At 47.3% G+C, this 716,182-nt stretch carries 634 protein-coding genes, 7 tRNA genes, 4 rRNA genes and 1 riboswitch (1 of these 646 cut by a window edge); of the genes, 269 read left to right on the top strand and 376 right to left on the bottom strand.

The genetic code is table 11. The features are described from left to right. Window positions 1-67: 67 nt before the first annotated feature. Entirely contained in the window at window positions 68-553 is a 486-nt protein-coding gene (locus ABD031_RS05185; protein WP_343849119.1) for a DUF1569 domain-containing protein, read from the top strand. A gap of 74 nt (window positions 554-627) precedes the next feature. On the opposite strand, the gene rrf (ABD031_RS05180) is transcribed toward ABD031_RS05185, so the two are convergent. From rrf (ABD031_RS05180) to ABD031_RS05100, 17 genes are all read right to left on the bottom strand, one after another. After that, a 5S ribosomal RNA gene (gene rrf / locus ABD031_RS05180) occupies window positions 628-739 on the bottom strand. Window positions 740-914: 175 nt separating this feature from the next. Next, window positions 915-1,026, bottom strand: a 5S ribosomal RNA gene (gene rrf, locus ABD031_RS05175). A 104-nt stretch (window positions 1,027-1,130) separates the two neighbouring features. After that, a 23S ribosomal RNA gene (locus ABD031_RS05170) occupies window positions 1,131-4,004 on the bottom strand. Between the two features lie 113 nt (window positions 4,005-4,117). Then, window positions 4,118-4,191: transfer RNA gene (locus ABD031_RS05165), tRNA-Ala, on the bottom strand. Between the two features lie 16 nt (window positions 4,192-4,207). Next, window positions 4,208-4,281, bottom strand: a tRNA-Ile gene (locus ABD031_RS05160). A 165-nt stretch (window positions 4,282-4,446) separates the two neighbouring features. Further along, window positions 4,447-5,970 (bottom strand): 16S ribosomal RNA (locus ABD031_RS05155). The 16S, 23S and 5S rRNA genes sit together here with 2 tRNA genes alongside, the layout of an rRNA operon. A 502-nt stretch (window positions 5,971-6,472) precedes the next feature. Then, the gene (locus tag ABD031_RS05150; protein WP_343849117.1) at window positions 6,473-7,069 is read right to left on the bottom strand and encodes a 3-keto-disaccharide hydrolase; all 597 of its coding nucleotides are present in this window, start codon (window positions 7,067-7,069) and stop codon (window positions 6,473-6,475) included. Between the two features lie 13 nt (window positions 7,070-7,082). Continuing rightward, on the bottom strand, window positions 7,083-7,844 hold the full coding sequence (locus tag ABD031_RS05145) for a 3-keto-disaccharide hydrolase (protein WP_343849116.1): 762 nt from the start codon (window positions 7,842-7,844) through the stop codon (window positions 7,083-7,085). A gap of 237 nt (window positions 7,845-8,081) precedes the next feature. Further along, entirely contained in the window at window positions 8,082-8,840 is a 759-nt protein-coding gene (locus tag ABD031_RS05140; protein WP_343849114.1) for an ABC transporter substrate-binding protein, read from the bottom strand. An 80-nt stretch (window positions 8,841-8,920) separates the two neighbouring features. Then, window positions 8,921-9,985, bottom strand: coding sequence for a M42 family metallopeptidase (locus ABD031_RS05135; protein ID WP_343849112.1), 1,065 nt, complete (start codon window positions 9,983-9,985; stop codon window positions 8,921-8,923). 37 nt (window positions 9,986-10,022) lie between these two features. Continuing rightward, window positions 10,023-11,603 (bottom strand): acyl-CoA carboxylase subunit beta, encoded by a 1,581-nt coding sequence (locus ABD031_RS05130; RefSeq protein ID WP_343849110.1) that lies wholly within the window; start codon window positions 11,601-11,603, stop codon window positions 10,023-10,025. 321 nt (window positions 11,604-11,924) lie between these two features. Next, window positions 11,925-12,944 carry a PorP/SprF family type IX secretion system membrane protein gene (locus ABD031_RS05125; protein ID WP_343849108.1) on the bottom strand — a complete coding sequence of 340 codons (1,020 nt, stop codon included), beginning with the start codon at window positions 12,942-12,944 and terminating at the stop codon, window positions 11,925-11,927. Beyond that, complete coding sequence (locus ABD031_RS05120) at window positions 12,941-15,286, bottom strand: PKD domain-containing protein (RefSeq protein WP_343849106.1); 2,346 nt, start codon at window positions 15,284-15,286, stop codon at window positions 12,941-12,943. Before ABD031_RS05120 ends, ABD031_RS05125 begins: the two co-directional genes overlap by 4 nt. 103 nt (window positions 15,287-15,389) lie before the next feature. Next, a complete protein-coding gene (locus ABD031_RS05115; RefSeq protein WP_343849104.1) occupies window positions 15,390-16,661 on the bottom strand; it encodes an adenylosuccinate synthase in 1,272 nt (423 codons plus the stop codon). 141 nt (window positions 16,662-16,802) lie between these two features. Then, window positions 16,803-17,144 carry an STAS domain-containing protein gene (locus ABD031_RS05110; protein WP_343849102.1) on the bottom strand — a complete coding sequence of 114 codons (342 nt, stop codon included), beginning with the start codon at window positions 17,142-17,144 and terminating at the stop codon, window positions 16,803-16,805. Then, window positions 17,128-17,616 carry a Fur family transcriptional regulator gene (locus tag ABD031_RS05105; RefSeq protein ID WP_343849100.1) on the bottom strand — a complete coding sequence of 163 codons (489 nt, stop codon included), beginning with the start codon at window positions 17,614-17,616 and terminating at the stop codon, window positions 17,128-17,130. The genes ABD031_RS05110 and ABD031_RS05105 overlap by 17 nt, the downstream gene beginning before the upstream one ends. A gap of 50 nt (window positions 17,617-17,666) precedes the next feature. After that, on the bottom strand, window positions 17,667-19,883 hold the full coding sequence (locus ABD031_RS05100; protein WP_343849098.1) for a RelA/SpoT family protein: 2,217 nt from the start codon (window positions 19,881-19,883) through the stop codon (window positions 17,667-17,669). Between the two features lie 167 nt (window positions 19,884-20,050). Between ABD031_RS05100 and ABD031_RS05095 the strand changes: the two genes are divergently transcribed. From ABD031_RS05095 to clpX, 4 genes are all read left to right on the top strand, one after another. Further along, window positions 20,051-20,132: transfer RNA gene (locus ABD031_RS05095), tRNA-Leu, on the top strand. An 84-nt stretch (window positions 20,133-20,216) separates the two neighbouring features. Further along, window positions 20,217-21,545: a trigger factor gene (gene tig / locus ABD031_RS05090; protein ID WP_343849096.1), complete on the top strand. Its 1,329-nt coding sequence runs from the start codon at window positions 20,217-20,219 to the stop codon at window positions 21,543-21,545. 76 nt (window positions 21,546-21,621) lie between these two features. Next, the gene (locus ABD031_RS05085) at window positions 21,622-22,293 is read left to right on the top strand and encodes a ClpP family protease (protein WP_343849094.1); all 672 of its coding nucleotides are present in this window, start codon (window positions 21,622-21,624) and stop codon (window positions 22,291-22,293) included. A 2-nt stretch (window positions 22,294-22,295) separates the two neighbouring features. Then, window positions 22,296-23,522 carry an ATP-dependent Clp protease ATP-binding subunit ClpX gene (gene clpX / locus ABD031_RS05080; protein WP_343849092.1) on the top strand — a complete coding sequence of 409 codons (1,227 nt, stop codon included), beginning with the start codon at window positions 22,296-22,298 and terminating at the stop codon, window positions 23,520-23,522. Between the two features lie 230 nt (window positions 23,523-23,752). On the opposite strand, the gene ABD031_RS05075 is transcribed toward clpX, so the two are convergent. The 7 genes from ABD031_RS05075 to rpmH form a co-directional block, all read right to left on the bottom strand. Next, entirely contained in the window at window positions 23,753-24,400 is a 648-nt protein-coding gene (locus ABD031_RS05075; RefSeq protein WP_343849090.1) for a DMP19 family protein, read from the bottom strand. A gap of 73 nt (window positions 24,401-24,473) precedes the next feature. Further along, a complete protein-coding gene (gene lpxB, locus ABD031_RS05070) occupies window positions 24,474-25,580 on the bottom strand; it encodes a lipid-A-disaccharide synthase (RefSeq protein ID WP_343849088.1) in 1,107 nt (368 codons plus the stop codon). A gap of 242 nt (window positions 25,581-25,822) precedes the next feature. After that, window positions 25,823-26,332 carry a DUF2480 family protein gene (locus tag ABD031_RS05065; protein ID WP_343849086.1) on the bottom strand — a complete coding sequence of 170 codons (510 nt, stop codon included), beginning with the start codon at window positions 26,330-26,332 and terminating at the stop codon, window positions 25,823-25,825. Further along, window positions 26,329-27,018 (bottom strand): tRNA (adenosine(37)-N6)-threonylcarbamoyltransferase complex dimerization subunit type 1 TsaB, encoded by a 690-nt coding sequence (gene tsaB, locus ABD031_RS05060; protein WP_343849084.1) that lies wholly within the window; start codon window positions 27,016-27,018, stop codon window positions 26,329-26,331. The genes ABD031_RS05065 and tsaB overlap by 4 nt, the downstream gene beginning before the upstream one ends. A gap of 1 nt (window position 27,019) precedes the next feature. Continuing rightward, the gene (locus ABD031_RS05055; protein WP_343849082.1) at window positions 27,020-28,681 is read right to left on the bottom strand and encodes a S41 family peptidase; all 1,662 of its coding nucleotides are present in this window, start codon (window positions 28,679-28,681) and stop codon (window positions 27,020-27,022) included. After that, window positions 28,678-29,058 carry a ribonuclease P protein component gene (rnpA, locus tag ABD031_RS05050; RefSeq protein WP_343849079.1) on the bottom strand — a complete coding sequence of 127 codons (381 nt, stop codon included), beginning with the start codon at window positions 29,056-29,058 and terminating at the stop codon, window positions 28,678-28,680. Before rnpA ends, ABD031_RS05055 begins: the two co-directional genes overlap by 4 nt. 48 nt (window positions 29,059-29,106) lie before the next feature. Further along, window positions 29,107-29,265, bottom strand: coding sequence for a 50S ribosomal protein L34 (gene rpmH, locus ABD031_RS05045; RefSeq protein ID WP_343849077.1), 159 nt, complete (start codon window positions 29,263-29,265; stop codon window positions 29,107-29,109). Between the two features lie 140 nt (window positions 29,266-29,405). On the opposite strand from rpmH, the gene ABD031_RS05040 reads away from it, so the two are divergent. Then, complete coding sequence (locus ABD031_RS05040; protein WP_343849075.1) at window positions 29,406-31,064, top strand: M61 family metallopeptidase; 1,659 nt, start codon at window positions 29,406-29,408, stop codon at window positions 31,062-31,064. Window positions 31,065-31,205: 141 nt separating this feature from the next. Here ABD031_RS05040 and ABD031_RS05035 read toward each other — a convergent pair whose 3' ends face one another. The 13 genes from ABD031_RS05035 to ABD031_RS04975 all read right to left on the bottom strand — a co-directional run bounded on the left by ABD031_RS05035 (window position 31,206) and on the right by ABD031_RS04975 (window position 44,336). Next, a complete protein-coding gene (locus ABD031_RS05035) occupies window positions 31,206-31,817 on the bottom strand; it encodes an alpha/beta hydrolase (RefSeq protein WP_343849073.1) in 612 nt (203 codons plus the stop codon). Continuing rightward, a complete protein-coding gene (locus tag ABD031_RS05030; protein ID WP_343849071.1) occupies window positions 31,810-32,760 on the bottom strand; it encodes a ring-cleaving dioxygenase in 951 nt (316 codons plus the stop codon). The genes ABD031_RS05035 and ABD031_RS05030 overlap by 8 nt, the downstream gene beginning before the upstream one ends. Window positions 32,761-32,816: 56 nt before the next feature. Continuing rightward, window positions 32,817-33,371: a YceI family protein gene (locus ABD031_RS05025; RefSeq protein ID WP_343849069.1), complete on the bottom strand. Its 555-nt coding sequence runs from the start codon at window positions 33,369-33,371 to the stop codon at window positions 32,817-32,819. 80 nt (window positions 33,372-33,451) lie between these two features. Beyond that, on the bottom strand, window positions 33,452-33,904 hold the full coding sequence (locus ABD031_RS05020) for a MarR family winged helix-turn-helix transcriptional regulator (protein ID WP_343849067.1): 453 nt from the start codon (window positions 33,902-33,904) through the stop codon (window positions 33,452-33,454). Window positions 33,905-34,074: 170 nt separating this feature from the next. Continuing rightward, the gene (locus ABD031_RS05015) at window positions 34,075-35,664 is read right to left on the bottom strand and encodes an amidohydrolase family protein (RefSeq protein WP_343849065.1); all 1,590 of its coding nucleotides are present in this window, start codon (window positions 35,662-35,664) and stop codon (window positions 34,075-34,077) included. A gap of 132 nt (window positions 35,665-35,796) precedes the next feature. Beyond that, the gene (locus ABD031_RS05010; RefSeq protein ID WP_343849063.1) at window positions 35,797-36,612 is read right to left on the bottom strand and encodes an enoyl-ACP reductase FabI; all 816 of its coding nucleotides are present in this window, start codon (window positions 36,610-36,612) and stop codon (window positions 35,797-35,799) included. A gap of 63 nt (window positions 36,613-36,675) precedes the next feature. After that, complete coding sequence (gene recN, locus ABD031_RS05005) at window positions 36,676-38,328, bottom strand: DNA repair protein RecN (protein WP_343849061.1); 1,653 nt, start codon at window positions 38,326-38,328, stop codon at window positions 36,676-36,678. A 39-nt stretch (window positions 38,329-38,367) separates the two neighbouring features. Further along, the gene (gene porD / locus ABD031_RS05000) at window positions 38,368-39,270 is read right to left on the bottom strand and encodes a type IX secretion system protein PorD (protein ID WP_343849139.1); all 903 of its coding nucleotides are present in this window, start codon (window positions 39,268-39,270) and stop codon (window positions 38,368-38,370) included. 28 nt (window positions 39,271-39,298) lie between these two features. Further along, window positions 39,299-40,507: a bifunctional phosphopantothenoylcysteine decarboxylase/phosphopantothenate--cysteine ligase CoaBC gene (gene coaBC / locus ABD031_RS04995; RefSeq protein WP_343849059.1), complete on the bottom strand. Its 1,209-nt coding sequence runs from the start codon at window positions 40,505-40,507 to the stop codon at window positions 39,299-39,301. 5 nt (window positions 40,508-40,512) lie between these two features. Further along, window positions 40,513-40,827: a DNA-directed RNA polymerase subunit omega gene (locus ABD031_RS04990; RefSeq protein WP_343849057.1), complete on the bottom strand. Its 315-nt coding sequence runs from the start codon at window positions 40,825-40,827 to the stop codon at window positions 40,513-40,515. 27 nt (window positions 40,828-40,854) lie between these two features. Next, the gene (locus ABD031_RS04985; protein WP_343849055.1) at window positions 40,855-41,760 is read right to left on the bottom strand and encodes an outer membrane protein assembly factor BamD; all 906 of its coding nucleotides are present in this window, start codon (window positions 41,758-41,760) and stop codon (window positions 40,855-40,857) included. 64 nt (window positions 41,761-41,824) lie between these two features. Next, complete coding sequence (locus ABD031_RS04980) at window positions 41,825-42,535, bottom strand: T9SS type A sorting domain-containing protein (RefSeq protein ID WP_343849053.1); 711 nt, start codon at window positions 42,533-42,535, stop codon at window positions 41,825-41,827. 133 nt (window positions 42,536-42,668) lie between these two features. Continuing rightward, window positions 42,669-44,336, bottom strand: coding sequence for an OstA-like protein (locus tag ABD031_RS04975; protein ID WP_343849051.1), 1,668 nt, complete (start codon window positions 44,334-44,336; stop codon window positions 42,669-42,671). Window positions 44,337-44,470: 134 nt separating this feature from the next. Between ABD031_RS04975 and tilS the strand changes: the two genes are divergently transcribed. The 5 genes from tilS to ABD031_RS04950 all read left to right on the top strand — a co-directional run bounded on the left by tilS (window position 44,471) and on the right by ABD031_RS04950 (window position 52,021). Next, window positions 44,471-45,784 (top strand): tRNA lysidine(34) synthetase TilS, encoded by a 1,314-nt coding sequence (tilS, locus tag ABD031_RS04970; protein WP_343849049.1) that lies wholly within the window; start codon window positions 44,471-44,473, stop codon window positions 45,782-45,784. Window positions 45,785-45,787: 3 nt separating this feature from the next. Next, window positions 45,788-46,303 (top strand): Crp/Fnr family transcriptional regulator, encoded by a 516-nt coding sequence (locus tag ABD031_RS04965; RefSeq protein ID WP_343849047.1) that lies wholly within the window; start codon window positions 45,788-45,790, stop codon window positions 46,301-46,303. A gap of 143 nt (window positions 46,304-46,446) precedes the next feature. Then, the gene (gene mdh, locus ABD031_RS04960) at window positions 46,447-47,382 is read left to right on the top strand and encodes a malate dehydrogenase (protein ID WP_343849045.1); all 936 of its coding nucleotides are present in this window, start codon (window positions 46,447-46,449) and stop codon (window positions 47,380-47,382) included. A gap of 102 nt (window positions 47,383-47,484) precedes the next feature. Continuing rightward, entirely contained in the window at window positions 47,485-50,190 is a 2,706-nt protein-coding gene (locus ABD031_RS04955; protein WP_343849043.1) for a hypothetical protein, read from the top strand. Window positions 50,191-50,365: 175 nt separating this feature from the next. Continuing rightward, window positions 50,366-52,021: a mechanosensitive ion channel family protein gene (locus ABD031_RS04950; RefSeq protein ID WP_343849041.1), complete on the top strand. Its 1,656-nt coding sequence runs from the start codon at window positions 50,366-50,368 to the stop codon at window positions 52,019-52,021. Here ABD031_RS04950 and ABD031_RS04945 read toward each other — a convergent pair. The 4 genes from ABD031_RS04945 to ABD031_RS04930 are packed head-to-tail and all read right to left on the bottom strand — an operon-like array spanning window position 52,018 to window position 58,245. Beyond that, window positions 52,018-53,649 carry a hypothetical protein gene (locus tag ABD031_RS04945; protein WP_343849039.1) on the bottom strand — a complete coding sequence of 544 codons (1,632 nt, stop codon included), beginning with the start codon at window positions 53,647-53,649 and terminating at the stop codon, window positions 52,018-52,020. The two genes, ABD031_RS04950 and ABD031_RS04945, sit on opposite strands and share 4 nt — an antisense overlap. Beyond that, window positions 53,642-54,796 carry a DUF4249 domain-containing protein gene (locus ABD031_RS04940; RefSeq protein WP_343849037.1) on the bottom strand — a complete coding sequence of 385 codons (1,155 nt, stop codon included), beginning with the start codon at window positions 54,794-54,796 and terminating at the stop codon, window positions 53,642-53,644. The genes ABD031_RS04945 and ABD031_RS04940 overlap by 8 nt, the downstream gene beginning before the upstream one ends. Beyond that, on the bottom strand, window positions 54,796-57,519 hold the full coding sequence (locus ABD031_RS04935) for a TonB-dependent receptor (RefSeq protein ID WP_343849035.1): 2,724 nt from the start codon (window positions 57,517-57,519) through the stop codon (window positions 54,796-54,798). The genes ABD031_RS04940 and ABD031_RS04935 overlap by 1 nt, the downstream gene beginning before the upstream one ends. 24 nt (window positions 57,520-57,543) lie before the next feature. Then, window positions 57,544-58,245, bottom strand: a complete 702-nt coding sequence (locus ABD031_RS04930; protein WP_343849033.1) for a hypothetical protein — start codon at window positions 58,243-58,245, stop codon at window positions 57,544-57,546. A 105-nt stretch (window positions 58,246-58,350) separates the two neighbouring features. Here ABD031_RS04930 and ABD031_RS04925 point away from each other — a divergent pair, with 105 nt between their 5' ends. The 8 genes from ABD031_RS04925 to ABD031_RS04890 all read left to right on the top strand — a co-directional run bounded on the left by ABD031_RS04925 (window position 58,351) and on the right by ABD031_RS04890 (window position 65,088). After that, window positions 58,351-59,262, top strand: coding sequence for a sugar phosphate isomerase/epimerase family protein (locus ABD031_RS04925; protein ID WP_343849031.1), 912 nt, complete (start codon window positions 58,351-58,353; stop codon window positions 59,260-59,262). A gap of 171 nt (window positions 59,263-59,433) precedes the next feature. Continuing rightward, window positions 59,434-60,105, top strand: a complete 672-nt coding sequence (locus ABD031_RS04920) for a hypothetical protein (RefSeq protein WP_343849029.1) — start codon at window positions 59,434-59,436, stop codon at window positions 60,103-60,105. 613 nt (window positions 60,106-60,718) lie between these two features. Then, entirely contained in the window at window positions 60,719-61,909 is a 1,191-nt protein-coding gene (locus ABD031_RS04915) for a hypothetical protein (RefSeq protein ID WP_343849027.1), read from the top strand. Window positions 61,910-62,153: 244 nt separating this feature from the next. Then, window positions 62,154-62,714, top strand: coding sequence for a helix-turn-helix domain-containing protein (locus ABD031_RS04910; RefSeq protein WP_343849025.1), 561 nt, complete (start codon window positions 62,154-62,156; stop codon window positions 62,712-62,714). A 292-nt stretch (window positions 62,715-63,006) separates the two neighbouring features. Next, a complete protein-coding gene (locus ABD031_RS04905; RefSeq protein WP_343849023.1) occupies window positions 63,007-63,357 on the top strand; it encodes a cupin domain-containing protein in 351 nt (116 codons plus the stop codon). A gap of 15 nt (window positions 63,358-63,372) precedes the next feature. After that, window positions 63,373-63,576 carry a hypothetical protein gene (locus ABD031_RS04900; RefSeq protein ID WP_343849021.1) on the top strand — a complete coding sequence of 68 codons (204 nt, stop codon included), beginning with the start codon at window positions 63,373-63,375 and terminating at the stop codon, window positions 63,574-63,576. A 189-nt stretch (window positions 63,577-63,765) separates the two neighbouring features. Further along, on the top strand, window positions 63,766-63,951 hold the full coding sequence (locus ABD031_RS04895) for a hypothetical protein (protein WP_343849019.1): 186 nt from the start codon (window positions 63,766-63,768) through the stop codon (window positions 63,949-63,951). Between the two features lie 57 nt (window positions 63,952-64,008). Beyond that, window positions 64,009-65,088: a fatty acid desaturase family protein gene (locus ABD031_RS04890; RefSeq protein WP_343849017.1), complete on the top strand. Its 1,080-nt coding sequence runs from the start codon at window positions 64,009-64,011 to the stop codon at window positions 65,086-65,088. 306 nt (window positions 65,089-65,394) lie between these two features. Here ABD031_RS04890 and cysM read toward each other — a convergent pair whose 3' ends face one another. The 54 genes from cysM to ABD031_RS04620 all read right to left on the bottom strand — a co-directional run bounded on the left by cysM (window position 65,395) and on the right by ABD031_RS04620 (window position 104,826). Continuing rightward, on the bottom strand, window positions 65,395-66,273 hold the full coding sequence (gene cysM / locus ABD031_RS04885; RefSeq protein ID WP_343849015.1) for a cysteine synthase CysM: 879 nt from the start codon (window positions 66,271-66,273) through the stop codon (window positions 65,395-65,397). 87 nt (window positions 66,274-66,360) lie between these two features. Further along, on the bottom strand, window positions 66,361-67,209 hold the full coding sequence (locus tag ABD031_RS04880) for a serine O-acetyltransferase (protein WP_343849013.1): 849 nt from the start codon (window positions 67,207-67,209) through the stop codon (window positions 66,361-66,363). 17 nt (window positions 67,210-67,226) lie between these two features. Next, window positions 67,227-67,775 carry a hypothetical protein gene (locus tag ABD031_RS04875; RefSeq protein ID WP_343849011.1) on the bottom strand — a complete coding sequence of 183 codons (549 nt, stop codon included), beginning with the start codon at window positions 67,773-67,775 and terminating at the stop codon, window positions 67,227-67,229. After that, complete coding sequence (locus ABD031_RS04870) at window positions 67,756-68,043, bottom strand: FtsB family cell division protein (RefSeq protein ID WP_343849009.1); 288 nt, start codon at window positions 68,041-68,043, stop codon at window positions 67,756-67,758. Before ABD031_RS04870 ends, ABD031_RS04875 begins: the two co-directional genes overlap by 20 nt. Window positions 68,044-68,137: 94 nt before the next feature. After that, window positions 68,138-69,421, bottom strand: a complete 1,284-nt coding sequence (gene eno, locus ABD031_RS04865) for a phosphopyruvate hydratase (RefSeq protein ID WP_343849007.1) — start codon at window positions 69,419-69,421, stop codon at window positions 68,138-68,140. 22 nt (window positions 69,422-69,443) lie between these two features. Continuing rightward, window positions 69,444-70,541: a glutamine-hydrolyzing carbamoyl-phosphate synthase small subunit gene (gene carA / locus ABD031_RS04860; RefSeq protein ID WP_343849005.1), complete on the bottom strand. Its 1,098-nt coding sequence runs from the start codon at window positions 70,539-70,541 to the stop codon at window positions 69,444-69,446. A gap of 116 nt (window positions 70,542-70,657) precedes the next feature. Further along, window positions 70,658-71,194 carry a 50S ribosomal protein L17 gene (gene rplQ / locus ABD031_RS04855; protein WP_343849003.1) on the bottom strand — a complete coding sequence of 179 codons (537 nt, stop codon included), beginning with the start codon at window positions 71,192-71,194 and terminating at the stop codon, window positions 70,658-70,660. Window positions 71,195-71,200: 6 nt separating this feature from the next. After that, window positions 71,201-72,190 carry a DNA-directed RNA polymerase subunit alpha gene (locus ABD031_RS04850; RefSeq protein ID WP_343849001.1) on the bottom strand — a complete coding sequence of 330 codons (990 nt, stop codon included), beginning with the start codon at window positions 72,188-72,190 and terminating at the stop codon, window positions 71,201-71,203. A gap of 35 nt (window positions 72,191-72,225) precedes the next feature. Then, entirely contained in the window at window positions 72,226-72,831 is a 606-nt protein-coding gene (gene rpsD / locus ABD031_RS04845) for a 30S ribosomal protein S4 (protein ID WP_343848999.1), read from the bottom strand. Between the two features lie 18 nt (window positions 72,832-72,849). Further along, window positions 72,850-73,248, bottom strand: a complete 399-nt coding sequence (gene rpsK / locus ABD031_RS04840) for a 30S ribosomal protein S11 (protein WP_026953287.1) — start codon at window positions 73,246-73,248, stop codon at window positions 72,850-72,852. A 15-nt stretch (window positions 73,249-73,263) separates the two neighbouring features. After that, a complete protein-coding gene (gene rpsM, locus ABD031_RS04835; RefSeq protein WP_343848996.1) occupies window positions 73,264-73,641 on the bottom strand; it encodes a 30S ribosomal protein S13 in 378 nt (125 codons plus the stop codon). 2 nt (window positions 73,642-73,643) lie between these two features. Then, window positions 73,644-73,760 carry a 50S ribosomal protein L36 gene (gene rpmJ, locus ABD031_RS04830; protein WP_343848994.1) on the bottom strand — a complete coding sequence of 39 codons (117 nt, stop codon included), beginning with the start codon at window positions 73,758-73,760 and terminating at the stop codon, window positions 73,644-73,646. A gap of 6 nt (window positions 73,761-73,766) precedes the next feature. Next, window positions 73,767-73,985 carry a translation initiation factor IF-1 gene (gene infA, locus ABD031_RS04825; protein ID WP_008202999.1) on the bottom strand — a complete coding sequence of 73 codons (219 nt, stop codon included), beginning with the start codon at window positions 73,983-73,985 and terminating at the stop codon, window positions 73,767-73,769. A gap of 1 nt (window position 73,986) precedes the next feature. Then, window positions 73,987-74,760 (bottom strand): type I methionyl aminopeptidase, encoded by a 774-nt coding sequence (gene map / locus ABD031_RS04820; protein WP_343848988.1) that lies wholly within the window; start codon window positions 74,758-74,760, stop codon window positions 73,987-73,989. 1 nt (window position 74,761) lies between these two features. Next, on the bottom strand, window positions 74,762-76,081 hold the full coding sequence (secY, locus tag ABD031_RS04815) for a preprotein translocase subunit SecY (protein WP_343848986.1): 1,320 nt from the start codon (window positions 76,079-76,081) through the stop codon (window positions 74,762-74,764). Between the two features lie 4 nt (window positions 76,082-76,085). Then, window positions 76,086-76,532, bottom strand: a complete 447-nt coding sequence (gene rplO, locus ABD031_RS04810; protein ID WP_343848984.1) for a 50S ribosomal protein L15 — start codon at window positions 76,530-76,532, stop codon at window positions 76,086-76,088. 2 nt (window positions 76,533-76,534) lie between these two features. Beyond that, on the bottom strand, window positions 76,535-76,714 hold the full coding sequence (rpmD, locus tag ABD031_RS04805; RefSeq protein ID WP_343848982.1) for a 50S ribosomal protein L30: 180 nt from the start codon (window positions 76,712-76,714) through the stop codon (window positions 76,535-76,537). A gap of 5 nt (window positions 76,715-76,719) precedes the next feature. Continuing rightward, on the bottom strand, window positions 76,720-77,238 hold the full coding sequence (rpsE, locus tag ABD031_RS04800; protein ID WP_206570971.1) for a 30S ribosomal protein S5: 519 nt from the start codon (window positions 77,236-77,238) through the stop codon (window positions 76,720-76,722). Between the two features lie 5 nt (window positions 77,239-77,243). After that, window positions 77,244-77,594 (bottom strand): 50S ribosomal protein L18, encoded by a 351-nt coding sequence (gene rplR, locus ABD031_RS04795; protein WP_343848976.1) that lies wholly within the window; start codon window positions 77,592-77,594, stop codon window positions 77,244-77,246. Between the two features lie 6 nt (window positions 77,595-77,600). Further along, the gene (gene rplF / locus ABD031_RS04790) at window positions 77,601-78,158 is read right to left on the bottom strand and encodes a 50S ribosomal protein L6 (RefSeq protein ID WP_343848974.1); all 558 of its coding nucleotides are present in this window, start codon (window positions 78,156-78,158) and stop codon (window positions 77,601-77,603) included. A 9-nt stretch (window positions 78,159-78,167) separates the two neighbouring features. Then, complete coding sequence (rpsH, locus tag ABD031_RS04785) at window positions 78,168-78,563, bottom strand: 30S ribosomal protein S8 (protein WP_343848972.1); 396 nt, start codon at window positions 78,561-78,563, stop codon at window positions 78,168-78,170. Window positions 78,564-78,645: 82 nt separating this feature from the next. Further along, entirely contained in the window at window positions 78,646-78,915 is a 270-nt protein-coding gene (rpsN, locus tag ABD031_RS04780; protein ID WP_077346320.1) for a 30S ribosomal protein S14, read from the bottom strand. Window positions 78,916-78,917: 2 nt separating this feature from the next. Next, a complete protein-coding gene (gene rplE / locus ABD031_RS04775; RefSeq protein WP_343848967.1) occupies window positions 78,918-79,478 on the bottom strand; it encodes a 50S ribosomal protein L5 in 561 nt (186 codons plus the stop codon). Beyond that, entirely contained in the window at window positions 79,471-79,815 is a 345-nt protein-coding gene (gene rplX / locus ABD031_RS04770) for a 50S ribosomal protein L24 (RefSeq protein ID WP_343848965.1), read from the bottom strand. Before rplX ends, rplE begins: the two co-directional genes overlap by 8 nt. Window positions 79,816-79,817: 2 nt before the next feature. After that, on the bottom strand, window positions 79,818-80,186 hold the full coding sequence (rplN, locus tag ABD031_RS04765) for a 50S ribosomal protein L14 (protein ID WP_343848963.1): 369 nt from the start codon (window positions 80,184-80,186) through the stop codon (window positions 79,818-79,820). A 2-nt stretch (window positions 80,187-80,188) separates the two neighbouring features. Continuing rightward, complete coding sequence (gene rpsQ / locus ABD031_RS04760) at window positions 80,189-80,452, bottom strand: 30S ribosomal protein S17 (protein ID WP_343848961.1); 264 nt, start codon at window positions 80,450-80,452, stop codon at window positions 80,189-80,191. 19 nt (window positions 80,453-80,471) lie between these two features. Next, window positions 80,472-80,654, bottom strand: a complete 183-nt coding sequence (gene rpmC, locus ABD031_RS04755) for a 50S ribosomal protein L29 (RefSeq protein ID WP_026966250.1) — start codon at window positions 80,652-80,654, stop codon at window positions 80,472-80,474. 8 nt (window positions 80,655-80,662) lie between these two features. Next, the gene (rplP, locus tag ABD031_RS04750; protein WP_026966251.1) at window positions 80,663-81,082 is read right to left on the bottom strand and encodes a 50S ribosomal protein L16; all 420 of its coding nucleotides are present in this window, start codon (window positions 81,080-81,082) and stop codon (window positions 80,663-80,665) included. 27 nt (window positions 81,083-81,109) lie between these two features. Beyond that, window positions 81,110-81,853 (bottom strand): 30S ribosomal protein S3, encoded by a 744-nt coding sequence (gene rpsC / locus ABD031_RS04745; RefSeq protein ID WP_343848957.1) that lies wholly within the window; start codon window positions 81,851-81,853, stop codon window positions 81,110-81,112. Between the two features lie 8 nt (window positions 81,854-81,861). Then, on the bottom strand, window positions 81,862-82,254 hold the full coding sequence (gene rplV, locus ABD031_RS04740; protein ID WP_343848955.1) for a 50S ribosomal protein L22: 393 nt from the start codon (window positions 82,252-82,254) through the stop codon (window positions 81,862-81,864). A 2-nt stretch (window positions 82,255-82,256) separates the two neighbouring features. After that, window positions 82,257-82,535: a 30S ribosomal protein S19 gene (gene rpsS, locus ABD031_RS04735; protein WP_026966254.1), complete on the bottom strand. Its 279-nt coding sequence runs from the start codon at window positions 82,533-82,535 to the stop codon at window positions 82,257-82,259. 2 nt (window positions 82,536-82,537) lie between these two features. Then, entirely contained in the window at window positions 82,538-83,362 is an 825-nt protein-coding gene (rplB, locus tag ABD031_RS04730) for a 50S ribosomal protein L2 (protein ID WP_343848952.1), read from the bottom strand. A 13-nt stretch (window positions 83,363-83,375) separates the two neighbouring features. Further along, window positions 83,376-83,663 (bottom strand): 50S ribosomal protein L23, encoded by a 288-nt coding sequence (gene rplW / locus ABD031_RS04725; RefSeq protein ID WP_026966256.1) that lies wholly within the window; start codon window positions 83,661-83,663, stop codon window positions 83,376-83,378. 4 nt (window positions 83,664-83,667) lie between these two features. Next, window positions 83,668-84,297, bottom strand: a complete 630-nt coding sequence (gene rplD / locus ABD031_RS04720; protein WP_343848950.1) for a 50S ribosomal protein L4 — start codon at window positions 84,295-84,297, stop codon at window positions 83,668-83,670. Window positions 84,298-84,300: 3 nt separating this feature from the next. After that, the gene (gene rplC, locus ABD031_RS04715; protein ID WP_343848947.1) at window positions 84,301-84,933 is read right to left on the bottom strand and encodes a 50S ribosomal protein L3; all 633 of its coding nucleotides are present in this window, start codon (window positions 84,931-84,933) and stop codon (window positions 84,301-84,303) included. A 246-nt stretch (window positions 84,934-85,179) separates the two neighbouring features. Further along, window positions 85,180-85,485: a 30S ribosomal protein S10 gene (gene rpsJ, locus ABD031_RS04710; protein WP_008203035.1), complete on the bottom strand. Its 306-nt coding sequence runs from the start codon at window positions 85,483-85,485 to the stop codon at window positions 85,180-85,182. Window positions 85,486-85,496: 11 nt separating this feature from the next. Further along, the gene (gene fusA, locus ABD031_RS04705; RefSeq protein WP_343848945.1) at window positions 85,497-87,614 is read right to left on the bottom strand and encodes an elongation factor G; all 2,118 of its coding nucleotides are present in this window, start codon (window positions 87,612-87,614) and stop codon (window positions 85,497-85,499) included. Window positions 87,615-87,619: 5 nt separating this feature from the next. Further along, window positions 87,620-88,087 (bottom strand): 30S ribosomal protein S7, encoded by a 468-nt coding sequence (gene rpsG / locus ABD031_RS04700; protein ID WP_343848943.1) that lies wholly within the window; start codon window positions 88,085-88,087, stop codon window positions 87,620-87,622. A gap of 18 nt (window positions 88,088-88,105) precedes the next feature. Continuing rightward, window positions 88,106-88,522, bottom strand: a complete 417-nt coding sequence (gene rpsL / locus ABD031_RS04695; protein WP_026966261.1) for a 30S ribosomal protein S12 — start codon at window positions 88,520-88,522, stop codon at window positions 88,106-88,108. A 98-nt stretch (window positions 88,523-88,620) separates the two neighbouring features. Then, window positions 88,621-88,935 (bottom strand): DUF3467 domain-containing protein, encoded by a 315-nt coding sequence (locus ABD031_RS04690; RefSeq protein WP_343848938.1) that lies wholly within the window; start codon window positions 88,933-88,935, stop codon window positions 88,621-88,623. Between the two features lie 65 nt (window positions 88,936-89,000). Beyond that, the gene (gene rpoC / locus ABD031_RS04685) at window positions 89,001-93,314 is read right to left on the bottom strand and encodes a DNA-directed RNA polymerase subunit beta' (RefSeq protein ID WP_343848936.1); all 4,314 of its coding nucleotides are present in this window, start codon (window positions 93,312-93,314) and stop codon (window positions 89,001-89,003) included. Between the two features lie 47 nt (window positions 93,315-93,361). After that, a complete protein-coding gene (gene rpoB, locus ABD031_RS04680; protein ID WP_343848934.1) occupies window positions 93,362-97,237 on the bottom strand; it encodes a DNA-directed RNA polymerase subunit beta in 3,876 nt (1,291 codons plus the stop codon). A 156-nt stretch (window positions 97,238-97,393) separates the two neighbouring features. Beyond that, a complete protein-coding gene (gene rplL, locus ABD031_RS04675) occupies window positions 97,394-97,774 on the bottom strand; it encodes a 50S ribosomal protein L7/L12 (protein WP_343848932.1) in 381 nt (126 codons plus the stop codon). A 41-nt stretch (window positions 97,775-97,815) separates the two neighbouring features. Beyond that, window positions 97,816-98,358: a 50S ribosomal protein L10 gene (gene rplJ, locus ABD031_RS04670; RefSeq protein ID WP_343848930.1), complete on the bottom strand. Its 543-nt coding sequence runs from the start codon at window positions 98,356-98,358 to the stop codon at window positions 97,816-97,818. Between the two features lie 2 nt (window positions 98,359-98,360). Further along, window positions 98,361-99,059 (bottom strand): 50S ribosomal protein L1, encoded by a 699-nt coding sequence (rplA, locus tag ABD031_RS04665; RefSeq protein WP_343848928.1) that lies wholly within the window; start codon window positions 99,057-99,059, stop codon window positions 98,361-98,363. Between the two features lie 10 nt (window positions 99,060-99,069). Then, on the bottom strand, window positions 99,070-99,513 hold the full coding sequence (rplK, locus tag ABD031_RS04660; RefSeq protein WP_343848926.1) for a 50S ribosomal protein L11: 444 nt from the start codon (window positions 99,511-99,513) through the stop codon (window positions 99,070-99,072). Window positions 99,514-99,516: 3 nt separating this feature from the next. Beyond that, window positions 99,517-100,074 carry a transcription termination/antitermination protein NusG gene (gene nusG / locus ABD031_RS04655; protein WP_343848924.1) on the bottom strand — a complete coding sequence of 186 codons (558 nt, stop codon included), beginning with the start codon at window positions 100,072-100,074 and terminating at the stop codon, window positions 99,517-99,519. A 13-nt stretch (window positions 100,075-100,087) separates the two neighbouring features. Beyond that, window positions 100,088-100,276 carry a preprotein translocase subunit SecE gene (gene secE, locus ABD031_RS04650; protein ID WP_206570947.1) on the bottom strand — a complete coding sequence of 63 codons (189 nt, stop codon included), beginning with the start codon at window positions 100,274-100,276 and terminating at the stop codon, window positions 100,088-100,090. Window positions 100,277-100,293: 17 nt separating this feature from the next. Then, window positions 100,294-100,364 (bottom strand) — tRNA-Trp (locus tag ABD031_RS04645). Between the two features lie 112 nt (window positions 100,365-100,476). Next, the gene (tuf, locus tag ABD031_RS04640) at window positions 100,477-101,664 is read right to left on the bottom strand and encodes an elongation factor Tu (RefSeq protein ID WP_343848904.1); all 1,188 of its coding nucleotides are present in this window, start codon (window positions 101,662-101,664) and stop codon (window positions 100,477-100,479) included. 58 nt (window positions 101,665-101,722) lie between these two features. After that, window positions 101,723-101,794 (bottom strand) — tRNA-Thr (locus ABD031_RS04635). 32 nt (window positions 101,795-101,826) lie between these two features. Beyond that, window positions 101,827-101,899: transfer RNA gene (locus ABD031_RS04630), tRNA-Gly, on the bottom strand. 70 nt (window positions 101,900-101,969) lie between these two features. Continuing rightward, window positions 101,970-102,055, bottom strand: a tRNA-Tyr gene (locus ABD031_RS04625). Window positions 102,056-102,201: 146 nt separating this feature from the next. Then, window positions 102,202-104,826 carry a M1 family metallopeptidase gene (locus ABD031_RS04620; protein WP_343848859.1) on the bottom strand — a complete coding sequence of 875 codons (2,625 nt, stop codon included), beginning with the start codon at window positions 104,824-104,826 and terminating at the stop codon, window positions 102,202-102,204. 74 nt (window positions 104,827-104,900) lie between these two features. Between ABD031_RS04620 and ABD031_RS04615 the strand changes: the two genes are divergently transcribed. Continuing rightward, the gene (locus tag ABD031_RS04615; protein WP_343848858.1) at window positions 104,901-105,395 is read left to right on the top strand and encodes an acyl-CoA carboxylase biotin carboxyl carrier protein subunit; all 495 of its coding nucleotides are present in this window, start codon (window positions 104,901-104,903) and stop codon (window positions 105,393-105,395) included. A gap of 23 nt (window positions 105,396-105,418) precedes the next feature. Here the strand turns inward: ABD031_RS04615 and ABD031_RS04610 are convergent, their stop codons facing one another. Then, a complete protein-coding gene (locus tag ABD031_RS04610; protein WP_343848857.1) occupies window positions 105,419-106,246 on the bottom strand; it encodes an SDR family NAD(P)-dependent oxidoreductase in 828 nt (275 codons plus the stop codon). A 200-nt stretch (window positions 106,247-106,446) separates the two neighbouring features. Here ABD031_RS04610 and pyrH point away from each other — a divergent pair, with 200 nt between their 5' ends. Both pyrH and frr read left to right on the top strand, forming a co-directional pair. Next, entirely contained in the window at window positions 106,447-107,154 is a 708-nt protein-coding gene (pyrH, locus tag ABD031_RS04605; protein WP_343848856.1) for a UMP kinase, read from the top strand. Window positions 107,155-107,168: 14 nt separating this feature from the next. Further along, complete coding sequence (gene frr / locus ABD031_RS04600) at window positions 107,169-107,729, top strand: ribosome recycling factor (RefSeq protein WP_343848855.1); 561 nt, start codon at window positions 107,169-107,171, stop codon at window positions 107,727-107,729. A 264-nt stretch (window positions 107,730-107,993) separates the two neighbouring features. Here frr and ABD031_RS04595 read toward each other — a convergent pair whose 3' ends face one another. Next, a complete protein-coding gene (locus ABD031_RS04595) occupies window positions 107,994-110,648 on the bottom strand; it encodes a DUF5686 and carboxypeptidase regulatory-like domain-containing protein (RefSeq protein ID WP_343848854.1) in 2,655 nt (884 codons plus the stop codon). Window positions 110,649-111,153: 505 nt separating this feature from the next. Here ABD031_RS04595 and ABD031_RS04590 point away from each other — a divergent pair. The 6 genes from ABD031_RS04590 (at window position 111,154) to ABD031_RS04565 (ending at window position 124,482) form a co-directional block, all read left to right on the top strand. Next, window positions 111,154-114,138 (top strand): SusC/RagA family TonB-linked outer membrane protein, encoded by a 2,985-nt coding sequence (locus ABD031_RS04590; protein WP_343848853.1) that lies wholly within the window; start codon window positions 111,154-111,156, stop codon window positions 114,136-114,138. Window positions 114,139-114,157: 19 nt separating this feature from the next. Continuing rightward, complete coding sequence (locus tag ABD031_RS04585) at window positions 114,158-115,645, top strand: RagB/SusD family nutrient uptake outer membrane protein (protein WP_343848852.1); 1,488 nt, start codon at window positions 114,158-114,160, stop codon at window positions 115,643-115,645. Window positions 115,646-115,830: 185 nt separating this feature from the next. Further along, entirely contained in the window at window positions 115,831-116,421 is a 591-nt protein-coding gene (locus ABD031_RS04580; RefSeq protein WP_343848851.1) for a hypothetical protein, read from the top strand. Further along, a complete protein-coding gene (locus ABD031_RS04575; protein WP_343848850.1) occupies window positions 116,418-119,717 on the top strand; it encodes a VCBS repeat-containing protein in 3,300 nt (1,099 codons plus the stop codon). Before ABD031_RS04580 ends, ABD031_RS04575 begins: the two co-directional genes overlap by 4 nt. Further along, a complete protein-coding gene (locus tag ABD031_RS04570) occupies window positions 119,717-123,004 on the top strand; it encodes a VCBS repeat-containing protein (protein WP_343848849.1) in 3,288 nt (1,095 codons plus the stop codon). Before ABD031_RS04575 ends, ABD031_RS04570 begins: the two co-directional genes overlap by 1 nt. A gap of 128 nt (window positions 123,005-123,132) precedes the next feature. Then, entirely contained in the window at window positions 123,133-124,482 is a 1,350-nt protein-coding gene (locus tag ABD031_RS04565) for a vanadium-dependent haloperoxidase (protein WP_343848848.1), read from the top strand. Window positions 124,483-124,519: 37 nt separating this feature from the next. On the opposite strand, the gene nadD is transcribed toward ABD031_RS04565, so the two are convergent. From nadD to ABD031_RS04545, 4 genes are read right to left on the bottom strand one after another with little or no spacing between them, the layout of a single operon-like run. After that, complete coding sequence (gene nadD, locus ABD031_RS04560) at window positions 124,520-125,086, bottom strand: nicotinate (nicotinamide) nucleotide adenylyltransferase (RefSeq protein WP_343848847.1); 567 nt, start codon at window positions 125,084-125,086, stop codon at window positions 124,520-124,522. Between the two features lie 2 nt (window positions 125,087-125,088). Beyond that, a complete protein-coding gene (gene gmk / locus ABD031_RS04555; protein WP_343848845.1) occupies window positions 125,089-125,667 on the bottom strand; it encodes a guanylate kinase in 579 nt (192 codons plus the stop codon). Further along, window positions 125,664-125,936, bottom strand: a complete 273-nt coding sequence (locus ABD031_RS04550; RefSeq protein WP_343848843.1) for an anti-sigma factor — start codon at window positions 125,934-125,936, stop codon at window positions 125,664-125,666. The genes gmk and ABD031_RS04550 overlap by 4 nt, the downstream gene beginning before the upstream one ends. Window positions 125,937-125,947: 11 nt before the next feature. After that, complete coding sequence (locus tag ABD031_RS04545; protein WP_343848841.1) at window positions 125,948-126,550, bottom strand: sigma-70 family RNA polymerase sigma factor; 603 nt, start codon at window positions 126,548-126,550, stop codon at window positions 125,948-125,950. 128 nt (window positions 126,551-126,678) lie between these two features. On the opposite strand from ABD031_RS04545, the gene ABD031_RS04540 reads away from it, so the two are divergent. From ABD031_RS04540 to ABD031_RS04495, 10 genes are all read left to right on the top strand, one after another. Beyond that, window positions 126,679-127,515, top strand: a complete 837-nt coding sequence (locus ABD031_RS04540) for a lysophospholipid acyltransferase family protein (RefSeq protein WP_343848839.1) — start codon at window positions 126,679-126,681, stop codon at window positions 127,513-127,515. Window positions 127,516-127,665: 150 nt separating this feature from the next. Next, on the top strand, window positions 127,666-129,924 hold the full coding sequence (locus tag ABD031_RS04535) for an ATP-dependent helicase (RefSeq protein WP_343848837.1): 2,259 nt from the start codon (window positions 127,666-127,668) through the stop codon (window positions 129,922-129,924). Window positions 129,925-129,990: 66 nt separating this feature from the next. Beyond that, the gene (locus ABD031_RS04530; protein ID WP_343848835.1) at window positions 129,991-130,659 is read left to right on the top strand and encodes a DUF4290 domain-containing protein; all 669 of its coding nucleotides are present in this window, start codon (window positions 129,991-129,993) and stop codon (window positions 130,657-130,659) included. Continuing rightward, window positions 130,659-131,966, top strand: a complete 1,308-nt coding sequence (gene murA / locus ABD031_RS04525) for a UDP-N-acetylglucosamine 1-carboxyvinyltransferase (protein WP_343848833.1) — start codon at window positions 130,659-130,661, stop codon at window positions 131,964-131,966. Before ABD031_RS04530 ends, murA begins: the two co-directional genes overlap by 1 nt. 143 nt (window positions 131,967-132,109) lie before the next feature. Further along, the gene (locus ABD031_RS04520; protein ID WP_343848831.1) at window positions 132,110-133,828 is read left to right on the top strand and encodes an IlvD/Edd family dehydratase; all 1,719 of its coding nucleotides are present in this window, start codon (window positions 132,110-132,112) and stop codon (window positions 133,826-133,828) included. Between the two features lie 70 nt (window positions 133,829-133,898). Further along, complete coding sequence (locus ABD031_RS04515) at window positions 133,899-134,660, top strand: SDR family NAD(P)-dependent oxidoreductase (RefSeq protein ID WP_343848829.1); 762 nt, start codon at window positions 133,899-133,901, stop codon at window positions 134,658-134,660. Window positions 134,661-134,676: 16 nt separating this feature from the next. Then, a complete protein-coding gene (locus ABD031_RS04510; RefSeq protein ID WP_343848827.1) occupies window positions 134,677-135,333 on the top strand; it encodes an acetoacetate decarboxylase family protein in 657 nt (218 codons plus the stop codon). 225 nt (window positions 135,334-135,558) lie between these two features. Then, window positions 135,559-136,218, top strand: a complete 660-nt coding sequence (locus ABD031_RS04505; RefSeq protein ID WP_343848825.1) for a hypothetical protein — start codon at window positions 135,559-135,561, stop codon at window positions 136,216-136,218. A 63-nt stretch (window positions 136,219-136,281) separates the two neighbouring features. Beyond that, window positions 136,282-136,884: a DUF998 domain-containing protein gene (locus ABD031_RS04500; protein WP_343848823.1), complete on the top strand. Its 603-nt coding sequence runs from the start codon at window positions 136,282-136,284 to the stop codon at window positions 136,882-136,884. Window positions 136,885-136,939: 55 nt separating this feature from the next. Then, window positions 136,940-137,833 carry a Nif3-like dinuclear metal center hexameric protein gene (locus tag ABD031_RS04495; protein ID WP_343848821.1) on the top strand — a complete coding sequence of 298 codons (894 nt, stop codon included), beginning with the start codon at window positions 136,940-136,942 and terminating at the stop codon, window positions 137,831-137,833. 55 nt (window positions 137,834-137,888) lie between these two features. Here the strand turns inward: ABD031_RS04495 and ABD031_RS04490 are convergent, their stop codons facing one another. The 4 genes from ABD031_RS04490 to rlmN all read right to left on the bottom strand — a co-directional run bounded on the left by ABD031_RS04490 (window position 137,889) and on the right by rlmN (window position 141,394). Continuing rightward, entirely contained in the window at window positions 137,889-138,386 is a 498-nt protein-coding gene (locus tag ABD031_RS04490; protein WP_343848819.1) for a Dps family protein, read from the bottom strand. A 227-nt stretch (window positions 138,387-138,613) separates the two neighbouring features. Beyond that, entirely contained in the window at window positions 138,614-139,513 is a 900-nt protein-coding gene (locus tag ABD031_RS04485; protein ID WP_343848817.1) for a YihY/virulence factor BrkB family protein, read from the bottom strand. A 183-nt stretch (window positions 139,514-139,696) separates the two neighbouring features. After that, a complete protein-coding gene (locus tag ABD031_RS04480) occupies window positions 139,697-140,305 on the bottom strand; it encodes an alpha-ketoglutarate-dependent dioxygenase AlkB family protein (RefSeq protein WP_343848815.1) in 609 nt (202 codons plus the stop codon). 24 nt (window positions 140,306-140,329) lie between these two features. Continuing rightward, complete coding sequence (gene rlmN / locus ABD031_RS04475; RefSeq protein WP_343848813.1) at window positions 140,330-141,394, bottom strand: dual-specificity RNA methyltransferase RlmN; 1,065 nt, start codon at window positions 141,392-141,394, stop codon at window positions 140,330-140,332. A 240-nt stretch (window positions 141,395-141,634) separates the two neighbouring features. Between rlmN and ccsA (ABD031_RS04470) the strand changes: the two genes are divergently transcribed. The 6 genes from ccsA (ABD031_RS04470) to rnhA all read left to right on the top strand — a co-directional run bounded on the left by ccsA (ABD031_RS04470) (window position 141,635) and on the right by rnhA (window position 146,937). Further along, window positions 141,635-142,309: a cytochrome c biogenesis protein CcsA gene (gene ccsA, locus ABD031_RS04470; RefSeq protein WP_343848811.1), complete on the top strand. Its 675-nt coding sequence runs from the start codon at window positions 141,635-141,637 to the stop codon at window positions 142,307-142,309. A 94-nt stretch (window positions 142,310-142,403) separates the two neighbouring features. Next, the gene (locus ABD031_RS04465) at window positions 142,404-142,646 is read left to right on the top strand and encodes a CcmD family protein (RefSeq protein ID WP_343848809.1); all 243 of its coding nucleotides are present in this window, start codon (window positions 142,404-142,406) and stop codon (window positions 142,644-142,646) included. 11 nt (window positions 142,647-142,657) lie between these two features. Further along, window positions 142,658-143,074: a cytochrome c maturation protein CcmE domain-containing protein gene (locus ABD031_RS04460; protein ID WP_343848807.1), complete on the top strand. Its 417-nt coding sequence runs from the start codon at window positions 142,658-142,660 to the stop codon at window positions 143,072-143,074. A 25-nt stretch (window positions 143,075-143,099) separates the two neighbouring features. Then, a complete protein-coding gene (ccsA, locus tag ABD031_RS04455; RefSeq protein ID WP_343848805.1) occupies window positions 143,100-145,619 on the top strand; it encodes a cytochrome c biogenesis protein CcsA in 2,520 nt (839 codons plus the stop codon). Between the two features lie 70 nt (window positions 145,620-145,689). Continuing rightward, window positions 145,690-146,271: a MarC family protein gene (locus ABD031_RS04450; RefSeq protein ID WP_343848803.1), complete on the top strand. Its 582-nt coding sequence runs from the start codon at window positions 145,690-145,692 to the stop codon at window positions 146,269-146,271. A 213-nt stretch (window positions 146,272-146,484) separates the two neighbouring features. Further along, window positions 146,485-146,937, top strand: coding sequence for a ribonuclease HI (rnhA, locus tag ABD031_RS04445; RefSeq protein WP_343848801.1), 453 nt, complete (start codon window positions 146,485-146,487; stop codon window positions 146,935-146,937). 27 nt (window positions 146,938-146,964) lie between these two features. Here rnhA and ABD031_RS04440 read toward each other — a convergent pair whose 3' ends face one another. From ABD031_RS04440 to yihA, 5 genes are all read right to left on the bottom strand, one after another. Continuing rightward, complete coding sequence (locus ABD031_RS04440) at window positions 146,965-148,188, bottom strand: ATP-binding protein (protein WP_343848799.1); 1,224 nt, start codon at window positions 148,186-148,188, stop codon at window positions 146,965-146,967. Window positions 148,189-148,310: 122 nt separating this feature from the next. Beyond that, the gene (locus ABD031_RS04435) at window positions 148,311-149,435 is read right to left on the bottom strand and encodes a sugar phosphate isomerase/epimerase family protein (RefSeq protein ID WP_343848797.1); all 1,125 of its coding nucleotides are present in this window, start codon (window positions 149,433-149,435) and stop codon (window positions 148,311-148,313) included. Between the two features lie 254 nt (window positions 149,436-149,689). Then, window positions 149,690-149,995, bottom strand: coding sequence for a hypothetical protein (locus ABD031_RS04430; protein ID WP_343848795.1), 306 nt, complete (start codon window positions 149,993-149,995; stop codon window positions 149,690-149,692). A 39-nt stretch (window positions 149,996-150,034) separates the two neighbouring features. Then, on the bottom strand, window positions 150,035-150,457 hold the full coding sequence (locus ABD031_RS04425) for a DUF5606 family protein (protein ID WP_343848793.1): 423 nt from the start codon (window positions 150,455-150,457) through the stop codon (window positions 150,035-150,037). Between the two features lie 40 nt (window positions 150,458-150,497). Beyond that, the gene (yihA, locus tag ABD031_RS04420; protein WP_343848791.1) at window positions 150,498-151,109 is read right to left on the bottom strand and encodes a ribosome biogenesis GTP-binding protein YihA/YsxC; all 612 of its coding nucleotides are present in this window, start codon (window positions 151,107-151,109) and stop codon (window positions 150,498-150,500) included. A 121-nt stretch (window positions 151,110-151,230) separates the two neighbouring features. Between yihA and ubiE the strand changes: the two genes are divergently transcribed. From ubiE to ABD031_RS04365, 11 genes are all read left to right on the top strand, one after another. Beyond that, window positions 151,231-151,953, top strand: a complete 723-nt coding sequence (gene ubiE / locus ABD031_RS04415; protein ID WP_343848789.1) for a bifunctional demethylmenaquinone methyltransferase/2-methoxy-6-polyprenyl-1,4-benzoquinol methylase UbiE — start codon at window positions 151,231-151,233, stop codon at window positions 151,951-151,953. Continuing rightward, window positions 151,902-152,690 carry a type IX secretion/gliding motility protein PorT/SprT gene (gene porT / locus ABD031_RS04410; protein WP_343848787.1) on the top strand — a complete coding sequence of 263 codons (789 nt, stop codon included), beginning with the start codon at window positions 151,902-151,904 and terminating at the stop codon, window positions 152,688-152,690. Before ubiE ends, porT begins: the two co-directional genes overlap by 52 nt. 165 nt (window positions 152,691-152,855) lie before the next feature. Then, window positions 152,856-153,068: a hypothetical protein gene (locus tag ABD031_RS04405; protein ID WP_343848785.1), complete on the top strand. Its 213-nt coding sequence runs from the start codon at window positions 152,856-152,858 to the stop codon at window positions 153,066-153,068. Further along, window positions 153,065-154,507, top strand: coding sequence for a sodium:solute symporter family protein (locus tag ABD031_RS04400; RefSeq protein ID WP_343848783.1), 1,443 nt, complete (start codon window positions 153,065-153,067; stop codon window positions 154,505-154,507). The genes ABD031_RS04405 and ABD031_RS04400 overlap by 4 nt, the downstream gene beginning before the upstream one ends. 53 nt (window positions 154,508-154,560) lie before the next feature. Next, window positions 154,561-155,940 carry a glycosyl hydrolase gene (locus tag ABD031_RS04395; RefSeq protein WP_343848781.1) on the top strand — a complete coding sequence of 460 codons (1,380 nt, stop codon included), beginning with the start codon at window positions 154,561-154,563 and terminating at the stop codon, window positions 155,938-155,940. Next, on the top strand, window positions 155,937-157,379 hold the full coding sequence (locus tag ABD031_RS04390) for an oxidoreductase (protein ID WP_343848779.1): 1,443 nt from the start codon (window positions 155,937-155,939) through the stop codon (window positions 157,377-157,379). Before ABD031_RS04395 ends, ABD031_RS04390 begins: the two co-directional genes overlap by 4 nt. Then, window positions 157,376-158,146, top strand: a complete 771-nt coding sequence (locus ABD031_RS04385) for a 3-ketoacyl-ACP reductase (RefSeq protein ID WP_343848777.1) — start codon at window positions 157,376-157,378, stop codon at window positions 158,144-158,146. Before ABD031_RS04390 ends, ABD031_RS04385 begins: the two co-directional genes overlap by 4 nt. A 60-nt stretch (window positions 158,147-158,206) precedes the next feature. Beyond that, the gene (locus ABD031_RS04380; protein ID WP_343848775.1) at window positions 158,207-158,440 is read left to right on the top strand and encodes a hypothetical protein; all 234 of its coding nucleotides are present in this window, start codon (window positions 158,207-158,209) and stop codon (window positions 158,438-158,440) included. Continuing rightward, window positions 158,437-158,832 (top strand): PIN domain-containing protein, encoded by a 396-nt coding sequence (locus tag ABD031_RS04375; protein WP_343848773.1) that lies wholly within the window; start codon window positions 158,437-158,439, stop codon window positions 158,830-158,832. Before ABD031_RS04380 ends, ABD031_RS04375 begins: the two co-directional genes overlap by 4 nt. Before the next feature lie 19 nt (window positions 158,833-158,851). Next, the gene (locus tag ABD031_RS04370; protein ID WP_343848771.1) at window positions 158,852-160,156 is read left to right on the top strand and encodes an NCS2 family permease; all 1,305 of its coding nucleotides are present in this window, start codon (window positions 158,852-158,854) and stop codon (window positions 160,154-160,156) included. After that, complete coding sequence (locus ABD031_RS04365; protein ID WP_343848769.1) at window positions 160,153-160,941, top strand: 5'-methylthioadenosine/adenosylhomocysteine nucleosidase; 789 nt, start codon at window positions 160,153-160,155, stop codon at window positions 160,939-160,941. The genes ABD031_RS04370 and ABD031_RS04365 overlap by 4 nt, the downstream gene beginning before the upstream one ends. A gap of 65 nt (window positions 160,942-161,006) precedes the next feature. On the opposite strand, the gene ABD031_RS04360 is transcribed toward ABD031_RS04365, so the two are convergent. From ABD031_RS04360 to ABD031_RS04340, 5 genes are all read right to left on the bottom strand, one after another. Then, complete coding sequence (locus tag ABD031_RS04360; RefSeq protein ID WP_343848767.1) at window positions 161,007-162,149, bottom strand: acyl-CoA dehydrogenase family protein; 1,143 nt, start codon at window positions 162,147-162,149, stop codon at window positions 161,007-161,009. A gap of 194 nt (window positions 162,150-162,343) precedes the next feature. Next, entirely contained in the window at window positions 162,344-163,903 is a 1,560-nt protein-coding gene (locus ABD031_RS04355; RefSeq protein ID WP_343848765.1) for an SDR family NAD(P)-dependent oxidoreductase, read from the bottom strand. A gap of 105 nt (window positions 163,904-164,008) precedes the next feature. Continuing rightward, complete coding sequence (locus tag ABD031_RS04350) at window positions 164,009-165,319, bottom strand: DEAD/DEAH box helicase (protein WP_343848763.1); 1,311 nt, start codon at window positions 165,317-165,319, stop codon at window positions 164,009-164,011. 199 nt (window positions 165,320-165,518) lie between these two features. Next, a complete protein-coding gene (locus ABD031_RS04345; protein WP_343848761.1) occupies window positions 165,519-166,391 on the bottom strand; it encodes a glycoside hydrolase family 16 protein in 873 nt (290 codons plus the stop codon). A gap of 33 nt (window positions 166,392-166,424) precedes the next feature. Beyond that, the gene (locus ABD031_RS04340) at window positions 166,425-168,539 is read right to left on the bottom strand and encodes an outer membrane protein assembly factor BamB family protein (protein WP_343848759.1); all 2,115 of its coding nucleotides are present in this window, start codon (window positions 168,537-168,539) and stop codon (window positions 166,425-166,427) included. A gap of 228 nt (window positions 168,540-168,767) precedes the next feature. Between ABD031_RS04340 and ABD031_RS04335 the strand changes: the two genes are divergently transcribed. The 6 genes from ABD031_RS04335 (at window position 168,768) to ABD031_RS04310 (ending at window position 176,354) form a co-directional block, all read left to right on the top strand. Beyond that, window positions 168,768-169,757: an alpha/beta fold hydrolase gene (locus ABD031_RS04335; protein ID WP_343848757.1), complete on the top strand. Its 990-nt coding sequence runs from the start codon at window positions 168,768-168,770 to the stop codon at window positions 169,755-169,757. A 6-nt stretch (window positions 169,758-169,763) separates the two neighbouring features. Beyond that, the gene (locus ABD031_RS04330; protein WP_343848755.1) at window positions 169,764-170,444 is read left to right on the top strand and encodes a hypothetical protein; all 681 of its coding nucleotides are present in this window, start codon (window positions 169,764-169,766) and stop codon (window positions 170,442-170,444) included. Window positions 170,445-170,521: 77 nt separating this feature from the next. Beyond that, window positions 170,522-171,811 carry a M20/M25/M40 family metallo-hydrolase gene (locus ABD031_RS04325; RefSeq protein ID WP_343848753.1) on the top strand — a complete coding sequence of 430 codons (1,290 nt, stop codon included), beginning with the start codon at window positions 170,522-170,524 and terminating at the stop codon, window positions 171,809-171,811. A gap of 64 nt (window positions 171,812-171,875) precedes the next feature. After that, window positions 171,876-173,651, top strand: coding sequence for an alpha-amylase family glycosyl hydrolase (locus tag ABD031_RS04320; RefSeq protein WP_343848751.1), 1,776 nt, complete (start codon window positions 171,876-171,878; stop codon window positions 173,649-173,651). 305 nt (window positions 173,652-173,956) lie between these two features. After that, window positions 173,957-174,760, top strand: coding sequence for a glycoside hydrolase family 25 protein (locus ABD031_RS04315; RefSeq protein WP_343848749.1), 804 nt, complete (start codon window positions 173,957-173,959; stop codon window positions 174,758-174,760). Between the two features lie 61 nt (window positions 174,761-174,821). After that, on the top strand, window positions 174,822-176,354 hold the full coding sequence (locus ABD031_RS04310; protein WP_343848747.1) for a sulfatase family protein: 1,533 nt from the start codon (window positions 174,822-174,824) through the stop codon (window positions 176,352-176,354). A 205-nt stretch (window positions 176,355-176,559) separates the two neighbouring features. On the opposite strand, the gene ABD031_RS04305 is transcribed toward ABD031_RS04310, so the two are convergent. The 6 genes from ABD031_RS04305 to ABD031_RS04280 all read right to left on the bottom strand — a co-directional run bounded on the left by ABD031_RS04305 (window position 176,560) and on the right by ABD031_RS04280 (window position 184,964). Continuing rightward, window positions 176,560-178,839 (bottom strand): ligand-binding sensor domain-containing protein, encoded by a 2,280-nt coding sequence (locus ABD031_RS04305; RefSeq protein ID WP_343848745.1) that lies wholly within the window; start codon window positions 178,837-178,839, stop codon window positions 176,560-176,562. 92 nt (window positions 178,840-178,931) lie between these two features. Next, window positions 178,932-179,942 carry a S41 family peptidase gene (locus tag ABD031_RS04300; protein WP_343848743.1) on the bottom strand — a complete coding sequence of 337 codons (1,011 nt, stop codon included), beginning with the start codon at window positions 179,940-179,942 and terminating at the stop codon, window positions 178,932-178,934. Beyond that, window positions 179,939-180,757, bottom strand: a complete 819-nt coding sequence (locus tag ABD031_RS04295) for a hypothetical protein (RefSeq protein ID WP_343848741.1) — start codon at window positions 180,755-180,757, stop codon at window positions 179,939-179,941. Before ABD031_RS04295 ends, ABD031_RS04300 begins: the two co-directional genes overlap by 4 nt. 91 nt (window positions 180,758-180,848) lie before the next feature. Next, window positions 180,849-181,811, bottom strand: a complete 963-nt coding sequence (locus ABD031_RS04290; protein WP_343848739.1) for a metallophosphoesterase family protein — start codon at window positions 181,809-181,811, stop codon at window positions 180,849-180,851. 21 nt (window positions 181,812-181,832) lie between these two features. Beyond that, the gene (locus ABD031_RS04285) at window positions 181,833-183,011 is read right to left on the bottom strand and encodes an alpha/beta hydrolase family protein (RefSeq protein ID WP_343848737.1); all 1,179 of its coding nucleotides are present in this window, start codon (window positions 183,009-183,011) and stop codon (window positions 181,833-181,835) included. 321 nt (window positions 183,012-183,332) lie between these two features. Beyond that, window positions 183,333-184,964 (bottom strand): sulfatase family protein, encoded by a 1,632-nt coding sequence (locus tag ABD031_RS04280; protein WP_343848735.1) that lies wholly within the window; start codon window positions 184,962-184,964, stop codon window positions 183,333-183,335. Window positions 184,965-185,072: 108 nt separating this feature from the next. Between ABD031_RS04280 and ABD031_RS04275 the strand changes: the two genes are divergently transcribed. The 3 genes from ABD031_RS04275 to ABD031_RS04265 all read left to right on the top strand — a co-directional run bounded on the left by ABD031_RS04275 (window position 185,073) and on the right by ABD031_RS04265 (window position 188,633). Continuing rightward, the gene (locus ABD031_RS04275) at window positions 185,073-186,041 is read left to right on the top strand and encodes a nucleoside hydrolase (protein WP_343848733.1); all 969 of its coding nucleotides are present in this window, start codon (window positions 185,073-185,075) and stop codon (window positions 186,039-186,041) included. Between the two features lie 27 nt (window positions 186,042-186,068). Further along, window positions 186,069-187,580: a Gfo/Idh/MocA family oxidoreductase gene (locus ABD031_RS04270; protein WP_343848731.1), complete on the top strand. Its 1,512-nt coding sequence runs from the start codon at window positions 186,069-186,071 to the stop codon at window positions 187,578-187,580. A gap of 111 nt (window positions 187,581-187,691) precedes the next feature. Further along, the gene (locus tag ABD031_RS04265) at window positions 187,692-188,633 is read left to right on the top strand and encodes a TIM barrel protein (protein WP_343848729.1); all 942 of its coding nucleotides are present in this window, start codon (window positions 187,692-187,694) and stop codon (window positions 188,631-188,633) included. Window positions 188,634-188,753: 120 nt separating this feature from the next. Here ABD031_RS04265 and ABD031_RS04260 read toward each other — a convergent pair whose 3' ends face one another. The 4 genes from ABD031_RS04260 to ABD031_RS04245 all read right to left on the bottom strand — a co-directional run bounded on the left by ABD031_RS04260 (window position 188,754) and on the right by ABD031_RS04245 (window position 194,532). Continuing rightward, window positions 188,754-190,463, bottom strand: coding sequence for a GMC family oxidoreductase (locus ABD031_RS04260; protein ID WP_343848728.1), 1,710 nt, complete (start codon window positions 190,461-190,463; stop codon window positions 188,754-188,756). Next, the gene (locus tag ABD031_RS04255; protein WP_343848726.1) at window positions 190,456-191,028 is read right to left on the bottom strand and encodes a gluconate 2-dehydrogenase subunit 3 family protein; all 573 of its coding nucleotides are present in this window, start codon (window positions 191,026-191,028) and stop codon (window positions 190,456-190,458) included. The genes ABD031_RS04260 and ABD031_RS04255 overlap by 8 nt, the downstream gene beginning before the upstream one ends. Window positions 191,029-191,107: 79 nt before the next feature. Further along, complete coding sequence (locus ABD031_RS04250) at window positions 191,108-193,159, bottom strand: alpha-L-fucosidase (protein WP_343848724.1); 2,052 nt, start codon at window positions 193,157-193,159, stop codon at window positions 191,108-191,110. A gap of 188 nt (window positions 193,160-193,347) precedes the next feature. Beyond that, window positions 193,348-194,532: an FG-GAP repeat domain-containing protein gene (locus ABD031_RS04245; RefSeq protein ID WP_343848721.1), complete on the bottom strand. Its 1,185-nt coding sequence runs from the start codon at window positions 194,530-194,532 to the stop codon at window positions 193,348-193,350. Window positions 194,533-194,760: 228 nt separating this feature from the next. Here ABD031_RS04245 and ABD031_RS04240 point away from each other — a divergent pair, with 228 nt between their 5' ends. From ABD031_RS04240 to ABD031_RS04225, 5 genes are all read left to right on the top strand, one after another. Further along, the gene (locus ABD031_RS04240; RefSeq protein ID WP_343848719.1) at window positions 194,761-196,995 is read left to right on the top strand and encodes a TonB-dependent receptor family protein; all 2,235 of its coding nucleotides are present in this window, start codon (window positions 194,761-194,763) and stop codon (window positions 196,993-196,995) included. Window positions 196,996-197,149: 154 nt separating this feature from the next. After that, window positions 197,150-197,368: a DUF433 domain-containing protein gene (locus ABD031_RS04235; RefSeq protein WP_343848717.1), complete on the top strand. Its 219-nt coding sequence runs from the start codon at window positions 197,150-197,152 to the stop codon at window positions 197,366-197,368. An 8-nt stretch (window positions 197,369-197,376) separates the two neighbouring features. After that, on the top strand, window positions 197,377-197,589 hold the full coding sequence (locus tag ABD031_RS22355; protein WP_425542703.1) for a DUF5615 family PIN-like protein: 213 nt from the start codon (window positions 197,377-197,379) through the stop codon (window positions 197,587-197,589). 179 nt (window positions 197,590-197,768) lie between these two features. After that, a complete protein-coding gene (locus ABD031_RS04230; protein ID WP_343848715.1) occupies window positions 197,769-197,933 on the top strand; it encodes a hypothetical protein in 165 nt (54 codons plus the stop codon). A 76-nt stretch (window positions 197,934-198,009) separates the two neighbouring features. Beyond that, on the top strand, window positions 198,010-198,618 hold the full coding sequence (locus tag ABD031_RS04225) for a nitroreductase family protein (protein ID WP_343848713.1): 609 nt from the start codon (window positions 198,010-198,012) through the stop codon (window positions 198,616-198,618). Window positions 198,619-198,842: 224 nt separating this feature from the next. Here the strand turns inward: ABD031_RS04225 and ABD031_RS04220 are convergent, their stop codons facing one another. Beyond that, entirely contained in the window at window positions 198,843-199,454 is a 612-nt protein-coding gene (locus ABD031_RS04220) for a thiamine pyrophosphokinase (RefSeq protein WP_343848711.1), read from the bottom strand. Further along, the gene (locus tag ABD031_RS04215; RefSeq protein WP_343848709.1) at window positions 199,454-200,440 is read right to left on the bottom strand and encodes a dipeptidase; all 987 of its coding nucleotides are present in this window, start codon (window positions 200,438-200,440) and stop codon (window positions 199,454-199,456) included. The genes ABD031_RS04220 and ABD031_RS04215 overlap by 1 nt, the downstream gene beginning before the upstream one ends. Before the next feature lie 238 nt (window positions 200,441-200,678). Between ABD031_RS04215 and ABD031_RS04210 the strand changes: the two genes are divergently transcribed. The 3 genes from ABD031_RS04210 (at window position 200,679) to ABD031_RS04200 (ending at window position 203,976) form a co-directional block, all read left to right on the top strand. Continuing rightward, window positions 200,679-201,191: a 3-hydroxyanthranilate 3,4-dioxygenase gene (locus ABD031_RS04210; protein ID WP_343848707.1), complete on the top strand. Its 513-nt coding sequence runs from the start codon at window positions 200,679-200,681 to the stop codon at window positions 201,189-201,191. A 130-nt stretch (window positions 201,192-201,321) separates the two neighbouring features. Next, window positions 201,322-202,599 carry a kynureninase gene (gene kynU, locus ABD031_RS04205; protein WP_343848705.1) on the top strand — a complete coding sequence of 426 codons (1,278 nt, stop codon included), beginning with the start codon at window positions 201,322-201,324 and terminating at the stop codon, window positions 202,597-202,599. Between the two features lie 24 nt (window positions 202,600-202,623). Next, the gene (locus tag ABD031_RS04200) at window positions 202,624-203,976 is read left to right on the top strand and encodes an FAD-dependent oxidoreductase (protein WP_343848703.1); all 1,353 of its coding nucleotides are present in this window, start codon (window positions 202,624-202,626) and stop codon (window positions 203,974-203,976) included. 229 nt (window positions 203,977-204,205) lie between these two features. On the opposite strand, the gene ABD031_RS04195 is transcribed toward ABD031_RS04200, so the two are convergent. The 4 genes from ABD031_RS04195 to ABD031_RS04180 all read right to left on the bottom strand — a co-directional run bounded on the left by ABD031_RS04195 (window position 204,206) and on the right by ABD031_RS04180 (window position 209,303). Beyond that, a complete protein-coding gene (locus ABD031_RS04195) occupies window positions 204,206-205,765 on the bottom strand; it encodes a hypothetical protein (RefSeq protein WP_343848701.1) in 1,560 nt (519 codons plus the stop codon). Window positions 205,766-205,820: 55 nt separating this feature from the next. Continuing rightward, the gene (locus ABD031_RS04190; protein ID WP_343848699.1) at window positions 205,821-206,996 is read right to left on the bottom strand and encodes an alginate lyase family protein; all 1,176 of its coding nucleotides are present in this window, start codon (window positions 206,994-206,996) and stop codon (window positions 205,821-205,823) included. A gap of 98 nt (window positions 206,997-207,094) precedes the next feature. Further along, window positions 207,095-208,852 (bottom strand): arylsulfatase, encoded by a 1,758-nt coding sequence (locus ABD031_RS04185; protein ID WP_343848697.1) that lies wholly within the window; start codon window positions 208,850-208,852, stop codon window positions 207,095-207,097. Window positions 208,853-209,072: 220 nt separating this feature from the next. Then, window positions 209,073-209,303: a hypothetical protein gene (locus ABD031_RS04180; RefSeq protein ID WP_343848695.1), complete on the bottom strand. Its 231-nt coding sequence runs from the start codon at window positions 209,301-209,303 to the stop codon at window positions 209,073-209,075. 524 nt (window positions 209,304-209,827) lie between these two features. On the opposite strand from ABD031_RS04180, the gene ABD031_RS04175 reads away from it, so the two are divergent. Next, window positions 209,828-210,388, top strand: coding sequence for a hypothetical protein (locus tag ABD031_RS04175; protein ID WP_343848693.1), 561 nt, complete (start codon window positions 209,828-209,830; stop codon window positions 210,386-210,388). A gap of 249 nt (window positions 210,389-210,637) precedes the next feature. On the opposite strand, the gene ABD031_RS04170 is transcribed toward ABD031_RS04175, so the two are convergent. Further along, entirely contained in the window at window positions 210,638-211,666 is a 1,029-nt protein-coding gene (locus ABD031_RS04170; RefSeq protein ID WP_343848691.1) for a phenylalanine--tRNA ligase subunit alpha, read from the bottom strand. Between the two features lie 183 nt (window positions 211,667-211,849). Between ABD031_RS04170 and ABD031_RS04165 the strand changes: the two genes are divergently transcribed. Continuing rightward, complete coding sequence (locus ABD031_RS04165) at window positions 211,850-212,410, top strand: fasciclin domain-containing protein (protein ID WP_343848689.1); 561 nt, start codon at window positions 211,850-211,852, stop codon at window positions 212,408-212,410. A gap of 116 nt (window positions 212,411-212,526) precedes the next feature. Here ABD031_RS04165 and ABD031_RS04160 read toward each other — a convergent pair whose 3' ends face one another. Together ABD031_RS04160 and ytxJ are read right to left on the bottom strand one after the other, a co-directional pair. Further along, window positions 212,527-215,400, bottom strand: coding sequence for an outer membrane beta-barrel protein (locus tag ABD031_RS04160; RefSeq protein ID WP_343848687.1), 2,874 nt, complete (start codon window positions 215,398-215,400; stop codon window positions 212,527-212,529). A 126-nt stretch (window positions 215,401-215,526) separates the two neighbouring features. Next, window positions 215,527-215,862, bottom strand: a complete 336-nt coding sequence (ytxJ, locus tag ABD031_RS04155; RefSeq protein WP_343848685.1) for a bacillithiol system redox-active protein YtxJ — start codon at window positions 215,860-215,862, stop codon at window positions 215,527-215,529. Window positions 215,863-215,934: 72 nt separating this feature from the next. Between ytxJ and ABD031_RS04150 the strand changes: the two genes are divergently transcribed. Beyond that, window positions 215,935-217,326 (top strand): DUF4403 family protein, encoded by a 1,392-nt coding sequence (locus tag ABD031_RS04150; protein ID WP_343848683.1) that lies wholly within the window; start codon window positions 215,935-215,937, stop codon window positions 217,324-217,326. A 24-nt stretch (window positions 217,327-217,350) separates the two neighbouring features. On the opposite strand, the gene ABD031_RS04145 is transcribed toward ABD031_RS04150, so the two are convergent. Together ABD031_RS04145 and ABD031_RS04140 are read right to left on the bottom strand one after the other, a co-directional pair. Next, the gene (locus ABD031_RS04145) at window positions 217,351-218,028 is read right to left on the bottom strand and encodes a 3'-5' exonuclease (protein WP_343848681.1); all 678 of its coding nucleotides are present in this window, start codon (window positions 218,026-218,028) and stop codon (window positions 217,351-217,353) included. Further along, window positions 218,025-219,971, bottom strand: coding sequence for a DUF294 nucleotidyltransferase-like domain-containing protein (locus ABD031_RS04140; RefSeq protein ID WP_343848679.1), 1,947 nt, complete (start codon window positions 219,969-219,971; stop codon window positions 218,025-218,027). Before ABD031_RS04140 ends, ABD031_RS04145 begins: the two co-directional genes overlap by 4 nt. A 100-nt stretch (window positions 219,972-220,071) precedes the next feature. Between ABD031_RS04140 and ABD031_RS04135 the strand changes: the two genes are divergently transcribed. After that, window positions 220,072-220,245, top strand: coding sequence for a hypothetical protein (locus tag ABD031_RS04135; protein WP_343848677.1), 174 nt, complete (start codon window positions 220,072-220,074; stop codon window positions 220,243-220,245). Window positions 220,246-220,350: 105 nt separating this feature from the next. Here ABD031_RS04135 and acs read toward each other — a convergent pair whose 3' ends face one another. The 5 genes from acs to ABD031_RS04110 form a co-directional block, all read right to left on the bottom strand. Beyond that, a complete protein-coding gene (acs, locus tag ABD031_RS04130) occupies window positions 220,351-222,243 on the bottom strand; it encodes an acetate--CoA ligase (RefSeq protein ID WP_343848675.1) in 1,893 nt (630 codons plus the stop codon). 33 nt (window positions 222,244-222,276) lie between these two features. Beyond that, on the bottom strand, window positions 222,277-223,962 hold the full coding sequence (locus ABD031_RS04125; RefSeq protein WP_343848673.1) for a sodium:solute symporter family protein: 1,686 nt from the start codon (window positions 223,960-223,962) through the stop codon (window positions 222,277-222,279). A gap of 7 nt (window positions 223,963-223,969) precedes the next feature. Then, a complete protein-coding gene (locus ABD031_RS04120) occupies window positions 223,970-224,233 on the bottom strand; it encodes a DUF4212 domain-containing protein (protein ID WP_343848670.1) in 264 nt (87 codons plus the stop codon). Window positions 224,234-224,471: 238 nt separating this feature from the next. Next, window positions 224,472-225,224: a ZIP family metal transporter gene (locus ABD031_RS04115; RefSeq protein WP_343848669.1), complete on the bottom strand. Its 753-nt coding sequence runs from the start codon at window positions 225,222-225,224 to the stop codon at window positions 224,472-224,474. A gap of 96 nt (window positions 225,225-225,320) precedes the next feature. Then, the gene (locus ABD031_RS04110) at window positions 225,321-226,382 is read right to left on the bottom strand and encodes an FAD:protein FMN transferase (RefSeq protein ID WP_343848667.1); all 1,062 of its coding nucleotides are present in this window, start codon (window positions 226,380-226,382) and stop codon (window positions 225,321-225,323) included. A 107-nt stretch (window positions 226,383-226,489) separates the two neighbouring features. Between ABD031_RS04110 and ruvB the strand changes: the two genes are divergently transcribed. Next, window positions 226,490-227,521, top strand: a complete 1,032-nt coding sequence (ruvB, locus tag ABD031_RS04105; RefSeq protein WP_343848665.1) for a Holliday junction branch migration DNA helicase RuvB — start codon at window positions 226,490-226,492, stop codon at window positions 227,519-227,521. A 109-nt stretch (window positions 227,522-227,630) separates the two neighbouring features. On the opposite strand, the gene ABD031_RS04100 is transcribed toward ruvB, so the two are convergent. The 7 genes from ABD031_RS04100 to ABD031_RS04070 form a co-directional block, all read right to left on the bottom strand. After that, window positions 227,631-228,524 (bottom strand): SMP-30/gluconolactonase/LRE family protein, encoded by an 894-nt coding sequence (locus ABD031_RS04100; protein WP_343848663.1) that lies wholly within the window; start codon window positions 228,522-228,524, stop codon window positions 227,631-227,633. Between the two features lie 220 nt (window positions 228,525-228,744). Next, window positions 228,745-229,632, bottom strand: a complete 888-nt coding sequence (locus tag ABD031_RS04095) for a sugar phosphate isomerase/epimerase family protein (protein WP_343848661.1) — start codon at window positions 229,630-229,632, stop codon at window positions 228,745-228,747. Between the two features lie 22 nt (window positions 229,633-229,654). Next, window positions 229,655-230,446, bottom strand: a complete 792-nt coding sequence (locus tag ABD031_RS04090) for an SDR family NAD(P)-dependent oxidoreductase (protein ID WP_343848659.1) — start codon at window positions 230,444-230,446, stop codon at window positions 229,655-229,657. A gap of 1 nt (window position 230,447) precedes the next feature. Next, window positions 230,448-231,491: a zinc-binding dehydrogenase gene (locus tag ABD031_RS04085; protein ID WP_343848656.1), complete on the bottom strand. Its 1,044-nt coding sequence runs from the start codon at window positions 231,489-231,491 to the stop codon at window positions 230,448-230,450. A 4-nt stretch (window positions 231,492-231,495) separates the two neighbouring features. Then, window positions 231,496-232,203, bottom strand: a complete 708-nt coding sequence (locus tag ABD031_RS04080) for an orotidine 5'-phosphate decarboxylase / HUMPS family protein (RefSeq protein WP_343848654.1) — start codon at window positions 232,201-232,203, stop codon at window positions 231,496-231,498. Between the two features lie 295 nt (window positions 232,204-232,498). Continuing rightward, window positions 232,499-233,569, bottom strand: a complete 1,071-nt coding sequence (locus ABD031_RS04075; RefSeq protein ID WP_343848652.1) for a dipeptidase — start codon at window positions 233,567-233,569, stop codon at window positions 232,499-232,501. A gap of 3 nt (window positions 233,570-233,572) precedes the next feature. Continuing rightward, window positions 233,573-234,283: an SAM-dependent methyltransferase gene (locus ABD031_RS04070; RefSeq protein WP_343848651.1), complete on the bottom strand. Its 711-nt coding sequence runs from the start codon at window positions 234,281-234,283 to the stop codon at window positions 233,573-233,575. A 92-nt stretch (window positions 234,284-234,375) separates the two neighbouring features. Here ABD031_RS04070 and ABD031_RS04065 point away from each other — a divergent pair, with 92 nt between their 5' ends. Beyond that, window positions 234,376-235,710, top strand: coding sequence for an amidohydrolase family protein (locus ABD031_RS04065; RefSeq protein ID WP_343848650.1), 1,335 nt, complete (start codon window positions 234,376-234,378; stop codon window positions 235,708-235,710). A 112-nt stretch (window positions 235,711-235,822) separates the two neighbouring features. Here ABD031_RS04065 and ABD031_RS04060 read toward each other — a convergent pair whose 3' ends face one another. The 4 genes from ABD031_RS04060 to ABD031_RS04045 all read right to left on the bottom strand — a co-directional run bounded on the left by ABD031_RS04060 (window position 235,823) and on the right by ABD031_RS04045 (window position 238,847). Continuing rightward, window positions 235,823-236,788 carry a virulence RhuM family protein/type II toxin-antitoxin system death-on-curing family toxin gene (locus ABD031_RS04060; RefSeq protein WP_343848648.1) on the bottom strand — a complete coding sequence of 322 codons (966 nt, stop codon included), beginning with the start codon at window positions 236,786-236,788 and terminating at the stop codon, window positions 235,823-235,825. Window positions 236,789-236,879: 91 nt separating this feature from the next. Further along, on the bottom strand, window positions 236,880-237,638 hold the full coding sequence (locus ABD031_RS04055) for an alpha/beta fold hydrolase (RefSeq protein WP_343848646.1): 759 nt from the start codon (window positions 237,636-237,638) through the stop codon (window positions 236,880-236,882). A gap of 71 nt (window positions 237,639-237,709) precedes the next feature. Beyond that, window positions 237,710-238,060, bottom strand: coding sequence for a four helix bundle protein (locus ABD031_RS04050; protein ID WP_343848644.1), 351 nt, complete (start codon window positions 238,058-238,060; stop codon window positions 237,710-237,712). A 55-nt stretch (window positions 238,061-238,115) separates the two neighbouring features. Continuing rightward, complete coding sequence (locus ABD031_RS04045; protein WP_343848642.1) at window positions 238,116-238,847, bottom strand: pyridoxine 5'-phosphate synthase; 732 nt, start codon at window positions 238,845-238,847, stop codon at window positions 238,116-238,118. Between the two features lie 80 nt (window positions 238,848-238,927). On the opposite strand from ABD031_RS04045, the gene ABD031_RS04040 reads away from it, so the two are divergent. From ABD031_RS04040 to ABD031_RS04030, 3 genes are read left to right on the top strand one after another with little or no spacing between them, the layout of a single operon-like run. Further along, window positions 238,928-239,377 (top strand): GatB/YqeY domain-containing protein, encoded by a 450-nt coding sequence (locus ABD031_RS04040; RefSeq protein WP_343848640.1) that lies wholly within the window; start codon window positions 238,928-238,930, stop codon window positions 239,375-239,377. A 1-nt stretch (window position 239,378) separates the two neighbouring features. Next, complete coding sequence (locus tag ABD031_RS04035) at window positions 239,379-239,924, top strand: CvpA family protein (protein WP_343848638.1); 546 nt, start codon at window positions 239,379-239,381, stop codon at window positions 239,922-239,924. Then, a complete protein-coding gene (locus tag ABD031_RS04030) occupies window positions 239,908-240,474 on the top strand; it encodes an anthranilate synthase component II (protein ID WP_343849137.1) in 567 nt (188 codons plus the stop codon). Before ABD031_RS04035 ends, ABD031_RS04030 begins: the two co-directional genes overlap by 17 nt. A 204-nt stretch (window positions 240,475-240,678) precedes the next feature. Here ABD031_RS04030 and lolA1 read toward each other — a convergent pair whose 3' ends face one another. From lolA1 to ABD031_RS04010, 4 genes are all read right to left on the bottom strand, one after another. Next, entirely contained in the window at window positions 240,679-241,332 is a 654-nt protein-coding gene (gene lolA1 / locus ABD031_RS04025) for an outer membrane lipoprotein periplasmic chaperone LolA1 (RefSeq protein WP_343848635.1), read from the bottom strand. A 31-nt stretch (window positions 241,333-241,363) separates the two neighbouring features. Next, window positions 241,364-243,877: an FtsK/SpoIIIE family DNA translocase gene (locus tag ABD031_RS04020; protein ID WP_343848632.1), complete on the bottom strand. Its 2,514-nt coding sequence runs from the start codon at window positions 243,875-243,877 to the stop codon at window positions 241,364-241,366. Between the two features lie 53 nt (window positions 243,878-243,930). Beyond that, a complete protein-coding gene (locus ABD031_RS04015) occupies window positions 243,931-244,971 on the bottom strand; it encodes a quinone-dependent dihydroorotate dehydrogenase (protein WP_343848629.1) in 1,041 nt (346 codons plus the stop codon). Window positions 244,972-245,050: 79 nt separating this feature from the next. Continuing rightward, window positions 245,051-245,824, bottom strand: coding sequence for a type III pantothenate kinase (locus ABD031_RS04010; RefSeq protein WP_343848627.1), 774 nt, complete (start codon window positions 245,822-245,824; stop codon window positions 245,051-245,053). Between the two features lie 70 nt (window positions 245,825-245,894). Here ABD031_RS04010 and ABD031_RS04005 point away from each other — a divergent pair, with 70 nt between their 5' ends. The 7 genes from ABD031_RS04005 (at window position 245,895) to ABD031_RS03975 (ending at window position 253,243) form a co-directional block, all read left to right on the top strand. Beyond that, complete coding sequence (locus ABD031_RS04005; RefSeq protein WP_343848625.1) at window positions 245,895-246,374, top strand: GNAT family N-acetyltransferase; 480 nt, start codon at window positions 245,895-245,897, stop codon at window positions 246,372-246,374. A 195-nt stretch (window positions 246,375-246,569) separates the two neighbouring features. After that, a complete protein-coding gene (locus ABD031_RS04000; RefSeq protein ID WP_343848624.1) occupies window positions 246,570-247,304 on the top strand; it encodes an RluA family pseudouridine synthase in 735 nt (244 codons plus the stop codon). 41 nt (window positions 247,305-247,345) lie between these two features. After that, window positions 247,346-247,843: a SixA phosphatase family protein gene (locus tag ABD031_RS03995; protein ID WP_343848622.1), complete on the top strand. Its 498-nt coding sequence runs from the start codon at window positions 247,346-247,348 to the stop codon at window positions 247,841-247,843. Between the two features lie 59 nt (window positions 247,844-247,902). Continuing rightward, entirely contained in the window at window positions 247,903-249,477 is a 1,575-nt protein-coding gene (locus ABD031_RS03990) for a glycerol-3-phosphate dehydrogenase/oxidase (RefSeq protein WP_343848620.1), read from the top strand. 78 nt (window positions 249,478-249,555) lie between these two features. Then, window positions 249,556-251,055, top strand: coding sequence for a glycerol kinase GlpK (glpK, locus tag ABD031_RS03985; RefSeq protein WP_343848618.1), 1,500 nt, complete (start codon window positions 249,556-249,558; stop codon window positions 251,053-251,055). Between the two features lie 55 nt (window positions 251,056-251,110). Then, window positions 251,111-251,845: an MIP/aquaporin family protein gene (locus tag ABD031_RS03980; protein ID WP_343848616.1), complete on the top strand. Its 735-nt coding sequence runs from the start codon at window positions 251,111-251,113 to the stop codon at window positions 251,843-251,845. A gap of 258 nt (window positions 251,846-252,103) precedes the next feature. Further along, window positions 252,104-253,243 carry an ATP-binding protein gene (locus ABD031_RS03975; RefSeq protein ID WP_343848614.1) on the top strand — a complete coding sequence of 380 codons (1,140 nt, stop codon included), beginning with the start codon at window positions 252,104-252,106 and terminating at the stop codon, window positions 253,241-253,243. Window positions 253,244-253,338: 95 nt separating this feature from the next. On the opposite strand, the gene ABD031_RS03970 is transcribed toward ABD031_RS03975, so the two are convergent. After that, complete coding sequence (locus ABD031_RS03970; protein WP_343848613.1) at window positions 253,339-254,325, bottom strand: D-alanine--D-alanine ligase; 987 nt, start codon at window positions 254,323-254,325, stop codon at window positions 253,339-253,341. Window positions 254,326-254,483: 158 nt separating this feature from the next. On the opposite strand from ABD031_RS03970, the gene ABD031_RS03965 reads away from it, so the two are divergent. Both ABD031_RS03965 and ABD031_RS03960 read left to right on the top strand, forming a co-directional pair. Continuing rightward, window positions 254,484-256,670, top strand: coding sequence for a S9 family peptidase (locus ABD031_RS03965; RefSeq protein ID WP_425542702.1), 2,187 nt, complete (start codon window positions 254,484-254,486; stop codon window positions 256,668-256,670). A 123-nt stretch (window positions 256,671-256,793) separates the two neighbouring features. Next, on the top strand, window positions 256,794-257,561 hold the full coding sequence (locus tag ABD031_RS03960; RefSeq protein ID WP_343848611.1) for a hypothetical protein: 768 nt from the start codon (window positions 256,794-256,796) through the stop codon (window positions 257,559-257,561). A gap of 3 nt (window positions 257,562-257,564) precedes the next feature. Here ABD031_RS03960 and ABD031_RS03955 read toward each other — a convergent pair whose 3' ends face one another. Continuing rightward, window positions 257,565-257,804 carry a hypothetical protein gene (locus ABD031_RS03955; protein ID WP_343848609.1) on the bottom strand — a complete coding sequence of 80 codons (240 nt, stop codon included), beginning with the start codon at window positions 257,802-257,804 and terminating at the stop codon, window positions 257,565-257,567. Between the two features lie 168 nt (window positions 257,805-257,972). Between ABD031_RS03955 and ABD031_RS03950 the strand changes: the two genes are divergently transcribed. After that, complete coding sequence (locus ABD031_RS03950) at window positions 257,973-258,461, top strand: C40 family peptidase (protein WP_343848607.1); 489 nt, start codon at window positions 257,973-257,975, stop codon at window positions 258,459-258,461. A 172-nt stretch (window positions 258,462-258,633) separates the two neighbouring features. Here ABD031_RS03950 and ABD031_RS03945 read toward each other — a convergent pair whose 3' ends face one another. The 6 genes from ABD031_RS03945 to ABD031_RS03920 all read right to left on the bottom strand — a co-directional run bounded on the left by ABD031_RS03945 (window position 258,634) and on the right by ABD031_RS03920 (window position 265,944). Beyond that, window positions 258,634-259,695, bottom strand: coding sequence for an HmuY family protein (locus ABD031_RS03945; protein ID WP_343848605.1), 1,062 nt, complete (start codon window positions 259,693-259,695; stop codon window positions 258,634-258,636). Window positions 259,696-259,719: 24 nt separating this feature from the next. Beyond that, a complete protein-coding gene (locus ABD031_RS03940) occupies window positions 259,720-261,987 on the bottom strand; it encodes a TonB-dependent receptor (protein WP_343848603.1) in 2,268 nt (755 codons plus the stop codon). A 185-nt stretch (window positions 261,988-262,172) separates the two neighbouring features. Beyond that, window positions 262,173-263,219, bottom strand: coding sequence for a hemin-degrading factor (locus ABD031_RS03935; RefSeq protein ID WP_343848601.1), 1,047 nt, complete (start codon window positions 263,217-263,219; stop codon window positions 262,173-262,175). Window positions 263,220-263,221: 2 nt separating this feature from the next. Continuing rightward, complete coding sequence (locus tag ABD031_RS03930) at window positions 263,222-264,025, bottom strand: heme ABC transporter ATP-binding protein (protein ID WP_343848599.1); 804 nt, start codon at window positions 264,023-264,025, stop codon at window positions 263,222-263,224. Continuing rightward, window positions 264,025-265,083 (bottom strand): FecCD family ABC transporter permease, encoded by a 1,059-nt coding sequence (locus tag ABD031_RS03925; protein WP_343848597.1) that lies wholly within the window; start codon window positions 265,081-265,083, stop codon window positions 264,025-264,027. The genes ABD031_RS03930 and ABD031_RS03925 overlap by 1 nt, the downstream gene beginning before the upstream one ends. A 3-nt stretch (window positions 265,084-265,086) precedes the next feature. After that, complete coding sequence (locus ABD031_RS03920; RefSeq protein WP_343848595.1) at window positions 265,087-265,944, bottom strand: heme/hemin ABC transporter substrate-binding protein; 858 nt, start codon at window positions 265,942-265,944, stop codon at window positions 265,087-265,089. Between the two features lie 291 nt (window positions 265,945-266,235). Between ABD031_RS03920 and atpD the strand changes: the two genes are divergently transcribed. Beyond that, a complete protein-coding gene (gene atpD, locus ABD031_RS03915; protein ID WP_343848593.1) occupies window positions 266,236-267,738 on the top strand; it encodes a F0F1 ATP synthase subunit beta in 1,503 nt (500 codons plus the stop codon). 81 nt (window positions 267,739-267,819) lie between these two features. Beyond that, entirely contained in the window at window positions 267,820-268,065 is a 246-nt protein-coding gene (gene atpC, locus ABD031_RS03910) for an ATP synthase F1 subunit epsilon (protein WP_343848591.1), read from the top strand. Between the two features lie 163 nt (window positions 268,066-268,228). On the opposite strand, the gene ABD031_RS03905 is transcribed toward atpC, so the two are convergent. After that, complete coding sequence (locus ABD031_RS03905; RefSeq protein ID WP_343848589.1) at window positions 268,229-269,695, bottom strand: glycine--tRNA ligase; 1,467 nt, start codon at window positions 269,693-269,695, stop codon at window positions 268,229-268,231. 208 nt (window positions 269,696-269,903) lie between these two features. On the opposite strand from ABD031_RS03905, the gene ABD031_RS03900 reads away from it, so the two are divergent. After that, window positions 269,904-270,578, top strand: a complete 675-nt coding sequence (locus ABD031_RS03900) for an outer membrane beta-barrel protein (protein ID WP_343848587.1) — start codon at window positions 269,904-269,906, stop codon at window positions 270,576-270,578. Then, complete coding sequence (locus ABD031_RS03895; RefSeq protein WP_343848585.1) at window positions 270,575-271,228, top strand: outer membrane beta-barrel protein; 654 nt, start codon at window positions 270,575-270,577, stop codon at window positions 271,226-271,228. Before ABD031_RS03900 ends, ABD031_RS03895 begins: the two co-directional genes overlap by 4 nt. Window positions 271,229-271,288: 60 nt before the next feature. Here ABD031_RS03895 and ABD031_RS03890 read toward each other — a convergent pair whose 3' ends face one another. The 12 genes from ABD031_RS03890 to ABD031_RS03835 all read right to left on the bottom strand — a co-directional run bounded on the left by ABD031_RS03890 (window position 271,289) and on the right by ABD031_RS03835 (window position 282,311). Next, window positions 271,289-272,047, bottom strand: a complete 759-nt coding sequence (locus tag ABD031_RS03890; protein ID WP_343848583.1) for a sensor histidine kinase — start codon at window positions 272,045-272,047, stop codon at window positions 271,289-271,291. Beyond that, the gene (locus ABD031_RS03885) at window positions 272,040-272,795 is read right to left on the bottom strand and encodes a hypothetical protein (protein WP_343848581.1); all 756 of its coding nucleotides are present in this window, start codon (window positions 272,793-272,795) and stop codon (window positions 272,040-272,042) included. The genes ABD031_RS03890 and ABD031_RS03885 overlap by 8 nt, the downstream gene beginning before the upstream one ends. 3 nt (window positions 272,796-272,798) lie before the next feature. After that, a complete protein-coding gene (locus ABD031_RS03880) occupies window positions 272,799-273,200 on the bottom strand; it encodes a molecular chaperone DnaK (protein ID WP_343848579.1) in 402 nt (133 codons plus the stop codon). Between the two features lie 167 nt (window positions 273,201-273,367). After that, window positions 273,368-273,811 carry an outer membrane insertion C- signal gene (locus ABD031_RS03875; protein WP_343848577.1) on the bottom strand — a complete coding sequence of 148 codons (444 nt, stop codon included), beginning with the start codon at window positions 273,809-273,811 and terminating at the stop codon, window positions 273,368-273,370. A 54-nt stretch (window positions 273,812-273,865) separates the two neighbouring features. Then, a complete protein-coding gene (locus ABD031_RS03870) occupies window positions 273,866-274,912 on the bottom strand; it encodes a Gfo/Idh/MocA family oxidoreductase (protein ID WP_343848575.1) in 1,047 nt (348 codons plus the stop codon). Between the two features lie 11 nt (window positions 274,913-274,923). After that, window positions 274,924-275,550 carry a response regulator gene (locus ABD031_RS03865; RefSeq protein ID WP_343848573.1) on the bottom strand — a complete coding sequence of 209 codons (627 nt, stop codon included), beginning with the start codon at window positions 275,548-275,550 and terminating at the stop codon, window positions 274,924-274,926. Between the two features lie 72 nt (window positions 275,551-275,622). Further along, the gene (locus tag ABD031_RS03860; protein WP_343848571.1) at window positions 275,623-276,378 is read right to left on the bottom strand and encodes a sensor histidine kinase; all 756 of its coding nucleotides are present in this window, start codon (window positions 276,376-276,378) and stop codon (window positions 275,623-275,625) included. Between the two features lie 718 nt (window positions 276,379-277,096). Beyond that, window positions 277,097-277,465 (bottom strand): molecular chaperone DnaK, encoded by a 369-nt coding sequence (locus tag ABD031_RS03855; protein ID WP_343848569.1) that lies wholly within the window; start codon window positions 277,463-277,465, stop codon window positions 277,097-277,099. Window positions 277,466-277,606: 141 nt separating this feature from the next. After that, on the bottom strand, window positions 277,607-280,579 hold the full coding sequence (gene secDF / locus ABD031_RS03850; protein ID WP_343848567.1) for a protein translocase subunit SecDF: 2,973 nt from the start codon (window positions 280,577-280,579) through the stop codon (window positions 277,607-277,609). A 94-nt stretch (window positions 280,580-280,673) separates the two neighbouring features. Then, window positions 280,674-281,018 carry a hypothetical protein gene (locus ABD031_RS03845; protein WP_343848565.1) on the bottom strand — a complete coding sequence of 115 codons (345 nt, stop codon included), beginning with the start codon at window positions 281,016-281,018 and terminating at the stop codon, window positions 280,674-280,676. A 60-nt stretch (window positions 281,019-281,078) separates the two neighbouring features. Continuing rightward, complete coding sequence (gene udk / locus ABD031_RS03840; protein WP_343848563.1) at window positions 281,079-281,696, bottom strand: uridine kinase; 618 nt, start codon at window positions 281,694-281,696, stop codon at window positions 281,079-281,081. 33 nt (window positions 281,697-281,729) lie between these two features. Then, window positions 281,730-282,311 carry a non-canonical purine NTP diphosphatase gene (locus tag ABD031_RS03835; protein ID WP_343848560.1) on the bottom strand — a complete coding sequence of 194 codons (582 nt, stop codon included), beginning with the start codon at window positions 282,309-282,311 and terminating at the stop codon, window positions 281,730-281,732. 90 nt (window positions 282,312-282,401) lie between these two features. Here ABD031_RS03835 and ABD031_RS03830 point away from each other — a divergent pair, with 90 nt between their 5' ends. After that, complete coding sequence (locus ABD031_RS03830; protein ID WP_343848558.1) at window positions 282,402-282,965, top strand: LOG family protein; 564 nt, start codon at window positions 282,402-282,404, stop codon at window positions 282,963-282,965. 129 nt (window positions 282,966-283,094) lie between these two features. Beyond that, window positions 283,095-283,598, top strand: a complete 504-nt coding sequence (locus ABD031_RS03825; RefSeq protein ID WP_343848556.1) for a hypothetical protein — start codon at window positions 283,095-283,097, stop codon at window positions 283,596-283,598. Between the two features lie 54 nt (window positions 283,599-283,652). Here the strand turns inward: ABD031_RS03825 and ABD031_RS03820 are convergent, their stop codons facing one another. Continuing rightward, window positions 283,653-284,378, bottom strand: coding sequence for an LOG family protein (locus ABD031_RS03820; protein WP_343848554.1), 726 nt, complete (start codon window positions 284,376-284,378; stop codon window positions 283,653-283,655). A gap of 162 nt (window positions 284,379-284,540) precedes the next feature. Here ABD031_RS03820 and ABD031_RS03815 point away from each other — a divergent pair, with 162 nt between their 5' ends. The 4 genes from ABD031_RS03815 to ABD031_RS03800 all read left to right on the top strand — a co-directional run bounded on the left by ABD031_RS03815 (window position 284,541) and on the right by ABD031_RS03800 (window position 286,704). Continuing rightward, window positions 284,541-285,125: a YkgJ family cysteine cluster protein gene (locus ABD031_RS03815; RefSeq protein WP_343848552.1), complete on the top strand. Its 585-nt coding sequence runs from the start codon at window positions 284,541-284,543 to the stop codon at window positions 285,123-285,125. A gap of 86 nt (window positions 285,126-285,211) precedes the next feature. Further along, on the top strand, window positions 285,212-285,586 hold the full coding sequence (locus tag ABD031_RS03810) for a phage holin family protein (RefSeq protein WP_343848550.1): 375 nt from the start codon (window positions 285,212-285,214) through the stop codon (window positions 285,584-285,586). Continuing rightward, entirely contained in the window at window positions 285,576-285,962 is a 387-nt protein-coding gene (locus tag ABD031_RS03805; protein WP_343848548.1) for a hypothetical protein, read from the top strand. Before ABD031_RS03810 ends, ABD031_RS03805 begins: the two co-directional genes overlap by 11 nt. Next, window positions 285,946-286,704 carry a phosphoglycerol geranylgeranyltransferase gene (locus ABD031_RS03800; RefSeq protein ID WP_343848546.1) on the top strand — a complete coding sequence of 253 codons (759 nt, stop codon included), beginning with the start codon at window positions 285,946-285,948 and terminating at the stop codon, window positions 286,702-286,704. Before ABD031_RS03805 ends, ABD031_RS03800 begins: the two co-directional genes overlap by 17 nt. On the opposite strand, the gene ABD031_RS03795 is transcribed toward ABD031_RS03800, so the two are convergent. The 6 genes from ABD031_RS03795 to panC form a co-directional block, all read right to left on the bottom strand. Continuing rightward, the gene (locus ABD031_RS03795; protein ID WP_343848544.1) at window positions 286,681-287,613 is read right to left on the bottom strand and encodes an AraC family transcriptional regulator; all 933 of its coding nucleotides are present in this window, start codon (window positions 287,611-287,613) and stop codon (window positions 286,681-286,683) included. The two genes, ABD031_RS03800 and ABD031_RS03795, sit on opposite strands and share 24 nt — an antisense overlap. A gap of 137 nt (window positions 287,614-287,750) precedes the next feature. Further along, on the bottom strand, window positions 287,751-288,890 hold the full coding sequence (locus ABD031_RS03790) for an acyl-CoA dehydrogenase (protein WP_343848542.1): 1,140 nt from the start codon (window positions 288,888-288,890) through the stop codon (window positions 287,751-287,753). Window positions 288,891-288,992: 102 nt separating this feature from the next. Then, complete coding sequence (locus ABD031_RS03785; protein WP_343848540.1) at window positions 288,993-289,679, bottom strand: zinc metallopeptidase; 687 nt, start codon at window positions 289,677-289,679, stop codon at window positions 288,993-288,995. A 34-nt stretch (window positions 289,680-289,713) separates the two neighbouring features. Further along, entirely contained in the window at window positions 289,714-290,715 is a 1,002-nt protein-coding gene (locus ABD031_RS03780) for a lysylphosphatidylglycerol synthase transmembrane domain-containing protein (protein ID WP_343848538.1), read from the bottom strand. Continuing rightward, entirely contained in the window at window positions 290,715-291,062 is a 348-nt protein-coding gene (gene panD, locus ABD031_RS03775; protein WP_343848536.1) for an aspartate 1-decarboxylase, read from the bottom strand. Before panD ends, ABD031_RS03780 begins: the two co-directional genes overlap by 1 nt. 24 nt (window positions 291,063-291,086) lie before the next feature. Further along, complete coding sequence (gene panC / locus ABD031_RS03770; RefSeq protein WP_343848534.1) at window positions 291,087-291,935, bottom strand: pantoate--beta-alanine ligase; 849 nt, start codon at window positions 291,933-291,935, stop codon at window positions 291,087-291,089. 126 nt (window positions 291,936-292,061) lie between these two features. Between panC and ABD031_RS03765 the strand changes: the two genes are divergently transcribed. The 3 genes from ABD031_RS03765 (at window position 292,062) to glmS (ending at window position 296,162) form a co-directional block, all read left to right on the top strand. After that, entirely contained in the window at window positions 292,062-292,874 is an 813-nt protein-coding gene (locus tag ABD031_RS03765; protein ID WP_343848531.1) for a glycogen/starch synthase, read from the top strand. Then, on the top strand, window positions 292,801-294,198 hold the full coding sequence (locus ABD031_RS03760) for a DUF4270 family protein (protein WP_343848529.1): 1,398 nt from the start codon (window positions 292,801-292,803) through the stop codon (window positions 294,196-294,198). Before ABD031_RS03765 ends, ABD031_RS03760 begins: the two co-directional genes overlap by 74 nt. Before the next feature lie 122 nt (window positions 294,199-294,320). Further along, window positions 294,321-296,162 carry a glutamine--fructose-6-phosphate transaminase (isomerizing) gene (gene glmS, locus ABD031_RS03755; protein WP_343848527.1) on the top strand — a complete coding sequence of 614 codons (1,842 nt, stop codon included), beginning with the start codon at window positions 294,321-294,323 and terminating at the stop codon, window positions 296,160-296,162. A gap of 51 nt (window positions 296,163-296,213) precedes the next feature. On the opposite strand, the gene ABD031_RS03750 is transcribed toward glmS, so the two are convergent. Continuing rightward, the gene (locus ABD031_RS03750; RefSeq protein WP_343849133.1) at window positions 296,214-296,405 is read right to left on the bottom strand and encodes a Kazal-type serine protease inhibitor domain-containing protein; all 192 of its coding nucleotides are present in this window, start codon (window positions 296,403-296,405) and stop codon (window positions 296,214-296,216) included. A 147-nt stretch (window positions 296,406-296,552) separates the two neighbouring features. Here ABD031_RS03750 and prfA point away from each other — a divergent pair, with 147 nt between their 5' ends. Together prfA and ABD031_RS03740 are read left to right on the top strand one after the other, a co-directional pair. Beyond that, window positions 296,553-297,626, top strand: coding sequence for a peptide chain release factor 1 (gene prfA / locus ABD031_RS03745; RefSeq protein ID WP_343848525.1), 1,074 nt, complete (start codon window positions 296,553-296,555; stop codon window positions 297,624-297,626). An 84-nt stretch (window positions 297,627-297,710) separates the two neighbouring features. Then, window positions 297,711-298,235 carry a GNAT family N-acetyltransferase gene (locus ABD031_RS03740; protein WP_343848523.1) on the top strand — a complete coding sequence of 175 codons (525 nt, stop codon included), beginning with the start codon at window positions 297,711-297,713 and terminating at the stop codon, window positions 298,233-298,235. 138 nt (window positions 298,236-298,373) lie between these two features. Here ABD031_RS03740 and ABD031_RS03735 read toward each other — a convergent pair whose 3' ends face one another. After that, complete coding sequence (locus tag ABD031_RS03735) at window positions 298,374-301,187, bottom strand: YCF48-related protein (protein ID WP_343848521.1); 2,814 nt, start codon at window positions 301,185-301,187, stop codon at window positions 298,374-298,376. 134 nt (window positions 301,188-301,321) lie between these two features. On the opposite strand from ABD031_RS03735, the gene ABD031_RS03730 reads away from it, so the two are divergent. The 9 genes from ABD031_RS03730 to ABD031_RS03690 all read left to right on the top strand — a co-directional run bounded on the left by ABD031_RS03730 (window position 301,322) and on the right by ABD031_RS03690 (window position 315,833). Beyond that, complete coding sequence (locus ABD031_RS03730) at window positions 301,322-301,975, top strand: Tll0287-like domain-containing protein (protein WP_343848519.1); 654 nt, start codon at window positions 301,322-301,324, stop codon at window positions 301,973-301,975. A gap of 265 nt (window positions 301,976-302,240) precedes the next feature. Further along, the gene (locus tag ABD031_RS03725) at window positions 302,241-305,411 is read left to right on the top strand and encodes a SusC/RagA family TonB-linked outer membrane protein (protein WP_343848517.1); all 3,171 of its coding nucleotides are present in this window, start codon (window positions 302,241-302,243) and stop codon (window positions 305,409-305,411) included. Between the two features lie 11 nt (window positions 305,412-305,422). Next, entirely contained in the window at window positions 305,423-307,276 is a 1,854-nt protein-coding gene (locus ABD031_RS03720; RefSeq protein WP_343848515.1) for a RagB/SusD family nutrient uptake outer membrane protein, read from the top strand. Between the two features lie 53 nt (window positions 307,277-307,329). Beyond that, window positions 307,330-310,674 carry a VCBS repeat-containing protein gene (locus ABD031_RS03715; RefSeq protein WP_343848513.1) on the top strand — a complete coding sequence of 1,115 codons (3,345 nt, stop codon included), beginning with the start codon at window positions 307,330-307,332 and terminating at the stop codon, window positions 310,672-310,674. Between the two features lie 55 nt (window positions 310,675-310,729). Then, a complete protein-coding gene (locus ABD031_RS03710; protein WP_343848511.1) occupies window positions 310,730-311,686 on the top strand; it encodes a formylglycine-generating enzyme family protein in 957 nt (318 codons plus the stop codon). A 19-nt stretch (window positions 311,687-311,705) separates the two neighbouring features. Beyond that, on the top strand, window positions 311,706-313,019 hold the full coding sequence (locus tag ABD031_RS03705) for a Gfo/Idh/MocA family protein (protein ID WP_343848509.1): 1,314 nt from the start codon (window positions 311,706-311,708) through the stop codon (window positions 313,017-313,019). Between the two features lie 2 nt (window positions 313,020-313,021). Further along, complete coding sequence (locus tag ABD031_RS03700) at window positions 313,022-313,936, top strand: hydroxypyruvate isomerase family protein (RefSeq protein ID WP_343848507.1); 915 nt, start codon at window positions 313,022-313,024, stop codon at window positions 313,934-313,936. Further along, on the top strand, window positions 313,933-314,937 hold the full coding sequence (locus ABD031_RS03695; protein WP_343848505.1) for a WD40/YVTN/BNR-like repeat-containing protein: 1,005 nt from the start codon (window positions 313,933-313,935) through the stop codon (window positions 314,935-314,937). Before ABD031_RS03700 ends, ABD031_RS03695 begins: the two co-directional genes overlap by 4 nt. 161 nt (window positions 314,938-315,098) lie before the next feature. Then, complete coding sequence (locus ABD031_RS03690) at window positions 315,099-315,833, top strand: 1-(5-phosphoribosyl)-5-[(5-phosphoribosylamino)methylideneamino]imidazole-4-carboxamide isomerase (protein ID WP_343848503.1); 735 nt, start codon at window positions 315,099-315,101, stop codon at window positions 315,831-315,833. A 39-nt stretch (window positions 315,834-315,872) separates the two neighbouring features. Here ABD031_RS03690 and ABD031_RS03685 read toward each other — a convergent pair whose 3' ends face one another. Further along, entirely contained in the window at window positions 315,873-316,166 is a 294-nt protein-coding gene (locus ABD031_RS03685; protein ID WP_343848501.1) for a hypothetical protein, read from the bottom strand. A gap of 143 nt (window positions 316,167-316,309) precedes the next feature. Here ABD031_RS03685 and ABD031_RS03680 point away from each other — a divergent pair, with 143 nt between their 5' ends. After that, the gene (locus ABD031_RS03680; protein ID WP_343848499.1) at window positions 316,310-316,648 is read left to right on the top strand and encodes a tRNA-binding protein; all 339 of its coding nucleotides are present in this window, start codon (window positions 316,310-316,312) and stop codon (window positions 316,646-316,648) included. On the opposite strand, the gene ABD031_RS03675 is transcribed toward ABD031_RS03680, so the two are convergent. Beyond that, window positions 316,645-316,968, bottom strand: a complete 324-nt coding sequence (locus ABD031_RS03675; RefSeq protein ID WP_343848497.1) for a Rieske (2Fe-2S) protein — start codon at window positions 316,966-316,968, stop codon at window positions 316,645-316,647. The genes ABD031_RS03680 and ABD031_RS03675 overlap by 4 nt on opposite strands. A 92-nt stretch (window positions 316,969-317,060) precedes the next feature. Between ABD031_RS03675 and ABD031_RS03670 the strand changes: the two genes are divergently transcribed. Further along, window positions 317,061-317,804 carry a lipocalin family protein gene (locus ABD031_RS03670; RefSeq protein ID WP_343848495.1) on the top strand — a complete coding sequence of 248 codons (744 nt, stop codon included), beginning with the start codon at window positions 317,061-317,063 and terminating at the stop codon, window positions 317,802-317,804. Window positions 317,805-317,856: 52 nt separating this feature from the next. On the opposite strand, the gene ABD031_RS03665 is transcribed toward ABD031_RS03670, so the two are convergent. The 3 genes from ABD031_RS03665 to ABD031_RS03655 are packed head-to-tail and all read right to left on the bottom strand — an operon-like array spanning window position 317,857 to window position 320,714. Further along, the gene (locus tag ABD031_RS03665) at window positions 317,857-318,999 is read right to left on the bottom strand and encodes a cysteine desulfurase family protein (protein WP_343848492.1); all 1,143 of its coding nucleotides are present in this window, start codon (window positions 318,997-318,999) and stop codon (window positions 317,857-317,859) included. Window positions 319,000-319,032: 33 nt separating this feature from the next. Next, window positions 319,033-320,427 carry a phosphoglucosamine mutase gene (gene glmM, locus ABD031_RS03660; RefSeq protein WP_343848490.1) on the bottom strand — a complete coding sequence of 465 codons (1,395 nt, stop codon included), beginning with the start codon at window positions 320,425-320,427 and terminating at the stop codon, window positions 319,033-319,035. Between the two features lie 56 nt (window positions 320,428-320,483). Beyond that, a complete protein-coding gene (locus tag ABD031_RS03655; RefSeq protein ID WP_343848488.1) occupies window positions 320,484-320,714 on the bottom strand; it encodes a hypothetical protein in 231 nt (76 codons plus the stop codon). Between the two features lie 72 nt (window positions 320,715-320,786). Between ABD031_RS03655 and mazG the strand changes: the two genes are divergently transcribed. The 4 genes from mazG (at window position 320,787) to fumC (ending at window position 324,502) form a co-directional block, all read left to right on the top strand. Next, window positions 320,787-321,587 (top strand): nucleoside triphosphate pyrophosphohydrolase, encoded by an 801-nt coding sequence (gene mazG / locus ABD031_RS03650; RefSeq protein ID WP_343848486.1) that lies wholly within the window; start codon window positions 320,787-320,789, stop codon window positions 321,585-321,587. A gap of 211 nt (window positions 321,588-321,798) precedes the next feature. Beyond that, window positions 321,799-322,179, top strand: coding sequence for a RidA family protein (locus ABD031_RS03645; protein WP_343848484.1), 381 nt, complete (start codon window positions 321,799-321,801; stop codon window positions 322,177-322,179). 95 nt (window positions 322,180-322,274) lie between these two features. Further along, window positions 322,275-322,766, top strand: coding sequence for a hypothetical protein (locus ABD031_RS03640; RefSeq protein ID WP_343848482.1), 492 nt, complete (start codon window positions 322,275-322,277; stop codon window positions 322,764-322,766). A gap of 335 nt (window positions 322,767-323,101) precedes the next feature. Continuing rightward, window positions 323,102-324,502, top strand: a complete 1,401-nt coding sequence (gene fumC, locus ABD031_RS03635) for a class II fumarate hydratase (RefSeq protein ID WP_343848480.1) — start codon at window positions 323,102-323,104, stop codon at window positions 324,500-324,502. Between the two features lie 127 nt (window positions 324,503-324,629). Here the strand turns inward: fumC and ABD031_RS03630 are convergent, their stop codons facing one another. Continuing rightward, window positions 324,630-325,121, bottom strand: a complete 492-nt coding sequence (locus ABD031_RS03630) for a DUF6702 family protein (protein ID WP_343848478.1) — start codon at window positions 325,119-325,121, stop codon at window positions 324,630-324,632. Window positions 325,122-325,203: 82 nt separating this feature from the next. Between ABD031_RS03630 and ABD031_RS03625 the strand changes: the two genes are divergently transcribed. Continuing rightward, on the top strand, window positions 325,204-325,782 hold the full coding sequence (locus ABD031_RS03625) for a HupE/UreJ family protein (RefSeq protein WP_343848476.1): 579 nt from the start codon (window positions 325,204-325,206) through the stop codon (window positions 325,780-325,782). A 116-nt stretch (window positions 325,783-325,898) separates the two neighbouring features. After that, on the top strand, window positions 325,899-326,684 hold the full coding sequence (locus tag ABD031_RS03620; protein WP_343848474.1) for an NIPSNAP family protein: 786 nt from the start codon (window positions 325,899-325,901) through the stop codon (window positions 326,682-326,684). 117 nt (window positions 326,685-326,801) lie between these two features. On the opposite strand, the gene ABD031_RS03615 is transcribed toward ABD031_RS03620, so the two are convergent. The 6 genes from ABD031_RS03615 to ABD031_RS03590 all read right to left on the bottom strand — a co-directional run bounded on the left by ABD031_RS03615 (window position 326,802) and on the right by ABD031_RS03590 (window position 331,872). Further along, window positions 326,802-327,914 (bottom strand): amidohydrolase, encoded by a 1,113-nt coding sequence (locus ABD031_RS03615; RefSeq protein WP_343848472.1) that lies wholly within the window; start codon window positions 327,912-327,914, stop codon window positions 326,802-326,804. A 101-nt stretch (window positions 327,915-328,015) separates the two neighbouring features. After that, complete coding sequence (locus tag ABD031_RS03610; RefSeq protein ID WP_343848470.1) at window positions 328,016-328,159, bottom strand: hypothetical protein; 144 nt, start codon at window positions 328,157-328,159, stop codon at window positions 328,016-328,018. Between the two features lie 76 nt (window positions 328,160-328,235). After that, a complete protein-coding gene (purE, locus tag ABD031_RS03605; protein ID WP_343848468.1) occupies window positions 328,236-328,751 on the bottom strand; it encodes a 5-(carboxyamino)imidazole ribonucleotide mutase in 516 nt (171 codons plus the stop codon). After that, window positions 328,748-329,893 (bottom strand): 5-(carboxyamino)imidazole ribonucleotide synthase, encoded by a 1,146-nt coding sequence (locus ABD031_RS03600; protein WP_343848466.1) that lies wholly within the window; start codon window positions 329,891-329,893, stop codon window positions 328,748-328,750. Before ABD031_RS03600 ends, purE begins: the two co-directional genes overlap by 4 nt. A 71-nt stretch (window positions 329,894-329,964) precedes the next feature. Further along, window positions 329,965-330,120 (bottom strand): lmo0937 family membrane protein, encoded by a 156-nt coding sequence (locus ABD031_RS03595; RefSeq protein WP_343848464.1) that lies wholly within the window; start codon window positions 330,118-330,120, stop codon window positions 329,965-329,967. A gap of 36 nt (window positions 330,121-330,156) precedes the next feature. Next, entirely contained in the window at window positions 330,157-331,872 is a 1,716-nt protein-coding gene (locus ABD031_RS03590) for a MutS-related protein (protein WP_343848462.1), read from the bottom strand. A 187-nt stretch (window positions 331,873-332,059) separates the two neighbouring features. On the opposite strand from ABD031_RS03590, the gene ABD031_RS03585 reads away from it, so the two are divergent. The 3 genes from ABD031_RS03585 to ABD031_RS03575 are packed head-to-tail and all read left to right on the top strand — an operon-like array spanning window position 332,060 to window position 333,804. Beyond that, window positions 332,060-332,218, top strand: coding sequence for a hypothetical protein (locus tag ABD031_RS03585; protein WP_343848460.1), 159 nt, complete (start codon window positions 332,060-332,062; stop codon window positions 332,216-332,218). A 26-nt stretch (window positions 332,219-332,244) separates the two neighbouring features. Further along, window positions 332,245-333,072, top strand: coding sequence for a hypothetical protein (locus ABD031_RS03580; RefSeq protein ID WP_343848459.1), 828 nt, complete (start codon window positions 332,245-332,247; stop codon window positions 333,070-333,072). Between the two features lie 54 nt (window positions 333,073-333,126). Beyond that, a complete protein-coding gene (locus ABD031_RS03575) occupies window positions 333,127-333,804 on the top strand; it encodes a nitroreductase family protein (RefSeq protein ID WP_343848457.1) in 678 nt (225 codons plus the stop codon). A gap of 61 nt (window positions 333,805-333,865) precedes the next feature. Here the strand turns inward: ABD031_RS03575 and ABD031_RS03570 are convergent, their stop codons facing one another. From ABD031_RS03570 to ABD031_RS03560, 3 genes are read right to left on the bottom strand one after another with little or no spacing between them, the layout of a single operon-like run. Beyond that, entirely contained in the window at window positions 333,866-334,693 is an 828-nt protein-coding gene (locus tag ABD031_RS03570) for a mechanosensitive ion channel family protein (RefSeq protein WP_343848455.1), read from the bottom strand. A gap of 24 nt (window positions 334,694-334,717) precedes the next feature. After that, on the bottom strand, window positions 334,718-335,422 hold the full coding sequence (locus ABD031_RS03565) for a methyltransferase domain-containing protein (RefSeq protein ID WP_343848453.1): 705 nt from the start codon (window positions 335,420-335,422) through the stop codon (window positions 334,718-334,720). Continuing rightward, entirely contained in the window at window positions 335,419-336,498 is a 1,080-nt protein-coding gene (locus ABD031_RS03560; RefSeq protein ID WP_343848451.1) for a type III polyketide synthase, read from the bottom strand. The genes ABD031_RS03565 and ABD031_RS03560 overlap by 4 nt, the downstream gene beginning before the upstream one ends. Before the next feature lie 90 nt (window positions 336,499-336,588). Here ABD031_RS03560 and ABD031_RS03555 point away from each other — a divergent pair, with 90 nt between their 5' ends. Then, window positions 336,589-337,485, top strand: a complete 897-nt coding sequence (locus ABD031_RS03555) for a UbiA family prenyltransferase (protein ID WP_343848449.1) — start codon at window positions 336,589-336,591, stop codon at window positions 337,483-337,485. On the opposite strand, the gene ABD031_RS03550 is transcribed toward ABD031_RS03555, so the two are convergent. Continuing rightward, window positions 337,486-338,604: an NAD(P)/FAD-dependent oxidoreductase gene (locus ABD031_RS03550; RefSeq protein ID WP_343848448.1), complete on the bottom strand. Its 1,119-nt coding sequence runs from the start codon at window positions 338,602-338,604 to the stop codon at window positions 337,486-337,488. Window positions 338,605-338,711: 107 nt separating this feature from the next. On the opposite strand from ABD031_RS03550, the gene ABD031_RS03545 reads away from it, so the two are divergent. Next, on the top strand, window positions 338,712-341,243 hold the full coding sequence (locus tag ABD031_RS03545) for a zinc-dependent metalloprotease (RefSeq protein ID WP_343848446.1): 2,532 nt from the start codon (window positions 338,712-338,714) through the stop codon (window positions 341,241-341,243). Window positions 341,244-341,320: 77 nt separating this feature from the next. Continuing rightward, window positions 341,321-341,734, top strand: coding sequence for a Fur family transcriptional regulator (locus ABD031_RS03540; RefSeq protein ID WP_343848444.1), 414 nt, complete (start codon window positions 341,321-341,323; stop codon window positions 341,732-341,734). 26 nt (window positions 341,735-341,760) lie between these two features. Here ABD031_RS03540 and ABD031_RS03535 read toward each other — a convergent pair whose 3' ends face one another. After that, window positions 341,761-341,991 (bottom strand): hypothetical protein, encoded by a 231-nt coding sequence (locus ABD031_RS03535; protein WP_343848443.1) that lies wholly within the window; start codon window positions 341,989-341,991, stop codon window positions 341,761-341,763. A 240-nt stretch (window positions 341,992-342,231) separates the two neighbouring features. On the opposite strand from ABD031_RS03535, the gene ABD031_RS03530 reads away from it, so the two are divergent. Continuing rightward, window positions 342,232-342,705: a YcxB family protein gene (locus ABD031_RS03530; protein WP_343848441.1), complete on the top strand. Its 474-nt coding sequence runs from the start codon at window positions 342,232-342,234 to the stop codon at window positions 342,703-342,705. Between the two features lie 168 nt (window positions 342,706-342,873). Here ABD031_RS03530 and ABD031_RS03525 read toward each other — a convergent pair whose 3' ends face one another. Then, on the bottom strand, window positions 342,874-345,798 hold the full coding sequence (locus ABD031_RS03525) for a S9 family peptidase (RefSeq protein WP_343848439.1): 2,925 nt from the start codon (window positions 345,796-345,798) through the stop codon (window positions 342,874-342,876). Window positions 345,799-346,027: 229 nt separating this feature from the next. On the opposite strand from ABD031_RS03525, the gene ABD031_RS03520 reads away from it, so the two are divergent. After that, the gene (locus tag ABD031_RS03520) at window positions 346,028-346,948 is read left to right on the top strand and encodes a TolB-like translocation protein (RefSeq protein WP_343848438.1); all 921 of its coding nucleotides are present in this window, start codon (window positions 346,028-346,030) and stop codon (window positions 346,946-346,948) included. Window positions 346,949-347,312: 364 nt separating this feature from the next. Here ABD031_RS03520 and ABD031_RS03515 read toward each other — a convergent pair whose 3' ends face one another. The 5 genes from ABD031_RS03515 to ABD031_RS03495 form a co-directional block, all read right to left on the bottom strand. Further along, a complete protein-coding gene (locus ABD031_RS03515; protein ID WP_343848436.1) occupies window positions 347,313-348,389 on the bottom strand; it encodes a toll/interleukin-1 receptor domain-containing protein in 1,077 nt (358 codons plus the stop codon). Window positions 348,390-348,851: 462 nt separating this feature from the next. Next, a complete protein-coding gene (locus ABD031_RS03510; RefSeq protein ID WP_343848434.1) occupies window positions 348,852-349,658 on the bottom strand; it encodes a hypothetical protein in 807 nt (268 codons plus the stop codon). A gap of 296 nt (window positions 349,659-349,954) precedes the next feature. Continuing rightward, the gene (locus ABD031_RS03505) at window positions 349,955-351,661 is read right to left on the bottom strand and encodes an amidohydrolase (RefSeq protein ID WP_343848432.1); all 1,707 of its coding nucleotides are present in this window, start codon (window positions 351,659-351,661) and stop codon (window positions 349,955-349,957) included. A 177-nt stretch (window positions 351,662-351,838) separates the two neighbouring features. Then, a complete protein-coding gene (locus ABD031_RS03500; RefSeq protein ID WP_343848431.1) occupies window positions 351,839-352,663 on the bottom strand; it encodes a glycerophosphodiester phosphodiesterase in 825 nt (274 codons plus the stop codon). A gap of 145 nt (window positions 352,664-352,808) precedes the next feature. Beyond that, window positions 352,809-354,890 (bottom strand): T9SS type A sorting domain-containing protein, encoded by a 2,082-nt coding sequence (locus ABD031_RS03495; protein WP_343848429.1) that lies wholly within the window; start codon window positions 354,888-354,890, stop codon window positions 352,809-352,811. A gap of 92 nt (window positions 354,891-354,982) precedes the next feature. On the opposite strand from ABD031_RS03495, the gene ABD031_RS03490 reads away from it, so the two are divergent. After that, entirely contained in the window at window positions 354,983-356,278 is a 1,296-nt protein-coding gene (locus ABD031_RS03490) for a UDP-N-acetylmuramoyl-tripeptide--D-alanyl-D-alanine ligase (RefSeq protein ID WP_343848427.1), read from the top strand. Here ABD031_RS03490 and ABD031_RS03485 read toward each other — a convergent pair. Beyond that, entirely contained in the window at window positions 356,271-356,690 is a 420-nt protein-coding gene (locus ABD031_RS03485) for a PIN domain-containing protein (RefSeq protein ID WP_343848425.1), read from the bottom strand. The genes ABD031_RS03490 and ABD031_RS03485 overlap by 8 nt on opposite strands. Further along, window positions 356,680-357,048, bottom strand: coding sequence for a DUF6364 family protein (locus tag ABD031_RS03480; protein ID WP_343848424.1), 369 nt, complete (start codon window positions 357,046-357,048; stop codon window positions 356,680-356,682). Before ABD031_RS03480 ends, ABD031_RS03485 begins: the two co-directional genes overlap by 11 nt. Window positions 357,049-357,107: 59 nt before the next feature. Here ABD031_RS03480 and ABD031_RS03475 point away from each other — a divergent pair, with 59 nt between their 5' ends. After that, window positions 357,108-357,785, top strand: a complete 678-nt coding sequence (locus tag ABD031_RS03475; protein WP_343848422.1) for a DUF2461 domain-containing protein — start codon at window positions 357,108-357,110, stop codon at window positions 357,783-357,785. 50 nt (window positions 357,786-357,835) lie between these two features. On the opposite strand, the gene ABD031_RS03470 is transcribed toward ABD031_RS03475, so the two are convergent. Continuing rightward, on the bottom strand, window positions 357,836-358,066 hold the full coding sequence (locus ABD031_RS03470) for an AtpZ/AtpI family protein (protein ID WP_343848420.1): 231 nt from the start codon (window positions 358,064-358,066) through the stop codon (window positions 357,836-357,838). Between the two features lie 133 nt (window positions 358,067-358,199). On the opposite strand from ABD031_RS03470, the gene porW reads away from it, so the two are divergent. From porW to uvrC, 3 genes are all read left to right on the top strand, one after another. Beyond that, on the top strand, window positions 358,200-360,821 hold the full coding sequence (porW, locus tag ABD031_RS03465; protein WP_343848418.1) for a type IX secretion system periplasmic lipoprotein PorW/SprE: 2,622 nt from the start codon (window positions 358,200-358,202) through the stop codon (window positions 360,819-360,821). A gap of 6 nt (window positions 360,822-360,827) precedes the next feature. Beyond that, a complete protein-coding gene (locus ABD031_RS03460; protein WP_343848416.1) occupies window positions 360,828-363,131 on the top strand; it encodes a penicillin-binding protein 1A in 2,304 nt (767 codons plus the stop codon). Window positions 363,132-363,200: 69 nt separating this feature from the next. Beyond that, on the top strand, window positions 363,201-365,006 hold the full coding sequence (gene uvrC, locus ABD031_RS03455) for an excinuclease ABC subunit UvrC (RefSeq protein WP_343848415.1): 1,806 nt from the start codon (window positions 363,201-363,203) through the stop codon (window positions 365,004-365,006). Window positions 365,007-365,030: 24 nt separating this feature from the next. Here uvrC and porN read toward each other — a convergent pair whose 3' ends face one another. From porN to ABD031_RS03415, 8 genes are all read right to left on the bottom strand, one after another. Beyond that, window positions 365,031-365,819: a type IX secretion system ring subunit PorN/GldN gene (gene porN, locus ABD031_RS03450; RefSeq protein ID WP_343849131.1), complete on the bottom strand. Its 789-nt coding sequence runs from the start codon at window positions 365,817-365,819 to the stop codon at window positions 365,031-365,033. A gap of 52 nt (window positions 365,820-365,871) precedes the next feature. Beyond that, window positions 365,872-367,470: a type IX secretion system motor protein PorM/GldM gene (porM, locus tag ABD031_RS03445; RefSeq protein WP_343848413.1), complete on the bottom strand. Its 1,599-nt coding sequence runs from the start codon at window positions 367,468-367,470 to the stop codon at window positions 365,872-365,874. Between the two features lie 38 nt (window positions 367,471-367,508). Then, entirely contained in the window at window positions 367,509-368,288 is a 780-nt protein-coding gene (gene porL, locus ABD031_RS03440) for a type IX secretion system motor protein PorL/GldL (RefSeq protein WP_343848411.1), read from the bottom strand. Window positions 368,289-368,328: 40 nt separating this feature from the next. Beyond that, window positions 368,329-369,423, bottom strand: a complete 1,095-nt coding sequence (gene porK, locus ABD031_RS03435; protein ID WP_343848409.1) for a T9SS ring complex lipoprotein PorK/GldK — start codon at window positions 369,421-369,423, stop codon at window positions 368,329-368,331. Window positions 369,424-369,590: 167 nt separating this feature from the next. Next, window positions 369,591-370,571 (bottom strand): PorP/SprF family type IX secretion system membrane protein, encoded by a 981-nt coding sequence (locus tag ABD031_RS03430; RefSeq protein ID WP_343848407.1) that lies wholly within the window; start codon window positions 370,569-370,571, stop codon window positions 369,591-369,593. 73 nt (window positions 370,572-370,644) lie between these two features. Beyond that, window positions 370,645-371,418 carry a uroporphyrinogen-III synthase gene (locus tag ABD031_RS03425; RefSeq protein WP_343848405.1) on the bottom strand — a complete coding sequence of 258 codons (774 nt, stop codon included), beginning with the start codon at window positions 371,416-371,418 and terminating at the stop codon, window positions 370,645-370,647. Between the two features lie 32 nt (window positions 371,419-371,450). Further along, entirely contained in the window at window positions 371,451-372,560 is a 1,110-nt protein-coding gene (locus ABD031_RS03420; protein ID WP_343848403.1) for a DUF4271 domain-containing protein, read from the bottom strand. A 15-nt stretch (window positions 372,561-372,575) separates the two neighbouring features. Further along, window positions 372,576-374,276 carry a BamA/TamA family outer membrane protein gene (locus tag ABD031_RS03415; RefSeq protein WP_343848402.1) on the bottom strand — a complete coding sequence of 567 codons (1,701 nt, stop codon included), beginning with the start codon at window positions 374,274-374,276 and terminating at the stop codon, window positions 372,576-372,578. A gap of 45 nt (window positions 374,277-374,321) precedes the next feature. Between ABD031_RS03415 and hemW the strand changes: the two genes are divergently transcribed. The 7 genes from hemW to ABD031_RS03380 all read left to right on the top strand — a co-directional run bounded on the left by hemW (window position 374,322) and on the right by ABD031_RS03380 (window position 382,193). Continuing rightward, entirely contained in the window at window positions 374,322-375,443 is a 1,122-nt protein-coding gene (gene hemW / locus ABD031_RS03410) for a radical SAM family heme chaperone HemW (protein ID WP_343848401.1), read from the top strand. 4 nt (window positions 375,444-375,447) lie between these two features. Continuing rightward, a complete protein-coding gene (locus ABD031_RS03405) occupies window positions 375,448-375,759 on the top strand; it encodes a DciA family protein (RefSeq protein WP_343848400.1) in 312 nt (103 codons plus the stop codon). Window positions 375,760-375,855: 96 nt separating this feature from the next. Further along, a complete protein-coding gene (locus tag ABD031_RS03400; protein ID WP_343848399.1) occupies window positions 375,856-377,937 on the top strand; it encodes a GAF domain-containing SpoIIE family protein phosphatase in 2,082 nt (693 codons plus the stop codon). Window positions 377,938-377,956: 19 nt separating this feature from the next. After that, window positions 377,957-378,289, top strand: a complete 333-nt coding sequence (locus ABD031_RS03395) for an STAS domain-containing protein (RefSeq protein WP_343848398.1) — start codon at window positions 377,957-377,959, stop codon at window positions 378,287-378,289. 3 nt (window positions 378,290-378,292) lie between these two features. Further along, on the top strand, window positions 378,293-378,706 hold the full coding sequence (locus ABD031_RS03390) for an ATP-binding protein (protein ID WP_343848397.1): 414 nt from the start codon (window positions 378,293-378,295) through the stop codon (window positions 378,704-378,706). Window positions 378,707-378,793: 87 nt separating this feature from the next. After that, window positions 378,794-380,788, top strand: coding sequence for a foldase protein PrsA (locus ABD031_RS03385; protein ID WP_343848396.1), 1,995 nt, complete (start codon window positions 378,794-378,796; stop codon window positions 380,786-380,788). A 40-nt stretch (window positions 380,789-380,828) separates the two neighbouring features. Further along, window positions 380,829-382,193, top strand: a complete 1,365-nt coding sequence (locus tag ABD031_RS03380) for a peptidylprolyl isomerase (protein WP_425542700.1) — start codon at window positions 380,829-380,831, stop codon at window positions 382,191-382,193. A 149-nt stretch (window positions 382,194-382,342) separates the two neighbouring features. Here ABD031_RS03380 and ABD031_RS03375 read toward each other — a convergent pair whose 3' ends face one another. After that, a complete protein-coding gene (locus ABD031_RS03375) occupies window positions 382,343-382,666 on the bottom strand; it encodes a hypothetical protein (protein ID WP_343848395.1) in 324 nt (107 codons plus the stop codon). A gap of 69 nt (window positions 382,667-382,735) precedes the next feature. Then, a complete protein-coding gene (locus tag ABD031_RS03370; protein ID WP_343848394.1) occupies window positions 382,736-384,526 on the bottom strand; it encodes an ABC transporter ATP-binding protein in 1,791 nt (596 codons plus the stop codon). A 145-nt stretch (window positions 384,527-384,671) separates the two neighbouring features. Here ABD031_RS03370 and ABD031_RS03365 point away from each other — a divergent pair, with 145 nt between their 5' ends. From ABD031_RS03365 to ABD031_RS03330, 8 genes are all read left to right on the top strand, one after another. Then, complete coding sequence (locus ABD031_RS03365; protein ID WP_343848393.1) at window positions 384,672-385,772, top strand: Glu/Leu/Phe/Val dehydrogenase dimerization domain-containing protein; 1,101 nt, start codon at window positions 384,672-384,674, stop codon at window positions 385,770-385,772. Between the two features lie 119 nt (window positions 385,773-385,891). Beyond that, window positions 385,892-387,076 (top strand): transcription antitermination factor NusB, encoded by a 1,185-nt coding sequence (gene nusB, locus ABD031_RS03360; protein WP_343848392.1) that lies wholly within the window; start codon window positions 385,892-385,894, stop codon window positions 387,074-387,076. Between the two features lie 7 nt (window positions 387,077-387,083). Next, window positions 387,084-387,386, top strand: coding sequence for a YtxH domain-containing protein (locus ABD031_RS03355; RefSeq protein ID WP_343848391.1), 303 nt, complete (start codon window positions 387,084-387,086; stop codon window positions 387,384-387,386). Window position 387,387: 1 nt separating this feature from the next. Continuing rightward, on the top strand, window positions 387,388-387,924 hold the full coding sequence (locus tag ABD031_RS03350) for a DUF1573 domain-containing protein (RefSeq protein ID WP_343848390.1): 537 nt from the start codon (window positions 387,388-387,390) through the stop codon (window positions 387,922-387,924). A gap of 2 nt (window positions 387,925-387,926) precedes the next feature. After that, window positions 387,927-388,244 carry a preprotein translocase subunit YajC gene (gene yajC, locus ABD031_RS03345; RefSeq protein WP_343848389.1) on the top strand — a complete coding sequence of 106 codons (318 nt, stop codon included), beginning with the start codon at window positions 387,927-387,929 and terminating at the stop codon, window positions 388,242-388,244. Window positions 388,245-388,252: 8 nt separating this feature from the next. Then, on the top strand, window positions 388,253-389,218 hold the full coding sequence (locus tag ABD031_RS03340) for a YbbR-like domain-containing protein (protein ID WP_343848388.1): 966 nt from the start codon (window positions 388,253-388,255) through the stop codon (window positions 389,216-389,218). Further along, window positions 389,211-389,819 (top strand): dephospho-CoA kinase, encoded by a 609-nt coding sequence (gene coaE / locus ABD031_RS03335; RefSeq protein ID WP_343848387.1) that lies wholly within the window; start codon window positions 389,211-389,213, stop codon window positions 389,817-389,819. Before ABD031_RS03340 ends, coaE begins: the two co-directional genes overlap by 8 nt. Before the next feature lie 77 nt (window positions 389,820-389,896). Continuing rightward, the gene (locus ABD031_RS03330) at window positions 389,897-390,781 is read left to right on the top strand and encodes a bestrophin family protein (RefSeq protein WP_343848386.1); all 885 of its coding nucleotides are present in this window, start codon (window positions 389,897-389,899) and stop codon (window positions 390,779-390,781) included. A 58-nt stretch (window positions 390,782-390,839) separates the two neighbouring features. Here ABD031_RS03330 and ABD031_RS03325 read toward each other — a convergent pair whose 3' ends face one another. The 5 genes from ABD031_RS03325 to ABD031_RS03305 all read right to left on the bottom strand — a co-directional run bounded on the left by ABD031_RS03325 (window position 390,840) and on the right by ABD031_RS03305 (window position 394,482). Further along, a complete protein-coding gene (locus ABD031_RS03325) occupies window positions 390,840-391,088 on the bottom strand; it encodes a DUF6952 family protein (protein ID WP_343848385.1) in 249 nt (82 codons plus the stop codon). Next, window positions 391,069-391,380 carry a thioredoxin family protein gene (locus tag ABD031_RS03320; protein WP_343848384.1) on the bottom strand — a complete coding sequence of 104 codons (312 nt, stop codon included), beginning with the start codon at window positions 391,378-391,380 and terminating at the stop codon, window positions 391,069-391,071. The genes ABD031_RS03325 and ABD031_RS03320 overlap by 20 nt, the downstream gene beginning before the upstream one ends. A 2-nt stretch (window positions 391,381-391,382) precedes the next feature. Next, on the bottom strand, window positions 391,383-392,015 hold the full coding sequence (locus tag ABD031_RS03315; RefSeq protein ID WP_343848383.1) for a peroxiredoxin: 633 nt from the start codon (window positions 392,013-392,015) through the stop codon (window positions 391,383-391,385). Between the two features lie 389 nt (window positions 392,016-392,404). Further along, window positions 392,405-393,676, bottom strand: a complete 1,272-nt coding sequence (gene serS, locus ABD031_RS03310; RefSeq protein ID WP_343848382.1) for a serine--tRNA ligase — start codon at window positions 393,674-393,676, stop codon at window positions 392,405-392,407. A 35-nt stretch (window positions 393,677-393,711) separates the two neighbouring features. Further along, on the bottom strand, window positions 393,712-394,482 hold the full coding sequence (locus ABD031_RS03305) for a hypothetical protein (protein WP_343848381.1): 771 nt from the start codon (window positions 394,480-394,482) through the stop codon (window positions 393,712-393,714). Between the two features lie 77 nt (window positions 394,483-394,559). On the opposite strand from ABD031_RS03305, the gene ABD031_RS03300 reads away from it, so the two are divergent. From ABD031_RS03300 to ABD031_RS03245, 12 genes are all read left to right on the top strand, one after another. After that, window positions 394,560-395,537, top strand: coding sequence for an isopenicillin N synthase family dioxygenase (locus tag ABD031_RS03300; protein WP_343848380.1), 978 nt, complete (start codon window positions 394,560-394,562; stop codon window positions 395,535-395,537). Window position 395,538: 1 nt separating this feature from the next. Next, window positions 395,539-396,738 (top strand): chromate efflux transporter, encoded by a 1,200-nt coding sequence (gene chrA, locus ABD031_RS03295; RefSeq protein ID WP_343848379.1) that lies wholly within the window; start codon window positions 395,539-395,541, stop codon window positions 396,736-396,738. Window positions 396,739-396,817: 79 nt separating this feature from the next. Beyond that, on the top strand, window positions 396,818-397,483 hold the full coding sequence (locus ABD031_RS03290) for a CBS domain-containing protein (protein WP_343848378.1): 666 nt from the start codon (window positions 396,818-396,820) through the stop codon (window positions 397,481-397,483). Window positions 397,484-397,486: 3 nt separating this feature from the next. Next, window positions 397,487-398,362, top strand: coding sequence for an NAD kinase (locus ABD031_RS03285; RefSeq protein ID WP_343848377.1), 876 nt, complete (start codon window positions 397,487-397,489; stop codon window positions 398,360-398,362). Window positions 398,363-398,453: 91 nt separating this feature from the next. Continuing rightward, on the top strand, window positions 398,454-399,215 hold the full coding sequence (gene porG, locus ABD031_RS03280) for a type IX secretion system protein PorG (protein ID WP_343848376.1): 762 nt from the start codon (window positions 398,454-398,456) through the stop codon (window positions 399,213-399,215). A gap of 81 nt (window positions 399,216-399,296) precedes the next feature. After that, a complete protein-coding gene (uppS, locus tag ABD031_RS03275; protein ID WP_343848375.1) occupies window positions 399,297-400,028 on the top strand; it encodes an undecaprenyl pyrophosphate synthase in 732 nt (243 codons plus the stop codon). 302 nt (window positions 400,029-400,330) lie between these two features. Continuing rightward, entirely contained in the window at window positions 400,331-403,024 is a 2,694-nt protein-coding gene (locus tag ABD031_RS03270) for a BamA/OMP85 family outer membrane protein (protein WP_343848374.1), read from the top strand. An 89-nt stretch (window positions 403,025-403,113) separates the two neighbouring features. After that, a complete protein-coding gene (locus tag ABD031_RS03265; RefSeq protein WP_343848373.1) occupies window positions 403,114-403,644 on the top strand; it encodes an OmpH/Skp family outer membrane protein in 531 nt (176 codons plus the stop codon). 13 nt (window positions 403,645-403,657) lie between these two features. Then, the gene (locus ABD031_RS03260; protein WP_343848372.1) at window positions 403,658-404,215 is read left to right on the top strand and encodes an OmpH/Skp family outer membrane protein; all 558 of its coding nucleotides are present in this window, start codon (window positions 403,658-403,660) and stop codon (window positions 404,213-404,215) included. A gap of 60 nt (window positions 404,216-404,275) precedes the next feature. After that, window positions 404,276-404,581: a thioredoxin gene (gene trxA / locus ABD031_RS03255; RefSeq protein ID WP_343848371.1), complete on the top strand. Its 306-nt coding sequence runs from the start codon at window positions 404,276-404,278 to the stop codon at window positions 404,579-404,581. 133 nt (window positions 404,582-404,714) lie between these two features. Then, window positions 404,715-405,872 (top strand): helix-turn-helix domain-containing protein, encoded by a 1,158-nt coding sequence (locus ABD031_RS03250; RefSeq protein WP_343848369.1) that lies wholly within the window; start codon window positions 404,715-404,717, stop codon window positions 405,870-405,872. A gap of 98 nt (window positions 405,873-405,970) precedes the next feature. Beyond that, window positions 405,971-408,862: a M1 family aminopeptidase gene (locus ABD031_RS03245; protein ID WP_343848368.1), complete on the top strand. Its 2,892-nt coding sequence runs from the start codon at window positions 405,971-405,973 to the stop codon at window positions 408,860-408,862. A 242-nt stretch (window positions 408,863-409,104) separates the two neighbouring features. On the opposite strand, the gene ABD031_RS03240 is transcribed toward ABD031_RS03245, so the two are convergent. The 7 genes from ABD031_RS03240 to accD all read right to left on the bottom strand — a co-directional run bounded on the left by ABD031_RS03240 (window position 409,105) and on the right by accD (window position 416,295). After that, on the bottom strand, window positions 409,105-410,772 hold the full coding sequence (locus ABD031_RS03240) for a pseudouridine synthase (RefSeq protein ID WP_343848367.1): 1,668 nt from the start codon (window positions 410,770-410,772) through the stop codon (window positions 409,105-409,107). A gap of 130 nt (window positions 410,773-410,902) precedes the next feature. Continuing rightward, the gene (murQ, locus tag ABD031_RS03235; RefSeq protein ID WP_343848366.1) at window positions 410,903-411,715 is read right to left on the bottom strand and encodes an N-acetylmuramic acid 6-phosphate etherase; all 813 of its coding nucleotides are present in this window, start codon (window positions 411,713-411,715) and stop codon (window positions 410,903-410,905) included. After that, window positions 411,712-412,554, bottom strand: a complete 843-nt coding sequence (locus ABD031_RS03230; protein WP_343848365.1) for an N-acetylglucosamine kinase — start codon at window positions 412,552-412,554, stop codon at window positions 411,712-411,714. The genes murQ and ABD031_RS03230 overlap by 4 nt, the downstream gene beginning before the upstream one ends. A 1-nt stretch (window position 412,555) precedes the next feature. Further along, the gene (locus ABD031_RS03225) at window positions 412,556-412,783 is read right to left on the bottom strand and encodes a cytochrome b5 domain-containing protein (protein ID WP_343848364.1); all 228 of its coding nucleotides are present in this window, start codon (window positions 412,781-412,783) and stop codon (window positions 412,556-412,558) included. Then, window positions 412,783-413,934, bottom strand: coding sequence for a formimidoylglutamase (locus tag ABD031_RS03220; RefSeq protein WP_343848363.1), 1,152 nt, complete (start codon window positions 413,932-413,934; stop codon window positions 412,783-412,785). Before ABD031_RS03220 ends, ABD031_RS03225 begins: the two co-directional genes overlap by 1 nt. 83 nt (window positions 413,935-414,017) lie before the next feature. Next, the gene (gene nqrF, locus ABD031_RS03215) at window positions 414,018-415,319 is read right to left on the bottom strand and encodes an NADH:ubiquinone reductase (Na(+)-transporting) subunit F (RefSeq protein WP_343848361.1); all 1,302 of its coding nucleotides are present in this window, start codon (window positions 415,317-415,319) and stop codon (window positions 414,018-414,020) included. A 133-nt stretch (window positions 415,320-415,452) separates the two neighbouring features. Beyond that, complete coding sequence (accD, locus tag ABD031_RS03210) at window positions 415,453-416,295, bottom strand: acetyl-CoA carboxylase, carboxyltransferase subunit beta (protein WP_343848360.1); 843 nt, start codon at window positions 416,293-416,295, stop codon at window positions 415,453-415,455. 214 nt (window positions 416,296-416,509) lie between these two features. Here accD and ABD031_RS03205 point away from each other — a divergent pair, with 214 nt between their 5' ends. Continuing rightward, window positions 416,510-418,141, top strand: coding sequence for a carbon starvation CstA family protein (locus ABD031_RS03205; protein ID WP_343848359.1), 1,632 nt, complete (start codon window positions 416,510-416,512; stop codon window positions 418,139-418,141). Window positions 418,142-418,242: 101 nt separating this feature from the next. Here the strand turns inward: ABD031_RS03205 and ABD031_RS03200 are convergent, their stop codons facing one another. The 7 genes from ABD031_RS03200 to ABD031_RS03170 form a co-directional block, all read right to left on the bottom strand. Then, the gene (locus ABD031_RS03200; RefSeq protein ID WP_343848358.1) at window positions 418,243-419,349 is read right to left on the bottom strand and encodes a transporter; all 1,107 of its coding nucleotides are present in this window, start codon (window positions 419,347-419,349) and stop codon (window positions 418,243-418,245) included. 29 nt (window positions 419,350-419,378) lie between these two features. Further along, window positions 419,379-420,914, bottom strand: a complete 1,536-nt coding sequence (locus ABD031_RS03195) for a vanadium-dependent haloperoxidase (protein ID WP_343848357.1) — start codon at window positions 420,912-420,914, stop codon at window positions 419,379-419,381. A 14-nt stretch (window positions 420,915-420,928) separates the two neighbouring features. Beyond that, window positions 420,929-421,864 carry a transporter gene (locus ABD031_RS03190; protein ID WP_343848356.1) on the bottom strand — a complete coding sequence of 312 codons (936 nt, stop codon included), beginning with the start codon at window positions 421,862-421,864 and terminating at the stop codon, window positions 420,929-420,931. Window positions 421,865-422,002: 138 nt separating this feature from the next. Further along, the gene (locus ABD031_RS03185) at window positions 422,003-422,548 is read right to left on the bottom strand and encodes a hypothetical protein (RefSeq protein ID WP_343848355.1); all 546 of its coding nucleotides are present in this window, start codon (window positions 422,546-422,548) and stop codon (window positions 422,003-422,005) included. Window positions 422,549-422,931: 383 nt separating this feature from the next. After that, window positions 422,932-425,844 (bottom strand): translation initiation factor IF-2, encoded by a 2,913-nt coding sequence (infB, locus tag ABD031_RS03180; protein WP_343848354.1) that lies wholly within the window; start codon window positions 425,842-425,844, stop codon window positions 422,932-422,934. Window positions 425,845-425,904: 60 nt separating this feature from the next. After that, entirely contained in the window at window positions 425,905-427,149 is a 1,245-nt protein-coding gene (gene nusA / locus ABD031_RS03175; protein WP_343848353.1) for a transcription termination factor NusA, read from the bottom strand. A gap of 5 nt (window positions 427,150-427,154) precedes the next feature. Beyond that, window positions 427,155-427,628, bottom strand: coding sequence for a ribosome maturation factor RimP (locus tag ABD031_RS03170; protein ID WP_343848352.1), 474 nt, complete (start codon window positions 427,626-427,628; stop codon window positions 427,155-427,157). 319 nt (window positions 427,629-427,947) lie between these two features. Between ABD031_RS03170 and ABD031_RS03165 the strand changes: the two genes are divergently transcribed. The 5 genes from ABD031_RS03165 (at window position 427,948) to rodA (ending at window position 433,632) form a co-directional block, all read left to right on the top strand. Continuing rightward, window positions 427,948-428,976, top strand: a complete 1,029-nt coding sequence (locus ABD031_RS03165) for a rod shape-determining protein (RefSeq protein ID WP_343848351.1) — start codon at window positions 427,948-427,950, stop codon at window positions 428,974-428,976. A gap of 7 nt (window positions 428,977-428,983) precedes the next feature. Next, window positions 428,984-429,823, top strand: coding sequence for a rod shape-determining protein MreC (gene mreC / locus ABD031_RS03160; protein ID WP_343848350.1), 840 nt, complete (start codon window positions 428,984-428,986; stop codon window positions 429,821-429,823). Further along, window positions 429,813-430,334: a rod shape-determining protein MreD gene (gene mreD, locus ABD031_RS03155; RefSeq protein WP_343848349.1), complete on the top strand. Its 522-nt coding sequence runs from the start codon at window positions 429,813-429,815 to the stop codon at window positions 430,332-430,334. Before mreC ends, mreD begins: the two co-directional genes overlap by 11 nt. Before the next feature lie 221 nt (window positions 430,335-430,555). Continuing rightward, window positions 430,556-432,358: a penicillin-binding protein 2 gene (gene mrdA / locus ABD031_RS03150; RefSeq protein WP_343848348.1), complete on the top strand. Its 1,803-nt coding sequence runs from the start codon at window positions 430,556-430,558 to the stop codon at window positions 432,356-432,358. After that, window positions 432,358-433,632 carry a rod shape-determining protein RodA gene (gene rodA, locus ABD031_RS03145; RefSeq protein ID WP_343848347.1) on the top strand — a complete coding sequence of 425 codons (1,275 nt, stop codon included), beginning with the start codon at window positions 432,358-432,360 and terminating at the stop codon, window positions 433,630-433,632. The genes mrdA and rodA overlap by 1 nt, the downstream gene beginning before the upstream one ends. Window positions 433,633-433,710: 78 nt before the next feature. Here rodA and ABD031_RS03140 read toward each other — a convergent pair whose 3' ends face one another. Continuing rightward, window positions 433,711-434,838, bottom strand: a complete 1,128-nt coding sequence (locus ABD031_RS03140; RefSeq protein WP_343848346.1) for a hypothetical protein — start codon at window positions 434,836-434,838, stop codon at window positions 433,711-433,713. Between the two features lie 33 nt (window positions 434,839-434,871). Here ABD031_RS03140 and ABD031_RS03135 point away from each other — a divergent pair, with 33 nt between their 5' ends. The 6 genes from ABD031_RS03135 (at window position 434,872) to ABD031_RS03110 (ending at window position 444,601) form a co-directional block, all read left to right on the top strand. Continuing rightward, window positions 434,872-435,198, top strand: coding sequence for a 2Fe-2S iron-sulfur cluster-binding protein (locus ABD031_RS03135; RefSeq protein ID WP_343848345.1), 327 nt, complete (start codon window positions 434,872-434,874; stop codon window positions 435,196-435,198). A 2-nt stretch (window positions 435,199-435,200) separates the two neighbouring features. After that, window positions 435,201-435,785, top strand: coding sequence for a thymidine kinase (locus tag ABD031_RS03130; RefSeq protein ID WP_343848344.1), 585 nt, complete (start codon window positions 435,201-435,203; stop codon window positions 435,783-435,785). A gap of 249 nt (window positions 435,786-436,034) precedes the next feature. Continuing rightward, the gene (gene recO, locus ABD031_RS03125) at window positions 436,035-436,724 is read left to right on the top strand and encodes a DNA repair protein RecO (protein ID WP_343848343.1); all 690 of its coding nucleotides are present in this window, start codon (window positions 436,035-436,037) and stop codon (window positions 436,722-436,724) included. 413 nt (window positions 436,725-437,137) lie between these two features. Then, the gene (rho, locus tag ABD031_RS03120; protein WP_343848342.1) at window positions 437,138-438,970 is read left to right on the top strand and encodes a transcription termination factor Rho; all 1,833 of its coding nucleotides are present in this window, start codon (window positions 437,138-437,140) and stop codon (window positions 438,968-438,970) included. 222 nt (window positions 438,971-439,192) lie between these two features. Continuing rightward, a complete protein-coding gene (locus ABD031_RS03115; protein WP_343848341.1) occupies window positions 439,193-442,603 on the top strand; it encodes a glycine-rich domain-containing protein in 3,411 nt (1,136 codons plus the stop codon). Window positions 442,604-442,999: 396 nt separating this feature from the next. Beyond that, the gene (locus ABD031_RS03110; protein WP_343848339.1) at window positions 443,000-444,601 is read left to right on the top strand and encodes a hypothetical protein; all 1,602 of its coding nucleotides are present in this window, start codon (window positions 443,000-443,002) and stop codon (window positions 444,599-444,601) included. Between the two features lie 93 nt (window positions 444,602-444,694). On the opposite strand, the gene ABD031_RS03105 is transcribed toward ABD031_RS03110, so the two are convergent. The 3 genes from ABD031_RS03105 to ABD031_RS03095 all read right to left on the bottom strand — a co-directional run bounded on the left by ABD031_RS03105 (window position 444,695) and on the right by ABD031_RS03095 (window position 452,335). After that, complete coding sequence (locus ABD031_RS03105; protein ID WP_343848338.1) at window positions 444,695-449,059, bottom strand: hypothetical protein; 4,365 nt, start codon at window positions 449,057-449,059, stop codon at window positions 444,695-444,697. Window positions 449,060-450,639: 1,580 nt separating this feature from the next. Continuing rightward, window positions 450,640-450,864: a hypothetical protein gene (locus ABD031_RS03100; protein WP_343848337.1), complete on the bottom strand. Its 225-nt coding sequence runs from the start codon at window positions 450,862-450,864 to the stop codon at window positions 450,640-450,642. A 436-nt stretch (window positions 450,865-451,300) separates the two neighbouring features. Beyond that, a complete protein-coding gene (locus ABD031_RS03095; protein WP_343848336.1) occupies window positions 451,301-452,335 on the bottom strand; it encodes an RluA family pseudouridine synthase in 1,035 nt (344 codons plus the stop codon). A 17-nt stretch (window positions 452,336-452,352) separates the two neighbouring features. On the opposite strand from ABD031_RS03095, the gene ABD031_RS03090 reads away from it, so the two are divergent. After that, entirely contained in the window at window positions 452,353-453,300 is a 948-nt protein-coding gene (locus tag ABD031_RS03090) for a 1-aminocyclopropane-1-carboxylate deaminase/D-cysteine desulfhydrase (protein ID WP_343848335.1), read from the top strand. On the opposite strand, the gene ABD031_RS03085 is transcribed toward ABD031_RS03090, so the two are convergent. Genes ABD031_RS03085 through ABD031_RS03075 form a run of 3 tightly spaced genes read right to left on the bottom strand, consistent with a single transcriptional unit; the run spans window position 453,246 to window position 457,273 of the window. Next, a complete protein-coding gene (locus tag ABD031_RS03085) occupies window positions 453,246-453,926 on the bottom strand; it encodes an AlbA family DNA-binding domain-containing protein (RefSeq protein WP_343848334.1) in 681 nt (226 codons plus the stop codon). The genes ABD031_RS03090 and ABD031_RS03085 overlap by 55 nt on opposite strands. Window positions 453,927-453,950: 24 nt before the next feature. Continuing rightward, window positions 453,951-455,993: an excinuclease ABC subunit UvrB gene (gene uvrB / locus ABD031_RS03080; protein ID WP_343848333.1), complete on the bottom strand. Its 2,043-nt coding sequence runs from the start codon at window positions 455,991-455,993 to the stop codon at window positions 453,951-453,953. A 59-nt stretch (window positions 455,994-456,052) separates the two neighbouring features. Beyond that, window positions 456,053-457,273 carry a lipoprotein N-acyltransferase Lnb domain-containing protein gene (locus ABD031_RS03075; protein ID WP_343848332.1) on the bottom strand — a complete coding sequence of 407 codons (1,221 nt, stop codon included), beginning with the start codon at window positions 457,271-457,273 and terminating at the stop codon, window positions 456,053-456,055. A gap of 10 nt (window positions 457,274-457,283) precedes the next feature. On the opposite strand from ABD031_RS03075, the gene ABD031_RS03070 reads away from it, so the two are divergent. The 3 genes from ABD031_RS03070 to ABD031_RS03060 all read left to right on the top strand — a co-directional run bounded on the left by ABD031_RS03070 (window position 457,284) and on the right by ABD031_RS03060 (window position 461,475). After that, the gene (locus tag ABD031_RS03070) at window positions 457,284-459,596 is read left to right on the top strand and encodes a T9SS type A sorting domain-containing protein (RefSeq protein WP_343848331.1); all 2,313 of its coding nucleotides are present in this window, start codon (window positions 457,284-457,286) and stop codon (window positions 459,594-459,596) included. 75 nt (window positions 459,597-459,671) lie between these two features. After that, complete coding sequence (locus ABD031_RS03065) at window positions 459,672-460,985, top strand: gluconate:H+ symporter (protein WP_343848330.1); 1,314 nt, start codon at window positions 459,672-459,674, stop codon at window positions 460,983-460,985. A gap of 22 nt (window positions 460,986-461,007) precedes the next feature. After that, the gene (locus tag ABD031_RS03060; protein WP_343848329.1) at window positions 461,008-461,475 is read left to right on the top strand and encodes a RidA family protein; all 468 of its coding nucleotides are present in this window, start codon (window positions 461,008-461,010) and stop codon (window positions 461,473-461,475) included. 1 nt (window position 461,476) lies between these two features. On the opposite strand, the gene ABD031_RS03055 is transcribed toward ABD031_RS03060, so the two are convergent. From ABD031_RS03055 to ABD031_RS03030, 6 genes are all read right to left on the bottom strand, one after another. Continuing rightward, window positions 461,477-462,868 (bottom strand): MltF family protein, encoded by a 1,392-nt coding sequence (locus ABD031_RS03055; RefSeq protein WP_343848328.1) that lies wholly within the window; start codon window positions 462,866-462,868, stop codon window positions 461,477-461,479. A gap of 124 nt (window positions 462,869-462,992) precedes the next feature. Continuing rightward, window positions 462,993-464,336 carry a TolC family protein gene (locus tag ABD031_RS03050; RefSeq protein ID WP_343848327.1) on the bottom strand — a complete coding sequence of 448 codons (1,344 nt, stop codon included), beginning with the start codon at window positions 464,334-464,336 and terminating at the stop codon, window positions 462,993-462,995. Beyond that, window positions 464,336-467,398, bottom strand: coding sequence for an efflux RND transporter permease subunit (locus ABD031_RS03045; protein WP_343848326.1), 3,063 nt, complete (start codon window positions 467,396-467,398; stop codon window positions 464,336-464,338). Before ABD031_RS03045 ends, ABD031_RS03050 begins: the two co-directional genes overlap by 1 nt. 2 nt (window positions 467,399-467,400) lie before the next feature. After that, window positions 467,401-468,480: an efflux RND transporter periplasmic adaptor subunit gene (locus ABD031_RS03040; protein ID WP_343848325.1), complete on the bottom strand. Its 1,080-nt coding sequence runs from the start codon at window positions 468,478-468,480 to the stop codon at window positions 467,401-467,403. A gap of 17 nt (window positions 468,481-468,497) precedes the next feature. Next, complete coding sequence (locus ABD031_RS03035) at window positions 468,498-469,280, bottom strand: alpha/beta fold hydrolase (protein ID WP_343848324.1); 783 nt, start codon at window positions 469,278-469,280, stop codon at window positions 468,498-468,500. A gap of 176 nt (window positions 469,281-469,456) precedes the next feature. Beyond that, a complete protein-coding gene (locus tag ABD031_RS03030) occupies window positions 469,457-470,521 on the bottom strand; it encodes a DUF481 domain-containing protein (RefSeq protein WP_343848323.1) in 1,065 nt (354 codons plus the stop codon). A gap of 950 nt (window positions 470,522-471,471) precedes the next feature. Between ABD031_RS03030 and ABD031_RS03025 the strand changes: the two genes are divergently transcribed. Continuing rightward, window positions 471,472-471,915, top strand: a complete 444-nt coding sequence (locus ABD031_RS03025; RefSeq protein ID WP_343848322.1) for an Hsp20/alpha crystallin family protein — start codon at window positions 471,472-471,474, stop codon at window positions 471,913-471,915. A 159-nt stretch (window positions 471,916-472,074) separates the two neighbouring features. Continuing rightward, window positions 472,075-472,317 carry a hypothetical protein gene (locus tag ABD031_RS03020; protein ID WP_343848321.1) on the top strand — a complete coding sequence of 81 codons (243 nt, stop codon included), beginning with the start codon at window positions 472,075-472,077 and terminating at the stop codon, window positions 472,315-472,317. A 171-nt stretch (window positions 472,318-472,488) separates the two neighbouring features. Here ABD031_RS03020 and ABD031_RS03015 read toward each other — a convergent pair whose 3' ends face one another. Then, on the bottom strand, window positions 472,489-475,767 hold the full coding sequence (locus ABD031_RS03015; RefSeq protein ID WP_343848320.1) for a TonB-dependent receptor: 3,279 nt from the start codon (window positions 475,765-475,767) through the stop codon (window positions 472,489-472,491). 347 nt (window positions 475,768-476,114) lie between these two features. Between ABD031_RS03015 and ABD031_RS03010 the strand changes: the two genes are divergently transcribed. Then, a complete protein-coding gene (locus ABD031_RS03010) occupies window positions 476,115-476,804 on the top strand; it encodes a lysoplasmalogenase (protein ID WP_343848319.1) in 690 nt (229 codons plus the stop codon). A 306-nt stretch (window positions 476,805-477,110) separates the two neighbouring features. Here ABD031_RS03010 and ABD031_RS03005 read toward each other — a convergent pair whose 3' ends face one another. From ABD031_RS03005 to aspS, 9 genes are all read right to left on the bottom strand, one after another. Then, window positions 477,111-478,421, bottom strand: coding sequence for a BatD family protein (locus tag ABD031_RS03005; RefSeq protein WP_343848318.1), 1,311 nt, complete (start codon window positions 478,419-478,421; stop codon window positions 477,111-477,113). Further along, entirely contained in the window at window positions 478,405-480,132 is a 1,728-nt protein-coding gene (locus ABD031_RS03000) for a VWA domain-containing protein (protein WP_343848317.1), read from the bottom strand. The genes ABD031_RS03005 and ABD031_RS03000 overlap by 17 nt, the downstream gene beginning before the upstream one ends. Further along, window positions 480,125-481,132, bottom strand: coding sequence for a VWA domain-containing protein (locus ABD031_RS02995; RefSeq protein ID WP_343848316.1), 1,008 nt, complete (start codon window positions 481,130-481,132; stop codon window positions 480,125-480,127). Before ABD031_RS02995 ends, ABD031_RS03000 begins: the two co-directional genes overlap by 8 nt. Next, entirely contained in the window at window positions 481,116-481,616 is a 501-nt protein-coding gene (locus tag ABD031_RS02990; RefSeq protein WP_343848315.1) for a DUF4381 domain-containing protein, read from the bottom strand. Before ABD031_RS02990 ends, ABD031_RS02995 begins: the two co-directional genes overlap by 17 nt. Further along, the gene (locus tag ABD031_RS02985; protein ID WP_343848314.1) at window positions 481,613-482,548 is read right to left on the bottom strand and encodes a DUF58 domain-containing protein; all 936 of its coding nucleotides are present in this window, start codon (window positions 482,546-482,548) and stop codon (window positions 481,613-481,615) included. Before ABD031_RS02985 ends, ABD031_RS02990 begins: the two co-directional genes overlap by 4 nt. Before the next feature lie 12 nt (window positions 482,549-482,560). Further along, the gene (locus ABD031_RS02980; RefSeq protein ID WP_343848313.1) at window positions 482,561-483,526 is read right to left on the bottom strand and encodes an AAA family ATPase; all 966 of its coding nucleotides are present in this window, start codon (window positions 483,524-483,526) and stop codon (window positions 482,561-482,563) included. Between the two features lie 88 nt (window positions 483,527-483,614). Beyond that, window positions 483,615-485,135, bottom strand: coding sequence for an arylsulfatase (locus tag ABD031_RS02975; protein ID WP_343848312.1), 1,521 nt, complete (start codon window positions 485,133-485,135; stop codon window positions 483,615-483,617). Between the two features lie 149 nt (window positions 485,136-485,284). Then, complete coding sequence (locus ABD031_RS02970; RefSeq protein ID WP_343848311.1) at window positions 485,285-486,853, bottom strand: arylsulfatase; 1,569 nt, start codon at window positions 486,851-486,853, stop codon at window positions 485,285-485,287. 419 nt (window positions 486,854-487,272) lie between these two features. Beyond that, window positions 487,273-489,030 (bottom strand): aspartate--tRNA ligase, encoded by a 1,758-nt coding sequence (aspS, locus tag ABD031_RS02965; protein ID WP_343848310.1) that lies wholly within the window; start codon window positions 489,028-489,030, stop codon window positions 487,273-487,275. Window positions 489,031-489,323: 293 nt separating this feature from the next. Between aspS and ABD031_RS02960 the strand changes: the two genes are divergently transcribed. Beyond that, the gene (locus ABD031_RS02960; protein WP_343848309.1) at window positions 489,324-490,628 is read left to right on the top strand and encodes a peptidoglycan DD-metalloendopeptidase family protein; all 1,305 of its coding nucleotides are present in this window, start codon (window positions 489,324-489,326) and stop codon (window positions 490,626-490,628) included. A 72-nt stretch (window positions 490,629-490,700) separates the two neighbouring features. Further along, window positions 490,701-491,432, top strand: coding sequence for a 23S rRNA pseudouridine(2604) synthase RluF (rluF, locus tag ABD031_RS02955; RefSeq protein ID WP_343848308.1), 732 nt, complete (start codon window positions 490,701-490,703; stop codon window positions 491,430-491,432). 51 nt (window positions 491,433-491,483) lie between these two features. Here rluF and ABD031_RS02950 read toward each other — a convergent pair whose 3' ends face one another. The 3 genes from ABD031_RS02950 to ABD031_RS22345 all read right to left on the bottom strand — a co-directional run bounded on the left by ABD031_RS02950 (window position 491,484) and on the right by ABD031_RS22345 (window position 493,231). Continuing rightward, window positions 491,484-492,416 (bottom strand): hypothetical protein, encoded by a 933-nt coding sequence (locus ABD031_RS02950; protein ID WP_343848307.1) that lies wholly within the window; start codon window positions 492,414-492,416, stop codon window positions 491,484-491,486. A gap of 188 nt (window positions 492,417-492,604) precedes the next feature. Further along, entirely contained in the window at window positions 492,605-492,826 is a 222-nt protein-coding gene (locus ABD031_RS22350; RefSeq protein WP_425542699.1) for a glycoside hydrolase family 16 protein, read from the bottom strand. Window positions 492,827-492,916: 90 nt separating this feature from the next. Then, complete coding sequence (locus ABD031_RS22345; protein WP_425542698.1) at window positions 492,917-493,231, bottom strand: glycoside hydrolase family 16 protein; 315 nt, start codon at window positions 493,229-493,231, stop codon at window positions 492,917-492,919. A 504-nt stretch (window positions 493,232-493,735) separates the two neighbouring features. Between ABD031_RS22345 and ABD031_RS02940 the strand changes: the two genes are divergently transcribed. Continuing rightward, a complete protein-coding gene (locus ABD031_RS02940; RefSeq protein WP_343848306.1) occupies window positions 493,736-495,160 on the top strand; it encodes an aldehyde dehydrogenase family protein in 1,425 nt (474 codons plus the stop codon). Window position 495,161: 1 nt separating this feature from the next. Next, window positions 495,162-496,007, top strand: coding sequence for a prolyl oligopeptidase family serine peptidase (locus ABD031_RS02935; RefSeq protein WP_343848305.1), 846 nt, complete (start codon window positions 495,162-495,164; stop codon window positions 496,005-496,007). A 36-nt stretch (window positions 496,008-496,043) separates the two neighbouring features. On the opposite strand, the gene ABD031_RS02930 is transcribed toward ABD031_RS02935, so the two are convergent. Both ABD031_RS02930 and ABD031_RS02925 read right to left on the bottom strand, forming a co-directional pair. Further along, window positions 496,044-496,277 carry a hypothetical protein gene (locus tag ABD031_RS02930; protein WP_343848304.1) on the bottom strand — a complete coding sequence of 78 codons (234 nt, stop codon included), beginning with the start codon at window positions 496,275-496,277 and terminating at the stop codon, window positions 496,044-496,046. Continuing rightward, window positions 496,252-496,854, bottom strand: coding sequence for an RNA polymerase sigma factor (locus tag ABD031_RS02925; RefSeq protein WP_343848303.1), 603 nt, complete (start codon window positions 496,852-496,854; stop codon window positions 496,252-496,254). The genes ABD031_RS02930 and ABD031_RS02925 overlap by 26 nt, the downstream gene beginning before the upstream one ends. A gap of 346 nt (window positions 496,855-497,200) precedes the next feature. Between ABD031_RS02925 and ABD031_RS02920 the strand changes: the two genes are divergently transcribed. Both ABD031_RS02920 and ABD031_RS02915 read left to right on the top strand, forming a co-directional pair. After that, complete coding sequence (locus ABD031_RS02920) at window positions 497,201-497,545, top strand: DUF3127 domain-containing protein (RefSeq protein ID WP_343848302.1); 345 nt, start codon at window positions 497,201-497,203, stop codon at window positions 497,543-497,545. A gap of 38 nt (window positions 497,546-497,583) precedes the next feature. Further along, a complete protein-coding gene (locus tag ABD031_RS02915) occupies window positions 497,584-498,039 on the top strand; it encodes a hypothetical protein (RefSeq protein WP_343848301.1) in 456 nt (151 codons plus the stop codon). A gap of 42 nt (window positions 498,040-498,081) precedes the next feature. On the opposite strand, the gene ABD031_RS02910 is transcribed toward ABD031_RS02915, so the two are convergent. The 3 genes from ABD031_RS02910 to ABD031_RS02900 all read right to left on the bottom strand — a co-directional run bounded on the left by ABD031_RS02910 (window position 498,082) and on the right by ABD031_RS02900 (window position 500,991). Then, entirely contained in the window at window positions 498,082-499,653 is a 1,572-nt protein-coding gene (locus ABD031_RS02910) for an Rne/Rng family ribonuclease (protein ID WP_343848300.1), read from the bottom strand. A 184-nt stretch (window positions 499,654-499,837) separates the two neighbouring features. Continuing rightward, entirely contained in the window at window positions 499,838-500,665 is an 828-nt protein-coding gene (locus tag ABD031_RS02905; RefSeq protein WP_343848299.1) for a tetratricopeptide repeat protein, read from the bottom strand. Between the two features lie 17 nt (window positions 500,666-500,682). Beyond that, complete coding sequence (locus tag ABD031_RS02900) at window positions 500,683-500,991, bottom strand: HU family DNA-binding protein (protein ID WP_091696410.1); 309 nt, start codon at window positions 500,989-500,991, stop codon at window positions 500,683-500,685. Between the two features lie 145 nt (window positions 500,992-501,136). Between ABD031_RS02900 and mutY the strand changes: the two genes are divergently transcribed. The 5 genes from mutY to ABD031_RS02875 all read left to right on the top strand — a co-directional run bounded on the left by mutY (window position 501,137) and on the right by ABD031_RS02875 (window position 510,484). Then, a complete protein-coding gene (gene mutY, locus ABD031_RS02895; protein ID WP_343848298.1) occupies window positions 501,137-502,192 on the top strand; it encodes an A/G-specific adenine glycosylase in 1,056 nt (351 codons plus the stop codon). A gap of 45 nt (window positions 502,193-502,237) precedes the next feature. Then, the gene (locus ABD031_RS02890) at window positions 502,238-502,702 is read left to right on the top strand and encodes a single-stranded DNA-binding protein (protein ID WP_343848297.1); all 465 of its coding nucleotides are present in this window, start codon (window positions 502,238-502,240) and stop codon (window positions 502,700-502,702) included. A 73-nt stretch (window positions 502,703-502,775) separates the two neighbouring features. Next, window positions 502,776-504,125, top strand: a complete 1,350-nt coding sequence (gldE, locus tag ABD031_RS02885; RefSeq protein ID WP_343848296.1) for a gliding motility-associated protein GldE — start codon at window positions 502,776-502,778, stop codon at window positions 504,123-504,125. Window positions 504,126-504,519: 394 nt separating this feature from the next. Further along, entirely contained in the window at window positions 504,520-509,010 is a 4,491-nt protein-coding gene (gltB, locus tag ABD031_RS02880; protein ID WP_343848295.1) for a glutamate synthase large subunit, read from the top strand. A 1-nt stretch (window position 509,011) separates the two neighbouring features. Beyond that, on the top strand, window positions 509,012-510,484 hold the full coding sequence (locus ABD031_RS02875; protein WP_343848294.1) for a glutamate synthase subunit beta: 1,473 nt from the start codon (window positions 509,012-509,014) through the stop codon (window positions 510,482-510,484). Between the two features lie 109 nt (window positions 510,485-510,593). Here ABD031_RS02875 and ABD031_RS02870 read toward each other — a convergent pair whose 3' ends face one another. Both ABD031_RS02870 and ABD031_RS02865 read right to left on the bottom strand, forming a co-directional pair. Beyond that, the gene (locus ABD031_RS02870) at window positions 510,594-510,998 is read right to left on the bottom strand and encodes a DUF4890 domain-containing protein (protein WP_343848293.1); all 405 of its coding nucleotides are present in this window, start codon (window positions 510,996-510,998) and stop codon (window positions 510,594-510,596) included. Window positions 510,999-511,083: 85 nt separating this feature from the next. After that, complete coding sequence (locus ABD031_RS02865) at window positions 511,084-512,427, bottom strand: NAD(P)/FAD-dependent oxidoreductase (RefSeq protein ID WP_343848292.1); 1,344 nt, start codon at window positions 512,425-512,427, stop codon at window positions 511,084-511,086. Window positions 512,428-512,573: 146 nt separating this feature from the next. On the opposite strand from ABD031_RS02865, the gene ABD031_RS02860 reads away from it, so the two are divergent. Together ABD031_RS02860 and yjjX are read left to right on the top strand one after the other, a co-directional pair. Next, window positions 512,574-513,281 (top strand): YebC/PmpR family DNA-binding transcriptional regulator, encoded by a 708-nt coding sequence (locus tag ABD031_RS02860; protein WP_343848291.1) that lies wholly within the window; start codon window positions 512,574-512,576, stop codon window positions 513,279-513,281. Window positions 513,282-513,299: 18 nt separating this feature from the next. After that, entirely contained in the window at window positions 513,300-513,866 is a 567-nt protein-coding gene (gene yjjX / locus ABD031_RS02855; protein WP_343848290.1) for an inosine/xanthosine triphosphatase, read from the top strand. A gap of 199 nt (window positions 513,867-514,065) precedes the next feature. On the opposite strand, the gene ABD031_RS02850 is transcribed toward yjjX, so the two are convergent. Beyond that, window positions 514,066-514,950, bottom strand: coding sequence for an NTPase (locus ABD031_RS02850; RefSeq protein ID WP_343848289.1), 885 nt, complete (start codon window positions 514,948-514,950; stop codon window positions 514,066-514,068). Between the two features lie 171 nt (window positions 514,951-515,121). Between ABD031_RS02850 and ABD031_RS02845 the strand changes: the two genes are divergently transcribed. After that, window positions 515,122-516,054, top strand: coding sequence for a M28 family peptidase (locus ABD031_RS02845; protein ID WP_343848288.1), 933 nt, complete (start codon window positions 515,122-515,124; stop codon window positions 516,052-516,054). A 50-nt stretch (window positions 516,055-516,104) separates the two neighbouring features. Continuing rightward, the gene (locus tag ABD031_RS02840) at window positions 516,105-517,883 is read left to right on the top strand and encodes a chloride channel protein (RefSeq protein WP_343848287.1); all 1,779 of its coding nucleotides are present in this window, start codon (window positions 516,105-516,107) and stop codon (window positions 517,881-517,883) included. A gap of 418 nt (window positions 517,884-518,301) precedes the next feature. On the opposite strand, the gene mtgA is transcribed toward ABD031_RS02840, so the two are convergent. The 4 genes from mtgA to ABD031_RS02820 form a co-directional block, all read right to left on the bottom strand. Further along, window positions 518,302-518,997, bottom strand: a complete 696-nt coding sequence (gene mtgA, locus ABD031_RS02835; protein ID WP_343848286.1) for a monofunctional biosynthetic peptidoglycan transglycosylase — start codon at window positions 518,995-518,997, stop codon at window positions 518,302-518,304. Window positions 518,998-519,003: 6 nt separating this feature from the next. Beyond that, entirely contained in the window at window positions 519,004-519,798 is a 795-nt protein-coding gene (locus ABD031_RS02830) for a class I SAM-dependent methyltransferase (protein ID WP_343848285.1), read from the bottom strand. A gap of 87 nt (window positions 519,799-519,885) precedes the next feature. Then, window positions 519,886-521,823, bottom strand: a complete 1,938-nt coding sequence (locus tag ABD031_RS02825; protein WP_343848284.1) for a DUF3857 domain-containing protein — start codon at window positions 521,821-521,823, stop codon at window positions 519,886-519,888. A 4-nt stretch (window positions 521,824-521,827) separates the two neighbouring features. Further along, window positions 521,828-523,684: a DUF3857 domain-containing protein gene (locus tag ABD031_RS02820; RefSeq protein WP_343848283.1), complete on the bottom strand. Its 1,857-nt coding sequence runs from the start codon at window positions 523,682-523,684 to the stop codon at window positions 521,828-521,830. Between the two features lie 198 nt (window positions 523,685-523,882). Here ABD031_RS02820 and ABD031_RS02815 point away from each other — a divergent pair, with 198 nt between their 5' ends. Continuing rightward, the gene (locus tag ABD031_RS02815; RefSeq protein ID WP_343848282.1) at window positions 523,883-524,347 is read left to right on the top strand and encodes a MaoC family dehydratase; all 465 of its coding nucleotides are present in this window, start codon (window positions 523,883-523,885) and stop codon (window positions 524,345-524,347) included. A gap of 138 nt (window positions 524,348-524,485) precedes the next feature. Here the strand turns inward: ABD031_RS02815 and ABD031_RS02810 are convergent, their stop codons facing one another. From ABD031_RS02810 to ABD031_RS02795, 4 genes are all read right to left on the bottom strand, one after another. After that, on the bottom strand, window positions 524,486-526,924 hold the full coding sequence (locus tag ABD031_RS02810) for an outer membrane beta-barrel protein (RefSeq protein ID WP_343848281.1): 2,439 nt from the start codon (window positions 526,922-526,924) through the stop codon (window positions 524,486-524,488). Between the two features lie 207 nt (window positions 526,925-527,131). Continuing rightward, window positions 527,132-527,737, bottom strand: a complete 606-nt coding sequence (locus ABD031_RS02805; protein ID WP_343848280.1) for a superoxide dismutase — start codon at window positions 527,735-527,737, stop codon at window positions 527,132-527,134. A gap of 103 nt (window positions 527,738-527,840) precedes the next feature. Beyond that, entirely contained in the window at window positions 527,841-528,284 is a 444-nt protein-coding gene (locus ABD031_RS02800) for a nucleoside deaminase (RefSeq protein WP_343848279.1), read from the bottom strand. Window positions 528,285-528,296: 12 nt separating this feature from the next. Continuing rightward, entirely contained in the window at window positions 528,297-529,433 is a 1,137-nt protein-coding gene (locus tag ABD031_RS02795; RefSeq protein ID WP_343848278.1) for a hypothetical protein, read from the bottom strand. Between the two features lie 247 nt (window positions 529,434-529,680). Between ABD031_RS02795 and ABD031_RS02790 the strand changes: the two genes are divergently transcribed. Next, entirely contained in the window at window positions 529,681-530,790 is a 1,110-nt protein-coding gene (locus ABD031_RS02790; RefSeq protein WP_343848277.1) for a Na/Pi symporter, read from the top strand. Here the strand turns inward: ABD031_RS02790 and deoC are convergent. The 6 genes from deoC to ABD031_RS02760 all read right to left on the bottom strand — a co-directional run bounded on the left by deoC (window position 530,787) and on the right by ABD031_RS02760 (window position 536,082). Further along, window positions 530,787-531,455, bottom strand: coding sequence for a deoxyribose-phosphate aldolase (gene deoC, locus ABD031_RS02785; RefSeq protein ID WP_343848276.1), 669 nt, complete (start codon window positions 531,453-531,455; stop codon window positions 530,787-530,789). The two genes, ABD031_RS02790 and deoC, sit on opposite strands and share 4 nt — an antisense overlap. Window positions 531,456-531,464: 9 nt before the next feature. Beyond that, the gene (locus ABD031_RS02780; protein ID WP_343848275.1) at window positions 531,465-532,673 is read right to left on the bottom strand and encodes an NAD(P)-dependent oxidoreductase; all 1,209 of its coding nucleotides are present in this window, start codon (window positions 532,671-532,673) and stop codon (window positions 531,465-531,467) included. Between the two features lie 254 nt (window positions 532,674-532,927). Next, window positions 532,928-533,482 (bottom strand): FKBP-type peptidyl-prolyl cis-trans isomerase, encoded by a 555-nt coding sequence (locus ABD031_RS02775; protein ID WP_343848274.1) that lies wholly within the window; start codon window positions 533,480-533,482, stop codon window positions 532,928-532,930. A gap of 2 nt (window positions 533,483-533,484) precedes the next feature. Further along, window positions 533,485-534,036, bottom strand: coding sequence for an FKBP-type peptidyl-prolyl cis-trans isomerase (locus ABD031_RS02770; RefSeq protein ID WP_343848273.1), 552 nt, complete (start codon window positions 534,034-534,036; stop codon window positions 533,485-533,487). A 36-nt stretch (window positions 534,037-534,072) separates the two neighbouring features. Beyond that, window positions 534,073-534,999: an FKBP-type peptidyl-prolyl cis-trans isomerase gene (locus ABD031_RS02765; protein ID WP_343848272.1), complete on the bottom strand. Its 927-nt coding sequence runs from the start codon at window positions 534,997-534,999 to the stop codon at window positions 534,073-534,075. Between the two features lie 45 nt (window positions 535,000-535,044). Further along, window positions 535,045-536,082, bottom strand: a complete 1,038-nt coding sequence (locus tag ABD031_RS02760) for a DHH family phosphoesterase (RefSeq protein WP_343848271.1) — start codon at window positions 536,080-536,082, stop codon at window positions 535,045-535,047. A gap of 186 nt (window positions 536,083-536,268) precedes the next feature. Here ABD031_RS02760 and ABD031_RS02755 point away from each other — a divergent pair, with 186 nt between their 5' ends. From ABD031_RS02755 to ABD031_RS02745, 3 genes are all read left to right on the top strand, one after another. Further along, complete coding sequence (locus tag ABD031_RS02755) at window positions 536,269-536,691, top strand: nucleoside-diphosphate kinase (RefSeq protein ID WP_343848270.1); 423 nt, start codon at window positions 536,269-536,271, stop codon at window positions 536,689-536,691. Between the two features lie 349 nt (window positions 536,692-537,040). Next, a complete protein-coding gene (locus ABD031_RS02750) occupies window positions 537,041-538,069 on the top strand; it encodes a helix-turn-helix domain-containing protein (protein ID WP_343848269.1) in 1,029 nt (342 codons plus the stop codon). 81 nt (window positions 538,070-538,150) lie between these two features. After that, window positions 538,151-539,248 carry a type 1 glutamine amidotransferase domain-containing protein gene (locus ABD031_RS02745; RefSeq protein WP_343848268.1) on the top strand — a complete coding sequence of 366 codons (1,098 nt, stop codon included), beginning with the start codon at window positions 538,151-538,153 and terminating at the stop codon, window positions 539,246-539,248. Window positions 539,249-539,381: 133 nt separating this feature from the next. On the opposite strand, the gene ABD031_RS02740 is transcribed toward ABD031_RS02745, so the two are convergent. From ABD031_RS02740 to ABD031_RS02725, 4 genes are all read right to left on the bottom strand, one after another. After that, window positions 539,382-540,200, bottom strand: a complete 819-nt coding sequence (locus ABD031_RS02740) for a TPM domain-containing protein (protein WP_343848267.1) — start codon at window positions 540,198-540,200, stop codon at window positions 539,382-539,384. Further along, a complete protein-coding gene (locus tag ABD031_RS02735; RefSeq protein WP_343848266.1) occupies window positions 540,181-540,615 on the bottom strand; it encodes a TPM domain-containing protein in 435 nt (144 codons plus the stop codon). The genes ABD031_RS02740 and ABD031_RS02735 overlap by 20 nt, the downstream gene beginning before the upstream one ends. Window positions 540,616-540,617: 2 nt before the next feature. Next, a complete protein-coding gene (locus tag ABD031_RS02730) occupies window positions 540,618-541,208 on the bottom strand; it encodes a LemA family protein (protein ID WP_343848265.1) in 591 nt (196 codons plus the stop codon). A 212-nt stretch (window positions 541,209-541,420) separates the two neighbouring features. Beyond that, entirely contained in the window at window positions 541,421-542,677 is a 1,257-nt protein-coding gene (locus ABD031_RS02725; protein WP_343848264.1) for a retroviral-like aspartic protease family protein, read from the bottom strand. A 208-nt stretch (window positions 542,678-542,885) separates the two neighbouring features. Between ABD031_RS02725 and ABD031_RS02720 the strand changes: the two genes are divergently transcribed. After that, window positions 542,886-543,365 (top strand): Fur family transcriptional regulator, encoded by a 480-nt coding sequence (locus ABD031_RS02720; RefSeq protein ID WP_343848263.1) that lies wholly within the window; start codon window positions 542,886-542,888, stop codon window positions 543,363-543,365. Here ABD031_RS02720 and ABD031_RS02715 read toward each other — a convergent pair. Then, a complete protein-coding gene (locus ABD031_RS02715; protein ID WP_343848262.1) occupies window positions 543,343-543,792 on the bottom strand; it encodes an SRPBCC family protein in 450 nt (149 codons plus the stop codon). The genes ABD031_RS02720 and ABD031_RS02715 overlap by 23 nt on opposite strands. Beyond that, window positions 543,792-544,406, bottom strand: a complete 615-nt coding sequence (locus ABD031_RS02710; RefSeq protein WP_343848261.1) for a cytochrome c oxidase subunit 3 — start codon at window positions 544,404-544,406, stop codon at window positions 543,792-543,794. Before ABD031_RS02710 ends, ABD031_RS02715 begins: the two co-directional genes overlap by 1 nt. Window positions 544,407-544,527: 121 nt before the next feature. On the opposite strand from ABD031_RS02710, the gene mfd reads away from it, so the two are divergent. The 3 genes from mfd (at window position 544,528) to ABD031_RS02695 (ending at window position 551,848) form a co-directional block, all read left to right on the top strand. Next, complete coding sequence (gene mfd / locus ABD031_RS02705) at window positions 544,528-547,878, top strand: transcription-repair coupling factor (RefSeq protein ID WP_343848260.1); 3,351 nt, start codon at window positions 544,528-544,530, stop codon at window positions 547,876-547,878. A 176-nt stretch (window positions 547,879-548,054) separates the two neighbouring features. After that, window positions 548,055-549,278 (top strand): gliding motility lipoprotein GldJ, encoded by a 1,224-nt coding sequence (gldJ, locus tag ABD031_RS02700; RefSeq protein WP_343848259.1) that lies wholly within the window; start codon window positions 548,055-548,057, stop codon window positions 549,276-549,278. A 152-nt stretch (window positions 549,279-549,430) separates the two neighbouring features. Beyond that, window positions 549,431-551,848: a S9 family peptidase gene (locus ABD031_RS02695; protein WP_343848258.1), complete on the top strand. Its 2,418-nt coding sequence runs from the start codon at window positions 549,431-549,433 to the stop codon at window positions 551,846-551,848. 80 nt (window positions 551,849-551,928) lie between these two features. Here the strand turns inward: ABD031_RS02695 and ABD031_RS02690 are convergent, their stop codons facing one another. Continuing rightward, window positions 551,929-552,714, bottom strand: a complete 786-nt coding sequence (locus ABD031_RS02690; protein WP_343848257.1) for an undecaprenyl-diphosphate phosphatase — start codon at window positions 552,712-552,714, stop codon at window positions 551,929-551,931. Between the two features lie 139 nt (window positions 552,715-552,853). Here ABD031_RS02690 and ABD031_RS02685 point away from each other — a divergent pair, with 139 nt between their 5' ends. Beyond that, on the top strand, window positions 552,854-554,743 hold the full coding sequence (locus ABD031_RS02685) for a mucoidy inhibitor MuiA family protein (protein WP_343848256.1): 1,890 nt from the start codon (window positions 552,854-552,856) through the stop codon (window positions 554,741-554,743). A gap of 100 nt (window positions 554,744-554,843) precedes the next feature. On the opposite strand, the gene ABD031_RS02680 is transcribed toward ABD031_RS02685, so the two are convergent. The 3 genes from ABD031_RS02680 to ABD031_RS02670 are packed head-to-tail and all read right to left on the bottom strand — an operon-like array spanning window position 554,844 to window position 556,262. Then, window positions 554,844-555,368, bottom strand: coding sequence for a hypothetical protein (locus ABD031_RS02680; protein WP_343848255.1), 525 nt, complete (start codon window positions 555,366-555,368; stop codon window positions 554,844-554,846). A gap of 44 nt (window positions 555,369-555,412) precedes the next feature. Then, window positions 555,413-555,700: a winged helix-turn-helix domain-containing protein gene (locus ABD031_RS02675; RefSeq protein WP_343848254.1), complete on the bottom strand. Its 288-nt coding sequence runs from the start codon at window positions 555,698-555,700 to the stop codon at window positions 555,413-555,415. Beyond that, window positions 555,687-556,262, bottom strand: coding sequence for a hypothetical protein (locus ABD031_RS02670; protein ID WP_343848253.1), 576 nt, complete (start codon window positions 556,260-556,262; stop codon window positions 555,687-555,689). The genes ABD031_RS02675 and ABD031_RS02670 overlap by 14 nt, the downstream gene beginning before the upstream one ends. A gap of 130 nt (window positions 556,263-556,392) precedes the next feature. Here ABD031_RS02670 and ABD031_RS02665 point away from each other — a divergent pair, with 130 nt between their 5' ends. Genes ABD031_RS02665 through ABD031_RS02655 form a run of 3 tightly spaced genes read left to right on the top strand, consistent with a single transcriptional unit; the run spans window position 556,393 to window position 557,760 of the window. Then, a complete protein-coding gene (locus ABD031_RS02665; RefSeq protein ID WP_343848252.1) occupies window positions 556,393-556,845 on the top strand; it encodes a hypothetical protein in 453 nt (150 codons plus the stop codon). Beyond that, entirely contained in the window at window positions 556,842-557,207 is a 366-nt protein-coding gene (locus ABD031_RS02660) for a VOC family protein (protein ID WP_343848251.1), read from the top strand. The genes ABD031_RS02665 and ABD031_RS02660 overlap by 4 nt, the downstream gene beginning before the upstream one ends. A 52-nt stretch (window positions 557,208-557,259) precedes the next feature. Continuing rightward, window positions 557,260-557,760, top strand: coding sequence for a copper resistance protein NlpE (locus tag ABD031_RS02655; RefSeq protein WP_343848250.1), 501 nt, complete (start codon window positions 557,260-557,262; stop codon window positions 557,758-557,760). 2 nt (window positions 557,761-557,762) lie between these two features. On the opposite strand, the gene ABD031_RS02650 is transcribed toward ABD031_RS02655, so the two are convergent. Continuing rightward, window positions 557,763-558,695: a hydrogen peroxide-inducible genes activator gene (locus ABD031_RS02650; protein WP_343848249.1), complete on the bottom strand. Its 933-nt coding sequence runs from the start codon at window positions 558,693-558,695 to the stop codon at window positions 557,763-557,765. A 265-nt stretch (window positions 558,696-558,960) separates the two neighbouring features. Between ABD031_RS02650 and ABD031_RS02645 the strand changes: the two genes are divergently transcribed. From ABD031_RS02645 to ABD031_RS02600, 10 genes are all read left to right on the top strand, one after another. After that, window positions 558,961-560,268 carry a Gfo/Idh/MocA family protein gene (locus ABD031_RS02645; protein WP_343848248.1) on the top strand — a complete coding sequence of 436 codons (1,308 nt, stop codon included), beginning with the start codon at window positions 558,961-558,963 and terminating at the stop codon, window positions 560,266-560,268. Window positions 560,269-560,524: 256 nt separating this feature from the next. Beyond that, window positions 560,525-560,959, top strand: coding sequence for a MarR family winged helix-turn-helix transcriptional regulator (locus tag ABD031_RS02640; RefSeq protein WP_343848247.1), 435 nt, complete (start codon window positions 560,525-560,527; stop codon window positions 560,957-560,959). 145 nt (window positions 560,960-561,104) lie between these two features. Beyond that, window positions 561,105-563,639: a M14 family metallopeptidase gene (locus tag ABD031_RS02635; protein ID WP_343848246.1), complete on the top strand. Its 2,535-nt coding sequence runs from the start codon at window positions 561,105-561,107 to the stop codon at window positions 563,637-563,639. 96 nt (window positions 563,640-563,735) lie between these two features. Next, entirely contained in the window at window positions 563,736-565,277 is a 1,542-nt protein-coding gene (locus ABD031_RS02630; RefSeq protein ID WP_343848245.1) for a rhomboid family intramembrane serine protease, read from the top strand. A 265-nt stretch (window positions 565,278-565,542) separates the two neighbouring features. Continuing rightward, window positions 565,543-569,700 (top strand): ATP-binding protein, encoded by a 4,158-nt coding sequence (locus ABD031_RS02625; RefSeq protein ID WP_343848244.1) that lies wholly within the window; start codon window positions 565,543-565,545, stop codon window positions 569,698-569,700. A gap of 530 nt (window positions 569,701-570,230) precedes the next feature. Continuing rightward, window positions 570,231-574,604 carry a sensor histidine kinase gene (locus ABD031_RS02620; protein ID WP_343848243.1) on the top strand — a complete coding sequence of 1,458 codons (4,374 nt, stop codon included), beginning with the start codon at window positions 570,231-570,233 and terminating at the stop codon, window positions 574,602-574,604. Between the two features lie 151 nt (window positions 574,605-574,755). Further along, window positions 574,756-580,680 carry a S8 family serine peptidase gene (locus ABD031_RS02615; RefSeq protein WP_343848242.1) on the top strand — a complete coding sequence of 1,975 codons (5,925 nt, stop codon included), beginning with the start codon at window positions 574,756-574,758 and terminating at the stop codon, window positions 580,678-580,680. 275 nt (window positions 580,681-580,955) lie between these two features. Next, entirely contained in the window at window positions 580,956-583,175 is a 2,220-nt protein-coding gene (locus tag ABD031_RS02610) for a tetratricopeptide repeat-containing sensor histidine kinase (RefSeq protein WP_425542707.1), read from the top strand. Between the two features lie 462 nt (window positions 583,176-583,637). Continuing rightward, window positions 583,638-585,272, top strand: coding sequence for a S8 family peptidase (locus ABD031_RS02605; protein WP_343848240.1), 1,635 nt, complete (start codon window positions 583,638-583,640; stop codon window positions 585,270-585,272). Between the two features lie 64 nt (window positions 585,273-585,336). Then, complete coding sequence (locus ABD031_RS02600) at window positions 585,337-585,669, top strand: hypothetical protein (RefSeq protein WP_343848239.1); 333 nt, start codon at window positions 585,337-585,339, stop codon at window positions 585,667-585,669. Between the two features lie 128 nt (window positions 585,670-585,797). Here the strand turns inward: ABD031_RS02600 and ABD031_RS02595 are convergent, their stop codons facing one another. The 6 genes from ABD031_RS02595 to glyA all read right to left on the bottom strand — a co-directional run bounded on the left by ABD031_RS02595 (window position 585,798) and on the right by glyA (window position 592,014). Next, window positions 585,798-586,874 carry an AI-2E family transporter gene (locus ABD031_RS02595; RefSeq protein WP_343848238.1) on the bottom strand — a complete coding sequence of 359 codons (1,077 nt, stop codon included), beginning with the start codon at window positions 586,872-586,874 and terminating at the stop codon, window positions 585,798-585,800. 128 nt (window positions 586,875-587,002) lie between these two features. After that, on the bottom strand, window positions 587,003-587,608 hold the full coding sequence (locus tag ABD031_RS02590; RefSeq protein ID WP_343848237.1) for a serine hydrolase domain-containing protein: 606 nt from the start codon (window positions 587,606-587,608) through the stop codon (window positions 587,003-587,005). A 141-nt stretch (window positions 587,609-587,749) separates the two neighbouring features. Beyond that, a complete protein-coding gene (locus tag ABD031_RS02585; protein ID WP_343848236.1) occupies window positions 587,750-589,045 on the bottom strand; it encodes an alkaline phosphatase PhoX in 1,296 nt (431 codons plus the stop codon). 371 nt (window positions 589,046-589,416) lie between these two features. Next, the gene (gene rpiB / locus ABD031_RS02580; protein ID WP_343848235.1) at window positions 589,417-589,854 is read right to left on the bottom strand and encodes a ribose 5-phosphate isomerase B; all 438 of its coding nucleotides are present in this window, start codon (window positions 589,852-589,854) and stop codon (window positions 589,417-589,419) included. Window positions 589,855-589,865: 11 nt separating this feature from the next. After that, a complete protein-coding gene (tatC, locus tag ABD031_RS02575; RefSeq protein WP_343848234.1) occupies window positions 589,866-590,729 on the bottom strand; it encodes a twin-arginine translocase subunit TatC in 864 nt (287 codons plus the stop codon). Between the two features lie 16 nt (window positions 590,730-590,745). Beyond that, window positions 590,746-592,014: a serine hydroxymethyltransferase gene (gene glyA, locus ABD031_RS02570; protein ID WP_343848233.1), complete on the bottom strand. Its 1,269-nt coding sequence runs from the start codon at window positions 592,012-592,014 to the stop codon at window positions 590,746-590,748. A 294-nt stretch (window positions 592,015-592,308) separates the two neighbouring features. Here glyA and ABD031_RS02565 point away from each other — a divergent pair, with 294 nt between their 5' ends. Further along, a complete protein-coding gene (locus tag ABD031_RS02565; protein WP_343848232.1) occupies window positions 592,309-592,683 on the top strand; it encodes a UDP-glucuronosyltransferase in 375 nt (124 codons plus the stop codon). Window positions 592,684-592,690: 7 nt separating this feature from the next. On the opposite strand, the gene ABD031_RS02560 is transcribed toward ABD031_RS02565, so the two are convergent. Further along, the gene (locus ABD031_RS02560; RefSeq protein WP_343848231.1) at window positions 592,691-592,918 is read right to left on the bottom strand and encodes a hypothetical protein; all 228 of its coding nucleotides are present in this window, start codon (window positions 592,916-592,918) and stop codon (window positions 592,691-592,693) included. A gap of 105 nt (window positions 592,919-593,023) precedes the next feature. Between ABD031_RS02560 and ABD031_RS02555 the strand changes: the two genes are divergently transcribed. Further along, window positions 593,024-593,932 (top strand): AEC family transporter, encoded by a 909-nt coding sequence (locus tag ABD031_RS02555; RefSeq protein WP_343848230.1) that lies wholly within the window; start codon window positions 593,024-593,026, stop codon window positions 593,930-593,932. Here ABD031_RS02555 and ABD031_RS02550 read toward each other — a convergent pair. From ABD031_RS02550 to ABD031_RS02500, 11 genes are all read right to left on the bottom strand, one after another. Beyond that, a complete protein-coding gene (locus ABD031_RS02550; RefSeq protein WP_343848229.1) occupies window positions 593,924-594,736 on the bottom strand; it encodes an inositol monophosphatase family protein in 813 nt (270 codons plus the stop codon). The two genes, ABD031_RS02555 and ABD031_RS02550, sit on opposite strands and share 9 nt — an antisense overlap. Window positions 594,737-594,831: 95 nt before the next feature. Then, window positions 594,832-595,578, bottom strand: coding sequence for a 16S rRNA (cytidine(1402)-2'-O)-methyltransferase (rsmI, locus tag ABD031_RS02545; protein WP_343848228.1), 747 nt, complete (start codon window positions 595,576-595,578; stop codon window positions 594,832-594,834). After that, window positions 595,575-595,808, bottom strand: coding sequence for a 4a-hydroxytetrahydrobiopterin dehydratase (locus ABD031_RS02540; RefSeq protein ID WP_343848227.1), 234 nt, complete (start codon window positions 595,806-595,808; stop codon window positions 595,575-595,577). Before ABD031_RS02540 ends, rsmI begins: the two co-directional genes overlap by 4 nt. A 12-nt stretch (window positions 595,809-595,820) precedes the next feature. Continuing rightward, window positions 595,821-596,087 (bottom strand): DUF493 family protein, encoded by a 267-nt coding sequence (locus ABD031_RS02535; protein WP_343848226.1) that lies wholly within the window; start codon window positions 596,085-596,087, stop codon window positions 595,821-595,823. 257 nt (window positions 596,088-596,344) lie between these two features. After that, window positions 596,345-598,453, bottom strand: coding sequence for a SurA N-terminal domain-containing protein (locus ABD031_RS02530; RefSeq protein WP_343848225.1), 2,109 nt, complete (start codon window positions 598,451-598,453; stop codon window positions 596,345-596,347). 84 nt (window positions 598,454-598,537) lie between these two features. Then, the gene (locus ABD031_RS02525) at window positions 598,538-599,821 is read right to left on the bottom strand and encodes a hemolysin family protein (protein WP_343848224.1); all 1,284 of its coding nucleotides are present in this window, start codon (window positions 599,819-599,821) and stop codon (window positions 598,538-598,540) included. 2 nt (window positions 599,822-599,823) lie between these two features. Next, on the bottom strand, window positions 599,824-600,018 hold the full coding sequence (locus ABD031_RS02520) for a hypothetical protein (protein ID WP_343848223.1): 195 nt from the start codon (window positions 600,016-600,018) through the stop codon (window positions 599,824-599,826). A gap of 14 nt (window positions 600,019-600,032) precedes the next feature. Next, window positions 600,033-600,572: an LPS export ABC transporter periplasmic protein LptC gene (gene lptC / locus ABD031_RS02515; protein ID WP_343848222.1), complete on the bottom strand. Its 540-nt coding sequence runs from the start codon at window positions 600,570-600,572 to the stop codon at window positions 600,033-600,035. A gap of 238 nt (window positions 600,573-600,810) precedes the next feature. Continuing rightward, window positions 600,811-602,112: a tetratricopeptide repeat protein gene (locus ABD031_RS02510; protein WP_343848221.1), complete on the bottom strand. Its 1,302-nt coding sequence runs from the start codon at window positions 602,110-602,112 to the stop codon at window positions 600,811-600,813. A gap of 93 nt (window positions 602,113-602,205) precedes the next feature. Continuing rightward, window positions 602,206-603,489 (bottom strand): BamG family beta-barrel-assembly machinery protein, encoded by a 1,284-nt coding sequence (gene bamG, locus ABD031_RS02505; RefSeq protein ID WP_343848220.1) that lies wholly within the window; start codon window positions 603,487-603,489, stop codon window positions 602,206-602,208. Beyond that, entirely contained in the window at window positions 603,479-604,195 is a 717-nt protein-coding gene (locus tag ABD031_RS02500) for a type III pantothenate kinase (RefSeq protein ID WP_343848219.1), read from the bottom strand. Before ABD031_RS02500 ends, bamG begins: the two co-directional genes overlap by 11 nt. Before the next feature lie 91 nt (window positions 604,196-604,286). On the opposite strand from ABD031_RS02500, the gene ABD031_RS02495 reads away from it, so the two are divergent. From ABD031_RS02495 to ABD031_RS02485, 3 genes are all read left to right on the top strand, one after another. Further along, the gene (locus tag ABD031_RS02495) at window positions 604,287-605,360 is read left to right on the top strand and encodes an anhydro-N-acetylmuramic acid kinase (RefSeq protein ID WP_343848218.1); all 1,074 of its coding nucleotides are present in this window, start codon (window positions 604,287-604,289) and stop codon (window positions 605,358-605,360) included. Between the two features lie 73 nt (window positions 605,361-605,433). Next, a complete protein-coding gene (locus tag ABD031_RS02490; RefSeq protein ID WP_343848217.1) occupies window positions 605,434-606,660 on the top strand; it encodes a Glu/Leu/Phe/Val dehydrogenase dimerization domain-containing protein in 1,227 nt (408 codons plus the stop codon). Window positions 606,661-606,840: 180 nt separating this feature from the next. After that, complete coding sequence (locus tag ABD031_RS02485) at window positions 606,841-608,355, top strand: sodium:proton antiporter (protein WP_343848216.1); 1,515 nt, start codon at window positions 606,841-606,843, stop codon at window positions 608,353-608,355. Between the two features lie 153 nt (window positions 608,356-608,508). Here the strand turns inward: ABD031_RS02485 and ABD031_RS02480 are convergent, their stop codons facing one another. The 5 genes from ABD031_RS02480 to ABD031_RS02460 all read right to left on the bottom strand — a co-directional run bounded on the left by ABD031_RS02480 (window position 608,509) and on the right by ABD031_RS02460 (window position 612,315). Further along, complete coding sequence (locus ABD031_RS02480; RefSeq protein ID WP_343848215.1) at window positions 608,509-609,090, bottom strand: HD domain-containing protein; 582 nt, start codon at window positions 609,088-609,090, stop codon at window positions 608,509-608,511. Further along, the gene (locus ABD031_RS02475) at window positions 609,090-609,995 is read right to left on the bottom strand and encodes a YitT family protein (RefSeq protein ID WP_343848214.1); all 906 of its coding nucleotides are present in this window, start codon (window positions 609,993-609,995) and stop codon (window positions 609,090-609,092) included. Before ABD031_RS02475 ends, ABD031_RS02480 begins: the two co-directional genes overlap by 1 nt. Window positions 609,996-610,141: 146 nt before the next feature. Beyond that, window positions 610,142-610,744 carry a trimeric intracellular cation channel family protein gene (locus ABD031_RS02470; RefSeq protein WP_343848213.1) on the bottom strand — a complete coding sequence of 201 codons (603 nt, stop codon included), beginning with the start codon at window positions 610,742-610,744 and terminating at the stop codon, window positions 610,142-610,144. A 67-nt stretch (window positions 610,745-610,811) separates the two neighbouring features. Then, complete coding sequence (locus tag ABD031_RS02465) at window positions 610,812-611,426, bottom strand: class I SAM-dependent methyltransferase (protein WP_343848212.1); 615 nt, start codon at window positions 611,424-611,426, stop codon at window positions 610,812-610,814. Then, window positions 611,413-612,315: a patatin-like phospholipase family protein gene (locus tag ABD031_RS02460; RefSeq protein WP_343848211.1), complete on the bottom strand. Its 903-nt coding sequence runs from the start codon at window positions 612,313-612,315 to the stop codon at window positions 611,413-611,415. Before ABD031_RS02460 ends, ABD031_RS02465 begins: the two co-directional genes overlap by 14 nt. A 60-nt stretch (window positions 612,316-612,375) precedes the next feature. Between ABD031_RS02460 and ABD031_RS02455 the strand changes: the two genes are divergently transcribed. The 4 genes from ABD031_RS02455 to ABD031_RS02440 are packed head-to-tail and all read left to right on the top strand — an operon-like array spanning window position 612,376 to window position 615,385. Next, window positions 612,376-612,798, top strand: coding sequence for a VOC family protein (locus ABD031_RS02455; RefSeq protein WP_343848210.1), 423 nt, complete (start codon window positions 612,376-612,378; stop codon window positions 612,796-612,798). 11 nt (window positions 612,799-612,809) lie between these two features. Continuing rightward, window positions 612,810-613,868 carry an aminotransferase class I/II-fold pyridoxal phosphate-dependent enzyme gene (locus ABD031_RS02450; RefSeq protein WP_343848209.1) on the top strand — a complete coding sequence of 353 codons (1,059 nt, stop codon included), beginning with the start codon at window positions 612,810-612,812 and terminating at the stop codon, window positions 613,866-613,868. Further along, on the top strand, window positions 613,865-615,103 hold the full coding sequence (locus ABD031_RS02445; RefSeq protein WP_343848208.1) for a serine hydrolase: 1,239 nt from the start codon (window positions 613,865-613,867) through the stop codon (window positions 615,101-615,103). Before ABD031_RS02450 ends, ABD031_RS02445 begins: the two co-directional genes overlap by 4 nt. Before the next feature lie 9 nt (window positions 615,104-615,112). Next, on the top strand, window positions 615,113-615,385 hold the full coding sequence (locus tag ABD031_RS02440; RefSeq protein ID WP_343848207.1) for a hypothetical protein: 273 nt from the start codon (window positions 615,113-615,115) through the stop codon (window positions 615,383-615,385). A 4-nt stretch (window positions 615,386-615,389) separates the two neighbouring features. Here ABD031_RS02440 and ABD031_RS02435 read toward each other — a convergent pair whose 3' ends face one another. From ABD031_RS02435 to ABD031_RS02420, 4 genes are all read right to left on the bottom strand, one after another. Further along, a complete protein-coding gene (locus ABD031_RS02435) occupies window positions 615,390-617,603 on the bottom strand; it encodes a DUF5916 domain-containing protein (RefSeq protein ID WP_343848206.1) in 2,214 nt (737 codons plus the stop codon). Between the two features lie 85 nt (window positions 617,604-617,688). Continuing rightward, the gene (locus ABD031_RS02430) at window positions 617,689-618,117 is read right to left on the bottom strand and encodes a secondary thiamine-phosphate synthase enzyme YjbQ (RefSeq protein ID WP_343848205.1); all 429 of its coding nucleotides are present in this window, start codon (window positions 618,115-618,117) and stop codon (window positions 617,689-617,691) included. Between the two features lie 36 nt (window positions 618,118-618,153). Continuing rightward, on the bottom strand, window positions 618,154-618,591 hold the full coding sequence (locus ABD031_RS02425; RefSeq protein WP_343848204.1) for a hypothetical protein: 438 nt from the start codon (window positions 618,589-618,591) through the stop codon (window positions 618,154-618,156). Window positions 618,592-618,648: 57 nt separating this feature from the next. Next, window positions 618,649-619,494, bottom strand: coding sequence for a fumarylacetoacetate hydrolase family protein (locus tag ABD031_RS02420; RefSeq protein WP_343848203.1), 846 nt, complete (start codon window positions 619,492-619,494; stop codon window positions 618,649-618,651). Window positions 619,495-619,717: 223 nt separating this feature from the next. Beyond that, window positions 619,718-619,814: riboswitch (TPP riboswitch) on the top strand. A 140-nt stretch (window positions 619,815-619,954) separates the two neighbouring features. Between ABD031_RS02420 and ABD031_RS02415 the strand changes: the two genes are divergently transcribed. After that, window positions 619,955-622,348: a TonB-dependent receptor gene (locus ABD031_RS02415; protein WP_343848202.1), complete on the top strand. Its 2,394-nt coding sequence runs from the start codon at window positions 619,955-619,957 to the stop codon at window positions 622,346-622,348. A gap of 142 nt (window positions 622,349-622,490) precedes the next feature. On the opposite strand, the gene ABD031_RS02410 is transcribed toward ABD031_RS02415, so the two are convergent. The 6 genes from ABD031_RS02410 to ABD031_RS02385 form a co-directional block, all read right to left on the bottom strand. Further along, window positions 622,491-623,015: a hypothetical protein gene (locus tag ABD031_RS02410; RefSeq protein WP_343848201.1), complete on the bottom strand. Its 525-nt coding sequence runs from the start codon at window positions 623,013-623,015 to the stop codon at window positions 622,491-622,493. 207 nt (window positions 623,016-623,222) lie between these two features. Beyond that, window positions 623,223-623,858, bottom strand: coding sequence for a YceI family protein (locus tag ABD031_RS02405; RefSeq protein WP_343848200.1), 636 nt, complete (start codon window positions 623,856-623,858; stop codon window positions 623,223-623,225). Next, the gene (locus tag ABD031_RS02400) at window positions 623,851-624,477 is read right to left on the bottom strand and encodes a peptidase associated/transthyretin-like domain-containing protein (protein WP_343848199.1); all 627 of its coding nucleotides are present in this window, start codon (window positions 624,475-624,477) and stop codon (window positions 623,851-623,853) included. Before ABD031_RS02400 ends, ABD031_RS02405 begins: the two co-directional genes overlap by 8 nt. Window positions 624,478-624,555: 78 nt before the next feature. Next, complete coding sequence (locus ABD031_RS02395; RefSeq protein ID WP_343848198.1) at window positions 624,556-625,383, bottom strand: LytR/AlgR family response regulator transcription factor; 828 nt, start codon at window positions 625,381-625,383, stop codon at window positions 624,556-624,558. A gap of 105 nt (window positions 625,384-625,488) precedes the next feature. Continuing rightward, complete coding sequence (locus ABD031_RS02390; protein ID WP_425542706.1) at window positions 625,489-626,535, bottom strand: amidohydrolase family protein; 1,047 nt, start codon at window positions 626,533-626,535, stop codon at window positions 625,489-625,491. Between the two features lie 171 nt (window positions 626,536-626,706). Then, entirely contained in the window at window positions 626,707-629,259 is a 2,553-nt protein-coding gene (locus ABD031_RS02385; RefSeq protein ID WP_343848196.1) for a M14 metallopeptidase family protein, read from the bottom strand. A gap of 196 nt (window positions 629,260-629,455) precedes the next feature. Between ABD031_RS02385 and ABD031_RS02380 the strand changes: the two genes are divergently transcribed. Further along, window positions 629,456-629,683 (top strand): PLDc N-terminal domain-containing protein, encoded by a 228-nt coding sequence (locus ABD031_RS02380; protein WP_343848195.1) that lies wholly within the window; start codon window positions 629,456-629,458, stop codon window positions 629,681-629,683. 3 nt (window positions 629,684-629,686) lie between these two features. Continuing rightward, window positions 629,687-629,854, top strand: a complete 168-nt coding sequence (locus ABD031_RS02375) for a PLDc N-terminal domain-containing protein (RefSeq protein ID WP_343848194.1) — start codon at window positions 629,687-629,689, stop codon at window positions 629,852-629,854. A gap of 4 nt (window positions 629,855-629,858) precedes the next feature. On the opposite strand, the gene ABD031_RS02370 is transcribed toward ABD031_RS02375, so the two are convergent. After that, window positions 629,859-630,752 carry a TIGR01777 family oxidoreductase gene (locus tag ABD031_RS02370; RefSeq protein ID WP_343848193.1) on the bottom strand — a complete coding sequence of 298 codons (894 nt, stop codon included), beginning with the start codon at window positions 630,750-630,752 and terminating at the stop codon, window positions 629,859-629,861. A gap of 150 nt (window positions 630,753-630,902) precedes the next feature. On the opposite strand from ABD031_RS02370, the gene ABD031_RS02365 reads away from it, so the two are divergent. The 3 genes from ABD031_RS02365 to ABD031_RS02355 all read left to right on the top strand — a co-directional run bounded on the left by ABD031_RS02365 (window position 630,903) and on the right by ABD031_RS02355 (window position 634,828). Next, window positions 630,903-632,120 carry a chloride channel protein gene (locus tag ABD031_RS02365; protein ID WP_343848192.1) on the top strand — a complete coding sequence of 406 codons (1,218 nt, stop codon included), beginning with the start codon at window positions 630,903-630,905 and terminating at the stop codon, window positions 632,118-632,120. A 66-nt stretch (window positions 632,121-632,186) separates the two neighbouring features. Further along, on the top strand, window positions 632,187-633,998 hold the full coding sequence (locus ABD031_RS02360; RefSeq protein WP_343848191.1) for a TrkH family potassium uptake protein: 1,812 nt from the start codon (window positions 632,187-632,189) through the stop codon (window positions 633,996-633,998). A 140-nt stretch (window positions 633,999-634,138) separates the two neighbouring features. Next, entirely contained in the window at window positions 634,139-634,828 is a 690-nt protein-coding gene (locus ABD031_RS02355; protein WP_343848190.1) for a potassium channel family protein, read from the top strand. Here ABD031_RS02355 and ABD031_RS02350 read toward each other — a convergent pair. The 4 genes from ABD031_RS02350 to ABD031_RS02335 are packed head-to-tail and all read right to left on the bottom strand — an operon-like array spanning window position 634,812 to window position 639,937. Beyond that, the gene (locus tag ABD031_RS02350; RefSeq protein ID WP_343848189.1) at window positions 634,812-635,633 is read right to left on the bottom strand and encodes an ion transporter; all 822 of its coding nucleotides are present in this window, start codon (window positions 635,631-635,633) and stop codon (window positions 634,812-634,814) included. The two genes, ABD031_RS02355 and ABD031_RS02350, sit on opposite strands and share 17 nt — an antisense overlap. Before the next feature lie 23 nt (window positions 635,634-635,656). Further along, a complete protein-coding gene (locus ABD031_RS02345) occupies window positions 635,657-638,119 on the bottom strand; it encodes a bifunctional UDP-N-acetylmuramoyl-tripeptide:D-alanyl-D-alanine ligase/alanine racemase (RefSeq protein WP_343848188.1) in 2,463 nt (820 codons plus the stop codon). Window position 638,120: 1 nt separating this feature from the next. Then, window positions 638,121-639,185, bottom strand: coding sequence for a lysylphosphatidylglycerol synthase transmembrane domain-containing protein (locus ABD031_RS02340; RefSeq protein ID WP_343848187.1), 1,065 nt, complete (start codon window positions 639,183-639,185; stop codon window positions 638,121-638,123). 2 nt (window positions 639,186-639,187) lie between these two features. Next, window positions 639,188-639,937: a segregation and condensation protein A gene (locus ABD031_RS02335; RefSeq protein ID WP_343848186.1), complete on the bottom strand. Its 750-nt coding sequence runs from the start codon at window positions 639,935-639,937 to the stop codon at window positions 639,188-639,190. Window positions 639,938-640,114: 177 nt separating this feature from the next. On the opposite strand from ABD031_RS02335, the gene dxs reads away from it, so the two are divergent. Further along, window positions 640,115-642,028 (top strand): 1-deoxy-D-xylulose-5-phosphate synthase, encoded by a 1,914-nt coding sequence (dxs, locus tag ABD031_RS02330; protein WP_343848185.1) that lies wholly within the window; start codon window positions 640,115-640,117, stop codon window positions 642,026-642,028. A gap of 12 nt (window positions 642,029-642,040) precedes the next feature. After that, the gene (locus tag ABD031_RS02325; RefSeq protein ID WP_343848184.1) at window positions 642,041-642,811 is read left to right on the top strand and encodes an alpha/beta fold hydrolase; all 771 of its coding nucleotides are present in this window, start codon (window positions 642,041-642,043) and stop codon (window positions 642,809-642,811) included. A gap of 1 nt (window position 642,812) precedes the next feature. Here ABD031_RS02325 and ABD031_RS02320 read toward each other — a convergent pair whose 3' ends face one another. From ABD031_RS02320 to ABD031_RS02305, 4 genes are all read right to left on the bottom strand, one after another. Next, window positions 642,813-643,295 (bottom strand): GAF domain-containing protein, encoded by a 483-nt coding sequence (locus ABD031_RS02320; protein ID WP_343848183.1) that lies wholly within the window; start codon window positions 643,293-643,295, stop codon window positions 642,813-642,815. After that, window positions 643,288-644,316, bottom strand: coding sequence for a bifunctional diaminohydroxyphosphoribosylaminopyrimidine deaminase/5-amino-6-(5-phosphoribosylamino)uracil reductase RibD (gene ribD, locus ABD031_RS02315; protein WP_343848182.1), 1,029 nt, complete (start codon window positions 644,314-644,316; stop codon window positions 643,288-643,290). Before ribD ends, ABD031_RS02320 begins: the two co-directional genes overlap by 8 nt. Further along, on the bottom strand, window positions 644,313-645,104 hold the full coding sequence (locus ABD031_RS02310) for a DUF4382 domain-containing protein (RefSeq protein WP_343848181.1): 792 nt from the start codon (window positions 645,102-645,104) through the stop codon (window positions 644,313-644,315). Before ABD031_RS02310 ends, ribD begins: the two co-directional genes overlap by 4 nt. A gap of 84 nt (window positions 645,105-645,188) precedes the next feature. After that, a complete protein-coding gene (locus ABD031_RS02305; RefSeq protein ID WP_343848180.1) occupies window positions 645,189-646,001 on the bottom strand; it encodes a DUF4382 domain-containing protein in 813 nt (270 codons plus the stop codon). 112 nt (window positions 646,002-646,113) lie between these two features. Here ABD031_RS02305 and dgt point away from each other — a divergent pair, with 112 nt between their 5' ends. Beyond that, window positions 646,114-647,457 (top strand): dGTP triphosphohydrolase, encoded by a 1,344-nt coding sequence (gene dgt, locus ABD031_RS02300; RefSeq protein WP_343848179.1) that lies wholly within the window; start codon window positions 646,114-646,116, stop codon window positions 647,455-647,457. A gap of 97 nt (window positions 647,458-647,554) precedes the next feature. On the opposite strand, the gene ABD031_RS02295 is transcribed toward dgt, so the two are convergent. Then, a complete protein-coding gene (locus ABD031_RS02295) occupies window positions 647,555-647,758 on the bottom strand; it encodes a hypothetical protein (protein ID WP_343848178.1) in 204 nt (67 codons plus the stop codon). Window positions 647,759-647,923: 165 nt separating this feature from the next. Continuing rightward, window positions 647,924-649,189 carry a GTPase HflX gene (gene hflX / locus ABD031_RS02290; RefSeq protein ID WP_343848177.1) on the bottom strand — a complete coding sequence of 422 codons (1,266 nt, stop codon included), beginning with the start codon at window positions 649,187-649,189 and terminating at the stop codon, window positions 647,924-647,926. Between the two features lie 205 nt (window positions 649,190-649,394). Between hflX and rfbC the strand changes: the two genes are divergently transcribed. The 8 genes from rfbC (at window position 649,395) to purU (ending at window position 656,735) form a co-directional block, all read left to right on the top strand. Beyond that, window positions 649,395-649,949, top strand: a complete 555-nt coding sequence (rfbC, locus tag ABD031_RS02285) for a dTDP-4-dehydrorhamnose 3,5-epimerase (protein WP_343848176.1) — start codon at window positions 649,395-649,397, stop codon at window positions 649,947-649,949. Beyond that, a complete protein-coding gene (locus ABD031_RS02280) occupies window positions 649,949-650,698 on the top strand; it encodes a tyrosine-protein phosphatase (RefSeq protein WP_343848175.1) in 750 nt (249 codons plus the stop codon). The genes rfbC and ABD031_RS02280 overlap by 1 nt, the downstream gene beginning before the upstream one ends. 9 nt (window positions 650,699-650,707) lie before the next feature. Beyond that, entirely contained in the window at window positions 650,708-651,667 is a 960-nt protein-coding gene (locus ABD031_RS02275) for an NAD-dependent epimerase/dehydratase family protein (protein ID WP_343848174.1), read from the top strand. A gap of 160 nt (window positions 651,668-651,827) precedes the next feature. Continuing rightward, window positions 651,828-653,243: a tetratricopeptide repeat protein gene (locus tag ABD031_RS02270; protein ID WP_343848173.1), complete on the top strand. Its 1,416-nt coding sequence runs from the start codon at window positions 651,828-651,830 to the stop codon at window positions 653,241-653,243. A 17-nt stretch (window positions 653,244-653,260) separates the two neighbouring features. Next, complete coding sequence (locus tag ABD031_RS02265) at window positions 653,261-654,031, top strand: phosphosulfolactate synthase (protein ID WP_343848172.1); 771 nt, start codon at window positions 653,261-653,263, stop codon at window positions 654,029-654,031. Between the two features lie 52 nt (window positions 654,032-654,083). Further along, on the top strand, window positions 654,084-655,016 hold the full coding sequence (locus tag ABD031_RS02260) for a polyprenyl-phosphate transporter (RefSeq protein WP_343848171.1): 933 nt from the start codon (window positions 654,084-654,086) through the stop codon (window positions 655,014-655,016). Further along, window positions 655,016-655,753, top strand: coding sequence for a shikimate dehydrogenase family protein (locus ABD031_RS02255; protein WP_343848170.1), 738 nt, complete (start codon window positions 655,016-655,018; stop codon window positions 655,751-655,753). Before ABD031_RS02260 ends, ABD031_RS02255 begins: the two co-directional genes overlap by 1 nt. Window positions 655,754-655,880: 127 nt before the next feature. After that, the gene (gene purU / locus ABD031_RS02250; protein ID WP_343848169.1) at window positions 655,881-656,735 is read left to right on the top strand and encodes a formyltetrahydrofolate deformylase; all 855 of its coding nucleotides are present in this window, start codon (window positions 655,881-655,883) and stop codon (window positions 656,733-656,735) included. Here the strand turns inward: purU and alr are convergent. Continuing rightward, window positions 656,732-657,886, bottom strand: a complete 1,155-nt coding sequence (gene alr, locus ABD031_RS02245; protein ID WP_343848168.1) for an alanine racemase — start codon at window positions 657,884-657,886, stop codon at window positions 656,732-656,734. The genes purU and alr overlap by 4 nt on opposite strands. 425 nt (window positions 657,887-658,311) lie before the next feature. Between alr and ABD031_RS02240 the strand changes: the two genes are divergently transcribed. The 12 genes from ABD031_RS02240 (at window position 658,312) to ABD031_RS02185 (ending at window position 667,994) form a co-directional block, all read left to right on the top strand. Continuing rightward, window positions 658,312-658,908, top strand: a complete 597-nt coding sequence (locus ABD031_RS02240; RefSeq protein WP_343848167.1) for a hypothetical protein — start codon at window positions 658,312-658,314, stop codon at window positions 658,906-658,908. Window positions 658,909-659,295: 387 nt separating this feature from the next. Further along, window positions 659,296-660,600: an APC family permease gene (locus ABD031_RS02235; protein WP_343848166.1), complete on the top strand. Its 1,305-nt coding sequence runs from the start codon at window positions 659,296-659,298 to the stop codon at window positions 660,598-660,600. Between the two features lie 283 nt (window positions 660,601-660,883). Further along, window positions 660,884-661,402: a nuclear transport factor 2 family protein gene (locus ABD031_RS02230; RefSeq protein WP_343848165.1), complete on the top strand. Its 519-nt coding sequence runs from the start codon at window positions 660,884-660,886 to the stop codon at window positions 661,400-661,402. A gap of 271 nt (window positions 661,403-661,673) precedes the next feature. Beyond that, window positions 661,674-662,990 (top strand): DUF418 domain-containing protein, encoded by a 1,317-nt coding sequence (locus tag ABD031_RS02225; RefSeq protein ID WP_343848164.1) that lies wholly within the window; start codon window positions 661,674-661,676, stop codon window positions 662,988-662,990. Between the two features lie 46 nt (window positions 662,991-663,036). Further along, window positions 663,037-663,894 (top strand): SDR family oxidoreductase, encoded by an 858-nt coding sequence (locus ABD031_RS02220; protein WP_343848163.1) that lies wholly within the window; start codon window positions 663,037-663,039, stop codon window positions 663,892-663,894. A gap of 106 nt (window positions 663,895-664,000) precedes the next feature. Further along, window positions 664,001-665,005: an NADPH-dependent aldehyde reductase Ahr gene (ahr, locus tag ABD031_RS02215; protein ID WP_343848162.1), complete on the top strand. Its 1,005-nt coding sequence runs from the start codon at window positions 664,001-664,003 to the stop codon at window positions 665,003-665,005. A gap of 90 nt (window positions 665,006-665,095) precedes the next feature. Then, window positions 665,096-665,362 carry a hypothetical protein gene (locus tag ABD031_RS02210; RefSeq protein WP_343848161.1) on the top strand — a complete coding sequence of 89 codons (267 nt, stop codon included), beginning with the start codon at window positions 665,096-665,098 and terminating at the stop codon, window positions 665,360-665,362. A gap of 94 nt (window positions 665,363-665,456) precedes the next feature. Further along, window positions 665,457-665,849 (top strand): RidA family protein, encoded by a 393-nt coding sequence (locus ABD031_RS02205; RefSeq protein ID WP_343848160.1) that lies wholly within the window; start codon window positions 665,457-665,459, stop codon window positions 665,847-665,849. Window positions 665,850-665,880: 31 nt separating this feature from the next. Beyond that, on the top strand, window positions 665,881-666,183 hold the full coding sequence (locus tag ABD031_RS02200; RefSeq protein WP_343848159.1) for an EthD family reductase: 303 nt from the start codon (window positions 665,881-665,883) through the stop codon (window positions 666,181-666,183). 35 nt (window positions 666,184-666,218) lie between these two features. Further along, a complete protein-coding gene (locus ABD031_RS02195) occupies window positions 666,219-666,854 on the top strand; it encodes a DUF2306 domain-containing protein (RefSeq protein ID WP_343848158.1) in 636 nt (211 codons plus the stop codon). Window positions 666,855-666,931: 77 nt separating this feature from the next. Beyond that, entirely contained in the window at window positions 666,932-667,480 is a 549-nt protein-coding gene (locus tag ABD031_RS02190; RefSeq protein WP_343848157.1) for a RidA family protein, read from the top strand. 10 nt (window positions 667,481-667,490) lie between these two features. Further along, window positions 667,491-667,994, top strand: coding sequence for a YybH family protein (locus ABD031_RS02185; protein WP_343848156.1), 504 nt, complete (start codon window positions 667,491-667,493; stop codon window positions 667,992-667,994). Here ABD031_RS02185 and ABD031_RS02180 read toward each other — a convergent pair. Beyond that, the gene (locus ABD031_RS02180; RefSeq protein ID WP_343848155.1) at window positions 667,991-668,722 is read right to left on the bottom strand and encodes a LytR/AlgR family response regulator transcription factor; all 732 of its coding nucleotides are present in this window, start codon (window positions 668,720-668,722) and stop codon (window positions 667,991-667,993) included. The two genes, ABD031_RS02185 and ABD031_RS02180, sit on opposite strands and share 4 nt — an antisense overlap. Continuing rightward, window positions 668,719-670,665 carry a tetratricopeptide repeat-containing sensor histidine kinase gene (locus tag ABD031_RS02175; RefSeq protein ID WP_343848154.1) on the bottom strand — a complete coding sequence of 649 codons (1,947 nt, stop codon included), beginning with the start codon at window positions 670,663-670,665 and terminating at the stop codon, window positions 668,719-668,721. The genes ABD031_RS02180 and ABD031_RS02175 overlap by 4 nt, the downstream gene beginning before the upstream one ends. Before the next feature lie 195 nt (window positions 670,666-670,860). Here ABD031_RS02175 and ABD031_RS02170 point away from each other — a divergent pair, with 195 nt between their 5' ends. The 3 genes from ABD031_RS02170 (at window position 670,861) to glgP (ending at window position 674,349) form a co-directional block, all read left to right on the top strand. Beyond that, window positions 670,861-671,379, top strand: coding sequence for a nuclear transport factor 2 family protein (locus ABD031_RS02170; RefSeq protein ID WP_343848153.1), 519 nt, complete (start codon window positions 670,861-670,863; stop codon window positions 671,377-671,379). A gap of 57 nt (window positions 671,380-671,436) precedes the next feature. Further along, window positions 671,437-672,444 (top strand): c-type cytochrome, encoded by a 1,008-nt coding sequence (locus ABD031_RS02165; RefSeq protein WP_343848152.1) that lies wholly within the window; start codon window positions 671,437-671,439, stop codon window positions 672,442-672,444. 249 nt (window positions 672,445-672,693) lie between these two features. Then, the gene (gene glgP, locus ABD031_RS02160; protein WP_343848151.1) at window positions 672,694-674,349 is read left to right on the top strand and encodes an alpha-glucan family phosphorylase; all 1,656 of its coding nucleotides are present in this window, start codon (window positions 672,694-672,696) and stop codon (window positions 674,347-674,349) included. Window positions 674,350-674,454: 105 nt separating this feature from the next. Here the strand turns inward: glgP and ABD031_RS02155 are convergent, their stop codons facing one another. The 13 genes from ABD031_RS02155 to ABD031_RS02095 form a co-directional block, all read right to left on the bottom strand. After that, complete coding sequence (locus tag ABD031_RS02155; protein ID WP_343848150.1) at window positions 674,455-675,528, bottom strand: sensor histidine kinase; 1,074 nt, start codon at window positions 675,526-675,528, stop codon at window positions 674,455-674,457. Between the two features lie 164 nt (window positions 675,529-675,692). Beyond that, window positions 675,693-677,357, bottom strand: coding sequence for a PQQ-dependent sugar dehydrogenase (locus tag ABD031_RS02150; protein WP_343848149.1), 1,665 nt, complete (start codon window positions 677,355-677,357; stop codon window positions 675,693-675,695). 580 nt (window positions 677,358-677,937) lie between these two features. Then, window positions 677,938-678,690, bottom strand: coding sequence for an SDR family NAD(P)-dependent oxidoreductase (locus ABD031_RS02145; protein WP_343848148.1), 753 nt, complete (start codon window positions 678,688-678,690; stop codon window positions 677,938-677,940). Window positions 678,691-678,708: 18 nt separating this feature from the next. After that, the gene (locus ABD031_RS02140) at window positions 678,709-679,995 is read right to left on the bottom strand and encodes an MFS transporter (protein ID WP_343848147.1); all 1,287 of its coding nucleotides are present in this window, start codon (window positions 679,993-679,995) and stop codon (window positions 678,709-678,711) included. 2 nt (window positions 679,996-679,997) lie between these two features. Beyond that, on the bottom strand, window positions 679,998-680,351 hold the full coding sequence (locus tag ABD031_RS02135; RefSeq protein ID WP_343848146.1) for a cupin domain-containing protein: 354 nt from the start codon (window positions 680,349-680,351) through the stop codon (window positions 679,998-680,000). 18 nt (window positions 680,352-680,369) lie between these two features. Further along, window positions 680,370-682,481 (bottom strand): alginate lyase family protein, encoded by a 2,112-nt coding sequence (locus ABD031_RS02130; protein ID WP_343848145.1) that lies wholly within the window; start codon window positions 682,479-682,481, stop codon window positions 680,370-680,372. Further along, window positions 682,478-684,694 carry a polysaccharide lyase 6 family protein gene (locus ABD031_RS02125; protein WP_343848144.1) on the bottom strand — a complete coding sequence of 739 codons (2,217 nt, stop codon included), beginning with the start codon at window positions 684,692-684,694 and terminating at the stop codon, window positions 682,478-682,480. Before ABD031_RS02125 ends, ABD031_RS02130 begins: the two co-directional genes overlap by 4 nt. Continuing rightward, window positions 684,684-686,954 (bottom strand): heparinase II/III family protein, encoded by a 2,271-nt coding sequence (locus tag ABD031_RS02120; protein ID WP_343848143.1) that lies wholly within the window; start codon window positions 686,952-686,954, stop codon window positions 684,684-684,686. Before ABD031_RS02120 ends, ABD031_RS02125 begins: the two co-directional genes overlap by 11 nt. 160 nt (window positions 686,955-687,114) lie before the next feature. Then, window positions 687,115-688,563 carry a RagB/SusD family nutrient uptake outer membrane protein gene (locus ABD031_RS02115; RefSeq protein ID WP_343848142.1) on the bottom strand — a complete coding sequence of 483 codons (1,449 nt, stop codon included), beginning with the start codon at window positions 688,561-688,563 and terminating at the stop codon, window positions 687,115-687,117. Between the two features lie 11 nt (window positions 688,564-688,574). Beyond that, window positions 688,575-691,727 carry a SusC/RagA family TonB-linked outer membrane protein gene (locus ABD031_RS02110; protein WP_343848141.1) on the bottom strand — a complete coding sequence of 1,051 codons (3,153 nt, stop codon included), beginning with the start codon at window positions 691,725-691,727 and terminating at the stop codon, window positions 688,575-688,577. A gap of 207 nt (window positions 691,728-691,934) precedes the next feature. Beyond that, window positions 691,935-692,630 carry a FadR/GntR family transcriptional regulator gene (locus ABD031_RS02105; RefSeq protein WP_343848140.1) on the bottom strand — a complete coding sequence of 232 codons (696 nt, stop codon included), beginning with the start codon at window positions 692,628-692,630 and terminating at the stop codon, window positions 691,935-691,937. A gap of 138 nt (window positions 692,631-692,768) precedes the next feature. Beyond that, window positions 692,769-693,431: a beta/alpha barrel domain-containing protein gene (locus ABD031_RS02100; RefSeq protein ID WP_343848139.1), complete on the bottom strand. Its 663-nt coding sequence runs from the start codon at window positions 693,429-693,431 to the stop codon at window positions 692,769-692,771. 3 nt (window positions 693,432-693,434) lie between these two features. Further along, complete coding sequence (locus tag ABD031_RS02095) at window positions 693,435-694,430, bottom strand: PfkB family carbohydrate kinase (protein WP_343848138.1); 996 nt, start codon at window positions 694,428-694,430, stop codon at window positions 693,435-693,437. A 272-nt stretch (window positions 694,431-694,702) separates the two neighbouring features. Between ABD031_RS02095 and ABD031_RS02090 the strand changes: the two genes are divergently transcribed. From ABD031_RS02090 to ABD031_RS02075, 4 genes are all read left to right on the top strand, one after another. Next, the gene (locus ABD031_RS02090; RefSeq protein WP_343848137.1) at window positions 694,703-694,903 is read left to right on the top strand and encodes a hypothetical protein; all 201 of its coding nucleotides are present in this window, start codon (window positions 694,703-694,705) and stop codon (window positions 694,901-694,903) included. Between the two features lie 96 nt (window positions 694,904-694,999). Next, window positions 695,000-695,272, top strand: coding sequence for a hypothetical protein (locus ABD031_RS02085; protein WP_343848136.1), 273 nt, complete (start codon window positions 695,000-695,002; stop codon window positions 695,270-695,272). 110 nt (window positions 695,273-695,382) lie between these two features. After that, window positions 695,383-695,940 (top strand): glycine zipper domain-containing protein, encoded by a 558-nt coding sequence (locus ABD031_RS02080; protein ID WP_343848135.1) that lies wholly within the window; start codon window positions 695,383-695,385, stop codon window positions 695,938-695,940. Window positions 695,941-695,959: 19 nt separating this feature from the next. Beyond that, window positions 695,960-696,460, top strand: a complete 501-nt coding sequence (locus ABD031_RS02075) for a nuclear transport factor 2 family protein (RefSeq protein WP_343848134.1) — start codon at window positions 695,960-695,962, stop codon at window positions 696,458-696,460. Between the two features lie 52 nt (window positions 696,461-696,512). On the opposite strand, the gene ABD031_RS02070 is transcribed toward ABD031_RS02075, so the two are convergent. The 16 genes from ABD031_RS02070 to ABD031_RS01995 all read right to left on the bottom strand — a co-directional run bounded on the left by ABD031_RS02070 (window position 696,513) and on the right by ABD031_RS01995 (window position 713,979). Continuing rightward, window positions 696,513-697,649: a BamA/TamA family outer membrane protein gene (locus ABD031_RS02070; RefSeq protein WP_343848133.1), complete on the bottom strand. Its 1,137-nt coding sequence runs from the start codon at window positions 697,647-697,649 to the stop codon at window positions 696,513-696,515. Between the two features lie 135 nt (window positions 697,650-697,784). Then, window positions 697,785-699,578: an acyl-CoA dehydrogenase family protein gene (locus ABD031_RS02065; RefSeq protein WP_343848132.1), complete on the bottom strand. Its 1,794-nt coding sequence runs from the start codon at window positions 699,576-699,578 to the stop codon at window positions 697,785-697,787. A gap of 41 nt (window positions 699,579-699,619) precedes the next feature. Beyond that, the gene (locus ABD031_RS02060; RefSeq protein WP_343848131.1) at window positions 699,620-699,979 is read right to left on the bottom strand and encodes a four helix bundle protein; all 360 of its coding nucleotides are present in this window, start codon (window positions 699,977-699,979) and stop codon (window positions 699,620-699,622) included. 49 nt (window positions 699,980-700,028) lie between these two features. Continuing rightward, on the bottom strand, window positions 700,029-701,204 hold the full coding sequence (locus ABD031_RS02055) for a thiolase family protein (RefSeq protein WP_343848130.1): 1,176 nt from the start codon (window positions 701,202-701,204) through the stop codon (window positions 700,029-700,031). A gap of 47 nt (window positions 701,205-701,251) precedes the next feature. Continuing rightward, entirely contained in the window at window positions 701,252-701,617 is a 366-nt protein-coding gene (locus ABD031_RS02050) for a four helix bundle protein (RefSeq protein WP_343848129.1), read from the bottom strand. Window positions 701,618-701,669: 52 nt separating this feature from the next. Then, window positions 701,670-704,075, bottom strand: coding sequence for a 3-hydroxyacyl-CoA dehydrogenase/enoyl-CoA hydratase family protein (locus tag ABD031_RS02045; RefSeq protein ID WP_343848128.1), 2,406 nt, complete (start codon window positions 704,073-704,075; stop codon window positions 701,670-701,672). A gap of 45 nt (window positions 704,076-704,120) precedes the next feature. After that, the gene (locus ABD031_RS02040; RefSeq protein ID WP_343848127.1) at window positions 704,121-704,582 is read right to left on the bottom strand and encodes a MarR family winged helix-turn-helix transcriptional regulator; all 462 of its coding nucleotides are present in this window, start codon (window positions 704,580-704,582) and stop codon (window positions 704,121-704,123) included. Window positions 704,583-704,925: 343 nt separating this feature from the next. Continuing rightward, a complete protein-coding gene (locus tag ABD031_RS02035) occupies window positions 704,926-706,674 on the bottom strand; it encodes an AMP-dependent synthetase/ligase (protein ID WP_343848126.1) in 1,749 nt (582 codons plus the stop codon). Between the two features lie 462 nt (window positions 706,675-707,136). Next, window positions 707,137-708,807, bottom strand: coding sequence for an Ig-like domain-containing domain (locus ABD031_RS02030; protein ID WP_343848125.1), 1,671 nt, complete (start codon window positions 708,805-708,807; stop codon window positions 707,137-707,139). Then, window positions 708,804-709,697 carry a class I SAM-dependent methyltransferase gene (locus tag ABD031_RS02025; protein WP_343848124.1) on the bottom strand — a complete coding sequence of 298 codons (894 nt, stop codon included), beginning with the start codon at window positions 709,695-709,697 and terminating at the stop codon, window positions 708,804-708,806. The genes ABD031_RS02030 and ABD031_RS02025 overlap by 4 nt, the downstream gene beginning before the upstream one ends. 1 nt (window position 709,698) lies before the next feature. Next, entirely contained in the window at window positions 709,699-711,564 is a 1,866-nt protein-coding gene (gene mnmG / locus ABD031_RS02020; RefSeq protein ID WP_343848123.1) for a tRNA uridine-5-carboxymethylaminomethyl(34) synthesis enzyme MnmG, read from the bottom strand. Window positions 711,565-711,640: 76 nt separating this feature from the next. Then, the gene (gene ybeY, locus ABD031_RS02015) at window positions 711,641-712,066 is read right to left on the bottom strand and encodes an rRNA maturation RNase YbeY (RefSeq protein WP_343848122.1); all 426 of its coding nucleotides are present in this window, start codon (window positions 712,064-712,066) and stop codon (window positions 711,641-711,643) included. A gap of 2 nt (window positions 712,067-712,068) precedes the next feature. Continuing rightward, a complete protein-coding gene (locus ABD031_RS02010) occupies window positions 712,069-712,470 on the bottom strand; it encodes an ATP-binding protein (RefSeq protein WP_343848121.1) in 402 nt (133 codons plus the stop codon). A 37-nt stretch (window positions 712,471-712,507) separates the two neighbouring features. Beyond that, window positions 712,508-713,269, bottom strand: a complete 762-nt coding sequence (locus tag ABD031_RS02005; RefSeq protein ID WP_343848120.1) for an exodeoxyribonuclease III — start codon at window positions 713,267-713,269, stop codon at window positions 712,508-712,510. Beyond that, window positions 713,270-713,629 (bottom strand): hypothetical protein, encoded by a 360-nt coding sequence (locus ABD031_RS02000; RefSeq protein WP_343848119.1) that lies wholly within the window; start codon window positions 713,627-713,629, stop codon window positions 713,270-713,272. 8 nt (window positions 713,630-713,637) lie between these two features. Next, complete coding sequence (locus ABD031_RS01995) at window positions 713,638-713,979, bottom strand: carboxymuconolactone decarboxylase family protein (RefSeq protein ID WP_343848118.1); 342 nt, start codon at window positions 713,977-713,979, stop codon at window positions 713,638-713,640. A 281-nt stretch (window positions 713,980-714,260) separates the two neighbouring features. Between ABD031_RS01995 and ABD031_RS01990 the strand changes: the two genes are divergently transcribed. The 4 genes in view from ABD031_RS01990 to ABD031_RS01975 are tightly spaced (at most 51 nt apart) and all read left to right on the top strand, a layout consistent with a single transcriptional unit that may run on beyond the window. Continuing rightward, on the top strand, window positions 714,261-714,755 hold the full coding sequence (locus ABD031_RS01990; RefSeq protein WP_343848117.1) for a ComF family protein: 495 nt from the start codon (window positions 714,261-714,263) through the stop codon (window positions 714,753-714,755). Between the two features lie 9 nt (window positions 714,756-714,764). After that, window positions 714,765-715,301 carry a YfiT family bacillithiol transferase gene (locus ABD031_RS01985; RefSeq protein ID WP_343848116.1) on the top strand — a complete coding sequence of 179 codons (537 nt, stop codon included), beginning with the start codon at window positions 714,765-714,767 and terminating at the stop codon, window positions 715,299-715,301. Window positions 715,302-715,320: 19 nt separating this feature from the next. Continuing rightward, a complete protein-coding gene (locus tag ABD031_RS01980) occupies window positions 715,321-716,079 on the top strand; it encodes an SDR family NAD(P)-dependent oxidoreductase (protein WP_343848115.1) in 759 nt (252 codons plus the stop codon). Between the two features lie 51 nt (window positions 716,080-716,130). Further along, window positions 716,131-716,182 carry the 5' portion of a hypothetical protein gene (locus ABD031_RS01975; RefSeq protein WP_343848114.1) on the top strand. The gene runs 533 nt beyond the window's last position, so the window shows 52 of its 585 coding nt (coding positions 1-52); its start codon is at window positions 716,131-716,133; its stop codon lies beyond the right edge, outside the window.

Genomic DNA, 716,182 nt, shown 5'->3' with positions numbered 1-716,182 from the left:
ATGTCGTAAATAAGTTGTGGTAACTCCTTTTACGACTTTCATGGCTGCGGGTGAATTTCCCCTATTCATGAATGTTTTATACCTTAAATCCAAAGACTCGTTTATGAACATCACGCAGATTGAAAAATGTCTGGAAAATCTGACGGTAGATACTCCGGCAAAGTTTGGGATAATGACCCCACACCACATGGTCGAGCATCTCACTATCACTGTCAAAATCTCCTACAACCGGATTAAAATCCCTGAATTTGAACTGAATGAAAAACAACACCTTCAAAAGAAAGCGCTCTTGGATACGCCTTTAGAGTTCCCAAAAGGAATACTCGCGCCAGGTATGAATGCGGGTGAACTGATGCCCTTGAGAAGTGCTGATCTAGCTGAAGCAAAAAAGCAGCTCATGGCCAGTGTTTTGGCTTATCATGAGTTCTTTGCTGCCGATCCCCACGCGAAGTCCGTCCATCCAAGGTTTGGAAAATTGACCTATGCCGAATGGGAAAGATTTCACCCTAAGCATTTCAAACATCATTTCGAACAGTTTAGGATCTGGCAATAACGCCAGCATCGTATACAAATAACAAAGATTCTGTAAACGCAAAAAAGCCAGCTGAAAAGAGCTGGCTTTGAATAATATGGCGGCGACCTACTCTCCCGGGTGTAACCCCAGTACCATCGGCGCTGCAGGGCTTAACTTCTCTGTTCGGGATGGGAAGAGGTGGGACCCCTGCGCTAGGCCGCCTAAATCTTGAAGATTTTCAGATCCAAAAGCTTAGAATCAAATGGAGAAGTATCCTTCTCTATTCTCGTCTCTTGTTTCTATCTTCTAATATATTATATCTCTCGTTTGGCTTTTCCAATCGATTGTAAGAGAATTTGTAGCAAAAAGCCCATTGGAGTGAACCAAAGGGCTTTGAATAATGTGGCGGCGACCTACTCTCCCGGGTGTAACCCCAGTACCATCGGCGCTGCAGGGCTTAACTTCTCTGTTCGGGATGGGAAGAGGTGGGACCCCTGCGCTAGGCCGCCTAAATCTTGATGTCTGTGACATCCTAATCTGGTAAGTTCTTCTTCTGTCTTCCGTCTCCGGTCTCCAGACTCTTTTTAACACATATCGGTAGAAATTGTAACTGAGGGTAGGTAAGTTTTTGGGCAATTAGTACTACTCGGCTATGACATTGCTGCCTTTACACCTATAGCCTATCAACGTCATCGTCTCTGACGGCCCTATATGGAAGTCTCATCTTGAGGGGAGTTTCGCACTTAGATGCTTTCAGCGCTTATCTCTTCCCGACGTAGCTACCCGGCAATGCAATTGGCATCACAACCGGTACACCAGCGGTCAGTCCAACCCGGTCCTCTCGTACTAAGGTCAGGTCCTCGCAAACTTCCCACGCCCGCAACAGATAGGGACCGAACTGTCTCACGACGTTCTGAACCCAGCTCGCGTGCCACTTTAATCGGCGAACAGCCGAACCCTTGGGACCTTCTCCAGCCCCAGGATGTGACGAGCCGACATCGAGGTGCCAAACCTCCCCGTCGATATGAGCTCTTGGGGGAGATCAGCCTGTTATCCCCAGCGTACCTTTTATCCTTTGAGCGACGGCTCTTCCATTCAAAACCGCCGGATCACTATACCCGTGTTTCCACCCTGCTCGGCTTGTCGGCCTTACAGTCAAGCTCCCTTATGCTATTGCACTCCTCGTACGGTTACCAAGCGTACTGAGGGAACCTTTGGAAGCCTCCGTTATCCTTTTGGAGGCGACCACCCCAGTCAAACTACCCACCAAGCAATGTCCCCCATACGGGGTTAGATACCAAACAAACAAAGGGTGGTATTTCAACAGTGACTCCACAGATCCTGGCGAACCCGCTTCACAGTCTCCCACCTATCCTACACATCATTTGTCCAGTACCAATACTAAGCTGCAGTAAAGGTGCATGGGGTCTTTCCGTCCCGTTGCGGGTACGCGGCATCTTCACCGCGACTACAATTTCACCGAGCTCATGGTTGAGACAGCGCCCAGATCGTTACACCATTCGTGCAGGTCGGAACTTACCCGACAAGGAATTTCGCTACCTTAGGACCGTTATAGTTACGGCCGCCGTTTACTGGGGCTTCGATTCAATGCGTCTCTTGCGATAACATCCCCTCTTAACCTTCCAGCACCGGGCAGGTGTCAGGCCTTATACTTAGTCTTGAAACTTTGCAAAGCCATGTGTTTTTGTTAAACAGTCGCCTGGGCCTCTTCACTGCGGCCCCCGTCACCGGGGGCGCCCCTTCTCCCGAAGTTACAGGGCCATTTTGCCGAGTTCCTTAACCATGATTCACTCGAGCACCTTAGGATTCTCTCCTCGACCACCTGTGTCGGTTTGCGGTACGGGTGACTATACGCTTAGCGCTAGAAGTTTTTCTTGGAAGCCCTTAGGATCACTATCTGATTGTCCGAAAACGCTCAGTACTATCAGCTTCGGCTAAACCCACGCATTTAACTATGGGTCCAATACCTACTGCCTTTAACCCGGTATTCCGTCACCGGGCGGATCTTTCATCACTCCGTCACTCCATTGCCTGTATAACCAGTATGGGAATATTAACCCATTGTCCATCCACTACCCCTCTCGGGTTCGCGTTAGGTCCCGACTAACCCTGATCCGATTAACGTTGATCAGGAAACCTGGGTCTTACGGTGGGCGGGTTTCTCGCCCGCCTTATCGTTACTTATGCCTACATTTGCTTTTCCAAAAACTCCAGCACCCCTTACAGGATACCTTCGCCGTCGTTGGAATGCTCCCCTACCACTCGTCCATTGCTGGATCGAATCCTTCGCTTCGGTACTAGATTTGATGCCCGATTATTATCGACGCCCTGTCGCTCGACCAGTGAGCTGTTACGCACTCTTTAAAGGAATAGCTGCTTCCAAGCTAACCTCCTGGCTGTCTCTGCAACTGGACCACCTTTGTTCAACTTAATCTAGATTTGGGGACCTTAGCGGAAGGTCTGGGTTCTTTCCCTCTCGGACTGGGACCTTAGCACCCCAGCCCTCACTGCCGGTTCTGTATGACGGCATTCGGAGTTCGTCAGGATTTGGTAGGATGTGACTCCCCCTAGTCCTATCGGTAGCTCTACCTCCGTCATACAATTCCCGACGCTGTTCCTAAAAACATTTCGGGGAGTACGAGCTATTTCTTAGTTTGATTAGCCTTTCACCCCTACCCACAGCTCATCCGGAAGCTTTTCAACGCTTATCGGTTCGGTCCTCCAGTTGGTTTTACCCAACCTTCAACCTGGCCATGGGTAGATCACTAAGTTTCGCGTCTACCCCCTCTGACTCAGACGCCCTTTCAGACTCGCTTTCGCTCCGGGTACGGCACTGAATGCCTTACCCTTGCCAGAGAGGAGTAACTCGTAGGCTCATTATGCAAAAGGCACGCCGTCACCAAATCACTTGGCTCCGACCGCTTGTAAGCGCACGGTTTCAGGTTCTATTTCACCCTCCTATTCGGAGTACTTTTCACCTTTCCCTCACGGTACTCGTTCACTATCGGTCTCTCAGGAGTATTTAGCCTTACCGGATGGTGCCGGCAGCTTCAATCGGGATTTCTCCGGTCCCGACCTACTCAGGATACCCGTCTCGACCACAATCCTTCCAATACGGGACTCTCACCCCCTTCGGTCTGCTTTCCCACGCAGTTCTCGTCGGATTGTGCTCGATTATACAGGTCCTACAACCCCGTACCTGCCGTAACAGGTACGGTTTGGGCTAATCCGCGTTCGCTCGCCACTACTTACGGAATCATTGTTATTTTCTCCTCCTATGGGTACTTAGATGTTTCAGTTCCCCACGTTCGCTTTCCTTGCGGAATAACCATTGCTGGCTGGGTTGCCCCATTCGGACATCCACGGATCAATTCGTATTGGCCGATCCCCGTGGCTTTTCGCAGCTTATCACGTCCTTCCTCGCCTCTGAGAGCCTAGGCATCCCCCGTGCGCCCTTAATCACTTACTTCTACTCTGTCTTGATCGCTCAAAACTTCTGTTACAATTTCTACTTCAATATGTCAATGAACTTAATTCTCCACTTATGGAGAAATGAAATGGTATAAGACCATTTTGGCAAAGTGGAGGATAACGGATTCGAACCGTTGACCCCCTGCGTGCAAGGCAGGTGCTCTAGCCAGCTGAGCTAATCCCCCGAAATAGTTGAAATTGTGGGCTTGCGTGGACTCGAACCACGGACCTCTACATTATCAGTGTAGCGCTCTAACCACCTGAGCTACAAGCCCGACTCAAAATATCTNTGCGCCCTTAATCACTTACTTCTACTCTGTCTTGATCGCTCAAAACTTCTGTTACAATTTCTACTTCAATATGTCAATGAACTTGTCCCCTCCTATCGAGGGAAGTGTGAAGTGTGTAAGTGAGAACCTGAGTGACAGGTTTCTTTCCAGAAAGGAGGTGTTCCAGCCGCACCTTCCGGTACGGCTACCTTGTTACGACTTAGCCCCAGTTACCGGTTCTACCCTAAACGGCTCCTCAACGGTTACCGCCTTCAGGTCTACCCGACTTCCATGGCTTGACGGGCGGTGTGTACAAGGTCCGGGAACGTATTCACCGCGCCATGGCTGATGCGCGATTACTAGCGATTCCAGCTTCATGGGGTCGAGTTGCAGACCCCAATCCGAACTGAGACGCACTTTTAGAGGTTGGCATCCTGTTGCCAGGTAGCTACCCGCTGTATGCGCCATTGTAGCACGTGTGTCGCCCTGGGCGTAAGGGCCATGATGACCTGACGTCGTCCCCTCCTTCCTCTCTGTTTGCACAGGCAGTCTGTCTAGAGTCCCCACCATTACGTGCTGGCAACTAAACATAGGGGTTGCGCTCGTTGCGGGACTTAACCCAACACCTCACGGCACGAGCTGACGACGGCCATGCAGCACCTTGTTTCGGGTCATTGCTGACTGTACTGTCTCCAATACATTCCCTCACATTCTAGCCCAGGTAAGGTTCCTCGCGTATCATCGAATTAAACCACATGCTCCACCGCTTGTGCGGACCCCCGTCAATTCCTTTGAGTTTCACCGTTGCCGGCGTACTCCCCAGGTGGATTACTTAACGCTTTCGCTTGGCCGCTACACCCTACGGCATAACAGCGAGTAATCATCGTTTACGGCATGGACTACCAGGGTATCTAATCCTGTTCGCTACCCATGCTTTCGTGCCTCAGCGTCAGTTGTTGGCCAGTACAATGCCTTCGCTATCGGTGTTCCTGATGGTATCTATGCATTTCACCGCTACACCATCAATTCCATGTACCCCTCCAACACTCAAGCTCCCCAGTATCAATGGCACTGCCCCGGTTGAGCCGGGGTCTTTCACCACTGACTTAAAGAGCCGCCTACGCACCCTTTAAACCCAATAAATCCGGACAACGCTTGCACCCTCCGTATTACCGCGGCTGCTGGCACGGAGTTAGCCGGTGCTTATTCATCTGGTACCGGCAATTTTCCACGCATGGACTTTTTCTTCCCAGATAAAAGCAGTTTACAACGCAGAACGCCGTCTTCCTGCACGCGGCATGGCTGGGTCAGACTCTCGTCCATTGCCCAATATTCCCTACTGCTGCCTCCCGTAGGAGTCTGGCCCGTATCTCAGTGCCAGTGTGGGGGACCTTCCTCTCAGAACCCCTACTGATCGTCGCCTTGGTGGTCCGTTACACCGCCAACTAGCTAATCAGACGCATGCCCATCTCATACCGATGAATCTTTAACAGCTCGCAGATGCCCTTGTGCTGTGCCATGGGGTATTAATCCAGATTTCTCCGGGCTATCCCCCTGTATGAGGTAGGTTGCATACGCGTTACGCACCCGTACGCCGCTCTAGGTCTCAGATTACTCCTCGACTTGCCGCTCGACTTGCATGTATTAGGCCTGCCGCTAGCGTTCATCCTGAGCCAGGATCAAACTCTCCATTGTAAATTATCATTCTTATCCGATGCCGGGCGCCTAAGCTTCCCAACATCGCCTGTCGTTTCCTCAGGCTATTCTCATCTTACAACACTTCAAAGAACTTGTCCGACCTCATTTGGCCGGTCTGTCAAAAACCAGGGCTCAATCCCCGCCTTTCGTCTGTTTTAATCTTTCTGCCTTCCGTTCCTTGCGAACCGGGATGCAAAGGTAAGTGAATCTTTTCCATTTACAACTCGGATTGAAAAATAATTTTAATTTTTTTCCGCCCCAGCTGCCTCGATTCGGCCTTTTTACAACCATCCCAACCCCCGATTCCAATATCCCTCTCAGCCGTTCGCCTCGATTGGGAGTGCAAATATCCCCCTTTTTTTCTCCCCAACAATACCCAACTCCAAAAATTATCACCCTTTTTCCTAACTCCCTGAAAATGATCAGGGAAATTTTAAATCAAATAAAAACGCCTTGGGAATTGAGTTCCCAAGGCGTTTTCTATCGAATGTTTTGGCAATTACAGTTCTTTCAGAACAATGTTTTTCCAGTAGACTTTAATCCCGCCGCCGTCATGGATCTGCAAACAAACGCCTCCTTTTCCTTCGGCTATTTTAGCATCGGTGAAGTTTACCATTTCTACTCCATTCAAGTAAGAAGTGACATTCCCTCCTTTGACCACAATCTTCATCTTGTTCCATTCGCCGAATTTCAAGGCTTTGTCCTTTTCTGGATCAGGCTTCACCAACCAGCCTCTTCCGTAAGACTCATAGATTCCACCAGTATCATGGCCAGGAGGAGCCACCTCTACTTGCCAACCCGAAACTTTGGTACCATCTACCGTAGATCGGATAAAAACGCCACTATTGCCATTCGCCTCTTGTTTGAACTCAAGGTTGATTTCGAAGTCTTCGAAATGCTCCTCGGTTCCCAGATATCCATAACCTTTGTCTGGGCCACTTTCAGAAATCAACAAGCCATCTTCCACGTACCATTTTTCGCTTCCATAGATCACCCAACCGGTGAGATCTTTTCCATTAAACAGCTTTTTCTTCTTTTGGGCAAAGGTTACCTGGGCTACCAAAAGCAAAAGCCCAACGATTACTAATTTTTTCATAAATAGGTTATTTTTAAAGAGGTCTAATTTTAATATTCTTGAACCAAGTCTCTGCGCCATGATCCTGAAGTGAAATCAAACCAGATTTTGAAATCGCATAATCAGGAAACTCGTTCCACTTACCAGAATTACGCGCAGTAACCCATGCTTCGGAGTATGGAATGAACTCAACCGTCTTCTTTCCATTCAAGTAATAGCTTGAGCCCTTCTCGGAAAAAATAATTTTGGACGTATTCCACTCGCCTGCCGGCTTCACCACTCCTTCGTAATCTGGTTCAGTCATCGCATAATCGGCGCCTATTGACTGCCATTTCTCCAACGGATCAGGGAAACCTAATTGATCGATCATCTGATATTCCGGCCCAGTCTCGTAGGGTGCTTTATACTTTGGACCCTCTACCACATGGTAGAGCACACCACTATTGCCGCCCGGAGCAATCTTCCAAGTCCACTCCATCTCGAACTGCTCAAATTCCATCGGAGCAAAAACGATGTCTCCTCCGATATCTCCGCCTTTACCCAATGCTTTCAAAGCGCCGTCCTCCACAGTCCAGCCGTCCGAAGGAAAACTATCTCCGTTGAAAGCTCTCCAACCATCCGTGTTTGTCCCATCGAACAGGAGCATCCAGCCGGAACCTTTTTCTTCTTCGGACAGCGAGTTGTCCGAAATGACTACCACATCCTCAGTGGCGTCGGCTGTTTCCTCGGTTGTTTTTGGGCTACATGCCCAGGCCAAAGCCAGCATAGCTGCTAAGGCGATCGAACTTTTCTTCATAGTGTTTAAGGTAGTTTCATGTTTAATGGGGGCTTATTATTTGTCGAAAAAATGCCCAGAATTCAAATTCACAATGCCACCTGTCTTAATTTGATACAAGAGCTTTCTGGTTTTACTTTCTTCGCAAAAAAAGGCCCACTAATTTTGAGCCTAAAAGTTAATTGAATTTTTTATAAAAGTACTCAATACAAAGTTTAATTTTTACAAGTGGAAAAGGAAATCATTCTCTGGCTTTCTTTATAATCTATTGAAATAGTCCATTGCATACAAAAGTCGACTCCCATACCAAGAGAACATCTCTCCATCGACCAAGAGAATCCTGGACTCTGGCAAAATCTTCTGGAAAGCCTTTCTATGTTTTTCCCTGAAAGGAAAGGGCTCTGAACTCAAAAGAACGAAGTTAGGAGAAAGCCGAATTAATTCCTCTTCGCCGATCTCGGGATAGCGCTCAGTTTGGATGAGGTTTTCGAAGCCTGCTAAAGCAAGCATCGAGTCGATAAAAGTGTTTTTCCCAACAGTCATTTTGGGATTGTCCCAAATCAAGTAAACACAAGTCCCTTTATATGGGGTTCCCTGTGCTAGGGAAGTTTCAATTTGAGCAACAATCTCTGACGCCTTAATTTCCGTTCCAGTGATTCTTCCAAAATCAGCAATCATCAGAAGGGAATCATTGAGATCAAAAATATCGCTCATCCAAACCGGGTAGATTTTAGCCAGTCTTTCAATCCCTTCTTGATCGTTCTCTTCCTTGTTTCCAATGATAAGATCGGGCTCTAAACCCTCGATTACATCAAATCGGTAATTCTTAGTTCCACCTACGATGGTTTTACTCTTCCGAAGCTGAGAAGGACGCACGCAAAACCTGGTCACTCCGACGATTTGCTCCTCCAAGCCCAAATCCACCAAGAGCTCTGTCTGCGACGGAACCAAAGAGATAATTCGCCGGGGTGGTTTTGGGAGAAAAACTGAACGGCAAAGATGGTCGGTAAAGAACATTTGGAGTATCGGTTTTTAGTTACCAGTTATCGGAAAGTGGTATTCCTCGCCCCCCCCAACAACTAGTAACCCAATTATCTTTAACTGATGTATCTGAAATCAAAACTTGGATCAAAATCCTTCAAAAACTCGAACATCAAGTTGATCACCTGTTCGATGTCATCCTTACTGGCGGTTTCGACCGTTGTATGCATGTATTTCAGTGGAAGTGAAATCAGTGCAGAAGGCACGCCTTCATTGGAATAGGCAAACGCATCCGTGTCGGTGCCAGTCACTCGTGAAGCAGCTGAGCGTTGGAAAGGGATTTCACTCTTTTGGGCCGTGGCAATGATCAACTCAAGCAACTTCTTATGTACCGACGCACCGTAGGTTAAGACTGGGCCTTTGCCGGCAGTCTGATCTCCACTCGTCACCTTATTATAGAGCGGCGCTGTGGTGTCGTGGCAGACGTCTGTGATGATCGCAACGTTCGGTTTGATTTTGGCAGCGATCATTTGCGCACCTCGAAGTCCGATTTCCTCTTGAACCGCATTTACTATATAGAGTCCAAAAGGAAACTGCGCTCCAGACTCTTTGATCTTGCGGGCAACCTCAGCAATCATGTAGCCGCCGATCCTATTGTCAAGGGCACGTCCTGAGTAGAATTTCCCATTCAGTTCCGTGAGTTCATCTTTGAAAGTAATCACACAGCCGACGTGAATCCCCATTTCCTCCACCTCTGCTTTTGAGCGAGCTCCCACGTCGATGAAGATATTGTCCAGTGTAGGCGCGTCTTCTTTTCCTTCTTTTCTCACATGGATCGCCGGCCAGCCGAAAACTCCTGGGACAATTCCACCATCAGTGTGGATATTCACCCGCATGGAAGGCGCGATCATGTGATCCGAGCCGCCATTTCGGCGCACATAGATGTACCCGTCGTCTTTGATGTAGTTGACAAACCAGCTGATCTCATCTGCATGTGCTTCGATGACTACTTTGTATTCCGCCTCCGGATTGATCACCCCGACGGCCGTCCCATAGTTGTCCGTGAAATAGCTGTCCACAAATGGACGGATATAATCGAGCCAAATCTGCTGGCCAGACGCTTCAAAGCCTGTGGGAGAAGCGTTGTTTAGATATTTATATAGAAAGGTGTTCGAAGCCATTTTCTTGATTTGAGAATTATGAATTTAAAATTTTGAGTTAAAGTGGAATGTTCCCATGCTTCTTCCTCGGCAATTTATCCACTTTATTTTCGAGCATTTTGAAGGCTTTGATGAGTTTGGTGCGGGTTTCGGAAGGATAAATCACCTCATCGATAAATCCCCGATGAGCAGCCCGATAAGGGTTAGCAAATTTGGCAGTGTATTCATCGACTTTTTCCCGAAGTTTTGCTTCGGGATCTGCAGCTTCAGCTATTTCCCTTTTGAAAATAATCTCCGCAGCACCTTTTGCTCCCATCACGGCAATCTCAGCCGTCGGCCAGGCATAGTTCAGATCTGCTCCGATATGCTTGGAGTTCATGACGTCATAAGCTCCGCCATACGCTTTTCTGGTGATCACGGTAATTCTCGGAACCGTCGCCTCCGAAAAAGCATACAACAGCTTTGCTCCGTTAGTAATGATCCCGTTCCATTCCTGATCTGTCCCAGGCAGGAACCCGGGCACATCGACCAACACCAACAGCGGTACATTGAAGCTGTCGCAAAATCTCACAAAGCGCGCGGCTTTGACCGAGGCATTGTTGTCCAACACGCCAGCCATCGACTGAGGTTGATTGCCCACAATTCCAATGCTTCGTCCGGCGATTCTCGCAAAACCAACCACGATATTGTCGGCATAATTTTCATGTACTTCCAAGAAAGATTCTTCATCCACAATCCCTCTCACCACATCGCGGATGTCGTAGGGATGATTGGGATTTTCCGGAATGATCGTATCGAGGATTTTTCTGGTTTCGTCTTTCTTCAATTCGTAAGCATACACCGGCGCCGTGTCTTCACAGTTTTGAGGAATGTAACTTAGTAATCGTTTGATGTGTTGGATCGCTTCGAGTTCGTTGGCGCAGGCAAAATGGGTCACTCCAGACTTGGTGCTGTGCGCCGATGCACCTCCCAACTCTTCGGCAGTGACTGATTCTTGAGTGACTGTCTTCACCACGTTTGGCCCCGTCACAAACATATAGGAGGTGTTTTCCACCATCAAAACAAAGTCAGTGATCGCCGGAGAATAAACCGCCCCGCCCGCACAAGGCCCCATGATAGCTGAAATCTGGGGGATCACGCCAGAAGCAAGAGTATTCCTGTAGAAAATATCGGCGTAGCCGCCGAGGGAATTCACCCCTTCTTGGATTCTTGCTCCACCGGAATCATTCAAGCCAATCACCGGCGCACCATTTTTCATGGCCATATCCATGATTTTGCAGATCTTCTCCGCGTGGGTTTCCGAAAGAGATCCTCCGAAAACCGTGAAATCCTGGGAGAAAACATAAACAAGTCTTCCGTTGATCTCGCCGTAGCCAGTGATGACTCCGTCTCCCAGATAGTGCTCTTTATCCAGACCAAAGTCCTTGGATCGATGCATTACAAAGCGGTCAATTTCCTCAAATGTCCCTTCATCCATCAGCAATTCTACCCGCTCCCGTGCCGAAAGCTTGCCTTTCTTATGCTGAGCTGCGATTCGGGCTTCCCCACCACCGAGTTGTGCTTCTGCATTTTTCTTTTTAAGCAGTGTGAATTTTTCCGCGCTGTCGGGCAAGGTCTCGGGTTTATACAGTTCAGACATTTTAGATTTTTTTATCCTGACCAAATATAGTCCGAACCGGGAATTGAAAACGTGAAAAACAGAAAAGTTATGGGAGCTCCTATTTTCGGATTTTCGCCCGTTAGCAATTTTCCAAATAAGAAAACAGAACTTTTCAGGCACGATATTCNTTTTTTCTCCCCAACAATACCCAACTCCAAAAATTATCACCCTTTTTCCTAACTCCCTGAAAATGATCAGGGAAATTTTAAATCTCTTTTCTCGAAAAATTAGATATTTAATTCCAACTACTCTATTAAAAACCCACGAAAACAAAATATAATTTCAATATTTACCAAAAACTCAATACTTAAAGAAGGCCGGATTGGAGTAGTAGCGCTGTTTTGCATGCTTGGAGAGAAAAACATACCTCACAGACATTTCATGAGCTCCCCCAGATGACCCCAATCCAAGTTTTGAAATAGGGTAATCAAAACTATATCCCAGATCAATGCCTGCTGACAGATTGATCCCCAACAAAAAAATCAAAGCTTCATTATTAGGCAGGGTATACTTGGTAGGCAGACCCCGATACCACATCCCCAACACCAGAGGTTCGAAGAAAAACTCTGCTCCAAGGTCTAGTTGAGAAAAACCCCCTTGCTTTTTGTAATTGAATCCCAAGGTCAATGTGCGCTCCTGATCTGTATTGTTAAAAAAATCATTGATATCTCCGGCAGCCAAGTTCAGCCTATAGCCCCCATGCAGGGAGTACTTCATCGGAAGCTGATTGGTATCGTCAGCCAAATAGCTGATCTCCGGCTCCAACAAATGGGAAACCGATACACCAAACCAAGCTTTCTCCCCATAGTATAAGAGTCCGGCGTGCGCATCGGCTGACCTGATCTGACTGTCGCCCTCAAAGGAATCTCCCGGCTCGCCCAGTATCTGACCAGTATCGATGTTCAACTGCGTCCCTAAAATCACCCGATCAAAGAGTGCGTCCCGGGCCACGAAGCTTCCCTGAACACCTGCCTGGACGTAATTTTTCTCGCTCAGCTTAAGTCGATACGAATACGTCAAGCCGATTTCATTTAGACTGGTCTGCGTAAAAGACTCTTGTGCGCCCTGTATTATAAGGCCAAAGCCAGAGTTAATCCGCTCATCGTAATGATCAAAATATGCGGTGTAGGCCACAAAACTCGCGTCCATCGCAGGCCATTGATTCCTGAAATTGACTCCAGCCCTGGTCAACCCGGTGCTCCCTGTAAAGGCAGGATTTAGATAAATCGGGTTTGCGTAGTATTGACTGTACTGGATATCCTGCGCAAAAAGCGCTGTATTCCCTATAAGAAAAAGCAGGAGCAGTCGGACCTTTCTCATCGGATCAGTCTGAATTTACCACTGTCCTTTACTTTTTCCCCGTCGGTAGCCAGCCCATTGACTCGATAGACATACACGCCGGCATCCTGCAGCTTTCCTTCCAGTGTTCCGTCCCAACCGATAGTTTGCAAATCCTCAGACCTGAATATCAATTCTCCCCACATATTAAAAATCAACAGCTCGAACTGAACCAATCCTTTGTGCTTGGGCAAAAAGGTAGCGTTTTGCTCCTTTCCCGGGGTGAATCCTGTTGGCACCATCAATCGGTAACTTCGGGTTACAGAGACCGATTTGACTAAACGCTCCTGACAACCGTATTGATCGGTGATGATAAGTTCCACTTCGAAATCGCCTTTTTTTCCAAAAACATGAGTCGGGTTCTTAGCCTGCGAAGTTCCGCCGCCTCCAAAATTCCATTCCCATTCTACTGCACTTTTGTCGGAAAGGTCCTTGAATTGAATCTCGTCATCTGGAAAAACTCCCCCACCTGTCTCATCTTTTACCCCAGAACCTTTGACTCCAAAGTCAAAATCTATCGTCAACTCTGCTTCTTGAACAAACACTTCTATTAACATTGCTTCGGAATAGCAATCCAAAGATTTCCGTTTGACCCGAAATTCATATTCTCCCGATTGCCCCACGGATTTCAATTCATCATTGGTAAACGTCCGTCCCATTCCCGTAAGCTGGTAATCATAGCGCGCGGTGTCGTATCCCGTGATTTCGGCAGTGATATCTAAGGTCTGGCCTGGTACGCAGCCTACGATGGGAGATTCGATCTCGATCTCAGGAAGATCTGGCAATTCAATTTTGACTTGGTTACTCGTCACAGGGCAGTTTTTTCTATTGTATCCTAGGATTTCATATACTCCCTCCTCACTCGCGGTATAGGTCGCCTCTACTGATCCTGCTAGCAGTTCCCCGTCTTTGTACCATTCATAGCGCTCATAGACCTCATTGCCAATCCCCTCTAAGTCCACCGACTCCCCTGCACAGATCTCCATTTTGTCCACAGGTTCACTTTGACCAGCGACCAAGAGGCGGATCGGCTCGGGGGACTCCTCGATCTTAATGGTAATCGAATTCCCACTGGAAGTCTTCCCATAGCTATCGGTGAGCGTATAGTAGATGGTCACTTCCTCACCGATATAGTCTTCGTTGGGAAAAAAGGCAAAATTATCCGGCTCGTCTCCCGCAGTGAAAGTCCCCTCTGGCAGCACCAGCACGCGGTTTTGCTCCAGACATCTAGCCTGCTGGCAGACATCCCCCTCCCCTGCTTCGATTTCCTCGGCCGAGGCATACAACTGCAGGCACCGCATCACACTATTTTCATTAGGAAGTAAAATACCTTCTTCTGGAATGTAGAATTGATTTTCCTGCCCCGCACAGGAGGTGAGATCACTGATATCGATTGATTCTGGAGTTTGAAGAGCCTCGTCGGCAGAGACCTGTACGATCAGATTTCGTATCTCATGAAAATTAGTCGATCCGCCAGTAGACGCCGCAAATCCGATCTTGAGATTTTGGGGAGCTGGATATGGAAAAGCATTTCCCGGGAAAATCGTGACCAGCCTCGGTTTTCCAGCCTCCGTCGTCACTTCCATCTCCAATTTCACCAGGTAACCGACGCCTGTTGGATGTGGCTCCAATTCGAGAAACACCTTGCGATAGCCCACCGCATTAGGATCGGTCACACGCTGTGTACCTGGCCCACCCGAACTTAGAGGGAAACGATATTGCACATCAAGAGCGAGATCCTCCGCTCCCGCTGGAGGATTTTGGGTCATTCTACCAATCACATAGTCATAGCCCGAGACCCCGCTTCCTCCTTTTCTTAGCGTAATACTATTTGGAAAAAGTGCCGATGAGCCTCCCAAAAAACCTCCAACCTTGCCCTCGGCCGTGTTGCTGAAATTGCCGAAGGCATCGAAACCCAAACCCAAATATGCACCCGTTAATCCAGGTTGTCCATTTCGCTGAGCGTAGCCCAATGAACCTCCAAATCCTCCAGGGGCAAAATTGCTCACATCCGCATCGAACAAAAAAACAGTAAGTCCGTCTCCCCCCGTCCCTCCGTACATCATGTATTCAAATTCCACTTTGATCCCATATAGAGAAGAAAACGGAAAATCAATGTAAATGTATCCTTTCAGGTCATTTTGGCTATGTGTCAGCTGAAGAGCCGCGCCCCTGACCAAGGATATGCCACCACCAGAAACAGTATTGGCCGTCGTATTGTCCGATTGAAAAGATTCACAATAGGGGAAGCCCACCTGACCTACAGATCGTGTAGTAAGCAGGGCAAAAAACAAAAGAAGTACTACGCAGTGAAATCGATTCAAGACAGGTTATTTGGTTTCTTAAATAAACTGACTAGAATCCTAAAAAACAAAAAGCTCCCGAAGCCTAACCTCGGGAGCTTCTCAAACAATCTACTCGAAAGTACTATCTCAATATGGTCTGAACTCGATCTGGCCCTACTGAAACGAGCTTGATCGGCACGTTCAACGCGGATTCCAAAAAGGCGACGTATTCTTTCAGTTCGACAGGAAATTCGTCGTATGACCGAACATCAGCCAAGGAGCAATGCCAGCCCTTCATCGTTTTATAAACAGGAGTTACCTCTGTGTCCGTGATCTCGAAGCTCAGTCGATCGATCTTCTCTCCATTTGGAAGTTGATAGTCCGTACAAACCTTGATTTCTTCAAAAATATTCAGCACGTCAGCCTTCATCATAAAGAGCTGCGTGACACCATTGATCATGATAGAATATTTCAAAGCCGGAAGATCCAACCAGCCACATCTGCGAGGACGTCCTGTGGTGCTTCCAAACTCATTGCCTTCTTTGCGCATCGCTTCACCTGTGGCATCGAAAAGCTCGGTTGGAAAAGGCCCACTACCCACTCGGGTGCAATAGGCTTTGAAAATCCCGAAGACCTCACCGATTTTGGAAGGAGAAACCCCCAAACCCGTACAAGCTCCCGCAGTCATGGTCGTGCTGCTGGTGACGAATGGATAACTTCCGAAATCCACATCTAGCAAGGATCCCTGCGCCCCTTCGGCCAGGATTCGCTTGTGGGCCTTCAAGGCGTCATTAACTACATATTCGCTGTCAATGAGATTGAGTGACTTGACAAATTCCACGGCCTCGAAGAACTGGCCTTCCATTTCTTCCAGTTTTTCAATTGGAAAGTTATAGAATGAAAGCGTGGTTTTATGCTTTTCTACCAACACCTGATATTTCTCCCGAAAGTCTGGGCTGAGGATGTCACCTACGCGAAGTGCCGAACGACCGATCTTGTCTTGGTAGGTTGGCCCGATACCTTTAAGCGTAGATCCGATTTTCTTGTCTCCCTTGGACTGCTCGTAGGCCGCGTCCAAAAGTTTATGCGTAGGAATGATGATGGTGGCCTTCTTGGAAACCACCATGTTTTTATGGTAATCGATCGAGAACTTGGCCAGCCCTTCGATCTCTTTCTTGAGAATGATTGGGTCAAGTACAACTCCGTTGCCAATAATATTAAGGATCTGAGGTCTGAAAATTCCAGAGGGAATCTGATGAAGGACGTGCTTAATCCCGTCAAATTCTAAGGTGTGACCTGCATTCGGACCTCCTTGAAATCTAGCAACAACCTCATATTGAGGGGCTAATACGTCAACAATCTTACCTTTTCCTTCATCTCCCCATTGGAGACCCAGCAATACATCCATCTTCATTTGAAGTGCAGTCTAAGCTAATTTTTGAGTTTTTAAATGGCGAAATTTGCGATAAGGGCATAGAAAACCAAGGGAAACAATCTATTTATTATCTCAGCACTTTTCCAAAAAAGCTAAAAAGTGTTTGCAGGAGCGCTGGCTTCAGTTCTTGGTTTTAAACTCTTCCACCGAATCATAGACCGTGAAAATATTGTTGAGTTTGGTGATGATGAGGAGTTTTTTGACATGCTCAGAGGGAGAGGTCAAATAAACCTCACCGCCGACATTCCGCATTTTGGTCAGCATAGTAATCAATAGTCCGATGCCGCTGGAACTAATGTATCGCACCTCACTCAGGTCAATGACAAAGGTTCGTCCTCCCTCTTGGATCGCGTCGGACACTACTTCGACCAATTTTGGACCGACTTCGTCTCCGATCAAATCACCCTCAATAGCCAAATAGTGGGCTTTGTCGTCCTTGCTCGTTTTATAATTTAATTTCATCCTGTACTTCTGTTTTCTGGGTTTTGCAGTCGCCGTTATTACACTGTCCATACAGCATGAGGGAATGATGCAGAACTTTAAAATTCAATATTTCCCCAACCGTATTTTGAATATTCTGGATGCGGGGATCACAGAACTCATACACTTTGCCACACTCCACGCAGATCATGTGGTCGTGTTGCTTGTAGCCGTAGGATTTCTCGAATTGGGCCAGGTTTTTACCAAATTGATGCTTGGTCACCAAATCACATTCCACGAGTAGGTCGAGGGTATTGTAAACAGTGGCGCGGCTGACCCGGTAATTTTTGTTTTTCATGCTGATATAGAGACCCTCTACATCAAAATGTCCGGACCGGCTATAGATTTCTTCCAAGATCGCATAGCGCTCTGGAGTTTTTCGGAGTTTTTGGTTTTCCAGATATGCGGTAAATATCTTTTTGACCTCTTCGAAATGTGCGGTATTCAAAGGCATTTTCTGCGTTTTTTTTCAAATATAACTTTTGTCCCCTATAAATGATTCCATCAATCGAAACGGGAGACCTTGATGATACCCTCCACTTGTAAGAGATTTTTGATCAAATGATCCAAATGCTCGGTGCTGTGCACATACAGTTTGATCGCTCCTTCAAATATCCCCGCGTCAGAATCCACGGTGATTGACCGCATATTCACTTTCAGTTCGTTGGAGATTACTTTGGTGACATCGTTGATCAAGCCCACTCGGTCGGTCCCGAGGATGTTGAGCCCTGCTAGGAATGCAATCTCCTTTTGGCTGGTCCATCGAGCTTTGATCACTCTATTTCCGTGATTAGACAACAATTCCAAGGCATTGGGACAGGAAGTCCGATGGATTTTGATTCCCTCATTGATTGTCACAAAGCCAAACACATCATCGCCCGGGATGGGATTGCAACACTTAGCCAAAATATAATCCACCACGTCCATGTCTTCCCCGATCAGCAGCTGATCGTGCTCAGAGCCTTTGATGTTCTTTATTTCTTTAGTAAAAGAAGACTCGTCTTTAACTTTCTCGCTGCCCTTACTTTTGGACTTCTGAATCTCCTTAAAGTCCTTGAATGCCTTAATCGAGGTCGGGTCGATGATCCCCTTCCCTACCCGATAGTAGAACTCATTGGCTGTCTTCAACTCAAAATAGGCCCGAAGTTGTTCGACTCTTTCGGAGGTAAAATCCATCTTCATCGCCTTGAGCTTGCGTTGGACAATCTCTCTTCCATCCACGATCGCCGATTTCTTTTCCTCGCGGAGCGCATCTTTGATCTTCGCTTTGGCCCTTGAGGTGACGACGTTGCTCAGCCAGTCTTCGGTAGGCTTTTGCTTGCCAGACGTCAGAATCTCGACTTGGTCCCCATTTTTCAGTTTATGGCTGATTGGTACCAATTTCTGGTTGACTTTGGCACCGATACATTTCGCGCCGATCTCGGTGTGGATTTCAAACGCAAAATCCAATGCCGTTGATCCCACTGGCAACACTTTCAGGTCTCCTTTGGGAGTAAAAACAAACACTTCGTCGTGAAACAGGTTTCCCCTGAAATCATCCATGAATTCGATGGCGTTCCCATCGTTGGACTCCAAGATTGCTCGCACCTGCCCGATCCAATCGTCCAATCCAGAGGGACCCTTGCCGGTGTAATCCCGATCTTTATACTTCCAGTGAGCGGCATAGCCCCGCTCGGCGATTTCGTCCATCCTGGCTGTCCGGATCTGTACTTCTACCCACTGGCCGGTGTTACTCATCACGGTGGTGTGAAGAGACTCGTAGCCGTTGGATCTGGGTGTGCTGATCCAGTCGCGGAGTCGGTCAGGATTGGGTCGATAGAAGTCTGTCACAATCGAATATACCTGCCAGCAATCAGCCTTCTCGTTTTCCAGCTTACTGTCCAGGATGATTCGAATTGCAAACAGATCATAGACCTCCTCAAAGGGGATGTTCTGTTTTTTCATCTTGTTGTAGATGGAAAAGACCGACTTCGGACGCCCCTTGACCGCAAACTTGAATCCTTGCTTGGCCAGCTCCTCCTCAATAGGCTGAACGAAAATCTTGATGAATTTATTCCGATAGCTTTTGGACTCGTTTATCTTCTGGACGATCTCCTTATACGTGTCCGTATCGGTAAACTTGAGGTGCAAGTCCTCCAATTCAGACTTGATAATATACAACCCGAGTCGATGCGCAAGCGGCGCATAAAGGTACATGGTTTCCGAGGCGATCTTCAGCTGCTTATGACGGGGCATACTCGACAGCGTCCGCATATTGTTCAGCCTATCAGCCAGCTTGATCAAGATCACCCGTACGTCATCCGAAAGTGTCAAAAGCATCTTTCGAAAGTTTTCGGCCTGCTGGGAGCTCCCATACTCAAAGACGCCAGAGATCTTGGTTAGCCCATCGATGATCGTCATGACCTTGTGGCCAAACTCTCGCTCGATATCTTCCAGCTCCAGATCGGTATCCTCTACCACGTCGTGCAGCAATGCAGCAATGATAGAGGTAGTACCGAGCCCTATCTCCTCCACGCAGATTAGCGCCACTTCTAGCGGATGGTAGATATAGGGTTCGCCAGACTTCCTGCGCATATCTTTGTGTGCCTCCAGCGAGATGTTGAAAGCCTTTTTGATCATCGCGGTATCACCCTGCTTCAAAATCGGCTTGGCCTGCTTGAGTAACTTTCGATATCTTTTTAGTATTTCCTTTCGCTCTTCTTCGATGTCCACAGGGATCATAAGGGTGGAATTTTATTCAAAATTGGGACAGGGATTAAATCATTCCACATTTTTTGGAAATATTTTTTCAGGGATTTGTTAAAAATTAAAATATGTATCTACCTTTGCATCCACAATCGGAAAACGAGATCATTTAATGAAATAATCTCGGTCTGGTTGGGTCCAATGCGGATGTGGCGAAATTGGTAGACGCACTAGACTTAGGATCTAGCGCCGCGAGGCATGGGGGTTCGAGTCCCTCTATCCGCACATTACAAGCCCTCAATCACTCCACTGTTTAGCAGGAAAGAGATTGGGGGTTTTTAGTTCATCATCGGTTTAATTTTATACACCTTGGAAATCACATTAGACAAGCATTCAGCAAATCAAGCTTCAATTAAAATTACGCTAAACGAAGCAGATTATCAACCAAAGGTTGATGCCAAACTCAAGGACTACGCCAAAAAAGCAGCCATCAAAGGGTTTCGACCGGGCAAAGCTCCGATCTCCATGGTGAAAGGCATGTATGGTGTTTCGATTTTGGTGGATGAAATCAATGCTATTCTAGGTGAATCACTGAACAGTTACCTAAAAGAGCAAACTTTTAGAATCCTAGGCGAACCCCTTCCTGTTGAAAAAGAAGACAATTCTATTGACTGGAAAACCCAAAAAACTTTTGACTTCGAATACAAAATCGGATTTGTCGACGGCGTATCTGTTGCATTGGACGACTCCACCAAAGCCATCAAGTATTCCATCGAAGTAGACGATAAGCTGATCAATGAGACCATTGACAACTTAAAATCACAATACGGCAACAGCACCAATCCAGAAGTAAGTGAAGCCAAAGATAGTGTCTATGGCGACTTGAAGGCGGCAGAAGGTGAATTCCAAAAGACACTTGCACTTCCACTCGAAGGCTTGAACAAGGAACTTGCTGCGAAATTCATTGGGCTAAGCAAAGAAGCGGTGGTAGAATTCCAAGCTGCTGAAGTGCAGAAAGAAGAGTGGTCTGAAGCATTCGGATTGACTGATGAAGAGATTTCCGAAGCTACCGGCACATTTACTTTCACTGTAAAAAATATCAACAGAACCGAAGACGCAGAGTTGAATCAAGAGTTTTTCGACAAGATCTTTGGTCCTGACAGCGTAAAATCTGAAGAAGAATTCATTGCCAAAGTGAAGGAAACCCTTCAGGAAAGCTACAACCGAGAATCTAAAGTTTTCACCGAAGAAGAACTGAAGAAAGTCTTGGTTGAGAATGCAAAACTTGACCTGCCTGACACTTTTCTAAAAGAGTGGTTGCTCAAAGCAAACGAAGGAAAAGTGACCGAGGCGGATGTCGAAAATGAGTACCCGATCTACGCGAAACAATTAACTTGGTCATTGATCTCTAACGAGATTGCCAAAGAACACAAAATCCAAGCTGAGCATGCTGATGTGATCGCAAAAACTCAAGAGATGGTTCGTGAGCAATTTGCGTCTTCAGGTCTGGGTTCTCAACTGGAAGCGAGCATGGATATGTTTGTAGACAACTACCTGAAAGGAAACGAGGGTCAGAACTACATGAACATGTTGACCTCGGTGCAGAATGAAAAAGTACTCGCATTCGCTCAGGAGAAAATAAGCCTTACAGAAAAGGCAATTTCCATAGACGAATTCAAGGAACTTTTAGAGAAGTAAATCGATTTAGAGAGTTATATTGAAAAGTCCTTTTTTAAAGGACTTTTTTATTTTTGTTACCACAACAAACTCAAAAATGATTAACAAAGAAGAATTCAGAAAATACGCCATTCACAATCAGGGCGTCAGCGGAACGGCTTTTGACCAATACACCCAGCATATCGAAAACATGACTCGCTCTGTGATTGAAGAAAGACCGCAAAACTTCCGCGAGATCGACGTATTTTCCCGATTGATCATGGACAGGATTATTTTCTTGGGTACAGGTATCGACGACCACATCGCCAATATCATCGTGGCGCAGTTGCTTTTCCTGGAATCTGTAGATGCCAAGAAAGACGTACTACTCTATGTCAACAGCCCGGGCGGATCAGTGACAGCAGGCCTGGGAATCTACGACACCATGCAGTACATCGGTCCAGATGTAGCCACAATCTGCACGGGAATCGCCGCATCTATGGGGGCCGTACTGTTGGCTGGTGGTGCCAAAAACAAACGATCTGCGCTTAAGCATTCCCGAGTGATGATTCACCAGCCTTCCGGCGGGATGCAGGGACAGTCCAGAGACATGGAAATTTCCCTAAAACTCATCCTGTCGATGAGAGAGGAATTGTATCAAATCCTTGCCAACCACACAGGCAAGACCTATGAAGAAATTGACCGAGACTCTGATCGCGACTACTGGTTAAAGGCTCAGGAGGCCAAAGAATACGGCCTCATCGACGAAGTATTAGTTAAAAAAGTATAAGCATGGCTCAAGTAACCTGCTCCTTCTGTGGCAGAAATAAGAAAGATGTAGATCTTATGGTATCGGGCATTTCCGCCCATATCTGCAACTTCTGCATCGACCAGGCGCATATGATTCTGGGTGAGGAAGAAAAAACCAAGAAACCAGGCTCCGCTAAACCAAAGTTCAAACTCAAGAAGCCGAAGGAGTTGACCTCCTATCTGGATCAATATGTGATTGGCCAGCAAGAAGCAAAGAAAGTGTTGACCGTGGCGGTGTACAACCATTACAAGCGTCTTCAACAGAAAGACGATCATGATGATATTAAAATTGAAAAGTCCAACATCATCATGGTGGGAGATACCGGTACCGGTAAAACCTACTTGGCGAAAACACTTGCAAAAATCCTCGAAGTTCCTTTCTGCATCGCTGATGCGACCGTGCTGACAGAGGCAGGCTATGTAGGTGAGGATGTCGAAAGCATCCTGACCCGACTGCTCCAGTCGGCGGATTACAATGTCGAAGCGGCGGAGCGAGGCATCGTATACATCGATGAACTCGACAAGATCGCCCGCAAATCCGACAACCCATCCATCACCCGTGACGTGAGTGGCGAAGGCGTACAGCAGGCGATGCTCAAGCTTCTCGAAGGAACTATGGTCAACGTCCCTCCGCAAGGTGGACGCAAGCATCCGGATCAAAAGATGATCACTGTCAACACAGAAAACATTCTCTTTATCTGTGGTGGAGCCTTTGACGGAATCGCCAGACATATTGGCAAGCGAATGAACACCCAGCCGATGGGGTTCAGCAAAACCAGCGATACCCCTGAGGCGGATCGTGAAAACCTGCTTCAGTACGTGACCGCTCCAGATTTGAAGGCTTTTGGGTTGATTCCAGAACTTATCGGACGACTGCCGGTTTTGACCTACTTGGATCCACTGCACAAGGATGCCTTGAAGCAGATCCTGACTGAACCCAAAAACGCTCTGGTAAAACAGTACACCAAGCTTTTGAATATGGAAGGAGTCTCGCTCAAGTTTGAAGACAGTGCCTTAGACTTTATCGTCGACAAAGCCGTCGAATACAAACTTGGCGCTCGTGGACTTCGGTCAATTTGCGAAGCGATCATCACAGATGCGATGTATGAGCTGCCATCCGATGACTCGATCAAAGAATTGATTATCGACGAAGAATATGCCAGATCCAAATTTGAAAAATCGAAATTCAAGCGACTTCAGGTCGCCTAAGATCAAAAACCCTGCTTCAAATCGAGGCAGGGTTTATTTTTTAGCCCGGTTTGACCAAGAAGATTAGAAGCGAAGTCAGCAAAAATATCAACGCTATTCGCTGTATGGCTTAGCCCTGTTTGGAAGGACTTTACCTTTCCACAGCGAGTAAGGTTGAAGACGAAGCTAAAATCTTTCGACAGCCGTTTGACCGTCTAACATATATGCTCTATCAGCAGTATTGGCGTCTTTTACGTGTTAGCAAAGTCACATTTATTTTTTCGAATGAAGTCTATTTGCAGTTGTTGCAAATTCTCCAATTGATAAAGCGCGTAGAATTCATCGTCCAAGTCATTTAATGGATTACCGTCATAGGATTTCATAAATCCTTCCATGGTTCCGTCTTGATGCTTTGTGATTTCTTGGTTGTCATCTTCAAAAATCATGTTCGCTCGTTCGGTCAGTTCGGCAAATTTGTTCGCCCCGACAAGTTTTAGCACATCAGGTACTTGCTTGTAAAACTGTCCACTTGAGTTGAAGTAGAATTGATTGTAGCCCCCGTTATTTACCTGTCCCTCCAACAGCCAAATCAAATAGATTGCTTGTCTCGATCTATTCCATGCCATTACGGTTTCATATTCTTTATCGTAACTGTCTGGCACTTTCGTGGAGAGATTATCAAAGATCACCTGCAATAATTCATTCTCAGGAGTAGACTCTATAATTTCCATGGTCAATTCCTTATGAATCGGTCTGTTTTTAAACGCTTCAAGAGACCTTGCAATCTGAATATCGATCTCAGTCGCTTGCTGGGCGTTTTCATGCTTGGGCCGTCCCGAGCAACCAAACAAGTTAAAAATTGTCGAAACTATCCCCATCGCTAATACTATTTTTGTCATTGGCATCTTCTTTTGCCTCGCCCCCAACTCAACAGCGGATCCGAATCAAAGGCAGGAAAGGCAAAAAGGAAAACTATCTCAAGGAATTCAGAATCAACGCAGCCGTCTTACCTGAGGCAGACTCCTCTCCGATTCTTTCCCTGACCAAGTCATAGCCTTGCAACATTTCCCCCTTATATACCACGTTTGAAAAAATCAGGTTGAGTTCGGTCCTAATCTTGTCCACCGAAAAGTCATCTTGAATCAGTTCCTTCACCACTTCCTTTTCCGCAATGAGATTCACCAAAGAGATGTATGGAACACGGATCAGATTTTTGGCGATCAGATATGAAATCGACGAAGTCCGATAAACTACGATTTGAGGAACTCTAAACAGCGCTGTCTCAAGCGTAGCCGTACCAGACGTCACAATCGCAGCCGTAGCGTGGCTAAGCAGGTCATAGGTCTGATTGAGCACCACCTTCAAACCAGCCTTTCGTGCAGGCGCATAGGTAGACTCTGGCAGACTATCTATTCCAGCAATGACGAATTGTGCGTTGGGAAACTCCTTGACTAGGGAAATCATCTTGTCCAGCATCGCGGCTAGTTCTTGCTTTCTGCTGCCAGGAAGCAAGGCAATGATCGGTTTATAACTCAGTTCGTTCTTTTGGAAGAAAAAATCATGTGGCTTAAACTTCCTAATCTCATCCAGAAGCGGATTCCCGACATAGTGGACTTTCAAGTCAAACTTTTGGAAAAAATGCGTCTCAAATGGAAGGATTGAATAGACCTGATCGCAAAAAGCCTTCAGCTTCAACGCCCGTTTTTGATTCCAAGCCCATACTTTTGGAGGAATATAATAGTGTACCGGTATTCCGTTTTCCTTGGCAAAAGCTCCGATCTTCATGTTAAATCCGCCGTAATCCACCAGAATCAGCGCATCAGGTCGAAAGACCAACAGGTCTTTCTTTACTAGGCTGAGGTATTTAATTACTTTGCGAAAGCCCAAAACCACTTCCAAAAAGCCCATCAGGGCAACATCTGAATAATCTACTGCCAGCTCAACTCCAGCCTCTTTGGAATAGCTCCCTCCCATACCCCGAAACTGAAGCGATGGATTTTGACCCTTCAATGCCAAAATCAGATTGGAGGCATGAAGATCTCCCGAGCGTTCACCAGAAATGATATAGATTTTTCTCAATTAAGTCCTTTGTTTTTTTCAAAAAAATAAAAGTAGGCTTTTCGACCTACTTTTCATTCTAAATTTTAAACNTATCCCCCTTTTTTTCTCCCCAACAATACCCAACTCCAAAAATTATCACCCTTTTTCCTAACTCCCTGAAAATGATCAGGGAAAAGTTTACAAATGAAAAAGGTCTCTGGAATTTCAATTTCCAGAGACCTTTGTATAGGCTTTTTCTGATTCTTAGCCTTCCTCCTGAATCATACTTTCGGTCTTTTATAAAGAGGAACCGTACTGCAAGGTTCTCCAAACATCAGACTCCTAGTCCTGCTTTGCAGCAAAGAGATCAACCGTCCATAGGCAAAAAGAGGTATCGGGAATTTAGAACATCCTTTGACTACCACCGGTCGATTCTCGAATTCAGTCAGGTCAATTTTAGCTAAAGTTGTCTCAGCAATGTGTTGCTCCAAGTTTTCAAGGCTACCTACTACATAGCCTAAACCTTTCCCCTCCAAGTAGGTGCATACCAACATAAAGGCCCAAGTCGGCACAATCGCATCAGCGGTACAGGTCACCGCTATCCACTTATCAGCATAGATTTCCCAATCCAACTCTTTTAAGGCTTGGCGGAATTCCTTTTCTCTTAAGATCAACTCCTGAAAAAGGAAAGGCTTTAAATCAAACAACACTCTTTCCTCCTGAGGATAAAACTCTTCCATGTTGATCGAAAGGATCGGACTTGCGGCAACTCGATTCACTAGCTCACTCATAAACTCAACAGCGGATTCTTTTTGGAATGCAAAGCTTTAAACTCCTTTAAGTAATTGGGAACGAAATAGGCCAAGTCTTCAAATCGACGTTTCTGATACTTTCCAAAGGCTATCTTTCCCATATATCGGGCGGAAAACGTCAACCCGTAAACAAACGTTGCGTTGGCATGTTTAACGACTGACTCGACTTTATCAACTGCGTCGCCCAAAAAGTAAACCCGATGATCTTTGAGAAAGTTCTCAAAAGAAATCTCTGCAAGTACCTCAGCATCAAGTTTGGCAACAGAGTTCAGCTGCCAGTCAAAAACCTCCCGGAACACTTCCATCCGTCGAGCATCCAAAACCGGAATAAGTAATTCTCCCTTTTTCAACTCAACGGCACTCGCCAGAGCCTGCAAGGTATTTACTCCGATCAATGGCTTATTCAGCCCAAACGCAAGGCCTTTTGCAGTCGAAACTCCAATCCGCAAGCCTGTATATGAACCAGGACCTTCGGAAACGGCAATAGCATCCAAGTCCCGGAACCCAACTTCTGCCTTCTCCACCACTTCTTCAACCAACAACATTAAGCGCTCGGCATGAGCGCCGCGCTCGGCGAGTTCGGAAAGAGCGACCAATTCCCCATCCAAATGAACAGCGACCGAGCAACTGGCAGTAGACGTCTCAATGGACAGGATACTCACCATCTCATTTTACTGTTGCGGTGAGGGTTTTACTAATCTTAGCAGGGTCGGACAGGTAGCTTTTCGCCAAATCGACCGCCGGATCCTCATCAAGTCCGGCCTCTATCATTCCTTCCTGGAAATAGTACCTTGACACGATCTCCTCACTCAGGATTTTTTTCACTTCGTCTTTGTGATTTTCAAGATCCTGCTCTTTACTATGATTCACTTTGGCTTTAATGGCATCCAGTTGGGCCTTTATTTCATCGAAGTAATCTTCCTTTTCAGCATATTTCTCCAAATCCTCCACCGACTTCTCTATATAAGTAGTGTAGTCGTATTCTTTTCCTTCAAGAAACTTCTTGAACTCTTCATAATCCTGATCAGTGACCGTAAAAGTCTTTGGGTTCGAGATCGACTTATGTTTATAGAAGTATCGCGTAGCAAAATCAAAGATGTGGTTCCCTGTTACCAGCGTGTAGGAAATCGGCGCATAAGAAACTTCTTCCACCAGATCATCGGGTTCGATTCCGGCACCATCCAAAACTCTTCGTCCGTTAGCCGTTTTAAATGCTTTTCTCAGCGAATCAGGAACAGAGGTAATTTCTCCATTTTCTCTCGTTTGCGCATAGTCGATCGCCTGAATGCAACGACCGCTAGGAATGTAGTATTTAGCTGTCGTGACCTTCACCTGCGCATTGTAGGTCAATGGAATGGTGGTTTGCACCAAGCCTTTTCCGAAGGATTTTCTCCCCAACAACACTGCCCGATCATAATCCTGCAAAGCACCAGCCACGATCTCCGCTGCTGAAGCGCTGCGCTCATTGATCAGTACGACCATCGGAATATCTTTGTCCACCGGCGTCTTGGTGGTCTTGTAGTTATAATTCACATTCTGCAGCTTACCGAGGGTCTTGACCACATCTTTCCCTTTGGGAATAAACAGGTTGACGATCTCCACCGCCTCGCTTACCAGCCCTCCCGGATTGTCTCTGAGATCCAAAATCAACCGTTCTGCTCCCTGAGACTTAAGACTCACCAAAGCGTTTCTGACTTCAGCCGATGCATTGGTTGTGAAATCTCCTAGCTTGATATAGCCCGTCTTTTCATCGAGCTTGCCATAGAAAGGCACATTCTTAAGCGAGATTTTTTTCCGTACCAAAGCAAAATCCAAGGTGTCCTTATCCCGGAGCACCCTCACTTTCAATGGCGTATTTGCTGGACCTTTCAATAGTTCAGAAACTTCTGAGGTCGACTTCCCAACGACATCCACTGAATCGATCTTGAGTAAGTAATCAGCAATCTTCAACCCAGCGGTCTGGGCAGGAAAACCTGTGTAGGGCATCAAGACCATGTTTCCTTCGCCCCGATTGCCAATCAATGCTCCGACGCCCGCATATTCTCCGGTGGTCAGCATCCGGAAGTCATCCGATTCCTCTTCAGGTATATACTCAGTATAGGGGTCCAATTCCTCCAGCATGGCATTGATCCCGATCGTCACCAGTTGATCCGGGTCGATCTCATCAACATAATAGGAGTCAAGCTCTCTGACCAGTGTAGCAAATATGTCAATGTTCTTAGCCAGGGCGAACAGTTTGTCGTTTTTCTGCTGAAAGGCAAAAACACCTGAAAAAAGCACCAGAATCAATGGGATGAAAACAACTGGTTTTTTCAATTTTTGGATCATGAGGAAATAGGATTTTGAAGTAATTCCTGGTTGAGCTTGCTTAGCGCCTGAATCACCTTGGGTTGGATCTCGGCAAAAGACATATCTGGCTTACCAACAAATATAACGCCGAGGATAATTCCATCGGGCGGCAATATATGTTTATTAAGGCGATACGCCTCTTTGAGTCTTCTCTTGATGAAGTTTCTACCGTTAGCCCTTCTGATTTTCTTTTTTGATACGGAAAAAAGCACCTGGTTAGCTTGGCCAGAAAGGTCAGTTTTTCTTAAAAAAATGACTTTGAAGGGGTACAAAAAAAAAGAGGAACCTTCGTTAAAAAGTTCCTTGATTACTTTTTCGGCATGTAGCCGCTCAGTTTTGGGAAGTCGATAATTCATCGCAGGGACTAAACTCGTATGTGAACATACGAAAAGCAGCGCAAAGAATTATTTCTTAACTGTCTTTTCAGAAGAAACAGTCAACTTGTGTCTTCCTTTGGCTCTTCTTGCTCTCAAGACTCTTCTTCCGTTCGCAGTGGACATTCTTTCTCTGAAGCCATGCTTGTTTTTTCTCTTTCTATTAGAAGGCTGGAATGTTCTTTTCATGATCGAATATCGTTATCTAATTATGCTCCTTTGACTTTTCTCTTTGGCATTGACCCCAAAAAGGATTGCAAAGATATGTACCATTTTTTTAAATACAAATCGGGCTTCTACATTTGTTTTGAAACTCAGTGAGAAAACCCATGATCTATTACCACTTTTCTTGTCAAAACCCAGCCTCCCAACTCATCCAAATCCGACTAAATCTCTTTAATTCGGGAGAAAAGCCAATTTCAATCCAGCTTCCCGCCTGGAGAGCAGGCCGTTATCAGCTGGCAAACTTCGCTCAAAATATTCGAGGATTTAGGGTTTTCGATGAGAAAAAAAGAGAAATCCCTTTTCAAAAGATGACAAAAGACCGCTGGAAGATCCTTTCCAACACGAGCCAAACAATTCAAATCGAGTATGAATATTGGGCAGGAAAGATGGATGCTGGTAGTGCTTGGGTAGACGACGAACAGGTCTATGTCAATTTGGTCAATTGCTGTTTTGAAGTCTTGGACCGGAGTGAGGAAGAGATTGAGGTGATGCTGGATCTGCCCAATTTCCCAGCACAAGTCAGCACACTGATTCCCGTTTCTTCTTCGATTTGGAAAGCCGAAAACTTCCAAACGCTGGCTGATTCGACGATTTTAGCAGCTAAAGATCTGATCCATTGGGAATATCGGGAAAATGAAACCGCCTTTCATATTTGGATTCACGGTGAAGTGTATTTTGACAAAGACCTGCTTTTGGATCGATTCAAAGGGTTTTCGAGGAAACTGATTCAGGACTTTGGGGAATTTCCTGAATCGGAATACCATTTCATTTTTCAACTCCTTCCCTACCCACATTATCATGGCGTGGAGCATCGACGAGGAACGGTCATTACTTTTGGCCCATCGGAGATGCTCCGAGAACCCGACCAAATAGAAGAGCTCCTTGGGGTGAGCTGTCACGAACTCTATCACACCTGGAATGTCTGTCGGATTCGCCCAAAGGAACTTTTGCCCTATAATTTTTCGAAGGAAACCTACACCGGATGCGGTCTGATCCTCGAAGGAGTCACTACGTACATGGGAGATTTGTATTTGTTGAAGTCTGGAGTCTATGATTTACCGACCTATCTGAGGCATTTAGAGAAAATTGTAAACCGAGAAGCGTCCAGCTTTGGCTGGAAAAATTACACGATTCAGGAGTCATCTTTTGATCTTTGGCTGGATGGCTACGTGCCAGGAATCCCCGACAGAAAAGTCAACATCTACTCGCGAGGCGCCTTACTTGCTCTTTCCATTGATGTTCTTCTGCTGAAAAATGGAAGCGCTCTGGCTCGGGTCATGCAGAAAATGTGGACGGATTTCGGAAAGCCTTTCAAGGGCTATGACCTCGAGGATTTCGAAAATGTAGTTTTTGAGCAGTTTTCCGATCAAACAGAAATTCGAGCATTCTTTGCCAATTTCGTCCACGGCTATCAGGATCTTTTTCCAAAACTCAAATCTTTGCTCGCAGAAATGGAAATCGCGCTAGAAACAACTTTTGGAGAAGACTGGCTTGTGCACCAACTTGGAATCCGAACCAACGCCGATGGACTGATCATGCAGCTTCATCCTGACTCCAAGGCATTTTCTACGCTGATGAAAAATGACCGGATTGTAGATTGGCCGGTGGAAAAAAGTGGCGTTTCCGAGTGTTTACCGCTTCACATCGAGCGAAACGGAAGAGTATTAGAGTTGACGCTCGATATAGAAAATAGCGACTTCTTCCCGAACTACCGGCTGGCTTCAAAGAACTCAAGTACACTTTTGGAAAAATGGAAAGGATAAAAAAATACCCCGACAACCTGCCGGGGATTTTTTAAACTAAATAGACCTTACAAGAAATCGCGCATGGCCCATTTGGCAACATAATGAGTTAAAATCCGATTCCGTCGAGATTCCATCTGGCCATTAAGAATCACATTATCATCAGATAAACATTCTATGGTTTATCCAGTCTATCTCGTCTGTCCGAATCGTGTGATCCGAATCTTCATATAATTTGACTGTGACCTCTGCTCCCATTTTGCGAAGCAGCTCAGCCGATTCATTTATTCTTTTAGCAGGGACGTGAAAATCACGCGAACTGCTACCGATGAAAATCGGTGTGCCGGAAAAATCTCCTGTATACTTTTCTGCATCGAGCTTTTCCCCAATCAATCCTCCGGTAAATGCTACCACTCCTCCAAACTTCCTGGCATTCTGCGCAGCAAACTCCAAGCTGAGACAGGCTCCCTGCGAAAATCCCAGCAGATATATCCGCTCATTTGGAATTCCGGCTTTCAGGATTTCTGACCGCGTCTCTTCGAGCATTTTCAGGGACTGCTCCAAGGAAACTTTATTCCCGTTATCCGAAGCCATAAAGCCAAACGGATACCAGGAATTTCCGTTCGCTTGGGGCGCCAAAATTGCATAGTCGGTCAAATTCAGGTGAGAACTAAGGGATAAAATACTATCAGCGGTAGCTCCACGACCATGAATCAGAACAATTGCTTTTTTTGCTTCAGTCAAGGGAAGCCCTTTTCTTTTGATCTCAGACATAGGATTCGAAATCAAGTTTTACTGGTGTGAGGCTTTTCTCAATTCTTTCCCGACTTGGCTCGGCCCATTCTGGCAGCTTGATCAGCTCACCCAAGTGCGCTTCATCCTCGTCTATTGCAAAACCGGGTCCATCGGTCGCTACTTCGAATAACACGCCTCCGGGTTCCCGAAAGTAAATGGAGGTAAAGTAGTTTCTATCTTTGACTTCGGTAACTCCATACCCGTTATCCATCAAGACTTTTTGTACGGCAAGCTGTGAGGCGGCATTTGCTGTGCGAAACGCAATGTGATGTACCGTTCCCGCACTCTGTGTGCCACGGCGCCCGTTTTGATTAACAACGATATCGACAATATCTCCCGGCTTCCCTTTGGTTCCATATCGAAATCTATCCCCTTCCTGACCGATTACTTTGTAGTCCATGTGCCGGGTTAACAGCTGCTCAGTCAATTCCTTCGACTGAAGGTTGAGAGTAGCGCCAAAGAAGCCCCTGATCGAATGCTCCGCTGGAATATGACCATAAGTCCAACCCGGCCGATCATCCGCGTCATTAGCCACCAGTTCGATGCCCATGCTGTCATGATCTTCAAATCGGATCAGCTGATCGCCAAATCTAGTCTGGACATCGGACACCGAAACTCCAAACTTTTTCAACCGCTCGATCCAATAATCCAACGAGTTTTGTCCGACTGAAAATGCCGTATAGGTCAGTTCTCCAGTTCCTTTGGCACCTTTCCTTGCACCTGTAAATGGAAATGTCGTAAAGACCGTACCGGGTCTGCCCAACTCATCACCGAAATAAAAGTGATAGACATCGGCAGCATCAAAGTTGATGGTCTTCTTCACCAACCTCAAACCGAGGATTCCAGTATAGAAATCAATGTTCTGTTGAGGATTTCCGGCTATCGCTGTGATGTGATGGATGCCGGTGATTAATGGTTTCATGGTTGTTCCTTTCTTTTTGGGGTTAAAAAAAGCTGCCCGAAGGCAGCTTTCATTTGTTAGGCTATAGCTTGTTCGGAAACTTCAACTTGCTGTTTGACCAGCTGCACACTTAAGTGAAGTCTCACCTGGTCACTGACCACCACACTTCCTGCTTCGGTCACTGCAGACCAAGTCAATCCAAACTCTTTTCGGGAAATCTTTCCTTCGATCTCAAATCCCGCTTTGGTCTGTCCCCAAGGATCTGCCACTACTCCGCCAAATTCCACATCAAGTTCAACCTCTTTTTTGTTTCCTCGGATTTCCAGTTCGCCGACAAGCTTGTGCTCGCCTCCTACTTTGGCAACCTTTCCAGAGAAAGACAATTTAGGATAATTCTCTGCGTCAAAGAAATCAGCTGATTTCAAGTGCGCATCGCGATCTTTCTGATTGGTATCGATGCTGTTCACATCCGCCGAAAAACTCACCGTTGCTCCTTCAAAATCTTCACGCTCAGACTCTGCAGCTCCTTCAAATTCCTTGAAAAAACCTGTTACAGTAGAAATCACCAGGTGCTTTACCTTGAAAGATACTTCTGAGTGAGTTGGGTCGATACTCCATTTGGTAGTGCTCATAATTGGTTTGATTTATTTGTTTGTTGAAAATTAATTTGTGTTAACATTATATGTATAAACATTTATTTGTCTAAATTTTTTTACCCTCTCAGCTTGTCCAACAAATCATTAAGCTGAATCGCCTCCTCATTCGTCAGATTGATATATTGCACGTTACTTTCCTCCACCTGCTTTTCTATCGTCTTCAGCAATTCAAGTCCTTTTTCTGTGATCAAGATATCCACCTGCCTCCGATCGGCCGGACATTCATTCCTTTCGACAAGCCCCTTCAACTTCAGTTTTTCTACGAGGCGCGAAGCATTTGACATTTTGTTGAGCATGCGATCCTGAATAGAGGAAACCGTCGTAGGTACGCCGTTTTGACCTCTCAATATTCTCAAGACATTGTATTGCTCAGGAGAAAGATCATGCGGCTTGAACAACGCACTCTGTGAAGTCACCAAATAGCTATGGGTGTAAATCAAATTCACGACTGCCTTGTTAAACTGATCCTTGAATTCCTTCTGCTGAATAGCGTCTTCGATCTTTCCCATTTTATCTGCAATTGAATTTAATGTATATACATACAAATGTAAGAAAAGGTTTCATTGCTCCCCGTAAAATCTCACTTATTTTTCAAAAACCTCGATTCTTTCGACTCTAAGCAAAAAAAGAGAACAAAGGACTCCCTTCATTCTCTTTGTAAGTATGCTCTTAGATGAGATTACCAATCCAAGCCGGGCTGCGTGACTTGATAGTCTTCCTTTGCTTTTTGTTCCTCGACCATCTTGCGGACGTCTTCCAGCAACTTTTTGGAATCATATACGATGCCGTCTTTCACGGTATATTTCACGCCGCCGACTCTCACTGGAGTATTGGTATCATCGATTCGGATTGAGCCGGTGGCATAGAGGACTTTAAGGTTCTGAAGTGGATTTTCTTCCACGATCACAAAATCAGCCAATTTCCCTACTTCCACGGTGCCTATTTCCTTTTCCATCCCCAAGGCCTCCGACGCATACATAGTTGCGGACCGGATAACCTCCAGTGGATGAAATCCTGCTTCACGCAGGAGTTCCAGTTCTCGGATATAGGCAAATCCATACAACTGATAGATAAAACCTGAATCAGATCCGGCGGTCACACGCCCTCCCCTATTTTTGTACTCATTCACAAAGGTCATCCAAAGCAAATAGTTTTCTTTCCATTGAACTTCTTCCTCAGTAGTCCAATCAAACCAATAGGAACCGTGGGATTGCCGGCTTGGAGCATAAAATCGCCAAAGCGAGGGCAGCGTATAAACGGCATGCCATTCCTGAGTTCTCGCTCGCATCAGATCGCGATTGGCTTCATAGATATTAAAGGTAGGATCAAGGGTAAAATCAAGGGCAATCAACTCATCCATCACCTTATTCCAATGATCCGAAAAAGGCGGTGCCGCTTGCTTCCATAGCTTTCCTGCTTCCCCAAAGCGATGTTGTTCGTTACTATAATTGTAATCCAATCTGAAATCCTGGATGGTGCGATTTTCAAAAAGTGCTTCAGGCAATCCGTACCAGTGCTCCATAGAGGTTAGACCTGCGCGAGCGGAGTTCAAGACATTCCAGCGCGCCACGTCCAATTGCTGATGGTGCATGGCTGAGCGAAGCCCAATTTTCTTGTTTTCTGAAATGGCCGCTTCCATCACTTCAGGATTGGCCCCAAAAAACTTGACCCCATCAGCACCCTTGGCGTTGTTTTCATTGACCCAAGCTTTTGCTTGCTCGGCGGTGGTTATTGGACTACCGCTTCTTTGACCGAAAGAGGTGTAGGCCAACAGTCGAGGCGCCGTGATTTCATTGGCCAAAGACTTTTTCTTCTGATCCAACACCCAATCCAGGCCATTGCCCGCTGAAGGGTCGCGAACTGTCGTAATCCCGTGCGCCATCCAAAGTTTAAACACATATTCCGCTGGCGTGCCCTGGCCGGATCCACCGATATGTCCATGCATATCTATAAACCCAGGAAGCAGGTAGTGCCCTTCCAAGTCCAATACTTCGGTATCCGCATCCGCTTTCGGACGTCGATTTTCATTGATCGGCAATCCGGGATACCCGACGTTCTGAATCTGAACAATCCGGTTTTTCTCCACCACGATATCTACAGGGCCAACAGGTGGCGCACCGGTTCCGTCGATGAGCGTGACACCTCTGATGATCAATTTGGTATAAGGGCCTTCGCCTTCTGTGCGTGCTGGTGCGGGTGTGATCTGAGAAACTGCCTGGACTGCCAAAGCAAATCCAGCTAAGGCTGTAAGTAAAACTTTTCTAAACATCGGATGGTGGCTTGGTTAGGTAAAAAGATAGAACAAAAAGGGGAAGTAAAAAATGGAAACCGGACAAACGGATGCATATTAAAAAAGCCCGACTGTTTCGAATCGGGCTTTCTGCACTAAGAACTAGCGATTTTATAAATCTTTAAACTTCTCCATGATCTCTTCTGATATCCCGGTGTAGGAGTAGCCTCCATCGTGGAAGAGGTTTTGCATGGTTACCATTCGAGTCAGGTCGGAGAACATCGTCACGATGTAATCGGCACATGCTTCGGCAGAGGCATTTCCAAGTGGGGAAAGTGCTTCCGCAAAGTTGTAGAACGAATCAAACCCACCGATTCCGGATCCCGCCGTGGTCTTGGTAGGTGACTGGGAGATCGTATTGACGCGGACTTTTTTGAGTTTCCCATAGCGATAGCCATATCCTCTGGCGATACTTTCCAGCAGAGCTTTGGCGTCAGCCATGTCTGTGTAGAATGGAAATACTCGTTGCGCTGCGATATAGGAAAGTCCGACGATAGATCCCCATTCGTTCATCGAGTCATTTTTCTCCGCCACCTGCATCATCTTGTGAAATGAAACCGCAGAGACGTCGTAGGATTTGCTCGCCCATTCGTAGTTCAAGTCACCGTAGGGTCTGCCCTTCCGAATATTTGGGGACATCCCGATGGAATGCAGGAGGAAGTCAAAATTTCCACCCAAAAACTCCTTGGCTTCCGCATATAGTTTTTCAATATCTTCTACCGAAGTGGCGTCGGCAGGCACCACGATCGTATTACATTCTTGCGCAAGCTCATTGATTGCGCCCATTCTCATGGCAATAGGGGCGTTGGTGAGTACGAATCGGCCACCCTGTTCTTTGACTTTCAGAGCAGTCTTCCAGGCAATTGAGTTTTCATCCAGTGCACCTGTGATGATTCCTACTTTTCCTTTGAGCAAATTTTCTGGCATATAGCTTTTGGATTGATTTCAAAAATTCTGGGTAAAAATAGGGAAAATTCGGCACTCCTTCTCTCAATTAAGCAGGAGCTCTTTCGCACTCTCTACTGCCGATGCAGATGGATTGGCTCCGGCGATCATCTTGGCCAACTCAGCCACACGTTCATCCGCCGCCAAAAGCTTGATTTTACTCACAGTCCTTTCTGAAGAATTGTCCTTGTACACAAAGTAGTGTTGCTCGCCTTTGGCCGCCACCTGAGGCAAGTGCGTAATGCAAATCACCTGATGCCGGGTGGCAATCTCCTTCATCATTCTCACCATCTGCAAAGCTACCTCACCCGAAATCCCCGTATCGATCTCGTCAAAAATCAAGGTCGGAAGCGCCATCTTATCCGCCATCAAATATTTGATTGCGAAAAGCAACCGGGAAAATTCACCGCCCGAAGCCACCTTTTTCAGCGCCTGTGGCGTACCGCCTTTGTTTGCGGAGAAAAGCAATTCTACTTCATCAAGACCAGAAGCCGCAGGTGAAATCACCTTGTGTTCGATCAAGATCTTGGCATTTTCCATGCCCAGGCCGCCGAGTAAACCCTGAAGTTCTCGCTCGAACGAACCAAAGCAAGACTTCCTTTTTGACGTCAATTTCTCTCCCGCTCGGCCCATTGTCTCCATTGTATCACTCAATGATTTCTCCGCCAGAACGAGACTTTCATCCAGATTTTGAAATTGGAAAACCTTATCTGCCAATTCACTTTCGATCCGCATCAATTCCTCCACAGAGTTCACTCCGTGCTTCTTCTGAAGTTGATAGATTTTGCTAAGTCTATCCCGGATCAGATCCAGCTTTTCGAAATCAATCTCGACTTTGGATTCTTCATTCGACAACGAGTCCACGAGGTCTTCGAGCTCTATGTGGACACTTTGAAATCGCTCCTTCAAGTCCGAAAACTTGTGCGCCAGCCGCTCCAAACCTTGCATCCCGTGAAGAATCTGCCCCATTCCCTGCGTCACTCCAAACTGCTCGTCCTGAAACAAAGCCAGCATCTCATTAATCTTGAGTTTGATTTCTTCGGCATTTTCAAGTACCTCCTGCGTTGACTCCAAGTCCGCCTGTTCGCTAGCGACTAACGTCAGCGCGCTCAACTCATCCAGTTGGAACTGATTGAAATCGGCCTCCTTTTGAAGTTCAAAAGCTTTGAGCTTAAGTTCCTCGTACTTGGTCTTTGCTTTTTTGAATGCCTTATAAGTGGCCCGATATTCCGACAGCTCGGCGTTAGTCTGCGCATAAGCGTCAACCAAGGCCAATTGGAAAGTCCCCTCACCCAGCAGAAGCGTATCATGCTGGGAATGGACGTCCATGAGTTTTGCGCCAAGCACTTTCAAAAAATCCAACAAGACAGGGGTGTCATTGACAAAGGACCGCGACTTTCCATTCGGACTAATTTCTCTCCTTATAATACAGGTCTCCTCGTAGTCGAGCTCTTCATTTTCAAAAAAACCACGGAGCCCGTATTCGCCAATTTCAAAAATCCCCTCAACGACGCATTTCTTATCGTCATGAAGCAAGGCCTTGGTATCCGATCTATTGCCGAGCAGAAGGCCGACCGCCCCCAACATGATCGACTTCCCCGCCCCTGTCTCACCTGTAATCATACTCAAGCCTTTGCTGGGTTGCATGTGTAGTTGATCAATCAGTGCGTAATTGGAGATGCTGAGGGATTTGAGCATAGAGTGGATAAGCTTTAGGCAAAGCTAAAAAAATCGGGCTTAGCTTCTCAGCAGCTCGTTGTACTTTCTGGCGTTATTTGGATCAACTTCCAGCAGCAACTTGACGGCAGCATCCCTGATTTCGAAGGGTGCACTCTTAAGAATCTCCGAGATCTCGTCGGACTTGGCATCTACAAAAGATATGGTGAATATGCCGTTCGGCTGCAATTTGTTGGCTTCAGCCACCAGGCGAATCGCGTCCAAAATATTTTGATAGGCCCTTTCAGGGTCGACCTGTACCAAATCCATTCCTTGTCTGTGATAAAGGTAGTAGGCATCTCTGATGGAGGAATAGATCGTAGAAACATAGATGTCATTGATCAGCCAATAGCGGCTTCTTCTATCTGACTGACTTTGAACCCAACCAGCTCGTCCGGATTGCTGGGCGTTGTTGACGATATCGTTCGCAACCGCAAAAAACTCATTGCCACCCCGACTGGCAAACGAATCGTAGTCGAGCCCTAAAGCGATATGGGCATAAAAGGCTAACAAAGAACTGATGTTATTTAAAAACGTAAAGCGGTTAAACTCCAGTGGCTGTGATTCGATGTATTCGAAAGTCCAGTTTCTGTCGGCATAGTTGAAAATCAGCGACTCATAATTGGTCCCATAGACGGGCCTCACCACCTGAATCTGCACGGTCGCGTTGTACACGCCGACTTGGGGCACCTCGTTGATCGTAACCAAGAGATTTCCCTTTATGCGTTCCTCGGGTCGAAATTCGTCATTTGTCCAAGACCGCCCATTGAGAAACTGCTCGAAGCTGGTCTTCATCTGGCCGAAAATGTCTGTATTCTGAATTCTGGACCGATCGCTATTGATAGTCACCGTGAAATTCAACTCCTGAGCTTGTACAGCCTGGGTAAAAATGAAGAGTATAACCAGTAGCCTGAATCCTGTCATAAGCCTAAAGTAGAGAAAATTCCAAAGCTCAGATCCAAACCGGAGCGTTTTTGATTTCATCCAAAATCAGCTCGGCAATGTCAGACTTGAGCGCAAGACCTGAATCGGTCATCCTGCCATCCCGATGAATTATTTTCACCCGATTGGTATCATGCTGAAAGCCCGCACCGGCTTCCTTTGCCGAATTCAAAACGATCAAATCGAAGTTTTTCTTGTCCAGTTTACCTTTTGCATAAAACTCTTCTTTCTCAGTTTCCAATGCAAAACCGACGTGTACTTGCCCTGGCCTTTTAGCTTTGCCCAGCTCTAGGGCAATGTCCACGTTTTTCTTCAACGCAATAGACATCTGAGAATCGTCCTTTTTAAGCTTCTCCGTCGCTACTTCGGCGGGTGCATAGTCGGCAACTGCCGCCGCAAAGACACAAAAATCCATCTGCGCGTGAAGTTTTTGAGCGGATTGGTACATCTCAGCTGCGGATTTCACTTTTTTTAAATGGAAATCTCCGGAATTGATCGGGAGTGTGACTGGTCCAGCAACTAAAAACACCTCCGCTCCCCTTGCTTTAAATGCATTAGCAATAGCGAGCCCCATCTTTCCACTCGACTGATTGCTGATATACCGCACTGGGTCAATTGCTTCTTGGGTAGGACCCAGCGTTATCATTATTTTTTTGTCTAAAAAGTCGTTGTTCTGAGTGAAAAAGTTTTCAACATGTGCTAAAATATGCTCCGGCTCCACCATTCGACCTTGCCCAGAAAGCCCACTGGCGAGCTCTCCGCTTTCAGCATCCAGGAGAATATTTCCAAAGGATTTGACTTTGTTGAGGTTTGCACGGACAGCGGAATGCTGATACATATCCAGATCCATGGCTGGCGCCAGCATCACGGGACAGCGCGCGGACAGATAGGTGGCAGAAAGGAGATTGTCACAGAGCCCGTTTGCAAATTTCGCCAAGGTATTGGCACTCAATGGGGCTACAATAAAAAGATCAGCCCAAATTCCCAGCTCCACGTGATTGTTCCACTCTCCCGTTTTCTTGTCGGAGAAATCGGAAAAAACAGGACGCTTGGAAAGCGTGGCTAAAGTCAAAGGGGTAATAAAATCAAGAGCTGAAGTGCTCATAATAATTTGCACTTCAGCTCCAGACTTAATGAGTAAGCGAGTCAACTGGGCAGACTTGTACGCAGCAATGCTGCCGGTCACTCCAAGTAGAATCCGTTTACCTTGAAGGTTCATCGAAATTATTCCGCTACCTCCTGCTCAGGGAATCTGAAATAAACTTTGTCTTCCATAAATTCCTCCATCGCCATAGTAGATGGCTTTGGCATGCGCTCGTAAAACTTGGAGATTTCGATCTGCTCCTTGTTTTCAAACACTTCTTCCAAATTGTCTACCGTAGAAGCAAACTCAGAAAGTTTGTTGTTCAATTCTTCCTTAAGATTGGTAGAGATCTGCTTTGCACGCTGTCCTACAATATGAAGGGATTCATAGATATTGCCGGTTTTGTCGGCAACTTTGTCGAGATCACGTGTAATGATGGATGGATTGATAGCCATTCTATATTTGGTTTTGAATTTTCTGATTTATTTATCCTCGTCGTTAGACTTTGCTTCTGCAGCTACTTTTGCTTCTGCAGCAGCCAATCTGTCGGCATTTTCTTTTTTGATTTTAAGGTGTGAATCCAACTCTTTTTTGGCATCAACCTCAAACTCTTTGACATCACCCGTATATTGACTGCTCGGGTACTTTCGATAGAACGTACTTGCAAATCCAATAGCTGAGTTCAGGCGCTCTTCTTTCTTGGCAAAAGTTGAGTTTTTAGCATACCCATAGCCAACCTCTACGAGCTTATAGGCCAGTTCTTCGTTATGGACGCTTTCCGGGTAGTCTTTCGCAAAATTCTGAAAATTGATAATACAAGCGCGATAGAAGTCACCAGGAAAAAGGCCGTCTTTCAACCTATAGTACATCTCTGCCTCGCTGAAGGCCTTTTGCTCAAATCTCTTTTCCAGATCTGTGAGCATTTCCATCGCCCGCTCATAGCTGGCGGAAGCTGGAAATCTAGTCACGAACTGCTGGATCGCAGCTACTGCTTCCCGGCTACTTTGCTGATCCAGATTGTAATCGGGCGCATCTAGGTAGAGCGAGTAAGCATTCATGAACAGCGCTTCCTCTGCCAACGGGCTCCTATTGTAAGTCCGATAGAAGGTACTGAAATACCCTGCAGACTCGATGTAGCGCTTGGTTTTGAAATGGCAGTTTGCATAGTTATACTCCGCAAGCTCCGCCTTTTCCGAACCCTTGATTACCGGAAGGACTTTTTCGTAAAGGATGATGGCCTTTCCATATTCTCCTTCCTGGTAATATTTGTTTGCTCCGTTGTACAGCTCCTCCCAGTTGGTGCTTTTTTCCAGTTTGGAAAACGGCCCGCAAGAGGCGATCAGAAATACTAGGAAAAGGAAAAGAAGGGATTTTAACTGCATACTCATTTTCAAGACCGCAAATATACGGGTAAATTGTTCGTATTCAAATGCCTGAATTCAACAGGGAAGTTTACTTCTTGACTTGTAGCTTCTTGGTCACTACGTTCTTATTGTCAATGAATAGGGTGTAGAAATAGACTCCTGGTTGGAAATCCGTCACGTTGATGACCAAGGAGTTTCGGGTTGGATCTAGTTCATATTCAGCGATCGGGTTACCTATAAAGCTGTTTATGGTGATTTTAGCTTTTGCCTTATCGTTGACCAACTCATAGTCCAATTGGGCTATCCTGTTGCTCGGATTGGGATAGATCTCGCTTAGGGTAATATCCTTGTGAAGAAAGTCCGTACTCGTACCAGAGGCAACTTCATACCGTGCTTCAACGACGAAAGTCTCCCGGATATTTTCTGCGTTCACAAAAAACAAGTCGAAACTCCCTCTCGTCTCAGCAATGCCCATATCAAACTCCAAATACAAATCAGTGAAAATCTCTCCAGGGGCGAGCTTCAATGCGATTTTCGCCAAATCCCTTTTGGAATCAAAACATTGATCGTTTAGACAAATCTTGACTTTTTGGGACGAACCGATGCTCCCTCTGATATTTTTCAGAAAATAGCTCTTGGTCTGATTGGACTCATTTTGGAGGATGACTGTCTTGCGTTGGGAAGAACCAATGTCTCCGGAAAACTCGACAGACTCACTCAGCACATGCACCTGCTGCGCACCAGCCAATATGGGCGCAAAAAGCAACAGCCATGTCAAAAATCTGAATAAGGACTTCATGTAAAATTTTAATCAATAGCCGTAATAAAGTGTTTCAAAGGAATATAATATACGGACAAAAATACTTTTTTGATTCCCGACACAATAAAAAAACGGGTTAATTGTTGTTAAGCTTCCGAAAAATCAAAACCTCTCAAAGTTCAAGCTTCGCTGATTTAAGGTCCGATGCCTTTTTTTCAGCGCCAGGTGCCGTTTTTCCAAGTTTTTCCTGGATTTGTTCCTCGGTCGGCATCTCCAATTTGACATCTGGATCGTTGAAAAGGTTAGTCGCATCCAGATCGATTTCCACCGGTTTTCTCCAAGAATCTATCACTGCGCGATCAGGTTTCTCATCGATCCTCCAGGCAAATCCCTCCAAACTGCCGGATTTTTCATCGATCATCTGCACCGGAATAAATCGCCCGTCCGGCCTGATTCCAAAGTTGGCTTTTTGAATCACTCCATCCTGAAATGTCAATTTAATATTTGCACTCAGGATTCGATTAACTCCCTGCTTGAGCGTATCAGCCTCGAGTGCATAGTAAAGAGATTCGCCGTTCCCATCTATGTCAAGCGTTTCGATTTGCCCTTCCTTGAAATAGGCCGTCATCGTGCGACCCTTCATCTGATTGAAATTAAGTAGCGTGTCAGACATGATTGCAAAGGCTTTGTCCTTCATAAAGACCCGATCCAATTGCTCATTGGCGATGAATATGACCATCGAGTCGGCAACTATCTGACTTTTTTGATCCCACATCACGGGATCTTGAAATAGGCGGATGGATGAATCAGAATAGTTGTAAACCAGCGAATCAGCAATCCCCGCAAGGGAGGTTTTGGTCAGTTTGATAGAACGGAAGGCAAGCAGATATTTGGCAGTGTCGGCTTCGCTGTCATGGGAAATCAGCGTGTCAGCGGCCATAAAAAGCGTATCTACTTCAAAATACTTCCGAACCAGGGCATTTCCATGTACCATGCTGTACTTGCGATCTTCCCAATACTTTCCATTGTCTCCGAAGATCTCTACCTGCCGCTCCTTGTTCAGCACCCGCACATCTTCTTTCCCTTCGTAAAAGGACTGGGCTTCGTCGTAGAAAAGTTCCTGAGCCTTGACCCTACTCTGATCGGTCTCCACTATCCCATCAAAAAAACGGAACTGCTTCTGTTGAGTATCATAAAAACTCCCCGTTTGAGCATCCAGCCTATACCCTTCCTTGGATACGATATTCGTCAGCCCCTTGGTCTCCGAAGTCTTGGGCACGGTGAGGTAGATCAGGTGATTGGTTTTCATTGTATAGTCCGGATTGACCAAGACAACGTCCTGACGAAAGGTAATTTTCTCCACGTTCACCTCGTAAATCCCCCGCTCGCTGCTAAGCACGTTCGTAGAGTCGACTACTTTCCCGTTGTTAAAATAGGTCGCAACGTTGGTCTCCCGGTTGTAATCGAGGTAGTCGGTGTGAAGCGTAGTTTCTTGATTGGTGAACACGACGTTCCTCCGCAGCTTGGCTACTTTGGTATTGCCATCGTACTCCGCATAGGAGCTTGTCGTAGTGATCGGATCCTCAGTATCCTGAATCCGGACATTGCCAAACAGCCTCGCACGGTTTTCCTCCCTGTAAAAATGTGCCGAATCGCAAAAAATCAGTGAAGTCTGATGCTTCATTTCCACATCCCCCAGAAAACGCTCAAATCCTTTGCCTCCCCGCAACAGACCGGCATTGTTGATCTCAAGCGTGGAGGATTGCTGCGCAAAGCTTTCTCCAAAAAATGAAATGAAAAGCAAAAAGAAAACTGACGTGTGGAAAAGACGGATGCTCATAATTACTTAGATGCGGGCAAAATTAGCAGAAAGCCGGCTAAAGCTAAATGTCGGAGGAGAATTACCTCAAATCGTATCGTTCCAAACAGCGTCATTCCTAAGACAATTCTCCTGGAAAAGTCTATTTTTGACCGATGCTTGACGCTTTTCAATTCCAATCCCAGACACTTTTCGATCCCAAATCGACCTATCTCCTGGCGTGTAGCGGCGGCATGGACAGTATGTGCCTAGCTACGCTCTTGATCAGATCTGGCATTTCTTTCGAAATCGCCCATGTCAATTTTCAACTCCGTGGAAAAGAAAGTGAAGGAGATCGTCAGTTTGTTCAGACTTGGTCCGAAAACCATGAAATCCCTTTTCATCTAGAACATGCCGACACCGAAGCTGTGGCAGAGGCGCAAGGCATCTCGATCCAAATGGCTGCCAGAGAAATTCGCTATCGCTTTTTTGAAAAGATCAGAGCCGATCGAAAACTCAACGGCATCATCCTGGCTCACCATCAGGACGATCAGCTCGAAACGATCTTTCTCAACCTACTCCGTGGCACCGGGATCGAGGGTATTTACGGAATGGCGGAGCAAAAAGGTTGGCTAATCCGCCCGCTGCTTCCCTTCTCAAGAGCGGAGATTGAGGCCTTCATGGCAGCAAACCAGCTCACTTGGCGTGAAGACTGCTCCAATGTCAAGGATGAATACAAACGCAACAACCTCCGAATCAATGCCCTTCCTGCGATCCTTGGTTTGGAGGCCGACGCGAGAAAAAATCTTCTGACGAGCTTTAGCCGGTTAAAAGATACCGGAAGAGCATTTAGCGGACTCTTCGATTTATGGAAAAAAGAAAACGTCCGAGAAGATTCGACCTATCAAGTCCTTCCCTATTCTGCCGTTCAAAATCAACCTGGCGCCTCCACCTTACTTTACTTCTGGCTCCGACCTTTTGGCTTCAACTCGGATCAAGCACATTCCATCGCCCACGCCTTGGATCGTCCTAAGCCCGGCACAGTATTTAAAAGCACCGGATATTTGGTACACTTTGACCGAGAGGAATTGGTTCTCTCCCCGGAGCCGGAGATTTTCGAACCCCTTTATGTTGACGACAAGGCAATTGACATCCAACTTCCCGAGGGTGACTATCAGGTGATCCGCCAAGATTGGCCTGCACAACTGGACAGAAATCCGCTGCACGCGCAATTGGATGCATCGAGACTTGAATTCCCTCTGGAGATCAGATCCTGGAGAGAAGGCGACCGATTCGTGCCCCTAGGCATGAATGCCAAGAAAAAAATATCAGATTACCTGATCGATATTAAAATGCCGTTGGCTAAAAAAAAATCCGTAAAAGTCTTAGTTTCAGGGGAAGAAATCGCCTGGGTGCTCGGCCTTAGAATTGCCGACTGGGCCAAGTGTACGCCTGCAACCCAACGCATCCTTTATTTCAAAAAACGCTGATCCATGCAGAACCCATTTTCCAAAACCTACGACGAGGATCAACTCAGAATGTTTGATTTCATGCAGGGGATCAAGTTCTTTGAGCGCCTCCGTCAAAAGGAACTTGCCAGGTTTCTTCCTGCCATGCATCGCCGCAAATACATGCGCGACGAGGTAGTCTTCTTCAGCAAGGATCCGGCACAGGCTATCTATCTGATCAAAAGTGGAAAAGTCAACTTGACCATAGACGTCAAAGACACCTTTGAGACCATCATGGAAGTGAACCGAGGGGAGGCCTTTGGGGAAAACTCACTTCTCGAAAATGCAAAACGTACCTACACAGCGCTGATCGTGTCAGACGAAGCGGAGCTAATCGTAATCCCCCACTTTGCCATTCAGGAAATTTTTGAAAGCAATCCCAAGATCAAAGCCAAGATGATGACTTCATTGGCTGAATTTTTCAACGCCAACAATCAACGGCTTTTTCGCTCCTATCGGGAATCTTTTGGATTTTTCAGTCTCCGGCAAATGTTTGAATGAGCTGCGGTTCTACCGTTTATTCAGTTTTTAAAAATCCTCTTTTCCTGCCAAACTATTCTCCGGCGGGCTTCGAATCCTAGTTGTTGTTTAATATCTTAGCGCCGCTTTTTAACGAAGTAATTCAAATAAAAACAGATAAAATCATGAGCAAAGTAACCGTAGTCGGTGCAGGAAATGTAGGTGCTACCTGCGCCGATGTATTAGCATATCGCGAAATAGCCGAAGAGATCGTACTCATCGACATTAAAGAAGGCGTGGCCGAGGGCAAAGCCCTTGACATCTGGCAAAAAGCCCCAATCAACCAATACGACAGCCGCACGGTAGGCAGCACAAATGACTATAGCAAAACAGCGAATTCTGACGTAGTCGTGATCACCTCAGGCCTTCCGCGTAAGCCGGGTATGACGCGTGACGATCTGATCGTCACCAACGCCGGCATCGTGAAGTCGGTTACAGAAAACGTGGTGAAGCATTCTCCAAATGCCATCATCATTGTGGTATCCAATCCTTTGGACGTGATGACCTATCAAGCTCACCTGACGTCTGGATTGAACAGAAACAAAGTAATCGGTATGGCTGGCATTTTGGACACGGCTCGCTACAGAGCGTTCCTTGCCGAAGAACTGAACGTATCCGGCAAAGAAATCCAGGCAATTCTTATGGGTGGACATGGTGACACTATGGTGCCGCTTCCCCGCTATACGACCGTGGCTGGTATCCCGGTGACTGAGCTTATCGACAAAGACAAGCTGGACGCAATTATCGAGCGAACCAAGTTTGGTGGTGGTGAATTGGTAAAACTCATGGGCACTTCCGCATGGTATGCTCCGGGTTCTGCTGCTGCCCAGATGGTAGAAGCAATCCTGAAAAACCAAAGAAGAGTATTCCCTGTATGTATCAAACTAGAAGGTGAATACGGCATCGACGACTGCTACCTAGGCGTACCTGTAATCCTGGGCAAAAATGGTGTGGAAAAAGTAATCGAACTTGACCTGAACGCTGAAGAAAAAGCTTTGCTGGAAACTTCCCGCGGACACGTCAAAGAGGTCATGAACGTATTGGACAACTTGTCCAACTAATCCAACCTCAAACCCATAAAGACCTAAGATTCTCTGCCCAAAAACAGAGTTTCTTAGGTCTATTTTTTATATTAAGCCGTTCGAATCACCCCTCGCAGCGCTTTGAAAATCTGGAAAAGTCTTTTGGTTCTACTCATCACTATCTTGCTCGCTTGGGCAGGTTATTGGGTTTTTCAAAACTTTTTTTCTTCCAAAAACATCAACAGTCTAGAACTCATCCGCACCGATGCGGTCTTTGTCTTCGAAACCAATCAAGCCGACCAAACCTGGAACGAACTGGTGAATCAACCCGTTTGGAACATCCTTTCTGAGCTCCCCTCTTTCTCTAAAACGGCCGATCACCTTGGCAGCCTCGACAGTCTAAGCGGCGCCGATGGGGAAATCTCGCGCACCCTACGGGGAAAACAAGTAACCATCAGCTGCCACCCCACCGGTGCCGACAGCTTTGAACTGCTTTATACGGTCAATTTTGGAGGGAGTACGCCGGTAGATTTTTTGGAAAAAATAAAAAACCAGACTCCAAAGTCTGTCCGTGTACAGACCAGACAATACAGTGACCTGGAGATTCTGGAGTTTGTCGGCACTGAAAACTCCCGGAAATGGTCGGTGACAATCCTGGGCAACGCAGTCCTTGCTTCTTCCTCCTCATTTATCATCGAAGAGGCTATCCGACTCTTCCTCAGCGAAGATCCGATCTCAATGGCATCCAAGTTAAAAAACCAGCTGCATCTGAATTCCGGCCCCGGCAAATTGATCCTTTCTTCCCAAGGAATCTCAAGACTACTCGCAGGAATCAGCACCAGGCGAGAAAATCCCATGGCAAGCGAACTTGCGCTCAAAGACTCGTTTCTGGCGATGGATCTCACTTTTGAGGACGGCCAATTGCGTTTCCAAGGTCCCTTGGTCCAGCAGGAGGAAATCAACTTCACTCCGTCAGTCCGAGCAAACTTTCCCGAAATGCAAAAGTTGATTTCAAACAGAACCCAATCACTGGCGCAGATCAACCTAGATGGAATCTTTGAGACGCAGAAGATCTACAACAGGGCCTTCACACCCAAGTCAACGATCAGTGGCGAGATCCAAACCCGGCTGACTGATCGCGGTTTTCTCGACAACCTCTCCGGTGAGCTATATTACCTGGAATTGGAAAATCTGGGCAATCAAGCGCAAAATCAGGTTTTGCTGGTACGAACCTTGGCACCTGAACAGACCTTCGCTTTCTTGAAAGAGTTCAGAAGCGGCTCAGACTCAAATCAATCTGACTTCTATCGAGATTCTGAAATCCTCTTTTTCCCAGAGGAGGATTTACCCGCTCATCTTTTCAACGGCAAATTCCCGGGGTTTGCGCAGACCCACATCAGTCTTATGGGAGAAATTCTCATCATGGCAAATTCCGCCCAGGGCATGAAAATGATACTCGACGACCTTGCAATTGGGAATACCTGGGCCAAGGCATCAGAAAATGCCATCGAACCCAAATCCATCAATCCGGCGTCTGGATATTCCAAGAACTTCTTCCTTCGCAAAATCTGGGGAAAATGGGAAGAAAACAGCAATCCGTCTTGGAGTCCATTTTTGCAACGGTATCAGGCACTTTTCCAAGCATTCCCCTACCTCAGCCTAGACATCAATCAGATCGGAGGCAAGCCGATTGCCACGCTGACGATTCCCTATCAGACGAATGAAAAGCTGCTCGTGAAAAATCAACCTGGGATGAATCTAACTCCTTCTTCCACGATCTCACTTCCGGAAAAAATCAGCTATGGCCCTAAAAGCATCCGTAATTTCAATGACAACACAGAAGATCTGATCGTCCAGGACTCCGATAACAAGCTCTATCTGATCAACGCCGCAGGCGTGGTAGTGTACTCCCAGCAGCTTTCCGGGCCGATAGTCTCTGAAGCTTTTCAGATCGACTATCTGAAAAACGAAAAACTCCAACTACTGCTCGCAACGGAGCAAAAACTCTATGCAATCGACCGCCTGGGCAATCCACTGCCGGGCTTTCCTGTCGAGGTCAACAACGAGAAAATCACCCACCTGAGTTTGGCCGACTATGATAATACCCGAGACTACCGCTACTTTCTCGCCACCCAAACTGGCAATCTTTGGCTGCTGGATCGTGACGGAAAACAACTTGAGGGTTGGAATCCAATGAAACTGGGAGAAAAATCCCTAATCCCTCCAAGTCATATCCGAGTGCCAGGCCGGGGAGATTACATGGTGGCACAGTCCGACAAAGGAAAGATCTACCTCTTCACTCGCAGGGGAGAAAAGCAAACTGGCTCGCCAATTACCCTCGGCAAAGATTTTCTCACACCGATGATGATCACGCCGGGTACGGGGGGCAATTCCCTGAAGATGTCGGCGATCTCCGAGACGGGAGAATTGATTCAGGCGAATTTTGGTGGCGAAATCACTTACCGCAATCAACTGGTCAAAGTCGACCGCGAAAACAAATTTGAACTCCTGGCCGATCCGGCTGGCAATTCAGAACTTATCCTGTCGCGGCAATACTCCAAGACGGTGGTGTTGGATGGTCAGGAAAAGGAATTGTTCACGCTTCCTTTGGCAGGCAAAGACCTTTGGTTTGGATTTTTTGACTTCGGATCTAGCCGTCAGATCTTGGCGGTGTCGGATCCAGAGCAAGGCTTTGGCTACCTCTATGATCTCAAGGGAAACATGCTCACGACCACGCCGCTGGAAAGTGACGGACCGATTCAGATCAGCCATCAACCTACCAAGAATCAATACCTCATCCGAACCTCCACGGGCAAGCGGATATTGGAGTACAAAATGCCCGATTGAAGGTGGGTGCAGCCCCAATAAATCGCCTCTTGATTTTCGCGAAAAAAAGTTGAGCTCGCTACCTGTGTAAAAGGCAATATTTCCTTAATCTAGGATTCCGCGTGTCTTGGTGGGTAAACTTGGCTCGGCTTGGCAGATTGAGTAACTTGCGAGCCTGCAAACGACCGAATCTCCCATGCTTAAAAAGCTTGTTCTACTTGTTCTATCTTTTTTTATATTCATCTTTTACACTTACCCTCAGCTGATTTCTGACCAACACGAGCTCCCTGAGCTGGAAGAAGGAGTCAACCTAAGCACCCCTTACCATACCACACTTTCCTTTTTCTACAACCTTGACCGGGAGCATTACTATCCGGATCGTGCAGCCCGCACGCTCGACCTATCCGGTACAGCCAGTAACCCTGAGGAGCTTGCTGTCATGTTGCAACAGATTTTTGAAGGAAAAGGAATTATCATCCTCACAAGTTCGATCCCGAATGACCCTAACTACGTGGATTCCACTTCCACCTCAGCTGGAAAATTCTACTTCGACAGCAACAAACTGCCGGGAATTTTTCTGGAAAAAAGAGGAAAAAACTGGAAATTCTCCCCGTTTTCCGTCGCGCTGATCGAGGACATCCATGCCGAAACCTACCCTTATGGCACGGACAAGCTCCTGAACATTTTACCAAAAATCGGAAATACAGAATACCTGGGACTTCAGCTCTGGCAATTGGTCGGACTTGGGATTCTGGTTTTTTTGACTTTTCTCGCACATTTGGTCTTCACTTTCTCAGTAGATAGGGGTCTGATTTACCTGATGAAGCGAATGGGCTATGGGTACATCGGAGAAAACTACCTGATGCCCATCGCCAAGATCACCAGCTTTTACCTGATTGTCGTAGTGCTATCGCTCTTGATGAGAGTCCTGCAGCTGCCTGCCGAGATATGGTCATGGATCGTCATCATATTTAATACACTGAAGCCCTTCCTGATTACGGTCATCTTCTACCGAATAGTGGACATCATTGCAGCCTATTTTTCCCATCTGGCCACAAAAACTTCATCGACTCTGGACGACCAATTGGTGCCCTTGATCCGAAAAACCCTCAAGGCAATGGTGATCTTGGTCGGCACACTCTTCATTCTCCGGGATGGACTTAACTTTGACATCATCCCCTTCCTCACCGGGCTGTCCATCGGTGGGGTTGCCATCGCCTTGGCTGCTCAGGACACGATCAAAAACTTCTTTGGCTCGGTCATGATCTTCATCGACAAGCCATTTCAGGTCGGGGATTGGGTCACTTCGGGAGACATCGACGGCACGGTGGAGGAAGTCGGCTTTCGATCCACACGAATCCGGACTTTCCGCAATTCGGTCATGTACGTACCCAATGGAAAAATCGCCGATTCGGTCGTCGATAATCATGGACTGAGGCAATACAGAAGGTTTTTCACCACACTCACGATCACCTACGACACGCCGCCGGAGCTGATTGACCAGTTTGTGAAAGGGTTGCGAGAGATCGTACTGGCCCATCCAGACACCAGAAAAGACTATTTCAACATCTACTTCAATAGCCTCTCGTCCTTTAGCCAGGACATCATGTTTTATATTTTCTTTGAGGTGCCAGGCTGGCCACAGGAATTGAACGCCCGCCATGAGGTGCTGCTGCAGATCGTCAAACTTGCCAACGCCTTAGGCGTGCGCTTCGCATTTCCGACTCAGACACTGCACATGGAGTCTTTTCCGGAGAAAAAAGGACTCCTTCCAACCTATCCCGACCAGAGCACCTACGAGGAAAACCTCAATAAATTCCTGGCAACTGAGTTGAAGAAAAAACCGAACTAGCGGACAATGGAAAAAAAGTTTCTGCTCACCTGAGCTTTGCCGGAGGCATCGACAGTTCTGGTCCAGAAGATAAAGAGTCCGTCCAAATCCGGAGCTTGAACTGCGGATAGCCCTGCTGAATCATCCCCCCAATACAGCACTGTCCGCCAATCCGGATATCGTTGATTTTGATCGGGAGTGGAAAATTGGCTCAGATCCATTTCGATCTTTGGCTGCAAGCCATAGTAGTCGAAAAACCGAGCACTCGGTGCCAGTGGGAAAAGTCCGAAATTGTTTTCGTAGCTGCTCCAACTCAACACCCCGTGGTAGGTACGCTGATTGAGATAAAACTCACGATTGAGTACCTCCAGACGGGTCATAAACTTTGGGTTGAAAGAAGCCAGCAGATTTGAGTCAAACACCGGCATCGCGTCTACCAGGATGAGTGGATTGGTATCAAACATCCGCTTGACCGCCTCGTCTACGAGTCTGAATTCCTTCTTCTTGTCCCGAGTGCGAACCATCACGCTGGGGACATACTCCCGCAAAACCGTCTCCACGTCGTCAAAACGGGTATAGTCATCAAGATTGTAGCTATGATCCGCTACGAAGCCGACCACCACCTCCATGGAATCACGCAGGTATTCCTCGCTGTAGTAGGTTTCGACCCGTGAGGCTTTCAGCAGCTGCTCCAGCCGAGGCAGGTCACGTTCCTCCAAACTCAACTTCGGAAAATCAAACCCGGGCCTGAAGCTAGTCTCTATCAATGGCAATACGACTTCGATTCCCGGCATCTCCGCCCCATCTTCCAACTGGATGATCAAGCGATCCCAGTGCTTCAATCCTCCCACATCTACCAACACCCGTCCGTCAGCATTCGGGATATCCGTGAATAGCGCACTTTGAGTTCCATGTACGGAGATAAAATAAGTGGCATCCTGCATTGCGTTGGGGACATTCACCTCCACGATGTGACCGAATAGCTCAGGAACTAGGTCCTTTTTCCGAAGTGACTCGTAGGCTCTGGAGGAAGAAATCTGCTCCTGCTCGGAGGTCAAATAGGGATTGGCAAGAGATATTCCCATTTGAACTTTTGCCCCGGAATTATTCGAAGAGGGAACGGTGATCTTTTGGTTTTTAGAAAAACTCCCGGCGGCTCGTGGAGGCGTTGGCCGAATGTTGCTTTCGCCCACTCCCCCAGTCGGAGGACTAGACGGATTGATGACTGTGACAAACTGCTGCGCAATACCGAGCTCCTGATCGAGGTAGGGACTAATTCGGGTATAGACTCGAAGCAGGTAATGATCCGATGGCAGGTCGTTTTTCAACTGGAAATAGTTGAAGGACTTTCCGTCTATCAGCGGCATCTTGACATACCCCATCGACTTGGAGTCTCGATTGACGAGCTCCGCATATAGCACCTGAGAGGTCGTCGGATTTTCACCCAAAAGTACAGCGGCATCTATCCAGATTTTTTCTCCAGTAAAATAGAGGGTCTTTGGCGTAGAGAAGGAGACGGATTCATTTTCCATCCCAGTCTGCTTTGCAGCAGCCTGCTCCATCGACATAACTCCAATTAACAGCAACAAGAAAATCCAAACTTTGGTCATCATCATTACTTCTCTCATCAATCTAATTTTATTACTCATCTTCCCAAAAATCAGGTTTGATAGAAGATGCATACAGCGTACAATCTGCACACCGACGCGAAGCTGGAAAGTATCCGATTACCGTGGTACCCCCCTCGGGAATATAGGCCCGGGCGGGCAGCGTGCCTCCACTTCCAAATACCCCGGCATAAGCATTCGTCATTACTACCTCCTGCCCGATGACGCAGTCGTTAAACTCAGGATCAAGGTAATTCCATGGCGACACGTCCACCAGATTGATATAAAGTCGTGTTTGCCTCACCACGCCAATGCTGACCTGCCCGACCACTGGGGTATCTCCACCATCCATGCGCAGGATATTTCCCGTGATCAGGGAAGGTAGCGGACTAAAGATCGACCCGATGTCTTCGGTGTTTTTCTTTAGAATCTCCCAAAATCGGACTGCGTCTTCTTCGATCGCCTTTTGGGAAACCAAGATGCTGTAACGTTCCATGATCCGCTCGTCACCTTTTGGGATTTCGGTGATTGTCTGGCGAAATACAACCTGCTCTTCAAACCGTGAACTGGTCTCCAATAGGATATCAGGACTCGGTTCGGTTTTGAAACAAAGCTCAATCTGCTCAGCTTCAGTTCGATCTCTCACATTCTCGATGATTGGGTCGTAGATGTAGCCCAATCGGATTCTGGGCCGATAGATCCAAGTTTCTTCAAAAGTCCAGAGAAAGTCATCTGCAGTTTCATCGCCTTGGGTGGAGATATAGATCTCGACGCCCTCTTCATCCAGTTGATACCCTGCATCGATGATCTCCGGGGTCAGGATAGGCTTCATTGGAGTCGACTGGTAGCGTTGACCATTTTGCAGGACAATCTCCAGCGTATAGGTCTGATCCTCTGAAATATCCGATTCAAAGATGTAGGTACCGCTTTCCGACTCCGGAAGTCCAATCGTCTCGCCAGACGCCGACATCAGCGTAACCAAAGCGCCAGACTCAGGCTGGAAAGCAGACTCCGAATCCACAGCAGCAGACCTGCTCAGCTTAAGTTCGCTGCGGAGTCCCTCCGAATCCAAATATCCCTCTACGACCAGGAAGCTGGATTGACTGGTCGGTACCTCTGGATCATAGGGGGTGCGGCAGGCTTGAATGACTCCGATTAAAGCGATAAAACTCCAAAAAATCTTTTTCATCAAAATCTGAAATTATAGCTGATAAATGGAATCGGCTCGGCGAAAATGGCCAACTGATACCCTTTCAATTTCCCACCTTCAGGGATGTAATAGACCGAATAGGCGTTGTCTCTACCCAGAATATTGTACACACCAATAGACCACGAGCCGTGCGCGGCTTTATGCACCTTGTGGTTTCCCTCCAGATTCACCGACAGATCCAATCGGAAATAGTCTGGAATGCGGAAGGAATTTCGATCTGCAAAATAAACCCGCTCTGCACCGCCGTATTCAAACTTCGCCACGGGCAAAGTCACAGGCCGTCCGGTGCTGTATTTTCCTGCCAAGGTTGTATTTACCCGCCGGCTCAGCTCATAGTTGAGCACAAGATTGGCGGTATGCGGCTGATCAAAATTACTGGGATACCACTCAGACCCGTTGACCTGCTCTTTGCGCTCGGCAGGATCCGTGAGCATGAGCGAGCGGCTGTAGGTGTAGGCAATTGATCCGTTGAGTTTGCCGGTCACCTTTTTGAGATAGAGTTCCAAGCCATAGGCTTTGCCTTTGGTCAGGAGCACATCCTGCTCGATGCGGTCGTTGAGCACGAGGGTCGCGCCGGATCGATAGTCCAGCAGATTTTCCATCGTGCGGTAGTAGACCTCTGCCGAAAACTCAATCGCGTTATTGCTCATGTTGCGGAAGTAGCCCAATGCATATTGAATCCCGGTCTGAGGCTTGATGAAGGAGTCGCTGAGCTTCCAGGTGTCGGTTGGCGTGATGACCGAGGAGTTGCTCAGAAGGTGGATGCTTTGCCGCATGGTATTGACCCCGGCCTTGATCGATGACCAGTTGTTTAGCGCGTACCTGCCCGATAGTCGAAACTCTGGTCCGAGGTAGGACTTGATCAGTTCCCCGTCGCCATAGGTCGTTTCCCCGATGATATTTTCAGGAAGATAGGGTTCGCCCGGTGCATATTCGGGAAGCGTCTGAGGCCCAAAGTTCCCAAACCAATTCAGTCGAATTCCCCCGCTCAGCGTCAGTTGGTCGTTTACCTCAAATTCATCACCGAAAAAGAGGGAAGCCTCCAGTCCTTTTTCTCGCGGCACATCCTCCGGGATCACAATACTCTCTGCGCCCAAAGGATCAATCTTACCCGGATTCAGGTCATAGGCAATTCCATGAAAACCGTAAGTGAAGATATGGCGATCACCTTTCTCCTGACGAAACGAAGCCTTGAGGAAGGTCTGCGAAATGTCAAAACCGTACAGATAGGAGTTCAGTGGATTGTCCTCACCCTGCACCTGAAAGTCATATTTGTCCTGACCCACCGAAAAATCAGCCTCTACCCTGTCATTAAAATAATGCGTCCAAGTCAGCGCGTAGTTGAGGTTGGAATAGCTATACACCGTGTCGGGATCAAACTGAAACTTGTCTTTACTGTAATAACCCGAGGCACGGATTTTATCTTTTTCCCCGAAGGTGTGCTGGACATTCGCATTGAAGTCCCCGAATTGCGCCCGAGACGCTCCCAAGTCTGCCCTTTCTTCCAAGTAGTCCAAAAGCCAGTCTGAGTAGGTGAGTCGTGCGCCGACGAAAAAAGTAGTATTTTCCCCGATCGGCCCGTCCAGACTCAATCGGCTGGTCATAGGCCCAATGCCTCCGGAACCGCCGATCTTGTCCAGTCCGCCGGTTTTGGGTGTCACCTGAAGGACAGAGGAAAGGCGTCCTCCATAGCTGGCCGGGATGCCGGCCTTGTACAACTCCACGCCCTGCACCATGTCTGAATTCACGGCGGAGAAAAACCCAAAGAGGTGGGAGGGATTGTACAGCGTATTTTGATCCAGCAGGATCAGATTTTGATCAGCGGCCCCACCACGTACATTGAATCCGACGCTGGCTTCTCCGGCGGTATTGACACCGGGCATGGTCAGGATTCCGCGAATGATATCCACTTCACCCATCACCGCGGGCAGCTTTCTCATCTGCTGCACCGTCAGTGATTGTACACCCATCTCAGGTCTACTCACATTGGAAAGTGCACCTGAGCGCACCACGACTTCGCTCAGCGAAAACACACCCTCGCCAATCGTAATATCGAAATTTGCATCCCCCTGAATAGCCAAAAGCCGCTGCTCGGTATAGCCTCCTATATTTTGGATCAGTAGGGTTTGATTTCCCTTGGGAAGGGTGATTTCGTATTTCCCTTCTCGGTTGGTGATCGTCTGCCGTTGACTTTCCTTCTCGTAGACGATAGCCCCGTCTATGGGCTTTTGGCTTTCCAAACTCAACACAAAGCCCGAGATTTTGGCTTCGTTGCCGGGTCCCGGCACACCGACGGTGTAACGCCGATTGCGGACAAATTCATCCTGACGCGAAGATGTAGATCCGTTGGCGGTGTTTTGTAGAAAATAATCGGCAGGAAATCGGACGATTAACTTTTCACCCCGGTTCACGAAAACTTCCTTTTCGTTAGTGATGGAAAATTTAAGATCGGTCTTGTCGAAGATGACGGTCAGCACATCATCCAACTTGTCGTCCTTTGCCTGCAGATTCACCGTCAAATCTTTGACATCGGCTTCCTTAAGATAAAATCTATAGCTCGTCTCCTGCTCTACCAGCTCCACAAAGCGGATAAAACTGGTGCCGGGGAAGAACCCTGTGATCCGATCCGACTGCTGGGCGAAGGAGGTCTGGGAGAAAAGTGCAATTAGGAGAATCGAAAAAAGGAGTATTTTTTTCCTCATTCTGTATCGTGTTGACTATAAATACTAGTTTGGGTTGACCGTCACGATGTAGTGCAGGTAGGTTTCCGGGTTATTCTTAAAATTCAGATTCTTTGCTTTCAGCTCCTTTCTGACATTCTTTTTCTCAAGACCCAAGACTTTCAATACGGCGGATTCCTTACTTACCTGATAAAACTGTCCGTCTTTTCGAAGGAAATAATCCACTTTGTCCACGTATTCCTCGTCGTATTTGGACAGCTCACGCTTCGATTTGGTGGTTTTAAATTGCTTGGCAAGAGCCGTAAACTTTCCCTCCCCGAGAACCTCATAGATCCCGTTTCCGTTGCGCAGGTGACTTTCATTTCCGGAAAAGTATTTGAAGCGCGTGCCATTGGCGAGGTTAAAAGCGTCGATTTTCTCCGGCTTAATGAGGATCTTTTGCTTGAATACCGGGTGAAAGGTGACCACCTGATCCCGATAGACATCGTAGAGCAAAGGGACTTGAGGATAGGTGATGCCATTAATCGTGAGGCTGCCATTTTCAAATTGTCTGGAAAAATAATAGGGATCCCCTTCGATCAGACGCGAAGGTTCCTGATATTGTCCTCCCGTGATCAGCTCCTGAAAGTAGGGCAAGCGCTCCTGATATTCTGGCAAAAATGCCAGATTTTCCCCAACCACCTGAGCCATCAGGCCATTGCAAATAAAAAAGGGAAGCAGTGATAAGAAAAATATTATTTTTCGCATGGCTTAAATTACGATTGAAAAACCTAATGGATAGGTTTTACACAAAATATGTATAAATGGCAAAATTCCGATTTAGATGGAATCAGCCACAAACCTGAACAACCCATGACTACCCGCCGAAACCTCCTGAAATCCTTAGCTCTTAGCCCCTTTGCAATGGCCGCTGCCCCTGTTTTAGCTCAGCCAGCTCCGCAAAAAGAAGGCAGCTTCAAATTTTCTCTCAACACTAGTACGATTTGGGGCCAAAAACTCTCTTTGCCCCAAATCATCGAATTGGCTGCAAAGGCAGGATACGACGGTTTTGAGCCTTGGATGATGGAGATCCAGGCCTATGTCGAAAGTGGCAAGACGCTGGCTTCTCTTAAAAAACTTGCGGCTGACGCAGGTTTGGAGTTTTTTGACTGCATTGGATTCCCAACGTGGATGGCTCAGGACGAGACCAAAAGCAAGACAGGTTTTGCCCAGATGGAAAAAGAAATGGGCATCTTGGCTGAGTTGGGCTGTCCGAGAGTAGCCGCGCCAGCTATCGGCACCGAGGCACCACTGGATCTGCTGAAGACGGGAGAAAAGTACAAGCAACTCTTGGACTTGGGTCGAAAGACAGGAGTCATGCCGCAGTTGGAATTTTGGGGAGCTTACCCCTCTTTTCATCACCTGGGTCAAGCGATGGCGGTAGCAGCGGCAGCAGATGACAAGGACGCCAAGATCTTGGCAGACATCTATCACCTCTTCCGTGGCGGTTCGGGCTTTGAGGGCATGAAGATGCTCGACGGGCATGCGATCGATATCTTCCATATGAACGATTTCCCGTCAAGCATCCCCCGCACCGAGCAGCAGGACAAAGACCGCGTGATGCCCGGTGACGGTGCCGCGCCGATGCAGGAGATCGCCGACACCCTGAAGGCCAAAGGCGGACAGATTATCCTCTCCCTGGAATTGTTTAACCCGACCTACTATGCGATGGATGCGGAAGTGGTGGTAAAAGAGGGACTGGGGAAGATGAAGCGGTTTTTTTGAAGTAGAAATAGAAGCGGTAGTCAGCGAAATGACTACCGCTTCTATTCTATGAACTGAGAACACAGATTGCCCAAACAACCCGAATTTGAGTATTCGAGTGTACTATATCAGATCACTAAACGCCAAAATTAGGCTACTACAATAACTAGCAACAATTATCGACCACTCGATATGAAGGAAAAATTCATTCGATTTGGCATTTCTGACGGCCATGGAAGAAGAGCCGCAACTTGGAAGATATGGACACCGCGTTCTAAATCGGATATTTATCTTTCTTGTCGAGAACTAGGCATATTTAAAGTAAGTCTTCATCAGTCCGGAAGTTGGCATTTTGGCTTTATCAGTAATTCGCTAGACGAATATTTTGACGAAGAAGCGCCGTTTCTTAAAAGTAGACATATTAAAATCTGGCCTCGACCCAAGCCTTTTGCTGCTGGCACCACGTTAGCATTTCGAATAATTACACCTCACACTTCAGTGAAGACACTTATTGAACCAGGAACGAAAAATATAAAGTGGATTTCAAATTGTTCTCCGGCTCTTGCAACCGAAATCGATATCATTATTACATCCTATGAACTAGACGAGAACAGTTGGCCAGGAAAAACCCAAATGGGAACAAGACTTATCGGTTCTTATAAATTATCCAGCTCCGAATTTATTTGGGTCGTGAGTTGGGAAGTTCCGGTTCCTGATCTGTCATCGCTCAGTCGAGGTAAATCCACGCTATGTAAAGGTAAAAGTGTAGCCGACTTAAAATCGACGGATCTAAGAGCAATTGTATATGGAGACAGCGATGATGGATCAAAATTTTTTATTGATTGCACTGTTGAAGTCAATTAACTTCAGTTGAAGTCACATTTGTAATAGGCTGAGTGTCGTGCCCCCCACCTCGGCGAAGTCTATTTCTCACCTCGACGTAGTTTAGTGCCTTACAGCATGGAGGATCGATGGAAGCTGAGTGTTATCCCGACAGGCATACGGGGACAATTACACCCTTCCATTTTTCGGATCCCGTACAGGTGTCGGGATTAATTCCATTCCAATATATCGTCCATGCCTACGGCATTTTCCCAATCCTCTTCAATTCGCCAATCCAGCCATTGATGGTTCGACTCCGCTCACCAACCATGGCTGGCTAGATAGTCGGTCATGCCTACGGCATTCTTGTGTGGTTGATTTAGGACAAGGCATATTTAAAAGTCCCATCGGGACGCTTCATTTCTTTGCCAGTCGTTTTAACGGCTGGTAAAAAGTGTAACATCTGTTTCCAGAGTCCCATCGGGACGGATCATATTTTCCCTCCAGGGTGAAGTATTGACCTTGACTAGTTGAAAGGGTGATTTTCAAGGGTTCCTTCCTGACTATCGATTCAAAATAGTAACAATTCAGCAACCTAACTTTTCATCCAATCAGATCATTTAAAGGCTAATTTTACATTCAGTCTTTCCTACCTATGAGAAAAACCCATTTATTGATTCTATTCACACTTTTTAATCTATTGACTATTTCAGCTACCACATGGGCTCAGGAAGTTCCTACACCAGAGCTCTTCCTCACTCCTATCTTCCAAGTCAATTATGGAGATGCTACTGCCGACAAGCCCCAATCAAAATCCTGGACAATAAATCAAGAGCAATGGCTGATCGTTGCCGATGAAGACGGTCCCAAATTATGGAAAAAGGAAGGGCAAAGATGGACCAGCCAGAGGGAAGTGAATCGGGCCTGGGAAAATCTACCCAGCAAAGCAGACGTACTGAACAAAGGCGATGAAGTACACGTGGTGCTTGTTGAAGCGTGCGACCTGAACGTGGTGAAAATGGTATACTCCCCTGGCACCAAACAATACAAACATCAATGGAACGCCATTCTTCCTGTTCCTGCAGAATGCCACTCTATTGAAACAGCCACTTTAACCCAAGATTCAAACAACTCCTATTGGGTTGCGGCTGATATGAATGAGAAAATAATGGTTTGGTACTCGGCCGATGGAGAGGATTGGTCGGAGCCATTTCCACTCGCTGATGACATCAATCCGGATGACATCTCCCTTATAGTCTCCCTAGAAGACCAGATTTCAGTTATTTGGTCCAACCAAGACACGCAATCCATCAATGAGCGAATTCACTACGATGAAGACGCGCCCCAAGTCTGGTCAGAGCTCAGAGTAGTGCAGCAAGGCGATAGTAATGCAGACGACCACCTAAATGCAACAGTATTCGAAAATGGTGAGATGGTTCTGGTTACCAAAAACAGCGTTGATCAGATTGGTTCGCCGCAGTTTGTATTGAGAATCAGGGATAGGCTGGGTGAATGGACCAACATTCCGTTTGAAAATCTGACCGCGGAGCACAGTCCGAGTCGGCCAATAATCAATCATGTGGAATCTGGACAAATATTCGAAATCCATGCTGTAAAAAACCGCGTGACCAATCGATACCATATCTCGGTGAACGAAGTAAAAAAGAAGAACGGTGGCTGGGAGTTTAAAGAACTTGTCCAGCTGAAAACCGAAATAAACGGTAAAAACGGGGATGCGACCTCAAGCAAAGCCAGTTTTAAACCGGAAGAAGCCAAACTTATATTTTTCTCAGATGAATTGGGAAATGTATATTCCTTTGATATCGATCATATTATAAAAAAGTAGGCTCAACCCGCTTGGAGGCCCGAGGTCGCTTCCACCAATTTATCCCCCGGCATGATGCTTCGCGATCCAGTGCCGAGCACATCATGTGGTAGGTCGCACGGTACGCTTATCGAAAAACACTTTTCAGACTTTTTAAACAGTAACTTGTGCCAGAAGAAATCGCTCTTTGATTATCACCTAAGCCTGGATTTTGACACCGTTTCTCGCTCCTCCCTTTACCAAGGGCTCATTCCTACCGTAATCCATGAAGCTCTATATCAAATATATGGTCAGTTTGCGCTGCAAAATGGTGGTCATGGAGGAGCTAAAAAAGCTGGGCCTTCACCAAGTATCAGTAGATTTGGGTGTAGTAGAAATCCTTGAAAATATCAGTCTGGAGCAGAGAAGCCAATTGAAGAGAAATCTCGCAAAATCGGGCTTGGAACTATTGGATGATAAGAGAAGTATCCTCATTGAAAGCATCAAAAATCTCATAATAGAAATGATTCACTATTCTGAGGACCTGCCGAAAGTGAATTATTCTGATTATATCAGTGAAAAATTAGGGTATGATTATACCTATCTGGCCAATATCTTCTCTGAAGTCAAAGGAATCACCCTACAGCAGTTTATCATTATTCATAAAATTGAGCGCGCAAAGGAACTTCTGATCTATGACGAATTGAATTTGACGGAGATATCCCAGAAGTTGCACTATAGCAGCGTTGCTCATTTGTCCAATCAATTCAAAAAAATCACCGGTCTAACGCCCACATTCTACAAGCAGTTGAAAAACAAGCGTAAGATGAATCTAGAAGACATTTAGGACTGGCAGGTTATAGCGTCTCTAGCACGCATGTCCCAAACTCTTAAGCCCCATTTTTTCGCTTTCTGACAAAGAAGCTTTTCTGCTTATTTGACGAGGCAGACCGTTTTTGAGATAGGATGTGGGATATATGTAAGCTTTATCCAGTGAAGTGTAACACATCCCATCTTGATTTAGTCGACTTTTGGTAAGATCGAGTAAGTGCCATTCCCTTTTCCAAAAAAGGATATTTGAGAAAAAGGACAACGGAACAATGAAGTCCTTAGCAATTGCACTCTTCTATAGATTTCCTATGACATACCCAGAGTTTGAAAAATCTATTGCTCATCGATTGGTCGATACGGTTGAATATGTACCAGGATCTGTTGTGATCAAATCCATTCTGACAAAGCAAACAGGGACGGTGACCATCTCGTCATTTGATACCGGTGAAGGGATGCTTACCAAATCGTCTCCATTTGACAACCTCATACAGGTATTGGATGGTGTTGCGGAGATTATTATCGATGAGAAATCCAATACGGTCGAGACGGGCCAGGTAATTATAATCCCTGCTCACGTAAAGAACAGGATAAAGGCAAATAGCAGGTTTAAAATGTTGTCCACCATAATCAAAAGTGGGTACGAGGATATTAGTCTTTGATAGACAATACATGAAATGAAGATCAATGATCAAGACAATAAATTCAATGTGGGCGACTTGGTATATACCAAGAAAAATCCTGATGTCCAGATGATTGTAAGGAAATACTATGCTAAAATCTATTACTGCAAGTTTGCTGACTTGCCTATGAAAACGGAATTGGCGCTTTTCGAAAGAGAATTAGTAACGGAGATACAGAATCAAAAAGAAGTAAACTGATTAGGCAATCAGCATATACCAATGGAATCACCCAATTTAAGGATTATCAAACCACAAGGTTCGAACCTTGAAACACCCCATCGAGGAGGCAAACGCTCTTACTCTGCTTATTTCATTCTTACGCTAAAAATCTATGCCTACCACACCTAATTTCAAAGAAGAAGATCCACTAGTCAAATGACATCTAAGATGAATATAACAAGGAGCTGGCGAGAACAAAAAGTAATGCTGAAACAGCGGTTTTCCGTTTTGAGTGACGCTGATTTCGAGTTTCAGGAAGGCCAAAGAGAAGGAATGCTCGAAAAGCTTTCGCAAAAACTAAAAAAGACCAGCGAGGAACTTCACTTGCTGTTTGCGGAATTGCAGACCTATTAGTCTAATGGCTTTTGCTAACGCGTAAGTAGTACAAGCCATCAAAAAATATAAGCATCCATGAAAAATCTCAAATTCGACAAGACTGGAAGTGCAGAATTCTCTAAGACGCTAAAGGCTAGAGTAAATGCACATTTCAAAAACACCAATACCAATATCTACGGAGATGGGCGTATGGTAGTCAAGACGATTATTATGCTTTCTGTATTCTTTATCCCGCTGATTACCATGAGCACAGGATTGATTTCCAGTCCAGCACTCATTTTTGCCTTGTACATCACGAGTGGATTCGGCATGGCAGGAGTTGGGATGGGGGTGATGCATGATGCCATTCACGGATCTTATTCTAAGCATAGGCTAGTGAACAAGTACTTGGGTTATTCAATGAATCTTATTGGTGCGAGCGCGAATGTATGGAGAGTGCAACACAATGTGCTTCATCACACCTACACCAATGTAGACGAAGGAGATGATGACATCAATGCGCCTTTTTTCCTACGCTTTACCCCAAATGCCAAGCGCTATTGGGTACATCGGTTTCAATACCTATACATCTGGTTTTTTTACGGGCTTTCTACGATATCATGGATTACCACGAAGGACTTCGTCAGATTAAAAAGGTATAGAGACATGGGGTTCTTTGGCAAAGAGGGAGAATACCGCAAGGAAGTAATGAAAATCGTCGGGTGGAAGCTTCTCTACTATTCTTATGCCCTGATTTTGCCCTTGATTATGATCCCGCTACCAGCTTGGATTATCGTACTGGCCTTTTTGAGTATGCATTTTGTCACGGGGATTTGTATTAGTCTTGTGTTTCAGACGGCACATATTGTACAGGATGCGGCTTTTCTGAACCCTGATCAAGAAGGGCTTATTTCCAATGAATGGACGGTACATCAACTGGCCACAACAAGTAATTACTCCCCTCGCAGTAAAGTTTTCTCGTGGTTGATAGGAGGATTAAACTTTCAGGTTGAGCATCATTTATTTCCCAATATCTGCCATATTCATTACCGTAAATTGTCTCAGATTGTGTCTGAAACAGCTAGGGAATTTAATGTCCCGTATCTAGTGAAGAAAACTTTTGTGGCTGCGCTTTGGGATCATATCAAGATGCTTCGACAGTTAGGGAAAGCTTAAATATTTAGAAAGTTGTTGGGCAGCGTCACTTTTTTTCCTGATGCAAAACCAGGGTTGATCTAGAGAAATCCAGTTTTATCGTTAATGCAACCTTGGCATAATTCGTTTCTCGAAGTCATATTAACGATTATATTTAATCGGCTAGCACTTAGCACCTTATCCAAAATCAATTTGCAGGATTAAGGCACAGTAGGCAGAATTGACGCAAGGAGCACCATTCACCTCAGCGGAAATCCAACTCTCCTGCGGGGCTAGGATGAGTTTGGCTAATTTTGCCGAAGCATCCGAATTCATCATCTGATCCTTTTACCCAAACAAATCAGAGCTCAGGTATCGGTCGCCCCGATCGCAAGTGATGCAGACGATCAGCCCCTCGGTGAGTTCTTTGGACAGCTCGATCGCTGCGTGCAAGGCGCCACCGCTGCTCATGCCTGCGAGGATTCCTTCTTCCTTGGCCATGCGCCGGGTCATCTCGGTGGCTTGATCCTGGCTGACGTCCATTACCCGATCCACACGGGAAGAGTCAAAGATCTCGGGTAAAAACTCCTTTGACCATCGGCGGATTCCCGGAATACTGGAGCCATCGGTCGGCTGGGCTCCCACGATCTGGATGTCCGGATTTACCTGCTTGAGGAATCTGGACACGCCCATGATCGTACCGGTAGTACCCATGGCAGATACAAAGTGCGTGACCTTGCCAGCAGTATCTCCCCAGATTTCCGGCCCGGTGGTGTAGTAGTGGGCGAGGTAGTTGTCCGGGTTTGCAAATTGGTTGAGCATATAGTAGCCCTCTTCATTGCGCATCTTCTCTGCCAAAGTCCGGGAGTATTCGATGGTTTGGGCTGCAGGAGTCAGGATTACCCTTGCGCCATAAGCTTCCATGGAGAGCACCCGCTCCTTGGTAGAGTTGTCCGGCATGACCAGCGTCATGTCCAATCCGAGAACTTTGGCGACCATGGCCAGCGCAATCCCGGTATTTCCAGAGGTCGCTTCCACCAATTTATCCCCCCGCTTGATGTCACCACGATCCAGCGCCGTGCGGATCATGTTATACGCCGCGCGGTCCTTGACGCTACCTCCGGGGTTTTGTCCCTCCATCTTGCAGAGGATTTTAACCTTGGGATTTTGGGGAATATGCTCAAGTTCGATCAATGGCGTATTGCCTATCAGTTCAAAGAGTTTCATGTAATAGTTGATTTAGTATCGAAAGCCTGCCGAAAGATCAGGAAGTGGCACTGGAATTTATCGACCGATTCAAGAGGTAAAAAAACGCTAGTGGCTCTTTTCTTCCAAATCGTTTTTGAAAACATAGAGATCTGTCACCTTTCCAGCCTCGTGATGCATTTGGGTTTGATAGTAAACTTTAGACCCGGGGAGTACTGACTTGGTCAGCCAGACATTTCCGCCGATCACACTGTTTTTGCCGATTATAGTTTTCCCTCCCAGGATCGTCGCTCCGGAATAGATGACCACGTGATCTTCAATAGTAGGATGACGCTTGACGTCCGCATCAGCTTTCTCTACACTGAGCGCCCCAAGGGTGACTCCTTGATAAACCTTCACATGGTTGCCGATGATGGTCGTCTCCCCGATCACAACCCCGGTACCGTGATCTATGCAGAAGTACTGGCCTATCCTTGCTCCTGGGTGAATATCGACACCGGTCTTACTGTGGGCATATTCCGTGATCATCCTCGGCACGAGGGTCACGCCCAACTTATGCAGATGATTAGCAATCCGATAGGCTGAAATCGCGTAAAAACCCGGATAGCTCCTGAGGATTTCAGATCGGGATTTGGCAGCAGGATCCCCTGCAAACATCGCGTCCACATCCTGATTGATCCAATCAAAGACTGTTTCTAAACCTTCAAAAAAACTTTGGGCGAGCTTTTCCCCATCCCCAGAATGCAGGTGTGCGTTTCGCGAGAGCATGACGGTCAATTGCGCCTGAAGGTTTTGAAGACTCGATCTTACATCGTCTTCCTCCCTGACATTGTGCGCGGAAAATTCTGGAAACAACAGCCCCAGCAAATCCTCAAAAAACTGATGGATGACCTTTGGGGAGGGAAAATCTACGGAATGCTGATGTGCGAGGTGTATTTTTTTGATCAAAGAATCCATGCGAATGGGTTTTGGGGTCACAAGACAAAACCAACCCGGATCACATAAGGTTCGGCATAGTAGGAAGTCTTATTGTCATGGAGGACATTGTAGAGAAAGGTGAAGTTGGCTCCTCCTCTATTGCCAAAGGGCGCGAAATAGCCACCACCCAAAAAGAATGCATCGGACCACACCCTGCGAAAGTCCTCGACAAAGTAATCGTAGGCCTCCCAATTGATAGACTCATATTCTGCATGCAAAAAGACGTTGGGCAGGACATTGAACCTACCAAAGACACGTCCCCCGTAGGAACTCCCCTCTGATCCGTAAAATCTACTGTCGTCGTAGTATTGAAAAGTGGCACCGACCCCGCCTGACAGACGCGGAGTGATCATCACCCCTACCAGCGGGGAGACATCCACCAAGGTTACCGTACCAAATTGCAGTCCGAGATTACCCCCAAAGTAAAGTCTATCCTTAAAAGGAATGGAGTCCGAATATATTTCGCGCTGGGCCGCCGCCTCACCTGAAACAAAAAGAAGCCCCAGGAGGACAAAAGCTACCAGACTATTTTTCAACAATGACATAGAGATCTTCAGTTGGCTTTTTCATTAGATACCGCTCACGTGCAAACTTCTCCAAGAGTTGGGGATTGCTCATCAATTCTTCGCGTTCGGCGTTAATTTTCTCTTTTTTCTCGAGGTAAAATCCCTTTTGATCCTCCAGCTGATTTAGCTTTTGGCTGAGGCGAAAATGATTGACCACGTTGTTGGAATCGATAAAAAGCATCCAGAACATAAAAAAGAGGATAGCCAACACGTAAAAATTACTACTGTACTTCAAAAGCTTCTTCATCTTAAATCGAATTGCGGGAATAAGGTACAAAAATGGTGCAAAAAAAAGACAGCCCACGAAGGCGGGCTGTCCATTTATACAATTCAATCGGATTTTACTTCAATCGGCCTTTGAATACAGCTGATTCACCCAATTGCTCTTCGATTCTAAGCAACTGATTGTACTTGGCCATACGGTCTGAACGGGAAGCAGAACCAGTCTTGATCTGTCCACAGTTTACCGCAACCGCGAGATCCGCGATGGTAGAGTCTTCTGTTTCACCGGAACGGTGAGACATCACTGCGGTAAAGCCAGCCTTGTGAGCCAAGCTGATCGCATTCAACGTCTCAGTCAGCGTACCGATTTGGTTTACTTTTACCAAGATCGAGTTGGCAGACTTCTCTTCGATGCCTCTCTGAAGAAACTTCACATTGGTCACGAAAAGATCATCTCCTACCAACTGTACTCTGTCACCGATCTTCGCGGTCAACATCGCCCAACCAGCCCAATCTTCCTCAGCACATCCGTCTTCGATGGAGTCGATAGGATATTTCTCGCTGAGTTCAGCCAAGTAAGCGACTTGCTCCTCACGGGTTCTGATTTTCCCGGTAGGACCTTCAAACTTGGAGTAGTCATATTTTCCGTCTTTGTAAAACTCAGAAGCTGCGCAATCCAAAGCGATGGTCACTTCTTCGCCAGCTTTGTAGCCTGCTTTTGCAATCGCATCCAAGATGCAAGCCAAAGCTTCTTCTGTTCCACCGGAGAAGTTAGGTGCGAATCCACCTTCGTCACCTACGGCGGTGCTCAAGTTTTTGTCATGAAGGATTTTCTTCAGGTTGTGGAAGATCTCAGCACCCATTCTGATTGCTTCAGAGAAGCTGGAAGCACCTACCGGACGAACCATAAATTCTTGGAAAGCAATCGGAGCATCAGAGTGGGAGCCGCCATTGATGATATTCAACATCGGAACAGGAAGGGTATTCGCATTGACACCGCCAATGTAGCGGTAAAGCGGCTGTCCGGCTTCCATTGCAGCTGCTTTGGCGACTGCCAAAGAAACACCAAGGATTGCATTTGCACCGAGTTTGCTTTTGGTGGATGTACCATCCAGGTCGATCATGATCTGGTCAATGGTGTTTTGTTCGAAAACATCCATACCCACCAATTCAGGCGCGATGATGTCATTCACATTGGAAACGGCTTTCAACACGCCCTTTCCCATATATTTGGATTTGTCTCCATCACGAAGCTCTACTGCCTCATTGACTCCGGTAGAAGCTCCACTTGGAACCGCCGCACGACCAAAGGCACCGTTGTCGGTGAACACATCTACTTCTACGGTTGGGTTTCCTCTAGAGTCTAGGATTTGTCTGGCATGAATTGATTGAATCAACGTCATAGTTTTAAAAGGTTTATGAATATTAGTTTTGGTTAATCAGTGCGATAAACTCGTCAAAAAGATAACGAGAATCATGTGGCCCAGGAGAAGACTCCGGGTGATATTGGACGGAAAAGGCCGGCTTGTTTTTCAATCGAATGCCCGCAACGGTGTTGTCATTGAGGTGAATGTGGGTGATTTCCACGTGAGAATTCTTCTCCGTGTCTTCGCGCACCACGTTAAATCCGTGATTTTGAGACGTGATTTCACTCCTTCCGGTCAGGAGGTTTTTGATCGGATGATTCAAGCCTCGATGACCGTGGTGCATCTTATAGGTCTTGATCCCCACCGCCTCTGCCAGGAGTTGGTGCCCCAAACAAATCCCAAACACCGGCTTTCCAGTTTCTAGGATTTCCTTCACTGTATCCACCGCATATTCCATGACCGCTGGATCGCCTGGCCCGTTGGAAAGAAAATAAGCATCGGGAGTCCAAGCTTCCATTTCCGCGAGCTTAGCTTTCGCAGGATATACTTTGCAATACACTCCTCTTGAGGCAAGGTTTCTCAGGATATTCTTCTTGATACCAAAGTCGACACAAGCTACTTTGATTGCTGCATTTTCGTCCCCAACGAAGTAGGGCTCTTGGGTACAAACGGTGGAAGACAGCTCTAGCCCGTTCATGTCAGGCACTTTGGCCAGTTCAGCTTTCAACCCTTCCAGGTCGTCCTCAAACTCTGAGCTGATGATTGCATTCATCGCTCCTTGAGACCTGAGGTGCCTTACCAGCTTTCGAGTATCGATGTCAGCAATACCGGTGATCCCATAATTTACGAGGTAATCTTGAAGGGTTCCTGAAGCGTCCATTCTAGAATGAACGTCTGAAAAACTATTCACCACGATACCGGCGACGCAAGGGTGGTCGGATTCGATTTCCTCGGCATGCACGCCGTAATTTCCGATGTGGGAGGTGGTGGTAACCACGATTTGGCCGGTGTAGGATGGATCTGTGTAGATCTCCTGATAACCGGTCATACCGGTATTAAAACAAATTTCACCGCCGTTAGTGCCGGGGTTGCCAATGAGTGAGCCGTGGAAGATCGTTCCATCAGCCAGAAGAAGTGTTGCTCTCTGTTTGATCATTTTCTTGAAAGTTGCGCAAAGTTAACCAATTCTTGGGAAGGAGGATAGGCGTTTTGGGTATAAAAAAAGGATTGAACGAGTGTCCAATCCTTTTGATGTTGAGAATATTTTTCAACTTACTTTTCTTCATTTTCGCTTTCAGCGGAAGCTTCAGGAGCTGCGGGCTCTTCTGTTTTAGCTTCAGCCTTAGGAGCAGAAGTTGCTTTAGCCGCAGGAGCCTCAACCGCCGCGCCAGCTGATCTACGGGATCTTCTGGTGGTTTTCTTGGCAGGCTGTGCATCTTTCAGCATCAGTTCATTGTAATCTACCAGCTCGATGATACACATCTCAGCGTTATCACCCAGACGGAAACCAGTCTTGATAATTCTGGTGTATCCTCCTGGACGAGTACCTACTTTTTCGATTACCTCACCGAAAAGTGCCTTGATGGCATCTTTGCTTTTCAGGTAGGAGAAAGCGATACGTCTGTTGTGTGTGGAATCTTCTTTAGCTCTGGTCACCAGAGGCTCAACAAACTTCTTTAATTCTTTAGCCTTGGCAAGCGTAGTTGAAATACGCTTGTGAAGAATCAGGGAAGTTGCCATGTTAGAAAGCATTGCCTTCCTGTGCGGGGCAGTTCTTCCTAGGTGGTTAAATTTCTTACCGTGTCTCATTGTATATTATTCTTCGTCAAGTTTGTACTTAGAAATGTCCATCCCAAAGGTCAGACTTTTCTCCTGGATCAGCTGCTCGAGTTCAGCAAGAGACTTCTTACCGAAGTTTCTGAATTTCATCATATCTGAAATCTCAAGTCTGGCTAGGTCGCCAAGAGTTCTCACATCTGCAGCTTTCAGACAGTTGAACGCACGAACCGACAGGTCGAGGTCGCTCAAAGAAGTCTTAAGAAGCTTTCGCATGTGAAGGAATTCCTCGTCGATAGGCTCTGGCTCGGCTACACCGGTAGAATCCAAGACCATGGTCTGGTCAGAGAATAGCATGAAGTGCTGAATCAAAATCTTGGCAGATTCCTGAAGTGCTTTCTCCGGATGGATAGAACCATCTGTAGAAACTTCAAGGATCAGTTTTTCGAAGTCAGTCTTCTGCTCTACTCGGGTGTTTTCCACGCTGTACTTCACATTTTTAATCGGTGTGAAGATGGCGTCGATCGCGATTTGTCCAAAGACCTGTTCTTTAGGTTTGGATTCTTCAGCTGGAAGGTACCCTCTTCCTTTTTCGATGGTGATCTCGATCTCGAAGTTTTTGGTCTCGTCAATGTGACAGATGACCAATTCAGGATTGAGGATCTCGAAGGAAGAAGTGAACTTAGCAATGTCCCCTGCGGTGAAAACAGACTGATTTTTGATTTCGACAGTGATTTTCCCGTCAAATGCTTCGTGCACTTTCTTGAATCTCACCTGCTTCAGGTTCAAAATGATATCAGTCACGTCTTCCACTACGCCTTCGATGGTTGAGAATTCGTGAACCACTCCGGGGATTTTGATCGAAGTGATGGCGTATCCTTCCAAGGAAGAAAGCAAGATTCTTCTCAGGGCATTACCGATGGTAACTCCATAGCCTTTTTCGAGTGGTTTGAAAGTGAACAAGCCATGAAAGTCATCGGCTTTTTCCATCACCACTTTCTCGGGCATTTGAAATGCTAGTATGGACATATATCTCGTTCTGTTTTTAGCTGAAAATAGTAAAATTACTTAGAGTAAAGTTCGACAATGAGCTGCTCCTTGATATTCTCTGGAATATCATCTCTACCTGGAACACTGACGAATTTGCCTGCCAAAGAAGCATTATCCCACTCTAACCAAGGATATCTGTTTGCTGCTTTACCCGCCAGGCTGCTGGTGATGGCTTCCAGAGATTTAGAACGCTCTCTTACGGAAACTACGTCACCCGGCTTCAAAGTATAAGAAGGAATGTTGACCACTTCTCCGTTGACCAAAACGTGCTTGTGAGATACAAGCTGTCTTGCGCCACGACGGGTAGGAGCGATTCCCAGTCTGTACACGGTGTTGTCCAGACGAGCTTCTAGAAGCTGAAGGAGGGTTTCACCGGTGATACCAGACTTTCTGGAAGCAATGTCAAACATCTTAGCAAATTGTCTTTCCAATACGCCGTAGATGTATTTTGCCTTTTGCTTTTCAGACAACTGAATTGCATATTCAGATTGCTTCTTTCTTCTTCCACGACCGTGCTGGCCTGGAGGATGGTTTTTCTTCTGAAGCGCCTTGCTATGCCCTTCGATTGCTTCTCCAAATCTTCTGGAGATTTTAGCTTTGGGACCTGTATATCTTGCCATTCTGTTAGCTTTTTAAAATTAAACTCTTCTACGCTTAGGAGGACGACAACCGTTGTGCGGCATTGGAGTCACGTCGATAATCGTGGTTACATCCAATCCTACGTTTTGCAATGTTCTGATCGCGGATTCACGACCAGCGCCTGGACCTTTTACGAATACTTCGATTTTTCTCAAACCTAAGTCGTAAGCTACCTGACCGCAGTTTTGAGCGGCCATCTGAGCAGCGTAAGGAGTATTTTTCTTAGAACCTCTGAAACCCATTTTACCGGCAGAAGCCCAAGAGATCACTTGACCTGCATTATTGGTAATGGAGATAATGATATTGTTGAAGGATGCTCTGATGTGAGCTTGTCCGACAGCTTCTACCTTTACTACTCTTTTTTTACCCTTTGCTTTATCGTTTCTTTTCTGAGCCATAATCTAAATCAGGTTTTATTTAGTTGCTTTCTTTTTGTTGGCAACTGTTTTACGCTTACCCTTCCTTGTTCTGGCGTTGTTTTTAGTACCTTGACCACGTACCGGAAGTCCTTTTCTGTGTCTCAAACCTCTGTAACATCCGATATCCATCAGACGCTTGATGTTCAACTGAATCTCCGATTTCAACACCCCTTCGGTTTTCATTTCCTCGGCGATGATGTTACGGATAGCGGTAGACTCTTCGTCGTTCCACTCACCTGCTTTTTTGTCTTCAGAGATACCGGCTTTGCCCAGGATCGCCTTGGCGGCACTTCTTCCTATTCCGAAGATATAGGTAAGTCCGATTACACCGCGCTTATTGTCTGGTATGTCTACACCTGCAATTCTAGCCATGATTAACCTTGTCTTTGTTTAAACTTGGGATTCTTCTTGTTGATGACGTACAGTACTCCTTTTCTTCGGATCAACTTACAGTCAGCACTTCTCTTTTTAACTGATGCTTTTACTTTCATGTCAGTCTATTTATAACGATATACTATTCTGCCTTTTGACAAATCATAGGGAGATAATTCCAACTTGACTCTATCTCCGGGCAAGATCTTGATGTAATTCATCCTCATCTTACCAGAAATATGAGCAATCAACTGATGTCCATTTTCCAGTTCCACTTTAAACATTGCATTTGACAATGCCTCTATGATGGTACCGTCTTGCTCGATTGATGTCTGTTTGGCCATATTAGAATTTAAAATTCTCTTCTATGTATTTGTGGGTCGTCATGACCTCTGTCTTATTTTCCAATATTGCAACCGTATGCTCGTAGTGAGCCGAAGGCTTCCGATCTGCAGTTCGGATAGTCCACCCATCTCGCTCCTGTACGATATTTCGCGTACCCAGATTGATCATCGGTTCGATTGCAATCACCATCCCTGCCTTGAGCAGGGGACCACTTCCTTTTTTGCCGTAGTTGGGAACTTCAGGTGCCTCGTGCAGCTTCCTACCCAAACCGTGTCCGACAAGCTCTCTGACTACGGTGTAGCCTTTTGCTTCGACAAATTTCTGGATAGAATGCCCGATATCACCGATCCGATTTCCAGCCACAGCTTGTTCGATTCCCAAATACAGAGAATCTCGAGTGGCTTTTAATAATGCAATAACAGAAGGGGAAACCTCACCGATAGGGTACGTATAAGCGGAATCGCTATGAAAACCTTGGTGAAAGACTCCACAATCTATCGAGATTATATCGCCATCTTTCAATTCATAATCGCTGGGAAATCCGTGAACAACGACTTCGTTCACAGAGATGCAAAGTGAAGAAGGGAAGCCATTGTATCCTTTAAATGAAGGTACTGCTTGATGATCCCTTATAAACTCTTCAGCAATCTTATCAAGAAAAGAGGTCTTTACCCCTTCTTTGACATACTTGGCTACTTCTCCATGAGCCCTGCCAAGTATATCAGCACTGTCTTTTATCAACTGAACTTCTTCCGAAGTCTTGTATTGAATCATATTAAGCTACTTGGTAATTAGAAGGATTGTTCTTCATATTACCGCTTTTCATCATTCCTTCGTAGTGTCTCATTAACAGGTAGCTCTCTATCTGTCTCAGCGTATCCATAATCACGCCTACCATAATCAACAGGGAAGTACCGCCATAGAACTGAGCGAACTCACCACCTACACCGGCGATGATTGCCAAGGCTGGAAGTATAGCCACCGCTGCGAGCAAGACAGATCCAGGAAGCGTGATCTTAGAGATGATACCGTCAATGAATTCTGAGGTAGGAGCTCCCGGCTTGATGCCTGGAACAAATCCACCGTTACGCTTCATGTCTTCTGCAATCTGCTCAGGATTAACAGTGATCGCAGTGTAGAAGAAGGTGAAGATAATGATCAAAGACGCGAACAACAGGTTATACTGCCAGGACGTGAAGTCACTGAACGTAGTCCCGATATAGTTGGCAATATCACTCTCTCCAGCCCAGATCTGTGCGATCAAAGCAGGAACGAACATCAATGATTGCGCAAAGATAATCGGCATAACACCTGAAGCATTCACCTTGATCGGAATGTACTGACGCTGCCCGCCATATACTTTCCCGCCTACTACTTGCTTAGCATACTGTACCGGGATTCTTCTGGTAGCTTCTGTCAGTGCGATCACACCCACGACTACGAAGAACAATACCACGGCTTCGATGATCAAAAGCAGCATACCCGAAGATCCTTTTTCGAGTCCTTCGGCGATCAACGCTCCAGGAAATCTGGAAATAATCCCAATCATGATCAACATGGAGATACCATTTCCGATCCCCTTCTCTGTAATCTTCTCTCCCAACCACATACAAAACATTGTACCAGCAGAGAGCAAAACCAGGGAGCTGAACATGAAAAGAGTGGTACTAACCATCACCGCACCAGTAGGCAATATCGTCGCACTAACGTAGCCGATACCTTGAGCCACAGTGATTGCGATAGTCAGCACACGAGTGATTTGGTTGATTCTTTTTCTTCCAGATTCACCCTCTTTCTGCATCTTTTGAAAATAGGGTACTCCGACAGTCAACAGCTGCAACACAATGGATGCAGAGATGTATGGCATAATCCCCAGTCCGAAGATGGAAGCATTGCTAAATGCACCTCCTAGGAAGGTATCAATCAATCCGAAGATTCCCTCGGGAGCACCACCGAGCTTGGACGGATCCACACCAGGAAGCACAATGAAAGAACCTAATCTGAAGATGATGAGAAATCCGATCGTGTTCAGGATTCTAACTCTCAAATCTTCGATTGAGAAGATATTCTTTACTGTCGAAATAAACTTTTTCATTTACTTAAATCTTGTTTACAGTACCGCCTTGTTTCTCGATAGCTTCAGTGGCTGAAGCCGAAAACTTATGGGCAGTCACGTCTAATTTGGCAGTCAATTCACCACCTCCGAGAACCTTGATCTTGTCATTCTTAGAAGCAATACCATGAGAAACCAAAGCGTCCATGTCAATTGCCGTAAGATTGTGTTGCTCGGAAAGGGCTTGCAATGTATCCAAATTTACCGGTTTGAACTCTACTCGGTTGATGGATTTAAAACCAAATTTAGGAACTCTTCTTTGAAGTGGCATTTGTCCACCTTCAAATCCGATTTTTCTCTTGTATCCAGAGCGAGACTTCGCTCCTTTGTGACCTCTCGTGGAAGTTCCACCTCTACCAGATCCAGTACCACGACCGATTCTTTTGCGGTCTTTGGTCGAACCTTCGTTCGGAGTTAATGTATATAGTTTCATAATTAAGCTTCCTCCACTTTTACAAGGTGATTCACTTTATTTACCATTCCTGCAATCTGAGGAGTTTTCTCAACTACTACAGACTTGCTGATACGACCCAGGCCTAAAGCAGTGATTGTTGCTTTCTGATCTTTCGGTCTGTCGATCGTACTTTTTACCTGTGTGATCTTGATCTTCGCCATGATAATTATCCGTTAAAGACTTTAGCCATTTTCACACCGCGTTGCTGAGAAACAGCGATCGCATCTCTAAGCTGAACCAGCGCATCGATGGTTGCTTTTACCACGTTGTGTGGATTAGATGATCCTTTGGATTTTGCCAAAACGTCAGTGACGCCGGCGCTTTCCAAAACTGCACGCATTGCACCACCGGCGATAACACCGGTACCTGCTGCTGCTGGCTTGATCAATACAAATCCACCACCGAATTTACCGATTTGCTCGTGAGGGATAGTGCCTTTCAAAACTGGTACTTTCACCAAGTTTTTCTTCGCATCTTCGATGCCTTTGGTGATTGCGTCTGTCACTTCATTGGCCTTACCCAATCCGTAACCTACTACACCTTGGCCATCGCCTACGACAACGATTGCTGAAAAAGAGAATCTTCTACCACCTTTTACCACTTTGGCTACTCGGTTGATAGCGACAACTTTCTCTTTCAATTCTGTATCTGTAGCCCTAATGGGCTTTCTTCTTACTTGAGACATAACGATTAGAATTTAAGGCCCCCTTCTCTGGCACCTTCAGCCAAAGCTTTTACATTACCATGATATAAGTAGCCGTTTCTATCAAAAACCACTACAGATACGCCATTTGCAACGGCTCTTTCGGCAAGTTTCTTACCTACTTCTTTGGACACTTCTATCTTAGTATTGGCTTTGGCGCCAAGTTCTTTGGAAGAAGCTTGTGCCAAGGTCTGACCTTTAAGGTCATCCACCAATTGCGCATAGATGCCGGTATTGCTTTTGAATACTGACAAACGAGGTCTGGAATCGGTACCGGAGATCTTTCTGCGGATACCCTGCTTGATTCTAAGTCTTCTGGAATTCTTATTAAATGCCATAACCTATTATTTTTTACCGGCAGTTTTACCAGCCTTACGTCTAACTTGCTCACCAACGAAGCGCACACCTTTTCCTTTGTAAGGTTCAACCTTACGTAGGGATTTGATTTTTGCAGCTACTTGACCGATCAACTCCTTGTCGATTCCTTCTAAAGTAATCAATGGGTTTTTACCTTTTGGAGTCTCTGTCTTAAGAGAGATTTCGCTAGGCAGCGCCATAAAAATACTGTGAGAATACCCTAAGCTAAGCTCAAGTACCTGGCCCTGATTTGAAGCCTTATAACCCACACCGACCAATTCCAAGTCTTTCTTGTATCCTTCAGAAACCCCGATCACCATATTGTTGATCAAGGCTCTGTACAGACCATGAAGAGATTTGTGTCTTTTGGATTCGGTAGGTCTGGTGACAACGATATCGCTGCCCTCCACTTTCACCTGAATATCAGGATTCACATCCTGAGTCAGTGTACCCTTTGGACCTTTAACAGTGACAACTCCATGAGCTGACACGTCTACAGTAACACCGCCGGGTAGATTTATTGGTTTTTTACCTATTCTAGACATGATAGTAAATTAATATACGTAGCAAAGTACTTCGCCACCGATACCTTCGGTACGGGCTTCTTTGTCAGTCATCACACCTTTGGAGGTGGATAAGATTGCAATACCCAGACCATTGATAACTCGCGGGAGCTCATCGTGCTTGGCATACTTTCTCAAACCTGGCGTACTAACTCGCTGTAAGCTTACAATTGCGTTCTGCTTAGTCGTAGGGTTAAACTTCAAAGCGATCTTGATAGTCCCTTGGGGACCATTTTGCTCAAACTTATAGTTTTGGATATACCCTTTGTCGTGCAATACTTTTGTAATCTCCTTTTTGATGTTAGAAGCAGGTATCTCAACGATTCGGTGAGACGCCTTGATGGCGTTTCTCAACCTAGTCAGATAATCAGCTATTGGATCAGTCATTGTATTTTATAGTCTAGCTCCACCCATTTTGGGCGTGCAAAGTTACGAATTGATTTTTAGAATAAAAACTACTGTCGTTTTTTTACCAGCTAGACTTTGTAACTCCAGGGATCTTGCCTGCTGAGGCCATTTCTCTGAACGTTACTCGGTTGATTCCAAACTTTCTCATGTAGCCTTTTGGTCTACCAGTCAGTTTGCATCGGTTGTGAAGTCTTACCGGAGAAGCATTTTTTGGCAATTTGTCAAGTGCTTCGTAATCGCCAGCTGCTTTCAGCTCAGCTCTTTTCTTAGCGTACTTGGCTACCAGATGCTCTCTTTTTCTCTCACGAGCTTTGATGGATTCTTTTGCCATGATTATTCTGCTTTATTTTGGTTAGCGAAAGGCATTCCGAAAGCTTTCAACAAAGTCAAGCTTTCTTCGTCTGTCTGTGCGGAAGTCACGAAAGTGATGTCCATTCCGGAGATTCTGTTCACCTTTTCGATAGAGATCTCAGGGAAAATAATCTGCTCTGTAACACCCAAGGTATAGTTGCCTCGTCCGTCAAATCCTTTGTCAGAGATTCCTTTGAAGTCACGAACACGTGGCAAAGCCACAGTCACCAGACGGTCAAGGAACTCATACATTTTCTGGCCGCGCAAAGTAACCTTAGCACCGATCGGCATGTTTTCTCTCAACTTAAAGTTGGAAACAGCGATTTTGGATTTGGTAGCTACTGCTCTTTGGCCAGTGATCAAAGAAAGCTCTTCCACACCCTGATCAACCAATTTCTTGTCAGCTACCGCCGCTCCAATCCCTTTGTTAAGGACGATCTTGGTCAGTGCTGGAACTTGCATTACAGAAGAGTATTGGAATTTCTCTTTCAAAGCCGGAACGATATCGTTCACGTACTTTTCTTTCAATCTTGGATTAGCCATTGATCACCTCCCCAGTTGTTTTAGAGTATCTTACTAGTTTACCATTTTCACCTGCTTTGCGACCTGTTCTGGTAGCTTCACCAGTTTTAGGATCGACCAGCATCAGGTTACTGATGTGCAGTGCAGCTTCTTTCTTTTCGATACCACCTTGAGGCTTAGCAGCAGTTGGCTTTACGTGTTTGGTGATCATGTTGATTCCCTCTACGTAAGCTCTGCTTTTCTCGGTATTGACAGAAAGTACCTTGCCTGTTTTTCCTTTGTCATCACCTGAGATCACCTTGACGGTATCTCCGGTTTTGATATGCAGCTTGTGCTGCTTTTTAGTCTTTCTTTCCATGATTAAAGTACTTCAGGGGCCAAGGAAACGATTTTCATGAACTGCTTTTCTCTGAGCTCTCTAGCCACAGGACCGAAGATACGAGTGCCTCTTGGCTCATCGTTGTTGTTCAACAACACGGCAGCATTGTCTTCAAATCGGATGTAAGATCCATCTTTACGACGAATTTCTTTTTTAGTCCGAACGATTACCGCTTTAGAAACGGTACCTTTTTTCATGTTGCTGGAAGATAGAGCTGACTTTACAGTCACGACTACTTTATCACCGATCGAAGCGTACCGCTTGCCAGTTCCTCCCAATACGCGGATAACGAGTACTTCCTTAGCACCTGAGTTATCTGCAACGCCTAGTCTGGATTCTTGCTGTATCATGATTACTTAGCCTTCTCAATAATTTCAACTAATCTCCAACGCTTGTTCTTGCTCAGCGGACGAGTTTCACTGATTTTCACCAGGTCACCTGGTTGACATTCATTGTTCTCGTCATGAACCATAAATTTGGTAGTTTTTGCAACAAACTTTCCGTAGATCGGGTGCTTCACTTTACGTTCGACAACCACAGTCACAGATTTATCCATCTTGTTGCTTACGACTTTACCAACTCTCTCTTTGCGAAGATTTCTCTCAATCGTAGCCATTTTTCTTTCTGTTAGCTAGTTATTTGGAAGCTAATGCAGTCTTCAATCTTGCGACCAGACGCTTGGCTTCTCTGATTCTGTTAGGATTCTCTATAGGAGATATCGAATGAGCAAATTTCAATTTGCTCAGATTCCCCTGCTCAGCGACAACTCGCTCTGCGATCTCACTTGCGGAAAGTGATCTGATTTCTGTATTTTTCATAGTTCTGACTATTCAGCGTAATCTCTACGAACAACAAATCGTGTACTTACGGGTAGCTTCTGCTGCGCAAGTCTCAACGCATCTTGAGCGATCTCCAGGCTCACGCCTGTAGCTTCGAAAAGGATCGTTCCTGGCTTGATGACGGCAACCCAATATTCAGGAGCACCTTTACCTTTACCCATACGAACCTCTGCGGGCTTTTTAGTGATCGGCTTGTCAGGGAAAATCCTGATCCAAACCTGACCTTCTCTCTTCATAGCTCTTGTCATGGCAATTCTAGCTGCCTCGATCTGGCGAGAAGTAATCCATCCTGGCTCAAGGGATTTGACGCCAAAGTTACCAAAAGAGAGCTCTGCGCCTCTAGTAGCAAGACCTTTGACACGGCCCTTGTGCATTTTCCTAAATTTCGTTCTTTTCGGCTGTAACATGATTTCTCACTTATTCGGTGAAAATAGTTATTTCTTATTTCTGCGTCTTGGACCGTTGTCTCTGTCACCTCGACCACCCTTAGGGTTAGGACCGCGCTGGCCTTTAGGCTCATTCGCTGCTCCTTGGTTTGGAGAAAGGTCTCTTTTTCCGTACACTTCACCTTTGAAAATCCAGACTTTGATCCCGATCAATCCGTACACGGTCAGTGCCTCAGAAAGTGCGTAATCGATGTCTGCTCTCAGGGTGTGAAGAGGGATTCTTCCCTCTTTGTACATTTCGGAGCGAGCCATTTCAGCTCCACCGAGACGACCAGAAAGTTTAACTTTGATTCCTTCCGCTCCCACTCTCATGGATGCCGCAATGGCTTGTTTCATTGCTCTTCTGAAGGAAATTCTAGCTTGAAGCTGCTGTGCGATAGACTCACCTACCAATTTCGCGTCCAGTTCGGGACGTTTAATTTCGAAGATATTGATTTGGATATCCTTGTTGGTGATCTTCTTAAGCTCTTCTTTCAGCTTGTCTACTTCGGCTCCGCCTTTACCAATTACTACACCCGGACGGGCGGTATGGATAGTCAAGGTGATTCTCTTAAGCGTACGCTCGATGATCACTTTGGCAATACCTCCTTTAGGGATTCTGGCAAGGACATATTTACGGATCTGCTGATCTTCGTATAGCTTCTCAGCAAAGTCTTTCCCACCATACCAGTTGGAATCCCAGCCTTTGACTACACCAAGTCTAAATCCTATTGGGTTGATTTTTTGTCCCATAGTCTCTTTTAATTTGCCTTTTCGTTAGTTTCTACTACATCAGCGGTAACGTCTCCAGCGATGAATGCATCAACTACGAGGGTTACATGATTGGATCTTTTGCGGATTCTATGACCACGTCCCTGAGGAGCTGGTCTGAGTCTCTTAAGGGATCTTCCTTCATCCACCATGACGGTTTTGATGTATAGATCTGCTTCCTCAAGTTTCGCGTCAGGATTTTTTGCCTGCCAGTTGGCTACAGCCGAGAGGAGAAGTTTCTCCAATCTGATCGCTCCATGGTTGGGAGTGAATTTCAGAATGCTAAGTGCCAATCCTACTCGCTTGCCTCTTACGAGGTCAGCCACAAGGCGCATTTTGCGCGGGGATGTAGGAACGTTGTTTAATCTTGCTACTGCTTCCATGATTATCTCTTTCCTTTATCTTTTTTAGCAATGTGGCCACGGAAGTTTCTCGTCGGAGCAAATTCACCGAGCTTGTGACCTACCATGTTGTCAGTGACAAACACCGGGATAAACTTGTTACCGTTATGCACTGCGAAGGTATGGCCTACGAAATCCGGGGAAATCATAGATTTTCTTGACCAAGTCTTGATGACAGATTTCTTGCCGGACTCGTTCATGACATCTACTTTCTTCACCAGATGATGCTCGATATAAGGACCTTTTTTTAATGAACGTGCCATAATTATTTAGATCTTTTGCTGATGATGAACTTGTTTGAATACTTCTTAGGTGATCTGGTTTTCTTTCCTTTAGAAAGAAGTCCTTTGCGGGATCTTGGATGTCCACCTGAAGAACGGCCTTCACCACCACCCATCGGGTGATCAACTGGGTTCATGGCCACACCTCTTGTACGAGGTCTCACTCCAAGCCATCTCTTACGACCAGCTTTACCTAGCACCACGTTCATGTGATCTCCGTTTGACACAGTACCTACTGTAGCCATACAGGTTCCTAAAACGAGTCTCATCTCACCAGAAGGCAGCTTCACGGTTACGTATCTCGGATCACGAGCTACGATCTGCGCATATCCACCAGCGCTTCTTGCCATGGCTCCACCTTTGCCTGGCTTCAACTCCACGTTGTGTACAATTGTACCCATCGGGATGTTTGCCATTGGCATGGCGTTGCCCACTTCTGGAGCAACTTGCTCACCGGAAATCACTGTCTGTCCTACTGACAAACCTTCCGGGGCGATAATATAGGCCTTTGCACCATCCGCGTAGTAAAGTAGGGCGAGACGTGCAGTTCGGTTTGGATCGTATTCAATTGACTTGACAGTCGCAGGTACGCCAAACTTATTTCTTTTGAAGTCTACAATTCTGAGTCTTCTCTTATGACCACCACCGATATAGCGAGCGGTCATCTTGCCTGTATTATTTCTTCCGCCTGACTTCTTGAGAGGAGCTAGGAGTGATTTTTCCGGCTTTGACGCGGTAATCTCGTCAAATGCTGGAGCCACTCTAAACCTCATCCCTGGAGTAACAGGCTTCATTTTTTTAACTGCCATGATATTGATTCAATTAAATTTCTCCGTAAAAATCAATTACCTCACCGTCGGCTACTTGCACGATTGCTTTCTTGAAAGCATTGGTGAAGCCTGATACGACTTTGTTTTTGGTGTAGCGAGTCTTATGCTTTGCAGCATAGCGAATCGTACGTACGGACACCACTTTTACACCGTAGGTTTTCTCTACAGCATTTCTGATCTGGTACTTGTCAGCGGTTTTCTCTACGATGAAACCGTAGACTCCTCTTTCGTTACCAGCAGAAATTTTTTCCGTAATCAAAGGCTGCTTTAGAATATCCATTGTCTTATTTCGATAAAATGGTTTCCAACTTACTTACAGATCCTTCGCACAGCACCAAATGGTCAGCATTGAGGAGTTGGTAAGTATTTACGTCATTTACAGTCACTACTTTCGCTTTTGGAAGGTTTCTGCTTGACAAGAATACGTTCTTGTTTTCTTCAGGAAGCACCAATAGGGTCTTCTTGTCAGAAAGAGAAAGTCCATTCAAGAATGCGATGTAGCTTTTGGTCTTTGGAGCGTCAAATGAAAGATCTTCCAATACAACCAGGCTGTTTTCTATCACTTTGTATGCAAGTGCAGACTTACGAGCCAACTGCTTTACTTTTTTATTGAGTTTGAAGGAGTAATCTCTTGGCCTAGGGCCGAATACTCTACCTCCTCCACGGAAGTTAGGAGCCTTCAAAGATCCAGCACGGGCACCACCGGTACCTTTTTGCTTTTTGATCTTCTTAGTAGATCCTGCTACTTCGTTTCTTTCTTTAGATTTGTGAGTGCCTTGTCTCTGGTTAGCCAGATACTGCTTCACGTCCAGGTAGATCGCGTTATCGTTAGGTTCGATTGCGAAGATTTCGTCAGAAAGAGTCACCTTTCTACCTGTATCTTTTCCTTGTTGATTGATTACTGCTAATTCCATGGCTTATTTCTCAAGAATTACGAAAGAGTTTTTTGGGCCAGGCACTGAACCAGATACCAATAGAAGGTTCTGCTCAGGATAGACTTTCAACACTCTCAGGTTGACAACTTTTACTCTGTCACCACCAGTTCTTCCGGCCATTCTCATGCCTTTGAATACTCTGGATGGCCAAGAACATGCACCGATGGAACCTGGGTGTCTGCCTCTGTTGTGCTGACCGTGAGTTTGTCCACCCACACCCGCAAAACCATGACGCTTTACAACACCTTGGAAACCTTTACCTTTTGAAGTACCGATTGCATCCACGAAGTCACCCTCGATGAACACTTCTCCTGCACTTACCGATTTTCCGAGATCAACTTGGCCTTCGAATTCGACCCTGAAGTCACGAAACTCAACAACTTTCTGCTTTGGCGTGGTGCCGGCCTTTTTAAAATGACCGATTAGTGGCTTAGGAGTGTTTTTCTCCTTGCGCTCACCGAATGCCAACTGCACTGCGTTGTACCCGTCTGTTTCAACGTTTTTTACTTGCGTCACTACGCAAGGACCAGCTTCGATTAGCGTGCATGCGACGTTACGTCCATCGGCACTGAAGATGCTAGTCATACCTACTTTTTTTCCTATAATACCAGACATCTTTGATAAGATAATTTGATAACTCTCAAGAGATTATGCGCTTGAGCCCTTTTTTAGGGACTGCAAAGTTACTGAAATAAAATTTGGCAACAAATCCCAACTCCAATATTTTCAAACAATTACAATAATAACCAGCCGACTACGAAACCAAATGGCTATTAAACGATCAAACTGATTTACAACCGGTTGAAAAAAACAAAAGACCTGCAGAAAATGCAGGCCTTTTGAAGTGGGATCTAGGTACTGTCAGACTTTGATTTCAACATCAACTCCGCTTGGAAGTTCGATTTTCATCAAGGCATCTACCGTCTTCGAAGAGTTAGAGTAGATGTCAACCAGTCTTTTGTAAGTACAAAGTTGATATTGATCTCTGGCTTTCTTACTTACGTGTGGGGACTTCAACACTGTGAATTTCTCCTTTTTCGTAGGCAATGGAATAGGTCCAACTACTACCGCGCCAGTGGCTTTGACAGCCTTCACGATCTTCTCTGATGACTTATCCACCAGGCTGTGATCGTATGATTTTAATTTTATTCTGATTTTCTGGTTCATTTTCTTGAAGATTAGGCTTTTTCACCTTTTACTTTAGCAATTACCGCTTCAGCTATGTTATTAGGAACTGGCTCGTAGTGAGAGAAGGTCAAAGACGCTGTCGCTCTTCCGGAAGTGATCGTTCTCAAGTCAGTTACATATCCAAACAACTCAGACAATGGAACATTCGCTTTGATTACGGTAGAAGTACCTTTGGTATCCATCCCTTTCATCAAACCTCTTCTTCTGTTCAAGTCACCTGTCACTGGTCCAGTGTATTCATCCGGGCCTACAACGTCAACCGCCATGATCGGCTCAAGCAACTGAGGCTTACATTTTCTAGCAGCTTCCTTGAAACCGATTCTTGCAGCCAATTCAAATGACAGTGCATCAGAATCGACATCGTGGAAAGAACCGTGGAACAATCTCACTTTCATCGCTTCGATGGGATATCCAGCCAAAGGTCCATTCTTCATCGCTTCGGTGAAGCCTTTCTGAACTGGCGCGATGAATTCTTTTGGAATTACACCACCTACGATACCGTTGACAAAGTCGAGGCCGTTTTTGATTTCGCCGGTTTCCGGATCTGGATCTTTTGGCCCCAATTCGAATACAATATCCGCGAATTTACCTTTACCACCTGTCTGCTTCTTGTAAACTTCCTTGTGCTCTACTGAGCCAAACAACGCTTCTTTGTAAGCCACCTGAGGAGCACCTTGATTGATCTCAACCTTGAATTCTCTTTTCAGACGATCAATGATGATCTCTAGGTGAAGTTCACCCATACCTCTGAGGATAGTCTGACCAGTCTCCTGATCCGTGTTTACCTGGAGGGTTGGATCTTCTTCGATCAATTTGGCGATAGCCATACCTAATTTATCAACGTCAGCTTGAGTCTTAGGCTCAATCGCATATCCGATAACCGGCTCAGGGAACACCATCGACTCGAGTACTACCTTGCGCTTTTCGTCGCAAAGAGTATCTCCGGTTTTGATGTCTTTGAAACCTACTACTGCTCCGATGTCGCCGGCTACCAATCGTTCGATTTGGTTTTGCTTGTTGGCGTGCATCTGAAACACGCGGGAGATACGCTCTTTATTTCCTGATCGGCTGTTGAATACATAAGAACCTGATTCAAGAACACCCGAATATGCTCTTACGAAACAAAGACGTCCTACGAAAGGGTCAGTTGCAATCTTAAATGCTAAGCCTGTGAACGGCTCTTTTTCGTCAGGATTGACAGCCACTTCTTCTTCGGTGTCCAAACTGGTAGCGAAGATCGCATCTTTGTCCAGAGGAGACGGAAGCAGTTCCATCACGAGATCCAGCATAGTCTGAACACCTTTGTTTTTGAAAGAAGAACCGCATACCATAGGGACAATTTTCATGTCAATGGTAGCTGCTCTCAATGCAGTCAAAATCTCAGTTTCAGTGATTGAATTTGGATCGTCGAAGAACTTCTCCATCAAGGACTCATCGTACTCTGCTACTGCTTCGAGCAAATGCTCTCTGTATTGCGCTACTTCCTCGACCATATCCTCAGGGATAGGAACGACTTGGTAAGTCATGCCTTTATCCTCTTCATTCCAAACCATTCCTCGGTTGTTGATCAAATCAACAACACCTTGGAATTTGTCTTCAGCACCGATCGGGAGCTGCAATGGAACCGCATAGGAGCCAAGCATTTCCTTCACTTGCTTACATACTTCTAAAAAGTTTGCACCGGAACGATCCATTTTGTTAACGAATCCAATTCGGGCTACCTTGTAATTATCGGCCAATCTCCAGTTGGTCTCAGACTGTGGCTCTACGCCGTCCACAGCGCTAAACAGGAAAACAAGACCATCTAGGATTCGAAGGGAACGGTTAACTTCAACAGTAAAGTCAACGTGGCCCGGGGTATCGATGATATTGACCTGATATTTGTTACTTCGGTAATCCCAAAATACGGTGGTGGCAGCGGAAGTAATTGTGATACCTCTCTCCTGCTCTTGTGCCATCCAGTCCATGGTCGCAGCACCATCGTGAACCTCACCGATCTTGTGACTTACGCCTGAGTAGTAAAGAATACGCTCAGTTGTAGTAGTCTTGCCTGCATCGATGTGGGCTGCGATACCTATGTTTCTGGTGAACTTTAAGTCTCTTGCCATCCTAATTAAAATCTAAAGTGTGAGAATGCTTTGTTGGCTTCGGCCATTCTGTGAGTATCATCTTTTTTCTTCACAGCGGCTCCTTCGCCTTTTGCTGCTGCGATGATCTCACCTGCCAACCGGTCCATCATGGTCTTCTCACCTCTTCTGCGAGCATAGTTAATCATCCACTTGATTCCAAGTGAAGTTTTTCTATCAGGTCTGACTTCCATAGGAACCTGGAATGTGGCACCACCAACTCTACGACTCTTCACCTCTACGGATGGGGTAATATTGGTTAGCGCTTTTTTCCAAACTTCAAGACCATTCTCGCCCACCTTAGATTCTACTTTAGCTACCGCATCGTAGAAAATGGCATAAGCAATACTCTTCTTCCCGTCGAACATTAGACAGTTTACAAACTTGGTGACCAAAGTATCATTGAACTTTGGGTCAGGAAGAATATATCTCTTCTTTGGTTTCGCTTTTCTCATTTCTTTTGAATGTTTTTATTACTTCTTTTTGCCCTTTACCGGGGCAGCTGGAGCACCTTTGCCAGCTTTAGGTCTTTTAGCACCGTACTTGGAGCGACCTTGCTTACGGTCTTTTACTCCGGCAGTATCCAATGCACCTCGGATGATGTGATATCTCACACCCGGAAGATCCTTTACACGACCACCTCTGATCAATACGATCGAGTGTTCTTGTAGATTGTGACCTTCACCTGGAATGTAAGCGTTCACTTCTTTTCCGTTCGTCAATCTCACCCTTGCCACCTTTCTCATCGCAGAGTTAGGCTTCTTAGGGGTCGTAGTATATACTCTGGTACAAACACCTCTACGCTGTGGACATGCATCCAGTGCTCGAGACTTCGATTTGATTTCCAGTGTAGTTCTACCTTTTCTTACTAGCTGTTGAATAGTAGGCATTAACTGATAAAATTTAGTTTTCCTGTAAACTGTTAAATTTTGGACTGCAAAGGTAAAGAAAGTAATAAGAGTAACAAAATTAAGCAGTTATATTTTTGTTACGCCTCGCCCGGAGTGCCAAAGGAAATCGGAAATGAAGGCGCGCCTCCTGCCTGCTGGATTTTACCAAACGCAGCCTCATACTTTTCGATGTTGTCCTTCAGAGCCGAGAGCAGTCTTTTGGCATGTTCCGGAGTCACAATGATCCTTGATTTCACTTTCGCTTTGGGCACACCCGGCATAAGCCGGATGAAGTCAATCACAAATTCCGAATTGGAATGCGCGATCATTGCCAGGTTTGAATAGATGCCCTCGGCGACTTCCTCGGAGAGCTCCACGTTGATCTGCTGATCTGGTCTTTTGTTGTCTTCCATTTTTTTTGGCTTAAAAAAAGGCCTGTACACGACATACAGGCCTTTTATGTTAAAATCAAATGCGATTATAGAATTGCTTCGCTGGATCTCTTGGAGGAGGTTTTCTCCATATTTTCTGAAAGCTTATCGTACTCTTCCTGAGAACCAATGATCAGATTTTGCAATCTTCTCTGACCAGTGCCCGCAGGGATCAAGTGACCCACGATTACGTTTTCTTTCAATCCCAAGAGCTCATCACGCTTACCTCTAATGGCAGCCTCAGAAAGCACCTTGGTCGTTTCCTGGAAGGAGGCAGCCGAGATAAAGCTTTCAGTACCCAAAGAAGCAGCCGTGATACCCTGCAAAGTAGGAGCAGAAACCGCAGTCTCGGCATCTCTTACTTGTACAAGTTTCAAATCCTTCCGCTTCAGGCTGGAGTTCTCATCTCTCAGTCGTCTCGCGGAGATGATCATACCGGCTTTCAAGGTAGAAGAGTCTCCTGGCTCCATTACTACTTTCTTGTCCAGAATGTTGTCATTTTCCTCACGGAAAGCCCACTTGTCCACGACTTGGTTTTGAAGGAATCCAGTATCACCAGCATCCAAGATGTCAACTTTCTGCATCATCTGAGATACAATCACCTCGATGTGCTTGTCGTTGATTTTCACACCCTGAAGTCTGTAAACTTCCTGGATCTCATTCACCAAATATTCCTGAACAGCTGTTGGTCCCTTGATAGAAAGGATATCGTTTGGAGTGATCGCCCCATCTGACAATGGCTCCCCTGCGCGGATGAAGTCATTCTCCTGAACCAAGATGTGCTTGGAAAGAGACACCATGTATTTCTTGATCACGCCATCTTTGGACTCGATGATGATCTCTCTGTTACCACGCTTGATACCTCCGTAAGTCACCACACCATCGATCTCAGATACCACAGCCGGATTGGATGGGTTGCGAGCCTCGAACAATTCAGTTACTCTTGGAAGACCACCGGTGATATCGCGAGTCTTACCTACAGATCTAGGGATTTTCACCAAGATCTGACCTGATCTTACTTTCTCACCGACTTCTACAGCAAGGTGAGCTCCAACCGGGATATTGTATCCTTTTGATTCATCGCCATAGTTGACAATGATCGCCGGGTTTTTTGTTCTGTCTTTGGTCTCGATGATTACTTTCTCACGGAAACCTGTCTGATCATCAGCTACTTCTTTATACGTGACACCCTCAACGACTGCTTCGAATTCGACAGATCCGTCAAATTCAGAAAGAATAACCGCATTGTATGGATCCCAAGTACAAAGTGACTGGCCTTTGGTGATCTTCTGACCGTCCTTCACGTTCAACAACGCGCCGTAAGGAACGTGGTTTGAAACCAAGGTTTTGCCAGTTTTCGCTTCGTTAATCTTGATTTCACCAGAACGGCCCATGACGATGGTGATAGCCTCACCGTCTTTATTGGTTGTTTCGATGAATCTCAATTCCTCTTCGAATTCGATCACCCCGTCAAACTTCGCTGGGATCATCGCCTCAACTGCCATGTTGGAAGCTGTACCACCCACGTGAAAGGTTCTCAAGGTAAGCTGAGTACCTGGCTCACCGATAGACTGTGCTGCAATGACGCCGACAGATTCACCCGCTTGTACCATTTTACCGGTCGCCAAGTTTCTTCCGTAGCATTTCGCACAGACACCTCTACGCGTTTCACAGGTCAATACAGATCTGATTTCAACCTCTTCAATGGCAGATTCGTCCACCAACTTCGCTACTTCGTCTCCGATTTCGACACCAGCAGGCACGATCAACTCGTCTGTCACTGGATCATATACATCGTGAACAGATACCCTGCCCAAGATTCTTTCAGAAAGTGGCTCGACGATTTCGTCGTTGTCTTTGAGCGGCTGTACTACCAGACCTCTCAATGTACCGCAATCTTCTTCTGTGATGATCATGTCTTGGGCAACATCTACCAGACGACGTGTCAAATAACCCGCATCGGCAGTTTTCAAGGCCGTATCGGCAAGTCCTTTACGGGCACCGTGCGTTGAGATGAAGTATTCCAATACATCCAGACCTTCTTTAAAGTTGGAAAGAATTGGGTTTTCGATGATCTCACCGACAGAACCCTGAAGGTTTTTCTGTGGCTTAGCCATCAAACCTCTCATGCCACCCAGCTGACGGATCTGCTCTCTGGAACCACGGGCTCCGGAGTGCATCATCATGTAGATGGCATTGAATCCTTGCTTATCCTCTTCCATCTTCTTCATCAGATTGTTAGTCAAATGAGAGTTGGTACGAGTCCAGATATCAATTACTTGGTTGTAACGTTCGTTGTCAGTGATCAGACCCATGTAGTAGTTATTCCACACTTGATCGACTTCTTCTTTCGCTTTGGCTACCATGGTTTCCTTTTCGGCAGGAATGATAACGTCATTTAAGCCCATGGAAAGTCCGCCTTGGTAAGCCATCTGGAAGCCAAGATGCTTGATGTCGTCCAAGAATTGTGCTGTGCGTGCAATACCGCACACTTTCACTACTTCAGCGATGATCTGCTGCAGTTTCTTCTTGGTTAACAGTTCGTTCACATATCCTACTTCCTCAGGAACAAACTGGTTGAAGATCAAACGACCTGCAACCGTTTCGACGATCTTGTCAGCGATTACCCCGTCAGCAGCTTTTAGCTTCACTTTACACTTGATATTGGCGTGCTTAGAGACTTTGCCTTCGTTCATCGCGATGATCACTTCTTCCTGGCTGTAGAAAGTCATGCCTTCACCGGCTACGATTTCTTCAGGAGTCGATTTCTTTCCTTTGGTCACATAGTATAGACCCAAAACCATGTCTTGGGAAGGTACTGTGATAGGTGCACCATTTGCAGGGTTCAGGATATTGTGTGCAGAAAGCATCAAAGTAGAAGCTTCCAAGATTGCCTCGTGTCCAAGTGGAACGTGAACCGCCATCTGGTCACCGTCAAAATCGGCGTTGAATGCAGTACATACCAATGGGTGAAGCTGGATTGCTTTTCCTTCGATCAGTTTTGGCTGGAAAGCCTGAATACCCAATCTGTGAAGCGTTGGAGCACGGTTGAGAAGGACAGGGTGTCCTTTCAATACGTTTTCCAAGATATCCCAAACCACCGGATCTTTTCGATCCACAATTTTCTTGGCAGACTTTACGGTCTTTACAATACCCCTCTCAATCAGCTTTCTTATGATGAATGGCTTGAAAAGCTCGGCTGCCATATTTTTAGGAAGACCACACTCGTGAAGTTTCAACTCCGGACCTACAACGATCACTGATCGACCGGAGTAATCCACACGCTTACCGAGCAAGTTTTGACGGAATCGGCCTTGCTTACCTTTCAACATATCAGAAAGGGACTTCAGGGCACGGTTTCCATCGGATCTTACCGCGTTTACTTTTCTGGAGTTATCGAACAAAGAATCGACAGCTTCTTGAAGCATTCTTTTTTCGTTTCTCAAGATTACCTCCGGAGCTTTGATATCGATCAAACGCTTCAGACGGTTGTTTCTGATGATTACTCTTCTGTAGAGGTCATTCAAATCGGAAGTCGCAAAACGACCCCCATCCAAAGGAACCAATGGACGCAATTCCGGTGGAATCACAGGAACCATGCGAACGACCATCCACTCCGGACGGTTTTCGATTCTCGTTCTCGCATCACGGAATGCTTCTACTACTTTCAGACGCTTCAACGCTTCTGCCTTTCTCTGCTGAGAAGTATCAGTAGCAGCTTGGTGACGAAGTGAGTAGGAAAGATCATCGAGATCCAATCTTGCCAACAACATCTCCAAGGCCTCAGCACCCATCTTGGCGATGAATTTGGTCGGATCAGCATCATCCAAGGAATGGTTTTCCTTTGGAAGCTTGTCCATGATATCCAAGTACTCGTCTTCAGTCAGGAAGTCGAGGTATTGAACACCTTCTTCAGCTTTGACGCCAGCCTGTACTACCGCATAGCGCTCGTAGTAGACAATCTGATCCAATTTCTTGGTGGGAAGACCCAGCAGGTAACCGATTTTGTTGGGAAGGGATTTGAAGTACCAGATGTGGGCAACAGGCACCACCAATTCGATGTGTCCCATTCGCTCACGACGTACCTTCTTTTCAGTCACTTCCACGCCGCAACGGTCGCAGATGATTCCTTTATATCTGATGCGCTTGTATTTACCACAATGACATTCCCAGTCCTTTACCGGACCAAAGATTCGCTCACAGAACAAGCCTCCCATTTCGGGCTTGTAGGTTCTGTAATTGATGGTCTCTGGCTGTGTAACCTCACCATTGGAGCTGTCCAGAATAGATTCTGGAGAGGCCAAGCTGATGGTAACTCGGGAGAAATCGTTGTTGAGTTTTTTATTTTTTCTAAACGACATAGTGTTTTGAGATATGTTCAGGGCGGTTGCCCGCCCTTTGAGCCAAATTAATCCAGGGTAATTTCAAGAGCCAAGCCTCTCAACTCGTGAACCAATACATTGAATGATTCAGGGATGTTTGGCTTAGGAAGGTTTTCACCCTTCACGATAGCTTCGTAAGCTTTCGCTCTACCGATTACGTCATCAGACTTGACAGTCAGGATCTCTTGGAGTACGTGAGACGCACCGAATGCTTCGAGTGCCCACACTTCCATTTCTCCAAAACGCTGTCCACCAAACTGCGCTTTACCACCCAACGGCTGCTGAGTAATGAGTGAGTATGGACCAATTGAACGTGCGTGCATCTTGTCATCCACCAAGTGACCCAGTTTCAGCATGTAGGCTACACCTACGGTTACTGGCTGGTCAAACTTGTTGCCTGAAAGCCCATCGTACAGATAGGTACGTCCATAAGCAGGTACTCCGGCGATTTCCAATTCGGCAGAAACCTCATCCAAAGTCGCTCCATCAAAGATTGGCGTGGCGAATTTTTTACCTGTTTTCTGTCCTGCCCAAGCCAATACAGTCTCAAAGATCTGCCCGATGTTCATCCGTGAAGGCACCCCAAGTGGGTTCAACACGATGTCCATGGGGGTTCCGTCTTCCAAGAATGGCATGTCCTCGTCTCTTACGATTCTGGCGACGATACCTTTGTTACCGTGACGACCTGCCATCTTATCACCCACCTTTAGCTTACGCTTCTTGGCGATGTAGACTTTAGCGAGCTTCACGATTCCAGCTGGCAATTCATCTCCTACTTCAAGCGTGAATCTGTCACGCTTAAACAGGCCTGAAACTTCGTTTCTGGAATTGGTATAGTTTTTCACCAGCTTCACGATCAGTGAATTGGTGTGAGCGTCGTCAGTCCAGTCATCTAAGATGATATCTGAAATCAAGTTTGCTTCCTCCGGCACATTGTAGTTGGACTCGTCTCTGTAAGGGTTCTTAGCAGGGAAAAGGTTATTGTCAATGTTTTTTGCATTGAATTTCACGCCTTTGCTGATGATCTCATCACCAAACTTGTGTCTTACACCTAGGGAAGTTTTTCCTTCAAGGATCGTCACCAACTTGTTGATCATCCTGGCTCTGATGGCAAGGAGATCTTTGGAGTATTTCGCTTTCAGTTTTTCAACCTCAGCTTTCGACTTTGCTCTATTGTCCTTGTCCTTCTTAGGTCTGGCGAAAAGCTTGGTCTCGATCACTACGCCATTCAAAGATGGAGAAGCTTTCAAGGAAGCATCTTTCACGTCACCGGCCTTATCACCAAAGATTGCTCTCAGGAGTTTCTCTTCCGGAGTCGGATCAGTTTCGCCTTTTGGCGTGATCTTACCGATGATAATATCGCCTTCTTTGACTTCAGCACCGATTCGGATCACTCCGTTTTCGTCCAAATGCTTCACAGCTTCTTCTGACACGTTCGGAATTTCAGAAGTCAATTCTTCCTCACCACGCTTGGTATCACGTACTTCCAACTGGAATTCTTCAACGTGAATCGAGGTAAAGATATCCTCACGAACTACGCGCTCAGAGATAACGATCGCATCTTCGAAGTTATACCCTTGCCAAGGCATGTAGGCTACTTTTAGGTTTTTACCCAAAGCAAGCTCGCCGTTATTGGTAGAGTAGCCTTCCACTAGCACTTGTCCTTTCAACACTTTCTGCCCCTTCAAAACCAATGGCGTAAGGTTGATCGTCGTATCCTGGTTCGTTCTTCTGAATTTAATCAGATCGTAGGACTTGTATTCATTGGTGAAATTCACCAACAACTCATCTGAAGTCAAATCGTACTTCACGGTAATCTGCTTCGCATCCACATATTCCACTACGCCGTTTGCCTCAGCAATTATCAGCGCTCTGGAGTCAATAGCCGCTTTCGCTTCCAATCCAGTTCCTACGATCGGAGCTTCTGCTTTCAACAACGGAACCGCCTGGCGCTGCATGTTGGATCCCATCAAAGCTCGGTTGGCGTCATCATGCTCCAAGAAGGGAATCAATGATGCCGCTACCGACACAATTTGGTTTGGTGCCACATCCATGTAGGAAATCTCACTTGGCTCCAACACAGGGAAGTCACCTTCAAATCGGGCTTTTACTTTCTCGTTGATAAAAGTTCCAGAGTCATCCAAAGGTGCATTCGCTTGCGCAATGTTGTGGTTGTCTTCCTCCTCAGCGGTGAGGAATACGATTTCCTCTGATTTCATTCCGGCTTTCCCATTCGCCACCTTTCTATAAGGAGTTTCCAGGAAACCCATGGAGTTCACTTTTGCGTGGACGCAAAGCGAGGAGATCAAACCGATGTTTGGACCTTCCGGAGTTTCGATGGTACACAGACGACCGTAGTGCGTATAGTGAACGTCACGAACCTCGAAACCTGCTCTTTCTCTAGAAAGACCTCCTGGACCCAATGCTGAAAGTCTCCTCTTGTGAGTCAACTCCGCTAGCGGGTTAGTCTGATCCATGAACTGAGAAAGCTGATTGGTTCCGAAGAAGGAGTTGATCACGGAAGAAAGTGTACGGGCGTTAATCAAATCGACTGGTTTGAAGTCTTCATTGTCACGCACGTTCATCCGCTCACGGATAGTTCTGGCCATTCTAGCCAAACCTACTCCGAACTGGCTGTACAACTGTTCGCCTACGGTACGTACACGTCTGTTGGACAAGTGGTCAATATCATCGACTACTGCCTTGGAGTTAATCAAGCCGATGAGGTATTTCACGATAGAAATAATGTCCTCTTTGGTCAATACAATTTTCTCGGCCTCGATGCTGAGGCCCAGTTTCTTGTTTATTCGGTATCGTCCTACCTCACCCAGATCATAACGCTTGTCTGAGAAGAACAAGCTCTGAATTACTTCACGAGCAGTCGCTTCATCAGGTGCTTCTGTATTTCTGAGTTGACGATAGATTACTTCAACTGCCTCTTTTTCGGAGTTGGAATTATCCTTTTGTAGTGTATTATAGATGATCGAGAAATCAGCCACGTTCACATCTTCTCTATGGAGAATGATGGACTTAGAGCCTGAATCCAGGATCATTTCGATGTCTTCTTCTGAAAGAACGCTGTCACGCTCTAGCAAAACTTCGTTTCTGTCTATGGAAACTACCTCACCGGTATCCTCATCAACGAAATCCTCTACCCAGGTTCTCAATACTCTTGCAGCCAGCTTGCGCCCGCCGGCTTTCTTCAAAGCAGCCTTGGTCGCAGCTACTTCTTCCGATAGGCCAAATAGATCAAGAATGTCCTTATCCGAACCAAACCCGATTGCTCTCAAAAGGGTAGTAACAGGGAATTTCTTCTTTCTGTCGATATAAGCATACATGACATTGTTGATGTCTGTCGCAAATTCGATCCAAGAACCTTTGAAAGGAATAATTCTGGCAGAGTAGAGTTTGGTACCATTGGTGTGCTTGCTCTGCGCAAAGAACACTCCTGGAGACCGGTGTAATTGTGACACAATCACACGCTCTGCACCATTGATCACAAAGGAACCTTTCTCGGTCATATATGGCAAATTGCCGAGAAATACCTCTTGTTCGATGGTTTCGAAATCCTCATTGTCCTCGTCGTGACAAAGCAATCTCAATTTTGCTTTCAACGGAACAGAATAAGTCAACCCTCTGTCAATGCATTCTTCCACGCTGTATTTAGGTGGGTCTACTGCATAGTCAATAAACTCCAGCGTGAAATTCTCTCTGGAATCACTGATCGGGAAGTTTTCAGCGAAAACTTTGAACAACCCATCTGCCCGGCGCTTCTCGGCAGGTGTATCCAGCTGGAAGAAGTCTTTAAAAGACTGCAGCTGAATATCGAGAAAATCGGGATAGTCTTTGACCACCTTAATGGAGGAGAAACTTTTCCTTTCGGTTTGATTCTTGATAGCCAAGGTAGTGTATAGTTTATAGTGAAATTTAATATCGGAAAGTGACAATTACCACTTGAAATAATGCAATTTTCTTTCTGCGCATAAACAGGAAAAGACCTGACTAGTTTAGTCAGGTCTTCGGGCCGATTCCGAACCTAGAGGATCGAAATCGCCAAATTATTTGATCTCTACTTCAGCACCAGCCTCTTCAAGAGACTTCTTCAAAGCTTCAGCTTCGTCCTTAGCAATTCCTTCTTTCAGGGCTTTAGGAGCGCCGTCAACAAGATCCTTTGCTTCTTTCAATCCAAGACCGGTCAATTCTTTAACCAGCTTTACTACTGCAAGCTTAGAAGCGCCCGCAGCTTTAAGGATTACGTCGAAAGCAGTTTTTTCCTCTTCAGCAGGAGCCTCAGCACCAGCACCGCCACCAGCTACCATTACAGCGCCAGCTGCAGCAGGTTCGATACCATACTGATCCTTAAGGATGTCTGTCAATTCTTTTACTTCTTTTACAGTCAAGTTCACCAACTGTTCTGCAAGTTGCGTAAGATCTGCCATTGTATTAATTATTTAATTTGTTTTTGAATGATTTGATAAAATTACTTTGCTTCTCGATCAGCAAGAGTCTTAAGAACACCAGTGATGTTGTTCTGTCCAGATTGCAATGCAGATACGAGATTTTTCGCAGGAGACTGAAGCAATCCAATCAGATCGCCCAGCAATTCTTGCTTAGACTTGAGGTTAGACAACAGCTCAAGGTTGTTTTCGCCCAGAAATACATCTGAATCGATCCCTGCCCCTTTGAATACCGGTCTAGTCTCTTTTTTACCTTGTTTCTTTCTGAAATCCAGCAATACTTTTGCTGGAAGGTTACTAGTCTCTTTAGAGAAAATAATTCCAGAGAACCCCTTCAATGCACCATTCGCCAATTGGGAATAGTCTGCATCCAGATTTTCAAGCGCTTTAGCGATCAAGGTGTTCTTGTACACTTTGTACTCTACACCTTTTTCGTAGCAAGTTCTTCTGAATGCATTCACTTGAGCTACAGAGAATCCGGAAGCGTCAGTGATGTAGAAGAAAGGGTTTTCCTTCAATTTCTCAGTCAGACTGTCGATTATAACTTTCTTTTCGTCTCTAGTCATGATTAAATACCTTGAATGCTACCCTTGTCTACAGCAATACCCGGAGACATAGTGCTCGACAAATGAATACTTTTGAAATATGTACCTTTAGATGAAGATGGCTTCAGCTTAGAGATAGTCATAATCAGTTCATTCACGTTTTCCTGAATTTGTTCAGGAGAGAAAGATACTTTTCCGACACCGGCATGGATAATTCCAAACTTGTCGACTTTGAAGTCGATCTTACCAGCTTTCACTTCTTTTACTGCTTTCGCCACATCTAGCGTAACGGTTCCTGATTTAGGATTTGGCATCAAGCCACGAGGGCCCAATACTCTACCTAACCTACCTACCTTTGCCATCACGTTAGGCATAGTGATGATGACGTCAACGTCAGTCCATCCGCCTTCGATCTTGGCAATGTAATCGTCCAAACCCACGTAATCTGCACCTGCTTCGGTAGCTTCTGCTGCTTTGTCAGGAGTACAAAGCACCAATACTTTGATGTCTTTGCCAGTACCATGAGGAAGTGCTACTACACCTCTTACCATTTGATCAGCTTTTCGAGGATCAACGCCCAAACGGACATCGACGTCTACAGAAGCGTCAAACTTAGTCATGGTAATATCCTTAACCAGTGAAGAAGCTGCCTCCAGGGAGTACATTTGGCTTGCGTCGTACTTAGAAAGAGCTTCTTTTTGCTTTTTTGTTAACTTAGCCATTGTTTTTTATTTATACTTCCCAAGGGGCTTTACCAGATACTGTGATACCCATGCTTCGTGCAGTACCAGCTACCATTTTCATGGCAGATTCTACTTTGAAAGCATTGAGGTCAGGCATTTTCGTCTCAGCGATCACTTTTACCTGATCCCAGGTAACAGATCCCACCTTTTTTCTGTTTGGTTCTGATGAACCGCCTTTTAGCTTCGCAGCTTCCAACAGCATATTTGCAGCTGGAGGAGTTTTTACTACGAATTCAAAAGACTTGTCAGAAAACACTGTAATCAGTACCGGTAGCACCGTGCCCATTTTGTCTTGGGTACGCGCGTTGAACTGCTTACAGAACTCCATGATGTTCAAACCCTTGGAACCAAGAGCTGGACCTACTGGAGGCGACGGGTTAGCCTGGCCACCTTTCACTTGTAGTTTTACATAACCAGTGATTTCCTTAGCCATTGCTTAGTCTTGTTTTTCTACTTGTATAAAGTTTAACTCTACAGGAGTATTGCGGCCGAAAATCTTAACCATAACATTAAGCTTTTTCTTTTCCTCAAATATCTCCTCAATTGTCCCGGTAAACCCACTGAATGGGCCGTCCATTACTTTGACGGCTTCTCCAACGATAAACGGCGTGTCCTGCTTCTCGGCAAACTCATCAATCTCCTCAACCTTACCTAAGATACGGTTGATTTCAGATTGCCTTAACGGCTCAGGGGTTTTGGAAGCTCCCCCCTGACTTGAACCTAGAAACCCGATAACACCCGGGATGCTCGTTATTACGTGATTGGCTTCCCCGTTGGAGAGATCCGCATTGACTAGTACGTAGCCTGGAAAGAAGTTTCTTTCTCTGACCCGCTTTTTACCGTTGCGCATCTCGTATACTTTCTCAGAAGGAATCAGCACTTCAGGAATGTATTCCCCAATGTTTTCTCTCTGGATTTCATTGTCCAGATATGCTTTGGTCTTTTTTTCCTGTCCCGCTACTACTCTGAGTACGTACCATTTATGTTCAGCCATTCTGTAATGTCAATTAGAATAAATCATAAAACCATGTCATGATGTTCTCAAATCCCAAATCCACTGCACCGATAAACAGCGCAAAGATGAGCGATGCAACCAACACCAATACGGCACTATTTTGGAGGAATGAAAACTTCGGCCAAGTGACCTTATTTTTCATCTCGTCGTAAGACTCCAGGACAAAGTTTTTAAGATTCATAGTCTACTTACTTACTGCACGGGCAGAGAGATTCGAACTCCCATCAACGGTTTTGGAGACCGCTATTCTACCATTGAACTATGCCCGTGTGATTGAGCGCCCTGCAAATGGGAACGCAAAATTAGGAATAATGTCTTTAGAAACAAATGCGATCCCAAAAAAATCTGGGATCGCATCGTTAATATTTACTTAGTATGTAATTAGTCTAAGATTTCGGTAACCTGACCGGCACCTACTGTACGACCACCTTCACGAATCGCAAATCTCAAACCCTTTTCCAAAGCTACTGCTGACAACAAAGTAACTTCGATAGTTACGTTGTCACCTGGCATTACCATTTCCACGTTCTCTGGAAGTTTGATTTCACCGGTCACGTCAGTAGTTCTAAGGTAGAACTGTGGTCTGTATTTGTTGAAGAATGGAGTGTGACGTCCACCTTCTTCTTTTGAAAGCACGTAAACTTCAGCTTTGAAGTGTGAGTGTGGCTTCACAGATCCTGGCTTACAGATAATCATACCACGCTTGATCTGTGATTTTTCAATACCTCTAAGCAATAGACCTACGTTATCACCAGCTTCACCACGATCAAGGATCTTACGGAACATCTCAACACCTGTTACGGTAGACTTAAGACCCTCAGCACCCATACCGATGATGTCCACACCTTCACCGGAGTTGATTACTCCTCTTTCGATTCGACCAGTAGCAACCGTACCACGACCTGTGATCGAGAATACGTCTTCAACTGGCATCAAAAATTCTTTGTCAACAGCACGTGGAGGAATTGGAATGAATGTATCTACTGCATTCATCAAATCCATGATTTTTTCAACCCACTTCTCCTCACCGTTCAATCCACCAAGTGCAGATCCTGCGATTACAGGGATGTTGTCACCGTCAAAATCATAGAAAGAAAGAAGCTCTCTGATTTCCATCTCCACAAGCTCAAGAAGCTCTGGATCGTCCACCATATCTACTTTATTCATGAATACTACAAGCTGAGGTACACCTACCTGACGCGCCAAAAGGATGTGCTCTCTGGTCTGTGGCATTGGTCCGTCAGTTGCAGCTACTACAAGGATAGCACCGTCCATCTGGGCAGCACCAGTAACCATGTTTTTAACGTAGTCAGCGTGACCTGGACAGTCTACGTGAGCGTAGTGTCTGTTTTCAGTTTGATATTCTACGTGGGAAGTATTGATAGTAATACCTCTTTCTTTCTCTTCAGGAGCGTTGTCAATTGAAGAGAAATCTCTCAATTCAGAAAGACCTTTTTTAGCCAATACGGTAGTGATGGCGGCAGTCAGGGTTGTTTTGCCATGGTCTACGTGTCCAATCGTACCGATGTTAACGTGCGGCTTGGAACGGTCGAAGGTTGCTTTTGCCATGCGTGAAAATCCTCAGTTTAAGTTTAAAGATATATTTAGATAATAGTTCTCTGTATTGAGCCAACGACGGGAATTGAACCCGTGACCCCTTCCTTACCAAGGAAGTACTCTACCCCTGAGCTACGTCGGCTTTTGCCCTTTTACTTCCCTGAGGAAATAAAGAGCGGGAGACGAGGCTCGAACCCGCGACCTGCAGCTTGGAAGGCTGCCGCTCTACCAACTGAGCTACTCCCGCTTGTAACCGGCGTACCGGATATTTTAAAGCCCTGCAAAACTAGAAAAAAAATTTTGCATTCAGGCAAACTTGGTGGGGGAAACAGGATTCGAACCTGTGAAGACATAAGTCAACGGATTTACAGTCCGTCCCAGTTGGCCGCTTTGGTATTCCCCCAACTGTGTTAAAATCTAAGCGTTTTTCAGCCCTTGTGACCTTAACGGATGGCAAAATTATAGCCTTTTATTAAAGTATCAAAGGATGCAACTCAAATTTGACAACTTTTTCAGGCGCAACAATTCAATGATTTAAAAATCAACCGATTAATTTTCTTTCTGCAGTGTATCCATGAAATATTCATAGTAGTTTTTGAGCTGAGGATCCTCCTCTTGGGCCGCGATTCGCTCGATTTCCCCTACCACCAGCTCGTCGTCGGCAAATCCCAACAGCGCTTGAAAGGCTCCAAGTCGCAAAAAGTTTTGAGATTCGTTTTTCATCAACTTCAAAAGTTCCCTCACGGCTTCATCTTTGCCCTCTTCAGGATTTCTTGCAAAATACTCACTGAAGTAGCCTAAGAAGTAGTAAAGTCCTTCTCCCGACAGCACGCTCAGTCGCTCCAGATACCAATTCCCTTTGCCCAGCACAGTCTGTTGAATGTAATACTCAGCCACGGGGATAGTCATCCTGAAATTTTCATCTCCCGAAAATCGTTCGATAAGCGCCAAATCCACGGGATTGTCTGTCGCACTGACCAAGCCCATCAGTGCAGATCCAGCCACCAAATACGACGGTTCGTTTGCCAATCGGAGAAAGGCCGCCTGATATTTATCCGGATCCCACGCTGCCAGCAAATCCAAAGCGGCTGCTTTCACCGAGTTTTTGGGGTCCTTTTCAGCAAGCTCATAGACCACATCCTCCAATCCGGGAATACGCATACGCCACTCCGGATCATTTTGCAAAAAGCCCAACGCATTCTCCCGAACGGACCAGAAACGATCAGCGACTGCCAGGGGCAACACCGTCACAAGCTGCGCCGTGGCCTCTCGCGCCACCAAACTATCTAAGGCCTCATACCTTGCCACTCCAAGTTCAGATTCGCTAAACTGCCACACGAATTGATCCGAACTGATCTCCTGTGACCTCCGCGCGAGAAGGTTTTTGCCCTCATCTATATACACCTGCGAAATGGCCAATTCATTTTCCAAAGCGAATTGCTGAAATGCCTGCGTCATCTGAAAAGTTTTGGATTTACGCTTTCCTCCTTCATACCAACTTACTTCCACCGGCAATTGAAACAGCGGGGCATTTTCTAAATCCTGGGTCTGGTAGGCTGAAACGAGTATATTTTCAGGCTGAGAATAGTCGACTTCAAAATAGAGCTCTGGGTGGCTTTTGTCCAGAAACCACTGGTTGAAAAACCAGTTCAAATCCTGCCCACTGACCTTCTCAAATGCTATCCTCAACTGATGTACTTCTACAGACTCGAAGGCATGCTCTTCCAAATAGTAGTTCAGAGCCGCGAAAAATGCTTCATCTCCCAAAAGCTGGCGCAGCATGTGCAGGACAACGCCTCCCTTGTTGTAGCTATGGGCATCAAACATATCTTCCGAATCTGCATAGTCAAAGCGAATCAGATCCTCCTGCTTGGATTCTGCTTCCGCAAAATAACCTTCCATTTCCGTGACCAATTTCAGTGCAGCTTCGTCCTTACCATATTTGTGTTCATTCCATAGGTATTCGCTGTAGTTGGCAAAGGCCTCATTCAGCGTAAGATTTGCCCAGGACTCAGTCGTGACCATGTCGCCGAACCACTGGTGAAACAACTCGTGTGCGATGATATAGTCCCACTCCGAATCTATCGCCTCACGCTCATTGAGTTGCAATTCCTCCATGAAAATAGATGCCGTCGTATTCTCCATTGCCCCTGATACAAAGTCCTTCACCACAATCTGATCGTACTTAGGCCAAGGATATTTCACTCCGAGCCGTTCTTCAAAAAAACCAAGCATCTCTGGCGTATTTTCAAACACCATAGCCGCCCCCTCTTCAAATCCCTTTTCCACAAAATACCCGAGTGGAATGTCTCCTGCTTTTGCTTCTACTTTTCCAAAGTTACCAACCGCAAATGCTGCCAAATACGGAGCATGGGGAAGTTTCATTTCCCAATGATCTTTCCTCATTCCCTCGCCAAGAGCTTCTTGCTTGATAAACTCTCCATTGCCGATGGTAATCATGGTATCCGGAACAGTGAGTTTAAAAAGCTGCGTCGCACGCTCATTGGGTTGATCAATCGTGGGAAACCACTTGCTGTTGTGCTCGGTCTCTCCCTGAGTCCAGATCATCGTCGGTTTGCCGGCAATAGTATCCATAGGGTCGATGAAATACAGCCCCTTGGTGTCTGTGATCGCTTTACTCCCGTTTCCGGCATTCCGATCGGGAAAAGCAGTGTAGTTGATTTCTACCTCAACCGTGTCTTTCGCCGTCAGCAGTGTGGGCAAGTAAATCTTCAATTGCTTCTCGTTATATCCGTAGGAAAGTTTTGACAATTTGTCTCCTTCCACGAGGTGAATCGCTCCCACTTCGTAGTCTTTAGCGTCTAGGATCAATTCTTTTTGCGAATAGAAAAACGGCTTCAAGATCAGTCGAGCTTTCCCCAAAACAGTCTGGCTTGCCCAATCAAACGACAAATCCAAGTCGGTATGGAGCAGATCAAAATCCCGCCTGGAACTCGGCTGATAGGCTTTTATTTCGCCTTCTTTCTCCAGCATCAGCTGCATGAGTGCAGCGCTGTCCGCCTCCGACTCGATTTCGGGATCTTCCGGGTAAAAAAGTTCCGTTTCCGAAGTTATGGCGGGCTTTTCTGACCGACACGAACCTGCGAAAAAAAGTGCCGCAGCTCCTCCCAAGGCGAGGAAGGTATTCGAAATTTTCTTTGGACTCGAATGCATTTGTTTGATATTTTGGAAAATCTAAACGAGGTGGATTCCTCGCTTCGTGTATATTCACACCCAAAATAGCAGGAATGTTTTCAGTTATCCTTCAAAACACCACCCATTCGGTCGAAAAAACCGAAGACTACTTCAAAGTCAATCAAACGCAAATCACCTGGGATTTGAAATGGATAGAAGACCGGAAAATCCATCTGATCCGGGGAAATGAGTCGATTGAGGCTGAATTGGTTTCGATCGATCGGCCAACGAAAACACTTCAAATCCGGATCGGCCATCAAACAGCTACCCTACAGCTCAAGGATCGGTTTGATCTTTTGCTGAAAAAATTGGGAATGAGTACGAATGGCAACGACAGGCTAAAAGACATCAAAGCTCCAATGCCCGGGCTGATTTTGGACCTGAAAGTAAAACAGGGCGATCAGGTAAAAAAGGGCGATGTCATTCTAATTCTGGAAGCCATGAAGATGGAAAACAGCATCAAATCTCCTGGCGACGGCATAGTCAAAGAGGTGAAAGTCTCGCTCAAGCAAAACGTGGAGAAAAACCAGGTGTTGATCCTGTTTTAATCAGTTACCAGGCATCGCTGTATTCACTTTCCCAACCAACTTCTCTGAAACTTTTTGATGTGCTGAAGGGGGTTGGAACGGATGATTTTTTTCATCAATCTGGGAAAAAGCCGATTGAGCAATACTGTAAATCGCTCAAATCCTCCGACTACAAATTCCTCCTTACCACGCTCCAGTCCGCTAAGAATACCTTTGGCACAATCCACCGGATCCATTCCTCCGGCCAATGCCTCTTGCATTCTTCCATTTGTACTACCATCTCCTCGCAGCCCGGCAACGGTGATGTCTGTGCGCACAAATCCCGGAATGACCAAGTGAATAAAAATCCCCGCCCCATGAGTTTCTGCCCGTAACGAATCAAAATACCCCTGCATTGCATGCTTGGATGCTGTGTAGGAGGCAAGCTTCGGCACACCATATTTCCCGCTAAGACTCGAAGTCAGTACCAGGTGAAGCTCGCTTTCTTGATTCCGTTTTCGCAAAAGTTCTCTTGTGATCGCTACCGGGCCCCAAAAATTAATGTCCATAATCTTTCGCTCTACCTCGATCTGAGTGTCCGACACCAAATCCCTGACAGACATACCCGCATTCAAAAACACATAGTCGAATCCGTCTAAGAATTTCCACGCTTCGTTTACGCGTATGGACAGGGTCATAAAGTCCTCAACATCAAGTGGCAGAACTTCGATCGAAACAGAACGAAATGTCAATTGCAATTCACGAAGCTTGTGTTCATTTCTAGCGGAAATAACCAGTTTGGCGCCAGTACCAGACAACATTTTCACCAAACCCGCCCCAATCCCAGTAGACGCGCCGACAATCCAAATCCTTTTTCCAACCCAAAAGCCCATAAAATCAATTGCTTAGCTCCCCTAAGTTAACTCTGTCCTGTCCATTTTTGGATTTTGGTTTAGCATTGTGAGTTGAAGAAATTATATTTGTCGGATTGTTTAGCCTTTCCCGGCCCCATTCGATCAGATTTTGTCCAGTAAATCCAGATATCAATCGGAGCTTTACCGATCACGAACTTAGAAATCAATAATTCCAATAGATGAAATACAACCGAATTCTGCTCAAACTCAGTGGTGAAGCCTTGATGGGCGAGAAAAACTACGGTATCGATCCTTCACGCCTTCAGCAGTACGCTGACGAGATCAAAAAAGTGAAAGACATGGGCGTGGAAATTGCCATCGTCATAGGAGGAGGGAATATTTTTCGGGGCGTGCAAGCAGAAAAATCCGGTATCGACCGCGTTCAGGGCGACTACATGGGCATGCTTGCAACTTTGATCAACGCCATGGCCTTGCAAAGTGCATTGGAGCAAAACAACATGTTTACCCGCCTCATGTCCGGCATCAAGATCGAAAGCGTCTGTGAGCCGTTCATTCGCAGAAGAGCCATCCGGCACCTGGAAAAGGGCAGAATCGTCATCTTCGGTGCAGGCATTGGCAATCCGTATTTCACAACCGACTCCACCGCCGCTCTGCGGGCAATCGAGATCGAAGCAGACGTGGTTCTCAAAGGAACCCGCGTAGACGGTGTGTATACTGCCGATCCCGAAAAAGATAAAACAGCCACCAAATACACCAATATTTCCTTCTCTGAGGTATATGAGAAAAATCTCAGCGTGATGGACATGACCGCCTTTACGCTTTGCCAGGAAAACAACCTGCCAATTATCGTTTTTGATATGAATAAGTCAGGCAACCTAAGCAAACTCGTACTTGGAGAAGAAATCGGAACATTGATCACTGCCTAACCTTGAATTAAATCATGGAAGAAATCGAGTTATTCTTAGACGAAGCAAAAGAGCTGATGCAAAAAGCGGTGGATCACACCGCCGCAGAATTGGTAAAAATCCGTGCAGGCAAAGCCATGCCCAACCTATTGGATGGCATCCTGGTACAATATTATGGATCGCCGACGCCTCTCCAGCAGGTAGCCTCCGTTAACACGCCGGACGCGAGAACGCTTGCCATCAAGCCATTCGAACGTAATCTGATCTCGGATATCGAGAAGGCAATCATCAATTCAGACCTCGGACTGGCTCCTCAAAACAACGGGGAGATCATCATGCTGACAATCCCCGCACTTACCGAAGAGCGTCGGATCAATCTGGTCAAGCAGGCCAAGCAGGAATGTGAATCTGGAAAAATCTCTCTTCGAAGCGTGCGCAAAGACACCAACGAATCGCTGCGAAAACTCCAGAAAGACGGAGCTCCAGAGGATGCGATCAAGCGCGCGGAAGATCAGGTTCAGAAACTCACCGATCAGTATTCTGGCAAGATCGATGAGCAACTAGCCAAAAAAGAAGCAGACATCATGAAAGTTTGATTGTCCAGATACTCTCAAAAAGCCCGGCAAAGTTTAGACTCTGCCGGGCTTTTTTTGTGGCCATCTACGCTCACCTCTTACTTTTTTACAAAAAGTTCAAGAGTTTATCGATTCATCACCACTCATACACTTTTCGTTACAAATCCCTACAGCTCCCTTTGTAATTGATCTCTATTCCATAATAGAATCTGAGAATAAAAGGGGGAGTTCGTTCAGCTCACCTCTGACGACATCGGGCATCCGACGCTCCACACTTGGCATTTGTCAATCCTCAAAATTCACATTGATAAACGTCGCAATTCCAAACAGCGGACCGCTTCTGAGGTATTTGCCATTTTCGAAAGCCACTCCCAGTTCGAGTCGGAAGATCCGAAACAAGTTGTCCAGAGAATAACCGACTTCGGTGTAGTGCGGAGAATTCTGGGTCTTCAAGTAGTTGACAAAGATATTTTCCCGCACGCCGGAATACCTCAGCATCGGCAATTGGGTAAGCAGGAATTTCCTGAATTGGTAATGTGCTATCCCTGAAACATAGCTAGAGCTCGTACTGTATTTATAATAGTCCATAAACCGGAAATTCGACGCCGGACCAAAGTTGGAGAAGATGGTTCTGTTACCGCCGAAATGCATATAATCCTGAAAATAGACCTGATCGCTGTTTAGGAACGTGCCGGCAGTGACGTTGAAATCGAGCTTGCCGCTCGCCCCAAAACTCACGTCGTGCTTCAGCCCCACTTCCAACTGATCAAAATCGGATGCATTGTCGGAAGTCGTCAATCCCGAAAAGGCTTTTTGGTAGGTGAACGTAATCAACGGTGACCGGGAATAGTTCGGGGTTTTCCTTCCGTTGCGGATGGAGTAAGTCAGACCAGGCCTCCATTCGACCGAAGCCCGAAGCTTCGCAGCTTGGTGATCCTGAAATGCGGCGTCACTGGCCTCCACATTTTCGGGCCTGTTGGGCGTGTATTCTCTCTCAGGCTTGTTGTAGAAGGAATAGTTCGAATTGTTGAATAACTCTCGTCTTTCAGCCCAAGTGAAATTTACCCGATAAGTCAAACCATAATTCACCCGATGCGACCAATAAGCCCGGGCAAAATCCTGCTCGTACAGCTTCATGTAGTTTCTGCGGACAAGCAAGGAATAGATCGCATTGACCTGCTCTTGAATCGGGTTTTCGGAGTTAAACTGATAAATGTATCGTCCTCCTTCGATGCCCCAAGTCTGTGCAGCCATCGGTTGGGTATGCGACCAGCGGAAGTCAACTTTCCCATAAAAACGGTCACTCGAGAATCCGTAGCGGATTTCAGGTTCGATGTTGAAGCTCTTGCGAACTTTATTGACACTGTCAGCGAGTTTGACTTCAGAATACTTTCGGTAGAAGAGTCCCATTCCGACTTTCCATCCTTCCACGGTATTGAAGGAAATTTTGGTCAGATTGGACTTAAATCCCATTGAAACTCCTTTCCCAAAGGAATAAGAACCTCCCGTCAACACTTCTAAAGGCTTGAATCCTTTCTTGGCTTTCTTGGCCACCGAATCCACTTCGCTCATCTTGGCAGTTTCGACCGTAGCCAAGCTGTCATCTCGCTTGTAGCCTTCGACCTCCTTCACGGTCAATGGCACAGGCCGAATACTGTCCCAATAGCTCTGATTCCGTTTTTTAGCCAAAGAATCCACACTGTAATACCGTTCTGAGACGACAGGCTCCTTGCTGTCCTCCTGACTTTCCTTCAATGACTCCTTCTCATATTCGTTCAGCAGTTTCCGATATTCTTTCCGGCTTTTCGGTTCCTCGCTTGCCAGCTGTTCCAGCGCCGAGACCGACTTGTCAAACTTTGCGACATCCTGCGGCACGTCCTGCACCTTTTCGTCGATAATCTCCGGCACGGCGATCAGATCAGGATTGAGCACCACTTCATATTCTCGGGTGGAAGCGAGGTATTTGAATTCCCCGGCAAAACCAAAAATCTTCCCTCCAAACGTATAGGTATGGGTGAGTGGCATCCAGACATTTTCGGCCACCGGCGCGTATTGTTGCTTGGCAGTGATCTGAAAGCCCAGCAGGGAGGTCTTTAGATCCAGGCTGTGAATCGCCCAGAGTCCCTCGATGATGTAGATATACCCCTCAAAAACCCGCTCGCCCCGGGCTCTCGGCGTCACTTTGATCTTGCTCACCATCACGTCTTGGTCAAAAAAGCTACCCTCGTACTTGAACTGGTAGTATTGAAATGCATATCGCGAAAGTGGAGAAACGATCTCGTTGATCTGATCTTGGTAAAACGACGTCTGCAAATAGGGTGCGGGGGAAGTGCCCTGATTGTCGCCGTTGGTGCGGATGGAGATCACCTTTTCATCGACCTTGTTGGGCAGGGTAAAGGTGATCCTCGACACCGACTCCGAGGTGTAGGCTTCGTTCAGCTTGAGTCCTTCTTCCTCCAGCGTTTTCTTCATAAAAAAGGGCGCATCAGTCAATTGCCCTGTTCCTTTCAGATAGACGGTTGTAGAATATTGCTGTAGCTGGAGCCGATGGTATTTGGCTTTGGAAATAGCCTTGCGCATAATGGTCAAGGCTGGATCTTCAGCTCCTGCCCGAACCTCTACTTCACTCAGATTGTAGATTTGTGGCTCCAACGTAAAATTCAGGTCTACCCAGCTGTCTTTGATTTCCACCGTTTCAAGCTGGGATTTGTAGCCCAGAAATTGAACAATCACATCGTAAAAACCTGGCTTTAGCCGAAACTCATACATGCCGTTTTCATTGGTAGGAACACCATCTTCCAGATTTCGGATATAGACTGAGGCGTAAGCCAGAGGCTCACCGTCTGTGTTGGCAATTTTTCCCCGAATTCCTTGGGCAAGAGAAACCGACTGTACGACAAAAAAAAGCGTGGTCAGGAAAAAGAACGGTTTTCTGATCATAGGATTTACAAAAGTTGGTATAGCTTCTAATAAATATAGAGATGCAAAAATTCAGCTAAAGGTTGCAAAGGTTGATTTAAGAGGATTTAAGAAAGCTCCGCGCCTTTGCTACATTATACATAACAGCACCAGATTTAGCCGGCAAATTTACTATTTAACAATCTCTAAATTTTCAATATAAGCTCTCGCTACTTTACTAATTTTTTTAGAGAATGGTTAAAAAACAAAACTGAAAATGTAGCCGGAGTTGGAGAATATTGACGGAGGTGAAAAATTGATTCTTTTACATTTTTTTTAAAAGAAATTGACCTAAATAGCACACAACGCAAGAAAATGCTCGATCCGTTGTACGATCAATAGCCATTTTGCGGTACTGTTAAATGCCATTTTTTTAAGGAGCTCAGCTCCCAATTGTTAAAAATTGCAAAATCGAATTTTAACAAGCAATTTGAGTCGAAAATTTTATGGCTCAGTCTATTTCAATTTTACATTAACAGAAAACCCTATGAGAAACTATTTACCCAAACTCAAGTCATTGATGCTTGTTTTTGCACTTACCCTTGGTGCAATAGTAGCTGTCAATGCCCAAAGCCGCTCCGTATCGGGCACGGTCCTAGACGCAAGTCTCGGCGACGCAGTACCAGGCGCTACGGTGATCGTCAAAGGTACCACCCGTGGAACCGCTACTGATCTTGACGGGAAGTTCACTCTTCCATTACAAGCAGGAGACGAAATTCTTGTGATATCCTTCGTCGGCTACCTCGCTCAGGAAGTCGAGATCGGAAATCAGACTAATATCACCGTCAATCTAGAAGAGGACATTCAAAGTTTGGAGGAGGCCGTTGTAATCGGCTACGGAACTCAAGACAAAAAAGAGATCACTTCCGCAGTGGTGGGCGTAAAGCCTGAGGATTTCAACAAAGGAAATGTCTCCAATCCCGCACAATTGCTACAAGGCAAAGTAGCTGGTCTCTCCATCACAAGAGCGGGCGGCAATCCAAACTCCGGATTCAACGTGAGATTGAGAGGACTTTCTACTTTCGGAGCCAACTCTTCACCCCTCATCGTATTGGACGGAGTGATCGGTGCTTCCTTGGATAACGTCGATCCCAATGATATTCAATCTATCGACGTTTTGAAAGATGGATCTGCAGCTGCAATCTACGGTGCTCGAGGCTCCTCAGGAGTAATCCTCATCACCACGACCAAGAAAAGCTCCAAGGACGGCATATCCAGTGTCTCAATCAATGCTTTCGGCACGATGGATCAAGCAACAAATCTGATTCCCGTACTTTCAGCGGATGAATTTGTGGCAAGAGGCGGAACCGATTTCGGGAGCGATACAGACTGGAGAGACGAATTGATTGACGATGCATTCTCCTATACCACAAATGCAAGTCTTTCGGGCGGATTCAACAACACCAATTACATGGCCGCCATAAACTACAGAAACAATCAAGGTATTGTGAACGGAGTCAGTAACAAAAGACTGAATACACGTCTGAACCTATCTCAGGCTGCTCTTGACAATAGATTGCGATTGTCTGCCAACCTGTCGTTTACCAACGTGGACAGTGAGTCTATCAACGATGCTGCGTTTCGTTATGCTACCCTCTACAATCCTACTGCGCCTATCTTCGAAGATACCGAGGACGCTGTCGAAAGATTCGGTGGCTATTTCCAGCGTGACCTATTTGACTTCTACAATCCCGTCGCTTTGGCCAATCAGCAAAAGTTTGTTGGTGAGACAAAATCTGCATTGGTTTCCTACCGTGCAGAATTCGACATCTTAAAAAACCTGACCGTATCTGCTCAATATTCTCAAGACAGAAGCAACACCCTTTCAGGAGACTTTTGGTCAAGACTAGACTACAATGTTGGATTAGGTACCGGCGGATCGGCACAACGTAGAACCAATGATAGGGTACAGAAGATATTTGAATCTACTCTGCGCTACGAAATAGACTTAAGTGACAACCTAAACATGACTTTGCTCGGTGGTGCAGCGACTCAAGGAACGAAAAATCAAGGTTTCAATGCCAGAGTGAAGCAATACCTGTTTGATTTGGGCTGGGACAATCTGGGAGCTGGATCGATTCGATTGGGTAACAGCACCGAAGTTGCATCGTATGCCAACGAAGATCGTCTGAACTCCCTTTTTGCTAGAGCAAATTTTAATCTAAGCAACAGATTCTTCCTCTCTGCCTCTGTGAGATCTGAAACCTATTCTGGCTTTGGAGCCAACAACCAAACCGGTGTTTTCCCGGCCGCTAGTATCGGAGCCGATTTCACCCAGATTTTTGACATGGGCCTTTTCAGCCAGTTTAAGCCAAGAGCCTCCTTCGGGGTTACTGGAAACCTGCCTCCCTCACCAACTTTGGCTCTGGGGGTTTATGGTAACGGTAATCGAGTGGATTTGGATGGTGACCCAAATACGCAAACTGATATCTATGTGGGGATCGTTCAAAATTCAAACCCTAACAAAGACCTGAAGTGGGAAACGAAACAAGAAATGAATTTTGGGGTAGACTTTGGCATGTGGAACAATAAATTGACGGGTAGCATGGACTATTACGTTAGGAACATCTCTGATCTATTGTTCAACGTTCCAGTGGCCACTGGTGCTCCAAACCCTTTCGATCCAGGGAGGTTTAATACGGCTTCTTCAACTTGGGTAAACCTTGCCGATCTAAGAGCTGCCGGATTTGAGTTTGCGATTAATGCGCATGATATCAACCTAGGTTCGATTAAATGGCACCCAAGCCTGAACTTCACAATTTACGACAAAACCATCATCGAAAGCTTATCTGCGGGTGATTTGGGATTTGACGAGTTGAGATTTGCTACTCCTGGATCTCCTGGTCAGAACAACAACCCGATCGTTTACAACCGAGTAGGTCAGACCTTGGGAGATTTTTACGGGCCGGTATTGCAAGGAATCACTGAAGATGGGCAATATATACTTTCTACTACCGATCCAGATGAGTTTGAAAAGCTTGGAAACGGCCTTCCAAAAGGAGAGTTTGGCTTGGCAAACAATTTGGTATGGGGTGGATGGAACTTTAGTTTCTTCTTCAGAGGAGCCTGGGGACATGATCTTTACAATTCCTATAGAGGCTTCTATGAAAACCAAGATGCATCTTCTAATACTTGGAACTCTGTGGTCACTGATAAGACCGAGTTTGTTACCTCCACACCTACATTCAACAGCTCCTACATCGAAAACGCATCGTTCATTCGATTGGATAACTTAGAGTTGGGCTACAACTTTAAGACGCCATCGCAAAACCTGAATTCCTTCAGAGTTTATTTTGCTGCGCAAAACCTTTTCACGATTACCAATTACACTGGAATTGACCCAGAAGTTAGGATAACCGACTCTGAGAACACAAATGGATTCACCTCCTCTTTGTCTCCAGGAATCGAGCGTAGAAACACCTACTTCCAAACGAGATCATTCACTTTGGGCCTATCTCTTAATTTCAAATAATTAATCTAAACACAGAGACATGTTAAAATATATAAGTAAAATCTGTCTGATGGTGCCAGCACTCTTGTTGCTGGGATCATGCTGGGAGCTTGACCAAGAAGTGCTGGATGGCGTGACTCCAGACGATGTCGCCAACAGCACCAACCCAAAATTGATAGAAGTTCTAAAGGCGTCTGCTTATTCCCGTATCGTAGGAAGCTGGGGTGGACACAATAGCATTTGGTCGATCAATGAGGTCGCATCTGATGAAATGGCAATTCCTCAGAAAGGTCCTGACTGGGAAGATGGTGGTATTTGGCTTAGAGTACACCGTCATACTTGGGGCACGTCCGAAGATGCCTTTAACAACTCATGGAACTACTGCTTCACTGCAATCGGAGAAATCAACAACCTCATCATTTCTTTTCCCGATGTAGAGTTGCTAGTCGCTGAGCTCAAAGTTTTACGGGCACTTCCTTACCTATGGCTGATCGACTCCTTCGGAAATGTTCCGATCATCACTGAAGCGTCCACTGGTGGCAACCCGACCAACAATTCAAGACAAGAGGTCTTTGATTTTATCGAAAAGTCAATCTTGGATAACATCGACATGCTTCCCAAAGCGGACACTAGAACTACCCTGAACTACTACTCAGCTCAGGCGATGCTGGCCAAACTCTACCTGAATGCAGAAGTCTATACCGGTACCCCTCGATGGGCAGATGCGGAAGCAGCAGCTAATCAAGTGATCTCAGGCCCCTATTCCTTGAGCACAAATTTCTTCGCAAACTTCGCGACAAGAAACAGCGGTTCAACCGAGAATATCCTGACGCTCCCTTACGATGAAAACAACGCCGCGGGATTTAACTTGGCGATGATGACTTTGCACTACCTAAATCAGAATACATTCGATCTGAGTGCTCAGCCATGGAACGGATACGCTTCCTTGGAAGAGTTCTACAATAGATTCGATGATGAAGACGTCCGAAAAGGGAGTTTCCTTGAAGGCCCTCAGTTTAGCTCAGACGGAACTCGACTGGAGGATTTATCATTTGAAGCTGGAGACCCTGATGGAGCGCCTTTGACCTTTACTCCTAAGATCAACATGCTTGCCCCAAATGCCTTCAGACAGGCTGGAGTAAGGGTTGGTAAATTCGAATTTGCTCCCGGTGCAGGTCAGGAATTGAGCAATGACTATCCGCTATTCAGATTGGCAGATATTATCTTGATCAAAGCTGAAGCGGCGTTCAGACAAGGAAAAACCGGCGAGGCGCTGGCTGCGGTCAATCAAATCCGAACTAGAGCCGGCGTGGAGCCATTGACTGCGATTACCGCCGATGCAATCTACGAAGAGCGCGGGTTTGAAATGTTTGCAGAGGCAAGCCGCCGAACTGACATGATTCGCTTTGATAAATTCCGACAGCCATGGTGGGAAAAAACAGCTTCTGAACCTTTCAGAAATCTATTCCCAATTCCGCTTCAGCAGATCAACGCAAATCCAAACCTGAACCAAAATCCGGGTTATTAATTAACACAAAACTGAAACTAAAGGAAGTGCATTCGCCTGCACTTCCTTTTTTTAATTCCTACACACCTAATCGGTCAGCGTATTGGCTGATGATTGATCCGAAAATTTCGAATTGACATAACACCAGCTATCTTGCCACTCCAGAAGATTGGTAAGTCTCTTATTTCTTGCATGTAAATCAAGTAATGAAATTTCTTACACCCCTTACTAGATTTCGCCTTATTATAATGGCGATTACCAGTTATACCATACTTTCCTGTCAGTCAGACTATCAAAAGATGGAAGCCAAGGAATTGGCGTCGGGAAACATCGAAAACGAGCTGTTTTTAGGCCTAGAATTAGGCATGTCCCAAAAAACATTTTATGAAAAATGCTGGAAGATGAATGGTGAAGGAATTTTAACCAACGGACCTACAGAACTGTCGGTAGAGTACCAAGTAGAAATGCCCTCTTCCTTGCCTACAAAAATGAGGTTCTATCCAAAATTTAAGGATGACAAAATCTATCAGATGCCGGTAGATTATACCTATGACGGCTGGGCTCCATACAATAAAGAACTGTCCGTCGAAAACCTCAGGAAAGATGTAGTGAATCTCTATGAAAGCTGGTACGGGCAGGGATTTATCGAAGTGAAAAGCGAAGACGGAAATCAAGTCGTTTTCGTAAAAGTTGACGGCAACCGCCGAACCAGAATATTTAAAAAAAACCTGTCAACGGTACGGGTAGAAATCTTGGATTTAAGAGTGCAGCGAGAGCTTGAAGAAAATACAGAATGAAGAATCGATTAATCGTATCCGCCATTTTCTCGTTGCTGGTAGCTTGCAAAGCTACTACGGAAACTCCTCCGACACTTTTTGAATCAATTCCGACATCACAATCCGGAATCGACTTCTCCAACAACCTGCCCTTTGACGAAGAATTCAACGTCTTCACCTATCGGAATTTTTACAACGGCGGTGGTGTGGCGATCGGTGATGTGAATAACGACGGCCTGGCAGATCTTTATTTTACAGCCAATCTCGGCCCAAACAAGCTGTATCTGAACCAGGGCGATTTCAGATTTGAAGACGTTTCCGAAAAAGCGGGAGTCATCGGTACCCGCGCCTGGAGTACCGGGGTAGCGATGGCTGACGTCAACGGAGACGGCTGGCTGGACATCTACGTATGCAACTCGGGAGATGTCGCAGGGGACAACAAACAAAACGAACTCTTCATCAACCAGCGAGACGGCACCTTCCAGGAGCAAGCGGAGGCTTATGGGCTGGCTGATCAGGGCTTCTCTACACATGCGGTTTTTTTCGACTATGACAAAGACGGAGATCTAGACGTCTACCTCCTAAACAATTCCTATCAGGCAATCGGCTCCTTCAACAAGATGCAGAATGAGCGGATCAAACGCGACGAAGTCGGCGGCGACAAGCTCTTCCGAAACGATGACGGCAAATTCATCGATGTCAGCAGGGAAGCAGGTATTTACGGTTCGGTGATCGGCTTTGGACTCGGCATCACCATCGGCGACGTCAATCAGGACACCTGGCCGGACATCTTCATCTCCAATGACTTTTTTGAAAAAGATTACCTCTATCTCAACAATCAGAACGGGACATTTACCGAATCGATGGAAAGCTCTATGCGTTCCATCAGCGCGGCGTCAATGGGTGCCGACATCGCCGACATCGACGGCGACGGACTCTTGGACATCTTCGTCACAGACATGCTTCCCGAGCCGCTTTCTCGGCTGAAGCAGGTGACGACTTTCGAAAACTGGGACAAATTTCAGTTTAACAAAACACACAGCTACCACTACCAATATTCCCGCAACATGCTCCACATCAACAACGGGGATGGGACATTTAGCGAGATGGGTAGACTGGCCAACATGGAAGCTACCGACTGGAGCTGGGGCGCACTGATCTTTGACATGGACAACGACGGCATGCGGGATCTCTTTGTCGCCAATGGCATCTATCAGGACATCACTGATCTGGACTACCTTAATTTCATTGACGACGACGAAACCAAGATCAAAATCATCTCGCAGGAAGGCGTAGACTACAAGGCGCTGATCGATCCGATTCCGATCAATCCGATTCCAAACTACGCCTACAGAAACCTGGGCGATTTGAAATTTGAAAACATGGCAGATGCCTGGGGGCTCGGCCAAGCGATCCATTCCAACGGCGCAGCTTACGGGGATTTAGACAACGACGGCACACTCGATCTGGTCGTCAGCAATGTGAATCAACCCGCCCAACTCTTCAAAAACCGAGGAAAGTCTCTGGATTCCACCCGGCATTCCATCCAATTGCAACTCATCGGGACTGGAAAAAACACCCAAGCCATCGGCGCTCAAATCCGGATAACCGCAGGCGGAAAAACTTTCTACACCGAGCAGATGCCCAATCGCGGCTTTCAATCATCGGTCGATCCCAAGATTACGATTGGACTGGGTGATATCGCTCGCGTAGAAAAAATCGAGGTGTTTTGGCCTGACGGCAAATACAGCATACTGAAAAACCAAGCCGCTGACCAACTGCTTCAGCTGAAACGGGAAGATGCGAGCGAAATTCCCGAGAACGTCTTATTTTTCCCTGATACCAAGATTCACCCATTCAGCAAAGTGGAAAGTCCCGGTTTGGAATTCACCCATGCTGAAAACGAGTTCGTGGACTTCGACCGAGATCGCCTGACCTATTTCATGTTTTCGACCGAAGGCCCTGCTTTCGCAAAAGCGGATGTGAATGGAGACGGTTTGGATGACTTCTTTTTTGGGGGAGCCAAAACTTTCGCAGGGAAACTCTATCTCGCAGATCGCTCCGGAAAACATCAGGAAAGGCCTCAGGCGGCTTTCGTCCAAGATGCACTATCTGAGGATACCGATGCACAGTTTTTCGATGCTGACGGAGACGGGGATTTGGATCTCTTCGTGACTTCGGGGGGAAATGAATCTGGCTTTGGATCTCCAGACCTAGCGGATCGATTGTACTTGAATGACGGGAAAGGCAACTTTTCCAAACATACAAGCGCAGGATTTTCGTCAGTCACCGGCAGTAGCAGTACCGCCAGAGTGATCGACATCAACGAGGACGGAGCATCCGATCTCTTTGTCGGAGGTCGACTGATTCCCTTCACCTATGGTGCACCGGCCAGCAGTCAGCTTTGGATCAATGACGGCACCGGCAACTTCACCGAGCAAAGTGCCTCCCTTGCACCTGCCTTGAAAGAGCTGGGAATGGTGACTGATGCACAGGTAGTCGATTGGGATAGTGACGGCAAAAGCGACCTGATCGTGGTCGGAGAGTGGATGGCGCCTACCTTTTTCAAAAACGTAGGCGGAAAGCTGGAAAAGTCAGAAATACCCAACCTCAGCAACCTGAAGGGATGGTATCGAACGATCGAAATCGGGGATTTTGACGGCAACGGACTACCGGATGTCGCGCTGGGAAATCACGGTCTCAACACGCGATTTAAAGTTTCCGCAGCCTCGCCGGTCAGCATATTCTTGAACGATTTTGATCAAAACGGATCGATAGAGCAGGTTTATACCCAGAAAGTCGGCGAAGTCCAAATACCCTACACTCTTAAACATGAGCTGGAACGGCAGGTGCCGGGGATCAAGAAAAAATACATCCGATATACGGACTATAACAACAAGTCACTGGAGGATATTTTCCCCAAAGAAGTCGTCGACAAATCCATCATCCAAGAAGTCAACAACCTGGAATCGGGGATTTTGCTGAACAAAGGAAGCGGCAATTTTGAGTGGACACCTTTCCCGAGAATGGCCCAACGTTCATGGGTTTTCGCGATTCAGGTGCTGGACATCAACGATGACGGCATACAGGATTTATTGCTCGGCGGCAATCTCGCTCAGATCAAACCTGAAGTCGGAAAGCTGGATGCGAGCTACGGGGAACTGCTGTATGGCAACGGGGACGGCACATTCACCTACAGCCCCAACCGTGAAAATGGCCTGAAGCTCGACGGGGATGTGAGAGCGTTTGCTCTTTTGGGGGATAAGAAGGTTTTGGTGGTGAAAAACAGCGCGGCCGCTGAGATTTGGAGGTACTGATGAACCGATCGCTGGCCAATTTCAAATGGATTTTCCTTGCCGGGCTCGCGCTTCTATCCTGTAAAAAGGAAGAAAAACATGAACCTGCGGATACGACGCTATTCACACTCCTACCTGCTGAGCACACCGGAATTGGTTTTCAAAACCAACTCACCTCCACTCCCGAACTCAACATTCTCGAATACCTGTACTACTACAACGGCGGCGGAGTCGCCGCCGGAGACGTCAATGGCGATGGTTTGGTCGATCTCTATTTCACCGGCAATCAGGTATCCAACAAACTCTATATCAACACGGGGGATTTTCAGTTTGAAGATGTCACCGAATCTGCAGGAGTCAGCGGTGACGGCGGCTGGTCTACCGGAGCGACTATGGCCGATATCAATGGGGACGGACTGCTCGATATCTATGTGGCCCAAGTCGGTGAACTGCCCGGGGTCAACGGGAAAAACAAACTCTACCTCAACCTCGGCAATGGCAAATTCCGCGAAGCTGCTGCCGAATTCGGGATCGACTTTAAAGGATATAGCACGCATTCGGTATTTTTTGACTACGACCGAGATGGAGATCTCGACCTGTACCTGCTCAACCACAACGTCAAGTCACCAGAGGTTTTCGCAAAAGCTGGCATGCGAACCAAGCCAAGCAACCTTGGAGACAAACTATATCAAAACCAAGGCTCGGAGGGCATTGACCGATTCGTCGATGTGACGGATGAAGCCGGAATCTACTCTAGCGTTCTGGGTTTTGGACTGGGCGTAACTGTCGATGATTTTGACGGAGACGGCTGGCTGGATCTGTATGTTTCCAACGATTTCACAGAAAACGACTACCTCTACCTCAATCGGCAGGATGGTACTTTTCGGGAAGCTTTGGCAGAATTGATTCCCTCGACGAGCCGATACAGTATGGGAAACGACGCCGCTGATCTCAACGGCGACGGATTGCCTGACATCTTCACCACGGACATGCTTCCCGAGAATCCCCAAATCTGGATGAAATCCGTCGGCGAAGACAAGGCTGAGGTATATCAGATCAAGGAGCAATTTGGCTATCAAGATCAGTACGTTCGGAATCACCTGCAATTGAATCAGGGCAAGAACGGTTTTGCGGAAATCGCTTTGTTCTCGGGAGTTTTTGCCTCGGATTGGAGTTGGTCTCCGCTGATCTTCGACATGGACAACGACGGCCTTGCCGACATCCATGTGACCAACGGGATCGTGAAGCGACCCAACGACCTGGACTTTATCCAATACAGTCAGGATGCGGATCGGAACCTTCCACTTGAAGAACTCCGGCAACAGCAAATTGACCTGCTACCGAGCATGAAGCTTCCCAATATTGCCTGGAAAAATCAGGGCAATCTACAATTCCAAAATGAAGCCGATTCTTTGGGTTTGGGACAGGAAAGCTACTCCAACGGCTCTGTCTACGCCGACTTGGATAACGACGGCGACCTGGATCTGATCGTCAACAATCTGAACCAAGTGGCCTTTGTCTATCAAAATCATGCGGACAAATCCGACAACCACTTCCTGAAAATTGACCTGAAAGCAAGTGGAAAAAACCCCTTCGGGATCGGTGCTCAGGTCGCTCTTTTCTCCGGAAAGGAAAATTTGACACAACGGCTAAGCACCAGCCGGGGGTTCCAATCCGGCCCATCCACGACCTTGGTCTTTGGCTTGGGAGAGATTGCTTCCCTTGACTCCATCCAGGTGACTTGGCCAGACGGTAAACGGGAAATTTTTGCCTCTGTGAAAGCTGACCAAAACGTCATCCTGGCGCAAGGCTCCGGTCGCATCGCCGCGCCAAAGTCCAGCTCCAATTTGACTTCAGAGGTATTCCCAATTGTGTCTTGGACACATCAGGAAAAGAATGTCTCCGATTTCATCAAGCGGGAATATTTGGCACCACGGACTTTCTCCAAGATGGGCCCAGCGCTGGCGGTGGCGGACATCAACGGCGACGGCTTGGATGACTTTTACGTGGGTGGGGCAATGGATCAGCCGGGTGCTTTTTTCATGCAAAAGCAAGATGGACGATTCGAAGAAATCCCCAACGAAATCTTCTATCAGCTGGCAAAAGCCGAAGATATCGTCGCTGAATTTGCAGATCTTAACGGGGACGGCATGCTGGATCTTTTTGTAGGCAGCGGAGGAAATGAATACCGAACTGGAGACCTATATAGTTTTGACCGTATCTTCTTTGGTGATGGATTTGGTCGGTTTCGATTTTCGATGAGATCTATTCCCCCGATCGGAGAAAACACGTCCTGCATCGCTATCCGCGATCTCGACAGCGATGGAGACTTGGATCTTTTTATTGGGAGTTCAGTCAAATCGGACGACTACGGTGCAAGTCCCAAAAGCAGCATCTTAATCAATCAGGGAAATGGCCAGTTTAAAGACGAAACACAACTTTGGCTGGCTGACGTGAATTTGGGCATGATCAACACAGCCAAATGGGCGGACTTGGATGGCGACGGAAATTCAGAATTAATCCTCAGCGGGGATTGGCAAAGCATCCGGATATTCAAACTTTCCTCGGAAAAAAAGCTGATCGAAATCCATCCAAGGGGACTTGAATTTTCCGCAGGATGGATCAACACCTTAGAAATCGCGGACCTCAACGGCGACGGAAAGTTGGACATCCTGACCGGGAACCTCGGATCGAACAGCAAGCTAAAGGCTTCGAAAGAAAAGCCGGCCTGGCTCTACCATCACGACTTCGACGGAAACGGGCAAGCAGATCCCTTGATGTTTCATTATTTGGGGGAAAGCTTGGTTCCCTTTGCGACCAGAGATGACCTGATCAGACAGATTCCGGGAATCAAACGAAAGCACAACTCCTACGCAGAATACGCCCAAATCAGCAAACCGGAGGATCTTTTCAGCCCAGAAGAAATTCAGAAAGCCCGCAAACTTCCTGCTTACGAGTTTCGATCCGGCGTGTACTTTCAACAGGAAGACGGCGGATTCGACTATGTTCCCTTCCCAGCCAAAGCCCAATGGAGCCCGATCTTTTCAATCGAAGTGGATGAAAATTCCGGCACAGTTTACCTTGGCGGCAACTCCTCAGACCTTAGAGTTGACTTGGGCAAATCACTCAACCTGGGAATTCTCGGCTTCAAATGGAGCGAAGGAGTATGGCAAACCACTGGGATCTTTTCCACATCAAGTCCGATCAGTATAGGAGCCGAAATCCGAAACCTCAAACATTTGCGGTCTGGCCCGAGATCCTTCCTTCTGGGAGCGCAAAACAACGGCCCGTTGATTTGGATCCAATAAAATTCTTCCCGATAATCATTTGAGTTTGACCCCTATCTAGTTAGCTTTGAGTCCTCATGTAAGTTGACCAAACCCAATCGACCCCGTCAGGGGAAATACATCGTCAACTTAAAATTGAAAAACCCACTATGAGTACGTTTCGAATAACTTCACTAGTCCTGGTTTTGATCAGTGCATTCACAGCATGTCAAAAACCGAAGGATTACTCCGAGGTCATCAGCGATGGATACTATTTCCATCGGGCCCAAACCCGGGTTACCGAAGTGATCATCCACGACATCTTCTCTCCGCCCGTGGCAGCCAGGATTTATTCCTATGCTTCACTAGCTGCTTACGAAGTGGCGGCAGCCAGCGATCCAGCCAATTACGCCCCCCTATTGGGTCAGCTCAACGGTTCAGAGCCGCTGAATCTAACCATTCCGAAAGACGTCTATCCTCCGCTTGCTGCTTTAGCCGCATATTATCACATGGGCACTGCCTTGATTTTCTCGGAGGAAATGATGAATACGCAGCGCGACAAGGTCTTTGCCGAGCTGATGGGAAAAGGAATTCCGGAGGAGGTATTTGAAGCCTCCGTCAAGTTTGGACAGGAAGTCGCCGAGAAGGTGAAAGATTACTCCAAAAAAGACAACTATCACCAAAGCCGTTCCTTTCCGAAATACACCGTGGTCAATGATCCCACCACTTGGCAACCCACCCCACCGGCGTACATGGAAGCCATTGAACCTCACTGGAACAAGATCCGTACGTTTGCACTGGACTCCGCTGCCCAATTCAAGGCCGGTGCACCGCCTGCATTCTCCGCTGAGCCTGGATCTGACTTTTACGACATGGCGATGGAAGTCTATAATGCCAAAGCGAACATGACGGATCCCCAAAAGGAAACTGCGCTTTTCTGGGACTGCAACCCCTACAAAATGAATGTCAAGGGTCACGTGATGTTTGCGGAAAAAAAGATCACTCCCGGCGGACACTGGATGAGCATCGCATCCATTGCGAGCAAAGCCGCCGAAGAAGACTGGAAAGGCACTGTCGAAGCCTACGCGCTGACGGCAGTTTCACTCAATGAAGCTTTCATCTCCTGCTGGGACGAAAAATACCGAAGCAAGCTGATCCGGCCAGAGACCTATATTAATCAATACATCGACGAGGAATGGGTTCCGCTTTTGCAAACCCCTCCATTTCCAGAGCATACCAGTGGACACAGCGTAGCCTCCACCGCGGCAGCCTATACGTTGACACAGCTTTTTGGAGACGAAATACACATTGTTGATAGCTCCGAAGTAGCGTATGGATTGCCGATACGGGAATATGACGGATTCACCCAGATGTATCAGGAGGCGGCGATGAGTCGGTTCTATGGCGGTATTCACTACATGCCAGCGATCACAGAAGGAATCGTCCAAGGCAGGCAAGTTGGAGAATTGGTCTGGCAAAAGATCTCGACCAAGCCGAAGCAAGTGGCGATGAGCCAGTGAAAAAAATCCCCGGAAACTCTACTTCTGGGGATTTTTTTTATTGGTACAGCTTCTTATCCAGAATATACTCCTCCACCGCATCCGTCAGCAGGTACTTCACCGAATGGCCATCCTGCATTGCCTTGCGGATAAAAGTCGCCGAGATATCGAGCAGCGGTGCATCGATGGTTTTGATCTTGGGATGCGCAATGGCTTTGGTTTCTCCCGGCCTGGGATAGACGAAAATCTCATAGTGGTCTAGGATCGCCTGATGGTTTTTCCATTTGTGGAAATGGGTCAGATTGTCCGAACCTAAAAAAAGACAAAATTGGTGCTTGGGATATCGCTCACTGAGGAGCGTGAGCGTGTCGATCGTGTAGCTTGGTTTCGGCATGCGAAACTCCACATCTGTCGCTCTGAAGTGATAATGATCCGCGATCGCGAGCTCCACCATCCTCAGGCGGTCAAACTCATGAATCAGCGATTGTTGTTTTTTGAAGGGGTTTTGGGGACTGACTACAAACCAAACCTCGTCGAGGTCCGTTCGATCGTAGAGCGTATTTGCGATGATCAGGTGACCGACGTGAATCGGATTGAAGCTGCCAAAATACAGTCCGATCTTCATTTTTACTTTGCCAAAAATCCCGACACCAACTCCACAGCTTCCGCCGATGCTCGATCAAAGTCATCATTGAAGATGCTCACATCAAACTGCGGCTCAAAAGTCATTTCAAACTTGGCTTTGTAAATTCTACGGGAAAGCGATTCTGGAGATTCAGTGCCCCGGTCGTTAAGTCGGGATTCGAGCACTTCCATGGAGGGTACTTTGACAAAGATCGCCAAGCCGTTTTCTCCAAAGTACTTTTTTAGTGCCAATCCACCTTTGACATCCACGTCAAAGATGACCGCCTTACCACTGTCCCAGATGCGTTGGACTTCTTCTTTGAGGGTGCCGTAGAAGTTTCCTTCGTAGACTTCCTCCCACTCAACGAAGGCATCTTTGTCAATATTGGTTTTGAATTCCTCGATGCTCAAAAAGTAGTAATCCCGTCCGTGTACTTCATGTCTTCCTCTTTTGTCCCGGGTGCAGGCCGAAATCGAAAATCCCAAGTTGGGAACATGGTGGATCAGGTGTTTGACCAGGGAAGTCTTCCCTGAGCCGGATGGTGCCGAAAAGATGATTGCTTTTCCCTGAATTTGGCTCATTTGCTTTCGTTTATCATTTGGCGGATCGAGTCGGCCAATTCAGTAGGTACAGCTTGCTTGGTGCATTTGGTTTTCAGCACCTCGCGAATGGCTTGCTCGAGATGAAAGTGCTCGAAGCAGGGCTGGCACTTCGCCAACTTTTCCTTCAATACTTCCTTGCCATTGTCGGCCAACTCTCCATCAAGGATGCTTTCAAGCAGCGCAAAGCACTTGCTCACATCATCGCACTGGAGCTTGCGCTCTCCGGATGCTTGATCGTTAATTTCCATGAGTAATTGTTTTAATCCTCCTCTTCTTCTTCGTCAGTATGGTAACCCATCGATTGGGCGTATCCTTTCAATTGATCTTTCAAAAGATTCCTGGCTCGATGCAGCCTGGACCTCACCGTCCCTATTGGGATATCAAGAATCTTTGCCATTTCCTCGTAAGTAAACCCCTCCAGATCAGCCAAAATGATCACCGTGCGGAAGTCCACAGCCAGCGAATTCAGCGCATTGGAGATTTCGTCGCCAAGCATATCCTTGACGGATTCGGCCCGGAGGTCGGAAGTACTTTGGTAGTCAACATCATCCGAGTTGTAGAAAGTTTCAACCTCTTGGTAATCTACCTTTGCAGGCTGCTTACTTTTCTTTCGGTATTCGTTGATAAAGCTGTTTTTAAGTATTCTAAACAGCCAAGCTTTTGCATTCGTGCCCTGCTCAAAAGAATTGATAAACCGAAAAGCCTTCATGTAGGTATCCTGCACGAGGTCTTTGGCATCGTCCTCGTCAAAAGTGAGCCGAAAAGCAAAATTGTACATGGAATCTATGTGCGGCATAAATTCCCCATCGAAGATGGCCGTTTTCTCTTCCTGAGAATATTTCCTGCGCTGTACTTCAGACATAAGCTTCAAAAGTAATCATTGCTCCAATTTATCCCTAAACTCTGAACTTAAACTCACTCGATTTCCTTTATTTTGTCATTCTGATCCTTGCATAAGCAGGGATTCATCCACAAAATTCCACAGGAGTCATGTTTTTTTTCAGGCTGTTGTCCAGGCTTCCGCTCTGGGTGTTGTACCTCTTTTCCGATTTTATCTACCTCATCGCTCGATATGTGATCAGCTATCGCAAAAAGGTCATTGACGAAAATCTGAAATATGCCTTTCCGGAAAAGACAGACGCAGAGCGAAAAACCCTCCGAAATCGCTTCTACCGAAATTTCACCGATGCTTTCTTTGCCGAGACGATCAAGATGCTAACCATTTCGGAAAAAGAGCTTCGCCGGCGATTTCATGTCGTCAATCAAGAAATAATCGACCAGGAAGTCCTCCAAGGCAAAACTGCGCTGATGATGGCGGGTCATATCTTCAACTGGGAAATGGCGATCCTCGGGGTCGCGCTTAACACGGAAGTAGAAGCCGAGACGGTCTATCTGAAGTTGAACAATCCTTTTTTCAACCAGCTCATGCTGGCTATTCGCACACATTTCGGAGGAATAATGACTGAAGTCAAGGAATTTCGAAAAAGTATGATCACCCTCCGCAGCCGTCCTAGGATCCTCCACTTGGCGGCAGACCAGCGGCCGACGGGCAAAGACAAATATCAACGTGAATTCCTCAACCGCCCGGCCAATTTCTACGAGGGTGGAGAGATGTTTGCCAAAAAGATGTCACTGCCAGTTTTCTTTGGCACGATCACGAAACAGAAACGCGGACACTACCGATTCGAATACGAGAAAATGGCCGAGCCTCCCTACGATGGTAGCGACCCACATAGTGTCACAGACGAATTTTGCAGAAGACTCGAAAAAAACATCCGCAACCAACCCGATTTGTATCTTTGGAGCCACAAGCGGTGGAAGATTTAAATTTCGAATTGGAAAATTACCAAGCCTAGCTTTCCCTTCTTGATTCTTGATACTTGCTACTCGACACTAATATCTTGACTCTAGTATCTTGATTCTTGGCTCTGGGTTCTAAAATCTTGATACTTGAGTCTTATTACTTGATACTAAAAAATGGATTACCTCAAGGAACTCAATACCCCACAACTACAAGCAGTACAACATACCGACGGCCCGGTGATGATCATCGCGGGTGCAGGTTCGGGCAAAACCCGTGTACTTACCTACCGGATTGCTCACCTGATTTATTCCAGGGGCATTGATCCTTTCAATATTCTCTCCCTGACCTTTACCAACAAGGCCGCTGCAGAGATGAAACACCGAATTGAAACACTCGTCGGACTCGAAGCGAGAAATACCTGGATGGGGACCTTTCACTCCATCTTCGCCAAAATCCTAAGGGTAGAGTCAGCGAAACTCGGCTACCCTTCCAACTTCACCATCTACGATACCGACGACTCCAAGTCCCTGATCCGCACGCTCGTCAAAGAGATGCGCCTAGATGACAAAGTGTACAAAGCCAATGTGGTGCTTTCCCGGATCTCAGGAGCAAAAAACCGACTGCTTGGTTGGAAGGCCTACCAAGATGATCCCTATGTGAAAGCCGACGACGAAGCGGCAATGAAACCCAGAATGGGAGAAATCTACCAACGCTATCAAGACCGACTCTTCAAAGCAGGAGCGATGGACTTTGACGACTTACTATTCAACACCAACGTGCTGTTTCGCGACCATCTCGATGTGCTTAACAAATACCAACAGCGCTTCAAATACGTCATGGTTGATGAGTTCCAGGACACCAATATTTCCCAATACCTCATCACCAAAAAGCTCGCCGCCGTTCACCAAAACATCTGCGTCGTCGGAGATGATGCCCAGAGTATCTACGCCTTTCGCGGAGCGGATATCCAGAATATCCTCAACTTCGAAAAGGACTACCCAGATCTCTTTGTGGTCAAACTAGAGCAAAATTACCGGTCCACCAAGACCATTGTAGAGGCTGCCAACTCCATCATCGACAAGAACAAAGCGCAGCTGAAAAAGGTCGTGTGGACTTCCAATCCCGATGGGGAACTGATCGAGTTGATCAAAGCCGCCTCCGACAACGAAGAAGGTCGGATCGTGGCCAACATCATCTTTGAGGAAAAAAACAACAAAAAGCTCAACAACAGCGACTTTGCTATCCTCTATCGAACCAACTCCCAGTCGCGATCGATGGAAGAGGCGCTCCGCAAGATGAACCTCAACTACAAGATCGTCGGCGGGCTTTCTTTCTACCAGCGGAAAGAAATCAAAGACCTCATGGCCTACATGCGCTTCACAGTCAATCCGGTGGATGAGGAGGCGTTCAAGCGGGTGATCAACTATCCCAAGCGTGGAATTGGCGACACCTCGGTGGACAAAATCCTAGTTGGAGCCTACGAGCACGACATGCCGCTTTGGGACGTGGTGCAGAATGCGCACAGCTTCTTGGGTGGAAAAGCCGGGAGTTCGGTTGACAATTTCTCGACGATGATTAAGGCATTCCAGATCGAAGTCGAGCGCAAAGATGCTTTCGAAGCGGCAAGCATCATCGCCAAGCAGAGCGGCTTGTTGCGCGAGCTTTACGAAGACAAAACCATCGAAGGACTCAACCGTTACGAAAACGTCCAAGAATTACTCAACGCCATCAAGGAATACGTGGACAATCCGGAGAATGAAGACAAAAGTCTGGGTTCTTTTCTCCAGGAAATCGCGCTCCTGACTGACAACGATCAGGACAAAGACAAGACCGACGCGATCACGCTGATGACTGTCCATGCTTCCAAAGGGTTGGAGTTTAAGCAGGTGTTTGTGGTTGGCATGGAGGAGGATTTGTTTCCTTCGCAGATGATGATGCAGAGTCGGGACGATTTGGAGGAAGAACGGAGACTTTTCTATGTGGCTTCGACTCGGGCGATGGAAAAATTATACTTGACTTATGCGTTGTCACGTTATCGGTTTGGTCGCTTGCTCAACTGTGAGCCGAGTCGATTCCTCGAAGAAGTGAACCCAAATATGATCAAAGTAAACAAGCGGGTGGCCTCCAAAGAGATGCCCGGGGCGCTGCGCAAAGAAGGCTTACCCGGTTCCTCGGGATTCATCGGCATCAAACGGCAGCCTGAATCCCGGCAGCCGATCCAGCTGAAAATCCACACACCTACTCCTGATTTCAAACCTAGCAACACCAACAATCTCAAAGCAGAGCAGCTGGTGGAGCATCCTAAATTTGGCTTTGGAAAAGTCCAAAAAATTGAAACAGAAGGCCTTAACAAAAAGGCCACGATCCAATTTGAGCATTTTGGCGAGAAAACATTATTGCTTAGCTTTGCCAAGCTCAGAATCATAGACTAGTCACCTGCTCCCCTGTCCTTTGGTGATTTTTTATTACCTTTTGCAAGGCTATAAACGGGAAGCAACATGGAGCACTCCGAACCTGAAAAACAACAACTTATTTTGAAAGAATACGGCAAAAACATTCAACGCCTGGTCGATCATGTCACCGGCATTGAAGACCGTGAAAAGCGCACGCAAAGTGCCTACACCGTCATTGAAATCATCAAACAGCTCAATCCATCCGTGAAGCAGGAGACAGATCAGAAGCTGTGGGACGACATCCACATCATGTCTGACTTCAAGTTGGACGTGGACGGCCCATTCCCTATGCCGGAGAAAGAGCTGCTGGGCAAAAAGCCCCAAGCGGTCGGCTACCCTAAAGGTGAAGTCAAATTCAAACACTATGGACGAAACATCGAAAAACTGATCGAGAAAGCCATCGAAATCGAAAATGACGAAGAGCAGGAAACCGCCATCATCTACATCGGCCAGCTGATGCGAAGCTTTCACTCCACTTGGAACAGAGACAATTTCGATGACCGCATCATCCTTGACGATATCAAGACTCTGTCCAAAGGCAAATTACACATCGACTTGGAGAAGGTGAGAGAAAACGCCCTTTTTGAATCGAATACCCGCCGGGATTTTAAGATCCCGCATGCAGAAGACGAGCATTCGAAAAACAAGCGACCCGCTCAACACAAGAAAAATCACCGCAACAACGGCCACAACAACAAAAAACGAAGAAATTAATGGCTTCTTTTCGCGTAACCGGGGGCACCCGATTAAAAGGTGAAATCATTCCCCAGGGAGCTAAGAACGAAGCATTACAGATCCTCTGTGCAGTACTGCTTACTCCCGAAAAAGTAACTGTCAATAAAATTCCAAATATCCGCGACGCGAACAAACTCATCGAGCTTTTGGCAGACATGGGGGTAAAAGTTCAGCAGCTTGGGCCTGAGTCTTATTCTTTTCAAGCGGATGCGGTCAACCTCGACTATTTAGAAACCGAAGATTTTCTTCAAAAAGCCTCAGCACTTCGGGGATCAGTAATGATTCTTGGGCCGCTCTTGGCCCGCTTTGGCAAAGGCAAGCTTTCCAAGCCGGGAGGAGACAAGATTGGCCGTCGCCGCATGGATACGCACTTTTTTGGCTTCCAAAAATTAGGGGCCGAATTCCACTACGACGCCAAAAACGAGATCTTCCATATTGACGGCAAAAACCTCAAAGGAACCTACATGCTCCTCGATGAAGCATCGGTGACTGGTACAGCCAACATCGTGATGGCCGCCGTGCTCGCAGAAGGCAAAACCACCATCTACAACGCAGCCTGCGAACCTTACCTGCAGCAGCTTTGCGACATGCTCAACCGCATGGGAGCACAGATCACAGGAGTCGGTTCCAACATGCTACATATCGACGGCGTTAAATCCCTGGGAGGAACAGACCACACGATGCTTCCTGACATGATCGAGATTGGTTCGTTCATTGGGATGGCCGCCATGACCGGTTCAGAGATCACGATCAAAGATTGCCAGATCCACAGACTCGGCATCATCCCGGAGACCTTTAGACGAATGGGGATAAAACTTGAGTTTCGCGGCGACGACATTTATATCCCAGCTCAGAAGCATTACGAAATCGAAACCTTCATTGACGGCTCGATCCTTACCGTAGCCGACCAAATTTGGCCCGGATTCACGCCAGATCTACTATCCATCATTCTGGTCACAGCCACACAAGCTAAAGGAACGGTGCTGGTCCATCAGAAGATGTTCGAGTCCCGGCTCTTCTTTGTGGACAAACTGATCGACATGGGGGCACAGATTATCCTCTGCGACCCACACCGCGCCACAGTAATTGGACTGGACAGAAAATACCCGCTTCGAGGTATTAAGATGACTTCGCCCGATATTCGCGCGGGAGTTGCACTACTGATCGCAGCCATGTCTGCCAACGGCACTTCGATCATCGACAACATCGAGCAGATCGATCGGGGATATCAAAATATTGACGAGCGACTCAATGCGCTCGGCGCAAAGATTGAACGTCTATCCTAAGCGAAAAGGGAGTCAATCGGCTCCCTTTTTTATTTTTTCAGTCCCTGCGACTCAAGTTCTTTTCCCAATAATCCATTCCCCTTAGTCCATTATTCCCAATTTTTGGTAACTTTTTGGTCAGTTAGCTCAACCCAACAACACCTATGACCAAGAAGAAACTCCGTAGCCAAGATTGGTACGGCCGTACCGGAAAAGACGGATTTATCTATAGATCCTGGATGAAAAACCAGGGATTACCCCACCACCTTTTTGAAGGTGAAAAACCCGTGATCGGGATTTGCAACACCTGGTCCGAACTCACTCCTTGCAACGCACACTTTAAGGAACTCGCCGAAAGCCTGAAAAAAGGCATCTGGGAAGCGGGTGGTTTTCCGCTCGAATTCCCCGTGATGTCGCTTGGCGAGTGCTCGATCAAACCAACAGCCATGCTCTTCCGCAACCTAATGTCTATGGATGTGGAGGAAAGTATCCGAGGCAATCCTCTGGACGGCGTCGTACTGATGTGCGGCTGTGATAAGACCACCCCGTCGCTTGTGATGGGTGCCGCCTCCGTGGACATCCCCTCTATCGTACTCTCCGGCGGACCGATGCTTGTGGGTAGATTCAAAGGAAAAAAAATAGGAACCTCCGACATTTGGAGATTTGCAGAGGATTTCAAGATGGGACGACTTTCCCAAGAAGAATTCATTGAAGCCGAAGCTGCCATGTCGCGCTCCGTGGGTCACTGTGCTCCGATGGGAACCGCCTCCACGATGGCTGCTATGGTAGAGTCACTAGGGCTTTCTCTGCCGGACAATGCCACGATCCCGGCAGCGGATTCCAGGCGTAAAGTACTCGCACATATGACCGGCATACGCATCGTCGAGATGGTCAAAGAAGACATCAAGATGAGCTCTATCCTGACCCGCAAGGCCTTCGAAAACTCCATCATGGTCAATGCCGCCGTCGGGGGATCCACCAACTTTATCCTTCACCTGACAGCGATTGCCAAGCGGATCGGCGTGGAGCTGGACCTGACTGATTTTGATTATTTCTCTTCGAAAATTCCCTTGATTGCCAACGTTCAGCCATCCGGAGAGCATTGGGTTGAGGATCTATTCTATGCGGGCGGCTTGCCTGCGGTAATGCGGGAAATCGAAAAACACCTGCACCGGGACGCGCTCACTGTCAATGGAAAAACGATCGGTGAAAATATCTCCAATGCGGAATGCTGGGATAGAAACCTGATCGGCACGCTTGAAAATCCGATCAAGCCTGATTCTGGAATTGCTGTGTTGAAAGGAAATCTATGTCCAAACGGTGCCGTGCTGAAGCCATCCGCGGCCACCCCTGAATTGCTCACGCACACAGGCAGAGCGGTGGTTTTTGAAAATATCGACGAGTATAAAGCCATGGTAGACGATCCGGATCTGGATATTGATGAGACCTGCATCATGGTGATGAAAAACGTCGGACCAAAAGGCTACCCAGGCATGCCTGAAGTTGGCAACATGGGTTTGCCCAAAAAAGTCTTGGAGAAGGGATTCAAAGACATGATCCGCATTTCCGACGGCCGCATGAGCGGAACGGGGTTTGGGACAGTCGTATTGCATGTCTCCCCGGAATCTGCCATAGGCGGCCCCTTAGCTTTCGTCCAAAATGGCGACATGATCGCCTTGGATGTCCCCAATCGAAGTTTGAATCTTTTGATCTCTGAGGAGGAATTTGCTAATCGACGCAAAGACTTCATCCCAACGAAATTACCCTATGAACGCGGGTATGTCAATCTTTTCCTCGACAAGGTAAACCAAGCCCACGAAGGCGTCGACTTCGACTTCCTGCAGGGAAGTTCGGGATCTGAGGTAAAGCGAGACTCGCATTAATTGAAAAGTTTCAGCCAAATTATAAACTCTCCAAGGGTTTCGAACCCTTGGAGAGTTACCATAGGAATCTATGAAAAACCAAAAAGTCGCCCTCGTCACTGGTGCGGGACAGGGAATCGGGCTTGAAATTGCCCGAAGATTACTTGAGACAGGCTCACATGTCATCCTCAACGACCTTCAGCAAAGCCTGACCGAAGAAGCCGTAGCTTCCTTGAGCCTTTTGGGAAAAGGCACAATCATTGGCTGCTCCGGTGACTCGGCCAGCGAAGAGGTCATTTCCGAGTTGATCGACTTGGCCATGCACCAATTCGGGCGCATCGACCAAGTGGTCGCCAACGCAGGCATTACGCTTTTTGGCAATTTCCTGGACTATTCACGCGAGGATTTTATGGAGGTCACACGAGTCAATCAAGCCGGAACATTCTTTCTCACTCAGGCGGCGGCAAGGATTATGACAAGCCAGCCAAACGGCGGATCGATCCTGCTCACTTCCTCCGTGACGGCTCATCAAAGCCATGAAAACCTCGCCGCCTATGCCATGAGCAAAGCTGCGATAGAGATGCTGGCCAAAAACTTGGTCATTGAACTTGCCCCTTTTGGTGTTCGAATCAACACCATTGCTCCCGGCGCCACGGTGACCGAACGGACTACAGCGGACCCCAACTATGTCAACACTTGGTCCAAACTAACTCCCTTGGGACATCCTGCCAACACAGTTGACATAGCGGAGGCAGCGTTGTTTTTGCTTTCGGATGCGGCTCGGCATATTACCGGTCAGACGTTGATCGTGGACGGGGGATGGACATCAATTAGCCCTTCTCCCTATGCCTGAAAACCACGCCTTACTTTTGAACAAGAAGTTCGTTCTGAAAAGCCCCGCACCATGGAAGGTGAAGGGCGAGGCGATATTCTTGATTTTTAAATTCAAAAAAACGTGGGTAGCAGAAAGTGGGCTCCTCCCAAAACATCTGAAAGGAAAATTTAAAGGAGGCTTGGGTTATGTTTTTCTTGGAAACTATACCGACACGCCAGTGGGAAAGTATCATGAGCTGCTTTTTGTCCCCGGAAAATTCAGAAAAACAAAAAGACAGGCGATAACCAAAAACTTTGTTGACTCCGAAGCCAGCACCCAAAACGGTCGGGAAAATTGGGGCTTCCCAAGAGAAACCCTACCTATGAAGTGGCTGACCAACAAAAACTTCGATAGTCTTTGCGTGGAAAAAAATGGCGCTCCGATTTTCTCGGCTGAGTTTGAATCCAAAGGATTTTCCTTCCCGATTTCCACTTCCTTTTTTTCGATCCGACTTTGCCAAACATGGAACAAATTCAAGTACTACACCCGACCCGCGGGATCTGGCTGGGGCAAATTTTTGAACATCAAGCGCTTGGATGTGAACCCGGATTTTTTCCCCGACATCCGCCACATCAAACCGATACTTGCGATCAAGGTCAGCCGCTTTCAGATGCGCTATCCTGAAGCCAAGTACCACGATGATTTTATCTAAGTGCGGCCAGCGGGACAGCATGGTTGGATTGCTACAGCACTTCCTGATTTTTTTAATATCTGCAGAAATACAATCACTTTACTCCGCCCGTCACTTCTAACCTGTAAACTATTTCCTATATTTAGCCGGGTCTCTTTTTCCCAAAACCCAGACCCAATGGCCTTGTGCTCCTCCTGCAAATGAGCCGAATCCCATTGAAATCAACCCTTGCAAACTCCAGCAAACATGAAAAATCTCCTTTTGCTTATCTCCCTTCTTGGAACGATGGCTGCTTGTGAACAAAAGGCGACGATGCCTGACACGCTTCCCTTTCAGGTCGCCAAAGCCTACGGCTTCGAAAATATCGACCAGGTCAAGTCCATCGCCTATACCTGGAATGTGCAGCGAGATTCAGTCAATGTACTTTCTAGAAATTGGAAATGGAATATCAAAGACAGCACGGTCTCCTACTCTGGCCCAGACACGACTTTCACCTACAGCCTCACAGCCGACTCCCTGCCCAAGCAGGATGGCGGCTTTATCAATGATAGGTATTGGGCAATGATGCCTTTTCAACTTGCTTGGGACAAAGGATACACCTTTGAGACCAGCGAAAACGCCACCTCTCCCATCAAGGGAATCCCTTCCACCAAACTCACCATCCTTTATAATTCTGGGGAGAAAGGCGCTCCCGGAATGGGTTACACGCCCGGCGATGCCTATGACTTGTATGTGGATGAAAACTTGATGATCGTCGAGTGGGTCTTTAGAAGAGGCAACAGCGCCGAGGGCCGACCCGTCACCTGGGAAACAGTCGAATCCCACGGCCCCCTGAAATTCTCCACGGAGCACTACAACGCAGAAGGAAAGCGTACGCTTTGGATCTCCGATATCAAGGTAGAATAGAAGCGCAAAGCAAGGCTCTGGCCCCGGTCAGAACCTCCCGCCGCTACTCATTGCCAGGTGAAAATGACAAGCATAAACTCGAAGAATACGGCCGGGATACTGGGCTTGCTCGCGGTTGCAATCTTTTTAGGTTCCTTGGTCTTTTTCGGCATTGCCAACCGGGAATTTAGTTTTTGGGATGACTTCATCAGCCGATTGGGAGCCAAAGGTGCGCCCAATGCTTTGGTTTGGAATCTAATCGGATTTGTCGTGGTGGGCATCTTGCTTTTTGGCTTTGGGCTGTGTTACGGTCTACTGCTGAGGGATCGCCTTTTGGCTGTGCTCCTGTCTTTTTTCGGTTTGGGCTTTGCTTTCATCGCCAGCCCAGTGGACTTTTCGGACTCAGAAGTCTCAAAAGTTCACGTATTGGCTGTTTGCCTTGGGCTCGCCTGCTGGCTATTGGGTCTGTCCCGAATGGGTTACAATCCCCAGCTTTCGCAAAAAATCAGAAACCGGGCAAATGTCACGGCAGTCTTGCTACTGGCAGCAATCACGGGTCATGTCCTGGGAGGATGGGCTATGCCGATGACCCATCGATTGGTCTTCGGAATCGTCTTCGGATGGACTGCGATCACCTCACTGGAATTGCTCCTTGTCAAAGAATCCTCTGACCAAAAAACCACTTAACCAGAGAATCTCTCGACGGAAACCACCATAAACCCAATCTAAACCTACATACCCTATGAAACAGCTCAATCCCCGCAGAGAATTTCTTCTTAAATCAGGCCTGCTCTTTGGTGCCGGCCTGATGGCAAATCCTTTTTCCAGCTTTGGCTACGAATTCAAAAAAACTTGGACGGTGGGCGAGATCATGGACGCTTTTATCGCCCAAGTTCCAAATGCACCTTTTGCCCAAACAGTCGACACCATCAAGGTCGGCTCGCGGGACACCGTTGTGACGGGAGTGGTCACGACCATGTTTACCACCATGGAGATCATTCACAAAGCCATCGAGCTCAAGGCCAATCTGATCATCCCCCACGAGCCGACCTTTTTCTCCGGACAGGATGAGATGGACTACCTGCAGGACGACCCTGTATTCCGAGCGAAGTACGATCTGATGGAGAAAAATGGGATCACGCTCTGGCGAAACCACGACTACGTCCACCGCATGCAGGATGACGGCGTGCGGATCGGCGTGGTGGAGGAGCTAGGTTGGGAAAAGTACTACACCCCGAAAAGTCCGATTCTCAACATTCCGAAGACCAGTCTCCGAAACTTGATCAATCACATCAAGTCTCAAATGAGTGTGCCTGCCATGCGCTATGTGGGTGATCTGGAGCAAACCTGCGCCAAAGTCCTCCTGCTTCCTGGAGCCGTCGGAGGCAGACGACAGATCGAATCTATCATGGAGCATCGCCCCGACGTCCTGGTCTGTGGCGAATCCAACGAATGGGAGACTCCCGAATACGTGCGCGCCGCCAACGAGATCGGGATGAAACTCTCGATGATCGAGATCGGCCACTCTGCCAGTGAGGAGGGCGGTTCGGAATTTGTCAAAAAATGGCTGAACGAGTATATGCCGGGTCTGCCGGTGCATCATATCTCTTCGGGAAACTCCCTCCAGATCTTCTAAAAATGCAAAAAGACTACCTCACACGCGAGGCAGTCTTTTTTATGAATCTCTCTGTTTACTTCTTGTACATCGTAAACATCCACATTCTTTTCTCCAGATCACCGACAAACTTGGTCAGCAAATCTGCAGTGGCGATATCACCTGCCTCATCCGCCTGCACTGCTGCTTTGCGATGCGACGAAATTAATACGCCAAGACCGTTGATCACATGGGTTACGCATTCTTCTCCGGAGAAAACGTCCGTGATTTCCTTGTGAATCGTGGTGTTCAAATACTCTGAATAGGCATGGGTCGGACGATATCCGATCATCAAAACCCTCTCTGCCAATTCGTCAATGGATTGGTAGACCTGAGAATACAACTCCTCAAACTTCACATGTAGGGTGAAAAAATCGTCACCTTTTACGTTCCAGTGAAATCCTCTGACATTTTGGTAAAAGACATGATAGTCCGCCAAGAGGTCATTGAGAAGTCCGCTCAATTTTTTCATTTGCTTTTCATCCAAATTCAAGTGATTGGAAAGCGTTGCTTTAGTATTGGTCGTGGTAGACATCGGTAATTTATTTTGGTTTCTCTTACTAATCCAAGATCAGCACCAATGCCTTGCGACAGCTGGAAATTCCTATCTTTCTTCTTTTATGAAATTTAATTTCCCATAACCAGATATCGCAATACTTTATTTCAAATTTTTTCTCTTCTAAAGGAAACTACCGGCCAAGCCCGTCCACAAAATGTGTAAAAAAATCCCTCGCTTCCCATTCCGGATCTCAAAAAAACGTTTTATGGCTTTTCAACTTTTACATGCTCCACCTCCACCGCTGTGTCAACGGGCATTATTTTTTCTCCAGTATGCTTGGTATAGACGTAGGTGATTTTGGCGCCAAAGAGAAAAATAAAAGCAGCGTAGTAAGTCCAAACTAAAAGCACGACTAAGGATCCACTGGCCCCGTAGAGATCTGTCAGTGAACTGGAACCCAAGTAGATCCCGATGAGTAGCTTCCCCGCTAAAAACAAAACAGCTGTCACCAGCCCACCTACCCAAACGTCTCGCCATTTCAACTTTGCGTCTGGCAAAATCTTATACATGAGTGAAAAAATCAACAATACGATACCAAAGGAAACCAGCTCAGAGCTTACTTTCATTACGATCTCTGAAAGCGTCTCTTGAAAACCCTGTATGAATTTCTTGAAAATTACAAGTAGGGCCTCCACGACAAGTGAGACCATCAGCACAAACCCGATTCCGATTACCATGGCCAATGACAGCAGGCGGTTAAGCAGGTATTTCACAAAGCCTTTTTCAGGTTTTGCCTCGATGTTCCAGATTTTGTTGATGGCCGACTGCAAGGCAAAAAAAACGGTAGTCGAACTGAATATCAGTGTTCCGATACCAACTATACGGGCAAAGAATGTATTATCCTCTTGGACCGAGGCTTCGGCGAGAATCTGCTCAATCTGCTCTGCAGTTGACGGACCGATCAGGCTCGAAATCTGCCCGATGAGTTCCTGCTGAATCCTGTTTTCCTCGTACAAAGTTGCTCCAATCGACACCACGATCAGCAGCACCGCTGGCAGCGAAAGCATGGTATAAAATGATATTGCCGCCGAATAGGTAAACGCATCTTCGTCCATGAAGGAGGTTACCGATTCCTTTAGAATTTGCCAGGCTTTTTTAAACATCTCGATTGAATTTATGGGTTTTGCCTCAAGTAGTTCTCAAGTTCTGTTCCATCCAGATTTTGGGGAAATCAACCGGGTGGTTTAGAAGTTGAAGTAAAAAAACTTCGGCTATTTCTTCCTCCTCTGAAAAATCTTGTCGGAACCTCCTAGATGCGCAATCCCGGCGCAAATCGCCTGCAAAAGTTATTCGACGATCGTCCTGAAAGTGAGGTTCACTCTGGGTTTCGTGACACGCTTGGTCGGCGGGAGCCTATGCAGCCAAAAGGTCTGCGTCGTACCCTTCATCACCAAAAGACTTCCATGCTCCAAAATCAACTCCACCTTTTCCTTCGCCTGTTTGTGCTTGAATGCGAATTTTCTTTCTGCCCCAAAACTCAGCGAACCGATGGCACCGTCCTTTTTCAAGTCAGTCTCTCCGTCGCTGTGCCATGCCATCCCCTCTTCTCCGCTGTGATACAGGTTGAGCAGACAGGAGTTGAAGGTCTCGCCGGTTTCGTATTCGACCAGCGATTTCAACCCCAAAAGCTCCGGAGTCCAAAGTAACGCCTGCTTGGTTGTGTTGGAATACGTGTATTCAAAAGGTTTATCTCCATACCAGGCTACTTTTCGTTTGGTTATGATCTTTTTGCCAAAGATTACTGCCTCATCATTTCGCCATTCGATGCTTTCCAACAAGCACTTCAGGTACCTATCCGCTCGCTCCAACGTCACCAGTTTCCCGTAATAATTTACCTCCCCGTCATAGGGAAGTAAGTTTCTCGTTCTATCTATCGACTGTTCAAATAAATCCATCATTTGTCGGCTGAAAATGCGGTCTTACTCGCTAACCAAAGTTGAGACCTCATTCTTGTTTGCCAACTGTCCACAGGCAGCATCGATATCCTGCCCGCGTGATTTTCTCACTTTGGCGATGATGCCCTGGCTTTCGAGAATGCGCACGTACATGTCCACCGCCTCTTGCTTAGCCTGGCGAAATTCCCCTTCGTCGATGGGGTTGTATTGGATGATATTGACTTTGGAAGGAATAATTTTACAGAATTTGGCCAAAGCTCGCGCATGGCGCTCGTCGTCGTTGATTCCGTCCCAGATCACGTATTCGTAGGTGACCTTTTTCTTGGTTTTTTGATACCAATACTTCAGCGACTCGCCGAGTTCCTCGACAGGATTGGAATCATTGATAGGCATCAGCCGTGATCTGGTCTCGTTGATGGCGGAGTGGAGGGAGACGGCCAAATTGAATTTGACTTCATCGTCGGCCATCTTGCGGATCATCTTGGTGACCCCCACAGTGGAGACGGTGATGCGGCGCGGAGCCATTCCCAGCCCCTCCGGAGAAGTAATCTTGTCGATCGCCTCGATCACATTGGCGTAGTTGAGCAGGGGCTCGCCCATTCCCATAAAGACGATATTGGTCAGCGGGCGCTGGAAATAGGTCTCAGCCTCGTCCTTGATCGCCACGACCTGATCGTAGATTTCGTCGGGATTGAGGTTTCTCATGCGCTTGAGTCGCGCTGTCGCGCAAAAGTTGCAATCCAAACTGCAGCCGACCTGGGAAGAAACACAAGCAGTGATTCGCTTGGTCGTGGGGATCAAGACGGACTCGACGATCTTGCTGTCAAAGAGTTTGACAGCATTTTTGATCGTGCCGTCGCTGCTGTGCTGCATCAGGTCCACGTGGATATGGTTGATGGCAAAATGGGTTTTGAGCATCTCACGGGTCGAAAGGGAGATGTTGCTCATGTCGTCGAAATTTTTCAGCGACTTGTTCCAAAGCCATTCATAGACCTGCTTGGCCCGAAATTTCTTTTCTCCCTGAGCTACAAAAAACTCTTCCAGCTCGACTAGACTAAGTTTTCGGATGTCTTTCTTTTGATTTTCCACGGGACAAAGTTACAGATTCAAAGATTGTAAAATTTGAAAAGTGAAAAATTGGAGAGACTGGCGCGAATGTAGTGACGTGGTAAGGTTGCAAAGTACTAAATGCCCGGTGATCGATGTCTGAATTCGGAAGCTCGTAAGTTGCACTTCGTAAATCGTAAATCCCCTCGCCTTTTATCATAAAAAGCAGGGGATTCAGGAGTTTATGCCTTACTTTTGCGGTTGAAAAACCCAAGTTCTCCTATGCGCCAAACCTGGTGGAAAATTCTGGCGATCGCCCTGTTGCTGTACACCCTTGTTGCCGGTTTGTTGATGGATGCTCCCCGGCTACCCATCCTGAACGAAACGATCCGTGCTCTGCACTTTCACGTGACGATGTGGTTTGGAATGATTCTCATGCTGGTTGCTTCGGTGTACTACAGCATCAAATTTCTCCATACCAATAAACTGGAGTATGATGACTTGGCGCTGGAATTAACCAATTCAGCCATTCTGTTTGGTGTGTTGGGAATCGTCACCGGGATGCTGTGGGCTAAGTTCACCTGGGGAGATTACTGGAGTGGTGATCCCAAGCAAAATGCCGCCGCAATCGGACTGTTGATGTATTTTGCCTATCTGATTCTTAGAGGTAGCCTGACGGATCCCCTGCAGCGAGGCCGCATCGGAGCGGTGTATAATATCTTCGCTTTCGCAGCTTTCATCCCCTTGATTTTCGTCCTTCCTCGTCTGACAGACAGCCTTCACCCGGGCAACGGTGGCAACCCCGGATTCAATGCGTATGACCTGGATTCCAAGCTGCGAATGGTGTTCTATCCAGCGATCATCGGATGGACACTTTTGGGCGGCTGGATCGCAACTGTACGGGTAAGAATCCGTAGGGTAGAGCGGGTTTTGGACGATAGACTTCTTAGCTCTTGATTCATGAAATCAAGCATGTTGCAAAAACCTATCACAGGAATGATTATAAACCATTCGAAATTCCATGTGGCAAAATAGATTCAATCAAACACACATGAAAAAATTACTGACAATAGTCCTGTTGCTTTTCTCTCTCAATATATTGGCTCAGGAAAAAATTGAGGTGACCGAAGCGGATTATTCGAACAACTCCGTGGAGATGGCTGATCAGATGCGTGCGGATGGCAAGATCTACGTTCTGGTTGGAATTATCGCGATCATTTTCGTGGGAATTATCGTCTATGTAGTGAATACAGATCGGAGGATTTCCAAGCTGGAAAAGAACCTTCCCTCCTAACTAATACTGAAATGAAAAAAGGACATATAATCGGACTGGGAATCATCGCAATCGCCATTGTGATCATCATGACTTCGATCGGAGACGCAAGCTCCTACGAAAGCTTTGACACCGCTTGGGAAATGAAGCAGGACGGAGATGACAAAGCCATCCACGTGGTGGGACAATTGAAAAAGGACCCCCTAGGCCAAGTGACTGGACTCGAAATCGGAGAAGACAAGACTTCCTTCACCTTTTTGCTTGTGGACAATGATGGAACCGAGCAAAAAGTGTTTTACAACGAACCCGTGCCCGCAGATTTCCAGCGCTCTGAATCCGTCGTGGTGATCGGTTCATACCGTGAAAAAGAAATCTTCGTAGCGGACAAAATCCTGATGAAATGCCCCTCCAAGTATCAGGAAACTGACGTACAGTCGGCAGGAATGTGATATTAAGTATCCTCAGTAAGAAATCATGATCAATACCTTTATGGGTAATCTGGGTCATCTGATGACCATCGTCGCCTTTGTAAGTGCCTTGGTGACGGCCTATTCCTACTACCAGTATTTTAAAGCAAGCGAGATCGAAAAGGCCAGCTGGAGAACCTTCAGCCGGATCAGTTTCTATATCCACGCGGTGTCGGTGGTGATGATTGCGTTCTCGTTATTTGAGATTATCTACAATCACCGCTACGAGTACTTTTACGCCTATTCACACAGTTCCAAAGCGCTTCCTGTTCACTATATGATCTCCAGTTTCTGGGAAGGTCAGGAAGGGGCTTTTATCCTGTGGTCCTTCTGGAATGTGGTTCTGGGCGTGATCCTGATCAACACCAACAAGTTTTGGGAAGGTCCGGTGATGCTCGTTTTTGCTTTGGTTCAGGCGTTCTTGGTTTCAATGATCATGGGCGTGGTGATTGGGGATCTGAAGATCGGGAGTTCGCCGTTTATGCTTTTACGGGACGCAACTCAGGCGCCGATATTCGAGCTCAATCCAAACTTTGTACCTGAGGATGGAACAGGACTCAATCCACTTTTGCAAAATATCTGGATGGTGATCCACCCTCCGACACTGTTCTTAGGCTATGCGTCTACCTTGGTGCCTTTCGCTTTCCTAATGGGAGGGTTGGTAACCAAAAAATATTCTGAATGGATCCGTCCGGCTTTGCCTTGGGCGATTTTCTCAGCGATGATCTTAGGTATGGGCATCATCATGGGCGCTTATTGGGCTTATGTGACGCTGAACTTTGGCGGCTATTGGAACTGGGATCCGGTGGAAAATGCCGTGTACGTCCCTTGGCTAATCTTGGTGGCGTCGATCCATACAATGATCACCTTTAAGAAAAGCGCGACAGCCCTCAAGACCTCCATCGTGCTCGTGATCTTGAGTTTTATCCTGGTTCTCTATGCCACTTTCTTGGTGAGGTCAGGCGTTTTGGGTGATGCTTCTGTTCACTCTTTTACTGACTTGGGACTTTCCGGACAGCTCCTGATTTACATGCTGTTTTTTCTGGCGATTGCAGTTTTCCTTGCGGCAAGAGCTTGGAAGCACATTCCCACTTCGGAAAAGGAAGCCGATGTTTATTCCCGCGAATTCTGGATTTTCCTGGGTGCGGTGACTCTTGGCTTGATGTCTTTTCAGGTCATTTTACCAACTTCTATTCCGGCATGGAATGCACTCGTTGAGAGCTTCGGAGGCATTTCAAACATGGCCCCACCGGCAGACCAAATCGAGTTCTATACCAAATTCCAACTGTGGTTTGCTGTCGTCATTGCGCTGCTCACTGCGGTGGGGCAGTATTTCTGGTGGCAAAAGATGGACAAAAAGGCGCTTAAAGACGCCTTGGTAACTCCTTACATTATTTCGGTTTTGGTTTCGGCAGCGATCATTGTTTTGGCCAAAGTCTATGACTGGAAATACATCATCATCGTTTTGGCAGGTACCTTCACGATCGTCGCCAATGCTACGATTTTGATCAACATACTCAAGAAATCAACTTTCAAACTAGCCGGCGGGTCTTTGGCACACATCGGGATGGGTATGATCCTGATCGGGATTATGTTCAGCTCAGGATATTCCGACGTCATTTCCATCAATATGTCTGGGCTCACCTATAGCAACAGCTGGGAAGATGAAATGAACAAGGAGCACGTCCTGCTTTGGATCAACAAGCCGACTCAGATGAAAGACTACACGGTAATCTACCGTGGCCGTCAGAAAAAGGTAGTGGGCGTTTCCGAGTATGTTCCTGCAAAGATTTTGGAGTCTACCGGCAATGTCAACGAAGCGATCGCTTTGGAAGACTATAAGGATTTTTTCAAAAAGGGCGATGTGGTCAATATTGTATTGGAAGAAAACGACTACTTCAAGATCGACTACCTCCAGAATGAGGCTTTGAAATTTTCCCTAAGTCCTATGTCTCAGTTCAACGAAGGCATGGGCGGGCTGATCTCCTCCCCTGACTCCAAGATTTACTTTGACAAGGATCTGTACACCTATGTGGCGGCGATGAATGACTCCGCCGATCCAGAGTGGAAGGAAGACGAAAACTACGAAGTATCCCCGGGAGAGCAGTTTCACATCGCTGACTTTGTGACCTATTTCGACGGGGCGGAAGTACTCAAAGAAATTGAAGGTTATGAGCTTCAGGAGGGTGATATTGCTGTGAAAGCCAAGCTTCGTGTGCTGGATTACGATGTAGAAAAGCAGCTTGAACCGACCTTCATTATTCGTAATAGTCAGGTCGGGAAAGTTGCCGTGATCGATGATGAGTTGGGACTGAAAGTGAGCTTGGAAAACATCCTGCCCGAGCAAAACAAGTTCGTGTTTAAGGTCAACCAATATCAGAAAGACTATGTCGTGATGAAGGCGATCGTGAAGCCGTATATCAATGTGCTTTGGGTTGGGACGATTATCATGCTGTTGGGATTCACAGTGGCGATCTATCGTCGTTTTGACGAGTTTGCCAAGATGCGCGACAAGGGGCTGGAATAAGTTAAAAATCCAGATTTGAGATTCGAAATTCGAATCCAATCTGAGAGATGAAATCCCTTACTTTTGCGGCATGCTCAATTTCAAAGAAATCCTCTCCGTTTCCCTGATTCTCTTTTCAGTGATCGATATACTCGGGTCGATTCCAATAGTGATCAACCTGCGGAAAAAAGTCGGCCACATCAAATCAGAGCGGGCAACTTTGGCAGCGGGACTGTTGATGCTTGCCTTCCTGCTGGTGGGCGAGAGTATATTGAGCCTTTTTGGGATTGGCGTAAGTGACTTTGCGATTGCGGGAGCGCTGATCATCTTTGCTTTAGGTGCCGAAATGATCCTGGGAATCGAACTTTTCAAGCCAGACCCTGAAGCCACATCCAGTGCATCGATCGTACCGATTGCTTTTCCCCTGATTGCCGGAGCGGGAACTTTGACCACGATCTTGACATTGAAGGCTGAGTTTCAGCAAGTCAACATTGCTGTGGGAATTTTGCTTAATCTGCTTTTTGTCTATGCGGTCTTGAAAAGTACCAGTTGGCTGGAAAGCAAACTCGGCAGGACTGGTTTGGATGTGCTAAGAAGGATTTTTGGGATCATCCTGCTTTCCATCGCTGTCAAGATTTTCAAGACAAATGCCTTTCCAATTGCCGTAGGATAATTGTTTTTAACCATTAAGATTCTTAAGGAAATTAAGGTGGGATTTTTCAGGTATTTGCAGGCCTTTCAAGCCACTGCCAACGAATCGAGAAGCTCTTCATGTCCTTAATTTTCTTCATGTTTCTAAACTTTTGGAAAGCTGGTTCATCCTTCTTTTGCCCCTCAAAAATGCTGGGAGGGTCAATGGTAACGCCCTTTTTCTTTTCTTTGTGACATGGTAATTATTTTCACCGATGGCGCTGCCAAAGGAAATCCCGGCCCGGGAGGATATGGGGCAGTGTTGAAATTTGGTCAGCACCGAAAGGAACTTTCAGAAGGCTTTCGTCTCACGACCAACAACCGCATGGAGCTCCTTGCGGTGATTCGAGCGCTTCAGGCACTCACTACCACGGAATATCCCGTTCAGATCTACTCTGACAGTAAATATGTGGTGGACGCAGTGGAAAAAGGCTGGATCTGGGGCTGGCAAAAGAAAGGCTTCAAGGACAAGAAGAATCCCGATCTCTGGCTGCGCTACATCCCGCTTCATCTGAAATACAAGCCAAAATTGATTTGGGTCAAAGGCCACGCTGGAAACGTGGAAAATGAGCGCTGCGATCAGCTTGCCGTCGCCGCGGCAGAGGGGTATAATCTACCTCCGGATACCGGGTATGAGGCGAGTTTGTAAAATGAGCCTGTCTATTCTCTGTTTATTCTAAGAAAGTGTTGCGAGCTGATTGGCCAAAAAGTCTTTAACAGGCACGATATGGATGGTTTTGCCTTCGCTCACCAGACTATCCCGCTGATCCAATGTCAGGATAAAGCCTTCCTCTTTTCCGAAAAAGTCCATCGCTTCCAGCAAACCGGCAACTTCCCGATGCTGATTGTCCGTGTGCACTTTTTCCGTGACCTGAAGGAGCCATTTGCACTGCTTGTTTTCAAAAACTACAAAGTCGCACTCTTTCCCTTCTTTGAAATAGTAGAGATCCAGCCTTGTCTTTCGCAGCAGGATATAGACTAAATTCTCCAAAAGCCTGCCCCGATCCTCGTTGAAGCTGAGTGAATTTGCTCTCGCAAAACCTGTATCTATGCAATAGACTTTTTTGGGATTTTTGGAGATGCTTTTGGCAGACCAGCTGAATCTGGGTAAAAAGAAAAGCAGGTAGGAATCCTCCAGCCAGGAAAGATAGTCCGACACGGTAGTGGGAGATCCCACCTCGAAGGTCTTTCTCAGGCTGTTGAAACTCGTTGTCTTCCCCACATTGGATATCAAAAAGAGCGTGATATCCATCAGGGTCTTGGTGTTCTTGATTCCGTAGCGTATCGCGATGTCGCGAAAGACGATGTCCTTGAGCAGATTTTGGAGGACTTCGGGATTCCTGTCCCGGAGATATTCGGGAAATCCGCCCGATTGCAGGTAGTCCGCAAAACTCTCCGAGCTCTCCTCCAGTTGGCAGTAGTCCAGAAACTCCGCGTAGGAAAACGGAAATATCTCATGTGCGAGATGTCTTCCGGTCAATCTGGTGCCGAGTTCGCTGCTGAGAAGGGAGGCGTTGGATCCTGTTACGTAGACCTTTTGTCCTCGATCATGGAGCTGTCGCACGTAGACCTCCCAGCCGGGGACATTTTGTATCTCGTCAAAGAAGTACGAGGGCGTTTCCTCTCCAAATACCTCATCCAGTTTAGGGAAATCGCTTATCTCAAAGCCAAATATCCTTGGATCCTCAAAATTGAGGTATCCAAAATCCGCTCCCGCATCTGCTATCAGTTGTCGCATCAGTGTGCTTTTTCCACATCTTCTGATGCCGGTGATCACTTCGATATGTGTACTGGAAAGCCTGAATCGTACAGATGCCTCTCTTCGGGTGAGGGAAAGAGGTTTTGTAACTGACTTTCGCTGTCCAGTCACTGCGGCGGCTATTTCTTCTCTAAGTATCATATTCTGAGTCTATCTTAAACAAAGATCGTGTTTACTTTGATAGAAGTCAAAAGTTTACATTAGTAAAATAAAATAATTTACTTTTTCAACGTAAACTAGTTCACGGAAAAGAATACGATAGTTCAAAGAAGAGAATTCATCGTCACCAGAGGTATGTCTTTGCGACCGAGATCCTGAAGTGGTTCATATTCAGATTGAGGATATTGCCAGCCCTCGGCTCCAAGTTCATAAAGGAGCGGAGCAAGATTCTGAACAGCAGCCTTACAGCCCTGGACGATAGCCCCGAGCTTGCCTGTTTGCTTGGACAGCACGGCTTCATTTTCGATCTCAAATGGTCCAGTGAAGCCTTTTTCCTTCAAAATATTCACAAAGGCCCGCCAGTCCATGGAGTCGCCGAGTCCAAATCCCGGAAGCGTGGCTTCGTAGTGATGGCGATCCCAAGGATTTCTGCTGAAGGGAATTCCGACCTTTTCGGCCCACTCCTCGCGAATCTCCTGCATGGGATACATATTTCCCCAGAAAGGATCGGGGTTGTTGCGGGTGGATTTGACGTGGATGCGCTTGAGGCGATTCATGTCCGTGTGGCGGATGACCTCCACAGGATCGGTATGCTGCCAGACGTCGTGAGAGGGATCGTAGATTTCCCCGTGGTTTTTCTCAGGCACGAGTTCGTACATGAGTTTGCGGGCAGCGAGGACTCCCGTCAGATTGTTGAAGGTGCCAAAGTGGCCCGAGCTTCTCCAGCCTTCCATGGGGCAGTTTTCGTAGAGGACGGTCACGCCAAGACTGTTGGCATAGCGGATGATGGGGCCAAAGATGCGCTGATATTCCAGCAGGTTTTTCTCGAAACCGCCTTCCTGATTGCCCAGCTCGTGGTTGTAACCGACGAAGGTGCCGACTTTCACATCGTTGTCGTCTCCGCCCAATAGATAGGCGATGCGAATCAGCCGAAGGAGATGGTTTTGGTTTTTGACACGATGAATGGGATCCCCGCCGATCAGATTTTCGAAAGCGCCGATGGAGAGCCGCAGCTTGGCGCCGTTGAATTGGGCGATGAGCTTTTTGGCTTCTTCAGGGCCGAAGTTTTCGTAGTCGAGATGGGTGGCCACAAAGTCGTCTCTGGTGCCGTCTTTTCTAAACACGCAGAGATCGAGACCTTGGACACCAATTTCGATTGCCTTTGCGACCGTCTGATCCAAGCTGAGCTGGTCAAAGGCCGAGGTCATGATCCAGATAGGATTTGCCATGGGAGATTTGAGTTTTTGGAAAGCGGAAAATAATGAAAAAATATTGGGCAGCGACTCCGCTCAACCTGACAACAAATCGGGTAGGCGTGATAGCGACTTCACCCAGCCTGACATGCAATTTGGGCTTGGGGTGTCAGTCCGAGCGGAGTCGAGGACTTTTTCCTGTAAATTGAATGACTTCCCCAGTCGATATGAAATCGTATGTTGTTTACCTATTATGGTGCTCAGGGCGACAATTACTCCGATCCGGCTCACTACCCCCCAGAATACCTCCTCCGGATCTCCACTTTTAGTTTTTGCCGCTCCCAGAGTGCTTTGGCCAAGTCAGTTGCGACCTGGTCGGGTTCGGACTCGTGAAGAATTTGTTTGAGCTTGTTTTCGGAAAGGTCGATCCGATAGCAGATCTGCAGCAGTCTTTCCAGATTTCGATCCATCAATTGGCCGATTGCTTTGGCCAATAATGCGATAGCTGTTTCCTCCGAAAAGCCTTCCACGTCCTCGGGCAGCAGAAAATCTTTGGTGACCAAGGAGTAGGTCTCAAGAGAGAGGGATAGATCCATGGGATTAAAAAAGCCCCGATGTGGCTCGGGGCGGGAAAATTAGGCTTCTTTTTGCTCCTCGGTGCTTTCTTGGAAGATGTCAGGAGAAGCTTTTCGGATGAGTTGATACCAGGCGTTGAGCTTTTTGATATCTGAGGTATAGACTCGCGCTTCGTCAAATTCCGGAAGGACAGACTTAAGGAAAGCTCTCAACTCGGCATCGGATGAACTCGGCTCGATACCGGTATCACCAGCATATTCGGCTTCGATCTTTTTCATGACTGACTCCAGAGGCTCAGCGCCTTCTTCTGTCAGGGTATAGATCGAAATGTCACTGAGGATGGATACTCGCATGGACATTCCGGCAACCAATCTGGATTTTTTCTCATCCAATGACTCCAAAATGACTCCTGAACGAGTTGGCTTGATTACAGTATACAGTCCCGGCTTACCGGCTACTGAGGCGATGTCTTTGAAATTCATGTCTAAATTGTTTTTCAGGCTGCAAATATAGAACTATCGATCAATTTGTCCGCTCTGCCTCGTACTCCGAGACGAGTTCGCTGATGAAGGAGAGTACTTGGTCTTTTCCAGCGTGCTTTTCGGCTGAGGTGACAAAATAGTCCGGAATATCTCCAAAGATGTCTTCCAGCTTGTTGAGGAAAGCTCGTACGTTTTTGTCCGTCTGAGACTTAGACTGCTTGTCTGCCTTGGTAAATGCAACCACAAAGGGCACATCTTCCTCTCCGCACCAGTTCAGAAATTCCAGATCAATCGTCTGTGGCTCGAGTCTACTGTCGATCAATACAAATACGCCGCAGAGATTCTCTCTCGAAGTCAGGTATTCGCTGATCATTTGTTCCCACTTTTCCTTACGATCCTTGCTGACTTTGGCAAATCCATAGCCTGGCAAATCGACCAGGTACCAGCGGTCGTCGATCATGAAGTGATTGACCAATTGGGTTTTACCGGGTTTTTGGGAGGTCTTTGCGAGTTCTTTGACACCAGTCAGCATGTTGATCAGGGAGCTTTTGCCCACGTTGGATCTACCGATGAAGGCGATCTCTGCCCGATCTGGTTTGGGGCATTTGGTAGGGTCGGTGTTGCTGACGACAAATTGTGCTTTTCGGATCATAACTTTTCGATTGGCTGCAAAAATACGCTTTTATTTTGGAAGCCCTCGGAAGCCTTAAACCGCAACAATTTTCGATTCCTCGGGTTTCTGTAGTAATATTGCGCACCAAAGAAGAACCGTGATGGCCGTAGTACCCTACAAAGACAAGAAAGACTCCAAAAAAGAACAAGTAGCCGAGATGTTTAACAACATCAGCGGCAAGTATGATTTGCTCAACCACGTGTTGAGCATGGGCATTGATATCATTTGGAGAAAGAATGCCATCAAGATGCTCCAAAAGGATCATCCAAAGCTGATTTTGGATATTGCCACCGGGACTGGAGACTTCGCCATCGAAGCTTTGGCACTCAATCCAGACAAAATCATCGGAGTGGATATTTCCGAGGGAATGCTCTCCGAAGGGAAGAAGAAGATGCTCAAGCGCGGTCTGCAGGACAAGATCGAAATGCAGCTGGGCGATTCCGAAGGATTGCTTTTTGAAGATAATAAATTCGATGCTGTGATCGTTTCCTTTGGAGTCAGAAACTATGAGAATCTGGAAAAAGGTCTCGCAGATATGTATCGCGTGCTGAAGCCGGGGGGAAAGACCGTTATCTTGGAATTCAGCAAGCCGAAAGGTTTCCCGATGAAGCAAGCTTACGGGTTCTATTCCAGCACCGTCTTGCCTCAAATCGGTAAAATTGTATCCAAAGACAATTCTGCTTATACTTATCTCCCCGAGTCAGTTCAGGCCTTTCCGGATGGAGAGGATTTTCTGGCAGTATTGAAAAAAGTCGGATTTCACAGCACTGTATGCAAACCACTCACATTCGGAATCAGCTCCATCTACGTCGGACAAAAGTAGGATTTCTATTCCTGGCGTTATTTGGAATTACTGTTTCCGGATTTTCTCAAGGCCTTTTTGGTCTGACGAGTACCTCAGGTTCCGACGATAAGACGATCTCTTATGGATTTTTCCTGGCGGGTCATACGGCTACCTATCAGATCAAATATTCCGAAGCATTGTTTGATCCGACTCATACGGCAAACAATCAGGTTTACTCAATTTATCCTAAATACACTCCTGGACTTTCTCTTGGCTTTACTGGGATTTTGAGACTTCACGATCAGGTTAACATCCTACTAACTCCCAAGATTGCTTTTTACGAATACCGCGTTGATGTCAACTACTATGACACTTATGACGTGGCCTTGCCCGATGGAACTCCATCCTTAGGCTATCGTACCGAGGAGCTGGTTAACGAAGCCACTATGGTCGAGATTCCGCTCCTTTTCAAGTACAGGTCACAACGCTTCAACAACACAAGAATGTACTTTATCGGCGGAGGCAGCTATCAATTTCGCACCAAAAGCCAGGATGAAGCTAACCTCGACCCTATCGTCACCAAAGGCCAAGACTTTAGCATTGAAGCGGGAATGGGATTTGAGATTTACTTCAAGTATTTCAAGTTTGCACCCGAAATCAGGTTCTCCCACGGCCTGAATAATATTTACTATGCCGAGAAGACACCGGCAGAAATTCGCGACGTCATCTCGTCTGTCAAGCGCAAAGGAATCACCATTTATCTGAATTTTCAATAATTCACCAATCCTCGTTCCGAAATTGTTTGCGTAAATACCATCCCGATTCTGGATTTTCAGGATTTGACGGGTTAGCAAAGCAGAAGTTTATTGCTATTTTAAGCCGGTCTATAAGAGATTCTTCGAGACTACTTACTTCAGCCCATCTAACCACACGCTTTTCTCATGAAATCCAAAATCTGGAAAATTATTGTTTTAGCCGTCTTGATTACTTCAATCGGCTCTTTTCTCTTTCTCTTTAAAGAAAATAAAGTCGACCCTAGGCTTGGAGGTATCCCTTTTATCTTTTGGACCGGATTTGCGCTCGCTGCACTGTTGGTTGCAATGACCTATTTGGGGGCTCAATTTTTTCCTCATGAAGAAAATAAGAAAGCATGACGGGCTGGCTGATATTCTTTTTTACGCTGTTTCTAGCCTCTTTAGGCTTCGCCTCTTACAAGTCATATAGCAAAAACCGAAGCTCGGATGACTTCATGCTTGGTGGATCAAACATTGGTTCGATCCTTGGATTTCTGACTTTTTCCGCAGCCTTGTTTAGCGCCTTTACCTTCATGGGCATGCCGGACTTCTTTCGGACTCACGGGGTAGGAGCTTGGTTGTTCTTGGCTGTTTCCGATGCTTTGATGGTCTTTATGCTGATTTGGTTTGGCTATGCGCTGCGCAAAAAGGCTTCGCAAGTCGGCTACAAAGGAGTTGCGGGTTTTGTGCAAAGCTGCTTTCAGAATAAGTGGGCCGGATACCTGGTTTTTATCAGTTCCTTCCTCTTCTTGATTCCTTACGTGGCAATACAGATTAGGGGCATTTCCATCTTTCTCAATGCGGCATTTCCTGACCTGATCCCGGATTGGGGTTGGTCGGCAGTGTTGGTCGTGTTGATGCTTGTGTACTCTGAAATCGGGGGACTCAAGGCCATCATGTATAGTGACGCCATTCAGGGCGTGATCATGTTGGCAGTGATCTGGATCATAGGTCTGACCTGTCTGAGTATGGCTGGAGGTTTGGAAGCAGGCTTGGCAAAAGTCGAGGAAAGCAACGCAGCTTTGCTTTCGCTACCGGGTCCGAAAGGACTCTTTTCCAGTCCTTTTCTCATTGCGTCCGCCATTGCCATTGTCCTGATTCCTGTCTCTCAGCCTCAGTTTACCACCAGACTTGTGGTCTTGAAAAGTCTCAAGTCTGTTCACAAAATGGCGTATGCAGTTGGAATTTTTGCGATTTTGGTGATCCTTCCAACCGCTTTTATTGGCTTGTATGGCGCAGTAAAATATCCTGATGTCAGCACCGCTGAGTTTCTATCAGCTGCATTGCTATTCGACCAAGCAAGTCCGGTCGCCGCGTTGGCGGTTGTAGGTTTGTTTGCAGCCTGTCTTTCCACGACCAACGCACAGATCTTTGCCTTAGGCACCGAGTTGAGATCCCTCTTGTCGGGTCCTGACAAAAGGAATATGCGGATCACCCAACTAGCGATTCTGGTATTTTCGGTCGTGGTGTTGGTGTTTTCGACCTACATGAGCGACGAGCTGGTCTTGTTAGCACGCGTGAGTTTTGCCGGTACCTCCATGATTGCACCAGTGGTGATGGGAGCGGTTGTTTTCAGAAATCCTCCCAAGTCTTTGCTGATCCTTTCTGGATTTTGCCTCACATATTTTGTGTTATCGCTGCTCGAAGTGGTTCCGGCTGGTTTTGCCGGATTGCCGACCGATGCGGCTATGTATTGCATTTTGATTCCGGTGTCTGCCATCATTATGATCGTTCACCATTTTACCCAAAAAAATACCCATGAAATCAAGCATGACCCCAAGGGTCAAAAGGAGGGATGAATATAATCCATGCGAAGATTCCATGTGGCCTTTAAAAATCAAATTATAAACACATGAAACTTAATCCTAACTATTGGATTTCTGATTTAAAATCTCCCCTTGAGCGATTTTGGGAGCTTTCCGGCCAAAAAATCAGGCTGATCGAAGACTCTTTTGACACCAAAAACGGCGCTCCGGTTTTCACCGAAAAAGGAAAATACGTCACCCGTGGCTGGACAGAATGGACGCAAGGCTTCCAATTTGGGTCGGCGCTGCTTCAATTTGATGCGACCGGCGAAACCGAGTTTCTTGAAATTGGCCGCAAAAATACCGTTGACAAAATGGCTCCGCACCTGACTCATATCGGCGTGCATGACCATGGATTCAACAACGTCAGCACCTATGGCAATCTGCTTCGCCTCAGCAATGAGGGAAAGACCGACGCTTCTGAATGGGAAAGAGAGTTTTATAAGCTTGCGTTGAAAGTCACCGGTGCGGTGCAGGCGACCCGCTGGACGAACATTCCATCGGGAGGATACATTTATTCCTTCAATGGGCCTCATTCCCTCTTCGTCGATACGATTCGAAGCTGTCGAGCTTTAGTCGTTTCCCACCAGCTAGGTCACTTGCTGCAAGCCGAAAATGACAAGCGAATTTCCCTGATTCAGCGGGCGATTCAGCATATCTTAAGTACTGTTCGATTTTCGATTTTCTACGGAAAAGGCCGTGACCGATACGACATTTCCGGGCGAACTGCCCATGAGATTATCTTCAATACGGTCGATGGCAACTATCGCTGCCCAAATTCCCAGCAGGGTTATACTGGCTTCAGCACCTGGACTAGAGGACTGGCTTGGGCGATTTGCGGAATCGGTGAGACACTGGAGATTTTAGACCAAATCTCCGAGTCGGACTATTCTGAAGTTATCTCCAAGGCAGAGCTGATGAAGGAACTTTCAGAGGCAGCGATCGCCACATCCGAGTTCTATCTGGCCAACACACCGACGGACGGTATTCCATATTGGGATACAGGAGCGCCTACGCTTCACCAGATGGGCGACTACCTCAATCGTCCTTCTGACCCCTTCAATGCTTTCGAGCCCATCGACAGTTCGGCGGCCTGCATCACCGCGCAGGGGCTGATTCGTATCGCCAACTGGCTAAAAAGCTCCGACCCTGACCGAGCGGAGAAGTATCAAAAAGCAGCTTTTCAGATTTCAGGCGCGCTCTTCTCAGAACCTTACCTCTCAACTGAGGCAAATCATCAGGGCTTGATCCTGCACTCGATCTACCACGAACCCAATGCCTGGGATTATGCTCCAGAACCGGGAAAAGTCGCCCACGGCGAGTCCAGCATGTGGGGTGACTATCACGCGCGTGAACTGGCACTTTTGCTGCAGCGGATGCTGAAAGGCGAGGCGTATTATTCGTATCTAAACTGTGTCCCGAAATGAGCGGAAAATACAAGCCCCCGTTTCCGCGCATCGCGCAGCTAAAGACTGCGGAGCTTTTTGCGCAGCATCTGGAAAAAGAAAAAATTGAAATGGGCTTCGATGCGGAATTGATTTCCGGCGGCGAATCTCCTTTTGCGAAAGCACATACACTCAGATCCGGACAGAAAATCGGTAATGCGATGTGCATCCTGCCGATGGAAGGCTGGGACGGGACAGAAGATGGAAGGCCATCCGATCTAACCAAAAGGCGCTGGAAGAACTTCGCACTCAGCGGGGCAAAGCTCCTATGGGGTTGCGAGGCGGTGGCTGTCAGACCTGAAGGTCGCGCCAATCCCAATCAGCTGATGCTGAACGAGCAGACCTTTCAGGATTTTGTCGAGCTTTTCCAGCTTTTGCAAAACACCCACGAGGAACAGTTTGGAGATACCAGCGACTTGTTGATTGGCTTACAGCTCACGCATTCGGGACGTTTTTGCAAGCCGAACGACAAAAAGAAGATGGAGCCGAAGATTCTTTATCCACACCCGGTTTTGAACAAGAAATTTGGCTTGGCCGATGATTATCCGCTGATGTCCGACGAGGAGATCGATGGGATCATCGCTGACTATGTGAAAGCAGCTGTGCTCGCGCAAAAAGCAGGCTATCACTTTGTCGATATCAAGCATTGTCACGGTTATCTCGGGCATGAATTTCTTAGTGCATACGATCGAGAAGGGAAATATGGAGGAAGTTTCGAGAATCGAACCCGATTCCTGAGAGACATCGTGACGGGCATTCGTGCGGCAGCTCCAGGGCTCGAGGTCGGCGTCAGGATGAGTATCTTCGATTGGGTTCCATTCCAGAAAGGTCCGGAAGAAACAGGGATTGCAGCTCAGGAAGCGCCTTATCGCTATGCTTTTGGTGGGGATGAAAATGGTATAAAAGCCAATATGCAGGAGTCCTTCCTGTTCCTTCAGGAGCTGGAAAAGCTTGAAATCGAGCTTTTCTGTACCACTGCTGGCAGTCCCTATTATAATCCACATATTCAGCGGCCAGCGCTTTTTCCGCCTTCGGATGGGTACCGTCCGCCAGAGGATCCGCTGCACGGAGTCGCCCGGCAGATCCAGGCGACGGCTGAGATCAAAGCCGCTTTTCCCAACTTATACGTGATCGGATCCGCCTATTCCTACCTTCAAGAGTGGCTGCCAAATGTCGGACAACACGTGCTGAACGCCGGAAAAGCCGATTCGATTGGATTTGGGCGCATGGTGCTCAGCTACCCGGATATGCCGGCGGATATTGTGTCCGGGAATGGATTGAAGCGGGCTAAGATCTGCCGAACCTTCTCCGACTGCACCACCGCCCCGAGAAACGGCATGATCTCGGGCTGTTATCCCTTGGATCCGCTGTACAAAGCCATGCCGGAATATGAGCAGTTGAAAGCTATCAAAGGAGAATGAAAAGAGTAGCACTGATCACCGGAGGCACGAGAGGAATCGGGCTCGGCATCGCCAAAAAGCTGGCAGAGGAAGGGATTGACTTGGCTTTGAACGGCATGAGACAGGAGTCCGATGTCCTAGGAGTTTTGGATGAGCTTCGCCAAAGCGGGGTTCGCGTGGAATATTTTCCCGGAAATATTGCGGAGAAGGCAGACAGGGAATCCATCGTGTCAGGAGTCCGGGAGAAATTTGGAACGCTAAATTTTCTGGTCAACAACGCGGGCGTTGCGCCACGCGTCAGGGCCGATGCACTGGAAGTGGCCGAGGAGGATTTTGACCACTTGATGGACATCAACCTGCGGGGGACTTTTTTTCTGACCCAGGCAGTCGCCCAATGGATGACGGAGATTCGGCAATCGGATCCCGATACGCCGCTCACCCTCGTCAGCATCACCTCAATATCGGCAGTCATGGCTTCGACCAATCGGATAGCCTATTGCATGGCCAAGGCGGGGCTTTCGATGATGTCCAAAGTCTTGGCTGTTCGCCTGGCCGAGTTTGGTATTCCCGTGTATGAGATTCAGCCGGGAATCATCGAGACAGACATGACCGAAAAGGTCAAAGAAATCTATGAGGAACGGATAAAAAAGGGACTAACCCTGGAGCCGAGGCTGGGCAAGCCTGCAGATGTTGGGAAGCTCGTCGCCGCCATACTTCGAGGGGACTTGCCCTACGCTACCGGGCAGGTGATCACCGTCGATGGGGGATTGTCGGTGGGGAGGTTTTGAGGAACTAAAAATCAACGGCTTGCATTACTGGGCTATTGGTCAAAAACCTTATCTTGGAATATGCGAATCGAACGAACTGACACCGAAATCATTATCAGAATCCCCGCCGACGTGGATATCGCGGAGCTGGATAGGATTTTGGATAGGCTCTCTGCAATTGAAAAACCTGCCCTGGCAGAAGAATCTGACAATTTGAGTGCTTTTGGAGCTTGGAAGGGCGAGGAAACCGCGGAGGAGTTGATCAAATCCATCCGACAAGCTAGAACTGTCAACAGGGAAATAGAAGAGCTTTGAGCTATCTGCTGGATACCAATATTTGTATCTATTACATGAAGGGAAAATTCTCCCTTATCGAGCGGTTTGATCAAATAAGGTTGGAAGACCGCTTTATTTCTGAGATCTCTTTAGCGGAATTGAAATTTGGTGTCCAAAACAGCCAGTATCCTGAAAAGAACCAAGCAGCTCTTCTTAAATTTCTGGAATGTGTTCAGGTCCTTGCTATTTCCTCAGCTATTGACTTTTACTCGTTTGAGAAAGCCAGACTCAGAAAAACAGGATTTGCTGTAGATGATTTTGATTTACTTATCGGATCAACAGCGGTTGTGAATGGCCTAACTTTAGTCACAAACAATGAGAGGCATTTTTTCAGAATAAAGGGGATCCAAATTGTAAATTGGATCAACTAGATTGAGATTTTAGCTGCACATGACCCCCACCCCCTCCTCCTTCAAAACCGAAATCCTTGCAGGCATCAGTACCTTTCTCGCCTGCTTCTACATCATCATCGTCAATCCAGCCATCCTCTCACAGGCAGGCATGCCCTTTTCGGCAGTCCTCACGGCTACGGTTTTGGTGTCGGCTTTTGGCAGTTTGATGATGGGGCTTTATGCCAAAAACCCCATCGTCGTCGCTCCAGGCATGGGGATCAACGCCTTTTTCACCTACACCGCCGTGATGGGTTTTGGTTTGAGCTTCGAAGAAGCGCTGGGAGCCGTGTTCTGGTCAGGCGTGATCTTTCTGCTGTTGTCGGTATTTCAGACTCGGGAAAAGATCATCCGCGCCATTCCGCCTGCCATCCGACACGCTGTTTCGGCGGGGATCGGCCTGTTCATCTGCTTTATCGGCTTCCAAAATGCCCATTTCATCGTGGAAAACCCGGCCACATTGGTCGGCATGTTTTCCTTCAAAGACCCGGTGACGCTCACGTTTTTGGCAGGTTTGCTCTTCACGGGGGGACTATTGATCCGCAAGGTTCCCGGCGCGATCATCTTCGGCATCTTGTTTACGACAGCTTTGGCTTGGCCGATCGGACGTTTTTGGGGCGATGCGTCCGCTTTCAATGCCGGGGTCCCCACCTTGGTGAATTACACCGGATTCTTTGCCTGGCCTGACTTCAGCTTGGTGGGAAAGGCCGATATCCTGGGTTCTCTGCGCCTGATCCATATTCCGGTGATCTTCGTTTTTACCTTCACGATCCTGTTTGATGGGATTTCCACTTTTGTGGGCTTGGCCGAGGCCTCGGGCCTGAAAGATCCAGATGGATCCCCGCAAAATATGCGCAAGTCTCTCCTGACCGATTCCTTGGCAACACTCTTTACAGGCTTGGTGGGGAGCAGTTCGGGCACCGCATACATCGAGTCCGCCGTTGGGATCGAGGAAGGGGGAAGGACGGGACTCACGGCCGTCACGGCAGGCCTGCTGTTTTTGCCATTTATGTTTTTCTCGCCATTGCTGTCGGTCATTCCTTCCGTAGCGAGCTCGATTGCCTTGGTGCTAGTCGGTTCGTTTATGGTCGTGCCCCTGACCAAGATCAACTGGCATGATCCCTCGGAGGCCTTGCCTTCCTTTCTCACCATTGTCCTGATTCCCTTCACCTATAGCCTCTCGGTAGGGATTTCCTTCGGCTTTATCAGCTGGACGATCTTGAAACTGATCACAGGTAAAAAATCCGAACTCAACCCCATTTTAGCCATCATCAGCGTACTTTCGCTTTTCTTTTTGTGGATATGAAAAAAACTCTTTTACTCCTTTTTCTCTCTTTTCTTTTCTTCGAAAGCCATTCCCAGCGCATCGCCATCATGGGAGCGATGGATCAGGAAATCGCCATCTTGATCGATTCCATGAAGTCGGTCAAGAAGGTAGAAAAAGGCGGCATCACTTTTTACAAGGGAAAACTCAAAGGCCAAAAGGTTGTCCTACTCAAAGCCGGAGTTGGCAAAGTGAATGCTGCCTATAGCACCGCGATCTTGGCCGAGAACTTTGAGCCAGAAATGTTGATTTTTACTGGCGTTGCGGGAGGCTTGCATCCGGAAGCCATGCCGGGAGATATTGTGATCGGTGAGAAATTGGTGCAGTTTGACTTCGGACAGGTGGATTCCACGGGATTCACGGTTTGGCCTTTTCGCAAGATCGGGGGAGGTCCACATGAAGATCTCTTCGTGGAAGCTGATGCAGAGTTGATCGCCAAAAGTACTGCCGCTGCCAACCTTGCCGAATTGGAACCTATCTCCGGAAGGCAGCCCAGGATATTTTCGGGAGTGATCAGCACGGGTGACGTCTTCGTCAGCAGCAATGAAAAGGCAGCTTTTCTCTACGAGGAATTTGACGCGCTGGCCACTGAGATGGAGGGTGCGGCTATTGCCCACATCTGTCGAACGCTGGGGATTCCATTTGTCATCATCCGATCTTGCAGCGACAACGCCAACAACCACGCCCGGGTTAATTTCAACCAGTTTGTCGGCCCCGCCTCTGCCAACTCCGCAAGGATTGTATTGGCTATCTTGGGAGAAATGTGATTCAGTGATCAGTCCCAGTTTTCAACTACTGAAAACTGATCACTGCGACTGCACACTGAATACATCTACTTCAAAACCTCTCGGGCGATGACGATCTTCTGAATCTCCGAGGTGCCCTCACCGATCGTGCAGAGCTTGGCGTCACGGTAGTATTTTTCCACCGGATAGTCCTTGGTGAAGCCATAGCCTCCAAAGATCTGTACCGCTTCATTTGCTGCCCAGACAGCGACTTCCGACGCGTAGTATTTAGCCTGTGCTCCCTCCAGAGTCACGCTTTTACCGCTGTTTTTGAGAGCTGATGCTTTGGAGATCAAGAGGCGGGAGGCTTCGATCCTGGTAGCCATGTCGGCAAGTTTGAAGGAAATACCCTGAAAGCTCGAGATAGGCTTGCCAAACTGCTGGCGCTCCTTCGCATAGCTGACAGATGCCTCAAAGGCCCCTTCGGCGATGCCGAGTGACAATGCCGCAATGGAAATTCGTCCACCGTCCAAGACCTTCATCGCCTGGATAAACCCTTCACCGACCTTACCCAAAACTTGACTTTCATGTACCCTGCAGTCCTCAAAGATCATCTCTGCAGTCTCGGAAGCCCGCATCCCGAGCTTGTCTTCTTTTCTGCCTCCCTTGAATCCGGGCGTGCCTTTTTCCAAGATAAAAGCCGTCATCCCATGACTGTCCCCAACCTCGCCCGTTCTGGCAATCACGACGGCGACATCTCCTGAGACTCCGTGTGTGATGAAATTTTTGGCACCGTTGATCACGTAGTAGTCCCCGTCTTTGGTGGCTACCGTCCGCATGTTTCCGGCATCCGAACCGGTATTGGGCTCAGTCAGTCCCCATGCGCCCAGCCACTCGCAGGTAGCGAGTTTGGGGAGGTACTTTTGCTTTTGTTCGTTATTGCCAAAAAGCAGGATATGTCCTGAGCAAAGGGAATTGTGGGCTGCCATGGATAGGCCTACGGATGGATCCAGCTTCGAAAGCTCCACTATCGCAGTGACATATTCCTCGTATCCAAAGCCTGAACCTCCATATTCGGTCGGGATGAGAACGCCCATGAGTCCCAGTTCGCCAAGTTTCTTGAATACGGGAAGGGGAAAATAATTTTTATCATCCCATTCCTTGCGGAACGGTGTAATCTCTTTGGCTCCAAAATCGCGGATCATCTCAGCGATCATCCGCTGATTTTCATTTGTACTAAAATCAATCATAAAACTATTTGGGTTTATACCTATACTAACCCCAAGATTTAAAATAGGTTCTGTATCTCCTAGCGGCAAAGTGTCAAAAGGCACGCGGAAATCTAAGTAGAACCTACGCCAAGTGTTGCAGACATGATTTATGGGTCTGTTTAAATGATTAAAATCCGGACAACAAACGCTAAATGAATGCTTTTGCCTGTCTCTTACCAGCTCGTAGGTCTATAATCCTTCAGAAACTTCCCGTTCCAGTGTTTTCCGGTATTGATGCCGTCAAACAAAGGATCCATCACCCGGGCAGCGCCATCCACGATATCCAAAGGAGGTTGGAAGTCATGCAGTTCCTGCTTGATTTTGGCGAGGTCTGCAGGGTCTTCGTCTGTCACCCAGCCCGTGTCTACAGCATTGGTATAGATTCCGAAATTCACCAAATCCGCAGCCGAAGTTAGCGTCATCATGTTCAGTGCCGCCTTGGCCATGTTGGTGTGCGGGTGTCTGGATTCCTTGTGAAACTGGTGAAATTTCCCCTCCATCGCCGACACATTGATGATGTGCTTACGACCGGTATTGTCTTTTTTCATCAGATTCACCAACCGGTTGCAGAGGACAAAAGGGGCGACGGAGTTCACCAGCTGCACTTCCAGCATCTCGTTGGTGTGGATTTCTCCGAGCTTCAAGCGCCAGCTGTTGGTCTTGCGCAGGTCCACTTGCTGCAAGTCGGCATCCAGCTTTCCGACAGGAAAAATTTCCTCCGAGCTGATCGTATCGTCCATGCTGTATGGGATTTGAGTGAGTTGAGCAGAGGAACTCAAGCCGATTCCCAGTTGCTTGCCATGCCAGGAGACTGGCAGGTTTTTATATTCTCCTTCGGAAAAACCTTGGCTTAGCGTCCGTAATTCTTGTAGGCAAGCATGATGATCTGACAGGAGTTGTTGAGAATCGGGTGAAAGATCTTTCAGCTCCAGAATCTCATTTGCCATCAAATGTTGGTAAAAACCCGAAGGTCTTCGCACAGTTTGCGCGGCATTGTTGATCAGAATATCCAATCGATCGTATTGCTGCTCTATGAAATTGCAAAAAATCTCCACGCTGGGAATGTGTCTGAGATCCAGTCCGTGGATTTTCAGGCGATCTGCCCAGTCTTTGAAGTCAGGCTCTTTTGCGAAGCGCAATGCCGAATCTACTGGGAATCGGGTGGTCGCTATCACCGTCGCGCCCGCCCTCAGCATCATCAGCGTGATGTGGTAGCCAATCTTCAATCGCGATCCAGTCACCAAGGCAACTTGCCCGGTGAGGTCGGCGGTTTGAAAGCGCTTGGCATAGTTGAAGTCCCCACAGTCAGGACACATCGTGTCGTAGAAATGGTGGAGTCGGTCAAAGGAATTCTTGCAGACGTAGCACTCCCGAGGAGTATCCAGAAGGATGGCGGTTTCGGCCTCGTCGCCCGTTAATTGCAGCATGGCCGGCGCAATAAAGATGGAAGCCTCGCGGGCACTTCGGATTCCAGTTGTCTTGCGGGCTTGGATATCTTTGGCAGCGATCTTTTTTCGATGAATCTTTTTTGCGCCCTTTTTTCGCTGCGCAAGCTCTTCTTTTCCGGGATGGGAAAACTGCCCCGCAGCTTTTATTAATGAGATTCGTTGTTCCTTCGGGATGTCGAAAATCTGGTTGGTGTCTGAGTTGAGTTTTTCCAAGATGGAAATACATAACTCAATTTCTTTTGGGGTGATCTTCACTGATTCCCCTGATTCTATTTCCATCTTCATCCTCTGTGACTTACGAGGGTGCAAAAGTAGAGATTTTAAAGATAGAATTTGTATCAGTCCAAGCGGAGTCGAGGACCCTTTGACTCCGCCCAGCTGATCCACTTATCAAATCACCGTCACTCGGACTTTCTTCTCCTTCAGCTTCATGTTGTTGACCTTGGAAAGCAACTTTTCCAAAGTCGCAGTTTTCACCCCCACAAATGCGCAATCCGTCTTCAGCTCAATCACGCCTAAGTCGTCCTTGCCGAGATTGCCTTGCTTAAAGAAAAGTCCCGCCACGTCACCTTTCGAGATTTTGTCTTTTCGCCCGCCGGACACAAACAGGGTGCTCCATTCTGAAGGAGCCGGAAGCGGGGACTTGCTCAGTTTTTCGATGGCTGGATTTCCGATAAAGTCCGGCAAAGGATCCTTTTCGTAGTGCAACACATAGGCTGTGCCTGCGCTGTTCATCCTAGCTGTTCGGCCATTGCGATGCGTGAATTCCTCGCTGCGGAGCGGCAGATGATAGTGGATGATAAACTTGATCTCAGGCACATCGATCCCTCTGGCAGCAAGATCCGTCGCCAGGAGGAGTTGATGGGTGCCGTTTCGGAACTTGATCAAAGCGCGTTCGCGATCCGTCTGCTCCATTCCACCGGAAAAGATGCCGTGCGAAATCTCGTGATTTGTCAGATAATTACTCACCCGCTGAATCGAGTCTTTGAAATTGCAGAAAATGATGCCGTTTTCTCCGCCGAGGTGTGCGATCAGCGCGAGGAGTGTTTCGAGTTTGTCTTTGGTGGGCGAAAGGACTTTTTTGATTGTCAGTTTGGCGATTTTGTCTCCCAAAAAATCCACGGTGACCGGAGCTTGCAGCCCAACGAATCGGGGGATTTCTACGCCTTGAGTCGCTGAGGTCAACAGCATCTTTTTCACTTTGGGGAGAAAGTACAAGATGTCCTTCATCTCGCTTTCAAAGCCGATTTCCAGAGACTTGTCAAACTCATCCAACACCAATGTTCGGATGAACTCCGTGTCAAAAGCATTCCTTCGCAGGTGATCGGCAACTCTGCCCGGAGTCCCCACCAATACCGCCGGGCGATGCTTTATCTCTATCCGATCTTTCGAGCCCGCCCGCCCGCCATAGACGGTATTGACCTTGAAACCGGTGCCCATCTCCCGCATCACCTGCTCGATCTGGATCGCCAGTTCCCGCGAAGGAACGATGATCACCAGCTGAATTTCCTCACAGACTGGGTCGAGTTCTTGAATCAAAGGCAGGAGGAACGCCAGGGTTTTGCCCGTACCGGTTGGCGAAAGTAGGATAATCTCGTTGGAGGATGTGATCGCCTGCAGTGCAGCCAGCTGCATGGAGTTCAATTGTACAATTCCTAGCTTGGCGAGGATCTCTGACTGACTTTTTTGTGGAGTGGACATGGGGCAAAGGTAGGGTTTTCGTCGGTCGGACGAGCGATGGGATTTTAGTGATGGATTTACTGGCTTGAAGTTGTCTTTGTCCCGCCCATTTCAAAAAATCGGAGATCGTATCACTATCGTCTCCAATCGAATCATATACTCTATTATCATACTCGTATCAGCCTAAAATAATAAACACCGAATTTTGAATATCGATGATTTAAAACGGCCGATACTCCATCCAGTCCACCTCCAACTCGAAGCGCTTTTTGGGCTTTTCCAGAGAAAGAGGATTGGTCTCGACCGACCAATTGTCGGTGTGCCAGAAGTTGATCCGGTACTTGGAGGGATGCTGCGGGATTCCTCTTTCCCCCTGATAATCCCACAGAACGACCGTATCGGCCGTGGTCGGGTGAAGCATCCACCAGCGGATACGATCCGAATGCCAATCAAAACCATAGGTGTGAAACTGAGCTGAAGCGTCAAAACCTTCGATTGCTTCGATCTTCTCGGGAAGGTTTTGCAGGCCTGTAAGGTCCTCCCTTTGCATGAAGTGGTCATCGCGAAATTCAGTCGAGTACACGATCCCTTTGGCGAGGTTGATCGTCCGGCCGATTCGTTTCAGCTTTCCGGATTCACCTGTCCAGGTGCCGACATAGATGACTTCCGGATCGGCCAGCAGCCATTCAAAATCTACCTCGCTCAAGCCTTTTTCCTCATCGTTGTGATAGGTGAAGTAGCCGACCACTGCGCCTACATTAGGCTGGATTGCACGCGGATCGGGCACTTTGAGGCGGGTGGAATAGGTGCCGAAATGGGTGAATTTTTTGGAGATAAATTCTGGGCCTTTGCCGGGGCCAGCCTCATCTTTGGGATTGATCTTCAAGGAAAGAACCTTCGATTCGGGCTCTGTTTGGGCAGGTTGGCCGGATTTCCATTTGAAACCCACCTTTCTTCCCGTCGAACCATAATGAAAAAAAGTGGGCTTTTTGTCAGAAAACTCCTCCCGGAAAGCTTCATGTAACGCTAGCTCTTGCGAATCGGAATGGAGCATGGAAGTGAACAGAATCAGGATAGAAACAAAAAACCTCATGACCCGAAAGCTAAGAAAAAGCAGCTCGGAAAATCAATCCGGCAAGGCAAAAGCCACATAAGTATCCCCGCTTTTTGTCCCCTTGCCGCCTCCGCAAGCGATGACTAAGAATTGCTTTCCGTCTTTCTCAAACACTGCCGGAGTTGCGTGGCCAGCTGCGGGGAGTTTCGCTTCCCAGAGGATCTTGCCCGTTTCCTTATCAAATGCGCGGATTTTTTCGTCTTTGGTGGCTGCGATGAACAGCACTCCTCCGGCCGTAGCGACCGGCCCGCCATAATTTTCAATGCCCGTCGGGGCAAAACCCTGTGCACTCAGGGAGTCAATCTCTCCCAAAGTCACCTGCCATTTTTTCTTGCCGGTATTCATATCGATTGCAGTCAGCAGACCCCAAGGCGGGTTTGAGCCATAAATCCCTTCCTTGGTGGTGAGCCTTTTGTAACCCTTCATGTAGTACTGCGGATAGAGTTTTGCGTTTTCGGCTCCCAGTTCCTGTTTGTCTCCAGTATCTGCTTTTCCCAGCAAATAGTCGATCAAAATCCTGCGCTCCTCCTTCGATATATGTCCAAAGGTTGGCATCGCTCCCCTTCCTTTTTGCAAAAGTAGATTCAGAGAATCGGGGGTGTATTTGTCCTTTAGCGCAAGCAAACTGGGAATGGACGGCGGGTTTCCTTTTCGCTCCAGCCCATGGCAATTCCCGCAAAAGTTTGTGTACACCGACTGGCCGACATTGCCGAAACTCGCATTCGGAGTCATCTCGATCAGCCAAGGGATTTGGTTGGCATTGACGTACAGGGTTTGGGTCTCTGGATCAAAGGACGCTCCGCCCCACTCGCCGCCACCATCCATCCCGGGGAAAAGCACCAGGGGTTTTTCAGGGTGGGGAGGTGCCCAAGCATCGCCTAGGATGGCATTTGAAAGCTGACTTCGAATATCCGCCTCCCATTCCGGCTTGAGATTTAAGATGTCTTTTTCTTCGAAAAGCATGTTCATAAATGGCTCCGGCAAAGTAGGAATGGGCTGGGTCGCGGATGTTTTTTCTCCCGGCAAGATGGATTGGGTGACTGCCGTTTCCACGATGGGCCAGACCGGCTCGCCCGTCACCCGGTCAAAAACATAGGTCATGCCCTGCTTGGAAATCTGGGCGACGGCATCGATCCATTGGCCATCCTTTTGGATACGGATCAAATTTGGGTTTGCAGGAAAATCCCTGTCCCAGACGTCGTGATGGACCGCCTGAAAGTGCCAGATTCGCTCCCCCGTCTTGGCGTCCAGCGCCAGAAGGGAATTGGCATATAGGTTATCGCCATGTCGATATCCACCCCAAAAATCATAGGTAGCAGAACCCGTCGGCACGTAGACAATCCCTCGGCTTTTGTCCAAGGTCATCCCCGCCCAATTGTTTGCGCCACCCATCTGCCGGATATGCTCTGGATCCCAGGTTTCGAACCCGGCTTCGCCCTCCTGCGGGATGGTGTGGAAGATCCATTCTCGCTTTCCGGTGATGACATTATAGGCTCTGACATGGCCTGGAGCGGCATCAAGTCCTTCAGAAAGTCGCATTCCCATGATGATCATATCTTCAAAAACTACTCCAGGAGAATTGGACACAATCATAAAATCGGCCAAATCGGTGTCCAGATCTTTGCGCAGGTCGACTTTTCCTCTTTCTCCAAAACCCAAGATCGGCTCCCCCGTCTTCGCATCGAGCGCCATCAACCAATTGCCGGCGGTGAAGAGGATTCGCTTGTCTTCGCCGCTTTCCCAGAAGCTTACTCCACGGTTGGTGCCGGCCCAGAAATTTTCCCCTCCCAAAACCTGAAAGGGGTCAAACCTCCATACCTCGGCTCCTGTGGCTGCCTCCAGTGCAAAGACATTCAGCGTGGGTGTGGTAGCGTAGAGCAGGCCGTCAACCACAATGGGCTGGCACTGGATCTGGCTCCGCTCGGTGGCGTCACCAGTGCTGTAGGTCCAGGCAACTTCCAGCTGGGCGACATTTTCCAAGTTGATCTGATCCAAAGCCGAATAGCGGGAGCCATCCTCGGGGCCACCATAGTGAGACCAGTCGGTGTAGTCGATTTCGGCAGCTTTCTCGGCACAGGAGTAAAAGAGGAGGGTGAGCGCAAAAACCAGCGGGATCTTGAAAGTCATCTTGGGTGTTTTTTTTGTCTTCAGAAGGTCGGGAAAAGAAATCTATCCACAAAGCAAAAGTAGCGCAACACGCCGCTTTTGGCTTCTTTGAAAGTCTGGTCACTGATCATGGATAATCAGTATCTGTTTTTGGCGAATTTCGTGGGGATCTTCGTTTCACCTTTCATTCTGGGGCGATCTGGGTTTTCAAACGGTTCACTTTTACGGAAAACTAACCCAGCACAAGCAATGAAAAACTATGCCCTCTTGTTGGGTCTCGCAGTCTGCCACATATTTCTGACAGCCTGCGAAGACCCGATGGACCTCTCTACTCCCGGCAATCTGGTGCCAAAGACCGTCGACCTCGACCCCAGTCTTCCACAGATCAGCGTCAACGGCACCCAACTTCACGCTGAGGCTTTCGGAAATCCCTCTGACCCCATGCTGATATTTCTGCACGGTGGACCAGGAGGCGACTACCGAAATGGGATGAAGGTCCGAGCCTTGGCTGAGGATGGTTATTTCGTGATCTTCTACGATCAGCGGGGATCCGGGCTATCACAGCGACATCCCAAAAACAGCTATTCCATCCAACTGGTATTGGACGATCTGACAGCGGTGATCGCGCACTATCGCAGTTCGGACTCCCAAAAGGTCTTCCTCTTCGGGCATTCTTGGGGTGCCATGCTCGCCGCTGCCTACATCAACGCCCATCCCGAGCGCATCGACGGGGCGATCTTTGCCGAAGCAGGGGGATTCAACAAGCAGCTGCTGGACGAATACGGTGCCGCCAGCCGCAAGCTCAATCCCTTCTCCGAGTCAACCAATGATGTCTTGTACTACGAACAGTTTCTCACCGGAAAGGAAAACGAACACGAGATCCTCGACTACAAGTCTGCCCTCCAGACGCCCTATTCCTACGCCTCGGGCAACAGTGAAGGCATCGAACGTCCATCTCCTTTTTGGAGAAACGGAGCGGTCGTCCTCAGCGCTTTTGTCGATATCTCCGAAAAGGAGGGCTTTGACTTCACGACAAATCTCGAGCACTATTCCAAGCTGACGCTGTTTCTCTACGGGGAAAACAACCAGTCCTACGGGAGGACTTTCGCAGAAAAAGAAGCCGCTTTTTTCCCAAAATCCTCCATCGCCCAAATCGACAACACGGGCCATGAGATGATCTATTTCCGCTGGGATCTGGTCTATCCTGTCGTCTTGGACTACCTGAATTCACTGAATTAAGCATCGATGAAAGCACTACTTATTTTCCTCGGGACATTTCTACTTTCCCTTTCCTCAGTCCAATCCCAGGACTTCAACTGGGCTAACATCAGGACGGAAGACAAGCATATCCTTTCCGCAGAGGCGGCTTGGGATTACGCCTTAGGATTTGGCCTCGGATACGCGTATCGGCCATCTACTCAAGCGCCGCTTTGGCTCACTGCCGGGTTTTCTTTCCCCTCAGGAGAAAAGCTTTTGGATGACTTCAAGACCAAAGTCGGTGGACAGATCCGAGTAGCACAGGCAGGAAATTTTCAGGTTATCGCTTCGGTCCAAGGCATCTACCGACGCTACGAGAGCCAACTCGTCCGCCTCCAGAATCTGGGCCTTGAGTCTAGGGTGATGGTGGGCTACTATCATCCCAAGTGGTTTGTAGGCGGGGAGCTCGGCTTCGATTGGGCGATTGCGACGCAGTTTCGGCACTCGGAGGAATTCCGTCAAAACACCTACGCTAAGCTTCAGGACGGATGGGCAGCCTCTCCCACGGGCGGCAACTTCGCCTATGGGCTTCAAGGCGGCTATTCTTTTGGAAGAAATGATCTGGTGCTCAAGATCGGCGGTTTGGCTTCGCAGGGCTTGGAGACGGCACCGATGATTCCCCTTTACGCTCAGTTTAGCTTCAATTTCGAAGTAGGCAAAGCAAAGTGATGAACTTCCTGTCCGGGAAGGACTGAGCCAAGGGATCAAGACTTGTCAGCGCCGGCTTTTTGGGCTATTTTCCTCGCATGAAAAAGACCTTGCAAATCCTGGCCTTGTGCCTGGCGCCTACCTTGCTTTTTGCGCAGCAGAAACTATCCAAAGAAGAGCGGCAACTCAGTGAACTGATCGACAAAAACTACCAAGAAACTCTGGCTTTGCTCGAGGAGGTCATCAATATCAACTCCGGCTCGCTCAATAAAGAAGGCGTGCGGGAAGTCGGAAAAGTCTTTGAGCGGGAGTTTGAAAAGATAGGCTTCGAGACGGAATGGCTGGAGCTGCCAGCTGAAGTCAACCGAGCGGGACATTTTATTGCCACGCGCAAAGGAAGCAAGGGCAAGAAGCTATTTCTGATCGGACACCTGGATACGGTTTTCGAGAAGGACATGCCTTTTACCCCCTTCACTTATCTCAACGACAGCACGGCCACCGGCCAAGGCGCTAATGACATGAAAGGAGGCGATGTCCTCATCCTGGCGAGTCTGAAAGCCATGGAAGAATTGGGATTGCTGAAGGACAGAACCATCACCGTGTATTTCCCGGGCGATGAAGAAAGTTCGGGGAATGTGACTATCTCCAGACGGGATTTTATCGAGCGCGCCAAGCAACATGACATCGCGCTGGCGTATGAAACCGCCCAGGGCTTTGGCACCGTGACGGTGGCGAGAAGGGGAGCCAGCGGCTGGACCTTGAAAACTTCGGGAAACCAAAGCCACTCCAGCGGGGTCTTTCGGGAGTCGGTGGGCTATGGAGCGATCTACGAGGCAGCGCGGATACTCACCGAGTTTCAGGAAACCTTGGCTGGGGAGCAATACTTGACCTTCAATCCCGGCCAATTCATCGGCGGCTCAGATGTGAGCTTGGACGAAATCTCAGGTACCGGCACAGCCCTTGGCAAGACCAATATTGTAGCCAGAGAAGCTATTGTCACGGGGGATTTGAGATTTTTGGGCGAAGCCCAAAAAGAAGCAGCCCGTGTCAAGATGCGGGAGATAGTCGGTAAGCACCTGAATCAGACCAATGCGGAGATCACTTTCAGAGATGGGCTACCGTCGATGGAGCCTAGCGAGGGGAATTATGCTTTGGCAAAAATCCTCAACCAAGTCAGTCTCGACATGGGACTGGGTGAGGTCAAGCCAGGCGATCCCGGCAGTAGAGGCGCTGGAGACATCTCCTTCGTGGCGGAATTCATGGATTGCCTGGACGGATTGGGCGCGTCTGGAAGCGGTGCTCATGCTCCCGGGGAAACGATTAACATGAAGCAATACCCAGATTTGATCAAAAGAAATACTATTTTGCTGTACCGATTGACCCGATAACCTGATGAATTAGTGTTTGGCCGTATCCCTGAGCGAAGCGGCAGCTTTTCCAAAACCATCAGCAATGAAGCCCCAGAAGATTGTCATCTACCACGTTTTTACCCGACTTTTTGGCAACAAAAACACCAACAACAAACCTTGGGGAAGCAAGGAAGAAAACGGTGTCGGTAAGTTCAACGATTTTACGGATCTGGCACTGAGGGAAATCCGAAAGCTGGGCATCACCCACATCTGGTATACTGGCGTGCCACACCATGGCGTGATTGGGGATTTTCCGGAGATCGGCCTGACTTCAGACCATCCCGACGTGATCAAAGGACGCGCTGGCTCACCCTATGCCGTGCGGGACTACTATCAAGTCAATCCGGATCTGGCGCTCGATGTGACCAAACGCTTGGAAGAATTTGAGGCACTGATCCACCGGACGCATCGACTCGGGATGAAGGTCATCATCGACATCGTGCCCAACCACGTCTCCCGCTACTACGAGGGTCGAAATAACCCCCCCGGCGTGCGGGACTTCGGTGCGGACGATGACATTTCTGTCGAGTACAAAAAGGACAACAACTTCTACTACATCATAGATGAGGCGTTCTGTCTACCGGACCCAAAAAACGGATACTGTGCGCTGGGTGGGGAGCCCCACCCCTTTACTGGTATAAATTTCGAAGAATCTCCTGCCAAATGGACTGGAAACGGTTCACGCTTGGCGAAGCCGGACTTCGACGATTGGTACGAGACGGTGAAGATCAACTATGGTATCAGCCCGGAGGGGAAAAAGGATTTTGACGAATTGCCTTCCGGGGCAGACTTCTTGGATTGTCAATCACATTTTAAATTTTGGCAGGGAAAAGACGTCCCCGATTCCTGGAGAAAATTCAAGGACATCACTCAGTTTTGGTTAGGGAAAGGCGTGGATGGTTTCCGCTATGACATGGCCGAGATGGTCCCTGTAGAGTTTTGGTCCTATCTGAATTCCCACGTTAAGACGATCAAGCCAGATGCTTTTCTGCTGGCCGAAGTTTACAATCCCAGTCTCTACAAAGATTACATCCAAAAAGGCAAGATGGATTACCTATATGACAAAGTTGGGTTATACGACACACTGAAGCAGATCATTCAGGGTCACGGATCCACCGATCAGTTGCTTCTGGTGTTAGAGTTTTCAAAAGACATCGAGCATCACATGCTGCATTTCCTGGAAAATCATGATGAAGTCCGGATCGCCAGTCCAGAATTTGCGATCAACCCTTGGAAGGCCATGCCGGCGATGGTGCTTTCGGCGACAGTTTCGACCTCCCCGACGATGATCTATTTCGGTCAGGAAGTCGGCGAGCCCGCCGCTGAAATGGCGGGATTTGCGCAACCCAACCGCACTTCAATCTTCGATTATATTGGCGTGCCTCAGCATCAGAAGTGGATGAATGGAGGGAAATTCGACGGAGGGCTACTCTCTGCGAATGAAAAAGCCTTGAGAAACTACTATTCCGAAGTCCTGAATTTCACCCTGAAAAGCCCCGCTTTAACGGGCAACTACCTGGAACTTCACAATATCAACCGTATTCAAAATCCCGCGTATGGAGACAAGGTTTTTGCCTTTGCCCGCTGGGATGAAAATCAAAAGCTAATCGTTATTTGCAACTTTTCAGAGTATCATGGACTCAACACGGTGCTAAAACTTTCACCGGAACTTCTAGAAAAATGGGAACTTCCGATCGGCGATCGGGAGATCAAGGAAGTGATGTTTGGAAAAAAGAGGACAATGCTTCGGGTGACGGAAGCGGGTGCCGAAATTGACTTGGACTTTGGTCCTTTGGAGTCTGCGGTCTTTGAGATATAAAGCTTTCAATCAATCCCTACTTTTCAACAGGGCTTCAACTGCTGACATTAAAATCAAGGCCAAAACCAATGACTGACATTAATTTTTTGAGATTTTAATGTCGGTTCCAAAATCTGACCTCAACGCTGAGGTCACAAAGCACCACTGACCTCAAAATATTCAAATTTTGAGGTGAGCTAAAAAACTGACCTTAGAACGAAGGTATTGCTTCCCTATCCACCTCAAAAACCTTTCATTTTAAGGCTGAGGCAGGCTTTCAAGTTCTCCTATCTTTCCCGAATTTGCGGCTGGAATTGACTCCAGCTATGCCCCGAAAAAACTCCTCTTCTCCCTGGATCGGTATTGTCCTTTTGCTTTTTTTGGTGATGCTGGGAACTGTGGTTTTGGTATACAGATTCAGGAATCAACTCGAGCGACAGCTGGGTGATTTTACCCGACCCATGCCCCCAATGACCGAGCAGCTCAAGCTGGAGCACGTCTTTCGAAATTTTCCCGAGGGCAGTCTGGGGCTTGACGTGTCGGAATATCAAGGCAAGATCAATTTCGCGGGACTTCAACTCCAGCTAGATAACCGTCGGATGGAGTTTGTCTTCATCCGCGCGACAATGGGCGACGATGGCGTGGACAGGCGCTACCTCCAAAACTGGGACGGTTTTGGCAATATGCCTGTCAAACGCGGAGCCTACCACTACTACCGCCCGAACGAAAACAGCAGCAAGCAGGCCCAAAACTTCATCAAAACTGCCAAACTGAAACATGGCGACCTGATCCCGGTCTTGGATATAGAAAAGCACAGCACCATTCAGCCTCGGGAAAAGCTGAGAGAAGGACTGAAAAACTGGCTGCGCATTGTGGAGGAACACTATGGCGTGAAGCCCATGATTTACACGGGCGACCGTTTTTTCTGGGACGTACTTCACGGGCATGGCTTTGACCAATATCCGATCTGGGTCGCCAACTACAACCCGATCATGGAACCGGAGACTCAGGACTGGGAGATCTGGCAGTTTTCCGAAAAGGGGAGCTTGCCGGGCATCGGCGAACGGATAGATCTGAACATCTTCCGAAACGGAAGCGAGTACCTGCAGTCACTGGTCATACCGGGATAAGGACATTCTTGCACAAGAGACCGATTCCACTTATTTTGAGCAACATAGACCAAAACCCACTATGATCCTCGCCCCCTTCCTGCTTCTTCTTCTTAGCCTTTTTTCCAGCAACTCTTCCGAAACTCCCCAAGAAACACCGCCAAACATCCTCTTCCTGATCGCTGATGACTGGTCTTATCCGCATGCCGGAGTCTATGGAGATCCGGTGGTGCGAACGCCGACATTTGACCGGCTGGCGCGGGAGGGCGCAGTTTTCCACAATGCCTTTACCTCCTCACCCTCCTGTTCGCCTTCACGCGCATCGATTCTGATTGGCCGCTATCCACATGAGATCGAGAGCGGCGGCAACCTCTGGCCCGAATGGCCTGCGCAATACCCAACCTATGTCAACGTGCTGAGCGAAGCCGGCTATTTCTCCGGTTCCATCCGCAAAGGCTGGGGCCCGGGAGACTTCAAAGTCTCTGGCTTGGAGCATAACCCTGCAGGAAAAACCTATTCCGATTTCAAGGCGTTTTTGGCAGAAAGACCCAAGGGAAAGCCCTTTGTCTTTTGGTTTGGCAGTACAGATCCACACCGGGAATATGTTCCCAACACCGGCATCCAAACCGGAATGAAGCTGGAAGACGTGCCGGTACCGGGCTTTTTCCCAGACAATGACTGCGTGAGAAATGACATCCTCGACTACTATTTTGAAGTGGAGCGCTTTGACCGGGAAAGCGGGCAATTGATCCGCATGCTGGAGGAAATGGGCGAACTGGACAACACGATCATCGTCATGACGAGTGACAACGGGATGCCTTTTCCCCGGGCAAAGGCCACCTTATACGACTATGGCGCAAGGTTGCCGCTGGCGATTCGCTGGCCGGAGAAAGTAAATCCCGGAAGTGTCGTGCAGGACTTTGTGAATTTTGTGGACTTTGCACCAAGCTTTTTAGAAGCTGCAAACTTGACTCCAGAGGCCATGAGTGGGCAGTCGCTTTGGAACCTTTTGGCGGGAGAAAAACAGGATCGGGCCCAGGTCTTTCTGGAGCGCGAGCGACACGCCAACGTACGAAAAGGCGATCTAAGCTATCCGATGCGGGCAGTCAGAAATGATCGCTTTCTCTATATCTGGAACACAATGCCGGAGCGAAATCCAGCCGGCGATCCCTCGGTACATCAGTCTGTCGGGCAATATGGCGACGTGGATCACTCGATCACCAAGTTTCTGATCATGGAGATGGAGGGGAAAGCCCAAACGGGAAGCCCAGATTACTTTTCCCTGGCTTTCGGTCCTCGACCGGAGGAGGAGCTCTACGACGTAGTGGCCGATCCCTATCAGCTGAACAATTTAGCCGCACAACCAAACTTTGCAGAAACCAAGAAAGCTTTACGGCAAGAGCTTTTGGACTGGATGAAGGCAACCGGCGATCGGCGGTTCGAGAATCCCCGCTCCACCTATTGGGATGAATTGCGGTACACTCCGACTTACCAGATGATGGACACCGATGTACCCAAGCAGATCCAAGACTATCGAATAAAGCCACCTTTCGGGCCGGATATGAAGGATGGAATCCCTTGCTTGCCGACCCAAGGATCTGCAAAAAATCAATAAACAGAAAGATTGACAACTGATTCTCAACAAAACAAAAAGTCCAAATCCACAATAGTGGCAACTTTTATGGATTACGATCCACAATAGTCGCGACTTTTATGGAATACGATCCACAAAGGTTGGAGTTTATGACGCTGATTAGCAAGCTTCTCAGATTTTCAAAGAGGAATTGTAGCATGCTTATTCTACCCTTTTCTCCAAAATCCTACTCCGCAACTAGCTCCAGATACCTCGCCATCCAGTACGGCCAAAGCCAGAAGACCGGCTCTCGAACCTGTGTCGGATCGCCTTGGATTGCCGCCCAAGGGTTTTTATCCCAGCGCACGGTAGCGCGAATAGCCGGAGGTGGCAACTGGGAAATTTGAATTTCTTCCAAGATCGGTGCATGCACGATTTGGACGTCTTCTCGTTTGATATGGTTGATCGGCCAATCCACCAGATCCAAGGGCGTTTCACGCAAAAAGGAAAGGGTTTGGGACACATTGACTTTTTTGCCCGTGGCAAGCGAATAACTCAGACTGTTGATCAGGTTTTCCCCATCGGTTTGGGCGCCAATCCATTCATCGGCGAGCTCCTGATAGACTTTTCTCGTTTCTGGATCCTTTTCGTATTTCAACAGGATCGGAAAAAGATACCCCTCCATCGTCAGGTCAAAGTAAATCTTCCAAGCTGGATTCTTGTGGTTGAGCTGAGCCGCATTTTCCAAATAACCTTCTTCCTCAATCAATCTTCGGTATTCCGACTCGTACTTTTCGTCGCCTGTTGCCGCCGCGGCAAACTTCAGAAAAGCGAGCATCTCAAAAGAATTGATTGCTTTCTCGGAAGCCCAGTCCGGATCACGGTTGATCTTGTCCGGTGACCAAACGCCCCATCGGGTATGCTTGCCATCGACATCGACCAGGTTGTAGTTGTTGCGGATCAGCGCATCCATGAGCTTTGAGACGTGGGCGCGGATTTCATCTTTGTCGGCTTCCGTGGCTGCAAACTCATAGAAATAAAAGTAGGCCATGAAATGTCCCGTCATCTCATCGCTGCTCGTGTCGCCTTTCCAAAGCCATTTTTTATCGGCAGACAGTCTCCACCGCTGCTCAACAGGCTTGTAGCGCGGATCATTGACCAAAGCCTCCGCCAACTCCCGGTCGGCATAGATTCGATTGGGATCGTGGACTTGAGTCCAGTCGGTCGGCACAATCGTTCTCGCAAAAAGTCCATCCGTCCCCGTGACCTCATAGAGTAGCTTCAAAAACCCAAAGGCTTTTCGGGCTTTGTCCAAGGCATCGGGATCTTTGGTGACCGCATAGCGGAAACTTTCCATCGCCAGATAGCCACCGGTATATTCTCCGTCGTTGTCGTCGTCGGAATTTACCCAAGTCGAAGTATCACCTGGCACCTCCAAACGCAGCATCCCACAGATCCAAGGATCCCGCATGTGTTTGGCCATAAGTTCTGAGTAAAAATGCTTCTGTTTTTCAGCCAAACTAATGGAGAATTTTCGGATGTGGCTTACTCCGTTTTGGGTTGCGATCCAAGCATTTCCTTCTTTGTCAAAAGCCACTTGGTTGACGTGATCATCGGTAAGCCAGCGCCTGCTAAAAAGCAAGGAGTGGCTGCCGTCGGGAAAATACCGCACTACGCCGACTTCCGTGCCTACCCACATCACTCCCTCGGGAGATTGGGAAACAGAGCGAACATGGATTGAGGGAACACCCTCTTTTGCGGTCAGGTTGTATCCCAATTTTTGTCCATCTCGCACCGAAACTCCGCCCATCACGCCCACCCAAAGCTTTTCGCCCGGCCCGAAGGAGACGGCTCTGGCATAGCAGCTGATCAGCTCATCGATACTTTGGTAGAGTGTTGCAGAATTCTCGCTGCAATGGTAAAGCCCAGCATCGGTCGCCACCCAAAGATTGCCTTCGCCATCCGTGACCGCATCCCGAACCGATTTTGCGATCGGATAGGACTGCTTCACCCATTCCGAATCTTGTTTTCTCCAAATTCCAAAAGGGCCCAAAGCGTACACCTCGGAACCCGCGGAGGTGATCTCAGAGATTGGTCCTTCGATTCCGCTCACTGGAGTGGCCTGATTGGCTTTGACTTGATAAAGCCCGTCCCAAGTGCCCAGCCAAATCGTCCCCGCATTGTCTTGCCCCACGGCAAAGGAAGGCCCTCTTTCAGTTCCAGCGATCACCGGAATCCAGGCTTTGTCAGATTCTGGCTTTCGAAATATCCCGCCAGCCGTCGCAATCCAAACCTGGTTCTCCTGCTCGACCAGGATATCCCTTACCTCATTTTCCTCCGGAAGATCACTTACGAAAAAGGCCTCGTGGACTTCCTGATTGAAGTTTTCGTCTGGAAAAGGAGTTTCAATGGCCGCATTTTTCTTCTCGGGTAATTCTCCTTTGCAGGAAAGGATAAGCAAAAGTGCTATCGTAAGAGAAAATCCAGGAAGCCCAAGGCGGGAAGTGGAAGGGAGCCGAAAGTTCATTTTGACGGGTTTAGGTAGAAGCAGAAATACCAACTGAAAAACCCAAAAATCAGCCTATTGGACTATTCGCCTAACGAAAAACAAATTTTGCCTTAAATCCCCGTCTTGATATACTGAATCGCCCTCTCCAAGATCGGATCCCGGCCTGCAGCAATGTCTGCGTCCGTGGTTTCTACCCGGATGTCCACCGGTACACCACCTTCGAAGTTCAGGCCATCAACCGTGTAGCCGATCGTCGAGCTGTAATTGAAATACCAGCCGTTGGGAAGGTCATAGCCAGCGGGGACGCCGCAGCCTCCACCTGTGTCGTCACCCATCAGGATCGCGCCGGGGATGCCCTTGATGTAGGCGGAAAAATAGCTGCCCGCGCTATAGACCTTGCGATTGGTCAGGACGACTATTCGTCCCTCAAAGTGGGGATTTTGCTGATTGGGGTCTAGGAAGATGTCTTTTTCTTCGGAAAAGTCATTCGGTCCGGGGCCGTTTTTGGTCTTAAACGAATAGATCTTGGTGCGCTCCTTGATCAGTCGGGCTGCAATCTTCAATCCGTTTTCCGGATTGCCTCCTTCGTTGTTTCGGATATCTATGATGACCCCGGGCAATCCCTTGAATCGCTCTACCACAAAGTCCAGTTCGTCCTCCAGGATCGGCGTGGCAAAACTTCGGTAGTGAAGATAGCCCACGCCATCAATCTCCTGATTGAGCAGGTATCCGGTGATGCGATAGTCGCCTAAGTAGTTTCGCTCCAGCACGTCGAAATTGTAATTGGCAGGCGCCTCGAGATACGGCAGGTAGCGACTGATGTCAAAAGGAGTCCGGAGATTGGTGTGGCCATCCTTGAGCGTATTGAGCATATCAGCCATCACATCATATAGCTCCTGATCGCTTTGTGCCTGAAGAGCCAAGGGGCGATAGACCGTCTGAACGCTGTCCCAGTTGATCTTCTTGTACTCAAAAAGCGCATAGCGATCCTTCATCGCCTGCCAAAGGACATCGAAATTGTCGGCGTTGTTGTTTTCTTTTTCTGAGCTGTAAAAGAGATTTTCGCAGGCAGTGAAGCCCAGCCCAATCACCAACAGAAGTATGGTTCCGAACTTTCTCATTTGGTTTTCATCAGGAAGTTGACACCAATGGTATGCGCGGCGGCGTGCACCGGCACGGGGTTTTGATAGGAATAGTATTCCCAGTTGTAGACCACCTGCATCTTGTTGCCGCTGGCGATGGGGAATTCGACGTAGTTGTCAAACTGGATTCGGGGGAAATTGCCTAGCCAGCTCACTGACGTATTGTCAAAGAGAGAGGATACGAAGTTCTTTTCGTGATCCAGAAACTCCGGCACCGCCGAATATCCTGGTCGTGAAATATAACCGATCAAGGGGAGTTTGAGGGTAAAGCTCGCCTTCATCGCTTTTCCCCAAAGATCAAAGTTCCGCAGATAGCGCCCCTCAGCCTGGAGGTTTCCGGTAAATTCGTAATTGATCTGGCTGTTGTCCCAGCGGGGGGAATAGCGGACGGAAATCACGTTGGAGAGGCCAGGGCCAACATAGATCGCGCTTCTATCATCGCTCTTAAGCTGAAAAAGATAGCTGTAGCTGAGCTCGTTCCAATAGGAGCTAATACTCGGCTGAAGGTAACGCGAAGGCACCTGCCCGATCTCAAAGGCTTTACTCTTCATGCTGCCAACGGCTGCTTCAAAGTTGAATTTCCGCCAAGTGTTGGCTTTGTTCTTTTCCATGTTGATCATGAAATAAAGCAGGCCTCCGCTGTACTTGGTTTGGGTGACGAGTTCGTCCTGGAAATTTTGGGAGCGAATACCCACTGCCATCCCCCAAAAAGTCTCCTTTTGAGAGTCCTGTGCCTGCGCAAGGTCAATGGAAAAGAGAAAGCAAAGCAGGATGAGAGGCAAGTATTTTTTCACCGGCTGTCTGTTTATTCTCTACAAAAGTATTTCAATAAAAACAGATCCCTAAGAATGTGCTCGGAAACCTCGACCAAAACCTATCCGATCGCTAAAACCTCAGCTTTTTCTTGCTGATCTCGGGATGGACGTAGGGCTTCAGATTTTCGGGAAAGCCCAGTTCAAAAGGCGATGGCCCTACCCATTCGGTCTTCTTGCCGGCAATCTTGATCGTGCCTTTGGACGAGATGGTGACGGTCGTAAAGAGGGGTTCTTTGAAGGGTGCCGTAAACTTGATCCAGCGGTAGTTTTTGTCCACTTCGGCACTGTAGCGGATATGCTCATAGTCTTCCCCCAACCAATGGTATGCCATCGAAGTCGTGGAGATGTACCAGATACCGCCGATGTTTTCGGCATAGTCCGTATGGGTGTGACCGTTGAAGGACGCGATGACTTTACGGTCTGGATGAAGGCTGTTATGAGCTTGGAGCAAAGCCTGAACTTCCTCGAAGTTTTCTACGCCGTAGGTTTCCTGATGGGTTTTATAAATAGAAAGTCCTTGATGGGAAAAGAGGATGGTCGGAAACTGAGACTTTTCCAGATCTTGCCTTAGCCAAGCAAGTTGCTCCGAACCGATCAGTTGTTGATAGCCCTTTTTGCTTGGATCCACTTTGTCATTGCCATCGAGCACGACAAAGTGAAACCCATTTTTGTCAAAAGAATAATAGCTCGACTCCATCTCTCGATAGGCCAAGGCCTTTTCCAGAGTCGTTCCCCCATCCATCTCGTGATTGCCGATCACGTGGTGTTTTTCTCCGGGAAAAGAATTCCAGATATCATAGGCCTTTTGATACTCGGGTTTGGGAATGCTAAAATCCCCCAGCTCGATGATGAAGTCAGGTTTTTCCTTCTTCATCGCATCGATAAAAGTCGTCATGCGGTACTCCGAATCGTGCATGGTCGGAATGTGGACATCGGTACACAGGCCAAAAGTGACCACATTCGCTTTTTGGGCAAAGCCAGAAGTGCCTATCCCCAATCCGGTGAATAGCAGCAGGATGGAAAGGAATTTCATAGAGGAGTATCGGACTGGGATTTAGGGTTTGAACTGGAGAAAATCCATCACGGCTTTTTCACTTTGGAGGGCATTTGCCGGAATCGGATGCTGTTCGTTAAAAACCATCAGTTCCTCTCTGGGCAAAAGCGTGACAAAACCTTCGTCAAACTGATTTTTGACCAGGATCTTCCCCGCATTCAAGCCCAGGTACTGCGCCAGAAAATTATAAACCACGGCCCGCTTGCTGGGGCCATAGTCATGGCGCTCAGCCGGAAGGTGGACATTATCTACCTTGCTTTCGGCATCGTACTGGGCATAGACTTTCTGGATGTAGGGCATCTCGATTCTCGGAGTATTTTTCGTCCAGTCACCACCGTCTGAAACCAGCAGCATTGGTCTTGGCACCGCCAAGGCAGCGATCTCTACATTGTTGGTCTGGTGATGGGCGCTCTTGTGCACCGGCATTCCGCTTTCGCAGACACAGCCCCCAAAGAAATAGGCGGACACCATCACGACTGGCACTGAAACCTTGATCCGGGGATCCAAAGCGGTGATCATGATCGACTGAGTTCCTCCACCGGATTCGCCGGTCACCGCTATGCGCTCGGGATCCACGTCAGGTCGGGATTGCAGGTAGTCGATCACGCGCTGGGAATTGTAGGTTTGGATCGAAAGTGCCGCAGGGATCTTGTGTTCCACCTGCTTGGAATCCCCATAGCCGATCATGTCGTAAGCGAAGACCACCGCTCCCATCCGTGCAAAAGCAGCACTGCGAGTTTGGACGCTTTCGCCAAAGCGGGGATCGGTCCCATGTCCGTGAACGCTGAGGATGCCGGGACTTTTGGCAAAAGGTTCTTTGCTGATCGGGCGATAGAGATTGCCGGTGATGTAGAATCCTGGAAAGCTCTCGATGGCGATGTTTTCGACAATGTAGCCGTCCATCTCTCGGGTGCTGTGGATGATGGTATTGAAGGGAGTGTCCCGCTTCGGCATCTGGTCCAGCTTCATGCCTTTGATGAGTCCCTCGCGGATCACCTCGGCACGCTTTTCCCAATCGGCCTTCGTCGTCCAGTCCTTAGCCCATTGCTTCATGTGGATATTGGCTTCGTCCTCTGTCCAGTAAGCACCCTGACAAAGCATGTTGTCCTGAGCTTGGACGGTAGGTGTATGGAAGATGGCGGCTATCGCAAAGGCAAGGATTCCGATTCGCTTTTTCATGGTTAGAGGGTGTGAGTTAAAGACTTCAAGATGGGGTAAATGGACTAGTGTCTATTTGGTCAACAGCGGACGGATCATGCTAGGAGCGACCGCTCCTGCTTTCTCCTAATGACCGATTTTCTTATTTAGGAAATCTTGGAAAATCGGCCATGCCTACGGCATTTTTCAAAACCTGTCATCTTTGAATTCCAGCCATTAAAATGGTTGGCTAGCAAATGATTCATGCCTACGGCATTTTCTACCCAAGTTCACGTCATTCCTCTGTTGTACATCTGGGACTATTAAAAGTCACTAAGCACACATTTTCTCTCTGTGGTTGGTTTATTTAACCACCGTTGCGATTTCGCTTGGCTCAAAGCCAATCCGATGCGCATTCACATAGAGCGAATCGCCAAGTGCTGCTTCGAAAGGCTTGGAATAGATATTCCATCCGGCCGATTTGGACTTTCGATAGGAAATAATCGACGAGGAAGTCGCCGAACTCAAACTTACCTTTCCACCCTGAAAATCGACTTCCGGCACCTGAGTCACAGGCGCTGAGTCCTGCCCTCCCCACCAATTTCTCACCATTTCCAGCTCATTCAGGGCTGCCATATCTCCGTACTTCAGCATCCATTCTTCATGAACGATGCGCATCTCGGCCAGCTGCTCAGCATAATCCGGGTCTTCGGCCAGATTTTTAAATTCCCAGGGATCAGTTTGCGTATCGTAGAGTTCTTCCAAGGGCTTGGATGTAGCAAACCAGCGATCTTGATTTTGATCCAAAAGGCCCTTATCATGCAAATCCAACAGGTGAAGCATCAAAGGATTCGAAAGGCGAAAGCGGATGTTTTGATAGTTCGGCTTCTCGGGCATATAGTTTCGGAGGTATTTATAGCGTCCATCGGAGACCGCCCGGACGCGGTCGTATTCCGAATCCATGCGATCACGCGCTGCATAGATGTATTTTCGAGGTTCGGCTTTTTGCTTTCCAAGAAAAGCCTGTCCCTGCATCGTCTCGGGAACTGGCACTCCCGCCAGCGAGAGTAAAGTCGGCGCAAAATCCACGAAGCTCACCAGTTCCTCTGTCTCGGTTCCCGCATCCAAGAACGGTGCCTTGACCATCAGCGGCACTCTCAGGCCTCGGTCATAGAGTTCTCTTTTGAAATAAGGCATCCCGTCCCCATGGTCCGAATAGAAGAAGATGATTGTGTTGTCATACAGCCCGTCGGCTTTGAGCTGGGCGATCACCTCTCCCACCTGCTTGTCCATCCGCATCACATTGGTGATAAATCGCGCCAAAGTCCGCCGGGTGATCGAATCATCCGGATAGACAGGTGGCACGGTCACTGAATCTGGATCTACCAGCAAACTGTCTTTTCCCTCCCGCGCCCACACTTGGGACTCATGCGTCGTAGTAAAGTTGAAGATCGAGAAAAAGGGCTGCTTGGGATCCGGTCGGTTTCTCCAATGGGCACTGTTGCTGCTGTCGTCCCACATCCCCACAGGACTTCTGAATTGGTAATCCTCCTTCACGTTGTTGGTCACATAGTATCCCGCCTTGCGCAGGTAGATAGGATAGGGCAGCATCCCCTCAGGCAATACGGTAGAGTAACCCTTGAAACCCGGTGGATAGGCATCACTAGCCGCAGCGGATGGTGCCAAAGTGCGCATGTGCATCCCGCCGATGGAAGTCTGATAGGCCCCGGTGATCAAAGCCGAGCGGCTTGGCGCACAGACCCCGGCGGTCGAAAAGGCATTGTTATACTGGAGTGACTCCTTTGCCAAGGCGTTGAGATTCGGCGTTTTTCCCCCGGTGTCCCCGTAGCTTTCCAGATGCTCGGGCGACATGTCTTCGCAGACGATCCAGACGATATTGGGGCGCTCGGGGTAGATGACCCTGTCGGAAAGCTTCTCTTTTCTTTGGCAGGAAAAAAGGGTAACCAATAGCATTAGTAAAAAAACCGGTCTCATGTCTTCGTTTTAAGTGGAAATTAAAAGATACGCTTTTTGAAAAAAAAACCTACCCTGTCCATAGTCGGGCAGAAAATCTTTATTTTAACAATTCAAAATTTTTACAAAATGAAAAAAACCAAGCTTATCCTTCTGCTATTTTTATTTTCTCAAACTATTATTGCGCAACAGCGAGTTTGGCTCGATGCGGACACAGGCAACGAAATGGACGACCTCTACGCCATCGCACACCTCGTCAAATCCGACAAAGTCAAACTCATTGGCCTCAGCTCCGCCCACTTCAACAACGCTGACCTCAATACTTTCGAAAAGTGGAATGCCTACCAAACGGAGACCTTAAAGCCCGTAGAAGAAAGCCAGCGGCTCAATGAAGAAATTCTGAACGCTCTAAACCGGGTAGATATACCCCATCCACTGGGTGCTGACCGGCAGATCGGACGTGCCTGGGGACAACAGGAACCCCGCGATTCTCCCGCTGCCCAGGCGATAATCGCAGCCGCCCGGTCGACTGCCGAAGGAGAAAAACTCGACATCATCACGCTGGGTGCGATGTCAAACATCGCCACCGCACTGCTTCTTGCTCCGGACATCCTTCCGAAGATCCGGCTATTTTCCCTGGGAGCATGGTATGATCCAGCCACCGGAGCCTGGAACAAAAACGAATTCAATATCCGCTGTGATCTCAATTCCTTCGATTATCTGCTCAATCTGGAGGGCTTGGACTTCACCCTCATGACCACGACTACTGCTTTTGCACTCAAGTTTGACCGGGAGGAGACCTACGCTGCACTGGATGAGTCTGTCGAGATCGAAAAAATCCTGGCCGATCGCTGGCGGACCCAAAATCCACAGGACGAGATTCGGGTAATGTGGGACTTGGCTTTGATAGAAGCCTATCTCTACCCTGAATGGTCTACCCAAGCCACGGTGCAAACTCCTCCTGAAAACACTCCACGGAAAATCAAAATCTATGCATCGATCGATGCCGAGGCGATGAAAGAGGAGTTTTGGAGACAACTGAAAGAAAACCAATCCCACGTCAGCAATCCTCAACAAAAACATCTTTCAAAACTTTAAGTAAAAGAACTTCACCCTATCACCCACATGCCTGTGCCTTATCTCAACCGAAGAGAGTTTTTAAGTTCCGCAGCCACCATCGCCGCATCCATCTCCATTGTCCCCTCGCATGTCATTGCCGGGACGGGACACATCCCGCCCTCCGACCAATTGACCGTCGCCAACATCGGCTGCGGCACGCAGGGCCTCCGAGAGATGGGAGAGATGCTGAAAAACCCCAAGGTCCGGGTGGTTGCCGTCTGCGATGTAAACAAGAGCTCCTCGGACTACATCGACTGGTCGGCCAATGGCATCCGTGACAACGTCCGGGAAGTGTTGGGCGATCCGACCTGGTGGGAAGGCAAACAGGGGATCCCCGGCGGCAGGGACATAGGACAGGAGTACGTCGAAAAGTACTACGCCAGAAATAAGCCCTCAGGCAAATACAAAGGCTGCGCGAGCTACGAGGATTTCCGCGAACTGTTGACAAAAGAAAAAGGAATCGATGCGGTCAAGATCATGACTCCCGACCACACCCATGCATCCATTGCACTCGCTGCCATGGACAAAAAGATGCATGTCGTGACCCACAAGCCTATCTCGAATCGGCTTCTGGAAGGAAGAAAGGTCATCGAGAAAGCCAAGTCCAGCGGAACGATCACCCATCTCTTGGCCTGGTCGGATCGTCCTGAATATCGGCAGATCAAGGCTTGGATGGACGAAGGCCTAATCGGCGAGCTGAAGGAAATCCACAACTGGTCCTACCGCCCCGTCTGGCAACAATGGACCAAACGACCGGAACCAGCTATGCCCGTCCCCATTGGCTTCAACTGGAAACTATGGCTCGGCCCTGTACCGGACATGCCCTATCACAAGAACTACACACACAACGTCTTCCGGGGCTGGTATGAGTTTGGCGGCGGTTCCGTCGCTGACATGGGACATTACAGCCTGTTTCCGTTGTTTGAGACGCTCGGGATCACCAAAAGTCCAACTTCTGCCAAGGCCTTTGGCACCACTACCCGAGAAGAAGTCAACCAAGTCTATCAATGGGTGAAAAACGACGTGGCTTTTCCCGCAAGCTGTATGATCAAGTGGAAGTTTCCCGAGCAGGAGAAGCTGCCTGCATTTGACCTGTTTTGGTACGACGGAGGCATGAAGCCTTTTGCGCCAGAGGAGCTCGAAATGGACGGAAAAGACACGCCGGAGGAAGGTCTGATACTCGTGGGCACCAAAGGAAAAATCCTGGGCGGATTCCGGGGAGAAAATCCGGTCTTGCTGCCTGAGAGCAAACTGATGGCTGGCCGCGATGCCGAGCGAATCAACTCACGGGAAGTCGAGCGCATGACCGACTCCTGGGTGGACTACATGCTGGAAGGCAAGCAGACTCCCGGCAGCTTTATCCGTGCCCAGTGCATCACCGACACGATCAATCTGGGAGCTGTGGCCTTGCGGGCTAATAAAATGGTGGAATTTGACGCAAATCTGCTTACCATTACTAATGACGCCGCCGCAAATAAATTCCTCACAAGAGACTACAGACTTGGTTGGGAGATATAAAACAGCAGCGGTGGGCAGAGATCGAACTGACAACGAAAAAATATGCAAGTTGAAAAATCCACCTAGGCAACCTTTCTAAAATAACTTTTAACCCTTAACCTTTTCTTACCCATGACAAACAGACGAAATTTTATCAAAACGGCAGGCTTGGCTTCAGCTGCACTTGGTCTTGGCATTCCAAATATTTCATTTGCCTCCGGCAAAAAGGAAACTTTCAAAATCTCATTGGCTGAATGGTCGCTTCAGCGCCCGCTCTTCGCCAAAACGATGGATCATTTGGACTTTGCTTTGGTAGCCAAAAAACATGAGATTGACGCAGTAGAGTATGTCAACCAGTTCTTTATGGACAAGGCCAAAGACATGGTTTATCTCAAGGAGATGAAAACCCGTGCGGATGGCGAAGGCGTGACCTCGGTATTGATCATGTGTGATTCGGAAGGAATGCTCGGCGCAGCTACCTCCGAGGGTCGAAAACAAACGGTGGAAAATCACAAAAAGTGGGTCGAAGCAGCGAAATTCCTAGGCTGTCACGCCATCCGGGTCAACGCATACACAGCGGTACCTTATAGCACCGATGCAGTAAAGGAGCAGGAAGCGATCAACGTATGCAGTTCCGGACTGCGTCAATTGTGTGAGTTTGCGGATGATTTTGATATCGATGTGATCATCGAGAATCATGGCGGCTATTCTTCCAACGGAAAATGGCTGGCTAAGATGATCAAGGAAACTGCTCACAAACGAGCCGGTACTTTGCCGGATTTCGGCAACTTCCGGATGCATGCTGAAGGTGATAAAATATCCAGCTACGACTCTTATCGAGGTGTGGATGAACTGATGCCGTATGCCAAAGGGGTGAGTTTAAAAACCATGGTCTGGGATGACCATGGCAAAGAACATCCGTTGGACTATGAGCGGATGATGAAGATCGTAATGGCTCACGGTTTCCATGGCTATGTGGGGATAGAACACGGAGAGCCCGGCAAAGAATGGGACGGGATCGTGGATATCCGATCCAATCTGGAGATGATCCGCAAGACCATGGAAAATGCGTGAATGAAGAAAGGCTAGTCCAAATTTGGCCTAGCCTTTCTGCTTTTTTGTCACCTTCCTTTCCTTCAATCTAAAGATTGCGTCTTGCCGCGCGATGGTCAATCATCGAGAATCCAACACCTCTTATTTTTTACTCTCCGCCACTGCATGATGTGCTGCTCTGGCCGCGAATGCCATGTAAGTCAAAGATGGGTTTTGCGTGGAAGTAGAAGTCATCGAAGCTCCGTCTGTGACGTAGACATTCGGTACCGCGTGAAGCTGGTGATTGGCGTTGAGCATGGACGTTTTAGGGTCTTTGCCCATGCGAGCGCCGCCCATCTCGTGGATATCGAGTCCCGGAGCACGATGATCGTCACGTGTTTGGATATTGATAAAGCCCGCCTTGGTGAACATCTCCGACATCTGCTCGATGTAGTCCTTGACCATCTTCTCGTCGTTGTCGTCATAGTCCACGCTGATCTTGAGCTGGGGAATTCCCCACTCATCTTTCAGGCTGGAATCGAGACTCACGGTACTTTCCTCCTTGGGAATCGTCTCGCCCATCATGTGCGAACCAACACTCCATAGACCATATTGATCAGGATTAAGCAAGTTGTTTTTCAATTCCATTCCGATACCATCCGAGTTGGTTCTTACGCCTCGATTGGCAGAGAAGCCTGCGGCATATCCTCGAAGGAAGTCTGTTTCTTGCTTATAAACATTTCTGAATCTTGGAAAATAGCCGCTGGTTGGTCTTCCGCCGGAAGTGGTGTATTCTGAAGCTCCTTCGTATTGTGCAGAGACTCCCGCGCGGTAGTTGTGAAAAGCTACGTATTTACCCAACGTTCCGCTGTCATTGCCGAGTCCGGTTGGGAAGCGGCTGGAAGTAGAATTCAAAAGAACCAAATTGGTGTTGATCGCCGCCGCATTGAGGAAGATCACATCCGCATAAAACTCCTCCGTCTCTTTGGTCAGGCGATCCACGATGCGAACTCCGGTAGCCTTCCCTTTTTCCTCGTCATAAATAATGGAATGCACCACCGCATCTGGTCTCAGGGTGAGATTCCCGGTTTTCAAAGCCCAAGGAATCGTCGAGGAATTGGAGCTGAAATATCCCCCGAAAGGACATCCACGTTGGCAAAGCTGACGGTTTTGGCACAATGTCCGCCCTTGCGCAGCATAGTATTCAGCATTGCCGTGAATGTGCGCGCACCGCGCGGAGATCATGTGTCGGTCGCCGCCATAGTTTTTCTTCAGTTGCTCCGCAAAGTATTTTTCAACGACATTCAACTCATAGCCCGGAAGGAATTCTCCGTCTGGAAGCGTGTCGATACCATCTCTGAAACCTGAAACTCCGGCAAATTTCTCGACATGGCTGTACCACTTTTCGATGTCTTTGTATCGGATCGGCCAATCGACCGCAAAGCCGTCTCTCGCGGGGCCTTCGAAGTCAAAATCTGACCAACGCTGTACCTGTCTCGCCCAAAGCAGGGATTTTCCTCCAACTTGATAGCCACGAATCCAGTCAAATGGCTTCTCCTGCACGTAAGGATGCTCGGTGTCTTTGACAAAAAAGTGCATCGCATCCTCTCGGAAGGCATAGCAGCGGCTGATCACCGGATTTTCCTTTTGAATCTCCTGCGGGACCTGACCCCGATGCTCAAACTCATAGGGAAGCATATTGGTGGTTGGGTAGTCCTTACCGTGCTCGACTTTGCGGCCACGCTCCAGCATGAGGGTTTTTACACCCAAATCACACAGTTCCTTCGCTGCCCAGCTCCCGCTGATTCCGGAACCGATTACTATAGCCTGATAAGTTCGTTCTTGCTTACTCTTAAGGTTCAGATTAGCCATTGATCCGTGGTTTTTGAAGATCCGTGATCAAGACGGCGCCGTTGTATTCGCCAGGAATCAGGGAATAGGGAATCACCTCAGTTTGGATGTATTCCGAAGCCATGTAGCCTTGGATGGTGAATCGCTTGGTAGAGTTGAGGAAGTAGGCAATTGACGTGTTCTTATTTCCTTCCTCGGTATCATCACCCTCGAGCTTGGTGCCTGTCAGGATGACTTGTTCTTTTTCCTTGGTGGTCAAGTCCTCAAATTTCTTTCCGGCAGATTTCTTTACATAATCCTGAAAAGCTCCGAGACCGACGGTAAATTTCTCCTGGTTTTCCTCGGTAAAACAATCGTTGACCATGACCAAGATAAAGTCGGGCACCTCAAGATCCAAGGCGCCTTTGATTTCCCCAGCGGGAATGATCGTATCCGAAATTGAGCCCAAAAGCGCCTTTTGGGATGCGGAGACCTTCAGTTTGTCGTAAGCGGCGAGGATGTCCTCTTTGCTGAAATCACAGGAAGGAATCAAAACAAGTCCTCCCGAAATCAAAGCTAAATGCCGCAGGGCGATGCGTCTATTCATAGGTTGGTTGTTTGGGTTATAAGCAAATCGAGCTGAGAAAGTAGCCAATTTGCCTAGAATCCGCAAAATGTTTTCTGTATTAGCGGGTAATCACGCCAAATTCCCCAACCGTAGCCTTGTTGCCGTCGGTGGTTTTCAGGGACTTCAGGCGCAGGTAGCGAGCCTGCACTTTGTCAAAACGGACAAACTGCTCGATTGGACTCGCCGCGATGTTGGAAAATTCCCCTCGTGCGACTTCTTTCCAGGAGCTGCCATTTTCGCTCACCTCCACGGTATAGTCGGAGATAAAGCCACTCGGGTAGCGCGCCTGCATCGGGAAGTAGGTGATCCCGCTGAGCTCAGCGGTCTGACCCAAGTCCATTTGGAACACATTATTTTCGGTGGTGAAATAGGAATGGATATTTTCATCTATCGCACGTCCCGCTCGTTCATCTGAGCTGGCTACTTTCCAATTCGCCTTTGGCAAGTCGTAGTCCACCCGGGCAATCTCGGAGACATTTCCGGTGGCTGGGTCCACGGCAATAGCTTGGACAGTTTGGGCCGAAAGCACACCAAAGTCCCCAGCATAAGCGTTTTTCCCTTTTTCCGGCGTAGAGCCGTCCGTCGTGTAGTAGATCTCCAAATCCGACTCGGCCGCGGCGATGCTGACCTTCCCCTCAGCCGTTCGAGTTACCCGCGGCGGAAAAAGCAAAGCCGGAGCCGAGTATACGCCAATCTCTGAGATCACAGGGATATCCTTGGAATCAAGAAAGTTTACCCGGATTTTCTGTGCTTGGGTGTCATCAAACCTCAGGACTCGCTTGTAGCCGATGGTGGTGCCTTCGGCGACTTTTTCCCAGCTTCCATTCACTTCTTTTTCCAGAGAAAAAGACTTGACGCGCTGGCCCAAGTTGACGAATTCTTGGACCAGGAGACGGTTGAAAGATACTTCTTTCCCAAAGTCAATCTCCACTGAGGCCTGAATCTCGCCGTCAGGAGTCGTCCAATAGGTATTGAAATCTCCGTCGCTAAGATTGGTGGCTTCGTAGCCGCTTCCGCGATCCACGCTCGCTCCAAACCTTCCTTCTTTTGCCAGATTGACTGCGAAATCTTCCTTCACCTTGGCAGCCATCTTCAGGATCGCTGCCTCGTCATTTTCATGGATGAGACCGCGCGTATCTACCGGGAAGTTGATCAGCAAGGAGCTGTTTTGTCCGATGCTTTTGTAGTAGATCTCCATCAGTTCCGGCAAAGTCCGGACTTTGTGATCCTCGTATTTGTGGTAGTACCAACCTGGGCGGATACTCACGTCCGACTCTGCAGGTATCCAGTGGGTGCCGTTTTCCTGGCCTGGAGCCCATTTTTCAAATCCAGGCATCCCTGCGTAAACCGAGTCTCGCATCAGATTGGACCAGGTGGTCTCATAGGCGAAGCCGTGCTCGTTGCCGACCCAGCGTACATCCGGGCCCGCATCGCTGAACATCATCGCGTTGGGCTGGAGCTCCCGCACCAAGGCGTGCATCGTCGGCCAGTCGTAGTAAGTTCGCTTCTCCACCTTTCGCTCCTCATTGGCGCCACCATACCAGCCGTCGCCGCCATTGGCTCCGTCAAACCACACTTCGTATATCTCACCGTAGTTGGTCAGCAACTCAGTGAGCTGGTTTTTCATGTAGGTGACATATTCGGGTTTGCCATAGTCAGCATGATTACGATCCCAAGGGGAATAATAAATACCGACTTTTAGTCCCTCTGCCCGGCAGGCATCGACAAATTCGCGGATCAGATCTCCTTTTCCATCGCGCCAAGGGCTGTTTTTGACCGAATGCTCCGTGTAGGCCGATGGCCAAAGTACGAAGCCGTCGTGGTGCTTGGCAGTGATGATCAGTCCTTTCATGCCAGCTTCCTTCGCTACCCGAGCCCATTGCTTGGCATCCAGTTCTGTCGGATTAAACTGCTCCGGTTTCTCGTCTCCAAATCCCCACTCCCGGTCGGAAAAGGTATTCATGTTGAAGTGGACAAAACCGTAGAACTGCATCTCCTGCCAAGCGATTTGGCGCTCATGTGGCACCGGCAAAACCGGGGATGGAGGAGCGGCTTTTTCCTGACAGTAGGATAATCCTAGGGCTAAAAATGGCCAGACGTATTTTTTCATGGGTAGGTATTTGGGCGAAAACCTACCGAATTTAGACGGGATTTTAAAGAAAAAATTACAAGAAGTAGCCGGTGGTTATTAAAAATAATTAGAAAAAGGATGGGGATGTTGGTCTATGGGGTTGCTAGTCCACAGGCATTCGCGGGCAGAATCGGTCGACTGTTGACCGTGGGCTGTTGATGGATTTTTCAATCTTCCTGCTCAAACACAAAAATCCCTTTCTTATTCCCAATCACCACATCCAAAAGGCCGTCGCCATTGATGTCCTCGGCGACGATGTTGAGGCCAACTCCGGAGGCATCATCGATCTGATGTGCCAGCCATTGAGGTTCTTTTCCGGGCACGAATTCAAACCAGTAGAGATAGGCAGGTTCCAAAGCACCCGTTCCCTCGCGCATGTGGGCGTAGTAGCGCTTGCCGGTGACGAAGTCCTTTTTCCCATCTCCGTTCACATCGACAAAAGCCACCGCATGCGTCTCTGACATCTCTTCCGTCAGGATATGTTTGGTGAAATTCTGGTCGCTGCCATCCGCCTGATTTTCGTAGTACCAAATCCCCCGCTCATGCGCCGATGCAGCAAAGACATCGAACTCTCCGTCTTGGTTGAAGTCGAAAGAGTACATGTGAGAGGCTGGTTCTCCGAGATTGGCGGGGTGCCAGCTCCAGTCGGACTTGGTCACGTCGCCCGGATTTTCCCACCAACCTTCCCGGATGATGACATCAGATTTGTCGTCTCCATTCATATCCGAAAAGCCCAAACCATGGGAGAAATTCTCCGAACCGGGAGTTCCGGTTTGGCTGATCGTGTATTTCGTCCAGGTCAAATCATCCTTCGAACTCGGAGATTTGAGCCAGATCATCTGCTTATTGGCCACATCTCCGCAGAGAATGTCTTTCCGCCCATCGCCATCCACATCGTAGAAGCCCGGCGACTCATTCCCGACGGTTTCATGGATCAGGTGCACTTTCCAGTGTTCGTCTTTGCCCTGAGGATTCTCATGCCAATAGACTCCTTTTCCCGGAAAGTCAAAACGAATAAAGTCTACAAAGCCATCCTGATTGACATCCAGCGCAAAATTCAGCATCGAATTGCTCCACTCCTTTTCCGCCACGTAAAGTTTGGGTTCGTATATCTCGTGCCGTTTCCAATCAGGAGCTTCAAACCAAAACGGTCCTGCCATCACATCGATCTTCCCATCATTGTTCACGTCTCCGACCGCGACTCCTTCTGTCACAAATTCAGAAAACAAGACTGTCTTTTTAAAGGGAATGTCACCGCTTTTGTCGCGATTAGCCATTATCTGGCCATCACAGGAAAGATGAAAAACGGCCATTAAAGGCAGAACAAGAAGGAGCTGTACTGGTTTTTTCATGGGTTTTTGAATCGCAGGGTTCGGGGTCAAAGGGACCGAAGTAGTAATGCTAGAAGCTATTTTCTCTGCTAAAACTTCCTAGAAATTATCCCATTAAAAGCTCAAATCCAAAGACTTCTCGATCCTGGGTTTAATTTTATGAGCCGTAGTTTCTAAATCTAGAGGTCAATAGTAACCATTGAAAAAGATTTGAACGCTCGTCTGCACAAATCCGCTTAATTTTCAGGTATGAAAAACCTATTGCTCTTTTTGCTCTTTTTGACTAGCCTTAACATCCAGGCCCAGATCCAACTCAAAATAACCGACCAGATCACAGGGCTTCCCTTGGAGAACGTGCGCGCCAGATCGGAAAACCGTTCATTTCAAAAGACCAATGCCTCCGGGATTCTTGCTTTCCCCGGAGAAAACCTACGAATCTCATTTGCTCTGGAGGGCTACGAAACGCTGGAACGGTATTTTGAAGCGGGGGAGCATGAAGTACTGTTGATTCCCACTGTCATGAATCTCGGCTCGGTAACCGTAACTGCTTTTGACTCGGAGCGTCCCCTTTTGGAGCAATCCGCAGCCATCGTCCAAGTGACCGAACGGGATTTTAGCCGGTTCAATGAAATCTCACCAGTCAACGCTTTCAATCAGAAAGCTGGAGTGCGAATCGAGGAAAGAGCCCCCGCAAGTTACAGGGTCTCAATCCGGGGAAGCTCGCTGCGATCACCGTTTGGAGTACGGAATGTAAAAGTCTATTGGAATGAAGTACCCTTTACGGCGCCGGACGGCACGACCGCCTTAAATCTGCTCGACTTGGCCAATGTCCGCTCTTCGGAAGTAGTCAAAGGCCCATCGGGCAGTATCTATGGGGCGGGAAATGGGGGAGCGATTTCACTGTTCAGCCAACCAAGCCTCACCGGAAACCGCGTATCCGCAGACTTCTTGGCGGGAGATTTTGGCCTATCCAAGTATCGCCTGGGCATCTCCCAGCAGCTCGGCGAGGGCGGAATTGAGGCTTCTTTTGTCTCCCAAAAATCGGACGGCTACCGGGATCATTCGGCCGTTGATCGGCAGGTTTTTCAACTGGGCAGCTTTTTTCCTATTTCGGAAAAACAGGAAATCCGCACGCAATTCCTCGTGTCGGACCTCGACTATCAGATTCCCGGCGCGCTAAATGCTGACCAGCTTGCAGCCGACCCGACCCAGGCGAGACCGGGTTCTGCTGCGCAAAACAGCTCCATCTCCCAGCAGGCGGTCTTGCTTTCCTTGGGGCATTTGTACCGCTTTTCGGAAAAAACCAGCAACAACACGACGCTTTACCTGAACACGAACGATTTTGAAAATCCCTTTATCCTCGACTACAAGAAGGAGCTGGGATTTGGCTACGGCCTGAGAACCAAATTCGGCTACAATGGAAAGCTAGCCGGAAAATCCCTGCGCTTGGTTGCCGGAGGCGAGTATCAAAACAGCCTCACCGACGCGCAAAACTTTGGAAACCGCGCCGGAGTGGCGGACACCGTTCGCTTTGCAGACAAGCTGCGGGCCTATCAGGGCTTCCTCTTCCAACAGGCCGAGTGGAATCTCACTGAAGCGCTACTTTTCACATTGGGCTTGAGCGAAAACTTTTCCGGCTACGAGATCGACCGACAGATCGATGCCACGGGCGGGGCGACAGGGATCCAGAGTCGGGATTTTGACCCGGTGATTATCCCCAGAGCTGCGCTCAACTACCGACTGAACTCATTCAGTTCGGTCTATGGCTCAGTCAGCGGGGGCTTTTCCCCTCCTACCATCGACGAGATCCGGACTAACGAGGGCAGTGTCAATCTGGATTTGGAAGCGGAAAAAGGCACCAATTTCGAGTTGGGCTACCGGTTGGGCAGAGAGAAGCTCAACCTGGAACTCATCGCCTATTACCTGAAGCTCGACCAGACCATCACTACCTACACCAATGAAAATGGCGTGGTGCTCTTCCGAAACGCAGGCTCCACGGATCAAAAAGGGATCGAGGCTTCGCTGGATTATGCCTTGCTGAGAAACGCAGGGGGATTTTTCAAGGATGTGTTGATTGGAACGGCCTACACCGGACAGTTTTTCACTTTCAAAGATTACCAAAAGCAGGACAACGATTTCTCCGGAAATGACCTGACGGGAGTGCCACCAAACAATCTGGTGACGCGCCTCGACATCCGAACGCGCCCGGGCATCTACGCCAATTTGACCCATCAGTTTACCGACGAAATCCCGCTCAACGACGCCAACACGGTCTATCAGGATACCTATAATCTAGTCAACCTACGCTTGGGCTGGGTCAAAAACCTGGGACAATGGGATCTGGAGCTCTTCGCCGGCGTGGACAACCTGCTGGATGAAAGCTATTCCCTCGGCAATGACCTCAACGCCTTTGGAGGACGCTACTACCAGCCCGCGCCGACCCGCAACTGGTATGGAGGCGTGAAGCTGGGATGGAATTACTAGAAGGAGAGACTTTAGATGTAAGTATCAAGACGCTAGATTTAAGATTGTTAGTACTCCTCCTATAAAAGGAATAAAGAACGCTCGCTGCAAATTAAAAATTGGTTCCCTTTCGTTTTGAAGGAATCATTTCCATCAATAAACCGTAAATTCCTTCATGGACTATTCACAGTTTATCACTATCGATCCTGAAAATCGCTTTGGAAGACCTAGCATTAAAGGCACTCGGATAAATGTGGCCGATGTGCTGGGTTGGCTGGCGTCCGGAATGAGTATGGAAGAGATTTTAGAGGATTTCCCTGAACTTAGCCCAGACCAAATAAAGGCGTGTTTAGCCTTCGCCGCTGATCGAGAGCAAAAAGTAAAATATGCTTAATCTCTTAAATGAAACTGCTTTTGGATCGAAATATCTCCCGTAGAATCGTTAAGGAAAACAATACTTTCTTCCCTGATTCAAAGCAGGTAAGAGAGGTCGGACTTGAGGGATTCACTGACAGGGAATTTTGGACATTCGCCAATAAAAACAAATTCACTATCGCAACCTTTGACAGTGATTTTGTAGGCCTTTCGACACTTTTTCATTTTCTCCAAAGGTAGCTTGGCTGAAATTCGGAAACCCTCCACCAGGAAAATCGCCGCCGATTTAATTTCCAGAATCGAACAAATCCACGATTTTTTTGGAAAATGACTCTGAAGACATTTTAAAAATTGAAGCTGGGTTTCAACGATTCGACAACAGATCTGTGGGAGTTTTAAAGTTTAATTGGCCTGAAAAGATGAAAAAGAACAAGCAGAAGCCTCCCCGAAAGGGTTGGGCAAAATTGTTTAAAAAGATGCACCAGCAGGGGGACAACGAACTTTTGATTCCCGATTTGTATGAAGACGAGAAATTCCTGAATGATCCAAAAGAATGGGTTTGGCCAGTGGATTCTAAAAAATGAAGCTGGGTTTCCAAAAGTTTCCAGAACTTTACCCACAGAATTTTTGATTAACTACCTGAATTAATAAACGCCAAATATGCAAAGACCCGATTTCAGCATCGAAGAAGTAAACAAAATCATCCGCGGACGCCGCTCCCTTTTTGCCGCGCAGTTTAAGGAAAACGATTCCGTAGCCGACTCCATCATCGAGGAGATCCTCGAAAACGCCAACTGGGCGCCCACCCACAAGCTGACCCAACCTTGGAGATTCATCGTCTACACTGGAGAAGGAATTAAGAAACTCGCCGACTATCAGGCGGAACTGTACAAGCACAGAGCGGAGAAAAACGGCACCAACTTCATCGAAGCCACTTACCAGAAGTTTAAAGAAATGCCGCTGAAGTCCTCCCATATCATCGCTATCCTGATGAAGCGCACGGAAGGCTCGGGTATTCCGGTGATGGAAGAGATCGCTGCCACAGCCATGGCTGTCCAAAACATGTACCTGACAGCTTGCGCGCACGGACTGGCTTGCTACTGGGGCACCGGCGGTCCGACATTCTGGCCGGAAGCCAGAGAAGACTTCGGGCTGGAAGGAGAAGATATGCTGATGGGCTTTTTCTACGTAGCCAAGCCTGCATCTGACAACTGGCCGGAAGGAAAGCGAGATTCAGTAGCGGAAAAAGCAAGCTGGGTTAGGGAGTAACCGTCATCGCGAGGAACTGCCTGCCCCGATTCATTTCGGGGAAGCGATCTTAATGAATAAGCAGAAAAGGAAGGCGAGAGTCTTCCTTTTATTTTTGATTTGGGGTTTATGATTTACGAGAGCCAAAGAACACGAGGGCTTCGAATTCCTCCGTACCGGAAAGGCAGGCACTCAGCTTGACACCATTAACAGCGAATTTTTCAATTTTCAAATCAATTTTCCAATCACACTACCTCTTCCCCAATCCAAAAAATCCCCGCTCCCTTGATCTCCGTGATTCCCTCTGGCACTTCTAGTTGAGTGAGGTAAGTCAGAGGCAACAGGAGCTTTCCGTTGTCATTCGAGATTTCGACCGGCATGCCTTTCTTTCCCAAAATACGGATGGTTCGCTCGCCAAACCACTTTTTGAAATCCCCGCTTTTGACGGGATAATATTTCCAGCCACTATCCATGACTGTCAAGTCCAAGAGTTCGGCTTCGTTCGACAAGGCCTCCAGCTGGGAATGGTCAAAACCAACCAGATGCGATCCCTTGTGTTGGGAAGCCAGAAGGTATTGTAGGCCTTCGTGAAGGAAATTGTCTGCGTTAGCGGTCAGAAACCTCACCGGATATTGCTCTTCCAGCAGTTGCATATTCTCCTTTTGAAAGGCCTCCGTCGCCAAGATCACGTCGATCTTGATCCCCCAGCTCAGCACGGTGTCGAGGCATCCCTGCCAGACGAGCACCGTGGGCACCCACTCCAAAAGCGGTGAAACTGAATCAAAACTCAAGTCTGAAGTGTTCAAAATGAAAACCGCCGGTTCCTGTTGTTCTTTGACAAAATGATGGCTCGACATCAGCTCCAGAGTTTTTGGTAGAAGTTAAACACGTTTTCAAAGGCCATATTGCGAAGCTGGGCTTCAGAAAGACTGGCGTTCAAATGCCCCAGAATATCGGGGTATTTGCCGGAATTTTCCGCCAGGGGAAAGTAAAAAGGATGGCGGCTTTTGTCGGGGAAGTCCTTGGTATAAAAAAAATCGGCCCCGAAACAGATCGCATCTTCGCCGAGCGTTTGACCATAGCGCAAGTGCTCATAGAGTCGCTCGGGAACCTCCGGATCGAGGAAATTTCGAAGAAAATTCACGCCGATGATTCCGCCTCGGCGGACGATCTCCTGAGCAAATTCATCGCTAAGATTCCGCTTGTGATCCCAGATTGTGCGAAAATTGGAGTGGCTGGCAATCACGGGAATCTCCAGACGATTTTGGTCGATGTGGGTCAGGATTCCCTCGGCCAGCAAATCAGAAGTGTGGGAAAGATCAATGGGAATCCGCTTGCCTGCCATGTAGTCCAGAATTTTTTTGCCGTCATCTTTCAGCCCGATTCCTTCGGTGTAATTTCCTCCACCAAAACGGTTTTCGGTATGGTGCGTCAAGCTGATGTAGGCGAGTTGGCCGACCGTCTCGACTATGAAGTCAAACTGGGAATAGATCTCCTCCCATGAGGCATGTTCATGACCGAATCCGGCGGCATTTTCTACAGAGGAGATGACTCCAATGGCCTCTTCCGTACCGCGCTTTTCGATATACTCGGCATCAAAACCCGTGACAGTATCCTGCTCTTTGCGAAGCAAATCCGAGAAGATAAGCGCCTGTTTTCTAGCCATCTCCATGCTATCCTGCTTGACCTCCGTGTAGATCGCCAAGACCTGCATCTTGACATTTCCCGCCTTCATCAGTGGAAAGGCACAGGCAATCTGCGCTGGATCAAAAGGATCTGCACCGGGGATTTTTGCCATAAATGACATCAGGTCGCAGTGCATATCGGCTATCGGGTACTTCATGGAGGGGAGGGGTTTTCGGACAAATTAAGGCAAAATGAATTTACGAGCTACGATTTTTGATTTACGAACTTGTAGAGCTCCCCAAAGGATCCGAGGCAATTCAATCACTTCTCTGATCAAATCGACAAGCGTGAAAAGACTTCGATCGGCGAAACTCTAACTCTGGACCAGCTACTCCGAGTTTTTTCTTTGCAATTTCTATCTTTGGAGCAAATCCCTCACCAAACCTAAGTACGCCATGTCTGTAGCAAAGCCCTTCAATTTCAAAAAGTGGATCGATGAAAACCGCCACCTGCTCAAGCCTCCCGTTGGCAACCAACAAGTGTACAAAGGCAACGGCGACTTCATCATTATGGTCGTCGGCGGGCCGAATAGCCGCAAGGATTACCACTACGACGAGAGTGAGGAGTTTTTCTACCAGTTGGAAGGCGACATCGTCCTGAAGATCATCGAGGACGGAAAGCCCAAGGACATCGAGATCAAGGAGGGAGAAATCTTTCTTCTTCCTGCGAAAGTCCCCCACTCTCCACGCCGTCCTGCCAATACCGTTGGCTTGGTGATCGAGCGATACCGCCAAGCGGGAGAGCTGGACGGCTTCATCTGGCACTGCGAAAACTGCGGAGAAAAACTTCACGACGAATACGTGGAGCTGACCGACATCGTATCTCAGCTCCCTCCGATCATGGAGCGATTCTGGTCCAATGAGGAATTGAGAACCTGCAAATCCTGCGGGACTTACATGGAGAAATAGGGGCTAGTCAACAGTCCACGGACGACTGTCGACAGCCGGTTCTTTCAAGATTAGAGCTTGGAAATCAAGGCTAAAGTACTTTATGACGGGCGGTGGACTGTGGTCTGTCGACCGTTGACAAAATAAAAATATGAATTTCGAATTCTCCGAATCTTTCGCCCTCCAAATGGACGCCCAAGATCCCTTGGCATCCTTCAGATCCCGCTTCCATTTTCCCAAAGTAGATGGAAAAGAAGCCGTCTACTTCTGCGGCAATTCACTGGGTCTTCAGCCCAAATCGGTGAAAGACCATCTGGAAAAAGAGCTGAACAATTGGGCGGATCTGGCAGTGGACGGGCATTTTCACGGTGAAGATGCTTGGTATCACGTACGAAAGAAGTCTAAGCCAGCTTTGGCGGAGATCGTCGGCGCGCACGAGCACGAGGTCGTGGCCATGAATAACCTGTCGGTAAATTTACACTTGCTGATGGTTTCCTTTTATCGCCCAACCAAGGAGCGCTATAAGATCATCGTGGAGGCTGGCGCTTTCCCTTCGGATCAATACATGCTCGAAACCCAGATCAAGTTTCATGGCTTGGATCCCGCCGATACGCTGGTGGAGTTGGCTCCCCGAGCCGGTGAACACACGCTTCGAACGGAGGATATTTTGGCCGAAATCAGGAAGCAAGGAGACAAGCTGGCAATGGTCAACATGGCTGGGTTACAGTATTATTCCGGTCAGCTTTTTGACATAAAAGCCATCGCGGCAGCGGCTCATTCGGTCGGCGCTTTGGCGGGTTTTGATTTAGCACATGCCGCGGGAAATGCCCTCCTCAAGCTCCACGACTGGGATGTGGACTTTGCCACCTGGTGCAGCTACAAATACCTCAACTCCGGCCCGGGCAATATTTCGGGCATTTTCGTCCACGAGCGCTATGCCGAGCGGTCCGACCTGCCGCGCTTTGCGGGCTGGTGGGGACACGACGAGGGCGAGCGATTTCGGATGGAAAAAGGATTCGTGCCCATGTTTGGCGCAGACGGCTGGCAATTATCCAATACTGACGTCCTCGGCCTTGCGGCACATCAGGCTTCTCTCGATATTTTCCAAGAATCCGGAATCGAAAACCTCCGGGCAAAAAGCGAAAAACTAACCGCCTACCTCGAATTTATAATCCGTGAAATCAGCGGAGAATCAGGCGTTTTGGAAATTATTACCCCAAATAACCCGGCTGAAAGAGGTTGCCAGTTATCTTTGCTGATTCACCGAGGAGGCAAAAGTGTCTTCGATGAGTGGTATCATCAAGGTGTGGTAGGCGACTGGAGAAACCCGAACGTAATCCGACTGGCGCCTACTCCGCTGTACAACAGCTTCTTGGATGTGTTTCGATTTGCAAAGATTTTGGAACAATCCCTGAAGAAATTCGCTTAAAAGAAGCGTGGGTAAAACTATCCGATGAAAAAAAACGAAATCACCATCTTGGGTGCCGGCCTGATCGGCAGTCTGATGGCCATATACCTGAAGCGTCAAGGCTTGGAGGTGTCAGTGTACGACAAGCGCCCCGACCCACGCAAATCCCCCTATTCTGAAGCTGGCAGATCCATCAACATGGCCTTGAGTGATCGAGGCTGGAGAAGCTTGGAGCAAGTGGGTTTGAAAGAAAAAGTCCTGCCCCTGGCGATTCCCATGTATGGGAGGAGAATCCACGACGAGCATGGCAACACTACCCTCATCCCCTATGGCAAAGAAAATCAGGCGATTTACTCCATTTCCCGGGGGAAATTCAATCAACTACTTGTCGAGGAAGGCGAACGCTTGGGGGCAAAAGTCCACTTTGAGCACAAGTGCCTAGACGTCGATTTTACAAACAACGAGGTGACGTTTGAAACTCCTGAAGGAGAAAAACAATTCAACCCAAATGTCATCATCGGAGCTGATGGAGCCTATTCTGCCTTGAGAATGTCGATGCAAAAGCAGGTTCGGGTTAATTATAAGCAGGAGTTTATTCCCCACGGATACAAGGAACTGACTATCCCGGCAACTTCAGACGGCGAATTTGCCATGGATCCCAATGCGCTGCATATCTGGCCTCGCGGCAAGTTTATGCTGATTGCGCTGCCCAATCCAGACAAGTCATTCACCTGTACTTTGTTCCTTCCTTTTGCAGGGACGAAGGTGTGCTTTGAGAAAATCCTGGACGAGAAAGACCTGGAAACAGTCTTCCGATCCTATTTCGATGACGCTTATAAGCTGATGCCGGATTTGAAAACTGAGTTTTTCAAAAATCCGACTGCAGCACTGATCAATATCGAATGCTACCCTTGGGTGCAGGGGAATTCCCTGTTGCTAGGCGATGCGGCTCATGCCATGGTTCCGTTTTATGGGCAGGGTATGAATTGCGGATTTGAAGATTGCTACATTCTCAATGGTCTGATCGAAAAGCTCGGCACAAATGCCTGGGATTTGGTTTTCGAAAAATACCAGAAAAAACGCAAGCCAGACACCGACGCGATTTACCAGTTGGCGATGGAAAATTTCAAGGAGATGCGGGATTCTGTCGGAGATCCTAAGTTCATCCTGCGCAAGAAAATCGAAGCCAAACTTCACGCCCTCTATCCGAACGAGTGGATTCCACTTTACACGATGGTGACGTTCTCAGAGATGAAGTATGCCGAAGCTTATGCTCAAGGCAAGCTCCAGGAGGCAGTCATGGACAGGGTGATGGCTGATCCGTTGATCACCGAAAATTGGGATAAGCTCGATTACGAGGACATCATCACTCAATTGGAAACATCAAAAGCGGTCTAAGGATCGCTTTTTTTGTGCAGCCGTCACGTTACCCTGCTTTTTCAGATGCTGGAATCGGGTCGCACTATTCGTTCCGCTTTCTTTCGTGGGGTGGGTCCTCCCAGGCCATAATATTTCAGTCCCGAAAATTGCCGAAGGGTTTGAGAAAAAGTGCTTTCATAAGTTTGGGGTTTTGACTCATGCGCTTTTTCGGATATGGTTTGTGACAACACGGACCACATCCAACATTTTAAAACTTTTCAACCCTCACCTTTCTAAACATAAACTCATTGTCACTCATCCTCAATTCTTTCCCACTGGAAGTAGTCACATTCTTGAGGGTTACTTGTTTGGTCTTGAGATAGGGGAATTGCTCCTGATAGGAACCACTCAGATTTTCCGAATTGAAATTCCCAAAGATCGCTGGTCCTTGATAATCCGCTGGATGATTGGAGTCATCGATACGGAGGTTTTCGATCGTGATCTTTTCCGGCATGTAGCAGGCGTATCCGAAGTCATGCTGTCCAGAATTGTACCCATTGATCAGCGCCGCGCTCACAGGTTTGCCTCCCGAGGGCACGAACGTGCAATCACGAATGATCAGTTTCCCCTCCCAAGTGCTCCCGTAGTCGGAGCGAAGATTTACAATGCTCCTTCCTCTGATCTCAGAATTTTCCACCGTAAACGTCCCGCTTCCTATGGCATTGATTCCCATGTGTCCGAGGGTTGAATTGCGGATCGTGGCGTTGGCTACGCCCATGTGCGCATCAAATCGGGAAAAGGTGCAGCTATCGAAGAGCAAGTTTTTGCTATAGTTTGAGCCCATAATCCCCCAATAGGTAGGATCATCGATGTCGTTCGTTTGGCTGCAGTTGATAAAGGATACATTCAGCGCCCGATTCACTAACAAATCGTAAGTACCCATGGAGACTGGATCTCCGGCGCTGCCGATGGTTCGGTAGGTTTTGTGTCCGGTGAGAATCGTATTCTTCACCAATACATCGGTGCAATTGCTGATGTTGACAAATCCACTATAAGGTGCTCCATGATCTCCTTCGCCGGTGATGCGGTGCTCTAATCCGTCCAAGACAACATTCGAGCGCTGGATAGAAAGATTCCGTTGGTAATAGTTGTACTTCGAATCCTCCCGGTTGGCTATGGTAGTGAAAACTCCCCCTGTAATAGTCAGCGTCTTTTCGTCTATGGGGAGCGCCCGGGCATCTGTGATCTGGTCAAAATCCCAAATGATCGGCGCATTGGCATCCACATTCCCGTCTTTGTCCACAAGAAAAATATCCGTCTGAGCAGCTCCACTGTTTTGGTTTGGCCCAAAACGGATGTAATGTTTTACACTGGAATTGGTGACGGTGATCAGTGCAGGTTGGGGCAATTTGATGTCGACTTTCTTCTGATTCCTTTTGAGCGAGGTGATACCTTCCAGCTTGTGGGGCTCTTGATTCGATTTGACCAGGAAAACAGGAGCGTTGCGATTTTCCACGTCGGTGTCATCTATCGTGAAACAAGCCGTGCCAAAATCAGTGTCAGTTTGGATGATCGCCGTGCGCTCCTTTCCTCCAATGTAATAATTGCGAGCAGGGTCTGCTTTCACTTTCAATCCGTGTTCATTTGCGAAAGCATGAGCAGCAGTGATAGCCTCCATGTCATCTTTTTTTCCGTCGCCTTTGGCTCCAAAGTCGCTATAGCGGACGAGGCCGGAGGCTTTCATTTCCGCGGCATTTTCTGGAAAAGTCTGCGCTTGCGCCAGCACTGCACTAAAAGCCAGCAGAGGCAAAATGAACAGATATTTCATCAGGCGGTTGTTCTCAAAAGTCATGTAAAGCAATGTTGATTCTTGTTAATTGGTTTCATTCTTGTACGATCCAAAGCAGCGGAAATCTCACGGGCATATTACGGATGACTTCCGGCGTATCAAAGTTGGCTTCAAGCGTATTCCAAAGCTCCAAGTACTTTTCCCGCCCATAGGCCAAGCCTCCAAAAAGCAGGAAAGAATGCCTCACCGGCCATTTGTCCCAGTACATTACATCTTTTTGATAGGGCCAAGATTCCTTCTCGGCGACGAATGGGTAGAGAAAGGAAATACCCGATTTCAGTGATTTCCCATCAGGGGTTTCAAAGGCAAACAAACTCTCAGATTCCCCGGCGTAGACTTGGCAAAGCGTGGCCATGGCATCCAAGGTGAAGAGCGAATAACCATAAGGCTTGGTACGCTTGAGCTCTAGCGGAAAACTTCCGTCCGTTGCCATTTGATCGGGTAGAAGCACGGTTTTATACATTTCCCTGCAGTAGTCCAGCACCTCCTGGTTTCTGACAAGCTGCGCAAAAACTGCCGCCTGCATCGCCCAACATACGCTGTGATTGTTGCCGTGATCCCGCTCAGCGATTCCGTACGGATGCGTCGTCATCCAAGTCAGATACTCCGCAAACCAGTCTTTCATCTGCTTGATTTCAGAAGCGGGAATGACACCCGAGCCTTCCACCGCTTCAATCGCCTTGGCCACTTCCATGAGTTGGATCGTGTCGATGATGCCAATGCCGCGCCCGGTCACTCTGCCTTTGATGGCTTGGCCATAGAGTAGGTTCGGGTTCATCTTGGTATCCGCGTCGATAAACCAGGCTCGAAGATGGGGTGACAAAGATTTGACATAGTCGTCTTCTTTGGTCACCAAATACGCCGAAGCCAAAGCACCGGAAATCTGGCTAAACCGAATCATCGCCTCACGATGGGCAGTGAAATTATCAGGATTGGTCAGGCCATCTCGCTGGATATAGGGACCTTCCGGATTCCCCGGATCTGGCCACCAGTAATCTCCTTCGGAATAAAAGTAGTGAACGCCACCAGCACTCCGGGGGCTGGATTCTGCCGTAACGGTGATCGGCTTCAAAGCTTTGTATTCGTCCGCCAGCCTCACCACTCTGGCTTTTTCTTTTGCAAAATAGTCTGGAGCAAGACTCAAGGATTTCTCCTGAATAGAAAGAGTTAAGCTAAAAATGAAGAAGATGATAAATAAGCTTTTTGTCATTTTCGAAAGAACTTTAAACTAAAAGAATGCTGCTAAAGCGCAAATGTATTGCCGTCGAGAGCGGATTTTTCTAAGTAGACTCAGCTGTTTGAGGTAACTTACTTTTTCTCCATCCGTACCCAAAAAGGAAAATATCGCTTGCCTTCCACTATGTAAAAAGGGATTAAATCGCCCTTGCTTTGCTTTAGCGTCACCTCTTTCATCTCTAAGATATCGAACGGACTTGTAGCCTGATCCTGAACTACAAAAACCTGATTCCCCATTTCCATCGTCATTTTTCCATTTGGAGCCACAGGTTTGACAAACTTGAACTGGATGTCATAAACGCCGGGCTCGACGGCTACTCTCCAATAGCCATACACATCCTCTTGATTCCAAATCCCCCGCTCACCCGAGGCGTCGTTGCGGTTAAGGAAAACTGGATTTTCGGCGGCATTACCGATTTGGATCAGTGGGGGATGCACCAGATTTTCCTCTTGGATCAACTCTGAATAGACCGCGTCCAGCTCAGTTTTCAATTCGCGCGCTTTGGCGGTCTGAGCGTTGGCCAAGTTGTGCTGCTCATAAGGATCGTTACTCAGGTCGTAAAGCTCGAAACTATCCACACCTGAATTATAGTTGGTATTTCCCACAAGTTTCCAGCCGCCTCTTTGGATCGAAATGTTCTCATAAAGCTCTGGGTATTTCCTCGTCCAATAGGAAAAATAGCTTCGATCCGCCGATTTCGCATCCAGTTTTTTTATCGCGGGTAGCATGCTATGGCCGTCTATTTTTCTGTCACTGGGCAATGCAAATCCACATAATTCTGCCAATGTTGGCAGAACATCCATATGAGCAGCCAGGCCAGCGACGTCTCGATTTCCCTCAAAACCATCTGGATAGCGAATGAAAAATGGTGCGCGCACGCCTCCCTGCCACACGTTGCCCTTTAGGCCTTTCAGCCCCATCACATACCGCTGCTGCTGCGGGCCATTGTCGGTCATGAAGATCACGATGGTATTGTCTTTGATTCCGAGTTCGGCGAGTTTGGAGAAAAGCTTTTCTAAGTTGTCATCGATATTCTCCATCATCGCATAGACTTTTCGGGCGTCTTCTTTATCCTTTTCCGACATGGGATAAAACGGTTTTTCGTCCATCCCAAAGCCGGCTGAAGGGTCGATGTCCTTGTATTTTTGATAGTATTCCTCAGGCACCTGCAAGGGCGTATGAGGAGCATTGAAAGCGAGATAGGTGAAAAACGGCCTGTCTTTGTTTTTTTCAATGAATCGAATCGCCTCGCTGGCGAATATATCCGAACAATATCCCTGGTAGCTCTCTTGCTCATTATTGTGCCACAGCACGGGATCAAAATAGCTCCGATCTCCCTGATAATAGGTCGTGAAATCGCCCACCTGTCCCATACCCCCCGATAGATGAATCAGCGACTCATCAAATCCCTGGTCGCTCGGCCTCATGGGATAGTTATCTCCCAAATGCCATTTCCCAAAGATCCCGGTCACATAGTTATGAGCTTTCAAAAGCTCAGCGATAGTAAGTTCGCTACCCGCCATCATCGCACCTCCGTTGTATGTGTCGCGGACACCCGTGCGCAAGGCGTAGCGGCCGGTCATCAAACTCGCCCGTGTCGGCGCACAAACTGGCGACACATAAAAGTCCGTGAGTCGCACACTTTCTGCCGCAAAAGCATCAATCGCCGGAGTTTGGACATGAGGATTGCCATGCACACCTAGGTCTCCATACCCTTGATCGTCGGTGATAATCAGGATCACATTGGGAGCTTTGGGCCTTTGCTGTGCAAAAGAGAAAGTGCAGGGAGCGTAGAAAAAGATGAGAAAGGTGAAAAGTCTGGATTTCATCATTGGAAGCTTGGGGGATGTGATTATCCTAAAAATAAACTTTAAAGCTAAAACTGTTGTCCTGCGGTTCAAAGTACACCAGCAAATCTTCACTTTTTCAATAGGGTAGAAATCCACGACTCATGCAACAAGGAATCGCCCCCCGTAAGAAATGAAATTCTTATAATTAGACGTTGAGATTTGCAATGTAGTAGTTTTCTACCTATATTGGAATGTTAGTTCAATTTCTTTTTAGTTGATCCAACTGTACATCTTGCCGATGGAAATCAAAGATCTTTTGGTTGTAAAATCGACTTGCATAATCGAGATCATATTTTCCCGGGCAGTTTCTTCTCAATGGACCGGTAGATGGATTTCTCCAGCATAGGACTCGCCAACTCAAATGGTAGGCCATGGAGCTGAGGCTCGTATTGGTCGCAAGCCGCTCTACGTATAGGTAAAAGTGCTGCATATAGCAAAAAGGTTAAAATCCTAAACATCTTTCTAAAGACTGTTTTTTCAAGCAAACCTCTGGCAGCTTTAGAAAAGCTTTAAGTCTTTACCGGTATGCAACTTTTCAAGATTTATTCCCGTTTCTACTTTCGTTTGATCGAAATGACGCCCATTAAAAGCCAAAACGATTGAGCAACTCAAATCCGTTCAGGTTCTGTTAACGGGCAATTGTAGCGCGGCATTCTATTTGCGTGTTCAAAAAGCTAAAAACATTCGTTGATAATTAAGGATTTATAGTTATAGAGCTTTCCATATGGAAATTTAGATTTATGTCGCTACTTTCGCCCAAATTCAAGAATTACTAGGATTTTAATTCCGTTGCAACTACCACATAATATGATTAGGAGTTTTATCGTTGTTGTTTTTACCCTTTGTCTCTGCCAAACGCTGTGGGCTCAGGGGAATCATCTGACTTTTGGTATTGGCCCTTCCATGATTTACGGAGACAATTCCGGAGAATACCGAGATTTCAAGTTTAAGGTTTTGCCCGCAATCAGCTTCTCAATCAACAAACAAATAAATGAAAATATCGCCTTAAGAGGTTCTCTCGGAGCTCAGATGATTGATAGCGGGGATTATGATCTTTCCTATCAAAAAAAGCTTATCAAATGGGGAGACCAGGATCAGGCATTCAAATATAAAGGAACGAGTTATTTCGCTGATGCGATGCCAATATTCATGACCAATCCAAATGAAATGGGAATGCTGATGTCAACATTTCAATTCTATGCAGGCTTGGGATTAGGGATTATGTTTGTCGATAGGGAGCAGGATGTTCTAAAAAACGGCATTCTGGAAGATGGAGTATTGATCGAAGGTGATATTGTCACATCCAAAGAAACGAACCTTCTTCCCTATATCCCTACAAGAATCGGTCTAAGCACGAATTCAGGAGGCGATTGGGATCTTGGGCTGGAATTTGTTTTAATCACCACCTTGAATTCAAAAATGGATGGAAACACCATCAAAGACAAAACATTATCTCCTGATATGGCTGGACAAATTCTATTCACTGTTAAGCGCTATTTTGGTAAGGCCTGGTAACTCGGTTATTTCGCTCATATGCTCCAATAGTTTCACATAATATGTTGTAAAACTAGGATGCCTTTTTCGAAAGCTTATAGAAACTTCTCTTCGTTTTAGCCAACAGATGCGTTATTAATTCAAGGTTATAAGCTTGTACATTACTTTCATAAGGTCTAAGACTTCAGTTAAATAGTTCCAAGCTTTAATGAAGCCCTAAATTAGCTTATTCCCTTATAGAAAAGGCTGACCCTAAAGCCAGCCCCAGTGCTATAACATCGGCCTAAACTGCCTCAAAAACCTCACGTCATTTTCCGTAAACAAACGCAGGTCCTTAATCTGATATTTCAGCATCGCAATGCGCTCGATGCCCATTCCGAAGGCGAAGCCGGTATATTTTTTGGAGTCGATGCCACAGTTTTCCAAGACGTTTGGATCGACCATCCCCGAACCACCGATCTCTACCCAGCCGCTGCCTTTGCAGACGTTACAACCTTTACCACCGCAAATCAAGCAGGAGATGTCTATTTCCGCACTTGGCTCGGTGAATGGGAAATAGGAAGGACGAAAACGCACTTTGGTCACTTTGCCAAACATCTCCTTGGCGAAGTGGTAAAGTGTATTTTTCAAGTCCGCGAAACCCACGTTCTCATCTACATATAAGCCCTCTACCTGATGAAAGATACAGTGCGCACGAGCTGAAATCGCTTCGTTTCTGTAAACCCTTCCCGGTGAAAGTGTGCGAATCGGCGGTTTTTGATTTTCCATCACTCGCACCTGCACCGATGAAGTGTGGGTTCTCAGCGCTATGTCGGGATTTTTTTCAATAAAGAAAGTATCCTGCATCTCCCGTGCCGGATGGTTTTCCGGAAAGTTCAGCGCAGTGAAGTTATGCCAGTCGTCTTCGATCTCTGGTCCTTCGGATAGGTTGAAGCCGATCCGCTCAAATATCTCAATGATGCGCTGGCGGGTGGCGGTCAGCGGATGAATCCCTCCCAAAGGGTAGTTAGAAGGGGGCAAAGTCAGGTCGATGTCAGCTGATTTGGACTTCTTGTTAGCCAAGTTGACCTTCTCAATCAGCTCCTGAAACTTCCCTTCCGCCAATTGCTTGACACCGTTGATGACTTGACCGTATGCTTTTTTCTCCTCGTTCGGGATCCTCCCCATCTCTGCGAACAGCTCGCCGACCACGCTCTTTTTGGAGATATACTCCATACGGTAAGCTTCCAGTTCATCTGGAGTATTTGCATCGGCAGCAGCAATGGCGGTTTTGATCGCCTCGATTCTTTCCTGACTCATGACTTGATTTTGATCAAGCTGCAAAGCTAAGGATTTTGGGCTTTTTTGGGCAAAGTCGTCAGCGAAGTCATCCGCTCAATTTTAAAACGCTCAAACTTTTTTTCAAGCTCACTCAATCCAATACAAAATATCTCCTCGTAAGTGCAGTCATATCAAAATCGAATTTTCTAAACAACCAAAACCATGAACAATCTATTAAAAGCGGCTTTCGCAGCCTTCGTATTTCTCTCAGCTAATCTTGCCTACGGGCAAATGGAAAAAACCGTCGAAGTGGGCGGTGCTCCCATGTATCCTTCTAAAAACATCGTGGAAAATGCGGTCAACTCCTCTGATCACACTACGCTTGTCGCCGCGGTGAAAGCCGCTGGTTTGGTCGAAACTTTACAGGGGAAAGGTCCGTTCACGGTCTTCGCTCCCGACAATGCCGCTTTTACTAAACTTCCAGCCGGAACGGTTGAGACACTTTTGAAGCCCGAAAACAAAGGCCAGTTGACCTCTGTTTTGACCTATCATGTGGTGTCGGGCAAGATGGGCTCCAAAGAAATCGCCGCTGCGATCAAGAAAGGTGACGGCAAGGCAACTCTCACCACGGTGCAGGGAGGAACTCTGACTGCCTGGATGAAAGGAAAAGACCTCTACCTCACGGACGAAAACGGAGGCCAATCCAAAGTGACCATCGCAGATGTATGGCAGTCCAACGGCGTAATTCACTCTGTGGATACCGTGGTGCTCCCTAAGATGTAATTTGGAACAGCACCTATAAAAAAAAACCGACTGGATGATTTCAGTCGGTTTTCTGCTTTTACAAGCCACTCAAATCTTACACCGATAACCATCGGGAAAAATTCTTAAACTGGATTTTACCAGGTTCTTCCGCCTCCTGGTCTGCCTTGCCAGGGGCGATCCGGCTGTGCCTCTGGTTGCTTGAAGTTGCCTAGGATATAGGTAAAGGTGAGCATGCCATACCGGGTCAAGACATTGGTGAAAACATCGGTCACTGATACGTCGGAGACAGTGCGGCTGATGCTGTTGTTCTGATTGAGTAGGTCAAAAATGACCATTTTCAGTTCTGCCTTGTTGTTTTTCGCGAAGCGATAGCCGCCTTCGATATTCCATAGCCAGAAGTTTTGGTCAAAGCCCTCAGAAAGTCCACTATATAGCGTATGTGCAAGGTTGTTTCCTACAAATACTTTCCCGTTTTGTGAAGAGAGGTAGAGTCTGATGTTCGATTCCTGCTGGTAATAGTTGTTGTCCAAGTCCTCCTGTAAACTGGAATTGACAATATTGTATGTGCCTGTAGTCTGGATCGAGAAGTCTACATTCTTGCTGATGTTGGAGCTTAACGTCAGGCCTTGACCAAGCGCAAGGTTGTCGTTGATGTTATTGTCTCCATTGATTATTCCTGGGGTACGATTGTAGCTGATCCGGGTGTTGGTATTGAATTGGGTCTTGATTTTCTTGATCGGTGCGCCATAGGATAGGAAAAAGCTTGATCTCCAGTTACCATCCAAGTTGATCGGCTGGGAGATTTGACCTCCTGAACGCAGCAGAATTTCATCGTTGATCAACGTGTCTTTGGCGGTGATAAAGGTGTTGTTCCCAATGTAATTGTTGGTCGCTGAATAGTTCAAAAACATGAACAGCGTCCGTGATTTCTCCATGTTCACTTTGCTGATATTCGCAAAGATGTTATGATTGAAGCTCTGAGCAAGGTTGGGGTTACCCACACTCATGTTCAGTGGGTTTTGATTGTTTACCACATTCTGGAGCTCGGTCACGCTTGGCTCATCCGTGTCGGTACGGTATCTGAATCTCCAACTGAAGCCGGTTTCACGGTTTCGAAAATTCAAGCTGGCACTTGGGAGAACATTGTTGAAGGTTTTCTTAAAAACTCCCTCTGTGGGAAAGAATGCCTCATTGTCCAGAGTCGCGTATTGATAATCCAGGTTCAGGTTGGCGCTAAAGCCGCCAGAGTTGTATGCATATCCGGTGCGCAGTCTTTGGGTGATGAATTTGTTGTCAAACTCATTGGAAAGTGCGGTGTCCAAAACCGGTCTTCGCTCAGCATCCAAGATGTAGGTTTTTTGGTCAGCGATGGTTTTATTGTTGCTGATCTGGTAGCCCACGGTACCAATCGATTTTTCTCCCAAAGGCTCAGTCAAGGTAGCATTGATACGATAGTTCAAACCGTCATTCAAAGCATCTGTCTCCTGCAGCGTGGTATCTATCAGGTTCCGATTGAAATCACGACTCGCGGCAAGCAGGTCAGAGTTTTGATCGCGATTGCTCCATACGGTATAAATATCCGTGGAGAAGGTTCTCCCTCTTTTATCAAACTTATAGCGATAGGTCAGGTTATTTGCGATGTTGTAGGCCTTTGTTTCCGCATTGGTGATGGATCTCAGAGCGGACAGCGAATCTCCCGTACTTGCCGAAGTCAAGGCATCTCGGTCGCTAAAAGTCTCATTGGTCTGAAAGGACAGGTTTGGGGTCAGAATGATGGAATTTTTCTCATTCAGATCCGCTTCAATTCTCGCATTCGCCCGGTGGTTGTAATTATCCACGGTGTTGATCAGACTTTCTTGATAGTATTGTCTCAGGTCTTCGTTGACGACTGTCTCTCGGTTGGTTGTTTGCTGTAATGTACTAGTCGAATTGTTGAAAAAATAGCTGCCGGAGAAGTTGACTTTCTTTCCCCACTTGTCGGAATAGTTCAATCCCAGCGCGTTGGTGGTCACAATTCCCCCTGAGTTGCCGACGTAGAAATCGTTGTTGCCACCGCCCCATTGGCCACCCCCGCCACCGCTGCGTCCCCCGCCCCGTTGGCCTCCGCCGGAGGAGTTAGCCGTTACACCGGCGAGGTCTTGGCTCGAAAAGTTTTGCTGGTTAATGTTATTGAAAAGACCAAGCACAGAAATTCGCTGATCCTCTTTGAACATGTTGACGCTACCCCCTGCGGAATACCGATCGTCCGTTCCGTAGCCGCCATAGGCTCTGCCAAACGACCCATTTTTGCGGTCCTCCCGCAGGATGATATTGATCGTTTTGGTATAGTTGCCGTCATCAAAACCCGTCAACCGGCTTTGATCTGAGCGCTGATCCAATACTTCAACCCGGTCGATAGCGTCTGCCGGCAGATTTCTCAGCGCAATATTGGGGTCACTTCCAAAAAACTCCCGGCCATCCACCAGAATTTTCTGAACGTTTTCGCCTTGCGCCTGGAGCTGCCCGCCTTGCATGGTTATCCCCGGCATCTTTCTGATGAGATCCTCTGCTTGAGCATTGGTTTGAGTCTTGAAGGCACTTGCATTGTAGGAAGTCGTGTCACCTCTTTGCTCGCCCACCGGGATCTGCCCTTCGATGACCACCTCACCCAGAACTTTGGCATCTTCCAGCAATAAGAGCTCCCCCAGCTCCACAGGATCTCTGAAGCTATGAATCTTTGTGATGGTCTTATAGCCCAAGAATGAAATCTCCAGCTTCACCTGCGGAATAGCAGGTCGGACAATTTCAAATTCTCCATTTGGGCCGGTCACGGTGCCCCGGAGTAGGGAATCATTCACTGTTTTGATCAGGATATTGGCACCGATCATTGGCAATTTAGACACCCCGTCTGTGACTGTCCCGGTGAATTTTCGTTCGGGACGGTCACCGTTTCCAGGACGTTGCCCAAAGGCAGAACCTCCCAAAAGGAGGCCGCAAATCAGGACGACAAAAAGGTAGATTTTTTTCATAGCGATGCAAAGTTCGAACCTTTGATCGATAGAAAACGCCTTTGGTTTAATCCCTAATCCCTATAAAATTAGAATGGAAATTAACAGGGATAAATGGTCTAAAAATCTTTTAGAAACCAAACTGCTCTAAACCTGTCCCATAATCTCCGGATAAGAGATCCCAAAGTGACTGTTATCATATACCGCCTTACCATTTCGAAGGATTATTACTTGAGGCGATTCGTGTGCAACACCAAATTCGATTTCGACCTGCTCCGATAAACTTCTGTAGGCAATCAAATCTAAAAAAAACGGCACAAGCTTCTCTCCATCTTCGGTTTTCCAATTGCGCAGCAGCCTGTCCAGCGTCATGCTACTGACCGAGCAACGGGTACTGTGCTTGAAGATGAGTACAGGCTTGCTATTACTCAATTCCTTAATTTCTTTGATTTGGACCGATTCGGTCAGTTTTTTCCAGTTCATAGTAGTGAATGCTTACTTTTGGGGCAATTGTTGCAAGATAAAATTGGTTCCGTTCCACCCCCAATTTCCGCTATGAAAATACCCAACTACCGCCAATTTGTTTTCTTGAGTTTTCTTATTATTTGTGGTACCAGTGCCTGCAAAAGCTTGAACCCTACCGCAAGTTTGCCACTACCTCAGATTCCAGTTGCCTATTCGACTGTTAATGTACCGGTCGAAATTCCGATTCAGACTTTAGAAAACATGGTCAACCAACGCGTACCACCCACCTTGTTTTCAGAAAAGGGACTGGAGATGGGAAATGGCATTATCGGCGACCTCGATTTTACCAGAAATGGAATGATCCAAGTCGAAGCGCTCGACGAGGATCGCATGCAACTCACCATTCCTATCCAAGTCAAAGGAGAAGTTGGCCTCAAGCCGGGTGGACTCCGAAATCTTTTTCAATCCAAGATTCCGATCAACCAAGCTTTTGAACCGGTTGTGATACTCAATCCCGGGATTAATTCCAATTGGGCCTTGGGAATTTCGGAATTTGAAGTGATGGATTTGGGAGGAAAAATGAACCTGAATGTCCTTGGTATGGAGCTCGACCTGAGCGAGATGATCCGCAATGAAATCCAGAAATTCGCAACAAAAAACCTGACGTCAACCACCGATTTGGTCAGACTTAAACCAGTCGTGGATCAGGCTTGGAACCAAGTCGGGCAGCCCGTATATGTGGAATTTGAGGGAAAAAAGATGGCCTTTTCGATCCAGCCAGATTCCGTTAAGCTTTCAGAAAACCTCACACCCGGCGAAAGCTACAATCTCAATCTGGGCCTGGCAGGAAAGGTCAATACCCACCCGGTGGATGCGGCTCCCAGCCGAGCTTTCCCCCTCCCTAAACTGACTGAAAACCACAGCCCACACAACCTCCTTGAAATCCTAATCCCCCTCCGGCTGAGCTACCAAGAGATTGATCAGCTACTGACGGAAAACTTTGGTGGACAAACCGTCCGAGTCAATAAGACCACTTTTTTCCGGCCGGGAAACTTCAAATCCCAAGCCTACGGTGAAAAGTTGGGAATATGGATGGATTTCCATGCGGAGCAAAGCGGAGGAAATGTGATCGACGGCAGACTGTTTTTGGTCGGGTTACCTGTATTCGATCCTGAAGAAAAGCTACTGATATTCGACCAGGTGAACTTTGATCTGAAAAGCGACAGCAACAAAGCAAAAATGGCTGCCTCTCTCAAAAAGGGAAAGATCATCCGCCAACTCAACCAAAAACTGCGGTTCCCCATGGGGGAAGTAATGGAGGAGAGCCTAGGCGGAATCCGTGAGCGATTGGCGCTGCAGACACCCTATGCAGACCTTCACGTCGTTGACTTGGAAATTTTCCCCGATGGCTTTTATCCGGCAGCCTCAGGATTGGAAATTCAGTTGAAGGCCACGGGTAAAGTCGAGATCGATTGGAAGTAGCGTTTCTTCCAGTACAGAGGACCGCTAATAATTCCTTGTCAAATCCTTAAAGTTACGAATGCCCTTTAGGTCACATTTTTTCAGCAACTTCAAAAACAGCTGAGCAGTCAAAAAAGCGTCGCCAGCGGCGGTATGTCGGTCGTCTGTTTTTATTCCATAGCGAGAGCAAAGGGCATCCAAGCTGTAAGATTCTGTATTAATCCCGTTACGATCCGCCTGCGGGCCGAGCTCTAAGCGGATCGCCAGATTGAACGTGTCCAAGACTGGGTTTGGAAGTCGATCAATGCCAAAGGGTTTGAGATGTTTTTCCAAAAGTGCAAGATCAAAGCCCAAATGATGTCCCACTAAGATGGAATTACCTAGAAACGGGAGAAGTTTTTTCAGAAATTCCTCCATGGAAATCTCGTCGGGAATCCCTACCAACCCATGAATAGGAGCTGTCTTCCCTCCGGAATTCTTCGACTGCGGATACCATTCCACGGAAGTGTGAACTTGAATCTTCGCCTCGGAGACTTTCACTCCACCAAAAGACAAGATCGAATCACTACCGGGATTCAGACCGGTTGTCTCGGTGTCAATGATGGTGAAATTGAGCTGATCGACGGCTCGGATGCCAGGAATCGACTCATTGTTGATCTCCAAAAACTCCCGGACGAAATCCGCCTGCTCGATCTTTGGCTTCCAAATCTTCCACCAACTCATCGTCTGAAGTAATCTAGCTGAAATCGGATATTGACGATTTCCTGAAGTTCAGAGATGGGAGAAAAGGCATTTTTCAGGAGTTGGCGCTGGATTTTTCCCAGAGACTTAGGCTGGATAAATCGTCCGTTGTTCCGGTTTTGCAGGCCCTCCAACGCACGCATCCGCATCAGTATTTCGTAGGCTTTTCCGGCTTGGGAGAAAAGCTCCGCATTGCCCGGCTCCAGCTCAGAAAGCTTTTCAAACCGCTTGAACGTATTGTTGATCCCTACGATCCGGTGACTTAAGACCAGCAGTCGGGCCAAGTCCGTCAGTGGAAGCATCGCTCTGGATTTTATGTCAAACTGATCGCGATTCTCTCCAGATTTTTCCACCACAAAGTCTTTGAAAAAGCCGAGCGGAGGCGGATTTTTCAAAGCATTTTGAGCCAGGAAATTCAAAAAAATCTGTTTTTCAGCAATGGCCTGATAGATATGCTCAGTTAGCTCTTCCGATAGCTTTTTGTTTCCGGCCACGGCGCGAAAGTCAAAAAAGATCGACACCTTCAAAAGTGCTTCAGGACTGGGGTGAAGAATCCACTCGGAAAAGTAGTTTTTCCAAACGCTCAGCGGCTGAACCCATTCGGGATTGCTGGCCATGATCTTACCAGGGCATGCGTCGAACCCACATGCCAAAAGCACTTCCACGATCCCCTCTCCTAGTTTTTGAAAGTATTCAGCCGCTTTTGCCTGAAGTTTTTCGGGCACATCCTGATAAAGGATAGCATTATCCAGATCCGTTCGGAGCAGTTGCTCCTCTCGTCCTTCACTTCCCATGGAAAGGAAGCAAAACCGGACTTTCTCCATCTCCGGATAATCGGGATTGAGGTGTTTTTTTGAAATCTCCAAGGCTTGGCTGATGATGACATCATTGATCTCAGTCATCACTGAGGCGACAAAATCCATCGAGATCTCATTGTCGAGGTAATAGCGAAGCATCTGCTCCGCCCGATCCCGGATGACCCGCATATCTGCCAGCTCCAGGGAATTCATCAATCCATGGATCAAGACCGCGGGACTGTTGCCCATGGACAGGAAAACGTCATGATCGGAGATAATCCCCGCCACCGGGCTTTGCGCGCTTCCGTCTAGCGTCAGCACCAGATGGTGAAGTCTATGCCGGATCATGGTCAGGTAGATGTGAGAGAACCCATCTTGTTTTTTGCGGGTAATTACCGGACTGGTCATGACGGCCCAGACGGGATTTTTTGTGGATATTCCGGGAGCCAAGACCCGACTGCGCAGGTCCTTGTCTGTCAGAATCCCTTGCGGAAAATCATTTTGGTCACAGACGACAATACTGCTCACCTGTGTGTCCGCCATCAGTTTGGCCGCGTGCTGGATCGTGGTATCCGGGCTGCATTTCAGGACTTTTTCTGAGAAATTAACTTCGGACTGATCCGAAAAAATCAAGAGTGAATGATCACCAGAGGCGTTTTTGAATTCGCCCCTTGCTTTTTGACTCTGGGAAAGGTCTTGCCGGACGACAACCTGCCCCGCGGCAAATCCTGCAGCAAAAAAGAGTGCCACGCGGCTGTTCTCTTCAAGGACTTTTTCGAAAAACGAAACCGGTATAGCATAAATCAGGCAGTTTTCGACTATCCTCGAAGTCAGGACGTAGGGTCTTTTGCCAAGCAAAGCCAAGACGCCGAAGACATCGCCTTCGTCGCAAACCTCGCGGATTTCCTCCCCGTATTGCGTGTCCTCCAACAGATTGATCGTTCCTTCTTTCAGGATAAAAAAGTGAGGCCTCGCAGGCTCTCCTTTCCGAAAAAGCGTCTCACCCTTTTCCAGATACTGAATCTCCACCGCTGTAGCCACCAGCTCAAGGTCTCTTTTCTCCAAAAAAGAAAATGGAGGAAACCTCTTCAAAAATTCAGCGACCCGGTTAACGATTACATTGCTCATAGTCAGCTAGTCGACACTAGGCTAAGATGGAAAACATGCCAAATTGGCCTGTTTTAAAACGGTGTATTATTTGCACCGTTTACTACTCAAGGTATTGCAAATGAAAAGACAATTCAAACTGCTAAGACCCCTTCGCCGTCTACTTTGGGCATTGATCGTAGCCTTTATGGTAGGGGTTCATAATTTTTACAAACAGGAAATGGACTCGCCGGACTCCATCGTCAACTCAATCGAGATCGACGATCAGGACGAAGATTCCGCACCTAAATACTAATTAAAGCGCCAAGAGCCAGACTTAACTGGCTCTTATTTCTATACAAGAATGTCACGCTAGAAAACATCGATCAACTCGGAATTTCTTTAGTCTATCCTTCGAGTTTTATTTTCTCCCAGCAATAATCTTCTCCACCACTTCCGGATCCAGCAGCGTGCTGGTGTCACCCATTCCGTCGAGATTTCCTTCGGCTACTTTTCTTAAAATACGACGCATGATCTTGCCTGAGCGGGTTTTTGGCAAGCCCGGTACGATCTGAATTTTATCCGGCTTCGCAATCGGGCCTATGATCTTGGAGACGGTATCCTTAATCTCGGTGATCAGGTTGTCCTCGGTTCTGTTGGTCAGGTCGCAGATCACATAGGCGTAGATGCCCTGACCTTTCACCTCGTGTGGATAGCCGACGACTGCGGATTCGATGACTTTTGGATGCTCATTGATGGCATTTTCCACTTCGGCGGTGCCCATTCTGTGTCCGGAGACATTAATGACGTCATCCACTCGGCCTAGGATTCTGTAGTAGCCGTCATGGTCACGCTTCACGCCATCTCCGGTGAAGTACATGTTTTTGTAGGTGGAAAAGTAAGTCTGTTGGCATCGCTCGTGATCTCCGTAGGTCGTCCGTATCATGGACGGCCATGGGAATTTGATGCAGAGGTTGCCTTCGACGGAATTGCCGGTGAGCTCGTTGCCTTCTGAGTCGACGATGCAAAGCTGGATTCCCGGTAGTGGCAGGGTAGCATAGGCTGGCTTGGTCGGCGTGATTCCTGCAAGTGGCGAAATCATGATTCCGCCGGTCTCAGTCTGCCACCAAGTGTCGACGATAGGACAGCGCCCCTGGCCTATGTGGGTGTGGTACCAGTGCCAGGCTTCCTCGTTGATCGGTTCGCCAACAGAGCCAAGTACCTTCAGTGAGCTCAGGTCTTTTCCCTGAATCGGGTCGGTGCCGTAAGCCTGCAGTGCGCGAATTGCCGTTGGTGCGGTGTAGAATACGTTGACTTTGTGCTTTTCGACCACCTCCCAAAACCGGCCTGGATCCGGATAGGTCGGTACTCCTTCAAACATCAGTGTAGTCGCCCCGGCCAAAAGCGGCCCGTACACGATATAGGAGTGTCCGGTAATCCATCCCACGTCGGCGGTACACCAGTATACATCGCCAGGTGAATATTGGAACACATTATCGAAGGAATATTTGGTATAGACCATATAGCCGCCAGTCGTGTGTACTACTCCTTTTGGCTTGCCAGTGGAGCCGGAAGTATAGAGGATAAACAGCATGTCTTCGCTGTCCATCTCCTCAGCCTGATTGACCTCAGACTCGCCTTCGATGACATCATGCCACCAAAAGTCCCTTCCTTCGACCATTTTGGTTTCCTGGCCGGTTCTGCGATAGACGATCACTGTTTCAACAGAAGATTTTTCCAAAGCCTCATCAACCACAGATTTGACCCCGATCTTTTTGCTTCCACGATAGTTGCCGTCGGAAGTCAGAATGGCTTTTGCTCCGCAGTCGACCACTCGATCTGCAAGCGAAGAGCTAGAGAATCCGGCAAAAACGACGGAATGAATTGCTCCAATTCTTGCACAGGCCAGCATTGCGATCGCCGCTTCAGGCACCATGGGCATGTAAATAATGACTCGGTCGCCTTTTCCGATTCCTTTGCTTTTCAGCGCATTTGCAAATCGACAAACTTCAACAAAAAGCTCGCGGTAGGTCAGTGTACGAGCGGATTCTCCCGGCTCATTGGGTTCCCAGACGATTGCAGGACGGTCGCCTATGGTATAGAGATGTCTTTCAAAAATATTCTCGGTGATATTGAGTTTTGCGTTGACAAACCATTTTACGTCTGGCTTTTCGAAATTCCATTTCAGGACACTCGACCAGCGCTTTCTCCAGTGAAAAGAATCCGCAATTCTCGCCCAAAACTCTTCAGGCTGGGCGACACTTTTCTGGTATTCGTAAAGGTACCCGCTGAGGGTATGTAATCGATCACTCATTGTACTAGTGGTTATAATGGGGTAATGATAATTTCAATGATCCTGGGCTGCTCCGGCTCCTTTTGGGATTCGGATATTCTGGATCAGATCCTGCACGTCTTGCGGCGGGGCAGGAGTAAATTTAGAAACGACAAAGCAGACTACGAAATTGAGAGCCATTCCCACCGATCCGATTCCTTCCGGCGACACCCCAAACCACCAATGGTCAGGCGTATTGATCACTGGATTGACAAACTTGAAATAAACGATGTAGCCGATCGTAAAGACCAGACCCGTGACCATCCCGGCGATGGCCCCTTCTTTGTTGATCCGGGTGGAGAAAATCCCTAGGATAATCACTGGAAAGAAGGACGCGGCGGCCAATCCAAAGGCAAAGGCGACGACTTCGGCCACAAATCCGGGAGGATTTACTCCAAAATATCCAGCGAATATCACTGCGCCCGCTGCGGCAAAACGTGCTATTCGGAGTTCTGTTTTCTCAGAAATCTCTGGATTGAAAGTCTTGACCAAATCTCTTGAAACTGACGTGGAGATCACTAAAAGTAAGCCGGCAGCGGTAGAAAGCGCCGCCGCCATGGCTCCGGCAGCAATAAGGCCGACCACCCAATTGGGCAGATTGGCGATCTCTGGACCGGCCAAAACCATGATGTCTTTGTCGATAGTAAGCTCGTTCCTCGCTGGATCGGCTACATATTGAATCTTGCCATCGCCGTTTTTGTCATCGACGGCGATGAGGTTTGTTTTTTGCCAGTTTTGCACCCAGTTGGGCAACTCGGAGATGTTCTTTTCCGAAGTGGAATTGATTGCATTGTAAATCCCAAAAGCAGCCACTGCCGGAGCTGTGGTATACAGGATAGCGATGAAGAACAAGGCATAGCCTGCAGAAAGACGGGCGTCTTTCACTCTAGGCACCGTGAAAAATCGAACGATCACGTGAGGTAATCCAGCCGTCCCGACCATCAGCGCCAGCGTGATCGCGAGCATGTCTCCCATGCCTTTTCTCCCCGAGGTATATTCTGCAAAACCTAGATCAGCGAGCACTCCATCCAACTTTGCAAGAAGCGGTGTACCATCGGCTACCTCTCCTCCAAGGCCAAGCTGAGGCACAGGATTCCCTGTCAACTGCATGGAAATGAAGATGGCGGGAACCATATAGGCGAAGATTAGTACGCAAAACTGCGCGACTTGCGTGTAAGTGATGCCTTTCATCCCACCCAAAACAGCGTAGAAAAAGACGATGCACATCCCGATGACAACGCCCCATTCGATGGGAATCTCCAAGTAGCGGGAGAAAACGATCCCTACGCCCCGCATCTGTCCCGCTACATAGGTGAAGGAGATAAAAAGCGCACAAATCACGGCAACGACTCGGGCTTTGTTGGAGTAATACCTGTCGCCAACAAAATCAGGCACCGTGAATTTTCCAAACTTTCTGAGGTAAGGTGCCAGTAACAGCGCCAACAAAACATATCCTCCTGTCCAGCCCATCAAATAAACGGAGCCGTCGTAACCGGAAAAAGAAATCAAACCCGCCATGGAGATGAACGATGCCGCCGACATCCAGTCCGCTGCAGTTGCCATGCCATTTGCCAAGGGGGAAACTCCACCGCCGGCCACATAGAATTCTTGGGTCGATCCGGCACGTGTCCAGATGGCGATCCCAATGTACAGGATGAAGGAAAGTCCAACAAGTAAATAAGTCCAAGTAAGTATATCCATCGTCGGCCTAGTCCTCGTTTACGTCAAATTCGCGATCCAAAAAGTTCATTCGGATCACATAGATGAAGATCAGAAGGACGAAAGAATAAATCGAGCCTTGCTGCGCAAACCAAAAACCAAGCGGATATCCGCCGAAATGAAACTGGTTAAGCGGCTCGACCAAGATGATCCCAAATCCAAAGGAGACGATGAACCAAACAAAAAGCAAAATCAGGAGCGTGCGTAAATTCTTCTTCCAGTAGGCAGACATTTTGTTTGGTTTTTCTGACATACATTCTTAGGGTTGAGCGGTATAAAAACAAATGGAATGACGGTAATAATGCCAGTTTTAGCATATAAATTTCCGCTATTCAAATCAAAAATGAAATACTTGATTCTGGAAACAGAATCCAAGTCCTTTCCCAAGAAAAGCCAATTATTTTATAAACTTCCTGATGTTTCGTGAAAAAAACCAGACTCAATTGTGGATTACCGGGAAGAATCTCTCAGGCTTTGAAAGCGGAAGTGATCTAGACAAAATATTCCGAAGCCATTGCGAGTGCGGCAGCGAGGAAGGTGACGATGAGCTTGTTCAGCTGAAACTTGTGATGAGGACTGCTTTCGAAAAAGATCGTCGTAGAAATGTGCAAAAAGCCACCCGTCACCAGGCCATAGAGTAGCCCGATTCCTTCATTCGAAAGCATTCCTTGATTGATCAAAAATGCACTTGAAAACATGCCTAAGGGTGATGCTAAAGCGAAAATGGTTAATAAAATGATCGTCCATTTTTTGCTCAGAGCGGAAGATAGTACTGCCGCAAGTGCAAAGGCTGCAGGACCTTTGTGCATGATAATCCCAAGCAGGACGGAGTTGTCGCTGTGAGTGTGTCCAGACAGGAGCGACTCCTTAGGCATTGCGGTCCCGTGAGACAACAAGGTCCCTTCTAAAAATGCGTGGATAAACAGTCCCAGCATAAGCGTAATCACCCCTTTGGGGGTCTCCGAATGATGCTTGTGAATGTGTCCGTGCTCGATCCCCGACGACCAAAATTCCAGCAACTGCTGCAAAAGAAATCCGATCAGGATATAAAGACCCATTCGGGAATTGCTGTAGCCGGAATTGAACAGCTCCGGGATGATGTGCAAAATGGTGATGGAGAAAAGGTAGGAACCGGCAAAAACCAAGGCCAGCTTAAAAAATCGATCCTTGAACGCTGGAGCAAAAAACACCAGTGAGCCCGAAATCATCGCAGTAAGAAAAAGAAACAGAAAATTTATACCCATGGCTAGAGGTTGGCTTTTGTCAATAGATCGACAATGCAGTTCAGGTGACAACCGCTGCAAAGGTAAGAAAATTCAATAATGTTGCATTTAGCTAGATTATTTCATTGGAAAAGATAACACGGAGCTCAACTCAGGGCTAATATATTGAGTCAGTTTCCCGCCTTTTTCGTTGTAAATCAGCAGCATTCCAAGATCGGTACGAGCGGAGTCAATGCGGAGCGCCTCTTGCCAACCCATGACCATCAACGCATCTGAAAGCGCGTCGGTCGTCTTGGCATCGGGACCGATGACCGTGACTCCGAGCAGTCCGTGACTGACGGGAAAGCCGGATCTTGGATCGAGAGTGTAAGAGAGCTTGAGCGAATCTTTGGTGTAGAATTGCTCGAAATTTCCGGCGGTGGACACGGCCTTGTCCTGGAGCGCGATCACGCCCTCAGCCTTTGCTCCCATGCTGTCTGCAAGGTAGTACACACCGATCTTCCACAGCTCATCCCGCTCATTTGTTCCTTTCGCCAGGTTTTCTCCTCCGATCTGCACGAGATAATTTTTAATCCCCTTTCCTTCGAGAAATGCTCCGATTAAGTCTATCGCGTACCCTTTTGTAGATTTCGTAAAATCCAGGACGATGCCACTGGTCATCTTTCGGATAAGGGTATCTGTCAGGTTTATTTTTTTCAATCCCACATACGAAAGAATCGAGCGGATATCGGTGCTGTCGAGCAACCGAGCACCGGAAGGAGAAAAAGTCCAGACATTTTCAAGTGGTTTTTGAGTTGGATCTAACGCGCCGTTGCTGAGGTCATACATGCGATTGGCTTCGGTGAGGACGCTGCGCAAAGTAGCTGACGGGGAAACCAGCGTATCTCGGAGATTCAACCGATTGATTTCGGAGGTCGGCTCTGAGGTAGAAATGCTCAGGTTAAAAGCAGTGAGCAGCGAATCAATCGAGGGTTTAAAAATACGGTTGTCTTGATCCAAATAGGTAATTCGATACTCCGTACCGAGGGTATTGCCGAAAAAGGAAACTTTCCCGGGTTGGGAAATTTCCTGTTGCATTACGCCCGAACTCCCCTCACGTGTACGCCAGGCATACACGAGCAAAACCAAGGCAAAAAGTACGAGCGAATAAATGATGTTTTTCCGGGCGTTGGGATTCATGGAGTGCGAAATTTGAGGCGAATTTAGGCCATTTTTTGTCAGGGAGGACAAAATGAGCAAGTTCTCCGCAACGTGTTTTGTTTATATTTGCGCGTACCCCAAGCACCATGAGAGAAGATTACCTGAGCGGAGACGAAGAGCAGTTGAGTCCAAAAGACAAGGAATTTGAGCGGGCTTTGCGGCCGCTGAGTTTCGAGGACTTTACAGGACAAGCTAAGATTATCGAAAACCTCCGGGTCTTTGTCCATGCGGCCAAAAAGCGAAATGAGCCGCTCGATCATGTGCTGCTGCATGGTCCTCCCGGTTTGGGAAAAACTACCCTCAGCAATATCATTGCCAATGAACTTCGCACCGGGATCAAGATTACCTCAGGTCCCGTTCTCGACAAACCCTCCGATCTAGCAGGTTTACTCACTAATCTGGACGAAGGGGATGTACTTTTTATCGATGAGATCCACCGCCTGAATCCCATCGTGGAGGAATATCTCTATTCGGCGATGGAGGACTTTCGCATCGACATCATGCTGGACTCCGGGCCAAACGCCCGAACGGTCCAGATTTCGCTCAGCCCATTTACACTGATCGGCGCGACGACGAGGTCAGGCTTATTAACCTCACCGCTTCGAGCACGGTTTGGGATCAATTCCCGACTGGAATACTACGATGCGAAACTCTTGACCGACATTGTAATCCGTTCGGCGGGGATTTTGCAAACGCCGATCGATGAGATTGCAGCCTACGAAATCGCCCGAAGAAGCCGCGGCACGCCGCGGATCTCCAACATGCTGCTACGCCGCACCCGGGATTTTGCTGAGGTAAAAGGCAACGGCACCATCACCTTGGAGATCGCCAAGATTGCGCTGAATGCACTGGATGTGGATGAAAATGGTCTGGACGAGATGGACAACCGCATCCTGCTGACCATTATCGAAAAGTTCAAAGGCGGCCCCGTCGGACTCAGTACCATTGCTACCGCCTGCAGTGAGGAGTCGGAGACGATCGAGGAAGTTTATGAGCCTTTCCTGATTCAGGAAGGCTACCTGAAGCGAACCTCGCGAGGACGTGTTGCTACGGAGCTGGCCTATGAGCACCTCCGCATCAAGCCTACCGGAGCGAGCGGAACCTTGTTTGACCTGTAGCCGAGCGCAGGGTCAGATCATGGTGGGATTTCCCCAGGACAAAGTCTCCTTTTCCGAGAATTTGGTTCCTCGTAGCTAGGCCGCAAATAATTGCCAAACACCCCTGCTCCTAGTCGGCCAAATTACTCCGATACCCAGGGACGCTTACCTTTGCCAAGAAGACATCCCCGCTTTGCGGATATTTTTCCAGCTGTTCGCGAGAAAGATTTTCTTGGGCCGTGGTGATCAACAGCGTATCCAAGTTTTCCCCTCCAAAACAGCAAGAGGTGACATGCGGCACCGGGAGGTCAATCTGATCGAGGAGTTCCCCGGTTTTTGGGTTCCAGCGATAGACCCCAGACCCACCGTAATGCGATACCCAAAGCATTCCTTCCTGATCGATGCACATCCCATCTGGGAATCCCAATTCGGAAGGCACCTCCACAGCAACTTTGCGAAGATGAATCCCCCCCGATTCCGACTCAAAAGCGAATTCCCTTACCTGACGAGTCGGCGTGTCGATAAAGTAAAAGGTCTTGAGGTCTTCTGTCCAGGCCATTCCGTTGGAGATAGTTAGGTCAGAAAGCTGCACTTCCGGCTTCAGATCTTTTCCAATCCGGTAAAGCGAACCAGCACCATCGGTAAACTTGGTGCTTAATGTTCCGATCCAGATCCTCCCTTTCGCGTCTACTTTGCCATCATTGAAGCGATGCAAATCCAATGCTTCCTCCACCCCGCAAAGCCATTCGAGCTCCTCGGTCTCCAGATCAAACCGGGCTAATTTCCGGTCCAGTCCGAGAATCAACTTCCCTTCTTGGCCTTCCAAGACAACTGCCAATCGATGTGGAAAATGCCGGGTTCTGGTCACTTCCGTGGCTAGATGATGTTCAAAAAGATTTCCCTTTTCTATATCCACCCAGAAAAAACTCTTTCGTCCGGCATGCCACAAAGGGCCCTCGCCGAGGAAACACTGGGAGGGGACGGAGGTGATGACTTGAAGTTCTGATCCTTCGTTATTCGACATTTTTTGAATTGGAAAATTGAAATATTAGAAGATTGAAAAACTGGCTTCGCGACGTGGCTCGATATCGAACTGACAGGTATTCCGAAGCGACAGAAATCCCGTCATTGGCAGCGAGTCGGAGTCTTTGAAATCCTGTCCCGATATTTTTGAAACATCAATTTCGATCCAAAAAACCCAATTCTACTCACCCCCTCGCAAATCCAATATCACAAATTCCAAATTAATTCTGCCAATACTGCGCGACCTTCTTCTTCAAAAACGCCACGCTTCTTGCCAGTTGATCCATTCCGTCCACGCCATCTTCAATGCTGATCCAGCTATCGAAACCTACTCTTTTCAGCTCGGTGAAGATCGCGTCGTAATCATTCATTCCCTTGCCTACTTCCCCGTGACTCAAACGCGCTGCATAGCCTACGGCTCCGCCTTCTTCGTTTCTCAAATCCTCGATCGTGCCGTACTTCAGGAATCGGTCGCTGGCATGCATGGTCACCACCCGCTCGGAAACGTCATACAGCAAATCCAAGGGGTCTTCGCCTGCCAAGAAGGTATTGCTCGGATCATAGTTCACACCAAAGTTGGGATGGTGAATGCTGCCGACCAACTTGGTGAAAATGGCTCGCTTCTGGGCAAACTCCGGATATTCCCAAAAGTCGTCCTTGTAGTGATTTTCAATGATGAGGGTGATTCCCAAAGACTGGGCATATGGCAGGCATTCCTCAATGCAATCCTTGGCTAAGTTGATCCCTTCGTCGATGGAAAGCTCGGGGCGGTACTGTCCGGAAAGGACGCGGCAGTATTTACCACCCAGCACATCGGTCATCTCGATCCAGCGCTTTTGCTTTTCGATTTCCTTTTGACGAAAGGCTTTGTCCCGATGGGTGAAGTCCGGGGAGCAACACATCATTGGAATGACCATGCCGGCATCCTCGACCATCCGGCGGAAACCTGGCCATTTTTTTTCATTTTCCATCTCCAAAAAACCGGCGTACCATTCCAGTCCGTCAATTTCTAAAGGGGTTGCCAATTTCACCCATTCGGCGATTTTCATGCTTCCATCCTTGCAAAGTGCCTGCATAAAGGCTTTGGGAAATGCTGCTATTTTGGGCATCGTATGTTTCTGAATTTTGTGGTTACTTGATTGTACTGCTGTCTTTTGGAAGATTTCTCCCGATCATCGGGTGCTGTTCCAGGGTGACGACTTGTCCGGAGACTGGGCCGCATTCGTCCGAAAGCCAATAAATCGCGGCGGCGGCAATTTCTTCCGGTTTTAAGATCCTTCCCGAAGGCGCGAAAATCGCCGGCAATCCTTCATACCAGGTTTCGGAAAGTCCGTGCAGTTTTTTGCGCTCCGTCTCCCGCTCGGTCAGCACCCAACCCGGGTTGATCTGATTGACACGCACGCCATATTCCCGCATCAGCGAATCACCGAGATTGCCGGTCAGTGTCATGATGGCACCCTTGGAAACGGAATAGGCAAGCAGATTGGGCTCTCCGCTCCAGGCATTGACCGAACCGATATTGAGGACATTCCCCCGGTTTTTGGTCAATTCCGGGAGTGCTTCTTGAATCAGGAGAAAAGGAGAAACGGCATTGATGTCCAGGACTTTTTGGAAAAACGCCCGATCGGTATTGTGGATGTCGGAAGCGATGACCAAAGCCGCATTGTTCACGACTGCGTCCAATTTACCAAAGGCACTAATAGCGAGGTTTACCAGATTTTCAGGGCACGTTTCCGAAGTAATGTCTTCGCAGTGGAATACCGCATTTTCTTTTCCGATTTCTTCCAAAACTTCTTGACCAAGATCCGCCTCTAAGCCGTGGAGAACTACTTTGGCTCCCTCTTCCACGCATCGCTTGGCGATGGCTTTGCCGATACCCGTGGTGCTGCCTGTGACGATGATTACTTTGTCTAGGAGGCGCATATCAGATGGGTTTTAGGACGGATTTGACCACCTGGCCGGAGTGCATTTTCTCAAAAGCCTCTTTCCATTCAGTGATCGGCCAAACACCACCGATGATCGGCTTTACATTCAGCGCACCACTTGCCAAAAGAGCAATCACTCGCTCCCAGATCGGCCAGTTGTGGCTGAAGCTGCCTTGAAGACGGATATTTTTCTGTACAATCGGGTCTATGGAAAAGTTGAGCGGCTGAGGTCCCCAACCCACTTTGGTGATCTGCCCGTTTGGACGGACGATCTTCATGGCGATCTTCAGGGTGATGCTGTGGCCAGCGGCATCGATGATGAGGTCCGCGCCCAGTCCATCCCGCTTTCTTGCCCAAGCTTCTGCTGCATCTTCCCCGATCAGGGGCTCACATCCGTAAGCCTGTCGGGCGATTTCGAGTCTGCCCCGATCAGCTTCCAAGCCAAGAATCCCAACTTCTGCTCCACAAAGTCTTGCCATAGCCGCGCAAAGAATCCCGATTGTACCTGGACCAATTACAATTACTCGGTCTCCCGGTTTGATACTGGAGTTACCGACCACGGAGTTGTAGGCTACGCAGCAAGGTTCGGTAAGGCAGGCCTCTTCGAAGGAAAGGTTTGCGGGTACATTGTGCAGACAGCGGGCAGGCACACGGACAAATCGGGTCATGGCTCCATTTACGCCATAGCCAAAACCTTTGCGGGTGGGGTCGAGGTTATACAGCCCCACTTTGCTCATGGGATTTTGTGTGCTGATCACAGCGGCAGTCTCAGAGACTACGCGGTCGCCTACGTTCCAACCCGAAACTCTTGATCCGAGGGCAGCTATCTTGCCGCCAAACTCGTGCCCCAGCACGACCGGATAGTTTACCGGCCAACTGTGGTCAGAAGTCCACTGGTGAAGATCGCTTCCGCAGACCCCCACGTTTTCTACTTCGAGAAGGATGTCTTCGTCGCCAATTTCAGGCACTGGAATCTCCCGAATTTCGACAGAGTATTTTTCTTCGGCGTAGTTGACTACTGCCGCATTTTTGGTGCTTGACATAGGGTTAGGCTTTTTGGGGAAAAACAGTTTGTTGAGCGTGTATTGCTTGGCAGATCATGCGTAGAGAATCTTCCAGGTTTCCATCGGCAGTCTTGAAAGAATCCGCGTCGATGGTCAGAGGGGCTCCGAGTACGACAAGAGGAGCGCCATATTGTGGGCATTTGATCGCCTGCTCCAGGGAAAGACCTCCCACGGCCTGCACCGGAATGTTGACGGCGGCGACTACTTCGCGCAGCTGATCCAAAGGACTCGGCATGCGATTGCCAGAGGCCGCTATCCCTCTCCGCTCATCGTATCCGATGTGGTGGATGACATAGTCGCATCCGAGGTCTTCCAAAAATTTAGCTCCGTCGATCATATTTGGGCAGATCATGTTGTCTCCCATCACCTGAACACCGAAGTCTTTACCAGCTTTTACCACACACTTAATCGTCTCGGCATGTGCACGGGCCATGACTACGACATGGGTGGCACCGGCTTTGGCCATCATTTCGGCTTCGAGATAGCCGCCGTCCATGGTTTTGAGATCGGCTACGATAGGCACTCCGGGGAAAGCCTCTCTGAGCTTTCTCACCCCGTGCAGCCCCTCGGCCAAGATCAGTGGAGTGCCAGCTTCTAGCCAGTCAACACCGGCTCGCATAGCCAAAGCAGCTGTCTCCAGTGCTTCATCGATATTCGTCAGATCCAGGGAAATCTGTACAATAGGTTTCATATAATTTCGGGTTTTGGATTTGGACAGGAAAAAGTCAATTTATACAATATTCCTTCAGTAAATACCCCGAAACGGACTTAAAGGACTATTCCAGCGAGGGACTTCCTCCTAATTTTCACCCAAAACAATCCCGAATCCTCAATGCAAATTTCCTTTGTCAATCCAATTGTCTGCAGGATTGCGATTCCTTGGAAATGACCAAATCCTTTTTTCCACAGGGATAAAAAAAGTCTTCCGTGTTTAAAACCTGAAAAATCGAAGAAGCAAGTTAGGCAAGTCGCTAATCAAGAAAAGATTAAGACCAAGCTCTCTTCAAAAAATTCAACCAATTGCCATGCATAACTTTTTCCACATCAGCTTCTGAATATCCTCTTGAGCGAAGCAGATCAGGAATTTTCTGTAAGTCTGCGATCGTCTCCAGATCATGGGGGCTTTGCTCGGTGCCAAAAGCGCCGTCCAAGTCCGAGCCGATGCCAATATGGTTGGCGTTGCCGGCTACTTGACAGATATGGTCCATGTGGTCAATTACCGTAGCGATCGTCACGTTTCTTTCCTTCGGTGTGGACTTTCCCCGTTCCCATCCCGGACTGAGCATCCAGGCATCAAATGCACCACCGATCACCGCGCCTCTATCTACCAGCGCTTTGATCATCTCGTCGGAGAATTGGCGATTGTGGTCCACCAAAGCCCTCACATTGTTGTGGCTGGCCCAGACAGGGCCTTGGTAGATTTCCAAGGCATCCCAAAAGGCCAAATCGCAAAGATGCGTTGCGTCGAGAATGATCCCCAATTCGTCCATTTTTTTGACCAGTTCCTTTCCTTGAGAGTTAAGCGGGGCTGAAGCGTCAGTGCCATGGGCATAGCGGCCCGGCCCATAGTGTGCCGGCCCCATAGCTCGTAGGCCACTTTCGTAGGCTTTTTCCAAATAATCCAGGTTGACAATCGAGTCGGCGCCTTCCAGCGAAAGGATAAAGCCGACCGGTTTTTCGTCAGTTTTTTCACCGTCCTTCCAGAGCGCCACATGGCTCTCCAACCCACTGAGGTTACGGATCTGCGCCATTTCACCTTTTTCAACCATCGCTTGGTACCAAGCCAGTTGACCTTGAGTTTGGGCCCAAGCCTGCTCGGGAGAATGCCAGCCGGGCAGCGGATTGTCGGGAGCAACATAGCGCCCGATCTGGGTGGCAACGACGAGTCCGGCATTTCCTTTGCGGAGATCCGGAAGGGAAACGGTCGCATTGCAACGGTCGGGCTTATCATTCATTCCCTTTTCCCGAGCGTTGATTTCGGCCGCAGGCCGCATGAGATCCCGGTTCCACTCCAGGGCATTCATACTCAGGTCAAGATGGGCATCGATGGTAAACATGGCTTAGAAGCTTTGGAGGACAAAAACGGTGGGGATTTTATGCAGGTCGATCGGGAAATTCTTCCAATCTGCGACGGTTTTGGTTTGGATAAATTCGTCCTGTGCGGTCAGGTTCTTTGCAATGCAGAGCTTCGTTTGGGGAGAAAGTGAAGCCAGTGCATCCTCCAGCATTTGATTGTTTCGGAAAGGGGTTTCCATGAAAATCTGGCTTCGCCTTTCTTTCAGCGATTCGGCTTCGAGCCTTCTCAATGCCGCTGCGCGCTCCTTTTTGTCAATCGGGAGATAGCCATGGAAGGCGAAAGACTGGCCGGAGAATCCGGAACCCATCAGCGCCAAAAACATCGAACTGGGACCAGAGATGGGCACGACTTGGATTCCTTTTTGGTGGGCGTAGGCAACTGCCAAGGCTCCCGGGTCGGCAATGCCGGGGCATCCAGCCTCCGAGATTACGCCCACGTCAGCCCCATTCATCAGGGGCTGCATGAGCCGGTTGATAAACTCAGGCGGTGTTCCTTTGTCCAGGATTTCCATGTGCACTTCCTCCAGATTTACCCCCAACTTGAGGCTTGAGATATATCGGCGCGCGGAGCGGGGATTTTCGACCAAGAAGATCTTGGTATGTGCGATGACTTCCTGTACTTGTGGTGAAATCACCCAATGGGCCGTGTTGTCGGCTAATACATTGGGGATTAAAAAGAGCTTTCCTTTGGGCATTTAAGCAATCGTGAATTGGGGGTCGAAAGTTAAGTTTTAAAGCCCAAATTCATTATCTTTTTTACGCAAATCACCTTCCTAAAATTTTAACCATGAGACATTCGCTTTCACTTTTCGTGCTTTTGTTTTTCCTTTTTACCCAGGCTTTTTCCCAACAAACAAAGGCCCTGGTAGGCGGCACCTTGATCGACGGCTTCGGAGGCGTCCCCATTCGGAACTCAATCATCCTTATCGAGGGCGAGCGCATCAAAGCTGTTGGCCAAGTCGGAAGTCTGGAGATCCCAGCTGAAGCTGAGATCATCTCCACCGAGGGTATGAGCGTGCTGCCCGGCTTGTGGGACATGCATGTCCACCTCATGCTCAACGGCCACAGCGACTATACCCATTGGGATAGCACTTATATCGACGTGTTTGAATCGGTGATTATGCCTTCTTCGGCGCATCAGCTGCTGATGGCAGGGGTCACGAGTGCTAGGGACTTGGGTGCGCCGCTAGAAGCCAGTATCATTGTGCGCGATCGGATCAACAAGGGCGAAATCCCCGGTCCTACGATATATGTCTCGGGGCCCTTTATCCAAAAAGCTCCCTATCCCAATACCGAAGCCTTCCGATGGGGTGTAAACGGCGCGGCTGATGCACGTGCGAAAGTAAAAAAACTCATTGATGCGGGAGTAGATGTGATCAAGCTGATCGATCAGGATCAAATGACTTTGGAGGAAGCGCAGGCGGTAGTGGACGAGGCGCACAAGTATGGAAAGATGGTGGTCGGTCACTCCCACCGTCCAGAGGAGATCCGAATTGGGCTAAAGATCGGCGTGGACAATTTCGAACACACTGGCTTAAGCACTGCTCCTGAGTACCCAGAGGACATCATGCTGCTAATCAAAGAACGCGCTGCAAAGATGAACCTAGGCCCGCTGTTTTGGACACCGACCGTGGAGGGCTTGTTCAATTACGAAGCCGTCCGAGACAATCCTGAAAAGCTAGACGATCCCTCTTGGCACTTGGGCTTGCCGGATTCTATTATTCGCGATATCCGGGCCTCGCTTCGCTATCCGGGACGGATGTCCTATTTCCAGTTGACTCCTGTGAGAAAGCCGACGCTGTCACGGAAGTTTGCCCAACTCAAGGAAAGCGGGGTGGTAATGCTGGTCGGCACCGACAGCGGGATTCCGATGAAATTCCACAGCCAAAGCACTTGGAACGAACTCGACGTATGGGTGAATCAATTCGGCATGGATCCGCTGCTGACCATCAAATCGGCTACCTATTGGCCGGCGGTAGCCATGAAAGTAGACAAGGACTACGGGACGATCTCCGAGGGAAAATACGCCGATATCATTGCCGTGAGAGGTGACGTGCTACGCTACATCAACCTACTCCAGGACGTAGACATGGTCGTGAAACATGGCAAGAGAGTGAAGTAGGCAGGGATATTTCAAATACTAAAAAGGCTTGAAGTCTCAGTCGATTTCAAGCCTTTTTAGATTACAACTTCTTATCCCAAAAACTTCCGCATCTCCTCCACCACGGCAAGACTCAGTTAGCTTTATTGATGGAGTTGATGATTACCAGGATCATCAACTCTTTTTCTTCCGGCTTGCTCAATGCAATCATAAGGGTAATCGCCGCCAAGGCATTGTTTGCGATTTTTGAAATGCCCTTGTCATTTAAGAGGTAGTCATTTTTTGCTAGATACCACACAAACAGCCAAGCGGCAATTCGCTTATTGCCGTCGGTAAAAGAATGGTTTTTGACTACAAAGTAGAGTAAGTGAGCAGCCTTTTCTTCGATGCTTGGATAGAGGTCTTTGCCTTCAAAAGTCTGTTTGATCGCAGAGATGGAACCCCTGAAGGTGTCGTCTTTTTCATTTCCGAATAAAGGCGAGCCGCCATATTTCTCCCGAAGTTCAGCGATCGCTTGTTTCGCTTCCGGATATTCTATCTGGAAAGTTGGGTTCTCTTCTACGTTTTCGATTTGTAGATTTTGCTTGTCATATCCATCCAAGATATCCAAGCCAAGAGCATACCCTGATAGCACGTCGATGATTTCCTTGACCTGGGACTTGGAAAAATCCTCCGAAAGTGCTGCCTCTCGGATCAGTTTGAATGATTGCTGAAGTTGTGCTAGCCTTTTGTGGTTTACAGAATAGCCTTTGATGAGATGGTCTTTGAGTCGTTGGGTAGCCCATTGCCGAAACTGCGTTCCTCTTTGAGACTTTACCCTATAGCCAACCGATATAATAACATCAAGATTGTAGTAATCTAGTTTTCTTTGTACTTCCCTATCTCCTTCCATTTGAACTGTCGCAATTTTTGCGACAGTTGCGATTTTATCTAATTCACCATCGGCAAAAACATTATTTAAATGCTTTCCGATAGTCTTAATATCTCGACCAAACAAAAATGCAAGTTGGGAACGATTGAGCCAAACAGTCTCATCCTCAAATCTTACCTCAATCTGGGTTTCTCCATTGGCTTGATAGATTTCTAAGGAGCTTGGCATCGTTTAAAAAAACAGGTTAGAAGAAATTTTGAATTTAGGGAAAGGCAATTCAAAAAAGTTTAAAAAATTGGGGAGGGTAGTATTGGAAAAGCTACCCCAAAAACTTCCGCATCTCCTCCACCACTGCATGCGGCTGCTCGGCATGGAGCCAGTGGCCTGCATTGGCAATGAATTCCAATTGGTAATTTGGGAAGTGGGCTTCTAAGTCGGGCAGGTCTTTTTGCTGGACATAGTTGGAATTGGCACCCGCGAGAAAGAGCGTCGGTCCATCGAAATGACTTCCTTCGGAAAGGGCCTCGCCTACGTTTTCAATGTTTTTGGTGATCACGGGCAGGTTGATCTTCCAAACGAATCCCTCCGAATCCCGGCTCAGACTTTTGAGCAAAAACTGACGGACTCCGAGTTCGGGAATGTATTTCGCCAATTGCTCGTCGGCGTCTTTTCGGGACTGGATAGACTTGAGTTCGAGGGAATTCAAGCCCTCCAAGATCGATTCGTGATGCACCGGATAGTATCTCGGTGCGATGTCCGCCACGATCAGCTTTTCGACCCGTTCGGGGTATTTTACGGCAAAGTTCATCGCCGTCTTCCCTCCCATAGAGTGTCCCATGAGGTAGATTTTCTCCAAGCCGTCGGCATCCAAAAGTTCCTTTAAATCTTCTACCATCGCTGCATAATCCCACTCATCGGAATGCGGGGAGTCGCCGTGATTTCGCTGGTCGATAAGGTAAAGCGTATAATGCTCTACCAGTTCTTTTGCAATGGAAAACCAATTGTCCAACGAACCAAACAGGCCGTGGAGAATGACAAGTGGAGGGCCGGAGCCGGATTTTTTAAAGTTGAGTGTCATTATTTCTTGTCAACGGTCGACTGTCCACGGACGACAGCCGATGGGTGGTAAAATTAAGATTCATCGCTGATTTAAAATGAGTTCTTCAGCGCTTGGATTTTTATAATCATTCCTTCATAAGCGGTATACATCCTTGAGAAATCATCCTCAGTGATGATGTGTCGTTTTCTTCCCAAATGCAAACAATTGACCACTTCTATTGCTGAGCGATTGGCATATCCTAGGAACTTCTTAAACTCAGCATCCGACTGGCCTGTGGAGCCCTCGGCAATGTTCAAAGCAACAGAATCCGCGGCGCGCTGCATTTGCGCACTCAACACAAATCGCTCCTCCGTGGGGAAAGTCTTGACCAATTTGCTTACTTCGGCCGACAGTTCAATCCCCTGTTCCCAGACTCTTAAGTTCTCAAATTTGAACGCCATATGTTTGAGCTTCTATTAAGGCATGAAGTACTTCGAAACAGGCAGTCGACCGTCGTCAGTTGACTGTTGACTCGATTTCTAGCTGCCTCCTATACATCTGAATCGTGTTTTCCAAGCCATAATAGAGCGCGTCGCAAACCAAAGCGTGGCCGATAGAGACCTCCTCTAGCTGTGGGATACTTTGGCACAGAAAAGCTAGATTATGAAGATCCAGATCATGGCCCGCGTTCAGGCCAAGTCCCAGTTCTTTTGCGATCAGTGCTACTTCGACATACGGCCTGACAGCTTTCTCTTTATCCTTTGGAAAAAGCGATGCATAAGGTTCGGTGTACAATTCCACCCGATCCGTGCCGATCAGCTTGGCCGGCTCGAAGTATTTCGCCTCGGGGTTGATGAAGATAGACACGCGGCAGCCGTAAGATTGGAGCTCCGCGACGATGTCTTTCAACTGGATCTGATGGGTGATCGTATCCCAGCCGGTGTTGGAAGTGATGGCATCCGGCGGATCAGGAACCAGGGTTGCTTGGGCTGGCTTCACGTCTTTGCATAGCTGCATGTAGCGCTGATCCGGATATCCCTCGATGTTGAACTCGGTGGTCACCACTTTCGCCAAGTCGAGCACATCTTGGTAGCGGATATGTCGCTCATCTGGACGGGGATGAACGGTAATTCCTTGAGAACCGAAACGCTCACAGTCGAGCGCCACCTTGACCACATCGGGATTGTTGGCTCCCCGGGCATTCCTCAGGGTGGCGATCTTGTTGATATTTACGCTTAGTTTAGTCATATCAGCTGGGAAAAATGGGTATTTTTACCCGAAATTATTTGTCCGCCTTGGCGGATTGAAGAAACACAAACTTAGGACTAATGGCTTTAAAGCAGAAAGTAGATGGAGAAATAAAATCCGCAATGATTGCGAAAGACAAGGTGCGACTCACGGCCCTTCGCGCGATCAAATCCATGATTCTATTGGAAGAAACCAAGGAAGGATTCAATGGTGTGCTCTCCGAAGACCAGGAAATGACCTTGCTGACCAAAGCGGCCAAGCAGCGCAAAGACTCTGCAGACATCTATCAGCAGCAAAACAGAGCTGACTTGCTGGAAGTGGAAATGGCGGAATTGGCCGTGATCCAGGAATTTCTTCCCGCAGCCATGACGGAGGAAGAACTCACCGCAGCGATTCAAGAAATCATCACTCAAGTCGGTGCAACCAGCCCAAAAGATATGGGCAAGGTGATGGGTGCAACCAAGGCCTTGGCTGGAAAGGCTGACGGTAAAGCAATAGCGGATAAAGTCAAAGCTCTTTTGAACAACTGATTTGGCAACGGTTGATATTGTCCTTTTAATTTTACTTTCATTTGGAGCCTATGAGGGCTACAAGAAGGGCTTATTGCTCAGCATTGTAGGCCTCATAGGCTTTGTTTTGGCGATCATCCTCGGGGTCTATTTCATGGATCCGGTGAGTAAATACCTCGCCAATCACCTTGATTCTCTCAGCTTTGCCTTTCCGGTTATCGCTTTTTTGATCGTATTCGGCATCACCATGGCTCTTGTGGGCATCGCGGGTTGGGTGTTGAAAAAGATGATGAACATGATCCTGCTTGGAGGATTGGACAGTATAGGTGGGGCGATTTTGGGTATCGTGAAAACTGCCTTTTTCATTAGTTTCTTTCTCTGGCTGGCCAATCTTTACGATCTGAAAATGGCCAAAGATTGGAGTGCCAAAAGCGAGTACCTTCAATACATCGACCCGTTGGCACCTGCCGTGATTTGGATGCTTGAGCCGATTGTACCCAAGGTCAGCGAGCTTCAAAAGACTATCATAGAGATCGTGGATGGATTCAGGGATGCTGCTGCTGATTGACAATTTTGATTCCTTCAGCCATATTCTCGCCGACCTGATCCGGCAAACGGGAGAGGAACTAATCATCCTGAGAAATGATATACCTCTGACAGACCTTGAGCACATTGACTTTCAAGGTCTGATTCTTTCTCCGGGCCCAGGAGTTCCGTCTAGCTCAGGCAATCTGAATGCTATTTTTGAAAAGTATCATGATCAAGTTCCGGTGTTGGGAGTCTGTCTCGGGCATCAAGCAATCGGGGAGTTTTTCGGAGCTAAGCTGGTAAAAAATCAAGTTCCAACGCACGGGAAAGTCCACACCGTCAGAAAAACCAAACCTCATTTTTTCACCCAAAATCTTCCCAACCAATTCCAAGTCACCCGCTATCATTCCCTTCAGCTGCAAAATCTACCCGACTGCCTGGAATCAATTTTGGAAATCGAGTCCGGAGAAATCATGGGAATGGCACACCGCACCTTACCAATTTTGGGTATCCAATACCATCCAGAGGCGTTTTTGACAGAATATGGGTTGGAGTTGGTTCGCGCTTGGTTGGAGGGAAACAAATTTTAGAGTGAACTCATCTTACCATCGATGTTCGACATCTACCTTTCGGTGGACGGGTTCGGATTTAAGCGTTCGGTATTTTTTAATTTAAAAATTTGCAAAGGTGTTTCAGAGTGTGCGCCAGATCTAAATCAAAAAACTAAAATCAGCCCAATTCCTTCGATACCTCCGAGATCTCGCAAATCAAAACATCGCAGGTCATAAATCCGCTTATCTCAAATCGATCACTTCAATTCCCGGATATTTTTTGGGATCAAAAACAAAGTGCTCAGTAGGAAGACTTGGCGCGGCTTTGAGATCTTTGAAGGAATAGGAAAACATCCCGCCTTGACCGTCAAACATCTCCCAACCCAGCAGATCCTTGGTCGCTTTGTCCACCATCAGTTTAACTTGCTTGAAAGGCGCATTGGCCTTCAGCGCAGTCAGTTCCACGACGTTTACGGCTTTTCCCTGATAGGTCTTATCCGCTAAAAGCTTGTAGTTGAATCCGTTTTGATACATCCTATAAACGTTAGACGGAGTCAATTCGCCTTCCATCTGACCTGCGTCGTTGATGGTTACCTCCTTGTAAGAGGCCGTCTGGATAAAAGTCCAAACGGTTTTGCCGTCGTTATAAATCTCCTGATCGGGAAGTTTCAGCCGGTATTTTTCCCCGCTGACGGCGATTTCGCCCGATTGGCGATCACCCGTACCACCGCCATCTTGGTAGGTGTAGTCAAAGCCAGCCGTGAAGCCTTTCATGCTTTGGTACTTCTGGCTCATGCCATCAAGAACGGCTTTGGCTTTACTGTCCTTTTGAGCAAAAGCTTGAAACGAAGCAAAAACGAGTGAAAAAAGAATCAGAACTAGGGAGTGAGATTTCATGAATAGGGCTGATGAAACGGTGAAACAGCTTTTACAAGCTATTCAATAACCGTTCCAAACTAGCTTCATCTTGGATTAGCACTTCGCGGGCTTTGGAGCCTTCAAAAGGCCCCACGATCCCAGCCGCTTCCAACTGATCCACGATTCTGCCTGCACGGTTATAGCCGAGTTTTAGCTTTCTCTGGATCAACGATGTACTGCCCTGCTGGTGCAAAACGATCATCTTCGCAGCTTCATCAAAAAGAGGATCTCTGTCGGAAAGATCAACACTGGAGAGCGATCCGTCTCCGTCTTCGCCCACAAACTCAGGCAAGAGGTAGGCGTCGGAATAGCCTTTTTGCTCGCCGATCCAGTCGCAGATTGCTTCCACCTCCGGCGTATCGAGGAAGGCGCACTGAATTCGCGTCATTTCAGATCCGTGGGAAAGCAGCATGTCTCCCATGCCAATCAACTGGTCTGCTCCACCTGCATCGAGGATGGTTCTGGAGTCGATTTTGGATGTCACGCGAAAGGAAAGCCGTGCCGGAAAGTTCGCTTTGATAATACCCGTGATGACATTGACCGAAGGTCTTTGCGTAGCGACGACCAAGTGAATCCCGATCGCCCGGGCAAGCTGAGCCAATCGCGCAATCGGCGCTTCAATCTCCTTGCCGGCCGTCATCATCAAGTCCGCCAATTCGTCAATCACCAAGACGATGTACGGCATGAAATAATGACCTTTCTCCGGATTGAGTTTCCGCGCAATAAACTTCGCATTGTATTCTTTGAGGTTGCGGCAACCGGCATCTTTGAGCAGATTGTATCGGTTGTCCATCTCGATACAGAGCGAGTTGAGTGTATAGATTACCTTTTTGGTATCGGTGATGATGGCTTCTTCGGCGCCGGGGAGCTTGGCGAGGAAGTGCCGCTCGATCTTGTTAAACAGCGTCAATTCCACTTTTTTGGGATCGACCAATACAAACTTCAGCTGCGAAGGATGCTTCTTGTAGATCAAGGACGCCAAGATCATGTTCAAACCGACAGACTTACCCTGACCTGTCGCACCCGCCATCAGGAGGTGAGGCATCTTGGCAAGATCAGCCACAAAGACCTCATTGGATATGGTTTTGCCCAAAGCGATCGGCAGATCCTTGTCGGATTTCAGGAATTTTTCCGTTCCCAAAACAGCTCTCGCAGGCACCAATTCCCGGTTTTTGTTCGGTACTTCGATACCGATCGTCCCCTTACCGGGAATCGGCGCAATGATACGAATCCCCAAAGCCGCCAAGCTCAAGGCAATGTCGTCTTCCAGATTTTTGATCTTTGATATTTTCACCCCGGGATTGGGAACGATCTCATACAAGGTCACAGTCGGCCCGATCGTCGCCTGAATTCCTTGGATTCCGATCTGGAAATTTTCCAAAGTCGTAACAATCTTGTCCTTGTTTTCCTGCAATTCCTGCATCGACACCGTCACCTTTTTGATGTCGTAGTCGTTCATCAAATCCAACGTAGGGTATTTGTATCGCGGCAGGTCAAGCGTCGGATCGTATGGATCCAGATTTTCGACCTCCTCCGCAGTTTTCTCTACTTCAGCTTTCTTGACAGAAAAATTCCCCTCTTTCACCGAGCTGCCTTTTTCCAATCCCTCATCCAAAAGATTAACCTGAGGAACATTAAAAACATCCTCTTCCTCCTCCGATTCCTCCACTTCCAAGCCGGGCACCGTGAACGGAATCTCCGGGGCAGATACGGATACGGGGTTTGTTTTCACCTCCCAAGAGCTCCCATCATCTGCAACGTCTTCTTCGAGTTCTTCAAAATCCCCCTCAGAATCCCCTTCGCCCGGGACGGAATTCGCTTTAGTGCGTTTGGTTTGCGCAACAGTTGATTCCTCCAAGTCGGGATCTGCCGCAGCTTTCGGAGAAAACCAATGCAACTGCTCCAATCCGAAGAATAGCACTACAAAAATCAGGAAAGCTCCAACAACCAAGATGAACGTGCCCATCCCCAAAAAGTCGCTGGAAAGCTTGGCCAGTTCATAGCCAAAACCTCCCGAAAGGAAACTCCAGTAGGAATATCCCTCCACCAAGATCACGATATACCCCATCAACAGTCCTAGCCAAGCGGTAAAAAACAGCGCAAAAACAGCGTAGCGAGTTAAGGGTATCAGGGAGAATTTGAACGTCCAACGAAATCCGATCAAAAACAGAAACGGTGGAATCAGAAAGGCCGCGATCCCAAACCAGCGGTAGATCAGCCAATGAGACGCCTGGGCACCCAAGTAGCCAACCCAATTTTGGGACTCGCGGGCCGTGTCGCGAATCGCCTGATCCGGATTGTTCATGACCAAACTCTGATCCGCAGGCCCGTTGATCAAATAGCTGACGAAGGCGATGAACAGAAAGATGGAGGCAGAAATAAGAATAATCCCCAGCGTCAGCGGAAGCTGCTTAAACTGCACCTTGGGAAGCGAGAAACTAGGCCCACTCGGCTTCTGAGGGGTCTTTTTGGTATTTTCTGATTTCTTTCGAAAGGTATTTTTGCCGGGAGATTCTAATGCCATCTAAGCTTGAAAGTACAATTTTAATTTTAGCCAAAAGGCTACTGAAAGACAACTTACCGGGAAAAATATGCCAGAAGTCCTTTTTTGATTTTTTTGATCAGGCTCGGTCCCTCATAAATCATGCCCGAGTACACCTGCACCAAGCTCGCGCCGGCCTCCAGCTTGGCGATAGCGTCTTCTGCCGAAAAAATTCCCCCCACGCCGATGATCGGAAATGCACCCTTGGATTTCTGATGCAGGTATCGGATGACTTCAGTGCTCCTTTTTGCCAACACTCGGCCACTGACCCCTCCGGCTCCGATGGCCTCAACTTCACTTTTCGCTGTGGTCAATTGTGAACGATCGATGGTCGTATTGGTCGCGATCACTCCGGCAATTCCGGTCACCTGCACGATCTCGACGATGTCGTCCAGCTGTCCATTGGTGAGATCTGGGGCAATTTTCAGAAGAATCGGTTTCGGATTTGGCTTCAGGTCGTTGGCTGATTTTACTGCCTTCAGCAATTTAGTAAGCGGCTCTTTCTCCTGTAAATCCCGAAGATTGGGCGTGTTTGGCGAACTGACGTTGACGACGAAATAATCCACATAATCGTGCAAAGCATCCAGGCAAAACAGGTAATCGTCCACCGCATTTTCGTTGGGCGTGACTTTGTTTTTGCCGATGTTGCCACCGACCAATACGCTGGATTTTCGTTTTTTCAAGCGCTCGACCGCTTCCAACACACCGCCGTTGTTGAAGCCCATACGGTTGATCAGCGATTCGTCCTGAGGTAGGCGAAACAGGCGAGGCAAGGGATTTCCTTCCTGTGGTTTCGGAGTCAATGTACCTATCTCGATAAAGCCAAAACCTAGCATCGCCAGCTCGTCAATGAGCTTGGCATCCTTGTCAAGTCCTGCGGCCAAACCCACGGGATTTTTGAATTTCAAACCAAAAACCTCCCGCTCCAACTTCGGATCGTCGAGTTCGAAGGTGGACTTAACGATAGCTTTTACCACGGGCAGGTTGAAACTCAGGTTGATCAGACTGAACGTAGTGTGATGCGCATCCTCTGGGTTTTTGAGGAAAAGCAAGGGCTTGAGCAGGGATTTGTACACGGTTGGTCGGCTTGAATTTGGTTGCCAAAGTTAGGAATTGCCCGGAGAAAAACGGGGCGAAATCCCTTAGGTTTTCGGCTTAATCGACGTTCGCCTCGGTGATCAGCCTCAAGCCTTCTAAAGTCAGATTTCTATCGACTACGTCAAAGGTTTTCTCCAAAGTCGTGAGAATCGCCGCCAATCCACCGGTCGCGACGATGGTAAATTTCAGCTTTGCCTCCTCCTCCATCGCCCCGATCATTCCCTTCACCAAACCCGTGTAGCCGTACAAAACTCCAGCTTGGATGGCATGAATCGTGTTTTGACCCAAGGCTGATTTTGGAAGCTTAAGCTCGACTTCCGGGAGTTTGGAAGTATTGGCAAAAAGCGAAGTAATGGCGGTTTTGAGACCAGGAACGATGTTTACGCCTAATATTTTCCCCTCAGAATCCACCGCCGTGAAGGTCAGCGCCGTGCCAAAATCCACCACGATCACCGGCGTGGAAAACTTGGAAAATGCCGCCATCACGTTGCACATCAAGTCCGAACCAATCTCATTAGGGCGAAGTGACTTGACAGGAAGCTTGGTATAGCTTTTTGCAGAAATCAGGTAGGGCGAAAGTCTGAAATAGTTTTCACAAAACTGGTCAATGATGGAGTTGATCTCCGGGACGACGGAGCTAAAGCCAATTTTTACAATCTGGGAAGGCAAGATGCCATGCTCCAGAAAGTATAGCGGAACTTTTTTGGTTAGCTGAGAAATCAGACGGGGAGTATGGGTTTCCAGTCGAAATTGGTTCGTCCATTTCCCGGCTTTTTCATCATAAAGCGCAAAAACTACATTGGAATTGCCGGCATCGATGGCTAAAAACATTCTTTCTCAGGTTTTGACTAATTTAGGCCTTCGCAAAAGTAATAACCAAATCTCTATCCCATTTCTGCTTATGTATTCTCTCCGCGAAGGTAAAATCGACGACCTCCCCCGAGCCCTCGAACTGATCAAAGAACTGGCGCTATACGAAAAAGCTCCAGAGCAAGTTACCAACACCCTTGAAATGATGGAGGCAGACGGCTTCGGCGCAAATCCAGTTTATGGGCTTTTTGTCTGCGAAAAAGAAAGTACGGAAGAGATCATCGGAATCGCCATCTACTACTATCGCTACAGCACTTGGAAGGGGAAAAGACTTTACCTCGAAGACATCGTGGTGACGGAATCCGAGCGCGGAAATGGAGCTGGAAAACTACTTTTTGACCGCGTGATGGCCAAGTCCCTCAAAGCCAACTGCACCGGCATGATGTGGCAGGTCTTGGACTGGAACGAGCCCGCAATCAATTTTTACAAAAAATACGGCGCCGCACTCGAAGCCGGCTGGCTCAACGCGCATTTGCAGGATTACGAAATAAAGGAGTTGTTGAAAAGCTAAAACCCCTTGGGCTGGAAGACCGAAGGCCGAAGACGGAAGCACTTCGGTCTTCGGTCTCCTGTCTTCCGTCCAATATTTAAACCTACCTTTGTGATTCATTATGAAATCGAGCATGTCCGCTGCATTGAATCTTTGAGAAATGATTTTTTGCCATGCGAGATTCCATCTGACCTACAAAAATCAAATTATAAACAGGTGAGAAAGAAGCCATTTACCGTTGTCTATGAAGACAACCACCTCCTGATCGTCAACAAGGCGGCTGGCATCCTAGTGCAGGGTGACAAAACCGGCGACAAGACCTTGATTGACTATTGCAAAGACTACATCGCAGAAAAATACAACAAGCCCGGAGACGTATTTCTCCACCCAATACACCGTCTGGATCGTCCAGTCAGCGGATTGGTTGCTTTTGCCCGCACTTCCAAAGGACTGGAGCGGATGATGGAGCTATTCCGCAAGCGTGACATTCACAAAGTTTATTGGGCACTGGTAAAAAGAAGACCTCGTGAAGAATCGGGGAAGCTCACCCATTACCTGACCAAAGACGAATTCAAAAATGTGGTTACCGCGCACGATAAGGAAGTTCCTGGATCACAAAAGGCCGAGCTGAATTACAAGACGTTGGGCTACATGAATGACCACTGGCTGCTGGAAGTTCGTCCGATATCCGGTCGTCCGCACCAGATCCGGGTGCAACTGGCCTCCATGGGCTGTCCGATTCGAGGCGATTTGAAGTATGGTTTTGCAAAAGCCAACCCGGACGCGAGCATCAACCTGCATGCGTTCCAACTCATCTTTGTCCACCCTACCCGCAAGGAAAAACTCTACATGCGAGCTGCCCTTCCTGAGACAGAGTTTTGGGAGCAGTTTCTGGAATTTGAAGAAATCAAAGCGAAAGACCAGCACTTGGACAATACCTATTCGGGGTAAAAACAGTTTCGAAATCGGAAGGTCGGCTATAAATTTACGTTATGAGAAATTTACTTCTTCTTTTCGTCCTTGCGGTCATTTTTGGCAGCTGCACCTCCCAAAACCAGCCCAAGACCATCTACATCGTCCGGCATGCAGAGAAGCAACTAGAGGGTAGTGATCCGGAGCTGCTTTACGTCGGTGGAGTGCGCGCCAAAAAGCTCTCCCAAATCCTGGAGAACCAAGGGATCGAGCATGTTTTCTCGACCGACTACAAGCGCACCCGGTTGACCGTGGAGCCTACCGCCACTGCTGCCGGAGTCGAAATCCAATCCTACGACCCCCGAAACCATGACCCATTGGTGGAACAACTCAGAAGTCTTGAGGGCAATATTCTCGTAGTTGGTCACAGCAACACCGTCAGCCAATTGGCAAACTATTTTGTAGGCGAGGGTGAAAAATTTGCCGACCTGACCGATCTCGAATACGACTACATCTATATCGTCACCCTCGCACCCAACTCCTCTTCCGTGATCCGCAAAGTTTACAAGGATTTTTAAGGCGATTTTTTATTTGGTGGTTCAATTCCTCTATCTTGAAAAGATAAGACGAGGAACCCATGGACCGGAAAGAAAATCTAACACAACTCCAAAATTCTGATAAAATCTGGGACATTGCTGTGATCGGTGGTGGTGCATCCGGGCTTGGTGTTGCATTGGATGCAGTGTCCAGAGGCCTTTCGGTTGCACTTTTTGAGAAAGCCGATTTTGCCAAAGGAACTTCCAGCCGCAGCACCAAGCTCCTTCATGGTGGCGTACGATACTTGGCTCAGGGGGATGTTTTTTTGGTTCTGGAAGCACTTCGAGAACGAGGCCGACTCCTTAAGAATGCCCCCCATCTTACCAGAAACCAAGCTTTCATCATCCCAGTTTACACGCTTTGGGATCGGATTCAATTCAGCGCCGGACTCAAGATGTACGACTACATGGCGGCCAATTTGAGTTTGGGTTCTTCACGATACATCTCTAAAGAAGAAACGCTGAAACGCATGCCGGGTATCACTCCAAAAGGTCTTTACGGTGGCATAGTCTATCACGACGGTCAGTTTGACGATGCTAGGCTGGCACTTGCGATTGCCCAAACTGCCGACCACGCCGGAGCCTGTATCTTGAATTACACCAAGGTTTCCGCGCTCAAGAAAAATGAGGCTGGCAAACTTTCCGGCCTGGAAGTCCAGGATATCTTGACCAAAAGGAAATATGGGATCAACGCCCGCATGGTGGTCAATGCCACGGGAGTGTTCGCAGACAAAATCCTGCAGATGGACAATCCTGAAGCTCCCAAAACCATACAGCCCAGTCAGGGAATTCACCTGGTTTTGGAGCGGGATTTTTTGGGTGGGGACGATGCCCTCATGATCCCCAAAACCCGGGACGGCCGCGTACTTTTCGCAGTGCCTTGGCATGGAAAACTTGTCGTTGGAACTACGGATACCCTTCGGGAAAAGGCCAAGCTCGAGCCGGAAGCTTTGCAAAAAGAAATCGACTTCGTACTGGAAACAGCGGCTGGATATCTGACCCGAAAGCCGACGAGAGCTGATGTCAAGGCTGTTTTCGCAGGCCTGAGACCACTGGCCAGGCCCAAGGAAGGCAGCACCAAGACCAAAGAAATCTCCCGCTCCCACAAGGTCATCGTCTCTGAAAGTGGTCTCGTCTCGCTCACCGGCGGCAAGTGGACAACCTTCCGAAAGATGGGCGAAGACACGCTCGAATATTATCCGAAAGTCACCGGATTGACCATAGCAGACTCTACCTCCAAAGACATCTTGCTTCACGGGTTCACTAAATCTATCCCCGATGGACACTGGGCGGTGTATGGTTCCAATGCCAAATTGATCCAGGACTTGGCAAAAGCTGATACAAGCTTGGCCGAAAAGATCCATCCTGACTTCCCAAATATCATGGCCGAGGTGGTCTGGGCAATCCGACACGAGATGGCAATCAAGGTCGAAGACGTACTTTCCCGAAGGGTTCGAATGCTGATGCTGGATGCGCAGGCAGCGCTGGATTCAGCCAAAAAAGTGGCTGACTTGATGGCAGTCGAACTCAAAAAGACTCCTGCATGGATTGAAAAAGAGCTGGCAGACTTTCAGCAAGTCGGAGAAAAATACCTGATCGCGCCGAAGAGAACTTGATTTTCCCGTCGAAAAAGCTCCCCCAAACTACCCAGCGATAACCTGAGTCAAAAATAGAACTCAATAAACCCAAGAAAAATGACCCAAAACAAACCTTATCTGATGGCGCTTGACCAAGGGACGACCAGTTCGAGAGCCATTATTTTTGACAAACAGGGCCAGATCGTCTCTGTCGCCCAGAAGGAATTCAAGCAATTTTTTCCCAAGCAAGGTTGGGTCGAGCACGATGCCAATGAGATCTGGACAAGCCAATCCTCGGTGATGATTGAAGCCCTGGTAGACAAAGACATCCGGGCCGACCAGATCGCCGCCATCGGCATCACCAATCAGCGCGAAACCACCATTGTCTGGAACAGGAAGACCGGCAAGCCCATCCACAAGGCAATCGTCTGGCAGGATCGACGGACTGCCGCCTTTTGCAATGAGCTAAAAGAAAAAGGCTTGGCAGAAAAAGTCGCCGCCAAAACCGGCCTGATCATCGACGCCTACTTCTCCGCCACCAAGATCCGCTGGATACTCGAAAATGTAAAGGATGCCCGTGCCCAGGCTGAGGCGGGGGAACTGGCCTTTGGCACCGTAGACTCCTGGCTTATGTGGAAGCTCAGCTCCGGTCGAGCACACTTGACCGACATAACCAATGCCAGCCGCACGATGCTCTTCAACATCCACACCCAGGAATGGGATCCAGAATTGATGGAGCTCTTTGAAATCCCAGCATCCATGCTCCCCGAAGTCAGGTCATGCAGCGAACTCTTTTGCGAGACGACCGGAGACATATTAAGTACCAAAATCCCGGTGACCGGTGTGGCTGGAGATCAGCAAGCGGCACTCTTTGGCCAGCTCTGCACGGAGCCCGGCATGGCCAAGACAACTTACGGAACCGGCTGTTTTCTCGTCATGAATACCGGCAAGAAGGCTGTCAAATCCAAAAACCAACTCCTGACCACCGTCGCCTGGAAGATCGGAGACGAAATCAACTATGCGCTCGAAGGGTCCGTGTTTATTGGCGGAGCAGCGGTACAATGGCTTCGCGACGGTCTCGAACTCTTCAAGAAAGCTTCAGAGACAGAGAAGCTCGCCACCAGTCTGGAGGACAACGACCGGGTGTACTTTGTGCCGGCCCTCTCCGGACTGGGAGCGCCGCATTGGGATCAGGATGCGAGGGGAGCCTTTTTTGGAATCACCCGAGGAACCACCATTGCGCACATGACCCGGGCGGCATTGGAGGCCATCGCCTATCAGGTGTACGATGTACTCAAGGCTATGGAAAAAGACGCCGGCAAACCCACCCAAGAACTTCGCGTGGATGGAGGTGCCACAGCCAACAATTTCCTGATGCAGTTTCAGGCCGATTTGCTCGGTTGCGAAATCAAACGGCCGCAGATCATCGAAACCACGGCTATCGGTGCGGCATTTTTGGCGGGCTTGGCAGTAGGTTTCTGGGAAAGCCGAGAGGAGCTGCAGGCCCTTTGGGCGGCAGACCGAAGCTTCGAACCAGACATGTCCGAGGAAAAACGGAAGACCCTGATCCACTTTTGGCACAAAGCGGTGGAGCGCTCCAAAAACTGGGTAGAATGACACCCATAATCACCGACAATAAATCCCCCAACAAACCCAACATCGAACTAGTAGCATGAACCCCTATATCGCAGAATTCATCGGGACTGGAATCCTCATTCTTTTAGGCTCGGGCGTAGTCGCCAACGTAATCCTACCACAAACCAAAGGAAATGGCGGCGGACTGATCGCCATCACTACGGCTTGGGCCTTGGCGGTATTTTGCGGCGTAGTCGTCGCAGGCCCATACAGCGGTGCCCATCTCAATCCAGCGGTGACCGTCGGACTCGGGATCGCCGGCAAATTCGACTGGGGCTTGGCTCCCGGATACATTATCGCGCAGATCAGCGGCGCAATGATGGGATCATTTTTGGCCTGGCTGATGTACAGAGATCATTTTGACCTGGCGGAAAATCCCGGCTTGAAGCGTGCTCCATTTTGTACGGACCCAGCGATCCGGAATTTCACCACTAGCGTGATGTCCGAGGTGCTCGGCACCTTTATCTTGATCTTCGTGATACTCTATATCGCTGGTGCAAGATTGGAAGACGCTACTGGAACGCCAGTCGGCTTGGGCTCCGTTGGAGCGTTGCCTGTGGCGTTCTTGGTATGGGTAATCGGCCTGTCTCTTGGAGGAACTACTGGCTATGCGATCAATCCTGCCCGTGATCTGGGACCAAGGATCATGCATCAGATCCTACCGATCAAGGGCAAAGGAAGTTCCGATTGGGGCTATGCTTGGGTTCCGATCGTCGGCCCGCTCGTCGGCTGTGCTTTGGCGGCCGGACTGTATTTGGTAGTTGGGAGTTGATAATCGAAACAAAGTTGGGTGACCGATGTCCGATGTGGATTTCGTAAGGTCGATAAGTAAGAATAAAACCTTCCAATAGAGAAGAGAGAGAAATTGGATAGCGGGTACATACATGAAATTCGATGTCAGACTGAGCGGAGTCGAAGTCGATTTTGGCTTAACCTGAAAGAGTCAAGCCGCCATAAAAATCAGATCTAGTAATATTCGGCGATCGTAATCCCCAAATATACGTATATTTGAGGATTACGATCGCCAGATATGCATATTGACCGAAGCTTATTTGATATCCTTTTCCAGAAAGCTGACTATAAGAAAGTTATTCTGCTACTAGGCCCCAGACAAGTTGGAAAAACAACTTTGGTGAAAAGGTTGGCCACACAACTACATTCAAACTTTCTCTATCTGAATGGTGATGAGCTCACCGTTCAAAATGCACTTCAGGATGCAAGCCTGTCTTTCTTGCGAGCATATTTGGGCGAAAGCAAAGTCGTGGTGATTGACGAAGCCCAACGAATTCAAAACGTAGGCCTTACTCTAAAATTGATTGTTGACAATTTCCAGGGTGTTCAGCTTTTGGTAACAGGTTCTTCTGCTTTGGAATTGGCCAGTTCTATCAATGAGCCTTTGACAGGAAGAAAATGGGAATACAGACTTTACCCTCTTTCCTGGAGTGAATTGATTGGTACTTTGGGATTTCCAAAGTGCCTGAATTCCCTGGAAAACTACCTGATTTTCGGAACCTATCCGGAAGTAATCGCGTCGGAGGGTCAAGAAATTCCAGTACTGACTAACCTTGCGAGCAGTTACCTGTACAAGGACCTACTCAATTTCCAGGGGATTCGAAAACCCGAACTATTGAATAAGATCCTTCAGGCATTGGCCTGGCAAGTAGGATCAGAAGTCAGTTTCAACGAACTGAGCCAGACGGTACAGGCAGACAAACAAACTGTACAGAATTATGTCGATTTGTTGGAAAAAGCCTTTATCGTCAAGAAACTGGCTCCTTTTTCCAGAAACCTCCGAGGCGAAATAAGCACCAGCAGGAAAATCTACTTTGTTGATAATGGAATCCGAAACAGCATCATCGGGAATTATGCCTCACTTTCAGGAAGAAGTGATGTGGGAGAACTTTGGGAGAATTATCTCATTGCGGAACGCCAAAAGCTGCTGAGCTACCATGGTTTTTATGGTCGGGTATATTTTTGGAGAAATGTGCGGGGCCAGGAAATCGACTATCTGGAAGAAATCGACGGGAAAATTCATCCATTTGAATTCAAGTGGAACCCAAAAGCAAAAGTGAAATTCCCAACCACATTTTTGGAAACCTATACGCCCGCAGCTCCTCAAGTAATCCACAGAGAAAACTTCTGGGAATGGCTCCAGACTTATCCCTACTAAAGCTAAAAGTCCCAAATCACTCGGGACCTTCGTTGGCTCTCGCTTCTTGGCTCTTGGCTCTAAATTCTTGGCTCTTGGTTCTAAAATCCAATCGCTCACCCCAGCATCTCCTCTATCAGTTGGGTGTAAAACTCCTTCACTTCCATCCCAATCGCCCGCACCTGCTGGGAAATTAAGCTGGTTTCTGTCTGTCCGGGGACGGTATTTATCTCGATGAAATAGAACTTGCCGGTTTCGTGCTGAAGGAAATAATCCACGCGAACTGCTCCTTTGCAGTTGAGCTTTCCATAGACCTTGGTTACGATACCATCCACACGGGCGACTTCTTCCTCGTTCATCCTGCCGGGGGTGATCTCCTCGGTCACGCCGGGCACATACTTGGCTTCGTAGTCAAAAAACTCCTTGCTACTCACGATCTCTGTCGCAGGCAAGACGGTGATTTTCCCCTTTCCCTTAAACACCCCAATCGAGAACTCCCTTCCGGAGACAAACTCCTCCACGAGCACTTGCTTGTCCTCTGCGAAAGCTTTCTCCAAAGCATCCTGAAGTTCCTCCCATGTTTTCACCTTGCTCATGCCAATGGAGCTTCCTCCATTGTTGGGCTTGATGAAAAGCGGCAAAGCCAGCTCTTCTTGGATTCTTCCGGCATTTTCTGGGCTGTTTTCAAAAAGCTGGATTGACTTGGCGACGTTCAACTCAGGGATGTCCTGCACGATGGCCTTGGTATAGCCCTTGTTCATCGTGATGGCCGAAGTCAGCTGATCGCAGGTCGTATAGGGAATCCCAAGCATGTCAAAATACCCCGCCAGCTTGCCATCCTCACCCGGAGATCCATGGAGGATATTGAACACCCCGTCAAAGGTGATCTTTTCATCGCCCAGATTGATGCTGAAATCGTTCAGGTTTACCGGAATTTTTTCTCCTCCGGAATTCAGAAAATGCCAGTCTCCGGGATAGATAAAGATTTTATACACCTCATATTTTTCGCGGTCGATGGTCTTTTCGACCACGGCGGCACTTTTGAGCGAGATGACGGACTCCCCGGTAAAACCGCCGGTGACAAGGGCAATTGTTTTCTTCATGGCAGGAAAAATTTCTACTGCGAAATAGGCTATTTTCCCCCAACCCTCCAAGGCTTTTCCACGCAAGCCCCAAAGGGCTTCAAACCCTTGGGGGCTTAACACGAGCCTGCTTATATTCGCCTCCTGAAATTCTTTGTTTTACCCAAATAAACAACAGCATGATTAAAAGTTGGAGAGCCATCGGACTTGGGCTGATCTGCATGATGAGCATATCACTCTTCTCTCAGGCACAAAATCTTAAAAAGGTAAGGCCCGAGGATGTGTTCAAACTCGGCACCTTCTCCCAAGAGACTATCTCCGGGATCAATTGGATGAAAGACGGGCAGTTTTACAGCTCTCAAATACTGCGAAACGGTGCGCCGGCTGTCGTGAAAATAAACTTGGAAACAGGCCAGGAAGCGGGAGTATTGTTGGACGGACGTACGCTGGGTGTGGACTTTTCCTCCTACTCCTTCAATGCCGAGGAGTCCAAGGCCCTGATTGCCTCTGATGTGGAATCCATCTACCGAAGATCCTCCAAGGGCGTTTTCTATGTCGTGGACCTAGCTTCGGGCCGAAAGCAGCAGCTGATGAACGGTGAGAAAATCTCCTACGCTACCCTCTCTCCCGACAACGACAAGGTGGCTTTTGTCCAAAACAACAACCTGTACCTAGTCGAGCTGGCAAGCGGCAAGCAAACCCAAATCACCTCTGATGGAGAGTGGAACAAGGTCATCAACGGCTCCGCGGACTGGGTGTACGAGGAGGAATTTGCCATGGCGCAAGCCTTTCAATGGTCACCTGACGCAAAGAAAATAGCTTTTATCCGATTTGACGAAAGCCAGGTTCCGGAGTTCAATATGCAACTGTGGGGTTCGCTCTATCCAAAAGACTACAAGTTTAAATACCCGAAAGCTGGGCAGAAAAATTCCATCGCGAGCATCCATGTCTATGACTTGGCCTCCGGCAAAACCCAACAAATGGACGCCGGAACCGAAACTGATATCTACCTGCCCCGGATCTATTGGACGAAAGATGCCAACACCTTGGCCTTTATCCGTCTCAACCGCCTGCAAAATCAACTCGACCTGCTCCACGCCGACGCGAGCACAGGAGCCAGCAAGCTGATCCTCACAGAGACCTCCCAAACCTACGTGGATCTCAATTACAACGACGACCTGCAATACCTCAGCGACGGCAAGACCTTCATCCGTACCTCGGAGCAGGACGGCTTCAAGCACATCTACCATCACAACCTGGACGGTAGCCTGATTCGCCAGATTACCTCGGGAAATTGGGAGGTGACGGCCATGGTTGGCTTGGATGAAAAGGCGAAGAAACTGTATTACATCTCTACCGAGGCATCTCCGCTGGAGCGTAATTTCTACGTGATCAATCTCAATGGAAAAGGAAAAAAAGTCCTGACCCCTGCCAAAGGCACACATACGATCAACATGAGTTCGGATCGCAAATTCTACATCGACTATCACTCCACTGCCGACGTCCCTTTGAAGGTGACCCTAAACGAAGCCTCCGGCAAGGAACTCAAGGTCTTGGAAGACAATCAAGCCTTGAAGGACAAGCTGACGGGCTATGCTTTGGCTAAAAAGGAGTTTTTCACCTTCCCAACGGTAGATGGCACCCTACTAAACGCCTACCTGATCAAGCCTGCCGACTTTGATCCCAGCAAAAAATACCCGGTCTTGATGTATGTCTATGGTGGCCCGGGCTCCCAAAACGTGCTCAACGCCTGGGGTAGCCTCCGCGACTTTTGGCACCAGCAGCTCGCTGCCGAAGGATTCATCGTGGCCTGCGTGGACAACCGCGGGACAGGTGCGAGAGGTCGTGACTTCAAGCATTCTACCTACGCCAACCTCGGCAAGCTCGAGGTGATCGATCAGATCGAAGGAGCCAAGCACTTTGCCGAGATGCCTTTTGTAGATCCAAGCCGCATCGGGATCTGGGGCTGGTCCTATGGCGGATACATGTCTTCCCTTTCGCTGATGATCGGTAATGACGTCTTCAAAACCGCCATTGCCGTTGCTCCCGTGACCACCTGGAGGTACTACGACACGATCTATACCGAGCGCTACCTGCAGACTCCGCAGCTCAACGCTACCGGATACGACGATAACAGTCCTATCATGCATGTGAACAAATTGAAAGGCAATTTCCTACTGATCCATGGCACAGGCGATGACAACGTCCACTTTCAAAATTCTGTCGATCTGGTCAATGCGCTGATTAATGCAGACAAGCAGTTTGACTCCTTTTATTACCCCAACAAAGCCCACAGCATCTCCGGCGGAAATGCGACCTGGCATATATATACTCAAATGACCAATTTTTTAAAGGAGAAGCTTTAAAAAATTTATATTGGATAGATTTTAAAACCGCAGGATAAAAATTCTGCGGTTTTTTTGTTGTAGCATATTTTGTCCCGGTCACGTCTGGTGTTCAAATGATCTACCCACCTAAACTAACCTAGCATGAAAAATTTGCAGAAAGCATTCGGAGTGCTGTTTTTGGCCTTAACTTTTTTCGCCTGCGACGGTGGAGAAGATATGAATCCCGACGACCTATTGGACCAAGTCGGATTTGAGGGCAGACTGCCTGATGGCAGATCGGTGACCTTTCCATCCTCCTATCAGCCAGGTAGCGAGCCCATTGCATTCAGCTTCAAAACGGATCAAGGTGGAGCAGGGAAGACCTACCAGGGAAATGTGATCACGCATACCTTGGGCCTCAAAGATCTGGACCGGGGATATAGCCTCTTTATCAGACTTCCTGAGCTCAAATGGTCCCAAGAGGCTACTTCGGCCTTTAATTCCAAGGCAGTATTCGAGGAAATTTACTCGTATGACAAGGTAAAAGAACTGCTTGCCGTAGGCGAGAAAAAAATCAATGTGGTGGATTTTGATTACGATCGAGCTGACTTTGGTGCTGTGCCTGATTTCTTTCAAATCCAATATGTCCCCGAGGGAAACCAAAACACCATCATGTCTGGACTTTACAATCCGTTTTTTCATGAGGGGAAATTCGTGGCCCCGACCGACAATTTTCTCCGGGTAGTCAGTCAGCGGGAAGGGAGCTATGTCAACGAAAAAGGGGAGAGCAAGCGCCTTCTACTGGTCGAGTTTGAACTGAAACTGCAGATGTACGAGGTGAAGAGCGCCGAGGGCTATGTCCCGCTTCAGCCTCTGGCCGGACGCTTGGTAGTTGCATTCAAAGAATTTGTACCTGAGTGGGCGAAATGATCCTCAGGCCAACTTGATCTGATCCAGGTAAAACTTCATGCGACTATGGTCGCGGGGCAAAAAGTCAATCTTGTCAATGCGATCCTCTTTGTGGTTGTAAAAAACCTCCACGTAGTCATTTTCCAGCAAATACAGATTGATCTTATGCCGGTAGTAGCGGATAGCCACCACAAAAGTCCCCTCGATGTAGAGAGTCTTGATCTTTTGGTGAAGCGGTAAACTGTGAAAATCCTCCCTACTCATTGGCTAATCCTTTCTCAGAAAACGTGAATTTAAGAAAATGGTCTGGAAACAGGCGTCGGTCGTAAAGAAAGCTTCCGCAGGAAGAAATCTACCCGGCAAAAAATCAGGAGCAAAAGGATAGGTTTACTGAACTAGGACACGTAAAATTGGAAAAACAAAGCAAAAGCCTTGCGCCAACGATCCCAACTCCCAGTACTCCTTATCCTAATTGCCGTCGCCGGATTGATGCTCGCCACCGGCTGCAAGTCCAAAAAGAAACTTCCCAAGGAATCCCCGGCATTTACCGTGATCGAGACGGCAAGAACTTACCGCGGCACGCCCTACAAATATGGGGGAACCACCCGCTCCGGAATGGACTGCTCCGCCCTGGTCTTCCATTCCTACTATGCCGTCGGCATCAACTTGCCCCGCGTGTCCGCTGACCAAAGCAAGGTGGGACAAAAAGTCAACATCAACCAAGTGAAGCCCGGGGATCTGCTGTTTTTTGCCACCGGAAGAAGAAAGAATCAAGTGACCCACTCCGGCATCGTCACCGAAGTGGAGCGAGACGACGTCCGCTTTATCCACGCTTCCTCATCCCTCGGCGTGACCGAGGATTTCTTGAGCAATTCGTATTGGAAAAAGGCCTTTCTCTTTGCCTCACGGCTGTTGGAGTAAGTCGATGTTATCCTGCTTCTCCAGAAGCTGGATCTGAAAAAAGCATCAACAACTAGCCATAACACACTCTGCGACCTCTGCGAAACCCTCCCTGCTTTTGGCGGTTAAAAATTTTTTTCAAAAAAAAGAGCGCCGAAGCGCTCCCTTTAACCCAGTCAAAAAATATCCAAAATTATTTTCCGGCATCTACCAGCTCATATTCGAAGCTTGGCTTGCCTCTCTCTCCATCCTTGGTCAGGGACAGGAAGCGTACTTTGTAGACATTCGCATCAGAGTCTTTCACAATGTAGTAGCGATCCTCTTTTACCGCTGGCTGGGAAGTCGGACCACCGCCTAGTCTCCAGCTGGAGCCAATAGCTAATCTATTGCTCGAATCAAAAGTCAAGCCTGCCGCGTCCTCTGCCATAAAATCCTCATAGGCAATATCCGCTTCCATTACCTGAACAGTCGACACTCCTCCATAGATGTTATGGTACACCAGGTCTTGGTAGAAATATGCCAGAGTTCCATTGACCGCGTCTGGATACGGAGTGGAGGCAGTTCCAGCAGTCCATTGGATATCCCATTCTGTCTTGGCAGGCTCTACATCCACAATACCCGACTCAAAGCTTACATAGACAAAACTATCGTCTTTGTCTTTGGTGATATCCAAAGAGCTGAAGGTCGTAGCATCGGCGTTGGCATGCTGCAGGGTATAGCCCTCGCCTTTTCTGATTACTCTGATCTTTTTCCAAGGCTTTGCTTCTACGCCGCTGGCTCCGCGAGAAAGCAAATACACGACATTGGTGGCATCGGTAGCACTCACCGCAGCGACCACTGGCTTGGATAGCGGATTGGCCGCATCGTCGACATGCAAGATGCCCTGTAGGTTGGTGAAGCTCATGATAAGCTCCCCGCTAGCCTCAGCGGCAGCAATCTCCGCCGCACCGACCGCATTGATATCGGTCTTGGAAGTGGCAGAAGCCATGGCTCCGGTGGTTCCGTTGATCAGGACTTTGAAGTCAGAACCTGTACTGAATGCCAAGTCCCAATTTCCTCTGGCTACTGCGGTTTGCTTTCCGGAACGAAGGGAAACAAATACAGAGTTGGGATAGGTAGCTCCGCCTCCATCCACTTCGACAAACCCCGACTCATTGGGTGGAACAACTACTGGATCCGGATCATCGGAGCAGGAAGCCAAAAGGCCAAAACCGACTGCACAGGCAGCCATGGAAAGAATTCTTAATTGCTTCATTGGTATACTATTTTGAAAATTTAGTTATTGGTTGAATTGATATTGGATTCCGAGGAAATAGGATCGTCCATAGCCCACTGGGCGACTACTGCCTCCACCGTGTGTTTCTCCGCCTGCAGTACTGCTAACTTGTTTGACATCAAAGAGATTTCGGACTCCGGCATTGACCGAGATGCCGTGCTTAAATTCTTTTCTCAGACTCAGATCCATCCATTGATAGCCGTCGATCTGAACTTCCTGAGCACTGGGATTGCCTTCTGAGTCCGTGATCGTCTGGTACCCAGGCAAAGAACCTGTCAACTTGTAATAGAGGACAAAAGTGGTCTTCCAAGGCTGTACCAGATAGGTCAGGTTGGCATTGAGCTCCGGTGTCCAGCTCATCTCCTCCACTTCCTGAGCTTCTTCGGACAATTGGTTGTATCGGCCGATGTAGGAGACGCCAAGGTTTCCATTCCAGTTTTTGTAAGACTGGGTATGGTTTAGGGTAAATCCGGCAGTCTTATAGTTTTCGATGTTGAATAGGGTCGTGACCTGGATATCATCCGGATCTTGGCCATAGGCGATCTTGTTGTCCACGTCGTTGTAAAAAGCCCCCAAGACGGCCCCCACCTTCCAACCGGAACGGATTTCAGACTTCCAGTCTAGGGAGCCATTGACGCTGTGCGAGGTCTCTGCCTTCAGGTCGGGATTACCGGTGATACTATGGCTCGCGTCAAAGAAATTGAAATATAGCTCGCGGATCGACGGAGCACGAAAGCCCTGTGCATAGGCAAGTCTCAGATCCAGCTTTTCACCCAAACCGAATTTGGTGTTGAGCGAGGGAAGCAGGTCTGGCGCTTCGTAGGCGGAGTTGTAGGCTTTTCTCAATCCCGGCTTGATCTGGATGGACTCTATCGGCCTCCACTCAGCAGACACAAATGCCGCATAGTCTTGGATGCCTTCGTTTTCGGTGATTCTTTCGCCGGAGCCTTCCTCCAAGTTGATGTCAAGGCCTGGCTGGAGGTTGAGCTTGGGAGAGATTTTCCACATACCCATCATTCTCCAACTGAAGCCGGTGTACTCGATGCGGGACTGTGCACCGGGAGCTTGGGAAGGATAGCGCTCGCCAGTCCGGACGTTGATCACCCAGGTTTCGGTGTCTCGTTTGTAGTCGGTAAAAGCTCCCTGCCCGTTGAGGGAAAACTTGCTGCTAAGGTCCCACTGCCCGTTGAGGCGATGCATCCATCGGTTGGTGATAAAGTTGTGGTCGATCATCTCCAGACGAGTCTCGGGGCCAGCGGTGTAGATGTCCTCGTTCAGGTAGTCTGTTTGGTAGATCAGGGAAAAGTCCTGTCCGGTGTAGCCTGCCTTTAGGTTAAAGAAATTCTGATCTTTGGGCAGCCATTCTTTTTCGCGGCCAGTTTCCTCGCCCTGCCATCCCCCAAAATTGTTTTGGGAAAAGCCGGCACCGAAATTCCATTTCCCCAATCCATAGGTCCCCGATACCGTCCGCATGTGCGTGCCTTCTCCGGAAAAGGGGCTGTACTCGGAGCCCACAGTCTCCTCTTGGATCTTTGCCTGGAGGGAAAGCTTCTCCCAGGAACCGGTCTTGGTGATGATGTTGATCACGCCCGCCAGTGCGTCCGCGCCGTATACTACCGACATCGGGCCTTCAACGATCTCGATTCTTTCGATCTGATTGATGTCGATTTGGTTGACGTTGATCTCGTTGGAAGTACCCTGACGTCCCACCATGGGCACTCCATCGATGAGGATCTTGATGTTTTGTCCGGACATGCCGAGGAGTTCCATGTTGCTGCCTCCGGTGGCATTGTCCTGATTGAAGCGTATGCCCAGTTCGGTGTTGAGTACCTGCTGGATGTTTTGTGGAGCCCTGTTGAGGATGACGGTCTGGTCTATGCTCCGAACTTGGTACACGGAGTTTTTGGCGGATTCCGGCTGGAAATTCCCGGTGACAACCACCGTTTCCAGATCGGCTGTGGACTGGGGTAGAACAAAGGTCTCCTCGATCTTTCCCGCTGGCCAGTCAGCCAAGAGCGTCTCAAAGCCCACCGCTGAAATCTTCAGCTTGCTGCCATTGGGATGTTCGCTCAGCTCAAATCTCCCCTGCTCGTCCGCTACTTTTCCCTTGGCATCAGCCAGCCAAACCGTGGCATGTGGGATAGCTTCTCCTTTGTCGCTCACGACCTTGCCTTTGAAGACGGTCTGGGCAAAGCTTCCCAGGGATGTTCCAAGGCCGATCAGGGCCAACACCAACAAGCACTTATTAAGACTAAATCTACGCTTATGCATAAAATTTTTTGAAATGGAGGCCGTCTCGAATTCATTCGTCGTTGCGAGCGGTAATTGCGATAAACAGACCCTCAGCAGGTCAAATACCCCGAAGCAATCTTACCATAGTATTTACTCCGGAAAAGATTGCTTCCTCGTGCCTCGTCGCAATGACGCGTTCCCCGAGACGGCCTCCAGTAGATACTTTAGAGGCTATCCACCAATGTTTTCCATTCTGCTTTTTGCGGAAGCCCGGGCTTTCTCAAACCAAAGAATTGAGCGACCATCTCGCCTTCTTTGTCGAAAAGCTCGACTGCCGATACCAATCCGTCTTCCGTGTTTTTGTGCACCGCATAGGCTTTGTCCACGACGTTTTCATTCAGGTGCATGTTGAAGTCCGGATCGAGTACGTTGAGCCAATCGCCCATCTGACGAACCGTCTGGATCTTGCCTTGGTGGATCTGGATGTTTCCTTTGTTTCCTGCGAAAATCATGATCGGAAGCTTGGTCTCAGCGGCAGTCTCCACGATTTTTCTTGCAGAAAGTCTGTCCACTTCATACGCCCACTTGTCATCAATCCACTTCACAGCATCGAGTCTGTTGAGTTTGTATTTGCGCAGCATCCCAAAGAAATCATGGGTATCTTTCATGTTTTCCCAATCCTGGGTGAAAGCCGCGAGGTCCAACTCTTCTTTGGAGATGTACTCTGGTGTTGGGAAAGCTTCCAATTCCAATTGTCCACTTTGTACTTCTGCGGTGTTCTTCTGCACCAGTTCCTCGTAGACCTCTGGGTTTGACTTTTCCTGAAGGTAGACTTTCATGACTGCCTCACCGGCTTTGTCGAAGTACTGCAGGCTCTTCATCGTGCCTCTTGGTGTCTCGGTGGTCACTGCAAAGCCAAATTTCCAACCTGCGAAAAATACTCTTTGCTCGATCGGCCCGATTACCGTGGCGATCTTATGAGGTCCAGCCTGCATCATCTCGATTTTCTGGAATGGACCTTTGTGCTCCAATACGCAGCCCTCACTTCGGGTCAAAGACATCACCCGACCCAGCTTAGGAAATTCTTCCAGTTGATCGGTAAAATTGTCCGTCAGACGAATCACGTTTGCACCGATGCCAGTAGCTAAAAGTTGCGCTTCAGTCACGCCAAGTTTGGCAGCAGCATCGCGGATTCTGAGTTGTGGCTCAGATTCTTTGAGATTCTCCCAAGCTTGCTTCAGGGATTGTGCGGATTCTTGAATAGTTTCCATTGTTATGCTCGTTTAAATGTGGGTATGGAGTTGAGTTTTTGGGCAGCTGCTGCGATCAGCATGCAGCCTGTGACAGGATTTTGGATGAGTTGGATGGGATGGTCAAAGACGTACTCCAGAATTCCTTCCTCCAGGACTTCTTCCACCGTGCCGACTTTGGCGATGCTGCCGTTTTTCAGCAAAGCGATCTTGTCTGCGTACTGAGCCGCAAGGTTCAGCTCATGGAGAATCACCAGGATACCGATATTCCGGGATTTCAGGGTTTGGAGGATCTTCAATACGGCATGTTGCTGGGCAATGTCCAAGCTGGATGTGGGTTCGTCCAGCAGCAAATATCTTGGAAATGGCTTTGCTTCCCAGATTTGTACGAGCACTCTTGCCAGTTGCACGCGTTGTTTTTCTCCGCCAGAGAGATGATTGAAAACCTGATCCTTGAGATGAGATGTATTCGTGGCCTCCATTACTTCCTCAATGAGTTTGGAGGGCTGTCTGACTTTGGTGCTGATCAGGCCAAGTTCAATCAACTCCTGCACGGTGAAAGGAAAGTTGACCTGCGTGTGTTGGGGCATGACAGCTCTCACCGCCGCGAGGTCCTTTGCTTTCAGCTTGGAGATATTGTGGCCATTGTAGCCTACAGACCCATGCTTGCATTGGATTTCACCAGAGAGGATTTTGAAAAAAGTGGATTTTCCGGCGCCATTGGGACCCAGTACAGCCAGGATTTCTCCGGGATTCAACTCCAGACTAACCTCATCTACGATGGGTCTTTGGCGAATGCAAAAATGTACTTGAGAAGCTTGCAGCATCAGTTTCGGGATTTATTCAGATTGAAGATAAGCCAGATGAAAAAGGGTGCGCCAAGCAGCGCGGTAATGACACCGATGGGCATTTCGGCAGGAATGACGATCACTCTGGCCAGGAGATCTGCGAAGTTTAACAGAATCGCTCCGAGCAGAAATGATCCCGGAAGGACCAAGCGATGATCTGCGCCAAACAGGATGCGGATCAGGTGGGGAACCACCAAGCCTACAAAGCCGATCATGCCGACCATCGATACGCCCGCTCCCACGATCAGCGCGCTGCATACGAGCAATTTCAACTTGACCTGCTGCACATTTACACCCATATGAAAGGCCTCTTGCTCTCCAAGGGCGAGGGCATTCAGTTGCTTTGAATTGAAAAGTAATAAGAGAGAAGGCACAGCCACCAGGATCAGCGTCACGGGGATTTTGGCCCATGTGGAACCTCCCAGGTCCCCCAGACTCCAGAATGTGAAGCTGCGCAAAGCTGAATCATCTGCGAAAAACAAGACCAAGCCAATCAAGGCTCCGGCCAAGGCATTGACGGCGACACCTGCAAGGATGAGCGTGGCAGCGTCTGTCTTTCCCTGAGATTTGGAAAGTTTATAGACAGCAAGGACATTGACCAATCCGCCGAAAAAGGCAAAGATCGGAAGGCCGATGGATTTGATCCAGGCGAGGGAAGTAGCTACTGGTACCAGCACCATGAAGATCACTGCAAAAAGCGCTGCGCCGCTACTTACTCCGATCAGCCCCGGCTCGACGAGGGGATTTCTGAACATCCCTTGAAGGGCTGCGCCGGAGATGCCCAGACCTCCCCCAACCATCATGGCCATAAGGACCCGTGGCAGACGAATCTGTAAAAGAACGTTTTCTTGTTGGACTGCGAAAGAGCCCACTTGGAGTCCCAGTTGGTCAAGCAGAATCGCCAAAGTCTGTGGAAATGGAATGCTGAAGGCCCCCATCGAAAGAGAAGCCAGTGCAACCAATGCCAGCACCAAACCAAACCCGATCAGGGTGAGGTTTTGACTTTGGGATTTGGATTGACTCAAGGCAGTATACATGGCTTATTGACGGACAGCTTTTGCCAGATCGAGGGCAGCTTTGCCCACTCTCGGCCCGAATCCCGATAGGTAATGACCGTCTAAGGCTACGATTTGATTTTCTGTGAAAGCGGTGGTTTGCTCGATTCCCTGGATTTTCACCAGACCTTCTTTGCCACCAACACTTTGGATTCCTGAGTCAAAAAACACGAGGTAGTCTGGATTCATACTCACTAATGACTCTGGAGTCAGCGGTGCAAATTCATCGAAACCTGTAGCCGGGCAATCGATCTTTGCCAGATTAAACATCTCCTTGGCAAAGGTTTTGTCTCCGGCGATAAACACCGTTTCCGGGCCCCGCGCCATGATAAAGATCGCCTTTGGAGTTTGCTCCTGGCTTCTCAAATAGCTGTCAAGCTCTGCCAAATCAGCATCAATGGCTGCGTTGATTTCTTCTCCTTTTGCTTTGGCATCAAAAAAGAGCGCCATCTCGGAAACTAGTTTTTTGGTGCCTTCGACGGTCTGAGGCTTAGGAAACACCTGAACATTTACCTGTGCTGCCACGAGCTGATCGAGCACGTCAGGATTGAGGTATCCTTCCTCTATCAATACGAGGTCAGGTCCAAGTGCGAGGATGCCCTCGGCCTTGATCTGGTTTCTATAGCCGATCGATTGGAGGCTTTTCATCGATTCGGGATAGGTCGAGGTGATGTCTGTCGCGATGATCTGATCTCCAAATCCAAGCGTGTGGACTATTTCGGAGATGGTGCCACCTGCGGTGATTATTTTCTTTGCCTGATCATTGCTTTTGCTTTCTGTGGATTCCGGTGCTTTGCAGGCACTGGCGAGAAGCAAAATCCCAAAGAGTAGTTTCTTTATCATTATTTAGACTGAAAATAAATTAAGGCACAAAAATATATCTAATTAGATTCGATCCAAATAAAACGACAGGATTTTAGGAAGGTGTTGGCGGTAAATTTTATCCATTCGAAAATGTGGGAAAGACTACTATGGAGAAAAATAATCGCTGAATAGGCGACACGGAGGCGAGAGTATTGAAAAGTGGGAGCGGATTGGGATTAATTTTCCAAATATCCTTTGGGATTAGGCTTTAATCCTTAATTTTGCGCTCGAATTATAAAAGCGTAATCCTTTTTACATTTCATTCTACAAATGGCAAACATTGGAAAGATAACACAGGTAATCGGCCCCGTAGTGGACGTTTCCTTTGAAGGCGGTAAGCTGCCGAACATCCTTGACGCGTTGGAAGTGACCAAAGAAGATGGCCAAGTGGTCGTGATGGAGGTTCAGCAGCACCTAGGCGAAGATAGAGTACGGACTATTGCAATGGACGCTTCCGAAGGGATGGTTCGCGGAATGGAAGTTCGAGACTTAGGTCAACCTATTTCCGTCCCTACCGGTGAAGCGATCAAAGGTCGTCTTTTCAATGTAGTAGGTCAGGCAATTGACGGTCTTCCTCAGGTACCTGAAGGCAAAAGACTTCCAATCCACAGAGCTGCCCCTAAGTTTGAAGATCTTTCCACTGCTACCGAAGTTCTTTTCACAGGTATCAAAGTAATCGACTTGATCGAGCCTTATGCAAAAGGCGGTAAGATCGGACTTTTCGGTGGTGCCGGTGTAGGTAAAACCGTATTGATCCAAGAATTGATCAACAACATCGCCAAGGCGTATTCAGGTTTGTCGGTATTTGCCGGTGTAGGTGAGAGAACAAGAGAGGGAAATGACCTTTTGAGAGAAATGATCGAGTCAGGCATCGTAACTTACGGTGAAGACTTTATCCATAGCCTAGAAACTGAAGGCGGATGGGATCTATCTAAGGTAGATCTTAAGAAGCTCGAAGAGTCTAAGGCAACCTTCGTGTTTGGTCAGATGAACGAGCCTCCAGGGGCGCGTGCACGAGTGGCCTTGACAGGTTTGACTTTGGCTGAATATTATAGAGACGGTGACGGAACTGGTCAGGGAAAGGACATCCTTTTCTTTATCGACAACATCTTCCGATTCACTCAGGCAGGTTCTGAAGTGTCCGCACTTCTGGGACGTATGCCATCTGCGGTAGGTTATCAGCCTACTTTGGCTACCGAAATGGGTACCATGCAGGAACGTATCACCTCTACCAAAAACGGTTCGATCACTTCCGTACAGGCCGTTTACGTACCTGCGGATGATTTGACTGACCCGGCTCCGGCGACGACTTTCGCCCACTTGGATGCTACTACTGTACTTTCCCGTAAGATTGCCGAACTGGGTATCTACCCTGCGGTGGATCCTTTGGATTCTACATCCAGAATTCTTTCTCCAGATATCCTGGGCGAAGAGCACTATGGATGTGCACAGCGTGTGAAAGAGATCCTTCAGCGTTACAAAGAATTGCAGGATATCATTGCGATCTTGGGTATGGAAGAGCTTTCCGAAGAAGATAAGCAAGTCGTACACAGAGCAAGACGTGTGCAGCGTTTCCTTTCCCAACCTTTCCACGTAGCAGAGCAGTTTACCGGCTTGAAAGGTGTGTTGGTTGATATCAAAGACACCATCAAAGGCTTCAACATGATCATGGATGGCGAGTTGGATCACCTGCCTGAAGGAGCTTTCAACTTGGTAGGTAGCATCGAAGATGCGATCGCCAAGGGTGAGAAAATGCTTGCTGAAGTGAAGTGAGATAAATAGTTACTAGTTATTGGTATTCTCAAGTACTCCACCTACTAACTCAATAACTTTTCACTCAACAACTAGACAAACATGCATTTAGAAATCGTCACACCGGACAAAAAAATATTCGAAGGAGAAGTATCGGAAGCCAGTTTTCCTGGCGCGGACGGCTCTTTTCAAGTGCTGAATAATCACGCTCCGATCGTGTCGGCTTTGGCTAAGGGAGCAGTTTCCTTTACCACTGCGACAGGAAAGCAATCGATGATCGTCGATGGCGGAGTCGTGGAAGTGAAAGACAATGTGATTGTGGTCTTGGCTGAGAAAGTAGTAGCTTAAGAACCCCAATTCAATATACAAAAAAGGTCTCCTGTGCGAACGGGAGACCTTTTTTGGTTCTAGCCGAAATCCTGGCAATCGCTCAATAAAAAAGTCCAACCCTTTCGAGTTGGACTTTCTTGCTTTCCACTCCCCTAGTTCAGGAGACGAAATCTAGTATCAGTTAGAATTTCTCGAAAATCCTTCTGAAGCTTGTCGCTTCGGCGATCTTACCATGCAGCTCAGAGATGGCTACGCGCTCCTGCTCCGTGGTGTCGCGATGACGGATGGTCACCATGCCATCTTCCAAAGTCTGGTGATCGACCGCGATACAGAATGGCGTTCCGATCAGATCCTGACGGGTGTATCGTTTGCCGATAGATCCCGAATCTTCATAGATGATGTTGAAGTCGTACTTTAGCAAATCGACGATCTCCCGTGCCTTCTCCGGTAGTCCGTCCTTTTTCACAATCGGCAAAACCGCTGCCTTCACAGGAGCAATCGCCGGATGGAATTTCAGATAAGTTCTGCTCTTTTCCTCAGATTTCTCTTCGGTGAAAGCATTGCAGAGAGTCAACAGGAATAGGCGATCCGCCCCGATCGAAGTCTCGATTACATACGGGATGTAGTTTTGGTTGATCTCCGGATCGAAGTATTGCTGCTTTTTGCGGGAATATTCCTGGTGGGACTTGAGGTCAAAATCAGTTCTGGAATGGATTCCTTCGACTTCTTTGAAGCCAAACGGAAACTCAAACTCAATGTCCATCGCCGCATTGGCGTAGTGCGCGAGCTTTTCGTGGTCATGCTTTCTGAGTTTTGCCGCAGGCGTGCCCAAAGCCAAATGCCAGTTCATGCGGGTCTCAGCCCACTTCTGGTACCAATCCAGCTCAGTGCCGGGACGTACGAAAAACTGCATCTCCATCTGCTCAAACTCCCGCATACGGAAGATGAACTGACGAGCAACGATCTCGTTTCTGAAAGCCTTGCCGATCTGAGCGATCCCGAAAGGAACCTTCATGCGTGCGGTCTTTTGCACATTGAGGAAGTTGACAAAGATCCCCTGAGCCGTCTCTGGACGCAAGTAAATGGTGGAGGAATCTTCTGCCACCGAACCCACTTGCGTGGAAAACATCAGGTTGAACTGACGGACATCTGTCCAGTTGGAAGTGCCGCTGATCGGGCACTTGATGCCTTCGTTGGTGATCAGATCGCGTACTCCGTCGAGGTCTTCGGCTTCAAGCAATCTTGCCAAAGCTGCAGTGAGGGATTTGGCTTTCTCCAAATCTCCTGCACGCTCAAAAGTGGCTGCATGCTCTTCTACCAACACATCGGCACGGTAACGCTTCTTGGAGTCCTTGTTGTCGATCATGGGATCGTTGAAAGAATCCACGTGACCGGAAGCCTTCCAGGTGGTCGGATGCATGAAGATCGACGCATCGATGCCGACGATGTTATCCTGCACGCGAGTCATGGTTTCCCACCAGAGTCGCTTGAGGTTGTTTTTCAATTCCACCCCGTAGGCGCCATAGTCATATACTGCCTGCAGACCATCGTATATCTCAGAACTTGGGTACACAAAGCCATACTCTTTGGCATGGGAAATAATATCTTTCAATTGGGCGTTTTCGCCTGGAGTTTCAGTTTTTGCCATAGGGGGCAAAAATAAAGAAACAAATTGATTTAGGTTAGCCCTCTTTGAGGCTTGGTGGACGGAATTTTCACTTTTTCAGTCCTGATGAAAATCCTAAACCGCTCGAAACCAAATTTCTAAGAAAATCAGGGAGGTGTTTTTTTTTAAGAACAAAACTAATGTTAACTATTCACGTCCTTAGATTCATATTCATCTCAATCCAACCCGTATGAAAAAAATGTTATTGGCGGTTTTACCGCTTTTTATGCTTTCGCTGACGGCCTTTGCGCAGCTCGAAAAAGGAACTATCCTGCTCGGTGGAGGAGTGGGCTACAGCTCCTCGACCTCCAATTCGGAAAGTTCTAACGCGTACAATGAATATCAAAACACCAATTTCAGTTTTAGTCCTGACGCCGGGTATTTTTTCAAAGACACCTGGGTGCTGGGGATAAGCCTGCCCTTTTCCGGTCAAACTACTAAAGTGAATACAGATTACGCTTCGGGAGCTGAAGACACCAACTCCGAATCCAAAACTTCCTCCTATGGAGTTGCACCATTTGTCCGCAAATATTTCCCTTTTGGGGAGAAGATGGCTTTCTATGGACAAGTGAAGACTGGATATTTTCATCAAACGACCGAGAATATTCCCAATGTCAACGATGACAGTTCAAGCACTACGCGGGGATCGAATCAATTCAATGTCGTGACGACTGCGGGCCTATCCTACTTCCCTAAAACTTGGCTGGGTATCAACCTGTCCATTTCTCCTCTGAGTTTCTCCACTTCCTCCTCTGAAGAGGACCGCTACGGCGAAACTTTCGAAACCAAATCAGGCGGTTTGAACTTTGGTGTAGATTCCTCTGCGATTGGGTTGGGTGTCAACTTTTTCCTAGGTAAGAAATGAAAAGATCTCTACTAGCTTTTGTATTTCTCATGGGTCTATCATTGTCTACTCATGCACAGATGCAGAAAGGCTCCTGGATCGCGGATGGTCAGGTGGGTGGGTATGCTACCAATGAGAAGAGTGAGCACCAAGACCCATCCTGGGACGATTATAACCTCTCGAGCAAAGCGACAAGTTTTTACTTCGGGCCTGGAGTGGGTTATTTCATTCAAGACAATCTGGCGCTTGGGATCTCGGGGCGCTTTCAGGTGGTGACAGCAAGTGCGCAAAATGGAGAAAATGAAGCGCTCAGGGGCAACCAACTTACGTATGGTATGGGCTTGTTTTCCAGAAAGTATTTTCCCGCAGGGGAAAGGCTTTCCTTCTACGGAGAGCTGCACGCTAGCGGACTCTGGGGGACTTTTGGCAACATCGAAGAAGAATCCTCTGATCGGACAGTAAGCACTAAAATCCAAGGCTTCAAAGCAAGTGCAGGCCTCGGTGTACAGTATCTGGTGAAGGATTTTCTCGGCTTGCACTTGCAAACCACCTTGGTTGACTATGATAGGTTCAAGAATACCGGGGTTACCTATGATTATTCAGGTACCAGTTCCAACCTGAATGCCCGACTATTCTCCTCCTTTCAGATCGGTGCTTCATTCTTTTTCTAAAAGAACCCCAAACACCCCAGAGGCAGAAGTCTTGGGGTGTTTCGGTTCATCTCCTCGATTTTAAGCCGGAAAGTCCAAGGTGATTTTGGTCCCTTGGCCCGGATTGGAGCTCAGCGCAAAGGATCCACCTATGGTGTTCATGCGATTGGTAAGGTTGGTCATACCACTGCCCTGAGACGGAAGGGAGGGATCAAAGCCAAGCCCATCGTCTTCGATCATCAGCTGCGCCCTTCCCGGAGATGCGGAAGTAATCCTGATAACGATATGATCCGGACTCGCGTGTTTGATCGCGTTGTTGAGGCATTCCTGGATTACCCGGATCAGGACGATCTTTTTGTCTTTTTGAAGCTCGGGAAGGCTGTAGTCGCAGTGGAGTTCTGTCTGACAGTAGCCGGTGGCTTGGATTTTTCCCAATTGCTGGCCGATAAACTCGTCGATGCTGATGGATTCCACCCAGTCGAGATTGAGCGATTTGGAGAGCGCGCGAACCTCTTTGATGACTTCATTGACCATATTCCTGCCTTCGGCATGCTTTTCAATCTTGGAGGAGTTGAGATTGAGCTTGGCCAGCGAGAGGAGCTGACCGATGTTGTCGTGGAGCTCTCTGCCGACCTGGGCGAGTGTTTCCTGCTGGATCTCATTTTCGATATCTAGGAGGATTTTCTCATGCTCAGCCTGTACCTGATTGAGTTTTTGTCTGGCGAGATCCTGACGTTGACGGTGGAAAAACACCATGGCGACCACAAAGACCGACATAAGTCCCGCAAAGAAGATTCCCGAAAGGACGATGGCGATGACTTGGTGTTCTTCTTCAAGCATAGCTGGGTTGGGTTTCCACCTTTAACTTCATTAATGGAGCGGCAAGACAAGCGATATAGACCAAGGATTGAACCAGGCCGGTAAACCGATTCACTTTAAACATTGAAACAAGAAAAGCACTGTGATTTTCGGTAAGGTAACTTGCGGAAATATCAGTGAAATAGGTAAGTGAGGTAAAGAACATGATGAACGTAACCTGCCAAAAGGATGGTAATAGCAGGATATTCATGAATACATATTCCTCTCGGGTCATCAGGATATAGTAGTAGGTAAAGCAACCTAAAAGCATGCAGAGTGCCCCTACGGCAAACAAGATTCCCTGGTTAAGGTAAATAGGCTCGATCTGTATAGCTTGGTAGACGACAGCAATGGAAATGAATGTAAACAGAATCCATTTTACCCGAGTCTGTTGCTCTGCCGGCAGGTAGTTTTTGATCAGTAACAAGGCCACCACGGGCATTGCCATTTTTAGGACGATGTTATATAGCCACGCATTATAGAAGGGCTTTTCATGGTTTCCCAAAAACTCATTGATAGGGCCGTTGACATTCTGGAACAGACGAAATCCAAAGCCCAAAGGATCAATCACCACAAAAATAAAGGCATAGATAAAAGGCAAGAGATATTCGTTCCTTCTTCGCAAGGCGGAAGGCAATCGAAAAAAGACAATACAGAGCACTGCCAAGAAGACATAATTGGATACGGATACCCAGTCCCTGAACATAAAAGGAAGAAGCTCAGTACGCACGGCCTAGACGTCCGTGGGATCGGGCTGGCAGTGCGGAGGGCATATCTCCCCGTGGTTTTCGTAGGTAGTCCCTCCGTCTTCCAGTTCCACGCGGGTCAGCTTGCTCTCTTTGAGATTGGCAGGACAGAGCACCAGGGTCAGCGAGCCGACGACCAGCTCATAGGAATTGGGGTAGAGCTTCTTGGCAGTTTTTTCGTCGTACTCCGCCATAAAGATCTGGATGCCGCCTACTTTGGGGTCTTTGTCCACTTGGGCGAGTAGGCCCTCCAGCGTTTCACGGTTGAAAAAAAGCCAGCTGGTCTGGTTGGTGTTTTCACCGGTCAGTGTTTGGGCAGGCTTGCCCTGTCGGACTTCCGCGGTGTACTTGGCGCGCATTTCTTGGAAGTCTTCTTTTGAAATTTTCATAAAATGGGGAGTAGGATTAAAATATTCCCCAAAATAATCTGATTTTTTTGAAATATATAGAGTTGGAGAAGGCAGGAAAGGGAAAAAAGGCAACCGGTGTTGTCGCCCTTTCAAGGTGTGATTTTCTACAAAGCTATTAAGTCGCTGCCCGCTGTCAGCGCGCTCTCTTATTTAAACGTGTACTTGATCCCCACTCCTCCTCGGAAGTAGTTGTGGTCATGGCCAGAAAAAACCGGAGCAGCCTCGACTACAATGCCCAGATTTCTGGTACTGGAGAAAGGTTTAACAAGCACCCCAAATGGGATGGCAAAGTAAATGTCATCGTGGTCGTCATGGTGATGATTGTGATGATCGTCGCCAAAGAGGCCGAGTCCGGCGCCGACGTAGGCGTTTACCTCTGACTTTCGCACGAAATTATACGCGCCCATCAGTTCCAATCCGATCTCGTGATCTATCCCTAGGCGGGCTTCCCCAAAAAACTCTCGGTCGGGATCTGTGCCTACGGTCAAAAAGATATCAGAAGTTTGGAAGTTCATTCCAACGCTCACTTGGGCTTGGGCTATCGAAGTGTATCCCAAAAGGATCAAGGCAAGGAATAATAATTTTTTCATAGTAAAATTCAGGATGGTTGGACTTGCTTCCAGTCAAAGTCCAAGCCAATCCTGCTACCACTTGCCTTCCTCCTGCCAAACTCGTATTCCCAATGCTGCACTTTTGAATGCCGCCTCTATGATCTTCAAGACTGAAATGGCTTGAGCGAGGGTGACCTTCAGAGGGTGTTTTTGTGCGATTGCGTCGGCGACATTCTGGTAGTAAATGCGATAGTCGCCGCTGACCGTCTGCCGTTGGATGGTCTGTTCTTCCAGGTAAAGTGTGCCCCATCGCTCTGGGAAATCTACTCCCCAGTCCGGGCCTTCAGGTTTTAAGCCGTCTTTGAAGGCCTGCTCTTGGACATCCAAAAAGTACTTTTGAAAGGATCCCTTTTCCCCTAAAAGCAGAAACCTCGGCGTTGGCACATTGACTAAGACGCCAGCGGTGACCCGAGCTTTGAAGTCGTCATAATAGAGCGAGATATCGAAGTAATCATCTGCTATTGCGTGTTTTCGCTGTCTTTGAATGTCTGCACAGACAGCTTTAGGCTTGCCAAACAAGAGCACCACTTGGTCGATGAGATGGGATCCCAGGTCAAAGGTGATACCGTTGCCGGGAACTTCTTTCTCGCGCCAGTTTTCTGAAACTTCGGGCCGGAATCGGTCAAAATGCGATTCGAGATACACTAACCTTCCCAGCGTATCCTCAGCTACCAGTTGCTCTAACGTGCGAAAATCCCCGTCAAAACGACGATTGTGAAAGACGCTGCAAACGAGGCCTTTTTCATCTGCCAGCTTCGCCAGTTCCTCCGCCTCCCAGGAATGGATAGTCACCGGCTTGTCGACCACGACGTGCTTTCCTGCGAGAAGGCACTGTTTGGCCATGGGAAAGTGAAACTCATTGGGAGTGGTGATGCAGATCAGGTCGGCGGCATCTGCTAAAAGCAGGTCATCCAGGCTTCGGAAAGTCCTCACCTTGGGGAATTTTTTCTCGCATCTGCTGCCGTTTCGCTCCACCACGGCCACCAAGTCTAGATCCTGACAAATGTCGATAAGCGGCGCATGCATCTTTTCGGCTACGGAACCATAGCCTACCAATGCAGTTCGAAGGATTTGTCTCATTGGGATTGGGGTTAGAGTTGCATTTCGTTGACTTTGTTGATCAACTCGATGCGGGAGGAGACTTGCAGTTTTTGATGGATATGTTTTCGGTGAGTCTCTATGGTCTGCACACTCAGGCTCAGCTGCATGGCAATGTCCTTATTGAGAATGCCCTCGCTGATGAGCTTGAGAATTTGCGCCTCTCTTCTTGAGAGCCGGTATTTGTCTCTGAATGCATCAAAAAACGGGGCGACGTTGGCTTGCTGGGACACGCGATTAAAGTCCTTGATGTACCGCCCCTCATAGACTTCGACAATGGTAAAGAGCAGCTCATCGGGATCGGCATCTTTTAGCAGAAAGGCATCTGCGCCGAGATGCATACATTCTTTGAAGATTTTCTCTTCGTCGTACATTGACAGGACGATCACCTTCAGTTCGGGATGTCGAAGCTTGCTTTGTTTCAGGACTCCGAAGCCGTCGACGACCGGCATATTAAGGTCTGTGAGGACAAGATCCACCTCTTCGGTGTCCAGGAACTCCAGTAATTCTTTCCCATTGGGGAACAAGCCAACCACCAGCAAGTCCTCATGCTCCTCTATGAGTCCTTCCAATCCTTTTGCAAATAGTTTGTGGTCGTCAGCCAGAGCGATCCGGATCATTTTTTGAAACGTAGGTGTCGAATGAAAGCAGGGTGGGTCTTACTAAAGATTCCTGAAATTAGGACACTAATATCAAAAAGGCAACTCTAAACTGACAAGTGTACCTTTTCCGACAACAGATGTCAGCTTAAATTTGCCACCGATGGTTTTCATGCGATTGGCAAGATTGTGCATGCCACTTCCCGAGTATTTTTGAGTAGTGTCAAAACCTTTACCATCGTCCTTGATTTCGATAGTTCGGATCGAGCCATTATGTGCGATTCGGATCGTGATATGATCGGGCTGGGCATGCTTGAGGGCGTTACTGAGGCACTCTTGGATGACCCGGATTAACACGAACTTTTCTTCTTTTTTCAACTCCAAAAACGACTGGTCGGACTCCAATGAGGCTTGGCAAAAACCGGTGGCCTCGATTCTTTTCAGCTGCTCGCGGATAAAATCATCCAAGGAAAGCGATGCTACCCAGTCGAGATTCAGAGTTTTGGACAGCGCTCGGACTTCGGTGATGACTTGGCTGACGTACCCCTTGGCCTCCTGCTGTCGTTCAGGCTTGGCGGAGTTTAGACTAAGTTTTATCAGCGATAGGAGCTGTCCAATGTTGTCATGCAATTCTCGCCCGATCTGCGAAAGGGTTTCCTGCTGAATCTCATTCTCCACGTTGAGCAGGGTTTTCTCGTGTTCTGACTTAAGATGTTCGATTTTTTGTCGGTTTTGCATTTGCCGTTGCCGATGAAGCACCACCATCGCTACCACAAAAAGGGACATCAGGAAAGCAAAGAATATCCCTCCAAACAGGATCAACAGAAATTGACTCTCTTGCTCAGACATGGATGATTTCTATTTGGAATCTATCGCTAATCAATACGGAGTAAATGCCGAAGCAAAGCAGGAAATTGCTCAGTATACTCATATTACGCGGAATCTCTATGACCATGTTACAAATATCAAGATGATGGGTATAGAGATATTCGTATGATATATAGATCATGAACGACGAGGAAAAATAAAATAAGGTGGCCGTGGTGGCCCAAAAGCTGAATTCTTTTAAAGGATCAATTTCTAAGAATTCATCCAGCGTCATCAATTCAAAAAAGTACAGCCCACAGCAGCCTAGCATCAGAACCGAATTCAAAAATAAAATGTATTCACCGCTGTCATTGTAATGTACAAATCCGCTAGAATGTAAAATCAGAGAAATCAAAAGGAAAAACACAATCAGGAGGCTAACCCACTTTTTGTGATTTTTTCTCTTGAGAAAGCTTCTGAGCAAAAGAAAGAACAGGATCGCAGACACGTGAGAATTGAAAAGATTATAGACCCAGTTGTTTACAATCTTTTGAGAGGCCAGAAAGCCAGCAAAAAATTCATAAGAAGCAACCAGAACAACAATTCCAAGTGACAACCTTACAGCCTCATTTTTCCTTTGCGCTGCTGAAAGGAGGGAATATCCCAACAAGCCTATCAAGGCAATCCCAATTAATGACAATGGGTAGTAGTTGAGCCGTTCGTAAAACCGGTCCAGATTTATCTGATCCATCAGTTGTGTTTATTCGCAGTAGGGAGGGCACGTTTGACCCCTGTCATAATATTCCTCGCTTCCCTGAACGCGGCCAGATCGATCAATGCCGGAACTGGCATAGACGGGGGAATAGACCAGGTTGATTCTGCCTATGTATTGCTCAGCATCTGCGCCGTGAAATTCCTCGGCAACCTCTTTGGTATATTCTGTGAGATGAAATTTCAGACCGATCACCCCGTCTTGGTTGAGTACTTCCATTAGGTCTTCCTTGGAATAGGATTCCCAGTTGGTCTGGTTTTCGACGTCGCGTTTAGGGCCTTTCGCCGGTTTTCCTTTTTTGATTTCCTTATCATATTTGGCCTTCATTTCTTCGAACTGCTCTTTGGTGATTTTCATAAATTGGTATGGCTTGTTTTGTTGGAAGTGACCTTAAAAATATTATCTATTTTCAAAAGGTAGGGGATTTTGCCTTCACAAGGCAATAAAAAAAAGGAGCGGAATTGCTCCCGCTCCTTTTTTTATTTTGAAAATCACAGATTATGCTACTTTTTTTGTCTCCTTTGGAGCAGGACTACCTTCGTTTTCAATTTCCTTTTTCATCAAATCCACTACGATCGGTGTCGCAATGTAGATCGAAGAGTAAGTACCCACAAGAATACCGACGAACAGAGCGTAGGAGAATCCTCTCAAAACTTCACCGCCGAATACCAAAAGGATCAATACCACGATCAAGGTCGTAAATGAGGTAATCAAAGTACGTCCCAAGGTCTGGTTGATGGAATCGTTAAATACCTTCACCAGTTTGTTGGTGCCGCGACTGTCGATGTTTTCACGGATACGGTCAAAGATGATCACGGTATCGTTGATCGAGTAACCAATCACAGTCAATACCGCCGCGATAAATACCTGATCAATCTCGAACGTAGCTCCGAAAGCGCTGCCTATCGCAAAAGCTGCGATTACAAACAGGGTATCGTGTACCAAAGCAACGATGGATGCCAACGAGAACTGCCACTTGCGGAATCTCAAAAGGATGTAAAGGAAGATCGCAATCAGTGCAACAATCATTGCTTCGGCGGAAGACGCTTTGATGTCATCTGCCACAGTTGCTCCTACCTTAGAGGAACCAGTAATGGAAAACTGACCAGCAGAAATCTGCTCAGCATTGTCGATGTATGTAAATCCAGTCACTGTTGCGATTCCTTCTTTGACTTTGGCTTCCACTTCTTTGTTGGACGCATCATCATCTTCGTTGATCAGGTAGGAAGTAGTGACTTTAAGTGTGTTGTTAGACCCGTAAGTTTTCACCTCTACAGAACCGTCAAATTCCCCGTCCAGACCTACCTTCAGTTCCGATGGAACAACCGGCTCATCGAATGCTACGATATACGAACGGCCACCTGTGAAATCGACACCGAACTTCAGGCCATTGACTGCAGCAATCCCAAGTCCGATCACAATGATGGATGTAGAGATGAGGTAGGCAAATTTTCTTTTGCTCATGAAATCGATATTGAGACCAGAAAGCGCATTTTTTGCGAATGGAGCCGTAAAATTGATGTTGCTCTTATCACCTTTTCTGGTCATCCAAGACACAATCACTCGCGTAATGAATACCGATGAAAAGAAAGAACACGCTATACCGATCATCAAGACGATGGCGAAACCTTTTACCGGACCTTGACCCAACGCAAACAGGATTGCACCCGTCAAGAACGTAGTCACGTTACCGTCGAAGATTGCCGAGAATGCTTTGCTGTAACCTGCATTGATAGCGCTCATAAGGCCGACACCATTTCGGAGTTCTTCTTTGATTCGCTCAAAAATCAACACGTTGGCGTCAATCGACATACCGATCGTCAATACGATACCGGCGATACCTGGCAAGGTAAGCGCTGTACCCAATTGGGCCAAGATGCCGAGGATAAAGAAGATGTTGAATACCAGTGCAGCAATAGCTACCAAGCCGCCTTTGGTATAGTAGGCTACCATGAAAAGTACCACCAGCGATAGGCCTGCTACCATGGAGAACACGCCTTGACTTTGAGCTTCTTTACCAAGCGTTGGGCCGATGATGCTTTCCTCCACGATTTGAGTGGGAGCAGGCAGAGAACCTGACTTCAGGATGTTTGCCAAATCCTGAGCTTCTACTAGGGTAAAGTTACCTGCGATTTCAGATTGTCCACTAGGAATTTCTCCGTTTACAACCGGTGCGGTGTACACGTAGTCATCGAGAACGACGGCAATTCTGCGACCAATGTTTTCAGAGGTCAATGTTCTCCACTTACGGGCACCTTCTGCATTCATCTGCATAGAAACAGCCGGACGCGAAGTCTGATCCAAGGTCTGCCGGGCATCAGTAACTACGTCACCTTCGAGCGGCGCTTGGTCCGTTCCTCTCGTCGTCTTGATAGCGTAGAGCTCAAGCAGCTCGCTACCATCTTCAGCGACGGTTGGCTTTACACCCCAAAGCAACTTGAGATCTCTAGGAAGGAAAGACTTGTATCGCTCATTTTTGATGATTCTGTTGATGGCCACAGTATCTCTCACGTCGTACACCAGGCCGTAATTTGCTTTCAGGGAAGCAATCAGGGGAGACACGTCATTTGAGCTGCTCATCGGATCGAGCTGCTCCAGTTGTTTTTCCAACGCATTTTTCAAGGAATCTTCGGAGGAAACTTCGTCCAAGGAAGTCGTATCCACCGGCGTTGTAGTCGCTTTTTGATCAGCAACCCAAGTGGTATTGATAGTCTCGATAGCACCCCCGAATTCGTTCAGTTCCAACACTTCCCAGAATTGAAGCTTGGCTACCCCTTGAAGCATGTTTCTTACTCGCTCCTGATTGTCCACACCTGGAAGTTCGATCTGAATTCTTCCTGATCCGGCGATTCTTTGAATGTTTGGTTGGGAAGTTCCGAAGCGGTCGATTCGGGTCCTTAGGATGTTGAAGGAACGGTCGATGGCGTTTTCTACTTCCGTATTGATGAGTTCCAGGATATCGCTGTCGGAAGATTCCAGAGAAACTCTCCCTCTGTTAGCTGCTGTAGCGAAGATAGAACTCAAGCTTTTGCCGGGATTGTTTTGCTGCCAGTTGGCATAGAACAGATCAACGAACTTGGTATCCGACGTTTTAGCTTGCTCTCTGGCATCCTCGATAGACTTATTGAAGCCTTCATCGCTTGGGTTGCCAGCTAGCCCTTTTACTATTTCCACTGGAGAAACAGCCAAGGTAACGTGCATACCGCCTTGAAGATCAAGTCCGAGTCCAAGTTCCGTTTCCTTGATCTCCTGGTAGGTGAAATCTGCACCTAGGAAATTATAAACGGGCTCTCTCCAGATAGAATCCAGGTAAGCTCTTCTTTTGGCAAAGTCAATATTGCCGGACGGATCAGTCGCATAAGCATCTGCTTTCTGCTGGATCCCGCTGGAGACGAATGTGAATGACAGATAGTACAGGCAAAGCGCTGTAATGATGACTGTCAAAAACACAATGACACCTTTGTTTTGCATAAGGGGTTATTTATTTAATTGTTTGGGAAATACAGATTAGAAGCCGAAACCAGGGAGGCTCGGCAGATAATGATAAAGCGGGGGGAAGTGAAACTCAGGGACCCTGTGGGGAGATGATTCGCTCAAAAAGTATCTCTACGTGATCGTTGGGAGCAATAGCAGTAAGTACCTGAGTGGCTGGCACTTTGAATTCAAAACTGAAAACCTGATAGATCAGATAAAACACGGTATCTGCCACATGGAGCACAAAGGGCACGACAGCATCCACCGCTACGTTGAAAAACGTCTGATCAGGGTGCTCGGAGGCTTGGTCGATAGCCTCTGCACCTCCTTCTTGAGGCACGTATTCCACACTGGAAATAAACAGGCAAAACAACAAAGCCATCACCAGCGTAAAGCGCTGCTGGAAGAGATTGTTATGGAGTACCCGGTTTTTCATGCGCCGCAAATATAGGCATTATTTGAAAATCACGCTTTTTGATTCAACTTTTTTAAGACCCTAATGCGATCTGACTCTGAGAAACGTGCGGATAACCTCCAGAGCCATGTCAAAGCTGGAATTGTTTGGGATGATCAAATCTGCTTCGTTTTTGAAAGGTTTAATATATTTTTCATAGGTCGGCATCACGTGCATCTCATAGCGGTACAGTACATCGTCCAGGTCATAGCCCCGCTCGACCTTGTCGCGGATGATCCGCCGCTTGAGCTTGATATGATCTTTGGCATCGATAAAGATCTTCAAATCCAACAGGTCAGCCAACTCTGGATAGTAGAGCACAAAAATGCCCTCCACCACAACGACAGGAGCGGCAGAGAAGGTCAGCATTTTCGATTTCTTGGAAGCGTTATTGAAGGTGTATTCCTCCCGAAGAACCGTTTCACCATTTTGGATTTTACGGATATCAGCGGCGTATTGCTCGAAGTCAATGCTGTGCGGAGTATCAAAATTGTGGATCCCCTGCGCATCGATCGGCTGTTGATGCCGAGGCTTGTAGTAGTTGTCCTGAGAGATGAGGCAGACTTCTGCCGGCTCAAAACTACTCAGCAATCGCTCCAAAAATAAAGTTTTTCCCGAGGCGGAACCGCCCGTGATACCTACAATAAACGGCTTTTTCATGGGGGTCAAAGGTAAGGCATTTTAAGGGTCATCTCAGAATTTACGATGGTGAAGAAAGGCGATCAAGCTTCTGACCGCCTGACCGCGATGGCTGATCTCGTTTTTTTCCGCCAGGCTCAACTCTGCGAAAGTCCTGTCAAAACCTGCCGGAAGAAAAACCGGGTCATAGCCAAAGCCACCATCACCGACGGTTTCATCCAAAATCTCTCCTTGGGCGATTCCTTCGAAGGAAAATTCTTTTCCGTCAAGGATCAGCGCGATGACGGTTCGGAATCTGGCTGACCGGTCAGTTTTTCCATTCATTCTGGCTAAAAGCAAGGCGATGTTTCGTTCGTCGCTGCGTGGTTCACCCGCGAATCGACCTGAATACACGCCCGGTGCCCCGTCCAGAGCCGAGACTTCCAGCCCGGTGTCATCGGCAAAGCAATCGACTCCGTAGTGATCTTTGACAAACCTTGCCTTTTGGAAAGCATTGTGATCCAACGTGTCGCCCGTCTCAGGCAGCTCCTCCAAGCAACCGATTTGCTGGAGTGAAACGATCTCGAAGTCTGAACCCAATGCGGCTTTTACTTCTTCTATTTTCTTGGAATTGTTGGTAGCAAAGCAGATTTTCATGCCTTAAAAGTACACATCGATGGCAAAGAATTTAGGGTTTCTTGCCGAGATAGTAGCTTTTGCAAAAGACAGAATCCCTATTTTAATGGCATGAAGAAGATTACCGTATACTGCGGCTCCAAAAAAGGAAACAGCGGCATCTTTGAAGCCGGTGCCCGCTCTTTGGTTCGGGAGATGATCAAGCGGGACCATGCGTTGGTCTATGGCGCGGGGCGCGTGGGATTGATGGGAGTAATCGCAGATGAGATGCTGGCTGCGGGCAAGGAAGTTCTGGGCATCATCCCGCAAAAGCTGGTCGATCGCGAAGTCGCCCATCAGGGTTGCACTGAATTGATCATCGTGGAAACGATGCGTGACCGCAAATGGCTGATGGCTGAGCGTGGAGACGGGTTTATTGCCATGCCCGGTGGAATAGGAACGCTGGAGGAGCTTTTTGAAATCATGACCTTGAACCAACTTCATTATATCCAGAAGCCCTTGGGATTATTCAATGTCAATGGGTATTACGACAAGTTGATCGATTTTTTGAACCATGCGATGGAGTCCGGCTTCCTGTATCCGGAGCAGGAGGAGATGCTGATCATCTCGGATGACCCAGTGGATCTGTTGGATCAGATGTCTGCTTACCAAGCTAAACGTCCATCAGACTGGTAATGGCCTTAGCAGGATCCTGCAAAGCTCTGAGGGAATGGGCCTGCAATAGTTCAGCCCCGTGTTTTTCACGATCAGTTTTGTGTGATTTGGAAAGATAAATTGTACTTTTGCCGGAACCGTGATCGCTGCATGATAGACAAGCTTTTTCCGCTGGACAAAAATTACATCCTCAGACAGGCTCAGTTTGTATTGGAGGAGGAATTGATGGATCAGATGGTCGATGAATTGAAGAGATCTTACACCTACCTCTACAACCCGCTCCAACTAATGGATCAGACCTATGCCAAGATTTTGGATACGTTTGATTTTCCACGGGATCGGGTACAGCTGATCTATCGACAGCTTTGTGGGATCTACCGCTTCAAAAACAAGGACAATCAACTGGAGCTGTTATTTGATGGACGATCGCATTCTGACAAATTCACGGAAGAATGGCAGACGGCATTGATGAGTTGGCTGAGAGAACTCGGGCAGCATGAGCAGTACGTGAAAACCATGCTGCGGATGACCTTGCTGTATGATACCGAATCCCGTGCAGAGTGGGCCGAAAACCACTGCAAGGCTTTTATCAACCAGTACTTTGAGTTGAAAGTCGTCAAAAGACAAGGCGAGTTGAAATTAAAAATCGCCTAACGTACAACAACAAAAACGGCCAGCTTACAAGACTGGCCGTTTTTGTTGTTTGGATTAGAAGTTTGGGCTTAAGAGATATTTGCTGTAGAAGTCATCGATGACTTTAACCGCCTCAGTGGCATCTTCCACCACGGTGAAAAGCTCCAAATCATCCTCTCGGATGTAGTTGTGTTCAGTCAATAGCGTTTTTTTGATCCAATCCACCAAACCTTCCCAATAAGATTTTCCCACCAGGACGATGGGGAAGCGTCCAATCTTATTCGTCTGGATCAGCGTAAGCGCCTCAAAAAACTCGTCCATAGTACCGAAGCCTCCCGGCAAAACCACAAACCCCTGGGAATAGCGGATAAACATTACCTTACGCACGAAGAAGTAGTCAAAATTTATCAGCTTGTCCCGGTCGATGTAGATATTGTTAAACTGCTCAAAGGGCAACATGATATTTAAGCCGACGGACTTTCCGCCCTCGGAGTAGGCCCCCTTATTCCCCGCTTCCATGATGCCAGGGCCACCGCCTGTGATGACGCCATAGCCATGGCGGACGAGCTTGGCGGCGATATCCTCGGCCATTTTATAATATTCGTGATCGCGCGGGGTACGGGCTGACCCAAAGATTGAAACACACGGCCCGATCTTGGCGAGCTTTTCGTATCCCTCCACAAATTCAGACATCGTCTTAAAAATCGCCCAAGAATCCTCACTTCTGATCTCGCTCCAGTCCCGTTCCTTGAATGCCCGCTTGATGCGTTCTTCGGCTTCTTTGTCTTCCAGTTCACTCATATTCCTGCGTTTAGTATTTCAAAAAAACGATTCTCCACAGCATTCGGTGATGTTTGGCCCGTTTAAAAAAGTAAGACACTGATTATCAGAGATAAAAAAATGAATAAGGCAAAGCATTTTTTGGTCAATACTTATTCTACTTTTGCGTCCTTATTATCTGAGATGAATTTAATTGAAAAATCCGAGGCGGTGAAAGAGGTCTTTCAGGAACTTGAAAACGAGACCAAGCAATTTCACAAGGAAGCAGGAATGGGATGTCTATCCGGATGTGGATTTTGCTGCGCCAATCCTGACGTGCCTGCGACACCTTTGGAGTTTTTGCCTTTGGCGTTTGATCTATACTCAAAAGGCATTGCAGAGGAAATGGCCAACCAACTGACACTCCAAGATCAACCGGGAAATTGCATAGTCTACCGTTCGACTAAAATGGACGAAACCAAGGGTTTTTGTGGTGATTATTCCAGTAGAGGGCTGATTTGCAGACTTTTTGGGGCCTCGGCACGTAGAACCAAATATGGTAAAAAAGAGCTCATCACCTGTAAGATTTTGAAAGAACAGAAGGCTGAGGGATTTAATACAGCCACTGCTAGGATCAATTCAGATCTGGAGATCCCGATGGCCACAGCCTACTATACCCGACTCAAAGACGTCGATGAATCGCTGACCAATCAGTATCCTATCAATCAAGCGATATTAATGGCCTTGGAGTTGGTTTTAAGGTTCAAATTTTACGAAGAGACAGATTAAAGTCCCTCGATTCGATTTTTTTGCTCCTTAGTTTTCCAGTATATTCGGAACATGTTAGGGGAAAAAAGTGATAAATACCCGGAATTATGTTGAAAATAGGCGAAATCGTCCATACCGTAAAAGGGATCATCGAAGCCCGAATTGGAATATTTAAGCAGGATATCCAGGATGAGTTTGTCGTGATATTGTCCCGGCTAATTTTGTTGATTGTAATCGGCAGCATGTTGTTGTTTGCCTTTTTGTTTTTATCACTCTCCCTGGCCTTTTTTCTAAGTCAAGTGACCAAAAGCCCCTATTTGGGATTTTTGATCGTGGCCATGATCTATTTCCTGGTATTATTGGCGTTGATCTTAAGCAGGGACTCCTTGAGTATCCAAGAACGGGTGGAAAACTTACTCAAAAACTTTATTTTCAAAATAAGACTCAGCAAGCCAAAAGAGAAGCTAGAAGATGAAGAATAGACGGGACAATTCAACGGAAGAACTGGAGCAAACCCTTGCCAAACAGCTAGAAGTGTTCAAGAAAGAGTCTGAGGAATGGCTCAAAGTCGGTGCGGTGATCGCTGCAGGTGTATTGTTGACCTATGGCATTGTTAAGGTGGCCCGAAAAAAGAAAATGAAATCCACAGATAAGGCCCTGGAAGTGCTGGAAAAAGAAGGTTTGCTCAACGAGGACATCAAAACCCGGCTGACCAAAACCAAAGGATCGACATTCTGGCCTAGTTTTACGCAGCGGCTAGTTATCCTAGGCATTGCACTCGCTAAAGACAAACTTTTTCACGACATTTTTTCCTCCCCTGCAGAAGTAGAAGTTAAGGAAAGTGAAAAAGGTAAGTAGGCTTCTAAAAACCCTTTCAAAAAGCCGTCACAAAGGAGTCGCTTGGCTGGTTGACCCTGAAAAAGTAAATGACTTCGCCCGATTTACCTGGGTGAAAGAGTCTGGTTTAGACCTGATTCTTGTCGGAGGTAGTAGCGCCTCTTCACACAATTTTGAAACCACAATCCAAGCGCTAAGGGATATCGGGGGCTCTATTCCTGTCTGCATCTTTCCGGGCTCCTATCACCAGCTTTCTGACAAAGCCGATGCTATCCTGTTTATGAGCTTAATTTCAGGAAGAAATCCAGAATTTCTGATTTCTCATCAGGTATTGGCGGCTCCCAAAGTTGCAAAAATGGGCTTAGAGGTTTTGCCAACCGGGTATCTATTGGTCAATCAGGGAGAAGTACTCAGCGTTCATTCCGTAAGTCAGACTTCATCACTTTCCAATGACAATCCAGAATTGGTAGCTGCGACTGCGTTGGCGGGGAAATTTCTCGGCATGCGGTATTTCTATCTGGACGCGGGAAGCGGAGCAAGTACGCCCGTGAGCTCAGGTGTCATTGCCAAGGTGAAGAACGCAATCAAATTTCCCCTGATCGTAGGAGGAGGATTAACGTCCACCGAAAAGGTAACCGATGCCTTTGAAGCTGGAGCCGATCTTGTAGTATTGGGTAATTCAATCGAAAAAAATCCCGACTTTTTGGCGGAGATCCTTAGTATCAAAAATTGCTTTAACCTACCCTTGAATATTAATCAGTGATTCCCTACGCCTCATTTTACCTGCCGGCACTCCATACATCATCTTAAATCGTCGACAGAAGTATGCGGTGTCCTTATATCCGACCTCTTTTCCAATGTCCCGGATGGATTTTTTGGTCGTACGCAGTAGCTCAACCGCGGCTTCCATGCGCTGATATTCAATATAGTCCTGAGGATTGATACTGGTGAGCATTTTGAAATATTGCCCCACGTAGTCCTCCGAGACATTGGCTACTTTCGCAAGTACCTTATTGGAAAGGTCGCCGCCGATGTTGGCTTTGATAAAATTGAAAAGATCAATTAGGCGTGGATCTTTGAAATAAGTCGAATTGGTAGAGAGCTCCTCTGTGAAGAGCCTATTTTTCAAAATGTGACGCAGCAGCTCGATAACCAGGACTTCTGTTTGAGACTTGAGCACGCGCTCCTTGCCAACGTACGAAGCTTCCAACTCCTTGATGACATCCTCTACTAAAGTAGCAATGCGGTCATTGAACCGGATGATGAATGGAGGAATGTCGAGTGAATTGAAAAAATTGACCACATCAAAAACCTTTGATTCAAATTGTACTAAAGAGACACAATCTTCTTCTGATAGTTTGATGTCTTTAAAACTGATACTTTGGAGGTATTTCCGTCGGTTGTCGCCAAACTGCTCCATGTCCATTTCATTTCTTTTGGCACCTGTGCCAAAAGTGACTTGGATTTTTTGCCCTTTTGGCAAAAAGAGAACTTCGCCTTCGTTGACGAGTTCTTGATCATCCCCGAATTTCAGTGTGCCATGATGAAGCAGGATTAAGCTATTCTCGCTTTCTTCGTAATCCGATACGGTCACCGGTTTTTCAATTTTGAAATTATTGCCCTTCAAAAATCGTACGTGTACGGATTCGATGACTTTATTGTAATAATCCATGGATTCGGAATAAAAGTATATCAACAAAAATATAATTTATCCCAAATGAAAACAGGAATATTCTATAAAATGTTAGAATAAAATAAAAAAAGAAGATAATAATTGGAATTATACTCCTGAATTGGAATATGGCTAGACTACCTAAGAATTCCTCTGGCGATTACAATTCGCTGAATCTCGGACGTCCCCTCATAAATCTGGGTGATCTTTGCATCCCGCATCAATCGCTCGACATGGTATTCTTTCACATACCCATAACCTCCGTGTACTTGGATCGCTTCTATGGTGACGTTCATAGCCACTTCTGAAGCATAGACTTTTGCCATAGCTGCGGCTTGCGTATAGTCCTCGCCTTGGTCTTTGAGCCATGCAGCCTTGTAGACCAGTAGCCTTGCCGCTTCAATCTGGGTGGCCATATCAGCAAGTTTAAACTGGATGGCCTGATGTTGACTGATGGGCTTGCCGAATGTTTTTCGTTCTTTGGAATAGGCCAGTGCAAGTTCATAGGCACCTGCGGCAATCCCCAAGGCTTGAGAAGCTATTCCTATTCTTCCGCCGTTCAACGTCTCCATGGCAAAGGTAAAACCAAAGCCCTCGTCGCCAATTCGATTTTCGACAGGAACTTTTACATCATTAAATATCAGCGAATGGGTATCAGATCCACGAATTCCCAACTTGTCTTCTTTCCTGCCCACGACAAATCCCTCCGAGTCTTTTTCAACGATAAAAACCGAGATGCCTTTGTGTGCTTTTTGAGCATCTGTTTGAGCAAAAACCAAGTAGATGCTGGCGGATGAGCCATTGGTGATCCAATTTTTGACTCCGTTGATTAGGTAGTGACTTTCCTTCTTCTCGGCGATGGTCCTTTGAGAAGTCGCGTCTGATCCCGCTTCAGGTTCAGAAAGGCAGAACGCCCCCAAGACTTCCCCACCGGCAAGGCGAGTGAGGTATTTCTCCTTTTGGGCGTCCGTTCCGTATTTTTCCAGTCCCCAGCACACGAGCGAATTGTTGACGGACATCGCTACCGACGCGGATGCATCTATCTTGGACAATTCCTCCATCGCAATCACATAGGAGATAGCGTCCATTCCTCCTCCCTTATATTTGGGATCGACCATCATTCCCATGAATCCCAGCTCGCCCATTTTCTTGACTTGTTCCTTTGGAAATCTGGCTTCCGAATCACGTTCAATGACTCCGGGGAGCAGTTCGGTCTGAGCAAACTCTCTGGCAGCATCCCGTACGGCGAGCTGCTCTTCTGTTAGTTGAAAATTCATGGGTTTTTCGAAATCTTGGGTTTAACTTCTGATCGAGAATATAGGCCAAAAATGCAAAAGGGGCAAAAGCTTGCCCCTTTTGAAATTAAATTTTGATCTGGATCAATCGCGGTTGCCAAAGAAAACAAAGACGTAATAAGCCAATGTCGCCAGAGCCGCCAAAGCCGCTACCACGTAAGTCATTGCTGCCCAGTGCAAGGCGTCCTTTGCCATATCATATTCTGGCTTGGTGACGATATTTCTTTGTTGAACCCAAGCTAGTGCCCTGTTGGATGCGTCAAATTCCACCGGTAACGTGACCAACGTAAAAAGCGTCATCACTCCATAAGATCCAACCACAATGTAGCCAATCAACTCATAGGGCAGACCTAACAGGTATCCCCCAAAGAGAGAAGCGATCAATACGATATTCAGGATTTTCCCTGAGATGTTCTGCACAGGAACCATCGCCGATCTTAGATTTAGCCATGTATAGGAAGTTGCGTGCTGGACTGCGTGTCCACATTCGTGGGCTGCGACAGCGGTAGCTGCGGCATTTCGACCATAGTAGACATCCGGAGAGAGGTTCACCGTTTTGTTTGTGGGATTGTAGTGATCAGACAGCTGACCTTCTACCGAGAGAACCTGCACATCATGAATGTTATTATCCGCCAGCATAAGTTTGGCGATTTCGGCACCGGAAAGGTTCGCCTGAAGTGGCGTTTGAGAGTATTTTTTGAACTTGCTTTTCAGCTTGTTGCTGACCACAAATCCAAGGATTGCAAATACGATAACGATTAGAATAATCATTTTATAAGTTGTTTAACTGGGTGTGAATACGAAGTTAGCCCATGTCGGGTTTTTTCCAAGCGGGAATTCTCACCATCCAAACCCAGCTCACCAGCCCTACAAGCATGACGAGTATGACCTGGGTTCCGTGGATGATAGCCGCGAAGATTTTGCCGTCAGTCTCAGATATTCCCAATCGGATCAAAATGTAGGCCACTAACGCATGAAAGGTCCCTATCCCACCTTGGACGGGTGCCACCATGCCAATACTCCCCATTACCATGACCAATAGCACCTCGCCAGAAGTCAAATTGGCAGTACTTTGGATTCCAAGTGACACAGTGTACATCGTCAGAAAGTAAATCGCCCAGATCAAAACCGAACTCGCCCAGAAGCCGGCGGGATTGTCCAGAGTCCGGACTGAGCGAATCCCGGAAAGCATCTGTCGGAAAAAACCCTGCAGCTTATTCAAAAGTCCGTTATTCCGAAATTTTTTAAAAACAAAATATAACACAAGGACTAAGACTGCAACGGCACCGAGGAATAGCGGGAGGTTTTCAAGAATCTTCCGCCCGAGACTTCCAGCGTCGATCAACTCGTTGGTCAATGAGATAAATAGCTGGTTTTCAATCAAAAAAGCCAGAAAAATCGTCACAATAAGAAAGAGTAAATCGATACTCCTCTCTAGGAGTACCGTCCCGAGCAGATGGCCAAGAGAGATCCCGTTTGTTCTGCTCAGAACCCCACATCGGGCGACTTCTCCTGCTCGTGGTATGAGCATGTTGACGAGATATCCGACCATTGTTGCGTGATAGGCCCGATTGGGTGTGACTCGTTCACCCTCTTGCTGATTGATGAGTAAAGACCAGCGCCAACCTCTAACCCAATAACCTCCCCAGGCGATGGCCATAGAAAGTAAAATCCAAGACCAATTGCTGGAAAGAATCTGCGCTCTAAGGCTGTCAAATTCGATATTCCGGTATAAAAGCCAAAAAATCCAGGCGGCAATCCCCAAAGAGACCACTACCTGGATCGCTTGTTTGAGGGTTGGATTCATTAGACTAGCTTGTTTCTTTCGTCTGGAAAGATTAGGACAGGTTTATGCTTTTTCGCTTCTTCGAGTTCCATCCCTGCGTAGGAAATGATGATGACAATGTCGCCTACGGATGCTTTCCTGGCGGCCGGGCCATTCAGGCAGACCTGTCCACTTCCCCGCTCGCCAGTGATCACGTAAGTTTCGAGACGTTCGCCGTTGTTGACGTTGACGATTTGGACCTTTTCATTTTCGATGAGATTTGCAGCATCCATCAGATCCTCATCGATCGTGATCGAGCCGACGTAGTGGAGTTCAGCCTGCGTGATTTTTACGCGGTGGATTTTAGACTTTAGTACTTGAATATGCATTGGTTTAGAATTTCCGGCGCAAAATTAAGAAATTACAGGGAAGTTGTCGATCAGACGAACGTCATCTAGATAAGCAGCGACACAAATGGAAGATTTTTCCTCTAGGGAAAAATCTTCGTAGATAACGAAACTCTCCGGGTGGACTAATTCAAAATAATCCAACCTGACAGAACTAATCTGTCCAAAGTCCGCCTCTATTCCTTTTTGTACTTCCAACCACTTTCTACCGGAGAAAAGTTCAGCTTTTGCTTTTTCAAGACTGTTGAAAAGGATGAGCGCTTTGCCCCTGTCTTCTTGATTAAGTCGCACATTCCTGGAAGACATCGCCAAACCGTCGATTTCCCGTTTTGTGGGGACGATATCAAGCTTAAGCTTAAATGAAAGATCATTGACCAAACGTCGGATGATTGCAACCTGCTGCAGGTCTTTTTGTCCAAAAAAGGCAACATTGGGCCTGAGGATATGAAAGAGCTTGGAGACCACCACACCCACTCCGTTGAAATGCCCCGGACGGTATTTTCCTTCCAAAACATTCTCCAAATGACCAAAGTCGAACTTGAGGACGGTTGGGGTTGGATACATCTCCATCACATCAGGTAGGAAAACGTAGTCTACCCCTGCTTCGGCAAGTTTTTCCAGGTCAGCTTCCAAAGTGATTGGATACTTGGCAAAGTCGACGGGATTGTTGAATTGCGTCGGATTGACAAAGATGGAGACCAGGGTGAGATCTGTGGTTTGTTTAGACTTGCGGACCAGATCAAGGTGCCCCTCGTGCAGAGCGCCCATGGTAGGGACGAGCCCGATTTCCTGATTTTTCTGAAGATGCTTGAGCCAGAGTGGGTTCCATTCGGCTCCGGTACGGAATAGCTTCACGCCTAGATAGTATTTCGGCTAAATTGGGGCAAAAGTAGATTAATATCCAGAAATACAATGCTTTTTAGGCTTTTTTTATTTATCTTTGTGCCCGTTGTTTATCACGTTCATTAAAATCCCTTAAGCATGTCCAAACTACGTATCCTCTACGTTGCCAGTGAAATCAACCCTTTCTTACAAACTTCAGAAGTAGCCAATTTCTTACGATCCCTGCCCCAAGCTATGCAAGAGCGTGGTATGGAGATCCGTATTTTGGTACCAAGATTTGGGTTAATTAACGAACGGAAAAACCGCCTCCACGAGGTTGTTCGACTTTCCGGGATCAATATTGCGGTGGGAGATGAAGAGAAGCCCTTGATCATCAAGGTAGCATCTATCCCCAATGCCAAATTGCAAGTCTACTTCATTGACAACGAGGACTATTTTCAGCGAAAGCATGTATTCCACGACAAGCAACAGAAGTTTTACGAAGACAACGACGAGCGCGCCATTTTCTTTTGCAAGGGCGTAATCGAGACCGTCAAAAAATTGGGCTGGGCTCCGGATATCGTGCATTGCAACGACTGGATGACTTCACTTATTCCGATGTATCTCAAGACGACATACAAGAACGAGCCACTATTTAAAGACACGAAAACTGTATTTGCGATCTATAACAATGGATTTTCGCATACCTTTGGCGACGATTTGTTAAACAAGGTTAAGATGGTGGATATCGATGACACTATTTTAGCACCTTTGAAGACCAAAGACTTCACAGGCTTTATCAAGATGGGTATGGAATATGCCGACCTTGTAGTAAAAGGCGGTGCAGTCTCCCCCGAATTAAACCAACTCATCGAGGATTTCTCAAAAGACAAAAAGTTTGAAATCAGTATTCAAGAAGAACAGCAGGCTCACGACGAGCTTTTTGGAATATACAACAACCTTGCGGGCTAAATTAGCCGGTCTGGCCCTCCTAACAATCCTTTTTAACAGTTCGTGCAGTGATCCGGCAGCAGTCGGTCTCGAGTTAGCTCCCGGAAATAACCAAATTGGTGTATTTTACGAGGAGTTCATACTCGATGCTCAATTGGTTCTTTTGGATTCTTTCAATACAGTCAATTCTGGCATATTGGTCGTCGGAAACGAAACGGATGAGTATTTTGGAAAAACAGAAGCTACGGGCTATTCTAGACTGTATCTGAACGCAACACAAACTCGACCTGGCACTACTGCTATCTTGGATTCCATGTTTTTCAACATGGACATTGCGAGTGTCAACGGATCGAACTTGGACAATCCAAAAACCTATTCGGTACATAAACTGACCGAACCGATCCTCGATACACTTTACTACAATTTTGACGAGGTCGCCTACGCAGCGAATTCTTTTGCAGCTATTGATGTGACATTCGGAGAAATCAAGGATACTGTGTTGCAGCTTTCGGTAAACGAACAGTTCCAAAATGAGCTTTTTGGTAAAATGCAGACGGGTTCGGAATTCGCCAATCTGATCAATTTCCGAAATTACTTTCCAGGCATAGCTATCAAAGCGAAAGAAGGAGACAATGCTACCGTTGGAGTTGTATTAGGCGACAACACAGGAATCACCGCCTATTACCATAATGTAGGTGATACTGTCGCCTTTTCCTACAAGATAGTATCCTATCCCTCAAGAAGCTTTTCCGGTGTCAAATCTGATAGATCTGGCACTCCCACAGAAGTTGTCAAAGAATACGGGAAAGCGTATGAGGTTGACCCTATCGTAGGCATGAAATCGTCTTTGGCGATGGCGCTCAGGATAGACACTAGTCCCTTGGATGCATTTTTGGACACCCTTTCCGGCGTGACCTTCAACCAGGTCAACTTTACAATCGGTGAGCTGGAAAGTCAAAATGAGGATAATAATCCGATCACAGGCATGATCATGATCTTTGTAGATCAAGATAATGAACCGATCCGAAGTAGTATCAATAACGCTGCGTTGTATGTGCAGGAGGATGGTCAACCTCAGGTTGTTTTGGATGCAAACGGAGATGAAGTCCCTAATAACAACTTTCTAACTTCCGCAGTGCTGGAATATATTTCCGATGACAAAAGCTACTTGGCTGGAATAACTTCCCATATTAACGCCATCTACAGAGGAGACATTCTAAGACAGAACTGGTTGCTATATGCTTCAACTCCGGATACCGGGGATGACTTCAAGAGGTCTATGCGCCAGTTTAAGGTTAACAAAGACAAAGTCAAAATAAAAGTCATTTACTCGAAATCAAGATAGTTCAATCGATTTCGTTAAAGTTGAGATAATCCACTTTCCCAAAAACGGAAAGTGGATTATTTTTTTTGGCTCAAATGGTGTTTCTTTGCGGAAGTTTATACCAACTTTAATAATTTTTAATTATGTGTGGAATTGTCGCTTATGTGGGACAGCAAGAAGCTTTGCCCATAGTCCTCAAAGGGCTTCGAAGGCTGGAGTACCGTGGGTATGATTCAGCCGGGGTTGCTCTGTTGGATAGCAGAGGCTTAAGTATCTATAAGAAAAAAGGAAAGGTCTCCGAGCTCGAAAAGTATTTGGAGACTAATGGAAACCTGACGTCAAAGATCGGTATCGGTCACACTCGCTGGGCGACTCACGGGGAGCCCAATGATGTGAACGCCCACCCGCATTATTCCTCCTCGGAAAGGTTTGCTATGATCCATAACGGTATCATCGAAAACTATGAGGTGTTGAAAAAAGACTTACTTCAGAAAGGCTATACCTTTCAAAGCGAAACGGATACGGAGGTATTTGTGAAGTTTATTGAGGACATCTTTGTCAACAATCAATGCACACTTGAAGAAGCCCTCCGATTGGCTTTGCACAAAGTGGTCGGAGCCTACGCGATCGTCCTAATCAACAAGGAAGAACCGGACACTTTAATCGCAGCTAGAAAAGGCTCGCCGCTGGTCATCGGTGTAGGAGAAGACGAGTACTTCCTGGCATCTGATGCCACGCCTATCATCGAATACACTAAAAAGGTGGTATACCTCGATGATTATGAAATAGCAGTGATCAGAAACGGAAAGCTTCAAGTCAAAACGATAGAAAACGTAGAAACCCACCCCTACATCAATCAACTCGAAATGGAGTTGGAAGCGATTGAAAAGGGCGGATACGAGCACTTCATGCTCAAGGAAATCTACGAGCAACCGAAGTCTATCGCAGATTGTCTGAGAGGGAGATTGGATGCCAAATCAGGGCGATTGGTTCTGGGTGGTCTTCGAGATTACATGAATAAATTTCAAAATGCCGAGCGAATCATCATTACGGCTTGTGGGACATCTTGGCACGCTGGACTGGTAGCTGAGTATCTTTTCGAAGAGTTTGCGAGAGTTCCAGTGGAGGTCGAATATGCTTCTGAATTCCGCTACCGAAATCCTGTCATCAGCGAAAAGGACTTCGTCATCGCAATTTCCCAATCCGGCGAAACTGCCGATACTCTGGCAGCGATCGAACTTGCCAAGTCCAAAGGAGCGACCATTTTCGGAGTTTGTAATGTGGTCGGATCCTCGATTCCAAGAACCACACACGCTGGATCTTACACCCACGCAGGGCCGGAGATCGGTGTTGCATCGACCAAAGCCTTTACTGCTCAGATCTCGGTATTGGCAATGATGGCATTAAAGCTAGGCTATCAACGAGGAACCCTGCCGGAAAGCAGGTATGTACAGCTTCTGCATGAACTTGAAGCGATCCCTTCGAAAGTTGAAAAGGCACTTCAAACCAATGATCTGATCAAGTACATCGCTTCTGAATACAAGGACGTGCGAAATGCGCTCTATCTCGGCCGCGGTTATAACTTCCCTGTAGCACTAGAAGGAGCGTTGAAGCTAAAAGAAATCTCCTACATCCATGCCGAGGGATATCCAGCAGCTGAGATGAAACATGGACCAATTGCCTTGATCGACGAGGAGATGCCTGTATTCTTTATAGCGACTCAAGATAGCTCCTACGAAAAAGTGGTGAGCAACATTCAGGAAGTCAAAGCCAGAAAAGGAAAAGTAATCGCTGTGGTAACCGAGGGTGACACCCAGGTAAAAGCGATCGCAGATCACGTGATCGAAATCCCTGAAGTACATGAGGCTTTCGTTCCGTTAGTAGCGGTAGTGCCTTTGCAATTGCTCTCCTATCACATCGCTGTGATGAGAGGATGCAATGTGGATCAGCCACGAAATCTTGCGAAATCGGTAACGGTAGAATAATCAAAAGGCGCTAAATAAAAAGGAAAGGCTGGCAGAGATGTCAGCCTTTTTTTAATCGCACTCTCCCGAAGACCAAGATTTGAGGCCTGAGCGATCGGCAGTGCAGGAATTGGGATAGGTTTTGCCATCACACCCACATACAGGATTGTAATCAAAAGTGCAGGGGCCGGATATGACGCGATCGGGATCAATGCAGTCTGCGGATGGATTCTCTTTTTCGCACCCAAAGCCCGATAGAAGCATGAGGAAAACGATATAAAATAGGGACTTTCTCATACTGTCATTGACGTAGTTCTTTGAGAATTCGCTACTGCTCAAACTTTTTATCACCAGACAGACTACTTCGCCTCCCGATAAATTCCCTACTTTTGCGCACCGAAGAAAACACCCATGCTGGATAAATTACAGGCTCTCAAAGATCGATTCGAAGAAGTAGGTCAACTCATTATTTTACCGGACTCCATGTCCGACATGAGCAAATACACCAAACTCACTAAAGAGTACAAGGATCTCGAGAAGATTGTCGCGGCTTTTGACGAATACAAGTTGGTATTGCAAAATATCGACAGCTCAAAGGAAATCCTGGAGAAAGAGAAAGATCCGGAGTTTCGAGAAATGGCCAAGGCCGAACTTGACGAACTTCGAGATCGAAAAGAGGTTCTGGAGGAGAACCTGAAGCAGCTTTTGATTCCCAAAGATCCAAACGACTCCAAGGATTGTATCCTGGAAATCCGTGGTGGAGCCGGAGGGGATGAAGCAGCAATCTTCGGAGGTGACCTATTCCGAATGTATGAGCGGTTTTGCGAAATTCAAGGCTGGAAATTGACGGTTTTGGATTTGACTTTTGGCTCGGCAGGTGGATACAAGGAAATTATTGCCACCGTTTCTGGTGCGGATGTCTATGGTATGCTAAAGTACGAGTCAGGTGTACACCGGGTGCAGCGGGTTCCTGCAACCGAATCTCAGGGACGCGTGCATACCTCAGCTGCGTCTGTTGCAGTTTTACCCGAAATGGATGAAGTTGAGGTACATCTGGACATGAATGATATCCGAAAGGACACCTATTGCTCCTCGGGGCCGGGAGGTCAATCGGTTAACACGACTTATTCCGCCGTGCGGTTGACTCACAATCCCTCGGGCCTCATCGTGACCTGCCAGGACGAAAAATCCCAGATCAAGAACTTCGAAAAAGCCCTCAAAGTATTGAGATCCAGACTTTACGAAATCGAACTGGCCAAACATAACGACGCCGTGGGTGCCCAGCGTAGGTCGATGGTGGGCAGTGGAGATCGATCGGACAAAATCCGAACCTACAACTATCCACAATCCCGAGTAACCGACCACCGGATCAACAAAACAGTGTACAACCTGCCGGACGTGATGAACGGATCCATTGAGGAATTTATTTCTGCACTTCGACTCGCCGAAAACCTCGAAAAAATGCAGGCAGGGGGCATTGAGTAGTTGGAACAGGCTTTGCAAGATTGAATTAAGAAGTTATATTGAACAAACAAACTGCCCTAAAACAGAAATAACCTAAGCATTTTTATGATTATCGGAGGAGAAAGAGAAATTAACCTAGTCACTTGGAGCGAGTCCCATTTTCATCCACTCTATCCTCTTGCCAACAATCCCAAGATTGCGATGAATCTGAGGGACAGCTATCCTCAGCCCTATACGATTCATGACGCCAGGCACTGGATCGAGCACAATCAAAAATTCAATCCCCCCCAAAATTTTGCAATAGAATATCAGGGAAAACTTGCCGGTTCTATCGGCTCAGAGCGCGGAAAAGACGAGCTTCGCACGAATGTAGAATTGGGGTTTTGGGTTGGTGAACCTTTTTGGGGAAAAGGAATTGCCACCGAGGCGGTGAAACTCTATACCAAGTATGTTTTTGAAAAATTTGATATTCATCGAATCTTCTCGCAGGTGTATGACTTCAACGGCGAGTCGATGAATGTTTTGGAGAAAGCGGGCTTTATCCCCGAAGCTATCTTGAAAAAGGCCTACATCAAGCGTGGAATTGTAGGAGATGTGTTCCAATATGTCATGATCAGGGACGAAGAATAATCTTCACCTTATTTTGGCCTTTTTTTCAGTGGCTGATCAAGCTCTCGATTGTATTTGCTGACATTCGATTTAATGTTCATTTTTCTTTCCACCTGCAAAATCTTTCTCTGTCATTTCTCGGGAAAAAACGTCAGGCATTTAACGCACGAGAACTTTCTTTGACAAAGCTCCATTTTTCCCCTGAAAGTGGATCAGCAGTAGGCCTTTTGGCAATCCTTGGAGATGTACTTCCTCTTGGCCGGCAGAGACTGAACGTTCTTTCACTACCTGCCCCATTGCATTCAGCACCCAGATGCTCGACCAAGAATCCAACCCGCTTGAGGTGATCGTCAGCTCTCCCTGACTTGGATTGGGATAAATTTTCAAATCGCCTTCAAGAACGGGCTCAAGCGCCGTGATAATATTCACATTGACGGACAAGATCCGCTTAGAGCTAAAACCGCACTCGTTTTGAGCTTCCACAGCTATCTCATAATCACCTTCTTTTTCCCAAACCATTACTATCTTACCACTACCCTGACCACTGAGGATTTTACCTCCTGTGTTAGAAATACTCCAACGGTAGTTGAGACCGACGACCGTCTCAATTTCATATACCTGCTCTCCCAGTCCCACTCTAGCTTCGCCGGAAATCCCCAATGGTGACTCCGGAGCGGCATTGACTTCTACTGTTTTCTGTATAGGTTCGGAATTCCCACATGGGTTTCTAAGATTGACGGTAACTTGTTGGGGGCCATTTTGATTCCAACTGACGTTTACCACATTGGTACTTTGTCCTTGAGTGATCTCACCTCCTGTGACTACCCAAGTATAAGTGACTCCGACGGTAGCGGGAATAGAATAGCTGTAGGAAGTACCCGTACAGGTAGCGCCCTCTCCTTCGATGCGTAGATTGGTGGGCGGTGGCGCAGCGACATTGACTTCCATTGAGGAAGTTTCGCCTGTTCCGCAGAAGTTGGATCGACTGACTAAAACTGCGTTTCTACCTGGGCTTGTCCATTTGACCTCTATTTGGCTCGTGCCTTGCCCGGAAAGTATGTCTCCACCATCAACTCTCCACACGATGTTGGAACCGGCTTCGGGTAGTCCCTCGATGAAATAATTTACGGTCGTCTGGCAGGATTCTGACTCACCTGTAATCTTGCCCAAGCTTCCAACTGGGGCGACGCAGATGTAAGATAAAATACTGCCGTCATCACCAGCAAAATACACTTTCTGGTCAGTCCCAGCACTCACGGAACTCAGGTTTCGGGTCGTTCCGGAGGGTACGGAACCCCAAGTGATGCCTCCGTCTGAGGTGACCAGCACAAGCCCTTCTTCTCCAGCAATGAATCCATAATTTTCCCCAAAGAAATCTATGGAGTTTAGTTTTTTGGAAGTGCCGGATTCAACTTTTTTCCAGGTTTTGGCTTTGTCATTCGTTCTCAAGATCACCCCTCCATCTCCAACAACGAACGCTCTGGTTGTGTCTATTTTAGCCAATGCATTTAGGTTTTCCTCCGTTAGTTTTGGTTGCGTTTCCCAAACACCGCCCCCATCGCTCCAGCTGATCTGGCCATGTTTTCCGATAGCAAATCCAAATTGATAGTCAAAAAACATGAGATCTTTAAGGTCTTCTGTTGTATTCGTGATTGCGGACTGATCCCACACATCACCGGACTCAAACGACTTTGCGATGTATCCCTGGCTTCCTGCCAAATAAAGCACATTGGGAGCAAAAAGGTAAAAACCGGAAATAGTTCGATCCGAGGGTGTGAAAACCGGCACCCAGTTTCTTCCGGCGTTTGTGGTCCTGAAGATCTTTCCGTTTACTGATCCGGTGTATCCAAAAGATGTATTCCAAAAATCAACCGTTTCGATAAGAATCGAGTCTGGAATAGGCCGATGAGTCAAAGTCACCGCACCATTCGTGGTCACGAAAAGACTTCCGTCTTCTCCACCTATAAATCCTGAATTGATATTCTTGAAATCGACACTCGTAAAGTTGTTTCGTATCCCAGCCAATAGTTGTCCCCAACTTGTTCCACTATCGGTTGACCTGATGAGGTATCCAGTTTGGCCAACCACTGTCGCAAGATTGCTAGCTGGAACAAAGGTAATCCCCTTTAGACTGAGCTTGTTTGTGGCTCCGAGGCTAGGTTTAGTAAATGAGCTTCCCGAATTGGCCGTTCTTACAACAGTCGCCAAATCGCCCACCGCGGTTACGATCCTCACATCCACTGGGCTGATTGCAAGCTTCCTAAGCGTGTTGGTGGTGAGCGAATTCAAAATTGCCCAAGAAACTCCACCATCAGTTGTTTTTACAAACCTTCCATTTTCTCCAACGGCGTAGCCAATCATTTCACTTGAGAAAGCTATACCGTGCAGTGCATCGTTTTGTGTCAGATTTGAAAGTGTCCAGCTATCGCCACTGTCCAAGGACTTCAGAATCGCCCCTCCATCGGCAGCTATGAATACGGTGTTCGCAGTGGCATAGGTAATGTCATAAAGGTCAACCGAGGATCCACTCAATATTTTCGTCCAAGTCTCTCCGGTATCGCTGGATTTCAGAATTTCCCCGTTTTCGCCCACAGTGATAAGGTCGGACGGAGAGGATATCGCGATGCTCAGCAGGTCGTTTTGGCTTCCTGAATCCTTTTTTTCCCAACTCTTGCCTCCATCGAGTGTACGGTATATGGATCCTTTTTCCCCCACAGCCACCGCTTTCCCCCCCTCCAAATAGACCACGTCGTAGAACCTCAGGTCGAATTTTTGTAAAACCTCCTCCCAAGTAAGCCCGCCATTTCCTGTTCGAGCGATTAGATGTTCCCCGACCATGATTCCATCTTGATTGTCAGCCCATGCAATTGCCTCAAAGTCAAGCCCCCAGCTATGCATACGGGTCAGGGTCTGACCAAAGGTTTTTGATGAAACAAGCAAGAGGATAAAGGAAACAGACAAAAGTCTTTTCATGTACTTCAATGATTGAACCTACTTCGGTGTAACTTGTGATGGGTGATCATGAGCCGGTACGATCCAAGATAAATAATTGACTTTACCTGAATTCTTCAATAGCGTCATAAATTTATGGTTTAATTGACACTGCCATGAAAAAAATAATGCGTTATGTTTCTATACCATTTTTAATGTTAGCCTGTGGGCCTCAAGAGCGGATATCCAAAGACACTTTTGAGCAGGTGAATGAAGCGATGGATGTCAAACGCTTTACTGAGGCTGAGATCCTTGAAGAAGCGATGGCCTGGGGAGATTCGATCACCAACGAGGCTCAGGCTCAATTGATCTCAAACCTTCAGAAAGCCATTGCCGAAAATGGAACTACGGGAGCATTGGAGTTTTGCAATGTGCAGGCTTTGCCGATCCTAGAGAAAACTGCAAATCACTATCAGGTTGGTATCCGGAGGGTTTCAAACCGAAACAGGAATCCATCCAATCTACCTAACGAGGACGAATCCCCGATCTTGGATGCCTATGAATACACTGCTGAAAATAATGGCAAAAGTGATCCCAATATCCAGAAAATTGAAGAGGGGGCGGTTTTTCTATACACCAAACCGATCACTATTCCCGGTAAATTTTGCCTCAGCTGTCATGGTACACCGGGCCTAGACATTGATGCCCCGACCGCACAAAAGCTTGCTCAGCTATACCCCAATGATAAGGCAATTGACCACAAAGTCGGCGACCTAAGAGGGATGTGGTCTGTCAGGATTCCTAAGAAAGAGGTGGTGAAACGGCTTTGATCGAAGCCTTCAATTTTGGCTATCACAATTCTTATTTTTCCTGTTAAAATCCCAATAAAATGAGATGATAATTGGGGAGTGAATATTTTTCTCTTGACTCATCTAAGGCTACCTATCGTAAAACCTTCCTCAATTATTGAGTAATAATAGTTGGACCGTTTGTATATATGGCATAATACAGTCAGTTTTTGGCAACAAACAGGTACAGTTTTGGGCAGAAAATAGAGGACATTGTAGTTTAATTTTCATTAACCCAAAACTGCCTATGAAAATCTCTACTCATGTCAGGCTATTCTGCCTGTCATTCTTGACGTGCCTTCTCTTTTTGGGCACCGCACAGGCCCAGACCCGGGAGGTGTCTGGTGTTGTCATCTCCGGCGAGGATAATTTGCCACTTCCGGGAGTTTCCATTCTCCTTAAAGGTTCCACTTCAGGTACGGTTACCGATGTGGACGGTAAATTCAAGATCGCGGTTGATTCTGACCAGTCCGTACTGGTATTTTCCTTTATCGGCTTTACTACCCATGAGCTTGTAGTCGGTGCGCAGAGTGTATTTGATGTACGACTTGCACCTGATACTAAATCCCTAGAAGAAGTGATCGTGGTAGGATACGGTGAGCAGAAGAAGGAAACCATCACCGGTGCCGTAGCTACTGTTAAAGGTGGCGAACTGGCCAAGTCTCCTTCCGTCAACCTATCCAACTCCATTGCCGGTCGTATGCCGGGTGTAGTTGCGGTCAACAGAAGTGGCGAGCCAGGAGCCGATGGTTCCTCCATCCGAATCCGTGGATCCAATACCTTGGGTAACAACGATGCGTTGATTGTAATCGATGGAATTCCGGCTCGTTCGGGAGGTATTGACCGCTTGAATCCTAACGACATCGAAAGCATCTCCGTATTGAAGGATGCTTCAGCGGCGATCTACGGATCTCGGGCCGCCAACGGGGTAATTCTCGTGACTACCAAAAGGGGAAAAAGCGGTGTTCCGGAATTGACCTTCCAGGTCAATCAGGGCTGGGCTCAGCCTACGGTAATTCCAGAACTAGCCGATGCAGCTCAATATGCAGGCATGTTGAACGATTTGGACATCTATGCACTGCCTACCAGTGAGTGGGCAGCCGCCAACCAAGCCTATAAGCAAAACGGCGAGTATACCCGTCCAAATGGACAACTCAGAAGTGCTCCGTATAGCCCTGAAGAAATAGAGCTGTATAAAAATGGCTCTGATCCTTGGAATTACCCAAATACCGATTGGTACGACGCGACGTTGAAAAACTGGTCTCCTCAGACCCGAATCAATGCGCAGCTGGTAGGTGGTACTGACAATGTGAAGTACATGACGTCCATCGGTTATCAAGACCAAGATGCATACTATAATAATTCTGCGACTGGCTTCAAGCAATATGATATCCGATTGAACTTGGATGCTACCATCAACAAATACATCAAAGTCGGTGTCGGTATTCTGGGGCGAGAAGAACGCCGATACTACCCAACCCGTGCGGCAGGTGCGATCTTCCGAATGCAGATGAGAGGCAAGCCCAATCAGCCAGCCTACTGGCCAAACGGCCTTCCGGGACCGGATATCGAGAATGGTGAAAACCCGGTGGTCATCACCACTAATGCTACTGGATACGACCGTGATACCCGAGATTATTTCCAAACCAACGGTACCTTGGAGATCAAGATTCCCGGTGTGGAAGGTTTGAAGATCACCGGAACTGCGGCTGTGGATAAAACCATGCAGTTTAACAAGCGTTGGGAGACTCCATGGATCTTGTACCAGATGGGTACGGGGTTTGAGGACGATGGAGTGACACCGAAATTGGTGCCTTCCAAGCGTGGCCCAGCGGAACCAAGATTGACTCAGTCAAACGCAAATAAGCTAAATGTTCTACTGGGTACAGTTGCCTCCTATGATAAGGTAATCGCAGATAGCCATACGATCAACGTGTTGGCCGGTTTCAATAAGGAAACTGAACAAGGTGACAACTTCAACGCGTTTAGAAGATACTTCCTGTCCACTGCCATTGACCAGATGTTTGCCGGTGGTGACTTGGAGAAAAACAACGGAGGTGGAGCTTATGAGCGTGCTCGTCTGAACTACTTCGGACGGGTTTCCTACAACTACAAAGAGAAATATCTGGCGGAGTTTCTCTGGAGATATGATGGCTCTTACATCTTCCCTGAAAACACACGATACGGCTTCTTCCCTGGTATTATGTTGGGTTGGGTAGTTTCTGATGAAAGCTTCTGGCAAAACACGTTGGGCAAGACCTTTGATTTCTTCAAGGTCAGAGGATCTTGGGGACAACTTGGAAACGACCAGATTTATTTTGGTGGCGTACTTCAAGAGTATCAGTTCTTATCCACTTATGGCTTCAGTTCCTACATCGTAAACGGTCAGGAAGTGAAGACACTACTCGAGAACAGAGTGCCAAATGATCGGATCACCTGGGAAATTGCCAACAACTCCAACTTGGGTTTTGAAGGCCAATTCCTACAGGGCAAGATCTTCTTCGAATTTGACCTGTTCTATAATAAGCGGACCAATATTCTCTGGAGAAAAAATGCATCGGTTCCTCAAAGTACAGGTCTGATCTTACCCGCAGAAAACATCGGTGAAGTCGAAAACAAAGGATTTGATATCAATGTAGGCTACCGTGGCAATTTTGGGCCAGTGACCTTCTCTGCATCAGTGAACGGAGGCTATGCTAAAAACAACATTCTTTTCTGGGATGAAGCTCCTGGAGCTCCAGAATGGCAGATGTCAACCGGCAGACCAATGAATACCTTCTTGGTTTATCAATACGACGGGGTTTTTGCAACTCAAGAAGACATCGACTCGGAGCCATTGGATTACAGTGCAATTACCAACAACCTGCGGCCTGGCGATATGAAATACCAGGATTACAACGGAGACGGTAAGATCACAGATCAAGACCGAGTGAGAATGGATAACAATGACATTCCGACGTTCCAAGGAGGCATCAACCTGAATATGGCTTGGAAGAATTTTGACTTGGCTGTCTTGTTCCAAGGTGCAACCGGTGCACGTACCTATGTCAGTGCAGGTGAATCAGGAAACATCGGTAACTTCCTTTTAGATATCACTGAAAACAGATGGACCATCGACAATCCAAGTAGCGTCGATCCACGAATAGCCAACAGAAATGACCAATACTATTCTGGAGGCAACACGTACTGGTTTAGAAGCTCGGACTATATCCGTTTGAAAAACTTCGAGCTCGGCTATAATTTCCCGGCTCATATCACTGAAAAGGCCGGAGTGAGAAATCTGAGACTCTATTTCAATGGCATCAATTTGTTCACTTGGGACAAGTTGAAGGTGTACGATCCGGAATCTGCCAACGCAACCGGACAATACTATCCTCAAGCTAGAGTCATCAGCACAGGTCTTAACGTCACTTTCTAAAATTGTGAATCATGAAAAGAATCAATAATTATTTTGCAATTCTGCTCGCGACATGCTTCACGCTTACAGCATGTAACGACGACTTCCTTAATACCAAGCCACTAGGTGAAGTAGATGAGACTAGTGTATGGACAGATATCAATCTGGCGGAAGCTTTTGTCGTAGGTATCTATTCAGGATTGGGCAATGGAGGTTTTGACGAGCAGATGCTCGCATCTCTAACAGACGAATCGATGTTTACCCACCCGGGTAGAAACATCAACACGATCACCGAGTCGCGTTCCAATCCGGAGAATCCAGGTTGGATAAACGGAACACTCTCTTGGAACAACATGTACCTCCGAATCAGAGCGACGAACCTTGCCATCGAGAAAATGACGGACGCAAAATTCCCGCACACTGGAGCGAGTACGGATAGACTGATTGGCGAGGCAAAATTTATGAGAGCCTACTATTATCATCAGCTTCTCAGATATTTTGGAGGGTTCCCGATTGTTGATTTCGCCTACAAATTGGACGCTGAAACGTTCTTGGCTGCAAGGAATACCTTTGAGGAATGTGTCAACTTCATTATTAAGGATTTGGACGAGGCAGCTACCTTGCTCACCGGCCAATCTGCAATCCGAGGTCGTGCGACCAAGACTTCGGCTTTGGCATTGAAGTCCCGAGTATTACTCTATGCGGCAAGTGACCTGCATGACGGACCTACAGCCGCTGCCAAGTCTCCGGATTTGGCGGGTTATAGCAATCTGGCTTTGCTTGCTTACCCTTCTGGCAACAGAACGGAAAGATGGCAAAAAGCCCAAGCTGCCGCCAAGGCGGTACTTGATGCACACACAGGAAACCAAATGGGTCTCTCTGCGCCAGTCGATCATGCCACAGGTATCCAAAACTACATCAACAACTCCATGGCCAGAAACGGCGGGGAGGCGGAGATCCTTTTGGGTAGATACTTTATCAACCTGAAGCAGGAAAACGGCGGTCGTCAAGGACTTTTCAACGGGCCAAACGGATACAACAACTGGGCTGGAAATACCCCGGTTCAATTGTTGATTGACGACTACGAGATGATGGACGGAACCAAATTCTCATGGAGTAACCCGGCTCATGCAGCGGCACCTTATGAAAACAGAGATGCTAGATTCTATGCTTCTGTCATGTATGATGGATCACAATGGAAGCCAAGATCCTCGGCCAACCAATCTAGAGATCCATTGGGTCAGATTCAGACTGGTACATATGACATTACCGGAGGTACCGGTACCCACTTTGGTTTGGATACCCGTAACAGCCCGATTGAAGACTGGAATGGTTCCTATACCGGCTACTACTTCCGTAAGTTCATCGATGCGAACCCTGCGATTGTAGATCAAAATACTTGGCAGCAAGTCCCTTGGCCAGTACTGAGATATACCGAAGCAGTCTTAAACTATGTGGAAGCATCGATCGAATTAGGGCAGGAAGCGGAAGCAAAAGCTTGGCTCAACCAGATCAGATTCCGTGTAGGGCAGCCTGCTATTACTGAAACTGGAGACGCCTTGAGGCAGCGATATAGAATGGAACGTCGCATCGAGATGGCCTATGAAGAGCAGCGCTACCATGATACTCGACGCTGGATGATTGCAAACGAGACACTTGGGCGACAAGCTAATGGAATAAGCATTACCGGCACTTTCAAGCCTGGTAAAACGCTTAGTCTATATCGCTATGATCCGGAAATCTACAATTACGTCTATAAAGTAATCGATATGGATCCGGGTAAGGAAAACCGCGATTGGCTGGATAAGATGTATTATTTGCCAATTCATCGAGATGAGATGAACCGAAATACTGAACTGGTTCAAAATCCGGGATACAATAACTAATCCTGATTAACTTTCTGAGCTATCCCGTCTGGGGTAGCTCAGATTTTATTTCTATGAAACTATTTCGATTACCTTTTTGCCTGATTTGCTTTTCCTGGCTGATTTTCTCCTGCGAAAAAGATGAACAAGCGAATACACAAGAAGCCCTCCCTCCCTCCGATCCTATCTTTCGCTTGCTTTCGGCAGGTTCCAGCGGAGTTACTTTTTCCAATCCCATCGAAGAAGATCTCAATCTAAACGTACTCATGTATGAATACCTCTACAATGGTGGAGGCGTAGCTGTCGGTGACCTCAATCAGGACGGTCTCGATGATATCTACTTTTCGGCCAATGTGGGCCAAAACCAACTTTACCTCAACGAGGGAAACCTCAAGTTCAAAGACATTACCCAAGCCTCCGGTGCGACCGGCCGGCCTGGACCATGGAAGACTGGTGTCGTCTTAGTTGATATCAACGGCGACTCCAAACTTGACATTTATCTCTGCCACTCCGGTGCCTTGATGCCGGAGAAACGCAAAAATGAGCTTTTTGTAAATCAAGGAAACAACACCGAGGGAATCCCACAGTTTAGAGAAATGGCGGAGGAGTTTGGGATTGCCTCAGAATCGACCACCACCTCTGCGGCTTTTTTCGACTTTGACCTCGACGGGGACCTGGATCTCTTTCTCCTGAACCACAATACCAAATCCATCGAAAACCAGGATCCGGCTGTGACCCGGGCGCTCATGAAAGACAAGCATGAGGCGGGATCCCAGCTCTTCGAAAACCAAAGTGGCAAGTTTGTAGAAGTCACCGAAAAAGCCGGTATCTCCAGCTCTAGCCTTTCTTATGGCTTGGGTGTCTCAGTAGCAGATATCAACGCCGACGGCTGGCCGGATATCTACATCGGCAATGATTACTCCATGCCGGATTACCTCTACATCAACCAGAAAAACGGAAAGTTCAAGGACGAAATCCAGTCGATGCTGGATCATGTTTCCCACTTCTCCATGGGCAATGACATCGCCGACATCAACAATGACGGCCTGCTCGATATTCTGACGCTTGACATGCTTCCTGAGGACAATACCCGGCAGAAACTTCTCCTGTCTCCGGACAACTTCGAGCTGTTTCAGCTCAATCTAGACCGGGGATTCTACTACCAATACATGCGCAATATGCTCCATCTAAATGCCGGAGATGGAACATTCCAAGAAATCGGGCAGCTCTCCGGAATCTCGAATACAGACTGGAGCTGGTCAGCACTTTTCGCTGACTTGGATTTGGATGGCTGGAAAGATCTCTATGTGACCAATGGCTACCTGAGAGACTACAACAACCAGGACTTTTTGAAATACATGGACAATTTCGTGCGCACTTCCGGCGGGCAGCTGAAGCGTGAAGATTTGCTGACTTTGGTCAAGTCCATGAGTTCTTCCAATCTGAAGAATTACAGCTTTCGCAATCGAGGCGACCTGAATTTTGAAAATGTAGCGAACACCTGGGGATTGGCCGAAAACAGCAACAGCAGCGGTGCGGCCTACTCTGATCTGGACAATGACGGAGACTTGGATCTCGTTGTCAACAACATCAACGCTCCGGCTTTTATCTATGAAAATCTTGCGGTACAAAAAGCCAAGGGCAATTTCCTGAGAATCGAGCTCAAAGGTGAAGGGCAAAATACACTCGGTCAAGGCGCACTGATCAAAGTCTTTTCCGCAGGGAAAATCCAAGTGCAGGAGCAAAATCTCTACCGTGGATTCCAATCGTCTGTGTCTCCGACCTTGGTTTTCGGTTTGGGATCCAACTCAAAATCCGATTCAATCCTCGTCACTTGGCCGGGTGGAAAAGTTTCCAGATTGGTCGACTCACCGACAAACCAAACGCAGGTCATTTCGCAAGAAGAGGCTGGAAAAAGCCAGTCGTCGAAGCCTGAAATAATCAATGGATTATTAACCAGCGCGGGCAAAATATCCTTGCCCCAAGCCAATGCCGTGAATGACTTCAAGCGTCAGCCCCTCTTGAGTTTTGAGATTTCCGGAAACGGAAAAGCGATGGTTTTGGAAGACTTCAATGGCGACGGAATCGCTGACCTTTTCGTGGGTGGTGGAGCCGGGATCAGTGGACGGCTTCAGTTGGGACAAAAAGACGGGCAATTTGGACGACCGGATTCCCAACCTTTTCTGGCGGCAGCAACAAGCGAAGACACGGATGCGCTGAGTTTCGATGCCAACGGAGATGGATTTTCGGATCTTTTGGTTGCAAGTGGGGGAATGCATGATTTCAACATTGGCGACCCGACGCTGCTTGCTCGTCTATATTTGAATGACGGCAAAGGGACGTTTACTCTTTCTGCAAATGCAATACCTACAGAAGCTTTTCCGATCGGTTCCTTGATTGCCGCGGATTTTAGCGGGGACGGGATTGCGGACATTTTCGCCGGAGGCCGCATTGTTCCCGGCCAATATCCGACTTCTCCTGGTGCGAGAATTTGGGTCGGAGACGGTAAGGGGAACTTTACGGATCAAACCACTACTCTGGCACCAGATTTCAAAAGCCTGGGCATGGTCACAGATTCCGGTTTGGCGGATTTGAATGGGGATGGTCAAGAGGAATTGATCGTAGTCGGCGATGCAATGCCGATATCGATCTTCGCAAGATCTTCTGCTTCTTGGGAAAATGCAACCGCCGAATATTTCGAAAATCCACAGGTAGGATTCTGGTCTGACTTGCTGATTGCGGATTGGGATCAAGATGGAAAGCCGGAATTATTCATCGGAAATCACGGCCGAAACTCCCAGCTTTTCGCCAACGACACGCACCCTTTGGAGCTGCTTTTCAAAGATTTTGATGCGAATGGTTCCACCGATGCGATCTTGGGCTATTATATTCAGGGTGAAAAATATCCTTCGTCCAGCCGCGACGAGATCCTCGGTCAGGTGCTTTTCCTTAAGAAGAGATACCTGGACTTCAAGAGTTTTGCGGGAGTTAAGATGGAGGAGCTATTTACCGCCGAGGAACGAAAGGATTCTCGTTCGATCTTTGTCAATACGCTGGAGACGAGCTATTTTGTCTTGGCTCAAAGCGGTAAATTCCAATCTAAACCGCTTCCGATTCAGGCGCAGCTGGCTCCGGTTTTGGCCAGCGCTTCGGCGGATTTGAACGGAGATGGAAATCTTGATTTAGTTTTCGGAGGAAATCTCTTTGACACCAAGCTCAAGTTTGGACGCTACGATGCCAACCACAGCACTGTCTTCCTCGGAGATGGCAAAGGCGGATTCCAAAATCTTTCTGCACAGCAGTCTGGACTTTCGCTGAAAGGAGAGCTGCGAAAGATCGAAGTATTGGGAGGATATTTACTTTTTTACACCAAAGACAAAGGAATTGACCTTATGAAATACCATCTATCAAAAGAGTAAGCCCATTAGTATCAGAACCGTGTAAATTTAATTTTGTAATTGCCCCTACTAAACCATGAAAAAATACCTTGCAGCTTCCGGCTTGATTCTCATGAGCTTTCAGCTGAATAAAAGTGGAATCTTTGAAGCATATACCCAGAAAATTCCCGGCACTGAGGTGACCTTTGATCTCGCCCCGATTCCTGCCGGATCATTTCAGATGGGTTCAACAGACCCAAAATCTCCTGATCAAAGACCGATTCACGAAGTGACCCTCGATGCGTTTTGGATGGGGACTCATGAAGTGACTTGGGACGCGTTTGAGCTTTTTCTCGACAAGCATTACGAAGAATCCATGACTGAAGGTGGCGTGCCGGAGATCGTAGATGGCTTGACCCGACCCAGTTTGCCCTATTTGGACATGACGTTTGGGATGGGAAAAGAAGGCAAGCCCGCCGTTGGGATGACCCAATACGGTGCGCTTCAGTATTGTCGTTGGCTCTATCTGAAAACCGGGATTTTCTATCGCATCCCTACCGAAGCAGAATGGGAATATGCGGCCCGTGCGGGATCCAAGGATCGTTTTTTCTTTGGAACTGATCAAGAAAAACTAAGCGAGTATGCCTGGACTGCCACCAACAGCGAAGGTCAAACACAGCCTGTTGGCAAAAAGAAGCCGAACCCTTGGGGGCTGTTTGACATCTATGGCAACGTGCAGGAATGGACAATTGACTTGTACGAGCCGGATTTCTACAGTAGATCCGGCAAGGAGAATCCCGTTAATATTGCCGAAAAACTCTACCCGCACGTCGTGAGAGGGGGCAGTTTCAAAACTCCAGAAAGCGAAATCGGTTCGCCTGTGCGGGCTGTGTCTGATCCGTATTGGAAGCGTATCGATCCGCAGATCCCAAAGAGCCAATGGTGGTTTCCAGAGGCACCCTTTATCGGTCTGAGAATCGTGCGGCCGCTTAATCCCCCGTCTTCCGAACAAATCAAAGCCTACTACGAGCAAGCACCTATCGCTGATTATTGAACTTGAATTAACCATAACTATGAAAAACCTGAATTCGAGAAGAGACTTTCTCAAGACATCCGCCCTGGTGACAGGCGGCATGATGGCACCTTCATTTTTGGTGCCCGGAGCCTACGCTGCTCCCGCAAATGAACTGAAACTTGCCGTGATTGGCTGCGGCGGTCGGGGTACAGGAGCTGTTTTCCAAGCATTCAACACCGGTCATCCAATCAAATTGGTAGCGATGGCTGATGCATTCCAAGACCGCTTGGACAATAGCTACAAAGCGATTTTTGACAAGTATGGCAAAGACAAAGTGGACGTTCCTGAGGAAATGAAGTTTGTCGGTTTTGACGGATACAAGAAGGCAATGGCTGCCGCGGACGTCGTGATTTTGGCTGCACCTCCAGGCTTCCGTCCTTCTCACTTTGAAGAAGCTGTAAACCAGGGCAAGCAGATTTTTGCAGAAAAACCAATGGCAACGGATGCCGCTGGGATACGAAAAGTATTGGCCGCGGCTGAAGTGGCAAAAACCAAAAAACTAAACGTGGTCGTCGGCCTACAGAGACGCTATCAAAGCAATTACATCGAGGTAATGAAGCGAATCGAAGACGGGCAGCTGGGCGAAATCGTCGGCGGTCAGGTCTATTGGAATGACGGTGGCGTGTGGATCAGAGAGCGCAAGCCAGAGATGACTGAGATGGAGTACCAGATGAGAAACTGGTATTACTTCAACTGGCTTTGCGGAGATCACATCACCGAGCAACACGTACACAACATCGACGTCGCCAACTGGGCTAAGAATGGCTATCCGGTGAAAGCCGAAGGTACCGGTGGACGTCAAGTGCGAACCGGAAAGGATACCGGAGAGATCTTTGATCACCATATCCTGACCTATACTTATGCGGATGGATCGGTAATTCACTCCGAATGCCGCCACTTCCCAGGAGCCGCCAATCGTGTAGATGAGACATTCCAAGGAACAAAAGGCAAAGTCTATCTCAGCGCTGGCAATCATGGCAACATGACCGATTGGAAAGGCAACGCGCTCTACACTCACGACAGAGAAAATCAAGCCAACCCCTACCAAACTGAGCACGACGAGCTCTGGGGAGCAATAGTCAAAGGCGAATACAAATTTGCCGATGCGGAACGTGCCGCGAAGTCAACCATGACCGCAATCATGGGTCGCTATGCCACCTACTCTGGAAAAGTCCTGACTTGGGACGAGGCGTTGAGCGGAACGGTTGATCTGTTCCCTGATACCTTGGCTTGGGATGCCACGCCAAAGCTCGTACCAAATCCAGATGGCTACTATCCACATGCTGTTCCTGGCAAATCTAAAGTTATCTGATTATGGAAAGAAGGGGATTTATCAAGCGAATGGGCTTAGGCAGTGCTGTTTTGGGCGCAGCCGGAGCAATGAATTTTCCTGCCTTTGCCGGAGAAAATGCAGCAGCACCCACATTCAAGATGGACTTTGCACCGCATTTTGGGATGTTCAAAAACTCGGCTCCCGGTGGCATAGTCGATGAATTGAAGTTTATGGCGGATCAGGGTTTCAGATCTTTGGAAGACAATGGCATGCTGAAAAGATCCGTGGCTGATCAAGAGCTAATCGGCAAAACGCTGAATGATCTCGGAATGCGCATGGGCGTTTTTGTGATCGAAGGAGGAGACAATTGGAAAGTATCACTGACTACCGGCAAGCAGGAGTTTATGGATACATTTCTAAAAACCTGCAAGGAATCAGTCGAAGTTGCCAAGCGTGTGGGAGCCAAATGGGCGACCGTAGTACCAGGCTATTTCGACAGAACGCTTCCAATGGGTGTGCAGACTGGAAATGTCATCGAAGCCTTGAAGCGGGGGTCTGAGATCCTCGAACCAGCTGGCTTGACGATGGTTTTGGAGCCTTTGAGCGACAACCCGGACTTGTTCCTTCGCCACGCCGATCAAACTTACATGATCTGCAAAGCGGTCGGTAGTCCAAGCTGCAAGATCCTCTACGACATATACCACATGCAGCGAAACGAGGGTAACCTGATTGCGATGATGGAGAAGACTTGGAGCGAGATTGCCTATGTGCAGATCGGCGACAATCCGGGCCGAAAGGAGCCGGGAACCGGCGAGATCAATTATAAAAACGTCTTCAAATTCATCGACTCCAAAGGTTTCAAAGGAGTGATGGGAATGGAGCACGGCAATGCTTTGCCTGGAGTGGACGGCGAAAAAGCGCTGATCGAGGCTTACCGAAAAGTAGATCTTGGATGAAAGGAATGATGCTTGTGGCTTTTGGGATCATGTGGGCGTTTATCGCTCAAGCTCAAGGGCCCCAATGGAATGAGATTACAACACCAGTGAAAGCCTCCCTCAGGGGGCTTTCACCCGTTTCGGACAAAATCTGTTGGGCAAGTGGTAGTAATGGCACTTGGCTGAAGACCATGGATGGCGGACTGACCTGGGAGCATGGCGTGATCGCCGGATTGGACACGGTTGATTTCAGATCCATCCAGGCCTTTGATCAAAACACTGCGGTGGCAGCTTCCGCCGGTCAGCCGGCCGTGATCTACAGAACAGTGGATGGAGGGAGGTCTTGGAGCAAAGCCCATCAGGAAGAGGCCGAAGCAGCGTTCTTTGACGGGATCAGTTTTTCCAATAGAAAGAATGGTTACGTGATCGGTGATCCTGTTGAAGGAAAATGGATGATTTTGGAAACCGAAGATGGCGGAAAAACTTGGCAATCATTGACGAATTTGCCTGACGCGGAGATTGGCGAAGCTGCTTTTGCGGCAAGTGCGTCTTCGTTGATAGCTGACAAAACTGGATTGATTTTCGGTACGGGAGGGCCCGTTTCCAATCTCCATTTTTACAGGTTTAAAGATTGGACTTGGACTAAGGTAAAAACCCCGATCCTCCAAGGCGAACCTTCTCAGGGAATTTTTGCGATAGCATCGACTGAAGCCGGACTTGTTGCGGTTGGAGGAGACTATACCAAATTGGAAGACCGAGAAAAGCATGCATTTATTTACAATGACGGATCTTTTGAGTATCCAATTGCCATGCCCCTCGGATATCGCTCAGGACTGGCCTACTGGAAAAAGAAAAATCTGACCATCGCCGTAGGACCTTCTGGCTCGGATTTTTCCACAGATGGAGGAAAAAGCTGGAATGATTTTTCTCCCACAGGCTATCATGCAGTGAAGACTTCTCCGGATCAAAAGGCAATTTGGGCGAGTGGTAGCGGGGGAAGAATCGGTATTTTGATTCCCTGAAAAAGCAAGTGTTTTACTGCCTCAAGAGCAGAGAATTACGAAGTCGTTTTTCTGAAATAGGCAAGTTTTGGATCAACCGGACTTTTTATACAGCCCGTCAGTAGTATATTTAAGCAGGTAATTCCCGAAAATCCCATTTTAATCCTGACGAATTTAGACCCATGTTTGAAATTATTCCCTCCATTTGGATTATCGAAGGCAAGTGTGTCCGCCTCAAAAGAGGCGATTTTGCGACACAGGAAGTGATCTCAAACAATCCTCTCGAGATCGCTCAAGCTTTTGAAGGTATTGGTGTCAAGCGACTTCATTTGGTCGATCTTGATGGTGCGAGACGCGGGGAACCGAAGAACTACCACATATTAGAGGCAATCGCGGGATATACCGAGCTGAAGGTTGATTTTACGGGGGGCGTATCCACGGATGGAGATGTGATCAAATGCTTCGAATTTGGTGCCAAAACGGTTACCATTGCTTCAGCAGCAGTAAATTTTCCCGAGCGCTTTGCCCAATTTCTGCTTTCCTACGGAAGGGAAAAAATCAATCTTGCGGCAGACACCAATCCAGAAGACCATAAAATCAAGACTCGCGGGTGGCTGAAAAAGACCGAAATCGACCTGTTCGACCACATTGAGTTCTTTTACGAACGTGGGCTCAAATACCTGAAATGCTCCGACGTGACTCGCGATGGCGTGATGCAGGGACCGAATTTCGAGCTTTATTCGGATATTTTGGAAAAATTTCCATCGATCCACGTTGCAGCCTCCGGAGGAGTGAGAGGAGTCGATGATTTTAAACAGCTCAGAGACATGGGTCTCAAAGGAGCTGTATTCGGCCGGGCTTATTACGAAGGAAAAATCAGTCTGAGTGAGCTGGAAAAGTTTATTTCAGAGGAATAAAAAAAGAGGCTTTCGGCCTCTTTTTTATTCTGATTGGATTTAGTCCGCTTTGAATTTGTCGACAATGTACAGGAAGATGTTGAATGACAATGTGGAAGGTGATTCACTCTTTTTGACTTCCTTGTCTAACACCACCCCACCAGCTGGCAAATCTCTCTTTACTATTGCAGTGGGCTTAGCACTTGCTGCGCTTGGCTTCGCAGAGAACGCCGGGGTGATAGGATTGTCCTGAAGAAAACTATGATCTTCCAAAACCACCCGGTCATTGACTTTTGAATTGTTTTCCTCCCCTTTTTCAGCTTCTGACTGTGCAGAAGCATCTATCGCGATCATAGTCAATCCCAAAATTGCCGCGCTGAGCAAGAGAGTTTTTTTAAAATGAAATCCTGAGAATTTCAACATTGGTTAGATTAAAATAGTGAGTTCGTATTACAGGGCGCAAATAAATATTCTTAAAATTAAAAAAAAAAATCACTATGCAAGCGATTGACTTCGAAGATTTCACCAAAATAGACTTGAGGATAGGGACGATAATTCAAGCAGAAGTATTCGAGAAAGCCCATAATCCGGCATACAAAATTTGGATAGACCTTGGGTCAGATCTTGGTATCAAAAAATCATCGGCTCAGGTGACTCATTTTTACCAGCCAGAGGATTTGATAGGCTTGCAGGTGCTGTGCGTCTGCAATTTTAAGCCCCGTCAGATTGCTGATTTCATGTCTGAGGTGCTAGTTACCGGATTTACCGGCTTGGAGGGTGGGATCGTCCTAGCAACCGTAGAACGTCCTGTGCCCAATGGCCAAAAGCTCCTTTAGGGAATCGTGATTTTCAAACCGTCCGGATTTATTGCGGTTTTGTATACTTCCAAGTCGCCGCATGAGCCTGAGCGGATACTGCCGGTTGTCAAATCGAATCGATACTCGTGGAGCGGACAGATGATTTCGTTTAGTCCATTGATGTTGCCCTGCACTAGGGAGGCACCTCGGTGTGGGCAATGCGCCTGAAACACAAAAACCCTTTCGCCGATCCTTACAGCGGCCAGATGTTTTTCTCCCAACTGAAGCATTTTGATCCTTCTTTCGGGGAAAAGATCATAGACCTGTTCTCTGCTGTTTCCAAGGCTGTATTCTTTCATCTGGTGCCAATCGAAACGCAAAATAACCATCTAAGCTCGAGAACTTTGTTTTTTTGCCAATTACTGTTCAAATTCCGAAAACTGAAAAACACATGAAAAAATATTTGCTATTACCCCTTCTCCTTTTAGCCGGCTGGGCAAGTGGCCAAAGTCTAAACGGAGCTTGGAAGTTGGTGAGTCAAAACGGAAAGGCTGTGACGGCGCAGGAATACGTCAAAGTTTATCAGGATGATTACTTTGCTTTCGGAGCGAAAAATGTAGCTGACAACGCCTTCATTGGCGCAGGAGGCGGGCCATACAAGTATACAGATGGTAAATATTCTGAGACCTTGGATTTCTTCACTTTGAATCCCGCTCAGGTTGGGACGACCACTCCGTTCAAAATCGAATTGAACGGAAATAAGCTGACGCTAACAGCCAATACGAACGACGGAATGCTGGTTGAAATCTGGGAGAAAATCTCTGACACAAAAGACGACTTGACTGGGAACTGGGTAATCACAGGAAGGAAGCGGGATGGAGAGATCTCCAGATCGACCCCCGGAGCACGCCGTACGATCAAGATTTTAAGCGGTGGTCGATTCCAGTGGATTGCCTTTAACTCAGAGACGAAAGAATTCTCCGGAACGGGTGGCGGAACCTACACCGCTGTCAACGGAAAATATACCGAAAACATCACCTTTTTCTCTAGAGACAATAGCCGCGTGGGAGCCAGCCTTGGATTTGACTTTGAGGTCATCGACGGAGAGTGGCACCACAGCGGATTGAGCTCGACGGGTTCGCCCATCTATGAAATCTGGACTCCGTATGCGATTGGATATACCCCTTCAAATTGAAGCTAGCTAATTCCGGATACGAAAAAGGAGCCTTCTGAGCTCCTTTTTCGTTTTAAGCTTCTACTAGGTAGAGGTCTTTCAATTTTCCGACGGCATAGTCTACGTCTTCAAGTGTATTGAATCTGCTGAAGGAAAACCTCACCGAGTCTCGCTCAGGTTTATGATTCAGGGCTCGCAACACATGCGATCCGACCGTTGCTCCCGAACTGCAAGCCGAACCACCTGAAGCAGAGATACCCTCCAGATCCAAGTTGAAAAGTAGCATACCGCTGTTGGCAGCTGATGGCGGCAAGCTAACATTGAGCACGGTGTACAAGCTTCTATCGAAATCGGCGGAAAGACCGTTGAATTCTACCCCTGGGATTTCCTGAAGCAGCTTTTCGATAAAGTGCCTCTTGATCGCTTCGATCTTGGCTTGGTGTCCGGCCATGTCCTCGTAGGCAAGTTCGAGTGCTTTTGCGATGCCGATGATGCCAATGACGTTTTCGGTCCCACCGCGCATATTTCGCTCCTGTGCACCACCGTGGATGAAAGGATGGATTTTCTTGTCTTTTCTCACATAGAGAAAACCGGATCCCTTTGGCCCATGAAACTTGTGTCCTCCTGCGACTATTGAATCGACAGGCAAAGTCTTCATATCGTGGACGTAATGCCCCATGGTTTGCACCGTGTCTGAGTGGAAAAAGGCACCATGCGTTTTTGCCAATTCTCCGATTCGAGTCAAGTCATTGAGATTGCCTATTTCATTGTTGGCGTGCATCAGTGAAATCAGACTTTTGGGGTTGGCTTTGAGAAGCTCTTCCGCTTGGTTCAGGTCGATTTCGCCAGTCTCGTTGACATCGAGGATGCTGAGTGTGATCTTGCCTTTTTTCTCCAAAACCTCCAGTGTGTGAAGTACGGCATGATGCTCCAATGGGGAGGTGATCGCGTGGGTGATCCCGTGACTTTCGATCCCGCACACCAAAGCAGTGTTATCAGCTTCAGTCCCTCCTGAGGTGAAAAAGACCTCAGATGGGCTAGCATTGAGCAATTCCGCTACTTTCTTTCTCGATCTCTCAATGGCAGTGCGCACCTCTCTTCCGTGGCTGTGAACCGAAGATGGGTTGCCAAAGTGATTTTTCATAAAAGGCAGCATGGCTTCGATCACCCGATCGTCCATGGCTGTCGTGGCGGCATTGTCAAAATAAACGTTCATCATACTTGGGTTTGGGGACTCGGTATTCGGCAATTAGATCAGAGAAGCACTTACCACTTCCTTGATATCTTGGATGATTTTCTTGGCCAGATGCTCTGCGGTTGCTTCGGAATCTGACTCAGAGTAGATGCGGATGATAGGTTCTGTATTTGATTTTCTTAGGTGAACCCACTCTTTTTCAAACTCGATTTTTACACCGTCGATGTCGTTTATCGGATGCTTCCGGTATTTGGATTTGATCTCCAAAAGAATCTTGTCTACGTCAATCTGCGGAGTCAATTCGATCTTGTTTTTGGAAATATGATAGCTCGGATAAGTCGCACGCAACTTGGAGATGGACTTACCGAAATTTGCCAAGTGCGTCAAAAACAGGCCGATTCCCACCAATGCGTCACGGCCGTTGTGAGAAGCGGGATAGATGATGCCGCCGTTTCCTTCACCTCCGATGACGGCATTTACCGCCTTCATTTGAGTCACGACGTTAACTTCGCCCACTGCTGCAGCGGTGTATTGCCCGCCGCGTTTTTCGGTCACATCACGCAGGGCGCGCGTTGAAGAAAGGTTGGAAACGGTGTTTCCGGGAGTCTTGGAAAGCACATAATCAGCCACCGCAACCAAGGTGTATTCTTCTCCAAACATGGATCCGTCTTCGTTGACGAATGCCAGTCTGTCCACATCTGGATCGACAACAATGCCGAGATCAAAGCTTCCTTTTTCCAGCTTCTTCGAAATGTCACGGAGGTTTTCCGGAAGCGGTTCAGGATTGTGGGGAAAATGGCCATCAGGCGTGCAATACATCTCTTCAATCTCGGTCACACCCAGTGCTCGGAGCAATTTTGGAATGGCGATACCTCCAGTAGAGTTCACCGCATCGACCACGACTTTGAAGTTTCGGGCTTTGATCGCCTCGACGTCCACCAACTGCAGACTCAAGACATGTTGAATATGGCGCTCGATGTAGTCATCGATTTGGGTGTACTTGCCGAGCTTTTTTACTTCTGCAAAAGTGAAGGCTTCCTTTTCGGCTTTGTCCAAGATGGCTTTTCCTTCTTCGTCAGAAATGAACTCTCCTACCGAATTGAGAAGCTTGAGTGCGTTCCACTGGACAGGGTTATGGCTGGCGGTAAGAATGATACCACCACCGGCGTTTTCTAAGGGAACTGCCAACTCCACGGTTGGCGTAGTGCTCAGTCCAAGGTCAATGACGTGGATACCTAAACCCTGAAGGGTCGCTGAAACCAGTTTGGAGACCATCTCGCCGGAAAGGCGGGCGTCTCGACCGATGACCACTTTTGGATTGTTGGTTTTCTCTATAACCCAAGCCCCGTAGGCTGAGGCGAATTTTACGACATCGATAGGAGTTAGACCTTCACCGGCTTTGCCCCCGATGGTTCCTCTTATCCCGGAAATAGACTTAATAAGCGACACGAAATGATAGTTTAATGCGAATGTGATGTGAAAAATTGGCTAAAACAGGGAAGTAATTATTTGAATTTGGCCATGACTTTGTCAACCTCATTGTTTGGGTTGGCGCAGTCGGCAGAGGAATCCACTGTTTTGCCACATAGGCTGCAGGTGACTCCCTCCTGGTTGAGATAGGGACTTTGGGAGGCACAGGTGCCTTTGAATTCGCCGTTTTTGAGGAATAAGAGGCGTACGGACATTAAAACAAAGAATAATGCCACGAATCCTACGGTAATGAATACAGTTGTCATAACGGATAAATTTGCGCAAATTTAAAGCTTTACTTCGAAAACGTCCATACTTTCAGGTTAGTTTCCCCGCCCATGTCAAAATTGAGTACCCGGCCCGAACAACTCACTGCTTTTGATCGCTTATTGACGATCATGGATGAGCTGCGGGCTCAGTGTCCTTGGGACAAAAAACAGACTACAGAGAGCCTCAGGCACTTGACGATAGAAGAAACCTTCGAGCTATCCGACGCGATCTTGGAAGCAAACCCGGAAGAAATAAAAAAAGAACTCGGCGACCTCCTGCTTCACATCGTATTTTACGCCAAGATCGGATCAGAGGAAGGTAACTTCGACATGAAAACTTTGATCGATTCGCTTTGCGAAAAACTGATCCGGCGCCATCCCCACATCTACGGCGACATAGAGGCAAACGATGCGGAGACGGTCAGCCAAAATTGGGAAAAAATTAAACTGAAAGAAAAAGGCAATGTCTCCGTTTTAGGAGGAGTGCCGAAGTCCTTGCCGGCAGTGATCAAAGCCATGAGAATCCAGGAAAAAGCCCGCGGAGTCGGCTTTGACTGGGAGGAAAAAAGCCAGGTATGGGAGAAAGTAGAGGAGGAAATGCGGGAGTTCAAGGCTGAATTCAACGTAGCAGGCAACAAAGAGATCGATCAGGCGAAGGCCACCGGAGAATTTGGTGATCTGTTGTTTTCGCTGATCAACTACGCCCGATTCATCGACATTGATCCTGAAGAGGCACTGGAGCGTACCAATCTGAAATTCATCAAACGTTTTCAATACTTGGAAAATGCAGCTAAAAATTCCGGCAAAAACCTCAGCGAAATGACACTGGCAGAGATGGACGTCCACTGGAACGAGGCAAAGAAGCAGTAGTCAGTGCTTAGTTCATTTTGCCGCACTTTAACTTCCCATTCTTTGGGAGGGGAACGCGTAGGATCACAGGCGTGTCAGTCCGGATTTTCAATGGGGGAACGGAGTCGAAACCCTTTCGAACTACCGATATTAGCAGTATTTAACTCCAGCGTGTTGAACCTAACGTCTAGTGCCTTAATAGATAGCGAATAACCTTTAACCCTTACCCCCAATGCCGAACCAAATCATCTTCACTCCAGAAGCTCCCGCCCCGATCGGGCCTTATTCACAAGCTGTACTGGCGGGGAATACGCTTTACATATCGGGTCAGATCGCTCTGGATTCAGATACAGGTGAGCTGATCAACGAAAACATCACCGAAGAGACTCATGCTGTGATGAAGAACTTGGAAGCCGTCCTTCGCGCTGCGGATTTTGGCTTTTCCGACGTGGTGAAATGCAGCATTTTCATCAATGACATGGGTCAATTTGCGACTATCAACGAAGCCTACGGCCAATACTTCAAAACCAATCCTCCGGCGAGAGAAACCGTTGAAGTAAGCAAGCTTCCAAAGAATGTAAATGTGGAAATCTCCTGTATAGCTGTGAAATAACCTTGGAAAAAGCTTCTGACGCCGGGGAATGATTGCTCAGAGCATTGCATATCGCCAATAGAAATCACATTATAATCCTATGAAATAGTTAAACTGTGAACCTCCTGCCCATCCATAACGAAACCTTAGTCAGCGCACTTTCAAAAAAAGAGGTGTTGGGACAATTGTCGCGGGTGACTCGGGAGGTGAATTTTCTGGATGCAAGAACTCAGGGAGACCACAAAATCTATTTTAATGGGATGATCGGCCGTGAAGGATTCCATATTTCCCGGACGATCAAACGGGGTGATTCCTTTCTCCCGCTAATGACCGGAGAGATCGCATCCACTCCTCGCGGCAGCATAATTTTTGTCAAATACAGCCTTTTTCCAACCACCGTTTTTTTTCTGGCGTTTTGGAGCATGGTGTTGCTGGCATTTGCGGGTTACTATTTTTTTGCAAAGCAAAATTTAACCTACGGCAGCATCTGCCTCGGATTGGCAGTATTGAATTATTGCTTGGGAATCTTCTTTTTCCATCGGCAGGTAAAGGCTTCCAAGGAGGTGTTTCATGACCTGATCAATCTTGAGATGAAGGGGAAGGAATAGGCAGTTCGCAGTCGCTTGATCAGTAGGCGGCGTAAGAACCTTTCAGGTTTCTAAAACCTTGAAGGTTTGACAAAGTAGTCAACCGTCCAGGAACAGCGGTCGACAGCCGTTCAAAAGAGGATTTGAAGCTTCAATCCGAAAACATAGCTTGTCAACTAGGACGAAAGCCTGCAAATGCTGCACACAGTCACCAATCTAAGTTCTTGATGCTTTGCGGCGGACAGTCGACTGTCTACCGTTGACTCAAAGCATACAACTAACATCCTTCTTCCTAGGCTATAAGACGCTTAGGCCTTACATTTGGCGTCGAAATCAAAACCATTTAGCAATACACCATGTCAATCCGTATCGAAAAAGACACCATGGGGCCGGTGGAGGTTCCTGCTGACAAATACTGGGGCGCACAGACCCAACGCTCTATCAATAACTTTAAGATCGGCGGCGAGAAAAACCGCATGCCAATCGAGATCATTCGGGCTTTTGCCATCTTGAAAAAAGCTGCCGCCTTGACCAATGCCGAATTGGGAGTACTGGAGCAGGACAAAGCTGACATCATTGCCACAGTGTGCGACGAAATCCTGGCCGGAAAGCACGACGATCAATTCCCACTCGTGATCTGGCAAACCGGGTCAGGCACCCAGTCCAACATGAACTCCAACGAGGTAATCGCCTATCGCGCACACGTGATCTTGGGAGGATCTTTGGAAGATGCCAAGAAGAAAATCCATCCAAACGACGACGTCAACAAATCTCAATCTTCCAACGATACCTATCCGACCGCCATGCACGTGGCGGCTTATCAGATGGTGGTAGAAACGACCATTCCTGGTGTACAGAAGTTGAGAGATACGTTGGCTGCCAAAGCTGAAGCTTTCAAAAATGTGGTAAAAATTGGCCGCACACACTTCATGGATGCTACACCACTGACCTTGGGGCAAGAGTTCAGCGGCTATGTGGCGCAGCTCGATCATGGACTCAGGGCTGTGAAAAATACGCTTGCTCACTTGTCTGAACTGGCACTCGGCGGCACAGCCGTAGGAACCGGGCTGAACACCCCTCAGGGCTACTCGGAACTGGTTGCCAAGAAGATTGCCGAGCTGTCTGGACATCCGTTTGTTACGGCTCCGAACAAATTCGAGGCGCTTGCTGCGCACGACGGGATGGTTGAAACCCACGGAGCCTTAAAGCAGTTGGCAGTATCGCTTATGAAGATTGCAAATGACGTTCGAATGCTTTCCTCCGGCCCAAGATCCGGAATCGGCGAAATCCTGATCCCGGAAAATGAGCCAGGATCTTCCATCATGCCGGGCAAGGTAAACCCGACTCAAGTGGAAGCCATCACGATGGTCGCTGCGCAAGTCATGGGCAACGATGTCGCCATCTCCATCGGCGGCTCAAACGGGCACTTCGAGCTGAACGTGTTCAAACCCTTGATCGCGGCAAACTTCCTCCAATCTGCAAGATTGATAGGAGATGCCTGTGTGTCGTTCAATGACAACTGCGCCATCGGTATCGAGCCAAACACTTCGATGATCCAGCGACACCTCGAAAACTCCCTGATGCTGGTAACGGCTTTGAATCCTTACATTGGCTATGAAAATGCGGCAGCGATTGCCAAGAAAGCGCACAAAGAAGGCACTAGCCTGCGTGAAGCGGCGATTGCACTTGGACTGCTGACTTCCGAGCAGTTTGACGAATGGGTGAAGCCAGAAGATATGATCGGAAGCTTGAAGTAATTTCCAGAATGAAGAAAGGACTGAAGGAAAATTCCTCAGCTCTTTCTTCCTACTTTTTTCGAAAAGCCGTCAGCAAACGTTTCTGACGGCTTTTTCATGCGGGGTATTTAAGCAACAAGGCTTTTTCCTAGAACTCGATCGTCCCACTTTCTTCGCCTTTTCCCAAGAGCAGACTTCTCGGAGAATTAGTCTGGTTGTAGACATGGACGATATTCCGCTGCCCTTCAATATCCTTCAACAAAACGGTGTTTTTGACCTCCACAGATTTTGGAACTTCCGAACTCGAAGATTCCAGAAAAAACCATGCAGCATCGTCCTCGACTTCATATCCCAAAAGTCTTAAAGTCAGGTTTTTTCCATTTACAACTACCTGATTGTGCAATTGCAAATATTCCTGAAGTTGACTTTTGAGTTTTGCAGGATCTTTTGGATTGAGAAAATTGACGTTCTCCCCCGTGTAGTTGCCCATTCCGATCTCTAAATCATCCCAAAATATTTTCTGTGAGATCTCTAACTTTTGACTGTCTTTATTGTAGCGGATCTCAGTCAGACTGAGGAAAAAAGGATGAAAAATGGTCATCCAAACCGAAAGGATCGAAGGAAGCAATAGAGGTTGCATTTGTTGCGGGCACGATGTTGTTATAGGAATTAACCTGTATTTTCGCCGCAATCTAACCCTTTAGCAGCATCTATACCCCAATATGAATTCATTTGAATTATATTTCAAACTCGGGTTACAGCACATTCTGGACATCCGAGGTTTTGACCATATCCTATTTGTATTGGCGCTATGTGCCGTATATGTCGCCCGAGACTGGAGAAAAATCCTGATTCTGGTTACCGCCTTTACCATCGGTCACTCGCTTACGCTAGCGCTAGCCGTATTCAATGTAATTCAAATCCGCACGGATGTAGTCGAATTCTTGATTCCGGCGACTATCGCACTCACAGCTTTGGTTACGCTATTTAGACCAAAACCCAACAACGGCAAAGGCATCCAATTAAACTACCTACTTGCGGTATTCTTTGGATTGATCCACGGATTGGGATTTTCCAATTATCTGAAAGAACTGTTGGGAAAAGAGAATAGCATCTGGGAACCTCTTTTAGCTTTTAATTTAGGCTTGGAAGCCGGACAAATCATAATTGTCATTTCATTTCTGCTGTTGACTTCCCTGATGAGCATGGTGGGAGTGAATCGCAAAGAATGGACTCTGATCGTGTCGGCATTTGTCCTCGGTATAGCTTGCATGCTGATGTTGGAGACGAAATTCTGGTAAAAGTTACCGGAAACTATACCTTGAAAAACTAGCCAAAGGCAGAAAAGGGATGGCAAGCCGAATTATTTAATTTAATTTATCCCAATCAAATTAGCATCGACTCTAAAGCCAATTCCATGAACGCCAACATCCTAATCAGCACTTTTTTACTTGCTTTCTTCACCCTTGTCTCGACAGGTCTGTTCGCCCAAAAGGGCAAGCGCGACTTCTACGAACTGAGAATTTACAACATCGAAAATTCCGATCAGGAATCTCAGATGGACGCCTATCTTGAAAAAGCACTTTTGCCAGCGCTACATAGAAATGGCGTACCAAAAGTTGGGGTATTCAAGCCTATCGCTTCTCAACCTGACGCAGGCAAGCGAATCTATCTCTATATTCCGTTTTCCTCCATGGAAGAGTGGGCTAAAATGCCGGCCAAATTAGAAAAAGACCAGGCCTATCAAACTGCAGGAGTTGCTTACATCAATGCACCTTTCGACAAGCCTCCTTACCTCCGGATCGAAACCGTGCTCATGCGAGCATTTACCGAACGGCCTCATTTTGCAGAGTCAAAAGTCACTGGCCCCAAAAAAGACCGCGTTTATGAACTGAGAAGCTACGAAAGCCAAACTGAAAAACTTTACAAACAAAAAGTCAAGATGTTCAACTCAGGAGAAATGGACATCTTCGACAAACTGAAGTTCAATCCCGTATTTTATGGAGAAGTCATAGCAGGCTCGGCCATGCCTAATCTTATGTACATGACCACCTTTGAAAACATCGAATCCCGGGATACCAGTTGGAAAACCTTCGGTTCCGACCCGGATTGGAGCACTATGAAAGTGCTGCCCGAATACCAGAATATCATGAACAGAAACGACAGCAGACTACTTTATCCAACTGACTATTCTGATTTTTGAGTTTTCAAGAAAATCAGAAATGGTCCGCGCAAAACAGACGATTTAGAAAGCGGACCTAGTTCCCAGATCTGTCGGATTTTGATCCCCAACACTATCGGGACTGGAAGGTCTTTTTATTTAAATTCCAGATAGAATCTCCCAAAACATCTCAACCCCTGTTTCGATCAATTCATCCGGAAAGTCATAGGTTCCTTCATGCAGTTGGGGGCAATTTTCTCCCGCTCCCAAGCCAAATAAAAATGCCGGGCAGATCTGGGAAAACAGCCCAAAATCCTCGGACCAGCGGAAAGGTTCTGGTTTTTCAAGGATAGAAAGTCCGAGGTTTTCCGCTGCTTTTTCTACGATTGGATACAGTATAGGATCATTTTTGGCGACTGCAAAACTTTCGACAAACGTAAAGTTAACCCCTAATCCAGCCTGAGCTGCCTCGGACTTTGAAGCCTCTTTCACTAAGTCAATCAGCCGCTCCAAATCCTTCTGGTCATAGGCCCGGAGTGTCATACTCAAGCTCGCTTTTCCAGCACTCGTGCCGAAGGCCACGCTTCCCAATACCGCATGAATCAAAGTCAGGAGGCCAAAGCCTTCCAGTTTTTTGGGTAGCTGGGAAAGTTCTTGGATCAAAACTGCTAAGGTCTGCGCGGGGTTAATCCCAGCTTCAGGATGCGCGGAATGGGAAGTTTTTCCTTGGAGATCGAGGGTCATCCCCGTGCTTCCAGCGGCAAAAGTACCCTGTCGCATCACCACTTGATGGAGTGGATACCCCGGAAGATTGTGCAATGCAAAAGCCGCATCCGGACGAATCTCCTCGAACTTGGGATCTTCCAATATTGCCTTTGCCCCCTCGCCCGTTTCCTCAGCAGGTTGGAATAACAAAACCACTTCGCCAGAATCGAGTCGATTTTGTGCCAGCTTTTCTCCCAAACCACAGATTATCGTCATATGCCCATCGTGTCCACAGAGATGGCCTTTGCCTTTGATTTGGCTTTGGTGATCAGAGGATTTCAGATCTTCGATGGGAAGTGCATCCAATTCGCAACGGAAAAGCAATCGTTTCCCCGGCTTTTTCCCCTCAAACACAAAAGCCAATCCCGTTCCTCCGAGCTTTTCATAGCTACGATCCGGGTGGAGCGAAGCAAAAAATTCCAGAATCTGTTTAGCTGTTTCGGTTTCTTCCAGCGCTATTTCAGGGAACTGGTGGAGCGTGTGTCGGAGTTGGATGAGGCGGTTCATAGGATGAAGTTAAGCTTTTCCGAAGTGTGAAACTTTCGAACAGCCTGATCCAAACCTTGGGTAATCTCGGCGTTCAATATCCTTTTAGATATCTCTTAAAATCATCGAGTGCCAAACTGAAATCCCATCCAGAGTCCGACTCCCATCAAGCCTATCGTGATTGCTCCCAGCAGAAGCAATACATTGAGCGGCATCTCCCAGTCTTCCGAACCGATTTTAAATTTGATGGTTTTTTTCCAATCCATACGTGGACACTTGAGATTCAAAGTTTGAGTTTTGACAATGGATCAGCGATTCCAAATTTTGTTTTCAAACCTCAAATCATTTTTTAAGGGTTGCTTTCCAGCCTTTTTCTTCCAGCTGAGCGGCGGATTCCTCGACTTTCTCACGAAGTCCTGTCTTGAAAGCATCCATCTTCCTTCCCACTTCAACATCGTAGGCTCCTACGATAGAAGCAGCCAAAATTCCGGCATTTTTCCCACCATTCAGCGCAACGGTTGCCACGGGAATCCCACTTGGCATCTGCAAAATTGACAAAATACTGTCCCAGCCATCGATTGAGTTGGAGCTTTTCACCGGCACACCGATCACCGGCAGGCTAGTCAAGGAAGCGACCATTCCCGGCAAATGCGCCGCACCGCCAGCTCCGGCCACGATTACCTTGATCCCCCGCTCTCTAGCGGATCCGGCATAATCGATCATCCGCTGGGGTGTACGATGTGCAGACACTACTGTCAGCTCGTAAGCGATCCCGATTTCCTCTAAAAACTGAGCCGCTTCTGCCATAATTGGAAGGTCAGACTGACTTCCCATGATGATTCCTACCTGTGGGTTCATGGCGTAGATTTGATTTTGATAAGTTCTTTGATTCTGTTGGCTTTAGCCTTGAGACCTACGACATCGTCGTCCAAGATGGTCACATGGCCCATTTTTCGGAAGGGCTTCGTGAGCTTCTTGCCATAGAGGTGGATGTAGACGCCTTTCTCGACAAGGGCTTCTTCTTTGCCCTCCACCAAAACAGGCCCTGAAAACCCGTCTTCGCCCAGTAGGTTGATCATTGCAGCAGGGCATCTCAACTCGGGATTGCCGAGCGGCCAGTTCATGACTGACCTCAGATGCTGCTCAAATTGGGAGGTAAAATTGGCCTCAATGGTATGATGGCCGCTGTTGTGTGGACGCGGAGCGATTTCGTTTACGAGGACATCGCCGGACTTGGTAACAAAGAGTTCCACAGCGAGGATTCCGACCATGCCTAGTTTTAGTATGACTTCTTTAGCGATTTCTTGAGCTTTTTGCTCGACTTCGAGAGTGATTTGCGCTGGCGCAAAAAGAAACTCGACCAAATTCGCCGTCGGATGAAAGGCGCATTCCACCGCTGGATAGGCGATCAGATCTCCAGCCTCATTCCTGGCCACGGTTACGGCAATTTCCTTATCAAAGTCAATCAGCTTTTCCAAAAGGCCAGGCACATCGAAGGCTTTATCCAGATCATGTTCGGACCGCAGGATTTGTACTCCTCGCCCATCATAGCCTTCTTTTCCCAGCTTGTTGACTGCCGGAAGAAAGTCTTTCTTGGCAAGCACATCAGCTTTGTCTTCGGTCAGGATGAAATCTGCCGTAGGAATCCCATGCTGCCGGTAAAACTGCTTTTGCTCGCGTTTGTCCTGAATGAGTTTGAGAATATGCGGCTGAGGAAAGACCTTCCTGCCTTCCTCAGCCAGCTTTTGCAATGCCTCGGTATTCACCGCCTCGATCTCAACAGTGATTACGTCGCAGTTTTTGCCGAAGGCATAAACCGTGTCGAAATCCTTGAGCGAGCCTACCTGAAACTGCTGCGCGATGTCTTTGCAGGGCGCATTCGGATCGGGATCGAGTATGTGAATATCCTGGTTGTAATTGATGGCGGACTGGATCAGCATGCGGCCAAGCTGTCCGCCACCTAAAATTCCGAGAATCTGATTGTGTGCAGAGTGGGTCATAAACAGCCCAAAATTAATAGATTCTTACGGAACGAAGTACTATAAAAGTTCGGATCGACTCCTTTCTAGCGTCAGACTGCTCTCCCGCCGCCGATTAGACGAAGCAAAATTGCAACAACTGCTAAAACTAAAAGAATGTGGATCAAGCCCCCTACACTGTAAACGAATACACCCAACAACCACCCGATGATCAAAACTACTGCGATAATATACAATAAAGAGCTCATAACTATTTTGGTTTAAGTAAACAATAAATTTCCCAATCATCTACCCAATTTGGATGCCATATGCTCCGGGTTGCCAAAGCGGATACCCATCAATTCCATTAATTTATGTGCGTTGAAACTCGGGCAAGGGCCTTTTTTGATCTTATAGTCAAAGTCAATCGACCGGTCGTGGATCTCCGAATGAAATGAGAAATTGTGTAGATTTTCTACACTTTGCTCCAATACCGATAGCTCGATATCATGGGTACTCATGATTCCGAGACCCTTGGTTTTGAGAATTTGCAGTATCAATGCTTCCGAACCCGAAATCCTGTCCTGGGTGTTAGTCCCTTTGAGAATTTCATCGAGCAGGAAAAACAGGGTTTCACCGGATTCCAGTCGTTCGATCAGGGTATGAATCCGTTTGAGTTCGGCATAGAAGGAACTGACACTTTCCCCCAAATTATCCGAATTGCGCATGCTGGTGTACAACTGGATCTTCCCGATCCTCAAATTGCTGCCAAAAGGACTTAGGCCCAGATTGGCCAAGACACAGTTGATCCCAAGAGTTCGCATAAAGGTGGTCTTTCCGCTCATATTTGCACCAGTCAAAATAACTAGCCGGTGCCCGGCATCGAGCCCGATGGAATTGGGAATTGCTTTCTCCGGCAAGATCATCGGATGAGAAATATCGGTCGCGATCAGTTCAGCTTCCTCCGTCCACTCAAATTTTGCTGCTCCTTCCAACTCCACTTCAAACGCTCCCAAGGAAACAAAGACCTCCCACTTCTCCAGGTTTTCGGGTAGATGACTGAGGGATTGACCTACCCGATTTTTCCATGAAGCGAGCTGATTGAAAATCAAAAAATCCGTCCAGAACAATAAATTGAAGGGCAAGTAGAGCAGATTAAGCCGATTTTGAATCCAAAACCCAAGCGAGTCCAAATCCCCCAAAAGGGACGATGCCGGAGATTTCTCGTTGCTGAGCTCTGATTTGGCAATATTCAAGGTCTTGGAATAGAACGACTCCTGCTCGATAAGTTTGGTGCGGATCAGGTAGGACTTCAGCGTCGATGCGACTGGAATCGCATCCGCAGCCGCTTTTAGAGGCTTGAAAACAAGGCTCAAAAATCCAACACCAAGCAATACCCAAACACCCAGTATTGCTTCGGGTACGATGCCGAGATAAATCAAACTTAGCAGCGTCAACCCTCCAATCGGTCCGATGAAAGCCAGCATTTTCGGTAAGACGGATTGTTTTTCAGCGCTACCCAGCCAGTCAATCCACTTTCCGTTTTCAGCTTCATCCTTCTTCAGGGCCAATCCCGCAGCTTCCATAGCCTGAAGAAACAGGGCCTTATCTGCCAACTCAGTCACCGCCTGCGCTCTCCCTTCGGATTCTGCTTTGTCAAAGTTACTTTTCATCAAGGACGCCAGCCGCGCTTTGCCACCCTTTGACACAGTATGATTTAACAGCTGAAACAACGAATGCTCGCCAAATAAATCCAAGTCGTTGCAAAAAGGATGGTTTTTGTCGGAAAACTCAGCTCCCGAATCAAAGCCAGAAAGTGTACGACGCTGCCGATGACCCTTTCGTTCCTCCATCTTTCCCAGGGCAAGGTAAATCGCCTCCTGATCTTTTTGAAAATTGTAAAAGCTCACGAGCTTGATGAAAAAATAGGTAGCAATCCCAGCAGCTACCAGCCAAAGCGGGTGTTCGGCCAATCCCAAGATAAACAGCGCTCCTGTTCCGAAAAAAAATAGCAGGCGCAAAAACGAAAGATTGGCGGCCTTTCGGCGAACTAGGGCTAGTTTCGTTTCTAAATTGTCTTTTCGAAAATCAAATCCATTCATCTTCAAATATAGATATTGACGGGGTCGTTCATTATTTAAAATAAATTTTCCAAAAATCGCTACATTAAAACCTTTGTGATCAGCAACACTTAAAACAAATGCTCCTGTGAAAAAGAAGGAAATTAAGACGGAAGAAGTCGTGGCATGGGATCTCAGCCAAAAAATGGGAATAATACCAGACGATGTATCTTTGACTCAAAACATAGGGTGTGTGCGCGATAAACCCAGAAAAGCAGACAAGCCCAATCAAAAAAACAAATCTTAAATTTAGATTTTCGAACCTTTGCAAAAATGAAAAATCACCCGTTGAATTACTTAAAACCCCTACTCTTCACTATCCCTTTCCTGATATTTTCCTGCAGCGAAGATGAAGACCCTATTGATTCGGAGCCTAATCTGGGCGTAGTCGAGGAAGACTTTGAAGTCCGTGCTGCCTACGAAGACACTGAAATACTGACACTTGAAGTATTGCAAAGCAGCGGATTGGGATTTAGGACACAATCAGACGCAGATATCTGCACCAATACGGTCGTCACTCACGATGAGTCCACAAAAAAAATCACCATTGACTTCGGTACTGGCTGCACAAGTCCAAATGGTATCGTCCGAAAGGGCAAGATTCTTCTTTCCTACTCTGGTTCTAACTTTCTCCTACCCGGTACTACGATTGTCACAACCTTCGATGGCTATGAGACCAATGGACTGAAAATCGAAGGAAAACGAACCATAACCAATGCAGGTATAGATATATTTGCTAAAAAGGTCACCCTCAATGTGAAGGTTGAAAACGGTAAAGTTACCTGGCCAGACAATACTTCAGTTACGTGGGCAAGCACGCAAACTCGGGTTTTAACGCTGCTGGACGAACGATATGAAGCCTCTATTACCGGAGGCGCATCTGGAAATAGTCGGGAAGGAATTGACTATACGGTGTTGGTCACAGATGCATTGGTCGCAAAAGAAGACTGCCGAGCAACGGGCAATTTCGTTCCAAGCCAGGGGAAATTGGAATTCTCAATCCTAGGAAACACACTAACCGCAGATCTCGGTGAAGGAGCATGCGATAAAATCGTGATTGTAACCTATCCTGGCGGATCCAAAGAAATTACGATGGATTAAGCCAAGCCAAATCTTTTTCAAAAACGGTTAACTTTCGAGGTAACCGTTTTTTTTATGGAAAAAAAATTGATCAATGGCCATGAGCACGTGTCATATTCACGGCCAAATGTAAGCGCTGAACAGCTGAAGGAAAATGCGGTGAATTTCTACCAGGCCATGGATCAACGCCGAACTGTCCGGGAATTCGACACCAAACCCATCCCCATCGAGGTCATCGAAAACGTCATCCTTACCGCCGGCACCGCTCCCTCGGGAGCCCATAAGCAGCCTTGGACGTTTTGCGTGGTCGAAAACCCCGAAATCAAACGAAAGATCAGGGTGGCTGCCGAGGAGGAAGAAAAAATAAGCTATGCCAGCCGGATGCCGACAACTTGGAAGAAAGACCTGGAGCCGCTCGGGACGGACTGGGAAAAGCCATTTTTGGAAGATGCTCCCTATTTGATCGTCGTGTTCAAGCAGTCTTTTGGAGTCCAAGACGGGGAAAAAGTCCAGCACTACTACGTCTCAGAGTCTGTTGGTATTGCCTGCGGTTTTTTGATCGCGGCGATCCATCAAGCCGGCCTGGTGACAGTGACCCATACGCCGAGTCCGATGAATTTTCTAAGCGAAATCCTACAGCGTCCAGCACACGAAAAGCCTTTCTTGCTTTTGCCGGTAGGCTTTGCGAAAGCTGAAACGTATGTGCCTGCAATTGCAAGAAAGTCGATTGACGAGATTTTGGTCCGCTACTAGACAAAAAAAATCCCCAAATCGGCTAATCGCCAATCGGGGGATTTTTGTAGTCTTCAGGCAATCAATCCTTTTGGGAATAAACAACCCGCTGCGGGAATGGAATCTCTATCTCATTGGATTCAAAGGCAGCTTTGATTTTCTCCATCGAATCAAAGTAAACCGGCCAGAGGTTTTCTGTGTCCACCCAAGCTCTGACAGTCAGGTCGAGCGAACTGTCTCCGAAATTTTTTAGAAAAACCACCGGTTCGGGATCAGCATGTACGCGTTCGTCGTTTTTCAAAATCTCCAAAATCACCGCTCTTGATTTGTTGAGGTCCGTGCTGTAACCGACACCTACATTCAAATCCACTCTTCTAGTAGGCTGAGAGGTCATATTGACTACCTCAGAATTTGCCAGATTACCATTTGGAATCACGACTTCTTTATTGTCAAAAGTATGAAGATGGGTATACAAAATATCAATCTTAACCACCTTGCCGGCGTTGCCTTGGCCTTCGATGACGTCGCCAACTTTGAAAGGCTTGAAAAGTAGGATCAGCACCCCTCCCGCAAAATTGGAAAGTGACCCTTGCAGTGCCAAGCCAATCGCCAGACCTGCAGCACCTAATATCGCCAAGAAAGACGACATCGGCACTCCCAATATCGTCGCCATCCCGATGAACAAGGAAACGTAAAGGAGTGCTTTGACCAATCCGACCAAAAATGAGTTAAGGGAGGGATTGGCATCTCGGGCATCAAGAAGTCTACTAAACCCTTTTACCAGTTTGTTGACTACAAATCGACCAACAATGTAAAAGAGGGTCGCATATATCAGGGTCGGGATGATCAGGTAGGCGAGGACGATCGCTTGATCCAAGATTGATTTGAGGGTTTCCGGAGATAGTTCCATAAGCAAAATTTATTTGTTTCTAGTTTAAAATAAAATCAAAACTTGCCATCTAAACGCCCAAAACCAACGAATTTCGAAAGTTTCTACTCCAGCAGCTTTCAAAATTCTCTCCCAATCCGCTTTTCTAAAACTTCTTAAAACGGAAAGTGAGGCGTCATGCTGAACCATCGGCGATTTGCTAAAAATTCTGGTCAAAATTCGAATGCTGTGAAAAGCAAACCAGTGGCGATGAAGATCATTGATGACTATTCCCAAAGAAGCTTTGCTTCGGAAAGCTCGAATCAAGCTGATTAATTCTTGGTCGGTGAAATGGTGAGTAAAGAGCGTGCAAGTCACTATGTCCACTTTTTCTTTCGAAAATTCTGGATCAAATACATTTTGTACCTGCCAGCGGACATTGGTTACTTCCTGTAGCCTAACCTTCGCCAACTCGACAATGTTCCTGTTGGCATCAATTCCCACGAAATTCATGGTTAACCCTTGGGAGTTGGCCCATCGATTCATGATCCCGATCATATCTCCCCCGCCACATCCGATATCAGCAATCTGGTAAAAAGATTTTGGGTAGAGTTTCATGATTTTGGCCATTCCGTTGGTGGTCACATGATTCCCGCCCAGCCAGCGATTAATGGTTTTGAGCTCCCTCAGGGTCTGCTCCAGTTCTTCGCCTGAGCACTCGAGGTCGTCCATGAGCTCCTTTTCCTCACTTCGCTTTGCAAAGATGCTCATTGCTTTTCCAGGTGTAAGGTTTCCAAGGTCAGTCCCGGACCGAAACCCATCGCCAGGATTTCCCCCTGAACGTTTTGATCTTTCATCATCCGATCCAACACAAAAAGTATCGTTGCTGAGGACATGTTGCCAAATTGCCTGAGCACATTCAAGGCGTGAAAATTCACCGCCGGACAGAGCTCAAACGCTTCCTGTACTTTTTGCAGAATTTGTTTTCCTCCGGGATGGATCGCAAAATTCCGAATTCGGCTCAGTTTGAACTTTTGTTCAAAAACATCTGTAAACTGCCGAATTCCCTGATCCAAGAGGGCAGGTATGTATTTACTGAGCTTCATCTCGAAACCAAAATCTCCAATGCCCCAAGCCATATCTTGGACGCCATCTCGCAGCACTTGGCTGAGGTAAGAATTTATTTTTAAGCCTCTGCCTGAATTCATCACCAGTGCCGCAGCAGCTCCATCGCCAAAAAGGGAATTGGCCAATAGATTATCTTCGGAACATTCTTTCTGGAAATGAAGTGTACAAAGCTCCACCGAAACCAGCAAGACCCTGGCATCGGGTTCAGCCTTTAGGATCTTGTCTGCAAGTTTAAGTCCTGTAAAAGCCGCATAACAACCCATGAAATGCACACAATACCGCTCGACCGTATCTGCAAGTCCAAGCTTTTCCATGAGCTGAAGTTCTACGCCAGGAGCCACCATTCCGGTGCAGGACACGAGGATCAGGTGAGTCAATGATGCCATCTTTTCACCCGACTGATCCATGCAGGAAATCGCTGCATCTGCTGCCAAACCCGGTGCGGTTTTCTGGAAAACTTCCATCCGAGCTTTAGTACCGGGGAATGGGGAGAGTGATTCGTTTTTTGGAAAAAAAGTGAAATCGTCCACGCTCAATTTGTCAAAATCCTGAAGGACACTATGGCGACTTTCGATACCGGTCTTTCTGTAGAGAAACCCCAGCTTACGCCCCTCAGCGTCATCCAACTGATGAGCGAGCTGCATAAAGCGGGCAATTTCAGATTGGGAAATCGGTTTTCCCGGATTAGAAAGACCGATACTGACGATACTGGGATTCATTAGTTCAAGTTAAAGGATTATTTCTAAATTGGATGTCATGCTATGTAACCATTCGGATCCGATAAGGTTAATCGAACAACGAAATAAACCATGATCTCCCGATCCAGCCTCCGTCATCTCCGCATCCCGTTTTCATTATTGCTGATGCCGGTTTTTCTGTTTGCGCTTGGCCTGACTCCCAACCTGAACGGGGGGCGATTGCTTCTGGTCTTCCTTGCGCTCCACTTATTCCTGTACCCAAGCAGCAATGGGTACAACAGCTATTTTGACAAGGATGAAGAAAGTATAGGAGGACTGAAGCATCCTCCCAAAATCACCTCCGATTTATACTGGCTTTCCCACGGATTTCTGCTAGTCTCGTTGGTGTTGGGTATGATGATCAGTTGGACTTTTGCGAGCATGCTGCTGACCTATGCGCTGGTCAGTATGGCCTATTCTCACCCCGCCATCCGGATCAAAAAATACCCTTGGGCCAGTTGGTTTATTGCGGGATTCTTTCAGGGATATTTCACTTTTTCGATTGCTTATGCGGGATTGAGCGATCTGGGTTGGGATGTATTGATAAAACCTCACATCGCTATTCCCGGACTATTGACCAGTTTGATGCTGTGGGGAAACTATCCGCTTACACAGGTTTATCAGCACCGGGAAGACTCCAGGCGGGGTGATCACACACTAAGTATTCTCCTGGGAATTAAAGGAACATTTATGTTTTCCGCACTTCTGTTTGTTGTGACCGGAGCTGCTTTTGCCTGGTTTTTCCTAGATCGGAATCAGGAAAGCGTCTTATGGATTTATTTGGCAGCTATGGCTCCGATTGTGCTCTTTTTCCTAATATGGTTTCGATTTGTAATTTCCAATTCCGAAAAATATGCCTCCTATTCCTGGGCAATGGGTATGAACGGGATTTCTGCATTGGCTTTGAATGCGTTCTTTATCTACTATTTTTTGGAAAACACGCAGATCCTTCAAGTTTTTGAGTATTGATCAAAATGGTTTTCCATGCGTATTTCGGATGATTTGCTGCGCAAAAAAAGGAATGTGCTGGATAAGATTTCGCGCCAAAACAGAAACCCCCTTCGACCCAAAAAGCTGTTGAACTCGTCGGCCTACCCAGAGTCTCCGTCGAAATTCGGCGTTCCAATTTCTGGAATAAATTGACTCGACTTCGTCTCTGCTTCTTCCCAAGAGGATAGCTTCGGCGGCCATCTTTCCGGAATGGATGGCCATGGCCATGCCGTTGCCACAAAGCGGCGCTATCAGTCCCGCCGCATCTCCCGCCATTAGGATATGGTTTTCCACCGGCTTCTTCGGCTCAAAATTGATCTCATTGATGACCTCCGGCTTTTCAAACAAAAAATCACTTTCGGTGAAAATTCTTTTCAGGATCGGATTTTCCCACAAAACCACTCTCTCCATTTCCTCAATAGACCCGCAATGCCGCAGTTGATCCCGACGTCCTAAATAACAGAGATTGACCTTTTCATCCTCTATCGCATTGAGTCCACAATACCCGCCTTTGAAATTATAAAGTGCAACCCTATCTCTAGCAAAATCTGATTTGATATGGTATTTCACACCGATATACGGACTCCTTTTTTGGATGAATGGCCGCTCCAAAACCTTGTCCAATTTGCTGCGCTTACCGAAAGCTCCGATGACGAAATCCGCTTCAAGTGTAGTCTGATCGGCAAGCGTCAGCCTGTGTTTTTCTGCTTTCTGCACAAATTCAACATCAGAAACCTGAATACCCGCCATGACATTTACTCCGGCATCTTTTGCTTTTTGGAACAGCCAGGCATCTAACACATACCGGCTAATGCCAAACCCACCCAGCTCAAGCCCTATTCGGGCGGTTCTTCCCTTGGTGTCACTAAACTCAAAATTAGAAATCGAGGGTATCTCCAAAAAATCAGGATACAACTGCTCCCGTTTCAAAAAATCAAGCGCCTCATTGGAAATGTATTCACCGCAAACGCGATGAAAGGGATAGGACTTCTTTTCAATTAAGACCACCTCTTTTCCCCTTCTAGCCAAAAGGATGGATGAAATCAGCCCTGCCAACCCACCTCCGATCACGATAATCTTAATTTCTGTTTCCTTCAAGAGCCTTTGGTTTGATGATGGAACCGTCTATCAAAAAATAAGTTTGCTTGCGGCTTATCCCATAGTTTGGAAGTTACTTTATTTCCAGAATCGAACTTTACTGTAACATGAATAAAACCCTACCAAAATTTCTAAAGAGGTCACTCTTTGCTTTGGGTGTGATGGGGTCTTTGCTTTCGGCAGAGAACTCTTTTGCCCAAAAGAAAAAGAAAAAAGACAAAGATGCGCCTGCTCCAACGGCACCCGCGAAAGCATCCAATGGGCCAAGTACCGGTCCAAAGCCCTACAATGAGGTGATCACAGCAAAGGCCAAGACCAAAGATGGCCTTTTCAAAGTGCATCAGATCGACGAGAAATATTTCTACGAGATCCCCGATTCGCTCTTTGGCAGAGACATGCTGATGGTGGTGCGGATTGCCAAGACCGCAGACGGGATCGGCTATGGAGGAGAAAATACCAACAACCTGATGGTGCGTTGGGACAAAAATGGCGACGACATTTTGCTCAAAGTAGTTTCTGTTAACAACTATGCCGCAGATTCTCTCCCGATTTCTTTGGCCGTGAAAGCTTCCAATTTGGAGCCCATCTTGCAAAAATTCTCGATGAAGTCCCGTGCCACAGACTCCACCGGTGTGGTGATCGAAGCGACCGACTTGTTTAACAAAGACAACCAAGCGCTGGGATTACAACGTAACCGAAGAACCCAATACAAGGTCTCGCGCCTGGATACTGATCGATCATATATCGAGCACATCAACTCCTATCCGATCAATATCGAAGCACGCTACGTACTGACCTACGCCGCATCTGAACCGCCGTCAAACAGTGCAACGGGCTTGATTACGTTGGAATTGAATGCTTCGATGATCCTCCTTCCGAAGGTTCCGATGCAGCAGCGACTAGCCGACCGCAGAGTGGGCTGGTTTGCCAGATCCTATGTGGACTATGGATCAGACGCGCAAAAGGCATCCTCCCGCCGCTACCTGGATCGATGGAGACTGGAAGTGAAGCCGGAAGACATGGAGAAATTCAAGCGTGGAGAATTGGTCGAGCCGGTGAAACCGATCTTGTTCTATATCGATCCTGCTACTCCCAAGCAGTGGATCCCTTACCTGATCGCCGGCGTCGAAGATTGGCAGGCAGCATTTGAAGAAGCCGGCTTCAAAAATGCCATTCTAGCGAAGGAAGCCCCGACGGCTGAGGAAGATCCTACCTGGAGCGCTGAGGATGCCCGCTTTTCTGTCATTCGATATTTCGCCTCTGACATCCAAAATGCCTACGGCCCACATGTCTCCGATCCTAGATCCGGCGAGATACTGGAGTCCCATATCGGCTGGTACCACAACGTGATGAATTTGCTGAGAAACTGGTTCTTCATCCAGACTGCCGCCATCAATCCGGATGCCCGGGGAGTCAATTTCACTGACGAAACGATGGGCAGATTGATCCGCTTTGTGTCTTCGCACGAGGTCGGACATACCCTAGGCTTGCCTCACAACTTTGCCTCATCAGTGGCTTATCCTGTGGAAAAACTTCGTGACGCGGCCTTCACACAGGAATTTGGCACGGCCCCGTCGATCATGGATTATGCCCGATTCAACTACATTGCACAGCCTGGTGACGAGGGTGTCAGCCTAATGCCCAACGTGGGCCCGTATGATAAATATGCGGTAGCATGGGGATACCGACCTATCCCAGAGGCCAAGACTCCAGAGGCGGAGCAAGCCACGCTGAACCAGTGGATCTTGGACAAAAAGGGCGATCCAGTGTACCGATATGGCCGTCAGGGTAATAGCTACGATCCTACAGCACAGTCGGAAGACCTCGGTGATAATGCAGTGAAAGCCTCTGAATATGGAATCGCAAACCTAAAGCGCATCCTGCCGAATCTCAAGGAATGGACTGCTGAAGACACTAAGCCATTCAAGGATTATGCGGATCTGGAAGAGATGTATGGACAGGTGATCACGCAGTTTAACCGCTACATGGGTCACGTGAGAACCAACGTCGGAGGAGTCGAGGAAGTATACAAATCAAGCGGCGAAGACGCGGTGGTTTATACCCATACTTCCAAGGAGGTTCAAAAAACAGCCGTTGACTTCTTGAACAAACAACTATTTGCAACGCCGACCTGGATGATGGACGAAGATATCATCGCGAGAATCGGTGACTTTGGAGCTTTGGAAAGAATCCGCGCCATCCAAGTGACTTCGCTTAACGGGGTTCTAGACTGGGGAAGACTAGGTCGTGTGATCGAAAACGAAGCGCTGAACGGCAACGAAGCCTATAAAATGACCGAGCTTTTCGATGACTTGAGAAAAGGGATCTGGACAGAACTGGCTTCCGGCAAAACCATAGATGTACACCGCAGAGCCCTACAGCGTGCGCATATCGAGCGCCTTGAAACGCTCCTGACGGAAAGTCCCGCCCAAGTGCCATCACAATTCCGTCAGTTTGTGGGCCCTCAGATCAATGCATCCCAATCTGACATCAGGCCGATGGCTAGAGGGGAACTCAAAACTCTTCAAACCCAGATCAAAGCGGCAATCGGACGCAGCTCCGACCGAATGACCAAACTTCATCTTGAAGATGCTTTGGCGAGAGTCGATAAAATCCTCTCCGAAGAATCAGGAAAATAAGCTTAAATGGCGCCGGATTCGGCGCCATTTTTTTTCACTTCCCATTTTTGAGTTAATTTGACTGCCAAACAGCCGTCATGCCAAGCCCAACAGCCATACTAAAGTCACACAAGCTCAGAATTACAGATTGTCGCCAGGAGATCATTCAGGAGTTTTTGGACAAGAACATCGCCCTGTCACATTCCGATCTGGAAGATACGCTCAACCAGCAGTTTGACCGTGTGACGATCTATCGCACGTTGAAGACTTTTTTGGACAAAGACTTGATTCACAAAGTACTAGACGACAGCGGAGCGACGAAATACGCGCTTTGCTCACATGGCGAAACCGTACACAATCACAGTCACGAGCACGTTCATTTCAAATGTGAAATCTGTGGAGAAACCACTTGTCTGGAGGATATAATTTTACCCCATATCAAACTCCCGGCGGGATTTGAAAAAAAGGAAATGAGCTTGCTTGTACAGGGGATCTGCGAAAAGTGTCGATAACGCCGAATTACAGATTCTAATTCAGCTTAACAGTCTACCGGCTCAAGAGGCCTTGATTTTTTGGGGACATCAGAAGGCCAGATCACTCCCGGAGGCAAATCAATCTTTGGAGGCGTCATATTTTCAATTCCACCGTCTCCATCATCATTGTTGCTATTGCCTCTTCTGATGGCATTTTTAGTCATAGTGGCCACAAAGTAGATAAGGATGACATAGGCCACACCGCACATAAAGAGATCAATGACGAGACTGTTCATGGCTAAAAATTTTTTGAGATAAGATAATCGAATGGAGATTGTAAATCAATGGAATAAACCATTTGTTTTCATTTCCCCACAGAATTTATAATTGGTATATACGCTTCTTTGGCAGTGACAGCCAAAAACAACCTGAAGATTGCGCTTTTGCAGACTTCCATTGAAACAGAATTAATGATTTTTTTCGACTTGCTTAATCAATCGGATAGGTGGATATTTGCCCTCGCTAATTCCATACCGATGATTATTAAAACGAAAAAATACCAGCTTGAGACTGGAACTTACATAAAAATGGGGCTTAAATCCATCCTAAAAGAACAGTGGTGGGTGATTCTGATTGCGCTTGCAATCTGCTGCGGATACTTTTGGATCGCATCCATCTGGTGGATTATCGGTGCGGTGATCGCCTATGCGCTCTACGTACTTTTTTGGACTATCCAGTTTACAGGCGTGACTCAAATGGAGCAGAACAAAGCGATCTTCCAAAAGATGGCCTACGAGATCGACAGCCGACAGATCCTCATGAAGCTCAACGCCCGTGAAGGAATGCCGGTGCAGTGGAACATGATCAAAAAGGTAGAGCAGACCAAAGACGCTTTCGTCCTCTACATGTCTAAGGCACAGTTTATTCACTTGCCCTACCGCATCTTCAACACCGACAACGAGAAGCGGTTTTTTGAAACAATCCTAAAGCGCAAGGAGTTGATGAAGTAAATGTGATGCTGATGACTTCGTAGACTATACGAAGTCATTATTCAAAAATTGGCTTTTTTGCTCATAAAAATGCCCCCATAAAGTGACTGACTTTTTGGGGGCATATCTTTTTTCCGGTGGATTTCTTGTTACCTAAGGTATCTCACCTTTGCTACTTCATTTATCAACTCAGAAAGCCCTTTCCTCCAAATGCTCGCCTAGCTCTATCCTCGGCACACCCTTGGTCATCCAGTCGGGTGCGGCTTCACCTTTGAGATGGTGGTCAAAAAACTCCATCATGCGCACGGCATAGTCTTTTCGATTTTCGGTCTTGCCCAATCCGTGGTTTTCACCAAGATACTGCACCATGATCACCGGCTTTTTGAGGCGGCGAAGCGCATTGTAGTATTCCACGCCTTGGGTGAAGTCTACCGCGCCGTCTTTGTCATTGTGCAGCAGCAACAGCGGAGTCTTGACGTTTTTCACATGATAAATCGGGCTGTTCCGCTCATAGGCTTCCCAGTTTTCCCATGGCCCTCCACGGAATCTACCCTGAGAAGCCTCGAAGATGGACATGTTTCCACCTCCGGAGTTCCAATAGATCAGATCGTACATGGAGATCATGTTGGTGAGTGGTGCACCGGCAGCGGCGGCCTTGAAGCGGTCGGTCTGGGTGATCAGGAAGGAAGTCTGATAGCCACCCCAGCTGTGTCCGTGGATGCCCATATTCGCCTCGTCGATGACGCCGGTCTTGATGGCCGCATCCACTGCTGGAAGGACTGCCCAGACGGCAGACATACCGGGATCGTCCATCTTATAGACGATATCCGGGATCAGGACTGCGTAGCCATTGCTGGTGTAAAGGCTCGGGTTCCAGCCCGTGCCGCTGTAGCCCGGATTGCTAAAGTTATGCAGGGTCTGCGAAAGCTTTTCGTAGTAGTAGATGACCGTCGGGTACTTTTGTCCCTCCACATAGTTGGCTGGGAGGAAAAGTGCCGCCTGAAGCGAGTCGCCTTTGGCAGTTACATAGTCCACGAGCTGCACGCCGGATGACCAGGCAAACTTGCCCGCGTCAGGAGCATTTTCGGTAACCTTCTTTCCGTTGGCCAGTGTCGCATCGGTGAGATAGACTTGGGTTGGCTCGTTGAATTTCTCCTTGGTGTAGGTGAAAACTTCCGCTTTCTCCGCCTTACCGAGGCCAGAGATCATCGCATCTTCCCAAAGCAATGTTTTTGCCCCCGGAGTCAAGCCGCCTTTCTTGGCCGGCGCAAGAGTTGCGATCCCGCTTTTCTTGGTGTTTTCGCCATAGACGCGGATATAGTTCGTTTTGCTCAGGTCAATTCCTTTTTCTTCCCGATCAAGGATAAATCGGTACTGGTATCGAATCTTTTCGGCTCTCCCGTTTTGGGTCAGATTGACCGCGGTTTCTTTTCCACCCATGGGAATCTGCCAGATGTCCCAGTCATCGCGAAGGAGCACGTACTTGCTGTCGCTGCTCCAGCCGAGCGGGCTGACCAAGGGATCGGTGACGTTGTGGTCGTCTTCCACGTCAACGAAGGTCACCGGCAGGTTTTCCGTGATATTGCGGTGGGTCTTGGCTACGATATCGTAGATGTAAAAGTGGCCGTCCTTGCCATAGATAAGCTTCGTGCCATCTGTTGAAGGACGCGGGTAGGAGCCAAATGAAGGCTGATAGAAGTTCTCAAAAAGCTGAGTTTTGACTCCGCTCTTCAGATCGACGATATAAAGGTCACGGTAGGATTGTCCGTCCAGATTGCCTTGGAGTTCGTAGCTCTGATTGTCCGAACCCAGCGCATAGAGTTGCTTCGGAAGGATGCTGAGATCCTTCATGCTGCTGTCCTGGAGTGCGATGTGTTTCTTGGCCGCCACGTCGTACATCGCCCAAAAGCTGTAGTTTTTGTCCATGTTTTCCAGCACTTGCTGACGGGACTGAAGTCTGCTGTCGTTCCAGTGCCAGATCGTCATCTCCGGCTTCTTGGCGTCATTTTTCTTCGAATCAGCCTTCTTTGCGGTGTCGGCTTTCGCGATCGCCTTTTGCAGGTCGGAGATCGACTTGATCGTGGTGTCGGCTAGGATCAAGGAGAGTTTTTCTGAATCAGCCGCGGCCAGAGAGTCCTTGTTTACTTCCTTTTTCGGAGTTTCTTTTTCTGCCAAAACCAAGGGGTGGATGCCGTAGAAAAGTCTGGTCAAGTCCTCGCTCCATTCAGGCTTGCGGTTGGGGCTGATGGTGTACTTTTGATCAAAACCAGTCGAATCCTTAGCCGCTTCGTAGAGCGTCACCTGTGGACTGGAGAGGCTTTTCACCCCCAAAACTGAACCACGTTCCTGCTTGTACTTCTTGTCCTTTTTCATCTTGAGCGCGGCAAAGGCATCGCCCTTTTCCGTCCAGTTGATGCTCTGGTATCCGGCTTCGTCGGAGTCCAACACTTGCGTGGAGTTGTTGGCCAGGGTCAGGAGGTAAAGGCCATTGCCCTGTGAATTGGCGGCATCGACGGTGTAGGCGAGGTGGGTTCCGGCCTTGTTGACGGAGTGCTCGCGGACATTGCCAAGGTTTTGGGACTTGCCGGAAGTCAGGTGATGGATCAGCAGATCGGAGCCTTTGATGTCGGCATTGCCTTCCTTGGGCAGGTTGATGATCAGGTGGGTGGAAGCCTCGGCATTGAAGCTGAAGCCGCCCGCGTTTTCAAAGGTCTTTTTGTCGTCCGTTCCCAACTTGATCAGGTGGACTTTTTCCTTCAGTGGCTTGCCTTTAGCCTTTTCGTTGGCCTGCTTTTCGGAGAACTTTGGAGACTCCTTGAAGGCCAGCCATTGGCTGTTGTCGCTAAACTCAAAGTTGGGGAAGTTGGTATTGCCGATGGGGAAGGACTTTTTGCTGTCTGGATCGGCGACTTTCTGGAGGATGAGTTCGCCGTCCGCTTCCAGACCGATGATTCCGTAGGCGATCCATTGGCCATCGGGGGAAAGCTTAAAGGCACTTCCGGGCATGTATTTCCAGGCGGCGACGTCCTTCCAGGTCATGGGTTTGGTCTCCTGCGCTTGCGCAAAAGTGACAGTCAGGCAAATCAGCCAGACTAGAAGTACAAGTTTTTTCATGGGATAAAGTTTATTGGAAAAGGGAAATTAAAAGTTTTTTGGAGCAACACGTTGAAAAAGTACGTCATCGGTATTTTTTAAATGCAATCAAGTTGCTTTTAACGACGAATTTGCATTCATTGACTATGCTTTAAATAGAACCAAGATGGCAGCCAGCAAACCGTGTTTTTTTTGCCTTTTAGGATTGCTCCTTTTTTCCTGTCGGGAAAAATACCCCTTCCCCGTCGGGATGTTCCCCAATAACCAAGCGATCAACCTGGTTGAATTGAATTCGGAATTTGACGAGATGAATTCCGACTACAATCCCCCTTCCTTGACTTTGGATCTGAATTTTATCTTTTCGTCCAATGCTGAAAATATGGGGGCTGACTTTGATCTGGAACCAAGATCCTTGGTTTTCACGTGGGACAAAGAGCTCGGGAGGTTTTCCTATGCGGCTAGCAAAAACTACCCAGAATCGCAGGTGACGATCAATCGACTTTTGGAAGTCAATTCAGAATGCAATGAACGCGGGCCCTATTCCTTTGGAGGCCGCCTGTTCTTTTCCCAGGACTGTGCGGGAACCGCCCGTATTTTCGGAAGCAGCTTTAGAGATGGCGAATCGTTCAATGAAGTCGTAGCGGATATCACCCCTCTCCAGCTTTTTCGGGAAAATGTCAATGAAATGTATCCCAGTTTTTTTGGGCATAGCTATCGGGAAGTGGAAGGGATAGGTCGTCAAGTAACGGCCGAGAAATTTTTGTTTAGTGCTGACATAGACGGCCGCTTCGATATCTACGAGATCGCGCTTCGCTCTGATTTGGATCCGCTGGAATTCTTGACTAGTGGCATGACTAAATCCATCAATAAGCTAGCTATCAACACTCCTTCAAACGATCACATGCCTTTTGTCTACGGGGATTTGTTGGTTTTCTCCTCGGATCGGCCAGGAGGACTTGGGGGCTATGACCTATACTACTCCCTGAAGACCGCCGACGGATGGGACGAGCCGGTGAATTTCGGGCCTAAGATCAACTCGGAGTTTAACGAGTTTCGTCCTGTGGTTTCCGATGCGGTCGATTTCAGCAATCGCGTCATGATTTTTTCCTCCAACCGTCCCGGAGGCTTGGGAGGTTTTGATCTGTACTTTGTGGGGATTGAGAAGTTTTGAAGGAGTACGGAAAAAATAGGGTTGCCGATCTCGAAAAGTTGAAAACCAATTGCAAATTGGCAAGGATATTAGGGTGGAATTGCAAATTCCACCCAGCCACTAATTGGACTACAATGGGTCAGAGTAGAATCTACTCCTAGCGGGGGATTTTTCGAAGCGGGCGTTGAAAAAGTGTACCGTCGGTGATTTTGAGATGCAATGGCCTTTTTAGCCTTTACTTATACCTAAAAGATTTTTCATTTCACGCCTTAAAATTGACGCTAACATTCTGGCTAAACTGCGTTTCAATGCAGTTTAGGTTTTGATTATCGGTTGATTTTCATGTTTTACATTTTAGATTACTTCACTATTTACTTAAAGAATTTTATTCTTTGTATTTACTAACTAGAATAGACCAAAATGGATTCGTACGTTCAAGATATTCATGTTGTGTTTTTTTTGGGATCTCTTGACATCCGTTGGCTCGAAACTGCGAAGGTGGGTCTCCATCACCAGTACTTGAAAAATCTTTAACAATTTGGCCGCAACATGGGAATTTAAAAATCTCAGCATAACCTTCAATCGCACCTGTTGATTGAACATAAACGGCAGTGTCAGGATGCCAGCGATTCTCAAGATTTAAAAGTGATCTAATAATTTCAATTTCAGTCTGCATCTCGTTCGCCACACCTCTATGGTCAGAGAGTGGCTGAGATTCTCTAATGGAGAGTTCTTTCTTTAGGAATGGTTGCATTATCCTAATTAGTTCTAAATACCTAGCTTTCTCAACTGAACTTATAGAATTTCGCTCTACTTCTTTGTCTCGACTAGCTGAAAGAAAGTCTAAAATAACTGTTGAAATTTCGGGAACTGATCGAGGACGCGAAACTGCCCATGCTTCAGCTTGATACAGCTCTTCTCCCCTTAAAAGGAGATCGTTTGGATATTCTTGATCAAGCCAACGTTTAGCGATCGCTGTAATTCTAACTCCGGTTCGTAACCATTCAACATCTGTTTCAATTGCCCTGACCAACTCTATGACTGTTTCGTCAAAAGGATGATTATGTTCGTCAGAAAAATCTATTTTAATGTTATAAGCTGAAAGTCTAGGTGGTACTTTATTAAAGTCAATAGGTTTCAATAAGAGCGGGATAACTCGCTTGCCAAGCGTTTGTGCAAGAGCAATTTCTTCACCACAAACTTTTGAATATGCTGAATCAGGTGAAATTACAAATATGATTACAGCTGCTTCAGAAATCATTTCTTCTAGCCTTTTCCACCATTCATCTTCTGCTGAAATGCCAGTTGTTACGAAATCTGGATCTGAATCGGACTGATCAAAATCAGTAAGAATACCGAGTTCATTTAGTTGCTTAGCCAATAGCATAACAAAGCCGATATCTTTTCGAGAGTAAGATAGAAATACTCTAGTTTGAGGCACATCGTTTTGTAAAGTTGACATATTTTAACAGCTATAAATGATTAGGTGTGCAGATGAAATAACAATAATTGTTTCCTCTTCTAGGCGTAGTATTTTCTCAGTATCTACGAAGTGAAATTGGGTGCTGGGTGAAGTTTGCAACTTCAGCATCATATCCTTTCCAATTTTAAATTGGTCCCTTTTTATATTGCCTTGTATCATAAGCAAATTGCAAATTTGTATTTATAGATAGTACCTACACCTGGTCCAAATCAACTTTCATCTACACCCCGAGGGGCTTACGCATTTTAGTGTTTTCTGATCTTATGCTTAAAAACTTCTTTCATAGCGTAGTTTAAATTTGACGTTAACAGTTCGGGTATCAATGAAGGTCGGGGATTTATGTTCTTTAGTCAACCTATTTCGGAAAGTGAATTTATGAAGAAAGTTGAGTTTATATTCTTCAGTCTGCCTTTCACAAACATCTAATGTTAGCGTTCGGGCTTAACGTCTATAAAGTTTTTTTAATGATAAAATTTGTTCTTTAAATTCATTGATCAGTTTTTCGTTTTCTACCGATTTATGTTTGTCAATGAGGCCAACAATAGAATCAATTCTTTGATCCTGTTTTAAGTTTGATTGCTCTGTCTTTTTTTGAAAACCGCCCGCAACTTCCTGCGTGAAAACAAATAAGCTATTTAGGATATCAAGGAAAGGAATTAGTTTTTTAAAAGATTCTTCAATATCCAATTCCGTCATCATTTTATAGACCTTCATAGGTTCTTTGTCGTAATGCACAGACAAATTTCTTTGCATTTCTAAAAGTTCAAAATTTACACTCAAATAGTTATTGAATTTTTGTGTTAACGTTTTGTATTGCTGTCTATACTCGGGCAAATGTGTATTTATGATTTGTCCAACTTCCTTTACCCAAAAAGATTCATTTCTGTTTTTTAAATTCTTTTCTCCTTTTTTGTTTGTATCAAAATGGTATAATTTCTTATATCCTTCATTTATAACAACAATCATTTGACGAGAAGCATTTATTGCTTCGTATTGATATTTTCCACGCAGGTATGTTAATGTCGCTGCACACAAATCAAGGTATATAATTCCAACAATAATTCTAAAATTCAACAAGTTTTTTAGTCCTTCAAAAGGGCTTGAAATTTTTTGCTCGTTAAGAAATTTCTCAAAAGCCTCGAGTCTGCTGAATAGATTTACAAGATTATCTAGTTCTGAAGAACGTTCATTTAGCCTTGTTTCAACATTATTTAAAAGGTTGCTTTTTGTATCTGATGTTATTAACATTGTCAATATGGTTGGTTTTCTGGCCAGAAAACTAACAAGTTTATTCAATAAATTGCAGGTATTTTCCTGTCTAACTTGTCCAAAAAGCTGCGAATCTGGCTAAAGCCCTTGGTGGTGATATGTTTTTTTTCGATCGATCTCAGTCGGTTCCAGTACTAGTTTGAGTTTGGTCGAAGCACTCAACTTCACCGAATTGATTGCTTGACATCGAAAGGCCACGAATTATTTCCTCCTAAGAATATAAGTTTGGCGCGAGTTTTCAAAATTCCCACCCTTCTGTTTTTATCCCTCAGACTTTACGGCATGCGGTAAACAATCTTCCCTCCCATCACGGTCATCGCTACTTTTGCATTCAGGATATCTGCCTCTGGTACTTCCATGATGTTTTTGTCAAAGACGGTAAAGTCAGCAGCTTTCCCCACCTCGATGGAGCCTTTGAAATCTTCTTCGAATTCCGCAAAAGCACCATCCAAGGTGTAGGACTTTAGCGCCTGCTCGCGGGTCATCTTTTGGTCGCCCTCATAGCCGCCTTCAGGCAAGCCTTGCAGGGTTTTACGGGTGACGGAAGCGTAAAAAGAAGGGATAGGGTCGACAGGCTCCACTGGAGCATCGGTTCCGTTGGTCACAACCGCGCCAGATTGGATAAGCTTTTGCCAGACATAGGCCCCGTCTATGATTCGTTTTTCTCCCAGTCTGTCAATCGCCCAAGGACGATCCGAGCTCAGGTGAATCGCCTGCATGGCCGCGATCACGCCCAGTTGCCCAAATCTCGGAATGTCATCGGGATGGATGTGCTGGGCGTGCTCGATGCGAAATCGGAGATTTTTGGCATCCGGATTTTTGGCGAAAGCGGCTTCGTAGCGATCCAAGATCTCCTGATTGGCGCGGTCGCCGATGGCATGGGAGCAAACCTGAAAACCTGCGGGAATGGCCTTTTCGGAAACCTCGGTGACCACGGACATGGGAAGCGTCTCATGGCCGCGATGGCCGGGGCGGTCGGAGTAGTCGTCCAAAAGCCAGGCTCCCCGAGAACCCAAGGCCCCGTCACAGTTGAGTTTGATGGATCGGACGGTCAGCAGGTGATCTGCGGTGTCGATCATCGGGCCTTTTTTATACCAGGCCTCCAAAAGCTCCGGCTCCCTGCCGGTGAGCATCACGTATTGGCGGACGGTGAGCTTGCCTTCGTCTTTAAACTTCTGAATCAGGTCGATGGTGGCTTGATTGGCACCGGCATCATGGAAGCTGGTGATCCCCTTTTCGTTGAGCTCTTTCAGTGCCAAAGTGAGTGCTTCTGCAGCGCGCTCGGGCGTTTCTTCCGGAATCAATCTGGAAACCAAGCCCGAGGCTCTTTCGGCAAGGATGCCGGTTGGGTTGCCGAGTGGGTCAAGGATGATCTCGCCGCCTTCGACTTCCTTGGGTCGTTCGCCGGCGAGATTGCTGATACCGGCAAGCTCCAAGGCTTTTTCATTCACAAAAGAAGCATGACCGGAGGCGTGGGCTAGGTAGACGGGATTGTTCGGCGTGGCCGCACTCAGTGCCTCATGGGTAGGGAAGCCTTGGACGGTTTTCTCGGGCATCTCGATCCACTTGTCCTGATGCCAGCCGCGACCGGTGATCCAGTCGCCCGGTTTGGCTTTGGCAGCTGCATCGGCCACTTTCTCTACCAGCTCGTCATAGGTTTTGACATACATCAGGTCAATTTCCAGCTTGTTGTAGCCAATGCCCATGAGGTGGGCATGCGATTCGATCAGACCGGGCGTCATGGTCTTGCCTTGCAGGTCGATGACTTCAGTGGCTTTGCCGACGTAGTTTTGGATTTCTTCGGAGGTGCCCAGGGCCAGGATCATTCCGTCTTTGACGGCGACAGCCTGCACCTCGGGGTTTTGATCATCCACCGTGTAGATGATCCCATTGGTGAATACTTTGTCGGCGGGATTCTCTGGACCTGAGGAACAAGAAAAAAGGAACAATCCGAGGATTGAGAGTAAATAGAGATGCTTCATGGATTTATATTTCTAAAGCTAAACTAAAGGATTTGTGGCAGAGCGACAACACCGGCCCTGTAATCCGAGGAGGAGCGATTTTTGACCAAAACCTATCCTTTCACCTTGGCCACCCTTCGAAACAAAACTTAGATCCAGGAGAAGAACTCGACAGGCCCCTTCCAGTCAGTCGTAAATCTATTGGTGTTGGACGGGCTTCAATCCCAAAGCCTCCGCAGACTCCATGAATCCCACGATATCGTTGACTAGAGGGAAGTCTATTCCATCGTCGAGCATTTGCTGGATCTCAGCAAGGGAGTTGGCTTTGAAATAATTCGTCTTGACTCCTGCCTGTTTCAGGCTCTGGAGCTGTTCGCTCGTATAGCGATCCATGCCATCTCTCAATTGGATAAAATCGGTCTTGGCCCGCGCGGTCATCTCTACATATTCCGCGGTCGAGTCGCCACGATCCATGTTACAAACCAGAATTTCGGGCACCAATTTTTTGGCTTTTTCCGCGGAAGCTAGACTGCAAGCCAGAAAGGCCTGATGCACACGGTTTTGCTTTTTTACCAATTTGGCCACCATCGTGGAGAGCTCGCCTTCATCTTTTAGATGGATGTTTAGCCAGATGTTGTAGGGCATGATATCGAGTACCTCTTCCAAAGTAGGAACTTTTACCCCTTGAAACTCCGGCGACATCCAGCTTCCGGCATCCATTTTTCTGATGTCAGCAAACGCCATTTCGGCTATTTCCCCCGTTCCATCCGTAGTTCGGTCGACGGTTTGGTCATGCATGACCACCATCTGTTGATCTTTCGTCAGCCATACATCCAACTCGATCATGTGTGCGCCAGCCGAGATAGCAGCCTCAAAGGCAGGGATCGTATTTTCCGGGTGGGTGGCCATCGCCCCACGATGGGCGCAAAGCCCTCGAAGAGGAAGAGCTGGGGTAGTATTTTGTGAAAAAGCATCGCCTAAAGACGTCAAAAGGCAAAGCAGTAAAAAGGCATAAAACTTCATTCAGCAAAATTTAAACATTCAGAGCAGGAAACGACCCATGCCTCCGGGCTAAAGAAATAAAGCTTGACTTCCCGTCCAAAGGTGCTCGGGTTAATATTACGGTGTTTTTATGGCAAGTCAATCTTGGGAAAGCAATGGCTGAGACTCATTGGATGACAATCTTCTTGGTAGCGGTATGTCCCTTTTCGGACTCCAATTGAAGGATGTAAAGACCTGGATTGAGGACTTGCGACTGAATCTCCACGATCCGGTTAGCCGGGATTTCGAGATTCTGCAGGATGACTTGCCCCAATGCAGAGACGAGGCGACCGCGGGAGGCTTGGTTGGTGATGACCGAAAAAGGCCCTGAGCTGGGATTGGGATAAATCTTGATCTGGAATTCTGCATCATCAGTTTGCTCCGAGTCAGATTTGAGGTAATAGATCCCCCCTCCACGGCTTCCTAGGATCAGGTCATGCTCCGTGCCGATAGCTGCGGGAACGACGCTCATCCAAGTGTTTCGGCCTAAGCGGAAAGGGAGTTCTTGGCTGCCGATCTTGACCAATACTTCCTCCCGCGTGTCGGAGTTCATAAAGTCCCGAATGAGGAAAACCCTTCCGGTTTGATCCACCGAATATAGGTTGGGAGCATCCCCCGAAGTCGGGGCGATGGCCAGGTTTCGGTTGGCGGGATTGTCTTGGAAACCGAGGAAATTGGTTGCTTTTTGCGTCACAGCCAAAGTGCTGAAATCCACCTCGTACCAGGTCAAACTCCCATTTTGGGCAGCGACGAGGACTTGGTCTTTTCCCCCGTAGGAGAAAAAAGCCAACTGATCACCCACACGCAGGCTCAGCCCAGCAAGTGAAAATGCCTCAAAATTCGTCCCCTGAATTCGATAGATGACCTGGGCCGGAACTCCGTTGGTAGTTTGGACACCATTCGCCAACCTGAAATTCACCCCATTCCTACTTGTATAATCAATGAGTTGAATATCGAGGAGGTCTAGGGTCGAAAGCCCAAGAAAGTCCTCTTCCAAAACCTCAAAGCTGTCTCCCGAAAAGCCCAGTCGGCTGGCCTGACTGAGCACGTCGGAGCCGATTTTTCGGTTGGATGTAAGCCAAAGCTCCCCAGAAAGGGAATTGCCCATGAATGCGGGCCTTGTATTTTCCCCCAAGTCGAAGAGCTGATCTTGGAGAATCGGGCTTGATCCTCCCCCGTCCTCCGAGAGCCGGACGAGCGACTTTGCGAAGTCGATCCCAAAGTTTGAAGAGGCCTCATTTGTATTGAGACTGATCACCAACTCTCCGTCGAGGTATTGTCCGACATGGAAGCGTGGGAAATTGGGTAAAGCCCCGTACCCCGGCAATTGGGTCGAAAACTCGGTAAATAGCGGCTGATCGGAAGTGCCAATGTTAGGCAGGAAATAGAGCGTATTGCACTCGTCGCGTCCTAGCAGCAGGTCCGGGATCCCGTCATCGGAAAAGTCTCGATATAGGATGCTGTGCCCACCGGCGTGCAGGATTCGGTCGTTTTCGTCAGGAGTCAGTCTAAAGTCTATCGGCCGCCCATCACAGCGCTGGCCAAAAGCAACTGAGCCGCATCCGCAAAAGACAAAATCACCCCAAAAGTCTACCGGAAACGCAAATCCATCGATGTCGGGACTGCCTTTTCGCTCCATGGATGTATTGCGGAAAAACTCCAGAAAATCGCCCTGGGCAAAGTTGAACAGCACCAAGTCAAGATCTCCGTCACCATCCAAGTCCTGGATCAGCGGAGTGTCCAAGTTGTTTGCGGGGATGTTGTTTGCACCGTCGAGCTTGAGGAAACTTTGGGCGACAGACCAGGAGATTTGGCTGCCTTGGGAGGTATTCCGGTAGGCTTTGATGCCTAGCGGGGTTGAGGTAAAGAGGTCTTTTTTTCCATCCAAATCAAAATCTGCCAAGACCAAAAAGCCGCTGATGTCGGCCGGGAAATAATAGGCCAGTTCGGGCAGAAGGCTGAAGCTCTCGCCGTCTTTGGCAAAGACCTGCAGCTGCCCCGCGTTGATGTCCCAAGTCACCCATTCCTCCTTGCCATCTCCGATCAGGTCGATAGTCTGGATCTGCGTCGAGTTGATTCCTTGGGAAAAAGGAATGGGGACAGCAGTTCCGTCGACTTGGATCGATTTTCCCGGATTCAGCTCAAAAACCGTCTGGGAAAAGGCTTGGGAAAAGATCAGCAGAAAAATTAAGGTAAAGCTTTTTGACATGGGTGGGCGATAGCAAACACCAAAATAAAACGAAACAAGCGTCTCAAAGATGTAGATCATTGCTTTATTTTGGGTACAAATTTTCCCCGAAAATGAATTTGGATATCCTTTACCAACTCTTTCTCAAAAGCACCGGTGTAAGCACCGACACGCGCAAGATCCATCCCGGAAACTTATTTTTTGCACTGAAGGGGCCAAATTTCAATGCCAATGACTTTGCAGCCAAGGCCTTGGAGATGGGCGCTTCGGCAGTGGTGATCGATGAAGCGGCGTATTTTGTGGAGGACGATGAGCGCTATTTTATCTGCGAGGATGTGTTGACCACCTTGCAAAAGCTGGCCAACCACCATCGGCGCCAACTGGATATTCCCGTGATCGGACTTACCGGTTCCAATGGAAAGACGACCTCCAAGGAGCTGCTGAACGCGGTTTTGAAGCAAAAATTCAAGACCGTCGCGACAGTCGGAAATCTGAATAACCACATCGGCGTTCCGTTGACTTTGCTTTCGATAGGAAAAGATGCAGAGATGGCAATCGTCGAGATGGGCGCCAACAAGCCTGGAGACATCAAGGAGCTCTGCGACATCGCCGAGCCGACGCACGGATTCATCACCAATATTGGCCGAGCGCATCTGGAAGGAATGGGCGGTCCGGAGGGAGTCTTGCGGACCAAGACCGAATTGTTCCAATTCCTGCGCGAGACAGGCGGTACGGTCTTTATCAATTCCCAAGATCCGATTCTGTCCAATCTGGCGAAGCGCTTTGAGAAGCCGGTGCTATATCCAGCCAAAGGAGACTTTTGCGAGGTGGAATTTGTCGAAGCGAATCCATTTGTGAAATTCCGCGCTGAAGGCGTGGACGGGGAGCAGATGAGCTCGCTGATCGGTGCATATAATTTTGGAAACATCGCCAATGCCCTGACGATTGGGAAGTTTTTCGGAGTTCCAATGGAGAAAGCGGTCCATGCTATTGTCGACTACAAGCCAGCAAATATGCGTTCCCAGCTGGTGGAGAAGCGCAGTAACCTGATCATCCTCGACGCCTACAATGCCAACCCTTCCAGCATGGAGGTGGCAATCCGGACCTTTGGGCAGATGACGGGGAGAAAACACAAGATGGTTATCCTGGGCGATATGTTTGAGCTGGGAGATCATGCAGAGGCCGAGCATCGCAGGCTGGGCGAGATCGTCAGTGAATATCCGATAGACAAGGTTTGTTTTACGGGAAAGCTGATCGTGCCAGCACTGGAGAAAGCGCCGAAAGCCTTGTATTTCCCCGATCCATTTTCATTGAGAAATTGGCTGGAAGACAGCAAGCTCGAAGACTATCTGATCTTGGTAAAGGGCAGCCGTGGGATGAGGCTGGAAAATTTGGTAGATTTTATCTGAAAAGGGCCAAGAAGGATTCCGGAGTGTAAATTGCCAGCTGAGATTTGCGGTAATCGGCCGTGTTTCGGGTGATAATTCCTTCGATTTGCGGTTCCTGCAAGGCTGCGAAGTATTGGACGGCATCCTCGAAATCAGGAAAACCACTTTTCATTGCGGAAAAGATTTCTTTTTCGCTGACGGGAAGAATTTTAACAAGACCTGTCAACTCTTCCAACAGATGTAAGCTTTCTTCTTTGCCGACTGCCTTCGTACACATGTAGTGCACGTTGGCAATTGCCAAGGACGACACAAAAACTTTGACCCGCATGTTGAAGGACAGTTCGAAAATTTGTTTGGCACCATTATTAAATGGTACTCTTTTCAACAAAAAGTCTAAAATAATATCAGAGTCTAAAAAATAACTAGAAGCCATATTTTTCCATCAAGGCTTTAGTAAGTTCTTCTTTGTAATCAAAATCTTCGCCTTCCTTTTTCAATATCCCTTCAAAACGGAGGAAGCTTTCGGGAAGAGGTTTTAGATCCTTTTTTTGTAAAGGCTCCTGATCGATCATGGAAAGATGCTTAAAATAATTTTCCACCAAAGAGGAAAGGCTTTGGCCCTGCCTCGCAGCAAACTCTTTGGCCTTTTCTATCACATCTTTTTCGAGAGTAAGTGTTAATTTCGTGTTCATTGCACGTGTGGGTTTTTCATTTTCAACACGTGTAAAATAGAGAAAAAGTTCAACATGGCGATCAGTTTTGTCGCTGTTTGCAATAGGATCTAAACTCACGGCGATTTTATGGAGTTAGATAGATTCATTGATTTCCCATTCATAACTCTTAATTTTCTATGCGCCCCTACCTGTCTTTTTTAACCGCCCTCACCGAGAATAACTCCAAAGAATGGATGGATGCCAACAAGAAGTGGTATCTGGAAACCCGCGAGACACTACTAGAGGACGTGGGGCTGATGCTAAAGCAGATCACCGAACTGGAGCCGGAGCTTGCAGCCTTCAAGCCCAAGGATTGTGTCTTTCGACAAAACCGCGATATCCGCTTCTCGGCCAACAAAGACCCCTATAAGACTAATTTCGGAGTCTATTTTGCTCCGGGAGGGAAGAAATCACCCGGCCCCGGATACTATGTGCAGATCCAGCCGGGCAATTCATTCGTCGGGGGTGGTATCTGGATGCCGGATTCTGACACGCTGAAGAAAATCCGAAAAGAGATCGACTACAGCGGCGCGGAACTGGAAAGGATCGAAAACGACCCTGAGTTCAAGCAATTGTTTCCAAAGATTGAGGCTGAAAAGCTCAAGACCAGCCCGAGGGACTACGAGATCGATCACCCTTATATCGAATACCTCAAGCTCAAGAGCTTTACCGTATCCCACCCGATCTCCGACAAAGCGATTGATTCAGGTGTTTTTATCCAATTCGCCTTGGATGGTTTTAGACGAATGAAGCCCTTCAATGACTTTTTGAGCCGGGCCATCGAGGAGGTGGAGGATGGCTCAGGGATTTTGTAACAAAGTCAGATAGACGTGAAATCAAGAATGGACTACAAGTGCGCTTGACACTACCTGTCCCGCTTCATCGACAACCAGAGTTGATAGAATGCCACAAAGACCGAGAGGAAACAAAACAACAAAATCCAGAGCGGGAATTTCATATCGGACCGTTGCTGGAGCCAATAGCCCATATAGGTCCCCGCCCCGATGATCCCAAAGAGCTGAAACGAAAGTCCAATGTACTTGACATACACAGGAGGTCCGTCTCCCTCCTTCTTTTTATCTTTGCCGTCTTGCATAAAAGTGAATTTATCTAAAATACGTTGCAATCAGTATTCCAAAATCTGCGCCTATGAAAGGTTTGGGGATTTTTAGCGTTCAGTAAGTAAGGTAAAAAGCCTATTTTGGTACTGAAATTGGGTGCATTCTGATATGAGAAGATTTTCCGGTATGGCAGTGGTTGTGTTTATTTTTATGGGAGCATGCTCCTCTGAGCGCAATACGTTCACCAACAGGACTTTCCACAACATGACCGCTCATTTCAACGCCTACTACCTGGCAGATGTCAAGATTAAAGCGGTAGAAAATGAGGTTCGGGCAAATTACAAGGAGGATTTCACCCAGATTTTGCCGGTGTTTATTCCGATAGATTCTTTAACAATCGAGTCAAATAAAGCGACCCTGGATTCAGCCAGAGAGCTCTCATCAAAGGCAATCGACTGGCACCGGATCTCCAAGTGGGTAGATGATAGTTATTTCCTCCTTGGCAAGATCGACTATCTACAAGGCCAACAGGACGATGCCCTAAATGCCTTCAAGTACGTCAACAGTATGGGCAAGGACAAGGACTTGCGGCACCGAGCGCTGATCAGCCTGCTGCGATTGTATGTGGACAAGCGAGAGTACGAAAACGCCAACTTCACCATTGACTACCTTTCGAAGGAAACCGAAATAAACGATGAAAATCGATTTGCACTATTCAAAACACTGGCCTACTACTACGAAACAAGAGCTGATCAAAACGGAGTAATAGGAGCACTGGATCGCGCAGCGCCCTACGCTCCTGACAAAAAAGAAGAATCCCGGATTAATTTCATCTTGGCGCAAAACTACCAGCGTGCCGGATTGGATGCCATGGCTCATGACTTCTACAGAAGATCCCTGGATGGCAATCCTCCCTACGAACAGAGCTTTTTTGCCACACTTTATGCCCAGCAAGTCGCTGAGCTGAACGCGACCAAGGATCTCAAAAGAGTTCGAAACTACTACGATGACCTCTACAAGGATCCCAAAAACAAAGATCTCAAAGATGTGGTGGTATACGAAAAGGCGCTTTTTGAGCAAAAACAAGGAGATACGCCTCTCACCGTTGATTTACTCCATCAAGCTGCCAAAGAACCGGGAAGTAACCCTCGGCTGAAAGGCTATATTTACCAAAAGTTGGCACAGATCAATTTTGAAGAGTTCAAGGACTTTCGTGCTACCAAGTACTATCTGGACAGTGCGCTGACTTTCATCAAAGAGGAAGATCCAGTCGCAACCGAAATTCAAGAACAGAAAACAACACTTGATCAATACGTCTTCCACGTGGAGCGAATTCAGGCGAATGACAGCCTGGTGGTGATCGCCGCTCTGAGCCCAGAGGAACAGCTCGCCCTCGCCGAGGAGTTTATCGAGCGAGAAGCAGAGCGTCTCGTAGCTGAGGCCAGAGCAAAAGAGCAACCTAAAAATTCCAATATTTTCAACAATCTTTTGGCCTTCAGCGGCAAAGACCCCGGTGCCAGTTTCTACTTTGACAACGGAGTAGCGATGCAACAGGGAGCAATCGAATTTAACCGCGTATGGGGCAATAGACCACTACAGGACAATTGGCGCAGAAGGGCGGCCACTTTCCAGACGTCCACACAACAAGAACTCCCATCCACCTCGCCAGACTCGTTGTCCACAGCTGAAAACCCCATCCTCGCTGACCTCCCTACCCTGGAAAGTCTAGTGAGTAAAATCCCAAATACTCCCGGGCAAATCGCCCAGTTAAACGCGGAGTTGGAGGAGTCGTATTTCGAACTCGGAAAGCTGCTTTACTTTGACCTTGAGGAAATTGAACCGAGCATCGAAAACCTTGAAACCCTCATTCAAAAATACCCCAACACAATCCGAAAACCGGAAGCATACTATCTCTTATACCTGAGTCAAAAAGAATCCGGAGGAAATTACGAACAATATGTCGGCCGACTAAACCGGGAATTTCCTGATTCCCAGTACACTTATTCCGTTAATAACCCTGACGCGGCCTCAGGCAATCTTGCTGCTCTGGCCTCTTCGCGTGGATACGAGGAAGCCTACAAATCCTACTACGAAGGGGCCTATCCTCAAGCCCGTCAGATCGTAAAGTCGACTTTGGAAGCCTATCCCCTCACCAAAAATACTGAAAAACTGCTACTGCTCGACATTATGGTGACCGGCAAGCTCGAAAGTCGTTTTAGATTCAAGTCCCGACTGGAATCCTACATCGAGAATACGAAAGATCCTGAGCTGGTCAGTTTGGCAAGGAATATGCTCAGACCGATGCTGAGCAGCGAAGAGCTGGCCGCCTTAGCACCAAAAGACAGCGTCGCAGTGGACTCTACCCAGCTTCAGGCCAGTCCCGAAGTAGCAAATGAGGAGAAAGTAGTTCCAGCAGACTCGCCCTTTAAGTTGAACGAATCCCAAACCCATATCTTTGTGGTTGCGCTCAGCAGATCGGATGCGGACGCGGCCAAAAACCTACTCAGTGACCTCGAAAATTTCCATGCCGCCAACTATCCCAATGCTCGTCTTCGCACCGGCAACATGAATATGAACGCTGAAAACGCCATTTATATCATCAGTCCATTTGCCAACGCGGAAAAAGCAAAAGAATATTACCTGAAGTTTTCAGAAGAATTCGAATCTGAGGGAATGCCGGAGACCGCAAAGTCCGGAGCGTTCTTCATCTCTATTGAAAACTTTCAGACGCTAAACAAGTCCAAAAACCTGGAAGAATACCGAACCTTCTTCCGAACCATATATCAGTAACATCCTATGTCAAAACCTGACAAATCCACAGTTCCCAATTGGACTGGTAAAACAATAAAGTACCTCTGGATAGCATTCGTCGGAGGAGTGATCTTCTTCATTCTGTTTGTCTGGATGGTTAGTGCCAATTTTCTCGGGCTGTTTGGATCCCTTCCTGACTTCAAAGCTCTTGAAAATCCAGAGAGTGAATTGGCCTCAGAGCTCTATTCCGCGGATGGGTTTCTTTTGGGCACGTATGCCAGGGAAAACCGCAGTCCGGTTAATTACGAAGACCTTTCCCCCAACCTCGTGCAGGCCCTGATCGCAACAGAGGATGTTCGGTTTGAGGATCACTCCGGTATCGACATGACCGCGATGCTGCGCGTATTTGTCAAGTCAATCCTACTTGGACAAAGTGCCGGCGGGGGATCAACACTTAGCCAGCAGACAGCCAAAAACCTATTTAAAACCCGAACGGACGCATCTCAGGGAGTGCTCAGCTCCATCCCCGGGCTCCGGATGCTCATTATCAAAACCAAGGAATGGATCGTAGCCACGCAGTTGGAAAAGGCTTACACAAAAAATGAGATCCTGACTTTATACCTAAATACTTCTGAATTTGGCTCCAATGCCTACGGGATTAAGACTGCAGCGGGAACTTTTTTCAATAAACTCCCTTCCGAACTTGCGATACAGGAGGCCGCTGTTTTAGTCGGCCTTTTCAAAGCTCCAACCTACTACAGCCCGGTTTTCAATCCGGAAAACTCCCTGAGGCGACGAAATACCGTTCTGTCTCAAATGGAGAAAAACGGCATGTTGACGGAATCCGAATATGATTCGATATCCCAACTTCCGATCGAACTCGACTACCGCGTCAGAAATCAAAACCACGGATTGGCGACCTATTTCAGAGAAATCGTCAAAGCCGATCTGATCCGGTGGACCAAGGAAAATCTGAAGTCCGACGGCTCCGCCTATGATCTTTTCGGAGACGGATTGAAAATCTACGTCACCATCGACAGCCGGATGCAACGTTATGCCGAGGAAGCTGTCCATGAACACATGACTGATTTGCAAAAGTTGTTTTTCAAAGAAATGGGAGCCCGTGATCCTTGGATTGACGAAAGCATGAAGGTCATCCCGAACTTCATCGAAAATGCCGTGAAAAGAACCGAAGCCTACCGGCTTCTGAAAGTCCGCTATGGTGATGACACCGACTCCATCAACCTCAAGCTAAATGAAAAAAAGAAGATGCGAATCTTCTCTTGGCAGGGAGAAATCGATACGCTAATGAGTACGATGGATTCAATGAAGTATTATAAAAAATTCCTCCAGACTGGATTCATGAGCATGGATCCTCATACCGGACACATCAAAGCTTGGGTGGGAGGCATCGATCACAAATACTTCAAATTTGACCACGTGAAACAAGGTAAGCGCCAGCCGGGGTCTACCTTCAAGCCATTTGTCTATGCCGCCGCGATCGAAAACGGCTACAGTCCATGCTACTCTGTGGTTGATCAGCCAGTAGAAGTTTACATTCCTGGCCAACCCGCGTGGAGCCCTGCCAACGCAGACGGCAAATTTTCATATGAAAAAATGACGATCCGAAAAGCAATGGCCCAATCCGTCAACTCGGTCACAGCCTATATGATGAAAAAGCTCAGCCCAAAGATTGTCATCGAAACGGCGAGGAGGCTTGGAGTTACAAGCGACTTGGAAGAGGTTCCGTCCTTGGCTTTGGGAGTAAATGACGTTTCAGTCTTTGAGATGGCCGGGGCCTTTGGCACATTTGTAAACAAGGGAGAACACACGACACCCTACTATATCGACCGTATCGAGGACAAAAACGGGAACGTCATCCAGCAATTTACTCCTCGTAAAAAACCCGCGATGAGCGAAGAACACGCCTACCTCATGCTGTACATGCTTCGAGGTGGATTTGAGGAAGAAGATGGGACCAGCCAGGGTGTGCCGTGGACTCTCCGTGAAGGCAACGAACTAGGTGGCAAGACGGGCACTACCCAGAATGCATCTGACGGCTGGTACATGGGCCTAAGTAAGGATTTGGTTTCCGCTACTTGGGTGGGCGGTGACGACCGAGCTATTCACTTCAGAAGTTGGGTTCAAGGTCAGGGTGGACGAACCGCCCGGCCCATCTGGGTCAAATACATGTCCAAGGTCTATGCAGACAAGAGCCTAGGCTACACCAAAGGCCCATTCCCCAGGCCCGAGCGCCCGCTTAGTATTGAGATCGATTGCGACCTTTACGAACAGGACAGCCAGCGATTTGCGGATTTTGACTATGATGCCAAAAAGAACGATTTTTAAATTCACCATTTGATCCCCCTCCAAAGAAAACAGCCTGATACACGGGCTGTTTTTTTTTAATTTTAAGCCATGCAGTCCTCGTCTTTTTCCCCCGAAGATCACCTCCTCCTCCCCGACCATCCGGGAGTCTATAAATATTATAATGATGCGAATGAGCTGATCTATGTCGGCAAAGCCAAAAGCCTCAAAAAACGAGTCAGTAGCTACTTTAACAAGAACGCCGGGGTAAATCAAAAGACGCGTCGAATGGTGAAGGAAATTCAGCTCATCGAAATCACCCTGGTCAATAGTGAACTGGATGCGCTGCTCTTAGAAAACAACCTGATCAAAAAGGTCCAGCCCAAGTACAACATCCTATTGAGGGACGACAAGACCTATCCTTATCTTCTGATCACCAAAGAGCATTTCCCACGCATCTTCCAAACTCGGAAGATGATTCCCAAAAGAGGAACCTATTTCGGACCGTTTGCCAGCGTTAAGGCGATGAACAACGTACTCGACCTGATCCGAGAGCTGTTCACGATCCGTACCTGCAAGCTCGACTTGACACCCTACAAAGTCGACGAGGGCAAATACAAGGTATGCCTGGAATATCACATCGGCAATTGCCAAGGGCCATGCGTGGGACACCAGCGGGAGCATGCCTATCTCAAAGATCTGGAGCAGGCCAAGCATATTCTGAAAGGGAACCTTGGAATCGCCAAAACCTATTTCAAGCAGGAAATGCAGACTTTTGCTGAAAACCTGGAATTTGAGAAGGCACAAAAGATGAAGGAAAAGCTTGACCTCCTGGAGAAATACCAAGCGAAGTCCCTTATCACCAGCCCGAGCATACAAAACCTTGACGTCTGCACCTTGGTTTCGGACGAAAAATATGCCTATGTCAACTACATGCGTGTCAAAAACGGCGCGATGATAACTTCCAAAAACGTCGAGCTAAAAAAGCGTCTCGATGAAAGTGACGAAGACCTGTTGATCACGGCCCTGATACGTCTCCAAGATCAATTCCAATCCGATGCCGGGGAGGTTCTGATCAATATCGAACCGGAAAACCCCATCGAGGGACTTAATCTGATCGTGCCTAAGATTGGAGACAAAAAGAAGCTCATTGAACTTTCGCTCAAAAATGCCCTCTACTACAAAAAGGAAAAAGCACTCCTCCAAGGTCTCAATCAAGACAAAAAGGAACGTGTCATCCGTCAACTTCAACAGGATCTAAGCCTTCCGGATATTCCTGATCATATCGAATGCTTTGACAACTCAAACATTCAAGGGACTAGCCCGGTGGCGAGCATGGTGTGTTTTCTCGGTGGAAAACCTTCCGTGAAGGAATACCGACACTACCACATCAAAACTGTGGAGGGTCCGAATGATTTCGCAAGCATGAAGGAAATCGTCGCCCGACGATACAAGCGACTGTTGGAAGAAGGGAAGCCCTTTCCGAAGCTGGTAGTAATTGACGGTGGGAAGGGTCAGCTTTCTTCTGCCGTGGAAGCCCTGCAGGAAATAGGCGTATATGGCAAAATGCCAATCATAGGTATTGCTAAAAGACTGGAGGAAATCTACTTCCCCGGAGATTCCTATCCCATTCACATTGACAAAAAATCAGAAAGTCTCAAACTCCTCCAGCGAATCCGGGATGAGGCGCACCGGTTTGCCATCACCTTTCACCGGAAAGTCAGAAGTAAAAATGCTTTCGGAACGCAACTGACCGACATCCCTGGAATCGGAGCAAATACGGCCGACAAACTTCTGAAACATTTCAAGTCAGTCAAAAAAGTGAAACAAGCGACCGAGGCAGAACTAACTGAAGTAATCGGCAGCAGCAGAGCGAAGGCGCTCTTAGAATGGATTGAAAAAGAAAAAGGGGCCTGAGCCCCTTTTTTTAATAGGTGGTATTTACCACTCCCAAAGGAAGTTTTCAAATTCCAACAGTTTATATTCGAATTCGAGCGCATTGAGATAGGCTTGCATTTCAGGATTCGGGTGATCTGGGTGGACCAAATCTGCTATCAACGCATTATCCGGATTCGAATACCTTCTGACCACAGACCTAAATAACCTAGACTCGAATGCTTCATCATAGGTCAGGCTTTTTGAAATATTCTGGAAATTGATCCATCTCGCTGTAGGGTGGTTTTTGAAGTAATTCACAAAATCCTTGTAACGAATGAATGCAATTGACTTCTGACCGGCATTGGAGTTAGTCTGAGATGGCATCACCAATTCAATGTATTTGATGTCAAAGACCAAATCGGAGTGGTGTCTGTCAAAAACAAAATCTTCCTTGAAGTCCAGATAGTAGAGCTGCTTGGAAAAGATCGAATCTCCGTTAGCGGAAATCCAATAATTATCCTGAAACTCAGCGATCGAAAGCGGGCGGGTAAATTCATCATCAGCAAACACCTCCAGTGCATTTTCATCCACCACAGCCTTGTAAATTTGATTTACGATTCCGTTAGCCTTGTTGTCTCCTTGACCATAGAGCGAAAGGTTGTATTTTTCTCTCAGGTCAATTCTTCTCCAAACTGAGATTTGATACATCTTATCGTCATCTCTAATCCGTCTGGCAGAAAAGACCGTGTCCATGGAAAACTGACGATCACCAAAGCCGGAAGGGTTGACACTCGTGGCAACTTGAGCAGTAGAACTGAAGGGAATCAGCCCAAAAGCAAGCAAGAGCGCCATTAAGATATTTTGCACAAATCGTTTCATAACTATATCGTTTACTCAAAACCCCTTACTTAATCGGGATTCGGATGATTTCTCGTTGCTCTGTGTTGATTTTGTTCCCTCTAAAGTTTGTTCTTGTAACCTGAGTGACACGAACTACAATGTCATCACCTGGTCGGGCACTTTCCAATAATGAGCGCATGCTACCACCGATTGGAACCGTTTGGCGAGGGACTTCACTTCTCAATAGAATCAATTCACCTCCAGAAACCTCAAAGTTGGAATCTTTGGCCATCGTACGCGCAAAGGTTGGTTCCGGTACCGCAACAATTTTCAGACCATTCAGAGAGTTCAAAGCCTGAGCCTGGCTCAAATCCAATTGTTGGTTATTTCCTCCTAACGCTCTGATCGTCGGCGCAGGCACTGGTTTGATATCAAACGCCACGTCGCCGATTTTATTTCCTCCGCTGCTTACGCCGATGGTCACCTTACCGGATCCTCCCGGAATGATAGTGACCTGACCCGGCTTACTGCCTTTGATAGATTGGCCGTTGGCTATTGCAAACTCAGGAGAGTATGTATTTCCCAACGCTGGCACCTCGATCAACAGTTCATTTGCACAATCCGCATAGAGCTGCTGTACGACTTCTGAAGATACTTTGATCACCGGTCGAGCCACAAAGTATTCGTATTCTACAGGAATTACTTGGTCTTCGCCGCCTACGTTGGTCACGATCTCACCAGTGAGTAACTGCCGGGAAAGTCCCATGTCATCGTAGTTTGATGCTGGAGCGACGGTAAATTCAACCTTTCCAAATCCATTTTCCACGCGAACAGTCCGGCCACCCAGTGTCATCGTAGGAGCTGCAGAAGAAGAAGCAGAAGCAATAAACATATCACCCTGAAATTTTGTACCAGCTGCAACGATATTGGATACCGCGGCGATCTTACCTTCCAAGATGTCTGCCTTGAAATAGAAAGAGCCCAAAGTATTGGAAATTAGGGAAAGAGACTCACTCTCAATATTCAACACTTCATTTTGGAACTGAGACAGCAAAGCCATCACTGCTCCGACCGGCGACTTTACGAAGTTGAGGTTTACAAAGCTTTTGTTCCTTACTTCTCTGTCGTTGGCAAAAATCTCGATGTCTTTCGCGTCCAATGCAATTGGCTTAAACGTCGCACCGGTGATGCCAACTCCGCTGAGTATTTGAGATACTTGATTCGGATAGGCATTCAGTTTCGCTTGTAATTCCTCGCCCTTGCCCAAATTAGCAAACATATTACCGGTTACCTCCGTGTTTTTCAGTGCCGAGCTTACAAAGTTTCCTTCGTCATTCTTGGCATTCGACGTTGCGATCAGTTCCTGTTTCAGTTCTTCCAGGTAGGTATAGACCTCGGAAGTAGCCTCTCTAACCTGCTGAGATGCACCAACTTTCGGCACATCTCTCGGGTTATTTCCTTGCTCTTCTACCGTTGCTTTGATAGAGTTTACAGTAGATTGATTTTTTGAAATGAAATTTTTAGAAGTTCGTTCCATCCCATCGTTGATGAGGACGAACTTCTGAAGGATTTGGTTACTTACCTGGAGAGCCAATAAGGCTGTCAAAACCAGGTACATCATCCCAATCATCCGCTGTCTAGGTGTTTCTTTAGCTCCTGCCATCTTACTAGATTATATTATTTAGAAGTGTGTAGGACAAATCAACCTTTCATAGCGGATAGCATTCCACCATAGATCTTATTGAGAGAACTTACGTTTTGGTTCAGCTTGGACAGTTCATTTTTGAAAGCTTCAGTCTCTTTTCCAGCTTCTGACAGACCTTGCATTGCTACGGTCATATTGCTGTAGAATTTATTCAATGTCTTCACATGGCTGTTTGCATCTTGAAGCTCCATTTCATAGACTGAATTGAGTGCGCTTAGATTCTTAGTCACGTTAACCACTTGAGTGTGGTAGGCTTTCGCATCTTGAGAAGCAGCTGACATCTCAGTGAGTGCCGCAGCAGTTTTGCTATAGGAAACATTCATATCCACCAAAGTCTTGGCTGCAGACTTCACGTTGGTCGCATATTCACTGGTTGCAACGGCTGCATCTGAAAGGTTACCCATTTTCTGTGCAGAAGTCGCAAGATCTTGCATCCCTCTACCCAAGCTATCTATCAATTCAGGACCGATTTTCGCCTTGGTCAGCATGTCATCTAATTTCGCAGTAACCTCATCTCCTTTGGATTTTTTGCTTCCTTCTCCCAATTCTGGATAAATTTTACTCCAATCCATTTCCTCTTGCCTTGGTTCAAAGGAAGACAGGAAGAAAATTACAGCCTCAGTGGACAAACCAACCCCAATCATAATGTTGGCAAATTGCCAATCGAGGATCTTAAACATTGCACCGAGGATTACGACAGCAGCACCAATACCATAAATCTTTGGCATAATGTTGCTGTAAAACTGAGCTTTAAAGGAATTGCTGTTGCTAGCCATTTGAAAATGTAAATTTTAAGTTATTTCTAGTTTGGGGAAATTACCGTTTTGTTCTTCTGGATGATCTTACATCCATTGATCCTGACCTGCCCATGAAGGTCATTGCGGTACGGAAGCCAATGTGGGCTTGGGCGACATCTTGGTATTCGTAGGTTCTAGTCGATGTCTCTAAGTAGTGGGCGATATCTTTCCAGCTGCCCCCTCTGACGATCTTTCTTGGCTCGTTAGGATCGTCATATATGGGATCCAGATCCCAAGTATCAACTCTTGAAGTTGCTTTGTATGCATCCAGTACCCACTCTGCTACGTTCCCAGACATATTGTATAATCCAAAACCATTAGGAGCGAAAACGTCAACCGGAGCTGTGTAAGCAAACCCGTCGTCGATGTAGTTTCCACGTCCAGGCTTAAAGTTGGCCATCAGACAACCTCTTTTGTTTTTAAGATACGGCCCCCCCCAAGGATATTTGGCGACATCTTTCCCTCCTTTTGCGGCGTATTCCCACTCCGCTTCTGAAGCGAGGCGGAAATTTGGAGCATCGAACTCGAATTCGTCATTCGCCTGCAAGTGATAAGTTCTCCATTCACAGTACTTCTGAGCTTGATCCCAAGAAATACCCACAACAGGATAGTTGTCAAAAGCGGGATGGTCAAAATAGAATTCCATCAACGGATCTCCATAGTGGTAAGAAAAACTGGTAGACCACACCGTCGTGTCTGGTCTCAGTTCATCGTAGTTAAAAGTCGGAGGTGCCTTCAGTGTTGTTGGCGTACCAGTTGCAAGCTCACCGTTTTTCACAGCTTCCAAAAATTGTCTGTATTTGTTATTGGACACTTCATATTTGTCCATAAAAAACTCAGAAATCGTAATCTGTTTGTTCATCGCAGATTGTGTATATGCGATGTCCTCATCAGATTGTCCCATCCAAAACGTTCCGCCTTTTACCGGTACCATGTCAATCGGCAAGTTTTGCTGCCAGCTCGAACGTTTAGGAACTCCCGTCACTTCACCCCGTCTATTGGCCTTTTCACTTGATGTCCCCTTCTTGTTTAACAGCCCGCAACCCGGTAAGAGCGTTGCGACAGCCAAGCCCACAACCACAGGCATTAAGTGGAGTTTCATTTTTTTATACATAAATGACGTTTTTTAAACTCATCAATTTTTACTCGATTAAAAAATCGACATTTGATTGTCGAAATTTATATAAACCAGCCGCAATAATACAAATAACCTACCATTTTCACTCTATTTGTAAACGAACGACGGATATTCTATTTTGTTTTCGCTCAGATCAATGCAGCCTAAAATCGATATCGAGGTGTCCGCTGGATTACTCGCTCAATCACCCGGCTAGTGGAAGGAAGAACATATCGTAACATGAGTTCATGGCTTGTCGGTGATTTGGCATCTATTCCGCCGGTCACCAGATCAAAGGCATATCCCAATTTCAAAGAGTTGTCTCGTAACAAACTGTAGCCCAGTATAAACGAAACCGACTCCTCACCTCGATAGGCTATCCCTCCATTTATCTTATTCTGATGTGTTGCCATAACGCTCACGTCGTAAGAAAAATTATTGAAAGAGACCGTTTTTATCAAAAGGCTCGGCTCGATTCTTAACTGTCCGATTGGCCGGATTCGATAACCGAAAAGGAAGTAGGAATGATTTTTTAACTGGTTGGCGTAGGTCGCATCTCCGAAATCAAAAGTAGGTTGATTCAGATGCTTTAAACTAAGTCCCAAATAATAATTACCCCTATCATATAATAATCCAGCCCCAAAGTCCAGCGCAAGTTGACTTTCCTTGCCAGATTCCGGTAGGTTTGGCTCTGGATTGACCACGACTAACTCCCCATAGTCCAAGGAACTTGAAAACATGCCCACATATCCGCCGACGCTCAAGGTACCCCGTTTAATTTTTTTGTGGTAGCTGCCCTTCAGGTTGACCTCAAGATTGCTTGTAGCGCCGATTTGGTCGTTGACTATCGACAGACCGTATCCAAGATTTTTAGAGTCGAGCCTCCCTTCGGCAGTGATCAACTGGGTCGTCGGAGCCCCTCCCTGTCCAGAACTCGTCGAATACCCAGCCCATTGGGAACGATGTAAGGCAGAAAATCGATACCCACTCTCCTTGCCGGCAAAGGCAGGATTGTAAAACATACTATTATACATGTATTGGGTAAATTGTGCGTCTTGCTGGGCTTGGGCGTATCCTGCGCACACCAACAGAATCAATGAAAATCCAAGCTTTAAAAAGTTATCCAATCGGCTTTTGGTAGTCATTCGGCTGAAGCGTCTCAATTTTAAACTAGTGTAAGAATTTAAACTGAAAAACCACAGCAAATGATTCTAAGTTTTACAAATTATTGGCCTTTTTGATATAAAGTTCCAATGCACCAGTCATGCTAGGAGCATTTGGCATTGGTGCCTCGATATCCAAGATCAAGTCCAACTCCCTAACTTCCTGCGCGGTAGTCGGTCCAAATGCCGCGATTCTAGTATTTCCCTGCACAAAGTCCGGAAAATTGCTTTTCAACGACTTGATCCCAGATGGACTGAAGAAAGCAAGAATATCATATTTCACATCTGCCAAGTCAGAAAGATCTGCCGCTACGGTATGATAAATGATGGCTTCGGTAAATGCGATGCTATGCTTTTCCATATAGCTCGGAATTACGTCTTTGCGAATATCGGAGCAAGGAAAAAGGTACTTTTCATTCTTGTGCTTTTTGAAATAGTCAAAAAGATCCTCGGCAGTCTTCTGACCTACGAAAAGCTTACGCTTACGAATGACGATGTACTTCTGAAGGTAGTGCGCAGTCTGATCGGAAATACAGAAATATTTCATTTCAGCAGGCATCTCGATCTTGAACTCCTTGCAAATCGCGAAGAAATGGTCGATCGCGTTGCGGCTGGTAAAAATAACCGCCGTATGCTTTAGAATGTCAATCTTCTGCTTTCTGAATTCCTTGGGTGGAACCGGCTCGACTTTGATAAACTGTCTGAAATCAATCTTCAATTTATACTTCTCAGCCAACGACAGGTAGGGGGAATTAACATCAGTAGGCTTGGGCTGGGAAACTAGGATACTCTTTACTGGTTTAAAGCGATCTTTTGGAGCTGCACTCATGCTAATTTATTCCTTTATTATAGTTCAATTACTCACTGACCTAGAGCCATAATCCATTTTGCAAGGATTAGAAAAGGCACTAATTCTGCGATACAAAGGTAAGTAAATAAATGGTATTTCTTAAAACTCAACTTACTCATCATAATCAGAAACAACCCCAACACCCCTAAAATGTAAAACCAGAAAAAGCCCAAAAACAGGAGTGAAAGGGCTGATTCAAGGCCGGAAAAATTGTTTGAAACAAAGTAGGCTCCCACAATCAAGACCAAGGAACTGCCAAATACGATGAGTCGCAGCAGGTAAAAAAAATGGGAAAACTCTGCTTTGCCCAAGTCAAACAAATAAGAAATAAGCTTAATCCCGATAAATTTAATAATCGTGAAAGCCAAGATCAGAAATGCACCACCCAGCCACATCGCCAAAAGTGAAGAATAGTCCAGACCGATCCATGCCCCAAGCCAGTCTCTTCTAAAGACTACCAGCCCTGTGACCACGCCCTGCGAAATCATCATCGCCACGATCAGAAGGTAGAAGATGATATCGAATGAGAAAAACTTCTGCAGGTTGCCACTATCTGAAAAATCATCCGCACTGATGACTGAAAGCGGCTGAAGCATCACCGCAAGCAAGAAGGGATAGGCCAACTTGTACAAGGCCAAAAAGAACAGGATGATAAACAGAGCAGTGAAATAAAAGTCCTTCACCGGCTGCGGTACAAATCGCGCAAGTAGTGGATTGATGGCCGGGCTGACGACCGACTCGTCCAGATTCGCCCGTCCCAACACTTTCTTTATGCTCGTATTCCTTGCGGCCAAGTTGGGGCTTACAACGGTGAATAACACCGAATCTTTGCCAAATTCATTCTGAAAATCTTGGAGCGAACCGAAAAAAACGGTGTCTCCTACGGTCAAACTCCATAGTTTCCCATCTATAAAGACCGTAGTCTTCGAGGGTAGCTTGAAACGAAGCTCAGATTCGGGAAAACTCTTCAGATCCACGTTGAGATCCAGTCGATTGTTGCTTCCGAGCCACGACTCTTCGCGTGCTGACTTCCAAAGTCCATCGTAGTTCTCCAGTACCTGGGCATGTGCACCCAAGGAGAAGAAAACCAATAAACCGAAAAGTAATCGAACTTTACACATAAATCATGTCGCTCACTAAAACCTCGCCAGATATCCAAAATGGATTCTGGAGTAAGAAAAAGATATGGGCTGTGTAGTTGATTTTCCCAATGCGAATACAAAACTGAATAATCCTCCGTCAGTGTCCAAATTGATTCCCGTACCAAATGAAAAGGGACAGTCGATTTTTTGGCTTTCGTAAGGATTTTCAATTATTCCCAAGTCCGCAAACACCACTAAAAAAGAGTTTTGATCAAAAAACAGACGCTGTTCCATATTGACGTACCCAAAGCTCTTGGCATAAAAATTCTTCTCATTGAAGCCACGAATACTCTTCAGTCCCCCGACACGGAAAAACTCATTTAAAAACAGATTCTCATTTTCCAGAAGCCCCCCAACTCCGCGCACCCACATCCCCCAAGCGGGCTTGATATAAATGTGCTGCTCTCCGGAAAACCACCCCTGATATTGCGGTGACGATTCATCTAGGTTGGCATAGACTTCTTCTGGCAGGCCAGTATTTTCGATTATCTTTTTATTCCCAAGCGAAAATTGCCCCTGAATCCTTGCCCCTCGCCGCGTAGAAACCGGAGAATCCAGCCTATCCCAATCAATCCCTATTCCGTATTGATTCCATCGAAAGTCGATTGCTGCAGGCAAAGTCTGTGCATGATCAATATCCTCAGTGGAGATCAGATCTCCTGCCTGTCTCTTCGTGAAGAAATTCAGGTAGGCATCATCGGATACCTGATACCCAAAATCCAGCTCAAAAGTCCGGTTTACAAAAGTAGAATCCTGCTTGAGCAGCGAAAATCCTACCTCAAGATCCAGGGGCGATCGAAATACAAAGGCTTCTTTTGCGCTTATCTCCAGGGATTGGGACTGGACATTCAACCGCTGCCATTGCAGCGAAAAATCTCGGCCTTTTCCAGCTAAATGATATAATTGCAGGTCAACTTCACCGGTGATCAACACCTTCCCAGTCTCATTTTCATTGGGTAATATTCCAATCACGCCGTCAAAAACATTGACTCTTCGATCTTGGATCGTGAAGATCGGCCTTGCCTGTTGGGTTTGGAAAGCCAACTCCGGAGCGCCTACCACCATAAAGTACGGTGACTTTCGGAGCGTTTTCGTGGCCTTGGCCAAGTGCTGCTGGGAAAAGGGTTCGCCAGGACATAAACCAGATAGCTGCTGAAGGTAGCTCGCCTTGGATTTACTTTCTCCACTCACCTCCAGACTGTCCCAAGTGATGTATGGGCCGGAACTATAGACCATCCGCCCTGACAGCATATGATCACTGACTTCAAGGCTATCAAGCTTCATTTCTGCAAAGGGGTAGCCGGAATTTTCCGCAAGCTCCAGCACTTGCTCGATCCAGCGGTAAGGACCCGTATAACTTTTTTCGGGAGATCCGATTTGGTCCAGAATAGTCGCTGGCACGATGCCTGTATCGATTTTCTCCCAGTGAAAAAGCCTCCCGGCCTCCCAAGTGAAAGCCAGCGTGTCGTCGTTGATTTCCTCCCTAAAATACCCTTCCAAAAACCCCTGACTACGGAAATGGCGAGCTACGGAATCGCTCAAAAGTAACGCAGGCTGTCTTTCGGCAAAATCGCGGATTTCCTGCTTACTTACACCATCCGAAGCTTCCCATCCTACCCTAAAAACCTGCTGCCCCAGGCACACGGCCTGTCCAAAAAACAGAAAAAGGAAAACCGTCAACAACCGGGACTTCAAGACACAATTCGGGATTGATTATCTTCGCAAGATAATTGAATTCACTTGGCAGGTATCTACATCCACATTCCATTTTGCAGGCAGGCATGCCACTATTGCGACTTCCACTTTAGCACCAACCTAGGCCGCATCGATCAAATGGTTGCGACGATTGGAAGAGAAATCGAACTGCGAAAGAATTTCCTACAAAACCGTGCTGTAGAGACGGTCTATTTCGGAGGCGGTACCCCTTCACTTCTTTCGGAGAAGCATTTGGATTTTTTGTTCCAAAAGCTCCAGGAAAGCTTCACCTTGGCATTGTCTGAAGTCACTTTGGAAGCCAATCCTGATGATCTCTCGGAGGAAAATCTTAAGATTTGGAAATCTCTGGGTATAGATCGGTTGAGTCTGGGCATCCAAAGTTTTCAAGAGGAAGTGCTGCGGTTTTACAATCGCGCTCATTCGGCCAAAGAAGCCTTGAAAGCGATTTCTTTGGGTAGAAAAGCGGGCTTCGAAAAATTTTCCATCGACCTGATTTATGGCTTTCCTCATTCCGACCATTCGATATGGAAAAAAGACCTCGACGAGGCACTGCGCCAGGATCCTGGCCATATCTCTGCCTATTCGCTCACGGTCGAGCCAAATACCGCCTTGGGAAAATGGACTGAAAAAGGGAGATTCCAGCCTGCTGACGAGGATTTTGTCGCTGAACAGTTTGAATGGCTGCAGGAGCAATCTAACAAAGCAGGCTACGTCCAATACGAGATTTCCAATTTCGGAAAGCCCGGGCAATTTGCCCTTCACAACACCAGCTACTGGCGAGGGGTGCCGTACTTGGGTCTCGGTCCGAGCGCGCATTCCTTTGACGGCAAAGATCGCGGGGCCAATCCCTCCAGCAATTCCGGATACATCAACTCATTGGAACTTAACAAAGCTCCTTTTGTGACAGAAGTATTGACCTTAGATGACCAAGTCAACGATCGGATTTTGACCGGACTGCGGACAATCTGGGGGCTGTCGCCGGCCTCGCTTCAGGAGGATTTTGGGCTGGCGCTTCTGGATACCAAATCCGCCATCGTCCAAAAATTAGAAACTCAGGGTTGGCTGATCTGGGACGGTAAAACCCTATCTTTGACCAAAAGGGGCATGCTACTGGCAGACAGTATCGCAGCCGAATTGTTCATTTGAATCCATGAGTTACAACCCATATCCTGGTAGAAAAAAAGAAGCCACACCGCTTGAGGAGGCTTTCAACGAACTCCTAAAAGCCTACCGGCTAGAGGACAAGTTCAAAGAAAAGCAACTGATCGGCAGCTGGGGTGAAATCGTCGGCAGGACAATTTCCGATCGGACCTCTTCTGTTTTTATAAAGGATAAGAAGCTTTTTGTAAAACTCAGCTCCGGTCCGATCAAGAAAGAACTGATGCTCAACCGCTCCAAGGTTTTGCTGCTGATCGAGGAAAAAGTCGGCAAGGGTGTCGTGGAAGAACTGATCTGCCTTTGATCTTTACTTTATAATTTTTAACGAGCCGAAACTGACTGAACGTCCCGATTTTAACTAGGATTAGCTCAGTTTCAGTATTATTGCGAAATCGTTCGGATGATTAAGCTACCCTCCATTCATATCGGCAAGCTCAGTTTGCTCCTCGCCATTCTGGTGTGGCTGGCATTGCTGTTTGTGGATTTGGTCAGGTTATTTGGACTGATCAACGACATGAATTCCGGCATTTCAGACGAAATCACCTGGATTCTGGAGATTCTCTTTTTCTTCACTGTATATGGGTTTTACAATTATTCCGTTGGAAAAAACATACAGGGTGATTTCCTGAGCCTGCTTTGGAGAGCAGCGTCCACAGGAATTTTTGCCACAGGCATGACCCTGCTCACCGAGCTTTTTTATCTTTCACTGGGCGACAGTAAGCTTGCCACGGAGCCATTTCTCAGAAACTTTTTTTACCACGTCAACTTTGCTCTGACGTCGATCTTCTTGATTTCTTCTGCTCTGCTTTGGAAGCATCTTATCCTGTACCAGAAAAATAAGCAAGTCGTCAAACAATGGCAGACCTTCGAATTTGCCATGCTCCTTGCGATGTTTTTTGTTTTTTTCAACAAAAACAACCTCGACTATAGCTTCCTCTTTGCGATGGTTATCCTGTTTGTGATTACGATCGTCCTCTCCGGCAATCTAAAGTGGATACCGTATTTGACATTCAAGGAAAAATGGAAGTCCCTACTGTTTCTTTTCATTATCCTACTCTGCACCGGATACCTGTTTCGGCAGATGCTTGCCTACAGTGCCGCCGAGCCCTATCAGGTTAATCTGACAGACAATCTGTTTTTGATGGCCTTGTTTGCCTTCATCTTCACCTATGCGATTTTCAGCTTTTTGGTCACGCTATTTAACCTGCCGACATCGTCGGTTTTTGAGCAAAAGTTAACCGAAGCGATCAATTTCCAGCGGTTGAGCCAGTCTATTCAGCCGGAGGACAACGAAGAGCAGGTGCTCGACATTCTGCTGGATAGTTGCATGAGCGCATCCTATGCGGACGGGGCTTGGATAGAAATCAATGCAAACACAAAAAGTGAAGGAATCAATCAGCTGAGATTTTTGGACGAGTCCACCAAGTCGGATCTCTCAGAACTGATCAAAAACCAAAAGTCCGCAATCGACTGGGCCTCCACCGATCGGCCGGAAACCCTCCAACCTTTGCTAGTGCGACTCGATCATCCACAATATGAGTCCACATTGCTTATCCCCTTGGTGATCAATAAAGTAGCGATCGGGCGCATGGTACTCTGTAAGGAAGTGCGGGACGGATTCAACAAGGAGATGGTCAGCATCATCAGCACCTTTGCCCGTCAGGCGTGCATATCGGTAGAAAATCACCGACTGTTGAACCAAGCCATCCAAAACGAGCGTTACCAAGAAGAACTGAAAATCGCCCAGCGGGTACAAAAAGCCCTGCTCCCCTCAAAACTCGACCATCCCGATGCGTTCGACATTTGCGCCTTTTCCAATGCCGCCGATGAAGTCGGAGGAGACTATTACGACACCTATCAGCTCGACGAAAATCGCTTCGTGCTCATAATCGGGGACGTCTCCGGCAAGGGAACGTCCGCGGCCTTTCACATGGCGCAGATGAAAGGAGTCTTCCAAAGTTTGATTCAGCTCAACCTGAGTCCTTCGGAATTCATGATTCGGGCAAACTCGGCCCTGAGCAAATGCTTGGAACGGAACCATTTCATCACCGCGTCGATTTTCCTGATCAATACCTCCGAGCGGCAAATTTGTCATTCCCGAGCCGGCCATGTGCCCACCTTACGCTACAGGGCCCAAGAGGAAAAGTCTGAGTATTTGTTCTTCGACGGGTTGGGCCTGGGCATATTGAGAAACAAGCAGTATGAAAAACACGTTCGGGAAGATACATTTTCCTATGCCCCCGGAGACGTGCTGGTACTGATCACCGATGGAATCGTGGAAGCCAAAAACCCTCAGGATCAACAATTCGGCTTTGAGCGAATCCGAAGTTTGGTTGAAATTCACCATGACAAAAGCCCAAAAGAAATTCAAGACCAACTTATCGACTCCCTTCACGTCTTTGTAGGTGGTGACGGCATGATCGAAGACGACTACTCGATGATGGTCGTGAAGTTCCAAAATCCTGCAACTCAAAACATTTAGCAAAAAGAATCCGTAAGCCATGCTCCGCCTGGAAAAAACAAAAATCAACGCAACCGAAATCCTGAGTCTTTACGGAGAAGTGGACGCCAGCAACTCCGTCATCCTGGACGAAGCCATCCAGGAAATAATTGCAGCTGGCTGCAAATCCCTCCTGATCGACGGCAAAAATCTAGAGTACATCTCTTCGGCTGGATTGGGCGTATTCATGTCGTATCTGGAGGATTTTCAGGATCAGGGCATCAGCATGAAAATTTGCGAACTCGTGCCCCGAGTATTTGAAGTATTCCGGATTCTCGGACTGGATCAGTTAATTCCGATTTATCCTGACCGAGAAGCCGCATTCGCCGCATAATAAATGAAGTACAGACTAGACCTATCCTGCCAAACCTCGGCACTTTCGGAATTGAGAGCCTTCCTCCAGCATGCGCTGGGAGCAGCGACTCTGGACGAAATCGAAAAACACCAAGTGACCTTGGCCGTGGAAGAAGTCTGTGCAAACCTGATCATCCACTCCCATCGCTGCAATCCCATGGACATCATCCAGCTGGAGATCAGAGATTCCCATGAAAAGTTAATTTTTGAAATTTCTGACCAAGGCGAAGCGTTTAACATTCTCGATTACGAGGTGCCAGACCTGAAAAAGGTCATGTTGCAAAAGCGTAAGGGTGGCTTAGGCATCATTTTGGTTAAGAAGATTATGGACGAGATCGAATTTGAGTCAAAAGACGGTACCAACACCTGCCGCTTGATCAAATGGTTTCGATCCTAATTTTGGTTAAATGATGCTTACGAAAGGCATTCACCCCGAATTACTGATAAATTTGTAACATTGCATTTTAAATCGGCTATCCATTACATGAAGCACCGAACCGTTTCGGCATTTGTAATCACCCTTCAAGTTGCATACCTGCTAATTCTGCCCCTGACGGCCCTAGCACAGACCTCCACAGATGCCCTGCTGACCGTGGGAGGAACTCCTGTGGACAAGGATGAACTCATATATCTCATCTCTAAAGGAAAAGGTACAGATACTCAGACTCCAGGCGTCAGCCGGGAAGAATTTGAGGAAAACTTGGAATTGTTCATCAATTACAAGTTGAAGGTCAAAGAAGCCGAAGCAAGGGGCCTTGAGGACACTGATGAGTTTGCCAGAGAATTCGCTTCTTTCAAGGAATCGCTCATTTATCCCTACTTGATCAAAAACTCTTTGGAGGAAGGTGAGCTGAGAAAAGCGTATTCGAGAATGCAGGAAGTGGTGCGCGCGAGTCACATTCTTTTCCAGTTCCCCCCGAATGCCAGCACTGAAGACAGCCTGATCGTGCTGAAGATGGCTCTCAAGGTAAAAGGCGAAATCGAAAACGGCGGAGACATCAACGAGCTCGCTGTGCAGTATTCGGATGATCCATCTGCCAAGGTCAACAAAGGCGATTTGGGCTATTTCACTGGACTGCAGATGGTTCAACCCTTTGAGGACGCAGCATATACGCTTCAGGCTGGACAGGTTTCTGATCCGGTCCTAACCAATTTCGGATACCACATCATCAAAGTGCAAGACCGCCAGCCAAACCCAGGTCAGGTGAGGGTGTCCCATATTTTGGTACGTTTTGACGCTAATAATCCCACGCAGGAAGAAAATGCGCGAAGAAAAATCGCTGATATCTATACTGAAATTCAAAAAGAAAATACGGTCTGGGAAGACATCGTAAAAACATATTCCGAAGATCCTGCCACTAGTCAACGCGGCGGCCTCCTTCCTTGGTTTGGGGTCGGCAGCATGATTCCCGAATTCGAGATGGGCGCATTCTCGCTATCTGAGTTTGGTGAAATTTCTCCTCCACTCAAGACGCAGTATGGATATCACATCCTGCGACTAGAGGAGAAAAAACCCATTGCTTCCTTCGAAGAAATGGAAGAGTCCATTCGATCCAAGATTCTGAGGGACTCCCGCTCGGGAATGATTAACTCACAGGTCGTAGCTATCCAGAAAGCCCGCTATGGGTATTCAGAAAATGAAGCCTCCGTCAATTCTCTGGCCGAAACACTCAACCCCATCGCAAAACCGGAATTCACGACGACGGTACGTAGCCAATCGCTAGACAAATCACCTCTATTTAATATTCAAGGTAAGACCTACCTCATGTCAGATCTGACCGCATACATGGACGGTGAGGAGATCAGTCCTAAATTAAAAGGCGGTACGTTTGACATTTGGTTTGATCGCTTCGTATCTAAAACTCTCAGCACCACCGAGGAAAAGGACATCGAATCCAACAACAAAGAATACCAAATGCTGCTTAAGGAATACCGGGACGGAATTCTACTGTTTTCTTTGATGAATCAGGAGGTTTGGGAGAAGGGCATTTCAGATTCCCTTGGCCAAGCCGAATTTTACCGAAAAAATATAGATCGCTACCAGTGGAGTAACCGTATCGAAGCGTTCATCGTCAAAGTGCTCGATCCAGCGCAGGCTGAGAATGCGCGAAAAGCGCTTCAAGGAAATGGCTACAATCAAGCTTTGATCCAAGAATTTGAATCCGACTACAAGGCCAATGCAACGCTAGCATACCATACCGAATCAGGAACTTACGAATACGAAGAGCATCCTGTCCTGTCAAAAATCGATACGCAGAAGTCCTATCAGGAAATCGAGGTAGATGGTGCTTTGTATTTAGTCGTGACCGGACAAAAGATTCCAGCTGGACCCCGGAAATTTGAAGAATCCCGAGGCTTGGTCATTCGCGACTACCAGGATCATCTCGACAAAACGCTGATCGATTTGCTGAAAACAAAATACCCCATCCAGATCAATCCTAGAATCAAAGAGGAGACATTTCTGGTTTTGAATCAATAAACAATTCATCCCGACCGCGGGAAAATGCTTACCAAATCACATGAAATTTCTAAACCGACTTCTTCTCAGCCTTTTTGGTGCGATGGCCCTGACTCAGATCTATGCTCAGGAAACACCGCCATCAGGCCAGGTGTTGGATAAAATCGTCGCCAAGGTAGACAACAACATTATCCTAGAGTCCGAAGTCCAGCAAACCTATATAGAAGCTCTCGCTCAGGCTCAGCAGGGGATGGAATCGCCCAATCGCTGCGATGTCTTCGAAAGTCTCATGATCAACAAGCTTATGGTTGCCAAAGCGGAGATCGACTCGGTCATGGTGACTGACGCCGAAGTGATGCTGCAAACCGAAAACCGATTCAGCGCAGTAATGCAGCAATTTGGAGGAGATGAAAGCATGCTCGTCCAAGTCTATGGCAAAACGGCCGAACAGCTGAAAGCTGAGCTCGAAGACGTGATCCGCGAGCAGATGATCGTTTCAAAAATGCGTTCAAAAATTACCGAAGGGCTGACCGTCTCTCCAGCGGATGTGCGGGCATTCTTCAACAGCATCCCTGCCGATTCCCTGCCGCTATTCACCTCTGAGGCCACCGTAGGTCAGATCGTCAAAAAGCCGGAAGTAAACCCGAAAGTTAGGGATGAAATAGTCACCCAGCTCACCCAATTCAAGCAGGATATATTGGACGGCAAAGCGGACTTTGCCGACTTGGCCAAGCGATACTCTGAAGACCCGGGGTCTGGCGCCCAGGGTGGTGACCTAGGTTTCTTCCGCAGAGGCGAATTAGCCCCAGAATATGAATCCACGGCTTTGGGGCTGAGACAGGGAGAAATCAGTGATCCTGTCGAAACCCAGTTCGGTTTTCACATGATCCAGTTGCTGGAAATCAAAGGAACTACTTACAATACCCGCCATATTCTCCGTATCCCAAAAGCCGGAGAAGAGGACATCCTCAAAGCCGAGCGCTACCTAGACAGCTTGAGAAAAGAGATTGAAAACAACAAAATCACCTTTGCCAAAGCTGCAAAAGAGTATTCAGAAGACAGAACAACTTCTGACAATGGAGGCTACTTCACGGATCCTTCCAACAACTCAAATCGACTGTCTCTAAGAACGCTCGAGGATCCTGTGCTATACTTCACCATCGACACCATGGCGGTGGGAAATATCACCAAGCCGATCCGTTTCGAAGATCCACGTGAAGGCACCAAAGTGAGAATCCTATATTATCACGCAAAATACCCCGCTCACCGGGCGAATTTGGAAGATGACTATGAAAAAATGAAAGCGGCCGCACTTCGTAGAAAAGAGGATGAAATCCTAGGTAAGTGGTTTGTCACCGCCAAGGAGGATGTGTTTATCGACATCGACCCGACCTATGACAGATGCGACGTCCTACAAGGAAACTAAAGTCAAAGCCACTTTTACTAAAAAAGCCCCAAATAAGCTGAATGCCGATTTGGGGCTTTTTTTTGAAAAAAAAATGACTTTCAACAGTGGATTTATTTTCCAACCAGGTAGGTCCACTTGTTTTATTTTACTACCAGATTAGAAATGATCTAGGCAGATTTCTTGCCAAACAAGGCTTTGAAAGCCAAACCGAGTTGACGAAAGCCTTCCTTCAAAAATCCTTTCGACTCTTTCAATTTGGGATCCATTTCTGCTTTCTTTTCTTTGAACTCCTTCGCCAGAAGTTCCTTTCCTTTGCGAAGCTCTTCCTCCAGACTCGTCTTGTTCTCCTTTAGATCCTTGATTTTTTGCTCAATATCGTCCTTTACTTCAGCGCCAGCCTCAGCTCCTTTTTGTATCAACTCCTCGATTTTAGTACCGATTTCCTTGAGGACTTCCTCGATATCTTGGGTGGTAGATTTTTTCTTTGTCATGGCCAAAAGTGATCTGTTATAGAATCAAGTTAGGAGAAAATCTTGAAAACCAGTACGCTTCGCCAAAATTCAGCCCTCGATGGCTTCCCCGGATTGCGTCTGTTTTTCGTAAAGTTCTGCGTAAACACCCTTTTGATCCATCAGCGTATCATGATCCCCCCGCTCAATGATCTTACCGTCGGCCAAAACAATAATATGGTCAGCTAATTTTGCAGAAGAAACACGGTGGGAAATGATCACAGAGGTACGGTTTTCCATGATCCGCTTGAGAGCAGTCAAGATGGAATTCTCCGTTTTCGTATCGACTGCGGAGAGGCAATCGTCCAGGATCAGTATCCGTGGTTCCTTTGCTATGGCTCTTGCGATTGACACCCTTTGCTTTTGTCCACCTGAGAGCGTGATCCCCCGCTCACCCAGCATCGTTTCAAAACCCTTCGGGAAATCCACGATATTTTGGTACACATCAGCATCCTTGGCAGCACGCTCGATCAGAGCCTGATCAGCGCGATCTAGACCAAAAGCGATGTTGTTGGAAATCGTATCAGAAAACAGGAACACGTCCTGTGGCACAAACCCGATCTGCTTTCTCAAACTGGAAATATCAAAACGCCGGATATCAATCCCATCGATCTGCAATTGTCCGGAAGTTGGGTCATACATCCGCATCAGCAGATTTGCGATCGTGGATTTTCCAGATCCGGTCGTCCCGATGATTCCCAGTGTTTGCCCAGCTTTGATTTCAAAAGAAACCTGGTCCAACGCTTTGATCCCCGAATCGGGATACACGAAAGTCAAGTCCTTCACCTGGATTCCTCCCTGAAAATCAGCCACCAAGTTTTCGGCGCTGATCAGATCACTTTGGATGTCCAAAAATTCGTTGATTCTGGTCTGCGAGGCAGCAGCACGCTGCACGATACTGGTCACCCAACCCAATGAAGTCACTGGCCAGGTCAGGATGTTCACGTACAGAATGAATTCTGCAATGACCCCATACCCAATTTCTCCCTCGATTACCATGACGCCCCCGACATATACCGTGATTATGGTCGAGATACCCACCAATGCCATGATCAACGGGAAAAACAAGGCATTCACGCGAGTCAATTCGATGGACTTATCTTTGTATTCTTCACTGGCAATGGCAAATTCTCTAGCCGAGTCTTCTTCCCGCACAAAGGCCTTCAACACTCGAATCCCTGAAAATGCTTCCTGTACAAAGGTACTCAACTGAGAAAGGCTTCGCTGAATCTTCTCCGATCGTTCGTTGATCAGGTTGTTGACAAAATAAATGCTGACTGAGAGGATCGGCAGCGGTAAAAGCGAGTAGAGTGTCAGCTCCGGATTGACCGAAATCATATAAAAAATCACCATCGGAAAGAGCGTCAGCAAACTTACCCCATACATGATCGCTGGACCAAGATACATCCTCACCCGGCTGACGTCTTCGGTGATTCGCGCCATGAGATCGCCAGTGCTGTTTTTTCGGTAAAAGCTCAGCGGAAGGTTTTGATAGTGTTCGAAGATCTCATTCTTCATATCAAACTCCACCCTTCTTGACATGATGATGATAGTTTGCCGGACAAGAAAGAGGAAAAAACCTCTTAATAATGCCATCACCAAGATCAAAATCCCGAAGATGAAGACGTATTCTAAAAAAATTTCCCGAGCCGTATCTCCCATTCCGCCAGCCATTAACGGGCGATAAAGCGCAAAACTCTCTACCACATAATCTATCGCGATTCTTACAAGTTGTGCGGGGATAATTACGAAGATGTTTGAGATCACCGTAAAAAGTATCCCCAACAGCAACAACCCCTTGTATTTATACAGATACTTATTGATTCTCCAAAGCGACTTCACCAAATAAAAATTTTAAATTTGAATATTGAGTTACAGAAACTACTGAAGCAATTCCTTTGTAGGCTGATAAAAGTATTTAATTTTGTATCAGCCTTTTTCGGAGGCAACAACCCAAATATAACATATTCTAAAAAGCTAAGTTCACATGTTAGAGATTAATGCAACCGAAGGCGTACGGGAAGGATCCATATTTGGACAGATCAGCACCATGGATCATGAGCAGCTCGTGGTATGTCATGACCAGGCAACTGGCCTAAAGGCCCTCATTGGAATTCATAACACGACCCTTGGTCCTGCCCTCGGCGGAACCAGAATGTGGCCTTATGCATCCGAAGCGGAAGCTATCACGGACGTTTTGAGACTCTCCAGAGGGATGACCTTCAAAAACTCCCTGGCCGGACTCAATCTCGGAGGGGGCAAGGCGGTGATCATCGGCGACCCAAAACTGAAAAATGAGGCTTTTCTCAGAAGATTCGGGCGATTTGTAGAAAGTCTAGGAGGTAGATATGTAACTGCCGAGGACGTGAACATGAAGACTTCGGATATGGAATACATCGCCATGGAATCCCGCCATGTGACCGGGCTTCCTCAGATCAAAGGCGGCGCCGGCGACCCATCTCCAGTCACCGCATTTGGGGTATACATGGGGATCAAAGCCGCAGCGAAGAAAGCATTCGGATCTGACTCCCTCAACGGCAAAAAAATAGGGGTTCAAGGTGTAGGTCAAGTCGGAAAATACCTGATCGACTACTTGGTGAAGGAAGGTGCAGAGATCCTCATCACGGACATTTTCGAAGACAAACTAACGGAGATCTCCAAAGCAACGGGAGCTACGGTCGTCGACCCCAATGTGATCTATGACTTACCGATGGACATCTATGCCCCCTGCGCCCTAGGCGCTACGATCAATGACGAAACCATCGAACGGCTTAAATGTGCGGTAATTGCGGGCGGTGCTAATAACCAATTGAAAGATGAAGCCAAACATGGGAAAATCCTGATGGAAAAAGGCATCGTCTACGCGCCAGACTTTCTGATTAATGCAGGCGGTGTGATCAATGTCGGCGCAGAATACTTTGGAGACTACCACAAAGAAACCGTTTTCTCCCAAACAGAGAAGATCTACGATACCTGTCTCACCATCTTGGAAAAATCCGAAAAAGAAAATATTCCGGCGCAACAGGCTGCCATCGAAGTAGCTAAAGCGAGAATAGAGGCTATTGGAAAAGTAAAGCTTCCCTTCTAACCGCGAACTCCAGCATCTCCAAAACCACCGGCGGTCCCCTTCCGGTGGTTTTTTTGTCACCGTTCCGGTGGCTATACCCCATCCAAATTCCCTATATTTACGACTCTTTTACAACCTATATGCTAAACAGAAGAATTCTCAGAGTCAAGGCATTTCAGAATCTCTATGCTTTTGAACAATGCAAGGGATCTAATCTCAATATCGCCAGAGACTTCATCAGAGAGTCTTTTTTGCCAGATCTTAATAGTATGGAAGTGCAGGATAAACCAGCACTCACCAGGGATGCCGACGAGGCCGTTAAACTGTTTGATCAAAATCTTGAGAACGAAAGCATACTGAAATCCTCCGAGGCCAAACCTAAGATCAAGCAGGTCGTACTTCAGGCGCTAAGACAATTCCGTTCGGCCAACGAGAAAGATCATGACTTTATGTTGAGAAACATGATCACCTCAGCAGAGCGAATCCCACAGCTCTACTTGCTGGCGATAGAGTTACTCCAGGCTTTTGCGAAGCATGTAGAAAAAGACATCGAAAAAAAGAAAAGACTCGCAGGAGACAGTCCGATCGCCTTTACCAACGAACTCAATCTCGCCAAAAATAAAGTTCTTCAAAACATCCGGGAATCACAGCTCTACCGAGCGGCGATTGCAAGGAACAACGTGACACTCGACGACCTCGAATTGGAAATCCGAGAGTGGTTTAGGGAATACATCAAGCCCTCTGAGCCTTATCAGGAATACCTTAAGATCGCCGAGCCGACACTTGAGCAGGATTTTGAAGTTGCGGATGATCTTTTGAAAAAAATAATATTTAAAAACGAAGTCATCTTGGCTTACTTTTCTGAAAAAGATCTGAACTGGACAGAAAACAAGTCTGTGGTCAGAAGCCTCGCCTCCAAGGTGTTGAAAAATGCTTCAGGATCCGAAGATTCCGAAGGCGATCAGCTACCTGAGATCGCTATCAACTGGGATGAGGATAAAGAGTTTTTTCAAAATATCTTTAACTTCACCATCGAAAATGGCGGACTGAGCAAGTCCCTCATCGCCCAAAAAACCAAAAACTGGGACATTGATCGATTGGCATTCACAGATAAGATCATCATTTCGATGGCCATCGCAGAGATGAAGCATTTCCCTAGCATCCCGGTGAAAGTCAGTATCAATGAGTATATTGACATCTCCAAAACCTACAGCACTCCAAAGAGCAAGCAATTTGTGAACGGATTGTTGGATGTTTTGGCCAAAGAACTAACCGACAGCGGCCAAATTCGTAAGAGTGGTCGAGGACTATTGGACAACAAATAATACAACTATGAGCAAGAGCAGCAATACCCTATTTGCGTTTGCACTCGGCGCCGGAGTAGGCGCAGCGTTGGGCATCTTGTTTGCGCCGGACACAGGGGCAAACACACGCGACAGACTTACATTTAAGCTTTCCAAGTACAAGAAAGAATTGGAAGAGCTCATCGAGGAGCTGGTGGAAGGAAAAGAACTTCACCTCAACGAGGCAAAAACCGAAGGAAAGCGGGTAATCACCGAAGCTAAAAACAAAGCAGAAAACCTGCTCAATGATGTCAACAAATTAATCGATCAAATTAACCAAGGTAATAATTAAGATGAAAACCAAATTGCTTAGCGTATTCGCATTGGTTTTGGTATTGGCAAGCTCCTGTGCCCAAAAGGATGACCAGGCTGCTAAAATCAAAGCTTTAGAGGACAAAATCGCTCAAATAGAAACCAGCAACACTGCGGTCACTCCAGTCAACGCCCAATCTGCGACTGATGCCGATCCAAGTACTTTGGGTCTATTTGAGTTTACAGAGATGGAGTACGATTTCGGAACAATCAATGAAGGCAAGGTAGTCGAGCACGTCTTCAACTTCACCAACAACGGCCAAGCTCCCTTGGTTATCTCCAACATCACCGCTTCTTGTGGATGTACCAGTCCTGACTGGACAAAAACTCCGGTTAATCCTGGAGAAAAAGGAATGGTAAAGGTAGTGTTCAACTCCACTGCGAAATCCGGTGCCCAGGCTCCTACCGTTACTATTCAGGCTAACACCAACCCAACAGTGACCCGTCTGAGAATGAAGGGTTCCGTAACTCCTAAATTGGCCGGTGCTGCAGCTCCTGCTGGTCCATTGAAGCGATAATTATGATTAATACAGTATTAGCACAGGCCGCAGCTGGTGGCGGGGGGATTCTTGGACAGGTATTTCTATTCGGTTCGATTATCCTAATCATGTACTTCTTCATGATCAGACCGCAGCAGAAAAAACAAAAAGACACCAAAAAATTCATTGAGGATATCAAAAAAGGAGACGATGTCGTCACCATCGGAGGCCTTCATGGCAAAGTCTATAGCGTGGACGGAGATACCGTACAGCTCGAACTGGATCGTGGCCTCAAAGTGAAAGTCGAAAAATCAGCCATCTCTCTTGATTTCTCAAAGAAATCTACACCTACAAAATAAATTGAGCTTTGCCGGAACATAAAAAATCCTCAGGATGGATTTCTTCCAGAAAACTCTCCAATCTGAAAGTGGTAGTCCTCTGCATCGCAGCGGCTACCACTTTTTGGATTTTAAATGCCCTGAATAAGGACAACTATAACACTATTGTCGATTATCCTATCCAGTGGGATTTTGATCAGGACGAGTACATGGCTGTGCAGCCCCTTCCCGAGAGCGTCCCCATTCAAATCTCCGGAAACGGCTGGGATCTGCTGCGCAAATATTTCAAACTCAACGAGACTCCTTTCGTAATCAATCTCGCTGAGCCCGCTACCAAAAGCTTTATCCTCACCTCCGACCTGAAAAGACCCTTGGGTGATTTTATCACCCCGACTACCCTGATCGGGATGCTTAGGGACTCGATTCGCTACCATATTGATCCAATCGAAATTCTAGAATTGGAACCGGTATTGGATACGACAGGATTTTCCCTTGCAAAGAATGTGGAAATTGAAGGGCCCGTCCTCTTTAATCCAGCCAAAGTATCAGTCAAAGGCCCTTCCTCGATTCTCGAAACATTTGACGGAAAGTTCTTGATTTCGCTCAGCGAAAGCCGGATCAGCCAGAACTTCAGCAAATCCGTGTCGCTTGAAATCGACGAAGAACTCAAGGACTTTGTTTCGCTCGAGCACGAAGACATCGAAGTAAATTTCTCCGTCATCCAATACCTCGAAGGAAACAAACGGCTCAAGTTGAAAAAGGTCAACTTCCCAAATTCTGTGGTTCTTGAAGATGAAGAAATCACCCCTCTGATCACCTACCTGATCGATGGGAGTAAAGTGACCGAACTGAAAGACATGGAATTTGAGGCTATCCTGGACTACAGCAAAAGAAACAGGAAGGACAGCACCATCGCCATCACGGTGAAACCCAATCCCAGTTACATCAAGGAGATGAGGGTCGAACCATCATTTGTCCGACTGAAGTATGAGTAATTCCCGCCCCCTTTGGGTCGGCATCACCGGAGGAATCGGTTCCGGCAAGTCGACCGTAGCCAAGATCTTTCGGCTTTTGGGTATTCCGGTATATTCTTCCGACGACCGCGCCAAATGGCTTATGGCCAACGATTCGGAATTGAAAAGCCAGATCAGCACCGTTTTTGGAGAAGAGAGCTATCTACCCGACGGGGCGGTTAACCGGGCTTTTTTGGCAGAAAATGCCTTCTCAGATCGATCGAAAGTAACGCAAATCAACGCGCTGGTTCATCCGGCAGTAGGTCGAGATTTCAGAGCATGGGCTGAAAATCAAACAAGCCCTTACCTTCTCAAGGAAGCGGCATTGCTTTTTGAAACCGGAGCAGTCAGAGAACTGGACAAGGTCATCAATGTGAGTTCTCCCCTGAAAATCCGCGTCGCACGTACCCTGATGCGAGATCCCCACCGCGACGAGACGCAGGTCAATCAGATCATCGATCAACAGATGCCCGATGAGGAAAAAAACGAATTGGCTGATTTTGTCATTAAAAACACGGATAACAAATTGCTCATTCCCCAAGTTTTGGAGATTCACAGAAAGCTTTGTGAAGGAGCAAATTAGACTCCCTTCCCAAGGGACAAACTCAAGCCCCTCAACCTCAAAACCGAGTCTGTTTTTAACCTGAATAATATTAGCTCATGAAGGTCTACGATAACAAGAACTGGTGGCAGTTTCTTTTTTTGATCACCAAGTCTGATACGCTTTCTAAGCTGGCGCCGCTGATTCTGTTGCTCATGGTCTACTCTTTAGGAGTGGCGTATGCAGAGCTACACTATTTCAAAGTGACTGCAGACAGCTGGGTGAAGAATTTGCCTCAGATGCACAGTCTGCTCAGCTTCGTGATCTCGATGCTTCTTGTGTTCCGCACCAATACCGCCTACGACCGCTGGTGGGAGGGTCGGAAGCTGTGGGGTCAGCTGGTCAATACTAGCAGAAATCTAGCCATCAAAATCGCCGCTGTCACGGATTCCAAAGACGAGGAAATCCGTAAATTTTTCAGAAGAGCAATCCCGATCTATGCGTTTGCGCTCAAAGACCATCTGCAATCCAAGCAGACTCAGTACAGCCTCCACGAAGGCGAAATCGAAGGGTTGCCTGCCAAAGTCGATGTCGAGAAGCACGTCCCCAACCAGATTGCCAAAAGCCTCTTTGCAAAAGTCAACCTGCTCTACCAAGGAGGAAAAATCACCGGAGATCAGTTGATCGTCTTGAACGGAGAGCTGTCTGCCTTTACGGATATTTGCGGAGCCTGCGAGCGGATCAAAAACACTCCGATCCCCTACAGCTACAGCGTCTTCATCAAGAAATTCATCATGCTCTATACGCTGACGCTTCCAATTGGCTATGCCTACCTCTTGGGATATCTTGCTGCGCCGATTGTCGGCTTTGTATTTTATGTTTTGGCCAGTCTGGAGCTGATCGCCGAGGAGATCGAAGAGCCTTTTGGTACGGATGAAAACGATCTTCCGATGGGAAAAATGTCCGAAAACATCCAACGACATGTTGGGGAGATTTTAGAATAAAAGCAAAAAAGGAACCCCAATTGAGATTCCTTTTTACATTACAATAAACCCTTACTAATTATCTGTCGATCGACCCGAGAACTTTTTTCATAAAGGCGTTTCCGGCGTCTTTTTCAGACATTCCCTCGGCGATCAATTCATGCACTTCTAGCGCTCCGCAGAGATTGGAGATCAGCTCTCCAATCACGTCGATCTCGGGCTCCTTCAGTGATGGTGCTTCCGAAATAGCTTCTAAAACTTCCAATGCTGTCCCGATCTGCTCGGGTGTGCAAGAACGCTGTATGGTCTTAATTACCGGCAACTTCATGAATCAGCGCTTTGAGTTGATCTTCTTTGTTCGTCTGAATCTGATTGAGCAACTGACCGCCCTTGAAGGATGCAAAAGTCGGCAAGTTGTTTACCTGAGCCAATTTCCGGGAATTGGGAAACTTCTCAGCGTCCACCATGACAAAGACTGCGTTGGCGTTTTCGCTCGCCAGTCTTTTGAACTTAGGCTTCATGATGCGGCAGTTGCCACACCAGCCGGCAGAGTACTGCACGACCACTTGGTCATGCTGCGCCACCAGCTCCTGCAGGGTATCTTCGGTCAGTTCGATCATGTTCAGTTATTGGATAGGTAGTTTGCTACTCCTTCGTTGGTTGCCTGCATCGCTTCCTTGCCTTCTTCCCAGTTGGCAGGACATACTTCGCCAAACTTCTCCACGTGAAGCTGCGCGTCCACGATTCTCAAGTATTCGTCGATGTTTCTTCCCAACGGAAGGTCGTTGATGGACTCGTGACGTACGATGCCTTCTTTGTCGATGAGGAAGGTGCCTCTGTAAGCCACAGGTGCACCTGCAAAAGACCACAGACGAGTCTCAGCGTCGAAAGAATATTCGCCAGCAAGTACTCCGTAGTTCAAGGAGATGGTCTTGGCAGCATCAGCCAAGATTGGATAAGTCACGCCTTCGATGCCGCCTTCTGCTTTCGCAGTCATCAACCAAGCCAGGTGAGTCTCTTCAGTATCCGTAGAGCAACCGATCACGACGGTATCTCTTTTCTCAAATTCAGCCAATTTGCCTTGGAAAGCATGTAGCTCGGTAGGGCAAACAAACGTAAAATCCTTTGGATAGAAGAAAAGGATCACATTCTTCTGGCCGATGTACTGTGCCAAGCTGAAGTTTTCGACGATCTCTTCTCCGTTGATTACCGCTCCTACTGAAAATGCTGGAGCTTTTTTTCCGACTAATGCCATGATTCGTTGTTTTGTTGAAAATTTGATAACACAAAGCTAGCTCTGGAATCAGAATTATAAAAAACCACGAAGTTCTTTAAGGATATTTAAAGAATGAACAAACAAAAGAAAATTTTCCAAAAAATGCTTTTTCTAGGGCATTAATTCGAAAAATGAACTCCTTGAGGCAAAAACAAAATCTACAACTTTACTCTAGCCGAAGAAAAATTTAATTATTGAATTACTCTATGGGGAATTTTGAAAAGCTATTTGCCACCTCACTATAAATCCAAACCTCAAGGAATTGAGCGCCTTAGATGACTTTTGGCTTTTCATCTCCTTCTCAGCCAAAACCCGGAAAAAAGACAGAAAAAAACCGTCCCGAATGTTTCGGGACGGCTGGGCAGTTTTTAGATCCTGTCAAAACCCAGATACGGATGTAGGACTTTCGGCATCAGAATCCCGTCTGGCGTTTGGTTATTTTCCAGAATGGAAGCCAAAATCCGCGGTAGTGCTAGAGCCGAACCATTGAGCGAGTGAGCCAATTGAGTCTTTTTGTCGTCGCCGCGGAACCGCAACTTCAGTCGATTGGTCTGGTAGGTCTCAAAGTTCGATACAGAGCTCACCTCTAGCCAACGCTCCTGCGCGGCGGAATACACTTCCATATCATAGGTCAAGGCTGAGGTGAAGCCCATGTCTCCCCCACAAAGTCTAAGCACGCGATAGGGCAACTCCAGCTTTTGCAAAAGACCCTGCACATAGCTACTCATGCTTTCGAGCGCTTCGTAGGACTTGTCAGGATGGGTGATCTGCACGATCTCCACCTTGTCAAACTGGTGCAATCTATTCAGTCCCCTTACGTGGGCTCCCCAAGAACCCGCTTCTCTACGGAAACAAGGCGTATAGCCTACATTTTTGATAGGTAGATCAGACTCAGAGACGATGACATCCCTGTACATATTGGTGATGGGAACTTCGGCCGTGGGAATCAGGTATAGATTATCCGCAGTCGAATGATACATCTGTCCTTCCTTGTCCGGCAATTGTCCGGTACCATAGCCTGACTCCTCATTGACCAGGATCGGAGGCTGTACTTCGATAAAACCAGCGGCCAAAGCCTCGTCCAGGAAGAAGTTGATCATTGCCCGCTGAAGTCTGGCGCCTTTTCCTTTATACACTGGAAAGCCCGCTCCGGCGATCTTGACCCCGAGATCAAAGTCGATGATATCGTATTTTTTGATCAGCTCCCAGTGCGGCTGTTTGCCTTCGAAAAGTGCGGGGATCGTTCCATTTTCCAATACAATCTCGTTGTCCTCCGGAGTTTTCCCAGCCGGGACTGAGATATGAGGCACATTGGGAATGGTATAGAGGAGGGCTTTGAGCTCGTCTTCGAGCTTGGAGTGGCGTTCCTCCAGCTCTTTTACCTGTTCTTTGATTTCGCTGGTTCGCTCTCGGATAGCGATCGCTTCCTGCGCTTTTCCGTCCTTCATCAGGATTCCGATTTGCTTCGAAATGATATTTGCTTCAGCCTGGTACTGATCGCGTTGAGTTTGAGTAGACTTTCGTTGGTCGTCCAAAGTAATCACCTGAAGAAGGAGATTTGCTGCATTGTGAATGTTTCGCTTTTGCAGACCGGCTAGCATACCGGCGTAGTTTTCCCGGATTTGATTGACTAAAAGCATGAAGAAATCGTGATTTGGAGCCCAAAGATAAGGACTTATCGGACATAGACTGTTTTGGTGACCGTAGAGAATGGTCCTTCGAGTTCTTTCCCATTCGAACCTACCAGCTTGACGTGTACCTGATAATCGCCGACTGGCAAATTGGTCAATCGAATTGGCGCCATGTGGTCGATTTCATACGAGTAATCATTGACCTTGAGCTGAACCTTGAGCCCGTCGAGTTTCATATCACCACCCAAGACCAAAAAGTCGATGATCATTTCTTCTCCCATCGCAATCGTCTGCCCATTCCTGGGCAGGTTCAGTGCCAAATAAGGTTCTGCAGAATATGGAAAGGGTCTCGAATCACCTACTATAAAATCCCGGTCGACATAATTCCCGAAGCTTTTCAACGCATGGCCTTCCTCATCAGCCAGAAATCCTACCACTCGGTACGTTCCAGCTGTCAGCTCCCGCTGAAAGATGGGCGAATAATAGCCGACAGGATCCCCGCCATTGAGGATCATAAAGAGTTTTGGACTCGAGCCCGAACCTACGTCGAACGGAAAGTTTTTACTGTTGAATTCAAAGGGGACTTTTCCGGGCCGGAAGACCTGATTTCCCAAGGGAGTATGTAGCTCAAGGATCGCGTCCGGGTAAGCTGCAGAATCTTCGTATTGATAAAAGGCAACTCTGGGCAGCGCGACATCGGACGAAACGGAGTCCGGCAATCCATCGACTACGGATTCGTTGATTTTTCGCCTATCTTCAGAACAGCCTATTAAAAGCAGAAAACTTATAAGCGGGAAAAGGAGGAATTTCTTCATTTAGCAACCCGGATTGAGGCTAAAGATATTTATTTTTGAAGAAATATACCGGTAAACCAAACTTAACCCTAAACAAAATGGACATCCTCTTTGACGAAATCCCAAGCTTGGATCTGGCGGACTTCACATCCGGCACATCGGAGCAGAAAGCCGCATTTGTAAAGAAATTGGGTGAAGCGTATCAAAACATCGGTTTTGTGGCGGTCAAAAACCACGGACTTTCCAAAGACCTCCAAGACCGACTGTATAAATCGATCAAAGACTTTTTTTCGCTGCCCGATGAAGTAAAAAAGCAATACGAAAAACCAGAAATCGGGTATCAACGCGGCTATACCGGCAAGGGTAAAGAGCACGCAAAGGGCCGAAATACCGGTGACTTAAAGGAGTTTTACCACGTCGGTCAAGAGCTGCAATTCATCCCCGACTCGGATCCGGTCAAAGCCGAGTATCCGGAAAACCTCTGGCCGGAGGAAATCAAAGCATTTCAAAACGATGCCATCGAAGCTTACCAAACCTTGGAGAATGCCGGGAAAGCCATGCTTCGCGCCATCGCGCTGAATTTGGAGCTGCCTGAGGATTATTTTGAGGATAAGGTCGCGCATGGCAATTCTATCTTGCGCCAGATCCACTATTTCCCCATCGAAAATCCTGACGAAGTTCCGGCCGATGCAGTTCGGGCAGCCGAGCACGGTGACATCAATCTGATTACACTACTCATGGGAGCGAGTGCCGACGGCCTCCAGGTATTGAGGAAAGATGGCAAGTGGATCCCGATCACTGCACTTCCTGATCAGCTGGTCGTCAACGTCGGCGACATGCTGGAGCGTCTCACCAACGGAAAATTGAAATCTACGATCCACCGGGTGGTCAATCCTCCAAGGGAAAAAATGCATACGAGCAGGTATTCCATCCCGTTTTTTATGCACCCAAGGTCTGAAATGGATCTAACCTGCCTACCGGGCTGCGTCGATGCAAATCATCCCAAGCTATTCAGCGACGCTACCGCGGGAGAATTTTTGGATGAAAGACTGCGCGAATTAGGATTGAAGAAGTAAGATGTCGGTTCGCAAAGTCCGATACTACGTATTCCTAAAAGATGTTCTAGCGCTCTCCATCACCGCTTTTGGAGGGCCGCAGGCATTTTTGGCGATGCTGTTGGAGCGGATGGTAAAAAACCGGGCGTATATCTCAGAGGATGAGCTATGGGAACTCAACGCCCTTTGCAATATCCTTCCAGGGCCCTCTTCCACACAATTGATCTCTGCGATAGGCTTTCGAGTAGGAGGCCCAAATTTGGCCTATCTTGCGCTCTTTGTATGGATATTGCCGGCCACGCTACTCATGACGGCTACTGCAGTGTTGATTCAGTTTTTGCAGGAACATACTCCCGGAGCCTTGGGATTTGCCCGTTTTATACAGCCGATGGCGATTGGCTTTATCATCTTTGCTGCGCAAAAAACCATCTCCAAGATGGTCAATAGCACCGAAGCGATGATCTTGATGCTGATCTCCGCCTTTGTTTCCTTCTTTTACAGCTCGCCCTACATCTTTCCGGTCATGCTGGTCTTGGGAGGACTCAGCACCTCTATCAAATACAAAAACCAACCCAAGGCCGAAGAGGACAAAAAACTGATCATCAAGTGGGCGAACTTTTACTTGTGGGCGGGAGTATTGATCCTGGCGGCTGTCGCGGGTGCGATCACCAACTACCAACCCATCCTACTCTTCGAGAACTTTTACCGTAACGGAAGCCTGATCTTTGGCGGCGGCCAAGTGCTTGTACCCTATCTCTACACCGAGTTCGTTGACTTCAAGCATTTCCTGAGTTCCGAGGAATTCCTGACCGGCTACGCCATTTCCCAAGGCATTCCTGGCCCGACTTTTTCGATTTCTTCCTATGTCGGTGCGCTTTCCATGCGGGAGTTTGGGTTGACCGGCTTCTTGGTTGGGGGATTAATCTCGGCCGCAGGGATATTTCTGCCAGGCATTTTCCTGATTTTCTTCGTCATCCGCTTTTGGGATCAGCTGAAGTTATACCGCCCGGTTCGAGCCGCGCTGGAGGGAATCAATGCCGTCTCCTGCGGGATGTTGATTGCGGCCGCTTATCTACTTTTTGAGCCCTTGGAGGCGAATGCCCTGCACATTGTGTTTATTCTCGGTACCTATGGAGTCTTGCAATTCACCAAAATCTCATCGCCCCTGATCATCCTGGCAGGTATCGTCCTGGGCATCGCCGCTAACTATTTTTTGATTTAATTGAACCAAAACAACCAAAAGGAACAAGATTACTATGAAAAGCGTTTTGTGTTCTGAATTCATTTCCTAAATTTCTTCTATGCAAGCCTACGAGTTCATCAATAGTCTGATTCCACCGCTCAAACTCACCGACCGAGCAGGAATGGCATTGTCCTGGATGGAGGAGATCCGAACGGACTCCCTGCCCGTCTCAGATCAGGGAAGATTCCTGGGTTTTATCGGCGATGAGGTAATCTTCGAACATAACGATACCAACCAATTAATCGGATCAATCGAACTGGAAGCGGGTGCTTGCTGGGTGTATTCGGACAAACACATCTACGACGTATTGAGAGTCGCCTCCGAGAACCAATCCAATCTCGTGGCTGTCCTCGATCGCGAGAATAGCTATCTCGGAGTAGTAACGATGGAAGATGCCATTGCGGCCTTTGCCGACAGCCTGTCAATCAAGTCGCAAGGCAGTGTGCTGATCCTCTCCATGAACATGACAGACTACCTCCTGTCAGAAATCTCCCGACTGATTGAATCCGAAAACACCAAGATCCTAAGTTCATTCATCACCAATGATCCACTGGACCCTGATAAAATCAAGCTTACCCTGAAACTCGACAAAGCAGAACTTCGCCACGTCAAAGCTACTTTGGAACGTTTTGGACACCGGGTTATTGACCATTATCAGGAAGAAACCGGTATCAGCAGCGAAGAAGACCGAATCGGTAACTTGCTGAGATTTTTAGATATTTAAGGCATGAAAATAGCCTTGCACGCTCTTTCTTTCAAGGCAGAGTACCTTTTTCACGTCGAACGTCTCTTCCAAGAACTTGAAAATCACCAGTTTGAAATTCTGGTCACGGAACCTATGGATCGAGCACTCAAGATGCTCGGCAACAATCGCCTCACCTATTGGCTCATCGAAAATGAAGGAGACCTAAAATCAGCGGATTTCCTGATCTCCATCGGAGGAGACGGTACTTTGCTGGATGCTGTTTGTCTGATTGGCCCCTTGGAAATTCCCATTCTGGGATTAAACACCGGCAGGTTGGGCTTCCTCGCGACGGCTGCCACAGACCGCATCGGGGAAGCCATCGACAATCTCGCAACTGGAAATTTTCAAACCGAATCCCGCTCTTTGATTTCCTTGGAATGCAGCCGAAGACTTTTCAATGGGATAAATTTCGCGTTAAACGAATTCACCATCCACAAGCGAGACACTTCTTCCATGATCACGGTACACACCTACATCGATGGCAAATACTTGAACTCGTATTGGGCAGATGGACTTATCGTCTCCACACCAACTGGATCGACGGGCTATTCCCTGAGTTGCGGAGGCCCCTTGATTACACCTGCCGCAAAAAGCTTCGTGATCACACCGGTAAGTCCACACAACCTCAATGTGAGGCCGATTATCATTTCCGATGACAGCGAGATCAGCTTTGAGATCGAAGGGAGATCGGAAAAATTCCTGATTTCCCTGGACTCCAGATCGACTTCCATTTCCTCGGAAATAAAACTCAGCGTAAAAAAGGAACTGTTTTCGGCAAAATTGATCAAATTGCCCAACCTCCATTTCTTCGACACACTACGGCAAAAGCTCAACTGGGGCTTTGACATGAGAAATTGAGCAAATGCGCTATTTGAGCTTAACATTAATTAACCCGTTAAATACTAGGCGTCGTTTTTTAAACGTTGGGTACTTCATAACTTGCACCGTCTTGAAAAAAGTCAATTTTAAGATTATCAGACACTTACTTGTATTTATCCTTGTTTTCGCCGGGTATTTGATCCCGGCAAAGGCGCAGCAATATGAGATAGGTGGAGGCATCGGCGTCGGAACGTACACCGGGGATATAATCCGCAAAGTTGACCCAGGTCAAATAGGACTTCAAGGCACGTTCTTTGGCAAGAGAAATTTTGACAATGTGTGGAGCTTACGAGCGGCGATCAGTTCCTCCATCTTTAGTGCTGACGACCGCATAAGGCCTATAGACACGGTGGCCTTAGTCAGGAGTAGCAGGTTCCGCGGTGGAGCAATTGAGGGCAGCGCAGTGATGGAATTCAATTTCTTGAATTTCCTGGGGTATAGTAGCGAGTTTCGTTGGTCTCCCTATGCCTTCTTTGGGTTGGGGTATTCGTATTTCATCGTAAAAGGTAACACCTATGAATATCTAGACTCCGAAAGGTACGATTTTGGCTCGGTGGTCATCCCATTCGGCGGCGGTGTGAAATACCGGCTCAACGACCGATGGACTATGGCAGCAGAATTGGGTTTCCGTCCAACGATGACAGACTACCTAGACAAGATCGACAGTACCCTCCCGGCAATTCCTAGAAATGCACCGCCTGTTGACCCAAACACCGGACAAATCCCTCCTTTTGGGATCAATTATGGAAATCCATACACCAAGGATTGGTATTACTTCATGGGGCTCACTATCAGCTATACAATTACCAGTGTAAAGTGCTTTGCCTATTAATAAATTGAATGCTAGACCTAATAATTGGAAAAGAAATAGCATTTTTGTACCTCCAAAAAAGTAGGTACCCAATCCACTGGAATGAAGGAGAAACTAGACCTTACCAAAATCCCCAAACATATCGCTATCATCATGGACGGCAACGGCCGTTGGGCCAAGAAAAAGGGAGCCATGAGAATTTTCGGACACCGACATGCGATTCAAGCGGTCAAAGATGCCATCGACGGTGCCGATAATCTGGGAGTAAAATACCTAACACTATTTTCATTTTCCACAGAAAACTGGTCACGTCCGCAGGACGAGGTGAAGGCGCTCATGGAGCTTTTGGTTAAAACTCTCATCGATGAGATCTCCCTCATGATGAAAAACAACATCCGCCTCATCGCCATCGGAGACATCGAAAGTCTTCCCAAGTCAGCAATCGAAAAATTGCAGGAGGTCAAACGGCAGACGGAAAACAATACCGGTCTTACTGTCCTGTTGGCGCTCAGCTATAGCGGACAGTGGGAACTAACCAAAGCTACCCAACGCATTGCTCAAAAAATCTCTGAGGGAAAACTGAAACCCGAGGAAATCACCAAACAGACCATCGCTGATCATCTGGACACGGCCGGCATCCCGGATCCCGAGCTGATGATCCGCACTAGCGGTGAACACCGGATCAGTAATTTTCTGCTCTGGCAGCTAGCCTACACTGAGTTGTATTTTACACCAGTGCTTTGGCCGGATTTCAGAACGGAACACCTTCATGCCGCAATTGAAGACTACCAAAAGCGCGATAGAAGGTTCGGAAAGACCGGCGAGCAGGTTTAGCCTTAAAAAGTTGATCAAATCAAACATGACCGATGTTTTACATAGCGGTATGATCACTAGTCTACCGGCAAGCAACGTGGGTGTTATTAAACTATTGTAATCAATTGAAATCGAGGGCGACTCAACTCCCCAGCAAGGCATGAGGGATAGCGCACAAGATACGGCTTGCCTAACAGCAGTCGGGAAGATCCTTTGGGTCAAATTATAGTCTTATGAAATTTAGCATGGCACAAAACGGCCAACTGAGAATAATTATTCCCTAAGCAAGATTTCATGTGGCCTTAAAAAACCACTATAAACACATGAAAAAAAGTTTATTAATTCTGTTTTGTTTGATATGGTCTGCTTCGGCATTTTCCCAGATCCGTTTGGGACAAAGCCGCTATGCTTCAGCAAAACCTGTCAACATTCTGGAACTGAATTATGCCAAGCCCCAGAAATTCAGAATTGCGGAGATCAAAGCAGTGGGATTGTCCACGCTTGATGAAATTGCGATTATTTCCCTCTCAGGCCTGAAAGTAGACGACCGGATCGATGTACCCGGAGATGCCATTTCCAACGCCCTTAAAAAACTTTGGGGCCAGGGCATCATCGGAGATGTTAAGATCCTAGTGACCAAAATCGAGGGAGAAGATATCTATCTCCTGCTTGACCTGACCGAAAGACCCCGGTTCTCGCGGGTCGAATTCAGTGGAATCAACAAAACCCAGGAAGGTGAACTTCGGGACAAAGTGAATATTCGAGGTCGAGTCGTGCGCGACGATGTCCTCAATACCGCCAAGCGAAATATCGAAAAATATTACCTGGACAAAGGCTATCTCAATACTGATGTCAAGATCGTCCAAGATCGTGACACAACCCTTCCCAACAGTGTCAAGCTCCGATTTGACATCGACATCAGCTCCAAAGTGAAGATCAATGAGATTCAATTCTACGGAAACACTGAAATCGCCGACGGACCGCTAAAGGGCAAGATGAAGAAGACAAAAGAGCACGCTCGCGTTGCGGTCTTCAAAGACATCTACTCCAGGATCACTGATGCAGACGCCGCCAGTGTAAAAAACTCTATCCTCCACACCGATACAGCCTCGGTCGAAGAGGTCAAAAACTACTTCAACAAGAATTTCAAGCTCAACTTCTTTGCCGGCTCCAAGTACATCCCCAAGGAATACAGAAATGACAAAGATCAAGTCATCAATTTCTACAACACCAAAGGTTTCCGCGACGCGAAGATCTTGACCGACTCGGTATACGACTTTGCCGAAGACAAAATCAACATCGACATCGAAGTCGTGGAGGGTAGAAAGTACTACTATCGCAACATCACTTTCGCAGGAAACTACATCCACCCGGATCCTGTCCTGCTGGCGAAGCTTGGTATCCAAAAAGGAGATGTATACGACAAAGAAAAACTGGACAAGAGACTAAATTACGATCCTCAAAAGGGAGATGACGTGAGTTCACTCTACCAAGATGATGGCTATCTTTTTTTCGATATCGACCCTGTAGAAGTCAATGTCTCCGGCGACTCCATCGACTTGGAAATGCGAATCTTCGAAGGTCCCCAAGTCACGGTAAACAGTGTAAACATCAAAGGAAACGAGCGGACTTCGGATCACGTCGTGATGCGGGAAATCCGGATTCTTCCCGGTCAAAAATTCAATCGGGCAGCTTTGGTACGAACCATCCGAGAACTTTCCACCTTGGGCTACTTTGACCCGGAAAAGATCAATCCAGATCTCAGACCGAATTTCGAGGCAGCGACCGTGGACATCACATTCGAACTAGAAGAGAGACCCAATGATCAGATCGAACTGTCTGGCGGTTGGGGAGGATTCTATGGGTTTGTGGGAACGGTCGGACTCGTCTTCAACAACTTCTCGATCAAAAACATCGGCGACTTCAGCAAGTGGGATCCACTTCCGGTGGGCGATGGACAGAAGCTTTCCCTTCGTGTACAAGCCAACGGAAAGACCTTTCAAAATTATTCTATCTCCCTGACTGAGCCGTGGTTTGGAGGCAAAAAACCCAACGCACTTAGCTTTTCATTTAACCATTCAGTGCAGCGGCAGGTCGATTATTACAATCAAACCAACTTCGGAAATGAGCTAGGTTTCTTCAAGATTACCGGGGTGACCTTGGGCCTTGCAAAGCGAGTGACTTGGCCTGACGATAACTTCAGCATCAGCAACTCTCTACGTTTCCAAAACTATGTATTCGACGAGTTCGGTACTTCATTTGGACTGAGTTATCCTACTGGTGTTTCAAAAAGTATCACCTGGAATACCACTATCGCCAGAACGAACATTGACAACAACACTTTCCCGCGCATGGGATCCAACATCATGTTGTCAGCAGCTTTCACCCCACCTTACGTCGCATTGAACGATAACATCAATGACGAGTCTCCTGATCAGGAAAAGTACAAATGGCTGGAGTATCACAAGTGGATGTTTGACGCATCTTTTTATACGCCGCTTTTTGGCTCCTCCAAGTTAGTGGGTAGCGCCCGAGCTCACATGGGCTTCCTCGGATCCTATGGCAGCAAAATCGGCATCATTCCTTTGGAGCGTTTCGTAATGGGTGGCGATGGCATGACCTTCAACAACTTCGCACTCGGCCAAGAGATCATTGGTTTGAGAGGATATGAAAACCAAAGTATTACCCCTGGAAAACTAACGCGAGGCGTGGGCGGAGAACCGTACGGTGGCGTAGTGTACAACAAGTTTGTGACAGAAGTACGATTCCTGGTATCACCCAACCCCTCTGCCACCATCTTCCTCTTGGGATTTGCCGAGGCGGGTAACAACTGGGGCTCCTATAAAGACTACAATCCCTATGACCTTAAAAAATCCGCAGGCTTTGGTGCACGTATCTTTATGCCTGCATTCGGACTTCTGGGGATCGACTGGGGATATGGATTTGATCGGGTTGCTCCTGAGCTACAACGAAGTGGCGCACAGTTCCACTTTACTATTGGTCAGCAGTTCAGATAATCTTGTGACGAGTGATTCGTTTAGTTAATTTATGCAAAAAATGAAGTGCTTCACCCGACTTCAAATGCCATTGAAAACCAAACGAACCCATGGATAAATCACTGAAAATTGTACTTTTGCTGCTCATTCTGCTTCAGGCAGGCCCTTTAGCGGCCCAAAAGTTTGGATACATCGACTCGGAATACATCCTGAACAAGCATCCAGACTACAAAGTGGTGCAGGAGGAATTGACAAAACTGGGCTCCGATTGGAAGAATGAGGCACAAAATTTGGATCAAGAGATCAAAGAACTGACCACGCAGCTCAAGGCTGAGGAAGTCTTGTTAACAGAGGAAATGTACCAGCAGCGCCTGGAAGAGATCAAAGCGAAGCAAAAGGCTTCACAGGAATTTAACAGCAGGATCTTTGGAATCGATGGGATGTACTACCAAAAGCAGGCAGAACTGCTCCAACCCCTACAGTCAAAGATCTACGATGCGATCGAGCGGGTTTCAAGGCGAAACAACCTTGCGGTTTTGTTTGACAAAGCTGCCGGACCCTCGGCGATTATCTACACAGATCCAAGACATGACTACTCTGAGTTTGTCCTGGAAGAATTGGGAATAGAAAAGAACAATTAAATACACACACCAAATGATGAAAGTAAAAGTTATCCTAGCGGCAGTAGCGTTGCTATTCGTAGGATTTGCAGCTCAGGCCCAGGAAGTGAAAATCGGCTACACGAGCGTGGAATTTATCATGGATCTCATGCCTGAAATGGAACAAATCGGAGCAGACATCCAAGACTACCAAACTCAGCTTCAAACCAACATCCAAACCAAAGGAGCTGATTTCCAACGTCAGGTACAGACCTATCAGCAAGCTGCCTCAACCATGACTGAAGAAGCAAGAGCTGCCAAAGAAGCTGAATTGACCAAAGTGCAGAATGATCTTCAGAAATATGAGCAAGATGCGCAGGTATCTTACCAGAGAAAACTCGGCGAATTGTTAGAGCCGGTACAGACCAAGGTGATCAATGCGATCAACGCGGTAGCTGCCGAAAACAACTACACTCACATCTTCGCTGAAACTGCAGGTCAGTCTCCGGTTTTGCTTTACACCAAAGAAGAAGACAAGTTCACCGAATTGGTATTGGCCAAGCTTGGCCTTCAGATGCCAGCAGCTCCGGCTGGTGCACCTTCCGGAAGATAATCCTGAACCACACATTACAAACCGACCTTCCCAAGAGGTCGGTTTTTTCTTTTAAATCCCATGCCCAAAAAAAACCCCAAAGATATCATCAGCCAAAGTCAAGACGCAGTCTTGGTGGATTTCTATGCCGACTGGTGCGGCCCTTGCCAGACGATGAATCCGATCCTGGAGGAAACTTTGGCAGAATTGGGCGGAAAGATCAAACTGCTCAAGCTGAATGTGGATAGCCACCCGCAACTCAGTCAGCAGTTTGCCGTGCGGTCGATTCCCCACTACATCCTATTCAAGCGAGGCAAGATCCTCTGGAGAAAAGGAGGCGTGATTACCAAAAGAGATTTGCTTCAGCAGTTGAAGGGATTTGTGTGATTTGCTTCTAAATACAGGGTGTCTAAGTCCGTTGCTTATGACTATTGTTTCATGTTCTAAGTAAATTGACCCTAGGTTTTTCTTTGGAGAAAGCCATCTACCAACACCCCTTTGACACCAACCTCCCGCTTCCATGAACCTTGACTTAAGCCTGGTCAATATTCTGATTCTCTTTGGAGCTGTCCAAGGCCTCACCTTTGCGGTGGTTCTCTTTGCGAGCAAGCGACATCCCGGGGCGGTCTATCTGGGTCTTGCCGTACTGGCTTTGGTCTACAACGGCCTGGAGACTTTCAACTGGAGTTCCAATCTCGAAAAACATACCGCCTTTTTCGACTACTATCCCTTTGTCCTGATCTTCTTGGTCGGACCGTCCTTTTATCTCTATCAGCTTTCTCTTTTATCTGAAAACCCACTATCGCGAAGACAGAAACTTTGGATCTATTCAACCTTCATTTTCCAGTTCTGCTATCTGACGATTTGCTGGTTTACCTATTTTCTGGTTGGTATCGGACTGACAGGTCTCCGACCGGGATTGACACTGGCCGGGCAATTTTATGCCCAATACAGTGAGCCACTGAGCGTGCTCGTTTACCTGTTTTTTACCGGTCTGTCGCTGCGCGAGTTTTACAAATTGCCTCCCCGCTCTGAAATTGAAAAAAGGAATCGCGAAAAAGGGAAAATGGTTCGAGCTTGGGTGAAGCAGATTCTTGTTTTTCAGATTATCCTCGCACTCGTTTGGACAGCCACATTGGTAGTTTCCTACTCGGGAGTTTGGCCGTTTACTTGGTCTGAGTACTACCCCGTCGAGATCCTTCTCGTGTTGTTTCTCTACTGGATCGCGATAGCAGGATATCTCAAAATCCGATCAATAACAATCGAACCCAAAAGAAAACGAAATCTAGCGGACAGGGAAGTGTTTGAAGGAAATGAAAAATCCCCGCAGATGATTTTACTCCAAAACGCCATGGAATCGGATCAACTGTACCGCAATCCTGAACTCAGCCTTGCCTCGCTATCGGAGAAAATCGAGGTGCCTGTCAAGCAGATCTCCAAAACGCTAAACCAAGAAGCGGGGATGAATTTCAACGATTTCGTAAACTCCTATCGCGTGGAGGCTTTCTGCGGGGAATTGAAAAAGCCGGAAAACAACAACCTGACCTTGCTGGGCATAGCGTCCACCTGCGGATTCAACTCATCAGCCACTTTTCAACGCGCCTTCAAGAAATTCAAAGGGGTGACCCCAGGAGTCTATTTCCAGCGAAGGGAGGAAATGGGAGAAAGTGGGAGATAAAATGTCTCAAATCGGGATTTGAGAAGTCAAAATCCAATCTCACCGGTTCTGGCTGGGTCAAATTCCCGTTTTTTGAAGAGGAAAAAGAAATCCAATCCATGTCAGATTTTCTCAGTTTTAGAACCATCGCTCTCTTTGCCTTTCTTCTTTTTCTTTTATTCGAAGTCTCCGCTCAAACGCAAAGTCTGAAAGGTAAAGTCATCAGTAAACAAACCGGTGAGGAGATCCCTTTCGCTCATATCTACCTTCCCGAATCTGGAAAGGGCGCAATTGCCGGACTCAAAGGTGACTTTGAACTCGCGCTTCCCATGGCATTGCCCGAGCAGGTTCTGCTGCGGGTGAGCTGTCTCGGTTTCAAAGACGCGGAATTAAGCTGGAGCATTGGGAGTGGATTTCTGGAGATTGCACTGGAGGAAGAATTTCTGGACCTTCAGGGTGTTGAAATCCGCCCGGAAGACCCGGTCGCCCTGCTGCGCGCTGCGGCCCTCAACATCCCCAAAAACTACGGATCGGACAGTGCCTTTATCCAAGGATACTATAGGAACAGCGCAATGCTGGATAACAAAGCGCTGCGATATACCGAGGCTTTTATCGACATCATCCAGCCACCCTACGAGTTGCACGACGCAGAGCAAGACCTGGTGGGCGACTCGATCCATGTACGGGAAGTACGCACCAAACCCACCGAGTTTGAGGATTGGAAGGTCCAGCTCATGACCCCTTTTGAGAATAATACCTACCAATTTCTCTTCAGGGACGTCGCGCGTGACTTTACCTCCAGCGTCCAGCGCGAAATGTTCATCTCCAACTATCATTTTGAGTTGGAAGACAGGGTTTCGATCGAGGGGAGGCCTGCCTACAAGATCTCCCTGCAACCCAAAACAAACCACAAATACGCCATCTGGTCGGGACATCTATATCTGGATGTGGAGACGCTCGCCTATGTGAAGATTGATTTCATCTCTACGGAAAAAGCCTTCAAAAAACTCAAGTCCCAAGCAGCCTTTATCCTGGTGTCCAACTTGTACAAATTCCACTACAAAGCCGGGGAATGGAGAGAAGTAATCCAATCCAAGTTCGACGGAGAGCGCTGGGTCTTGGATGAAATCAATTCGAGCAAAGTCTTCGAAATATCCAGCAAGCCGCGCGGGATGGATCACGCCCCCTTGGTCTACACGCTCCACTTCAAAGCTGATAAGAAGTCTCAAGTTCCCGCCAACTACTCCAAACCCTTCCTTTCCAACGACATCGGCCAAGCCAACACCTACTTCCAGGAAAACTACGACTCCGAATTTTGGGTAGCCTTTGATCAATCCCGAGGAGTGGAGACCAAGGAAGTCTACGGCTTCAAAGAGGTCTCTCCGGATCAAAAACCCTACGAATTCAGTCGTCTCGACACACTCAAAGGTGCCCTGACTCCTCTCAGGACAGCCTACGATGTGGGGTTTTACCATTTGGACGTGGAAGTTTTTCCAGAGGAGGAGGTCATCGCCGGGAGCAGTTTGATCCGGTTCAAAGTCATAGAGAGTACCGACAAGATTCAAGTCGACCTCTATTCTCAGATGCAGATCGACAGCATCCTATACCAGTCGCAGGCCCTGGACTTCTCGAGAGAGCACGACGCGGTGACCGTCCGTTTTCCCGAGTCCTTGAAAAGGGATTCTACGGAGGAGATCCAGGTGTATTTCAGAGGAAGACCTTTGGACTTTGATCCCCAGATCCCGATGTACGCTTCGTTCCTGTGGACCCAGGATGCCAATGACCATCCATGGATACAGGCGATCTGTCAGGGATATGGAGCAAGCGGCTGGTGGCCAAACAAAGACCACCTCTCCGACGAACCCGACTCCGCCCGCATCAGCATCATCCATCCCGCGGATCTCGTCTCCATCGCCAATGGGAGAAAAGTGGGCGAATACAGCCTCGGGAACGGAAAAACCCGAACTTCCTGGGCAGTAAGCTACCCGATCAACAACTACAATCTCATCCTGTACTTGGGAAACTACGAAACCCTGAAGGGTCAGCTGGTGGGATTGGAAGGGACAATGGCATTTGAGATGGATGTGCTGAAAGATCACGTGGCGATCGGCGAAAAGAAGAAATCCCAAGTGCAGCCTGTGCTGGATTCCTTCGAAAAGTACTTTGGCCCCTACCCTTTTCCCCGAGACGGAATCCGCTTTGTAGATGCCCCGCACGCGATGGAACACCAGAGCGCGGTAGCCCTAGGTACCGAATTTTTCACCGAGGAGGAAAAGGACTGGGAGGAGTACACGAATGAAAACTTTGCCAAAGGCTGGATTCCGGCCCAGCTGCTACTCCATGAGTTTGCCCACGAGTGGTGGGGCAATAGCCTCAGCTGCACCGACAATGCCGAGTTGTGGATCCATGAGGCCTTCGCCACCTATGCAGAGTCGTTGTTTCTGGAGGATCGCTACGGCTATGAATCCGCCCAGATCTACCTCAACTCAATGCGGACGGAGATGAAGCATGAGACGCCCCTGATCGGGGAGTTTGGACTCAACCATATCCACTACGACATCGGCGACATGTACACCAAAGGCGCCTTGTTTTTGGACGCACTGCGAAAGCTGGCAGGGGATGAAGTTTGGTTTGCGTACCTCAAGGAGCTCCAGACCACTTTCCGCCACCAAAGCATCACCTCCCAAGACCTCGAAGAGCTGCTCAGCGAGCGGACAGGTCAGGACTTGAGTTTGCTTTTCCAGCACTATTTGCACGAAAAAGAATTGCCCAAGCTGGAGTACTATGTGAAAAGTCAGGATGGAAAAACCACGTTGTTTTATCGTCTCGACAAGGATTTGGGTGCCGTGAAAATCCCGGTGGTCTTGAACACCATTTCTAAAAAAGAGGTGAAAATCTATCCAACAATGGAGTGGCAGGACTTGAGCTTGGATGTAGATTCTGCTGAGAACTTTAAGTTTGATGAAAGCAGTTTTCTGTTGGAGTATTCCAAAATCACTGCAATTCCATAAAAACGGTTTTGGGGAGACGCCGCGAGAACCGAACATCTTAACAAATTAAACTCCCGCTTCTAGAGAGAATTCGGATTGATCCAGATAGCCATCGAGGATCCCACGATAGGTTGTTTGACAGGCCCTCCAACCAGGATTCGATTTTACAAATGTCGAATAGCGTAAAAACTCTCCAAGGGACTGAAAAACCCTTGGAGAGTGCGCAAACAAAAATGGCTCCTTTCGGGAGCCTCTTCTGTTTATTAGGTGAAGAATTTCAATCGGATCACTTCCTGCTCTGTGAGGAATCGGTAGTGTCCACGCTTCAGATCTTTCTTATCCAAGCCTGCATACATCACACGATCCAGCGCAGTAACCTCATAGCCCAAGTGAGCAAATAGCCTTCTTACGATTCGGTTTCTGCCGATGTGAATCTCCAATCCGAGAATCGTGCGGTCTTGAGAAAGTACCTTCATATCATCTACTTTCACATCTCCATCTTCGAGGGTCAAGCCTTCCAGGATTTCCTTCTCGTGATTATGCGTCAATGGCATATCAAGCGTCACCTGATAGATCTTTTTCACCTCATTGGATGGATGAGAAAGCTTTGCAGTCAGCTCACCGTCATTGGTAAAGAGCAAGAGGCCGGTGGTATTTCGATCCAGTCGCCCTACTGGGAACATCCGCTCTTCGCAGGCATTCTCCACGAGCGCCATCACGGTCTTACGCTCCATCGGATCGTCGGTCGTGGTGATGAAATCCTTCGGCTTGTTCAGCAGTACATAGACAGGCTTCTCAGGATTGACTTTTTTACCTTGGTAAACTACTCGGTCGGTCTTTCTAACCTTATAGCCCATCTCGGTGATCACTTCACCGTTGACAGTGATCAATCCTTTTGCGATCAGATCATCTGCTTCTCTCCGGGCACAGATCCCAGAATTGGCGATGTACTTATTCAGTCGGAGCAGATCCGTTTCTTCTTTTCCTTTGACCTTTCTGGCTGGCAGCGCATCAAAATTGTAATCCGGTCTGTCCGCATTCACTTCCTGACGGTTCGGTCTATTCTTACCAAAACCTCTTTTTTCTGTCGGCTTGTCCTCGTTGACTTTTGGCTTCTCCGGCGCGAAAACCGGCTGCTGATCACGTCCTCTGCCTTTGTAAACTAGGCGCTCGCCAGATTCTCTTGGAGATTGGTCTTTGGAGCCTTTCTTGAAAAAAGGCTTCTCATCCCGATGACTATCGGGACCAGAATCTTTGCCAAATCTTTTTGCTCCAGACTCTTCTTTGTTGAATCGATCTACCTTATCGCCAAACGACCTTTTCGGATAGTCAGAACCCTCTCTTTTCTCAAACTTCTTTGCTGAGAAATCATCCTTTTTGAAGCGGTGAGATTTTTCTCCAAAGGATTTCTTTGGAAAATCCCCGCCGTCTCGCTTTTCGAATTTCTTGCCAGAGAAGTCGTCTTTCTTGAAACGATCCGGCTTCTCCCCGTAGGGCTTTTTGCCAAAACCGGAGTCATCACGCTTTTCAAATTTCTTTTTGAAACCGTCTCCTTTGTTGTCAAAACGCTTATCTCCGTAGGATTTTCTCTCAGAATCTCCTGTGCCAAATCGCTTGTCAGCGCCTTTGTCGTCAGAGTTGAAGAATCTGCCTTTTGGTTTGTCACCAAAGCTGCGTTTGCTGTCAGAATTGAAATCAGCCTTTTTGCCGAACGATGGTTTGCTATAGGAATCGTCCTTTTTACCAAAGGAGGACTTGCTGTAGGAATCGTCTTTCTTACCGAATGACTTTCCTTTTGAGGAAAATTTGCTGTCCCCCTTGTCAGATCGGCCACCTTTCGATGAAAAGTCAGGTCTGCTGGAGGATCTCGAGGAGTCAGAATCTTTGCCTCCTTCGTTGAAAAATGGCTTTCTAGGATTGTTCTTTTTCATAAGTATGCAGCATCACTGCTGTAGTTTGTGGTGAATAAATAAACGTCTGGCTTTCAAACGCTTATTCGGGCTGCAAAGATACGGTCAAAGACAGGAAATATCACCATCGTATCCAAAATTTTCTTAACGATCATCCCTTGTTTTTATAATAATATTCTGTTGCATTGCGAACAGAGCCTTGAGAAAGCACTAATTCATTGGCGACCGCATAGTCCAGACCGGTAGCTTCCATGACCATCTTGGTCGCTCTGTCGACCAGCTTGATATTCGAAAGCTGCATATCCACCATCTTGTTTCCCTTCACCCGACCCAGCTTGATCATGACAGTGGTCGAGATCATGTTCAAAACGAGCTTTTGCGCCGTTCCGGATTTCATCCTCGTACTGCCCGTCACAAACTCCGGCCCGACGACTACTTCAATCGGATATTCCACGGCTTTTGCCAAGGGAGATTCTGGATTGCAGGTGATACAGCCCGTGAGTAGGCCTTTTGCTCTTGCCGTCTTCACCCCGCCGATTACATAGGGAGTTGTCCCTGAGGCAGCAATCCCGATCACTGTATCCAGCTCTGAAAATCCATAGGCTTGAATATCCTTCCAGGCCATTTCGGGATCGTCCTCTGCATTTTCAACCGCTTTTCTAATAGCCGCATCTCCACCGGCAATCAAACCAACGACCCAATCATGGGGAACCCCGTAAGTGGGCGGGCATTCCGAAGCATCCAACACCCCAAGTCGGCCACTTGTCCCCGCACCGATATAAAAAAGCCTTCCTCCTTCGAGCATTCTTGGGACAATCTGATCAACCAATGCTGTGATCGCCGCAAGCTTTTCTTTCACAGCTGGAGCCACTTTGTGATCTTCTGAATTTATATTTTGCAAAAGATCGACGGTGCCCATCTTTTCCAAATCTTGATACTGCGAGCTGCTCTCGGTGACCCTCATAGTTTTTCCTGATGATAAAGCGTAAGGCCAGCTATCGGCCCTTCGATGATGATATTCACATTGATTCCGGAGTCGGAGGCAGCCTTTCTTAGGATATCGGAGTTGTAATATGCAATCGAACCGACAAAATTGGCTGGCTTGTTTTGGTAGTCGGGGTACTTGAAGATGTGCTTCGCAAAGAAGTCTTTGAATGCATTGTAGTACAGGCCGTAGCAATACGGATCGGCTTTGTTTTCGGAGATAAACCTGCAAAAACTCGCCATGTATCGACTTGGAAATGGCTGGCGGTAAACGTGATCCTGAATGATGTTTTGCGTGATATGAAAGCGCTCAATCGCCGCCTCACGGATGTTTTCAGGCATTTCCTCGTGAATAAAATCAGTCAAAAACTTTCGCCCCACATAGCATCCTCCCCCTTCATCTCCCAAAATATAGCCCGCCGCAGGGCGAGTTGCCAAGATGTCTTTCCCATCGTAGTCACAACTGTTGGAGCCGGTTCCCAGGATACAGGCGATGCCGGCATGATGCCCACAGGTCGCGTGCGCGGCTGCGGCCAAGTCATGATCGACATGAATTTTGGCTTGGCCAAAAATAGTACTCAACGCATTGGTTACTTCTGCTTTCCTGTCCGGCGCAGAACAACCTGCACCATAGAAATAAATCTCTTCAATTTCACTTTCGAGATTGACGAGGAAGTCATGGCGCATCTGTATCGCCATCTCTTCTGAGGTCATGTAATAAGGATTGAATCCTACCCCCCGGTGCTGACTGATCTTGCCATCTCGATGGATGACCCGCCAATCTGTCTTGCTGGAACCACTATCTGCAATTAATATCATTTTACGCTAGTTGGCCTATGGCCTGAAATTTCTCAAACACTTTCTCTGTGTGCGGAGCGTCAACGAGCTCCTCTGTCAAATCCTGCCCCGCCCAATGCTCGTAGTGCGTCCCGTTTTTCCATAATCTGGAACTGCTCACGTCATAAATCACTCCACGGTAAGCAATCCAAATCTCCGGCTTGTCCTGACCGTTTCTCAAGGCCAGTTGTTGCCTGGTGTACGTCTTCATCAATACAATTTGATCTGTGCATTGATCCAGCGCTCGGGGATCTCTCCTTTTTGCGCTACTAGATAATCAGAATAGCTACACGGGACGGTGCTTACCCGGTCGTAGCGCCCGGTTTCATTGTGGGGAATTTCCATCCACCACTTGCCGCTTCTTTTGCTTTTGTAAAACACCAGCGAATTTGGCTTGGCATCCAGAGAAACGGTGTACTTGATATAGTCTGCACTTTTAAATGAAAGACTATCTTTCCTTGAATAAAAGCCTTCCACAAAGTACCATATCATCACCGCAGCGACCTTTGCCGTCTTGTTATTCGCATCGTCAAAGTAGGGATCATAGCCATAGAGTCCGATTGAGCTCAACTTTTCATTCATCCCCGCAAACCAGAACACTTGGCAGGCCTCCTCTCCACTCAGCCCGAAGGGTTCCGCGCCTACGGCACCCGGCGCATCGGCAGATTGGATCGCGCTCAAATCAAAGCTCAACAAATCGGCATCCCGAATCAGAGGCTCGGATTCCTTGAACTTGTCACGAAGCTGACCGAGCCGGACATGATCAAAGTACAGTTTCTCCATCACATTGATCAACGTAGGATCCACCAAGAAGCTTTGATAAGCCAGATGGGTATAAGAAAACAGAAAATTGGGCTGATGTAGGACAATCTCCTGTGTGTGTCGGTCGTCCTCCGGTCCGATTTCTTCCATGTCCACTTTTGAATCAACCGTCACGAGAGTCACGAGCTTTTTCATCTTCTGGTAGGAAAGATATTGCCCGTAATCCAAATCATGAGATCCTCCGAAGAAAATGGGAAGGATCTGATTCTTCATCAGAAACTCTCCCACCTGACGCATGCTTTGATAGGTATCATTCAAAGATTCTCCAGAAACCAAATCCCCAAGATCCGCTATTCGAGTAGAGGCGATTCCCTTTTTCAGTTCATAGAGCTTTTCCCGAATCTCGGCACTCCCTCTTTCGATGCTTTCAGATTTCTTTGCACCACGGTTTTCTTTGATCCCCACCAGTGCAATCTGGATTCCCTTGAGATCGGGAAAATCATCTCTGTGAATCCGTAATTGCTGACAAAAGGAGTTTTCCGAATACTTTTTCTCAAACAGAAAATCAGCAACTGGCTCAAAAAAGGACTGAAGATTCATAGAATTGGTGATGTGTTTTTAAAAATAATCAAAAATGGCGCTAAACTAAAAAATCCCGCCTGAGCGGGATCTTTTGTGAATTTTTATCCTCCGAAGTCATCGAAGCGGATGTTTTCTTTAGGAATACCCAGATCATCGAGCAACTTCAGTACCGCGGCGTTCATCAAAGGAGGTCCGCAGAGGTAATATTCAATCTCATCTGGCTCAGGGTGATTTTTGAGATAGTTCTCATACAACACCTGGTGGATGAAGCCAACGTATCCGTCTCCCTCATCGTCGAGCGACTTTTTCACTTTCCAGTTATCTTCTGGAAGCGGCTCGGAAAGGCCTATGTAGAATCTGAAGTTATCGAAGTCCTTCTCGATGTCTCTGAAGTGAGGTACGTAGAACAATTCCTTTTTGGAACGACCACCGTACCAATAGGACACTTTTCTGTGCGTCTTTTCTGTATGGAACAAGTGAAAAACGTGTGCTCTCAAGGGCGCCATACCGGCTCCACCGCCGATGTAGATCATTTCTCTTTCGGTCGGATTGATGTGGAATTCTCCGTAAGGGCCGGAAATAGTCACCTTGTCGCCTGGCTTTCTTCCAAATACATAAGAAGAACAAACTCCCGGATTTACATCCATCCATCGGTTGTTGGCCCGATCCCAAGGCGGAGTAGCGATACGGATGGTCAACATGACTATATTACCTTCTGCCGGGTGGTTGGCCATGGAATAAGCTCTGAAGAGCGGCTCGTCATTTTTCATGACCAAGCTCCATAGACCGAATTTATCCCAATCACTCTTGTACACATCTGCAGGGTGGCCCAACTCTGGATGCGGAGTGATATCCATATCCTTAAACTGAACTGTGATGGCAGGTACGTCGACTTGGATATATCCACCTGCTTCGAAGTGAAGCGTTTCGCCTTCGGGCAATTTCACCTTGAATTCTTTGATAAACGTGGAAACGTTGTAGTTGGAAATCACTTCGCATTCCCACTTCTTAATCCCGAAGATTTCTTCTGGCACGCGAATCTTCATGTCCTGCTTAACTTTTACCTGACAGGCCAATCTGACGTTGCCCTGCTGCTCAGCACGACTTAAATGTCCGACTTCTGTAGGGAGAACATCTCCTCCACCGTCCTCGACGACGCATTTACACATTGCGCAAGTTCCGCCTCCGCCACAGGCCGAAGGAAGAAAAATCTTTTGACTACTCAATGTGGTAAGCAGACTTGATCCTGCTGAAGCCACAATCGGACTTCCGTTGTCACCGTTGATGACGATCTTCACATCTCCGGAGTTGACCAGTTTGGACTGGGCAAATAGGAGAATAAACACCAGTAGCAGGATAATTGCCGTAAAAGCTACAATGGAGGTAATAATTACTGAACCCATGAAATTTTTATTTTACTTTTTCGTCTGGATTGAACCCTGTTTGGGAGCACAAATATATTTATTAATCCAGAAAACAGGCCAAACAAAAAGATTTTTGACTTGAATCCGGGAGGCTTTTTGATGAGTCGACAGTTTAATTGTTCAGGAGGTTAAGCAAAGTGGTCAACCTTGCTTTCAGCTGCCGACGATCGATGATAAAGTCAAGAAACCCATGCTCCAATACAAACTCGGAGCTTTGGAAGCCTTTTGGCAAATCCTTGCCGATCGTCTCACGAATTACCCTTGGGCCGGCAAACCCGATCAAGGCCTCAGGCTCGGCAATGTTGAAATCGCCCAACATTGCATACGACGCAGTCACTCCACCGGTCGTGGGGTCGGTGAGCAATGAAATGTAGGGGATCGCAGCTTGATCAAGCAGCGCGAGTTTCGCGGAAGTCTTCGCCATCTGCATCAGCGAAAAACCCGCTTCCATCATCCGAGCTCCTCCAGATTTTGATATCATCAGAAAAGGAACTTTATGCTTCAGGGAATAATCTATGCCACGGGCGATCTTTTCACCTACCACTGAGCCCATGGATCCGCCGATAAAGTTGAAATCCATGCAAGAAACCACGATTTCCAAGCCGTTCATCTTGCCATGCGCTGTGCGTACGGCATCGTTGAGTTCGGTTTTCTTGATGGTTGCGTCGATTCGGGCAGTGTAGGGTTTGGTATCCGTAAATTTCAGCGGATCGCCCGACTTCATGTCGGCGTCCAACTCGGTGAATTTGTTGTGGTCAAACAGGATTTCAAAGTATTCCTTGGAGCCGATTTTCACATGAAAATCATCGTCAGGACATACGAAAGCGTTGTTTTTCAGCTCCCGGGTATGGATAATATTACCGTTTGGGGTCTTAAACCAAAGTCCGTCGGGAGCATCTTTTTTCTCAGCAGTAGAGGTTTTGATGCCTTTGTCAGTTCTTTTAAACCAAGCCATATAGAATTGTTAGGTTGTTGTTTTGACAAGTCAAAGGACGCAAATTTAGACCTAATCTCCATTAAATAAAATTCCGAGAGTGGATCACGCCATTTCCTTTTCCAATTCCGTATCAGAAAACACACTTTATTCGGCGATGATTTTCACATTATTCTAAATTGCGGCAAGAATCCAAATTCCCAAAAAGCCAAAGTTCACATTTCCAGAATAAACCATGAGTCTAGCCCTTCTTCTCCTGATTTCGGCAGTCCTGCTATTTCTTGCTTATCGATTTTATGGCTCATTTGTCTATCGGAAATTTGGATTGGACGATTCCCAAAAATCGCCCGCACATCTATTAAGAGATGGGGTAGACTACGAGCCCAGCAAACCGATTGTTGTCTTGGGGCACCATTTTGCATCTATTGCCGGTGCCGGACCTATCGTCGGACCAATCATCGCGGTGACGTTTGGGTGGATTCCCGCCGTAATATGGATCTTGATCGGCGGCATCTTCTTTGGAGCCGTTCACGATCTGGGAAGCATGGCAGCCTCACTCCGAACCGACGGAAAATCCATCGGCGTGATCATCAGAAACCAGATCGGTTCCAGAGGAAAGCAACTTTTTATCCTGTTTAGCTTTTCAACGCTAATCTTGGTAATCGGGGTTTTTTCGGACATCATTGCAAAAACTTTTATCGCAAATCCCGGCGTGGGCTCAGCCTCCATCCTGTTTATCTTGTTGGCGGTCAGCTTTGGATACCTAAATCGGTTGGTGGGAAACGGCAAGCTTGCGTTTGTAATTATCACCATCATCGGAGTCGTCTTGATGTATTATTTCGTTTACTTAGGGACTCAGCTACCGATCAACCTCAGCTACGAGGTCTGGATTATCGCTCTGCTGGGCTATGCTTTTTTGGCCTCAGTGGCTCCGGTGAGCCTATTGCTTCAGCCACGGGATTACTTAAACAGCTACCTGCTCTATGGAATGATGATTGCGGCTGTAGCTGGAGTTTTTATAGCAAATCCTCAGATTGAAATGTCGACGCAGATCCAGACTTCCAGCGAAAATTTAGGGTTTGTTTTCCCTGTATTGTTTGTCACCATCGCCTGCGGAGCCATTTCGGGATTCCATTCTCTCGTTGCCTCCGGCACGACGTCAAAGCAGTTGGACAAAGTGAGTGATGCAAAAGTCGTGGGATTTGGAGGCATGTTGATTGAGTCTTTTCTCGCCATCATCTCAGTCGGAGCGGTCGCAGTGCTTTCACGTGAGGAATATACAAGCCGACTCGGTGCGGAAGGCCCTGTGGCGCTGTTCTCCAACGGGATCGGCGGAATGATTGCAACCTTGGGGATCTCTGAGACCTTCGCAATTGGTTTTGTGGCATTGACTGTGTCGGCTTTTGCCTTGACCACACTGGACACCTGCACCCGGCTGGCGCGATTTACTCTCCAGGAATATTTTGAAGATTTGCCCCAGCCCGCGGCTCAGACCATGGCCAAAAACCGTTACCTATCCACTACGGTTGTGGTATTTCTCTCTGTCTTACTTCTACTATCCGGAGAATTCAGCACCCTGTGGCCGATCTTCGGTTCGGCAAATCAGCTCTTGGCGGCACTCGCTCTATTGACGATTGCCGTGTGGCTGATCCGGAAGAACATTCCGGCGACCTTCGTCATGATCCCGATGTTTTTCATGTTCACCGTGACGCTTGCGTCTCTTGGTCTTTTTGCCTGGAAGAATTTCCAGGAAAAGGGCTATGTCTTGGCTGTGATCGCCGCCTTGCTATTTGTACTTGCGATTGCCTTGATTTACCTGGCTTTCAACAGTCTAAAAGCTGAAGTTTCAAAAACCGCCAAAGCATAATTTCCCGATTGAGAGGAAAAGATCTTCGCTCAGACTGAGGGAAAATCGTTGGTTTGGAGAAAATAAGCCCGAATGCTGAAATGCTTTCGGGCTTATGAGAATCAAAGGGATTTGAAAATCGCGGGAGCCTTCTTTGGAATTCTCCATGCCAACGTGAAATTGATCAGGTAATCCGCAAAGGCTGCGTCTCCATGAACCTCTTTTTCAGGAGTTGAATTTTCTATATCGGTCACACTCTGAGTTCTATTTCTGTGTAAAGCAATAGGTACATTCAGTGTGCCGGTCACATTGCCACGCATGTAACTGACGCCCGGCTCAACGGAGATGATGTAGCCTGGCCGTCTGAATCCGTCGCTTCCACCGATGGCGTCTCGTACAGGTATCCCTTCCACTCGACCTCCGAGAGAGACTCCCAAACCATGTACTTTTTCGAAAGCCCTGAATACCCCAGTTCGGACAGCAAATTGATCAGGCACACTCATTATGGCCTCATTCGGTCTAGATCTGTTGGTCGAAGTGCCATTTGTGTTTTTGGGATTGAACATGTAGAAGCCATCATAGTATAAAAACGAAGTGCCTCCGATGTTCCAAAGGCCCTGAAAATCCACGATCAACCCCGTTCCGCCGTCACCTAACTGGATCGACTGGTCCACGGTCATTTCGGTAGGTGTCTCATCTTCTCCTTTATAGAAAGTGCTTGTGGCGGCATAATCACCTGTTGGGAATTTGATTCCCAACCCTATTGCTGTGTTTCCTTTTTTAGCTTTCCCTCCAGACAGCAACCAGTAGCCTGCTCCGATTCTCATGTCACCGAACCCTTTGGAATAGGTCGTATGTCTATCTGTCCGGTTATGCTCGTACAGCGAGCTTCTTTCATTGTATTGAAGGGGCAATGACACGATGCCATAAAGCCTTTCGCTGAACGCATAACTGATATTAATGTCCAAACCATGCTGGTAGTTGATCACTTCAGTACCGTTTTCTACACGGTCCTGTTCTTCATGGGAACCTCTGAAATGTTTATAGGACTTAAAATAACGGTAGCTCATACTAACGTTCAATTCACCCTGATTGAGGATGTTCCCTTGCCCGACGGCGTTTCCCAAACCGGAAAATTGCCGGATGGCCACACAGCCTTGGGCCATTGATTTTTGGCTAAAGGCAAGCATTGTCAGTGCAAGGAATGAAATAAGTATATAGTTTTTCATAATTTTTTCTGATAATGGGTTGTTGTTAATTAATCTGCGCCGTCCAGGCGGGCTTTTTCCACAGTGTATTGGGCGACATTTTTGCCCTGTTGTGTTCCCACAGTGGCATCAAATGACCAGTGAATCCCTCCATAAACTCTGGACATTGCAGCTTCTTCGGCCCATTCTCTCACCAGATCGGCTTCCGAAGGAAAAACATAGGCCAAAACCTCAGCTGCTGCTGCGGAAAACACTGAATGTCCAGAGGTATAGGACGGAAAATTGGGAGTACCCGTAATGGTTTCGAATCCCTCAATCTCCTGGATGGGGCGGGGATAATGGTAGTAGTATTTGGCATCCCAGCAGCTGACCCCTCCATCCATAATCGCCATATTCATATAGGCAAGTGTTCTTGCCGACCTGAGGGTATTCAACTGGTACTTTACAATGAACCGATTGGCAAAGTCATTCCAGTGACCGGGAGGAGTATATGTAGCCAACCCATCCTGCCAAAAATTGGCAATCCTTCTTCGTTCTGCGGTTCGGTTGGCTGCATAATCTTTCAGCAATTTTACATCTGCCTCAAATTCTGCGGATCCTGGGGCCGGTGGTATGCCTGGACGAGTAGCCTCTACATTTGCAACGTTCCACATCTTTACTTTCCCAAAAAGGGGAGTCAAGCCGACAGGCCGCTGAGGAGATTCCAGATTCGTCCACTTCCAGCCAAATCTTTCAAAGGCTGCATTGGCAATAGAATCCGAAACAGCCTTTGGAGCCTGGGCATTTTTCATCCCATCTATAGAAGCTCTGGAAAGCGCAATTGCAGCAATGTCATTGCCGATTTTAGATCCTGCATCCAGGTCACTTTTTACAAATTCACCTGAGAGCAGTAAGCTCTCAAGATGTTCGTTTTCCTTTTGCTCCAAATAGGCTGCCTCCAATGGAAACATGGCCGTAAGAATTTTTCTTGAGGCAGAGGCAATCACTGCTCCATCGGAAGGATAGGCTGGAATTTGCTGCTCCACATACGCAAAAGGTATGGAAGGATCTACTTGATAAGCCGACTGCCGTGCATATTCAAACTTATAGTGCCATGCTGAAATCAGGCCATCAAACTGCGCAACCGAAAGATAGGCGAGCGCCCTGCTTGCATACGGAGGATGGGCAAAAGGGAATGCCGGTGGCCCATCCGGAGTTGCGGGGTTAGGCAGTGTGTAAGTCCCGTCGGGGTTTGGGCCCGGAATCAGGTTATATTTTGCAATCAGCTCCAGCGCGATTTCATTCCATCTAACGACAGGGTTATTGGTCCATTTTACCAGATTTTTACGTTGGTCTGGGGTCATGTTTTGAATTGCAGTCTTGGTTTGAGTCAATTCAGCCTGATACTCTGAAGAACTGGTTTCAGAAGGAACAGGGATTTCAAGATCCGCTCCTGAAGCGATCAAAATTGGTTTCCAATTTCCCCCTTCTTCATCCAAAGTGGCAAATTCATAATTTTCGAACGCCAGTTCAGTCGGGAGGTCTTTATTACATGAGGCTAGGAAAACAAGGGACGCCGAAGCGATATAGAGTAGATGTTTTTTCATGGGTAAGTTCTTTTTCAGTTCAACAGCTGGAATTGATACGTCACACCCAGCCCGAAACTGGTCATTTTTGGTGCGTTCTTTCCATCCACGATCTGGCTGTAGGAAGCCAAAACTCCGAGGCCTTTGATTTGGGGGAAATAGTAGTGGGCGAAAGCACCTACCCGATCCATATTTACCTGATTAGTCGGCTGGGGAGCGTTGTATGCCCGAATATCGTCTCCTGAAGTGGAGTACTGTGAGCCATAATTTAACTCCACCCTGAGGGCATTCTGGAAAAACCATTTCCCTAAAACCAGCTCGTAATTCCAAGAACTTGGCACGTCCATCCATGAGGTGTAATAGCTGCCTTGGTTGTAGTAATATTCGCGCTCGGCTTCGGTATAACCTTTCCAGATATACCCCCCTACTCCTCTGAGATAGATTCCATTGTTCCATTTGTAATTGAAAATAGCTCTCCAGGCAAGCTGTGGAGTTCCCAGTCCCAAAGAATAGGGCTGGTAATCTGAGAGGTAATTGGAAACAGGTGTTGAGAAATTCAAGGACGCTAATGCAGAAAACTCACCCTTTTCTGACTGCTTTTTGAGGACTTCATACTTCAGGCCTACGGACAAATCCTGAAGTCCAGATGCTCCGGCAAATTTACCTCCATTCGGTGTAGTTGAATTTGTGGAAATGTATGGCAAGCCCACATAGACATTGAGTTTGTCTATCACCCCGTAAGCCGCCATAAGCATGGCGGTCTTTCGTTGCACTTTTGCAATAGTGCCATTGACTCTGAGCGTTGAGCCTTCCCAATACTCATCAAATTCACCAAATTCGTAATTGCCCAAGAAACAAATTTCCTTGGTCGGCATCATCAGTTCATCGGTAGGGGACTGTGCCCATGTAAGTATAGGCAGTCCCAAAAAGAGCATGAATAGCCCTTTTCGGAACTTAAAATCAAAGTTCATAAGAAGATAATTGAATAGTGAATAGTGGAAATGCCCCAACTTGGAAAATCCTGAAATTGGTTTTCCATTGTTGGGAATTGAGTACACGTAACCGCAACCGATCTTTAGACCGGCCATGGTTTACTCTTCAAAAATGATTCAGAAAAGCTGCGGAGGAGGTGAATCTAAGTTGGAACAAGGATTCATGTAAGCTGAAAAAATAAACCCAATCTTATCTTCAGTGGCGCTCTGGCCAATATATGCCAAGTGGTAGACTTCCGCTTCGACGAAATCTTTTACGAAAAGCTTCAGCTGTGTTTTCCCGTTTTGATCCTGTGGCAATTCGTCATCGGTCAGGGACGAAATCCAGCTTTTGACCGTCGTGACCAAAGCTCTTCGAGCAGTGTCGGGTACATAGACGATTTGAAGCGTATCGTTTTGGTAGCGTTGTTTGATGGCGCGGAAGTATTTACCGTCCTTTTCAAAGCTGGTATTAGTCGCCTGAAACTCCTCCTGATTGGACATGTAAGGAGCCGAAAGCGGGATCTCTATTAGCAGCTCTTCCAAAGAGCCGATTTGTTCTCCATAGATTTTTTCCTCCCAATTACTTTCCATAGCATATTGATAGGAATAGTAAAATGCATAGTAGCCAAAGTGATACATGGCAAAACAAAGTAAAAGCGCTATTGAGACAGCTTTTCTCAAGGAGGTTTTTGGGTTTAATCCGAAAAATAGAGAAAATTGATTTTATTAAGCAAGAAAATTGAAATATCAATCAAAAAAAATATATTATTCTGCCGAACAACTACTCGTCGAAATAACATTCTAAAAAATAGAAAAGGCAGTCAAGGCAATAAAGAGTAACGTCACTATTAGCAAGGCTCTACCATAGAAAGCAAGAACTTTCTGCCTGTTGAATCGATCTAAAAACCATAGCACCAACACCGGCCGGTATAGCCCGAGGAGAATTCCCAAGAGGAAAAAACCAGCTAAAAGCTGTAGAAATACCTGAAGTGCAGCGACCATGTCCCAAAAATAAAAAGGAACGACATACGCCGTTCCTTTTTTATGTTGGATCCACTAGGGGATTACTTTTTACGCTTGATCTCTTTCATTTCATATCCTTCAATCGTATCATCGATCTCGATGTTGTTGAAGTTTTTGATAGAGATACCACACTCGTAACCAGCTTTTACTTCAGCCACATCATCTTTGAATCGCTTCAGTTGGTCGATCTCTCCTTCGTGGATTACAATACCACCACGGATGACGCGGATCTTGTTCTTTCTTGTGATGAAACCATCCGTGACATAGGAACCCGCAACGGTACCAACTTTGGTGATTTTAAAGACCTCTCTGACGGTAATGTTACCCGTGATGACCTCTTCGAATTCCGGCTCAAGCATTCCCTCAATCGCATCCTTAATTTGATTGATCGCGTCGTAGATGATGGAGTAATGTCTGATCTCGATTTCTTCCTGCTCGGCAAGTTTCTTCGCATTGGACGAAGGTCTTACCTGGAAGCCCAAGATTATCGCATCAGAAGCAGAGGCCAACAAGACGTCGGATTCAGAGATCTGACCCACACCTTTGTGGATGATGGATACTTTGACTTCGTCTTTGGAAAGCTTCAGCAAGGAATCGGAGAGCGCTTCAACCGATCCGTCCACGTCACCTTTGATGATTATGTTGAGTTCCTTGAAGCTACCGATAGCCAAACGACGACCGATTTCATCCAAGGTAATGTGCTTCTTGGTACGCAAGCTTTGCTCTCGCTGAATCTGCTCTCTTGAGTTGGCAATCTCTCTGGCTTCACGCTCGGTGTCGTAAACCTTGATCGTATCGCCAGCCTGAGGTGCTCCACCGAGACCCAATACTTGTACTGGAGTAGACGGCCCGGCTTCTTTCAACTTCTTACCCGTGTGGTCAAACATTGCCTTCACACGTCCGTAATGCTGGCCCGCCAACATGACGTCTCCCACTCGGAGTGTTCCTGCTTGGATCATGATGGTAGAAACGTACCCGCGTCCTTTGTCCAAGGATGCTTCTACAACAGTACCTGCCGCATTTTTATTCGGATTTGCTTTCAGTTCGAGAACTTCCGCTTCGAGCAATACTTTTTCCAGCAACTCATCGATACCTTGCCCGGTCTTGGCCGAGATATCCTGAGACTGATATTTACCACCCCACTCTTCAATGAGTAAGTTTTGATTTGCTAGTTCTTCCTTGATCTTCGCTGGATTCGCATTTGGTCTATCCACTTTGTTGATGGCAAAGATCATCGGAACCCCTGCTACCTGAGCGTGGTTGATCGCTTCCTTGGTCTGCGGCATGATGCTGTCATCCGCCGCAATCACGATGATGGCGATATCGGTGATCTTAGCACCACGGGCACGCATCGCAGTAAAGGCTTCGTGACCAGGAGTATCCAAGAATGCGATCTTGAAACCTGTTTTGGTTTTCACATCATAGGCACCGATATGCTGGGTGATTCCTCCTGCTTCATCCGCAGTGACTTTGGACATTCGGATGTAATCGAGCAAGGAAGTCTTACCGTGATCGACGTGACCCATGATCGTAACGATCGGCGCTCTTTCGATCAAATCATCTTCCTCATCCGCAACTTCCTCTACCAATTCGTCTTCGATAGACTTGGTAAATTCCACGTCGTAACCAAACTCGTCTGCTATGATCGTGATCGCTTCCGCATCCAACCTTTGGTTGATCGAAACGAACATTCCCAAAGACATACAGGTAGAGATGATCTGATTGACCGATACATCCAGCAAAGCAGCAAGGTCATTGGCCGAGATAAACTCGGTCACCTTCAATACTTTGGACTCTTCTCCCTCCACTTCGGTGTCGCGATCTCTTTCGGCACGTTTGTCTCTACGGGATTGAGTTCTTTTACCGCCACCTGGCTTCGTTCCCTGAAGACGAGCCAAGGTCTGCTTGATTTGATCCTGGATCTCCTTAGGAGTAGGCTCTGCCTTCTGGACGCGTTGCGGGGGCTGGCTGCCACCACGGTTGCCACCCGGTCTGTTTTGACCTGGTCGGTTTGGCCCACCTTGACTATGAGGAGGTCTGTTGCCAGCACCTGGTCCACCTTGCCCTGGAGCTCCTGGCTTGTCAATTCGCTTACGAGGGCGCTTCTTGTCGCGATTTCTCTCATCGGAAGAAGCTACCGGACCTCCCTTTTTCTTCGTACGATCCACCGGAAGTTCGATCTTCCCAAGGACAGTCAGTCCTTTGAGCGAATCCGCCTTTGCCGCGATCACTTGATCCTGAGGCGCTTCTACTTTTGGAGCTATAGGTACGGCCGGAGCTGGCTTGGGAGTCGGTGCAGCAGCAGGCGCTTGAGCCGGTTTAGGAGCTTGATGCGCAGGCTTATTTTGCTGATTAGGATGTTGCTTTCTTGGCTCCTGCGGCTTTTCATTCCTTTGATTACCCGGATGCTGAGCATGACCGGGTCTTTGAGGATGAGTCGGTTTCTGTCCCGAATGCTGCGTAGGTGCTGGTTTTTTTGGAAGTTCCACCTTCCCCAGAATTTTGATCCCTTCCAATTTAGGAGCTTCAGCGGCTATCTTTTCGGGAGTCGCCTCCGGAGCAGGTGTCGGCGTCGGTTTAGGAGCCGCAGCTGGAGTCGGTGCCGGAGCAACAGGAGTTGGTGCAGGTGTAGGTATCGGTGCGGCAGGTTTTGGTTCTTCCTTATGAACCGGGGCAGGAGCAGGCTCTGGAGCTTTTTCCTGTTTAGGCGTTTCAGGTTCGAGCGAAATCGGCTCGTGGCGCTTCCCAATAGAAAGGTGGGAAGCTTCCTCTTTATCCAGGGCTGAGGATTTGAATTCTTTTTCCAGCATAGACACTTGTTCCATGTTTATCTTGGAATTAGGATTGTTCTCTACCTCAAAGCCCCTTTTAGCCATGGACTCAACGATGGTTGCCGTACCCACGTTGAGTTTTCTGGCTATTTGGCCTAAACGCATCATTTTCTCGTCTGACATAAGCAAAAACCTCTTTCGAAATCTTAAGTAAAATTACGGTATTCTAAAGGGGAAGTCCCCTTATTGTTCAAATTCTTGTCTGAGGATTCGGAAGATTTCATCCACCGTTTCTTCCTCCAATTCAGTTCGACGGGTCAGATCCTCTTTGGTGAGTGCCAAAACACTCTTTGCGGTATCCAAACCTGTCTTTTTCAATTCTTCGATGATCCAAGCATCGATCTCGTCCACGAACTCATTCAGAGCTACATCTTCGTCGTCGTACTCGTTCAATTCTCTGAATACATCGATTTCAAATCCTACCAATCGGCTTGCCAACTTGATGTTGAAGCCGCCTTTTCCGATCGCAAGTGAAACTTGGTCGGGCTTTAGGAAGACAGAAATTCGCTTTCGCTCCTGATCCACAGTGATCGAAGATACCTTAGCCGGGCTTAGCGCTCTGGTCACATATAAGTCCAGATTTTCGGTATAGTTGATGACGTCGATATTCTCGTTCTGCAATTCCCGCACTACAGCGTGAATTCTAGAACCTTTCATACCCACGCAAGCACCTACCGGATCAATGCGGTCATCGTAGGATTCTACCGCCACTTTGGCTCGCTCTCCGGGCTCGCGCACAATTTTCACGATGGTAATCAAGCCATCGTATACTTCGGGAACTTCATTTTCGAACAGTCTCTCCAAAAATACCGGAGATGTTCTGGACAAAATAACTTTCGGGTTACCGTTGATCATGTCCACTCTGTGAACGATCGCCTTCACGGTGTCACCTTTTCTGAAGCGGTCTTTTGAGATTTGTTCCGCCTTTGGCAGGATCAGCTCATTGCCTTCAGTATCGATCAAAAGGATCTCACGACCCAGGATTTGATATACTTCTGCAGAGATGATTTCCCCAACCTGCTCTTCGTATTTATTATATAGGAGGTCTTTTTCAAGATCTTTGATCCGCTGGATCAAGGTCTGGCGTGCCATCTGTACAGCACGGCGTCCAAAGGCTTCCAACTCGATTTTCTCGTATACTTCTTCACCAATTTCAAAATCCGGCTCAATCTTTCGGGCCTCTGTGAAACTGATTTTGTCAAAATCCCATATGTCTTCGGAATTGTCATCGACAATCTCCCTGATCCGGAATATCTCCAGGTCACCCTTGTCAGCATTGATCGTGACGTCAAAGTTTTCGTCAGTCTCAAACTTTTTACGGATCATCGCTCTGAACACATCTTCCAGAATACGGATCATGGTAGGGCGATCCACATTTTTAGATCTCGCAAACTCTGCGAAGGATTCTATTAAGATTTTGGCATCCATTTGAGTTATTTAAAAGATACTTGTACGATAGATTTTTTGATTTCAGCAAAAGGGAAAAGGACTTCCTCTTCTGTTGCTTTTTTCCCCTTTTCCTTCTTCTTCACCAGCAGCGTCACGTTTTCCGAATCTATCTCAACTAATTTTCCGGTAACATCAGGCCCAGAGTCAAGCGTCAATTTGAGCTCGCGTCCGATATTTTTCTGATATTGCCTCCTGCTACTGAGCGGAAAGTCAACCCCAGGCGAAGAAACTTCTATTACATAGGCGTCCCCGATCATTTCTTTCGCTTCCAACTCTTCTGACACCGCCCGACTCACTTTGGAACAAGCTCGGATGGTGACCCCCTGATCCGCATCTATTAGGATCAAAAGTGTGGTTTTCCCAGCTTTTTCTTCCATTTTCACCTCCACTACAAAGTGGGATTCATCTGGAAGATGCTTTTCCACCAACTCTTCGATAGCTTGTCTCAGTTCAGTCATAAGTAAGAATAATGAAAGAGGGGACTTGTTGTCCCCTCCAGAAACTTTCGAATACGGTGCAAAAGTAATAGAAAGAATCCCGAAATACAAAACGGGCCTGTTCATTGCAGCTCAGAAACGGAATAAATCCTAAAAAATGGGCGGGGAAACGTTCAATTCCCTCCGTCACTAATTTCTTCACGTTCAAAAACAAAAAAATCTTCTTTATCTCAGTTTTGTCGATATAAGATAATAATTTTGCCGACCCACGTTTAAAAGCGGTACCCAAGTACCACCTTAAATGTCAACCTCCAGTAAAAAGCCAATCAATCAGTAAAAAATGGGATTATTTGATTTTTTCTCTAGTGATATAGCCATTGATTTGGGTACCGCAAATACCCTGATCATTCACAAGGATAAAATAGTGGTGGATGAACCATCCATCATCGCTATCGACAAGACAACCAACCGCGTGCTAGCCGTTGGCCGGGAGGCGATGAACATGCACGAGAAAACGCACGAGAACATCAAAACGATCCGCCCATTGAAGGATGGGGTAATCGCCGATTTCTATGCCGCCGAGCAGATGATTCGGGGTTTGATCAAAATGATTCCCGGCCAAAAAAGGGGTATGTTTCCCCAATCCCACCGAATGGTCATCTGCATTCCCTCAGGCATCACCGAAGTAGAGAAACGGGCCGTCCGTGACTCCGCCGAGCATGCTGGGGCCAAGGAAGTATATATGATCTATGAACCCATCGCTGCAGCAATCGGGATAGGGATCGACATCGAAAAACCCATGGGTTCTATGATCGTCGATATCGGAGGCGGTACTACTGAGATCGCGCTGATTGCGCTCTCGGGCATCGTCGCAGATCAATCTATCCGAGTGGCTGGAGATACGTTCACCAAAGATATCCTCGACTATATGCGCCGACAACATAACTTACTTATCGGTGAGCGTTCGGCTGAGAAAGTGAAAGTCGCGATCGGATCCGCCCTGACCGAGTTGGATGAGGCTCCGGAGGACTACGAAATCAGAGGACGTGACTTGATGACCGGCATTCCTAAAGTCATCAAAGTATCCTATTCGGAGATCGCTTTTGCCTTGGATAAATCAGTCTCAAAGATTGAAGAAGCTGTATTGAAGGCCTTGGAAGTTGCACCTCCGGAATTATCTGCAGACATCTATGACAATGGAATTCACCTGACTGGTGGTGGAGCACTCCTGAAAGGTCTGGACAAAAGACTGCACCAAAAAACCAAACTGCCAATCCACATTGCGGAAGATCCGTTGAGAGCAGTGGTAAGAGGTACAGGCACCGCCCTGAAAAATATCGAAAACTTCCGAACCGTCCTGATGACCTAAGTACTGAATGCTACGCATCCTCCAGTTCCTTTACCGAATAAGAGCCTTCATCCTATTCGTTTTTCTCGAAGTGGCGGCAGTCTGGATGATTGTCTCCAATAATTCTCCACAGGGTGCAGCTTTCTTCAACAGTTCCAATGCGCTGGTTGGAACTGTATTGAAGCATCAGGCTGACGTGGTTCAGTTTTTCTCCTTAGCAGAAGCCAACGAAGCCCTGACTACCGAAAATGCCGAAATCCTCCAGCAGCTTCTGGCATTACAGGTAAAACCGGACAGCATCACTCTTCCCCTAGATTCTGTATTTGCAGCGACCTACGAGTTCAGAGGTGCCCGTGTCATCGGCAACTCGCTGAGATTTTCGCAGAATTATCTCACACTTAACAAAGGCTCCAAGGACGGAGTCAAGCCAGGCATGGGAATTTTCAATCCACATGGAGTGGTGGGACGGATTAAATCTGTCTCAGAAAACTATTCCATAGCATTTTCCCTGCTCAACACCGGCTTGATGATTTCTTCAAAAATCAAATCCACGGACGTGTTTGGATCGGTTCAGTGGGACGGCAAAAGTTCTACAGAAGCTCGATTATTGTATGTCCCCAGACACGTAAGGACGCAGGAAGGCGACACGATCGTAACCTCAGGCTTCAACGCCGTATTTCCCGAAGGCCTTCAGATCGGCATCATATCACGAGTGGCGCCGGACGAAAAAGACCCCAATTACCTCAACTTGACGATCAAGCTGAGCACTGATTTCAGCCGGATCAGTTATGTGTATTTGGTTGAAAACACGCAATTCAATGAGCTGGACTCACTTGCCCGCGAATCTGAGATAATCAATGAATATTAGAAATCTGCTTTCCTACTTTCTGCTGATCATCTTTCTCAGTGTAGTTCAGGTACTATTTCTGAAAAACCTCGCACTGTTTGGAGTTGCTTTCGCTTTCATCTACTTACTTGGGATTTTGATTTTGCCGGTTTCGCTGCGACCGGTGTCATTGATCCTTATTGCTTTTGCATTGGGCTTGATCATCGATGTATTCTATGAGACGATCGGAATGCATGCCGCCGCTGCAACGTTCATGGCTTTCGCAAGATCGCTTTGGCTCAGGGCTATCAGCCCAACCGGTGGCTACGTGGAAGCAGAAGAACCCTCCATCTCTGAAATGGGCTTTGGTTGGTTTCTAAGCTATTCTCTTCCATTGATTTTTGGGTATTCCCTTATCTTTTTTACAGCCGATCAGTGGGGCACAGGCGGCCTGTTGGAGATTCTTAATAAAAGCTTTTTTTCCGCCATTTTCACCGGTCTTTTGGTTATACTTGTACAACTACTGTTCTTCAAACGGAGAAGGAGAATCTGATGAAATCGAGCATGTCCTCACTGTCAGAAACTGAGATGAGAAGAATCAATGCGAGATTCTACCAATGGAATCCCGATAGCTATCGGGACGGGACACGCCATGTGGCCTTGGAGAAACAAGAATAAACACATGAAATCGAGCATGACTAAAAAGTTACACACGGGGATGACAATATGCCGTGTGAGATTCCAACTGACCATAAAAAATCAAGTTATAAACGGATGAAAGACCAAAGACACGTAGTCATTCTCATCTTTATTTTCTTGGTGAGCGTGGTGTTGCTTATCAAGCTGTTTATGATCCAGGTGGTGGATGACAGCTTTATGAAAAGAGCTGAAAACAACGCAATCCAGCGGATTGTCGATCACCCCTATCGTGGACTTGTCTACGACCGCAACGGAAAGTTGCTGGTGTTCAACAATCCGATTTTTGATGTGATGATCGTACCTAAGGAATTCAAAGTCGGTGACACCACCCAATTTTGTGAGCTCTTCAAAATCTCCAAGGAGCAGTTGATCGAATCCTATACCGCTGCGCGAAAATATTCCTCGGTAAAACCCTCTACCCTGATCAAGCAATTCTCCACCATGGACTTTGCCAGGATTCAGGACTTTTTGGTAGACTATCCCGGGCTATTCATTACCACCCGCTCCGTACGCTCCTACCCGAGCGCCACGGCGGCACATGCACTTGGCTACATCGGAGAGATCAGCGCCGGACAGCTGGAGCGGGACACCCTGAGATACTACGCCCAGGGAGATTATGTTGGTCTCAACGGTCTGGAGCGCTTCTACGAAAATGAGCTGCGCGGCAAAAAGGGCGTCAAATACAAGATGGTCAACGTCCGCGGCGTGGACAAAGGCCCCTTCAAAGATGGTGAATACGATACCGCATCCGTAGCAGGCAAAAACATCACCTCAACGATTGACATGGAGCTACAGCTCTATGGAGAAATGTTAATGGCAGGCAAGACCGGCTCAGTGGTCGCCATCGAGCCAAAAACCGGAGAAATTCTAGCGATGATTTCTGCGCCATTCTATGACCCAAACAGCCTGACAGGTGCCGATTTTTCTAAAAACTATCGAAAACTCAGTAGCGATCCCAGCAAACCCCTCTTCAATCGGCCAATCATGGCGATGTATCCTCCCGGCTCTATCTTCAAAATCGTCCAAAGTTTGATCGGACTTCAAGAAGGCATATTGGTACCTGAGACCACCTTCGCCTGTAACAAATCATTAGTGGCTTGCCACAACCACCCCAACCCAGTCAACCTCTTTGGTGCAATCCGAAATTCCTGCAACCCCTACTATCACCAGGCCTTTCGGATGATCATCAACCAAAATGTATCCTCTAATACGTTCAAGGATACCGAAATCGGCCTGAACGCTTGGCGGGAAAGTGTATTGAAATTTGGCCTCGGAAGTTCCCTTGGGCTGGATATGGGGAATGAGAAAAGCGGGTCGATTCCGTCTAGCAAGCTCTACGACCGAGTGTATGGAGAAGGTCGCTGGAAATACTCCACCATCTATTCCCTCTCTATAGGTCAAGGCGAGATGCTTGTCACTCCACTGCAGATGGCGAATCTAGCGGCGATTTTTGCCAACAAAGGCTACTACTACACTCCTCACCTGATTAAGGAAGTAGATGGAGATCCGACCTTGATCCCGGCAAAATATCAAATCCGAAAAGATGCCGGGATCGATGCCCACCACTTCGACCTCATCCAGGATGCGATGGCCGAGGCGCTATATGGCACTGCATCCCGGGCAATTCTGAAGGACTTCGCTATTGCCGGTAAAACCGGAACCGCACAAAACCCGCATGGGGAAGATCACTCCGTTTTTATCGCCTTTGCTCCCAAGGAAGATCCTAAGATTGCGATCGCCGTGTATGTGGAAAACGCCGGATGGGGCGGACGAGCAGCAGCTTCGACCGCGTCGCTTATGATCGAGAAATACATCAAGGGAACGATCTCTCGCCCTGAGCTTCAAGAATACGTTTTGGCCGGAAATTTTATCTACTGATGCGGGAGTCTGATATTCAAATCAATAGGGTTGACTGGGTTACAGTGACCATTTATTTTGCACTGGTGATGATCGGCTGGTTCAATATCTACGCTGCCGTGTACGATGGGCAGGCGGAGAAAAGCATCTTCGACTTTTCGATCAACTCGGGGAAACAACTGGTGTGGATCGGTACAGCGATCATGTTGATCACGATCATCATGGTGGCAGATTCCCGATTTTTTGAGAATCTTTCCCTGGTCATCTACATCCTCTTCCTGGCATTGTTGGTTCTCACTCCCTTCATCGGAAAGGAAGTAAATGGGCAGACACTTTCCATCGGCTTTGGCAACTTTCGAATTCAGCCCGGAGAGTTTGCCAAATTTGCCACTGCACTTGCCTTGGCGAAGGTGATGGAGCGCCCCACCTTTGATCTTTCGAAGAAAAACTACCAAGCTATCGCCTTCGGAGTATTGTTCATCCCGGTAATACTGATCCTACTCCAACCGGATACTGGAACGGCTATGGTGTACTTTTCACTCCTTCTTATGTTTTACCGCGAAGGCCTTCCTTCCGTCTTCTTTTTATTGGGCTTCGGGCTGGTGGCGATTGTACTCCTGGCATTGGGAATCGAAAACAACCTTTACCTCGCCGGAGCGATTGTAGTGGTTACGTTGGTGTTGATTTTTTTGGGAAAGAGAACCTGGCAGCGGACCGTCGCCTTTTCACTCATAGGACTTGGGCTGATTGCATTTATCTACTCCATTGACTTCGTGGTATCCAAGCTCCCCGAACACCAGCAAAACCGGATTATGGTACTATTCAACCCTAACCTTGATCCATTAGGAGTCGGGTGGAATGTTACACAGTCCAAAATTGCGATTGGCTCAGGGGGTCTATTCGGAAAAGGCTATCTGGAGGGAACCCAGACAAAATTTGATTTCGTGCCTGAGCAGCACACGGATTTTATTTTCTGTACACTCGGAGAGGAATTTGGCTGGGTAGGAAGCTTCGTAGTCATCGCGCTTTTCGTAGGCTTACTGTATCGGCTGATCTTCATGGCAGAGCGCCAAAAAACCCGATTCACGAGGATCTACGGCTATTGCGTGGTGTCGATCCTATTATTCCACTTCATGATTAATATCGCAATGACCATTGGCCTGTTCCCAGTCGTAGGGATTCCCCTGCCGTTTTTTAGCTACGGAGGTTCGTCGCTTTGGTCGTTTACGGTTTTGCTTTTCATCTTTATCAAGATGGATTCCTCCAGAGCGACTCAGCTGGGCCGATTGGGGTAAAAAAAGTAGTGAGCGGTAACTTGTGACCACTTACTACTTTCCCACAATGCTTGAGGATCCCTCTTATTTTCAGCTAGCTCAACTCGTGTACTTTCTGTAGATCAACTGCACGAATTCCCGCACCACATCAGAATCCGGATCCCAACCCAATTCCGACATATACCTGGTATTGATCAAGTCAACCGCCGATTCAAATGAACCCGCCTCCTCAATGGCCTTCAAGCCATGACGGAGCAAGTCGGCATTGCCGTCAAAAAGCTCTTTGGTAAACATAAACCGCTGGTTCAGGGCTAAACTCTCGGAAAGCTCACCTTTTATTCCGGCCATGCCTCTATAGGATTCGGAGGCAAAATGTGACTTAAGTTTGGAGGCATTGAGCTGGGTTCCATTGCTCGGCGCATCGATCTTCGGTGGAGAAACGGCTTTCACAACCGGCTCAGGAATCTCCGGCTTAGCTTCTGAACTCGATGAAGCTTTGGCAGGTGCTTCGGCCGCTATCTTTTCAAAAAAATTTGATTCCCGCTCTAAGATCGGCTCCGCCACCACTTCTTCTTTTGGTGCAGCTTCTTGCGGCGCAGCCACCTCAGCCACCAGATACTGATCTACATCAAAGGCCTTTACATCACCCAAAGTCGCCAGCAGGAGGTTGACAGATTCAAAGGAATCTTTCATGACTTGGTAGTTGGCTGCGACAGCCCGCTGATAGGAACTTTCATCGTGCCCAAATCCGGTCTTATCAATGAGAAATACCACCGCCTTGTCGTGCCACTTGTAGTACTTTTTGTTTTCCTTTAGATATTCGCTGATCTTCCCTTTTGGGGCTTTGTTGATTTCATTTTGGTAAAAAGTCACCGGGTCTGTAGCCACCTGTATGGCTTGGGCAACGGCTACTTTGACCAACGGTTCCAGATTAGCCCGCTCGACTTTGATTCTGCGCGAAAGTACGTTCATAAACTGCGTCAGCGCTTCGTGCACGGCAATGTCCCGATAGTCGAAATAGGGGCTGCTTTTCAGCATTGCCAGCTCCTCCTGCCAAAGCTCAAACAGGCTTTTGATAATAAAAAAATTGACCTGCGTGCTGCTCGTCAGCTGAATGATATCCTGGCCAGTGATAAATTGGCGTCCAGAGAAAAATCGCTCGCAAACCAACTGAGCATATTCATTGGAATAATTTTCTAAATAATTGCTGTTAATTTGAACTGTCATGTGTGGGTCTTGTTTTCAAAATCAAACGAACAAATGCCCCGATTAGTCATTCAAAACCTGGGAAATCTTACGATTGCTACGGAGCACGTTGATCGTAAAGTTATCGAATTAATTCATGAAAACGGCACGGACTGGATGCATGCCTGTGGGAAAAAAGGCCGGTGTACGACCTGTAAAATGAGCGTGGTCAAAGGACAGGAAAACCTGTCCACTGAGACCGAATCCGAGCTGCTGTACAGAAACCAAAACCGTCTAAAACCCAACGAGAGACTCGCCTGCCAAAGTATTCTTCTGAAGGGAGAACTCCATATCCGCGTGGCCGAAACCAACAAATTTCCCCATCTAGCCTATACCGAGTAACGATGTTTATAGAGCCTTCCCTGAGCAGCCGCAGGAAATCCGAGCGAAAAGGACAGATCGAGGTCATCTGCGGGTCGATGTTTTCCGGAAAAACCGAAGAACTGATCCGGAGGCTTACCCGGGCAAAACTAGCCAAGCAAAAGGTAGAAATCTTCAAGCCATCCATTGACAAACGATACCATGAATCGGACGTCGTCTCGCACAACGAAAACACCATCCGCTCCACCCCGGTGCAGTTTGCAGGAGACATTCTCCTGCTCTCCGGCGACTGCGACGTGGTCGGAATCGACGAGACGCAGTTTTTCGACGAGGAAATCGTCCGGGTCGTACAGCTCCTGGCCAATCAAGGCAGGCGGGTGATCCTGGCGGGCCTGGACATGGACTTTGAAGGTAGGCCATTCGAGCCGATGCCTCGCCTGATGGCGATTGCCGAATACGTGACCAAGGTCCATGCGATCTGCATGAAGTGCGGGGACTTGGCGGCGTTTTCACTTCGGCTCTCAGAAGCTAAAGAAAAAGTAGTCCTGGGAGAAAAGGAAAGCTACGAAGCCCGGTGCAGAAAGTGCTTTTTGGAGGATAAGAAGTGAATGAGTAGCTAGACATAAGTATCAAGACGCTAGATTGTAAAAGCAATAACCAAATGTCCGAGACTTCCGATGTCGGCGCCCGATATCGGGTCGACAGCTGTGTCAGGTCGTGCGCCTGCCTGCGGAAGGCAGGGAGTCGAGACTCGGATCGAATAATAATACTTAGCATTCGCTATTCGAGATTGAGAAAGATCGATATCCGTTGTGGGTCTTCAATTTCTAATCTCAAATTTCAAATCCCTAACCCGAATGATCCGAAAAACTTCAGGAATAGTACTCAGTTCGATCCGATACAAGGACACCAGCATCATCGTTAAGATTTTCACCCGCGAATTGGGCCTGAAATCCTACTTGATCAATGGTGTCCGAAGCATGGGCAAGGGATCCAAGATCGCCCTATACCAACCGCTCACTTTATTGGACTTGGTCGTCTATGACAAAGCAAACGCGGGACTCCACCGTGTGTCTGAAGCTAAGCTCCAGCATGCAAATCAGCGGATACCTTTTGAGTTTGCCAGAACAAGCATCGCACTATTCATGACTGAAGTAATCAACCGGAGCATCTACGAAAACTACCAAAATGAAGATTTATTCGACTTTCTGGCCGAGAGTGTCGTTTTGCTAGACCTGCCCGATGCGAAGCTTTCGATATTCCCCTTGGTCTTTCTGATCGAAAATGCCAGGTATTTGGGCTTTGCACCCGAAGAAGCGAAAGGCTTCCTATTAGAATCCAAGAATCAGCCATTTAGTCCGTCGGAACAAACGCTGATTCTCGAATCTTTGACGACGCTTATGGAAAACAGTTTTTACGCTTCGCTGAAAATACCGGTCGCGCTGCGTCGCAAACTGCTTGATCACTTACTTGACTTCTATGCCGAACACTTGGATAATCCAAGCTTATTCAAATCCCTGGCGATAATCCGGCAATTGATGGAGTGAGCAGCTGTTCCAAATCTTAAGCGGTAGTGGCGCTAAGCTAGTCGGGGTGTCGTTTTTCGGTGTAGATTGTCCATTATCCCAAATCACGAAAACCTAGTACTAAGTGCAGGCTGCCGGGATGTGTCAGCAGACGCGTACCTACTGCAATCATTCTCAAAACTACCCCCTTGGAACCATCACTAGGTAACCACAGGATCAATTTCAAATCGAATTCCCATAACATTCATATCCCCAAGGACAAACAAAAAATTTGTTAATTCCAAATACAACGGTTAATATTGCGCTATCGCCGTGTGTGAGCAAGTCAGCCCGCTTTGACTTGAGTTTTTCCTGCAGACCTTTTTTGCTCAGAAAATCATCCACGTTCCCAAAAACCGCATTTTACATCATCATACTTATTTCATACCCTCTTTATGTATAACATAGAAGAACTCAGAATCAGGCTTTTGTCTGAACTGAAGGATATTGCTGAGGAGCTAGGAGTGAAGAACTTCAAGAGCCTCAAGAAGGACGAGCTTGTCTACGCTATCCTTGATCAGCAGGCCATTACCCCTGAGCAAGCCCTCCCTAAGAAAAAGCCTTCCGCCTCAGAAACCCCAAACGCTGAGTCCGAAAAACCCTCCCCTCCTCCCGCACCAAGTGCCCCGTCAGCAGAAGAAGCCGCTGAATTCAAACCAAAATTCAGAAGACAAAACGTAACAGAAATACCTGCAGCTCCTGAACCGGAAAAGTCCGAATCTGCGGCGCCGGCAGCTTCTCAAGAGCCAAAGCCCGCCAAGCAGGATTGGAAGCAAAAAAGAGAAGAACGACCAGCCTTCGAGAAAAAAGAAACGAAGCCAGCTCAGGACAAGAAGGAAACTCAATCTGAAAAAGCTGAAGCACCCGCCACAGAGGAACCAAAAACTTTCAGACCTCGTCGTAGAGCATTTGAGGAAGTAGATGTCACTGCAAATGCCTCCGCCGAGACACCTGCCGCTCCCGCTCCTGCCCAAGGACCCGCTCCCCGGGCTGAGTCTGAGGTTGAGCTGCCAAAACGCAAAAACTTTCGTTCGCCAGATGAGGCGATGGCTCCCGCAGCCGAGACTTTTCACAATCCAAACCGCAAAAAACCTTTCGTAAGCCCTAGAGAGTTTGACGGGGTAATCGAAAATGAAGGCGTACTGGAGATGATGCAAGAAGGCTACGGCTTCCTTCGTTCTCTGGACTACAACTACTTGGCTTCTCCAGACGATATTTACGTATCTCCCAGCCAGGTGAAACTTTTTGGACTGAAGACCGGTGATCATATCAAAGGCTCCATCCGTCCTCCAAAAGAAGGAGAAAAGTATTTTGCCCTTCTGAAAATAACGACCTGCAACGGTAAAACCACAGACGAAATTCGTGACCGTGTTCCTTTCGAATACCTCACGCCTCTTTTTCCGGAGGAAAGATTAAATCTCTCCACCAAAGCAGATGGCTACTCTACTAGGATCCTCGACCTCTTTGCTCCTATCGGAAAGGGTCAGCGTGGTATGATCGTGGCTCAGCCCAAGACCGGTAAGACCGTCTTGCTCCAGCAGATTGCCAACGCCATCACCAAAAACCACCCCGAAGTTCACTTGATGATCCTCCTGATCGACGAGCGTCCCGAGGAAGTGACAGACATGGCTCGTTCGGTAAACGCCGAGGTGATCTCCTCGACGTTTGACGAGACGGCAGACCGACATGTGAAAGTATCCAATATCGTCTTGGAAAAAGCAAAGCGAATGGTGGAAGTAGGCCACGACGTGGTGATCCTCTTGGATTCCATCACCCGACTTGCCCGTGCACACAACACCGTGGTTCCAAGTTCAGGAAAGATCCTTTCCGGAGGGGTGGACGCCAATGCACTACACAAGCCTAAGCGTTTCTTTGGCGCTGCGCGAAATGTAGAAAACGGTGGCTCCCTGACTATCATCGCCACGGCGCTCGTAGAGACCGGTTCCAAGATGGACGAGGTGATCTTCGAAGAATTCAAAGGTACCGGCAACATGGAACTTGCGCTGGACAGAAAACTTGCCAACCGCAGAATCTATCCTGCGATCGATGTGCTGGGTTCTGGCACGAGAAGAGAAGACCTCTTGATGGACAAAGAAGAAATGCAGCGTGTCTGGATCCTCCGCAAGCTGATGAGCGACATGAACTCCCAGGAGTCTATGGAATTCCTGCTCAACAGAATGAAAGGAACCCGCGACAATGCGGAGTTTTTGATCAGCATGAACGGATAAATTCAGCGAAGTTTAAGAGTAGCAACCCGATTCGAAAGGATCGGGTTTTTTTGTACTATTTCGTGAGATTCAAATTTTTGTTTCTCAATACTCCAATCAGTCTGGGACAAACTTGTTGTTTTTTCAACAAAACTTGGAATGGACGGCCCTTCGGCCTATTTTTGTACCTTGATCTCAGCGCGCACCCTACTCTAAAAACACACTCATCCAACTCCTGAAAGCATGCTTAAAAGCATTCCCAGCGCTTTTCTGTTGATTTTTTTTGCCCTTCTTGGCATGGGAGAGGTGTGGGGACAGACTTTTACTTCTAATTCAAATGGCGATTGGACCACTACTCCTGGATCTCGATGGACACGAACAAATCCCAATTCATGCGCTACCCAATATACTAGTCCACCGCCAACAAATGCTTCTAATATTTCTTGCGCAATTGATGTAATAATAAATCATACGATCACAAAAACTGGTTATAATCAATTCGCTCAGAGATTCCGTTCTTTAAGAATAAATAGTACCGGATATTTAAATTTCACAGGAAATACGATTATAGAATTCACTAACAACGCATATGGTGCAGTGGATATTATTATTGACGGAGGAACACTTGAAATCTATGATTTAAATTTAATTAACGGAGCTAAGATTCAAGTAATTAATGGAGGCAAGTTAATAGTAAGAAATAACCTTACTACCAGTGGTAGTTCCACTCAAATAATTGTGGATACTTCCTCAAGTATTTCTGTTGGCAATGATACAACAATTGCTTCTGGCCACTATCTAAATATCAATGGCTCCTTTTCTTCCAAAAATTTAATTTCAAATAGTGCAATTACCACTATTTCTAGTACGGCAAATGTCACTATTGCCAATGATTTCAACCTTAATTCCAGCGGATCCTTGTCCTTATCCGGAGATGCGAAATTAAAAGTTGGGAGAGATTTTACATCGAGTGGCTCCGCCTCCTTTGCTTCCAATGGGAATACAACTTTAGAAATAGGGAGAGATTTTACCCAAGGCAGTAGCGGTGCTTTTAGTTTCAATAATACAAATACAAGTATTAGTCGAAATTTCACTAATACAGGCAGTGGACCCAGCACATTTTTAGGTGATGCCATTTTAGACGTGGATGGAAATTTTTCTACTTCAAATGGATCTATAGATTTCACCAATAGTACCAAAGTAACTATTGATGGAAATGTAACGCAATCTGCGGGCGGAATATATGCACGTGATTATTCTGATATTCGGGTTAGTGGAAACATTAATTCGACAGGTGGCAGCTATTTTGGGTCATCAAATAGTTTTTTAGGAGTAAATGGAAATCATACTATCTCAAATTATACGGCAAGCTACAATCTATCCAATAATGCACAAATCCAGGTAAGCGGTACGACTACAAGTCCATGGAATAGTTTATATGTCTCTGACAATGCTTGTTACAAATCAAACAATAGGGCAGAAGGTGTTGCATGTGTATTGTGTGGAGAAACTTACATAGCCGACGGTACTTTTTATGTGCCAGCAGGTGTTACGCAAATTACAATAGAGGTATGGGGAGGAGGAGGAGCTGGGGCTTCTGGTAATGTAATAACCGCTGGAGGTGGCGGCGGTGGATATTCGCGAAGAACATTCTCGGTTACTCCAGGTCAAGCATTGGCCGTTTATGTGGGAAAAGGTGGTGTTGCTAATTCTGCTCTCCAAGCAAATAGAGATGGAGCGCTTTCTTATGTCTCCGTTAATAGTAGCGAACCACTTCCCGATAGAATTACAAATTCAATAATTTTCGCAAATGGTGGCAAGTCTCCAAATCCTATCACAAGTTCAGGACTCGGGGGTTCAGCATTATCAAGTAGTGATCTCGCCTCAAGACCAAATTCAGTATCCTATAAGGGGGGTGATGGAAAAGCTCCTGGGAGTGCTAGTGGAGGGGGAGGTTCTGCTGCTGCAGATAACGGACCAGGTAATAATGGACAGGATCCTCCTCCTAATGGTGGAGCTAAGCCAAGTGGAAAAGGAGGTCCGGGTGGAAATGGCAACTATTATAATAATAACGGTTTTCAACCTACCTCAGGAACTTATGCTGGTGGCGGGGGTGGAGCATATGGAATCACAGGGTCTAACAAAGTTGGAGGAAGTGGAGCAGGAGGTTTAGTTGTTATAAGCTTTACCTGTCCCTATGTGGAACCTTGCACAAGAGTAGTCGACTATGGAATCAGCGGCGACTATTTTATAGTAGAATATTTCTGCGATGGAAAATGGGCTGCACCAGAGGGATTAGATGAGTATGAAGTTATGCTGGTAGGCGGAGGTGGGGCCGGCGGGAGAACGGAGAATGCTTCAGAAACTGGCCAAGCTGGCGGTGGCGGCGGAGGTGGTGCTGTTGTTTTTCCACCCAAATTTATTATTTCTGGAAGTGGGATTCCAGCGGGTGCTAATTATGAAATAAAAGTAGGAGCAGGCGGGACCGGTAATTCCATAGTGGACTCCTTAAGAAATGGAGAAAATTCGTCCTTCAATAATGGCGTAGAATATATAGCAGGTGGAGGTGCAGGCGGTGGAATTTCTTTGTCAGGTTCTTTAAATGGTTTGAATGGGACAAACTCATCTTCTGGAGGAGGAGGGGCAGCCAGGAAAGGAAGTGCTGCCGGAATAGGTGGTCTTGGTAATACACCTGGATATAATGGTGGGGTAGCAAAAACCACTGGAAGTTCACAAAACCAGTATGGCGGCGGTGGCGGCGGAGCTGGTGAAGTAGGGTTTTCTGTGAATGCATCTGATGGAGGTCCAGGCGGAAAGGGACTATTAAACACTTTTAAAGGAATCAGCAATTATTTTGGAGCAGGCGGCGGAGGCGGCTCTGCTTCAACCAGCAAGACTGGTGGCGCGGGCGGCACGGGTGGAGGAGGAAAAGGAGGTAAACCTGATGAAAATGCTGCAAATGGGTCGGCTAATACTGGCTCTGGAGGTGGTGGGGGTGGTGGAGCAAATAAAGCTGGAGGTGATGGTGGCTCTGGAATTGTTATTATAAGATATCCTGTCTACCGCATCCTCCCCGTAGAATTCCTTCATTTCAACGCTACCTACCAAAAAGCCGATCACTCAGGACTTCTAATCTGGTCCACTGCCAAAGAATGGGAAAACTCCCATTTTGAAATCGAGCGGGCAGTGAATACTGTGAAAACTTGGGAAACTATCGGGCGTGTAGAGGGCAACGGATATTCCGATATGCCTGTGGAATACAAGTTCATCGACACGGATCTACCAAAATCCGGAGGAAATGTATTCTATCGGCTGAAGCAAATAGACTACTCCGCCAGATACAGCTATAGCAACACTCGGGCGATTCACCTTCCGCTTGTAGAATCTGAGCAAAGATGGATCGTCTACCCCAATCCTACCAATGGTCAAGATATCCAACTGGTATCGCGAGACAATGCCGATTTTACAGAGGAATCGTCTATGCAGCTTAGCCTAAGTACAAGTTTGGGCCAGCAGGAGAGTATTCCAGGAACGACACTTGTCGAAATAAACCAAAACCTCAGCGCGTCCCTTCGTCAAAAACCTGCCGGACTATACCTCCTCTTGATACGATGGGGAAATAACCTGCAAACCCTACGAATTGTAAAAAATTAATCTGCATTTACAGAATTCTGCCAGCCAACAAAATTTCCCGGTCAATGGGCCATTTAGAGCGATGTTGCGTTTTTGGCCATTGTTGAAGATTCGTGGTTTTTTTTAAGGCGGCAACTGGCCAAGCACCCCGTTCTGAAAAAATTTAAAATTCATTTTTTTGTATTTGAAATATTAACATTACTTTTGCACCGTACTAACCGCCCCTCTTCTTTCTTTTTGAAAAAAGATAAAAAAACACCCACACCCAGGATCTCCTATTTCAGAATAATATTTTATCCAGAATAGAAATTAAGTAAATTCGCTCCGAAAAAATCGACTATCACAGACGATATCAGAATTAAATTCCTTTTTCCGTAGTCAAACGACATTATTACCAACATACAAATCACCTCTTTCATGAAAAAGTATTGCCTTGCTTTTCTACTTGCTACAGCATTTCTAAGCGCCTGTCAGGAAAGCGAAGATCCAGAAACTATTATCATCCGCACGGACAGCGAGACGCTTAGTGAGCGTATCTCCCTCGATGGTACCGGCGTAGTCACGTTGATCGATCCTAGCGCTCCGGCCGGAAGAATTCAAGAGACCTCGTCCGAGCTACCGTTGATCCTTATTTCCCAAGTACCAGGCCCGGAATATGAGGGTCAAAGACTTCGTGCTACCCACGTGGACATTGACGGGGACTTTGCCTATGTCGGCTACAATCTGGAAGGTGAGCGATACCTGGGTGCGGTGGAGATTTTCGACATTTCCAATGCCTATAAACCTAAAATTGTCTCTCAGGCAATTTTCACAGATGCAGAAGTAAGCTCATTGGAGTACGCCAACGGCGCACTCTATCTCGCCATGGCAGTGGATGTGGATGGCACACAGGAGGTGACTAGCCCTGCAAATCTAGCAACGGTTGCCGTCTCAGAAGGACGCTTCTCTTCTGCTTTCAATTTCACCTCCATCCTCGGGTATGTCGCTACTGACGTCACCCGCACACAAAATGCCACTGCTGTCACCAGCGGCAACCCGGGAATCTTGGGTTTAGTAGACAACGCCGGAACGATCACCAACGAAGTAGAAATGCAGGACTTAAGAAGTGTGGCGTTCGGCAACGATCGCTTGGCTGTCCTTAGCGGCATAAATGGTGTCACGATTTTCAATCCAAGCAACTTGTCCACTACAGCCACCATTCCACTCGCAGCGGCTACTCCCGAAGCTAAGCGCACGATTGCCATCAGGGACAGCCGCGTCTATATCGCGGAAGGTGCCAATGGCGCGGGAATCTACAGACTGGACAACGGAGCAAATATTGCCAAGCTACCTATACCCATCAATCCTGCCGACACGGATCCGGGTGATGTGGTGACCAACGCGGTATCTGTTGACAATTCCCTTTTGTTTATGGCCAACGGCGCAGCCGGAGTTTCCATCTCGGATGTGAGCAACATCTCAGCCATCAAGTCTTTTGGGATCATCGATCTAGACGGCTCCTCCAACTTTGTGAGAAATGAAGAAAACTTCGTATTTGTAGCTACTGGAACGGGCGGCTTGCAGATTCTCAAAATCAACAAAGAAGAAAGCAATCCAACCGGCGAGCGATGCGCAGGTCTGCCCTCCTATCCAGGAGACTATTGGCTAAACATCAATAGCAACGAAACCAAGGCTTATGCCGGAGCGGCTTCGATCGGCGGTATCAATAACAACAGCAATTTCTTGTTTTGTGGCTCGTTGGCGGTACTCGATCAGTTTAATCTTAATGGTAATTCCGTGACCGAAGTCTATGGTTCTTTGGCTTTTGGCAGATACAATGCCGGAACAACCATGAATGTCAACGCAACATTAAAACTATCCGGATCTATTGTCATCTATGGTGACTTGAACCTCAACAGTGGAGCAAAATTGGAATTTATAGGCACTGGCAACAGCATCACGATCTATGGTCGCGTAAACAAAAACAGCGGGGTCACTATTACCGGTGACTACACCGATACAGAGGGAAAACTGAAATAATCCATTTTAACCTTCAATTTCAAAAGGCATCCCAACCGGGATGCCTTTTTACTTTTCCGGCGACTTCGAGCTACCAGCAAGTCTTACCAATTCTCAACGATGCTCTTCGTCCTCCTTTCGCTTCGGCTCCTTGGCCCGACCCAGGCCGATTGTGCCTCGAAGTCCGCTGAAAGTGGCCTTCCACCATGACGCAAACACAAACTTTCGCTTGTCTCTAGGCTGGTAGATTTTGCGTCTGGCAATCTTGGAGGACAGGGCTCTCGGGTTAGAGTTTTTTGCAAAAAGATTTGCTCCAAACGTATAGAATTTCAATTTTCCCATGCCTTGCGAAAGTGTCAGGGAGTCCAAAAACTGAATCTTCAAATCAGAATAGCCAAATTCCATCTCGCCCCTAGCCACATTGTCGTCCAGTGTGAAGTTCCAAGTGCCGTCCGAAACGGTGCCGTCAAGTGCCTTAATGAACAAAGTTTTGGAAAGGAAATCGTTGACCGCTGTAAATTCAAAATCGGTCATATTTACGGCCACCTCCATGGGGTATTTCTCACTAAAATACATCTTAGCCTCTAGCCCAACTCGTGACGTATCCATAATATAGGCTTCCACTCCCAGTCTGAGCTGATCCAATGGGTATGCCTGCTCTTGCTTTCTCAGGTAAAAAGGCGCCAGATCCGCATTGATCCGATCAAAAGAAATCATGCCGGGAACCATCCCCTTGGGGGCAAATTCAAAATATCTTACCCGCCCATTCCGAATCCTCAGAGAGTACAGGTCTGCATTTACATCGGCATTTTCCAACATATACTGAGGCATCGGCTTAAAGGCCGTGCTGTCAAAGGGACGTCGTTTGTCCCTAAACAGGTCTATTTCCGGATTTTCGACTACCAGTTCCTCGGCCTTGATGAGATTTTGCTCAAGGTAACTTTCCAGATCAATTTGATTTATCTTCAGTGCACCTACCCTGGCGGTCACCACATCTGCCTGGTAGGGCAACTTTCGCAGGAGACCATAGTTACCATCTACGGGACGATAATAGATTTCCTTCAAAACCAGATTCCCGGCGCTGTAGTCCACGCTTCCGATGTCCACCTTATAAAGACTGTCAGGCGTGACAATTGCATAATTCTTAAGACCAAACTCAGCATTTTTCTCGGCCAACAATTTCAGATCCAGTGCCTGTTCCTGGTCCAGCAGATTGAGGTTGAGGTCAATCGCTTTTGCAGAAATGCCCTCGAAGCCAAGGCGGGGAATCGGCCCTACTCCTTTATGATGTAATACGAGTTTCCCATTTTGCAATATAAAGTCTCCTAGCAAAACCGAATGAATCAGGGAAGTCTTGGAAGCTGTCTTCGGCGATTTGGTTTCCTTTTTGACTTTGGCGGTATCCAAATAGAGATTGATCGTCGGGTTGACCAACCGCAACTCACTCAAATCAAAAACTCCCGTCTCTTGAATTTCTGCCAAATGATTGTGCCTGAGGATCAACTGGTCGATCTTGGCATCTATCGCCGGATTCCCGGGATTGCCAAACTGATCTTTCGGAGCGAGGTAAAAATCAGAAAACACAATCTCATCTTTAAACGACCCGATTTCGACCTTCGAAAACCCCAGGGTATGGACGCTGTCGGGCATGGCAAATCGGAATTCGTTCAAGTTCAGATTTGCGACCTCATACAGACTCCCCACATCTCTGGTCGCGACGATGGTCGAATCAAGTTTAAATCCGCGAATCAACAGGCCAAAGTCTGTTTCTATGGAATTGAGTGGAGAGTTTTCTGTTTGATAGTTGATAGATAGTCTCGAATTACTTGTCTGAATCGTGTCGATAACCACTTCTTCCAGGGATCTTTTTCGGGCATTTCTCGGTTTCTTTGAGCTGGAGGAGGGGGCCGTCGTCACTGCCCGGTCTATTCCGATCTCAAACTGCCCACGATCGATTTCCAATTTGTCCAAATCGAGTTTGTTCTCAAACAGAAAACGTTCTATATCCACCCCTTTGAAGTCCACCTTGGGAAGGACAAGCGCCAGCTGAATTTTGCCAGGGAAATCCGCATTGGGGATCAAAACCAGATCTTCCACTTCAATCGATTGTCGAAGCGAGTTGTAATGAAGTTTGTCAGTCGTCACCTCATATTTACCTCCGCCAAGACTGAAAGAATAATTGTTAAACCTCAGGTCGATCTCATCAGAAAACAAGGTTTTATCGTTGGAAATCTCCGCATTCTGGTCCAAAACAAAATTTCTGAGACCAAGCGACAGGTTGTCCTCCTCAAAATTTGATCGCTTCCCTTCAACCTGACTTCGGTAGCTGACCTTCGCCTCAACCAAGCTCACGGTATCTACAGCTATCGCCTTGAAATATCCCAGCAAGACCTCCCGAAGCTCATCATTCGAACTCGGGGAATCGACCCCGGTTCTAATTTTTTCCCGATAGGTTGCTATAGAAAAAACGGGGTTCGGCATTAGAATGCGATGTACAAAAAGCTTTTCATCATAAAAGATCGCTTTGATATCCACCCCCTCAGCACGAAATATCGGCACCGTAAAATCGACTAGTGAGGTCTTCCCATACGCCTCCAGCGCCTCCGATAGCTGCTCGTGATCTTCAGGCTGTATGGTAAGGTTCTTCACTTCGATCAATTGCCCTTTGGAATCAATAGTCAACTGATCCGCCAGGATGATATGCAGGTTGTCTTTCAACTGGAGCCGATACTTATCCAGCTTAAGATAGATCTCGTCCAGCTGAACCTGATCCTGGATTTTCGCCGAAGTTTCCGGTTGAAAAAATATTTTTTCCAATCGAATACTAAACTTCTCAAACTCTATGTCGTTCCGCCTTTCGCCTCCAGCGCCGATGAACTGAATAGTGCCATCTTCTACTTCAAAGGTCCCTATTGAGACTTCATTCATAAAGTCGCCGACGATTTCTCCAAGTGGCACCTGGCTCTTTTTATCCCCACTTGAACTGGACAGTTCCGTATATTCCACCTTGGGACGCAGGATCTTAATCTGTTCGGCATGGAGCACGCCGTTGTTGTACAGCTCTTTTAACCCGACATTGTCAATCGAAAACTCAGCCAAATCCAATCGTAACAACCTTTCTGGATCTTGCGTACTGAGCGATCCCGGCCTGGGCTGTATGCTCAATTTCTTTACCATCAGCTCATCCTTGAACGAAGACACGCTGACCTCTTCTCCAGTCACCAAATGAATCTGATCTCCAAGGTAAATCCGGCTGCCTTTGATTTCCATAGCGGCATCTTTGCCATAAAAAAATTGATTTTCCTTTCTGATCGAATCATCTCCAAGATAGAATTCAACCATCTTGAAGTTCAGCTCGTCCAGTTCAATCCTATTTCTGAGACTATCGTCAATCTCGGCTTTCACAAACTTTCCCCGATTGATCGACAACTCCTTGATCCTGACCGACTCTAGGCTTCCCTTGATGAAATCATTTAGATCTCCCGACGCGGCGCTGTCCGACTTCACTCTCGGGTTGCTCGCCACCTCCAGATCGGGACTGTCAAGGATCAACTCATCGATCTCTACGATCGAAGTCATAAATGCCTTGTTGAGGTCTACATTTCCAACCCGAAGTTCTTTGAGCCCCACCTGATAATAGGCCTTGCTCTCTTTGGTTTTATCCGCTGTCAAACTCAGCAACTGAATGTCTATCACGTTGTCCAACGAAGATATGAACACCCGGTCCGCCGTAATCTCATGCACGCCATCCGCCACCGGATAAGTCACCTTTTCCAGTTCAAATTCAAAACCTTCCGCATTGAAAGGTGTTTTCCACTCTTCCTGAGTCGTAAAATCTATATTTCGAATCAGCAGCGAAGTATTGTCCGCCTTTAAATCTGCCTTGCTCAAAAAATTGGAGAAGAACACATTGGCATGGTCTATCTCCACCGATTTAATCAAGAGTCCGGTGAGATTCATGTTCCTCACGATCCTTTTGATCTCATCTTCTAGGGCTTTTACCGGAGAAATGCTTGGCTCCACCATCGTGCTATCCCCGTCCGTGTTCTTGGCATCAAGCTTAGAACCTGGAGGTAGATCCAGTTTGATATAGGGGTTGTCAATATAGATCTTGCCGATGGTGAACTCCTTGTCAGCAAAATCGTACCAAAGACTTCTAAAGGCCATTTGATCCAAAGTAATGTCAAACAGCGCCTGATCTGCCCTTCTCTTGTCCGGATTAACCGGCTGCATGACGATGCCGTCAAGAAAAAATCCCCGGCGTATCAACGAAAAACTGAATCGATTGAAATCCACCAGGTAAACCTCCTTGGTAGCTTCATTGATCTTCCTTTGGGCAAACTTTCTGAGAAAAATATTGGAACCGAAGTACAGCACAAACTCCAAAAAGAGTAGGGAAAGCACGACGATCATTCCGATCCTGAGAATTTTTCTTCGAAGAGGATGAGCAAAATGTTTCTCCTTTTTCTCAGATTCCATAAATGTGAGATAAGAAATAAATATTCAAAAGATAGCACAAAAAAGCCCAAAAACAGAAAAAGCAATGCGATGCATTGCTTTTAAAGGGCTGTAGGAGAAGGATTCGAACCTCCACGAGGCAGTTAGGCAATAGTCCGGTTGAATTACGCTTTGTGCTGAACTCCTCACCCCCGAGACAGGAGGGCTTGTCTGCCAATTTCAACATCCTACAGTATGTAAATAAAATCAGAGAGAGGAACACGGCTGCCCGTCGGAAGCGTTTGTTCCAATCCCCTGATAATCAAAAAGCTCTTGCGAGCTTTTATCAATCAGTTGAATAGGTTTGAGAACTTTAGTGTCACAAAATTAGAAAACCCAGTGGTTTATTAAACTTTTGTTAAGTTTTATTTTTATTTTTTACATTATAGTCAATAAAAGATGAATAAATTAAAAAATAAGAAAAAGAAAGCCTGAAAATCACGGGTTTGTTTAGAGATTTGACAATAGATTACAAAATCAGGATCTACTTGTTATAAATTTCGAGTTTAAACACCAGTACAAAATCTTATAGCTGCATTCTGACTTTTGGACAGGTCAAAACAACCTTTGCTTTTCGAGCGGAAAAAAAGCAAATCGACTCAATTCCCGATGCTTATCAAGGAATGAATCCGGTGTGCTCAAGAAATCTGCAGTGGCGTTCAGAAAAGTATAGGCAATAAAAAAACCATGAAATAGAATTTCATGGTTTTAGTCAATTAACAATAAACCCAAAATAACCTGCTGTAGGAGAAGGATTCGAACCTCCACGGAGTAGTTAGGCAAATTTTACGAGCTCGCTAAAATGCTTTGTCCTATGACCTCCACCCCCGAGACAGGAGGGCTTGTCTGCCAATTTCAACATCCTACATTGTGAGAGAGACCATGTGTCTCTGTTTGATATTTCAAAGTTAACAAAATGATCCTTTTGTTAAAATTTTGGCAACAAATATTTATAATTTTTACACTATTTATAATTTTAATGTCAATTAATTAAAAATACGCACATTTTAACAAGCACGAAAACACCTTTTTTTAAAAATATGGCAAGAGGTTTTTAAGACTCGAATCTGTTTCAACCCACAATTGAATGCCGACAGAAATACAAAATCTCCTTTTCTCCCGGAAAATTGGGCAATAAAAAAACCATGAAATAGAATTTCATGGTTTTAGTCAATTAACAATAAACCCAAAATAACCTGCTGTAGGAGAAGGATTCGAACCTCCACGGAGTAGTTAGGCAAATTTTACGAGCTCGCTAAAATGCTTTGTCCTATGACCTCCACCCCCGAGACAGGAGGGCTTGTCTGCCAGTTTCAACATCCTACATCGTGTGAGAGACCGTTTGTCTCTGTTTGATGTTTCAAAGTTAACAAATTGATTCTTTTACTGAAATTTTGGCAACAATTATTTATAATTTTTACACTATTTGTAATTATTTAGTCAATTAATTGAATTTACACACATTTCAACAAGCATGAAAAAGCCTTTTTTTAAAAATTTGACAACAAGTTTGCCAGGGTCAAATTTGCTTCGAATGCCGTTTGAAAGAAAATTCAAACTGACTACCCGGCACCTAGCCAGTAAGGATTTAGTTGTGATAAAGTAAATGTGATTATCGTGCGCTGGACATGCTTGCCTTGTGTCAAAGGCAGGGTTAATGTTTGACTGCCCGTCAGTTTAGAATTGCCGACAGTGTTGAAGGCTACTGTCAATACTCCGAGGATATGCAAAACTTGTTTACCCCGAAAAAATTTAGGCAATAAAAAAACCATGAAATAGAATTTCATGGTTTTAGTCAATTAACAATAAACCCAAAATAACCTGCTGTAGGAGAAGGATTCGAACCTCCACGGAGTAGTTAGGCAAATTTACGAGCTCGCTAAATGCTTTATCCTATGACCTCCACCCCCGAGACAGGAGGGCTTGTCTGCCAGTTTCAACATCCTACATTGTGTGAGAGACCATTTGTCTCTGTTTGATATTTCAAATATAGTAGGTGTTTCCGGATAATTACAAATTATTCAATAATATGATTGAAAATTTACAGTATATTTAATAAAACGACAAATAATTATCATTTACATAAAATAGATTGCTCTCAAGGCCGATTTTTTAAAGATCTATCAACAAGTTGGTGTTTTTTTGCCTAATCGACATATATTGATTCGTTTTTTTGAATTTTATGAATAAAATATACCAATTCATTGCCTAATCAGAAATAAACTATTCGAAATTGACGTAGTCTTCCCACTTATTCAGTACTGCGCCGAAATCCTCCGGAAGAGGCGCTTCCCGATAAAGCTTCTCTTTGGTGATCGGATGCACAAAGCCCAAACTCATCGCATGCAGGGCCTGACGTGGCATCAGATCAAAACAATTCTGAATAAATGCCTTGTACTTGGCAAACTGCGTCCCTTTGCGGATTTTATCTCCCCCATACATTGAATCGTTGAAAAGTGGATGACCAACGTACTTCATGTGGGCACGTATTTGGTGAGTGCGTCCAGTCTCCAAATTACACTGGATCAGCGTCACGTAGCGTAGACGTTTCAAAACTTTCCAGTGGGTCACAGCATGCTTCCCCTGGCTACCATCGGGAAATACATCCATCACCTTTCGGTCTTTGGCACTTCTGCCGACGTGTCCGCGGATTGTCCCGGAATCTGCCTCCGGCTCACCCCAGACCAATGCCAAGTAAGTCCGTTCTATCGTATGGTGGAAAAATTGGGAGGCCAATGGAGTCATCGCATCCTCCGACTTGGCAATCACCAGAAGACCCGAAGTATCCTTGTCGATCCTATGCACCAGCCCCGGTCTTCCTTCGTTGCCTTTCATCTCCGGCAAATGCTGAAAGTGAAAAACCAACGCATTCGCCAGAGTACCATTCCAATTGCCCTGCGCAGGATGCACAACCATACCCGGAGGTTTGTTTACAATCAGCAGACTTTTGTCCTCGTAGACAATATCCAGCGGAATATCCTCAGGAATCACCTCCGTATCGCGACGAGGTTTGTCCATGAAAACTTGGATGTCGTCAAGCGGCTTGATCCGATAGTTGGACTTGATAGGCTTCCCATTCACCAAAACGGTCTCGCTTTCGATAGCTTGCTGCACCTTATTACGGGCGACGTGGGCGATCTTCTCGGTCAGAAACTTGTCAATCCGAACCAGAGCTTGTCCTTTGTCCACCAAAATCCGATGGCGCTCAAACAATTCTAACTCGTCCTCTTCTAACTCTTCTTCGGGTTGTTGGCTCATGCCGCAAAAATAGAAGGATGTCGCTTAACTTTGGCAAAAGTCTCCAAATGCTTGTCGCACAACCTATTCCTATTCAACACCTATCGCATCCTCTTTTGTCAGAAAAAGTGATTCGATTGGCCGTTTTGAGATTGGACAAAGTCCATTCGGTGGTATCCGGCAACAAGTTTTTCAAACTCAAACACAACCTCGAAGAAGCAAAAACGCTTGGAAAAAAAACGATTCTGACCTTTGGTGGGGCATTTTCCAATCATATCCACGCCACAGCAGCAGCAGCACATGCTGAAGATTTACAATGCATCGGGATCATTCGCGGAGAAGACGCCGATCTGGCCAATCCGACGTTGGCGTATGCGCGAAAGATGGGGATGAAGCTTCATTTTGTGGACAGGGAAAGCTATCGAAACAAGAATTCTCCGCAGTTCCAGGAAAAATTGAGGATCCTGTTTGACGACTTTTATCTTATTCCGGAGGGCGGAACCAACGAATTGGCGATTGCCGGGACGAAAGAAATCCTTGATGAATCTCATTCCAATTATACGCACGTTGCTGTGTCTATTGGTACAGGAGGCACATTTTCCGGACTGATCGCAAGCCTCCAACCTCAACAGACGCTAATCGGCTGCTCTTCTCTGAAAGGTGAATTCATTCGGAAAGAAATGGCGAATCTATTTTCGAAGTACAACATCCATTCGTCTGGCAAATGGGAAATTCAAACGGACTATCACTTTGGCGGATATGGCAAACACAAACCGGAATTGATCTGTTTTATGCATTGGTTTTATTCGGAGTTTCACATCCCGCTCGACCCGATTTACACAGGCAAGATGGCTTTCGGCATTTGGGATTTAATTGAAAAAAATCATTTTCCAAAAGGATCCAGCATCCTGATGATACACACCGGAGGACTTCAGGGAAATGCGGGATTTTTCAAGCAAACCGGAATCGACCTACCTATCCTTTGACCGTAAAATAGTCTTCGGATTCCTGTGGATGGATCGTGAGCACGTTGGCCGCCACAAGCCTGACAAGTGTCTTTGAGGCTAAAAAGCGAGGAATCTTGGCCAATTTTGAAAATTCCTTCAGCGTAATCCTCCCGCTTTTCCCCCACCGCTTTCATCAGAATTTCCTCTTTCCAACCATAAGTGAAAATCGTATCCTTTTGAACGCGCCCCTTTCTCAGTATCTCCCAAACTTCCCGGCTCGCTTGGACACTGTGATCCTGAACGCGGATATAGGCCTGTTTTCGACCTTTCTCCCGAAGGTAGTATGGGCGCTCCGGACTCTTTGGAATTCGAAAAATAGCCACGCCTTTTTTCTCTGAAAGCTTAACCGAAAAAACCGGCACCTCCAGTGCCGGAAAAATCAGCTCCCGGATGGCTTTTTCCATCACAAAGATCTCCTCCTCAATATATCGCTGCCCACTGACTGTGCCGTCGTCATCCACTCCGATCAGCAGATCTCCGCCCTCGGTATTGGCAAAGGCGATCACCTCTCGGACGATTTTCTCGGGAAACGCTGCCTTTTTCTTGAATTCGATCTTGAGCCCCTCGCCTTTTGCGGTAAGGGCTTTCACCTCTGAAAGCGTCATAGCTTTAAATGGTTGGTTAAGATATCAGCTGTCGACTCCCCGACCGAGCTCTGCAAGACGTGATTTTTGTGATTGCCACTCGTCTCTGAGTCGAGCCGCTTCCATGAAATTGAGCTCCTTCGCTGCCTTTTCCATCTGCTTTTGAGTCTGCTGTACCAGCTTTTCGAGCTTATCTTTGCTCAAGTATTGCACGACTGGATCTGCCGCAATCTGTGCTTCGCCAGGCATAGGCTCTGCATAGAACTTCGCACCTTTCTTCGAGTCCGCAACTTTGGTCTGTCCCATGATCTTGTCTCTGGACTTGACCACCGTAGTCGGAGTGATGCCATGCTCCGTGTTGTATTCAATTTGAAGCGCACGTCTCCGCTTGGTCTCATCGATGGCTTTTTGCATCGAGTCAGTAATCTTATCGGCATACATGATCACTCGGCCTTCGGAATTCCGCGCTGCCCGGCCGATAGTCTGAACGAGCGAGCGCTCATTTCTCAGGAAGCCTTCTTTGTCCGCATCCAAGATCGCAACCAGCGAAACCTCCGGAAGATCCAAACCTTCCCTGAGTAGGTTGACTCCGACTAAGACATCAAAAACTCCGAGTCTCAGCTCGCGCAAAATCTCCACGCGGTCGAGCGTCTTCACCTCGGAGTGGATGTAGCGCGACTTGACTCCCGCTCGCTCCAGGAATTTCTGAAGCTCCTCCGCCATCCGCTTGGTCAGCGTCGTTACCAGCACTCGGGCATCGGTCTTGATCGTTTGGTCAATCTCGTCCAGTAAATCGTCGATCTGATTTTGACTTGGACGCACTTCAATTGTCGGATCGAGCAAACCTGTCGGACGAATAATCTGCTCCACCACGACGCCTTCAGTGAGCGCCAATTCATAGTCCGCTGGCGTGGCTGAGACATAGACAGTCTGCGGTGTCATCTGCTCAAACTCTTCAAACTTCAACGGCCTATTGTCCAGTGCAGAGGGAAGTCTAAAACCATAGTCCACCAGGTTGACCTTTCGGGAACGGTCTCCTCCCCACATCGCCCGAATCTGCGGAACGGTGACATGGCTCTCGTCGATTACCATCAGGTAATCATCAGGAAAGTAATCGAGCAGGCAAAAAGGCCGCGCGCCGGGCAGTCTCCGGTCAAAATACCGAGAATAGTTTTCCACTCCTGAACAATAGCCCAACTCTCGGATCATCTCCAGATCAAACTCCGTCCGCTCCTGCAGGCGCTTGGCCTCCATGAATTTTCCTTCGCTTTCAAAAAAATTAACCTGCGCCACCATATCGTCCTGAATCTCGTGGATCGCAGTATTGAGTGTATCCTTTCCGGTCACAAAAAGGTTGGCCGGGAAGATAGAAATGATCTTTTCATCGGCGAGCTTCTTGCCCGTCGCTGGTTCGATCCGTTGGATGGCCTCGATCTCATCCCCCCAAAAGAAAATCCGATAGGCAAAATCCGCATACGCGACAAACACATCCACCGTATCACCCTTCACCCGAAAAGTCCCATGCGTCAGATCCAATTGGGTTCGGCTATACAGGATGTCTACCAGTTTAAACAGTAACTGATTCCTCGGAATCCGGTCTCCTTCCTGGAGTCGCACGACATTTTTGCCAAATTCCTCCGGATTCCCGATACCATAAATGCAGGAAACAGACGCCACTACAATTACATCCCGTCTGCCGGTCAGCAGAGACGACGAGGCGCTGAGTCGTAGCTTTTCGATCTCCTGATTGATACTCAGATCTTTTTCGATGTAGGTTCCCGAGCTGGGAATAAAGGCCTCTGGCTGGTAGTAGTCGTAGTAGGAGATAAAATACTCCACCGCATTTTCAGGAAAAAACTGTTTGAACTCCCCGTACAGCTGGGCTGCCAAGGTCTTGTTGTGGCTCAGTACCAAAGTGGGCTTTTGGGTTTCCTGAATCAGGTTGGCAACTGTAAAAGTTTTGCCAGAACCTGTCACGCCGAGCAGAACCTGCGCGGATTCGCCGGCATGGATCCCGGCAGCGAGTTCCCTGATGGCATTCGGTTGGTCGCCGGTGGGCTGGTAGTCTGAGGTTAGTTTAAAATCCATAGCTTTTCTTCCAACACCCAACACCAAAAGTCGGGCAAAAAGTTTTCAACGGTTCAAAATCACCTGGTTTTCAGTGAGCTGCTTCCTATATTATAATAAAGGTAATTAGTGCGGAGGATGATCACCAAGAATAAGGGAATCAGGCTCGGGTGAAAAGACTGCCATCCCAAAATCCAAAACACTACCGCAGCATCTGCCAAAATCAGGGCAAACAGCAAGTACTTTCTCAGCCAAGGAAACGCGTCTTTTTTCAACAATCCCCAGACGAGGACAAGATGTCCTGGAAACGCCCAGAGGATATTCCAGTTCCACTTGGTCGCTGCGTGATCGGTAAAAAACCAAAGGAAAGTCAACAGCAGCCCCAGTAACCCAAGGACGGAAAACAATCCGATGTCAAAGCCGACCAGCAACCTTTTCTTTTTGTGACCAAAGAAAGTCACCGCAACAAACAGGATTGCCACAGCCCACATCACCGTGTAGGGGTTCAGCGTATCCATTACAAATTCTTCTTTCGGAAACTCCAAAATCACCCGGCTTGTTTTGACCAGCGCTCGCGAAGGTCCGTCACCCACGAGGGTTGCTTTGGCAAAAGCTTCCTCCATATAGTCTGGCAAAAATTGTTTTTCCCGCTCTGTCGCATCCCGGTCGATCACCGAACCTAAAGCCAGATCGATTCCAAAATCAGACCAAGGAAATGAATAGACATACTCGTCGATTAAGTCTCGGAACGTTTTCTCTTCCTCCTGGATTACCTCGCCCCATACTAACTCATCCCCGAGTGCGGTCTCAAATACGTCTCGAACTTTTGTCGCGCAGTTGTTAAAAAAGAACTCATAGCTGTAAAAGCGGCGCGAAGGATCGGACTCAAAAGTTAACCGTTGAACCAGATTGTCTGCCTGCTCCACCGAAAGATCCAACACCTGCTCTCGCACATCCCTTTGGAAATAGTCGTACTCGCGGATAAAGTTAGGAAAAGTCGTGACGCTGAGATAATAGTCATCCAGTCGTCCCATGACAAAATTCCCGTAGAAGTTTGGCGCGCGGAAGTCAAAGGTGCCGTAGTTGAACACCAGATCTTGACCACCCGGAGTCATCTGCCGCACTCTGACCGCGCTGTGCCCAAAACTGGAATAAAGCTCCTCGCCCGGTGAACAAGTCAATAAACTCACTTCGTAAACCTGTGCTTTCCCTGGCGATAAAGCCATGAAAATCAACAAAAAAAAGAGGTAAACTAGCTTGTTTTTAGATTTCATCTTCTTAAATTCTACTACTTTTTTCATCCAATTTTTTATGGATATTTTTAGCTTTTTAGGTTCCCTCTTAGGATTTTTTCTCCGCCGAATATACTGGTTATTCCTGGCAGTTGGAGGAGTATGCTTGATTCTGGAGTCTGCATTTTCACAAGAATTAAATGCCTATAAAACCATCAGCAGTGGCAATTTTCCGAACGTCTCCATTTGGGTGGTTTGGAATGGAACGGTCTGGAATCCGGCCGTTGTAAAACCTACTCAAAGTAACGACATCTACATCGATCAGACACACACACTCAGACTTATCGGACACGAAGCTGTGAAAAGTGTTTTTATAAATGCTGAAACAAGCGCCGGCCAAAAACTTAATCTGAACGGATTCAACCTTGACATCTACGGATCACTAAATGCCTTCTCAGGCCCAGCCCCCGGTACTCCGGATAATGCCTGGAATAGTATAAACTGGATTGGGAACTCCCTCGCGAGTACCCTGACTTTCAAGGGAACCTCAAGGGTGCTCATTAAAAAAAACAGCTGGAGTGCGCAAACGACCCAAAGTCGATTTTCAGTGATTTTTGAAGCCGATCCTGGCGAAACCTTCTCCTTGGAAGCGCCATTCAAATCCTTGGCTTTTACCATTCGGTCCGGATCGCTACTCCAAAAACTGGATACTTCAGTTTTGCCGAATACCTGTTTTACGTTGTCTTTCAACACCGAAACCACAGTTTTTGGAATTGGGCCATTTGGAGATTTTGTGATCGAACCCGGTGCAACTTTGATATCAGAATGCAATTCAAACATCCTGAATCGATCGACCAGCGGAACAACGAGCGCTCTCAATTTCGACTTGCAAAGCGGCGGAACTCTGATCTTGGAAGGAAACTCTCCCCGCATCGAGGCGGCCAATTTCCAATTGGGCGGAAAAGTGATCTTTCGTGGGGACACGGGTTCCAAGACTTTTCTATCAAGCTCCTATGTAGATGCCATAACTCCAGACGAAGTTCACGATTTGGAACTGCAAGGCACCCAGGCCCTCGCCCTACCGAACGAAATGACGCTGTCTGGGGATTTGGAAAAGAGCGGATCAGGGAATTTTATCACCAATAGTACCCGCTTGACCCTGGCAGGCTCGGGAGATCAGCAAATTCTGGGATTTCCATTGGTAATCCGAGATCTGGATTTGAATAAATCAGGCGGCCATTTCTATCCAAATTCCGATCTAACTATCCAAAGAAATCTAACGCTCACACAAGGCAGTATGGATCTCGAAGGGAATGACCTGTCAATCAATAGCGGACTCTCAGGAGCCTTAAACTACTCGGGAGGATCTTGGAAAAATGTCGGGCAGCTCCACTATTTCGGCATCCCAGCCACGCTGACGGCAAACAATGCTACCTTTCCATTTGAAGACACCCGAAACGGTGGCCTCCGCAAAGTCCAGCTTTTGGGGAATTCTGCGGGAGGGAACCTGACGATTGCTTTCACAGAATACGAAGGAGCGGAATACAATTCCGGCTTCTTCGATACCGACTCAACAGAGATTCTTTATCGGCTATTCAGCTACCTTACTTTTACCAACTTGACTCCGAGCCCAAATCCGCTAGAGCTCAGGATATCCGCACATCAATTGGTCGTGGATGATGTGAACGATCTCAGAATTGTAGGCACCGGTTATGCGGCGCCGGGAAATCATGCTCCTGGCTTAGATCCAATAGAACTTTGGGCGAGACGGGAATTGACTTTTGCCGGTTTGGTGGGAACTGATTTTACCATTGGAAGTGATCGCACGCCAACGATCTTGCCGATAACTTGGCTGGGTATCAGCTCAAAAATCACTGAGGGTGGCATCTTGATCAGCTGGGATGTGGTGGGGGAAAAGGGGGAGCTGAACTTCGAAATTTACAAATGCGCTGACCCACTCGCATTAGAATGGACGCAGATCGGCGTAACGGAATTTCAGGGCGGTATAGATCCGATCCAGAGCTACCAATTTCTGGATAACTCAGCAGATCTGTATATAGACAACTATTATAGAATTCGGCAGGTAGATCCCTCGGGAAATATCGGCTGGAGTGAAATCACAAAAATATCAAAACGCAAAACCGCCTCTGACAAGCTAATCATCTACCCAAATCCATATTACTCTGGCGAGGTCCGGATGGTTTTGCCGAATGTCTTCGACGAGAACGGTGCGGAGTTGACTATCTACAATACCCAGGGAAAACTCCTTCACCAAGGCAGATACCTTGATGCCGACTTGGAACAGCTGATGCACCAACTCACACCGGGGGTCTATCTTGTATCGATCAACTCGAATCAGCAGGCTTTGAGGGGAAAGTTAATCAGGAAATAGCTCCAAAATTTCTTGAGCCGAAAGACAGTTTTCTTCGATTTCCCTATCTTACCCGACAAACCCCAATCCTAACCTATGACCTTTGTTTTTGTGTTGGTCAGCATCGCTATCCTGGTGCTGCTGATCGTATGGGCCAAGCTCAATCCCTTCCTTGCTTTCCTGATTGCCTCGATCACCGGCGGTCTGCTGCTCGGACTTCCAGCCGACCAAGTTGCCAAATCTGTCCAAAAAGGAATGGGCGCCATGCTCGGTGACCTCGTGATCGTGATCGTGACCGGTGCCATGCTTGGCAAGCTCGTCTCCGAGAGTGGCGCAGCACAGCGGATCGCCGGTTTTCTGATGAAGATATTTGGAGAAAAATACATCACCTGGGCGATGGCCTTCACCGGACTCATCGTGGGTATTCCGCTCTTTTACAATGTCGGCTTTGTATTGCTGGTTCCCTTGGCCTTTACCGTCGCTTATCAATACAAGCTTCCGGCGGTGTATGTCGGTATGCCTCTGTTAGCTGCACTGTCCGTCACCCATGGTTTTCTGCCACCTCATCCGTCCCCGGCAGCGCTGGTGGCGCAGTTTGATGCCAATATGGGATTGACACTTTTCTACGGTTTCCTGATTGCCATTCCGACGATCATCATCGCGGGGCCACTTCTTGCTCCTTTTCTGAAAAATATCAAATCCCAACCGCTGAAGACTTTCCAGGCAGAACCCAAGCCAGAAAGTGAGCTTCCCGGCATCGGCAACAGCATCTTCACTGCCCTGCTGCCGGTGATCCTACTGATCGGCACTACCGCCCTGAGCTTAAACATCTCCCCGGAAGACCCGCTCAGCCCCATCATAAATTTCATTGCCGATCCCGGCGTCGTGATGTTGGTTTCGCTGTTCTATGCCACTTTTTCTCTCGGGATTTTCAGAAAGACCAACATGGTCACCCTAATGGATATCTATACTATTGCGACTAAAGACGTGTCGATGATTCTGCTCATTGTGGCTGGCGCTGGAGCGCTCAAGCAGATCTTTACTGACACAGGAGTAAGCCTGACCATCGCCGAGAGCCTCCAGACCTGGGACATCCATCCGCTTATCCTTGCGTGGATGATCACTGCTGTCATTCGAGTGTGCGTAGGATCGGCGACGGTCGCCGGGCTGACCACTGCCGGTATCATCGCTCCGTTGGTCACCACGATGAATGTCGATCCCAACCTACTCGTTCTATCCATCGGCGCTGGTAGCTTGATGTTTTCACACTTCAACGATGGAGGATTCTGGATGTACAAGGAGTTTTTCAATGTGAGCATCAAAGACACCCTGAAATCTTGGTCGCTGATGGAAACCATTGTAGCGGTCTCCGGGTTGATTGGAGTCCTTATTTTAGATCTTTTTGTCTAATTTCCATCCAAAATTTAGTCCAATGGAAACACCTGAAAACAACTTTGCGAAGCTCGGTCTGAACTTGCCTCCAGCCCCTAAGCCACTCGGCGTCTACAAGCCCTGTCTGATCGACGGCAAGTATCTATACCTGTCCGGTCACGGAACAGTCCAGGATGATGGCAGCCTGATCATGGGACGCATCGGCGCAGACTTGGATATGGAACAGGGAAAAGTAGCGGCTCGACAGGTAGGTCTTGCGATGCTGTCCACCATCAAAGCCAACCTTGGTTCGCTCGATAGGATAAAGCGAGTGATCAAAGTACTGGGGATGGTCAATTGTACCGCTGACTTCGAGCGACACCCCTTCATCATCAACGGGTGTAGTGAACTCTTTGCGGCGGTATGGGGAGAAGAAAACGGGATCGGCGTGCGCTCCGCGGTCGGCATGGGCTCGCTACCCGACAATATTCCGGTGGAAGTTGAGGCATTGTTTGAGCTCCACGAGTAGTCTAGGGCTCTACCAGCGTCTTGTACGATTCGAAAAGGCTCAGTACATCGCGTACATAGTTCACCGCCACGTGACCCTTAGCATATCCGCTTTTGACAATAGGATCCCGATAGTATTCGGGATCACTTTTTAGATTGAGAAAAAAGGAAACATCCTTCCAGCTCCGGGTATTTTTCCCATATTTCATCGTCAGCCTCCAGGCGTCCTCGACGTGTCCCTGACCGACATTGTAGGAAGCTAGGATAAATCGAATTCGTTCCTTGGAATCCGGAACCCGCTCTCTCCAAAACTTATCGAGGTATTGCAAGTACCGCACTCCGCCGCTGAGGGACTGAGTCGGGTCATTGGGATTGGTGACTCCAAATCGCTCCAAGGTGACCGGCATCAGCTGAAGCAGTCCCGCCGCACCGGCATAGGATGTGGCGGTAGTGTCAAAGCCGGACTCTTTATAAACGAGAGCCGCCAGTAGACGCCAATCCCATCCCAATTCCCCGGCACCATCTCGGATGATGTCGTCAAAAACGGAAATCCGGTTTCCAGCCAAGGATGAAAACTGGCTAATTGATCGATAGTAACTGTTTCTCGAATTGAGAAAGTACTTGGAATAGAGTGTCGGGATAAACCGCTTTTTCTTATCGGTCAGCCACGCATTCACCTCCTCCTGAAGTTTGGGGGAATTTTTCCGCGTAGCCCAAGCGACGCTACCTTCCTCCGCTACCTTAAGATGAATATCCAAGCCCTGGTAATAGGTGGCATTGGCCTGAGCGATGTTTTTATCCGCAACCGTCCACTTGATATCCTGATCCGCGACCTGATCGATGAGGGTTTCTTCGTGTTCCGGCGATTCCAAAACCGTGAAATTCAGAGAAAGTGAATCCTTGATATGCTTGAGTTGAGATTTATAAACCGTCCCTTTTCGGACGTAAATCGTATCGTTTCCGATCCCCTCCCAAAACACCGGCTTTTCCATGGATTTTAAGCCTACCACTACCGTGCTCATGCTACCTAGCGCTTGCGTAAAAGCAATGCGATCAGACCTAACCGCGCTATGTTCAAGATTCATGGCGATCAGATCTACCTTTCCGGCTTCAAGGTGTTGAAAGGCGGACTCAATGTCATTCACCACCACAAATTTGATCTGAACACCTAGTGTTTTGCCCAAATCACGCAGCAACTCAAACTCGTAGCCCATTCGGCGTCCACGGTAGATATAGTAGCTGGTGGAGTTGTTGTCCACTGCGGCACGCAAGGTACCGCGGGTCTTAATCCCCGGCAAGTCTAGCACGTAGGGATCATGAAATATGGTGTCGAACCTTTCCTCCAAAAAAGTACACTGCACGCCAAATAGCATCAGTATGATGATGGAAAGGCTCAGCGTCAGCGTTTTTTTCATTCTACTCCGAAAAATCCGGGATGGTTCACAAGGCCACTTGGCAAACGCTATGCCAAAAGAAAATTAAAGTGATTTCCGAAAAAAGCAAATAAAAAACGGAAGCTTTCGTGCTTCCGCTTTAATATCAATTTACGGGGAGCTGAAGATCCTCCGTACTGTTGTCAAAGAAGATCTTTCCAGACAATCGGAGCAGCTCAATTTCCTGCTCTTTGATCTGGAAAATAGAAGTAATCAACCTGTTTTTGGCGGTGAGGTTATTGACTTGGGCATCTCGAAATTCGAGGTAGGACGCGATTCCCAATCTAAATCTCTCAAGCGCGATCGCTGTGTTTTCGCTGGCGACCTGAAAGTTTTGCCGCTCAATCTCCAATAGCCTGAGGTTGTTCGCATAGGTATTGTAAGCTCTGGCGATATCGGATTTTAGCTGAATCTCGTATAGCTCCAAACTATTGTCCTGAATCCGTTGCTGGACTTTGGCGTTTTGGATCCGTCGATTGAGCGTCAATCCGCTGAATAAATTGACGGTGATATTGCCTCCGTAGTTAAAGCCCGAGCGTTGGTTCTGGGCCAAGATACCTGCATCAGAATTGGACGTATTGTTTACGTAGGTTCCATTGAGGTTCAACATCGGTAACCTGGAAGCTTGGAGTTCCCGGGTTTGAAGAAAGGCTACATTGCTCAGGCGTTGACTGATCAGCAACTGCTTGTTTTCCAAAAAGGCATTTTCCTCCAGGTCGACCAAGGTTTGAATCTCTCCCACCAAGATGGTGTCGCGGACAGAAAATGGCTCATAGGGATCCACCGCCATCAGCTCATTCAGATTGACCTGCGCATTTTGGATGATTTGCTCCTGACTGAGCAACAGGCTAGAATCAGAATTGTAATCGACCTCGGCAGTCAGATAGTCTCGCTTTCCTGCCCCGCCTAGCTCATATTGTGCCTTGGCAATATCCAATCGGGCACGGCTGAGGGTGAGCGTTTCCTTTAATACCTGAAACCGCTGCAGTTCCAGAATCAAACGATAGTAAGCTGTTGAAATTCCGGCAACGGTATTTTCCACCGCAACCTTCGCTTCAAGTTCGCTGATCTCCGTCAATTGGCCGAGCCGTTTCATAATCACGATCGATTCGGGCCGAAAGCCATAAATCCCCACCACGTTAAAGTTCTCGTTCCGAGATTTCGCATCGTCAATCTGCCGAGGTTCGGGATCGTTAACAAACCGCTGGGTGACATCTTCCTTGCTGAAAGAGCGCAGGTAAGTCGCGTCTACAGTGGGCATGAAGAGCTCGCCCACACCGATTCGTTGATCTCCCTCTCTCAGGTTAACATTTTCGACTGCAATCTTTATTTGGAGGTTTTTCTCCAGACCTATCTGAATTGCTTTTTCTAGGTCTAAACTTTCTTGGGAGAAACCTGACAGTGAAGTCAAGAGACATCCCCAAGTAAATAAAAAGGCTAATTTTTTCATTAAATTCTGGCTAATCTTCCTTGCTTAGAAGTGAGATAAGTATAAATGGCCGGGATGATGAATAGGGTAAGGATGGTAGCAAAGGCCAGTCCGCCAATGACCGCCGCGCCCATCGGAACTCTGCTCTCCGCACCGGCACCGAGTGCCAATGCAATCGGCAAGATCCCCAAAATCGTCGACAAACTGGTCATTAAGATCGGACGGAAACGAGCCACCGCAGCACCATAGATGGCGTCGTACGGATCCAAACCCTGTGCTTTTCGTTGGTTGGCAAACTCGACAATTAGGATTCCATTTTTGGTCACCAAGCCGATCAGCATGATGATCCCGATTTGGCTGAAAATATTCAAGGTAAAATCAAACAACCATAACGTTGCCAATGCGCCAAATAGCGCCAGCGGCACAGTGAACATGATGGTCAGCGGATCAAGGAAACTCTCAAACTGCGCAGCAAGTACCAGGTAGATCAGGATCAAGGCAAAGAGGAAGGCAAACAACAAGCTGTTGGAGCTTTCGCGGTATTCTTTAGATGGTCCGGATACATCTGTAGAGTAGGAGCCATCGAGGACTTCAGCGGCTATTTTATCCATCTCATCCAAACCGGCACCGACAGTATAGCCTTCTGCCAAGTTTGCCGATACGGTGGCACTTACAAATCGATTGAAACGATACAACTGTGGCGGGGTACTTTTCTCTATCACCTTGACCAAGTTATCCAACTGTACCAACTGCCCATTTCCTCCTCTTACGTAGAGCATTCTCAGGTTGATCGGTTCATTTCTGTCCTGAAGGCGCATCTCTCCGATGACCTGATATTGCTTTCCATTCATGATGAAATAGGCAAATCGCTGTCCGGAATAGGAAAGTTGGAGTGTCCGAGCGATCTCCTGAACGGATACCCCGATGTTTCTGGCCCGCTCTCTGTCGATTTCGATTTCGAGTTCTGGCTTGGTAAACTTGAGGTTGATGTCTGTGAAAATGAACGCTGGATTTTGAGCAGCTTTCTCCAAAAACGGAGGGATGACCTCTTTTAATTTCTCCAAAGTTGGCGCTTGAATTACATACTGCACAGGCAAACCCCCTCGTCTATCCCCGATGGACACGGGCTGCTGAGCAAAAGCCCGAACAGCGGTTTGTTGTTTCAAGACCCCGTTTACCGCATTAAAAATCTCTTGCTGGCTACGACCGCGCTTGTCCGCATCGGTAAGATACATTCGTATAAATGCTGAATTCGTGCTTCCTGATCCAAACCCCGGTGACGTCACACTCGTCAGACCGACCATTTCCTCAGGAGGAACTTGACCTAAGATAATTTCAGAAATGCGATCGACCTCTGTACCCATGAAACCGAAGGTCGCGCCTTCAGGTCCAGACATATTGATTCGGAGTTCGGATCGATCTTCCATCGGCACCAATTCAGATGGAATCGTATTAAACAACCAATAAATCCCAAAGCCCATCAACAGTATCAAAGGGAAAGAAATCCATCTAATCTTCATGAACATCGCCAAGAGATAGTCATAGGCATTATTGAGCTTCACGAAAAACGGCTCGGTGAAATTGTAAAACGCATTGTGCTTCTCTCTCAGCTTGAGCATCTTGCCACTGAGCATCGGCGTCATGGTCAAGGCCACAAAGGAGGAAATAATCACCGATCCCGCCACCACAATCCCGAATTCACGGAACAATCTGCCCGTAGTACCGGTCAGGAAAATAACCGGAAGGAATACCGCGGCCAAAGCCACTGTCGTCGCGATGACAGCGAAGAAAATCTCTTCAGACCCTTCTTCTGCCGCTTTCTGGGGACTCTCTCCTTTTTCTATCCGGGCATAAATATTCTCCAGCACCACGATGGCATCATCGACTACCAGTCCAATCGACAGCACGATTCCCAGCAAGGTTAGCACGTTGATGGAAAAGTCCATGATGTACATGACAAAGAACACCCCAATGAGTGAAATCGGAATCGTCAATACCGGAATGAAAGTCGTGCGCCAATCTCTCAGGAAAAGGAAGATAATCGCAACCACTAGGATAAAGGCCGTGATGATCGTCTCCTGCACTTCAGCGATCGAGCTGCGGATGTAAGAGGTGGAGTCAAAAGCAATCTCAACTCCTACGTCCTTGGGTAAGTCCTTCTTGATGTATTCCAGTCTTCGGTGAAATTCGTCCGCCATTTCGATGTTGTTGGATCCAGGAAGCGGCACCAATACGACTGCGACCATCGGCACTCCGTTCCGCTTTAAGACAGTCTTCTCATTCAAGGCCGACAGCTCTGCATTTCCGATATCCTGAAACTTAACGATGTTGTTCTGGTCTTCTTTGATGATCAGATTATTGAACTCCTGAGGGGAACTGAGTCGGCTTTTTGTCCTGACGGAAAGCTCGATGCTTTGCCCTTCGATCCTGCCAGAGGGCAACTCGACATTTTCACTTTGTACCTTACTCAGCACATCCAAAGGCGTAATGCCATAGGATGCCATCTTGAGCGGATCCATTCTCAATCGGATCGCATATTCTTTGTCTCCCCAGATCTGAACCCGGCTCACACCCGGGATGGTCTGGAGTCGTTCTTTGAATATATTGTCCGCTATATCAGTAAGTTCCAAAAGCGTTCTGGTATCACTTTTCACATTAACTCCGACTATCGGAGAGGAATCAGCGTCAGCCTTAGACACCACGGGAGGATCAGCATCAGGAGGCAGATTTCGCTGAGCTCCGGCGACTTTATCCCGCACGTCATTTGCTGCCGCTTCCAGATCTGCTCCTACTTCAAATTCCACGGTAATACTACTCCTCCCGTCCGAACTGGTCGAGGTCAATGATTTGATCCCCTGGATCCCATTGATTTGCTCTTCGAGTGGCTCGGTGATCTGAGCTTCTATGACGTCAGCGTTTGCCCCGACATAGGAAGTGCTGACGTTGATGACTGGAGGATCCACACTGGGATACTCACGAATTCCTAGAAGTGATATTCCAATCCCACCAAACAGCAGGATAACAAGGGACATCACGATGGCCAAAACTGGCCTGTTGATACTGATACTGGATAAGCTTGCCATGCTTATTGGGGTTGATTAGGTTGGACAGACATACCTTGTCTTACTTGCATTACACCTGTGGTGAGTACCAGATCTCCCTCGTCAAGTCCTGAGAGAATTTGCACATGGGTATCTGTTCGAGTTCCAATTTCAACTATTCGCTGATCGGCCTTGTTTCCTTCATCCACTACAAAAACTTTGTAGCCGGAAAGTTCAGGAATAATTGATTCTGCGGGAACCATCAAAGTGCCTTCAGTCACCTCGAGGACAAACCTGATTTTCACAAACATACCCGGAAGGAATTTGCTTCCCTTGTTTGCACTTTGCGCTCGTAGCTTAAGCGTCCGGGTCGCCAAATCGATCTGCGGCTCAAAAGCATACACCTGGCCTTGCACCTCTTCTCCTGAGGATTCATTGGAAAAAAACACGGGCGAGCCCACCGTCACTTGGTTGGCATAGCGCTCAGGAATAGAAAATTCGATCTTGATCGGATCAATGTTCACCACCGAGGTGATCACATCGTTGGTACCGATCACGCTTCCTTCACTGATGAATCTTAATCCCAACAAGCCATTGAAAGGTGCTCTGATCACCGTTTTGGTGAGTTGTGCTTCCACGAGGTTGATATCTGAGAGCGCTGTGTTGAATTGATTCAGCGCAATGTCATATTCTTCCTGAGAGATAGCTTCTCTTGCCAGCAATTGTTTTTGTCTGTTTTCCTGAGTTTCGAAAAGCTTCTGGGTGTACTGCAAACGCTGGAGTTGTGCCTGGAGCTCATCGTCGTTGAGGTACACCAGCGGAGTACCCTTGGTGACATACTGTCCTTCTTTGAAGGCAATGCGAGTCACCAATCCGGAGATCTCCGATCTCAGAGACACGGACTCGTTAGGCAGGATGGTGCCGGTCACCTGTAGTTGGTTTCGGAGCGTTTCCTTTTGCAGCTTCACCACATTCACTGGAAGTGGCTGACTGGATCCGCCACTGCTGCTAGAAGTGCTCGACGAGCCGCCCTCTTCTTTTAGGTCAAGTCTCGGATAGAAAAATGCAATCGCTACGATCAGTACAATTCCTACAATCAGGGCAATTTTGGTTTGTTGTTTCATTAAGACAAGAATTCTGATTACTGTTGGTTTTTTATAAAAGCCAGAGATAGCTGGTTGAACTTTTCGGGTTGCTCCACATTCACGACATGGCCACACTTTTCAACTATATTGAGGATTGAATTTCTATGGGACTTCACAAGATTTTTCACTGGCTCCAGAAACATCAAATCCTGATCTCCCATCACATACAGGGTAGGGATGTTCAGGTCTTTTTCCTTGAAATATCTCAATAGAGGATTGATGTCTTTGGTCAGTTTAAACCAGCGGATGAATTCTTTTTGGCATAGCTTCTTGGCCTCATGAACAAAGAGATTTCTGGACTCGGCGTGCTGTTTTCTGGGCATGATCACAAAAGCAAACAATTTGTACAGCCACATAAAGGGGATCACCCGCTTGAACGTATTGCCTAAGAAGACCAAGACTCTGCTTTGGACATTGAGTCGGGTCACCGCACCTGCGAAGACCAATGACTTGACCCGCTCCGGCTGTAGCTCTGCTAGCTGACGCGCAATAATCGTCCCCAGTGATACGCCCATAAAATGTGCGGGGGGAGTAGCCAAATGATTCAGGACTTCGATGATGTCTTTGGTCACACGCTCAAAGGTGTACTGATCTCCCCAGATCGCCTGCGCCAGATCTACAGATTTGCCATGGCCCCTGAGGTCGATCAGTAGGAGATTGAACTCCTTCCTGAATTCCTTCAACTGCTTGTACCACACCGCAGATGATCCTCCTGCACCGTGGATGAAGACCACCCACTCTTTACTCTCCGGATGTAGATATTCTTTGAAATACAACATGGCAGTTTAGACTGGCAAACCGCAAAAAAGTTTACCGAATAGCTAAAATACAGCATATTAGATCGGCAAAATGAAATAAAAGATACTGATGGCAAATCCTCCCTATCAATGGAAAAAAACGAGGATGCTTTTTCAGACTTCAAAAGGTTTGACAGATTTACCTGTTACGTAATAGATCAGAGAGACCAGCCTATGGTAGTTTGAAAGATATAATCGAGATCAGAGGCTCCCTCAGTGGGCTGATTGTCATAGTTCATCGTGGTGCCGATTTTGAAATACAGGTCAAACTTGAATTCATATCGAAAATCGAGCTTAAAATCAGATCTAAATCGTCCCTTTTCAGTCATACTTGGATAGGCGACCACATTGGTAAGGACGTCGAGATCGCCAAGATTGAAGATATTGTATTGGGCTCCAAAAAAAGCCTCACCTGATTGCGTTGCCGATTCGTCACCGATGAATTTTTCATTGTTAAAGTTGACCCCAGCAGAAACTCCGAAATATGCCTTATTAGTATGGATGATGTAGTTACCCACACCGATCATGTTCGAAGTTCTCAAGTCGAGCAATTGCTCCGTATTGGAGAGGGTGTTGAGGTAATACACTAGGTACCAATCCTTCGGCAAAAAATAGTTGAATGTCACACCCAATTCCGTACGCTTGATCGGATCTACGTCATCTTGAGTGGATCGCAAGTTGTTGAAAGTCAGATTCCCCTTCCATCGATCTGCCAGATAGCCCATTGCAGTATTAAAAGTAAATTGCCTTAAATCGTTGGCCTTGGTCAGGTTGGTACCGACATCAAAATTGAAGGACAGGCGACTCCAAAACTTTTCATCCAGGGCGTTGAGATAGACAATTTGGTATTTGGGTATATCGACTTTGTCTCCGTAGGTTTCTTCCAGGTTTTCCCTCTTATTGGAAAACTTCAGAATCATGTCCGGCATCTCGGTATCTATCACGATGACCGAATCGTTGAGACTTCTGATCTTGCCATTGTACCTTCTCCCATCGGAAAGCGTAATCAGATAACTGGTGTTTGAGATTACCCGTTTAACCTGGCCCCACTTGATCTTGAAATCCACATCCGAGTAATCGGTTTCGATCACCAGGATATTTTTGTCCATATTTTTTATCTCCCCTATGATCAGGTCATCGTTGCTGAGGAGCAGGGTGTCTGTTTGTGCATTTGCTCCAAAACCGATTAAAAAAAAGACTAAAAAAAACTGCCACTTATTCATAGAGAACCCAGAGTTAATTAATTTATTTTCCAATTTACGCCGCTTCGTTCCAGTTCGATTGAAGCATAAGTTCGTGAGCTTGACTTAAGACCGCTTCCACTATAGGCTATAAATTCAAGAAGAAAATACTGCCAAACCTCCTTTTTAGTGAGTTCTAACAGAGTTTTACAAAAACGCAGCGGAATTCAGAATCCGGATGATTCCTTTTTAAACTTCATCTAATTTTCCTCAGGAAAATTCTGTTCTGGGAAAAATCAAATTCAGGTGCGAGTAGGCTAGTCTCCTGCGATGCGAGCATTAGATTTAAGTTGAAATGAAAAATAGGAAAAAAAAAGTGCCCCAACGAGTGGAGAGCTTAAATTCTGATTTAAAAACTCAAATCTTTGTTTGTACATCTCGAACCGAATCGCAAGCCCCAGCCGACGTCTACCCTGGCGGTTGTAAATCTCACAGATGGGCTTTTCTCCAAATTTATAACTTCTCGATTTTCTGATTGGCAAAACTATCGATTTTGAAAAAAGGAAATTCTGGCGGGGAATTCAAATTTCTTTTTTAGCAGAGTTAAATCCTTTTTTTCTTAACATTATTTCCTTGATCGGATTAGCTATATTCTGTGGGTCGTCAAAATCTTCAAGATTGTTTTCAATTCCGTTTGGTTCATAGCTAATACTTCTTGGATTTCTCACAGATGAACCCTGAACCTATCAGAATCATCCGTACACAAATCTGATAGGCTTCATGAATTTTTGACGGTCAAATCATTCAAACTGACATTTTTTCAGTAAAAAAGTGACAAAATTATCGCTAGATGCTGTTGGCATCCTGCTTGTTTTTTTGGATTCCAGAGAATCGCGATTCATCTATCACTTTCGCCAGGGATTCCATAAAATACCTGGCTGAAGCTCGTTTAATTGTTTAACCATTAACTTGAAAAAGCAATGAACACGTTGATGAAAAGGAACACGAGAAGTTCCTATCCCAGTTTCTTTGAAGATTTTCCCGCCAAAGGCCTATTTGATTGGCTGGACACTGCGGGAATTGGCAGAACGTCAGACAGCACTACCCTGCCAAGAGTCAACATCGTCGAGACCGGCGCCGACTACAAAGTCGAAATGGCCGTTCCAGGTATGCATAAGGACGATTTTATGGTGCAGCTGGATAACAATACTCTGACAATCCAAGCTGAGAAATCCAACGATCCAGAATCAGAGGTCGATGGAAGCTATACTCGCAGAGAATTCAGCTACAGCGCATTCAGGCGCTCCTTCTATCTCCCAGATACCGTCGAAGGTGACAAGATTGAAGCGAGATATTTAGACGGTATTCTGACGCTGGTGATTCCAAAAAGGGAAGAAGCGAAACAGAAACCGGTAAGAACAATTCAGATTTCATAAATGAATACAGCCAGGCGGCCGGCGGCTGGCTGTTTCATCTTTTCTAATCCTTGCTAAATTTTTAACCCTAATCATAGCAAATCCTACCTAAAAACCCATCCTGATACTGGAGTCCGATAAGCTTGAACTCCGAAGGAATAAACAAAAAATAGTAGAACGATGCGTAACAATTCATTTCTGAGTTATTATAAGACTATACTTGAAAAAGTGAGTTTTGACAACAGACTGGTTGAAAAAGAATATTGGAAAGCAAAACAACTTTTAAAGGAGCCCGAAGCACACGAACTTGACAATTGGATGATTAATACCGGTTTAATCGGCAAAATCTCCGTTGAGCCTATTGGAAATACCGCCTTCCAGTCCAACCATCTCTCCAGGAAATACCTAACCCAACGGGAGTGATCCAAACGAGGGCTTAGACATTATAAACTTTTCGTCCCTCTTTCAGCCTGAGTAACGTTTGCCAGCGGGCAAAAATCAACAGCTTCCCCACTTGCAAAAATCTTGGTCGGACCGGGATAAAAAAAGCGCCCCGCAAATGCGAGGCGCTTGATTTTTGGTTTAAGTCTTCGATTAATTGAAGATATATCTCAGGCCAAACTGCATTCTCCATACATCGGATACGCCTGCTGTTGCTCTATAGGTTTCAGAGATCAACTCCCCTCCTTGGTTCAAGAGTCTGTATTGAGGCTGTCCATTAGCCCCAACCGGACCTCCCTGAGCTGTAGAAGGCACAACCAAGGGCTGAGTTGAATTGAATGTCTTTCCAAGACCCCAATCCTTGCTCAGCAAGTTGCCTACGTTCAAGATATCGATTCTGAATTCCAGTGTGTTCTTCTTGTTGTTGATATTAGTAAACAACTGCTGCGCAAAAGTGAAGTCGGCACGATACACCATTGGAGCTAGTACTCCGCCTCTTTCAGCATACTTGCCTCTGTTTTCTCTTAAGTACTCGTCCTGCTCGATATAAGCCTCCCAAGCTGCAGCCTGAGCAGCAGCGGTGAAGGTCACTCCGCCGGAAGCATACTCTTGAAAGTTCATCTCGTCGGTGTCTGCAGCGATGTAGATCAAGTCATTGCTAGTACCTCCGTCGCCATTGATATCGCCGGAGAACCTATAGCTACCTACTCCCTGATTCATGCCTTCCCAGAATAGGGAAACCGAGGTGTTACCAAACTTAAACAAGTCTTTGCTATAAGAGAGTACTGCAAATACTCTATTGCCCATGTTGTTGTTGGAATATCCAACACTTGGATCGTTGGGGTTACCCGAGATCGGATTGTTAAACCATGTTCCTGAAGCGATACTTCCTGCGTCCACGGTGTTTTTAGATTGTCCGTAGCTGTATGCTGCTTTTACAAAAAGTCCATTTGCAAACGGTCTCTCCAAAGAGAACGATGCAACCCACGTGCTGCCTACTGCCTGATTAGATAGAGTCACCGCATTGGGAATATTAGAGTTGATTCGGTTTCCAGTCCATCTTGGGCGATTGTCTGGGCCTGAGAAAGAAGCCTGGCTTGCAGGAAGATTGGCATTGTAATAAGCGATGCCGTTCACATCTGAGCTGTAGATGAATTCACCTGTAGCAACGATCCCAGCAGGAAGCTGCTGATCCACTGCGATGTTAGATCTCCACACCTGCGGAAATTTAAAGCTCGATTCGATCAAAGCCAATTCGTAGGAAGATGCTGGTTCTCCAGTCACCTCTGTTGGCTTGTAGTTATCCGGATTTGGATTGAAAGGACGAGTTAGAGTATTGTCTTGTTGTTCAAAACCAGTTAGGATCCCGTTGTTTCCAACTTGGTTTGAAACCCACACGTAGGCTGGACGACCGGTAAAGATACCTGTTCCACCTCTGACTTGTGTTCTCAGATCGTTGAACACGTCCCAGTTGAAGCCAACTCTCGGAGACCAAAGCACATTCGGCTCAGGCAACTGATCTGTTCTAAATTTCACAGACTCTCCAGAGGCATTCAAGAAATTCATTTGTTCTACATCTTCATTTCTCAGGGCAGTCTCTCCGAAGAAAGGCACGTCAATTCTCAAACCAACGGTGGCTTTCAAGTTTGACCTAACTTGAATTTCGTCCTGACCATAGATACCGAAGTAGTTTACTTTCAATGCCTGTACTGGCTTGTCAGAACCCGGGATATTATTCCATCTTACTTGGAATCTTCTCAAGTTTACTCCCGAAGGAACAGTGTTTCCATTAGCCAGGAAGTTGTTCGCATCTGCGTAGAAATCTTCCAGAGAGTTATATACATAGGCTGATTGAGACCCTGGGAAGAAGACGTTTTCAGACTGGTAGTTTTCGTAGGAGAAGCCAGCAGTGATTGTGTGCTTTCCTTTGAAGATCTGAACGTTATCTTGAATCTGGAAGGTCTTATATCTCAATTCGTTGTTTGGAGTAAATGGCTCAAATCCGAAAGAAGTATAGGTCGCCCCATCCTTAAGGATATCCACCATTGGGAAAAATTCTCCTTTGTATCCACGGCTTTCATCCTGGTAAGTGTATCCCACTATCAGGTTGTTGGTAATGTTATCTCTTACTCTTGTGTTCAATTCCGCTACAAATGACCGGATATTTTCCAAGATGCTATAGTTGGAATTTTGGAAGTTCAAGGCCTGAGGTCTGAAGTTTCTGTTTCCAAATCCTAGTGAGGAAGAGTTGGACATCAACACGTCGGTAGAAGAGTCCAAGTGATTGTACCGGAGACTCAGCTTGTTCTTATCGTTGATGTTGTAATCAATTTTTGCCAAGAATTTGGTGCCAAGGGTCTCATTGTCATAGCCTTGGTATGGGCCAGTTTCATAGTCGAAATTGTCGCTCAAGAAACCGCTCAATTGATCTAGGTCAGAAGCCAAAACTCGGGTCACGTTTCCTTCGATCGGCTCACTTCCACTATTTGCGGTCCAAGTGGTGCCTGGTCTTGCTTCTTTTTCATCCTCAAAGGACGCGAAGAAGAATAGCTTGTCTTTGATGATCGGTCCTCCCAATCTGAAACCAATTTGATTATAGGTGAAGTCGCCGGGATTGAACGTATTTTCACCTGCTTCGGTACCCACGTTGTTGTTGTTTCTCCAGAAATAATAAGCAGATCCGGAAAATTCATTCGTACCGGAGCGGGTTACTGTATTGACACCTGCACCAGTAAAGTTCCCTTGTCTTACGTCATAAGGAGCGACGTTGACAGAGATCTGCTCGATCGCATCCAAAGAAATCGGCGATACGCCGGTTCTACCTCCTGGATTGCTACCGCTACCCAGACCGAAGGAGTTGTTGAAATAAGATCCGTCAACAGTGATGTTGTTCAATCTAGAATCCTGACCTGCAAACGACTGACCGTTTGACTGAGGCGTCAGACGCGTAAAATCATTGATACTTCTGGAAATAGTCGGCAGTTTGGACAACGCTCTATTGTCTATTGAAGTACTAGCGCCAGTTCTCTCGTTGGAGAAAATATTGTTTGCACTGGCAGTCACCAGCACTTCATTCAGTTGCTGTCCATCTTCCGCCAAAGGCACATTCACATTGGAAAACACGCCTAGTGAAAGTACGATACCCTCCACCTCTTGGGTAGAAAATCCGATAAACGAAACCGAAAGTTTATAAGGTCCCCCTACACGCATGCCCGGGATGGAGTACTTTCCGTCAAGATTTGAAACCGCGCCATAGCGTGTGCCAGACGGTAGGTGAGTTGCAACGACATTCGCACCTGGAAGTGGTTCGCCATTCGCTTCTGTCACTACTCCCGAGATACCGGAAGTAGTCACTCCCTGTGACAATGCAATCCCGGTGCTGAGCACTAGAAACAGTACTGCCATCAAGTTTTTCAGTAAATTTTGCCTCATAAGTTTTTGATTTGGTAAGAGTTGGTTTGATAGTAAATCTCCACAAAGGTAAGTTTGACCCCCAGCAAATTTGGGTAGTTAATATTAAGTTTTGCGCCTCAAATTTCACATATTTTAACGAAAGCTTAACACCCCTCCTTGAACAATTTTTATGTTTTTTTGAACTCGACTGCGGTATTTTTGAAGGAGTTTAAAAAAAATGAAATCAAAAATTCAAAAATTTCAACCAAATAGTAGCTCAAGTTAAGAAATCGTTCTTTTCTCAAGGCCCAAATCAAGATCAAGGAAAACTACGTCATCGCAGACTTTTACACTACATTAGTTCAATAAAACAGAATATTATTCCATTGAGAGATAAAAACATTATTTGGCTCTATTTGTTTTTGGCCGCCACGATGGCCGATCTGGCGTTTCTGATTGAGGGAAATTTCGAGATGAGATTTTTTTCGAAGCCTCTGATTCTCTTGGGCTTGATCGCCTATTTTTATCGGATTACCCGCCCGATTGCTTCCACGCTGCTCACCAAATCCATCCTTGGAGCCCTGATCTTCTCTTGGTTTGGCGATATCCTCCTGATGTGGCCCCAGCTGTTTGTTTACGGCTTGGGGGCTTTCATGATGGCTCACATCTGTTATATCATCGGGTTTAGGTTTGCCCAAAAATCCCCGAGCCAGCTCGAACACGTGAATTTCGTCAAGTCCTTCCTCTTCAATCTGCCGATCTACCTCGCCGCGGCTCTGGTCTATTACCTGATCCATGCCAATCTGGGCAACCTGAAAATCCCCGTGATAGCCTACATCATCGTTATTGTGGCTATGGTGGCCACCGCCAGAGAAAGGTTCAAGAAATGCAACCCGGCTTCCTTTTGGCAGGTCTTCATCGGGGCAATCTTATTCTTCATCTCAGACGGTGCGATTGCCATCAGCAGATTTTTCCGCGATTTCCCCGAATCTGGCATCGTCATCATGGGCACCTATGCTATTGCGCAGTTGCTCATCGTGATGGGTATCCGCTCCTACCTCATAGATCCTAAGTGACAAGTGGGTATTAGGGATTGATCCCAGCTTCGAGGCCGGAGAAAGCAATGCTTCCCTCCCGGTCCATTAGGCTGGCAAGACCGATTCATTGGCAGCGCTTCAATCTCTAGACTAGCATTGTCATTCCTTATGCCCCGTCGCCATGGGACTTTAGAACCGGATTAAATCTCCAAGTCCAGTGGTCAAAACCACTGGCAACATAATCGGCCATCCCTAGTAGGATTATATCAAAAATACCTACTACATCGATTGTGATGAGTCGGGAATCAGCCCCAGCAGGGCGAAATCGGGGTTTTAGCCCCCGGATTAGGGGTTGATCCAGCCGGAATCCAGCGGCCTGTCACGATGCAGGTAGGACTGTCGGGCTTTTTCCCATATTTCCATACTGATCGTTGAAAATTCAACCTTCGTTTTCGATCCACTCTTGACTCCAAACTTTCGAAGGAAATAACTCACGCTTGGCTCTTCCAAGTGCATCGAGTCTATCCACCGGTATAGCTTGGTAGAAATTTCACTGCGATCACCAGAGCGGAGAGCCTTTTTGAATTGGTCGAAAAAATAAGCCTCAGAGACGAGGTAGGCTGACCTTTTGGCTTTCTGACGGAAGTAGAGCTGACGGAGAATTTTGAAAAGAAAAATCAACACCACAATGCCCGCCAGCACAAAAGCCCCAAATCGCATCGGACTCATTCCCATAATCGTCCATGGCTTTTCTTCCGCCTTTTCCTCCAAAATCTCTGCCTGCTGCTGTGCCAAAGAATCCCGCACACTGGCCAAGACCCCAAGGTCTGGATTGGGAGCCACTTCAATCGTGACCGCCTTCAAGGTCCGCTTGTAAAGCTTTTGATGGTAGGGATTATACCAGGTAAAGACCATCTCGGGGATCGTCACTTCTCCTTCCTTTTCGAAGAGATAGCGCATCGTTTCCGTGCGGGTGGCACTGATCGAGGTCTTGTCCTTGTTGTTGTTGACCCCACTGCGGGAGGGGTACTCACTGACAGTGGGCAGACTGTCCCATTCTATCGGCGGGATGAGTTCGGAGACGGTGCCAAATGCCGTCCGGGTAATCTGGCGCTGGAGGACATCCCCCACTTTCACATGCTGGTGGTCCCGGCTGCCATCGGGACTAGTCCAACGCTCGCTCACACTCAATCCACCGGCCACCAGCCACTCACTGGATGCAAAAGCAGCGGGAGCCGGCTTCACCTTGATTGTCTTTTCCTTTGTTTTGACGGTATGTTTCACCCCCTTGAAATCGCCCGGTGCCGGCGACTCTACCTCGATGTCCAGCACTGGGAAAGTGACATTTCCTATCTCGTAGGGAAACACGTGGTATATCTGCTCCACTCCTGCGTAGGTGTTCCCGTCTCTTTGAAAGGAAGTACTCACCGGGCGGAAGTACACTGAAAAAGCACTTTTGACTTTGATGTTTCCCAGGTCCAAGCCACTCGTAAACCATGTCGAAGTGTAGACCTTCACAGTCACCTCTACAGGCTCGCCGACATAGACCGAACTTTTGTCCATCGTCACATCCGCCCAGATCGTTTGGGCGAAAGACGGGATTGACAGCGCCAATGCAAGCCCCAAGGCCATTACTATCCTACCACTTCTTCCCATCTGCCTTCGGTTTTTGATTGCTCTTTTTCACCTGATACTCAAACTTCTTTTGAAGAAACAGCGCCGGATCGTCGTCCACCTTGCGCATCAGCATCTTGTCGGACATAGGTTGCTTGGAGGCCGTGATGTCGTCCGGCACCTCATCAAGCTCCTTGCCCATGTGGATGTTTGAGTTCACCGTCTCCTCGTTGCGCGCGGTCTCCATGTCTTTCTTTGTTGCCTCCTGACCTCCGCCGCTGAGATCTTCCATACTGTCATTCTGTTTGTTTTGGGCCTTTTTCCCCTGGTCTCCGTCATCGGCTTCTTCGGCTTTCTCAGGAGTCATCCCACTTTCTCCTCGGGGCATTTGTTGAAGCTGTTGATTGGCCTGTTGCGCTGGCGCAAAATCAGGATCCAACTCTGCGGCATTCTGAAAAGCCAGCATCGCTGCCAGCGTGTCGCCGGATTGGAAATAAGCCAAGCCAAGATTGTAGGTTCCCTGGGCAGTAGTATCCTGTTGAAATTCCTCGATTGCTGCGGAGTAATTGCCCGCTTTGAAGTTGGCCACACCCTTTCGCATCGGGTCGTCAAAGCGCTGGGCAGCTTGTGCAAAATCCCCGCGATCGCTCAATCTCTGTCCTTGAAAGTCTGGAGTGTACCAAAGATTGGCAAACTTCGATCCTTCTGTACAGGAGGAAAACAGGATCAAGACGAGCCCATACATCACCCAACCCCGGCGGAACCACAGCAGTAATAAGAATGCCATCGGGATCACCAACAGCAAGCCCATATCCCGCCAGGCGTCGTCTTTCTCCTCTGGCTTCTCGGTAAACTTGAGATTGTCAGAGATCGATTTGCTAATCAAAGCGACATCGCTGTCATCCAAAGTCAAGTCGTGGACAGACACCCGATCCAATGAGGAAAGCTGGGAAAGAATCTGCCGATCCAGGGAGGAATGGACTACATTTCCTTCGGAATCTTTAAAGAATGCCTTAGAATGCGGCATCGGCACATCCGCTCCCGCGTCAGTCCCCATCGGGAGTACGGCCACTTTCCCCGCATTTGCCTGCACAAACTGCTGGATCGCAGCAAATTCCGCTTCCCCAAGATCGTCGGAAAGAAGCAGGACAGTTCCAGGAGCCGTGGTCACGCTCATAACCGAATCTGCCAAGACAAAAGCATTCTCCAGATCCGAACCCGGAAAGGGCATCGTACTGGGACTCAACCCATCGATATGGCTGGTGATGATCTCATAATCCCGCGTCAGGGGCACTATCGTATGGGCCGTTCCGGCAAAGCCCACCAAAGCCACGCGTGCCTGAGGGTTTTGCTCCAGCAGATCGCTGATCTTAAACTTCGCCCGCTCCAGCCTGTTGGGCTGCAGGTCGGCGGCCATCATGCTCTGGGAAAGATCGAGCAGGATCACCACCGGGGTTTCCAGCTCCTGTCCCGGCACCTCCACCTTCTTCCAAGTCGGCCCCGCCAGTGCCAATACACCCAAACTCAGCGCAAGCGCCAGCATCAGCTGCATCGCGTACTTAGCTCCTTCACTTCCTTTTTTGATCACATAAGGGCGCAGATGCGGCGCAATGACTTTCTTCCAAGCCAAATCCTGCCGCATGCTCAGCAAGCCAATCAGTGGCAAGAGCAAAACCGGCACGAGCAACCAGAGAAACTTTGCCCGGAGGAAATGAAAGGCCTCCCAGTCAATCGGAAAAACCCCATCAAACATACGCGCCCTCCTTTCTGCTTGCTTTTCTGATAAGCTGAACTATCGACCCCACAAAGGCACTAAAAATCAACAAGCCCAAGGCTGCGCCAAGCGGATAATAATAGAGTAAGGTCACCGGTCGGTTTTCCATCTCCTCGTACTCGATCGGCTCCAGCTTGTCTACTTCATCGTAGATCTCCGCGAGTCTGCTTTCATCCTTTGCCAGAAAATACTGGCCATTGGTCATGTCGGCAATGTCTTGTAGAGTCCCCTCGTCCAGGTCGCTTCCGCTTTTCCCCGGATCGCCTATGCCGATGGTGTAGATTAGGATGGAGTCTTTTGCCGCCAGATCTGCGGCGTCGAGCGGCAACACATCGTCACCCGAATCGATCCCATCAGTCAGCAACAGCATGACCTTGGTCTCGATCGTATCTTTTTCAAACATCGCCACCCCCTTGGCTATCGCCTTGCCGAGATGGGTCATCTGTCCGGCCATCCCCACGTCCGCCTCATCCAGCATCTGCGCGACGGTCTGCAGATCGGGGGTAAAAGGTGCCTGCACATAGGCATTGGTGCCAAAGAAGATCAAGCCCATGCGGTCTCCCTTTCGCTTCTCAATGAACTCGTGCATCACTTCCTTCACCGCATCCCATCTTCTCGCTTTTTGCCCATCGATCACCCAGTCATTCTGGGCCATGCTAAAGGAAATATCCGCTGCAATCAGAAAATTTCGGGAAGTCTTGACCTTCATCTCAGGCTTGCCGACTAGCTGTGGGGACGAAAGTGCAGCCAGAAGCAGCGCCCAGCTCAGCATCAAGACCAGCCATTCGAAAAAATTCCTCCGCTTGACCAAAGCCGACTTTCGAGGCTTTTGCCCCGTGTAGTTGAGCGCGCGGTCGTAGGTTGGCAGGGTGATGGACGCGCTTCGCATCCTCAGAGGCGGCAGTAGCCAATAGAGCAGCAGCGGCAAAGGCAGCAGCCAAAAGACCCAAAGGTGCGCTATTTCAAAGTTTGACGGCATGCGTTTTCACCCATTGTTTAGCGTTGGAGATAATAGCCTGGCGCGCTTCCGATGGCAAGGCTTCGTTTTGGTAGATGGCCAGCTGAATCTGCTTGTCTCGGCCGAGCATTTTCACATTCTTGCCGCTGGACTCCAGGAATTTCAGCCATTCGGCACCGGAGAGTCTCCCGACTTTTTCCCGTCCAAAAGCATGAATGGCGGTTCGCTTCAGCACCACAAAGATTTCCATGGTCTCGCCTTGTCCGATAGAATCCAAGCTCTTGAGCGCCTCCCTGCGGTAGGCATTTCGCCGATAGTGTCGATACCAGAAAAAGGCAGCGACCAACAATCCCAGCAAGATCAGTCCGCCAAGGATTGGCCAGCCAACTGTCTCAAAGGAAAACTTCACCGCATCTGGCTCGTAAAGCTTGCCCATCTCAAACTGGGCGAGTGGATTTGCCGTCGTGTCCGCTTGGGCTGCTATGCTGTCTTGCAAGTGGATCATTTTGCCGGTTTTTTAAAAAGATCCTTGATCTGATCCTCGATGGGCTGGACGGTGTCCACCTGAAATATCGGGATCCGATGCTTTTTAAGCTTCACCTGGAAATCCCTGAAATCGGCATCAAAACCTTCCTCAAACTTTTGCCGAAGGCTCTGTACCTTGCCATCTACGGCGACTTGCGTCTGTTCGTCGCCTGCGACAAACTTGACCTGTGCAATATCCCGCTCGAAAGGATCGCTGACCTTGGCCAAGATCACGTCATTGTGCTGGGACAGGATGGTGATGGACTTCAGGACGCTGGGGGAATAGCGGTGAAAGTCACTGATGATGATGATCATGAAATCGTGCGTGACGATGTTTTGGGTCTTGGCCGTGACCTCCTTGAGCAGGTCGTCGAAGTTCCCCGCCTTGGCGTCCAAGAGCTCTTGGTTTCGTTTCACGATGTTTTCAAAAAAACGGAGGATATTCCGGCGGTCTCTCTTGGGAAAAACAATGTCGATGCCCTGATCCGCAAAGACGATCCCACCTACACGGTCTCCCTCTTTCAATATCTTAAACGCCGCCAGGGCAGCCAGCTCGGCCGCGACGACGGATTTGGTTCTTTTTTGGGAGCCAAAAAACATGGACTTGGATTGGTCCACGAGGATCAGGGCGGGCTTTTCCTTTTCCTCACTGAACACACGCGTATGGGTTTCCTTGGTACGGGCGGTGACTTTCCAGTCGATATTGCGGATATCGTCGCCCTTCACATATTGGCGGACTTCCTCAAAATCCAGTCCCCGACCCCGAAGTTTGGAAGCATGCTTACCGCCCAGAATGCTTTTGACCTTTTGCTTCCGTGCCACCAAGTCAAAGTGGTGTGCATAGCGTTCCATGCCCAGCAAGTCCTTCAATGAGCAAAAAATATCGGCGGGGAAAGTAGTCTCTTTGGCCATGCAAAAGTGAATTTAGGCCACTACTGCAACCTGTTTGAGGATTTCGTCCAGCACCTGGTCGGGGGTGACTCCCTCGGCGTTGGCCTCGTAGCTGAGGATCAGCCGATGGCGTAGGCAGTCATGGACGACCGCACGCACATTTTCGGGGGTAACAAAGTCGCTGCCGGCCATCCAAGCGTGCGTTCGGGAAGCGCGATCCAAGGCAATACTGCCCCTTGGACTCGCTCCAAAGTCCAGCCAACCGTCCAGCTCTTCGCTGTATTTTTTGGGATAACGCGTGGCGGAGATGATGTCCACGATGTACTTCTCCATCGCTTCGGAGATCTTCACTTGGGCGATTTCTTTTCGGGCATCGAAGATGACCTGGGGAGAGAGCTTCTCTTTCTTTTCTCCTTTTGTAGCGCCTTGTTCATTTCTGTTGAGCCGTAGGATCGCCAACTCGGAGGCGTCGTCGGGATAGCTGATTACCACATGCATGAGAAAGCGATCCATCTGAGCCTCTGGCAGGGGATAGGTTCCTTCCTGCTCCACGGGGTTTTGTGTAGCCATCACCATGAAGAGCGGCTCCATCTTGTAGGTCTTGCCCGCCACAGATACCTGCCTTTCTTCCATCGCTTCGAGCAAGGCAGATTGAACCTTGGCCGGAGCCCGGTTGATCTCATCTGCCAAGATCAGATTGCTAAAGATTGGACCCTGTTGGAAGACGAACTTTTCCTCCAACTCGGGCTGGTAGATCTCCGTGCCGGTGACATCCGAAGGCAAAAGATCCGGGGTAAACTGGATTCGGCTGAGGCCGCAGTCGAGCTCGCTGGCAAGTGTCTTGATCGCTCGGGTCTTGGCTAGTCCGGGCAGCCCTTCCAGCAGCATATTGCCGTCGGCAAGCAACACCAAAATCAGCCGGTCGATCAGGTCGGTCTGGCCGATGATAGAGGCAGACATCCTGTTTTTAAGCTCTTGGATAGATTCCTGTGCAGTCATAGTGGATTTGAAAAATGGGTACTAAAAACATAAGCCAATAAAAAAGCTTATCCGACACGAGCCAGATAAGCTTTTTTAACTCTTTAGATCAATTCCTAGACGGAGAAGTCATTTGCTCTACCACCTCATCGATAGAGAGAGACGAGCCCTTAACAGGCGGATATTTCTCAAACGACTTCAGAAAATTGGCTGCCAATTGCTGTGCAGGAACAAACATCCACATATTGTCTGCATACCATCTGATGTACAAGGCGGCCTTCCAAGAAACTTCGTAGGGATCAGCTCTCAAATTGATAACGATAGGCCAGCTAGGAGATTTTCTATAGGCTTCGGCTATTGACCCTTCCATAATCGTAAAATGGAGCTTGAAATCATTATATCTTATCGCATTCAGGTTTGCGCCTGCGTCGAAGTAGAAAATCTCCTTACGGGGTGATTCTGCTACTTCTCCTTTGAAAAAAGGCATCATATTATATCCATCCAAATGAGCATTGAAAGTCTTGCCGTTTGCGGAATAACCATTTAGCATTTTACTTTTCAAATTTGGCTCACCAGCAGCCGCTGCTAGCGTCGGCATCATATCTTCATGGGAAAAAATGTCGTTGTAGACAGTTCCGGGTTTGATAACGCCCGGCCATCGGATCGCAGCCGGAACGCGGAATCCTCCCTCCCAAGTCGTTCCTTTTTCACCGGCGAACGGCGTTGAACCCCCATCAGGCCAAGTAAACTTTTCCGCTCCATTGTCAGTGGAGTACATGATGATCGTATTGTCAATAATCCCCAACTCTTCCAATTTTGCCAAGACCCTACCAACAGCGGCATCATGTTCGAGCATTCCATCTGCATACAATCCAATCCCTGATTTTCCTTCGCTCTCCTCAGTCAAATGCGTCCAAACGTGCATTCTTGTGGAGTTCAACCAAACAAAAAACGGTTTGCCGTCTGCGTGCGCTTTCTCAATAAAAGCGATTGCTGCCTCTTCAAACTCTCTGTCAACGGTTTCCATACGGGTACTCGTCAATGGCCCCGTATCTTGGATAGAGCCGTCGGCACTACTTTTCAAAACCCCTCGTGGACCATACTTCTTTCTGAACTCAGGGTCCTTGGGATAGTAATAGCTTTCAGGCTCTTCTTCAGCATTGAGGTGATACAGGTTGCCGAAAAATTCATCAAAGCCGTGTTTGGTAGGCAAATGCTCATCTCTATCTCCCAAATGGTTTTTACCAAATTGTCCGGAAACATAGCCATGCGGCTTCAAAACCTCCGCAATAGTCGGTTGGTTATCTTGAATGCCTTGTTTAGCACCTGGCATTCCAATAGTCAACAATCCAGTCCTAAATGGATGTTGGCCCAAGATAAATGCCGCACGGCCTGCGGTACAAGATTGCTGGGCATACCAATCGGTAAAGATCGCTCCCTCTTTGGCAATCCGGTCGATATTGGGAGTCTTATAGCCCATTAGTCCATTGTTGTTAAAACTAACGTTGGACCATCCGATATCATCTCCCCAGATGACCAGGATGTTTGGCTTGTCCTGTGCCTGAGCCAGCATGGGCAGGCAAAACAGCACCAGGACAGCTGATTTGAAAATTGAGAGTTTGTGTTTCATGCAAAAATTGGTTTTTAAAATTGTTCAAATCTTGAAATAACATCTCCAAAACCTCAGTAGAGACAAAATGTTTAATCCGGATCGTTGAAGCTTAATGCCTTTGGTAGGATATGGAAATTTAATGCTAGCCTATCGCTTCAAAGACAACTTTACTTTCCTTCCTGCCCAGCGGTCAGAGACTTCATCACCTCATCGAGATTGAAAGAGTCCGGCCGCTGCCTTGGAGGGAAGTCCACAAAAGTCTGGATCATCTTGCCCGCGATCGCTTGTGAGGAGCCTCCGGCAAACTGGATGATTCCCTCCATCCATTCATAGTAGCTGTTGGAATTGTGCTGTGCTCGCTCGAAAGGATCCATGCGCAGATCAAACACTAGCGGAATCCTCAGCTGCACAAAAGGATACATCCATACTCCGAACTGGGAAGCCTGCTGCTCCATGAAGACCAGCTTCCAGCGGTCATAGCGCATCGCTACGAGTTGGCCGTCGTCGTTCCAGTAGAAGAATTCACGCCGAGGGAAGTTAGTCGCCCCGTATTGGTCTTGGGTGACTTCTTTTTCCCCCGTGAGGAAAGGCAGAATATTATACCCGTCCAAGTGGACTTTGTAGGTGGAATTCACACCCTTGTAGCCTGTCAAGAGCTTTTCTTTGATATTTGGCTCGCCCACAGCAGCCATCAGGGTCGGTACCCAGTCATTGCCAGCTACGATTTCGTTGATCACGGTACCCGGCTTGATTTTGCCCGGCCATTTGATGATCATCGGCACGCGGTAGCCTCCATCCCAGTTGGTATTCTTTTCTCCTCTGAATGGAGTAATCCCCCCGTCGGGCCACATATTGAAGTGCGGGCCATTGTCGGTAGTATATAGGATGATGGTATTGTCCGCTACACCTAGATCTTCGAGTTTTTTCAACAGCTTTCCTACTTGGTCGTCATGTTGCACCATGCCGTCCGCATACTCGCCTAGACCAGTCTTTCCGGAGTATTCATCAGGCACGTGAGTCACGTAGTGCATACGGGTCGTATTGAACCACACAAAAAAGGGCTTGTCTGCATCTACTTGACGATCCAGGAAATCTTCGGTCGCAGCAAGGACTTCCGCATCGATGGTCTCCATCCGCTTTTTAGTCAAAGGCCCCGTATCCTCGATCTTGCCATCAGCCGTACTGCGAATCACCCCTCTTGGACCGAATTGTTTTTTGAACTCCGGATTTTTGGGATAATAGGGGTTTTCGGGAGCTTCCTCTGCATTGAGGTGGTAGAGGTTTCCAAAAAACTCATCAAAGCCGTGATTGGTCGGCAAGAACTCGTCCTTGTCCCCGAAGTGGTTTTTTCCAAACTGTCCCGTCGCATAGCCCAGGGGTTTGAGTAGTTCAGCCAAAGTGGGATCCTCTTTCTGGATGCCCACCGATGCACCGGGTATACCGACTTTGGTCAGGCCAGTCCGCACAGGCATCTGCCCGGTGATAAAAGCCGCCCGACCTGCCGTACAAGATTGCTCAGCGTAATAATCCGTGAAAGTTGCCCCCTCCGCTGCAAGCTTGTCAAGATTGGGCGTGCGATACCCCATCATCCCCCGATTGTTGTAGCTCAGGTTCCAATAACCGATGTCATCCCCCATGATGACTAGGATGTTTGGCTTGTCCTGAGCCTCAGCCATGATCGGCGAAAAGAGCATCAGGAAGACAGCCGCTTTGAGAATGGAAAGTTTGTGTGTCATGTAAAAATTGGTTTTTAAAAGTTACCGAATCTTGAATTTGTGGCTTAATAACTTAGATAAAGTCAATAAATGTAAAAGATGCTTGAGAAAGTTAAGGCAAAAATTAAAGCAATAAAAAAAATCAAACTAAAAACAGCTAAAAGTTTCGAAGAGTCGTCTATTCTTTTAATTAACAAGAATCTTCAAAGCAAGCGTAACTCCAAATTCGTTTTAAAATGAACGAACAACAGATATCTGCAAAAATCGACATCCCCCTCTCTTTTGGGAGGAAAAAGGGCTTTCGGAAAAAACGAAAAAAAATAGCCGCACTCTTCTCTTCCAATAGAGAATCCGTTGGTTCCCGCTACGGTGTTCTCCATAACTTAAAAACCCATCTCGCAATCAGCAAGATGGGTTTTTAGGTTTTAATAAACAGTCTTCTATCGTTGTTCTAGGCTCACCCGGATCGAAAGTTCCTCTAACTGCTCTTGGGCGATGGTGCTCGGCGAGTCGATCATCACGTCTCTACCCGAGTTGTTTTTCGGGAAAGCGATGTAGTCCCGGATCGAGTCCGAACCACCGAAGATTGCACAGATGCGGTCAAAGCCGAAGGCTATTCCTCCGTGTGGCGGTGCTCCGTATTCGAAGGCTTCCATCAGAAATCCAAACTGCTTTTGCGCTTCCTCATCGCTAAATCCCAAATGAGTAAACATCAACTGCTGCGTAGCGCGGTCGTGGATACGGATCGATCCGCCACCTACTTCTACCCCATTGATCACGAGATCATAGGCATTGGCGCGGACGGCCCCAGGGTCGGTCTCCAACAGCGGAATATCTTCAGCTTTCGGAGAAGTAAATGGATGGTGCATGGCATGAAAACGCTTGGTTTCCTCGTCCCATTCCAACAACGGGAAGTCCAGCACCCAAAGTGGCTTGTAGGTATTTCTGTCTCGTAGACCCAGTTCTTCACCCATCTTAAGTCGCAATTCAGAAAGCTGTTTGCGGGCCATATTGGCATCTCCACTCAGGACTAGCATCAGATCACCAGGCTCTGCACCGAATGCATCTGCCCAAGCTTGAAGATCCTCGGGAGAATAAAACTTATCCACGCTTGACTTGAGCGAGCCATCTGCGTTGTATCTCAAATAGATCATGCCTTTGGCTCCGATCTGCGGACGCTTCACCCATTCGGTCAACTCATCGATTTGCTTTCTGGTATAACCTGCAGCTCCTTTGGCGCAGATCCCAACGACCAACTCCGCGTTGTCAAAGATCGCGAAGTCCTTGCCTTTGGCCAGTTCGTTGAGCTCGACAAATTTCATATCGAAGCGGATGTCTGGCTTGTCGTTGCCATAATACTTCATCGCGTCAGCAAAAGTCATGTGGTCAACATGGCCGAGATCAATTCCTTTCACTGAAGAAAATAGGTGTTTGATCAGTCCTTCAAAGGTATTGAGGATATCTTCTTGGGTGACAAAAGCCATTTCGCAGTCGATCTGCGTAAACTCGGGCTGACGATCTGCACGGAGATCCTCGTCACGGAAGCATTTTACAATCTGAAAGTAACGATCAAATCCAGATACCATCAGCAGCTGCTTGAAGGTCTGAGGAGACTGAGGCAAGGCATAAAATTCGCCTGGGTTGGTGCGGCTTGGCACCACAAAATCCCTTGCTCCCTCAGGGGTTGACTTGATCAAGACCGGAGTCTCCACCTCAATGAAGTCTTGCGCGTCCATATATTTACGGGTCTCCTGCATCATACGATGACGAAGCTGAAGCTTTTCCCGCACGACTCCGCGTCTCAGGTCGAGGTAGCGGTACTTCATTCTGAGCTCATCCCCACCATCCGTTTCATCCTCGATAATAAAAGGTGGCACTTTGGCGGCATTGAGCACTTCCAGCTTGCTGACTTTGATTTCGATCAGGCCGGTTGCCATTTTCTCGTTTTTAGCCGTCCGCTCTATCACCGTACCGGTGGCAGATACGACAAACTCTCGTCCCAATTGAGCCGCTTTGTCCAGCAGGCTTTTTTCGGAAGATCCTTCTTCAAAAATCAATTGGGTTAGACCGTACCGGTCACGCAAGTCCACCCAGATCAATCCGCCTTTGTTACGGACACGCTGAACCCAGCCCGCAAGGGTCACTTCCTGATTTACATGGTCGAGGCGCAATTCGCCGCAAGTATGAGTTCTCAACATTTTGATTCCTTGATTTTTTTGGGAGGTCAAAGATAAATAATAGATCCAGAGATTAGTGATTCTGCTTTGAAGATTCGCAACAAATGGAAGGTTCGACTCGCAGAACGTTGGAATTTCTGAGCAAAAATTAAAAAGTTATCAATCAGGCTCTTTCACTTTCCCTATTCTTTCTGCAACATTGCGGCACGAATATTGGCGTATTCTCAGATTCTGCGGCTATTCTTTTGGAATTGGCCGCCAATTTGTATTGATTAGATATCAATTAAGTATTACCCCCTATAAATCAGCGCTTAATGAACAATAAATGGATAGGTGTTGCGGCTATTGTACTCACCTTTGGAGCCGGCACCATTTTCCAAATTACAAAAAAGAGTAGCCCGTCTGTAGATGAGCAAGCGGTGGCAGCGTTAGATAGCGCCGGAATTGCGAAAGAAAAGGAGGTATTTCTTTATGGCATCAATGTCACCGGTCTGAACATCGTAGAAGGAACCGTGAACAAAAATCAGACGCTCGCCTCCCTCCTGTCACCGTTCAACGTACCCTATCAGATCATCGATCAGATCGCCAGAAAATCTAAGGAGATCTTTGACGTACGCAGCATCGCCGCTGACAAGAAATTCACCGTCATCACTCCCTCCGGCTCAGATCAAGCCCAATTTTTCATCTACGAGCCCAACCCTTCCGAATTTGTCGTGTTCAACTTGGACTCGATGGAGATATATAAGGCTGAAAAACCCGCTGTCTATCAAACCCGCGAAGTAGGCGGAGTCATCGAAAGCTCTCTTTATGTGGACATGGACAAAAAGAACGTTTCCATCAGCGTAATTAACAAGTTTGCGGACATGTTTGGTTGGTCGGTTGATTTTCAGGCTTTGCAAAAAGGAGATCTGTACAAGGTCGTCTATGAAGAGAAAATCATCGATGGAACCGTCGTTGGAATCACTGGAATCCAACTTGCGCTGTTTGAACACAAAGGAAAGGCCTATCATGCGATCCCGTTTGAGCAAAACGGCGAAACGAATTTCTTCGATCAGGATGGCAATTCATTGAAAAAAGCCTTCCTAAGAGACCCTTTGGAATATACCCGCATTAGCTCCAGATATAGTCTGAAGCGGTTTCACCCTGTCCAAAAAAGATACAAGGCACACTTGGGCACTGACTATGCCGCCCGCACAGGTACGGAGATTCGCTCAGTAGGCGATGGTACAGTGGTCGAGGCGAAATACAGTTCTGCCAATGGCAACTATGTCAAGATCAAACACAACGGGACCTATACGACCCAATACCTACACATGTCCAAGATCGCAAAAGGCGTCAAGGCGGGCACCCGGATTTCTCAGGGGCAGGTTATTGGCTACGTGGGGAGTACAGGTTTGGCTACCGGGCCGCATCTTTGTTTTAGATTTTGGAAAAATGGAAAACAGGAGGACTGGCTATCTGAGGAAATTCCACCTTCTGAACCCATCTCCCAAGCAAACTTAACCGCATTCAATGCCAAGAAAGCTGAGTCGCTTAATCTGCTTGCCGCAATCCCACTAAACGGAGAACGAAAACTTTTGACAGTCGTTTCAGATTCGCTTTCCGTCCAGGGACTTTAAGGGAAAAACATTCACATTTTAATAATGGATTTGATCAGGTAAATTTCCGGTCAAATCCATTTTCTTTTTACCATGGCTGAAGATTCTTCGATTCGAATCAATAAGTACCTCAGCGAGGTGGGTTTCTGCTCCAGACGGGCAGCCGACAAGCTTTTGGAAGAAAACAGAATCACCCTCAACGGGAAACTTCCTGAATTGGGCACCAAGGTTTTCCCGCAGGATGAAGTGCGGGTCGATGGCAAATTGGTCGGGAAGCCCAAGCAAATCCACACCTATATCGTCTTCAACAAGCCTGTCGGCATCGTATCCACGACCGATGTCAAGGGGGAGAAAAACAACATCATCGACTACATCGGTCATCCGGAGCGGATCTTCCCGATTGGCAGGTTAGACAAAGACAGCGAAGGACTCATCCTCCTCACCAGTGAAGGCGATATTGTCAACAAGATTCTCCGGTCCAAAAACAACCACGAAAAAGAATACATCGTGACCGTGGACAGACCTTTCGACGCAGGTTTTGTGCGGAAAATGTCATCCGGAATTCCAATTCTCGGCACCGTAACCGAACCTTGCAAAGTCGAGCAAATCAGCCGATTTAAGTTTCGGATCATCCTCACCCAGGGCCTAAACAGACAGATCCGCCGGATGTGTGAATTTCTGGGCTATACCGTCAAGCAGCTCAAGCGTATCAGGATTATGAATATCCATCTGGACATTCCGGTGGGAAAATGGCGGGATCTCAGTGAAAAGGAACTGGTAGAACTGAACTCGCTAATCGCGGATAGTTCGAAGACTTTTGATTGATCTGGGGATTAAGCCCTGTTAAAAGATTCTCATGGAAAATACTACAACAGTTTATTCCCAAATCTGTAAAATGGCTCCTTTACCTATGTGGTTACCACAGGAAATGACTCGTAGCTTTCCGTCCTCTGCCTTTTGAATCCCAGCTCCGGCTCTGAAGCTAACCGCCGGATCGCTTTGAAATGTTCTGGAACTTACTTTTTTGAGAACGCATCCATCATCGTTCATCACTACTTCGTATAGATCCGCCACATTTTGCTCCTTCTCATCGACGCCCATACCTACCAGATAAAGCTTCCCGTCGTCATCTCGAATCAGGTTGATGTTTTGATAAGAATGCCAAGAATCGTCGATCCAGTCGGCCCTGGGTAGGCGCTTTGTTTCAACAGTTGCAAATGGCGTAATCAGAGAAGAACCGGGAGCTTTTAGATCGATGTGGTAAAAATCCAAATTTTTTGAATCCCAGTCTCCTACGGCGACCAAAAGCTCATTTTGTTCTCTTACAATCCCCACAGATCCGGCGGTAGCACGCATGACTTCACCTTTTCGATAGATCACCCAGTTTGGTTTTTCTTGTATTTCGCTCCCATCGATCTGGTAAATATGAACCTCAGATTTGTCTTTTGCACTGTTGTCTTCTATGCCTACGGCCAGGTACCCATCTGCGAGCTGGATCCCGCCAGCATGCTTCATTGGCTTTTGACCTAGTTCTACCACCTGAATCACCTGATTGCCAATGACCACCAAATAATAGGCATACGTGCTGGAGCTTCCTGAAAGCACAAATGAATCATCGCCTGAGGGGTGAAATTGAACTCCCTGTAAATGTCCTCCTTCCTCATTTAGGGGCAGGGCATTGGAGTAAAAAATAGTCCGGGGACTTTTTGCTATTTCATTAAACTGCTCAGGAATGCTTTGGGCAGCTACTTCAAACGTGAGGCAGAGGAAAGTAAAAGTCAGTGCGGAAGCCTTAAGGAATGGTATCATTAGAGCCAAATTATAGAAAACATCAGTCGGGAAAAAGAGTCTTTCGCTGCTGCTACGATTGATAGCATCCCCGTAACTTTCACCTAACTCTGATCGCTCCTTTACTTCGAAGTCTCCATTTGTCGGATAGACTCCGATAGTTCAGGATTCAATTTCGCTGTTGATTGAGTCAAAAAATTAGACAAGCTCTACTTTTTCTGATACACCCGGACATAGTCCACCACATACTCCCGGGGGAAAGCAGTTTTGCTTGGATCTCCGCCATTTCCGCCAATCGCCAAGTTGAGCAATAGATAATGGGGATGTCGAAACGGATTGAATCCATCTGGGTTGATGGTCCGGGCAAGATCGATCTCATTCAGCAACTGATCATCCAGAAATAGCTTGATGGACTTTTCGTCCCACTCCATCCGCCAAAGATGGAATTTGGACGGCCAATCGGGATCAGTTTTAAGGAAATCGGCGATAGGAATCTTTGCTTCGTCCCACCTCGCCTGCCACTAACCTTCATCCGCCCAAGCGGCGTTTGCAAGGATCGTCGGGACGTTTTTGACCCGGTAAAATTCCATGATGTCTATCTCTCCATTTGCCGGCCAGGGATTGTTAATTCCCAAAGTCCAGATCGCCGGCCACATTCCCATAGACGTGTCAATCTTTGCTCGAACCTCCAAAACACCATACTGAAAATGAAATTTGCCGTCCGTATTGATGCTGGAAGAAGTGTAGTCGGCTTGCTTTCGGTTTTTCTGCCATCCTGAGTGATCGGCTTCAAAATGCGGATTGGTTACTGATTCTCGTTTCCCTGTGATAATCAAATGACCATTTTCTACCCGAGCGTTTTGATTCTGATACCATTGCGATTCTTTGTTTCTGACAAAGCCTTCTTCAAAATTCCAGTTTGCCGCATCGACTTCCCCATTCTTTTCAAATTCCTCCTGCCAATTAACTCATAGCCCCTAGAAGCTGGATCGAATTGATTTTGAGAAAACGCTGCGTAGCTCGTAAGTGCTAGAATGGCGAAGAAGAGCTTTTTCATAAAAAAAGTAAACTTTAAGATGGCACTTTAGATTCTTATCGTCGGGATGATTTTTGTCAAAAACCATTGGCGAGGAGAAAGATACTCATTCGAAAGAATGCAAAAACAAAACCCAAGATACGGGACTGAATTTCGAGAATCGGTCAGATTTAAATGCCGGACTAACTTACGAATCGGTGAAACGTTCGCTGGGAATACTGCTTTTGACCTAAATCAAAAAAGGACTGACTCGCTTGATCCTTGTTATATTGAGAGATATTATTCTGGCCATTTAATCTTAACTATGGACTCCGACGTCTCCTCGCAATCTCATTTTGCGCATCTCCTACAGCTTCAGCAACAAACGGCAATACTCTGGAGAACCTCCACGGCCAATGAGCGGCTAGCCCGACTGAAGCAGCTGAGTGATTGGATCTTAAAGAATCAACGCTCAATTCAGACGGCGCTCTGGGAAGACTTCAAAAAGCCCGAAGCCGAGACTGATCTCTCTGAGGTCTTTCCAGTGACTTCCGAAATCAACCATGCAAAAAAGCACCTTAAAGCCTGGATGAAATCGACCAAGGCATCGATGCCTATGGCCATGTTTGGCACAAGCAGCCATATCCAGTTTGAGCCGAAGGGATGCGCCTTGATCATCTCTCCCTGGAACTACCCCTTCAACCTGACAATTGGCCCCTTGGTATCTGCGATTGCAGCTGGTTGCCCGGCCATCTTGAAGCCCTCAGAATTGACACCCAACACTTCCGCTTTGATTGCAAAAATGGTCGCTGAACTTTTCAAGCCAGAAGAGGTAGCTGTTTGCCTGGGGGGAATAGAAGTTTCACAGGAACTTCTTGCGTTACCATTTGATCATATCTTTTTCACCGGCAGCCCAAAAATCGGAAAGATCATCATGGAGAAAGCTGCTAAACATCTAGCATCGGTGACTTTGGAACTAGGAGGAAAGTCCCCGACGATCGTCACTTCTACCGCCGACATAGCCGATGCCGCCAAAAAAATCGCATTCGGGAAATTCGTCAATTCCGGTCAAACCTGCATCGCTCCAGACTACATTTTGGTTCATGAAAGCAAAAAAGAACACCTGATCGCTGAATTGATACTCGCGGTCCGGGACATGTATGATCCTGCTCATGTGGGAATCGAGAAGTCTCCGGATTTAGCCAGAATTATCGATAACCGGCATTTCAATCGGATTTCGCATTGCCTGCAGGATGCCTTGGAAAAAGGAGCCAAAATTGAGTTTGGAGGCAGAAAAAATGAAAAAGATCTGTTTATAGAACCGACCATTCTAAGTGGTATAGCTGGCGAGATGGTCATTTCTGAGGAAGAAATATTCGGCCCACTAATGCCAATCATCACCTATCGTTCTATTCAGGAAGCAATAGACTACATCAATCAAAAACCGAAACCATTGGCACTTTACATCTTTGGCTCCACCGGCGAGACAAAAGAAGTGCTGAAAAAAACGAGTGCCGGCAATGCGGTCATCGACGATTGCGTCCTGCATTTCCTGCACAACAATCTTCCGTTTGGCGGCATCGGAAACAGTGGAATAGGAAAATCACACGGATACTTTGGATTTTTGGCATTCAGCCACGAAAAAGGTGTGTTAAAACAACGAGTCGGATTCAACAACGCTACACTCCTAAGGCCTCCGTATGGGCTAAAAACTAAAAAAATTATAGGCTCCCTTATCAAATGGTTTTGACATGAAGCTTTCGCCAATCAGCTATCTCTTCCTATTTGCATCGTTGATTCTTTTTTCGTGCGGCGAGGACTCTGAACCCAAAATCCTCGCCCCGCTGCAAATTCTAGATCAATCCTATGGGACTCATCTCCAGCAAAATATGGATGTCTACCTGCCTGCGGGAAGATCGCCGGAAAAAACACCGCTGCTTATATACCTACACGGAGGGGGGTGGATAGATGGAGACAAGAGTGAGTTTCTACAATTCAAACCTTTGATAGAGCAGGAATTTCCGCACTACGCTTTTATATCCCTGAACTATCGCCTTTTTGATTTTGTGAGTGAAAGCAATGGGATCGTAGAGCAGGAGCAGGATGTTATAGCTGCATTTGACTATATCGAAAGCCAACTGGCCGACTGGAACATTTCTGATGAAATGGTCATCTCTGGAGCAAGTGCGGGTGGGCATTTGGCGCTGCTACATGCTTACAAAAACAATTCTTCTGACCTGAAAGCCGCTGTAGCGTTTTTCCCTCCTACCGACTTGGCATCACTCTATGGCTTCAACAATTTGACATCCATTGGACTCGCGGCCTTGCTGGGAGGTACACCTGAGACGAAGCCGTCGGCTTATCACGACACCAGCCCTATCAACTTTGTTGATGCGCTGGATGTACCTACTATCTTTTTCCATGGAGATCTGGATCAGGTCGTTCCGATCAGTCAAAGCCACCTGCTGAAAAATGAACTTCAATCCGAAAATGTTCGACATCAATTCACTTCAGTGCCTGGACAGGGTCATGGGTTTACGGCAGCAGCCTACACCGAATCACTCCGTCAGGCGAAAAATTTTATCGGTGAATTTTAAAAAAAACCCTGACACTTGTCAGGGTTACCAATACGTTCAGACTCTTTGGAGTCCCGTAGAATGGGCCATTTCCTTAATGGCTTTTACTACTTTATCCGAAGGCTGCAGGCGAACCTGATCCAATTGCTCTATTGTGCTCAGCATCTCCACGTATTCTTGCATCAGTGAGTCATCGCTCTGCAAGGCTTGCATCAAGAGTTCTTGTTCTACTTCCGGCATTTCCTGGTAGATATATCGTACCAAGTCATTTGGGGTAAATGGTTTTATCATAGGCAAAATTTATTTTTTTCATTTTCTTTCTCAGATGAATCAGCGCATACCGCATTCTGCCTAGCGCTGTATTGATACTTACTCCTGTCTGATCGGCGATCTCCTGAAAGCTCAAATCCAGGTAGTGCCGCATGACCAAGACCTCTTTTTGAGTCTCAGGAAGCTCTTCGATCAGCTTTTTTACCATTTCCAAAGTCTCTTCTTTTACCCGCTGTTCTTCTGCAGAAGACTCCGCAAAGGAGAGTGAATTAAACAGATTGGACCCATCTTCCATCAAAATCGTCGGATAGCGCTTGGCTTTGCGAAAATGATCGATGGCCAGATTATGGGCAATCCGCATCAGCCACGGCTGAAATTTCCCCTCCTCGTTGTATTTGTCCGAATGGATCGTCTGAACGACTTTGACAAAGACATCCTGGAGCAAGTCCTCGGCTATATCCTGATCCTTGACGATCAGGTAAATTGTGGTAAAAACTTTACTTTGGTAGCGGTCTACCAAGAGATCAAAGGCGGCTTCACTGCCATTACGATACTGAGCTATCAACTCACTGTCCTGCGGACCTATTCGCTTACTCATTTTAAGTTGGTTTATAAACAACGTAAAGGTCTAGGCCATAGTATCTGTTAAATGTGAACGAAATGAAAATTTTGAATCTACCAGTAAATGCAGGCAGCGGGATTCAATCTAAGGTGTTTTTAGAGTATTTGTCAAGTGCCTGACAAAATTCGAAAGGAAGTTTGGAAAAGGATTTTTTTTCAAACTTTTATTGCATCGAAATTCTCTTGCTGCACTCTTCTGCGCCAATGCTATGCCAAAAAATGTTAATCTCGGAGAAAAACCCAACTCTTTTCCGAGCCCAAACATCCTGAAAAATTCGAGTCATTCGTTACCTTCGTAATCTTATCAAGTAAATATAAATACAATGGATTTAAGCGGAAAAGTAATCAATCAACTCCCAGAAGTAGGTGGAAATTCTAAAAGTGGCAACGCTTGGAGAAAGCAGGAATATATTCTTGAAACAGGTGGACAGTATCCTAAAAAAGTCTGCTTTTCAATCTGGGGGGACAAAATTGACCAGTTTGGCATCAAGGTGGGTGAACAGGTCACTTTGGGGATTGACGTGGAAAGCCGCGAATACAATGGCCGATGGTACACTGAGGTGAAGGCCTTCAAAGTAGACCGCGCTCAGGGTGGCGGTAACGCTGCAAAAATGCCTGAGGTGGATACCTTCTATTCAGAAAGTGAAGAAGACAAACTTCCTTTCTAACCAACGAAACCTTCCAGTTTTTTAAACTACGCGCTTCAATGTGGGATGATTTTGACGAAGATGAGGATTGGGACGAAGAGAGTGAATTTGACCCAAAAGCACAGCGGGATCAAATTTACTCCCACCCTCTCATGAAAAAAGCAAACGAGATCCTATCGCTCACTCGTGCACTGGTAGGGAGCTTGGACGAAGCCCGAAAAGAACTTTATGGAGGAATAATGATGGAGGACGCCATGATGCTGAGTGCCAAATTTTCCAGTGCTGAAGGCGTCAGCGACTATATCCTGAAGATGGAGAATGCGACCATTATGAAAGTCCACGCACGCAATCTCCACGCCATGACCTACCAACTTGGCATGGAAGAAACCCACGCAGAGGAGCATCTCAATTTGGTAAGAGAGGCTATAGGAGAATATAAAACGCTATTTGTGGATTGGGTAAAAGCCTTTGATCCCAATGATCGCATGGATGACGGCTGGGGGCTTTTTGTATAACACGATATTTTCTTGTCAATACGAAGCAAAAAAAAGCGAGACTTACTCAGTCTCGCTTTTTACTTGTAGTTCGATTTCTTCACCAGATTCATCTAGGAATCTGTATTCCGTCACGGGTAGGGAAGAATCTCTGATCAGTTTTATCCATTTGTAATATTTGAAAAACCACCTCATCCGCTGGCTAATCAGGCCTTGGGTGAAGTAAGCATGCAGATATGGATGCAAGCCAATTTGTATTTTCGCCACATTCTGAATCGTGGCAATGTGCTGGAGGTCATGCTCCAGCTTGTCGGCGACTAGGATCGAAGCCTGGATTTTGCCAGTACCGTTGCACGATGGGCAGGTCTCTTTGGTCACAATGTTGACTTCAGGCCTTACCCGCTGCCGGGTGATCTGCATAAGCCCAAATTTGCTTAGCGGCAACACGGTGTGCTTGGATCGGTCAGTCTTCATCTCCTGCATCATCACTTCGTAGATCGCCTTTTTATTCTCGGCCTTCTTCATATCGATGAAGTCTACGACGATGATGCCCCCCATATCCCGGAGGCGGAGTTGTCTGGCGATTTCTTTCGCAGCGACCATATTGGTTTTAAGTGCTGTTGATTCTTGGTCGCTTTCTTGATTGGACTTGTTGCCACTGTTGACGTCAATGACGTGCAGGGCTTCGGTATGTTCGATGATGACATAGCCGCCCTGAGGTAAGCTTACCGTCTGTCCAAACAAGCTTTTGATTTGCTTTTCGATTCCAAAGCCTTCAAACAACTTAGCTTTACCGTTGTAAAGCTTGACAATTTTTTCTTTTTCAGGGGCTATTGACCTGATGTAGGATCTGATCTGATCGTAAGTGGATTCTTCTTCTACGGTGATTGCGTCGAATGATTCGTTGAGCAGGTCTCTGATAAGTGAGGAGGCCATGCTCATCTCTCCGATGATTTTGTCCCGGCTTTTGGCTTTCAGCAATTTTTTCATCCCGCCTTCCCATGAGTCGAGAAGGTTTCGAAGGTCTTTGTCAAGTTCCGTCACGGACTGTCCTTCGGCCACTGTGCGGATGATTACTCCGAAGTTGGCGGGTTTGATCGAATTGATGAGTCTGAGAAGCCTTTTGCGTTCTTCGTTACTTCGAATCTTCTTGGACACATTGACTGTATCGGAGAAGGGTACCAGCACTAGATAACGTCCGGGCAGAGAGAGCTCGCAGGATAGTCGGGGGCCTTTGGTTGAAATGGGTTCTTTGACGACCTGTACCAACACTTGGTTGGTCTTGGACAGGACTTTCTCGATCTTGCCGATCTTGTCTATCTCAGGTTCGTTTTCGAAGCCTTTCAGCAGATAATTCTGATAGTTGTTGTTGCGCACCATCTTGGTGAACTTCAACATGGAGTTGACATTTGGGCCAAGGTCCTGGTAATGGAGAAAGGCGTCTTTCTCATAACCCACATCAATGAACGCAGCATTGAGTCCATTGACGATCTTGCGGACCGTGCCCAGATAGATGTCACCTACCTTAAACTGATTGTCCATTCCTTCGGAATGGAGCTCAAGCAGTTGTTTATCTTGCAGCAGGGCAATCCGACTTCCGTTTTGAGCAGAATCGATTAACAATTCCGTACTCAAAATTTCGTCTTATAATATGTAAATGAACGTTTGTTGTTTAAAAACAGGAAAAGAAGAAGTGAATTACTTCTTCTTATGTCTATTTTTTCTAAGTCTCTTCTTACGCTTGTGCGTAGCGATCTTATGTCTCTTTCTTTTCTTACCGCAAGGCATAGTTTTTAGAATTTAAGTGTGTACTGATAATTTATAGCTTGTCGAGGTAGGTCTGAACACTCTCCAAGATCATAGGATCCTGGGTGATTTTCTTCACTTCCTCAAACTGCGCTTTCGCTTTGTTTTTCTCTTTCGATTCGTAATAGCTTACCGCCAGGTAAAACTGCCCCTGAAGATTGTCTGGATGGTACTTGACCAACTCTTCAAATCGTTCGGCCGCACGCTTATATTGTCCTGACTGCATGGAGAGTACTCCCATGTTAAACAGCCCGTCCTCATTCTGTGGATCTGCTTCGAGAATTTCCCGCATCATCGTGATCCCCTGCATTGGATTGGCCGAAGATACATAAGTCATCGCCACTTTGGTTTTCAAATCCAACCGGTTTGGATCTTTTTCCAAAACCTCATTCAGGTAGGTCCTTGTCTTTTCCGCCATATTTTCAACTTTGGTCTTATCCAAAGCGAAGGTGTAAGCTTCATAATAGGCCTTACCCACTTCCTCTATCAACTCCAGATCTGTTGAATTCATTGCGACAGCTTCCTCCAGGGTGTAGGCGGCGCTGTCAAACATTCCTTCGTTCTGATAGATTGCTGCCAATGATCCGGCAGCTGCCCGTATTTCAGAAGGAGCCTTGGCCGAAGCCAATGTTGCTTTCAACTCATCCGCTTGTGAGCGATTGGCAGAAGTAAGCTCACTCTCATGCATTCCGGCCACCTCAGTTGGCGAAGATTCCTGTGCACTGGTATCTTCGACCGATGTGGTGCCTGCCTCGTTGTCCACTACGACCTTTGGAAGGGCATAGAGTCCTGCGACGGTGCAAAGTCCAGCAAAGATGAGAATGAGCTGTGATTTTTTCATGTCAATTTGCCTCAGACTTAGTCCTGAGGGGCAAGTTCCTTGATCTTCTTGCTGTTTTTGATTTTCTCTACAAACACCTTGGAGGGCTTAAATGCCGGAATGTAGTGCTCGTCGATTACGATTGCTGTATTTTTGGAGATGTTACGTGCAATTTTCTTAGCTCTCTTCTTATTGATGAAGCTACCGAATCCTCTCACATAGATGTTGTCTCCTTCAGACATTGAGTCCTTCACTACCTTGAAGAACGCCTCAATTGCTTGTGTTACATCATCCTTCTGGATTCCTGTCTTGTCTGAAATCTTGGTGATTACTTCTGCTTTAGTCACAGTGTTTTTAATTTAGATATTACGAAATAAGCTTAACAACCTATTAACCAAGTGTTTTTGGGACTGCAAATGTACGATATGCAAGTCAATTAAAAAACAAAATCAAAAAAATTCCCTTGGTTTGCACTCGAAATATTTTTCCTCAATGGATCTTAAAACTTCTGATTATCAAGCGTTTTCCTCCTATATAATTTCCTGGTACCGGGCAAATCCCCGTGATTTACCTTGGAGAAACACCCGCGATCCGTACAAAATCTGGCTTTCAGAAATCATCCTTCAGCAGACCCGTGTTGCTCAGGGGTTACCCTACTATTATGCTTTCTCGGAGGCTTATCCCACCGTCAAAGAGCTAGCTCTGGCACCGGAGGCAGAAGTTCTTCGGCTCTGGCAGGGATTGGGGTATTACAGTCGTGCCAGGAATCTGCACGCCTGCGCCAAACACATTTGGTTTGACATGGCGGGTTTGTTCCCTAATACCTATGAAGACCTCCTAGTCTTAAAAGGTGTCGGAAGCTACACTGCTGCGGCGATTTCCAGTTTTGCTTTTGATGAGGTCAGGGCTGTAGTGGACGGCAACGTCTACCGGGTTTTGGCGAGATACTTCGGGATCGGGACGGATATCGCGTCTGGCAAGGCCAAGAGAGAATTTGAAACGCTTGCGAATGAACTCATCCCAAAGGACAACCCCAGCGAATTCAATCAGTCCATGATGGACTTTGGGGCAAGGCAATGCACTCCCAAGAATCCAAACTGCGGAAATTGTCCTCTCCAATTGTCTTGTTTCGCTTTTCAGAAAGACCTCGTAAAAGAACTCCCCGTCAAGATTAATAAGGTAGAGGTAAAAGAAAGAGATCTCCACTACTATGTGATCCGCTGCGGGGAAGACTGGGTTTGGAAAAAGCGCACTGCAGGCGACATTTGGGAAGGGCTCCACGATTTTCCCAACGCGGCGAATTCTTCCGCCGGTCTTGAAAGCATTTTCGAAGCCCATCCCCAGCCTTTCCCTAAAAAATACCGACACATTCTGTCACACCAGAAACTCAACGCAAGTTTTTCCGAACTAAAAATCCCCCTTGCAAAATATCCAGAACTTGCTGAGTGGTGTGAAAACGAGGGATATATGCTGGTAGCCGAGAGCGAAATTGAATATTTGGCTAAGCCCAAATTAATCGTCAACTTTTTGAACGATCAGGGGATTTAGGTAGATTCAATCTTTCGTATTTTTTCAATCCAAACAAATACAACTATGGCAGGAGTAAACAAAGTAATATTGGTAGGAAACCTCGGTGCAGATCCTGAGGTAAAGTATCTCGAGGGAGACAAAGCGGTAGCGAAACTCAGACTGGCCACGACCGAATCCTATAAAGACCGAAATGGAAACAGGATAGACCAAACTGAATGGCATGATCTGGAAATGTGGGACGGTCAAGCGAAAATTGCCGAGCAATATCTGAAAAAAGGGTCTCAGCTCTATGTAGAGGGCAAAATCAAAACTGATACCTGGCAGGATGATCAAGGCCAAAACAAGTATCGTACGAAAATCCGCGTCCTCAGCTTCACCATGCTGGGAGGAAAACCAGACGGTGCCAGCGGAGGCCCGGCGCCAAGCAACTCAACAGCCTCAGTCTCCAAACCGTCAGCAACTTCAAGCTCCGCAAACAGCGGTCCCGATATTATATTGGATGAGGCCGACGATGATCTACCTTTTTGATTGATATCCGATTCCCCTGAAATTGATTTTCAGGGGAATTGCCTATTTTTGCCCCAACCAGCATTTCGCCTACATGGACGACCCCTCCCCGAGTTACTACCTGATTGCACAAATCGTTGAGCCTTCATTTAGTTATTTCCTTTTCAACGGACTTCTCTTAGTCCTTCTTCTGATTGGGTCTGCACTTGCCTCTGGGTCTGAGGTCGCATTTTTCTCACTGAATAACGAAGAGATCGCTTCCCTGCAGGAATCCGACCCCAAACGGGGCAGACAGGTTGCCAATCTCCTTGCCAACCCAAAAAAACTACTCAGCACGATCCTGATCCTGAACAATCTGATCAATATTGGGATTGTCACGCTGACCACATTTGTGTCTTGGACGATCTTTGGGATGAACGCGACCGCATTGATGGTCATTCTCATCCAATCGGTAGGAGTCACAGTAGCCTTGGTGTTCTTTGGTGAAATCGTCCCAAAAGTATACGCAAACCAGGCAAGAGTCCCATTTGCGCTATCACTTGCCTCTACGCTTTCGTTCTTCTCTGTTCTCCTCAAGCCGGTATCCTGGTTTCTGATGTCCTTTAGTCACTTGATAGAGAAGCGCGTAGAACAAAAAGGGTACTCGCCATCAGTCGGCGAACTAAACCAAGCGCTTGATCTAACGACCGAGGACACTCCCGAGGAGGAAAAGGGAATCCTGAGGGGTATCGTGAATTTTGGAACACTGTCGGTAAAACAGGTGATGCGGAGTAGGCTTGAAATTACCGCTGTGGATGTGGACATGGATTTTCACGAACTGATGGACAAGATCAACAAAAGCGGCTATTCCCGAATTCCCGTATTCGAAGAGACGATTGATAACATCCTCGGCGTATTGTATATCAAGGATTTACTTCCTCACATCGAGAAGGATGAAACCTTCGAGTGGAAGGAGATGATCAGGAAAAGCTTCTACGTCCCCGAAACCAAGAAAGCCGATGCACTGTTAAAGGACTTTCAGAAAATGCGCGTACATATCGCCATTGTGGTGGATGAGTATGGGGGCACTTCCGGTTTAGTGACCTTGGAGGACTTGATCGAGGAAATCATCGGAGAGATCAACGACGAATTTGACGACACAGAGGGCATATTCTTCCAAGAATTGGACAATGACACCTATATATTCGAGGGCAAGGTATCTCTGAACGACTTTTGCAAGAAACTGGATCTCGATCCTCAGCTTTTTGAAGAAGTGAAAGGTGAAAGTGAATCTCTCGGGGGGCTGCTTTTGGAATTGAATTCAAAGCTTCCCAAAAGTGGCACGAAGATTCAGTTCAAGAATTTCGAATTTACGGTACTGGCCGTGGACACCCGGAAAATCAAAAAGGTCAAAGTTCAGTTCTTCAACGGTGAAAAAGACGGTTCGAGTCATTTTTCCGACTAAAATCAAAATTTATAATATTTTTAAAAAGCCCTATTTTTCAATATATTATTCTGTTTTTAGAGAATTGGTACTCCAAGTGAACTATTCCTGTTTTTTTTGTGAAATAAAAGAAGCCAAAAAAAAATCCCTTTTTTTTTAAAAATCCTGTTTTCAGAATTTTCACGTTTTTTTTCTAATTCTAAGCCATTTTTTTGACCCAAAACTTACTCATCGGCTTAATTTGAACCAATAAATTCAACATTTCGATCCAAAAACCAATTTGGATAAAATTCCAATAAAGCCTATTTTTATCATTGATACTTCATTATTACACCTAGTTTTTTGCAGTAATTTTAACAAAAGATTTTTTTTTTGTACTTTTTGGAAATTTTGAACCTATTTAAATCAAATAAGAATGCAAGAAGGTTTGTATCGATCGGAGTTTGAGCATGACTCCTGCGGTATAGGTGCTGTAGTGGATCTGAGCAACATACCAACTCACGAGACTATCAGCGATGCCTTATACATGCTTAGCAATATGGAGCATCGCGGTGGACGGGGATCAGACCCCAAATCCGGAGACGGTGCCGGTATTTCTATTCAGGTTCCGCATCAATTCCTCAGGGATGTCACCGCGCGAACGGAAATCAATCTGCCAGAGCCGGGGTATTACGGCGTGGGCATGACCTTTTTCCCAAAGAATAAACAGCTCTACCAACGATCCAAAGAATTGCTCAATCAATTGATTGAGGAGATGGGCTTTAACTTAATCGGTTACCGCGCGGTTCCCGTGGACGAGACTGTTCCTGGTTCCGGTGCTTTGGAAGTCATGCCAAATATCGAGCAGCTGTTTGTGAGCCATAAGGAAGGTCTTACAGGAATTGAGCTGGAGAGAAAGCTGTATGTGCTAAGAAACTATGCCACCTCCCAGATCAACGACAACATCCCAGGTGTAAACCATTCCTTTTACTTTGCAAGTCTGAGCGGTCTGACACTTGTTTACAAGGGGCAACTCAGGACTGACCAGGTGCTCCCTTTTTATAAGGACCTCCAAAACCCGAGAATCGAATCAGCATTGGCCATTGTACACTCGAGATTCTCGACCAATACTTTTCCCAATTGGAGACTGGCACAGCCTTTCAGATTTCTTTCGCATAATGGGGAGATCAATACGATCCGTGGGAACTTGACCAAAATGAAATCCAAAGAGGCGCTCATGAAATCGAAGTTCTTCACAGAAGAAGAGCTCGCTAAGCTGATGCCTATTACCAATAAGCTCAATTCGGATTCTGCAAACCTTGATTCGATGGTAGAATTGCTGACCCTCAGTGGCAGATCTCTACCCCATGCGATGATGATGCTTGTACCGGAAGCTTGGCAGGATAACCAAGTCATGGATCGCGAACGAAAAGCCTTCTATAAATTCCACGCTTCTCTGGTAGAGCCGTGGGACGGCCCCGCAGCTTTGCTATTCACAGACGGAAAATCTGTGGGTGCTACCTTAGATAGAAATGGACTCCGTCCGCTCCGGTATTTCATAACCAGAGACAATCGACTCGTGCTTTCCTCCGAAGCGGGTGCATTGCCAATCCGGGAAGCTACGATTACGGAGAAAGGCCGAATCAGCCCTGGACGTATGATTTGGGCCGATTTGGAAAAAGGCCGGGTACTTTTCGACGAAGAGGTAAAAGGTGAAATCTGCCGTCGTCAGCCCTACGAGAAATGGGTAAACGAAAACCGCACTAAGTTGCGATTTGTCCCAGATCCCGAGGAACTGGCGCATCCATACGCCACAGAAAATATTAAAAAATGCCAGACAGTCTTTGGATACACTTCCGAAGAATTGAAGGTGATTTTGGCGCCGATGGGCGATACAGGGTATGAGGCCATCGGTTCCATGGGAGCCGATACGCCGCTTGCAGTGCTCTCCAAGCAGAGTCAGCACATCTCCAACTACTTTAAGCAGCTGTTTGCTCAGGTAAGTAATCCCCCAATCGACCCCATCCGGGAGCGCTTGGTCATGTCACTGTTCACTCGAATAGGAGAAAGCCATAACATATTAGAAGAAAGCGCTGAACACACTAAACAAATACACATTTCCCAACCTGTCCTTCTCAATGAAGACCTCGAGAAGGTTACTAGAATGGAGCACCTAGGATACCGTTCCATAAGGTTATATGGGCATTTTGTGGCTGATCATAGACCCGGCAGATTGCTGGAAGCATTGGACAAGCTCTGTCAGGAGGCAGAAGATGCTATCCATGAGGGGAAAAATGTATTGATCCTTTCAGACAGAAAGAGCACAGAGGAGATGGCGCCAATACCTTCCCTTCTGGCAATTGGTGCCGTTCACCAGCATTTGGTAAGAAAGAAAATTAGAACCAGAGCAGGAATTGTCCTTGAATCTGCGGATATCCGTGAGGTTCACCATTTTGCGACGGCGATAGGTTATGGGGTATCCGCTATCAATCCTTATCTCGCTTTGGAATCCCTGGTCGAGATGTTTGAGAGCGGCCAGTTGCAGAAGGTCAAGGATCAAAAAACGCTCTTCGAAAACTACCAGGAAGCAATCGGAAAAGGCCTCTTGAAAGTCCTTTCCAAAATGGGAATCTCGACGCTGCAGTCGTATCAGGGCGCACAAATCTTCGAAGCACTCGGCCTCGGCCCGGATGTAATTGATCGTTGCTTCCAAGGGACGATCTCCAGAATAAGCGGCGTTTCCTTTGACGAGCTTGCTGAAGAAGTTTTGGTACGCCACCAAACGGCCTACGAAACTAACAGTGCAGTGTTGGAAACCGGAGGCGTCTATCAATGGAAAAGGAGAGGGGAAAAACACATGTTCAACCCTGAAACCATCCACTTGCTTCAAAAGTCTACCCGTTTGGGGGACTACGAACTATATAAAAAATTCGCCACCAAGATTAACGAGCAAACCAAGGATGCACTTACTCTCAGAGGTCTTTTCGAATTCAAGAAAAGAATCAGTGTGCCTATTGAGGAAGTAGAGCCCGCAGAGTTGATTATGAAGCGTTTTGCCACGGGAGCGATGTCCTTTGGCTCAATTTCCCACGAGGCACACAGCACCTTGGCAATCGCCATGAACCGCATCGGAGCCAAAAGCAACTCTGGAGAAGGTGGAGAGGACGAGTCTCGTTATGAGAAAAAATCAAACGGAGATTGGGAACGCTCTGCGATCAAGCAGGTGGCTTCGGGCCGATTTGGTGTGACCAGCTACTATCTGGCCAATGCCGCTGAACTTCAGATCAAGATGGCTCAAGGTGCCAAGCCCGGTGAAGGCGGACAATTGCCGGGACACAAAGTGGATGAATGGATCGGTCGGGTAAGACACTCTACCCCCGGAGTAGGACTCATTTCGCCTCCGCCTCACCACGATATCTACTCCATTGAAGATTTAGCTCAGCTGATCTACGATCTGAAAAATGCCAACAGAAAAGCCAGAATCAACGTGAAGTTGGTATCTCAGGCTGGAGTCGGAACCGTGGCCGCAGGCGTGGCAAAGGCATCTGCAGATGTCATCCTGATTGCAGGTGCGGACGGCGGAACAGGCGCGTCTCCCTTGAGCTCAGTCCGCCACGCAGGTTTGCCGTGGGAGCTTGGCCTGTCCGAGGCGCACCAGACTTTGGTGAAGAATAACCTCAGAAGCCGCGTTGTCCTGCAGACGGACGGACAACTAAGAACCGGACGTGACCTTGCCATTGCCACTCTGCTGGGCGCAGAGGAGTGGGGCATCGCGACTGGAGCATTGGTGGTCGAGGGCTGTATCATGATGCGAAAGTGTCACCTCAACACCTGTCCTGTCGGCATTGCTACCCAAGATCCTGAGCTTCGAAAACTATTCACCGGAGATCCGGATCATGTGGTAAACTATTTCAAGTTCCTCGTGCAGGATCTCAGAGAGATCATGGCCTCACTCGGCTTCCGCACGATCGACGAGATGGTGGGTCAAAGCCAAGTGCTCCAATCTACTGGACATCTCAATCACTGGAAATGGGATAAAGTCGATCTTTCCCCCATCTTCCATAAAGTTGAAGTACCGGATCACGTGGGTGTCCACAAGCAGATTGATCAGGAGTTTGAGTTGAAAAAAGTACTGGATCGTCAGCTGATCAAAGTAGCTACTCCGGCGCTGGAGCAGGCAATTCCTGTGACTGGCAATTTCCAGATCAAAAATATCGACCGATCCGTGGGAGCCATGCTCTCTAACGAAATTTCGAAAATCTATGGCGGAGTCGGTTTGCCAGAAGACACTGTCCATTTCAAATTCAACGGTTCCGCAGGACAGACATTTGGAGGATTCTTGGCCAAAGGGGTGAATTTCGAACTCGAAGGCGAAGCGAATGACTATTTTGGAAAGGGACTTTCCGGAGGAAAACTCATCGTGTACCCTAGCAGAAATGCCCGTTTTGTACCCGAGGAAAACATCATCATCGGCAACGTTGCCTTCTATGGTGCAACTTCCGGCGAAGCCTATATCAATGGTAAAGGCGGGGAGCGTTTCTGCGTCAGAAACTCCGGTGTAAAAACCGTAATCGAAGGAATCGGAGATCACGGCTGTGAGTACATGACCGGCGGGCTGGTGATCAACCTGGGCGAAATCGGCAGAAACTTCGCTGCGGGTATGAGTGGTGGTCTTGCTTATATTCTGAAGGACTATATCACAGAAATCAATACTGAGATGGTGGATCTTGATATCCTCGAAGAGGAGGACTATTCCACCATCAAAGCTTACCTCAAGCGCCATGTCAAACTGACCAATAGCGGTCTGGGGCAGCGATTCCTAGAGGACTGGGACACTTCCAAAGAGAAGTTTATCAAGGTAATCCCGAGAGACTACAAAGCAGTATTGCAAAAAAGAGCACAAGAACAAGCTAAATCATTGGTGTAAGATGGGAGCGAAAGAAGGATTTATCCAATTCAAAAGAGAAACCCCTGTAAGCCGCGATCCAAAAGAGCGGATTGGCGACTACAGAGAAATATACGAGCCGTTTTCTGGCGAAAAACTGAACAATCAGGCTGCACGGTGCATGGATTGCGGCGTGCCGTTTTGCCACAACGGCTGTCCGCTGGGCAATGTAATCCCGGACTTCAACGATGCGGTCTATAACAAGGACTGGGGTCAGGCGATCAGCATCTTGCGGGGCACCAACAACTTCCCGGAATTTACCGGTCGAATCTGTCCGGCACCTTGCGAGGCAAGCTGCGTGCTGGGTATCAACAAAGATCCCGTGGCGATCGAGCTGATCGAAAAAAGCATCGCGGAGAAAGCCTATGAACTAGGCCTGATCAAAGCCAACCCTCCGGCAAGCCGAACAGGGAAGAAGGTGGCTATCATTGGATCTGGTCCCGCCGGACTTGCAGCCGCAGATCAGCTGAATCAAGCTGGTCATGAAGTCACACTCTTCGAAAAAGACTCCAAAGTTGGTGGTCTTCTACGCTATGGTATCCCGGATTTCAAACTCGAAAAATGGGTCATTGATCGCCGAGTAGACCTCATGGTCGAAGAGGGGGTGATTCTTGCGACCGACACAGAAATTGGCGCGACAATCCAGGCAGATGAAATCCTGAAAAGTTTCGACGCAGTCGTACTTTCTACCGGAGCTCAACAACCCCGAGGCTTGAATATCAAAGGAAGTGAGAGTAGAGGCGTTCATTTTGCCATGGAGTTTCTTGGCAAGCAAAATCAGGTGACGAGTAGCGAAATAGGAGAAAACCCGATTTCGGCAAAAGACAAACACGTGATTGTGATTGGCGGTGGTGATACAGGAAGCGATTGTATCGGCACGTCTAACCGACACGGTGCAGCCTCCATCACCCAGCTCGAGCTTTTACCAAAGCCTCCAAAGCAGCGAAATGTATTGAATCCTTGGCCAGAATGGCCAATGACCTTGAGAACTTCGAGTTCTCATGATGAAGGTGCGGATCGTATGTTTTCGATTCTGACCAAAGAATTCACTGCGAATGAAGCCGGAGCAGTCACTGGACTGACGCTGGTAGATATCGAGTGGAAAGAGAAAGGCGGCCGGATGACTTTCGAGGAAGTTGCCGGAACTGAACGGACGGTGCCTTGTGACCTGGCCTTCATTGCGATCGGCTACATGGGTCCTGCTCAAAATGGTCTGTTGCAGGCCTTTGGCGCTGAGACTATGGAAAATAGTCTTCCAAAATCAAAGAACTACCAAAGCACAAACCCTAAGGTATTTTTAGCTGGGGATATGCGACGAGGTCAATCACTGGTCGTTTGGGCGATTTCTGAAGGCAGAGAGACTGCTGTCAAAGTGGATGAATACCTGATGGGTTCATCATCACTTCCTCAGAAAGACGAGTCCTTCTTCCAGGTTGAAGAGCATATCGTGGGATAATGTCAAGGCTATCCCCTTTGGGTTTGCCCTGATGTCCGATAGTACCCTGTTTAGTTGACCTACCTACGATATAGAAAGCCACCCAAAAGGTGGCTTTCTTCATTTTACTTTAGTTGTTTGCCGGCTTCCTGCGGGGCATATCATCCCGGCGATGATCCTCGCCTCCAGGTCTTCGTTTGTCTCGCTGCTCCAGCTTGATCTCCTCCCATTTGATCCGCTGCTCTTCCGTGAGGATTGAGTTGATTTGCTCCTGATGAGCTTTCATTTCTTCTCTTTTGGCATCTCTTTCGGTCTTTTCCTGCTCCATTTCAGCTTGTCGCTTTTTCGCCTGATCTAGGTTGAGGGCAAGTATCTGTGCCTTCTGATCCTCCGAAAGCTGAAGTTCCGTCGCCATTTTCTCTGTTGCGTTTTTGGCCCGTTTCTCCGGATTTGGCGTTTCTCTTTTCTGCTGTTGTGCGGCTACACTTAGACTGGTAAACGCCAAGAGTGCTGCTCCAATGATCCACTTTTTCATGTTGTTTTTGGTTTTGTTTCGAGCGTTAGACCTCGCGACGCAAACCAAGTTTAATTCGCCTGCAAAAATCAGATGTTAAGGAATCTTAATCAGAAGAGCTCTTCTCTTCAATTAATTCCTTTCGCTCGGAAGCCCTCACATATTTCGGCTTAATCAACAGCCTCAGACTTGAATCGAAATTAAGGTAGTTCCATGACCAATCGAGAAAAATGAAAACCTTGTTCTTCACCCCGAGAATCGCCATCAAATGGACAAAGAGCCACGTCAACCACGCAAACAAGCCTTGAAACTTGAAAAAAGGCAAATCCACCACTGCAAGCTTTCGGCCTACGGTCGCCATAGATCCGAGATCTTTGTATCTAAAAGGAGTCATTTTTTGTCCCTTTTTCTGCTTGAAGAGATTTTTTGACAGATTCTTAGCCTGTTGGATTGCCACCTGTGCAACCTGAGGATGACCTTTCGGAAAGTTACCACCTGGCAAAAGACACTGATCACCCAACACAAAAACTCCCTCACACCGATCGAGTTGATTATACTCGTTTACCAACATTCGCCCGTTGCCAGCGTAGACGCTGGGGTCAAAACCCTCGATTCGATTCGGCTTGATCCCTGCAGCCCAGAGCAGTGTCTGCGTCTCAATGGGTTCGTTGCCAGCGATCGAAACGACCTTTCCGTCGTAATCCAAGACTTTGGTCGCCAACAAAACTTCCACGCCGAGCTCCTGGAGATAGCGAAGGGCGTGATTTTGAGCTTCCTCGGACATCGCGGCGAGCAGCTTTGGCCCAGCCTCGATGAGCACCACCTTCATATTTTTGAAACTCAACTCCGGATAGTCCTTGGGGAACACATTATTTCTCAATTCGGCCATCGCACCCGCGAGTTCCACGCCTGTCGGACCTCCCCCGACGATCACCATATTCATCAGGGACTTACGCTCCGCGATGCCCGGGAGCGTAATGGCTCGTTCATAGTTTGAGATGATCTTATTTCGGATATACAGCGCTTCCGATACTGTCTTCATTGGGGAGGAATAGTACTCGATGTTTTTTGCTCCAAAGTAGTTGGTGTCAGCTCCCATTGCGAGAACGAGATAATCATAGTCGATGTATCCGATATCGGTAAAGATTCTCTTCTCGGTGGTATCCACACGGTCTGCCTCCGCCATCCTAAAACTCATATTGGAAGCACCATGGAAGATCTTACGCAGTGGAAAAGAAATCGCACTAGGTTCCAGACCAGCAGTGGCAACTTGATAAAATAGTGGCTGAAACTGATGGTAGTTGTTTTTGTCCAATAGGATCACCTGGAAGGAACTGTTGCGAAGACTCATTGCGAGTTTCAATCCGCCGAATCCGCCGCCTATAATTACCACTTTGGGCAGATCGAGCTTGGGCAGATTCGGAATCGGGAGATGGTCGGAGTTGTTCATAGAAAGGACGTTTTATTCGATACGGATTCAGTTGGTACAAAGACAAAAATCTCCAAAGAATTGGTCTCTTTTTGATAAAAAAGCCCTAGGTTACTCATAGTAAAAAGATTTGCTATTTTTGCCCACGGCTAATATTAGGTATAACTATGGGAAGAGCATTTGAATTCCGAAAAGAGAGAAAGTTTAAGCGCTGGGACAAAATGTCCAAGGTATTCACCCGACTGGGGAAAGAAATAGTGATGGCAGTGAAGACTGGTGGCCCTGATCCCAATACCAACACCAAGCTTCGAACAGTCATTCAAAATGCAAAAGGTGCCCAAATGCCCAAAGACCGCATCGAAGCAGCTATCAAGCGGGCGTCCAACAAGGATGAAAAAGACTACGAAGAAGTAGTGTACGAAGGCTATGGCCCATTTGGCATTGCTTTCATCGTAGAGACCTCCACTGACAATACTAACCGAACCGTTGCCAACACAAGATCTTACTTCTCCAAAGCAGGCGGAGCGCTCGGTACTTCCGGCTCAGTCAGTTTTATGTTTGATCGCAAAGCCGTGTTCAGATTTGCCCAGGCGGATCATCAGCTCGATGAACTGGAGTTGGAGCTGATCGACTTCGGTCTGACGGAGATCGCCGAAAACGAGGGAGAGATCTTTGCCTATACCGAGTTTGAAGATTTTGGGTCTATGCAAAAAGCCCTGGAAGATCGCGGGATTGAGGTAATCTCGGCAGACTTCCAGCGATTCCCAACTACTTTGACCGAGTTGACTGAAGAGCAGGAAGAGATCATTCACAAGCTCATCGACCGTCTCGAAGAGGACGATGATGTCAACCAGGTATTTACCAACATGGCCTAACCAGCAGAGGCCTGACTTATGAATTTCAAAAGAAGACAAAATTTCCAGCCCTCCGACAAGCTTCTCGTTTTGGTCGGAAGCAAAAATCCGGTGAAAATCTCCTGCACCGAAGATGCCTTCACCCGGGCATTTAACAAAAGCTTCCTGGTAGAGGGAATAAATGCCGCCTCAGGAGTATCCGATCAACCAAAAGGAGACATCGAAACACTCCTCGGAGCAAAAAACAGAGCGCAAAATTCCCGTGAGGTGTTCCCGGAAGCCAACTATTGGGTAGGGATCGAAGGGGGACTTGATCAGGATGACTTCGGGATGTATGCCTTTGCCTGGATTTTCATCTTGGATAGAGAGGGGAAAGCTTCTCAATCCAAGACCGGCACCTTCTATCTACCCAAAGCAGTCGCCGATCTGGTGGATAACGGGATGGAGCTTGGCAAAGCCGATGACGTGGTATTTGATCGGGAAAACTCCAAACAGCAGGGTGGTTCGGTAGGTATTCTCACCCACGGAATAGTGGATCGCAATGAATATTACCGTCAGGCCATAATCCTCGCGTTAATTCCTTTTGTCAATGAAAATCTTTTTTAAACTGCTCCAAAATCAAAAAAAATTCAGAGAAACATGGGTTTAATTGAAAAATTTATTGAAAGTCATTGTATTTGATGAAATTTCTCAGTTTTTTAGAACAGTCGTAGGCTTCCTCGATTTTCAATTTCGATTCTTGAAGTAAAAGTTGCCAAAATCACCCCCAACCCTAAATCAAGTTTATAGACCTCCGAAAGGAGGTCTATTTTTTTAGGTTGGTCAGAAAGTTGGCCAGCGCTCGCTGCCAGTCGGTATCCGCATCCCACTCCGGGCCAATGTACAGTTCGTCCCGCACGATAAGTTTAATGTAATATTTCACCACCGTCTTTGCACCTTCCTCGCCGACGATCGGCTCTAGACCCATGCTCTGCATCAAGTCAGCCTGTCTGCCCTCCACTTTGACCAATAAGAATTGAACCCGATCACCGACAAGCTCCTCGTCGGTTTTTGCCTCGGTTAGCCATTCAATTTGATGAGGGTACAGATTCTCAAAGATCGATTGAATCTGGGATTTTTGGGCGGCTTGCTCCGCCAAAATCGCCTCTTGGGATTTGCCCAGCAAGTCATATCTAAAATAGCTCAACAGGCCTGTTTCAGCTGAAGATCCCTCCAATGGTATCCCAAGCTTAAAGACTTCGAGGTTCAGGGGATTTCTAGGCAAAAACCTTTGCTCGGATTGAGCAACTTCCTGACTGCTGATCTGCGGAAATTCAGGCACGTCGATCACCAAGAGATTTCGAGATCTTGTGCCTTTTCCTGCCGCAGCGAGCAGCGCGCCTGCCTCGGCCCAGTCTTTGCCAGCGATGCCATATAGACTAGTAGAGGCAATCATTCTTCCGTCCCCACTGAATGGCCCTACATGGATGCTCAGGTTTTCTCTCTTTCTGGTGACCAGAATGACATTTTTAACTTGCCGAGTGGCAAAAGCACGCGCAAAATCTGCCTGCCTAGCATCTGAGAGTGCTACCTGTTCCAGCTCAAAATAGCCGACTGGATCACCCCCCGCCTCCACCAAATACCTATGAACACTGTCGGCCAATTGTTGCCAACTCATCGCCGGCCGAGCCCCTGGATCTGAGGAAATCATGACGATAGACTTGCCGTCAAAAAAACTTTCCGGGGGCCCTCCTTGAGCTAAAACAAGATGAAGTGAAAGAAAAAAAAGGAGAGCGCTACTGATATATTTCATCAAATTCAGACGTAGTGACGGTAAGCCTAGTATTTTTACGAATATACATAACGGAAAACAGTTCACCAGATGCATTCCAATTTCAGCAAATTCCTCTTTTTATTCTTTGGCCTACTCAATTCCACTTTTTCACACGCCCAAAGTGTCGATTCCAAGGAATTGTTACAACACCTCGAATTTCTTTCTTCTGATGCGCTTGCGGGGCGAAAGCCCCTGAGTGCGGGAAGCATGGAGGCCAGAAAATACATCTTGGGTGAATTGACCAGCTATGACTTGGTCGAGCCACTCTATCCTGATTTTATCCAACGATTTTCATTCACAGGACGCAATCAAACGAAATACGAGGATGCGGCAAATCTCGTCGCCTTCATCCCAGGCAGCGGGTCGAGAAAGTTGATCGTCGTCACGGCACATTACGATCACGTCGGCGTTGGGAAGCCGGACGCGGCGGGGGATTCGATCTACAACGGCACCGACGACAATGCCTCTGGAACTGCGGCCTTGTTGGAATTGGCCAAGTATTTCTCCAAAAACAGACCAATACACAGCATGATGTTTGTCGCCTTGGATGCTGAGGAGCTGGGATTACGAGGGGCAAAAGCGTTGGTGGAAGATTTCCCTTACCCTCTTGATCAGATTCTGCTCAATGTGAACATGGACATGATCTCAAGAAGCGATAAAAATGAGCTCTACGCTTCAGGGACGCATTTTTATCCTCAATTCAAACCTATCTTGGAGAAAGCCTCCAAGGGCTCCAGTCCAACACTGATGTTCGGCCACGACCTTCCGGGAACTGGTCGGGAAGACTGGACTAACCAGTCGGATCAAGGGGCTTTCTACGCAAAAAAAGTTCCTCATATCTATTTTGGAGTAGAGGATCATGAAGACTATCACAAACCCTCGGATGAATTCGAAAAAATCAAACCCGAGTTTTATATCAATGCCGTAAATCTTGTACTGAAATGTATTTTGGCACTTGATAGTGAACTGCCTACCCAATAACCGATCAATACCGGAACGACGCTGTCTGAACAAAAAAAACACAAACTGATTTGGCTAAAAGTGATCTGATAACCCGACTCTTGATCTGGAGGCTCCGACATCTGAGCAACAAAGGATTCATATTGATCCTGAGTGGATTGATAGGCATCTTTTCCGGACTGGCAGCAGTCATTCTCAAGTCGCTGGTGCATGCGATCCAGAGCTTTCTGACTGATGGCTTCTACAAGGAATACGCCAATTTCATGTACATCATCTATCCGCTGATCGGTATCTCAGCCGCTTACCTGATCGGTCGCTATGTGTTGAAAGATGTCGGGGGCCATGGGATTCCGGATGTACTTTTCAATATCTCAAAAAAGTCCAGTCTTATTCCAAGGGTAAAGACTTTCAGTCGGGTGATCACCTCCGCCTTCACAGTCGGCTTTGGCGGCTCAGTAGGGCTGGAAGCACCGATGGTGGTCACAGGATCAGCCATCGGCTCCAACGTGGGCGTATTGATGCATCTTAACCCGAAAAAGCGGACACTCTTGATCGGATGCGGAGCTGCCGGAGCTATTTCGGCCATCTTCGGTGCACCCATCGGCGCCGTTATTTTTGCCATCGAAGTCATTCTTTTGGAAATCAGCACGGCCAGCTTCATCCCTCTTCTCATTGCATCGGTAATGGGCTCGGTAACATCCATGGTGCTGATCGGCGAAGAGTCTCTTTTCAATTTCCAGTTGAAAGAATCCTTTATTGCGAGCCATCTGCCATACTACCTGCTGCTGGGGATGGTCTGTGGCATGGTCTCGCTCTACTTCAACAAGATGGTAAGGGGGACAGAGAAGATCATGGACGACATCGGTGACCAATGGATGCGAACCATGTATGGCGGAGCGCTGATCGGTGTGATGGTGTTCTTTTTCCCACCGATCTATGGCGAAGGTTACAGTACATTGAATATCCTGATTGACGGAAACTATGCTGAAATCCTGGAAAACAGTGTTTTCTTTTCTACAATCGAGAATCCCGCAATCATCATCCTATTTCTAATCATGATCGTATTGGTAAAGCCGATCGCTTCCGCCGTCACGATTGGTTCCGGAGGCAGCGGGGGAATTTTTGCTCCCTCACTATTCGTGGGAGGTATCGTCGGCTTCATCTTCGCCTACTCCAACAATATGCTCGGCGCACACATCTCTTTGCCGGTAGCTCATTTTACGCTCGTGGCAATGTGCGGACTGATGGCCGGAGTCCAACACTCTCCCCTGTCGGCGATATTCTTGATCGCGGAGATTACCGGCGGCTATGAGTTGTTTGTGCCCTTGATGTTTGTCTCAGCGATCGCATACACGACCTCGGCTCACTTCGAAAAAGACAGCATCTACAAGCTCCAACTTAAAGACCAGGGAAAGCACCTGCCCGAGACCAAAGACCAGGAACTACTCGACACTATCAATATCTCTCATGTCATCGAGCGGGACCTGCTTCCCATCCATCCCAATGCGCAGTTGAGAAACCTAATTGACCTGGTGAAAATCTCCAAGCGAAACATCTTCCCCGTAGTCGATGAGAATCAGATTCTCCGTGGAATCGTCACTCTGGATGACTTCAGAGGGATTATGTTTGATCCCGAAAAGCAGGAAAAGGTGCTCATCGGCCAACTCATGCACAGCCCACCAGAAATCCTATTGGCTACTGATAATATGCAATCAGCCATGGAGAAATTCGAAAAATCAGGAGCATGGAATCTTCCCGTTGTGGAAAGTGGGAGGTATCAAGGCTTCGTTTCGAAGTCCAGAATCTTCAATACCTACCGAAAAAGGCTCATTAGTCTTAAGCAGGATTAGCTTCCAAAAAGAATAAAATTCGGTCTTAAATTTATCCACCATTCCTCCGGCATTGAGTACTGATTTTCTTAACGTTAGCTACAATTATCCACAAAATTACCTTTTCTGAAACAGACTCAATATACTGTTTTCCAGAGTCTTACATAAACCCAAAAAGTGAGTGTGGATAAATAATCGAAATTGTGGATAAATTTCCCTTGCAAAATTTGATGCTAAAATCAGCGGTTTCAGGGGCTATTTTGCCCACTACGCAATCGGCGAATCCAAGAGCGATTTGGTAGGGCGACGGCTCAGATTTTAGAATAATGTTCTGATTTCCACGAGAGAGTCCAATACTTCGATGCACGGCCCGAGAAAAAACCACGTACTCAAATCAATGAAATCAGAATTTTTATATTTTAACGACTAGAGTACAAACTCAAATTCCGAAGCCAACAGGAGCCAGATTGTTCATTTGTCTCAAAATCCATGTTTGCCTTCCCTGGATATAGCCAGTCGGCTTAGCGGGGCTCCATCGGCGCGGATTCGGCAGCACGGCAGCAATTAGAGCCGCCTGGCCTCGCGTGAGTTTCTCAGCAGATTTTTTGAAGTACACTTGGGCAGCCGCTTCGATACCGTAGATGCCATCCCCCATCTCGATTACATTCAAGTACACTTCTAGGATTCGTTCCTTGGACCAAATCAACTCCACCAAGACGGTGAAGTAGGCTTCCAGTACTTTTCTTACATAGCTTCTGCTGGGCCATAGGAAGACATTCTTAACAGTCTGCTGTGTGATTGTGCTGGCGCCCTTGACACGCTTGCCCTTTTTGTTGTTTTCCCAGGCTTTCTCCATCGCTTCAAAGTCAAAACCCTGATGGTCTAAAAATTTTTGGTCTTCGGCAGCTACGACGGCCTGTGGAGCATTCTTGGAAATCTCCTCTATAGATACCCAGTCCTTTTCGAGACGCACGTCCTTTTCCGCATCAAATGCCTGTTCAAGAACCCGGATAACCATCAGCGGCGTGATCGGCACCGGCACAAATCGATAAACAATGACTAATCCTATGGAAAGGCCCAAAAACCAAAGGCTTGTCTTCCATACCAATCTCCAAATCCAGCTTACTATCTTCATGGGCGGCTATACCGTTGCATTTGCGTGTACAAATTGGTAGAAAAAAACCGCATTTTCATCTGCGAGAATCCGATCCAGGTCACTTTCCATTGCATCAATTTCAAATTGGGAGATAGCCCCCGACTCCAGCAGTCCCGGCGCACCGCTTTTCATGAGGATCTTCCAAAACGCTATAAATCTCCCAAGTTCTTCCGCCTGACTTTGATCCAGATGAAATCCCCCGTGTGAAATTTTGATATCCCTGAAACCCGCATGGGTCAACAGATTTCCAAGCTGGCTGCCCACATCGGGGTTTCCTCCAAACCCGATCTGCTGCTCATTGTACACCCGGTAGTAATACGCCAACGCCGGAGATTCAGGCTGGTAATAGAAAGTCGAATTAAACACCTCGGTGATGTGGATCTTGGCTCCGGGCAAGAGATGCTCCCGGACGCGCTTCATCACGGTCTGCGGGTCGGTGATATGCTCCAGCGCCCAGCAGATAAACACAGCGTCAAACCTCTCCTCTAATTGCAGTTTCTCCGCGTCCTGACAAACCAAAGTCACCCGATCCGAAAAGCCCTTCAGGTTTTCCGCAGCCTTAGCCAATTGTGTTTCCGAAAAATCAACCGAGGTAATCTGTAGATCAGGAAACAATCCCAACAAAACGGCCGTCTGCGCACCGACACCACTGCCGATCTCCAGGAGTTTTTTACAGCCAAAGAAATCTACCGAAGGAAAAATCAGGGGAGCCAAAAATCCTGCCTGATCGATCAGCCGCTGCTGTTCCCGGGAATCGTATCCATGAAGGTACTTGACCATAGGTGGTTTTTTGACGAAAATAACTGAGGATTTCCTCCTACACAAGTTCCGAACCGTTCAACCCTCTCGGACTCCACATGGTCCGATTCAATCTGCGGCAGGAGCCTTGATCAGAATTACCGGAGTGGCCAGCTTAGTTGCAACACTTTCCATGAAAAACTTCAAATCTGCATATCGCACTGGACTGATCAAAGGCTCTCTTACTTCGAATTTTGCTGTAATCTTAAATATATCCCCAAGGTTCTCGGTCGAGTATAAGAAAGTGATTGCTGATCCAGGGATCGTAATCGACTCATTGGTCGGATAATCGTCCAGTTCATAGCCTTCTGGAATGACCAGATTTGCAGTATAGGTCTCCTTGAAAGCGTATTCGAAGTCGACCGGAAAAACTCTGAAATCTTGGGTAAATGGGTTTTTGGAAAACTGGGAAATCTGCAAAGGATTGAATACAAGCATTTCTTCCTGAGCCGCATTCTTCAGTACCGATTGAAAACTGATATTGACCATGTTTCTTTCCTGAAGTCGATTTTCGACAGACACATTTCTGATCTCAAAGGCCTGGTAGTTTTCGTTGAAAAACTCTTCCAAGGGCTTATTGCCGTCTTCCAAATCTTCGATCTTGTGCGCAGCAGCCAATCCTTCATAGAAAGAGTTTCTGATGCTGTTGTCAATAACCAATTCCCCGGATTCTTTGTCCAATTTAATGTTAGAAAAGACCAGTTTATTGGAACTGTGCTTAATGTCGATGCTGATCAGAGAGCTGGCGTTTTTCTTCAAGAGCAAACCTCCTTTGACATGCTTGTCGAGATCCACGTAGCCAAAAGGTGCCAAGGGATCACTCAAATCGAGAAACTGGTTTTGTCCGTCTAGATTGGCGATCAACAAGATCTCGTCAAACTGACTAAGAAATGGAAACGGCACGATTTCGCTTCGGCCATATCCTTTGCTTCCGATGAGTACCGGACTGCATTCGATTCCCAACGACTTCAAGATGCCCATGTAGGCCAAAATAAGCTCACCCGGCGCACCTTTTTTCGATTTCAGCAACTGTGGCAGCGTCTGTTCGGTATAGATCCAATCCGAGCCTTCGTTGACGAAATTGTCTCGGATATAGTAGTAGGCAATTTCCGCTTTTTCTTTCTGGGTACCGCTGCTCAGGTCGAGCGACAGGACCTCGCGTTCCAACGGATTGGTTCGATAAAAACCTTTGACGGAATAATACTCGATCATTTCATCTCCGAGCTTTTCCCAGGTATTCAGATAATCAGCCCACTCTGGCCCTGAGGTCGTCGCCGCTCGCTGATACCGGGAAAGCTGGAATTCCACCCGATCGACGTAGTCTCGGTAGTTTTTCATATAAGGTTCCTCCTTCAGCGCATACAGATCCCGGAGTGTCCAACTGTAATTCCCGTAGTCGCTTGTTCTCTCTGATTTTGTAGAAAAATTAGCCCCCTGACCGATCGTTTTGTACTCCAGGTGCGGAACCATGGTGATCTGATACTTGGAAAATAACACCGGCACAGACCGCTGGAAAGTCCATCCGTCTAGAAACTCAATGTTCTTGTCGCCTTTCTTATAAGAGTACTCTAAAATAGAGCCCACCTGAGTATTGGGAAATGAGATGCGCAACTCCTTTACGCCATCTCCAAGATCCACTTCGAAAAAATTGCTCTTGTCCAATTTCGTCACTAGGGGTCGTCCACCATCATAGTTTGTAATCTGCGCCTTCACGCTTGAGATGTTTTCAACATTGCCGGTACCCGCATAAAACCTGATTCGGACGTCTCCATGCTCCTTGCCTGCTTCCGAGAGAATCTTGATACGGTAGAAGTGTTGCGTCTCGAGAATACTATTGTTAATTCTTGATTCTCCCGAAGCAACCAGATAAACGGCTCCGGCGCCAGGCTCGTAGGCAACTTCGTTTAGGTCAATTTCACTTTGGTTGATTTCGCCCATTTTGAGCGTCTGGGCAGCGGCCAAAGAAGGCAAGATGAATGCAGCAGCAATCAAAAACTTTCTAATCATAGATCTATTTGGAGACAGTGGCTAGTGTTGATTTTGTCAAAAGAATAGTGCGGTCAAAGACGGTGTTGATCTTTCTCAAGAGTTCAGTTTCATTCGCTTTAGCAAAATCCTCAGGAATGCGAAGATGTAATTCACGCCGGACGCGGAGTATTTTCCCCTCATGCGTGATGTGAAGGGATCCAGTCGCGTGTTCTTCGTCCAAAGTCACCTTCGGAAATTCACCGTCCGGCTTCCAGTCTTCAGGCAGCTCGATCTCATAGTCATCCTTTTGTTTCAGGGATTTGTTGGCGAGGTGATCTGGACCCAATTTTCCGATGAAAGACTTCAAGATAACGCGTTTGGCCGTGGTTTGGGAAAACCTCTGGACAACTCCATCGAAGGAAAGCTCGGCATTGAGCAGGGAGTCTTGACTCACAATTTCAATTTGGTAACCTTGGACGATCAGGCCGGAAACCGCCGAGTTTCTGTTGAGGTAGTCCCGCTGTTGTCGCTCGTCCAGCGTGTTTTTGACATAGAGTATTTCTTCTGCAAAATTCCCAAAAAACTGTTGCTTGGAACTGATCTTGGCATTGCCCTGAGCATCGATTACAACCTTGGATTGGGATTGAATCAGGTTCCACTCTTCGGACTCGTAGGAGGGCGTTTTCGTTAGATAGCCACCCTCTTTCTTCGTGACCAAGACATGTCGATTTCTGGTAAAATCCCCCAAGAATCCTGCTGGGAGCATGCTGGAAGTACACTCCAGCCAAATCGGATCGGCATCTGTCGGCACCTGCAGGATCACGTGGTTGAATTGATTGGAAGGTAAATCCATCTCGATATCATCAGCGTTGGATCCTGCATAGACTAGGGTGTAGTTGGATGGAATCCCCGCCACCTCCAGCATCGCCTTCATCAAATTGGTCAGGCCCTTACAGTCACCGTAGGCATACTTGACCACGTCGGCGGCGGTCATCGTCTGCCAGCCTCCGATACCCAGCTGAATACTGACGTAGCGAAAATTCTTCTGAAGGTAACTGTATAGAATTTTGACCCTTTCGTAGGGCTCATCCACACCGTCTACCAGATTCAGAATCTTTGCGGTAAAGTCCGCCGGCAGCGCGTCTCGTCCTTTGTTCAATTCGTATTGCCAGGAGGCAAAGCCTGCCCAGTCTTTCATTTCTCCTCGGTATTGATCCAAGGAAAAACTCACCGGAGCAAGCAGGAGCCGGGGATCTTCCTCGGTATCAAAATCTTTCGCTTGTACCGCAAGATCTTTTTCCTTCCAGGTGATTGTAGTGATTCCCGCGGCTTCGTCCTCTACACGGTCACCGGAGAGATTGAGTTCTTTGTATTTCAGTCCCAGTGCTGTCGGATAATGTACGGTGTAGGAGGTTTCAGTCACTTTTTGATTGTAACTAGGGACGGGCGACCAGCTTGGGATATTAAAATTTGACTTGGAAAAAACCTCAGATCTGATCTTGATTTCGATGGGATATTTGGCTGAAGTGACCTCAAAATACTTGTACCGATTGTCGTCAAACACAGTCGAAGTAGAGTAATAGGCCGCGTCACCCATATCTTTCAACCTGGCTTTCTTGAGGGTCTTCCCGGTTGAAGGATCTTTCATTTCAAGCTCAAAGTCCCTGACCTCATTTAATTTGTCATAAAACAGCCGCGTAGTCGCATGATCAATACCATCCGGAGAGGTCACGATCAATCGGCTTTCGACGACTCTGGTATAGGTGTAGTCCGCATGAATAGTGAGCGTGTGATGCTCAGCAAGAACGGAGAAATAGGGAATTTCCTTAGCTGTCGAAGTGGTGTCGGGCGCCGCATTAAGACCCGCCGCTAACAGGATTCCGAATACAAAATTTAGCATGAAAAATGAGGTGATTACCGGCGAAAATAGGTGTAAAATATTTTAAAACTAAAATCCTTCTAAATATATTTTTCCGCGAAATTTCAAAGCTATTTTTAAGGATTTTGAAGGTAAATACTTGAACTTCCATCTTCGAATCCCTTCTTGGATTTACAAAATAATCTCTGCTTCTTTAAATTTTTCAAATAGATTCTTACCATGAACCCAACAGTAATCGGCAGTTTTGAAGACTTTGAAATGCACAATGGACTAGAACTTGGTGCTTCCGAATTTTTCAAAATCACGCAGCCTCAGATCAATCTTTTTGCAGACGCAACCTATGATCATCAGTGGATTCACACGGATCCTGAGCGGGCCAAAGCTCAAGGAGCTTTTGGCAATACCATCGCTCATGGATATCTGACGCTGAGTATAGTGCCGCATCTCTGGGAGCAGATCGTCCGAGTGGAAAATCTCAAAATGATGATCAATTATGGTATCGAAAACCTCAGATTTGCCCAGGCCGTGACAGTGGACAGCGAAGTCAGACTAGTCGCAAAGCTGAAAAATGTCGCCAATCTACGCGGCACTGTCAAGGCCGAAGTCGAAGTAAAGCTCGAAATTAAAGACCAAAAAAAGCCTGCATTTACAGGCTTGTTAGTGTTCCTATATCATTTCTTGTAAATCTGATTTTCAGTTTTCCGGGATTAAAAAAAGTCCTGCCTGGTTGTAAAAACCTGGCAGGACTTCACATTTTTAGCGCTCCTTCTGTTTGCTGGAGAACTTGGAAAAACCACAAATCAATACGGAGAGTCTTTCCTGCTAGTCCAATCTATTTCTTTCTTCTGAGCTACCGGTACTTGACTTTACCCGGAAGCTCTCGCCTTTGGCAAAATTGTATTTAAGTGTGAACCGGATTCCCTGATTGCTTCTATACTGTCGAAAGTTGGTGTCGATGTCTGCGAAATCAACCTTCGCGCGGATCAATTGCGTACGGAAAATGTCCGTGCCATTCACAGAGATCGAAAGTTTATCTTTCATCACCGATTTGGTCACTCCGGCATCTACCCAGCCAAAACCCTGGATCTGGCCCTGTCCCCAGATTTGCGGACTGAGGTAGATTGCCATCAGCTCCATCTTGAATCCTTTTGGCAGGGTGAAGTTCTGCTGGCTTCTGGCCATGTAAGAAACCTGCTCAACGTCCAACAAATCTTCGCCAATTTGGCTTTGAAACTGATTGTAATTCACCTGAAGCATGTTGGAGGTGCTCCACCATTTTTTGATTTCGACAGGGACAATTGCGCGGAAATTCGCGTTTCTCGTCTGGTCAAAGTTGTCGGTATAGGTCGTCGTCGTACGATCCTCTTGATCCTGCACAAACACCTGCATGAAGGTATCCTCTGTTACACTATAGCCCAGGGTAAATTGGTAGGCACCTTTGACAACGTGGTTCATTTCAAAATTTGTCGAATACTGAGGCTTCAGATTCGGGTTGCCCGTCTCGGAAGTCAATGGATCGATGTAGTAGACAAATGGGTTCAACAAGCGATAGTTTGGTCGGGTAATGCGTCGGTTGGCATTGTACACGATCTGATAGTTATCGCTTATTTTGTGTTGGATGAAGGCGCTCGGGAAAAGATTGAAGTAGTTTTGCTTGTTCACCTGATTCAACGTCACGGAGTTTCCCACGATGTCGGAATACTCCCCGCGCAAGCCCGCCTGATAGCTCAACTTCTCGCTAAACGATCCTTTAAAAGATCCATAGGCCGCCAAAACATTCTCCTGGTAGATGAATTGGTTTGAGTTGGCGTCGGGCTCAAAGGGGCCTTCATCCTCTGACCGGCTCATGTCCAGGTCATTGTCAGATTCCACCCAGCTTCCCTTCACGCCTGCCTCCAGTGTTTTACCACCTTTCAAAGCTTTTGTGAAGTCGACTTTCGCGGTGAAAATGGTGTAATACATTTCGTTCAAGGTCAGAATCTGATCAGTGTAGCCTGCGCTGGGATCATTATTTCCAGACCAGTAGTTGTTGTCCAAAAGCGAGGAGCTCTCATTGTCCATGATAGTATAGTCCAGGTCGGCGGAGAATTTACTGCCCAGCGTATCGAGCTTGGCATCGTAGTGCAGGTTGGTAAACAGGCGGTTTCTTGTTCCTTCAGATTCGTTGGTTGACTCTATGAAATTGTTGTAGTCTTGCCCCGGATTGGTCACCACGGTACCGGAGGAGCTATTGTTGGTATCCGTAGACGAGGAAGCCTGCACGTTGAGACCGAGGTTTTGATTAGGCTTCAGCTCATAGTTTGCGGAGCCGACGAAGGATGGAGTTTTGTATCTCGAGGCGATCCTGGAATCTTGATTGAAGCTGGAGATGCCCTCTTCCAACGTGAAGTTTCTGTTGATCTCCAAGTCATTGTAAGCGGCGTATTCATTGTAGTTGAAAGTTCCGTTGGTGGACAGTTTCCCTTTTTTCACGTTTAGGGTCACCCCGGCGTTAGGAGCGAATTGACCATTGTATTGTCCACCCACTTGGATATTCCCAAACATGCCATCGACGTTGTTCTTTTTCAACTGGATATTGATCACCCCGGCCGAGCCCTCGGCATCAAATCGTGACGAGGGATTGTTGATGACCTCGATGCTTTTGATGTTCTCCGCAGGCATAGAACGTAGAAAGTTGGCCAAATCGGTCGAGCTCATGTAAGTAGGTCGGTCATTTATCATCACGGTGGCACCGTTTCGTCCGTTCAAATTGATGTTTCCCTCCTGATCCACATAGATTCCGGGAGATCTGCCTACTACGTCCAGAGCGTTAGAGCCTTCGGCCATGACGGTGCCTTCGACATTGATGACAGTCTTGTCGGGCTCTATAATAATCTCAGGTCGGGAAGCCTTTACGGTAACTTCATCCAGTCCAGTCGCCTCGTTGACGATAGACAGACTTCCAAAATCCTTGATCAGCCCCTCTGTAAGATCAAAGGACTCGGTGGAAAAGGTCTGGTAACCGATCGAAGATATCACGAGTTTCACTTTGGCGGTTTTGGTGGATTCGATGAGGAAATGCCCATTTTCGTCAGAGACAGCTCCGGCCACCAAGCCTCCATCCAGCTCAATCAGGGCCACGTTGGCATAGGGTACGGCTTCACCGGTCTGATCAGCGATTTTTCCGGAGATTTTGGAGACTTCCTTGGGTGAAGCGGCTAGATTGCTCACTCCCAAAAAATAAACAAGCAGGGCAAAAAAGGGAAAGTTGGCAGTTTTCATTGTATAAATAGAGTTGGCTTAGTATGCCATACCTTTAGAAAATGAAATGCCAAGTGCCAACAACCGCCCAAAATAGCCCCAAAAGCCTTTTAGGATCTGCCCCGAAAAAAAACTGTCTCAAAACCGAACAGTATTTTATTCGGTTTAGGACAAAAAAATCCCCGGAAGTTTACCGTCCGGGGATCTGAATTTCGATCGCTGATTGCCTTATTTGGCAGCAGCAAAATGCTTGTTGGCCTCATCCCAATTCACTAGGTTCCAGAATGCCGCGATATAATCCGGTCTTCTGTTTTGGTAATTGAGGTAGTACGCATGTTCCCAGACGTCCAGTCCAAGGATCGGAGCGCCTTTCTTCTCCGCCACATCCATCAATGGATTGTCTTGGTTGGGGGTAGAGCAAACACATAGTTCCTTGCTTTCATTGACACAAAGCCACGCCCAGCCAGAACCAAATCGGGTAGCTCCCGCTTTGTTAAACTCTTCTTTGAATGCATCAAATGAGCCGAACTTGGCATCAATCGCAGCAGCCAACTCCCCCGTGGGAGCACCTCCTCCAGATGGAGAAAGGATATTCCAGAAAAAACTGTGATTCCAGTGTCCGCCGCCGTTGTTTCTGACTGCGGTATTCGAACCGGCTACTTTCATCAATTCTTCGAGAGACTTGCTCTCCAAATCAGTGCCAGCGATGGCATTGTTCAAGTTAGTTACATACGCGTTGTGGTGCTTGCCATGGTGAATCTCCATGGTTTTCGCATCGATGTGCGGCGCCAAAGCGTCAAAAGCATAAGGTAAGGCAGGAAGTGTAAAAGCCATTTTATTGAAATTTTAAGTTAAACATTAGTTTAAAATGAGTCCGTAAACTACAATTTGTCAACCAGTCTTTGAAAAAAAAGGTTCTCCAAGAACGAAAAATGCCTTATTCTCTCAGTTTTCTGAAAAAATCCAAGACCAATTTTTCTGCCTGCTCCGCCATCATCCCTGAAAAAACCTGAGTCTTGGGATGGAGCATTGCTGGATTACTCTTGCGAAAACCTCTTTTCGTATCGGACGCCGCAAAGTGTACTTCCCCGATCTGCGACCAAAATAAGGCTCCCGCGCACATCGGACAGGGCTCCAGAGTGACATATAGTCTGCAATCATTCAGGTATTTGGCGCCAAGACCATTGGCAGCCGCAGTGATCGCCAGCATCTCGGCATGGGCCGTGACATCATTGAGTCTTTCGGTTTGATTGTAGGCTTTAGCTATGATTCGATTTTTGGATACGATCACTGCACCCACGGGTATCTCTCCTTCTTCAAAGGCGATTTTGGCCTGTTTCAAAGCCTCATTCATGAAATACTCGTGGGTGTATAAATCCAATTTTGAAAAGGATTATTGGAAAAAAGCAATGATCTCGTCCCTTACACCCTTATTGATGATGATCGCTAGGATAAGAGAAACCACCAATCCAGCCAAGGCTTTGAGCACGTCTTTTCTTGCCAACCGGAACGCACGTAAAAGCCATGCATTACGTTTTTTGGTTTTTCCATGTTTACCCAAAGCTATCGCCAATTCACGACCGGCGAGCAAACCTATAAACACCCAAGTAGTACTCATGGGCACATTGTTGTACATCTTGAAGTAAAACAGGATGACCGCATAGACCAAGTCCACGATAGTAGCTGCCCGAACATCCGTGACGTTCGATTTCTCATTGACGATCTCCTGTATTTTGTCCCCTTTCATATAGAAAAGGAATCCAAGGCCAATGAATACAAAACCTGCATACACAGAGAATTCGACTGGATTGAGCTCTCGGGGCAGAAAAACCGCAATGTTGGCAGCATCCTGCATGATCCAAACCGACCACAATACCCCGGAAGTGATCCATTGCAGGTAGATCCAATACGACTTAGCCTGTCCTTTGAGGTAGTTTCTGACAAAGCGCTCCAGTAGAAACCAGACGATCATCGCCAATCCAAATGCCAAAAGGTAACCCACAAAGCTCTTGAACATCACGTCAACGATGGTACCAGCCTTGTAGGTGAATACATTGAGCAAAAGAAAAGTCGTCGAAACCGGCATGCGAAGGCGGGTCATGATCAATAATACTATAGGGGCTGCGAGCTGCAAGAACACGAAGCTTTCGGGCGCTTTTTCCAAACCTGGTACGCTGAGGCGTTGGTAGGTCACATCGCCTGCATAGTAAAACCAGCTATAGCTGACCGTACCTACCCAGATCAAGCCCATGAAAAGCCACAGCAGGTACCAAGGTCTCTTGCTATTGGACGCGATGAAGGTACCGATGGTCTGGATACTGTCGTTGGCAATTGCGGAGTAGGCTGCAAGTGCAAACCCAAACCACATAGCCGCATAGGTATAGGGGGTAATCAGGCCTGCGATGGAGATGATGACGCAGATTGTTATCAGAAATGGACGTTCACTTTTTGTAAAATCAAAAATGGAATAAGTTTTCTTCGAAAGCTTTTCCTGATTGATATTTTGGTCAATTGCTTGTTTCTTGGCCATAATTAGGCTGATGGGAGATCGGCTGCAAAAATATGTAAGAATATAGGAATCAATGTTAACAAATTGTTAACTAAGCGAAAAACCTTTTTCCGAATCGTTCCTTCAAAATTGGAATTCCTGAAAAAATTTCAACTTTTACGCGATTTTCTAATTTTATTGTGAAAGCCCATGTTGAGTAAATCTCCCAAAGACTCACGATGTCGGGCAATACAGGGGCTTTACACCAGGTGAATTTCAGTTAGGGTTAATGGAAGAGATCGCAAAAGATAAAACATTCGTTAATAAGGTCAGAAGTTACTTGATTGTCGTCCTTTCGATCTTGCTGTTCATCTTCGCTATTGATCTTCTGACCGTGGCGATGGGCCGACTGAATAGCGAGGTGGCCCGGGAAATCATCGCAGCGACACGCAATCCCTTCATCAGCCTCTTTGTCGGATTGCTGGTGACCGCACTGATCCAAAGCAGCTCCACCGTCACGGCGAGTATTGTGGCCATTGTAGCTTCTGGTAACATGACCCTGCAGCAGGCCGTCCCCATGGTGCTAGGCGCCAATATAGGTACCACACTCACCTCAACGCTAGTCTCATTTACATTCATCACTAAAAGGAAGGAATTTCGACGGGCGCTTTCGTCAGGTATTTCCCATGACGTCTTCAACATCCTGTGTGTGGTTATCCTCTTCCCCTTAGAGCTCTATTTCAACTTCCTTTCTAAAAGTTCCGGTAAGATCGCTGAGCTTTTTGCACCCGATGGGGATGTTACAGGCACGTTTGAATACAACCGGATTTTCACAAGAACCCTGACTGAATGGATCGTGGATCACATCAATATCCCGTTTCTTTCGACGATCCTGGCAGTGTTTTTGGTGTTTTTCTCGATAAAAATCCTGACTACTTCCGTCTATCGCACCTTCGTACTGGATGCCTTCCAGGATATCAGCAAGGTGATTTTCAATAACACCGGTATGGCCTTCCTGTACGGTATCTTCTTTACCGCAGCCGTACAGTCCAGCACGGTGACCACTTCGCTGGTCGTGCCGTTGGTCGCCAACCAAAGGGTCAGCCTGGCGAAGTCATTTCCATTTATTATTGGAGCAAATATCGGTACCACGATTACGGCGGTGATCGCTGCGATGTACAAGACGGAGTCGGCGATTGCATTGGCTTTCGTACACGTCTTATTCAATACCTTGGGGGCTCTGATCTTTTTGCCATTCCCAGAGATCCGTCAAATTCCGGTGAAATTGGCTGATTTCATGGGAAAAACTTCCGTAAAGCATCGGATCTTCGGCTTTGTCTACATCCTGCTGACCTTCTTTATCATCCCCTTCCTACTGATTTACTTCAGTAGAGACTAGGATTGGGGCTGCGCCCGAATCGCTTCCATAATCGCTTTAGCCGAGCTGGTTCCGATCCGATCTGCCCCTGCGGCGATGAGCTCCAGTGCAAATTCCAATGTTTTGATTCCTCCGCTTGCCTTGATCCCGATAATCGAAGGGAGCGTCTCGCGCATAAGTCGGATGTCTTCCACCTTGGCACCGGATGGCGCATAGCCTGTGGAAGTTTTGACAAAGTCAGCCCCTGCATCCTGACAGATCAGACAGGCCTCTTGGATCTGAAGTGGGGAAAGATAAGCCGTCTCGATGATTACTTTGAGTATGCGCTCTTCGGAGTGGCATAACTTTGAGAGCTGAGCGATCTCGATCTTTGGCCAGTTCATCCCAGAATGAAAGGCCGTCTGTGACCAAACCAGGTCCAACTCATCAGCCCCCTGCTTGATCGCCTCGGTGGCTTGAGCCACTTTTGTAGCGGTATCTTCGAAGCCAAAGGGAAAACCAATCACCGTCACCACTTGGATGTCTTGGTCTTTGAGATCACGTTTGGTCTTTTTTATCCAAAAAGGAGGAACACAAACGCCAACAAACTGCTCAGCGATCGCATCTGCGATCAACATATCGACATCCCTATCCGTCATTGTCGGACGCAGCAGGGTGGATTCCAAAAAGCGATTTAACTTTTTCATAAACCAACGTTAATCTTCAGAACTGACAAAATCCATGAGATACATGAATTCGAGCGTCAAATCCCCGTCCCGTGCGATCGTGGCCTTCTCCAGAATAGGAGCATTCTCAACCAACAAAGCCGGAATTACCCACTCCCGCAGCTGCCTGCCAAATTCCGTCGAGGACTCCCGGGGAAGCTCGCAGGGTAGATTATCAATGGCCATGACGGAGATACTCGTCTGACTTCCGAATGCAGGGATCTCTTCGCCCGTTTTTCGATCCACGTCATATACCGGATCCGGAATTGTGGATGCCCGCAGCGTGGTTGGAATTGATCCGCCGATATCGCAACTGATGTCGGCAATCACCGAGAGGGAAAAATCAGGCGAATCGATGTCCTTTCGACTAAATAAGCGCGGCGCCCCCGGATTCCAAAACGCTCCGGCAATCAACACCTCTCCTGCCTCTGCAAATTTGAGGAAATGGCTCTCATACTTCTCGGGATATAAATAAAATTCATCCCGATCAAATCCCCCGTCCACTTTCCGTCGGTTGTAATCCCCAGAGGTCAATACGGCGTATACCGGCTCCTCAAAATAGAAATGTAGAAACTCGTGGGGGTCCACCTCCCGTAGCGAAAGCGCCTCCAAAATTTCCTTGATTCCGCCACCGACACGCCCGGAACCCGTCACCACGATCTTGATCGGAGGCAGCTGGATTTTGCTCAGCTCCTTCCTCAATTCGGCTAGATCCGCACAGTCCGAGGCCCGCTTAATGTCATATAAGGCGGTCTTTTTGCCATAGGTCCAGAGCGCATTGTAGGCCCCGACGATTCCTGCCCAGCGGCCGAAGGCGACCACACGCTGGCCATTATTATTTCGTAGGACTTCGTAGTCGATCAGTCGGATATTTTTATCCAGGATGCTACGGAGCAGCGGCCTGTTGCGGGCTTGTTGTTTGATGGTATGCGAAAAAAAGAAATAGGTCTTTCCCGGTATCAGATCCTTGACCGGTACCTCTTTGATTCCAAAAAGGAAATCAGCCTGGGCCATGTCCTCGCTCACCTCGATCCCGGCGTCCCGGTATTCGTCGTCAGCATAGCCTCTGACTTCGCTTGGCTCAACGACAAAGGTCATCTGACCGCTATACTGCTCGGCTAGGGCTTTCAGCTGATCGGGGGAAAAAGGCACCCTTTTGTCTGGCGGGATCTTACCCTCGCGGATTATTCCGATTTTCATAAAAATCTGCTTACATCGAGGTTTGGTGTAGACAAGAACAAATCTCCCGAGAAGTCACATAGCAAATGTGCTCTGCAGGCACTTGTAGATTCCAAGTTAAAAAGATTTTCGAAGGTGAACCGATTCCACTCTGACAAATGGACGGAATGTTTTGATCCCGACGAAGCAAAAAAATCTCGCAAAGGGAAAAAGAAAAACTCTCCTAGGATTAGATCCTGGGAGAGTTAAAGTTTGCCTACTAGTGCTTGACTGTACTAATCGATTCCAAGAAAGTCCACATCGAAGCGAAGAACAGAGTTGGCAGGGATTCTACTGTTGTTGATCTGATCTCTGTAGGCCCAAGGCGAGGGGATAAGCATCACCGCCTTGGATCCCGGTCGGAGTCTCTTAAAACCAACGTCCCAACCATAGATTACGTTGCCTGAGCCCATCACAAAGCTCAAGGGCAGGTAGTTTCTTCCTTCTACGTAAAGGCTATTTTCTCGGGCCACGCTTTCGATCGAGGTGTCAAAGACCGTCCCGCCTTCCATGAGGGAGCCGATGTAATCGGTATATACCACGGTATTGTTGATTGGGCGTGAGCCGATCCCTTCTTCCTGCACAATGATGACTACTCCACTCGGGTCGTAGATCCGGTAGAGGCTGTCGATCTTGGCGGTATCCAAATACGCGACGATCTTGAGACTGTCGGTTTTCAGGTTTGCGGCGACATCATAGGCGGGTCCGGTATCATAGGGATTGGTAGCCTCACAGGCCATCATCGAAAATACGCCTAGCAATACCAGAATTGGAATCAGTCTTTTGCTCATGATTAATTCTGTGGCCCTTTATCCACTTTTTGTAGGTCAATTTCAAAAATCAAAGGCGAATTGCCTGGAATATCCCCGTTAGGTTGAGAACCGTAGCCAAGTCGAGACGGGAAAATGGCGGTTGCTTTCTCGCCTTCTTTCATAAGAGAGATGGCAAATTCAAACCCTACGATCGCAAAATTGTATCCAGGACGAAATTTCAACGGAGCGTAAGTTCTAGCACTTTTATAGATGTTGTTGTCTTTGGCCACCTGCTCGATCGAAGTGTCGAAAACAGCATTTGTCAACAGCTTCCCAACATAGTCCACGGATACGGTATCACCCAGTACAACTGATTTTCCACCATCGTTAACTACTTCCCAAAACATATAAAATCCCTCGACTTCTTCGCTGTATTCTTTAGCTGAGGGCAGTGTATTGTCAGCGATGTAGGTCTCGATTTCTGCCTTGTTCTGATTCAGAATAATTTCTTGGCTTTGGTCGGGATCGACACAGGACACTACAGAAGCCGCACTTAGAATCAATGCTGCAAATAAGATCAATCGGTATTTCATAAATATTGGTTTAGGTTAAGCTAATCTTCGGCATGCTTACTTCTGCACGTCGGTCACTTCCACGTCAAAGACAAGAACGGAATTGGCGGGAATCAGCGCACCTGCGCCAGCCTCTCCATAGGCCAAAGGCGAAGGGATGATAAACTTGGCCTTGGATCCCTTCTTCAACAACAACAAACCCTCATCCCAACCTGGGATTACCTGACCCATTCCGACATTTACCGGAAGAGGCTCGTAAGGCCTGCCCTCACTGAAGATGTTGTTTGCTTTGGCGATTTCAGGCCAAGAGGTATCAAACAAAGTACCGTTCAACAAATACCCTGCATAGTTCACATGCATCGTGGTACCTGGAGTAGTCGCCTCGCCGGTGCCTTCCTGCTCGATGACATAATAGAGACCGTTTTCAGTCTTAGACGCAGTCAAGCCCTTGTCCGCTACATAGGCCTCGATAATTTTTGCTTCTTCTACCAAAAGGGTCTTGGCTCTCTCGGCACTTTTTGCCTGCTCAGCCATCATTGCCTCCTGATAGAATACTTGCATGGTTGAGTCAGTTTTCACATCAAATGCGCCCAACTTCACCTTGACGATGTCGTCTTCTTTCAAGAAAGGGGGCTGATTGCCATTGAAGATTACTTTGGCAGTAGATTGGAAATTGATAGAGTCACCTTTTCTCAGCGAAAGAAAGATCTCGTCCATGCCGTTATTGGGAGTGACGGTATCGTTTGCCATCAGATAGCCTGGGAAAGGCTGGTCGATGGTCGTATAGATGACCGAATCGCTTGCCGTAGAGATCTCCAGGTTATACAGCACAAAGTTTCCGTTGGCTGCTTTTTCTGAACCTTCCTGAATGTAGGTGTATTCGATACCGTCCATTTCAGTGGTCTTGGTTTTCTGACAGGAGGACATGGCGCTCGCTCCAAACATCAGAACGAGGATTGCCAAAAGGCTTTTGTTGTTTTTCATAAAACGAGGTGTGATTTTTTTTTGAGTAAGCTTTCTGCAAGATCCCTATTCGGTGGCTAGGGGTTCGGAGTGAAACAATTCATCCTGGCATTTTTCTACGAGTGATTCAAACAGGTCAACGGTTTCTTTCAGGCTCTTTGTGGACTTTCCTCCGGCGGCGTTTTTATGCCCCCCCCCGCTGAAGTAGGATGCGGCAAACTTGTTGACCGCAACGTCACTGCTGGATCGGAAGGAGATCTTGATCCCGTCTTCCCGCTCCGAAAACAAAGCGGCAAGCTTGATTCCGTCCAAAGATAAAGCATAATTGACCAATCCTTCGGTGTCGCCGGTTTGGCTTTGATATTTTTTAAGATCTTTTTTGCTGATCACAAAGTAGGCCATGTGCAGATTCTCGTGCACCACCAGCCTTCTGGTAATGGCGAACCCAATGAATTTGAGCCGGTTTACCGAGTTGGAATCGTAGATCCAATTGGAGATCTGAGAAGCATCAGCTCCCTTGTCGATCAGTTCGGCGACTACCAAGTGGACGTTTTTAGTCGTGTTGGGATGACGGAATCCACCTGTGTCGGTCATTATACCGGCGTAGAGACACTCTGCGATATCCTTGTCGATGACCTCTTTGTCTCCGAGCTCATGAACGATCAGTTCATAGATCAACTCACAGGTAGCGGCAGCTTTGGTGCTCCAATAGCGAAAATCCGCAAAATCCTCCGGGTCCTGATGGTGATCAATGTTGACCACAAAGGCCTCCGACTTGCGGATCAACTCTCCCAACTCATTGACCCGACCCAGGACGGAGAAGTCGAGACAGAAGATCAGCTCTGCTTCCGCCAGCCGAACCATCGCCAATGCACAGTCTTCGGGCTTGCTGAAATCCAGAACGGATTCGTTGCCCTTCATCCAAGACAGAAATGACGGATAATCCGAGGGAGTCACCACCGTGACCTCATGCCCTTTTTTGAGCAGATAGTTGGCCAAGCCCAAGGAGGAGCCCAATGCATCGGCATCAGGCTTCACGTGGGTAGTGATGAATATTTTCTTGGGTGAGGAAAGTTCTTTTTTAAACGAGGCTAAAGCTTCCATTAATATCATTCAGCGGCTCTTTTGGCTCTAGTAGCCTGCAAAGGTCAGGAATTTTTCCAGAAATCCCAAAGCTCTCAGTGAGCTGATACTAAGCGATGTAGACTAGAATTAGTCAAGCTTAGTGTTTATGTGAAGGTAAAAACCTTATTTTTGCGGCCAAATTAAACGAAGATAAAACAACATCCCATGGCAAGTAACAGAACATTCACGATGATCAAGCCGGACGCTTTCGAAGCCGGAAATTCAGGTGCTATCCTAAAAATGATCGAAGAGGCAGGCTTTAAGATCGTCGCGATGAAAGCTACTCAACTGACTCCGGAACTGGCTGGCAAATTCTACGAAGTACATGCTGAAAGACCATTCTACGCAGATCTGTGCACATACATGTCTTCTGGCCCAATCATCGCTGCGATCCTTGAAAAGGATAATGCGGTGGAAGATTTCCGTACTTTGATCGGAGCAACCAACCCAGCCAATGCAGCCGAAGGTACCATCCGCAAGGCTTTTGCAACCTCTATCCAAGCCAATGCAGTACACGGATCTGACTCCGACGAAAATGCGGCCATCGAAGGAAGCTTCTACTTCTCCCAGTTTGAGAGAGTAGGTTAATCTCTGGCTATTCGAGAAACCAGCGAGCTTATCTCGCTTTTGCTACCCTCACTCAATAAAAAATGCGCCCCAAACGAGGCGCATTTTTTATTGGTGTCGGACTGATTTTTTGCTTTTTGTCAAATAGTCTGGCAGGTGAAAACATCGGGCCTTTCAGCCTGATCCGGCACGGGGGGGTCTCCTGGTTGATTCCGATGGGTGAGTGACGGTGGTGGATAACTCCAGAAAAGGAGATTTTCCAATATCGACTCAGGATTCCATACGACTAAAATCAGTAGTTTGCTTACCCAACCTGTCAGGAATATCCCCATCGACAGTTCAAAAATTCAATTTTATAGTAAGTATAACCATGGAACACTTTACAGTTGGCTATATCGTTTTGGTAATCTTAAGCGGTTTAGGTGTGATTCATGGGTTTCTGCTTTCCGCATTTCTCTTTTTGCATAGAAAAGGCCACAAGCTTTCCAATCAACTACTTGGTTTTCTGCTTCTTGTATTGTCTTTCCGAGTGGGCAAATCTGTCTTGCTCGAGTTTGCACATGAACTACACGTGAAGATAATTTTTATAGGGCTCGGCTCCATGTTACTGATCGGCCCGCTGTTTTACCTGTTTTCAAAATCGGTCTTCTCTCGTTCATTCACGCTCCGGAGGGTTCATTTTCTACATTTTCTCCCGGCAATTTTAGGGATAGGTTTTGGGATTTGGATAGATGAAAGCCACTTGAGGTCTTTTCCAATTTGGATTTTTATAGTGGCGTATGCTATTTACTATGGACACTATATTGGCTATGTCCTCTATAGCTACCGATCCGCTCCAAAAGAGAAAAGTGGCTACCAGCTTTTTAGGCTGATATTCTTCGGGCTCTTGGCTATCTGGGTCGTCTATATTTTGAATCTCTTTGATGAAGACATCCCGTACATCATAGGTCCTGTCCTTTACTCTGTCGTGGCCTATTCCATAAGTTTCGTAGTAATCCGAAACCGCTTTATCGATAAAGTGGATCATGAAAAATACAAATCCACGCAAATCTCAGAAAGCCACGGGGAGGAGATCTATGCCAAAATCCAAAACTTGATGGTTGAAGAAAAGGCTTTCAAAAATGCCGAGATGACACTGAAATCGCTGAGTGAACAATTTCACCAAAGCCCGCAGATTATTTCCATGGTGATTAACCAAAAGAGCGGGAAAAATTTCAACACGTTCATCAACCACTATCGCGTCGAAGAGGCCACCAAGCAGTTGCGGGATCCTAAACTGGAGCACTATACCATTTCTGCCATTGCGATGGAGTCCGGATTTAACAGCATATCCAGTTTCAATTCGGCTTTTAAAAAACAGACTGGCCTGACTCCACTGGCTTTTCGAAACATGCGTTAAATGATCCTTTTCTCTTTCGAAATGATCATTTCGGAAGATTAAAATTGATCGGTGCATCTTCTTTGTGCCAAAAACAAACGCATGTCTAGATTAAAAAAGGTTGTAAAGTGGTCACTGATTACATTGGCAGGATTGGTTGCTTTGGTGGCAGGATTTGGGTGGTGGTTTATAAGCCTACTTCCCTCAGCTGACACCTCATCGGAAAATCCAAAAGACACCTTGGCCGGTTCGTTGCCGTATCTGACGAACAGTCCTGTGGAAAAAAGAGGGAAAATTCTCGCCGTGGTGACGAGTACCGGATCCTTTGAAGGTACGGACAAGAAGACAGGCTATGAGCTTACGGAATTGTCTCAGGCCTATTATGTATTTCTTGCCAATGGATTTGAGATGGACATCGCAAGCCCGAGGGGAGGAGAGCCGCCGATGGTGCTCGATGATGATGATATGGAAAGCTACGATTATGCCTTTTTGAACGACACGTCGGCTCAACGGAAACTGAGGTCCACGATTCCCATGGACAGTGTACAGCTCGCAGTATATGAGGGAATCTATTTTGTCGGAGGCAAAGGGGTCATGTTCGACTTCCCAGACCATGAGGGCATCCAACACGCTGTAAAATTGTACCATGAACAGGACAAGGTAATCGGCGCAGTTTGCCACGGTCCTGCGGCCTTTGTCAATGTGAAGCTGGCCGATGGCACTCCTTTTTTGAAAGACAAACGGGTGTGCTCATTTACAAACCGTGAAGAACTCTTTCTGATCAAAAATGCCCGTGAGCTTCTCCCATTCCTGCTCCAGGACAAACTCACAGAGCGAGGTGCGGTATTTGCCGAGGGGGCACTGTATCTGGAAAATGTCATCGTTGATGGAAATCTGGTCACCGGGCAAAATCCCTGGTCGACCTGGGCTACCGCGGAGGCCATGGTAACTCAACTCGGCTATGAGCCAAAGGAGAGACAAAAAACAGCTTCAGAAAATGCCGTCCGGATCCTTGCTGTGTACGAAAACAAAGGATATGGAGATGCCAAGCTGGTGATCGAGGAATTGAGCAGCGCTGAAAAACAGGAAATCAGCAGACAACTTATTGCCATGCATGCACTGGTAGCAGTGATGCAAGGTGAGCTTAAGAAAGGTCTTGGGATTATCGGACTCTTACGCTATACTAAGTCCCTGTCATAACCGATCTGTCGAGCATTGACGGACCAATGAGTCGATGGAGAGATTTTGAATCCATGGGCTAGAAACAGAGAATGCGCCCCGAGATTGGTGCATTCTCTGCACTTTTTTATCGCTAGTATCTTTTAGATATGTCTTACCAGCTTCCGCCTGCTCCGCCGCCACCAAATCCGCCGCCGCCGAAGCCGCCAAAACCACCGCCGCCACCGAAGCCTCCTCCACCAAATGACCCTCGACCCGAGGAGAAGTCACCGAACTTGCCTCCGCGTCCGCCACCCAGCATACCGGCCAGCATGATCGTCGTCCAGAGGTCGACTCCTCCGCCTCTTCCGCCCATGTGGTTGTCGTTGTCTTTTCTGTTTTTGATCAAAGGAAGAATCACAAAAAGGACGATAAAGAGCAGGATAAAGAAGATCGCTCCGCCATGGTTGCCTTCGGACTCGATGTCTTCGGCCTTGTATTCCCCAGACGCCAACTTGAAGATCATATCTGTTGCCTGATCCAAACCCTGATAATAGGCCTCCATCTTGAAGCTGGGAATGATCATCTGGGTGACAATCCGCTTGGCAAGCGCATCGGGCACCGCACCTTCCATGCCGTAGCCTGTCGCGATGAACACGTTGCGGTCATCCATGGCAGCAAGGATCAAAATCCCGTTGTCGTTGTCCGCACCGCCTATGCCCCAAGCCTGAGCCAGTCTTTGGGAATAATCCGCAATCTCGTATTCTCCCGTAGACCGCATCATCACAATCGCAATCTGGGTGGAGGTACTGTCGTTGTAGGCCACTAGTTTTTGCTCCAGCGTAGCTACCTCATCCGCCGAAAGCGATCCGGTGAAGTCGGTCACCAAACGTGGTGGATTGGGAACGGGTGGAAAATCCTGTGCGCCCAATTGCCCAATCAACAGGACAAAGGACAGCAGGAGTAGTGGCTTTTTAGCCAAAAGATATGTCATCCGAAAGTTCGTTTTGATCCCCGGTCTGATCGTATGGGAAATGAGCCCCCAGCTGATCCCCGGCGAGATGAATGCCCTCGATGAGGCCTTGTGTAAATTTTCCCTGGCGGAAAAGCGAGGTCATCAACTCCTTGGTACTCTCCCAAAAATCGGCAGGTACGGCGGCATTGATACCCTTGTCGCCAAGAATGGCAAACTTGTGATCCAAGATTGCCAAGTAGATCAAGACGCCGTTTCGGTCTTTGGTCTGATACATTTTCAACGTTTCAAAGACCTCGGCAGCTCGATCCAGAACCTCGCCTTTGCAGCGGTCTTCGATGTGAACTTGGATTTCTCCGGAGGTGCGGGTTTCAGCAGACTGGATCGCAGCCTTAATCTGAGACTTTTCCTCCGGAGAAAATAATTTTTCAGCCATGATTAGAATTGTACAGTTGGGGCATTTTCAGCTCCTTCGGAAGCCTGGAATGTGCCTTTGGTTTCGAAGCCGTACCATCCTGCAAAAATGTTGTTGGGGAAGGTGCGAATGTTGGAATTAAACGCAACGACCGATTCGTTGAAGTTTCTTCTGGCCACGGCAATTCGGTTTTCGGTGCCCTCCAGTTGAGCTTGAAGTTCGAGGAAGTTTTGGTTGGCCTTCAGGTCAGGATATTTCTCGACCGTCACCAAGAGTCTGCTCAGAGCGCCGGAAAGTTGATCCTGAGCTTGCTGAAACTGTTGCAATTTTTCAGGCGTGAGGTTCGTCGGATCGATAGTCATCGACGTGGCTTTAGCACGGGCTTCGACCACACCGGTAAGGGTCTCCTGCTCAAATTCCGCATAGCCTTTTACCGTATTTACCAAATTTGGAATCAGGTCTGCACGACGTTGGTATTGGGTTTCCACTTCCGCCCATTGTCCGTTGACCTGTTCTTCGGTTTGAACAAATTGGTTGTAGCTGCCGACTGCTTTGGTATAAAGGAAGATTCCTAAAACTACGATGATGGCAACGGGGATGAGAAATTTTTTCATAGTGTGTTGGTTGTGTTTAAAAACGATTGGTTACACGGATTTGCACCACTTGTGTTTGAATCTCATGTCAAAGTTATCCAAATAATCTCTCTGAGGGCCCGATATCGATTTTTTGATTCAACTCCGCGGTCCAACAGTAGGCCTTCTCCCCTGAATAAAGTGAGCAACGGCTACCGGCTTGCTGTTGGGATTGTTCGCCTTATAGGAGATTTCTAGATCTGCTTTTTGAGATAAATACTCACTTTGTAATCGGAAAACTTGGTGAGGTCATCACCGACGTAGCGTCTCATCTCAAACTCAATCTCTCGTCCTTCCTCGGAACGAAGCAGTTTGAATATCTCCGAAAGCTCCCACATAAAGGTTGGGACTCTGTTGATGGACAAGATCTCGTCAAAAGGCAGGATTCCCGTTCGGTAAGCAGGCGAACCCTCCCTGACTTCACTTACATAGTAGCGTGTCTCGTCTATCGGAACCTTCTTCAAGATCAAGCCGCTCATGTCAAATTCAAAAGGAGCGTAGAAATCTTCCCCCTTGCGGATAAACGCCCGTTTCCTCGGGTAATCCAAGATCAGACGTGTTCTGCCCAACACTTCGGAGCCCAAACTCCCATATCGGCCGGTAGCTACGATCAAATCGCTAAACGTATTTTGATCCGGGTAGGAAGTCAGCACTTCTTTCATCACCAGGCCGTTGACATTGAGTGAGTTGACCCGCCCGATAAATCCATAGAGCAGCCCACCAAGCGATTGGCCTAGCTGAGACTCAATGAACACCGGGGGCATCTTGATTTGGTCGGTAGTCTCCTGATTGAGTAGCAGACCATGATTGGCACCGGTGTCGATCAGTAACTTAGCTTCCAGTTTGGGGCCGTTTTTCTGATTCACCGTGGCCGTGATATAGGCTTTGCTGTCCTCAATGCTCAGTTCCAACTTCCTGAAAAAAGGCGGGCGCCACTTCATTGCCCCCTCCCTATAGAATTCCAGCGAACCTTCGTCATAGTTGATTTTCACCGGATTGAACTTGAAAAACTCGTAGCCGATAATGCCATACACAGGAACTCCGATCACAGACTCCAGTTCAAAAAAATCCTCCTCCAGCACCAGCAGGCTTTGTAACCTCCCCTCTATTGGCCCCATGTCCAACGTATTCACCGGGGAGACCTGCGCCATAATAATGGTCGAGCCGTCCGCCCCGGCGATGCTTAGCCTCCTAGTGTAGTCCAGCCCCAGCGCATCGCCCAAGGTCTTACTGAACAAAATATTGGACCGGACTCCAGTGTCCACTAGGAAGTTAATCGGTTCGGATCCGTTGATGGACACCGGCAGGATGATGAGGCTATTGGAGGAAAAGAACGACAGCTTGATTTTCTTTTGATCCTCTTTCATGAAAAATCCTGGAACCTGCGCATAGCAGCAGGCGGCAAAGAATGTTTGGAAAAATAAAAGGAATAAAGCCTTTTGGTATTTCATCTGAGCGGGGTGGATCTCTGTTAAAAGTTAACGAGAATAATTAAGTCATTTCTTTCTATAATCTCAATTTCTATAGCAAACGACTGAATCACAGTTTCGATTTCTTACAACGTAATTTAGATTAAACCCAAATTAACCCCGTGCACCGCTAGCAGTTTGTCAAAAAAAAGGGAATACGTCATCTTTAATTCCTAATCATGTGAACCACATGGCAGATTCGGCCCTGATAGAAAAAGCAAAAAAGATTTTTGAGAATTTCCTTGTCAAACAAGGAAGTCGGAAGACTCCTGAGCGGTTTTCGGTAATCGATGAACTCTATATCCTACCGGAAGACGAGCATATCGACGTCGAGGGCCTGTTTTTGAAGATGAGAAACAAAGGCTACACCATTAGCCGTGCAACAATTTACAACACCCTCGACCTCCTCGTGGAGAGTGGTTTGGCGGTGAAGCATCAGTTTAAAGACAAGGTTGCACTGTACGAACAAGCACTGACTTACAAACACCACGACCATCACGTCTGCAATCAATGCCGGAGAATCCGGGAATTTTCTGATCCCAAAATCAACGAGATCAAGGAATCCATGGGCCGCATCTTTCAGTCTGGCATCACCAGTCACTCGCTGGTACTCTATGGGGACTGCAAGATCGAAAACTGCGAAAGCCTTATCGGTCAACAGGTCTTTTGAAATACCTTCTATAGACGGGTTTACGGTAGGCAAACTGAAGCCATAGCACTGGAAATAGTAAAAATCCCAATACACCAAAGGGAGCGTCAAACTCGATCTCGTCCCGAATGATCGAGCCGGACAGGGTCGAGATCACCCGATGCCGGTGTTTCCATCTCTTAAGGAAAAAGGGCAGCTCCAGCCCCTGATCGACAAAATAAAATTCCAGCTCAGTCGTCTCTGATTCAGTGATCTCGCTAATCCACTGTTGTTTGAAAAAGAGAAAATCCAGCTCCAGGCATACTAAGTCCCCTCGCCGTGACCCATCAAAGCGGAGCAATTTCACCGGAGGAAATGGAGGGTTCAGTTTCAAAAAGAGCGCTTGGTCAAAGCCGGATTTCACCTCCAAATAACCTTGCTCGACTGATGTCTGGATGACCATTTTCATCAAAACCGAAATATAAAAACGAGAAATAAGAGCAGCCAGACGACATCCATAAAATGCCAATAGATGGTAAAAAGCCGGATCCGCATTTTTTCAAAAGGATTGGTAATCCAAACCAATTTCCGTACGCCATCTCCCTGGGTTTTGCGCAGCTGCACCAGGAGAATCAAGGCAAAAATCATGGCCCCTACCAAATGAAAAATGTGGATTCCGCTGAGTACGTAGAGGTAGCTCCCGCTGGGAAGCCCGGTGAACTTAACTCCCATTGTCGAGAGTTCCTTCCAGCCTGCAAACTGCAGTATGGTGAAAATAATGCCCAACATAAAGGTGTTGTGCAGCGAGCGCTCAACTCCGGAAATGTTCTCCTCCTGGTAGTGCAAGCGCATCCTCGCGGCGGTATATCCAGAAAAAATCAGCACAACAGTCGAAATCAAGAATCCCACTGGAATCGCTTGGCTCGATGCACTGTGCCAATTTTCGCCTCCGAAAAGAAAGGCTATTGTCAAATACAAGAAAATCAACCCGCTCCCCAGCATCCCCAGATAGAGCATGGTTTCGTAGGGATGAAGGGCTTCGAACCGCTGAAGCCATGTTTTGGTATCCTTGTTTACAGGCATGATTGAAAAACAACTGACGCGGTTGTTGGTTCAGAAAAATACCAAATACTCAAAATTGCCCCAGACAAAAGTCAAAAAAAACTAAATTTGGCGCTTCTCAAATTCCTTTACCCCACCTGTTTTGGATCGTCAGTCCCTTCTTACCATCTACCAATCCGACCCGATTTTTCAGACGCTGGCGCATCAGCTTGCATCTTCTGAAAAATTTCGCCTGCAGATTCGAGGGCTTTCCGGAAGTCTGGACATGGTACTTTTTGCCTCCTATTTTGAGAAAAAAGGAGGTTTTCATCTCATCGTCGCTCAGGACAAAGAGGAGGCAGCCTACCTCAATTCGGATCTGCAAAACCTGCTGCACACCGTGGATCACCTGATCTTCCCCGGCAGCTTCAAGCGGCCCTACCAATACGATGAAGTGGACAATGCCAACGTCCTGACCCGTGCGGAGATCCTGAATCAGCTCTTGGAAAACAAGTCCAAAGCCAAGATCCTGATTACCTATCCCGAGGCACTCTACGAAAAAGTAATCAACAAGCGATCGCTCGTGGAGAATACCTTCACCGTCCGAGTCGGCGAATCAGTCGATATGGAGTTTGTGACCGAAGTCTTGACAAGCTACGATTTTGAGCGGGCGGATTTCGTCTATGAACCCGGACAATTTGCCATCCGCGGGGGAATCTTGGATGTCTTTTCCTTTAGCAACGAGCATCCGTATAGATTGGAGCTTTTTGGCAAAGAAATCGAAAGCATCCGAACTTTTGACCCTGAGAGCCAGCTTTCAATCGCCAATGTCGAGTTGATTTCGCTCATTCCCAATGTGCAGACCAAGCTGCTTCAGGAAGTACGCCAGTCTTTTTTGGATTTCCTGCCGGAAAAAACCACCATCTGGCTGAAAGACTATCAGCTCACTTCCGACGTGATGGACGAGTCCTTTCACAAGGCCGAGCAGGCTTTTACCCAGATCGTCTCCCAGAGCAACACCGAAAAACTGCTGCTGAAACCCAGCGATCTCTTTGACAATGGAAAAGACTTTGCCCAGCTCATCAGCGGCTTCTCGACCGTAGAGTTCGGCAGACAGTTTTACCTGAAGACCGACACAAAAATATCCTGGGAAAGTCAGCCCCAAGCCTCTTTCAACAAGAACTTTGACCTCTTGTTCACTAACTTGTCGGACAACGAAAAGCAGGGGTTCACGAATGTGATCACCGCCGAAAACGAGAAGCAAATCGATCGCTTACTCGGGATTTTCCAAGAACTCGACCCGACACTTCACGTTCAAAGTATGCTTCTGGGCTTACGCGAAGGCTTTGTCGACAAGCAGGCCAAGATCGTTTGCTACACCGATCACCAACTCTTTGAGCGATATCATCGCTATAGATCCCGGGCGAAAGCCAGTAAATCCAAAGCCCTCACCATCAAAGAACTCAAGTCGCTGCATCCCGGAGATTTTGTCGTCCACGTGGACTATGGGGTAGGGAGATTTGCAGGCCTGGAGAAGGTCGATGTCAATGGCAAGATGCAGGAAGCGATTCGACTGATCTTCCGCGACGATGATCTTCTCTATGTTAACATCCACTCCCTCCACAAGATCTCCAAATATTCCGGGCAGGAAGGACAGATGCCCTCCATGTCAAAGCTGGGTTCGCCCGAGTGGGAAAACAAAAAGTCCCGAGTCAAGAAGCAAGTCAAAGACATCGCCAAAGACCTGATCAACCTTTACGCCAAGCGAAGGACAGCGCCTGGATTTACCTTCACGAGAGACTCAGTACTGCAAGTGGAGTTGGAGTCTTCGTTTATCTATGAGGACACGCCGGATCAGGCCTTGGCCACTGCCGATGTGAAGTCCGATATGGAAAAATCCTATCCCATGGATCGTCTGGTCTGCGGAGATGTCGGTTTCGGAAAGACAGAAGTTGCCATTCGGGCTGCGTTTAAGGCAGTAAATGATCGAAAACAAGTAGCCATCCTGGTGCCGACCACCATCTTGGCGATGCAGCATTTCCAGACCTTCAGTGAGCGGCTGGAAAATTTCCCTGTGAAGGTCGAATACATCAATCGTTTTCGGACCGCGAAAGAAATCAAAGAAATAGTCGCCCAAGTCAAAACCGGCGAAATCGACATCCTGGTCGGTACCCATAAGATCGTCAACAAAGACATTGTATTCAAAGACCTCGGCCTATTGGTTATCGACGAGGAGCAAAAGTTCGGTGTGAAGGTCAAGGACCAACTCAAAAACCTACGCGTCAACGTCGATGTACTTACGCTTACCGCCACGCCGATCCCGAGGACGTTGCACTTCTCGCTGATGGGCGCACGGGATCTTTCGGTGATTGCTACGCCACCCCCAAATCGGCAACCGGTCACGACGGAGATTCAAACCTTTCAAGAGGAAGTAATCCGGGACGCCATCTCATACGAGCTGAGACGTGGCGGACAGGTGTTTTTTGTCCACAACAGAGTCGGCGAGATTGACAGCATTGCCAACCTGATCATGAAATTGGTGCCTGACGCTCGTGTCGTCGGTGCGCATGGACAGATGGATGGGAAAAAGTTGGAGAAAATCATGGTCGATTTCATTGATCATGAGTATGATGTGCTTGTCTCTACCAACATCATCGAATCGGGACTTGACATCCCTAATGCCAACACGATCATCATCAACCGCGCACACATGTTTGGCTTGAGCGATCTCCATCAGATGCGTGGGCGAGTGGGTCGAAGCAACAAGAAGGCCTTTTGCTTTCTACTGACCAGCCCCTTGTCTGGCTTAACTGCCGAGGCTAGGAAGCGACTGCAGACTTTGGAAGAGTTTTCCGATTTGGGCGACGGCTTCAAAGTGGCGATGAAGGACCTCGACATTCGCGGCGCGGGCAACTTACTAGGCGCCGAACAAAGCGGATTTATCACCGATCTGGGCTTTGAGATGTATCATAAAATCCTGGATGAGGCTGTGCAGGAATTGAAGGAAAATGAGTTTGCTGCACTTTTTGAAACTGACCTTGCCGAAAAAGTAAAAATCCTCGTACAAGACTGTACCATCGAGACAGATCTCGAGTTGCTGATTCCTGAGGAATATGTGACCAATATCAGTGAGCGGCTTGGGCTATATTCCAAACTCGACGGCATAAAAAACGAAGAAGAATTGGAAAAATTCTCTAAGATGCTTCAGGATCGGTTTGGCCCATTTCCGAAGGCAGTCAACGACTTAATGGACACAGTTCGTTTACGTTGGCTGGCAGAAAAGCTCGGAATTGAAAAGCTGGTCTTGAAAGGAAGGCAAATGAAATGCTATCTTTTGCCCTCAAGCCGTGATGACTTCTATTCTTCTGCGGTTTTCGGGCAAATTATGAAGTATGCACAAGCGCATGCGAAAGTCTGTAAAATAAAAGAACACAAGAATCGTTTGATACTTACTATCGAGGGAGTGCCGACGGTTTATAAGGCACAAAAAGTACTGTTGGAGATGAATTCTTAAAAAAATTCGAATAATTTAACTGGCATAAAAATTGCGTTTTCGATCACCTGTTTTGCAGAATTTATCCAAATCCCTTGATCTAGGGGCATTTGAAAATTCCGGAAATTTGAATTTCATTGGAAGTAGCTTTCAATGCATCTATATTAGCATTCTGAAATAGACTAAAACATTATAATATGAGTCTGAATAACAAATCCTGGGGATTGTGGACTGCAGCGATTCTGCTTGCCTCAGTCTCCATTTTGTCTTCATGTAACAAGCAACCGGGATATGGTCGGCGTACCGCTAATGATCCAGGTAGAAGGAGTGCCACAACCGGCGCTGAATTCTCTTTCGAAGAAAATGATTCTACCAATTTCTTTGTCTCCAGAAAAGCTGAGCAAATTCCCGGTCCAAACCTGAAGCTTGTGCAGGGCGGTAGAACGGTCCTCGGTTCTCAAGAAGAAGATGTGATGGCGTTTCGTGACAATTTCGAAAGAACAGTTTCAATTGCCAATTTCTACATGGACGAGACGGAGATCACCAACAACGATTACCGTGAGTTTCTTTTTGACATGAAGAAGAAAGTAAGTGGTGACTCACTTCTGAAATTGGAGCCTTCCGAAGACGTCTGGTCAAGTGCGATGTCTTTCAACGACCTTTATCAGTCTTACTACTTTAGATTTCCTGGATTCAATTTTTATCCTGTAGCAGGTGTCTCTTGGACACAGGCAAATGTGTACGCGAAATGGAGAACTGAATATGTACAGGAAGTGGTGAGAAAAGAACGTGAAATCGACTCTACCTTTACCAAATCCCAATTGATCGAGCGAGGTGTAGCGATGGCTGACTTCCGACTTCCCAACGAAGCAGAATGGGAATATGCAGCCAAAGCAATGATTGGAACACAGTATATGGACGAGAATCAAGAATATGGCCGTATCTATCCCTGGGATGGCCGAGGTCTCAGAAGCCCATACAATGTGAAAAGAAAAGGTAAGCAAGGCGATTTCTTGGCAAACTTCAAAAGAGGTAGAGGTGACTACGGTGGAATCTCCGGAAGCCAAAGAAATGATGGAGAAATCCTCCCAACCAATGTGTACGACATGGCTCCAAATGATTTCGGTCTCTATCACATGGCTGGCAACATGAACGAGTGGGTGTATGATATCTACCGTCCGATGACATTCCAGGATGCGGACGATCTCAACCCACTAAGAAGTGATGGAACCTACGATGATGCGCAATTTTACGAAACCTCTTTGTTAACAGACGAAATGCGCGTCTATAAAGGCGGATCGTGGAAAGATGTTGCCTATTGGCTTGCTCCGGGAACTCGCAGATTTATGCATCAAGACTCGGCTACCAACAACATCGGCTTCCGCTGCGCGATGATCTCAATTGGAGAAAAAGGAAAATAATCCAATTCCTAGCACTATTCAGAAAGCCCGGCATCCCTGTCGGGCTTTCTGCATTTCGGGAACCCCGGAAAATGGAAACAACCATTTATCCAGTTTTCGCCCTCCATCTCACTTCTTGGATTTAATTTTAGAATGACATATTCCCATCCACTATGATTCGACTACTTTCAAAAACGGCCCTGGCTTTTGTGCTCGCTTTCGCCGTCTTAGGCCCAATCGGGGCTCAGACTTCCTACCAGACTCCCCCCGAATCCATCACCATCCTTTTTAATGCACCACCGACGCCCTCAGTCTCCTTCAATAAGGACGGCTCCCTGATGCTGATCTTGGAGCGCGCCGATGCTCCGTCCATCGAGGATCTTTCCGCTCCGGAGCTCCGGATTGCGGGCATCCGAATTAACCCGGCCATTTCCGGACCGAGTCGCGCTGGATCCTTTTATAACCTGAAAGTCAAAAAATCCAGAAGCGGCGAGGAAATCCAAGTAAAGAGCCTTCCAACCAAACCAAAAATGGGAAGCTTCTCCTTCTCCCAGGATGAAAAATTCCTGGCCTTCACCCAAACAGAAGCCACAGGCATCAGCCTTTGGGTGGTCGACTTGTCCACATTTGAAGCAAAAAAACTTACCGAACCGATCGTAAACCAAGTCTTTGGAAATGCGGTTGCATGGCTGCCCGACAATACCTTATTGATCAAAGCAGTAAACCCCAGCCGAGGAGAAATCCCCAAAACACCCTCCGCTCCTCCAGGTCCTATCGTCCAGGAAACCTCCGGCAATGCCGCTCCCAGCCGCACTTATCAAGATCTGTTGAGCAACCCGCACGACGAAGCGCTCTTTGCCTACTTCATGGATTCGCAATTGATGAAAGTCTCCCTCGATGGAAGCAAAAGCACGATCGGACAGCCGGGCATGATCAAATCTATGGAAGTCAGTCCCGACGGAAGCTACCTCCTCATCGAATCCATCCAAAAGCCATTTTCCTACCTGGTGCCAGGCGACAGATTTCCCTATCAGATCGAAATCTGGAAATCAAGCGGTGAAAACGTAAAAACCCTTGCCGAGATCCCCTTGGATGAAGTTCGTCCGACAGGCTTTGACGCGACGGTGACTGGCCCGAGAAATGTCAACTGGAGGGCTGACCACCCAGCGACATTGTACTGGGCTGAAGCCATGGACGGAGGAAATCCCAGAACAGAAGTCGCCGAGCGGGATGTGGTATTCACTTGGGCGGCACCATTCTCCGGGGAAAAGCAAAAACTGGCCGCTACATCGTTGCGCTATGCTGGTATCCAATGGTCCGATGATACCTTTGCGCTACTAAACGAAAGATGGTTTGCGAAGCGAATCGAAAAGAGATCCGTAATCAATCCTTCCAATCCTGCAGCAGCTCATCGGGTGATTATTGAACGCTCATCGGATGATCTATACAACGACCCGGGAGATCCTGTTTTGACCGAAAACGAATTTGGAAGAAGTGTCCTGATGCGCAAAGGCGACTTGCTTTACATGAGATCAGAAGGGGGAAGCCCGGACGGAAGCATGCCATTTTTGTCCACCTTTGACACCAAGACCAAAGCACAAAAAATCCTCTGGAGATCCCAAGCTCCATACTATGAGCGCGTGGCAAAAGTCCTGAATGCAGATGCAACCGAGTTTGTCACCCTCAAGGAGAGTACCGACCTCCAGCCCAACTACTGGCTGGTCAACACCCGCAAGCGGATCGCTCCTTTACAGTTGACGAATTTTGCCCACCCCTACGAATCTATCAAGGGTATCAACAAGGAATTGGTGACTTATCAGCGAAAGGACGGACTAAACCTCTCTGCCGTGGTCTATACACCGGAGGGCTACGATCCCGCAAAAGATGGAAGACTTCCGGTGCTCATGTGGGCCTATCCCCGGGAATATAAATCCGCAACGGACGCAGCCCAAGTGAGGGGATCTAAATACACCTTCACACGCATCAGCTGGGGATCTCCCATCTATTGGGTCACCAGAGGCTACGCCATCATGGATCAGACTGAAATGCCCATCGTAGGCGAAGGCGACAAGGAGCCCAATGACTTCTTCATCGAACAGCTCGTCGCCAATGCAGAAGCGGCTATCGACCACATCGAAGCGATGGGAGTCGGTGACAGAAATCGCGTCGCGGTCGGCGGACATTCCTACGGCGCATTTATGACTGCCAACCTGCTTTCCCATACGAACTTGTTTGCCGCAGGCATTGCCAGAAGTGGAGCCTACAACCGTACCCTGACGCCATTTGGATTCCAGTACGAGCAGCGCACCTACTGGGAGGCTCCAGAAGTCTATTTCAACATGTCCCCGTTTTCATTTGCAGACCAAGTAAAGTCCCCAATTCTCCTGATTCACGGAGAGGCGGACAACAATTCCGGGACATTCCCGATCCAGTCTGAGCGCTACTACAACGCGCTGAAAGGTCATGGTGCCACCGCACGTTTGGTCTTCCTGCCAAGCGAAAGCCATGGCTACGCAGCGCAGGAGTCCATCCTGCACACCCTCTGGGAGATGGACTCTTGGCTGGAAAAGTATGTAAAGAATAGAAAGTAACTTCTTTACAAAAAATTAATAAAAGGCCTTCCATCTTATGGAAGGCCTTTTTTGATGTGATCCATTCGCCTTTTGGCGAATTATCCTCCCAAATCCGCCCCCCACATAAAGATCAAAAAGAGAATTCCCAATGCGATGCGATACCAGCCGAAAGCAGTAAATCCATGGTTGGAGACATATTTTAAAAACAGTTTTACCGCAATCCAGGCAGAGATGAAGGCAACGACAAAACCGACCGCCAGCATGATCAGCTGGGCTTCATCAAAGGCTAAATCCGACTTGATCAGATCATAGCCTCCTGCAGCCATCATCGTTGGAACAGCCAGCAAAAAGGAAAATTCCGTAGCCTGCTTCTTGTCAAAGCCATTGAACACACCGCCAATGATCGTCGCGGCTGCTCGAGAAGTACCAGGAACCATCGAAATACACTGACACAGTCCGATGAAGAAGGCGTTCTTATAGGAAATATCCTCGACATCTTTCAGGTTGGTTTCTTGATTCACCACTTTTTTGTCAATGAGAATCAACACGATTCCACCCAAAATGAGCGAAACCGACACCACCACGGGATTGAAGAGATACGCCTTGATGTAGTCGTAAGCCAATAACCCAACAACTGCGGTAGGGAGGAAAGCTGCGAACAGCTTGAAATAGATATTCAAGCCTCTGAAAAAACGCTTGATGTACATCAGCGCAATCGCCAAGATCGCTCCCAGCTGGATGAAAACTTCAAAGGTTTTGACGAACTCGTCTTCGTGGATGCCCATGGCCGCCGAGGCCAAGATCATGTGTCCAGTGGACGAAATCGGCAAAAACTCAGTAAGGCCTTCGATAATCGCAATGATGATACTCTGAAAAAGGGTCATGGATAAGATTTTTTAACTGCTGCAAAACTAGCAATCCGTAGCGTAAGGCAAGCCCTCTCACGTCTGGAGAAAAGAGAATTTAACATCCAATTTTGACAATCTGCCAAATTTCACTTTCTTCACCTAAATTCTTATTGAAATGAAACCAATACTCATTTTCGCCATCTGCCTATTTTTTTCAGGTTTTGTAAATGCACAGGAAATCAAAGAAACCACTTTTACCAGTAGCATTCAGGAAGTTACCCTGTTTCTTTCCGGTGCCCAGGTATTTGAAAAAGCTCAGGGAAACATCCCTGCCGGAGAATCGCTTATCCTGATCAAAGGCCTCTCTCCCTATCTGGACGAAAAAAGCATCCAAGCCAAAGGCATGGGCAATTTCACCATCCAAGCTGTAAACAAAAGACTTGACTTCCTGAGCGAAAAGGAGGTCAGTGAAAAAGTAAAAGGATTGGAATCCCAAATAATGGAACTTCAAGCCAACCAAAGCAAGGAAAACTCCCGCTTGGAGATCTTGTCAGAGAAAGCCAGCCTGCTCGATGCCAACAAAAATCTGGGCGGTACGCAAGGTGGCGCAAGCGTCGCCGAACTCAAGCAAGCGATGGAGTTTTACGAAGCGGAACTCACCAAGATCTCTACCGAACGCGCAGAGATCAACGCCAGCTTGCTAAAGGAAAATGAGGAAGTCGCCCGTCTGCGAAACCAGATCCACGCCATGCTGGAAAGCGAAAACAAATCCACTGCAGAGATCCGCATTCGGGTCAAAGCTCCTGCAGCGGGACAGGCCAACTTTGAGCTGAACTATCTGGTGGCAAATGCCGGCTGGTATCCCAAATATGACGTGCGGGTGAAAAATGTAAGTTCACCGCTTTCTCTCAACTACAAAGCCGAAGTCTACCAAAACACCGGCGTAGACTGGAAGAACGTCAAACTGCGCTTCTCCAACGCCAACCCCAACCAAAGCGGACAGGCTCCCGAGCTTGAGAAATGGGAGTTGAACTATGCGAGGCTCACAACTTTCAATCCCAGAACACAAATATTCGGTTCAGTTACAGGCCGAGTTACCAGCGCAACGGATGGTTCTCCCCTTCCCGGCACGAGCGTGACAGTACCGGGCACCACCATCGGAACGGTGACGGATTTCAACGGAAACTACTCATTGACATTGCCAAACGGCGCTAGTCAGCTGTTGGCTTCAATAATCGGCTATCAGTCTATGTCTCTGCCGATCAATTCCTCCACTATCAACATTGCGTTAAATGAAGACATTCAAGCTTTGAATGATGTGGTTGTAATTGGATATGGTGCTGAAGCGGAACGAGCATTACAAAGCAGGGTTGCTGGAGCACAAATGGAATTAAGAGCCAAAAAATCCATGGCACCGCCACCCGCCGCTCCTTTGCAGACCGAAGTCATCGAAAACCAAACCACCGTCGAGATCGAAGTCTCCGAACCCTATAGCATCAAGTCCAATGGGGAAAAGACCTTGGTGGACTTGAAAGCCTACGAAGTCCCCGCGAACTACCGCTATTCGGTCATCCCCAAGCTGGACAACGACGCCTTCCTCATCGCCGAGATCGCCGACTGGAGCCAGTACAGCCTGCTCGAAGGGGAAAGCAACCTATATTTTGAGGACGGCTTTGTCGGACGTTCTATATTGAATGGCTCCGCACTGGAAGACACGTTGCTCGTGTCGATGGGAAGAGATCAGTCGATTGCCATCCAGCGGGAAAAGATCGATGAGTATTCCAAAAAGCGAACGATCGGCTCCAACATCACCGAAAACAGAGGCTACGAAATCAGCCTTCGCAACAACAAATCCCAGCCAGTCACGCTGAAGGTCCAAGACCAAATCCCCGTCTCGGTCAATTCCTCCATCTCCGTAAGTCCAGTCCAGCTTTCCGCTGGCTCACTCGACCCCCAAACCGGCAAAGTCACTTGGGAGATCACCTTGGCTCCCGGCGAGCAAAAGAAACTCTCCCTGCAGTACGAGGTCAAATACCCCAAAAACGAGCGGGTGCTATTGGATTAATTTGGTCAACGGTCTACCGCAGCGAAAACGGCGGCCCTTTCGAGTCGCCGTTTCTTTTTGCTTTGACGAGGCGGTTGACCGTCGTCTGTGGACTGTTGACTTATTTCTGCCTTTCAAGCGTCATCTCAAAAAACTTGTACCATTGCGTTCCGGCATTGTATTCGCCAATCTCAAACCATTGTCCTTTCTCATTGATCTCGATCACGTACCGCACTTCCTTCACCGGATACCAATAGAGCTTTCCGTCGATCAGTTCGGCAGGATAGGTTCCTTTTTCCCCGCTTTGGAGAAAAGACGTAAAGTCAAACTTCCCCTCTCCCTCTCCGACAGAGATCACCGCCAAGGCATGGTGGACTACCTTTCCCTCCGCTTGGCCAATGCCCTCCACTTCCATCACGGTTCCGCTAAGCTTAAACTGCACATATTCTTCCTGTTCAAAGGTCGAGCGTACACGATCCTGTCCCATCATCCAGCCACTGCCCTCCCAGTTCCCTTCCAAAAAGGACAACTGGGCCAGTTTCTTTTGCGCAGCTTCATTCAGCTCATAGGAAGGCTGCGCGAGAGCCAAGACGGGCGATCCTGCGAATAGGACCAAGACAAGCAAAAATTGGATTAGATTTTTCATGATATAAATTGGTTTATGTTGTAAACTATAAATTCAAATTTTTTTTACTCGATGTAATTCCGGAGGTTTTCCACATAGGCTTCGAAGGCCTTTAATCCCACTTGTGTGATCTTACAGGTAGTCAGCGGACGCTTTCCCCTAAAGGATTTTTCGATTTCGATATAGCCCGCCTTCTCCAGCTTGTCGAGCTGCACGCTGAGATTGCCAGCGGTGGACTCGGTTTTTTCTTTGAGAAAAGTAAATTCCGCTTCCTCCACGCTGATGAGCAGCGACATTACCGCCAGGCGCAGCTGGGAGTGCAACAGAGGATCGAGTGGTTTAAATGCGCTCACGATAGCTTTTATTCAAATAATAACCGGGCAACAGATAGCCCAAAACCATGGCCACGCCGGAAAGTAAGTACTGCGCCGACACGGGCAGCATAAATGCGATCACGGCGGCGAGCAAAAGTAACACTCCACCTCCACGAACCAAATTTACCCGGATCAGCGATCCTGTGGTCCACATGCCGATTCCGGCTAGGATCAGGATTATGGGGTTTTGGTTGTACCCGATCACGGGCATAAAAGCCAAGGTGATCATGATCCCTGCAAACACCATGATCCACAGTTGGTTGATCACTTGACTCACATGGGACTTGACTCGGGCTTTCTTTGCAATCTGGAATCCCTTCCAAAAGCTCACCACCGCTGCTGGAGCTACCAAGATCCACACGTAATGGGGATGCTCGTATCCCAACTTGTACAAGGTGAAATGCCCAAAATTGCAGATCGCGATCACCCAGCCCCACAGCCGCATCTGAAATCCCCCGTCCCCGGCCGTTTCCCGTTTTGCCCTGTTGATCATCTCCGTGATCAAGGTCAGGGACTCTTTGCTACTCATTTCTTTTTCCATAGTCTCTTCCATTTATGTTAGCTGAACGGAACAAATATAAATAGGTTTACATTATAAACTATTTTAAAAACAAAATTTTTAATCGACTGCAAAATCATCCTTACCTTAGAATGCACTCAAGCTCAAGCTTATGAAAAACATCTTTGACCCACTCGTAACCGCCGAACTGATAGACAGAATCAACCGCTTGAAGCCGGAATCGCCTGGCCTTTGGGGTAAGATGGCGGTAGACCAAATGCTCGCTCACTGTTCTGTACCTTATGAAATGGCATTTACCAACAAGCACCCAAGACCAAATGCTTTCATGCGTCTGATGTTGAAGACTTTTGTCAAAAAGCCTGTGGTCAATGAAGTCCCCTATCCAAAAAACTCACGAACAGCTCCGGCTTTCATTATCAAGGAGCGCAAAAATTTCGGAGACGAAAAAGCCAGGTTGATCAAATACGTCGAGCATACTTTAGCTCTTGGTCGGGATCATTTCGAGGGCAAGGAGTCTCTGTCCTTTGGCAAGATGACCGCCGAGGAGTGGAACAATCAGTTTTACAAACACCTAGATCATCACTTGACTCAGTTTGGGGTATGATACAGGCTGGGAAATCGATTCGGACTTTCGTCGGCTCGAAGGACTTCGAAGAAAGCTGCCGATTCTACGAAACATTGGAGTTTGAACTGCACCACCACGGTAAAGGCTTTGCCTATGTCTCCATCTCCCCTGAGATCGGCTTTTACCTCCAGGATTACTATGTGAAAGACTGGTGCGAAAACTCCATGCTTTTCCTCGAAGTAGCGGACCTCCCGGCCTATTTCCAAAAAATCACTTCCTTGGATCTCCCTGCAAAATTTCCCGGAGTGAAGGTCATGCCGATCAAGCATCAGGATTGGGGCAGTGAATTTTTCATCATCGAGCCGGCAGGAGTTTTGTGGCATATTGGGTGCTTCAAATGAAAAAATAGCGTTTTTCAGTAGCTTTGGTGCAAAATTTGGGTAAGCCTTTTCTATGAAAAATTTATCGTTTGCAGCGACTTTCGGTTTTTTAGCGCTTACCTTTTCCTGTACTTCTCCTTCCAACGAAACTGCTTCTGAATCAGAAATCGTCATCGAGCCCGCACAGGACACGTTCGCCGAGACGATTCCAGAGATCATGGAAATGCCCGTCACGGTAGGCGACAATTCCATGAATTCGGTGGATTGGCCAGGAACGTATTTCGCAACACTTCCCTGCGCAAGCTGCGAAGGGATCGAAACCTGGGTGACGCTAAATAAGAACGGTAGGTTTGTGCTAAAAACCCATCACATGGGCTTGAATGACGACCGCGAGGAAATCTTCTCCGGTAAATTCACTTGGGACGAAACCGGCTCAATCGTCACCCTGAATGGACTCATCGGAGGTGCACCCGGTAAATATAAGGTAGGTGAAAATCGAATCTGGCACCTCGACAAAGACGGCAATCGGATTGACGGAGATCTGGCTGATCGCTATATCTTGATCAAGCAATAGCATTACTTAAATCGCACGATTTTCCCATGCGCCTTGGAGGTCATCTCCTCCGGAATAGACTCGGTGATTTCAGTATAAAGTAATTCAACAAGCTTTTGCTTCAGAAAACTCCGGTTCAGAATGATGCTGACTTCGCGGGTCGGCACGACTCCTTCAAAGGGCCGGAGTCTGGCTTTTTCTTCCGGAGAAAGGTCATGCGTGGCCAACTCCGGCAGGAGTGTCATCCCCAGGTATCGGTTGACCATATTTTTCAAGCCTTCCAGCGAACCGCTTTCGTAGTGGAAGTTTTTGTGCCCGGTGCTCGACTGATCGCAAAAGTTGAGCACCTGATCCCGAAAGCAGTGTCCCTGCTGCAAGACCCAAAGGTCTTCTCCTTTCAGGTCTTCAACCTTCACTTCCTTTTTGCCCAATAAAGGATGGTTTTGAGAAAAATAAGCGTAAAATTTCTCGTAGAACATCGGCTTTTCTACGATGCCGGGCTCATCCAGGGGGGTGACAATTATCCCCAAATCGATCTCGTCATTTTTCAGCCTTCGGACGATTTCCTCCGTGACCATTTCCCGTACTTCCAGTTTTACGTTAGGATATTTTTCTAAAAATTTCCGGACAAATAAATGCAGCAGATAAGGTGCAAGCGTCGGAATGATCGCCAGTTTGATCGTGCCGGAGATATCGCCCTTCAGCTGCGCAACCAGTTCCATGATTCCTTTGCTTTCCGAAACTACTTTCTTGGCTTGAGCGATGATCTGCACACCGATTTCAGTCGGGATCACAGGCATCTTACTCCGGTCAAAGAGAATTACGCCCAATCCTTTTTCCAGTTTTCCGAGCTGCGCACTTAGCGTCGGCTGGGTCACAAAACAGGATTCGGCCGCATTTCCAAAATGTCGATGTTTATCGACAGCAATCAGGTACTCAAGTTGTTGGATGGTCATTTCACTTTTATATAGTTGCTTTTTTTCGGCGTATGGAATGCCCCAAATAATTATCTCTTTGTGTGAGGAAAATTTCTAATGGGCATTTCAATAGAAAATTTCTATGAAGGTAACCGTTAGTGCAGGATAATGAGTTCAGCAAAACTTCCTATTTTTTTGCGACTAATCGAAAGAGGAGATTTCAGCCTTTTAAAAACACTGTTTCCAAACTCAGTGAATCGATTGTCTCCACCTCTTCAAGAACATCCTATCCCAAAATCTAACCATGAGTAACTCCTCCTTTTCCAGAAGAAAATTCCTAGGTGCAAGCCTGTTGACCACCGCAGGTTTAAGCCTTCTTCCCGGGCTCAGCTCCGCTACTACAACCCAACCTTTGTTCAAGACAGCACACGAGAGAGTCCGCTTGGGATTCATCGGAGTCGGACGCCAGGCCATGGGCCTGTTGAACAATTTCATGAAAATCCCCGGAGTGGAAGTCGTGGCGGGAGCAGATGTGTATGCGGTGAAGCGAGAGCGATTTGCCCTCCGAGTTCAGAAAAACCAAGCAGCTGCCGGAGCCGCCAGCAAGGCACCGAAGTTGTATGAAGATTACAAAGAACTTTTGGCCAATCCCGAAGTCGACGCGGTAGTAATTGCCTCGCCGGATCACTGGCATGCGCTGATGGCAATCGATGCCTGCAAAGCCAAAAAGGATATCTATTTGGAAAAGCCGCTGACATTTACAATCAGAGAGGGCCAGGAGTTGGTCAAAGCTGTCCGCTCCAATGGTGTGGTCCTCGCCGTCGGAAGCATGCAGCGCGCAGCAGTTAATTTCCAGACGGCAGCAATGCATGCCCAAAAAGGAAGGCTAGGCAAGATCAGCCAAGTCTTGGTCTATGTAGGAGAAAACCCACATCCCAAGCCCTACGATTTGGCGGAAGAAGCGGTGCCTGCAGGATTGGATTGGAAAAAATGGCTTGGCCCACTTCCAAAACTTCATTTCAATGACCTCCTAAATCCAGGGATAACGCTCGATCCTGAAAAGAACGAGGCCGCTTGGGGAGCTTGGCGCTGGTACAAAGAAACCGGCGGCGGACTGATGACCGACTGGGGTGCCCACATGTTTGACATCGCACAGTGGGGACTGAGCATGGATCGAAACGGCCCCGTGGAAATCATTCCCGCATCGGGAGATTCCCCTCTTACTTACAAATATGCTACCGGAACAGACATGTTGCTAACCAAATACGATGGCACCAGGGCGGGAGTCAAATTTGTGGGAGAAAAGGGATGGATCAACGTTTCCAGAGGAAACTATGACACCTCGATCAAAGAACTGGAGATTGGGAAGGAGCCGGAAAACTTCACCTTCGAGGCCCATCATATAGACTTCATCGATTGTGTGAGAAAACGGAAAGATCCGATCGTCCCCGTGGAAGTGGGACACAGCACATGCACCGTCTGCACGATTGGAAATATTGCCCATGAGATGCAAAAACCGCTCAAATGGGATCCGATCGCGCAGGTTTTCAATGATCCAAATGCCAATACCAAACTGCACTATTCCTATCAAAATGGTTACTCCTTGATGTAATATTCCAGACTTGTCCACATCGGAGGGCAACTTCCTTTCAATCCCTCCAGGTTTTTAAAATCTGGAGGGATTCTTTTATCCTTGTAATTTTTTGTCAACCGATGACTTTTGATGTCGCAGATAACCAGCACATCTGTGGCTATAATTTCTAGGCCAGACTCGTAAAATCAACTTAACACAATACAAGCATAAACAGTATAGCCGATTGGTTTTCTAATTTTTTCCCAATAGATTGTATCAAATCCTTTTATTCCAAATGCAACTAGACTCCCTACCTTCCGTGCGACTTTCAAAGACGCTATACACGCTTTCCCGAATCTTGATTCAAAGGATACAGCTGACATTAAACGACTTCAATTTGACCTACCCGCAATTTTTGACCCTTCAAATTCTTTGGGAAGAAGATGGGTTGAAAGTCCATGAACTGGGCAAGAAGCTTAGCCTGGACTCGGGCACCCTCACTCCACTTTTGAAAAAACTAGAAATTCAAAACCTCCTCAAACGGAAACGCGGTGAAGTCGACGAACGGACCGTATTGATTCATTTAAGCTATCCAGGCAAATCGCTCCAAGCCAAAGTGATGGATGCGATGCGCATGCTGGAAGCAGAACTGTCGACTGAGCTAGGAGCTGAGACAAACGGGCTTCTGGCAGCGGCGGACGCCTATTTTGTTAAACTCACTTCGAACTGATTGGCAAGTTAGATCAGGGAACCGAATTCTAAGATTTTTACAATAAAACTGGAGAATTGACCGGCACCCAAAACGCAAAATTCCCCGATCGGTATGAATCCAAGACCCAAAAGCATTTATCTTACCCACTGAATCCACCTACCCTATGAAAAAAAACTTACTCTTACTTTTCCTGACTTTCTCCACCGCCCTTGGAGCCTTTGCGCAGCTACAGACCCCCGAGCAGTTTTTGGGCTACAAGCCAGGAGACCGGTTTACACCACATCACCGCATGGTCGACTATTTTGAATATGTGGCTTCGCAAAACCCAAACATCAAGCTGATCCAATACGGCGAAACCAACGAAAAACGTCCGTTGATCATCGCCATCCTTTCCAGCCCGGAAAACATGGCCAAGTTGGAGGAGATCCGCACCGACAACCTGAAGCGGGCTGGCCTGATTGAAGGAAGTCCAAGCAACGAGATCCCGATCAACTGGATGTCTTTCAACGTCCACGGAAACGAGTCTGTCGGAATGGAAGCCGCCATTTCTTCCTTTTATACGCTCGCCGATCCCAACAATACCAAATCACAGGAATGGCTGAAAAATCAGGTGATCATCCTAGATCCCTGCATCAATCCTGATGGCCGCGATCGTTACTCCAACTGGTACAACCAAAAAATGAACACCACGCTCCAGCCAGACCTTCAGTCCCAAGAGCACAACGAGCCTTGGCCAGGAGGTCGTGCAAATCATTACCTGTTTGACCTAAACAGAGACTGGGCTTGGCAGGTGCAGGTGGAATCGCAACAACGGATGAAAGTGTATCAACAGTGGATGCCACAGTTGCATTTGGACTTTCACGAGCAGGGGATCGATCAACCTTTTTATATGGCTCCCGCAGCTGAGCCTTTGCACGAGCAGTTGACCCCATTTCAGCATGAGTTCCAGGATATTTTTGGAAGAAATACCGCCAAATACTTTGACGAGATGGGAAGATTTTACTTCACGAAAGAACGTTTTGACTTGCTCTACCCATCCTATGGCGACACGTATCCGATGTACAACGGCGCCATCGGCATGACGATCGAGCAGGGCGGCGGCGGTAGAGCTGGCGTCGGCGGATACAACTCCGTAGGAGACACCGTGACCCTAAGCAGCAGGATTGCCGGACACTATACCGCCGCGATGTCGGCTGCGGAAGTGACCAGCAAAAACTCAAAACGTCTCGTAGACGAATTTGCAAGCTATTTCAAAAACAACTCCAGCAACCCAAAAGGCAAGTACAAAAGCTTTGTGATCAAAGGAGAAAGCAATCCTGCGCAGGTGGAAAAATTGCTCGAGCTTCTGGACAAAAACGGAATCAAATATGGCCAAGCTGGAGCAAAATCCGGCTTGAAGGGCTTCGAGTACCAAAGTGGGAAAACCGGAGTGTCATTTGCGACTACCGAGAAGGACATCGTCATCAACGCTTACCAACCAAAATCCGTTTTGGCTCAAGTGCTTTTCGAGCCAAACCCGACGCTCAATGACTCGATCACCTACGACATTACAAGCTGGGCAATGCCCTACGCCTACGGCCTTCAGGCCTTTGCGCTGGAGACTCGATTGGATGCAGGAGGCGAATACCAAAAACCTACGTTCACCCCAAATCCGATTGGCCAAACTCCGGTGGCATACCTAGCCCAATGGCAAGGAACGCGCGATGCTGCATTTTTATCGGCTTTGCTCACTGCCAAGATCCGGGTGAAATATGCGGAATATCCTTTTGTAGTAGAGGGGAAAAGCTTTCCGGCAGGCTCCCTGATTATCACCAAAGGCGGTAATGAATACGTCGCCGATTTTGACAAAAAAGTAATCGACGCAGCCAATAAATTCGGCGTAAAACTGGCGACCACGCAGACAGGCTATGTGGACAAAGGCAAGGACTTTGGCTCCCCAAATATCAAAGTGATCCAGGCACCAAAAGTGGCGCTGATTGGCGGAAATGGTACTTCCTCGTTGAGTTTCGGAGAGATTTGGCACTTCTTCGAAAAGGACTTGGACTACCCCGTGAGTAATCTGGATGCTGAGTCCATGGCAAGGTATGACCTCAGCAAGTACGACGTGCTCATATTGCCATCGACCTATGGCCCGGCACTCAATGCTTCCGCCCAACAGAAAATCACCGACTGGGTCAAAGCAGGCGGAAAGTTGATTGCCATGGACGGGGCTCTTAATCTATTCGCCAACAAAGAAGGATTTGCCTTGAAAACTTTTGACACTGACGAGGAGAAAAAAGCAGCAGAGAAAGCGGCTACAGAATTGTCCAAGCAGGAGCGACTGGAGCCGTACACCGAAGGAGAACGTCTAGAGATCTCTTCTGGCACCGCCGGAGCGATCTACGAAATCAAGATGGATCAAACCCACCCGCTGGGCTACGGCACAGGAGGTAAGTTTTACACCCTGAAAAACAACTCCAACCGGTTTACCTATCTGACTGGAGGAGCCAACGCCGGGGTTGTCGCTTCCAACGAATCCTACCGAACCGGCTACATCGGCTACAAACTCAAACCTAAGATGGGAGAATCTTTGGCGATAGGAGCTGAAGGACAAGGACGTGGTCAGATCGTCTATTTTGTGGATAACCCGATCTTCCGAGGCTTCTGGGAAAGCGGAAAACTCGTTTTGAGTAACGCCGTCTTTATGGTCGGACAATAAATTACCTCGATGAAAGTACTGGGCCGATCACTAAAAGTGGTCGGTCTTTTTTTAACTAAAAAGATATATTTATCTGGTTTTTATCTCCGCTGTTGTTTGAAAGAGTATCTCCTAAAACTTAAGCTACTGCTCCCTGCCCATTTGGTGACTACGCTTGGGATGGTTCCAGTCTATGGCCTGATCAGGTACTTCACTTTGGTTCCACTCAGCCCAAAGCTTGAATACCAGTTTATGGCTGGCGTTTGGGGGTTTGTACTACCTCTATTATTGCCTCTAGTGCCCCTTCTCAGTATTTTCAGGTATAGACTCTTGGGGATAGTTTACCGATTTGACTCAGATCGCGGCCGATACGGCATAAGCTATTTAACTTATTTTACCGCTGTGGCGGTACTGTTGGCGACCAGCAGCTATGTCACGGATCGCTTCGGTCGCTTAGTTGAGGTTTCCTCCCCGCTTGAGCTTGCCGAGGCACCCTTTGGTAATTTCTATACGATCGAGGAATTTGCCATTCCGCGAAAGTGGGGGACCTATTTCACAGATATCTCTACCACTGGAAAAGGCTCGAAGTTGAATTTCCATCTACTTTTTGCCAGCCCTTTCCTGAGCAGCCCAAGTGATTCGGTCCCCGAATCTCCCGAGTTTTGGTACGGTGTCAGGCACAGCATGTCCATGTCCAATCGGGCAACCAAAGCAAAAAAAGACGCGGCATTGAAGGCCTTTCAGGAAGCAAGTCTAAAAAAGATGGCAAACTGGAATTTCCACAAAGTCACCTATTTCAAAAGAATTCCGAAGTCGGAAGATTTCTTCTATTACAACCGAGCCATTGCCAATCGCATTCGGGTCAACAAGCAAAACCAATTTGTCATCCTGGAAGCGGTAGACGAACCCTTTGCCGACCGTGCCGGCTCTTCAGGCGCGTGGATTTTCTACACCTGGCTGATCGGAACAGCGGGTTTTCTATTGTTTCTTTTGGGAGGACATCCAGACTTGCCGATCCCAAGCTCCCGTATAAGAAAGTTCAAAAAGGGTTCCTGGGTTAACATCAGCCTTTCCGCACTTCAATTTTCCCGAGGATATGTGGTCACACCCATTTTCCTGACTATCATGCTCACGATGACCGTGATTATGGGATTTTGCGGAGTGCTGGGAGGCTACTTGGACAATCCCGATCTGGCGCATTGGGGCGCACTTCGAAGGCCGGAAGTAACAAATGGCGGCTGGTGGCGAATGCTTACCTACGGACTGGCATCCACCGGGCCAGTGTTGGGACTAGTCCATATCGGGGTGTTTGCATTTCTCGGCAAGCGGGTGGAAGTGATCTTTGGAAGCCGAAAGACGCTGACCTTGTTGCTCGTATCGTTACTTTCCGGAGCCATTTTTAGCATGTATGCGCACCCGGTTTATTGGGTTGCTGGCTCCTCACCGATGGTGTTAGCCTATTGTGTGGGTTTCTTGATGACGCTTTCATTTCGCAAAAATCCCTTTCCCACCGGCAGATTCGTTGCTTGTCTGGGATACGTGCTTTTTGCATTTACCCTGGGTTTTTTAGACTACATGGATCACTTCGCCAATCTGGGTGCAATTATCGGCTCGTTGTCGGTGCTTTTATCGAGTGGAAAAACCCGATCCCGAGCGTAGTTTTCAGAAGTTCTGTCACATGATTTGCCCTTGGCTATCCAAAAGTTACCTGAGGGGATTACTTAGTCCCAAGGGTTATTATTCAGAAACTTGTCTTAAATTAAGCAAGCCACTATTTTTTGATTCCACAGTACGCGGAGGCCTTTCGCTGATTCTGATTTCTCTCTCCCTCCGTTTGACTCATTTGCAATCGGATTTAAGCTCTTCGTTTGGTCTCGTAATATCCTTCGTAACAATTTTCTTTTTTTTCCAAAAAGTCCAGTTCATGAACATTACACCCACACTCGTAGAAGAATTCTCGCAGTGGCTAGACACCTATTGGACCACCTACCTGAGCGGAGACATCGACACTTGGGCGGCTTTTATCAAAGAAGACTACTACAACATCGGTGGCACCAAGGAGGAAATCTGGCACAGTCGGCAGGAGATCCTGGACTATACCCTTGCCATGGCGGATCAGATGCAAGGCAAAGCTGAGCTCCGCAACCGAAAAGTGGAAGCCAGCGCCTATGGGGAATTTGTGATGGTCAACGAGTTTACCGACATGTATGTAGAAGTCGACGGAGACTGGTCCTTTTACGGGCATTTTCGGATGTCTTCCCTTTTGGAGCAAACCGAAACCGGCTGGATCGTTCAGCACCAGCACGGTTCTTTTCCGGACATGAAAGCGATGGAGGGAGAGGCTTTTGGGAAAGATGCCTTGCGTGCAGAAAACCAGCGACTCCAACAATCGGTGCAGGAAAGAACGGCCGAGCTGCTTGAAAAAAACAAGGAACTGAAGATCGAAGCAGCACTAGAGCGGGTACGTACCGTGGCGATGGCAATGAAAAGCCCCGACGATATGCTGAAGGTATGTCGGGTAATCTCTGATGAACTGAGTGGGTTTGGTATCAAGAGCATCAGAAACGTGCAGACTGCCATCATCGATGAGCAAGCTGGAGTTTATCTCTGTTACCAGTATTTCACCGCCTATGACCAAGAGACCGTGGAGAAAACAGCCTATCTCAAAAGTCCGGTCGAGCACGGTATGGTCCAACAAATGCTGGCTTCGGAAAATGCCCATTTTACCAACCGGATCAGTGGCAAGGAGCTCAAAGAATTTATAAATCACAGAAAATCAGAGACTCATTTTCCTGACCCCCTCCTAGAGGAAGCCAAAGAATTGAGCTATTGTTTTCTGTCCATCGGGCAAGGTGGACTGGGCTTGACACTTTATGAGTCCCTCGAAGAAGCGACCTTGATTTTATTTAAGCGATTTCATCAGGTTTTTTCGCTGGCCTATTCTCGATTTCGGGATATCGAAAAAGCAGAAGTGCAAGCAAGAGAAGCACATATCGAAGCGGCTCTGGAAAGAGTCCGGGCGCAAACCATGGCCATGCATAGCAGTGAGGACGTTGGAAAGTGTATCGTCAAGATGTTCAGTGAACTCACTGCCCTGGGCGTGGATGAAGGCACCCGCTTCGGTATCGGCATCCTCAACCATGATAATGAAAACAATCAGCTTTGGACAGCTTCCAAAGTCGGCGAAGAGATAAAAATGCATATCGGCAACTTGGACATGTCTCTCCATCCTTTGCTGAAAAATGCCCGCAGAGCTTGGATAGCTCAGACTCCTCTTCATGTCTATGTCTTGGAAGGAGAGGATCTGCTGAACTACTACCAAATGCTCAACAGCGCACCTGACTATAAGATCAAGATCCCGATTGATAATTTACCCCTAAGAGAGATCCAGCACTGTTTCATATTCGAGCAAGGATTTTTTTACGCCTTCAGCCCTCGAGAATTTCAGCCTGAGCTAATCTCCATTACCCAGCGATTCACTTCCGTTTTTGGGCAGACCTATCGTCGGTATTTGGATTTGGTAAAGGCAGAGGAACAAGGCCGCGAAGCAGAAATCGAGCTGGCGCTGGAAAGAGTGCGTGCCCGAAGTCTTTCGATGCACCGGAGTGAAGAGCTCCAAAACGTCATCGAAGTAGTATTCGAGCAATTGGTGGCTCTTAAGATACCAGTCGAGCATGCTGGGTTTATCATCGACTATCAGGAGCGGGAGGACATGCACATCTGGCTGGCAGATCAGCAGCAAGGCGTGCCATCCGAGATTACCATTCCCTACTTTGACTCTCCACACTGGAACAGCTTTCGCGAAGCCAAGGCGAAAGGGGAATCCTTCTTTGCCAACCTCTTGCCGTTCGAAGTCAAAAACAAGTTCTATCAAGACCTATTTCAATTCATTCCCACACTTACCAAAGAAGCGCAGGAAACCATTTTCAGCAAACCGGCGCTGGCCATCTCCACCGTTTTGCTCGACGATGTAGGACTTTACATCGAGAAATACGCAGGTACTCCTTTCTCTGCCGAGGAGAATGCAGTGCTGCTGCGCGTGGGAAAAGTATTTCAACAAGCCTACACCCGCTTTCTTGACCTGCAAAAAGCAGAAGCACAGGCAAGAGAAGCAGATATAGAACTGGCGCTGGAGCGAGTCCGTGCCAGAACGATGGCCATGCAACACAGTGATGAATTGGCAGATACATCGTTTTTGCTCGACAGTCAGGTGAGGGCATTGGGGATCAAAACCAGAGGATGTGCTTTCAATATTTACGGCAAGACCGATTCGACAGAATGGTTCAGCTCCGAAATGGGCACCATGCCAACCTATAAGACACCGCGCGAAAATGTTTTCTTGCGCTACTTCGAAGCAGGGCAGCGGGGAGAATCAATGTACATTCAGGAATTTGCCGATGAAGCATGTGCCGTACATTACGAATACTTATGCACGCTCCCGGTGATGGGCGATGCGCTCATCAAAATGAAAGAAAACGGCGGCGCTTTTCCAAGGCGGCAAATTGATCATGCGACTTTTTTCAAATACGGCTATCTATTGTTTATCACCCTGGAACCGGTACCCGACGCACATGACATCTTCAAACGCTTCGCAAAAGTCTTCGAGCAGACCTTCACCCGTTTCCTTGATCTGCAAAAAGCAGAATCCCAAGCAAGAGAAGCACAGATCGAAGCGGCTTTGGAAAAAGTCAGAAGCCGAACCCTCGCAATGCAGACTTCGGATGAACTGGCCGAAACGGCCGCCGTGCTTTTTGCGCAGCTCATCCACCTCGGCGTGAAACACGAGCGCATCAATATCGGTATCGTGTCCGAAGATCAACAGACGATCGAGTTTTGGTCCACCGAGCAACGAGGTACTATTATCAAAACGAGTTTTACCGGAAGTACTGCCGAAGCGAATGTTCTAGGAAAGCTATACAACGCATGGAAAGGGGGGCAAGAATCTTTGTCCATTGTTTTGACAGACGAAAAACTCAACGACTGGATTTTGTACTGCGAAAATGAAATAGGAATTCCATTTGATCATTCTCTTTTGGGTGAAAAGCGGGTACAGACCGCGGCCTTTTTTTCCAAAGGAATGCTCATGCTGACCACCCCTGAAGAACCACCTCAACAAAGCACCGAGCTTTTGATAAGGTTTGCATCGGTCTTTAACCTGACTTTCACCCGATTCAGTGATTTAAAGATCGCCGAGGCCAATGCTCTCCGGGCTGCCGAAGATTTGGAAAAACTGAAAGTAGCAAAAGCTAGTGCCGAGAAAGCCCTGACCGACCTCAAGGCCGCACAGGTGCAACTCGTGCAGCAGGAAAAACTCGCCAGCCTCGGCCAACTCACCGCAGGCATCGCCCACGAGATCAAAAACCCGCTGAACTTTGTCAACAACTTCTCGGAGGTGAGTATTGAGATGATTGAGGAAGCATTGGAAGAAAGAGCCAAGAGCCTAGAATCAAGAGACGAGACTTTGGTGGACGAAATTTTGGAAGATATCAGGTCAAATCTTAAGAAAGTTCATGAGCATGGCAGCAGAGCAAATGGAATCGTCACTTCCATGCTTCAGCATAGTCGGGCGTCGGGCAGCAAGCGGGAACCGAAAGCACTCAATCCGATCGTGAAGGAATTTGTAAATCTCGCCTACCATGGCATGAGGGCCGCAAAGTCTCCAATCAACGTGGACATCGAGGTGCAACTGGATCCAAAAGTAGGCGACGTATCGCTGATCAGCGAGGACTTCTCCCGAGTGATCCTCAATCTCTGCAACAATGCCTTTGATGCGATGCGGGAGAAAACCCTCCAAGGGTTTGGAACCCTTGGAGGGTTGGAAACCTACCTCCCGAAATTGAAGGTGAAAACAGCTTTGGAAGGCGGCAAAGTACTGCTCTCAGTAGCAGACAACGGCACCGGGATTCCAAAGGAGATCCGGGACAAAATTCTTCAGCCCTTTTTCACTACCAAAAAAGGAACCGAAGGGACTGGCCTTGGACTTTCGATCACCCATGATATTGTAAAGGCACATGGAGGGGAGTTGAAAGTGGTATCGAAAGGAGGAAAAGGAACGGAGTTTATAGTATTGATAGCGGTTTAATCCTGCGGGTAGACGAAATGCGCCTTCTGCACTCTGGTGCTTGACTGTCAACTTTTGTGCTGGATTGAGATCAAACTGGAAAAATGTACCAAGCCGCCGTCACTTTTACCGAACCACAAAAAAGAAATCGGCGGAAAAAACGAAGCTTTGATTTATCTAATAATGCAGTCTTAACGCTGGCTAGAGCAGCATAGGAGCCAGTGAACTTTAGCCATTTCTTCATACTCTCCAAAGCGCCGTGGTTTTTTTAAGTTGGACTTATCTGTTAATACTCAAAAACTTAACTTAAATTACCTAGGCCACTATTTTTTGATACCCAAGTACGCCAGCCTATTCTGGTGATTTTGCATTGCCAATCCTATCCTGATAACGTTGGATTTGGAGTTTGATTACCGAATCACTTCTACAGAGTTTTCACCCAAACTTAGCCCTTAGGCTTCCTGTTTTTCAATAGCAATTCCTCAATGCATGAGTGTTAAATCTTTGCCCAAAATTCCCCAAACCAAACAAGTCCCAACCGATAGTTTGCTATGAATCGATCCAATTCACCTATCACGCACGCCCTCCTGCTCCTCTTGCTTCTCCTCAGCCTGACTTATTCGACGCAGGCCCAAGACAAAATCCAAACCATCGAACCCGCCTACCTCTCCGTAGCAGACGGGGTAGCGTCTCCGACGGTCAATGCGGTTATACAGGATAGTTTCGGCTTGATCTGGATCGGCACTGCCAACGGACTGCAAAAATACGACGGGTACAAATTTCAGACATTCAAAAACATTCCCGGCAATGCCAGCAGTCTCCAAAACAACTTTGTCTGGGCTTTGCTCGAGGATGACAATCACGACATCTGGGTGAGCAACAACCGGGGAGTCTCCAAATATATCCGCAAGACCAACGAATTTAAGAACTACGATTTCGCTCCAACATTTAACTTCACCCCCAATTCAGAAGTAGCAGGGTTTAAGTTTTTGATCGATTCTCAAAACCGGCTATGGCTCACCAGTATCACGGTCCAACTGGCACTGTATGACCCGGGCACAGACGCTTGGAATTATGCGAACTATGAACTCCCGAACGCAGCCGAGTCTGTGCATACCGGATTCTCGCCCGCTCTGGCGGAGGATCACAACGGGGATCTTTGGCTGTCTACTCCGACCAACGGACTCATGCGTCAGAAAAAACTCGAAAAGGCCTTCAAGCCAGTGCCCACCGACAAATTTGGTGGGATAAATTTCGTGGACGACGACCTCATCACTGGCCTCTATGCAGATCAATCGAACACCCTGTGGATGACCACCCGCAACGGTGTCTACAAATACGATATCAAAACAGAAACCTTCAAAACACTCAAGGAGTATGAGTCCCGAGTTGGAGAAATTTGGAATAACTGGAACATGATCGCAGCAGATCCGCAGGGCAACATCTGGATTTCCAATAATTTTCGAGGCATGCTGAAGTTTGACGGAATCAGCGATCACTATACCGAGATTGAAATCGCAGGAAAAGTGATCATGCGGACGTATGGCTGGAACATCACGCTCACACAGTTCATGATCGACCAAAGCGGCATTTTTTGGATCGGCAGTAGGGAGTCTGGTTTGGTCAAATACGACCCGGTGAACAAGCCTTTTCAATACCTTGGCCACGATGTCAGCAACCCCAATAGTCTGAGTGCCGGAGGAGTTTTTGGCATTCAAGCTTCGAAAATCACCCCGGGACGGGTTTATGTCGGCTCTCGGGGGAATGGACTCACAGTTTATGATCCGCTTCAACAGTCCTTTGAGCGGGTTACCTTTAAGGTGGAAGAAGATTTTTTTGGAGGCTCGGCGAGAAGTATCGCAGAAGCCAGTGACGGCTCACTTTGGCTCGGCACCTGGGGAGACGGTGTGATCGAGTTGGATAAAAATTATAAGGAAATCAGGCGGTATAAGACCGATTCCACCGATGAAAACACGATCTCAAACAACCAGGTGCGGGCTTTGAAGCCTGACGGCAAAGGGCAGGTGTGGATTGGTACAAACAGCGGGCTGAACATCTTAGATACAAAAACCAATACCATCAAACGCGTTGCAAGCAAGCAAACCAGGCAATATCCGGACGAAGTGGTCGCCGAGGTGGAAAAGCTCATCGCAACCGACCAGAAAATCGCTTCAATCGAAAAAATCGTAGACAACCAAAATCTGTCCGAATCCTTCGAAATCAGCAAATCCGGAACTTATTGGCTCATGGCAGTCGGTGAGATTGACGGTGTAAGCCGGGCTGATTATGGCTGGATCGAAAATGAAGTCAAAGACACGGTCTGGCTGATGGGTGATTTTGACCACACCTATTATGCCGGTGGCGATCCTAAAAACCGGGTAGAACTCGGTTCAGTTCAGTTGGAGCCGGGAAAATACACCCTGAGATACCTCACCGACGACAGCCATGCCTTTGACAAGTGGAATGCCGACAAACCTAACCAAACGGCACTCTACGGGATTGCAGTCTTGAATTCTCAAGATGGAAACGAATTCCAATTCCTCCAGACCCCGCAACTACCCGAGCAGGAGGAGTTGGTCATCAACGGCATCAATGTCAACGACATAGAGATAGCCGGAAAATACGTCTGGGTGGCCACCGCCGGCACCGGCTTGGACCGCATTGATCCGGCTACCAATCAAGTGAAGCACTTTGCCCATGATCCCCTGGACAACAGTTCCCTTATTTTCGACAACATCTTGGACATCCATGCCGATAGTCAGGGCATGATTTGGCTGGCAACGCAGGAAGGACTCAATAAGCTAGACCCAGCGACGGACACGTTCATCCGATACACCGAAGCGGACGGACTCGCCACCAACCTGATCCAGGGAATAGTGGAGGGAGACGATGGTGAAATGTGGATTGCGTCGCAGAGCGGATTGTCGCAAATGGTAACCAACGAGAATCTGGGCAAGATAACTTTCATTAATTACAACTCGTCCGATGGCTTGGGTGCAGATGTTTTTCTGTCGCTAGCCTCGACACGGGCAGCTGACGGCAGATTTTATTTTGGCGGCGAGCACGGATTGACCACCTTCAGCAGCATCAGCTCCAACAAGACTCCGCCGTCGATTATCATTTCCAACCTGTTCATTTCCAACAAGTCGATCATCGACATGAAGGAAAACTCACCCCTGACTGAGAGCCTCCTAGCAACTGAAAGCATTACACTTGATTTTTACCAGAATAATCTGGCCTTCGAATTTGCGGCGCTTCACTACGCCAATCCCCAAAAAAACCAGTACGCCCACATGCTCAAGGGCTACGACGAGGACTGGATCTACGACAACCGCAATTTTGTAGGGTACACGAACTTGGATCCGGGAGAATATGAATTGCTGGTCCGGGCATCCAACGCGTATGGGATCTGGAATGAGGAGGGAAAATCGCTGAAGATCACGATCCTCGCTCCGTGGTGGAAGACTTGGTGGGCTTACCTCAGCTACGTGTTTATCGCCGGTCTGCTGGCTGTGACGATCGGCCGTGTCCAACGTCGTCGAGTGGTCGATAGAGAACGGCAGCAGTCAGCCATTCGTGAAGCCAATTTCAAGGCAGAAGCACAGAAGGAGCGACGTAAAAACATCGAATTGATCAGCGAAATCGGAAAGGACATCACCAGCTCTCTATCCATCCAAAACATCATCAATACCGTGTATCTCCACGTCAACAAACTCATGGACGCATCGGTATTTGGTATCGGTATTTTCAATAAAACCACGCAAAGTCTGGAATTCCCCGCTACCAAAGAAAATGGGACAACGTTACCCGCCTACACCTACAGTCTCGACGACAAAAATCGCCCTGCAAGCTGGTGCTACAAGAATAAAAAGGAAATACTTTCCAACGATTTCGAAAACGATCATCACCATTACATTGAGGTGATACCCGCAGTGGCAGCTGGAGACAATACCCAGTCGCTGGTCTATCTCCCGCTGATCAACAAAGACAAGATCGTTGGCGTACTGACTGCGCAGAGTTTTGAGAAAAATGCGTACACAGACTTTCACTTGGAAATTCTTCGAAGCATCGCCACCTACGCTGCCTTGGCAATCGACAATGCGGAGGCCTACCGCAATCTGAAATCTACACAAGCTCAACTTATCCAGTCCGAAAAGATGGCAAGCCTCGGTGAGCTCACCGCAGGCATCGCACATGAGATCCAAAATCCGCTGAACTTTGTCAACAACTTCTCCGAAGTAAGCGAAGAACTGATTGATGAACTCAAAGAGGAGCTAGCAGACGGCAATTCAGAGTCTGTGTCCGAAATCTTGGCTTTCCTCAAAGACAACATCTCCAAAATCAATCATCACGGCAAGCGAGCCGACTCCATCGTCAAAGGGATGCTCCAGCACAGCCGCAAGTCAGAAGGCAAAAAAGAATCGACCGATCTCAACCAATTGGCCGAGGAATGCTTGGGGCTGAGTTACCACGGACTGCGGGCCAAGGACAAAAGTTTTCAGGCAGACTTTAAAACGGATTTGGAGCCAAATCTCCCTAAAGTCGAGGTCATCCGGCAGGATTTGGGTCGGGTATTGTTGAACTTGATAAATAACGCTTTTTACGCAGTAGATGAAAAAGCCAAGTCGGGGACAGCCTCGCCGGACTATCAACCGAGAGTAACAGTTAGCAATGTGCAATCCCTCCCAGTCAATGGCACCCTTGGACAGATCCAAATATCCGTCTCCGACAACGGCCACGGAATCCCAGAAACTATCAAGGATAAGATCTTCCAGCCCTTTTTCACCACCAAACCCGCAGGCTCGGGGACGGGACTTGGATTAAGTTTGAGCTATGATATAGTGAGGGCGCATGGGGGCGAGCTTAAGGTAGAGACAACGGCGGGAGAAGGTTCGGTGTTTATGATTCAACTACCTGTTGTTTAATAAAGATTATTTTATATATTCGAAAAGCTCTTTAGTGTAAAATAATGTGCATTTCAATGAGCTGATAGCGCTTCCAATTGGGTTCTGTGTTTTCTCAAAACCTGATCACTTTTTTATTTATTTCTGCCACCCAACCTTAAATAGAATTCAAATGCGCACGCTCTTACTACTAGGCAACAAGCTGCTGATTATTCTGCTATTTGCCACAAATTATTCTTACGCAACTACTGTGAAACCACCGACAGTTAAATTGCAACAAGGTCAAAACGGCGGGATCGACAAAAGCCCAACAAGCCCTGTAAAATGGACGACGGGAAACTCCAACTCATTCAACAGTCATTTTCTGGAAGGGCAATCCATCCCCTATCGCCTGACTATTTCAAATTTGCGGACCGGAAAGCACACGGTCGAGATCGAATGGGACACCCGAAGCGGAAACAAAAGTGCCATTGATTACATCACGAGTTTCGACAGAATTTGTGAGGAGGTAATTCCAGCTTCTGGCAAACCAAGTTTTGGAACCATACCAAAACCAAATGGACTACCTCAGCCAAGCGGCAGCTTCAATCAACTGACCGATGCCGAAAGGAAAATCGCCATTTATGGCGGCACTATAAGTGAAATAAAATATGTCCAGCAGGGCAATATTTCCTCTACCAGCGCAGTCACTAAATTAAGGATATCTTTTACTGTCAACGGCAATTGGTGGTCTACCAGTACCGTTGTCCTTGCTTGGGGAGGGCACATCGCAAGTGCAAAAGATTGGGGTGAAGGCAACGCAGCGTCAGGTGCCAGTGGATCTCCTTACAACACTCGAGTGGTTTCCCTGGATGGCAAATTTGTCGGATGGCATGAGTGTGATGTGAAGACCGCTTCTGACGCCGTTGATCAAGTCACAGATTGCGCGATAGCGGGAGAAACAGAAGTTTGTGCCGGATCTGAAACAGCCTATTCGGTGTCGACTGTAGCCTCAAATTACCGTTGGACAATTGCGAGTGGTGAGGGTGAGATAACTTCCGGACAAGGCACCAATACCATCCTCGTAGCTTGGTCGAGCTCCGGAACTGTGTCTGTAGAAATTGATAATCAAGGAGCTTGTGCTCCAACTCAGTGTAGCCTCAACGTCACCGTCACCCCACCTCCTACGCTATCGGTCGTTGAAGCTGTACTTTGCAGCACTGAGAATGGCGGGACCTCTTCAATCGGGAACTTGTTTGATTTTGTCAGTGCAAGTTCTGAAGACTTGATTTTTAGGCGTGGAGGTGTGACGATCGATAGCCCAGAGTCCATTTTGGTGACTAACGGAGATGTGATCGAGGTATCCACTACCGGTACTTGCCCCACCACCGCCACATTCACCGTGACGGTGAATGACCGTCAGATTTTTGGTATCTGCTCTCAGGGCAAAATATATGAAATCATCGGCGCCGAATTAACGGCTCTTAGTGAGATTTTTGATCGCGGTCAAACGGTAGAAACCAATGAAATCTTCTATGTAGTCGGAAATGAAGTACTGATCGAAGTGATCTACGTCAAAAATAGGTTTGCAGAAGCAAAAGCAATTTTGGAAGGTTTAGGTTTTGTAACTCCGAACGAGGAAGAGCTAAAACAAGACCCGAATTCACTGATACTTGCCGGTTTTATTCCCATAGATAAGCTGATGCAGCTAAATCAGTATTGGGATGCTATAAACTATGTGCGTCCGGCAATCCCTCCCGTTGCTAACAAAGGCATAGCTACCTCGCAAGGGGACCGTGTCCTGCGTTCCAACTTGGTTAGAGCCGGCTATTCTCATTTTGAAGGCGACCAGCCTATTGATGGGACGGGAATTAAAATCGGCGTCATATCCGATAGCTATGCCACACGTTCCGATGCCGGTGCCAATACGTTGGCTACCGATATCGCCAATGGCGACTTGCCCGAGAGTCTGTATTTTTTAAGAGACCTTCCTAGTCGATTTGGAACTGGAACAGACGAAGGTCGCGCGATGCTACAGCTCATACACGACGTAGCCCCTGGTGCCGAGCTTGGTTTCCGGACTGGCGTGCTGACGGCAGGAGATTTCGCCCAAGGAATCCGCGACTTAGCCGAAGAGGGGAGTGACATTATCGTGGATGATATCACCTACGTCACCGAACCATTCTATAGTGATGGAAAAGTCGCAAAGGCTGTGAATGAGGTTGCCGCAAACGGTGTTTCCTATTTCACTTCAGCTGGAAATTTTGGATCCAAATCATTTGAAGGCATATTTACACCGCTTGATGATCCGTCCGTTAACTTGCCGCTGAAAAGCAATCAATGGACAGAACGTGGCCGAGTGCATCGGTTTAACAATGGCAGTTCTACACAATCCATTAAAGTTTTTCCTGGACAAAATGGCCCTGCGGTCTACATGATTGCCCTTCAGTGGGACGACCCGCTCTATTCCATAGACCAGACCGGTAGCCAGTATGATCTGGACATTTATCTCAAAGACTTCGGCGCCCCTCTATATGGTTTCAACCGAAATAACATAAACGGTGACCCAGTTGAGATACTTTCATTTACCGTCACTGAGGAGACCACCGTGGATCTTTTGATAGCCAGGGAATGTGAAAGTTGCTCCGACTTGGACTCTAACACAGGCATCAAGTTCAAGTATGTTGTTTTCAGGGGAGAACTTGATCCGAACGATCTAAATGGAATAAACGCATCCACGATTGTGGGGCATGCCAATGCAACAGGCGCCATGACGGTCGGTGCAGTACTCTATGCCAACACGTCGGTTTTTGGATTTGATCCGACACTTGTTCCTAGCGGCACCGCTCCATTCACTGTCGCCACTTTCTCTTCCAGAGGTGGAACGATGACCAACGGAGAGGTTCGCGCCAAGCCGGATTTTACCGCTCCAAACGGGGGAAATACTGCAATCAACCTTGGTGCTCCCGATTTGGAAGGGGATGATCTTCCAAATTTCTATGGCACATCTGCTGCGGCACCCCACGCCGCCGCCGTTGCCGCATTGGTCAAACAGGCCCGTCTCAAGTATTATCCAGCGTCAAATCCTGAGGGTTGGCTGGGAGAACCTGGCGTGAGTTTGCCAGCAGACATTCGTCGTTTACTGAAGGAGACGGCGCAAGACATGCATGAATCCGGTTACGACACCCATTCCGGGTCAGGAATGGTTCGGGCTGACAGGGCATTACTTTCGCTCGCTGCCCCAAATCCTGACAACATTGCGCTAGTCTATGACGCCGGTGAAAACCTCGGAGAGCTTGAGTTTAAGCTCATCGTCACAGGAACCAATTTATATGAGGGGTCGAATGTCTACTTACGAGAAGAACTGTTGAATTCAACCTTCGAAGTTGACGATATGGGCTTCGGCTATCTGGAAGTTACCGTTCCCCCGTTTGTCGGAAACCCAAGCATCACTGTGGTCAACAATGCCGTTTCGGACAGTGAACTGGACGGTGGGATCGCGGATCCGGTATTTTTCTTTGAGCCTATTAAGAAAACCGTCGCTATCCGTGCGAACGATCTGGCCAAAAAGTACGCCCAGGTTGTAGACCCTTTCACAGCCAGCGTTTATGAAAGAGTTGACAACAATTGGGTGCTGAGTATTCTGACACTTGAAGACGTTGGGCTGACTCTAGATCCCGGAAACCTCGACAATTCCCTCGTACCGCTTACGCTATCCAGTTCCATCACCAGTGACCAAGCCGAGGTCGGTACTTATATCATCACCGCTTCGCACCTGCCAACCAGTTTTGCCTATTCAGATTTTTTCAATTATGTAGGTGTCATACAGCCAGATGGAAGTCTGCTGTACGATGGTACAAATGACGCTTTCGGAAATTATGGCCCCGGCAACATCACAGTTGCACCACTGCCTATTACCCTGAAGCCAAAAGATCTAGTCAATGAGTCTGCTTTAGAGTATGGCGAATCCATCAGCGATGCATTGACTTTCGAAGTAATCATAACTCCGGAACTGATAGAAACTACCGAAGCCGTCAAGATTGTGGACGTTCAGGGTTTGAAAGACGCTATTCTCACACAATATTCCAATGACTTGGCATTAGCTCAACAACCGGGAGACAACAGGCTGCCTTTGGGTATTTTTAATGGTCGTACGTTGATCAACAAAGCGAGCTTTAACAACAAGAGCTTTATGGTCAGTGGACGTACCATGATCAATGGGCGCACAATCATCAATGGGAGGACGCTCATCAACGGCAGACCACTGATCAATTCCGCATTCGATGTCCCGGCAGCCTCCTTCCTGGAATACCTGGATAGTCCCGAAAACCAAGTACTCAAATCAGTAAATATCAATGGGCGAACGATGATCAACGCCCGAACCATGATCAATGCGCGGACGATGATCAATGGGAGAACCCTCATCAACGGACGAACCCTGATCAATGCACGGACGATGATCAACGGGCGAACCCTCATCAATGCCAGAACTATTATCAATAGCGATGGTGGTGAGGAAGAAACAGAAGACAATACCCTGGTGATATTTGGTGAAAAAGACCTGGAGTTAGCTGAGCAGGGCGAAAATCCAGCGATCGGAAAATACTACGACTTCGGTGCAGAATCTGACGAAAGTGACGATGAATTCAACCTTGAATTCTTCTCGATCAACATGGTCACAGGGACAGACGTCGGTCAACACTTTATCATCCCGGGTGTCTTTGAGTCCAGGAATTTCGAAGTCAGTTATCTACCAGCGGACCTAACTATCACTCCCGCCAAACTCACCGCAACGACGACCGCTACTCCTAGTGAGATCGGATTTGGCGATCCTGCACCGGAATTCGCAACTGAATTGGAAGGATTTAAAATCAGTACCACATTCCGAGAACTTGGGGAAAATGAAGTCACCCTGCAAGAAGCTCAAACATCGATCGTGGAAACTATCACCTACGAACTTGTCCAGGGCAAAGCAGTCTTTCCTGTCACCGGCACCATCGGCATCGGTACCTATAGCATTCGTCCGGATGTAACATTATTTCCTCCGGCCAACTATACTGTAGATTTGGAAAACTCCGTTTTGGGAAGCCTTTCCGTATTCGGATGCGTCAACGAAGCTCCGGTAATGGGAGACTTTGAGACTTCCACGGGTGCAGGCCACAATTACAGTTCAACAACCGTCAAAAAGCCTGACCACGTCGAAGTCGGAGATTTGCTGATAGTAGGAGTCATGTTCGAAAGAGGGAAATCCTGTTCAATTAGCCCCCCGGACAAAGACTGGGTGCTAATTCAGCGGGTCAACCAAGACAACCATGTCGCGATGGCCACCTATTACAAGGTGGTGAAAAGCCGCTTTGAGCCGAATTACTATAAGTTTCGTATCAGTCAAAGTTCGAAATGGAGTATGGGAATTTCACGAGTGACTGGCGCCGACATTTATCATCCTGATGGGCCGATCGCTGCAATCAGCGGGAAGTCCGGATCTCCTTCAGTCATTGCGACGGCACCTTCACTTACGATCACCGATTGCAATACCTTGGTGATGGCCTTCTTTTCTAACAAGAAAAATTCAACTTGGACGCCGCCGGTGGGGATGACTGAAGTCTATGACCAACCAAATCACCAGCATGGTTTGACCTCAAATATGATGTCCTACTACGTCCAAAGTGATGCAGGGAAAACCGGAAACTTAAGTGCCATCGCTTCCAAGGGTGACCATTGGGTGGCTCAGGCAATAGCAATTCGACCACTGTCCAACAGGTTGCAAACTGCACGGGTAAATACCGCTTCGGGCGAAATCTTGACCGAAATGATCCTGTCCGGAGAAGCTTCCAGCCTTGAGGAACGAGAAGTCGCGAGTGAAATAAAAGCCTACCCCAATCCGGTACGAGATCAACTGAATCTCAATCTTAGCGGCTTGGTGGACGAGATGCCAAACGAGTCCTCCCTAGTGATTTCGGATGCTTTGGGAAGAGTCCTTTCTTGGCAAGGAGTCTGGCACCAAAACGAACGCCGTCTAGAGTTGGATTTCTCCCAAATGCAAATTGGAGTATATGTGATCAATATCAGTACCTTACATGGTCTGAAAACCGTTCGAGTAATCAAAAAATCAGAGTAAAAACTAAATACCTATGAATCACTAAAAAGAATGGAAATCCTTTCCATTCTTTTTAGCTTTAACGCATGCTGCTGTTTTAGGACAATGTGTCTAGGGTTGATTATACAGGTTCCGTCGGCTTACATAGTTGAAGTTCGATTTGACTCTGGCACCCGACTCTATCACTAAAACCGAATCCTACACATTCTCGAGGAATTTCTGCTTTTGAAAAAGGTAAAAATTCCTGGGTAAGAATCGGTACAGCATCAAAGATTTACCAGGTTCATGAACTGATGATGAATATTTTTAAACGCGCACTCCTATTCCTTTTTCTTACGCTTCCTAGCGTCATTTTGGCGCAAACTCCAAGAACCGACAGTCTCTTAAATGCCATTAAACAACAGCATGACGATAGCCTGAAAGTTTCCCAGTATCTGGATTTGGGTCTGGAATTCCTGGGCTCAGATGCCAACCAAGCCATCGAGTCCTTTGATCAAGCCATCTTGTTGGCGAGTAAAATAGAGTTCAAAACAGGGCTGGCAAATGCATACAATGCCAAGGGCCGGGCCTATGCCCAGCAAGGTGATTTCCAAGAAGCTATATTAAACTTTCAAGAAGCCTTAAAGTATTTCCGCGAGACGGACAACAAAACAGGTGAAGCAAATATCCTGAGTAACCTGGGTTCGATTTACTATATGTTGGGAAACAATACGAAAGCGCTGGAACTTCATTTTGAGTCCCTTCAGATTTCGGAAAAGCTCGACAACAAATTAAGAATCGGAACCTCTTTCAATAATATTGGAACGGTTTACCTCAAAGACAGAAGAACCATCAACGATGCCCTGTCCTTTTTCAAAAAATCCCTTGCCGTATTTCAGGCCATTGAGGAGCAACAAGGGATGGCGACTGCCTCGATGAACATCGGCGAGGTGTATTTTTTGGAATCCAAGTACGATTCGGCGATCTATTTCCACCAATTTGCCTTGGAGCTTTGTGACGGCACAATAGACGCTACATTTCCACTCACCCAGCTCGGGGAAATCAACGGAGTGTTGGGCAATTTCCAAAAAGCCTTTGACTTTCACCGACGTGGCTTGGAAATCTCAGAGCGCTTGGATGCCAAATTTGAACTGACTCAAGGCCTGATCGGATTAGCAAAAACCCAGCGAAGTCAGAAGGATTTTCAAGGTGCCATCGTCACCTTGGAACGAGCGAAGCTGCTGGCAATCGACATCGATGCCAAGGACGAACTGATGGCGGTTTACCTAAATCTAGCGGAGATACAAGCCCTTGTCGGGGAATATAAAGCAGCCTACGAAAATGTGATCAACGCAAGGTCCGTCAGGGAAGAAATTTCAAAAACCAGCACTGCGCAAATGATTCAACAGCTTCAATTCGAATTTGAATTAAACAAAAAAGTCGCTGAAATTGAACTTCTCCAAAAGGATACCGAATTAAAAAATGCCGCTGTATTTAACCAGCGGATAATCATTTTCGCCTCCTTAGGAGGATTGTTAATGTTTGTTCTGATCAGCATTTCACTTTTCCGAAACAACCTGAGCAAGCAAAAAGCAAACCGCCTCCTCCAACTGCAAAAGGAAGAAATCCATGCGCAACGAGAAAATGCCGAATCCGCGTACGAGCAACTGAAATCTGCCCAAGCCCAGTTGATCCAATCCGAAAAGATGGCGAGCCTTGGAGAACTCACGGCTGGCATTGCGCATGAGATAAAAAATCCGCTCAACTTTGTAAACAATTTTTCCGAAATCAGCGAAGAGTTGGTAAAGGAAATAGCGGAAGAAAGAGCCAAGGATCCAGAATACAGAGATGACTTGATCATCGCTGACAATCTGAGGATTATCCAGGAAAACCTAACCAAAATAAACCTCCACGGCAAACGGGCCGATGCGATTGTCAAAGGCATGCTGGAACATAGTCGAACGCACACCGGCGAGAAAGTGCCCACCAATCTCAACGTCTTAGCTGACGAATACCTACGCCTTGCCTGTCATGCTTTCGTGTCGGGCAGACATTCAAAAGGGAAAAGCGCAACTTTGGGAAAAGCAGGTACCAGTCCCGCTTCAACAGCGATCGGGATCAAAACGGACTTTGATCCCAACCTACCGATAATCGACGCCGTGCCACAGGACATTGGACGAGTGCTCCTGAACATCATCAACAATGCGTTGTACGCCTGCACTGCACCTGCCGCAGTCGGCAATTCGCATTCAAAACTAGAAATTCAGCAAGATCCCTTGGTCGTCGTCTCCACCCAGCATCTCGGTGACATGGTACAGATATCTGTCTCTGACAACGGCTCCGGTATCCCCGAGGCTATCAGGGGCAAGATCTTCCAGCCCTTTTTTACCACCAAACCAACAGGCTCCGGTACCGGACTTGGGTTGAGCTTGAGCTACGATATCGTGAAGGCGCACGGAGGTGAGTTGAAGGTCGAGAGCAAAGAAGGTGAGGGCACGACCTTTACGATCGCTCTACCAAATAAACTAATCAAATAATGAGAGTAAAGAGCTTATACATTAGTAGGGACTTGGCAGCTGAGTAGGGGAGACCTATCTCCCTTTAGAGATCGAAACTATTTTTGCCCGCTGTGTCCTTAAGTATTATTCAATAAAAGCTCTGGCAGATACCCTGACCTTCCCAAGCTAATTGCTTGCCCTCACAAGCTGTGGGAAAACAACAGCATCAGACGGAAGCACATTTGCCCTTCCAGACCAAATCCCATCAGCCGAGCCAAGCCTCTTTGCAAGGAATTCATCACATTTAGGGCAGTTTCGGCCACGTAATTACAGCGCGATTAAAAACATATCGATCGGTACGGCTAAACCATTGGACAAGCCAAAACTGAAACACCCGGCAATGACCGACTCGATGTAGCGTGTCATCGACGTTAAACAACTTTACTATTTTTAACATCCGTTTTTAGCCGCTTCTCGTGAGTTGATCGTTATTTTTGGTCTATGATCAAATCCCTTCCTAAATCACTGGCGAGCCTGAGCCTTGGGCTGCTGGTCATGGGTTGCAGCTCCTCAGCTGTGATTACCGCTCCACCGATTTCCTATTCCAATACTTCTCCTCGCGTATCCGAACTTTCGGAGTCTGGAGCTATGCGTTGGAGTCATCTGGATTTGACTAGGGATACCGTGCCTGGAATGAGTGTAGACCGAGCCTATTCCGAACTTTTGAAAAACAAGAAAGGACAAGAAGTGATCGTCGCGGTCATCGATTCTGGTATCGATCTCAACCATGAAGACATCAAAGACGTGCTTTGGATCAATAAAGGTGAAAAAGCCGGAGACGGAGTTGACAATGACCGCAACGGCTACATCGACGATATTCATGGCTATAATTTCCTTGGGGAATCGTACCATGAGCAAAAGGAATCTACTCGGATCGTTCGCTTAAAAATCGGTGACGCCACATATCAAGACGATGCCAAAGCAAGTTTGGAAGAAGCTCTTCCTGAAGCTAAAGAAAGTCTGCCGCAACTCGAACAGATAGAGGCATTTGTAAGTATGGCTCATGAAAACATCCAAAAAGAGCTAGGCAAGGAATATTATTCCCTCGAAGATCTGGAAAAGTATGAGCCAAAAACCCCTCAACAAGAGCAAATCGTTGGCGTGCTCATGCAGGTGATGGGGATGGGTCAGGACATTCCGACAGCGCTCAAGGACTTGAACGAAGGCATCACCTACTATCAGGGACAACTAGATTACCATCTCAATGTTAACTTTGATGGAAGAACGCCAGTAGGAGACAACCCCTACGACATCACAGATACCAACTATGGAAATGGAAATCCGGGCATTCGAGAAAAAGACGAAAGTCACGGAACCCATGTCGCCGGTATCATAGCTGGCACGCGGGGAAACAAAAAAGGAGTTGACGGAGTCGCAAAAAACGTTTCCATCATGAGTCTACGAGCCGTGCCGGACGGCGATGAATATGACAAAGACGTCGCCTTGGCCATCCGCTATGCCGTGGACAATGGCGCCAAAGTAATCAACGCAAGTTTTGGCAAGGACTTTTCCCCAAATGCAGAGTGGGTCTACGAAGCACTGGAATACGCAGCTTTAAAGGACGTCCTATTTGTACAGGCCGCCGGCAATGACGGACTAGACTTGGATAGTCCTGAAAACAAAAACTTCCCCAACGACAACAAGTCCCAAAGTATTCCGGAGTTTGTGGACAATGTTCTCATAGTCGGTGCCCTCACATCAAGCTTTGACCCTCAGATGATCGCATCTTTTTCAAACTATGGAATAGAAAACGTCGACATCTTCGCACCCGGGGACGAAATTTTTTCTACCATGCCAAACGACAGCTACGAATTTCAGGGAGGCACTTCTATGGCAGCTCCCGCAGTGGCCGGTGTGGCTGCTATGATCCGATCCTATTACCCTAAGCTTACTGCAGCTCAAGTCAAACAGATCATCATGCAGTCGGGAATTGCTCCGCAGATCAAGGTCTTTGTAGGTGGAGAGGATGAAGAGGCGAAGTCACTCACAGAGATTTCCAAGACAGGCAAGATCGCCAACCTATACAACGCGATTATTCTGGCGGACCAAGTAAGTAGGGGTGAGGCAAGCCTTTAAAATCTGTACTAATTTCCTCTATACCCTGCCCAAGTTCTAAATTGGATTGTCTAAACTATTTTCGATGAAAAAATTTCTCGTACCTGCTATAGGATTCCTCGTCATATACTGCCTAAACTCCTGTACCATAGAGGCTTCCAAAAAGAAGGATGGCTTCACGATAGAAATCACTTCCAGTGACGAGCTCGTGATCAACGGCGAAAAAATCACCGATAAAAAACTCGATAGGGAAATCAAGAAACTCATTAAGGATCTTGAAAAAGAAGGCTTAACCAAGGAGGAGATCAAAAAATCAATCGATTCTGGAAAAATTTCCGCAAAGGAAGCGATGGAGGAATTACAAAAAGAGCTGGAAGAAATCAAATCTCTGCACAAACATCACCGCAAAGCTGACTAACGCGGGAAGCTCATAAAATGCCCCGATAAGCCGAAAACTTATTGGGGCATTATCATGTGCATCTGTCGAAAGAGGCAAGCGCTACCGTCACTTCTTTTGAATAAATCCGGATGGGAGGTCGAAACAGCCTAGCCCTCTCGTTGAGTTCCAGAATTCAGCCATTCTTCGCCAAGTTTATAAGCCAAGGTCAGGACTATCGCGCCGGTAAACAGACCAATGAATCCGGAATAAATGAATCCGCCAATGGCTCCCAAGAAAACTACCAGCATCGGTACAGAAGCGCCTTTTCCCAAAAAAATCGGCTTAAGTACATTGTCCATCAACCCGACGACCAGCATCCAAATTGTCAAAATCGTCGCGGTGACCGAATCGCCGGTAGTCCAGATGTAGATGATCACGCCGATGGATACGGGCAAAATCCCTATCTGGACAATTGCCAAAATTAATGAAAGAATGATCCAAAGACCTGCAAAAGGAATATCTGCGACCAGCAGACCGATTCCCACAAAAGTCGTCTGAATAGCCGCTACTCCAAGGATTCCCTTCACTACATTTTGGACGGTCTGCTTGGCTACACCAGCCATATCCTCTCCTTTTCTGCCGGCGAGTTTTACCAGAAACTTTCTCGCAAAATCGCTCTCCTCTTTCTCATATGCCAGCATAATCCCGCTGATAATAATCGAAATCATAAGGAGCAAAACCCCACCCGCAGTGTTTTTGAGAAGTGCCACCAGCTTCAGAAGGAGCGGTTTTAGCTGATCTTGGTGCTCTTGAATCGTCAGCGTAAGATTGGTAGATGCCTCTGTCCAAAACGCAAACGCCCTCTCGCCAATCAATGGCCAGGATTTTATCTGTTCATTTGGAGGTGGAATCTTCAAATCTCCATCCCGAATGCCTTCAGCAAGTTCTTTGATCTCACCAGCTCCCGCAATCATGAAGAAAACTGCCGGAACAATCAGCACTGAAAGCGCAATTAAGGTAATAAACGTGGCCGAAAGGCTATTTTTCCAGCCATACTTCCCGATCAGTTTTTCATGAATCGGGAAAAAGGAAGAGGCGAAAACAGCTCCCCAAAGCAACGGAATCAAAAATGGCGTTAGGATATTAAAGCACCAAACCAACAAAATTGCCAGTGCCAGCAGTTGTAAAGCATAGTGAATCACGTGGTTAGAACCAGAAGATGAGGGTGCTGGATTTGGATACATGGGAATTCTCGTTGATCCACAAAATTTACACTATAATTTCACGCGATGCATTCAGTAAAATCATGATAAAAGTCAGGAAGAGATCCAATTTCAAAGTCCAAAACTGTAGATTCGTGTTGAACCGAAATCTAGTATTGCATCGCGAACGCTGCAATCTGCCTCGTAAGTACCGTCGGTGAATTACAGTCACAATTGGTCAATCCAACCACGTTGATGTCCCGCTTGGGCAGGTAAACTCCCATGGATTTAAAGCCAAATATACTCCCTCCATGTCCGTGGCTCGTAATGTCTCCAATTTTGACAATATGCCAGCCGTATCCATACTTGATCGTTTCCCCATCATCTAGGGAATAATCGCGGTAAAGTCTGGTCTTAGTTCCTGGTTTTAGAAGCCGGTCACTTTTCTGTGCTTCGTTCCGGATCAAGAGATCGTTGACACTTGACATCTGCGAACCTGAGGAATCGGGGAGGCTGAGGCTGACGTAGTTTCTATTTACATAGTCATCCTTTTGATGATACCCATAGGCTTGATTGGGGATGACTTGGAAATGGCTGCCGTTTCGGGCAGCGTTCATTCCGAATTTTTGGAAAATATGCTCCTGAACAAAATCCGCATAGCTTTGCCCGGATACGAGTTCGATGATGTACCCGAGGATCACGTATCCTGAGTTGTTGTACTTCAACTCGGCCCCAAGCTCAAAATCCATTCGGTCGTCCTTGAAAAAGTCGATCAACTCCAGAGTAGGGGAGCCTCATGAAGTAGTTGGATATACTGCGAGGATGTCGCTCCGCGCAAAAAAGTTTCATTTTTATCCCCATAGTAAAAGAAGAGGGGACGGGTCACCTCTATCTTTGATTTATCTGTTCTCCCTTCCTCAGGCTTTCTTCGCCCAAGGGCCCTTGATTGCCACAGTCAATCCAGCTCCCTGGATATTCACAAAGTACGTTTCCCCATCCGGAGAAAACACCCCTCCTGCAAATTCAGATGCAAAACCTACATTCTCGGCCAGCTTGTAATATTCACCAGCCGGACTGATACCCACGACAAATGGATGCTTGTCATCTTCGCAAAGGATCAGATCTCCCCAAGGAGCGATCGCGAGGTTGTCACAGCTTTTGAGAATCTCACGGTCGTTTGGCTCTGCGAAAAGCTCGAGCTTGCCCGGCGCACTAGCCTCGTCCTTCTGACCTTCTTTAGCTCCTGGGGTATACTTGAAAACCTGTCCGGCTGAAATATCTCCTCCGTTGGTGCAGGCAAAGTACAGCTCACCCTCACCAAACCAAATCCCTTCTCCACGGGCGAAAACCGCCGCTCCAGCCTCAAATCCTCGGTGCCTAAGATCATCCTTAGGCGCATCGACCTCCTCCAGATCAAGCCATTCGACGGTCAATCCCTGATTCATGGGAAACTTTGCACCAGTCAGATCTTTCCAGTTTCTCGTGTCTCGGCTCTTTTGGCCTTTGATGGCCAAGGCTTGGAGCTTGCCGCCCTTATGAAGTTTGCCAGGTACAGTCGGTATGAATCGGTAGAAAAGCCCATCTCCACGATCTTCTGTCAGATATACAATGCTTGTCTTAGGATCCACTGCCACCGCTTCGTGGTTAAATCTCCCCATTTCTTTGATTGCCCTAGCCTTGACCAGCCGGATGGTATCCGAAGCGGGAACTTCAAAAACATATCCGTGATCCTGCTCTAACTGGCCGCCTTGATCGCCCGCATTCAGCGTAGTTTCTTCACAAGTCAGCCAGCTACCCCAAGGAGTCACCCCACCTGCGCAGTTTCGAAGGGTACCGCTGAGGCTCAGAAATTCATTTTCAACCTCCCCCGTCGCGGGGTTATACACCAGAGTAGTCGTGCCCCCCAATCCGGGTAAGGTTCCTTTGCCTTGGTCGTAGAGGGATTGTTTAGCCACTTTTTCGTAAAGCTTGTTTCCTTCTCCGAAAGGCCCCTTTTCGAAACTGTCTGCGCTTAGTTCATGATTTCGGACGATGATGACTCTCCCGTTTTTCCCCGGAAAAGTTCCCATCCCATCAGGATTGCCGGGCACCAAAAATCCGTCTTTCATCACTTGACCCGATCGGGAAATGATCTTGTAGGAAAAGCCTTTGGGTAGATTTAAGATTCCTTCTGGATCGGGAACCAGTTCCCCATACCCTTTGCCAAGTGCCAAAGTCCCGGCCTTGACCTCTGGTTGTACAAATTGCTACAGGCCCATAAAGCCTAGAGTCACCAGCCCACCCTGTCTTAAGAATGTTCTTCTCGAATTGTTTGGTTGCATGTTCTCAAAAATTTACCAGCAAACTACTGGGAAAATCCTCTTCCACAGCAAGGTCTGTTTTGTCATTGTATGAAGTTTTGCGAAGACCGCATGCTTAGTACCCTCTAGACAAGCCGAAGGACTACCCAAAAAATCCCTGAAATAGCTCAATCCACCCCAATCGTTAAAGCTGAAACAACTGCTTTGGGAACCTGAGAGAAAAAATTTATACACAAAAAAGCCTCGAAATATATCTCCGAGGCCTTTCCTTATTTTCTATTCGCTTAGCTACAAGCTATTTTATCAACGCGGTTCTGATGCCTTCCCCCTTCAAAAGGAGTCGTCAGGAAGATCTCGGAGAGCCTTTCCGCGTGCTCGTAAGAGATGAAGCGCGCAGGAAGCGCTATGACATTGGCATTGTTGTGCTGACGGGCCAGCGCTGCCAAGTCTTCGTTCCAGCAGAGTGCCGCACGAATTCCTTGGTGCTTGTTGGCCGTGATCGCCACCCCATTTCCGCTTCCGCAGATGACGATGCCCAACTCATACTCGCCGGCTTCGATCGCAGTACATAGTGGATGTACATAGTCGGGATAGTCAACTGAAGCCGTAGAAAATGGCCCGAAATCTTTCACTTCATAGCCGAGGCTGGTCAGCTTCTCAATCAATTGACCTTTGTACTCAAAACCGGCGTGGTCTCCGCCGATTGCGATTTTCTTAGCCATAATATTATCAGTTAGTCTGCGTAATCCGAACCACGCTCGTTTTCCTCCTCAGCCCTCTTGATCGACCGCTTTTTTTCCAAACGCTTGGCAATCCCTATACCTATCTCATACAGAACCAAGATAGGCATCGCAATCAAGAGCTGGCTAATCACATCCGGCGGAGTAATGATCGCCGAAAGTATCAAGATCACTACCACCGAATGCTTCCTGTATTCCTTTAGCATCTTGGAGGTCACCAGACCAGACATCGAAAGGAAATAGATCACGACCGGCAATTGGAACATGATGGCCGATGCCAACACCAACATCGTCAGTGTGGTCACATAGGACGTGATGTCAAACTCATTCAGGATGGTCGGATCCAGCTGGTAGTTTGCCAGAAAGTTAATAGAAAGCGGGGAAAGTACGAAGTATCCAAAAGCAGCTCCGGTCAAAAACAGCAGACTGACAAAAAAGACCGCGCCATTGGCTGCACTCTTTTCCTTGTCGTACAGTCCCGGGCTGATGAACCTCCAGACTTCCCAGAAAACGTATGGGAAAGCCAGGATAAATCCAACCATAAAGCTGGACGTCATGTGCATGGTAAACTGCCCAGTCATCTGCCTGCTTTGAATCGTGAACGGGAGTTCATCGATGCATAGCGCAGCTATGCCCAGATAGTTACTCAGTTCGCACAGCATTCTGTACGTGAAGAAATCGACTTTGGAGGGGCCTAAGATGACCACTCCGAATACGATGGGTTTAGCGATGAATGCGAGGACGGAAAGAATCAAGATGGCTGCAATCGAACGGAGCAAGTGGAAGCGCAAAGCCTCCAAATGATCCAAAAACGACATTCCTTCCTCTTCTTCGTCTTGATGTTGGTCTAGAGCCACTTTGGGAATTCAATAATTAATACAAAGGAAATTGAACCATCCAGCTGTTGACTTCCGCCTTGATCTTGGCAAGCTCGGCTTCGTTGGAATGGTTGACAAGTGCTCGGTCGATCATAGCAACGATCTTTCGCATATCGTCTTCATTCAATCCACGTGTAGTCACTGCCGCAGTACCTACTCGCATACCGGAAGTCACAAAAGGTGACTTGGTATCGAAAGGAACCATATTTTTATTGATTGTAATGTCCACTTTTCCGAGGGTTTCCTCAGCAAGTTTTCCAGTCAATTCTTTATTTCTCAGGTCGATCAGCATCAGGTGATTGTCAGTACCACCAGAAATGATCTGGTATCCCAGACTTACGAACTCATCTGCCATTACAGATGCATTGTTTTTCACCTGAAGGACATATTCCATGTATTCGTCCGAAAGTGCTTCTTCGAATGCGATGGCTTTGGCAGCGATGATGTGCTCCAAGGGACCGCCTTGCGTTCCTGGGAACACCCCCATATCCAGCAGAGAAGACATTTTTCTGATTTCTCCTTTTGGAGTAGTAAGTCCCCAAGGGTTGTCGAAATCCTCTCTCATCATGATCAAACCACCTCTTGGGCCTCTCAAAGTCTTATGCGTGGTCGTGGTCACGATATGGCAATGCTCGAGCGGATCATTCAGCAATCCTCTGGCGATCAATCCCGCCGGATGCGAAACATCCGCAAGCAAAAGAGCGCCTACCTCGTCGGCAATCTCTCGCAATCTCTCGTAATCCCAATCCCTTGAATAGGCGGAAGCGCCACAGATGATCATCTTCGGCATGACTGCCAAAGCGGTTTCTTCCACCTTGTCAAAGTCGATCATCCCTGTCTCTTCCTCTACGCCGTAGAAGTGGGGCTGGTATAGCTTTCCTGAGAAATTTACCGGAGAGCCGTGTGTCAAGTGACCACCGTGAGAAAGATCAAATCCCAAGATCGCGTCACCGGGCTTAAGACAAGCCAGCATGACGGCCGCATTTGCCTGCGCGCCGGAGTGCGGCTGGACGTTGGCCCAAGTTGCACCAAATAGCTTTTTAGCCCGATCGATAGCGATTTGCTCGATTTCGTCCACTACTTCGCAACCGCCATAATAGCGCTTGCCGGGAAGACCTTCCGCATATTTGTTGGTCAGGACGCTGCCGGCAGCTTCCATCACTTGTTTACTGGTGAAGTTTTCGGAGGCAATCAGCTCGATGCCTCTTTTCTGTCTGTCTTCTTCGTTGGCGATAAGGTCGAAAACAAGCGAATCTCTTTTCATGATCAGGGGTTTGAAAGCAAAGAAATAGTCCCGGAGGAAATCCGGCCGTTTTGAAAACGAGCCCAAAAATAGCCTTAAAGTCCTTATTATCCAATGTGAAAAAAGGAATCAAAATATGCAGAGGAATAAAGTTGTGGAAGTATTCTCCACCTGCAGAAAAAAAAACGGGCTAGTCGGCGGTTTCACCTTCAATGAACGAAACCCTGTAGTGAGAGGGGTATTCCCTTTTTACCTGAGGAGATAAAAAGTCCCTGTTCCTTTCCGGATTAGAGACTAGGAAACGTAATTTTAGGAATGTTTGATTTCAACTATCAGCCCAAATCTTATTTCAACAGTGAAAGCACTTCTGCTTTGCTGGTGCGACTTCACTATCCCGAAAGCACCTGGGGAGAACAAATCAGCATCTACGTTCATCTTTTGGAGGGGAAGATTCAATTTGAAGTCATCGATTTTTATGGAAATGAATACCTCCTCTATCCCTCCAGCACTTGGGATCCGCTGTCGTTTGAGGATATGATTTACCTGATCGAGGGCATGCAGGTCAATCAAGATACGTTTGAAGGAAACATTGAACTGGTGCTGGACGGGATTCCTGAGGCCGAAAGTGAATTCTATCCCCAGCTTGCCTCCTATTTTGCCGAAAAGCGAAAAAGCTTCGGTCTCGACTAAGCTCTGATTAAAAGTCCAGCAAGGCTTGGCGCTGGCCTAGAATCTGTTGGCTTTTGAACCAATATTCGTACGTATCAAAATCCAGGCAATCGCTCAACTCTATCCCGTGGAAGAAAATTTTCTTCAGACAGAGCACCGGAAGATAGGATTTAAGGGAATGGGCCTGGTCCACAGTCAACTGGGAAAGCTGGACCCATTTTTTGCCCTCGATGAAAATCGGTATAAGTTTAGTCATGGGGAAACTTTTGATTCCAGACAAAAGTATCCTGATATTCAGCTCCGTACAAGAAAGTGAAATGAAATTTATATTAATTAAAAATAAGTTTCAACATATTCGGGAATGACAGGAGTAATCATCGCTGTGGGCTGTCTTTTTTTGGGCCTCATTCTTCAAAAAATCCCTGGATTTCCTACACACACTGCGGCTACCTGGGTACAATCCTATCTCATCAAGATTGTCCTGCCTGCTCTAGCGCTCCTTTACATTCCCGAGATCAAGCTGAGCTGGGGCTTATTGATTCCCATTTCTTCCGCCTGGTTTACGTTTTTGCTTTCTTGGCTCATCTTCGGGTTTTTGGGAAAAAAATTTAACTGGGGAAACAATACGACCGGATGTCTGATCATCGTGGCAGGGTTGGCAAATACCTCATTTCTGGGTTTTCCTGTCATTGAGGGCCTTTATGGAAAGGCCGGTTTGCCGACGGCGCTGCTGATTGACCAGGGCGGATCGTTCCTGATCGTCTCCTCACTTTCCATTCTAGTGGGTTCGCTGTATGGCAATCACAGCGAAAGTCTGTCCAAAGTGCCCATGAAGATCCTCAAATTTCCGCCCTTCGGCTTTCTCGTCGCCACCTTGCTCATGAGCTTACTTGAGCTCGAAACTCCAGATCTACTTATTCCATTCCTTCAATTGATTGGCAAAACCATGCCCCCCATGGCGCTCTTGGCCATAGGCTTGAAGCTTTCGGCAGATATGGCTTTGCTTTCCTCCCGTTTTTTCTGGTATGGACTTGCCTATCGGCTGGTTCTAGCTCCTGCGATTGTTTGGCTGACGTACCGGAATTTTATCCCAACTGAATCCCTTGATCTCAAAGTAACTGTCATGGAAAGTGGTATGGCCCCGATGATCACGGGATCCATCGTGGCGATGCAATTTGGGCTTCACCCCAAGTTGGCGACGCTACTCTCCGGCTTGGGCATGCCGATCTCGGCCATTAGTCTGTTGATTTGGTACTTTCTGTTAGGATAGGTCTTTCCAGTGGTCGTCCAAAACGGCTAGAAAGTCCGGATGAATGTTTCCATTGCTGGCAACGATCCTTCTCCCAAAAATGAAATCGCCGCCACCTGAAAAATCAGTGACCGTTCCTCCCGCTTCCTGCACGATCAACGCCCCTGCTGCAACATCATAGGAGTTTAGATTGTATTCAAAGAAGCCCTCTGTACGTCCAGCTGCAACATAACAAAGATCCACCGCCGCCGAGCCCATTCTTCTCAATCCGTGCGTTTTTTCCATCAGAGACTTCATCGAGTTCAGATAGCGATCGATCAGATCAAAATTGTAGTAGGGAAATCCTGTGGAAATGAGGGATGCCGAGAAGTCAGGTGCAGTGCTCACTTTGATACGGGTATCGTTGCAAAAAGCTCCGCCGCCACGCTTCGCATAAAAACATTCGTGCCGATTGACTTCGTACACTACGCCCAAGACAAGCTCGTTCCCCTCCATCAAGGCAATACTAACTGCGAAAAATGGAATCCCGTGTATGAAATTCGTCGTCCCGTCCAGCGGATCGATGACCCAATTGTAGACGTCCGCCAGCGTGGTGTTCGTCCCCTCCTCCGTGATAAATCCTGCTTCCGGCAAAATAGTCGCCAGCCGATCTACAATCTGCCGCTCGGCCTCTTTGTCCACATAGGAGACCAAGTCATTAAATCCTTTGTGTTCGACTTTGGCCACATCAAAATGCTGTCTTTCCTTGCGGATAAAGGCACCGACCTTTTTTGCGACTTCCTGAGTTTGCTCTAAAATGGTACTGAGTTGATCTGGGGAAAGCATGAAATGGGTAGATTTAATGTACAATGGTTTCAAGGTTTTGATGAAAAAGTACGAAATATGAATGTATAAATACGAAGTATATGCTCATCTGGGACTTACTCCGACTTACTCCATTTTTCCTTTTTGGATGCTTGCCGCTCCTCGCGACTTTCCCGCTTCTCCGGTTTCCCAGCAACGACGAGGACAATCTCTCCTTTCAGTGGATTGATTTTATAGTATTCTATAAGTTCCGCCAGATTGCCGCGAACATTTTCCTCATGCAGCTTGGTCAACTCCCGAGACACGCATGCTTGACGCTCTGCCCCAAGGCTCTCTGCGAGCTGCTCGAGCGTTTTGAGCAGACGATGGGGAGATTCGTAGAAAATGATCGTTCGAGTCTCCTCCACCAGGGAGTCGATTCTTGTTTTGCGGCCCTTTTTGTGAGGTAAAAAACCCTCAAACACAAAGCGATCATTGGGCAGACCACTATTGACCAAAGCCGGCACGAACGCCGTAGGCCCCGGCAGACACTGCACCTCCAGTCCGGCGCTCAAAACCTCCCTCACCAGCAGAAAGCCTGGATCAGAGATCGCCGGAGTACCTGCGTCGCTCACCAGCGCAAAGACTTCTCCCTTCCTCATCCGCTCCACGAGCTTTTCGACGGCCTTGTGCTCGTTGAAAATATGGTAGCTCTGAAGCGGTCTGGAGATCTCCAGATGCTTGAGCAGCATTCCGCTCGTACGGGTGTCCTCGGCAAGGATAACGTCTACGGTCTTTAGCACCTCCATAGCCCGCAACGTGATATCCTTGAGATTGCCGATGGGTGTAGGCACCAAGAAGAGATTGACGGTAATCTCACTCATTGCAAAATCTTATCAATCGACTTCGCCAGTTTACGATCTCTTTCGGTTACAGTGTTTCCGGCATCATGGGAGGTAAGCTCAATTTCTACTGAATTGTACACATTAGACCAATTGGGATGGTGATTTTGCTGTTCTGCCAAGAAAGCCACCCGCACCATAAAGGCAAAGGCCTCCTGAAAATCTGCAAATTCAAAAGTCTTCTTCAATCGGTTGTTTTCTTCTCTCCACATAGCTTGATTGGTTTAAAAGGAAATAACGCCTTCGATCTCGGCTGCTTTTTCGTAGAATTCTATGATTTGATCTGCGCTGTCCATCATGACTTGGATGGTCGTACTAACATATTTTCCGCCCGAACTCGGCTTGAGCACCACTTCGTTTTTGGGAAATAGTGCGCCGACTTGATTTTCACTCCCCTTGGGTACGATGAATTTAAACATATAAAGCATCGGAAACTGTCCGGAAGCCTCTAGCTTCTCTTTGAACGCCGCTTTATCAAACTTTTTTTCCATCAGGTAAACTTACTCCTTTCTCGCCACAGTATAAACCCAGATTGGCATTTCTGTTACGCCCTAAAAAGACTTTAGAATCAGATGTTTCGGCGCTTTTTCTTTCTTATCTCCTTAATGCCACGTCAGTGCTGCCTCAGGAAAGCCTGCAATTTTCCGTTTTCGCACACTATTTTAAGCAGCTAAACGCGCCCGCCAATCGGGCTAAACGCAAAAAAACCCATGTGAGATGGGTTTTTTTCTATCGGGAGAAATTCTCCTTAATAATATTTGTATCGGTAATCCTTTACGTCAGCCAAATCCTGAAGTGCCATCATGATAGTATAGGTCATTCGTTGAGATCCGCCCATGCTCAATTGTGCTTGGTAGGACGTATAGTCACCGATTTCAGCTGCTGGAGTCAGGTTGTTCAGTCGTCCGACTATTACCCCTATATCTTCCTGGACAGGCTTCGTGAGCTGGCCTGGAGACTGAAGTCCGAAGATAGAACCGATCGCTTTAGGAGCAAATCCTATTCCCGCAATGACGGAAGTGTTGAGTTTCAAATCTGGGATTTCGTTGATCGCCGCATCCGTGAAAACAGATTTCATTTCTTCCAAGGTGGTCTTGCCCGAAAGTTTCTCCGCAATCATGGCTGCTTTCTTGTCGTTGCGCACCTGCTGCTCTACCTGCTCTCGCACGTCGGCAAGTTTAGCCTCTCCTTCTTCTTTTCTGCTGACCAAGCTGGCAACTACATAAGAATTGTCAAGCTCGTAAACCGGCGACACTTCACCTGTCGAAGCGTCAGAAAAGGCCCAGATGATTACTTCACGGGCATTTTGCAGGTTGTTCAGGTTTCTAGAAGTCGCATCGACACCATTTGCCTGAAGGATTCTGTATCCACTTTCGGTGGCGTTTTCGGTGAATTCATTTCTGTTTCCGCTCTCAGCTGCAAAAGAATCTGCATTCCTGAAGGCTTCGTTTCGAGTCGCATCAGAGGCAACCAACTCCAGCTCCAATGTAGCAAGCTTGGTGTAGGTAGACTTTGATAGCTCAGTGACATCAATGATGTGATAGCCATATTCTGTCTCCACCACTCCGGGTAGCAACCCTGTTGACTTGGCTGCATAAACAGGATTCGCAAATTCCTCCACGAAATCTTCCTTAGCAAACCAACCCAAATCACCGCCATTTTGTGCGGTACCGTCTTGGCCGTATTGTCTGGCTGCTACGATAAAGTTTCCGTTGGCTTTGATATCCGCCAAGACGGTCTCGGCTTGGGCTTTGACAGCTGCTTTACCCGCTTCATCCATTCCTTCTGTGCTGAAGAGGATATGAGATGCTCTCATTCTAGGAGCGCCCTCGTATTGGTCAGAAACCTTGTAGGTGACGTACGTTGAGTTAGCTGTGACGTATGGGCCATAGGTCTGGCCCACGGTAAGTTCACCAGCATTGGTAGTAAGGCTCATGGGAAGCTGGTCACCAGGTCGGTAGGTAGCAAATGGATTCTGTACTTCAGAATTTCTGCTTACCAACACAGAATCGTTATCCGCCGTTCTCAGCTCTTCGGTCAATCCGGTTATTCTGGAAATGACCGATGCAGAATCCTGTCCACTTGGCAAAATGCTAAAAGCGACATATTCAAGATTTGCGGTGTTTCCAACTTTAAATTTCTCCTGATTTTTTTTCAGGTAAGCGGTCAGCTCGCTTTCTTCGACGGTCACATCCCCATCTGCTATCACATAATAAGGAACAAATAGCACAGACGCATCAGCGATCGTGTTTGCTGCTTTGTATTCCAGCTTTGCTTCAGCCGTGGTGGCATACTCAGAAGTAGCCAATAGATTGTCGTATTTGATTCTCAATCTGGACTGCGCGAAGAGTTTTTCCTGCTGAGCCCAGCCCGCTTGCTGTGCCGGATCTGCGGTTTCCAAAGTCTGAAGGAAGGAAATCAGCTGATTTTTGTCAAACTGACCCGTCTGTGGATTCACCAATTGTGCTCTGAGTTCTGGGACAATGTTTTTGCCCTGTACCAGATCCACCAATTCTGCATTGGATACCGTCAGACCGAGCTTCTCGTATTCTTCATCAAATACTTGCTCCACGATCATCGCCTGCCAAGCCTGCTCTCTCACGGAGACCATCTCTGCTTCGGAAGCCACACGGCCGGTTCGCTGTTGGAACATCGCTTTGAACTCTTCCACTTTGAGGGAATATTCTTCAAGCGTGATTTCCTCGCCTGCGATTTCACCGACAATATTTTTGTTGGAATTGAGTAGAGAGGAATTGGGGCTCAAGAGGTCTCCCCCGAGGAGGAATAAAATTAACCCGCCGGCTATTACACCGATTGCGAGACCTGTCCGCTGTCTTATTTGCTTAATTAACGCCATTATTGATACTACGCTTTTTAGAAGTGTCGCAAAATAATAGCATTGGGGGCGAAATTCAAAATTTCCCCCAGAACAAAGTCAGACCTAAATGTTCCCTGATCCGCTGATTTTCAGCCGGACAGTTTCGATCCGGTGTGCCTGCTTGGTCACAACTGTGAAGGTATATTTTCCAAAAGTCACACTTTCCCCCTTGTTGGGAAGTGTTTCGGTAAGTGACAATATCAAGCCGGAAAGCGTCTCAAAGTCCCCGTATGGCAGATCCCACCCGAATTTATCGTTGAGATAATCGATCTCGTGGCGCGCACTCAGGAGATATTCATCTGTCTCCACCTTCTGCTCGATCAGATCATCCTGATCGTATTCGTCGTCTATTTCTCCGAAGATTTCTTCAATAATATCTTCCATAGAAACAATTCCACTTGTCCCTCCAAATTCATCCACTACCAGCGCCAGGCTTTTTCTTTCCTGAATAAACTGAATCAAAAGCTCATTGGCCAAGGCAGACTCAGGCGCAATGATGATTGGGGTCAAAATCTCCTCAATGGTTTTCGGCTTCCGAAACAGCTCAAGCTGGTGACAATAGCCGATCACCTCGTCTATCGTCTCGCGGTATACGATCACTTTGGAATGGCCACTTTCCTCAAACACACTCCTGAGATCTAAGATCGTATCGTCGACCTCTACCGCTACGATATCCGTCCGAGGGATCATGCACTCTCTCACCCGTATCGTTTTGAATTCGATGGCATTGTCAAAGATCTTTGAGTCAATCTCCATCTTTTTATTGCTCGAATTTGCCTCTGGGAAGTGCTCCTTAATAAAAGAGTTAAGATCCGTAATGGTAAACGCGGGCTTTTCCTCATTGTACTCCAAGCGGAGTACCTTGGTGATAAAGATCCTGGAGAGTCCCACAATCAGCCAAACGATCGGATACATAAGGTAATAGATTCCGAAAAAAGGCAAAGCAAAAAAGGTCATCATGCTGTTGGGATTCAGCATGAAAAAACTTTTGGGCAAAAACTCCCCAGTGACCAATACGATGATCGTAGAAAGAACGGTCTGACTGATCAAGATGAAGGCCTCGTTGTTCAACGGTCCGGGCAACAGATTCCTCAACGGCTGATCCAGCAAAAATGCCATGAATGTACCATAAAGCACCAGCATGATGGTATTTCCAATCAGCGTCGTGCCGATAAACTGACCCGGCTTCTGGACAAACTGACTGAGGATACGCCCACTCAACAACCCCTGCTTGCTTTGAAGCTCGATTTGCAATTTGTTGGCAGATATATAGGCAATCTCCATTCCCGAAAAGAAGGCCGAAAAAACAAGGGTGACGATGACATAAAACAAATAATTCGTATCCATGATTAGTTCTTCTTCTTCTTTTTGTTGTTGGTGGCGGGTGGGTCTTTCTGCGTTGTGGAGGCTTTGTTTCGACGAAGCTGAAACCAAAACAACATTGCTACCGCAAACATGAAAATAGGATAGGAGCCGCCAACACCGACTGTCATGCTCTGATGAACCCCAATCACGACCAACGCCAGCGCTAGTGAAAGTATCAATACATCTCCTATTTTCATATTCCTTCGCCAGGCAATTCGGTTTGACCTTTGGGTGATTTGAGTTGATAATCCGAAAAACTGTCATCGGACTCCAGTCCGGTACCGTTGAGCAGCGTTCCTTTGTCCTGAATCGTCACAAATTTATCGGTATAAATCTTCCGTTTAGCCTGATTCCAGAAAATCTCTTCGGACTTCAAGCTTTGATCTTTGATCAAGTTTCTGATCTGTACATTTCCTTCGCCTCTGTATAGGTTTTCGCTTTTGATGAAATAGCCGCGGTCGGCTATCATAGTCGTCTCCAGCTCGCCCTCTTTGGTATAAAACTTAATGTCTATCCCCTCTGGAAACTCCTGATCGCCATTAAGGAATTCCAGCTGCCGTGCGGCGCTGATTTCAGAGCGAACTATTGCTGAATCGCTATGTATCAAAAAAATATTAGTGGCGGAATTCATGGGGCCGTCGTACACTTTGAGTGCCTCTGGATCTACACTTTCCCGACAGGAAAAAAGAAAGGATCCAACAACCAGCATCAGACACAAGGCTCGGTTTTTCATTGGCTTCAAAGATAATTGAATAGTCTGCATATACGGAATTCTGCCAGTAAACGAATTTGCTTGGTCAATGTGGCTGGAAGACGTATGACCGATGTTAGGCCTGGATATCGTTGAGAGCTCCGAATACTAGTCTAAGGGAGTCACTGGCAAACTAGCGTATATCCAAATGGAATAGTAGTAAACCCACCCAACGCAAAAAGGCAGCCTTTTGGACTGCCTTTTTTCAGTTTGTATATTGTTAGTCTCTGGTAGCCAGGGTTACTGACTCACCAATCCAGCATCCTGTGCTTATGGAGCTACCCACTTGGAGTCCCTCAGTAAACAATTCTTCTTTGGAAGGGAATCTAGCTTTAGCCTCACCCATTCCTCTAGAATCACCAGCTTTTTGATACGCATTGTACGCAGCGATGAAGATGGAATAGTCTTTTGCACGGCTGGTTCCGCCACGGCAATCGTTAGAAGCTGACATGTACAGGTCACCGATTAGACCGTAGGCTGATGCCGTAAGTTCAGCGTCGAGTCCTGCCGCTTCTTTTGCAGATGCTCTAGCTTGACTTTTTCTGCCTGCTTTAGTATGGATCTTTGCCAACTCCATGTGGATTTCGGCTTTCTGCTTTGGATTCTCTGCCAAAGTCAACGCTTTCTCCAAAACGGGCTCAGCCTTATCAAAATCACCGGAAGCCATATATCTCATTGCTCTCACCTGCGAAGTAGCGAACGTTGGTTTTTTGGAATCAATTAGTTCCAACGCTTGCATAAATGAATTTGTAGAAAAGCACTTGTATTGTACGGAATACTTAAAAATCTGATCTGCCAATTCTTCATTGCCTGGATCTGCCGCGAGCTTAGGTCCCATGGTGTTTTCAATGAAGTCACAGTCGATCAGCTCCATGTTGACAAGCACCTGCTCTAGTAGGTTTCTTGAGCTAGTGACATCCTTGCCTTCTGCTTCAGATTTGTTCAAAAGTCCATTTGCCATTTCATATTTAGCCAAGACTTGTTCGCCGGAGTAAGCTTTGTTATAGGCGTTGTTTCTATAGATCAAATCAAAGTAAGCACCAACCAACTGGTGGTTGATGTTTCCGTTCAACTCAATCGCTTTTTCAAAATCAAGAATTACACCCGGGATTTTGTCCTTGTCACTTTTGAAAAACAGGTATCCGAAGTAGGCTTTGTTTTCGATCCACTTTGCCTCGTTGTTGTAAAGTTCTCCTCGGGTTTCATAGATCGTCATGACGCTGTCCTGATAGGCAACCTTCTTGGCCTCATCCGTAGTTTTGTCAGCAGCCCCTTTGTAGATGGTTACGCCATTAATGTAGATCGATTCGTTGAGCTCCGGTGTATTTACCAGTAGCCAGTTTAGCGGCTTGGTAGCTTCCACAAACTGCTCGGACTTCATGTAGTCCACGTAGGCAGCATTGAGCTCTCTCGCCTTGGCTTCTTGAGCAGCGTCAGCTGGCCAGTTCCAGCCATCCTGTGCCTGAACCAGGCCGGAAAGAAGCAAAGCTCCCAATCCCAGAAGAGTAGATTTAATTTTCATATTCAGTAAGGTTTTATTTCGGTTTCTTTGGTTTGATCCTATTTCAGTAATGCAAAGTTTGGGCCTTGCTTTCTATTCAATTCTTAAATTTTGTTATTCGAATACTCTTTTGTAAAACCAGCTGTTGTCATTCAATGAGAATCCAAGTGTAAAATTAATGTAGTTTTCTTTGATCAGACCATTATCCAATGTGCCTCTTTGACCTGCCTTAAAGGCGAAGTTAATCAAAGACAACTGATTCACAGGGATTGACGCGCCTAGAGTCAGCCCGATATCGTTGATGCTAGTTTGATTTAGGTAGTAAGGCGTCTGCATCCATTCCAAACCGATTCGGTAAGTCCCTCTCATCAACAAATTGTCAAATGACAAATAATTTGGCACGATCTGAAAACCCAAAGCCACTTTTTTGGCTTCATGAAGGTCAAGCTCGTCTCCAAAGAAATTTTGATATTTCGTAAAATCTTGGAACTGGCCTTCCAGTGCTAATGCAAATTTATTCATTTTCTCATAAGTCAGGCCGAATCCGATTCGGTCGGGAATGTAAATATTCCCTGGTTCGTCATTGGCAATCAGATCTCCGTCTGAGTCTGGGTTGCTAGCTTGGTCAATCCCTGCAAGTTTTGCAAATCCAGTTCCATTAACTTCCCCCAATTTCTGATAAATGGCACCTAAGTGCAGATTTCCTTTCTCAGAAACTTTTACCATATAGTGAGCCCCCAGCTTAAATCCTACATCGGACACGGTCAGTCTTTCGTAGTATTCCGATGCATTGCCTACGCTAAACCCTTCTTCGTCGGTGATGAGCAATTGGTTGGTTCGGATGGTTGACCCAAACAGGTAAGATCCGTGAGCACCAATGCTTAGATTCTTGGCAAGTAGGTACCCAAAGTTGATGTATGCTTCAGAGATTCCCCCATCGCCCCGGAGGTAGTTGTTGGCGTGAAAGTCCGAATTGGCAACCTCACTGTCAACTCTCAGACGATAGTTGACACTGGTAATCTGCCCCAAGCCCATCCCAGAAGTGAATTTTCCAGATTTGATCGGAAATGACATTGCGACGTAAGATAGACCTCCACCGTCCACCTTGGAGGTTTCGGTGCCGTTATCCACATTGATCCGCTTATAGTTCAACGCGGCTTGGAAATTAAAGATCGTATTTCTCGTGGTGATCGCTGGGTTGACATTATTTGCCTGCCATCCAGTACCATAACTGATGCCCATACCGCCCATGCCCTGGTTTTGGGTAAGACCGGAATAATTGAACTCCCCGATTCCCAGGGCACTGTAAGTAGAGGAGCTGGTCTGCGCTTTGACCTCCGTAACTATTAAAAGGGTGCACAGCACACCCATCGATTTCAACCAGTTTTTACTCAACATTGTGGTTTAGTATACAATTCAGTCCGTGCAGGACTAAATTTGGGACTACAAATATGTGGTCTTTTGCCAATGATTCAAAAGATTGAGAATCACCGCCGCAGATATAGACGGTTATTTCGGGAAATTTAAGACGATACGAATCGATTTGACCTATCATTTCAAATTCAACACCATACCAGATTCCCGCCTGCATACAGCTGATCGTCGAATCTCCGGTGAGATTTTCAGGTTTTTTGTCCAAATCCACCAAGGGTAGTCTCGCGGTAAAGGAATTCATGGCACTCGCCCGCATCTTCAAGCCGGGACTAATTGCCCCTCCCCGATAGATTGCCCGCTCATCCACCAACTCGAAAGTAATACAACTTCCGAGATCTATGGCAAGTGCGGATTTTTTCCCAGCCAGCAGCCAGGCACCTACCGCAGCTGCGATCCTATCCAAGCCGAGAGTTTTTGGTGTAGCGTAGCCATTCAGAATCGGTAGCGGAGTGTGATAACTGAGAAAATGGAAAGGAAATGGAATTTTTTCAGCCAACTCTTCCTGAGCTATGCTCACCGAACTGACGATGCAGGCTCCAAACTCCATTGATTTCCAAAAAGGCAGCGCCGCATCCACTGATTCAAACGAATAGTCCCCCATGAGTTCGGACCCTTCAAAAAGCGCCGACTTGACCCGGGTATTGCCAATATCTATGACTAGATTTCTCATTCAGGTGGCAAAATAGACATTATTAAAAAATGGACTTTTCCACGTCTGGAATTATATTTGGTATGCTGCTGCACTTAACAATCTTTAACCCATGAGCCCGGAAAAATACAGTATGATTGGTTTGATGTCCGGCACCTCCGGAGATGGGCTTGATTTAGCCTACGTGAATTTTGAACATCAGCAGAATTGGAGTTTTGAGATCGTCGAAGCAAAGACCTACCCTTTTCCTTTTGAATTGGCAAAAAATCTCTCTCAGGCTCATGAGCTTTCTGGCCTACACCTTTCCCAATTGGATGTAAATTTTGGCAGATGGATGGGAGAGCAGGTCAAAGGCTTTTGCCACGAGTTTCAGATCAAACCCCTGGCCGTCGCCTCTCACGGCCACACGGTTTTTCACCAGCCTGCCAATGGCCTGAGTCTACAGATCGGCAACGGATGGGCACTTCACCAGGCCTCAGGAGAGCGTATCGTTAATGATTTTAGGATGCGGGATGTGCAGCTAGGCGGACAGGGTGCACCGCTGGTTCCGATTGGTGATCGTCTGCTTTTCCCGCTGGCAGACTTTTGCATCAACCTGGGCGGCATCGCCAACATCTCCATGGAAAAAAACGGGATACGAGCAGCATTCGACAGCTCCCCTTTTAACCTGCTTCTCAATGCCCAAGCACTCAAGCTCGGAAAAACCTATGATGCCGGTGGAGAAATCGCCCGCTCTGGGACTGTCAACCCAGCGCTTTTCGCAGCGCTCAACGACCTGCCTTTTTATGCAAATACATCCGCCAAATCTCTTGGAAGAGAGGAAATGGAAAGTGACTTCTTACCGCTGATTGAAAGTTTCGGTCTGAATCCGGCAAACTGCCTTAGTACCTTGGTTGAGCATTTCGCGTTTCAGATCGCTTCGGTGATTCGTACTTTTTCAACAACTGAACTTCCTTTGGTTCTGATTACTGGCGGAGGAGCTTACAATGCCTATTTCGTAGAGCGACTCGATCATTTTCTTGAGCAAAAATGGAAGCAGTTGGAGGTAAATTCTGAGCTGATCGAGTTTAAAGAGGCATTGATTTTTGCATTTCTGGGTGTGTTACGGTTAAGAGGAGATACGAATTGTCTGGCCTCTGTCACCGGAGCTTCCGAAGACAGCTGCGGAGGAACGGTCTACGGCTGACCGACCATCCGAAGAACCTTGATCACAGCACCGTATTTTTCATATTTTTGGGAAGACAATAAACCCAAATACAATGCAGGATCTGCTAGAAAAGTTTGAAAACAAAAAGCCGGAAATCGTCTTTGAATGGAACGATTCGGAAACTGAAGCCGAAGGCTGGGTGGTGATCAACTCGCTCCGGGGTGGTGCTGCTGGCGGGGGCACACGCATGAGAAAAGGCCTGGACAAGCGAGAAGTCGAGTCTCTGGCCAAAACCATGGAGGTGAAATTTACCGTATCGGGCCCGGAAATCGGTGGCGCAAAATCGGGAATCAACTTTGACCCCGCTGACCCCCGAAAATCCGGAGTGCTGGAGCGCTGGTACAAAGCCGTCATGCCGCTGCTCAAAAACTACTACGGAACGGGAGGCGATCTCAATGTCGACGAAATCCACGAAGTCATCCCCATTACAGAAGCTTTTGGACTTTGGCATCCGCAGGAAGGAATCGTCAACGGGCATTTTCATGCCAATGAACCCCAAAAAATCCGAAAGATCGGACAATTGAGACAGGGTGTTTCCAAAGTTTTGGAGGATCCGAAGTACACTCCCAACGGGCCAAAAAAATACACGGTAGCCGACATGATCACGGGATACGGAGTAGCCGAAGCCGTCTGCCACTACTATTCGATATGGGGAGGAAACATAAACGAAAAGCGCGCAATTATCCAAGGATGGGGAAATGTCGGCGCTGCCGCGGCTTGTTTTTTGGCTGTATCCGGTGTGACAATTGTGGGAATCATCGACAGAGAAGGGGGGTTAATCAAGGAGGAGGGATTTGGCCTCGACGAGATCCGCGAACTATTCGTCAATCGGAACGGCAACAAACTTGCTCACAAGGACCTCCTTCCTTTTGAAGAGGTGAACGCTCGCATCTGGGATCTGGCAAACGAAATATTCATCCCCGCTGCCGCCTCACGTCTGATCAATCAGGATCAGGTAGCCCGCATGGTGTCTGCCGGATTGGAAGTAATCTCCTGCGGTGCCAATGTGCCATTTGCCGATTCAGAGATATTCTTTGGTCCTACGGGCGTCTGGGCAGATGAAAAAATCGCCGTTATCCCCGACTTCATCGCCAACTGCGGAATGGCTCGGGTCTTTGCCTATCTGATGAGCGAGAATGCAGAGGTTACAGACAAGGCAATTTTCGCGGATGTGTCCAGCACGATCAAGAACGCCATGGAAAAAACATTTTCTGAAAACCCCAATAAAACCAAACTGGCTCAAATCTCCTTTAAAATAGCTTTGACACAACTCGTGTAAAACCCTAAAGAAAGATCCAGGGCCTGAGTTAATTTTTGATGAATTCCTGATCCTGCGTTTTGATAAGTTGGTCAGTTTCCATCAAAATCAGTAGTTTAGCGAACGGCTAACGAGAAAGAATCCCGACTATAATTTGCCCAAATTTCCGAAAAGTAAGCCCAGACATATTAAACCAACCAAATGAAGAAATATCTTATAAGTCTATCCCTACTTTTCGGAATATTGTTTTTTGGCTTAATTGAACCCACCGATTCCTATGCCTTTTCGGCTGAAAATACCCCAGAATTACTGACCCAAACGGATGCCTCGCACACGCAAGTGGACGCAGCGGCGGACCATTCCACCGAAGAAGTACACCACTACGCCCCCACTTGGCTAGTCATCCCTTTTGTTACGTTGCTATTGATGATAGCCACAGGACCGCTTTTTTACGAGCATTTCTGGCACCACAATTATCCTAAGGTAGCGGTCGGATTTTCACTCTTGGTGGTCGCCTATTACTTGTTTGTGTTGGGCAACGTCCATGCTCCCGTGCATGCCCTGGCGGAATACATCCAGTTTATCGCGTTGCTGGCCTCTCTGTATGTGGCCTCGGGTGGCATTTTGATCGAGATTGATAAAAAAGCCACTCCGTTGGCGAATGTTTCGCTCCTGTTGATCGGCGCTATTGTATCCAACCTGATAGGAACGACCGGTGCATCTATGCTTTTGATCCGTCCCTTTATCCGCCTAAACAAAGGAAATATCCAGGCCTATCACATCGTTTTCTTCATCCTGATGGTCAGCAACGTCGGCGGTTCCTTGACACCAATCGGTGACCCACCGTTGTTTTTGGGTTTTTTGAAGGGGGTTCCTTTCTTCTGGACATTGGAACACAACTGGCCTGCTTGGGCGATGGCTCTGGCACTACTAGCGACAGGATTCTTCTTTCTGGATCGCAAGTTTGGCAAGGCCAATGATGACGAATACACCGAAGAAATCATCTACACCAATAAATTCACGCTCGTCGGAGCAAAAAACTTTGGCTGGCTGCTGATCATCATCTGCGCGGTATTCCTCGATCCAAATGTGATTGAAGGTGTGCCTGCGATCGTATATGATGGACAGAAATTCTCTTTCCTTAGGGAAATCATCATGCTTTCTGTCGCGTTCTTCTCCTTTAAGTTTGCTGATCAACGAGCCATCAAAGGGAATGAGTTCAATTTTGAACCTATCCGCGAAGTGGCTTTCATCTTTGTCGGCATATTCGGAACCATGATGCCTGCCTTGGAATTGGTAGGCAATTTTGCCAAATCACCTGAAGGGGCTGAACTGATCACTGTCAATACCCTGTACTGGGGTACCGGAACCCTGTCGGCGGTCTTGGACAATGCGCCAACCTACCTCAACTTCTTAGCCGCCGCTATGGCTTCTGAGGGCTCGCAAATTGGCAACATCGCAGAGGTGAGGGAGTTTGCAGCCAACACGATGAATGATTCGGACACGACATTTCAGCTACTGGCAATATCCATCGCCTCGGTGTTTTTTGGAGCGATGACCTATATCGGCAATGGACCGAACTTCATGGTCAAATCCATCGCGGAGCAAAGCGGCATAAAGATGCCGTCCTTCTTCGGGTACCTCATCCGCTTCACGATACCCATCCTTCTTCCGATTCTCTTTTTGATCTGGCTCGTGTTCTTTGCATTTGTGTAACACGAGTCAGACACGACTCACCCGGATACGGTCAAATCCGCATCTTTCCAGAATCGATAGGATTGCTGAAGTGATGCGGATTTACGATTTTTGACAACCGGGTAATTGTTGAATTTGTCTTGGATACTATTCGTGAAAGACACACTGCCGTAGCTAGGCCAGCCCCAACCGTTTTTTTACCATAAGGAGATTTTCCTGTTTTTTAGGTTCCCGATGGATGCGGCAGTACTCGGTGTGGTAGTGATGCTTTTGCATAAATACAAGCTGCAATTCGTCCCAAGCCTGCTGGGTAAAGTCCGGGTTGAAATGCTTTAGTTCCTGATAAAGCGTTTCACCGATCTGATCAAAAAGATCAGTTCCCAAATATTCAAGATCTGCATCCGCAAGGATGTTCTCCAAGTGATTAGTGGGACTTTGGGGAATTTTGGTGGCCATGATCATCCCTTTGATTTTGTCCATTTCCACTGAAGTGTAGAAGCCTTCGAGGTAGGACTCAGCAATCTTACAGCCTTTTTCCTCGTGATCTTTGGGATTGTCTATAAACCCGGTATCGTGAAAAAGCGCCGCCAGCTTCAGCAAATGAATGTCCGAAGCGGAGACTTCAGATTCTTTTGCCAAAAAAATGGCCTGATCCAACACATAGGCAGTGTGCCCGAGATTGTGATACATGAGGTACTGTGGCAATTTTGCCAATATCTCTCGGTAAATCGTATGTTGGATTTCTTCAAAAACCATCAGCTGTGCTTTTTACCGACCCTTTTGATTACTCCACCTTTGACTTCCTTGATCGTTTGTACATAAAAGAAGGCCCTAGGGTCTATTTTTTGAATCGCCTCTTTCATTCGGTGTACTTCCAGTCTCGTGACCACAGTCATGATAATGTCGCAGGGATGTTTTATATGAAACGTCTCAGGAAGATAACCTCTTTCACCTTTATATACTGAAATTGCCTTCCCAAAATCCTTCACTATCAACTCCTTGACTTTTTCCTCCTCACGGGATATCACGGTGAGCGCGGTATATTCCTCAAATCCCTCCACCACATAATCGGTCATCTTGATCGCTGTGTAGTAGGTCAGGATGGAATACATCGCAGGTTCTATGCCAAAAAATATGGCGGCAAACAGCATGATCAGCGAGTTCAAAAAGACCGTGATCTCTCCGGCAGAGAGTGGCGAGTTTTTTTGGACAAATTCGGTAATCACCTCAAAGCCATCAATCAAACCGCCGCCTCTAATGATTAAACCAATCCCAACGCCCATCAGCATTCCTCCAAAAACCGCACTCAAGACGAAGTCCTCAGTCACTGCAACGTCGATCTTCAAGGAGTCCATCAATGCGAGAACTACCACCAGCAGAAAAACAGAGAAGGTCGATTGAATCGCAAAGGTCTTCCCGATTTTTTTCCATCCCAACCAAAGAAACGGCAAATTGATAACCACCAAAAGGAGATTCAGGTTGATGCCGAACTTAAGGTTTGCGATGATCGCAATTCCCGTTACTCCTCCGTCCAGAAACTTATTGGGTAGCATAAATCCCTTCAAAGCGAGAGCGGCACAAATAACACCGGCAACGATGTAAATGATTGAGGCGGGATCAAAAATAGCCTTCCAATCGATTGTTTGTTTGTAGCTACTCATTAAGGGGCTTTTCAAAAAGAGAAATATTCCGAGGGGATTAATTTTGTTAAAATTTAAGCAAAAGTCCAAGGTGCCCAAGCATTGTACTGAGAATTCTTTAAGGAATGTGACAATAATTGGTGAATTAAAAAGCTTCGAGAGATTATTTAGTCCAGTCTGGGCAAGCTGAGTTTGTATTTCATGGCGATCAATCGGATGCTTACCACGACAGCCATGGAGATCAGCAGATTGTAGTTTCGTTCAAGACCAAAATAATCCATAGCCAGATAAAACACCGCACCTGCCAAACACGCCGACGCATAAATCTCCTTTCGGAATAGAACAGGAATTTCATTGGTCAATGTATCCCGGATCACTCCGCCCATCACTGCAGAAAACATGCCCATAATTGCTGCTATTTCTGGCCGAAATCCAAGGCTTAGCGCTTTTTCCACGCCCAAAACAGTAAAAAATCCTATTCCGAGTGTATCGAACAAAAAAAATGTCTTGCGGAGTTTACTAAGGAATCTTGGAAATATGAATGCGGCAAATACACCAGCCAGTATCGCATACAGAACCTGCACATTGCCAATCCAAACCAGCGGGTAGCTGTCCAGCAGAATGTCCCGCAGCGTCCCACCGCCGATCGCGGTGATGAAGCCGGTGAACCCCGCTCCAAAGAGGTCGTGCTCTTTTTCGCGGATCGCTAGCGCACCGGAAATTGCAAAAACAAAAGTACCGATGAGTTCGAAAGCATACTGAAGATCCATTTTCAAAAATTATCGTGTTTTGTAGTAGGTGAATTTGCAGTCAAAGTTTGAGCAGTCTTGCGGGTCATCAAACCTTTTCCATCAGAAAAACACCCATCTCCCGTTGCCCAAGGACTAGGACAGTTTTCGGGGGTTCTAGAAATTTGAATCCTATTCTTTGCAAGTTATCCATATCATTGGCTGTCAATACAAACCGTTCTGAATCGTCAGGAAGCCGGAATTTCCCGCTTCCGAGCGACTTGCTTTGCTCCAGAATTCCGCTAAGACCAGTACACATTCGAAACCAAAAGATTCCTCCGGGTTTCAAAATCCGGTGAATTTCCAAGACCATTTCGAGGAAATTATCCACACCTCCGGCAAAGTGTAAAACGGCCGAACAGATGACCGCGTCAAAAGCTCCGGAGTGAAATGGTACCTCCTCCAACTTCCCAACCTGAAAGCGATGAATGTCAAAGTTTGGATTCAAGGTTTTTGCCTGAAAACGACTGTATTGAATAGCGGTCTCGTTTGGGTCGATACCAAATATCTGATAGTCCCGATTGACGAAATATACCGTGTTTCTTCCCTCACCGCAGCCCGCATCGAGAATCTTCATTTCTTTGGTAAACCTACCCTTCAGGATTTGATCCAGGAGGTAGATATCCACATTTCCGAGCAGTCGATTAAGATCAGTTATTTCCATCTTCGAGTTTGTCTAGTGCCGTTTTGGCTAGGTCTCTTCCTATCTCTATCATTTCGGCTGCACGGTGAAATTCCAACGTTCCGGCTTGCTTTCTGGCGATCCTCACTGTCACATCGACGGGATACTTTTCGATCAACAATTCGCAAAACCGATCCTGAAGCAATTCGAAGGATCTAGAGATGATGCTGAAAGAACTTAGAGACGCTTGCTTTTCTTCTTTTTGCTCCTCGGGAAAATATTGGATCATCTTTCGATGATAATCCTGGAGCCAACTTGGGATGGAAATATAGCTTTTGCCCTTAGAGTCCTTTTTGGGAGGCGCGACCAACCAATGATCTGCCCCGTTTACATCTACGACGACAAGCGTCCGGTTCTCGTGGCTGGAAATGAGAGAAATCGGAATGGGATTCAAGACGCCTCCGTCAATAAACTCATATCGAACGTGCCGAGCTGGCTGAAAGACTGTCGGAATACTGCCCGAGGCACGAATCGCGGCAAAAAGGCTCCCCTCTCTGAAAATATGTTCCTGACCGCTTTTATAATCGACTGCATTGCAGGAAAATGGAATCGACAAATCTTCGATTTGACAGTCTTTCACCACTTTTTTCAACGCATTGTACACCTTTTCTCCCCGAATAAATCCACGGCTGGAGAGCGTAAAGTCCATCAGGGAAAACACATCCAGTCGATCCAGGTTGCAAATCCAGTCTTTGAACTCAGGCATTTTGTCAGCAGCGTACATGCCACCGACCAGCGCACCGACCGAGCAGCCCGCAATTTCCGCAATCTCATATCCACGGTTTTCCAATTCTTCAATCACCCCTACATGCGCCAATCCCCTTGCGCCACCGCTGCTCAAAACCAAGGAAACTTTCTTCTTTTTTGACATATATTTAAGGAGAGAAAGAAGGATCTTTCAAGCAAAAAACCATCGACGAAATTACGCAATATGAGCCAAATTAAACCTTTCCACCTCGCTTTTCCGATCCGTGACATTGCCGAAACCCGCTCGTTTTATGGTGATCTTTTGGGTTGTGATATCGGACGCAGCACCGATAAATGGATCGATTTCAACTTCTTCGGACATCAGCTATCAGCCCACATCAAGCCCGACGAACTGGCAAATACCAAGACTAATAAAGTTGATGGAAAGAATGTCCCCGTTCGGCATTTTGGAGCGATCTTGGAATGGGACGAATGGCACGACTTAGCCAATAAGCTTAAGAAACATGGGATCGAGTTTGTCATCGAGCCCTATATCCGCTTCAAAGGCGAGGTGGGCGAGCAAGCCACGATGTTCTTCTTGGATCCATGCGGCAATGCACTGGAGTTCAAGTCTTTTCAGGATCCTTCTCTGATTTTCGCCAAATAAATCCAGATCTAGTGAAAACCCACTACCTAGACTCAGGAATTGGCCGAATGGTACAGATAGACGGAAAAGAATACCTCTATTTTAGCGGGACATCCTATTTGGGAATCGCACAAGACATGGATTTTCTGGACATCCTTGCCAACAACCTGTTTGAATTTGGAGCCAATTATGGTCAAAGCAGAATTGGTAATGTACGCCTTCAAGTGTTTGAGGATTTTGAGGAGTCGTTTGCCCTGTCCGCCGGAGCTGATTCTTCCGCTGTGCTCAGTTCGGGCTATATAGCCGGAATTGCTGCTTGGAAGTCGCTCGTCACCGAGGCAGATCAAGTCTGGATTGCGCCGAATACGCATGCTGCGGTTGTTCCAGATGGCTTTACAGCTTCGATTCAATCTAATTTTACACAATGGAAAAAACTGTGCCTGGCGCAATCAGAAGCGTTTTCTTCGCAAAAAATACTGATAGTCGGCAATGCGGTAGATCCTCTTTCTTGTCAAATCCTCGATTATGAGTGGGTCAAAGAGATAGCGAAAAAGCACCAAGTCAGTCAATTGATTGACGACAGTCATGCATTTGGAACATTGGGAAATGGCATCTACGGCACCTATCAAAAATGGGCCAACCCATCCATTAACCTGCTCGTGTCGGGCTCTTTGGGAAAGGGACTTGGTATTCCGGCGGGGATCATTCTGGGAAAGGATGCCCAGATCAACAAAATCAAAGAAACGCCGATGTTTGGCGGGGCATCACCGGGATCTCCTGCCTTTCTGAGGACTTTCCTAGATATGGAGGATCGGTATTTGGAGAAAAAAAGATGGCTAACGGATGCCTGTGGAATTTTCGCTCAAGAGACCGCAAAAATCTCCCAAATCAAAGGGAGTCGCCATTTTCCAGCCTTTATCTACACAGAAGATTCCTGGGTGAAAGAATTCGAAAAGGCCGGAATCATCACCTCTTCTTTTTCCTATCCGACCGCAGAGAGTCCGAGCGTCAATCGGATCGTTATTTCAGGATTCCACGAAATGGAAGATTTGATGTACCTAATTGATATCATCCACAATCTGGCTAGATGAAGAAAAATCTAATTCAACTGCTATTGCTTGTGGGTTTGGGATTGTCCTGCGCACCAAAGGAAAATGTTCCTTTGGTGGACGGATTGGAAGACTATCCAATCTTGAACCAAGTGCTAAGAGATGTGGACAAGTACCAAGTTCAGATCATCTATACTCAGATTGATCGCAATGAGCATGGCGTTCCGATGTTTACGGATTTCAAGTTTAACCTGGACGATGCCCATTATTTCTACCCCGCATCTACCGTCAAATTGCCGATTGCACTTTTGGCATTGGAGTGGCTAGAGGAGCAAACTCTCCAAGGCTTGGATCTGGAAACGAGTATGTTGACCGATTCGGTCAGGCCTTCGCAGCTTCCGGCCTATGTGGATAACTCCTCTAAAGACAGCCTGCCAAGCATCGGTCACTACATCAAAAAGATTTTGCTGGTCTCTGACAACGATGCTGCAAATCGGCTCTATGAATTGCTGGGCCTGGACTACATCAACAGCAAATTGAAAGAGAAAGGACTGAATCATTCGGTAATTACGCAGCGGCTGAGTTTCCCCATTTCACCGGAGGAAAATCGCTATTTCAATCCGATAAAATTTGCGGATAAGTCTGGAATAACGCTAATGGAAATCCCCGCCAGAAATACAGACAGTGTCTATGTGGTGTCAGAAAGGCCTAAAATCGGGAAAGCTTTCTATCGCAATGACAGCTTGATACAGGGCGGAATGGACTTTTCTTATAAGAATAAATTGGCTCTTTCTGACCTGCATGGGGTCGTACAGAGAATCGTTTTTCCGCAGGCATTTTTCGAGAGCCAACGTTTCAACGTCTCCGAAGAACACCGACATTTTGTGCTAAAATATATGAGTATGCTTCCAAAGGAAAGCACCTATCCACACTATGATAGCACGGAGTTCTACGATGGTTATTCCAAGTTTTTCAAGTTTGGCAACTCTAAAAATCCTATCTCCACACAATTCCGAATCTTCAACAAAACCGGCTGGTCCTACGGGTATCTTATCGATGGAAGCTATTTCGTCGATTTTGAAAACGGTGTTGAGTTTTTCGTCTCGGCAGTCGTCTACACCAATGAAAATCAAACGCTCAATGACAACACCTACGAAACCGAGCAAATCGGAAAGCCCTTTTTCGCAGAACTGGGGGAATACCTCTACCAGATCGAGCTAAAGCGTAGGAAGCAGATCCCGCCGGATTTAGACAAGCTTAAGTTTGACTACAACTAACCGATGGCGATGAAGAATCCTCAAAAACGATTTCCTTTTGTCTACCGCTCATTTCTTAATTTCTGGCTGGTGCTGATTCTTCCGTCCAGTGTTCTGGCGACGATCATCACCCAGCTTTATTATGACGGATCCATTCACTTCGAGCTTTTGAAAGAATTCTCTCCCTGGCTAAATTGCGGGATTTTCCAGGTTTTTTTTGGTTTCTTCGCCTATATCTGGCTGTATCTGCCCGCAGTAAAGAAGTTTAAGAAAGACGCTGATTCAGCGTCACCACCTCGCTAAACACCTAAATATTCAGCCAATAATTCAGCTTCAACACCAAAGTCCGCTGCTTTGGCATGAAGTCGCCCGGAAAATAGTTATCGGTATAAACCAGGAAGAAATCTGAAACCGGCGCATATCTCCACTGAAAACGGGTATTGATATTGAGATTGTCGATCTGATTATTGTATTGGATAAAAGTAGTCCAGAAGAGTTTTTTCGAAAAAGTAAGGTCAATCCTTGGTCCTACCAAAATCAAATCAGCGTCACTTTGTGGTTCGGGAAGACGGATCCGCGCATAGTTGAAATTCATGGAGATATTGGCCAAATAGCCCATGCGGACTCCCATTTGTCCAGTCATACGCTGAAAATTTCCGGTGTAATACTGTCCTGCTTCCGCATCCAACACAAGATTTATCGGATTTCTGGGATTGCTTTTATATTCTACTTGGATCGTTTTATTATGGTAATCCGTTCCGGCCAACAGGGGCTCGCCGCCGGTTCGGGTCGGATCGAAGTCCTGAAATAGGTAGAGGTACCGATTCTTTTGCGTCAGCTCCAGCTCAGAAAAAGAATTGAACCGAATCAAGTAGCCGAGATTAATGTCCCGGTCGGTTTGCCCGATCTCCTCATTCCAATATCCTTCAAATTCAATCTTCGGCCCGTGGCGGTTGATGAGTCGAGAGGTTGGGTAAAACAAATAGGACAAGTCAGGATTGAGACGTCGGAAATTTACTCGCGGCACAAAACCTACTGCAGGATTGAAACCTGCGCCGATGTCCTGATAGCTGAAACTCCAGTTCCAGTGAATGTCGCTAAAAAGCATGTAAGCATTGAATGAATAGGGCGCCTCCGGCTTGTTAGATTCAAAAGTCCTGTGATAAAAGGCCTTGCCCGTCCACTTGCCATCGGCCGAATTCAAATTATAGTCTACCCCCAACAGGCGATTGTAAGCATTGGGATCAAAGAGTTGCTGGTAGTCATCCAAAGCCAGTGACTCCCGATCTACATAGATTAATCCGATATTGGAGCGGGTGAACACCTTTTTTTGCAAAGCCATCACCGTGAAGTTTTTGCCCGAAACGCCTGCCTCTTCATCGGTCGCTGTTTGCATATTCATCAAGCCTACACGCCAATCTTCGGTGATTTTACCGCTGAGTCGGGCTCCATAGATAATCTTGCTCTGTATATTTTGTCCAGTAGCGGAGTCAATATCCACACCGATTCTCCGGGAGAAAAACGGTCGGGAGCGCATTTGTCCAAAGCTGTCGAACAAGTCGGCGTTTTCAAGAAAAAACTGCCTTCTTTCAGGAAAAAAAATCTCGAATCGGTCGAGGTTGGTCACCTGCTCATCCACCTCGACTTGAGAAAAGTCCGGATTGAAAGTGAGATCAAGGTTTAATGCGGGGCCAATTCCGATCTTCGCATCTCCCCCAAAAGAGGGCGTTAATTCTTCCTCAGTCCCTTCCAGAAAATTCTTGGACGTGCGCGCAGCGGTGTAGGGAATGAGGGAAATATTCGCAGCGCTTTTCTTCAAGGGCTCCTCAAAAATCAATTTCCGGCTGAAAGCCAAAGTCAAAATCGAGAAATTCCTCGGGATAGGCGTCCAAGTGCTTCGTTCTCCATATTCACTGTCGATCCGATAAAAATTCGCATTCCAGTTTTGTGTACCCTCGCTAAATCGGATCGTGGAAAGTGGAATGATCAATTCAGCTTGCCAATGATTCTCAAAAATTTTAGCCTCCGAAAACCATTTGTTGTCCCAGGCCAAACTCAGATCTTCCGACCTCGAACCCCCGTTAGAGATCAGCCCTTCCCGCTGCACGCCATAGGGGTTGATCCCGAAGGAAAAAGCATTGGTTTTGTCATTAAAGGTATCCAGCACAAAGACGATCGCGTCATTTTGCTCTCCTCTGAAATCCCGCCGAAGCGAGGTCGAGACGTATTTCCTAGGCCCAAGGTTTTCCATCACCGCCGCGATGTAGAGGTTTTGCTCGTCAAAGACAATTTTTACCCGAGTTCGGATCTTGGAAGCGGAAGTATCAGAGGGAAAATATTGCGTAAAGTCCCCGTTCCACCCCTCGGGATCGGCCCAAATAGCCTCATCAAGTTCCCCATCCAAATTAATAGGCTCTTTAAGCTTAAATGCAAAAGCGTTCGATTCTGACTTACCTTGGGCAAAGGTGAGAATTGGCAGCACTGTAAATAAAAATATGGGAATGAGTAGGCGAAATTTCATGTAAGGTCGTTGCGACAAAAGTAAAAGTATGCCGCTAACCGTAAAATGAATTTTTATTAAAGGTAAAATTGAATTTTGTAGCGAGTTATGGCGTGCCAAGAGCCGTCAAAACCAAATTTCTTCCTCCGCCTTGTCGCCGAAATTCACAGAGGTAGATTCCCTGCCAAATTCCGAGGGCGAGTTTTCCACCGGAAATCGGAATTTGCAGGCTCGAACCAAAAAAAGCGCTTTTAATGTGCGCGGGCATATCATCCGGTCCTTCATAGGTGTGGACAAATCGTGGATAAGCTTCCGGAATCAATTCATTTACAAACGTTTGGAAGTCTTTTCTCACAGTCGGATCGGCATTTTCGTTGATGCACAGCCCCGCGGAGGTATGCTGGAGGAAGACTTGCAAAAATCCGATTCTTATCTCACGGATTTCAGGGATTGACCGCTCGATTTGATCTGTAATCAAATGATATCCTTGAGGATAACTTGGTAAGCGGAGGTTTTTTTGGAAAAATAGACTCATTTTGTAAAAGTAAAAAAGAAGCCCAAAGGCTTCTCTTTATCGTCTTTCAAAATATAAGTTCGGCCCGTCACATTCACTCCAGCTTCCTCGGATGGTCTTGGAGTCCAGTATCAAAAACGGCTCATAATGTTGTCCGCAATAGTGAATTAGTCCCCAACTTCCATATTCTTCATTTAATTGGATGGAAGCTTCGTCGTAGTTGAGATTTACATACTTTCTATCCTCAAACGTACTGAACTCATAGGTTCCGCTCATCCGATATTTCCCGATTGTCTTGACGAAAGAGCCATCGGCTTCAAGCTTGTAGTGGTAGACCGAATCCGTAATTGGAACAATATCCTTCTCAGGCACCCACCCGCTTCTATACCCTATCAAGACCCATTCTTGAGGCATTGCGCTGGCGTCTGGGTTTTCAGTTTCTTTGCACGAAAGCAAAATTGAGGAGAGAAGCAGGGCAAATAATACGTTTTTCATCCGGTTAAATTTGGTTTGCTTTCGAAACGAAAATCTAGTCTCAAAAGCTACAAGGAATTAAATTTTTCCAACTTTATTTTCCAATGTTCCGATTCCTTCGATCGTGATTTTGACGACATCGCCCTTGGCCAGGGTGAAATTGTCCGGCACGATGCCTGTGCCCGTCATCATAAAGCATCCGATGGGAAAGGTATTTGCGCGGAAAAGCCAGTCCGCCAGCTCCTGCGGCTTGCGTTTCATCTGTGCCAGGGACGTTTCTCCAGAAGCTTCGATCTTGCCATTTCGGAGGATTTCGAGGTTGATCTTGGTCTCGTCATCGAGCGGTTCTTCCTGTATCAGGATGCAGGGGCCGATGGCCGCGCAGCCTTGATATACTTTTGCCTGCGGCAAATAGAGCGGGTTTTCCCCCTCAATGCTCCGACTGCTCATGTCATTACCGACGGTAAAGCCCTGCACTTTTCCCGAAGGGCAAATCAACAAAGTCAGCTCCGGTTCCGGCACATCCCAGGTGGAATCCTCGCGTATGTTGACCGTTTCTCCGGGATTGGACACGCGGCTTGCGGTCGCTTTGAAGAACAGTTCGGGGCGGTCGGCGACATAGACTTTATCATAAAAATCCGCTCCACCGGCATCCTGGGATTCTTCCATCCTAGCGGTTCGGCTGCGGTAATAGGTCACGCCCGCCGCCCAGATTTCCTGATTTCCCATGGGCGCCAAAAGGCCTTCGGCTTTCAGTTCTTCTGCTTTTTCGGCATCAATCTTTTCCCAGTGGGAGGCCTCGGATTTTAACAAGCGGGGCAAATGCTCCCTGCCGAGCAGTTGGTCCCAGTCAAGTTCGGGGCCTAAAAAAATGCCTTGGTCTGATTCTAGAAGCGTAGCAGCGGTGAGTTTGTAGAGTTTCATAGGTTTGATGGGTCTTTTTTGCCTTGGTGAATTTATAGAAATATTCCTGTTGGACTAGAAAGCAGCGCGGCCGAATTTTAAAAAGTTCGATAACACGCAGTTGCTATCCACTAGATAAGCAAAGGGCCAACCATGCAACTGTGAACTCCCCGGGATGGGCTATTGGCAGGCTTTAATTTTTAGCCGAATCATTTGAAACCAATTTTTCACACCTACCTTTGCGTAAGATCATAAGGGGTGCCTTAACAAAACGGGCTGAGATCATACCCATACGACCTGATCCGGGTAATGCCGGCGAAGGGAAATGAGAAAGTAAAACGGACCTATCAGTGAACATGCCGAAGCGGTACCCTTCTGGCGTATTCCAAATTTTCGTTTTACAAAGCGGGTAAACTATCACGGAAAACCTCCCTTGGGTTTTCTAATGTTTCACTCAAAGACCCGAAAGGGAAGATTACACATGAAAAAATTGTTTTTGGGCTTGGTGCTATTCCTGGCCGGAATTACCGCGATGGCTCAAAATAGCCTCAGCGGAAAAGTCGTGGACGCACAAAGTGGCGATGCGCTGATCGGGGCCTCAGTTTGGACCGAAAATCTCGGAAAAGGTACTGTCACAGACGAAAAGGGAAACTTCACCCTTGCCAAATTGCCTGCCGGCGGATTGGAATTGCGGGTGTCATATCTAGGTTTTGAGACCTTCAGAAAGGTGATCACAATCCCCACAACTGAAAATCTGGAGATCGCCTTGGTGGGAAAGGAGTTTCTGACGGAGGAGTTTATCGTGTCGTCCACCCGTGCTTCGGAGCATACGCCCACGACCTTCACCAATGTGGATAAGTCGGAAATCGCCAAACGAAATTTGGGACAAGACATCCCGATCTTGCTGAATTTCACCCCTTCCGTGGTGAGCTATTCAGACGCTGGGGCCGGAGTCGGCTATACAGGGATGCGGATTCGTGGCTCTGACCAAACCCGAATCAACGCTACAGTCAACGGCATTCCGATGAATGATGCGGAGTCGCATGGTGTGTTTTGGGTGAATATGCCGGACTTTGCCTCCTCTGTGGACAACGTGCAGATCCAGCGTGGCGTCGGCACTTCGACCAACGGGGCTGCCACTTTTGGTGCCAGCCTCAACTTCCAAACTGATACGCATCAGGACGATCCCTATGCTCAGATTGACAACAGCTTTGGTTCCTTCAACACTTGGAGACATACCGTAAAAGCCGGAACAGGCTTGCTAAACGATCACTTTGCCGTCGATGCCCGCCTGTCCAAGATCACCTCGGATGGCTACGTGGATCGGGCGTTTTCGGATCTGAGCAGCTGGTTTGTATCGGGTGGCTACTATGGGGAGAAAAGCGTGATCAAGCTGATCGCCTTTTCCGGAAAAGAACAAACCTACCAAAGCTGGTGGGGACTTCCTGAATCCAAGCTCGAAGACGACCGCACCTGGAACTACTACACCTACGACAACGAGACGGACAATTACCAGCAAGATCACTATCAGATGATCTATACCGGCAAGGTCGGCACCAACTGGAAAACCAACTTGGCCCTGCACTATACCTATGGTCGGGGCTACTACGAGCAGTATCGGGAGGATGACGACTTTGCCAACTACGGCCTGCCGCCGGTGGAGATCGGGGATGAGGTGATCGAAAGCACCGACATCATCCGTCGCCGCTGGTTGGACAACGATTTCTATGGATTCGTCGGCTCGGTCAACTATGTCTCAGACAATGGAATGCTTGATTTCGTGCTTGGCGGTGGAGCCAATCGCTATGACGGAGACCATTTTGGGGAAATCATCTGGGCGCGTGTCGCTGGAGATACCGATATCCGGGATCGCTACTATGACAACAATGCCGTCAAGGACGACCGAAATATCTACGCCAAAGCAACCTACGAAGCGAAGCCTGGCTTGAATCTATTTGGAGACCTGCAGGTGAGAGGAATTGACTACTCTTTTGCCGGAGTGAATGATGACGGGCGAATCGTGGATGGACAGGAGAGCTACACCTTCTTCAACCCAAAGTTTGGCTTGTCCTATGAAAAAGGAAATCAGACCTGGTATGCGAGTTATGCCGTCGCCAACCGCGAACCTACCCGCTCTGACTTCACCGACAACCCGATCACGGAGGTGCCAAGACCTGAAAGGTTGAACAACATCGAAGCTGGGATCCGGGCCAAAGCCGGTCGATTCCGCTACAATGCCAATTTCTACTACATGGACTACACCGATCAGCTGATCCTGACCGGGCAGATCAACGACGTGGGAGCTTATATTAGGGAAAATGTCGCTTCCTCCTATCGGGCAGGGATCGAGCTGGACGGTACTTTTCAGCTTTCTCCAGCTTGGACTTTCGGGGGAAATATCGCCCTGAGTCAAAACAAGATCAAGGAATTCACCGAGTATGTCGATGACTACAGCGGAGAGGACTTTCGGCAGGAGTCCTTTACCTACACGGATACCGACATCGCCTTCTCTCCCAATGTAGTCGGTTCGGCGATCGTCGAATGGAAGCCTGTCAAAAGACTTTCGATCAACTGGATGAGCAAGTATGTCGGGCAGCAGTTTCTGGACAATACCGCCAACGACGGCCGGGCTTTGGACGCGTTTTTCACTAATGATCTGCGGATAAGCTACTCCGCTCAGCCGAGATTCTTCAAGGGCCTGGAGCTGAACTTGCTGATCAACAACTTCTTCAATGAGATGTATGAGCCAAATGGATACACCTTCAGCTATTTTGTGCCGGGTGAGGGTAATGCCGGAAAAGACCTCGTAACAGAAAACTACTACTATCCACAAGCCGGAACCAACTTCCTGCTGGGCTTGAGTTTGAAGTTCTGACCAACGTATATTGAAAAACGCGTGGTCTGTGTCCGCACAGACCACTTTAGGATTTGTCCTGCTTCTTCGGAGGCAGGACTTTTTTCTGCGCTATCTTGCTTCTCCAGAAGCTGGATTTTTTTGGCTTTCCCCAAACGTCTTCCTACTTCTTGGAGGGAAAAACCTGGTCTGCTTTATCTCCAATCAGTTGTTGTAGCTCCTCCATCGCTTGGATGGCGCCCTTTTCCTGCGAAAAGTCCAAGCTCAAGAAGACCGCCTTTTCGGATCGCAGCACACATTTGTAAACCGTCTTCTGCCCCGACATCGTCGGTGTAATCCCGTTGGGCGTGTTTTTACTTTGGAAGGTGTGATGGATCAGCTCCGCATGTAGAATTGGAGGCATCGGCTCCCAGTTCCCAAATTTCATCCCGAGAAAATTCTGATACCACTTCACCCGATTTTCCTGAAAGTCGAAGAGTATTCCAGATGAAAGAGTAAGCAATACCAGCCCAATCAAGCCTGCTCCTACTCCCACCAAGATGGTTTTCTGTAAGGAACTTCCACCTTGCATAAACCATGGACTCAATAAGACCAAGAGGCCCGCGCCCAACAAAATAAATCCCAAGACTCTTGGCCCAGAGGTGGCGGCACTGGAATTTCCGTAGTGGAAGATCTTGGATGTGTTCATTTATAGTCGATTTTAGCCGGAGCAATTTGAAAGTTTGATCCGGGTAATTTAAAGAATTGGGCTTTCCTCAAACGTTTAAAAGAGGAAGTTTTCCGTCAATTTATAAAGTAAGGAAAAGCGATGTTTCTTTACACCTAACTCTAGCTTATGTAAAGATTTTTCGATTTTCTTTACATAAGAAGGCGCTTATGTAAAGCAACTTATCATTTAAAGGAAGTCTTGGAGCACAAGAGCGACTTGAAATTCGATATCCCGATCTACCAAAGTCCTGTCCGCCCAAGAACCCTCGTAGGCAATGTTCCAGTCAAAGCGGTCAAGGATGATCTTGGCCAAAATTTGATTACGGTTTTGGGTTCCTTCAAAGCTGATCTCTTTGGAGATTCCCTTGATTTCGAGCTTGCCTCGCAGGAGAAGTTTTCCCGGATTGAATTCCTTGATTTCCAAAAGGGTAAAATTGGAGACAGGATACTTATCCACATCGAAGAAGTCTTTGTTTTTGAGATGCTCGGTCAGATTCTTAAGGGGAATGGGATCCGATTCGGGAATGTCGGTTACCCGAATTTTTTCCATGTCAATCTCGAAATAGCCGCCCAACCATTTTCCTTGATTTTCTAGGATAAAGCCCTTTTTGAGCGGGATTACCCCCTCATGCTTGCCAAGACCGCGCATCTTCGTGCCTTTCCATAGGATCTTGCTGTGGATAAGATTGACCCAAAGTGTATCGGTTCCAGCATTGGCTATGGGAATTGGATTGTGGATAAGTTCGATTTTCGGAGGGACGTCTGTCTGCTTTTCCCGGCAGGAAACAGCCAACAAAAGCGCAAAAAACAGCAGCCTAGTCATAGTCCGGAATGTTAAGCCCAAGTATTATATCCCGATTTACTTCCAGTATTCCATCCTTCAAGACTGGCAAAGTAAGTCCCGATCCGCCTCGGTTGTTGAGCTGGGCTCGTTTCTTTTGATCCAAGATCGGATCATCTTCAAAGACAAATTCATCCAGGTAATAGGCATTGGTATTGGGTTCCTTTGCCGTCAGGTGGATGTGCTCCGGCTCAGTCCCATCGGGATAAGCGGCAGGCCGAAAAGTGTAAAAGACATAGCTTCCTTTAGCATCCGTTTTCACCCAACCGCGGATAAAACCGTGTCGTCTGGCCCAGCCCTTTTCATCCCCGCGCTTGGGATAGATGCCTGTTCGGTCCGTGTGATAGATGTAGAGGATGACGTTCGCAGCGGGAGTTTTTCCATCTTTCTGATACACTGTCCCCCATAGCTTTAGCTTCGGTTCGGAGCTGGCAAATAAGGGAAGAGTATCCTCCTCATTGAGGATTTTGTCGCCATATTCATCGAGCGCCTCACAACCTTCACAGCCTCCACCTACTTCGGAATTGGCCTTGTTTTGAGAATGACAGGCGCTGATCGCCAGTAGGAGATAGAGCCAAGAGAATAAGAGGAATCGGGCCATAGTTTTGGGTTTTTTCCAAAACTGGCCCGCTGAAAGCTCCCAAAAAAATCGAATGCGGCAAGTGGAGGAGATTTTTGCCTAAGCTGAGGAGGTAGCATCCATGGCCTGCTTGAAGGCTGCGGCGTAGTTTCGGGAAAGACGAACTTGGGTCCCATTGCTCAGGGTCAAATCGTAATCTCCATTGAGGCGAGATTTCATTTCTTGGACGGCTTTGAGATTTACAAGGGAGGATTTGTGGGTTCTCTGGAAAATGGCGGGATCGAGTTTCTCTGCCAAAGACTTCAAGGATTCCTGGTGGAGGTACTTCTTTGACGCGGTATGAATCTCCACATAGGGCGTGGCAGAGACGACACAGAGGATCTCAGCTACAGGCAAGATTTGGGTTTTCCGACCGGATTGGATCAGAAGCTGCTCACTGGACTTTGGAGGTTTGGGGATTTTCCTAGGGAAAATCAAAAGAGAAAGGATCGCGTAGATGAGCAAAAACTTGTACAAATCCTCCGACACGGAATAGAACAGCGTTTGGGAATAGGCGAAGGTGTGCTCGTAAAAAAGTGCGGAGATCAGCCATACCAGAAGTGGGAAAAAAAGAATCTGGGCGACCATCGCTGCGAGTACAAAATAGATTCTTCGCGTCCAGATGGAGAGACTCAGTTTGGCCAAGCCGAACCTGTCGAGCGCATACTTGAGCGCAAAGGCAATCGGCGGAATCAAAACCCAATACAGGCTGAATAAAAACGACTCGGAAAGGTAGAAAGCCTGAGAATTGAGGCTGGACTTGACCCAATCTTGAAGGATGGTAATCGCCAGCACAGCCAACAGGATCCAAATCAAGGGCTTGGCTCGCTTGGTTTTCCCCAGCCTTTGCTGGGCTAGGTTTCTTCTTGGATCTACATAGGATGGCATCCAGATAAGATACGCAGATTTGAGGGAAGATGCGGACTGAAATGATACGAAAACGGCCGTTTCAAGCGAAGAAAGGGCCGTCTGAGTGGGTAAATGACTCGTCGATCAATTTGGGAAAAGCGACTTATCCAGTCCTGGAACGATGCGCAGCGCATTTTTATAATACACTTTTTTCAGCACATCATCGGACAGTCCCAGCCCGTACATCTTCCAATACGCGTGGTATTTTTTGTAATAAGGGAAGTATTCATCCTCGGTTTCCAGGACTCGGAAGTAAGTATAAAACTCCTCTTTGTTATAGGCATCTTTTCCGAAAAGAATCCGATCCTGATACTTGGTAAAAAACTCTTTGGCTCTGCGAGGCTGGCGGCCGAGTTCGGCGATGATTGCGCCGATTTCATAATTCACATTCGGGTATTTGTCCAAATGTGCTCCGGCCGCGTCCAGGTCGTTGGCCATCCAGCCCATGTGTGCGTTGATGAAAGTAGTCTTGGGATGCTTCGCAAAGACATGATGCTGCTCGGCCATGATCTGGGCAAAAGGAGCCGGATCAGTATCCGATCGCTTGCGGTTGGGATTGAGCTTCAATTCCAGCCAGCGCTCGTTGGTGGAGTCCATGGGTTGCCAAAACTGAGCCGGGTCGGCAGAATGAATCAGCACTGGGATTCCGAGTTCGCCAGCCTTCTTCCAGATAGGATCCAAATCCGGATGATCCACGGGGATGCGATTCCCATCTTTGTCCTTGCTGTTCAGTCCCAGGCTTTTGTAAATCTTCAGGCCCACTGCTCCTGCCTGTACGTCCTCTTCCAGTTCTTTTACCGCCAATTCAGTCCATTTAGAATCCCCAAAACCGTTGAAATTGAGATTGGTGAAAACCATAAATCTGCCCGGCGCATGGGTCTTGAATTCTCCCATCATGCCTTTGATATACTCTTGCTGGGTATTGCTGTTGCCCTGGCCAAATCCCCTTCCGCTCAGATTGATCATAATACCCATGTTGATCTCGTCCATCTCGGAGGTGAGTCGGTCGATTTTCTCCTCGTTGACCCCACCCTGATGGCTGTGGATATCGATGAAGGGAAACTTGGCTCGGGTGACCGGGTGCTCGGGGACTTTGAGTGTGGACGGAGGATTGTAATTTTCAAAGCTCATATCCTGAGCCACCGAACCGGCCAAAGGTAAGCTAACAGCAAAAACGGAAAGGAAAATTTGGAGTAGTGATTTCTTCATGAGCGATTAAACTGAATTGTAGGGCAAATGGGTTAGAAAATTCTTTAAGCGGAAAAAAAGAAATCCCGGTGGAAAAACCGGGATTTCAAATTGTTATCGGGCGGTGCCTCCGTCGATGACCTGACCAAAGAAGATCGAATTCATGAAAAGCTTGTTCGTGCCAAACCAGAAAGCCCGGAAGTTTGGATTGTCGGCAAAACCAATGATTCGCCCACGTCCGACGGATGAGATTCGGATTACGCTTCCGTTTTGGATACCGGGCAGATTACTTGGATGCAAATAACCTGAGGCCAAAGGATCGGCGGTATAGACGAGCGGATTGGCGTATGGATTTGGAGACACTTCCATGAAGAAATTGTCATTTCGGAAGGTGTAGATTTCCTTTTCGGCGTAGCCGTATCCAATCGGATGAGTGAGGTCCAGATTCGCTTTGAAAATTGCTCCAAAAGTCCCCTTCGCTCCGGTGGCGTTGTCATAGTTTGCGTAGCTTTTTTGGACACCTTTTTCTTCATTTTCCACCGTACGGAAAGTGAAATTCCCAATCTCATTTTGTGCCAACCAACGCAGTGCTCCACCTTTCGCCACCAAAGTCCCGCCTTTTGAAGTCCATTCTTTCAGCTTTTCCGCTCCGGATTTTCCAAGCGAGCCGTAGCTACCATCAGCCATCAGGATGACGTTGTAGCGATCCAGATTCGTCATCGACACCGATCCAACCGGAAGCAAAGTCACTGGCATTTTCATCCGCTGATCAAGCAAATGCCATATTTCGCCAGCTTCGCCGCTATCCACTCCCCCATCGACGAGAAGGGCGATTTGAGGGATTTTCAGCGGAACCATGAAGGTGGACCCCATATTTGCTCCGCTAGTGTAGCCTGTCTTAATCGCTTGGATATCCACATGAGCCGACTTGGAAATTTCTTGGAGCTTCGCAAAAAAACCTGCGTCATCCATCCCAGATTCTCCTTTGTCTATTAGCAGCGTGCCCCGCCGGAAGGTTTTTCCTTCAGCTGTAGAGAATTCAGCATTTGACACGCGGACCAAAAAACCAGCTTTCAACAGCTGATAAGCGGCTTTTGGAGAATAATAATCCGACCATTCCAGCGCATACTGATAGGCTCCGGCGCTTCCAACCACCTTGCCGGGGGCAAGCGCGAAATTGGCTTTGTCCACCTGGGAGACACTTGCCAGGTTGAGAATTTTACTGTTGAGCGCCATGAAATCCAAGTGGAAAGCCATCGGATAAGTCCAAGCCGAAATGTCATAAAACAAGCTGTCCTGAAAGGTAGTCCTGGTCTCAAACATCGCCTTGATCAAGCGGTACTGAGGCTGGTCAGCAGGTACGATATAGGAAGTCTCCTTCTTGAACTGCTGTCCGTTGACGGTGATGTCTTCATTCATCGCAAAGACTTTGATGTCATGCTGCAGGATCAAATCCGCTAGGTGAAAGCTCCTAGCATCGTCGTCTTTTGCTCCGAAAATATAAGCCTTGTTTACATCAGCCGTGGTTTCGTTATTGATCTCTGTGTAGAAATCCTTCATCCACTGGTTCAATTCGACACGCATTTCTTTGGCCGCTTCGAAAGAGGAAAGGTTTGCAGTAAACTGATTTCTGATCGTAAACTGAAAGCTCAGCATACCATTGGCGCTTTCCTGCAGGTGCCCTCTGGAGCTGGCTTGCTCAAACAAAATCCCAATCGATCCCTGCACATCTGGATAGGTCGAGCCCTTGCCGTAGTAGAAGTCGTCGTAGTTTTCTTGGTTATAATAGAGCGATCCGATCTGATCCAAGGCCTTCGCGTGGTAGGTTCCGATCTTGGCAGTCAACTCAAAGTTTTTGGCCGGAGTCAAAGGGTGCATCCGCGCAGGCACTCCTGGTTGGAAGAAAAAGGTGCTGTTGGTACCCATCTCGTGAAAGTCCAGGTGAATGTTTGGCAACCAAGACTGGAATACCTTCACGCGGTTTCTGGATTCCGGATGCTGCACGGGCAGCCAGTCGCGGTTGAGGTCAAACCAATAGTGGTTGGTTCGTCCTCGCGGCCAAGCCTCATTGAGCTCTCGCTGCGCAGGGTCGCCGTTCATCACGTAAGCTTTGTGAGAGTTGACCCAGGACGCAAATCGATTCAGTCCATCGGGATTGATGGCAGGATCAAGGAGCAAGACAATGCTTTCCAGATCAGCGGCGATCTCATTGGCCGCCGCAAAGTGATAGGCCGCGACCAGGGAAGCGTTGGCTCCGCTGGGCTCGTTGCCATGGACAGAGTAGCCCATATACATCACCACGGGCATATTTTGGATATTGACCGAGGAGCCGGGAATACGAAGTTTGGCCCGTTCGGCTTTGATCTGATCCAGTTTCCCAAGGTTGGCGGGAGAAGTTATCGTCAGCAAAGTTTGCGGTCGCTTCTCATAGGAGCGTCCCGTTTCCTCAAATTTCACCCGATCCGAGGCTTCCGCCACCGCTTTCATGTACATCACGAGCTGATCGTGGGTCACATGCCATTCGCCGACTTCATAGCCCAAAACCTGCTTGGGAGTCGGAACGGCGGGATTATACGTGTAGCCTTTGGGAAGATAGTAACTCAGGTCCTGTGCGAAAGTGAGCGTGGCGAAAAGAGCTAAAAGCACTGTAAGTGTGTACTTTATCATGGATTGGGGTTTTACTTCGGACGAAATTCTCACTTAGTTTTGACAAAAAAAGCTATTTTGGATCGGTGGTAAAATTAACGGAACAAGTGACAAAGAATTAACGATTGTACGACGGAGTCGACATTTCCGAAACATTTGTGCCAAAAACCTGAATTTCGCCGATTTTTTTACGAAAAAACATAAACAACACCAATCCATGAACTTAGCTTTTATCCAAAACATGGGAGGGGGTGGGATCGTCACCATCCTTCTTTTTTCACTCGCTTATTTCATTCTCTGGGTCTATTGCCTCGTGGATGCCCTTCGATCAAATTTCAAAGATCCGAACATGAAACTGATTTGGGTAATCATCTTACTCTTTGCACACGGATTGGGACCAATTACCTATCTTATTTTGGGAAAAAACTCTAAAACGACCAATTAAACCATGTGGAAATTTATCGTATTTATCATCTACGCGTACACGATCTATGATGTGGTCACCAGCCGCTTCGCCAACCCAAACGATCGACTGATTTGGATTCTTATCGTAGTACTGTTGCCATTTCTGGGGACTGTACTTTGGTTTGTAATGGGGAGGAATAAGAGGCTTTGACCTCTCACTTATGAAAAATATCTTTCAACGCAGCTGAAAGCTCAAAAAACTCAAATTGGTACCCTGCCTTCTGGATTTTTTGGCAGGAAACCCGATTCCCTCCCAAGACCATACCCGCCATCTCTCCTAAAACTAACCTCAGGACAAAACCAGGAACGCCTATTCCGATATAAGTTTTGCCTGTGGCATAGGCGGCTTCTTGTGTGAGCTGTTGATTGGTCGCTGGGTTTGCTCCGACGGCATTGTATACGCCCTGAAGTGTTGTTTTTTCCAACGCAAAAAGAAACATTCTGGCCAAGTCTTCTATATGAATCCAACTCATCCACTGATCTCCCGAACCCAAAGGAGCGGCAACCGGCGGCTTTAACATTTCCTTCAAAGCTCCTCCATCTGCATCCAATACGATACCTGTCCGAAGCATCACCGTGCGGATATCGAGGCTTTCCATCTTTTTCGCTTCATTTTCCCAGGCTTTGACTACCTCGGCTAAAAAATCCGTCCCGGCAGGACTGGATTCATCTACCAGCGCGGTGCCGGTGTCAAATCCATAATATCCGACCGCAGAGGCTGAAATGAACGTATTGGGCCTATTTTGAGCTTTTCCCAAGGAGGAAAAAAGCAAACGCGTGCTGTGGGTTCGTGACTCAAGAATGAGTTTTTTTCGCTCTGGAGTCCATCGCTTTTCGGCCACTCCGGCTCCAGCCAAATGAATGATGGCGTCAGCCCATTCGATCGCTTCCGCCTCGATTTCCTGTTTTTCGATATTCCAGACAAAAGTTTTCTGTTTGCCGTGTAGGGAGCGACCTAGCCAGGCTACTTGGTAACCTTTCTCCATCAACAGGTCTGTGATTCGCTGACCTATCAGTCCTGAGCCGCCGGTGATTAAGATATTCTGCATGCTTGTCGATTCTAATGTAAGCGGAAATCCCGGATTTGATCGAATTGTACGCTTTTGTGACAATTGACCGAGCAAATTGTTTCGGGTTATTTATCCGTGAAGGGATTCTATTTTCTGGCTGACCCCTTATTTTGCAGCAAATCCCTCGATGTGAATAGAAGAGATCTGCTGCGATATTCTGTCATTTGGCTTGCTTTGGCAACGTTAGTCGGTATTCTTTCCGGTTCTGCCTCCGCTGTTTTTCTTTTGGCTCTCGATCTGGCTACCCATGTCCGAGAAGCAAATGTCTGGTTGATTGCCCTGCTCCCGTTGGCGGGCTTTGGCATCGGGTATATGTATTACCAATATGGAGCCAATTCTGATCGGGGAAACAATCTGCTCCTTGACGCGCTCTATCATGGCGAGAAACCCATCCCGCTGAGGATGACTCCCTTGGTGCTTTTCGGAACGATTTTTACCCATCTTTTCGGCGGATCGGCTGGGCGGGAAGGTACGGCAGTGCAGATGGGCGGGTCACTGGCGGATCAGTTGACAACGTGGTTTGCGCTCAGCAAAAGCAGCCGGAGAATCATCATTATCTGTGGTGTCTCCGGAGGTTTTGCGTCGGTATTTGGAACACCACTGGCCGGGGCAATCTTTTCGCTGGAGTGGATGCTGATCCGGAAGTTTCGATGGCAGTCCATATTTCCGGCTTTTCTGGCGGCATTTATTGCGGATTGGGTTTGCGAATACGGTTGGGGTGTGGGGCATACGATGTACTCGATCAGCGAAATCCCCGCCCATTCTTTTGTCAATTTGCTTTGGGTCATTCCGGCGGGGATTGCTTTTGGGCTTTCTGCAAGATTGTTTGCCGAAACGGGGCATGTGGTTTCGACTGTGTTCAAAAAGGTAATTTCCTATCCTCCTTTTCGACCCTTTGTCGGAGGAATATTGGTGGCTTTGGTCGTCTATTTCTCAGGCACGACGACCTATATTGGTCTGGGTGTTCCGAGGATTGTGGAAGCATTTGAGAATCCACTACCGTGGTACGACTGGTTGGTAAAAACCGGCTTGACGGGACTGACGCTAGGTTCAGGATTCAAAGGCGGCGAGGTTACGCCTCTGTTTTTCACGGGAGCGACCTTGGGCAACGCGTTGTCTGCATGGATTCCTTTGCCACTGTCGCTCTTGGCGGCATTGGGTTTCGTGGGAGTTTTCTCCGGAGCCACCAATACTCCTATGGCCTGCACAGTGATGGGCATGGAATTGTTTGGAATTGAAGCGGGGATTTTCCTCGGCTTGGCGAGCTTGGTGGCTTACTTTTTCAGTGGAAAAGGAAGCATCTATGCGTCCCAAAATATAGAAGCCAAATACCTGTGGCGATTGTAAAATCCAGTAACTTTCATTTGATTTTGATGGTGCACTACATTTTGATCCAAAATCGAGGACAATAGAATGAAGTTTAACTTCCGGTTTTTTTCTAATCCCAATCAAAACTTACAGTTCATCAAGCAGCTGATCTTGGTCTTGAGCCGATCCATGCGCTATTTGAGTTTCGGAGCTTTTGGCCTAATGATCTACGAGCTCGGCTATACCACCGACCCGGAAAAACTGTACTACACAACCAAGATTTTTGAGATCCTGGTACTGCTACTTGGCTTGACAATCATCCTCAGAAATGTCTTTTCGAATCTATCCCGCAAGAACAAAAGGATCATCTTTGAGCTGGTAGTGGCGATTTTTCTGCTCGTCTCGATCCTGATCCGGTGGAACTTATTCGGAGAGTATCCGGACAGTGTGCTGCTTACTTCGAAAAAATACATCCTCACGAATATTTTCGTGACTCTGATTTTCATTCAAGAACTCGGGAAATTCAGTCTTCTGGTCAACAAGCTCAAACTGAGTCCTTCGCTGATTTTCATCCTGAGCTTCTCTATTCTCACGATCATTGGGACTGCTCTACTATACCTTCCCCGCTCGACTACGGCAGGGATCAGCCTGATCGACGCGTTCTTCACCGCAACATCGGCCGTGTGCGTCACCGGCTTAATTGTGTTGGACACCTCCACTGCGTTCACGCCTTTCGGACAGGTTGTCATCATGACCTTATTTCAAATCGGAGGATTGGGAATGATGACGTTTACGACCTTTTTTGGGTTCTTTTTCCGGGGTAGTCTTTCGCTCGAAAACAGCCTTTTTCTCCGGGATTATATCAATGAGAAAAATGTCGGCGCAATCTCCTCGACTTTGATCAAAATCGTCATTTTCACGGTGCTGGTGGAGTTTTTTGCAGCCTTGCTTATCTATGTTTTCACGGAAGATTCGCTCTTTGCCAGCGCTGGACAAAAGCTCTTCTTTTCCGCTTTTCACGCCATTTCCGCTTTCTGCAACGCTGGTTTTTCCACACTCAGCTCTGGACTATACGAACCTGGATTTAGGTATCTATACCATATGCATTTGGTCGTTGCTGTGACGATTGTGCTCGGGGGAATTGGTTTTCCGGTGTTTATCAACTATTACAATTACCTCGTTCGTGTGCTTACAGGCGCCGTTCGTTTCGTCTTTATCGGGGAAAAATACCGGCACACTCCTCGTGTCTCCAACATCAATACCCGACTGGTGATGTACACCTCAACAGCTTTGATGCTTGTTGGCTTCGCTACGTACTGGTATTTTGAGCAAGATTTTACCCTGAAAGGACTCAGTTATTATGGGAAATTCGTGACTTCTGTTTTTGGTGCAGTCACTCCGAGGACTGCCGGTTTCAATTCTGTAGACATGACGGCACTTTCAGTACCGACGATTTTGATCTATCTGATTCTGATGTGGATTGGCGCTTCGCCAGGATCGACTGGTGGCGGAATCAAGACCAGCACCTTTGCCGTCGCTCTGCTCAACACCTGGAGCGTGGTCACCGGAAGAAGGCGAATGGAGATATTTGGAAGACAAATCTCCGCGGAGTCCAACAGAAAGGCCTTCGCTGTGATTGCACTTTCGTTCTTTACGATTGGATTGGGCGTGTTTTTGGTGACGATCTACAATCCCGAGCTAGCCCTGATTGACGTTGCTTTCGAGATCTTTTCCGCCTACTCCACGGTTGGTTTGAGCCTCGGGATTACCGCTCAATTGAGCACTGCAAGTAAGTTGGTAGTCACCGTAGTGATGTTTTTTGGAAGGGTCGGCACCTTGACTATTTTGGTAGCCATCAGCCGGAAAATCAAAGAACGCCGCTACAAATACCCAGAAGAAACAATATACATTACTTAACTCTCAAGCTAAGTATTCGAACATAACAAACCAGTCAAATATGGGATGATCATCAGCCATGCGGGATTCTCCTGAAGAATCCCGCATGGCTATCGGGACGGAACAGGCTAAGTGGCTATTAAAAGACAAATTATAAACACATGAAATACATCATTGTCGGTATGGGAAACTTCGGTTCCTACCTCGCAAAAAGGCTGACGGATCTCGGCCACGAGGTCGTCAGCGTGGACAATAGCGAAACCAAGATAGATCAGATCAAAGATCATGTCACCTATGCCATGGTCATGGATGCCACGGATCAGCATGCAGTACACACCCTTCCGATGAAAGATACTGACGTGATCATCATCGCAATCGGAGAGGATGTCGGGGCCTCAATACTCACTACGGCTATCTTCAAGCAACTGAAGCCCAAGCGAATCATCGGGCGAGCTATCAATGCACTGCACGAAACCGTCATACGGGCCATCGGTGTGGACGAAATCATCCACCCGGAGGAAGAAACCGCCGAACGCTTGGCGAAGCGACTGCAGCTAAAGGGAGTGATTGATTCATTGGAGATTTCACACGACTATAACATTATCGAGGTCAAAGTCCCCACTAGGTATGTAGGAATGACTGTAGCAGATGCAAACATCCGCCGGGAATTTTCTCTGAATATAATGACGACAATCAAGGAAAAAGAGAAGACTAACTTGTTGGGGATGAAGCTACCCCAACGGGAAGTTGCTGGTGTAATCTCAGCAGACTACGTCTTCGACGCCAATGACATCCTCTTGATTTTTGGGAAAATCAAAAATATCCAAGAGTTTCTTAACCTCGAGAATTAACTGGTTCCCCGCATTTACGGCAAAAACTGTCTCCGGATTCCAGGTTGTCGAAACCGCAATGGGTACAGGATCGGTGGGTTTTATAGTGATCTTCAGTGTTTCGTCTTTTCGCCATCTCAGAGCTCACGATACCCGTTGGTACTGCAATGATCGCATAGCCCATTAGCATGATCAGAGATGCCAAAAGCTGACCCACAGGAGTGTTGGGCGTAATGTCTCCAAAACCCACCGTTGTCAAGGTCACTATAGCCCAATACATCCCCACCGGGATACTGGTAAAGCCGTTTTCAGGACCTTCAACCACAAACATCAGCGTGCCCATGATGAGTACTAGGGTCAAAACGGAGAAAAGAAAGATTTGGATCTTTGCCGCACTGGCTTTCAAAGATTCGCTCAGAAACTCAGCCTCTACCAAGTAGCGACCAAGCTTCAATATCCGGATCACCCGAAGCAGTCTCAAGGCTCGAATCACCGAAAGCAAGTGAGAATTGACTACGAAAAAACTCAAATATACCGGCAGGATCGCGAGCAAATCTACAATTCCGTAGAAGCTTATGACGTATTTCCATGTCTTGCTGGTAAGCCATACCCGAAGGATATATTCCAGTGTAAAAAGAAAGGTAAAAGCCAACTCCAACACAAAGAAGACGTCTCCATATTTATCGTGTAAATGTCCTACCGAATCCAAGATCGCCACGATAATGGAGCCAAAGATCAACCAAAGTAGTACCAGGTCAAATGTCTTGGAGGCGCGATCGTTTGATGCAAAAACGATATGTGCAAGTCTCCTTTTCGATAATATCATAAAGGAATTTAGATAAAAATCATTTAATCCAAATAGTAGACCCGCTTCACCCGGGTGCTAATATTCGTGAGGAGTTCGTAGGGGATCGTTCCGATTTGATCAGCCAGATCTTTGAGCGAAATCTGCTCTCCGTAGATTATCGCCTCATCACCTGCTTTGACGTCAATCTTGCTGACGTCGACCATCACCATGTCCATGCAAACATTGCCGATAATCGGGGCTTTTTGGCCGTGGATGAGGACGTATCCTTTCCCCTGCGAAAAACGGCGGTCGTAGCCATCCGCATACCCTATGGCCAAGGTGGCGATCTTTCCGCCATTAGGAAGTTGTCCCTTGCGTGAATAGCCCACTGTTGCGCCGGGATCAAGGCTTTTGACCTGCGAAATCGTCGTTTTCAAGGTGCTGACCGACTCAAGCGCTGAATCATAGCTACCCGTCACCTCCACCCCGTACAGCCCTATGCCTAGTCTGACCATATCCATCTGAAATTCCGGGTATCTGACAATTCCGGCGGAGTTCAGCGCATGAACGAGCGGCTTGTAGTCCAATACAGCTTCTATTACGGATTTCATCTGTGAAAACTGCTGAAGTTGAAATCGGGAAAACTCTTCGTGCTCCTCCTCGTCGGCTCCTACCAGATGCGTATATAGGCTGGCTACCGTCAGTTCTGGAAAAGCTGCAATCAGCGTTTTCAATTCCTCAAGGTGTTTTTCTTCAAACCCCAGTCGATGCATTCCTGTGTCCAAATCCAAATGAATGGATAGCTGGATCTGATGATTTTGGGCGTAGTTTCCCAGCTTTTTGAAAAACTCCGGACTGAAAACCACCGGTTCCAAGTCAAACTCCCGAAGTAGATCAAAGGATTCCTCCACAGGATTGAGCACCATGATCGGAAGTCGAATTCCCTGTTTTCGCAGTGAAACTCCCTCGTCCGTAAAAGCTACCGCCAAATAATCTGCTCCCATGGTCTGGAGATGGTTGGCGATCTCTGCAGCTCCACCGCCGTAGGCGAAGGCCTTCACCATCACCATCATCTTGGTGTCTGGTTTTACTTGCTTTTTGAAAAAGTTGAAATTATGGGTCAGCGCATTCAGGTTGATTTCTAGCGTCGTGCCATGAATACGCTGTTGAAGTCTATTGACTACCCGTTCAAAAGTGAAAGATCTGGCACCGGTAATAAGTATCAGGTCATTTTGAAATGCGTCAGGTGTCAGCGACTGCAGCAGTCTTTCTGTGTTGGGGAAATTTTCGAAGCTATCTGGGAAAAAGTCCCCCAGTCTGTTGATTTCAGTCCCCACGCCAATTACCCTATCGATTTCATACGATTGGATCAATTGGGCCACTTCCGAATAAATTTTCTCCGGAATTCCCTGCTGAAGCAAGTCGGACAAAATCAGGATCTTGGAGCGCTTGGGACGCTGTTGACTGAGAAACTCCAGCGCTACCTTCAGCCCCGCCAAGTCATTGTTATAGGTGTCATCTATCAGCAGGGAATCATTCAGTCCTGGCTTCAGTGTCAGCCGCATGTCCACTGGTTTCAGATGATCCAATCCCGCCTGGATAGACGCAAAGCGCTGCCCCAACGTAAGCGCTGCGACGATCACATGAGTGATGTTTTCTATCGAAGCGGAATCAGTAAATGGCACTTGAAACGTGAACGTGGACAGATCACTTTTCATCAGGATGATCTTGGTGAGGCCTTCCTGCTTCTTCACCGAAACTGAAAAGTCCGCACCTGGACTCGCTGACCAAGAGACTAATCGATCCTGCTCAAATCGGTTTTCGACTTCTTCCCGTACCAGTTCCTGATCTCGGCAGTAGATGAGCAATTTGGATTTGGCGAAAAGCTGAAGTTTCTCGTTGATTTTTTGCCCGAGGCTCTCAAAGCCCTCTTGATGTGCCGTCCCAATATTGGTGAAAATCCCCAATTCCGGACGAATCATCTGACCCAAGGCGGCCATTTCACCACACTTAGAAACCCCTGCTTCCAGCAAAGCCACTTGATGATAGGGTTGGATTCCAAAGATAGAGAGCGGCACGCCAACCTGGGAATTGTAGCTTTTGGGGCTTTTGGCGATGGTATAGCTATGGCTCAACACTTGGCCAAGCCACTCCTTGACGATGGTTTTACCATTGCTGCCGGTGATGCCGACAACAGGTTTTTCGAACTGTGACCTTTGGAAAGCTGCGATTGCCTGGAGCGCAACCCGGGTATCAGCAACGCGAATGAAAGTTGCTTTCAATTCTGGATTTTCTTTCCAATCCAAATGCACTAAAAAACATCGGATTCCTTTGCAAACAAGTGCAGGGATATAGTCTGCCCCATCGGCTTTGGCGCCGCGAAGTGCTACAAATAATGTCGTGTCCGTTTGGACGATTTGTCGGGAATCGATGCTGATCTGGGAAATCAACCCTGAAAATTCCTGCCCAAGAGCTACTCCTCCGGTGATTTTTTCTAGCTGGGCTATCGAGAGTTGACTGAGCATGTCACTCTTGGGCTAGTTTCTTCTTTTTGAAAAAGACCTGCTTGATCCAGCGTGGAAGGAATATCGCTCCTAAAAACAGGTAGGGATAATAGGAAAACAATCTCCAAATGATACTGGTGACAAAGGTGTACTGCCCGAGGAACTGGGTAAAAAACTGCCCGTAGAAAAACTCAGCAGTCCCGCTGCTGCCCGGAGTAGGAGAGAGCATCATCACGATCCACATGATCACCTGCCTGGCGAAAACGATGATTTGCTCATCGAAAGTCAACGGCACAAATGCTGAAACCAAGGCGTTCAGCATGAGGTATCTCGAAGTCCAGATGAAAATAGTAACACCGATTATCTTCAGCCAAAATCGGTAGTTTTTGCCAGAAAGCTCCCTGGATGCAGCAATAATCTGATCTCCAAATTCCTGGGCATTGTGCTTCCATTTTCTCAGGAATTTGATCGAGCAGATCTTGATCAACACCCATTTGAAAACTCTCGGCCGATAAAATAAAGCGAGAGTCATGATTAAGCTGTGAAGCGCGTAAAGACTGTAGCTGATCCAGAAAATCGCCTGGAGACTGTTTTCCAGTTGGCTTTCGAGGAGTTTGCTGTCGGGAAAAATATTTCCCTTGGCCAAGAAAAGAATCACCGGTGCGCCAATGACGAAAAACAGATTGTCCAAAATAGCCGTCACCATCACCATGGCAATTGCTTTTCCCATCTTGATCCCTTCTTTGTTAAGGATAAACATCGCCACGGCGGTGCCACCCACCACAGAAGGCGTAACCGCAGAGGCAAATTCCCACAGGATGATGACATAGATCGCCCTTGTCCAGGTAAGGTGTCGATCGGTAATCTCTCGGATCCGGTAGACGTATCCAAAATCGCGGAAGAAAAGAACCAGCGCGGCAAAAAACAACCAGGGTAAGGAGGCGTCAGACGCTACCTTCAGATTTTCAACCGTTACGTTGGGGTCTAGATAAAACATGGCAACGATGATCCCCAGTCCGATCAGGATAGGTACCCAAACTTTGTTGGGGTTGAGGGTTTGGAAGATCTTTTTGTTGTCCAGCTTCATCGTCAGGCTGCAGCGATTGGCTCAGTCTTTTCTACCCAAAAATTATTGTATCCTTCACCGATGATGATGGTAACCAGGGAAAGTTGAAGGAGCTCCAGAATGGCCAAAAAGGTATAAATCACGAAAATTTTGTCTGGTTTGTAGTTGATGAATTCTGAGAAAGGTACTTGTTTTTTGAAGCTTATCTTTTCCAATACAAAGTCTTTTTGCTGCTCAATGGTGTAGGGGTACTGAATCACAGTGTGTTTGGTCTCTTCGGTACGGTTAGCCATTTTGGCCATGCACTTTTGGAAAACTTTGAGCAGTTTGTAGAGATCCACGTGTTGCATTTCAGCATCTACGTCTTCGGCTTTGCTAAGTTCTAAAAGCTCCCTGCTGAGGTTTCCCCGCTTTACCTTGGAAAGTCGGCTCCCCTCCATGTGAGCCAGTTCGTCGACCACCGACTTGTACTTTTTGTACTCCAACAGGTTGCGGACAAGCTCTTCTCTCGGGTCTATTTCTTCGCCTTTTTCATTCATATCCGGGCGAGGCAGCAGCATCCTGGACTTGATCTTCATCAGGGTCGCGACAAAGAGAATAAAGTCGCTTGCGACTTCGATTTCCATTTTTTCCAGCTGATGGATGTAGTTTAGGAAGTCATTGGTAATCTTGGAGATGGGAATGTCGTAGATGTCAAGTTCGTCTCGTTCAATAAAAAACAGCATCAGATCAAAGGGGCCCTCAAACAATGGTAATTTGATCTCGAAACTCACCGGATAGCTAAATTTATTGGTTAACTTTGTCTTTTCGTAGCCAAAGATATTCAATTAAGCAAATTAATGTGAATGGTTTGAAATAAAGCAAAGCGGTCGTTCTGGCGTAGATTTAGCCTATATAAACAAACTGATCCACTTCGAGTTATTCTACTTTGACACCAATTACTTCAGAAAATGCAAATCACTCCCGGTCCGCTCCTAGCTCAAATTAACACTCCCGAGGATCTTAAGAAGTTTTCCAAAGACAAGTTGGTACAGATCTGCGAGGAGCTAAGGCAGTATATCGTCGACAATGTATCCGTATACGGAGGTCATTTCGGCGCAAGCTTGGGTGTGGTGGAGTTGACCGTGGCCTTGCATTATGTCCTGAACACACCGGAGGATCAGCTCGTCTGGGATGTTGGACATCAGGCCTACGGACACAAGATTTTGACCGGACGAAAAGACAGCTTTCACACCAATCGCGTTTACGGGGGGATTTCAGGATTCCCAAAAAGAAAAGAAAGTGAGTACGATACCTTTGGCGTAGGGCATTCCAGTACTTCCATTTCCGCTGCGCTCGGGATGGCGGTTGCATCCAAATACAAAGGCTCCAATATCCAGCATGTGGCCGTAATCGGAGACGGTTCGATGACCGGGGGGATGGCTTTTGAAGCGATGAATCATGCTGGGGTCAGCGACTCCAACTTACTGATCATCCTCAATGACAACTGCATGGCGATTGATCCCAATGTGGGCGCGCTAAAGGACTACCTGACGGATATCACTACCTCGCGAACCTACAATAAAGTCAAAGACGAAGTGTGGAGAGTTCTTGGTAAAATGAGCAAATTTGGCTCAAGTGCACAAGAGATCATTTCAAAAGTAGAAGGTGCTGTCAAATCCACGTTGCTAAATCAAAGCAACCTTTTTGAATCTCTCAACCTGCGCTATTTCGGACCAGTCGATGGACACGATGTGGATCATCTGGTAGAGATTTTGAAAGACCTCAAAGATATCCCAGGACCAAAAATCCTTCATTGCATCACCGTAAAGGGCAAAGGATATGCCCCCGCTGAAAATGGAAACCAGACTACGTGGCACGCTCCGGGCACCTTCGATAAAGTCACCGGAGAAATTTTCAAAACAACACCTACAGCTCCCCAAGCACCAAAATATCAGGACGTTTTTGGAAATACCCTGGTCGAATTGGCAGAGATGGACTCCCGAATAATGGGGGTCACTCCAGCTATGCCCTCCGGGTCCTCGATGAATATCATGATGAAAGCGATGCCTGACCGCGCATTTGACGTCGGCATTGCTGAGCAGCACGCGGTTACCTTTTCTGCAGGATTGGCGACTCAGGGACTGGTTCCTTTTTGTAATATCTACTCCACTTTCATGCAGCGGGCCTACGATCAGGTCGTGCATGACGTGTGTCTCCAAAATCTCCCGGTTGTATTTTGCCTGGATCGCGCGGGCTTTGCCGGTGCCGATGGCCCGACCCACCATGGCGCCTATGACATTGCTTTCTTCCGCTGTATCCCAAATCTCGTCGTATCCGCTCCGATGAACGAAGAGGAACTTCGAAATCTGATGTTCACCGGAAGCATCTACAACGGTCCGTTCTCCATTCGCTATCCGAGAGGAGCGGGAGTGATGCCCGAGTGGAAAACTCCCCTCCAAGAAATTCCCGTTGGCCAGGGTCGAATCGTGAAGGAAGGCGAGGACGTGGCCATCTTGTCCATCGGACATATCGGAAATTATGCCGTGGAAGCCTGCAAAACCCTGGTGAAAGAAGGTCTGAATCCCGCTCACTACGACATGCGCTTCGTAAAGCCGCTCGATGAAGAGCTACTCCATGAGATTTTTGGCAAATTCAAAAAAGTCGTGACAATCGAAGACGGATGTCTGATGGGCGGCTTTGGTTCGGCGGTCCTGGAATGGATGGTGGACAAAGGCTACACTGCTCAGGTGAAGCGCCTCGGCATCCCGGACGACGTGATCGAGCACGGCGAGCAAATCCAACTTCACCGCGAATGTGGCTTCGATCCAGATGGAATCGCTTTGACTGTCAGGAGCTTGTCCGAGCTGGCTCGGGTTTCCTAAAAATCGCTCCCAATGGCTGATATTGATTTTTTTGAAAAGGGAACAGGTCAGCCTGTCCTCTTGATCCACGGTTTCTGTGAAACGGCAAACATGTGGACCGACTTTGCCAATACTCTTTCTGACGAGTTTCGGGTAATCTGTCCAAACCTGCCCGGTATCGCGGGATCGCCGATTTCCGGCGATCAGATTTCCCTAGAAGAAGTCGCTATAACATTAGAAGAATGGTTGGACGAATGCCAAATTCAAGATCCAATCGTGATCGGGCATTCCTTGGGCGGTTACATCACCCTGGCATTATTGGAATTGATGGGAAACAGGATAAAAGCTATCGGCTTATTCCACTCCACGGCATTTGCTGATGATGCCGCCAAAAAAGACATGCGAAATCGGGCGACTGTTTTTTTGAAAAAACATGGTGTGGACAAGTACGTGACCTCGTTTATTCCAATGCTTTTCCCCGAAAACAAAAGGGGCAAATTGAGCCCGGAAATTGAGCGGGCAATTGAAGATGCCAAGCGTTCCAGTTTACAAGGGTTGGTCGCATATACCGGAGCTATGCGCGACAGAAAAAATCGGTTGGAAGTTTTGAAAAATTATTCAGGCCCCAAACTCTTGATAGCCGGTACGCATGACGGGGCAGTCACGATAGAGGCAAGCCGGGCCCAAAAAGATGCATTTTCCCACTTTATCGAGCTGGAAGGTGTCGGTCATATGGGCATGGTGGAAAGCAAGGATGAGACAATGGAGATTATTCGGGAGTTTTGCCGTTTCTGCGTAAACTAACTTAGAGCGTCTTGCTCAATATTTCCATTATGACCTCCAGATATTTTTGATCGGCCTCATCAAAATCTGCCAGCTGGTCGCTGTCCACGTCCAAGACCATTGCTACTTTTTCGCCCTGGAAAACCGGAACCACAATCTCTGACTTCGAAGCCGAGCTGCAGGCGATGTGTCCGGGAAAAGCATCCACATCGGGAACGAGTTGCGTCTTTGCTTCCTTCCAGGCCGTACCACAGACGCCTTTGCCTAGATTGATTCGAGTACACGCGATCGGTCCCTGGAATGGCCCCAAGACCAATTGCTCTCCTTTGACCAAATAGAAGCCCACCCAAAAAAAACCAAATGCTTCTCGCAAGGCCGCAGCGATATTGGCGAGGTTGGCGTAGAGATCCGGCTCTCCAGTGATGAGGGCTTCGATCTGGGGGATGATGGCCTCGTATTTTTCAGATCTACTTGCTGCTTCGGGGATATACAGAGATTCAGACATGATAATAGATGTTTAAGGTGTCGTCGCCGATCCTAAGTGTTTCGGCAGGATTTTCGTTCAAACTTGGAGCAGAAATCCCCGCTTCAAAGCAACTTTTGCCAGTGAAAACCCGGGCTTCATCCCACAATCCGCTGGAAATAAACTGAGCCAGGACGTGGCTTCCACCCTCTACGAGCAGACTCTGAATTTTTCGAGCGTTTAGGTCTTTCAGAATTTCTATGATGGAAAAGTCATTTCCCAGATTCACGAAATCAAGGTTTTCAGAGGCGTGAGTTTTCTGAGAATTGTAGCAAATCGTATTAATGCTTTGGTCAAAAAGATGAAGGCTATCCGGAAGCGCCAGTTTGGAATCAAGGACAATACGTTTGGGATTTTTTCCGGCCCAATCCCGTACATCCAACCGGGGATTGTCGTGCAGCGCGGTGTTTTTGCCGACCAAGATGGCATCTTCCTCCGCTCGCCATTTATGAACAAGCTGCCGACTTTGGGAGCCACTGATCCATTTGGAGGAGAAGTCAGTTCTCGCCACAAACCCATCCTGAGTCTGTGCCCACTTGAGAATCACATACGGTCTTTGTTTCTCGATCTGGGTAAAAAAGCGCCGGTTTTGCCAACGCGCAGCTTTTTCCAAAAGCCCAGTTTCAACAGCTATTCCGGCATTTTTCAAGATTTCGATTCCTTTTCCACCAACCAGAGGATTGGAATCAACCGCTGCGATGACAACTTTTTTCAGTCCTTTTTCCACCAAAAGATTAGCGCAGGGTGGCGTCTTGCCAAAATGTGCACAGGGCTCCAGTGTGACGTATGCGGTACTTTCCTTAAGCAATTCGGGATTCGAGACAGAATTGACCGCGTTGACTTCGGCATGTGGACCGCCATAGATTTGGTGATACCCTTCACCGATGATTTTTTCATCGTGGACGATCACGCAGCCGACCACAGGGTTCGGGCTGACAGATCCCCTTCCCAACTCGGCGAGTTCCAAAGCACGCTGCATGTAGAGTCGATCGAGCCCGCTCATTTTTTGTCTAAGATGATCCGATCCAAGGTGGTAGTTGCTCCTGATTTTACTTCCACATTGAAAAGAGTGTCGGTTTTGTACTTGGAGTCTTTTGGATCGATGAAAACGGTGTAGATACCGGGATTTATCCTGAAAAGGAAGCCTCCCGAGGTGTTGGTATGTGTACTGACAGAGTCTTTTCCTTGAATGGCATAGATTACCGGCTTCAAATCCGTCGGGCTCGTAGTGCCGGCCAGATCCCCTCTTCCAATTCCGGAATAAGCCGCTATCGTCGGATTGAAAGCCAACACCAAGGGATCGGGCTTGATGACCCGAATGGATTTTTCCAAATCAAAATCCAGAACCAAATCGTAGGAAAAACCCTGCTTGAGATCGACGGGCAATGTCTGAAAATAATCGGTATTCCCGCCAGGCAGGTCCAAGGGGTATCGATCTTCGTCCAAGTAAAGGGCATTGGATGGGCCCAGTTTCAGCGTGATGCCGGTTATTTTCCCGAGTTGCATTTCAGCTCTGGCAACCGGCAACGCTGCTCCGCCTACCAGTTGGGAGATATCCACTTCTTTGTCTCCAGGTTCGTAGGGAAAAAAAATCTTTTGGACATCCCCATCTCGACCGTCAGGTACAAAATCCAGCTCCACGCCCTGAATCTCCACAATCACAGAATCCCAAGATGCCGGAGCGTCGATCAGCAAGATATTGACTAGCGCTTTTGGGCTGTCGTCAAAACTTTCGCAGGACGTGATGGCAGCAGCTAAAACTAAAAACAGAAGAGTTTTAATTCGATTCACGGTGCAAATTTAGTCCAAATCTTTTCATAGCGAGGCAATGAAGGACCGGAAAGAAAAAAAGCCAGTAGATCTGGCAATTTCTGTTTAAGGCTTGGATGCCAGTGTGACCGCTGGTGGAATAGTCACCTCGTTCTCAGTGACAGAGATGTCGCTCAGCGTCTGAGGCAGGTAATTTTCATTCGGTGTTAACGTGATGGAATAGCTGCCAGGCACCAGGCCCATGACGGCATATTTTCCGGTTTTGTCCGCAAACGTATTGACTTCAGCACCCTGCCCGGCTATGGTAACCATGATAGGTTGAGCTTCGAGCGGTAGGACCTGTCCTTGTATGCCCTGTGATTCTTCCAAATAAGCCCTCAAGACTGGTTTGAGGATAACATTTCCGGAGTTTCCTGCGGTGACGATAGATTTCGCCGCATCAAAGTCAATGATCAAATCGTAAGATTCTCCGCCGTGAATTTCTTGATCAACTTTGATTTTTAGGCCACTTTGTTGGGCACTGGGAGTTTTCAGGGTGATTTCCTGACCGTCCTTGACCAGGTAGTTGTTATCGCCGAGAATGAGCCGAATTTGATCGATTTCACCTTCGGGAAAATTTTCTGAACCGAGTAGAATCGAATTTCCGCCCGTCAAATTGAGCAGATTGACCATTTTGGGGCCATCATAGACAATTTCATTCCAAGAATCGTCATTCTCGTCCATTTCTCCTCCTTTATGATTTGCTTTCACTCGAAGTGCAAGTACTTCGATCCAGACTTCATCATAGTCCGCAGGAGCATCGACCAGCCGGAAGTTGACTCTTGCTTCCGTTGAGTCTGGACGGTCGTTGAATGAATCACAGCCGACGGCAAAAAGAAGGAGAATAAAGAGGCTTAAAACAGTGGTTTGCGTTTTCATTTGGTTGCTTTTTGCTTGGAACCGACCGACACTTACCCCACAACTATGCCAAATGAGGATCCCTAAAATTTTCCCGGGGGAAATTCTGCGGAGATTTCTAATTTTGGGCATGATGAAATGGGAAAAACTTCTGGCGGACGGAAGATTTGGAGATAGCTCGCGTGCGACAACAATGGATAAAGCCCGGAGTGAATTTGAAATCGACTACGATCGGGTGATTTTTTCGGCTCCGTTTCGAAATCTACAGGACAAGACGCAGGTTTTTCCGCTTCCCGATCAAGCCTTTGTCCACACCCGACTTACCCACAGCCTGGAGGTGTCCAGCGTAGGAAGATCCCTGGGGAAGGGTGCCGGCGAAATCCTCCTTGAAAAATTCCCGATGCTTCTGGACCAAGGAATCACGACCTCCGCCATCGGATCCATCGTAGCGGCGGCAGCCCTAACTCATGACATTGGAAATCCACCCTTCGGCCATGCCGGAGAGGAAGCTATTTCGGATTTTTTCAGACTTCACGCCCACGGGAGACTGTGGGAAAAACACGTAAGAATCGATCAGTGGGGTGATTTGGTGAATTTTGAGGGAAATGCACAAGGCTTCAGAATGCTCGTATCAAAGCAGTTTGGGCTGAAACTGACCTATGCAACTTTGGCAGCTTTTACCAAATATCCCCGACCGAGCCTCATTGTCCAGCGTGATATCGCACGAAAAAGCCAAAAGAAATACGGCTTTTTTATCAATCAACTTTCGGATTTTGAGCAGATGTGCAGCGTGTTGGGAATCGAAAAAACCAGCACCGATTGTTGGGTGAGGCATCCCCTGGCGTTTTTGGTGGAAGCGGCGGATGACATCTGTTACAGCATCATTGACCTGGAGGACGGTTGCACGCTGGGTCTGGTGAGTTTCGAGGAAACGGTCGAGCTCCTGAAGCCCATTTTAAAAGAGAAATTTGATCCTGAAAAACTAAAAAACCGAACGAATTCCCAAAACCTCGGTGCGCTGAGAGCCATGGCGATTGGCCAGCTGATCCACGAGACGGTTGAGGTTTTTGGGCAGTATGAGGAAAACATGCGCAAGGGGAATTTCGACAAAGCCCTGACCGATATCATCCCATCAGCCAAGGCTTTAGCCGCGATTTCCTCTGTTTCTGTGCAGAAAATCTACCGCAGTAAAGTGGTTTTGGAAAAAGAAGCTGCCGGATTTCAAGTGCTGGAAGGTTTACTTTCCATTTTCTCTCGCGCACTTTATCATCATTTTTACCAGCAGGAATCATTTTCCGGACAGGATAAGAGTGTACTTCGCCTGTTGCCGGAGGATTTCCCGATGAAAGGCTGGGGAGAAGAGGTCAATCCCTATCCGATGCTACGGGCTCTAGTGGATCATATATCAGGGATGACCGACAAATACGCGCTGAATCTGTATCGAAAAGTTAATGGGATTTCCTTTCCGGGAGTATAGCGGATTTAAATTTGTCACTTTCATCAGGTCTAAAGACTCTAAATGAAAAAGCCGGTGTAGGAAAGCCCCACACCGGCGATTTTTTTTTACATCTTCATTACAACGAAGTGGTAGTATCCATTGCGGTGGTGTCCATCATCGTGGTGTCCGCCGGAATTTCCTCTATGGTCGGAACCACTTCCTCGATCACTTCTTCCTCTACCGCTTCTTCTTTTTTTGCTCCGCAAGAAGCCAGTGTTGCTACAGTAAATGCGAGGGCAAATACCATCACGGATACTGATTTAAATGTTTTTGAGATCATAACTACAGTTGGTTAGGTTGAAATATTTTCACCCATAGAGGCAAAAGGTTACATAAATTTAAAAAATATGGCTCAAAAACAAACTTATTTGCAACAAAATATAAGATTTGTTGAAAATACAAGAGCTAATCTGTACCGTGGAGTTGCCAACCGGTTTAGAAGCAATCAATCCATATCAGACTTTTCTGTCCAGTCTATCACTTCGTCTTCCAAGTAGTGCGGATAGATCTTGCGATGCTGCTTTTTCACTTCAGCCAATAGCACCTCCCGGAACTCTTCTACATTCACGCCGGAAGCTGCAGCCATGAACACCGGCTTAATTCCGTTTTTCTTCTCGTAGGCCTCGCTCAAGGCTTTAAAATCCAGGTAGCGGGCTTCCTGAAGTTCGTGCTCGCTGATCTGCTGTGCTTCTTCCAATGAAGGCATCTGCTGAACCAGGTCGATCTTATTGAAGACCAGCAACACCGGCTTGTCACCCACTTTGATTTCGTTTAAAGTCTGAGTCACGACACCTATGTGATCCTCAAATGCGTGATGTGATAAATCAACCACATGGACCAGTAAGTCTGCTTCTCGGATTTCGTCTAAGGTCGATTTAAAGGACTCAATCAGACGGGTAGGGAGTTTTCGGATGAACCCGACCGTATCCGAAAGCAGGAAGGGGATGGTGTCCAATACGACCTTGCGCACCGTAGAATCCACCGTGGCAAACAACTTGTTTTCGGCCAGAATATCGGTTTTGGTGATCAGGTTCATTAGCGTGGATTTGCCCACATTGGTGTATCCTACCAGCGCTACACGAACTACTCCAGCCCGGCCTTTTCGCTGAGTGACGCCCTGTTTTTCGATTTCCTCCAGCTTTTCTTTCAGCAAAGTGATCTTTGCACGGATGTCCCGTTTATCCGTTTCGATCTCCTTTTCTCCTGCTCCACCTCTCGTACCTGTGCCTCCTCGCTGTCGCTCCAAGTGCGTCCACATATTGGTCAGCCGGGGCAAGAGGTATTGGAACCTGGCAAGTTCTACTTGGGTTTTAGCCTGCGCGGTCTTAGCTCTCTGGAGGAAAATATCCAGAATCAACAGGGATCGGTCATAGATTTTGACTTTGATCTCATTTTCCAAGTTGCGCATCTGAGAGGGAGAAAGATCATCGTCGAAGATCACCATGTCGATCTCAAAATGTTCGACGTAGGATTTGATATCCTCCAGTTTACCCGATCCTACGAAAGTTCGAATGTCCGCTTTTTCCATTCTTTGGGTAAATCGGTACACAGTCTTTGCACCGAGCGTTTCGGCCAAAAAAGCCAATTCGTCCAAGTGTTCTTCGACTTCTTGCTCACTTTGCTGTTGGCGAATTAAAGTGACCAAAACGGCCGTTTCCGGCTTGGGCGCGGTATCGTGGAGTTTTTGAAGTTTTCTGGAAAGTTTACTCATAGCAAGGTATATTGGGATAACTACAAGCCCAAATCAGCGAATTTCGTTCCTATTTATAAGATTATCCGGTGCGGGTCAAGTTGTTTGCAGCGTAGCTTTAGCAATTCACGAACGCAAATTTGGACATAATTCCTTACAATAGATTAGGATAGTCAGGGACTGAGTGGTTATTTTACTGCTCAAAGCCGCAGAATATATTCCCAAAATGGCAGAAATACGAAGCACTCCCATCTCAGGCCTTTTTGAGATTTTTCCCAGAATATTTCCAGACAACAGAGGCTATTTCTTTGAATCCTTTCGACAAGACTGGTTGCAAAATGAAGGAGTTGAGGTCAACTGGATTCAGGACAACCAGTCGTTTTCCCAAAAAGGAACCGTCCGCGGACTGCATTTCCAGCATGCTCCTTTTGCACAGGCAAAGTTGGTGCGTGTGATTACTGGCAAAGTCCTGGACGTTGCGGTTGATTTGCGTAAAGGATCTCCGACGTTTGGAAAGTATCACTCCGTCGTACTGGATTCAGAGAGGAACAACTTATTTTATGTTCCTGCGGGTTTTGCACATGGTTTCTCCGTTTTGGAGGATGCAATTTTTGCCTACAAATGCTCGAATTATTACCACAAACCTGCTGAGGGCGGAATCCTTTGGAATGACCCTGCGTTAGCTATCGATTGGCGAGTAGATAACCCGATCATATCTGACAAGGATAAAGTCTGGTTGACGCTGAAAGAATTTAAAACTCAAAGCGGAGGCGGATTATAATGGGATGGTTTGATCTATTCAAAAGAACACCGGAGGTTACCGAACCCCTCGACCTTTCTTGGTTGAAGGTGGATATGCACTCTCATCTGATTCCCGGAATAGATGACGGTTCCAAAACCATGGAAGAATCCATCGAGTTGGTGAGAAGATTAGCTGATTTCGGGCTAAAGAAGATTATCACTACGCCACACGTCATGTCGGAGTATTACCGCAACACGCCCGAGATCATAGGGATGGGCCTGGAAGATCTCCGGAAAGCTGTCAAAGCAGCGGGCATTTCCATCGAGATCGGTGCGGCGGCAGAGTATTATATGGACGAGATTTTTCTCGAAAGAGTGATGGGCGAACAAAAGCTGCTCACCTTTGGAGACGGCTATATTCTGGTAGAAACGGGATTTATCAACAAGCCCCAGATGCTGCTTGATATTATTTTCAATCTGGAAATGGCAGGCTACAAGCCGATCTTAGCCCATCCCGAAAGGTATCAGTACCTAATAACAGACAAAAAACTGCTAGACGATCTGATCGAACGAAAACTTCTATTCCAAGTGAACATGCTGTCTTTCACCGGGTTTTATTCCAAGCAAGTGAAGGACTTCGCGGAGATGCTGGTGGATCGTAATGTCGTGTCTTTGCTCGGCACAGATTGTCACAATGCGCGCTACCTAGATATGTTGGACACCTTGCCAAAGCATCGTAAGATCTTCGAAAAAATCCAAACCCTCGACTTAATCAACACCCGATTGTAATCCCAGGCCATGAATATTCTGATTACGGGAATTACTGGGTTTTTTGGAAGTGAACTGGCCAGAGAATTCAGCCAGATGGGTAACATTCACGGACTAAAGAGACGGGGGTCTACCACTTCGCTTTTGGACACCTACGGTTTCCCGATCCATTGGCACCACGGCGAGCTTTCAGATTCAGACTCTTTGCTGGACGCACTGACAGGAATTGACCTGGTGATTCATTGCGCCGGATTGGTTTCCTTTTCCGCAAAAGACAAAAATCGACTCTACGAAGTCAATACGATTGGCACAGCCAACTTAGTCAATGCGATGCTGATTGCGGGGGTTACCAAACTTGTTCATGTCAGTTCGGTTGCAGCGATCGGCCGAAGTCCCGAGCTAAAGGTGATCACTGAGGAGTATAAGTGGACCGATTCTCCCCTGAATACGGAGTACGCAGTTTCCAAATATTTGGCAGAGCTCGAAGCCTGGAGAGGCGAGCAAGAAGGTATCGAACTGATCGTGATAAATCCCTCAGTCCTCCTTGGCAAGGCCAGCTATGGAAAGAGCAGCACCACGATCTACGGGTATGTGTTGAATGAAAATCGGTTTTTCCCGAATGGGGATCTAAACTACATCGACGTCAGAGATGCCGCCAAGATCACCAAATTGCTGGTCGAGAAAGGGGCCTGGGGAGAGCGTTTTATACTGAACAGAGAAGCTATTTCCTTTGAAGTATTTTTCGGAGCAGTAGCAGCTATTTTTGGCAAAAGGGCTCCAAATTTACCGCTGAGCGACTGGCAGGTTTCGGTGTTTTTATGGGTAGTAACGCTGTTTCGTTTTTTGGGGCTGAATGCTTTTCCGGTGGACAAAAAAACCGCCAAACTTTCCCAGCAGAAAATCTATTTTGACAACTCAAAGACCCAGAAACTATTGGCCTATGACTACTTTTCCCTCAAGGAAAGTCTGGAATGGGCAAAAAGACCCTGAATCAAACTTATCTTTTATCGGATGCGTTTAGAAATCTGAAAGCCCAAAAAATCACCCTTTTCCTGGGCAGATAAAAATATCCGGGAATTGAAAATTTAACAAACGCGAATTTTGAGATCCCTGTTTTATTGGTATCTTAAATAAACCATAACACCATCGAATGACCGGAGATCACGATCAAGACTGGGAAGAGGACAAAAAGCTCGTGGAGCGATTCGAGAATTCCCTGAAATCAAACCTGGACCTCTATTTCGAAGAAGAAGAACTGGAAGATATCATCCGGTTTTACTTTGATCAGCAAAAATTTCTCAAAGCACTTAGAGCCTCCGAATTTTCTCTGGAAAAGTTTCCTTTTTCGGTAGAGATTCGTCTGCTCAAAGCGCAGTGCCTGATCTTTAACGATGAGTTAGACGAGGGATTGGGCATTCTGGAAAACCTCAACAACCTCTCTCCAAACAACGAAGACATCGTATTGGCACTGGCCAATGCGCAGATTCTGGCTGGAAATCACCAGGAAGGAATTGAATTGCTGGAGAACTATCTGCCGATGGCAGAAGACAAAGCTGAGGTTTTTTATTCCCTGGGAAATCTCTTCCGAGCCAAAGGAGACAACAGCAAGGCCAGTGACTACTTCAAAGAAGCTGTAAAGAATCGGATTAACCACGAGGATGCATTGTTTCAATTGGCGATGATCACAGAGGAGGAAGGTTCCTTTGACGAAATCCTTCAATTTTACCAGGAGTTTATCGATCAGGATCCCTACTCTGCTGGTGCTTGGTACAATTTGGGTGTAGTTTACAACCGACTTGGGCGTTTTGAAGACGCGATTTCAGCCTACGAATACGCCTTGATCATTGATGATGCTTTCGCCTCGGCGTATTTTAACATGGGCAATTCCCTGATGAATACCCAAAACTACGAGGCCGCTCTCGAAGCTTACCAAAACACAATCAACTGCGAAGGCGTCAATGCCGAAAACTGCTGCTACATGGGTGCTGCCTATGAGAAGCTGGAGAGGATCGATGAGGCATTCAAATACTTTAAAAAGTCCGCAAAACTCGACGAAGAGTACGATGACGCTTGGTTTGGTCTGGGAATGTGCATGCTGAAAAAGGAAAAATTTTTCGAAGCAATTCACTACTTTAAAAAGGCGCTGAATCTCAACAAAGACAACGCTAACTATTGGGTAGGTCTGGCTGATGCGGAGTTTAATCTGGGAAATATGCAGGCTGCATCTGAGGCATACGAAGAGGCTATTAACCTGGAACCCGGCATCATGGAGACCTACGTCAATCTCTCGGTTATTTATTTTGAGCAAAACCGCTTCGAGGAAGCAATAGATGTCGTACGGGAAGGAATTGAAGAAGCTCCGGAGGAGCCAGAGCTGTACTACCGCATGGTGGTGTACCTCGTAAAAATGGGCAAATACAAAGAGGCGTTTTCATATTTAGAAAATGCGTTAACTTTGGACTTTGATAGGCATACCATCTTGTACGAATTGATGCCGGAGCTGAAGCAACAGAAGGCCATCTACAAGATCATCGCCCAACATCGGGATGACCATTCCCAGCTCTAAACTTTAAAACCTGGCAAATGAATTATGTGCTGAAGAATATTCCTGTACGGACTGAGAAGCCACGTACCACGGGATTTACTATGGCTATGGACAAGGGTCTTAGCCTTCGGGAAACCGAGGATTTTGTAGATAGCTGTGCTGACTTTGTTGACATTGTCAAACTTGGGTGGGCGACCTCCTATGTCACCAAGCGTCTCAACGAGAAACTTGCGGTCTATAAGGCAGCCGGTATCCCCGTCTACCTGGGAGGGACACTTTTTGAAGCTTTTATCGTAAGGGGCCAATTCGAAGATTACCAGCGGGTACTCGACAAGTACGAACTTGAATTTGCAGAGGTGTCTGACGGATCGATCTCGCTGAACCACGACAAGAAATGTGAATACATTCAGACCTTGGCCAAGCAGGTAACCGTACTTTCCGAAGTTGGGTCTAAGGATGCAGCCAAGATCATCCCTCCTTACAAGTGGATCGAGCAGATGCAGACCGAGCTTGCGGCCGGAGCCTGGAAGGTAATCGGCGAAGCAAGAGAGGGCGGTAATGTCGGTCTTTTCCGTGATTCGGGTGAAGTGCGCCAAGGCCTCGTGGAAGAGATTCTGACCCAAGTTCCGGAGGAAAGAATCATCTGGGAGGCACCTCAAAAATCCCAGCAGGTCTGGTTTATCAAACTCCTTGGAGCCAATGTCAATCTTGGAAATATCAGCCCTACCGAAGTGATTCCTTTGGAAACGATCCGATTGGGACTAAGAGGCGACACGTTCGACCACTTCCTGGGAGAAATCAAGCTTTAAAAAATACTCCACCTACTTAGGCTAATCGATTCATCGGTCAGCCTTTTTTTCTATGAAATCAACGAAAAAATACGCGCTTACCTACTTCAAAGGGATGGCCATGGGTGCGGCAGACATTGTGCCGGGCGTATCTGGCGGTTCGATTGCACTTATCGCCGGGATCTACCAGGAGCTGCTCAACAGCATTAATTCGTTTACGCTGGATAACGTTAAGCTGCTCGCCAAATTTGAGTTAAAAGGCTTTTTCAAGGCGGTTAACGGGTCGTTTTTGCTCAGTCTCTTCTTGGGCATCCTGACCAGTGTCTTTGCGCTCTCCAGCGTGATCACCTACCTGATGAGCAATCACCCGATTCCGTTGTGGTCTTTTTTTACTGGCCTCATCTTGGTCAGCGCATTCTTAATTTTGAGAGACATCAAACGTTGGCATTTGGGTGTGGTTTTGGCGGTGATCGTCGGAGCCGGTATCGCTTGGTGGGTCACCAATTTGCCCCCTACGACCACACCAAATGCGACTTGGTTTACCTTCCTGTCAGGATCAATTGCCATCTGCGCGATGATCCTTCCAGGCATCAGCGGTAGCTTTATCCTCTTGATTTTAGGTCAATACGAGGCAATTCTTCAAGCGGTCAAAGACCGAAACATCTTCAAATTGGCGGTTTTCGCCGCTGGCTGCGTAGTGGGAATTCTATCCTTCAGTCGATTGGTTTCTTGGTTGCTGAAAAAATACCATTCCGCGACAATTGGTCTGCTTTCTGGTTTTATGCTCGGCTCGGTCAATGAACTTTGGCCTTGGAAGTTAGTACTGTCTTGGAGGACAAGTTCCTCAGGTGAGCAAAAGCCTTTTTTGGATAAAAATGTGCTTCCAGGAGATTACCTCGAGTTGGTAGGGCATGAACCTCAAATTACGGCTGCGATCACTGCCTTCGTCTTCGGGATTGTTTTGGTTTTATTGATTGAGCGGCTAGCCGCAAAATTGCTGGACTGATGAGAAAATTTGGACTGATCGGCAACCCGCTTACCCACTCTTTTTCCAAAAAATATTTCACGGAGAAATTCGAGAAAGAGAGCATTCGAGGCTGTGTGTTTGACTTGTATGAGATCCCCCAAATCGGAGATTTTGAACAAGTCTTGGCAGAAAACCCCGAGTTGGAGGGCATAGCGGTTACGATTCCTTACAAGGAGCAGGTCATGCCTTTTCTCGATCAACTCGATCCAGCTTGTGCCCAAATCGGCGCAGTGAATTGCATACGAATCCGTAACGGCAGGCGCGAGGGATTCAACACGGACTACATCGGATTCAAAGATTCGCTGAAGAGCTGGCTAGGTGATACGATTCCAAATGCGCTTGTATTGGGAACCGGCGGTGCATCTAAGGCGGTCAAAGTCGCTTTGGAAAACCTCGGCGTAGCATTTCTGTCGGTCTCCCGAAACAACGGAGAAAAGCAGATCACTTATTCGGATCTTGCGAGAGATCCTACATTTTTGCAAAATAATCCCCTGATCATCAACACAACTCCGTTGGGGACTTTTCCCAAGACAGAAGAAATGCCCGACATTCCACTTGAAATGCTCAATGACACGCATCGCGTCTATGACTTGGTTTACAATCCCGCCAAGACGATGCTGATGAAAGCTTGCGTAGCAAGAGGCGGACAGGCAAAGAACGGGATGGATATGCTGGCCTTACAAGCCGAGGTCAACTGGACGATCTGGAATTCCTAAACCAGCGCTATGAAATCGAACATCTCCCAGGCGACACACAGTGGAATGATTATTCACCATGCAATTTTTCTCCGTATAGCCCCGGAGGTATCCGCGTGGATGACAGCTAATACCAAATAATAAACACATGAAAAAAGCCATTCTTCTCATTCAATGCCCTGACCAAAAAGGAATAGTAGCGGAAGTTTCGCGGTTTCTGTATTCCTACAATGGCAACATTCTCGAAGTCGATCAACATGTAGACGTTGAGATGGGTATGTTTTTTATGCGTGCAGCCTGGGAGTTGGATTCTTTTTCTTTGGGAAAAGACGAAATCCTACCTCGCTTTGAGCAAGAAGTCGGGCAGCGATTTAGCATGGAGATCAAGCTTCATTTTGATTTTCCCAAGCCAAGGATGGCCATATTTGTCAGCAAGCTATCGCATTGTCTTTTCGATATCCTAGGCAGACATCATGCTGGGCAATTGGATGTGGACATCCCGATGGTGATCTCCAACCATCCAGACTTAAAGACGATTGTGGAGGCATTTGGCATTCCTTTCTTCCATATCTCAGTCACCGCCTCAAACAAAGAAGCTGCGGAGACGCATCAACTGCGACTTTTAGCCGAACAGAGGGTCGATTTCATCGTTTTGGCCCGCTACATGCAAATCGTGTCGGGAGACTTTATCCGGCATTTTCCCAATCGAATTATCAACATCCATCATTCTTTTTTGCCCGCGTTTGTGGGAGCTCGACCGTATCATGCCGCTTTTGAGCGTGGTGTGAAAATCATCGGTGCAACGGCACATTATGTCACCGAAGAGCTGGATGCCGGCCCGATCATCGAGCAGGAAGTAGCGAGGGTAAGGCACCACAATAACATTGCGGAACTGGTGCAGATTGGTCAGGATGTGGAGAAAGTAACGCTCTCCAAGGCCATCAAATACCATGTCGAACGCAAGGTGATGGCCGTCGGCAACAAGACGATTATCTTCTATTAATCGACAATTATTCTAGGAATACGCGCCGCCAAACGGGTTAGCATTTCGTAATTGATCATCTCTGAAGTTTCTGCAAAGGAACTTACCGTGATTTCTTTGTCGCCTTGATTTCCAATCAAGATGACCTCGTCTCCGGGCTGTACATTTTTCAAATCGGTGACGTCGACCGCCACGGCATTCATATTGACATTGCCGATCACGGTGCAGAATTCTCCTCCGATTAGCACTCGTCCCGTGTTGCTGAGATTGCGGCCATAGCCGTGTGAGTAGCCCACGGGAATGATGGCTAAGGTCATATCCCGCTTGGCTTGGAAGCCCTTTCCGTAGCCGACGAAGGATCCGCTTTCGACTATTTTCAGGCTCATGACCTGTGTTTTCCATGTCAGCAGACGCTTGAGCGGATTGGGGTTTTCTGGAGAAAGATCGCTCTTGATCAGCTCATAAGTTTCCCGTGTCGGCCAAAATCCATAGCCTGCAATCCCGATGCGTACCAAGTCAAAGTGCGTTTCGGGAAATAGTAGCGTTGCAGCTGAACAGGCCGTGTGGGTTCGCTCGAAGGTGATTTGATTTTCCAAAAAATAGGCTCTGAACTGATCAAACAGAACGATCTGCTCCAAAATTCGCGTGTGGTTTTGCGCAGTTTCGGCTCCGGCATAGTGGGTACAAAGACCCTTTAACTCCAGGATCGATGCATTTACTCGAAGCCTGTCCAAGAGCTTTGCTCTATCATGCCAGTCAAACCCGGTACGGTGAAATCCCGTTTCCACCTCCACATGAATAAGGGCTTTAATCCCCACGCGCTGCGCTATTTCGATTGCGGCTTCCAATCGCTCAAAATCAAATACGTAAAACTGAATTCCCTTCTCAATCAATTCTGGAATCTCAGCCGGATGCAGCATTCCCATGATCATGATTTCGTTCGGTTGGGCACTGCTAGTCAGCACCTCGCGCGCCTCATCCGAGCTGAACGTGCTAAAGTGGCGGATTCCAGCCTGCTCAGCAACCTGAACCATCTGACAGATTCCATGTCCATACGCATTGCCCTTTACCACCGCGGAGACGACGGCTTCCGAGCCGATTCTTGAGCGAATGAAAGCGATATTTTGGCCATAAGCACTGGCGCTGATTTCCAGGCGGGAAGAGTGTTGCATGGGTTATTCAGAATTAAAAGCACAGCTTGAATATACTAATCCTTCACTGGAAAAATGGTTGGCTGCCGGATGACCGAGGCGGCCCACTAGCTGGATAGGTTATTTTAATTCTTTGGGTATTGAAAAATGAAGGGATTGAAAAATTGGATTCAGCAATTAACCATAGATGGACAGACAACTCCGCGCATCAGTGGCCATTTCTAACTGCTGAGCCAAGTCGAAGCGTCGGTCATCAAGCCCGATTTTCATGGCAAATCCGCGTACTGGCAACATTGCATTTAAAAAGATTAAGTTTTTCCCCGAAAAGAAATCAAATCACTTAGGGAAGAAATCCATGCGCTTTGTACTAACTCAGCAGTATGTAGTTAGATTTTTAAGCTTTTTTAAAACAAACATCCGTTTTTTCAACACTAAAAATCACAATTATGAAAAAGCCTCTTTTCCCTTTACTCGCCATTTTATTCCTATCCTCCTGCGAAATAGACAACATGATCGACAATCATCCAGATCAAGAAATCGCTGAAAAGAATACAATAGCAATGCACAGTACCAAGATCGAAAAAACTGATTTTGCTGGTCTACACGAAGACATTGAATCCAGTTCAGTAAATCAGTCTAGTAAAATCTGGAATGTCACAGACGAATATGTACTACCCGGTACGACATCAGACGGTCTCGCTACCGGTTTCACGGTTAAGGAAGGCATCCCTCTCCTCCTCACAGCCTCGGGTGAAGTTGGATTCTATTTCGCTGGACTTACTGATCCAGCTACGCCAAACGGCCGGCCAGAATTAGGTTCAATCAACGGTCTTCCGCTGGTATCGCTAGTCGCCCGCGTTGGTGATGGAGAGTTCCAATTCGTCGGCACCGGCCCCACACAACTCACAGGAAGCGGTGAGCTAGTCCTCTATGTTAATGACAGCTTTTTTGGAGACAACTCTGGTGCGTGGACAGTAGAAGTAAGCTACCGCTGTTTTCCAGGGTATGGATTAGGAGATAAGAATCATTATCACTGCAAGTAGCCCAAGTAAAAGATTATAAGATCGAATGAGAAAGACCTGTGAAAAGGCACGGTCTTTCCTATCGATTCCCGTTCACAAGCTTGATTTTCTGAAATCCCAACCTCTAAGGATTAAGAGCTAGAACTCCGTTGATTCCGCTGTGAATGTTCCTCCACTTTTCGCTCCCATATCACCAGGGTTTCGAGGTCTTTCTACATCTAGGCAACAATGCTTTTCATGCTTAGCAGAACAGGTAGATTTTGACTTTCGATCTCAAACTCAACGATTTTCTCCTTTTTTCATCGAGCCTAAAAAGGGCCAACTCTTTGGTCAGGTTTTATTTCTAGGAAAAACATTTAAATTGATCTTAATGACAAACTTTATCCTCTCCCATTTTTCAAAACACCTTTGAAAACCAACCAAGAAGAATTAAAACGTAAAATAGGTGTTTGGGGACTTTCCGCGAATATAGTTAACATCATAGTGGGCGCAGGAATCTTTGTTCTGCCGGCAATAATCGCCGAAATCACAGGTGCCGCAGGAATCCTTGTTTACTTGTTTTGTGGATTTCTGATCGCCTTGGTGATGCTCTGCTTCGCGGAAGCGGGGAGTAAAGTGACCCGATCCGGAGGTGGCTATGCCTATGTGGAAACAGCCTTTGGGCCTTTCCCGGGATTTTTGGCCGCGGTATTTTTGATACTCGGTTCGACATTTTCCGATGCCGCGGTTGCCAATGCCCTAGTAGAACTTCTCAGCCTTGCCTTCCCGATTTTCAAAACCACTTACGGTAGACTCGCCTTTTTAATCCTGATTTTCGGCGGGCTAGCGTCACTTAATGTCCTCGGTGTCAAACAGGGCATCGGCTTGGTGAAAATCAACACCGTCGCGAAATTGACACCAATCTTACTTTTGATTCTCTTTGGTTGGAAAGATGTCTCTCTGGCGAATTTAAGCTGGGAAGCTACTCCTACTTTGGAACAGTTTGGTACAGCCTCCCTGATTTTGTTCTTTGCATTTCAGGGAGGCGACACGGGATTGATCGTCGGCGGGGAAATCAAAAACCCGCAAAAAACCGTCCCTAAGGCTATTTTTATCGGGATTTCATTTGTCCTTGTTCTCTATATCCTGATTCAATCCGTTGCTCAGGGGATATTGGGAAGCGAGTTGCCGATGTACAAAGAGGCTCCTCTAGCCCAAGCAGCCAATGTCATTTTTGGGCCGATCGGATATACGGTTTTGATTCTCGGTGCTGGGATTTCGATGTTTGGCATGTTGAGCGGCGAGATTCTTAATCTTCCGCGGGTCATCTTTGGGTTGGCGAGTGATCGGGTGATTCCCTTAGAAAAGCTGGCTATTGTCCATCCCAGATTTAAGACACCCCACTTGGCAATCATGCTCTACGCAGGAATCGGCTTTTTTACTGCATCCGTAGGCGGTTTCAAACAATTGGCGGTGATTGCCTCCGCGAGTATGCTGTTGGTTTATTTTGGCGTTTCCCTAGCCGTGGTGAAACTTCGAAAAATGAAAAAAACTGCAACAGGTGAGTTCAAGCTCCCTTTTGGCTACACCATTCCCATACTTTCGGCGGGCATTATTCTCTTTTTCCTATCAAATTTAGGTGGTTACGAAAAATCTGGACTACTCGTTTTTATAGGAATATTGACACTCATCTACTTCATCTTGCAGTATGTTCGCCGGCAAAAGGGACGGTAGCTCTGAGGAATAAGCCGAAGCTTTTTCTGGATTAGTTACCGACTGGATTTTTCCAACCAAGTAGGGTACTTTGACTTTGATAGCGCGTGCTTTTTGTCCCGCTGTTTCAGGTTCTTTTTTGCCTCCCTCCACAGCTCCCAGAAAAAAACTCTTCAGTTCCCGGACAATAAAACAACAAGCTCGTCCAATTCTGTTTTTGAATTCCTAAGAATCTCTTGAGCTTAAATTATTGGCTGTCAGCTAATTTAATTTTCCAAACAACGTTCTAATAACGCATATAATCATGAAAATAGCACAAAAATCCCTGGTATTGGTCTTGGTGATGGTCCTGACGATCATGAGCACAAAGGCCCAAGAAGTTACCCTTGATTTCAATAACGCCGCTTCTATCTTGCAACTCACCCAACAATACGTAGGAGCCCTACAAGCCGGCGACGTGTCCAAGATGGACGCAGCATTAGCCCAAAATGCAATGATCTACGGATTAGGCGGTGCCTTGGACTCGCTCACCAAAGCCCAACACAAAGAATACTATACCACCAGTACCACCAATTATACTCATACTATCACCGGTGAATTGTATCTGCCTGTGAAGGTGACCAACAACTGGAATGAAGGAGAGTGGGTTTTGGCTTGGGGCACAAACACGCTTACCGATAAGGCGACCGGAAAAACCATCACAGTGCCCTACCACACCGCTTCGCTCATTGAGAACGGCAAAATTATCAGAGTTCATTATTGGTACGACATGCTGAACGTACTGCAAAGTCAAGGCTTTCAAATCACACCTGCTGCAAATTGACAGCGCTTAACTTCGATCAATTTTTTCAACCAATGCGCTTCGAAAATTATCACCTCGAAGTGCATTGGTTTTTCTATTCCAAGCGCAAAATCCAGCCAAAGCCCATCGTATCGCTACAAGGTAGATCGGGAAAATTCCTAAGTTCTTCGGACAATTTTGCCCCCAGCTCGTCCCAGATAGATTCCGAATCCGGATGGTTTTCGATAGCTTTTTCGTACCGAGCAAACTTTTAAATCTAATCCCTTCTCCCTTCTGATAGTCGCCCACTCCCATGGAAAAAACTGTAAATCCAGAATTAGTCCCCGTCCAACAGGCAGACCGGATCCTCTCCTTGGATGTCATGCGAGGGTTCGTCCTCTTTGGTATCCTATTGATGAATATCAATGGTTTTGGACTCGGCTTTGGCTACAATGCCCCCACAGTCCAAGGTGGCGATACCGGACTGAATCTCTACACTTGGATGATGACCAACCTTTTTTTTGAGGGAACGATGCGCGCTTTGTTTTCCCTGCTATTTGGGGTAGGCATGTTTATTTTTCTGGACCGCCTCGTCAAAAAAGGCGCTGGTATAAAGGCTGCAGATGTCTATTTCCGAAGGATCACCTGGCTGTTGGTTTTTGGCCTAATCCATGGATATCTCTTGCTTTGGCTTGGCGAGATCCTTTATGACTATGCGTTGATGGGCTTTTTGGTCTATTCCTTCCGATCGATGGCTGCCAAAAAATTGATCCTTGTCGCACTGTTACTGTTTTGCATAGGAACAGTTTGGAATTATTTCGACTTCGCCGGACAAAAAAAGCTGGTCAATCAAGTTGCAGAGGCAAATACCTTGACTGCCTCGGGGAAGGAACTTTCCAAAGAGCTAAAAGCTGCGAGGGAAGCTTGGGATGATCAGGTAAAAGAACGCTCAGCAGAAGCCACAGCAGAGTTTAACCAAGGAATGCGCAATGGATATTTTGGTGCAGTAGCTTTCCTGGCACCATTCAATATGGAGTTTGATATAGAAATGCCCTACCGTACCGATGTCTGGGATGTGCTGAGCATGATGCTTTTTGGAATCGCACTGTTCAAATTGGGATTTCTCAGTGGAGACAGACCGGCTGCTCAGTACTGGCTTATGGTTTTGATTGGCTACGTGATTGGAATCGCGATCAATTACTATGAGATGCAAACTATCCTCGAAGCCAAGTTTTCCATTTTATCTTACAAACAGGCGGATGTTTCCTACTACTGGGGGCGATTTTTTGTCTCTATTGGTCATGTAGGTTTAATCATGCTTTTTTGCAAAGCTCCTTTTTTAGATTGGATGAAAAACGGCCTAGCAGCAGTCGGCAAGATGGCCTTGACCAATTACCTGATGCATTCGGTGATCTGTATGGTCATTTTTACAGGCGTTGGTTTTGGCCTAATCGGCAAACTGGAACGCTACGAATTGCTTTACGTCGTAGTTGGCACTTGGATCTTTCAGTTGATCCTCAGTCCGCTCTGGCTTCGGTATTATTATTATGGACCGATGGAGTGGCTATGGAGAAACCTGAGCTATCGCAAAGTGCATGCGTTCAGAAAATCCCCTCCAGAGACCTTATGATCACTATCCCGAGTTTTTCTCGCCCTTTCATTCAACCCAAAAAACAATGAAAAAAGTAATCGTAACCGGATCTAGCAGAGGAATTGGCTTGGCTATCGCGCTGGCATTTGGCCGGGCAGGTTTTCAAGTTTTCGCTACAATGCGGAATCCCGCAAAAGCAATCGAACTTTCAGAAATAGTCTCAGCAGAGTCCCTTCCTGTCACACTGCATAAGATGGATGTCAATTCAGACATTTCAGTGAAGTCTTTTATGGATGAAATCATCATCCAAAATGGATCCATTGATATTTTGGTCAACAATGCTGGAATTGGCCTGACTGGGTCAATTGAGGAGATGCCCATTTCTGATTTTCGATCGGTTTTTGAGACGAATTTATTTGGGGCTGTTCGCTGTATTCAAGCTGTAACTCCTTCCATGCGAGCGCAAAAAAGTGGTTGCATCATTAACATTACCTCCGTCTCCGGCCGATTGACAAGCTCCCCTCTAGGATGCTACTCGGCAAGTAAGTTTGCTTTGGAGGCGATCAGCGAAGCGCTCGCACAGGAGCTAAAGCCCTTCAATATCCGCGTGGGTGTCATAGAACCTGGTATCATTGACACCGATATGGCTCATGAGATTGAAGGCGCATCATCATCCCTTTATCCCACTTCCAAACGAATGTCAGATCTATTCTTCGCTTCCCTGAAGACTCCAACGTCGGCTAGCCTAGTTGCAGAAAAAGTGTTGGAATTTGCCGCAGGTGATTCTTGGACACTTCGACATCCTGTAGGGCCAGATGCGCTTCCATTTATCCAATGGCGCATGTCCATGACTGACGAGGAATGGATAGATCGGCAAAGCGTTTCTGACGAAGAATGGTACGATGCTGTCGAGCGGGACTTCGGGATGGATGCGAGGAGGTGAATAGTACTGATGAATGCCTGATGACTGGTGACCGATGTTTTTGAAATGTCATGAATGCCTAATGATAACACATATCATATAACCAATTTTTAAAATTATCTAGACCATGAAAGTATCAGCCTATGCGGCCAAAGGCCCACATGAAAAATTAGAAGCTTTCTCCTACGAAATGGGAGAACTGGGCCCTGAACAGGTCGATGTCAAAGTTCTTAATTGCGGCATCTGCCACTCAGACCTGAGCATGATCAATAATGACTGGGGAATGTCCTCCTTTCCCATAGTGCCAGGACATGAGATCGTGGGTGAGGTAGTTGCCACAGGAAATGCAGTTAAGAACATCAAAGTCGGTGATAAAGTAGGCGTAGGTTGGTTTTCCGGTTCTTGTATGTCCTGCCATGAATGCATGGATGGTGCGCATCACCTATGTGGCTCTGCAGAATACACCATCGGTGGCAGACACGGAGGTTTTGCAGATTACGTGCGAAGTCATTGGTCCTGGGCCATTCCCTTGCCAGAGGGCATTGATTTAGATAAAGTTGGGCCACTACTCTGTGGAGGGATTACTGTTTTCAATCCCATTATTATCGCTGGGGTAAAAGCAATCGACAAAGTTGGCGTGATTGGCATCGGCGGTCTAGGTCACATGGCGCTCAAGTTTCTTAACAAATGGGGATGTGAAGTCATCGCCTTCAGCTCTAATCCTGCCAAAAAAGAGTCCATTATCGCTATGGGAGCGACCAAAGTGGTGGATTCCACCAATCCTGAAGAATTAGCAAAAATCGCCGGAAGCTTGAATTTCATTTTGAACACCACCAATGTGCCCTTGGATTGGAATTCATACCTCGTTGCACTCGCACCCAAGGGTAAATTCCATAATGTCGGAGCTGTGCTAGAACCAATGGCTATCCCAGCCTTCACCCTCCTGACGGGGGAAAAATCAGTGACAGGCAGTCCACTAGGAAGTCCGGCTTTGACACGTACGATGCTTGAGTTTTGCGTGCGACATGATATCTATCCGATCACGGAAGAATTCCCTATGTCTCAGGTAAATGAGGCTTTGACACATTTGGAGTCTGGAAAGGCGAGGTATCGAATAGTCTTAAAAAACTAGTGCTTACAAAAGATCAATGAAGAATATTTAAGATTAAAATGGGGCTGCCGAAAACCATCCAGAGTAGGCTAAAAATAAACGATAAAAGAAATGGCAACTTATGTATTTCGACACAAAGTAGGAGATATCGATACTTGGCTAAAAGGCCATGACGATAGGGTAAGGCTATTTGCACCAGCCTCCAACGGATTCAGAACCTTTCAAGATGCTGATGACCCCAACTCCATTGTAATAGTCATCGATACGGATGACATCGAAAAATTAGGGGCAATTATCAACGATCCAAAAATCCAGCATATAAAGGATCAACATACGGTTCTGGAGCCCATAACTATGTCAGTAGAGGTAAAATTATAATTAAAATAAATACTTAGGAATCGAGGGTAGTGTGCTTTAACCAGCGACACCACCACCCCAAAATTTCTTGTTTGGAATTCAAACTCAATTAAAAATGAAATCTGAAAAACCAGAATACTTCCTGCTACGGCCTGAAGTGGAAAACGCCTATGGATACAGCCATGCTGTCAAAATAGGAAATTCGATCAAAGTATCTGGTGCTGTAAGCATGGATGATGAAGGGGCGCCTACTGCTGTGGGAGATCTTCTCCAACAGATGAAAAACTGCTATGCTGATCTGGAAAAGGTCTTGAAACATTACGGCTGCACTTTTGACGATGTGGTGGTTGAGAATGTGTTCACCACCGATATGCAGACATTTTTGGAGCATGCTGCATATAGAAGCACCATTTATACGACGCATTTCCCAACGGGCTCCTGGCTGGAGGTCAAAGGCTTGGCATTGCCGGAATTTCTCATCGAGATCGAATTGGAAGTACATAAATAATGGAATAATCAAAAACCATAAAAAAATAACCATGATCAAAATAACTGTTCTCTACGGACATCCCACAGATCCAGCAGCTTTTGAAAGCTATTATGTAACGACCCATATGCCATTAGTTGGCAAAATTAAAGGCATGGCAAAAGCCGAAGTCACTAAGTTTTTGCCAAATGCAGACGGCTCTCAGCCCGAATATTACCGCATGGCTGAGCTTTGGTTTGGTTCACCTGAAGCAATGCAGTCCGCATTAGGTTCACGCGAAGGAAAAGCGACCATAGACGATCTGGCAAACTTCGCCACGGGCGGTGTCAAGGTACTAGTCGGTGTAGTAGGCTAATTCAGATTTCATAAAACCACCTACCTTTTTTCCAAATGAACTCAAACCCACAGGTTCTATTATCGAGACCCAAATCTAAGCTAGTTCCGATTCTGTGGATTTTGGTGATCCTTTTCGCTGGGAGATTTATAGTCAAAGATGCTCTTCCCTACTACGGAATGGATGAGGAGGTTTTTGGGAGATTTTGGAATTGGAAATGGCCACTTATCGGCCACGTTTCCGGAGGACTGATCGCCTTGCTTATCGGCCCGTTTCAATTTTCGACTACGTTCCGAGAAAAACACCTGCACATCCACCGCTGGATGGGTCGCACCTATCTGGTGGCGATCCTGATCGCAACCATTTCCTCGTCGTATCTGGCTTGGACTACTGCGCTCGCCATCCATTGGTCTTGGGCTTTGTCGTTACAAGGATTGGCTTTCGCGTGGATTGTCACAGCCGGAATGGCATTTATCTCCATCAAACGAGGCCATCGTCAGCAGCACAAAGAATGGATGATCCGGAGCTATGTGGTGACGTTCGCTTTTGTGACGTTTCGGTTTATCAATGAAATGGAAAGCGTCAGGGCACTCGGAAATTTCATCGAGCGAGGCCCGACCGAGATTTGGGTTTCTTGGGCTATTCCTTTGCTGGCGGCCGAAGTCGTGATGAGTTTGAATCGAAAAAATTAGAAATCAGAGTACTCACAAGCCCCTTACTTTTAATGGGTTAACGAGGAATTAATTTTCACCCATTTTCATCACATCCCATGAAAGACTCATTCCAACTTATCCTCTTGGCGTACTTCGGCATCGCCTTTTTGCCCAGCTGCCAATCTGCTCCTGTAGCACCGCCTCCACCACCCGTTGAGTTCGATGCCCCCGATTATTTCCTTCTTCGTCCCGAACTTGAAAAATCTTATGGCTACTCCCATGCCGTGCGAATTGGTAACAATCTGATCATCTCCGGCGCGGTCAGCATGGACGATGCGGGCAATCTCATCGGGCATGGGGACATGGCTCTGCAGATTAAAAATTGCTACGCTGATTTGAAGAAAATCCTAGATCACTACGGCTTCGAAGTCGAAGACGTTGTAGTCGAAAATATTCTCACTACCAACATGGAGGAGTTTATAAAGGTCTCAGCCCTTCGAAACGAAATCTATACGCAATATTTCCCGACTGGAAGTTGGATTCAGGTCTCAGGACTTGCGCTTCCGGGACAGCTTATCGAGATCGAATGGGAAGCTCTTAAATCGCACTGGCGTCCTCAGCACACTTTCAAACCAAAAAAACATTCAACAAACAAAACCACTTAAAACGATCTTATTGACGGCAATTTCGGTCGTCTTATTTGCAGGAAGCTGCAATACTAAACCAAGTACAGGCGAATCACAGGCTATAACTCCCACATTCAATTTGGAAACCGCCAAGGCCGAGATCGAAGATGCCAATCGTCGTTTTATGACCGTTCTGGCCAATGGTGATTCCATAGGGATCGCGAATTCCTATACTTCCGGTGCCAAAGTCATGTTTGCCGGGGCTCCTTCGCATGTTGGGAAAGCAGCGATTCAGACGAAATTCTCGCAGATTATCAATTCCGGAGTGACGAAAGTTGAACTCAAAACGACGGAAGTTTTTGGTAGCGAGGCGCTATTGGCCAAAGGGGCAGAAGTGACCGTATATGTCAGTGATATCGCCGTAGGAGAAGAGAAATACATCATTCTCTGGAAAGAAGAAGACGGCAAATGGAAGCTGTTCAGAGATATTGCACTCCAATTCAGAATAAAAATACCTATCCAGGCGCAGAAAATGAGCAGCCAGTTTAGCTAAACCTTATTCATCAACCGAAAAAGATCCTCCTTGTATTGCTTGCCAATAGGGAGGATTTTTCCTTTCAACTCCACGTGAGAGTCCGCCACCGCTTCGAGCTTGGAAAAGTTGACCATGAAGGAGCGATGGATTCGGACAAACCGCTTTTGATCGATCTTTTCACAAAGCTTATTGAGTGGGCTGACGATAGTATAAGCCTGAAGGGAAGTATTGATCTTGCAGTAGTTTCGCTCGGCCTCCACCCAGAGAATGTCCTCCAGCATGACTTTGACAAGCTTGTTTTGATTCCGGATAAATATCCGATCCTCTTTCGCATCGTAAAATGGCTCCTCGTGGGAGATTTCTCCAGTGTTTTCTTTGATCCGCTCTTCGACCAGGGCGATAGTTCGCTCCAGATTCAGCTTGGAGAAAGGCTTCGGGATAAAGGCATAAGGAGACGTTTCTTTGGCTTTCTGAAACGTCGCGTCGTCCTGGTTGGCCGTGAGATAGATAATTGGAATGTCCAGAATCTTTTGAATAGCCTTCGCCGCCTCAATTCCATTGGTCTCCCCCCTGAGCTGGATGTCCATCAAGATTAGATCCGGCTTGGCATCCAGCGCATGGTGGATGGCCTCTTCCGCCTTGGTTTCGATCCCTGTCACTTCGTAGCCGAGATTGCTGAGCTGCAAACTAATATTTGCTGCAATAATCATGTCGTCTTCTACGATTAGAATTCTGGTCGCATTCATGCTGCTTTGTTAAGTAAAAATTCAAATGAAAAGGCCGTACCCGAGGCCGTAACCAAGGTCATCTTGCCATCCAACTGCCGGGTAAGTAGCTTGATCAGTTCACTGCCAAAGCCGGTTCCCTGCGAGGAAGAGTTCTCCGGGATTCCGATTCCATTGTCGGCTACTTCCAAAAACAGATTGCCGGATTTTTCATACAAAGAGACTGTAATCTGTCCCGCGCCTTTTTTCGGAAATGCGTACTTTAGCGAATTGGATATCAGCTCATTAACGATCAGCCCGATGGGAATTGCGGTATCTACGTCCAATTTTAAGGGATGCATCTGGGTGCCAAAAGCGATTCGGCCTTCCGCGTCAAAGGTGTCCAAAATAAATCTCCCCAGGCTTTCAAAAAACTCCTTCATCTCGACCTCTTTTAGATTGTCTTCTTTATACAGCCGGAGATGGATCATTCCCATGCTCTGCACCCTCGTACAGGTCTCTTCCAGAATTCTCTGAAGCTCCGGATTGTCGATCGAGCCGATTTGTAGACTCAAAAGACTTGAAATAGTCTCTAGGTTATTTTTGACACGGTGATGGATCTCCTTGAGGAGGAACTCATTTTCCTCGTTCTTTTTCTCCAAGAGGTGGCTGTACTTCCTTTTTCTCAAAAAGACCCGATACAGGATAAATAAGAGGATCACGAGCACAATCGCCAGTGTCAAGTAGAGTACCATCAAGATGCGTTGTTTCCCCAGTTCGGATTCTTGCAGCTTGATTGTGTTTTCTTTTTGAGCCACATTCATATGCGTCTGCAGGAGAGCTATTCGAGCCTCCGCCTCTGCGGTGAAAACATCCTTGCGGTAAAGATCAGCTTTGCGCGACGCAGAGAGCGATTCCTCAAAATCGCCGGATCCTTCATAGGCTTCGCTCAACGCTTCGTAGGCTACACTCAGGTAAAACTTATCCCCAAAATCAGGCTTGATCCTCGCCAAACCAGTTTCCAAAAATCCTGCCGCCTGCACAAAATCTCCCGAGGCATTGTTCGACTTGCCTAGGGAAAGATAGGATCGCAAGATCATAAATTCATTTTCGAGCAGTTCGGCGTATCGGAGCGCCTCCAGTCCTGACTGCGTGGCCGCCGGGAAATCGCCCATTCCGCATTCCAGATTGGACAGCGCGATGTAGGTGTCTGAGAGATTGTTGTAAAAGCCGTACTGCTCTCCCAGCAAGATTGAGCGCTGAAAGTATGGAAGCGCATCGCTGGGGCGATCCAAATCAACCAAAAATTGACCCACGAGGTGAAGGGTAAAATCGTAATCGAGGTCTTTGAGACCTCTTTTTTCAAAAATTTCCAGTGACTTCAAACCGTAGTCCAGTGCTGTTTGAAACTTTCCCTGCTTCCAAAACAAGTTGCTCATGTCTGAATAGGCCATCGCTATTGCCTTGAGATCTCCGTGTTTTTCCCCGATTTGCAGGGTCTTCGCAGCAAAGTCAAAGGCCTCGCCCAGCATCCCTTTCCGCTCATAGACATAGCCCAGATTGGTATACAGCAGCCAAGCCTCGCTTTCTGGGATCTTTGCTATTGCTGCGTTGAGCACGGACTCTGCCTTTTCCAACTCCTCCATTCGCAGCAAAATCGCCCCCTGAGACACCATCAGGTGCCCTTCCCAATAGCTGTCTTCTTTTGCGCGGGCTTCCTTCAAACCAAGGGCAATGAATGAAAGCGCTTTCTTCAGATTTCGGGTATGGTAGTAGTAACCCAGATCATTGATCAACTCCAAGCGCAAGACAGAGCCCTCTGGAATATTAGGATAAGTAGCCTCCATTCGATCCAGATAATCAAAGCCATATTTATCAGTTTCAACAAAGACTCTTTTGTATTGAAAAAATCCATTTCGCTCTTCGATTTGACCAATCAAGCTTAAAGGGAGTAAAAAAACTGCTAGAAAAACTACTTGCTTCATTCTACAATTTAACAAATTGGAACGTTTGAAGATCAATTATTTGTGTCTAAAAAGCATTTTGGAAAATTTAACCCTACTCTTGGAAAGTAGAAGTAGGCGTTCATCCTCGATGGCTTGGATCGAAACTTCTATAAATCCAACTTACTCTATTGAGAAGTCAATTCTTTTCTGCCCAATCGACTAAACCTTCACCCTATGAAAAATTTGTCAGTGATTTTACTCTTCGCCCTTGCCGTCGCCTGCGGCCCTGATCAGCGCTATACCCAGCGGTCGACAGAGATTGATTCGGTGAAAGCCTTGTTTGTCGCCTATAAATCGGGTGACTTGGAATCCCAGCGATCGTTCTATGCCGAAAATGCCGAGATCTACTACAATGTTCCTGAGTCTGATCCATCGACCTTTGATCAAATCCTGGAGAGGCAAAAGAACGATCTAATCGGGATTTCCGAGTACTCGGTTGACTTCACCGATGACGAGATCGAGATGGTCACCACCGATAACGGCGAAACTTGGGTGAATGTCTGGGGAGAATGGAAAGCGACACTAGCCGCCACCGGTAAAGAATTTGTCATTCCAGTGCACGAAACCTTCCAGTTTGTAGATGGCAAAATCGTCAAGGAATTTGGCTATTGGGACAATTCTCCCGTCATGATGGCTTTTATGGAACTTGAAGCAGTACAGATGGCCGCATCGGATACTCTCCCGGCAAAGTAATTCTCCGCAGCGACTCGTACTGAAATTTTTGCTGTCTAAATCTAAACTCAGATAACCATGATCAAAAAATTGCTTTTAGGTCTACTGTCTTTAATTATAGTCCTTGGTTTGGGATTCTACATTTACGTCCAAGTCAACTGGGACAAGCAATACGACATCGCACTTCCCGAGCTGAAGTCCAGTACCGATTCTACGCTCATCGCACGGGGACAATACCTGGTGCATGGACCGGCGCACTGTTCCAATTGCCACGTGGGCAGCTTGGAGGAGATGATCGCTTCGGATGCTGGCAAGCCAATTCCGCTCAGGGGTGGCGTTCCATTCCCGATGGGGCCGCTGGGTCTCCTCTATACGCCTAACCTGACTCCTGACCCAACCACCGGAATTGGCAGGTATTCCGACGGGCAGATTTTTCGAATGATGCGCCATGCCGTGCGGCCGAATGGGATCGCATCGATATCGCTGTTGATGCCTTTTTGGAATATGGCGGACGACGACATGGTAGCAGTAGTGTCTTATCTACGCAGCATGGAGCCTATCGAAAACAACGTTCCCGCCGCAGAATGGTCGTTTATTGGCAAAGCAGTTCGGGTATTTGTCCCTTCTTTTCATCCCATCCTAAACCCCACTCCGCCTACTACGGCTCCACCCATGGCTGCGACTATAGAGCGGGGAGAGTACTTGGCTCGATCCGTGGCCAATTGCGTGGGTTGCCATACCCAGCGAGATCCGATGACTTTCGAAGCTACTGACACGGAATACGCCGGTGGGATGGAGTTTGAGCCTGACCCGGCGTTGAACATAGCCGCTGGAGAGGATCCAGATACTTGGACGAGGACTCCAAACATTACGCCCCACCCGCTAAGCGCTTTATCCAAATTTAAGACCCTCGACGAATGGAAAGCCAGATTCCGACTCGGTCGGCAAATTAAAATCTCGCCCATGCATTGGGGGCCTTTCTCCAGAATGTCGGACGAGGACTTGGAAGCCTTATACTTATACCTCCACAGTCTTGATCCGGTGGAAAAGGATGTCGGCCCGCTGATGTTCAAAAAAAGTGAATGACGAATCCCTATTAAGTATAAAGGAGAACCCGGAACCAGGTTTTCCTTTTATACTTATAGCCGACAACCCGACGCTTAGCAAGAGTATGTTATTATTTTTTTACTGTGAATTCGAAAAATGATTCTATCTCCTTTTTTTGGCCACTGTCATTTTTTACCTTATCGAAGAGAATCATTTTACTACAAACTAGCCGTCTTAATGAAAAAAACCACTGGTTTTTAGACAATCACTATCCTTAATCCTTATAACATGACCGACTTTAAAAGCTACAAAGTTCCGTATGAACTTGACCCTGAGTATTCCAAATCTGTGGCTTATTTCTCGATGGAGTTTGCTATCCATCAGCCTTTGAAAATCTACAGCGGGGGACTTGGCTTCCTATCCGGCTCCCATTTGCGAAGCGCCTATGAGCTCAAGCAAAACTTGATCGGCATCGGTATTCTTTGGAAATATGGGTATTACGATCAGGGAAGAAACCAAGACCAAACCCTCAAGGCTGAATGGTATGAAAAAACATACAGCTTTCTGGAGGACACCGGAATCAAATTTCAGGTGCCCGTACACAATCAGCCGGTCTGGGTCAAAGCTTGGTACCTACCGCCAACTACCTTCAACAGCGCTCCGCTATTTCTCCTAAGTACCGACGTACCGGAAAATGACTACCTCAGCCAGACGATCACCCACCGTCTCTATGACGCGGATACAGCCGCCAAGATTGCCCAAACGATGATCTTGGGAATAGGTGGCGCAATGCTGATCGATCACCTGAATTTCAACCCGGAAGTCTACCATCTCAATGAAGCCCATGCGCTGAGCGGTGCTTTCTACCTATTGAAAAAATTTGGCAGCAAGGAAGAGCTCAAAAAACGGCTGGTATTCACCACCCACACGCCGGAAGAAGCTGGCAATGAAAAACATGACTACTACCTGCTCAACAAGATGAGCTTCTTCTATGGCCATTCCATCGAGGAAGTGCAACAATTGACGGGCATGACCGGAAGTGTGTTTAACCACAGTTTGGCCGCGCTTCGTTTTGCCCGTGACGCCAACGGCGTAAGTAAGCTACATGGCGAGGTGAGTCGCAGGATGTGGGGAAGCTATCCCGACATTCCGGAAATTCAGTCCATCACTAACGCCCAAAACTGGAAATACTGGGCTGATAAGCCGCTTTATCACTTCATGGAAGAAGGAGACAATGTGGGCTTTGATGACCGGAAGATGTTTCTTAAAAAGCGTGCGTTCGAGCTCGTCGCAGATCAGACTGGAAAAATATTTGACCCCAGTATCCTTACCATTGTCTGGGCTAGAAGATTTGCGGCCTATAAGCGCCCTGATCTTATCGCGCAGGATCTGGCGCGGTTTCAAGAATTGATGGAAAACAGCGAGCATCCCCTTCAAATCATCTGGGCAGGCAAACCCTACCCGATGGATTATGGCGCGATCAGCGTCTTCAACTCACTGATACATCTGAGCAAGCGCTTCGATAATGTCGCTGTCTGCGTAGACTACGAACTCTCTCTTAGCAAGCGGCTAAAGCAGGCTTCTGATGTCTGGCTCAATAACCCCCGAGTGCCGCGCGAAGCTTCCGGAACCAGCGGGATGAGTGCATCTATGAATGGATCGGTCAACTTCAGCACCGACGATGGTTGGATTTGTGAATTTGCGAAGCATGGAGAAAACTCTTTTGTCGTTCCTCAGGCAGACTATCACACGCTCAGCGTACAGGATCAGGATACCCAAGATCTAGATCACCTGTATGAGATTCTCAAGAATGAAATCCTTCCAACCTACTACGACAACAAGCGTAAGTGGAGAGACATCGTACAAACCGGAATGCATGACGTTCGCCATGAATTCGATAGTAACCGAATGGCTGATGAGTACTACAAGTTAATGTATCGGTAAGCGACCTAGTATTTGGTTCACATAGTGTACTGCCCCCAAAAGATGTTGAAGCATACTTGGGGGTATTTTTTTGGGTAAAAAGAAAAGGTTAGTCTACGGGGCGGTCTAGAACGTAATCGTGAATTTGGTGCCTACGTTAGGTTGGCTCTCCACGTCGATCTTTCCTCCCATGCTTGTCACGTGGTAGTTGACCAAGTACAGACCAAGGCCTTTGCTGTCTTGGTTATTGTGAAAGGTCTGGTTGATCCGAAACATTCTTGGACGAACTTTCTCTAAATCAAAACCTAATCCATTGTCTTCGATCATCAGTTGGGTGGATCTCTGGTTCTTTCTCGTAGAAATCCTAATCCTAGGTACGACACCCGGCTGGGCATACTTGATAGAGTTTGTAATCAAGTTGAGCAAAATGCTCTCCATATAGGCACGATTGCAATCCAACTCGTTTACTTGTTCGAAATCTAGTCGAATCTCCGCCTCTGCCCCGGTTATGAGTATTCTTATGGAATCCATAACCGCATCTACGCAGTCGCTTAGCTTGATTTTTTCACCGGTGGCTCTCGAACTGTGTCTTGCTTTAAGCATGTCCACGTAGTGGTTGAGCGTTTTGGAAAGCTTCTCCCCTGAGACCTTCAGGATATCCATCAGTTCTCGGGCTTCGGAATCAGGCATCATCGCCGGCGTGATGAGTTCAAAGACTGCCAACATGTTATTAACGGGGGCTCGGAGATCATGAGAGGTGGAGTAGGTCAGCTGCCTGAGTTCCTGATTGAGTTGACTCAGATGGCCGAGGAGCGCATTGCGATCCGCCTCGATATTTTTCTTGTGGGTGATGTTTTTAGCGATCGCAAATACCATCCCGTCGGATTCGAAAGGCATAGAAGTCCACGAAAGCCAAATCTCCTCCCCGCTTTTGGATAGGTATCTGTTTTCAAAATTGAGTAGCGGCTTGGACAGGTGCAGACGCTCCCTCACTTGATCCGTAATGTCTCTATCCTCCGGATGGATAAAATCATTGATCGGCCGACTATATAACTCATCTATCGTGTAGCCCAAAGTCTCCGAAACCGCAGGATTGATCCGCTTAAAAAACCCGTCATATCCCGCGATACAAAACAAATCCGGAGAAAGGTCAAAGAATAACTCGTAGTTAAAATCAGTGATCGGCATTTGATTTCGCATCGCACAATATACAAAGTTTGCCCAACAGCGTCCTATCATGAACGTTGACGTTCAGTTGATTTGATTAGCTCCTATCGGAAAAGCTTTGTAATGGTTCTGCCATGATTTTTCCTAAAATGATACTTTTTTTAAACTATTAAGCCTTGCGCTTCAAATCAGCCAAGCTACTTGATCAGATAGATTTTGCCCTCGTTTTTGCTCATGATGTACACGCGTTTTTCCGCATCTATCCCAAATTTAAGATCCACTCGACCGCCTACAAGTTCCTCTAATGTCATTTCTTTTCCTTCAAAAATTACCTTAACCGTCTGGACTTCCGGTTTTGGTTTTTGGTTGAGATCGGCGATAAAAAGTCTTCCCGATAGGATATCTCCAAATAAAAACCTGCCCTTCAGTTCTCCGTAGCTCATGATATAACCTGCAAAGATCGCAGCCAATTCATCGTGGTCGAGCTGGATCAGCGGATAGGTGATGCCCAAGTTTTCGTCTTCTCGCAGTGGATACAGCTTCCGAAGATTTCCATAAGGATTGATGATGAAAGTTCCCTCCCGGATTGGCCAACCGTAAAAACCGCCGGCCTTTACTAGGTTAAGCTCTTCGATGCTGTGCTGTCCGATATCAGTGGCATAAAAATTCCCTGCGTCATCCCAAAACAGTCGATTAGGATTGCGGAAGCCGTAGGCATACACTTCTCCTGCCTTTCCGGCTACACCGGCAAAGGGGTTGGAGGCTGGAATTCCGTAGTTGCCATTTCTGCTGTTTCTGCCCGCAGGGTCGATTCTCAGGATGCCGGTATAGATTTCTTTTGCCTCGTTGTCTGCTACGTCAGGAAATCCTCGCTCAGGAGAACCCCCGTCTCCATAGCCGATATACAGGAGGCCATAGTCTTCGCTACCTTTTTTGGAATGTGGGTTAAATGTCAACTCCTGCATCCCGTGGGCTTGTGTGGGATTGTTAACCCGCAAAAGCTCCCGTGAGGTACCCTCAAAGGTCAGTGCTGCGGGGTCATTGGCTTTCCATTCGGTAACGATCCATTGCATAAAAACCACCAGGCTGTCCGTATAGCCGATATCCGGCGTGCGAGTGCCGCCGGGTTCGGTGTGTGCGGTATAGAAAAGCCCATTGCTGACAAAATCCGGGTGAAAGGAGAAACTCCCCAGCCCGGTACCCCAGCCCGGCTTGCTCACCAAATCGGGTCGCTGCTCCATCAAATTCAAATAAAGCTGAGGCTTCTGGTCGATCAGCTGATAAATTCCCACCCGTTGATCGTTGATCATCAGGCGATCGGTACCGGGTATAGGCTCCATTTTGGTCATCTTCGCCATAGGAGGTAAGGAGTCAGAGGCAGGCAACTGTGCAAAAAGCTCCAGTTCCAATCGAATGCCGGAATCCGGAACACCTGCTTCGATCAAATTGATCACAGAGTCAGGATCTATCTCTGGCTGCACCAGTTCAAAGGTATGCAGGTAGCTGATTAAGGAATTGATTTTCTGCTCGCCGAGCACATGGAACGACGGCATGACAGCCTTGTATTTCTCCAGCAAAGCAAGCGCCCGGGGGTCTTTTGCATCCATCTTCGCCTGAGGATTGTTGATAAACTCGACGATCCAAGGCGTATCTACTGTGCGGGTCAATCCGCTGAGATTCGGCCCAATCCCATTGGAATTGAAGTTATGGCAATTGCTGCATTCTTGCTTGAAGATTGCCTTACCCTCCCGAATTTGATCTTGCGCAGTCGAGATGTCCTTCCCAAATTCCTTGTTTTCCGAGGGTGAGCAGGCGAAAAAAACACTGCAAAAAAGCAAAATGAGGCAATACTTCGAGGTCATATCAAACAGAGGTTAGGCCCAATTATTGAGTTTGGGTTTTGCCGTGAATATGCAAATACTTCTCGAAAATGCGAAGGAAGCGAAATAAATCGCTGTTTTTAGCGAATTGGAGGGGTTTAAAGATGAGAAAGGTTTGAACTACAAATCCAGCGATTAGATATGGTTGGCAACAAAAAAAGGCTGCCCAGACGGGATTATCTTCAAAATTTCGTGATGTTTTTTGGTAAACCGCTGATCAAAAACCCGCGGATGATATACCTGTAGGTGAGCTTGTTACCTTGCTGAGAAGAGGAAATAATGCCGTAGGTCTGCCTGTCCGATTCATCCGCCAGGAGTTTCAACCCCTAGACAAAAGGTTTACGAACGATTTCAGCACTGGCGAAGCAGTATTTTGTGGAACCGAGAGCTCAGTGCTCAATTTGTCTGGTCCCGATAGGACTCTTGAATCACGACTTCGCTCACCAACCACCGCTGCCAACTAATGAGCCGTCCCCATGGGACTCAAATAAATTCAACCCAAAAAAAGGCCGAAAAGCTCGCTGAGAGCTAATCGGCCTAGTATTTTCACCAATCGGTAATCTTAAGAGAATAGCAATCCTCCGTTGATGTCGATGTTGTTTCCGGTAAGGAAAGAGGACTCATCTGAAGCAAGATAAGCAACCAAATCCGCTACTTCCGCCGCTCTGCCTTCACGACGAAGAGGAGTACCCATGGCTACTTTTTCTCTCACTTCATCCTTGGTAAAGGTGTCGTGGAAAGTCGTGGCGATCATACCTGGGCAAAGAGAATTTACCCGGATATTCTTTGGTCCCAATTCTTTAGCCATAGATCTGGTGAAGGTGATTACGCCACCTTTGGCAGTCGAGTAAGCTGAAGCGCCTGGCCCGCCGCCGTCTCTACCTGCTTGCGAAGCAAAGTTGACGATCGAAGCGCCGCTCTTCATGTGGGGCACTACAGCCTTGGTCACTAGAAAGTTGGAAGTCAGGTTCAACTTCAGCAGAAAAGTGAAGAAGTCCACATCCATTTCTTCCAGGGTCTTGCGAGCTACCAATCCGCCTGCCACGTTCACCAAAATGTTGATTTCGTCGCCATAGGCTTTGGTCGCCTCGGAGACTAGGTTAGCTACTGCCGCCTCATCAGTCATGTCGCCCTGAACGACAATTCCTTCTCCACCGGCCGACAGTACCTCGGCGAGTGTAGCTTCCGCTTCTTCTTTATTATCGAAATAATTTATGACGACTTTAGCGCCAAGTGACGCTAGTTTTTTAGACACTTCCTTGCCGATGTCTCTTCCTCCACCGGTTACAATTGCTACTTTTCCTGTTAGATTCATAAGATTATAGATTTAAGATTATTGAGAAATTTTGTTTTGTATTGGACTGATTTTGCCTCCCAGCAATCCCAGGGAAAGCAAGGCCATAGGTACCAAAGCTGCGCCTAAGGCGAAAAATGGAACATAAGAATTTACCGTAATCACAGGCACGATCCAAGTCGTGACCAAGACTCCGACCACAGCCGCTGAGCCACTTACTCCGGCCAAAGACCCGACGGTCTTGCCCGAGAAATAGTCGCTCGGAAGAGTCTGGATATTGCCGATGGCAACTTGAAAACCAAAGAGAATCACTGCGATCAGTAGCACTGCCATCAGTGGAGTAGCTGCATAGGCGGTCATCACCAACGGTGGAAGCATGATCAAAGCGCCCATGTAGATGATTGACTTTCTGGCTTTGTTGACGGTCCAGCCTTTTCTCAACCAGTAGCCCACCAGCCAGCCGCCAAAGATGCTCCCAAAAGCCGCACCCACATAAGGCACCCAGGCAAACAAACCGATCTGCTTCACGTCAAAGCCAAACTCATCGGCCAGATAGATCGGAAGCCAAGAGACAAACAGCCACCAAACCGGATCGATGAAGAATCGCATCAAGATGACCGCCCAGGCTTGCTTGTGCTTGAGCAATTGTCCCAAACTTGGAGCATAGTCTTCCGCGACTTTAGCGTTCGCTTCCGGCTCGGGCTTTTGGCCTTTGAGGATGTAGGCGCGCTCTTCCTCTGTTATCCAAGGGTGCGTGTCAGGCGAAGATTTATAGACAATCAACCAGGGAATAATCCAGATCAAACCCAAGCCTGCGACCACCACAAACGTCGCTTGCCAACCGATGCTGACATAGAGCCAGGCGATGATTGGTGCAGAGATGACCGCGCCAAGCGATGCGCCCGAGTTGAAAATACCCTGAGCCAAGGCTCGCTCTTTCACCGGAAACCACTCGGCATTTGCTTTGGTCGCACCGGGCCAGTTGCCCGCTTCGCCAAAACCGAGGGTGAACCGGAAAACCCCGAAGGAAGTCACCGACTTGGCCACCGCATGCAGGGCAATCGATGCAGACCAGATCAGGATCGATAGGAGAAAACCCACCCGCGTGCCTACTTGATCGAAAATTTTTCCGAATGCTGTCTGCCCAACAGCGTAGGCCACCATGAAGAAGGATAGGATCAAGGCATAGTCTTCTTTGCCCATGCCCAAATCCTCGGCAATGCCCGGCCACATCACGGCGAGGGCATTTCGGTCGATGTAGTTAATGACCGTCGCCATCGCTACCAAGCACACCACCAGCCAACGTAATCCTTTGACTTTTTTCATAGTTACCCGTTTTTAGCTTCGAAAAAATCCTCTCGGATAGGACTGAAAACGTCGATCAGGACTCCAGCCTCCAAGCATTCCGCACCGTGGGGAGCGTGGGGAGGGATGTAAAATCCATCTCCGCCCTTCAGCACTTTCTTCACGCCGTTGACTTGGACTTCAAATGCCCCGGACTCCACGTAGGTGGACTGACTGTGAAAGTGGTCGTGGATTGGCCCGATGCTTCCTTTTTCAAAGGATACTTTGACGATCAGGATATGATCATCGTGGCCCATGATCTGACGCTTAACGCCTTCTCCGACGACCTCCCATTGGAGCTCCTCGCTCACTTGAAATACTTCACTTTGAAATTTCATGTCTCGCTGTTTTAGTTTTTAATTTGGGTTTTCCACCGGATAGGTTTTGATCCCTGCGTCCTTGGTGGTGATTTGAATGTATTTTTTACCGTCTTTCTCGATCAGCTCCAAGCTCTTGATCTGATTGTAGGCATTGAGTGTGAGTTCGTTTTTTGAATCAAAAGAACCATGCGTCTCCAGTGCTGAGAGGAAGTAGTGATTGCTCTTTCCCTTCGTTCTCAGGATCAGCGCCCGCTCATTTCGCAGGTTAAAATCCGGATCATTTGCCCCCAGTTCTGCCATGATGAGCTCGTCTGAGATGTCGGTCTTGGTACTCCAAGTATAGAATCGATCTTTGAGAAGCCAAGTGAACTGACTCAGCTTGGCGTCTGCTTTACCCTGAGCCAGATTCCAGAGATGCTCGTACCCGTTCTCTTTTCCCAAGGCAGAAAGCTGCGTCTTATTTCCCGGCAGGGGAACATTGAGGTGAATAATCTGCCCGTTGAAATGCAGGGGTAGATCGTACTGATGAGCCGACTCGGACTGAATCTCAAAAAGATCCAAGACCAGCGGATATTCGAAAGCTGCGTCAAGCACGTAAATCATGGTGCGCTTGAACGAAACACCTTCGTTGACTTCTTTAATCTCGGCGCTTGCAATCTGGAAATTAGGATCGGAGACGTCAAATCTCAACTCCTTCGGGAAGGAGGCTTCTGCCACAGATAGTTTTCCGTCGAAGTGCGACTTTTCATCCACGACCACGGTATTGTGAGCGATTGTCTGCTTCGCCCAAGTGTTGTTTTCCGCAAGGTAATGCCCTCCGAATTTGGCCTCGATATTCAGGAACCTCGCGGCACCGTAGTCTCGGATGATTTCCTCACCGTTGTCATAGTAGAGCCAGGTCAGTTTGTCAAAGTGTCCGTGACCCATGCCTTGAGCCGTGTATTTGTAGACCAAAGCCGAAGGATTTTTTGACGTGGTCGCTCTCATAATTGCGAGGCCACCTTGGTCTCCCTTTTCTCCGTCCCGGAATCTTTTAGAGGTGTATTCAAACGGCTTTGCAAGGCTTCCACCTATCGCTTTGGCCACTTCAAATCCCGCATCGATCGGAGCAAAGTTTGCTTGATACTGCGCAATAGACAGTAGGCGAGGATCTTTGGTGATCTCGTAGGCGATATCCACCCCGAAAACCATCTCCGAAGTTTGAAGGTTTTTCTCTTTCAGCGCATCGTTGATGGGAAAGAAAAAGCCGCCGTAAGTCAGGTCAATAGCTGCATAGATCGCTTTGATCAGAATGGCATCCCGATGGGAAAAGATCTTCAGCTCAGGGCTGTTGTAAGCGATGGCCTGCCCAAAAACAACAAACGGAAGCAAAGCATAACGCTGATAATAGGGCCCTTCGGAGTAATATCCATCCGGAGAGAATAACTCATCCAACTGTCGCAAAAAACCTCCGGTTCCGTCCAAGGTCGTTCCCTTCAGTGCCATCTGCACCCATTTGTCGTCCTCCAGACTATATCCAGCCATGCCCACGGCGGCTACTGCCCATGTGCCGTGATTGTGGATTTTGTTGAACGTCTCTTCGCCATCCACACTCAGGAAATCTACAAAAGGCTGGAACAATTCGGCCTTCAGAAAGGCGCGCTCCTCCGCACTCAGATAGGGCTTGATCGCATCAAATCCCTGCACACTATAAACCAGCCACACGGCTTCATTCAGACTTTGCCAAAAGAGCTTGCCTGGAGATTGCTCCTTCTTTTCTGGATGAAGAGGGAGTGTCTTGTAGATAGCGGCATAGGCATAGAGAAGCTCTTTTGCCCGAGCCGCATAGCGCTCCTCGCCGGTCAGCTTATACAGGATTCCGGCATAAAAGATAGAAAGCTGGTTGGCCTTATGCTGCTCATGAGTATAGCCTCCACCCGCATCCTTGGGTATGGGCACCTGAATTTCCTCGGTCAGTTCGGCGTCGATTTTCTGCTTGATTTCAGCAATCTCCCGGACAGCATCGGGGTTTTTGGCATCGAGATCCCGGTAAGCTGCGATCCCTTTCTCCGTCAGCAGCAGTTTACTCTCCGCGGACGGCGCTTTTTGCTGCGCAAAAACAAGGCTGGCAAAAAGGCAAAAAACCAAGGTTAGTGTTTGGGTTTTCATTTTTTAGCTTGGTATTTCGTGTGAATAATCGCCGAAGTGTCCTGCAGCTGATTTTGTGAAAAATGCACGTAGGGAGTCCCTACCAAATCCACCACCTTCACCGGCGCGGAGGAGTACAGCGTATTGTCCTCAAAGACCAACCATTGAGCCCCCGTCACGCTAAATGAGGCTCCTTCCTTATTCCGACTTCCTTTGCCGGCATCGCGCACCTGGTTTTTCTCAGCAATGAAATACGGACCAAAGGTGCTCTCGTCCGTACCTCCACGGTAGATATCGGCTACCATACCGCCGATCTCCTCGAAGCTGTTTTGCTCCAAAATCACGTATTCCGCATTGTATTTGCCAAGATCGTCGGTCTCTTTGTGAAGCAAAAGCACCGAACCTGTGAGCTTACTAAACTCCGAGTTGTCGATCTGGATCGTATCTGCAAAGCTGCCGGGAGAAGCCTCCAGAAAATTGAAGGAATGGTTTACCGTCAAATCACTGAAGCTGCTGTTCGCGACTTTGAGCTTGTAATTATGCAGGGTACCGGCACGGTTGACCTTGATGATGGCGTTTCCCGCTGCATCGGCGGCTTTGGAGCCATCGACCTGGATTCCGTCCAGACTTAGCGAACCCCCGTCGTAGATCTCAAACAGGTGCGTACCCACAAAGCTAATTTGACTTTTTTGAGCAGATCGAATACTCACGGGTACCTCGATATCCAAGACTTTGGTCTGTTCGTACTTTCCAGGCGCCAGTTGCAGGATGTCGCCCGCCTTAGCCAGCTTCAGGGCATCGGAAATCGTATTGAGTCCAGGGGTTACCGGCAGTGTTTTGCCAGTATCAAAGGTTATTTCCCTGTGGGTTTTAGGATACCAAGAAGCGCCGGTCTCTGTGATATCGAGCACCTTCAAGTCTCTTGGTGCTCCAGCCTTGATTGTTTTGTCAACCGGATAATAGAGGCCGTTTTCGGCTTTTTCGAGTTTGATTTCTTGCTGCGAGAACCCGGATGGGACAACCGTTGATTTGAAGTTTGACACATTGTCCTTGAAGGCAATCCCGTCGATCTTGTCGTAGGCTTGGAAGGCATCGACGCCTCCTTCGGAAGTGACCAGATTGTTTGCAAAAAGATTTCCTTCAGGGACAGCCGAACGCTCCGTATCACTGCCGACTGCCAATTCGATTTTCGAAATGTTGATCAGGGAATTGTTCAGGATCTGGGCATTTTTGACTTGGTGATACCGGTTGATCGTGGAGTTTGGTACGCCGTTCATGACGGTGATGCCCGCCCTAAACTCCTTACCTCTCAGATCCTGCATGTAATTGTCCCGGATGATATGGTCGGCATTGATTATGCGGATGCCTCCGGTTTCGGATTTTCCATTCCCCAAGAAAATATTCCGCTCCACGGTATTCCCGTTGCCATGTCTCAGCGTCAGCGAACCCTTGGACTCAAGGAAGACATTTCCTCGTATGATATTCCCGCCTGACTTGATGGAGATGATCTCGGTTTCTCCATTACACTTTTCAAAATAGTTATTTTCGATCAGAGTATTGGAGTCGGTGAGTGAATAGGTGCTGGTGCCTACGCGAAGGGTTTCGCCGCCATTAGATCCCAGCACGGGTCGGGGGCCAAAGTAATTGTGGTCTATTCGATGGTGATTGTCCTGGCTCGACTCTGAGTTGAGTCGCACCGCCATGGTCACTCCGGTGTTGCGCTTCCCCTCAATGTGATTGTGATCGAAGCGGTTGTTTTTCCCAAACATCATCACCCAACTGTCTTGAGAGTTGCGGTCGGGATTGTTGTAGTTGTCGATGACGCATTCGGTCACGCGACTGTTGAATGCCAGTGTCTTGCTATCAATGCTAAAAGAGATGACTTCTGAGGACGGCGTCCATCCGTTTCGAAAGACCAGGCCCTTCACGATGAGGTGGCTCCCACCGATGCGGAGGTTTGATTTTCCTTCCAAAAACACCTGGCCCGGAGTTTCCGCGATCAGAACGATGTGTTTCTCGGCCGTTCCTTCACCCTTGAAAACCAGCTCCGCATCTTGCCAAACGCCATTAGCCAGCATCAGCGTGTCGCCTGGCTGGAGTGTCTTGACAGCTTGATTGTATTCCGCCAGTGTAGTCACGAGGATCGGTTGCTTTCCCGCAAAAGCGCAGTTTTGAAAACACAACACCAAAGCCAGCAGGCATAAAATCAAGTGGGAGGATCGTTTACTTTGCATGGCTTTGATGGGTTTGGAGCGGTAAAAGGGTGATGGTTTGTGATTGACTTTTCAGCTCAAAAGAAGCGGGCTCGAAGGATTTGATTTCAAATCCGGCATCCGAAATGGAGACTAAGACATCGACAGGAGTAGTTACTTCCATCTGTTCGCTCTTCGATGCTAGCCGAGTCATTCCCAGCAGGAAATATTGCTTGTCCTTCTTGAAGATCTGTGCAGCAGAGATTTCCAAGTCTCCGCTTTGAAACGTTTTCGTAAATACTTCCCAATCGCCCAGATTCAATTTACCTTTCTTATCCATCAGTGCAGTACGATCCGAAGATGATTCGTAGGGTCTGAGGATGGTGACAAAGTCCACATTTTGTGCGGCAGGAGATTGGAAGGTCACGCGGTTTTTTCCCAAGTTGCCGGCAACCTTGGCCTCAGCTACTGAAGTTCCCACTTGGATGATGTCCAGCCCTCCGCCATTGGCCTGGCTCGAACGCGCGATTCCGGGGCAGTCCTCCAGCGAATAATTGCCCTGAAAATTCTGGTAGTAGATGTGGTTTTCTTTTGATTTAAAGTGGTCTCGGATAAGCCAAAAATCTCCGGAGAAGTAGTAAATGCTCCGCATGTAACTCACCTCCTGATTGGCATAGCCATCGTGACTGCCGACAAAAGCCTGCACGTCACCTTTTGGCTCCCAGAGCAAAACCTCCGCTTTAGGCAGCTTGGCAAATTTGCCAAATCCGCTTCCGCCTTGGTTGCCTGTCCACTCTTGCCCTTGAGCAATGGAATCGACGAGAGCAACATTTTTCACCCAAGAGTTTTTGAAAAACTGAAACTCCGGTACCGGATATCTCACCTGATAATTGGGGATCAACATCTCTCCGTTGGCAAAGAGCTGAAAGCCCAAGACATCGCCGTGTTGATGATCGGGCTTCTCCTTAGAAACTCCCGTGCTGATAAGCAGGTACTGATCCTCATCCTTCCAACCATCTCTGAAGACATAATATCCAGTCTCCACCAGCGCGGCTGATTTCATGGTTGGTCGCTTTTCTTTTCGAGTTTTCAGCTTCGCCAAATCTTCCCGACTCAGCAGCCAATAATATTCTTCCGAGGGTTTATCTCCCGCCAAAAAGGCAAATTCAGGATCTGGAAAAAGGACATAACCCAGCGCCATCACTTCATCGAGTTGGTTCTGTGTGGCCATCGGCTGATCGGTATCATCTTGGATGACCGGTGCGGCCTTGTTGGGAAGCGCGATCGTTTTCATCGCCTGAAACATACTTTTCAGCTTCGCCTCCCAAGATTCTGGAATCGCAGTTCCGGTGATGAGGGCGAGTTTGTAGACTCTGAAATAGTTGTCGATGTCTCCGACGTGGTAATGAAAAGAACGCTCAAACTGGAATCCATCGGGATTGATCTCCAGCTCCAGATGCTTCCCGAGATTGCTTATCGCAAAATCGAAGTAGGTTTTGGAAGCTTCAAACTCCGGATACATCATCGCGATGACCGCCAAAGCAACCATTCCTTTAGTCTGGTGATTGCCAAATTGAAAATCCTGATTGGTCTGGAAGATCACTTCAGCATGATGTATCAAGGTGCGGATCATCGTGACCTGATCCTGATCGCTGTAATCTGGGGAGCCTAAAAAGAGGTGGTGGGCCAATACCCAATTCTCGACGCGATTGCCTCCGCGGAAGCTTTCGTAGGCGCCGTTGCCGGCGGATATCAGTTCGACTGCATCGGCCTGGTAGGCTTGGTTGAGACTTCGGACATGCCCGGTAAAGTAGGGGAGTAGATCCGATCGATCCGAAAGGTAATAACTGAAGGCAAAATCGCCCGCTTTGTGCTGTCTGAACAGATGGCGTATCTCATAGGCCGTTACGTCATTGCCCTTTTCATTCTTGAAAGGCAACTTCCAAGGGGTGTTCGCTTGATAGAGCTCAGTATGAGAATTTGCGTCTTTGAGGTGGTTTTTAGCAGCATTGGGATAGAGTTGCTGATACTCCTGAAGTCTGTTGGCAACATTTGCCCAGTTGAAAAAGAATCTGTGTTGGGACTTTTCTTTGAAGTAAACCGCCAATTGGTGGATGGCTTCCGTCTTTTTTCCCTGAGAATACAGGGCTTTGATTTGAGCCGCATTTGGAATGCTGGCTGGAAGTGTTGAGAAAAAATCTGCCTCGTCCTCCAAGGGGATTTTCTTGGTCTCATCCTGAGCCTTTGCGCCGATCGCAAAAAACAGGAAGAGAACGAACAGAAATTTTGGGGAAATACGCATGGTACTGTTAAACAGGGTGCTCCAGGTCAATTTTAGTTGACAGGATAAAATACTGGAAAGAAAAACTCGCGATAAGAGACACAGGGAATGAACGGCCGATCTGGAAAACCCATTAAACCAGACCGACCAATTCAATCCACTCTATCTACTAGGTTTAAAATTATTGATTGAAAATATCTACCTCACGCTGAGGGATTGGAATCAGGATCTTGTCTTCCTGCACGGGATCGACTCCAAAAGTGTATTCTTCATAGAACACTTCCGTTTCAAACTGCTTGTCGAGGGTACTCTTGACCAAGCCGAATTGAATCAGGTCAAACCATCGCTGGTTTTCGAAAGCCAATTCCAACCGTCTCTCCAAAAGCAGCTTTTCAATAAACATTTCTTTGGTTGCGACATCATCCATGGTATAGGCATCCAAGCCTGCGCGTTGACGAACCTGATTGAGGTAAGTCAGAGCCATGTCGGTGTTGCCTTTTTCGTTCAATGCTTCTGCATAAAGCAACAACACATCAGCATATCGAATCACCGGGAAGTCATTTTCAGAATCCTGGCTGATGGATGGGTTTGAGTAAAACTTATAGATGTAGTTATCCGGCACGAATTTTCCGCCCGCGCCGATATATCCGGTACGAAGGGAAGTAGTCTGTCTCAAATCTTTCGGACCATATAATGCGACCAATTCATCCGTCGGCTTGTTGAAGTGATTCCCGTCACCGTTGATCACATAAGATCCACTGTTTTGCGGAGCAAAATAATTCGCCAAAGGTGATCCTAGACCCAGTCCGCCTGCTTTGAATCTGACCGCGAAAAGCGTCTCTTTGTTCACCTCATTGTTGATCGAAAATACCTGCTGAAATCCAGTCGTGCCAGTCAACAACTGTGCGCCACTGTTGGTGATGATATCTGCCAAGAGTGCTTCTGATTCCGCATATTTCTTCTGAGTACGATAGACTTTTGCCAATAGAGCCTTCGCCGCCCAAGAAGTCGCTCTACCGGTGCTAGTGACGGGGTAGACTCTCGGAAGTTGGTTGGATGCGATGGTCAGGTCGGAGATGATAAACTGATACAATTCCTCCGTAGATGCCGGCGTCATGCCCACTCCTTCTTTGGCACTGATTCGTCTGTCTACCAAAAACACCTCTTCAAAAAGCCTCACTAGATTGAAGTAATGATAGGCTCTGATGAAGGCCCCCTCGCCATGGAGCTGGTCTCGGAGTGCAGGAGTTTTGATTCCGTCCAGCTGATCCAGTACGGTATTGACCCGAGAGATATTGTGGTAGGTGTCAGACCAGTAAGTGTACACATTGGCTTGCTCAGCCGTGTAGGTCATCAGATCCAATTCCCGAAGGGGAATGTAGATGTTACTGGCAGTCTGAGAATTATGAAGGCGGGTATTGTCCGATCTCAGCTCAGTAAGTGCCCACTCATTCAAGATAGGAGCCTGCAGGCCAGAATAGGCCGCCACCATGGCGGTATTGAAGTCGGCATCGGTCTGATAGAACGAACCCTCACCAATCTCGGAGATTGGCTGGAGATCCAACTCACAGCTGGTCAAAAAACCCAGGGAAATCAGACCGGCGAATATATTTCTAGTTAATTTTTTCATGTTGATCGGGATTAAAAGCTAACGTCTATACCAAACACAAACGATCTAGGCACCGGGAAAGAGCCTCTTTGGTAGCCGGAGATCAGAGGCGACTCATAAGCTCCAGAGGTGGATCTGGCTTCCGGGTTGATACCGCGGTAGTCGTTAGACATGAAGTAGAGGGCATTTTGAGCCGATGCATAGAGTCTCACCCCTTTTGCTTTGATGCGCTCAGCCAGTGCCGTCGGCAGGTTGTAACCCAACACGATGTCTCTGACAGAAACGTACGAGCCGTCTTCGATCATGTAATCGGTAAACTGCCATCCCATACCGTTGGTGCTGTACGGAGTCATGCCATCGCCAGGAGATTCTGGAGACACCCATCTGTTTTCCACATATTTGCGGTTGGTACGCTTGGTCTCGTTGTAGTGACCGTCACCGTTGAAGATATCGATTCCTTGAACGCCTTGAAGCAAAATGCTCAGGTCAAAGTTGCCATAGGTGAAATTGTTGGTAATGCCCCAGCTGAAATCCGGGAAAGGATTGCCCAACACCACGCGGTCGTCGTCATCGATTTTACCGTCTCCGTTGGAATCCTGAAGTCTCAGCCCACCTGGTCTGTCCAAGCTATTGCTAGCATTAGCGTCGATTTCCTCTTGGGAGTTCCACACGCCGATCGTCTTGTAGCCGAAGTACTGGATGTATGGCTGACCGACCTGTGCCAGGTAGATCTCCTGTCTTTCACCGTAGGAAAGCAATCTGTCTTCTCCACTGAATTCGATCAGCTTATTTCTAACCGTGGAGAGGTTCAGGGAGGTAGTCCACTGAAACTTCGTCTTGTTGACGTTGTTGGAATGCAGCTCAAATTCAAATCCGTTGTTTTGGATCTTTCCGATGTTATTCCAGTATTCTGTGAATCCTGTGATTGCCAAAGTCGGCTGTCGCAATAGAAGTTGATCCGTTTGAGACTGATAGAATTCAGCAGATAGGTTGATTTTTCCTTCGAACAATCCGAGGTCAAAACCGATGTTGCCAGAGAAGGTACGTTCCCAAGCGATTGCTTTGTTGGCCAGGGTGGTACCGGACTGAGCCAAGCCTGGCGTCAAAGTCCCTGTGCCTACGCCTAGAGAATAGTTTTCAGAGTACAGACGATTTACATAGGCATAGTTTTCTATGTCATTGTTACCTGTGACGCCGTAGCTGCCTCGTACTTTCAGCAGGTCTATGATGCCAGTGCCTTTCATGAATTCCTCTTCAGACACTACCCAACCCCCGGAAACGGATGGAAACCAACCCCATTTGTTTTCAGGCCCGAAAAGCGAACTGCCGTCCGTTCTCGCACTGGCAGAAAAGAGGTATTTGTTCTTGTAGGCATAACTCGCTCTTGCCAGGTAGGAAAGCAGCAAAGTTTCATCTTTCAGCGTGTTGGTGTTTTCCAGATCAAGGACTGTCGCTCCGTTAAGTGTCGGTACATAGTCGGTTGGAAAGTTAGTTCCTACGATATTGGCGTAGCTGTTGGTTACTTTCTGTGCCGTGAAACCTCCAACTGCTGAAATTTCATGGTCTCCAAAAGCTTTGGAGTAGCTGATGATATTTTCTGAAAGCAAATCAATTCGCAGATTGTTTGCATAGGAGCCACGGTTGGGATCACCAGCCCGGTTGGTATCCGTATTGCGATATTCTTCCTGCACACGATTGGTGACATAGGCACCTTGGGAAAATTTCAGGAACAGGTTTTTGGCTAGATCGACCTGGAAATAAGTGGATGCCATCATTCTGTATTGGTTGTCAACTCTGCTGTCATTGTCGCTGATGAACTTGGGGTTGTTGTTGGAAGTACTCCAAGGACGCGCTGCGGTAGTGGATACTTCCGTGCCATCAGGCGTAGTGAATTCATACAATACATTGCTGAAGTGACGACCATGTGCCCACTCTCCTACAGGAATTCCTGTCAAAGCCGAAGTGTATTCGGTATGCTGCGCTGGCATGAATGACGGCGTCCGGAAGTAATCCGTGAAGTTGGATGCCGGAAGGACTCTTTTAGTGTAAGACGGGTTGAAGTTGAATCCAACTTTCAGCACCTTGCTCAACTTTGCGTCCATCTTAGCCCGAAGGTTAAACCGCTGGTAATCGTTGTTGATCAGCATACCTTTCTCATCATTGTAACCGGCAGAGATCAGGTAGGTCAGATCTTTTTTACCACCTGAGACACCCAGCTGATAGCTGCTCACAACGCCGGAGCGGAGTCCTTCTTCTTGCCAGTCAGTGTTATTGTCAACCGACCATGCCGCCTGCTCGTGAATAGTAGGTCCTGCTCCACCTCTCGTCTGCTCTTCCCAGAGCATTTCTGCATATTCTTGGGAATTAAGCATGTCATGCACTTTGTAAGGATTGTTGAATCCCGAAAACATCTTAAAACTGAAGGTTGGCTTGTCTGGAATCCCGCTTTTCGTAGTCACGATGATGACACCATTGGCTCCACGAGAACCGTAGATCGCTGCGGATGCTGCATCTTTCAGCACCTCAATGGATTCGATGTCGTTGGGGTTGATAAAGGAAAGTCCGTCAGGAGTAGGAAAGCCATCCACTACGACTAGGGGTTCGTTATTGGCTCCGATGGAACTGTTGCCTCTGATTCGGATGGATGGAGACACACCGGCTTCGGAAGTAACGTTCTGGATTTGAACACCAGCGATTTTTCCTTGCAAAGCCTGATCCGCACGAACCGTAGGTAGGTCTCCCAGATTGGTATTTTCAAACTTGGATACCGCTCCAGTCAAGTGAGACTTCTTTTGAGTACCATAGCCCACGACGATGACTTCGTCCAATTGAGTCAAGTCTTCAGTCATTCTTACCGAAATAATCTTCTGTGATCCGACTAGAATTTCCTGTGTAGTATAGCCGATGAAGGATAAAATCAGGACATCCGTAGGTTTTGCAGAAATTCTAAACCGTCCGTCAATGTCTGATACCGTGGCTGTTGTGGTGCCTTTGACCAGAATGTTTACACCTGGTAATTCAAGATCTTGGCCGTCAATGACCTGACCTTCTATAAGAGCTGCTGTTTCGTCTTGAAAGGCCGAAACTTGGGCGGCGCTGCTGAGCAACAAGCAGATGCAAAGCGAAACTATTTGGAAATAGCTCACCCGCCCACTCCAAATGTGATTTGGTAATGGTTGTTTCATTTTGGGAAATTGTGTTAGGATAGAAGATTATTTAAGAAAAATCAGGGGAGATAAATGGGCTGCCATGGCTCCAAAAAATTTTTGTAATTTTGAGAAGGCATTGGGGCTGCTACGCAATTGGGACCTCGACAATCTTTAATGAGTAGTATTTATTCCTGATGTTGAAATTTGGTGGATTCTATCCACCATTTTTTTTGCATAGGCAAATCACTTTTTATTGATTAGTTCCGATAGATGATTGATCATGGCTGCTTCTGCTTTCGCAGGATCCTGATTTTTGATATGTGTCAGGATCTCTTTATGCTCTTGGAGGGCACCGAAAGGCTTACCCCCTCCACATACATTGTGTTTGGTAAAATGCGTCAGTATATCTGGTGTCACAATCAACATGAGTGACTTCAGGACGTTGTTTTTGCTCGATTCAGCGATCTTGATGTGAAAAAGCAAATCCTCATCGATAGCCTGCTCACCTACTTTTACCTTTGCCTCATACAGGGACAAAGCTTCCTCAAGAGCCGCGATATCCTCGTCAGTTCGGCGGATTGCGGCTAATTTAGCTGTCTGTGCTTCAAGGATCAGACGTGTCTCAATTAGGGAATGAAATTCACTGCCTTCCATTTTGAGCACGTCGGTGATCAGGCCTTCGAGGGCGGTGATGCCCAAGCCTGCGATGACTGTGCCGCTTTGCGGGAGAGTTTTGACGATTCCGTAAAATTCCAATTTTTTGATGGCCTCTCGGACGTAACTTCGGCTGATGCCGAGTTTTTCGGAAAGCTTGCGCTCAGGGGGCAATTTGTCGCCGGCGTTCAACTCTCCGGAAATAATCAAATCTCGAATCTGTCCGATAATAATATCTACAGGGTTGTCGATTTTGATTTCTTTGAAGTTATTAAGGGTTTCCATGTTATTATTGGTTAACCAATTATTGGTTGACCAATTTTAGGTATAATAAAATTCACTGCCAAACTTTTTTTTATTGATTTTCAAAAAAAAAGGGTGGTTCCTCTAGAAACCGCCCTTTATTCTGCGTATAGTAAGTTTTTACTGCCTGATTTTTTTTATCGCCACAAGGGTTTCAGTTACAGCGATTTGCAGTTTTTCATATTCCTCTCCTTGAATCCATTCTTTTTTGAAAAGTTGAGACCCCATTCCCACACAGGTCACTCCGGCTTTAAACCACTTTTCCAAGTTTTCTTCAGTCGGCTCGACGCCACCCGTTGGCATATAGCGAAGCTCGGGAATCACGGATTTGGCTGCTGCGATGAATTCCGGCCCGAGTACATTGCCCGGGAATGCTTTGACCACGGTAGCGCCTTGTTTTCTAGCTTCATTGATTTCGGTGATCGTGCCGCAGCCAGGTATCCAAACCGCATCCTGCGCTTTGCACCTATCGGCAACCTCTGGAATCAAAGCCGGCGAAACGATAAAATCAGCCTTTGCCTGCAGATATGCATCAGCCTGCTCTGCGGTGAAGATGGTGCCGATTCCCAGAAATAAGCCTGGGAAAGAAGTCGCGTATTCCCGCAAACCAGTGAACACCTCGAGGGAATTTTCTATCCGGTTGGTAAATTCGAAGACTCTGACTCCGCCGGCATAGCAAGCAGCCATCACGGATTTGGCGATTTCCAGATTCGCATTATTGAAGACCGGAATCATTCCGGTATCGCTCATCGCGTTGATTAGTGATGATTTTAGATTTTTCATGGCTTAGCGTAATAATTTTCCAATATTTTCTCCCTTTATTAAATGGTCCACCTCTTCGACAGCTACAAAATTTGCATCTCCTGGGATGGAATGTTTGAGCACCGAAGCTGCGGTTGCAAATTCGATTGCTTCCTCGTCCCCACGAGTCAACAGGCCATAGATCAAGCCCGCCATGAATGCGTCTCCGCCGCCAATACGATCCACAAGGTGAGTCATGGAATAGGCCTTTGACTTGAGCATCGACTTGGTGTTCCACAGTTTTCCCTTCAGTCGGTTCTCAGAGGCACTGATGGACTTCCTGGTCGTGGTAGAGACATAGGCAAGATTGGGACAGACGGTCTTGGCTGCTTGACAGGCCTCTTCGTATCGCTCGGTTTGGATACCCATACAGTTTTCAAAATCCGTCAACCCAGCAATGATCAGGTGGGAGGGTTTGATCAATTCAGGCATGATCTCCATTGGAGACTTCCCATATTGCCAGAGATTTCTGCGATAATTAATGTCTGCGCTGATCTTGATCCCAAGCTTGGATGCCGCTTGGACAGCCTGTTTACACACTGCTGCTGCGGTAGCAGACACAGCGGGAGTGATTCCGGTCCAGTGAAACCAATCTGCTCCGGCAAAGATTTGCTCCCAGTCCAATCCTGAAAAATCATACTTCACAAAGACCGAGTCAAAGCGATCATAGATGATCTTGGAGCCGCGTTGCATCGCCCCGTTTTCCAGAAAATAGGTCCCCATTCGTCCGGAACACGTTGGAATATAAGACGTGTCCACCCCGGCAAACTGTAGAGAGTTCTTTGCGGCCTGACCGATTTCGTGGGAGGGAAGAGCGGATACATGCGCAACCGAGTAACCCCAATTGGCGAGCGAAACTGCAACATTGGCTTCTGCGCCTCCATAGACCGCGTCAAAGGAGGTCGAATTAATAAATCGCTGATGGCCTGGCGTAGAAAGTCTGAGCATGACTTCACCAAGCGTAATGATACGTTTTTTCATCAAAATAGAATTTTGAAGAGGTTCAAGAAATAGGAAAGGGATTGTCGAGAAAAAATTCTTAGCGCTAGTGCCGGCTAAGGTCCGATCCAAAAATAGGAGGAAAAGTCAAAACTATCGTGATACGCAGTAAATTTTTCTTGTTTGACTGGGCAAACTCTATTCAATCCATTTCATACGTTGAGCGAACTCTAGCTAAAGAAAAGAGAAGACCTTAGGTCGGTCGACTCCACATTGCTCGGCCTGCTCGCCTTGATTCTTGCATTCACTTTAGCATGGCCAATTCCCGATTCGATACGCGCAGAGAGCTTGCAACACAAGAAGCCAATGCGATCGGAACCACACTTCTGAGAATCGGATTTTTCCCGGACACGATCCAAACCGAACTGAACAGCATCCTGAAACATTACTTCGAAGAGCGGATCGCTTTTTTGGCAGCAGAATCGGATATCGATAAAATGCTACTCCATTTCTAAAATAGTGACTCAACAGGGTAGGACCTATGGAGTCAGGTAGCAGAGTTTTCCAAGTTCAATCCAAATCTTGTAAAACACTTTGAACTTTTCCCAGCGATGAACCAAATGATCGATTTGACGACTTCCCGTCGTACAGCAAGAGAGGCAAATATCCCTCCGTCAATTCAGATTTTTTTGTGCATTACTTCAACCTTTCTCCTCGGGTATAAGCGGAAAGATTTTTTTGAAAGAATTATCGTGCCTGACTTTTCGCCGATGTTGTCGATGACAGTCTTTTCGATCTTCGACCCAGACCGCCCCCGTTCCGGCTTGTTGACCTTGGATGAGGCAAACTCTAAAGTCATTCAGCTGAAAGGGGAGTTTGATTAGGCAAAAGAATCTGGTAAACAATTTCAAGTTTCTTCAATCCTGCTACCCCGTCGAACTCCACAGAATTTGACTAATTTCAATCAAGCAACCTCTAATCTTACCTAAATCGCATGAACAGCAAAACAAATTCACGAACTGCCTGGATACGGATCCTGCTTCCGGTTCTTTTTTTGGCAAGCACTCAGCTAGTCCAAGGCCAGCAAACTCCCACGATGCCGGATACGGCAAAAATGGCCTACAACCAAATTTCTCAAGGTTTGGATCTCTTCATCTATCCCTCCAAAGGCCAGAGCAAATCCCAACAAAAGAAGGATGAATTCGAATGCTATAATTGGGCAAAAGATCAATCCGGCATTGACCCGCTAAACCTTCCAAAAATAGAAGCGGCACCGGTACAGTCCGGACCTACCGGTAGAGCAATCGGCGGAGCAGCAAGAGGCGCCGCGGCGGGAGCAGCAATCGGAGCTATTACGGGTGATGCAGGAGAGGGTGCCGCAGTCGGCGCAGTAGTTGGCGGACTTGCGGGCCGGAGAGCCGGCAGAGCACAACAAGCACAGGCAAACCAAAGTGCCCAGGCTGACGTCGCTGCTCAGGAACAGAAAATGAAAGACGATTTCAAAAAAGCGTTCTCTGTCTGTATCGAAGGAAAAGGCTATACCATCAAATAATCCCAAACCAACAAAGACTATGAAATCGATAAAAACACTTGTACTTCTTGCTGGATTGGGACTCTCCTTGTTTTCCTGCGGCTCGTCTTCTGATCAAAAAAATGCCGAAAATGTCAAACTCGTCGAAGCTTATGTGAAATCTGTTGAAGCGATGGATTTTGATGCCATGGACTCCTATCTCGACGAAAACTATCTGGGAGTCGGGCCTTCCTATGGAGACTCGATCAACAAGGAGGGAGCCATGATCAATTGGAAGCTGAATGTGGAAACTCTCTACGAGAAAATTGAATACACCAAATCACGGTTTGCTCCCGTAGTCATCCCTGATGGAAGCTCCAAGGGGGAATGGGTTGCGAACTGGTCAGAGATGAATATCACATTCAAGGATGGAAAATCAGTCACACTCTGGGCAAACACCAACTACAAAATAGCAAACGGAAAAATCATCGAAAGCCTGACGCTCTACAACGAGGCGGACGCTCTGCGGCAAATGGATTACGTCTTTTTGCCCATAGACTAAACCAAATCAGTTTGCCATCGACATTCGGGCCGGTTTGGTGATAGACCGGCCTTTACTTTCTCCAAGAAGTGCCAAACACAAAAAAATAGGCCCACTCCTCGGGACCCCGAGCCACGTCAATTCCCATTCGGAGTTTGAGTTTTCGGGCAATCAGGTAGCGCGCACCTGCACCTGCGGAAGTCTTCCAGGAATCGTCCTTCCAAGACTCTTCCTTCATCACCCCTTTGCCCGTGCCGACAAATCCCACCGCACTGAAGCGGGGGCTAAAATCCCACCTCCATTCAGTTTCGGCCGTCGCGATGGTATTTCCCTGATAGCGCGCCACGGGTATACCGCGAAGATTGACAAAAGGAAGCATATAAAACGGAGCGTCGCCCCATAGATTCTGGACCTCCGCTCTGAAGCCTGAGATCAACGTCGGCGTGACAGGCAACCAATAAAATGCCGTGGTACTCACCAATCCGTAAGAATAGTCACTGCCCAGCCACTCGGCTGAGTTGCCTATCATGGTGATCCAGTGTACCCCTCTGTCCGGTGTGAAAATATTGTCCCGTCCATCGTACTCGATCAGGACGCTGGGACGGCTGATGATGGTATTTATCGCCTTTTCGTCATGAAACTCATAATTGGCGAGACCTAACTCAGTCTTCAAAAACAGGTAGTTCAGGCCTGCATACCAGTCACTTTTTCCCAACTGCTTGGTCAGCTGCCCCACGATAGGGATGGTTCGGATGTTGAACTCAAATTTCTTTTCTCCCAACTGCTCAAACGACCGGTAAAATTCCAGATTAACATCCGCATAGCCCGTGACCAGGCGGTAGTTGGAGCGCCATTTTGGGATCACCCCGATGGCCGCCGCCCCCAACATCCAAGTACCGTTAACTGTCATGGCCGCCCCGCCCCCGTAGATATTCGGCTTCACTCGGGTAAGGACTTCCTTGCCATCCACGCTGTCGCGATAGGGCGGATTAGGATCTACAAATACACCAAACAAAGCGCCTCCGAAGCCTCCAAGCGCGGGCTCGGTGATGATCGAAGGAAAGGGAATAAAGCCGTTTGCCGTCAAAACCCAGTCACTAAGATCCAGCTTTTGATCCAAGGAGTCCTTGAAAGACACCTTTTGCTTTTGTGCGATGGCCAAGCCAGATACCAAAAAGAAAAACAAAAGAGCCAGAGCTATTTTTCTCATCATAAAAACTTGATTACCTGCCTTGCCTAAAATATCTAAAAACTGCCTTGGGCATCTGTTCCATTGGCGGGGAGAAAATAAGAAACCTCCGGCCGTATTACAAACCGGAGGTCCTGTATTCCATGTTCGGCTTCCTTAAAACGGGTACTTGCCGGCTGCGATCATATGATCGGCGATTTGTCTTCGCAGTTCCTTAGTGTTGATCAATTCTGCTTTAGTAAACCGCTTCAAGCCCATCAGCATCACTTTTTGCTCGTCACCCTTGGTGAAAGAGCCGATGGCTTCCTTGGCCGCGCTGTTGATTTTTTCGACAGCTTCGGACAAATAAATCTGAGCCATCGCAATCTGGTTTGCACAGGCCTCTTGACCTTGGATGCTGACCAGTTTTTCCGATCTGAGGATGGCAGACTCAGCCGCGTAGATCTCTATCATCACATCTGCCAAGTTCATCATGATCTCCTGCTCGTCCTCGATCTTATCCTGCAAGGCCATCGCCGCCTTACCTCCCACCATCAGGAATACCTTTTTGAGTTTTTTGAGGACTTCTTTTTCCGCTGCGAAAAGCTCCGAAGTATCAATCGTCTCAAAGGAAGGCACCGCAGTCAGCTCCGCCGAAACCGCCATAGCGGGTTCGAAAAGGTTGATCTCGCCCTTCATGGCGCGCTTGAGCACCATACCGACCATCAGCATCCGGTTGATCTCGTTCGTTCCTTCGTAGATGCGGGAAATCCTGGCATCACGGTAAGCCTTTTCCATAGGTGCTTCGGCTGAATAGCCCATACCGCCATAGATCTGCACGCCCTGATCCACTGTATAGTCCAATACCTCCGAACCATGGATTTTCGCAATCGCACACTCGATGGCAAAGGCCTCTACACCCTTCAATTTTGCTTCGGATTCGTCCATACCTTCCGCGATGAGCGCGTTGATTCGGTCGTCGATATCCTGACCGGCTCTGTAGCAAAGTGACTCCGAGACGTAGCAACGGATGGCCATCTCGGCCAGCTTGGACTTGATTGCGCCAAAGGTGTTGATGCTGACCCCAAATTGCTTGCGCTCGGTGGAGTAGGCGATACAGCGGCTGATGACCGTACGTACACCTCCCAAAACGCCGGAACCCAGCTTGATCCGGCCGATATTCAGGACGTTTACAGCAATCTTAAATCCATTTTGACGGGCAGAGAGCATGTTTTCTACCGGAACTGGACAGTCGTTGAAAAAGACCTGGCGAGTGGAAGAGCCCTTGATGCCCATCTTTTTCTCCTCCTCGTTCATGGTGATGCCTCCAAAGGTTTTTTCCACGATGAAGGCTGTCAGATTTTTGTCATCCTCTATCTTGGCAAAGACGATGAACAGGTCTGCAAAACCGGCATTGGAGATCCACATCTTTTGGCCTGTGATAAGATAGTGGCTACCGTCCGCAGACAATACTGCTTTGGTCTTGCCACTATTCGCATCGGAACCGGCATCCGGCTCGGTGAGGCAGTAGCACGCTGCCCACTCACCTGTAGCCAATTTGGGCAAATATTTTTGCTTCTGCTCCTCGGTGCCATAGTACAAGATCGGCAGCGTACCAATGCCTGTATGTGCGCCATACGTAGTGGAGAAAGAACCGGCTGCACCGATGATGTCCGCGATCAGCATGGCCGTATTGACACTCATGCCGAGCCCTCCATACTCCTCAGGGATGGAGACACCAAGGAGACCTAGCTCTCCGGCCTTCTTGAGAATCGCAGGCACCAGCTCTGGGTGTTTCATGCTGTCTATCTCATCGGCTTTGGGAGTGATCTCCGTGTCGATAAAATCCTGACAGGCCTGTGCCATCATTTTTTGTTCTTCGCTGAACTCTTCAGGGATAAAGATATCCTGCGCTGGCGTCTCCCTCACGAGGAACTCACCTCCTTGGATTGCTTTGGTTAATGTTGTCATTATTTATAGACTTTAGCTTTTAGATATAAGATTTAAGATGCCTATGCTTTGGATTCGAACTTTTGAATCAAAGCAAAAAGCATTTTTTGGATTTCTGTCAATTCAGAAGTGATGGCTTCTATCGACTCAAACGAGATAAACTCTAACTCGACACTAACATATAGTTGAGACTCTAATTCACAAATAGAACCATGTGCGATTCCCAAAAAGTGAACAAATTCATTGTTGGTTCTTCTACCACCACCTTCCGCAATATTAGAAGGCACTGAAACTGAAGCTCGTCTCATTTGAGAAATCAGACCAAAGCGCTCCTCATTGGGAAAAGTTGATGTAAGCTTATATACCGCAGCACAGAGCTTTATTGATCTTTTCCAGACATTCAATTCTTTATAATTATGCATAAGGCGTAGCTTAATGTGTCTGATTACTTGAGTCTTACATCTAATGTCTCTACTTCAACAACTCATAAACTCCCGCGACACCCTGTCCACCGCCTACACAGGCGGTCACCAGCCCATGCTTCTTGTTCTGTCGGCGTAGCTCGTTAAAGATTTGGACAGAAAGTTTGGCTCCGGTACATCCCAGAGGGTGACCGAGCGCCACCGCGCCGCCATTGACATTGACAATGTCCGGATTCATATCGAGCGACTTCATCACCGCCAATCCCTGGGCGGCAAAGGCTTCGTTGAGCTCCACCAGATCAATGTCGCTCAGCGTCAAGCCGGCTTGTTTCAAAGCCTTTGGCACCGCCTCTCTAGGACCGATTCCCATGATTCTAGGATCCACGCCGGCCACAGAGTAGGACATCAGTCTTGCGATCGGGTCAAGATTGAGCGACTTCATCAGTCGCTCGGACATCACGACGACAAAAGCTGCTCCGTCTGAAGTTTGCGAAGAATTTCCTGCTGTGACCTGACCTCCATTTTTGAAAGCAGGCTTTAGGCCAGCCAGTACTTCTTTCGTAGTACCAGCCCTCGGTCCCTCGTCAGTATCCACGACAAATTTTCTGGTTTTCTTTTTCCCTTTCTCATCGAGATAGGTTTCCTCGACCTCCACAGGCACGATCTCGTCTTTGAATTTGCCCGCGGCAATTGCTGCGAGGGCTTTCTCATGGGACTTGACCGAGAAGGCATCCGAATCTTCGCGGGTTATGCTGTACTCTTTGGCCAATTCCTCCGCCGTCAAACCCATGCTAATGTAGTAGGAGGGATGCTCAGTCGCGATCTTGTAGTTGAGCGCGGTCTTATAGCCCATCATTGGTACCAGGGACATGGACTCCGTGCCCCCGGCAATGATGCAATCGGCCATTCCTGCTTTGATCTTGCCGACAGCCAGCGCGATAGCTTCCAAGCCAGAGCCGCAATATCGGTTGATGATAAAGCCGGGATTCTCTACCCCCAAGGCCAAAAGCGAGATCATCCTGCCCATCTGCATGCCTTGCTCCGCCTCGGGAACGGCATTGCCGACGATCAGGTCATCGACCATCTTGGTCTCCAGTCCTGGCGTGTTGGCGACCAGGTGTTTGATTACGTCCGCCGCAAGATCATCCGGGCGGTAAAATCTAAATCCGCCCTTTTTTGACTTTCCTACCGCTGATCTATATCCGTTGATTATGTATGCTTCCATCGCTATTTCTAAGTTTATTGTTTTTTCTAGAGGTTAAGAGCCTAGAGTCAAGAGTCAAGATTGGCCTGAACGCTAGCCTTCAATCCTAAAATCATTTTTTGAATTTCATTGATATCAGATTCAATCACTGCTGATGTTTCCCCTGAAATTAATTTTACCCTTTCGGCTATAATCAATTGAGTTTCCAACTCAAAGCTTTCTCCCAAGCTAATCTCCAACGAGTTTGAAAATGACTTTGATGATGATTTTGCCGTTCCTTCAGCAATATTTAATGGTATGGATACTCCAGCTCGACGCATCTGGGATGTCAGCCCAAACTTTTCTTCAGAAGGGAAAGACCTTGTCAATTCATAAATTTTAACTGCCAGATCTACCGATTTCTGCCAGACTTTTAAATTCTTGAAATTATGCATGACGTGTAGGTTGAAGCTTATATCTTGGTTCTAATGTCTTGGATCTTGATACTCAATTCCTCAATGGTTTTCCCTTAAACAGAATACTGTGAATACGCTCGAGGGTTTTTTGCTCCCCGGTCAGGCTCAGGAAGGCTTCCCGCTCCAGGTCCAGAAGGTACTGCTCGCTCACTTCGGTAGGGGAGGAAAGATCTCCACCCGACATCACCCAAGCCAATTTTCTCGCGATCTTGGCATCATGATCAGAGATATAGGCACCGTACTGCATGCCGGTAATTCCCGCTTCGAAAAGTGCCAAAGAGGACTTGCCAAGGACTTTGATATCGGCCTGCGGTAGTGGCTGAGTGTATCCTGCATCGCTGAGGACCAATACCTGCTCTTTGGCATCGGTCAATTGGCGTTTTCTGTTGATCGAGATTCCATCACTTTTCCGCAAGTACCCCAGTCCTCGAGCTTCGTGCGCCGAGGTAGAAACTTTTGCAGTTGCGATATTCATGAAATATTCCTGAAGCTGATTAAGCTCCACGTCTCCGTTGATAATCGCATTGGAAAATCTCAACGTCATCTCCTTAGTTCCGCCGCCGGCAGGAATAAGCCCAACTCCAACTTCTACCAATCCCATATACAATTCGGCATGTGCTTGAACATGGTCAGAGTGAAGCGAAAGCTCACATCCGCCACCTAAAGCCATATTGTGTGGTGCGACGACCACGGGAATAGAGGAATACCTCGCCCGCATCATCGTATTTTGGAACTGGGCGATCATCATATTGACTTCGTCAAAATCCTGATCCCCAGCAAACATAAACAGCATGGCAAGGTTTGCTCCTGCGGAGAAATTTGCTCCCTCATTCCCGACAACTAGTCCTTTAAAGGACTTTTCGGCCATGCCAATTGCGGTGTTGATCCCTTCGATCACTTCGGCGCCCATAGAGTTCATCTTGGTGTGGAATTCCAAACCGATGACGTCATCTCCCAGGTCAAATACCGTGGTGCCGCTATTTCCCCAGACTTTTTTGCCTGCAGATTTCAGGGTATCGAGGATTATAAAATCTTTGATTCCAGGCATTTCAATATAGGATTTGCTCGGAATGTCGTAGAAGAGTTTTTTGCCCCCATCGACTTTGTAGAAGGTGTCGTTTCCAGCGGCAAGCATCTCGTGAACCCACGGTGCTGCGGTCTCACCGGCAGCTTCCATCTTTTCCACGGTGTCTTTTACTCCCAAAACATCCCAAGTCTCAAATGGACCCAACTCCCAACCGAAGCCAGCCGAAACGGCTTGATCGATTCGGAATAGCTCGTCGGTGATCTCAGGAATACGATGAGAACAATACTTGAACAAATCATAGAATGAGGCTCGGTAAAATTCACCAGCCTTGTCGTCAAAATTGACCAGAAACTTGATTCTCTTTTTTAGATCTTCGATTTCCTTCGAAGCTTCCAAGGCTTTGAACTTTGGCTTCTCTACATCCTTGTATTCGAAGGTTTTCAAGTCCAATTCTTTCAGCTCCTTGGTGCCGTCTTTGTGTCGAATCATCTTGAAGTAGCCCTGTCCAGTCTTATCTCCAAACCATTTGTTGTTGTAAAGCACCTCGACGATCTGGGGAAGCTTGAATTTATCCCGGGATTCGTCGTGGACAAGGGCTTTATATAGGTTATTGGCCACATTGACTGTGGTATCAAGTCCGACCACATCCATGGTTCGGAAGGTCGCGGACTTGGCTCGACCAATGATAGGTCCGGTCAGTTTATCTACCTCTGAGACGCTGAGACCCATCTTTTCGATCGCATGCATGCCAGATATGATGGCGTACACACCGATCCTGTTGGCGATGAAGGCTGGAGTATCTTTGCAAAGGACTGTTTCTTTCCCCAAAAATCGGTCGCCATATTCCATCAGAAAGTCAATGATTTCGGGTTTCGTTTTCGGGCCAGGGATGATCTCAAGAAGTCTGAGGTACCGCGGCGGGTTGAAAAAGTGCGTCCCGGCAAAATTCTCCTGAAAGTCTTCGCTTCTTCCTTCACACATCATTTGCATCGGAATACCTGAGGTGTTGGAGGTAATCAGCGTTCCGGCCTTTCGGTATTTTTCCACTTTTTCATAAAGCGATTGCTTGATATCGAGTCGCTCCACGACCACTTCCATCACCCAGTCGTAATCCTTGATTTTTGGTAGATCATCATCAAAATTCCCCGTCGTGATTCGACTGGCAAATGCGCTATCGTAAATCGCAGACGGATTGGATTTCAGTGTGGATTGAAGTGCAGTGTTCACGATGCGGTTTCTGACTGCAGGATGCTCTTTGGTCAGTCCTTTTTTCTGTTCCTCATCGGAGAGCTCAAATGGAACAATGTCCAGCAAAAGCACCTTCACACCAATGTTGGCAAAATGACAGGCGATTCGAGATCCCATCACACCCGAACCTAAAATGGCTACTTTTTTAATGGTTCTATTCATTATTTTGAGTTTTTGGTAGTCTTCTCCGCTATACGGAATACTGGTTTACAATTCAAATATCGGTTTGTTGACTTCGTTTACGTTGACTTGATCAATGACCAGCTGGATTTTTTCAAACACTCCAAAAAAAGTCTTCAATTCCTTCTCGCTGACCACTTCTCGGACTTGCTCATTGAAGTTCCTGATCGTATTGACGGACCTTTCCTTTTTTTCCTTTCCTTCCTCCGTCAGAAAAATCCTAACGGAACGCTTGTCCTGGGTATCGGCTTTTTTGTAAATCAGTCTTTTTTCCTCCATCGTCTTCAGCATCCTAGTCAGACTTCTGGTTTCCAACCCGATCAAGGGCGCAATCTTCGTCGCCGGCGTCCCGTCCTTAGAGTGGATATTAATCAGAACAAACCCGATGGCAGTCGTAAATCCCTCCTCCGCTGCCTGCTGATTGTACATTCGGGAGATGGCATGCCAGGCACTTTTGATATGATAGTCTACGGTCTCTTCTCTTTTCATCTGTTTTTGTAGATTTTTATCGGCCCGGTGGAATCTCGCATGCGTCATATTTATCCATTGTGTGACATTTTGTGCCATGCTTGATTTCATGGCAATCAAGTGCTGGATTTGAGCTGACCTAAATTAGAGATATTTTGTATGCATGCATACTATTTTTGAAAAAAAGTTATGCATGCATCACAAATTTAAAACTGAAATTTTATTAGTTTGAAGAATAATAATTCATTGATTTACCTATAACTCTATCAAAACAAAATAAAAATCGCAATAAGTCTCCAATCCCGAAACCAAATTCTGAAATTCTCTTTTCATCAAAAAATCAAACTAGCATAGCGACAGCCCGTTAACCCTGGTAGATTGCTTCTATCAGCTTATCGTACTTACCAGCGATCACTTTTCGCTTTAATTTTAGTGTCGGAGTCAACTCTCCAGAGTTTATTCCCCACGATTCATCCAAAAGTTTGAAGCGCTTGATCTGCTCCCACTTTGCAAAGTACCTGTTATATAAATCAATCTCCGATTGGAATTTTTCCAAAATCTCTGGCTTCATAACCATCTCTGAATCTGATGAATAAGGGATATCCTTTCGCTTGCAATACTCTCTCAATCCGTCAAAACTTGGGACAATGACTGCAGCCGGATAGTTTTTACCGTCGCCGACGACCATCAGCTGATCTATCAGCAGGGATTCCTTGAATTTATTTTCCATCACTTGTGGTGCGATGTATTTTCCTCCTGAGGTTTTGAACATCTCTTTTTTGCGATCGGTGATCTTTAGGAATTCTCCGTCCAGTTCACCGATGTCTCCCGTATGAAACCAGCCATTTTGAAGCACCTCTGCGGTCATATCAGGCTGCTTATAGTATCCTAGCATGACATTAGGCCCCTTGACCAGAATCTCGCCGTCTGGAGCAATTTTCACTTGGACGTCTTTCACTAGTTTGCCGACACAGCCGATTCTTACTCCATCGGCTGTTCCGAAAGTCGCCGAAACCACCGGAGAGGTCTCTGTCAACCCATAGCCTTCACAGACTTTGATACCAGCCGCCCAGAATACCCGAGCAAGTCTTGGCTGCAGTGCGGCTGATCCGGAGTTAATCTGGGTGATATTTCCACCCAAAGCTTTTCTCCACTTCGAGAAAATCAGTTTGTTGGCTATTTTAAGCTGAAAGTCATACCATCCACTCTGTGGTTTGGTCGGGTCGTAAATCAGACCCAAGTTCAAGGCCCAGAAGAAAAGCTGCTTTTTCAGTCCTGTCAGCTCATAGCCTTTGGCTACAATCTTGTCGTAAACTTTCTCCAAAAGTCGGGGCACCGTGTTGAATACGTGAGGCTGGACTTCCTTGATGTTTTCCCCAATCTTCTCCATGCTCTCGGCATAGTAAACCGAAAAGCCCAAATAGACGAAACAAAACGTGCCCGTACGCTCGTAGATGTGGCAGAGCGGCAAAAAACTGAGCGCGGTAGAAACACCAGCTGGAGGAACCATTCTATCAGCTACGGCGACTACATTGGACAGAATATTGGAATGAGTCAGCATGACACCCTTCGGCCTACCAGTAGTCCCTGAAGTATAGATGATCGTAAACAGATCCTCTTTTTTCACTCGTTTTTTACTTTCTTCTAACTGAGCAAGATCTCCAGATTCGCCAAGTTCGGTTAAAGCCGACCAATTCTCAACTCCATCGAGCTGGTCAAAAGAAAAGATCTTTCGGTTCAGGGCTACTGCTTCAGCTTTTGAATAAATCGCCTGATCGCCGACAAAAATCATCTTGACCTCGGCATGATCAAAAATATACCCGTAATCCTCCGTTGTGATTGTCGGATACATCGGAACCGAAATCGCTCCAATCTGCTGCAACGCAAAATCTACAAAAATCCATTCGGGTCGGTTTTCTGAAATGATGGCCACTTTGTCTCCGGCGACGATTTGCGAAGCCAACAAACCGAGGCTTACGTTATCGACGATTCTTTTTAGCTCCTTGGACGAATATGTTTTCCAAGCCCCGTTTACTTTTTTTGCGAAAGCTACTTCCTTGTCAAAGTTCAAAATCTGATAAGGAATCAGGTCAAAGAGTCTATTGAGCTCCATGTTTTTTTGGGTTTGGATATTCTAATATTACCCAATCCAAAATCGATTAGCAAAAGCTATCCACACAATTCACATGGTAATAATCTTATTAATTTATTTAAATAAATAAAACTATTAAGGTTATTAAGGTTGTGGATTTGTTGATAAGCAGAGATCCAAAAGTTGGCCACATTGTCATGAAGCGTAAAAAGTATCTCTTGACAAGTTATCAACGGTTTGTCAACCTGCATGGATTTGATTCTCTGTGTTTTATCAAAAAGGATTAATTTTCGTGGATTACTGGCAGTTTGCTAAATGTGGTTAAGTGCGGTGTGGATAGCTGAGATGGCTGCTGTGGACAATTGAAGGGTTTTCCCCAGAATTGTTTTCTATCTTTCAAAAGCTTCGGAAAATGTTGACTTCATCATGTTTATCCAGAAAGGTCTACAAAGTTATTGACATCATTCGGGAGCTTTTCCACAGCTATTTTTGCTCTGGTTTGAAGCCTGTTGGGTCAGAAGCCTGGATAATTTGATCTTGAAGCGACCAGCCGCTTCTGATGACTAAATTAGGTTGCCGCTCAGCATTATAGAAGTAGAATACTCTTTCGGCTGGTTTTCTTTGGGTAAAATTGGAAGGATCCCAGCGTTTGTTTCCATTTAGATCTTCGACTACCCGCAGCTTGAAGGTACCTGGCTCTACAAGTTTGAATGAAAAAGCCGTTGAATTTTCTAAGAATTGTTCCTGAATAAGGTCGTTTTTAGAGTTTAGAAGTTGGACGATAAACGGTGGTTTTGCATTGAGGATAGTCCCTGATATCTCGTCAGCAAGGCCTTCCCGCTTTAATTTCCTATAATTTGCTGAGAGTATTGTTTCGTTAACTTGATTTTCAAAGTCAAAAAAAGTGGAATCAGCAGCTTTGACGGTGAATATTTCATGGCTGATTGAGTCCGGTATCGCTAGTCGGATGTTTAAAATATCTCGTTGTGCAGAGTCTTGGAATGCCATCATGGACTCGGTTATAGCGATTACTGACGCGGTGTCATAGGAGATGTATAGCGAATCTGTATTGATTTTGCTGATCGGTTTGTTGAACTTCAGTTCGACATTTAGGTCGCGGTAGAAGTTTTTCCCGGAGTTTGCTGATACGGTTAGCTTTTCTGGTTTTCTATCAGATTCCGGGAATTTTGCCCAGATCAGCGAGTCTTTACTGAAGCCAACCGAATCTCTCAAACTGATGTTAAATGGAATACTGTCGGGTTTAGAGCTAGTGGAGTAGATCCTGATTCTGTTATCTGCGTTGGTGTAGAAATATTCCGTCCCCAGGTTCTCATGTCCTAGCTTGGCTTCTATTGGACTGCGGTTTACAACGATGTCATAGTTTTGCCCAAATGTTGAAGATCGAAGGATTCTGATCGGTGTAATGTCTGCTTTGGATAGATTGAAGGTGATGTTCTCGATATTTCCGTTCAGATGAAGAGTGTCCAGCATGAAGTCATAATCTTCCGATTTGTATTCTGCCTTAAGGGTGCCATTGGTTTCTTTCCAGGCGTAAGCTAGATAACTTCCGTTTTTGATATTGGTGATCCTGAAGGAACCTGTCGTGTCGACCTGACTGAGGTAATAGGGTGGGGCTGTCAGAACATCTGTAGTATCACCTACGGGATAGATTCCAACTAGTATGTCCTTATAGTCCGGTTTTGCCGCTGGAAAATAGAAATTTACTTTGCCAGACAGACTCAGGCTGTCAATCGCATTTCCAGTAGAAAAAACCAGTTTGAGGCTTTCTGCTGGATTTTCTTCGGAGATATCTACGATGGACTTTTGGAAGTCAAATACGTAAGTCGTGCTGTCTTCCAGATCTTGGTTGAGCTTTATTGAGACGACGTTTTTCAATGCGGTAAATTCGACCTCGTCCTTTTTTATTCTTGGAGTGATGACGATACCCTTGGAGGGATTGTCGAGTTTGATATACTCGCTAAAAGTCAGCGTGATCGTCTCCGGTTTGGTATTCAGGCTTTCAGCGATCGGATTGGAGTTGAGGAGCTTCGGCGGATCTTCGTCTCTTGGTCCACCGGTTGGAGTACTTTGCTTCGCGCATGACGCGAGGAACAATACTGAAAGTCCGAATAACAGTAATCTTAGCTTGTTCACTTTTTTTGGAAAACAAAGATATTGCTTGAAAATTGACCTGGGGATTTTGCAGCTCGATTGGATTTGAAGCCTTTTCGCATTGCTGTAAGGTATCGAGAAGCTAAGGATGTGGTCTTGTCCAAATAACCTTCGGATAGAAGGGATACATAGTAGCTATCAAATTTCATGGGTTTGGTGTCTTTCAAGGTGAGTCCAAACTTAACTTCAAAGCTTTTCATCGACGTTTCGTCGAAGTGGTAGAGATGCCGAGGAACGTCCCAAGCTGCCCAATGCTTTCCATAATTTTTGGCGTCCCAGCTTTGGTGATTTGGTACTGCAATTATCAAATAACCTTCTGATTTTAAGTGTTTTAAGATCTTTTTCACAGTCTTTCTCAAATCATGGATATGTTCCAAAACGTGAAATAGTGTAATGACGTCAAAGTTTGAGTCTTTCTTTAGCTCGGATATCGTTGATTTGACTTTGTTTTGAAGTTTGAGTTTGGCTTGCGTTCTGGCTTTGGTATTCGGTTCTATACCGGCGACTTTCCATCCTTTCAGTTTGGCTGCATTTAGAAATTCTCCGGTACCACAGCCGTAGTCCAAGAGGCTGCCCTTTTCCGAGAATTGATTGATAAAACTTACTTTTTTGGCGATGCTGTAGTTTCTGACTTTTTGGTAAATCCATTGGGTCAGGCTTTTGGCATTGTCTTCATGGGAGAAATATTCCGGGAAATTGTAGTATGGGCCAATTTCCTTTTGGCTGGGTCTTGGGTTGGTAAAGAGTAGCTGACAGTTGGAGCATTTGCAGAGGATAAAGGATTCCTTGCTTACTGCATAATCTGTGATTTCGGAGTGATTAAGAAAAAGCCCACTTTTGCAGAGTGGGCATTTACTGAGTCGTTCTAGCATTTTATCTTCCCAAATAGACCGTTAAGATAGATAAATCGGCGGGTGATACCCCACTGATTCTTGATGCTTGACCGAGTGTTTCCGGCCGGATTTTGTTCAGCTTTTGTCTTCCTTCATTGGATAGTGCAGTGATCGAAAGAAAATCAAACTGGGTCGGTATGCGGAAATTCTCCATGTTGGAAAGCTTCGTAACCATCTGTTGCTCTTTGTCGAGATAGCTGTCGTATTTGATCTGTATTTCGGCCTGTTCTTGTACTTCTTTTGGAAATTTTGCCAGAGCCTGCCTCATTTCAGGATCAATCGCCATCAGTTCACTTATTCCTATTTGAGGGCGTTTTAGAAGTTTTTCGGCGCTTATTTTCTCTTGAATGGTCGCTGTTCCTAATGCTTCCAATCCCTCGTTTATAGCTTCAGGGCTAATCTTTTTTTGTTTTAGCTCATTGATAAGCCCAGCGGTGGCGGACTTTTTATCGAGCATTTTTTGCAGGCGTATATTGGAAGCTAAACCTATTTCATGGCCGAATTTGGTTAAGCGCAGGTCTGCATTATCCTGTCGAAGTAGCAGTCGAAATTCAGCTCTTGAAGTAAACATCCTGTAGGGTTCTTCGGTGCCTTTGTTGATCAGATCGTCTACCAACACGCCAATGTAGGCATCAGACCTTTTAAGGATGAATGGGTCTTTTTCCTGAACTTTGAGGCTTGCATTGATGCCGGCCACGAGTCCTTGGGATGCGGCCTCTTCGTATCCGGTTGTCCCGTTGATTTGTCCTGCGAAATAAAGATTTTCGATCAGGTGGGTTTCTAGTGTTAGTTTAAGCTGAGTTGGAGGGAAGAAGTCGTACTCTATGGCGTAACCAGGCCGAAACATTTTCGCATTTTCGAAACCAGGTATCAAACGCATGGCTTTGTACTGAACATCTTCAGGCAGCGAGGTAGAAAAGCCGTTCACGTAGATTTCAACAGTATTCCACCCTTCAGGTTCGACGAATATCTGGTGTCGTTCGCGTTCTGCAAATCGATTGATTTTATCTTCGATACTTGGACAATACCTTGGTCCTAGCCCTTGAATTCTTCCATTGAACATTGGAGATCTATCAAATCCTGTTTCCAAGGCTTGGTGAACTTCTTTGTTGGTATAGGTGATCCAGCAGCTTCTTTGCTCCTTTAATGGCTGTGTTGAATCTGAATAGGAGAATTTTTCTGGGTTTTCATCGCCATATTGAACTTCCATTTTGGAGTAGTCAAGACTTCTTCCGTCCACTCTTGGAGGAGTTCCTGTCTTCATTCTTCCTGCTTCAAAGCCTATTTGGACCAGTTGCTCGGTGATACCCTTGGCTGCTGATTCTCCAGTTCTACCTCCTCCAAACTGTTTTTCGCCAATATGGATGACTCCGTTTAAGAAAGTGCCATTCGTGAGTACAACTGATTTGGATTCAATTTCGATCCCAATTCCGGTTTTTACCCCGCAGACTTTCCCCTGTTTCACCAGCAATCCAGAGACCATCTCCTGCCAAAAATCCACGTTTGGAGTATTTTCGAGAGCCAGTCGCCATTCTTCTGCAAACCTCATTCTATCATTTTGAGAGCGGGGCGACCACATCGCTGGGCCTTTTGATCGGTTTAGCATTCGAAATTGGATCATTGATTTGTCTGAAATTATGCCAGACATGCCCCCCAAGGCGTCTATTTCTCGGACAATTTGCCCTTTTGCCACTCCTCCCATGGCGGGATTGCATGACATTTGGGCGATAGTATTCATGTTCATCGTACATAGCAGGACTTTTGACCCCATGGCGGCAGCAGCATGTGCTGCTTCACAGCCGGCATGCCCTGCTCCTACTACTATCACATCATATATTGGAAACATGATTTTGATTTTTGTGTTTCACGTGAAACAGTTCTTGATCCACTTACGCCAAGACTGACCGTTTCACGTGAAACAGTTAAATGTTTTCGTAAAGTTTGATAGCAAATTCTTCTTTTGATCTCATGAGATTTGCTTGTGCCTTGGACTTATCATTGTAGCCCATTAGGTGGAATAGTCCGTGACTGATTACTCTGCTTAGTTCCGTAGCCTCTTCTTGTTGATGCTTTGAAGCATTGTCCTTTACTCGGTCTATACTCACGAATATGTCTCCTTCTATAGTTTTTTCTTCTTCTGAATTATCAAAGGTGATGATGTCAGTATAGGTGTCGTGATCCAAATAATCAACATTCATTTGGTAAAGGTATTCATCTGTGCAAAAGATGTAATTCAGTTCGCCGATCTTGAAACTTTCTGATTGGGCTATTTGCTTCAGCCAGTTTTTTCGACGGAGCTTTTGAGGCAGACTAAAGTCGAGTTCTTCAGAAAAGAAATTGATAGCCATGCTTAATCCATGTAAAAGGAAAGTACGGTCTTTTTTCCTCCGTCTTCGAACTTCACTTCGTCACTAAGATGACGGATTAGAAAGATCCCTCTGCCTCCCGGCTTCTCGAGGTTTTCAGGAGCTGTAGGATCTTGAAGTTCTTGGAGATCGAATCCCTCCCCCTCGTCTTCGATGGTGAATTTTAGCTGATCTTCTTCCATCTGAAGTTCTAGATGAACAAATTTGTTTTTGTCGCCCTGATTCCCGTGAAGGATTGCGTTGCTGATGCACTCTGTCACGGAAATCATGATGTTTCCGTAGATGTCATCGTTTATCTCAAATTTATCTTTCGCGTTATCGATAAAGCTTTCGATGACCTTGATGTTCTCTATTAGAGATGGAATTGAAATTTTAATGGACTTCATCTGGGGAATATTCTAGGATTCAGTTCTATGGATGATTTTATTCAATTTCTAACATAATCGGGCAATGGTCCGAGTGAATAATGTCTGGCAAAATCACTGCGCTTTTTAGCCTGTTTTCTAACGCTATCGTTGCCATATGATAGTCGATCCGCCAACCTAGATTTTTTGATCTTGAATTGGCTCGATAGCTCCACCAGCTGTATTGATGTGGCCGGGAATTAAAATGGCGAAAGGTGTCGATGAAGCCCGAATCAGTAAACTTGTCCATCCAAGCTCGTTCATCCGGTAAGAAGCCGGAAGTGTTTTTGTTGGAAATGGGATTGTGGATATCAATCGGTTTGTGGCAAATATTATAATCGCCACTTAAGATCAACTGAGGGTTTTCGCGTCGAAGATCCTGGAAGTATCCATATATGTCATCGAGAAATTCGTATTTGAAACGCTGTCTGATATCGCCGGTAGTGCCTGATGGGAAGTATGATGAGTTGAACGAGAAGCCGTCAAAATCTGCCTGAATCATCCTGCCTTCATCGTCATATTTATTCAAACCCATACCAAATTTGATGGATTTTGGCTTAATCTTGGTGAAAATAGCGACACCGCTGTAGCCTTTTTTGACTGCCGGATTGAAATAGAGTTCATAGCCCATATCCCGGAATCTCGAGGCATCTATATCTTTCTCCTGAGCCTTAATTTCCTGTAAACCAATGATATCTGGGTTTTCGAGCATAAGCCAATCCACAAATCCTTTGTTGATGGCAGATCGAATTCCATTGACGTTGTATGAGATTAATTTCATTCAAATTTCGATTTGATACTCTTTCTCGAAATATTCCATTACTTGAATCTTTAGGAGCTTTTCTTGTTCAAGTAAATCAAAATGCGGCAATTCTTTTAGTAATTTCCAATGAGGCCAACCCTCTTGGTCGACATAGTCAAGTTCGTAAAACCCTGCGTAGCTCAGCACTTTGCATACAGCGATGTGCATCAAGTCCTGCTTTTGTTCCTTGGAGAAATTTTTTGTCCCTTTGCCTAGCTCCTGAACACCTATCAGAAAGAGTACGCCATTCAGATCGTTTGGTTTTTTGCCAATCGTTTCTTTGAGTCCGTCCAATAGTTTGGACCAGCGCTTTTCAAGGTCAAGATCCCGTCTAAACATCTGTTAATTTATTGATTTTCAAGTTGTTCCCAGTATTCTACCGCTCTTCTCAAGTGTGGAATGACGATCGAGCCACCGATGACCATAGCGATGGAAAACACCTCGAAGATTTGTTCTTTTTTCAAACCTGCTTCATAGCTTTTGCCCAAATGGTATTTGATGCAATCGTCACATCTCAAAACCATGGAACAGGCCAAGCCAACCATTTCCTTTGTTTTAATGTCCAATTCGCCTTCGGCGTAGGTATTGGTGTCAAGGTTAAAAAAACGCTTGATCACTTTATTGTCTTCGGCCAGAATTTTATCATTCATCTTGGCCCGGTAAGCATTGAATTCCTCTATCAGATTCATTAACTTAAGGATTAATACGTTTCAGAAGGCAAATATACGGCATATTCGACCCTATGGGCTAACACCAGAATTTTTTAGCGATGCGTTTACTTTTTTTGAAAGATTTTTTGGATCTCATCTTCCCTCGGAACTGTCCCCAATGTGGAAGGTCCTTACATGATTTTGAGTCGTGTTTGTGCACAATTTGCCAGGGCACGCTCCCCTTGGCTAATTTCCATCTTCGACCATTTGACAATGAGCTCACCTCGAAGATCAGGGGTTTGACACGTGTCAATCGTGTAATGGCTTTCCTACGTTTTTCAAAAAAAGGGAATAGTCAAAAGCTCCTTCATCAACTCAAATACCGGAATTCGCCGGAGATTGGCGAGGAAATGGGGCGATTGTATGGCCTTTCGCTAGTTCATCATGGGTTTCAACACGAATGGGATGTGATAGTCCCGGTACCTCTTCATCCCATGAAGCAAAAGCGGCGGGGTTACAATCAGAGCGAAGTTTTTGGCAAGGGGCTGTCGAAGGCACTCAATATCAAGCTCGTTAATCTACTGGAGCGTAAAAAGTTCACCGAAACTCAAACCAAGAAGTCTCGACTGGAGCGATTAGAAAATGTGGAAGAGGTTTTCGAATTAAAAGACGGAGCGGAGCTAGCGGAGCTCAGGGTATTATTGGTGGATGACGTGATCACGACGGGTGCTACGCTTTGCGCATGCGCCAATGTGCTTTTGGCCGGCAATGCAAAACTTGTAGATTTGGCTACCATCGCCGCAGGTGGTCAATAATCGTCAGTTATGAACATCGATATCGAGTTTCTCAAATACCCAATTGGCAGGTTTCAAAAACCGGAAACGATCACGTTAGACCTGATTCAGGATGCGATCGCGACAATCAAATCATTTCCTGCTAATATTTTTACTGCAGTGAATCTTTTGACTATTGCGCAGCTCGACACCCCCTATCGGCCTGGAGGCTGGACGATTAGGCAGCTGGTGCATCACTGTGCCGACAGCCATATGAATGCGTTTATCCGCTTCAAGCTAGCCCTGACCGAGGAAAACCCGACCATAAAACCTTATGAAGAGGCACTTTGGGCCATGCTTGCAGACTACGAGTTGCCAATCGAACCGTCCTTGACCATTATCAAGGCGATGCACTTAAAATGGGGCTTGGTGTTGGATACGATGAGGACAGAAGATTTCTCCAAGACGTATTTTCATCCGGAAAAGAAGTACAGCCAAGAACTAGCTGAAATTACTTTGATGTATGCCTGGCATTCTCAGCATCACCTTGCTCATGTTCAGCATTTGGTTTTGCGGGAGAAGTGGTGAATTCGAAACACTATGAATTATGAACATCTCCCTTAAGACTCAACGAATCTTGGTAACCGGAGCCTCACGTGGAATCGGCAGAGCAATTGCCAAGCAGCTTTCGGAATCGGGCGCTGAGGTGATCATCCATTACAATTCCAATAGAACCGCGGCAGAAAGTCTCCTCGGTCAACTCACGAATTCCGCCCACATCGAGTCCTGCGACCTTTCTAAACCTGAGTACGTCACGGGGTTCATCCCGATGCTCGTGGATAAATATGGTCCTCTGACGGCTTTGGTCAACAATGCTGGGATTGCTCCTTATGCACCGGATTCGCTACCTACTTCGGAGTGGCTTCAGATTTGGGAAAAGACCATGCTGGTGAATGCAACGGCGGTGGGAATACTTTCGAAGGAATTTGTAGAACAAGCTAAGCCGCAGAAAGATGGCAGGATCATCATGCTCTCCTCCCGTGCTGCATTCAGAGGCGATACACCGGATTACATGGCTTATGCCGCGTCAAAGGGTGCCATCGTCAGCCTCATGCGGTCGATTGCGAGGTACTACGGCAAGGAGGGCATCAAGGCCTTTCTAATTGCCCCTGGATTCACCCGAACGGACATGGCGAGCGAAATATTGGCAGAATATGGAGAAGATTTCGCGCTGAGAGACATTGCATTAAATGAACTTACCCGTCCCGAAGACATCGCTCCGATGGTCACATTACTGTGCTCTGGTCTTGCAGATCATGCGACTGGTACTTCCATTGATATCAATGCGGGATCTTATGTGAGGTAGAAATAACCGGAAGGTTATCGTTAAATGAACTCTGGTGAATGATTTGGAAACATGAGCAAACGAGATCCGATATTTACCCCGGAGCTGATCAAAGTTCTGAAGA

The organism is Algoriphagus jejuensis (assembly GCF_039523455.1).
Classification (GTDB): domain Bacteria; phylum Bacteroidota; class Bacteroidia; order Cytophagales; family Cyclobacteriaceae; genus Algoriphagus; species Algoriphagus jejuensis.
Note: the sequence above shows the minus strand (reverse complement) of the source record. Positions and strands in the feature narration are given on the sequence as shown.

Excerpts from the sequence above, each read along its gene's own strand:
- ABD031_RS03130 (WP_343848344.1), top strand. The coding sequence starts at position 435,201 with ATGTTTATAGAGCCTTCCCTGAGCAGCCGCAGGAAATCCGAGCGAAAA.
- ABD031_RS03900 (WP_343848587.1), top strand. The coding sequence starts at position 269,904 with ATGAAAAAAATGTTATTGGCGGTTTTACCGCTTTTTATGCTTTCGCTG.
- ABD031_RS04210 (WP_343848707.1), top strand. The coding sequence starts at position 200,679 with ATGTCTGTAGCAAAGCCCTTCAATTTCAAAAAGTGGATCGATGAAAAC.
- ABD031_RS04020 (WP_343848632.1), bottom strand. The coding sequence starts at position 243,877 with ATGGCATTAGAATCTCCCGGCAAAAATACCTTTCGAAAGAAATCAGAA.
- ABD031_RS03815 (WP_343848552.1), top strand. The coding sequence starts at position 284,541 with ATGAATTTAATTGAAAAATCCGAGGCGGTGAAAGAGGTCTTTCAGGAA.
- fusA (WP_343848945.1), bottom strand. The coding sequence starts at position 87,614 with ATGGCAAGAGACTTAAAGTTCACCAGAAACATAGGTATCGCAGCCCAC.
- rplJ (WP_343848930.1), bottom strand. The coding sequence starts at position 98,358 with ATGACTAGAGACGAAAAGAAAGTTATAATCGACAGTCTGACTGAGAAA.
- ruvB (WP_343848665.1), top strand. The coding sequence starts at position 226,490 with ATGAGAGAAGATTACCTGAGCGGAGACGAAGAGCAGTTGAGTCCAAAA.
- ABD031_RS04870 (WP_343849009.1), bottom strand. The coding sequence starts at position 68,043 with ATGAAGAAGCTTTTGAAGTACAGTAGTAATTTTTACGTGTTGGCTATC.
- ABD031_RS02605 (WP_343848240.1), top strand. The coding sequence starts at position 583,638 with ATGATCAAATCCCTTCCTAAATCACTGGCGAGCCTGAGCCTTGGGCTG.
- dgt (WP_343848179.1), top strand. The coding sequence starts at position 646,114 with ATGAAATGGGAAAAACTTCTGGCGGACGGAAGATTTGGAGATAGCTCG.
- ABD031_RS03355 (WP_343848391.1), top strand. The coding sequence starts at position 387,084 with ATGAGCAAGAGCAGCAATACCCTATTTGCGTTTGCACTCGGCGCCGGA.
- rplX (WP_343848965.1), bottom strand. The coding sequence starts at position 79,815 with ATGGAAAGAAAGACTAAAAAGCAGCACAAGCTGCATATCAAAACCGGA.
- ABD031_RS03250 (WP_343848369.1), top strand. The coding sequence starts at position 404,715 with ATGAACCTTGACTTAAGCCTGGTCAATATTCTGATTCTCTTTGGAGCT.
- ABD031_RS02920 (WP_343848302.1), top strand. The coding sequence starts at position 497,201 with ATGGATTTAAGCGGAAAAGTAATCAATCAACTCCCAGAAGTAGGTGGA.
- ytxJ (WP_343848685.1), bottom strand. The coding sequence starts at position 215,862 with ATGAACTGGAAAAAACTGACCGAATCGGTCCAAATCAAAGAAATTAAG.
- ABD031_RS04515 (WP_343848829.1), top strand. The coding sequence starts at position 133,899 with ATGAAAAACCAAAAAGTCGCCCTCGTCACTGGTGCGGGACAGGGAATC.
- ABD031_RS02425 (WP_343848204.1), bottom strand. The coding sequence starts at position 618,591 with ATGAAAAACGTATTATTTGCCCTGCTTCTCTCCTCAATTTTGCTTTCG.
- ABD031_RS02470 (WP_343848213.1), bottom strand. The coding sequence starts at position 610,744 with ATGGATCTTCAGTATGCTTTCGAACTCATCGGTACTTTTGTTTTTGCA.
- ABD031_RS05025 (WP_343849069.1), bottom strand. The coding sequence starts at position 33,371 with ATGAGCACTACCAAATGGAGTATCGACCCAACTCACTCAGAAGTATCT.
- rho (WP_343848342.1), top strand. The coding sequence starts at position 437,138 with ATGTATAACATAGAAGAACTCAGAATCAGGCTTTTGTCTGAACTGAAG.
- rnhA (WP_343848801.1), top strand. The coding sequence starts at position 146,485 with ATGGTAATTATTTTCACCGATGGCGCTGCCAAAGGAAATCCCGGCCCG.
- ABD031_RS03505 (WP_343848432.1), bottom strand. The coding sequence starts at position 351,661 with ATGAAGCATCTCTATTTACTCTCAATCCTCGGATTGTTCCTTTTTTCT.
- ABD031_RS02725 (WP_343848264.1), bottom strand. The coding sequence starts at position 542,677 with ATGAAATACCAAAAGGCTTTATTCCTTTTATTTTTCCAAACATTCTTT.
- ABD031_RS04965 (WP_343849047.1), top strand. The coding sequence starts at position 45,788 with ATGCAGAACCCATTTTCCAAAACCTACGACGAGGATCAACTCAGAATG.
- ABD031_RS04460 (WP_343848807.1), top strand. The coding sequence starts at position 142,658 with ATGAAAAAAGGACATATAATCGGACTGGGAATCATCGCAATCGCCATT.
- ABD031_RS04550 (WP_343848843.1), bottom strand. The coding sequence starts at position 125,936 with ATGGAAATTAACGATCAAGCATCCGGAGAGCGCAAGCTCCAGTGCGAT.
- murA (WP_343848833.1), top strand. The coding sequence starts at position 130,659 with ATGGCTTCTTTTCGCGTAACCGGGGGCACCCGATTAAAAGGTGAAATC.
- ABD031_RS03170 (WP_343848352.1), bottom strand. The coding sequence starts at position 427,628 with ATGACTGAACTGAGACAAGCTATCGAAGAGTTGGTGGAAAAGCATCTT.
- ABD031_RS03845 (WP_343848565.1), bottom strand. The coding sequence starts at position 281,018 with ATGAAAAACCGGGTACTCCATAACAATCTCTTCCAGCAGCGCTTTACG.
- rpsS (WP_026966254.1), bottom strand. The coding sequence starts at position 82,535 with ATGGCACGTTCATTAAAAAAAGGTCCTTATATCGAGCATCATCTGGTG.
- uppS (WP_343848375.1), top strand. The coding sequence starts at position 399,297 with ATGAAGGAGAAACTAGACCTTACCAAAATCCCCAAACATATCGCTATC.
- ABD031_RS04390 (WP_343848779.1), top strand. The coding sequence starts at position 155,937 with ATGAGCGGAAAATACAAGCCCCCGTTTCCGCGCATCGCGCAGCTAAAG.
- ABD031_RS04980 (WP_343849053.1), bottom strand. The coding sequence starts at position 42,535 with ATGAAGTCCTTATTCAGATTTTTGACATGGCTGTTGCTTTTTGCGCCC.
- ABD031_RS02915 (WP_343848301.1), top strand. The coding sequence starts at position 497,584 with ATGTGGGATGATTTTGACGAAGATGAGGATTGGGACGAAGAGAGTGAA.
- secE (WP_206570947.1), bottom strand. The coding sequence starts at position 100,276 with ATGAATCTTAAAAACTTTGTCCTGGAGTCTTACGACGAGATGAAAAAT.
- bamG (WP_343848220.1), bottom strand. The coding sequence starts at position 603,489 with ATGTTGAGTAAAAACTGGTTGAAATCGATGGGTGTGCTGTGCACCCTT.
- ABD031_RS04580 (WP_343848851.1), top strand. The coding sequence starts at position 115,831 with ATGAAATTTCTTACACCCCTTACTAGATTTCGCCTTATTATAATGGCG.
- ABD031_RS02595 (WP_343848238.1), bottom strand. The coding sequence starts at position 586,874 with ATGTATCCAAATCCAGCACCCTCATCTTCTGGTTCTAACCACGTGATT.
- ABD031_RS04565 (WP_343848848.1), top strand. The coding sequence starts at position 123,133 with ATGAGTACGTTTCGAATAACTTCACTAGTCCTGGTTTTGATCAGTGCA.
- ABD031_RS03140 (WP_343848346.1), bottom strand. The coding sequence starts at position 434,838 with ATGACAGTTCAAATTAACAGCAATTATTTAGAAAATTATTCCAATGAA.
- ABD031_RS02125 (WP_343848144.1), bottom strand. The coding sequence starts at position 684,694 with ATGCAAAGTAAACGATCCTCCCACTTGATTTTATGCCTGCTGGCTTTG.
- ABD031_RS02930 (WP_343848304.1), bottom strand. The coding sequence starts at position 496,277 with ATGATAAAACCATTTACCCCAAATGACTTGGTACGATATATCTACCAG.
- ABD031_RS03555 (WP_343848449.1), top strand. The coding sequence starts at position 336,589 with ATGATCTCCCGATCCAGCCTCCGTCATCTCCGCATCCCGTTTTCATTA.
- ABD031_RS03405 (WP_343848400.1), top strand. The coding sequence starts at position 375,448 with ATGAGTTACAACCCATATCCTGGTAGAAAAAAAGAAGCCACACCGCTT.
- purE (WP_343848468.1), bottom strand. The coding sequence starts at position 328,751 with ATGAACCCACAGGTAGGAATCATCATGGGAAGTCAGTCTGACCTTCCA.
- ABD031_RS03740 (WP_343848523.1), top strand. The coding sequence starts at position 297,711 with ATGATTATCGGAGGAGAAAGAGAAATTAACCTAGTCACTTGGAGCGAG.
- ABD031_RS03430 (WP_343848407.1), bottom strand. The coding sequence starts at position 370,571 with ATGACTACCAAAAGCCGATTGGATAACTTTTTAAAGCTTGGATTTTCA.
- ABD031_RS04950 (WP_343849041.1), top strand. The coding sequence starts at position 50,366 with ATGCTTAAAAAGCTTGTTCTACTTGTTCTATCTTTTTTTATATTCATC.
- ABD031_RS03470 (WP_343848420.1), bottom strand. The coding sequence starts at position 358,066 with ATGCAAGACGGCAAAGATAAAAAGAAGGAGGGAGACGGACCTCCTGTG.
- ABD031_RS02940 (WP_343848306.1), top strand. The coding sequence starts at position 493,736 with ATGGACTCCGACGTCTCCTCGCAATCTCATTTTGCGCATCTCCTACAG.
- ABD031_RS02205 (WP_343848160.1), top strand. The coding sequence starts at position 665,457 with ATGAAATCTGAAAAACCAGAATACTTCCTGCTACGGCCTGAAGTGGAA.
- ABD031_RS05085 (WP_343849094.1), top strand. The coding sequence starts at position 21,622 with ATGATTAACAAAGAAGAATTCAGAAAATACGCCATTCACAATCAGGGC.
- rpsG (WP_343848943.1), bottom strand. The coding sequence starts at position 88,087 with ATGAGAAAAGCGAAACCAAAGAAGAGATATATTCTTCCTGACCCAAAG.
- ABD031_RS03490 (WP_343848427.1), top strand. The coding sequence starts at position 354,983 with ATGAATTTGGATATCCTTTACCAACTCTTTCTCAAAAGCACCGGTGTA.
- ABD031_RS02050 (WP_343848129.1), bottom strand. The coding sequence starts at position 701,617 with ATGCATAATTTCAAGAATTTAAAAGTCTGGCAGAAATCGGTAGATCTG.
- ABD031_RS02360 (WP_343848191.1), top strand. The coding sequence starts at position 632,187 with ATGAAGTTTAACTTCCGGTTTTTTTCTAATCCCAATCAAAACTTACAG.
- ABD031_RS02270 (WP_343848173.1), top strand. The coding sequence starts at position 651,828 with ATGACCGGAGATCACGATCAAGACTGGGAAGAGGACAAAAAGCTCGTG.
- ABD031_RS03050 (WP_343848327.1), bottom strand. The coding sequence starts at position 464,336 with ATGAAAAAATTAGCCTTTTTATTTACTTGGGGATGTCTCTTGACTTCA.
- ABD031_RS04050 (WP_343848644.1), bottom strand. The coding sequence starts at position 238,060 with ATGGCGTTCAAATTTGAGAACTTAAGAGTCTGGGAACAGGGGATTGAA.
- ABD031_RS05020 (WP_343849067.1), bottom strand. The coding sequence starts at position 33,904 with ATGGGAAAGATCGAAGACGCTATTCAGCAGAAGGAATTCAAGGATCAG.
- ABD031_RS04480 (WP_343848815.1), bottom strand. The coding sequence starts at position 140,305 with ATGGATTTATTTGAACAGTCGATAGATAGAACGAGAAACTTACTTCCC.
- ABD031_RS04335 (WP_343848757.1), top strand. The coding sequence starts at position 168,768 with ATGAAAAACTATGCCCTCTTGTTGGGTCTCGCAGTCTGCCACATATTT.
- ABD031_RS02150 (WP_343848149.1), bottom strand. The coding sequence starts at position 677,357 with ATGACCTCGAAGTATTGCCTCATTTTGCTTTTTTGCAGTGTTTTTTTC.
- ABD031_RS03665 (WP_343848492.1), bottom strand. The coding sequence starts at position 318,999 with ATGAACGTTTATTTTGACAATGCCGCCACGACAGCCATGGACGATCGG.
- ABD031_RS03610 (WP_343848470.1), bottom strand. The coding sequence starts at position 328,159 with ATGGATTGGAAAAAAACCATCAAATTTAAAATCGGTTCGGAAGACTGG.
- ABD031_RS02200 (WP_343848159.1), top strand. The coding sequence starts at position 665,881 with ATGATCAAAATAACTGTTCTCTACGGACATCCCACAGATCCAGCAGCT.
- ABD031_RS02405 (WP_343848200.1), bottom strand. The coding sequence starts at position 623,858 with ATGACTAGGCTGCTGTTTTTTGCGCTTTTGTTGGCTGTTTCCTGCCGG.
- ABD031_RS04215 (WP_343848709.1), bottom strand. The coding sequence starts at position 200,440 with ATGAAGTACCCGATAGCCGATATGCACTGCGACCTGATGTCATTTATG.
- ABD031_RS02990 (WP_343848315.1), bottom strand. The coding sequence starts at position 481,616 with ATGATCCACTTGCAAGACAGCATAGCAGCCCAAGCGGACACGACGGCA.
- chrA (WP_343848379.1), top strand. The coding sequence starts at position 395,539 with ATGTCGGTTCGCAAAGTCCGATACTACGTATTCCTAAAAGATGTTCTA.
- ABD031_RS02070 (WP_343848133.1), bottom strand. The coding sequence starts at position 697,649 with ATGAGAAAAATAGCTCTGGCTCTTTTGTTTTTCTTTTTGGTATCTGGC.
- ABD031_RS03400 (WP_343848399.1), top strand. The coding sequence starts at position 375,856 with ATGATTAAGCTACCCTCCATTCATATCGGCAAGCTCAGTTTGCTCCTC.
- ABD031_RS04545 (WP_343848841.1), bottom strand. The coding sequence starts at position 126,550 with ATGTCTGAAGTACAGCGCAGGAAATATTCTCAGGAAGAGAAAACGGCC.
- ABD031_RS02025 (WP_343848124.1), bottom strand. The coding sequence starts at position 709,697 with ATGCTAGAACGACTCAGTAAATGCCCACTCTGCAAAAGTGGGCTTTTT.
- ABD031_RS04615 (WP_343848858.1), top strand. The coding sequence starts at position 104,901 with ATGTTTTCAGTTATCCTTCAAAACACCACCCATTCGGTCGAAAAAACC.
- ABD031_RS04320 (WP_343848751.1), top strand. The coding sequence starts at position 171,876 with ATGAAGCCCCAGAAGATTGTCATCTACCACGTTTTTACCCGACTTTTT.
- ABD031_RS04230 (WP_343848715.1), top strand. The coding sequence starts at position 197,769 with ATGAAAAAGAACAAGCAGAAGCCTCCCCGAAAGGGTTGGGCAAAATTG.
- ABD031_RS03225 (WP_343848364.1), bottom strand. The coding sequence starts at position 412,783 with ATGAAGACGTACACCAGGCAACAACTGGCCTTGAGAAACGGTCAGGAC.
- rplN (WP_343848963.1), bottom strand. The coding sequence starts at position 80,186 with ATGATACAGCAAGAATCCAGACTAGGCGTTGCAGATAACTCAGGTGCT.
- yihA (WP_343848791.1), bottom strand. The coding sequence starts at position 151,109 with ATGATCCGAAAAGCACAATTTGTCGTCAGCAACACCGACCCTACCAAA.
- rsmI (WP_343848228.1), bottom strand. The coding sequence starts at position 595,578 with ATGAGTGAGATTACCGTCAATCTCTTCTTGGTGCCTACACCCATCGGC.
- ABD031_RS02610 (WP_425542707.1), top strand. The coding sequence starts at position 580,956 with ATGAATATTTTTAAACGCGCACTCCTATTCCTTTTTCTTACGCTTCCT.
- ABD031_RS02420 (WP_343848203.1), bottom strand. The coding sequence starts at position 619,494 with ATGAAACTCTACAAACTCACCGCTGCTACGCTTCTAGAATCAGACCAA.
- ABD031_RS02355 (WP_343848190.1), top strand. The coding sequence starts at position 634,139 with ATGAAATACATCATTGTCGGTATGGGAAACTTCGGTTCCTACCTCGCA.
- ABD031_RS02830 (WP_343848285.1), bottom strand. The coding sequence starts at position 519,798 with ATGGTCAAGTACCTTCATGGATACGATTCCCGGGAACAGCAGCGGCTG.
- ABD031_RS04585 (WP_343848852.1), top strand. The coding sequence starts at position 114,158 with ATGTTAAAATATATAAGTAAAATCTGTCTGATGGTGCCAGCACTCTTG.
- ccsA (WP_343848805.1), top strand. The coding sequence starts at position 143,100 with ATGATCAATACCTTTATGGGTAATCTGGGTCATCTGATGACCATCGTC.
- ABD031_RS02370 (WP_343848193.1), bottom strand. The coding sequence starts at position 630,752 with ATGCAGAATATCTTAATCACCGGCGGCTCAGGACTGATAGGTCAGCGA.
- ABD031_RS02210 (WP_343848161.1), top strand. The coding sequence starts at position 665,096 with ATGGCAACTTATGTATTTCGACACAAAGTAGGAGATATCGATACTTGG.
- ABD031_RS03425 (WP_343848405.1), bottom strand. The coding sequence starts at position 371,418 with ATGAGTGCAGCTCCAAAAGATCGCTTTAAACCAGTAAAGAGTATCCTA.
- ABD031_RS04170 (WP_343848691.1), bottom strand. The coding sequence starts at position 211,666 with ATGAGTCAGGAAAGAATCGAGGCGATCAAAACCGCCATTGCTGCTGCC.
- ABD031_RS02390 (WP_425542706.1), bottom strand. The coding sequence starts at position 626,535 with ATGAGCTTTGAAAATTACAATCCTCCGTCCACACTCAAAGTCCCCGAG.
- ABD031_RS04100 (WP_343848663.1), bottom strand. The coding sequence starts at position 228,524 with ATGTCGAATAACGAAGGATCAGAACTTCAAGTCATCACCTCCGTCCCC.
- ABD031_RS03670 (WP_343848495.1), top strand. The coding sequence starts at position 317,061 with ATGAAAAAATATTTGCTATTACCCCTTCTCCTTTTAGCCGGCTGGGCA.
- ABD031_RS03220 (WP_343848363.1), bottom strand. The coding sequence starts at position 413,934 with ATGAATCTTCAGTCCTTTTTTGAGCCAGTTGCTGATTTTCTGTTTGAG.
- ABD031_RS03195 (WP_343848357.1), bottom strand. The coding sequence starts at position 420,914 with ATGAAAAAACATCTACTCTATATCGCTTCGGCGTCCCTTGTTTTCCTA.
- ABD031_RS02135 (WP_343848146.1), bottom strand. The coding sequence starts at position 680,351 with ATGAAATTTCAAAGTGAAGTATTTCAAGTGAGCGAGGAGCTCCAATGG.
- ABD031_RS02530 (WP_343848225.1), bottom strand. The coding sequence starts at position 598,453 with ATGGCGTTAATTAAGCAAATAAGACAGCGGACAGGTCTCGCAATCGGT.
- infA (WP_008202999.1), bottom strand. The coding sequence starts at position 73,985 with ATGGCCAAACAGACATCAATCGAGCAAGACGGTACCATCATAGAGGCA.
- ABD031_RS02780 (WP_343848275.1), bottom strand. The coding sequence starts at position 532,673 with ATGAAAATCGGAATAATCCGCGAGGGTAAGATCCCGCCAGACAAAAGG.
- glyA (WP_343848233.1), bottom strand. The coding sequence starts at position 592,014 with ATGAAAAGAGATTCGCTTGTTTTCGACCTTATCGCCAACGAAGAAGAC.
- ABD031_RS02500 (WP_343848219.1), bottom strand. The coding sequence starts at position 604,195 with ATGAGAAATCTAGTCATAGATATTGGCAATACCCGGGTCAAGTCGGCG.
- ABD031_RS03820 (WP_343848554.1), bottom strand. The coding sequence starts at position 284,378 with ATGAGTGAACTGGAAGACAAAGAAGCCGAAGAACGCATCAAGCGGGCA.
- nusA (WP_343848353.1), bottom strand. The coding sequence starts at position 427,149 with ATGGATGCCAAAATCTTAATAGAATCCTTCGCAGAGTTTGCGAGATCT.
- rplW (WP_026966256.1), bottom strand. The coding sequence starts at position 83,663 with ATGGATATTCTAAAGCAGCCTTTGATTACGGAAAAAATTTCTGCTGGT.
- ABD031_RS02275 (WP_343848174.1), top strand. The coding sequence starts at position 650,708 with ATGAATATTCTGATTACGGGAATTACTGGGTTTTTTGGAAGTGAACTG.
- rpmD (WP_343848982.1), bottom strand. The coding sequence starts at position 76,714 with ATGGCGAAGATCAAGATCACACAGGTAAAAAGTACGATCGACAGACCG.
- ABD031_RS04080 (WP_343848654.1), bottom strand. The coding sequence starts at position 232,203 with ATGAAACCTATTGTACAGATTTCCCTGGATCTGACGAATATCGATGAA.
- ABD031_RS04945 (WP_343849039.1), bottom strand. The coding sequence starts at position 53,649 with ATGAGTAATAAAATTAGATTGATGAGAGAAGTAATGATGATGACCAAA.
- ABD031_RS02195 (WP_343848158.1), top strand. The coding sequence starts at position 666,219 with ATGAACTCAAACCCACAGGTTCTATTATCGAGACCCAAATCTAAGCTA.
- rplE (WP_343848967.1), bottom strand. The coding sequence starts at position 79,478 with ATGGCTAATCCAAGATTGAAAGAAAAGTACGTGAACGATATCGTTCCG.
- ABD031_RS02765 (WP_343848272.1), bottom strand. The coding sequence starts at position 534,999 with ATGAAAAACAACAAAAGCCTTTTGGCAATCCTCGTTCTGATGTTTGGA.
- ABD031_RS02145 (WP_343848148.1), bottom strand. The coding sequence starts at position 678,690 with ATGAATCTAACAGGAAAAGTAGCAATTGTAACCGGTGGAGGAAGAGAC.
- ABD031_RS04900 (WP_343849021.1), top strand. The coding sequence starts at position 63,373 with ATGAAGATCAATGATCAAGACAATAAATTCAATGTGGGCGACTTGGTA.
- ABD031_RS04450 (WP_343848803.1), top strand. The coding sequence starts at position 145,690 with ATGCTCAATTTCAAAGAAATCCTCTCCGTTTCCCTGATTCTCTTTTCA.
- ABD031_RS03940 (WP_343848603.1), bottom strand. The coding sequence starts at position 261,987 with ATGCATAAGCGTAGATTTAGTCTTAATAAGTGCTTGTTGGTGTTGGCC.
- ABD031_RS04520 (WP_343848831.1), top strand. The coding sequence starts at position 132,110 with ATGACCAAGAAGAAACTCCGTAGCCAAGATTGGTACGGCCGTACCGGA.
- ABD031_RS03495 (WP_343848429.1), bottom strand. The coding sequence starts at position 354,890 with ATGTCAAAAAGCTTTACCTTAATTTTTCTGCTGATCTTTTCCCAAGCC.
- ABD031_RS03955 (WP_343848609.1), bottom strand. The coding sequence starts at position 257,804 with ATGAGTAGGGAGGATTTTCACAGTTTACCGCTTCACCAAAAGATCAAG.
- ABD031_RS04325 (WP_343848753.1), top strand. The coding sequence starts at position 170,522 with ATGAAAAAGACCTTGCAAATCCTGGCCTTGTGCCTGGCGCCTACCTTG.
- ABD031_RS02010 (WP_343848121.1), bottom strand. The coding sequence starts at position 712,470 with ATGAAGTCCATTAAAATTTCAATTCCATCTCTAATAGAGAACATCAAG.
- yjjX (WP_343848290.1), top strand. The coding sequence starts at position 513,300 with ATGAATTTCAAAAGAAGACAAAATTTCCAGCCCTCCGACAAGCTTCTC.
- recN (WP_343849061.1), bottom strand. The coding sequence starts at position 38,328 with ATGCTCAAATCCCTCAGCATCTCCAATTACGCACTGATTGATCAACTA.
- ABD031_RS03320 (WP_343848384.1), bottom strand. The coding sequence starts at position 391,380 with ATGATCGAACTGACCGAAGATACCCTGCAGGAGCTGGTGGCGCAGCAT.
- ABD031_RS04270 (WP_343848731.1), top strand. The coding sequence starts at position 186,069 with ATGCCTGTGCCTTATCTCAACCGAAGAGAGTTTTTAAGTTCCGCAGCC.
- rplQ (WP_343849003.1), bottom strand. The coding sequence starts at position 71,194 with ATGAGACACGGTAAGAAATTTAACCACCTAGGAAGAACTGCCCCGCAC.
- ABD031_RS04925 (WP_343849031.1), top strand. The coding sequence starts at position 58,351 with ATGACTACCCGCCGAAACCTCCTGAAATCCTTAGCTCTTAGCCCCTTT.
- ABD031_RS04500 (WP_343848823.1), top strand. The coding sequence starts at position 136,282 with ATGACAAGCATAAACTCGAAGAATACGGCCGGGATACTGGGCTTGCTC.
- rpsN (WP_077346320.1), bottom strand. The coding sequence starts at position 78,915 with ATGGCAAAAGAATCCATCAAAGCTCGTGAGAGAAAAAGAGAGCATCTG.
- ABD031_RS03000 (WP_343848317.1), bottom strand. The coding sequence starts at position 480,132 with ATGTTTGATGGGGTTTTTCCGATTGACTGGGAGGCCTTTCATTTCCTC.
- gmk (WP_343848845.1), bottom strand. The coding sequence starts at position 125,667 with ATGAGCCAAATTCAGGGAAAAGCAATCATCTTTTCGGCACCATCCGGC.
- ABD031_RS02490 (WP_343848217.1), top strand. The coding sequence starts at position 605,434 with ATGCAGGATCTGCTAGAAAAGTTTGAAAACAAAAAGCCGGAAATCGTC.
- ABD031_RS05145 (WP_343849116.1), bottom strand. The coding sequence starts at position 7,844 with ATGAAGAAAAGTTCGATCGCCTTAGCAGCTATGCTGGCTTTGGCCTGG.
- ABD031_RS03975 (WP_343848614.1), top strand. The coding sequence starts at position 252,104 with ATGCATATTGACCGAAGCTTATTTGATATCCTTTTCCAGAAAGCTGAC.
- ABD031_RS02655 (WP_343848250.1), top strand. The coding sequence starts at position 557,260 with ATGAAAAATTTATCGTTTGCAGCGACTTTCGGTTTTTTAGCGCTTACC.
- ABD031_RS04610 (WP_343848857.1), bottom strand. The coding sequence starts at position 106,246 with ATGGGCTTTTGGGTTGGAAAAAGGATTTGGATTGTCGGCGCGTCTACT.
- ABD031_RS04985 (WP_343849055.1), bottom strand. The coding sequence starts at position 41,760 with ATGAGTATGCAGTTAAAATCCCTTCTTTTCCTTTTCCTAGTATTTCTG.
- ABD031_RS04145 (WP_343848681.1), bottom strand. The coding sequence starts at position 218,028 with ATGAGTTGGTGGAAGATTTGGAAGCCAAAGATCGAGCAGGCGGATTTC.
- ABD031_RS01995 (WP_343848118.1), bottom strand. The coding sequence starts at position 713,979 with ATGAATCTGATAGAGGAATTCAATGCTTACCGGGCCAAGATGAATGAT.
- ABD031_RS04125 (WP_343848673.1), bottom strand. The coding sequence starts at position 223,962 with ATGGATATACTTACTTGGACTTATTTACTTGTTGGACTTTCCTTCATC.
- ABD031_RS02715 (WP_343848262.1), bottom strand. The coding sequence starts at position 543,792 with ATGAAAATGGTCATCCAGACATCAGTCGAGCAAGGTTATTTGGAGGTG.
- ABD031_RS02625 (WP_343848244.1), top strand. The coding sequence starts at position 565,543 with ATGAACATTACACCCACACTCGTAGAAGAATTCTCGCAGTGGCTAGAC.
- ABD031_RS02155 (WP_343848150.1), bottom strand. The coding sequence starts at position 675,528 with ATGCGAAATCAAATGCCGATCACTGATTTTAACTACGAGTTATTCTTT.
- ABD031_RS03945 (WP_343848605.1), bottom strand. The coding sequence starts at position 259,695 with ATGAAGCAATTAAGAATTCTTTCCATGGCTGCCTGTGCAGTCGGTTTT.
- ABD031_RS02065 (WP_343848132.1), bottom strand. The coding sequence starts at position 699,578 with ATGACAACATTAACCAAAGCAATCCAAGGAGGTGAGTTCCTCGTGAGG.
- ABD031_RS03795 (WP_343848544.1), bottom strand. The coding sequence starts at position 287,613 with ATGGATTATTACAATAAAGTCATCGAATCCGTACACGTACGATTTTTG.
- glgP (WP_343848151.1), top strand. The coding sequence starts at position 672,694 with ATGACCGACTTTAAAAGCTACAAAGTTCCGTATGAACTTGACCCTGAG.
- ABD031_RS03690 (WP_343848503.1), top strand. The coding sequence starts at position 315,099 with ATGTTTGAAATTATTCCCTCCATTTGGATTATCGAAGGCAAGTGTGTC.
- ABD031_RS03685 (WP_343848501.1), bottom strand. The coding sequence starts at position 316,166 with ATGATCGCGATAGATGCTTCTGCACAGTCAGAAGCTGAAAAAGGGGAG.
- ABD031_RS04690 (WP_343848938.1), bottom strand. The coding sequence starts at position 88,935 with ATGGAAGACAACAAAAGACCAGATCAGCAGATCAACGTGGAGCTCTCC.
- ABD031_RS05030 (WP_343849071.1), bottom strand. The coding sequence starts at position 32,760 with ATGAAACCATTAATCACCGGCATCCATCACATCACAGCGATAGCCGGA.
- ABD031_RS04040 (WP_343848640.1), top strand. The coding sequence starts at position 238,928 with ATGGCTTTAAAGCAGAAAGTAGATGGAGAAATAAAATCCGCAATGATT.
- ABD031_RS05130 (WP_343849110.1), bottom strand. The coding sequence starts at position 11,603 with ATGTCTGAACTGTATAAACCCGAGACCTTGCCCGACAGCGCGGAAAAA.
- ABD031_RS02325 (WP_343848184.1), top strand. The coding sequence starts at position 642,041 with ATGGCTGATATTGATTTTTTTGAAAAGGGAACAGGTCAGCCTGTCCTC.
- ABD031_RS04055 (WP_343848646.1), bottom strand. The coding sequence starts at position 237,638 with ATGACACTCAACTTTAAAAAATCCGGCTCCGGCCCTCCACTTGTCATT.
- ABD031_RS02720 (WP_343848263.1), top strand. The coding sequence starts at position 542,886 with ATGGCAGATTCGGCCCTGATAGAAAAAGCAAAAAAGATTTTTGAGAAT.
- ABD031_RS02535 (WP_343848226.1), bottom strand. The coding sequence starts at position 596,087 with ATGGAAAAAAAGTTTGATAAAGCGGCGTTCAAAGAGAAGCTAGAGGCT.
- ABD031_RS04440 (WP_343848799.1), bottom strand. The coding sequence starts at position 148,188 with ATGATACTTAGAGAAGAAATAGCCGCCGCAGTGACTGGACAGCGAAAG.
- ABD031_RS02960 (WP_343848309.1), top strand. The coding sequence starts at position 489,324 with ATGAACAATAAATGGATAGGTGTTGCGGCTATTGTACTCACCTTTGGA.
- ABD031_RS02645 (WP_343848248.1), top strand. The coding sequence starts at position 558,961 with ATGAGTAACTCCTCCTTTTCCAGAAGAAAATTCCTAGGTGCAAGCCTG.
- ABD031_RS02820 (WP_343848283.1), bottom strand. The coding sequence starts at position 523,684 with ATGCTAAATTTTGTATTCGGAATCCTGTTAGCGGCGGGTCTTAATGCG.
- murQ (WP_343848366.1), bottom strand. The coding sequence starts at position 411,715 with ATGAGGGTCACCGAGAGCAGCTCGCAGTATCAAGATTTGGAAAAGATG.
- ABD031_RS03875 (WP_343848577.1), bottom strand. The coding sequence starts at position 273,811 with ATGAAAAAATTATTATTCCTTGCCTTGATCCTTTTGGGATACACTTCG.
- ABD031_RS02670 (WP_343848253.1), bottom strand. The coding sequence starts at position 556,262 with ATGGAAAAAGAAATGAGTAGCAAAGAGTCCCTGACCTTGATCACGGAG.
- ABD031_RS02695 (WP_343848258.1), top strand. The coding sequence starts at position 549,431 with ATGATTCGACTACTTTCAAAAACGGCCCTGGCTTTTGTGCTCGCTTTC.
- ABD031_RS02975 (WP_343848312.1), bottom strand. The coding sequence starts at position 485,135 with ATGAAACACAAACTCTCAATTTTCAAATCAGCTGTCCTGGTGCTGTTT.
- ABD031_RS04350 (WP_343848763.1), bottom strand. The coding sequence starts at position 165,319 with ATGTCCACTCCACAAAAAAGTCAGTCAGAGATCCTCGCCAAGCTAGGA.
- deoC (WP_343848276.1), bottom strand. The coding sequence starts at position 531,455 with ATGAAAAAGTTAAATCGCTTTTTGGAATCCACCCTGCTGCGTCCGACA.
- ABD031_RS03190 (WP_343848356.1), bottom strand. The coding sequence starts at position 421,864 with ATGAACTTTGATTTTAAGTTCCGAAAAGGGCTATTCATGCTCTTTTTG.
- ABD031_RS03270 (WP_343848374.1), top strand. The coding sequence starts at position 400,331 with ATGAAAAAAAGTTTATTAATTCTGTTTTGTTTGATATGGTCTGCTTCG.
- ABD031_RS02480 (WP_343848215.1), bottom strand. The coding sequence starts at position 609,090 with ATGGTTTTTGAAGAAATCCAACATACGATTTACCGAGAGATATTGGCA.
- ABD031_RS04075 (WP_343848652.1), bottom strand. The coding sequence starts at position 233,569 with ATGTTTACCATCGATGCCCATCTTGACCTGAGTATGAATGCCCTGGAG.
- ABD031_RS02680 (WP_343848255.1), bottom strand. The coding sequence starts at position 555,368 with ATGAAAAATCTAATCCAATTTTTGCTTGTCTTGGTCCTATTCGCAGGA.
- ABD031_RS03375 (WP_343848395.1), bottom strand. The coding sequence starts at position 382,666 with ATGACAAAGAAAAAATCTACCACCCAAGATATCGAGGAAGTCCTCAAG.
- ABD031_RS02350 (WP_343848189.1), bottom strand. The coding sequence starts at position 635,633 with ATGATATTATCGAAAAGGAGACTTGCACATATCGTTTTTGCATCAAAC.
- ABD031_RS04115 (WP_343848669.1), bottom strand. The coding sequence starts at position 225,224 with ATGGGTATAAATTTTCTGTTTCTTTTTCTTACTGCGATGATTTCGGGC.
- ABD031_RS02775 (WP_343848274.1), bottom strand. The coding sequence starts at position 533,482 with ATGAGCAAAAGACTGATTCCAATTCTGGTATTGCTAGGCGTATTTTCG.
- tsaB (WP_343849084.1), bottom strand. The coding sequence starts at position 27,018 with ATGGTGAGTATCCTGTCCATTGAGACGTCTACTGCCAGTTGCTCGGTC.
- ABD031_RS03530 (WP_343848441.1), top strand. The coding sequence starts at position 342,232 with ATGATTATTAAAACGAAAAAATACCAGCTTGAGACTGGAACTTACATA.
- ABD031_RS03135 (WP_343848345.1), top strand. The coding sequence starts at position 434,872 with ATGCCCCGATTAGTCATTCAAAACCTGGGAAATCTTACGATTGCTACG.
- aspS (WP_343848310.1), bottom strand. The coding sequence starts at position 489,030 with ATGTTGAGAACTCATACTTGCGGCGAATTGCGCCTCGACCATGTAAAT.
- ABD031_RS04275 (WP_343848733.1), top strand. The coding sequence starts at position 185,073 with ATGAAAAAAACCAAGCTTATCCTTCTGCTATTTTTATTTTCTCAAACT.
- ABD031_RS03735 (WP_343848521.1), bottom strand. The coding sequence starts at position 301,187 with ATGAAAAGACTTTTGTCTGTTTCCTTTATCCTCTTGCTTGTTTCATCA.
- ABD031_RS02890 (WP_343848297.1), top strand. The coding sequence starts at position 502,238 with ATGGCAGGAGTAAACAAAGTAATATTGGTAGGAAACCTCGGTGCAGAT.
- ABD031_RS03020 (WP_343848321.1), top strand. The coding sequence starts at position 472,075 with ATGCGTAACAATTCATTTCTGAGTTATTATAAGACTATACTTGAAAAA.
- ABD031_RS02995 (WP_343848316.1), bottom strand. The coding sequence starts at position 481,132 with ATGCCGTCAAACTTTGAAATAGCGCACCTTTGGGTCTTTTGGCTGCTG.
- ABD031_RS03420 (WP_343848403.1), bottom strand. The coding sequence starts at position 372,560 with ATGTGTAAAGTTCGATTACTTTTCGGTTTATTGGTTTTCTTCTCCTTG.
- gldE (WP_343848296.1), top strand. The coding sequence starts at position 502,776 with ATGGACGACCCCTCCCCGAGTTACTACCTGATTGCACAAATCGTTGAG.
- gltB (WP_343848295.1), top strand. The coding sequence starts at position 504,520 with ATGCAAGAAGGTTTGTATCGATCGGAGTTTGAGCATGACTCCTGCGGT.
- ABD031_RS04890 (WP_343849017.1), top strand. The coding sequence starts at position 64,009 with ATGAAAAATCTCAAATTCGACAAGACTGGAAGTGCAGAATTCTCTAAG.
- ABD031_RS04590 (WP_343848853.1), top strand. The coding sequence starts at position 111,154 with ATGAGAAACTATTTACCCAAACTCAAGTCATTGATGCTTGTTTTTGCA.
- ABD031_RS02850 (WP_343848289.1), bottom strand. The coding sequence starts at position 514,950 with ATGATTTCCTCAGATCCAGGGGCTCGGCCGGCGATGAGTTGGCAACAA.
- rpsE (WP_206570971.1), bottom strand. The coding sequence starts at position 77,238 with ATGTCTCAAGTAAGAAGAAAGCCCATTAGGGCTACAGATACAGAATTG.
- ABD031_RS03995 (WP_343848622.1), top strand. The coding sequence starts at position 247,346 with ATGAGAAATTTACTTCTTCTTTTCGTCCTTGCGGTCATTTTTGGCAGC.
- ABD031_RS02660 (WP_343848251.1), top strand. The coding sequence starts at position 556,842 with ATGATACAGGCTGGGAAATCGATTCGGACTTTCGTCGGCTCGAAGGAC.
- rpiB (WP_343848235.1), bottom strand. The coding sequence starts at position 589,854 with ATGGCTAAGAAAATCGCAATCGGCGGAGACCACGCCGGTTTTGAGTAC.
- ABD031_RS04895 (WP_343849019.1), top strand. The coding sequence starts at position 63,766 with ATGAATATAACAAGGAGCTGGCGAGAACAAAAAGTAATGCTGAAACAG.
- ABD031_RS03390 (WP_343848397.1), top strand. The coding sequence starts at position 378,293 with ATGAAGTACAGACTAGACCTATCCTGCCAAACCTCGGCACTTTCGGAA.
- ABD031_RS02225 (WP_343848164.1), top strand. The coding sequence starts at position 661,674 with ATGGAAAAAACTGTAAATCCAGAATTAGTCCCCGTCCAACAGGCAGAC.
- ABD031_RS03715 (WP_343848513.1), top strand. The coding sequence starts at position 307,330 with ATGAAACTATTTCGATTACCTTTTTGCCTGATTTGCTTTTCCTGGCTG.
- ahr (WP_343848162.1), top strand. The coding sequence starts at position 664,001 with ATGAAAGTATCAGCCTATGCGGCCAAAGGCCCACATGAAAAATTAGAA.
- ABD031_RS03200 (WP_343848358.1), bottom strand. The coding sequence starts at position 419,349 with ATGAAAAACTATATACTTATTTCATTCCTTGCACTGACAATGCTTGCC.
- ABD031_RS03930 (WP_343848599.1), bottom strand. The coding sequence starts at position 264,025 with ATGCTGCAAGCTTCTCAAGTACATTTTTGCATTCGCCAAAGACCCATC.
- secDF (WP_343848567.1), bottom strand. The coding sequence starts at position 280,579 with ATGCAAAACAAAGGTGTCATTGTGTTTTTGACAGTCATCATTACAGCG.
- ABD031_RS02280 (WP_343848175.1), top strand. The coding sequence starts at position 649,949 with ATGGGATGGTTTGATCTATTCAAAAGAACACCGGAGGTTACCGAACCC.
- ABD031_RS02460 (WP_343848211.1), bottom strand. The coding sequence starts at position 612,315 with ATGTCAAAAAAGAAGAAAGTTTCCTTGGTTTTGAGCAGCGGTGGCGCA.
- ABD031_RS22355 (WP_425542703.1), top strand. The coding sequence starts at position 197,377 with ATGAAACTGCTTTTGGATCGAAATATCTCCCGTAGAATCGTTAAGGAA.
- ABD031_RS02085 (WP_343848136.1), top strand. The coding sequence starts at position 695,000 with ATGAACCAAATGATCGATTTGACGACTTCCCGTCGTACAGCAAGAGAG.
- ABD031_RS03655 (WP_343848488.1), bottom strand. The coding sequence starts at position 320,714 with ATGACAACTGTATTCATTACCGTAGGATTCGTGGCATTATTCTTTGTT.
- ABD031_RS03525 (WP_343848439.1), bottom strand. The coding sequence starts at position 345,798 with ATGAAAAAACTTGTACTTCTAGTCTGGCTGATTTGCCTGACTGTCACT.
- trxA (WP_343848371.1), top strand. The coding sequence starts at position 404,276 with ATGCCCAAAAAAAACCCCAAAGATATCATCAGCCAAAGTCAAGACGCA.
- ABD031_RS02815 (WP_343848282.1), top strand. The coding sequence starts at position 523,883 with ATGAACCCAACAGTAATCGGCAGTTTTGAAGACTTTGAAATGCACAAT.
- ABD031_RS04875 (WP_343849011.1), bottom strand. The coding sequence starts at position 67,775 with ATGTCATTGTTGAAAAATAGTCTGGTAGCTTTTGTCCTCCTGGGGCTT.
- ABD031_RS04305 (WP_343848745.1), bottom strand. The coding sequence starts at position 178,839 with ATGAACTTTCGGCTCCCTTCCACTTCCCGCCTTGGGCTTCCTGGATTT.
- ABD031_RS02240 (WP_343848167.1), top strand. The coding sequence starts at position 658,312 with ATGAAAAAGCCTCTTTTCCCTTTACTCGCCATTTTATTCCTATCCTCC.
- ABD031_RS03825 (WP_343848556.1), top strand. The coding sequence starts at position 283,095 with ATGATAGACAAGCTTTTTCCGCTGGACAAAAATTACATCCTCAGACAG.
- ABD031_RS04065 (WP_343848650.1), top strand. The coding sequence starts at position 234,376 with ATGAGACATTCGCTTTCACTTTTCGTGCTTTTGTTTTTCCTTTTTACC.
- clpX (WP_343849092.1), top strand. The coding sequence starts at position 22,296 with ATGGCTCAAGTAACCTGCTCCTTCTGTGGCAGAAATAAGAAAGATGTA.
- rpsK (WP_026953287.1), bottom strand. The coding sequence starts at position 73,248 with ATGGCTCAGAAAAGAAACGATAAAGCAAAGGGTAAAAAAAGAGTAGTA.
- ABD031_RS03905 (WP_343848589.1), bottom strand. The coding sequence starts at position 269,695 with ATGGCAAAAACTGAAACTCCAGGCGAAAACGCCCAATTGAAAGATATT.
- nadD (WP_343848847.1), bottom strand. The coding sequence starts at position 125,086 with ATGAAGATCGGACTGTATTTTGGCAGCTTCAATCCGATTCACGTCGGT.
- ABD031_RS03680 (WP_343848499.1), top strand. The coding sequence starts at position 316,310 with ATGCAAGCGATTGACTTCGAAGATTTCACCAAAATAGACTTGAGGATA.
- ABD031_RS03565 (WP_343848453.1), bottom strand. The coding sequence starts at position 335,422 with ATGAGCATCTTTGCAAAGCGAAGTGAGGAAAAGGAGCTCATGGACGAC.
- ABD031_RS02045 (WP_343848128.1), bottom strand. The coding sequence starts at position 704,075 with ATGAATAGAACCATTAAAAAAGTAGCCATTTTAGGTTCGGGTGTGATG.
- ABD031_RS03860 (WP_343848571.1), bottom strand. The coding sequence starts at position 276,378 with ATGTCTGAGCAAGAGAGTCAATTTCTGTTGATCCTGTTTGGAGGGATA.
- udk (WP_343848563.1), bottom strand. The coding sequence starts at position 281,696 with ATGAAAAAGCCGTTTATTGTAGGTATCACGGGCGGTTCCGCCTCGGGA.
- ABD031_RS04070 (WP_343848651.1), bottom strand. The coding sequence starts at position 234,283 with ATGCCCAAAGGAAAGCTCTTTTTAATCCCCAATGTATTAGCCGACAAC.
- rpsL (WP_026966261.1), bottom strand. The coding sequence starts at position 88,522 with ATGCCTACTATTCAACAGCTAGTAAGAAAAGGTAGAACTACACTGGAA.
- ccsA (WP_343848811.1), top strand. The coding sequence starts at position 141,635 with ATGCGCCAAACCTGGTGGAAAATTCTGGCGATCGCCCTGTTGCTGTAC.
- ABD031_RS02430 (WP_343848205.1), bottom strand. The coding sequence starts at position 618,117 with ATGAGTCTATTTTTCCAAAAAAACCTCCGCTTACCAAGTTATCCTCAA.
- ABD031_RS02620 (WP_343848243.1), top strand. The coding sequence starts at position 570,231 with ATGAATCGATCCAATTCACCTATCACGCACGCCCTCCTGCTCCTCTTG.
- ABD031_RS04265 (WP_343848729.1), top strand. The coding sequence starts at position 187,692 with ATGACAAACAGACGAAATTTTATCAAAACGGCAGGCTTGGCTTCAGCT.
- ABD031_RS02790 (WP_343848277.1), top strand. The coding sequence starts at position 529,681 with ATGGAAGAGATCGCAAAAGATAAAACATTCGTTAATAAGGTCAGAAGT.
- ABD031_RS04360 (WP_343848767.1), bottom strand. The coding sequence starts at position 162,149 with ATGATTGATTTTAGTACAAATGAAAATCAGCGGATGATCGCTGAGATG.
- ABD031_RS02905 (WP_343848299.1), bottom strand. The coding sequence starts at position 500,665 with ATGAAAAAATCACAGCTCATTCTCATCTTTGCTGGACTTTGCACCGTC.
- ABD031_RS03575 (WP_343848457.1), top strand. The coding sequence starts at position 333,127 with ATGGAAAAAAAATTGATCAATGGCCATGAGCACGTGTCATATTCACGG.
- ABD031_RS02690 (WP_343848257.1), bottom strand. The coding sequence starts at position 552,714 with ATGACCCTTTTTCAGAGTATCATCATTGCGATTATCGAAGGCCTTACT.
- ABD031_RS03515 (WP_343848436.1), bottom strand. The coding sequence starts at position 348,389 with ATGTCAACTTTACAAAACGATGTGCCTCAAACTAGAGTATTTCTATCT.
- ABD031_RS04930 (WP_343849033.1), bottom strand. The coding sequence starts at position 58,245 with ATGCGAAAAATAATATTTTTCTTATCACTGCTTCCCTTTTTTATTTGC.
- ABD031_RS04395 (WP_343848781.1), top strand. The coding sequence starts at position 154,561 with ATGAAACTTAATCCTAACTATTGGATTTCTGATTTAAAATCTCCCCTT.
- ABD031_RS02770 (WP_343848273.1), bottom strand. The coding sequence starts at position 534,036 with ATGAAATACCGATTGATCTTATTTGCAGCATTGATTCTAAGTGCGGCT.
- ABD031_RS02435 (WP_343848206.1), bottom strand. The coding sequence starts at position 617,603 with ATGAAATTTCGCCTACTCATTCCCATATTTTTATTTACAGTGCTGCCA.
- ABD031_RS04540 (WP_343848839.1), top strand. The coding sequence starts at position 126,679 with ATGTTTTTTTTCAGGCTGTTGTCCAGGCTTCCGCTCTGGGTGTTGTAC.
- ABD031_RS04465 (WP_343848809.1), top strand. The coding sequence starts at position 142,404 with ATGAAAAAATTACTGACAATAGTCCTGTTGCTTTTCTCTCTCAATATA.
- ribD (WP_343848182.1), bottom strand. The coding sequence starts at position 644,316 with ATGAGCGGGCTCGATCGACTCTACATGCAGCGTGCTTTGGAACTCGCC.
- ABD031_RS02410 (WP_343848201.1), bottom strand. The coding sequence starts at position 623,015 with ATGAACACATCCAAGATCTTCCACTACGGAAATTCCAGTGCCGCCACC.
- ABD031_RS04430 (WP_343848795.1), bottom strand. The coding sequence starts at position 149,995 with ATGGATCTATCCCTCTCTCTTGAGACCTACTCCTTGGTCACCAAAGAT.
- ABD031_RS04570 (WP_343848849.1), top strand. The coding sequence starts at position 119,717 with ATGAACCGATCGCTGGCCAATTTCAAATGGATTTTCCTTGCCGGGCTC.
- ABD031_RS04150 (WP_343848683.1), top strand. The coding sequence starts at position 215,935 with ATGAAAATACCCAACTACCGCCAATTTGTTTTCTTGAGTTTTCTTATT.
- mreD (WP_343848349.1), top strand. The coding sequence starts at position 429,813 with ATGAATATTAGAAATCTGCTTTCCTACTTTCTGCTGATCATCTTTCTC.
- ABD031_RS04850 (WP_343849001.1), bottom strand. The coding sequence starts at position 72,190 with ATGTCCATACTAGCATTTCAAATGCCCGAGAAAGTGGTGATGGAAAAA.
- porL (WP_343848411.1), bottom strand. The coding sequence starts at position 368,288 with ATGGCTAGCAACAGCAATTCCTTTAAAGCTCAGTTTTACAGCAACATT.
- ABD031_RS03540 (WP_343848444.1), top strand. The coding sequence starts at position 341,321 with ATGCCAAGCCCAACAGCCATACTAAAGTCACACAAGCTCAGAATTACA.
- ABD031_RS03305 (WP_343848381.1), bottom strand. The coding sequence starts at position 394,482 with ATGAAGAAATTCCTCCTTTTCCCGCTTATAAGTTTTCTGCTTTTAATA.
- purU (WP_343848169.1), top strand. The coding sequence starts at position 655,881 with ATGAAAAAAGCCATTCTTCTCATTCAATGCCCTGACCAAAAAGGAATA.
- ABD031_RS01985 (WP_343848116.1), top strand. The coding sequence starts at position 714,765 with ATGAACATCGATATCGAGTTTCTCAAATACCCAATTGGCAGGTTTCAA.
- ABD031_RS03935 (WP_343848601.1), bottom strand. The coding sequence starts at position 263,219 with ATGGAAACTATTCAAGAATCCGCACAATCCCTGAAGCAAGCTTGGGAG.
- ABD031_RS04365 (WP_343848769.1), top strand. The coding sequence starts at position 160,153 with ATGAAAAAAACTCTTTTACTCCTTTTTCTCTCTTTTCTTTTCTTCGAA.
- ABD031_RS03030 (WP_343848323.1), bottom strand. The coding sequence starts at position 470,521 with ATGAATAAGTGGCAGTTTTTTTTAGTCTTTTTTTTAATCGGTTTTGGA.
- eno (WP_343849007.1), bottom strand. The coding sequence starts at position 69,421 with ATGACGTTGATTCAATCAATTCATGCCAGACAAATCCTAGACTCTAGA.
- ABD031_RS02000 (WP_343848119.1), bottom strand. The coding sequence starts at position 713,629 with ATGTTTAGACGGGATCTTGACCTTGAAAAGCGCTGGTCCAAACTATTG.
- ABD031_RS03620 (WP_343848474.1), top strand. The coding sequence starts at position 325,899 with ATGAACGCCAACATCCTAATCAGCACTTTTTTACTTGCTTTCTTCACC.
- ABD031_RS04095 (WP_343848661.1), bottom strand. The coding sequence starts at position 229,632 with ATGCCCAAAATAGCAGCATTTCCCAAAGCCTTTATGCAGGCACTTTGC.
- ABD031_RS02760 (WP_343848271.1), bottom strand. The coding sequence starts at position 536,082 with ATGGAAGCTTTAGCCTCGTTTAAAAAAGAACTTTCCTCACCCAAGAAA.
- ABD031_RS05115 (WP_343849104.1), bottom strand. The coding sequence starts at position 16,661 with ATGAAGATGGATGTATTGCTGGGTCTCCAATGGGGAGATGAAGGAAAA.
- ABD031_RS03230 (WP_343848365.1), bottom strand. The coding sequence starts at position 412,554 with ATGATATTAATTGCAGATAGTGGTTCCAGCAAGACAGATTGGCGGGTC.
- ABD031_RS05185 (WP_343849119.1), top strand. The coding sequence starts at position 68 with ATGAATGTTTTATACCTTAAATCCAAAGACTCGTTTATGAACATCACG.
- ABD031_RS02525 (WP_343848224.1), bottom strand. The coding sequence starts at position 599,821 with ATGGATACGAATTATTTGTTTTATGTCATCGTCACCCTTGTTTTTTCG.
- ABD031_RS04185 (WP_343848697.1), bottom strand. The coding sequence starts at position 208,852 with ATGAAATCCAGACTTTTCACCTTTCTCATCTTTTTCTACGCTCCCTGC.
- ABD031_RS02860 (WP_343848291.1), top strand. The coding sequence starts at position 512,574 with ATGGGAAGAGCATTTGAATTCCGAAAAGAGAGAAAGTTTAAGCGCTGG.
- carA (WP_343849005.1), bottom strand. The coding sequence starts at position 70,541 with ATGATCAAACAGAGAGCAACACTTCTTCTGGCTGATGGAACGATCTTC.
- ABD031_RS02090 (WP_343848137.1), top strand. The coding sequence starts at position 694,703 with ATGGCCAATTCCCGATTCGATACGCGCAGAGAGCTTGCAACACAAGAA.
- ABD031_RS02510 (WP_343848221.1), bottom strand. The coding sequence starts at position 602,112 with ATGAAAATTAAATCTACTCTTCTGGGATTGGGAGCTTTGCTTCTTTCC.
- ABD031_RS04490 (WP_343848819.1), bottom strand. The coding sequence starts at position 138,386 with ATGTCTACCACGACCAATACTAAAGCAACGCTTTCCAATCACTTGAAT.
- porM (WP_343848413.1), bottom strand. The coding sequence starts at position 367,470 with ATGGCAGGAGCTAAAGAAACACCTAGACAGCGGATGATTGGGATGATG.
- ABD031_RS03330 (WP_343848386.1), top strand. The coding sequence starts at position 389,897 with ATGAAGGTCTACGATAACAAGAACTGGTGGCAGTTTCTTTTTTTGATC.
- ABD031_RS04495 (WP_343848821.1), top strand. The coding sequence starts at position 136,940 with ATGAAACAGCTCAATCCCCGCAGAGAATTTCTTCTTAAATCAGGCCTG.
- lolA1 (WP_343848635.1), bottom strand. The coding sequence starts at position 241,332 with ATGAAATCTCACTCCCTAGTTCTGATTCTTTTTTCACTCGTTTTTGCT.
- fumC (WP_343848480.1), top strand. The coding sequence starts at position 323,102 with ATGTCAATCCGTATCGAAAAAGACACCATGGGGCCGGTGGAGGTTCCT.
- mreC (WP_343848350.1), top strand. The coding sequence starts at position 428,984 with ATGCTACGCATCCTCCAGTTCCTTTACCGAATAAGAGCCTTCATCCTA.
- tuf (WP_343848904.1), bottom strand. The coding sequence starts at position 101,664 with ATGGCAAAAGCAACCTTCGACCGTTCCAAGCCGCACGTTAACATCGGT.
- rpoC (WP_343848936.1), bottom strand. The coding sequence starts at position 93,314 with ATGTCGTTTAGAAAAAATAAAAAACTCAACAACGATTTCTCCCGAGTT.
- ABD031_RS03790 (WP_343848542.1), bottom strand. The coding sequence starts at position 288,890 with ATGAATTTTCAACTAACAGAAGAGCAGCTCGCCGTACGGGATGCTGCC.
- ABD031_RS03545 (WP_343848446.1), top strand. The coding sequence starts at position 338,712 with ATGAATAAAACCCTACCAAAATTTCTAAAGAGGTCACTCTTTGCTTTG.
- rpsD (WP_343848999.1), bottom strand. The coding sequence starts at position 72,831 with ATGGCAAGATATACAGGTCCCAAAGCTAAAATCTCCAGAAGATTTGGA.
- ABD031_RS04290 (WP_343848739.1), bottom strand. The coding sequence starts at position 181,811 with ATGAAATTCCTTTCCATCCTGCTGCTATTCACCGGATTGGGGATAGGC.
- ABD031_RS03560 (WP_343848451.1), bottom strand. The coding sequence starts at position 336,498 with ATGAATCCCAGTATCGTCAGTATCGGTCTTTCTAATCCGGGAAAACCG.
- porD (WP_343849139.1), bottom strand. The coding sequence starts at position 39,270 with ATGACAGGATTCAGGCTACTGGTTATACTCTTCATTTTTACCCAGGCT.
- rluF (WP_343848308.1), top strand. The coding sequence starts at position 490,701 with ATGGCTGAAGATTCTTCGATTCGAATCAATAAGTACCTCAGCGAGGTG.
- ABD031_RS02305 (WP_343848180.1), bottom strand. The coding sequence starts at position 646,001 with ATGAAAACGCAAACCACTGTTTTAAGCCTCTTTATTCTCCTTCTTTTT.
- ABD031_RS04255 (WP_343848726.1), bottom strand. The coding sequence starts at position 191,028 with ATGAATAGACGCATCGCCCTGCGGCATTTAGCTTTGATTTCGGGAGGA.
- ABD031_RS02260 (WP_343848171.1), top strand. The coding sequence starts at position 654,084 with ATGAAATCAACGAAAAAATACGCGCTTACCTACTTCAAAGGGATGGCC.
- ABD031_RS02730 (WP_343848265.1), bottom strand. The coding sequence starts at position 541,208 with ATGAAAAAATTTCTCATCCCCGTTGCCATCATCGTAGTTTTAGGAATC.
- ABD031_RS04340 (WP_343848759.1), bottom strand. The coding sequence starts at position 168,539 with ATGACTTTCAAGATCCCGCTGGTTTTTGCGCTCACCCTCCTCTTTTAC.
- ABD031_RS05110 (WP_343849102.1), bottom strand. The coding sequence starts at position 17,144 with ATGAAATTAAATTATAAAACGAGCAAGGACGACAAAGCCCACTATTTG.
- rpsC (WP_343848957.1), bottom strand. The coding sequence starts at position 81,853 with ATGGGACAAAAAATCAACCCAATAGGATTTAGACTTGGTGTAGTCAAA.
- ABD031_RS02230 (WP_343848165.1), top strand. The coding sequence starts at position 660,884 with ATGAAAATAGCACAAAAATCCCTGGTATTGGTCTTGGTGATGGTCCTG.
- ubiE (WP_343848789.1), top strand. The coding sequence starts at position 151,231 with ATGGCCGTAGTACCCTACAAAGACAAGAAAGACTCCAAAAAAGAACAA.
- rpmJ (WP_343848994.1), bottom strand. The coding sequence starts at position 73,760 with ATGAAAGTAAAAGCATCAGTTAAAAAGAGAAGTGCTGACTGTAAGTTG.
- serS (WP_343848382.1), bottom strand. The coding sequence starts at position 393,676 with ATGCTTTTAGTCAATCAAATCCGGGAAAACTACGCCGGTATGCTAGCC.
- ABD031_RS03040 (WP_343848325.1), bottom strand. The coding sequence starts at position 468,480 with ATGAAACAACAAACCAAAATTGCCCTGATTGTAGGAATTGTACTGATC.
- ABD031_RS04240 (WP_343848719.1), top strand. The coding sequence starts at position 194,761 with ATGAAAAACCTATTGCTCTTTTTGCTCTTTTTGACTAGCCTTAACATC.
- ABD031_RS04485 (WP_343848817.1), bottom strand. The coding sequence starts at position 139,513 with ATGTTTAAAAAAGCCTGGCAAATTCTAAAGGAATCGGTAACCTCCTTC.
- glpK (WP_343848618.1), top strand. The coding sequence starts at position 249,556 with ATGACCCAAAACAAACCTTATCTGATGGCGCTTGACCAAGGGACGACC.
- ABD031_RS05035 (WP_343849073.1), bottom strand. The coding sequence starts at position 31,817 with ATGTCTGAGATCAAAAGAAAAGGGCTTCCCTTGACTGAAGCAAAAAAA.
- ABD031_RS04090 (WP_343848659.1), bottom strand. The coding sequence starts at position 230,446 with ATGCGCCTCCTAGACAAAGTAATCATCGTCACAGGCAGCACCACGGGT.
- rplC (WP_343848947.1), bottom strand. The coding sequence starts at position 84,933 with ATGTCTGGTATTATAGGAAAAAAAGTAGGTATGACTAGCATCTTCAGT.
- ABD031_RS03600 (WP_343848466.1), bottom strand. The coding sequence starts at position 329,893 with ATGACCCACTCTGCACACAATCAGATTCTCGGAATTTTAGGTGGCGGA.
- ABD031_RS02265 (WP_343848172.1), top strand. The coding sequence starts at position 653,261 with ATGAATTATGTGCTGAAGAATATTCCTGTACGGACTGAGAAGCCACGT.
- acs (WP_343848675.1), bottom strand. The coding sequence starts at position 222,243 with ATGAGTGATCGATTACATACCCTCAGCGGGTACCTTTACGAATACCAG.
- ABD031_RS02375 (WP_343848194.1), top strand. The coding sequence starts at position 629,687 with ATGTGGAAATTTATCGTATTTATCATCTACGCGTACACGATCTATGAT.
- ABD031_RS04315 (WP_343848749.1), top strand. The coding sequence starts at position 173,957 with ATGCCCCGAAAAAACTCCTCTTCTCCCTGGATCGGTATTGTCCTTTTG.
- ABD031_RS05105 (WP_343849100.1), bottom strand. The coding sequence starts at position 17,616 with ATGCCTTTGAATACCGCACATTTCGAAGAGGTCAAAAAGATATTTACC.
- ABD031_RS04575 (WP_343848850.1), top strand. The coding sequence starts at position 116,418 with ATGAAGAATCGATTAATCGTATCCGCCATTTTCTCGTTGCTGGTAGCT.
- recO (WP_343848343.1), top strand. The coding sequence starts at position 436,035 with ATGATCCGAAAAACTTCAGGAATAGTACTCAGTTCGATCCGATACAAG.
- ABD031_RS03780 (WP_343848538.1), bottom strand. The coding sequence starts at position 290,715 with ATGAATCCAACCCTCAAACAAGCGATCCAGGTAGTGGTCTCTTTGGGG.
- rnpA (WP_343849079.1), bottom strand. The coding sequence starts at position 29,058 with ATGAATTATCGACTTCCCAAAACTGAGCGGCTACATGCCGAAAAAGTA.
- rpmH (WP_343849077.1), bottom strand. The coding sequence starts at position 29,265 with ATGAAAAGAACATTCCAGCCTTCTAATAGAAAGAGAAAAAACAAGCAT.
- ABD031_RS03015 (WP_343848320.1), bottom strand. The coding sequence starts at position 475,767 with ATGAGGCAAAATTTACTGAAAAACTTGATGGCAGTACTGTTTCTAGTG.
- ABD031_RS04010 (WP_343848627.1), bottom strand. The coding sequence starts at position 245,824 with ATGTTTTTAGCCATCGATGCCGGCAATTCCAATGTAGTTTTTGCGCTT.
- lptC (WP_343848222.1), bottom strand. The coding sequence starts at position 600,572 with ATGAAAAACCGAGCCTTGTGTCTGATGCTGGTTGTTGGATCCTTTCTT.
- ABD031_RS03705 (WP_343848509.1), top strand. The coding sequence starts at position 311,706 with ATGAAAAACCTGAATTCGAGAAGAGACTTTCTCAAGACATCCGCCCTG.
- ABD031_RS04160 (WP_343848687.1), bottom strand. The coding sequence starts at position 215,400 with ATGAAAAAAATCTACCTTTTTGTCGTCCTGATTTGCGGCCTCCTTTTG.
- ABD031_RS04045 (WP_343848642.1), bottom strand. The coding sequence starts at position 238,847 with ATGACTAAACTAAGCGTAAATATCAACAAGATCGCCACCCTGAGGAAT.
- ABD031_RS02540 (WP_343848227.1), bottom strand. The coding sequence starts at position 595,808 with ATGTGGAGAGAAGAAAACAACCGATTGAAGAAGACTTTTGAATTTGCA.
- kynU (WP_343848705.1), top strand. The coding sequence starts at position 201,322 with ATGAATTTCGAATTCTCCGAATCTTTCGCCCTCCAAATGGACGCCCAA.
- mazG (WP_343848486.1), top strand. The coding sequence starts at position 320,787 with ATGTCAAAATTGAGTACCCGGCCCGAACAACTCACTGCTTTTGATCGC.
- ABD031_RS03765 (WP_343848531.1), top strand. The coding sequence starts at position 292,062 with ATGTCCAAACTACGTATCCTCTACGTTGCCAGTGAAATCAACCCTTTC.
- ABD031_RS05150 (WP_343849117.1), bottom strand. The coding sequence starts at position 7,069 with ATGAAAAAATTAGTAATCGTTGGGCTTTTGCTTTTGGTAGCCCAGGTA.
- rodA (WP_343848347.1), top strand. The coding sequence starts at position 432,358 with ATGCGGGAGTCTGATATTCAAATCAATAGGGTTGACTGGGTTACAGTG.
- ABD031_RS04405 (WP_343848785.1), top strand. The coding sequence starts at position 152,856 with ATGAAATCCAAAATCTGGAAAATTATTGTTTTAGCCGTCTTGATTACT.
- ABD031_RS04975 (WP_343849051.1), bottom strand. The coding sequence starts at position 44,336 with ATGAGCATCCGTCTTTTCCACACGTCAGTTTTCTTTTTGCTTTTCATT.
- ABD031_RS04190 (WP_343848699.1), bottom strand. The coding sequence starts at position 206,996 with ATGACAAAAAGCTTATTTATCATCTTCTTCATTTTTAGCTTAACTCTT.
- ABD031_RS04355 (WP_343848765.1), bottom strand. The coding sequence starts at position 163,903 with ATGAAGATGGAAATAGAATCAGGGGAATCAGTGAAGATCACCCCAAAA.
- ABD031_RS03500 (WP_343848431.1), bottom strand. The coding sequence starts at position 352,663 with ATGAAGTTTTATGCCTTTTTACTGCTTTGCCTTTTGACGTCTTTAGGC.
- cysM (WP_343849015.1), bottom strand. The coding sequence starts at position 66,273 with ATGAAACTCTTTGAACTGATAGGCAATACGCCATTGATCGAACTTGAG.
- nqrF (WP_343848361.1), bottom strand. The coding sequence starts at position 415,319 with ATGGGTTCAGTAATTATTACCTCCATTGTAGCTTTTACGGCAATTATC.
- mutY (WP_343848298.1), top strand. The coding sequence starts at position 501,137 with ATGGATCTTAAAACTTCTGATTATCAAGCGTTTTCCTCCTATATAATT.
- ABD031_RS03645 (WP_343848484.1), top strand. The coding sequence starts at position 321,799 with ATGCCGAACCAAATCATCTTCACTCCAGAAGCTCCCGCCCCGATCGGG.
- ABD031_RS02970 (WP_343848311.1), bottom strand. The coding sequence starts at position 486,853 with ATGACACACAAACTTTCCATTCTCAAAGCGGCTGTCTTCCTGATGCTC.
- ABD031_RS04425 (WP_343848793.1), bottom strand. The coding sequence starts at position 150,457 with ATGAATTTCAAAGACATCGCCTCAGTAGCCGGTAAGCCGGGACTGTAT.
- porT (WP_343848787.1), top strand. The coding sequence starts at position 151,902 with ATGCAAACCACTCACATTCGGAATCAGCTCCATCTACGTCGGACAAAA.
- ABD031_RS04435 (WP_343848797.1), bottom strand. The coding sequence starts at position 149,435 with ATGGCAAATCCTATCTGGATCATGACCTCGGCCTTTGACCAGCTCAGC.
- rplO (WP_343848984.1), bottom strand. The coding sequence starts at position 76,532 with ATGAAACTATATACATTAACTCCGAACGAAGGTTCGACCAAAGACCGC.
- mnmG (WP_343848123.1), bottom strand. The coding sequence starts at position 711,564 with ATGTTTCCAATATATGATGTGATAGTAGTAGGAGCAGGGCATGCCGGC.
- ABD031_RS02985 (WP_343848314.1), bottom strand. The coding sequence starts at position 482,548 with ATGGCCAAAGAGACTACTTTCCCCGCCGATATTTTTTGCTCATTGAAG.
- ABD031_RS02495 (WP_343848218.1), top strand. The coding sequence starts at position 604,287 with ATGAGCCCGGAAAAATACAGTATGATTGGTTTGATGTCCGGCACCTCC.
- ABD031_RS02120 (WP_343848143.1), bottom strand. The coding sequence starts at position 686,954 with ATGCGTATTTCCCCAAAATTTCTGTTCGTTCTCTTCCTGTTTTTTGCG.
- ABD031_RS04535 (WP_343848837.1), top strand. The coding sequence starts at position 127,666 with ATGGATTACCTCAAGGAACTCAATACCCCACAACTACAAGCAGTACAA.
- ABD031_RS03085 (WP_343848334.1), bottom strand. The coding sequence starts at position 453,926 with ATGACGCTTTCAGAGGTGAAAGCCCTTACCGCAAAAGGCGAGGGGCTC.
- ABD031_RS02750 (WP_343848269.1), top strand. The coding sequence starts at position 537,041 with ATGGAACACTTTACAGTTGGCTATATCGTTTTGGTAATCTTAAGCGGT.
- ABD031_RS04935 (WP_343849035.1), bottom strand. The coding sequence starts at position 57,519 with ATGAGGAAAAAAATACTCCTTTTTTCGATTCTCCTAATTGCACTTTTC.
- ABD031_RS03830 (WP_343848558.1), top strand. The coding sequence starts at position 282,402 with ATGAAGAAGATTACCGTATACTGCGGCTCCAAAAAAGGAAACAGCGGC.
- prfA (WP_343848525.1), top strand. The coding sequence starts at position 296,553 with ATGCTGGATAAATTACAGGCTCTCAAAGATCGATTCGAAGAAGTAGGT.
- ABD031_RS04595 (WP_343848854.1), bottom strand. The coding sequence starts at position 110,648 with ATGATCAGAAAACCGTTCTTTTTCCTGACCACGCTTTTTTTTGTCGTA.
- ABD031_RS02455 (WP_343848210.1), top strand. The coding sequence starts at position 612,376 with ATGAGCCAAATTAAACCTTTCCACCTCGCTTTTCCGATCCGTGACATT.
- ABD031_RS03570 (WP_343848455.1), bottom strand. The coding sequence starts at position 334,693 with ATGGAACTATCTCCGGAAACCCTCAAATCAATCTTGGATCAAGCGATC.
- ABD031_RS04285 (WP_343848737.1), bottom strand. The coding sequence starts at position 183,011 with ATGAAAAAGCGAATCGGAATCCTTGCCTTTGCGATAGCCGCCATCTTC.
- ABD031_RS04085 (WP_343848656.1), bottom strand. The coding sequence starts at position 231,491 with ATGTCAAGCACCAAAAATGCGGCAGTAGTCAACTACGCCGAAGAAAAA.
- ABD031_RS22350 (WP_425542699.1), bottom strand. The coding sequence starts at position 492,826 with ATGGAGTGGGACGAAAAGTCCATCAAGCTATTTCTGGATGATCAGTTG.
- porN (WP_343849131.1), bottom strand. The coding sequence starts at position 365,819 with ATGGCGCTCTTGCTTGCTTTTGGGCTGATTCCCTTCAGTTCTACTGCT.
- ABD031_RS03580 (WP_343848459.1), top strand. The coding sequence starts at position 332,245 with ATGAAAAATCACCCGTTGAATTACTTAAAACCCCTACTCTTCACTATC.
- rplB (WP_343848952.1), bottom strand. The coding sequence starts at position 83,362 with ATGGCAGTTAAAAAAATGAAGCCTGTTACTCCAGGGATGAGGTTTAGA.
- ABD031_RS02795 (WP_343848278.1), bottom strand. The coding sequence starts at position 529,433 with ATGGCCAAGAAACAAGCAATTGACCAAAATATCAATCAGGAAAAGCTT.
- ABD031_RS03980 (WP_343848616.1), top strand. The coding sequence starts at position 251,111 with ATGAACCCCTATATCGCAGAATTCATCGGGACTGGAATCCTCATTCTT.
- ABD031_RS04180 (WP_343848695.1), bottom strand. The coding sequence starts at position 209,303 with ATGCAGCACTTTTACCTATACGTAGAGCGGCTTGCGACCAATACGAGC.
- mtgA (WP_343848286.1), bottom strand. The coding sequence starts at position 518,997 with ATGAAGATAGTAAGCTGGATTTGGAGATTGGTATGGAAGACAAGCCTT.
- gldJ (WP_343848259.1), top strand. The coding sequence starts at position 548,055 with ATGAGTCTGAATAACAAATCCTGGGGATTGTGGACTGCAGCGATTCTG.
- ABD031_RS04905 (WP_343849023.1), top strand. The coding sequence starts at position 63,007 with ATGACATACCCAGAGTTTGAAAAATCTATTGCTCATCGATTGGTCGAT.
- ABD031_RS05140 (WP_343849114.1), bottom strand. The coding sequence starts at position 8,840 with ATGTTCTTTACCGACCATCTTTGCCGTTCAGTTTTTCTCCCAAAACCA.
- ABD031_RS02640 (WP_343848247.1), top strand. The coding sequence starts at position 560,525 with ATGCAACTAGACTCCCTACCTTCCGTGCGACTTTCAAAGACGCTATAC.
- ABD031_RS02635 (WP_343848246.1), top strand. The coding sequence starts at position 561,105 with ATGAAAAAAAACTTACTCTTACTTTTCCTGACTTTCTCCACCGCCCTT.
- ABD031_RS03205 (WP_343848359.1), top strand. The coding sequence starts at position 416,510 with ATGAGTCTAGCCCTTCTTCTCCTGATTTCGGCAGTCCTGCTATTTCTT.
- ABD031_RS03060 (WP_343848329.1), top strand. The coding sequence starts at position 461,008 with ATGGAAACACCTGAAAACAACTTTGCGAAGCTCGGTCTGAACTTGCCT.
- ABD031_RS03115 (WP_343848341.1), top strand. The coding sequence starts at position 439,193 with ATGCTTAAAAGCATTCCCAGCGCTTTTCTGTTGATTTTTTTTGCCCTT.
- ABD031_RS04920 (WP_343849029.1), top strand. The coding sequence starts at position 59,434 with ATGAAGGAAAAATTCATTCGATTTGGCATTTCTGACGGCCATGGAAGA.
- atpD (WP_343848593.1), top strand. The coding sequence starts at position 266,236 with ATGGCAAACATTGGAAAGATAACACAGGTAATCGGCCCCGTAGTGGAC.
- ABD031_RS04915 (WP_343849027.1), top strand. The coding sequence starts at position 60,719 with ATGAGAAAAACCCATTTATTGATTCTATTCACACTTTTTAATCTATTG.
- ABD031_RS02865 (WP_343848292.1), bottom strand. The coding sequence starts at position 512,427 with ATGAACAACTCCGACCATCTCCCGATTCCGAATCTGCCCAAGCTCGAT.
- ABD031_RS04380 (WP_343848775.1), top strand. The coding sequence starts at position 158,207 with ATGCGAATCGAACGAACTGACACCGAAATCATTATCAGAATCCCCGCC.
- ABD031_RS03265 (WP_343848373.1), top strand. The coding sequence starts at position 403,114 with ATGGATAAATCACTGAAAATTGTACTTTTGCTGCTCATTCTGCTTCAG.
- ABD031_RS04940 (WP_343849037.1), bottom strand. The coding sequence starts at position 54,796 with ATGAAAAAGATTTTTTGGAGTTTTATCGCTTTAATCGGAGTCATTCAA.
- yajC (WP_343848389.1), top strand. The coding sequence starts at position 387,927 with ATGATTAATACAGTATTAGCACAGGCCGCAGCTGGTGGCGGGGGGATT.
- ABD031_RS02465 (WP_343848212.1), bottom strand. The coding sequence starts at position 611,426 with ATGGAAATAACTGATCTTAATCGACTGCTCGGAAATGTGGATATCTAC.
- ABD031_RS04530 (WP_343848835.1), top strand. The coding sequence starts at position 129,991 with ATGGAGCACTCCGAACCTGAAAAACAACAACTTATTTTGAAAGAATAC.
- ABD031_RS03510 (WP_343848434.1), bottom strand. The coding sequence starts at position 349,658 with ATGTTAATAACATCAGATACAAAAAGCAACCTTTTAAATAATGTTGAA.
- porW (WP_343848418.1), top strand. The coding sequence starts at position 358,200 with ATGAGAAGATTTTCCGGTATGGCAGTGGTTGTGTTTATTTTTATGGGA.
- ABD031_RS04300 (WP_343848743.1), bottom strand. The coding sequence starts at position 179,942 with ATGAGAAAGTTCGGAACCATACTTCTGTTGGTGATTGGGCTGGGCTTC.
- ABD031_RS03380 (WP_425542700.1), top strand. The coding sequence starts at position 380,829 with ATGAAATTTCTAAACCGACTTCTTCTCAGCCTTTTTGGTGCGATGGCC.
- ABD031_RS02740 (WP_343848267.1), bottom strand. The coding sequence starts at position 540,200 with ATGACATATCTTTTGGCTAAAAAGCCACTACTCCTGCTGTCCTTTGTC.
- ABD031_RS03730 (WP_343848519.1), top strand. The coding sequence starts at position 301,322 with ATGAAAAAAATAATGCGTTATGTTTCTATACCATTTTTAATGTTAGCC.
- ABD031_RS02190 (WP_343848157.1), top strand. The coding sequence starts at position 666,932 with ATGAAAGACTCATTCCAACTTATCCTCTTGGCGTACTTCGGCATCGCC.
- ABD031_RS02220 (WP_343848163.1), top strand. The coding sequence starts at position 663,037 with ATGAAAAAAGTAATCGTAACCGGATCTAGCAGAGGAATTGGCTTGGCT.
- ABD031_RS03240 (WP_343848367.1), bottom strand. The coding sequence starts at position 410,772 with ATGAAAAAGAACAATCCTAGAAAGCCATTTTTCAACGAAGGAGGCAAA.
- ABD031_RS02825 (WP_343848284.1), bottom strand. The coding sequence starts at position 521,823 with ATGATTAGAAAGTTTTTGATTGCTGCTGCATTCATCTTGCCTTCTTTG.
- ABD031_RS05015 (WP_343849065.1), bottom strand. The coding sequence starts at position 35,664 with ATGTTTAGAAAAGTTTTACTTACAGCCTTAGCTGGATTTGCTTTGGCA.
- ABD031_RS02345 (WP_343848188.1), bottom strand. The coding sequence starts at position 638,119 with ATGCTCAGTCAACTCTCGATAGCCCAGCTAGAAAAAATCACCGGAGGA.
- ABD031_RS03475 (WP_343848422.1), top strand. The coding sequence starts at position 357,108 with ATGCGCCCCTACCTGTCTTTTTTAACCGCCCTCACCGAGAATAACTCC.
- ABD031_RS03110 (WP_343848339.1), top strand. The coding sequence starts at position 443,000 with ATGAAAAAGTATTGCCTTGCTTTTCTACTTGCTACAGCATTTCTAAGC.
- ABD031_RS03710 (WP_343848511.1), top strand. The coding sequence starts at position 310,730 with ATGAAAAAATACCTTGCAGCTTCCGGCTTGATTCTCATGAGCTTTCAG.
- coaE (WP_343848387.1), top strand. The coding sequence starts at position 389,211 with ATGAGTAATTCCCGCCCCCTTTGGGTCGGCATCACCGGAGGAATCGGT.
- ABD031_RS04880 (WP_343849013.1), bottom strand. The coding sequence starts at position 67,209 with ATGGATTCTTTGATCAAAAAAATACACCTCGCACATCAGCATTCCGTA.
- ABD031_RS03625 (WP_343848476.1), top strand. The coding sequence starts at position 325,204 with ATGAATTCATTTGAATTATATTTCAAACTCGGGTTACAGCACATTCTG.
- ABD031_RS03615 (WP_343848472.1), bottom strand. The coding sequence starts at position 327,914 with ATGAACCGCCTCATCCAACTCCGACACACGCTCCACCAGTTCCCTGAA.
- ABD031_RS03785 (WP_343848540.1), bottom strand. The coding sequence starts at position 289,679 with ATGATTATTCTAATCGTTATCGTATTTGCAATCCTTGGATTTGTGGTC.
- ABD031_RS03695 (WP_343848505.1), top strand. The coding sequence starts at position 313,933 with ATGAAAGGAATGATGCTTGTGGCTTTTGGGATCATGTGGGCGTTTATC.
- ABD031_RS05055 (WP_343849082.1), bottom strand. The coding sequence starts at position 28,681 with ATGATCCAAAAATTGAAAAAACCAGTTGTTTTCATCCCATTGATTCTG.
- ABD031_RS03260 (WP_343848372.1), top strand. The coding sequence starts at position 403,658 with ATGATGAAAGTAAAAGTTATCCTAGCGGCAGTAGCGTTGCTATTCGTA.
- ABD031_RS04165 (WP_343848689.1), top strand. The coding sequence starts at position 211,850 with ATGAACAATCTATTAAAAGCGGCTTTCGCAGCCTTCGTATTTCTCTCA.
- ABD031_RS03520 (WP_343848438.1), top strand. The coding sequence starts at position 346,028 with ATGTTCCCCAATAACCAAGCGATCAACCTGGTTGAATTGAATTCGGAA.
- ABD031_RS02165 (WP_343848152.1), top strand. The coding sequence starts at position 671,437 with ATGATCAAAAAATTGCTTTTAGGTCTACTGTCTTTAATTATAGTCCTT.
- ABD031_RS03750 (WP_343849133.1), bottom strand. The coding sequence starts at position 296,405 with ATGCTTCTATCGGGCTTTGGGTGCGAAAAAGAGAATCCATCCGCAGAC.
- ABD031_RS04345 (WP_343848761.1), bottom strand. The coding sequence starts at position 166,391 with ATGAGGTTTTTTGTTTCTATCCTGATTCTGTTCACTTCCATGCTCCAT.
- ABD031_RS03350 (WP_343848390.1), top strand. The coding sequence starts at position 387,388 with ATGAAAACCAAATTGCTTAGCGTATTCGCATTGGTTTTGGTATTGGCA.
- rpmC (WP_026966250.1), bottom strand. The coding sequence starts at position 80,654 with ATGAAAAATACAGAAATCAGATCACTTTCCGCAAGTGAGATCGCAGAG.
- ABD031_RS03965 (WP_425542702.1), top strand. The coding sequence starts at position 254,484 with ATGATTAAAAGTTGGAGAGCCATCGGACTTGGGCTGATCTGCATGATG.
- ABD031_RS02395 (WP_343848198.1), bottom strand. The coding sequence starts at position 625,383 with ATGCCATCCTATGTAGATCCAAGAAGAAACCTAGCCCAGCAAAGGCTG.
- ABD031_RS02340 (WP_343848187.1), bottom strand. The coding sequence starts at position 639,185 with ATGAAGCTGGACAACAAAAAGATCTTCCAAACCCTCAACCCCAACAAA.
- ABD031_RS02560 (WP_343848231.1), bottom strand. The coding sequence starts at position 592,918 with ATGACTAAACTTATACCGATTTTCATCGAGGGCAAAAAATGGGTCCAG.
- ABD031_RS04505 (WP_343848825.1), top strand. The coding sequence starts at position 135,559 with ATGAAAAATCTCCTTTTGCTTATCTCCCTTCTTGGAACGATGGCTGCT.
- ABD031_RS05040 (WP_343849075.1), top strand. The coding sequence starts at position 29,406 with ATGATCTATTACCACTTTTCTTGTCAAAACCCAGCCTCCCAACTCATC.
- ABD031_RS03100 (WP_343848337.1), bottom strand. The coding sequence starts at position 450,864 with ATGAAATTCTATTTCATGGTTTTTTTATTGCCTAAATTTTTTCGGGGT.
- ABD031_RS02040 (WP_343848127.1), bottom strand. The coding sequence starts at position 704,582 with ATGAAAAGAGAAGAGACCGTAGACTATCATATCAAAAGTGCCTGGCAT.
- hflX (WP_343848177.1), bottom strand. The coding sequence starts at position 649,189 with ATGAGTAAACTTTCCAGAAAACTTCAAAAACTCCACGATACCGCGCCC.
- ABD031_RS03925 (WP_343848597.1), bottom strand. The coding sequence starts at position 265,083 with ATGTATACTGCCTTGAGTCAATCCAAATCCCAAAGTCAAAACCTCACC.
- ABD031_RS04385 (WP_343848777.1), top strand. The coding sequence starts at position 157,376 with ATGAAAAGAGTAGCACTGATCACCGGAGGCACGAGAGGAATCGGGCTC.
- accD (WP_343848360.1), bottom strand. The coding sequence starts at position 416,295 with ATGGCTTGGTTTAAAAGAACTGACAAAGGCATCAAAACCTCTACTGCT.
- ABD031_RS04330 (WP_343848755.1), top strand. The coding sequence starts at position 169,764 with ATGAAAGCACTACTTATTTTCCTCGGGACATTTCTACTTTCCCTTTCC.
- ABD031_RS02665 (WP_343848252.1), top strand. The coding sequence starts at position 556,393 with ATGAAAAACATCTTTGACCCACTCGTAACCGCCGAACTGATAGACAGA.
- ABD031_RS03165 (WP_343848351.1), top strand. The coding sequence starts at position 427,948 with ATGGGATTATTTGATTTTTTCTCTAGTGATATAGCCATTGATTTGGGT.
- ABD031_RS02320 (WP_343848183.1), bottom strand. The coding sequence starts at position 643,295 with ATGTCTGAATCTCTGTATATCCCCGAAGCAGCAAGTAGATCTGAAAAA.
- ABD031_RS04310 (WP_343848747.1), top strand. The coding sequence starts at position 174,822 with ATGATCCTCGCCCCCTTCCTGCTTCTTCTTCTTAGCCTTTTTTCCAGC.
- ABD031_RS02005 (WP_343848120.1), bottom strand. The coding sequence starts at position 713,269 with ATGAAATTAATCTCATACAACGTCAATGGAATTCGATCTGCCATCAAC.
- ABD031_RS03005 (WP_343848318.1), bottom strand. The coding sequence starts at position 478,421 with ATGGGAAGAAGTGGTAGGATAGTAATGGCCTTGGGGCTTGCATTGGCG.
- ABD031_RS03245 (WP_343848368.1), top strand. The coding sequence starts at position 405,971 with ATGTCAGATTTTCTCAGTTTTAGAACCATCGCTCTCTTTGCCTTTCTT.
- ABD031_RS04400 (WP_343848783.1), top strand. The coding sequence starts at position 153,065 with ATGACGGGCTGGCTGATATTCTTTTTTACGCTGTTTCTAGCCTCTTTA.
- ABD031_RS04225 (WP_343848713.1), top strand. The coding sequence starts at position 198,010 with ATGCAAAGACCCGATTTCAGCATCGAAGAAGTAAACAAAATCATCCGC.
- rplK (WP_343848926.1), bottom strand. The coding sequence starts at position 99,513 with ATGGCTAAGGAAATCACTGGTTATGTAAAACTACAAGTGAAAGGTGGC.
- uvrB (WP_343848333.1), bottom strand. The coding sequence starts at position 455,993 with ATGGATTTTAAACTAACCTCAGACTACCAGCCCACCGGCGACCAACCG.
- rfbC (WP_343848176.1), top strand. The coding sequence starts at position 649,395 with ATGGCAGAAATACGAAGCACTCCCATCTCAGGCCTTTTTGAGATTTTT.
- ABD031_RS03285 (WP_343848377.1), top strand. The coding sequence starts at position 397,487 with ATGAAAATAGCCTTGCACGCTCTTTCTTTCAAGGCAGAGTACCTTTTT.
- ABD031_RS04220 (WP_343848711.1), bottom strand. The coding sequence starts at position 199,454 with ATGTCGAGCCATCATTTTGTCAAAGAACAACAGGAACCGGCGGTTTTC.
- panD (WP_343848536.1), bottom strand. The coding sequence starts at position 291,062 with ATGCATATTCAAGTACTAAAGTCTAAAATCCACCGCGTAAAAATCACG.
- ABD031_RS02055 (WP_343848130.1), bottom strand. The coding sequence starts at position 701,204 with ATGGAAGCATACATAATCAACGGATATAGATCAGCGGTAGGAAAGTCA.
- ABD031_RS05100 (WP_343849098.1), bottom strand. The coding sequence starts at position 19,883 with ATGATCCCTGTGGACATCGAAGAAGAGCGAAAGGAAATACTAAAAAGA.
- ABD031_RS03485 (WP_343848425.1), bottom strand. The coding sequence starts at position 356,690 with ATGGCTTCTAGTTATTTTTTAGACTCTGATATTATTTTAGACTTTTTG.
- ABD031_RS02170 (WP_343848153.1), top strand. The coding sequence starts at position 670,861 with ATGAAAAATTTGTCAGTGATTTTACTCTTCGCCCTTGCCGTCGCCTGC.
- ABD031_RS04030 (WP_343849137.1), top strand. The coding sequence starts at position 239,908 with ATGCTGCTGCTGATTGACAATTTTGATTCCTTCAGCCATATTCTCGCC.
- ABD031_RS03725 (WP_343848517.1), top strand. The coding sequence starts at position 302,241 with ATGAAAATCTCTACTCATGTCAGGCTATTCTGCCTGTCATTCTTGACG.
- ABD031_RS02650 (WP_343848249.1), bottom strand. The coding sequence starts at position 558,695 with ATGACCATCCAACAACTTGAGTACCTGATTGCTGTCGATAAACATCGA.
- rplA (WP_343848928.1), bottom strand. The coding sequence starts at position 99,059 with ATGGCTAAGTTAACAAAAAAGCAAAAAGAAGCTCTTTCTAAGTACGAC.
- ABD031_RS02295 (WP_343848178.1), bottom strand. The coding sequence starts at position 647,758 with ATGATCTCAAAAACATTTAAATCAGTATCCGTGATGGTATTTGCCCTC.
- ABD031_RS04140 (WP_343848679.1), bottom strand. The coding sequence starts at position 219,971 with ATGAGCAATGTAATCGTTAACCGGGTCGCTGAATTTTTGAAGAGGTTT.
- ABD031_RS02550 (WP_343848229.1), bottom strand. The coding sequence starts at position 594,736 with ATGCTTTCCCCAGATCAACTCAGTACCATTTTAGAGCAAACTCAGGAA.
- ABD031_RS03090 (WP_343848335.1), top strand. The coding sequence starts at position 452,353 with ATGTCGCTTAACTTTGGCAAAAGTCTCCAAATGCTTGTCGCACAACCT.
- ABD031_RS04280 (WP_343848735.1), bottom strand. The coding sequence starts at position 184,964 with ATGAGACCGGTTTTTTTACTAATGCTATTGGTTACCCTTTTTTCCTGC.
- rpsH (WP_343848972.1), bottom strand. The coding sequence starts at position 78,563 with ATGACTGATCCAATAGCTGATTATCTGACTAGGTTGAGAAACGCCATC.
- dxs (WP_343848185.1), top strand. The coding sequence starts at position 640,115 with ATGCAAATCACTCCCGGTCCGCTCCTAGCTCAAATTAACACTCCCGAG.
- rplP (WP_026966251.1), bottom strand. The coding sequence starts at position 81,082 with ATGTTACAGCCGAAAAGAACGAAATTTAGGAAAATGCACAAGGGCCGT.
- ABD031_RS02980 (WP_343848313.1), bottom strand. The coding sequence starts at position 483,526 with ATGACTGCACAGGAATCTATCCAAGAGCTTAAAAACAGGATGTCTGCC.
- ABD031_RS04200 (WP_343848703.1), top strand. The coding sequence starts at position 202,624 with ATGAAAAAAAACGAAATCACCATCTTGGGTGCCGGCCTGATCGGCAGT.
- mrdA (WP_343848348.1), top strand. The coding sequence starts at position 430,556 with ATGAAAGACCAAAGACACGTAGTCATTCTCATCTTTATTTTCTTGGTG.
- ABD031_RS03055 (WP_343848328.1), bottom strand. The coding sequence starts at position 462,868 with ATGAAAAAAACGCTGACGCTGAGCCTTTCCATCATCATACTGATGCTA.
- ABD031_RS02110 (WP_343848141.1), bottom strand. The coding sequence starts at position 691,727 with ATGAAACAACCATTACCAAATCACATTTGGAGTGGGCGGGTGAGCTAT.
- ABD031_RS04370 (WP_343848771.1), top strand. The coding sequence starts at position 158,852 with ATGACCCCCACCCCCTCCTCCTTCAAAACCGAAATCCTTGCAGGCATC.
- ABD031_RS02555 (WP_343848230.1), top strand. The coding sequence starts at position 593,024 with ATGACAGGAGTAATCATCGCTGTGGGCTGTCTTTTTTTGGGCCTCATT.
- ABD031_RS04235 (WP_343848717.1), top strand. The coding sequence starts at position 197,150 with ATGGACTATTCACAGTTTATCACTATCGATCCTGAAAATCGCTTTGGA.
- ABD031_RS04120 (WP_343848670.1), bottom strand. The coding sequence starts at position 224,233 with ATGTCAGAAAAACCAAACAAAATGTCTGCCTACTGGAAGAAGAATTTA.
- ABD031_RS01980 (WP_343848115.1), top strand. The coding sequence starts at position 715,321 with ATGAACATCTCCCTTAAGACTCAACGAATCTTGGTAACCGGAGCCTCA.
- ABD031_RS03065 (WP_343848330.1), top strand. The coding sequence starts at position 459,672 with ATGACCTTTGTTTTTGTGTTGGTCAGCATCGCTATCCTGGTGCTGCTG.
- ABD031_RS05075 (WP_343849090.1), bottom strand. The coding sequence starts at position 24,400 with ATGACAAAAATAGTATTAGCGATGGGGATAGTTTCGACAATTTTTAAC.
- ABD031_RS03990 (WP_343848620.1), top strand. The coding sequence starts at position 247,903 with ATGGACCGGAAAGAAAATCTAACACAACTCCAAAATTCTGATAAAATC.
- ABD031_RS03025 (WP_343848322.1), top strand. The coding sequence starts at position 471,472 with ATGAAAAGGAACACGAGAAGTTCCTATCCCAGTTTCTTTGAAGATTTT.
- ABD031_RS02950 (WP_343848307.1), bottom strand. The coding sequence starts at position 492,416 with ATGATACCATTCCTTAAGGCTTCCGCACTGACTTTTACTTTCCTCTGC.
- ABD031_RS02735 (WP_343848266.1), bottom strand. The coding sequence starts at position 540,615 with ATGGCTGAAAAATTATTTTCTCCGGAGGAAAAGTCTCAGATTAAGGCT.
- pyrH (WP_343848856.1), top strand. The coding sequence starts at position 106,447 with ATGAAATACAACCGAATTCTGCTCAAACTCAGTGGTGAAGCCTTGATG.
- ABD031_RS03700 (WP_343848507.1), top strand. The coding sequence starts at position 313,022 with ATGGAAAGAAGGGGATTTATCAAGCGAATGGGCTTAGGCAGTGCTGTT.
- ABD031_RS03070 (WP_343848331.1), top strand. The coding sequence starts at position 457,284 with ATGGATATTTTTAGCTTTTTAGGTTCCCTCTTAGGATTTTTTCTCCGC.
- ABD031_RS01990 (WP_343848117.1), top strand. The coding sequence starts at position 714,261 with ATGGCTTTCCTACGTTTTTCAAAAAAAGGGAATAGTCAAAAGCTCCTT.
- ABD031_RS02870 (WP_343848293.1), bottom strand. The coding sequence starts at position 510,998 with ATGAAAAAGTGGATCATTGGAGCAGCACTCTTGGCGTTTACCAGTCTA.
- glmS (WP_343848527.1), top strand. The coding sequence starts at position 294,321 with ATGTGTGGAATTGTCGCTTATGTGGGACAGCAAGAAGCTTTGCCCATA.
- ABD031_RS03300 (WP_343848380.1), top strand. The coding sequence starts at position 394,560 with ATGGACATCCTCTTTGACGAAATCCCAAGCTTGGATCTGGCGGACTTC.
- ABD031_RS02485 (WP_343848216.1), top strand. The coding sequence starts at position 606,841 with ATGAAGAAATATCTTATAAGTCTATCCCTACTTTTCGGAATATTGTTT.
- ABD031_RS02440 (WP_343848207.1), top strand. The coding sequence starts at position 615,113 with ATGAAGAATCCTCAAAAACGATTTCCTTTTGTCTACCGCTCATTTCTT.
- map (WP_343848988.1), bottom strand. The coding sequence starts at position 74,760 with ATGATTCAATACAAGACTTCGGAAGAAGTTCAGTTGATAAAAGACAGT.
- infB (WP_343848354.1), bottom strand. The coding sequence starts at position 425,844 with ATGTCAGACGAGAAAATGATGCGTTTAGGCCAAATAGCCAGAAAACTC.
- ABD031_RS03895 (WP_343848585.1), top strand. The coding sequence starts at position 270,575 with ATGAAAAGATCTCTACTAGCTTTTGTATTTCTCATGGGTCTATCATTG.
- ABD031_RS04260 (WP_343848728.1), bottom strand. The coding sequence starts at position 190,463 with ATGGCTAATCTGAACCTTAAGAGTAAGCAAGAACGAACTTATCAGGCT.
- ABD031_RS02935 (WP_343848305.1), top strand. The coding sequence starts at position 495,162 with ATGAAGCTTTCGCCAATCAGCTATCTCTTCCTATTTGCATCGTTGATT.
- ABD031_RS03535 (WP_343848443.1), bottom strand. The coding sequence starts at position 341,991 with ATGAACAGTCTCGTCATTGATCTCTTTATGTGCGGTGTGGCCTATGTC.
- ABD031_RS02130 (WP_343848145.1), bottom strand. The coding sequence starts at position 682,481 with ATGAAAACCCAAACACTAACCTTGGTTTTTTGCCTTTTTGCCAGCCTT.
- ABD031_RS02095 (WP_343848138.1), bottom strand. The coding sequence starts at position 694,430 with ATGAAAAAACGTATCATTACGCTTGGTGAAGTCATGCTCAGACTTTCT.
- ABD031_RS05125 (WP_343849108.1), bottom strand. The coding sequence starts at position 12,944 with ATGAGAAAGGTCCGACTGCTCCTGCTTTTTCTTATAGGGAATACAGCG.
- ABD031_RS04135 (WP_343848677.1), top strand. The coding sequence starts at position 220,072 with ATGAAAAGACAATTCAAACTGCTAAGACCCCTTCGCCGTCTACTTTGG.
- ABD031_RS02075 (WP_343848134.1), top strand. The coding sequence starts at position 695,960 with ATGAAATCGATAAAAACACTTGTACTTCTTGCTGGATTGGGACTCTCC.
- ABD031_RS05065 (WP_343849086.1), bottom strand. The coding sequence starts at position 26,332 with ATGAGTGAGCTAGTGAATCGAGTTGCCGCAAGTCCGATCCTTTCGATC.
- rplR (WP_343848976.1), bottom strand. The coding sequence starts at position 77,594 with ATGGCATTTAATAAGAATTCCAGAAGACTTAGAATCAAGCAGGGTATC.
- secY (WP_343848986.1), bottom strand. The coding sequence starts at position 76,081 with ATGAAAAAGTTTATTTCGACAGTAAAGAATATCTTCTCAATCGAAGAT.
- ABD031_RS02875 (WP_343848294.1), top strand. The coding sequence starts at position 509,012 with ATGGGAGCGAAAGAAGGATTTATCCAATTCAAAAGAGAAACCCCTGTA.
- ABD031_RS03970 (WP_343848613.1), bottom strand. The coding sequence starts at position 254,325 with ATGAAGAAAACAATTGCCCTTGTCACCGGCGGTTTTACCGGGGAGTCC.
- ABD031_RS03095 (WP_343848336.1), bottom strand. The coding sequence starts at position 452,335 with ATGAGCCAACAACCCGAAGAAGAGTTAGAAGAGGACGAGTTAGAATTG.
- ABD031_RS02600 (WP_343848239.1), top strand. The coding sequence starts at position 585,337 with ATGAAAAAATTTCTCGTACCTGCTATAGGATTCCTCGTCATATACTGC.
- ABD031_RS03835 (WP_343848560.1), bottom strand. The coding sequence starts at position 282,311 with ATGAAAATCTGCTTTGCTACCAACAATTCCAAGAAAATAGAAGAAGTA.
- ABD031_RS03105 (WP_343848338.1), bottom strand. The coding sequence starts at position 449,059 with ATGGAATCTGAGAAAAAGGAGAAACATTTTGCTCATCCTCTTCGAAGA.
- ABD031_RS03920 (WP_343848595.1), bottom strand. The coding sequence starts at position 265,944 with ATGATAAAGAAACTACTCTTTGGGATTTTGCTTCTCGCCAGTGCCTGC.
- ABD031_RS02080 (WP_343848135.1), top strand. The coding sequence starts at position 695,383 with ATGAACAGCAAAACAAATTCACGAACTGCCTGGATACGGATCCTGCTT.
- rpsM (WP_343848996.1), bottom strand. The coding sequence starts at position 73,641 with ATGGCTAGAATTGCAGGTGTAGACATACCAGACAATAAGCGCGGTGTA.
- ABD031_RS03630 (WP_343848478.1), bottom strand. The coding sequence starts at position 325,121 with ATGCAACCTCTATTGCTTCCTTCGATCCTTTCGGTTTGGATGACCATT.
- coaBC (WP_343849059.1), bottom strand. The coding sequence starts at position 40,507 with ATGAACCTTCAAGGTAAACGGATTCTACTTGGAGTGACCGGCAGCATT.
- ABD031_RS02175 (WP_343848154.1), bottom strand. The coding sequence starts at position 670,665 with ATGAAGCAAGTAGTTTTTCTAGCAGTTTTTTTACTCCCTTTAAGCTTG.
- ABD031_RS03855 (WP_343848569.1), bottom strand. The coding sequence starts at position 277,465 with ATGAAAATCACCAAAGAGCAGTTCGAAGAAATGAAGGCCAAATATGAT.
- ABD031_RS02685 (WP_343848256.1), top strand. The coding sequence starts at position 552,854 with ATGAAACCAATACTCATTTTCGCCATCTGCCTATTTTTTTCAGGTTTT.
- ABD031_RS03045 (WP_343848326.1), bottom strand. The coding sequence starts at position 467,398 with ATGGCAAGCTTATCCAGTATCAGTATCAACAGGCCAGTTTTGGCCATC.
- ABD031_RS02400 (WP_343848199.1), bottom strand. The coding sequence starts at position 624,477 with ATGGCCCGATTCCTCTTATTCTCTTGGCTCTATCTCCTACTGGCGATC.
- ABD031_RS04990 (WP_343849057.1), bottom strand. The coding sequence starts at position 40,827 with ATGGCTATCAATCCATCCATCATTACACGTGATCTCGACAAAGTTGCC.
- ABD031_RS04910 (WP_343849025.1), top strand. The coding sequence starts at position 62,154 with ATGAAGCTCTATATCAAATATATGGTCAGTTTGCGCTGCAAAATGGTG.
- ABD031_RS03385 (WP_343848396.1), top strand. The coding sequence starts at position 378,794 with ATGAAGCACCGAACCGTTTCGGCATTTGTAATCACCCTTCAAGTTGCA.
- rplD (WP_343848950.1), bottom strand. The coding sequence starts at position 84,297 with ATGGAATTAGCAGTAATCAATCAACAAGGAAAAGATACAGGTAGAAAG.
- ABD031_RS03365 (WP_343848393.1), top strand. The coding sequence starts at position 384,672 with ATGTTAGAGATTAATGCAACCGAAGGCGTACGGGAAGGATCCATATTT.
- ABD031_RS02805 (WP_343848280.1), bottom strand. The coding sequence starts at position 527,737 with ATGGCTTTTACACTTCCTGCCTTACCTTATGCTTTTGACGCTTTGGCG.
- ABD031_RS02615 (WP_343848242.1), top strand. The coding sequence starts at position 574,756 with ATGCGCACGCTCTTACTACTAGGCAACAAGCTGCTGATTATTCTGCTA.
- ABD031_RS02060 (WP_343848131.1), bottom strand. The coding sequence starts at position 699,979 with ATGCATAATTATAAAGAATTGAATGTCTGGAAAAGATCAATAAAGCTC.
- tilS (WP_343849049.1), top strand. The coding sequence starts at position 44,471 with ATGCTTGACGCTTTTCAATTCCAATCCCAGACACTTTTCGATCCCAAA.
- ABD031_RS02745 (WP_343848268.1), top strand. The coding sequence starts at position 538,151 with ATGTCTAGATTAAAAAAGGTTGTAAAGTGGTCACTGATTACATTGGCA.
- ABD031_RS03395 (WP_343848398.1), top strand. The coding sequence starts at position 377,957 with ATGCTCCGCCTGGAAAAAACAAAAATCAACGCAACCGAAATCCTGAGT.
- ABD031_RS04195 (WP_343848701.1), bottom strand. The coding sequence starts at position 205,765 with ATGAAATATCTGTTCATTTTGCCTCTGCTGGCTTTTAGTGCAGTGCTG.
- ABD031_RS05010 (WP_343849063.1), bottom strand. The coding sequence starts at position 36,612 with ATGCCAGAAAATTTGCTCAAAGGAAAAGTAGGAATCATCACAGGTGCA.
- ABD031_RS05135 (WP_343849112.1), bottom strand. The coding sequence starts at position 9,985 with ATGGCTTCGAACACCTTTCTATATAAATATCTAAACAACGCTTCTCCC.
- ABD031_RS02035 (WP_343848126.1), bottom strand. The coding sequence starts at position 706,674 with ATGGAGCTCAATAGACTCTTTGACCTGATTCCTTATCAGATTTTGAAC.
- ABD031_RS02100 (WP_343848139.1), bottom strand. The coding sequence starts at position 693,431 with ATGAAAAATCTAAAATCATCACTAATCAACGCGATGAGCGATACCGGA.
- ABD031_RS02115 (WP_343848142.1), bottom strand. The coding sequence starts at position 688,563 with ATGAAAAAATTAACTAGAAATATATTCGCCGGTCTGATTTCCCTGGGT.
- ABD031_RS04250 (WP_343848724.1), bottom strand. The coding sequence starts at position 193,159 with ATGAAAAAATACGTCTGGCCATTTTTAGCCCTAGGATTATCCTACTGT.
- ABD031_RS04245 (WP_343848721.1), bottom strand. The coding sequence starts at position 194,532 with ATGAAAAAACCAGTACAGCTCCTTCTTGTTCTGCCTTTAATGGCCGTT.
- uvrC (WP_343848415.1), top strand. The coding sequence starts at position 363,201 with ATGCAGTCCTCGTCTTTTTCCCCCGAAGATCACCTCCTCCTCCCCGAC.
- atpC (WP_343848591.1), top strand. The coding sequence starts at position 267,820 with ATGCATTTAGAAATCGTCACACCGGACAAAAAAATATTCGAAGGAGAA.
- ABD031_RS03960 (WP_343848611.1), top strand. The coding sequence starts at position 256,794 with ATGAAAAATTTGCAGAAAGCATTCGGAGTGCTGTTTTTGGCCTTAACT.
- porK (WP_343848409.1), bottom strand. The coding sequence starts at position 369,423 with ATGTATAAAAAAATGAAACTCCACTTAATGCCTGTGGTTGTGGGCTTG.
- ABD031_RS03325 (WP_343848385.1), bottom strand. The coding sequence starts at position 391,088 with ATGAAGTTGCCGGTAATTAAGACCATACAGCGTTCTTGCACACCCGAG.
- rplV (WP_343848955.1), bottom strand. The coding sequence starts at position 82,254 with ATGGAAGCAGTAGCAAGATTAAACAACGTTCCTACATCCCCGCGCAAA.
- ABD031_RS03810 (WP_343848550.1), top strand. The coding sequence starts at position 285,212 with ATGTTGAAAATAGGCGAAATCGTCCATACCGTAAAAGGGATCATCGAA.
- ABD031_RS02475 (WP_343848214.1), bottom strand. The coding sequence starts at position 609,995 with ATGAGTAGCTACAAACAAACAATCGATTGGAAGGCTATTTTTGATCCC.
- ABD031_RS03880 (WP_343848579.1), bottom strand. The coding sequence starts at position 273,200 with ATGAAAATTTCAAAAGAAGACTTCCAAGAAATGCGCGCCAAGTACACC.
- rplL (WP_343848932.1), bottom strand. The coding sequence starts at position 97,774 with ATGGCAGATCTTACGCAACTTGCAGAACAGTTGGTGAACTTGACTGTA.
- ABD031_RS02710 (WP_343848261.1), bottom strand. The coding sequence starts at position 544,406 with ATGCCTGTAAACAAGGATACCAAAACATGGCTTCAGCGGTTCGAAGCC.
- ABD031_RS03720 (WP_343848515.1), top strand. The coding sequence starts at position 305,423 with ATGAAAAGAATCAATAATTATTTTGCAATTCTGCTCGCGACATGCTTC.
- ABD031_RS03595 (WP_343848464.1), bottom strand. The coding sequence starts at position 330,120 with ATGAGCTCTTTATTGTATATTATCGCAGTAGTTTTGATCATCGGGTGG.
- ABD031_RS03890 (WP_343848583.1), bottom strand. The coding sequence starts at position 272,047 with ATGCTTGAAGAAGAACACCAAGTCATCGCCATCGTCCTTTCGGGAATC.
- ABD031_RS03075 (WP_343848332.1), bottom strand. The coding sequence starts at position 457,273 with ATGAAAAAAGTAGTAGAATTTAAGAAGATGAAATCTAAAAACAAGCTA.
- nusB (WP_343848392.1), top strand. The coding sequence starts at position 385,892 with ATGCTAAACAGAAGAATTCTCAGAGTCAAGGCATTTCAGAATCTCTAT.
- ABD031_RS02755 (WP_343848270.1), top strand. The coding sequence starts at position 536,269 with ATGGCAAGTAACAGAACATTCACGATGATCAAGCCGGACGCTTTCGAA.
- ABD031_RS02845 (WP_343848288.1), top strand. The coding sequence starts at position 515,122 with ATGCATTCCAATTTCAGCAAATTCCTCTTTTTATTCTTTGGCCTACTC.
- ABD031_RS03805 (WP_343848548.1), top strand. The coding sequence starts at position 285,576 with ATGAAGAATAGACGGGACAATTCAACGGAAGAACTGGAGCAAACCCTT.
- ABD031_RS02445 (WP_343848208.1), top strand. The coding sequence starts at position 613,865 with ATGAAGAAAAATCTAATTCAACTGCTATTGCTTGTGGGTTTGGGATTG.
- frr (WP_343848855.1), top strand. The coding sequence starts at position 107,169 with ATGGAAGAAATCGAGTTATTCTTAGACGAAGCAAAAGAGCTGATGCAA.
- ABD031_RS02565 (WP_343848232.1), top strand. The coding sequence starts at position 592,309 with ATGTTTGATTTCAACTATCAGCCCAAATCTTATTTCAACAGTGAAAGC.
- ABD031_RS02105 (WP_343848140.1), bottom strand. The coding sequence starts at position 692,630 with ATGGAAACCCTTAATAACTTCAAAGAAATCAAAATCGACAACCCTGTA.
- alr (WP_343848168.1), bottom strand. The coding sequence starts at position 657,886 with ATGCAACACTCTTCCCGCCTGGAAATCAGCGCCAGTGCTTATGGCCAA.
- ABD031_RS02925 (WP_343848303.1), bottom strand. The coding sequence starts at position 496,854 with ATGAGTAAGCGAATAGGTCCGCAGGACAGTGAGTTGATAGCTCAGTAT.
- rpsJ (WP_008203035.1), bottom strand. The coding sequence starts at position 85,485 with ATGAACCAGAAAATCAGAATAAAATTAAAATCATACGATCACAGCCTG.
- ABD031_RS03290 (WP_343848378.1), top strand. The coding sequence starts at position 396,818 with ATGCAAGCCTACGAGTTCATCAATAGTCTGATTCCACCGCTCAAACTC.
- ABD031_RS02415 (WP_343848202.1), top strand. The coding sequence starts at position 619,955 with ATGAAAAAATTGTTTTTGGGCTTGGTGCTATTCCTGGCCGGAATTACC.
- nusG (WP_343848924.1), bottom strand. The coding sequence starts at position 100,074 with ATGGCTGAACATAAATGGTACGTACTCAGAGTAGTAGCGGGACAGGAA.
- ybeY (WP_343848122.1), bottom strand. The coding sequence starts at position 712,066 with ATGGCTATCAATTTCTTTTCTGAAGAACTCGACTTTAGTCTGCCTCAA.
- rpsQ (WP_343848961.1), bottom strand. The coding sequence starts at position 80,452 with ATGGCTACGATTGAGAGAAATCTTCGCAAAGAGAGAGTTGGTAAAGTC.
- ABD031_RS04060 (WP_343848648.1), bottom strand. The coding sequence starts at position 236,788 with ATGCCAAGCTCCTTAGAAATCTATCAAGCCAATGGAGAAACCCAGATT.
- ABD031_RS02810 (WP_343848281.1), bottom strand. The coding sequence starts at position 526,924 with ATGAAAACTGCCAACTTTCCCTTTTTTGCCCTGCTTGTTTATTTTTTG.
- ABD031_RS04005 (WP_343848625.1), top strand. The coding sequence starts at position 245,895 with ATGTATTCTCTCCGCGAAGGTAAAATCGACGACCTCCCCCGAGCCCTC.
- ABD031_RS04620 (WP_343848859.1), bottom strand. The coding sequence starts at position 104,826 with ATGCATTCGAGTCCAAAGAAAATTTCGAATACCTTCCTCGCCTTGGGA.
- ABD031_RS02380 (WP_343848195.1), top strand. The coding sequence starts at position 629,456 with ATGAACTTAGCTTTTATCCAAAACATGGGAGGGGGTGGGATCGTCACC.
- ABD031_RS02385 (WP_343848196.1), bottom strand. The coding sequence starts at position 629,259 with ATGATAAAGTACACACTTACAGTGCTTTTAGCTCTTTTCGCCACGCTC.
- ABD031_RS02140 (WP_343848147.1), bottom strand. The coding sequence starts at position 679,995 with ATGAAAAAAGTCAAAGGATTACGTTGGCTGGTGGTGTGCTTGGTAGCG.
- ABD031_RS04110 (WP_343848667.1), bottom strand. The coding sequence starts at position 226,382 with ATGAATCCCAACGCCCGGAAAAACATCATTTATTCGCTCGTACTTTTT.
- rplF (WP_343848974.1), bottom strand. The coding sequence starts at position 78,158 with ATGTCTAGAATAGGTAAAAAACCAATAAATCTACCCGGCGGTGTTACT.
- ABD031_RS03315 (WP_343848383.1), bottom strand. The coding sequence starts at position 392,015 with ATGGCATTAGTCGGAAAAAAAGCTCCAGCATTTTCAGTAGGAGCGGTA.
- ABD031_RS03870 (WP_343848575.1), bottom strand. The coding sequence starts at position 274,912 with ATGAGACAAATCCTTCGAACTGCATTGGTAGGCTATGGTTCCGTAGCC.
- ABD031_RS03865 (WP_343848573.1), bottom strand. The coding sequence starts at position 275,550 with ATGATCCGGATCGCTCTGGCTGACGACCACAAACTATTTGCAAAAGGA.
- ABD031_RS03460 (WP_343848416.1), top strand. The coding sequence starts at position 360,828 with ATGTCAAAACCTGACAAATCCACAGTTCCCAATTGGACTGGTAAAACA.
- ABD031_RS03035 (WP_343848324.1), bottom strand. The coding sequence starts at position 469,280 with ATGTTGTATTTCAAAGAATATCTACATCCGGAGAGTAAAGAGTGGGTG.
- ABD031_RS03675 (WP_343848497.1), bottom strand. The coding sequence starts at position 316,968 with ATGAAAGAATACAGCCTTGGAAACAGCAGAGAACAGGTCTATGATCTT.
- mdh (WP_343849045.1), top strand. The coding sequence starts at position 46,447 with ATGAGCAAAGTAACCGTAGTCGGTGCAGGAAATGTAGGTGCTACCTGC.
- ABD031_RS02255 (WP_343848170.1), top strand. The coding sequence starts at position 655,016 with ATGAGAAAATTTGGACTGATCGGCAACCCGCTTACCCACTCTTTTTCC.
- ABD031_RS02180 (WP_343848155.1), bottom strand. The coding sequence starts at position 668,722 with ATGAATGCGACCAGAATTCTAATCGTAGAAGACGACATGATTATTGCA.